The 915,560-nt window shown below is 64.9% G+C and carries 808 protein-coding genes, 5 tRNA genes, 26 pseudogenes and 3 riboswitches (2 of these 842 running past the window's edge); of the genes and pseudogenes, 409 read left to right on the forward strand and 430 right to left on the reverse strand.

Going from position 1 to position 915,560, the window contains the following annotated elements:
- From U6958_RS14755 to U6958_RS14770, 4 genes are all read left to right on the forward strand, one after another.
- Positions 1-966, forward strand: the 3' portion of a protein-coding gene (locus tag U6958_RS14755; RefSeq protein WP_074921363.1) for a c-type cytochrome. It extends 45 nt beyond the left edge of the window; only the last 966 of its 1,011 coding nucleotides appear in the window; its start codon lies beyond the left edge, outside the window; it ends in the stop codon at positions 964-966.
- Between the two features lie 303 nt (positions 967-1,269).
- The gene (locus U6958_RS14760) at positions 1,270-1,890 is read left to right on the forward strand and encodes a DUF2325 domain-containing protein (protein WP_074921362.1); all 621 of its coding nucleotides are present in this window, start codon (positions 1,270-1,272) and stop codon (positions 1,888-1,890) included.
- Positions 1,887-2,390 carry a ferric iron uptake transcriptional regulator gene (gene fur, locus U6958_RS14765; RefSeq protein ID WP_016446224.1) on the forward strand — a complete coding sequence of 168 codons (504 nt, stop codon included), beginning with the start codon at positions 1,887-1,889 and terminating at the stop codon, positions 2,388-2,390. Before U6958_RS14760 ends, fur (U6958_RS14765) begins: the two co-directional genes overlap by 4 nt.
- Entirely contained in the window at positions 2,387-3,034 is a 648-nt protein-coding gene (locus tag U6958_RS14770; protein ID WP_074921335.1) for a nitroreductase, read from the forward strand. The genes fur (U6958_RS14765) and U6958_RS14770 overlap by 4 nt, the downstream gene beginning before the upstream one ends.
- 67 nt (positions 3,035-3,101) lie before the next feature.
- Here U6958_RS14770 and U6958_RS14775 read toward each other — a convergent pair whose 3' ends face one another.
- Entirely contained in the window at positions 3,102-3,989 is an 888-nt protein-coding gene (locus tag U6958_RS14775; protein ID WP_016446222.1) for a class I SAM-dependent methyltransferase, read from the reverse strand.
- A 128-nt stretch (positions 3,990-4,117) separates the two neighbouring features.
- On the reverse strand, positions 4,118-4,624 hold the full coding sequence (locus tag U6958_RS14780) for a hypothetical protein (protein ID WP_026061999.1): 507 nt from the start codon (positions 4,622-4,624) through the stop codon (positions 4,118-4,120).
- A 153-nt stretch (positions 4,625-4,777) separates the two neighbouring features.
- Here U6958_RS14780 and U6958_RS14785 point away from each other — a divergent pair, with 153 nt between their 5' ends.
- From U6958_RS14785 to U6958_RS14795, 3 genes are all read left to right on the forward strand, one after another.
- Positions 4,778-5,128, forward strand: a complete 351-nt coding sequence (locus U6958_RS14785) for a hypothetical protein (RefSeq protein WP_074921334.1) — start codon at positions 4,778-4,780, stop codon at positions 5,126-5,128.
- 188 nt (positions 5,129-5,316) lie between these two features.
- Positions 5,317-6,654: a hemolysin family protein gene (locus U6958_RS14790; RefSeq protein ID WP_016446219.1), complete on the forward strand. Its 1,338-nt coding sequence runs from the start codon at positions 5,317-5,319 to the stop codon at positions 6,652-6,654.
- Positions 6,641-7,150: a hypothetical protein gene (locus tag U6958_RS14795; RefSeq protein WP_016451614.1), complete on the forward strand. Its 510-nt coding sequence runs from the start codon at positions 6,641-6,643 to the stop codon at positions 7,148-7,150. The genes U6958_RS14790 and U6958_RS14795 overlap by 14 nt, the downstream gene beginning before the upstream one ends.
- Before the next feature lie 170 nt (positions 7,151-7,320).
- On the opposite strand, the gene azu is transcribed toward U6958_RS14795, so the two are convergent.
- Entirely contained in the window at positions 7,321-7,779 is a 459-nt protein-coding gene (gene azu, locus U6958_RS14800; protein ID WP_016446217.1) for an azurin, read from the reverse strand.
- Positions 7,780-8,114: 335 nt separating this feature from the next.
- On the opposite strand from azu, the gene U6958_RS14805 reads away from it, so the two are divergent.
- Entirely contained in the window at positions 8,115-8,396 is a 282-nt protein-coding gene (locus U6958_RS14805; RefSeq protein WP_244160464.1) for a hypothetical protein, read from the forward strand.
- Positions 8,397-8,441: 45 nt separating this feature from the next.
- Here the strand turns inward: U6958_RS14805 and U6958_RS14810 are convergent, their stop codons facing one another.
- On the reverse strand, positions 8,442-9,164 hold the full coding sequence (locus U6958_RS14810) for an alanyl-tRNA editing protein (protein WP_074921332.1): 723 nt from the start codon (positions 9,162-9,164) through the stop codon (positions 8,442-8,444).
- Between the two features lie 392 nt (positions 9,165-9,556).
- On the opposite strand from U6958_RS14810, the gene U6958_RS14815 reads away from it, so the two are divergent.
- From U6958_RS14815 to U6958_RS14850, 8 genes are all read left to right on the forward strand, one after another.
- Positions 9,557-12,499, forward strand: a complete 2,943-nt coding sequence (locus U6958_RS14815) for a DUF4132 domain-containing protein (protein WP_074921331.1) — start codon at positions 9,557-9,559, stop codon at positions 12,497-12,499.
- Positions 12,500-12,575: 76 nt separating this feature from the next.
- Positions 12,576-15,557 carry a DUF4132 domain-containing protein gene (locus U6958_RS14820; protein WP_074921330.1) on the forward strand — a complete coding sequence of 994 codons (2,982 nt, stop codon included), beginning with the start codon at positions 12,576-12,578 and terminating at the stop codon, positions 15,555-15,557.
- 23 nt (positions 15,558-15,580) lie between these two features.
- Positions 15,581-18,508 carry a DUF4132 domain-containing protein gene (locus tag U6958_RS14825; protein WP_074921329.1) on the forward strand — a complete coding sequence of 976 codons (2,928 nt, stop codon included), beginning with the start codon at positions 15,581-15,583 and terminating at the stop codon, positions 18,506-18,508.
- Complete coding sequence (locus U6958_RS14830) at positions 18,508-19,632, forward strand: AAA family ATPase (protein ID WP_046241649.1); 1,125 nt, start codon at positions 18,508-18,510, stop codon at positions 19,630-19,632. The genes U6958_RS14825 and U6958_RS14830 overlap by 1 nt, the downstream gene beginning before the upstream one ends.
- On the forward strand, positions 19,622-22,075 hold the full coding sequence (locus U6958_RS14835; protein ID WP_074921361.1) for a DUF5682 family protein: 2,454 nt from the start codon (positions 19,622-19,624) through the stop codon (positions 22,073-22,075). Before U6958_RS14830 ends, U6958_RS14835 begins: the two co-directional genes overlap by 11 nt.
- Positions 22,076-22,122: 47 nt before the next feature.
- Positions 22,123-23,316, forward strand: a complete 1,194-nt coding sequence (locus U6958_RS14840) for a VWA domain-containing protein (RefSeq protein ID WP_074921328.1) — start codon at positions 22,123-22,125, stop codon at positions 23,314-23,316.
- Entirely contained in the window at positions 23,313-24,983 is a 1,671-nt protein-coding gene (locus tag U6958_RS14845) for a hypothetical protein (protein WP_074921327.1), read from the forward strand. The genes U6958_RS14840 and U6958_RS14845 overlap by 4 nt, the downstream gene beginning before the upstream one ends.
- Positions 24,980-25,285 carry a hypothetical protein gene (locus U6958_RS14850; RefSeq protein WP_017403878.1) on the forward strand — a complete coding sequence of 102 codons (306 nt, stop codon included), beginning with the start codon at positions 24,980-24,982 and terminating at the stop codon, positions 25,283-25,285. Before U6958_RS14845 ends, U6958_RS14850 begins: the two co-directional genes overlap by 4 nt.
- On the opposite strand, the gene U6958_RS14855 is transcribed toward U6958_RS14850, so the two are convergent.
- Entirely contained in the window at positions 25,270-26,097 is an 828-nt protein-coding gene (locus U6958_RS14855) for an oxaloacetate decarboxylase (RefSeq protein ID WP_016451625.1), read from the reverse strand. The two genes, U6958_RS14850 and U6958_RS14855, sit on opposite strands and share 16 nt — an antisense overlap.
- 310 nt (positions 26,098-26,407) lie before the next feature.
- Between U6958_RS14855 and U6958_RS14860 the strand changes: the two genes are divergently transcribed.
- On the forward strand, positions 26,408-27,469 hold the full coding sequence (locus tag U6958_RS14860; protein WP_047475355.1) for a helix-turn-helix domain-containing protein: 1,062 nt from the start codon (positions 26,408-26,410) through the stop codon (positions 27,467-27,469).
- A 177-nt stretch (positions 27,470-27,646) separates the two neighbouring features.
- Here the strand turns inward: U6958_RS14860 and U6958_RS14865 are convergent, their stop codons facing one another.
- Positions 27,647-28,120 (reverse strand): hypothetical protein, encoded by a 474-nt coding sequence (locus U6958_RS14865; RefSeq protein WP_043790505.1) that lies wholly within the window; start codon positions 28,118-28,120, stop codon positions 27,647-27,649.
- A gap of 378 nt (positions 28,121-28,498) precedes the next feature.
- A complete protein-coding gene (locus tag U6958_RS14870; protein WP_244160463.1) occupies positions 28,499-29,356 on the reverse strand; it encodes a hypothetical protein in 858 nt (285 codons plus the stop codon).
- Between the two features lie 208 nt (positions 29,357-29,564).
- Here U6958_RS14870 and U6958_RS14875 point away from each other — a divergent pair, with 208 nt between their 5' ends.
- From U6958_RS14875 to U6958_RS14885, 3 genes are all read left to right on the forward strand, one after another.
- Complete coding sequence (locus U6958_RS14875; RefSeq protein WP_074921325.1) at positions 29,565-30,011, forward strand: phosphoadenosine phosphosulfate reductase family protein; 447 nt, start codon at positions 29,565-29,567, stop codon at positions 30,009-30,011.
- A 356-nt stretch (positions 30,012-30,367) separates the two neighbouring features.
- A tRNA-Gly gene (locus U6958_RS14880) sits at positions 30,368-30,441 on the forward strand.
- A 238-nt stretch (positions 30,442-30,679) separates the two neighbouring features.
- Positions 30,680-32,536, forward strand: a complete 1,857-nt coding sequence (locus U6958_RS14885) for an integrase arm-type DNA-binding domain-containing protein (protein WP_074241372.1) — start codon at positions 30,680-30,682, stop codon at positions 32,534-32,536.
- 32 nt (positions 32,537-32,568) lie between these two features.
- Here the strand turns inward: U6958_RS14885 and U6958_RS14890 are convergent, their stop codons facing one another.
- Positions 32,569-33,195 (reverse strand): LysR substrate-binding domain-containing protein, encoded by a 627-nt coding sequence (locus U6958_RS14890; protein WP_003454711.1) that lies wholly within the window; start codon positions 33,193-33,195, stop codon positions 32,569-32,571.
- Between the two features lie 104 nt (positions 33,196-33,299).
- Between U6958_RS14890 and U6958_RS14895 the strand changes: the two genes are divergently transcribed.
- The gene (locus U6958_RS14895) at positions 33,300-33,605 is read left to right on the forward strand and encodes a helix-turn-helix domain-containing protein (RefSeq protein WP_003454714.1); all 306 of its coding nucleotides are present in this window, start codon (positions 33,300-33,302) and stop codon (positions 33,603-33,605) included.
- 26 nt (positions 33,606-33,631) lie between these two features.
- On the opposite strand, the gene mobH (U6958_RS14900) is transcribed toward U6958_RS14895, so the two are convergent.
- The gene (gene mobH / locus U6958_RS14900; RefSeq protein WP_016451652.1) at positions 33,632-35,479 is read right to left on the reverse strand and encodes a MobH family relaxase; all 1,848 of its coding nucleotides are present in this window, start codon (positions 35,477-35,479) and stop codon (positions 33,632-33,634) included.
- Positions 35,480-35,792: 313 nt separating this feature from the next.
- Here mobH (U6958_RS14900) and U6958_RS14905 point away from each other — a divergent pair, with 313 nt between their 5' ends.
- From U6958_RS14905 to U6958_RS14915, 3 genes are all read left to right on the forward strand, one after another.
- Positions 35,793-36,110 carry a type II toxin-antitoxin system PrlF family antitoxin gene (locus U6958_RS14905; RefSeq protein WP_003454724.1) on the forward strand — a complete coding sequence of 106 codons (318 nt, stop codon included), beginning with the start codon at positions 35,793-35,795 and terminating at the stop codon, positions 36,108-36,110.
- Positions 36,110-36,574, forward strand: a complete 465-nt coding sequence (locus U6958_RS14910; RefSeq protein ID WP_003454727.1) for a type II toxin-antitoxin system YhaV family toxin — start codon at positions 36,110-36,112, stop codon at positions 36,572-36,574. The genes U6958_RS14905 and U6958_RS14910 overlap by 1 nt, the downstream gene beginning before the upstream one ends.
- Positions 36,575-36,660: 86 nt before the next feature.
- Positions 36,661-37,032: a DUF3742 family protein gene (locus U6958_RS14915; RefSeq protein WP_003454730.1), complete on the forward strand. Its 372-nt coding sequence runs from the start codon at positions 36,661-36,663 to the stop codon at positions 37,030-37,032.
- 5 nt (positions 37,033-37,037) lie between these two features.
- On the opposite strand, the gene U6958_RS14920 is transcribed toward U6958_RS14915, so the two are convergent.
- The 21 genes from U6958_RS14920 to U6958_RS15020 form a co-directional block, all read right to left on the reverse strand.
- Positions 37,038-38,555: a conjugal transfer protein TraG N-terminal domain-containing protein gene (locus U6958_RS14920; RefSeq protein WP_003454733.1), complete on the reverse strand. Its 1,518-nt coding sequence runs from the start codon at positions 38,553-38,555 to the stop codon at positions 37,038-37,040.
- A gap of 15 nt (positions 38,556-38,570) precedes the next feature.
- Complete coding sequence (locus U6958_RS14925) at positions 38,571-38,924, reverse strand: hypothetical protein (RefSeq protein WP_004265620.1); 354 nt, start codon at positions 38,922-38,924, stop codon at positions 38,571-38,573.
- Positions 38,921-40,324 (reverse strand): integrating conjugative element protein, encoded by a 1,404-nt coding sequence (locus tag U6958_RS14930; RefSeq protein WP_003454739.1) that lies wholly within the window; start codon positions 40,322-40,324, stop codon positions 38,921-38,923. The genes U6958_RS14925 and U6958_RS14930 overlap by 4 nt, the downstream gene beginning before the upstream one ends.
- Positions 40,325-40,333: 9 nt before the next feature.
- On the reverse strand, positions 40,334-41,284 hold the full coding sequence (locus U6958_RS14935; protein WP_003454742.1) for a TIGR03756 family integrating conjugative element protein: 951 nt from the start codon (positions 41,282-41,284) through the stop codon (positions 40,334-40,336).
- A complete protein-coding gene (locus U6958_RS14940) occupies positions 41,281-41,727 on the reverse strand; it encodes a TIGR03757 family integrating conjugative element protein (RefSeq protein WP_003454745.1) in 447 nt (148 codons plus the stop codon). Before U6958_RS14940 ends, U6958_RS14935 begins: the two co-directional genes overlap by 4 nt.
- A 156-nt stretch (positions 41,728-41,883) precedes the next feature.
- A complete protein-coding gene (locus U6958_RS14945) occupies positions 41,884-42,378 on the reverse strand; it encodes a JAB domain-containing protein (protein ID WP_004265610.1) in 495 nt (164 codons plus the stop codon).
- A 193-nt stretch (positions 42,379-42,571) separates the two neighbouring features.
- The gene (locus tag U6958_RS14950) at positions 42,572-43,318 is read right to left on the reverse strand and encodes a thioredoxin domain-containing protein (RefSeq protein ID WP_003454752.1); all 747 of its coding nucleotides are present in this window, start codon (positions 43,316-43,318) and stop codon (positions 42,572-42,574) included.
- A 13-nt stretch (positions 43,319-43,331) separates the two neighbouring features.
- Entirely contained in the window at positions 43,332-46,214 is a 2,883-nt protein-coding gene (locus tag U6958_RS14955; RefSeq protein WP_016451650.1) for a conjugative transfer ATPase, read from the reverse strand.
- Positions 46,214-46,648, reverse strand: coding sequence for a TIGR03751 family conjugal transfer lipoprotein (locus U6958_RS14960; protein WP_004265606.1), 435 nt, complete (start codon positions 46,646-46,648; stop codon positions 46,214-46,216). The genes U6958_RS14955 and U6958_RS14960 overlap by 1 nt, the downstream gene beginning before the upstream one ends.
- Positions 46,629-48,098, reverse strand: coding sequence for a TIGR03752 family integrating conjugative element protein (locus U6958_RS14965; protein ID WP_016451649.1), 1,470 nt, complete (start codon positions 48,096-48,098; stop codon positions 46,629-46,631). Before U6958_RS14965 ends, U6958_RS14960 begins: the two co-directional genes overlap by 20 nt.
- Positions 48,088-49,008, reverse strand: a complete 921-nt coding sequence (locus U6958_RS14970; protein ID WP_016451648.1) for a TIGR03749 family integrating conjugative element protein — start codon at positions 49,006-49,008, stop codon at positions 48,088-48,090. The genes U6958_RS14965 and U6958_RS14970 overlap by 11 nt, the downstream gene beginning before the upstream one ends.
- Complete coding sequence (locus U6958_RS14975) at positions 49,005-49,697, reverse strand: PFL_4703 family integrating conjugative element protein (protein ID WP_003454780.1); 693 nt, start codon at positions 49,695-49,697, stop codon at positions 49,005-49,007. The genes U6958_RS14970 and U6958_RS14975 overlap by 4 nt, the downstream gene beginning before the upstream one ends.
- Complete coding sequence (locus U6958_RS14980) at positions 49,694-50,122, reverse strand: TIGR03750 family conjugal transfer protein (RefSeq protein WP_003454784.1); 429 nt, start codon at positions 50,120-50,122, stop codon at positions 49,694-49,696. The genes U6958_RS14975 and U6958_RS14980 overlap by 4 nt, the downstream gene beginning before the upstream one ends.
- A gap of 12 nt (positions 50,123-50,134) precedes the next feature.
- Complete coding sequence (locus tag U6958_RS14985; protein WP_003454787.1) at positions 50,135-50,512, reverse strand: TIGR03745 family integrating conjugative element membrane protein; 378 nt, start codon at positions 50,510-50,512, stop codon at positions 50,135-50,137.
- A gap of 21 nt (positions 50,513-50,533) precedes the next feature.
- On the reverse strand, positions 50,534-50,773 hold the full coding sequence (locus U6958_RS14990; protein WP_003454790.1) for a TIGR03758 family integrating conjugative element protein: 240 nt from the start codon (positions 50,771-50,773) through the stop codon (positions 50,534-50,536).
- Positions 50,770-51,177, reverse strand: coding sequence for an RAQPRD family integrative conjugative element protein (locus U6958_RS14995; protein ID WP_004265602.1), 408 nt, complete (start codon positions 51,175-51,177; stop codon positions 50,770-50,772). Before U6958_RS14995 ends, U6958_RS14990 begins: the two co-directional genes overlap by 4 nt.
- Before the next feature lie 205 nt (positions 51,178-51,382).
- The gene (locus tag U6958_RS15000) at positions 51,383-51,859 is read right to left on the reverse strand and encodes a Mov34/MPN/PAD-1 family protein (protein ID WP_003454794.1); all 477 of its coding nucleotides are present in this window, start codon (positions 51,857-51,859) and stop codon (positions 51,383-51,385) included.
- Positions 51,847-53,475, reverse strand: coding sequence for a ThiF family adenylyltransferase (locus tag U6958_RS15005; RefSeq protein WP_003454796.1), 1,629 nt, complete (start codon positions 53,473-53,475; stop codon positions 51,847-51,849). The genes U6958_RS15000 and U6958_RS15005 overlap by 13 nt, the downstream gene beginning before the upstream one ends.
- Positions 53,472-54,614, reverse strand: a complete 1,143-nt coding sequence (locus U6958_RS15010) for a CBASS cGAMP synthase (RefSeq protein ID WP_003454798.1) — start codon at positions 54,612-54,614, stop codon at positions 53,472-53,474. The genes U6958_RS15005 and U6958_RS15010 overlap by 4 nt, the downstream gene beginning before the upstream one ends.
- Positions 54,608-55,609 carry a CBASS cGAMP-activated phospholipase gene (locus tag U6958_RS15015; RefSeq protein ID WP_003454800.1) on the reverse strand — a complete coding sequence of 334 codons (1,002 nt, stop codon included), beginning with the start codon at positions 55,607-55,609 and terminating at the stop codon, positions 54,608-54,610. Before U6958_RS15015 ends, U6958_RS15010 begins: the two co-directional genes overlap by 7 nt.
- A 5-nt stretch (positions 55,610-55,614) precedes the next feature.
- Complete coding sequence (locus tag U6958_RS15020; protein WP_003454802.1) at positions 55,615-55,839, reverse strand: DUF2188 domain-containing protein; 225 nt, start codon at positions 55,837-55,839, stop codon at positions 55,615-55,617.
- A gap of 276 nt (positions 55,840-56,115) precedes the next feature.
- On the opposite strand from U6958_RS15020, the gene U6958_RS15025 reads away from it, so the two are divergent.
- Both U6958_RS15025 and U6958_RS15030 read left to right on the forward strand, forming a co-directional pair.
- Entirely contained in the window at positions 56,116-56,502 is a 387-nt protein-coding gene (locus tag U6958_RS15025) for a helix-turn-helix transcriptional regulator (protein WP_003454804.1), read from the forward strand.
- Positions 56,503-56,504: 2 nt separating this feature from the next.
- On the forward strand, positions 56,505-57,374 hold the full coding sequence (locus U6958_RS15030) for an ImmA/IrrE family metallo-endopeptidase (protein ID WP_003454806.1): 870 nt from the start codon (positions 56,505-56,507) through the stop codon (positions 57,372-57,374).
- Between the two features lie 135 nt (positions 57,375-57,509).
- Here U6958_RS15030 and U6958_RS15035 read toward each other — a convergent pair whose 3' ends face one another.
- The 34 genes from U6958_RS15035 to U6958_RS15200 all read right to left on the reverse strand — a co-directional run bounded on the left by U6958_RS15035 (position 57,510) and on the right by U6958_RS15200 (position 88,162).
- Positions 57,510-58,259, reverse strand: a complete 750-nt coding sequence (locus U6958_RS15035; protein ID WP_004265580.1) for a TIGR03747 family integrating conjugative element membrane protein — start codon at positions 58,257-58,259, stop codon at positions 57,510-57,512.
- On the reverse strand, positions 58,256-60,415 hold the full coding sequence (traD, locus tag U6958_RS15040; protein WP_074921324.1) for a type IV conjugative transfer system coupling protein TraD: 2,160 nt from the start codon (positions 60,413-60,415) through the stop codon (positions 58,256-58,258). Before traD ends, U6958_RS15035 begins: the two co-directional genes overlap by 4 nt.
- A gap of 20 nt (positions 60,416-60,435) precedes the next feature.
- Positions 60,436-60,990 (reverse strand): integrating conjugative element protein, encoded by a 555-nt coding sequence (locus U6958_RS15045; protein ID WP_004265578.1) that lies wholly within the window; start codon positions 60,988-60,990, stop codon positions 60,436-60,438.
- Entirely contained in the window at positions 60,987-61,571 is a 585-nt protein-coding gene (locus tag U6958_RS15050; protein WP_016451647.1) for a transglycosylase SLT domain-containing protein, read from the reverse strand. The genes U6958_RS15045 and U6958_RS15050 overlap by 4 nt, the downstream gene beginning before the upstream one ends.
- Positions 61,556-62,287, reverse strand: coding sequence for a TIGR03759 family integrating conjugative element protein (locus U6958_RS15055; RefSeq protein ID WP_004265574.1), 732 nt, complete (start codon positions 62,285-62,287; stop codon positions 61,556-61,558). Before U6958_RS15055 ends, U6958_RS15050 begins: the two co-directional genes overlap by 16 nt.
- A gap of 9 nt (positions 62,288-62,296) precedes the next feature.
- Entirely contained in the window at positions 62,297-62,941 is a 645-nt protein-coding gene (locus U6958_RS15060) for a hypothetical protein (protein WP_004265569.1), read from the reverse strand.
- Positions 62,938-63,549, reverse strand: a complete 612-nt coding sequence (locus U6958_RS15065) for a PilL N-terminal domain-containing protein (RefSeq protein ID WP_016451646.1) — start codon at positions 63,547-63,549, stop codon at positions 62,938-62,940. The genes U6958_RS15060 and U6958_RS15065 overlap by 4 nt, the downstream gene beginning before the upstream one ends.
- Before the next feature lie 159 nt (positions 63,550-63,708).
- Positions 63,709-65,991: a helicase-related protein gene (locus U6958_RS15070; protein ID WP_016451645.1), complete on the reverse strand. Its 2,283-nt coding sequence runs from the start codon at positions 65,989-65,991 to the stop codon at positions 63,709-63,711.
- A gap of 132 nt (positions 65,992-66,123) precedes the next feature.
- On the reverse strand, positions 66,124-67,239 hold the full coding sequence (locus U6958_RS15075) for a DUF6094 domain-containing protein (RefSeq protein WP_004265560.1): 1,116 nt from the start codon (positions 67,237-67,239) through the stop codon (positions 66,124-66,126).
- A 67-nt stretch (positions 67,240-67,306) separates the two neighbouring features.
- Positions 67,307-67,963: a hypothetical protein gene (locus tag U6958_RS15080; RefSeq protein ID WP_004265557.1), complete on the reverse strand. Its 657-nt coding sequence runs from the start codon at positions 67,961-67,963 to the stop codon at positions 67,307-67,309.
- 500 nt (positions 67,964-68,463) lie between these two features.
- Entirely contained in the window at positions 68,464-69,291 is an 828-nt protein-coding gene (locus tag U6958_RS15085; RefSeq protein WP_004265548.1) for a DUF932 domain-containing protein, read from the reverse strand.
- 137 nt (positions 69,292-69,428) lie between these two features.
- Positions 69,429-69,698 (reverse strand): hypothetical protein, encoded by a 270-nt coding sequence (locus U6958_RS15090; protein WP_003454871.1) that lies wholly within the window; start codon positions 69,696-69,698, stop codon positions 69,429-69,431.
- A gap of 7 nt (positions 69,699-69,705) precedes the next feature.
- A complete protein-coding gene (locus tag U6958_RS15095; protein ID WP_003454873.1) occupies positions 69,706-70,098 on the reverse strand; it encodes a hypothetical protein in 393 nt (130 codons plus the stop codon).
- 101 nt (positions 70,099-70,199) lie between these two features.
- Positions 70,200-70,829 carry a DUF3275 family protein gene (locus U6958_RS15100; protein WP_003454876.1) on the reverse strand — a complete coding sequence of 210 codons (630 nt, stop codon included), beginning with the start codon at positions 70,827-70,829 and terminating at the stop codon, positions 70,200-70,202.
- A gap of 120 nt (positions 70,830-70,949) precedes the next feature.
- A complete protein-coding gene (locus tag U6958_RS15105) occupies positions 70,950-71,513 on the reverse strand; it encodes an STY4534 family ICE replication protein (RefSeq protein ID WP_003454879.1) in 564 nt (187 codons plus the stop codon).
- A gap of 298 nt (positions 71,514-71,811) precedes the next feature.
- On the reverse strand, positions 71,812-72,156 hold the full coding sequence (locus U6958_RS15110) for a hypothetical protein (protein ID WP_003454883.1): 345 nt from the start codon (positions 72,154-72,156) through the stop codon (positions 71,812-71,814).
- A gap of 143 nt (positions 72,157-72,299) precedes the next feature.
- Positions 72,300-72,665, reverse strand: a complete 366-nt coding sequence (locus tag U6958_RS15115) for a DUF3085 domain-containing protein (protein ID WP_003454886.1) — start codon at positions 72,663-72,665, stop codon at positions 72,300-72,302.
- 75 nt (positions 72,666-72,740) lie between these two features.
- Complete coding sequence (locus tag U6958_RS15120; RefSeq protein ID WP_003454887.1) at positions 72,741-73,538, reverse strand: hypothetical protein; 798 nt, start codon at positions 73,536-73,538, stop codon at positions 72,741-72,743.
- A gap of 292 nt (positions 73,539-73,830) precedes the next feature.
- Positions 73,831-74,547, reverse strand: a complete 717-nt coding sequence (locus U6958_RS15125) for a hypothetical protein (RefSeq protein WP_016451644.1) — start codon at positions 74,545-74,547, stop codon at positions 73,831-73,833.
- 80 nt (positions 74,548-74,627) lie between these two features.
- Complete coding sequence (locus U6958_RS15130) at positions 74,628-75,092, reverse strand: hypothetical protein (protein ID WP_004265538.1); 465 nt, start codon at positions 75,090-75,092, stop codon at positions 74,628-74,630.
- 103 nt (positions 75,093-75,195) lie between these two features.
- Positions 75,196-75,588, reverse strand: a complete 393-nt coding sequence (locus tag U6958_RS15135) for a hypothetical protein (RefSeq protein ID WP_003454890.1) — start codon at positions 75,586-75,588, stop codon at positions 75,196-75,198.
- A gap of 25 nt (positions 75,589-75,613) precedes the next feature.
- Positions 75,614-75,865 carry a hypothetical protein gene (locus U6958_RS15140; RefSeq protein WP_003454891.1) on the reverse strand — a complete coding sequence of 84 codons (252 nt, stop codon included), beginning with the start codon at positions 75,863-75,865 and terminating at the stop codon, positions 75,614-75,616.
- 805 nt (positions 75,866-76,670) lie between these two features.
- On the reverse strand, positions 76,671-78,686 hold the full coding sequence (locus tag U6958_RS15145) for a DNA topoisomerase III (protein ID WP_004265528.1): 2,016 nt from the start codon (positions 78,684-78,686) through the stop codon (positions 76,671-76,673).
- 277 nt (positions 78,687-78,963) lie between these two features.
- Positions 78,964-79,413 (reverse strand): single-stranded DNA-binding protein, encoded by a 450-nt coding sequence (locus tag U6958_RS15150; protein ID WP_003454893.1) that lies wholly within the window; start codon positions 79,411-79,413, stop codon positions 78,964-78,966.
- Complete coding sequence (locus U6958_RS15155; RefSeq protein ID WP_074241370.1) at positions 79,410-79,961, reverse strand: DUF3158 family protein; 552 nt, start codon at positions 79,959-79,961, stop codon at positions 79,410-79,412. The genes U6958_RS15150 and U6958_RS15155 overlap by 4 nt, the downstream gene beginning before the upstream one ends.
- Positions 79,958-80,737 carry a PFL_4669 family integrating conjugative element protein gene (locus tag U6958_RS15160; RefSeq protein ID WP_004265522.1) on the reverse strand — a complete coding sequence of 260 codons (780 nt, stop codon included), beginning with the start codon at positions 80,735-80,737 and terminating at the stop codon, positions 79,958-79,960. The genes U6958_RS15155 and U6958_RS15160 overlap by 4 nt, the downstream gene beginning before the upstream one ends.
- A 229-nt stretch (positions 80,738-80,966) precedes the next feature.
- The gene (locus U6958_RS15165; protein WP_020306388.1) at positions 80,967-82,217 is read right to left on the reverse strand and encodes an STY4528 family pathogenicity island replication protein; all 1,251 of its coding nucleotides are present in this window, start codon (positions 82,215-82,217) and stop codon (positions 80,967-80,969) included.
- A gap of 3 nt (positions 82,218-82,220) precedes the next feature.
- On the reverse strand, positions 82,221-82,781 hold the full coding sequence (locus U6958_RS15170) for a DUF2857 domain-containing protein (protein ID WP_003454899.1): 561 nt from the start codon (positions 82,779-82,781) through the stop codon (positions 82,221-82,223).
- A gap of 12 nt (positions 82,782-82,793) precedes the next feature.
- Positions 82,794-84,455 carry a ParB family protein gene (locus U6958_RS15175; protein ID WP_037004480.1) on the reverse strand — a complete coding sequence of 554 codons (1,662 nt, stop codon included), beginning with the start codon at positions 84,453-84,455 and terminating at the stop codon, positions 82,794-82,796.
- Positions 84,448-84,705 carry a hypothetical protein gene (locus U6958_RS15180; RefSeq protein WP_003454921.1) on the reverse strand — a complete coding sequence of 86 codons (258 nt, stop codon included), beginning with the start codon at positions 84,703-84,705 and terminating at the stop codon, positions 84,448-84,450. The genes U6958_RS15175 and U6958_RS15180 overlap by 8 nt, the downstream gene beginning before the upstream one ends.
- Positions 84,689-85,555, reverse strand: a complete 867-nt coding sequence (locus U6958_RS15185; protein ID WP_004265510.1) for a ParA family protein — start codon at positions 85,553-85,555, stop codon at positions 84,689-84,691. The genes U6958_RS15180 and U6958_RS15185 overlap by 17 nt, the downstream gene beginning before the upstream one ends.
- A 40-nt stretch (positions 85,556-85,595) precedes the next feature.
- Entirely contained in the window at positions 85,596-85,814 is a 219-nt protein-coding gene (locus U6958_RS15190) for an AlpA family transcriptional regulator (RefSeq protein ID WP_003454927.1), read from the reverse strand.
- 141 nt (positions 85,815-85,955) lie between these two features.
- Positions 85,956-86,714, reverse strand: a complete 759-nt coding sequence (locus U6958_RS15195; protein ID WP_003454930.1) for a hypothetical protein — start codon at positions 86,712-86,714, stop codon at positions 85,956-85,958.
- Between the two features lie 539 nt (positions 86,715-87,253).
- A complete protein-coding gene (locus U6958_RS15200; protein ID WP_012761385.1) occupies positions 87,254-88,162 on the reverse strand; it encodes a LysR family transcriptional regulator in 909 nt (302 codons plus the stop codon).
- A 139-nt stretch (positions 88,163-88,301) separates the two neighbouring features.
- Between U6958_RS15200 and U6958_RS15205 the strand changes: the two are divergent.
- A pseudogene (locus U6958_RS15205) lies at positions 88,302-88,731 on the forward strand (IS66 family transposase); the annotation flags it as partial.
- A gap of 37 nt (positions 88,732-88,768) precedes the next feature.
- Here U6958_RS15205 and U6958_RS15210 read toward each other — a convergent pair.
- Complete coding sequence (locus U6958_RS15210) at positions 88,769-89,134, reverse strand: transposase (protein WP_133121818.1); 366 nt, start codon at positions 89,132-89,134, stop codon at positions 88,769-88,771.
- 295 nt (positions 89,135-89,429) lie between these two features.
- On the opposite strand from U6958_RS15210, the gene U6958_RS15215 reads away from it, so the two are divergent.
- From U6958_RS15215 to U6958_RS15315, 20 genes and pseudogenes are all read left to right on the forward strand, one after another.
- The gene (locus U6958_RS15215; RefSeq protein WP_003454941.1) at positions 89,430-89,711 is read left to right on the forward strand and encodes a methylation-associated defense system helix-turn-helix domain-containing protein MAD1; all 282 of its coding nucleotides are present in this window, start codon (positions 89,430-89,432) and stop codon (positions 89,709-89,711) included.
- 32 nt (positions 89,712-89,743) lie between these two features.
- Complete coding sequence (locus U6958_RS15220; RefSeq protein WP_016451637.1) at positions 89,744-90,313, forward strand: Hsp20/alpha crystallin family protein; 570 nt, start codon at positions 89,744-89,746, stop codon at positions 90,311-90,313.
- A 93-nt stretch (positions 90,314-90,406) separates the two neighbouring features.
- A complete protein-coding gene (gene clpK / locus U6958_RS15225; protein ID WP_016451636.1) occupies positions 90,407-93,256 on the forward strand; it encodes a heat shock survival AAA family ATPase ClpK in 2,850 nt (949 codons plus the stop codon).
- Positions 93,257-93,273: 17 nt separating this feature from the next.
- Entirely contained in the window at positions 93,274-94,704 is a 1,431-nt protein-coding gene (gene cls / locus U6958_RS15230; RefSeq protein WP_016451635.1) for a cardiolipin synthase, read from the forward strand.
- Positions 94,705-94,731: 27 nt separating this feature from the next.
- On the forward strand, positions 94,732-96,561 hold the full coding sequence (gene ftsH / locus U6958_RS15235; protein ID WP_020306398.1) for an ATP-dependent zinc metalloprotease FtsH: 1,830 nt from the start codon (positions 94,732-94,734) through the stop codon (positions 96,559-96,561).
- Positions 96,562-96,639: 78 nt separating this feature from the next.
- Positions 96,640-97,096, forward strand: a pseudogene (gene hsp20-GI, locus U6958_RS15240) (small heat shock protein sHSP20-GI).
- 22 nt (positions 97,097-97,118) lie between these two features.
- Entirely contained in the window at positions 97,119-98,033 is a 915-nt protein-coding gene (yfdX1, locus tag U6958_RS15245; RefSeq protein ID WP_016446194.1) for a heat resistance protein YfdX1, read from the forward strand.
- Positions 98,034-98,135: 102 nt separating this feature from the next.
- On the forward strand, positions 98,136-99,023 hold the full coding sequence (gene yfdX2, locus U6958_RS15250; protein ID WP_020306400.1) for a heat resistance protein YfdX2: 888 nt from the start codon (positions 98,136-98,138) through the stop codon (positions 99,021-99,023).
- A gap of 96 nt (positions 99,024-99,119) precedes the next feature.
- Entirely contained in the window at positions 99,120-99,731 is a 612-nt protein-coding gene (gene hdeD-GI, locus U6958_RS15255) for a heat resistance membrane protein HdeD-GI (RefSeq protein ID WP_003285392.1), read from the forward strand.
- A gap of 79 nt (positions 99,732-99,810) precedes the next feature.
- Positions 99,811-100,956 carry a hypothetical protein gene (locus tag U6958_RS15260; RefSeq protein ID WP_020306402.1) on the forward strand — a complete coding sequence of 382 codons (1,146 nt, stop codon included), beginning with the start codon at positions 99,811-99,813 and terminating at the stop codon, positions 100,954-100,956.
- Positions 100,946-101,386 (forward strand): heat resistance system thioredoxin Trx-GI, encoded by a 441-nt coding sequence (gene trx-GI, locus U6958_RS15265; protein WP_012761376.1) that lies wholly within the window; start codon positions 100,946-100,948, stop codon positions 101,384-101,386. The genes U6958_RS15260 and trx-GI overlap by 11 nt, the downstream gene beginning before the upstream one ends.
- A gap of 3 nt (positions 101,387-101,389) precedes the next feature.
- Positions 101,390-103,105, forward strand: a complete 1,716-nt coding sequence (gene kefB-GI, locus U6958_RS15270; protein ID WP_012761375.1) for a heat resistance system K+/H+ antiporter KefB-GI — start codon at positions 101,390-101,392, stop codon at positions 103,103-103,105.
- Positions 103,102-103,599 carry a heat resistance protein PsiE-GI gene (gene psiE-GI, locus U6958_RS15275; protein ID WP_020306406.1) on the forward strand — a complete coding sequence of 166 codons (498 nt, stop codon included), beginning with the start codon at positions 103,102-103,104 and terminating at the stop codon, positions 103,597-103,599. The genes kefB-GI and psiE-GI overlap by 4 nt, the downstream gene beginning before the upstream one ends.
- Positions 103,577-104,542 (forward strand): zinc metalloprotease HtpX, encoded by a 966-nt coding sequence (locus U6958_RS15280; RefSeq protein WP_012761373.1) that lies wholly within the window; start codon positions 103,577-103,579, stop codon positions 104,540-104,542. The genes psiE-GI and U6958_RS15280 overlap by 23 nt, the downstream gene beginning before the upstream one ends.
- 24 nt (positions 104,543-104,566) lie before the next feature.
- Entirely contained in the window at positions 104,567-105,718 is a 1,152-nt protein-coding gene (locus U6958_RS15285) for a S1C family serine protease (protein ID WP_012761372.1), read from the forward strand.
- 232 nt (positions 105,719-105,950) lie between these two features.
- Positions 105,951-106,859 carry a LysR family transcriptional regulator gene (locus U6958_RS15290; protein ID WP_003141085.1) on the forward strand — a complete coding sequence of 303 codons (909 nt, stop codon included), beginning with the start codon at positions 105,951-105,953 and terminating at the stop codon, positions 106,857-106,859.
- Between the two features lie 603 nt (positions 106,860-107,462).
- Positions 107,463-107,966 carry a GNAT family N-acetyltransferase gene (locus tag U6958_RS15300; RefSeq protein ID WP_074921323.1) on the forward strand — a complete coding sequence of 168 codons (504 nt, stop codon included), beginning with the start codon at positions 107,463-107,465 and terminating at the stop codon, positions 107,964-107,966.
- Between the two features lie 443 nt (positions 107,967-108,409).
- Entirely contained in the window at positions 108,410-108,949 is a 540-nt protein-coding gene (locus U6958_RS15305) for an isochorismatase family protein (protein ID WP_074921322.1), read from the forward strand.
- A 170-nt stretch (positions 108,950-109,119) separates the two neighbouring features.
- Positions 109,120-109,257 (forward strand): hypothetical protein, encoded by a 138-nt coding sequence (locus U6958_RS15310; protein WP_162233967.1) that lies wholly within the window; start codon positions 109,120-109,122, stop codon positions 109,255-109,257.
- Positions 109,258-109,967: 710 nt separating this feature from the next.
- A complete protein-coding gene (locus U6958_RS15315; RefSeq protein ID WP_074921321.1) occupies positions 109,968-110,756 on the forward strand; it encodes a class I SAM-dependent methyltransferase in 789 nt (262 codons plus the stop codon).
- A gap of 36 nt (positions 110,757-110,792) precedes the next feature.
- On the opposite strand, the gene U6958_RS15320 is transcribed toward U6958_RS15315, so the two are convergent.
- The 4 genes from U6958_RS15320 to U6958_RS15335 all read right to left on the reverse strand — a co-directional run bounded on the left by U6958_RS15320 (position 110,793) and on the right by U6958_RS15335 (position 112,022).
- Positions 110,793-111,074 (reverse strand): hypothetical protein, encoded by a 282-nt coding sequence (locus U6958_RS15320; protein WP_016447192.1) that lies wholly within the window; start codon positions 111,072-111,074, stop codon positions 110,793-110,795.
- A gap of 99 nt (positions 111,075-111,173) precedes the next feature.
- The gene (locus U6958_RS15325) at positions 111,174-111,422 is read right to left on the reverse strand and encodes a hypothetical protein (RefSeq protein ID WP_017403886.1); all 249 of its coding nucleotides are present in this window, start codon (positions 111,420-111,422) and stop codon (positions 111,174-111,176) included.
- Positions 111,419-111,601: a hypothetical protein gene (locus tag U6958_RS15330; protein ID WP_016447190.1), complete on the reverse strand. Its 183-nt coding sequence runs from the start codon at positions 111,599-111,601 to the stop codon at positions 111,419-111,421. Before U6958_RS15330 ends, U6958_RS15325 begins: the two co-directional genes overlap by 4 nt.
- A gap of 199 nt (positions 111,602-111,800) precedes the next feature.
- The gene (locus U6958_RS15335; protein WP_017403888.1) at positions 111,801-112,022 is read right to left on the reverse strand and encodes a hypothetical protein; all 222 of its coding nucleotides are present in this window, start codon (positions 112,020-112,022) and stop codon (positions 111,801-111,803) included.
- 522 nt (positions 112,023-112,544) lie between these two features.
- Between U6958_RS15335 and U6958_RS15340 the strand changes: the two genes are divergently transcribed.
- The gene (locus tag U6958_RS15340; RefSeq protein ID WP_074921360.1) at positions 112,545-113,735 is read left to right on the forward strand and encodes a heme A synthase; all 1,191 of its coding nucleotides are present in this window, start codon (positions 112,545-112,547) and stop codon (positions 113,733-113,735) included.
- Positions 113,732-114,637 carry a heme o synthase gene (gene cyoE / locus U6958_RS15345; RefSeq protein ID WP_016447188.1) on the forward strand — a complete coding sequence of 302 codons (906 nt, stop codon included), beginning with the start codon at positions 113,732-113,734 and terminating at the stop codon, positions 114,635-114,637. The genes U6958_RS15340 and cyoE overlap by 4 nt, the downstream gene beginning before the upstream one ends.
- Before the next feature lie 72 nt (positions 114,638-114,709).
- On the opposite strand, the gene U6958_RS15350 is transcribed toward cyoE, so the two are convergent.
- The 7 genes from U6958_RS15350 to cyoA form a co-directional block, all read right to left on the reverse strand.
- Positions 114,710-115,246 (reverse strand): response regulator transcription factor, encoded by a 537-nt coding sequence (locus tag U6958_RS15350; protein WP_012205888.1) that lies wholly within the window; start codon positions 115,244-115,246, stop codon positions 114,710-114,712.
- Between the two features lie 29 nt (positions 115,247-115,275).
- Positions 115,276-116,577, reverse strand: a complete 1,302-nt coding sequence (locus U6958_RS15355) for an ATP-binding protein (RefSeq protein ID WP_016447187.1) — start codon at positions 116,575-116,577, stop codon at positions 115,276-115,278.
- 113 nt (positions 116,578-116,690) lie between these two features.
- Positions 116,691-117,404, reverse strand: a complete 714-nt coding sequence (locus U6958_RS15360; protein WP_074921320.1) for an SURF1 family protein — start codon at positions 117,402-117,404, stop codon at positions 116,691-116,693.
- A gap of 71 nt (positions 117,405-117,475) precedes the next feature.
- Entirely contained in the window at positions 117,476-117,910 is a 435-nt protein-coding gene (gene cyoD / locus U6958_RS15365; protein WP_016447185.1) for a cytochrome o ubiquinol oxidase subunit IV, read from the reverse strand.
- The gene (gene cyoC, locus U6958_RS15370) at positions 117,911-118,543 is read right to left on the reverse strand and encodes a cytochrome o ubiquinol oxidase subunit III (RefSeq protein ID WP_016447184.1); all 633 of its coding nucleotides are present in this window, start codon (positions 118,541-118,543) and stop codon (positions 117,911-117,913) included.
- The gene (gene cyoB / locus U6958_RS15375; protein ID WP_016447183.1) at positions 118,536-120,542 is read right to left on the reverse strand and encodes a cytochrome o ubiquinol oxidase subunit I; all 2,007 of its coding nucleotides are present in this window, start codon (positions 120,540-120,542) and stop codon (positions 118,536-118,538) included. The genes cyoC and cyoB overlap by 8 nt, the downstream gene beginning before the upstream one ends.
- 65 nt (positions 120,543-120,607) lie before the next feature.
- Positions 120,608-121,654: a ubiquinol oxidase subunit II gene (gene cyoA, locus U6958_RS15380; protein ID WP_016447182.1), complete on the reverse strand. Its 1,047-nt coding sequence runs from the start codon at positions 121,652-121,654 to the stop codon at positions 120,608-120,610.
- Between the two features lie 297 nt (positions 121,655-121,951).
- Between cyoA and U6958_RS15385 the strand changes: the two genes are divergently transcribed.
- Positions 121,952-123,289, forward strand: coding sequence for an MFS transporter (locus U6958_RS15385; protein ID WP_016447181.1), 1,338 nt, complete (start codon positions 121,952-121,954; stop codon positions 123,287-123,289).
- A 141-nt stretch (positions 123,290-123,430) separates the two neighbouring features.
- Here U6958_RS15385 and U6958_RS15390 read toward each other — a convergent pair whose 3' ends face one another.
- On the reverse strand, positions 123,431-123,730 hold the full coding sequence (locus tag U6958_RS15390; protein ID WP_074921319.1) for a hypothetical protein: 300 nt from the start codon (positions 123,728-123,730) through the stop codon (positions 123,431-123,433).
- Positions 123,731-124,203: 473 nt separating this feature from the next.
- On the opposite strand from U6958_RS15390, the gene alaS reads away from it, so the two are divergent.
- The 3 genes from alaS to U6958_RS15405 all read left to right on the forward strand — a co-directional run bounded on the left by alaS (position 124,204) and on the right by U6958_RS15405 (position 129,262).
- Positions 124,204-126,828 (forward strand): alanine--tRNA ligase, encoded by a 2,625-nt coding sequence (alaS, locus tag U6958_RS15395; RefSeq protein WP_016447179.1) that lies wholly within the window; start codon positions 124,204-124,206, stop codon positions 126,826-126,828.
- 91 nt (positions 126,829-126,919) lie between these two features.
- Complete coding sequence (locus U6958_RS15400) at positions 126,920-128,002, forward strand: ABC transporter substrate-binding protein (protein ID WP_016447178.1); 1,083 nt, start codon at positions 126,920-126,922, stop codon at positions 128,000-128,002.
- Positions 128,003-128,011: 9 nt separating this feature from the next.
- Positions 128,012-129,262 (forward strand): GGDEF domain-containing protein, encoded by a 1,251-nt coding sequence (locus tag U6958_RS15405; protein WP_074921317.1) that lies wholly within the window; start codon positions 128,012-128,014, stop codon positions 129,260-129,262.
- Between the two features lie 22 nt (positions 129,263-129,284).
- Here the strand turns inward: U6958_RS15405 and U6958_RS15410 are convergent, their stop codons facing one another.
- The 5 genes from U6958_RS15410 to U6958_RS15430 all read right to left on the reverse strand — a co-directional run bounded on the left by U6958_RS15410 (position 129,285) and on the right by U6958_RS15430 (position 134,367).
- Complete coding sequence (locus tag U6958_RS15410; protein ID WP_016447176.1) at positions 129,285-130,307, reverse strand: GGDEF domain-containing protein; 1,023 nt, start codon at positions 130,305-130,307, stop codon at positions 129,285-129,287.
- Between the two features lie 34 nt (positions 130,308-130,341).
- Complete coding sequence (trmB, locus tag U6958_RS15415) at positions 130,342-131,097, reverse strand: tRNA (guanosine(46)-N7)-methyltransferase TrmB (RefSeq protein ID WP_197065211.1); 756 nt, start codon at positions 131,095-131,097, stop codon at positions 130,342-130,344.
- Between the two features lie 64 nt (positions 131,098-131,161).
- Positions 131,162-132,100 carry a tRNA glutamyl-Q(34) synthetase GluQRS gene (gluQRS, locus tag U6958_RS15420; protein WP_074921316.1) on the reverse strand — a complete coding sequence of 313 codons (939 nt, stop codon included), beginning with the start codon at positions 132,098-132,100 and terminating at the stop codon, positions 131,162-131,164.
- 66 nt (positions 132,101-132,166) lie between these two features.
- Positions 132,167-133,294, reverse strand: coding sequence for an NAD(P)/FAD-dependent oxidoreductase (locus tag U6958_RS15425; RefSeq protein ID WP_016447173.1), 1,128 nt, complete (start codon positions 133,292-133,294; stop codon positions 132,167-132,169).
- Between the two features lie 134 nt (positions 133,295-133,428).
- Complete coding sequence (locus tag U6958_RS15430) at positions 133,429-134,367, reverse strand: LysR family transcriptional regulator (RefSeq protein WP_016447172.1); 939 nt, start codon at positions 134,365-134,367, stop codon at positions 133,429-133,431.
- A gap of 132 nt (positions 134,368-134,499) precedes the next feature.
- Between U6958_RS15430 and U6958_RS15435 the strand changes: the two genes are divergently transcribed.
- The 3 genes from U6958_RS15435 to U6958_RS15445 all read left to right on the forward strand — a co-directional run bounded on the left by U6958_RS15435 (position 134,500) and on the right by U6958_RS15445 (position 136,340).
- The gene (locus U6958_RS15435) at positions 134,500-135,201 is read left to right on the forward strand and encodes a pirin family protein (RefSeq protein ID WP_074921315.1); all 702 of its coding nucleotides are present in this window, start codon (positions 134,500-134,502) and stop codon (positions 135,199-135,201) included.
- A gap of 22 nt (positions 135,202-135,223) precedes the next feature.
- The gene (locus tag U6958_RS15440; RefSeq protein WP_016447170.1) at positions 135,224-135,631 is read left to right on the forward strand and encodes a DoxX family protein; all 408 of its coding nucleotides are present in this window, start codon (positions 135,224-135,226) and stop codon (positions 135,629-135,631) included.
- 154 nt (positions 135,632-135,785) lie between these two features.
- On the forward strand, positions 135,786-136,340 hold the full coding sequence (locus U6958_RS15445) for a flavodoxin family protein (RefSeq protein ID WP_074921314.1): 555 nt from the start codon (positions 135,786-135,788) through the stop codon (positions 136,338-136,340).
- Here the strand turns inward: U6958_RS15445 and U6958_RS15450 are convergent.
- From U6958_RS15450 to U6958_RS15465, 4 genes are all read right to left on the reverse strand, one after another.
- Complete coding sequence (locus U6958_RS15450; RefSeq protein ID WP_074921313.1) at positions 136,337-137,128, reverse strand: sulfurtransferase; 792 nt, start codon at positions 137,126-137,128, stop codon at positions 136,337-136,339. The genes U6958_RS15445 and U6958_RS15450 overlap by 4 nt on opposite strands.
- 65 nt (positions 137,129-137,193) lie before the next feature.
- Entirely contained in the window at positions 137,194-138,063 is an 870-nt protein-coding gene (locus U6958_RS15455) for a MinD/ParA family protein (protein WP_016447162.1), read from the reverse strand.
- Positions 138,050-138,832, reverse strand: coding sequence for a GGDEF domain-containing protein (locus tag U6958_RS15460; protein ID WP_017403908.1), 783 nt, complete (start codon positions 138,830-138,832; stop codon positions 138,050-138,052). The genes U6958_RS15455 and U6958_RS15460 overlap by 14 nt, the downstream gene beginning before the upstream one ends.
- A 31-nt stretch (positions 138,833-138,863) precedes the next feature.
- Positions 138,864-140,609, reverse strand: coding sequence for a SulP family inorganic anion transporter (locus tag U6958_RS15465; RefSeq protein ID WP_016447160.1), 1,746 nt, complete (start codon positions 140,607-140,609; stop codon positions 138,864-138,866).
- Positions 140,610-140,759: 150 nt separating this feature from the next.
- Here U6958_RS15465 and U6958_RS15470 point away from each other — a divergent pair, with 150 nt between their 5' ends.
- From U6958_RS15470 to U6958_RS15490, 5 genes are all read left to right on the forward strand, one after another.
- Entirely contained in the window at positions 140,760-141,230 is a 471-nt protein-coding gene (locus tag U6958_RS15470; protein ID WP_016447159.1) for a BON domain-containing protein, read from the forward strand.
- Between the two features lie 100 nt (positions 141,231-141,330).
- Entirely contained in the window at positions 141,331-142,560 is a 1,230-nt protein-coding gene (locus U6958_RS15475) for a PLP-dependent transferase (protein ID WP_074921359.1), read from the forward strand.
- Between the two features lie 98 nt (positions 142,561-142,658).
- Entirely contained in the window at positions 142,659-144,410 is a 1,752-nt protein-coding gene (locus U6958_RS15480; protein ID WP_074921312.1) for an alkaline phosphatase, read from the forward strand.
- A gap of 116 nt (positions 144,411-144,526) precedes the next feature.
- Entirely contained in the window at positions 144,527-145,336 is an 810-nt protein-coding gene (locus tag U6958_RS15485; RefSeq protein WP_047327361.1) for a DUF2189 domain-containing protein, read from the forward strand.
- Positions 145,337-145,400: 64 nt separating this feature from the next.
- Entirely contained in the window at positions 145,401-145,586 is a 186-nt protein-coding gene (locus U6958_RS15490) for a hypothetical protein (protein ID WP_016447155.1), read from the forward strand.
- 19 nt (positions 145,587-145,605) lie between these two features.
- Here the strand turns inward: U6958_RS15490 and U6958_RS15495 are convergent, their stop codons facing one another.
- Positions 145,606-146,271 (reverse strand): arylesterase, encoded by a 666-nt coding sequence (locus tag U6958_RS15495; protein WP_016447154.1) that lies wholly within the window; start codon positions 146,269-146,271, stop codon positions 145,606-145,608.
- A 16-nt stretch (positions 146,272-146,287) separates the two neighbouring features.
- On the opposite strand from U6958_RS15495, the gene U6958_RS15500 reads away from it, so the two are divergent.
- A complete protein-coding gene (locus U6958_RS15500) occupies positions 146,288-146,998 on the forward strand; it encodes an ABC transporter ATP-binding protein (protein ID WP_017403911.1) in 711 nt (236 codons plus the stop codon).
- A 40-nt stretch (positions 146,999-147,038) separates the two neighbouring features.
- On the opposite strand, the gene sstT is transcribed toward U6958_RS15500, so the two are convergent.
- On the reverse strand, positions 147,039-148,262 hold the full coding sequence (gene sstT, locus U6958_RS15505) for a serine/threonine transporter SstT (RefSeq protein WP_016447152.1): 1,224 nt from the start codon (positions 148,260-148,262) through the stop codon (positions 147,039-147,041).
- Between the two features lie 215 nt (positions 148,263-148,477).
- Between sstT and rlmB the strand changes: the two genes are divergently transcribed.
- The gene (gene rlmB / locus U6958_RS15510; RefSeq protein ID WP_016447151.1) at positions 148,478-149,269 is read left to right on the forward strand and encodes a 23S rRNA (guanosine(2251)-2'-O)-methyltransferase RlmB; all 792 of its coding nucleotides are present in this window, start codon (positions 148,478-148,480) and stop codon (positions 149,267-149,269) included.
- Here the strand turns inward: rlmB and U6958_RS15515 are convergent.
- The 5 genes from U6958_RS15515 to U6958_RS15535 all read right to left on the reverse strand — a co-directional run bounded on the left by U6958_RS15515 (position 149,266) and on the right by U6958_RS15535 (position 151,584).
- On the reverse strand, positions 149,266-149,643 hold the full coding sequence (locus U6958_RS15515; RefSeq protein WP_017403913.1) for a DUF1428 domain-containing protein: 378 nt from the start codon (positions 149,641-149,643) through the stop codon (positions 149,266-149,268). The two genes, rlmB and U6958_RS15515, sit on opposite strands and share 4 nt — an antisense overlap.
- A 25-nt stretch (positions 149,644-149,668) precedes the next feature.
- A complete protein-coding gene (locus U6958_RS15520) occupies positions 149,669-150,145 on the reverse strand; it encodes an SRPBCC family protein (protein ID WP_074921311.1) in 477 nt (158 codons plus the stop codon).
- Positions 150,146-150,153: 8 nt separating this feature from the next.
- The gene (locus U6958_RS15525; RefSeq protein WP_017403915.1) at positions 150,154-150,537 is read right to left on the reverse strand and encodes a VOC family protein; all 384 of its coding nucleotides are present in this window, start codon (positions 150,535-150,537) and stop codon (positions 150,154-150,156) included.
- 47 nt (positions 150,538-150,584) lie between these two features.
- Positions 150,585-151,007: a VOC family protein gene (locus tag U6958_RS15530; RefSeq protein ID WP_074921310.1), complete on the reverse strand. Its 423-nt coding sequence runs from the start codon at positions 151,005-151,007 to the stop codon at positions 150,585-150,587.
- A 73-nt stretch (positions 151,008-151,080) separates the two neighbouring features.
- Positions 151,081-151,584: a VOC family protein gene (locus tag U6958_RS15535; protein ID WP_074921309.1), complete on the reverse strand. Its 504-nt coding sequence runs from the start codon at positions 151,582-151,584 to the stop codon at positions 151,081-151,083.
- Between the two features lie 222 nt (positions 151,585-151,806).
- Between U6958_RS15535 and U6958_RS15540 the strand changes: the two genes are divergently transcribed.
- Positions 151,807-152,445 carry a TetR/AcrR family transcriptional regulator gene (locus U6958_RS15540; RefSeq protein ID WP_016447146.1) on the forward strand — a complete coding sequence of 213 codons (639 nt, stop codon included), beginning with the start codon at positions 151,807-151,809 and terminating at the stop codon, positions 152,443-152,445.
- Between the two features lie 57 nt (positions 152,446-152,502).
- On the forward strand, positions 152,503-153,282 hold the full coding sequence (locus U6958_RS15545) for an NAD-dependent deacylase (RefSeq protein ID WP_026062008.1): 780 nt from the start codon (positions 152,503-152,505) through the stop codon (positions 153,280-153,282).
- Positions 153,283-153,393: 111 nt separating this feature from the next.
- Here the strand turns inward: U6958_RS15545 and U6958_RS15550 are convergent, their stop codons facing one another.
- Positions 153,394-154,002, reverse strand: coding sequence for a chromate transporter (locus U6958_RS15550; protein ID WP_074921308.1), 609 nt, complete (start codon positions 154,000-154,002; stop codon positions 153,394-153,396).
- Positions 153,999-154,610 (reverse strand): chromate transporter, encoded by a 612-nt coding sequence (locus U6958_RS15555; RefSeq protein WP_074921307.1) that lies wholly within the window; start codon positions 154,608-154,610, stop codon positions 153,999-154,001. Before U6958_RS15555 ends, U6958_RS15550 begins: the two co-directional genes overlap by 4 nt.
- A 284-nt stretch (positions 154,611-154,894) precedes the next feature.
- On the opposite strand from U6958_RS15555, the gene U6958_RS15560 reads away from it, so the two are divergent.
- On the forward strand, positions 154,895-156,715 hold the full coding sequence (locus U6958_RS15560) for an ABC transporter ATP-binding protein/permease (RefSeq protein WP_074921306.1): 1,821 nt from the start codon (positions 154,895-154,897) through the stop codon (positions 156,713-156,715).
- Positions 156,716-156,743: 28 nt separating this feature from the next.
- Here U6958_RS15560 and U6958_RS15565 read toward each other — a convergent pair whose 3' ends face one another.
- Together U6958_RS15565 and U6958_RS15570 are read right to left on the reverse strand one after the other, a co-directional pair.
- Positions 156,744-158,168: a dihydrolipoyl dehydrogenase gene (locus U6958_RS15565; RefSeq protein WP_074921305.1), complete on the reverse strand. Its 1,425-nt coding sequence runs from the start codon at positions 158,166-158,168 to the stop codon at positions 156,744-156,746.
- A gap of 237 nt (positions 158,169-158,405) precedes the next feature.
- Complete coding sequence (locus U6958_RS15570; protein WP_061288113.1) at positions 158,406-158,900, reverse strand: hypothetical protein; 495 nt, start codon at positions 158,898-158,900, stop codon at positions 158,406-158,408.
- A gap of 294 nt (positions 158,901-159,194) precedes the next feature.
- On the opposite strand from U6958_RS15570, the gene U6958_RS15575 reads away from it, so the two are divergent.
- From U6958_RS15575 to U6958_RS15585, 3 genes are read left to right on the forward strand one after another with little or no spacing between them, the layout of a single operon-like run.
- Positions 159,195-160,409, forward strand: a complete 1,215-nt coding sequence (locus U6958_RS15575) for an HAF family protein (RefSeq protein ID WP_074921358.1) — start codon at positions 159,195-159,197, stop codon at positions 160,407-160,409.
- Between the two features lie 40 nt (positions 160,410-160,449).
- A complete protein-coding gene (locus tag U6958_RS15580) occupies positions 160,450-160,704 on the forward strand; it encodes a hypothetical protein (RefSeq protein ID WP_143044511.1) in 255 nt (84 codons plus the stop codon).
- A 19-nt stretch (positions 160,705-160,723) separates the two neighbouring features.
- Positions 160,724-160,906 (forward strand): hypothetical protein, encoded by a 183-nt coding sequence (locus U6958_RS15585; protein WP_074921304.1) that lies wholly within the window; start codon positions 160,724-160,726, stop codon positions 160,904-160,906.
- A 348-nt stretch (positions 160,907-161,254) separates the two neighbouring features.
- Here U6958_RS15585 and U6958_RS15590 read toward each other — a convergent pair whose 3' ends face one another.
- Complete coding sequence (locus U6958_RS15590) at positions 161,255-162,205, reverse strand: LysR family transcriptional regulator (RefSeq protein ID WP_046239846.1); 951 nt, start codon at positions 162,203-162,205, stop codon at positions 161,255-161,257.
- A gap of 134 nt (positions 162,206-162,339) precedes the next feature.
- On the opposite strand from U6958_RS15590, the gene U6958_RS15595 reads away from it, so the two are divergent.
- Complete coding sequence (locus U6958_RS15595; RefSeq protein ID WP_013802199.1) at positions 162,340-163,323, forward strand: tripartite tricarboxylate transporter substrate binding protein; 984 nt, start codon at positions 162,340-162,342, stop codon at positions 163,321-163,323.
- 10 nt (positions 163,324-163,333) lie between these two features.
- The gene (locus U6958_RS15600) at positions 163,334-164,512 is read left to right on the forward strand and encodes a M20 aminoacylase family protein (RefSeq protein WP_074921303.1); all 1,179 of its coding nucleotides are present in this window, start codon (positions 163,334-163,336) and stop codon (positions 164,510-164,512) included.
- A gap of 21 nt (positions 164,513-164,533) precedes the next feature.
- Here the strand turns inward: U6958_RS15600 and U6958_RS15605 are convergent, their stop codons facing one another.
- A complete protein-coding gene (locus tag U6958_RS15605) occupies positions 164,534-165,133 on the reverse strand; it encodes a YigZ family protein (protein ID WP_074921302.1) in 600 nt (199 codons plus the stop codon).
- A gap of 196 nt (positions 165,134-165,329) precedes the next feature.
- Here U6958_RS15605 and U6958_RS15610 point away from each other — a divergent pair, with 196 nt between their 5' ends.
- The 6 genes from U6958_RS15610 to U6958_RS15635 all read left to right on the forward strand — a co-directional run bounded on the left by U6958_RS15610 (position 165,330) and on the right by U6958_RS15635 (position 172,256).
- On the forward strand, positions 165,330-165,500 hold the full coding sequence (locus tag U6958_RS15610; RefSeq protein WP_016447134.1) for a hypothetical protein: 171 nt from the start codon (positions 165,330-165,332) through the stop codon (positions 165,498-165,500).
- A gap of 181 nt (positions 165,501-165,681) precedes the next feature.
- Positions 165,682-166,548, forward strand: a complete 867-nt coding sequence (locus U6958_RS15615) for a helix-turn-helix transcriptional regulator (RefSeq protein WP_016451682.1) — start codon at positions 165,682-165,684, stop codon at positions 166,546-166,548.
- Positions 166,549-166,656: 108 nt separating this feature from the next.
- A complete protein-coding gene (locus U6958_RS15620) occupies positions 166,657-168,393 on the forward strand; it encodes an FAD-dependent monooxygenase (protein WP_074921301.1) in 1,737 nt (578 codons plus the stop codon).
- Positions 168,390-168,593, forward strand: a complete 204-nt coding sequence (locus tag U6958_RS15625) for a hypothetical protein (protein ID WP_016447131.1) — start codon at positions 168,390-168,392, stop codon at positions 168,591-168,593. Before U6958_RS15620 ends, U6958_RS15625 begins: the two co-directional genes overlap by 4 nt.
- A gap of 108 nt (positions 168,594-168,701) precedes the next feature.
- Positions 168,702-169,694 carry an AraC family transcriptional regulator gene (locus U6958_RS15630; protein WP_016447130.1) on the forward strand — a complete coding sequence of 331 codons (993 nt, stop codon included), beginning with the start codon at positions 168,702-168,704 and terminating at the stop codon, positions 169,692-169,694.
- 75 nt (positions 169,695-169,769) lie between these two features.
- Entirely contained in the window at positions 169,770-172,256 is a 2,487-nt protein-coding gene (locus U6958_RS15635) for a YgiQ family radical SAM protein (protein WP_074921300.1), read from the forward strand.
- A gap of 6 nt (positions 172,257-172,262) precedes the next feature.
- Here U6958_RS15635 and U6958_RS15640 read toward each other — a convergent pair whose 3' ends face one another.
- The 3 genes from U6958_RS15640 to U6958_RS15650 form a co-directional block, all read right to left on the reverse strand.
- Positions 172,263-174,725, reverse strand: a complete 2,463-nt coding sequence (locus U6958_RS15640; RefSeq protein WP_074921299.1) for an EAL domain-containing protein — start codon at positions 174,723-174,725, stop codon at positions 172,263-172,265.
- A gap of 331 nt (positions 174,726-175,056) precedes the next feature.
- Complete coding sequence (locus U6958_RS15645) at positions 175,057-176,010, reverse strand: CoA transferase (RefSeq protein WP_034365917.1); 954 nt, start codon at positions 176,008-176,010, stop codon at positions 175,057-175,059.
- 192 nt (positions 176,011-176,202) lie between these two features.
- On the reverse strand, positions 176,203-177,399 hold the full coding sequence (locus tag U6958_RS15650; RefSeq protein ID WP_016451689.1) for an amino acid aminotransferase: 1,197 nt from the start codon (positions 177,397-177,399) through the stop codon (positions 176,203-176,205).
- Between the two features lie 128 nt (positions 177,400-177,527).
- On the opposite strand from U6958_RS15650, the gene uvrB reads away from it, so the two are divergent.
- The 17 genes from uvrB (at position 177,528) to U6958_RS15735 (ending at position 189,213) form a co-directional block, all read left to right on the forward strand.
- Complete coding sequence (uvrB, locus tag U6958_RS15655; RefSeq protein ID WP_034365932.1) at positions 177,528-179,615, forward strand: excinuclease ABC subunit UvrB; 2,088 nt, start codon at positions 177,528-177,530, stop codon at positions 179,613-179,615.
- Between the two features lie 225 nt (positions 179,616-179,840).
- Positions 179,841-180,377, forward strand: coding sequence for a Fe-S cluster assembly transcriptional regulator IscR (iscR, locus tag U6958_RS15660; protein ID WP_012205825.1), 537 nt, complete (start codon positions 179,841-179,843; stop codon positions 180,375-180,377).
- A 134-nt stretch (positions 180,378-180,511) separates the two neighbouring features.
- A complete protein-coding gene (locus tag U6958_RS15665) occupies positions 180,512-181,732 on the forward strand; it encodes an IscS subfamily cysteine desulfurase (protein WP_017403940.1) in 1,221 nt (406 codons plus the stop codon).
- Between the two features lie 43 nt (positions 181,733-181,775).
- Positions 181,776-182,174: a Fe-S cluster assembly scaffold IscU gene (iscU, locus tag U6958_RS15670; RefSeq protein WP_016447123.1), complete on the forward strand. Its 399-nt coding sequence runs from the start codon at positions 181,776-181,778 to the stop codon at positions 182,172-182,174.
- Between the two features lies 1 nt (position 182,175).
- Positions 182,176-182,499 (forward strand): iron-sulfur cluster assembly protein IscA, encoded by a 324-nt coding sequence (gene iscA / locus U6958_RS15675; protein WP_016447122.1) that lies wholly within the window; start codon positions 182,176-182,178, stop codon positions 182,497-182,499.
- Positions 182,500-182,615: 116 nt separating this feature from the next.
- Positions 182,616-183,134 carry a Fe-S protein assembly co-chaperone HscB gene (hscB, locus tag U6958_RS15680; RefSeq protein ID WP_016447121.1) on the forward strand — a complete coding sequence of 173 codons (519 nt, stop codon included), beginning with the start codon at positions 182,616-182,618 and terminating at the stop codon, positions 183,132-183,134.
- A gap of 84 nt (positions 183,135-183,218) precedes the next feature.
- A complete protein-coding gene (gene hscA, locus U6958_RS15685; RefSeq protein ID WP_016447120.1) occupies positions 183,219-185,087 on the forward strand; it encodes a Fe-S protein assembly chaperone HscA in 1,869 nt (622 codons plus the stop codon).
- Positions 185,088-185,112: 25 nt separating this feature from the next.
- Positions 185,113-185,451: an ISC system 2Fe-2S type ferredoxin gene (gene fdx, locus U6958_RS15690; RefSeq protein ID WP_013802212.1), complete on the forward strand. Its 339-nt coding sequence runs from the start codon at positions 185,113-185,115 to the stop codon at positions 185,449-185,451.
- Between the two features lie 11 nt (positions 185,452-185,462).
- Positions 185,463-186,179, forward strand: coding sequence for a DNA polymerase III subunit epsilon (gene dnaQ / locus U6958_RS15695; RefSeq protein WP_016447119.1), 717 nt, complete (start codon positions 185,463-185,465; stop codon positions 186,177-186,179).
- A gap of 42 nt (positions 186,180-186,221) precedes the next feature.
- A tRNA-Val gene (locus tag U6958_RS15700) sits at positions 186,222-186,296 on the forward strand.
- Between the two features lie 37 nt (positions 186,297-186,333).
- Positions 186,334-186,408 (forward strand) — tRNA-Val (locus U6958_RS15705).
- Positions 186,409-186,448: 40 nt separating this feature from the next.
- Positions 186,449-186,523: transfer RNA gene (locus tag U6958_RS15710), tRNA-Val, on the forward strand.
- Positions 186,524-186,563: 40 nt separating this feature from the next.
- A tRNA-Val gene (locus U6958_RS15715) sits at positions 186,564-186,638 on the forward strand.
- Between the two features lie 159 nt (positions 186,639-186,797).
- On the forward strand, positions 186,798-187,898 hold the full coding sequence (locus U6958_RS15720) for an NAD(P)/FAD-dependent oxidoreductase (RefSeq protein WP_074921298.1): 1,101 nt from the start codon (positions 186,798-186,800) through the stop codon (positions 187,896-187,898).
- Between the two features lie 201 nt (positions 187,899-188,099).
- The gene (locus U6958_RS15725; protein ID WP_016447117.1) at positions 188,100-188,411 is read left to right on the forward strand and encodes a DUF883 domain-containing protein; all 312 of its coding nucleotides are present in this window, start codon (positions 188,100-188,102) and stop codon (positions 188,409-188,411) included.
- 8 nt (positions 188,412-188,419) lie between these two features.
- The gene (locus tag U6958_RS15730) at positions 188,420-188,839 is read left to right on the forward strand and encodes a phage holin family protein (protein ID WP_016447116.1); all 420 of its coding nucleotides are present in this window, start codon (positions 188,420-188,422) and stop codon (positions 188,837-188,839) included.
- A gap of 2 nt (positions 188,840-188,841) precedes the next feature.
- Positions 188,842-189,213 carry a hypothetical protein gene (locus U6958_RS15735; protein ID WP_074921297.1) on the forward strand — a complete coding sequence of 124 codons (372 nt, stop codon included), beginning with the start codon at positions 188,842-188,844 and terminating at the stop codon, positions 189,211-189,213.
- An 84-nt stretch (positions 189,214-189,297) separates the two neighbouring features.
- Here U6958_RS15735 and U6958_RS15740 read toward each other — a convergent pair whose 3' ends face one another.
- Positions 189,298-190,344, reverse strand: coding sequence for a quinone-dependent dihydroorotate dehydrogenase (locus tag U6958_RS15740; protein ID WP_074921296.1), 1,047 nt, complete (start codon positions 190,342-190,344; stop codon positions 189,298-189,300).
- Between the two features lie 34 nt (positions 190,345-190,378).
- Here U6958_RS15740 and rpiA point away from each other — a divergent pair, with 34 nt between their 5' ends.
- On the forward strand, positions 190,379-191,071 hold the full coding sequence (gene rpiA / locus U6958_RS15745; protein ID WP_026062503.1) for a ribose-5-phosphate isomerase RpiA: 693 nt from the start codon (positions 190,379-190,381) through the stop codon (positions 191,069-191,071).
- A 30-nt stretch (positions 191,072-191,101) separates the two neighbouring features.
- On the opposite strand, the gene U6958_RS15750 is transcribed toward rpiA, so the two are convergent.
- The 6 genes and pseudogenes from U6958_RS15750 to U6958_RS15775 form a co-directional block, all read right to left on the reverse strand.
- Complete coding sequence (locus tag U6958_RS15750) at positions 191,102-191,476, reverse strand: hypothetical protein (protein WP_244160465.1); 375 nt, start codon at positions 191,474-191,476, stop codon at positions 191,102-191,104.
- A gap of 39 nt (positions 191,477-191,515) precedes the next feature.
- Positions 191,516-192,205 (reverse strand): glutaredoxin family protein, encoded by a 690-nt coding sequence (locus tag U6958_RS15755; protein ID WP_046239221.1) that lies wholly within the window; start codon positions 192,203-192,205, stop codon positions 191,516-191,518.
- A gap of 208 nt (positions 192,206-192,413) precedes the next feature.
- On the reverse strand, positions 192,414-194,462 hold the full coding sequence (locus tag U6958_RS15760; RefSeq protein WP_074921294.1) for a M3 family metallopeptidase: 2,049 nt from the start codon (positions 194,460-194,462) through the stop codon (positions 192,414-192,416).
- Positions 194,463-194,537: 75 nt separating this feature from the next.
- On the reverse strand, positions 194,538-195,392 hold the full coding sequence (folD, locus tag U6958_RS15765) for a bifunctional methylenetetrahydrofolate dehydrogenase/methenyltetrahydrofolate cyclohydrolase FolD (protein WP_016451699.1): 855 nt from the start codon (positions 195,390-195,392) through the stop codon (positions 194,538-194,540).
- A gap of 89 nt (positions 195,393-195,481) precedes the next feature.
- A pseudogene (locus U6958_RS15770) lies at positions 195,482-196,133 on the reverse strand (response regulator transcription factor).
- Complete coding sequence (locus U6958_RS15775; protein WP_016447108.1) at positions 196,130-198,703, reverse strand: PAS domain-containing sensor histidine kinase; 2,574 nt, start codon at positions 198,701-198,703, stop codon at positions 196,130-196,132. The pseudogene U6958_RS15770 and the gene U6958_RS15775 overlap by 4 nt, the downstream one beginning before the upstream one ends.
- 320 nt (positions 198,704-199,023) lie before the next feature.
- Between U6958_RS15775 and aceE the strand changes: the two genes are divergently transcribed.
- The 3 genes from aceE to lpdA (U6958_RS15790) are packed head-to-tail and all read left to right on the forward strand — an operon-like array spanning position 199,024 to position 205,321.
- Positions 199,024-201,741 (forward strand): pyruvate dehydrogenase (acetyl-transferring), homodimeric type, encoded by a 2,718-nt coding sequence (aceE, locus tag U6958_RS15780; protein ID WP_016447107.1) that lies wholly within the window; start codon positions 199,024-199,026, stop codon positions 201,739-201,741.
- A gap of 19 nt (positions 201,742-201,760) precedes the next feature.
- Complete coding sequence (aceF, locus tag U6958_RS15785; RefSeq protein WP_016447106.1) at positions 201,761-203,458, forward strand: dihydrolipoyllysine-residue acetyltransferase; 1,698 nt, start codon at positions 201,761-201,763, stop codon at positions 203,456-203,458.
- Positions 203,459-203,473: 15 nt separating this feature from the next.
- Positions 203,474-205,321, forward strand: coding sequence for a dihydrolipoyl dehydrogenase (gene lpdA / locus U6958_RS15790; protein ID WP_074921293.1), 1,848 nt, complete (start codon positions 203,474-203,476; stop codon positions 205,319-205,321).
- 92 nt (positions 205,322-205,413) lie between these two features.
- Here lpdA (U6958_RS15790) and U6958_RS15795 read toward each other — a convergent pair whose 3' ends face one another.
- Entirely contained in the window at positions 205,414-206,343 is a 930-nt protein-coding gene (locus U6958_RS15795; RefSeq protein ID WP_074921292.1) for a LysR family transcriptional regulator, read from the reverse strand.
- Between the two features lie 65 nt (positions 206,344-206,408).
- Between U6958_RS15795 and U6958_RS15800 the strand changes: the two genes are divergently transcribed.
- The gene (locus U6958_RS15800; RefSeq protein ID WP_074921291.1) at positions 206,409-207,026 is read left to right on the forward strand and encodes a LysE family translocator; all 618 of its coding nucleotides are present in this window, start codon (positions 206,409-206,411) and stop codon (positions 207,024-207,026) included.
- A gap of 343 nt (positions 207,027-207,369) precedes the next feature.
- Positions 207,370-208,608, forward strand: a complete 1,239-nt coding sequence (locus U6958_RS15805; RefSeq protein ID WP_074921290.1) for a CynX/NimT family MFS transporter — start codon at positions 207,370-207,372, stop codon at positions 208,606-208,608.
- On the opposite strand, the gene U6958_RS15810 is transcribed toward U6958_RS15805, so the two are convergent.
- Together U6958_RS15810 and U6958_RS15815 are read right to left on the reverse strand one after the other, a co-directional pair.
- Positions 208,609-209,634, reverse strand: coding sequence for an aromatic acid exporter family protein (locus U6958_RS15810; RefSeq protein WP_016447101.1), 1,026 nt, complete (start codon positions 209,632-209,634; stop codon positions 208,609-208,611).
- Positions 209,635-209,814: 180 nt separating this feature from the next.
- Positions 209,815-210,306 (reverse strand): EVE domain-containing protein, encoded by a 492-nt coding sequence (locus U6958_RS15815; RefSeq protein WP_016447100.1) that lies wholly within the window; start codon positions 210,304-210,306, stop codon positions 209,815-209,817.
- A 129-nt stretch (positions 210,307-210,435) separates the two neighbouring features.
- Between U6958_RS15815 and yghU the strand changes: the two genes are divergently transcribed.
- Complete coding sequence (gene yghU / locus U6958_RS15820) at positions 210,436-211,275, forward strand: glutathione-dependent disulfide-bond oxidoreductase (RefSeq protein ID WP_016447099.1); 840 nt, start codon at positions 210,436-210,438, stop codon at positions 211,273-211,275.
- Positions 211,276-211,282: 7 nt separating this feature from the next.
- On the opposite strand, the gene U6958_RS15825 is transcribed toward yghU, so the two are convergent.
- The 3 genes from U6958_RS15825 to U6958_RS15835 all read right to left on the reverse strand — a co-directional run bounded on the left by U6958_RS15825 (position 211,283) and on the right by U6958_RS15835 (position 213,108).
- Positions 211,283-211,972, reverse strand: coding sequence for a hypothetical protein (locus U6958_RS15825; RefSeq protein ID WP_074921289.1), 690 nt, complete (start codon positions 211,970-211,972; stop codon positions 211,283-211,285).
- A 75-nt stretch (positions 211,973-212,047) separates the two neighbouring features.
- A complete protein-coding gene (locus U6958_RS15830; RefSeq protein ID WP_012205794.1) occupies positions 212,048-212,305 on the reverse strand; it encodes a GlsB/YeaQ/YmgE family stress response membrane protein in 258 nt (85 codons plus the stop codon).
- A gap of 167 nt (positions 212,306-212,472) precedes the next feature.
- Positions 212,473-213,108: a C40 family peptidase gene (locus tag U6958_RS15835; protein WP_016447097.1), complete on the reverse strand. Its 636-nt coding sequence runs from the start codon at positions 213,106-213,108 to the stop codon at positions 212,473-212,475.
- A gap of 191 nt (positions 213,109-213,299) precedes the next feature.
- On the opposite strand from U6958_RS15835, the gene U6958_RS15840 reads away from it, so the two are divergent.
- The 4 genes from U6958_RS15840 to U6958_RS15855 all read left to right on the forward strand — a co-directional run bounded on the left by U6958_RS15840 (position 213,300) and on the right by U6958_RS15855 (position 218,882).
- Positions 213,300-213,902, forward strand: coding sequence for an isochorismatase family protein (locus U6958_RS15840; RefSeq protein WP_016447096.1), 603 nt, complete (start codon positions 213,300-213,302; stop codon positions 213,900-213,902).
- A 202-nt stretch (positions 213,903-214,104) separates the two neighbouring features.
- Positions 214,105-215,991, forward strand: a complete 1,887-nt coding sequence (locus tag U6958_RS15845) for a propionate--CoA ligase (protein WP_074921288.1) — start codon at positions 214,105-214,107, stop codon at positions 215,989-215,991.
- Positions 215,992-216,158: 167 nt separating this feature from the next.
- Complete coding sequence (locus U6958_RS15850; RefSeq protein WP_034348160.1) at positions 216,159-217,547, forward strand: phosphomannomutase/phosphoglucomutase; 1,389 nt, start codon at positions 216,159-216,161, stop codon at positions 217,545-217,547.
- Positions 217,548-217,562: 15 nt separating this feature from the next.
- The gene (locus U6958_RS15855; RefSeq protein ID WP_074921287.1) at positions 217,563-218,882 is read left to right on the forward strand and encodes a 3-deoxy-D-manno-octulosonic acid transferase; all 1,320 of its coding nucleotides are present in this window, start codon (positions 217,563-217,565) and stop codon (positions 218,880-218,882) included.
- A 59-nt stretch (positions 218,883-218,941) separates the two neighbouring features.
- On the opposite strand, the gene U6958_RS15860 is transcribed toward U6958_RS15855, so the two are convergent.
- The 10 genes from U6958_RS15860 to U6958_RS15905 form a co-directional block, all read right to left on the reverse strand.
- Entirely contained in the window at positions 218,942-219,355 is a 414-nt protein-coding gene (locus U6958_RS15860) for a type II toxin-antitoxin system VapC family toxin (RefSeq protein WP_043790155.1), read from the reverse strand.
- A gap of 11 nt (positions 219,356-219,366) precedes the next feature.
- Complete coding sequence (locus tag U6958_RS15865) at positions 219,367-219,627, reverse strand: type II toxin-antitoxin system Phd/YefM family antitoxin (protein WP_016451713.1); 261 nt, start codon at positions 219,625-219,627, stop codon at positions 219,367-219,369.
- Positions 219,628-219,709: 82 nt separating this feature from the next.
- A complete protein-coding gene (locus tag U6958_RS15870) occupies positions 219,710-221,140 on the reverse strand; it encodes a cell wall metabolism sensor histidine kinase WalK (RefSeq protein ID WP_074921286.1) in 1,431 nt (476 codons plus the stop codon).
- A 2-nt stretch (positions 221,141-221,142) separates the two neighbouring features.
- Entirely contained in the window at positions 221,143-221,820 is a 678-nt protein-coding gene (locus tag U6958_RS15875) for a response regulator (protein ID WP_016447091.1), read from the reverse strand.
- Between the two features lie 370 nt (positions 221,821-222,190).
- Positions 222,191-223,645 carry a TolC family outer membrane protein gene (locus U6958_RS15880; RefSeq protein ID WP_046239233.1) on the reverse strand — a complete coding sequence of 485 codons (1,455 nt, stop codon included), beginning with the start codon at positions 223,643-223,645 and terminating at the stop codon, positions 222,191-222,193.
- Positions 223,646-223,732: 87 nt separating this feature from the next.
- Positions 223,733-224,080, reverse strand: coding sequence for a rhodanese-like domain-containing protein (locus U6958_RS15885; protein WP_016447089.1), 348 nt, complete (start codon positions 224,078-224,080; stop codon positions 223,733-223,735).
- 77 nt (positions 224,081-224,157) lie between these two features.
- Positions 224,158-224,868: a protein-L-isoaspartate O-methyltransferase gene (locus U6958_RS15890; protein ID WP_016447088.1), complete on the reverse strand. Its 711-nt coding sequence runs from the start codon at positions 224,866-224,868 to the stop codon at positions 224,158-224,160.
- A gap of 43 nt (positions 224,869-224,911) precedes the next feature.
- Positions 224,912-228,139, reverse strand: a complete 3,228-nt coding sequence (locus tag U6958_RS15895) for an efflux RND transporter permease subunit (protein ID WP_016447087.1) — start codon at positions 228,137-228,139, stop codon at positions 224,912-224,914.
- 2 nt (positions 228,140-228,141) lie between these two features.
- Positions 228,142-229,389, reverse strand: coding sequence for an efflux RND transporter periplasmic adaptor subunit (locus U6958_RS15900; protein WP_074921285.1), 1,248 nt, complete (start codon positions 229,387-229,389; stop codon positions 228,142-228,144).
- Entirely contained in the window at positions 229,386-230,072 is a 687-nt protein-coding gene (locus tag U6958_RS15905) for a TetR/AcrR family transcriptional regulator (RefSeq protein ID WP_074921284.1), read from the reverse strand. Before U6958_RS15905 ends, U6958_RS15900 begins: the two co-directional genes overlap by 4 nt.
- Before the next feature lie 145 nt (positions 230,073-230,217).
- On the opposite strand from U6958_RS15905, the gene msrA reads away from it, so the two are divergent.
- The 5 genes from msrA (at position 230,218) to U6958_RS15930 (ending at position 234,740) form a co-directional block, all read left to right on the forward strand.
- Positions 230,218-230,754: a peptide-methionine (S)-S-oxide reductase MsrA gene (gene msrA, locus U6958_RS15910; RefSeq protein ID WP_016447084.1), complete on the forward strand. Its 537-nt coding sequence runs from the start codon at positions 230,218-230,220 to the stop codon at positions 230,752-230,754.
- Between the two features lie 148 nt (positions 230,755-230,902).
- Entirely contained in the window at positions 230,903-231,358 is a 456-nt protein-coding gene (locus tag U6958_RS15915) for a transcriptional repressor (RefSeq protein ID WP_016447083.1), read from the forward strand.
- A 48-nt stretch (positions 231,359-231,406) separates the two neighbouring features.
- The gene (locus U6958_RS15920) at positions 231,407-231,727 is read left to right on the forward strand and encodes a hypothetical protein (protein ID WP_016447082.1); all 321 of its coding nucleotides are present in this window, start codon (positions 231,407-231,409) and stop codon (positions 231,725-231,727) included.
- A 209-nt stretch (positions 231,728-231,936) separates the two neighbouring features.
- Positions 231,937-232,305, forward strand: coding sequence for a hypothetical protein (locus tag U6958_RS15925; RefSeq protein ID WP_223275282.1), 369 nt, complete (start codon positions 231,937-231,939; stop codon positions 232,303-232,305).
- Between the two features lie 236 nt (positions 232,306-232,541).
- The gene (locus U6958_RS15930; RefSeq protein ID WP_026062337.1) at positions 232,542-234,740 is read left to right on the forward strand and encodes a TonB-dependent receptor domain-containing protein; all 2,199 of its coding nucleotides are present in this window, start codon (positions 232,542-232,544) and stop codon (positions 234,738-234,740) included.
- 35 nt (positions 234,741-234,775) lie between these two features.
- Here U6958_RS15930 and U6958_RS15935 read toward each other — a convergent pair whose 3' ends face one another.
- Positions 234,776-235,837 (reverse strand): tyrosine-type recombinase/integrase, encoded by a 1,062-nt coding sequence (locus U6958_RS15935; protein WP_074921283.1) that lies wholly within the window; start codon positions 235,835-235,837, stop codon positions 234,776-234,778.
- Between the two features lie 276 nt (positions 235,838-236,113).
- Here U6958_RS15935 and U6958_RS15940 point away from each other — a divergent pair, with 276 nt between their 5' ends.
- Complete coding sequence (locus tag U6958_RS15940) at positions 236,114-237,067, forward strand: AEC family transporter (protein WP_016447078.1); 954 nt, start codon at positions 236,114-236,116, stop codon at positions 237,065-237,067.
- Positions 237,068-237,098: 31 nt separating this feature from the next.
- On the opposite strand, the gene pdxH is transcribed toward U6958_RS15940, so the two are convergent.
- The gene (pdxH, locus tag U6958_RS15945; RefSeq protein WP_017405177.1) at positions 237,099-237,746 is read right to left on the reverse strand and encodes a pyridoxamine 5'-phosphate oxidase; all 648 of its coding nucleotides are present in this window, start codon (positions 237,744-237,746) and stop codon (positions 237,099-237,101) included.
- 52 nt (positions 237,747-237,798) lie between these two features.
- Here pdxH and U6958_RS15950 point away from each other — a divergent pair, with 52 nt between their 5' ends.
- The gene (locus U6958_RS15950) at positions 237,799-238,371 is read left to right on the forward strand and encodes an NTP transferase domain-containing protein (protein ID WP_074921282.1); all 573 of its coding nucleotides are present in this window, start codon (positions 237,799-237,801) and stop codon (positions 238,369-238,371) included.
- A 2-nt stretch (positions 238,372-238,373) separates the two neighbouring features.
- Here U6958_RS15950 and U6958_RS15955 read toward each other — a convergent pair whose 3' ends face one another.
- Positions 238,374-238,940: a MarR family winged helix-turn-helix transcriptional regulator gene (locus U6958_RS15955; RefSeq protein ID WP_016447075.1), complete on the reverse strand. Its 567-nt coding sequence runs from the start codon at positions 238,938-238,940 to the stop codon at positions 238,374-238,376.
- A 243-nt stretch (positions 238,941-239,183) separates the two neighbouring features.
- Here U6958_RS15955 and U6958_RS15960 point away from each other — a divergent pair, with 243 nt between their 5' ends.
- From U6958_RS15960 to U6958_RS15980, 5 genes are read left to right on the forward strand one after another with little or no spacing between them, the layout of a single operon-like run.
- Positions 239,184-240,167 carry a tripartite tricarboxylate transporter substrate binding protein gene (locus U6958_RS15960; RefSeq protein ID WP_074921281.1) on the forward strand — a complete coding sequence of 328 codons (984 nt, stop codon included), beginning with the start codon at positions 239,184-239,186 and terminating at the stop codon, positions 240,165-240,167.
- 1 nt (position 240,168) lies between these two features.
- Positions 240,169-242,463, forward strand: a complete 2,295-nt coding sequence (locus tag U6958_RS15965) for a xanthine dehydrogenase family protein molybdopterin-binding subunit (protein ID WP_074921280.1) — start codon at positions 240,169-240,171, stop codon at positions 242,461-242,463.
- Complete coding sequence (locus tag U6958_RS15970; protein WP_016447072.1) at positions 242,456-243,352, forward strand: xanthine dehydrogenase family protein subunit M; 897 nt, start codon at positions 242,456-242,458, stop codon at positions 243,350-243,352. The genes U6958_RS15965 and U6958_RS15970 overlap by 8 nt, the downstream gene beginning before the upstream one ends.
- On the forward strand, positions 243,349-243,855 hold the full coding sequence (locus tag U6958_RS15975; RefSeq protein ID WP_074921279.1) for a (2Fe-2S)-binding protein: 507 nt from the start codon (positions 243,349-243,351) through the stop codon (positions 243,853-243,855). The genes U6958_RS15970 and U6958_RS15975 overlap by 4 nt, the downstream gene beginning before the upstream one ends.
- A complete protein-coding gene (locus U6958_RS15980) occupies positions 243,845-244,621 on the forward strand; it encodes a CoxG family protein (RefSeq protein WP_074921278.1) in 777 nt (258 codons plus the stop codon). The genes U6958_RS15975 and U6958_RS15980 overlap by 11 nt, the downstream gene beginning before the upstream one ends.
- 21 nt (positions 244,622-244,642) lie before the next feature.
- On the opposite strand, the gene U6958_RS15985 is transcribed toward U6958_RS15980, so the two are convergent.
- On the reverse strand, positions 244,643-245,254 hold the full coding sequence (locus U6958_RS15985) for a superoxide dismutase family protein (protein ID WP_046985507.1): 612 nt from the start codon (positions 245,252-245,254) through the stop codon (positions 244,643-244,645).
- A 150-nt stretch (positions 245,255-245,404) separates the two neighbouring features.
- A complete protein-coding gene (locus U6958_RS15990; RefSeq protein ID WP_034348165.1) occupies positions 245,405-246,028 on the reverse strand; it encodes a gamma-glutamylcyclotransferase in 624 nt (207 codons plus the stop codon).
- A 238-nt stretch (positions 246,029-246,266) separates the two neighbouring features.
- Between U6958_RS15990 and U6958_RS15995 the strand changes: the two genes are divergently transcribed.
- On the forward strand, positions 246,267-246,791 hold the full coding sequence (locus U6958_RS15995; RefSeq protein ID WP_016447067.1) for an OmpA family protein: 525 nt from the start codon (positions 246,267-246,269) through the stop codon (positions 246,789-246,791).
- 94 nt (positions 246,792-246,885) lie between these two features.
- Here U6958_RS15995 and gloA read toward each other — a convergent pair whose 3' ends face one another.
- Positions 246,886-247,335, reverse strand: coding sequence for a lactoylglutathione lyase (gene gloA / locus U6958_RS16000; RefSeq protein WP_026062330.1), 450 nt, complete (start codon positions 247,333-247,335; stop codon positions 246,886-246,888).
- Between the two features lie 348 nt (positions 247,336-247,683).
- Here gloA and U6958_RS16005 point away from each other — a divergent pair, with 348 nt between their 5' ends.
- The 4 genes from U6958_RS16005 to U6958_RS16020 are packed head-to-tail and all read left to right on the forward strand — an operon-like array spanning position 247,684 to position 253,231.
- Positions 247,684-248,340, forward strand: coding sequence for a response regulator transcription factor (locus tag U6958_RS16005; protein WP_016447065.1), 657 nt, complete (start codon positions 247,684-247,686; stop codon positions 248,338-248,340).
- A gap of 19 nt (positions 248,341-248,359) precedes the next feature.
- On the forward strand, positions 248,360-249,532 hold the full coding sequence (locus tag U6958_RS16010; RefSeq protein WP_074921277.1) for an EAL domain-containing protein: 1,173 nt from the start codon (positions 248,360-248,362) through the stop codon (positions 249,530-249,532).
- A 25-nt stretch (positions 249,533-249,557) separates the two neighbouring features.
- Positions 249,558-252,491 (forward strand): hybrid sensor histidine kinase/response regulator, encoded by a 2,934-nt coding sequence (locus U6958_RS16015; RefSeq protein WP_017405167.1) that lies wholly within the window; start codon positions 249,558-249,560, stop codon positions 252,489-252,491.
- Positions 252,492-252,538: 47 nt separating this feature from the next.
- Positions 252,539-253,231 carry a response regulator gene (locus U6958_RS16020; RefSeq protein ID WP_016451730.1) on the forward strand — a complete coding sequence of 231 codons (693 nt, stop codon included), beginning with the start codon at positions 252,539-252,541 and terminating at the stop codon, positions 253,229-253,231.
- Between the two features lie 7 nt (positions 253,232-253,238).
- Here U6958_RS16020 and U6958_RS16025 read toward each other — a convergent pair whose 3' ends face one another.
- Together U6958_RS16025 and U6958_RS16030 are read right to left on the reverse strand one after the other, a co-directional pair.
- Positions 253,239-254,027, reverse strand: coding sequence for an Hpt domain-containing protein (locus U6958_RS16025; protein WP_244160462.1), 789 nt, complete (start codon positions 254,025-254,027; stop codon positions 253,239-253,241).
- 268 nt (positions 254,028-254,295) lie between these two features.
- Positions 254,296-254,571 (reverse strand): H-NS family nucleoid-associated regulatory protein, encoded by a 276-nt coding sequence (locus U6958_RS16030; RefSeq protein WP_016447060.1) that lies wholly within the window; start codon positions 254,569-254,571, stop codon positions 254,296-254,298.
- 454 nt (positions 254,572-255,025) lie between these two features.
- Between U6958_RS16030 and U6958_RS16035 the strand changes: the two genes are divergently transcribed.
- The 5 genes from U6958_RS16035 to U6958_RS16055 all read left to right on the forward strand — a co-directional run bounded on the left by U6958_RS16035 (position 255,026) and on the right by U6958_RS16055 (position 261,398).
- On the forward strand, positions 255,026-255,313 hold the full coding sequence (locus U6958_RS16035; protein ID WP_074921276.1) for a hypothetical protein: 288 nt from the start codon (positions 255,026-255,028) through the stop codon (positions 255,311-255,313).
- A 629-nt stretch (positions 255,314-255,942) separates the two neighbouring features.
- Entirely contained in the window at positions 255,943-256,530 is a 588-nt protein-coding gene (locus tag U6958_RS16040; protein WP_074921275.1) for a (2Fe-2S)-binding protein, read from the forward strand.
- The gene (locus tag U6958_RS16045) at positions 256,527-258,827 is read left to right on the forward strand and encodes a molybdopterin cofactor-binding domain-containing protein (RefSeq protein WP_012205755.1); all 2,301 of its coding nucleotides are present in this window, start codon (positions 256,527-256,529) and stop codon (positions 258,825-258,827) included. The genes U6958_RS16040 and U6958_RS16045 overlap by 4 nt, the downstream gene beginning before the upstream one ends.
- Positions 258,828-258,844: 17 nt before the next feature.
- Positions 258,845-260,176 (forward strand): cytochrome c, encoded by a 1,332-nt coding sequence (locus U6958_RS16050; RefSeq protein ID WP_074921274.1) that lies wholly within the window; start codon positions 258,845-258,847, stop codon positions 260,174-260,176.
- 109 nt (positions 260,177-260,285) lie between these two features.
- Positions 260,286-261,398: an acyl-CoA dehydrogenase family protein gene (locus U6958_RS16055; protein ID WP_404997204.1), complete on the forward strand. Its 1,113-nt coding sequence runs from the start codon at positions 260,286-260,288 to the stop codon at positions 261,396-261,398.
- Between the two features lie 4 nt (positions 261,399-261,402).
- On the opposite strand, the gene U6958_RS16060 is transcribed toward U6958_RS16055, so the two are convergent.
- Positions 261,403-262,029, reverse strand: coding sequence for a TetR/AcrR family transcriptional regulator (locus U6958_RS16060; protein ID WP_074921273.1), 627 nt, complete (start codon positions 262,027-262,029; stop codon positions 261,403-261,405).
- 142 nt (positions 262,030-262,171) lie between these two features.
- On the opposite strand from U6958_RS16060, the gene U6958_RS16065 reads away from it, so the two are divergent.
- Genes U6958_RS16065 through U6958_RS16075 form a run of 3 tightly spaced genes read left to right on the forward strand, consistent with a single transcriptional unit; the run spans position 262,172 to position 265,146 of the window.
- The gene (locus U6958_RS16065; RefSeq protein WP_016447053.1) at positions 262,172-263,227 is read left to right on the forward strand and encodes a sugar phosphate isomerase/epimerase; all 1,056 of its coding nucleotides are present in this window, start codon (positions 262,172-262,174) and stop codon (positions 263,225-263,227) included.
- 39 nt (positions 263,228-263,266) lie between these two features.
- Entirely contained in the window at positions 263,267-264,163 is an 897-nt protein-coding gene (locus U6958_RS16070) for an alpha/beta fold hydrolase (RefSeq protein WP_074921272.1), read from the forward strand.
- A gap of 2 nt (positions 264,164-264,165) precedes the next feature.
- Positions 264,166-265,146: an alpha/beta hydrolase gene (locus tag U6958_RS16075; RefSeq protein ID WP_074921271.1), complete on the forward strand. Its 981-nt coding sequence runs from the start codon at positions 264,166-264,168 to the stop codon at positions 265,144-265,146.
- Positions 265,147-265,163: 17 nt separating this feature from the next.
- On the opposite strand, the gene U6958_RS16080 is transcribed toward U6958_RS16075, so the two are convergent.
- The 4 genes from U6958_RS16080 to U6958_RS16095 form a co-directional block, all read right to left on the reverse strand.
- Complete coding sequence (locus tag U6958_RS16080; RefSeq protein ID WP_016451737.1) at positions 265,164-265,373, reverse strand: DUF4287 domain-containing protein; 210 nt, start codon at positions 265,371-265,373, stop codon at positions 265,164-265,166.
- Positions 265,374-265,450: 77 nt separating this feature from the next.
- Entirely contained in the window at positions 265,451-266,362 is a 912-nt protein-coding gene (locus tag U6958_RS16085; protein ID WP_017405160.1) for a bestrophin family protein, read from the reverse strand.
- Positions 266,363-266,493: 131 nt separating this feature from the next.
- Complete coding sequence (locus U6958_RS16090; RefSeq protein ID WP_074921270.1) at positions 266,494-266,814, reverse strand: nitroreductase family protein; 321 nt, start codon at positions 266,812-266,814, stop codon at positions 266,494-266,496.
- Between the two features lie 67 nt (positions 266,815-266,881).
- Positions 266,882-267,784 carry a LysR family transcriptional regulator gene (locus tag U6958_RS16095; RefSeq protein WP_074921269.1) on the reverse strand — a complete coding sequence of 301 codons (903 nt, stop codon included), beginning with the start codon at positions 267,782-267,784 and terminating at the stop codon, positions 266,882-266,884.
- 75 nt (positions 267,785-267,859) lie between these two features.
- On the opposite strand from U6958_RS16095, the gene U6958_RS16100 reads away from it, so the two are divergent.
- Complete coding sequence (locus U6958_RS16100) at positions 267,860-268,798, forward strand: DMT family transporter (RefSeq protein WP_074921268.1); 939 nt, start codon at positions 267,860-267,862, stop codon at positions 268,796-268,798.
- 41 nt (positions 268,799-268,839) lie between these two features.
- Here U6958_RS16100 and U6958_RS16105 read toward each other — a convergent pair whose 3' ends face one another.
- The 6 genes from U6958_RS16105 to U6958_RS16130 all read right to left on the reverse strand — a co-directional run bounded on the left by U6958_RS16105 (position 268,840) and on the right by U6958_RS16130 (position 276,622).
- On the reverse strand, positions 268,840-270,435 hold the full coding sequence (locus tag U6958_RS16105; protein ID WP_016451742.1) for a bifunctional aspartate transaminase/aspartate 4-decarboxylase: 1,596 nt from the start codon (positions 270,433-270,435) through the stop codon (positions 268,840-268,842).
- A gap of 54 nt (positions 270,436-270,489) precedes the next feature.
- Positions 270,490-272,181: an aspartate-alanine antiporter gene (gene aspT, locus U6958_RS16110; protein WP_208607043.1), complete on the reverse strand. Its 1,692-nt coding sequence runs from the start codon at positions 272,179-272,181 to the stop codon at positions 270,490-270,492.
- A 366-nt stretch (positions 272,182-272,547) separates the two neighbouring features.
- Entirely contained in the window at positions 272,548-272,931 is a 384-nt protein-coding gene (locus tag U6958_RS16115) for a hypothetical protein (protein WP_074921266.1), read from the reverse strand.
- 84 nt (positions 272,932-273,015) lie between these two features.
- A complete protein-coding gene (gene araD, locus U6958_RS16120; RefSeq protein ID WP_074921265.1) occupies positions 273,016-274,743 on the reverse strand; it encodes an L-arabinonate dehydratase in 1,728 nt (575 codons plus the stop codon).
- 14 nt (positions 274,744-274,757) lie between these two features.
- On the reverse strand, positions 274,758-275,597 hold the full coding sequence (locus U6958_RS16125; protein WP_074921264.1) for an HpcH/HpaI aldolase/citrate lyase family protein: 840 nt from the start codon (positions 275,595-275,597) through the stop codon (positions 274,758-274,760).
- 20 nt (positions 275,598-275,617) lie between these two features.
- Entirely contained in the window at positions 275,618-276,622 is a 1,005-nt protein-coding gene (locus U6958_RS16130) for a tripartite tricarboxylate transporter substrate binding protein (protein WP_074921263.1), read from the reverse strand.
- 169 nt (positions 276,623-276,791) lie between these two features.
- Here U6958_RS16130 and U6958_RS16135 point away from each other — a divergent pair, with 169 nt between their 5' ends.
- Both U6958_RS16135 and U6958_RS16140 read left to right on the forward strand, forming a co-directional pair.
- Positions 276,792-277,826: a LacI family DNA-binding transcriptional regulator gene (locus U6958_RS16135; RefSeq protein WP_074921262.1), complete on the forward strand. Its 1,035-nt coding sequence runs from the start codon at positions 276,792-276,794 to the stop codon at positions 277,824-277,826.
- A 316-nt stretch (positions 277,827-278,142) separates the two neighbouring features.
- Positions 278,143-279,536 (forward strand): annotated as a pseudogene (locus U6958_RS16140) (iron-containing redox enzyme family protein).
- A 41-nt stretch (positions 279,537-279,577) separates the two neighbouring features.
- Here U6958_RS16140 and U6958_RS16145 read toward each other — a convergent pair.
- Entirely contained in the window at positions 279,578-280,069 is a 492-nt protein-coding gene (locus U6958_RS16145; RefSeq protein ID WP_074921261.1) for a hypothetical protein, read from the reverse strand.
- Between the two features lie 175 nt (positions 280,070-280,244).
- Between U6958_RS16145 and U6958_RS16150 the strand changes: the two genes are divergently transcribed.
- Positions 280,245-281,053, forward strand: a protein-coding gene (locus U6958_RS16150; protein WP_156815040.1) for an IS5 family transposase whose coding sequence is annotated in 2 segments (ribosomal slippage) — positions 280,245-280,575 and positions 280,575-281,053 — 810 coding nt in all. Because the reading frame shifts where the segments join, the coding sequence is not laid out codon by codon here.
- A 732-nt stretch (positions 281,054-281,785) separates the two neighbouring features.
- Here U6958_RS16150 and U6958_RS16155 read toward each other — a convergent pair.
- Complete coding sequence (locus U6958_RS16155) at positions 281,786-282,724, reverse strand: hypothetical protein (protein ID WP_074924429.1); 939 nt, start codon at positions 282,722-282,724, stop codon at positions 281,786-281,788.
- A 449-nt stretch (positions 282,725-283,173) separates the two neighbouring features.
- Between U6958_RS16155 and U6958_RS16160 the strand changes: the two genes are divergently transcribed.
- From U6958_RS16160 to U6958_RS16175, 4 genes and pseudogenes are all read left to right on the forward strand, one after another.
- Positions 283,174-283,314, forward strand: coding sequence for a hypothetical protein (locus U6958_RS16160; RefSeq protein ID WP_156493770.1), 141 nt, complete (start codon positions 283,174-283,176; stop codon positions 283,312-283,314).
- A 364-nt stretch (positions 283,315-283,678) separates the two neighbouring features.
- A pseudogene (locus U6958_RS16165) lies at positions 283,679-283,975 on the forward strand (YkvA family protein); the annotation flags it as partial.
- A gap of 288 nt (positions 283,976-284,263) precedes the next feature.
- Positions 284,264-284,452, forward strand: a complete 189-nt coding sequence (locus U6958_RS16170) for a hypothetical protein (protein ID WP_143044732.1) — start codon at positions 284,264-284,266, stop codon at positions 284,450-284,452.
- A 207-nt stretch (positions 284,453-284,659) separates the two neighbouring features.
- Positions 284,660-285,097 (forward strand): annotated as a pseudogene (locus tag U6958_RS16175) (transposase); the annotation flags it as partial.
- Between the two features lie 10 nt (positions 285,098-285,107).
- On the opposite strand, the gene U6958_RS16180 reads toward U6958_RS16175, so the two are convergent.
- Positions 285,108-286,255, reverse strand: a protein-coding gene (locus U6958_RS16180) for an IS3 family transposase (protein ID WP_089577556.1) whose coding sequence is annotated in 2 segments (ribosomal slippage) — positions 285,108-285,994 and positions 285,994-286,255 — 1,149 coding nt in all. Because the reading frame shifts where the segments join, the coding sequence is not laid out codon by codon here.
- Positions 286,256-286,276: 21 nt separating this feature from the next.
- On the opposite strand from U6958_RS16180, the pseudogene U6958_RS16185 reads away from it, so the two are divergent.
- Positions 286,277-287,062, forward strand: a pseudogene (locus U6958_RS16185) (IS30 family transposase); the annotation flags it as partial.
- Between the two features lie 132 nt (positions 287,063-287,194).
- Here U6958_RS16185 and U6958_RS16190 read toward each other — a convergent pair.
- A complete protein-coding gene (locus U6958_RS16190; protein WP_143044744.1) occupies positions 287,195-288,256 on the reverse strand; it encodes a hypothetical protein in 1,062 nt (353 codons plus the stop codon).
- A 169-nt stretch (positions 288,257-288,425) separates the two neighbouring features.
- On the opposite strand from U6958_RS16190, the pseudogene U6958_RS16195 reads away from it, so the two are divergent.
- A pseudogene (locus U6958_RS16195) lies at positions 288,426-288,577 on the forward strand (phage integrase N-terminal SAM-like domain-containing protein); the annotation flags it as partial.
- 98 nt (positions 288,578-288,675) lie between these two features.
- On the opposite strand, the gene U6958_RS16200 reads toward U6958_RS16195, so the two are convergent.
- Both U6958_RS16200 and U6958_RS16205 read right to left on the reverse strand, forming a co-directional pair.
- Entirely contained in the window at positions 288,676-289,836 is a 1,161-nt protein-coding gene (locus U6958_RS16200; RefSeq protein WP_016448150.1) for an IS30 family transposase, read from the reverse strand.
- An 83-nt stretch (positions 289,837-289,919) separates the two neighbouring features.
- Positions 289,920-290,855 (reverse strand): restriction endonuclease, encoded by a 936-nt coding sequence (locus U6958_RS16205; RefSeq protein WP_074923224.1) that lies wholly within the window; start codon positions 290,853-290,855, stop codon positions 289,920-289,922.
- A 394-nt stretch (positions 290,856-291,249) separates the two neighbouring features.
- Between U6958_RS16205 and U6958_RS16210 the strand changes: the two genes are divergently transcribed.
- The 5 genes from U6958_RS16210 (at position 291,250) to U6958_RS16230 (ending at position 298,506) form a co-directional block, all read left to right on the forward strand.
- A complete protein-coding gene (locus U6958_RS16210) occupies positions 291,250-292,581 on the forward strand; it encodes an alpha-xenorhabdolysin family binary toxin subunit A (RefSeq protein ID WP_244160527.1) in 1,332 nt (443 codons plus the stop codon).
- A 65-nt stretch (positions 292,582-292,646) separates the two neighbouring features.
- Entirely contained in the window at positions 292,647-295,091 is a 2,445-nt protein-coding gene (locus U6958_RS16215; protein ID WP_074923221.1) for a hypothetical protein, read from the forward strand.
- Positions 295,088-296,386 carry a hypothetical protein gene (locus U6958_RS16220; protein WP_074923220.1) on the forward strand — a complete coding sequence of 433 codons (1,299 nt, stop codon included), beginning with the start codon at positions 295,088-295,090 and terminating at the stop codon, positions 296,384-296,386. Before U6958_RS16215 ends, U6958_RS16220 begins: the two co-directional genes overlap by 4 nt.
- 120 nt (positions 296,387-296,506) lie before the next feature.
- Entirely contained in the window at positions 296,507-297,910 is a 1,404-nt protein-coding gene (locus U6958_RS16225) for an MFS transporter (protein WP_208607079.1), read from the forward strand.
- Positions 297,911-298,068: 158 nt separating this feature from the next.
- Complete coding sequence (locus U6958_RS16230) at positions 298,069-298,506, forward strand: OsmC family protein (RefSeq protein ID WP_016447025.1); 438 nt, start codon at positions 298,069-298,071, stop codon at positions 298,504-298,506.
- Positions 298,507-298,572: 66 nt separating this feature from the next.
- Here the strand turns inward: U6958_RS16230 and U6958_RS16235 are convergent, their stop codons facing one another.
- The gene (locus U6958_RS16235) at positions 298,573-299,373 is read right to left on the reverse strand and encodes a SprT-like domain-containing protein (protein WP_046239085.1); all 801 of its coding nucleotides are present in this window, start codon (positions 299,371-299,373) and stop codon (positions 298,573-298,575) included.
- Positions 299,374-299,491: 118 nt separating this feature from the next.
- Here U6958_RS16235 and U6958_RS16240 point away from each other — a divergent pair, with 118 nt between their 5' ends.
- A complete protein-coding gene (locus tag U6958_RS16240; RefSeq protein WP_016447023.1) occupies positions 299,492-300,631 on the forward strand; it encodes a helix-turn-helix transcriptional regulator in 1,140 nt (379 codons plus the stop codon).
- 4 nt (positions 300,632-300,635) lie between these two features.
- Positions 300,636-301,757 carry a helix-turn-helix transcriptional regulator gene (locus U6958_RS16245; protein ID WP_074923218.1) on the forward strand — a complete coding sequence of 374 codons (1,122 nt, stop codon included), beginning with the start codon at positions 300,636-300,638 and terminating at the stop codon, positions 301,755-301,757.
- Positions 301,758-301,829: 72 nt separating this feature from the next.
- On the opposite strand, the gene U6958_RS16250 is transcribed toward U6958_RS16245, so the two are convergent.
- The 7 genes from U6958_RS16250 to U6958_RS16280 form a co-directional block, all read right to left on the reverse strand.
- Complete coding sequence (locus U6958_RS16250) at positions 301,830-303,326, reverse strand: hypothetical protein (protein WP_074923217.1); 1,497 nt, start codon at positions 303,324-303,326, stop codon at positions 301,830-301,832.
- 320 nt (positions 303,327-303,646) lie between these two features.
- Complete coding sequence (locus tag U6958_RS16255) at positions 303,647-304,414, reverse strand: hypothetical protein (protein ID WP_128422671.1); 768 nt, start codon at positions 304,412-304,414, stop codon at positions 303,647-303,649.
- A gap of 158 nt (positions 304,415-304,572) precedes the next feature.
- Positions 304,573-305,157: a flavin reductase family protein gene (locus U6958_RS16260; RefSeq protein WP_034367088.1), complete on the reverse strand. Its 585-nt coding sequence runs from the start codon at positions 305,155-305,157 to the stop codon at positions 304,573-304,575.
- Positions 305,158-305,204: 47 nt separating this feature from the next.
- A complete protein-coding gene (locus U6958_RS16265; RefSeq protein ID WP_074923216.1) occupies positions 305,205-305,837 on the reverse strand; it encodes an NAD-dependent dehydratase in 633 nt (210 codons plus the stop codon).
- A 218-nt stretch (positions 305,838-306,055) separates the two neighbouring features.
- Positions 306,056-307,156, reverse strand: coding sequence for an alkene reductase (locus U6958_RS16270; protein WP_046239090.1), 1,101 nt, complete (start codon positions 307,154-307,156; stop codon positions 306,056-306,058).
- Between the two features lie 115 nt (positions 307,157-307,271).
- A complete protein-coding gene (locus tag U6958_RS16275) occupies positions 307,272-307,853 on the reverse strand; it encodes a TetR/AcrR family transcriptional regulator (RefSeq protein ID WP_016447017.1) in 582 nt (193 codons plus the stop codon).
- 35 nt (positions 307,854-307,888) lie between these two features.
- Positions 307,889-308,857, reverse strand: coding sequence for a LysR family transcriptional regulator (locus U6958_RS16280; RefSeq protein ID WP_143044632.1), 969 nt, complete (start codon positions 308,855-308,857; stop codon positions 307,889-307,891).
- 123 nt (positions 308,858-308,980) lie between these two features.
- On the opposite strand from U6958_RS16280, the gene U6958_RS16285 reads away from it, so the two are divergent.
- The 3 genes from U6958_RS16285 to U6958_RS16295 all read left to right on the forward strand — a co-directional run bounded on the left by U6958_RS16285 (position 308,981) and on the right by U6958_RS16295 (position 312,839).
- Positions 308,981-309,997 (forward strand): tripartite tricarboxylate transporter substrate binding protein, encoded by a 1,017-nt coding sequence (locus U6958_RS16285; protein WP_046239091.1) that lies wholly within the window; start codon positions 308,981-308,983, stop codon positions 309,995-309,997.
- A 4-nt stretch (positions 309,998-310,001) separates the two neighbouring features.
- A complete protein-coding gene (locus U6958_RS16290) occupies positions 310,002-311,918 on the forward strand; it encodes an AMP-binding protein (protein ID WP_074923215.1) in 1,917 nt (638 codons plus the stop codon).
- A gap of 192 nt (positions 311,919-312,110) precedes the next feature.
- Positions 312,111-312,839 carry a DUF4198 domain-containing protein gene (locus tag U6958_RS16295; RefSeq protein ID WP_046987806.1) on the forward strand — a complete coding sequence of 243 codons (729 nt, stop codon included), beginning with the start codon at positions 312,111-312,113 and terminating at the stop codon, positions 312,837-312,839.
- A gap of 114 nt (positions 312,840-312,953) precedes the next feature.
- Here U6958_RS16295 and U6958_RS16300 read toward each other — a convergent pair whose 3' ends face one another.
- From U6958_RS16300 to U6958_RS16365, 14 genes and pseudogenes are all read right to left on the reverse strand, one after another.
- Positions 312,954-313,667 (reverse strand): hypothetical protein, encoded by a 714-nt coding sequence (locus U6958_RS16300; protein ID WP_047327284.1) that lies wholly within the window; start codon positions 313,665-313,667, stop codon positions 312,954-312,956.
- A gap of 116 nt (positions 313,668-313,783) precedes the next feature.
- The gene (locus U6958_RS16305) at positions 313,784-314,320 is read right to left on the reverse strand and encodes a hypothetical protein (protein ID WP_244160526.1); all 537 of its coding nucleotides are present in this window, start codon (positions 314,318-314,320) and stop codon (positions 313,784-313,786) included.
- Positions 314,321-314,672: 352 nt separating this feature from the next.
- Positions 314,673-315,092 (reverse strand): hypothetical protein, encoded by a 420-nt coding sequence (locus U6958_RS16310; RefSeq protein WP_074923214.1) that lies wholly within the window; start codon positions 315,090-315,092, stop codon positions 314,673-314,675.
- 60 nt (positions 315,093-315,152) lie between these two features.
- The gene (locus U6958_RS16315; protein ID WP_143044631.1) at positions 315,153-315,644 is read right to left on the reverse strand and encodes a hypothetical protein; all 492 of its coding nucleotides are present in this window, start codon (positions 315,642-315,644) and stop codon (positions 315,153-315,155) included.
- A 234-nt stretch (positions 315,645-315,878) separates the two neighbouring features.
- Positions 315,879-316,292 carry a hypothetical protein gene (locus U6958_RS16320; protein WP_074923213.1) on the reverse strand — a complete coding sequence of 138 codons (414 nt, stop codon included), beginning with the start codon at positions 316,290-316,292 and terminating at the stop codon, positions 315,879-315,881.
- 109 nt (positions 316,293-316,401) lie between these two features.
- Positions 316,402-316,656, reverse strand: a complete 255-nt coding sequence (locus U6958_RS16325) for a hypothetical protein (RefSeq protein WP_143044630.1) — start codon at positions 316,654-316,656, stop codon at positions 316,402-316,404.
- 211 nt (positions 316,657-316,867) lie between these two features.
- On the reverse strand, positions 316,868-317,338 hold the full coding sequence (locus tag U6958_RS16330; protein WP_012205697.1) for a hypothetical protein: 471 nt from the start codon (positions 317,336-317,338) through the stop codon (positions 316,868-316,870).
- 382 nt (positions 317,339-317,720) lie between these two features.
- Entirely contained in the window at positions 317,721-318,248 is a 528-nt protein-coding gene (locus U6958_RS16335) for a hypothetical protein (RefSeq protein ID WP_143044629.1), read from the reverse strand.
- Positions 318,248-318,646, reverse strand: coding sequence for an AHH domain-containing protein (locus U6958_RS33335; protein WP_404997206.1), 399 nt, complete (start codon positions 318,644-318,646; stop codon positions 318,248-318,250). The genes U6958_RS16335 and U6958_RS33335 overlap by 1 nt, the downstream gene beginning before the upstream one ends.
- A gap of 20 nt (positions 318,647-318,666) precedes the next feature.
- Positions 318,667-319,060 (reverse strand): annotated as a pseudogene (locus U6958_RS33340) (RHS repeat-associated core domain-containing protein); the annotation flags it as partial.
- Positions 319,061-320,004: 944 nt separating this feature from the next.
- A complete protein-coding gene (locus U6958_RS16350; RefSeq protein ID WP_143044627.1) occupies positions 320,005-320,538 on the reverse strand; it encodes a hypothetical protein in 534 nt (177 codons plus the stop codon).
- 1 nt (position 320,539) lies between these two features.
- Complete coding sequence (locus U6958_RS16355; RefSeq protein ID WP_083393646.1) at positions 320,540-325,330, reverse strand: RHS repeat-associated core domain-containing protein; 4,791 nt, start codon at positions 325,328-325,330, stop codon at positions 320,540-320,542.
- 8 nt (positions 325,331-325,338) lie between these two features.
- Positions 325,339-326,469 (reverse strand): 3-oxoacyl-ACP synthase, encoded by a 1,131-nt coding sequence (locus U6958_RS16360; RefSeq protein ID WP_046239312.1) that lies wholly within the window; start codon positions 326,467-326,469, stop codon positions 325,339-325,341.
- Positions 326,466-327,749: a hypothetical protein gene (locus U6958_RS16365; protein ID WP_074923210.1), complete on the reverse strand. Its 1,284-nt coding sequence runs from the start codon at positions 327,747-327,749 to the stop codon at positions 326,466-326,468. Before U6958_RS16365 ends, U6958_RS16360 begins: the two co-directional genes overlap by 4 nt.
- 74 nt (positions 327,750-327,823) lie before the next feature.
- Between U6958_RS16365 and U6958_RS16370 the strand changes: the two genes are divergently transcribed.
- Entirely contained in the window at positions 327,824-328,816 is a 993-nt protein-coding gene (locus tag U6958_RS16370) for a DUF2169 domain-containing protein (RefSeq protein ID WP_074923209.1), read from the forward strand.
- An 8-nt stretch (positions 328,817-328,824) separates the two neighbouring features.
- Here the strand turns inward: U6958_RS16370 and U6958_RS16375 are convergent, their stop codons facing one another.
- From U6958_RS16375 to U6958_RS16510, 28 genes are all read right to left on the reverse strand, one after another.
- Positions 328,825-329,274 (reverse strand): hypothetical protein, encoded by a 450-nt coding sequence (locus U6958_RS16375; RefSeq protein ID WP_017405412.1) that lies wholly within the window; start codon positions 329,272-329,274, stop codon positions 328,825-328,827.
- A gap of 10 nt (positions 329,275-329,284) precedes the next feature.
- On the reverse strand, positions 329,285-331,579 hold the full coding sequence (locus U6958_RS16380; protein ID WP_074923208.1) for a type VI secretion system Vgr family protein: 2,295 nt from the start codon (positions 331,577-331,579) through the stop codon (positions 329,285-329,287).
- 121 nt (positions 331,580-331,700) lie between these two features.
- On the reverse strand, positions 331,701-332,090 hold the full coding sequence (locus U6958_RS16385) for a hypothetical protein (RefSeq protein WP_244160524.1): 390 nt from the start codon (positions 332,088-332,090) through the stop codon (positions 331,701-331,703).
- 65 nt (positions 332,091-332,155) lie between these two features.
- Complete coding sequence (locus U6958_RS16390; RefSeq protein WP_074923207.1) at positions 332,156-334,426, reverse strand: S41 family peptidase; 2,271 nt, start codon at positions 334,424-334,426, stop codon at positions 332,156-332,158.
- Positions 334,423-337,164, reverse strand: a complete 2,742-nt coding sequence (tssH, locus tag U6958_RS16395; RefSeq protein ID WP_074923206.1) for a type VI secretion system ATPase TssH — start codon at positions 337,162-337,164, stop codon at positions 334,423-334,425. Before tssH ends, U6958_RS16390 begins: the two co-directional genes overlap by 4 nt.
- Positions 337,165-337,215: 51 nt before the next feature.
- A complete protein-coding gene (locus U6958_RS16400; RefSeq protein ID WP_227472493.1) occupies positions 337,216-337,671 on the reverse strand; it encodes a hypothetical protein in 456 nt (151 codons plus the stop codon).
- A gap of 112 nt (positions 337,672-337,783) precedes the next feature.
- Positions 337,784-338,389: a hypothetical protein gene (locus U6958_RS16405; RefSeq protein ID WP_227472492.1), complete on the reverse strand. Its 606-nt coding sequence runs from the start codon at positions 338,387-338,389 to the stop codon at positions 337,784-337,786.
- A gap of 35 nt (positions 338,390-338,424) precedes the next feature.
- Positions 338,425-339,258 (reverse strand): hypothetical protein, encoded by an 834-nt coding sequence (locus tag U6958_RS16410; RefSeq protein ID WP_074923205.1) that lies wholly within the window; start codon positions 339,256-339,258, stop codon positions 338,425-338,427.
- A 24-nt stretch (positions 339,259-339,282) separates the two neighbouring features.
- The gene (tssG, locus tag U6958_RS16415; RefSeq protein ID WP_074923204.1) at positions 339,283-340,455 is read right to left on the reverse strand and encodes a type VI secretion system baseplate subunit TssG; all 1,173 of its coding nucleotides are present in this window, start codon (positions 340,453-340,455) and stop codon (positions 339,283-339,285) included.
- Complete coding sequence (gene tssF, locus U6958_RS16420) at positions 340,452-342,326, reverse strand: type VI secretion system baseplate subunit TssF (RefSeq protein WP_016446993.1); 1,875 nt, start codon at positions 342,324-342,326, stop codon at positions 340,452-340,454. The genes tssG and tssF overlap by 4 nt, the downstream gene beginning before the upstream one ends.
- Positions 342,327-342,349: 23 nt before the next feature.
- Positions 342,350-342,904 (reverse strand): type VI secretion system baseplate subunit TssE, encoded by a 555-nt coding sequence (gene tssE, locus U6958_RS16425; RefSeq protein ID WP_012205683.1) that lies wholly within the window; start codon positions 342,902-342,904, stop codon positions 342,350-342,352.
- 11 nt (positions 342,905-342,915) lie between these two features.
- Positions 342,916-343,362, reverse strand: coding sequence for a DUF4087 domain-containing protein (locus U6958_RS16430; RefSeq protein ID WP_016453374.1), 447 nt, complete (start codon positions 343,360-343,362; stop codon positions 342,916-342,918).
- A gap of 11 nt (positions 343,363-343,373) precedes the next feature.
- Positions 343,374-344,183, reverse strand: a complete 810-nt coding sequence (locus U6958_RS16435; RefSeq protein ID WP_074923203.1) for a type VI secretion system accessory protein TagJ — start codon at positions 344,181-344,183, stop codon at positions 343,374-343,376.
- 48 nt (positions 344,184-344,231) lie between these two features.
- Entirely contained in the window at positions 344,232-344,789 is a 558-nt protein-coding gene (locus tag U6958_RS16440; RefSeq protein ID WP_047472710.1) for a hypothetical protein, read from the reverse strand.
- Between the two features lie 29 nt (positions 344,790-344,818).
- Positions 344,819-345,190: a hypothetical protein gene (locus U6958_RS16445; RefSeq protein WP_013802359.1), complete on the reverse strand. Its 372-nt coding sequence runs from the start codon at positions 345,188-345,190 to the stop codon at positions 344,819-344,821.
- Between the two features lie 117 nt (positions 345,191-345,307).
- Complete coding sequence (gene tssC, locus U6958_RS16450; protein ID WP_016446990.1) at positions 345,308-346,801, reverse strand: type VI secretion system contractile sheath large subunit; 1,494 nt, start codon at positions 346,799-346,801, stop codon at positions 345,308-345,310.
- Positions 346,802-346,829: 28 nt separating this feature from the next.
- Positions 346,830-347,372, reverse strand: coding sequence for a type VI secretion system contractile sheath small subunit (gene tssB, locus U6958_RS16455; RefSeq protein WP_012205675.1), 543 nt, complete (start codon positions 347,370-347,372; stop codon positions 346,830-346,832).
- Between the two features lie 183 nt (positions 347,373-347,555).
- Positions 347,556-348,581, reverse strand: a complete 1,026-nt coding sequence (gene tssA, locus U6958_RS16460) for a type VI secretion system protein TssA (RefSeq protein ID WP_074923202.1) — start codon at positions 348,579-348,581, stop codon at positions 347,556-347,558.
- A gap of 59 nt (positions 348,582-348,640) precedes the next feature.
- A complete protein-coding gene (gene tagF, locus U6958_RS16465; protein WP_016453379.1) occupies positions 348,641-349,345 on the reverse strand; it encodes a type VI secretion system-associated protein TagF in 705 nt (234 codons plus the stop codon).
- On the reverse strand, positions 349,327-352,983 hold the full coding sequence (gene tssM, locus U6958_RS16470) for a type VI secretion system membrane subunit TssM (protein ID WP_016446986.1): 3,657 nt from the start codon (positions 352,981-352,983) through the stop codon (positions 349,327-349,329). The genes tagF and tssM overlap by 19 nt, the downstream gene beginning before the upstream one ends.
- A gap of 5 nt (positions 352,984-352,988) precedes the next feature.
- Complete coding sequence (locus U6958_RS16475) at positions 352,989-354,320, reverse strand: DotU family type VI secretion system protein (protein ID WP_074923201.1); 1,332 nt, start codon at positions 354,318-354,320, stop codon at positions 352,989-352,991.
- A gap of 21 nt (positions 354,321-354,341) precedes the next feature.
- Positions 354,342-355,676, reverse strand: coding sequence for a type VI secretion system baseplate subunit TssK (gene tssK / locus U6958_RS16480; RefSeq protein WP_016453380.1), 1,335 nt, complete (start codon positions 355,674-355,676; stop codon positions 354,342-354,344).
- Between the two features lie 17 nt (positions 355,677-355,693).
- Positions 355,694-356,293, reverse strand: a complete 600-nt coding sequence (gene tssJ, locus U6958_RS16485) for a type VI secretion system lipoprotein TssJ (RefSeq protein ID WP_016446983.1) — start codon at positions 356,291-356,293, stop codon at positions 355,694-355,696.
- Between the two features lie 19 nt (positions 356,294-356,312).
- Entirely contained in the window at positions 356,313-357,101 is a 789-nt protein-coding gene (locus U6958_RS16490) for a PP2C family serine/threonine-protein phosphatase (protein WP_046240040.1), read from the reverse strand.
- Complete coding sequence (tagH, locus tag U6958_RS16495) at positions 357,098-359,272, reverse strand: type VI secretion system-associated FHA domain protein TagH (protein ID WP_074923200.1); 2,175 nt, start codon at positions 359,270-359,272, stop codon at positions 357,098-357,100. Before tagH ends, U6958_RS16490 begins: the two co-directional genes overlap by 4 nt.
- Before the next feature lie 51 nt (positions 359,273-359,323).
- A complete protein-coding gene (locus U6958_RS16500) occupies positions 359,324-359,809 on the reverse strand; it encodes a TssQ family T6SS-associated lipoprotein (RefSeq protein WP_223275220.1) in 486 nt (161 codons plus the stop codon).
- An 8-nt stretch (positions 359,810-359,817) separates the two neighbouring features.
- Positions 359,818-360,606: a PEGA domain-containing protein gene (locus U6958_RS16505; protein ID WP_074923199.1), complete on the reverse strand. Its 789-nt coding sequence runs from the start codon at positions 360,604-360,606 to the stop codon at positions 359,818-359,820.
- Between the two features lie 9 nt (positions 360,607-360,615).
- Entirely contained in the window at positions 360,616-362,703 is a 2,088-nt protein-coding gene (locus U6958_RS16510) for a serine/threonine-protein kinase (protein ID WP_074923198.1), read from the reverse strand.
- Between the two features lie 615 nt (positions 362,704-363,318).
- Between U6958_RS16510 and U6958_RS16515 the strand changes: the two genes are divergently transcribed.
- The 5 genes from U6958_RS16515 (at position 363,319) to U6958_RS16535 (ending at position 368,210) form a co-directional block, all read left to right on the forward strand.
- Complete coding sequence (locus tag U6958_RS16515; RefSeq protein WP_016446977.1) at positions 363,319-363,801, forward strand: type VI secretion system tube protein Hcp; 483 nt, start codon at positions 363,319-363,321, stop codon at positions 363,799-363,801.
- Between the two features lie 607 nt (positions 363,802-364,408).
- Positions 364,409-364,621: a hypothetical protein gene (locus U6958_RS16520; protein ID WP_143044626.1), complete on the forward strand. Its 213-nt coding sequence runs from the start codon at positions 364,409-364,411 to the stop codon at positions 364,619-364,621.
- Positions 364,618-365,355 carry a GntR family transcriptional regulator gene (locus U6958_RS16525; protein WP_016453385.1) on the forward strand — a complete coding sequence of 246 codons (738 nt, stop codon included), beginning with the start codon at positions 364,618-364,620 and terminating at the stop codon, positions 365,353-365,355. Before U6958_RS16520 ends, U6958_RS16525 begins: the two co-directional genes overlap by 4 nt.
- Before the next feature lie 221 nt (positions 365,356-365,576).
- Positions 365,577-366,410 carry a flagellar filament capping protein FliD gene (gene fliD, locus U6958_RS16530; RefSeq protein ID WP_016446975.1) on the forward strand — a complete coding sequence of 278 codons (834 nt, stop codon included), beginning with the start codon at positions 365,577-365,579 and terminating at the stop codon, positions 366,408-366,410.
- Between the two features lie 39 nt (positions 366,411-366,449).
- Complete coding sequence (locus U6958_RS16535; RefSeq protein ID WP_074923197.1) at positions 366,450-368,210, forward strand: methyl-accepting chemotaxis protein; 1,761 nt, start codon at positions 366,450-366,452, stop codon at positions 368,208-368,210.
- Between the two features lie 11 nt (positions 368,211-368,221).
- On the opposite strand, the gene U6958_RS16540 is transcribed toward U6958_RS16535, so the two are convergent.
- Positions 368,222-368,629, reverse strand: a complete 408-nt coding sequence (locus U6958_RS16540; protein WP_016446973.1) for a hypothetical protein — start codon at positions 368,627-368,629, stop codon at positions 368,222-368,224.
- 107 nt (positions 368,630-368,736) lie between these two features.
- On the reverse strand, positions 368,737-369,126 hold the full coding sequence (locus U6958_RS16545) for a hypothetical protein (RefSeq protein ID WP_016446972.1): 390 nt from the start codon (positions 369,124-369,126) through the stop codon (positions 368,737-368,739).
- Between the two features lie 207 nt (positions 369,127-369,333).
- Here U6958_RS16545 and U6958_RS16550 point away from each other — a divergent pair, with 207 nt between their 5' ends.
- The 4 genes from U6958_RS16550 to U6958_RS16565 are packed head-to-tail and all read left to right on the forward strand — an operon-like array spanning position 369,334 to position 375,483.
- Entirely contained in the window at positions 369,334-372,837 is a 3,504-nt protein-coding gene (locus U6958_RS16550) for a response regulator (protein WP_016453387.1), read from the forward strand.
- Between the two features lie 13 nt (positions 372,838-372,850).
- Positions 372,851-373,690, forward strand: a complete 840-nt coding sequence (locus U6958_RS16555; RefSeq protein WP_074923196.1) for a protein-glutamate O-methyltransferase CheR — start codon at positions 372,851-372,853, stop codon at positions 373,688-373,690.
- A complete protein-coding gene (locus tag U6958_RS16560) occupies positions 373,690-374,304 on the forward strand; it encodes a chemotaxis protein CheB (protein WP_016446969.1) in 615 nt (204 codons plus the stop codon). The genes U6958_RS16555 and U6958_RS16560 overlap by 1 nt, the downstream gene beginning before the upstream one ends.
- Before the next feature lie 48 nt (positions 374,305-374,352).
- Positions 374,353-375,483 carry a hybrid sensor histidine kinase/response regulator gene (locus tag U6958_RS16565; protein ID WP_016446968.1) on the forward strand — a complete coding sequence of 377 codons (1,131 nt, stop codon included), beginning with the start codon at positions 374,353-374,355 and terminating at the stop codon, positions 375,481-375,483.
- 45 nt (positions 375,484-375,528) lie between these two features.
- On the opposite strand, the gene U6958_RS16570 is transcribed toward U6958_RS16565, so the two are convergent.
- From U6958_RS16570 to U6958_RS16585, 4 genes are all read right to left on the reverse strand, one after another.
- Complete coding sequence (locus U6958_RS16570) at positions 375,529-375,900, reverse strand: response regulator (protein WP_016446967.1); 372 nt, start codon at positions 375,898-375,900, stop codon at positions 375,529-375,531.
- 185 nt (positions 375,901-376,085) lie between these two features.
- Positions 376,086-376,895, reverse strand: coding sequence for a metallophosphoesterase (locus U6958_RS16575; RefSeq protein WP_016446966.1), 810 nt, complete (start codon positions 376,893-376,895; stop codon positions 376,086-376,088).
- Positions 376,896-376,922: 27 nt separating this feature from the next.
- A complete protein-coding gene (locus U6958_RS16580) occupies positions 376,923-377,927 on the reverse strand; it encodes a diacylglycerol kinase family protein (RefSeq protein ID WP_016446965.1) in 1,005 nt (334 codons plus the stop codon).
- Between the two features lie 123 nt (positions 377,928-378,050).
- Positions 378,051-380,699, reverse strand: a complete 2,649-nt coding sequence (locus U6958_RS16585; protein WP_074923195.1) for an EAL domain-containing protein — start codon at positions 380,697-380,699, stop codon at positions 378,051-378,053.
- Between the two features lie 440 nt (positions 380,700-381,139).
- On the opposite strand from U6958_RS16585, the gene U6958_RS16590 reads away from it, so the two are divergent.
- From U6958_RS16590 to U6958_RS16645, 12 genes are all read left to right on the forward strand, one after another.
- On the forward strand, positions 381,140-381,610 hold the full coding sequence (locus U6958_RS16590) for a YjfI family protein (RefSeq protein ID WP_223275219.1): 471 nt from the start codon (positions 381,140-381,142) through the stop codon (positions 381,608-381,610).
- Between the two features lie 40 nt (positions 381,611-381,650).
- Positions 381,651-382,361, forward strand: a complete 711-nt coding sequence (locus U6958_RS16595; protein ID WP_016446962.1) for a PspA/IM30 family protein — start codon at positions 381,651-381,653, stop codon at positions 382,359-382,361.
- Positions 382,362-382,436: 75 nt separating this feature from the next.
- Positions 382,437-383,105: a hypothetical protein gene (locus U6958_RS16600; RefSeq protein ID WP_016446961.1), complete on the forward strand. Its 669-nt coding sequence runs from the start codon at positions 382,437-382,439 to the stop codon at positions 383,103-383,105.
- 131 nt (positions 383,106-383,236) lie between these two features.
- On the forward strand, positions 383,237-385,312 hold the full coding sequence (locus U6958_RS16605; protein WP_074923194.1) for a flotillin family protein: 2,076 nt from the start codon (positions 383,237-383,239) through the stop codon (positions 385,310-385,312).
- A gap of 154 nt (positions 385,313-385,466) precedes the next feature.
- Positions 385,467-391,013, forward strand: coding sequence for a DNA repair ATPase (locus tag U6958_RS16610; protein ID WP_244160523.1), 5,547 nt, complete (start codon positions 385,467-385,469; stop codon positions 391,011-391,013).
- A gap of 241 nt (positions 391,014-391,254) precedes the next feature.
- The gene (gene paoA, locus U6958_RS16615; RefSeq protein ID WP_074923192.1) at positions 391,255-391,899 is read left to right on the forward strand and encodes an aldehyde dehydrogenase iron-sulfur subunit PaoA; all 645 of its coding nucleotides are present in this window, start codon (positions 391,255-391,257) and stop codon (positions 391,897-391,899) included.
- Positions 391,896-392,846, forward strand: a complete 951-nt coding sequence (locus tag U6958_RS16620; RefSeq protein WP_074923191.1) for a xanthine dehydrogenase family protein subunit M — start codon at positions 391,896-391,898, stop codon at positions 392,844-392,846. Before paoA ends, U6958_RS16620 begins: the two co-directional genes overlap by 4 nt.
- 4 nt (positions 392,847-392,850) lie before the next feature.
- A complete protein-coding gene (paoC, locus tag U6958_RS16625) occupies positions 392,851-395,103 on the forward strand; it encodes an aldehyde oxidoreductase molybdenum-binding subunit PaoC (RefSeq protein ID WP_074923190.1) in 2,253 nt (750 codons plus the stop codon).
- A gap of 290 nt (positions 395,104-395,393) precedes the next feature.
- Positions 395,394-396,734, forward strand: coding sequence for an MFS transporter (locus U6958_RS16630; protein ID WP_074923189.1), 1,341 nt, complete (start codon positions 395,394-395,396; stop codon positions 396,732-396,734).
- 76 nt (positions 396,735-396,810) lie between these two features.
- Positions 396,811-397,218 carry a protocatechuate 4,5-dioxygenase subunit alpha gene (gene ligA / locus U6958_RS16635; protein ID WP_047328087.1) on the forward strand — a complete coding sequence of 136 codons (408 nt, stop codon included), beginning with the start codon at positions 396,811-396,813 and terminating at the stop codon, positions 397,216-397,218.
- Position 397,219: 1 nt separating this feature from the next.
- Positions 397,220-398,092, forward strand: coding sequence for a class III extradiol dioxygenase subunit beta (locus tag U6958_RS16640; RefSeq protein ID WP_074923188.1), 873 nt, complete (start codon positions 397,220-397,222; stop codon positions 398,090-398,092).
- On the forward strand, positions 398,089-398,808 hold the full coding sequence (locus tag U6958_RS16645) for an alpha/beta fold hydrolase (protein WP_074923187.1): 720 nt from the start codon (positions 398,089-398,091) through the stop codon (positions 398,806-398,808). The genes U6958_RS16640 and U6958_RS16645 overlap by 4 nt, the downstream gene beginning before the upstream one ends.
- A gap of 18 nt (positions 398,809-398,826) precedes the next feature.
- On the opposite strand, the gene U6958_RS16650 is transcribed toward U6958_RS16645, so the two are convergent.
- Positions 398,827-400,107 (reverse strand): LysR family transcriptional regulator, encoded by a 1,281-nt coding sequence (locus tag U6958_RS16650; RefSeq protein WP_074923186.1) that lies wholly within the window; start codon positions 400,105-400,107, stop codon positions 398,827-398,829.
- Between the two features lie 169 nt (positions 400,108-400,276).
- On the opposite strand from U6958_RS16650, the gene U6958_RS16655 reads away from it, so the two are divergent.
- Positions 400,277-400,729 (forward strand): nuclear transport factor 2 family protein, encoded by a 453-nt coding sequence (locus U6958_RS16655; protein ID WP_074923185.1) that lies wholly within the window; start codon positions 400,277-400,279, stop codon positions 400,727-400,729.
- A 116-nt stretch (positions 400,730-400,845) separates the two neighbouring features.
- A complete protein-coding gene (locus U6958_RS16660) occupies positions 400,846-402,024 on the forward strand; it encodes a porin (RefSeq protein WP_074923184.1) in 1,179 nt (392 codons plus the stop codon).
- Between the two features lie 98 nt (positions 402,025-402,122).
- On the opposite strand, the gene U6958_RS16665 is transcribed toward U6958_RS16660, so the two are convergent.
- The 6 genes from U6958_RS16665 to U6958_RS16690 form a co-directional block, all read right to left on the reverse strand.
- Complete coding sequence (locus tag U6958_RS16665) at positions 402,123-402,869, reverse strand: anti-sigma factor domain-containing protein (RefSeq protein WP_074923183.1); 747 nt, start codon at positions 402,867-402,869, stop codon at positions 402,123-402,125.
- On the reverse strand, positions 402,866-403,444 hold the full coding sequence (locus U6958_RS16670; RefSeq protein ID WP_074923182.1) for a sigma-70 family RNA polymerase sigma factor: 579 nt from the start codon (positions 403,442-403,444) through the stop codon (positions 402,866-402,868). Before U6958_RS16670 ends, U6958_RS16665 begins: the two co-directional genes overlap by 4 nt.
- A gap of 66 nt (positions 403,445-403,510) precedes the next feature.
- A complete protein-coding gene (locus tag U6958_RS16675; protein ID WP_034393786.1) occupies positions 403,511-404,083 on the reverse strand; it encodes a DUF3455 domain-containing protein in 573 nt (190 codons plus the stop codon).
- A gap of 217 nt (positions 404,084-404,300) precedes the next feature.
- Positions 404,301-405,248: a Dyp-type peroxidase gene (locus U6958_RS16680; protein ID WP_074923181.1), complete on the reverse strand. Its 948-nt coding sequence runs from the start codon at positions 405,246-405,248 to the stop codon at positions 404,301-404,303.
- A gap of 94 nt (positions 405,249-405,342) precedes the next feature.
- The gene (locus U6958_RS16685; RefSeq protein WP_208607078.1) at positions 405,343-405,591 is read right to left on the reverse strand and encodes a hypothetical protein; all 249 of its coding nucleotides are present in this window, start codon (positions 405,589-405,591) and stop codon (positions 405,343-405,345) included.
- Between the two features lie 44 nt (positions 405,592-405,635).
- Positions 405,636-408,440 carry a metallophosphoesterase gene (locus U6958_RS16690; RefSeq protein WP_074923223.1) on the reverse strand — a complete coding sequence of 935 codons (2,805 nt, stop codon included), beginning with the start codon at positions 408,438-408,440 and terminating at the stop codon, positions 405,636-405,638.
- A 600-nt stretch (positions 408,441-409,040) separates the two neighbouring features.
- On the opposite strand from U6958_RS16690, the pseudogene mobH (U6958_RS16695) reads away from it, so the two are divergent.
- The 3 genes and pseudogenes from mobH (U6958_RS16695) to U6958_RS16705 all read left to right on the forward strand — a co-directional run bounded on the left by mobH (U6958_RS16695) (position 409,041) and on the right by U6958_RS16705 (position 412,065).
- Positions 409,041-409,924 (forward strand): annotated as a pseudogene (gene mobH / locus U6958_RS16695) (MobH family relaxase).
- 1,181 nt (positions 409,925-411,105) lie between these two features.
- Positions 411,106-411,366: a hypothetical protein gene (locus U6958_RS16700; RefSeq protein ID WP_350337321.1), complete on the forward strand. Its 261-nt coding sequence runs from the start codon at positions 411,106-411,108 to the stop codon at positions 411,364-411,366.
- Positions 411,257-412,065, forward strand: a protein-coding gene (locus tag U6958_RS16705) for an IS5 family transposase (RefSeq protein WP_156815040.1) whose coding sequence is annotated in 2 segments (ribosomal slippage) — positions 411,257-411,587 and positions 411,587-412,065 — 810 coding nt in all. Because the reading frame shifts where the segments join, the coding sequence is not laid out codon by codon here. The genes U6958_RS16700 and U6958_RS16705 overlap by 110 nt, the downstream gene beginning before the upstream one ends.
- A gap of 524 nt (positions 412,066-412,589) precedes the next feature.
- Here the strand turns inward: U6958_RS16705 and U6958_RS16710 are convergent.
- From U6958_RS16710 to U6958_RS16720, 3 genes are all read right to left on the reverse strand, one after another.
- On the reverse strand, positions 412,590-414,797 hold the full coding sequence (locus U6958_RS16710) for an AAA family ATPase (protein ID WP_074922074.1): 2,208 nt from the start codon (positions 414,795-414,797) through the stop codon (positions 412,590-412,592).
- A complete protein-coding gene (locus U6958_RS16715; RefSeq protein ID WP_074922371.1) occupies positions 414,794-416,044 on the reverse strand; it encodes a hypothetical protein in 1,251 nt (416 codons plus the stop codon). The genes U6958_RS16710 and U6958_RS16715 overlap by 4 nt, the downstream gene beginning before the upstream one ends.
- Before the next feature lie 148 nt (positions 416,045-416,192).
- Positions 416,193-417,014, reverse strand: coding sequence for a hypothetical protein (locus U6958_RS16720; RefSeq protein WP_074922076.1), 822 nt, complete (start codon positions 417,012-417,014; stop codon positions 416,193-416,195).
- Between the two features lie 205 nt (positions 417,015-417,219).
- Here U6958_RS16720 and U6958_RS16725 point away from each other — a divergent pair, with 205 nt between their 5' ends.
- The 8 genes from U6958_RS16725 to U6958_RS16760 all read left to right on the forward strand — a co-directional run bounded on the left by U6958_RS16725 (position 417,220) and on the right by U6958_RS16760 (position 425,590).
- Positions 417,220-417,951 (forward strand): 2OG-Fe(II) oxygenase, encoded by a 732-nt coding sequence (locus U6958_RS16725; RefSeq protein ID WP_034366991.1) that lies wholly within the window; start codon positions 417,220-417,222, stop codon positions 417,949-417,951.
- A gap of 27 nt (positions 417,952-417,978) precedes the next feature.
- Entirely contained in the window at positions 417,979-418,629 is a 651-nt protein-coding gene (alkB, locus tag U6958_RS16730) for a DNA oxidative demethylase AlkB (protein WP_074922079.1), read from the forward strand.
- 14 nt (positions 418,630-418,643) lie between these two features.
- Positions 418,644-419,327 (forward strand): 2OG-Fe(II) oxygenase, encoded by a 684-nt coding sequence (locus U6958_RS16735; protein ID WP_074922082.1) that lies wholly within the window; start codon positions 418,644-418,646, stop codon positions 419,325-419,327.
- A 12-nt stretch (positions 419,328-419,339) separates the two neighbouring features.
- Positions 419,340-419,659: riboswitch (cobalamin riboswitch) on the forward strand.
- Positions 419,660-419,779: 120 nt separating this feature from the next.
- The gene (locus U6958_RS16740) at positions 419,780-421,906 is read left to right on the forward strand and encodes a TonB-dependent siderophore receptor (RefSeq protein ID WP_074922084.1); all 2,127 of its coding nucleotides are present in this window, start codon (positions 419,780-419,782) and stop codon (positions 421,904-421,906) included.
- Complete coding sequence (locus tag U6958_RS16745; RefSeq protein ID WP_074922086.1) at positions 421,906-422,949, forward strand: ABC transporter substrate-binding protein; 1,044 nt, start codon at positions 421,906-421,908, stop codon at positions 422,947-422,949. Before U6958_RS16740 ends, U6958_RS16745 begins: the two co-directional genes overlap by 1 nt.
- Positions 422,936-424,021 carry an iron ABC transporter permease gene (locus U6958_RS16750; protein WP_013802411.1) on the forward strand — a complete coding sequence of 362 codons (1,086 nt, stop codon included), beginning with the start codon at positions 422,936-422,938 and terminating at the stop codon, positions 424,019-424,021. The genes U6958_RS16745 and U6958_RS16750 overlap by 14 nt, the downstream gene beginning before the upstream one ends.
- On the forward strand, positions 424,018-424,821 hold the full coding sequence (locus U6958_RS16755) for an ABC transporter ATP-binding protein (RefSeq protein ID WP_074922089.1): 804 nt from the start codon (positions 424,018-424,020) through the stop codon (positions 424,819-424,821). Before U6958_RS16750 ends, U6958_RS16755 begins: the two co-directional genes overlap by 4 nt.
- On the forward strand, positions 424,808-425,590 hold the full coding sequence (locus tag U6958_RS16760; RefSeq protein WP_244160477.1) for a (2Fe-2S) ferredoxin domain-containing protein: 783 nt from the start codon (positions 424,808-424,810) through the stop codon (positions 425,588-425,590). The genes U6958_RS16755 and U6958_RS16760 overlap by 14 nt, the downstream gene beginning before the upstream one ends.
- 4 nt (positions 425,591-425,594) lie before the next feature.
- Here U6958_RS16760 and U6958_RS16765 read toward each other — a convergent pair whose 3' ends face one another.
- Positions 425,595-426,521 carry a LysR family transcriptional regulator gene (locus tag U6958_RS16765; RefSeq protein ID WP_074922093.1) on the reverse strand — a complete coding sequence of 309 codons (927 nt, stop codon included), beginning with the start codon at positions 426,519-426,521 and terminating at the stop codon, positions 425,595-425,597.
- Between the two features lie 166 nt (positions 426,522-426,687).
- Between U6958_RS16765 and U6958_RS16770 the strand changes: the two genes are divergently transcribed.
- On the forward strand, positions 426,688-428,013 hold the full coding sequence (locus U6958_RS16770; RefSeq protein WP_208607057.1) for a serine hydrolase: 1,326 nt from the start codon (positions 426,688-426,690) through the stop codon (positions 428,011-428,013).
- Positions 428,014-428,131: 118 nt separating this feature from the next.
- Entirely contained in the window at positions 428,132-429,928 is a 1,797-nt protein-coding gene (locus tag U6958_RS16775) for a methyl-accepting chemotaxis protein (protein WP_074922098.1), read from the forward strand.
- A gap of 32 nt (positions 429,929-429,960) precedes the next feature.
- Here the strand turns inward: U6958_RS16775 and U6958_RS16780 are convergent, their stop codons facing one another.
- Complete coding sequence (locus U6958_RS16780) at positions 429,961-430,941, reverse strand: DNA-binding protein (RefSeq protein WP_034366969.1); 981 nt, start codon at positions 430,939-430,941, stop codon at positions 429,961-429,963.
- Positions 430,942-431,149: 208 nt separating this feature from the next.
- Here U6958_RS16780 and U6958_RS16785 point away from each other — a divergent pair, with 208 nt between their 5' ends.
- A complete protein-coding gene (locus U6958_RS16785) occupies positions 431,150-432,355 on the forward strand; it encodes a site-specific integrase (RefSeq protein WP_404997205.1) in 1,206 nt (401 codons plus the stop codon).
- A gap of 36 nt (positions 432,356-432,391) precedes the next feature.
- Here U6958_RS16785 and bioB read toward each other — a convergent pair whose 3' ends face one another.
- Complete coding sequence (bioB, locus tag U6958_RS16790; RefSeq protein ID WP_012205605.1) at positions 432,392-433,453, reverse strand: biotin synthase BioB; 1,062 nt, start codon at positions 433,451-433,453, stop codon at positions 432,392-432,394.
- A 414-nt stretch (positions 433,454-433,867) separates the two neighbouring features.
- On the opposite strand from bioB, the gene U6958_RS16795 reads away from it, so the two are divergent.
- Complete coding sequence (locus U6958_RS16795) at positions 433,868-435,847, forward strand: UvrD-helicase domain-containing protein (RefSeq protein ID WP_074922100.1); 1,980 nt, start codon at positions 433,868-433,870, stop codon at positions 435,845-435,847.
- A 6-nt stretch (positions 435,848-435,853) separates the two neighbouring features.
- Here U6958_RS16795 and U6958_RS16800 read toward each other — a convergent pair whose 3' ends face one another.
- From U6958_RS16800 to U6958_RS16860, 13 genes are all read right to left on the reverse strand, one after another.
- Positions 435,854-436,324 carry a VOC family protein gene (locus U6958_RS16800; protein WP_074922103.1) on the reverse strand — a complete coding sequence of 157 codons (471 nt, stop codon included), beginning with the start codon at positions 436,322-436,324 and terminating at the stop codon, positions 435,854-435,856.
- An 87-nt stretch (positions 436,325-436,411) separates the two neighbouring features.
- Positions 436,412-437,254: a YdcF family protein gene (locus U6958_RS16805; protein WP_074922106.1), complete on the reverse strand. Its 843-nt coding sequence runs from the start codon at positions 437,252-437,254 to the stop codon at positions 436,412-436,414.
- 9 nt (positions 437,255-437,263) lie between these two features.
- Positions 437,264-438,100: a lectin gene (locus U6958_RS16810; protein ID WP_034366965.1), complete on the reverse strand. Its 837-nt coding sequence runs from the start codon at positions 438,098-438,100 to the stop codon at positions 437,264-437,266.
- A gap of 156 nt (positions 438,101-438,256) precedes the next feature.
- Positions 438,257-439,021 (reverse strand): enoyl-CoA hydratase, encoded by a 765-nt coding sequence (locus tag U6958_RS16815; protein ID WP_034366961.1) that lies wholly within the window; start codon positions 439,019-439,021, stop codon positions 438,257-438,259.
- Positions 439,018-440,205 (reverse strand): CaiB/BaiF CoA-transferase family protein, encoded by a 1,188-nt coding sequence (locus U6958_RS16820; protein WP_046238539.1) that lies wholly within the window; start codon positions 440,203-440,205, stop codon positions 439,018-439,020. Before U6958_RS16820 ends, U6958_RS16815 begins: the two co-directional genes overlap by 4 nt.
- A gap of 9 nt (positions 440,206-440,214) precedes the next feature.
- A complete protein-coding gene (locus U6958_RS16825) occupies positions 440,215-441,198 on the reverse strand; it encodes a tripartite tricarboxylate transporter substrate binding protein (RefSeq protein WP_016453427.1) in 984 nt (327 codons plus the stop codon).
- 110 nt (positions 441,199-441,308) lie between these two features.
- The gene (locus U6958_RS16830; RefSeq protein ID WP_074922109.1) at positions 441,309-442,211 is read right to left on the reverse strand and encodes a LysR family transcriptional regulator; all 903 of its coding nucleotides are present in this window, start codon (positions 442,209-442,211) and stop codon (positions 441,309-441,311) included.
- Positions 442,212-442,298: 87 nt separating this feature from the next.
- Positions 442,299-442,937: a bifunctional 4-hydroxy-2-oxoglutarate aldolase/2-dehydro-3-deoxy-phosphogluconate aldolase gene (locus U6958_RS16835; RefSeq protein WP_046238536.1), complete on the reverse strand. Its 639-nt coding sequence runs from the start codon at positions 442,935-442,937 to the stop codon at positions 442,299-442,301.
- Positions 442,922-444,748, reverse strand: coding sequence for a phosphogluconate dehydratase (edd, locus tag U6958_RS16840; protein WP_074922111.1), 1,827 nt, complete (start codon positions 444,746-444,748; stop codon positions 442,922-442,924). Before edd ends, U6958_RS16835 begins: the two co-directional genes overlap by 16 nt.
- A 109-nt stretch (positions 444,749-444,857) precedes the next feature.
- Complete coding sequence (locus tag U6958_RS16845) at positions 444,858-445,877, reverse strand: TRAP transporter substrate-binding protein (protein ID WP_016453430.1); 1,020 nt, start codon at positions 445,875-445,877, stop codon at positions 444,858-444,860.
- A 28-nt stretch (positions 445,878-445,905) separates the two neighbouring features.
- A complete protein-coding gene (locus U6958_RS16850; RefSeq protein ID WP_016446058.1) occupies positions 445,906-447,186 on the reverse strand; it encodes a TRAP transporter large permease in 1,281 nt (426 codons plus the stop codon).
- A 12-nt stretch (positions 447,187-447,198) separates the two neighbouring features.
- Positions 447,199-447,705: a TRAP transporter small permease gene (locus U6958_RS16855; protein ID WP_016446057.1), complete on the reverse strand. Its 507-nt coding sequence runs from the start codon at positions 447,703-447,705 to the stop codon at positions 447,199-447,201.
- A gap of 18 nt (positions 447,706-447,723) precedes the next feature.
- Positions 447,724-448,311 carry a gluconokinase gene (locus U6958_RS16860; RefSeq protein ID WP_370690597.1) on the reverse strand — a complete coding sequence of 196 codons (588 nt, stop codon included), beginning with the start codon at positions 448,309-448,311 and terminating at the stop codon, positions 447,724-447,726.
- 155 nt (positions 448,312-448,466) lie between these two features.
- Between U6958_RS16860 and U6958_RS16865 the strand changes: the two genes are divergently transcribed.
- Entirely contained in the window at positions 448,467-449,561 is a 1,095-nt protein-coding gene (locus U6958_RS16865; RefSeq protein WP_074922114.1) for a LacI family DNA-binding transcriptional regulator, read from the forward strand.
- 83 nt (positions 449,562-449,644) lie between these two features.
- Here U6958_RS16865 and U6958_RS16870 read toward each other — a convergent pair whose 3' ends face one another.
- The 4 genes from U6958_RS16870 to scpA all read right to left on the reverse strand — a co-directional run bounded on the left by U6958_RS16870 (position 449,645) and on the right by scpA (position 456,708).
- Positions 449,645-451,693, reverse strand: a complete 2,049-nt coding sequence (locus U6958_RS16870) for an acetyl/propionyl/methylcrotonyl-CoA carboxylase subunit alpha (protein WP_043791906.1) — start codon at positions 451,691-451,693, stop codon at positions 449,645-449,647.
- Between the two features lie 211 nt (positions 451,694-451,904).
- Positions 451,905-453,437 carry an acyl-CoA carboxylase subunit beta gene (locus U6958_RS16875; protein WP_016446053.1) on the reverse strand — a complete coding sequence of 511 codons (1,533 nt, stop codon included), beginning with the start codon at positions 453,435-453,437 and terminating at the stop codon, positions 451,905-451,907.
- Between the two features lie 57 nt (positions 453,438-453,494).
- A complete protein-coding gene (meaB, locus tag U6958_RS16880) occupies positions 453,495-454,505 on the reverse strand; it encodes a methylmalonyl Co-A mutase-associated GTPase MeaB (RefSeq protein WP_016446052.1) in 1,011 nt (336 codons plus the stop codon).
- 25 nt (positions 454,506-454,530) lie between these two features.
- A complete protein-coding gene (gene scpA, locus U6958_RS16885) occupies positions 454,531-456,708 on the reverse strand; it encodes a methylmalonyl-CoA mutase (RefSeq protein WP_016446051.1) in 2,178 nt (725 codons plus the stop codon).
- Between the two features lie 114 nt (positions 456,709-456,822).
- Between scpA and U6958_RS16890 the strand changes: the two genes are divergently transcribed.
- Together U6958_RS16890 and U6958_RS16895 are read left to right on the forward strand one after the other, a co-directional pair.
- A complete protein-coding gene (locus tag U6958_RS16890; RefSeq protein WP_016446050.1) occupies positions 456,823-457,458 on the forward strand; it encodes a GntR family transcriptional regulator in 636 nt (211 codons plus the stop codon).
- 215 nt (positions 457,459-457,673) lie between these two features.
- Positions 457,674-459,617, forward strand: coding sequence for a long-chain fatty acid--CoA ligase (locus tag U6958_RS16895; RefSeq protein WP_074922116.1), 1,944 nt, complete (start codon positions 457,674-457,676; stop codon positions 459,615-459,617).
- Positions 459,618-459,756: 139 nt separating this feature from the next.
- Here the strand turns inward: U6958_RS16895 and U6958_RS16900 are convergent, their stop codons facing one another.
- The 4 genes from U6958_RS16900 to U6958_RS16915 form a co-directional block, all read right to left on the reverse strand.
- Positions 459,757-461,358, reverse strand: coding sequence for a methyl-accepting chemotaxis protein (locus U6958_RS16900; protein WP_074922119.1), 1,602 nt, complete (start codon positions 461,356-461,358; stop codon positions 459,757-459,759).
- A 284-nt stretch (positions 461,359-461,642) separates the two neighbouring features.
- Positions 461,643-461,987, reverse strand: a complete 345-nt coding sequence (locus U6958_RS16905; protein WP_016446047.1) for a FlxA-like family protein — start codon at positions 461,985-461,987, stop codon at positions 461,643-461,645.
- 62 nt (positions 461,988-462,049) lie between these two features.
- Complete coding sequence (locus tag U6958_RS16910; protein ID WP_034366948.1) at positions 462,050-462,346, reverse strand: AzlD family protein; 297 nt, start codon at positions 462,344-462,346, stop codon at positions 462,050-462,052.
- A 3-nt stretch (positions 462,347-462,349) separates the two neighbouring features.
- Positions 462,350-463,087, reverse strand: coding sequence for an AzlC family ABC transporter permease (locus tag U6958_RS16915; RefSeq protein ID WP_016446045.1), 738 nt, complete (start codon positions 463,085-463,087; stop codon positions 462,350-462,352).
- On the opposite strand from U6958_RS16915, the gene U6958_RS16920 reads away from it, so the two are divergent.
- The 3 genes from U6958_RS16920 (at position 463,078) to U6958_RS16930 (ending at position 464,250) form a co-directional block, all read left to right on the forward strand.
- Complete coding sequence (locus tag U6958_RS16920) at positions 463,078-463,386, forward strand: hypothetical protein (RefSeq protein WP_143044593.1); 309 nt, start codon at positions 463,078-463,080, stop codon at positions 463,384-463,386. The two genes, U6958_RS16915 and U6958_RS16920, sit on opposite strands and share 10 nt — an antisense overlap.
- Positions 463,387-463,396: 10 nt before the next feature.
- Positions 463,397-463,708: a DUF4148 domain-containing protein gene (locus U6958_RS16925; protein WP_074922122.1), complete on the forward strand. Its 312-nt coding sequence runs from the start codon at positions 463,397-463,399 to the stop codon at positions 463,706-463,708.
- A 71-nt stretch (positions 463,709-463,779) separates the two neighbouring features.
- Entirely contained in the window at positions 463,780-464,250 is a 471-nt protein-coding gene (locus U6958_RS16930; RefSeq protein ID WP_046987974.1) for a macro domain-containing protein, read from the forward strand.
- Between the two features lie 201 nt (positions 464,251-464,451).
- Here U6958_RS16930 and U6958_RS16935 read toward each other — a convergent pair whose 3' ends face one another.
- The 5 genes and pseudogenes from U6958_RS16935 to U6958_RS16955 all read right to left on the reverse strand — a co-directional run bounded on the left by U6958_RS16935 (position 464,452) and on the right by U6958_RS16955 (position 469,857).
- The gene (locus U6958_RS16935) at positions 464,452-464,856 is read right to left on the reverse strand and encodes a hypothetical protein (RefSeq protein ID WP_074922125.1); all 405 of its coding nucleotides are present in this window, start codon (positions 464,854-464,856) and stop codon (positions 464,452-464,454) included.
- 2 nt (positions 464,857-464,858) lie between these two features.
- Complete coding sequence (locus tag U6958_RS16940) at positions 464,859-465,344, reverse strand: ParB/RepB/Spo0J family partition protein (protein WP_208607060.1); 486 nt, start codon at positions 465,342-465,344, stop codon at positions 464,859-464,861.
- 30 nt (positions 465,345-465,374) lie between these two features.
- A pseudogene (locus tag U6958_RS16945) lies at positions 465,375-465,491 on the reverse strand (RHS repeat-associated core domain-containing protein); the annotation flags it as partial.
- A gap of 3 nt (positions 465,492-465,494) precedes the next feature.
- Positions 465,495-468,053, reverse strand: a complete 2,559-nt coding sequence (locus U6958_RS16950; protein ID WP_279627031.1) for a hypothetical protein — start codon at positions 468,051-468,053, stop codon at positions 465,495-465,497.
- Positions 468,054-469,185: 1,132 nt separating this feature from the next.
- Positions 469,186-469,857 carry a hypothetical protein gene (locus U6958_RS16955; RefSeq protein ID WP_143044594.1) on the reverse strand — a complete coding sequence of 224 codons (672 nt, stop codon included), beginning with the start codon at positions 469,855-469,857 and terminating at the stop codon, positions 469,186-469,188.
- 545 nt (positions 469,858-470,402) lie between these two features.
- On the opposite strand from U6958_RS16955, the gene U6958_RS16960 reads away from it, so the two are divergent.
- The 8 genes from U6958_RS16960 to U6958_RS16995 all read left to right on the forward strand — a co-directional run bounded on the left by U6958_RS16960 (position 470,403) and on the right by U6958_RS16995 (position 481,417).
- Entirely contained in the window at positions 470,403-470,939 is a 537-nt protein-coding gene (locus U6958_RS16960) for a MarR family winged helix-turn-helix transcriptional regulator (RefSeq protein WP_043791990.1), read from the forward strand.
- Positions 470,940-471,008: 69 nt separating this feature from the next.
- Positions 471,009-472,484, forward strand: a complete 1,476-nt coding sequence (locus tag U6958_RS16965) for an efflux transporter outer membrane subunit (protein WP_074922132.1) — start codon at positions 471,009-471,011, stop codon at positions 472,482-472,484.
- 132 nt (positions 472,485-472,616) lie between these two features.
- Positions 472,617-473,972 carry an efflux RND transporter periplasmic adaptor subunit gene (locus U6958_RS16970; protein WP_074922135.1) on the forward strand — a complete coding sequence of 452 codons (1,356 nt, stop codon included), beginning with the start codon at positions 472,617-472,619 and terminating at the stop codon, positions 473,970-473,972.
- A gap of 45 nt (positions 473,973-474,017) precedes the next feature.
- Positions 474,018-475,628 carry a DHA2 family efflux MFS transporter permease subunit gene (locus U6958_RS16975; protein WP_016453441.1) on the forward strand — a complete coding sequence of 537 codons (1,611 nt, stop codon included), beginning with the start codon at positions 474,018-474,020 and terminating at the stop codon, positions 475,626-475,628.
- A gap of 169 nt (positions 475,629-475,797) precedes the next feature.
- On the forward strand, positions 475,798-476,889 hold the full coding sequence (locus U6958_RS16980) for an MBL fold metallo-hydrolase (RefSeq protein WP_061290007.1): 1,092 nt from the start codon (positions 475,798-475,800) through the stop codon (positions 476,887-476,889).
- A gap of 136 nt (positions 476,890-477,025) precedes the next feature.
- Positions 477,026-477,436 (forward strand): polyhydroxyalkanoate granule-associated phasin, encoded by a 411-nt coding sequence (locus U6958_RS16985; protein WP_046986239.1) that lies wholly within the window; start codon positions 477,026-477,028, stop codon positions 477,434-477,436.
- A 215-nt stretch (positions 477,437-477,651) separates the two neighbouring features.
- Entirely contained in the window at positions 477,652-479,112 is a 1,461-nt protein-coding gene (cycA, locus tag U6958_RS16990; RefSeq protein ID WP_074922138.1) for a D-serine/D-alanine/glycine transporter, read from the forward strand.
- A gap of 310 nt (positions 479,113-479,422) precedes the next feature.
- Entirely contained in the window at positions 479,423-481,417 is a 1,995-nt protein-coding gene (locus tag U6958_RS16995) for a TonB-dependent receptor domain-containing protein (protein ID WP_074922140.1), read from the forward strand.
- Between the two features lie 95 nt (positions 481,418-481,512).
- Here the strand turns inward: U6958_RS16995 and U6958_RS17000 are convergent, their stop codons facing one another.
- Complete coding sequence (locus tag U6958_RS17000; RefSeq protein WP_074922373.1) at positions 481,513-481,998, reverse strand: rod shape-determining protein; 486 nt, start codon at positions 481,996-481,998, stop codon at positions 481,513-481,515.
- 9 nt (positions 481,999-482,007) lie between these two features.
- Positions 482,008-482,457, reverse strand: coding sequence for a helix-turn-helix domain-containing protein (locus U6958_RS17005; protein ID WP_074922143.1), 450 nt, complete (start codon positions 482,455-482,457; stop codon positions 482,008-482,010).
- Between the two features lie 76 nt (positions 482,458-482,533).
- On the opposite strand from U6958_RS17005, the gene U6958_RS17010 reads away from it, so the two are divergent.
- On the forward strand, positions 482,534-483,745 hold the full coding sequence (locus U6958_RS17010) for an MFS transporter (RefSeq protein ID WP_074922146.1): 1,212 nt from the start codon (positions 482,534-482,536) through the stop codon (positions 483,743-483,745).
- On the opposite strand, the gene U6958_RS17015 is transcribed toward U6958_RS17010, so the two are convergent.
- A complete protein-coding gene (locus U6958_RS17015) occupies positions 483,742-484,509 on the reverse strand; it encodes a helix-turn-helix domain-containing protein (RefSeq protein ID WP_074922149.1) in 768 nt (255 codons plus the stop codon). The two genes, U6958_RS17010 and U6958_RS17015, sit on opposite strands and share 4 nt — an antisense overlap.
- A gap of 128 nt (positions 484,510-484,637) precedes the next feature.
- On the opposite strand from U6958_RS17015, the gene U6958_RS17020 reads away from it, so the two are divergent.
- Positions 484,638-485,444: a sulfite exporter TauE/SafE family protein gene (locus U6958_RS17020; protein WP_074922152.1), complete on the forward strand. Its 807-nt coding sequence runs from the start codon at positions 484,638-484,640 to the stop codon at positions 485,442-485,444.
- Between the two features lie 9 nt (positions 485,445-485,453).
- Here U6958_RS17020 and U6958_RS17025 read toward each other — a convergent pair whose 3' ends face one another.
- Both U6958_RS17025 and U6958_RS17030 read right to left on the reverse strand, forming a co-directional pair.
- Positions 485,454-485,645 carry a helix-turn-helix transcriptional regulator gene (locus U6958_RS17025; protein ID WP_013802457.1) on the reverse strand — a complete coding sequence of 64 codons (192 nt, stop codon included), beginning with the start codon at positions 485,643-485,645 and terminating at the stop codon, positions 485,454-485,456.
- A gap of 111 nt (positions 485,646-485,756) precedes the next feature.
- On the reverse strand, positions 485,757-486,146 hold the full coding sequence (locus U6958_RS17030; RefSeq protein ID WP_012205557.1) for a hypothetical protein: 390 nt from the start codon (positions 486,144-486,146) through the stop codon (positions 485,757-485,759).
- A gap of 95 nt (positions 486,147-486,241) precedes the next feature.
- Positions 486,242-486,469: riboswitch (cobalamin riboswitch) on the forward strand.
- Positions 486,470-486,538: 69 nt separating this feature from the next.
- On the opposite strand from U6958_RS17030, the gene U6958_RS17035 reads away from it, so the two are divergent.
- Positions 486,539-488,443 carry a TonB-dependent receptor domain-containing protein gene (locus U6958_RS17035; protein WP_074922375.1) on the forward strand — a complete coding sequence of 635 codons (1,905 nt, stop codon included), beginning with the start codon at positions 486,539-486,541 and terminating at the stop codon, positions 488,441-488,443.
- Positions 488,444-488,447: 4 nt separating this feature from the next.
- The gene (locus tag U6958_RS17040; RefSeq protein ID WP_074922155.1) at positions 488,448-489,398 is read left to right on the forward strand and encodes an ABC transporter substrate-binding protein; all 951 of its coding nucleotides are present in this window, start codon (positions 488,448-488,450) and stop codon (positions 489,396-489,398) included.
- Between the two features lie 49 nt (positions 489,399-489,447).
- Here the strand turns inward: U6958_RS17040 and U6958_RS17045 are convergent, their stop codons facing one another.
- Entirely contained in the window at positions 489,448-489,768 is a 321-nt protein-coding gene (locus tag U6958_RS17045) for a heavy metal-binding domain-containing protein (RefSeq protein ID WP_012205554.1), read from the reverse strand.
- 383 nt (positions 489,769-490,151) lie between these two features.
- On the opposite strand from U6958_RS17045, the gene U6958_RS17050 reads away from it, so the two are divergent.
- Complete coding sequence (locus U6958_RS17050) at positions 490,152-490,493, forward strand: H-NS family nucleoid-associated regulatory protein (RefSeq protein ID WP_016446025.1); 342 nt, start codon at positions 490,152-490,154, stop codon at positions 490,491-490,493.
- Between the two features lie 214 nt (positions 490,494-490,707).
- Here U6958_RS17050 and U6958_RS17055 read toward each other — a convergent pair whose 3' ends face one another.
- The 4 genes from U6958_RS17055 to U6958_RS17070 all read right to left on the reverse strand — a co-directional run bounded on the left by U6958_RS17055 (position 490,708) and on the right by U6958_RS17070 (position 493,965).
- The gene (locus U6958_RS17055; protein ID WP_012205544.1) at positions 490,708-491,076 is read right to left on the reverse strand and encodes an antibiotic biosynthesis monooxygenase; all 369 of its coding nucleotides are present in this window, start codon (positions 491,074-491,076) and stop codon (positions 490,708-490,710) included.
- Positions 491,077-491,170: 94 nt separating this feature from the next.
- Positions 491,171-491,875, reverse strand: a complete 705-nt coding sequence (locus U6958_RS17060; protein WP_074922156.1) for a glutamine amidotransferase — start codon at positions 491,873-491,875, stop codon at positions 491,171-491,173.
- A gap of 51 nt (positions 491,876-491,926) precedes the next feature.
- A complete protein-coding gene (locus tag U6958_RS17065; protein WP_074922159.1) occupies positions 491,927-493,006 on the reverse strand; it encodes a 2Fe-2S iron-sulfur cluster-binding protein in 1,080 nt (359 codons plus the stop codon).
- Positions 493,003-493,965, reverse strand: a complete 963-nt coding sequence (locus U6958_RS17070) for a diiron oxygenase (RefSeq protein ID WP_074922162.1) — start codon at positions 493,963-493,965, stop codon at positions 493,003-493,005. Before U6958_RS17070 ends, U6958_RS17065 begins: the two co-directional genes overlap by 4 nt.
- Before the next feature lie 495 nt (positions 493,966-494,460).
- On the opposite strand from U6958_RS17070, the gene U6958_RS17075 reads away from it, so the two are divergent.
- Positions 494,461-495,741 carry a serine hydroxymethyltransferase gene (locus tag U6958_RS17075; protein WP_191625561.1) on the forward strand — a complete coding sequence of 427 codons (1,281 nt, stop codon included), beginning with the start codon at positions 494,461-494,463 and terminating at the stop codon, positions 495,739-495,741.
- A gap of 30 nt (positions 495,742-495,771) precedes the next feature.
- On the opposite strand, the gene U6958_RS17080 is transcribed toward U6958_RS17075, so the two are convergent.
- Positions 495,772-497,304, reverse strand: coding sequence for a PLP-dependent aminotransferase family protein (locus U6958_RS17080; protein ID WP_074922168.1), 1,533 nt, complete (start codon positions 497,302-497,304; stop codon positions 495,772-495,774).
- Positions 497,305-497,495: 191 nt separating this feature from the next.
- Between U6958_RS17080 and U6958_RS17085 the strand changes: the two genes are divergently transcribed.
- From U6958_RS17085 to glyA, 4 genes are all read left to right on the forward strand, one after another.
- Positions 497,496-498,752, forward strand: coding sequence for a benzoate/H(+) symporter BenE family transporter (locus U6958_RS17085; RefSeq protein ID WP_074922171.1), 1,257 nt, complete (start codon positions 497,496-497,498; stop codon positions 498,750-498,752).
- Between the two features lie 4 nt (positions 498,753-498,756).
- Positions 498,757-499,608, forward strand: coding sequence for a YggS family pyridoxal phosphate-dependent enzyme (locus U6958_RS17090; protein ID WP_074922174.1), 852 nt, complete (start codon positions 498,757-498,759; stop codon positions 499,606-499,608).
- A 69-nt stretch (positions 499,609-499,677) separates the two neighbouring features.
- Positions 499,678-500,904, forward strand: coding sequence for an aspartate aminotransferase family protein (locus U6958_RS17095; protein ID WP_074922377.1), 1,227 nt, complete (start codon positions 499,678-499,680; stop codon positions 500,902-500,904).
- 46 nt (positions 500,905-500,950) lie between these two features.
- Positions 500,951-502,225, forward strand: a complete 1,275-nt coding sequence (gene glyA / locus U6958_RS17100; RefSeq protein ID WP_074922177.1) for a serine hydroxymethyltransferase — start codon at positions 500,951-500,953, stop codon at positions 502,223-502,225.
- 92 nt (positions 502,226-502,317) lie between these two features.
- Here the strand turns inward: glyA and U6958_RS17105 are convergent, their stop codons facing one another.
- From U6958_RS17105 to U6958_RS17135, 7 genes are all read right to left on the reverse strand, one after another.
- Positions 502,318-503,370: a hypothetical protein gene (locus tag U6958_RS17105; RefSeq protein WP_074922180.1), complete on the reverse strand. Its 1,053-nt coding sequence runs from the start codon at positions 503,368-503,370 to the stop codon at positions 502,318-502,320.
- The gene (locus U6958_RS17110; RefSeq protein WP_050042469.1) at positions 503,367-503,840 is read right to left on the reverse strand and encodes a hypothetical protein; all 474 of its coding nucleotides are present in this window, start codon (positions 503,838-503,840) and stop codon (positions 503,367-503,369) included. The genes U6958_RS17105 and U6958_RS17110 overlap by 4 nt, the downstream gene beginning before the upstream one ends.
- 151 nt (positions 503,841-503,991) lie before the next feature.
- Positions 503,992-505,032 carry a patatin-like phospholipase family protein gene (locus tag U6958_RS17115; protein WP_074922183.1) on the reverse strand — a complete coding sequence of 347 codons (1,041 nt, stop codon included), beginning with the start codon at positions 505,030-505,032 and terminating at the stop codon, positions 503,992-503,994.
- 115 nt (positions 505,033-505,147) lie between these two features.
- Positions 505,148-505,450 carry a HigA family addiction module antitoxin gene (locus U6958_RS17120; protein WP_074922185.1) on the reverse strand — a complete coding sequence of 101 codons (303 nt, stop codon included), beginning with the start codon at positions 505,448-505,450 and terminating at the stop codon, positions 505,148-505,150.
- Between the two features lie 12 nt (positions 505,451-505,462).
- A complete protein-coding gene (locus U6958_RS17125) occupies positions 505,463-505,741 on the reverse strand; it encodes a type II toxin-antitoxin system RelE/ParE family toxin (protein ID WP_013802475.1) in 279 nt (92 codons plus the stop codon).
- Between the two features lie 66 nt (positions 505,742-505,807).
- Positions 505,808-506,710: a LysR family transcriptional regulator gene (locus U6958_RS17130; protein WP_013802476.1), complete on the reverse strand. Its 903-nt coding sequence runs from the start codon at positions 506,708-506,710 to the stop codon at positions 505,808-505,810.
- Between the two features lie 14 nt (positions 506,711-506,724).
- Entirely contained in the window at positions 506,725-507,261 is a 537-nt protein-coding gene (locus tag U6958_RS17135) for a MarR family winged helix-turn-helix transcriptional regulator (RefSeq protein WP_012205532.1), read from the reverse strand.
- Between the two features lie 204 nt (positions 507,262-507,465).
- On the opposite strand from U6958_RS17135, the gene U6958_RS17140 reads away from it, so the two are divergent.
- The 5 genes from U6958_RS17140 to U6958_RS17160 all read left to right on the forward strand — a co-directional run bounded on the left by U6958_RS17140 (position 507,466) and on the right by U6958_RS17160 (position 512,289).
- Positions 507,466-508,674: a 3-hydroxybenzoate 6-monooxygenase gene (locus U6958_RS17140; protein ID WP_074922187.1), complete on the forward strand. Its 1,209-nt coding sequence runs from the start codon at positions 507,466-507,468 to the stop codon at positions 508,672-508,674.
- Between the two features lie 16 nt (positions 508,675-508,690).
- Entirely contained in the window at positions 508,691-509,728 is a 1,038-nt protein-coding gene (locus U6958_RS17145; protein WP_012205530.1) for a cupin domain-containing protein, read from the forward strand.
- A gap of 38 nt (positions 509,729-509,766) precedes the next feature.
- Positions 509,767-510,474, forward strand: a complete 708-nt coding sequence (locus tag U6958_RS17150) for a fumarylacetoacetate hydrolase family protein (RefSeq protein ID WP_017407799.1) — start codon at positions 509,767-509,769, stop codon at positions 510,472-510,474.
- A gap of 19 nt (positions 510,475-510,493) precedes the next feature.
- Positions 510,494-511,135, forward strand: coding sequence for a maleylacetoacetate isomerase (gene maiA / locus U6958_RS17155; protein WP_017407800.1), 642 nt, complete (start codon positions 510,494-510,496; stop codon positions 511,133-511,135).
- Positions 511,136-511,251: 116 nt separating this feature from the next.
- A complete protein-coding gene (locus U6958_RS17160) occupies positions 511,252-512,289 on the forward strand; it encodes a tripartite tricarboxylate transporter substrate binding protein (RefSeq protein ID WP_074922189.1) in 1,038 nt (345 codons plus the stop codon).
- A gap of 14 nt (positions 512,290-512,303) precedes the next feature.
- Here U6958_RS17160 and U6958_RS17165 read toward each other — a convergent pair whose 3' ends face one another.
- Together U6958_RS17165 and U6958_RS17170 are read right to left on the reverse strand one after the other, a co-directional pair.
- On the reverse strand, positions 512,304-513,542 hold the full coding sequence (locus U6958_RS17165; protein ID WP_074922191.1) for a flavin-dependent oxidoreductase: 1,239 nt from the start codon (positions 513,540-513,542) through the stop codon (positions 512,304-512,306).
- A 50-nt stretch (positions 513,543-513,592) separates the two neighbouring features.
- Entirely contained in the window at positions 513,593-514,573 is a 981-nt protein-coding gene (locus tag U6958_RS17170; RefSeq protein WP_016446007.1) for a tripartite tricarboxylate transporter substrate binding protein, read from the reverse strand.
- A 122-nt stretch (positions 514,574-514,695) separates the two neighbouring features.
- Here U6958_RS17170 and U6958_RS17175 point away from each other — a divergent pair, with 122 nt between their 5' ends.
- From U6958_RS17175 to U6958_RS17215, 9 genes are all read left to right on the forward strand, one after another.
- Positions 514,696-515,235 (forward strand): MarR family winged helix-turn-helix transcriptional regulator, encoded by a 540-nt coding sequence (locus U6958_RS17175; protein WP_223275353.1) that lies wholly within the window; start codon positions 514,696-514,698, stop codon positions 515,233-515,235.
- A gap of 202 nt (positions 515,236-515,437) precedes the next feature.
- A complete protein-coding gene (locus U6958_RS17180; RefSeq protein WP_012205523.1) occupies positions 515,438-516,961 on the forward strand; it encodes a CoA-acylating methylmalonate-semialdehyde dehydrogenase in 1,524 nt (507 codons plus the stop codon).
- Between the two features lie 61 nt (positions 516,962-517,022).
- Positions 517,023-517,424: a lysozyme inhibitor LprI family protein gene (locus U6958_RS17185; protein WP_052151730.1), complete on the forward strand. Its 402-nt coding sequence runs from the start codon at positions 517,023-517,025 to the stop codon at positions 517,422-517,424.
- An 81-nt stretch (positions 517,425-517,505) separates the two neighbouring features.
- Positions 517,506-518,672 (forward strand): acyl-CoA dehydrogenase family protein, encoded by a 1,167-nt coding sequence (locus U6958_RS17190; protein ID WP_016446004.1) that lies wholly within the window; start codon positions 517,506-517,508, stop codon positions 518,670-518,672.
- A 23-nt stretch (positions 518,673-518,695) separates the two neighbouring features.
- Positions 518,696-519,160 (forward strand): TfoX/Sxy family protein, encoded by a 465-nt coding sequence (locus U6958_RS17195; protein ID WP_012205520.1) that lies wholly within the window; start codon positions 518,696-518,698, stop codon positions 519,158-519,160.
- 21 nt (positions 519,161-519,181) lie between these two features.
- A complete protein-coding gene (locus tag U6958_RS17200; RefSeq protein ID WP_074922193.1) occupies positions 519,182-519,661 on the forward strand; it encodes a DUF488 domain-containing protein in 480 nt (159 codons plus the stop codon).
- A 37-nt stretch (positions 519,662-519,698) separates the two neighbouring features.
- On the forward strand, positions 519,699-520,595 hold the full coding sequence (mmsB, locus tag U6958_RS17205) for a 3-hydroxyisobutyrate dehydrogenase (RefSeq protein ID WP_016446001.1): 897 nt from the start codon (positions 519,699-519,701) through the stop codon (positions 520,593-520,595).
- Between the two features lie 453 nt (positions 520,596-521,048).
- Entirely contained in the window at positions 521,049-522,260 is a 1,212-nt protein-coding gene (gene trpB / locus U6958_RS17210; RefSeq protein WP_016446000.1) for a tryptophan synthase subunit beta, read from the forward strand.
- A 142-nt stretch (positions 522,261-522,402) separates the two neighbouring features.
- On the forward strand, positions 522,403-522,948 hold the full coding sequence (locus tag U6958_RS17215; RefSeq protein WP_016454747.1) for a PepSY domain-containing protein: 546 nt from the start codon (positions 522,403-522,405) through the stop codon (positions 522,946-522,948).
- Positions 522,949-523,057: 109 nt separating this feature from the next.
- On the opposite strand, the gene U6958_RS17220 is transcribed toward U6958_RS17215, so the two are convergent.
- Positions 523,058-523,435 (reverse strand): hypothetical protein, encoded by a 378-nt coding sequence (locus tag U6958_RS17220; protein ID WP_074922195.1) that lies wholly within the window; start codon positions 523,433-523,435, stop codon positions 523,058-523,060.
- 510 nt (positions 523,436-523,945) lie between these two features.
- Here U6958_RS17220 and U6958_RS17225 point away from each other — a divergent pair.
- The 4 genes and pseudogenes from U6958_RS17225 to U6958_RS17240 all read left to right on the forward strand — a co-directional run bounded on the left by U6958_RS17225 (position 523,946) and on the right by U6958_RS17240 (position 527,030).
- On the forward strand, positions 523,946-524,902 hold the full coding sequence (locus U6958_RS17225; RefSeq protein ID WP_143044595.1) for a hypothetical protein: 957 nt from the start codon (positions 523,946-523,948) through the stop codon (positions 524,900-524,902).
- A gap of 339 nt (positions 524,903-525,241) precedes the next feature.
- On the forward strand, positions 525,242-525,754 hold the full coding sequence (locus U6958_RS17230) for a hypothetical protein (protein WP_143044596.1): 513 nt from the start codon (positions 525,242-525,244) through the stop codon (positions 525,752-525,754).
- A gap of 243 nt (positions 525,755-525,997) precedes the next feature.
- A pseudogene (locus U6958_RS17235) lies at positions 525,998-526,435 on the forward strand (DUF1501 domain-containing protein); the annotation flags it as partial.
- Positions 526,436-526,571: 136 nt separating this feature from the next.
- Positions 526,572-527,030, forward strand: a complete 459-nt coding sequence (locus U6958_RS17240; protein WP_074922199.1) for a sel1 repeat family protein — start codon at positions 526,572-526,574, stop codon at positions 527,028-527,030.
- A gap of 138 nt (positions 527,031-527,168) precedes the next feature.
- Here the strand turns inward: U6958_RS17240 and U6958_RS17245 are convergent, their stop codons facing one another.
- The 4 genes from U6958_RS17245 to U6958_RS17260 all read right to left on the reverse strand — a co-directional run bounded on the left by U6958_RS17245 (position 527,169) and on the right by U6958_RS17260 (position 532,786).
- Positions 527,169-528,932, reverse strand: a complete 1,764-nt coding sequence (locus U6958_RS17245; RefSeq protein WP_074922201.1) for a DEAD/DEAH box helicase — start codon at positions 528,930-528,932, stop codon at positions 527,169-527,171.
- 516 nt (positions 528,933-529,448) lie between these two features.
- Positions 529,449-531,029, reverse strand: coding sequence for an esterase-like activity of phytase family protein (locus U6958_RS17250; protein WP_074922203.1), 1,581 nt, complete (start codon positions 531,027-531,029; stop codon positions 529,449-529,451).
- Positions 531,030-531,151: 122 nt separating this feature from the next.
- Positions 531,152-532,252, reverse strand: coding sequence for a porin (locus U6958_RS17255; RefSeq protein ID WP_074922206.1), 1,101 nt, complete (start codon positions 532,250-532,252; stop codon positions 531,152-531,154).
- Positions 532,253-532,525: 273 nt separating this feature from the next.
- Positions 532,526-532,786 carry a hypothetical protein gene (locus U6958_RS17260; RefSeq protein WP_143044597.1) on the reverse strand — a complete coding sequence of 87 codons (261 nt, stop codon included), beginning with the start codon at positions 532,784-532,786 and terminating at the stop codon, positions 532,526-532,528.
- A 63-nt stretch (positions 532,787-532,849) separates the two neighbouring features.
- Here U6958_RS17260 and U6958_RS17265 point away from each other — a divergent pair, with 63 nt between their 5' ends.
- The 3 genes from U6958_RS17265 to U6958_RS17275 all read left to right on the forward strand — a co-directional run bounded on the left by U6958_RS17265 (position 532,850) and on the right by U6958_RS17275 (position 537,007).
- On the forward strand, positions 532,850-535,342 hold the full coding sequence (locus tag U6958_RS17265) for a PAS domain-containing sensor histidine kinase (RefSeq protein WP_074922208.1): 2,493 nt from the start codon (positions 532,850-532,852) through the stop codon (positions 535,340-535,342).
- 418 nt (positions 535,343-535,760) lie between these two features.
- The gene (locus tag U6958_RS17270; RefSeq protein WP_016445988.1) at positions 535,761-536,492 is read left to right on the forward strand and encodes a hypothetical protein; all 732 of its coding nucleotides are present in this window, start codon (positions 535,761-535,763) and stop codon (positions 536,490-536,492) included.
- Positions 536,493-536,677: 185 nt separating this feature from the next.
- Positions 536,678-537,007: a hypothetical protein gene (locus tag U6958_RS17275; RefSeq protein ID WP_016445987.1), complete on the forward strand. Its 330-nt coding sequence runs from the start codon at positions 536,678-536,680 to the stop codon at positions 537,005-537,007.
- On the opposite strand, the gene U6958_RS17280 is transcribed toward U6958_RS17275, so the two are convergent.
- From U6958_RS17280 to U6958_RS17300, 5 genes are all read right to left on the reverse strand, one after another.
- Positions 536,988-537,941, reverse strand: coding sequence for a LysR substrate-binding domain-containing protein (locus U6958_RS17280; protein WP_074922211.1), 954 nt, complete (start codon positions 537,939-537,941; stop codon positions 536,988-536,990). The genes U6958_RS17275 and U6958_RS17280 overlap by 20 nt on opposite strands.
- Positions 537,942-538,108: 167 nt before the next feature.
- Positions 538,109-539,272, reverse strand: a complete 1,164-nt coding sequence (locus tag U6958_RS17285; RefSeq protein WP_012205503.1) for an acyl-CoA dehydrogenase family protein — start codon at positions 539,270-539,272, stop codon at positions 538,109-538,111.
- A 57-nt stretch (positions 539,273-539,329) separates the two neighbouring features.
- Positions 539,330-539,725, reverse strand: a complete 396-nt coding sequence (locus U6958_RS17290) for a cupin domain-containing protein (RefSeq protein ID WP_046239548.1) — start codon at positions 539,723-539,725, stop codon at positions 539,330-539,332.
- Positions 539,710-541,011 (reverse strand): CaiB/BaiF CoA-transferase family protein, encoded by a 1,302-nt coding sequence (locus tag U6958_RS17295; RefSeq protein WP_070080400.1) that lies wholly within the window; start codon positions 541,009-541,011, stop codon positions 539,710-539,712. The genes U6958_RS17290 and U6958_RS17295 overlap by 16 nt, the downstream gene beginning before the upstream one ends.
- Before the next feature lie 11 nt (positions 541,012-541,022).
- Entirely contained in the window at positions 541,023-542,006 is a 984-nt protein-coding gene (locus U6958_RS17300) for a tripartite tricarboxylate transporter substrate binding protein (RefSeq protein ID WP_074922213.1), read from the reverse strand.
- 221 nt (positions 542,007-542,227) lie between these two features.
- Here U6958_RS17300 and U6958_RS17305 point away from each other — a divergent pair, with 221 nt between their 5' ends.
- Both U6958_RS17305 and U6958_RS17310 read left to right on the forward strand, forming a co-directional pair.
- On the forward strand, positions 542,228-542,680 hold the full coding sequence (locus U6958_RS17305; RefSeq protein ID WP_012205499.1) for an SRPBCC family protein: 453 nt from the start codon (positions 542,228-542,230) through the stop codon (positions 542,678-542,680).
- Positions 542,681-542,780: 100 nt separating this feature from the next.
- The gene (locus U6958_RS17310) at positions 542,781-543,116 is read left to right on the forward strand and encodes a cupin domain-containing protein (protein ID WP_016445980.1); all 336 of its coding nucleotides are present in this window, start codon (positions 542,781-542,783) and stop codon (positions 543,114-543,116) included.
- Between the two features lie 11 nt (positions 543,117-543,127).
- Here U6958_RS17310 and U6958_RS17315 read toward each other — a convergent pair whose 3' ends face one another.
- On the reverse strand, positions 543,128-543,925 hold the full coding sequence (locus U6958_RS17315) for a hypothetical protein (protein ID WP_370690607.1): 798 nt from the start codon (positions 543,923-543,925) through the stop codon (positions 543,128-543,130).
- Positions 543,926-544,037: 112 nt separating this feature from the next.
- Complete coding sequence (locus U6958_RS17320; protein WP_047219014.1) at positions 544,038-545,567, reverse strand: PLP-dependent aminotransferase family protein; 1,530 nt, start codon at positions 545,565-545,567, stop codon at positions 544,038-544,040.
- A gap of 126 nt (positions 545,568-545,693) precedes the next feature.
- On the opposite strand from U6958_RS17320, the gene U6958_RS17325 reads away from it, so the two are divergent.
- Positions 545,694-546,329, forward strand: coding sequence for a LysE family translocator (locus U6958_RS17325; protein ID WP_016445977.1), 636 nt, complete (start codon positions 545,694-545,696; stop codon positions 546,327-546,329).
- A gap of 27 nt (positions 546,330-546,356) precedes the next feature.
- On the opposite strand, the gene mnmH is transcribed toward U6958_RS17325, so the two are convergent.
- From mnmH to U6958_RS17340, 3 genes are all read right to left on the reverse strand, one after another.
- Positions 546,357-547,421 (reverse strand): tRNA 2-selenouridine(34) synthase MnmH, encoded by a 1,065-nt coding sequence (gene mnmH / locus U6958_RS17330; protein WP_034367412.1) that lies wholly within the window; start codon positions 547,419-547,421, stop codon positions 546,357-546,359.
- Positions 547,422-547,647: 226 nt separating this feature from the next.
- Entirely contained in the window at positions 547,648-548,766 is a 1,119-nt protein-coding gene (locus U6958_RS17335; RefSeq protein WP_074922216.1) for a serine hydrolase, read from the reverse strand.
- 47 nt (positions 548,767-548,813) lie between these two features.
- Positions 548,814-549,521, reverse strand: coding sequence for a TIGR02281 family clan AA aspartic protease (locus U6958_RS17340; RefSeq protein WP_074922219.1), 708 nt, complete (start codon positions 549,519-549,521; stop codon positions 548,814-548,816).
- 17 nt (positions 549,522-549,538) lie between these two features.
- Between U6958_RS17340 and U6958_RS17345 the strand changes: the two genes are divergently transcribed.
- Positions 549,539-550,306, forward strand: coding sequence for a DsbA family protein (locus U6958_RS17345; protein ID WP_061288698.1), 768 nt, complete (start codon positions 549,539-549,541; stop codon positions 550,304-550,306).
- A gap of 66 nt (positions 550,307-550,372) precedes the next feature.
- On the opposite strand, the gene icd is transcribed toward U6958_RS17345, so the two are convergent.
- Positions 550,373-551,635: an NADP-dependent isocitrate dehydrogenase gene (icd, locus tag U6958_RS17350; RefSeq protein WP_012205489.1), complete on the reverse strand. Its 1,263-nt coding sequence runs from the start codon at positions 551,633-551,635 to the stop codon at positions 550,373-550,375.
- A gap of 209 nt (positions 551,636-551,844) precedes the next feature.
- Between icd and U6958_RS17355 the strand changes: the two genes are divergently transcribed.
- The 7 genes from U6958_RS17355 to U6958_RS17385 all read left to right on the forward strand — a co-directional run bounded on the left by U6958_RS17355 (position 551,845) and on the right by U6958_RS17385 (position 558,289).
- Complete coding sequence (locus U6958_RS17355) at positions 551,845-552,066, forward strand: hypothetical protein (protein WP_016445972.1); 222 nt, start codon at positions 551,845-551,847, stop codon at positions 552,064-552,066.
- A gap of 215 nt (positions 552,067-552,281) precedes the next feature.
- Positions 552,282-552,734: a DUF192 domain-containing protein gene (locus U6958_RS17360; RefSeq protein ID WP_074922222.1), complete on the forward strand. Its 453-nt coding sequence runs from the start codon at positions 552,282-552,284 to the stop codon at positions 552,732-552,734.
- Between the two features lie 9 nt (positions 552,735-552,743).
- Complete coding sequence (locus tag U6958_RS17365; protein ID WP_074922224.1) at positions 552,744-553,115, forward strand: DUF2946 family protein; 372 nt, start codon at positions 552,744-552,746, stop codon at positions 553,113-553,115.
- 122 nt (positions 553,116-553,237) lie between these two features.
- Positions 553,238-555,445, forward strand: coding sequence for a TonB-dependent siderophore receptor (locus U6958_RS17370; protein WP_074922227.1), 2,208 nt, complete (start codon positions 553,238-553,240; stop codon positions 555,443-555,445).
- 14 nt (positions 555,446-555,459) lie between these two features.
- A complete protein-coding gene (locus tag U6958_RS17375) occupies positions 555,460-556,992 on the forward strand; it encodes a PepSY domain-containing protein (RefSeq protein WP_074922230.1) in 1,533 nt (510 codons plus the stop codon).
- 23 nt (positions 556,993-557,015) lie between these two features.
- Positions 557,016-557,507 (forward strand): MarR family winged helix-turn-helix transcriptional regulator, encoded by a 492-nt coding sequence (locus U6958_RS17380; protein WP_074922233.1) that lies wholly within the window; start codon positions 557,016-557,018, stop codon positions 557,505-557,507.
- A complete protein-coding gene (locus U6958_RS17385) occupies positions 557,504-558,289 on the forward strand; it encodes a DNA alkylation repair protein (protein ID WP_074922235.1) in 786 nt (261 codons plus the stop codon). Before U6958_RS17380 ends, U6958_RS17385 begins: the two co-directional genes overlap by 4 nt.
- On the opposite strand, the gene fur (U6958_RS17390) is transcribed toward U6958_RS17385, so the two are convergent.
- The 6 genes from fur (U6958_RS17390) to U6958_RS17415 form a co-directional block, all read right to left on the reverse strand.
- Positions 558,276-558,725, reverse strand: a complete 450-nt coding sequence (fur, locus tag U6958_RS17390; RefSeq protein WP_074922237.1) for a ferric iron uptake transcriptional regulator — start codon at positions 558,723-558,725, stop codon at positions 558,276-558,278. The genes U6958_RS17385 and fur (U6958_RS17390) overlap by 14 nt on opposite strands.
- 17 nt (positions 558,726-558,742) lie before the next feature.
- Positions 558,743-559,303, reverse strand: coding sequence for a hypothetical protein (locus U6958_RS17395; protein WP_016445965.1), 561 nt, complete (start codon positions 559,301-559,303; stop codon positions 558,743-558,745).
- Entirely contained in the window at positions 559,300-559,449 is a 150-nt protein-coding gene (gene ykgO / locus U6958_RS17400; RefSeq protein WP_013802515.1) for a type B 50S ribosomal protein L36, read from the reverse strand. The genes U6958_RS17395 and ykgO overlap by 4 nt, the downstream gene beginning before the upstream one ends.
- A 44-nt stretch (positions 559,450-559,493) precedes the next feature.
- Positions 559,494-560,384, reverse strand: a complete 891-nt coding sequence (gene folE2 / locus U6958_RS17405) for a GTP cyclohydrolase FolE2 (protein ID WP_016445964.1) — start codon at positions 560,382-560,384, stop codon at positions 559,494-559,496.
- Between the two features lie 46 nt (positions 560,385-560,430).
- Positions 560,431-561,651: a zinc metallochaperone GTPase ZigA gene (gene zigA, locus U6958_RS17410; RefSeq protein ID WP_074922239.1), complete on the reverse strand. Its 1,221-nt coding sequence runs from the start codon at positions 561,649-561,651 to the stop codon at positions 560,431-560,433.
- 66 nt (positions 561,652-561,717) lie between these two features.
- Entirely contained in the window at positions 561,718-562,161 is a 444-nt protein-coding gene (locus U6958_RS17415; protein WP_017405058.1) for a Fur family transcriptional regulator, read from the reverse strand.
- A gap of 315 nt (positions 562,162-562,476) precedes the next feature.
- Here U6958_RS17415 and U6958_RS17420 point away from each other — a divergent pair, with 315 nt between their 5' ends.
- Positions 562,477-562,686, forward strand: coding sequence for a hypothetical protein (locus U6958_RS17420; RefSeq protein WP_016445961.1), 210 nt, complete (start codon positions 562,477-562,479; stop codon positions 562,684-562,686).
- 112 nt (positions 562,687-562,798) lie between these two features.
- Positions 562,799-563,146 (forward strand): RNA-binding protein, encoded by a 348-nt coding sequence (locus U6958_RS17425; protein WP_016445960.1) that lies wholly within the window; start codon positions 562,799-562,801, stop codon positions 563,144-563,146.
- 155 nt (positions 563,147-563,301) lie between these two features.
- Here the strand turns inward: U6958_RS17425 and U6958_RS17430 are convergent, their stop codons facing one another.
- Positions 563,302-565,536 (reverse strand): NADP-dependent isocitrate dehydrogenase, encoded by a 2,235-nt coding sequence (locus tag U6958_RS17430; RefSeq protein ID WP_016454629.1) that lies wholly within the window; start codon positions 565,534-565,536, stop codon positions 563,302-563,304.
- Between the two features lie 110 nt (positions 565,537-565,646).
- Between U6958_RS17430 and U6958_RS17435 the strand changes: the two genes are divergently transcribed.
- The 7 genes from U6958_RS17435 (at position 565,647) to U6958_RS17465 (ending at position 573,542) form a co-directional block, all read left to right on the forward strand.
- A complete protein-coding gene (locus tag U6958_RS17435) occupies positions 565,647-566,159 on the forward strand; it encodes a hypothetical protein (RefSeq protein ID WP_143044598.1) in 513 nt (170 codons plus the stop codon).
- A 21-nt stretch (positions 566,160-566,180) separates the two neighbouring features.
- Positions 566,181-567,590 carry a GntP family permease gene (locus tag U6958_RS17440; protein WP_074922241.1) on the forward strand — a complete coding sequence of 470 codons (1,410 nt, stop codon included), beginning with the start codon at positions 566,181-566,183 and terminating at the stop codon, positions 567,588-567,590.
- Between the two features lie 307 nt (positions 567,591-567,897).
- Positions 567,898-568,935: an aliphatic amidase gene (locus tag U6958_RS17445; protein WP_012205469.1), complete on the forward strand. Its 1,038-nt coding sequence runs from the start codon at positions 567,898-567,900 to the stop codon at positions 568,933-568,935.
- Between the two features lie 73 nt (positions 568,936-569,008).
- On the forward strand, positions 569,009-569,866 hold the full coding sequence (locus U6958_RS17450) for a CbbQ/NirQ/NorQ/GpvN family protein (RefSeq protein WP_047219023.1): 858 nt from the start codon (positions 569,009-569,011) through the stop codon (positions 569,864-569,866).
- A 12-nt stretch (positions 569,867-569,878) separates the two neighbouring features.
- On the forward strand, positions 569,879-571,621 hold the full coding sequence (locus U6958_RS17455; RefSeq protein WP_074922244.1) for a nitric oxide reductase activation protein NorD: 1,743 nt from the start codon (positions 569,879-569,881) through the stop codon (positions 571,619-571,621).
- A gap of 80 nt (positions 571,622-571,701) precedes the next feature.
- The gene (locus U6958_RS17460; RefSeq protein WP_016445955.1) at positions 571,702-572,850 is read left to right on the forward strand and encodes a transporter substrate-binding domain-containing protein; all 1,149 of its coding nucleotides are present in this window, start codon (positions 571,702-571,704) and stop codon (positions 572,848-572,850) included.
- A gap of 2 nt (positions 572,851-572,852) precedes the next feature.
- Complete coding sequence (locus U6958_RS17465; RefSeq protein WP_074922247.1) at positions 572,853-573,542, forward strand: ANTAR domain-containing response regulator; 690 nt, start codon at positions 572,853-572,855, stop codon at positions 573,540-573,542.
- 212 nt (positions 573,543-573,754) lie between these two features.
- On the opposite strand, the gene U6958_RS17470 is transcribed toward U6958_RS17465, so the two are convergent.
- Positions 573,755-574,894: a hypothetical protein gene (locus tag U6958_RS17470; RefSeq protein WP_017405052.1), complete on the reverse strand. Its 1,140-nt coding sequence runs from the start codon at positions 574,892-574,894 to the stop codon at positions 573,755-573,757.
- Positions 574,895-575,307: 413 nt separating this feature from the next.
- Complete coding sequence (locus tag U6958_RS17475; RefSeq protein ID WP_257786517.1) at positions 575,308-575,439, reverse strand: hypothetical protein; 132 nt, start codon at positions 575,437-575,439, stop codon at positions 575,308-575,310.
- 188 nt (positions 575,440-575,627) lie between these two features.
- Between U6958_RS17475 and U6958_RS17480 the strand changes: the two are divergent.
- Positions 575,628-576,038 (forward strand): annotated as a pseudogene (locus U6958_RS17480) (hypothetical protein); the annotation flags it as partial.
- A gap of 57 nt (positions 576,039-576,095) precedes the next feature.
- On the forward strand, positions 576,096-577,562 hold the full coding sequence (locus U6958_RS17485; RefSeq protein WP_244160480.1) for an IPTL-CTERM sorting domain-containing protein: 1,467 nt from the start codon (positions 576,096-576,098) through the stop codon (positions 577,560-577,562).
- Between the two features lie 60 nt (positions 577,563-577,622).
- Here the strand turns inward: U6958_RS17485 and U6958_RS17490 are convergent, their stop codons facing one another.
- Positions 577,623-577,901 (reverse strand): hypothetical protein, encoded by a 279-nt coding sequence (locus U6958_RS17490; protein ID WP_016445950.1) that lies wholly within the window; start codon positions 577,899-577,901, stop codon positions 577,623-577,625.
- Positions 577,902-578,031: 130 nt separating this feature from the next.
- Here U6958_RS17490 and U6958_RS17495 point away from each other — a divergent pair, with 130 nt between their 5' ends.
- On the forward strand, positions 578,032-578,559 hold the full coding sequence (locus U6958_RS17495) for a hypothetical protein (protein ID WP_139223887.1): 528 nt from the start codon (positions 578,032-578,034) through the stop codon (positions 578,557-578,559).
- Between the two features lie 42 nt (positions 578,560-578,601).
- Here U6958_RS17495 and U6958_RS17500 read toward each other — a convergent pair whose 3' ends face one another.
- Positions 578,602-580,041 (reverse strand): HD domain-containing phosphohydrolase, encoded by a 1,440-nt coding sequence (locus U6958_RS17500; RefSeq protein WP_244160481.1) that lies wholly within the window; start codon positions 580,039-580,041, stop codon positions 578,602-578,604.
- A 73-nt stretch (positions 580,042-580,114) separates the two neighbouring features.
- The gene (locus tag U6958_RS17505; RefSeq protein WP_156493777.1) at positions 580,115-580,282 is read right to left on the reverse strand and encodes a hypothetical protein; all 168 of its coding nucleotides are present in this window, start codon (positions 580,280-580,282) and stop codon (positions 580,115-580,117) included.
- Positions 580,283-580,804: 522 nt separating this feature from the next.
- Here U6958_RS17505 and dusA point away from each other — a divergent pair.
- The 3 genes from dusA to rsxB all read left to right on the forward strand — a co-directional run bounded on the left by dusA (position 580,805) and on the right by rsxB (position 584,096).
- Positions 580,805-581,815, forward strand: coding sequence for a tRNA dihydrouridine(20/20a) synthase DusA (dusA, locus tag U6958_RS17510; RefSeq protein ID WP_074922250.1), 1,011 nt, complete (start codon positions 580,805-580,807; stop codon positions 581,813-581,815).
- Positions 581,816-581,982: 167 nt separating this feature from the next.
- Complete coding sequence (locus U6958_RS17515) at positions 581,983-583,356, forward strand: polyhydroxyalkanoate depolymerase (RefSeq protein ID WP_016445947.1); 1,374 nt, start codon at positions 581,983-581,985, stop codon at positions 583,354-583,356.
- A gap of 23 nt (positions 583,357-583,379) precedes the next feature.
- Positions 583,380-584,096 (forward strand): electron transport complex subunit RsxB, encoded by a 717-nt coding sequence (rsxB, locus tag U6958_RS17520; protein WP_074922261.1) that lies wholly within the window; start codon positions 583,380-583,382, stop codon positions 584,094-584,096.
- 36 nt (positions 584,097-584,132) lie between these two features.
- Here rsxB and U6958_RS17525 read toward each other — a convergent pair whose 3' ends face one another.
- Positions 584,133-585,671: a methyl-accepting chemotaxis protein gene (locus U6958_RS17525; protein WP_074922264.1), complete on the reverse strand. Its 1,539-nt coding sequence runs from the start codon at positions 585,669-585,671 to the stop codon at positions 584,133-584,135.
- A gap of 188 nt (positions 585,672-585,859) precedes the next feature.
- On the opposite strand from U6958_RS17525, the gene dapC reads away from it, so the two are divergent.
- The 15 genes from dapC to U6958_RS17600 all read left to right on the forward strand — a co-directional run bounded on the left by dapC (position 585,860) and on the right by U6958_RS17600 (position 604,141).
- Positions 585,860-587,065: a succinyldiaminopimelate transaminase gene (gene dapC, locus U6958_RS17530; protein ID WP_074922267.1), complete on the forward strand. Its 1,206-nt coding sequence runs from the start codon at positions 585,860-585,862 to the stop codon at positions 587,063-587,065.
- 51 nt (positions 587,066-587,116) lie between these two features.
- Positions 587,117-587,941: a 2,3,4,5-tetrahydropyridine-2,6-dicarboxylate N-succinyltransferase gene (gene dapD, locus U6958_RS17535; protein WP_012205450.1), complete on the forward strand. Its 825-nt coding sequence runs from the start codon at positions 587,117-587,119 to the stop codon at positions 587,939-587,941.
- Between the two features lie 180 nt (positions 587,942-588,121).
- The gene (locus U6958_RS17540) at positions 588,122-589,291 is read left to right on the forward strand and encodes a PilT/PilU family type 4a pilus ATPase (protein ID WP_016445943.1); all 1,170 of its coding nucleotides are present in this window, start codon (positions 588,122-588,124) and stop codon (positions 589,289-589,291) included.
- A gap of 86 nt (positions 589,292-589,377) precedes the next feature.
- Positions 589,378-590,538 (forward strand): succinyl-diaminopimelate desuccinylase, encoded by a 1,161-nt coding sequence (gene dapE / locus U6958_RS17545; protein ID WP_016445942.1) that lies wholly within the window; start codon positions 589,378-589,380, stop codon positions 590,536-590,538.
- 22 nt (positions 590,539-590,560) lie between these two features.
- Entirely contained in the window at positions 590,561-591,538 is a 978-nt protein-coding gene (gene prmB, locus U6958_RS17550) for a 50S ribosomal protein L3 N(5)-glutamine methyltransferase (RefSeq protein WP_074922281.1), read from the forward strand.
- A gap of 1 nt (position 591,539) precedes the next feature.
- Entirely contained in the window at positions 591,540-592,547 is a 1,008-nt protein-coding gene (locus U6958_RS17555; RefSeq protein ID WP_016445940.1) for a LysR family transcriptional regulator, read from the forward strand.
- Positions 592,548-592,727: 180 nt separating this feature from the next.
- Entirely contained in the window at positions 592,728-594,320 is a 1,593-nt protein-coding gene (locus U6958_RS17560) for a class I adenylate-forming enzyme family protein (RefSeq protein ID WP_074922283.1), read from the forward strand.
- 1 nt (position 594,321) lies between these two features.
- Complete coding sequence (locus U6958_RS17565; RefSeq protein ID WP_074922286.1) at positions 594,322-595,545, forward strand: acyl-CoA dehydrogenase family protein; 1,224 nt, start codon at positions 594,322-594,324, stop codon at positions 595,543-595,545.
- 65 nt (positions 595,546-595,610) lie between these two features.
- Positions 595,611-596,621: a tripartite tricarboxylate transporter substrate binding protein gene (locus U6958_RS17570; RefSeq protein ID WP_016453490.1), complete on the forward strand. Its 1,011-nt coding sequence runs from the start codon at positions 595,611-595,613 to the stop codon at positions 596,619-596,621.
- A 94-nt stretch (positions 596,622-596,715) separates the two neighbouring features.
- On the forward strand, positions 596,716-598,788 hold the full coding sequence (locus U6958_RS17575) for an ABC-F family ATP-binding cassette domain-containing protein (RefSeq protein ID WP_074922289.1): 2,073 nt from the start codon (positions 596,716-596,718) through the stop codon (positions 598,786-598,788).
- Positions 598,789-599,036: 248 nt separating this feature from the next.
- Positions 599,037-599,966 carry a MurR/RpiR family transcriptional regulator gene (locus tag U6958_RS17580; protein WP_236884614.1) on the forward strand — a complete coding sequence of 310 codons (930 nt, stop codon included), beginning with the start codon at positions 599,037-599,039 and terminating at the stop codon, positions 599,964-599,966.
- A complete protein-coding gene (locus U6958_RS17585; RefSeq protein ID WP_074922292.1) occupies positions 599,963-601,000 on the forward strand; it encodes an amino acid ABC transporter substrate-binding protein in 1,038 nt (345 codons plus the stop codon). The genes U6958_RS17580 and U6958_RS17585 overlap by 4 nt, the downstream gene beginning before the upstream one ends.
- A 20-nt stretch (positions 601,001-601,020) precedes the next feature.
- Positions 601,021-602,070: an amino acid ABC transporter permease gene (locus U6958_RS17590; protein ID WP_016445933.1), complete on the forward strand. Its 1,050-nt coding sequence runs from the start codon at positions 601,021-601,023 to the stop codon at positions 602,068-602,070.
- A gap of 17 nt (positions 602,071-602,087) precedes the next feature.
- On the forward strand, positions 602,088-603,170 hold the full coding sequence (locus U6958_RS17595) for an amino acid ABC transporter permease (protein WP_074922294.1): 1,083 nt from the start codon (positions 602,088-602,090) through the stop codon (positions 603,168-603,170).
- On the forward strand, positions 603,167-604,141 hold the full coding sequence (locus tag U6958_RS17600; RefSeq protein ID WP_074922297.1) for an isoaspartyl peptidase/L-asparaginase family protein: 975 nt from the start codon (positions 603,167-603,169) through the stop codon (positions 604,139-604,141). The genes U6958_RS17595 and U6958_RS17600 overlap by 4 nt, the downstream gene beginning before the upstream one ends.
- A 711-nt stretch (positions 604,142-604,852) precedes the next feature.
- Here the strand turns inward: U6958_RS17600 and phbB (U6958_RS17605) are convergent.
- The 3 genes from phbB (U6958_RS17605) to U6958_RS17615 all read right to left on the reverse strand — a co-directional run bounded on the left by phbB (U6958_RS17605) (position 604,853) and on the right by U6958_RS17615 (position 608,997).
- Complete coding sequence (phbB, locus tag U6958_RS17605) at positions 604,853-605,590, reverse strand: acetoacetyl-CoA reductase (RefSeq protein WP_026062290.1); 738 nt, start codon at positions 605,588-605,590, stop codon at positions 604,853-604,855.
- Between the two features lie 212 nt (positions 605,591-605,802).
- Positions 605,803-606,984: an acetyl-CoA C-acetyltransferase gene (locus tag U6958_RS17610; RefSeq protein WP_016445928.1), complete on the reverse strand. Its 1,182-nt coding sequence runs from the start codon at positions 606,982-606,984 to the stop codon at positions 605,803-605,805.
- A gap of 123 nt (positions 606,985-607,107) precedes the next feature.
- Positions 607,108-608,997, reverse strand: a complete 1,890-nt coding sequence (locus tag U6958_RS17615; RefSeq protein ID WP_074922385.1) for an alpha/beta hydrolase — start codon at positions 608,995-608,997, stop codon at positions 607,108-607,110.
- Positions 608,998-609,141: 144 nt separating this feature from the next.
- Between U6958_RS17615 and U6958_RS17620 the strand changes: the two genes are divergently transcribed.
- Entirely contained in the window at positions 609,142-609,486 is a 345-nt protein-coding gene (locus U6958_RS17620; RefSeq protein WP_074922300.1) for a hypothetical protein, read from the forward strand.
- Here the strand turns inward: U6958_RS17620 and U6958_RS17625 are convergent.
- The gene (locus tag U6958_RS17625) at positions 609,406-610,287 is read right to left on the reverse strand and encodes a polyphenol oxidase family protein (RefSeq protein ID WP_016445925.1); all 882 of its coding nucleotides are present in this window, start codon (positions 610,285-610,287) and stop codon (positions 609,406-609,408) included. The two genes, U6958_RS17620 and U6958_RS17625, sit on opposite strands and share 81 nt — an antisense overlap.
- Positions 610,284-610,949, reverse strand: coding sequence for a maleylacetoacetate isomerase (gene maiA, locus U6958_RS17630; protein WP_074922302.1), 666 nt, complete (start codon positions 610,947-610,949; stop codon positions 610,284-610,286). The genes U6958_RS17625 and maiA (U6958_RS17630) overlap by 4 nt, the downstream gene beginning before the upstream one ends.
- Positions 610,950-611,036: 87 nt before the next feature.
- On the opposite strand from maiA (U6958_RS17630), the gene U6958_RS17635 reads away from it, so the two are divergent.
- The 3 genes from U6958_RS17635 to U6958_RS17645 all read left to right on the forward strand — a co-directional run bounded on the left by U6958_RS17635 (position 611,037) and on the right by U6958_RS17645 (position 615,503).
- On the forward strand, positions 611,037-611,732 hold the full coding sequence (locus tag U6958_RS17635; protein ID WP_016445923.1) for a fumarylacetoacetate hydrolase family protein: 696 nt from the start codon (positions 611,037-611,039) through the stop codon (positions 611,730-611,732).
- Between the two features lie 147 nt (positions 611,733-611,879).
- Positions 611,880-612,443 carry an NUDIX hydrolase gene (locus tag U6958_RS17640; protein WP_017405029.1) on the forward strand — a complete coding sequence of 188 codons (564 nt, stop codon included), beginning with the start codon at positions 611,880-611,882 and terminating at the stop codon, positions 612,441-612,443.
- Positions 612,444-612,692: 249 nt separating this feature from the next.
- Complete coding sequence (locus U6958_RS17645) at positions 612,693-615,503, forward strand: chemotaxis protein CheW (protein ID WP_074922305.1); 2,811 nt, start codon at positions 612,693-612,695, stop codon at positions 615,501-615,503.
- Positions 615,504-615,522: 19 nt separating this feature from the next.
- Here the strand turns inward: U6958_RS17645 and U6958_RS17650 are convergent, their stop codons facing one another.
- From U6958_RS17650 to U6958_RS17670, 5 genes are all read right to left on the reverse strand, one after another.
- On the reverse strand, positions 615,523-616,530 hold the full coding sequence (locus U6958_RS17650) for a patatin-like phospholipase family protein (protein ID WP_016445920.1): 1,008 nt from the start codon (positions 616,528-616,530) through the stop codon (positions 615,523-615,525).
- Positions 616,530-618,665: an NAD-dependent DNA ligase LigA gene (gene ligA, locus U6958_RS17655; RefSeq protein ID WP_074922308.1), complete on the reverse strand. Its 2,136-nt coding sequence runs from the start codon at positions 618,663-618,665 to the stop codon at positions 616,530-616,532. The genes U6958_RS17650 and ligA (U6958_RS17655) overlap by 1 nt, the downstream gene beginning before the upstream one ends.
- A 47-nt stretch (positions 618,666-618,712) precedes the next feature.
- A complete protein-coding gene (locus U6958_RS17660) occupies positions 618,713-620,053 on the reverse strand; it encodes a cell division protein ZipA C-terminal FtsZ-binding domain-containing protein (protein ID WP_016445918.1) in 1,341 nt (446 codons plus the stop codon).
- Positions 620,054-620,110: 57 nt separating this feature from the next.
- Entirely contained in the window at positions 620,111-623,638 is a 3,528-nt protein-coding gene (smc, locus tag U6958_RS17665; protein ID WP_074922310.1) for a chromosome segregation protein SMC, read from the reverse strand.
- 133 nt (positions 623,639-623,771) lie between these two features.
- Complete coding sequence (locus tag U6958_RS17670; protein WP_074922313.1) at positions 623,772-627,053, reverse strand: EAL domain-containing protein; 3,282 nt, start codon at positions 627,051-627,053, stop codon at positions 623,772-623,774.
- A 581-nt stretch (positions 627,054-627,634) separates the two neighbouring features.
- Here U6958_RS17670 and prpF point away from each other — a divergent pair.
- Positions 627,635-628,846, forward strand: coding sequence for a 2-methylaconitate cis-trans isomerase PrpF (gene prpF / locus U6958_RS17675; RefSeq protein ID WP_074922316.1), 1,212 nt, complete (start codon positions 627,635-627,637; stop codon positions 628,844-628,846).
- A gap of 34 nt (positions 628,847-628,880) precedes the next feature.
- Here prpF and U6958_RS17680 read toward each other — a convergent pair whose 3' ends face one another.
- A complete protein-coding gene (locus U6958_RS17680; RefSeq protein WP_074922319.1) occupies positions 628,881-629,813 on the reverse strand; it encodes a pyridoxal-phosphate dependent enzyme in 933 nt (310 codons plus the stop codon).
- A 67-nt stretch (positions 629,814-629,880) separates the two neighbouring features.
- Here U6958_RS17680 and U6958_RS17685 point away from each other — a divergent pair, with 67 nt between their 5' ends.
- Positions 629,881-630,801, forward strand: a complete 921-nt coding sequence (locus tag U6958_RS17685; protein ID WP_074922322.1) for a LysR family transcriptional regulator — start codon at positions 629,881-629,883, stop codon at positions 630,799-630,801.
- Here U6958_RS17685 and prpR read toward each other — a convergent pair whose 3' ends face one another.
- A complete protein-coding gene (prpR, locus tag U6958_RS17690) occupies positions 630,802-632,799 on the reverse strand; it encodes a propionate catabolism operon regulatory protein PrpR (RefSeq protein WP_074922325.1) in 1,998 nt (665 codons plus the stop codon).
- A gap of 218 nt (positions 632,800-633,017) precedes the next feature.
- Here prpR and U6958_RS17695 point away from each other — a divergent pair, with 218 nt between their 5' ends.
- From U6958_RS17695 to U6958_RS17705, 3 genes are read left to right on the forward strand one after another with little or no spacing between them, the layout of a single operon-like run.
- The gene (locus U6958_RS17695; RefSeq protein WP_017405022.1) at positions 633,018-634,028 is read left to right on the forward strand and encodes a tripartite tricarboxylate transporter substrate binding protein; all 1,011 of its coding nucleotides are present in this window, start codon (positions 633,018-633,020) and stop codon (positions 634,026-634,028) included.
- A 44-nt stretch (positions 634,029-634,072) separates the two neighbouring features.
- Positions 634,073-635,083 (forward strand): tripartite tricarboxylate transporter substrate binding protein, encoded by a 1,011-nt coding sequence (locus U6958_RS17700; RefSeq protein ID WP_074922328.1) that lies wholly within the window; start codon positions 634,073-634,075, stop codon positions 635,081-635,083.
- Between the two features lie 44 nt (positions 635,084-635,127).
- Entirely contained in the window at positions 635,128-635,988 is an 861-nt protein-coding gene (locus U6958_RS17705) for an oxaloacetate decarboxylase (protein WP_074922330.1), read from the forward strand.
- 52 nt (positions 635,989-636,040) lie between these two features.
- Here the strand turns inward: U6958_RS17705 and U6958_RS17710 are convergent, their stop codons facing one another.
- Positions 636,041-636,637, reverse strand: a complete 597-nt coding sequence (locus U6958_RS17710) for a TetR/AcrR family transcriptional regulator (protein WP_026062285.1) — start codon at positions 636,635-636,637, stop codon at positions 636,041-636,043.
- A gap of 122 nt (positions 636,638-636,759) precedes the next feature.
- Between U6958_RS17710 and U6958_RS17715 the strand changes: the two genes are divergently transcribed.
- On the forward strand, positions 636,760-637,980 hold the full coding sequence (locus U6958_RS17715; RefSeq protein WP_074922332.1) for an MFS transporter: 1,221 nt from the start codon (positions 636,760-636,762) through the stop codon (positions 637,978-637,980).
- Between the two features lie 34 nt (positions 637,981-638,014).
- Here the strand turns inward: U6958_RS17715 and U6958_RS17720 are convergent, their stop codons facing one another.
- Positions 638,015-638,896 carry a LysR family transcriptional regulator gene (locus U6958_RS17720; protein ID WP_074922335.1) on the reverse strand — a complete coding sequence of 294 codons (882 nt, stop codon included), beginning with the start codon at positions 638,894-638,896 and terminating at the stop codon, positions 638,015-638,017.
- Between the two features lie 113 nt (positions 638,897-639,009).
- Between U6958_RS17720 and U6958_RS17725 the strand changes: the two genes are divergently transcribed.
- Positions 639,010-640,554: an MFS transporter gene (locus U6958_RS17725; protein ID WP_074922337.1), complete on the forward strand. Its 1,545-nt coding sequence runs from the start codon at positions 639,010-639,012 to the stop codon at positions 640,552-640,554.
- A gap of 103 nt (positions 640,555-640,657) precedes the next feature.
- On the opposite strand, the gene U6958_RS17730 is transcribed toward U6958_RS17725, so the two are convergent.
- A complete protein-coding gene (locus tag U6958_RS17730) occupies positions 640,658-641,239 on the reverse strand; it encodes a superoxide dismutase (RefSeq protein ID WP_016445904.1) in 582 nt (193 codons plus the stop codon).
- A 318-nt stretch (positions 641,240-641,557) separates the two neighbouring features.
- Entirely contained in the window at positions 641,558-642,883 is a 1,326-nt protein-coding gene (gene xseA, locus U6958_RS17735; protein ID WP_074922340.1) for an exodeoxyribonuclease VII large subunit, read from the reverse strand.
- A 395-nt stretch (positions 642,884-643,278) separates the two neighbouring features.
- On the opposite strand from xseA, the gene U6958_RS17740 reads away from it, so the two are divergent.
- The 6 genes from U6958_RS17740 to adk all read left to right on the forward strand — a co-directional run bounded on the left by U6958_RS17740 (position 643,279) and on the right by adk (position 647,396).
- Positions 643,279-643,911, forward strand: a complete 633-nt coding sequence (locus U6958_RS17740) for a MotA/TolQ/ExbB proton channel family protein (protein ID WP_016445902.1) — start codon at positions 643,279-643,281, stop codon at positions 643,909-643,911.
- A 22-nt stretch (positions 643,912-643,933) separates the two neighbouring features.
- Positions 643,934-644,359, forward strand: coding sequence for a biopolymer transporter ExbD (locus U6958_RS17745; protein ID WP_012205405.1), 426 nt, complete (start codon positions 643,934-643,936; stop codon positions 644,357-644,359).
- 12 nt (positions 644,360-644,371) lie between these two features.
- On the forward strand, positions 644,372-645,388 hold the full coding sequence (lpxK, locus tag U6958_RS17750; protein ID WP_074922342.1) for a tetraacyldisaccharide 4'-kinase: 1,017 nt from the start codon (positions 644,372-644,374) through the stop codon (positions 645,386-645,388).
- A gap of 64 nt (positions 645,389-645,452) precedes the next feature.
- Entirely contained in the window at positions 645,453-645,635 is a 183-nt protein-coding gene (locus U6958_RS17755; RefSeq protein ID WP_016445900.1) for a Trm112 family protein, read from the forward strand.
- Positions 645,636-645,688: 53 nt separating this feature from the next.
- A complete protein-coding gene (gene kdsB / locus U6958_RS17760) occupies positions 645,689-646,483 on the forward strand; it encodes a 3-deoxy-manno-octulosonate cytidylyltransferase (protein WP_074922345.1) in 795 nt (264 codons plus the stop codon).
- Between the two features lie 256 nt (positions 646,484-646,739).
- A complete protein-coding gene (gene adk, locus U6958_RS17765) occupies positions 646,740-647,396 on the forward strand; it encodes an adenylate kinase (RefSeq protein WP_016445898.1) in 657 nt (218 codons plus the stop codon).
- Between the two features lie 90 nt (positions 647,397-647,486).
- On the opposite strand, the gene U6958_RS17770 is transcribed toward adk, so the two are convergent.
- A complete protein-coding gene (locus U6958_RS17770; RefSeq protein WP_074922348.1) occupies positions 647,487-648,476 on the reverse strand; it encodes an asparaginase in 990 nt (329 codons plus the stop codon).
- Positions 648,477-648,574: 98 nt separating this feature from the next.
- On the opposite strand from U6958_RS17770, the gene lexA reads away from it, so the two are divergent.
- On the forward strand, positions 648,575-649,249 hold the full coding sequence (gene lexA / locus U6958_RS17775) for a transcriptional repressor LexA (RefSeq protein WP_016445896.1): 675 nt from the start codon (positions 648,575-648,577) through the stop codon (positions 649,247-649,249).
- Positions 649,250-649,411: 162 nt separating this feature from the next.
- A complete protein-coding gene (locus U6958_RS17780) occupies positions 649,412-649,819 on the forward strand; it encodes a hypothetical protein (protein WP_016445895.1) in 408 nt (135 codons plus the stop codon).
- A gap of 83 nt (positions 649,820-649,902) precedes the next feature.
- Here the strand turns inward: U6958_RS17780 and U6958_RS17785 are convergent, their stop codons facing one another.
- Positions 649,903-651,084, reverse strand: a complete 1,182-nt coding sequence (locus U6958_RS17785) for an MFS transporter (RefSeq protein WP_047472433.1) — start codon at positions 651,082-651,084, stop codon at positions 649,903-649,905.
- A gap of 141 nt (positions 651,085-651,225) precedes the next feature.
- Here U6958_RS17785 and U6958_RS17790 point away from each other — a divergent pair, with 141 nt between their 5' ends.
- From U6958_RS17790 to U6958_RS17800, 3 genes are all read left to right on the forward strand, one after another.
- Positions 651,226-652,107, forward strand: coding sequence for a helix-turn-helix domain-containing protein (locus U6958_RS17790; protein ID WP_074922350.1), 882 nt, complete (start codon positions 651,226-651,228; stop codon positions 652,105-652,107).
- Between the two features lie 157 nt (positions 652,108-652,264).
- On the forward strand, positions 652,265-652,741 hold the full coding sequence (locus tag U6958_RS17795; protein ID WP_017405010.1) for a sigma-70 family RNA polymerase sigma factor: 477 nt from the start codon (positions 652,265-652,267) through the stop codon (positions 652,739-652,741).
- Positions 652,742-652,745: 4 nt separating this feature from the next.
- Complete coding sequence (locus U6958_RS17800; RefSeq protein ID WP_074922353.1) at positions 652,746-653,723, forward strand: FecR domain-containing protein; 978 nt, start codon at positions 652,746-652,748, stop codon at positions 653,721-653,723.
- Positions 653,724-653,780: 57 nt separating this feature from the next.
- Here the strand turns inward: U6958_RS17800 and U6958_RS17805 are convergent, their stop codons facing one another.
- Both U6958_RS17805 and crcB read right to left on the reverse strand, forming a co-directional pair.
- Positions 653,781-654,332, reverse strand: coding sequence for an ATP-binding protein (locus U6958_RS17805; protein ID WP_046239633.1), 552 nt, complete (start codon positions 654,330-654,332; stop codon positions 653,781-653,783).
- Between the two features lie 178 nt (positions 654,333-654,510).
- Positions 654,511-654,897 carry a fluoride efflux transporter CrcB gene (gene crcB / locus U6958_RS17810; protein ID WP_016445889.1) on the reverse strand — a complete coding sequence of 129 codons (387 nt, stop codon included), beginning with the start codon at positions 654,895-654,897 and terminating at the stop codon, positions 654,511-654,513.
- An 81-nt stretch (positions 654,898-654,978) separates the two neighbouring features.
- Positions 654,979-655,042, reverse strand: a riboswitch (Fluoride riboswitch).
- A gap of 168 nt (positions 655,043-655,210) precedes the next feature.
- On the opposite strand from crcB, the gene U6958_RS17815 reads away from it, so the two are divergent.
- A complete protein-coding gene (locus U6958_RS17815) occupies positions 655,211-655,855 on the forward strand; it encodes a DUF4124 domain-containing protein (protein WP_074922388.1) in 645 nt (214 codons plus the stop codon).
- A gap of 436 nt (positions 655,856-656,291) precedes the next feature.
- On the forward strand, positions 656,292-657,308 hold the full coding sequence (locus U6958_RS17820) for a D-2-hydroxyacid dehydrogenase family protein (RefSeq protein ID WP_016445887.1): 1,017 nt from the start codon (positions 656,292-656,294) through the stop codon (positions 657,306-657,308).
- A 51-nt stretch (positions 657,309-657,359) separates the two neighbouring features.
- On the opposite strand, the gene U6958_RS17825 is transcribed toward U6958_RS17820, so the two are convergent.
- Genes U6958_RS17825 through U6958_RS17835 form a run of 3 tightly spaced genes read right to left on the reverse strand, consistent with a single transcriptional unit; the run spans position 657,360 to position 660,254 of the window.
- Positions 657,360-658,184 carry a hypothetical protein gene (locus U6958_RS17825; protein WP_074922355.1) on the reverse strand — a complete coding sequence of 275 codons (825 nt, stop codon included), beginning with the start codon at positions 658,182-658,184 and terminating at the stop codon, positions 657,360-657,362.
- A 3-nt stretch (positions 658,185-658,187) separates the two neighbouring features.
- A complete protein-coding gene (locus U6958_RS17830) occupies positions 658,188-658,619 on the reverse strand; it encodes a DNA polymerase III subunit chi (protein ID WP_016445885.1) in 432 nt (143 codons plus the stop codon).
- Positions 658,620-658,664: 45 nt separating this feature from the next.
- The gene (locus tag U6958_RS17835; protein WP_074922357.1) at positions 658,665-660,254 is read right to left on the reverse strand and encodes a leucyl aminopeptidase; all 1,590 of its coding nucleotides are present in this window, start codon (positions 660,252-660,254) and stop codon (positions 658,665-658,667) included.
- A 23-nt stretch (positions 660,255-660,277) separates the two neighbouring features.
- Between U6958_RS17835 and lptF the strand changes: the two genes are divergently transcribed.
- From lptF to U6958_RS17875, 8 genes are all read left to right on the forward strand, one after another.
- Entirely contained in the window at positions 660,278-661,405 is a 1,128-nt protein-coding gene (gene lptF, locus U6958_RS17840) for an LPS export ABC transporter permease LptF (protein ID WP_016445883.1), read from the forward strand.
- Positions 661,405-662,514, forward strand: a complete 1,110-nt coding sequence (gene lptG, locus U6958_RS17845) for an LPS export ABC transporter permease LptG (RefSeq protein WP_017407657.1) — start codon at positions 661,405-661,407, stop codon at positions 662,512-662,514. The genes lptF and lptG overlap by 1 nt, the downstream gene beginning before the upstream one ends.
- A 10-nt stretch (positions 662,515-662,524) precedes the next feature.
- A complete protein-coding gene (locus U6958_RS17850; RefSeq protein WP_016445881.1) occupies positions 662,525-662,938 on the forward strand; it encodes a sirohydrochlorin chelatase in 414 nt (137 codons plus the stop codon).
- Positions 662,939-663,002: 64 nt separating this feature from the next.
- Entirely contained in the window at positions 663,003-663,944 is a 942-nt protein-coding gene (locus U6958_RS17855; protein WP_016445880.1) for a CysB family HTH-type transcriptional regulator, read from the forward strand.
- A 58-nt stretch (positions 663,945-664,002) separates the two neighbouring features.
- Positions 664,003-665,169: a pyridoxal phosphate-dependent aminotransferase gene (locus tag U6958_RS17860; RefSeq protein WP_016445879.1), complete on the forward strand. Its 1,167-nt coding sequence runs from the start codon at positions 664,003-664,005 to the stop codon at positions 665,167-665,169.
- 83 nt (positions 665,170-665,252) lie between these two features.
- On the forward strand, positions 665,253-666,215 hold the full coding sequence (locus U6958_RS17865; protein ID WP_074922359.1) for a helix-turn-helix transcriptional regulator: 963 nt from the start codon (positions 665,253-665,255) through the stop codon (positions 666,213-666,215).
- A gap of 77 nt (positions 666,216-666,292) precedes the next feature.
- Positions 666,293-668,512: a TonB-dependent siderophore receptor gene (locus tag U6958_RS17870; RefSeq protein ID WP_244160483.1), complete on the forward strand. Its 2,220-nt coding sequence runs from the start codon at positions 666,293-666,295 to the stop codon at positions 668,510-668,512.
- 420 nt (positions 668,513-668,932) lie between these two features.
- Positions 668,933-669,925, forward strand: coding sequence for a tripartite tricarboxylate transporter substrate binding protein (locus U6958_RS17875; RefSeq protein ID WP_074922362.1), 993 nt, complete (start codon positions 668,933-668,935; stop codon positions 669,923-669,925).
- Here U6958_RS17875 and U6958_RS17880 read toward each other — a convergent pair.
- The 6 genes from U6958_RS17880 to U6958_RS17905 form a co-directional block, all read right to left on the reverse strand.
- The gene (locus U6958_RS17880) at positions 669,861-671,090 is read right to left on the reverse strand and encodes an NAD(P)/FAD-dependent oxidoreductase (RefSeq protein ID WP_074922364.1); all 1,230 of its coding nucleotides are present in this window, start codon (positions 671,088-671,090) and stop codon (positions 669,861-669,863) included. The two genes, U6958_RS17875 and U6958_RS17880, sit on opposite strands and share 65 nt — an antisense overlap.
- 15 nt (positions 671,091-671,105) lie before the next feature.
- A complete protein-coding gene (locus U6958_RS17885; RefSeq protein ID WP_074922367.1) occupies positions 671,106-673,007 on the reverse strand; it encodes a LodA/GoxA family CTQ-dependent oxidase in 1,902 nt (633 codons plus the stop codon).
- Positions 673,008-673,429: 422 nt separating this feature from the next.
- Positions 673,430-673,963 carry a PD-(D/E)XK nuclease family protein gene (locus U6958_RS17890; RefSeq protein ID WP_074922369.1) on the reverse strand — a complete coding sequence of 178 codons (534 nt, stop codon included), beginning with the start codon at positions 673,961-673,963 and terminating at the stop codon, positions 673,430-673,432.
- Positions 673,960-674,406 (reverse strand): CFI-box-CTERM domain-containing protein, encoded by a 447-nt coding sequence (locus U6958_RS17895; RefSeq protein WP_016445873.1) that lies wholly within the window; start codon positions 674,404-674,406, stop codon positions 673,960-673,962. The genes U6958_RS17890 and U6958_RS17895 overlap by 4 nt, the downstream gene beginning before the upstream one ends.
- A 7-nt stretch (positions 674,407-674,413) precedes the next feature.
- Positions 674,414-674,689 carry a hypothetical protein gene (locus tag U6958_RS17900; RefSeq protein ID WP_016445872.1) on the reverse strand — a complete coding sequence of 92 codons (276 nt, stop codon included), beginning with the start codon at positions 674,687-674,689 and terminating at the stop codon, positions 674,414-674,416.
- Complete coding sequence (locus tag U6958_RS17905; protein WP_016445871.1) at positions 674,686-675,717, reverse strand: PRTRC system protein D; 1,032 nt, start codon at positions 675,715-675,717, stop codon at positions 674,686-674,688. Before U6958_RS17905 ends, U6958_RS17900 begins: the two co-directional genes overlap by 4 nt.
- Positions 675,718-676,972: 1,255 nt before the next feature.
- Here U6958_RS17905 and U6958_RS17910 point away from each other — a divergent pair.
- Both U6958_RS17910 and U6958_RS17915 read left to right on the forward strand, forming a co-directional pair.
- On the forward strand, positions 676,973-678,055 hold the full coding sequence (locus U6958_RS17910; RefSeq protein ID WP_016445869.1) for a phage integrase N-terminal domain-containing protein: 1,083 nt from the start codon (positions 676,973-676,975) through the stop codon (positions 678,053-678,055).
- A 66-nt stretch (positions 678,056-678,121) separates the two neighbouring features.
- Positions 678,122-678,805 (forward strand): hypothetical protein, encoded by a 684-nt coding sequence (locus tag U6958_RS17915; RefSeq protein WP_016445868.1) that lies wholly within the window; start codon positions 678,122-678,124, stop codon positions 678,803-678,805.
- Here U6958_RS17915 and U6958_RS17920 read toward each other — a convergent pair.
- The 3 genes from U6958_RS17920 to U6958_RS17930 all read right to left on the reverse strand — a co-directional run bounded on the left by U6958_RS17920 (position 678,798) and on the right by U6958_RS17930 (position 680,936).
- Positions 678,798-679,145 (reverse strand): H-NS family nucleoid-associated regulatory protein, encoded by a 348-nt coding sequence (locus U6958_RS17920; protein ID WP_016445867.1) that lies wholly within the window; start codon positions 679,143-679,145, stop codon positions 678,798-678,800. The genes U6958_RS17915 and U6958_RS17920 overlap by 8 nt on opposite strands.
- Before the next feature lie 314 nt (positions 679,146-679,459).
- Positions 679,460-680,299 carry a PRTRC system ThiF family protein gene (locus U6958_RS17925; protein ID WP_016445865.1) on the reverse strand — a complete coding sequence of 280 codons (840 nt, stop codon included), beginning with the start codon at positions 680,297-680,299 and terminating at the stop codon, positions 679,460-679,462.
- Between the two features lie 229 nt (positions 680,300-680,528).
- Complete coding sequence (locus tag U6958_RS17930) at positions 680,529-680,936, reverse strand: hypothetical protein (protein ID WP_143044599.1); 408 nt, start codon at positions 680,934-680,936, stop codon at positions 680,529-680,531.
- A gap of 310 nt (positions 680,937-681,246) precedes the next feature.
- On the opposite strand from U6958_RS17930, the pseudogene U6958_RS17935 reads away from it, so the two are divergent.
- The 3 genes and pseudogenes from U6958_RS17935 to U6958_RS17945 all read left to right on the forward strand — a co-directional run.
- Positions 681,247-682,686 (forward strand): annotated as a pseudogene (locus U6958_RS17935) (TonB-dependent receptor); the annotation flags it as partial.
- Between the two features lie 61 nt (positions 682,687-682,747).
- A protein-coding gene (locus tag U6958_RS17940) for an IS3 family transposase (RefSeq protein ID WP_089577556.1) occupies positions 682,748-683,895 on the forward strand; the annotation gives its coding sequence in 2 pieces (ribosomal slippage) (positions 682,748-683,009 and positions 683,009-683,895; 1,149 coding nt in all).
- 48 nt (positions 683,896-683,943) lie between these two features.
- Positions 683,944-684,522: pseudogene (locus U6958_RS17945) on the forward strand (TonB-dependent receptor); the annotation flags it as partial.
- Here the strand turns inward: U6958_RS17945 and U6958_RS17950 are convergent.
- From U6958_RS17950 to U6958_RS17975, 6 genes are all read right to left on the reverse strand, one after another.
- Entirely contained in the window at positions 684,452-685,270 is an 819-nt protein-coding gene (locus U6958_RS17950) for a PRTRC system protein A (protein ID WP_016445861.1), read from the reverse strand. The pseudogene U6958_RS17945 and the gene U6958_RS17950 sit on opposite strands and share 71 nt — an antisense overlap.
- Positions 685,270-686,010: a PRTRC system protein B gene (locus U6958_RS17955; RefSeq protein ID WP_016445860.1), complete on the reverse strand. Its 741-nt coding sequence runs from the start codon at positions 686,008-686,010 to the stop codon at positions 685,270-685,272. The genes U6958_RS17950 and U6958_RS17955 overlap by 1 nt, the downstream gene beginning before the upstream one ends.
- A gap of 21 nt (positions 686,011-686,031) precedes the next feature.
- Positions 686,032-687,081 (reverse strand): PRTRC system protein F, encoded by a 1,050-nt coding sequence (locus tag U6958_RS17960; RefSeq protein WP_016445859.1) that lies wholly within the window; start codon positions 687,079-687,081, stop codon positions 686,032-686,034.
- A gap of 11 nt (positions 687,082-687,092) precedes the next feature.
- Entirely contained in the window at positions 687,093-687,536 is a 444-nt protein-coding gene (locus tag U6958_RS17965) for a PRTRC system protein C (protein ID WP_016445858.1), read from the reverse strand.
- A gap of 94 nt (positions 687,537-687,630) precedes the next feature.
- Complete coding sequence (locus U6958_RS17970) at positions 687,631-688,110, reverse strand: PRTRC system protein E (RefSeq protein WP_016445857.1); 480 nt, start codon at positions 688,108-688,110, stop codon at positions 687,631-687,633.
- 98 nt (positions 688,111-688,208) lie between these two features.
- Complete coding sequence (locus U6958_RS17975) at positions 688,209-689,987, reverse strand: PRTRC system ParB family protein (RefSeq protein ID WP_074923255.1); 1,779 nt, start codon at positions 689,985-689,987, stop codon at positions 688,209-688,211.
- A 1,092-nt stretch (positions 689,988-691,079) separates the two neighbouring features.
- On the opposite strand from U6958_RS17975, the gene U6958_RS17980 reads away from it, so the two are divergent.
- Positions 691,080-691,397 carry a hypothetical protein gene (locus tag U6958_RS17980; protein ID WP_074923226.1) on the forward strand — a complete coding sequence of 106 codons (318 nt, stop codon included), beginning with the start codon at positions 691,080-691,082 and terminating at the stop codon, positions 691,395-691,397.
- 166 nt (positions 691,398-691,563) lie between these two features.
- Here U6958_RS17980 and U6958_RS17985 read toward each other — a convergent pair whose 3' ends face one another.
- The 3 genes from U6958_RS17985 to U6958_RS17995 all read right to left on the reverse strand — a co-directional run bounded on the left by U6958_RS17985 (position 691,564) and on the right by U6958_RS17995 (position 694,182).
- Complete coding sequence (locus tag U6958_RS17985) at positions 691,564-691,986, reverse strand: hypothetical protein (RefSeq protein WP_016445854.1); 423 nt, start codon at positions 691,984-691,986, stop codon at positions 691,564-691,566.
- Positions 691,987-692,341: 355 nt separating this feature from the next.
- Complete coding sequence (locus U6958_RS17990; protein ID WP_016445853.1) at positions 692,342-693,643, reverse strand: hypothetical protein; 1,302 nt, start codon at positions 693,641-693,643, stop codon at positions 692,342-692,344.
- The gene (locus U6958_RS17995) at positions 693,640-694,182 is read right to left on the reverse strand and encodes a hypothetical protein (protein ID WP_016445852.1); all 543 of its coding nucleotides are present in this window, start codon (positions 694,180-694,182) and stop codon (positions 693,640-693,642) included. The genes U6958_RS17990 and U6958_RS17995 overlap by 4 nt, the downstream gene beginning before the upstream one ends.
- A 105-nt stretch (positions 694,183-694,287) precedes the next feature.
- Here U6958_RS17995 and U6958_RS18000 point away from each other — a divergent pair, with 105 nt between their 5' ends.
- On the forward strand, positions 694,288-694,527 hold the full coding sequence (locus U6958_RS18000; protein ID WP_143044633.1) for a GNAT family N-acetyltransferase: 240 nt from the start codon (positions 694,288-694,290) through the stop codon (positions 694,525-694,527).
- Positions 694,528-694,561: 34 nt separating this feature from the next.
- Here U6958_RS18000 and U6958_RS18005 read toward each other — a convergent pair whose 3' ends face one another.
- Complete coding sequence (locus tag U6958_RS18005) at positions 694,562-695,401, reverse strand: hypothetical protein (RefSeq protein WP_143044634.1); 840 nt, start codon at positions 695,399-695,401, stop codon at positions 694,562-694,564.
- Between the two features lie 507 nt (positions 695,402-695,908).
- On the opposite strand from U6958_RS18005, the gene U6958_RS18010 reads away from it, so the two are divergent.
- From U6958_RS18010 to U6958_RS18025, 4 genes are all read left to right on the forward strand, one after another.
- Positions 695,909-699,280, forward strand: coding sequence for an EAL domain-containing protein (locus U6958_RS18010; RefSeq protein WP_016445849.1), 3,372 nt, complete (start codon positions 695,909-695,911; stop codon positions 699,278-699,280).
- 337 nt (positions 699,281-699,617) lie between these two features.
- Entirely contained in the window at positions 699,618-699,947 is a 330-nt protein-coding gene (locus U6958_RS18015; RefSeq protein WP_016445848.1) for an integration host factor subunit alpha, read from the forward strand.
- 288 nt (positions 699,948-700,235) lie between these two features.
- Positions 700,236-702,431, forward strand: coding sequence for a hypothetical protein (locus U6958_RS18020; protein ID WP_074923227.1), 2,196 nt, complete (start codon positions 700,236-700,238; stop codon positions 702,429-702,431).
- 20 nt (positions 702,432-702,451) lie between these two features.
- Entirely contained in the window at positions 702,452-703,309 is an 858-nt protein-coding gene (locus U6958_RS18025) for a hypothetical protein (protein WP_016445846.1), read from the forward strand.
- Between the two features lie 218 nt (positions 703,310-703,527).
- Here the strand turns inward: U6958_RS18025 and U6958_RS18030 are convergent, their stop codons facing one another.
- The gene (locus U6958_RS18030; protein WP_016445845.1) at positions 703,528-705,234 is read right to left on the reverse strand and encodes a hypothetical protein; all 1,707 of its coding nucleotides are present in this window, start codon (positions 705,232-705,234) and stop codon (positions 703,528-703,530) included.
- A 1,349-nt stretch (positions 705,235-706,583) separates the two neighbouring features.
- Between U6958_RS18030 and U6958_RS18035 the strand changes: the two genes are divergently transcribed.
- The 4 genes and pseudogenes from U6958_RS18035 to U6958_RS18050 all read left to right on the forward strand — a co-directional run.
- Positions 706,584-708,392 carry a GGDEF domain-containing protein gene (locus U6958_RS18035; protein WP_016445844.1) on the forward strand — a complete coding sequence of 603 codons (1,809 nt, stop codon included), beginning with the start codon at positions 706,584-706,586 and terminating at the stop codon, positions 708,390-708,392.
- Between the two features lie 52 nt (positions 708,393-708,444).
- Positions 708,445-709,110: a hypothetical protein gene (locus U6958_RS18040; RefSeq protein WP_016445843.1), complete on the forward strand. Its 666-nt coding sequence runs from the start codon at positions 708,445-708,447 to the stop codon at positions 709,108-709,110.
- Between the two features lie 324 nt (positions 709,111-709,434).
- Complete coding sequence (locus U6958_RS18045; protein WP_016445842.1) at positions 709,435-710,643, forward strand: SIR2 family protein; 1,209 nt, start codon at positions 709,435-709,437, stop codon at positions 710,641-710,643.
- A gap of 270 nt (positions 710,644-710,913) precedes the next feature.
- Positions 710,914-711,039 (forward strand): annotated as a pseudogene (locus U6958_RS18050) (IS5/IS1182 family transposase); the annotation flags it as partial.
- Between the two features lie 2 nt (positions 711,040-711,041).
- Here U6958_RS18050 and U6958_RS18055 read toward each other — a convergent pair.
- Both U6958_RS18055 and U6958_RS18060 read right to left on the reverse strand, forming a co-directional pair.
- The gene (locus U6958_RS18055; RefSeq protein WP_016445841.1) at positions 711,042-712,328 is read right to left on the reverse strand and encodes a type II toxin-antitoxin system HipA family toxin; all 1,287 of its coding nucleotides are present in this window, start codon (positions 712,326-712,328) and stop codon (positions 711,042-711,044) included.
- Positions 712,321-712,638 carry a helix-turn-helix transcriptional regulator gene (locus tag U6958_RS18060; protein WP_319796026.1) on the reverse strand — a complete coding sequence of 106 codons (318 nt, stop codon included), beginning with the start codon at positions 712,636-712,638 and terminating at the stop codon, positions 712,321-712,323. The genes U6958_RS18055 and U6958_RS18060 overlap by 8 nt, the downstream gene beginning before the upstream one ends.
- A gap of 917 nt (positions 712,639-713,555) precedes the next feature.
- Here U6958_RS18060 and U6958_RS18065 point away from each other — a divergent pair.
- Entirely contained in the window at positions 713,556-713,780 is a 225-nt protein-coding gene (locus U6958_RS18065) for a hypothetical protein (RefSeq protein WP_016445839.1), read from the forward strand.
- Positions 713,781-713,945: 165 nt separating this feature from the next.
- On the opposite strand, the gene U6958_RS18070 is transcribed toward U6958_RS18065, so the two are convergent.
- From U6958_RS18070 to U6958_RS18110, 9 genes are all read right to left on the reverse strand, one after another.
- Positions 713,946-714,176 carry a hypothetical protein gene (locus U6958_RS18070; RefSeq protein ID WP_016445838.1) on the reverse strand — a complete coding sequence of 77 codons (231 nt, stop codon included), beginning with the start codon at positions 714,174-714,176 and terminating at the stop codon, positions 713,946-713,948.
- Positions 714,177-714,799: 623 nt separating this feature from the next.
- Positions 714,800-717,964, reverse strand: a complete 3,165-nt coding sequence (locus U6958_RS18075) for an efflux RND transporter permease subunit (RefSeq protein ID WP_016445837.1) — start codon at positions 717,962-717,964, stop codon at positions 714,800-714,802.
- A 10-nt stretch (positions 717,965-717,974) separates the two neighbouring features.
- A complete protein-coding gene (locus U6958_RS18080) occupies positions 717,975-719,108 on the reverse strand; it encodes an efflux RND transporter periplasmic adaptor subunit (protein ID WP_016445836.1) in 1,134 nt (377 codons plus the stop codon).
- On the reverse strand, positions 719,105-719,740 hold the full coding sequence (locus U6958_RS18085) for a hypothetical protein (protein ID WP_016445835.1): 636 nt from the start codon (positions 719,738-719,740) through the stop codon (positions 719,105-719,107). Before U6958_RS18085 ends, U6958_RS18080 begins: the two co-directional genes overlap by 4 nt.
- Positions 719,737-721,020, reverse strand: a complete 1,284-nt coding sequence (locus tag U6958_RS18090; protein WP_016445834.1) for a TolC family protein — start codon at positions 721,018-721,020, stop codon at positions 719,737-719,739. Before U6958_RS18090 ends, U6958_RS18085 begins: the two co-directional genes overlap by 4 nt.
- Positions 721,021-721,167: 147 nt before the next feature.
- A complete protein-coding gene (locus tag U6958_RS18095) occupies positions 721,168-721,521 on the reverse strand; it encodes a hypothetical protein (RefSeq protein ID WP_016445833.1) in 354 nt (117 codons plus the stop codon).
- A gap of 307 nt (positions 721,522-721,828) precedes the next feature.
- On the reverse strand, positions 721,829-722,224 hold the full coding sequence (locus tag U6958_RS18100; RefSeq protein ID WP_016445832.1) for a hypothetical protein: 396 nt from the start codon (positions 722,222-722,224) through the stop codon (positions 721,829-721,831).
- A 500-nt stretch (positions 722,225-722,724) separates the two neighbouring features.
- Positions 722,725-723,072, reverse strand: coding sequence for a hypothetical protein (locus tag U6958_RS18105; protein ID WP_051170586.1), 348 nt, complete (start codon positions 723,070-723,072; stop codon positions 722,725-722,727).
- Positions 723,073-723,270: 198 nt separating this feature from the next.
- Complete coding sequence (locus U6958_RS18110; RefSeq protein ID WP_016445830.1) at positions 723,271-723,456, reverse strand: hypothetical protein; 186 nt, start codon at positions 723,454-723,456, stop codon at positions 723,271-723,273.
- Positions 723,457-724,139: 683 nt separating this feature from the next.
- Between U6958_RS18110 and U6958_RS18115 the strand changes: the two genes are divergently transcribed.
- Positions 724,140-725,351 (forward strand): hypothetical protein, encoded by a 1,212-nt coding sequence (locus tag U6958_RS18115; protein ID WP_016445829.1) that lies wholly within the window; start codon positions 724,140-724,142, stop codon positions 725,349-725,351.
- 301 nt (positions 725,352-725,652) lie between these two features.
- Here the strand turns inward: U6958_RS18115 and U6958_RS18120 are convergent, their stop codons facing one another.
- Positions 725,653-726,774, reverse strand: coding sequence for a DUF3800 domain-containing protein (locus U6958_RS18120; RefSeq protein ID WP_034399853.1), 1,122 nt, complete (start codon positions 726,772-726,774; stop codon positions 725,653-725,655).
- Positions 726,775-727,092: 318 nt separating this feature from the next.
- On the opposite strand from U6958_RS18120, the gene U6958_RS18125 reads away from it, so the two are divergent.
- From U6958_RS18125 to U6958_RS18150, 6 genes are all read left to right on the forward strand, one after another.
- Entirely contained in the window at positions 727,093-728,085 is a 993-nt protein-coding gene (locus U6958_RS18125) for a hypothetical protein (protein ID WP_016445827.1), read from the forward strand.
- Between the two features lie 216 nt (positions 728,086-728,301).
- Positions 728,302-728,424 (forward strand): hypothetical protein, encoded by a 123-nt coding sequence (locus U6958_RS18130; RefSeq protein ID WP_264567137.1) that lies wholly within the window; start codon positions 728,302-728,304, stop codon positions 728,422-728,424.
- A gap of 530 nt (positions 728,425-728,954) precedes the next feature.
- Positions 728,955-729,287, forward strand: coding sequence for a hypothetical protein (locus U6958_RS18135; RefSeq protein ID WP_016445826.1), 333 nt, complete (start codon positions 728,955-728,957; stop codon positions 729,285-729,287).
- Between the two features lie 379 nt (positions 729,288-729,666).
- Entirely contained in the window at positions 729,667-730,287 is a 621-nt protein-coding gene (locus tag U6958_RS18140; RefSeq protein WP_016445825.1) for a hypothetical protein, read from the forward strand.
- Positions 730,288-730,386: 99 nt separating this feature from the next.
- On the forward strand, positions 730,387-731,058 hold the full coding sequence (locus U6958_RS18145; protein WP_016445824.1) for a hypothetical protein: 672 nt from the start codon (positions 730,387-730,389) through the stop codon (positions 731,056-731,058).
- A gap of 703 nt (positions 731,059-731,761) precedes the next feature.
- Positions 731,762-732,124: a DUF4148 domain-containing protein gene (locus U6958_RS18150; protein ID WP_016445823.1), complete on the forward strand. Its 363-nt coding sequence runs from the start codon at positions 731,762-731,764 to the stop codon at positions 732,122-732,124.
- Positions 732,125-733,585: 1,461 nt separating this feature from the next.
- Here the strand turns inward: U6958_RS18150 and U6958_RS18155 are convergent.
- Positions 733,586-733,843 (reverse strand): hypothetical protein, encoded by a 258-nt coding sequence (locus U6958_RS18155; protein ID WP_143044635.1) that lies wholly within the window; start codon positions 733,841-733,843, stop codon positions 733,586-733,588.
- A gap of 854 nt (positions 733,844-734,697) precedes the next feature.
- Here U6958_RS18155 and U6958_RS18160 point away from each other — a divergent pair.
- From U6958_RS18160 to U6958_RS18185, 6 genes are all read left to right on the forward strand, one after another.
- Complete coding sequence (locus U6958_RS18160) at positions 734,698-736,521, forward strand: bifunctional diguanylate cyclase/phosphodiesterase (RefSeq protein ID WP_083393650.1); 1,824 nt, start codon at positions 734,698-734,700, stop codon at positions 736,519-736,521.
- Positions 736,522-736,855: 334 nt separating this feature from the next.
- On the forward strand, positions 736,856-737,209 hold the full coding sequence (locus tag U6958_RS18165) for a DUF4148 domain-containing protein (RefSeq protein ID WP_074923229.1): 354 nt from the start codon (positions 736,856-736,858) through the stop codon (positions 737,207-737,209).
- Between the two features lie 163 nt (positions 737,210-737,372).
- Positions 737,373-738,341 carry an AraC family transcriptional regulator gene (locus U6958_RS18170; protein WP_051170608.1) on the forward strand — a complete coding sequence of 323 codons (969 nt, stop codon included), beginning with the start codon at positions 737,373-737,375 and terminating at the stop codon, positions 738,339-738,341.
- Positions 738,342-738,665: 324 nt separating this feature from the next.
- The gene (locus tag U6958_RS18175; protein WP_016450834.1) at positions 738,666-738,983 is read left to right on the forward strand and encodes a hypothetical protein; all 318 of its coding nucleotides are present in this window, start codon (positions 738,666-738,668) and stop codon (positions 738,981-738,983) included.
- Positions 738,984-739,183: 200 nt separating this feature from the next.
- Positions 739,184-741,004, forward strand: coding sequence for an IgGFc-binding protein (locus U6958_RS18180; RefSeq protein ID WP_016446952.1), 1,821 nt, complete (start codon positions 739,184-739,186; stop codon positions 741,002-741,004).
- Positions 741,005-741,771: 767 nt separating this feature from the next.
- On the forward strand, positions 741,772-742,224 hold the full coding sequence (locus U6958_RS18185) for a DUF4148 domain-containing protein (protein WP_016446950.1): 453 nt from the start codon (positions 741,772-741,774) through the stop codon (positions 742,222-742,224).
- A gap of 657 nt (positions 742,225-742,881) precedes the next feature.
- Here the strand turns inward: U6958_RS18185 and U6958_RS18190 are convergent.
- Positions 742,882-743,190 carry a hypothetical protein gene (locus U6958_RS18190; RefSeq protein WP_016446949.1) on the reverse strand — a complete coding sequence of 103 codons (309 nt, stop codon included), beginning with the start codon at positions 743,188-743,190 and terminating at the stop codon, positions 742,882-742,884.
- Positions 743,191-743,448: 258 nt separating this feature from the next.
- Positions 743,449-744,627: a hypothetical protein gene (locus U6958_RS18195; protein ID WP_074923233.1), complete on the reverse strand. Its 1,179-nt coding sequence runs from the start codon at positions 744,625-744,627 to the stop codon at positions 743,449-743,451.
- A 24-nt stretch (positions 744,628-744,651) separates the two neighbouring features.
- Between U6958_RS18195 and traE the strand changes: the two genes are divergently transcribed.
- The 17 genes from traE (at position 744,652) to U6958_RS18280 (ending at position 762,382) form a co-directional block, all read left to right on the forward strand.
- Positions 744,652-745,218, forward strand: a complete 567-nt coding sequence (gene traE, locus U6958_RS18200; RefSeq protein WP_074923234.1) for a type IV conjugative transfer system protein TraE — start codon at positions 744,652-744,654, stop codon at positions 745,216-745,218.
- A 103-nt stretch (positions 745,219-745,321) separates the two neighbouring features.
- The gene (locus U6958_RS18205) at positions 745,322-746,200 is read left to right on the forward strand and encodes a type-F conjugative transfer system secretin TraK (RefSeq protein ID WP_244160530.1); all 879 of its coding nucleotides are present in this window, start codon (positions 745,322-745,324) and stop codon (positions 746,198-746,200) included.
- A complete protein-coding gene (locus tag U6958_RS18210; RefSeq protein ID WP_074923236.1) occupies positions 746,197-747,618 on the forward strand; it encodes a TraB/VirB10 family protein in 1,422 nt (473 codons plus the stop codon). Before U6958_RS18205 ends, U6958_RS18210 begins: the two co-directional genes overlap by 4 nt.
- Entirely contained in the window at positions 747,602-748,444 is an 843-nt protein-coding gene (locus U6958_RS18215; protein WP_074923237.1) for a DsbC family protein, read from the forward strand. Before U6958_RS18210 ends, U6958_RS18215 begins: the two co-directional genes overlap by 17 nt.
- Positions 748,441-749,118: a TraV family lipoprotein gene (locus U6958_RS18220; RefSeq protein WP_074923238.1), complete on the forward strand. Its 678-nt coding sequence runs from the start codon at positions 748,441-748,443 to the stop codon at positions 749,116-749,118. The genes U6958_RS18215 and U6958_RS18220 overlap by 4 nt, the downstream gene beginning before the upstream one ends.
- A gap of 7 nt (positions 749,119-749,125) precedes the next feature.
- On the forward strand, positions 749,126-751,708 hold the full coding sequence (traC, locus tag U6958_RS18225) for a type IV secretion system protein TraC (RefSeq protein ID WP_074923239.1): 2,583 nt from the start codon (positions 749,126-749,128) through the stop codon (positions 751,706-751,708).
- The gene (locus tag U6958_RS18230) at positions 751,705-752,061 is read left to right on the forward strand and encodes a hypothetical protein (RefSeq protein ID WP_074923240.1); all 357 of its coding nucleotides are present in this window, start codon (positions 751,705-751,707) and stop codon (positions 752,059-752,061) included. Before traC ends, U6958_RS18230 begins: the two co-directional genes overlap by 4 nt.
- Before the next feature lie 89 nt (positions 752,062-752,150).
- On the forward strand, positions 752,151-752,648 hold the full coding sequence (gene traF / locus U6958_RS18235; RefSeq protein ID WP_244160531.1) for a conjugative transfer signal peptidase TraF: 498 nt from the start codon (positions 752,151-752,153) through the stop codon (positions 752,646-752,648).
- 10 nt (positions 752,649-752,658) lie between these two features.
- The gene (locus U6958_RS18240) at positions 752,659-753,069 is read left to right on the forward strand and encodes a hypothetical protein (RefSeq protein WP_244160532.1); all 411 of its coding nucleotides are present in this window, start codon (positions 752,659-752,661) and stop codon (positions 753,067-753,069) included.
- A 2-nt stretch (positions 753,070-753,071) separates the two neighbouring features.
- Positions 753,072-753,710, forward strand: a complete 639-nt coding sequence (gene traW, locus U6958_RS18245) for a type-F conjugative transfer system protein TraW (RefSeq protein WP_074923258.1) — start codon at positions 753,072-753,074, stop codon at positions 753,708-753,710.
- 38 nt (positions 753,711-753,748) lie between these two features.
- Positions 753,749-754,741: a TraU family protein gene (locus U6958_RS18250; RefSeq protein WP_074923259.1), complete on the forward strand. Its 993-nt coding sequence runs from the start codon at positions 753,749-753,751 to the stop codon at positions 754,739-754,741.
- 52 nt (positions 754,742-754,793) lie between these two features.
- Positions 754,794-755,495 (forward strand): type-F conjugative transfer system pilin assembly protein TrbC, encoded by a 702-nt coding sequence (gene trbC / locus U6958_RS18255; protein WP_244160534.1) that lies wholly within the window; start codon positions 754,794-754,796, stop codon positions 755,493-755,495.
- A 9-nt stretch (positions 755,496-755,504) separates the two neighbouring features.
- The gene (traN, locus tag U6958_RS18260; RefSeq protein WP_074923243.1) at positions 755,505-756,845 is read left to right on the forward strand and encodes a conjugal transfer protein TraN; all 1,341 of its coding nucleotides are present in this window, start codon (positions 755,505-755,507) and stop codon (positions 756,843-756,845) included.
- On the forward strand, positions 756,842-757,231 hold the full coding sequence (locus tag U6958_RS18265) for a hypothetical protein (RefSeq protein ID WP_074923244.1): 390 nt from the start codon (positions 756,842-756,844) through the stop codon (positions 757,229-757,231). The genes traN and U6958_RS18265 overlap by 4 nt, the downstream gene beginning before the upstream one ends.
- Before the next feature lie 10 nt (positions 757,232-757,241).
- A complete protein-coding gene (traF, locus tag U6958_RS18270; RefSeq protein ID WP_083393651.1) occupies positions 757,242-758,117 on the forward strand; it encodes a conjugal transfer protein TraF in 876 nt (291 codons plus the stop codon).
- Positions 758,118-758,126: 9 nt separating this feature from the next.
- On the forward strand, positions 758,127-759,575 hold the full coding sequence (locus tag U6958_RS18275) for a conjugal transfer protein TraH (protein ID WP_074923245.1): 1,449 nt from the start codon (positions 758,127-758,129) through the stop codon (positions 759,573-759,575).
- A gap of 35 nt (positions 759,576-759,610) precedes the next feature.
- Complete coding sequence (locus U6958_RS18280; RefSeq protein ID WP_074923246.1) at positions 759,611-762,382, forward strand: conjugal transfer protein TraG N-terminal domain-containing protein; 2,772 nt, start codon at positions 759,611-759,613, stop codon at positions 762,380-762,382.
- A 5-nt stretch (positions 762,383-762,387) separates the two neighbouring features.
- Here U6958_RS18280 and U6958_RS18285 read toward each other — a convergent pair whose 3' ends face one another.
- From U6958_RS18285 to U6958_RS18360, 15 genes are all read right to left on the reverse strand, one after another.
- Positions 762,388-762,729, reverse strand: a complete 342-nt coding sequence (locus U6958_RS18285) for a hypothetical protein (RefSeq protein WP_074923247.1) — start codon at positions 762,727-762,729, stop codon at positions 762,388-762,390.
- A gap of 638 nt (positions 762,730-763,367) precedes the next feature.
- The gene (gene pntB, locus U6958_RS18290; protein ID WP_074923248.1) at positions 763,368-764,783 is read right to left on the reverse strand and encodes a Re/Si-specific NAD(P)(+) transhydrogenase subunit beta; all 1,416 of its coding nucleotides are present in this window, start codon (positions 764,781-764,783) and stop codon (positions 763,368-763,370) included.
- Positions 764,784-764,815: 32 nt separating this feature from the next.
- On the reverse strand, positions 764,816-766,438 hold the full coding sequence (locus U6958_RS18295; RefSeq protein ID WP_074923249.1) for a Re/Si-specific NAD(P)(+) transhydrogenase subunit alpha: 1,623 nt from the start codon (positions 766,436-766,438) through the stop codon (positions 764,816-764,818).
- A 134-nt stretch (positions 766,439-766,572) separates the two neighbouring features.
- A complete protein-coding gene (locus tag U6958_RS18300; protein ID WP_074923250.1) occupies positions 766,573-767,232 on the reverse strand; it encodes a site-specific integrase in 660 nt (219 codons plus the stop codon).
- 370 nt (positions 767,233-767,602) lie between these two features.
- The gene (locus tag U6958_RS18305) at positions 767,603-768,994 is read right to left on the reverse strand and encodes an efflux transporter outer membrane subunit (protein ID WP_244160535.1); all 1,392 of its coding nucleotides are present in this window, start codon (positions 768,992-768,994) and stop codon (positions 767,603-767,605) included.
- Positions 768,987-772,199, reverse strand: coding sequence for an efflux RND transporter permease subunit (locus tag U6958_RS18310; RefSeq protein ID WP_074923251.1), 3,213 nt, complete (start codon positions 772,197-772,199; stop codon positions 768,987-768,989). Before U6958_RS18310 ends, U6958_RS18305 begins: the two co-directional genes overlap by 8 nt.
- Before the next feature lie 13 nt (positions 772,200-772,212).
- Entirely contained in the window at positions 772,213-773,421 is a 1,209-nt protein-coding gene (locus U6958_RS18315) for an efflux RND transporter periplasmic adaptor subunit (RefSeq protein WP_074923252.1), read from the reverse strand.
- A gap of 242 nt (positions 773,422-773,663) precedes the next feature.
- Positions 773,664-776,150 (reverse strand): copper-transporting P-type ATPase, encoded by a 2,487-nt coding sequence (locus U6958_RS18320; protein WP_404997195.1) that lies wholly within the window; start codon positions 776,148-776,150, stop codon positions 773,664-773,666.
- Positions 776,151-776,474: 324 nt separating this feature from the next.
- Positions 776,475-776,915, reverse strand: a complete 441-nt coding sequence (locus U6958_RS18330) for a heavy metal-binding domain-containing protein (protein ID WP_143044639.1) — start codon at positions 776,913-776,915, stop codon at positions 776,475-776,477.
- Positions 776,916-777,038: 123 nt separating this feature from the next.
- Positions 777,039-777,380 carry a copper-binding protein gene (locus U6958_RS18335; protein WP_016446936.1) on the reverse strand — a complete coding sequence of 114 codons (342 nt, stop codon included), beginning with the start codon at positions 777,378-777,380 and terminating at the stop codon, positions 777,039-777,041.
- A 121-nt stretch (positions 777,381-777,501) separates the two neighbouring features.
- The gene (locus tag U6958_RS18340; RefSeq protein WP_016446935.1) at positions 777,502-778,005 is read right to left on the reverse strand and encodes a plastocyanin/azurin family copper-binding protein; all 504 of its coding nucleotides are present in this window, start codon (positions 778,003-778,005) and stop codon (positions 777,502-777,504) included.
- Positions 778,006-778,037: 32 nt separating this feature from the next.
- Entirely contained in the window at positions 778,038-779,450 is a 1,413-nt protein-coding gene (locus U6958_RS18345; protein WP_034400187.1) for a multicopper oxidase family protein, read from the reverse strand.
- Positions 779,451-779,482: 32 nt separating this feature from the next.
- Positions 779,483-780,895: a TolC family protein gene (locus tag U6958_RS18350; RefSeq protein ID WP_016446933.1), complete on the reverse strand. Its 1,413-nt coding sequence runs from the start codon at positions 780,893-780,895 to the stop codon at positions 779,483-779,485.
- The gene (locus tag U6958_RS18355) at positions 780,892-781,227 is read right to left on the reverse strand and encodes a hypothetical protein (protein ID WP_016446932.1); all 336 of its coding nucleotides are present in this window, start codon (positions 781,225-781,227) and stop codon (positions 780,892-780,894) included. The genes U6958_RS18350 and U6958_RS18355 overlap by 4 nt, the downstream gene beginning before the upstream one ends.
- 26 nt (positions 781,228-781,253) lie before the next feature.
- Entirely contained in the window at positions 781,254-781,703 is a 450-nt protein-coding gene (locus tag U6958_RS18360; RefSeq protein ID WP_143044640.1) for a hypothetical protein, read from the reverse strand.
- Positions 781,704-782,646: 943 nt separating this feature from the next.
- Here U6958_RS18360 and U6958_RS18365 point away from each other — a divergent pair.
- From U6958_RS18365 to U6958_RS18375, 3 genes are all read left to right on the forward strand, one after another.
- Entirely contained in the window at positions 782,647-783,330 is a 684-nt protein-coding gene (locus U6958_RS18365; RefSeq protein ID WP_034400186.1) for a heavy metal response regulator transcription factor, read from the forward strand.
- Between the two features lie 3 nt (positions 783,331-783,333).
- Positions 783,334-784,746, forward strand: a complete 1,413-nt coding sequence (locus U6958_RS18370) for a heavy metal sensor histidine kinase (protein ID WP_016446930.1) — start codon at positions 783,334-783,336, stop codon at positions 784,744-784,746.
- Positions 784,747-784,907: 161 nt separating this feature from the next.
- Entirely contained in the window at positions 784,908-786,428 is a 1,521-nt protein-coding gene (locus U6958_RS18375; protein ID WP_074923254.1) for a hypothetical protein, read from the forward strand.
- A gap of 266 nt (positions 786,429-786,694) precedes the next feature.
- Here U6958_RS18375 and U6958_RS18380 read toward each other — a convergent pair whose 3' ends face one another.
- The 3 genes and pseudogenes from U6958_RS18380 to U6958_RS18390 form a co-directional block, all read right to left on the reverse strand.
- Positions 786,695-787,633 carry a glycosyltransferase family 2 protein gene (locus U6958_RS18380; RefSeq protein ID WP_227468600.1) on the reverse strand — a complete coding sequence of 313 codons (939 nt, stop codon included), beginning with the start codon at positions 787,631-787,633 and terminating at the stop codon, positions 786,695-786,697.
- Between the two features lie 320 nt (positions 787,634-787,953).
- Positions 787,954-789,211: pseudogene (locus U6958_RS18385) on the reverse strand (IS3 family transposase).
- Between the two features lie 213 nt (positions 789,212-789,424).
- Positions 789,425-790,608 (reverse strand): IS3 family transposase gene (locus U6958_RS18390; RefSeq protein WP_201266015.1). Its coding sequence is split into 2 segments (ribosomal slippage): positions 789,425-790,326 and positions 790,326-790,608, totalling 1,185 coding nucleotides; the frame shifts between segments, so codons are not numbered across the junction.
- A 96-nt stretch (positions 790,609-790,704) separates the two neighbouring features.
- On the opposite strand from U6958_RS18390, the gene U6958_RS18395 reads away from it, so the two are divergent.
- From U6958_RS18395 to U6958_RS18405, 3 genes are all read left to right on the forward strand, one after another.
- A complete protein-coding gene (locus U6958_RS18395) occupies positions 790,705-791,736 on the forward strand; it encodes a hypothetical protein (RefSeq protein WP_143044696.1) in 1,032 nt (343 codons plus the stop codon).
- A 292-nt stretch (positions 791,737-792,028) separates the two neighbouring features.
- Positions 792,029-792,484, forward strand: coding sequence for a DUF4148 domain-containing protein (locus U6958_RS18400; protein WP_016446912.1), 456 nt, complete (start codon positions 792,029-792,031; stop codon positions 792,482-792,484).
- A 350-nt stretch (positions 792,485-792,834) separates the two neighbouring features.
- Positions 792,835-793,188, forward strand: a complete 354-nt coding sequence (locus tag U6958_RS18405) for a DUF4148 domain-containing protein (protein WP_016446911.1) — start codon at positions 792,835-792,837, stop codon at positions 793,186-793,188.
- Positions 793,189-793,675: 487 nt separating this feature from the next.
- Here U6958_RS18405 and U6958_RS18410 read toward each other — a convergent pair whose 3' ends face one another.
- From U6958_RS18410 to U6958_RS18430, 5 genes and pseudogenes are all read right to left on the reverse strand, one after another.
- A complete protein-coding gene (locus U6958_RS18410) occupies positions 793,676-794,053 on the reverse strand; it encodes a tripartite tricarboxylate transporter substrate-binding protein (protein WP_016446910.1) in 378 nt (125 codons plus the stop codon).
- A 44-nt stretch (positions 794,054-794,097) separates the two neighbouring features.
- Positions 794,098-795,066: a tripartite tricarboxylate transporter substrate binding protein gene (locus U6958_RS18415; protein ID WP_016446909.1), complete on the reverse strand. Its 969-nt coding sequence runs from the start codon at positions 795,064-795,066 to the stop codon at positions 794,098-794,100.
- Positions 795,067-795,196: 130 nt separating this feature from the next.
- Positions 795,197-796,183: an MDR family oxidoreductase gene (locus U6958_RS18420; RefSeq protein ID WP_034400218.1), complete on the reverse strand. Its 987-nt coding sequence runs from the start codon at positions 796,181-796,183 to the stop codon at positions 795,197-795,199.
- Positions 796,184-796,285: 102 nt separating this feature from the next.
- Positions 796,286-797,401, reverse strand: a pseudogene (locus tag U6958_RS18425) (acyl-CoA dehydrogenase family protein); the annotation flags it as partial.
- A complete protein-coding gene (locus tag U6958_RS18430; protein WP_074923741.1) occupies positions 797,398-798,612 on the reverse strand; it encodes a CaiB/BaiF CoA-transferase family protein in 1,215 nt (404 codons plus the stop codon). The gene U6958_RS18430 and the pseudogene U6958_RS18425, both read right to left, overlap by 4 nt.
- A 102-nt stretch (positions 798,613-798,714) precedes the next feature.
- Here U6958_RS18430 and gcvA point away from each other — a divergent pair, with 102 nt between their 5' ends.
- The 3 genes from gcvA (at position 798,715) to U6958_RS18445 (ending at position 800,512) form a co-directional block, all read left to right on the forward strand.
- Complete coding sequence (gcvA, locus tag U6958_RS18435) at positions 798,715-799,608, forward strand: transcriptional regulator GcvA (RefSeq protein ID WP_016446906.1); 894 nt, start codon at positions 798,715-798,717, stop codon at positions 799,606-799,608.
- A 104-nt stretch (positions 799,609-799,712) separates the two neighbouring features.
- On the forward strand, positions 799,713-800,024 hold the full coding sequence (locus U6958_RS18440; protein WP_074923742.1) for an integrase core domain-containing protein: 312 nt from the start codon (positions 799,713-799,715) through the stop codon (positions 800,022-800,024).
- Positions 800,025-800,158: 134 nt separating this feature from the next.
- Entirely contained in the window at positions 800,159-800,512 is a 354-nt protein-coding gene (locus tag U6958_RS18445) for a DUF4148 domain-containing protein (protein ID WP_016446905.1), read from the forward strand.
- 319 nt (positions 800,513-800,831) lie between these two features.
- Here the strand turns inward: U6958_RS18445 and U6958_RS18450 are convergent, their stop codons facing one another.
- Entirely contained in the window at positions 800,832-802,094 is a 1,263-nt protein-coding gene (locus U6958_RS18450; protein ID WP_016446904.1) for a hypothetical protein, read from the reverse strand.
- A 459-nt stretch (positions 802,095-802,553) separates the two neighbouring features.
- Here U6958_RS18450 and U6958_RS18455 point away from each other — a divergent pair, with 459 nt between their 5' ends.
- Both U6958_RS18455 and U6958_RS18460 read left to right on the forward strand, forming a co-directional pair.
- On the forward strand, positions 802,554-802,907 hold the full coding sequence (locus U6958_RS18455; RefSeq protein ID WP_016446903.1) for a DUF4148 domain-containing protein: 354 nt from the start codon (positions 802,554-802,556) through the stop codon (positions 802,905-802,907).
- A gap of 209 nt (positions 802,908-803,116) precedes the next feature.
- Entirely contained in the window at positions 803,117-803,401 is a 285-nt protein-coding gene (locus U6958_RS18460) for a CopK family periplasmic copper-binding protein (RefSeq protein WP_016446902.1), read from the forward strand.
- 733 nt (positions 803,402-804,134) lie between these two features.
- Here the strand turns inward: U6958_RS18460 and U6958_RS18465 are convergent.
- The 3 genes from U6958_RS18465 to U6958_RS18475 are packed head-to-tail and all read right to left on the reverse strand — an operon-like array spanning position 804,135 to position 806,823.
- Positions 804,135-804,830 (reverse strand): DUF6781 family protein, encoded by a 696-nt coding sequence (locus U6958_RS18465; RefSeq protein WP_016446901.1) that lies wholly within the window; start codon positions 804,828-804,830, stop codon positions 804,135-804,137.
- A 12-nt stretch (positions 804,831-804,842) separates the two neighbouring features.
- Positions 804,843-805,595 carry an acetoacetyl-CoA reductase gene (phbB, locus tag U6958_RS18470; protein WP_016446900.1) on the reverse strand — a complete coding sequence of 251 codons (753 nt, stop codon included), beginning with the start codon at positions 805,593-805,595 and terminating at the stop codon, positions 804,843-804,845.
- Positions 805,596-805,638: 43 nt separating this feature from the next.
- The gene (locus tag U6958_RS18475; protein WP_016446899.1) at positions 805,639-806,823 is read right to left on the reverse strand and encodes an acetyl-CoA C-acetyltransferase; all 1,185 of its coding nucleotides are present in this window, start codon (positions 806,821-806,823) and stop codon (positions 805,639-805,641) included.
- Between the two features lie 188 nt (positions 806,824-807,011).
- Between U6958_RS18475 and U6958_RS18480 the strand changes: the two genes are divergently transcribed.
- Entirely contained in the window at positions 807,012-807,143 is a 132-nt protein-coding gene (locus U6958_RS18480) for a hypothetical protein (protein WP_264567139.1), read from the forward strand.
- Between the two features lie 92 nt (positions 807,144-807,235).
- Here U6958_RS18480 and U6958_RS18485 read toward each other — a convergent pair.
- A pseudogene (locus U6958_RS18485) lies at positions 807,236-807,295 on the reverse strand (hypothetical protein); the annotation flags it as partial.
- 79 nt (positions 807,296-807,374) lie between these two features.
- Positions 807,375-807,839, reverse strand: a pseudogene (locus U6958_RS18490) (hypothetical protein); the annotation flags it as partial.
- A 374-nt stretch (positions 807,840-808,213) separates the two neighbouring features.
- On the opposite strand from U6958_RS18490, the gene U6958_RS18495 reads away from it, so the two are divergent.
- The 3 genes and pseudogenes from U6958_RS18495 to U6958_RS18505 all read left to right on the forward strand — a co-directional run bounded on the left by U6958_RS18495 (position 808,214) and on the right by U6958_RS18505 (position 809,947).
- A complete protein-coding gene (locus U6958_RS18495; protein WP_016446895.1) occupies positions 808,214-808,873 on the forward strand; it encodes a cytochrome c in 660 nt (219 codons plus the stop codon).
- Positions 808,874-809,273: 400 nt separating this feature from the next.
- Positions 809,274-809,503 (forward strand): annotated as a pseudogene (locus U6958_RS18500) (DUF1153 domain-containing protein).
- Positions 809,504-809,662: 159 nt separating this feature from the next.
- The gene (locus U6958_RS18505) at positions 809,663-809,947 is read left to right on the forward strand and encodes a CopK family periplasmic copper-binding protein (RefSeq protein ID WP_016446894.1); all 285 of its coding nucleotides are present in this window, start codon (positions 809,663-809,665) and stop codon (positions 809,945-809,947) included.
- 474 nt (positions 809,948-810,421) lie between these two features.
- Here the strand turns inward: U6958_RS18505 and U6958_RS18510 are convergent, their stop codons facing one another.
- Entirely contained in the window at positions 810,422-811,258 is an 837-nt protein-coding gene (locus tag U6958_RS18510; RefSeq protein ID WP_016446893.1) for a hypothetical protein, read from the reverse strand.
- Entirely contained in the window at positions 811,255-812,433 is a 1,179-nt protein-coding gene (locus tag U6958_RS18515) for a hypothetical protein (RefSeq protein ID WP_143044697.1), read from the reverse strand. Before U6958_RS18515 ends, U6958_RS18510 begins: the two co-directional genes overlap by 4 nt.
- 197 nt (positions 812,434-812,630) lie before the next feature.
- On the opposite strand from U6958_RS18515, the gene U6958_RS18520 reads away from it, so the two are divergent.
- The 6 genes from U6958_RS18520 (at position 812,631) to U6958_RS18545 (ending at position 819,145) form a co-directional block, all read left to right on the forward strand.
- A complete protein-coding gene (locus U6958_RS18520; RefSeq protein ID WP_016452130.1) occupies positions 812,631-813,281 on the forward strand; it encodes a heteromeric transposase endonuclease subunit TnsA in 651 nt (216 codons plus the stop codon).
- Positions 813,271-815,220 (forward strand): Mu transposase C-terminal domain-containing protein, encoded by a 1,950-nt coding sequence (locus tag U6958_RS18525; protein ID WP_223275227.1) that lies wholly within the window; start codon positions 813,271-813,273, stop codon positions 815,218-815,220. The genes U6958_RS18520 and U6958_RS18525 overlap by 11 nt, the downstream gene beginning before the upstream one ends.
- A gap of 7 nt (positions 815,221-815,227) precedes the next feature.
- Positions 815,228-816,121 (forward strand): TniB family NTP-binding protein, encoded by an 894-nt coding sequence (locus U6958_RS18530; RefSeq protein ID WP_223275228.1) that lies wholly within the window; start codon positions 815,228-815,230, stop codon positions 816,119-816,121.
- Between the two features lie 6 nt (positions 816,122-816,127).
- Positions 816,128-817,069: a TniQ family protein gene (locus U6958_RS18535; RefSeq protein WP_016452127.1), complete on the forward strand. Its 942-nt coding sequence runs from the start codon at positions 816,128-816,130 to the stop codon at positions 817,067-817,069.
- 647 nt (positions 817,070-817,716) lie between these two features.
- On the forward strand, positions 817,717-818,703 hold the full coding sequence (locus U6958_RS18540; RefSeq protein WP_034366580.1) for a hypothetical protein: 987 nt from the start codon (positions 817,717-817,719) through the stop codon (positions 818,701-818,703).
- Between the two features lie 7 nt (positions 818,704-818,710).
- Entirely contained in the window at positions 818,711-819,145 is a 435-nt protein-coding gene (locus tag U6958_RS18545) for a hypothetical protein (RefSeq protein ID WP_227469604.1), read from the forward strand.
- Positions 819,146-819,174: 29 nt separating this feature from the next.
- Here the strand turns inward: U6958_RS18545 and U6958_RS18550 are convergent, their stop codons facing one another.
- Positions 819,175-819,525, reverse strand: a complete 351-nt coding sequence (locus U6958_RS18550; RefSeq protein ID WP_050042347.1) for an H-NS histone family protein — start codon at positions 819,523-819,525, stop codon at positions 819,175-819,177.
- A 145-nt stretch (positions 819,526-819,670) separates the two neighbouring features.
- Entirely contained in the window at positions 819,671-819,967 is a 297-nt protein-coding gene (locus tag U6958_RS18555; protein WP_074923745.1) for a helix-turn-helix domain-containing protein, read from the reverse strand.
- A gap of 81 nt (positions 819,968-820,048) precedes the next feature.
- Here U6958_RS18555 and U6958_RS18560 point away from each other — a divergent pair, with 81 nt between their 5' ends.
- From U6958_RS18560 to U6958_RS18570, 3 genes are all read left to right on the forward strand, one after another.
- A complete protein-coding gene (locus U6958_RS18560) occupies positions 820,049-821,032 on the forward strand; it encodes an AAA family ATPase (protein ID WP_034348563.1) in 984 nt (327 codons plus the stop codon).
- 53 nt (positions 821,033-821,085) lie between these two features.
- Entirely contained in the window at positions 821,086-823,620 is a 2,535-nt protein-coding gene (locus tag U6958_RS18565) for a S8 family peptidase (protein ID WP_016452123.1), read from the forward strand.
- Positions 823,621-823,715: 95 nt separating this feature from the next.
- Positions 823,716-825,467: a hypothetical protein gene (locus tag U6958_RS18570; protein WP_016452122.1), complete on the forward strand. Its 1,752-nt coding sequence runs from the start codon at positions 823,716-823,718 to the stop codon at positions 825,465-825,467.
- A gap of 14 nt (positions 825,468-825,481) precedes the next feature.
- Here U6958_RS18570 and U6958_RS18575 read toward each other — a convergent pair whose 3' ends face one another.
- On the reverse strand, positions 825,482-825,931 hold the full coding sequence (locus tag U6958_RS18575; RefSeq protein WP_074923752.1) for an HAD domain-containing protein: 450 nt from the start codon (positions 825,929-825,931) through the stop codon (positions 825,482-825,484).
- Between the two features lie 95 nt (positions 825,932-826,026).
- Between U6958_RS18575 and U6958_RS18580 the strand changes: the two genes are divergently transcribed.
- A complete protein-coding gene (locus U6958_RS18580; protein WP_016452121.1) occupies positions 826,027-826,653 on the forward strand; it encodes a hypothetical protein in 627 nt (208 codons plus the stop codon).
- A 196-nt stretch (positions 826,654-826,849) separates the two neighbouring features.
- On the opposite strand, the gene U6958_RS18585 is transcribed toward U6958_RS18580, so the two are convergent.
- Positions 826,850-827,431, reverse strand: a complete 582-nt coding sequence (locus tag U6958_RS18585) for an HAD domain-containing protein (RefSeq protein WP_034348641.1) — start codon at positions 827,429-827,431, stop codon at positions 826,850-826,852.
- 160 nt (positions 827,432-827,591) lie between these two features.
- Here U6958_RS18585 and U6958_RS18590 point away from each other — a divergent pair, with 160 nt between their 5' ends.
- Complete coding sequence (locus U6958_RS18590; RefSeq protein ID WP_016452119.1) at positions 827,592-830,366, forward strand: excinuclease ABC subunit UvrA; 2,775 nt, start codon at positions 827,592-827,594, stop codon at positions 830,364-830,366.
- A 90-nt stretch (positions 830,367-830,456) separates the two neighbouring features.
- Here U6958_RS18590 and U6958_RS18595 read toward each other — a convergent pair whose 3' ends face one another.
- Positions 830,457-830,975: a low affinity iron permease family protein gene (locus tag U6958_RS18595; protein WP_193584802.1), complete on the reverse strand. Its 519-nt coding sequence runs from the start codon at positions 830,973-830,975 to the stop codon at positions 830,457-830,459.
- Between the two features lie 62 nt (positions 830,976-831,037).
- Entirely contained in the window at positions 831,038-833,434 is a 2,397-nt protein-coding gene (locus U6958_RS18600; protein ID WP_016452118.1) for a catalase, read from the reverse strand.
- A 273-nt stretch (positions 833,435-833,707) separates the two neighbouring features.
- Between U6958_RS18600 and U6958_RS18605 the strand changes: the two genes are divergently transcribed.
- The 3 genes from U6958_RS18605 to U6958_RS18615 all read left to right on the forward strand — a co-directional run bounded on the left by U6958_RS18605 (position 833,708) and on the right by U6958_RS18615 (position 836,180).
- Positions 833,708-834,595 (forward strand): transglutaminase family protein, encoded by an 888-nt coding sequence (locus U6958_RS18605; RefSeq protein ID WP_074923746.1) that lies wholly within the window; start codon positions 833,708-833,710, stop codon positions 834,593-834,595.
- A gap of 377 nt (positions 834,596-834,972) precedes the next feature.
- Positions 834,973-835,581 (forward strand): hypothetical protein, encoded by a 609-nt coding sequence (locus tag U6958_RS18610; RefSeq protein WP_016452116.1) that lies wholly within the window; start codon positions 834,973-834,975, stop codon positions 835,579-835,581.
- Positions 835,582-835,589: 8 nt separating this feature from the next.
- Positions 835,590-836,180 carry a cysteine hydrolase family protein gene (locus tag U6958_RS18615; protein WP_074923747.1) on the forward strand — a complete coding sequence of 197 codons (591 nt, stop codon included), beginning with the start codon at positions 835,590-835,592 and terminating at the stop codon, positions 836,178-836,180.
- A gap of 122 nt (positions 836,181-836,302) precedes the next feature.
- Here U6958_RS18615 and U6958_RS18620 read toward each other — a convergent pair whose 3' ends face one another.
- Both U6958_RS18620 and U6958_RS18625 read right to left on the reverse strand, forming a co-directional pair.
- Complete coding sequence (locus U6958_RS18620; RefSeq protein WP_128422622.1) at positions 836,303-836,725, reverse strand: hypothetical protein; 423 nt, start codon at positions 836,723-836,725, stop codon at positions 836,303-836,305.
- A gap of 69 nt (positions 836,726-836,794) precedes the next feature.
- Positions 836,795-837,238, reverse strand: a complete 444-nt coding sequence (locus tag U6958_RS18625; RefSeq protein ID WP_046238403.1) for a response regulator — start codon at positions 837,236-837,238, stop codon at positions 836,795-836,797.
- Between the two features lie 550 nt (positions 837,239-837,788).
- Between U6958_RS18625 and U6958_RS18630 the strand changes: the two genes are divergently transcribed.
- From U6958_RS18630 to U6958_RS18675, 10 genes and pseudogenes are all read left to right on the forward strand, one after another.
- On the forward strand, positions 837,789-838,952 hold the full coding sequence (locus U6958_RS18630; RefSeq protein WP_034348552.1) for a zinc-dependent alcohol dehydrogenase: 1,164 nt from the start codon (positions 837,789-837,791) through the stop codon (positions 838,950-838,952).
- Positions 838,953-839,247: 295 nt separating this feature from the next.
- Positions 839,248-841,218 carry a S9 family peptidase gene (locus U6958_RS18635; protein WP_016452114.1) on the forward strand — a complete coding sequence of 657 codons (1,971 nt, stop codon included), beginning with the start codon at positions 839,248-839,250 and terminating at the stop codon, positions 841,216-841,218.
- Positions 841,219-841,610: 392 nt separating this feature from the next.
- Positions 841,611-841,955, forward strand: a complete 345-nt coding sequence (locus tag U6958_RS18640) for a hypothetical protein (protein ID WP_128422623.1) — start codon at positions 841,611-841,613, stop codon at positions 841,953-841,955.
- 235 nt (positions 841,956-842,190) lie between these two features.
- Positions 842,191-843,717: an IS21 family transposase gene (gene istA, locus U6958_RS18645; RefSeq protein WP_074923754.1), complete on the forward strand. Its 1,527-nt coding sequence runs from the start codon at positions 842,191-842,193 to the stop codon at positions 843,715-843,717.
- On the forward strand, positions 843,710-844,495 hold the full coding sequence (gene istB, locus U6958_RS18650; protein ID WP_074923749.1) for an IS21-like element helper ATPase IstB: 786 nt from the start codon (positions 843,710-843,712) through the stop codon (positions 844,493-844,495). Before istA ends, istB begins: the two co-directional genes overlap by 8 nt.
- A gap of 436 nt (positions 844,496-844,931) precedes the next feature.
- Complete coding sequence (locus U6958_RS18655; protein ID WP_083393685.1) at positions 844,932-846,584, forward strand: methyl-accepting chemotaxis protein; 1,653 nt, start codon at positions 844,932-844,934, stop codon at positions 846,582-846,584.
- Between the two features lie 213 nt (positions 846,585-846,797).
- A pseudogene (locus U6958_RS18660) lies at positions 846,798-846,944 on the forward strand (ATP-binding protein); the annotation flags it as partial.
- A 197-nt stretch (positions 846,945-847,141) separates the two neighbouring features.
- Positions 847,142-847,606 (forward strand): DUF4142 domain-containing protein, encoded by a 465-nt coding sequence (locus U6958_RS18665; RefSeq protein WP_279627047.1) that lies wholly within the window; start codon positions 847,142-847,144, stop codon positions 847,604-847,606.
- A gap of 794 nt (positions 847,607-848,400) precedes the next feature.
- Positions 848,401-848,667: a helix-turn-helix transcriptional regulator gene (locus U6958_RS18670; protein ID WP_074923751.1), complete on the forward strand. Its 267-nt coding sequence runs from the start codon at positions 848,401-848,403 to the stop codon at positions 848,665-848,667.
- A 395-nt stretch (positions 848,668-849,062) separates the two neighbouring features.
- Positions 849,063-849,365: pseudogene (locus U6958_RS18675) on the forward strand (heme-binding protein); the annotation flags it as partial.
- A gap of 106 nt (positions 849,366-849,471) precedes the next feature.
- Here U6958_RS18675 and U6958_RS18680 read toward each other — a convergent pair.
- Complete coding sequence (locus tag U6958_RS18680) at positions 849,472-849,762, reverse strand: hypothetical protein (protein ID WP_016452110.1); 291 nt, start codon at positions 849,760-849,762, stop codon at positions 849,472-849,474.
- Between the two features lie 181 nt (positions 849,763-849,943).
- Here U6958_RS18680 and U6958_RS18685 point away from each other — a divergent pair, with 181 nt between their 5' ends.
- Genes U6958_RS18685 through ligD form a run of 3 tightly spaced genes read left to right on the forward strand, consistent with a single transcriptional unit; the run spans position 849,944 to position 854,485 of the window.
- The gene (locus U6958_RS18685) at positions 849,944-850,858 is read left to right on the forward strand and encodes a Ku protein (RefSeq protein ID WP_016452109.1); all 915 of its coding nucleotides are present in this window, start codon (positions 849,944-849,946) and stop codon (positions 850,856-850,858) included.
- 26 nt (positions 850,859-850,884) lie between these two features.
- Positions 850,885-851,067, forward strand: coding sequence for a DUF3606 domain-containing protein (locus U6958_RS18690; RefSeq protein ID WP_016452108.1), 183 nt, complete (start codon positions 850,885-850,887; stop codon positions 851,065-851,067).
- A gap of 4 nt (positions 851,068-851,071) precedes the next feature.
- The gene (ligD, locus tag U6958_RS18695) at positions 851,072-854,485 is read left to right on the forward strand and encodes a DNA ligase D (protein WP_016452107.1); all 3,414 of its coding nucleotides are present in this window, start codon (positions 851,072-851,074) and stop codon (positions 854,483-854,485) included.
- 281 nt (positions 854,486-854,766) lie between these two features.
- On the opposite strand, the gene U6958_RS18700 is transcribed toward ligD, so the two are convergent.
- The 5 genes from U6958_RS18700 to U6958_RS18720 form a co-directional block, all read right to left on the reverse strand.
- Positions 854,767-855,555, reverse strand: a complete 789-nt coding sequence (locus tag U6958_RS18700) for a reverse transcriptase family protein (protein ID WP_244160573.1) — start codon at positions 855,553-855,555, stop codon at positions 854,767-854,769.
- A gap of 49 nt (positions 855,556-855,604) precedes the next feature.
- Positions 855,605-856,788, reverse strand: a protein-coding gene (locus U6958_RS18705) for an IS3 family transposase (RefSeq protein ID WP_201266015.1) whose coding sequence is annotated in 2 segments (ribosomal slippage) — positions 855,605-856,506 and positions 856,506-856,788 — 1,185 coding nt in all. Because the reading frame shifts where the segments join, the coding sequence is not laid out codon by codon here.
- A gap of 40 nt (positions 856,789-856,828) precedes the next feature.
- The gene (locus U6958_RS18710) at positions 856,829-857,077 is read right to left on the reverse strand and encodes a hypothetical protein (RefSeq protein WP_244160591.1); all 249 of its coding nucleotides are present in this window, start codon (positions 857,075-857,077) and stop codon (positions 856,829-856,831) included.
- Positions 857,040-857,348 carry a helix-turn-helix domain-containing protein gene (locus U6958_RS18715; protein ID WP_016452105.1) on the reverse strand — a complete coding sequence of 103 codons (309 nt, stop codon included), beginning with the start codon at positions 857,346-857,348 and terminating at the stop codon, positions 857,040-857,042. The genes U6958_RS18710 and U6958_RS18715 overlap by 38 nt, the downstream gene beginning before the upstream one ends.
- A 47-nt stretch (positions 857,349-857,395) precedes the next feature.
- Positions 857,396-857,629: a hypothetical protein gene (locus U6958_RS18720; protein ID WP_016452104.1), complete on the reverse strand. Its 234-nt coding sequence runs from the start codon at positions 857,627-857,629 to the stop codon at positions 857,396-857,398.
- A gap of 424 nt (positions 857,630-858,053) precedes the next feature.
- On the opposite strand from U6958_RS18720, the pseudogene U6958_RS18725 reads away from it, so the two are divergent.
- Positions 858,054-858,293 (forward strand): annotated as a pseudogene (locus tag U6958_RS18725) (MFS transporter); the annotation flags it as partial.
- Positions 858,294-859,140: 847 nt separating this feature from the next.
- Here the strand turns inward: U6958_RS18725 and U6958_RS18730 are convergent.
- Together U6958_RS18730 and U6958_RS18735 are read right to left on the reverse strand one after the other, a co-directional pair.
- Complete coding sequence (locus U6958_RS18730; protein WP_074924344.1) at positions 859,141-859,797, reverse strand: hypothetical protein; 657 nt, start codon at positions 859,795-859,797, stop codon at positions 859,141-859,143.
- Positions 859,794-863,474 carry an ATP-binding protein gene (locus U6958_RS18735; protein ID WP_167368434.1) on the reverse strand — a complete coding sequence of 1,227 codons (3,681 nt, stop codon included), beginning with the start codon at positions 863,472-863,474 and terminating at the stop codon, positions 859,794-859,796. Before U6958_RS18735 ends, U6958_RS18730 begins: the two co-directional genes overlap by 4 nt.
- Before the next feature lie 469 nt (positions 863,475-863,943).
- Between U6958_RS18735 and U6958_RS18740 the strand changes: the two genes are divergently transcribed.
- Positions 863,944-864,297 (forward strand): DUF4148 domain-containing protein, encoded by a 354-nt coding sequence (locus tag U6958_RS18740; RefSeq protein ID WP_074924348.1) that lies wholly within the window; start codon positions 863,944-863,946, stop codon positions 864,295-864,297.
- A 585-nt stretch (positions 864,298-864,882) separates the two neighbouring features.
- Here U6958_RS18740 and U6958_RS18745 read toward each other — a convergent pair.
- The 6 genes from U6958_RS18745 to U6958_RS18770 form a co-directional block, all read right to left on the reverse strand.
- Positions 864,883-865,329: a DUF6527 family protein gene (locus tag U6958_RS18745; RefSeq protein WP_074924350.1), complete on the reverse strand. Its 447-nt coding sequence runs from the start codon at positions 865,327-865,329 to the stop codon at positions 864,883-864,885.
- Positions 865,329-866,510: a ThiF family adenylyltransferase gene (locus U6958_RS18750; protein WP_074924351.1), complete on the reverse strand. Its 1,182-nt coding sequence runs from the start codon at positions 866,508-866,510 to the stop codon at positions 865,329-865,331. Before U6958_RS18750 ends, U6958_RS18745 begins: the two co-directional genes overlap by 1 nt.
- Positions 866,485-867,234, reverse strand: a complete 750-nt coding sequence (locus U6958_RS18755) for a multiubiquitin domain-containing protein (RefSeq protein ID WP_074924353.1) — start codon at positions 867,232-867,234, stop codon at positions 866,485-866,487. Before U6958_RS18755 ends, U6958_RS18750 begins: the two co-directional genes overlap by 26 nt.
- An 83-nt stretch (positions 867,235-867,317) precedes the next feature.
- Complete coding sequence (locus U6958_RS18760; RefSeq protein WP_016446891.1) at positions 867,318-870,701, reverse strand: UvrD-helicase domain-containing protein; 3,384 nt, start codon at positions 870,699-870,701, stop codon at positions 867,318-867,320.
- A 2-nt stretch (positions 870,702-870,703) separates the two neighbouring features.
- Positions 870,704-871,270, reverse strand: coding sequence for a hypothetical protein (locus U6958_RS18765; protein WP_016446890.1), 567 nt, complete (start codon positions 871,268-871,270; stop codon positions 870,704-870,706).
- Positions 871,270-872,046, reverse strand: a complete 777-nt coding sequence (locus U6958_RS18770; RefSeq protein ID WP_016446889.1) for an RNA polymerase sigma factor — start codon at positions 872,044-872,046, stop codon at positions 871,270-871,272. The genes U6958_RS18765 and U6958_RS18770 overlap by 1 nt, the downstream gene beginning before the upstream one ends.
- A gap of 359 nt (positions 872,047-872,405) precedes the next feature.
- On the opposite strand from U6958_RS18770, the pseudogene U6958_RS18775 reads away from it, so the two are divergent.
- The 3 genes and pseudogenes from U6958_RS18775 to U6958_RS18785 form a co-directional block, all read left to right on the forward strand.
- A pseudogene (locus U6958_RS18775) lies at positions 872,406-872,528 on the forward strand (transposase); the annotation flags it as partial.
- Between the two features lie 56 nt (positions 872,529-872,584).
- Positions 872,585-873,768 (forward strand): IS3 family transposase gene (locus tag U6958_RS18780; protein WP_201266015.1). Its coding sequence is split into 2 segments (ribosomal slippage): positions 872,585-872,867 and positions 872,867-873,768, totalling 1,185 coding nucleotides; the frame shifts between segments, so codons are not numbered across the junction.
- Positions 873,769-873,813: 45 nt separating this feature from the next.
- Positions 873,814-874,841 (forward strand): annotated as a pseudogene (locus tag U6958_RS18785) (IS3 family transposase); the annotation flags it as partial.
- 318 nt (positions 874,842-875,159) lie between these two features.
- Here the strand turns inward: U6958_RS18785 and U6958_RS18790 are convergent.
- The 8 genes from U6958_RS18790 to U6958_RS18825 form a co-directional block, all read right to left on the reverse strand.
- Complete coding sequence (locus tag U6958_RS18790; protein ID WP_016446888.1) at positions 875,160-876,398, reverse strand: site-specific integrase; 1,239 nt, start codon at positions 876,396-876,398, stop codon at positions 875,160-875,162.
- Between the two features lie 184 nt (positions 876,399-876,582).
- Positions 876,583-878,070: a ribonuclease G gene (rng, locus tag U6958_RS18795; protein WP_016446887.1), complete on the reverse strand. Its 1,488-nt coding sequence runs from the start codon at positions 878,068-878,070 to the stop codon at positions 876,583-876,585.
- 136 nt (positions 878,071-878,206) lie between these two features.
- On the reverse strand, positions 878,207-878,821 hold the full coding sequence (locus U6958_RS18800; RefSeq protein WP_016446886.1) for a nucleoside triphosphate pyrophosphatase: 615 nt from the start codon (positions 878,819-878,821) through the stop codon (positions 878,207-878,209).
- Between the two features lie 104 nt (positions 878,822-878,925).
- Positions 878,926-879,393, reverse strand: coding sequence for a 23S rRNA (pseudouridine(1915)-N(3))-methyltransferase RlmH (gene rlmH, locus U6958_RS18805; RefSeq protein WP_012205361.1), 468 nt, complete (start codon positions 879,391-879,393; stop codon positions 878,926-878,928).
- A 21-nt stretch (positions 879,394-879,414) separates the two neighbouring features.
- On the reverse strand, positions 879,415-880,182 hold the full coding sequence (rsfS, locus tag U6958_RS18810) for a ribosome silencing factor (protein WP_016446885.1): 768 nt from the start codon (positions 880,180-880,182) through the stop codon (positions 879,415-879,417).
- 249 nt (positions 880,183-880,431) lie between these two features.
- Positions 880,432-881,406 (reverse strand): oxygen-dependent coproporphyrinogen oxidase, encoded by a 975-nt coding sequence (gene hemF / locus U6958_RS18815; protein WP_074923380.1) that lies wholly within the window; start codon positions 881,404-881,406, stop codon positions 880,432-880,434.
- A 4-nt stretch (positions 881,407-881,410) separates the two neighbouring features.
- Positions 881,411-882,694: a phosphoribosylamine--glycine ligase gene (gene purD, locus U6958_RS18820; RefSeq protein WP_012205358.1), complete on the reverse strand. Its 1,284-nt coding sequence runs from the start codon at positions 882,692-882,694 to the stop codon at positions 881,411-881,413.
- Positions 882,691-883,410, reverse strand: coding sequence for a YebC/PmpR family DNA-binding transcriptional regulator (locus U6958_RS18825; RefSeq protein WP_012205357.1), 720 nt, complete (start codon positions 883,408-883,410; stop codon positions 882,691-882,693). The genes purD and U6958_RS18825 overlap by 4 nt, the downstream gene beginning before the upstream one ends.
- Positions 883,411-883,488: 78 nt before the next feature.
- Between U6958_RS18825 and U6958_RS18830 the strand changes: the two genes are divergently transcribed.
- The 3 genes from U6958_RS18830 (at position 883,489) to upp (ending at position 886,823) form a co-directional block, all read left to right on the forward strand.
- Positions 883,489-885,012: a helicase HerA-like domain-containing protein gene (locus tag U6958_RS18830; RefSeq protein WP_016446883.1), complete on the forward strand. Its 1,524-nt coding sequence runs from the start codon at positions 883,489-883,491 to the stop codon at positions 885,010-885,012.
- Positions 885,013-885,159: 147 nt separating this feature from the next.
- Positions 885,160-886,137, forward strand: coding sequence for a threo-3-hydroxy-L-aspartate ammonia-lyase (locus tag U6958_RS18835; RefSeq protein ID WP_074923383.1), 978 nt, complete (start codon positions 885,160-885,162; stop codon positions 886,135-886,137).
- Positions 886,138-886,193: 56 nt separating this feature from the next.
- Positions 886,194-886,823: a uracil phosphoribosyltransferase gene (gene upp, locus U6958_RS18840; RefSeq protein WP_012205354.1), complete on the forward strand. Its 630-nt coding sequence runs from the start codon at positions 886,194-886,196 to the stop codon at positions 886,821-886,823.
- Positions 886,824-886,904: 81 nt separating this feature from the next.
- Here the strand turns inward: upp and U6958_RS18845 are convergent, their stop codons facing one another.
- Positions 886,905-887,606, reverse strand: a complete 702-nt coding sequence (locus tag U6958_RS18845; RefSeq protein WP_016446881.1) for a YebC/PmpR family DNA-binding transcriptional regulator — start codon at positions 887,604-887,606, stop codon at positions 886,905-886,907.
- A 275-nt stretch (positions 887,607-887,881) separates the two neighbouring features.
- Between U6958_RS18845 and U6958_RS18850 the strand changes: the two genes are divergently transcribed.
- Positions 887,882-889,024, forward strand: coding sequence for a PQQ-dependent sugar dehydrogenase (locus U6958_RS18850; RefSeq protein ID WP_074923379.1), 1,143 nt, complete (start codon positions 887,882-887,884; stop codon positions 889,022-889,024).
- A gap of 20 nt (positions 889,025-889,044) precedes the next feature.
- On the opposite strand, the gene U6958_RS18855 is transcribed toward U6958_RS18850, so the two are convergent.
- The 5 genes from U6958_RS18855 to U6958_RS18875 all read right to left on the reverse strand — a co-directional run bounded on the left by U6958_RS18855 (position 889,045) and on the right by U6958_RS18875 (position 894,111).
- Positions 889,045-890,037 (reverse strand): tripartite tricarboxylate transporter substrate binding protein, encoded by a 993-nt coding sequence (locus U6958_RS18855; RefSeq protein WP_083393659.1) that lies wholly within the window; start codon positions 890,035-890,037, stop codon positions 889,045-889,047.
- A gap of 63 nt (positions 890,038-890,100) precedes the next feature.
- A complete protein-coding gene (locus U6958_RS18860) occupies positions 890,101-890,934 on the reverse strand; it encodes an amidohydrolase (RefSeq protein ID WP_074923378.1) in 834 nt (277 codons plus the stop codon).
- On the reverse strand, positions 890,934-892,097 hold the full coding sequence (locus tag U6958_RS18865) for a CoA transferase (protein ID WP_074923377.1): 1,164 nt from the start codon (positions 892,095-892,097) through the stop codon (positions 890,934-890,936). Before U6958_RS18865 ends, U6958_RS18860 begins: the two co-directional genes overlap by 1 nt.
- A gap of 58 nt (positions 892,098-892,155) precedes the next feature.
- On the reverse strand, positions 892,156-893,160 hold the full coding sequence (locus U6958_RS18870; protein WP_074923376.1) for a tripartite tricarboxylate transporter substrate binding protein: 1,005 nt from the start codon (positions 893,158-893,160) through the stop codon (positions 892,156-892,158).
- Positions 893,161-893,241: 81 nt separating this feature from the next.
- Positions 893,242-894,111, reverse strand: coding sequence for a CoA ester lyase (locus tag U6958_RS18875; protein WP_074923375.1), 870 nt, complete (start codon positions 894,109-894,111; stop codon positions 893,242-893,244).
- 75 nt (positions 894,112-894,186) lie between these two features.
- On the opposite strand from U6958_RS18875, the gene U6958_RS18880 reads away from it, so the two are divergent.
- On the forward strand, positions 894,187-895,104 hold the full coding sequence (locus U6958_RS18880; RefSeq protein WP_016446874.1) for a LysR family transcriptional regulator: 918 nt from the start codon (positions 894,187-894,189) through the stop codon (positions 895,102-895,104).
- A 9-nt stretch (positions 895,105-895,113) separates the two neighbouring features.
- On the opposite strand, the gene U6958_RS18885 is transcribed toward U6958_RS18880, so the two are convergent.
- Positions 895,114-896,022, reverse strand: a complete 909-nt coding sequence (locus U6958_RS18885; protein ID WP_193584788.1) for a LysR family transcriptional regulator — start codon at positions 896,020-896,022, stop codon at positions 895,114-895,116.
- Between the two features lie 107 nt (positions 896,023-896,129).
- Between U6958_RS18885 and tam the strand changes: the two genes are divergently transcribed.
- Positions 896,130-896,903, forward strand: coding sequence for a trans-aconitate 2-methyltransferase (tam, locus tag U6958_RS18890; RefSeq protein WP_193584890.1), 774 nt, complete (start codon positions 896,130-896,132; stop codon positions 896,901-896,903).
- A 19-nt stretch (positions 896,904-896,922) separates the two neighbouring features.
- Here the strand turns inward: tam and U6958_RS18895 are convergent, their stop codons facing one another.
- Entirely contained in the window at positions 896,923-897,318 is a 396-nt protein-coding gene (locus U6958_RS18895; RefSeq protein WP_016454836.1) for a VOC family protein, read from the reverse strand.
- 148 nt (positions 897,319-897,466) lie between these two features.
- Here U6958_RS18895 and U6958_RS18900 point away from each other — a divergent pair, with 148 nt between their 5' ends.
- Entirely contained in the window at positions 897,467-898,696 is a 1,230-nt protein-coding gene (locus tag U6958_RS18900) for a nucleoside recognition domain-containing protein (RefSeq protein WP_016454837.1), read from the forward strand.
- Positions 898,697-898,829: 133 nt separating this feature from the next.
- Here U6958_RS18900 and sbcB read toward each other — a convergent pair whose 3' ends face one another.
- The 5 genes from sbcB to dnaE form a co-directional block, all read right to left on the reverse strand.
- Complete coding sequence (gene sbcB / locus U6958_RS18905) at positions 898,830-900,269, reverse strand: exodeoxyribonuclease I (protein ID WP_074923374.1); 1,440 nt, start codon at positions 900,267-900,269, stop codon at positions 898,830-898,832.
- A 37-nt stretch (positions 900,270-900,306) separates the two neighbouring features.
- On the reverse strand, positions 900,307-901,761 hold the full coding sequence (gene cls / locus U6958_RS18910) for a cardiolipin synthase (protein WP_016446867.1): 1,455 nt from the start codon (positions 901,759-901,761) through the stop codon (positions 900,307-900,309).
- Positions 901,762-901,844: 83 nt separating this feature from the next.
- The gene (clpA, locus tag U6958_RS18915) at positions 901,845-904,181 is read right to left on the reverse strand and encodes an ATP-dependent Clp protease ATP-binding subunit ClpA (RefSeq protein WP_074923373.1); all 2,337 of its coding nucleotides are present in this window, start codon (positions 904,179-904,181) and stop codon (positions 901,845-901,847) included.
- Between the two features lie 63 nt (positions 904,182-904,244).
- Entirely contained in the window at positions 904,245-904,622 is a 378-nt protein-coding gene (clpS, locus tag U6958_RS18920; protein ID WP_016454840.1) for an ATP-dependent Clp protease adapter ClpS, read from the reverse strand.
- A 133-nt stretch (positions 904,623-904,755) separates the two neighbouring features.
- Entirely contained in the window at positions 904,756-908,289 is a 3,534-nt protein-coding gene (gene dnaE, locus U6958_RS18925) for a DNA polymerase III subunit alpha (RefSeq protein WP_047218165.1), read from the reverse strand.
- A gap of 212 nt (positions 908,290-908,501) precedes the next feature.
- On the opposite strand from dnaE, the gene U6958_RS18930 reads away from it, so the two are divergent.
- The gene (locus tag U6958_RS18930; RefSeq protein ID WP_016454842.1) at positions 908,502-909,293 is read left to right on the forward strand and encodes an outer membrane protein assembly factor BamD; all 792 of its coding nucleotides are present in this window, start codon (positions 908,502-908,504) and stop codon (positions 909,291-909,293) included.
- On the opposite strand, the gene U6958_RS18935 is transcribed toward U6958_RS18930, so the two are convergent.
- Positions 909,256-911,391 carry an ATP-dependent DNA helicase gene (locus U6958_RS18935; protein ID WP_074923372.1) on the reverse strand — a complete coding sequence of 712 codons (2,136 nt, stop codon included), beginning with the start codon at positions 911,389-911,391 and terminating at the stop codon, positions 909,256-909,258. The genes U6958_RS18930 and U6958_RS18935 overlap by 38 nt on opposite strands.
- 136 nt (positions 911,392-911,527) lie before the next feature.
- On the opposite strand from U6958_RS18935, the gene U6958_RS18940 reads away from it, so the two are divergent.
- A complete protein-coding gene (locus tag U6958_RS18940; RefSeq protein ID WP_026062214.1) occupies positions 911,528-912,301 on the forward strand; it encodes a PP2C family serine/threonine-protein phosphatase in 774 nt (257 codons plus the stop codon).
- A 78-nt stretch (positions 912,302-912,379) separates the two neighbouring features.
- Here the strand turns inward: U6958_RS18940 and U6958_RS18945 are convergent, their stop codons facing one another.
- The 3 genes from U6958_RS18945 to lpdA (U6958_RS18955) all read right to left on the reverse strand — a co-directional run.
- Complete coding sequence (locus U6958_RS18945; RefSeq protein WP_047327770.1) at positions 912,380-913,075, reverse strand: hypothetical protein; 696 nt, start codon at positions 913,073-913,075, stop codon at positions 912,380-912,382.
- Positions 913,076-913,115: 40 nt separating this feature from the next.
- Positions 913,116-914,219 carry a cell division protein ZapE gene (gene zapE, locus U6958_RS18950; RefSeq protein WP_016446859.1) on the reverse strand — a complete coding sequence of 368 codons (1,104 nt, stop codon included), beginning with the start codon at positions 914,217-914,219 and terminating at the stop codon, positions 913,116-913,118.
- A 95-nt stretch (positions 914,220-914,314) separates the two neighbouring features.
- On the reverse strand, positions 914,315-915,560 hold the 3' portion of the coding sequence (gene lpdA, locus U6958_RS18955; RefSeq protein WP_016446858.1) for a dihydrolipoyl dehydrogenase. 182 nt of this gene lie beyond the right edge of the window; only the last 1,246 of its 1,428 coding nucleotides appear in the window; the start codon falls outside the window, past its right edge; it ends in the stop codon at positions 914,315-914,317.

Raw genomic sequence — 915,560 nt, forward strand, 5'->3', positions numbered from 1 at the left:
GCCGAATACATCGTCGTTGCCTGCCTGTTCGCCGGTCTGGCGGGCACACTCGCCTATGGCATGTACGTCAGCCGTCCTGCCCGGCCCGACGTGCCGGTCAACGTGGCCGCCGCACCCGCCGCACCCGCTGCTGTCCCCGCAAAGCCCGATGCCCAGCCCGTTCAGGGGGCTGCCGACGGCGCAGCCTTCACGCCGCCCGGTGCCCGCGACATTCCGGACACCCCCATGGGCGAGTGGATCCGCCGTGGCGAGGCCATCTTCCTGCGCACGCCGGCCAACGCCGTGGGCTTTTCGGGCAACACCCTCAACTGCGTGAACTGCCACCTGGACGCAGGCCGGCTCAAGGGCGCCGCACCCATGTGGGGTGCCTACCCGCTGTACCCGGCCTACCGCAAGAAGACCAACCACGTGGACACCTTCGCCGAGCGCGTGCGCGGCTGCTTCATGTACAGCATGAACGGCAAGGCCCCCGACGACGGCCACGACATCCTCGTGGCGCTGGAGGCCTATGCCTACTGGATGGCGCAGAAGGCGCCCACGGGCGAGAAGCTGCCCGGCGCGGGCTTCACCAAGGTGGGCAAGGCCGCGCAGGAGCCCAGCTTCGAGCGCGGCGCCAAGGTGTACGAGGCCAAGTGCGCCCTGTGCCACGGCCCTCAGGGCCAGGGCCAGGAAGCGGGCGGCGTGACCGTGTTCCCGCCGCTGTGGGGCAAGCAGTCCTACAACTGGGGCGCGGGCACGCACGAAGTGGACAAGGCCGCCAGCTTCATCAAGGGCAACATGCCTTACGGCAACCCCACGCTGGATGACCAGGAGGCCTGGGACGTGGCCACCTACATCAACAGCATGGAGCGCCCCCAGGACCCGCGCTTCACCGGCAACGTGGCCGACACGCGCAAGCAGTTCCACGACAACCCGTACTCGCTGTACGGCACCGAGGTCAACGGGCGGCTGCTCAAGGGTCTTTGAGCGGATCGGACAGGCAACGGCAGGCCGGGCGCAGGCCTGCGTTGCTGCAAGGGACAGGGCGCTGACGGCCGCCCTGCAAGCGCATCTGCGCCGGTGCGGCCTTTGCACCAGACGGCGTACGGTCATCGGTTTGACGGCCGGCATTTCATGATTTAATAAGAATCATTCTCACTGATTTGCCGACGCATCCGGCTTGCGCCGCAGCACACCGCCTTGCCGGCAAGCCCGGCCCGTGCCGCACGCGGCCATGCGCACAGGCCTTCGCGCGACCGCCGCGCGATGCTCAGGTTTGCCGAGGAAACCATGACCCAGACCTTGGACGACATTCAGCAGCTGGCGCACGAGCACCAGGTGCTGCTGCGTGGCTACGGCCACGCCCAATTGCGCAGCAGCGAGCTGCTGTGCCTTCAAGCCCAGGAAATAGAGAGGCTGCAAAGGCTGGTGATCCGCCAGCGCGCGGCCTTGATGGCCAAGGAAACCCAGCTGCTGTGGGCGCGCGAGGAGCGCGAGGCGCTGGAGAAGGCCATTCCCGGCCTCTCGCGCCGCGTCATGCTGGCGCGGCGCGTGGAGTCGCTGCTGGTGCGCGTGCAGGACCTGTTGCGCGAGCGCGCACGCTGGCAGCGCCAATCGGCCGCGCCCCTGGCGCAGCCCGCCGTGCCTGCAGCGGGCGCGCATGCGCGGGAGCCCGAACAGGACGCCGAGGCCTTCGAGGCCAGCCTGCGCGAGGCCGACCTGGTGATCTGCCAGACCGGCTGCCTGAGCCACGGCGAGTACTGGCGCGTGCAGGACCATTGCCAGCGCACGGGCAAGACCTGCGTGCTGGTGGAGCAGCCCGATGCGCTGCGCATCGTCCGCATACACCGGGGCGCCGACGGCGGCGACAACCCCGCCATGACGCTGAGCCACGGAGACACGACCGCATGACACGCAGCAAGATGCCCCTGAGCCCGGGTGGCGAACCCGAACTGCGCAGCGTGGGCCTGAAGGCCACGCTGCCGCGCATGCAGGTGCTGGAAATCTTCAGGCAGAGCGCATCGCGCCACCTGCATGCCGAGGACGTGTTCCGCCTGCTGGCCGAGCGGCGTGCCGAAGTGGGCCTGGCCACCATCTACCGCGTGCTGTCGCAGCTGGAGGCGGCGGGCCTGCTGCTGCGCCAGACCTTTGAAAGCGGCAAGGCCGTCTTCGAGCTCAACGAGGGCCCGCACCATGACCACCTGATCTGCCTGCAGTGCGGACGCGTGGATGAATTCAGCAACGACCACATCGAGGCACTGCAGCACCAGGTGGCCCAGGCCCACGGCTACCGCCTGGCCGACCACCGCCTGGCCCTGTACGGCCATTGCGGCGCGTGCTCGCAGCTGCCACCCGAATCACCGGCACAGCCCGAGCAGGCAAGACAGCCTGCGCTGCAGGACAACGAATGAGCACCAACGACAGATCCCTGACCCCCGAGCAGCGCGCCGCCCTGGACCTGCTGATGTCGCGCCAGTCGCGCTGGCCGCTGCAGGACCCGGCGCCGGGCGCAGACGTGATCGACACCGTCATCGATGCCGCACTGCGCGCCCCCGACCACGGGCAGCTGCGGCCCTGGCGCTTCGTGCTGGTGCAGGGCGATGCGCGCCATGCGCTGGGCGAGGTGTTCGTGCAGGCCGCCAGGGCGCGCGACCCGCAGGCCGACGCCGAGCGCTTCCGCGCCAAGGCCTTGTCCGCCCCGCTGATCATTGCGCTGGGCGTGCACCTGCAGCCCGAGCACAAGGTGCCAGAGAGCGAGCAACTGCTGGCTGGTGGCGCTGCCGCCATGAACATGCTCAACGCCCTGCACATCCTGGGCTTTGGCGGCTTCTGGGCCAGCGGCTCCAACAGCCACGATGCGCGCGTGCGCGAGGCCCTGGGATTCGAGCCCCATGACCGGCTCGTCGGCCTGCTGTATGTGGGCACGCCCGTCTCGGCCGGCCGCGAAGCCCTGCGGCCGCCGCGCAACCGCTTTGTGCGCGAATGGCAGCCCGGGCAAGACCTGGTGCAAGGCCTGGCCCTGGCCCTGTCTTCCAGCGCGGCCGACGCAGGCTGATCCTGCTTCCTTGAAGCAAAGATGCCCGGCTTGACCGGGCATCTTTCGTTGCGGCTGCGCAATCGGCCTAAGCCGCCGTCTCGACCGACTTCAGCTGGTAGATGGCATAGAAGTGCACGCCAAAGGTCCAGCGGAATGCCGGCCCCACCAGCGAGTAGGGCGGGCCGTAGCCTTCCATCACCTGGTGCGCGGCCACCAGCTGCAGGCGGGGATGGGCTTGCGCCAGATCGGCCTCGCGGCGCAGGCCCCAATGGAACTGGGCCTGGGTGAGCCGGACCGAAGGGTGCTGGCTTGCGCGCCCGGCCGCCAGCCAGCACATGGCGTCGAACACCAGCTCCGAGCCCGGCGGGCTGCGTTGCGCAAACGTGGTCCACAGCGCCTGCATCTGCTCTGGCTGCAGGTACATGGAAACGCCCTCGGCCATCATGAACACCGCAGGCCCGGACCTGTCGGCCGGCAGTCCCAGCCGCTGCCACCAGTCGGCATCGGCCAGGTCGAATTCGCGGATCTCCTGGCGCTCCGATTGCCGGGGCAGCAGCTGCCTGCGCAGCGCGGTCACCGGTCCCAGGTCCGCATCCGTCATGTGCATCTGCCCGTTGTCCAGCCATTGGAAATAGTCGCTGAGGCCGCAGCCCAGGTTCACCACATGGCCCTGCGGCTGGCGCTGCAAGAAGTCCTGCGCCAGCGCGCGAAAGCAGTGCGTGCGCGCCAGCACGCCGTAGATGCTCTGCCGGTCCTGCAGCCACCGGCTGCCGTCGTCGCCCAGCTGGGTCAGGGTGTCCAAGGCGTGGGCGTCACTGACGGCCATGCCGGGAAACAGCCGCTCGCCCAGGGCGCGGGCGGCCAGTGGAATGCGCAAGGTCTCGCTGACATCGGACAGTTTTTCCTGGCGTGGCGAGGAGGGCTGCGCGTCGGGCAAGGCCGTTGCGGCCGTCGGGGCAAGAGATTCGGGCATGGCGGGCTCCTGTGCGTTGCCGGCCGGGGCGGGCGGCATCCACCTTCCATGAATTGCTTCAAGGGCTGATACCCATATTAGGGCCTGTTCGCACGAATGCAGGCAACCCGAAGGGAAGCTGCCTGCCATCAATCCTTGTTCACCTTGTGGTCCTCGCCCTTGGCCTGTTCCATGGCCTCGGGCTCCAGCTCCTCGGCGGAGCGGTTGAGGTGGATGAAGGCACCCCAGCCCAGCAGCAGGACACCCACGGCGCTGACCAGGGCGGCGGGATAGAGCAGGTGGGCCGGCTCTTCCTGCGTCTTGAAGGCAGCGACCAGGGCTTCGACGGCCAGGGCCACGACCAGCACCACCAGAAAGCGCGAGAGAAACCGGCGCACGCGCGTGGGGCCGCTGATATGGGCCTCGCGTATGACCTCCTCTTCGGTGATGGTCTGGGCGATCTGCAGCGCGACCACGCCCGAGGCCAGAATGCCCAGCGCCTCGACGATGCGCAGGCCCGAATCGCCATCCACGCCATGCGCCATGGCGTTCCAGCCCTTGAGGCCTGCAATCCACAGCAGGGCGATGGCCGCCAGCGAAAACAGCAGGGCGATGAGCGCGTGCACGACGGTGAAAAGGGTATGGAGTGCTTTCATGGCAAAGGGCGGAGAGTGGGCCGTGGCGCATGTTTCCACGGCGCCGGCGCGCCGCTTGTAGGAAACGGCGAACAGCCGTGGACAGTGGCAGGCAGCGGTGGGCAGGCGCGGTGCCTGCCCGCGGGTGCGGCGCATGGATAAAATCCCCGGACCATGTCCAGATGGTTCATCGTGGCTTTTTCCCTGCACTTCGTCGTCAGCGTGGCCTTGTCCACGCTGGGGCTTGTGCCATGGCGGGCCCTGCCGGGGGCCGCTTGCGAGCCGGCCGGCGCCGCCTGCGCCAGCGTGCAGCGCACGGCAACGCCGCTGGTGGACACGGCCTCCCTGCTCGATGACTTCGACCATGCGCTGATGGACGATCAGCAGGACCTCCCCGATGTCATGCATGCCGTCGATGGCGTGGATGCCCCCCGGCTGCAGGCCGATCGCCATGTCGCCAGCAGCCTTCGCGAAGGACCGTGGCGCAGCCTGGCCCCGCCCGACCGGCCTCCCCGGGCGGCCTGATCCCCTTTGCGACCTGCCGGGGCCGTTGGCTCCGCCGGGTCGGCTCATGCGGCATCCACGCCGTTCGCCGGTCCTGTCCGGCATGCCCCGTCTGCGGGGCTGGCCTATCGCTTCCAATCTCTCCGGACCCAGCGCAGCATGGGCCCTTTTTGCCGCAGCGGCGGCTCCCGGTTCCCAGAACAAGCATCATGGAAATTGCCATTCTTTTTGCGCTGATCCTGCTCAATGGCGTCTTCGCCATGTCCGAGATCGCGCTGGTGACGGCGCGCAAGGCTCGCCTGCAAAAACTCATAGACGAGGGGGACGCCGGCGCCGCCGCAGCCGCCCAGCTGGGGGCCGACCCCACGCGTTTCCTGTCCACCATCCAGATCGGCATCACCTCCATCGGCGTGCTCAACGGTATCGTCGGCGAGGCCGCGCTGGCCGCTCCCCTGGCCGAGTGGCTGCAGCGCCTGGGCGTGCCCGCGCCCTATGGCGGCTACACGGCCACGGCGCTGGTGGTGGTGCTGATCACCTATTTCTCCATCGTCGTCGGCGAGCTGGTGCCCAAGCGCATCGGCCAGACCTACCCAGAGACCTTTGCGCGCCTGATCGCACGCCCAGTCAACTGGCTGGCCCATCTGACCAAGCCCTTCGTGGTGCTGCTGTCCGTGTCCACCCATGCGCTGCTGCGCCTGCTGGGCGTCAAGGAAAACAGCGGCAGCGCCGTCACGGAGGAAGAGATCCACGCCATGCTGGCCGAAGGCACGACGGCCGGCGTCATCGAATCGCATGAGCACACCATGGTGCGCAACGTGTTCCGCCTTGACGACCGCCAGATCGGCTCGCTGATGGTGCCGCGCAGCGACGTGGTCTGCCTGGATGCCGATGCGCCGTTCGAGGACAACCTGCGCGTGATCGAGCAGTCCGACCACGCGCGCTTTCCCGTGGTGCGCGGCGGCATGGACTCCATCATCGGCGTGCTCAACGCGCGCCAGTGGCTGTCGCGCGCGCTGCAGGGCAAGGATCAGGGCCTGACCGACCAGCCCATGCAGACCGCGCTCTATGTGCCCGAGACCATCACCGGCATGGAGTTGCTGGAGAGCTTTCGGCTGTCCGACGTGCACATGGCCTTCGTGATCGACGAGTACGGCGAGGTCCAGGGCATCGTCACCCTGCAGGACCTGGTGGAGGCCATCACGGGCGAATTCCAGCCCCGCGATCCGCGCAACTCCTGGGCGCTGCAGCGCGAGGACGGCAGCTGGCTGCTGGACGGCCACATCCCCGTGCCCGAGCTCAAGGACCGGCTGGAGCTGGCCACCGTGCCCGAGGAAGAGCGCGGCCGCTACCACACGCTGGCCGGCATGGTCATGCTGCTCACGGGCCGGCTGCCGCGTGTCACCGACACCGTGCAATGGGAAGGCTGGCGCTTCGAGGTGGTGGACATGGACGGCAAGGCCATCGACAAGGTGCTGGCCATGCGCGTTGACGTGTCGCTGCAGGTGCCCGGCGACGAAGACGCAGGAGCTGCCCATGCACCGCGTTGAACGACGGGCCCCGCGCTGCGCCTGGAAACTGCTGGCATGCGCGGCGGCCGTGGTCTTCATGGCCGCCTGCCTGGACGGCGTGCAGGGCTACCCGCAGCAGCAGGCGCCCATCATCAGCCCCTACGACATGACGCAGGAGCAGCGGCTTGCCGAAATGAACGCCATGGGCGCGGCCGGCCATGCCGACCACCGCTGGACCTACGAACTTCGCCCCGGCTGCGTGCTGCGCGTGGACCTGGACGGCCCGCAAGGCCCGCGCCCTTCCCTCGATATCGCCCTGCTGGGCAGCGTGGTGGCCGTCACGTCCCAGCGTGAACGCGGCAGTTTCCGCGTGGAGCTGCAGTCCGGCGACGGCCTGCAGTCGGCACGGTCCCTGGTGCTGGAAAGCACCAAATGGGCCGACGCCAGCTGGACCCAGCTGCTGCTGCGCCTGATGCAAAAGGGTTGCATGGAAATGCAGGGCCGCCCGCACGGCAGGACCGCCAGCCGGCACTGAGAGGCGACGCACAACGGCACGGATCGGCATGCATCGGCAGGGACCGGCAGGCCAGGCAAGCGCGGCTTGCCCGGTCCCGCAAATGTGAGGGGCGGAAACGACAAGCGGCACCGAAGTGCCGCCGGGTAGGGCGCGGGGCGCAAGGTCCCGGGCCAGGGCAGATCGCCGGCTTACTTGGCCAGCGTCAGCGTGCCCTTCATCAGCGCGGAATGGCCGGGGAAGGAGCAAAAGTAGCTGTAGGCCTCGCCCGCCTTCAGGGCGGCGGTGGAGAAGGTCACGGAGTCGGTCTCGCCGCCGCCGATCACCTTGGTGTGGGCGATCACGCGGGCGTCCTTGTCCTTCACGAAGTCCTTGGCGGCGCCGGCGGCGATGCCGTCATTGGCCACGGGCTGCAGGTCGGCCGTCTTGCTCAGTACCCAGTTGTGGCCCATGGCCGTCTTGGGCAGCTTGCCCACGTGCTTGAGCTTGACCGTGAACTGCTTGCAGCTGGCGGGCACGCTGATGGTGGGCTTGTTGAACTGCATGGCGTCATTGCCTTCGATCTCGACGGCGCAGTCGGCGGCCAGCACAGGCGCGGCGACGGCAGTCATTGCGAGGGCCAAGAGGACGGGTTTCCATTGCATTGCCATTGTTTTCTCCTTGAAAAGCGGGTGAGGTGGCTGGCATCCGGTGGCCATGGACCGGCAGGCGGTCTGTCGCCATGGATGCTTTGTATGGCTGCCTCCAGCATAGACAGGATGGGGGAGGGCGGGTTGATTTGAATCAAGTCAAAACAGTTCGAAGACCTGCGCTCCAAGCATGCGGTATGGCGTCACGCCGGCACGGTATGCGCGGTGGCTGTCGCCGGGAATCACTTGCCGTCCGTCGTCTTTTGGCGACGGGCAACCCCACAGCTCGCATGCCTCTACTCACCTCAGTCACATTTGGGTACGATTGCGGCACATAGAGGGGGTTTATGAGAGTGATGATTTTCATAGGCGCTGTCATTGGCGCCATCTTTCTGCTGACGGCGTTCTTCGTCGACAGCTCCCAGCAACAGACGGCGCTGGCGGGCATGGCCTGTGCCAGCGTCCTCATTCCGTACGTGCTGTTCAGGTTGCACTCGATCGCCGTCGAGCAGGACAAGCTCGATCAGATCCTGCAGCTGATGCGAAAGTCCGGCAGCCAGCCCGAAGGGGTGGCTCCGGGCGGCGAGGGGTCCCGTGAGCCGGGTGGCCCCTCGGCGCCCAGGTCCTGGATGTCCTGAGGCGCGGGGCGGCAGCCAAGACAGGCCAGGCAGGTCCGGCAGGCCTCAGGCGAACTGCACGACCACGCGCCGGTTGGTGCGGCTTTTCTTCTCGATCTTGGTGACGGCCACCGTGCCGATCTCGGCCGTGCTGCGCACATGCGTGCCGCCGCAGGGCTGGCGGTCCAGGCCGGGGATGTCGATGATGCGGATCGTCGCCGTGCCGCCGGGGGGCGCCGCGCCTGCGGTGCGTACCAGATCGGGCTGGGCGGCCAATTGCTCGGGCGTGATGCGGTCCACGTTCACGGCATGGCTGGCGGCCATCAGGGCGTTCAGGCGCTCCGTCAGATCGGCCTTGTCCAGCGTGGATTCAGGCAGGTCGAAATCCAGGCGTGCCGAGTCCGGCGAGATGCTGCAGCCCGTCACGGGCACGGGCACCAGCACGCCCAGCAGGTGCAGGCAGGTGTGCAGGCGCATCAGACGGTGGCGCCTGTCCCAGTCGATGGCTACCTGCACGCGCTCGCCGACCTGGGGCGGCGCATCGGTCTGCAGCACATGCAGGATGCGCTGGCGGTCATCGGCATAGACGGTGTCGATGACCGCCAGGCTGCGTCCGTCGGCCAGGATCAGCGTGCCGGTGTCTCCGGCCTGGCCGCCGCTGCGGGCATAGCAGACCGTGGCATCCAGCTCGATGCCTTCGGGGCTGACCGCGATCACGGTGGCTTCGCAGCGGTCCAGGTAGGCGTCGTCGTCAAAGAGCTTGTGCGTCTGGGACAGGGGCATGGGCATGGGGTGTCTCCGGGGTCATGTCGCGGTCCATGGTATCGGCGGCATGGCGGGGCCGGGCAGTACGCCTGGGCGAAAAGTCCCCAGTACAGTCCATTGCCCGCAGCGGTGGCAGTCGGCTGCTTGACAGCCTGTCAAGTGCCCGGGTCCGCGACCTGACAAGATCGGCGCCCGCGCCGCGCGCGTGCCGCTGAACAATGGCGCATTCCTTGCCGACGGCGCTACAGATTTTTCCGAAGCTGACGACATACGCAGGGCATGAATCTGTGAGTTTTCCGAGGAACTGTCCGAATGGATCAAGAACCTTTGCGTCCATCCCGTGCAGGCTCCACCCCCGTCTCCATCCCGGCAGGCCCCGGTTTGCGGCTGCCCACATTGTTCATCTCCTCATCTTTATGAGCACTACCGATCTTCACGCAGCTTCCCTGAGCGATCTCTATGACCGGCTGGACGAAGGCCTCAGCGAAGAGGCCTTTGCCGCCGAACTTGATGCCCGGCTTCATGACGGGCGGGCCGATGAGGTGCAGGTTTTCCTGCGTGATTGCGAGGAGCGCTGCCTTTACATGCTGGGGCGCCTGAACAGCAGCGAATCGCCCTGGACACATGACGGTGAGCGCTGGCTGGCCCTGGCACGGCTCACGGTGCCGCGCGGCCATGCGCCGGCAGGGCTCAGCGAGAAGCTGACCAATGCCAAGGTGGCCGCCGAAGTGCGCGTGATGGCCGAGCAATGGCTGGCCCATGCCCGCAGCGCGGATCTGCCGGTCTTCAAAGGCATAGGCATGGTGCTGGGCAACCTGGTGCCCTGGCTCTGCTATCCAGGCATGCCCTACGAGGAAGTGACGGCCACGCTGGACTGGACGCTGGCCCTGCGCAAGGAAGGTGAGTACAAGCCCGACACCGAGTACCACGCGCCCTGGAAGCGGCTGATCGCCCAGCTGAACGATGCCGACCTGCAGCGCTACGCCGCCGTGGGCGGCAAGCTGTTCGCCGATGTGATAGTGCACTACCGCGAAGAGCGCCAACCCAAGCAGCCCAAGGGGCAGGGCTGGAAGTCCTGGATGGGCTTCTTTGCCGCGCATCCCGAGCTGTATGACCAGACCTACATAGGCGAACCGGACCTGATAGAGCAGCGCTGGGCCAGCGCAGATGCCCCACGGCGTGAGGAACTGGCGGGCACCCTGATGGGCCAATTGGGCCATGCCCAGGGCGGGGAGCGTACCCGTGCGCTGCAGCTGCTGGACCGCCTGATGGCCGAGGATCCCGCGCCCTTTGCCAGGCAGCTGCGTGAGAACGGCGGCTATCGGATCAGCCTGGCGCTGGCCATGCATGTCATGAAGCAGGACGATGCCGCCTTGCTGCCCCTGCTGCTGCCGGCCATTGCCCAGCACTGCGACCGCGAGGACGAGCTGCGCCGCTACCGCAGCGCGATCCGCGAACTGGTGACCCGCCGACCGACCGATCTGGCCGAGGTGCCTGTCAAGGACCTGGTCAATGTGCTGCCCGCGTTCGACACCGCCAGCCTGAAGGCCACGCTGCCCACCTTGACCCCGCTCATCGCAGGCAGCAGCGCCAAGGGCCTGCGCGCCGCCATGGCCGGCCTGGCCGCCCATATTCCGCTGGCCAGCTTGGTGGATGCCGGCTGGCTGAACAAGCCGCCCAAGAACCTGCTGCTGACCTGCCGCGACGTGCTGCTGGCCCACCCCGACCCCGCCGTCGGTCCCTTGCTGGCGCAGTTGCTGGCCGGCGGCAAGCTGGATGCGGCCTCGGCCAGCAGCGTGCAGCAGCGGCTGAACCAATTGGGCCTGACCGGGCAGGGCGCCTCGGCATCGGAAGAAAGCCAGGCGGATGCCGCATCGCCAGCGTCTGCCGCTGGCGGTGTGGACCTGGAAGCCCAGCTCGCCTCCATCAAGCGCCTGAGCGCGGCCATCAAGCCCTTCGACACGCCCGAGCTGCTGGCGCTGTGCGCGCCTCTGTCCGAGCACGCGGCCCGCGTGCTGCTGCATGTGTCCGCCATTGCCGAAGGCGGCCTGCCGCCGCTGGCCGGCGAGCTGCTGGCGCGCATTCCGGCCGACAACCGTGCCCGCCTGGCGCTGGCCCTGGTGCAGCAATGGATTGCTTGCGAGGGCGAACCCAAGCAGCGCTGGGCGCTCAGGCTGCTGCCCGGCCATGCCGATGACCGCGTGGTCGATGCGCTGGTGGCCGCCGTCCAGGCCTGGAACCGCCCGCGCCTGCAGCGCGCGGCCGCCGCTGTCGAGCATCTGGGCGAGATGGACAGCCTCTACGCTCTGCTGCGCGTGCAGGAGATCTCCGAATCGCGCTCGCTCAAGGACCAGGTGCAGCGCACGGCGCGCAGCGCCCTGCGTGCCGCCGCTGCCCGCCGCAAGATGAGCGTGCCCGAGCTCTTCGACGAGCTGACCCCCGACTTCGGCCTGGGCCAGGGCCTGACGGTCACGGTCGGGCCGCAGAGCTACCGCGTGGAGCTGCAGGGCGATCTGAGCCTGCGCGTCATCAACGACAGGAACAAGGCCAGCAAGACCATTCCTGCGGTCAAGGACGAGGCGCTCAAGCCCGAATGGGAGGCGGCCACCGCGCAGCTCAAGACCCTGGCCACCAGCCTCAAGACCGTGGTCAAGCAGCAGGCGCCGCGCATGCTGGCGGCCCTGGTCAGCGGCAAGCGCTGGCCGCTGGATCGCTGGCAGCGGCTGTTCGTGGCCCACCCGCTGCTGCGCATCGTGGGGCGCAGCCTGATCTGGCGCGCAGAGGATGCGCCGGGCCTGGCGCGCACCAGCTTCCGCCTGGCCGAGGACTTCTCGCTGGTCGATGTGGAGGATGAAACCGTGGCCCTGCCCGCTGGCTGCAGCATCAGCCTCTGGCACCCGGCCACGGCCCAGCCCGGCGAGCGCGAGGCTTGGCAGGCCTACATGGCCGACTATGAGCTGGAGCCCCTGGTCGACCAGCTGGGCGCCTGCGCCGAGCAGCCCGCGCCAGGCCAGTTCAGGAACGGCATGCTGCTGCCGCCCGCGCCGATCACGCTGGCGCAGGAGCAGCTCGGCGCCATGCTCAAGAAGTTCGGCTACCGGCCCGGCCCCGTGGGCGATGGCCCCAGCATCAACGAGCATGTGTGGCGCCTGCCCGCGCTGGAGCTGAGCCTGGAGCTGTCGCACGGCTATTTCCCGCCCTACCTGGACCTGGGCCTGCCCGTGGCCGTGGAAGGCCTGCGCGTGCACGACCTGAGCAAGGGTTACGGGGCCAGCGCCGACCCGGCGCGGCTGCCCAAGCCGCTGCTGGCCACGCTGCAAGGCCAGTGGCTGGCCCTGGCGGCCAAGGCGGCTGCCTGAGCCCTTGTCTTTGTGAACCTTTGCTCCCTTGAAACGTTGGCCGGCCGATCGCCCATCACCGAAGACTCCACAGACCATGAGCAACAACGAGACAGCAGCGCTTCCCCTGCAGGCTTTGTACGAACTGCACACGGCCGCGCCGGCTGGGCGCGAGGGCATGCCGGCCTTTGCCGCCGAACTGGCAAAGCGCCTGGCCCAGGGGCGTGATGCCGGGGTTGCGGACTTCCTGCGCGACAGCAGCAGCCTGTGCCAGGAGCGGTTGCACCAGCTGCCCGGCGAGCATGCGCCCTGGCAGCGTGACCACGCGCTGTGGCTGGCGCTGGCGCGCATCAGCCTTCCGCTGGGACAGTTCTATGGAGGCAACCCGGGCGTGCCCCGGCGCAGTGCCGAGCTGACCGCAGAGCTGACGGCACTGGCCCGCGCCTGGCTGGATGACTGGGGCAGCCGCACCCACCAGCCCTGGAGACTGCGCGATGGCTACGACCTCGTGCTCAGGCAGGTGTTTGGCGTGCTGGGCCATGAAGGCATGTCCAGTGCCGAGATCACCGCCCTGCTGCGCTGGGCGCGGGAACTGAGCGCAAAGGCCGGCATTGCGCCCGGCGCGCAGTACTACTGCCAGTGGCAGCACCTGCTGCACCAGCTGCCCGAGCCCGAACTGCTGGCCATGGCCATCGAGGACGGCGGCGGCCAGCTCAGCCGCGACATCGTCCAACGCCAGCTGCCGCTGCAGCGCACGCGGCCTGCAGCGCAGCGCTGGGCGCTGTGGCGGGATTTTTTTGCGCAATTCCCCGCCGTGCTTGACCAACTGCGCCTGCCCGAGCCCGTGCTGATCGCATCGCGCTGGGAGACGGCCGATGCCGCGCGCCGCGACCTGCTGGCCCAGGACCTGTTCAAGGCCTTGTGCTTTGCCTCGGACGATGACTGGCCGCATGACCATGCCCTGGTGGAGCGCATGCTGCAGACCGACGCTGCGCCCCTGGCCGCCTGGTTCAAGCAACTGGGCCACCTGGCGATCAATCCCGCCGTGGCGCAGCGGCTGTGGGAAGCCCGGTGGCCGGCCCTGCTGCCGCTGCTATTGCCGGCCTGCGCAGACGGCTGCAAGCACGAATCCGACCGCGCCGGCTACGCCTCGGTGGCCGAAACCTTGCTGGCCGATCGCCCTGGCGACCTGGCCCGGCTGGCCGCCGGCCCGCTCACGCACCTGCTGCCCGCGCTGCGCGTGGACACGCTGCAGCGGCTGCTGCCGCAACTGGGCAAGGCCGCCTCCGGCAGTGCCTCCAAGGGTTTGCGTGCGGCGCTGGCACAGGCGCTGTCTGCCTTGCCCGTGGATGCGCCCCAGGCCGCCGGCTGGCTGGCCAAGCCCAACAAGAACCTGGTGCTGGCCTACCGCGATGTGCTGTTGGCCCATCCTGATCCGGCGTCTGGCAGCCTGCTGTCGGCACTGCTGTCCGGTGGATTGCTGGACGTGGCCGAGCAAGGCCCGGTGCAGGCGCGACTGAAGGATCTGGGTGCCGCAGCCCCGGTTGCGGACGCAGCCGGGTCACCTGGCGGCGAGGCCATGCCAGCGGGCAGCGATGCCGGCTCCCTGGCAGAGCTTGAAGCCCAGGCCGCCAGCCTGCAGCGCCTGTCGCCCGCCATTGCCGCGCTGGACCAGCCGGCGCTGCTGGACCTGCTCGCACCCCTGTCGGCCCAGGCCGCGCGCGCGCTGCTGCACCTGGCGGCCTCCAGCCCGCAGGAGCTGCCTGCGCTGGCCCGCCAGCTGCTGGCCCAGGCCGGCGCGGAGAACCGTGCGCGGCTGGCGCTGGCCCTGGTCCAGCACTGGGTGGCTGCCGATGGAGCGCCCGAATCGCGCTGGGTGCTCAAGCTGCTGCCCGGCGCGGCGGACGACCGCATCGTCGATGTGCTGTCCTCGGCCGCCCTGGCCTGGCACAAGACGCGCAAGGAGCGCGCCGTGGTCGCGCTGCAGCAGTTGGGCCGGCTCGACACGGTCTATGCCCTGTCCTGCGTGCAGGCCCTGGCCACCGGCAAGACCCTCAAGCCCAGCGTGCTGGCCGCCGCGCAGGCCGTGCTGGCCGAGGCCGCCACGCGGCGCGGCATGGCGCTGGCCGACCTCGGCGACGAGCTGACCCCGGACTTCGACCTGGGCCGGGGCGTGCAATTGCAGGTGGGCGCGCAGACCTATGACGTGCTGCTGCAGGGCGACCTGTCGCTGCGCCTGCGCACGCCGGCCGGCAAGCTGGTGCGCAGCCTGCCGGCCCTGGACGACGAGGGCCTGCGCACGGAGTGGGAGGCGGCCGCCGCGCGGCTCAAGACGCTGTCCAAGGGCATCAAGGCCGTGCTGCAGCAGCAGGCGCCGCGCCTGCAGTCCTGCCTGATGCTGGGCCGGCACTGGCCGCTGGACACCTGGCGCCGCCTCTTCCTGGAGCACCCGCTGCTGCGCGTGGTGGCACAGGGCCTGGTCTGGCGGGTGGAGCCCGCGGCCGGCCAGCCGTTCAGCCTGCGCATTGCCGAGGACCTGTCCCTGGTCGATGCCGAGAGCGACGCGGTGCAACTGCCGGCCGAGGGCCGCATCGCCCTGTGGCACCCCGCGCAGGCCACCGAACAGGAGCGTGCGCAGTGGCGCGAATGCCTGGCCGACTACGGCCTCAAGGCCCTGGTCGATCAGGTCGATGCGCCCGCCGACCTGCCGCTGGCCAGCCAGTGGCAGCCGGAACTGCTGCAGCCCCTGGCACCGATACGGCTCACGCAGCAGGCGCTGGACGGCCTGGCAGGGCCATGGCGCTTTCATGCCGGCCCCGTGTGCGATGGCCCCGGCATCTACCTGCACCTGCGGGACTTTGCCGTGCAGCGCTGGCGCGTGGAACTGCTGCACAGCGCGGCCATGCCGTACTACGAGCCCGGCCATGAGATCGACATCGAAGGCTTTGCCCTGCGCGACATGGCCGCCGACCGTCTGCTGCCCCCGGCCGAATGGCCGCTGCCGCTGCAGGCATCGCTGTGCGCCATGCTCCAGGCCCTGGCCTCGCGCGCTGCGGGCGCGGCTGCAGCCCAGGTTTGACTCCCTCCAGAACCCCTGAATCCATGAACTCTTCGACCCTAGAACACACCGACCAGGCCACGCTGGAGGAACTGAGCGCCTCGCTGCCACCCGCCGAACTGGTCCAGGTGCTGGCCAGCCGCATGCGCGCGGGCCGGCATGACGAAGTGGGCGCCTTCACGCGCAAGGCCTTCGACGACTATTCCAACCCCATCCGCGCCCTGGGCAACTTCGATCTGCCCTGGACCCATGACCATGACCTGTGGCTGGCCTTCGCGCGGCAGACCATCCCCTTCGGACGCAGGATCGACGGCAGCCTGGACGGCGACATTCCACGCCACAGCCCCGAGCTTGCGGCCGAGTTCGAGCAGATGGCGCGCGCCAGCCTGGCCCGTCCACCTGCGCCGGACGGCGACAACGACTACCGTGAAATCCGCATCCTGGACATGTTCGGCTGGCTCTGGTACCCGGGCATCAGCCGTGAACGGGTGATGCAGCTGCTGGACTGGGCCGCAGAGTTGAACGTCCAGTCCGGTGGCGGGTATGACAGAGCCGACTGGAAGCTGCTGCTGGGCAGCCTGGACGACCAGGACCTGATGGAGCTGGCCGAGCGCGGCGGCGCGCTCTATGCCGACATCCGCGATGTCTACATGAAGCGGCACAGCGACGTTCCGCACCCGCAGCGCTGCGCGCCCTGGTACGACTTCTACCGCCGCCATCCCGACTGGTTCGACGACAAGCCCATCAACGAAGACCCGGGCCTGATCGCGCTGCGCTGGGACCTGGGCGCCGATGCCCAGCGGCGCCTGGAACTGGTCAACCTGCTGCTGGGCAGGGCGGACCATGAGCCGGCCGACTACTTCATCCCCATTTTCGACCGCCTGGTGCGGGAGGATTCCGCGCCCTTCGTCGCCTGGATCGAAGGATGGCAGCCCAAGTACCACTTCGATGCGGTGGTCGCCCAGCAGATCTGGACGGCACGCTACCCGGAGCTTTTGCCCCATCTGCTGCGCTGCATATTGCAGAAATCGCGGATCGAGCCCTTCATCGGACTGCTCAACCAGATGCTGGCCGAGCAGCCCGACTACCTGCGCGAGATTCCCACCGTGCGCCTGGCCCCGCTGCTGGCGCAGCTGGACCCGGCCATGCTGCATGCCCGGCTGCCCCTGCTGGGCGAACTGCTGGCTGCCAGCAGCTCGCGGGCGCTGCGCGAAGCGGTGGCGCGCTTCATGCAGGGACTGGATGCGCAGGCCGTAGGCGCTGTCTTCGAGTCCAACGCCTGGCTGCAGCGGCGCGAGAAGGCGATGCAGCTGGCCTGCCGCGACATCCTGCTGGTCCACCCCGATCCCGGGGTCGCACCGCTGCTGCAGGCGCTGCTGCGCACGGGCCTGGACCTGGGCTCCGAAAGCATGGTCGAGGGCCGGCTGCTGGCCCTGGGTGTGCCAGTGCCGGGTGCTTTGACCGTGGCGCAGGGGGAGGGGGGCAGGGTGCCGCTTGACGCACTGGAGGCCCGCGTGGCGCGCTTCAAGCGCTTTTCCAGCAGCATCAAGGCCTATGACCAGCCAGAGACCCTGGCCCTGTTCGCGCCGCTGTCCGGGCATGCGGCCCGCATCGTGCTGCATCTGGTGGCCACGGCCGAGGAAGAGCTGCCGCCGCTGGTGGAGCAGTTGCTGGCCCATGTGCCGGCCGAAAGCCGCGCCCAGCTGTCCCTGCACCTGGTCAATGCCTGGGTGGCCCTGGAGGGCGAGCCCAAGGCGCGCTGGGCGCTGCGACTGGCCAACGGCCATGTCGACGACCGCCTGGTGCAGACCCTGGTGGCCGCCGTGAAGGCCTGGGGCTGGAGCAAGAAGCTGCGCGCCATCATCGCCGTGGAGCAGCTCGGTGCGCTGGACACGCTGTACGCGCTGTCCCAGGTCCAGACCCTGTCCACCTCGCGCAAGCTCAAGGACCTGGTGATTGCGGCAGCGCATGACGCGCTGGAGGCAGCCGCCCAGCGGCGCGGCCTGAGCCTGATCGAGCTGTATGACGAGCTGACGCCCGATTTCGGCCTGGGCGGCGAAGGCCTGGTGCTGGAGGTGGGCCCGCAGCGCTACCGCCTGCAGCTGCAGGGCGACCTGAGCCTGCGCGTGGTGAGCGACAAGGGCAAGGCCTCCAAGACCCTGCCTGCGCTCAAGGACGAATCGCTGCGCCTTCAGTGGAATGCGGCACAGGCCGAATTCAAGACCGTTGCCGCTGGCGTCAAGGCCATCGCCAGGCAGCAGGCGCCGCGCATGGGTACCGCCTTCATGACGGGACAGCGCTGGTCCGTCCCGCGCTGGCGCCGCCTGTTCCGGCAGCATCCCCTGCTGCGCATCATGGGCCGCACCCTGATCTGGCGGCTGGAGCAGGGCGCCAGCTTTCGCATTGCCGAGGACTTTTCCCTGCTCGATGCCGCAGACGATGCCGTGGAGCTGCCCGACGATGCGCAGGTGCTGCTCTGGCATCCGGTCGATGCCGCAGCGGGCGAGGTTGAGGCCTGGCGCACCTGCCTGGCCGACCACGAGCTGCAGCCGCTGATCGACCAGCTGGGCGCAGGCGCACAACTGCCCGACGCCAGCCAGTGGAAGAACCATGCACTGCACCCCGCCGGCCCGCTGCAGATACGCCAGGGCGCGCTGTCCGGCCTGCTGGCCAAGTGGAACTACCGCCCCGGCCCCGTGGGGGACGGCCCCGGCATCTACGAGCACAGGCTGGACCTGGCAGGCCCGCAGCTGTACATCGAGCTTCACCACGGGCGCTACATGCCGTTCATGGAACTGGACCACCGCGTGGACATCGCCCATGCCGTGGTCTATGACAGCAGCCACCGCGGCGAGGATGGCCGCTGGCCCCGGCTGCAGCCGCAGCAGTGGCCGCGCGCGCTGCAGGCCACGCTGATGGCGCAGTTCGCGGCCATCGCCGCCAAATCGGCCAGCACCAAAGAGAGCGACTGATGGCCACCAAACGCATTGCAGCGCCCACCCCGGAACCTGCCGCCCAGCGGCTGCCGGCCGAGATGGCCCACGCCCAGGAACTTGCGGCCCTGCAGGCCGCCGACCAGGGCCCGCGCCCCGACGGCTGGCGCCTGAGCCCGCGCTCCGTTCGGCGCTTCATCCTGGGCGGCCCGGCCCCGGATGGCGGCGGCCCCGAAATCGCCCGCAAGATCCACGGCAACGATGCCCTGGTCGAGCGCGCCATCGTCACCCTGGCCGGCCAGCGCGGCCTGATGCTGGTGGGCGAGCCGGGCACGGCCAAGTCCCTGCTGTCCGAGCTGCTGGCCGCCGCCATCAGCGGCGACAGCAAGCTCACCGTGCAGGGCGGTGCCGGCGTGGTGGAGGAGCAGATCCGCTATGGCTGGAACTACGCCCTGCTGCTGCGTGACGGCCCCGGCCCCGAGGCCCTGGTGCCCGGCCCGCTGCACCGCGCCATGGGCGAAGGGCGGCTGCTGCGCTTCGAGGAGATCACGCGCTGCTCCACCGAAGTGCAGGACTGCATGGTGCCCGTGCTCTCCGACCGGCTGCTGCAGATTCCCGAACTCAAGCACGAGCAGCCCTGGCTGCTGGCACGGCCGGGCTTCAATGTGATTGCCACGGCCAACCTGCGCGATCGCGGCGTCAACGAGATGTCGGCCGCGCTCAAGCGCCGCTTCAACTTCGAGACCATGCGCCCGCTCGAGGGCGTGGCCGCGCAGGCCGCATTGATAGGGCAGGAGGTGGGCCGCGCACTGGCGCAGCAGCGCATCGGCACCACCGTCGCGCCCGATGTGCTGGCCCTGCTGGCCACGGCCTTCCAGGAGCTGCGCAGCGGCAGCGTGGAGGGCACGGCCGTGGAGCGGCCGGGCACCGTGCTGTCCACGGCCGAGGCCATCGACGTGGCCTTCAACGCCGCCTGCCAGTGCTGGTACTTCGGGCAGGAGCGCGTGGGTCCGGCCCACCTGGCGCGCCATCTGCTGGGCACGGTGATCAAGGACGACGACGAGGACCGTCGCCGCTTCGCCGAATACCTGCGCGTGGTGGCACGCCAGCGTGCAGGGCAGCCGGCTTGGCAGGACTTTGTCGCAGGCGGCCGTGAGCACTGAGGCCGCCGAGGCCATCGCCTGGCTGGCGCCGCTGCCGCAGCTGCGCCTGGTGCCCGTGCGCCACCACAGCCCGCGCTGCGCCCACCACCTGCGCGCGCTAATGCGCGAGTTCAAGCCCAGCCACGTGCTGATCGAAGGCCCGGGCGAGCTCGATGCCCTGCTGCCTGCGCTGCAGCACGCCCAGGCGCGTCCGCCGCTGGCGGCCTACCTGCATGCGACCGTGGCAGGCGGCGATGGCGCACATGAAACGAATGGCTCGAATGGCGCTTTGGAGGACGACTGGCGCTGCCGCTGCTATGTGCCCTTTGCGGCCTTCTCTCCTGAATGGGTGGCCCTGCGCGAGGCGGTGCGGCTGCGCAGCCATGTGCGCTTCATCGACCTGCCCTATGCGGCGCGGCTGGCCCAGGCCGCGCAGCTGGACTACTTCGCCTGCGCGCCCGAACCCCTGCTGGCCGACGAGCCCTCGCGGCGCGCGCCCGACGTGCTGGCCGGCCTCATCCAGGCCGGCGGCTGCCGCGACTTCGACGAATGGTGGGACCGGCATTACGAATCGGGCAATGAGGACGCCTCGCCCCAGGCGTACTTTGCCGGCGTGCTGGCCTTCAGCCAGCTGCTGCGCGAGCGGGACGAGGCAGCGGGCGGCGCGGGCCCTGATGCCGAAGACAGGGCTCGCGAGGCCCACATGGCCGCCCAGGTCCGCGAGGCCCTGGCCGAAGGCGGGCGCTGCCTGGTGGTCTGCGGCGGCTTTCATGTGGCGGGCATCGTGGCTGGCATCACCGCTGGCCTGTCGGCGCCCGAGCGTCCCGCTGCGGCCGGTCAGCCCATCGATGTGGGCGTGCATCTCATCCCCTACACGCTGCAGCGGCTGGAGCGTGCCAGCGGCTACGCGGCCGGCATGCCCATGCCCGGCTACTACCAGGGCGTTTGGCAGGCGCTGGAGCAGGGCGCCTCGCAACCCGATGCCCAGGCCTGGCCCGAGATGGCGGCACGCACCGTGAACGGCCTGCGTGCCCGGGGCCTGCCCGCCAGCCTGCCCGACGCGGCAGAGGCCGTGCGCCTGGCCCATGGCCTGGCTGCACTGCGCGCCTGCCACGGCGGCCGGGCCGAGCTGCTGGAAGCGCTGGACAGCGCCGTGTTCAAGGAGCATGCCCAGGCCCTGCGTCCGCAGCCTATGGAGCCGCAGGCCGGGCAGCAGACTGGTCAATGGCTGCTGGACGCCGACGACTACGGCCAGCTGCCACCCAACGCGCCGGCCGCCCCGCTGCTGGTCGATGTACAGGCCTTCTGCCTGCGCCACCGCCTGCCCGTGCGGCCTGCCGCACCCGTGCGCAAGGAGCTGGACATCTACCGCAGCGCCCGTCACCGCCGCCTGTCGCAGGGACTGCACCGGCTGCGCTACCTGGGCGTGCCCTATGCGCAATGCCTGGCGGGACCGGACTTTGTGGCGGGCACCGGCCTGGCGCGCGTGCGCGAGGTCTGGACGCTGGGCTGGCAGGTCGAGACCACGGTGGCACTCACCGAGGCCATGCGCCACGGCTCCAGCCTGCAAGAGGCCGCTGTCCACCGCGTGCTGGAGCGGCTGTCGCAGACCGCCGACACCGAGCCGGCGCAGCGCGTGCTGGAAGTGCTGGTCATGGGCCTGGACGGCATTGCCCAGCAGGTGCTGGACACCGTGCAGGCCTGGATGGAGCGCAGCCACGACGCCCTGGCCCTGGCCCGCGCCACCGGCTGCCTGGCCCTGGCCTACGAGGCCCGCCATGCGCTGGGCGGCGTGGGCCTGGCGCGCCTGCTGCCGCTGCTGCGGCGCTGCTTTGCCCAGGCCTGCCTGCGCCTGCCCTGGCTGGGCGAGGGCGATGCATCCCAGCAGGCACAGGCCCTGGATGCCCTGGCCGATCTGCACGGCATGGTCTGCCGCGCCGTGCCCTGGGCCGACGCCGGCCTGTTCCACGATGCCTGTGCCGCCTTGCATGAGGCAGGCGCCGACAGCACGCCCGCGCGCGTGCGCGTCGCCACCGCCGGCATCCTGAGCATGGCCGGCCGCTGGCAGATTGCGCAGACCGATGCCGCCCTGCGCGCCATGCTGGGCCTGGCGCAGGTCGATGCTGCCGCCATGGGCGAGTACCTGCAGGGCTTTGTGCGCGTGGCCAAGGGCTGGCTGCTCAGTCATCCGCCGCTGCTGCGCCTGCTCAGCGACGGCATTGCGCACTGGCCGCAAGACGCCTTCCTGGCCGGCCTGCCGGCCTTGCGGCTGGCCTTTGCCCAGCTGACCCGTGCCGAACTGCGGCAACTGGCCGGGCGGCTGGCCGGTTTGTCGGGCGCGGCCACGCCACCTGGCGCAACCACGCTGGCCTGCGTGCACCTGCCATCGGACGAGGCCCTGGCGCACAGCCGCGCCCTGGCGGCCCAGGTGGGCCGGCTGCTGCAACCCTGGGGACTGTCATGAGCCGGAAAGATCCGCCAATGCACAAACTGCCAATGCACGAGCCGCCAATGCAGGAACAGGCAATCGATGCCGCCACCCTGCGGCGCTGGCGCCTCATCCTCGGGCCCGAGGCGGCCCAGCCCCTGGCTGCGGCGCAGCCGCTCGATGACGCCGATGCGCGCCGCGACGCGGCACTGGACTATCTCTACCAGCGCGAGCACCGCCTGCGCGAGCAGCCCGACGGTGCAGGCACCGACGCCTGGCAGGGCACGGGCGGGCTATCCGCGCGCCAGGGCGGCAGCGGCGTGCCCGAGCCGCAGGCCGTGCACTGGCTGGGCGAGGTGCGCGACCTGTTCCCGCACAGCGCCGTGGAAACGCTGCAGCGCGATGCGCTGTCGCGCTATGGACTCCATGGCCTGCTCAGTGATCCCCAGGTCCTGGCCGAGGCCACGCCGAGCATCGAACTGGTGGCCGCCTTGATGGCGGTGCGCACCAGCCTACCCCCCGAGGTGCTGGCCGAGGCCCGCCGGCTGGTGGCGCGCGTGGTGGCCGATCTGCAGGCGCGGCTGTCCTCGCGCGTGCACTCGGCCCTGGGGCGGCGGCGCAGGCGCCGCAGTAGCCGGGGCCAGGGGCAGATGAGCGATCTGGACTGGCCGCGCACCCTGCGCCACAACCTGCGCCACTACCAGAGCGAGGGGCAGGTGCTGGTGCTGGAGCGCCTGTTCTTCAGGGAGAACGAGGCGCAGCGCCTGACCTGGGACCTGTGGCTGCTGGTAGACCAGAGCGGCTCAATGTACGAATCCGTCATCCACAGCGCCGTGATGGGCAGCATCTTCGCGCGCGTGCGCGCCTTGCGCACCCATGTGCTGCTGTTCGCCGACGAGGTGGCCGACGTCACCAGCCAGTTGCATGCGCCCGAAGAACTGCTGCTGGGCGCGCAACTGGGCGGAGGCACGAATATCGGTGCCGCCCTGGCGCATGCGGCCGGGCAACTGGCCGCGCCGCGCCGCAGCGTGGTCGTGCTGATCACCGACCTGTACGAAGGCCATGACGAGGCCCGCGTCATCGCCGAGACCGAGCGGCTGATCGCCAGCGGTGCGCGCGTGCTGGTGCTGGCCGCCCTGGATCGCCGCGCCCATCCCGACTACGACCGGGACCTGGCTGCGCAACTGGTGGAACGCGGTGCGCAGATCGGCGCCATGACGCCCGACCATCTGGTGGACTGGCTGGCCCGTGTCATGCAGGCAGGGCGATCCTCATGATGCAGGAATGGCTGCGCACCCTGGACGATGACGCCATTGCCGACTGGGCCAACAAGGGCCTGCTCAAGCGCGGCGCAAAGGCCCTGGCGACATTGGATGCGGCGGCCTGGGAGCTGGATGCCAGCCATGCCCGGGCCGATATCGAAGGCCATGTCCAGACCCTGGCGGGTGCGGGCTTTGCCACGCTGCAATGCAGCTGCCCCGCGTATGGACCCTGCCACCATCTGTGCGCCCTGCTGCTGGGCCTGCGCGCGCGCCTGGCCAGCGGAGTGGCGGCCGATGAGGCAGCACAGGCCCCTATCGCGCCATGGCTGGAGGGCGATGCCGAGGCCGTGGCGCGGGCCTTCGGCAGCGCTGCCCAGCGCAAGGCCCTGCGCTGGATGGCACAGGGTTTCGAGGCCGTGCTGGAAGAGACGCCGGCCGCGCTGGTCGGTGAACTCTCCAATCCCGACGAAGTGACCGTGCGCCTGCCGCGTGCTGGCGGCCTGGCGGCGGCCAGTTGCAACTGCAAGGCCGCCACCTGCGCGCACCGCGCCCTGGTGGCATTGCAGGCCCGGCGCGCAGCGGGCGCACCCATGCCCGAGCTGCCTGCGCATGCGCTGGAAGCCGGCGCACTGCAGCGCCTGGCGCAGGTGAGGCTCTGGCTGACCGGCTGGGTGCTGCAGGGCCGTGCCGGCATGAGCCCGGCCTTCCTCGACCAGGGCGAGGCACTGTCCACCGAACTGCGCCAGGCCGACCTGCCGCGCCCCGCCAGCGTGCTCAACCTGCTGGTGCGCGCATTGCGCGACGAGCGCGCGGGCCGCGCCGGCGCGGCCGAGCGCGTGGCGCCCCTGCTGGCCGCGCTGTGGATGCTGCTGCGCGGCCTGGCCCAGCAACCCCTGCCTCGGCCCCTGCAGGAGCTGGCTGGCGTGCATAGGCGCAGCTACCGGCGCGTGCAAGGCCTGTGCCTGCATGCCGTGGCGGCCGAGCTGTGGCTGGCGCGCGGAGGGCAGCGCGGTTTTTCGGTGCACTTGCAGGATGCGGCCAGCGGCCGGTTCCTGACCTGGTCGGCATCGCGCGCTGAGGGCTTTGATCCGCAATGGGAGCCTGCCCAGGCGCTGGAATCGGAAACCCTGGGCGGCCTCACGGCAAGGCAGCTGCTGCAAGGTCCTCATGTGCTGGTGGACGGCTGGGTCAGCGACGACGGCCGCCTTTCGGCGCGGGATGCCACCCGGATGGTGGCGGCCCAGGCGGCCGGCCCCTTGCCGGGGGCCGACGACCCCCAGGTCCTGCTGCGCCGCCATCTGCAGGAGCTGCATGCAGACCCCTGGCGCCAGCAGCCGCCCCTTTGGGCGCGATGGCAGGTGAGCGGCAGCGGCCTGCCGCAGACTGACCTGCTGCTGCAGCGCTGGACGATGGAGCTGCAACCGCAGCTGCCAACCTCCGGCCCCGTCATATGCCTGGCCGGCGATCTGCACGGCATGCAGGGCAGGGCGGGCGAGGCCCTGCGCCGGGAGCTGGCGTGCGGCCGGGTGCTGCAGGAGGTCTTTGGCCGCGTGGAATTCGTGGCCGGGCGATTGCAGATGGCCGTGGCATCGGTGCGCTGGCGGGACAGTACGGACTGGCACCATCCCAGCACGGCCTGGAAGCCGCCGCCAGCGCAGGGCAGCAGGGAGAAACAGCCATGAGCACGGCACCGAACGAAAACGCCGAGGCGCCGCTGCGCCATTGGCTGGCACAGGGCCAGGTCTGGCTGGCCGATATGCAGGCCGCAGGCCTGGTGGGTGCCGGCGCACCGCTGCTGGCCGCAGGCCGGGCCTGGGCCGATCAGGCCGCACTGCTGGGCTGGTCCGCCCTGGCACGGCAGATGGACGGCGTGCTGGACCCGCAGCTTGCGCCGGTGGAGCGCGCGGCCGCCCTGCTCGATATCGCGGTCTGGGTCATGACCGCGCAGCGGCTGCAGGCCGGTGCGGATCAGTCCTTGCCCTGAAAAAAGCCATTGAGCTCGGCGCCCGGCGTGGCCTGGGCGAACGCGTCGAAGCGCCCCGTCTCGGCAATGGAGCGCGCCGCATGCAGAAAGCCGCCCCAGGCTGCGCGCGCCAGTGCGCCGCCCACGCTGATGCGGCGCACGCCCATGGCCTCGGCATCCTGCAGGCTCCATTCGCTGGCCCCTCCGATCAGCAGATTCACCGGCTTGGGTGCCACGGCCGCCACCACGGCACGGATCTGCTCGGCGCTGCGGATGCCGGGTGCGTACAGGCAGTCCGCGCCGGCCTCGGCATAGGCCTTGAGCCGGGCAATGGTGTCGTCGAGATCGGGCCGGCCCACGAAGAAATTCTCCGCACGCCCGACCAGCAAGGTGCTGCCGCCTGCCTCGTCGATGGCAGCGCGGGCGGCGCGCAGCCGGGCCACGGCGTCCTCGATGCTGCGCAAGGGGTTGGCCGCATCGCCTGTCGAATCCTCGATGGACAGCCCTGCCACGCCGGTGTCCAAGGCCATGCGAACGCTCTCTGCCACCTCCTGCGGACCCAGGCCGAAGCCGCTTTCAAAGTCCGCGTTCACGGGCAGGTCGGTGGCCGCGACCAGGGTGCGCAGATGCGCCAGGGTCATGTCGCGCGAGATGGCGCCATCGGGCCGGCCCAGCGACCATGCATGGCCCGAGCTGGTGCTGGCCAGCGCCTTGAAGCCCAGGCCCTGCAGCATGCGGGCGCTGCCGGCGTCCCATGGATTGGGTAGTACAAAGCAGCCCTGGCGGTGCAGGGCCCGGAAGCTGGCACGTTTTTGTTCGGTGGTAGGGGTCATGGAACACTCCGTTTTGACTCTTGAGAAACTCAAGCATCGATTCTCCAAGGCCTGTGAACGCTATCCACCGCCACAGGCTGAATGGCTGCTGGACCTGCCGAGGCACCAACTTCTGCGCATCTTCCTGCATCACTGCCTGGGTTGCATCTTGACGGGCTACCGTTCGTCAGTTTGATTCGCCCCAGCACACATTGCGTTACGATGCCGCGGCTCTCAAATGAAAGCCGTCCTGGGCGAGTGTGTCGCAACGCCTTGGCTGCTATCGGAGGGACGGCTTCACCACGGCATTCTTTTGCCCAGATCATTCGACATGCAGACTCCGACCTCAGCCCTGCCGAGCACCACCTTCACCACCGAGCAGTGCCTGGAGGCGGACAGGTTCGACGCTTGGCGCAGCGGCATCTCTGTACTGTTCGATGTGACCCCGCTGGAACGCGGTACGGTGCGCGGTGGCTTCCACGCCTCGGTAGATGCAGTCCACTTGGGACAATTGCTTTTGGGAGACCTGCGCTTCGGTGCACAGCGCTTCTCGCGCGGACATGCACGCGCGGCCCATGACGGGCTGGACCACTATCTGGTGCAGTGGTACCGGGGAGGCGGCTTCACAGGGCGCTGTGACGATGGTCACGAGCTGACGGTGCAAGCAGGTGATGTGGTCTTCTTCGACATGGCTCGCTGCCAGCATACCGTTGCGGACGACTCCCATGTGCTCTCGTTGATCGTGCCCCGCAGCCTTGGCGACCAGGCAATGGGTGCATCGAGTTCAGGCTTGCACGGAACCGTGTTGACCCGCAGCAGCATCTTCGCCGGGCTATTGGCAGATCATCTTTGCGCTCTGCAGCGACGCCTGCCTTCCATCGGCCTGGAGCAGGCTGACGACATAGTGCATGCCACTACCCAGATGCTGGCGGCCTGCCTGCGCCCCAGTCTACGGACGGTGGCCGAGGCTCGGACTGAATTGCAGGCAGCAATGCTGGACCGTATCAAGCGCCATATCGCGCGAAACCTGGCCGCTCCCCTCTCGCCCGAGCTGCTTTGCCGGTGCTTCGGCATCTCACGTCACCGGCTCTATCACCTTTTCGAACCTTTGGGGGGTGTGATGCGCTATGTGCAGCAGCGACGGTTGCAAGAGGCCTTCCATGCCCTGTCAAACCCTGCCTACCGACGCCTGCGTGTCGCCGAGGTGGCCGCGCGCCTGGGCTTTGCCAGTGAGGCCCACTTCAGCCGCGCATTCCGGGCCAAATTCGGCCACACACCCAGCGACATACGCGCCATGGCGAATTCCACACGCGCGGCATGCATCAAGCCTCCTTCCGGGACCACTCCCGCCACCGTGGAGTATGCGGACTGGCTGCTGGGGCTCATGGCCTGAGTGCCGGATGGATGGTCTTGCCCCAGGCTGACGCTCAGTCGAAAACGTCAGGGGCTTCTGCATGCAGGATGCTCTGTGTGCAACTGCACCTGGTCTCCCTGGCCTCTGAAAGCCTTTTCATGCTTGCATCAGGAGGAAAGATTTCCGTGTCCCTAGTCTCCAGGGTGGACACCCGGCCTATGCACGAGCAGGTGCACGCAGTCGAACCCTGAAGCCTTCAGCGATGCTGTAGCGAGGGATGCCCTGACCCTCGTACTGCCGCATCAGGCAAAGAAAGCGGTGCTTGAGCTGCATGGCCGCGCTGAACTCTTCCCAGGCGATCAACGCGCAGGGTGAATCACCATAGGTGCTGCAGATTCGTACCTGGCGTCGGTCCGGCTCCATCTGCGCCCAGCCGTCCTCCCGCAGGCTGACGGGGCACACCTGCGGATTGCGCAAATCCAGCAGATCGGTGAGATAGGGCAGCTCCAGGTCGTTGAGCCAGTAGCAGTTGAAGAAGTGGTGCATGACGCCCAGTGCGTCGGGCGAGCCACAGGCTTCGAGATTCATGTGCATGCGTACGTAGGAATCGCAGAGGCGCATGCTTTGCACGCGCAAGCCGCTCAGCCGGATTTCTGCGTTGGTGCTCTCGCAAGAGACGGTGTCTTGCATGCTGTCTGCCGAGGTTGGATGGAACGTTGCTTGCGACTGTAGCCCGCTTGGCTCGGATTTGTCGCACAAATCGCCGCGCCCACGCCCGTAGCCAGCCCGAAGACCACCGCCGCGGCGACGCCCTGCCGGCTGCCGATGTCGTCCCCCTGGGCAGCGTGGGCACCCCGAAGTACCGAGGCAGACCTCGAACTGGATCGACGGCAAGGACAGGGAGCAATTCCTGATCGAAACAGCCAAAAGTTAGGCAACGGACTGCCGATACACCAAGCAGGCAGGTGCGCGCCAAGTCTAGGCGGCACCTCAAGCCCTTGGGCGCGCACGCGCCAGGGGCTTTTTTCTTTCAGCACGGCACTGTGGGCCTGGGATCAAGGAATCGGGTCAATTCGGCTTCGTATAGAAGCTGTGACCATTTTCAAGACAGGCCTTTGCGCCAAGCGGCTCCAGATTGGAGCGGCAGATGCCGACCACGGTGCGCGTATTGCTCAGCGTATTTCCCGCCGTGTCCCACCCGGACCAGTTGAAGCGCCCAGTCAAGACCCCATACTCGTCTACTTGCAGGTTCTCAACCTTGTAGGAATGGACATTCGGTCGAGTAGACGGGTCCTTGCAGGTCACGGACCCGGCGGAGTTGACAGACTGCCCCGAGACTTCGAGTCCACCTTCGTAAAAGCATGAACCGCCGTTGACCAACTCTTCTTCCATCCGAAAGATGCCATCCTTTGCGTAGATATGGATCGTCCCAGGGGTCACCTTTCTGACCATTTCCTCCGCGGTGGAATAGCTGAAAGATTTTGTGTGAAGGCGGCTCAAGTGGTCTTCAAAGCGAAATCTCTTCATCAGTTGAGTGGCTTCGCCGGGGAGCGTGATGGACGCCGATGTCTCAGTGTCGAAGACGATGCGAACAGGGCCCACGACTTGTGCAACTTCGCCGTTCTGCGCCGGACCTCCCAGCACGCGACCGCCCTGGTATTCGGCCAGCTCCCCCTCGAAGATCTTCTCGTCCTTCAACCGGCCTGCCGCTTGCAGGAAGAGTGCCGACCCGTCCGTCCTATAGCCGTAATAGGTGACGATGACGTTCAGCCCGCTTTGCCTGTCGATCTGAATGCCGCGTCCTGGCTTGCCGTTCAGCTCCCCGTCAATCGTCCACATACCTGAATCAGGCAGGGCCGCCATTGCCGGCGCAGCCAGGCAGGATACGAGCGCAGAGAACACAGCACTACGGGCAAAACGATTCATAACGACTCCATTGATGTTTGAGCTGCAAAAAAACGATTAACTATAACTGGCAATCATGTGACTGCGATATTCCAATTCAAGTCAAGTTTTGGATTCAATTTGGGTAATCTATTTGCTCGCTAACTCTTGCATCAAGAGGCAGGCAACCCGCCCCGAAGCCCGAACGGTGCAGGCAACTCGGGCTTTTGATGTTCTGAATTCCCAATCCATGGCGACAAAGCACGTCATTTCCGTATCTGGCGGCAAGGACAGCACAGCCGTGCTGCTGCTCGCCATGGAGCGCTGCCCATCCTGCAGCATGGTCCCGGTCTTCTGCGACACCGACAACGAGCATCAAGCTGTCTATGACGACTTGGCCTGTCCGGAACACGGCGAGGGCAAGGACGGCAACAAGCGCTGGAGCCACGGCGCCAAATACATCAAGGGCTCCTTGGGCCCCGCGACGGCCAGCGGCGGCGGCCAAAACCTCGCCTCTGCTTTCATGGTCCAGGCCAACGGCGGGTTCAACAGCACGCCGGCCCGCGACCTGCGCGACCCCATGAACACGACCAGCACGCGCGACCGCCTGGCGTTCGCGACCGTGTGGCTCAAGGGCGAGCCTTGGGAGGATCGTGGCTATCACGTTGCGCATGCTGGTGCCGCGCGAACTCCATAACGCCCAAGACTTTCCTCCTGGCTACCTCATCGACCGTACCGTCCCCTGGCAAGCCCCTGACGAAGACCGCCCAGGTTCGTATGCTCGACCACTCCGTGAGTCCCGTGCCCACGCAGCAAGCTGCTTGAAAGAACGCGGACCGAATAGCACTAGAATCTCTTCCAGAGTCATGGCGTAGGTTTTACTGCCAACGGTGTAGGGAGCAAAAACCTACGCCAGAACCTACGCCAAGTTCGTAAGTGAAGATGGATTCGCTGGGTGCCAAGTTGAGGTTCTGCGGCAAGCGCGCCGTGAAATTTCCAAGAAATGCAAGCCCTTGGCGAAGAAATGCATGATTCGACAATGGCTTGGCCAAGGCGGGCGTCGTTCAATGGCAGGACCTGAGCTTCCCAAGCTCAAGACGTGGGTTCGATTCCCATCGCCCGCTCCACTGCATCGTTCCAGGGAATTCTGAGGAAGTCCAAGAGGCATCGTAAGTCGTTGATTCTGGTTGAGTTTTCGACACCTCGATGTTCCAGTGGGCTCCACGGAAATCCACCTGAAGCCACGACGTTTATGTCCATTTTTGTGTCCATTTTTGCGGGCACGACGGCTTCCGGATTGTTGCTAGGGCGCTGAGGTCGATGGGTTAAGCATCTGGTTCCTGACTCATGTTCAGGAGCTAGAGCATGGCACTCTCAGACTTGGTGGTCCGCCAAGCCAAAGCCACCGGCAAGGCCTACACACTTCCAGACATCGATGGTCTCTCCCTGGCCGTGACGGCCACGGGCAGCAAGAGCTGGCACTTCCGTTACTACTGGATGAAGGAGCCCAAGCGCATGTCGCTGGGCACCTATCCCGAGGTGTCCCTTCGTGAGGCACGCGCCCTGCGTGACGAGGCGCGCGCCTTGGTGGCCAAGGACATCAACCCGCGCCTTCACCGCAAGCAAAAGCGCGCCGCGGTCAAACTCGCCGGTGAAAACACCTTCGAGGCGATCTACAAGAAGTGGCTTGCCCACCGCGAACGCGGCCTCAAGAAGGGCCGGCAGACCACCCTCTCGATCCTCCCTCGCGTCTTCGCCAAGGATGTGCTGCCCTTGCTGGGCAAGCGCTCGATCTACGACATCAAACGCCCTGACCTGCTGGAAGTGATCGCCAGGATCGAGCGGCGCAAGGCGCTCTCCGTCGCCGAGAAAGTCAGGACGTGGTTCAACCAGATGTTCTGCTACGCGCTGGTGGTCGTGCCGGGCCTGGAGCAGAACCCGGCTTCCGACCTCGACGTGGTGGCGCTGCCGCTGCCCCCGGTGAACCACAACCCGTTCCTGCGCATGGCCGAGTTGCCGAAGCTGTTGCAGCGCCTGCGCAAGTATCGTGGCCGGCTGCAGACCCAGCTCGGTCTGCGGCTGCTGCTATTCACCGGCGTGCGCACGGGCGAGCTGCGCCTGGCGACGCCGGATCAGTTCGACCTCGATCGGGGCCTCTGGATCATCCCGCCCGAGGTCGTGAAGCAGCTCCAGGTGGACATGCGCAGGAAGCGCCAGTTGCCCAAGGACATTCCACCCTACATCGTGCCGCTGTCGGTGCAGGCCATCGAGATCGTCCGGCACCTGCTCGAACAGCTCAAACCGGCCCAGCACTATCTGTTCCGCCACGACAGCGAGTTGAAGAAGCGCATGAGCGAGAACACGCTCAACGGCGCGCTCAAGCGCATGGGCTATCGCGACCTGCTGACCGGGCACGGCATCCGGGGCACGATGTCCACCGCGCTCAACGAGATCGGCTACCCGAAGGTGTGGGTGGACGCGCAACTCTCGCACGTCGATCCCAACAAGGTCAGTGCCACCTACAACCACGCCGAGTACGTCGAGCAGCGGCGGCGGATGATGCAGGATTGGGCCGACCGGCTCGATCTCTTCGAGCAGAACATGGTCGAGGCAGCGAGCATGCCGCTCACCATTCATTTGGAGGGCGTGCCCGTCCTCTCGGATGAGGAAGCCGCGAGTGCGCCACCCAAACCAGCGGCCGCGTCGGCGCCGCTCCTGATCGTGACCAGGCCGGGAGACGCGATGCCACTGGTGTCAGCCGAGACGCATCGGCTGCCCGCAGTGCCGTTGCCGCGTTCCGTCATGGAGGAACCGCTGTCCGACATACAGCGCCAGCGGATGGAACTGGTCGATGTCTTCGAGGCACCACACAACCTGCCAGTCGCCGAGTACGCGAAGATGGCGGGCAAGTCCCGCCGGTGGATCAGCTACGAGATCAAGGCCGGCAACCTGCTGGCGCTGAACCTGGGCAACCGTGGTCAGCGCGTGCCGGATTGGCATCTCGATCCGGTCAAGCACGCGCTGATCCAGGCGGTCCTCAAGCTGACCAGGGGCGCCGACCCTTGGCAGATCTACAACGCGCTCCTGCAGCCGCGCGCGAAGCTGCGCGGCGGCTCGGCTCTGGAAAGCGTCAGTGCCACAAATCTCGACAAGATCATCATGGCGGTGAGCACGACGGTGAAGGAAAGCGAGTGGTCCCCGCAGCAGGTGGCGTTTGCGTAGCGCGCCAGCGCCCAGCAGTGCGCGCCCCTGTCTCAGGACACGGAGCGCGCGCGGCGGGCGAATCTTTCCTGGGGCTCGGTCAAGGACGAGGACGGGCGAAGCAGGTAGGCCATCACGATGATGGGTGCGCCAGCCAATGGCCGCGCGGCGATGCCGCGACGCAGGTAGCAGGTCAGTCTCGCGGCGGGTGCGACGGCAATGCCGTAGCCCGCGGAGACGAGCGTCATCGCCATGTCGAAGGTGCTGACGGTCTGCTCATGGCCCTGCGGTGCATCCTCGACCAGGCCATGCGCCACCGCGCGCCACGGCTCGTCGGCCGTTGACTGCGCGCAGATCAACGGCTGCTTGAGCAGCTCTTGGCGAGGCACTTCACGGTAGGACAGCAGGTGCGAGCGCTTGGCGACGGCGACTGCCAGCGTGTCATGCCACAACGGCTCGCACACCCAGCCTGGCCACTCCCAGGCGGCTGTGGACAGGGCCAAGTCAAAGTTATCGTGCGGCAGTTCCTGCGCCTGCGCTGTGGAACTGCATCCGATCAAGGCGGTGGCGGTCTCTGGCTCTTCGGCGCGCTGCAACGCCAGCAAGTCGGCAAGCGGTGAAGGCACCCACTCGCCGAGCACAGCCACCCGGATTTCAGTGGAGGCATCGCTCGATTTCACGTCCAGTTCCTCCAGGCAGTGAACTCGCGGCGACCGATGAAGTCGCTTCTATTGAGTTAAGTTTAACGTGGTTTATATCGTGTCAATCCTCGACGCTTTTGGCAATGCAAAAGCGTTCGATTCAAAGAGGCCGGCCCACCGGGACAACAACCTACGAAGCGGAACCAGCCATCGCGTTTGGGGCCTCCGTGCGCGAAGAAAGAACCAGTCAAGGCATCGCCCAGGAAACGCTGGCTCATCTGTCAGGAATCGAGCGTTCGCACATGGGAAAGATCGAGCGTGGCGAGCATGTCCCCACGCTCCCCCTCATTCTCAAAATCGCCCGTGCGCTGAAATGCAGTTCTGCCCACTTGATGGCGCTGACTGAAGCCAAGCTGGCAGAGACGGCTCCGCCTAAATCAGCGGACTGAAGCCGGCCCGCGCCGTGGCTCCTTGTCTACCCCTGTTCGTTGTCGTTCTTATTACCGGCGGCTGAATTTTCGCGCTTTACGGCCTCGGTGAGGAGGCGCAGGTATGGATTGTCCGGAGGCATTTCCTGGAACAGCGCTTCGGGAGCGCTCAGCAGGTAGCCGTGCAGTCGCCTGGATTTGCGCGGCCCCGTGACTTCGCAGGTCCAGATATTCAGCCCGCTGGCTTGCTTGCGGTGCAGGCCTAGCTTCTCGAAACGCTTCTGCACCCACTGCCATCCCTCCAGGTTCTCCGGTTTCGCCAGTGCGGCGATTTGCAGATGTTCCTGCGCATAGCGCTGGAAGACGCCGGGGCTCACCAGGTAGGCCGTTCCGGCGACGCTGTGCACCAAGGCTTTGGCGTCGTTGATGATGAGCTTGTGCGTCTGGATGCCCTGACGCAGCCAGGCCATGAAATGCTCGCCGGATGGCTCCGGCCGATCCTGAAATGGCGCGAGGCTTATCTGCGGCAGCACCGTAGGCGCCGGTGGCGAGGCAGGCTCGGGTTCGCTCGGGGCCTCCGGCGCTACGGGTGGGGCCGTGTCACTCAGCAGATCGAGCAGCGCAGCCACGCCGTTGTCGCTGGGCATAGGGACGGTCGGCGCGATGCTTGGTGGCGCCGTATCGGCGCTTTCCAAGCCTGGCGCTTCGGATGCCGGTGCCTGCGGTGTCGGCGCCCCTTGTTCCTCGTCGGCCTGCACGCGACCCGCGAACGGCGCCGGCCGGTCGGCCGCATCCCAGACCATGGCCGGAGACAGTTTCAGGAAGGTGAAGCTGTGCGACCAGCCGGCATCGCTGGTGACGGTGGCCTTCCAGATCGCCTTGCCGTCCGGTGTGGCCAAGGCGATGCCGTGATCCTGCAGCACGTTGAACACCGCCGTGTTGCTGGCCGGGATGCCGTCGATGCCCTGCGACAGCAGATGCGCGCGCAGCTTGTCCGAGACGGTCTTGCTCACCAGCCAGAGCGCGTCCTGGGTCAGCCAGCCATCCGAGGCCTGGGGCTGGTTCAGCTTGAATTCTTCCTTCAGGAGGTAGCGCAGGCCATCGAGCAGCTTGCGCTGCAGTGCGTGCCGGGGCGCTGCCAGGGCCTTGCTCGGATCGCCGCCGAGTTCCTGGGCGACGGATGCCTGGTCCGCCTGCACGACCAGTTCGCCGAGCATGCCGGCGTGCTCGTACTGGCCGGCCAGGACGTACAGCAGCGCGGCCCACAGGTCGGGGTAGTCGGCGAGCCAGTCGAAGATGCCCGGATCGAGCAGCCGGGCGTAGAGCAGCCCGGTGGCGGCGCTGTGCAGCCGGTATTCGCGCTCCCTGCGGTAGCGGAAGCGGTACGGCCGCCGCAGCGGGCCGTGCCAGGGATGCCAGACCGTGCCGTCCGCGTACTCGACGTGCAGGTCGACCGCGATCTTGCCGATGTCGTGCAGCAGCGCAGCATAGGCGGTGCCTGCGGTCCAGGCCTCGGCCTGGGCGGCTTGCGCCTCCGGCGTGGCGCCGGCGGGCAGCAGATGCGACTGCCGCAGCTTGAGCGCGTAGGCGACGATCTCCAGGCCGTGGTCCAGCATGCCGCCCGGATAGGCGTGGTGATGGGCCTCCGACGCGGGGAATTGCTGGACCAGCTCGGCGTAGCGTTCCAGCGGGGCGAGGTACAGCGTGGCGAACTGCCGGCGCGACAGCGAGGTGCGCTGCCAGATGTGTTCCAGCAGCTTCTGCCGGCGCGGCGTCGCCAGCAGCGATGCGGCCGGCTCCGGCCGCATCAGCCCTTTGCCGGGCTCGGCGGGAGGTTTGGGCGGTGGCGCACTGGCGGCAGGTGGCACCCGTTTGCGTTGGAACAGCGAGAGCATGGCGAACCCCAGACGGCGGGCCGGTCGGGAGAGCCTTTTGGCCTTTTCGGGTAGGGCCTTTCCCCTTGGCCCCATTCCCTTGCCCCTTCCCCAGCCCTTTGGCCTTTACGGAAACCTTTGGATATAGGGCAACGACGCCTGCCGAACCACAACCAATGCGGGTTTGGCCCAAGTCGGATTGATGCGGGAAGGCTGGCTGTGCCGCCCCTACGATGGAGCCGTTTCATCGACCGGACGGAGCACCATGCACACCCAGATTGACAAGGTAAGGAAATTTCCTTACCATCCAGGCATTGCCATCAGGAGTGCCGCCATGCCCGAAATCCACGAAGTCGCGACGCTGACCTCCAAGGGTCAGATCACGCTGCCCAAGTCCATCCGGCAAGCGCTGGGCGTGGACACCGGCGGCAAGGTGGCGTTCGACCTGCGCGGCGGCGAAGTCGTCGTGACCCGCGCCGACGCCGACCATGAAGACCCGGCCATCGGCGCCTTCCTGGGGCTGCTGGAAGCGGACATCCGGGCCGGGCGGCACGTCCAGTCCCTGCCGGACGATCTGGCGCGGGCCATGCTGGCCAACGCGCACCACGCGGTGAACCTCGATGAAGACATCGAAGGCGAAGTGGCGCTCTGATGCAGCGGCACGGTTGGACGCTCCTGTTCCACGAGGGCGTGATCGAGCAGTTGCGCAAGCTGCACGCGGCCGCGGAACGGGCCGAACAGAACGACCCGCAGGGGTTCGAGAGCAACGCCAACGTCAAGCTGTTCCGGGCGTTGAGCCAGTTGATCATGGATGTCGTGCCGAGCGATCCTGCGCGCGACGAATTCCGCCAGGGCAACACCTTGGGGCCGGCCTACCGGCACTGGCGGCGCGCAAAGATCGGGAGGCGGTTCCGGCTGTTCTTCCGCTTCGACTCCAAGGCCAAGGCGATCGTGTTCGCCTGGGTCAACGACGAGCAGACCTTGCGGTCGTCGGGCAGCAAGTCCGACCCCTATGCGGTGTTCGAGAAGATGTTGGGACGCGGCAACCCGCCGGACGATTGGGCGGCGCTGGTGGCCGCAAGCCAGGCCGACTGGCGCGCAGCAGACAAGGACTAGACCGCGGTTGAAGAACAGCACAGGTTTCAATCGCGACACGGACAGGGATCACAGCCACACGACAGGATGAACATGAGGTAGCCACCATGAAGACCGCCGCACAGACCACCTTCGCAGAACGCCTCGGCCGGACACTGGGCCGGGCGTGGAGAGGCTGCGCGCGTCTGGATCGGCGGGCGCAGGGCTGGCTGCTCGCGCAGGGATGGGCGCCTGGCATTGCCAAGGCCGCGCTGCTGGCCGTCAAGCTCGCTGCGATCGGTGTCCTGCTCTACACCGCGTTCTGGCTGGCACTGCTGCTTGCGTTCGCGCTGGTCGGCGCCTGGGTAGTCCGCAACGACGATGGGAGCTACGACGAGGAACACAAGCCGGAATGGCGATACGGCCCTGCCGGGTACGGCCTCTACACCCATGACGATTACCGGATCGACCCCCACGATCCAGAAGACGAGCAAGCCTAGAGGCGTTACTTCGCTGCTTTCATAGCGACACCCGCACCCCTGCCGCCAGCAGCTTGGGCATCCCTGGTTCCTGCCGCCAGCCCTTGAATTGCCGTTCCCGCGCGCACGCCTACCCAGCCCAGCGCAGCCACCCAGAAGGTAGGCAGCACGATGAACATCGTCGCCATGACGAAGTTCAGCAGCATGTCGCCGAAGGCGTTGTTCAGGCCGATCAGCGGATCGAAGTTGCTGTGCGGCCGGTTCGCGCCGAACCCCCAGCCGTAGAGCGCGTCGAGGATCGTGCTGTCCAGCCAGCGCGCGAGCTGGAACCAGAAGTCCACGAAGAACAGCGCGAACTGCACGCAGCTCACCGCGACCAGCGCCTTCAGCTCGTAGGTGCCGAAGACCAGCACCAGCGGGATGCAGATCACCAGCGCCATCTTGAGCAGCGACAGCACCATCGGCAGCGCCTGGCGTACCACGTCCATCGCCGGAAAGAAGCCCAGCGAGCCCATGGTCAGCCCCAGGTCGCCGGCGCCGCGCGTCACGACGTTGGGCAGCGTCTTCTCGATCTGGCCGCCGTAGTCGGTGTAGACCGAGCCCTGGTTCATCTTCTGCTGCCGCGGCGAGACCACGGCGCGGATCACCGAGTCGTTCACCTCGCTCTGCGACAGGAAGCCCGCCCAGCGGCCGATGCGCGTCAGCAGGTCGGGATCGACCTGGGCCAGCAGGCGCGCGCGCAGGCCGCTGCCGCCGTCCGACCACCACTGCCGGCACGTGGGGTAGCCCCCGCCGCTATCCACCTGGGCCAGCCCCGCATCGCGCGTCGCGTCGTAGGGCCAGGCCGTGCGTGGCGTGTTCGAGTGGTAGGTGTCGTAGAAGCCCGCGTTGTTCAGGAAGTAGCTCGAACCGATCCAGGTCACGTCATTCATCTGCTCGTCGGAGAGCGTGGGCCGAGACATGAACAGCTTGGCGCGCGAGGGGCCGTAGCAGTCATGCACGAAGTCGCCGACCTCCTGGGCCAGCACCGGGTCATCGATGCGCGTGGCATCCACGTCCATGCGCATCTGACGCAGATCCGTTCCGCAGGGGATGGCCGCCACCGCGCCGCCCGTCACCGCCTTCGAGATGGCGTGCATGAAGAACCACCACACCGGCACCAGCGCGCTCTGGTTGTTGAGCGTGGTGTAGGCGTTCGACCAGCCCGTGTCGGTGGGCTGCGGGACGCTGACCTGGCATTGCGCGGAGCGCGTCGTGTCGAACTTGATGGTGCTGAGGTCGACCGGAATGAAGGGGATGCCGGCGAACAGGATGACGACGATCGCCACCCACACGCGGTTCTCGATGCGCATCGATGACAGCACCCCCTTGTTGCCCTCGTCCGCACCCTCGGCCCGCGCGCGCAGCCATTCCTGCACCACCATGACCACGAAGGGCAGCGCGAATACGCCGCTGGCCACGAGGATGTTCCAGATGCCGTTGCTGACGATCCACCCGACCAGGGTCAGGTAATACTCCAGGTAGTCCGTTGTGTTGAGCGTCATGGCGTTCTCCAGGGCTCAGCCATTGCGCAGTAGCTGGCTGCCTTCGAGCAGCACGAGGGTGGCGACGGCCGCGATCTCGGCGCGCAGCAGGCGCTGATGGGTCTCGGCCAATGGCTCGCGTTCGCGCAGGCGCCGACGCATCCACCACCAGCCGTAGGCCGTCGCCGCGTAGAGCAGCAGCCGCCAGACGAGGAAGTGGCCCGAGTGCTCGCGCAGCCACTGCTCCCAGCCGTCGATGCTGCCGACGATGTGGAGGCCGACGACGTTCACGCCGACCGCGATGCCCGCCACCAGCAGCACCCACAGCAGCACGATGCCAACGCGGCGGCCGAGCAGCCGTGCCGGCCGCAGCCAGGCCCGGCTGGTCATGGCCCGCTCCGCGGCTTCTGCACTTCCTTGAGCCGGTCGCGCGTCGTGTCGCCCTCGAAGATGCCGCGCGAGCCCGCGGCGCGGGTGCCGTGGCGCTGCACGATCGCCATCGCCGAATTGCCGGCCAGCGTGCGCCGCAGCTCCAGCTCGGTCTTGAGGTTGTTGATCTCCTGCTCCAGCGCGTTGTTCTCCTGATCGACCGCCTTCACGGCCAGCTCGTTGGCGGCGACGTTCGGCTCCTTCTTGCCGGTCAGCAGCGTGCGCTGCAACAGCAGGGCCTTCTCCAGCACGCTCGACAGCGCGGCTTCGGACGCCAGGCGCTTGCCGAGCAGGTCTTGATCGGGCTCGTCGCGCAGCGCCTCGATCACGCCGCGCGTGATCGGCAGCGAGTTGCTGCCGGCGGCTTCGAGGTTTGCCACCGTCATCGGCGTCGAGCCCGTCACGAGGCCCTGCAGTGCCTGCAGCTTGGTCTCGTACTCTTCCTGGATCACCGGCGTCAGGCCGACGCCAGGCGTGGTCTGCGTCTTGGTGCAGGTCTCGCAGGTGCGTTGCTCGCGCTCGCCGAGCACGCGGGTTGCGAAGTCCGCTGCGGCCTGCGGCGAGGACCAAGTTTGGCAGGTCAGCCGGTTGCCGCAGGACGCGCGCGGGATGGATGAGGTGTCGCTGACGCCGCGGCTGTTGAGCAGGTTGTAGCCGGCACGGGTCACGTCGCCGACCACCTTGATGGAACCCTGGCCCGAGCCGCCCGCGTTGCCGCCGCCCACCCAGGGCACGCCGTTGTTGCCCTTGTTCGATTCGGCCTGCTCGACGGCGGACACCGCATCGGTGCTGCTCACCGCATCGCGCAGCGCGAAACCTTCGGCGAGCTGATCCCACCCGGCCTGGCCGCCGGCCATGTCCGCCATCCGGTTGGCCATCGCCTTGCACGTCAACTTGCTGCGGTCGAAATCGAGCCGAGCCTGCAGCACGCCGTTGGTCAGCAGGTTGTAGAGGCCCGGATCGGCGCGCTGGATGATCAGGGCCGGCAGCGACGCCACGGCGCTGGTGGCGCTCTGGATCACCGAGGACATGATCTGCTGAAAGCCATTGGTGAGGCCGTTCAACTGGTTCTGCAGCGTCGTCGTGATGCTCATGTTTCCGCAGATCAGGTTGCTGTTCCAGCCGATGCCCACGCCGATGCTCTGCATGTTCCCGGCGCCGCCCATGGACACGGCCCGGCCGCCGCCGATGCTGTAGAGCACGTCGTCGCCGATGACGCTGCCGCTCACGCCGACGCCGGTGGGGCTGATGCGGGTCTGCGCCCACGCGACGCCGGCTGCGGCCGTGACGGCGCAGGCGAGCGCGATGCTGAGCGCGTAGGGCCTGGCGCGCTGTGCGAAACGGGAGAGAGACGCTTTCATCGGAATACCTCAGAGGAAATCGACGCTGCCGAGGAAGACCTGCCCGCGGCGCTGGCAGCAGGCATAGGGCCGCCACAGCGCCCAGGCGTAGTCGCCTTGCTGGGCCTGCACGCGCGTGTTGGAGTGGGGGAACACGGCGCAGGAGTTGGAGAGGGTCGGCGTCAGCTCCTGCCACTTGCCGGTGGAGGCATCGCTCTCCACCAGGGCGCCGGCCGGCCAATAGCCGTCGCTCGAACTCGCGAGCAGCGGCTGGTAGACGTGCGGCTGCATGCGCCGCGTGACGACATCGCCCGCGCGCTGCGCGACGACGGCGCCGCTCTTGTAGTCGTCGGTCTGATGCAGGAAGCCGCCGCGCGGATAGACGTTGCCCCACAGGTTGAGCGTCGTGCGGCCGCCGATCTCGCGCATGCCGGGGATCACCGCCTCGGGGTACACCATCTCCGGGACGTTGTAGCGCCAGGCCAGCGTGTCGAGGGTGCTCAGCAGGTACGGCATGAAGGCCGTGCCTGCGCCCTGGCAGGCGTAGCCGGACGCGCTGGCGAACTGGCTGAACACCGAACCGCCGGGATGCCCGATCACGTCGGCGTTCTTGAACTTCGCCAGGTTGTTCTCGTTGTCGTGGTTCGTCGTCCCGTCGCCGCCGGCCTGCGCCGTGGGATTGGGCATGCTCATGGCGCGCACCTCGATCCACGGGTTCTCGCCGGTGTTGCTGTAGCTCGACACCACCGCGTCGGGAATGTAGTGGCGCACCTTCACCGAGGTGCGCACCGTGCAGCCCGTCCAGGTGCAGAACAGCCAGTAGCAGATGCCGACGACGCGATATTCCAGGCAGTCGGGCGACAGGGCCGAGGACACGATGGTAGCCGTGTTCAGCGCGAAGCTCGAAGCGGCGCCGCCGAGCAGCACCGAAGCGATGGCAAGGCGGGCCCGGCGCGACGACGCCGACAGCAGGCGGTTCATGGCTGTGCCCTCCGATGTGATTCGATGCGTGCCACGGCGCGCGCGACATCGGGCTCGCCGTAGACCACGTAGCGGCGATCGACCACCACGGCAGGCACCTTGGCCAGCCCCAAGCCCCAGGCATCGGCGACGCCCTGGTAGGCGCTGCCGATGCGGCGCTGTAGTGCCTGGCTGCCATCGCGCAGGCGTTGCTGCACGAGCGCGGCCGCGCGGCCCGGATCGGCAGGCAGGCCCGCGGCCAGTTCGGCCTCGATGCGCTCGGGCAGATCCAGCTCGATCACGCGCGCGCCGGATGCGGACTGCACGGGATGGCGGCTGTCGGTCACGACCAGCACGTCGGCTGCGGATGCGTCCTGGCCGAGCAGGCACAGCAGCAGCCCTCCCGCGCAGGCGATGCGCGTACACCGCAGCCGCGGGATGGGTTTCAAGAAGGGAGCCGTCATGGCGGGCGTCCTGGGAATGAGAGCAAGGCTCTAGTCGAACGCCGAAGGCAGTCCAACCGCGACAAGGAATGCGCACCGCGCGCGCTCCGCTTTGGGCAGACAGGCGAAAGAAAAGCGGCAGCCGAGGCTCCCGCGGGGACCAGGCGGTCAGCGGCGCTACAGCAGGCCGGATTCGGCGAAGGAGTACGGCGTGCCCTTGCCGACGATGAAGTAATCCACCACCCGGACATCGACTATCGCCAGGGCGGCTTTGAGCCGGTCGGTCAGCGCCTGATCGGCGGCCGAAGGCACGGTCATGCCAGATGGATGCTGGTGGGCCAGGATGACCGCCGAGGCGTTGAGGGCCAGGGCGCGCTGCACCAGCACCCGCGGGTACACCGAGGTTTGATCGACCGTGCCCTTGAACATCGGCTCGTAGGCGAGGACTTGGTGCTGAGAGTTGAGGAACACGACGGCGAAGACCTCGTTGGGCTCCGCGACCAGCTTCAGATGCAGGTAGTCGCGCACGGCGGCGGGACTGTTCAGCATCGGGCCGGCCTTGAAGATGCGTTGTTCCAGCAAGGCGATGGCCTGGCGGATGATCCAGTCTTCGTGCTGGGCGGCGATCAGGCTGAGCGACTCGGGACGCGAGTCGGCGACGACATAGGACATGGCGAACCTCCACGGGATGAAGTCGGAGGACGCCTGTCCCGGGAGGGACAAACCCTCCGGGGACGATGAAGAACAAGCGGCAGAAGAGCGGGCATCCGCCACCGCATGCACAGTGGCTGTTCGCGTCCAGGGATGCGCAGCGAACGGGGTCGATCAGCACGGCCAAGCCGCGTCGTAGCCTTGAAGATCGTGGCTACCTGGGCATGTCTCCGAGAGACTCGGCAGGCATTTCCTTCGATGCGGGCTCGGCCGCTGCACTGGCCGCCAGCAGGTCGATCGCGGACAGCAAGGCATCTCCTTCGACCGGGCCGTGCAGCAGCAGCGTCTTGCCGGACTGGCGATCCTGCAGGCGCAGCGTGGGCGTGACCTTGATGCCCTCCTGCGCCGCGCTCGCCGACTGTGCGCGGATCAGCGCATCGGGGCGGTCGCTGTCGAGGCACTGCTGCGCGGCCGGCGTGAGGTCGGGATAGCGCAGGCCCTCGGGCAGGCCCTGACCGTCGCCGCGGGTGTGCGTGTAGACCCACTCGGCGGCCTGCCAGAACGCGGCCTGGCCGCCGGCCTCGCCGACGCACTCCACCAGGCGCGCACCGGCAGACGCGGCCGGCTCGTGCAACGGCAACGGCAGGTGATGCCATTGCCAGCTCACGTCCGGGTGCGCGTCGATCCAGCGCTTGAGCACTGCGAAGTAGGCGCGGCAGAACGGGCATTCGAGGTCGGCGTACTCGACCACCGTGAAGCGCGCATCGGCGCGGCCATAGCGCCAGGGCGGGCCGGCTGGTGCCGTTGCCGGCGCAGGCGTTGCTTCTGCCGAAGGAAAATCGGGTTCGGCGGGCGGCGACTGCGGCCGCAGGCCGAGCCATGCGGCCGTTGTCAGGGCCGCGGCCATCAGCAGCGCGACGACAAGGACGGTGCGGGACGGCGCGAAGCGAGGGATGCGCATCGTGGACTCCCCGTCACGCCAGCGCATCGAGCACCAGCGGCTCGATGCTGCGGGCGCGGTCGATCTTCTCGGCGATCTTGAAAGCGGCGTCCAGTTCGCCGATGCCGTACTGCTGCATCAACTGGAAACGCTCGGCCTTCTCTTCCGGCTCGGTCTGAGCCAGCGCCAGGTACAGGCTGGGCGGCACCGCGCGGAATAGCACTTCCATGCTCTTGGAAAGGATCACGCCCTCGCTGAACTTGCCGGCCTCCTTGCGGGCCGACAGCATCAGCGCCTTCTGCGCCGCGTTCAGCTCGCGAAAGCGCGCGATCTTCTCCACCTCGTCGGGCGGCATCGAGAGGCAGATCCACCACTCGATCATGTTGAGCATGGGCTCGGCGGCCTTGGGCAGGTCGTCGATGTTCTGCGTCGCCAGCCAGTACCAGGCGCCGAGCTTGCGCCACATCTTCGTGATCTTGACGACGTAGGGCGCAAGCAGCGGGTTCTTGGTGATGATGTGCCCCTCGTCCGTCACGTTGATGATCGGCCGGCCGAGGAACTGGTCGCGCTCGGCGATGTTGTTGACCGTGTTGATAAGGCTGATGTAGGCGATGGAAAGCTGCGCGTTGTAGCCCTCGCGTGCGAAGGTCGCCAGATCGACGATGGTGATGTCGGCCTCGGGCCAGGGCGTGCCGGGCCGGTCGAACATCTCGCCGTCCACGCCCTGGCAGAACATATCCATCGCGTCGGCCATTTCCAGCAGCCGCGCGCGCCGCACCTCGGGTAGTGCCGTATCGCGGCCGCGCTCGCGCAGCGCATCGCGCACGTCGCGCGTCAGGACGGTGCGCTGGTTGGCCACGCAACGCTGGGCCGCATCGAGGATGCACTGGCGGATCAGGCTGCGGTCGGCGCGCGTCATGCGCGCCTCTTCCTTGTCCTCGCCGCCGGTGATCATCAGCCGCGCGGTGATTTCCAGTTCCCCCAGCACGTCACGCTGCTCGTCGGCATCCGCTGCCTGTGCCGCTTCGTCGCGGTCCTCGTCCAGGGCGTCGGCATCCAGCGTCTGCACCTGGCTGGGCGTTTCCACCAGCCGGTGGGCGTCGGCGAACGGCGCGAGGCTCACCCCGGCACCGGGGGCCAGCTTAACGCGATGCACCTTCATGCCTAGCCGCGCCGCGAAGTCGCCGAACAGGCCGAAGCTGTTGCCCGCCTCGACGATGAACAGCCGCGGCCGGTAGATCGCCGTCACCTGGTTCAGGATGTTGTTGAGCGTGGCGCTTTTGCCCGAGCCGGTGGGACCGAACAGGAACAGGTGAGCGTTCATCTGCCGGTCGAGCCGGTTCAGCGGGTCGAAGGTGATCGGCCCGCCGCCGCGGTTGAAGAACGTGATGCCCGGATTGCCGGTGCCCTGGCTGCGGCCCCACACCGGCGCGAGGTTCGCCGCGTGCTGCGCGAACATCAGTTGCGTGTACCACTGGCGCTTGTCGGTGGCCGGATCGAACACGCACGGGAGCCAGCGCAGGTAGCTGTTGAGCGGCGCCACCTCGTCTTCCTCGCGCACCGGCTGCAGGCCGGCGTTGAGCATGACGTTGACCAGTTGCAGGCCGCGGGCGTCGAGCTGCGCGAGGTCGCGTCCGCGCAGATAGAAGGCAAGCGCACCGCGGTAGAGCTTGTGCGCGCTGCCGATCAGCCCGCGCGCTTCCTGCACGTCGCGGCGCGTCTGCTCCGAAGCCAGCGTCTCGCCGACCGACTTCTTGCTCAGGTGGTTCAGGTGCCCTTCGAGCACGTCCTGCGGCGTCGCGACGACGGTCAGGCACATCACCGTGTCCTCGGGCATCTGGTCGAACAGCGCGTTGACGGCATCGCCGCCCTTGCGCGTTTCGCCGGTGACGTGGCCGGTCGCAGGCGGCATGCGCAACCGGTCCATCACGATGATCCGGTGCGGCATGCCGTCGAGCAGCCACGTGCCGTTCGCCACGTCCGAGCGCGGCTGGCCGAAGAACAGGCGCTGCGCGAAGTCTCCGCTAGCCAGCTCGATCTCGCCGTCTTCGACTGCCTCGGGGTAGCGCGTGAGCGCATAGAAGCGCTCGCGGTCGTCGGCGCTGGGGCCGAGCAGCGTCGGGTGCGGGTTGAACCAGCGCAGCAGCCAGTCGTGGATGTCGGCCGCCTCCATGCGGCGGGATTTCACGCCCGCGTTGGCGAGGCCGCCCACGAGCCGGTCGCAGATCGTCGTCAACGCCTGCTCGGGGGACTGGCCGCGCCGCGATGCGGTCGTAGCGTTCGCGCGCCGGTAGACCACCATTCGCACGCGCCGGACCTGGCCGCGCCACGGCAGCCGCGTCACCGTGGTGTCCTCGAACAGCCCGCCGGGCTTGGCAATGGCGCGCAGGTGGTGCCCAAAGAAACGCAGGTAGAAGTCCGTGAAGGCGCTGCCCTGGGCGCGCGGCCGCACATAGTCGGCCAGCCCGCGCAGGTAGGTGTCCCAGGTCGATTCGTCCTGGGCGTAGAGCTGCACGACCCACGGGTTCTCGTCGAGTTCGTCGAACGAGTCCTGCAGCGCGTTCTCCAGTGCATCGCGTGCCTGCCACAGCCAGGCCATCTCACGGCCTTCGGTGCCGACCGGGGCCAGTTCGAAGAAGCCCGCAACCGACTGGCCGTCTTCCAGCAACATGCTCTTGGAGCCGGGCAGGTACTCCATCCACGGCAACAGGTCGGCGAAGGACGGTGCCACGCCGTAGAGCGCCTGCAGGTCCGCTTCGGTGGTCGGCGGGCGCGGCTGGCTGCCCATCGCGCTGCCGGGCTCGGGAATGCCGTGCGCGGCCAGCGTCGAGACATGCTGCGACCAGGCGTCATCGGCATCCAGGTCGGGGCCGGCGGGCGTGACGGCCTTGCGTGCCCAGGGCAACGACCAAGCCATCAGTAGTCCTCCAGGCGCTCGCCAGGCATCGCGTACTGCACGCGCTGGTAGAGCGGGAACACGGTGGTGTAGCCGGGCACGGGCACCGGGTCGGTGCCGGCCAGGTGCGGGAACACGTACATCACTAGGTCCGGGTTCGGCAGGCGTCGGAACTGGCGGTAAATCTCGTTGGCCGCGGTGCGCGTGTAGGCGGCAGCGGCGGCGGGCACCGCCTGCACGTCGGCCTCGGTCAGCGGCCGGCGCAAGTCCTGGCGTGCATCGAGCAGTTGCCGCGCTGCCTGCCCACCACCGGCGCTGCCGCCCGTCTCCTGATTCCACACGTCGAGCATGGTGTGATCGCCGTGCGGCAGCAACTTGTCCTTGCTGGTGGCGCAGCCGCCCAGCACCAGGACCGCGCACAGGATCGCGGCCGATTCAATCCAAATCCGACGCATGCTTGCCTCCGATGCGTTGATTGACCCGGCGCCCCTTGGCGTCGTAGTCGATGTTGAGCGGCTGCTCCAGATGCACCGCGACCTTGGCGCCGGGCCGCACGTAGACGGCGGCGAAGGCTTGGCCGTAAAGCTTGTTGACCCAATCGGCCATGTCGCGGACGCCCCCGGCCAGGATGCGGCCCATCGCCTCGTTGCCGCTGATGCCTACCGTGCCAAGCGAGCCGTTGCTGTTAGCGACCACGGCCACGCTGCCGTTGTCCGACTTGATCAGTGAAGCGGCGCCGGCGCCGGCCGCGGTGATGAGGGCTTGCGAACCCAGGTACTGCTGCGCGTTGCTGCGCCGTTCGCCGCTGACGCAGGGGATGCCGTAGGGATCGCTGATCCAGCCCAGGCCGCCTTGCGTCGTGCTGTTTGCACCATTGCCCTGGCCGCCGCCGCTCTGGTTGCGGTTGCCGTCCTCCGGCATCGTGCGCACCGTGCCGTCGTTGAAGACGAACGTCACCGAGCGAATCTGGCCGCGCACGCAGGAAAGCGTCCAGTCGCCCGAGGCCGTGCCGCTGACCACCGCGCCCGCCACGTCGGGAATGTCGATGCCGTTGGCGGTGAGGTTGTCCGGGCCGATCAGCACCTTGAAGGGGTACGGGTCGTTGACCGTGCCGTCGATCGGCACGCGGCCGATCAGCGCGGTCATCGCGATGGAGCCCATCAGCGTCGAGTTCGACGGCACCGTGTAGACCGGCTTGGACGACGTGCCCACGGCGCGGCTGCCTGCATCCGCGACGGTGCTGGCCACGTTGTCGGCCGTGTCGGAAAGCGTCTTCTGCGCCGGCCCGAAGCTGGTCGGAAAGTTCAGGCCGCCGCTGCTGCCGTTCTTCGCCGAAGGCTTCGCATCGTCCGGTTCCACCCAGCGCGTGCCGCTGGTGCTGCGCGCGGCGCCGCCCTGGCTGCCGCTGAAGCCCTTGCCGTCGCCGTCCTCCAGGCCGAGCCCGACCGGCAGATCGGCCTGGCCGCCCTTGCCGGAAAGCCCATCCAGGCGCCGCTGCAGGTCTTGCAGCAGGCCCTGGGTCTGCTGGCGGTCGCCGGCCAACTGCTCGCGGTACTGCTGCAGGCGGCCGCGTTCACCATCCAGCGCGGACTGGATGCGCTGGTCGATCGCGCTTTCCCGCGCGCGCATACGCTCGTTCTCGCTCTTCTGGTTCTTGTTGTCGTTGAGCGCCGTCTGCAGCTCGTTGCGCAACTGCTTGACCTGGGCCACCAGTGTGGCAACGGTATCGCGCGGCGTGTCGCCCTCGATGCCCAGCGCCTTCATCTCTTCGGGCGTGAGCGAGTTGGCGCTGCCGGCCGGAACGGGCTTGGCGCCGCGATCCCCGGAGAACATCTTGATGCCGACGAACAGCAGCACCAGCGCCATCGGGATCAGCAGCCACTTCAGGAGGGGGTTACTTTTCATGGCGGGCACCTCCTTCGGCCTGGCCGGCCGCCGCGGCCGGCGGCAGGTTCACCGTCGCGTCGATCGGTGAGAGCTTGGGCAGCAGCGACTCGGCCAGGCCGTGGCCACGGGTCACGAGGTAGACCACCGTGGTGTCGGCGGCGCGGCCGGCCGGCGCCAGATTCGGGTGCTGGAAGGTCGCGGCGAGAAAGTCGCCCTGCAGCGCGCGGGGATCGAGGTCGAGCCAGCGCCCGGAGGCGTTGGTGAGCTTCACCGCCGTCACCCACTGGTCTTCGAGCCGCCAAGCGGCCAGCGCCTGCGCACGCACCGGCAGTGTGGGCAGCAAGGTGGAAAGCTCCAGCCCACGGCGCAGATTGACGCGGCCGAGGCCGGGAACGGGCTCCACGGTGCGCAGCGGCGCGTAGAGGTTCTGCGCCGCATAGCGCGTGAGCACAACCGCCACCGGCGTGGCGCGCTTCGCTGCGGGTACGGTGCGCTCCGCATCGTCGTCCGCCGGCTTGGCCGGCTCGCCGTAGCGCGTCGCCGGCACGTCGCCTTCGACGATGCGCACGGGTTCGAGTGCAGGCTGGCCCGCCTTCGCCGGCTCGGCCGCGATGTCCAGCAGGATCAGCGCGCCCGACTCCACGTCCTGCAGTTGCAGCCGTGTGGGCGGGATCGGCGCGCTCGCGCGCAGGTAGATCGCGCCACCAGCGCTCTGCACGCGCAACTGCTCGCCAACCGTGGGCGGCACACCGATGCGCACGTTGCGCTCGATGAACACCACGCGCTCCTGGCCGACCACCAGCGGCACCGCCAGCGGCAGGCGCTCCCAGCGCAGGATTTCGACGGCATGGGCCGCAGGCACGAAGGCCAGGCACAGCAGCAGGCCAGCCAGGGCCGCCGCAGATGAACGCTTCCCGAGGGACTTCATGGGGTGTCTCCCTGCAAGTTGGAGCCGGCGCTTGCGGCCCGGCCGGGCGGCGCCGCAGGCGGCGGGGTCTCGATGCGCTCCGGCGCGCGTGCATGGCAGTCCAGCGCCAGGCCGAAGGGGTTGCGCTCGGGGTCCACGTCCATGCGCACAACCTTGAGTGCATAGCGCACGAGCGCGCGCTTGACCTGCTCGGCGCCCAGGTACTCGTCGGCGCTCACGTCCAGCGTGACGATCCAGTTGTTGGCCGACACGGTGCGCACGCGCATGGCCGGCTCGTCGCCGTAGCCGCGGCCGGGAATCTCGTAGATGCCGCGCACGCGCTGGCGTAGCTCGCCGTTGCTGCGCCGGAATTCGTAGTCCTGCTGCAGGAAGGCACGGCAGCTCGGCGTGAAGTACGCAGACAGTGCATGCAGGTTGCGCGGGTAGTCCTGCTCGCCATTGGTCGGCCAGCGCTGGGCCTGCTGCCAAATGTAGAAGGTGAAGGCGTAGACGCTCTCCGGCGGCACGTCCCACCACTTGCGCGTGCTGCCCGAGCGCAGGTCGGGTGGCACGTGGATGGTCAGGCTCTTGGGTGCGCTCCACCAGCCGAAGCCGAGCAGCAGCGCCACGACGAACAGTGCGGCGCCAGCCAGGCGCAAGGTCTTCACATGCGCCTGCAGGTGCGCGACCTCGTTCTTGAATCGGCTCATGGTCTACCTCGACGCAGGGACGGATCGGGCCGCAGGCGCCGCGTGGACCACCAGCCCGACCGGGTGATGAGCTGGCCCCCGCCCGCATGCGCAGCCAGCGCGGGGTAGCGCAGCGCGAGGCGCCACTGGAGCTGGCGGTACAGCCAGGTGTCGGGCCGGCCGCGCTTCCACCGCCGCAGCAGGCCGCCGCCCACGAAGACACCGACACCGATGCCGGCGACGATCAGCGTGGGCACCATCGCGATGCTGTGCGTCAGCCAGGCCAGCGGTACGCCGGCCACGAGACCGGCCGCGCCGGACAGCCCGGCGCAGACCCACAGCTCGTCGGCCGTGAGCCCGCGCACGACCACCGGGTGGCGGTTGAGGCGGTGCGGCAGGAAGGTCACGAGCCCGTCGCGCGACGGACTCTCCAGGGCGCCGGCCATCGTTGCCGGGCCTTACAGGACGCCGGTAGCCTTGGTCAGCAGCCAGATGCCGACGACCAGCAGGATCGCGCCCACCGCGACGGTCAACCCGAACTGCCCCCACGTTGCGCGGCCGGTGTGGATCTCGGCGTAGCGCGTGTAGGCGTGGTAGCAGACGCCGACGAACATCGAGGCGACGACGAGCAGCGCGATCAGCAGCACGATGTCGTAGCCGTAGTTTTGCAGCGTCTGCATGATGCCGCTGCCGGTGCCGCGCGACGGGTCTTCCAGCGTGGGAAGGTCGGCGAACGACGGCAGCGGCGTGGCGGCGATGCCCAGCGGGATCAGCAGCGCGGCGATGCGCGCGGCGGGCCGCGACGTGGGACGGCGAGAAGTAGCGGGAGCGTTCATGGCGAAGTACCTTTCATGGGGTCAGGACAGGAGGAAAAAGCCCAGCACCAGGTACATCGCGACGAAGCGCACGATGACGCCGAGGAACTGGCGTTGGGTCAGGTGGTGCTCGGCCCAGCCGACATAGGCAGTGCGCATCGCCCACACGCCCCACAGCAGCAGGATGGCGAAGACGAAGCCGAGCACGACGGTGGAGACGGCCCCGGGCGCGAAGCCGCCGTTGGCCGTGAAGGCGGCGACCTGATCGGCGGAAGGCGTCATGACGACGGCGCCTCCTTGGGCGACGTCGCAGGCGCCGCGTTACTGCGCGTGTAGTCACCGGCCAGCGGCACGGGATCACGCGGCTGGGCGCGTTGCGGAACGAGGTAGTCGCGCACGCCGGTGCGCACGCGCTCCAGGTCGGCGCGCAGCCGCGCGTAGTCGAAGTGGTAGCGGGCGCGCTCCTGCGGCGCGGTGGTGGCGGCGTGCTCGGCGAGGCGGTCCAGCAGTTCGAGCTGGCGCGTTACCGCGGCGAGCATCTCGCGCTCCGCAGCGTTGTCGGAGGCGTCAGCGGCGATGGCGGGCTGCAATCCGGCAGCGGCAAGCAGCAGCGCGGCAACACGCACGGCCCAGGGTGCCTCGACGGCGAAGCGCCGAACCTGCGCGGGATTGCGAGTGGTTTCCATCGAGCCGTTCTCCGAGGGATGCGGATGGCTCGATGCTCAAACGGCCGGTCTTCCGGCGCCGCAATCAATCGGAACCGGCCAGCCACCGCTTTCCGCGGCAAACTCCGCTGCAGAGGAAGGAATTTCCCCGATGACGTCGTCTTTAATGCACTACCGTCTGAGTGGAGGTGCAAGTCAAGACGATGATGGTTGTTGCGCTAGTGCTCTACTCCACGGGGAAGAATATCGACCCTTCGCCTGATCTCGGCACCAACTCTGCATACAGAGATCTACGCCCGATGATGACAGCGAGCACTGGCCGCTTGTCCCGACGCTGCGCTGCCAACAAAGTCCATTCAGATCTGTCAAGGCTAGAAGGCTGGGGATGGTCTTCCGGGTGGGTATGCCATTCGCCTAAATAGCGGACAGTTCCCTGACTCGCCGTCCATCGCGACAACGCAATAGCCTCATGACCAAACGGCATCCGCTCGAACAGATAGCGAAACCGCTTGTCCCACGCGGTAGGAACCGTCGCCTGCTCAATGAGCAAATGGGCTCCATGTACAGAACCAAGCAAGAGTCCGCCCGCTTCGCAGTCGGCATCACTAGCCTGGATATGCTGACTGAATGTCTCCAGCGTCTGGGTCGAAAAATGCAGCAACCTGCTCTTGTCGCCAGTTGCCCAGGACCCTAGGAATTGCATAGAGGGCAATCATGATCTCGCAGAGGATCGCAGTCAGGCGTGGCCAGATGATGGGTCTGGTCGATCAGCCGGGTCCGCAATGCAGGAGAGTGGACGCCCTTGACCCAATCAAGGGCCATCTCAGCACCCAAGCTGGCTGCCTGCACCGACACCGAAGCCGGAAATGGCACATACAAGCCCTCGCACCCGTGGCCTGCCAAGATGTTAGGCAGAGCATCAATGGTCGAGCGAAGTTCGCCTCTTCTGTGGCTCTGCCATAGGCATCGGTAGCACGCACCCGATGCGTTCGTTCTCAGGAGCGCACGCACAGCCGTTCCCGGCCCTTCGATCCAAACAGAAAGCATGGGCGTGGGAGCCCTGTAGCGGCCGCACAGCCAATGCCCGAGGGATTCTTCGCCGGTGGCATCGATGAGTAGGTCCAGCTTTCCCAGTTGGGCCTGTCTCACGTCCACGGGGAGCGCATGAACCTCGACGCCTGGCGACAAGCGCTTGAGTTCCTTCGCCATCGCCTCAGCCTTGTTCGACAACAGGTCCGGGAAGCCGAGCCGATGCCGTCCGATGTTCTGTGGAAGGAGGCCATCAAAATCCACCAGCGTGAGTTTCCCTCCGCATGATCCTGCCCCGGCCTTGACCAGCATGTCCGAGAGGTATCCGCCGATCGTGCCGCAACCCACAAGTGCGATTCGTTTCCCCGCCAACGTTTTCGACTTGGGGATGTTGCGCTGGGCCAGATACCGGTCATCGATCCTGATCACTGAGACGGGCATTACCTTCAGCCCAAAACTCGAATCCCTGCGATCAGCAAGCTTGGTCTTTTGACTCACTTGGTGGTCAAAGAGCACGGCAAAGCCGTAGGTCATCAGTGGCGATTCGATGATGATCAGGACGCCATTTGCTTTTTTGCTTTGCCCTTCCTTGATTCGTTCGTGAATCTTGCGCCGACACCGTGGGTCCAGGGTGCTTTGCCAAGCCAAGACGTCCCCCACCGTTTCGGGGGGCCAGTGGCTGGTTAGTGGGCGGGGTTGCGCGGTGGTCTTGACCCGGTATGTCAGCACCGTTTTATCAGTGACCTGGTAGCCGAGTGAATGCAACTTTCTTGTTGTTCGATCTTCGTTGTCGGTGATGAACCAGAGTGGATTCCCATTGGCTTGCGCAACGATACAGTTTTGTCGCCCCAGATCTTCGCCTTGCATGTCCACAAAACAAAGCCAGCCGTTCCAGTAGGCAAAGAACTCTTCGGCGAGATCTTCGATCATCTCGCCCTTCAAGATCTGCCCGAGCACCGCTGCCGCCCGTTGCAGGCACGCCAAGGACTGCCCTACAGGATCGTAGATGTCCAGCACGACAGTTCCCTTGGCCAGATAGCAAAGGCCGCCCTCCGCGCCAAGATGAGGAACTGCATTGGGCAGTTCAGGCGGAATTTCGAGCAGCCGAATGCGAGGCAGGTCGAAGAAGGTAGGGTCGAGCTGAACCTCACATGGAATGCCATCGTCCGCGCCGCACGGGATCAACGGCCCCCTCAGCTTGAACCAGCCGTCGTCCGTCTTGCCGACAAACTCGAAGCCTTGCAGCCTGAAGGCTTCGACCACATCGGAGACCACGGCGACGCTGCTCATCCGGCCTTCGTGCGCCCGACCAATTCGCTCGGACCAGCCGTAGCCGGCGCTGCGGCAATGGTGGCGACAACGGATACCACCTTGACCCGGTCCGGCTCGTTCGGAAAACGCGGACCGAATTCGCCTTGCATCCAGACGCAGGCCTGTGAAGGGCTGCCGGCGTTGGTGGCTCCGCGCAGCACTTTTTCGAATGCTTCGAACGCTTTCGCAGCCTCTTCGACGCCCTCTTTACCAAGGCGTGCAGTAAGCGACTCCGACTCATCAACGGGGTTGTTCACCCCCGCGCGCAGCCGGGCCGGCAATGCCGCGACGACATCCAGCAACGCCAGGTCGTCGCGCCGATCCCGCTTCTCGAATAGCGGAGCCGCAGCGGCCATCAACAGAATCGAAGCCGGTCCACCGCTCGACCACCGCCAATCGCGAAACGCCTTCAAGTAGCGAATCACGCGGCGGAACTGTTCGCCCTTGGCCTCCACCTCGCCCAAAAACCATTCCTTCACAGGCCTGGGGTCGGAGGGCATCCAGTTGCACTCGCGGTGAGCCAGGAGCACTTTATCAGCGGGCAATGCCGTCCAGGCATCCCGCTCTGCCATGTTCACCGCCTCCGTCAGCGAGTCATAGCCGTATCGCTCCATCGAGGCTTTCGCGAGCGTGACGAATTCTTCGTCGGGGATGGCGTACAACGGAATGTCGATGTGGGCATAGGCCGCAATGACAATCCGGATGCATGTCGGCTTGTCGGTGACAAGCTTCCAGTGCTTCTCCTCGACCAACAGCCTCAAGGCTTCTTCAGCAGCTGCAAAGAACACCGTTGTGGCCCTGCTGGGACGCTTCGTCTGCGAGACAAAACTCAACGGCAGATAGCAACCATCATCGACATCCGCCTGCTGGGGCCGTTGTGCCGGGCCGTTCAAGGTCTTGTACGCCCACGATCCTTGCGTGAAGAAGCGTGGCTGCGGCACGTCGTCCGTGTACCCGCGTTCGCGCAGCACGCGCGGAATTCCGGTGCGAAGGCAGTTCCTGACATCATTTCGGGCGCTGGCGATCCAGGCTCGTTGCTCGGGCGACAGATCCAGCTCGTCATGCATGCAGGATTCGTCATCGACGGTGGTAAAGAAAAGCGGGCTCAGGTTCAGCATTCGGCCTCCGGCACATTCTTGTTGGGGCCGTGATAGAAGGTGGGTGCGCCGGCCTGGTGCGCTCGAAACGGTTGGAAAAGAGGGTCGCCAAGCGCGCGCTGCGCTGCATGATTGCCGCGGTCCTTCAGCGTATTCGTGGCGCCGATGGAAACCCGGTCCAGCGCCTTTACGTCCTTGCTTTGATCGGGCGTGGCCTTGTCGTCGATCTGGAAGTAGTTGCTACCCAACGACTGGCGCAGCATGTAGTCCACCGACGACTCCTGGGCAGAGATCACCAGATCGAACAGCCCTCCGCGCCACTTGCCGAATCCGCGGTCGAGGCTGGCGCCGCCACGGACGGTTGCACCGATCGTCATCGTGCCGATGGACAGCACCCGGACCAGTGCATTCTGTTTCGGCGCGAGGAACGTATTGACTTCGTGCAGCCCGAACAGTCCTGGCGCATTGCCGACCAGTCCTCCATCCGCAAAGACGCCACGATCGTTGCGCGCTAGCGGAAAGTAAACGGGCGCAGCGGCGGTCGCCAACGCCACATCCACGATCCTCATGCGGTGGTCCATCTCAAATGAGGGATGGTGAGGCGTTTTGAAGAACTGGCCGCGCCCCGTCGAGTAGTTGACGGCTGGCACGAGAACGCGGTGCTTCAAGTTGCCGATCGTGGCGTCTTGAAAGCGCTCGGTCAGCACGCCCCGCAACCCTGCGGAGTCGTGCTTGGCGGTCAACCAGAAGCCCAGAAGGCGCCGAGCGAGACTTCGGCAACCAAAGATGCGGGAGCCCTGTCGTTCGAACAAGGCTTTGAGTTCAATGGCGGGGATTTCCGCGGCCAGCCCCAAGGCCAGCATCCCGCCTGCAGAGGTGCCGCAGATCAGGTCGAAGTGAGAAGCGATGGGGCGGCCTAGCACGGCTTCAAGCTCGGCAAGAACCGTCGCTGTGTACAAGCCGCGATAGCCGCCCCCAGACAGGGCGAGCACATGGTAGGTGGGCACGCCCATCATGGCACTCAGCCCTTCGGCGGGAAGGAGTCGTTACCGTGGCTGTCCTTGTCACGGATGCGACCGTCCGGACGGTGGATGACCAGTTCGGACTGCTGGTTGCGTGCGATGTCCCGCGCCGCGTCAATGGCCTGCTGCTGCGTATCGTGCACGGAGGTTGCCCGTTGATTGCCGGCACCCTTGACGGCCCAACCGTCCTGGTGAGGAACTACATGCTGATTTTTGCCTGTCATGGCGAATTTCCTAAAGTTGAACCATCGAGACCCCGGCCAGCCGGCCGGGTTGCCAATGACCACCGGTTGAAGCAAAATTCGTTGCTCTTGCAGACAACGGGCGAGTCAAGCCAAATCAACTTGCTGCAGTCGTAGAACTCACTTCTGTTGTCTGGCTGGACAACAATGTATCAGACTTGGTGCCAAGCTGCAAATGGTGGGATTGGTGCCGCAGAACGCAACTGCTTCGGACCGGACACACACCGTTGTCCGCCGCAGCCACAAGGAACGGAACGGATGTCACAAACAGGCCTGGGCGTCGCCCTCAAGACGCTACGCGAGCGCAGAACCCTCTCATTGCGCGAAATCGGTCAACTGTCTTCGGTGGACCATGCCTATGTCCACCGGCTGGAGTCCGGCGAAAAGACAAATCCGTCAGTGGACTTAGTCGAGAAGCTGCTGAAGGTTCTCAAACCAGGTGAAAGAGATGCTGCGCTGGTGATGTGGCTTGTCGACCATGCGGAGGCCGATCCCCGCCTTGTTGAATTCGTGCTGAACGATCCTTCCATCAGCATCGACATCTTTTCGGCTGCAGCAGGCGTGAGGCATCGTGGAAATACAAGGCCCGATCCCGCGACACTGATCGCCCGGATACAGCGAGCATTCGAGGACGAGGATGACTGAATATGGATGAAGCGGATGTCACACAGAAAGCACGGGCCTTTGTTGCGAAGGTTGATGTGTCCGGCATCCGAGAAGACCTGACGCCCTATGTGGTCGCGGCCAACGCCAAAGTCAAGAAAGAGGAGCTTAGTGAGGGGGAGTCCGGCTACACGATCACCAAGCCGAATGGCAAGCACGTGATCACGGTGAATTCGCTGGAGACAGAAGAACGCCAACGCTTCACCATCTGCCACGAAATTGCGCATATCGTCCTTGCGCTGGAATCGAGCCACGAAGAGGTGCCGTCCTGGTCCTATGCGAAGCGGCATCCGAACGAAATCGCATGCGACACTTTCGCCGCCGAGTTGCTGATGCCGTATCAGCAATGGCTATCGCTTGTGCCCAAGGAAGAACCTTCGCTGGAGCTGATCCAGGGCATGGCGGCGCTTTTCAGCACATCATTTCCCGCCGCTGCGTCGCGGTTCGCCTCCCTCAGCGACATCCCTTGCGCCTTCGTCACCATGGAGCGCGGTGCAGTGCGCTACGCGGCACGCTCCACCAGTTTGCGACAGGCTGGGGCTTGGATATCTCCCAGGTCTGCCATTCCTGTCGGCTCTGTGGCTCACCGTCTCCGTTCTTCAGGCAGCAGTGCTGCCGACACAGATGAGGTTGCACAAGACATCTGGTTCGACAACTGGGAAAAGGGCCTCGATCTCTGGGAACTCTCCAGGCACTACGCACGTACTGACACCACGACCTCGCTGCTCTGGTTCGACAGCGACGATTTACCTGAGGTCGAAGTGAACCGCTTCGGTGTACGCGTCGAGGACGACGGTGGCTTGGCTGAACTCACTGGGCAGCTACCGTGGCCGGGACGCAGCAGGCGCCGCTGAGGCCATTTGCGTTCGTGTGTCTGAGTGGCCACATGGCCTCGAAGATGTAGGGTGGATGCAGTGTCAAAGGTCAAAAGATGTTTGGTGTCGATGAGTCGCCATGAAGAGTGAGACGGAGATTATCTTGAACCGCTTTCACAGATACTTCTTGAACGTCGCCGACGCGATGCACACCGCGACGCCGAGCAGCGCCGCGCTGGGCAGCAGGATCAGCAGCGGATGCACGCTGACCGGCAGCGCGAGGTAAGTGACCCAGGGCAGCACCGCCAGCGGCATCAGGCTGGCTCTCGCCCGGTGGTAGACGAAGCCCGATTCGCGGCCGGCGCCGAAGCCGCGCACGTCGCGGCGCACGAGCCCGTCCACCAGGCCGGTGAAGGCCGCCATCAGGAACAGCGGCAAGGTCAGGACCAGCACCAGCAGCCGCACGAGGAACACCAGCACTGTGTACGCCGAGGCGATCAGGTAGCTCTCGACATGCACGTAGAGCTGACCGATGTAGTAGCGGAAGTCCTGCGCCTGGCTGCGCGCGCCGGCACGCGATTGCGCCGCCGCGTCGCGTATCCAGTCCAGCAGGCCCGTTTTCACGAACAGTCCTTGGTAGGCCCACTCGACGAGCTGGAGGGCGCTGCGCCCCGGCTCCTGCACCAGCACGCTTTGCGTGAAATGCTCCGAGACCTGCGACAGCTCGTAGTTCAGCATGCCCTGCGCATGGCGCCAGCCCTGCTCGGGCCAGAAGAAGTGCATGCCGATGCACTCGATCGCGATGCACAGCACCAGCGAACCGGCCAACACCCCGAACAGCCGGAACGGCAGCGTGATGAGGCCTGCGATCAGGCCCTGCTGGCGAACCTGCTGGCGCTGGACGGCGACGGCGGGGTCGCTCATGCCGTGGCCCCTTCATCCGCGCTGGCCATCTGCTTGAAGTCGGCGAGCAAGTCGTCGGGCAGTGCTTGGTCCTGCAGTCCGGGAAGCCCATTGTTGTCCCACCAATCGCCGGCCTCGACGTAGTGCTGGCGCATGTAGCCGGCCAGCTCCTGCAAATCCTTGGGCATGGCCTCGTCGGGGTCGGGCGCCGGCAAGGGCATGCGCACCTTCCAGAGGTGCCCGCCCTCGATCAGTGCAAAGCACTGGCCCTTGGGCAGCCCGACCACGTGCGCCGGTTCAATCAGCGGCACGCTGTTGCTGCTGATGCGGTCCTGCGTGTTGGAGGTGAAGGCGGTGTTGCCGGTCGGGTCCGAGCTGTCGGTGGCGACGCTCATCACCGTCGTCGTGTAGACCTCGACCTTGGGCAGTTGCCGCGTCAGCAGTTCGGCCGTGGCGGTCTCGCGCACGCGCAGCATGAACAGGTTGTTGAAGTTGCCCACCACCTGGCCCGCCTTCGCGCGGTTGCCGATGCGTGCCTCGATGTCCGAGAGGGTCTGCGTGTAGGCCGTGACCTGGACGCCCGCGCCGCCGCCCTTGTTGACCATGGGTATGAACTCGTCGCCCATGAGTTCGTTGAACTCGTCGGCATGGACGTTGATGGGCACCTTGATGCCCGTCGCGGCACCCGGCAGGCCGTCGTCGATGCCGAACTTGTAGATGTGACCCGCGACGGATACGAGGTCGGAGAACATCGAATTGCCGACCGCCGCCGCGACTTCCGCGTCCGACAGTGCATCGAGGCCGACATAGACCACGGCCCGCTTCCTGATGATCTGCATCCAGTCGAAGATCGGGCGTGGGTCGGCGAGGTCCGAATAGTTCGGCGCCAGCAACTGCGCGATCTTGCCGGTGGTCAGCTTCTCCAGCAGCGGTAGGAGCGATGCGACGATCTTGTCGAAGTACGTCCTGTCGTAGCGCACCGCGCTGCGCAGGCCGTCGAGCACAGGGTCGTAGATGCGCACCTGCGACAGGTACTGCTCCAGCGCGACGACGCGCTTCTCGCGGCCGATCATGTTGCGCGGGATGTTCTTGTCGTTCAGCTTGGCTTCGAGCTGGACGATGACCTCCCAGGCCTTGGGCTCGTTCCGGGCGAAGTAGTGCTGGGCGTACTCGATGAACAGCGCATCGATGTTGATGACATGGCGCTGGATCAGCAGGTAGTCGGGCCGCTGCCCCAGCTCGACCAACGCCCGCGCGATGATGTTGACGAAGCGCCAGGCGAACTCGCGGAACGCCGCGCTGTTGCCTTCACCGGAAAGCTGGCCGGCGATGCGCGTGGCAACTTCCGAGATGCGTCCGAAGCGGCCCACCGCGTTGTAGCGGGCGCTGATGTCCGGCCAGCCCAGGTGGAAAACGTAGAACTCGCCTTCGCGTCCGGCGCGCTTGGCCTCCACGTACATGCGCTTCAACAGATCCGCATCGCCCTTGGGATCGAAGACGATCACGACCTCGTGCTGTCCATTGACCTTGCGCCGGATGTCCTGCGTGATGAACAGCTCGGCCAGGCGGGTCTTGCCGACGCGCGTGGTGCCTAACACCAAGCTGTGGCCGACGCGCTCGGCCAACGGCAGGGTGACGTCGACCTCGTGCGGCTCGATGCCGTGCAGCCGCGGCAGGCCGCCCACCGGCGGCAGCGGCCGCGCCGGGTTCAGCGGGCTGTCCCAGGCCAGGGCCTTCGCCATCTTGGACAACGGGTACGGCGCGAACTCCAGGCGCTCTTCCATGCGCCGTGCCATCCGATAGATTGCCGTCGGCTCCACGTAGCGACGGAACTCCGACCGATACGTCTGCATCAGTCGGTGCGTGTGACGCTGGTCCCAGTGGAAGCCCCGGCCGACGAACAGCCGCTGCTGGCTGACCGGCACGTCGCGGCTGGTCATCACGTAGCGCGGCAGGCGCCGGATGTTGCGCCGGTAGCGCAGGATGGCCCAGGCGTCGCGAAAGCGCAGCGCGCCGAAGGTGAGGAAAGCGAGCGCGCTGCCCAGGCCCAGCAAGGGACTCAGCGCGAGCGACCACGGGGCCACCAGGCACAGAAACGCGGCGCCCGCACAGACCGCGACGGTGTATAGCTCCACCGCTGGCCGCAGCAAGACTTCGACGGCTTGGGACTGGGGCATGGCGGGTGCTTCACGTCACGTCAGGGCTCGATGCCGGTGGCGGTGATCAGCACCGGGTAGTGCTTGAGCCCCAAGCGCTGCGCCAGCTCGTCGCCCGAGGCCGGCGACAGCATCAAGCCCGGTGCGAGGCGACGCAACGCGGCCAGGGCTTCGGGCGTCGCCACGTTGACCACCAAGCCCACGGCGCGTAGCGCCTGCAAGTCCTTGCCCCGTCGTTGGAGCCAGGCTCGTGAGCGGTCGTCGTCGCCGATCAGGAACAGCGGCGTCAGGCCCGGCGCGCGGATCACGCGGCGCGGCTCGTCGCCGGGTGTCAGCCGCATCGAGCGCACCGGCAGCATGGCCGCCTCGGCTTCGGCCGGGCCGCCAATGCGCGGCTTGGTTTGCGGCGTGGCTGGCTGACCGGGCTGCGCATCCTGCGGATTCAAGGCCCGGTAGTACGGCAGCGCCGAGGTGCCGCCTTTGTCCTCGACCACGATCAGCGGCGGGGAACTGTTCTTGGTAACGGGGCCGCGGTCCTGCGCGTCTGCGGTGGTGGCCAGCAGCGCCGCAGTCGCGGCGACGAGGATGCGGTTCATGGCATGGGACTCCGGGCAGAGGGAAGTGAGGCTCCCGGCCCGAGCACGCGGGTCAGGTGCTGGTGGACGCTGCGGCGGTAACGGGCGGCGGGCGCCCCGCCCGCGGGGCGGTGGTAGCGGCCGATGGCGACCAGCCAGTCCTCGCCCGGCGTGTGCTGCTCCTGCAGGATTTCCGCGGCGATGGCGAGGTTGCGGTATGGGTCGAGCAGCTCGCAGGGATGCGCGTAGCGGTGCGCGTGGTAGCCGAGGTTGACCTGGCCGAGGCCGGCGTCGATGCGGTTGACCGGCGTGCGGGCGAGCGCCCGGCGGATGCCGGCGCAGGCCTCGGCCCGCGTGGCATAGCGTTCGGCGCGGCCGGCGACGTTGAGCGTCCACGGCCACGGGATCAGCCGGCCGCGCAGCCGGGCGCCGCTCTCCTGCAGCGCCACCGCATACAGCACCGGCGACGGCACGCCCGCCTGCTGGGCGGCGAGCTGGTAGGCGGGTGGTGGCACCTCCTGGCCGAAGACGATGGCGGCATGGGCGCTGAGGCCGAGGACCAAGGCCGCGCAGCCTGCACGGCGGGTTACTGCCGCTGCCATTGGCCGTTGACCTCGCGCACCACGGCGGGCAGATCGCCGGGCAGGCCGAGCGACAGCCAGCGCCCGGCGTCATGGTTGAGCGTGATGGTGCGGGAGCGCACGCGGCCGGCGTCGATGCCGGCCTGCGTCGCCCACTGGCGGATGCGGGCGTCCTCCTGGCGGCTGCCGACCATGTAGAGGTCGAAGGCGGTGCCGGCCACCTGCAGCTGGCGCACGCGCTGCTCGCACGACGGGCACTCGGCCTTCACGAAAACCGCCAGCCGGCCCGAGCCCCGGTTGCCGGCGCCCGGCGCCTTCGCACCCGGCATGTTCACGCGCTGCTGTCCCGGATAGAGCCGCTTCCACGCCGCGTCGTAGGCCCGCTGGTAGGCCAGCGTCTTGCCCACGCGCTTCGATTCCGCCTGCACCTGCAGCTCCGCATAGCGGTTGCGTTCCTCGTCGCTGCGCGCCTCGATGCCCAGCGCCGTGAGCGGATCGAGGTTCGGGGAATAGATGCCCAGCGGCCCCTGCATCAGTTGGCGGTAGCGCGCCCACTCATCGGAGCGCAGGCCCCAATCGCGCGCCAGCCGTTCGTCCAGCGCGGCGTCGCTGCTGTTCTGAATCTGGGCGGGCACCGTGCGCGAGGACGCGACCGGCGCCGACTGTGCCGAGGCCGTGCCTGCCGTTCCTGCGACAGCGGCGAGGATGGCGGCGAAGCAGATCGCGGCGTGCTTCATGGCCGGCTCCTACGGCAGCGCGAGGCGCTGGGTCTGTCCATCCACGCGGAACACGGCGGCGCGCGCCTCGATCGCCAGCAGATGCCACGCGCCCACGGCATCGCCTTCGCGCAGCAGCCACACGTCCAGCACCGACGACGCCTTGGGTGCCGCCACCGACAGGAAGCGCTCGCCGCCGCGCAGCTCCACGCCCACGACGTTGAACGGCGGTTCGGGCACCTTGGGCTTGGCCGGCTCGGCGGTGCGCCGGGGTGCCGCGGCAGGCGCGGCGGTTCGCTTCATGCGAGCTTCGAGGTCGCCCATGCGCGCCTGCAGCGCCTGCAAGTCGCCGGCATGGGCGTCTGCGCCCTGGGTGTGCTCCACCTGTGCCAGGCGTTCGTCCAGCAACTTGCGGGCGGCCTCGAAGTCGGGTTGGGTGACGGGCTTGGGCTGGTTCTTCGAGGCCGCCGCCTGCTGTTCGAGTTCGGCGACGCGCGTGTTGAGCGCCTGCACGTGGGCATCCTGGGCGCTGGCCTGGCTTTGCTCGCTCAGGCGCGACAGGCCCACGCTGTTGACCACGGCCAGGATGCTCACGAGCAGCAGCCATGCGGCCGCTGTGATCTTCAACCAGCGCGCGCGGCCGGCGTTCTCGTCGGGAAGCTGCGGGATGGTCATGGCTGGGCCTCCTGGGGCACGTGGGAATCGGCGGGTTCGGCGGCCGGCGCGCTCGGTGCCGGAGCCGCGGGAATCGGGCTTGCGCTCGGCGCACGCGCAGTCGTCACGCGCGTGAAGCACACCGCGCGCGAAGCGTCATCGACGGACAACTCCCAGGCCGGGCCGGCGAGTGCCAGCAAGGCATCGCGCAGCGGCAGCGGCCCGAGCCGCAGGTGCGCCGCCGGCAGCGGCAACGCGTACAGCGCGGTCGCCTCCGTCGCGTCGCAGAGCCGGTAGCCGGTGCGCAGCAGCACGTGCCGAAGGGCATCGCCGACGCTCGCGTCCAAGATCGGCGGAATCGAAATCTCGATCACCTGTCGCAGCAGGTCGCGCTGTGCCGGTTCCGGCACCATCTCGACCAGCGTGTAGCGCCCGTAGCGGGCCACCGGGATCAGGCCCGGCTCGGGCTCCGGGGCGATGGTTCTGACCAACACCGCAGGCTCGGGGAGCGAGTCATGGACAGTGGGAGGGCTCGTCGTGCCCGTGGCGGCGCAGCCGGTGATGAGCACGCAGCCGGCCAGCAAGGCAGGCACAGCCAAGCGGTGAGCGACGCAGGTGAGTGGTTGCATGGGGCAATTCCCTGGAACACGGAGCCCTCACCATCGCCGCCGCGAAGCGTTCGGGCAGCAAACAAAGGGAACTGGCAGGCGCCCGACTTCATCGCGCGCCATCGATGCACGGAAAAAAGAAGCCGGCGCCCCGAAGGGCAGCCGGCGTGGGTGGGTGGATCAGGCCGCGACGAGTTGCCGGGCCAGTGCCACCTCGACGGAATCACCGTCCTGGTTCAGCACGTCCAATCCCGACTCGGGCACGTCTCCCGACGTGCTCTGCGAGACCATGATCTTTCGCGCCATCAGCCCCAGGCAGGTCATCTGCGAGGAAGCCGCGTAGCCGAGGTAGATCACGCGAACCGGCAGCTTCTGGCCGATGCGCCATGAGCGCCGGGCCGCCTGCTGCAGGCTGTAGACGTTGTAGCCCGACTGCATGAACACGATCGTCGGAAACTCCAACAGGTCCAGGCCGGTTTTCACCAGCTCGGGGTTCGTGATCAGCACGTCGATGCCGCGGTCCAACTGCTCGGCGATCCAGTCCTCGCGGCGGGAGGCATCCACGCTTGCGCGCAGCACCGCCACCTTGAAGCCTTCCTGCTCCAGCAGCACCTTCAAGCGCGACGTGGTGTCGCGCGTGCCGGTGTAGACCGAATAGACCAGCGTCTTGCGACCCGCAGCCTTCTCCTGCTTGCAGATCTCGATCAGCTCGCGCTCCTTGGGCATCACCTCCAGCTCGTTGAACTGAGCCGGAACGAAGGCCAAGGTCTGGCGTGTGCGCGGGTGCACCACCGTCTCCGACCGGAAGCAGCAATCCGGCCAGGCCAGCAGCACGTTGAGGACCACACCGAGCAGCGTCGTGTCGCGCTTGGCCAGCGCCTGTTTCAGCGCCGAGGTCAGACGAAACGACAGATCGCGATAAGCCGCGGCTTGCGCCGTGTCCATCGCCACCTCGCGGAACTCCTCGTCGTAGGACGGCAGCACGTTGCCGCCGATGTCCTTCAACTTGAGGAATACCGTGAACGGCAGGACGCAACGCAGCACGCCCTTCGGGCCGAAGCCCGGCGCCTTGACCGTGCGCACCGAGACCTTGCTGCCCTTGGCCGTCTTGTGCGCCGTGCCCGTGCTCTCGGAATAGATGTCCTTGAGGATGCCGTGATCCCTCATGAACGCCATCGCGGCCGAGGTCATGCTGCCGCTCTTGGTCGGGCGGTAGCCGTCTTCGATCATTCGCCCAGGCAGGGCTCGGAACAGCAGGTGGAACAGGTCGTCGCCGTAGCCGCCCATCAGCGTGCCAGTGAGCAGCAAGGCCTTGCGCGCCTTCGCTGCGAGCACGCCCATGGCCTGGCCTTGGGCGCTACCGCCGTTCTTGTACTCATGCGCCTCGTCGGCGATGAGCAGGTCGAACGTGCCTTGCGGCAAGTACCTTTTGATGAATTCGCTGGGCTGATACCCGCCCTCGCCGAAGCCGAACTCCATGTTCGCCATCGCCCGCTCCATGCGGTGCGCCTGACGATCCGAGAACACCAGCTCACCGTTGGCATCCATGAGGTTGATGAACTCGTGGATGTTGTCGCCCAGCATTGAGGCCAGGAAGCCGTCGCCGAACTTCTTCATCAGCTTATGCGCCGTGACCTCTCCGATGGTCGGGATGCGCTGCAAGGCTTTGAAGACGGCCGTGGACTGGTCGCTGGCGGACAGGCTCCGCGGTCGCATCAGCGTCCACAGCGGTGCGGCGCAATGGCTGCACCGGCGGCGGTAGTCCTCGGCTTCGAGTTCGACCGGGTTGATCGGCTCGCCGTCGAGATTGGTGATGACCTGGCCGCAGTCCGGGCATGCGCCCACTTCGCCGTGCCGCGTGCGCCGCACGTTGAAGACGGGCTTCCAGTGGAAACCCATGCGCATCCGCACGCGACCGAGAACGTAGAACTCCTGGCCGCGTACCGGCACGCCCAATTGCTCGCGCAGTTTGATGAGCTTGACCAGCGTGTCCGGGCCATTGAGCACCCAGACCTTGGCGCCGGCCACCGTCTCCTGGATTTCCCGGCGCCATTTGTAGACCAGGTGAGGCGGCGAGAGGATCAGCGTGCGGCGATAGCCTTCGGCGTGCAGCACGGCCGCCGTGGCGATGCCGACCGTGGTCTTGCCGCAGCCCATCTCGCCATTGACGATCGCGGCGCGTTCGCCGCGGTCGGCCAGCAGCTCGGTAACGGCATGCACCACCTCGGCCTGCGCGCCGAACAGCTTGCGCTTGAGACTGGCCAGCACGAGCTGGCGATGCGGCCGGGCCTGGCCGGTGTAGACGGGAGGGTTGGCGCGGTTGAGCGAGTCCAGCAGCTCGTCGCCGAATTCGGCAACGAAATCCTGAAGGCTCATCGCCAGGGGAGAAGCAGTCGCTTCGAGCACGTCGCTCTGGACGGGCGTGCCATCAGCGGCGGGAACGACTTCGGTATCGAGGGACATGGTGATGCTCCAAAGAAGATGGGGCATGCACCTCCCCCTGCGGGGCGATGGCATGCCCCGGGGTGGGAAGAGAAGAACGGCGCGAAGCCGCAGTGGAAGAACAGATCGACGGCGACCGTCAGGGAACAGCGATCAGCGGATGGTCAACACCTCGCCGCAGGTCGGCGAGCCTGGTGTCATGTCCCAGGCACGGATGACCGGCACGAACTTGTCGGTCAGGATGCGCGTCTCGGCCACGGAACCGTCGTCGCGCTCGGTGTACTCCGTGTGCAAGGTCTTCTCCTTGTGGGTGTCGCCTTTGACGACGAGCACGCGGCCCGTCTTGGACTTCACCACTCCGGAGATCGCACCTGCGGCGAGTGCCAAGGCGAGATGCCAATGCGATAAACCTCGCGCCGGGGACCGCAGCGACTGCTGCGCGGCGCCCAGGTGCGTGTCGAGCGTCGGCCAGAGCCCTTGCAGTCGGCCGACTTCCTCGGCGAACTGCTCGGGCTCCATCGTCACGCGGTAGAAGTGCTCCGGCTCGGCCGTGGCAGGCACCGTGTAGGGCAGGAACGGCCATTCGACTGGCAGCTCTTCCGCTTCGGCGTCGCCAAGACCTATCTGCAGCAGCAGCGCGCGCGTGGCCTTGACAGACTCCGATGCCTGGTCGCGCTGGCGAACCTTGCGACCGAAGATCACGACCTGCTTGAACTGCGTGTCCACCGCGCGGTAGATGCGCAACTCGGCGAAGTGCCGGGTCAGCCATCCGACCAGCTCGGCGTCGAGCACGTAGTGCGGGACGATGTAGATCAGCACGCCGCCGTACTGCAACAGCGGCAGCGCCTTCTGATAGAACAGCTTTTCCAGCCGAGCGCGGCCCTGGCCCTGGTAGCCGACGTTGCCGTTGGTGTCCTTGGACAGGTCGCCATACGGCGGGTTGAGCCACAGCAGGCCGAAGCTCTGCCGGCTGATCAGTGTGTCCATCAGGTCGCCGTGGATGCAGCGATCGACCAGTTGCCGGGCATGGCGTGCGCGCTCGGCCTCGTACTCGACGGCGAAGGCCTGGACCTGCTCGCGCCCGAGGGCGTGCGCGGCTTCGGCGATCGCCACGCCTTCGCCGGCGCAGGGATCGAGGATGCACAGCGGCCCGGCCGAGGCCTCGGCGGGCGCCAGTGCGGTGAGTGCTCTTTCGAGCGTGGGTTCATCCGTGGGGAAGTACCCGTTCTTGACGAAGTTGCGGGCGAGCCGCGGGAACATGAGGGCCATGGGAATCTCCTGGCATTGAAGATGAAGGGATGCGGACATGCGCGCGTGCATGTCCGGTGAAGGAACCTCAAGCCACCGCTTCGAGCGGTTGCGCCGAGGGGGTGCGGCTGGCGGGTGCGCCGCCGACGAGCGCGCCGCTGCGGATCAGGCCGCCCAGCACCTCGGTCAGCGTCGGCACGTCGATGGCGAGCCGATGGCCTTCCAGAGGCCCGAGGGCGAACGGCAGGCGCGTCAGCATCGACTTCGCCTGCAGCAGTTCCAGTACGCTGTCGCGCCAGGGATCGAGAAGCGGCAGCGGGCACGTGTCCCGCACCAGCGTCCACAGCCGGTCGAGCCGGTGCGTGGAATCGCGAGGCAGGAGCGCCAGTGCGCTGGCGTTGGCCTTGTCGGGTTTGACGCAGCGCCGATCGAACAGCCAGATGTTGGTCAGCGAGCCGAACAGCGTGCGCCGGTAGGCGCGTGCGCTGCGTTTCTCCAGGTTCTCGACGTTGCCGACGAAGACCGGGATGCTGGCGCCCTGCTCGGTGATGACGTGGAACTGATCCAGTCCCTGTTCGTCCCGGCCCAGGGTGAGGCGGGCCAGGAATTCCTGGACGGCGGTGTCGCGCGCCCAGAGGGAGATGAAGACCAGGTTGCCGTTCTCGTCACCGACGACGCCATCGGCCATCAGGTCGGGGCATTCGTCGATGCGATAGAGCGTCTTGGGGGAAGAAGGTGCAGGCATGGTGATGTCCTCGAAGTGAGCGGAGACAGCACCAACCGCGAGGGCAGTCACTGCCCCAGGGGGATGGAAGAAGACGCGGTGAGCGTCGTGGTGAAGAATCAGACCGTGCGTCGCAACGCACCGTAGCCTTGAAGGTCTGGACTACCTGGGCATGTTGTCGGCAACGCCGACGGACATGGGACATAGCCTGCGCCAAGGTGCGCCTACAGCGGGAGCGGAAAACCGACCCAGCGTCCAACCCTGTTTGCGCTGGCGCATCGCCCGCGGCCTGGAAGGACGGCCATAAAAGAAAACCGCCCCGGGAACACCGAGGCGGCAAAGATGACTGCTTGGCTCAGGGAGGAAAAGCCAGGGAGGTATGCAGTCGAACCGCAATTTTCGCGGCGGCAGCGAATTGCCGCATTAGGGTTACACCGAACCAAACTGAACGTGGTGCGCTGGCAGCACAGCGCCGCCAAAGAAAAAGCGGACCATGCCGCGAGGCACGATCCGCTTGTGGGTCAGGCTTTGAGCTGACGCAGGCCATCCGCGAGCAGCCAAAGCGCCCGGTTGAGCCGGACGTTCTGGTCGATGCCCTGAACGGGTCGCGTGCGCTGCTGGCGCCCGTTGGCGGCACGGCCAGTCAGGCCGCCCTTGACCAGGTTCTCCTGAACCCGGTTGAAGACCGACCAAAGATCGGCACGGTTGTCGTCGAAACGACGAGGCCGCAGGATCTGCGTCTCCGTGATGGGCAAGGCCTTGCCCGACTCGTCGTACTTCAAGGTCAGCGCCGACCTGGCGAAGACTTCGGCCTCGCCGTCGTCGAGGGTGATGACGCGCATGGCGTCGCGCGAGTCCTGCACGCGCTCGAAGCCGTGCAGCACCTCGTAGGCGCCTTCGATCACGTGATCGGTGACGTTGCCCTTGTGGGGCACGCGCACGTCGGCGAAGGTGTCGCCGCACACCAGGCCGTTGTGGCAGACGAATCTGAACATGCCCGCGAGCATCTGGTAGCTGCTGGTGCCGTCGTGCGAGTTGAGCAGGATGATCTCGTTCGCCTCGGCGCCGTTGATCTGGCTGGCGTGGCGAAGGCGCAGCATGTGCTTGGTGTAGTCGCGGCGATCCTCGTGTCGCACGCGGGTCTGGCACACCATGAACGGCTGGAAACCTTCTCTGCGCAGTTCGGTCAGCACAGCCGCCGTGGGGATGTAACTGTACCGTTCGGAGCGGCTTTCGTGCGGGGTGTCCGCGAAGATGGATGGGGCCACGGTGCGAATCTGATCGTCCGACAACGGATGGTCGGCGCGCAGCACCGGGGAACGAGGGGCGAAGCGAGATGCGAGTTGCATGATGATCTCCTTGCGGAATGGAGCAATCGGCATCCAGCGGCCGAGGCCGGATGCGTGCGATTGCGTAGGACGAAGAAAAGCCCTGCTGAACAGGGCCTGATGAAAGGGATGAAGAAGTGCGCCGCGTGAAGGCCGGCCTATGGGTTCGGAACCGGCTCCCAGCCGCGGCTGTGCGGGTTGAAGCAAAGCGCTTCCTGGCCTTTGAGGATCGGCGTGAAGCCGTCGAGAAAGACGTGTCGCAGGTACAGCGCGCGGTAGGTCAGTGCCTGCCACGCCTGTTCTTCGCTCAGGCCGTTGGCGATGAAGTGCTCGCGCAGTTCGTCGTCGTCGGAAACCTCGTTGTTGGCCAACTGGTCTTCGACGAAGCGAAGCAGCTCGGGCGGCAAGGACGACATGAGGGTGTCCATGTTCGCCTCAGTCGGTGGCTGCATCGCCGGCCGCTTTGCGCGTCGGCTGCTGGTGGAAGGCATGCACCCTTGCGCGCCAGGTGGCGCAGCGCTGCGGCGCCATGTCGAGATAGCGCAGCGGGCACGAGTAGTAGTACGGGTGCTCGGCCTCGACCAGGAACTTGTAGCCCCATTCGCGGCCCTCGCTTTCCAGCAGATGGCAGCCGATCAAGGTGGCCGACTCGCCGGGTGCGAGACCCAGGACGCCGGCCTGCTTGGCGGTGACGCGCGCCACCGTCCACAGCACGTTGCCGACCAGCGTGTGGTCGATGACCTCACTGCGCGACCGCTCGGTTTCCTCGGTTGCGGTCAGCTCGCGGATCAACTGATCGCGCGTCAATCGAACGAATGTCCAGCCCATGGAATGACTCCTGTGAGAAAGGGCCGGAGTCCTCCCGCCGGGGAAGGAGCCCCGGCGGGTGGTGGAAAGCCGCAGGCATGCGGCGTGAAATGGCGATGGGATCAGACCCTGGTGAGGTGCCAGTCCTGGGACAGCGGAGCGAACTCGTAGCCCAGGTCGCCGAGGCGGTCGCGCTGCTGACGCAGCACGCGCCGATCCACGGTGGCATCGAGCTTGACGACATCGCCCAGCGGCCAGAGTGTGCCGAACAGCGCCGCGTCGCCGTCGTCGTCCGCATGGGCCGTAGCCTCGGCAGACGCAGCAGCCGGCTCGCTGCCGAACGGCGTGGTATCGACCAGCGGGTCGCGCGAGCTGCGCGCCTTCTTCCGGCCGGCCGCCTTGGGGGCGGTCGTCGGCGTCGGCGTGGCGGTCTGCGCTTCCTCGTCGATCGGATCGACTTCCTGCGGACTCAGCCGGCGGGCGTCGTCACGGCTCAGGGCGTCGATGTTGGACAAAGTCATCCCACCCAGGAGGGCGCGGATCTCAATGACCATGCGGCCGTTGGCGGTGTACGTGGACGGGCGAATCTCCGCGATGGCGAAATCGCCCTCGTACTTGCCTTCGGCGTACTGGTCGAGTTCGGCGTTCTTCACGACGAACTCGCCGATGGAGGTCGCAAGGCGCCCGACGTTGAAGTCGCCGTTACGGCCGTGGATGGTCTTGATGGCCAATTGGCCGGGAATGGTGATCATGAAGAACTCCTGCGGACGAAGCTGCGATCACGCACACGGCCGTCATGGCGACGGTCGCATGCGCACGCGAGTGGGAGAAGACAAAGCCCCGGACTCAATTCAGAGTCGGGGCCTTGCGGATCAGAACGACTCGGCAACTTCCAATGCAGGCGCATCGGCAGTGGCTTCGTCGGCAGCTTCGGCGGCGGGCCTGGCGGGCTCGAACGCAGCGGCTTGCGGCTCAGCGAACGTCGCGGGGACATCCGTGTTACGCACGTCGCGTTCGTCGCGCTGGTCGGCATCGGTCGGCTTGGGCTCGGCCTTGTAGACGAGCTTGCCGTCGACCTTGATCCAACTGACGAACAGCAGGCGGGCCTTGAAGCTCACCCCCTGCTCGCCGGCACGCTTGCCCTTGGAGTAGGTGAAGGTGTCGGCCCACAGGTCGCCCAGACGGAAGCCGATCATCACTTTCTTCTCGGCATCGACCGCTTGGATGCAGCGGCGCACGAGGTGCTGCGCTTCGGAGCCCGAGACGCGCGTGTCGAAACGCACGTAGGCCACGTCATCGCTGGGGCCGTTGAGCGCCGCGATGTCGCAGGCCAGGAACGCATCGCCTTTCTTGGGCTTCACTTCGCGGATGCGATTGAGATACCCGAGTCCGGTGATGTGCAGGTCGAAGTAGGACTTGTCGGTGGAAGTGGTCATGGTGAATCTCCTGAGAACAATGAGGCGGAGACACACCCGACCCAAGGCGGGGAAGGTGTGGAACCCCCGCGTGGGTTGAAGGAACAGCTTGGGTGGCATCACCATCGGGAGAACCGATGGCTGTTCGCGCTGGGATGCCGGAGCGAACTGGTTGATCAACGCGGTCGGAACCGCGTCGCAGTCTTGAAGATCGAGACTGCCTGGGCATGCTGCTGACGGGCGTCAGCGGAACATGGCGGCAGCGTGGCGCCAGGCGCGCGCCCGCGCGAGCGGCAATCGGCACCGGCGGCTGTCCGCATTAGTGGCACCCTCTCGCCACCGGGTTGGGCAGGTACTGCCGCTTGCGGACCAGCATCTCGAAGGGCTCGCCCGCGCGGCTGGCGGTATCGAAGTCCACCACCACGAAGCCCGGTTCGATGGGCCGGTACTCCAGCCAGTGGATCGGCACTTGCCAGTGCTCGGCGCAGTCGCGCACGAAGCGCAAGGTGGCTTCCACTTCTTTTCCGGTGTTGGCGAAGCAGACGACGGCATCTGCGGGCAGGCCGCCGTTGGCTTGCAGCACGCGCCAGAGCATGTACGCGCTGGTGCGGCCGCCGCTGAAGCTGATGCAGGTCGGTTGCTCGATCTTGAACGGGTCTCGCATGCAGGCGTCACCAGGCGGTGGCACCGGCAGATGCCGGCGTGAGCGGCCCGAGCCGGACTGGAGACGAGCGCGTGCGATGCGGCCATGGGCCGCGGCACGAGATAAAGAGAAGCCCCCGTGAAGGGGGCTGGGAAGCAGTACGGTCAGTGGCCGGCCGGTGCAGCGGATACCGCCTGCATCGACAGGTGCGTGACCGTGGCCGACACTTCGAGGTCGTCCTCGCTGTGCAGGATACGGGTGAGGACCCGTTCCTGCAGGGCGAAGAACTCGCCGAAGTCGTCGCCGCCGAATTCGGCGCGCGCCAGTTCCCACCAGTCGTCGAACGCATCGACATCGGGGTTGCAGCCCACGGCGTAGGCGATGGTCTTGCGCCGCCCATCGGGCCGGCTCTCGCCGTGCTCGGCCATGAAATACACGCCCTGGTCCTTGACCAGGATGACGCGGCACTGGTTGGCCGCCGCCTCGGCAAGCACGGGCCGAAGCTCGGTGCCTTTGAATCGAACAGTCATGGAAGTGGTCTCCAACGGTGAAGGAAGAAGGTTTCCCGCCGCGAGGACGGGAAGCCGCTTGGGGACGTGAGGGGATCAGTGCTGGACGGGCTTGCGACCGGACAGGCGCTGTACGCGGATGAGGCGCCAGCTCCCGTCGTCGATCAGCCGCTCCAGCACCTGGCCCAAGGTGTCGAAGAACACTTCATCGACCCGCTCGACCAGCTCGCCTTCGCGATGCAGCTCCACCGCGTAGGTGTCGAGGCCGCGTTCGTAGAGCACGGTGACGCGCCCCTGGAACTTCGCCGAAGCGACGGTGAAGCCGATGGCCGGCGGCGTGGCGATGATGTTGCTGGGGCTCGGATCGACCACCGTGAAGTCCCGCGCGCCGGCATCCACCAGCAGGTGCGTGATGCGGCGGAATCCATCGGGCGCGGGCAACTGCTCCAGTTGGTGGATCAGCTCCTGCAGCTCGGGGCACTGCGGCTCGGGGATCGGCAGCTTGGCCGGCGCGGAACCCAGGATGAGCCGCTTCACCGTGTACGGCTGGCCGTCGGCGGTGAACTCAGTGCTCTCCTCGGGCGTATCCGCGCGCAAGCCGTCGAAGCGGCGCCGCGCATACGGTTCGACCTGCACCTTGGCGCCTTCGTCGGGCACGTCGGTGACGAGGGCCTTGTCGAGCACCGCGAACTCGGCCCGCCCCGTCTTGACGACGATGGCCTCGTCGGTGGTGGCGATGACCTTGCCCTCGAAGGGCTTGGGATCAACGTGGAAGCCCAGCGTCGAAACCTTGGGCTGGCCGTCGAAGATGTTGAACTTGAAGCTGCGGACGTTGGAAGGCACGTGGCCGCGAACCAGCGTCGGCATCTGTGCGCGGATGGCTTGGGTATCCATGGAAGACTCCTTGTGGCAACCAAGGGACTTCCGCCCGCAAGGGAGGTGTGTCCCTTGGGGGTGAGGTGGATGGACGCGACATGCGCCCGGAGAAGGAATAGCAACCAGCACGGCGAACCGTGCCGCAGCCTCGAAGGTCTCGACTGCCTGGGCATGCTTGCCGGCAACGCCAGCGAACATGCGAGCAGCGTGCGTCAGGCGTGGGCCAGCGACGCGGGGGAATCGGCACTGCGCGTCCACCGGCTTCGTCCAGAAAGAATACGAGCCCCGCGTGGGGGCTCGAAAGGTGGTGTCAGTCGTCGTAGATCGGCAGGCCGTCCAGCACCTGCGCATCGGCATCGAAGACCAGCATGCGCACGTCGGCGAGCGCGGCCAGGTGCAGCACGTGCATGAGGGATTCCGGCATGCCCTTCTTGCGATGCTCCTGCATCAGCCGCTTGGCCGTGATGCCTTCGACCGCGCGCAGGTTCTCGTCGGTCCAGGGCGTGGCGATCAGCTTCAACCCGATGGCCGGGCCGTACGGGATGCGGAAGGCGACGAACAGGAACAGCGTCGGCGTGGCGATGTCCGCCAGTTCGGCGAGGAAGCGGTGTGCGTCGGCGTCGAGGTGCGCGCTGCTGATTTCCCAGCACCGGCTGTAGTAGCCGGTTTCATAGCGCAGGCGCCGCACGACTTCCCGCGCCGCTTCTTCGGAGTAAGTGTCGCCCACGTGCAGTGGCTTGCCGTCTTCCTCGGCCATCACGGCATAGACCACGTTGCGGGCGAGCCCGTGGCTGCGGCATTGCGCCTGCAACTCGTTGGGGACCACCTGGTCCTCGGTGATCAGCACGAAGTCGTCCGAGAAGATGCAGGCCCGCCGTTCGACCTGGCTGTCCGGCAGATTCGACTGCGAAGGATGCAGCGGCAGGTAGGTCAGCGGGCAGTCGTCGTCGTAGGAGATGGCGAGCAGCCGCTGGACGGACAGGCCGTCGTAGCCGCGGACAAAGGGATTGTTGTTCGAGTAGGACATGGGATTTCTCCAGCAGGGGATGGCCGAGGCAATCCCCTGCTGGGGATTGAACCCCAGCGGGTGGATGAAGTGGCAGCCGGTCAGCCGGCAGCGGTAGAGGACGGGTCGCCCAGCGCCTTCAACAGGTCGAGCAGGCCGCCATTCGCAAGCTGGTACAGGCGGTTGTAGTCGTCGCCGGTCGGCGCCTGCTCCAGGCGATCCAGCCGCGCATCCAGGTTGAGGATGCTCTGGTGCACGTTGCGGGCGATGCTCAGCGCGGAAGGTTTTCCGGCCGGCTTAGGTGCATCGAGCACCGAAAGGACTTCAGCGGGCGATGGGTAGCGGCAGTCGGGTCCGTACTCGACCGGGAACACCTCGCGCCCGGTCAATCCGGTATTCGGGGTTCCGCTGCTGACATGCAGCACATACTCGTCGGGCACATCATTGCCGGCGTAGTCGAACACCACGATGCGCGGCTTGCGCACGTCGGCCGGCCAGCCTTCAAGGATGACCGCATCGATGTCGTCGTCGGTCACGAGCAGACCGATGGAAAAGTCAGGGGACATGAATCACTCCTTTCAAGAAAAGGAGGGACATGGCCCCATGCAGGGACGCATGTCCCTCGTGGGGTGGGAAGAAAAGAAGAACGTCGGCAGGCCGCAGCGCGGCTCACCAGCCGTTGTAGTTCAGCGTCAGGTCGGCGACGACCTTGCGCCGTTCCAGGTCGAGGCCGCCCAGGTCGGACAGACCCTCGAAGCCGCAACGCTTGAGCATCGCACCGCCCTCGCGGGCGTTGTAGAAGCTCACCATCGCGGACAGGAACATCCGCTGGCCGCTGCTCAGGACGCCGAGGGCATCGTTGAGCATCAGCAGCTTCGGCCGCAGATCCCACTTGGTGGTGGCACGCTGCAGGCCTTCGCGGGTGCCGTCGCCGAACCATTCGGCTCCGGCGATGTCGACGCCGCGTTTCCACGCCTCGAAGAAGGCTTGGGGCGCGGCGGCGAAGTGCTGGTGTTCCAGCTCGATCTGATCAAGTACCTCTTGAGGCAGGGCACGGTTCATGACATGGGCTCCTGGTGGTTGGACATCACGGGTGGAGGCGCTGCTGCCAGCGGCCCGTTTGCAGGGCGTGCTCGGCGGCGTGGTGCGAGCGGAAGTAGCTGACCGACTCCCGCGAGACCGGGCCGTCCGCATCGGCGGTGCCGATGTAGTGGCCGGCTGCGCTGCACAGCACTTGCAGGGGCAGGCGCTTGCCGACGCAGGCCAGGGCCTGGTAGCCGATGGATTCGGCTCGGGCCTGTTCAGCACTCAAAGGTGCCGATGCGAGCGCAAGGGACATGGTTTTCTCCTGTTGGTTGAAGACCGGGAGCACCACGCCCTGACGGGAGCGGATACCTCCCGAAGGGTTGAACATGAAAAGCACCCGCGTCGTGGCGACGCGCGTCCGCGGTGGTCGGTGCGAAGCGGACTGGATCGGTCAACGCGGCGAACCGCGTTGCAGCCTTGAGGACCGGGGCTGCCAGGGCATGGTGCTGACGACCGTCAGCGACACATGCGGGAAGAATGAAAGCGCGGCGGCACTCCGTCGCTGATCAAACGGAACCGAACGCCGTCCAGTTTGGGCCGAGCGCTGGCAAGAGCAGCGATGCACGATTCCGTTCGCCCACGACAAAGGCGCCGAAGCCTCGCAAGGCTTCGGCTGGAGAGAAATCAATCCACCTGTGGGCTGCAAGCAGGCCAGGCCATCGTCAAAGCCATTCGCTGCGTCAGCAATCTCACCCGGCCCGTTTCGTGGCTGGGGGCCGGAATCCTCTGGCGTGCATCCACACACAAAGGGAGCCCGTTGTTCCGCCGGCGGGCACCGGCACCGAATACCGTCGACCGCAAGCGGTCTCCTGGCGCCTCGCAGTTTTGCACACCAAGGCGTCAGGAGACCGCTCGCGTATCGGCGGAAGCACCTCGATCAGGGGAACCGCGGCGAACGCGATCCGGGGAGAAATGACCTTCTCGCCCAGCAGGCCGTGATGGGCCTGCAGGACGCGCACACCGTTGCAGAAGGGAACGCGCGCTGGGGAGTCCCGCGGGGTGCGGGAGGTTTGCCCCGCCGTCGGCAGCAGCCGGCGTGGCAGAGGGAAACGTGGGCGTCAGCTCGCCTTCGGAGACCGACGCCGCGGGCTTGGCGCTGCGGGCTTGCCTGTCGCGGTTTCGACCGGCTCCGTGCCCTTGCAGTCCGGGTAGCGGCTGCACGACCAGAACGCGCCGTTCTTGCCAGTGCGCTGGCGCATCGGGGCGCCGCACTGCGGGCAGCTCGGCGCGGGCGGCAGCTTGAGGGGGAGCGTTGCGCCGCGGTACTGCTGCACGAGCTGGGCGACCCAGGCCGATTGCTTGGCGATGAAGGTGTCCAGCGTCATCTGGCCGGCCTCGATCATGTCCAGCGCCTGCTCCCACACCGCCGTCGTGCCCGGATCGGCGATGGCCGCCGGCACCGCGTCGATCAGCGTGAAAGCCGCATCCGATGCGCGGATGGCACGGCCCTTCTTCACAAGATAGCCGCGTGCCAGTAAGGCGCTGATGACGTTGGCGCGCGTGGCCTCGGTGCCGATGCCCGTGGTGTCCTTGAGCTTCTGCTTCAGGCGTGGGTCGGTCACGAGCTTGGCGACGCCCTTCATGGCTTTGACCAGCTCGCCCTGCGTGTAGGGCTTGGGCGGCAGCGTCTTCAACGCCTTCAGATCGACCTGGCCGACCTGGCAGGAAGCTCCAGCACGCAGCGCCGGCAGCACCTGGCCGCGCTGCGCTTCCTCGCCGTCCGCGTCGTCGGGCTCCGGCGCCGCCAGTACCTGGCGCCATCCGGCCACCGCGATCTGCTTACCGACCGCGACCAGCGACTGCCCGCCGCACGTAAGCTGCGCCACCGTCCGGTCGAATTCGTGGTGCGGCAGGAACTGCGCGAGGTAGTGGGCGCGGATCAGCCTGTAGACGGCCAGCTCCTTGTCGCTCATCGCCGAGAGGTTCGCCGGTTCCAGCGTGGGAATGATGCCGTGGTGCGCCGTGACCTTGCCGTCGTTCCAGGCCCGCGAACGCTGCTGGCGATCCAGGCGGTCGATCAGCGGGCGCAGGCCGGGGTCGGTCTTGAGCAGGCTGTCGAGTACGGTGGGCACCTCGGCCAACATGCTCTCGGGCAGGTAGCCTGAGTCCGAGCGCGGATAGGTGGTCGCCTTGTGCGTCTCGTACAGCGCCTGGGCAATGTCCAGCGTCTCCTGCACGTCCAGACCCAACTGCTTCGAGCACACCTCCTGCAGCGTGCCGAGGTCGAACGGCAGCGGCGGCCCTTCGCGCACGCGCTCTGTTTCCACCGACAGCACCTGGGCGGCACCGGCCGCGCGCAGGCGCTCGGCAGCCTGCTGCGCCACCGGCTGTTGCAGGCAGCGGCCGGCGTCGTCGGTGCTGCCCTGCGGCGGCGTCCAGCTTGCGACGAAGGACTGGCCCGCATGTGAGAGTGCAACCTCGATGGCCCAGAACGGCACCGAAACGAAACGCGCGATCTCGCGGTCACGGTCCACCACCAGCTTGAGCGTCGGTGTCTGCACGCGCCCGACCGACAGCACGCCGGTGTAGCCGGCCTGGCGCCCGAGCAACGTGAACAGGCGGCTCAGGTTCATCCCGATCAGCCAGTCGGCACGCGATCGGGCGAGCGCGGAGAAGTAAAGCGGCAGCGTCTCGGCGGACGGCTTGAGCGTGCCCAGGGCCTTGCGGATCGACGCATCGTTGAGCGCCGACAGCCACAGGCGCTGGATCGGGCCGCGGTAGCCGCACAGCTCGATGATCTCGCGGGCAATCATCTCGCCCTCGCGGTCGGCGTCGGTCGCGATCACCAGTTCGCCCGCCTTGGCGACGAGCTGCTGCACGACCTTGAACTGCGCCGCGGTCGCCGCCTTGGGCTCGACACGCCAACGCTCGGGAAGAATAGGCAGTTGCTCGATGCCCCAGCGCTTGTACTGCTCGCCGTAGCCTTCGGGCGGAACCGCTTCGACCAGATGACCGATGCACCAGGTCACGACGACACCCGCACCGCTGTAGCAGCCGTTGCCGCGTTGGCCGGCGCCCAGCACACGGGCGATGTCCTTGCCCTGGGACGGCTTCTCGCACAGGAACACGCGCATGAAGCCTCCTTGGAAGTGTGCGGTCATCGGATGGCCCCAGCTTGGCCGGGCCAGCGGATGACGGCAGCAAGGAAGCCGATTGGCGCAGACACCGCTTTGTGATCGGCAGGCGATGCGTTGCCGCAGCGGCATGCGCGAAGCCGCAACGGCTGGCGCAGCGGGAGCGTCGTTTCGGGAGGGCGGCTGGAACCCGGTGGAACACCCTGGAGCTATCCCCTGGGGATAGCTGGTGCATGGCGGGCGTCTGACGGTTGCTACAGCCGCCCCCTGCGGGGAATCAGCCCTTGGCCTTGGTTTCCTTCGACGCCTTCGTCCCCTTGGTCTCCTTCGGCGGCGGTACTGCGGCCTCGGGTTCCAGCGTCCTGGCGCTGAGGGTCACGGCCTGGATGCGGTACGGCAGAATGCCGATGCGGCGGGCCTCGATCTTGAAGGTCGTGCGCTCGTTGTCGTCGGCGTCCTCCCACTCGTCCTTCACCGTGCGGCCTTCTACCAGCACGCGCATGCCCTTCTGGTACAGGTCTTTCCAGTGGTCGGCGTCGCGGTGCCACAGCTCCACCGGCGCCCAGAAGCCGCCGCGGTCCTCGAATTCACCGTCCTTCTTTGGGATCGGGTTGTCGAAGTAGACGTTCAGGCGCAGCAGCCGGCGCGGCTCGTCGTTGCCGTTAGGGAATTCGCGATAGTCCGGCGCGGAACCGATGTTGCCCTCGCCGACGAAGTGCGTGCTCATGGAGTCTCCTTGGGGGTGGTGGATGGAACCGACGCGGCATGCCCGTGGACACGTCGCAGGTAAGCCGCTTCGGCCTGCGCGGCCTTGCTGGCGCACTCCTGGGCCTGGCGGCCCAGCGTGTGAAGGAGGCTGATCTGCATGTTCAAAGCGATGCGCTGCAGCTCCATCGCGTACAGGTCGTCGATCAGCGAGGCCGGCGTCGCCGGGCGGTCGAGCAGCGATTCCCACAGCGCCACGCCCATGGAAGAACGGTCGTGGTTGCGCCAGCGCAGGAAGGTCGTGCCTGCGCCAGTGGTCTGCTGGGCCAGTTGCACGTCGAGCAGCGAGAAGGGGTAGGCCCGCGCCTGTTGCAGCACGCGCCGCTGCGCCAGCCCGATTAAGTCGTCGCGCAGCGCCGTGCACTGGTTGGCCCAGGCCTCCAGACTCCCCTTACCTTTAAAAGGCTGTAAAAGGCCTTTTAGGTAGGAGCCGTGTTCCAGGCGCTGGAAGTCCGCCTGTTCCAGCGGCAGGAAGCGCGCCGGTTGGCCGTTGGAAGACGATGCTGTCATGCCTTCGTGCCTTCGCCGTCATGGTCGTGGTCGTCGTCCGCCACGTCGGCTGCGCCAGCGCTGGGTGCGGCATCCGCGGCTTTACCAGGCTTGCCCGACCGCCGTGCGATCGGTGGCGCAAAGCGCGAGCGGCGCGTGCCTTCGAGCACGTCCTGCGGCAACTCGCCGAACTTCTCCAGCGCCGCCCGCGCCACCGCGTTCTTCGAGGCGAAGTCGTCGCGCGTCGCGCCGGAGTAGCGGTACTGCTGTGCCAGCGAGAACAGGCTGCGCAGCGCATGCGCGCCGTCGTTGAGCCAGCGTTCCAGCGTGCTGCGGTCGATCAGCGCGGTGTGGTGGGCGAGGATCAGCTTGCGGGCCAGGTCGTCGTAGTCGGCCAGCAGGTACACCGCTATGAAGCCGAGCTGCGCATTGACGAACAGCGGCAGCTTCACGGGCTGCACGTTCATGTTCTCGCCCAGCGACAGCGCGGGCGGCACGTCGGCCAGCGCCTGGTCCACCTGCTCACGCAGCGCCTGCAAGCTGTCCTTGGTCTGCGTCAGCTTGTCCTCGATGCGCAGCATCCAGAAATCCGAGTAGGGATCGTCCTGCTCGGCGCCGCGCTTCATCTTGTTCATCACGCTGATGTAGCCGTTCAGGCCGATGATCCCGGGCCGGCCCTCGGCAGGCGCTCGGCCATGCCAGATGCGTGAAGCGTGGTGGGTGTGCAGCGTCAGCGACATCGCGCTGCGCAGCGATCCGAGATTCAACTGCAGGGGCGGCTGGGATTCATTGGCCATGGTGACGACTCGCGGTACGGGAACGAGCCGCCAGCATCGGCATCGCCCGGAAGGGCGTCAGTCAACAAACCGCAGCGGGTGCGCTCCCGGTTGTCGCCCCGGAAGGTCGCGTGTTCCGTCTATCCCCAGGGGATAGGTCCGCGCCGGGCTGCGACCGTGCGACGCATGACAGAACCGAAGCCGATGCCTGGAAGGCTTCGTGTCCCAGCTATCCCCTGGGGATAGCTGCTCAGGAATCGCCCAGGGTTGAACGCAGTTTCGCCAGGTAGGCCCGCGCTGCCTCGCGGCCAGGGCCGTTCGGCGCGGGCGGTGGCGGTGCAGACGGTGCCGGTGCGGCTGGCCGTGGCGGCGGCGCAGGCGGCGTCGATGGCGAACCGCCTTCGCCGGCCCAGGCCTTGAACTCGCCGCGCATCGCCTTCTGGATGATGCCGAACAGATAGCCGGCCGGGTTGCGTACCGCGCTTTTGCGGCAGCGCGCATCCCATTCGTCCAACACCGCCTGCCGCAGCGACTCGTCCACCTGCTGCAAGGCCACCATCGCGCCGCTTTGCTGCTCGTCCTTCAAGCGCAGCAGGCGCTCGGGCAGGCGCAGGTGCTGCAACGACTTCGCGCGCGGTACTGTACGTACTTGATTTATACGATCCATACGTACAGTACGGTCCTCCTTCGGATTCCGAAGTGAGCCGTCTGGCGCGGATTTCAGCCCTGCTTCGGATTCCGAAGACGGGCCTTCGAGATTCCGAAGCAGGCCGTCCTGGCCTTCTTCGGATTCGTGATCCACAGGCGCTTGTGGATAACTCGCGTCCGCCCATTCGTTGCGCGCCATGCGCTGTGCCAGCACCTGCAGCCGCGTGGGCAGCGTGCGGCCGTTGAGCATCGGGTCTTCGGCGATCTCGCGCAGGGTGTTCATGCCGACGATCTGCACCGCCTTCGCCGCATGGGTCAGCGCCTGGCTGACCAGGCCGAGGTAGTCGGGGTCGAGCTGCATCGCCTCGAAGGGTGTCAGCGGTTCGTCGTGCAGCACGTAGAGGTTGCTCAGGATGCGCCCGGTCTTCGGGTCGCGGCGCCGTCGCACCAGGCTCAGCCAGCGCGTCAGCCGCAGCAGCGTCAAGGCGCGCGCCACGGTCTCGTGCGAGGCCTGCGCCGCGCAGGGCATCGAGGCGAGGTAGGGGCGAAGCTGGTCGTAGGTCGGGAACGCCGTCACGCCGTCGCTCTGGAGCTGCAGGCGGAGCACCTGCCAGGCGTTGCGCTCCAGCGGCGTCAGGCGCCGGTCGAGGAACAGCGCACGCGGCACGCTCTCGTGCCGGTTGCCGCTGTAGAGGAAGCCGTCGCTGACCGGCGCGGCCGGCAATGCAGCAGCAGCGCCGCGCGGGGCTGGCGGTGTCGGTGGTGCCCGTGGCACCAGTTCCCGCAGCGCGTCGTCGAACAGTGCCGACAGCGCCACGGGGCCATCGCGCCGGGGTGCGCCGCCGGTCGCCATGGCCTACACCAGCCCCTGGTCGATCCAGTTGCGTATCGCCGACCAGATCACCGACATCGGCAGGTTCAAGGTCTCGGCCAGGTCCATGGTCAGCGTCAGCATCGCCACCTCATCGTCCAGCGCGATGCCGCGCTCCATGACGCCGGCCTTCCACTGCTTCCACAGCGCCGTGTCCTGCGCCTCGTCCAGCACCGGATGCCGCCCCTTGCGCTTGGGCAGGCCGAGGATGTCGCGGCGCAGGGCCACCTCCTGGTGCGTAAGCCCGTAGAAGCGGCTGACCATCTCCGTGCTGGCGCCCAGGCGCAGCATGCGGTCGACCGTCGCGATCTCTCGCTCCACGTCGTGCACTTGGCTCAGCAGCCGCTTCAGCACATCGCGGTTCACCGACACCGAACACCACGACACCGTGGCGTTCACCAGCATGCTCACGAGTTCGGGGTGCTTGAGCGCGTCCAGCTCCTCCTCGCCGAAGCCCATCGCCTTGCAGCGCCGCAGTTGCCCATTGCGCAGGTCGTGCAGCGCCTGTGCGATGACGGCCTGGTTGAGCGGATGCGGTGCCGACATGATGGCCTCTGCTCAGGCGCCGTGGCCGGGGTTGCTGAAGGCCGCGCCGGTCTCCAGATCCAGCAGCCGGCGCGCCATGCGCAGCAGCCGGAACAGCTTTACCAGCCCGGCATCGCTCAGGCGCGGATATGCGCCGCCGCCATGCAGCAAGGCCGCAAGGTCGTCGGCCAGCCGGGCGCCATCGAAGCCGGGGGCGGGTCGGGGCGCGGCGCACAGCGCATGCAGCAAGGTCAGCACCGCACACGCGAACGGAGGCAATGCGCGCACCGCCGGGGGCGCCACGCAGACGAAGCCCATGCCGCCTTCGCTGGGTTCGACCTGCCCGGCCACGTCGGCTTCCTCGGCGATCTCGCGCGCGAACTGTGCGATGTGCACCCGCAGCCGATCCGGCACATCCAGGCCGGGCTCGATGTACCAGACATCCGAGATGGGGTAGAGCCCGCCCGCCTGCACAGGGATCGCGCGCAGCGCGTCGGCCTCGAAGTCGGGCAGCTTGTCGCCCATCTGATCGGCCACCATGCGCTGGATGGATTGCAGGCGTTCGGTGGTCGGGGCCGGGGACACGATGTGACCCTGCAGGCGTTCGTCATCCTGCTGCATGCCCTTGTCGCTGGCGGCCGGCGTGGAACCGGCCTGCGCAGCCTGGCCAGGGCCAGGCTCCGACGACTGCACCGAGGGGCCGGGCGGCAGCGAAGGCGGTGACGGTGGTCGCGGTGGCCCGGCCGGCACCGCAGGTCTTGCCGCCTGCAGCGGCGCAGGATCGCTGGTCAATGCGCGCTGCCGGCTCTCGCTGTCGTCGATTTCCAGGCTCAGCGTGTCGTAGTCCGCTTCCAGCAGCTCGGCCATCTGGCCGACCAGCTCGTCCTGCACACGCTGCGGTGAGAAGTTGTCGGGCTGCGTGTCGAACTGCGCCAGCAGGTCCTGGAACAGCGTAGCGAAGTCCATCGACAGGTTGCGCCTCAGGGCATGCCGCTCCCAGGTGCGTTCGCAGGCCTTGCGCAGCACCGCGAGCCGTTCCACCTGATGCCGGCCGAGCCCGCCGTACAGCAGCGTGGGGATCGCCGGGAGCAGGTAGTGCACGGCGTCCTGCATGCGGCTGATGTGCGACTGCGGCAGCGGGAAGCCATCGGCCGTAAGCCGCCGCGCCAGCTCGCTCTGCGACAGCGGCTGGCCGCTGTCCCGCCCCATTTCCTGCTCGTAGAACTCGCGCGCCTTCTCCACGCCCAAGGCCCGCTCGATGAAGCTGAGCCCGCCGCGCAACTCGTTCTCGGCCAGGTGCCCGGTCAGCATCACCACTTCGCCGCGCTGCGGCCACGGGCGGAACAGGCAGGGGATGCGGAAGAACCGTTCGTCTTTCGTCTCGCTCCACAGCTCGCGCAGGATCGCCAGGCGCGTGTTGCCGCCGTTGCGGATGATGTAGTGCGGTTCGCCGGGCCGGCGCGTGATCGCGGGCGGCGCATCGAGCCCGCGTTCGCGGATCGAGGCCTTGATGTCCTCGTAGGCCGGGTTGCGCGTCACGCGCGGGTCGTGGTCGTAGGGGCGCAACTGGTCCAGCGTCACCACCATCGGCGTGTCGGCGATGGGGTCGCTCAGGGCCGCGACCGAAGGGCCGTTGCGCTCGAAGCCCGAGGCCAGCAGATTGGCGGCCATGTCCTGCGGCGTCAGGTCAGCCACGGCCATTCTCCTGAGATGCTGCAACACCCTGGGCCGCCTGTCGGTCGGCGCGGCGAAGCTGCGCACGGGCGTTGCGCTCGGCGCGGTGGTCGCTCGCCGTCGAGCTGGTGTAGATCGGCGCGCAGCCTTGCTTCGTGAACAGCAGGTGCCCGCCGCGGGTGCGCACCACCTTCCAACCTTCTCCCAGGGCGAACTCGATCAGCCCTCGCAGCCGCTTGTGGCCGCGGGCCAGGTCATGTGCGCTGGCCATGGCCGGCCCCTCCCGCGTCGCCTCGGCCGGTGACGAGCGCAAAGCGCTCCTGCCACGCCGGGAACAGCTCGCCGGCCAGCGCGCGCATGGTCTCCAATGCGGCAGGTGCCGTGCGGCCCGCCGGCTGGCGGTATTCCACCCGATGCACCGGCAGTCCGCGCGTCGCGGCGCGCGGATAGGCTTCAATCGCCGGCACGTCGGTGTCCAGCACGCGCACGCCAGGCTGCTCCTGGAATACCTGACGCAGCGCCTGCTGGATCAGCCGCGCATTCGACGACACCGGATGCACGCGGTTGATGAGCAGGTGCAGCGGCGGCGGCTCGATGCCGAGGTGGCGGTACGGCGCGATGTCCTCGATGAGTTGCAGCGTGCCGCGCCGCAGCTCGCGCGCCGCGAGGATTTCCGGCGTCACCGGCGAAAGCGCCAAGTTCGAGGCCAGCACCGCCATCTCCAGCAGCACGCTGCGCGCGCCCTGGGTGTCGATCAGCAGCAGGTCGTAGTGCGGCGCCAGCGTGGGCAGCAGGTGGCGCAGCCGCAATCTGCCATCGGGCGCGTGCAGCAGCAGCGTGTTCAGCTCGCCGCGGTCGTCGTTCGAGAGCACCAGGTCAAGCCGCTCGATCGCGGTGCGCGACACCAGTTGCTCGGCGCGCTGCTCGTTGTAGGCCAGCATCTCGTAGATCCCGGCCGGCGCGCGCTCGGCCAGCGTGAAGTAGCTCGACAGCGTGGGCTGCACGTCCAGGTCCAGCAGCAGCACGCGCAGCCCGGTGTCGGCTGCGAAGCCGCCCAGGTTGGCCGCCGTCGTGGTCTTGCCGACGCCGCCCTTGGTCGAAATGATGGACACCACCTGCATGGGCCTCTCCCGGTTGAATGGCATGTACCGAGGAAAAGCGTCAGGCGCGCTCATCGAGGCGATCGGCGATCCATTGCTCGACCTCCGCCGAGTCCCAGCCCACGGCGCGCACGCCCAAGCGCAGCGCCTTGGGGAACTTGCCTTCTTTCATCAGGCTGTAGATATGCGCGCGCTTGAAGCCGGTTTTGGCCTCGACTTCGGCGCGACGCAGGATGCGGTGCTCGGCCGGCACTGCCGGCGCGGTGGTCTGCGAAGACATGAGAGACACTCCTTGACGCTCACTGGCGCTGTTCGGAAAGTGCCTCGTATTCAATACACCGCGGTCGCCGAAATCACTGCAATTGCAGAAGCAGCGACTGCAATTGCAGTGCGCCGCATCGGCATCATGCTGGCCGCGTCGTCAGCGCGACGCCTCCAGGTGGCGCCGCGCCTGCGCGAGCTTGCTCCACAGCGTCCGCTCGCTGAGACCCGGCCGCCCCTCATGGTGTGCGATCAGCGCGCTGACCACGGCATCCATGCTGCGGAACGACGAATAGGCCGCGCCTGACGGCGAATTGCCCAGCAGCAGCGTCAGCAGTCCGCCGATGATGTTGAGGTAAGTCGTCTCGCTGCGCAGGCCAGGCTCGCGCGCCTGTTCGTCGTTGGCCGCGCGCGTGGCATGTTCCTTCGCCAGTGCTTCGTGCGCGGTGCGCAGCGTTTCATGCACCAGGGCAAGTTCGGCAAGTTGCGACTTCGCTGCTTCGCGATCGGCCAGCAGAATGTTGAGCGTGTCCACGCTCACCGCCGGATGCACCGCGCGTTCGATGCCGTCAAACAAAAACCCCGGCCGATCGCCGGGGTAGAACTGCGACATCCACGCTTTCAAGTCCACGTGGCGCACGGTCAGCTCGGGGTCGTCGAGCGCCGGCCGCTGCGAGTCCAGCACGATGCCGGCCTTGCCACCGGGCAATTCGCCATGCGTCAGCGCGTCGAAGATGCGCTCGGCATACAGGCGCAGCAGCGGCCAGCGCGGGAATTCGCCGGGCTCCGGCATGGCACGCTGCTCCAGCGCTTCCAGAATACGCTGCTCGAAGCGCAGGAGACCGCACCAGCGGACGGCCGCCTCGATCGGTCGGTAGTACGTCTTTGCGCCAAAGGCGTGGCTGCTCGATTTCGGCATATCGCGCTCTTCCCATCGTCGGATCGACACATGGCAAGCGCGCGCGGCCCACATGGGCGCAGCGATTGCCCAAAGAACCCGATGAAGCGCGAGCCGGTCGGCATCGTGGTGGACGTTGGGTGCGGCGATGTCGCCGAGCGTTACGCAGGGGGCAAACCTTCTTGCGGTGCCCGCTACACCTCAACCATAATGCACCTGCGAAAAATCTTGTTACCGGCGCAACGGTCTGAAAAGCCGCGCATCCAAGTTCGATCAGGAAGGGATGCTGCGCTTTACCGGAAAACCAGGGCAAAGTTTTCGTAGGAATACGGGCGGGGTAAAGCGCCAATGCGACTTCCGGCTGAGCCGGTTTGCATCCAGCAAGGGCTCATGCGTTCTGCGTCACTGCTGTGACCTCGACAGCTTGAAGGTGCCTTGCTTGATGCCGGGTGGATAGGCCCGATTCGCCATCCATGCCCGTGACGCAAAAGGTCGGCCGCCGATGCAATGCGGGTCAAGGTCCAGACCGAAAGGGAATCGTACCGTCCAAAATCCCCGCGTCACATCGGGCGTTGATCGGTGCCTTGCGGGCGTCCGACACGCTCCACGCGGTCGATGAACTGCCGCAGCGGCTCCATGATTTCGCCTTCGGGTCGCAGTAGATAGGTCGTCAGCGAAGCGGTCTCGTCGGCCAGCGGCCGCACGACGACATCGGCCTGATGGCAACCCGCCAGATGCGCCGCGCTCGAAAAGCCCACGCCGTAGCCGGCGGCCACGAGGGCCAGCATCAGGGAATGGGTCTTGACGTACTCGGCTACCGTCGGCTGCGCATCCACCGTGCGGAGCAGCCGTTCGCGCTGCCGGCTGCAACCTTCGCAGACCTGGGGATCGCACAGCACCAGCGGATAGCTCGCCACTTCCTCCAGCGGCACTTCCTTGAAAGCCAGCAGCGGATGCCTGGCGGGCAAAGCCACCACCAGCGGGTCTCGCCACACCGGCATGGCGACGATGCCGGCGTCCATTTCACCAGCCAATGCAAAACCTGCGTCATACAAGTCGTTGCGCAGTCCAGTCACCAACTGCGCCAGTGGCGTTTCAAATATCCGAATGCCGACCTGTGGTGCCTCCTCGCGGCAAAGCGCAAGCAACGCCGACAAGCGGGCCTGCCCCATGTCACCAGATAGTGCGATGCGCAGCGTGTTCCGCTGGTTCGCTGCGGCGCGTGCCTTGGTCTGCGCTTGCTCGAAGGCCAGCAGTACGCGCCGGGCTTCTTCGAGGAAGACCTGTCCCGCCGGTGTGAGACGAACACTGCGTGGCAAGCGGTTGAGCAGCGGCACCCCTAAATCCGCCTCCATCTGGCGGATCGTGCGCGACAGTGGAGACTGTTCGATGTGCAGCCGTCGAGCAGCCCGGCCGAAGTGCAGTTCCTCGGCTACGGCGATGAAGCAGCGAAGATGGCGTAAGTTCATGCTTTCTCCCTACCGATGTGATCAGTCCATATCATCGTAGGGAGCCGAATAGTGCGGAGGATTCACCTCTGTATCGAGATGAGAGCCATCCTGGGGGGTGATGCTCGGATGCTTTTCGCCCATGTCAGCGCCTACGGCGAAGCTCTCGTTCGAGATCGCCCAGCTGCGACGCCTGAAGTTCGGCAAGAAGAGCGAGCAGCTCGATGCCGAACAACGCGCGCTGTTCGACGAGGCTCTGGACGCCGACCTTGCCGCGGCTGAGGCGCAGCTCCAGGAACTGCTGGGCAAGAAGAAGCCGCCGGCTACGCCTGGCGCGATGCCTAAGCGCACCGCCTTGCCGGCGGACCTGCCGCGCGTGGACTGCCACCACGAGCCCGAGAACACTCGCTGCGCGTGCGGCTGTGCGCTCAAGCGCATCAGCGAGAAGCTGGACAACACACCGGGCGTATTCACGGTAGAGTGCCACATCCGCGGCAAGTGGACCTGCGCACAGGTGCCGAACGCTGACCCAGGCGCCAGTCCCGGCGGAGATCATCGCCAAGGGCATCCCCACCTCCGGGCTGCTCACGTAGGTGCTGGTCGCAAAGGACTCCGACCATCTGCCGCTTACACGGTCGTCCCTAGGCAAGCAGGAATCAGCTGCGTGAGTGAATCGGGAGGTTTGCGCAGCTGATGGGTGGTCAGCAGCGTCTGCGCCGGCGGCTTCACCGGCACGAAGCGCATGTGCGGGCGGGTTGCCGCCTCGCAGATCGCTGCGGCATCGGCCGCACCGTTCTTGCGTCCCTTGCCGGCCATGCGGTAGCGCGTGACGAAGTGGCCTGCAATCAGCCGCGCATCCAGCCCATAGCCGCGCAGCTTGCGTGCCCAGTGATGCGCACCGCCGCAGGCCTCCAGGGCCACCAGGCAGCCGGGAGGCAGCTCCACGCACCAGGCCGCAAACTTGTCAGCGGCCAGCGCCTTGGCAACCACCACGCGCGCATCCACCGCATGCACCTAGATAACCCGCTTGGCCAGATCCACCCCGACTCGGGCAATCTCGTTCATGGACTTCCCCTTCACATGGCTACAGATTGACGACTTGGGGAGCACCATCGCGGCGGCAGCCAACATTTGTTTCCTCGCTGCTTACGATTGATTCACATCGATCGGCCAGCAGATCGCTGGATGTTGACTCTTGACTTTCGGCATTTTAGGCGCACTATCTTGCAAAGTCTTGCAAGAACTTCCTCGAGCGAGGCCGCGTGACGACGGAACATGTGGGGGTGGTATGACAGCGCGCCAGCAGGCGATCTTCACACTCGACGAGTTGGCTACCTACTTAAAGGTCGGCAAGCGGACGCTTTACCGGCTCGCCGCGCACGGGGAAATTCCGGCCTTCAAGGTCGGCGGGACGTGGCGGTTTCGTCAAAGTGAAATCGATCAATGGATCAATGATCAGATCCAAGCAGGCAGAAAGAAGGAGGTGATACGCACAGATGAGCAGCCGAAGTCAGCGAAACATCCCGTGTTGCCTGGGCGCGCTATCCATAGCCGCAGGCAAGCGGATTGAGTGAGTCTTCAATTGATTTCTGGAGGTATGACATGGACATTGATTTCAAGAAATTGGCTCCCTGGAACTGGTTCAAAAAGGAGCAGGAAGAACAACAGAGCACTGCCTCGCTGCCGGTGCAGCGCAATGACCTGCCGGTGGCGGGTGGGCCCGTCAGTCCCATCCTGCAATTGCATCGCGAGATCGACCGCCTGTTCGACGACGCGTTTCGAGGCTTCGGTTTCCCGACGCTGGCCATGCCACGCTGGCCGTCGGACTGGCCGGGCATGCTGAAGCCGGCGCTGGACATCCAGGAGACCGACAAGCAGTACAAGATCGCCCTGGAAGTACCCGGCATCGAGGAAAAAGACATCCAGATCACGCTCGACAACGACGTGCTGCTGGTGCGCGGTGAAAAGCGTCAGGAGCAGGAAAGCAAAGACGGTGGTTTCCACCGGGTGGAGCGCTCCTACGGCAGCTTTCAGCGCGCTCTGAATCTGCCGGCCGATGCCAACCAGGACACGATCAAGGCCGCTTTCAAGAACGGCGTGCTCACGATCACGATGGAAAAGCGCGAGGCCAGTACGCCCAAGCAGGGGCGCTCGATCCCGATCAACGGCTGACGCGGGGCAGCGCGTTTTTCTCAAAAACCACAAAGAGATGAGGCACCGTGATCGGCGGTGCCTCGTCAGATCAATCTTTACAGGAGCATCAGCATGGCCAGAAAACAATGCCAAGTCTGCGGCCAGCCCGCCACGGTGCGGGTGGAAGCCAATCTCAATGGTCGCCACAGCACCATGCTGTTGTGTGACGATCACTATCGCCAACTGGTGCGCCAGCAAAAGCGCACCGTCTCACCGCTGGAAGCCTTGTTCGGCTCGCGCAGCGGGCTGTTCGAAGACTTCCTTGGCAGCGACTTCTTCCGCATCGGTGACGACGCACCGTCCATGGCGGCCGATACCGACGAGGTCGTCGATGCCTCGTTCGGCGAACCCGCCCCGGCCGGTACGGGCACCGCGCGCCGTCGCGGCAGTGGGCTCGCCAGCCGTATCAGCGAACAGTCCGAGGCCCTATTGCAGGAGGCCGCCCGACACGCTGCAGAGTTCGGGCGCGCCGAAGTCGATACCGAACACCTGCTGCTGGCGCTATCCGACAGCGACGTGGTCAAGACCATCCTGGGGCAGTTCAAGATCAAGGTCGATGACCTCAAGCGCCAGATCGAATCCGAAGCCAAGCGCGGCGATAAGCCGTTCGAGGGCGAGATCGGCGTGTCGCCCCGGGTCAAGGACGCGCTCAGCCGTGCTTTCGTGGCCTCCAACGAACTCGGCCACTCTTATGTCGGGCCGGAGCATTTCCTGATCGGGCTCGCCGAGGAAGGCGAAGGTTTGGCGGCCAACCTGCTGCGCCGTTACGGCCTCACGCCGCAAGCGCTGCGCCAGCAGGTAAGCAAGGTGGTCGGCAAAGGGGCCGAGGATGGCCGCGCCGAGACGCCGACCAACACGCCGGAACTCGACAAGTATTCGCGCGACCTCACCAAGATGGCGCGCGAGGGCAAGCTCGATCCGGTCATCGGCCGCGCGCAGGAGATCGAGACGACCATCGAAGTGCTGGCCCGGCGCAAGAAGAACAACCCGGTGCTGATCGGCGAGCCCGGCGTCGGCAAGACCGCCATCGTCGAAGGGCTGGCGCAGCGCATGGTCGCCGGCGAAGTGCCCGAGACGCTGCGCGACAAGCGTCTGGTCGAACTCAACATCAACGCCATGGTGGCAGGCGCCAAGTACCGCGGCGAGTTCGAGGAGCGCGTGCAGAAGGTGCTCAAGGAAGTGACCGAGCACCAGGGTGAGCTGATTCTCTTCATCGACGAGGTGCACACCATCGTCGGTGCCGGCCAGGGTGGCGGCGAAGGCGGGCTGGACGTGGCCAACGTGTTCAAGCCGATGATGGCGCGCGGCGAGCTGAACCTGATCGGCGCCACCACGCTCAACGAGTATCAGAAGTACATCGAGAAGGACGCCGCGCTGGAGCGTCGCTTCCAGCCGGTGATGGTGCCCGAGCCGACGGTAGCGCAGACCATGATGATCCTGCGCGGCCTGCGCGACACGTTCGAGGCGCACCACAAGGTCAGTATCACAGAGGACGCGATCATCGCCGCCGCCGAGTTGTCCGACCGCTACATCACCGCCCGCTTTCTGCCCGACAAGGCAATTGACCTGCTCGACCAGGCGGCCGCACGTGTGAAGCTGTCGGCCACGGCCCGCCCAGTGGCCGTACAAGAGCTGGAGTCCGAACTGCACCAGCTGCGGCGTGAGCAGGACTATGTGGCCTCGCGCAAGCAGTACGACAAGGCCGCCGAGCTGGGCAAGCACATCGAGACCAAAGAGGCCGAACTCAAGAAGCTTGTCGAGGAATGGGAACGCGAGCGCGCCTCGGGTAGCGCCGAAGTCAAAGCCGAGCATGTCGCGCAGATCGTCTCGCGCCTGACCGGCATTCCGGTCAACGAGCTGACGGTGGAAGAACGCGAGAAGCTGCTGCATCTGGAGCAGCGGCTGCACGAGCGCCTGGTGGGCCAGGACGAAGCGGTGCGCGCGGTGGCCGATGCCGTGCGTCTGGCGCGCGCGGGCCTGCGCGAAGGCGGCAAGCCAGTGGCCACCTTCCTGTTCCTCGGGCCGACGGGTGTGGGCAAGACCGAGCTCGCCAAGGCGCTGGCCGAGTCCATCTATGGCGATGAAGGTGCTCTGCTGCGCATCGACATGTCCGAGTACGGGGAACGCCATACCGTGGCACGCCTGGTGGGGGCGCCTCCGGGTTACGTCGGCTACGACGAGGGTGGCCAGCTCACCGAGAAGGTGCGGCGCAAACCCTACAGCGTGTTGCTGCTGGACGAGATCGAGAAGGCTCACCCCGACGTCTACAACATCCTGCTGCAGGTGTTCGACGACGGGCGGCTCACCGACGGCAAGGGCCGGGTGGTGGATTTCACCAATACCATCATCATCGCCACCTCGAACTTGGGCTCGGACATCATCCAGCGTCGGCTGAAGGCCCGTGGCGCCGCCGGCGAGGAATACGAGAAGACCAAGGGCGAGGTGATGGACGTGCTGCGCGGACACTTCCGCCCCGAGTTCCTCAACCGCATCGACGAGATCATCGTCTTCCATGCGCTGGGCAAGGAGGAGATCCGCCATATCGTCGGCCTGCAGCTCGATCGTGTGGCCCGCAACGCCGCCAGCCAGGGCGTGACGCTGACCTTCGATCAGACCTTGATCGATCACTTCGCGGAGGAAGGCTACAAGCCCGAGTTCGGCGCGCGTGAGCTCAAGCGGCTGATCCGCAGCGAGCTGGAGACGGCACTGGCGCGCGAGATGCTGGGTGGCGGTATCGGCAAGGCCGATCACGCCAGCGCCCGCTGGGACGACAAGGCCGAACGGGTGGTCTTCGAGCGCCAGGAGCCACCCGCGAAGCCGGCCGAGCCTGAGAAGCCCGATGCCGCGAACGCGGCCGAGACGCCGCCGAGCGACGCGAGCAAGCCTGCGCGCAAGAAGAAGTCAGCGGGCGGCGAATCTTGAGTCATGGGGAGGCTGTCGTGTCCGACCCCAACGGGCTGACATGGGCAGCCACCCTCGTGTCGCTGGCGGTCGCTATCCCCACAGCGGGGCACGCGGTCATCTACAAGCGTGACCCTCGATCGGCCACGCTGTGGGTACTGCTGATCGCCTTGTTGCCGCTGGGCGGTTCGCTGCTGTATGGGCTGTTCGGCATCAACCGTTACCAGCGGCGGGCGCGGCGGCTCTTCCCGGGGGCAGATCCTGCTGTTCGGCAGGACCTCTCGCCCACGATGCCCGAGGCTGTATCGCCGCCGCTTGCCGGTCTGGCCCACCTGGTGGGACGCGCCACCGGCCAGTCGCTGACCAGCGGCAACCGCATCGAGCCGCTTGTCGATGGCGAGCAGGCCTACCCGGCCATGCTCGCCGCCATCGAATCGGCGCGGTACAGCGTCGCCTTGGCCTCGTACATCTTCGACAGCCAAGGCATCGGGGCGCAGTTCGTCGATGCGCTGCGCCGGGCTCATGAGCGCGGCGTGCAAGTGCGGGTGCTGATCGACGACGTGTATGCCCGCTGGACGCCCCGCAGCGCCTACCGCGCCTTGCAGCGCGCCGGCGTTCCGGCGGCGACGTTCAACCCGACGTTGATTCCCGCGCGCCTGCATGCCGCGCATCTGCGCAATCACCGCAAGCTGCTGGTGATCGATGGCGAGACGGGTTTCACCGGCGGCATGAACATCTTCAGCCCGTATTGGCGGCCCGATGCGCCGGGCCGGGCCTGTCACGATTTGCACTTTCGTCTGCGCGGGCCGGTGGTTGCGCATCTGATGCGGTGCTTCACCGACGATTGGTGCGATACCACGGGCGAGCGGCTCAACGAGGGTCTCTGGGGCGAACCGCCCGCAACGGCTGATGAGCAAGGAACCTCTTGGGCGCGCGGCATCGAGGCCGGTCCCGATGAGGCCCTGGACCGGCTGCGCTGGACCTTCATGGGCGCTTTGAGCGCGGCGAAGCATTCGGTGCGCATCTGGACACCTTACTTCGTGCCCGATCAGCCGATGATCGCGGCGCTAAGCACGGCCGCGTTGCGCGGCGTGCGTATCGACGTGCTGACGCCCGCAAACGGCGACCATCCCACGGTGCAATGGGCCGCACGCGCCCACTACTGGCAGGTGCTGGAGCACGGTATGCGCATCTTCGAACGGCCGGGCCCGTTCGACCACAGCAAGCTGATGCTGATAGACGGCCAGTGGTGCTGCCTGGGTTCGGCCAATTGGGATGCGCGCAGCCTGCGCCTCAACTTCGAGTTCAATGTGGAGGTGTACGACACCGCGCTGTCTACGCGGCTGGAATCCCTTTTTGATGCCGCCCGTGATGCATCGAACGAGATATCGGCCATGGCGTTGCGCGCCCGCCCGCTGGCCATCCGCTTGCGCGACGGGGTGGCCCGTCTGTTCACCCCCATTCTCTAGCGGCACGACTTGCGAGGAACATTGCCCATGGAAAAGAAAGATCAATGGAACATTGGCTACTGGATCGTCGCCGGCCTGTTGCTGCTGACGCTGCAGAACTACTGGCAGGCGGCCAAGACCGTCGAGCCCGTGCCCTACAGCGAATTCGAGAAGGCGCTGGCCGAGGGGCGCGTCGCCGAAGTGCTGGTGTCGGACCGCACGGTCACCGGGCGCCTGAAATCGCCGGACAGCCGGGGCAAGACCACCATCGTGGCCACTCGCGTCGAACCCGACCTGGCCGAGCGGCTGTCCAAGTACGACGTGCCTTACGCGCGGGTGGTGGAAAGCACCTGGCTACGTGATGTGCTCTCCTGGATTCTGCCGGCGGTGGCCTTCTTCGGCGTCTGGTTCTTCCTGTTCCGCCGCTTCGCCGAGAAGCAGGGCATGGGCGGCTTCCTGAGCATCGGCAAGAGCCGCGCCAAGGTGTTCATGGAGAAGAACACCGGCGTCACCTTTGCCGATGTCGCGGGTGTCGATGAGGCCAAGGCGGAGTTGGTTGAGATCGTCGATTTCCTCAAGAATCCGCAGGAGTATGGACGGCTCGGGGCGCGCATTCCCAAGGGCGTGTTGCTGGTCGGCCCACCGGGCACCGGCAAGACATTGCTGGCCAAGGCTGTTGCCGGCGAGGCGGCGGTGCCCTTCTTCTCCATCTCCGGATCAGAGTTTGTCGAGATGTTCGTCGGCGTGGGTGCAGCGCGCGTGCGCGACCTGTTCGAGCAGGCCCGCGGGCAGGCGCCGGCCATCATCTTCATCGACGAGCTCGATGCGCTGGGCCGCGCGCGCGGCGTCGGCGGCCCCATCGGCGGCCACGACGAGCGCGAGCAGACCCTCAACCAGCTGCTCACGGAGATGGACGGCTTCGACAGCTCGGTCGGGCTGATCATCCTCGCCGCCACCAACCGCCCCGAAATCCTCGACCAGGCGCTGCTGCGCGCCGGTCGCTTCGACCGTCAGGTGCTGGTGGACCGGCCCGACAAGAAGGGACGGCTGGACATCCTGAAGGTTCATGTCAAGAAGGTGACGCTGGCCCAGGATATCGATCTCGAACAGGTGGCTGCGCTGACCACGGGCTTTTCGGGTGCAGACCTCGCGAACCTGGTCAACGAGGCCGCGCTGGCCGCGACCCGGCGCAAAGCGTCCGCCGTGGAGTTGCAGGACTTCACCGCCGCCATCGAGCGCATCGTGGCGGGCCTGGAGAAGAAGAACCGAGTACTCAATCCCAAGGAGCGGGAAACCGTGGCCTATCACGAGATGGGCCATGCGCTGGTGGCGCTGGCGCTGCCCGGCACCGACCCCGTGCACAAGATCTCAATCATCCCGCGCGGCATCGGCGCGCTGGGCTACACGCTGCAACGCCCCACCGAAGACCGCTTCCTGATGACGCGCGCCGATCTGGAACACAAGATCGCCGTGCTGCTGGGCGGTCGTGCGGCCGAGAAGCTCGTGTTCGGCGAGCTGTCCACCGGGGCTGCCGATGACCTCGCACGGGCCACCGACATTGCCCGCGACATGATCACCCGCTTTGGCATGGACGAAGGACTGGGCTACATCGCCTTCGAGGCGCAGCGGCCACGCTTTCTCGATACACCGGAACTGGCCCACGGCGGCTGCCGGGTGGCCGAATCGACCCAGGCGCGCATCGATCAGGCCATCCGCGACATCGTGATGGGCGTGTTCGAGCGCGCCTACGGGATCCTCGACACCAACCGCGCGGTGCTGGAGCGTTGTGCGCGCGAACTGCTGGCGCGGGAAACGCTCGACGAGAACGACATCCTTCAATTGACCCAAGGACTTGTTCTTGATGGAAACGAAAAGTAGTAGGCGCTATTCAGAGTAAGCCGGCGGCTCTGTTCGGTGCGTCATCCAATTCGCCGGCATTGTTCAAGGAGAACCGATATGTCTGCATTGACTCCGTGGGACCCCTTCCGGGAACTGGATGAATTGCAAAACGGCCTGGCGACGATGTTCGGACGAATACCCCAGCGACAGGGCGCCCGTACCGGCAACGAAGCCATGACCACGGCGGACTGGGCACCAATGGTGGACATCAGCGAGGATGAGAACGCATTCCTCCTCAAGCTGGATCTGCCGGAGGTCCCCAAGGATGCCGCGCGCGTCAGCGCGGAAAACGGCGTGCTCACCATCAGCGGCGAGCGCAAACTGGAAAAAGAGAAGCAGTGCAAGAAGTTCCACCGCATCGAACGTGCGTATGGCCGCTTTGTGCGCAGCTCTGTCTTGCCTGACAACGTTGATCCGACCAAGGTGACGGCTGATGAAAGACGGCGCGCTGGGAGTGCGGCTTGTCAAGGCCGAGCAAGCCAAACCGAAACAGATTGAAATCTCAGTCAACTAACTTTAATTAGGAGCCCAAGATCATGAATATCAAACAGCCCCAATCAACCTTCTCCGCACTAGCCCTGGCGGTCGTCGTCGGACTGAGCGGACCGGCTCTGGCCCAATCGGCGGCAGGTTCTAGCCCAGGTGCTGCAGCACCCTCTGCCGCTTCCAAGGCGGCGCAGCCACAGGTAGATGACAAGGCCGCCCGGGAAGCCGAAAAAAAGCGTGCTGAGCTCACTCAGGACGCCATCACGGCGCTCACCAAGACCCAGGAGGCTTTGACACTCCTTGATGCAAAGAAGACCAAGGAGGCGCTCGCTGCGCTGGAACTGGCCAGCGGAAAGCTGGAACTGGTATTGGCACGCGACGCCAAACTTGCTTTGGCGCCGGTCGATGTACGCGTCATCACCCACGATATCCACGCCAACGTGGAATCGGTGAAGAAGGCGGTCAAGTTGTCTCGGGAGTTCTTGGGTGATGGCGAGCTGCAAAAGGCCCGGCCCATCGTCGCCAATCTGGCCAGCGAAATCGTGATCGAAACCGACAACCTGCCGATGGCAACGTACCCGGCAGCGATCAAGTCGGCCGCACGGCTCATCGACAGCGGCAAGATCGACGACGCCAAGGCGGAACTCGCCCGAGCACTGAACACGCTGGTGGTGACCTCGGTCGCCTTTCCTCTGCCCGTGCTACGGGCTGAAGCCGCGATGGCAAAAGCTGAAAAGCTGGCCGAGACCGACAAGCGCGATGCCAAGCAGAACGAGGAGCTCAGCACCTTGCTGTCGTCCGTGCGCACGGAGATCGAGATGGCGCAGATCCTGGGTTATGGCAAGAAGGCGGATTTCAAACCCATCTTCGATCATGTGAAGTCCATTGAGCAAAAGTCGGCTGGTGGCAAAAGCGGCAAGGGATGGTTCGACGAGTTGAAGACGCGCCTCCAAAAGCTGTTTTGAGGTGATGAAGGGGCCGACTGTTCGGTCGGTCAGTCTCGCGATGTTCGCAGTCAGCCCCAATAGATTCGCCTATTTTCACTAACTCACACGAGGCATATCACCATGAATGAGCAAACATCGAATCCCAATGCGACGAACAAAGAAATAAACGAACAGGCCGCGGTAAGCAGCCTTCCTGTCAGTCCAGAGGCCAAGGCTGAAGTCGTCACGGAGGTACAGCCTGAGGTTCAGAAGGAAACGGACTCGCAGGCGGCAGACAAACGTAAACAAGTCCTCGATGAGGCCGTCTCGGCCTTGGCGCTGACCAAATCAGCGCTGGCCGCACTTGACGGAAAGGACGCTGCACGCGCATTGGCAACGCTGGCCGAAGTGACGGGAAAGCTGGAGCTGATCGTTGCGCGCGAACCCACGCTCGCCCTGGCCCCCGTTGATGTGCGCACCATCGTGCACGACTTGTTCGCCAACACGGAAACCATTGAGGCGATGACCGACGAGGCGCTGGATGCCCTCAAACATGGCGAGGTGCAACAGGCACGTCACGTGCTGGCTTTGCTGGCCAGTGAAATCGTGATCGCGGTCACCAACATCCCTCTGGCGTCCTATCCCGCAGCCGTGAAGTCAGTCGTGCCGCTGATCGATCAGGGCAAGATTGAAGAAGCCAAAGCCGCGCTGCAGGCAGCGCTCAGCACGCTGGTCGAGACGCGCAGCGTGCATCCGCTGCCCGCCCTGCGCGCCAGGCTGCTCCTGAAGCGCGCCGAGACCTTGGTAGAAGATGGTCAGCGGAGCGAAGCGTCCAATGAGCGCCTGGAGACATTATTGAACGAAGCGCGGCAGCAGTTGGAAATGGCAGAACTGCTGGGCTATGGAAAGAAGAAGGACTTTGAGCCCCTGTATGCTGAACTCAAGAAAGTCAAGCAAAAGACGGCTGGGGGAGGCGGCGGAAAAGGCTGGCTCGATGAAATCAAGGCAAAGCTGTCCAAGTTGATCTGAAACCGCTGGATAGGGCGTAAGAGGGGCGCGTCGCGCCCCTCTCTTGGCTCAGGAGTGTTTGCTTTTTCACCCCATTAGATCTTTAGGAGATATAGCATGAATACAGACACCATCACCGATTCCAGTGCGGATGAGCCCACCAAAACACTGTGTTCATTGACCGAAAATTGGTGGATTTTTGCGTTGCGCGGTGTCTTGGCATTGATTTTCGCAGCCCTTGCGTTCTGGATGCCACAATCGGCTCTGTTGGCCATGACCTTAGTGTTCGGCGCATTTTCCTTGGTCAATGGCGCTTTCAACTTGGTTGCAGCGGTGCGCCATATCCAGAAAAAAGAGCGCTGGGGCTGGCTGCTGTTCAGCGGCATTGTCGGCATACTTACCGGCGTCGTCGTCCTGGTTGCTCCTTGGGTCGCCACGATGGTCATGGCTTCTTTTTTATGGGCTAGCGTGGGGTTCTGGGCGATTTTCACCGGTGTGCTGGAGATATCCGCCGCCGTTCGGCTGCGTCAAGAAATCAAGGGTGAAATCTGGCTTGCCTTCAGTGGACTGCTCTCGATTGTCCTTGGCGCTATCGTCTTGTGGATATTTTTTTCCCGTCCGGTCGAGTCATTCCTGGCCGCAGGCTGGCTGTTGGGCTTCTATGCGGCAGTCTATGGTGTCACGCTTTTGTTCTTGAGTTGGCGTCTTCGCAAAACGCGCCAGGGATAAGAGCGGGTCAAACTAAATTCTATGGATATGAGCATCCTCGATTCATACCTCCATAGAAATGACATCGAAGGAGTCATACATGCAGATGCAATATAGCTATCGAGCTATCGACAAAGAGTTTCATGAACCTTGGCAGAGAGCTTTGGGAAATGTGATCGAGCACGCCCTCAAGCCATTGCTCGACAAACACACTAAAGATTCAGCGCAACTTCAAATCGTCCTTGATCGCGACAAGATCAAGCGGCAATTTCTGGCCAGTGGCTATATGCACCTGCCCGGCAAAAAGATTGTCAGCGTTACTGCATCACATGACGAGCTGACGCCCCTCGCGCAGATGCTCGCACAGTCGTTGTTCCGTCAGGCCAAGAAGCATTTTGACCGACTGCATGCTCAGGATCAAATCAAGCGCAAAGCACGACGCGAGCGCTTGCGCGAGCTCAAGGTGCGAATTGCTGCAAAACCCGCGTCAGCCGCCCATGAGGCCAAAGAGACCCGAATGCCTCTACTGTCGAAACTTGAGGCTGTCGCAAGGCGTGAGCTGGCTTATCTGCGGGCCGTCGGCGATTTACCGCGCGATTATCCGACGCTGCGCGACGTGGTGGATGAAGCGATTGTCCGAGCTGAGGTGGAATGGCAATCCGTGCCGGGGGAAAAAGAGGCTTACACCGGTCTTTTGAAGCATCTGTTCGCCGTCCTGGATAACGAAGTGGCAAGCAGCCGGCAATTTGGCGAATTCGTTTCTCTGGACGCGCCGGTCGAACCGGATGCCCAGGACGTCGCCGAGGCCATGGTGGAAGAGGAAATCTTCGAATTTTATCAGCCCGATGACACACTCAAGCTGGCCGATATCTTCGCTGGCAGTCAGCATCCCGATGTCGCAACGATCGCGGAACAGGAGGAGCTGATTGATCGGTCGAGCGAGTTCGCTTTTGCATTCGACCTGCTGAAGGACATGCCGCGTTTGTGGCGGCGCATTTTTCTGCTTATCCGTGTGGACGGGCTGAATGCCAGCAGCGTCTCTGAAATCCTGCTGATTCCTAGTAAGGAAGATGCTGTCCGAAGGTGGCTCATGCAGGCCGAAGCATTCATCGCTGCTCATCTGGAAGAGGCCGGAGTAAGCAAAAACGGGAACGATTGGCTCCAAGGCGTTGATTGGTCGGCATTGTCTGTGACCCGAAGCGAGGCAGCCTCACTGTGGTCCAAGGAGGCGAACCATGAAGAATGATCTTCACCTTGTCTGCCCGCATTGCCAGTCCATCAACCGCGTACCGACTGCGAAGCTATCGGAACATCCCAACTGCGGCCGCTGCCAGCAGCCCTTGTTCACGGGCGAGCCCATCGAGTTGACCACGGCGACGTTCTCGCGCCACGTGGAGCGCAGCGACCTGCCACTGTTGGTCGATTTCTGGGCACCTTGGTGCGGGCCGTGCAAGATGATGGCCCCGCAGTTCCAGCAAGCGGCGCGCCAGCTCGAACCCAGGGTCAGGCTGGCCAAGGTCAATACCGAGGCAGAACCCCACCTGGCCGCGCAGTTCGGCATCCGCAGCATTCCGACGCTCGCCCTGTTCCAGGGTGGGCGGGAGATCGGGCGTCAGGCTGGCGCCTTGGGCGCGCAGGACATCGTGCGCTGGGCATCTGCACAGGTGGGGCGCTGACCGATGCAGGACTTGCTCGGCGCCACCCTGATCCTGCTGGCGGCATGCAGCCTCGCGGATGTGGCGACGGCGGCGTTCAGAGTACCCGCCTTGCTGGGTTACCTCGCCGTCGGCGCCTTGCTGGGCCCGTCGGTCAGCGGTGTAGTCGCGCCGGGAGAAGCGCTTGATTTTCTGTCCGAGCTGGGCGTGGCCCTGCTGCTGTTCATGGTTGGGCTGGAGTTCTCCCTCGGGCACTTCTGGCTTTCCCGTAAAACCGTATTGGCGGCCGGCAGCTTGCAGATGATCGCTGTCGCCACGCCACTGACCTTGATGTTGATGTGGCTGGGACAGCCAGTTCAGCGCGCTGCGTTGCTCAGCACTGCGGCGGCCATGTCGTCCACGGCGCTGGTCAGCCGACAGCTGGCCGACCAAGGCGAGCTCACCACCCGCCACGGCCGCAGCGCCATCGGCGTGCTGGTCTTTCAGGACCTGGCCAGCGTGCCCCTGCTGGCCCTGCTGGCGATCTGGGCGCGCGGCGAGTCGCCGAAGATCGAGAGCGTGCTGCTCGAAGTGTTGGGCGTGCTGATGTTGTTCGCGGCAGCGGCCCTCGCCTCCCGTCGTCTGTTGCATGGCCTGCTGGGCTGGGTGGCGCGGCAGGGCCACGAAGAATCCTTCGTGCTGGTTTCCTTGTGCGTGGTGGTGGCTGCCGCCGCTGCTGCACACGCGGTCGGCGTATCCGCCGCCCTGGGTGCGTTTTTGGCCGGCATGGTGCTGGGCGAGAGCGACTTCCGTCACCACATGGAAAGCCACCTCAAACCGTTTCGCGATGTGTTGTCGGGGGTGTTCTTCGTGACCATCGGCCTGCAGTTGGACGGAGCGCAGATTCTTTCGGCACCACTGGCGGTGTTCGCGTGGCTGGCAGTGCTGGTACCGGTCAAGATCGGGCTCAACACCCTGGCCTTGCGGGCGACGCGCCTGTCCGCCCTCGATGCCTGGCGCACGGGCATAGCGTTGGGGCATGGCGGCGAGTTCGCCCTGCTGTTGTTGGGCATGGTCTTGCAGCAGCATCTGATTCCCGCGACCGTCGTACAACCCATGCTGGTCGCGCTGGTGCTCAGCATGGCCTTGGCACCGCTGCTGATCCGCCATCACGATGTACTTGCCCGGTTCTTGAGCCGCACCGGCGGCGTCATTCAGCCACCCCAGGCTGAAGAAGTTGAGATCACCGCGCAGACAGCGCGATTTCGAGACCACGTCATCATCTGCGGCGCGGGCGAGCTTGGCCTGACCGTCAGTGAGATTCTTCGCCACGCCGGCGTGGCGCATCTGCTGCTGGAAGCAGACGAGCAGAAGGTAGAGGCCGAGCGTGCCGCCGGCGTGCCGGTGTTCCATGGCGATGCGAGTCGGCCCGATACCCTGCTGGCTGCCGGGTTGGCGCAAGCGCGTCTGGTGGTGCTCACGTTCGCCCATGCCCAGCAAGTGCTGCGCATCGCCCAGGCGATTGCCGAGCGCCGTCCGGCGCTGACCTTGTGGGTGTCATGCAGAAGTACGACCGCGGCCGATGCATTTCGCGCCATGCCCAACGTGCGTGTGTACCAGCAATCCTTTGCCGCAGGCCTTGGGCTGGCGGAACAAGTGATGTCGTCGCTTGGCATGTCGGCCAAGCTCGTCGAACGAAACATCAGTGCGATGCGCCGCCGTCTCGACAGCGGCAATGTCGCAGGGAGTCCATCTGCATGAAGTCAACAGGCCGCAATCCATTTCAGGTCTTCCGTGACCAATGGGCCATCATGAGTTTATACGAGCGCTTCGAGCAGGTCGTCGCCCTCGTTCTGTCGGCGGTAATTGCCGTCATCATCGTGGTGTCGCTGTTCCAGCTCATCGCCATCGTCTTCACGCTGCTGGTCCTCGATGCCTTCAATCCCCTGGATCACAAGGTATTCCAGAGTGTGTTCGGCATGATCATGACGCTCTTGATCGCGATGGAGTTCAAGCATTCCATTGTGCGCGTGGCGCTGCGTCGGGACAGCATCATCCAGGGCAAGACCGTGATCCTCATCGGTCTGATCGCGCTGGCGCGCAAGTTCGTGATCCTTGACCCCGAGGCGAGCCCCGCAAAGATAGCCGCGCTGGCAGGCGCCACGCTGGCTCTGGGTGCGACCTACTGGCTGCTGCGCAAGCGCGGCGACCGCGCCGCCGAGACCTCTGAGCATGACCCGTCATCATCCCAGTGATCCGCGCACGGCGCTGTTGCAACACCGCTGGCTCAACCGCCTGCAGACCGGGCTGTTGGTCCTGACCCTGGTCGGGATCGCAGCCGCAGCAGGGAGACTGCCGTTTGGGGAAGGCGGCCTGTGGCTCGCGCTGTTTGCCGTTGCAGGTGCGTTGCTGCTGGAACCGGTAGCCGCGTCGGCGCTGAGCTTGCGCCTGTACCGCGTACGGGCCTTGCACCCGCAAGAAGCCCACGAGATGTGGGCCCTGTTGCGCGAGCTGCCCGCCCGTGCCGGTTTGCCCGCCACGCCGGTGCCGCACTATGTGCCCAGTGCCGTCGTCAACGCCTTCGCCACCGGATCGAAGCAGGAGGCATCGATCGCCCTCACCGATGGCCTGCTGCGCAGCCTGAGCCCACGCGAGCTGGCGGGTGTGCTCGCGCACGAGATCGCGCACATCACCAATGAGGATCTGCGCGTCATGAGGCTGGCGGATTCCGTCAGTCGCCTCACGAGCCTGCTGGCCCTCATGGGACAAATCGCGATCCTGCTCAACCTGCCCGCGCTGCTGGTTGGCGCGGCGGAGGTCTATTGGCCTGGTCTATTGTTATTGGCCGCATCGCCCCAGCTGGCCCTGCTCGCACAGCTCGGCTTGTCTCGCGTGCGTGAGTTCGACGCTGACCGCCTCGCGGCGGAACTGACGGGCGACCCGCAGGGGCTGGCGTCCGCGCTGGCGAAAATCGAGCGGGTCAGCCGCTCCTGGCGTGCCTGGCTGTGGCCGGGATGGGGCAATCCCGAGCCCTCCTGCTTGCGCACGCATCCGGCAACGCAAGAGCGTATCGCACGCCTGCTGACGTTGGCGCCTGGGCCAGCATCAGCGTTGCCATTCCACGCGCCCCATTTCTTGCCGGAATCCGCTGTGACGCCGCGCCCGCCGCGCTGGCACCCGAGCGGGCTGTGGCGCTGATTGCCTATCAACAGGAGACTTCTCATGGCCTACCCCGACCCGTACCCACGCCCCGCACCGGACCCCTTCATCCGGCGCTGGCTCTTCATCACCGCCTGTATTGCCACGCTCATGCTGCTGTGGCAGTTCCTGCCCGCCATCGAGGCCTGGTTCAGTCCGCGCGAGGCGGCAGATCGCACCGTGACGGCGCGTGGCGATCTGGCGGCGGACGAGAAAGCCACCATCGAACTGTTCGAAGAATCGCGCGCTTCGGTGGTCTACATCACCACCGCGCAGCTGGTGCGCGACGTCTGGACTCGCAATGTCTTTTCCATGCCGCGCGGCACCGGTTCGGGCTTTATCTGGGACGATGCCGGCCACGTCGTCACCAACTTCCACGTCATCCAGGGTGCTTCTGAAGCCACGGTCAAACTCGCCGATGGCCGCGACTACCAGGCCGCGCTGGTGGGGACGAGCCCAGCGCACGACATCGCCGTGCTCAAGATTGGCGTCGGTTTCAAGCGCCCGCCGGCCGTGCCGGTCGGCACCAGTGCCGACCTCAAGGTGGGTCAGAAGGTGTTCGCTATCGGCAACCCCTTCGGCCTGGACTGGACGCTCACCACCGGCATCGTCTCCGCGCTCGACCGCTCGTTACCCGGAGAAGCGGGCGGCCCGGCCATCGATCACCTGATCCAGACCGACGCCGCCATCAACCCTGGCAACTCCGGTGGGCCGCTGCTCGATTCGGCAGGAAGGCTCATCGGCATCAACACGGCGATCTATAGCCCCTCCGGCGCCTCGGCCGGGATTGGTTTCGCCGTGCCGGTGGACACCGTCATGCGCGTAGTCCCGCAACTCATCAAGACCGGTAAGTACATCCGTCCGGCGCTGGGCATTGAGGTGGACGAACAGCTCAATCAGCGTCTGCTTGCACTGACCGGAAGCAAGGGCGTGTTCGTGTTGCGTGTTACCCCTGGTTCGGCAGCGCACAAGGCCGGCCTCGCGGGTGTCGAAGTCACGCCGCAAGGCATCGTGCCGGGCGACCGCATCATCGATGTTGATGGCAAGGCGACGGACGATGTGGCCAAGCTGCTCGCGCGGCTAGACGACAGGAAGGTCGGCGATGTGGTGGTCTTGTCAGTGGAACGGGCCGGCAAATCGCGCGAGGTGCGTGTGGAGCTGCAACCCGGGAATTGATTGAACTGAACCTGTGGATCAGGCGGTAGTGCAGCGTCGCGGTGATTGAGGTTCTCAGGTCTTCGGCCAGGTAGCGTTCCGCCTCAACCTCCGTAATTTTCGGATGCGATCTGCCTATCCGAATAGGCAAGCATGCAACGCCGGAACCTCTTGCCAATCATCGAAGGAGAAAGCGAGGCGCAATCCGCATGAGGTGGACGCAGGCCAGGAACGAGGCAAACAGGAGGCCGCATTGGAACTCAGACTACTGCGCTATTTCGTTGCGGTCGCGGAAGAACTGCATTTCGCGCGAGCGGCCGAGCGCCTTGGCGTAGAACAATCGCCTGTGTCGCGCGCAATGCGCAATCTCGAAGCCACGCTCGGCGTGCAGTTGTTCGACCGCAGCGCGCACCAGACGCGACTGACCTGGGCCGGTCAAGTGTTCCTCGGTGAGTGCCGGCGTGTGCTGGCCACCGTGGAGCAGGCGGTGAGTGCCGCAAAGGCGGCGGCGCAGGGCTATCAGGGTTATCTGCGCATCGCCATCTGCGACAGCTTGGCGCAGCCCCACATTGCCACCTTGCTGGCGCGCAGCCGCGAGGAAGAGCCCGAACTGGAGATTCGCGTCTTCGAGCTGCCTTTCGCGCAGCAGCTCAAGGGCCTGCACAACGATCTGCTGGACATCGGCTTTGCGCTGTCGGACGCGGTGAGCGAAGGCCTTGTCGCCGAGCCCGTGTGGACCGATCCTCTGTCGGTGATCGTGCCCGTGCGCCACCCCTTGTTGGCGCACGCGGAAGTGCCATTGGATGAAGCCTTGAAGTTTCCGTTGGTACTGTGCCATCCGGACGCGGGATCGGGCTGCCACCACCAGATCCAGGCGGTGCTTCAAGGTGCGTCCAAGCCGCTCAAGCTGGTAGATCAGGTGACGAGCCTAGGCGTGATGCTGACTCTGGTCGGTGCCGGTTATGGCCTAGGTTTCGCCATTGCCTCGCAGGTGCAGACCCTGAACCGCCCCGACATAACCGTTCGCCCCTTGGCCGGCACGCCGCCCATGCTGTCTACCTACCTGCTGCGCCGCAGCGCCGAACCCTCTGAGCCCATGAAGCGGTTTCTGCAGCGCGCCCGCGAGGAGTTCCTGCCAAAGGGAGATGAACCGGCCTCGTGACGTTGAGCGCTCGGGTACATTGGCTACTGCTGGCTGTCCATGGCTCGCACTGGACTTGCTCGGAGCGCGCGTTGACCAAGCGTGGTTTTCAGTCCATAATTATGTCCATCTCGGTTCGCCGAGTGCGGAAAACTCGTTATCAATCAACGAGTTGGGAACACGATGATGTTCCCATCGCCCGCTCCAGATAGACATCCCTACTGACGTCGGTTCTGGTGCACAAACAGAATGCGGCTTGAGAGTGGCCAATCTGGCTAAAGCGATTGAGCAAGCCGACGTGGACATGCAGTTCCACAAGCTGGCAGTCGAACATGCGTACGGTCACCATTTCGCCCGGCCGCTTAAAGCAAGTTCTTCTTCGCCTCCACAACGCTGCGCCGTTGGCAGTCGCGCCATTTCTTCCATATCGTTCGACCCGAGCGCTTGCGCATCGCCTCTTGATGGTGCGCCGAGCTCGAACTCGAATTCTTAGGCTGCCCGCGCCGAGCGGGCTTCGTCGTTTCAATGGTGCACTTGACAAAGCTGTAGGGTGCAAGCGCGCTGCCAGGCTTCCGACGGATTCCTGGGCTGGCTACACTTTTCTTTCCACAGAGAAGGGAAGTCATGGGCACAGATATCTACGTTTCGACGCTGACCGCCGATCTGGAGCAGCAGTTCATCGACGCGGTCGGACAGAGCCGCAAACTGCACGCTCCATGGGTTTCGCCCCCCAGCACGGCACAGGAGTTCCAGGGCTACCTGGCTCGCGTGCAGGAGCCGTCGGGTGCGGCATTTGTGATCTGGGAGTGGTGCAGCGATGGTTTTGCCGGGGTCGTGCAGATCACGAACATCCTGATGGACCCGTTCCGCTCTGCCCATATCGACTTCTTTGCATTCTCGGGCTTCGAAGGGAAGGGCCTGATGAAGGAGGGCCTCGCGCATGTCGTGAAACAGGTCTTCAGGACTTCGAAGCTGCATCGGCTGGAAGCCAACATTCAGCCTGAGAACAAGGCAGCCATAGCACTGGTGAAGTCCTGTGGTTTCAAGTTGGAGGGGTTGTCGCCCGCATTCATGAAGGTCGGTGGTCGCTGGCGAGATCACGAACGCTGGGCGCTGTTGTCCGCGTAGTCGCTGCCGGATCCGTCAGCGCCTGGGGGTTCTCCATGCACTGGTCTCGCAAAGGGCGCAGCACCTTGTCATCCTGGGAAGTGACGAGACGTCGAAGAAGGTGAAGCACACCGAGGTGCAGACAAGCCCTATCAGCGGGCTTGTTCTTGCCTGACGTCTCCCCCCGAAAACAGCTGGACAGCGTCCGGAACTACAGGGGCGAGATCTGCGGCGCGACAAACGCAAAAAAGCCGCATAGGTGCTGAGATGACAGGCGAAGGCGCTCGTTACAATGGAACTCCATGGTTCACTGCACTCTCACCACTATCACCTCCACGACCGCTTCCTGCGGACCGTGTGAAGTGCCGTGAGTCCCAGTTGAACCACTTCCCAGGCCCGCCAGCGATGGACAGGGCCCTTTTTTTTGCCCTTGCGTCGCCGGCACCACGCAAGGAGTTGCATTCATGTTTGCTCTGTTAGTCCTCGATGTTCAGGTCGGCCTGGTCCGAGGCCCTGAACCCATGTGGCGCTGCACCGAGGTGCTGGACACCATCAATACCTTGATGGCACAGGCCCGCCGCGCGGGAGCGCCAATTTTTCTGGCTCGTCACATCGGTCCCGTGGGAACGCCCATTGGCCCAGGCAGCCCACTGACCCAACTCGCACCCGAACTGCAACTGGACGGCAGTGAGGTTGTGTTCGAAAAACACCGCCCAAGCGCCTTTGCAGGCACCGATCTGTTGCAGCAGCTTCAAGCACGCAACGTGACCGGCCTGGTCATCACCGGCATGAAGACTCAGTACTGCGTGGACACCAATTGCCGGGTCGCTCGCGATCTGGGCCTTGATGCCGTCCTTATTGCGGAGGATGGACATACTTGTGCCGACACCCCCCAGCTTGCAGCGCAGAAGATTGTGGAACACCACAACGCGACGCTGGCAGGGGCGTTTTGCGCGGTCATGCCCGCAAACGCCTGGGATTTCTCGGCACCGGTTCACACCTGATCTGCGGAGTCCGCCCATATTGAGGCACACGCGAGCGATTGCAGCGCCATTCGTCTTTCAGACCACCGGGCCATGGGCCAATGCCGACGGCCTGGTCCTGCCTTGCGCTGATTCCCTGACCTGTGCTTGTCCGACAAGGGCGTGCCTGGGCGGCACCCATGCTTGAGGCCATGAACACACCTCCTCCCAACACCCCTGGCCAAGTGCCCACGTCGTCGTCCCGCAACCGGTTCGCCACCAAGCGGACCATGTACATCGCCGCAGCCGTCGTGGCCGTGGCGCTAATGATGGTGTTTGCGCCCTGGTAGGCGCGATCCACTGTCATGGTCCCGCCCATGCCCGAAAGGGCATGAGAAAGCCCGCCATTTGGCGGGCTGTCGTTTTGGGGAATCGCTTGCCTCAGTGCGCAGGGTGCGCCGTGGGTGCTTGCGCCGTGGGGAGTCGGGCCAGCTTCTGCGAGCAATCGCTGCACACGTGCCACGCATGGAATTGGCGGGCGCCTGTGGCGGGCTTTTCCTGTTCGCACTGCATGCAGAAGACGGCGGGGGCCAGGTCCAGGAGCCGGATCGGCTCTCTGCCTTTCTTGGGACTACGCATAGCTCTCCTTCAAAGTGTTGCTCCTCGGTATCCATTGGGCGCCGGGTTGGAGAAGGCGGTCGTCAGCGGGCGCGCCAAGGCGGGGCAGAAGCCGGCGCCATCGAGGGTGCGTGTTCAACTTACAGCCAGGCCGTCTCACGGTTGTGACTTTTGCATGACCGTGTGGGGAAGGCGCCGCAGCTGTTTGACAGCGTGCTTCGGGCAGCCCTAGAATTTTTGCTTCCATCCCTGCGACCATTGCGAGCCTGACATGAACCTGTGACGCCTTCGGACCTTCGTCCGACCAATCCCCCGAAGCCCTTTGCCGGCCGACGGCGGACGCCTGCGTCACCTCCTGCCTGTTCGTTGATTGCTCTGCGTTTCCTGAACGCAACCCGGCGTCGCCGTGCGGCCTCCTTTCGGAATTTTTGAAAGAGTGCCCATGACGGAATCCATCGATATCCTCGCCCACAACACGGCCGCCTGGAACCAGCAGGCTGCCAAGTCCTGCGACTGGTCGCGCCCGGTCGACAGCGCCGAAATAGCACGGGCCCGCGCCGGGAGCTGGCAGGCGCGGCTCACGCCAGGCCCCTTGCCTGCCGGCTGGCTGGATGATGTACGCGGCCTGCGCATCCTCTGCCTTGCCAGCGGCGGCGGCCAGCAGGCGCCCATTCTTGCGGCAGCGGGCGCCCAGGTCACCGTCTTCGACGCCTCAGCCGGCCAGCTTGCGCAGGACCGGCACGTGGCCGAGCGCGAAGGCCTTGCGCTGACCTGCGTGCAGGGCGATATGCGCGATCTGGGGGTCTTTGCAGACGCCAGCTTTGATGTGATCTTTCACCCCATCTCCAACCTCTACGTGCCCGATGTGCGGCCCGTATGGCGTGAATGCGCGCGGGTGCTGACGACGGGCGGGCGTCTTCTGTCCAGCTTCTGGAATCCGGTGGTCTTCGTGGAGGACCGTGATCCTGCATTGCGCGAGCAAGGACTCGTGCGGCCCGCCTGGCGCCTGCCGTATTCCGATGTGGCGGATTTGCCGCCCGAGGCGATTGCGGCCAAGCGCGAGCGCAACGAGGCCCTGGTGTTCGGCCATACGCTGGCCGATCAGATCGGGGGGCAGTTGGATGCGGGGCTTGTGCTGACGGGCTTCCACGAGGACTGGCAGCCCCACGTCCGTTTTGTGATCGAGAAGTTCGTGCCGACCTTCATTGCGACACGTTCGATGAAGGTCTGAACGCGCTACCTACGGCCTGGACCGGCCTTGCCGTGCTCAGGTGCGCAAGGCCGGTATCCAGGTCTGTTGCTGGGCGGGTTCTGCCACGGGCTGCGCCGGTTGCGGTCGGGGAGCAGGGCCTTTGGCCTGGGGCGATGGCTGGGCCTGCCGCACCTGCTCGGCGCCGGACTTGGCCAGCAGCAGCATCACGGCCATGCAGATCAACGTCAGCAAGAGCACCACGCAGATGGGGCCCAGATCCACGGAGGCGATGTCCAGCCCCTTCAGCGACTGCCAGCGTTCTGAGCGTATTTCCAGCGGTTCTTCGGGATCGGCCATGACACCTCCACTGCGTTGAGTGTGCCTCCATGCTAGGCGCAAGTGAGCATGCAAACAATATGGGAACTTCGCCAGGATGCGAGGGTATACCGCAGGCAGCTACTTGACCCACATCAATTGCGCCGCCACGGCCAGGGCGATGGCCAGCAGCACCAGCAGCACCAGCCTTGCCACGATGGTGACCGCCTTGCGGCGCGCTGCTTTGCGGGTGTTGCGCGGACGAGGTGGGGTAGGCGGCGGCTGCGTGGCATCCAGGGCTGCAATTCTTTCCAGCCAGTCCTGGGTTGTTGGCAGGGCAGTGGCGGGCGGTGACGAGGACGGGGACGAACCGGGCTTGCCGCGGTTCATGGCTCCAGCTCCTGCCGCATCTCTTCCAGCACCTCCAAGGCGCCCTGGATCATGGCTTGCCTGTGCTCCAGCGCAGCCTTCTGGGTCTGCAGCCGTTCCAGCTGCTCGGCTACCTGCGCCTCGTCGGCCCGCAGCTTCTTCAGCCGCTCCTGTATGGCCTCCATTTCCGGGGCGCTCATCTGCCAATCCTCCAGCATGCGAAGGGCGTGGCACGTGGCCCGGTCCCTTCTCACAATTCACACGATGCCGGCAATTATCTGTGCGTCTTAGCGACTGGCTATGAATGAATTGATATAGATTGTCATCGGCTGGCGCAGAAGGGGGCCGAAAGCTTGCCGCTGCATGCGCACGGTGCTGCGCAGATCAGAGCAGCGCAGTTCAATGCGCGAGGAATTTGAGAAAGATCCGCCCCTGCCGCGTTCTGACCTCGGTCCCTTCGATAAAGCCCATCAGTCTGGCCGAGCCGTCCATGGAGTACAGCGCCGGCCCATCGATGCGGTAGATGAGCCTGGTCCCGCACCGGACGAATTCATCGCCTTCGACACGCCCGATTTCGTGTCCGCGCCCATCAAGCACAGTCCACGAGCGTCCTGCAATCATGGCCTCACCCGGCGGTTGCCGGTCCCCAAGTAAAAGCGTCAATCTAAGGAACGCTGGGCGTCTGAGTCTGAGCGAATCTGAGCAGTTGTGTAAAGCCGGGCCACCGACGCCTCGGGTGGCACCCTGCGCAAATTCGTGTGCGCCCGGCCCAAGCCGCATCACGCCGGCCTAAAGAAGCTGGCTGCGGTCTAGGGGCACTGCGCGCTTGGGCGCTTGAGTGGTACGCAGGCAAGTAGAATTGTTTCATATCAAAGACATGCTGCTCTGAAAGTTGCAGCGACCGGGCCCGCTTGGCGGGCCTTGTGCATGGGGCGCCGTCCCGCAGCCTGTATCTGGGTGCATGTCCTGATTCTCTGTGGGCCCGGCCTGCGATCCAATCTCGCGCATGGGGCTGAGCCTTCTCGTCAAATTGCTCTCATTTATGAAGTTCTGCTGTCGCCAACCGGATGCGCCTGTGGCATTGCCTTGCGGCTTGCCTGGGGTCTGTTCCGTCCGGTGGACGCTGCGCTGCGGAGGGCGGAGGTGAACGAGCAGGCGCTGTACGATCTGGCCCCCGTTCTGGAGCTGATGCTGCTGGGCCTGTTGCTGGCGCTGGGACCCTTGGCCTGGGTGTGGCTGCGCAACCGCAACGGTGGCTCGCTCAAGCGGCTGCAGGCACTGTCGGTGCTGACGCTGTTCCTGACTTTCGACCTGGTGCTGTTCGGCGCCTTTACGCGTTTGACCGATTCCGGCCTGGGCTGCCCTGACTGGCCGGGCTGCTATGGCAGCGCCAGCCCCATGGGCGCCCGCGCGCAGATTGCCGAGGCGCAGGCCGCCATGCCCACCGGGCCGGTGACGCATGGCAAGGCATGGATAGAGATGGTCCACCGCTATCTGGCCACCACCGTGGGCGTGCTCATCATCGCCATGACCATCATGGCCTGGCGGCGTGCGCGCCGCCAGGGCAGGGCGGGTGGCGCCCAAGGCGTGGAAGGCGCACGGCTGGGGGCCATGAGCCCCTGGTGGCCCACGCTGGCGCTGTTCTGGGTCTGCCTGCAGGGTGCCTTTGGCGCCTGGACCGTGACCATGAAGCTGTTTCCGGCCATCGTGACCCTGCACCTGCTGGGCGGCACGGGCCTGCTGGCCTTGCTGTGCGTGCCCGCCGTGGGGCTGAGCCGGGCGGCACGCCAGCAGCAGGCAACGGTGATTTCCCCGGGCCTGCGTGCTCTGCTGTGGCTGGGCCTGGGCTTGCTGGTGCTGCAGGTGGCACTGGGTGGCTGGGTCAGCACCAACTATGCGGTGCTGGCCTGCAGCAGTTTTCCGACCTGCCAGGGCAGTTGGTGGCCGGCCATGGATTTTTCGCAGGCGCTGCAGATCTGGCGTCCGCTGGGCCTGCTGCAGGACGGCAGCAACATCAGCTTTGCGGGCCTCACGGCCATCCACTATCTGCACCGCCTTGCGGCCTATGTGGTGGTGGCCGCGCTTGCCGGGCTGTGGTGGCGGTTGGGCGAGGCGCCTGCCCTGGCGCCGCAGCGCCGCGTGCTGGCTGGGTTTTTGGTGTTGCAGGTGCTGACAGGCCTGTCGAACGTGGTGCTGGACTGGCCGCTGGTGGCTGCAGTGCTGCATACGGGTGGCGCAGCCGCGCTGGTGACCGTGATTGTTTGGTGCCTGGCGGCCAGTCGCCCGGGCACGCTGCGGGCCGGGTTGCCGGTTGCCCGTGGAGAGATTGCATGAGTAAACAAGCTTCCCTGAGTGTCGAGTCCTCACGCTGGACGCAGTTCTATGCCCTGACCAAGCCCCGCGTGGTGCAGCTGATCGTGTTCTGCGCGCTGATCGGCATGGTGCTGGCCGTGCCGGGCTGGCCCAACGCCGACCAGTGGCTGCACATGGCGCTGGCCTGCCTGGGCATCTGGCTGGTGGCGGGCGCCGCAGCGGCCTTCAACTGCCTGGTGGAGCGCCATATCGATGCGCGCATGAAGCGCACCTCCTGGCGGCCCACGGCGCGCGGGGAGCTGACCAGCCAGCAGGCCCTGGCCTTCTCGGCCATCCTGTGCACGCTGGGTGCGCTGGTGCTGCTGCTGTGCACCAATCCGCTGACCATGTGGCTGACGCTGGCCACCTTCGTGGGCTATGCCGTGATCTACACAGTGATCCTCAAGCCCGCCACGCCGCAGAACATCGTGATCGGCGGCGCCTCCGGCGCCATGCCGCCCGTGCTGGGTTGGGCCGCGATGACGGGCCAGGTCGGACCCGAGGCGCTGATCCTGTTTCTCATCATCTTCCTGTGGACGCCTCCGCATTTCTGGGCGCTGGCGCTGTACCGCGTGGAGGACTACCGCCAGTCGGGCCTGCCGATGCTGCCCGTCACGCATGGCAGCGAGTACACGCGGCTGCAGATCCTGCTGTACACGGTGATCCTGTTCGCAGCCTGCATGCTGCCCTTCATGTACGGCATGAGCTCCTGGCTGTACCTGGTGGTGGCCGTGGTGCTGAGCGTGGGCTTTTGCGGCTATGCCTTCGCGCTGTGGCGCAATTACTCGGACGAGCTGTCGCGCAGGACTTTCCGCTTCTCGCTGGTGCATCTGAGCGTGCTGTTCCTGGCACTGCTGATCGATCACTACCTCTGGCTGGGCTGATGGCCTGAGGGCCATGGCCGCGCAATGACAAACCGGGCCCTTGAGGCCCGGTTTGTCTTGGTGCCTGCCGTCTTACTTGATCTGCCGCTTTTCCAGCTTGCGCGCCAGCGTGCGCCGGTGCATGCCCAGGCGGCGTGCGGCCTCGGAGATGTTGAAGTCGCTCTCGGCCAGGGTTTCGTGGATGTGTTCCCACTCCAGTGTCTTGATGGAAGTGGGGTTGCGCGACAGCTCCACGTCGGTGCGGCCTTCGAGGCGGCCGAAGGCGGCCTCGATGTCGTCGGTGTTGGACGGCTTGGCCAGGTAGTGGCAGGCGCCGAGCTTGACGGCCTCCACGGCCGTGGCAATGCTGGCATAGCCGGTGAGCACGACGATCAGCGCCTCGGGGTTGTGCTGGTGCAGCATCTGCACGCAGCTCAGGCCCGAGGCATTGCCGGCCAGCTTGAGGTCCATGACGGCGTATTGCGGCGAATGCGTCTGCAGCAGCTCGCGCACTTCCTCGGCGCTGGCGGCCTGCAGCACGCGGTAGCCGCGCCGCTCGAACGATCGCGTCAGCGTGCGTGCAAACGTTGCATCGTCTTCAACCAGCAGCAGGAGGCGGGAGCTGTCCATGGGCGATTCGGGTTCCTGTGGGCGCCGCTTCAGGCGCCGGGTTCAATGGCAATCGATGACAGGGGCAGGCGGATCTCCACCTCGCTGCCCCTGGGCGGGGTGTTCCTCACCTGAACGCGTCCGCCCAGCGAGCGCGCCACGTTGAGCACCAGGAACAGGCCCAGTCCGCGGCCCGGGCGCTCCGTCTTGGTGGAGATATGGCGCTGGCCCAGCTGCTCCAGCACGGCAGGTGCAAAGCCGGGACCCTTGTCGCGCACGGTGATGCACAGCATGCCGGTGCGCACGGACAGGTGCAGCGCCACATGGCCGGGAGATGCCTCGGCGGCATTGTCGAGCACATTGCAAACCATTTGCTGCAACGCGGTATCCGAAAGAATGGGGAAGTCCTCTTCGGCCTGGACATAGTCGAAACGCTCTACCGCATGGCGTGACTGCCATTGGGCGACCACTCCATCCATGAAGGCATGCAAGGTCGTGGCCTGGGGCGCGTCGGCGCGGGTTTCGCCGGCGGACATGAGCACGCTGGAGACGATGGATTTGCAGCGCAGCAGCTGCTGCTGCATCTCCTGCAGGTCGGCGAGCAGATCGGGATCTTGCGTGATGACGGGCATGCGCTGCCAGTCGCCCAGGATGACGGACATGGTCGACAGCGGCGTGCCCAGCTCGTGCGCCGCGCCCGTGGCCAGCAGGCCCATGCGCACGATGTGCTCTTCCTCGCTGGCGCGCTGGCGCATGTTGGCCAGCCGCGCGTCGCGCCGTCGCAGGTTGGAGACGATGCGGCGCAGGAAGACCACCAGCAGCACCGTGGTCAGCCCGAAGCTGATCAGGATGCCGCTCACGTACAGGCCGGGCAGCCCGTCTGGTCCCGCCGCGCCAATGGGCAGGGGCCAGTGCACGATGGCCAGCACCAGGGTGCACAGCGAGGTGCTGGCAACGATGATCCAGGCGTGCACGGGCCTGAGCAGCACGGCGCCCAGAATGCCCTGCAGCAGGAACAGATAGATGAAGGGATTGCTGGCGCCGCCGCTCAGATACAGCTGTATGGCCAGGGCGAGCACGTCGGCCAGCAGGGCCAGGAATAGGTTGCGCGCCGAGATCTGGCGGCGGTGGCTGCGGTACCAGTAGATGTAGCCGAGGTTGGTGAATACGCTGGCCATCAGCACCAGGGCCATGGCCGGCAGCGGCAGGTTGATGCCGAAGCCGTAGTGCACCAGGGAGATGGTGATCACCTGCCCGACCACGGCAAACCAGCGCAGCTGTATCAGCAGCTGCATGTTCTGGCGTTCGGTGGTGCGCTCGACGCGGAACAGGGACTCTGAAGGCGAATTCACGCGGGCGATTGTGCGCTACCGCAGGCAGCCGTGGCGCGGCAGGGTCTTGTAGAGGACTGAAGAAAAAGGGCCACCGATGTCATCGATGGCCCCATTGCCTGCGCAAGGCGGTTCTATGGCTTGTCGGCCGGCTGCCGGTCATTGCGCCTGACCAGCCAGGCGGCACCGACCACCATCAGCGCCAATCCGTACCAGGTCAGTGCGTAGACCAGGTGGCTGTTGGGAAAGCGGATCACGGTCATGCCCGGGCGCGGCCAGGTGCCGTCCGCCACGGGCTGGCCGGGCAGGCCGGCGTCGATGAAATAGGGCGCTGCCTTGCCAAGGCCCTGGGCCTGTGCAATGGCCGCCACATCGCGCGAGAACCAGCGCTGCTGAGCAGGATCGTTCTCGCGCAGAAAACCGCCGCGCGGCTCGCTGATGCGCAGCAGGCCGGACACCGTCACCTGGTCCTGGGATGCCTGCCCGGGCTGCGCCTGCCAGCGTGCGCGCTGCTCCGTGGGGATGAAGCCCCGGTTGACCAGCACCTGGCTGCCATCGTCCAGCTGCAGCGGCGTCAGCACCCAGAAGCCTGCTCCCAGCTCGGTCACGGCCTGGGTCAGCACGGTCTTGCCTGTCAGCCATTGGCCGCTGGCCTGCACAGCGCGGTATTCATGGTCGGCGGCCGTGATCTGCGGCCATTCGGCGGGCGGGGGCAGGGCAGCGGGCGCGGCGTGCACGCGCTGCTCCACGCGCTCTATGAGATCCAGCTTCCAGGCGCGGCGCTGCACCTGCCAGCTGCCCAGGAAGATGAAGCCCAAAAACAAGGCGATGCCCACCGAGATGAGCATCGCCTGAGCGAGTGGGCCGCGCCGGCGCGATGCGCCTGCGCGGCTGGAGGGCCCGGAGTTTCCGGATGCGGTCAAGGCGTGACTACGGCCGGTGCCGTCTGCGCCGCAGGATCGGCCGGCATGGTGTGCTGGGGCATCATGTTGGTGTTCATGTGGAACATGACCCACAGCGTGCCTGCGATGCCGATGGCCACGAAGACCACGGTGAAGATGGTGGACAGCAGGGTCCAGCCGCCTTCGATCTTGCCGTTCATGTGCAGGAAGAAGACCATGTGGACCAGGATCTGCACCACGGCGAAGCCGCCGAGCACCATCACGGCCGTCGAGCGGTCCGAGATGATGTTGCCCATCACCAGCCAGAACGGGATGGCCGTCAGGATGATCGAGAGCACGAAGCCCCACATGTAGCCCGAGAACGTGCTGTGCGGGCCGGCATCGTGGTGGTGGTCGTCATGGCCGTGATGGTCGTGGTGACCGTGGCCGGCGTGGATGTCGTGTGCAGCCATTTACAGCACCCCCATCAGATAAACAAAAGTGAAGACGCCGATCCAGACCACGTCCAAGAAGTGCCAGAACATCGACAGGCACATCAGGCGGCGGTTGTTCTCGTGCGTCAGGCCGTGCTTGTTGATCTGGATCATCAGCGTGACCAGCCAGATCAGGCCGAAGGTCACGTGCAGGCCGTGGGTGCCCACCAGCGTGAAGAACGAGGACAGGAAGGCGCTGCGCTGAGGCCCAGCGCCCTCGTGCAGCAGGTGGGAGAACTCATAGAGTTCCAGGCCCAGGAAGCACAGGCCGAACAGGCCGGTGATGGCCAGCCACATCTGCGTGCCGCCCAGCTTGCCCTGCTGCTTTTGCAGCATGGCGAAGCCGAAGGTGATGGACGACAGCAGCAGGAAGGCCGTGTTCATCGCCACCAGGGGCAGGTCGAACAGCTGGGCGCCCGTGGGGCCTGCAGCGTAGTTGCGGCCCAGCACGCCATAGGTGGCGAACAGTGCTGCAAAGATCAGGCAGTCGCTCATCAGGTAGAGCCAGAAGCCCAGAGCGGTGCCGTTTTCGGGATGGGGCTCCTCGGCGAGGTGGTACTCACGCGGGGCCAGGGCGGCAGCGCCGCCTGCGGTGTAACGGATATCAGACATGACGTGCCAGCTGTTGTGTGCGCAGTTCTTCCGTGGCCGCGACTTCCGCGGCGGGGATGTAGTAGTCGCGCTTGTAGTTGAACGTGTGGATGATCGACGCCAGCACGGTGGCGGCGAAGGACACGATGGCCAGGGGCCACATGTGCCAGATCATCGCGAAGCCGAAGACCGTGGACAGCGCAGCGATCACGACACCGGCGCCGGTGTTGGCGGGCATGTGCACGGGCTTGAAGCCGGTCAGCGGACGCTGGTAGCCGTGCTTCTTCATATCCCACCAGGCATCGATCTCATGCACCACGGGCGTGAAGGCGAAGTTGTACTGGGGCGGGGGCGAGGATGTGGCCCACTCCAGCGTGCGGCCTTCCCATGGATCGCCGGTTTCGTCACGCAGCTGGTCGCGCTTGAAGTAGCTGACCACGAGCTGCATCAGGAAGCTGCCGATGCCCAGGGCCACCAGGCCTGCGCCGCAGGCGGCGATGATGAACCAGATCTGCAGCGAGGGGTCCTCGAAGTGGTTGGCGCGGCGCGTCACACCCATCAGGCCCAGCACGTACAGCGGCGTGAAGGCCACCCAGAAGCCGACCAGCCAGAACCAGAACGAGCACTTGCCCCAGAACTCGTCGAGCTTGTAGCCGAAGGCCTTGGGGAACCAGAAGTTGATGCCGGCGAACACGCCGAACACCACGCCGCCGATGATCACGTTGTGGAAGTGGGCGATCAGGAACAGGCTGTTGTGCAGCACGAAGTCGGCCGGGGGAACGGCCAGCAGCACGCCGGTCATGCCGCCGATGGCGAAGGTGCACATGAAGCCCACGGTCCACAGCATCGGCACGGTGAAGCGGATGCGGCCGCGGTACATGGTGAACAGCCAGTTGAAGATCTTGGCGCCCGTCGGGATCGAAATGATCATCGTCGTGATGCCGAAGAACGTGTTCACGCTGGCGCCCGAGCCCATGGTGAAGAAGTGGTGCAGCCACACCAGGTAGGACAGGATGGTGATACACACCGTCGCGTACACCATGGAGGTGTAGCCGAACAGGCGCTTGCGGCTGAAGGTCGAGACGATCTCGGAGAAGATGCCGAAGCACGGCAGGATCAGGATGTAGACCTCGGGGTGGCCCCAGATCCAGATCAGGTTCACGTACAGCATGGGGTTGCCGCCCAGGTCGTTCGTGAAGAAGTTCGTGCCGACGTAGCGGTCCAGCGACATCAGCACCAGGGCTGCGGTCAGGATGGGGAACGAGGCCACGATCAGCGCGTTGGTGCACAGGGCAGTCCAGGTGAAGACGGGCATCTTCATCAGGTTCATGCCGGGTGCGCGCATCTTGATGATGGTCACGATCAGGTTGATGCCCGACAGCGTGGTGCCGACACCGGCCACCTGCAATCCCCAGATGTAGTAGTCAAGCCCCACCCCCGGGTTCTGCGCCCCCAGGTTGGACAGGGCCAGCCAGCCGGAGGTGGAGAACTCGCCCAGGAACAGCGAGATCATCACCAGCACGGCGCCGCCCGTGGTCATCCAGAAGCTGAAGTTGTTCAGGAACGGGAAGGACACGTCGCGGGCGCCGATCTGCAGCGGCACCAGGTAGTTCATCAGGCCGGTCACGAAGGGCATGGCCACGAAGAAGATCATGATCACGCCGTGGGCGGTGAAGATCTGGTCGTAGTGGTGCGGAGGCAGGTAGCCCAGGTTGTCGCCGAAGGCCATGGCCTGCTGCAGGCGCATCATCAGCGCATCTGCGAAGCCGCGCAGCAGCATGACCAGACCGAGGATCATGTACATGATGCCGATCTTCTTGTGGTCGATGCTGCACAGCCAGTCGCGCCACAGCGGGCCCCACAGGCGGAACTTGGTGAGAAGGCCCAGCACGCCGAGGCCGCCGAGCACCACGGCGATGAAGGTCACCAGCACGATGGGCTCATGCGCCATCGGGATGGAGTCCCAGGTGATGCGTCCCAGCAGCCAGTGGGCCTGTGCCGGGGAGGTATGTTCAGACATATCGAGTCTCTTAGGTCGTTTTGGAACGGGCGGCGGGCTGGCCGTCGTCCGCTTCCGCTATCTGCTTATTGCTGTGCGCTGGCGGCCGAGCCGTCGCGCTGGTCCAGGAAGGCCACGACGCGGTCGGCGTTTTGCACCGTGCACACATCCTGGGGCAGGTTCATGCCCACGGCCTTGAGATAGGCTTCACCGCCTGCGGCATCGATGGCCATCATGTGGTGCATGCACATCTTGCCTTCCTCGACGCAGCGGTTGAGCACCTTGTCGTACAGGCCTTCGTCCACGGTGGCGAAGCGCTCGACCGGGTTGCGCTCGCTGGGCTTGACCAGATTCAGGTAGGTGTCGCGGTTCAGGGCCTTGCCTTCGGACTTGGCCTTGGCAACCCACTGCTCGAATTCCTCGTCGCTGAGGCCGTGGAACTTGAACGTCATGCCCGAGAAGCCGGCGCCGCTGTAGTGCGATGCCAGGCCGTGGAACACACCGGTCTTGTTGATCACTGCGTTCAGCTCGGTCTGCATGCCGGGCATGGCATAGATCATGCCGGCCAGGTCAGGCACGTAGAAGGCGTTCATCGTCGAGGTGGCGGTCAGCTTGAAGTGGATGGGACGATCCACGGGAGCGGCCAGCTCGTTGACGGTGGCGATGCCCTTTTCAGGGATGAAGAACAGCCACTTCCAGTCCATGGCCACGACCTGCACTTCCAGCGGCTTGACATCGGTGCTCAAGGGCTTGGAGGCCGAGACGCGGTCCAGCGGGCGGTAGGGGTCGAGCTTGTGGGTGCTGATCCAGGTGATGGCGCCCAGCGCGATGATGATCATCAGCGGCACGGACCAGATCACCAGCTCCAGCGTGGTGGAGTGGTGCCATTCGGGGTCGTAGTGGGCCTCGGTGTTCGACTGGCGGTATTTCCAGGCGAACAGCAGCGTGAGGATGATCACCGGGATGATGATGATCAGCATCAGCAAGGTGGCCGTGACCACCAGGTTGCCTTGCTGCGCGGCGATATCGCCGGCCGGGTTGAGCACGACGGCTTTGCTGCAGCCAGTGAGACTGGCTGTCAAAGCGGCCGCGGTGAGCCACGCAGGCCCACGGAGTTCCTTGATTTTTAGCATGCTAGGGGCGCAACAAGAGCGCGTTTACATAGAAACGCGGATTACAAGATCCGGGCAAATGTATTACGAAGTATAAATTTGTCCATTGGACATTTTGTCCAACGTCAAGGAGAGGCCAGGAACTTTCTGCTACCTGGCGGGGCAGGCAGCGGGGTCCCGGCGATCCGGAGGCCGCATTTTTCGGCCGCGCGCAGCAGGAAAAACACCAAGTCCGGTCGAGGTGAAACCGCCTTGCGCCAGATCAAGCGAGGGCGTAGAACGGAGCTGTCAGTGAGACGAGACAAGGAGCATCCATCTATGAGCGGCCTCGACACAACTGCAAGCTTCCCCAACGGAAGCTACGAAAGCAAGGAATCTCTGTCCCGCGCCGACACCCACGAAGATGTCACGCCCAACGAGATCGCCGTCGGCGTGATCCTGGGGCGATCCTCGGAGTACTTCGACTTCTTCGTGTTCGGCATCGCCTGCGTGCTGGTCTTCCCGGCACTGCTGTTCCCCTATCTTTCCAAGCTTGACGGCACGTTGATGTCGTTCGGCATCTTCGCGCTGGCCTTCGTGGCGCGGCCGTTGGGCACGGCGCTGTCCATGGCCGTGCAGCGGCGCTGGGGCCGGGCGACCAAGCTGACGCTGGCGCTCTTCCTGCTGGGCGTGTGTACGGTGGGCATGGCCTTCCTGCCCAGCTACCAGCAGGCGGGCGTGAACGCCATCATCGTGCTGGCGCTGCTGCGCATCGGCCAGGGCATTGCACTGGGCGGCTCCTGGGACGGACTGCCGTCGCTGCTGGCCATGTCGGCGCCCCAGAACCGGCGGGGCTGGTATTCGATGATCGGGCAGTTGGGTGCGCCGCTGGGCTTTGTGCTGGCGGCAGGCCTGTTTGCCTTCATCTATGCCCATGTGGATGCCGACGAGTTCCTCAGCTGGGGCTGGCGCTATCCCTTCTGCGTGGCCTTTGCCATCAACGTGGTGGCACTGTTTGCCCGGTTGCGCCTGGTGGTGGGCCAGTCCTACACCGAGCTGCTGGCGCAGCGCGAGCTGGAGCCCATGGGCGTGGTGCCGCTGATGCGCGACGAGGGCCGCAACGTGGTCATCGGCGCCTTTGCAGCCCTTGCCAGCTTTGCGCTCTTCCACCTGGTGACCATCTTCCCGCTGTCCTGGATCTCGCTGTATTCGGACCAGTCGGTGAACCATGTGCTGGGCGTGCAGATCGTTGGCGCCTTCTGTGCGGCCGGCGCCATCATGGTTTCGGGCTGGCTGGCCGACCGGGTGGGGCGGCGCAACACGCTGGGCACCATGGCCTGCCTGATCGGCATCTTCAGCTTTGTGGCTCCCTGGCTGCTGGGCAGCGGCACCACGGGCAACAACGTGTTCATCATCGTCGGCTTCATCCTGCTGGGCCTGTCCTACGGGCAGGCGGCAGGCACGGTGACGGCCAACTTCCCCTCGCGCTATCGCTATACGGGCGCGGCCCTGTCCTCGGACATGGCCTGGCTGGTCGGCGCGGCCTTTGCCCCGCTGGTGGCGCTGGGCGTGTCCTCGCGCTTCGGACTGGTGGCGCTGGGCATCTATCTGCTGTCGGGCGCGCTGTGCACGCTGGCGGCGCTGGGCATCAACCGGGCCATCGAGACGCGCGACTGAACGGGCCCTTGCAAGCCAAAGGCCGGCTCTGCCGGCCTTTTTTGTCGCCGGGCCGCCCCAAGGCAAAAAGCTGGCCCCCTGGGGGGCTGCGGACCTTGCGAAGCAGGGGAGCGTGGGGGCATTTTCCGTTGCGGCTCCGCCTCAGGGGTTTTCACCGTAGCGCTGCTTGAAGTCGAATTCGAGCCTGTCGCAGTCCTGCACCGATTCAAACTGCCGCGTCTTGCGCTCGGCCTCAGGCCTGGCGGCTTCCTTGCGGCAGATCTTGATGGTTTCGCGCTCCACCCAGCGCGCCTCGCCTTCGGGCGTGGACAGCAACTGCCCGGCCAGCATGAGCACACCGAAGAAAGCCACGGGCAGGCCGATGAGCCAGGGCACGATGCGGCTTTTGCCTGGTTGGGCCGGTTTGGCGGAATGAGGCTCGGGTGTCGGTGGTTGCGCCATGGTGTGCTTGCTGTGGTTGCGGCTGGCGATTATCCAGGGCACCGACGGCGCACGGGCTGAGCGGGATCAGGGAACGGCGATATCGCCTGTGCCGCCCATTTCCCTCATTTCGTCCATCTCCTGCACTCGCCATTTCTCCAGCGCGAGAATTTCGGCCCTGCGGCCCAGATGGGGCGCCACCCACAGCTGCAGCCGGCGCGGCCCGCGTGCAAAGCCCAGCGGCGCAACCGGCGGCCAGTCGCGCGCCGCTGTTGCGCGCGCATGTCAGCGAACCGGCCAGTGACGGGCTGGAGATCGTGCTCAAGGGCGGGCAGATGGGGGGTGAGGCCTTCTTCGGCCAGGTGCGCGATGGAGGGACGGGCGGGGCTCGCTGCCGCGACGATGGGGCAAACCTATAATGCGCGTTGGTCCCGACGGGACACCCTCCCGCCAGGGACAGCGCCCCGCGTGCGCGCTCCGAACTCCTAGACACCATGAGCACACCCACTTTCACCGTTGCCGACATTCGCAAGAGCTTTCTGGACTTTTTCGCATCCAAGGGCCACACCATCGTGGAGTCGAGCCCCCTGGTGCCCGGCAACGACCCGACGCTGATGTTCACCAACTCGGGCATGGTCCAGTTCAAGGACGTGTTCCTGGGTACCGACAAGCGCCCCTACACGCGTGCCACCTCGGTGCAGACCTGCCTGCGCGCAGGCGGCAAGCACAACGACCTGGAAAACGTGGGCTACACCGCCCGCCACCACACCTTCTTCGAGATGCTGGGCAACTGGTCCTTTGGCGACTACTTCAAGCGCGAGTCGCTCAAGTGGGCCTGGGAACTGCTGACCGAGGTCTACAAGCTGCCCAAGGAGCGCCTGCTGGCCACGGTCTACGCCGAGGACGACGAGGCCTACGACATCTGGACCAAGGAAATCGGCCTGCCGCCCGAGCGCGTAATCCGCATCGGCGACAACAAGGGCGGCCGCTACAAGAGCGACAACTTCTGGATGATGGCCGACACCGGCCCCTGCGGCCCCTGCTCGGAAATCTTCTACGACCACGGCGCGCACGTGGCCGGCGGCCCTCCGGGCAGCCCTGACGAAGACGGCGACCGCTTCATCGAGATCTGGAACAACGTGTTCATGCAGTTCGACATGGACGAACAGGGCAACGTCAAGCCGCTGCCCGCCCCCTGCGTGGATACCGGCATGGGCCTGGAGCGCCTGGCCGCCATCCTGCAGCATGTGCACAGCAACTACGAGATCGACCTGTTCCAGGCACTGATCAAGGCGGCTGCGCGCGAGACGCACATTGCCGACCTCGAGACCCCGTCGCTCAAGGTCATTGCCGACCACATCCGCGCCACCTCCTTCCTGGTGGCCGACGGCGTGATCCCGTCCAACGAAGGCCGCGGCTACGTGCAGCGCCGCATCGTGCGCCGCGCCATCCGCCACGGCTACAAGCTGGGCCAGAAGACTCCGTTCTTCCACAAGCTGGTCAAGGACCTCGTGGCCGTGATGGGCGACGCCTATCCCAAGATCCGCGAGCAGGAAGCGCGCATCACCGAAGTGCTCAAGGTCGAGGAAGAACGCTTCTTCGAGACCCTGGCCAACGGCATGGAAATCCTGGATGCGGCGCTGGCCGGTGGCGCCAAGGTGCTGCCCGGCGACGTGGCCTTCAAGCTGCACGACACCTATGGCTTCCCGCTGGACCTGACCAACGACGTCTGCCGCGAGCGCGGCCTGGGCGTGGACGAGGCAGGCTTTCAGGCCGCCATGGAAGAACAGAAGAACAAGGCCCGCGCGGCTGGCAAGTTCAAGATGGACCGCGCCCTCGAGTACACGGGCCAGGCCAATGCCTTCACCGGCTACCAGAAGCTGGCCGAGGCCGCCAAGGTGGTGGCACTGTATGCCGAAGGCAGCGCCGTGCAGGAACTCAAGGCCGGCCAGAGCGGCGTGGTCGTGCTCGACACCACACCCTTCTACGCCGAGTCCGGCGGCCAGGTGGGCGACCAGGGCGTGATCAGCACCGCAGGCGCGCGCTTCGCGGTCGAGGACACGCTCAAGATCAAGGCCGATGTGTTCGGCCACCATGGCGTGCTGGAGTCCGGCAGCCTGAAGGTGGGCGATGCCGTGCAGGCCGAGGTGGACACGCAGCTGCGTGCCGCCACCATGCGCAACCACTCGGTCACGCACATCATGCACAAGGCCCTGCGCGAAGTGCTGGGCGACCACGTGCAGCAAAAGGGCTCGCTGGTCAACGCCGAGCGCACGCGCTTCGACTTTGCCCACAACCAGGCCGTGACCGCTGCCGAGATCCGCGAGATCGAGCGCCGCGTGAACGCCGAGATCCTGGCCAACACGCCCACCGACGCGCGGGTGATGGACATCGAATCGGCCAAGGCCACGGGCGCCATGATGCTGTTCGGCGAGAAGTACGGCGACTCCGTGCGCGTGCTGGACATCGGCACCAGCCGCGAGCTGTGCGGCGGCACCCACGTGCAGCGCACGGGCGACATCGGCCTGTTCAAGGTGGTGGGCGAAGGCGGCGTGGCCGCTGGCGTGCGCCGCATCGAGGCGGTGACCGGCGAGAACGCGCTGGCCTACCTGCAATCGCTGGAATCCACGGTGGACCAGGCGGCCGCCGCGCTGAAGGCACCGACGGCCGAGCTGAACACCCGCATCGGCGGCGCGCTGGAGCAGATCCGTGCGCTGGAGAAGGAAGTGGCTGCGCTCAAGGGCAAGCTCGCTTCCAGCCAGGGCGACGAACTGGCCGGTCAGGCCGTCGACGTCAAGGGCATCAAGGTGCTGGCCGCCAGGCTGGAAGGCGCCGATGCCAAGACCCTGCGCGAGACCATGGACAAGCTCAAGGACAAGCTGGGCGCCGCCGCCATCGTGCTGGCGGCGGTCGATGGCGACAAGGTGCAGCTGGCTGCCGGCGTGACCAAGGCCGAGACCTCGCGCATCAAGGCTGGCGAGCTGGTGAACTTCGTGGCCAGCCAGGTCGGCGGCAAGGGCGGCGGCAAGCCCGACATGGCCATGGCCGGTGGCACGGATGCAGCGGGCCTGCCGGCCGCGCTGGCCGCCGTGCAGGCCTGGGTGGCAGAGCGCGCCTGATCCAGCTGCGCGGCAGATGATTGCTGCTGCTCCCGCTTCGGGACGCCCCGGTGGATTCCTCCACCGGGGCGTCTTGCCGTGGGCGCTGCGCATGGCGTGCGTGATGGGCGTGGTGGCGCAATCGGCCGCTGCCGCCGCGCAAAGCGTGGTCTTCATCAACCCCGGCCGGTCCGACGAGCGCTACTGGACCACGGTCAGCGAGGCCATGCAGGACGCGGCCAGCAGCCTGGGCATGCAGCTGCAGGTGCGCTATGCGCAGCGCGACCACCTGCGCCCCATCGAGATCGCGCGGCAGATCGCGGCCCTGCCCAAGGCGCAGCGGCCCCGCTACGTGATGTTCACCAACGACTACAGCGTGGCGCCCGAAATCCTGCGCACGCTGGAGGCGGCAGGCATAGACAGCTTCATGGCCTTCAGTGGCGTGCCCGAGACATTGCGTGGCCAGACCGGCGTGGCGCGGGAGCGCTATCGCCACTGGCTGGGCAGCCTGGAGCCGGGCGCCGAAGAGGCCGGCTACCTCACGGCCAAGGCCTTGTTCGCCGCCGCGCGGGCGTCGGGCCACGCGCGTGCGGCCGATGGCCGGCTGCACATGGTGGCCATTGCCGGCGACCGCTCCACGCCCTCGTCGGTGGAGCGCAATGCCGGCATGCGCCGCGCAGCGGCCGAGGCCGGCGACGTGGTGCTGCAGCAGGAAGTCTTTGGCGAATGGCGCCGGGAACGCGCCGAGCAGCAGGCGGCCGTGCTGTTCCAGCGCTATCCCGAAGTGCGCCTGGTGTGGGCCGGCAACGACGAGATGGCCTTTGGCGCCATGCAGGCCTGGCGCGCGCGCGGGGGAGCGCCCGGGCACGATGCCTTCTTCAGTGCCATCAATTCATCGGCCGCCGCCATGACGGCGCTGCGCACGGGCGAGCTGAGCGCATTGGCGGGCGGCCATTTCCTCACGGGCGCCTGGGCTCTGGTCATGCTGTACGACCATGCGCACGGCAGCGATTTCGCCACCGAAGGGCTGGAGCAGGTGCGGCCCATGTTCGCCTTGCTGGACAAGTCCCAGATCGACCGCTACGAGCACAGGATCAGCGCGCCCCTGGCTCCGCTGGACTTTCGCAGCTACAGCAAGCACCTCAATCCCCGGTTGCGGCGCTACGGATTCGAGTTGAAGCACCTGCTGCGCTGAGCGCCTTCCATGCCCCGCTTCCGTTCGATCGCCTCCTTGCTGATTGTGCGCATCATGCTGCTGGCCGTGGCCTGCATGCTGGTGTTCGGCGGTGCCCACGCCTGGTGGGAGTACCGCAAGGGGCAGCAGGAGTTTCGCCGTTCCATGGAGACGGTGGTGACCAACAGCATGATCTCGCTGTCGGCCGCGCTGTGGGATATAGAGCCTGCCCTGGTGCACGAGCAGGTGCAGTGGCTGGGCCGGTTGCCCCTGGTCGGCCATGTGCAGCTGCGCGTCACCTCCACGGGCGAGATGTACGAGGCCGGCGAGCCCAGGGATGGCCAGGCTCCCGCCGTGTCCATGGCCATTGCGGCGCCCAGGCACAGCCAGTCCAGCCTGCCGCTGGGTGAGTTGCAGGTCTGGGAAAACCGGGGCCACTACCTGGAGGTGCTGCGCGACTCCACGCTGCGTGTGCTGCTGGGCTATGCGCTGTTCACGGCCCTGGTCTGCCTGATGGTGGCCTGGGTGATGCGCCGCGAACTTCGCCAGCCGCTGCAGCAGATTGCAGGCTTTGCGGCCAGCCTCAAGCCCAACGAGCTGTCGCGGCCACTGGTGCTGGAGCGGACCCGGCGCGGCCAGCACGACGAGATCGATCTGGTGGTGCAGGGCTTTGCCCAGCTGCAGCATGACCTGCGCGGCCACATCGAGCATCTGGACCTGCTGGTGGCCCAGCGCACCGGGCAACTGCAGGAGCTGGTGGAAGAGGTCAAGCGCATGTCGCTGACCGACGCGCTGACCGGCTGCCTCAACCGGCGCGCCATGGACGAGCGCCTGGCGACCGAGGTCGTCCAGAGCCGGGACCGGGGCGCGGCGCTGAGCGTGATGTTCGTGGACGTGGACCACTTCAAGCGGGTGAACGACAGGCACGGCCATGCCGCTGGCGACGCCGCGCTGCGCGAGGTGGCGCTGCGCTGCCAGCGTGCGCTGGAGCTGGATTCGTCGGCGCACTGGATGGCGCGCTACGGCGGGGAGGAGTTCCTGATCGTGATCCCAGGTGTCGCTGCGGCCCGGGCCGGGGCACTGGCCGGTCAACTGCGCGAGACCGTGCGCACCACGCCCGTGCATGTCCACGGGCTGGATCTGATGCTGACGGCCAGCTTTGGCGTGGCCCAATTGCGTGGCGGCGAGGGCGTGCAGCAACTGCTGCAGCGTGCCGATGCCATGCTCTACGAGGCTAAGCACGCCGGGCGCGACTGCGTGCGCGTGGCCGACCCGGCCTGACCGGCCTGGCCTCAGGTCGGGCTCAGAACAGTTCGATGTCGTTGCTGTTCACCTGGGGTGCCAGCAATCCCTGGGTGATCAGGTCGCCGTAGTACCAGGTCTGGTTGCGGCCATGTTCCTTGGCGTGGTAAAGCGCCTGGTCGGCATGCCCCAGAACCTCCACGGGCGCGCCCGTGCCCATGGCGGCAAATCCCGCGCTCACGGTGATGCGGCCGACCTGGGGAAACTCGTAGCTCTCCACATCGTGGCGCAGGCGCTCCAGCGCCTTGCGCGCATTGGCCAGGCTGACCGAGCGCAGCAGCACCACGAACTCCTCTCCGCCGAAGCGGAATACGCGGTCCTTGGCATCGAAGCAGCTGCGCAGGATGTTGGCCACCAGGATCAGCACCTCGTCGCCATACAGATGGCCGAAGCGGTCGTTGATGCGCTTGAAATGGTCGATGTCGATGGCGGCCAGCCACTGGCCCGGAACATCTTGCGTGGCCACGCCAGGCATGGCTGCCGGCGGCTCCTGCAGAGACAGGCGCAGGAACTGCTCGTCGAAGGTCTTGCGGTTGAGCAGGCCGGTCAGCGCGTCGCGCTCGCTGTAGTCCAGCAGGCTCTGGTAGTTGTGATAGACGCCGAAGATGCCTTGGATCACATCCAGCCGGCTGGGCGAGAAGGCCGTGGACTGGGCAATCTCCAGGCAGTGGTAGGCCGTCTCCTGGCGCCACAGCGGCAGCCACAGCACATGGCGGCCATCGGGCTGCACGGCCGAGGCGACCAGGGCGCGCTGCTGCAGGGCCTGCTGCAGCGAGGGCATGGAGGACAGCTCCACGCTCTGCGGGTCGTACAGGGCCTCGGCATCGGTGGACATGACCTCATCGCCCTGGCTCCAGGTGCGCGCACGCACGCAGTGCCTGCCGTCAGGCATGGCGAACAGCTCCAGCGCCCGCACCTGCACCACGCCGTTGAGCTTGAACAAGGTGGACAGCACCGAGATTTCCAATCGCAGATGGTCCCGGTGGGCCGTCATCTCGACCAGATTCTGTAGCAATGGCTGCATGCGAGGCCTTGTCTTGGAGGAGGGCGCGACCGGCTCAGCGGCGCTCAAACACCAGATCCCATACGCCGTGGCCCAGGCGGATGCCGCGGTTCTCGAACTTGGTCAGCGGCCGGTAGTCGGGCTTGGCGGCATAGCCTTGTGCCGTGTTGGCCAGCAGGGGCTCGGCGCCCAGCACTTCCAGCATCTGCACTGCGTAGGGTTCCCAGTCGGTGGCGCAGTGGATGTAGCCACCGGGGCGCAGCCGGCGCGCCAGCTTGGCCACCAGAGGCTCCTGGATCAGGCGGCGCTTGTTGTGCTTCTTCTTGTGCCAGGGATCGGGAAAGAAGATGTGCACGCCGTCGAGGCTGGCCTCGGGCAGCATGTTGTCTATGACTTCGACGGCGTCGTGCTGCAGGATGCGGATGTTGGTGATGTCCTGCTCGCCAATGCGCTTGAGCAGGGCGCCCACGCCAGGCTCGTGCACCTCGCAGCATAGGAAGTTGTCGTCGGGGCGCACGCGCGCAATGTGTGCCGTGGCCTCGCCCATGCCGAAGCCGATCTCCAGGATCAGCCGGCCCTGGCGGCCATAGGTGGCTGCGGCGTCCAGCGGCGCGGCTTGGTAGTTGAGCACGAAGCGCGGGCCCAGTTCCTCGAAGGCCTTGGCCTGGCCGGTCGTGGTGCGGCCGGCGCGGCGCACATAGCTCTTGATGGTCTTGGGATGGGCCACGCCCTCGGGCGGCTGGCCGGTACGCGCGGCCGCAGGCGTGGAGGGTGAAGGGCAATCATGCGGCGTGCCGGAGGCAGCGGGCATGGTGTTCGGGATGTCGCCGTCCATGGACTGCTCGGCGTGGGAGGAAGGAATTGGGTTCACGGGCTCAATTGTATGTATGGCGCCAGCTCCGTACCCAGAACTGCAGCGCTTCGCCCAATGCGGTCTGTGGAGAAGGCTGGGGCAGGCCCAGGTGGGTGGCGGCGGTGCGAAGCGTGGCCAGGGGGACGCTCAGGTCCAGGGCGGGGGCGCCGTGCTGCTTGGAAAGTTTCTCGCCGTCAGGCATGAGCACCAGCGGCGTATGCAGGTACTGCGGGGCGGGCAGGCCCAGGGCGCGCTGCAGCAGCATCTGGCGGGGCGTATTGTCGGCGAGGTCGGCGCCGCGCACCACATGGGTGACGCCCTGCAGGCCGTCATCGACGACCACGGCCAGCTGATAGGCCCACAGGCCATCGGCCCGGCGCAGCACGAAGTCGCCGACGCTGTGGATCACGTCCTGTTGCTGGGCGCCCATGCGGCGGTCCTGCCAGCGCAGCACGGGGTGGTGGTCGGCAAAGTGGTCCAGCGCAAAGCGCCATGCGCGGGGGCTCTTGCCATGCAGGCCGTCGCGGCAGGTGCCGGGGTAGGGGCGCTCCACATGGCGTTCATGGATCCAGCCCAGGCGGTCCCAGGCGGCCTCGATGTCCTTGCGCGTGCAGCCGCAGGGATAGGCCAGGCCGCTGGCCTTGAGCTGCTCCACAGCGGCCTCGTAGAGGGCGCCGCGGCGGGATTGCCAGACCGGCTCCTCGTCGGGCAGCAGGCCGCAGGCGGCGAGCTGGCCCAGGATGGCCATGTCGGCACCGGGCTGGCAGCGCGGGGGGTCTATGTCCTCGATGCGCACCAGCCAGCGCCCGCCGTGGGCCCGGGCATCCAGCCAGCTGGCCAGCGCTGCCACCAGGGAGCCTGCGTGCAGCAGGCCCGTGGGCGAGGGCGCAAAGCGGCCCACATAGGGGGAGGCCGCGGTGGCAATGCCGGGATCGGGGGACTGAGGGACGGCGCAAATCATCGGGGCCGGATGTTAAAGCCTCGCGCCGCCCCTTGCCATGATCTGGGAGCCGGACACTGCCCCGGCTCAGTCCGCAACCATGGCCAGCGCCATCTCCAGCCCCGAGACGAAGGCATCCTCGACACGGCGGCCAATGCACCAGTCGCCGCACAGGCCCAGGCCGGCGTCCTTGTTGCGCAAATGGCTGCTGCCCAGCGGCGACAGGGTCTGGGCATGGGGCCAGAGATAGACGCTGGCATGGCGGGGGGGGATGCGGATGCGCGTGATCTCGCCAAAGGCCTTCTGCATCTTGGCCAGCACGCGGGGCGCGTCGTCGGAGCGGTGCTCCTGGGACCATTGGGGGCTGGCCAGCACGGTCCATCGCTCGCTCTGGGAGCGTCCCGGCTTGGACGATTCGCGCGCCACCCAGACTGCACGCTCATGGGTGGTACGGGCTGCATTCCACTGTGGGCCCAGGGTGGACAGGCCGGCCTCGGTGGCCATGGGATAGGATAGCGTCAGCGCCCAGCAGGGTGCCATCTCCACGGCCGCCATGCCCTGCACCAGCGACAGGGCCAGGGGCGTGGTCTGCAGCAGCTGGCGCGCCTGGGGCGCGGGCAGGGCGAGTATCACTTCATCGAATCCCGTGCGGATCTGCGTGGTCGGCTCGGTCGTCTCCACATGCAGGCTCCAGCCGCGCGAGCCGGGCTGGCGTTCGAGCTTGGTCACGCGCTGGCCCAGATGCAGGCGGTCGGCGTCCCACAGCGGCGCGGCCCAGGCCATGGGCAGGGCCTGCATGTCGGGCGTGGCCACCCAATGGGCCTCGGTGGGTGCGGGTGCAGCGCTGGACTGGCGACCCTGCGCATCCAGCACGCGCAGCGTGCTCACGCTCCAGGGGCGGCACAGGCCGGGCACGGTCTGCAGGGCCAGCTCGAAGCGCTTGTCGCGCACGGTGAAATACTGCGCGCCGATGTCGAAGGCGCCATGCGCGGCGTTGACGGAGCGCATGCGCCCGCCCACCTGGGGCAGCCGTTCGTAGACATGGACATCGTGGCCGGCCTGCATCAGCGTGCGGGCGCAGGCCAGGCCCGCCATGCCGGCACCGATCACGGCGATGCGGCGCGCGCCGGCCTTGGGGCGCGCCTTGGAGGCTTCGGGGGGCTTGGTGGCCTTTTTCTTGACCGTGGACTTGGAGGCGGCGCGGGAAGCGTTCATGGAGCAGACCTTTGCGGGCAGTGGCAGATTCCGGGAAGCATGTCCTTGCCGGCCTGCTTCGCCGCAGCGGCGGAGCAGGCCGGGACCTGTAACCACTCTACACCCGCACAGACCGCCCGGCGGCGTGCGCCAGCTCAATGTCGGTGATGATTTTCCATGAGAGCGCGGCGCGTGGCGGGGCTTTCCAGCTGCTGCAGCCACCACTGCAGCGCGCGCGGCGGGTCCTGCTGCGGCGGGCAGGACCATGCGTAGTGCATGCGCACATTGCGCGAGGGCCGGGCGACCTGGCGCGTTACCAGCAGGCCGGCCTGCACATAGACGTCGGCCATGAAATGGGGCAGGAAGCCGCAGCCTATGCCGCGCACCTGGGCCTCGATCTTGGCCTGCATGGAGTCCACGGTGAAGATGTCCTGGCCGCTGAGCAGGCCCATGCTGGCGCTGTCGCGCAGGCCTGAATCGGCCACGGCGATGATGCGGTGCTGCAGCAGCGTCGCGTCGGTGATGGGCTCGGGCGCCGTGGCCAGCGGATGGTGGGGCGCCACGGCAAAGACGAAGTCCAGCTCGCCCAGCTCGCAGGCCTGCAGGCCTGCCACGTTGCTGGAGTTGACGGCCACGCCGATGGCCAGGTCGGCGCGGCCCGAGGTCAGCGTCTCCAGCGTGCCGGTGAGGATGCCGTCGCGCAGCTTCAGCCGCGTGGGCGGCTGCATGGCGTAGAAGGCCTCGACCAGTTCCAGCATGGGCGTGCGCGCCACGGCGCCGTCCACCACGATGGTCAGATGCGGCTCCCAGCCCGTGGCCACACGGCGCACGCGGTGGGCCACGGTGTCGATCTCATGCAGCAGCCGGGTGCCTTCGCGCAGCAGCTCCCGGCCGGCCTCGGTGGGCTGGGCGTGGCGCGAGCGGCGGTCGAACAGCAGCACGTCCAGCGCATCCTCGATCTGGCGCACGCGGTAGGTCAGGGCACTTGGCACCAGGCCCAGCTGGCGTGCGGCGGCGGCAAAGCTGCCGGCCTCGGCAATGGCCTGGAGCATGGCCAGGCTGTCGGGAGTGAGCACGTCGCGGGGGCTGGGCATGGGGCGTTATGGATTCAAAAGCTTTGAATGATGCCATCAATCCCGCTGTGCCTGGCCTGCTACAGCGGCTTCTACAGTGGAGCCACCGACGCAAGAGTTTTGAAGATCTGACCAGTTGAAAGGGACATACACATGATCGCCCTGCGCAAATCCCGCGAACGCGGCCATGCCGACCACGGCTGGCTGCGCTCGCACCACAGCTTCTCGTTTGCGGGCTATCACGATCCGCGCCACATGGGCTTTGGCAACCTGCGCGTGATCAATGAAGACCATATCGCCCCGGGCACGGGCTTTGGCGCCCATGGCCACAAGAACATGGAGATCATCAGCTACGTGCTCGAAGGCCGGCTCTCGCACAAGGACAGCATGGGCAATGAGCAGACCATCTCGCCGGGAGAGGTGCAGCGCATGAGCGCCGGCTCGGGCGTGGTGCACAGCGAGCACAACCACGCACCAGGCCAGACCACGCATTTCCTGCAGATCTGGCTGCTGCCCAGCGAGACGGGCATTGCGCCCGGCTATGCGCAGAAAGCCTTTGCCGACGAGGAAAAGCGCGGCCGCCTGCGCCTGGTGGCCTCGCCCGATGGCGCGGATGGCTCGGTCACCGTCCATGCCGATGCCCGGCTCTATGCCGGCCTGTTCGACGGCGATGAGCACGCCGAAATGGAGCTGCCCCCCGGCCGCAAAACCTATGTGCATCTGGTGCGCGGCGCGCTGAGCGTCAATGGGCAACGGCTGACAACGGGCGATGCGGCCCTTGTAGAGAATGAACCGCGACTGCGCCTGCACGACGGGGAACAGTCCGAGGTCCTGGTGTTCGATCTGCAAGCCTGAGCATTCACGAGGAGTAACCATCATGCTGAACCGTCTGAGCAACCCGCTGGCGCTGGCCGGCCGCATCCTGATCGCGCTGATGTTCGTGCCTGCGGGCTTTCAGAAAATCGGAGGCTTCGCCGGCACGGTGGGCTATGCGGCCTCGGTGGGCATGCCCATGCCGCAGATCGGCGTGGCCGTGGCCCTGGTGGTGGAGATCGTCGGCGGGCTGGCCCTGCTGCTGGGCTGGTGCACGCGCTGGGCGGCCCTGGCGCTGGCCTTCTTCACGCTGGTGGCCAGCTTCTTCTTCCATGCCTACTGGAGCGTGCCGGCTGACGCGGCCATGATGCAGCAGCTGCTGTTCTGGAAGAACATCGCCGTCACGGGCGGCCTGCTGGGCTTTGCCGCCCATGGCGCCGGTGGCTGGAGTGTGGATGCACGGCGCCATTGAGTTGGCCGCGCACTGCCGCCGGCTCCTTTATTTTTGTTAGGCTACCGGCCTGAGTGGGCCCCGCAGCAGCGCTGTGGGGCCTTTTGGCGTGGATGATCGATGAATGTGGCGCCTGCCGGCCTGGAGCCGTGGCCGGCGCCCGAGGATTTCTTGTATGGCAGATATCGTGGTGGTCTACCACTCGGGTTACGGGCACACCCAGCGCATGGCCCAGGCCGTGGCCGATGGCGCGGGTGCGCGCATGCTGGCCATAGACAGCGACGGCCAGCTGCCTGCCGGCGGCTGGGAGCTGCTGGCGGCGGCAGATGCCATCATCTTCGGCTCGCCCACCTACATGGGCGGGCCCAGCTGGCAGTTCAAGCGCTTTGCCGATGCCTCGTCCAAGCCGTGGTTCGTGCAGGCCTGGAAGGACAAGCTGTTCGCCGGCTTCACCAACAGTGCCAGCGTCAACGGCAACAAGCAGACCACGCTGGACTATCTGTTCCAGCTGGCCATGCAGCACGGCGGGCTGTGGGTGGGCAGCGGCATGCTGCCGTCCAACGCGCGCGCCGCGCAGCGCAACGACCTCAACTGGATAGGCGCCTTCAGCGGCGCCATGGCGCAATCGGCCTCGGATGCCTCGGCCGCCGAGATGCTGCCGGGCGACCTGGAGACCGCGCGCCTGTTCGGCGAGCGCGTGGCGCAGCAGGCGCTGCGGTTGAAGGCCTAAGCCTTGTCTGGCGGGCTTGTCGGCTGTATCGGCTCCAGCGGCTCTGCCGGAGCCAAGGGCGTGATGGCCAGGTCCGCACCCACGGCGCGGCGCTCGTCGAAGACGAAGCAGCCGCCGTCATAGAAGGCGCCGTCGGTCTCCTCGAAGTACTTGAGGATGCCGCCCTCGAGCTGATAGACATGGTCCAGGCCTTCGTCCTGCATGAGGATGGCGGCCTTCTCGCAGCGTATGCCGCCCGTGCAGTAGCTGACCACGGTCTTGCCGGCCAGTTCGGCCTTGTGGGCGCGCAGCGCGGGCGGGAATTCGGTGAACTTGGTGATGCGCCAGTCGATGGTGCCCTTGAAGGCGCCGGCATCGACCTCGAAATCGTTGCGCGTATCCAGCGTCACCACCTCGCGGCCCTCGTCATCGTGGCCCTGCTGCAGCCAGCGGCGCAGCGTGGCGGGGCTGACAGAAGGCGCGCGGCCCTCTGCCGGGCGGATGGTGGGGTGGTCCATGCGGATGATCTCGCGCTTGACCTTGACCAGCATCTTGCGGAAAGGCACGGTGTCGGACCAGCTTTCCTTGGGGGCCAGGTCGGCAAAGCGCTCATCGCTGCGCAACTGATCGACGAAGCTGTGCACCGCCTGGGCGGGGCCTGCCAGGAAGAAGTTGATGCCTTCCTCGGCCAGCAGGATGGTGCCCTTGAGCGCAAGGGCCTGGGCGCGTTCGGCCAGGGTGTCGCGCAGCGCCGCTGCGTCGGGCAGCGGCGTGAACTTGTAGCAGGAAATATTGAGGATATCGGGCACAGGCAGGCAGGCGGGGGCGGCAAGGGCCGCAGGTTGGATCGGGTCGCCGGCGAGGGGCGGCCCGATCAGCCGCCCGACACCAGCAGGGCCTTGATTTTATTGGCCAGCTGGGCCACGGCCAGCGAAGCCGGTGCACCGGGCATGGATTGCAGCAGCAACTGGCGTCGCATCACGGCCTCGCGCACGGCCGGGTCGGAGGGAATGTCGCCCAGGTGCGTGAGCCGCAATGGCTCGCCGGAGGCCGTGCTGACAAAGCGGTTGAGCACCTGCTGGAGCTGACCCGTGATGGCGCGGCCATCGCCGGGACGCGCGGCCTGGTTGATGGCCAGGCGGATCTGCTGGCGCTTTTGCTGAATGGCAAGCACCTTGATGGCTGCATAGGCGTCGGTCAGCGAGGTGGGCTCGGGCGTGGCGATGACCAGCACTTCGGTGGCCATGGACACCGAGAACAGCACCACGTCGGAGATGCCCGCGCCCGTGTCCAGCAGCACGATGTCGTAGCGAGGAGCCAGCGTCTCGATGGTGTGCGTGAACTGCTGGCGGATCTCGGGCGTGAGCCGCGAGTACTCGATCATCCCCGAGCCGGCCAGCAGCACCGAGTAGCCGCCGGGGGCGGGCAGGATGGCTTCCTCCAGCGTGGAACGGCCGGTGAACACATCGTGCAGCGTGACCTTGGGGTAGAGGTTGAGCACCACGTCCAGGTTGGCCAGGCCCAGGTCGGCATCGAGCACCAGGACCTTGAGGCCATGGCGTGTCAGCGCTGCGGCCAGGTTGGCCGAAACGAAGGTCTTGCCCACGCCGCCCTTGCCGCTGGTCACGGCGATGATGTGTCCGCGCGGCTTGGCGCGCACGGCATCGCTCATCGAAACGGCAGCGGGCAGGGAGGGGTGGGGAATGGCGTTGTCGCTTACCACCGGGCTATCAGCGGAGTCCATCTTCGGGGTCCACATCGGTTGCAATATCTGGATTCAGCCCATTGTCAAACGGGGAGGGGGCATACAAAGGTCCGAAAAGCAGGCTTTTTTCCTCCGCGCTTACCGTACTGTCTGGTTGTTCTTCAATGTGCACGCGGTTGCGGCCGGCAGACTTGGCCAGGTACAACTGTTTGTCGGCACGCTCGGTCCACAAGGTCGTGGTGCTGCGTATCCACTGCAGCGCATAGGCGCCGCCGATGCTGATGGTGATCTGCAGTGTCAACGTGGGTGAGATGACCACCGGCATGCGCTCGATGGCGCTGCGTATGCGCTCGGCCACGGACAGGCCGAACGTCGCAGGGCAGGCCGGCAGCACGATGGCGAACTCCTCGCCTCCGTAGCGGGCCAGCGTGTCCATGGGGCGCACGCAACTGGTCAGGGTTCGGGCCACCGACTGCAGAACCCGGTCGCCGACGATATGGCCGTGCTGGTCGTTGATCTGCTTGAAATGGTCGATGTCCAGCATCAGCATCAGCGCCGCTTCGCCCGAGCGCGCCACGCGGTCGATCTCGCGCTCGGCAATGGTGCGGAAATGGCGGCGGTTGGCCAGCCCCGTGAGCGGGTCGCGCAGCGACAGCGAACACAGTTCGTCGATCAGCGCCTGCAGGTATCGCGTCGGCGAATCCGTGGGCAAATGGACCGCCCCGCCAGCGTGGGTAACCAGCGCGTGGGCTGTGGCCAGGCGCAGGTCGCGCAGGTATACGGATTGGTGGGAGGCGGGGGCAGTCACAGAGGGCTGAATCAAAAGCCGGTGAAGTGTATCAGTGTGTAGGCTCAATTGTCGCCGCGCCGGCGTCGACTTTTGCACCATCGCTGGTAACAGATGTTGATCCCGGCCGAGATATGAAGGGCGGCAGGGCCAGCGCGGCGAGGAATTCCGCATCGGTGCGGTACAGCCGCAGGTGCGGCCCGCGGTGCAGGGCGCCGGCGCGCAGCAGCACCTGCTCGGCCGGCAACTTCAGGCCCACCACGTGCAGCACGCCGCTGCGCTTGGCCACCAGCAGCTGCAGGCGCACGAAGGTCTCCACGCCCGTCACGTCGATGCGGTTGATGGGCTGGGCCAGCAGGCACAGGTGGTGCGTCTCGGGGCGCAGCGCCCATTCGTCGCCGATGCGTCGCTCCAGGGCCGAGGCCGAGCCGAAGTCCAGCTCGGCATCCATGCGCAGGGCCAGCAGGCCTGGCGCCAGCGGAGGCAACTGCCAGAGGTTGCGGTCGCGCAGGCTGCCATCAGGATGCTGGCCCACCTCGATGATGCGCGGGTGCAGGCGCTGGTAGAGGAAGTAGCCCAGGCTCAGCACGATGCCCGCGAACACGCCCCAGTACATGCGCGGCGCCGTGACGATGGTCAGCAGCAGCGTGGCCAGGGCAATGCTGCCCTCCACGCGCGACACCTTGAACAGCTGCAGCAGCACACGCGGCTTGACGAGGTTGACCACGGCCGTGATCACGATGGCCGCCAGCGCCGCCTTGGGCACGTGGTACAGCGCCGGGATGAACCACATCACCACGATGACCACCAGCAGGATGGAGAACACGTTGGACCATCCCGTCTTGGCGCCGGCCAGCAGGTTCACGGCCGAGCGCGAGAACGAGGCGCTGGTGGCAAAGCTGCCGAACAGGCCCGCACTGATCTTGGACAAGCCCTGGGCGACCAGGTCCTGGTTCTCGTTCCAGCGCGTGCCGGCCTGCTGGTGCTCCACCTGGGCGCTGGAGGCCGTCTCCAGAAAGCTCACCAGCGAGATCACCAGCACCGGCATCACCAGGGCGCCGAACTCGTCCCAGCTCAGCAGCCCCGGCAGCTGGAAGCTGGGCAGGCCCGCGGGCAGATGGCCGACCACGGCGCCGCCGTCGTCGGCAAAGTCCGTGGCCCAACTGATCACGCCGGTCAGCGCGATGATGAAGATGGCCGAGGGAAAGGCCGCACGCCAGCGCTTGGCGAGCACGAGCAAGGCAATGCTGGCCATGCCGTAGACGATGGACTGCCAGTCGAAAAGCTGCAGCGACGGCGTGTTCCAGACGGCACCCCAGGTCGAGCGCAGGCCCAGCAGCGTGGGCAGCTGCGAGGCCAGGATCAGCAGCGCCGCAGCCTGCGTGAAGCCCGTGAGCACGGGCGAGGTCACCAGGTTGAGCAGCCAGCCGGCGCGCATCAACCCCAGCGACCACTGCACCAGGCCCGACAGAATCGCCATCCATGCGGCCAGCGCCACCCAGTGCGCGGAGCCGGGCTCGGCCAGGCCCGTGAGCGAGGCGCCGATCAGCAGCGCGCTCAGGGCCGTGGGTCCCACGCCCAGACGGGGCGAGCCGCTGAACAGCACGGCCACCAGGGCCGGAACGATGGATGCGTAAATGCCCGTGATCAGCGGCATGCCCGCAAGGGCGGCATAGGCCACGCCCTGGGGCAGAAGCATCAGACCAACGGTGAGACCTGCCCAGAACTCCCCGCGCAGCACGGCTGCCGAAGGTTTGGGCCATGCCAGGAAGGGAAACCAGCGCGCCAGGGAATGCATGGCCTCTATTGTCATGCTAACTGGATGGTGCCGGGATGTTCGGGCTTGTCCTACAGGCGCTTGCGTCGGCGTCGTATGGGTTTGTCCCAGGGCCCTCAATAAAGTCGAGGCCTGTGTTGACCGCCTCACAACTATTCAAGGAGTAACCGCATGACTTTCATCACCCAACGCTGCTGCCAGATCCTCGCCGTGTCTGCCCTGGCCTTCGGCCTTGCCGCCTGCGGCAAGACCGAAGACACTGCGGGCCAGAAGCTCGACTCTGCGGTTCAGCAGTCCCAGCAGGCCGCGCAAAGCGCCGGCCAGAAGATCGACAACGCCATGAGCAGCGCCGGCACCAAGATCGAGGAAGGTGCTGCCAAGGCCGAAGCGGCCACCAACAACGCCATGAGCCAGGCAGGCGCCGCACTCGACGACGCCGGCATTACGGCCCAGATCAAGGCCGACCTGATCAAGGAGCCCGATATCTCCGCCCTCAAGATCGACGTGGACACCAAGGCAGGCGCCGTGACGCTGACCGGCTCGGTCCCCAGCGAAGCACTCAAGATGCGCGCAGGCGACATTGCCAAATCCGTCAAGGGCGTGAACAACGTCAGCAACATGCTGGAGATCAAGGCCAGCTGATCGCAGCCACCGGCTCCGTTGCCCTTGTGAAAACCAGGCGGATTCCCCGCCTGGTTTTTTTATGCCTGAACGCTGCAGCCCAGCGCATAAGATGCGCTGCATGAGCACACCCGACCTGCAGATCAGCACCCATCTCATCCACCATCCCTACCAGCCGCCCGAGGGCTTTGTTGCGCCGCAGCCGCCCGTGCACAAGGCCTCGACGGTGATCTTCGAGAACGTGGCGGCCATGCGCCGCCGCCAGTGGTTGGACAAGAGCAGCTATACCTACGGCCTGCACGGCACGCCCACCACCTTCTTGCTGGAAGAGCGCCTGAGCGCGCTGGAAGGCGGCCTGCAGTGCCTGCTGGTACCCAGCGGCCTGGCTGCGATTGCGACCACCTCCCTGGCCCTGCTGCGCACCGGCGACGAGATGCTGCTGCCCGACAACGCCTACGGTCCCAACAAGACCCTGAGCGAGGGCGAGCTGGCCCATTTCGGCGTGCGCCACCAGTGCTATGACGCCATGGATGTTGCCGACCTCGAAGCCAAAATCACGCCCAAGACGCGGCTGGTCTGGCTGGAGGCGCCGGGCTCGGTGACCATGGAGTTCCCCGACCTCATCGCCATGGTGCGCCTGTGCCGCGAGCGGGGCATCACCACCGTGCTGGACAACACCTGGGGCGCGGGCCTGGCCTTCAATCCCTTCGATCTGCTGGCCGATGGAACGCACAGCCTGGGCGTGGATGCCACCGTGCATGCGCTGACCAAGTACCCCAGCGGCGGTGGCGACGTGCTCATGGGCAGCATCATCACGCGCGACCAGGCGCTGCACATGCGCATCAAGCTGGCGCACATGCGCCTGGGCCTGGGCGTGGGCGGCAACGACACCGAGGCCGTGCTGCGCTCCCTGCCCAGCATCGCGCTGCGCTACCACGCCCAGGACCGCGCCGCGCGCGAGCTGGCGCGCTGGCTGCAGCAGCAGCCGGCCGTGGTCCAGGTGCTGCACCCGGCGCTGGAAGGCGCTCCGGGCCACGAGAACTGGAAGGCGCTGTGTGGCGCAGCCGCAGGCGGCGAGGGCGTGGCCGCCGGCCTGTTCAGCGTGGTCATCGATCCGCGCCACGGCCAGCAGGCCGTGGACCGCTTCTGCGACAGCCTGCGCCTGTTCAAGATCGGCTACAGCTGGGGCGGTCCCATCAGCCTGGTCGTGCCCTATGAGCTGTCGTCCATGCGCAGCTGCCCCACGCCCCAGCTGCGCAGCGGCACCGTGGTGCGCTTTGCCATCGGCCTGGAAGCGGTGCAGGACCTGCGTGCCGACCTGGAGCAGGCCCTGGCCGCCGCGTTTGCATAGTTGAGCGCCAGGCGCAGGTGACATCTGCCTGTCACCTGCGCCGCCGATGCTCGCTGGCTTCATACCACCCCACGGAGGCCTTCGGGCCCCGGTCCAGCATGAAGCACAAAGAGAGCATCACCAACATCCTGCAGCAGGCGAAAGCCGGCTCCCGCGAATCCGGCCTCGTGGCCAGCCGCCGCCATTTCGTGCGCGGCATGGGCGCCTCGGCCCTGGCGCTGCCACTGGCCGGCTGCGGCGGGTCGGATGGCGACAGCCGCATTCCCGTCGAGTTCCGCCACGGCGTGGCCAGCGGCGACCCGTTGAGTGACCGCGTCATCCTCTGGACCCGCGTGACGCCGCCGCAGGGCCATTCCAGCGACATCGAGGTGGAGTGGGAAGTGGCATCGGACGCCGACTTCAAGACCCTCGTGACTTCGGGCAAGGCCATGGCGCGCGCCACCCAGGATTTCACCTTCAAGGCCGATGCCACGGGCCTCAGGCCCGCCACGCGCTACCACTACCGCTTTCGCTGCCAGGGCATGACCAGCGCCACGGGCCGCACGCGAACCCTGCCCGTGGGCGCCGTGCAGCAGGTCAAGCTGGCCGTGTTTTCCTGCGCCAACTACCCGGCCGGCTACTTCAATGTCTACGCGCATGCGGCACGCCAGGGCGACCTGGACGCCACCGTGCATCTGGGCGACTACATCTACGAATATGCGCGCGGCGGCTATGCCAACGGCAAGGCCGAAGCCATGCAGCGCCAGAGCCTGCCGGCCAACGAAATCGTCAGCCTGGCCGACTACCGCCAGCGCCATGCCCAGTACAAGAGCGATGCCGACCTGCAGGCCCTGCATGCGGCAGCGCCCATGATTGCGGTCTGGGACGACCACGAAGTCTCCAATGACACCTGGATGCACGGCGCCGAGAACCACCAGCCGGCCACCGAAGGCGACTTCGAGCTGCGCAAGGTGGCCGCGCTCAAGGCCTATCACGAGTGGATGCCCACGCGCAACGCACAGCCCGAGATCATCTACCGCAGCTTCGCCTTCGGCGACCTGCTGGCGCTGCACATGCTGGACACGCGCGTCATCGGCCGCGACGAACAGCTGGACTACGCCGACTATTTCACGGCCCAGGGGCTGGACGCGGCGCGCTTTTCCTCCGACATGTCCAATCCCGCACGCCAGCTCATGGGCGCCACGCAGACCCAGTGGCTTGGCCAGCAGATGGCGGCCTCGCAGGCCACCTGGCAGGTGCTGGGCCAGCAGGTGCTGATGGGGCGCATGGAGCTGCCGGCGCCCTTGCTGATGGACATCCTCAGCCCCGGCAGCGGTGTCTCGCTGCCGGCCTACGCGGCGCTGCTTGCCAAGGCCCAGGCCAACCCGGCCAGCCTGACGGCGGCGGAAAAGGCCATCCTGGCCCAGCCCAGCATTCCCTACAACCTCGATGCCTGGGACGGCTACGCCGTGGCTCGCGAAACCGTGCTGGCCACGGCGCGCAGCCTGGGCAAGAACCTGGTCGTGCTGGCCGGTGATACCCACAACGCCTGGGCCAGCGAGCTGCGCGACCGCAGCGGGCAGGGCGTGGGCGTGGAGTTCGCCACCTCGTCCGTCAGCTCGCCCGGCTTCGAGGACTACCTGCCCGGCCAGGATCCGGCCCAGTTGCGTGGCGCGCTGCTGCAGTTCATCAACACGCTCAAGTACTGCGATACCTCCCGCCGCGGCTACATGATCGTCACGGCAACCCCCCAGGCCTGCCAGGCCGAATGGATCTATGTGGATACGGTGTTCAGCCGCCAGTACCAGACCGTGCGGGACGCGGCCTGGAAGGTGCTGCCCGGCCAGCCGGGCAAGCTGGTGCAGGCCTGAGGGCGGACCGGGGTGCGGGCCTGCGCGGTCTGGGCGGGGGCCCTCGGTAGTTTCCGCCATGGCAGCGCGGCCATGGCTGCGCTAACTTGGGGCTCGCTGATCCAGGAGGTCCAGGTATGCAGGCATCCCCCGCTCCCGAGAAAGCTTCCGACCACCCGGCTGGCGCGCTGCAGGTGCAACCGCTGCGCATGGCCGATCCCTGGCGCTGGCTGGCGCTGGGCTGGCGCGATCTGCGGCGGGCGCCGGGCGTTGCGCTGTTCTATGGCCTGTGCTTCTGGGCCATGGCCCTGCTCATCGGCTGGGTGTTCCGTGCCAGCCCTGAATACAGCATGGCCATGGCCAGCGGCTGTCTGCTCATCGGCCCCTTCCTGGCCATGGGCCTGTACGACACCAGTCGCAGGCTGGAGCGGGGATTGCCGCCGGAGCTTGGCAGCTCGCTGACCTGCTGGGACACGCAGATGGGCAGCATGGGCATGCTGGTCATGGTTTTGCTGGTGCTGGAAATGCTCTGGGCGCGCGCCTCCATGGTGGTGTTTGCCGTGTTCTTCGATACCGGCATGCCCACCACGGCCGGCATGCTGCAGGCCGTGACACGGCCGGAGAATTGGGAGTTCCTGGCGATCTACGTGCTGGTCGGCGGCGCCTTCGCGGCCCTGGTGTTCGCCAGCATGGTGGTGGCGCTGCCGGCCATGCTGGACCGGGGCAGCGATGCGCTGACGGCCTGCATCACCAGCATGCGCGTGGTCGGCCTCAACCTGGCCGTCATGCTGCAATGGGCCGCGATCATCACCGTGCTGGTGGCTGCTGCGCTGTGGTGGCACGGCGTGGGCCTGCTGCTGGTGGGGCCTTTGCTGGGCTGCGCCAGTTGGCATGCTTACCGCTGCAGCGTGGGTGAATCTGCCGACCCTGCGTCCCCCCTATCCTGAGGTTTTACGGCCGGGCCCCGTCTTGCGGCTACAGTGGGGCTTGCAACAACAGAGGAGTCCACCTGTGGCGACACCCAACTACGCCTATGAAAAACGCCAGCGCGAACTGGCCAAGAAGCAGAAGAAGCTTGAAAAGGAGAAGGCCAAGGCCGAAAGAAAACCCGACGACCATGAGGGCGGCGGTATGGCGGGTGAAGACCAGGCATCCCCCGCAGCGGCGCATTCCGGCGAGGAAGGCCGCAGCAGCTGACAGCCTGGCTGCCCTGTGCTCAGGGCAGCAGTTTGCTGAGCTGTGGCCAGACATTGTCCAGCATGCGCGGCTGGGCCTTGGCCGTGGGGTGGATGCGGTCAGCCTGGAACCACTGGGCCGAGTCGGCCGCATCGCCTATACCGGCCAGCAGGAAGGGCACGAGCGGTACCTTCTGCTCCTGCGCCACCTTGGAGAACAACTGCTCGAACTGGCGCGTATAGCCGCTGCCGTAGTTGGGAGGCACCTGCATGCCCACCAGCAGCACCTTGGCCCCGGCATCACGGGCCGCGCGTACCATGGCGTCCAGATTGCCCTGCGTGCTTTGCAGCGGCAGGCCGCGCAGCGCATCGTTGCCTCCCAATTCGATCACCACCACCGACGGCTTGTGCTGCTTGAGCAGGGCCGGCAGGCGCGAGCGGCCGCCCGAGGTGGTCTCGCCGCTCACGCTGGCGTTGACCAGCGGCACATTTTTCTGGCTCTCCTGCAGGCGCTTTTGCAGCAGCGCCACCCAGCCCGTTCCGCGGGCCAGACCGTACTCGGCACTCAGCGAATCGCCCAGTACCAGCAACGGGCCGGCGTCTGCAGCCCGGGCGGGCATGGCCGTCCAAGTACCCAGCAGACCGAAGGCCAAGCCGGCCGAGATAAAGTGGCGGCGTCGGCGCATTGCGCGCAGCTTGTCTTGCATCGTCTTCCCATCCTCCATGTCACAAAGCACTGCCCAGCCCCTGATCGAAGTCGAGCATGTCTTCAAGTCGGTCAGCGATTCGACCGGAACACTGGATATTCTGAGGGATATCGATCTGCGCTTCGCGGCAAGGGAAACCGTGGCCATCGTCGGTGCCTCGGGCTCGGGCAAGAGCACGCTGCTGTCCATACTCGCAGGCCTGGATACGCCCACGCGCGGCACGGTGCGGCTGCAGGGCCAGGACATGTTTGCGCTGGACGAGGATGCGCGCGCTGCCGTGCGTGCGCAGAAGCTGGGCTTTGTCTTCCAGAGCTTCCAGCTGCTGGGCAATCTGACGGCGCTGGAGAACGTGATGCTGCCGCTGGAGCTGGCCGGCAGCCGCGACGCCCGCCGCCGCGCCACCGAAATGCTGGAGCGCGTGGGGCTGGGCCAGCGCCTGGGCCACTATCCCAAGCTGCTGTCGGGCGGCGAGCAGCAGCGCGTGGCGCTGGCCCGCGCCTTCGTGGTCGAGCCCGCCGTGCTGCTGGCCGACGAGCCCACGGGCAGCCTGGACTTTGCGACCGGCGAAACCATCATGGAGCTGATGTTCGCGCTCAACCGTGAGCGCGGCACCACGTTGGTCATGGTCACGCATGACCGAGCCATCGCCGCGCGCTGCGAGCGGCGCGTGACCATCGAGGCCGGCCGCGTCGCCAGCATCGAAGAGGGGCAGGCGCTGGCGGCCTGATCGGCCGCCGGGTCAAGCGGCTGCAACCAGTGGCAGGACCTCAGGCGGCGACAGCTTCGCGCCGCCCGGCCGCCTCGCAGGCCGCGGCCGTGAAGATCACGTCCGTGGAGGAGTTGAGTGCGGTTTCGGCCGAGTCCTGGATCACGCCGATCACAAAGCCCACGCCCACCACCTGCATGGCCAGATCGTTGGAGATGCCGAACAGGCTGCAGGCCAGCGGAATCAGCAGCAGCGAGCCACCGGCCACGCCCGAGGCGCCGCAGGCGCACACCGCGGACACCACGCACAGCAAGATGGCGGTCAGCAGATCGACCTGGATGCCCAGGGTATGGGCCGCAGCCAGCGAGAGCACGCTGATGGTGACGGCGGCGCCGGCCATGTTGATGGTGGCGCCCAGCGGGATGGAGACGCTGTAGGTGTCCTCATCCAGGCCCAGGCGCTTGGCCAGCGCCAGGTTCACCGGGATGTTGGCGGCCGAGCTGCGCGTGAAGAAGGCCGTGACCGCGCTCTCGCGCAGGCAGGTCAGCACCAGGGGATAGGGATTGCGGCGCGTCTGCGTCCAGACGATGAACGGATTGACCACCAGGGCCACGAAGAGCATGCAGCCCAGCAGCACGGCCAGCAGGTGGGCATAGTCCAGCAGCTTTTCCAGGCCCGACTGGGCAAAGGTGCCCGCCACCAGGCCGAAGATGCCCAGCGGCGCCAGGCGGATCACGCCCTGGATCACGCGGGTGATGGCCTGGCCCAGGTCATGCATCACGGCGCGCGTGGTCTCAGAGGCGTGGCGCAGGGCGAGGCCCATGGCCACTGCCCAGGCAAGGATGCCGATGTAGTTGGCATTCATCAGCGCGCGTACCGGGTTGTCGAAGGCGCTTTGCACCAGGGCCATCAGCACTTCACCAATGCGCCCAGGCGCGCCCTGGGCGGGGGCGGCGTCCTTGAACTGGATGGTGGACGGGAAGGCCATGCTGGCCACCACGGCCACCACGGCCGCGGCAAAGGTGCCCAGCACATACAGCCACAGGATGGGCCGTATCTGCGTGGCGTGGCCGGGCCGGTGGTTGCTGGTGGCCGAGACCACCAGCAGCAGCACCAGGACAGGGGCAACGGCCTTGAGGGCGGAGATGAACAGCGTCCCCAGCAGGGATACGGACTGGGCGGCCTCGGGCCAGAGCCAGGCCAACAGGCCGCCGGCGACCAGACTGATGGCGATCTGGCCCACCAGGCTGGTGCGGGCAAGCCAGGCAAGAAAGGCTTTGAGCATGATGGTTGAGAAAGAAATGGAAAAACAGGGCGATGAAAAATGCAAAGCGGCATGCCCGTGGCTTCGGTGCATGCCGCAATGAGAGGGGCCCGCTGGAAAGCGGCCAACCCGCGCAGTGTAGCGGCTACGTAAAAACCACAGGAGCCGTTGCGTGCAGACGGGCTTCGTCCGGCGGGTGCCGGGGCTGCGCCCAATTGGCGGGATAATCGCGCCCCATGTCGTCCCCCAAAGTTCTCTTCGGCTTCCACGCCGTCGGCGTGCGCATGAAGACCGCGCCCCAATCCATCATCGAGGTCTACTACGAGGCCACGCGCCGTGATGCGCGCATGCGCCAGTTCCTCGACCGCGCCAAGTCGGCCGGCGTCCGGCTGATCGAGGCAGACGGCGAACGCCTGGCCAAGCTCGCCGGCAGCCACGGCCACCAGGGCGTGGCCGCGCGCGTGGAGGCGGTGGCCCAGGTGCATTCGCTGGATGAACTGCTGGAGCAGCTGGAGGCCGATGGCGTCAGCAACCCGCTGCTGCTGGTGCTGGACGGCGTGACCGATCCGCACAACCTCGGCGCCTGCCTGCGCGTGGCCGATGGCGCAGGCGCCCATGCGGTGATTGCGCCCAAGGACCATGCGGTGGGCGTGAACGCCACCGTGGCCAAGGTGGCCAGCGGCGCGGCCGAGACCGTGCCCTATTTCATGGTCACCAATCTGGCGCGCACGCTCAATGAGCTCAAGGAGCGCGACATCTGGATCATCGGCACCAGCGACGATGCGCCCAAGACCCTGTATGAGGTGGACCTCAAGGGCCCCACGGCCCTGGTGCTGGGCGCAGAAGGCGACGGCATGCGCCAGCTCACGCGCAAGACCTGCGACGAGCTGATCGGCATTCCCATGATGGGCGCCGTCTCCAGCCTCAATGTGTCCGTGGCCAGCGGCGTGTGCCTGTACGAGGCGCTGCGCCAGCGCGGCCTGGGCACCACGCCTGCCGTATCCGCCGCCCCGGCCGACCAGATCTAGGCTGGCGCGCCGCCGGCGCCCAGCTCCACCACGCTATCGAAGCCGCCCCAGAACATGCGCTTGGCGTCGAAGGGCATGGTGGCCGGGTCCATGGAGGCAATGCGCGGGTCCTTCATGACGGCGGCATTGATGCGGTCGCGCTCCGCGCGCGAGGCATAGACGATCCATGAAAAGAACACGATCTCGCCTTCCTTGAGCTGCACGGCCTGGGGAAACGAGGTCAGCTTGCCCATGGGCACGTCGTCGCCCGCGCATTCCCAGTACTGCAGCGCGCCGTATTCCATCCAGACCTTGCCTGCGGCCTCGGCCACCTCGCGGTAGGCCTGCAGGTTGGCCCGGGGAACGGGCAGTACGAATCCGTCGATGTAGTGCATGGTGCTCTCCTGGTGAAAACCGGCGTCAGAGCCGGGCTGCGAGTTCCGCCAACTGGTCTGCGCACTGGCCCCAGCCGCCGTGAAAGCCCATGGCCTCGTGCTGGGCGCGGTCGGCGGCATTCCAATGGCGCACCCGGGCGGTATAGCGGGTCTGGCTGCCTTCGGGGTCGAAGGTGACGATGCCCGTCATGAAGGGCTTGTCGGCTGGCACCCAGCCTTGGGTGAAGGCGTCGGTGAAGACCAGGCGCCGGTTGGGAATGACTTCCAGGTAGACACCGCTGCCGGGCATCTCCTGGCCTTCGGGGCTGCGCATGACGATGAGGCTGTGGCCGCCGGGCCGCACATCGTTGTCCACCCGGGCCACGCTCCAGGGGCTGGGTGCAAACCATTGCTGGATCAGCGCCGGCTCGGTCCAGCAGCGGTAGAGCCTGTCGGCGGGGATGTCGAACAGGCGCGTGAGCACCAGGTCGTTGGCGTGTTCGGGAAGGTCTTGTGCTGTCATGGTGCTCCTCATTGCATGGAGTGCAGGCCGATGCGGTTGCCCTCGGTGTCCACCACGACGGCGCAGTGGCCGTGGGGGCCGATGGAGAATTTGGCCTGCTCGATGTGCCCGCCTGCGGCCTCGACGCGGCCCTGTTCTATGGCGCAGTCCTCGCAGCCGAAATAGACCAGCGTGCCGCCGCCGCCGGAAGGTGCGCCGTCCATCCGCACCAGCATTCCGCCCGCGCCGGGGCCTGTCATGTCCATCGGAAAGGACAGCATCTCCTGGCTGTCGGAGCCATCGGGCGCGGGCAGGTGCTCCAGCTTGCCCTGGAAGACGGTTTCATAGAACCGGCGCGCACGCGCCATGTCCTGCACATGGATCTCGAACCAGACGACGGGATTGGCGTTCATGAGGACTCCTTCTTGGGTGACTGAGGCAATGTGTCGGCCGGCCTTGTTCAGGCCTCGCCCTTGACGTTGACCATCCAGGGTGTGTTGAAGCGGTCCGTCACCATGCCAAAGCCCGGCGACCAGAACGTGGCCTGGAAGGGCATGGTCACCTTGCCGCCCTCGGCCAGCGCGTTGAAGATGCGGCCGCCTTCGGTGGCGTCGTCCACGCCGATCGAGATCCACATGCCCTGGGCCTGCTGGTAGCCGCCGCCACCGCAGTTGTCGGTGGCGTCCGAGGCCATCAGCGCCTGGTCCCTGACCTGCAGGTGGGCATGCATGATCAGGCGCTTGTCGGCCTCGGGCATCTGCTCCATGCCCGGCGTCTCGCCAAAGGTGCTCTGGTGCACGATGGTGCCGCCGAACAGCCTGGCGTAGAAGGCGAAGGCCTCGGCGCAGTTGCCGTTGAAGTTCAGATAGGGGATGAATTGCATGGAACGCTCCTGGGAGGGACGGTGGCGAGGGGAGTGGAGGAACGGGAGGACGGGAGGAGGGGACCAGGAGGCTTCAGCCGCCGTCATGCGCGCGCTCAAGAGCGGCGATGTCCAGCTTTTGCATGCCCAGCAGGGCCTGCATCACGCGCTGGGCGGCGGCCATGTCGGGGCCTCCCATCCAGCTGGCCATCTGGGACGGAACGATTTGCCACGACAGGCCATGGCGGTCCTTGAGCCAGCCGCATTGACGCGCCGCCGGGTCGCCGCCCTCGGACAGGGCGCCCCAGTAGTGGTCTATCTCGTCCTGTGTATCGCAACTGACCATCAGCGAGACGGCCTCGTTGAAGCGGAACATGGGGCCGCCGTTGAGTGCCAGAAGGGGCTGGCCTTCCAGCTCGAATTGCACCGTCATCACGCTGCCCGCCGGCCTGCCGTGGATGTCGTGGCCTGCTTCGCCGTAGCGCGCAATGGCCGTGATGCGGGAATCGGGAAAGACTTCCGTATAGAAGCGCGCCGCCTGCTCGCCCTGGTTGTCGAACCAGAGGCAGGGCTGTATGCGGCCGGTGTGCAAAGCCATGCTTGTCTCCTTGGTGACGGTGATAACCGTTTCATGCCGTTCGATGCCGGCTTTTTATCGATTTCTGCCCGGCGTGTGTACGCCGTTCACATATGCTAGGGACTAAAATGGACGCTGTCCACATCAAGCGCTGTCAGCTTCGGTGTCAAGCTGTAAATCGGCGGGGCAGGGCTGTCTTCCCTCTCGGGTGATGCGGCCACGCAGAAAAAAGGAAGCAAAACAGTGACGCAGCGACGTGTCAGGCGTGAGTCATATCACCACGGCGACCTGCGCCAAGCCCTGGTCGAGGCTGGCCTGGCGCTGGCGCGTGAAGGCGGTCCCCAGGCGATCGTGCTGCGCGAGGCCACGCGCCGGGCGGGCGTGGCGCCCAATGCAGCCTATCGTCACTTTGCCAACCGCCAGGCGCTGTTTGATGCCGTGCGCGCCGCGGCCCTGGGCGCACTGGCCGCAGCCATCGAGGCCGAAATGGCCCAGGCGCGCACCCTGCCCGATGTGCTGCAGCGCTCACGCGCGCTGCTGGCTGCCGTGGGGCGCGGCTATCTGGGCTTTGCCCAGACGGAGACCGGCTGGTTTCGCACGGCCTTTGCTTCGGTCGAGTACGACGTGGACCTGCCGCCGGACACCACGCGTGCAGCGGCCATGGGACTGAACCCGTTCGAGCTGCTGGGCTATGCGCTGGACAGCATGGCCGAGGCCGGCGTGCTGCCTGCCGAGCGCCGGCCCCAGGCCGAGTTCCTGGCCTGGTCCGCGGTGCACGGCATGGCCTTGCTGGTGATAGACGGGCCGCTGCGCCACGCCACCGCCGAGCAGCGGCGCGCGCTGGCGCTGCGCCTGCTGGAGATGGTGGAAAAAGGCATTTGATGCGTGGCGGGGCGACACTGCCTCACAATGGCCTGCCTTTTTTCCATCGCCGCCCCGATGCCCGACGAACATTCCCTTTCCTCGCCTTCCCCCGCCGAGCCTGAACTGGCCGGCCAGGGCGAGCTGCGCGACCGCATCGCGCGTGCAGCCCATATCGCGGTGCTCACGGGCGCAGGCGTCAGCGCCGAATCCGGCGTACCCACCTTTCGCGACGACAAGAACAGCTACTGGGCACAGTTCAACCCGCAGGACATGGCCAGCGAGGCAGGCTTTCGCGCGCATCCGCAGCGCGTCTGGCAGTGGTATGCGCACCGGCGCGAAGCCGTGGCTGCGGTGCAGCCCAACGCCGGCCACCATGCGCTGGCGCAATGGGCCTTGCGCCACCCGGGCCGCATGACGCTGGTCACGCAGAACGTCGATGGCCTGCACCAGCGCGCAGGCAGCCCCGGCGTGCTGTGCCTGCATGGTGAGCTGATGCGGGACCGCTGGCTGGAAAGGCCGCGCGCATGCTGCGATCTGGCCCAGGTGAAGCCGGGCGAGCCGCCGCAGTGCGCCGTCTGCGGCAACCTGGTGCGCCCGGGCGTGGTCTGGTTCGGCGAGTCCCTGCCCATGGGCGTGTGGCAGGCCGCCGAGGCGGCGGTGCAGCACTGCGATGTGCTGCTGGTGGTGGGCACATCGGGCGCCGTGTACCCGGCTGCAGGGCTGGCGCGAATCGCACGCAGGGCGGGCGCACATGTGGCCGTGATCAATCCCGCACCGTCCGAGCTGGATGACGCGGCCCACCAATGCCTGCGCGGCCCGTCGGCACAGGTGCTGCCGCTGCTGCTGGGCGACTGAAGGCGGAGGGGCAGGCCGCCCGACGCGGCCCAGGGGGAGGGAAGGGGCTTGCGCCATGGCGGCTCCTTTTGACGCACAACTGGGGCAGTCCCCTCCCTCTCGCGCATCCGCTCAGATCCAGTCCAGCGCTCCCAGCGCCGCGCCGGCGCCCAGCAGCCACAGCAGGTGGATGCGCGTGCGCCAGACCAGCAGGGCGCAGACCAGGGTCAGCAGCCACAGGCGCCAATCCTGGGCGGGGCGACCGCTGCCCGTGCCCAGCAGCCAGCCCGTGGCCAGCAGCAGGCCGATGACCAGAGGGCCCATGCCCTGCTTGAAGGCCCGCACGCCGCGCCGGTTCCTGTTACGCTGGCCCCACCGCGATGCCTGCCAGGCCAGCAGCGAACTGGGCAAGAGGATGCCGATCATGCAGATGGTCACGCCCAGTGCTCCAAAGGCCCAGGCCAGCAGGCCCGTGCCTCCGCCTGCGTTCAGGCCCAGGTTCCATCCCAGCAGGGCGATGAACAGCACATTGGGCCCGGGCGCCGCCTGGGCAATGGCGATGGAGGAGCTGAATTGCGCCTCGCTGAGCCAGCCATGGCCATCGACCAGAAAACGGTGCATGTCGGGCGCCGTGGCAATGGCCCCGCCCACGGCCATCAGCGACAGCGTCAGGAAATACAGCAGCAACTGCAACCAGTCGGCGGGCTGCAGGCTCAGTGCAATCTGGTGGGCAGCATTCATGGCGTGAACTTTCTCCAGGTCAGCACGCAACCCGCGCCGCCGACCACCAGCAGCACCCAGGCCAGCGGAATGCGCATCACCGCCATGGCAATGAACGAGGCCAGCGCCAGCCCCGCGCTGCACCAGCGCCCCAGCGGGTGGCGGCTCAGCGTGCTGGCCAGCTTCAGGCCCATGCCCGCCACCAGGCCGGCTGCGACGGCGCCCATGCCGCGCAGCGCGCCGGCCACGGCGGGGTGGTCGGCCAGCTGGGAATAGATCACGGTCAGCGTCAGCACCAGCAGCATGGGAAAGCACAGCATGCCGCACACGGCCACCACGGCACCGCGCCAGCCGAAGTAGCGCTCGCCAATGGTGATGGACAGGTTGACCACATTGGGGCCGGGCATGATCTGGGCCACGGCCCAGTCCTCCACAAACTCTTCATTGGTCAGCCAGCGCTTTTTCTCCACCAGCTCGCGCTGTACCACGGCCAGCACACCGCCAAAGCCCTGCAGGGCCAGCCAGGTGAAGGACCAGAACAGATCGCGCAGATTGGCGGGGGCGGGGCGCCGGGCCGGCACATCGGCGGGGTCGTGTGGCGGGTGGGCCTGGGGCGGCGATGCGGGCATGTTCTGGCTTGTGTCTGAGCCGCCCGGGCAGGGCCCCGGGAGGGCATCGCTGTTGTCGTGGGGGAACCGCGCGGGCCGGTCCTGTCTTCGTGCCTGCCGCCGGGGCGGCACGCACGGAATGTTAATCCTGCGCAGCGGCCTTGTCGGCAGCGGCCCCATCGGCAACGGCGATGGGGGCATTGCAAGCGCAGATGGCTTGCTGCCGGCATGCGCCCAGGCCTGCCCGCCGGCCTGTCTGAACAGGAGTAGATTCTCTCCACCCACACAACCCGAGGATCTCCGACATGGACATGGATTGGAGCAAGGCGCTGCAGGAAAGCCTGGTCTGGCTGGCGGCGGCCTCAGTGATAACCGTCGTGGCTTTCGCGGCCGTGGCGCTGCTGGTGGTTCGATTCACCCGCTGGGGTCGGCAGTTCTGGCAGCTGGCCGGCCCGTTCCTGCACCCCAGAAACAGCTGGTGGCCGCTGCTGGTGTTCACGCTGCTGCTGGTGCTGGCCCTGGTCTCGGTGCGCATGAACGTGCTGTTTTCCTACTGGTACAACGGCTTCTACAGCGCGCTGCAGGAACTGGACCAGAAGGGCTTTTGGCGCTTCCTGGGTATCTTTGCGGTGCTGGCCACGGTCCACATCCTGCGCGAGCTGTTCAATTTCTATGTGAACCAGGCGTTTCGCATCCGCTGGCGGGTGTGGCTCAACGAGCGCGTGACCACCGACTGGATGCGCGGCGATGCCTACTATCGCAGCCACTTCCTGGACGAGCCGGTGGACAACCCCGACCAGCGCATCGAGCTGGATGTGAACACCTTTGTCTCGAACTCGCTGACCCTGGCGCTGGGTGCCGTCAGCGCCGTGGTCTCGCTGGTGGCGTTCACGGGCATTCTCTGGGGGCTGTCCGCGCCCATCGCGGTGGCGGGCGTGGAGGTTCCGCGGGCCATGGTGTTCGCGGTCTACCTCTATGTGATCGTCGCCACGCTGATCGCCTTTCGCCTGGGCCAGCCGCTGATCCGGCTGAACTTCCTGAACGAGAGGCTGACCGCCAACTTCCGCTACGCCCTGGTGCGCGTGCGCGAATATGCGGAGAACATCGCCTTCTACCAGGGCGCGGCCATCGAGCGCAACACGCTTTTGACGCGCTTTTCGGCGTTGATCGCCAATGTCTGGGCGCTGGTCTACCGCAGCCTGAAGTTCGACGGCTTCAACCTCACCGTCAACCAAGTGGCCGTGGTCTTTCCCTTTCTGCTGCAGGCGCCGCGCTTTTTCAGCGGTGCCATCAAGCTCGGTGATGTGATGCAGACCTCGCAGGCCTTTGGGCAGGTGCAGGATGCGCTGTCATTTTTCCGCACCTCCTACGACACCTTCGCCCAGTACCGCGCCGCGCTGGACCGCCTGTGCGGCTTTCTGGATGCCAATGCCCAGACCCGCGAACTGCCCCAGGTCGTCCACAAAGATCAACCCGGCGCCCTGGACATCGAGGGTCTGCAGGTCAGCCGCCCGGACGGCCACCACCTGCTCAGCGACCTGCAACTCAAGCTCACTCCCGGCCAGGCGCTGCTGATCAAGGGGCCTTCGGGCAGCGGCAAGACCACCTTGCTGCGGTCCATTGCCGGCCTGTGGCCGCATGCCCAGGGCACGGTGGGCCGCCCGGGCGGCCACCAGGCGCTGTTCCTGTCGCAGCGCCCGTATCTGCCGCTGGGCGACCTGCGCACGGCCATTGCCTATCCGATGGATGCTTCACCGCAGGACGACGAGCGCCTTCAACAGGCGCTGCGCCAGGTCAGCCTGGCCCATCTGGCCGACAAGCTGGATGTCAACCAGGATTGGTCCCGCATTCTGTCGATTGGCGAGCAGCAGCGCCTGGCCTTTGCCCGCGTGCTGTTCAACCGGCCCGCCATCGTCTTTCTCGATGAATCCACCTCGGCCATGGACGAGGGCCTGGAGCATGCGCTGTACACGCTGCTGCGCGAGCAGATGCGCTCGACCATGCTGGTGAGCGTGGGCCACCGCAGCACGCTGGCGGGTTTCCATACCCACGCGCTGGCGGTCGATGGCAATGGCGGGTGGACGCTGTCGGAAGTAAGCGCACCGCAGAGCGCCCCCCAGGCTTGATCCGCGTGCGGCCCTGGGCCGCGCGCGATCAATCGTCCATGGGCAAAGAATCGCAGTTGCTCAGGTCGGAGGGCGGCTGCTGGGGCAGCTGGCGCACCGCATCGCGCAAGGCGGTGCGCAGGCCCTCTTCAAGCACGGGGTGGTAGAAGGGCGCACGCAGCAACTCGTGCACGGTCAGTTGCTGCTGTACGGCCAGGGCCAGCATATGGGCCAGATGCTCGCCGCCCGGTGCGCACATTTCCGTGCCCAGCAGCAGGCCGCTGGCCGGGTCCGCATAGACGTGAAGCAGGCCCGCGTTGCGCTGCGCAGCGCGCGCACGCCCCTGGTGCGCGAAATCCACGCGGCCCACCACGAAGTCCTGGCCCAGCAGCGCCTTCATGGGCTGGCCCACGACGGCCGCGTTGGGCGAGCTGAAGACGATGGACAGCGGCGCGCGCCGCTCGAAGCAGGCCACGTTCTCTGCCATGGCGTTGGTGCCGGCAATATGGCCTTCGTCCACGGCCTCATGCAACAAGGGGCGGTCGCCATTGGCATCGCCCGCGAGGAACAGCGGCAGCTCGCCGACCTGCAGTGTCTCGCGGCTCACGGGCGGCTGCCCATGCTCGTCCAGCTCAAGTCCCAGCGTCTCAAGGCCCAGGCCTTCGAGCTGCGGGCGCCGGCCCATGGCGGCCACCACATGGTCCACGACGATGCGGGTGTCGCCTGCACGCACGACGATGCTGCTGTCCGGGCCCTTGCTCAACTGCACTTCATGGTCGGTGATCACCACCATCTCTTTCTCAAGCAGATGCCGCAACGCATCGGTGACGTTCTGGTCGGACAGGCCCGCCAGCTTCGGGCCGCGTCCCAGTGCGGTGACCTCCAGGCCCAGCCGCGCCAGCGCCTGTGCAATCTCCACGCCCAGCGGACCCAGGCCGACGACGGCCACGCGCGGGCCCAGCGTCTTGCGTTCGAACAAGGTGTCGGTGGTCAGGATGCGCTTGCCAAAGCGCTTCCATTCCTCCGGCACCACGGGGCTGGAGCCCGGAGCGAGGATGAGCTTGCGCGCAGCCAGCACCTTGCCATTGACCTCGATCCGATTGGCCGCCAGCAGCCTGGCACGCCCGTCGATGGCCCGCCAGCCCAGGCCCTCCGTGGCCTTGATCGTGCTTGCCACGAACTCGTCGCGCAGCTTGCGCACGCGGCGCAAAACGGCGGGCAGGTCCAGCTGCAGCCCGCTCGCGCCGCGTATGCCGAAGGCATCGAAGTGATGGCGTGCATGGAAGGCGTTGGCCGCCTCGATCAGGAGCTTGGACGGCATGCATCCCACCCGCGCACAGGTCGTTCCCCAGGGCCCGTCGTTGACGATGGCGAAATGCTCCGTGTGCTTGCGCACCTCGCGCAATGCCGACAGTCCGGCCGAGCCGGCACCGACGATGATCACGTCGAGGGCGGTGGTGGGTGGGTTTTTCATGCTGTCTGATTCCTTTGACTGTGGCACCAGGTCCCGTGGAGGTCTCCGCTGCCGGTGGATGTGCCGAAAGGTGTGTCGACGGGAGTGCCGACTGAAGTGCCGACAGATGGTCGAGATGACTGCCTCGCCTGCCATGGGACATGCGTGCCAGTCTGCATGCTGGCGCTCGCGGCAGTCGTAGGCGAAGGGCCGAAACCGCTGCTGGACATCCAGGGCCCGGCCGGTGCCGCGCAGGGGCTAGCCGGATGCCCAGTGTTGCCATGCCGCGCCCGTGCGGCTGCCTGATGCGCCGAAATCCGCTTCCCGCGCAAAGCGCCTGAGGGATGTCTCGGTAACCCTCAAATGGCTGATACGGCACAAGCGGCTTTGGGCTGTTTGCAGCCAGCGGCGCAGGGACCAATGAAGCTGCGCCACCATCTCGCCATGCACCTGTGCGCTGTGCAGGCGCAGGCGGCCATCGAGGATGAAGGCCCTCACCGACCGTGCGGACAGCTGCAGATCCTCGCAGACCTGCCTCAGCCCGACGCCTTCGCGGACCCGGGTGCTCAGGCCGCGCCTGTGCATCTGGCAGCGAACGGAGCGTTCGCTGCGGTCCAGCCGGCGGCAGATCACCTGCACGGGCAGGACGCCGGCCCAGCGTTCGAGTGCCAGCAGTTCTGCCGGACTCCAACGGCGGCGAATTGCTCCATTCGGCCATGCGCTGTCGGATGTCAGGCAGTGTGTGATTGCCATGGAGAGCCCCCATTCATATGGCGCTGCGCTATGGCATGGCCTGAATCCCGGATGCCGATGAGACAATTATTGATGGGGGATTCTTTTGCAAGCTTTTGATTTTGTTGATTGTTTTTATTGTTTTGATTGCTGCTCGGATGGACGGCTCCATACCGCGATGCCTATCGTGGGGCCGGGATGCGGATCACGGAAATAGCGTCTGCACCGGCACGCATATGCCAAGCCCCATGCGGATTTCCTGTTCGGCGCCCGATTTCCATGAACGACTTCTTTGCTTTTTCAGGAGAACCCTTCATGCGCCTTCAGCCAAAGCATTTGAATTTTTCCGCGGCGTGCCTTGCGTTGCTGGCACTGCCGGCCGCGCAGGCCCTGCCCATGCAGGACGTGGGCACGTCGGCAGGCCCGCAATGCGTGGGCCTGGACATCAACAACAGCGGCCATGTCGTGGGCGCCTGTGCAGAGAGCGACGGCTCGTCCGCAGGCTTCGTGTCGCTGGCGCCGGGCAGTGCGGCAGACCTTGTGCGCCTGTCGCCTGGGCGCAACTGCAACGCGGCGGCCATCACCAACAGCGGCCAGGTGGTGGGCAGCTGCCTGGACGGCAATTCGGTGTCCGTGGGCGTGTTCTGGAATGCGGCCACGCCGGCCACGGTGCAGACACTGCAGCCGCTGACGCTCGATGTGCGCAGCATGCCCACGGCATACAACCAGGGCGGCTATGTGGCAGGCGTCAGCCTGAGCGGCAGCAACACGGCCCGCCCTGTCATGTGGCGCAACAATGAAACCACGGCACGCGCGCTGCCGGCGGGCCTGCTGGGCCTGAACAGCACCAACTGCGTGCCGTCCGATGTGGACAATTTCGTGGTGGGCGGCAACATGCCGGGCATCGTGGGCAACTGTCCTGACAACAGCGGGCATCCGCGTCCTGTCTATTGGTCTGCCGCAGTCCTGGGCGGCTATATGGCCACGGCCCTGAACCTGCCTCTCAATGCCGTCTTCTGCCGCGCAAAGACCGTCGTCAATACCCGCATCATGGGCTACTGCGATTTCGGTGCCCAAGGTGGACGCACCGTCGTCTGGCTCAACTCGTCCTCCAGTCCGCAGGTGCTGTCCATATCGTCCCCGCCCGCGCGAAACAGCGGCGTCGATCTCAACATCCTCGGCGAGGTGATTGGGCACTACCAGTTGGCAGACGGGCGCAGCATGCCCTATTACTGGAACAGCCAGACCGGTGTCATCCGCGATATTCCTCCGCTGCCTGGCGGCATGAATGCACGTGTGGTGGATATCGGTGACAACGGAACGGTGGCAGGCCACAGCGAACTGGCCGACGGAAGTTCGCACGCCATCACCTGGACCCCCTTGGGCGGCACCGTGGACCAGGGAACCCTCGCAGGCGGCGAGAACAGTGCGGCCTCGGCACTGAGCCAGGATGGCTGCTACATGACAGGAAGGAGCGAAGTCGCGCAATTGGCCACGCATGCCTTCGTGCAGAACCTGTGCACGCCATGAAGGCGCAGCCTCGTCTCACACCGTGCATAAAGGAAATACCATGAAGATGCGATATCCAAGACTTGCAACCACACTGGCAATCGCTGTGTGCGGGCTCTGGGCCCCTGCAGTGCAAGCGAACGGCATTTCATTCGAGAATTTTTCCTCCTCCAATGCGGCACAGGCTTTTTTTGGCTCATATAGTATGTTGCCCCTGATGATGGCGCGAACGAGCGAGTTGTCGAAATTGATGGAAATGATGACTGCGAATACAGGTAAAACCGAACTAATGCCACTTCAGATGACGGCGAAATGAATATGAGCATGTTTGCGGTATGAATGCGCCTGTGGTGAATATAGGCGATGCCGCAATGGTGGCTTGCCACAGCGAAATGAGCGATGAAAGCTTTCGCGCCATCATCTGGGCGTCCACAGACAACGCGTGCTGTGTGCAGAATCTGTGGACTACTGCTCGTCAGTATCAATTCGAAAACGATGAGATAAAGGGGATGAAATGAGAGTTCGATATGAAAAATCATTGTCCACTATGGTGGTATTTGGTGTTTTAATGTCCTCATCTGCGGCGCATGCAAATAATATTTATTTTTCGGAAGATGGTCTAATAAATTTGGAAAATAGCAGCCTGTATGCAAATGGTAGTTCAGTTGGAGCTGGCTTTTATCATACTTGTGGCAGTGTTTTGATATCGGGAAATAAGTTGGTGACAGCTGCTTATTGCCTTGGGTATTCCTTTAGGGAACTACATTGATCAGGGCTTGAAAGCTAACTGTCTAATTTCACATGGCTTGTTTTGCCTGCTTGCGATTTGCTTTTTGGCCATTTGATGAGTAATTACCAGCATCAAATCAGTCTGGCAATGCCATGCGGCCCGGCCTTCCGCCATGGCTGGGCGCCTGTTCCGGCGCAGGGGCATCGTCGGCCATCAACTTCCCCATCAGGCCTCGCAGGATTGCCAGCGTCGGCGCCTCGCTGCGCTGACGCAGCGTGACCAGCCCGAAGCGGGCGGTGCTGCGCATGGGCGGGTCCATGGGCAATTCGGCCAGGTCCGGGGCGACGGCGCGCACGGCCAGCAGCACGGTGTCGCTGTTGCGCGCAACGTCCACAAGGCTGGGCAACTCCTCGCACTGCAGTGTGACGAACCGCGCCGGGTGGGCCGTGGCGCCATAGGTCTCCACCAGCAGCCAGGCCACCTGGTCGCTCAATGGTGTGGAGGCGACGGGGTAGCGCTGCACATCCTCGAAGCGCAGATCCCGCTGCAGGCGGGCCAGTGGATGGTCGGTGCGGCACATGAAGGCGGCGCGCATTTCGTGCACGACGTCCAGCGCAAGGTCGGGTGCGGGCCGCAGCGCGCGCAGGTCCACGACCAGGGCGTCGAGCAGGCGCTCGCGTAGCGAGTGCACCAGCAGATCGGTGCTGCCGCGCGCCACCTCGGTTCGCACGCCGGGATGGTGCACGGTCATGTGCTGCAGGAACGGCGTCATCAATATTGCGCCGGGGCCCGATCCCAGGCCCACACGCACGGTGCCGGCCGCACCCTCGCGCAATTGGCGCCCCCTGTCACGCAGCTCGTCGGCTTCAGCCACCAGGGCGCGTGCCCGTCCCAGCATCTCGCGGCCGAAGGCTGTGAGTTCGCTGTGGCGGCCGATGCGGTCGAACAAGGGTATGCCCAGCTCCTGCTCCAGCGCGCGCACGCTGCGGCTGAGGGCCGGCTGTGTCAGATGCATGGCCTCGGCCGAGCGGCTGAAGGAGCCGGTCTGCGCCACCGATATGAGATGCCTGAGCTGCACCAGCGTCATGATTTTTCGCGCCCTGAAGTCTGCATGAAACTCATGCTAATGCAGCCAACAATGCATTGGACGTTCGATGACCCGGCTCCTAGGATGCCGCGTATCCGGCCGACCGAGCCGGAGCCATCCACCAAGGAGACATGATGAGATTTTTGTTCCAGCGCGTTTGGCTGACGGGCGCCGGCCTGCTGCTGAGCGCGGGCCTGGCCTGTGCGCAGAGCCCGTCCTCCAGGCCCGTGAGCCTGATGGTTCCCTATCCGGCCGGCGGCCCTTCGGATGCCATTGCCCGCATCTTCAGCGTGCCGCTGTCCAAGGCACTGGGCCAGCAGGTCATCGTGGAGAACCTGGGCGGCGTGAGCGGCGCCATGGCCGCGCAGAAAGTGCTGGCCGCTCCGCCTGACGGGCACTACGTCTTCCAGGGCTCGCCCAACGAGGTGATCCTGTCGCCGCTGGCCAATGCCGCCGTGCGGCTCAAGGCCGAGGATTTCCGCCTGGTCCATCCCGTGGCCGAGGCCGTGATGGTCTTCGTCGCTCGCAAGGACCTGGAGGCCGGCAACGTGGATGAGCTGATCGCGCTGGCCCGCAAAAGCGCCAGCCGGCCGCTGTCGTACGGCAGCGTCGGCATTGGCTCGCTCTACCACCTGATCCTGGAGAAGGTGCAGCAGGACGCTGGCATACAACTCATGCATGCGCCCTACAAGGGCAACGCGCCGCTGCTGCAGGACATAGGCAGCGGGCAGGTCGATTTCGCTGTGCTCGTCTACAGCGCAGCCATGGGCGCGCTGGCCGAGCAGGGCCGGCTCAAGATCCTGGGCCAGCTGGGGGAGCAGCGATCGGAGCTGCTCAAGAATGTGCCCACGGTGCGTGAGGGCCGGGAGCTGAAAAACTTCGCCTACAAGACTTGGACCAGCTTCCTGGTGCGCAAGGACACGCCGCAGGAGGTGGTGCAAAGGCTGCACCAGGCGATAGGCGCCATGCTCAAGGACCCGGGCGTGCGCGAGCAACTGGCCCTGCAGACCCAACTGGCCGCGGCGCCCATGTCGCTGGCCGAAGCGGCGCAGTTCTATGAGGCCGAGACGGCCCGCTACCGCAGCATTGCCCGCTCCATCCGCCTGCAACCCCAGTGAGACGCCGCACATGAACACCCTTCTGGACACTTTGCGCGGCTCGGCCGCAGCCTTCGTCGAGCTGCGCCGCGACATCCACAGGCACCCCGAGCTCGGCTTCGAGGAACACCGCACCAGCGCCCTTGTCGCGCAGCAACTGGAGCAATGGGGCTACGAGGTGGAACGCGGCCTGGGCGGGACGGGCGTGGTGGGGCGGCTGGTGCGCGGCAGCGGCAGCCGGCGTCTGGGTCTGCGCGCCGACATGGACGCGCTGCCCATCGCCGAGGCCAATGAATTCGCCCATGCCAGCACGCATGCCGGCGTCATGCATGCCTGCGGCCATGACGGCCATACCGCCATGCTGCTGGCAGCGGCCCGGCATCTGGCCGAGCACGGCGGCTTCGACGGAACGCTCACGCTGATCTTCCAGCCTGCGGAGGAGGGCGGCGGCGGCGCCCTGCGCATGATGGAGGACGGCCTCTTCGAGCGACATCCCTGCGACGCCATCTTTGCCATGCACAACATGCCGGGCCTGCCCCAGGGAAGGCTGGCCTTGCGCGAGGGCGCAGCCATGGCGTCCTCCGACTACGCCACGCTCACGCTCACCGGGGTGGGCGGGCATGGTGCCATGCCGCACCGCGCGGCCGACCCCATCGTTGCGGCCGCCAGCATCGTCATGGCCTTGCAGACCATCGTCTCGCGCAACATCGATCCGCTGCAGATGGCGGTGGTGACCGTGGGCGCCATCCATGCGGGCAAGGCCAACAACGTGATCGCCCACAGCGCGGTGCTGGAGTTGAGCGTGCGTGCGCTGGATGCCGATGTGCGCAGGCTGCTGGAGGAGCGCATTCGCGACCTGGTGAGTGCGCAGGCCGAGAGCTTCGGCGTGCAGGCGCAACTCGACTGGCGACCCGGCTATGCCGTGCTGGTCAACACGCCCAAGGAGACGGACTTCGCGCGCCAGATCGCGCTGGAGCTGCTGGGCCCGGAACATGTCACGCTGCAGGCGCCACCCTTGCCGGGCAGCGAAGACTTTGCCTTCATGCTGCAGCGCGTGCCAGGCAGCTATCTGCTGATTGGCAATGGCAAGGGAAGCGAGCAAGGCGCCTGCATGGTGCACAACCCGGGCTATGACTTCAACGACGACAACATCGCCGTGGGAGCCGCCTATTGGGTGCTGCTGGCGCAGCGGTTTCTGGTGGCCGGTTGAACTGCTTGAGCCCGGCGCATCTCATTCGCTGGGGTGGACTTCCAGCCAGCCCACGCGTCCTTGACCGCTCTCGTTGAGGCGGCTCACAAAGCCTTCAGCCTGCGACTGCGGCAGGCGCAGATCGAACTGCACCAGCGATCCATGCTCGACCTGGAGCAATTCGGCGCCTGCCGCCTCGATCTCGCGCCGCACCAGGCCTTCGAGCGCATAAGGGACACTGCAGCGCAGCAATTGCATGCGCTGCAGCGTCACCTTCTCGGCGGTCAGCAAGGCCTGGGCCACGGCATCGGTGTAGGCACGGACCAGGCCGCCGGCGCCCAGCTTGACGCCGCCGAAGTAGCGCACCACGGTGGCCAGCACGCCTTCCAGGTCCTGGTGGCGCAGCACGTCCAGCATGGGGCGGCCTGCCGTGCCGCTGGGCTCGCCGTCATCGACGGCTGCCGACTGGCCTCCCGCCAGCAAGGCCCAGCAGACATGGGCGGCGCCCGGGTGCTCGCGGCGCAGCGCATCGACCACGGCCTGGGCGCTGGCGCGGTCGGCCATGGGCTGCACGCAGCCGATGAAACGGCTTTTCTTGATGAGGAGTTCGCTGTGCGCGGGTGCGCGGAGTGTCTGTGGCATGGAGGGCGGCAAGCTTACCCGATTGCCCCTGGCTCGGGATTTGGCGCATGGATTCATTACGCCTTTATTACGAAGCGCTACACATTTGTGAGCATGCGTACCTTGTGTTATTTCAGCTTCAGAGGGTTGCATCCAGGTTTGTCCTACAGAAATCGTGAAAGATTCGCAGTAAGCTTTCTGTCAAGGAGGCGCAACCATGAACACCCCACCTTCCCGCGATCCCGTTCTCACCGAACACACCTTTGGCCGCGATCATTTCAGTCCTCCGCCCATGGCGTTGGAGCAGGCAGGCCAGGACCATGAAGCCGCCGGTGGCGGCCTTCCTCTGGACCTGGACCAGCGCATTCGCAACGTAGGCGAATGGTGATGGCTGCAGCCGTGCAGCCAAGGGCCATCCGGCCAGGCTGAGCGGCTCCAACGACCGCCGACAGGAACGCAGCAGGCAATGGCCTCGCTGCGCTGGATTTATCATTCCAACATCTTCACCCAGGCCGGCTGCGCAATGCACCGGCCTTTTTGCATTCCTGCCACGGCCTGTTCCCGCACCCATGAGCAATGACACCGTCCGCAGCCATTGGCTGCTGGCACCTGCCTGCGCCAGCGATGCCAGCCTGCCTGTGCCGCTGGGCGATGTGACGGCGCTGCTGGAGCAGGTGGGCCGTTCCAGCGGCAGCAGCGACGAGGTGGCCGGGCAGCTGCTGCACCTGCTGGGCCGGCATGTGCCGTTGGCGCAGTGCACGATCTTTTCGTTCCAGGGGCGATCTCGGCCGCGCATCGTGGGGTTCGGGGACCGGGCACGCACAGGCGCACTGCCTTTGATTTCCCAGGATTACAGCGAGCGCTTCTATCCACTGGACGGCGCGCAGCGCGTGATGCAGGCCGAGCTGGCGCGGCAGCAGCGCAATCCCCAGGCGCCAGCGCGCGTCTGGCTCCATCGCCAGAAGCCTTCGGACGTGAGCCATCCCGAGTACCGCCGTGTCTGCTATGACCTGCCCCGCCTGGTGGAGCGGCTTTCGCTGCTGACCCTGCAGACCGGCGCACGCTGGCTGGCGGTGAATCTGTACCGGGGTGAGGAGCACGGCGGCTTTGACCCGCAGTCCATTGCACGCATCGAGGCCTTTGCTCCGCTGGTCATGCAGGCCATGCGCCTGCATTACGCAGGCCAGGCCCTGCAGGACGATCTGGCGGGCCTGGTGCTGGCGCGCCTGGCGCGGCGCTTTGCGCATCTCACGCAACGCGATATGGACGTGGTGCGCTGCGTGGTCGAGGGGCTGGACACCGAGCGGCTGGCGCAGCGCCTGGGCATCACGGTGGCCAGTGCCCGGACCTATCTCAAGCGCGTCTGCGGCAAGCTGGGCGTGCAGGGGCAGCGCGAGCTGTTTGCCTTGCTGATGGAGCCCGAGGCGCTGTCCTGAGCCTGGGGGCTGGAGGGTCCTGTCTGTCCCCATCCGGGGACATTGCCGGAGCGGGGGCTGCCTACACTGCGGCCTCACAAAGACGCAAGACGCAAGACGGAGACATCCATGCATCAGCCCCATGCCCAGCCGCGGCATTCCATCTACTACCGGTACCGGGTGCACCAGCCCTGGTTGCCTTCGCAGCATCCAGGGGTGCAGCGCCATCCTGTCGTCATCGTCGGCACGGGCCCTGTGGGGCTGACCACGGCGCTGGAGCTGGCGCGCCACGGCCAGCGCTGCGTGCTGCTGGAGTCCGAACTGCAGGTGTCCGAAGGCAGCCGCGCCATCGTCTTCACGCGCCGCTCCATGGAGATCCTGCAGCAGGTGGGCGTGGCCGAGCGGGTCATGGCGAACGCCTTGCCCTGGCGCTGTGGCAACTCGTTCTACCGGGGGCAGCGCGTGTTCCGCATGGAGGCGCCGCACAGCGAGGACGATCGCTTCCATCCCATGACCAATCTGCAGCAGCAGTACCTGGAGGAATACCTGGTCGATGCGGTGCTGGCCCATCCGCTGATCGAGCTGCGCTGGGGCAACCGCGTGGACCGGGTGGAGCAGGTCGGCAGCGGCGCCGCCGCAAAGGCGCGGCTGCAAGTGGACACGCCGCAAGGCCCGTATGCGATGGAGGCCGACTGGCTGGTCGCCGCCGATGGCGCCCGCTCCGGCATACGCACGGCCATGGGCCTGGTGATGGAGGGGGCGTCGTACGAGGGCCGCTTCGTGATCGCCGACATCCGCATCGACCTGCCACTGCCCACGGAGCGCCTGGCCTTCTTCGACCCGGTCTGGAACCCCGGCAACACCATCCTGATGCACCGCGAGCCGCATGGCATCTGGCGCGTGGACTACCAACTGCCTGCGGGCGAGGACGCGCAGCAGGCGATGCAGCCCGAATCGCTCAAGGCGCGCATCGACGCGCAGCTGGAGATGATCGGCTTCGGCGGCACGCCCTGGGAAATGGACTGGAGTTCGGTCTACTCCGCCCGCGCGCTGACCTTGCCGGACTATGTGCACGGCCGCGTGATCTTCGCGGGCGATGCGGCCCACATGCTGCCCATCTTCGGCGTGCGCGGTGCCAACACGGGTTTTCAGGATGCCCAGGCCCTGGCCTGGCGGCTGGCCCTGGTGGCGCGCGGCGTGGCGCCGATGAGGCTGCTGGACAGCTACAGCGGCGAGCGCGTGGGCGCGGCGCGCGAGATTGTCGAAGAGGCCGGCAAGAGCACGCGCTTCATGGCGCCGCCCTCGCGCGGCTTCCGGCTGCTGCGCGATGCCGTGCTGTCGCTGTCGCTCACCCAGGAATTCGTGCGGCCGCTGTACCACTGGCGCACCTCCCGGCCGCACGAATACGCGCACTCGCCGCTCAACAGCGCGGATGACGACAACCACCTGTTTGAAGCCGGCCCTGGCCATGGCGCACCGCCGCTGAACCTGCGCCTGGGGCCCGATGACTATCTGCTGGACCACCTGGGCGGTGGATTCGACCTGCTGTATTTCACCGATGGCACGCCCGTGCCTGCCCAGTGGTGCGAAGTTGCCAGGATGGCGCGCGGCCGTGGCGTGGGCCTGCGCATCGTGGCCATCTCCAGCCAGGCGGCCGCGCAGCCGGTCCAGGGTGCCGATCTGACCCTGGCCGATGCAGATGGCCGCTGCCGTGCACGCCATGGCGTGCCGGCAGGGCACCCGCCTGGTGCCGCCTATCTGCTGCGGCCCGATCAGCATGTCTGCGCGCGCTGGCTGGCGCTGGATGCCCGGCGCCTGCAATCGGCCATCGACAACGCCACCTGCACGCAAGGAGTTCCGGCATGAGCCAAGAACAGACATCACCCCACACCCTCGATATCGCCGGCCTGGAAACTGTCTACGACCAGCTGGCCACAGCCATCGACACGGCGGGCCCGCAGCGGTCCGAGCTGTTCCTGGTCAAGCTGGCGCTGCTGGCGGCCGAACGGCTGGGCAGCGCGTCCGTGTTCTCGGAGCTGGTGCAGGCGGCGCAGCAGGATCTCTAGTGCGTAGTCGCGCTCCAGGGAAAACCGCTATCGCTGTCGGGGTGCCGACGGGCCGTGGCATGGCCGGCACTGGCTAACATCGGCCCGAAAACAAGGGTCCCGCGAGCCATGGATGTACTCAGTGAAGTTCTCGATATTTGCCGCTCGGAGCGCGCCGTCACGGCGCGCTTTGCGCTGACGGCGCCGTGGAGCCTGAAGTCCACGGGCGTCACCGGCGCCATGATCCGCATGGCGCGCGGCGCGCCTTACTGGATCCAGGTGGAAGGCATGCCGGCGCTGCGGGTCGAGCCCGGCGATCTGGTCATGCTGCCCATGGGCGCCGCGCATGTGGTGGCGTCCGACATGGACGTTGCCAGCGAGCTGTTCTCGCGCATGATCGCCCGCCACGCCGAAGGACCGCGGGACGAGAATCCCCTGGTCTTCAGCCATGGCGGCGGCGGCGAGGCCACGGACATGTTTTCGGCCCTGTTGTGGTTTTCCGCCTACTGCCGTCATTCGGTGTTCCGCATCCTGCCGCCGCTGATCCACATCCGGGCAAGCGACCTGCCGCTGGCCGACTGCCTGGCCACCACCATGGAGTCGCTCACGCTGGAGACGCTGGCGCGGCGCCCGGGCTGGCGCCTGTCGGCCGCGCGCATGGGCGAGCTGCTGCTGGTCAACATCCTGCGCGAGCACCTGGCGCGCGAGGCCGCCGTGGGTGAAGGCTGGCTGCGGGGCCTGGGCGATGCCTGTGTTGCGCGTGCCCTGGTGTGCATGCACCGCGAACCGCAGCGGGCCTGGAGCGTGGAGACGCTGGCCATCGAGGCCGGCATGTCGCGCACCCGCTTCAGCATGCGTTTCAAGGAGCTGGTGGGTGCCACGCCCATCGGCTATCTGACGGCGCACCGCATGGCGCTGGCCGCCCAGCAGATGGAGGCCGGCGGGCTGTCATCGGCCCGCATCGCCGAGAACGCGGGCTACGACTCGCCGAAGGTGTTTGCGCGGGCATTTCGCCGCTGGTCCGGGCACACGCCCAAGGCCTGGCTGGCGCAGGAGGCCGCAAAGAGGTCGGGCTGGCAGCAGCAGGAAGGCCGTATCAGGGGGCTGGAGCAAGACCCTTGACCAGCAGGGTTGAGTGCCGAAACGTACACTGGCCGGTTCCTTCCGCACAGGCTCCCAGAAGCCGAACCGCCCATCATGAACGCCCCCGTTGACGTTTCCTTCTTCCATCGCGCCGCCAAGCCGCTGACCAGCTATCGTCCTTACTGGGCCAAGCGCTTCGGCACGGCCCCGTTCCTGCCGATGAGCCGGGCCGAGATGGAACAGCTTGGCTGGGACAGCTGCGACGTGATCCTGGTGACGGGCGACGCCTATGTGGATCACCCCAGCTTCGGCATGTCGGTGATCGGCCGGGTGCTGGAGGCACAGGGCTTTCGCGTGGGCATCATTGCCCAGCCTGACTGGCAAAGCGCCGAGGCCTTCAAGGCCCTGGGCCGGCCCAACCTGTTCTGGGGCGTGACGGCGGGCAACATGGATTCCATGATCAACCGCTACACGGCCGATCGCAAGATCCGCTCCGACGATGCCTACACGCCGGGCGACGTGGGCGGCAAGCGCCCTGACCGCGCGGCCATCGTCTACAGCCAGCGCTGCCGCGAGGCCTACAAGGACGTGCCCATCGTGCTGGGCGGCATCGAGGGCAGCCTGCGCCGCATCGCCCACTACGACTACTGGAGCGACAAGGTGCGCCGCTCCATCGTCGTGGACAGCAAGTGCGACATCCTGCTGTACGGCAACGCCGAACGCGCCCTGGTCGAGGTGGCCCACCGCCTGGCTGCGCGTGAGCCCGTGGAAAGCATTACCGATGTGCGCGGCACGGCCTTCTTCCGCCGTGAGTCGGAAGCGGGCTGGTTCGAGCTGGATTCCTCCGTGGTGGACGAGCCCGGCGTGGTCGAGCCCCACATCAACCCCTACATGACCACCAGCGAGCAGGCCGAGGCCCAGGGCCAGACCTGCTCCAAGGAAGAGGGTGATGCCGACGCGAAGCCGGACAGCGCCTCGGTCGCCGCTGTTCAGACCATCCAGTTCGTGCCCAACCCGTCGCTGCGCGGCAAGGGCAAGCAGCCGCCGCGCGACAAGACCGTGCTGCGCCTGCCCAGCTACGAGCAGGTCAAGGCCGATCCCATCCTCTACGCCCACGCCAACCGCGTGCTGCACTTGGAGACCAATCCCGGCAACGCCCGCGCCCTGGTCCAGGCCCACGGCGAAGGCGTGACCGCGCGCGATGTGTGGCTGAACCCGCCCCCCATCCCGCTGACCACGGCCGAGATGGACTGGGTCTTTGGCCTGCCGTATGCGCGCAGCCCCCATCCCAGCTATGCCGACGCCAACGGCAGCCATGAGGGCGAGACCAAGATCCCGGCCTGGGAGATGATCCGCACCTCGGTCAACATCATGCGCGGCTGCTTCGGCGGCTGCACCTTCTGCTCCATCACCGAGCATGAAGGCCGCATCATCCAGAGCCGCTCCGAGGAGTCCATCATCCAGGAGGTCGAGGACATCCGCGACAAGGTCAAGGGCTTCACCGGCACCATCTCCGACCTGGGCGGCCCCACGGCCAACATGTACCGCCTGGGCTGCAAGAGCCCCGAGATCGAGGCCGCCTGCCGCAAGCCCAGCTGCGTGTTCCCCGGCATCTGCCAGAACCTGCACACTGACCATGCCCCGCTGGTCAAGATCTACCGCCGCGCGCGCAATCTGCCGGGCATCAAGAAGATCCTGATCGGCTCGGGCCTGCGCTACGACCTGGCCGTGAAGTCGCCCGAGTACGTCAAGGAACTGGTGCAGCACCATGTGGGCGGCTACCTGAAGATCGCGCCCGAGCACACCGAATCCGGGCCGCTGACCAAGATGATGAAGCCGGGCATAGGCAGCTATGACCGCTTCAAGCAGATGTTCGAGCAGTTCAGCGAGGAAGCGGGCAAGAAGCAGTACCTGATTCCCTACTTCATCGCCGCCCACCCGGGCACCAGCGACGAGGACATGATGAACCTCGCCATCTGGCTGAAGAAGAACGGATTTCGCGCCGACCAGGTGCAGACCTTCTACCCCAGCCCCATGGCCACGGCCACGGCCATGTACCACTCGGGTCGCAACACCCTCACCAAGGTGCGTCGCCATATGCGCGACGTGAACGAGGAGTCGGTGGACATCGTGCGCGGTGAAAAGCGCCGCCGCCTGCACAAGGCCTTCCTGCGCTACCACGACCCCAACAACTGGCCGCTGCTGCGCGAGGCCTTGAAGGCCATGGGCCGTGCCGACCTCATCGGCAACGGCAAGCAGCACCTGATCCCCACCTTCCAGCCCTTGGTTGATGGCGGCTACCAGAGCGCGCGCCGCAAGAACAGCACCCAGGGAACGGGCGTGGCCGCGCGTGCCGTGGTCTCCCAGCAGGGCAAGGCCTATGCCCTCAACAAGGCCGGTGGCAAGAGTGCGGGGCCGGCCAAGGCGCAGGCACAGGCCCGCGACCCCGGAGGCGACGTGCGCTTGCGCTCCAGCCAGCCCAAGCCCGGCCGCATGCTGACCCAGCACACGGGCCTGCCACCGCGCCCTGGCGTGGGCGGCTCCGCAAGCGCTGCCGGGGCCGGCCGCAAGGCCGCGCCGGGCGGGCGCAAGCCGCGCTGAGGCGCCTCAGCCGACTGCCGGCGCCAGCGTGCCCTGCCATTCGCGGCGGGCGGCCTGGGCACCGCTTTCGAAGTACTGCGTGTCCAGTGGCACGGGCCGCGCCAGGGCGAAGCCCTGCGCGTAGTCCACGCCCACGGCCTGCAGGGCCTGGGCGATCTCCCGGCTTTCCACATACTCGGCCACCGTGCGCTTGCCCAGGATATGGCCTATGCGGTTGATCATCTCCACCATGGCGTGGTTGCTGGGGTCCTGGAGCATGTCGCGCACAAAGCCGCCGTCGATCTTCAGATAGTCCACGGGCAACTGCTTCAGATAGGTCAGCGAGGACATGCCCACGCCGAAGTCGTCCAGCGCAAAACGGCAGCCCAGCGTGCGCAGGGCCTGGATCAGCCGGGTGGCGCTGGACAGACTGGCGATGGCGCTGGTCTCGGTGATCTCGAAGCACAGCAGCTGCGGCGCGATGCCGTGCGTGCTCAGCTGCGCCTGCACAAAGTCCAGCAGCCCGTCGTCGTCGAGGCTGGGGCCTGACAGATTGATGGCGCAGGTGTCGATATGACGCAGCGCGGCCGGATGCTCGGCCAGCGTGGCCAGCGTTCTGGCGATCACCCAGCGGTCGACGGTGGGCATGATGCCGTAGCCCTCTGCCGCGGGTATGAACGCGGCTGGCGAGATGATCTGGCCCTGCTCGTCGCGCAACCGCAGCAGCACCTCGAAATGCAGGCCGCGCTGGCCATCGGGCTGCAGCGGTGCAATGCTTTGTGCGTACAGGCAAAAGCGCTCCTGCTCCAGCGCCGTGCGTATGCGCGTGACCCATTCCATCTCGCTGACGTGGCGGGTGTATTCGCCGTCGTCGCTGCGGTAGACATAGATGCGGTTGCGGCCGCGCTCCTTGGCGCGGTAGCAGGCCATGTCGGCCATGCGCAGCAGGTCCTGGGCCGACTGGACCTCGCCGCCGATGTGGACCAGTCCAATGCTCAGTCCTGTGCGCAGCACCTGCTTGCCCCAGTGCACGTGCAGGGCTTCGGCAGCCTGGCGCAGCTTTTCGGCAATGCGCAGCGCGGGCTCGGGCGGACAGTTCTCCAGAAGAACGCCGAATTCGTCGCCGCCCAGGCGGGCCAGGGTGTCTGTCTCACGCAGGTTGTGCAGCAGCAGACGGCTGACCTCGCACAGCATTTCATCGCCCGCCGGATGGCCGCAGGTCTCGTTGATGAGCTTGAACTGGTCCAGATCCATGTACAGCAGGGCTGCGGGCCGCAGCCTGTGCTGGCCCTGGTTGAGCAGGCGCTGCAGGCGGCGCTCGAATTCCACGCGGTTCTCCAGCCCGGTCAGGCCGTCATGGCTGGCATGCCAGGAAAGCTGGTCCAGATACTGCTGCTCACGCGAGACATCCCTGAGCACGATCACCGCACCTGCCGGGCGCTCCCCGCCGCCGCTGATGGCCGAGCCCATGAGCTTGACCGGCACGATGCTGCGGTCATGGCGCCGCAGCCACCGCGTGTGCTCTTCGCGCAATTGCCGACCCGACAGCAGATGGGTCAGCAGGCTTTCCGCCGTCTGGGTGGTGTCGATGCTGTTGAAATGCAGGCCCTTGGCCAGGTGCCGTCCCTTGAGTTGCTGCTCGCTGCTGCCCAGCAGGCCCAGCGCGGCAGGGTTGGCATAGTCCACCACGCCCTGGGCGTCCGTGGTGATCACGGCATCGCCCAGCGATGCCAGCGTGGTCTGGGCCCTTTCCTTTTCGGTCAGCAGGTCGTTTTGCACCTGCTGGCGCTGCTGCAGCATGCGCCGCGTATGCCAGAGCGCCACCAGGATCAGCGCCACGCCCAGCATCAGGTGAATGCACTGCAGCCACATCACCATCTGCCGGGAGCTGCGACCCAGCGAGGCGCTGAACTGCTGGGTGGCGGGTGTGACGCCGGCGTTGATCTGCTCGATCTCGCGCTTCCAGGTGATGACGTCCTCGGCGCTCACGCTTCCCACGGTGTGGCGCTGCTCTATCTCCTGCGCCAGCCGGTCGAGCTGCTGCAGGTACTGGTCGCCCTGCTTCCAGTAACGATAGGGCTCCTCCAGCAGTTCGACATGGCGAAAAGTCTGCATCAGCCAGATCAGCGCGTCGGCATCGTCCGGGTGGTTGCCTCCCAGCAGAATGCCGGCGCGCGCGTCCTTGACCCTGGCCGGCACATCGTCCAGCGCCATGCGGGCCTGCCAGTCGCCTGCAGGAACGATCATGGCCTGCTCGAAGCGCGCCAGGTCGCGCGCCGAGCCGCTGTCCACATAGCGGCTCAGGGCGTAGATGGCATCCTTCTGTGCCTTGGACCACAGGCTTTCTCCGGCCACGAAGGCGCGCACCGCAGACACAAGGTAGAGGCTGCCGCTGGCCATGACCACCAGCACCACGACCACCAGCACCAGGGGCCAGATGCGCTGCACCAGCTGCAGTACCGGCACATGGGCTGGGGGCTGGCTTTGCATAGGCGGTGGACGGAAGGGGGACCCGGCGGCGGCCTTAGGCGCTGGCGCCGATGCGCTGCAGGCCAGGCGCTGAGTGGCTAGGTGGCTGACGCATCCCGGATAGCGGGGCGGTCGATGGATGTTCTCGAACCATGGGGCTGCCTCCAGATGAGCCGATTATGGGTGTTTCCAGATGTGTTCGGGTTGTCTGGTTGTATGCGCAGCTCTGATTTAAGAGGAGCAGGCTATCGCGGTAAAGAGGGTCGTCGGCAGCAGCATGTTCATACTCGGCGGGCAGCCGCGACCCAGGCGGCTTGTAGGCCGTGCGCAGATGCTGCCTTTCGGCATTCGCCTACAAGCGGCGCGAGGCCGCTGGCTGAGCGGCGAGCGGATGCAGGGGCAGGTCGTGGCGCTCGGCCAGGTCTGCCAGTTCGGCGCAGGACAGGGCAGCCAGGAAGGCTTCCAGGGCCGCATGCGTGGCCGGGTTGCGCATGCAGGCGATGCTGCCATCGCCCGGCACCGATGCTGCTGCGCACAGGCGTGCCGCGAAATGCGGCTCCAGTGCCGCCACGGCCACCGAACCGTCGGCGCAGGCATAGACGCGATAGCCTGCGTGTGCTCCGCCCACATCTCCGTCGGGCCGGGTCAGGCCCCAGTGCCAGGGCAGGGCCAGCCATTGCGCGGCCTGTGCCAGTCCTGTTTCCTGCAGGTTGCCGTGGCCGCTGCGCTGGCGCAGCAGCCAGGCCTTGAGCACGGCCTCGCTGGCCATCAGCGCACCGGCCATGTCGGCAAACAAGCTGGGTGGCATGGCGCCGCCCTGTACCAGCCCCGCCTCGGCCTGATAGGTCAGGTCATGGCCCGGCACATCGGCCAGGGCTCCCGCGCTGCCGACGATGCGCACCAGCGACAGCTGCGGATGGCGCTGCTGCAGCGACGCCCAGTCCAGCCCCAGCTTGGCCAGTGCGGCGGGGCGGAACGAGGTCAGCAGGATATCGGCGCTGTCCAGCGCCTTGTGCAGCGCCGCCTGTCCGTCCTCGGTCTTGAGCTGTGCCTGCCAGACCGCGATGCCCTGGTGCATGTCGGAATAGGCCTGCGGGCTGTAGAGCGCCATCGGGTCCGCGCCGGCAGGCCCTGGCTGCGCAGAGGGCGGCTCCAGCTTGCTGCACTGCGCGCCCATGGCCGCGCAGCGCATCAGGGCGGCGGGACCCGGCAGGTTCAGTGCCAGGCTCAGAATGCGTACGCCGGACAGGGGCAGCCCGTCTGCAGGCGAGGAGGTGACGGCAGTGAGGCAGGCGTGATCTGGCATGGGAATGGAGCGTCTCGTTCTTCATTCGATGTTTCGGCTGCCCGGATGATCGCACCGGTACCCGCGCAGACCTGGCGCATACCGGACTGCCAGGATGCAAAAACCGCCCGCACAAAGAAAATGCCGCCAGGGCAGGGAGCGCTGGCGGCATGCCTTCTCACCCGGCGCAGGGCCAGGTGGCTGGGGTGGCGGTCAGACCACCTTGGCGATCGACTGGCAGACGTAGTCGATGTTCTTGCTGTTGAGCGCAGCCACGCACATGCGGCCCGTGTCCGTGCCGTAGACGCCGAACTCGGTGCGCAGGCGCACCATCTGGTCCTTGCTGAGGCCGGAGTAGCTGAACATGCCGATCTGCGTGGTGATGAAGCTCATGTCCTGCTGGACGCCGGCAGCCTTCAGGCCATCCACCAGCTTCTGGCGCATGGCCTTGATGCGCACGCGCATCTCGCCCAGTTCCTTTTCCCACAGGGCGCGCAGCTCGGGGTTGTTCAGCACGGCCGCCACCACGGCGCCACCATGGGTGGGCGGGTTGGAATAGTTGGTGCGGATCACGATCTTGAGCTGGCTCAGCACGCGGGCCGCCTCTTCCTTGTCGTTGGCGACCACCGACAGTGCGCCCACGCGCTCGCCGTACAGGCTGAAGCTCTTGGAGAACGAGGTCGAGACGAAGATGTTCAGGCCGGCGGCCACGAACTTGCCGATCACGGCGCCGTCTTCGGCAATGCCGTGGCCAAAGCCCTGGTAGGCCATGTCAAGGAAGGCCACCAGGCCCTTGGCCTTGACGGCGGCAATCACCTGGTCCCACTGCTCGGCCGTGATGTCGTAGCCGGTCGGGTTGTGGCAGCAGGCGTGCAGCACCACGATGGTGCCAGGGGCCGCTGCGTTCAGGTCGGCCAGCATGCCTTCGAAGTTCACCTTGCGGTTGACGGAATCGTAGTAGGCATAGGTGCCCACCTCGAAACCGGCGTTCGTGAAGATGGCCTTGTGGTTTTCCCAGCTCGGGTCGGAGATCAGCACCTTGGCAGCGGGGCTGATCTTCTTGAGGAAGTCGGCGCCGATCTTCAGGCCGCCGGTGCCGCCGATGGCCTGCACCGTGGACACGCGGCCGGACTTGACGACGTCGGACTCGGCGCCGAACACCAGGCCCTTGACTGCGGCATCATAGGCAGCGATGCCGTCGATGGGCAGGTAGCCGCGGGCCGTGGGCTTGTCCATCATCGCCTTCTCGGCGGCCTGCACGCACTCGAGCAGGGGCAACTTGCCGTTGTCGTCGAAGTACACGCCCACGCCCAGATTCACCTTGCTGGGGTTGGTGTCGGCAGCGAACTGCTCGTTCAGACCCAGGATGGGGTCGCGGGGGGCCATTTCGACGGCGGTAAACAGAGACATGAAGCGTCCTTGGGATGTCTTGGGAGGTGGAAAAAACGCGGCTAGCCCCAAGCTGCGGTAGGCTTTCGGGTTAACCCATGAATTCTAGCGATCTCGCCGGCCGATACCCACTTTTGCGAACCCACGTCATGCACGAAGTCTCTGATTCCTCTCCAGCACCTGCGGCCTCGGGCCAGTTCGTGCATTTCGCGGACTCCCCCTTCGAGCTGTTCCAGCCCTATCCACCGGCTGGCGACCAGCCCGCCGCCATTGAGAAGCTGGTCGAGGGCATCCAGGACGGTGAATCCTTTCAGACCCTGCTGGGCGTGACGGGCTCGGGCAAGACCTTCACCATGGCCAACGTGATCGCCCGCCTGGGTCGTCCGGCCATCGTCTTCGCACCCAACAAGACACTGGCCGCACAGCTGTACAGCGAGTTCCGCGAGTTCTTTCCCAAGAACTCCGTCGAGTACTTCGTCAGCTACTACGACTACTACCAGCCCGAGGCCTACGTGCCCCAGCGCGACCTTTTCATCGAAAAGGACAGCGCCATCAACGAGCACATCGAGCAGATGCGGCTTTCGTGCACCAAAAGTCTCATGGAGCGGCGCGACGTGGTCATCGTGGCCACGGTCTCGGCCATCTACGGCATCGGCGAACCCGAAAGCTACCACCGCATGATCATGACGCTGCGTACCGGCGACCGCATCAACCAGCGCGACGTCATCGCGCAGCTGATCCGCATGCAGTACCAGCGCAACGACCAGGACTTCAGCCGCGGCAAGTTCCGCGTGCGCGGCGACACCATCGATGTCTTCCCCGCCGAGCATTCCGAGCTGGCCATCCGCATCGAACTTTTCGACGACGAGGTTGAAAGCCTGCAGCTGTTCGACCCGCTCACGGGCCGCGTGCGCCAGAGCATTCCGCGCTTCACTGTCTACCCCAGCAGCCACTACGTCACGCCGCGCGACAAGGTGCTGGCCGCCGTGGAAACCATCAAGCTGGAACTGGCCGAGCGGCTCAAGCAACTGGTGGGTGACGGCAAGCTGGTCGAGGCCCAGCGCCTGGAGCAGCGCACGCGCTTCGACCTTGAAATGCTCACCGAGGTCGGCCACTGCAAGGGCATCGAGAACTACACGCGCCACCTCTCCGGCGCAGCCCCGGGCGAGCCCCCCAGCACATTGACCGACTACCTGCCCAGCGACGCGCTCATGTTCCTGGACGAGAGCCACCAGATGATCGGTCAGCTCAACGCCATGTACAGCGGCGATCGCTCGCGCAAGACCACGCTCGTGGAGTACGGCTTTCGGCTGCCGTCGGCGCTGGACAACCGGCCGCTGAAATTCGAGGAATTCGAGCGGCGCATGCGCCAGGTCATCTTTGTCTCGGCCACGCCGGCAGACTACGAAAAAACCCACTCAGGTCAGATCGTGGACCAGGTTGTGCGCCCGACGGGGCTGATCGACCCCGAAATCGAAGTGCGCCCAGCCACCAACCAGGTGGATGACGTGCTGCAGGAAATCCGCCTGCGCGTCGAGCGCGGGGAGCGTGTTCTCATCACCACGCTCACCAAGCGCATGGCCGAGCAGCTCACCGACTACCTGAGCGAAAACGGGGTCAAGGTGCGCTATCTGCACTCCGATGTGGAGACGGTGGAGCGCGTGGAGATCATTCGTGACCTGCGTCTGGGCGTCTTCGACGTTCTCGTGGGCATCAACCTGCTGCGAGAGGGCTTGGACATCCCTGAAGTCTCGCTGGTCGCCATCCTCGATGCCGACAAGGAAGGCTTTCTTCGCGCCGAGCGAAGTCTCATCCAGACCATCGGCCGCGCAGCACGCAACCTGCACGGCAAGGCCATCCTTTACGCGGACAGGATCACGGAGTCGATGAAGAAGGCCATCGGCGAGACCGAGCGCCGCCGCGCCAAGCAAATGGCGTTCAACGAGGAAAACGGCATTGAACCCAAGCAGATTGTCAAGCGGGTGAAAGACCTGATTGATGGTGTCTACAGCGAAAAAAGCGGCAAGGAAGCGGAACGTCTGGAGGCCAATCAGCTCGAAAGAGCGCGTGTCGAGGACATGTCCGAAAAAGATGTGGCCAAGGAAATCAAGCGTCTGGAGAAGCAGATGCTCGAACATGCGCGCAGCCTGGAGTTCGAACAGGCGGCGCGGGTGCGCGATCAGCTGGCACTGCTCAAGGAGCAACTGTTCGGAGGCTCTTCCGCGCAGGTTTCCTGAGGCGGTGCCTTGTCTGAAGCCTGTTGGCTCTTGTTACCCGACAAAATTGATGGGGAATGTGGTACACTCAGGGTCAACACTCAACAACAACAAAAACTTCGATGAAAAGAAGGGCTCTGAACCTTTTGAACAGGACGGAGTAAGGGCGGAGACTGTGCCCAACTCCAGTCAAATCGCTGGAGCGGGTGTTTCTGTAACGTACAAGCCTGACTGAAGGAGCTCGTAATGCGTCTCACCACCAAAGGCCGTTTTGCGGTCACTGCCATGATCGATCTGGCCCTGCGCCAGAACAATGGCCCTGTTACGCTGGCTGCCATCAGCCAGCGACAGCAGATTTCCCTGTCGTATCTCGAACAGCTGTTCGGCAAGCTGCGCCGCCATGAGCTCGTCGAGTCCACCCGTGGACCCGGCGGCGGCTACACGCTGGCCCGCAAGGCTGGCGACATCACCGTGGCCGACATCATCGTCTCCGTGGACGAGCCCATTGACGCCACCCAATGCGGCGGCAAGGAAAATTGTCTGGGCGAAGCTGGCCGCTGCATGACGCATGAGCTGTGGGCGGCATTGAATCAGCGCATGGTCGAGTTCCTCGATTCCGTGACGCTGCAAAAGCTCGTCGACGAACAATTGGCCAAGGGCATCCAGATCGAGGACAAGCCCGTAGTGCGTCGTGCGATTTCCACGGCTCCCGTGGTCAAGCCCATCCGCGTGAATGCACCGAACTCGGTATTCGCGCTGGGCAACGCCTTCGCCAAGTCCTGATCGACTTTTGACACCCTGAGGGCAGGGCGCCGCTGCGCATGGCTGTGTGGCGCGGTGCTGCCCGCCCGGATGGATTCACCGGAGTTCATCGCCTTCCCGATTTTTGCCAGCCGGAACTTTGATAAGAGCCAGTCATGGACATGACCCCGCATTTCCCCATCTATCTCGACTATGGCGCGACTACTCCCGTGGACCCTCGCGTGGTGGACGCCATGATCCCATGGTTGCGTGAGCACTTCGGCAACGCTGCATCGCGCAGCCATGCCTGGGGTTGGGAGGCCGAAGAGGCCATCGAGAAGGCCCGCGGCCAGGTGGCGGATCTGATTGGCGCGGATCCCCGTGAAATTGTGTGGACCAGTGGCGCGACCGAGTCCATCAATCTTGCCATCAAGGGTGCGGCGCACTTCTATCAAGGCAAGGGCAAGCATCTGATCACGCTCAAGACCGAGCACAAGGCCGTGCTCGACACCATGCGTGAACTCGAGCGCCAGGGCTTTGAGGTGACCTACATGGACGTGCAGCCTGATGGTCTGCTCGACATTGAGGCCTTCAAGGCCGCGCTGCGCCCCGACACCATTTTGGTCAGCGTGCTCTTCGTAAACAACGAAATCGGCGTCATCCAAGACATTCCCACCATCGGCGCGCTGTGCCGCGAGAAGGGCATCCTGTTCCATGTGGATGCTGCGCAGGCTACGGGCCGCGTGGAGATCGACATGTCCAAGTTGCCGATCGACCTGATGAGCATGACCGCGCACAAGACCTACGGTCCCAAGGGCGTGGGTGCCCTGTACGTGCGCCGCAAGCCGCGTGTGCGCCTGGAGGCGCAGATCCACGGCGGTGGTCATGAGCGTGGCATGCGTTCGGGTACGCTGCCCACGCACCAGATCGTCGGTATGGGCGAGGCCTTCCGCATCGCCAAGGAAGAGATGGTCGAGAGCAATGCCAAGGCCTATGCGCTGCAGCAGCGCCTGCTCAACGGTTTGAAGGATCTGGAACAGGTCTTTATCAACGGCAGCATGGAGCACCGTGTGCCTCAGAACCTGAACATGAGCTTCAACTTCGTCGAAGGCGAGTCGCTCATCATGGGTATCAAGGGGCTGGCAGTGTCGTCGGGCTCCGCTTGCACTTCGGCCAGCCTGGAGCCCAGCTATGTGCTGCGTGCCCTCGGCCGCAGTGACGAGCTGGCGCACAGCAGCCTGCGCATGACCATCGGCCGTTTCACGACCGAGGAAGAAATCGACTACGCGATCAGCACCATCCGCACCAATGTGGTCAAGCTGCGCGAACTCAGCCCGCTGTGGGAGATGTACAAGGACGGCATCGACCTCAGCACCATCCAGTGGGCGGCGCACTGAGCGTCGGCCGGCACGCGAATCAAGTATTGAAGAGGTAGACATCATGGCTTATTCCGACAAAGTGGTAGACCACTACGAAAACCCCCGCAACGTGGGTTCGTTCGACAAGAGCGACGAATCGGTGGGCACCGGCATGGTCGGCGCGCCTGCCTGTGGCGACGTGATGAAGCTGCAGATCAAGGTCAACCCCGAAACCGGCGTCATTGAAGATGCCCGTTTCAAGACCTATGGCTGTGGTTCGGCAATCGCCTCGTCTTCGCTGGTGACCGAGTGGGTCAAGGGAAAGACGCTGGATGAAGCGGCTGCGCTGAAGAACAGCCAGATCGCCGAAGAACTGGCCCTGCCCCCCGTCAAGGTGCACTGCTCCATCCTGGCCGAAGACGCCATCAAGGCCGCAGTGGACGACTACCGTGCCAAGCGCACTGCGGTGGTGGCCGCCTGATATGGCGATCTCGCTGACCGAGTCCGCGGCCCGCCATGTGAGCCGCTACCTGTCGCGCCGCGGCAAGGGCATCGGCGTGCGCCTTGGGGTCAAGACCACGGGCTGCTCCGGCCTGGCCTACAAGCTGGAGTATGTGGACGAACAGTTGCCCGAGGATGTGATCTTCGAGGACCACGGCATCAAGGTGCTGGTCGACCCCAAGAGCCTGGCCTATATCGATGGCACGGAACTGGATTTCGTGCGTGAAGGCTTGAACGAAGGCTTCAAGTTCCACAACCCCAACGAGCGCGATCGCTGCGGCTGCGGCGAGAGCTTTCGCATCTGACCGGCATTTGCCGGGGGGCCAGGCTCTGGTGGCCTGGCGGCATGCCCGGCAGGCCCTGACTTTTCTACTCCCTCAAGAGGCCGCCATCGCTTCGGTGCTGGCGGCTTTTTATCGACATGAACCTGCAATCGGACGATTTCGAGCTGTTTGCGCTGCCGCGCCAATTTGCGCAGGAGCGCAGCACCATTGACGCGCGCTGGAAGGAGTTGCAGCGCGAGGCCCATCCTGACCGCTTTGCCTCGCAGGGCGCAGCTGCGCAGCGTGTGGCCATGCAATGGTCGGTACGCATCAACGAGGCCTATCAACGGCTGAAAGAGCCGCTCAGGCGAGCAGCCTATCTTTGCGAATTGCTGGGTGCACCCGTGCGTGCCGAGGACAACACCTCCATGCCCACCGCCTTTTTGATGCAGCAGATGGAATGGCGCGAGGCGCTGGACGATGCGCAGGACGAGGCCGCCTTGGATGCGCTGGACGGCGAAGTGTCGCAGGCCAGAAAGAGCATGCTGGCCGAATGCGGCCGCCAGCTCGATGAACTGCACGATGCCCAGGCGGCCGTGCAGCAGGTCAGAGCCCTCATGTTTGTTGCGCGATTTGCGCAGGACATAGAGCGTCGCCGCGATCAACTGGGACAATAGTCCGCGACCCGAACCTCCCACGAGAGTCCCTCATTCACAAGGCAGGCCGGCCGGCCCGGACCTGCAATTTCCCCGAGTATTTCCATGGCGCTTTTGCAGATTTCCGAACCCGGTCAGTCCCCCGATCCCCACCAGCGACGCATTGCCGTGGGTATCGACCTGGGCACCACCCATTCGCTGGTCGCCGCAGTCCGCAATGGCGTGGCCGAATGCCTGCCGGATGATCAGGGCCAGGTACTGCTGCCTTCCGTCGTGCGCTATCTGCCCCAGGGACGCCGCGAGATCGGCTACGCCGCGCAGGCGGCGCTGTCCACCGATGCGGGCAACACCATCGCCTCGGCCAAGCGCTTCATGGGCCGCACGCTGGCGGACATCGACGCGCCGGAGAAGCTGCCTTACCGCTTTGCTGCACAGGAAGCCGGTCGTGGCGTGATCGGGATCGAGACCATCGATGGCACGAAGACCCCCGTGGAAGTCAGCGCCGAGATCCTGGCCACGCTGCGCTTTCGCGCCGAGGACACCTTCAACGACGACATCCATGGCGCGGTCATCACCGTGCCAGCCTACTTTGACGACGCGCAGCGCCAGGCCACCAAGGATGCGGCCAAGCTCGCCGGCATCAACCTGCTGCGCCTGATCAACGAGCCCACGGCTGCCGCCATTGCCTATGGCCTGGACAACGGCTCCGAAGGCGTTTACGCCGTCTACGATCTGGGTGGCGGCACTTTCGATATTTCGGTCCTGCGCCTGTCCCAGGGTGTGTTCGAGGTCGTCTCCACGGGGGGGGACTCGGCCTTGGGTGGCGATGACTACGATGCGGCACTGGCTGAGTGGGTGGCCCAGCAGACCGGCGTGGTTCCGCAGACCGCCGAGGACAAGGCCCGCTGGCGCATGGCGGCACGCCTTTGCAAGCAGGCATTGACGGATGCTCAGGCCGCCACGTTCACGGCAGAGCTGTCCACCGGCACTGTGCATTTCGATGTCAAGCGTGGCGACTTCGATGCGAGCACGGCCCATCTGACGGCGCGCTCGCTGGCGGCGGTGCGCCGCGCACTCAAGGACGCTGGCCTGACGCGCGACGAGGTGCAGGGCGTGGTCCTGGTCGGTGGTTCCACCCGCATGCCCCAGGTGCGCGAGGCAGTGGCCCAGTTCTTTGGCCGCGATCCTCTCGTCAACCTCAATCCCGATGAAGTCGTGGCGTTGGGCGCTGCCATTCAGGCCAATCAACTCGCGGGCAACAGTTCCAGCGGCGACATGCTGCTGCTGGATGTGATTCCCCTGTCGCTGGGTGTGGAGACCATGGGCGGTCTGGTGGAGCGCATCATCACGCGCAACGAGACCATTCCCACGGCCCGTGCCCAGGACTTCACCACCTACAAGGATGGGCAGACGGCCCTGGCCATTCATGTGGTGCAGGGTGAGCGCGATCTTGTGGCGGACTGCCGCAGCCTGGCGCGTTTCGAACTGCGCGGCATCCCGCCCATGGCAGCCGGCGCGGCGCGCATCCGCGTGACCTTCACCGTGGATGCCGACGGCCTGCTGTCGGTGGGTGCCAAGGAGCAGATCAGCGGCGTCGAGGCGCATATCCATGTCAAACCCTCGTACGGCCTCTCGGACGACGAGGTTGCCCGCATGCTGCAGGACGGCTTTGCCACGGCCCAGCAGGACATTCAGGCGCGCGCGCTGGTGGAGGCGCGTGTCGATGCCGACCGCATGCTCATGGCCACGGAGAGCGCGCTGCAGGCCGATGGCGATGTGCTGGCTGCAGACCAGCGCGCAGCCATCGACGCTCTGGTCGATGCCCTGCGCGCCAGCGTGGGCTCCGAGGATGCCGCCGTCATCGAGGCCGCAACACAGGCGCTGGCCAAGGGCACGGAGTCCTTTGCCGCCGAGCGCATGAACCGCAGCATCCAGCAGGCCCTGGCCGGCAAGAGCGTGCAATCCCTTTCCTGATTTCTGATCCGAACGCAGATCCGCCATGCCCGTTATCAAAATACTTCCCCACGCCGAATACTGTCCTCAGGGTGCCGAAATCGAGGCGCCTGCCGGCACCTCCATCTGCGAGGCACTGCTGGACAACAACATCAAGATCGAGCACGCCTGCGACATGAGCTGTGCATGCACCACCTGCCACGTGGTGGTCAAGGCAGGCTACAACTCGTTGAACGAGGCCGAGGAAGAGGAAGAAGATCTGCTGGACCGCGCATGGGGCCTGCAGCCGCAGTCCCGCCTGTCCTGCCAGGCCATCCTGGCGCGCGAGGACGTGACCATCGAGATTCCCAAGTACTCGCTCAACCACGCCAAGGAAAACCACTGAGGACCCAGCACATGTCGCGTCAAATCATTCTCGACACGGAAACCACGGGCCTGTCCGCCGACAACGGCGACCGGCTCATCGAGCTGGGGTGCGTGGAGATGGTCAACCGCAAGCTGACCGGCAACAACCTGCATCTGTACTTCAATGCGGGGCGCGACAGCCATCCGGACGCGCTGCGCGTGCACGGCATCACCACCGAGTTCCTCAAGGACAAGCCTCGCTTCGAGCAAAAGGTCGATGAGATCTGGGAGTATCTGCAAGGCGCTGAACTCATCATTCACAACGCGCCTTTCGATCTGGGATTCCTGAACAAGGAGCTGGAGCTTGCCAACCGCCCGCCGATCAGGCAGTGCGTGAGCGGCGTCATCGACACCCTGGTCATGGCCAAGGAAATGTTCCCAGGCAAGCGCAACTCGCTGGACTCGCTGTGCGACCGTCTGGAAGTGGACAACTCCGGGCGCACGCTGCACGGCGCCTTGCTGGATGCGGAACTGCTGGCCGATGTCTACATCAACCTCACGCGAGGCCAGGAGGCCCTGCTGATGGTGGAGGAGCCGGCCCAGTCCGAGGGCGGCCTGGTGGTCGCGCAGGTCGATCTGCGCAGCTTCAGGCTGCGCGTGGTGAGCGCCAATGATCAGGAGCTGGCCGCGCACGAGGACGTGATGGTGCAGATGGATAAATCGAGCGGCGGCAAGACAATTTGGCGCAGCTTCGAAAATCAGTCCTAGAAGTTATGACATAATCTAAGTCTTGTCGCAGTAACGACATATGGGTGATTAGCTCAGCGGTAGAGCACTGCCTTCACACGGCAGGGGTCACATGTTCGATCCATGTATCACCCACCAGTTTTTCCAGGGAAGCGGGCCTCACAGCCGGCTTCATGGGTGATTAGCTCAGCGGTAGAGCACTGCCTTCACACGGCAGGGGTCACATGTTCGATCCATGTATCACCCACCAATTTTTTCCAAGGAAGCATGGCCTCGCAGCCATGCTTCACGGGTGATTAGCTCAGCGGTAGAGCACTGCCTTCACACGGCAGGGGTCACATGTTCGATCCATGTATCACCCACCAATTTTTTCCAAGGAAGTACGGCCTCGCAGCCGTGCTTCACGGGTGATTAGCTCAGCGGTAGAGCACTGCCTTCACACGGCAGGGGTCACATGTTCGATCCATGTATCACCCACCATTCAAGCCCTCCTGAAACTTGTTCAGGAGGGCTTTTCCGTTTTGGTTGCTCCCATTTGTTCCAGGTCCTGGATATTCCAGTGCAGCCCGGTGATCTGCGGCGTATTCGTATCTGGCGCGGTCTGATAATCAGTGGCTGAACGACGAAAGGGCAGGCAGGATGAGCGAGCAGGTCGATTGCGTGGTGGTGGGGACGGGCGTCGTGGGGCTGGCCGTGGCCAGGGCCCTGGCGTTGCAGGGCAGGGAAGTCATGGTGCTGGAGGCAGCTGAAGCCATTGGTACGGGCACCAGTTCGCGCAACAGCGAGGTCATCCATGCCGGCATCTACTATCCCCAGGGTTCGCTGAAGGCCCGGTTTTGCGTCGAAGGCCGCCAGCGTCTCTATGCCTATTGCGAGGAACGCGGCGTTGCCCACCAGCGTTGCGGCAAGCTCATCGTGGCAACGGATGAGGCGCAGCGCGGCCAGCTCCAGGCCATTGCGCGCAAGGCCGAGGCCAATGGCGTCAATGATCTGCGCTGGCTGGATGGCCCCGAGGCACGGGCCTTGGAGCCTGCGCTGCAGTGTGTGGCGGCACTGCATTCGCCCAGCACCGGCATCATCGACAGCCACGGCCTGATGCTGGCTCTGCAGGGCGATCTCGAAAACGCAGGCGGCATGGTGGTCTGCCATGCCGAGGTGCAGGAGGCCGCCGCCACGTCTGGCGGCGTGTGGCTGCGCACCGCCGACGGCACGCAACTGCAGGCGCGTAGCCTGGTCAATGCGGCAGGCCTGAATGCCCCGTTGCTGGCGGCGCGCCTGCAAGGCTTTCCGCAGCAGTTGGTTCCACGCGCCTTCTATGCCAAGGGCAACTATTTCACACTGTCCGGGCGCGCGCCGTTCTCGCGCCTCATCTATCCCGTGCCCGAGGCTGCAGGTCTGGGCGTTCATCTCACGCTGGACATGGGTGGACAGGCCAAGTTCGGCCCCGATGTGCAGTGGGTGGAAAGCGCAAGCGATCTGCAGGTCGATCCAGCGCGCGCCGACGCCTTCTATGCAGAGATCCGCCGGTACTGGCCGGCCCTGGCCGATGGCGCGCTGGTGCCCGGCTACGCTGGCATCCGTCCCAAGATCAGCGGTCCTGGCGAGGCGGCGGCAGACTTCACGATCCAGGGACCGCAGGTCCATGGCGTTGCGGGCGTGGTGCAGTTGCTGGGCATCGAATCGCCGGGTCTGACCAGCTGCCTGGCCATCGGCGCACATGTGGCGAAGCTGCTGGCCTGATGGTCTGCCGGTCCACGACACACGGCCACGGCAGGCCTTGTCTGACAAGGCTCAGGCCCCCTCGCTTCCCGGAAGCCAGGGAACAATTGGATAAGATGCTTGCATGTAACAAGGGCCTGCCCATGTTGCGTGACAGGTATCGGGCGACATGATTGCCTGCTCCCCGCTGTATTTGTTTTCACCTCAATAGAAAGGCTCATCATGACGAAGTCGATCACTGAAACCGTCTCCACCGCGCAAGCCGATCTTGAAAAACTGGTCAGCGACCTGCGTGGCCTGCTGTCTGCCAAGGAGCTGGATGCCGTGCCGGAAATCCACATGCTGCGCCAGCGCATCGATGACGGCATGTCCAATGTGCGTGACTCGGCTGTGCGCGCCGCGCAGGAAGCGGCCCGCCAAGCCAAGGATGCCGCCTATGCGGCGGATCGCTATGCCCACGACGAGCCGTGGCGTGTGGCTGGCGCAGCCCTGGCTGTGGGAGCCTTGCTGGGCTTCATGCTGGGCCGTCGCTGATCAACGGCATGCCTGACCAGAAAAGGATGCCTGTGAACTGGATTTCCCTTCTGGGTTTGGATGCCTGGGTGGCGCGCTGGCGTGCTGCCGTGATCGAGCTGGCCATTGCCGCCGAGGACCGTACCGACCTGGCTCGGCTTGAATGGGTTCAGCACAAGCGCAGCATGCAGACCGTGGTCGTGCTGCTGATTGCGCTGGCCGGACTCAGCGTCGTGGTCATGCTCATGCTGTCCGTGGCGGTGCTGGTGCAGTTCTGGGACACCGAGCACCGCGTGATGGTGGCTTGGCTGCTGTTTGGCGGCTGGCTGGCTATCCTTGCAATTGCCTTGTGGCAGTTGCTTGCGGCCGTACGACGCCTGGCACGCCCTTTCATCCTCACCCGCAACGAGCTGAGCCAGGACTGGCAGGCGCTGAAGAAGAGGCTGTAACCATGGTCAATGCTTCCAATGCTTCCCAGTCCCGCGACGAGGTTGCGCCGCCCAGGCCCACGGGCCCCAATGCGGCGCTGTGGTCCACTTCCACCGTGGAGCAGCAGCAGGTGATGCAGCGCATTGCCCAGCAGCGCGAGCGCCTCAGGGCGCGCTCGGCGGCCGTGGCCCAGGCCCGGGCGCTGAGCCGTGCCGCCACACACGTGCGCCCGGATGCACCGCTGATCGAGCGCGTCGCAACGTTTGCGCGTCTGCACCCCGTGGCCGTGGGCGTGGCGGCTGCCGCTGCCTTGGTCATGGGGCCGCGCAAACTGATCCGCATCGGCACCACACTCATGCCTTTGCTGGCACGCCTTCAGCAGCGCAGGGGCTGAGATAAGGCCTTGCAAGGCTTCTTGCACAAAAAACGCCCGGCATGCCGGGCGTTTTCTTTGGTCAGCACGCGGATAACGCGGCAGTCAACGCAGTTGCGCGATGGCCCGTGCGGCCTCTGGTACCAGGCAGGGGCCCCGATAGATCAGGCCGCTGTAGATCTGGACCACATCGGCGCCCGCCCGGATCTTGCTGACCGCATCTTCGCCGCTGAGAATGCCTCCCACGCCGATGATGGGGTAGCGGCTTCCCAGCGCAGAGCGCAGTTGGCGGATGACCTGGTTGCTGGCCTCCAGCACCGGCGCGCCGGAAAGGCCGCCCGTTTCTTCGGCGTGGGGCAGGCCCTTGACGGCATCCCGGCTGATCGTGGTGTTGGTGGCGATCACGCCGTCCATGCCGTGGCGCTGCAGCGTGGTGGCGATGACGCCGACCTGCTCCTCATCCAGGTCGGGTGCGATCTTCACGAACACCGGCGCCCGCTTGCCGTGCTGCGTGGCCAGTTGCTCGCGCCGCTCGGCAATCGCTCCCAGCAAGGCATCCAGCGCTTCGTCGCTTTGCAGGGCACGCAGATTCTTGGTGTTGGGCGAGCTGATGTTCACCGTCACGTAGTCGGCATGCGGGTAGACGCCATCGAGCGCCTTGAGGTAGTCGCTGGTGGCTTCTTCGATGGGCGTGCTGGCGTTCTTGCCGAGGTTCAGCCCCAGCAGCATGGGCTTGCCCATGGCGCGGGCCTGTGAGCGCTTGACGTTGCTCAGGAAGGCATCGAGGCCTTCGTTGTTGAAGCCCAGTCGGTTGATCAGCGCATTGCGTTCGGGGATGCGGAACATGCGCGGCTTGGGGTTGCCGGGCTGCGCGCGCGGAGTCACGGTGCCCACCTCGACGAAGCCGAAGCCCATGGCGGCCAGCGCATCGATACAGCGTGCGTTCTTGTCCAGGCCTGCAGCCATGCCGACGCGATTGGGGAACCTGAGTCCGGCAAGCTCGACGGGATCACTCACCATGGGTTGGGCCCAGGCCTGCTGCAGGAGCGTGTTCTGCCCCTTTGCCATCAGGTTCATCGTGAGATCGTGGGCGGATTCGGGGTCCATGCCGAAGAGAAAGGGACGGGTCAGGGCGTAGGGGATCAAAGACATGGGGATAATCGAAGGATTACCTGGATTTTCCCTCATGACGACATCTGCTGCCTCTTTTTCCCAAGATGAACTCAAAGCCCTGGTCGGGCAAGCCGCTCTGGCCTACGTAGTGCCCGGCGAAATCGTCGGCGTCGGCACGGGCTCGACGGTCAACAAGTTCATCGATGCGCTGGCCACCATCAAGGACCAGATCCCTGGGGCCGTGTCCAGCTCCGTGGCCAGCACCGAGCGCCTGAAGGCGCTGGGCATCAAGGTGCTGGATGCCAACGAGGTGGACCGCCTGTCGGTATACATCGATGGCGCCGACGAGATCGACGGTCGGGGCTACATGGTCAAGGGCGGGGGCGCGGCACTGACGCGCGAGAAAATCGTTGCGGCGCTGGCCGAGCGCTTTGTCTGCATCGCCGATGCCTCCAAGCGCGTCGAGGTGCTGGGAGATTTTCCGCTGCCGGTGGAGGTGATTCCCATGGCTGCTGCCCAGATTGCCCGGCGTTTCGAGGCCAGGGGTGGCCGGGCCGAGATCCGCATGAAGGACGGCGCTCCTTTGGTGACGGACAACGGCCAGCACATTCTTGATGTGCGCGGCCTGAAGATTGCTGAGCCGCTGGCCTTTGAGTCCGAGGTCAACCAGTGGCCCGGCGTGGTCACCGTGGGCGTTTTTGCGCACCAGAAGGCATCGGTCTGCCTGCTGGGCACGCCTGAAGGCGTGCAGACGCTCGACTATTGAGGCAGGAAGTCGGTCCTGGCCTCTCGGCTGCTAGCCGATGCTCTCGAACACCGCAGCGCCTGCGGTCCAGACGAGCAGGGCCATGCCACCGAGACACAGCGCGCGCAATGAAGCTTGCGTGCGCTGCTTTTTGATGCGCTGAATGAGCCAGGTGACGGCCGCCAGCCCGGCGTAGATGGCAAAGAAGCCAGCCGTCGTCATGTAGTAGGCCAGGCGGTTGAGACCGTTGCCCAGGCCTCCGTCATGCATGAACCACAGCGTGATCAGGCAGGGCACCAGCACCAGGCAGGTTAGCCGCAACGGCTCTCGCCACGAAGGCCTTGCCACCAGTACCCACCCGATGAGCGCAGGCATGCCCACAAGAATGCCCAGCCTGGCCAAGGTCCAGGCCATGTCGGACAGCATGGAATCCACGGCCGGGCTCCTGACTGCGGCAGTGTCTGCCTAGAAGCTCAGGCCTGCGGGGTTGTCGCTGGTGCGTGCACCAGGCGCGGGGGCGGGTATGGGGGCGCGCCTGTTTGCCTGCTCCTCGGCGGTGGGTGCTGCGGCGGGCGCTGATGCGGCCGGTGCGGCAGGCTTGGGTGTGGTCAGGGGCTGCGCGGGTGGCCGCTTGTACTGGGCAGGCAGCTGGGAGCTTGCGGGGTAGCCTGCGGCATCCAGGTACTGCGTCCATTCGCTGGAGGAGAAGCCGGTCAGAAACTGCTTGCCGATGGTGGCAAACGGCAGTCCGGTCTGCCCGCTGAGCTTGTTCAGGGCTGCCGCGTCCGCCTCGGTCTGCACCAGGCGCTCGGCATAGGGGATGCCCCGGGACTGCAGCAACTGACGAGCGCTATCGCAAGGCGTGCAATCGGACGAGGAGTACAGCGTCACTGGAAAGCGGCTCGCAATCTGGCGCAGCGCATAGGGCAGGCCTGCGTTGCTGTCCGAGGCGCCCGCCACTGCCTGGGCGGCGGGCGCTGCCTGCGGCTGTGCGCTTTGGGCGGGGCGGTCCGAGAAGGTGACTTTTCCATCCGGCCCGACGATACGGTAGACCTGCTGTGCGGCGGCTGGCAGCGCGGCGGCAAGGCAGGCGAGGGCGAGGCATGGCATCAGGTGGCGCAGGGCGCCGTGGCCAAGGCTGGGAGAAGACTGCATGGACGATCTCGGTTTCGGAAGAAGGGTTTCGTGCCGGGGCGGCGACCACTCGCCGGATGGATGCCCGCACAGGAGTGCCTGCAAGCATAGCGTGCCATTCATCCTGGGCCATCTTCTGGAGTCGCAGGATGTGGCTGCGCGCATCCGGTGGAGTTGCCGGGCCAGGAAAAAGCGCCCCATCGGGGCGCTGCAGACCGGGTTGCCAGGCTCAGGCCTCGGCCATGCCCTGGTGGCGCAATAGCGCGTCCAGCTGGGGTTCGCGGCCACGGAAGGCCTTGAACGACTCCATCGCCGGGCGGGATCCGCCGGCTTCAAGAATGGCCTCGCGGTAGCGGCGGCCTGTCTCGGGGTTGGGGGTTCCATCGGCCAGCATGGTTTCCTCGAAGGCCGCATAGGCATCCGCCGAGAGGACTTCGGCCCACTTGTAGCTGTAGTAGCCCGCTGCGTAGCCGCCTGCAAAGATGTGGCTGAAGGTATGGGCCGAGCGGCTGTAGGCGGGCGAGGGCAGCACGGCCACTTCGGCGCGAACCTGGGCCAGCAGCGGCATGATGTCGGCCTTCGGATCGTGCTCGGTGTGCAGCAGCATGTCGAACAGCGAGAACTCGATCTGGCGCAGCGTCTGCATGCCCGACTGGAAGTTCTTGGCCGCGATCATCTTGTCGTACAGTGCGCGCGGCAGTGGCTCGCCCGTGTCCACGTGGGCGGTCATGTGCTTGAGCACTTCCCACTCCCAGCAGAAGTTTTCCATGAACTGGCTCGGCAGTTCCACCGCGTCCCATTCCACGCCCGCGATGCCCGAGACATCGCGCTCGTTGACCTGGGTCAGCATGTGGTGCAGGCCATGGCCTGTCTCATGGAACAGCGTGATCACGTCATCGTGCGTGAGCAGGGCCGGCTTGCCGTCAACGCCGGTGGCAAAGTTGCAGACCAGGTGCGCGACCGGCGTCTGCAGCTTGTGGCTGTCGGGGCGCAGCCAGCGGGTGCGTACATCGTCCATCCAGGCGCCGCCGCGCTTGCCCGAACGCGCGGGCTGGTCCAGGTAGAACTGGCCGACCAGTTGGGGGCCTTGTGGCGTGCTGCGCTCGATGCGATAGAACTCGACAGCGGGATGCCACACCGGCGCCACGTCGCGGCGGATGGCCACGTCGAACAGCGTCTCCACGATCTTGAACAGGCCGGCCAGTACCTTGGGGGCGGGGAAGTATTGCTTGACCTCTTGCTCGCTGAAGGCATAGCGCGCTTCCTTGAGCTTTTCGGAGATATAGGCCCAGTCCCAGGGCTGGGGATCGGCCAGGCCCAGTTCCTTGCGTGCGAAGCTGCGCAGGTCGGCGACATCCTTTTCGGCATAGGGGCGGGCGTGGTGCGCGAGGTCACGCAGGAAGTCGATCACCTGCTGCGGCGAATGCGCCATCTTGGGAACCAGCGAGATCTCGCCGAAGTTGCGGTAGCCCAGCAGCTGCGCCTCTTCCTTGCGCAGGGCAAGTATTTCGGAAATGTTGGCCGTGTTGTCGAAGCGGCGGGCATCGCCCTCTGCCTGGTCGGAGGCGCGTGTCACATAGGCGCGGTAGAGCTTTTCGCGCAGCGCGCTGCTGGTGGCGAACTGCATCACGGGCAGGTAGCAGGGCATCTTCAGCGTGAGCTTGAAGCCTTGCTTGCCTTCGGCTTCGGCGGCGGCACGGGCGGCCTGGCACACGTCCTGGGGCACACCGTCCAACTCATCGGCCGTGGCGTAGTAGGCAAAGGCATCGGTGGCATCCAGCGCGTTCTCGCTGAACTTCTGCGTGAGTTCGGCCGAGCGTTCCTGAATCTTGGCAAAGCGCAGCTTGGCTTCACCCTGCAGCTCCGCGCCAGACAGCACGAAATTGCGCATGGCATGGTCCCAGGCGGCGCGCTGCTCCACGTTGAGCGTGGCAGGGTCGATGGCCTTGTACTTGGCGTACAGCCGCTCGTCGGCGCCCAGGCGCGTCCAGAACTCGGTGACCTTGGGCAGGGATTCGTTGTAGGCAGCGCGCAGCTCGGGTGTGTCGGCCACGCTGTTGAGGTGGCTGACGGCGCCCCAGGCGGTTCCCAGCTTCTCGGTGGCGACATCGAGCACGGCGGAGATCGAATCCCAGCGCGCGGGGAAGTCAGGTGCCGTGACGGTCTCCAGGGCCTCGCAGGCCCCGGTCAGAAGATGGTCGATGGCCGGGCCGACGTCGGCGGGGCGGATGCGATCGAACAGGGGCAGGTCGGAGGATTCGAGGAGGGGATTGCTCATGCGTGTCAGATGCCGTCGGGTGCATTGAAATCAAGCGGCTCCCCGGGGAGCCGCCCGATGCTTGTCAGCTCCTGGTCAGCCGGCGGCGCGCTCGGCCGCCTCCATGGTGTTGACCAGCAGCATGGTAATCGTCATGGGGCCGACGCCGCCCGGCACGGGGGTGATGAAGCCGGCCACTTCCTTGACGCCGTCAAAGTCCACGTCGCCGCAGAGCTTGCCTTCGTCGTTGCGGTTCATGCCCACGTCGATGACCACGGCGCCAGGCTTGCACATGTCTGCGGTCAGCACATTGCGCTTGCCCACGGCGGCGACCACGATGTCGGCCTGGCGCGTCATGGCGGCCAGGTCCGCCGTGCCGCTGTGGCAGATGGTGACGGTGGCATTGGCGGCCAGCAGCATCATGGCCATGGGCTTGCCGACGATGTTGGAGCGGCCGATGACCACGGCGTGCTTGCCGCGCAGGTCCTTCATGCCGATGGATTCGAGCATCTTCATGCAGCCATAGGGCGTGCAGGCCTTGAAGCCGACTTCGCCCACCATCAGCGCGCCGGCGCTGGCTACGTGAAAGCCATCCACATCCTTGAGCGGCGAGATGTTCTCGATGACCTTGTGGTCGTCGATGTGGGCGGGCAGCGGCAGCTGGACCAGGATGCCGTGGATGTCGGGGTCGTTGTTCAGCGCCTCGACGCGGGCCAGCAGTTCGGCTTCTGTCATCGAGGCGTCGTACTTCTCCAGCACGGAATGAAAGCCTGCGTCCTCGCAGGCCTTGACCTTGTTGCGCACATAGACCTGGGAGGCCGGGTTGTCGCCGACCAGGACCACGGCCAGGCCGGGCGTGGTCCCTCGGGCCTTCAGGGCAGTGGCGCGCTGTGCGACTTCGGCACGCAGTTGGCGGGAGAGGGCGTTGCCGTCGATGAGTTGGGCTGTCATTGCAGTGGATACCAAAATAAAAATGCTGCTAGGGCTTGTTGGTCAAGCGCTAGCAGCCCTTTGAAAAAAGCAGGGGATGGCGTCGGTGCTTATCCTGCGACGGCCGCCTTGGCCGCCGCAGCGGTCTGGCCCTGGCCCAGGGCGATCTTGAGCAGGTCGGCCACGGTGTTGGCGTTGAGCTTTTCCATGATGTTGGCGCGGTGCGCCTCCACGGTCTTGATGCTGATGCCCAGATCGTCGGCGATCTGCTTGTTCAGGCGGCCGGCGACGATGCGCTCGAGCACCTGGGCTTCGCGGCTGGTCAGCTTGGCCAGCAGGGCGTCGCGGCTGGCGGCCTGCTGGTGGCCGGCAAAGGCTTCGCGGGCATGGTCCAGCATGCGCTCGACCAGGTTCAGCAGTTCTTCCTCGTTGAACGGCTTCTGGATGAAGTCCAGTGCGCCCTTCTTCATGGTGTTCACCGCCATGGGCACGTCGCCGTGGCCGGTGATGAAGACGATGGGCAGGGGGAGACTTGCGTTCGATCAGTCGGTCCTGCAGTTCCAGGCCGGTCATGCCGCCCATGCGGATGTCGACGATGAGGCAGGCGATTTCGCGTGGGTCGTAGCGCGAGAGGAAGGTCTCGGCCGAGTCGAAGCAGCGCACACGATAGTCCTTGCCCTCCAACAACCATTGCAGCGAATCACGAACCGCTTCGTCGTCATCAACTACGTACACAGTGCCTTTTTTGGGGATCAAGCTCATGCAATCGTCCTTGTTGTGGGTTCAATGGTCGCTGCCGGCGTTGTCGCGTCGCCCGGCGGGGCCAGCGGCAGCCAGAATGAAAATCGGCAGCCGACAACCTCGGAACCATTGTAGAGGTTCTCGGCACGCATACGGCCCTGGTGGGACTCGACAATGCTGCGGCACAGATTCAGGCCCATGCCCATGCCTTCGCTCTTGGTGGTGAAGAAGGCCTCGAAGAGGCGCTCCAGCACCTCGGGCGGCAAGCCCTTGCCGGTGTCCTGCACGTTGAATTCGATGACGCGCTGGTCCTCGATGGTGCGCGGCACCACGCGCAGTTCCACGTTGCGCTGGTGGCTGGGTCGGCCCGATTGCTCGATGGATTCGGCGCCGTTCTTCATGAGGTTGACCAGCACCTGCTCGATGAGGATGGTGTCGGCCATGATGGCCGGCATGCGCTCGGCCACGTGGTAGGTCAGCTGTACATTGCGGCGGCGCAGCTCGATGCCGGCCAGCTCCACTGCCTCGCTGACCATGTCGGTGACCTGGGCCAGGGTGCGGTTGGGTTCGCTGCGCTTGACGAAGGAGCGTATGCGCAAAATGATCTGGCCCGCGCGCTGCGCCTGGTGGGCGGTCTTCTCCAGCGCGAACTTCATCTGCTCCTCGGTCAGCGTGCCTTTTTCGAGGCGCGTGAGCATGCCGCTGCAGTAGTTGCTGATGGCGGTCAGCGGCTGGTTGAGTTCGTGGGCCACGCTGGAGGCCATCTCGCCCATGGTGATCAGGCGGCTGACGGACTGGGCGTGCTCGGCCTGGCGATCGGCCTGCTCCTCGGCCAGGCGGCGCGGCGTGATGTCGGTGGCGATCACCATCTGCGCCAGGCGTCCGTCCACCCAGCTCAGGTAGCGCGAGCGCACTTCCAGCCACTTGCCCAGTTCGGGCAGATAGATCTCGGCGTTCTCGCTGCGTGCGCTGGTCAGCGAGTCGGTGGGCAGGCCCATCAGGCCATCCTCATCGTCCATGCCCTGCGGCTGAGAGCGCACGGGCAGCACGCCGGCCTGGGCGACGAGCTGCAGATGGCCATCGGTCTGCGAGCCGAACCATTGCCGGTACAGCTTGTTGGCGAACAGCAGCTCGGCGCTGCCAAGCGGGGCGACGGACACCGAGGCGTCCAGCGCCTCCAGCACGATGGTGAAGCGCTCGTAGGAGGCCGACAGCTGCTCGCGGATGCGGTTGGGCTCGGTGATGTCGGTCATGGACGACATCCAGCCCGTGTGCTGGCCGTGGGCGTCGATCAGCGGCGAGACATACAGGCGCGCGTCGAACTGCGTGCCGTTCTTGCGCTGCACGCGCACCTGAAAGCCCCCGACGATGGTCTTGCCCGACAGCTCCTCGCGCAGCTTGGAGTGCAGGTTGTCGTAGTCGTTGTCGGGCCAGTAGGAATAGGGCGGCATCTGGCCGACGAGTTCGGATTCGCTCCATCCCGTCATCTGGCAGAAGGCGGCGTTCACGTAGGTGATGCGGCCTTGCAGGTCCAGCGCGCGCATGCCGGTGAGCACCGAGTTCTCCATGGCGCGGCGGAAATTGGTTTCGGCAACCAGGGCTTCCTGCGCGCGCTGGCGGCGTCGCGTGTGGCGCCAGGTGGCCAGCAGCAGCCATGCCGTCATCGCGCTGAGCGTGCCCACCAGCCAGAACAGGCCGCTGCCCACCACGCCCAGCGAGGTGCGGTAGGCCTGTGCGCGCAGCACCAGACTGTTGCCCACGGGGGCGACCGGAGCCTCGTCCTCATTGGCCACCGTGCGCCAGCGCAGCAGGTCGGTGGCATTTTGCTTGCGCGGCGTCAGCGGTGTGCCGGCCAGAACCTGGCCCCGGCTGTCGAGCATGGTCATGGCATAGCGGGCCATGATTTCGGTGGGCGTGCCGTAGCGCAGCAGGCTGTCCACGGAATACTCGCCCAGCAGCTCGCCGATGTAGCGGCCGTCCTGCGCCAGCGGCACATGCAGCTGCAGCAGCGGCGCGGCCTCGCCCTTGTGAGCCAGGCCTTGCACATAGATGGGCTGCTGCATCTCGCGCGCGAGCTGGTAGGCCTCCAGGGCGTCACCGGCGCGCAGTACCTCGCGGGGGATACGCAACTGGTCGCTGCTCACGGTGGGGGCGGACTGGCTGGCCAGAATGCGGCGTTGGGAGTCGATCCAGGTGATGGACTGCAGTTCGGGATACTGGCTGATGAGCGCTTCGGCGCGGCTGGCGAAATCGGACTCGGCCAGATCGTGGTTGCTGATGTCGCGCGCCATGCGCATCAGTTGCTCCTGGCGCTCCAGCAGGCGCAGGCGCACGCGCTGCTGGGCATATTCCACGTCGCGGTGCAACGCTTCCTTCTCGCGGTCGATCTCCTCCATGCGCAGATACCAGAACGACGCGACGATGGCGGCCATGAACATCAGTACGGCGGCCAGCGGGGCGAGTGCCGCAAAGCGGTCCTGGCGCGTGGGGGAAAGACTGCGCCACCAGCTGCGCCACCAGCGCACTGGCGCGGCCACGCCTGCCATGGGGGCAGGGCTGTGCGTGCCGTGCTCGGAAGGGGAGGATTGCATGCGCCCAGTGTAGGGGAGAGTCTGACTGTTTTTAAGGAGTATTGGAGTCGCCACGCAGGCGCTTCGGCGACGTTCTTTGGGGTCTTCACTGTATGTGCGTTTGCAGCAAAATTTCAAATTATGAAATCAAAAAGCACCATTTGAAATTCGAAAAAAGTATGCGACACTCGCCGAGCATTGAGGCAGTGAATCGGTATCTTCAAGTTCGCCAGACAGGGTCTGTGCCGCGCAAGGCGTGGTGAACTACCCGCCTGCGATGGCGCGCTGCGCCGCTCACTGGTTCGACCCCAAGACGCTACCTTCTGCAAGGAGACATTCCCATGACAGCTCAGACTGACCCGCAAGGCAATGCAGGCGTTCCCGCCGGCCTGGACCAACAAGAATCGCGCGAATGGATGGACGCACTGTCGGCCGTCATCGACCGTGAAGGCGCCGAATATGCGCACAAGCTGATCGAGGACCTGCTCGAACATGCACGCCAGAACAGCGTGGACATGCCCTTCTCGGCCAACACCGGCTACGTGAACACCATCGAGGCCTCGCAGGAAGCGCGCTGTCCCGGCAACCTGGAAATCGAAGGCCGCCTGCGCGCCTACATGCGCTGGAACGCCATGGCCATGGTGGTCAAGGCCAACCGCCTGCACCCACCCGAAGGCGGTGACCTGGGTGGCCACATCGGCTCCTTCGCTTCGCTGGCCAACATGTTTGCGGCCGGCTTCAACCACTTCTGGCACGCCGAAAACGAAAACCACGGTGGCGACTGCCTGTACATCCAGGGCCACGTCTCGCCCGGCATCTATGCCCGCGCCTATCTGGAAGGCCGCATCTCCGAAGAGCAGCTGCTGAACTTCCGCCAGGAAGTGGACGGCAAGGGCCTGTCCAGCTACCCGCACCCCAAGCTGATGCCCGAGTTCTGGCAGTTCCCCACGGTGTCCATGGGCCTGGGCCCGCTGATGGCCATCTACCAGGCGCGCTTCCTCAAGTACCTGCACGCCCGCGGCATTGCCGACACCGAAAACCGCAAGGTCTGGGTCTTCTGCGGCGACGGGGAAATGGACGAGGTCGAGTCGCTGGGCGCGATCTCCCTGGCCGCCCGCGAAAAGCTGGACAACCTGATCTTCGTGATCAACTGCAACCTGCAGCGCCTGGACGGTCCGGTGCGCGGCAACGGCAAGATCATCCAGGAACTCGAGGGCGAGTTCCGCGGCTCCGGCTGGAACGTCATCAAGCTGCTGTGGGGCAAGGGCTGGGACGAGCTGCTGGCCAAGGACAAGGACGGCGTGCTCAAGAAGATCATGGCCGAGTGCAACGACGGTGACTACCAGTCGTTCAAGGCCAATGACGGCGCCTACGTGCGCAAGAACTTCTTCGGCCGCGATCCGCGCGCGCTGAAGATGGTCGAGCACATGAGCGACGACGAGATCTGGAACCTGCGCCGCGGCGGCCACGATTCGCAGAAGGTCTATGCGGCCTTCCATGCGGCCAACTCGCACAAGGGCCAGCCCACCGTGCTGCTGGTCAAGACCGTCAAGGGCTTCGGCATGGGCAAGATCGGTGAAGGCAAGAACACCGTTCACCAGACCAAGAAGCTGGGCGACGAGGACATCAAGGCCTTCCGCGACCGCTTCAACATCCCGATTCCCGACAGCCAGATCGCCGACCTGCCTTTCTACAAGCCGGCTGACGACACGCCGGAAATGCGCTACCTGCACGAGCGCCGCAAGGCCCTGGGCGGCTACCTGCCGCACCGCCGCGTCAAGGCCAGCGAGCAGTTCACGGCGCCTGCGCTGGACACCTTCAAGGCCATCCTCGAAGCCACGCCCGAAGGCCGTGAGATCTCGACCACGCAGGCCTATGTGCGTTTCCTGACGCAGCTGCTGCGCGACAAGGAAATCGGCCCGCGTGTCGTGCCCATCCTGGTGGACGAGGCACGTACCTTCGGCATGGAAGGCCTGTTCCGCCAGATCGGCATCTACAACCCCGCTGGACAGCAGTACACCCCGGTCGACAAGGACCAGGTGATGTACTACCGCGAGGACAAGGCCGGCCAGATCCTGCAGGAAGGCATCAACGAAGCCGGCGGCATGAGCAGCTGGATCGCGGCAGCCACGAGCTACAGCACGAGCAACCGGATCATGATCCCGTTCTATGTGTACTACTCGATGTTCGGCTTCCAGCGCATCGGTGACCTGGCCTGGGCGGCCGGCGACATGCAGGCGCGCGGCTTCCTGCTGGGCGGCACCTCGGGCCGCACCACGCTGAACGGCGAAGGCCTGCAGCACGAAGACGGCCACAGCCACATCCTGGCCAACACCATTCCCAACTGCGTGAGCTACGACCCGACCTTCGCCCACGAAGTCGCCGTGATCATGCAGGACGGCCTGCGCCGCATGGTGCAGGAGCAGGAAAACGTCTTCTACTACATCACGCTGCTCAACGAGAACTACGCCATGCCCGGCCTCACGCCCGGCACCGAGCAGCAGATCATCAAGGGCATGTACCTGTGCAAGCCCGGCCAGAAGGTGCCGGAAAGCGGCCTGCGCGTGCAGCTGCTGGGATCGGGCACCATCCTGCGCGAATCCTTCTTCGCCCAGGAACTGCTGCTGGCCGACTGGGGCATTGCCGCCGACGTGTGGAGCTGCCCCAGCTTCAACGAACTCACCCGCGACGGCCAGGAAGCCGACCGCTGGAACCTGCTGCATCCGCTGGAAACGCAGAAGGTGCCCTTCGTCACGCAGCAGCTGCAGTCGCACAATGGTCCGGTGATCGCATCCACCGACTACATGAAGGCCTACGCCGAGCAGATCCGCCCCTACATGCCCAAGGGCCGCACCTACAAGGTGCTGGGCACCGACGGCTTCGGCCGTTCGGACTTCCGCCGCAAGCTGCGCGAGCACTTCGAGGTGGACCGCCACTACATCGTGGTCGCCGCACTGCGCGCGCTGGCCGAAGAAGGCAAGATCAACGCCACCACCGTGGCCGAGGCGATCGCCAAGTACGGCATCAAGGCCGACAAGATCAACCCGCTGCACGCCTGAGTAAGAACGGGAGACACCTATGGCATTGGTAGACATTCAAGTTCCGGACATCGGCGATTTCGATGAAGTCGGTGTGATCGAAGTGCTGGTCAAGGCCGGCGACCAGATCAAGGCCGAGCAATCGCTGATCACCGTCGAGTCCGACAAGGCATCGATGGAGATTCCGTCCAGCCACGCCGGCGTGCTCAAGGAGCTGCGCGTGAACCTGGGCGACAAGGTCAAGCAAGGCAGCATCATTGCCGTGATCGAGACCGCAGACGCTGCGGCACCGGCACCGGCAGCTGCTGCCCCGGCTCCCGTGGCTGCGCCTGCATCTGCTGCGCCTGCATCTGCGCCTGCGCCGGCCGCTGCTCCCGCTGCCGCGCCTGCGGCCTCGGGCGCCGCCACGCAGATCGATATCAAGATTCCCGACATCGGCGACTTCAAGGACGTGGCCGTGATCGAGATGCTGGTCAAGGTCGGCGACACCGTGACAGCCGAGCAATCGCTGTTCACCGTCGAGTCCGACAAGGCCTCGATGGAAATCCCGTCGCCAGCGGCCGGCACCATCACGGCGCTGACGCTCAAGATCGGCGACACGGTCAACGTGGGCGACGTGGTCGGCCAGATGAGCGTGCAGGGCGCTGCCGCGCCTGCAGCCCAGGCTGCGGCCCCGGCACCTGCTGCTGCAGCCCCTGCACCGGCAACTGCGGCCCCGGCCGCTGCAGCTCCGGTGGCTGCCGCTGCAGCATCGGCTCCTGCCGCTGCACCTGCACACAACCCCACCGTGGCGCCCACGGGCAAGCTGCCCCATGCATCGCCCTCGGTACGCAAGTTCGCCCGCGAACTGGGTGTGCCGCTGGACGAGGTCAAGGGCTCGGGCAACAAGGGCCGCATCACGGCCGACGACATCCAGGCTTTCACCAAGTCCGTCATGGCCGGTGCCGTGCAGACCAAGGCCCAGGCTGCGGCGGCTCCCAAGGGCGGCTCCGGCGGCGGCGCCGGCCTGGACCTGCTGCCCTGGCCCAAGGTGGACTTCGCCAAGTTCGGCCCGGTCGAGCGCAAGGACCTGTCGCGCATCAAGAAGATCAGCGGCGCCAACCTGTCGCGCAACTGGGTCATGATCCCCCACGTCACCAACAACGACGAGGCCGACATCACCGACCTGGAAGCCTTCCGCGTCTCCACCAACAAGGAGAACGAGAAGAGCGGCGTCAAGGTGACCATGCTGGCCTTCGTGATCAAGGCGGTGGTCGCGGCGCTCAAGAAGTTCCCGGAGTTCAACGCCTCGCTGGACGGCGACACCCTTGTCTACAAGCAGTACTTCCACATCGGCTTCGCGGCAGACACGCCCAATGGCCTGGTGGTGCCCGTGCTGCGCGATGCCGACAAGAAGGGCATCCTGCAGATCAGCCAGGAAATGGGCGAGCTGGCCAAGAAGGCCCGCGATGGCAAGCTTGGCGCTGCCGACATGCAGGGCGGCTGCTTCTCGATCTCGTCGCTGGGCGGCATCGGCGGCACGAACTTCACCCCCATCATCAACGCCCCGGAAGTGGCCATCCTCGGCCTGTCCAAGGGCCAGATGAAGCCCGTGTGGGACGGCAAGCAGTTCGTGCCGCGCCTGACGCTGCCGCTGTCGCTGTCCTATGACCACCGCGTCATCGACGGTGCCTCGGCCGCGCGCTTCAACGCCTACCTGGGTCAGGTGCTGGCGGACTACCGCCGCATCCTGCTGTAAACGGAGGCCCGACACATGGCAATCATCGACATCAAGGTGCCCGACATCGGCGACTTCGCCGAAGTGGGCGTGATCGAACTGCTGGTCCAGCCCGGTGACACCGTGGCCAAGGACCAGTCCCTGATCACCGTGGAGTCCGACAAGGCTTCCATGGAGATTCCTTCCAGCCACGCCGGCGTGGTCAAGGAACTCAAGGTGCAGCTCGGCGACAAGGTCGCCGAGGGCTCCGTGGTCCTGACGCTGGAGGCTGCCGGCGAGGCGGCCGCTGCGCCCCAGGCTGCCGCTGCGGCTCCTGCAGCCGCCAGCGCCGCGGCACCTGCCGTGCCGGCTCCAGCGACCCCGGCCCCTGCTCCTGCGGCAGCCAGCTACGCGGGTGGCGCGGCCGACTATGACTGCGACGTGGTCGTGCTCGGCGGTGGCCCTGGCGGCTACTCTGCCGCCTTCCGCGCAGCCGACCTGGGCCTGAACGTGGTCATCGTCGAGCGCTACAAGACCCTCGGCGGCGTCTGCCTGAACGTGGGCTGCATTCCCTCGAAGGCGCTGCTGCACGTGGCGGCCGTCGTGGACGAGGTCAAGCATCTGGAAGTGGCAGGCGTCAAGTTCGGCGCGCCCGAGGTCAACATCGACCAGCTGCGCGGCCACAAGGACAAGGTCATCGGCAAGCTGACCGGCGGCCTGGGCCAGATGGCCAAGATGCGCAAGGTCACCGTGGTGCGCGGCTACGGCAATTTCGTCGGCGCCAACCACCTGGAAGTGGAAGAGACCACGGGCGATGGCCAGGAAAAGACCGGCAGCAAGAAGATCGTGCAGTTCAAGCGCGCCATCATTGCCGCCGGCAGCCAGGCCGTGCACCTGCCCTTCATGCCCAAGGACCCGCGCGTGGTGGACTCCACCGGCGCGCTGAACCTTGCCAGCGTGCCCAAACGCATGCTGATCCTGGGCGGCGGCATCATCGGCCTGGAAATGGGCACCGTCTACTCCACGCTGGGCGCACGCCTGGACGTGGTGGAGATGATGGACGGCCTCATGCAGGGCGCCGACCGCGACCTGGTCAAGGTCTGGCAGAAGATGAACGCGCCGCGCTTCGACAACATCATGGTCAACACCAAGACCGTGGGTGCCGAAGCCACGCCCGAAGGCATCAAGGTCAGCTTCGCGCCCGCCAAGGACGGCATCACCGTGCCCGAGCCTCAGGTCTACGACCTGGTGCTGCAGGCCGTGGGCCGCACGCCCAACGGCAAGAAGATCGCCGCCGAGAAGGCCGGCGTGGCCGTCACGGACCGCGGTTTCATCGAAGTCGACATCCAGATGCGCACCAACGTGCCCCACATCTTCGCCATCGGCGACGTGGTGGGCCAGCCCATGCTGGCGCACAAGGCCGTGCACGAGGCCCATGTGGCCGCCGAAGTCATCGCCGGTGAACTGCAGGGCAACAAGGAGCTGGCCGCCAGCGCCTTCAATGCCCGCGTGATCCCCAGCGTGGCCTACACCGACCCGGAAGTGGCGTGGGTGGGCCTGACCGAGGACCAGGCCAAGGCCCAGGGCATCAAGGTCAAGAAGGGGGTCTTCCCCTGGACGGCATCGGGCCGCGCCATTGCCAATGGCCGCGACGAAGGCGTCACCAAGCTGCTGTTCGACGACAGCCCCGAGGCGCATGGCCATGGCCGCATCCTGGGCGGTGGCATCGTCGGCACGCATGCGGGCGACATGATCGGCGAGATCGCGCTGGCCATTGAAATGGGTGCCGACGCCGTGGACATCGGCAAGACCATCCATCCTCACCCCACGCTGGGCGAGAGCCTGGGCATGGCGGCCGAGGTGGCGCACGGCTCCTGCACGGACCTGCCGCCGCAGCGCAAGTAAGCGCAACGCCCGGCCTTCGGAACGGGCAAGGACACAAAGGCAGCTTCGGCTGCCTTTGTGCTTTGGGGGGGTAGTACGGGTCGCAGGCCGGCTCAGGCCTGGGAGCGCAGCCACTGCAGCAACTGGGCGTGCACGCCATTCGGTGCAGGCGGGGCAGGGGACAGCAGGCAATAGCGCGATCCATCCTCCACAAAGCCCATGGGCGCCGCCAGCACGCCGCTGGCAATGTCGTCGCGCACCAGTTGCCAGGGGCCTATGGCCACGCCCATTCCGGCGACGGCAGCCTGGAGCGTGAAATAGAAATGTTCGAACTGCAGCTGCGGTCCCGAGGGCTGGGGCTGGCCGCTGCACTCGGCCCAGGTGGCCCAGGCGCCAGGGCGCGTGCGGCTTTGCAGCAAGGGCGCATCGGCGCGCAGCCTGGGCGTGTGCTCTTGCGCGGGGCGGTCGCACCATTGCGCCAGGCGATCGGGCCGGCAGACCGGGCCTATGCGCTCTGCGAACAGCGTTTCGGCATGGCAGCCTGCGGGCAGGGCGAAATCGTCGCGCCGTATGGCCAGGTCGATCCCGTCCGCAAACGAGAACGGGCCGCCGCCGGCCACCAGGTGCAGTTGCAGCTCGGGATGCATTTGCTGGAACTGTGGCCAGCGCGGAATCAGCCAGCGCATCAGCAAGGTGGGTTCGCAGGACAGCACCCAGCGGCGCGCATGCCGCGCGCGTGCGCGCAACTCCTGCGTCGCCTGGCGCATGCGCTCCAGGCCTTCATGCACGGCCTGTGCGAGATGGCGCCCAGCGTCGGTCAGGAAGACGCGGCGGCTGCGGCGGTCAAACAGGGTCACGCCCAGATCGTCTTCCAGCAGGCGCACGGCCCGGCTGATGGCGCCATGGGTCAGGTGCAACTCCTCTGCCGCCTTGCTGAAGTTCTCCCGCCGGGCGGCCGCTTCGAAGCAACGCAAGGCCTGCAGCGACGGCAGCCGCTTGCTCGGGGTATGTGAGTTGAGTTCACCAACTGTGTCAGAAAACATCGTTATGTATTTTCATGGAAGGCCAATAGTATCCGGCGCGTTGCATTGAATCGAATGGATAACCGATGACCGAATGGATAGCTGTAGTCACCATTACCTTGCTGGCCGTCATCAGCCCAGGGGCGGATTTCGCCATGGTCACACGCAACAGCCTGCTGCGCTCGCGCCGCGCGGGCCTGCTCACGGCGCTGGGCATTGGCCTGGGGGTGCTGGTCCATGTCGGCTATACCTTGCTCGGGGTCGGACTGCTCATGCAGCAGTCCACCTGGTTGTTCGACGTGGTCAAGCTGCTGGGTGCAGCCTATCTGATCTATCTGGGCGTGACCATGCTGCGCAGCCGGCCGGACGGAGAAATGGCCAGCCACCCAGCTGCCGTACTGTCCGACATGGCGGCGCTGCGCACGGGCTTTCTGACGAATGCGCTCAATCCCAAGACCACGGTGTTTGTGGTGAGCCTGTTCCTGCAGATCGTGGGGCAGGACACATCGCTGGCCACGCAACTGGCGTACGGCGGGTTCATCTCGCTGGCCCATGTGGGTTGGTTTTGCATCGTGGCGCTGTGCTTTTCCGCGCAGCGGGTTCGTGCCCGGCTGCTGGCCGTACGGCACTGGATAGACCGGGCCTTTGGCGGCATGTTGGTGGGCTTCGGTGTGTTGCTGGCCAGTGCCAAGCTGAGGCTGTGATGCTATGAAGGCCTGACAGGAATCGGTGGGGGAGGACGGGCGAAAGGCCGCAGCGCATGCGGCCTCTGCCCGGCATGCAAGGCCTGCGAGGTGCCATGGGGTGCCTCGCAGGCCAAGCTGTTTCTGGGGCAGCGGAAATGCCTGGCCGCGCAGCTGGAGCGCCTCACCTGGGCGTTCCAGTGCCACGGGCTATGTCGAATGCGCTGCCGATGCCCGCTGCCGCAAGCCGGTTGGTGGGCAGATGCCAGGGGCGCTGCTTGCGGGCGCCGCTTGGCCTATGCTTTCGATACTTCACACATCACCCACAGGGCGCACGGCATGTGCCCCCAGGAAACCGCATCCAATGGAAACAACAAGGCAGGGGGTGCATCCCTCATGGATCGTCGTGATGGCCGGCGTCAGCGCGGCCCTGCATGTAGGCAAGCTGCCGCCGGCCGTGCCGGTGCTGCAGCAGCAGCTGGGCGTGTCCCTGCTGCAGGCCGGCTTTCTGCTTTCCACCGTGCAGGTGGCCGGCATGCTGCTGGGCCTGGTGGTGGGCCTGGGGGCTGACCGCTGGGGACTGCGGCGCAGCATGCTGGCGGGCCTGCTGTTGATGGCGGGTGCCAGCGCACTGGGCGCCATCGCCACGGGTTTTGCACCGTTGCTGGCCCTGCGCGCCGTGGAAGGACTGGGCTTTCTGCTGGTCGCCATGCCGGGGCCAGGCCTGATTCGCCGCTGCGTGGCGCCGCACGATCTGAGCGCGCGCATGGGCTGGTGGGGCACCTACATGCCGCTGGGCAGTGCCATCGGCTTACTGCTGGGTCCCTGGGTGATGGCCTGGGCTTCCTGGCCGCTGTGGTGGCTGCTTCTGGGGCTGGTCTCTGCCCTGGCTTGCGCCGCCGTGTGGTACGGCGTGCCGACAGACGGCCCGAAGGCACCCGTTGGCACGTCGGCGGCTGGCGGGGGGTGGCGTCCGCGCCTGGCGCTGACTTTGCGCAGCCCTGGCCCCTGGTGCGTGGCGCTGGGCTTTGCCGTGTATTCGGGACAGTGGATGGCCGTCATCGGCTTTCTTCCCACGGTCTATGCCGAGGCGGGCCTGGGAGCGGCGTTGTCGGGCACGCTGACGGCCGTGGTGGCGCTGGCCAACATGGTGGGCAATGTGGCATCGGGCCGTCTGCTGCAAGGCGGCTGGAGCGCATCGCGGGCGCTGCGCCTGGGCTTCGGCTGCATGGCTTTGTGCGCGCTGCTGGCCTATGTGCAATGGCAAGGCCAGCCGTTGGCACCTTTGTGGCTGCGCTTTGCTGCGGTAGTTGTGTTCTCGGCAGCGGGGGGACTGATTCCGGGCACGCTGTTTTCCATGGCCGTGCGGCTTGCCCCCGATGAGTCCACTGTTTCGACCACGGTGGGCTTCATGCAGCAATGGTCCAGCGTGGGCCAGTTTGCAGGGCCGCCTCTGGTGGCGGCCGTGGCAGTGCAGGCGGGCGGATGGCAGTGGACCTGGGTGGTGACGGCGGCCATGTGCGCCATCGGCTGGTGGCTGGCCGGCGCCATTGCCCGCATCAGCGCGGCGCCTGCAAGGCAGCGCGAACGCGCTGCCGCCTGATCACGCGTCGCGCGAACCTGTGAGCGCCTTCAGGGCCTCTTCCATCTGTCGTGCGTGGTCCAGCGCGGGCAGCCAGGCCTCAGGCAGCGGTTGGGTGGGCGCCTGGGGGGCCGAGGCGGCCAACCTGGCCAGGGCGTCGTCTGGCTGCAGGGCCACCACGTTGCCATTGGCGGCCAGTTGCCGGCAGGCTTCGATCAGCCATTCACAGTGCAGGACGATGGCGCGCGGCATGAGGCCGCTGTCATGCGACATTCCGCGCACCAGGCTTTCGCCCAGCAGCAGCGCGCTGGCGTACAGGCGCACGGCATGGCGGTCGTAGCGCGCCGTGACGGTCTGCAGTGCCGCGCCACCCAGGCGTCCGCGCACGGACCAGCGGCTGGCGCTTTGCGCCTCCGCCATGGCGGTGCGCAGCGCGCTCAGCGCATCGCTGCTGCGCGTGAGCTGGCCCAGTGCCACGGTGGCGTCGGGTGTGTCGTGGGTGGCGGTGGCACGCAGCGTGGCGTCCAGCCCGTCGGCCAGCTGGCCCAGCAACGCGCTTGCCGAACGTGATACGGCACGCAGCGGATTGGCCGTGAAGATGACCTGGCTGAACATCAGGCCCACGCCTGCGCCGACCAGCACGTCAACCAGCCGGGTTTCGCCCGCCGCGCTGGGCCCCATGCTGAGGACCAGCACCACGGAAACGCCGGCCTGTATCGGAACCACAGGCGGCTGCCCCAGCATGGCGGCCAGCGACAGCGCGACCAGCGAGGCCAGGCTCAGCCGCAGCAGGGGAATGGTGTCGGGCAGCAGCCAGGCCAGTTCGCCGACGATGATGCCGATGGCGCAGCCCAGCACCAGGCCCCAGGTTTGCTTGAGATGGCTGGGCAGGCCGGGCGCCAGGCAGACCAGGGCGGTGACGGCGGCAAAGACGGGTCTGGGGTGGCCCAGCAGGTAGTGGGACAGTTCCCAGGCCAGCATGGCGCCCAGCGAGGCGGCGATGGCATCGCGCAGCGCCAGCCGCAGGCGGCCTGGCGCCGCGGCCATGCCGCTCTTGAGTGGTCCAGTGGTTGTTTTTGCTTTTGATTTTCGCCAGCGCACGAAGATGGTCCCTCCAGCTTGCGAAATCCAGGTTCGCAAATGCCCAAAAGCATAGCGGCCGATGCAGGGCAGGAGTGCAGGAAAGAGGCTTCTTGCTTGTAAGAAAGCAGCCCGTGCGAGGCGTGTTCAGCCGTGCCTGAGCAGGCCTTCGATGAAGCTCCATTCCTCGGGCGTGACCGGCGTGATCGACAACCGATTGCCCTTTTGCAGCACACGCATCTGCGCCAGTTCAGGATGCGCGCGCAGCTCGGCAATCTGCAGCGTGCGTGTCTTGCGCAGCGCCTGCACGTCCAGCGTGAGCCAGCGCGGCTTGTCGGGAGAAGACTTGGGGTCGTAGTACGGGCTGGCCGGGTCGAACTGCGAGGCGTCGGTGCGCAGATTGCCGGCAATGCGGGCGATGCCGTAGATGCCGGGCTCGGCGCAGCTGGAATGCCAGTACAGCACCCCGTCGCCGACCTGCATGGCATCACGCATGAAGTTGCGCGCCTGGTAGTTGCGCACCCCGTCCCAGGCAATGGTGGCCTGCGGCGCGGCCAGCGCATGGTCTATGGAGTATTCGTCGGGCTCGTTCTTCATGAGCCAGAACTGGCGGGCGGAGGGTGTGGGGGCTGCAGTCATGCAACGATTGTGGCAAATCCCCGGACGCCGTGGCGGCGTTCTGCGCGCGGCGGCAGGAGTGTGTCAGGGGCTGGACAATGGCCTTCAGCCGGGCGCCTTTCCCATGCCCGCGAACCACAGGAATCCTGCATGTCCGACCGCTCCACCTATGTCCCGCCCGCCGTATGGCAGCCTGCGCCCTCGGGCGGCACCTTCGCCAACATCAACCGCCCGGTCGCCGGGCCGACCCACGACAAGACACTGCCGGTGGGGCAGCAGCCTCTGCAGCTGTATTCGCTGGCCACGCCCAACGGCGTGAAGGTCACCATCATGCTGGAGGAGCTGCTGGCGCTGGGCCATGGCGGCGCCGAGTACGACGCCTGGCTGATCCGCATCAGCGATGGCGACCAGTTCTCCAGCGGCTTTGTCGAGGTCAACCCCAATTCCAAGATTCCCGCGCTGGTGGACCGCAGCGTGGAGCCGCCGGTGCGCGTGTTCGAGTCGGGCTCCATCCTGCTGTACCTGGCCGAGAAGTTTGGCGCGCTGCTGCCTGCCGAGCCCGCTGCACGCACCGAGACGCTGAACTGGCTGTTCTGGCAGATGGGATCGGCGCCTTACCTGGGCGGCGGCTTCGGTCATTTCTATGCCTATGCTCCCGAAAAGTTCGAGTACCCGATCAACCGGTTCACCATGGAAACCAAGCGCCAGCTGGACGTGCTCAATCGCCAGCTGGCCGAGCACGCCTTCATTGCGGGAGAGCACTACAGCATTGCCGACATCGCCATCTGGCCCTGGTATGGCGCACTGGTGCTCAACGAGGTGTACGGCGCGGCCGAGTTCCTGGCGGCCCATGAGTACACGCATGTGATGCGCTGGGCCCGCGAGATTGCCCAACGGCCGGCGGTGGTGCGCGGCCGCCGCGTCAATCGCACCTGGGGAGACGAGGCCACCCAGGTGCCGGAGCGCCACCGCGCCTCGGACCTGGGCTGATCGCCATTTACTGGGAGCGGCCCCAGGGGCCGCGGTCCGGCTGGCGCCAAAAGCGCGGGCGCTTGCCGGATGGCTGGGCCCCGGGCTCGCCCTCGCCCTCGCCCTCGCCCTTGCCTTTGCCCTTGCCGTGCTCATGCAATTGCTTGCCGGTCTGCTCGACCTTGCGGGCCGTGCGTTCCAGCTGCGTGGGCAGATGCGAGGGAATGTCGAGCTCCGCCTGCTCGACCACGCGAATGCAGTCCTGGATGTGGCGCTCTCCCAGGTAGCGCAGCGTGGCGTAGCCCAGGGCGGCCGCTGCAGCCTGGCCGGCCAGCGGCACGTACTTTGCCGCTTGGGTTGCCGTCATGCGCATGCCGGCAGCGCGTGCCAGGCGCACCACCATGTCGCGCGTGATCAGCTTGCCGATCAGTACCGAGCCGACCATGGCCACGGCCTTTTGCACCTGCTCGCGCTTGCCGGGGTCCAGCCTGTCCAGCTGTTCGGGCGTGAGGCCGAACTCACGGTTGATGCGCGGCAGCAGGCGCGCCAGCAGGGCTGCGTCAACCAGCCAGTCCAGCCCCGGGATCGGCAGGCTGCTGGCTGCGGCTCCCACCAGCGCACGCCGGTGCAGCAGCTTGCGCGCGCTCTCTGCGGCCTGCGCCACATCGTGGCGCGGTGGTGGAGGGGGAGGGGTCTTGTCCGATGTGCGAAAGATCATGCGTGCCAGTGGGTCCGGGGCAGATGTCGATCAGGAGAATGCGCCAGCCGGAGGAGGCGGCTGGCGCCGGTGCGGTCAGCGTGCGCTCTTGCTGCGCACCAGGCTGTAGATGAAGAGGATGACGATGGCGCCAACGATGGAGGCGATCCAGCCAGCGGGCTGCCCGGCTTCATACCAGCCCATGGCGACACCGACATAGCTGGCAAGAAACGATCCTGCCACACCAAGCAGGATGGTCATGATCCAGCCAAGGCTGTCGTCGCCGGGTTTGAGTGCGCGCGCCAGCAGGCCAACGACCAGGCCAACGATGAGGGTGCCAATCAAGGACATCATGCTTTTCTCCGAACTGAAGCTTCCATGCCGCGACTCTAGGGCCCGGCGCATGCCGGCCCTGTCGGACAGCGTCTCAACCTGGGACGAAGGCAGTGCAGTGCCCTGAAAAACAAAACGCCTGCATCTGCAGGCGCCTGGACTGGGGGAGGGCAGACAGCCCGCCGTGGTTACTGCAGCTGGCTTGCCTGCATCTGCATGGCCAAGGCAGCCTTGCTGGCATCCAGGCCCAGGCCGTCGGAGTCCTGCACGCGACGGGCGCCATCGAAGCGGCGGGCCCAGTAGGCGCTTTGCATGCTTTCCACGCGCACCTGTGCACCGGTGCGGGGGGCATGAATGAAGTTGCCGTCGCCGACATAGATGCCGACGTGGCTGAAGGCGCGGCGCATGGTGTTGAAGAACACCAGATCGCCGGGCTTGAGTTCGTTCTTGTCGATTTTTTCCGTGGCCTGTGCCTGCTGGTCAGCGCGACGCGGCAGGACCTTGCCCAGGGTCTCGGAGTAGATGGCACGGACAAAGCCGCTGCAGTCGAAGCCGGTCTCGGCACTGTTGCCGCCGCGACGGTAGGGAACGCCGATGAAGCCCATGGCGGTCACGACCAGGTCGGAGGTCTTTTCGGCGACGCTTTGTCGTGCTTCCTTGACGAAGTCGGAAGTGCGCTCCGCCATGTGGTGGCGGGCTTCGCGCAGCTGCGAGATGAGGCTGCGGTTGACCAGCAGCTGGTTCATATCGTCGTCACGCAGCTCGGGCGGAGCCGCGTGTGCAGTGGCGCTGACGAACAGGAGTGCGATAAGCCATCGGGACATGGGGCGCGAGATTACCACGCAAAAACGTAGGACAAATTCGATAAGACCCCCGAAGGCCCGGGTTTTTGAGCCACCTCAGGAATCGCCGGCGCCCGGCGGTGATGGCCCCCAAGCTGCGACAATAGCGGGCTGTCCTGTTTTCCGATAAGAAGGGCGGCCCGCGCCGCCTCGTATTCCAAGAAAGATCCGCCATGCTGCTTGAAGCCTCCGACTCCCAGCTTGTACTCGTCGATTACCAGGAGCGCCTGATGCCGGCCATCTTCGAGGGCCCGGCAGTCCTGGCCAATGCCGTGAAACTGGCTCGTCTGGCGCATCTGGTGGAAGTGCCGGTGTTCGGCACCGAACAGAACCCCTCGCGCCTGGGTGCCAACGATGCCCAACTGCGCGCGCTGTGCGACAGGACACTGTCCAAGATGCATTTCAGCGCCGTGTCCGAAGGACTGGGCGAGTGGCTGCGTCCGCCTGCACGTCCCCAGGGCGGCAATGCGCGCAGCCTGCCCAAGCACCTGCAAAAGCCCCAGCAGCAGGCGCCAGAGCGCAGCATGGTGGTGATTGCCGGCTGCGAAGCCCATGTCTGCCTGCTGCAGACGGCGCTGGAACTGCTGGAAGACGAGTTCGACGTCTGGGTCGTCACCGATGCCTGCAGCTCGCGCACCGAGCGCAACCGCGATGCTGCCTTCGATCGCCTGGCCGGCGCGGGTGCCGAACTGGTGACCACGGAGATGGTGGCCTTCGAGTGGCTGCGCAGCTGCGAGCACCCGGCCTTCAAGGATCTGCTGGCCCTGGTCAAGTAAGCGGCTGAAGCGATGGTTTTCGTCGAGGCGCCTGCACGGCGCCTTTTTTTACGCCCGTCGCAAGGCGGGGCCATGAAAGACGAATGGGACGGAGGGGGCCGGCCCGGGTCGCTGTGCAGGATTTGTCAGCTTTGGGCAAGCGCATTATGAATAATTATGAATTCAGAAGCCGCCAATCCATGACAACGACAGGAGACAGACAATGGCCCCGCGTTTCGACGATTTCCACCGCCGCTCCATCCAGGAGCGCGATGCCTTCTGGGCCGAGCAGGCCGGCCGCATCGACTGGCATGTGCCGCCCCAGTGCATCTGCGACTATGACAACCCGCCGTTCGCCAGGTGGTTCGTGGGCGGCCAGACCAATCTTTGCCACAACGCCGTGGACCGGCACCTGGCCGAGCGCGCCGACCAGAATGCGCTGATCGCCATCTCCACCGAGACCGGCACCGAGAAGGTCTATACCTACCGCGAACTGCATGCCGAGGTGCAGCGCATGGCCGCCGTGCTGCAGTCGCTGGGCGTGCAAAAGGGCGACCGCGTCCAGATCTACATGCCCATGATTGCCGAGGCGGCCTTTGCCATGCTGGCCTGTGCGCGGCTGGGTGCCATCCATTCGGTGGTGTTCGGCGGCTTTGCGTCGGCGGCGCTGGCCTCGCGCATCGACGATGCCGAGCCCAAGGTCATCATCAGTGCCGACGCGGGCTCGCGCGGCGGGCGCGTCGTGGCCTACAAGCCTTTGCTGGACGAGGCCCTGCAACTGGCCAGCCACAAGCCAGCGGCCGTGCTCATCGTGGACCGTGGCCTGGCGCCTGCGCCCATGCGCGCCGGCCGCGACCACGACTGGACCAGCCTGCGTGCGCTGCACGCCGACGCCCAGGTCGCCTGCACCTGGGTGGAATCCACCGACCCCAGCTACACGCTCTACACCAGCGGCACCACGGGGCGCCCCAAGGGCGTGCAGCGCGACACGGGCGGCTACACGGTGGCGCTTGCCGCCAGCATGCCGCTGATCTTCGGGGCCGAGGCGGGCCAGACCTTTTTCTGCACCAGCGACATCGGCTGGGTCGTGGGGCACAGCTACATCATCTATGGGCCCCTGATCGCGGGCATGGCCACCGTGCTCTACGAGGGCCTGCCCATACGCCCCGACGCGGGCATCTGGTGGAGCATCGCGGAGAAGTACCGGGTCACCCACATGTTCTCGGCGCCCACGGCCATCCGCGTGCTCAAGAAGCACGATGCCGAGTACCTGCACCGCCACGATATCTCCAGCCTCAAGGCGCTGTGGCTGGCCGGCGAGCCGCTGGACGAGCCCACGGCGCAGTGGATCAGCCAGGCCCTGGGCAAGCCCATCATCGACAACTACTGGCAGACCGAGACCGGCTGGCCCATCCTCACGCTGTGCAACGGCGTGGAGCAGCAGACCACGCGCTTCGGCAGTCCCGGCAAGGCCGTCTATGGCTATGACGTGAAACTGATCGACGAGGCCACGGGCGAGGAGCTGCTCGGCGCCGGGCAAAAGGGCGTGCTGGCCATCGAGGGACCGCTGCCGCCGGGCTGCATGCAGACCGTCTGGCGAGACGACCAGCGCTTCGTCAACACCTACTGGAAGAGCATTCCGGGCCGCATGGTCTACAGCACCTTCGATTGGGGCATTCGCGACGAGGACGGCTACTTCTTCATCCTGGGCCGCACGGACGACGTGATCAACGTGGCCGGCCACCGCCTTGGCACGCGCGAGATCGAGGAATGCATCTCCGCCCACCCCCAGGTGGCCGAAGTCGCCGTGGTCGGCGTGGCCGATGCGCTCAAGGGCCAGGCGGCGCTGGCCTTTGCCGTGCCGCGCACGGCGCTGGAAGGCGAGGCCGAGCGCGCGGCGCTGGAGGCCGACGTGATGAAGCTGGTCGATGCGCGCCTGGGAGCCGTGGCCCGGCCCTCGCGCGTGGTCTTCGTCAGTGCGTTGCCCAAGACGCGCAGCGGCAAGCTGCTGCGCCGTGCCATGCAGGCCGTGGCCGAGGGGCGCGACCCTGGCGACCTCAGCACCATGGAAGACCCGGCTGCGCTGGCCCAGGTGCAGCAGCAGCTGTGAGGCAGGGCACGCGCCGCAGCCGCTTGCAGCCGGGGTGATGTGCGGCGGCGCCCCTGCCTGCCGCGCCTACAAGCCTGCCGCGCCTACAATCGCGCCTTGGGCCGCAGCCGGGCCAGGTCCCCAGGCTGCGGCGCCCTGTTTTCAACCGACGAGAAAGCGTTTTCGACGTGCAGGTCGCATCTTCCATCTTCAAAGCCTATGACATCCGCGGCATCGTGCCGTCCACGCTCAACGAGGAGGTCGCGCTCGGCGTGGGCCGCGCCTTCGGCATGGCGGCCCTGGCGGTCGGCGAGACCGTGGTGGCCGTGGGACGCGATGGCCGCCTGTCGGGACCCTCGTTGTCCGCGGCGCTGATCGCCGGGCTGACCGAGGTTGGCATCGAGGTGATCGACATCGGCCTGGCCACCACGCCCATGCTGTACTACGCAGCCAGCACGCTGGCGCGCTCGGGCATCCAGGTCACGGGCAGCCACAACCCCAAGGACTACAACGGTTTCAAGATGGTGCTGGCCGGCCGCGCCATCTACGGCGAGGAAATCCAGGCCCTGCGCCGCCGCGTCGAAAGCGATGACTGGACGATCACGGGCACCGGCAGCGTGCGCCGCGCCGATGTGCAGGCCGACTACCAGGCGCGCATCGTGGGTGATGTGAAGCTGGCGCGCCCCATCAAGATCGTGGTGGACTGCGGCAACGGCGTGGCCGGTGCCTCGGCGCCCGGCATCTTCCGCGCCCTGGGTTGCGAGGTGATCGAGCTGTTCTCCGAAGTGGACGGTGAATTCCCCAACCACCATCCCGACCCCAGCAAGCCCGAGAACCTGCGCGACGTGATCGAGGCGCTGCGCACCTCGGACGCCGAACTGGGCCTGGCCTTCGATGGTGACGGCGACCGCCTGGGCATCGTCACCAAGGACGGCCAGAACATCTTCCCCGACCGCCAGATGATGCTGTTCGCCAAGGACGTGCTCTCGCGCGTGCCGGGCGGCAGCATCGTCTACGACGTGAAATGCACGCAGCGCCTGGCGCCCGCCATCCGCGAGGCCGGGGGCGAGCCCGTGATGTTCAAGACCGGGCACTCCCTGGTCAAGGCCCGCATGAAGGAACTGGACGCGCCGCTGGGCGGCGAGATGAGCGGCCACATCTTCTTCAAGGAGCGCTGGTATGGCTTCGATGACGGCACCTACGCGGGCTGCCGCCTGCTGGAGATCGTCAGCCGCGAGGCCGACCCCAGCGCCTTGCTCAACGCGCTGCCCACCAGCTTTTCCACCCCGGAACTGAATGTGGCCTGCGCCGAGGGCGAGCCCCATCGCCTGGCCGCCGAACTGCAGGCCCTGGCCGCCGAGACCTTTGCCGCACCGGCCCAGGTCAGCACCATCGACGGCCTGCGCGTGGACTGGGCCGACGGCTTCGGCCTGATCCGCGCCAGCAACACCACGCCCGTGCTGGTGCTGCGCTTCGAGGGCCAGACCCAAGAGGCGCTGTCGCGCATCGAGACGCAGATGCTGGCGCTGCTGGAGCGCGTCAAGCCCGGCGCGCAGGTTGGCGGTGCCGCGCACTGATTTGCGCGCCAGGCGATGACTTCCCGCTCTCCCACGTCCTGGGCGCGCGCGCTGTACAGCGCTGTGACCTGGGCGGCGCAGCCGCTGCTGCGACGCAAGCTGCTGCGCCGCGCCGAGGCCGAGCCCGTCTATGCCGAGCACATTCCCGAGCGCTTTGGCCGCTACCAGCCGGCCACGCTGGGGCAGGACGGACGCGGCCTGTGGATCTGGATTCATGCCGTATCGCTGGGTGAGACGCGCGCTGCCGCCATCTTGCTGACCGCGCTGCGCGAGCGCCTGCCCGGCATGCGCCTGCTGCTGACCCATGGCACGGCCACAGGCCGCACAGAAGGCCGCCGGCTGCTGCAGTCCGGCGACCTGCAGGTCTGGCAGCCCTGGGATACGCCGGCGGCCGTGCGCCGCTTCGTGCAGCAGTTCAGGCCCGCAGTCGGCGTGCTCATGGAAACCGAGGTCTGGCCCAACCTGGTCGCCATCTGCCGCGAAGAGGGCGTGCCGCTGGCGCTGGCCAATGCGCGGCTCAGCGACAAATCGCTGGGCCAGGCACTGCGCGTGGCGCCGCTGGCGCGGCCCACCTATGCCGCCCTGGCCGCCGCCTGGGCGCAGACCGAGGACGATGCGCAGCGCCTGCGCCTGCTGGGTGCGCCCGTGCGCGGCGTGCTCGGCAACCTGAAATTCGATGCGCGTCCGGACGCTGCGCTGCTGGAGCGCGCCCGGCAATGGAAGTCCGGCCTGTCCCGCCCTGTGGTGCTGCTGGCCAGCAGCCGGGAGGGCGAGGAGGCCATGCTGCTGTCCGCCCTGCGCACGCTGGGGCCTGTGGGCCGGGCCGTGCAATGGCTGGTCGTGCCGCGCCATCCGCAGCGCTTTGACGAAGTGGCGGCGCTGCTGGCTGGCGGCGGCCTGCATGTCTCGCGCCGCAGCCAGTGGGTGGGTGGTCCGCCCTGCGGAGCTGCGGCGGATGACATCGACATCTGGCTGGGTGATTCGCTGGGCGAGATGGCCCTGTACTACGGCCTGGCCGACGCCACGCTCATGGGCGGCAGCTTTGCGCCGCTGGGTGGCCAGAACCTCATCGAGGCCCTGGCCTGCGACTGCCCCGTGGTGCTGGGGCCGCACACCTTCAACTTCAGCGAGGCCTCGGACCTGGCCTGCGAGGCCGGCGCCGCGCTGCGCGCACCCGACCTGGAGCACGGGCTGCGCCTGGCCGTGGACCTGGCCGGGGACCGCCAGTCCCACGCCCATGCCGTGGCCCAGGCGCGCGGCTTTCTGGACCAGCACCGTGGGGCCGCACGGGCCACGGCGCAGGCGGTGGCCGGGCTGGTGCAGCCGCTCTCCTGATCCTCCTGTGCAAGGGGCGCGGGCAGGCAAGACTACGCACCAAAGGGGCTTGTGCCAGTTCAGCGAAAGGGCGACTCAAAAGGGTTGACAAGCGCCACACCAAAATCCGCGAAGTCTCGAATGTTGCGTGTGGCCACGACCAGCCTGTGGCGGATGGCCGTGGCTGCAATCATTGCGTCCTCATACAGCGCATCGGAGCGTCCGTGCATCAGCCGGGCCCAGATCCGAAAGCTCTCGGCATCCATCGGCAGCACGTTGTAGGAGGCGGAGACCAGATCTGCCCAGCGTTCGATTTCCCGGGCCTTCTCAGCATCCTGTTGCCGGGTCAGCTCTATGCCCGCCTGGATTTCGCCCAGGCTGACCGCGGACAGATGGAGTTCCGGCTCAGGCAGGGCTTGAAGCCAGGCCAGGACGGCTCCGTGGGGCCTGGGGCGCCGCAGCTCTGAAATGATGTTGGTGTCCAGCAAATACATTTCTGGCGCACTCAGTTGGCGGGCTCGATGGGCCTGCGGTGCGCCTGGCCGCGCGGCGGGATCAGCAGGTCTGCGCGGCCCGCTTCCGAGAGCAGCAGTTCCTTGAGCGAAGCAGGTTCGGCAGCGGGATGCAGACGGCGCCACTCTTGCATAGGAACGAGCACGGCAGTGTCCGCGCCACGCCGGGTCAACACTTGCGGACCATCGGTCAGGCAGGCTTCGAGAAGCTCGTTGAAGTGGTCTTGGGCATCTTGTACAGGCCAGGATTTCATGATTGCACTCCTTCGCTCACGGGTTACAGGCCCAGTCTAGTTCCTGGACTGTTGGCTCTGCAATCCTGGGCCCATGCATGCATCATGGGCCCGATCCTTCCTGCAGCACGGGCAGGCTGACACTCGCCAGCAGCCCTCCATCCTCCGCACTGAGCAGCTCGATGCTGCCGCCGTGCCGCTCGGTCACGGTTCTGGCGATGGCCAGGCCCAGGCCGCTGCCACTCTGGCTCTGGTCGGGTACGCGGAAGAAGCGGTCGAAGACACGCTGGCGCCAGGCCTCGGCAATGCCCGGGCCACGGTCGCGCACCTGGAGCACGGCCTGGTCGCCCTGGCGCTGCAGGCGCACGCTGATGGTGGCGTGGGCGGGGCTGTATTTGATGGCGTTGTCCACGAGGTTGTCGATCAGCGAGACCAGGCCTTCGCGTTCGCCCATCACGCTCAGTGGCTCGCTGGCTTCCAGGGCCAGTTCCACCGGGCGGCGGCAGGCCAGGGCGTCGAGTGCGGCGAGCCGGTCTTCCAGCAGCAGGTCCAGGCGCAACGGCTGCATGGCCATGCCGGGCGCTTCGGTCTCGCTGCGCATGAGCTGCAGCAGCTGGGCCACCATGCGGCTGGCGCGCTGGTTGCTGCGCAGCAGGCTGTCCATGAGTTCCTGCTGGCGCGGTTCGCTGCCAAGGCGCAGCAGGGCCTCGACATTGACGTGCATGGCGGCCAGCGGCGTGCGCAGTTCGTGGGCTGCATCGGCGATGAGGTTGCGCTCGCGCTCGCTGCTGGAGCGCACGCGGGCCAGCAGGGCGTTGATGTCCTGCACCAGCGGCCGCAGCTCGGCGTGTGGCGGCGTATAGGTGAGCGCGCTGAGGTCGTCGGGGCCGCGTGTGGCCAGCTCGTCACCCACGCGGCGCAGCGGGCGCAGTGCCGCGCGTACCGACCACCAGGCCGGAAAGGCCAGGAAGGGCAGGCTGATCAGCAGTGGCAGCAGGTAGTAGCTGCGGGTGTTGAGGGTGATCAGCAGTTCCTTGAAGGACGGCAGCATCAGCGTGACTTCGGTCTGGCCCGAGGCCGAGCGCAGCGTGCTCATGCGCCAGGTCTGCCCTTCGAAATCTATGTCCTCGACCGTGTCCAGCACGCGGTTGCGCAGGGTGGGTGCCGGCGTGGGCGAGCGGTACAGGAGCTGGCCGCGCTGCCAGACCAGCAGCGTGGGCGTGAAGCGGATGTCGTCGTCTCCATCGCTGTATTCATGGCGCAGGGCCGTGTCCAGCGCGGCCAGGCTGTGCTGCTGGCGGTCCGGAAGGTCGGCCAGGTCCTCGGCCACTGCCATGACAAGTTCGTAGACAGGCTTGCTGACCAGCAATTCATTGTGGAAGTGGGCCATGTAGATGGCCGCCACCAGCAACGCGGTCCAGATCGCGGTGAGCACGCCCATCTGGGCCAGCAGCATCCGCCGGCCCAGTGTGGGCCGCAGCCAGCGGCGCCATCTCGGGCTGGCCTGGTGCCCCTGAAGGGTGTGCGATGTCATGGTCAGGACAGGGGTGCCATCGGCTGCGAGTCGATGACATAGCCAATGCCGCGCACCGTGCGTATGAAGCCCGGCCCGATCTTGCGGCGCAGGTTGGAGACATGGACCTCCAGCGCATTGCTGCCGTTGGCGCTGCCGCCCGGGATGACTTCCTCCTCGATGCCGCTGCGCGTGACCACGCGGTCCATGCGCCGCAGCAGCAGGGCCAGCAGGTCGAATTCGCAGCGGGACAGCTCGACGTTCTGGCCTGCAACGCTGACACGGCGCGTGGGCTCGTGCAGCGACAGGCCGCGCAGATGCAGCGTTCCGTCGCCCTGCCCATAGCTGCGGCGTGCCAGGGCGCGCACGCGTGACACCAGTTCGGCCAGGGCAAAGGGCTTGACCAGATAGTCATCGGCGCCGCTGTCCAGGCCGTGCAGCCGGTCATGCAGGCTGTCGCGTGCGCTCAGGATCAGCACGGGCAGGCGGCGCCATTCGCGGCGCAGGCGCGCCAGCAGGCTGATGCCGTCGCCATCGGGCAGGCCCAGGTCCAGCAGCACCATCTCGAAGCTTTGCTGCTCCAGCGTGCGCAGCGCATCGGACAGGCGGCGCACCCAGACCACGTCCATGGCGTGATCGCCCAATGCGATGCGCACGCCATTGCCCAGATCCAGATCGTCCTCCACCAGCAGCAGTCTCATCGTGTGTTCCCTGTGCCGCTCCCATGCCGCGGACCGGCGCCTGCGGGAGGGCTGCCGCGAGTATCGGTCAAGGCGGGGACGATGCGCTTCAGCATCCCTTCAGGAAAGCCGGGGCAGGTCTTCAGGCGGGTTTGCCACAGTGGCCCGCTCGACAACTCCGAAGAAGGCAAGGCGCGCATGCCAAGACTCTCCCGCTGTTCCTTGCTGAGCCGCCTGGCGGTGCTGTGCGCGCTGGCTGCCTGGATTCTGGTCGTGGCGGGTTTGCGTGCCTCGGCTTTGCCAGAGCACAGGGCTGCGGCGCCAGGCGCGCGGCCCGCGGCGGCCGGGCATCAGCCCGGGGCACTGCCGGCCGTGCGGGCGCTTCAGGGATTCAAGGGGCTGGCGCGCGGAGCGACAGCGCATCGATGGCGCGCAGGTCGTCGTCGCTGAGCGTGCCGGCGGCCTGGCGCAGCTTGAGCTGGCCCAGCAGCACCTGGTAGCGCGCCAGGGCCAGGTCGCGCTGGGTCTGGTAGAGCTGGCTCTGTGCGTTGAGCACGTCTATGTTGATGCGCACGCCGACCTCGTAGCCGAGCTTGTTGGCGTCCAGCGCGCTCTGGCTGGACGCCAGCGCGGCCTCCAGCGCCTTGACCTGGGCCTGGCCCGACTGCACGCCGAAGAAGGCCGTGCGCGTGCTCTGCTCCACGTTGCGCTGGGCGTCGTCCAGCTGTGCCCGCGCCTTGTCTTCCAGCGCCAGGGTTTCCTTGATGCGGTTTTGCACGGCAAAGCCGGCGAACAGCGGCAGGTTCATGACCACGCCCACGCTGGCGGCATTGGTGCGGTAGCTGGTGCCGATCTGCGGGGTGACCGAACCGTTGGGATAGCGGTTGACCACGTAGCCGGCCTGCAGGTCCACGGTGGGCTTGTGGCCGGCCTCGGCTTTCTTCGTTTCCAGCTGGGCGATGTCCAGCGCCAGGCGGGCCTGGCGCAGCTGGGGCTGGCCTTGCAGGGCGGTGTCCACCCAGGCCTGGGCATCGGCGGGCATCAGGGCCGGCAACTGCAGCGGCTGGGCCAGCGGGCGGGGCACGGTGCCCACGGCGCCGACGATCTGATCCAGCACCAGGCGCTTGACGCGCAGGTCGTTCTCGGCGGCGATTTCCTGCGCGCCGGCCAGGTCGAACCGGGCCTGGGCTTCGCGCGAGTCGGTGATGGTGGCCGTGCCGACCTCGAAGTTGCGCTTGGCGAATTCCAGCTGCTGTGCAATGGCTGCCTTCTGTGCCTTGACCACGGCCAGGCTGTCCTGGGCACCGAGGACATCGAAGTAGGCCTGGGCCACGCGCACCAGCAGGTTCTGCTCGCCGCTGTCCAACTGGGCGCGCGCCACGTCCACGCCGCGCTGGCCCTGGTCGTAGGCGATCTTGTTGGCCGGGCGGTACAGCGGCTGCTGGGCGCTGAGCTGCAGGTTCTGCTGGGGCGAGCGAAAGCTCCCCGGCAGCACGCTGACTTCCACATGCGATGTGTTGGCGCCCGCCTGCAGGCCCACGCTGGGCAGAAGGCCCGAGCGCGCCTGCTCGGCACGGCTGGCGGCGGCCTGGGCGTCGGCCTGCTGGGCCTGCCACTGGGCGTCGTAGCCGCGTGCCTTGGCGACCAACTCCGACAGGCTCTGGCCCGTGGCCGATGAGGCTGTCACGGCAGGCAGGCCCGAGGCCGGGGCGGCAGGGGCGGTGGACTGGGCCAGAGCGGTCCCCATGCCGCAGGCACACAGCAGCAAGGCAATCTGGCGAAGGGGCCAGGCGTGTGGGCGGGGCGGGGCGTAAGCGACAGGGGCAAGGGGCCGAAGCAGGGGCATAGAGGTCCTCGAATCAAAACACAGTCGTCACGAAGCACCGGGGACGGCGGGTTGGCCGTGTCCCGGGCTTCTTTTGCGTGTTGCCGCTCAGTAGCGCGGCACGCCTGGGTCGCGCTCGCGCGACCAGGCATCGATGCCTCCGCTGATATTGGCCACGGTCTCGAAGCCGTTGTTCATCAGGAAGGCAGCGACATGCATGCTGCGTGCGCCGTGATGGCACAGGCAGGCTGTGGGGTGATCCGGATCGAGTTCCTGCAGGCGCGAGGGAATCTCGCCCATGGGGATGCAGCGCAGCTCGAAGCCCTCGGGGCGTACGCTGGCCTGGGCCACTTCCCAGGGCTCGCGCACGTCCAGCACCAGGGGCAGGGCATCGGAGCCGCTGGAGTGCTGGGTCAGCCAATCGTTGAGTTGCGCGGGAGGCACTTGGGGAAGCATCGGAAAGATCCTTGCGGAATGGAATGGGGTTGCGGCAGCGGCCATGGTCCTGCGGGCATCGGCCGCGGCAGCGGGTTTCAGAACGTGAAGCGCGAAGGCTCTTCGAAATTGGCCAGGCGGGCGGTCACCACGTCCCAGGGCTGGCTCGTCTCGAACTGGTGGCCGTTCTTGCGCACCAGCGTGAAACGCATCATGGGCAGCTGGCCGACGATGGCCGCCAGGCGGCCGCCGTCGTTGAGCTGGGCCAGCAGGGCCTGCGGCACCTGGGCGACCGAGCCGCTGAGCACGATGGCGTCGAACTGGCCCAGGGCAGCCGCTGCCGTGGCGCCATCGGCCAGCTTGACCTCGGCATTGGTGATGCCGGCGCCCAGCAGGTTTTCGCGGGCCATCTCGGCCAGCTCGGGCACGATTTCCAGCGTCACGACTTCCTTGGCCTGGGCGGCCAGCAGGGCGGCCATGTAGCCCGAGCCGGCGCCGATTTCCAGCACGCGGTCGGTGGGCTTGATCTTCAGGTCCTGCAGCATGCGCGCCTCGATGCGCGGGGCCAGCATGCACCAGCCCTTGGCGGCGGCTTCCTCGGCCGGGGCGACCAGGGGGATTTCCAGGTCCATGAAGGCCAGGCCGGCATGCTCGGGCGGCACGAAATTCTCGCGGTGCACCTTGCCCAGCAGCGCCAGCACTTCTTCATCAAGCACGTTCCAGGGGCGGATCTGTTGCTCGATCATGTTGTAGCGCGCGTGCGCTTGGGCGCTGTGGTGTTCGGGCAGGCTGTTCAGGGGCAGGCTCATGGGGTATCTCCGGAGAAAGACTTGTCAGGACAAACCTTTGATTCTACGAGTCTCGCGGCAGGGTGGGGGCGCTGGCGGCGCCTTGGCCGGGGGCCGCGTCGTGCTGGTTGCCGTTCCACAGACGCCGCAGCCACTGGGAGAAGTCATCGAGGTAGCAATAGACCACGGGCACGACCACCAGGGTCAGCAGGGAGGAAGTCACCACGCCGCCGATCACCGACTGGCCCATGGGCGCACGCTGCTCGGAGCCCTCGCTGAGCGCGAAGGCCAGGGGCACCATGCCGAAGATCATGGCCAGCGTGGTCATCAGGATGGGGCGCAGCCGCACGCGCGCTGCCAGCAGCAGGGCCTGCTCGCGCGGCAGGCCGTCGCGGATCTGGCCGGTGTCCGGGTCGCTGTGCGGCCCGCGCGCACGGATGGCGAAGTCCACCAGCAAGATGGCGTTCTTGGTGACCAGTCCCATGAGCATGACCACGCCGATGATGGAGAACATGGACAGGGCCGAGCCGAACATCATCAGCGCCAGCACCACGCCGATCAGCGTCAGCGGCAGCGAGGTCATCAGCGCCAGCGGCTGCAGGAAGCTCTTGAACTGGCTGGCGAGGATCATGTAGATGAAGATGATGGCCAGCGCCAGGGCGGACACGGCATAGCCGAAGGACTCGTTCATGCTCTTGGTGGCGCCGCTGAACTGCGTGCGGTAGCCGGGCGGCAGGGCGATGTCGGCCAAGGCCTTGCGGATGTCGGCCGAGACCTCGCCGCTGGAGCGCAGGTAGACGTTGCCGCTGAAGGCGACCTCGCGCGTCATGTCGCGGCGGTTGATCTGGCTGGGGCCGGTGCCGGGCGTGACGGTGGCCACCTGGTTCAGCCGCACGATGCGCATGTTGCCGTCGCCGGAGGTGGAGGGCAGGGCGAAGGGCAGGCGCTCCAGGTCCTGGGGCGTGCTGCGTGATTCGGGCGCCAGGCGTACCTTGACGTCATAGGTCTGGTCGTCGCTGGCGCGCCAGTTGCCCACGGTCTGGCCGGCCACCCAGGTGCGCAGCGCGGCGGCCATGGAGCCTACCGACAGGCCCAGGTCGGCGGCCGCATCGCGCCGCACGGTGATGTCGATCACGGGCTTGTCGGGCTTGAGGCTGCTGTCCAGGTCCACCAGTCCGGGAATGCCGCGCAGGCGTTCCATCACCACGCGGTTCAGGCGCTCCAGTTCGCCCAGGTCCGGGCCCTGCAGCGAGAATTCGACCTGTTTTTGCCCGCCCACGGGCTCGCGCTGGCCCACATGGGTGACGGTGATGCCGGGCACGCTTTGCAACTGCTCGCGCAGCACGCCCGACAGTTCGTCACCGCTGCGCTGGCGCAAATGGCGGTCCAGCAGGCGGATGTAGATGCTGGCGTATATCTTGCCCTGGGCCGTGCCGGTGTTGATGGTGGCCAGCGTGTAGCGGACCTCGGGCAGGGCGCGGATGATGGCATCGACCTGGCGTGCCTTGGCCTCGGTGGCCTCGATGGACGAGCCCACGGGCGTGTTGAAGCTCACCGTGGTCTCGGAGAAATCGGCCTTGGGCACGAATTCCGTGCCCAGCAGCGGCACCAGGAAGATGCTGGCCACGAAGATGGCCAGCGCCGCCGCCAGCGTGGCGATCTTGTGGCGCAGCGCCCAGCCCAGCACATCCTGGTAGAAGTGGGACAGCGAGTCGGTGGCGCGCTCGAACCAGGCCGTGACCCGGCCCAGCGTGCGGTCGTAGAGGCTGCGGCCGCGCTGCTCGCCATGGGCGTGGATGGTCGGGTCGTGCCAGACGCTGGACAGCATGGGGTCCAGCGTGAAGCTCACGAACATGGAGATCATCACGGCCGCCACGATGGTGATGCCGAATTCGTGGAAGAACTTGCCGATGATGCCGCCCATGAAGCCGATGGGCAGGAACACCGCCACGATGGACAGCGTGGTGGCCAGCACGGCCAGGCCGATCTCCTGCGTGCCGTCGAGCGCGGCCGCATGCGCGTCCTTGCCCATCTGCACATGGCGCACGATGTTCTCGCGCACCACGATGGCGTCGTCGATCAGCAGGCCCACGCACAGCGACAGCGCCATCAGCGTGATCATGTTGATGGAGAAGCCGAACCAGTACATGAACAAAAAGGTGCCGATCAGCGCAATGGGCAGCGTCAGCCCCGTGATCACCGTGGAGCGCCAGGAGTTCAGGAACAGGAAGACGATGAGCACCGTCAGTGCCGCGCCCTCGATCAGCGTCTGGCGCACGTTGTTGACGGCCACGCGGATGGGGCGGGCGCTGTCGGCAATCGGCTCCAGCCGCACGCCGGCCGGCACTTCGGCGGCGATCTCGCGCAGCGTGGCGTTCAGGCCGTCCACGACTTCGATGGTGTTCTCGTCCTGGGCCTTCTGCACGGACAGCAGCAGGGTGCGGCTGCTGTTGTACAGGGCCACGGTCTCCAGCTCGCCCGCGCCATCCTGCACGCGGGCCAGCTGGCCCAGCCTCACGGGCGCGCCGCCGCGCTGGGCGACGATGATGCGCTCGAAGTCCTGCGGGCGCTTCATGCGTGCGTCGATCTGCACCACGCGCTCCTGCTCGCGCGAGCGGATGGCGCCCAGCGGCAGGTCCTGGTTCTCGCTGCGCACGGCGTTCACGATCTGGTCGGGCGTGATGGCATAGGCTTCCAGCGCCTCGGGCTGCAGGTAGATGTTGATCTCGCGCGGCGTGGCGCCCACCAGGTTGACGGCGCCCACGCCGCGCACGTTCTCCAGCCGCTTCTTGAGGACCTGGTCGGCCCAGCTGGTCAGCGCGACGGCATCGGGCGCCTTGGCGCCGGCATCGGCCTGGGGCAGCACGGCCACGGACCAGATGGGCGAGCTGGCCGGATCGAAGCGCAGCACGCGCGGCTCCTTGACCTCGTCGCGCAGGGTGGGGCGCACCGAGGCCACCTTCTCGCGCACGTCCTCGGCAGCGCGGCGGCCATCGACATGCAACTGGAATTCGATGATGACGACGCTGGTGCTCTCATAGCTGCGCGAGGTCAGCGCGTTGATACCGGCAATGGAGTTGACGCCTTCCTCGATCTTCTTGGTGACCTCGGACTCCACGATCTCGGGCGAGGCGCCCGGATAGTCCACCGTGACCACGACCACGGGGAAGTCCACATTCGGGAACTGGTCCACCTTGAGTCGCTGGTAGGAAAACACACCCAGCACCATGAGGGCCAGCATGAGCATGGTGGCGAACACAGGGTTGGCCAGGCTGACGCGCGTGAACCACATGGTCAGCGGGCTCCGGGGGCCGGCGCAGCCTGGGTCTGCGGCGCTTGCATCTGCTGCGACGGCTGCATCTGCACCGCCGTGCCCGCGCGCAGGCCGCCCACACTGCCGGCCAGTACCCTGTCACCGGCCTGCAGGCCGGTGGATACGGCAATCCAGGTGGCCCCATCCTGCGCGCTCTGGCTGCCCAGCGTGACCGGGCGGTGCTGCACGCGCAGCAGGCTCTTGTCCGCTTCGGACTCGTCCGCAGGCTGCAGCAGCTGCACATAGGGTTGGGGCTGGTCGGTGCGCACGGCGGTCAGGGGCACGGCCAGCTGGTCGGTCTGCCCCGTGACGATGCTGCCCTGCAGGTACAGGCCCGGGCGCACGATGGGGATGGATCTGCCGGCGGCGCCTGCGTTGACCGGTGCAGCCTGCACACGCAGATAGACGGCCACGCTGCGCGAACCTGCCTGGGCGCTGGGGTTGATGCGTACCACGCGCGCGGGCACGGCGGCCACATCGTCGCCCGCGCCCTGGACCTGCAACAGGGCCTGCTGGCCGACCTGCACACGCACCGAATCGGCGGGCGCCAGCTGGGCCACCACCTCGAGCTCGGAGGGATCGACGATCTCCAGCACCCGCGTTTCCACGCCCACGCGCTCGCCGTCCTGCACCAGACGCTGGGCGACCTGCCCGTCCATGGGGCTGCGCAGCACGCTGTCGGTCACGCTCTTGCGTGCCACATCGGCGGCGGCCTGGGCGGCGGCCAGGTTGGCGCGGGCGGCGTCAAGATTGGATTGGGACGTGGCCAGTGCCGTGGTCGAGATGAAGCCCTGGGTGACCAGGGCCTGGTTGTTGTCGTGCTGGCGCTGGGCCAGCTGCAGCTGCGCCTGGGCCGCGTCGGCCTGCTGGCGGGCCTGCCGCCAGCGGGCCTCGACCTCGGTGGCGTCCACGCGGGCCAGTTCCTGGCCCTTGCGCACGCTGTCGCCCTCGCGCACCTGCAGGCCGCGCAGCTCGCCGGCCACATAGGCCTTGACCACGGCGCTGCGCACGGCCTGCACCACGCCGCTGACAGGCACGGTCAATTGCAACTGGCGCGGCTGCAGCTGCACCACCTCCTGCGGGCCCACGCGCACGGGCATCTCGCGCGGCTGGGTGGCCGCGGCAATGGCGGCCTGCTTGCTGTGCCGGGTGGATGCGGCGCGCCATGCGCTGGCGCCGATGGCGATCAGTAAGGCCAGGCCGATCAGCCAGCCGGTGCGACGCTTCATGGTGTGGGCGGGGAGGTGGGTGGTGTGGTGGCTGCAAGGGGCTGGCACATGCCATGCAGCAGGTAGTCGATCTGGGATTCCAGAAACCGCTCGGGATCGAAGTCGCCGTGCGGCAGGCAGCCGCCCAGCGAATGCTTCCAGATCATCAGGAACATCATCGGGGCGACCACGCAGTGCACGGACAGGTCCAGATCCATGGGCCGGAACTCGCCGCGCTCCACGCCGCGCTGCAGGATGCGCCGGATCAGCTCATGGCCTGGAAGAACCACCTCCTGGTGATAGAACTGCGAAAGCTCGGGAAAATTACCCGCCTCGCTGAGCATGAGCTTGGTGATGCCCGACGCCTTGGTGCTGCCGATGCGCTCCCACCAGGACTTGAAGCAGTAGCGCAGCAGATCGGTGGACGGTGCGCAGTAGTTGTCGAGTTCCTCGCTCCACTCGCCGAAGCGGCCCGCGATGCTGTGGCGCACCACGGCCTTGAAAAGCTCCTGCTTGCTCGCGAAATAGAGGAACAGCGTGCCCTTGGAAACCCCGGCCCGGGCGGCGACCTCTTCGACGCGGGTGGCGGCGTAGCCCTTTTCCACGAAGAGGTCGAGCGCGGCTTCCAGCAGCTCGTGCTTGCGGCGGCTGCGCTTTCCGGAAGGCTCGGCGGGGGCGGGTGAAGAGGCGGGGGAGTCGGTCACGGAAAATTAATGACTGATGGGTTAGTTATCGTAACCGCAGAACCGTTCGTCGTCACCTGGCTTGTGCATGGGCTAACCTGTAGGCACAACGGCCTGCATGCATTGCGTGTGGTCATTTTTTCGATTTCTCACAGAAAAGGCGCATATGACGACTGAAACCATTTATCTGGGCGGCGGCTGTTTCTGGTGCACCGAAGCCGTTTTCGACCGCGTGCGCGGCGTGAGCGACGTGCAAAGCGGCTACGCCAACGGCGATCTGGACGATCCCAGCTACGAAGACATCTGCACCGGGCAGACCGGCCATGCCGAGGTCATCCGCGTGCAGTTCGACCCTGCCGTGATCCCGCTGCGCGACCTGTTGACCGTGTTCTTCGGCACGCACGATCCGACCACGCTCAACCGCCAGGGCAACGACGTGGGCACGCAGTACCGCAGCGCGATCTACACCACGAATGACCATCAGGCGGAGGTCGCACGTACGCTGATCTCCGAGCTGGCCCAGGCGGGCGCGTATGACGCTCCCATCGTGACCGAGGTCCAGCCCCTGGCCAGCTACTGGCCCGCAGAGGACTATCACCAGGACTACTTCCTGAACCATCCCAGCCAGGGCTACTGCGCCTTCGTGGTGGGGCCCAAGGTGCAGAAATTCCGGGGTGCCTTTGCGCGCTGGGTCAAGCAATGAGCCCAGGTGGGCGGGTTGTGTAAGCGGTTGTGATTTGCGGGCATAATGCAACCCGGTTGCGATAACGGTGTCCTGTCGCGCTCTGCAGCCCGCTCTTGCATTGCCCATGTCATCGCCGACTCCCTCCCCCTTGCTCTTGCCTTGCGGCATGCGTTCGACCCGCGCCACGCGGGCCGTGCTGGCGCTGTGGGAGGCGCGCGCCGATGCGCTGTTGAGCGAGGCGGATGTGGAAGCCGCCCTGCATGCCCAGGGCGTGCAGGTCAACCGCGTCACCGTCTACCGGCTGCTGGACCGGCTGGCCGCAGCCGGCGTGTTGCGCCGCAGCGTGGATGCGGCACGCGTGGCCCGGTACGGCAGGCCCCTTCAGGGCGCGGCCTGCGAAGGCGACGCCGCTGCGCACTTCGAGTGTGCTGATTGCCACAGCGCCTTTCGTCTGGGCGGCGAGGCAGGCGGGGGCGGTGAGCAACTGCAGGCCGCCTTGCTGCAATTGCGGCAGGCGCTGGCAGCCAGCGGCCTGCAGGGCCAGGCCATCGATGTGTCGGTGACGGGGCGGTGCCAGGTCTGCAGCGGCACCGGGCACTCCCGGAATGATCCGTCCGTGTGAGGTGGCCGTCTTCCCCTTTTTCTCTTGCATAGCCCTTCAGGATCTCGCATGACTTTTTCCCCCTTCCGTTCCGTTTCCCTGATCCTGGCCGCTGTCTTTCTGGCCGCTGCGGCCCAGGCGCACGATCACGGCCAAGACCATGACCATGCCAAGACCCCGGCGGACGCCAAGGCACAGGGTGGCCCGGTGCAACTGGATGCCCATGCCCGTGCCGACATGGAGCGCCACCGCTCGATGGCCAAGGCCCACGAGGCCGCCGCACAGTGTCTGGCGGCAGGGCGTGACCATGCGCAATGCCACAAGCAGCTGCAGGCCGACTGCAAGGGCCTGGCGCTGGGCAAGTTCTGCGGCATGCGCCATGCGCATTGAGCGCGGCATTGCCCGCCGTGCACTGCTGTGAGCAGTCGCCCGTCTTTGTGACGGGATGCTGGAACCTGCCCCGCCAATTGGCGCATACACTCTGCGCTGCCTGACCCGCTACTGATTCATCCATGCCCTTCAAACTCCCGAGTCGCCACTCGCCTGCGCCCGCCTCACGGCTTGCGTTGCGCGGTGCCGTGCCGAATCGGGGTTGGCTTTTGGCCTGGTTGCTGGTCTGGTCCATCGCACTGGCGCCGTTGCTGGGCCAGATGCACCGTGTGGTGCATGCTGGCGGCCTGGCCTCGGCCACGGCCCATGGCCCGGTCGAGGTGGTGGCCACCTCCTGCGCTGCACCCGTCGACTGGGTGCATGCGCTGTTCTCGGGCCACGGCCCGGCGGACTGCCAACTGCTGGACCAGTTGCACGAAGGCATGGCGGGGCCACCGCCCGCCGTGGCGCTGCCGCCTTTCTGGGGCGAGCAGGCCGAGCCCGCCCAGCCACCCATCGTGCGCGATGGCCGCGTGCTGGCGGCTTTCTTCGATGCGCGTGGTCCCCCGCATCCCATCACTGCCCGCCTGGCGGCTTGAACCTTGGGCGGCGGCGCTGCATGCGCCCGCCCATTGAAGCTGTTTGCGCGCGCCTTCCTGCATTGCACGCAAGAGGCGCTGTGCCCAGGTTGGACAGATCCTGAATGCATATCCGATCGGATGGCTGCGTGCGCCTGCATGGCGCACCCCGGTTGTCCGTTTCCGACGCCATTTTTTGCAGCGCCCGCATTCCCACGTCCCCGGGCCGTGGCCGGCCGCTGCCGGGAAGACCAGTGATGAGAGTGACAACAAAGCAATACCACCAGGACGCCAAGGTGCAGGGGGAGAGGATGAAGCTGCGCCCGCTGCTGCAGCAACTGCTGCTGGCGGGCGTGCTCGGCCCCGCGATGGCAGGGCTGGCCATGGCAGCAGAGCCTGCGGAGGCTGGAGTCGCCGCCGCGCCCGGAACTGCCACCGGCGCCCAGGCGGATGCCCCGCGCAGCGACACGCCTGTGCTCAATGAGGTGACGGTCAAGGCCAGCGGCCTGGGCCTGACCTCGGCCGATATGTCCACGCCAGCCACGGTGCTGGAAGGCGATGTGCTGACGCTGCGCCAGGCCGCCACGCTGGGCGAGACGCTGGACGGCGAGCCCGGCATCCACGCCAGCCATTTCGGTGCGGGCGCAAGCCGCCCCATCATCCGCGGCATGGACGGCCCGCGCGTGCAGATCCTCAGCGATGGCTCGGAGCTGCATGACGCCTCCACCATCAGCCCCGACCATGCCGTGGCCAGCGAGCCCATGCTGGCCACGCAGATCGAAGTGCTGCGCGGCCCTTCGGCGCTGATCTACGGCGGCGGCGGTGCCATGGGCGGCGTGGTCAACATCCTGGACGACAAGATTCCCACGTCCATTCCCAAGAACGGCATCACGGGCTCGGCCCAGCTGCGCGGCAGCACGGGCGCGGGCGAGACGGCCGGCGCGTTCTCGCTGACGGGCGGCGCCGGCCAGCTGGCCATCCACGCCGAGGGCATGGCGCGCGATGCCGGCGACTACCGCGTGGGCAGCGGCTGGGCGCCCAACGGCCAGTCGCAGGGGCGCGTGGGCGGCAGCTTCAACCGCACGGATACGGGCAGCCTGGGCCTGTCCTGGATCGGCACGCAAGGCTACCTGGGCCTGGCCTACACGCGCCAGACCGCGCGATATGGCCTGCCGGGCCACAACCACAGCTTCGAGGGCTGCCACACCCATGGCGACCATCTGCACTGCGGCGGCCATGACCACGGCGACGAGGACGGACATGACCATGGCGACGAAGAACACGATCACGACCATGGCAGCGTGCCGGTGGTCGACCTCAACAGCGAGCGCTGGGATCTGCGCGGCGAATGGCGCAATCCGACGGCAGGCATTGCGGCGTTGCGCGTGCGCGGCGGCTGGACCGACTACCGCCATGACGAGATCGAGGACGGCCAGGTCTCGACCACCTTCAAGAACCGCGCCCATGACCTGCGCGTGGAGGCCGAGCTGGAGCCCATCGCCGGCTGGCGCGGCGTCATCGGCCTGCAGACCGTGCAGCGCAAGTTCAGCGCCGAGGGGGAGGAGGCCTATGTGCAGCCCACCGAAACCCGCCGCAACAGCATCTACCTGCTGGAGGAATACCGCTGGCAGGACTGGCGCTGGCAGGCTGCGCTGCGCCACGAGCGCCAGACCGTGGATGCCCAGCAAAGCGCCATCTCTCGCAGCCACAGCGGCACATCGTTCTCGCTGGGCTCGGTGTGGAAGTTCACCCCGGGCTACAGCCTGTCGGCCTCGCTGACGCAGGGCAACCGCCTGCCCACGGCCGAGGAGCTGTATGCCAATGGCCTGCACATGGCCACATCCACCTATGAGCGCGGCAATCCCGACCTCAAGCGTGAACGCTCCCAGGCACTGGACATAGGCCTGCGCAAGACCTCGGGCGACACCACGTTCAGCGTCAATGCCTTCCACCATCGCGTCAAGGGCTACATCTACGGCGCCACGCTGGACGAGCATGACGGCCTGCAACTGCTGCAATACACCCAGGCCGACGCACGCTTCACCGGCGTGGAGGGCCAGGTGCGCCAGAAGCTGTCGCGCCAGTGGGGCGTGACCCTGTTCGGTGACGCCGTGCGTGCGCGGCTGGAAGACGGCTCCGCCTTGCCGCGCATTCCCGCGGCGCGCGTAGGCCTGCGCGTGGACACCTTCTACAAGGGCTGGGATGCCCAGGCCGAGTGGGTGCAGGTTCTGCGCCAGAACCGTGTCACCGCCTACGAGACCGAGACGGACGGCTACGGCATGCTCAACCTCTCGGCCAGTTACACGCTGCGCACCTCGGGTGGCACGCCCTGGCAGTTCTTCATCAAGGGCAACAACCTGACCAACCGCCTGGCCTTCGCCCACACATCGTTCATCAAGAACGCTGCGCCGCTGATGGGGCGCAATATCACCGTGGGCGTCAAGGTGTCGTTCTAAGGCGGGTTGCCCGCGCTGCGCTCCCGCGCCGTCTGCTACAGGTAATGCTGCAGATGGCGCAGGGCGCGTGCGCTGTCGACGCCTATCCACTGCACCACTTCGGTCTCGGCACGGCCCGCGCGCAACCACTGCACGATGGCCGTGTTGCGCAGCACCTGCGGCCCGACCCGGTGCAGCGGCGCCTTCTGGGCAGAAGCGGGTTGGGCCGCATGGGCACGCTGTATCAGCTGCGAGGCCACATGGAACAGCACGCGCACCGACAGCGGCTGCCCCTCGCGCGAGTAAAAGACCGGGGCGTCGGGCTGAACGGCCTCGGGTCCGCGCTGGCCGGCGCTGAAGCCTTTCCAGTCCTGCAGCGCCTTCACCACCGTTTCCGACAGATCCAGCGTGCGCTGCTGCGCGGCGCGTGCGCCATCGATATGCAATTGACAGGGGAGGCCATCGCCTGGTCCTGCGCATTGCACATCGCGCCAGCACAGGCCGCGCACCTCCTCGGGCGCCAGCGCCAGTTCGTACAGCAGCAGCAAGATGGCGCGGTCGCGCGCCGACTGAAAGCCGTCGGCCACCGGAATGTGGCGGGGCAGGGCATTCCACAGCGGAGCGGGAAGGCAATGGCCCTGGCCGTCTTCGGCAGGGGGGCGCTCCTGTGGCGCCAGCCCTGCGGCGGGATTGGCGCTGACCCAGCCGTGGTCCAGCGCATGGTCGTAGATGCGTTCCAGCAGGCGCCAGTAGCGCCTGCGCGTGACCTCGCTGATGCGGCGGCCGGGCTGGTGGCCCGACAACTGGCCTTCGCGCGGGCGCAGGAAATTCTGGACATCCACGGCGGTGGCCTGTTGCCAGGCGCGGGCCTTTGCGTTGACTTTGCCTTTCGGCGTGGTGGGGGAGGGGGAACTTTCTTTGGCTGGGATGCCCGCATCGCCCAGGCTGCGCAGCCAGGCACGCCATACCTTTTCGTAGCCGCTGTCGGGCGCCGTGTCCAGGGCATCCCAGCCCTTGGTGCCCTCGGTTTCCAGCCAATGCCGGAACAGGGCCAGTCCGTCGGGGACAGTGGACGGCGGCTTGCCGGCAGCGGGTGCCTGGGATGGTGATGAAGTCATGGACGTCTAGAGCAAAACGAATCAACCAATAGGGATGATCAATGTAACTTACATGAAGTTGAGTGGCAACCTTGTTATCGACTGATGAATGTCAGTGGCGACAAGTCGCCAGAAAAGGGGGCTGTTCGGCATGAATCTGAGCCTTGGCACGTCCGTGGAGGCTGGCCGGGCCTTCGAGGCCCGGGACGACGCCTGAACGAGGCAGGGCCGGGTCTGCGGCGCATAATCTGCGCGCGCCGCAAGCCTGCGCAGGCGCAGCTTCCCGGTCCTGCTTCAGTGAACTCTCCCGTCTTTGCCTCCCTCATCCCTGTCATTCTTTGCATAGGCGCAGGCTTTCTTGCCGCCCGGCTGGCCTGGGTGCGTGCCACCGCCATCAAGGATTTGTCCAACCTTGTGTTTCTGGTGCTTACGCCGGCGCTGTTGTTTCGCACCATGGGTGCGGTGCGGGTACAGGAGCTGGACTTTCAGCCCGTGGCCCTGTATTTCCTGGCGACTGCGCTGATCTTCGTGGTGTCCATGGTGCTGGGCGGCTTTTCCACGCGCTCGGCCGCGCGGGGGCTGGCCAATATGTTCAGCAACACCGTCATGATCGGCGTGCCGCTGGTGGGGCTGGTCTACGGGGAGGAAGGGCTTGTCACGTTGTTCACCCTGGTCTCGCTGCATGCGCTGATCCTGCTGACCGCAGCCACCATCGTGTTCGAGCTGGCCGAGGCCCACGAACGCCAGCGCTGCGGCCAAAGCGCACCGCGCCCCATGTGGCGCACGGTGCTGCAGGCCGTGCGCAACGGCATCGTGCATCCTGTGCCGCTGCCCATACTCGCTGGCTTGCTGTTCGCTCAGACTGGGCTGGTGCTGCCCGAAGTGGTGGACCGGTCCCTGCAGGTCCTGGGCCAGGCGCTGGGCCCCATGGCGCTGCTGTTGGTCGGCGTGACACTGGCCTACACCAGGGTGGGCCAGAACTTGCGAGAGGCTGCTGGCATCGCGCTGGTCAAGAACCTGGTGCATCCGCTGCTGCTGCTGGCGCTGGCCTGGGCCTTCGGCCTGGGCGGCCTGCCCGTGGCCGTGATGTTCACGGCGGCGGCGCTGCCGGTGGGCGCCAATGTGTTCCTGTTCACGCAGCGCTATGGCGTGATGCAGGAGGAGGTGTCCGCCAGCATTGCGGTGTCCACGGCGCTGGCCTTGCTTACCGTGCCGCTGATGCTGTGGCTGGCCCAGCGCCTGCCGGGCTGATGGGTTTCAGCAGCGCCAGCAATCGAGGGGATCAGGGCGCCAGGCGCTGGCGCAGCCAGGTTCCAGCTTCAAGCTGGTAGCAAAGGCGGTCGTGCAACCGGCTCTTGCGGCCTTGCCAGAATTCCCAGCGCTCGGGCACCAGCCTGAATCCACCCCAATGCGGCGGGCGTGGCGGGTTCAGCAGGAACTGCGCGCCGTACTTGGCCGCATTGGCCACCAGCACGCTGCGCCCGCTGATGACCTGGCTTTGCGGGCTGGCCCAGGCGCCAATGCGAGAGTCCAGCGGACGGCTGTTGAAGTAGGCGTCGCTTTCGGCCTCGCTGACCTTTTCCACCCGACCTTCGATGCGCACCACGCGCTCCAGCTCCACCCAGTGAAACTGCAGCGCGGCAAAGGGGTTGCCCGCCAGTTGCTGGCCCTTGCGGCTGTCGTAGTTCGTGTACCAGACCAGGCCGCGCTCGTCATAGCCCTTGATGAGCACGATGCGTGTGCTGGGCCGCAGGTCGCCGCCCACGGTGGCCAGCGTCATGGCATTGGGCTCGGGCACCTGGGCGCTCAGGGCTTCCTGCAGCCATTGGTCAAACTGCTGCAGCGGATCGGCCAGGGAGGCCGATTCGCTGAGTTCCGCGCGCTCGTAGCTTTTGCGCAGATCGGCGATCGAGGTGGAAATGCTGCTCATGGCCTGCATTGTGCCTGCGCCCGACCTCCCATTTGCTGCGCTAGAGTTGCGCATGCTCAGAGACTTCAAAGGCCGGCCTTGCGTGCTCATCCTCGCCTCGGGCCGTGGCGAGCGTTTCCGCGCGTCGGGCGGCACTATGCACAAGCTCGCTGCGCCGCTGGGCGGCAGCACCGTGCTGGAACACACACTGGCCGCCGTCCGCGCCAGCGGCCTGCCCTGGCATCTGGAAGATGCGGGCCACCCCGGAATGGGCGATTCGCTGTCTGCGGCCGTGCGTGCCACAGCCGATGCGCCAGGCTGGCTGGTCTTGCCGGCCGACCTGCCGCTGGTGAGTCCACAGACCTTGCTGAAAGTGGCCGATGCATTGCATGCGGGGGCCCGAGCCGTCCAGCCTGTCCATCAAGGCGAGCGTGGACATCCCGTGGGTTTCGGCGCCGCATGCGGCGCGGCGCTCATGGCGTTGAGCGGAGAGAAGGGCGGGGCGCCTGTGCTGAAGGCGCTGCGCGAAGCCGGACATGTGGTTCAGGTCGATGTGGACGATGCTGGTGTGCTCACCGACATCGATACGCTGGACGATCTGGCGCGCGCTGAGGTGTTGCTGCAGAACCGGCCTGAAGTGGGCTGAATTCAGGCTTCGCCGTCTGCCGTAGCGGGGCCGCCTTCGGTCGCTGGGTCGGCTTGGCTGTCTTGGCAATAACCGCGCAGTTTGAGCAAGGCCCGATACATCACCTCCCGTTCCTCCTGCGTCAGCGCCAGCAGAGCAGCGGCCTGGTGTTGCCGGGCCACGGGCATCACCTCGTCATGCAACTGCCGGCCCGCAGGCGTGATGGAGCACAGGATCTTCTTGCGTGGAGTGGAGCCTTGCGCCAGCAGGGCCACCAGGCCGCGTTCCTCGAGCAGCCGCAGCGCCCGGCTCACCAGGGCCTTGTCCGAAGTGGATTGCACCACCAGCGCGCTGAACGGCAACTCGCCTGCATGCGCGACAAGGGCCAACAGCCGCCACTCCGAAACCGTCAAGCCCGCCGTATCGGCATAGGGCACGGTGATGGTGCGCCGCAGCGCATTGCCCACCTGGCTCATCAGCGTGGTCAGAAAGGCATCGACGGTCAGGCTGCTGCCTGCCTCGTCAAGGTGGGTCCAGGGATTGCCTGCGGGCGTGCTGGGCACAGGGAGAGGAGAAGGTGGGATGGACATGTTCCCATCAATTGTTTCACAGGCTGCCTGACGTTTGTCTTGTGGAATTTCTTTGGAGAAATCAATAGAGGTCAATCGGTGTTTTCAGTAAGTTGATTCATCAACTTGCCGGAGAAAATCGTCATTGATTCTTTTGAGGATCAATGTTTCATGGATGAATCGTATGAATTCATCCCATAGCCAGCCCCAGCTGCCATGCCCGTATCTGACCGATGCATGTCCGCGCTTTCAAAGGAGCCAGTGATGACCCCCCATCGTCGGCAAGGCCTGACCATTGCAGCATTGGCTTTTGCCACCGCTGTCTGTGGTCCGGCATTTGCACAGGACTACCCCGCCAGGCCGATCACCGTGGTGGTCGCCTATCCCGCAGGTGGTGACACGGACGCCATGGCGCGCCTGTTCGCCGAAAAGCTCACGGTGCGTCTGCGCCAGCCCGTGGTGGTGGACAACCGGCCCGGGGCGGGCGGCACCGTGGGCAACAACCTGGTTGCGCGGGCCGTGCCCGATGGCTACACGCTGCTGTTCACGCCCAACCCCTTCACCATCGCCCCCATGGTGATGAGGCTCCCTACTGCCGCGACCTATGACCCCTTGAAAGGTTTCACCCCCGTGGTGCAGACCGCCAGCCAGGCCGTGCTGCTCGTGGCCCATCCCTCCACGGGATTCAAAAGCGTGGCCGACATGGTGGCTGCGGCCAAGGCCGGCAAGACGCTCAGCTACGCCAGTCCCGGCGCAGGCTCGCCCATGCACATAGGTGCCGAGTGGCTGAACCGCGCTGCCGGAGTGAGCATTCAGCATGTGCCCTATCGCGGCGTGGCACCGGCCGTCAACGATGTGGCAGCGGGCCATGTAGGACTGGCCTACGTCACGCTGGGGCCGGTGGCCCAGTACATCCAGGCGGGCAAGCTGCGCGCGCTGGCCGTGACCGACCCGAAGCGTTCGCCCCTGCTGCCCGATGTGCCTTCGCTGGCGGAACTGGGCTACAGGGACATCGCCGCGGGTGCCTGGAATGGCTTCTTCGCGCCCAAGGGCACGCCGGCCGCCGTGGTGCAGACCTTGAACACCCATCTCAACGAGATCCTCAGGATGCCGGAGGTGGCGGCAAAGATGGCCACCTTCGGTGCCGTGCCCGTGGGCGGGTCGCCGCAGGTGCTGGCCGATGTCAACGCTGCCGACTACGAGCGCCTGGGCAAGGTGATCCGCGAACTCGGCATCACCGCTGAATGACATGAATACCTCGAATTCCACGCTGGGCCGCGAGACGGCCCAGGTCACGGCGCTGTCCAAGGTACTAGGTCGTGCCCAGTACGCGGGCGACCTCAAGCTGCCGGGCATGCTGCATGCCAAGCTGTTGCGCAGCCCCTATCCGCATGCGCGCATCGTGCGCATCGACATTGCTGCAGCGCGTGCGCTGCCCGGTGTGAAAGCCGTGCTGACCGGGGCAGATGCACCGCGCACGCCCTGGGGCGTGAGCCACAAGGAGCGGCGTATCCTGGCCGACGGCCTGGTGCGCTTTGCGGGGGAAGAGGTGGCAGCCGTGGCTGCCGCCACAGAAGAGATCGCCCGCGATGCGCTGGACCTGATCGAGGTCGAGTACGAAGAACTGCCCGCCATCCTGTCGCCCGAGGAAGCCCTGGATGAAGAAGCGCCCGGCGTTCATCCGGGCCGGGGCAACATCGCCCACGAGATCCGCTTCGAGCGCGGCGATGCCGATGCCGGATTCGCCGCAGCTGATCTGGTTCATGAAGCCACGTACACCACGCATGCGCAGTACCCGGGCTACCTGGAACCCATGGCAACCCTGGCCTCCATCGACGCCGATGGCCGCCTGTTGGTACAGACCTCCACGCAGTCGGTTTTCCTGGCGCGTGCCCGGCTGGCGGCGGCGCTGGAGCTGCCGGTGTCCGCCATCCGCGTGGTGCAGGCCACCACGGGCGGCGGCTTTGGCGGCAAGATCGTCGAGGACGACAACCAGCTCGTGGCGGGCCTGCTGGCCCTGCGCACCGGGCGGCCCGTGCGCCTGGTCAACAACCGGCTGGAGGACTTCCTGGCCTGCTGCTCCAGCGTCCCCGAGCGCATCACGCTCAAGCTGGGCATGGCGCGTGATGGCCGCATCCTCGCCAAGCAGGTGCACATCGTTGCCGAGTGCGGTGCCTATGCGGGTCTGTCGGCCGAGGTCATGCACGTCAGTGCCATGCGCAGCGACAACATGCACAGGCAGGGCAACGTCCGATCGCACGCCACCCTGGTCTATACCAACAACCCGCCGCACGGCGCGTTCCGCGGCTTTGGCGGTACGCAGATGCTGTTCGCGCTCAACAGCCACATCCACATCATGGCCGAGCAGCTGGGGCTGGATCCGGCCGAAGTCCACAAGCTCAATGCAGTGCAAGCCGGCGACGTGACAGTGCATGGCTGGAAGATCGGCAGCGCCGGCCTCAAGGAGTGCATAGACCAGGCCACCGATGCCATCGACTGGCGCGGCAAGCGCGCCCGCCCCCGCCAGGCCCTTGGCGCCCGCCGCAGGGGCGTGGGCATGGCCGCGGCCATGCATGTCAGCGGCAACCGCACCATGGGCAACTGGGACGGCTCCACCGTGGTGGTGCGCATCCATGAGGATGGCCAGGTGCTTGTGCTCAGTGGCGAGTGCGACATGGGCCAGGGCGCGGCCACCATGCTCAGCCAGATCGTCGCCCATGAACTCACGCTGCCGTTGTCGCAGGTCCGCGTGGCCGCACCCGACACGGACAGCACGCCCTTCGCCATAGGCTCGCTGGCCTCGCGCGTGACCATGGCTGCAGGCAATGCCGCCATAGGTGCCGCGCATGCGGCCCGCAGCAAGCTGCTGGCCCTGGCCGCCGTCGTGCTGGAGGCGCAGGTAGACGACCTGGAGCTGGCCGATGGTCAGGTGCGCGTGCGCGGCACCGACCGTGCGGCAGGCATGGCCGAGCTCGCACGCCAGCACATCTGGCGCCATGGCGGCGAGGGCATACAGGTCAGCCACACCTGGGATGCCAAGACGCAGATGCACGACGCCCAGCTGCACGGCAACATCGCGCCGGCCTATTCCTTCGCGGCCCAGGCAGTGGAGGTCGAGGTCGATACGGAAACCGGCCAGGTCCTGGTGCTTGACAGCTATGTGGCCGACGACTGCGGCAAGGCGCTGAACCCCGTCGCCATCCATGGGCAGACCAACGGGGCCACCGTCCAGGCCATGGGCTGGGCCCTTTACGAGCAACTGCACCTGGAAGGCGGGCGCCTGGCCAACGGCAACTTCGCCGACTACACCATGCCAACGGCCGACGCCGTGCCCTTGCTGCGCGGCGGCTTTGTCGAGTCCAACGACCCCAACGGCCCCTATGGCGCCAAAGGGGCCAGCGAAACCGCCATCCTGCCGGGAGCGCCTGCCATCGCCAACGCCGTGTACGACGCCATCGGCGTGCGCATATGCGATCTGCCGATCACGCCCGAAAAAATCCTGGCGGCGCTGCGCGCACGCGCCGAGGAGGGCCGTCATGCATGACTTCGACTTCCTGGAGCCCACCTCGGTGGCGGAGGCCAGCCGGTTGCTGGCCGAACTGGGCGAGGACTGCCGCGTGATCGCCGGCGGCACGGCCTTGATGCTGGGCATGCGCCAGCGCATGCTCGCGCCCACGCACCTGGTCTCGCTGGCTGGCATCGATGCGTTGCGCGGCCTGGACTTCGACCCGGTGCGTGGCCTGCGTATCGGCGCCCTGGTGCGCCATGCCGAACTGGCGGCCTCGCCGCTGGTGTCGCATCACTACCCTGTCCTGGCCGGCATGGCGCAGCGCATGGCCAACCCGCAGGTGCGCAATCAGGGCACGGTGGGCGGCAATCTCTGCTATGCCGACCCCTCCACCGACCCGCCCGGCTGCCTGATGGCATTGGGCGCCCAGATCGTGCTGGCCAGCGCAAGAGGCGAGCGCCTGTTGGACATCGAGGACTTCCTGGTCGACTACTACGCCACGGCGCTGGAAGGCGACGAGATCGTCAGCGAGATCCGCGTGCCGCCCATGGGGCAAGGAGACGACCGGCGCAGCGGTGTGTACACGCGCTTTCTGCGCACAGCGGCCGAACACCGGCCGCTGGCCAGCGTGGCCCTGGTGGCGCACACCGCCGGGGGCATCTGCCGCGACGCGCGTCTCGTCGTGGGCGCCTCTACGCCCATACCCGTGCGCCAGCGGCGCGCCGAGGGCTTTCTTGAAGGCCGTGCCCTCACCTGGGCCTTGGCGGCCGAGGCGGGTGACATCGTCGCGGCCGACATCACACCGGTTTCGGACCTGCGCGGCTCGGCGGATTTCCGCCGAGAAATGGTGCGCGTCAACGTGCGGCGCACCGTGGCCGAACTGTTTGGCCTGGACCTGGCACTGGAACAAGGAGAGCTGGCATGAGCCGACATCGCATCGAATGCACCGTCAACGGCGAGCCCTGCAGCGTGGACGTGCCTGCGCGCCGGCTGCTGTCGGATTTTCTGCGTGATGACCTGCACCTGACGGGCACCAAGCGCGGCTGCGAGACGGGCGTGTGCGGCGCCTGCTCGGTGCTGCTGGATGGCGAAGTGGTGAAGTCCTGCCTGCTGCTGGCCGTGCAGGTCCAGGGCCGCGCGCTCACCACCATCGAAGGCCTGGCCGACCGTATTGCTGGGGATGCGGGCGCAGACCCCTCACAACGCCTGCACCCGCTGCAGCAAAGCTTCATGCAATGGGGCGGCCTGCAGTGCGGCTACTGCACACCGGGCTTCATCATGGCCGCCTGCGATCTGCTGGGGCGCAACCCCCTTCCCGGCGCGGACGAAGTTCGCCATGGCCTCAACGGCAACCTGTGCCGTTGCACGGGCTACACCCAGATCGTGGAATCGGTCCTTGTGGCCGCGGAGAAAATGCATGGAAATTGAGAAAACCCTGACTGTTTCGGCCTCGCGAGAGCGGGTATGGGCCTTGTTGCTCGATCCCCAGGTCATGGGAGGTGCCGTGCCGGGCATGCAGTCCATCGAAGTGGTCAGCCCCACCGAATACGTGGCGGTGATGCACCAGAAGATCTCCTTCATCAGCGCCAGATTCAAGCTGCGCACACGCATCGTCGAGCAACGCGCTCCCGAGTATCTGCGCGTGGAAGGAACGGGAGAAGACACCTCGGTGGCCAGCTCGCTCAAGCAGCGCAGTGAAATCTTCCTGAGCGCCACGCCGGATGGAGGCACCGAACTGCGCATCAAGATCGACGTGGACCTGCTGGGCCGTCTGGGCGCATTCGGCCTGAGCGTGATGAAGACCAAGGCCGACCGAATATGGGAGGAGTTCGGTAACAATCTGGCCGCGCGGCTCGAAGGCGGGGGAGGGGAGCCCGCTGCGGGCAAGGCGACCGTGCAGGCGCCTGCACCTGTCGCGCCCGCGCCGGCCTCCGAGCCAGCCGGGGAAACGGTGGCGCAAGCCCGGAATTCGCCAGCACCAGCGCCAGCTTCGGAGCTCTCCTCCACGGCCCAAGACCTGCGGGGCCGTGGCTGGTGGGGACGGCTAATCGGCAGCTTGAGCGGTGAGGGCAGCGCGGGCGCTGCCGACACCATTCATGTCGAGCTGCGCCGTGGCGATACCACGGTCAGCGTCCAATGGCCGGGCGCGCGCGCCGAGCAGTGCGCGGCGTGGCTGCGCGACTGCCTGCGCTGAACGCAGACCCGGCCGAGCACATCATCCGCGCGTGATCACCGCACAGGCCAGGCGCGCCCCGGAATTGCCGGTGGGCTGCGTGGTGTAGTCGTCAGGGTCCTTGTGCACGATCAGGCCGCGGCCCACCACGCTGTTGGGACTCTGATCCAGTGCCAGGCCGCGCGAAACGAAATCTATGCTGGCCATGCCTTGCGCGTCGGACCGCAGGCTGGGCAGATCCCCTGCGTGGTGGACAGCGGAATCGAAGCGGCCATGGGCGTGGCCGGTGGGGTTGAAATGGCCGCCCGCGCTCAGGCCATCAGGGCTGGAGCAATCGCCTTTCTCATGGACATGAAAGCCATGCTCGCTGTTAGGCGCCAGCCCCTGAACCGAGCCCTGAACGCGCACGCTGCCATCGGCCTGGGCAGTGAACTGCAGGCTGCCGCTGACCTTGCTGCCTTGCGTGGGCTGCAGCTGGGCCATGGCCACGTTGCGGGCGGCAGGGGCTGCGGTGACGGCTGCCGGGGTGGACGCCGCGGCTGCGGCAGGAGGCTTGGCCTGGCTGCCGCAGGCCCCAAGGGCCAGCACCATGCCGGTTGCCATCAGCAGCTTCACGGCGGTGGACGGGGTGGATGGGGAAGCGTTCAAACGCATGGTGGCAATCTCCTGGTTGATATCCGTGCTGGAAAAGTTGTGAGGCGCATTGCGCGCAGCCGCCATCTTGCAGCGTGCAATACGGTGGATATGTCGGAGAGGGCAGCGTTGTGCGCCTGCGCGCATCAGCGTATCAATCGCATCGAAGCGTCAGCGCGAGGCTTGCGCACCCGCTTCAGGCTGGCCCGCGTAGCTGAGCAGGCGCTGCAAGGCGCGGTCCCGGATGCCGAGGCGCTTGAGTTCATCGAAGGTTGCGCGCGCATAGTCATGCGTGCTGCCATAGATGCCCTTGGCCTCGCTGAAGATGCGGCGATAGTCTTCGGGCGCCAGCTCGCCCGTGTGATTGGGGCTTTGACGGGACAGCGTGAACGCCAGCGCCTGCACCGTGCCCTGGCCGGTGCGGCAGGGCAGCCAGCGGGGGTCATAGACGGCATTGGCCATCTCGCGCTGCCACAGCTTTCTCATGACGTCATGGCCGTGGTGCCGGGGAATGCGGAACACCATGCCCTGGCAGCTGCCGCCGGACAGCATGCCAAAGACCAATCCAGGATTCTGGGGCGTGCCGCGGTTGATGGTGCTCCACATCTTCAATGCCCGGTGCCAGCCAAAGACACGGGCCGTGCGGCGTTCGCAGAAATCGAAATCCGGCCGCCAGATCAGCGAGCCGTAGCCAAAGATCCAGAGGTCATCGCTTCCGCCCCATCGGTGCAGCGCCTCGTCCAGCATGGGCTGGGACTCTCGGCGGGCAAATGAGAATTCTGGCAGGGCGGACATGGGCGCTGTGGCGTGAAGGAACAATGACGTTTTAACGCCTGTCGGCCCAAACGGTGCACAAGCGCCTGCGTTGCCCTTGCACGGCCGGTCTTTTGTCTCTGCGGCGCCACAGTTCGTGCCGGGTGGCATCACGGGGCTTGGGCGGTGCGCAGGGCCGTTGGCGGCGGCCCTCTACAATCGGCCGGTTTTTCGCAGTCTTTCTGGTTTCCTTCAACAGTTCATTCACGGAGAGTGCTTCATGTCCTTCAGTCAATCCGACGACGACAGCCAACAACGTTTTGCCCTGGGCTTTTTGTTTGCGCTGATTGCGCTCGTCGTCTCCACGGTCGTGGGTGTCGTGGTCTACCAGCGCGGCATTGCGCATGGTCCTGCAAAGACGACAACCGGCGCCACACCTGTGCCGGCGATGGCGCCTGTGGTCCTGGAGGAAGACGTGGCGCGTGTCGTTGTCGAAAACGGCGTGGTCAAGTTCTACTTCGCATCGGCCAAGGCCGAGCTGGCGGCTGGCGCCAATGAAGCGCTGGCCGATGTGGTGGCTGGTGTGCAGGGCGGCAAGCGCGCCGTGATCTCTGGATACCACGACGCCACCGGCAGCGCCGAACTCAACGCCGAACTGGCCAAGAAGCGCGCCCTGGCAGTCCAGGCTGCCCTGTCGGCACTGGGCGTGGCCGAGGAAAAGGTCGAACTCAAGAAGCCCGAACAACTGCAGGCCGATGGCAGCAATGCCCAGGCCCGCCGGGTGGAAGTGATCCTGGTGGATTGAACCGGATCAGCAGTGCGGCTGGCAGCAGCCGCAGCTAAAAACAAAGGCCCGGAGCGATGAACGCTCCGGGCCTTTGTTTTTGGGGCTGCGTGGATCAGGAATTGCGCAGGGGATCGAACTTCTCGCCGCCAGCTGGCTGCACGCCGGCATGGGCGCGTGAGTTCTCCTGTATGAGTTCTATCTTGTAGCCGTCCGGATCCGTCACAAAGGCAATCACCGTGGTGCCGCCCTTGACGGGGCCGGCCTCGCGCGTCACGTTGCCGCCGGACGCCTTGATCTTCTCGCAGGCGGCATAGGCATCAGGCACGCCAATGGCGATATGGCCGTAGGCCGTGCCCATGTCGTAGGACTCCGTACCCCAGTTGTAGGTCAGCTCGATCTCGGCCTGGCCAGGGTTGCCGCCCTCGAAGCCCAGGAAGGCCAGCGAGTACTTGTACTCGGGGTTCTCTGAGGTTCGCAGCAGCTGCATGCCAAGAACCTGTGTGTAGAAATCGATGGAACGCTGGAAATTGCCAACGCGCAGCATGGTGTGAAGGATTCGCATCCACGGATTGTGCCGGGATTTGGCGGTCTCTTCACGCGCTCGGCCATGGGGTGAGGTCGCTTCAGCCCCACCGCGGCATCGGTCGCGGGCTCCTGCCCGGACGCGTGCATCTCATCCACAGACTCCCGCGTGGTCCGGATGCTTGGCCTGCAACGCATTCAACCACCGATTCAACTATCTGTTGAATTCTAGGAGTGCTCCCTAGGACTGACGCCCGAATTCGCAGCAATTGGGCCAAAAAATCAGACAAATCTTAGATTTTGAAGTGGAAAAATCAGATTAATCCAATTAAATCCTAGTGCGTCACTGCCTAGAATAGGAATGTTCTTCTTGCTAATTTTTTGAGTCATGAAAAATTTCGTCTTGCGGATACTGATTGCCGATGACCATCCGGCAGTTCTGGCAGGCATAGAAAGTGTTTTGGAGGAAAAAAATGAGATAGAGATTGTGGGTCGAGCGAAAAACTCCACGGAAATCATCAATTTTCTCAGGCAGAACGAATGCGATGTGCTGGTGACTGATTATTCAATGCCCGGCGGAACTTATGGCGACGGCCTGGTCATGCTGAATGTCATCCGGCGACGATTTCCCGGCGTCAAGATCGTGATGCTGACCATGATTGAGAATATTGGGATCATCAAGTCGCTTGCCAATCAGGGGATCTACAGGATAGTCCATAAAACAGATTCTTTGGGGAGCCTGGTGCCGGCGATCTATGCGGCATACACAGATGGTCAATTCATTTCGCCGAGCGCAAGCAAACTGCTTGGCGGCGAATGGCTCGGGGCGGTACGAACATCGATAGAACTGTCAAAGCGTGAAGAGGAAGTTCTGCTCCTTTTCATTTCTGGAATGACAGTGTCTGAAATAGCGAAAAAACTCTATCGCAGCATCAAGACGGTCAGTACGCACAAGGTGGCGGTCATGAATAAACTGGGCATCCGCAAGGACATTGACCTCATTCGCTATGGAATAGAGATGGGATGGATTGATGCCAGAAAATAGTCCCGGTCATGGCAAAAGAATGCTAGTTGCCACAAACGATCCGATGGCCCCATATTGGATACAGCAATGTTGCAAACAGCAAGGAATTTTTCACGGCATTCAATGGATCAGCAATACGGATGAGCTCCTGGCGGAACTGAAGAAATTCAATGCGGATGCGGCCTTTGTGGATATGGATTTCATCGGCGAAAAGCTGATGAGGTTCCTCAATGATCTGGCACTGTCTGAAGTGGATGTTCCCATCATCCTTGTCAGCAGCTGCGAACCAAGAATATTCCATGCGGTCGCTGACTATGCCCGGAGCCTGGCACTCAACATCGTCTGTGCAATATCTCGCTCCAGAATGGCAAGAGAGGTGCCGGTCAACGGGGATTTCCTGCTGCGTATCCTGGGGCGGACCAAGACGGAGGGCCAGCCCAGGACGATCTTGCCGATCCCGAGGGCAAGGTTGACGAACGCTTTGCACAGCGGCGAAATCGTTGCCCATTTTCAACCCTTGCATCATGCAGGCTCGGGCAGGATCATCGGGGCGGAAGCCTTGGCCCGGTGGCCTATTTCGGCCACGGAACTGTTGCCACCTGCTGCGTTCATGAAGGCCATCGGAGACCATGGATTGATGCATGAGCTCACTCTCCAAATGCTCCTGCAGTCCATCTCTTTCATCAAATCGGCAGCACCTTCAGGGCAGTTCATCTGCAGCATCAATGTATCCGCCTCCCTGGCGGCATCCTGGGAGTGGATGGATTCGGCATTGCGCGTGATCAGGGATGCAGGTGTCTCCCCTGAAAATATCGGTTTTGAGGTGACGGAAGATGGGGCGGATGATCTCGACAAGTCTCTGGGCGGTGTCATTGCGAATTTACGAATGAGTGGCTTTCAGTGCGCAATGGATGACTTTGGCGTGGGCGGCTCAACCCTAGGGCGCCTGCTTAGCGTTCCTTTCAACCAGATCAAGATTGACAAGGCTTTGCTGCATGCTGCAAGAAACCAGGCCCATGCAAAGAGAGTGCTGAGCAAAGCGGTGTCGCTTGCGAAAGATGTTCGGGCACAGGTGGTTGTTGAGGGAGTGGAGGACGTTGATGATCTGGGAATGATCAGGAGGATGGATGCCGATGTCGCCCAGGGATTCTTGTATTCCAGAGCACTTTCCTGCAAAGATTTTATCGACTACATGAGGCGATCATTGGCCTGAGCAATGGCTGTATATCGATGTCCAGATGGAAATCCATAAAAAAGAAATTGCAGAAAAGGAAGATCTTCTGCTTCTGGCCAGATATAACAAGAGACTGCTTTTTGGTGGGGGGCTGATCTTTTCTTTCCTTGTGATCATTGTCGCGTTATTTGCGGCATCGTTCGAGTTCAATGATTTCATGGAGGAAAGAAGGTCAATTTTTCAGAACAAGAGAACTAGAATTCTGGTGGAGATAGAAACAAAGCAGGTCATCATGATGCGTGGAATAATCGCATCAGAATTGCTTTGGGGGCAAGCGCATATATCACAACCGGCGGGAGTTGGCAGGCCGGGCGCTATGATCACGGGTGTGAGTCCGGTGGTTTTGCTCGAGGATAAGGGCGACAAGCCTGCATGCAGGCGATACAGGGACATGCTGGAGGAGCTTGCATACCTGGCAAACTCGAGTTTTCTTCAGGATGGAAGAGCCATATCTGTATATGCCTTCAGTCCGGATGGCGGGTTCATCGGTGCTCTCCTGCCTCAGATTCCAGATGAGCCTGAGCGGGAACGGATGCTCTTGGAGCTTCAGCAACAGATTGCCGGGCTGCCGAAAGACAAAGGCGTTCCACTTCATTCCGGACAAGTGCGCCACCCCATTTGGCTTCCCCCGACCAAAAGTATTCTGACGGGTGAAATGTCGTTCCAGGTTGTTGTTTCTGCATTCCATAGGGGTAAGCCATTTCTCACCGTGGTGAGTGACATGCCTACCCAGCATATTGAGAATCTGATGCAGCAAGGTGAGGATAGAAGTTCCTTTCTGATCATGGACTCCCAGGGAAGCGTTGCCCTGGGTGTTGAACCAGAGGGCTACAGCAAAGCGGACTTCTTTGATATTGAATCATCGAAATTCCAAGGCAACCTGGTGAGTCGCTATCTTCTGTTCAAGTATGGTGCTGTATACAAGGATGGTTTTTTTCATTACTACTCGAGGATATCGAATACGAACATGATTCTGCTCCACGTTTTTTCGTGGAAGGATGCGGTTTTTCTAAAGGGAAAATCGTTCGTATATTTGATTCTTTCGTTGATATTCATTGTCTTGTTCTGGTGCTTTTTGATATATTTCTACGAAAAGGTATTTATTCCAATCTATGAAAAGGCAAAGAATGTTTTCGATACCGAGCAGCTGAGTCGAACCATCATTGCCATGGCTCCTTACGGATTGGGTCTTCTTGATTTCAAGGAGAAAAAGATGCTGTTGGAGAACAGCATGATGTTCAAATACAAGGAGAGTGCAGTACTGCGTGGCCCGGTCCCTGGCGAGCTATTGATCGGTTATTTCCACAGAGTTTATGTGGAGAAATATCTTGGTGGCGGGAAAAGTGACTATGTGCCCGTGTCCAGCGAGGTGGTGATTTCCAACGATGGAACCATTGCAGAGCTGTCCATGATCATGGTGAAGGCAAAATACCAAGGTCGGAACGTGCTGTTGTGCGGGTTTGCCGATATCACGGCTCACAAGCAGGTCCAAAGAAGCCTGGAGGATGCAAAGAAGGCTGCGGAAGAGGCAAACCATGAAAAATCATCTTTTCTCGCCGTAATGAGCCACGAGATACGCACTCCACTCAATGCGATACTGGGGAATCTGGAAATACTGGGAAGAAGCATTCTGTCCATGGAGCAGAAAACACGGCTGGACATCATTTCGAATTCCTCACATTCTCTTTTGTCTCTGTTGAATGATGTCCTCGATTTCTCGAAGGTCGAGTCTGGTCAGATGAGTGTCGAGATGGCCGGATTCGATCTCAAGTCTGTGATCAGGCAGGTGGCATCCATCTATAAACCCTTGGTGACAGAGGCAAAAATTGAATTTTCCCTGACCATCGATGATTCGCTGAAGTCTGGATATCTTGGCGATGCTGAGCGCATCAAGCAAATACTCAACAATCTTCTCAGCAATGCCTTGAAGTTCACCAAGAGTGGAAAAATAGAGGTATATGCATCCGACAGATCCGGCGAGCTGAACATCAAGGTATCCGATACTGGAATAGGTATTCATCATTCGCAGCATGCGTTCATCTTCGATGCGTTCAAGCAGGCCGGCTCGGAAATCGCCACGAAGTTTGGAGGAACCGGACTTGGGCTGACGCTGTGCCAGCGGATGGCCCACCTCATGGGAGGGGAGATCCGGTTTTCAAGTGTCCTTGGAAAAGGCAGCATTTTCGAGCTGGTGCTGCCCGCATACCATGCGCAGCCCGCATCATCCGCTGTCGCTTGGGAGGATGGCGATGTCCTGCTTTCGGAGGACGAACGAGAGGATTTCTCGGCAAGGATTCTGGTGGTGGATGACCACCCTGTTAACAGAATGCTGTTGCTGGATCAGCTGAGGATCATTGGGTATGAGGCCGATTCTGCAGAAGGAGGGGAATCTGCCTTGAGCATGCTGGCACAGCTGGCCTATGACCTGGTTCTAACCGACCTGCAGATGCCCGGCATGAACGGTTATGTGCTTGCACAGCACATCCGTAAGGATTACCCCGGGATTAGAGTGGGGGCAATAACGGCAAACGCAGGCAAGCATGAAAGGGATAAATGTGCCAAATTCGGCATATCCGACATCATCGTCAAACCAGCCTCCCTGAAAAGCATCAAGGAATTCATTGATAGAAATATCGGTAAGTCCGGGGTTTGCCAAGTGGATGCATTGCCGGCAAGAACAAGCAAGATTTCTGGCTACCGTGACATTCTTGTCTCAACAACACAAGCATCCTTGATCTCCTTGAAGAAATCCTTGGAAAAAAGAGATCTCGTGGCTGTGCATAGGGAAATTCATGCCATGAAGGGGGCATTTGCAGTGGCAGGGTTCAATGACATAGTCCAGGCGCTTGATAGGATTTCTTCTCTTGTCAATGCGCGAGATTTTCGAGCGGTCGATGTGGAGCTCGTGAATTTCATGGACGTTCTGAAAGATTTGTGAGAAAGGTTGAAAGCCGGCTGGTGTCAGGTTATTCATATTTACGCGCCATGGACTATAAAAAATACCTGAAAATATCCGTATTGTTGGCGGACGATCATCCTGGGATAATATCAGGTGTCAGGCATGAATTGTCTGGTGAGTCAGAAATTGCATTGAATGGGAGTGTTTCAAATTCAACCGATCTGATTCAAAAGCTGGAAGAGGGAGGTTTTGATGTGCTTGTATCCGATTACTCCATGCCGACCGGGCAATATGGAGATGGACTGCATCTATTCGGATATATATCGAGAAGATTCCCAAAATTGGGTCTGGTGGTCCTGACCATGCTGGATAACTCGGCAATACTGCAGGCTCTGGGTCGTGTCTCGAACATCAGTATTGTCAGCAAGGCCGATCCGGTGCTGCATCTTGTTCCCGCGATCCACGCGGCATTCACTGGCGGAGTTTATTTTTCGCCAGCCATCGCCGAGCGGCTGGAAAGAGGTGGTGCGGGCGGGTTGGGCGGAGTGCAGGGGGAGAGAAGAGTGCCTGCCGAGCTGAGCCCCAAGGAGTCCGAGGTAGTGCGGTTGTACGCTGCTGGCCTGCGCATTGATGAAATTGCAGCCAAGCTCAACAGGAGCAAGAAGACCATCAGCACGCAAAAAGTCAAGGCCATGCAAAAACTCGGCATAGAGCGAGACATAGACCTTATGAAATATGCCTTGGAATGTGGGTGGGTGACATCATCGAGATCTCAATGATGCATGTTCATTCCGCCTTCAGTGCCTGTATGTCCTGGATGACTGCTTCAAGCTGGAGCTCCAGCAGCGAGAGCGAATGTCTGTGATATGCCAGCCCATCATGGCCCATGCGGCTTTCCAGGTCGGCGCACCGTATTGACAACTCGACCAGATCAAAGAATCTCAGTGAGCCAGACAGGTTGTGAAGCTCTCTTTGCACATCTTTGCAGTTTGGGCTGGATTTGATGGTTGCCAGAGAAGAGCGCGCAGATTCCAGGAAGGCATTTCTGATGGGTGGCGCAATTTTCTCGAAGTGGACGACTTCGTCAGTCGGCAGGAGGTTGTCGGGGTTGGGATGCGTTGAATGGATCGCCATCGTCAGCGCATCAAAAATCCCCTGCGGTGAATGCCAGGATACCGCGATGATGCGGGCATTGATCACTCTGGGCTGCATGGGATGGCTGGCTTCACATTCGATGATGCGTGCCGCTCCTGCCACCAGGCGGTTTTCGTCCTTGGCATTCCATGAAGTCTTCGGCCCGCACAGCACGACAACGTGGAACTTCTGTAGCCGATCCTGGCGAATCACGGTGGGATGGCGGCATGCCGTGGTCACCAAACCCCACTCCTTGAGCAAAGGGAGCAGATGGGTGTGCTGATCGTCGCATGACGAGATGAACAGAATCTGCTGTCCTGAAAATGGCAGATGGGGCCGCAAGAGTGCATCTGCGACAGGTGTCGTTCCAAAGGCGGTCAGTAGCTTGTCAGGACGGCGTGCGGTGGGGGCACTGTCCGGGGCGGAGATCTGTTTTGTCATGGAAGGCCGAACGTCGGGGGCCGGTCTCTACAGCGAGAAATTTTAAGATGCAGATCAGGCCGACTGATTGAACCACGGCATCCATCCACAGTGCATGTCTAAGGGCATGTGCGCGTGCTTGCCGCGATTGCACGGGGCCAGGCCTGGGCAATGCCGCCCTGCAGAAGTGCAGGCACGCCAATTCAGGTGCACGCTCCAGGTGGGGCCAGAATGAAAAAAGCCTGCAAGTGACTGCAGGCTGTTTTCATGGAGGCGTTTATCCAGGGCTTCAGATGGCGAACTGGGCGCGATCCTTGTCCTTGATCCAGGCGGGCGGCTTGCCGCGTCCGGTCCAGGTGTCACCTGTCTCTGGATTGCGGAACTTGGGAGCCACGGTGGAGGAGGCGCGGCGTGCCGTGAAAATGTCGTCGGCTGTCAGGCCGTAATCCTGAACCAGACCGCGAATCTTGGCGATCACATCACTGACTTCTTGCTTGCGTGCTGTCTGGATCTGGGCCTCAAGTGCTTCGCGCTGCGCCAGAAGTTCTTTGTATGTGTTGCTCACGGTAGTTTGCCTTTCATGGATTGAAGCGCGAATATTAACTGTTTTTTAAGAACCGGTTTGCATGCTTTCGATTATTTCCCCCTATGACCACCATTGCCCGTCCCGAATGCGTTCAAACTGCCAGGTAAACCTTGGGTAAAGAGCCGTTGCGCAGTATGGCGCTGTATGTTCTGCGGGTTTTCAAAATCCTGTGCACCCTCGCTTTCGGGCTGGGCGGAACTGGATAAGCCGTGACTCCGGGTTCTTGGCCGGCGGTGCTGGTATTAAGCGATGCAAGGGCCGCGCTTTACCCAAACTCCGGTGCGGATTCGGAATCCTTCAAGTCCAGTCTGTACGCTGCTTGCCAGATGAGATGCGAACAAATCAGAGGGTGTGGCCGTCCCGTCGACGTGCCTTGTGCAAGCGTCTGGATTTTTCTGTGCAATGCTGTTTATTTGTACAGTATGATGCAGTCATGAGCATCGATCAGATCGCCTTCGCACTCCCCGCAGCCCTTGCCGTCTGGCTGTCCCAATCCCGTTCCGCCGCGCTTCGGCGATGGGCCTGCCTCTTCGGCCTGGGGGGCATGCCGTATTGGATTTACAGCGCGCTGTCTGCCGGGCGCTGGGGCATGTTGGCCTTGGCCTGCGTGTTTGCGCTGGGGTGGCTTTGGGGGCTGTGGGTGCATTGGCTGACTCCCCGGCGGCGTGTGGCCATGGATTCGGGCCTTGGCATGATCCAGATCACACCGGGCACCCGCTGATGCTTGGGGTGGCAGCCAGCAGCCTTGCGTGGTGCCGATCCTGCAGACGAGCAGGTGTTTTGCAGGCGCTGCGCATGATGCGTTCGTGAATTTCAAGCGTTCTCACTGGAATTTGATGCAGGTAAAAGCCGAGTGTTTTGCTGGGTTGGTGTGATTTTCGAGCCGACGCGTTGAACGCCTGGACGGGCTGCGATCTCTATGCCCGGCCGTGCATGGCTGAAAGATCCGGACGGGAATTGCTGCAGCGTGTTCTGCCCTCCTGTGCACTGCGGTGGTGCACTCCTTTTCGCTCTTGGTGCAGGCTCACTGATCAGCCTGCTGCGCTGTGCTTTCGTGGATATTTCCGATGGATGAGTTTGGTCTTGTGCATAAAAAGCCACGGAAATCTGCAGTCTGTGCGGGTGCCGGGATGGCAGCACGCTGGCAGCGGCGAGCAAGTGCGAGGCATAGAATCGTTTGCATACAACAGGCAGCCAGCCATCCGACTTGCCTCTAAAAACCACGTGAAATAGCCCACCCCGCCGGCGGTGGGCTTTCTTTTTCGGGCCCTGCTGCGGCGTGCCTGACGCCTGATTTTTCAGTGCGCACCTATGGTTTGCACCTGTTGTCAACCACAAGGTTTGCATACGATGAAATTCACTCTCAACCAACAAGAGGTCGAGATCCAGGGCGTGAGCCCTGAGACGCCGCTGCTTTATGTGCTGCGCAACGACATGCAGCTCAACGGTCCCAAGTTCGGCTGCGGCCTGGGCGAATGCGGCGCATGCGCCGTGCTGATCGACGGCAAGGTGGCCCGCTCCTGCTCCGTTCCCGTGAGCGTGGTCCAGGGCATGAAGGTCACGACGCTGGAAGGCCTGTCCCAGGATGCGACCCAGGCCGAGCACGCCCGCGTGGCGCGTGACTGGGAAGCCGCCCATCCGGCCGCCGTGCCGGGGATGCCTGCCGGCGAGCCCGCAGCCGATGCACAGGGCAAGGCCGTCTACCGACTGCACCCCGTGCAGCAGGCTTTCATTGACGAGCAGGCCGCCCAGTGCGGCTACTGCACCAACGGCATGGTCATGGCCCTGGTGGCCTTGTTCGACCACAAGCCCACGGCCACCGACGAGGAAGTCACCCAGGCCCTGTCCGGCCACCTGTGCCGCTGCGGCACGCATGTGGAAATCATGCGTGCGGCTGCTCGCGCCCGCGTGCTGATCGCCCAGGGAGGTGCAGCATGAGTGCATCCAACCCCCTTCAACTGACGCGCCGCAACCTGCTCAAGCTGGGCGGCATGGTCATGGTCAGCTCGGTGGCGGCCGCTGGCCTGGTGGCTGAAAGCACGGGTACGGCGCCCGCCGTGGCCGGCGCCTTCCCCATTCCCCCCATTGACCGGGTGAGCAGCTTCATCGCCATTGGCGCGGACGGCAGCGTCACGGCCTACCACGGCCACGTGGACCTGGGCACGGGCATCCGCACCTCGCTGGCGCAGCTGGTGGCCGATGAGCTCGATGTGGAGTTCGAACGCATCACCATGGTTCTGGGCCACACGGGCCGCACGCCCAACCAGGGCCCGACCATTGCCAGCAACACCATCCAGGTGGATGCCATCCCCATGCGCAAGGCCGCCGCGCAGGTGCGCCAGCTGCTGCTGGGCCTGGCTGCCGAGAAGCTGCAGCAGCCCGTGTCCGCACTGACCACGTCCAAGGGCGCGGTGGTGGCCAAGGGCGGGCGACGCATCGGCTACGGCGAACTGGCCCAGGGCCAGGACCTGAACATTGCGCTGGACAAGGAAGTGCCGCTGCGCACCGGCGGTTTCAACTACATCGGCAAGTCCGTGCAGCGCGTGGACATTCCGGCCAAGGTGCTGGGCGCGCTGGCCTATGTGCACGATGTGCGCGTGCCGGGCATGCTGCACGGCCGCGTGGTGCGCCCGCCCTATGGCGGTGCCGATGCGTCGGCGCCGCTGGGCAGCAGCCTGATCTCGGTGAACGAACAGTCCGTGGCGCATCTGCCGGGCATCGTCAAGGTAGTGGTGCAGGGCGATTTCGTGGGCATCGTGGCCGAGCGCGAAGAGCAGGCCATTGCCGCCATGCGCCAGCTGGAGGTGAAGTGGAAGGACTGGGCCGGCGTGCCCGACCTGTCGCTGAACGCCATGCACGACACCCTGGTCAAGCACGAGAAGACCGACCGCATGCTGCGCGAGGACGCGGGCATTGACGAGGCCTTCTCGGGCGCCAAGAAGGTGATCGAGGCCGACTACGTCTGGCCCTACCACCTGCATGCCTCCATCGGCCCGTCCTGCGCCGTGGCCGAGGTGTCCGCCAGCCAGATCCAGGTCTGGACCGGATCGCAGAACCCGCACGACGTGCGCAAGGACATCGCCACGCTGACCGGCATGGCGGCCGACCAGATCAATGTGACGCGCCTGGAAGCCTCGGGCTGCTACGGCCGCAATTGCGCGGACGACGTGGCATCCGACGCCGTGCTGCTGTCGCAGGCCGTGGGCCGCCCGGTACGAGTGCAGCTGATGCGCGAGCAGGAAGCCGCCTGGGAGCCCAAGGGCACGGGCCAATTGATCCGCGTGCGCGGCGGCCTGGACGAGAACCATGCCGTGCTGGGCTATGAGCTCAAGACCTGCTACCCGTCCAACGACGCGGCTGCCCTGGCCCTGATCCTGACGGGCAAGGTGCCCAACAAGCCCAAGGTGCTGCAGATGGGCGACCGTACGGCCATCCCGCAGTACGAGTACCCCAAGATGCGCGTGGTCTCGCAGGATGCGGCGCCCATCGTGCGCGCTTCGTGGATGCGCGGCGTCTCGGCCCTGCCCAACGTCTTTGCCCATGAATGCTGGATCGACGAATGCGCCTACCTGGCCGGCGAAGACCCGCTGGCCTACCGCCTGCGCTACCTGAAGGACCCGCGCGCCGTGGCGCTGACGCACGCTGCGCACAAGCAGGCCGGCTGGCAGGACGGCCCGGCCCACCGCAACCCCGCGCCGGCCGACCAGCGCCTGGTCAAGGGCCGCGGCTTTGCCTATGCCCGCTACTACCACAGCAAGTTCCCCGGCTACGGCGCGGCCTGGGCCACCTGGATCTGCGACGTGACCGTGGATCGCGAGACCGGCGTGATCAAGGTGGACAAGGTCTTCGTGGCCCATGACTGCGGCGAGATGGTCAACCCGGCCGGCGTGCGCCACCAGGTGCACGGCAACATCATCCAGTCCACCAGCCGCGTGCTCAAGGAGTACGTGACCTTCGACAGCAAGGGCGTGACCTCGCTGGACTGGGGCGGCTACCCCATCCTGCGCTTTGACGAGCTGCCCGAGATCGACGTGCAACTGGTCGAGCGCCCCGGCGAAGACCCCATGGGCGCGGGCGAATCGGCCTCCGTGCCCAGCGCCGCCGCTGTCTCCAACGCCGTGTTCGACGCCACCGGCGTGCGCCTGCGCGAAGTGCCGTTCACCCCGGCACGCGTGCTGGCCGCACTCAAGGCAAAGGCTGCCGATGCAGCCCCGGCCGACAAGGCACAGAACTGAGAGCGGAGGACCGGAACATGCACACACTCAAGAAAATCACCCTCGGCGTGGTTGGCCTGGCCTCCGTGGCCGGCGCCGCCTTCTGGCTGGCCACGGGCCGCAGCGAGATCGCGCCCCTGCAGCAGATCCCGGTGCAGGAATTCAGCCAGCAGCAGATCGACCAGGGGCGCCGCCTGGCGCACATGGGCGACTGCGCGGTCTGCCACACGGCACCGGGCGGCCAGCGCAACGCAGGCGGCCTGGCCATGCCCAGCCCCTTCGGCACCATCTACTCGACCAACATCACGCCCGATGCCGAAACCGGCATCGGCCGCTGGTCGTACGAGGCCTTCGAGCGCGCCATGCGCCATGGTGTGGACCGCGAGGGCAACTACCTGTACCCCGCCTTCCCGTACACGGCATTCACCCGCGTGACCGACGAGGACATGAAGGCGCTGTACGCCTTCCTGATGACCGAGCCGGCTGTCTCCAACCAGGCACCCAAGACCGCGCTGAACTTCCCGTTCAACGTGCGCCGTGGCCTGGCCCTGTGGAATGCGCTGTACCTGGAGCCGGGCGAGCAGCCCGCGCCCGCCAACCAGTCGGGCGAGTGGATTCGCGGCGCCTACCTGGTCGAGGGCCTGGGCCACTGCGCCGCCTGCCACTCGCCGCGCAACCAGTTCGGCGCCGAGAAAAAGGGTGCCGACCACCTGGCTGGCGCCTTCATCGACGGCTGGGATGCGCCCGCGCTCAACGACAAGGCCGTGGCCCCGCTGCCCTGGACGCGCGAGGACCTGGTCCGCTACATGCAGACCGGTTTCTCGGAGCGCCACGGCGTGGCTGCCGGCCCCATGGCGCCCGTGATCGAAGGCCTGTCCCACCAGACGGCCGAGGACATCAACGCCATGGCCACCTACCTGATGTCGTACCGCAAGCCTGTGGCCGATGCCGCTGGCACGGGTGACGCCGAGGCGCTGGTGAAGGAAAAGACCGAGGTTGCCAAGCTGCCGGTCGACGCCCAGGGCTACCGCCTGTACCAAGGCGCCTGCATGGCCTGCCACCGTGCCGATCCCAGCGGCGTGCTGGCCGGCAGCAGCTTCGGGGTGCGTCCCCAGCTGTCGCTGAACACCAACCTGTACAGCGACTCGCCGACCAACGCCATCCATGTGGTGCTCAACGGCATCACGCAACCGGCGCGCCCGCAGCTGGGCACCATGCCCGCCTTCCGCCACAACCTCAGCGACGATCAGATCGCCACGCTGCTCAACACCATGCGCAGCCAGTACGGCCTGCAGCCATGGCCCGGCCTGAGCGACAAGGTCAAGGCCCTGCGCGAGGAAACACGCCCCGGCAAGGTGGCGGCGCACTGAGCTTGCGCCGCGTCATCTGCGCAGCCTGTGTGCTGCGCTAGGATGGCAAGGGACCGCTGTTCCCACAGCGGTCCCTTTTTTTATGGTGACCCGCAAGATGACAAGCCCCATGCCCGATCCCATGCCTGAGCCCATGCCCAATTTCCCCCTGCTGACCGACGCCAACCGCCAATGGCTGGATGCACGTGCCCAGGCGCTGGATGCCGGCAACGGCGAGGCCACGGCCGCCGTCGTGCCCTATCTGGCCGAAGCCGGGCTGCTGGGCCACGGCTTGGCTAATGCCTTGGGCGGGCAGGGCGGCAGCGCCGGCGATGCCATCGAGGCGATTGCCCAGGTGGCCACGCACTCCATGTCCGCCGCCTTTGCCTTCTGGGGCCAGCGTGTGCTGATCGAGATGCTGGCGAACACCGGCAATGCGGCCCTGCGCGAGCGCTGGCTGCCCGCGCTGCTGGCGGGCGAGGCGGCCGGTGCCTCGGGGCTGTCCAACATCATGAAATTCCTCAGCGGGCTGGAGGCACTCAATATCCGCGCCACGGCCCGGGAAGGGGGCGGCTGGCTGCTCAACGGCAGCGTGCCCTGGTGCACCAACCTGCGCGGGCCGCGCTTTCTGGCCGCCATTGCCGTGGCGCGTGACGACGGCGCGCCGCCCATGATCGTGGCCCTGCCGTCCGACCGGCCGGGCCTGGAGCGCTCGCCGGATCTGGAGTTGATCGCCCTGCGCGGCACCAACACCGCCGCCTTGCAACTCAAGGACGTGGCCATCACCGAAGACGATCTGCTGGCCGAGCGCGCCGGCGGATTCCTGCCGCGTGTGCGGCCGGCCTTCCTGGGCATGCAATGCGGCCTGTCCATCGGCCTGGCGCGCGCGGCCTGTGCGCAGGCCGCCTCGCGCATGGGGCAGGGCGGGCATGTGCTGCAGCAGCCGCTGGACGATACCCGCAGCCATCTGGAGCAGGCGGTGGCGGCACTCAAGGCCGGTGTTGAGGCCGGCGATTTCGTGGAGGCGCCCGAGCGGCTTTTCGCGCTGCGCCTGGCCCTGCACGACTGCGTGCAGCAGGCCATGCAGCTGGAGCTGCAGACGGCCGGTGGCCGCGCCTACAGCCTGGATGCGGACGATGGCTTTGCTCGCCGCTGGCGTGAATCGGCCTTCATCCCCATCGTCACGCCCAGCGTGATCCAGTTGCGCGCCGAGCTGCAAAAACTGCAAAAGCTCGGCGCCTGACGGCTCAGCCCGCCTTGGCTGCGGGCTGCAGCGCCGGCTCCAGCGCGGTATCCAGCAGCAGCAAGGCGGTCTCCACCGCCGCCAGCAGCCGCTGGCGCGGCACGCCATCGCGGGCCTGCACGGAGATGCCGTGCAGTTGCGTGGCATAGAAATCCCCCAGCGCCTGCACGTCGGTGCCTGCGCGCAACTCGCCTTCATCCAGCGCGCGCTGAAGGCGGTCGATCAGGGACTGCGTGCGCTGGCGGCGGTGTTCGGCCAGCCAGGCGGCGACTGCCTCGTTTTCCTCGGCGCAATTGGTGGCGGCGGTGACCACCATGCAGCCCAGCGGATGGGCATCGTCCGTATAGGTGGCCACGGCATCGCGCAGCACGCGGGCCAGGGCGTCGCGCACGTGCGGCTCCTGGGCCATGGCGCGGTCGGCAAAGCCGCCATCACCGGCCTCGTAGCGCTGCACGGCCTCGCGGAACAGGTCCTGCTTGCTGCCGAAGGCCGCATAGATGCGCGCTGACGCAATGCCCAGCGCCTGCACCAGGTCGGCCATGGACGTGCCCTCGTAGCCGCGCCGCCAGAACGCCAGCATGGCGCGCTCCAGCGCCTGGTCTCGGTCAAATTCCCTGGGTCTTCCGACCATCTTCCTCATCCTTGTCAACAGTCAGGGCGGCATCTTAGCGGCGCCGTGATGCTGTCTTGCATCGGCTTCGCAAAAGCAGTCGCGTTGGCGTGATACTATTCTTTGTCGATCAACAAACAATAGCTCAACGCAAGGAAATCACATGCAGACCATCAAGGGCCCCAGCCTTCATCTGGCGCAATTCGCCGACAACAAGGCACCGTTCAATTCCCTGGAAGACATCGCACGCTGGGCAGCCGGCGTGGGCTTCAAGGGCCTGCAGATTCCCGCCTGGGACCAGCGCCTGTTCGACGTGGCCACGGCCGCCAGCAGCCAGACCTATTGCGACGATGTCAACGGCATGCTGGCCTCGCACGGCCTGGTGGCCAGCGAGCTGACCACGCACATCTTTGGCCAGCTCGTGGCCGTGCACCCGGCCTACGACGCCATGTGCGACAGCTTTGCGCCCGAGGCGCTGCGCGGCAATCCGGCCGCACGCACGGCGTGGGCGCTGGAGCAGCTCAAGCTGTCGGCCCGTGCATCGCGCCGCATGGGGCTGAGCGACATGGGCACGTTCTCGGGCTCGTTCGCCTGGCCCTATCTGTTCCCGTTCCCGCAGCGCCCGGCCGGCCTGATCGAAACCGCCTTCGAGGAGCTGGCGCGCCGCTGGCGCCCCATCCTCGACGCCTGCGACGAGCAGGGCGTGAACCTGTGCTACGAAATCCACCCCAGTGAAGACCTGCACGACGGCACCAGCTTCGAGCGCTTCCATGAGCTTGTGGGCCAGCACGCGCGCTGCAAGATCCTGTTCGATCCCAGCCATTTCGTGCTGCAGCAGCTCAACTACCTCGACTACATCGACATCTACCGCGAGCACATCCGCATGTTCCATGTGAAGGATGCGGAGTTCCTGCCCAGCGGGCGCCAGGGCATCTACGGCGGCTATTCCTCGTGGCTGGAGCGGGCAGGGCGCTTCCGTTCGCTGGGCGACGGGCAGGTGGACTTCAAGGCCATCTTCTCCAAGTTCGCCCAGTACGACTACCAGGGCTGGGCCTCGCTGGAATGGGAGTGCTGCCTCAAGGACCAGGAAGACGGTGCGCGCGAGGGCGTGGACTTCATCAACCGCCACATCATCCGCGTGACCGACAAGATCTTTGACGACTTCGCCGGCGCCCCCGTGGACCAGCGCCAGATCAACGCCATGCTCGGCATCGCCTGAGCACGCCCGCAGCCAAAGAACCTCAAAAAGAATCCAACAATGAACGCTTTCACATCGAACGCCCTGCGCAAGCAGGAAGACCAGGCCTGCGAGTTCTCGCACGACTACGTGCGCATCGACGGCCGCCGCATCCACTGCATCACGGCCGGGCAGGGCGCGCCCGTGCTGCTGATCCCGGGCTGGCCCCAGACCTGGTATGCCTGGCGCCATGTCATGCAGGCGCTGGCGTCGCAGGGCTTCCAGGCCATTGCCGTCGATCCGCCGGGCACGGGCTTTTCCGACCGGCCCGACACCGGCTACGACACGGGCTCCATCGCGCTGACCCTGCACCGCACCATGCTGGCGCTGGGTCATGAGCGCTACCAGGTCGCCGGCCACGACGTGGGCATGTGGGTGGCCTATGCGCTGGCCAGCGACCAGCCGCAGGCCGTGCAGTCCCTGGCGCTGACCGAGGCCGTGATCCCCGGCCTGGCGCCCGAGCCCAGCATCTTTGCGCCGCCAGAGCAGAACATCTTCCTGTGGCACTTCATGTTCAACCAGCTGGCCGACCTGCCCGAGACCCTGATCGCGGGGCGCGAGCGTGCCTACCTGGAATTCATGTTCAACCGCTGGTCGCTGCGGCGCGACCGCGTGGCCGTCGACGTCTATGTCGATGCCTATGCGGCGCCCGGTGGCCTGCGCGGCGGCTTTGCCTACTACCGCGCCATTCCCGAAACCATCCGCCAGAACCGCGAGCGTGCGCTGCGCCCGCTGGCCATGCCCGTGCTGGCCATTGGCGCCGAGCACGCCACGGCCGATGCGCCGCTGGCCACGCTGCGCGGCCATGCCGATGACCTGTCGGGCGTGATCGTGCCGGGCTGCGGCCACTTCATCATGGAGGAGGCTGCCGAGCCCTTCATCGCCGAACTGCTGCCCTTCCTGCAAAGGACGCTGTGACCATGGGCCTGGACGCTGACATTGCGCGCTATCTCGCCGAGCTGGCGCAGGCAACCCAGGCCGTGGCCCCGCCCACGCCGCCCACGCTGGCGGAGCTGCGCGAGGCCACCGATGCCGGGCTGCGCGCCCTGCATGGCCCGGCCGAGGCCATGGCCCGCACCGAAGACTTCACGCTGCCCGCGCGCGACGGTGCGCCGCTGCGCGTGCGCATCTACCGGCCGCTGGCCTCGGACACACCCACGCCCCAGCCCGCCCTGGTCTTCGCCCACGGCGGCGGCTGGTGCCTGGGTTCGCTGGAGGTCTACGACAACCCCTGCCGCGCACTGGCCATGGCAACGGGCGCCGTCGTGGTCTCGGTGGACTACCGGCTGGCGCCCGAGCACCGCTTTCCCGTGCCGCTGCATGACTTCTGCGATGCCATTGCCTGGACCTTTGAGCAGGCCGATGCGCTGGGCCTGGATCGCAGGCGCATCGGCGTGGCCGGAGACAGCGCGGGCGGCAACCTCGCGGCCGCTGCCTGCCTGCTGGCACGGCAACAAGAGGGCTGGGGGGCGGCGGGCGCACCGGCCATCGCCCACCAGCTGCTGCTGTACCCGGCACTGGACGCGGCCATGGACTCGCCGTCGTTCCAGCGGTTTGGAGAGGGCCACTACCTCACGCGTGCGGCCATGGAGTACTGCTATGGCGCGTACCTGGGCGATGCGGCATCGGGGCGGCACGAACTTGTCTCTCCGCTGCGCGCGGACCACCTGGCAGGCCTGCCGCCTGCCACGGTGATCAGCTGCGAATACGACCCGCTGCGCGACGAGGCCGAAGCCTATGCGCAGCGGCTGGCGCAGGCCGGTGTGGCGGTGCAGGCCGTGCGCCTGCCCGGCATGGTGCACGCCTGCATGCACATGCTGGGGCTGGCGCCGGCATCACGCCGCCTGTTTGACGAAGCGGGTGTCGCCGTGCGCCAGGCTTTCGGCACGGCCATCGGCTGAGGGTTGCCGGGTGCAGGTCAGGCCTGCGCCAGGAACACGGCCACCAGCGCATTCGCATGGCCGTGCCCCATCTGGTGCTGGGCCTTGAGCCAGCCCACCAGTTCCATGTGCTTGCGGGTGTCCTGCTGTTGCAGCAGGTGCATCCAGTGCGCAATCGGCTGGCCGTAGGTCTTCTCGATGGAAGGGAAATACGAGGCCGGTCCCTTGACCTTGCTTGTCTCCGTCATGGCGCTTGTCCTGTTCCTGTGATGCGGGTGGCAGATTGTGCCGCTGGCGCTGGCGCTGTCCGGGCCGGCAGGCGGGGTCAGGTCAGGAACAGCACATCCTTGTGCTGCGGCGCAGGCGGCAGCACCTCGCCGGTCAGCTCGCGCAGCGTGGCCTCGATCATCTGCGACATGGCGTCCAGCGCCAGGTCGTTGGGTGCCGTGCCGAAGGGCTCCTCCAGCTCGGCGCCCAAGGCCTCCAGCGCGAAGAAGGTGTAGGCGATGAAGGCCACGATCACCGGCGTCATGAAGCCGATGGAATCCACCAGGCCGAAGGGCAGCAGCAGGCAGTACAGATAGATGGTGCGATGAATGATCACCGCATAGGTGAAGGGAATCGGCGTGCCCGCAATGCGTTCGCAGCCGCCCAGCGCCTCGCCCAGCTTGCACAGCGGCGCCTCCATGGCGGGCACCAGCACCGGCTGCAGGCTGCCGTCTTGGCGGCGCGCCTGCAGCCATTCGCCGGCCATGAGCAGCAGCACGGCAGGCTTGAAGCGCGCCGTGGCCAGGCGCTCGCAGTCGGCGGCGGGCAGCAGGCGGCGCATGTCGGCCGCGGCATCGGTGCCGCGCAACTGGTGGCGCAGCGCATGCACAAAGGCCGCCAGCACCATGGCCAGGGCCGGGGCGTGCTGCGGCGCGTCCGTCAAGGTCCGGGCCTGGCGCACCAGAGAGCGCGTCTCGTTGAGCAGGGTGCCCCACAGCGTGCGCGCCTCCCAATAGCGCGCATAGCTGGTGCTGTTGCGAAAGCCCAGGAAGATGGCCAGCGTCAGCCCGATCAGCGAAAACGGCACGAAGTTCAGCGGCACCTTCCACGCGAACAGCTGGCCGTGCAGGGCCGTGACCAGCACGGCGAACAAGGTGGCGGCCATCAGCTGGGGCAGGATGTCGGGCAGCACCGAGCCGCGCAGCACGAAGAGCATGCGCAGCCAGTGGGGGCGGGGCCGGATGATCATGAAAGCTTGTTCCGTGATGGAAAAGAGGGCGCAGCAGCCCCGCAACTCTAACCGCCCCGCGCAGTCAGTGCGCCACCTGCGCGCCACCTTAGCGCCACTTGTGCGCCACCCTGCACACGCCGGCTGCGGCTTCAAAGATCGCTGCCGTGGCTGTCGTGGTTGCCGTCTGGCTGGAGAAGGGCCTGTGACGTGACCGCTGCTGCCTGCTCCGCCTGCCATGCCGTGCGCATGGAAGAGGGCGCCACCGTTGCGCGCGGGGATGGCTGGCTGGTGATGGAGCCCAGGCTGATGAAGCCGGCCAGATGCTCGCCCTCGCGCAAACCCAGCGCTGAATGCAGGGCCGGGTCAAAACAGCGCTCGCCACTGAGCACGATGGCACCAAAGCCCAACTGGTGCGCAGCATTGAGGAAGTTGCCCGGCGCAGCCCCTGCGGCCAGCCATTGCTCGCGCATGGGAACGCGCGAGCGCAGCTATACAGCGAAATGCGTGCGCAGAATGCTTGCCGAACCTCGCCAGGCGTCAGGCCTTGGTCAGTTCCTGAGGTGCTTGGCCCAGCGTCGCAATCAACTGCTCGTACATGGCATCCACGGCCGCCGAGCCCTGCGAGGCCTTGCTGCGCAGGGCCGAAACTTCCATGGACACCAGCGGCGGCAGCTCGAAGCCGGCCGGCAGGTTCTGCAGCACCTGCAAGTGCGGGGGCACGCTGCAGCGCGTGAACACGGCCACGGCCAGGCCGCTTTCCACGGCTGCCAGCTGGCCGGCAAGGCTGGAGCTGTGATAGACCACGCGGTGCGCGCGCCGCTGGGCCGCCAGGCTGGACAGCGCGGCCGTGCGCGCCAGGCTGGCGGCCTCGTAGACGGCAATCGGCAGGGGATTCTTCCTCCACACCTCGTGCTGCGGCGCGCCCACCCAGACCAGGGGCTCGTGGAACAGCAGGCGCCCGCGCTGGGGCCTGTCGCGTGAGACCAGGGCCAGGTCCAGCGTGCCGCGCACCACCTGCGGGATGAGTGCGGTGGACTGCTCGCAGGTCAGCTCGATCTCCACGCCCTGGTAGCGGCCCGCGAAGCTGCGCAGCACGGGCGTCAGATAGGTGGATGCGTAGTCGTCCGGCACGCCCAGCCGCACGCGCCCGGACAGGTCGGGGCCGAACAGGGCCGCCTGCGCCTGGGCTTGCAGCTCCAGCATGCGCCGCGCATAGCCCAGCAGCTCCGCGCCTGCGGGCGTGAGCTGCAGATGGCGCGGGCCGCGCAGCAGCACGGGCCGGCCCAGGGTGGTCTCCAGCTTCTTGATCTGCATGCTCACGGCGGCCTGTGATCGGTGCAGCAGCGGCGCGGCAGCCGAGAGCGAGCCCGCATCCACCACGGCCACCAGGGCGCGCAGCCAGTCGATCTGCAGGTCGGGGTGGTTCACGGCATGCTCCATGGATTCGAATATCGAATACTAAACCTGCAAACTATTTGCTTTACGAGAATTTGCTGCCACGAGACGATCGTGGCCATGCAAGACAGAACCCATTCCTTACAGGCCGCATCCCTAGCCTCCGCCGCGACCGCACAAGCCGCTCCCACAGCGCAGGAGACACGCGGCCAGTGGCTGATGATCGCGGGCGGCGTGCTGCTGGGCACCGTGGGCGTATTTGTGGAAGAGGCCCGCCAGCACCCGTTGGTCACCGTGCTGTTTCGCTGCGCCTTCGGTGCCCTGGCGCTGCTGGCCTGGGGGCTGGCCACGGGCCGCGTGCGGGAGTTGCGCGTGCGCGGCAGGAGCTGGCCGGTGGTGGCGGCGACCGGCGTCCTCATGGTGCTGAACTGGGCGCTGTTCTTTGCGGCCATACCGCGCACCTCCATTGGCGTAGCCACCATCGTGTTCCACATCCAGCCGGTGTGGATCATGCTGTTCGGCACCCTGGTGCTGCGCGAGGCCGTGGCGCCACGGCAGGTGGCGGCCATGCTGGCGGCGTTGCTGGGACTGGTGTTGACCACGGGGCTGCTGGGTGGCGATGCGGCGGCCTGGGGACCGGACCATGTGTCCGGACTGCTCATGTGCCTGGCCGGCTCGCTGTGCTATGCAGCCGTGACCATCCTGGCCAAGACCGAGAAAGTGGTCACGCCGTTTGCGCTGGCCTGGTGGCAATGCGCGGTCGGCACCGTGCTGCTGCTGTGGGTGCCGCTGGTTCATGGCTGGCCGCAGGCGCCGTCATCCTGGGCCTGGCTGGCAGGGCTAGGTGTGCTGCACACCGGCCTGGCCTATGCCATCCTTTTTGCAGGCATGGCCCGCCTCACGCTGGGCCGCATCGCCGTGCTGCAGTACGTCTATCCGTTGACGGCCATCGTGCTGGACTGGGCCGTCTACGGGCGTGCGCTGGACGCCGTGCAACTGGCCGGTGTGGGCCTGATGGCCGGGGCGCTGCTGGTGGTCAAGGCCCGACAGCTGCGATGAGCCGTGCGGGCGATGAGCCGTGCGGGCCTTGTGCGCAGGGCCTACTCCTTGCCCAGCGCCTTGTACTGTTCGTACAGCTCGTCGGCCAGCCGGCGCAGGGCGCGGCCTATGGCCGCGTACTCGTACTCGTTGAGGTTGGCCAGCGAGGCGCGGCCCGAGGGGCGGTCGGACCCGAAGCCCCGGCCCGGCAGCAGCACGATGCCGGTCTCGTCCGCCACGCGGAACAGCATGTCGCCGGTCGAGGACTGCTGCACGGCCCATTGCGAGAAGGCCTCGCCATAGAGCCGGCAGGTGACGTTCTGCAGGTCGATCAGCGTGTAGTAGTTGACCGAGTTGGGATTTTCCAGCGGGGGCATGCCCAGCTCGCGGTACAGCGTGGCCTCGCGGCGGCGGATCAGCTGCTTGAGGGCCTGCTTGTAGGCGTCCGCTTCATCCATGAGCGCAAACAGCGAGAACAGCACCATCTGCACCTGCTGCGGCGTGGACAGGCCGGCCGTGTGGTTCAGCGCCACCACGCGGCTGTCGGCCACCAGGCGGTCGATGAACTTGAGCGAGCGCACATCGGGCAGCAGCGAGCGGTAGCGGTGGTCCAGCGCCTTCTTGGCCGATTCGGGCAACTGCGACAGTGCATGGTCGAACACGTTGTCCTTGTGCGCCGCGATCACGCCCAGGCGCCAGCCCGTGGCCCCGAAATACTTGGAGAACGAATACACCAGCAGCGTGTTCCGGGGGCAGACCGAGAACAGGGACTGGAATTCATCGGCAAAGGTGCCGTAGACATCGTCAGTCAGGATCAGCAGGTCGGGCCGCTGCTCGGCCACGATGGCGCGCACTCGGTCCAGGCTGCGCTGGTCCATCTTCACGGACGGCGGGTTGCTGGGGTTCACACAGAAGAAGATCTTGACGTCCGGGTCCTTGAGCTTGTCCAGCTCGGCGTCGGAGTACTGCCAGCCGTTGTCGGGGTCGGCGTGGATGGGCACTTCCTTGAGGTCGTACTGGGCCAGTTCGGGAATCTCGATATACGGCGTGAACACCGGCATGCCGATGGCCACCTTGTCGCCGGCCTTGAGCAGGCCGCTGATGCGCAGGCTCTCGAAGATATAGGCCATGGCCGCCGTGCCGCCCTCGACCGCGAACAGGTCCACCGACTCGGGCGGCACGGCGCCGCCTGCCATCTCGCGCACGATGTACTGGCGCACGATCTGCTCGCTCACGGTGAGCATGCGCGGCGGCACGGGGTAGTTGCAGCCCAGGATGCCGTCCACCATCTCGTGCAGGAAGGCGGCGGGGTCCAGCCCCAGCTGGTCGCGCACATAGCTCAGCGACTTGCCCAGGAACTTGACGCCCTCCTGGTCGCGGTGCTCGGCGATGAAGCGCTCGAAGCGGCCCTCGATGCCGTCGAGCTTGGCCAGCCCGCCCACGCCCACCGTCATGTAGGAGTACGACAACTCCGACTCCGCCGCCGCGAACAGCCCGAGCCGGAAGAACGCCCGGCGCGGCGTGGTCGCCAGGAAGTTGGGATTGCCGCGCCCCGCATTGAGCATGAGGCGGTTGGCCTTGCCCGAGGCCACCTTGATCAGTTCGTCCTTGAGTTCGAACGGGCTCAAATTCGCCAGACTCCGATAATCCTTGCTCATTGCGCAGCTCCTTGTGATGGTCCTTGGTGGTCCTTGGGGATAGATCCGGGGTGTTCAGGCAAAGGCAATGACCAGCGGCCCCAGCAATGTGAGGAACACATTGGCCAGCGCATAGGTGATCGCGAACGGTGCCGTGGGAATCGAGTTGCCGGCCTTGTCCAGAATCTCGCCAAACGCCGGGTTGGCGCTGCGCGCCCCCGACAGCGAGCCCGCGAACACGGCCACGTTGTCATAGCGCAGCACGTACTTGCCGAACAGCATGGCGATCAACAGCGGCACGATGGTCACCACCACGCCCAGCAGGAACAGCGTCAGGCCCTGCTGCATCACCGTGGTCACGGCCTGCTGGCCCGACTGCAGGCCCACCATGGCCACGAAGCCGGCCAGGCCCAGGTCGCGCAGCAGCGTGGAGGCGGCCGTGGGCATGTTGCCGAAGGTGTGCTTGCGGCTGCGCCACCAGCCGAACAGCAGGCCCGCCAGCAGGGCGCCGCCGCCGCTGCCCAGCGTGATGGGAATGGAGCCCAGGCGCAGCACCAGCAGCCCGATCAGCAGGCCCACCGTGATGCCCAGGCCGTGGAAGACAAAGTCCGTCTTGTCGCTGGGAACGATGATGGGGCCCACCGACTGCGCAGCCTTTTGCACATCCTGCGGCGTGCCGAACAGCGTCACCACATCGCCCGGCATGACCATGGTGGCCGGCGCAATCGGCACCGGCGTGCCCGCGCGCATCAGCGCCACCGCATACACGCCGTGCTTGAACTCCTGCGACAGGCTGTCCAGGATGTCCTTCACGCTGCGGTTCAGGTACTGGTTGTTGGAGATGGCCACGTCGCGCCGCACCATCACCACGTCCATGCCCTCAGCGCCCTGCAGCTCCTCGCCCACCGAGGCGCCCAGCGCCACCACGGCCGCACGCCGGCCCACCAGCAAGATGATGTCGCCGGCCTCCAGCGCCAGGCTGCCGTCCACGCCCACCATCGCGTTCCTGCGCTGTATGCGCTCCACCGTCACCGTGCCGCCGCTGGCGGTGGCGCTGGCCTCCAGCTCCGCCACGGTGCGGCCTGCCTGTCCCACGCGGAAAATGCGCCCCACCAGATCCGGCACGGCCGGTGACTCGCCGGTTCCGTACACGCGCACGCCCTTGAGCAGCTCCTGCTCGGCCTGGATCGCGTCCTCGCGGATCTTGCGGCCCGTCAGCCACTGCAGCACGTTCACGCACATGATGATGGCGCCGAAGGAGCCGAAGATATAGGTCACCGCATAGCCGATGGCCACATTGGCCTGCATGCGCTGCACCTCGTCGGGCGCCAGCCCCAGCTTCTCGATGGCTGAGCCCGCCGTGCCGATGATGGCCGACTGCGTCAGCCCGCCCGCTGCCAGTCCCGCCGCCAGCCCCTTGTCCAGATGGAACACCCGGGCGATCACCACCACGGTGACCAGCCCAGACACGGCCACCACCAGGGCCATCAGGATCTCCTTGACCGACTGCCGCCCCAGTGAACGGAAGAACTGCGGCCCGCTCTCGAAACCCACGGCATAGATGAACAGCGCAAACAGCACCGCCTTGATGCCCGAATCAATGGTCACGCCCACCTGGCTGATCAGCACCGCCGCCAGCAGCGACCCCGCCACGCCCCCCAGCTGGAACGACCCGAACCTGAACTTGCCCACCCAGTAACCGAGCGCCAAGGCCGCGAACAGCGCGATTTCCGGAGCCTGATGAAAGATGCTTCTGAGAAAGTCCACAGCCACCTCTGCTTCTGGGTTGAGGTCCACGGCGGTGCAAGGCAACGGAAGCTGCTGCCCCGGGAGGGCAGGGGGCATTGCGTGCGCGTGGACTGGGAAACGGCGAGTCGCTATTGGAAATAGCTATCGAAAATACTTCTGCACAAATGATTGTGACCAAGAAATATTCAATCGAATATGGCTATTTCATTGGCTTCTTTGGGTCAATCCTTGTTGAGAACAGAGCCACTATTCACGACAAAGACCAACGGCAATGTAGGACTGCGCCGTCAGCAAAAGCGGATACATATACAAGCCTGCCTTGCTTGCAGGCCCAGGATTCCAGTTTTTGGATGAAATCTATTGCCCGCCAGCTGAATTCATCAATTACGCATCTCGCGCCCAGATGAGGTGGAGCTCTCCATCCACAAAACCGGCGCTCACCGCTTGCGAATGGCGCAGCCGAAGGGCTCCTGCCGCTTCCGAGGCCACGTAGGAGCCAAGCAGTTTCCTGGCAGCAGCAAGTCCTTTCTCCCAATCGCTTCCCACGACTTCATGCGGCAACTCGAAGTGAGGATCGTCGGACATGAATATGTCATCGCACGCCCAGTCCGGGTCCTGCGGGTCGTAGGTCGGGCAGCCCACAATCTGGAGCTCGTGCGATGTGGGCGAGTCATACAGATTGAAGTGGAATGCTGCGATTCCTTCTGGCAGATCGCCGGACAGTGTTTCGTCGACCCATTGGGAAAATTGCTTTTCAATTGCTTTCATGGTTTCAATATTCTGATGCAATGTGGATCAAAAAATCTTTCCATCATATAGGGAAGTCTGAAAGAAAGAATTGATTTGCATGCTTCAAAAAATATCCGGCTCCGGCACAGCCCTCCCAAAGCCCGTTTCCAGAAAATCAAAATCGCATCCCTCATTGGCCTGCAGGATATGGCGGCCGAACAGCCAGCCATAGCCGCGCTCGTAGCGCGCGGGCGGGGGCGTCCATGCGGCGCGGCGGGTGGCGAGTTCTGAGTCGCTGACTTCCAGGTGGATGCGGCGGGCGGGCACGTCCACCGTGATGCGGTCGCCCGTCTTGACCAGGGCCAGCGGCCCGCCCACGGCGGACTCGGGCGAGCAGTGCAGCAGGCAGCCGCCGTAGCTGGTGCCGCTCATGCGGGCGTCGGACAGGCGCAGCATGTCTTTCACGCCTTGCTTGAGAAGCCTGGTGGGAATGGGCAGCATGCCCCATTCGGGCATGCCCGCGCCCTTGGGGCCGGCGTTGCGCAGCACCAGGATGTCTTCGCCGTTCACATCGAGATGGGGGTCGTCCACGGCCTGCTTGAGGCTGGGGTAGTCGTCGAATACCAGGGCGCGGCCCGTGTGGCGCAGCAGGTGCGGGGCGCAGGCGCTGGGCTTGATGACCACGCCGTCCGGCGCCAGGTTGCCGCGCAGCACGGCCAGCGCCCCTTCGGCGTAGATGGGGCTGGACAGGGCGCGGATCACGTCGTCCTGATGGACCTGGCTGCCCGCAATGTTCTCGCCCAGGGTCTTGCCGTTGACCGTCATGGCCCCGGTGTCCAGATGCGGGCGGATACGTTCCAGCAGGGCGCGCAGGCCGCCTGCATAGAAGAAGTCCTCCATCAGATAGCGGTCGCCGCTGGGCCGGATATTGGCGATCACGGGCACGCGGCGGCTGAAGGCGTCGAAGTCATCGAGGCTGACCGGATGGCCCGCGCGCCGCGACATGGCGATCAGGTGAATGATGGCGTTGGTGGAGCAGCCCATGGCCATGGCGCAGGCAATGCCGTTCTCGAAATGCGCGCGCGTGAGCATGCGGGCTGGCGTGAGGTCTTCCCACACCATCTGCACGATGCGGCGGCCGCACTCGGCGCTCATGCGGATGTGGTTGGCGTCGGCGGCCGGAATGGACGAAGCGCCGGGCAGCGCCAGGCCCACGGCCTCGGCAATGCCCATCATGGTGGCCGCCGTGCCCATGGTCATGCAGGTGCCGTGGCTGCGGGCAATGCCGGCTTCCATCTCGCGCCAGGCCTGCTCGTCCAGCCGGCCGGCGCGGCGTTCGTCCCAGAACTTGAAGGCGTCCGAGCCCGAGCCCAGCACCTGCCCCTTCCAGTTGCCGCGCAGCATGGGGCCGGCCGGCAGGTAGATGAAGGGAATGCCCATGGAGATCGCCCCCATGGTCAGCCCCGGCGTGGTCTTGTCGCAGCCGCCCATGAGCACGGCGCCGTCCACCGGGTGGCTGCGCAGCAGCTCCTCCGTCTCCATGGCCAGGAAGTTGCGATAGACCATGGTCGTGGGCTTGACCATGCTTTCCGACAGCGAGATGGCCGGCAGCTCCAGCGGAAATCCGCCCGCCTGCAGCACGCCGCGCTTGACGTCTTCCACGCGCTGCCTGAAGTGGGCATGGCACTGGTTGGCATCGCTCCAGGTGTTGACGATGGCGATCACGGGCTTGCCCATCCAGTCCTCGTAGCCATAGCCCATCTGCAGCATGCGCGAGCGGTGGCCGAAGGAGCGGAAATCATCGGGAGCAAACCAGCGTGCGCTGCGCAGGGATTCGGGGGAACGTGTCATGGTTGTGGGGCTCCTCAGTAGCTGCCGGCAGTGGATGCAGGCCCTGGCGGGTTCGCGGCCAGCGGCCCTTTCCTGAAGCGCGCCGCCGCCGCATCCAGCCCGTCGCGCAGCAAGAGCGTGTCCAGCGCCACGGCCACGAACTGCGCGCCCAGCTCCAGGCATTCGCGCGCCCGTGCCTCGTCCACCATCAGGATCCCCGGCGCCTTGCCGCAGGCGCGGATGCGGGCGATGGCCTGGTCGATGGCCCGGTTCACCACAGGGTGGCGCGCCTGGCCCGGATAGCCCAGGCTGGCCGACAGGTCGGCGGGGCCGATGAAGATGCCGTCCACGCCATCGACGGCCGCAATCGCCTCTATCTGCTCCAGCGCCTCGGCCGTCTCCACCTGCACCAGCAGGCACAGCTCATCGGCCGCACGTGCCACATAGTCGGCCGTGCGCCCGAAGTTGGCCGCGCGAGTGGAACCGCCCATGCCGCGCATGCCCTGGGGTGCATAGCGCATGGCGCGCACGGCATCCCGCGCTTGCTGCGCGTTCTGCACAAAGGGCAGCAGCAGGGACTGGGCGCCCAGGTCCAGGTAGCGCTTGATCAGCACTGCATCGTTGCAGGCGGGCCGCACCACGGCATGCACGAGCGGGGCGCCCGGTGCGGGCAGGGCGGCGGCCACGGCCTGCAGCTGGCCCAGCATCAGCGGCACGTCGGTGGGCGTGTGCTCGGTATCGAGCAGCACCCAGTCGTAGCCCGCGCCGCCGATCATCTCGCAGACAAAGGGGGAGGGAATGGTGGACCACAGGCCGATCTGCGGGCGGCCTTCGCGCAGCTCGCGCTTGAACGTATTGGCGAGCAGCATGCTCATGGGGACTCTCCTGAAGCTGTTCATTGGACCTGGATGTTTCCCTTGCGCACCACCTCGCTCCAGCGCGCCACCTCGGCGGCGATGAAGCTGGCGGCCTGGGCGGGCGTGCCCGGCGTGGGCTCGTTGCTCATGGCGGCCAGGCGGGCCACCACCTCGGAGTCGGCGAGGAGGGACTGGCAGGCCTGGTTGAGCCGCTCCACCACATCGGCCGGCATGCCCGGCGGCCCCGCCAGGCTGGTCCATGAATAGTTGACGACCTGCGGCTGGCCGGCCTCGGCCATGGTGGGCACATCGGGCAGGGCCGCCAGGCGCCGGTCGCCTGCCACGGCCAGCGCACGCAGCTTGCCCGCCTGCGCAAAGCCCACGGCCGAGGTGGCGGGCACGAACAGCAGGTCGGCCTGGCCGCCCATCACATCGGTCATGGCGGGCACATCGCCCTTGTAGGGAACGTTGTTGAAGCTCACGCCGGCCGCCTGGCGCAGCAGCTCCGTCGTCACATGGCTGGACGAGCCAATGCCCGTCAGCGCCACATTCACCGTGCCGGGGCTGGCCTGGGCCAGGGCCACCACATCGGCCACCGAAGCGACCTTCAGCCTGGGCGAGGCCAGCAGCAGCATGGGCCCGCGCCCCAGCATGGCAATGTGCGTGAAATCCCGCCGCGCGTCGTACTTCACGTTGGGATTGACCAGCTGGTTGATGGCATGCGTGCCCGGCCCGCCAATCACCAGCGTGTAGCCATCGGCCCGCGCCCGCGCCACGGCCTCGGAGGCCAGCGAGCCATTCACGCCGGGCCGGTTCTCCACCACCACGGGCTGGCCCAGGCGCTGCGACAGGCGCTCTCCCACCAGCCGGCCCACCACATCGGTCTGGCCACCGGGAGGGAAGGGAATCACCAGCGTGATCGGCCTGATGGGCCAGGCAGCCTGTGCCTGGGCGTGGGCCGCGGCCAGCATCGAGGCCGGAGCCAGGGCCGCAGCCAGCAGGCGCGCCATGGCGCTGCGGCGGTTGGAGAACGAAGGGCACATGGTGGTCTCCTCTTGAATGATTGCGCAATCATTTCAAGCAAAGGCAGCGCTCTCCATTCGGACGTACGAGGGGAAACAATCAGACCGTGCTGATGGACATCATCGTTAACATGACCACGCAATCATCCTCAAGCCGCCTCTCCATCGCCATTCCAGGCAAAGGCCTCGCATGACCCTCCGCACCCTGCGCAACGCCAATGCGCCCACGCTCAAGGACCTGGCCCGCATTGCCGGCGTGTCGCCCATCACCGCCTCGCGCGCGCTGCACCGGCCTGAACTGGTGGCCGAGGCCACACGGCTGCGCGTGGCGCAGGCCGTGGAGCAATCGGGCTACGTGCCCAACTCCCTGGCGGGCGGGCTGACCTCGCGCCAGACGCGGCTGGTGGCGGCCATCGTGCCTTCGGTGGGGCACTCGCTGTTTTCCGACATGCTCGATGCGCTCATCCACACCCTGGCCGCGCAGCGCTATGAAACCACGTTGGGCATCTCCAGCTATGACCCGGAGCATGAGGAAACCTGGCTGGCCGCCATGCTCAGCCGCCGCCCGGACGGCATCGTGCTCACCGGCACCGAGCACACGGCCCGCACGCGGCGCCTGCTGGTCAATGCCGACGTGCCCGTGGTCGAACTCTGGGACTACCAGCCCCATCCGCTGGACATGGTGGTCGGCTTCTCGCAGGAAGACGCGGGCCGTGCCGCCTTCCGCCACCTGGCCGCCTGCGGCTACCGGCGCCCGGCCATCCTGCGCGCCGACGACAGCCGCGCCGCCCGCCGCGCCCTGGGCTTCACCCGCGCCGCCGCGGAAGCCGGTGCCCCGGTTCCTGCGCAAATCGTCTTCTCGGAAGCCATCCCCCAATCCGGCCGTGGCCGCGATGCCCTGAACGCCCTGCGCGCCCAGGCACCGGAGGCCGATGCCGTCTTCTGCAGCTCCGATGCGCTGGCGCAAGGCGTTCTCTCCCACGCCCACGCACTGGGCCTGCGCATGCCCGAGGAATTCGGCGTGCTGGGCTTTGGCGACCAGGCCCTGGCGCTGGACGCCTGGCCCGCCCTGTCCACCGTGCGCGTGGACGGCGCCGCCATCGGCCGCCTGGGCGCAGAGGTACTGATTGCGCGCATGGCCGGTGGCGTGGCGGCGGCAGCGCAGGATATGGGGTTTGAGGTGGTGGGGAGGGGGAGTACACGTGGGCACCAAGATGCGCGCTGAGCGCCAGCGTGAGGCGATGGCCGGGCAGCGGCAGGAAGACCGGCTTTATCTCAGTATCAGCAAGGCGCCGCGCTTATCCATAACCGGGCCCAGCGCAGGGCCAACAGGCCGGCGCCCAGTACCAGCCAATGCTCGCCGGCAAGGCCGGGCCGGTTCCTGTTCCGCTGCCATGAGCGCGGGCGCCAGGGCGACGGCGGTCCGGCCCGGGCGCCTGCGCCAAGGGTAGGCGTATTACGACGCACAGGAAGGCGTTGGCCCGATGGCTGTACCGAGGGCCACACCGCATCCTGAAGGCGTTACGGACCAAAGCCCCACCATGAACACAGAACTGCTGGACCCCCCACGTACCGAACCGGCCGCCGGCGCAGGCACGTTTGAGCCTTCTTTCCTGCATATGCCGCTCTACGAGCGCCTGGCCAACCATCTGCCCACCGAACAGGAGCGCGAGGCTGCTGCGGACTTCCTGCACGGCGTGATCGCCGAGACCTCTGCCGATGCCGATGGCCTGCCGGACAACCCGGAGCACCTGACCGACTGGATGCGTGCCAATGTCGAAAAAGTGCACGCCCAGTACCAGGCCTACCTGGCAGAGCGCAAGGCGGGTGCGGCACGCCGCTACTTCGGCAACCGCGCCCATGCGCTGTACTTCCTGCGCAATGTGGCCCCTACCAAGTTGGTGGACGGTTCCTGGCTTTACGGCCTGTGCGCGCATGCGGGCAACTCACGCATGTCGGACCTGGTCACCACCTATGTGGAAGAACTGGGCGACGGCATGGCCTTGACCCCGTGGAGGACCTGCCCGACGACCTGTACCGCCAGGGGCTGGTACAGCTGGCGCTGGGCTGGAATGCGCAGCAGTTCCTGCCCGAGATCGTGGGATTCAACCTGGGCTATGAGCAATTGCCGCTGCACCTGCTCATCACCGCCTACGAACTCAATGAACTGGGAATAGATCCCTACTACTTCACGCTGCATGTCACTGTGGACAACGCCGACACCGGCCATGCCCGGCGCGCCTGCATTGCCGCCTGGGAAAACGCGCCGCGCATTGACGATGGCGGCGAATACTGGCGCCGCGTACGCGCAGGTGCCCGGCTGGCAGACACGGGCACCAGCACGCTGGACGTGATCAGGTCGTTCGATATCGAAGCTGAGGTGGTGCGCATCCTGGCGCGCAAATCGCCCTCCGGGCATGGCGCGCACTCGGACTTCTGCAAGGTGGCCGGCCGCAGCGTCAATGACTGGCTGTCCCGTCCGCAGGACATGCCTGCCTTCCTGGCCGCGCTGGAGCAGGCACGCTGGATACAACGCAACCGGCCTGCTGAGGAAAGCCGCTTCTGGCAGCTGCTGCAGGGCGAGCGGGCAGAGATGTTTGGTGTTTTCTCTCCCTATGAGCTGCAAGTCATTCATGACTGGCTGCGTGGGCCGGCCAGTGCGGATGGCGCCTCCTTCGAATCCGTGGCCGAGCCCGGCAAACCGGCGCGGCGCATGAGCTTTCGCGTGGCCGAGCGCCTGCGCACATCCCGTGGCGCGCGACCGGACCCGGGTCGCAGCGCGCAGGAACTGGACACCGATCTGATGCTCTTCGAGCAGCGCTACCCCACGCTAGATCCAGCGGCCCAGCATGAGTTGCTGGTACAGGCCATGTCACCGGGCCTGCACTGGACGCCCCTGGGCCTGCGCGCCACCCGCCTGTTCCTGGGCCGGTAGGCCATTCGACCCTCTTTACCTACCCGGGAAAAATCATCTGGTCATTGGGCAAGATGGGCTTGCTCTTTGACCCATTCCCGGCTTTTGCCTCGCACGCACCAGGCGGGATTCTTTACCCAGTCTGTGAAATAAATGGTGGGGTGGTCTTCCAGAATATTGCAGCGTGTATAGCCCAGTTTTGGCATGGCATAGTATTGAAAAGGCGTAATTGCAAAAATACAGAAAAACATAATAAAAACTCCAACGGCTATGGCGGATAAAAAAATACGCGTTGGGATTTTTATAGCGTCTTCTGTACAGGGGACTGATTTTTGTATTGCAATGATAATTCCTGTGATTGAAATTATTGGCACACACAACGCAATTGGATCAAATGGTGTGATTCTTACAGATGGGGCGAGTTTATTTAAAACATCTACGGTTTCATATAGAGAATAGAAAATACTCCAAATTGACATTGCTAGAAGCAGAAGAAAAAGTGGAATACTCCATATTAGTGATTTTCTGATTTCGGTTAAATTTCTTTTGTCCATTTAAAGACTCATAAATTTTGCGACTGATCAGGCATGGTCGGTTATTAGGAAATAATGTTTTTATTTCCGGTGTTTATCGATTCTATTTAAATCTATCCCGGTAGAGGGTGCCATTAAGAGTGGCTAACACCACTTCGTCACAGACCCCCGCAGAGCAGTTATGCTCGCTGCCCTCATGGCACGACGACCTGTAAGCAAAGAACTGTGGCGACAACTACAACCCCTCATCCCTGCCTTCGTACCTTCCGCCAAAGGCGGTGCGCGCAAGCTCGCAGTCAGCGATGAAGCCGCCCTCAACGGCATCCTGTTTGTGTTGCAAACAGGCATTCCGTGGGAAGACCTTCCCCAATCCCTTGGGTACGGCAGCGGCATGACTTGCTGGCGCCGCCTGCGCGACTGGAACGCTGCTGGTGTCTGGGAGCAGCTGCACCAGGCCATGTTGACTCGCTTGCGTGAACATGACCAGATTGATTGGAGCCGGGCTAGCATTGATGGCTCCTCGGTACCAAGCCCCCGGGGGGCCAGGAAACGGGCCCCAACCCCACGGACAGAGGCAAGCTCGGCTCCAAGCGGCACATCGTCGTAGATGCCAGAGGCATCCCGCTGGTGATCTTGGTCAGCGGCGCGAACCGGCACGACTCCAAGATGTTCGAGAGGTGCGTGGACGCGATTCCTGCGATTGCAGGCTTGGGAGGGCGCCCCCGCAAAAGACCATCGAAGTTGCACGCCGACAAGGGCTATGACTACAAGCGTTGCCGTGCGCACTTGAGACAACGGGGCATCGCCAGCCGCATTGCCAGGCGAGGCGTTGAGAGTAGCGAGCGACTGGGCAAGCATCGCTGGGTGGTGGAGCGGACCCATGGATGGTTTGCAGGCTTTGGCAAGTTGCGAATCCGCTTTGAAAGACGACTGGATATCCACGAAGCGCTGCTAAAACTGGCAGCGGCGATCATCTGTGCACGCTTCGTGGATCGGTGGTGTTAGCCACTCTAAGGCCATGGCTGGGCGTTTCGGGTCCAGTACCTGCTTCATGCGACCGTTATTCGCTGCCGCCACCGCTGCTAAAGACTGGGCCTAGTGTTTGCGCGGAAGCCTAGTGATTTCTGGGGAGCCAGCGAGGAGTTGTTCTGACACACATGCAACCACACTACGCGGATAGGTCAGAAAGATGTAGGCCTTGTGATCTGCACTTTTTTTTATGGATTTAGCTCGGGGCTACCGCCTAGACGGGCTTGCTCATTAACCCACTCCCTGCTTTTGCCGCGTACGCACCAGTCAGGGTTTTTCACCCAGTCTGAAAAATAAATATTTGGATGGCCTTCTAATATATTGCAGCGTGTATATCCTAATCTTGGCATGGCGTAATACTGAAAAGGTGTAACAACAAGAAGGCAGAAGAGCATAATTCCTCCGCCTGTGATTACAGAGATCGCAAGAATGCGCTCTGAGATTATTTGAGTGCTTGCTTTGCAGGGGATTGCTTTTTGTATCACTGATACAAGTATCGTAAATCCCATTATCGGGAAATATACCCCGACCAAATCACCAGGTGTGATTCTTACCGAGGGGGCTGAATTTTTTAGATCGGCGATTGTTTTTAGAAATGAATTTTCTGTATTCCAAATTGAAAAAATAAAACAAATAGAATTGATGGAATCCCATATATTAATGATTTTCTAATCTCGGTTAAGTTGTTTGTTTTCATTTTGATATCCGTCAATTTTTCCTGTTGATAGGAAGTAGCAAGATATTATTTGGTTCCGATGATGCATAATTGTATTTTATTCTTTCACTTTGAATATTTAATTTTTTCTCAGTCACAGCATTGGGATTGATGCGATATATTCCATGGGGAGTACTGTCTGTTTGCATTTTTAATGCGAAAATCACATTCTTCTTTATATCCCAAATCTCGTCAATTTTATTCAAAGCTATCCCAGACAAGAACACTGCGACAGCCATTGTGACTAACGGCAAGATGGCAAGAGTTGCTGCACCTACGCCCACCACTAATCCTGCTCCAAGGCCAACCATCGTCGCCAACCCCGCCTTGACCGCCTCCACTCCAATCCCTCCCACCAGGTCATGCATGGTTTTCTCGTCGTTGAAGATGAAGTCCAATGTCTCCACGCCGATGCCAACGACCAAGCTCAAGATGAAGCCCCCTCTGGCCACGCCCTGAAGGCCGCGCATGCCCAGGCCCATCTGGACCATGCGGGGATTGGTGGTAAGAGAGCGCGTGCCCTGCAGCAGATTGCCGCGAAACCCGGCTCGGCCCGTGATGATGATATAGGTGCCTTTGGGCGTTGCCTTGACATAGGTGCGCGCACCGGCAAGGCGCAATGCAATCAGCGTTCTGGTGAACAGGTACGCGTCATTGGCCAGCATGGAGGCGGGGATGGTCCAGGGTTTGCCGGCATTGGGGCTGGCCGTCTGCGTCCAATACTTGCCCAGGGCGCTTTGGGCCAGGATGGCGCGCAGGCTGGCCGCCAGGCGCGGGTCATTGCGCGACCTGTCTTGCAGGACGCCTAGGAACTCTTGCGGCGTGAGTACCACCACGTCCACCTGCTGGCTGTCCATGGCGCGGGTGATCTGCCTGTTGAAGGCCTTTTCATAGCTGATATACGGGCGGGTGAGATCGGTGGATGTTGCCATGGCCTGCAAGCGAATGGTTAATGGAATGAATAAGGGAATGGTGGATTGCCAAATGCCAGAAAAATCACGAACGCAAGCCTACCCTCAGTCCTGTGAGAAATCAGGTCCGATCAAGGTGTGAGAGTGGGAATTTCGCGTTCGCAATCATTCCCAAGGCCAATGTCAATCAATGGCCTGGGAATTCCGTTGTGGGAGTCCGGCTATTTGATTTCTTGGGTATCTGAAAGTCAAGCAGAAAGGCTGGTGACTGATTATTTTCAGATTATTCCTAGATGCATATACGAGATGCATGTCTTGAGTGCAGTTGATATGGATTTGGAATGGGGAAGAGGGCGGTGACAAGGCTTTGCCAGTCAGTGCAGCCATGTGCCCTGGTGGGCCCAGGCCAGCCGACACCACCGTGCTGCGGGCCTTTGCGGCCACAGGCACGGGGCCGTGGCGATACGGACATGAAGACCCGATACAAGGACACCGCGCGCAGCGGGCTGGCGTTCCATATCATCGAGTGCTGCGCGGGCCTGGCGGCGCAGCCCCAACGGCAACAGCCGGCCGCCATCATCCAGCCCGGTCACAACCTCGTATATCCATGACAGCCGGTGAAAGATTGAAGGCCTGGGCACGACGCATCAAGCGCGATGGCGTCACCCTGTGGTTTGCTTGCAAGAGCCCCCAGACGCCCTGGTACGGTAGGGCCTGCTCACACTAATGTGGGGTCGCGAAGCTGCCTGCCAGCCCGCCAATCAAGGCGCGCGACGCCGTGCGTGTGCCCACACGCACAAGGAGCGCAACGCCGAGTGGCGGGCTGGCAGGCAGCTTCCCTTCGGGTTGCCCGGCTGCGGGGCCGTCTGCGGCGTTGCACGCGCTTGCAAGGCACGGGCCTTGCTGCGCACGTGCGCCTTGCATACGGCCCCGCAGCCGGGCAACGCGATCCCCAGATTAGTGTGAACAGGCCCTAAGACCCTGGGCGCCTTTGTGGTCGCCTACGCCCTGAGCCCCATCGACCTGATCCCCGATTTCATCCCCGTGCTGGGCTATGTGGATGACGTCCTGCTGCTGCCCGCGCTGATCTGGCTCACCGTGCGGCTGCTTCCCCCTGCCGTGCTGGCCGACAGCCGCCAGCAGGCCGAGGCCTGGATGCAGGCCAAGGGCCGCAAGCCCCGAAGCCGTGCCGGAGTCGCCCTGGTGGTGGGCGTCTGGCTATGCGTTTGCGTGGGGGCCTTCCTTGTGTTCCGAGGGCGCTGGAGTCTTTGAGCGCGGAGCCTTGTCGGGCTGAGCGGCGGCGGCGGGCGGGCAACACAAGGATGCGGGAGCTGCGCCTGAGCGCTGTATCATCTCGTCCAGGTGCTGAACACACCTTCACAGGCGGTCCCGCCACACTCCCGAAAGCAGTTGGACGTACTCACAGGAGGCCTTATGGCTGCTTTCCTTGCGGGCGTATCAATGCCCGAACCCTCTCCCAATCCTTTGCGTGGTACCGTGCTTCGAGCACATGGGCATTCCTTTGCGTCAGCCGCCAAGCGTGCTCATTGAGGAGTTGCCATGCTGTACTTTCAACTTTCTGAGCCCGAGTACAACAGCCTGCGGCGCGTGCAGGATCAGTTGGGGCTGATTTCCAGTTTGATTATTGGTGCTTATCCGGGGCATGCCTTGGAGCCGGTGACTCCTGGGCAATTGCTGGCGTTTATTCAGGCGCAGGAAGAGGCGCTTGAGGGGGTGATGGGGGATTGAGTGCGCGCGGGGTAGTGCGGGGGACGGATTGACTGGGGTGCTGCACTGGAAGGTCACGCATGATATGCGTGGTCTTTCTAGGTGGTTTGGGGCTGCTAACGGGGTTTGGAGCAGGTGGACAGTCAGTCTCTTGAGGACTGCTCTCGGCTGTGAATTCAACCGGTCGATGCAACACAATGACTGCACCTGGCGCAAGGAGTGCTGGCCATGAAGCAACGACCTCGGATCTACTACACCGAAGCACAGAAGGCGATGATGTGGGATCGCTGGAGCAAGGGCGATACCCTGCACCAGATCGGCAAGCTGTTCGATCGGCCACATACCTCCATTCAGAACATCCTGGCCGCAACCGGCGGAATCCGCCCGCCAGCGCGCCATCGATCACGATTGGCACTGACTCTCGCTGAGCGCGAGGAGATCTCGCGGGCATTGGCTGCGGGCGAATCCATCCACTGCGTTGCCGCGCGCTTGGGGCGAGCTGCATCCACTGTCAGCCGTGAGCTTCACCGCAACGGTGGCAAGAGTTGCTACAGGGCTGCGCGCGCCGATGAAGCAGCCTGGGAGCGTGCGCACCGCCCCAAGCCTTGCAAGCTGGCGAGCAATCCAGCCCTGGCGCAGATCGTGGTGGGCTGCTGCCGGTCTCGTTGACACCGACCTAAGCTTCTTGAGCTTGCTCGAACTGTACGGGACTGAGATATCCGAGCGTCGAATGCCGACGCGTCGGGTTGTAGAAGCACTCGATGTAATCGAACACATCTGAGCGGGCCTGGCCTCGTGTCCTGTACACCTTACGGGCCGTGCGCTCGGTCTTCAGAGAACTGAAGAAGCTCTCCATGGCCGAGTTGTCCCAGACCTCGCCAGCCCGACTCATGCTGCAAGTGATGCCCTGTTCGTCCAGCAGCCTCTGGAAGTGCTCGCTTGTGTATTGGCTACCCTGGTCCGAGTGGTGCAGCAGTGCCACTGGCCTGCCCCGGCGCCACACAGCCATCATCAGCGCGTCCACCACGAGCTGCGAGGTCATGCTCTCCTGCATCGACCAGCCCACGATTCGACGGGAGTACAGGTCCAGTACCGCAGCTACGTAAAGCCAGCCTTCTGCCGTCCAGATATAGGTGAAGTCGGCCACCCATTTCTGGTTCGGACCATCTGCCTGGAACTGACGGTCCAGCACGTTGTCAGCCACAGCACCACGCGCGCCACGGTCCTTGGGTAGTCCACGCCTTCGCGGTCTCGCACGCAGCGCCTGCTCCCGCATGAGCCGCTCAATACGATGCAGCCCACAGGTCTGGCCTTGCTCCAGCACGTCGTGCCACACACGGCGTGCGCCGTAGGTGCGGTCGCTGCGTACAAAGCTCTGATGCACTTGCGCACCCAGCACCTCGTCGCTGAGGCTACGCCGGCTCCTGGGTCGTGTGAGCCAGGCGTAGAAGCCGCCTCGCGAGACACCGAGCGCCTCGCACATCAGATTGACCGGCCAGGCCCCTCGGTGTTTCGCCACGAAGCCGAACTTCACATCGACTCCTTCGCGAAGTAGGCCGCGGCTTTTTTCAATATGTCGCGCTCCATCTTGAGCTTGGCCACTTCCTTGTGCAGCCGTGCTATCTCAGCATCCTGCGCCTTTTGTTTGCCGTTGCCAGGGAACGCCTCCTGAGGCTCCTGCCTCAGCTCACGCACCCACTTGCGCAGCACGTTCTCGTGAACGTCCAAGTCTTTGGCTGCCTGGGCCACAGACACGCCACGCTCAACGACCAGTTTGACCGCCTCGAGTTTGAACTCGCGACTGAATGTCCTTCTTCTCTCCATTAACCACCTCCGGTTTCATCTGCCACCTTAACAAGGTGTCATCGAAACCGGCAGCAGCCCATGGCTGGCAAACTGCAGCATCGATGGTCGCCTGAGCAGATCGCCGGTTGGCTCAAACGGACCTACCCAGAGCAAAGGAGCATGCAGGTGTCCCACGAAGCCATCTATCGCACGCTCTTTGTCCAGACGCGGGGCGCTTTGAAGAAGGAGCTTCTGGAGCATTTGCGGCGCACCAGAGGCATGCGTCGTTCACGGCACTACACGCAAAAGACCAGTATCCATGGCCGAATCGTCGGTGCCGTCCCCATCAGCGAACGTCCGGCCTGTATAGAAGATCGGGCCGTGCCAGGGCATTGGGAAGGAGACTTGCTGTTCGGCGATGCTCATAGCCAGATCGCGACCTTGGTGGAGCGACACACGCGCTATGTGATGCTGGTCAAGCTGGTGGACAAAGACTCGTACACCGTGGCTGCGGCCCTAGCCAGACATGCCAGGAGCCTGCCGCATGAGCTCTACCGCTCCTTGACCTGGGATCGCGGCTCGGAAATGGCGGGGCACAAGCGCTTCACGTTGGCGACCGACATCCAGGTCTACTTCTGCGACCCGCACCATCCATGGCAACGGGGCACCAACGAGAACACGAACGGGTTACTCAGGCAGTACCTTCCCAAAGGCCTGGATCTGTCGGGCTACTCACAGGAGAGCTTGGATGCGATTGCAAGGCAGTTGAACCAGCGTCCCAGGAAGACGCTGGGGTTCAGAACACCTGCTGAAATGTTTGATGAGTGTGTTGCGTTGACCGGTTGAATCCACCGCCAGGAGCAGACGGTGGCTGCGAGAAAAAGCGGACGCTCAACGCCCAGGTTAATCGGCAAAAATGCGGAGCATTTTTGTCCGCGTTGAACCGCCAGTTAGGCTGGCGGTGGATGAAGTGGCGGGCTAAGTTCGTGCCCACTCATATTCCACAACATCTGTCAGAAGGTCTTGATGCTGCTGCTTTAGAGTAAGTAGCTTTTCATAGAATTTATCTTCGCGAATTGATGGGAACATGTATTCGGGTGATTTTTTGAAGGTTTTTGGCATCTCGAACTCATGGTGCAGTCTGATTATGCAGTCAATGTCCGTTATGGCAATGTTTCGCTCATACTCACCAATTAGAGGGAGGCCACAGTCCTGTCTAATTATTCTGGTTGGAGGATAGGTCTTAAAAAGGTCGAATTCCTTAATGTAGTATTGACTCCTTTTCACTGGGGGATCTCTGAAGCGAAAGCAATATATTATCCCACTGTGTTCGCCGTGCTTAACCCTCTCGTAATACGCTTTCCCAGACGCACGCCACCTGAATTGGTGGGTTGCAAAAAATATGGCCGTATCTAGTTCGAATGCCAGATCAAGCCCAGAAGTTTGTGTTGCATAGTGCTGCTCAGTTCGCATGATGTCATATGCACTAATTGATGCGAAGCCGAGGTCCGGTTGGTTGGGTTCCAATTCTCCCAAAATATCCTGGAAGGATCGCTGCTCTTTAGGTTGTAATGCAAATGAGTAGAATTCGTTGGCTTGCCTATAGGCACCTGCCAAGACTGAGATCTCTAGTCCTTTAGAATCGGCACGGACCGGATTCGGTATTTTTCTTTTGAGGTGGTACTCTTTGGGTTGGCCGCGATATGTCAGGCTTCCATCGGAAATATAACTCGCTCTTCGTGTGTCTGCGAGTATTTCATGGATGTCCTCAATGGAGCGCGCCTCATAACTAATGAATGGCGGAAGGCTTGGGAATTTGTGTTGCCCTGTTATGTATTTGATGAAATCTTCAGTCTTGAAGCTGCTTGAGAACTGTTTGTTGCCGTACATTCTGTCGCTGACTGATTCCCATGTGTTTCCTGAGAATGGATCGCACCAGCTCCGCATTAGGTATCCAGAGTCAATGACATCATCAATTAAATTTGGTGATATATTTTTCGCTGTTAGTGCGGATTTGAGTTTATTGATAGCTTGTTTCATTTTTAATGGAGCGTCACATTTGAGAGCCTAACGTAATGTAGACCGCACCAAGCCGCCGGCCATATCAGGCGCTTGCGCTCTAAATTGGCACGAGAAGAACGCGGAAAGTGGTTTGTAGCCAAGCTCTTCGGTATGTATTCTATATAAAAATACAGTACTAAATTTAGCTATGAAACCCGCCGCCCCTCCTGTGTTGCGCGCCACACGTTTGCTGGATCGGTCCGTGAGCGAATTCGTTACAAACACTATAGCCTGCGCACCGAGCAGGACTATGTGCAATGGGTGCGTCTGTTCTTGAAGTGGCACGACCTGCGGCATCCATGAGACATGAGGAAACTGGAAATCGATGGCGTTCTGGCCAGCACGGCTGAATGACGGCTTTGGAGCTTCTAGTTGGATGGCGGCTCAGGGTGGTGGATTCAACCGGTCAACGCAACACACTCATCAAACATTTCAGCAGGTGTTCTGAACCCCAGCGTCTTCCTGGGACGCTGGTTCAACTGCCTTGCAATCGCATCCAAGCTCTCCTGTGAGTAGCCCGACAGATCCAGGCCTTTGGGAAGGTACTGCCTGAGTAACCCGTTCGTGTTCTCGTTGGTGCCCCGTTGCCATGGATGGTGCGGGTCGCAGAAGTAGACCTGGATGTCGGTCGCCAACGTGAAGCGCTTGTGCCCCGCCATTTCCGAGCCGCGATCCCAGGTCAAGGAGCGGTAGAGCTCATGCGGCAGGCTCCTGGCATGTCTGGCTAGGGCCGCAGCCACGGTGTACGAGTCTTTGTCCACCAGCTTGACCAGCATCACATAGCGCGTGTGTCGCTCCACCAAGGTCGCGATCTGGCTATGAGCATCGCCGAACAGCAAGTCTCCTTCCCAATGCCCTGGCACGGCCCGATCTTCTATACAGGCCGGACGTTCGCTGATGGGGACGGCACCGACGATTCGGCCATGGATACTGGTCTTTTGCGTGTAGTGCCGTGAACGACGCATGCCTCTGGTGCGCCGCAAATGCTCCAGAAGCTCCTTCTTCAAAGCGCCCCGCGTCTGGACAAAGAGCGTGCGATAGATGGCTTCGTGGGACACCTGCATGCTCCTTTGCTCTGGGTAGGTCCGTTTGAGCCAACCGGCGATCTGCTCAGGCGACCATCGATGCTGCAGTTTGCCAGCCACGATCTGCGCCAGGGCTGGATTGCTCGCCAGCTTGCAAGGCTTGGGGCGGTGCGCACGCTCCCAGGCTGCTTCATCGGCGCGCGCAGCCCTGTAGCAACTCTTGCCACCGTTGCGGTGAAGCTCACGGCTGACAGTGGATGCAGCTCGCCCCAAGCGCGCGGCAACGCAGTGGATGGATTCGCCCGCAGCCAATGCCCGCGAGATCTCCTCGCGCTCAGCGAGAGTCAGTGCCAATCGTGATCGATGGCGCGCTGGCGGGCGGATTCCGCCGGTTGCGGCCAGGATGTTCTGAATGGAGGTATGTGGCCGATCGAACAGCTTGCCGATCTGGTGCAGGGTATCGCCCTTGCTCCAGCGATCCCACATCATCGCCTTCTGTGCTTCGGTGTAGTAGATCCGAGGTCGTTGCTTCATGGCCAGCACTCCTTGCGCCAGGTGCAGTCATTGTGTTGCATCGACCGGTTGAATTCACAGTCGAAAGCAGACCATCTACAAAATCAATTCCCATCCCTAACCATCTCCCGAATCCCCCGACACCCGGCACCAAACGCCGAACACCCCCAAAACGCCTTCCCAGCCGCAGGCCCTCGCTTGGCAACCCGCTGAACCATTGCTTTCCCGCATTGAGGACAGCCGGGTATTGGGGAAGCGGCCGGTCGCACTGTGTCAAAAGCGGGTTCCGTCTTGATGGGCCCGGATACATGCACGGGGCTCGCCAAAGGGGCAGAAGTCCGGGCCTTGATGGTTGAAGCCGCTCCTGTCTGGGCCTTTGCCTCCTTGAGCAATTTCATGAGCGCGGCGCCGTCCATGAGGTAGATATTCCTCCCCGCAGCAAACGCCACAGCTTCCTGAGTGAACCGGCCAGAGGTCACCACAAAGCCGGCAGTGGCCCCATCAGCCGCCATGACGCCATAAAGCTCGCGCACCGTGGAAACGCCGACCTTGAAGGCTTTCCACTGCTTGCATTGCACCAGTGTCTTTTCGCCATTCTTCGAGAGGACCAGGTCCACGCCACCATCGGGCCCGCCGCCACCGGTTTCCTTGACGCTGAAGCCGCGCCGCCGAAATCCCTCACCCACCAGCGTTTCGAACTCCCGCCATGACATGTTCTGCAGCGCATCCGCGCTGGAGCTGGCCGACGTTGTTTCGAACAACCGGCTGCGGCGGCGCTTGCGCACGGCAGAGATGGCCGCGCCGGCCAGGCAGATGAGGGGCAGGATGTACTGGCCACCGGTAGCCAAGCCCTGCCATATGGCCGTGGTTGCCAATTGGCCGATTTGCTGCGGGCTTTGCGCTGCAGGCAGGGGACGGATGGCAATGGAGTGCAGCACCATGTAGCTGGTGAGCGCCAACGCAATGCCAGCCCACCAGGGCAGCATGGCGATCAGATCCATGAGGTCTTCTGCCGTGCTGGTCTTTCGTTTTCTTGCCACTCCCGCTCCTCCATCGTTCAAATTGCCAAACATTTTGCAACATTTATGGGTGAGGCGAATTCCTGTGCCAATGGGTGCAGTGAAATCAAGAGAAATTGACACTGGTGATGTCTTCTGGTTGGCGATGAAATTGCGCAATGCGCTATTGATTGCGTAGCAGATGGTGTATGCCTGGTCTGCGAAATTCCTTGTCTTGTCATTTGGGGCAATGGATTGATCGTGCTCATTGCCATGGGTCACGCAGGGGACAGGCTCCTTGGAGTGTGAGATGGCAAGCCGGCTGCTGTCCTTATCCCCAGTGCTGTATGAATTTGTGTCACTTGTTTGGGGGACATACAGGGCCATGGCGGCTACCTAGCATCCGGTCGACTGGAGCGCAAAAGGAGGGCGGGCGATGACTGCGGTGCGGTCATTTCTTCAACGCCGCCGCTTGTTTGCACACCGATTCGAGGCCGAATCCGGCCTTTCACCATCAGGAGCCTTCGCCATGTCCGACCCTGCAAACTCAACGAATGCCTTCACTCCGTCTGCCGATATCTACAAGGGAATTTCCGTTCTCAGTTCAGAGGACTGGATCGGGCTGACGACGTTCTTCGAGTCTGCAGTCACCGACAACCCGACCACTACGGAGCTGATGCGCGCCATGCTGGGCATGCAGAAGCAGGATGATTTCAGGCCGGAGTTTTCCGAAGCGGTGGAGCTGTTCGTCACGCTCAAGGGTGTCGGCCAGAAGTTCAAGGCCGATGTGCAGGACAAGATGCTGACGCTGGCCGACGATATCGTTCAGTACAACGATGTGGCGGCAACCACCTATGAACGGCTGATCGAGCTGGTGGACCGTTTCGATCTGGAGGGGGCGCCCACCCCATCGGCGGAGCCGGCGGTGGAAGCGAAATGGAAGGCCCTGGTCAAGGTTTGGGAAAGCGACACGCCCAGCGGGCGGTCGGAGCAGATCAAGCGCAATTTCAGCAGCGCGCTGGAGCAGTTGATTGAAGACGCCAATGCGCGCTCGGTGCGTGCCTTCGCGCTGCAGAACTCCATTCTTGACAACGGCAACGGAATACTGGTGCGCCTGAATGCCTGCAAGACCGCGTTCAACGGACAAAAGCAGAAGTTCACGACCACGCTGGGCGCCGAGGGTGCTGCCAACCAGAAGCTGAAGGCCGCCGTGGAGAAGCTGGAGAACGACTTGAAGGCCCTGCGCCGCAAGGAAAAGGATGAAGTCATCGTGCTGTCCACGTCTCCGGCCTATCTGGCCATTCCGCTATTCGGGCCGCTGATTCTGGCGGGGGTGGATATCGGTGTGGGTGCGGACCTTGCGGTCACGCGCAGGAAGATTGCCGAGAAGGTGGATGAGGTGAGAACCATCCAGGCCACGATGGCTACGAACGAGCGCTTCATCGGCTACTACAACCGAAGCAATGATCGCTTTGACAGCATCAGCAAGAGCATCGAAGACCTGGGTCCCAAGCTCAAGACGCTGGGCGAGGCATGGCGTGCGATTTCTGCCGATCTGGGCAACATACACAAGGTCTTGAGCACCACCGGCCGCAAGTCCCTGCAAGGGGAAAACTGGTTCAGCCTGACGGTGGTGCTTGGCACGGCCAAGAAGGGCTGGGCGCGTGTCGCCGGACAGGCAGACCATTTCCGCCGTTTTGGCGGCACGCCGAAGAAGGCGCAGAGCGTGGACCAACTGGTGGAGCTTGCCAGCAAGAAGGCAGCCTGAGCGATCTGCTCCGGCCTTTGTCCCACCGCTGCACAGGTGCAGTGCCTTACCTGGAACCACCCGCCATGACTTCAGCAATGACTCCCGCGCTCACTGCCGCGATGACTCCCATTGAATTGCGAACCCTGATCGATCGCTACCGTGCCGAGGGCCTGGTGCCGCCAGGGCCGCTGGTCTGCAGCGGTGGCCGGGCGCCGGACGGCAGCTTCAATCCCTTCGGCACCGTGGCCGATCTGGTGGTGGACCTGAAGGTGTTGCTGGACGAGGCCGACGCGGCTGGCCTGCAGGCGCTGGACATCCATGCCGATACCGTGGTGGTGCCCGAGGGGTTCGACAGGCGGCTTGACGGCGCGGTGCGGCGGCTGACGGTGGTTGCCCGCCGCATTGTTTCCGAAGGCACGACGGTGCTGCGCATGCTGCATGACGAGGGCAACGAGCTCAGCAGGGTGCGCATTTTCGTGGAAGCCGTGGAGGGCCGGTTCACGCTGTACGGCGGCCCCACGCGCGACACCCCTTATGCGCTGGAGGAGGCTTGGGACACGGTGGCGCGGCCGCAGTTCAGCAATTTCCTGTGGCAGGACAACCGGGCTGTGGTGAAGCACACCCCCGTGCCGCCCGGCCTGCTGGAGCATGGCGAGCCGATGCACAGGGTGCTGGCCGCGCTGTTTGCCCTGAGCGCCGGCATGGCGGGCAGGCCCGGCCACAGCGAGGCCGAACTGGCGTTGTGCCATGAGGCGCTGGGCTGGATCACGCGCTGGTCGGGGGTCGAGTCCGGGTTTGGCGAGTTGATCCAGGCGGCGGGTTCGCTGCAGCGTCTGCTGCCGGTCATGGGCGTTGACGGGCTGGCCAAGCCGATTCCCGATCTGAGCGCCGGAAGCTACCTGTCGCTGGCCAAGGCCCGGCAGGAGGTGATGGCGGCCATGGAGGCCCACCTGCGCAGCCTGCGCGCCAGCGGCGAGCTGGCAGGTGCCGTGGGCAGCGTCGCGCAGGCGTTTGCCGACCGGGACACATTGGACCTCAAGACGCTGGAGGCACGTTGCACCGAGCTGGAGCAGCGGCTGATTCAGCAGATCGAGGCCCTTGACCGCGCCGCACGCACGGTGCGCCAGGAGGAGCTTGAAGCGGAACTTGCCGCCATGCGGCTGAAGCTGGCGAGCGACGTTGCCCAGATCGTGCGCACCGTGAAGATGAGCCTGGAAATCGCCTTTGGCGTCATCGCAGTCGCGGGCAGTGTGGCCGCCCTGTGCGTGGGCGTGCCGCCCGACCCGAAGGCGTTGACCGAGACCGGTCAGAAAGGCGTGCTCGGCCTGAAGGACTTGTACGGGCAGGCCAAGACGCTTGGCGGCAGCATAGACGGCCCGCTCAAGGCGCTGAAGGCCCTGGGCCAGTCGTTTGCCATTCCGCTGCAATGGGCCAGGCATAACTCCAGCACGCTCAAGAATCTGGTGGATCCCGCCAAGGGCGCATTGAATGCGGTGCTGCCGGTGATCCGTGGGCCGCTGGGCGGGCTGGATGTCGAGGGGATTTCCCGGGAGCTGGGCGACACCATGCGTGCACTTGCGCTCATGCCGGATGCCAATGAAGCCAAGGCCGCCTGGACGGTGCTGGAAAACGATGCAGTCAACCGGCTGGATCTGGTGCTTGCCACGGAAGGCACCGAGGCGGCCGTGCGCAACGCTGCCAACACCCTCAAGACACAGGTGCAGAAAGTGGCCGTCTATGGCCGCCTGCTGGCTGAGCAAAGCGCATCCAAGAATGCCATTGCCCGTGAGCTTGCCACGCTCAAGCTGGAATACGTTGCGGTGATCGGCAAGCGCAAGCGCCTGCAGGCGCTGGAGCAGCAGGCGTTGACAGAGCTGGAGCGCAGCGCGCGGCTGCAGGGGGAAATCACCCTCAGGGCAGAAAGTGCGCGCCGCGGTTTCTTTGTGGACTGCTTCGGGGTCCGTGCCGCACAGGCCTACGAAACCGGCAAGCAGCCTGGCCACCGTCTTTCGATGCCGGGCACGGCCGCTGCCATGGCAGATGCACACGCCACCCTGCTGGCAGACCACGCCAGCGCGCAGGCGGCCAATGCGAGGACCCAAGGGGATCTGCGGCGGGAATTGCGGGTCACTGACGCCGCGCTGCTGCAGCAGCTGGCGCATGGGCAGCCCATCAGCCTGTCCATTGCCACCAGCCATCCGGCACTGGCCAGCTACCGCCGCATCCGCCTTTCGTCGGTGCAGGCCTGGCTGGAGTTTGCCGATGCCTCGGCCCAGCGCATCGATATCGACATGGTGACCGGCAGCGATTTTCACGACAGCACGGGCAACGGGGACGAGAGGCTTTTCTGCTCGCCCCTGAAGATCAACTTCACCTACGCCGGCGACCAGATCGAGTTCTCGCAGCACCTGGGAGATGTCTGCCCGACGCCGTTCACGACGTGGCTGATCGAAGTGCTGGAGCCCCGACAGATGCCGGCAGCGCCTCGGGCCCTGCGCCTGCTGATGGCCGGCACTGCAGCCAGATGAGCCGGCTTCTGTGGCTGCCCGCCGCTGCCACGGCGCTGTGCTGCGGTGGCGCCATGGCAGCGAGCTGCCGCGTCGAAGCCGAGCCCGCGCGTGAGCCAGTCGCACGGCAGGTATGGACCGATATCGCCGAGTTCTCGTTCCTGACCGGGCTGGATCTGGACGATGCCAGCGGCCGCATGACGCTGGTAAGGAATCTGGAGAGCATGCAGTCGTTCCCTGCGCTGAAGGCGGCATCGGCCGCTTGGGGCACGCTGCGTGCCCGTATCGACGGGCTGGCCGATACGGTGCAAAAGCTGGGGCAGGCCGTGGGGCGTTTGCAGCAGCTTTGTGACCAGTTGGATGCCGTTTCGCTGACCCCCGACGCGCCGCTGGACGAGGCCCGATGGAATGCGGGTGTCGCAGCCGTCGAGACGGAGATGGATACGGCCATTGCGGCGGCTGCACCCGTCGTGGCGCAGCTGGAAAGTCATGCCTCGCTGCTTCGCGTGGCCGCCGCGCACCATGCCAGGCAGCCGCCACCGGCAAACGCGGTGGTCCGCCTTGGGCCCGCGCCGCAGGCGATGGCAACGGAATTCAGCACCCTGGCATTGCGCTGGCGGGCCGTGGCCTCCGACCTTGCAAATGCACGCCGCATCTTGCCGGTGAGGCCGGTGCGCGGCTCGTCTGCGCCCTTGATCGCCATGACGGCCGCCATGCGGGAACTGGCACGGATCTCCGCTGAGGCACACGCACTCTCGGCCCAGCGGCTCAGCGATGCGGATTTCCGGCGCTACGAGACGGGCGACTACCTGTACGACCAATGCCCCATGCTCAAGGACCGCCAATGGGTCGGGCTGCAGAACCTGTATTGGAGCGAAAGGCGCAACGCGGTAGCGCTGCTGCAGGGCACGGGCCTTGTGTCTCCCCCCGGGCTGTACAACGTCGAGCCATGGCAGATTTCCTTCCCGGCCATGATTGTGGGCGCCGACAGATGGAGGTTCCTGCGCACCGGCAAGGGCTACTGGCTTGTCCAGAATGCGGCGTTCGGACCGGGCACCATGGCGCTCGATGTCACCAGCGTGGCCGGGAAACCGCATCTTGAACTGAAGATGACGGCGTCAGCGGGAGACGCCCCACGCTTCAGCGGCCAGCAATGGCGCTGTGCGCCCAGCGACCTGCCGGGCCAGTTCCATCTCTACAACCGCTTCCTGTCGGATGCCGTCGTGCTGGACACGGCCAATAACCATGGCATTGCCGTCATGCTGCCGGCCACCAGCCGCTCCTCTGGCCAGTATTGGCGTGTGATTGATCGGTAAGAGGTGCTTGGGGGCAGGACCCCCTTGATCTCAACCGCACTTGAGGTTGCATGCTCCAGGCTTTTCGTCGCCATGGCACTGCGCCATGGCCGGCGCAGACCCTGCAACCAAGAAGCATCCATGCCCCATCAAGATTCCCTCACGCTGGACGATCAGGTCCGGCCGACGACCGGCGAGAGCTGGTCCATCCTGTCCTCCCCCTACCGCCTGACGACGATCGGCATCGTCTCGCTGGTGGCCTTGATTGCCTTTGAGGCCCTGGCCGTGGCCACCGCCATGCCAGCGGTGGCCCGCGCGCTCGATGGGGTGCCGCTGTACGCGGTTGCCTTTGGCGTGACCCTGGCCACCAGCGTGGTGGGCATGACGGTGGCCGGCGGCTGGTGCGACGCGCGCGGGCCGGCGGCGCCGCTGTGGTCTGGCATGGCGTGTTTTGTGGCGGGGCTGCTGCTGGCGGGCTTTGCGCCGTCCATGCCGGTGTTTCTGGCGGGGCGGCTGGTTCAGGGGCTGGGGGCCGGTGGCATGTCGGTGGCGCTGTATGTGCTGGTGGGCCGGCGATATCCCGAGGCACTGCGGCGGCGCATTTTTGCGGCGTTTGCCACGGCCTGGGTGGTGCCCGCGCTGGTGGGGCCGGCGTTGAGCGGCCTGGTGGTGGAGCACCTGGGCTGGCGCTGGGTGTTCCTGGGCGTGCCCCTGCTGGCCTTGCCGGCCGGGGCGATGCTGCGCCCGGCGCTCCAGGGCCTGGGCGGCCATGGCCGGGGCATGCAGGGCGGTGTGCGGCGCGGGCTGTGGGCCCTGGGCGCGGCCACGGGCATCTGCCTTCTGTATGTGGGCGGGCAAAGGCAATCGGCGGGCGCCTTGGGGGCGGTGGCGGTGGCCGCGGCCTTGTCACTGGTCTGCACCTGGAAGCTCTTGCCGGCCGGCACGCTGCGCGCCGGGCGCGGGCTGCCCAGCGTGATCGCCTTGCGCGGGCTGGTGTTTGCAGCGTTCTTCGGGGCCGAGGCGTTCCTGCCGCTGGTGCTGGCGCGCGAGCACGGGCTGTCAGCGCCCATGGCGGGGCTGGTGCTGAGCGCGGGTGCGCTGGGCTGGTGCTCCGCTTCCTGGTACCAGGGACACAGCCGCAACGGCTGGAGCCGTCACCGCTTCCTGCGCGTGGGCACCAGCGCGGTGCTGGCGGGCGTGCTGCTGACGGCATCCGTGGCCTGGCCGGCCGTGCCCGTGTGGGTGGCGGTGGTGGGCTGGATCGTGTCGGGGCTGGGCATGGGACTGCTGTCGGCAAGCCTGTCGGTGCTCACGCTGTCCATGTCCGCGCCCGGCGAGCAGGGCGCCAACAGCTCGGCCCTGCAGCTGTGCGAGGCCATTGCCGTGGCGGCCACCCTGGCCATTGGCGGATCGCTGTTCGCGGCCTTGCTGGAGACTTCGGCCCATGCGGCCTATCTGGCGAATTTTGGGGTTGCGGCCGGGGCGGCGGTGCTGGCGGCGGTGATCGTGGGGCGAACGGATACGCGGCAGGTGTTTGTGGGGTGAGGGGGCCGGCTTTGCCATCACAAAGATCGCTGGATGAGTGTTTAAGCCTGGCTCTGTAGGACGTGCGCGCAGGGGCTGGCGCGCCCCGGGACCACGCCTTGCCCCGTGGCGCCTGTGCTGTGATGGCGGCTTGTCCAACCAACGCACAGGAGAAACACATGTCCGAGAAAACCGCTTCCGTCCATTGGGAAGGTGCAGGCAAGACCGGCCAGGGCCGCATCAGCACGGAGACCGGCGCGCTCAAGGACCATCCCTACGGGTTCGGCAGCCGCTTCGGGGATGACCGAAAGGGAACGAATCCCGAGGAGATCGTGGGCGCCGCGCATGCGGCGTGTTTCACGATGGCCTTTGCCTTTGCCTGCGAGAAGGCGGGCATCGCCACCGAGATGCTGGACACCACGGCCAAGGTCCGGCTTGCCAAGGATGGCGAGGGCTTCAAGATCGACCGCATCGCGCTCACGCTGCAGGCCAAGGTGCCCGGTATCGACGATGCGCAGTTCCAGAAGATCGCCCAGGAGGCCAAGTCCCAGTGCCCGCTGTCCAAGGCACTGGCAGGCGTGCCCGAGGTGACCCTGGTGGCCACGCTGCTGCATTGAGTCCGCACAGGCGCTTGTGCCGGGAGGTGGGGCGGGGCAGGTGAAGCACTCTGGCTTGCCGAGTGCTCAATCCTGGGCTGTGAAGCCTTTGCCGCAATCGCCGCAGATCAGGTTCAGCCCCGGCTTGCCCCAGACATTGACAGGCGCCGCGCAACCGCCGCACCGGTACTTGACGCGCAGGGACTTGTTGACGGGCTGCACGGTGGTCTCGCCGGTGGTGGAGCCCGGCACCGCCACCGAGGTGCCCACGGGCCGCACGGCTTCGGCCAGGGCGGGCACGGATGACATGGGCGGCTGGGTGCCCTGCATGCCCTGGAGCTGCGTGGCCATGCTCCACTGGCCCGTGACCACATGCTCGATGGCCGGGAAGCGGTCGTACCAGCTCAGCTGGAAGCGCGTGGTCAGCAAGGCATCGCAGGCCGCCAGGAAGGGGCCGCCCGCCACGGCGTAGTCGGCCATCATGTCGCCCGTGCGCCGCCCGCCGGGCCGGCCCGTGGACGAGGGCATGAGGCCCAGCGATTCCAGCTTGTCCGCCCATTCCTCGTTGTGATACCGCGCACGGCCCGGCTTGCCGAAGTGGTGCTGCCACAGGTGCGTCATCTCATGCACCAGGGTCTGCAGCGTCTCGATGATGGGCACCGCCGCGAAGTAGGCGGGGTTGAGCGCGATCTCGTCGGTGGTGCTGCCGTCCAGCGAGGCAAAGCGCGCGGCAGAGAAATAACCGCAGGTGCGTTTCTCGCGCTGCAGCGTGATCAGGCAGTGGGGCAGGGCATCGTCAAAAAGGCGCTGGTTGAAGTGCTCGTAGGCCTGCTGCAGTTCGGAATAGGTTTCGCGCGTGGGTGCGGAGCGGACGGGGGCGGCGGGCATTGATGGATTGTGCAATACAACCATGTGAACATTGCCCCAAATCGACTTGGCAAGACCGGTATCGAAATTCAGAGCTGTCTGATTGAAAATAGCCATAAAGAATCAATAATTCATTTCCATGAAATTTATTGATCGACAGGGTGCCAGTTGCCATATACCGGGACTGCTGTACGACGGAGTACTTTCCGCTGAGGACTGGCAGTCTGCGCTGGACGCCATGCGGCAGGCGCTGGGCGCGTCCGTTTTCCATTTCTTCACGCTGGGCAGCACTGGTGGCGGGGTGGTCGAGAGCGTGCACAACCACGACCTGGCGGGCATCGATGCCGATAAATTGCGTGAATACGAAACCCACTACGTTGGCGAGGACCTGCGCATGTCCGTCGTGGCGAGCCTGCCCCAGGGCCAGTTCATGCTCGACCATGAGCACTTCAGCGCATGGGAGATGTCGCGCAATGCGGTCTACGTCGATGTGCTGGCGCCCCACGGACTTCGCAACACGCTGGGTGTCAAGGTGCGCGACGAAGGGGGGACGCAGGACTTCCTGGGTTTCATGCGTCCTACGGATCGTGGAATCTATGGCGCACAGGAGCGGGTCTTCATGCAGCAGTGGATGCCCGATCTGGCGCGTGCCGCCCGCCTGCGCATGCACATGGGAGGACTGGCGCGGCAGGCGGCTTTGGGATTCACAGCCCTGGACAACTTGCCGCAAGGCATTGCACTTGTGGATTCAAATTGCCGCATCCACTACTGCAACCCCTCGGCCGACTGCCTGCTGGCAGCTTTTTGCGAAGCCTTGTCTGTGCGCCACGGCCTGCTGCGCTGCGTTGACGGGCAGGCCCAGGCGCAACTGCTGCATCTTGTGGCCCAGGCTTGCGGCCATCATGCACAGGGCCTGGCCGGGGCGCTGTGCCTGACGGCAGGCTCTGCGTTGCGGTTGATGGTGACGGTCCTGCCGCTCAAGCCCAGCCATGCCGCTGCGTTCCGCCAGCGGCCCATGGCTTTGCTGGTAATGGCGGATGCCGGTACGCCATTTTCTGGCCCGAGTCCCGGACTCGTGCAGGAAGCGCTGGGTTTGTCGCCCTCGGAAGCGCGTCTGGCGGTGCTGCTTGCCACGGGCAGGACCGTCAAGGACTACGCCCGGATAGAGGGGTGCAGCTGGCATACGGCGCGCACCCACATGAAGAACCTGATGCGCAAGACAGGTTGCCACCGGCAGGTGGAATTGGTGGGGCTGCTGCAATCCCTGCAGCCGAGGTGAGTCCGTGCAACAACGCATTGATGCCATCGCCGGTCAGCTGTATGAGGGGGTGCTCGCTCCCCAGGCCTGGAGCGAGGCGCTCGCGGGAATGTGCGCGCAATTGCAGGCGGGCGTCTTTCACTATTTCACGCTGAATGCTGGCGAGGCAGCCGTTCCGCAAAGCGCAAGCAATCTGGAAAGCTTCGGTCTGCATCACGGCTTGATGCAGGAGTACGAGACACACCACGCGCACAACGACCTGCGGATGGCAACCGTGCAGCGGCTGCCCGTGGCCCAGGTCATGCTGGACCATGAGCACATCAGTGCCAGGCAGGCGTCACAGAATAGCGTCTATACGGATTGGCTGGTTCCGCTGGGACTGCGGCATACCGCCGCTGCCACCGTTCGCGTGGAAGGCAATGCGCGTGATTTCATCAGTTTCATGCGCCCCAGGGATGCCGGCGTCTATGGTGCACAGGACAAGGCATTCCTAGAGCATTTGATGCCGCACATCGAGCGGGCCGGCCGCTTGCGCGCGCGCATGGGCCAGCTATGCGGCCAGGCAGCATGGGGACTCGCGGCACTGGATGCGCTGGCGCAGGCACTGCTCGTCGTGGATGCTCGGTGCCGGCTGCAGCATTCCAATCCGGCGGCAGAGCGCCTGCTCGCAACATTCGGCACGTTGCAATGTGTGCACGGCGGGCTGCGATGCACATCGGGCGAGGCGCATGCACGCTTGCAGAGCTTGGTCTCCGCCGCTTGCGCCAATCCCGCAAAGGCGGCTGCCTTGGTGCTCCAAGGCAGCCGGCCCAGCCAGTCCCGGCTCAGGCTGACTGCGTTGCCTCTGGCGGCCAACCATGCGTTTGCCGCGCCGTGGCAACAGCCCCTGGCCCTGATCTTTCTGACTTTGCCCGGCTCCATGGTTTTGCAGAATCAAGGCCTGGTGGGCGAGATGCTGGGCCTGTCACCCAGCGAGACCCGCCTTCTGTTGCTTCTGGCAGGCGGAAAGACCGTGAAGGACTATGCCTTGATGGAAGGATGCAGTTGGCATACGGCGCGCACCCACATGAAGAACCTGATGCGCAATACGGGCTGCCATCGGCAGGTGGAATTGGTGCAACTGCTGCAGGGGTGGGGAATGGTGTGAACAGTCCCTGCCCATCGCGCAGCGCCTTGCGGGCTGGGCGATGGATTGGGCGCTGGTCACGCAGCCCTTGCTTCAGGGGGTGTATTGCAGGTTGTAGTACATCTCCCTGCCGTTGCGGTCGGCGTAGATGAGGAGGAACTCGGCATAGTTCGTGGCCGATGCACCGTCCGGCTTGCCTCCAAAAGGTATGGTGGCCGAGGTGGCTCCTTTGGGCACAGGCACGGTCAGGTTGGGAGTGCGTACCGTGGGCAGGCCGGAGGCAGACCCCGCCGCAGCGCCCTGCCGATAGGAACTGAGTACTGAAAGTGCCATGGGCATGCTGCCCGCTGGCGGTTGCGCAGCCGACCAGACAACCTGCGCGCTGCCGCCGCCGGCCTTGAAGCCGGCCACGATCTCGCCCTCTGAGGGCGAGATGGTGTTGAACTGGGGATAGGCATTGACAGGTATCTGCGCAAACGGATAAGACCCGCTCTTCAGCGTGACCTGATAGGTGGCGATGGGTGTTTTGCCTTGCTGTCCGTTGACGGCTTTCCAGCCATCGTCGGCATGGATATCGAAGCGCACCTCGGTTCCCGCTGCCAGGCCCAGCGCTGCGAAACGGTTGTCACCGTCTGCCATGGCGGCAGCATCGAACCCGCTGCGCACGGTGGAGCCCCAAGAGTCGTTGGCCACACCCAGTTGCGCGTTGGTGCAATCTGCCGTGCCGGCGTTGGCCACGTCGTTGCTGGCGTTCGATCGACACTGCCGGAAGTTGTTGGTGTCCGCATAGCTGGCGTTGCCCCGCACGCCTTGCATTTCGGGTGCATCGCGCATGATGCGTGGCGACAGCAGCTTGAGCGAGTTGCGCGCGCCGCCTGCCTGCGCCGACGGCCAACTGACAATGGCGTAAGTTGCCAGCCGAGCAGGATCGGAAATGCCAAACTGCACCTCGCGCCGCAAGTGGAACGGACTGGCGGACGGTTCGCCGTCGGACAGCTGGCGTACCACATTGGCGCGGTTGCGCGACACCAGTCCCACGCTTACCACGCGCTGATTGCCCAGGCTGCGCATCTCGGCTGCATTGCGGGGAGTGGCGCAGGTGCCGCTGCTGCTTCCTGCGATCAGCGTTTCGCGCTGGTCCCTTGTGCTGGTCCCGTCCGTGAATTTTTCGTCGTAGCTGATATCCACCTCATGCCGTGCGGATCCGTCGGCATTGGTGGCTTTGCGCTCTGCCAGGATTTGCAGATTTTCGAAGCTCCGCCCAATCTGGTAGGCATTGGAGGCCTGGACCTGGGTCTGGTTTTCATCCCAATGGGTGATCAGGCGCTCCTTGCTGCTGCCGTTGCCCAGGTAGCAGTCGTCGAGATGCGCAAAGCGCTCGGTGCCTTTGGCGGGCAACTGGGTGGCGGTCAGAGCCTGTCTGGTATCCATGTACTTCTGCACCAACTCCTGGGTCGTTTGTGTTGGTGGTGCAACCGGGGGCGTCACTTCGTTGTCTCCGCCACCGCCACTGCCACCTCCGCAAGCCGTAAGCGCGAGCACGGCACCGGCGATGAGGGTGGGGCGCAATTTGGGGGTCTGCTTGGTCATTGGGTATCTGCCTTTCAAACGATTGGGAATGGGCGGCGCAAGGATTCGATGGTTTCCCTCATCCGCCTAGACAGCAGTCTTCCCAGCCATGGTGCGCAAGGCCATACCGCATTTGCGGGATGGCTTCGCCACCGGCTCTGGGATGAAATATTTTTTGAGCGGAGTTTTCAGGAGCTGCAGGCACTATTCGCTTTATTTTGCGATTGGCCCTTTGTAAACATCAAAGCCCGCAGGACTGTTGCAGCACCCAGGAGTTCATCGAACGAATTTATTATTGAGCTGGTCAATATGCGGTCATATCCTCTTCCAGGATGCGAAAACTAATTGACGATGGTGAGTGATCCATAGGAGCCCTGGCCGCCACGCACGCTATAGAGCTGCGTGCGTCCCGCGCCTGTGGCCCCGCTTACCGTCACTTCCCCTGTATTTCGATCCGCATAGGAGCACGCTCCCTTGTTGCCGCTGCCATTGATGGCCCGTATGCCAAGATAGCTGACTCCTGAGCTGACGGGCACCTCAAAACAACTTGGCTGGTTGAAAAGTTCGGAACGAGCAACTTCCCTTTCATTCAATGTGATGGCTAGAATATCTCCATCCTCGCATTCATTGTCTTTCATGCAGACATCGATATATTTTTGGCCTGCCATATTTGTATTTGCGCTGAAATTCCCCCAATCTGCCAATTGCTGATTGATGGCGTCAGAAACGAACTGGTCCCAGGAAATGGTTTCGTAAGGTGATATCCGATAGCTGCATGACCGGTTGTCCTCGATTTCCTTGTTGACAGTCGTTTTCTTGTCGGGTGTGCCACTATCCCAACGGATGGACTTGAACAGGTATTTGTCAATTTCTCTTTGCAATTCGGCCGGTGCCACGCGTGGTGGACTATCAATGCAGATCATGCGCTGATCGCCCATGATAGGACCGGTGAGCTTGACACGCTTGCCACCATCTCCTGTGGCGACTGCGATGGCATCCAAGACTTCCTCTGCACCACTGCACCCTGTCATCAAGACCGCGATGGGACACGCGATCAAGGAAAAGACAAGCTGACGCGTCCACTGGTTTCTTGTTGAGTTCCATTCCATTTTGATTCCCTTCAGTTGATGTGAAAAATAACAACCACGGGAAGGAATAATGAATTGTTTGTCCCAGTGAAAATATACCGCAGATGCGGTATTGATCTTCAGGACGCAGCAAGCATTGCAGTAGAAGTACTGCCAGATTTCTGAAATGGAAAAAGAAACTATTCTTTGCTTTCCTGCACCCTCAACGCCTGCCCAATCGCATAGAACTGCCCACCCGCCACGTAGTGCAGGCTGCGCAGCGCGGGGTCGGCGTCCTCGAAGTGCCAGTGGCCGTTGCGGAATACGCGGGTGTCGGACCACGCGCCCACGATCTCGCCGATGAACAGGTCGTAGGCCTGCTGGTTGTGGGGCTCGGGGATCAGCCTGCAGGCCAGCCAGCCGGCGCAGCCGTCCACGAAGGGCAGGTCGAACCCGTCCATGCCGAACAGCTGAACGCCGCTGGTGGCGAGCTTGCCGGCATCGGTGGACAGGCTAAGCGTGCCGACCTGGTGCGTGAGCTGCAACTGGGCGGCCGTAGGCACCTGGATCACGAACATGCCGCTGTGCTCGACCAGGGCGCGCGTGGCCGTGGCCTTGTCAAGCACCACGGTGAGCTTCGGGGGCGCAAAGTCCAGCGCGCAGCACCAGGCTGCGGCCATGACGTTGTCCACGCCGCCGTGGCGTGCCGAGACCAGGACGGTGGGGCCGTGGTTGATCAGTCGGTAGGACTTGGCGAGATCGACCGGGGCGATATGCGGGTTCATGCAAGGGTTCCTGAAGGGTTCTGTTTTTGCGCGTGCAGGCGCCGGGCTCATTCGGCCAGCGCCTCGGAACCCACGATATGGACACCGGGCCTGGCGTTGACAGCTGCCTCTATCAAGGCATGGGCGATGCGGTGTGCGGGGTTGAGCCGCCAGCGCCGGGGCAGCAGCGGGCCCAGGGCGCCAAGAACGCCGACCATGGCGCGCTCACCCGCGCGGTGCTCGGTGCGCGGGCCGCTGATCAGGCCGGGGCGCACGAAGGTGAGGGACGCAAAGCCTTGCGCCTGCAGGTCGCGCTCGAGTTCGCCCTTGACGCGGTTGTAGAAGATGCGCGAGCCGGCGTCGGCGCCCATGGCCGAGTTCAGCACATAGGTGGGCGTGCCGTGGCGATGAGCCAACTGTGCGGCCAGCAGCGGATAGTCATGGTCCACGCGCTGAAAAGCCGGCTGGCTGCCGGCTTTCTTGATGGTGGTGCCCAGGGTGCAGACCAGGGCATCGGCCCGCCACCAGTCGGCGCCTTCGGGCAGGTGCTCGAAATCGACGATGGGGGCGAGCAGCCTGGGATGCGCCGGCAGCGCCCGGCGTACCGGGGCCACGACGCGGGTGATGCGGCTGTCGGCCAGGGCCTGTTGCAGCACCTGGCTGCCCACCAGCCCCGTGGCGCCTACGATCAGCAGTTGCATGGCTTGGTCTTTCGATGGGGACACGGATCAGCCAGTGTGCCGTAGATGGCGTGGCGCATAAAACTGGTGCAGCCCAAGGCAAGGGACACCGAGGAAGGGCCTACGCCGGCAGCGCCGCCCGGCACCGAGGGTGTCGCCGGCTGCCCGGACGCCCCCTCCCGCGAAGCGAGAGAGGGCGCCGTGCAACGGGGGAAGCGGCGTAAGCCGCTCAGGGGGAGTTACGCCAATGCAGGCCAGTCGATGTAGCCCTGGGCGCCGCCGCCGTAGTAGGCCTCGTGCGGGGCCACGGCCAGTTCCTTGCCATGGCGCAGGCGGGCCACCAGATCGGGGTTGGCGATGAAGGGGCGGCCGATGGCCACGGTATCGACCAAGCCCTTGGCGCGGCGGTCCATGGCCAGTTCCAGGTCATAGCCGTTGTTGCCCATGTAGGCGCCGTCAAAGAGCTTGCGCAGCGCGTCCAGGTCCACGCCGGGCGGCAGTTCGCGCGAGCCGCCGGTGGCGCCTTCCACGACGTGCAGGTAGGCCAGGCCGAAGCGGTTGAGCTGGGGGATGAGGTGGCCGTAGAGGGCCATCACGTCGCTGTCCAGCGGTGTGTTGCCGGCGTTGGGCGTGACGGGCGACAGGCGGATGCCCACGCGGTCGGCGCCCCAGACCTTGGCCACGGTGTCGGTGACTTCCAGCGTCAGGCGGGCGCGGTTTTCGATGCTGCCGCCGTAGGCGTCGCTGCGGTGGTTGGTGGAGTCGCGCAGGAACTGGTCGAGCAGGTAGCCGTTGGCCGAGTGCACTTCCACGCCGTCAAAGCCTGCACGCTTGGCGCATTCGGCCGCATGGCGGTATTGCTCGACGATGCCGGGGATTTCGCTGGTTTCCAGGGCGCGGGGCATGGACACCTCGGCTACGCCGTTGGGCGTGAAGGTGACGCCTTCGGCCTTGATGGCAGAGGGGGCGACAGGGGCCACGCCACCGGGCTGCAGGTCTACGTGCGAGTAGCGGCCCACGTGCCACAGCTGGGCCACGATCTTGCCGCCGGCCGCATGTACGGCGTCGGTGACCTTCTTCCAGCCGGCGACCTGCTCCTCGGTCCAGATGCCGGGGGTCAGGTTGTAGCCGCGGCCCTGGGCCGAGATGTTGACGGCTTCGCTGATCAACAGGCCTGCGCTGGCACGCTGGGCGTAGTAGGTGGCGTGCAGTTCGGTGGGCACGCCGTCGTCACCGGCGCGGCTGCGGGTCAGCGGGGCCATGACGAAGCGGTTGGCGAGCGACAGGCCGCCCAGTTGGGTGGGAGAGAACAGATCGGTGTGAAGGCTGTGGTCGGTCATGGTGTGCAGTGGTGGTGGTTGAACAAAAAGGAGGAGGGATGGGCGAAGGGTGAGAGGTTTGAAGTTGACCAGTCGTCTACAAACAAGACAAATAAAAAGCGGCGGCCAGGCCTGCTCAGCCCAGCAGCCGCTTCGTGGAAACAAGGGCTGCGGCAAAGGGCTCCTCATGCCGGCCCAGCTTGGACAGCAGGGAGGCACCCAGCCACAGCTGGTACAGCGATTCGGCCAGCGTGGGGGCATCCATGGTGGAGGTGATGGAGCCGTCGGCCTGGCCTGCGCGCACGCAGTCGGTCAGGCGGGTGATGATGGCGTCGGTGCCGGTGCGCAGCACCGAGCGCATGTCGTCGGACAGGTCGCAGACCTCGGGACCCAGCTTGACCACGAGGCACTGGCCTCCTGCATGGGCCGAGCATTGTTTCTGTGTCCAATGGCGGAAGTAGGTCATCAGCCTGGAGATGGCCGGATCGGGCGTCTCCATGAGCGCATCGATCTTGGCCAGGTACTCGTCGAAGTACTCCTGCAGCAGGGCCTGGCCGAACTCTTCCTTGGACTTGAAGTAGTAGTAGAAGGAGCCCTTGGGCACGCCCGCGGCCGCGACGACCTCGGCCAGGCCGACGGCCGTGTAGCCTTTCTGGGTCATCAACGCCTTGGCCACATCAAGGATGTGCTGGCGTGTTTCCTGTGCGGGTTTCTTCATGGGATCGAAGTCTAACGCAAAAACCGACCAGTCGTCTACAAACTTTGTTCCAGCGTCATTCCGGCGGTCGCAACGCCTGTGCCGTCGGGCAAGTCACCCGGCCGGATGATGCGCGCAAGGCCCATCCTGTCGCTCAGAAAGTCGATCAAGGCCCGGGCGGCGCCGGACTGGAAGCGGTTGGGCATGTACAGCATGAACATGCGGCCCTGGTTGATGCTGAATTCGTAGTCCTGCATGGCCAGCACGACGCGGCCATCTTCCACCTGGCGGCGCACCATGTAGTCGGGCACCAGCCCCACGCCCAGGCCACCGGTGATGCAGTCGCACAGGAAAGGGTAGCTGCGCGACATCAGCGTGGGCGTGATGTCCAGCTCCTCCAGTGGCTGGCCGTTCCGCGCAATCTGCAGGCGCACCTTGCCGCTTTCTCCGCCCGATGTGATGAGCGGCGTGCGCGACAGCTCGGACGGGGTCTCCGGCAGGCGGTGGCTGTGCAGCCAGTCGCTGGAGGCGCACAGGCTGTAGCGCACCGGCCCCATGTCGCGCGCCACCAGCATGGGTGGCGGGTCGGACATGACGCGGATGGCGATGTCCACGCTGTCCTTGAGCAGGTTGTCTATGAAGTTTTCCAGGCGGATGTCCAGCACCACCTGCGGATGGGCGCGCTTGAACTCGATCAGCCACGGCGCCATGACCAGGTGGCCGTAGCCGGTGGGCACGCTCAGGCCGATCTTTCCCGAGATGTCGTCCGTGCTGCTTTGGGCCAGTTCGCGCACCAGTTCGGTCTCGTTGAGGATGTTGCGCGCATGGCGGTAGATGCGCTGGCCGACCTCGGTGGCCTCCACGCCCTGGGGCGTTCTGCGCAGCAGCGATGCGCCCAGGGACTTCTCCAGCCGGGCCAGGTGGTAGCTCACGTTGGCCCGCGACATGTTCAAGAACTTTGCCGCCTGGCTCAGGTTTCCGTGTTCGATGATCTGGACAAGGATGTTGAATGCCAGGAGATCCATGCGCTGCAGTCCAAGGGGGTGTCAATATTGTTTGACATGATGTCAACCGCCGCCGCCATTGTCAAAGAGGGTGCGCTGGGCAGAATGGGCCAGCCAGAACACATAAACATTCAAGGAGACAAGATGGCAGGCATCACAAAAAGACAGGCGCTGGCCAAGGGCATGGCGCTGGGAGCCATCGGCGTGGCTGCGTTCGCATCGCTGTGCGGCGCGGCGCAGGCCAATACCGATACCGGGGCCTGGCCCGACAGGCCGATTCGCCTGGTCGTTCCCTTCCCGCCGGGCGGACCCACCGATGGTGCGGCGCGCGTCTACGCCGAGGCGCTGGCGCGCCAGCTGGGCCAGCCCGTGGTGATAGAGAACAAGCCCGGCGCATCGGGCGCGGTGGCGGCAGGCCAGTTCCGTACGGCAGCGCCTGACGGCTATACGCTGATGATGATGGTCACGCCCACCATCATGGCGCCGCATTTCTTCAAGAACGTCAAGTTCCACCCGGCCACGGATTTCGCCCCGGTCACCAAGATCTATGACTTGCCCAATGTGATTGCGGTCAATGCGCAGTCCTTGCCTAAGGTGACGGACCTCAAATTGCTGTTCCAGTACGCCAAGGCGCAGCCCGCCACGCTGGACTACACCAGCTCCGGCGCGGGCAGCTCGGGCCACCTGAGCATGGAGCTGATGAAATCCGCCAGGCTGCACACCATGCAGCACGTGGCCTACAAGGGCAGCGCGCCCGCCATGAACGACACGCTGGGCGGCGTGGTGCCGGTGATCTATGCGGACATGGTGTCTGCGCTGCCCCATATCCGCAGCGGCCGGCTGAAGGCGCTGGCGGTGGGCACGCCGCAGCGCGTGAAGGCGCTGGACGGCGTGCAGACCATGGCCGAGCAGGGCTTTGGCGGCTATGAGGCATCGTCCTGGGGCGGCCTGGTGGCACCCAGGGACACGCCGCGCGCCATCATCGACAAGCTCAGCGCCACCTCGCGCCAGCTGCTGGCCACCGACGAGGTGCGCGACCGTTTCGAGAAGATCGGCGTGACGGCCGCCTACCTCAACCCCCAGGACACCGAGGGCCTGATCCGCAGCGACTACACGCGCTGGGGCGAGGTGGTGCGCACCAACGGCCTGGGCGCGGAGTGAGCCCATGGCCATGAGTCCTATTCCTGCGCAATCCATGTTCCGCCCCCTGCGGGCCGTGCGTTCCCTGGCCGATGTGGAGGCCATCGAAAGCCAGTCCATGGCCGGGCTGATCACGGCGCAAACGGTCTACGACCTGTTTTGCAACTCCGCGCGTGAGCACGGCCAGGGCAGGGCGCTGAGCTTTCTGCCCCAGGCCGGCAGCGTGGATGACGCCCGGCACCTGAGCTATGCCGAACTGCTGGGCCGGATCCACCAGACGGCCAACGCCCTGCATGCGCTGGGCATGGGCGCCAGCGACACGGTGGCCATCCTGCTGCCCGGCTGCATGGAGTACCACTTTGCGCTGTGGGGCGGCGAGGCGGCGGGCATCGTGCAGCCCATCAATCCTTTGCTGAGTGCCGAGAAGATCTCTGCCCTGATGCGGACCACGGGCGCGCGCTTTCTGATCGCCTGGGCGGACGAGGACGATGCCGGCATCCGCGAGAAAGTCACGGCGCTGGATGCGGACCTGGCGCATGTGCTCTGGGTCTCGCATGAAGGCCGGGTTCCCCAGGGGGATGGACAGCGCTGGCCCGCCAGCGATCTGAACGCCGCCCTGGCCGCCCAGCCCTCCGACCGGTTGGTGAGCGGGCGCCAGCCCCAGGCCGGCGACGTGGCGGCCTACTTTCATACCGGGGGCACCACGGGTGCGCCCAAGATCGCCGTGCAAACGCATGGCGCCCAGGTCTACACCGCCTGGGCCAGCGTGCAGATGCAGGGCCTGAACACGGCCGACCGCACCATCAACGGCTACCCGCTGTTCCATGTGGCGGGCGTGCTGCCGGGCTCGCTGGCCTGCTTTTCGGCCGGGGCCCACGTCATCATTCCGACCACGGGGCTGTTTCGCAACAAGGCCGTGATTGCCGGCTTCTGGCGCATGGCGGCACAGTGGAAGCCCACGCTGATGTCGGCCGTGCCCACGGTGCTGGCCGCGCTGGTGGAGGTGCCGCTGCTGGGGGCCGATGTGTCCTCCATCCGCTACTTCCGCACGGGCGCCGCGCCGCTGTCGCCGGAGGTGGCGGCGCGCTTCAAGGCGCACAGCGGCTTCCATGTGCACGAGAGCCTGGGCATGACCGAGATGACGGGCATCTCCACCATCACGCCGCCTGGCCTGCACGCGGCAGCGGGCCATGTGGGCCTGCGCCTGCCGTTTGCGCGCCTTGCCGTGCGCCGCATGGGGCCTGACGGCAGGCCATCGGACCAGGAAGCGGCGGCCGGCGAAACCGGCATGGTGGTGTTCCAGTCGCCCAATCTGTTTTCCGGCTACCTGGCCGGCATCGAGCCGTCCAGCTACCTCACCGATGACGGCTGGCTGATCACGGGCGACCTGGGCTCGGTCGGCGACGATGGCCTGCTGCGGCTGCGCGGGCGTTCCAAGGACGTGATCATCCGCAGCGGCCACAACATCGATCCGCAGGTGATAGAGCAGGCGCTGGAGCGCCATCCCGCCGTCAAGGCCTGCGCCGCCGTGGGCGCGCCCGATGCCTATGCGGGCGAGGTGCCTGTGGCCTTTGTCGCGCTCCACCCCGGCGCCCAGGCCGATGAGACCGAACTGCTGGCCTTTGCCGCAGCCGGCGTGGACGAAGCGCCTGCGCGCCCGCGCTATGTGCGCATCATCGATGCGCTGCCCACCACCAACGTGGGCAAGGTCTACAAGCCGCGCCTGCGCAGCATGGCTGCTGAAATCTACGCCCGCACCCTGGTGGCCCAGGCGCATGAGCGCATGGGCCTGCCGCTGCCGCCCGCCGACAGCACCACGCATGCGGAAGGCGAGGGCTTTGTGCTGCGCCCGGCCAGGGCGCACGACAGGCGCCCCTGGGAGCAGGCCGCCGAGGCGCTGGCCTTCACGGGCGAGCCGGTGCGCATCGAGGATGCCGCCTGAGCGCTGGGCCGGACCCCATTGCAGCCACCTGGTGAACTGCGCCGGGGTGGTGTGCAATGCGCATAGAATGCAAACCATTCGCATTCAATAATCGATGCGGCGACATGCGGCCGCACCCCACTCCCAACACGTTCATGCCGTCGGCCCGTTATGGCGCCGATGGCTGTTTTTTTGTCCTTTGAGGAAGCTGCAATGAAGAAACACTGGATTCTTGTCTCCGCACTCCTGGCCGCCAGCGGCGCCAGCCAGGCCCACCAGATCTGGCTGGAGCAGCCGGCCGGCGAAACCGCCGTGATCCGCTTTGGCGAATTCGGCGACAACCTGCGCGAGACATCGCCGGGCCTGCTCGACAAGTTCGGCAAGCCCGTGGCCACCCTGGTGTCTGCCCAGGGCGAGAGGGCGGCCGATGGCCGCAAGACCGGCACCGGCTTTGCGCTGCCCTTCAAGGCCGGCCAGGGCGACAGCATCGTGGCCGAGGATGCCGGCTACCCGCTGTACACCAGCAAGAAGGGCGAGCAGGAACTGCGCAACTGGTACCACCCGGCCGCGCGCCTGATCACCGGCTTTGCCGCCCAGGCCCCGCGCCTCACGCTGGATGTGGTGCCCTCGGGCAAGGCCGGCGAATTCAAGGTCATCTACAAGGGCCAGCCCCTGCCCAAGGCCAAGGTCGTGCTGACCGTGCAATCGGGCTGGAGCAAGGAAGCCCATGCCGACGAGCAGGGCTTGGTGCAGTTCGACATGCCCTGGAAGGGCACCTACGTGGCCGAAGCCACGCACGACGAGCGCAGCGGCGGTGAGCGCACCGGCCCGAACGGTGCAGAAAAATACGACGGCGTGCACTACGTGACCTCGGTCACCTACGTCAAGCCTGATGGCGTCGCCGCCATCCCGGCCGGCCCTGCAGCCAAGCCCAACAAATAGGCACTGCGGTCCTGCACGGCCCGCACCGCCCCGCACCGGCCGGTGCGGGGCACCGGTTTCCATGGCGTCCGGGCCTGCAGGCATACGGGCGCGACGCCAGCCACCAGGCAGGGCTCAGGGCAGGAACGGTGACGACAGCAGCCGCAAGCCGATGGAAAACCACCGCTCCTGCGTGCTGCTGCCCGCGCGGTTGCCGTAGGTGGCATCGACCTGCACATGATTGGGAACCAGCCAGTAGCGCAGGCCCATCTGGTAGAAGGGCTTGCCCTGGTTCTGGCCGAATGTCTCGGCAATCAGCCAGGTGCTCTGGCTCAATTGGGCCTCGGTGGCCAGGCCCCAGGTCATGAGGTTGCGATGCGTCTGCGCCGTGCGCAGCCAGCCCACGTTGGTGTGGAAGAACAGCCGGTCATCGCGCAGCGAGAACGTGACGGGCACATAGGCGTACAGGTCTCCCCGGCCCTGGCCCTCGTCATTCGGATGCCGGGCATTGCCCACGGCCAGGCCCCAGCCCCAGCCATTGGGCTGCAGTTCCTTGAACAGGGTCTTGCCCTGGATCACCACATCCGTGGTCCGGCTGCTGCCGTCCTCTCGCGTGCGTGCCGCGCCCAGCGTCAGCTCCAGATTGCCCGTGAAATTGCAGGCCGGCTGGGCCCAGAACTCCGTGCTGTCCTTCTTGGACTTGACCCAGCTTTCCAGCTGGCAGGACTTGGCATCGACGATGCGGGCATCATCCGTGATCATGGGCCGGGCTGCATGGGCCGGGCTGGTGCCGAGACAGGCTGCCAGGCCCAGGGCTGCCGCCGTCCAAAGGGAGTGGGAATTGCGCATGGCCCGCCATCCTAAAGCCGAAAAATGACGCCACCAGAACATTGTTGTGCCAGGAGCGCCACAACAACGGCTGTGCACGGATTTCCCCCATATGGCCCATATGGCCCTATATGCCCTTATATGGCTGGCACATCTAGGCACAGACGCAGACCCGCCATCTGGCCGGGCATGTTGGCCAGCGGCAGCTGAAGCTCCGTCAGCAGCATGGCCTGCTGCATGGGATGCTGAAACGGATAGAACGCCGCCGCACCGCCACGGATGCGCCACTCGTGCGGGCTGGCCTGCAGCCGGGTGAACGTGGCCACGGCCAACGCCGCCATTCCCCAGGGATTGGAGGCCGCGCGGTTGAGCTGCCCATCGCCAAACTGCGCCAGGCACACATCACCGGACAGATCGCGCTGGGGAACTGCGTCCCCGCACACATACAGCCGCTCCGTGCCTGCCTTCGCAACGTACTCCCACTCATGGTCCCAAGGCAGGCGATAGCCCGTGGCGGCCAAAAAGCGCTGCGCTTCCTCTTGCGTGACATAGGCGGGAAACGGCCCGTCCTCGCTGGAGAAATCAGGCCGCTCCAGCCCATCGCACAGCTCCACATGCTCTTCAATCACCCACTCGAACGTAGGAAAGCGGCCCATCAGAAATGCGGGCAACATGCACGGGATCGGCCTCCTGCGCTGCATGGACCACCGGCGCAATCAAGGACCAGTCCTCCGCAGGGATCGAATCGCGCAGCTTATCCAGCCGCTGCGCCCTTGCCCCGTAGGTGAAATCGCCGCCCAGGACCAGGGTCAGCGTGGTCTCATGCTGCGCATCGTAAAAGCAGGGAACCTCCCATGTTGCGCCCTCAGCAGGTTCTGTAGAGACGAATGGTTTGGCGAACTCGAAGCCGCGCGGCAGCCCCTCCAGAATGGCTTGGGCAATCTCTGCGCGGCGGGAGGGCAGGGGTGGATTTCCAGGATTGGGGGCTGGCGAGTTCGGGGATGGTGTGCATGGTCGGGACAAAAATCACATGACTTCAAACAGATGAAATTTGACGCCGTGCGGATTCTTGCCGAAATCTCCAGACAGCTCGCCACGCATGGTCAGATCGCACCTCTTGTCTTGCATGAAAACATCCATCTCGTAGCCCCAGCCTCCGTAATTCAATCGATAGACCCTGATTGAAGAATTTTCATTGTTGGCACAAATTTCATCTTCTTCCAGAATGATCTGGCTACCTATTGGAGGAGGTGAAAACGAGGTGAAATCGTCTTTGCCGAGATAATTTTCCAATGCTTCAAAAGCCTCATCCATTTGCAGTGGGCCGATACCGAAGTGGGCTTCAAGGGTTTTCAGATCTTGGTGAAAGAATGCGGTCGCCAGCAAGCGGATGGATTTCTCTGCGGTCTCCAGGTTGAGTGTGTGAAGATTTTGGGGTGTATTCATATGAGTGGGCAGCTGCCATGTCTGGATGTTAAATAAAGATTGAAGGATTATTGGTGGTAATTATTTCAATATATGACCCGTGGCTACCAATATTTGTTTTATTTTTCTAAGCTTCCTGTTACTCCTTCTCGCCAGTACTGCAGATATTTCAGCGAAGTCATTTTCAACAGTCTTGGTGGAGATTTTTCTGTTTTTTATATCATCGATTATTGCGGCATTGGTTTCAAATGTAAGAGCTAGAGGGTTTTCCTTGTGGTATGAAAATCTACAAACGCATAGATCATTAATGATGAGTGCGCCATCGGAGTTTTTGCTGTCAAGGAACAATCTCATGTTGGCTGGCTTATTGATCATCTTAAGGATGGTGGATAACCTGAATCCATGGAAATCAAGGCCGCTGCCCCATATTTTCCCTTTGAGCGTGTATATCTTGAAGTTGATTCCCTGGTTTCTATTAACTATGGAATAGTATTTCTCGAATAATTCATGATCATGCGGATCTCCCTCTCTGGAAAATCCCGTGCATGCCAGGTCTTCTATGCTTTCTGGCACCGTTGCTGATGTTTCAACATTCAGACATATTTCTCCAAATAGATATTATATTAAAATAATGCTTATATCTGGGTAATCGATTGTCATAATGTAGGGGCTATGTATCCAACTGTATGGGCTTCAATAATACATTTGCCTTTTGCAAAGGGAATCGTGTGGCAGAAAAGAAAGTCAGGCAATCGGCTCTGATTCTTAAGATGTTCAGTCCCACAGTGAGATGCCACGACCAGTAGCTCAAGAGTAGGCCGTGGTGCGGCCCAGGCCCCTTGGCCATGTTCGGCGGTGATCCAGTGGCGCGCCGATCTGGTCGCACTGGTACCAGTAGGTGCTGTGTTCCTCGCCCGCTCCCTGAATGGTGGCCAGCGGTACAAAGCTCCCCGGCTCGTAAATATAGAGCGCCTGTCTTGTACCTCGCTGGCTGTGCACCATGAGGTCGCCATCCCAAAGGTAGTGGGTACTGCAGAAGGCATCGCTTTTGGCGACACATCGGCCCGTGGGGTCGTAGGCGTAGCGGGTGGCCTGGGTGACGCCGTGGCGCGTGGTGTTCGATTCGACGAGCTGGTGGTCTGCGTTCCAAGTTAGGTCCAGCACTTCCTGGGTGCCGGTCTTTTGGTTGCCGCGGGTGCGGCGGGTGACGTTGCCGCGCACGTCGTATTCAAAGTGCAGGTCCTGGTATAAGCGCAGGCGGCATACTAGGTCTGCGGATATGAATTATGGCAATGGTTCCAGTGAGATGCACGTAGCTTATATTTATGTGTCAATCTGGGGTTGCCCAAAGATCGGCGGATAGGTTATGAATAAACCTGGAGGCAATGGGTTTGCTTAGTTTTTGATGTACTAAGGTTTGGGTATCTGAAAAAACAAGGCCAAAAGTTAGAGTCCCCTGAAAACCATGATAGCTAGATACTCCTTGAGCATAGAAAGCTACCTGTTTGAGAATAAAATCGCCGTCCATATGGATGGAGTTATCTTTAAAGATTCGATTATAGTTGTCTTGATTTTCATAGATCAACGCAATGCTATGCTTCTCGTTTTCTTCAATCTAGCTATTTCTTGCATTTATAGCTGCTGCTTCAGTATCCTCTTCGTATTCTTCGTCTTGCTCTGCAAGATGAGGTCGTTCAAAGATTCGATGCTCCTGAAGCCAAGCATCGAAAGAAGGATCATTGGGAGATTTTCCAATGAATGAAACGAGAATTTTTCCATCCATAGAATATGAGATTCTATTTAAGGTTGAGATTCTTTGCGTCGAATTTGTTAATCTTTCTTATTCTTATGGTTTCTATGCCTTTCCACTTGTTTTTATAGAATATGATAATTATGTGGTTGTCCTTTTGATACGCTTGGACAAGGTCTTCCTGATTCTTGCTGACTGATTTTCCCAATTTTTCTTCAACCTGTGATTTGTCCATTGCAAAAGCGAGGTTGAATGGATTTTCTTTTTCAAAGCCTTTATTGATATCGAATGATTCAAAAGTGAACCAGCCATCCCCAATAGGTGGGGAAAGATATTTTTCCTTGTATGAATCTGTGGGGTCAAATTCCATGGAAATCAATTTGTCTTTGGTTTTTATTCTTGTTGTTGAATCTCCCTTTGGCATCTTTTTTATGTCATTCTCGAGAAGAAATGACTCAAAATCATCACTTGTCGAAGTATGACCTAGGAAGGATAGCAATCTTTCGGTATTCATCATATTTCTTATGTTGATGGTAATTTTGGTTTCACGGCTTTATGAGATAACGCCATGTCTTCGACATATTTATCAAAATCAAAATCCTTTAGCTCTTCCACTGATTGCATATACTCTTCAAGCATCCATGGTCTTTCGTGAGCCACGGATTTCCCCGGCGAGCAGGTCGCCGGCGTAGAGGAGGGGGGCGCCCGAAGGCATCGTGCTTGTCGATTCGCCGGCCCAGTGCGTCGTGGCTGTCGGTAGCCTACGTACGCACAGGCTTCTTGAGAGGAGTTCTGCAAAATCTAGTTTTCCGTGATTTCAACCAAATGAAATTAAATTTCACGGGTGATGATCGTTTGATAACAGTTTTTTGCGAATCAATTTTCAATTGGCCAAGAGTCTAATTCTTGGAATAAACCACAAAACTACCTTTGTTCGGATTGCTACTGCCTTTCCAACCACAAGGAAATCCCGATGACTTATATATTTTAAATACTCTTTCAAAGAAATCTATTTTTTCCTCGGAGAATAATCTGGATTTTGCGCAAAACACCAAATCTTCATAAAATATATTCATTAGAAATTCATAATCATCGTCATCTATACCTAATTCAATAATAAGATGTTTGTTGTTATTTATTATTTTTTCGTAATAATTTTCCGAATCTCGATGTATTGCAAATTTTTCCAAATAATTGGGTGGAGGCGGGATTTCAATTTTCTTTTGTGCGGAGGAAAATATATCTTGTAAAAAATAATAGGGTTTTTTGATATCCTGATCTGTATATATTTCTAAGGCTCTATGTATATTTGTGACAATCTCTGTATTTTTATCACTGCCTTTATATATAGTTCTGAGAAATTTATTATCCCTCATGAAAATTAAAATCTCCTGCACATCTGCCGGAAAGTCAGTTATGGTCGTCATTAGAATCCTCCTTTTTTCAAGAGATCGTCCCAAAGTTTGAATGTAGATCCTTCACTTTTCATTATTGGCGTTCCTTTTTTTAACTCTTTGTGTAAGAAATCCTGCATTTCATTTACTCTTTTTGAGAGTTGCTTGGGACATCCGCCCGATGATGCTATTTCTCTATCTATTGCAGATAATATGGCGTCGGAATAGTCATTGTGATTAGTATTGTGGGTGGATTTTCCAAACCATTTTCCCTTCTCTCCTCCAAATTGCCCTGTTTTCTTGGGTAAATTGATAAGATTCTCTAAAGCGTGTCTGTCTATGCAGTTGAGAATAGGTCTTTTGTTAAAAATATCTTGTGGTACTTTGTGATGTGTTTGATGATCTGGAGATTTACCTGCTACCCGATCCATTCTATTTCGATGGGTTGATAGACCAGCAGGATCAATCCATTCAATTGGATTGACCCCATATAAATAGAAATTTTCACCACCAAACAACCCAATCGGATCCTGATGCACAAACCTTCCCACCACAGGATCGTAGTACCTGAACCGGTTGTAGTGCAGCCCCGTCTCGCCGTCAAAGTACTGTCCCTGGAACCGTAGCGGTTGCTCCACCAGCGCAAGGCTTTGTACCTCACCCTGGGCGGCCAGGGCCAGCGGGCGCTGGTCGTGGGGGAACACCGCCGCATCGTCCGTGCCGGTGCGCAGGTGCTGCAGCTGCTGGGTCTGGCCCCAGACCTTGTAGCTGGCGGCCCAGACGATGCGGCCGGCTTCGTCGGTGAGTTCCTGGGGGGCGCCGATCTGGTCGCAGTGGTAGTAGTAGGTGGCAAAGCTGGATTGGCCCGCTTCTGCCTGTGCGTTGCGGTTTTCCTCGTTCCTCCATTCCGACTCCAGCTTGGCCAGGGGCACGAAGCTGTCGGGCTCGTAGAGGTATTCGCTCAGGCGTGAGCCACGGATTTCCCCGGCGAGCAGGTCGCCGTCGTAGAGGAAGGTGGTGCGCCCGAAGGCATCGTGCTTGTCGATGCGCCGGCCGAGCGCGTCGTAGCGGTAGCGCGTGGTCTGGACGGTGGCGGCAGGCTCTGGCTGCGCGTTCGAGCCGGCGATCTTCGGTTCGGGCTTGTCGTGGTAGCGCGTGACCGTGGATTCGAGCATCTGGTGCTCGGCGCTGTAGCGAAAGCGCTGCACGGTGTGCCAGCCGATGCGGCGCTCCACGATGTTGCCGTGCAGGTCGTAATGGAAGCGCAGGTCCTGGTAGACGGTGAGCCGGTTGGTGGGCACCTGTTCGCGTTCGTTGCTGGTGCCGCCGCTGCTGAGGTCTCCATCACGGTTGGGGTTGAGCAGGTTGCCTGCGGTGTCGAACGCGAAGGTTTCCAGGTTCCGGCCCGAGGTAGGCGATCCGCCGGCAGCATTTTTCTGGGCGGCAAGGATGCGGCCCAGGGCGTCGTAACGGTACTGGCTGTCGCCGCGCAGGCCGTCGCGCGTGGCGACGAGGTTGCCTGTGGGGTCGTACTGGTAAAGGCGGGCGATGCGCTGGCCGGAGGGCAGGGGAGTATCCCGGTCCCAGAGGGCCTGGGGTGAAGGCCTGCCGGGCTGACCTTATGGGAGGTAAGGCGGCCTATTGGGTTCCAGCCATAGCTAGTAATAAGCCAAGTCGTTCATAACCAATGGATCTTGAGCTTTCATTTATGCGTTGCCTAGTTGACTAATATTATTGAAGTCAGCAGTGCTATCTGGATATAGATTATCCTAGAGATGCTAGCACCACATCAGGTGGTTGGCCTGGAAAAAATAAGAAATTCTCCTGATTTCCAGTCTTCTTGGCCTAACCAACCGTAGGGAAAACCTTGTCTTTTATATATGCTGAACATGTTTTCGAAATATGGATGCGACTCAGTCATTAATAATCTCGATGATGCACAAAGAAGCAGATCATTGCTGATTGCATCGGCTATAAGCTCGGCTTGATCTTTGCTGAATTCTTTAATCGCCAATATTCTTGGAGCGATAAGTTTATAAAAATTTTCTTGCTCAGCAAATTCTATTAAAGAACGCCTTAACGTTCGAAGTGGCTCATCCATTGGGTACGGAATTTCTGAGGAGGCATCCTGAGTTATTTCAACCAATGGGAAATGTGGTGGACTGATATCTTGATCAAGATACTCGGCCAATATTTTTTTTATATCTGTAGCAACATTTTTATCATCTCCATTGGGGATGTACTCTCGCTCCATAATGGAACCTTGCTTTACATAATTTAGAACTTCAACAACTTTTGCAGGAAATGAATTTATATCAATCATGTTAGAATCCAGAGTTTCGTAAGATTTTATCCCATTGAGAGAAGCTAGCTCCCTCTTTGTTCATTATAGGCGTTCCTTTTCTTAGTTCCTTTCTTATGGTTCTTTGCATCTCTCCAAGCATTTGTGAGAGCTTTTTGGGGCAGCTTCCTGCTTTTTGAGCTACTCTCATAACGGAATCCTCGATTGCTAGAGAATATAGCGTATGGTTTGTATTATGCGTTGATCTTCCAAAGTACTTTCCTTTTTGTCCTTTGTAGCGCCCTCTTTCTGTTGGAAGATTAATTAAATTATCCAAATGATCTTTGTCTATACAATTTAGTATAGGGAATTTCTTGAAAACCTCTTTGGGGATCATGTGGTGAGTTTGATGACTTGTATGCTGCCCCACTTTCTTATTCATTCGATTACGGTGAGTACTGAGTCCTTCAGGATCAATCCAATCCAAAGGATTCGCTCCATAGTGATATAAATTTTCTCCCCCCTCCAGCCCAATCGGATCCTGATGCACAAACCTCCCCACCACAGGATCGTAGTACCTGAACCGGTTGTAGTGCAGCCCCGTCTCGCCGTCAAAGTACTGTCCCTGGAACCGTAGCGGTTGTTCCACCAGCGCCAGGCTTTGTACCTCACCCTGGGCGGCCAGGGCCAGCGGGCGCTGGTCGTGGGGGAACACCGCCGCATCGTCCGTGCCGGTGCGCAGGTACTGCAGCTGCTGGGTCTGGCCCCAGACCTTGTAGCTGGCGGCCCAGACGATGCGGCCGGCTTCGTCGGTGAGCTCCTGGGGGGCGCCGATCTGGTCGCAGTGGTAGTAGTAGGTGGCAAAGCTGGATTGGCCCGCTTCTGCCTGTGCGTTGCGGTTTTCCTCGCTCTTCCATTCCGATTCCAGCTTGGCCAGGGGCACGAAGCTGTCGGGCTCGTAGAGGTATTCGCTCAGGCGTGAGCCACGGATTTCCCCGGCGAGCAGGTCGCCGTCGTAGAGGAAGGTGGTGCGCCCGAAGGCATCATGCTTGTCGATGCGCCGGCCCAGCGCGTCGTAGCGGTAGCGCGTGGTCTGGACGGTGGCGGCAGGCTCTGGCTGCGTGTTCGATCCGGCGATCTTCGGTTCGGGCCTGTCGTGGTAGCGCGTGACCGTGGATTCGAGCATCTGGTGCTCGGCGCTGTAGCGAAAGCGCTGCACGGTGTGCCAGCCGATGCGGCGTTCCACGATGTTGCCGTGCAGGTCGTACTGGAAACGCAGGTCCTGGTAGACGGCGAGCCGGTTGGTGGGCACCTGTTCGCGTTCGTTGCTGGTGCCGCCGCTGCTGAGGTCTCCACCACGGTTGGGGTTGAGCAGGTTGCCTGCGGGGTCGAATGCGAAGGTTTCCAGGTTCCGGCCCGAGGTGGGCGATCCGCCGGCAGCATTTTTCTGGGCGGCGAGGATGCGGCCCAGGGCGTCGTAGCGGTACTGGCTGTCGCCGCGCAGGCCGTCGCGCGTGGCGACGAGGTTGCCTGTGGGGTCGTACTGGTACAGGCGGGCGATGCGCTGGCCGGAGGGCAGGGGGGTGTCACGGTCCCACAGGGCCTGGGGTGAAGGCCTGCCGGGCTGACCCTGGAGTGCGCCTTGCTGGCTGACCTTGTGGGAGGTGAGGCGGCCCATGGGGTCCCAGCCATAGCGGCTGGTCAGCGTGCCCTGGGTGCGTTCGATTTCCTGGTGCAGGGCGTCGCGTTCGATGTCGCTGAGCACCTGGCCGTCGGCGAGGATCTGGTGCAGGTGGCCCGAGCCGTAGTAGAGCCATTGGAGGTGGCGGCCCCCGGGCAGCCAGCAGTCCGTACGGTTGCTCAGAGCGTCGTAGGCGTGACGATAGCTGTAGGTCGCCAGGGCCTGCTCGTCCGAGCCCGGTGCCATGTGTGTCTGGGTCTCTTGCACAAGCCGCGATAGAGCGTCGTAGGCGAAGCGCACGTGCGCATCGGGGTTGCTGGCATGCAGCATGCGGCCCAGCAGGTCGTAGCCATAGGTGGTGGTTCCTCCGTCTCCATCCCCTGCTGCGTCGCTGCCCACGTGGATCTTGGCGACAAGGCGGCCCAGCACATCCCTGCGAAACAGCGTGCGCTTGGGCAGGGCTGCGTCGGGCCGTGGATCGTAGGGCGTGTCCGGGGGCTGGTGGGCATCGCGCTCGTGCATTTCGGTCAGTTCGCTGGCGGCGTTGTAGCGGTAGCGCTGTATGCGGCCGTCAAAACCGGTTTCCTCGATCAGGTTGTCTGCGGCGTCGTAGGTGAAGCTGGTGACGGCGCCGTTTTCGTTCTGCAGGGCGATGAGCCTGCCCACGGCGTCATAGCGGTAGCGCAGCGTGCCGCCCAGCGCATCGCGGCGCTCCACGGGCTGGTCCAGGCCGTTGTAGGTGTAGCGGGTGATGGCGCCTTGCGGGTCGGTGTAGGAAAGCAGGTTGCTCTGGGGGTCGTGGGCATAGTGATGTTCGGAACCATCGGCGCCCCACATCCGGCGCAGGCGTCCAAGCGCGTCGTGAAGGTAGCGGGTGGTCTGGCCCAGGGCGTCGGTGGAGGCCACGAGGTTGCCCAGGATGTCCCACGCATATCGCGTGACCTGGCCCGAGCAGTCGGTGTAGGCCACGAGCTGTCCGGCTTCGTCCCACTGCAGATGGCGGGTTTTGCCCAGCGCGTCTTCTATGGCGACGGGCAGGCCGCGCGTGTCGTATTTCCAGCGCGTGGCGTGGCCAAGCGGGTCCAGGCGCTCGACCAGGTTACCCTGGGCGTCGTAGGCCTGCCGCCAGACATGGCCCAGCGCGTCGGTGACTTCTTCGGGCAGGTTGAGCTGGTTGTATTTGAGGCGGGTGGTGGCACCTGATGCGTCCGTGACGGCCAGCAGGTTGCCCTGGCCGTCGAATTGCCAGCGGGTGATGCGGCCCATGGCGTCCCGCGCCTGTTGCGGGTTGCCGGCGGCGTCCATGCGCGTCTCGGATCGGACGGGCTGGCCATCCGGCCCGGGTTCGACGATGGCGATGACCTCATGCCGGGCGTTGTATTCGTAACTGCTGCGCCGGCCCAGGGCGTCGGTGACATGGGTGGTGCGGCGGCCCAGGTCGTAGTCGAAGCGGGTGTCCAGCGTGCCGGGCTCGTCGGTCCAGGTCCGCACGACGCGGCCGCCCGCGTCAAGCCGGCTCCATTCCTGGTGGTAGGTGAAGCCGGTGCGGCTGCTGTAGGCCACCATCAGGTGCTGGCGATAGCGATAGTGCGCCACGCCGCCCATGGCATCCGTGGCGGACTGGAGGTTGGCGTGGGCGTCATCCGGGACGTTGCCATCCGTTCCATAGGCATAGCGTGCCAGCAGGCCGCCGACCTGTTCCACGCCGTCGATCACACGGGATTCCAGGTGGATCTCCTGCAGGAGCGGGCCGGAGGGTCCCTGGTCTTCACTCCAGGTGAAGCGCAGCTTGCGGCCAGCGCTGTCGGTCAGTCCCAGCGGGCGGGGCGCGCGGCCATCGATGCCTGTGGCGGTGTAGGCCGGGTAGTGGAGGCTGATGGTGTTGCCATTGCGGTCCACCAGGTGCACCAGTGGCAGACGCCATTGACCGGTGGCCGGGGGGGCGAACAGGTGCCGGGTGCCATCGGCGCTTTCAACGCTCCAGCCTCCTTGCTGGTGGTGGGTGACGGTGATTTTTTCGCGCGGGTCGAAGTGGCTGGTCCCGGCGGCAATCACGGGCAGCTGTATGCGGCGCCCGCGGGCGTCGTAGTAGTGCACCGCATCGTGGACCAGCACCAGTTCGGTGGACAGGGGCGTGCTCCATCCCCATCCGAGCCAGCCGGGGCGGCGGTCGCTGGAGCGGTAGTACCGCTGCCAGGTTAGGGCCATGGGGCCGGGCAATTCGAAATCCGTGTCGCGCAGGATCTTGGTGCCTGTGGCAAAGATCACGGGATGGCATGTGCCCAGCTCGCAGGTCGGTGGCGTGGCAATGCTTCCCTTGGAGGCGTTATCGATGATGTTGCCCTGCGTGTTGGGATTGACGCTGTTGTCCGCGCGCTTTGCCACGGGGTTGCGGCGCGATTTGGCGCGCTGGGCGATCTTGCCCAGGACAAAGCCGATGGTGATGGCGGCCACGCCATCGGCGATCACTTCGGCGATCTGGTCGATTTTTTCGTCGGTCAGCGGCGGTGTCAGCAGCTCCTGGATTTCCTGGGCGAGTTCGGCGACTTGCTCGGCCGCCTGGGCCATGGCGGCCCCTCCGACGACGAGGTTGACGCCGGGAATGAGCTTGCCCACGAGCTTGAGGGCGGGTCCGATCAGCGCGCTGGGATCGGTCAGGCTTTCTCCAAGGGCCGACAGCTGGCTGGAGAAGGCGCCCGGCAGCTTTTCGATCACCTTCTGCGCCAATTGGTCATACGGCCCGGGCAGCGCCTTCATGGCAAGGCGCATGGCCCAGCCAGGATTGATGACCATGGCGTTGCTTTTGGTCGTGTCGAAGGACCGCACGCTGCCCCGGCTCTCGAACTTGGTATCGCTGCTGTAGCTGGTGGGCTCGGCCGCGCCGCCGACAACGCCAGAACGCACGCCCGCGATACCACCGAGCTTGTCGGGCGTGGCGGGTATGGACTCGAAGCGGCTGCCGGCAACGGCCACGGGGTGCCCATCGATCTTGAGCGTGGCCGTGCCGTTCTTCAGGCCCGGGCCATGGGCCATGTTGAGGATGGGAACCGGTGGTCCCTGGGGCTTGGGAAAGACGGGGTTGATCGGGCCAGGAATCATGGCCGGATTGCGGCCTTCGTGTATGGCTCGGCGGTCGTTGACGTAGGTGGCCATGGATGGACTCAGGACTCTTGGGAAATGGAGGATTGGCGCCGCCCGGCTGCGGAAGATCTTCCTGCCGTGCGGGCATGGCGATTCCAGGTGGCGCTCCAGGCGGCCACGCGGGTGTTCAGCCCGGTGACCGTGAGCAGGCCTGCGTGGCCTGCCAGGGGCGACGGCATGACGGGGTGCGTCAGCCACTGGCGCATCTCATGGAACAGGCTGAGCATGAGAGGCGCCCAGGCCGCGCCCATTTGACCAAGCAATGCTGCCGGGTCCTGGGCTTGCGGCAGGCCGCCCTGTGACGCCAGCGCCGCGGAGAGGCTGGCCAGCTCTGCGCCCCGCCATGCCGAGCCATCCATGTCGGACCAATAGGAGTGCAGGGCGTTGACCGGCATGTGCGCTGCCTTCAGCGCACCGTGGCTGGCCTCGATCAGTGCGCGGCCATCGGGCAGGGTGTCGCTGTCCAGGCGTGAGCGTGGCTCGTCTGCAAAGAATGGTGGATAGACCGTGACGAAATCTGCAGTGGCCGGCTTGCGGGACAGCCGTACAAAGGCTGCGCCTTCCGAGGCAATGAAGCCTTCGCAGACGCCGTTGACCTTGGCCCAGCGACGCTGGTAGAGCACGTCCGCGATCTCCGTGTCCACGAAGCTGTCCACTCCGCCGATGATCACTTCGGGCACCGAGGGGTTGTCGTGCATGAAACGATAGGCCTGCGACAGCGCATCGGCGCCTGCCACTGCGCCGCCCGGGTAGACCTTGATGGGCAGGAACTCTGCGGCGAGGTCCAGTGCGCGGGGAAGCTCCAGTGCGAATCGGCCGGCGTCTATCCAGCCCGGCAGTTCAGGCAAGGAGTCGGGCAGTGCCACGAAGAGGGGGATGGGCCGCTGCAGCGGCCAGCCTGCGGCAGGCGCCGGCTGGCCGCGCAAGGCTTCGTGCAGGGCAGGGGCTGCGAGCCGGATCAGGCGTTCCGTTCCTTTGCAGGCTGCATCAATGGCTTGCACCCGGGATACGGTGGCACGGTGCTCGGCCTGGCCGGTAATGGCCTGCCGGGTAAAGCTCGACTGGCGTGCAAAGAAGCCGCAGCCGGTCTGCCAGGCCCGGGTCCCGATGGGGGTGCATGCACCAGTGGCCGCGATGACGAGAGGGTTCATGGTTGTGCCCTGCCGATGTTGAACGCCGCACGTTCGATCACGGAGGCCGTGCTGCAGGCCAGGGCCTGAACGACGGCCAGATCGTCGGCCTCGATCCACAGCGCTGCGCCCACGCGTGAGAGGTGCTCCAGATAGAGCAGGTGGCGCAAGGGCGCGCCTACCATGGCCACGGCCTCCTGCAGAACCACTTGCGTGCGGGGGCGTCCGAGACGCAGGGCCGGCCCTGACAGAGGAAGTGCGGCCAAAGCGGCGTCGATGGTGGCGGAGCGGCCCGATGCCTCGTGACCCAAGTCAAATGCAATGTCGGCGGGTTCTCCTGTGAGCAGGGCCGTGGCGTCAGCCAGGGTGCGGCATGCCTCTTCGTCGTCCCAGGCCGTATGGGCAGCGAGCTGGCGAAGCAGGGGAACGTCTCCCACAAGTGAGGCCGCATATACCTGCAGTCCCCAGGGCATTTGGGGATGCCGGCCTTCCCGCAAGGCGCTTGCCAGCGCATGTCCATCCCTGGCGGCCAGCAGGGCCAAGGCCACGGTGGAATGCGGCATCCGGGCCAAAAGAGTGCGTGCCACAGGCGTTTCCTGCCGGCTGCCCATGAGCGCCAGCGCCAGCAAGGCGGCCTGCGCATCGCTGTCTTGTTGCGTGGCTGCGATGGCCTTGGTTTCAGCGCCACGCCCGGTGCATCGCCAATCACACAGGGCCGCCAGGCCGCCCGGCAGACCGGATGTCCATGCAGAGATGGCTTGTGCGAATTCGTCGCTGACAGCCGGCCGGGAAATTGCGAGGCGCTGGAGCAACTGTGCCAATGGCGCGCTCTGCCTGTGCTGTCCCTGGGAGAGCAGCCAGGTGAAGTATTCGGCGACGGTGTTGTCGAAGCAAAACCGCATGGCGTTGAATACCGCGTTCGGCTGGGCCTGGAGATGGGCTCCCAGCGTTCGCTCCAGCCCATCGTGAATGTGCTTGCGTTGCAGGTGCAGGGCTTGCAGGCAGGCCAGCGCGAAGATGCGGGAGGGCTCATCCAGGATTTCAGCGCCAGCTGTTTCGATGGCCTGCTGGCAGGCATGGTCCAGCTCGGGTGCGTGCATCAGGTGCTGCTTCAGGCCGCTCAGCGCCTGCACGATGCTGTCGTCGAACACGGCAAATGCGTCGGGGCGCGACGCGGGACGCTGCAGCAAATGGGAGCGGCGCCAGTACTGGGTTACCAGGGTCCGGGCCATGCGCGCTGCCGGCGGGGCCGACACAGGAATGTCGATGGCTCTGGGAATGGGAAGGTCGATGACGGTCATGATGAAAAGAGCCTGGCAGCCCCCTCGGAAAGAGAATGCATGGGGGACAATGCGCCCCAGGAGGAACCCAAGCGATGCTGGACAATCTGACGCCGTTTGCTGCGGAAATACTGCCGGGACATGGGGCCGACGGCACCCTGTGCTCCACCGTGGTGATCAAGGCCACGCTGGATTTCGAAGGGCGCGCGGTGGCCCAGGGCAATGCAGTACCTGTGTTTCGCGGCGATGAGTTCTTTGGCGCGGAGGGACCCATTGGTGTGGTACGCCACGAGGCCGATATCGCTCCGCTCAAGTCTCGGGTGGATGTGCTGTTCAACGGCTATGCCTACGCTCCTGGTGGCAAGCCCGCTGCCCACTTCGATGCGGGTCTGGCCGTGGGCGGTGAAAGCCGCGTCATAAGAGTCTTTGGCAAGCGGGTCTGGCGCCGACGCCTGGGAGTGCTGCCCCTGGCACAGGAGGTGGAGCCCGCCTTGAAAGTCCCTGTTACCTATAACCTTGCCTTCGGGGGAGCGGATGCCGAAAAGCCGGAGGTATTCCACGGAGCCAATCCGATCGGAGCAGGCTTCAGTGCAGGACTGCCCCGGGAGGGCGAGCCCATGCATCAGCTCGAATGGCCTGACGATCCGGTTCGCTCTGCAGTCGACCGGGTTTCGCCGGCCGGCTTCGGCTGCATAGGCCGTAGTTGGTTGCCGCGTCGCGCCCTCTGGGGCAGCTATACGGGCAAGGAGGTTGACGCATCGCCAGGCCTTCTCACGCGCATGCCGGCTTCGTTTGATCCCGCCGCGTGGAATTGCGCCCATCCCCGGATGCAGTTCAGGCGCGAGCAGGTGCAGCCAGGAACGAAGATCGCCTGGATGAACCTGAGCGCGCAGGGCATGGGCACTACCGTCGTGCCTGCGATCCGGCCGCAACTGAGCTGGGTGCTCCGCGGTGAACGTGGCACTGCACGCCCGGAATTCGACACGCTGATCATCGAGCCCGAGCATGGGCACCTGATCCTCATATGGCGACACACGCTTGCCGCGCATGTGCTCAGTGGTCTTGAAAGTGTTCAGATCCATCTCTGAGCCAGCCTTCAATTGATGCGGACTTCGGCCGCGTCCAGATCAAGCAGATCCCGCGCATCTTGCTCAATCGTTAATGCCACCAGGCGAGCAAGCCCCTGGGCCGTGAGTTTCAGCGTGGCCTGGCCGCAGGCCAGCGTGATGCAGTCCTGCGACTGTAGGTGGATGCTCCTTTGTCCCCATGGCGCCGTGGGTGCGGGTGAGAGCACTGCGGTGATCGTGGCACGCCCCGTCGGCTGGACTGCCAGCAAAACCTCGTCTCCCGGAACCAGAACCGGCAGCAGCACGCCCGCAGGCGCTTGCACCGAAAGTGCGGGATCGTGCGTGTACGCCACCAGATAGAGGTCTTGCCCCAGTACCTCGACGACCTGCCCGGCCAGGAGCTGTACGTTGGACGGCAGGCGTTGCGCCTCATCGACGTCGGATGGCTTGGCAGGAAGGCGTTTTTGTGCGATTGCCATGGGATTTCCTTCAAGCGGGGTTGATGTGGCTGTCAGGGGAGGACACGGTCACCTTGGAGCTGCCGCTGATGGAGATCGTCTGTCCGTTGACCTGCACGGTGCCGTCGCTGGTCATGCGCAACACGGCCTTGCCGCACTTGATTTCGATGGCGTCACCCACGGTGATGGCCATTTCCTTGCCTACCGTGATCGTCTGCACCTCGCCCACGGTGGTGGCGGAGTTCTTGCCGACCGTCGCCGTATGGTTGTCGGCCGTGTCGTCGGTGCGGTTCTTGCCCACGCTGGTGGACTGGTTCTGACCCACTGAAACACTGCGGTTCATGAGCACCGTCGTGCTCTGGCTCAGCCCCACATTCACCACCATTGCTGCGCCCACGTTGACGTTGTAGGCGGCGCCGATGTTCACCATCTTGGCCAGGCCCACGTTCTGCATGTAGGCCAGTCCGATGGTCTCTGTCTTGAAGCTGCCCACCTTGATCGACCAGTTGTTGCCGATCTTGTCCTTCTCGTTGCGGCCTATGGTCTTGCTGCGGTTCTTGCCGATGGAGATGTTCTCGTCGATGCCAACGTCTTCATTGCGGTTGTCGCCGATGCTGATCTTCTCGTTGTGGTCCACACGCTCCGTGCGGTTGTTGTGCACGGTGATGGTCTCGTCGCGGTCCACGGTCTCGGTGCGGTCGCGGTGGATGACGTTGGTCTCGTCCCGGTCGATGGTCTTGCGCCGGTCGTTGCCCACCCATTTGTCCTCGTCGTTCTCGACTTCGGTGAGCTGGTCCTTCTGCGCGTGCAGCCAAAGCTGCTCTTGCCCAGCCTTGTCCTCGAAGCGGATGGCGTTGGCGTCGCCCTGGCCGTTCTTCGTGCCCGCGCCCGGGGCGCCGCCCTTGCTCGACCGGGTCTTGATGCCCGATTGCGTGGCGTTGGCCGGCAGTGCCCAGGGCGGCATGTTGGCCGCGTTGTAGACGCAGCCCATGACGATGGGGTGGTCAGGATCCCCGTTGAGGAAGTCCACGATGACTTCCATGCCGATGCGCGGGATGTGCACGGCGCCAAAGCCCGGCCCGGCCCAGCTGGTGGCCACGCGCATCCAGCAGCTGGAGTTCTCGTTCATGCCGCCGATGCGGTCCCAGTGGAACTGCACTTTGACGCGGCCGTACTGGTCGCACCAGATCTCTTCGCCTGCGGGGCCCACGACGACGGCGGTCTGCGGGCCCGTGGTACGTGGTTTGGCGGTGATGCGCTGGGGCTTGAAGGGCAGGCTGGTGGGCTGGGCCTGGAGCACGAATTTCTGCACTGAGCCTTCGCCGCTGCCGCCGTCGCTGACGCGCGGGTTCTCCTCGAAGGCATAGTCGACCGCCGTGACCAAGTAGGTCTGGTTCTGGTCGCCGCGCGGATAGTTGTCCAGCGTGAAGGTGTAGCCCGGCGCCATGGCGCGGTGGTTGGAGCGGCCCTGCACCGTGCTCTGGCGCGTGAGGCTTTGCTGCAGGCGCACGCGGATGTAGTCCTCGCCGTCGCCGGTCTCGGTGTAGCCGCCCGGCCATTCGTAGATCTCGTAGGCGTCGTGCGCGTGGCCGGGCGGGTTGCGGCGCATGTTGGACAGCTCGGCGCGGGGCTTCTTGAAGTCGTAGTCGTCGTTGTAGTGCCGGCCAGGCTTGACGCGCTGGTGCAGTTCCCAGGCGTGTATGCATTCCTCGCGCGCCACGGCGGCCTTGCCCGGCGGGTGGAAGGGGATGACGGCGCCGCCCTGCAGCGGGTCGTGCGAGGCGATGACATCGTCGCCCAATGTCAGCACATGCTGACCCGCGCTGTGCTGGTGGTAGTAGCAGATGCCCTCGTGCTCCATGAGGCGCGAGACGAACTGGAAGTCCGTCTCGTTGTACTGCACGCAGTACTCCCAGGTGCGGTAGGAGCGCGTCAGGCGCTGCTGCATGGGGTGGCCGTAGATGCCCAGGACCTCGTTGATGATGTCCGGCACCGTCTTGTTCTGGAAGATGCGGAAGTCGCTGCGGCGCGTGGCCAGCCACAGCCAGGGCGACAGGCGTGCGCGGTACAGGAAGTTGCGGTGCTCGTCCTGGCCGCGCATGCCAAAGGCAGTGACCAGGCCGTCGATGTAGCGCTTGCCGCCGTCCTGGGTCTCCACCACCACGGTGGCGCCCTTGCCCAGCAGGGCCTTGGGGTCGATGCTGTCGTCCTCGCTGAGCAGGTCGATCTCCAGGGCGAACAGATGGCTGATTTCCTCGCGACCCTGCAGCCGGCGCAGCTGCAGCTGGTCTGCCAGGGGGGTGTTGATGGTGACTCTGCGTGTCATGGTGTCGGATCTCGCGGTGCTTGGGGTGGAAGAGGGGTCGGGGCTTCAGGCCTGGATGGCAGGGCCTGGGTGCGCCGGTCGATGAAGGGCTTGCATGGGGTGGCTGGAAGGTCCTTTGCTGCTATCGGGCTGCGTACACCAGTCCCGGACGGGCGCCGTCGGCGTCATCCTGGGCGCCATCCATGACAGGGGCGCTGTCGAAGGACTGGCCCAGCGCAACGAACTGGTAGTTGCCGCGCCGGTCGGTGAAAACCGCCAGGCCGTCCGGCGTCAGGGCTACGTTGAACCAGTCGTTGTCTGTTCCGGGCTGGTCCGGGTCCAGCGTGTGGGACTGGCTCCGGGCCAGCACGCTGCCGGCCAGGCTTGCCTGGTTCAACACCCGGGTCTGCCGGCCATCCGCGCCATACAGCCGCAGCTCCCCGTTGGCTTCGACCTTAACTGGCGTAGCGAGGGCAACCCGCATCTGGTCGGTGCTGGACGAGCAGCCCGCTGCCAGCGCGCTGGCAGCCATGACTGCACAAGTCACGAAACGGGCGGGGGTCAGGTGCGGTGGCATGGCGGCAAGGGCTTGTGGGTCTAGCGCGACGCCTGCGCGGTGCGGCTGCGATCCAGGTGGAGCACGGCGGCGTCCAGCAGCGGGTCGCCGCCGGCCTGGATGGAGGCGGTGAAGGCCGCGTCCACGGGCACGCGCAGGCGCGGGGTCACGCCTTGGGCCTGTGCGGCGGGGTTGTTGCCGCCAGAGGGGCCGGTTTCTGCGAGCAGGGGGACTTGCACGATGAAGCCGGCCGGCAGGTGCACGCGCGTGGCGGGGCCGGTGGCGCCAGCCGTGGCGCTGGTGGCGACGATGTCGGCACGCTGGCTGTGCTGCAGCCAGGCGGCGAACAGTTCGCAGGGGCCTGCGCAGCCCGGGCCGGTGAGCACGGCGATGGGGGCCGTGAAGGGCGTGCCCGAGGCGGCCAGCGGCAGCTGGGCCGGCAGGCCCAGGCCGCCACGGCTGCGCCAGACGCGGGCGGCGGGGTCGAACAGGCGCTGGGCGGCGTCCTGCATGCGCAGCGGCTTGTCGCGTGTGTAGAGCGAGGCCAGCATGTGGGGCAGCAGCTGGTAGGCGTCGTCGCCCCGGTGGGCGCGCAGGTCGATGACCAGGCCCGTGACCCTGGCCTGGGTGGCTGCGGCCAGGGCGCCCTCCCAGCGGCTGAGCTGGCCGGTGGCGCCGTCGGCAAAGCTGTCGAGGGCGATGTAGGCCAGGTTGCCGCCCTGGGCGCTGCGCAGCAGGAAGGAGGCGAGGGCGGGCTCGGCCGCAGGCAGGGCCGTGGTTGCGGCGGGGGCGGCGTCCAGGCGCAGGGTCTGCTCCTGGCTGGCCGGGGGCGCGCCGGCTGCGGTGCGCAGGCTCAGCGTGGCGGGCGTGCCCAGGTCCAGCGCCAGCAGGTCGGCGCGGCGGGCGTCGGCACCGGCGCGCAGCGAGGCGGGGGCAATGCGGTCCAGGTAGCGGGTCGGGCTTTCCCCTTCGATGGCGAGGATGTCGCTGCCGGGCTGCAGGCCCGCCTTGGCGGCGGCAGAGCCTGGCGCCACGCCGGTGATGGCGATGCGGCCGTCCTCGCGCAGCCAGGTGCGCGGCATGGGCAGGTTGACGCTGCCGCGTGCCAGCAGCTGCGGGGACAGGCCCCGGTCTGTGCGGGCAGGCCAGGCCTGGCCGCCGGGCAGCAGAACGCGGTACTGGCCATCGCCCAGGCGCTGGCCCATTTCTGCCAGGGCCTGGGCCTGTGCGGCGCTGTCGCCGCGCTCGGCGGCGGTCTGCAGGCGCTGGCCGTAGTCGGCACGCAGCTTGCCGGCATCAAAGCCGCTGGCAGCGGCCAGCGGGTGGCGCTCGGCAATGAGGCCGATGAGGGCCTGGGCCGCATCGCCTGCGCCCAGGCGGGACAGGTCGATGTCCTGCGCGGGCTGGACGGCATGGAAGGCCAGGGCGATTTCCCGGGCACGGTCGAAGCGCAGGCCCTGCGGCTCCAGCGTGACCACGGTGTAGCCGCGCGGCAGGGTGACCATGGGATCGTCGGCGGTGAACAGGCGCCCGTCGGCGCCAAAGCCGGAAGGGAAGCGCTGCGTGGCATCGCTGGCCCAGACCAGCAGCTTGCCGCCCGTGGGCTCCAGGATGTCGCCGCTTTGGCGCGGCCATTCGGTGCGCACCGAGCTGGCGCGCAGCATGGCGTGCTGCTCTATGGCGTCCAGGCTGCGCCGGCCCGCGCGCTGGGGCACGTCGGCATGGACGGACAGGGCGAAGATGCGCACGCCCCGGCCCCCGGGGCGGGCACGGCCGGTGGACAGGTCATAGGTCGTGCCGTCGGGGTCGCCGGGCAGTTCGATGGCCACGCCGGTGCTGTCGCCGCGCGGCAGGGCCAGCCATTGCGACTTGGCCGGCGCCACATGGGCGGCCTGGCGCTGCACGAGGTACGGCCCCTGGTCCATGAGCGCGACCACGGCCTGGCCGCGCCGGGCGCTGTCCGTCCAGGCGTCGCCCAGCACGGCCATGACGCGGCGTGGGCCGCCCTGGTCGTCCTGCACGGGGGCGGCGCCGGAGGGCGGCGACTGTGCCGCCTCGGGCTGGGCCTGGTTGCGTTCCCACCAGGCACGGGCCTCGCTGGCGGCACCGGTGGCCGCGTTGGTGGCCGTGCTGGCCGCGCTGCGGCCGGCCTCCAGCGCCTGTTGGCCGGCCGTGGCGGCGCCCGAGGCCCGCTGCACGGTGTCGGCGGCCTGGCCGATGGCGCCCAGGTCCAGCGCCTGCGCAGCCGGGGCGGCCAGCAGAGCTGCTGCGATCACTGCCGTGGCGGCGCGTGGCAGGCGGTGCCTTCTCATGCCGGCTCCGCAGCGCGGGTGCGCACGTCCAGCGTGAAGTCGTCGCCGCTGGCGCCGGCATGCAGGCTTTGCAGTTCCTGGCCTTGCACGGTGGCCTGCAGGAAGTGGGTAGCCATGCGCGGCAGCAGGTTCTGGGTGAGGATGCCGTCCACCATGCGCGCGCCCGATTCGACCTCGCTGCAGCGGCGGCGCACCAGGTCCACGGCGGCTTCATCGAAGCTGAACTGCGCGCCGTGGCGTTCCTCGATGCGCCGCTGGATGCGCAGCATCTGCAGCCGGATGATCTGCTCCAGCATGGCGTCGGAGATGGGGTAGTAGGGCACCACCGTCAGGCGGCCCAGCAGCGCGGCAGGGAAGGTCTGCAGCAGCGGCTGGCGCACGGCCTGTGCCAGGCCTTCCGGCGTGGGAGCCAGGTCCGGGTCGCGGCACATGTTGGCGATCAGGTCCGAGCCCACGTTGGAGGTCAGGATGATGACGGTGTTCTTGAAGTCGATGTAGCGGCCCTCGCCGTCTTCCATCCAGCCTTTGTCGAAGACCTGGAAGAACATCTCGTGCACGTCGGAGTGGGCCTTTTCGATTTCATCGAGCAGGACCACGCTGTAGGGGCGGCGGCGCACGGCCTCGGTGAGCACGCCGCCTTCGCCGTAGCCCACGTAGCCGGGCGGCGCGCCCTTGAGGGTGGAGACGGTGTGCGCCTCCTGGAACTCGCTCATGTTGATGGTGATGAGGTTTTGCTCGCCGCCATACAGGGCTTCGGCCAGGGAGAGGGCGGTTTCCGTCTTGCCCACGCCCGAGGGGCCGGCTAGCAGGAAGACGCCGATGGGTTTGTTCGGATCGTCCAGCCGCGCGCGGGAGGTCTGGATGCGGCGCGTGATGGCCTCCAGGCCGTGGCGCTGGCCGATGACGCGCTTCTCCAGCGTGTCTGCCAGCGAGAGCACGGACTGCACCTCGTCACGCACCATGCGGCCCACGGGAATGCCGGTCCACTCGGCCACGACGGCTGCGACCACGCCGGCATCGACCACGGGCTGCAGCAGCGGGGAATCTCCCTGCAGCTCGGCGAGCTGGCGGCGCAGCGCTTCCAGCGAGGCCACGCTGGGGGGCTCGGCAGGTTTGGTTGAGGTGGCTTCGGCGGCCGTTTCCGGTGCCGCAGCGGACGGGTCTGCGGCGGCGCCGGTGGAGAAGACGGGCGGCTTCAGGCCCATGAGGGCGGCCTCGGTTTCCAGGATGCGGCGGGCCAGCGCGCTTTCCTGGCCAAAGCGCTCGGCCAGCGTGGCCTGGCGCTCGCGCAGGCCGGCCAGGTCGGTTTCCAGCGCCTGCAGGCGCTCGGCCGTGGGCAGGCCGAGGGCGGCCTCGCGCAGCAGCACTTCCTGCTCCACGCCCAGGGCCTCGATGCGGCGCTGCACGGCTTCCAGCTGGGCGGGCGTGGCATGCAGGGCCATGGCCACGCGCGAGCAGGCCGTGTCCAGCAGGCTGACGGCCTTGTCGGGCAGCTGGCGCGAGGGAATGTAGCGGTGCGACAGGCTGACGGCCGCGGCCACGGCGTCTGCGGCAATGCGCACCTGGTGGTGGTTTTCCAGCTTGGCGGCCACGCCGCGCAGCATGTCCACGGCGCGGGGCTCGTCGGGCTCGTGCACCTGCACCAGCTGGAAGCGGCGGGTCAGGGCCGGGTCTTTTTCGATGTATTTCTTGTACTCGGCCCAGGTGGTGGCGCCGATGGTGCGCAGCGTGCCGCGCGCCAGGGCGGGCTTGAGCAGGTTGGCGGCATCGCCGGTGCCGGCCTGGCCGCCCGCGCCCACCAGGGTGTGGACTTCGTCGATGAAGAGCACGATGGGCGTGGTGCTGGACTGCACGGCGTCCAGCAGGCCGCGCAGGCGGTTCTCGAACTCGCCCTTCATGCTGGCGCCGGCCTGCAGCAGGCCGACGTCCAGCACGCGCAGCTCCACGCCCTGCAGCGGCGGCGGCACATCGCCCTGGGCGATGCGCAGGGCCAGGCCTTCGACCACGGCGGTCTTGCCCACGCCGGCCTCGCCCACCAGGATGGGGTTGTTCTGGCGGCGGCGCAGCAGGATGTCCACCATCTGGCGCACTTCGTCATCGCGGCCCGTGACGGGGTCCAGTTCGCCCGCCTTGGCGCGGGCCGTCAGGTCCACCGTGTACTGCTGCAGCGCACCGCCCTGGCCGGGCGCGGTGCCCGTGGCCTGGCTGGCTTCGCCCGGCGTGCCTTCCAGCCCGCTGCCATCGGCCGCGCGCATGCGTGCCTCGGGCGAGTCGGGCAGCAGGCGGGCGAAGGCGTCGCTGAGCGCGGGCTCGGAGATCTTGTCGAATTCGCGCGAGATGGAGCGCAGCTCATTGGCCAGCGAGCGCGTGCGCACCATGCCCGACAGCAGATAGGCGCTGCGGATCTGGCTGTCGTTGAACATCAGCGTGGCATAGACCCAGCCGCGCTCGATGGCGGTCTCTATGTGCTCGGAGAAGTCGCTGATCGAGGTGGCGCCGCGCGGCAGCTGGTCCAGGCGGCGCAGCACATCGGCGGCCAGGCGGTCGGAGGCGATGTCGAAGTGGCGCAGGATGCGGATCAGGTCGCAATCGTTTTCCTGCAGCAGCTGGTGCAGCCAGTGCACCAGCTCCACATAGGGATTGCCGCGCAGCTTGCAGAACACGGTGGCGCCTTCCAGCGACTTGAACAGCAGCGGGTTGAGCTTGCCGAAGAGGGATTGGCGGCTGATTTCTGTCATGGGTCTTGGGTGCTTAAAAAGAAGGGATCAATGGGCGGTAGGAATTGCCGGCTAGCGTTGGGGGCGGACTTCGACCTTGCGGCCCTTGGCCTGGCACTGCGCCAGCAGCCGGTCGACCCAGGCGCGTTCGACGAGGAAGCTGCTGCCGGTGATTTCCTGCGCCGTTTCACGGACGTCGGCGGCGAGGTGGATGGCCTTGGCTTCGGACAAGGCATCGCCATCCCATTGCGCTTCATCCGGCGATGGTTTGGCGGTGAAGCGGCGCTGCCCCAGATTGGCGATCTGGCCGCCTTCCAGCCAGACCATCCAGACCGACGAGCGCGCAGGGACTGCGCTGCGGTTGTGCTGTTGCACGAAGCAAAAGCGCTGGAGGGCTGAAGGCTTTCCGGGGCCAGTCGATGCCTGGCGGCTCTTCAAATAGATACGCAGGGCGGCTGGAGAAGGAATCAGGGATTGCGCCGGACGCGAGAAATCGGAAGCCCGCCCGCTTTCAGGCGCTGCCAGCAAAGGCAGGGCCGACCCCGCCAGGGTGGCCAGCAGACACCTTGCGAGCAGGCGACGGCCTTGCCTGACACGGCATGGGCCGGGAAAGCGGTTGCGTCCGATATGCGGCATGCGGCTATCGGGCAGGAGTCACTTTGATGGTGCGGCCCTTGGCCTTGCATTGCGCCAGCAGCATGTCCACCCAGGCGCGTTCGACGAGGAAGCTGCTGCCGTAGATTTCCTGGGCCGTTTCTCGCACGTCGGTCGCGAGCTTGATGGATTTCATTCTTGCCAGGCTTTCACCATCCGCTTTGGCGTCTTCTTTCGTCAGCGTTTTGGGCGAATAGAGATGCCAGCCCATATTGACGATCTCGCCGCCATTGAGCCAGACCATCCACACGTTCGGCTCGGGATCGGACGGATGGTCGGGACGCTGCTGCACGAAGCAAAAGGTATTGCTCTGGCGGGCTCTTTGGGTTTCCCAGACTTCATCCTTGAACTTCAGGTATTGCCGCAGCGCAGTCATGGACGCGACTCTTTCCTGCGCAGGCCGAGAGTAGTCGGCAGCCGTTGGCTGGGTTTGCTGGCTGCTGATTTCAGCCGGCGATGCTGGTGGCGGCGATGATTCGGAGGCTTGGGCACCTATCAAGCAGGCGCTCACTGCAATGGCAGTGGCAAGGCTGGCCATTGGGAAATGGCGATGCGGTTTCAAAGCGCTTGATCCGGTATGGGTTGGTGACATGGAGTGCCCTCCTTGGTTTTCGATGTGTTTGGGGATCAGTCGCGTTTGCGCAGCCGGGCATGTGTGTAGAACATGTTTCTAGCCAGCGCGGCGTGCTGAATGAAGTCGGCACCGGGAGAGCTGGATTTCGCAGTTCTCCAGGCGAACAGGCCTGTGGGGGTAGGGTCTGGCGGCACCGCGCCGGTGGCAACGTCCAGGGCCGCCTGCACAAAGTCCAGATAGGCCTTGCGTTTGGGATGCAGGCCGTTGTTGGCGTTGTCCACATAGTCGCGGAGGTTCCTGGCAATGTCGGGACCCAGCTTCGGATAGACGTTGAAGCCATGGAATTGGACCGATCCCCGGTCATCCGCCATGACGATGTCCTCGACGCTGGTGGCACCGCGGGCCATGAAGTCTTCAGGCTTTCCGCTTTTCAAGCGGTTCTCGATGACTCGGCGCATCCATTGCATTCCGGTTTTCACGTTGTCGAGATTCCAGGCCAGTGAGGTGTCGCCCGGCGAGACGCTTTCCGCCAGGAACAGCCTTGCCAGCATCCCCTCCGTCGTGCTCTCCGCAGGCAGCGAAATGCTCTTCTCCACCTGCACGGTGATGGCTGCGGGCATGACGCTGAGCCCGCTTCCCTGCACCGCCACGATGCTGAGCTTGGTGAGCCCGGGCTGCTGCGCCACGAAGTCGAATTGCCAGCTGTCGGCGCGGGCGTTGTGTACGGGGGGCTGGGCCGCAAGAATGCTGGGCGCATCGATCCTGGCACCCAGCTTGTAGGCCTTTGCGACGGCCTCGATCTTGACGCGCAGGCGGTTGCCCTCGACCAGCGTCAGCGTGGAAGGAACCGGTGCGTTGTGCGGGAACTTGATCTGTACGGTGGGCATGTGTGCGAGCAGGGAAGTGGTGATTCAGTGGTTCGGTGATTCAGTGGCTCGAGGACTGGGGCCGGGGCCGGGGCGCCGGCCCCGCACGGGCTGGCGGCGCTGGCGCAGCCAGGCTTCGGGGTCCATGCGGAAGTCGCGCGCGTCCTGTGCGGGCTCGGCATGCGTGAGCCAGGTGGTCCAGCCCAGCTGGGTGCTGCTGCCCAGCCGGGCGGCAGGCACTTCCTGGCGGCGCAGCACCAGCACATAGTCCCAGGCGTATTCGATGCCCAGGTAGTTGCGCACCCAGTCCACCAGGGTCTGGAACAGTGCGGCCTGGGGCAGCAGCTGCCGGTACTGCTCCAGGCCCAGCGGGCCGAGCACCAGGCGGAACTTGCTTTGCGCATCGGGCACGCGCGAGCCCACGACGGCATCCACGCCCAGGCGCGAGTTGCAGGGGCGGCTTTGCAGCCGGGTCTGCTGCCCGGGTTCCAGCTCCAGGTGGTGCAGGCAGTTTTCTTCCAGCCGCACGGGGATCTGGAAGTAGTGCGACAGGGCCTGGCACAGGCCTTCGGGATTGCGTGTCCAGCGGGTCAGGTGGCCGGCCATGAAGCGCTTGGCGTGGTCGGGCACGTCGTCGCGTGCGCGCTGGCTGGGCAGGCCGGTGCCGATGAAGCTGTCTATGTAGCGGCCGAAGGGGTCCTCGCCGGGGCGGTCCAGCGATGCCGTGGGCTGGGCGTCCGACCAGGCGCGGAACAGCAGCAGCAGCATGCGGTGGTGAAAGATGTCGGAAAAACGCGCCAGCGTGGCGTCGTCATGCTGGCGCAGGCGCTCGCGCACGTATTCGGTGATGTGCGTGGGCAGCGGTCCGTTGGGGCCGTAGAGGCCGAAGTTCCAGACCGTCATGCGCTCGGGCTCGCCGGCGCGCGAGGGCAGGATCTCGGCGATGGTGGCGGGCGCGAAGGCCAGCGACGGGTCCTGGCCCAGGCGCAGCGGTTCGTCCTTGGGGCGCGTGGCCTGGCCCAGGCGCGGCAGGCCGGGGTGGCGCGCCTGCAGGTAGCGCAGGCTGTGCATCAGGTCGAACTGGTAGGGCCTGGCGCTCAGGCGCTGCCAGAACAGGCGCGCCCGAGCGTCCTCGGACGCGTTCGCCTGCACGGTGGGCAGCTCCGGGTCCTGATCGGGCACCGGCTGGGCAAGGGGAGCGTGCGCGGCGTTGCTCATATGCCGGGCCGTTGTCCGGGGCGTGGCGCCCAGTGCGCGACGGGGCCGCGCTGGCGAGAGTGCAGCTGCAGCTCGGTGAAGCTGTTGACGCCCACGTGGCGGGCAAAGAACCGCTCCAGCATGTTGGCCAGGGGCCAGGGGCTGACACCGGCCATGGCCGGCTCGTCCACGCTCAGGTGCACGCCCACGCCGCGCCCGTAGACGAGCTGGCGGTGCTGGGGCAGGCGGCGCGTGATGGGCTCGATGCGCATGCCCTGGATGGCGGCGATCTGTCCGGCCAGCTGGTGGTTGCCCAGGTCCAGGTACAGGCGCAGCAGCTCCTGCAGCGTGGCGGCGCCTTCCTCGTCGGACAGGTCGGTCATGGCCAGGTAGTTCAGGCTCAGGTGGGAGATCAGCCGCCAGGTGAGGCCGCCATCGGCCACGGCCGGTATAGGGGCGCTGGGGCCGGCGATGACGCGGGCCCAGTCCACCGGTGCCGACTCCTGAAGGGCAAAGTCGCCGCCCGGCTGGTTGACGCGCATGAGCAGGGGCAGGTCGCGGTTGGTGCACAGGGTATGCATGGACAGCTGCTTGAGCTCGTCGGAGAACGGCGCCTCGCGCTGGTCCACCAGCGAGATGAAGACTTCCGAGCCCAGGTACTGCGTGCGCGGGCCGCTGCGCAGGCTGCGCTCGGAAAACAGCCGGGGCTCGCGCCGCGTGGTGAAGTAGGCCTGCTCGGTGGAGTGCAGGCCGTGAGTGGATGCGTACAGCGGCGCAAATTCACGGTCCTGCGTCTTGCCTTCGTGGTGCCCGGTGACGGCCTGCACGCCGTAGACCTCGAAGTCCAGCGGCCGCATGCGGTCGGCAACGACGTGGTATTCGTGCACGTTGGAGGCCACGTGCAGGCGGTCCGCCGTGTACTCGAACAGGTTGATGGCCGGAATGCAGTGCATCAGCAGCTTGGCCGCGTCGATCTGCGGCTCCAGCGTGGGCGCGGCGCGGCGCAGCAGCAGCGTGATGCCCACGCCGTCGTGGGCAATGCGGCGCATGCTGCGCGACAGGCCGTTGATCGAGAAGAACCGCTGCCGCGCGGGAAACGCGAAGTACTCGTGCAGCAGCCGGTGGCCCTGGAAGGCGCGGTGCGAATAGGGAATCAGGGCCTGTTCGCTGTCATGGCCCTCGGCGCGCAGCGCATCGGGCGGGAGCACGTCCCAGACCTGGCGCGGGTCCTGCGGGTGGTGGACCACGATGGCCAGCGTCTGCGTGTGGATGAGCTCCTGCAGATGGGAAGCGACGACGTCGCCCGCATGGATGTACACCCACAGCTGGTCCAGCGCCACCTGCATGCACTGCGAGGCATCCAGCGTGGCCAGCTGCAGCCGCAGGTGGCCGCCGGCCTCGCCCAGCTGGGGCACCAGCGCATGGGGCAGGTCCAGCGCCGGGCCGCCCAGGCGGGCCTGGCGTATCTCCAGCGGCCACAGCGTCAGCGGCCCGCCGGTGCGGAAATCGCAGATGGTCTGCTCTTCCTGCACCTTGTGGGTGCGCAGCACGCTGCCCGAGGGCAGGGTGAATCCATCGACCAGGTTGCCTTCCTTGGCACTGGGCTTGAGCTGGACCACCACCATGGATGGCGTGGGCGCCAGGTAATGGGGGCAGACCATTTCCAGCATGCGCTGGGACAGGCGCGGGAACTCCGCGTCCATCTTCAGCTGGATGCGTGCGCTCAGAAAGCTGAAGCCCTCCAGCAGACGCTCCACATAGGGGTCGGCCACATCGGTGTCGTGCAGCGACAGACGGCCCGCGACCTTGGGAAAGGCGGCAGCGAACTCGGCGCCCAGCTCGCGCAGATAGGCCAGTTCGCGGTTGTAGTACTCGACGAGGCGGGGATTCATGGTGTGTGTGGCGGCGTCCGGGCTCAGGCCCTGAGGTTTTGCAGCGAGACCTGGCCCGTCTCCAGGTCCAGGCTGGTCTTGAGCAGCAGCTCCAGCGGATAGGGCATGGACCAGAACTGGCAGCGGATCTCGAACTGCAGCGTGTTGTGGTGGTTGAGCTGCTCGGTGGAGGCCAGCAGCGTCACGGCCAGCGTCTTGGGCAGGATGCGCGGCTCGAAGGCCAGGATGCTTTCGCGGATGCTGCGCTCCACATGGCTCCAGTCCAGCTCGGACAGCAGCTGGCCGGCCAGCGGCGGCATGCCGTAGTTGATGACCGAGCGCTGCACATGCTCCAGCCCCTCCATCTCCACGTGGTCCCAGGCATCGCGCGCATTGAGCAGCCAGCCCAGGTCGCGCAGCAGGGCCTCGCGCAGGCGGGATTCGTTCACGAAGACCGCATCGGGCCGCTCGGTGCGCAGATGGGGCTCATGGTCGGTCAGCCGGTCCAGCAGGGCGGGCTGCAGCCGGTCCTTGGCTGCGGTCGCCTGGTTCTGGCGTGTGCGCAGCGTGGGCATGGGGTTGAGGGGACTGGGGCGCATGGCTTGTTTCTTCAGGAACCGGCCGGCCGGGCAGCCGCCAGGGGGTTCACGGGCTCCTTCGCCTTCAACGCCGGGTCTTGGCGGCAGGCGGAAAGAGGGCGCGAACGGGCAGAGAAGATCTGAACGATCTGCTCCTTGTCATCGGTGGACACCTTCATGCAGGCGCAGCCATAGCCGTGGCTGCCATGGCCGGTACGCACCCAGTCACGGTTTGCAAAGCGGGGCCAGTCACCCTGGGCCTGATGGCCGCCCTGCACGCCAACGGTCCAGTCGGTATCGCGATCGGTCAGCGAGGCATTGGCGGGCGTGGGATTGTCGAACCAGCCGCAGCGCAGGGCATTGGCCGGGCCGTGGCTGGAGGCCGATGCAGGCCACGGGCCCAGACACAGCAAGGCAGCCAGCAGCAAGAACGGGCAGCGCAGGGCTTGCGGGGACGCGGGGGCGACTGTTCCGTGCATGGCTTGCTCCGTCATCGCGTGGCGGTCTCCAGCGCCAGCTGGCGCACCTGCAGCATGGGAAAGTCCTCGGAGTCGGTGACCCAGGTGCGCTGGCCGTGGCCGGCCACGTGGCCCGAGGATTCGTCAGGCTCGGAGGAGCCTGAGTCCAGCGGGCTCCACTGCGTGCGGCGCGACATGCGGACGGCGTCGTCATCGCCGGGCGCCAGCGGATAGCGCGCGGGCATGAAGCCCTGCAGCGCGCCGCCCTCGCGCAGCGTGACCTCGCAGGGCAGCCAGATCAGGTCGCGCAGGTCCTGCACGGGCTCGAAGCCGATCTGTGCAATGGCGTCGAAGGGCAGCCAGTAGTAGCTGCCGTGGGCCAGCAGCTCGCAGACAGGGCCGAGGCGGGTATCGCTGTCGGCCAGCCATTCGAAGCGGTGCTCGCCCATGTGGCCTGCGGTGGCGGGCGCCTCGTCCAGGGCGCGGGCGCGCAGGTCCTGGGCAGCTGCTCCTTCATGGGCCAGGGCGTCGATCAGGCAGGCCAGCCATTGCGCGGGCTCGCCCATGAGAAAGGGCTTTTTCTTGCCGGCGAAGACCTCGGCGCGCAGCACCTCGCAGCGGATGGCCTCGCGGTAGGCGCGCGCCATGGGCTCGCACGAAGGGTCGAGCTGCGCGCACAGCTGCAACTGCTCCAGCGCCTTTTGCCATTCGCCCAGCACGCACAGCAGCTGGAAGTAGTAGACGCGCAGGGGCGCCGAGGCCGGGGCCTGGCGGATCTGGTCCTTCAGGGCCTTGAGTTGCTCGTCCAGGGAAAGCTGTGAGGTGAAGCTGGGCAGGGGCATGGTGAAAACGCAGGAAAAAGAGAGGGGCGGGGTGCGGCTGCGCCCCGGTCAGTCGTCGTAGGAGCGGCAGCCCCAGCGCACGGCGTCGGGCGCCTCGCCGGCCACATGGCCGATGACGATGCGCGGTGGCGTCTCGTCCAGGCCCTTTCTGAGCGGCATGGCGCGTGCGTACTGGGCGGGCAGCTCGCCAAAGCCTTCAAGATCCCAGCTGCTGCGCGCCTGCGGCCGGGCCTTGGTGCGCTGGACCAGCGCCTGCAGGCTGCCCGTGGCGCGCGCCGCGACAATGCTGCCACTGCCGCCGCGCACGGTGATGGAGGACACCTGCGTGCCATCGATCTCCAGCGGCGTGGCAAACAGGTAGAGCAGGTCCAGGCTTTCGCCGGGCGCGCGGTCCACCACGGTCACGCCCTGCGCGCGCAGGCGCTGGGCCAGCGCTTCGTCGCGGCCATCGGGAAACTCGATGCGGCAATGCAGGGCGTCGGTGAACAGGGTGGTGATGTCCGCTGCCGCTGCCGCCGTCGTTGTCGTGGCGGGTGCGGCCTGCACCGTGGCGCAGGCCGTGCCGGCCAGCAGCAGGGTGAAGAAGGTTTTGGAACAGGCGTTCATGGCGTGGCTCAATGGGCGCATCAGGCGCATCAGGGATGGCGGTAGATCTTGAAAGCGGGCTTGTGGGTGCGGTAGCCGGGGCCTGCCCAGAAGCCGTTCTGCTTGAAGTCCGAGATCCAGACGCTTCCGTCGAACATCTGCATGTGCCCGGCGGGCGATGAGGTGAAGCCCTGCATCACCGCCACATCTCCTTTCTTGTAGCCACCTTCAGGCATGGCGTCGTAGCGTGTGAAGCCGGCGGCCACCAGGCTGGTGCCGTAGTCCTTGGCATCGCGCGTGCGCTGCAGTGCGATGCCGCCAGCGCCGATCGCATCGCGCACATAGCGCGCGCAGTAGCCGGCGGAACTGGCGCGGGCATTGGTCTGCAGGGTGGCGACGGCGTTGTCTACATTCCAGGGCATGAAAAGCCTCTCTGAGTTGGGTCCTGGAGGGGAAAGCTTCTCCAGGCCTGTTTCTTGTTATGGGGCCTGGCCCTGGTGCGAGCGTGTCGGCACCAGGAGCCAGGTGGGCGGACAGTCTTACTTCGCGCCCTGCTTCACGGAAGGCAGCTTGGACACCAGGCGCAGCGACACCGTCAGGCCTTCCAGCTGGTAGTGGGGGCGCAGGAAGAACTTGGAGGTGTAGTAGCCGGGGTTGCCCTCGACTTCCTGCACCTGCACCTCGGCGGCGGCCAGGGGCTTGCGGGCCTTGGTTTCCTGCGAGGAGTTGGCCGGGTCGCCGTCCACGTAGTTCATGATCCAGTCGTTGAGCCAGCGCTCCATGTCGGTGCGCTCGCGGAAGGAGCCGATCTTGTCGCGCACGATGCACTTGAGGTAGTGCGCGAAGCGGCAGCAGGCGAACATGTAGGGCAGGCGCGCCGACAGGTTGGCATTGGCCGTGGCGTCGGAGTCGTAGTACTCGGCGGGCTTGGCCAGCGACTGGGCGCCGATGAAGGCGGCCACGTCCGAGTTCTTGCGGTGCACCAGGGGCATGAAGCCGTTCTTGGCGAGCTCGGCCTCGCGGCGGTCGCTGATGGCGATTTCCGTGGGGCACTTCATGTCCACGCCACCATCGTCGGTGGGGAAGGTGTGGGCCGGCAGGTTGTCCACCGCGCCGCCCGATTCCACGCCGCGGATGGAGGTGCACCAGCCGTAGTACTTGAACGAGCGGTTGATGTTGACCGCCATGGCGTAGGCCGAGTTGGCCCAGCAGTACTTGCCGTGGTCGCCGCTGTCGGTTTCTTCCTCGAAATCGAATTCATCGACCGGGTTGGTGCGCGCGCCGTAGGGCAGGCGTGCCAGGAAGCGGGGCATGGCCAGGCCGATGTACTTGGCGTCGTCGGACTCGCGCAGGCTGCGCCACGCGGCGTACTCGGTGTTGGTGAAGATCTTGGTCAGGTCGCGCGGGTTGGCCAGCTCCTGCCAGGATTCCATCTGCATGATGGCGGGCGCCGCGCCCGAGATGAAGGGGCAGTGGGCCGCGGCGGCCACCTTGGCCATTTCACCGAGCAGCTCCACGTCCGGCGGGCTGTGGTCGAAGTGGTAGTCGCCCACCAGGCAGCCGAAGGGCTCGCCGCCGAACTGGCCGTACTCCTCTTCGTACACCTTTTTGAAGACGGGGCTCTGGTCCCAGCCCACGCCCTTGAAGCGGCGCATGTTGCGGTGCAGCTCCTTCTTGGAGATGTTCATGACGCGGATCTTGAGCATCTCGTCCACCTCGGTGTTGGTCACCAGGTGGTGCAGGCCGCGCCAGGCGCCTTCGAGCTTCTGGTAGTCGTCGTGGTGGATGATGCGGTTGATCTGCTCGGACAGCTTGCGGTCGATCTCGGCAATGATGGCCTGCACCGTCTGGTAGGCATCGTTGGACAGCGTGATCGCCGAGCCCAGGGCCTGCTGGGCCAGCGTCTGCACGGCCGCTTCCACGGCTTCGCGGGCCTGCTCGGTCTTGGGCTTGAATTCCTTTTGCAGCAGGCTGCCGAATTCGCTGCCGGCCAGCGCCTGGGTCGATTGTTCGAGTTGGGTTGCGGTATTCATGACGTGCTTGCCTTCCTGATGTGCTGCCTCAAGCCTCGGATGCAGGGCCCGAGGCCTGCGGGGCAGTGATGTTGGGCGCGGCGGCCAGCGACTTGAGCAGCGCAGGGTCCTTGAGCACCTTGCCGATCAGCTCTTCGGCGCCCTGCTTGCCGTCCATGTAGGACAGCAGGTTGTGCAGCTGGGTGCGTGCCTCCAGCAGCGAGTTGAGCGCGCCCACGCGCCGCGCGATGGCGGCGGGGGAGAAGTCCTCCATGCTCTCGAAGCTCAGGTCGATGTTGAGCTTGCCCTCGCCCGTCAGCGTGTTGTCCACCTGGAAGGCGACGCGGGGCTTGATGGACTTCATGCGCGCATCGAAGTTGTCGATGTCGATTTCCAGGAACTTGCGGTCGGCGATCTCGGGCAGCGGATCGACGGGCTTGCCCGACAGATCGGCCAGCACGCCCATCACGAAGGGGATCTGCACCTTCTTTTCCGAACCGTAGATCTCGACGTCGTACTCGATCTGCACGCGCGGCGCACGGTTGCGCGCGATGAATTTCTGACCACTCTTGCCGGTTTTGGTGAGCGACATGCGGGTGTTCCTTTCAAGAAAAAAATAGGTCGCAGAAGTAAAAAGCCTGGAGTCCCGCCTTGCGGCGGACCGAAGGGCTGAGGGCGCAAGAGGCCGTGTGGAAACAGGTGGACGGGGTGGGTGTCATGGGGCAGCCGGCTCCTTGAAAGCGAAGTCCGGGTCCAGCAGATCCGTGTGTGGCTCTCATGTCTGCTGCTCCTGCAGGTGGGCGCCCGTGATCACTTCCACCTGGGCCAGGCTGTCGGGCGACAGTTCGCGCAGGATGTCCATGAAGCCCATGCGCATGAAGCGGGCGGCGCGGCGGATGAGCAGGGGGGCGGGGTTGGAGGGCTCGGTGCGCTCCACGAAGGCGGCGATTTCCAGCAACTGGGCAATCGCCTGTTCGCGGTTGCGTGCCGGGGTGTGGGGGGTGCCGGGCGCGGGCTGGGATGCCAGGCCGTCCCCGGTGCCGACCTGTGTGGCCGGATCGGTTTCAGCGGTCGTGTCGGCGTCGCCTGTGGTCTGGGGCAGCCATTGACCGAGGGCCAGCAGCAGCTGGCGCAGGCCGTCGAGCTCGGGCTGCTGGTGGCTGGGCAGGTGCTGTTCGCAGCAGGCGCGGATCCGGTCGAGTTCCTGCAGCGCAGGGGTGACGGCCAGCAGGGTCTCGTGGCCCTCGGCATGTGCGCGGGCCGATGCCATGCGCAATTCGTCGGCGGTCAGGTGCGGCAGGTCCTCGGGCACGTTGCCCCTGGCCATCAGTTCGGCGTCGCGCACGCTGATCTGGCCCAGGGCGCCGCGCAGGAAGTCGGCGTTGCGCAGGTCGCGCACAAAGCCCGTCACGTCCGACAGGGTGCCCAGGGCGTTCATGCGCATGAAGTAGTCGTCGCCGTCCTCGGGCAGGGGGTGGACATGCTCCCAGTGGCGCTCCAGCAGGGCGGCGCACAGCTGCAGGCCCTGCAGCGTGCCGGGCAGGCCGTGCAGGATGGTCCAGGCACGGCACAGCAGCACGGCCACGCGCAGGTCCTTGGTGCGCTGCATCAGGGCCGAGGCCTGGCGCTCCACGTCGCGCCAGTCCGGTGGCTCGGCGGGGATGACGGTGTCGCCGAACTGCTGTTCGACCTTGCCCTGCGCAGCGCTTTCCATGGACTGGAAGTCGTTGTCATAGGTGAGGTCCGGGCCGCAGGGGGGCTCGGCGGAGGTCTCGGTCAGCTGGTCCTGGATATTGGCCATGGGCGGGATTCGATGTGGCTTGGGGTTTGGTGTGCAGGGGCCGTGCGCTCTGTGCGGGTTCAGGCGCCCTTGAACAGCCGGGTGAACAGGCGGCGGTGCAGCACTTCGTGCTGGACCACTTCGTCAGGGGCGTGGCGCGGCGTGGCCGAGATCCACCAGACGGAGGTGGTGGAACCGGGGCGCATGCAGGCGCGCCAGTCCATGCGCGGCAGGCGCGCGGCGTTGCCTTGCGAGGCGCCCATGTCGAGGTCGGCCAGCAGGCTGTGGATGGAGGTGCTGTCCGGCGCGCTGCGCTCCTGCTGGAACGGCCATTGCAGGGTGGCCAGCCGCTCGTCGAGCTGCTGGGCCGACAGGGGCAGGCGCCGCGCGTCGATGAGCGCATCGCGTGCGCCGCTCAGAAAGCGTTCGATGTCCTGGTCCGACGCCGGTATGCCGGAGCTGCCGTCCACCGTGGCCATGATGGCCAGCGGAAAGAGCCGGCCGATGCGGTCGGAGCTGGGGCCGATCACGCCCACCATGGACTGGCCCAGGATGGAGGCAGGGCACAGGAAGAACCACAGCGGCGAGTGCACGAAGCGCGTGGACCAGCCATCGGCCGCATCGCTGCGCAACTGGTCCATGCCGTTGCGCAGCCATTCGTCCCAGCGCATGGTCAGTGCGTGGGGCATGCGCCGGCCGACGAAATCGCCCTGGCTGGGCAGCTTGCCCCACCAGGCGGCGCATGGCCGCTGGACAGTCATGGCGTTCACAGCCGGTCCGGACATTCGAATTCCTCCATGGCCTTGAGCCGGAATGGGTTGAGAACGCTGCTGGTGGTGACTTCCATGCGCAGCTTGCGCCCGTCGATGGTGAAGATGGCCGTGAAGCGCTCGGGCGAGTTGCCCGGCAGGATCTGGGCGCGGTCGAACAGGCGGTGCAGGGCCCAGGGGCCTTCGGTCACGATGCCGGTGTTCTGCGCGCCGGCCGCCGTGATCTGCAGCCGGGCCTGGCCTGTGCCGCGCGTGCCGGGCCAAGAGACGGCCTTGGGGATTTGCGGGCCGTGCTGGTAGCGCACGATCTCGCCGTCCACGTCCAGCACCATCTGGGAGATGGAGGCGTCCATGTCCAGCGGCTTGATCTCCAGCCGGATGCCGGGCGTGTTGCCGCCTGCGCGGAAGAACACGTCGCGGATGGAGGCCGCGCGCTGGAAGGCGGCCAGCGAGGCAGAGCCCCCCACCGGTGTGCCGTCCACACCCTGCTTGAAGGTCCAGGGCACGGTGGAGATGTCCACCATGGTCTGCAGCTGGGTGCGGAAGAACTCGTCCATGGTGCCGCCGGTGGCGAACAGGCGGGCGAAGTCGTCCGTGGTCACGTCGCGCGTGGCGCTGCGCGTGAAGGGGTAGCGGCCCAGGATGGCGCGGCGGCAGAAGTCGCCGATGGTGGCGTTGAGGTTGCCGCCCAGCGTGCTGCGCACGCTGCTTCCCACGAAGGACGAGGTGGAGGTGGCCAGGGCCTCGTACATGCTGTTGAGCGGAGGCGGCACGCGCTTGGCCTCCGAGCGCACCTTCTCCAGCGTGCCGCTCAGCGAGGGAGGCACGCCGCCGCCCTGGATCACCTGCTGGCGCGCCGAGGCGATGACGGCCGCCGCCTCGTTGAGCACCTGCAGGCTGGCGGTGATGGGCGCCGGGCCCGAGCCGTTGCTGGTGGCAAGGCGCCGGTATTCGCGGAAGCGGAAGTCCACGATGTCGGCCTCCAGCGTGCCGGTGGCCAGCATGCCGCCCACGTTCAGCGGCTTGCCGGTCAGGCGGCTGAGCTGGTGCTGTTCCTCGCGGATGCGCTGCAGTTTCTCGCCCAGCCAGCTGCTGGTGCTGCCCGAGCTGCCGCCTTCCTGCTGGTCCGGGCGGCGGGCGAGCGTGGTCTCGCGGGCCACGGCGCGGATGAACTGCTCCAGGCTGGAGTTGGCGGACGAGTACAGGCGGGCCTGCTCGCCGGCCTGCTCCAGCGAGGCCGTGCGTATGGGGCGGATGTCGGCCAGGAAGGTTTCCCACAGGCGCGCGTACTCCATCAGGTACAGGCGCTTGACCTCGTTGGCCAGCTGGCCCGTGAGCACTTCCTGGGCCACGCTGCGCCGGCCTTCGGCCTGGCCCAGCACCCAGGTTTCCTCCTTGGCCAGCAAGGTGGTGACCTTGGGCAGCTCGTGCAGGAAGAGGCCGTGGTAGCCGTCATAGGTGAACAGGCCGCTGATGCCCTGGGTGAGCGGCTTGCCGCTGGCACGCGCAAAGACCTGGGGCGCCTCGGGTCCGCTGGCACGCACCACGCTGAAGTCGGGCGGCAGCTTGTCGCCGGTGTTCAGCAGCTGCTTGAGGCGGCTGTAGGCACGCTGGGCGGGCGACATCTGGGCCAGGCGCTGGCGCACCTCGGCGACCAGGTTGGCGTCGATGGGCTGGGCGGAGACCACCACGCGGCCGTCGATGAGGCGGTCCAGGTGCTCGGACAGCTGGTCCACCAGGCCGGCCTGCACCAGATGCTGGGGCAGGGTGTTTTCCCAATCGCTGCGCAGCCAGGCCTTGACGAAGGTGGCGTCGAAGTGGTCGGGCTCGTAGAGCATGAGATAGGCCTTGAGCGTTTCGTAGCTGGCCTCGGGGCTGCCGGTGCTGACCTGGCGCAGCGAGCGCGCGACATGGCTGCTCAGGCGCGGCAGCCAGGCGTCTTCCAGCAGGCGCAGGTATGTGGCGTGGGCGGCCGTCTGCACCTTGGGCACCTGCAGCAGGCCCCAGCGCCAGCCCAGCGGGGCCGATTCCTCGAAGCGGCTGCTCTGCGCCACGCGCGCCGCGTGGTTGAGCATGGGCACCAGGGCGACCACGTTGTCGGGATCGGTGGCCTTGGATTCCTCCACGGCCTGGCGCAGCGTGCCGGCGTTGTCGGCCACTTCGTTCAGGTAGCGCTGGTTGTTCTCGTAGCTCAGCGTCCAGGCCAGGGCCGCGCCGCCCAGGGCCAGCAGCAGGGCGCACAGGCCGGCGGCCTGCAGCAGGCGCAGCTGGCGCTCTTTCTTGGCGTTGCGCCCGGTCAGGCCGGACTCGTTGAACATCACGTCCTTGAACAGCGACTCCAGGAAGTAGCTGCGGCCCTGCTGGGGCACGGCATCGGCCGGCAGGCGGCCGCGCAGCGCAAAGCGGCGCGACAGGGCCGACATCACGCGGTCGAAGGGCATGCCCTCCTGCGTTCCGCTGGTGAAGTAGACGCCGCGCAGCAGCGGCTTTTCCTTGAAGCGCGAGGCGGAGAACGCCGCATCCAGCGTGTCGCGCACCACGTCCTTGAGGCCGGCAAACTGCTGGGGCAGTGCGTAGAGCAGGCTGCGGCGCGCAAGATCGGGCTCGGTCATCAGCCGCTGGGGCAGCAGGCGGTTGATCTGGGCGACAAGGGCGTCGAACTCCTCCATGTACAGGGCGCTGGCGGCCTGCGGGTCGCTGGCGGGCGAGCGCTGGGTCTTTTCGTCATAGGGGTAGGTGAAGCCCCAGACCTGGGCGCGCTCCTCGCGGCTCATGGCGCCGAAGAACTCATTGAAGCCCGCCAGCAGGTCGCTCTTGGTGACCAGCACGTAGACGGGAAAGCGGATGGTCAGCTCCTCGCACAGCTCGCTCAGGCGCAGGCCGATCAGCTGGGCCAGCTGGGCACGCTCGGTATCGCTGCTGCTGAGCAGCTCCTGCACGCTGAGCGTGACGATCACGCCGTTGACCGGCTGGCGTCCGCGAAAGCGCCTGAGCAGCTGCATGAAGCCCTTCCAGGCAGCCTTGTCCTGCTCCGCATCGCTTTCCTGGGTGGTGTAGCGGCCGGCCGTGTCCAGCAGCACGGCCTGGTCGGTGAACCACCAGTCGCAGTTGCGCGTGCCGCCCATGCCGGGGATGGCGCGCTTGCCGAACTGGGCCGCCAGCGGGAAGTCCAGCCCCGAGTTGATCAGGGCCGTGGTCTTGCCCGAACCCGGCGAGCCGATGATCAGGTACCAGGGCAGCTGGTAGATGTAGCGCTTGTTCCAGCGCCCGAACAGGCCGCCTTCGGTCTGGCCGAAGCGGGTCTTGCTCAGCGTATCCAGGGCTTCCTTGAAGCGGGACTCCAGCTCGGCCACTTCCTCGGAGCCGGCAGCGGGCGTGCCGTCCGCCTCGCGCGGCGAGGTCAGGCGGGACAGGCCGGTCATGAGGTGCTCGTTCATGCGCTGTGCACGCCACCATTTCAGCAGCAGGCGCAGGAACCAGAGGATGAACAGGCCGGCGATCAACCACCAGCGCACGGTGGGGCTGCCCAGCGGCTGGTAGGGCTGGATGAAGACGAGGGGGCCGACGAACCAGATGAGCAGGCTCAGGGCCACCAGGCCCAGAAGCTCCAGCATGTAGCGGTTGAACAGCCATGAGGCGATGCGACGGATCATGGGGGTCAGTTCCTGGTCTCGGGTGCGGCAGGCAGGGCCTGCAGTTGCTGGTCACGCTGCTGGGGCGCGACCAGCAGGACGATTTCCACCCGCCGGTTCAGCGCCCGGCCTTCGGCCGTGTTGTTGGGGGCGACGGGGTCGCTGTCGGCACGGCCCTCGGCATGCAGGCGCTGGCGGTCGCGCAGCGAGCCGCCCAGCATCTGGGACACGGCCTCGGCGCGCTCCTGCGACAGGTTCCAGTTGGAGGGGAAGCGTGCCGTGCGGATGGGCAGGTTGTCGGTGTAGCCATTGACGATGACCTTGCCCGGCACTTCGTCCAGCGCTGCGGCCACGCGGTGGATGACCTGCACGTAGCGGGGCTTGACGACGGTGGCAGCCGGGTCGAACAGGCCGTCGCCGCGCAGGATGACGGTGCTGCGGTCGGCTTCGTCGCGCACGCTGACCAGGCCTTCGCGGATTTCGGGCTCCAGGAACTGGCGCAGCCGCGGCTTGATGGTGGCCACGGTGGCAGCCGCCGAGGTGCGCGGGAACCGGATCTCGTTGATGGCGGCGAACAGATCATCCGAGCTGTTGGACAGCCGGTAGCTGAACCACAGGTAGATGAAGAACGCCAGCAGCAGCGTGATGGCTGCCGCCACCCACAGCGGCACCATGGCCCAGGGCGGCGAGGCCAGGCGCTGCACGCCGCGCCAGTGCACGGACAGCAGGCTGCTGCGGTCGCCGCGCGTCGATTCGATGAGCTGCAGCAGGCGCGCCTTGAGCGTCTCCAGCTGGGCGCGGCCGTTGTCGATCACGCGGTAGCGGCCTTCGAAGCCCAGCATCACGCAGTAGTACAGCAGCTCGATGAGGTCGATGTGCTGGTGCGGCGTCTGCACCAGCCGGGCCAGCAGCTGGAAGAACTTCTCGCCGCCCCAGGTTTCGTTGTGCAGGGCCACGAGCAGGCTGTAGTGAGGCCAGATACCTGCGCTTCCCCAGGGCGTCTGGGCGGCGGTTTCGTCGAGCACGGTGCAGATGCAGTAGCGTGCGCCGATGATGGTTTCCATGGGCACGCCGCTGGCGCCGGCACGCTGCTCGAACTCGCGTATGTGTTCGAGCAGCAGCTGCTGCAGCGCGCGCGGGTCTTCGTTGGTGACCATAGCGCGGATCTGGGGGATGAGGTTCAGCAGCTGGTTGGCGGCGGCCACCAGCGGGTTGCCGCCGCTGACCACGTCGGGCAGGTTGGAGCGCAGCGGCTCCTGGCCGGCAGGCGCGGTTGCGCCGCTGGCTGCGCCTTCGGCTCGGCCCGCGTCGCCGTCTCTCCCCCAGGGCATTTGGTGGCTGATGTTGGAACTGTTCATGTCGGAAGATGCGTCGCGCCGTCAGCGGCGGATGGCCCAGAACTCCAGCTGCAGGTCGGGGAATTCACCGGAGACGTGCATGGCAAGGCCGCCGGAGCTTTGCAGCTGGTTCCACAGGTCGTGCGTGGTGTCCACCTCGAAATAGTTGTAGCCCGCGTGGTAGGGGATCTCGCGCGGGGCGATGGGCAGCGGCCGCAGCGTGACGCCGGGCAGGTGCAGGTTCACCAGGTCGCGTATGCGCTCCACCGGGCCCAGCTTGGTCTGGGTGGGGAAGTGGGTGCGCAGGAATTCCGGCGTGGTCTGGGCATGGGCGGCCAGCACGAAGTCGCAGGTGGTCAGCAGCTCGGTGGACGGGATCAGCGCCACGCGCACGCCGTACTGGCGGTCGTGCAGCGGGATCTGGATGGCGTTTTGCTCCAGCACCGAGGACAGGCTGCGCCGCAGCTCCAGCATCAGTGGCGGAAAGCTGCGCCGCAGGTCGTCGTGGTCGTAGGCGGGCAGCACCTCGGGGCGGCGGCGCTCGTGGTCGAAGGTGGTCAGCTCGGCGGCCAGACGCAGCAGTTCCTCGAACAGGCGCTCGGGATGGATGCTGCCGGTGCGCACCCAGTGCTGGGCGGCGCCCGTCCAGTGGTTGATGAGCTGCAGCAGCAGGAAGTCGCCGACCTCGCCGATGCCGCCGCGCTCGGGCTGGATCATGCGCTGGGCCAGAACCTCGCCGCGCTGGCGCAGCAGGCCGTGGATTTCCTTGCAGAAGGTGTTGAGCACCGAGCTGGGCCCGTTGTTGACCACGGTGGGAATGAAGCCGGGCTCCAGCAGCACGCCTCCGCTGGCCTGGCGCTCGACCACATGGGCCACGGGCAGGCTGACCCAGCCTTCGGTCAGCTCGTGGGCGGGGCGCAGGCTCAGGCGCAGCCGGCCCAGCTGCACCTCGGCGGGCTGGGCGCCCACGTCGTTGCTGTCCGCCACTTCGGTCACGTCACTGAGATAGCGCGCGGGGCTTTGCGTGCCTTCGCCAAAGGTGACCTCGCTGCCCGACAGGCGGCGCAGCGGCAGGGCCAGGTGCACCACCACGTCCTTGAGGTCCTTGCCGATGTCCAGCGGGGTGGGCGCCTCGTCGTCGCCCGGCAGCTGGAACGGCGTGCCGTCGGGCAGCACGCCGTGTGCCGAGCGTATGCCCAGCTTGCCCATGCGCAGCAGATCGGTGTCCAGCTCCAGTTCCGAGAAGCCCCAGAAAAAGGGCTGTCCCGGCAGGCTGCGCGACTGCAGTTGCCGGAACAGGAAGCGCTCCTGCTGCTGGAAGTGCTGGGGCCGAAGGAACATGCCTTCGGCCCAGATGACTTTGCGTTGCCAGACCATGGTGGATAGATGTGCGTTTATTGGGATGCGGGTTGGATGCGCACGGTGACCTCCTCGCGGGTCAGGTGCACCTGGTAGCGCACGGGCTGCAGCTTTTCGGTGGAGCCCATGCCCCACCAGCGCCTGCGCAGCTCCACGGAGTTGGGCGCGGCGGCCGAGGCGCGCCAGGTGCTGCGCTCCAGATCGCGGTAGGCGGCGAACAGGCCGAAGGCGCGCACATCGGGGTTGCCCTTGCGCTCAATCACCTGGCGCTGGCCGGGCGCGATCAGGAATTCCTCGCGCCGCACGAAGTCGCTGCCCAGCTGGCCGTCGTCCTTGTCCTGCAGGTCGAAGAAGCCGGCGCGGTCGAAGGCGGCGGAGGCGCGCAGCTCGTAGATGCGCAGCAGCACGGGCTTGGGGATGCCTTCGCGGTCGGGGTTGATGTCCATGTCGGCCACCACCTCGAACACGGCGGCGGGCACGGCCGTGGGCGCCACTTCAGGCGCGCGGCTCAGGGGATTGAGGGAGCCGCAGCCGGCCAGGCCGGTCGCCATTGCCGTGCCCAGGCCCAAGGCGCCCAGCGTTTGCAGCGCCTGACGGCGCGCTTGCGGTACATGCGGTGCATGCGATTTCCACATGGCTTCTCCTGTCTCGATATCAGTCATTGGTGTCACGCGGGCAGATCCACACCGTCAGCGCGCTGAGGTTGTCCTGGTGCGGATTGCCGCTGGATACGACGCGGCCGACCATGCGCTGTATCCATTCGTCGGGGCGCTGGCTCGCGGCCAGCAGCTGCTCCATTTCCGACTCGTGCATGCCCTCCCAAAGGCCGTCCGAGCACAGCAAAAAGACATCGCCGGGCTCCAGGGCCACGGCGGCGGAGCGGATGCTGGGCGGCACCTGGCCTTCGGCACCGATGGCGCCGGCCAGGACGTTGCGGTTGGGCAGGCGGCGCGGGTCGTTCTCTTCGTACAGGCCGGCGTGCAGCAGCTGCTGCACCAGGCTGTGGTCTTCGGTGCGCAGGTGCATGCGGCCTGCGCGGAACCAGTACAGGCGCGAGTCGCCCCAGTGCGCCCACAGGGCGCGGCCCTGCCCGGGGTCGATGCACAGCACCACCACGGTGGCGCTCATGTGCATGCGCGAGGCCGAGGTGGACTGCTGGCCGCTGACGCGGTGCTCCGCCTGGGAAATCAGGGAGGCCAGGCTGGCAGGGGCGAACAGCGGGTTCTCCCGGAAGCCCTCCAGCACGGCCTGGACCGTGAGCTGGGCGGCAAGTTCGCCATGCCCGTGCCCGCCAGCCCCATCGGCCAGGGTGCAGCACAGGCCGCCAGCGCCCAGGTCCATCAGGCCCATGGCGTCTTCGTTGCTGGAACGCCTGCCGCTGTGGGATGCGCTGGCCACCTGAATGCTGTAGCGGTGGCCGTCTCCGTCGAGGTAGGCGATCACGGCTGGCCTTTCACGGACTGCTCGGCGTTTTCGTAGGCCTCGACGAAGGTGCGGCCCGAGAAGGCCATCAGATCGTCCTCGGCATGGCGGCGCAGCACGTCGAAGTTGTGCTTGTAGTCGTCCCACAGCGCAGCCTTGCGGCCATTGGTCAGCAGCTTGTCCAGCAGGCCGGGGTTGGTTTCGGTGCGGCGCTCCAGCTCGGTCGGATCGAACCGGGTCAGGGCCTCGGCATAGGCTGCGCGGATGCCGGCCATCAGGGCCAGCTGGTGCACGTGCAGATCCTGGAAGGCGTCCTGCATGGCGGGCAGCGGCTTCATGAAGCCCGGGAAGGTCTGGTGGACCATCTGCATGAGCACGCCCTCGGAATTGGGCAGGAACTTGAGCGGATTGTTGGCGCCCGTGGCAATGATGGTGACGCCGGCACGGAACTCGCGCTTGATCTCGGAGCGCGCCGCCAGCAGGTCGATGGTGCCCTGCACGGCAATGCGCAGGGCTTCGCCGAAGGTGCGCATGAATTCAGGCGTGACCTCGAAATGGGTCTTGGCCGGGTTCAGGCCCGCGCCTTCCATGAAGGCCGTGGCCAGGGCCTGCAGGTCGGCGTGGGCGGCGTTGGCGGCCGGCTGGGGCTGCACCGGAGCATCGACAGGCGCGGCGGTGCAGGGCAGGGTGCCGACGGGAATGGCGGCGGCGCCCTGGCCGAGGATGCTGGAGGCTGCGTTGAAGTGGGCGCTGGAGCTGGAGCTGGTGTTGGCGGGAGCGGCGGCAGCGCTTGCGGCAGAAACGATGGCTGGCGCAGCTTGGCCTGCGCCGGACTGGAAGATGTCCAGGTCCAGCCCGTTGGTGGGCAGCAGTCCGTCGAGCACGACGGGCTCGGCGGGGATTTCGGGGGCCGTCGCGGCAGCGGGGGCCGTGGCCATCGGTGCAGCAACTGGTGCAGCGGCAGGTAAGGGAGCTGGTACGGCAACTGGTACGGCAGTTGGTGCGGCCTGAACCTGTACAGGTTGCTGTGTCTGCGCCGCAGGCGCCAATGACTGCTCCAGGCCGGCCGGCTGGGCCGGCGCCGCTGCACCCTGTGCAGCAGGCTGCGCAGGCGGCTGCATGCGCGGCAGGTTGAAGGCCTGGCCCAGCTCGGAGCCCCGGCCCGATGCCTGTTGCAGCGGCGCTGCGTCGCCGGGCAGGCCGCCCTGGTCGAACAGCGCGAGCGGATCGAGCTTTTGCGATGCCTCGAAGCACGAAGGCAGGCCGGTATGGGAGGCGTCATGCAGTGCCTCGGTGCTCAGGCCCTTGAGGGGAAGCGTTTGGACCATGCCGTCATGGCGCTGCTGAATCAGCTCGCCCTTGCCGTGCGAGGGCAGGCCGGCCCAGCCTTCTTCCTGCTGCCGAGCCTGCTCGGGCGGCGGTGCAAAGGGGTCGAAATCATTGGGAATCAGCAGCGGGCGGTGCTGCGGCCTGGCCGGCTGCGGCATCGCCATGGCCGCTTGCTCGGGGGGGGGGGCACTCTCGGCAGAAGGCGCAGGCGGGGTCTGGATGTCATCCAGGCTCAGCGCCGTCAGGCCTTCCCAGGGATCGGCGATGCCGGCGGCGGCTGGAGGCAGAACGTCTGCCAGTGGCGCAGCTTCTGCCGGCCCCGTTGCTTGCGGCTGCAGCGGGCTGTCAACTGCGAGGGGCTGCTGGATCGGTGGCTGCGGGATTGCCGTGACCGGCGAGGGAACCGATGGCGTTGAGGGTGCTGAGGGCGCAGAAGGTGCTGAGGGCGCAGAAGGTGCTGAGGGCGTCACAGCCGCTGCAAATGCTGCGCTGGCAGGCGCCGGCACGGCTGCACCGGGCGAGGCCGGCGCCTCGAAAGGGGTGCCCGGCGCCACGGCGGCCAGGGTGTAGGCGCCGATGCGGATGCGCGCGCCCAGTGTCAGGGCCACTTCCTGGCCCGAGCGCACGGGCTGGTCTGCCACCCAGATGGGATCACGCTCGCTCAGGTTCGCAACAAAGGCTCCCTCGGAATCGAGCCTGACCATGGCGTGCACGCGCGCCACGGAAGCGTCCGGATCCGAGATGATGAGCTTGTTCTGGCCACTGCGTCCGATCGTGCCGCCTGCCATGCCGAATACGGCATGCCAGTGGCGGTCGACCGCAACGCCATCGTGGTCCACGACCCTGAGTTCGATTTTGTCCATGGAGTCTTAGGCTAGGCAGTTTTCAGGAAGCGTCGGGGGCATCGGCAGGCCTCAGGAGGCCTTGCGCGCGGGCGCCGGGCGCTTGTTGCGCAGCGCGGCGCGGGCATTGTTGAATTCCCGGCCCCAGGTGGGATGGCCCTTTTCGGCCTCGGTCAGCTGGAAGGTGGGGTCCAGGGCCAGGGCCATGTCGAAGTGCTGCCGGCAGGGCTTGCGGCGGCCTTCCACGCAGTGGCTGAAGGCGATGTACTTGAGCGCCTTGACCTGGCTGCTCATCGGCAGCTCCTGCGCGGTGGACAGGGGCGTCAAGGCCGTGATGGCATCCTCGTAGCGGCCATCCACGTAGAGCTGGATGGCCTCGACCAGCTCCTGCTCCTTGATCACCACCGGGTCCACGGGCTTGACGGGCTCGACAGGCGCCTGCACCACGGGCGGTGCTGGCTCGGGCTCCACCGGCTTGGGTGCGGTTTCGCAGGCGGCCAGCCCGAAGGCAACGGCAAGGGCAAGGGTCAGGCGCTGGAGGGAGTGAGGGATATGCATGGACATGGTCATCGGGCATCAAAGTCATGGGAAAGGGTCACCGACTGGCCGTCGGTGATGCGGATCACCTGCCGATAGCTCTCGAAGCCGGGGTTGCGCAGTTCCACCGTGTGGGAGCCTGGCGCCAGCTTGAGCAGCACGACGGGAGGGGTGACGCCGGACGGCTTGCCGTTGATCAGCACGTTGGCCCAGGGGCTGACCCTCAGGCGCAGGTTGTGATCTGTCCGTGGCGTCTCAGGCCGTGCGGCCAGTGCGGCGGAGCGCACCGGGGCCGAGCCCGATGTCAGTGCGGTGATCGATGTGATCACGCGGCTGTTCAGTGCAAAGCCGCCGGCCGTGGGCGCTGCGGTTGCCACGCGCAGCCGTTGGGCGGCAGGGCAGCGCTGGGTCCAGCGTTCCTGGGCGCGGCTGTAGGCGTCCCGCCACGGCGTACCCGTGGTCTCGTAGGTCTGCAGCGCAAAGCCGGGGTGGGCGGCGAACGCGGCGTCGAAGGCGGCCTCGCAGCGCGCCCATTCCTTGTGCGTGCAATAGGTGTAGGCCAGGTACTTGTGGGCGGAGGCCCGCTCCATGGGATCCGCCAGCCCGCCAAACAGCGCAGCCTGCAGCGCACGCTCGGCCTGGGCCAGGTCGCGGGCCTCGAACAGCGCAATGCCCTGCGCCAGCTGCGGGCGTCCTGCCGAGCCGGTTTGGGCCGGCGCGGCCTCCTCGCATGCCGCCTGGGAATGCGCCAGGCAGGGCAGGCCGAGCACTGCAGTGCACAGCATCCATCGCCAGCGGTGGTTCATCAGTCGAGCCATGCGCCGCGCTCATTCGAAAAGATGGTTCACGGTCACCGACTCGCCCTTGGTGACCGTGATGGTCTTGGTCACCGTAGAGGCCGCACCCGGGTTGCTGATGTCGATGCGGTACTCGCCCTCCGGCAACTCCATCTGGGTCAGCGGCGGGCTGGTCCGTGCCGGGGCGCGGTTCACGGAGACATAGCCCCACGGCACGACCCGGAACACCACCTTGCCTGTGGCCGCTGCGGGCTTGGCGGGGCGGGCTTCGGTCTTGGGCGGCTCGGTGGGCAACGGCTCGGGCACCGCGGCCACCGTGACGGGGGCGACGGGCGCGCCCTGCTCGGGCTGGGAAGGGGGGAGTTCAGCCAGCGCGGTCTGCTCCGGCGGGGTCATCGGCTGCACCTGCTCCGTGGAGGCCAGCGAGGCCTCGTTGAGCAATTGCTTGAGCAGCGCCTGGGCCTCGGTGCGGTGCTGTCCTTCGGGGAAGCTGTCCAGGTAGTCCTGCAGGCGGGCCAGGCTGGACTGGCTTTGGGCCTGCTGCCAGGCCAGGCTGTCGCGCGCCGCCAGGGTCTTGGCACGGGCCTGGTCCTGGGAATGGTCGTACCACAGCACGCCGCCGCCCGCGATGGCCGCCAGCACCAGGGCGCCGATGGCCATCGGCACGGCCATGCCGCTGCGCCTGGCCTTGGGCACTGCCTGGACGGCAGCGGCCGGAGACTGCACCCCTGCGGGCGCGCCCTGAACGGCGGGTGCTGAGGCGGGCTGTTGGGATGCAGGCGCCTGCGCCTGAACCGGGGGCTGCGCAGGCTGAGCGGGGGGCAGTGCCTGGTCGATGTCGATGTACGGACCGTTGTCCAGGCCCATGGGATCGGCGGCTGATGCCTGAGGCGTCATCTGGGGCGCGGCTGCGGCTGCAGATGGCTGGGCAGGGCCGCCTGTTGCCAAACCCCCAGGCGTGGTGGGAGCGGGCGGCACCGGTGCGACCGTGGCGACAGGAGGGACCGATGCAACAGATGCAACAGGCGGGACCGCAGGCACGGGCATGACCGTGGTCGCGGGCGCTGCCTGCGGCGCTGCTGCAGGAACGAAGATTTCCGTGATCGGCACGAAGCGCGGCGCCTGCACGGCTGCCGACTGGGTGGCCATGGCGGCCTGTACGGACGCAGGCGGCGTGATCGGGATGTAGATGGGGCTGGGCTCCCCCGGCGCAGGCGCTGCCCGGGCGTCGGTGGACAGGCCCAGCAGGCTGCGCAGCTCGGCAATGGATTGGGGGCGGTCCTGGGGGCGAACGGCCAGCGCCCGTTGCATGCCCTGCAGAAAAGCGTCGGAGTAGCCCGGGACCTGTTCGGAGGTCAGCGGCTGCATGGGATCGGTGACCATGCGCGCGACCGAGGTGGCCGGGATGCGGCCCGTGGCGGCCTGGTGGATCAGTGCGCCGACCTGGTAGATGTCGGTCCACGCGCCCTGGGGCATGGCGCCGTCGTCCACGTATTGCTCGATGGGCGCAAAACCGGGCTTGAGCACCATGGTCAGCGCCTGGGTCATGTCGCCGATGATGCGGCGCGCGGCGCCGAAATCCAGCAGCACGGGGCTGCCATCGCGCTGCACGAAGATATTGTCCGGCGCGATGTCGCGGTGGAAGCAGTCCTGCGCATGCAGCACTTCCAGCACGTCCAGCAAGGGGATCAGCAGCGCGCTGAGCCCGGCCTGATCCATGCGGCCGGACGATGCCTTCAGCACCTGGCCCAGCGTCTGGCCCTCGTAGTGGCGCATCACCATGTAGGCCGTGCCGCCGGCTTCGAAGAAGCGGTAGACATGCACCAGGGTGGGGTGGGAGAAGCGCGCCAGCAGGCGGGCCTCGTTGATGAAGCTGCGCAGCCCGGCGTCGAAGGCGCCACGGTGCTGCGAGCGCACATGCACCTGATGGGAGCTTTGCCGTCCGGCCAGTGCCGAAGGCATGTACTCCTTGATCGCGACCTCGCGGTCCAGCGAGAGGTCGCGGGCCTTGTAGACGATGCCGAAACCGCCTTCGCCGATGACATCGAGCACGCGGTATTCGCCAATCTGGACACCTGCCGGAAGGCAGTTGGTCGAACATGCTGCTTCGCTATCCATGCAATCCCACCCAAGATGTTGTTTCACACGCTGGCGGGCGAGGTCTGTCGCAGTGCCAGGGTGCCGAATCTGTTCGAGGCCATTGGACAAGCACAAAGCCGGCATCGCACCGGCAATCTGTCTATGCAACCGCTGGTTTTCCTCGATCAGCCAATTGTCTGAAGCCGGGGGCCAAAGACGAACGTCATGGACTCGTCATGAATACAAGATCGTATTTCAATCGGACTCCGAATGCGGCGTGAGTGTAGCTTGAGTTCTGCAAAAAGCCATGACACGTATCGAATGGATAAGCGATGGATACATTTTTTTTCAGATGTATCGGCCGTAACAATTCAGTCGGGCCAATTGTTTGTATTTTTCCGATCTTATCCACTATCATCGCGGCTCCAACAAAGGAGGGCGGTTCACGACAGTGAGGATTGCAGGCGATTGTCAATACATTCCTTGACCATCCAGGGTATGCGCCGCACTGATCTGAATCACATGTTCAGTGAATCGGTTTCGTGCGCTCTGCCCGGGAGTGGTTTTCCCCTTTGTTCGCGTGTGAACCATCCGATGCAGTCGGTCTATTGGGTTGCATGCGAACGTTTAATCCATTAATTCGAGAGGTGTGCAATGTCCGTTGATATGTTCATGAAGGTCGAGGGCGCCAGTGGCGAATCCCAGGATTCCAACCACAAGGGCTGGACCGACATCGACTCCTTCACCTGGGGCGCGACCCAGCCCAACACCATGGCCAGCGGCGGCGGTGCCGGCGCCGGCAAGGTGAGCTTCCATGACCTGAACGTCATCGCCAAGGTGGACAAGTGCTACCCCGCCGTGCTCAAGCACTGCGCCACGGGCAAGCACCTGGGCCAGGTCGACATCTCGCTGTGCAAGGCCGGCGGCTCGCAGATCGAGTTCACCAAGATCACCCTGACCGACGTCATGGTGACGAACGTGACCGTCAGCGGCGCCAACTCCTCTGACACCGTGACTGTCAACTACTCGTTCCAGGCTGCCAAGGTCAAGACCCAGTACTGGGAACAGACCAACCAGGGCGGCAAGGGCGCCGAGAGCCAGATGGGCTTCAACATCAAGGAAAACCGCGAAGCCTGAGTCTTCTTGCGCAGGCTTGCTGCTGCGGCAAACCCGCGTCGGATGCATCCGGCGTGGGTTTGCCGTGGATGCGCGGGAATATGGCCTCCATCCATCGATGGAGGCTTTCCAGTATGGAAAGCTGGAATCGAGCGGTGGATCGAATATCGGGCAGGACGTGCCTTGTCTCTGCATGCAAAGGCCGCTGATAGCAGATTCACATGTCAGTTCCTTGACAGAAAGCCGCCTTCCGTTCCTGCCAGAGGCTGAATGCCTCAATATCTTGCAATATTTAACAAATACACAAACCCATGGCCGCAGGCATGGGGAGATTGATGCGCTCTTTGCACCAGGTGTGTGCGGAAACTCTCTGGAAAAAATGGATTGGCGCAAATATGCGCAGGATTACCGCGAGTGGGTTCCTGTTGGTGTTGGTCCAGTCACTTTGAATGTATGGTGCCGGGGGCTGCCAAACGCTATGGTGTGTATGGCCTTTGCGGCGGCAAGTCGCGGAGCATACACGAAGATCGGCCGTTGTCGAGGATATTCTTGTAGGTCCAATTATTAAAACGCAATTCGTTTCTTTAATAAATCCCACTGCTAACTTGTGTACAAGAAAGAGTACTAAATGCGTGAATGGACCATTGGCCATTGCCTGATCGCAAATCAGGCAATGGTATTGCTGCTACGGTCGGCGTATACCCTGTCTTCGGCCATGCGCGAGTCCGGTGTCGAAGGCAAGGCCTGGCCCTTCTTCAGGGCTCCGGGCATGTCGTTGCCAGCCCCTGACGGCGGCCAGCGGCAAGGCCTGCGTGCTCCAGCAGGCGTGGCAGTCGCATGAGCATCGCGGTTGTTTCCTCGCCGGTGTGCGAGACGCGCCAGGGGCCTGCAAGCAGCGCGCATTCGCTGGCTGCGCAGATCTACGCCTGCCTGAAGAACGACATCTTCGATTTCCGCCTGCTGCCTGGCGACCGTTTCAGCGAAGGCGAGATCGCCACGCGCATGCAGGTCAGCCGCACGCCCGTGCGCCAGGCGCTGTTCTGGTTGCAGCGCGATGGCTATGTGGATGTGCACTTCAAGAGCGGATGGCAGATCAAGGCCTTCGACTTCAAGTACTTCGAGGATCTGTACGAGGTGCGCACCCTGATGGAGACCAGCGCCGTGGCCAGCCTGGTGGGCGAATCGCTGCAGTCATTGCAGCCGCTGCGCGAAGTCTGGTGCGTGCCCGAGGAGCAGCGCGAGACCGACCCCGCCGTCGTGGCCTCGCTGGACGAGGCCTTCCATACCGGCCTGGTGGCCGCGACCGGCAACCAGGAGATGGCGCGCATCCACCTGGACATTACAGAGCGCATCCGCATCATCCGCCGCCTGGATGTGATCAAGCTGCCGCGCGTCTCGGCAACCTATGACGACCATGCCGCCATTCTTGCCGCCATCGAGGCCGGCGATGCCGCGCTGGCCCAGTCCTGCCTGAAGCAGCACATCGCCGACAGCCGTGCCGAGGTCAAGCGCATCACCTTCTACATGCTGCAGACGGCGCGCGAGCGCTATGGAGCCCTGCAGCAGACGGCCTGATGGTCGGGATGTGTGGAACGGGCCTCTTCGGAGGCCCTTTTTCATGGGCGCACGGCTCGCTGGGGGAAGGCGCGCGTGCATCCGGCCCGGCAAAGGCTTCAAGTCGCGGGTAAGCGGCCCGCTTATCCCTGCATTGCGGCGGCGGCGTCCCGGTAGTCTCCCTGCCAAACCGTGGACGGGCCCTGCGCCCGCACCATCCGCAAACTTACAGGGAAGAGAACATGAGCATCAGAACCGACAACCTGAATGTGCAAAGCCTGTTGGCCCGAGCCCAGTCCAGGCTCAACAGCAGCACCACGGCGCAGACGGCTTCGGACTCGGTCATCAAGAAGAGCGATGCGCAGGCCGGCGCCACGAAGACGGACAGCACCAAGACGGAGACCACCGAAGCGGAGAAAGTCCGCAAGCTGGCGCCTTCGCTGTCCAAGGCGCACGAGCGCATTGCGGCCCAGGCCCAGGCGGGCTCGACCTCGCTGTCGGCGCTGGGGCAGTTCAAGTCGTCCCTGGTGGATCTGGCCACGGCGGGCAAGGAGATGGCGGCCCTCACGGCGACCAGCACCCCCCAGTCGGTCCAAGGTGCGCTGGAAAAGCTGGTGGCGCGCTACAACGCCAGCGCGGCCAAGGGCAATGCCAGCGCGGCCGCCGGCTCCACCACCGATGTGGGTGCCACCCGCGCGCTGCGCGAGCTGCGTGCGGCCATCATGAGTGTCACGGGCAGCGCGACTTCGCCCAGCCTGGCCAGGATCGGCATCGTCCAGCGGCAGGACGGCACGCTGGCGGTGGACGCCAAGGCCCTGGAAAAGTCCATGGCCACAGATCCCGCAGGCGTGACCTCGGCCCTGGCCGGCATTGGCAAGGCGGTGGAAAACAGCGCCAACGATGCACTGTCCACGGGCAGCCGCCTGAGTTCGTCCATGGCAAGCCTGGGCGACCGGGTCAAGGCGCTGCAGCAGCAGCAAAGCGCCGTGGTGGCGACGGCCGAGAAGCTCGGCGATTCCCTGGTCGGCTCGGCCAACTGGAATCGCATGGTGCTGGACGCCTACCTCAAGAACTAGTTTTTGCCGCGTTTCCGTCCCGCATCCTGTTTCCCCATCATGAAAAATCTGCGCATAGGCCTTCGTCTCGGAGGCGGTTTCACCATTCTTTTGCTGATCATGCTGCTCATCAGTGTCACCAGCATCGTCAGCATGGGGCACATGGCCCGCTCGACCACGGAAATCACCGAGGTAGCCCTGGCCAAGGAGCGGATGATCAGCGACTGGTTCCGCAACATCCACTCGGGTTCGCGCCGCACAACGGCCATTGCCAAGAGCAGCGATCCCTCGCTGGCCACCTTCTTCGCCGAAGACGCAGCCGAGTCCTCGCGCCAGTCCAGCAAGCTGCAGGACCGCATCGAGCCGCTGCTGCAGACCCAGGAGGAAAAGGACATCTGGGTCGAGATCAAGAAGGCGCGCGCCGGCTATCTGGCGGGCCGCGACGTGGTGACCAAGGCCAAGGCCGAGGGCCGCGCCGAAGACGCCGAGCGCCTGTTCACCCAGCAATACCAGCCCGCCACGCAGCGCTATATCGACATGGTTCAGCGCCTGCTGGACATGCAGCGCGCGGCCATCGACAGCTCCGCCGCCGATGTGCTGGTGCGCTTCTCGGCCAGCCGAGCCGCCATCATCACGGTGGTCTCGCTGGCCTTTGTGCTGGGCGTGCTGGCCGCCTGGTGGATCACGCGCGGCATCACCAGGCCGCTGGCCGAGGCCCTGCGCGTGGCGCGCACCGTGGCCAACAACGACCTGACCAGCCGCATCACCGTCGATTCGCGCGATGAAACGGGCCAGTTGCTGCAGGCGCTGCGCCAGATGAACGACAACCTGGCCCAGGTGGTGGGGCAGGTGCGCTCGGGTGCCGACAGCATTGCCACGGCTTCGGGCGAGATCGACGCGGGCAACCAGGACCTGTCCTCGCGCACCGAGCAGCAGGCCAGCTCGCTGGAGCAGACGGCCGCTGCCATGGAGGAGCTGACCAGCACGGTCAAGCAGAACGCAGAGAACGCGCGCCAGGCCAATCAGCTGGCCGCTTCGGCGTCGCAGACAGCCGTGCAGGGCGGCAAGGTGGTGGCGGGCGTGGTGGACACCATGGGCGGCATCAGCGAGTCCAGCCGCAAGATTGCCGACATCATCGGCGTGATCGACTCCATTGCCTTCCAGACCAACATCCTGGCGCTGAACGCCGCCGTGGAAGCGGCGCGCGCCGGCGAGCAGGGCCGCGGCTTTGCCGTGGTGGCCGGTGAGGTGCGCGCGCTGGCGCAGCGCAGCGCCTCGGCGGCCAAGGACATCAAGGACCTGATTGCCGACTCGGTCTCCAAGGTGGAGGCGGGCACGCGCCAGGTGGCCGAGGCCGGACGCACCATGGACGGCATCGTGCAAAGCGTGCAGCAGGTCAGCGACCTGGTCGCCGAGATCACCGCCGCCAGCCAGGAGCAGAGCAGCGGCATCAACCAGGTGCACCAGGCGATTTCGCAGATGGACACGGTGACACAGCAGAATGCGGCGCTGGTCGAGGAGGCGGCCGCTGCAACCGGCTCGCTCAAATCCCAGGTGCACCAGCTGGCCGCTGCAGTGAGCGTATTCCGTATCGAGGGCGTGGCGTCCGCTCGTCCGGCGGTGGCGCCAGCCCCGGCCCCTGCCGGGCGTGCACAGCCTGCGGCAGCGCAGATGCGCGCTCCTGCCAGGCCGCTCGCCGCGCCTGCGGCTGCTGCGTCCCCGGGCGCACCCGCCGCCAAGCCTGCAGCCGCCAAGCTGCCGGCCTCCCGGCAGTCCGTGCCTGCCACTGGCAAGGACGATGGGGACTGGACCTCGTTCTGAGCCCGGCCAGGTTACTTGGGGGCGCCCAGCTCGTACTTGGAGCCCTCTCCCTGGCCGTCGGTGATGGCGGCGGCCTGGCCGGCGGCCGGGTTCACGCCGCCTGCATCTTCCTTGTTGGTGGCGCCTGACCCGCTTGCCGGTTCAGACGCCCGGGCGGGCAGCGGCGCGGCAGCCGGCAACGGCTCATGCGGGTCGCCCTTGGCATGGGGCATGACCTGCTCGGCCGTGATCACGGGCTGGCCCAGCAGGGGCTTGTCCGGTGGCGGCTGGTTGAAGCGCGGCACTTCGGCCATGGGAAATCCCGCGCGCTGCGACGAGGTCTCGCCCGAGCAGGCAGCCAGCGTCAGCAAAGAGCTTGCGGCGACGCCCAGGGCCAGCCGTCTGGCAAGTGTCGTGGTATGCACAAATTCATGGGGCATGGTTGTTCTCCGGTGGTCTATCTTCCGGCCGACATGCTCCCACGCGCCCAGGGCTGGTGGCGTAGGTCCATGCCGGATTCCCGGTCGCCGACCACCGCAATCCTTGCTCAGGGCTGGCTGCCGCTGGCCTTCCACGATCCGTCGGGCTGCTTGCAGAACCAGAAGCGCCAGTTTTCCGAGGTCTTTTTCAGGCGCACATCGGCCGACAGCAGGCGGCAGCTTCCGGCCGTCCCGGTCTGCACGGTCTGCTGCGGCTGCAAGGCCAACGTCACGCGCTGGTTGGTTCGGTTCGGGCCGCTGGTCCATTCGGTCACGGAGCCGTCGGCGGCCTCGTTGAGCACCTTGGCCACGGCGGCCTTGGCATCGGGCAGGTCCCTGGCGGGAATGCGCGCGGCGATGGTGTCGTTGAGGAAGATCGAAGCCGCAGCGCTGGCGCTGGTGGACACCAGCGAAGCGGCAGCGGCCAGCGATGCGACGGTGATGGCAAAGGTTTTCATGCAATGGGTCCTGGAAAGTGGGCCGACGCCCGCAGCGGGGTGCCGGAAGGAGAGTATCGGGCCATGTTAACGGCTGCAATGGCGCCTGCGGGCGTCGCGCGCCGCCGAAACCAGCGCAAGCTGCGCCACAGTGCTGCCGAGGGCTGCGCAAAACGTTTACAGTCCTTGGCGGATTTCCCCGTCCCTTCCTGCCAGAAACTCCACTGCATGCCACGATCCTCCCGCAATCAGAGCACCCAGCGCTTTGCCATTCCATGGACACTTGTTGCCGGCTTTGGCGCGGCGGCACTGGCCACCCTGGTCATTGCCTTCGTCAATTTCAGGGCGTCTGAGACGCGAGGCCAGGCCGTGGTGGCCATGGACCGCACGACACTGGCCATGCGCCAGCTCAGCCAGCTCAATGCTTCGCTCAAGGACGCTGAGACCGGGCAGCGCGGTTTTCTGCTCACGGGCGACCCGGCCTACCTGCAGCCCTACCAGCAGGCACGCGATGTGCTGATGCAGCAGCTGGAGGCGCTCAAGGCGCGCACTTCCAATGACTCCGACCAGCACCGGCTGCTGGCGCAGATCGAGGAGATATCGGCCCAGAAGCTGCGCGAGCTGCAGGAGACCATAGACCTGCGCAAGTCCGGCGATCTGGACGCCGCCATGGCCCTGGTGCGCCTGGACGTGGGCAAGAACGCCATGGACCGGCTGCGCGAGCTGATCGACGACCTCTACACGCACCAGACACGGGAGCTGGCCCAGCGTCGCCAGCTGTGGGTGGAGGCATCCACCACCTCGACCTACTATTCCTGGGGCGGCTCCCTCATCCTGCTGGGCCTGATCCTGGCATCGGCCGCGCTGACGGTGCGCGAGTACCGCGTCAAGGCCCGCCAGTCGTGGGTGACGTCCGGTCTTTCCGGCCTGGGGCAGCAGTTGCAGGGAGACCACCGGCTGGAAGACCTGGGCCAGAAGGCGCTGGAGTACCTGGCCAACTATTTGCGTGCCGATGTGGGCGCCGGCTATGTGGTGGACTGCGCCGATGGCGGGTTGCGCCTGTTCGGCGGCTATGCCCTGCCGCGCGAGCGACTGCAGCAAAAGCTGCTGCCCGGCGAGGGGCTGGCGGGCCAGGCGGCCGCGTCGCGCAAGCTGCTGCATGTCAGCGATGTGCCTGCCCAGCATTTGCAGATTTCCTCGGGCACCGGCCAGTCCAGCCCCTTGCAGCTGATGCTGGTGCCCGCCATGGAAAACGGCGAAGTGTTCGCCGTGATCGAACTGGGCTTTCTGCGCCCCGTGGGCGAAGCCGAGCGCAGCCTGCTGGAGCGCGCCTCCGAATCGCTGGCCGTGGCCATTCGCTCGGGCCTGGACCGTTCGCGCCTGGAGACCTTGCTGGAGGAAACGCGCCGCCAGTCGGAAGAGCTGCAAGCCCAGCAGGAAGAGCTGCGCGTGAGCAACGAGGAGCTGGAGCAGCAAAGCCGCATCCTGCAGGAGTCGCAGACCCAGATGGAGCACCAGCAGACCGAGCTGGAGCAGACCAATGCCCACCTGGAAGAGCAGACCCAGCAGCTGGAGTACCAGCGCGAGCAGTTGCTGCGCGCCCAGGGCGCGCTGACCGACAAGGCCCGCGAGCTGGAGCTGGCCAGCCAGTACAAGAGCGAGTTCCTGGCCAATATGAGCCACGAACTGCGCACGCCGCTGAACTCCACCCTGATCCTGGCCAAGCTGCTGGCCGACAACAGGCCGGGCAATCTGCAGGCCGAGCAGATCAAGTACGCGCAGACCATCCACGCCGCAGGCAGCGACCTGCTGGCGCTGATCAACGACATCCTGGACCTGTCCAAGATCGAGGCCGGCCAGGTCACCGTGGTCGCCGAGCCCGTGACCATTGCCACGGCGCTGCAGACGCTGATGGAGCCGCTGCGCCCGATTGCCCGCGAAAAGGGCCTGGAGCTGTCCTGGACGGTGGACCCGGGCGTGCCCGCCACCATGCAGACCGATCCCATGCGGCTGGCCCAGGTGCTCAAGAACCTGTTGTCCAACGCGCTCAAGTTCACGGCCAAGGGCTCGGTGGGCCTGCAGGTGTCCTGCGCGCCCCAGGGCATGCTGTCTTTCGCGGTGCGCGATACCGGCATCGGCATTGCCGAGCAGCAGCAGCAATTCATCTTCGATGCCTTCCGCCAGGCCGATGGCAGCACGCACCGCAAGTTCGGCGGCACGGGCCTGGGCCTGTCGATATCGCGTGATCTGGCGGGGCTGCTGGGCGGCACGCTGACCGTCTCCAGCACGCCTGGCCAGGGCAGCGTTTTCACACTGACCGTGCCCGTGAGCCTGGAGTCGGCCGAGTCCGGCCCGGCCACGGCCGCGACTGCCGCACCGCAGCCTCAGCCGCAGGGGCTGCGAGAGGCCTTGGCAGCGTCGTCCGTGCCCGTGCTCGCAACGGCCAACGTTGCGCCCGCCGCACCTGCGTTCGCGCCGCCCATGTCGCCTGCCATGGCACCTGCCGCGTCGGCGGCAACGGACGCCCTGCGCAAGAGGGGTCAGAGCGGGCGCCGCATCCTCGTGATCGAGGATGACCTGCGCTTCGCGGACATCCTGTCGGAGCTGGCGCGCGAGATGGATTTCGAGTGCGACGTGGCCAATACGGCGTCCGACGGCCTGTCCATGGCGGCCGACAATCAGCCCAACGCCATCGTGCTCGATATCAACCTGCCCGATTTCTCGGGCCTGGGCGTGCTGGACCAGCTCAAGCGCAACCCGGCCACGCGCCACATTCCCGTGCACGTGGTCTCGGTCGCGGACTATTCGCAGGAAGCCATGGGGCGGGGTGCCGTCGGCTACGCGCTCAAGCCCGTCAAGCGCGAGGAACTGGTCCACGCCCTGCAGCGGCTGGAGGCCAAGTTCACCCAGGACCTGCGCCGCGTGCTGGTGGTGGAGGATGACGAGCGCCAGCGCGAGAGCGTGCGCCACCTGCTCAGCCGCAGCGATGTGGACATCGTCTGCGCGGGCACGGCGGCGGCCGCGCTGGATCATCTGCGCGGCTCCACATTCGACTGCATGGTGATGGACCTGAACCTGCCTGACATCAGCGGCTACGAGCTGCTGCAGCGCATGACGGACCAGGACGATGTTTCCTTCCCGCCTGTCATCGTCTACACGGGCCGGGCGCTGTCGCGCGATGAAGAGCAGCAGCTGCGGCGCTTTTCCAAGTCCATCATCATCAAGGACGCGCGCTCGCCCGAGCGCCTGCTCGACGAGGTCACGCTGTTCCTGCACCAGGTGGAGTCGGAGCTGTCGGCCGAGCACCGCCAGATGCTGCAGGTCGCGCGCAGCCGCGAGTCTGCGCTGGAAGGGCGCACGGTGCTGGTGGTGGAAGACGATGTGCGCAACGTGTTTGCGCTGTCCAGCATCCTGGAGCCCACGGGCATCCGCGTGGAGATCGCGCGCAACGGGCGCGAGGCGCTGGAGGCGCTGGAGTCTCGCGGCGCAGCGCAGGCCGGTATCGACCTGGTGCTGATGGACATCATGATGCCCGAGATGGATGGCTACACCGCCATGCGCGAGATCCGCAACCGGCCGCAATGGCGCCGCCTGCCCATCATCGCCCTGACCGCCAAGGCCATGAAGGACGACCAGGAGAAATGCCTGGCCGCCGGTGCCAACGACTACATCGCCAAACCGCTGGACGTGGAAAAGCTGCTGTCGCTGGTGCGGGTGTGGATGCCCAAGTAGCAAGGAGGACGCGATGCCTCAGCTGAAAAAAGCCCGCACCGCCGACATCGAGCAGCGCCTGCTGATCGACGCCATCTACCACCGCTACCACTACGACTTCCGGGGCTATGCCCAGGCCTCGCTCAAGCGGCGCCTGCAGACGGCCCTGGTGCAGTTCGGCTGCCAGACGCTGTCGCAGCTGCAGGACCGCGTATTGCATGATGCAAGCGTGTTCCCGGCGCTGCTGGAATACCTCACGGTCCAGGTCAGCGACATGTTCCGCGACCCGAGCTATTTCCGGGCGCTGCGCACCGAGGTGGTGCCGCTGCTGCGCACCTATCCCTCGCTCAAGGTCTGGGTGGCCGGCTGCAGCGCGGGCGAGGAGGTGTATTCGCTGGCCATCCTGCTGGAGGAGGAGGGCCTGCTGGACCGCACCCTGATCTATGCCACCGACATCAATCCGCATGCGCTGCGCGCGGCCGAGCAGGGCGTGTTCGACATGTCGCGCGTGGCGGCCTTCACCGACAACCATGCGCGCTCGGGCGGGCACAGCTCGCTGTCGCACTACTACACGGCGCGCTACGGCCGCGTGGTCTTCGACAAGGGGCTGCGCGAGCACATGGTGTTCTCCGACCACAGCCTGGCCACCGACAGCGTGTTCGCCGAAATGCACCTGGTGTCCTGTCGCAACGTGCTGATCTATTTCGAGCGCGAGCTGCAGGACCGGGCGCTGGGCCTGTTCCGCGATGCGCTGTGCCATCGCGGATTCCTGGGGCTGGGCTCCAAGGAGTCGCTGCGGTTTTCAGGGCATTCGGAGGCCTTCGAGGACTTCGTGCTCGAGGACCGCATCTACCGCAAGAAGGCCGGGCTGTGATGCCCGTGACCACGAACACACCCGCCTCCGACGCCGCCACAGCCTACGAGGCCATCGTGATCGGCGGCTCGGCCGGCGCGCTCGATGCGCTATCGGTGGTGCTGCCCGCGCTGCCGGCCAGCCTGCGCGCCTCGGTGCTGGTGGTGCTGCACCTGCCGCGCGATCGCCGCAGCCTGCTGGCCCAGCTCTTCGGCCCGCGCTGCGCCGTGCCGGTGCGCGAGGTGCAGGACCAGCAATGGATCGAGCCTGGGTGCCTGTACTTCGCCCCGGCCGACTATCACCTGCTGGTGGACAGCGGCCCCCGGCTGGCGCTGTCGCTGGATGCGCCCTGGCATTTTTCGCGGCCCTCCATCGACGTGCTGTTCGAGTCCGCTGCGGATTGCTATGGCGAGCGGCTGCTGGCGGTGCTGCTGTCCGGCGCCAATGACGACGGCGCGCAGGGCATGGCCAGCGTGCACGCCGCCGGTGGCCTGGCCGTGGTGCAGGCGCCCGACGGCGCCCGCATGCCCACCATGCCGCTGGCGGCGCTGGCCCGCGTGCCGCAGGCCCAGGCGCTGGCGCCCGAAGGCATTGCCTCCCTCATTGCATCGCTGCACCGCCAGGGAAGGCTTTGAATGTCCAGCCGGCACGCCCCCACAAGACTAAATACCGAGAGAGAATCCATGCCCCATACAGATCGCGTCAAATGCTTGATCGTCGATGACATCGCCGAGAACCTGATCGCCATCGAGGCGCTGCTGCAACGCGACGGCATCGAATTCCTCAAGGCCCAGTCCGGCCCCGAGGCGCTGGAGCTGCTGCTCAACCACAGCGACGTGGCCCTGGCCCTGCTGGATGTGCAGATGCCCGAGATGAACGGTTTCGAGCTGGCCGAGCTGATCCGCGGCAGCGAGCGCACGCGCCATATCCCGCTCATCTTCATGACGGCCGGCTCGCGCGAGCACAACTGGCAGTTCCGTGGCTATGAGAGCGGCGCCGTGGACTTCCTGTACAAGCCCATCGATCCCCACATGCTGACCACCAAGGCCAATGTGTTCTTCGAGCTGCACCAGCGCAAGCAGGCACTGGCCCATCAGTTGCAGGAACGCACCGAGGCGCTGCGCATCAACGAGATGTTCATGGCCGTGCTCAGCCACGACCTGCGCACGCCGCTGCAATCCATCAAGGCCGCCGCCACGTTGCTCACGCGCCAGCCCGATACGGGCAAGGTGGCCAGCATGGCCGAGCGCATGCTCAGCAGCAGCCAGCGCATGTCGCGCATGATCGAGGACCTGCTGGACGTCACCCGCATCCGCCAGGCGGAAGGCCTGCCGCTGTCACCGCGGCCTACCAGCTTGCAAGCGCTGCTGCAGCGCACGCTGCAGGAAGTGGAGACGGGTTTTCCGCAGCGGCGCCTGGACAGCGAGATGCTGGGCAATCTCGATGGCACCTGGGATGGCGAACGCCTGTGCCAGGTGCTCACCAATCTGGTGGGCAACGCCATGCACCATGGCGATCCGGCGCAGCCTGTGCAGGTGACGGCCGATGGCAGGCAGGACCATTGCGTGGTCATCACGGTGCGCAACGGCGGCACCATTCCTGCGGAGCTGATGCCCACCCTGTTCAACCCGTTTCGCGGAGGAGAGCGCAAGCCGGGCCAGCACCAGGGCCTGGGCCTGGGGCTTTTCATCGCGCACCAGATCGTGCGTTCGCACAACGGGCGCATCGATGTGCACTCCGCCGATGGCGTGACCAGCTTCAGGGTGGAGTTGCCGCGCGAGATGGCAGCGGGAGGCTCCAAGGCCGTGCTGTGACGGCGGGAGCCGATGGACCGGCAGGCCGGTCTCGGGAAAATGGGCTCAGTGGACGGGCCTGGTGTGCAGCGCTTCCTGTATGGAGTCCAGCAGCGTTTCCAGGTCCTCGATCTCGAAGGGCTTGAGCAAGGTCCGCACCTGGGGACCCCAGGCGGCCGGGTAGGGCCCCAGGTCGTAGCCGGAGCACAGGATGATCCAGCGCTGCGCATCGGCCTGCAGCAGCTGCCGCGCCAGATCGGTGCCGGACAGGCCCGGCAGACTGACATCGGAGACCACCACGTCGAAAGGCTGGCCCGCATCCAGTTCCAGGGCCTGCTCGGCAGTGGCGCAACTGGTCACGAAACGGGATTCGCTCTCCATCAGCAGGCCAATGGTTTCTCGCAGGTCGGCATTGTCTTCAACGTACAGGATTCGCATATCTCTTTGTTGCAGTGCGTCATGCTGCTATCAAAAAGGCAGCATGGACGAGGGCTGATCATCCACACCCGCCGCCCTCCATCACGTAGGACAGCATGCAAACTTGGTCGACGGTTGCCTTCTGTGCGCGCCAGGCGATGGATTGTGCAACACAAAGGCAAGTCCCACGAACGGCCTGTGCGATCTCAAGTCTGGGCAGTGGGCAGGGGATCCAGCACATGCCTTTGCACGGGCAGGAATTCACCGGCCTGCCGCGAATAGTCCCAGCGCGTGAGCTGCCGGCGCCAGTCCTGGCCTGTGGCGCCATCCCGATGCTCCAGGGTGAACAGGCTGTTGGGCGCATGGGCGCGCAGCCGCACCGAGACCGCGGTGCCCGCCTGCGCTGCCCACAGCCCGGGCAGGGGCTGGACCAGGCCGGGGTCATGCCCATGGCCCGAGAGCACCAGTTGCGCTCCGGCATCGCGCCAGCGGGCCAGTGCCTGCGCGGCGCGGTGAGGACGGTGGCTGCGGTCCTCTTCGTGGGCCGCAGCCAGCGGGTGGTGGCTGACGACGATGCGCCAGTCGGCGGGGCTGGCCTGCTCCAGGCGCTGCGCCACGTGCAGGATCTGCCCGGCCGACAGGCTGCCGCGCTGGTGGCGCCACCAGCGTGTGGTGTCCACGCCGATCACGCAAAAGCCTGGCACGGCGCACCAGGGCTGCAGTTCGGAATCGATCCAGCGCACATAGCGGTCGTGGGCGTGGCCACCCAGCCGTTCCCACCAGGCGAGCAGCGGCAGGTCGTGGTTGCCGGGCACCACCAGTCGCCGGGGCACGGAAAGGCTGTCGAGAAACTCCCGCGCCTGGGCAAATTGCGCGGCCGTGGCGCGCTGGGTCAGGTCGCCGGAGACCACCAGCAGCGTTACCGGCAGCCGGGCCGCCAGTCTGGCCACGGCGGCGCATACGGCCTGATCGTGGGCGCCGAAATGCAGGTCCGACAAATGCATGAGCAAGGCCATGGGCGCTCCTTGTTCCTCATTCGGCGGTCAGGAGGAGGCGGGCTCTGCCGGGGCAGGCACCACCAGCCACAGCGGCTTCTCGCCCAGGCGAAAGCGGATGGGCGGTGCCATCCATTCGCGTTCGCCATCGAAGGCCACCTTCATGCGGCGAGGACGCCGTCCTGCTGGCTCCGCCACCAGCTCGGTACAGGCCAGGCTGGCGACGGCATCGTCCTGGGCCAGCCGTCCCATCACCGCATTCCAGACCACGCGCGCCGGGGCCTCGCTGGCCTGGGGCAGCAGCAGCACGGCGGCCAGATGCCGGCCATCGGCCACGGCGCGGGCCTCGTCAATCCCCACGCGCTCCAGCTGCAGTGGGTTGTTGCCGACGAACAGGGTGGTGGCCAGGTGCTCCTGTTGCTGCAACGGCGCATCCCGGTCGGGGCGCAGGGCCACGCGCCAGCGGCGCACGCTGCCGCCGCGCAGGATGCTCCAGATGGAGGCGGCTATGGCCACCAGCCGGGTGCGGCCGAAGCGGGTGGACGCGCGTTCGCGTTCGTCGAGCAGGCGGGGGTACAGGCCCAGGCTGGCGTTCACCAGGAAAAGCCGTTCGTTGACCAGGCCCACGTTCACGGCCCGCATCTGGCCGGCCTGCAACGCCTGGAGAATGTCCTGCACGGCCTGGGCCGGCTCCAGTGACAGCGCCTGCTCGCGGGCGAAGTAGTTGAAGGTGCCCAGCGGCACCACGCCCATGGGCACGCCACGCGACCAGGCGGCCGAGGCCACGGCATTGATGGTGCCGTCACCGCCGGCGGCCACGACCAGGCCGCCGTCCCTGCGGGCACTGTCCACGGCGCTGGCGGCCAACTGCACGATGTCGGCCCTTGCGCCCGGCACATGCCAATGCACGCTGCGCTGCTGCAGCGCCGGCACGCCGGTCAGGCGGGCGCGCAGCTGCTCCAGGTCGGCGCCGGGGCGCAGCGGCACGATCAGGTGGATGGGGCCGGCGGGATCAAGCCTGGGCGGCTGGTTGTCGCAAGATGAGGGCGTCATGGAAGGAAGCGGGCTGGAACAGGCGCCGATTGTTCCGTGGATGGCACCTGCCGGTGCACCGGATCATGCAAGCGGTGCGCGTCAGCCAAAGCCGACAGTCTGCGGGCTGCTGACTGTACCTGTTCACTCGCGCCAGGGGGCGCGGTAGTCCAGCATCTGCGCCAGCGGCACGGGCCGCTCGAACAGATAGCCCTGCGCATGCTCGCAGCCGAGCTCGTGCAGCAGCTGCGCCTGGGCCTGTTCTTCCACACCTTCGGCGACCACCTTGACGCCAAAGCCCTGGGCAATGCGCAGCACGGCGGTCACGATGGCCTTGTCGGACTCGGAAGCCGGCAGCTGGCCCACAAAGCTCTGGTCGATCTTGATGCAGTCAAAGCGCAGGCGGCTCAGGTAGGCCAGGGACGAGTAGCCGGTGCCGAAGTCGTCGATGGCGATCTTCACGCCCAGCGCGCGGATGGCGGCAATGCGCTGCAGCGTGGCGTCGCTGTCGTCCAGCAGCATGGACTCCGTCAGCTCCAGGGTCAGCACCCGGGCGGGCAGGCCGCTGGTGGCCAGCGCCTGCTCCAGCGTGCAGGCGAAGTCGGACTGGATCAGCTCGCGTGCCGACATGTTGACGTGCAGCTCGAAGTCGGCCGGCAGGTGTGCAAGGTGCAGGGCAATATCGTGCGCCGCCGTGCGCAGCACCCATTCGCCGACGCTCAGGATCAGGTCCGACTCCTCGGCCACCGGGATGAACACGCCCGGCGGCACCCTGCCGCGCGTCGGGCTTTCCCAGCGCACCAGGGCCTCGGCACCCACCATGCGGCCCGTGGCCAGATCCACCACGGGCTGGTAGAAAACGCGCAGTTCGTTGCGCTCCAGCGCCTGGCGCAATTCCATGGCCAATTGGGTGCGGCCCAGCATTTTCTGCGCCAGGCTGGGCTCGAACAGCAGGAAGGGGTGCGAGCCGCGCTGCGCCTCACCCAGCGCAATGCTGGCGTTGCGCAGCCACTCGGGCAGCGCGCCCGGCAGCAGCTCGCCGCTGACGGCGCCCGCGCAGGCGCGCAGCACGATGTCGTCCTTGCCCACTGAAAATGGCTGGTCGAAGATCTCCAGCAGATGGCGGCATTTGTCCTGTACCTGCAGCGGCGTGCACTCGTGCAGCCACAGCACGGCGAATTCATTGCTGGCCGTGCGCGCCAGCAGGGCCGGAAATTGCAGATGGTGGTTGAGCAGCCGCTCGGCCACGGCCCGCAGCAACTGCTCGCCCGTGCCATGGCCCACATCGTCGCGCACGCTGCGGAAGTTCTGCAGCTCCAGCAGGCACAGCGCGGCAGGGACGGGCGCGCCGGCGTTGGCGGCCGCATCGGCCTGCTCAATCAGGCCGGCGCGCGTGAGCAGCTGCGTCAGGCTGTCGTACTGCAGCAGGGTGCGCATGTGCTCGAAGGATTCCTGCAGCCGCTGCGCCATGTTGTGGAATGCCGAGACCAGGGACGAGGTTTCCACCACGGACGTGTCCGGCAGCGCCTTCACCGCGCTCCAGTCACCCTGGGCCAGGCGGTTGGCCGCGTCGGCCGCCACGGCCAGGGGGCGCAGCGCCCTGCGCAGGCACCACAGGCCCAGCGCCAGCCCCAGCAAGGCCAGGCCGACAGCCAGGAAAAGGGTCTGGCGGCTGTCCTCCCGCATGCTGCTGACCAGATCGGACTCGGGCTGCAGCACCAGGATCCGCCAGTCGATGCCGCGCACATCGTGGAAGGGGGTGACCTGCCCGTGGTAGATCTGGCCCTGCTCCGTGAAGCTCAGGTTGATGACACGGTCAGGGCCTGTCCGGGCTGGCGTCGAGCCCTCGCGCGCATGCCCGGGCAGGTGCTCGGGAAGCCGGGCTGCCAGCGAGCGCAGCGCCAGGTCGGGGCTTTCGGACAGGCGCAGGCGCACGGGCGGGTCGTAGGGGCCTTCGCGGCGTTTCAGCACCGACAGCTCGGAGGAGTGCGCCACCATGTAGCCCTGCGCATCGACCACGGCGATATGGCCATTGCCGCGCAGGGGCTCGTCGCGCAGAAAGCGGTTCATGCTGCTCAGCCGCACATCGGCGGCCAGCACGCCGGCCAACTGGCCGGACACACGCACCGCAGTGGCTGCGGAAATCGTGGCATCACCCCGGTCCCCCGTCACCGTGTAGATGGGCGACCAGTGCGGGCCGTCTTCGCGAATGGCGGGCTGGTACCAGGGACGCACGCGGGGGTCGTAGCCGGCAAGGCTGGACATGGGCGGGCCCGGCTGCAGTCCCTCGAAAATCTGCAAGGTTCCCTGGGTGCTGCGGTCCTGAAGAATCAGGCGGTAGTGGCCATCGGGCTCCAGCCGCACCCCCGTGTATTCGCCTTGCACGCCTCCAAAGCTCAACAGGCTGATCTGGTGGTGCTGGGCATAGAGCTCGGTGAATGAGCGTGTCAGATAGCCATAGATGGGCCGCAGGTCTCCGGGGGTGTAAAGCGCCTGCCGGGCCACGGTCTCGGCCAGGGCCTGCTGCACGCGCAGCGGAGTCTCCAGATAGTCGGCCAATTGGTGGCGCGTGGTGGTGGACAGGGAGTCGAGCAGCCGCAGGCTTTCGCGATTGATGAGCTGGTCCACCTGGCGCTGCTGCCAAGCCGCCAATAGCCCGGCCGTGACCACAAACACCGCAATGAAGGGGGCCGTGACTGCCGTGCGAAGTGAGAGCCGAAAGGCGGGCATGCAGAGGTTTCCGTAGCGTGCGCCGGGCAGCCAAGGGCCGGGTCTGCCTGCGACAGCGGCCATTGTGCAGTGCCTCGGCAGCCTTTCGCGGCAGCGGTCGCCCCTGTGCAGGACCTCTCCCGTGGGTGATAGGAAAAATTGTCGATAAATGATTTTCAGTAGAAAAAATGAATACTGAACGGGCATTTGCAGCAACGCAAAGGCATGGTCAGTGCGTCTGCAATGCCTTCCATTGCGGCACTCCTTTTACATATCCGTTTACAAATTGATCTTCATTACATGTAGACATCACATGTAATGGTCGTTATGGTATCCGCATGGAACAAAAGACATCAGCCCACTACCAGCGTCTGCACCGGCAACGGCTGCGCGAGCAGGGGCTGGTGAAAAAGGAGGTCTGGATTCTTCCAGAGTACGGTGCTGCATTGCAGCAATTGGAAAAGCAAATGCGCGTGTCCGGCTTGCAACCGGATTCAATGGTTCTCATCCACAAGGAGGGCAGCATGGACAACAGCAGACAGGCATATCGGGATATTCACGCCTTGGCGGGCGACCTGCAGCAATCAACGCTGGTGCAGGGCGGCCGGCTCCATATCGAGGTGCTTGAAGGCGCGGACGCCAGTCTGCTCATCAGCCTGCCCGAATTCGGCGATCTGCCGGTCCACGTGGCCCTGTCGGGCGACCAGCTGGTGGTGGAGGCCTTTCTCTGGCCTGCCGATCAGGTGCACGACCGCGCCGGCCTCAACGAGCAGATGCTGCGCCTGCAAAAGCTGTTTCCCTTCACCACCATGGCGCTGGAACCCCAGGCCCATGGCGGCGAGGGCTATGTGATGTTCGCCGCCCTGCATGCCAGCAGCAGCGAGGGCGACATCATTGCCGAAATCCTCACCCTGGCCGACAGCGTCATCCAGGCCACCGAGGCGCTGGCCCACTATCTGACCCCTGCGCCGGTGCCCGCGCCAGTGCAGGCCTGAAGCCTGCCCGTTGAAGACACTGAGCCCCAAGGAGATCATCATGACCATCTGGAACAAGCTGGTGACCGCGTTGCGCGGAGCAGCGCACGAGGCCGGCGAGGCGGTGACCGACAGCCAGGCCCTGCGCATCCTGGACCAGGAAATCCGCGATGCCGACAGCGACCTGAACAAGTCCAAGGAAGCGCTGGCCGACATCATGGCCAAGCAAAAGCTGGCGGCCGGCAAGCTCAAGCAGACCCAGGAACGCATTGCCGAGTACGAGGGCTATGCCGTCAAGGCGCTGGACACCAGTGACGAGGCGCTGGCGCTGGAAGTGGCCGGCAAGGTCTCCGTGCTGGAGACGCAGCGCGACGAGGAGCAATCCCAGCTGGATGCCTACACGCAAAGCGTGGAGCAGCTGCGCGTGGCCATACAGACGGCGCAGACGCATATCAAGCGCCTCAAGCAGCAGGCCGACACCGTCAAGGCCACGGAAAGCGTGCAGCGCGCCCAGGCCACGGTGGCCGGCCGCTATGCAGGCTCGCAGACGCGCGTGCAAAGCGCGCTGGATTCGCTGGAACGCATCAAGCAAAAGCAGGCCGAGCGCGGTGCGCGCATGGAAAGCGCGGCCGAGCTGGCGCGCGACAGCAGCGAAGACGCGCTGGATGCCAAGCTGCGCGCCGCCGGCATCACGCCCCAGGCGGGCAATGCGCAATCGGTGCTGGAACGCCTGAAGGCGCAGCGCGCAGCCGCTGGCGGAAAAAGCGCTTGATGCGCGGCCGTGGTCCGGGCAAGCCGCTTCGTGCCCGCCGTCCTGGCTGCCGGGTTTGAAGGGAGGAGATAAAACATGTCTGCATTCCTGCAATACGCGTTCGGCTTTCCGACCTTCATCTTCGGCGCCTTGCTGCTGTTCATGCTGCTGTACTGGCTGATCGCCATGCTGGGCCTGCTGGAGGTGGACTCGCTGGACCACTGGGTGCTGTTCGACGGCAGCGACCATGCGCACGGCGTGGAGCACTCGGCCAGCGCGCTGGCCGGGCTGCTGCTCAAGGTGGGCCTGGGCGGCATTCCGCTCACGGTCATCCTCACCGCGCTGTTCCTGCTGTCCTGGCTGGCTTCCTATGTGCTGTGCCATTTCGTGCCCATGCCCCAGGGCTGGACCCTGGTGAACCTGCTGACTGGCACCTTGGTGGCCGTGGCGGCTGCCGTGCTGGGCTTTGCCGCCACGGTGCTGGTGCTGCGCCCGCTGCGGGGCATCGTCAACAAGGTGGCGCCTGCAGAGGAGCCCAAGGTGCTGCTGGGCCGCACCGGCCTGGTGCGCAGCGCCGTGGTGGACGGCACGCAGGGCTACGGCAGCGTGGAGGACGGCGGCGCCGGCCTGAACGTGCAGATGCGCTCGCCCGAGCGCGCACTGGGCCGGGGCACCGAGATCGTGCTCATCGAGCACCTGCCCGAGCACAACGCCTGGCGCGTGGTCAGCAAGGCCGAGTTCGACGGCACCGAGCTGCCGCGCTAGCTCCAGGAATTTCCAGGAATTCCTTCCTATTCGTTCCCATTGATTCCCATTGGCCCGGGCGCCCGTGCGGCGGGCGCGGCCTTTGCGTTTTTCAGCGTTTTCACAGATAGCAATTCACAGGGGAGATTCGCATGAACATGAGCAATATGGAGTGGTACATCGTCGCCGGGGTGGTGATCGGTTCCGTCTTCGTCGTCATCCTCGGGCTGTTCGCCCTGGTCAAGGCCTTCTACATCAAGGTCCCGCAGGGCACGGCGCTGATCATCAACGACACCACCTCGCAGCCCAAGGTCAAGTTCACGGGCGGCCTGGTGCTGCCGGTGATCCACAAGAAGGAATTCATGCAGATCTCGCTGCTGACGCTGGAGATCGACCGGCGCGGCAAGGAAGGCCTGATCTGCCGCGACAACATGCGCGCCGACATCACCGTGGCCTTCTACCTGCGGGTCAATGAAACGGCCGAGGACGTGCTCAAGGTGGCCAAGGCCATCGGCGTGGACCGGGCCTCGGACAAGACGGCCGTCAATGACCTGTTCAACGCCAAGTTCTCCGAGGCGCTCAAGACCGTGGGCAAGCAGATCGAGTTCGTGAAGCTGTTCGAGAACCGCCAGGATTTCCGCGACCAGATCATCCATGTCATCGGCAACGACCTCAACGGCTATGTGCTGGAGGACGTGGCCATCGACTACCTGGAGCAGACTCCCAAGTCCTCGCTGGACCCCAACAATATCCTGGATGCCGAAGGCATCCGCAAGATCACCGAGCTGACGGCCAACCAGAACATCGTCACCAACGAGCTCGAGCGCAACTCCGACCTGGCCATCACCAAGAAGAACGTGGAGACCAAGGAAGCCATGCTGGCGCTGGAGCGCCAGCAGGCCGACGCCGAGGCCCGCCAAAAGCGCGAGATCGCCACCATCCAGGCGCGCGAGCAGGCCGAGACCCAGAAGGTGCAGGAAGAAGAGCGCCTGAAGGCCGAGCAGGCCCGCATCCAGACCCAGGAGCAGCTGGACATCCGCGAGGAAAACCGCCAGCGCGAAGTGGCCGTGGCCCAGCAAAACCGTGAGCGTGCGGTGGTGATCGAGGTCGAGAAGGTCACGCGCGCCAAGGAGCTGGAGATCGTGGCCCGCCAGCGCGAGGTGGAGCTGCAGCGCATCGAGAAGGAAAAGGCCATCGAGGTCGAGAAGGCCAACATCGCCAACGTGGTGCGCGAGCGCGTGGTGGTGGAAAAGTCCGTGGCCCAGGAAGAGGAACGCATCAAGGAAGTGCGCGTGGTCTCCGAGGCCGAGCGCATGAAGCAGGTCACCGTGCTGACTGCCCAGGCCCAGGCCGAGGAAGACCTGGTGCGCCAGGTCAAGAAGGCGGAGGCCGAAGAGGCCGCCTCGCGCCACAAGGCCGTGGAAGTCACGACCATGGCCCAGGCCGAGCTGGAGGCGGCCAGCAAGACCGCCGAGGCCAAGAAGAAGCTGGCCGAGGCCATCGAGGTCGAGCGCGCCGCGCCCGGCCTGGCCGATGCCAAGGTGCGCGAAGTCACGGCCGCCGCCCTGGAAAAGGAAGGCATGGCGCAGGCCAGGGTGATCGCCGAGAAGATGATGGCCGAGGCCAAGGGCCAGCAGGAAAAGGGCCTGGCCGAGGCGCGCGTCATCGAGGCCACGGCCGACGCCAACGAAAAGCAGGGCCTGGCCGATGCCAAGGTGCTGGAAGAGCGCCTGCTGGCCCAGGCGCGCGGCGAGGCCCAGGTGGGCGCGACCAAGGCCTTGGTCACCCGCGACGTGGGCACGTCCGAGGCCGATGTGCTGCGCGACAAGCTCTTCGCCGAGGCCAAGGGCCTGACCGAGAAGTTCACCGCGCTGGCCTCGCTGTCCGACCAGGCGCGCTCGCATGAGGAGTTCCGCATGCAGCTGGAGAAGAACTTCGAGCAGGCGCTGGCCGCCATCGAAGCCAACAAGAGCGTGGCGAAGGACCAGTCCGAGGTGCTGTCGGCCGCGCTCAGCAAGGCCAACATCGACATCGTGGGGGGCGAGGGCGCCTTCTTCGACAACTTCGCCAAGGCGCTGTCCGTGGGCAAGGCCGTGGAAGGCGTGGCGGGCAAGAGCCCCATCGTGCAGGACCTGATCGGCAAGTTCCTCAGCGGCAAGGGCGGCGCATCGCTGCTCAACGCGCTGGGCGACGGCAAGGGCCTGCCGCCCACGCAGAGGGTTGACTGAACGGCCGACTGAACGGGGCGGCCGCCCGGCCGCTCCCTCCGCCGGCCGCCCAGCCTCCCGCATCCGCCTTCGTCTTCGCCTGCCTGCCCGCCCGTCTGCCGGCCGGCAGGGAAAGGCGTGAATGGTCCCTGACACGCGAAAGCCCGTGACGCCCATGTCCCAACCGTCCCCATCGTCCACACCGTCCTCACCGCCCCTCTCCCCCGACACTGCCGCCTCCGCCGTGGACCAGGCAGTCGCCAGCGGCGGCTCCTACGAAGTGCTGGCCAAGCGCCTGGACGGCCAGGGGCAGGCGCTGGAGGCGCTGGTGCGCCAGCTCAACGAGGAGCGGCTGGAGGAATTCGGCCGCAGCCAGATGGAAGTCATCGGGCGCATGCGCGTGCGCACCGAAAACAACTGCCTGGGCCGCGACATCGCCCAGGTCGGCGGCTACCTGCTGTTCGGCTACAACGTCTTCATGGGCCTGAAGCAGTCCACGCGCGTGGAAGACGTGTTCGGCCTGTATCGCCTGCACGAGGGAGAGCAGGGCTACGAGGTCACTCCCGTGGACCTCAAGGACAGTTTCCTGGGCATACAGAGCTTCGTGCAGGACTTCCAGGAGCTGTACGCCTACTACAAGAACACGCGGCTGATGCAGCTGGCCGTGCGCGACGGCAAGCTGCTGGCGAGCTTCCAGATCGGCGAGCGCCTGTCCGATGTGCGCGTGTTCCGCTGGTCCGTGCCCGTGGACGGCCAGCCCATACGCTACATAGACAACCGCGGCGAGCGCGACATCGAACTGCCTGCGCCCCATAACTTCGAATGGCAGCGCGCCGGGCGCGAGCAACTGGTGCAGGGGCGCCACCCGCACATCAACGTGCTGGACAAGGTCTTCGTCGAGACCCTGGGCGGCACGCTGACCATCAAGGTCGAGAACAACACCAACGACGGACTGGGCATCTACAGCGAGCCCGTGCAGGAGAAGAACCAGTCGCTGGACGACGCCGTGTTCGAGTACGCGGCCGTCGGCAGCCTGATCCTGCTGAAGATCCTGCCCTACCGCGAAGAGCAGTGGCGCTACCTGATCTTCAACACCGTCTCCCGCCAGGTGCTGCGCATGGATGCCATCGGCGCGGCCTGCATCCAGCTGCCGCAGGACCACGGCATCATCTTCCCGGGCGGCTACTACCTGCAAAGCGGGGAGAACCGCTCGTTCGAGCAGAACATGCAGGGCATGCGCTACCGGCGCAGCATCCGATCGCCCAACGGCGAGGACGTGCTCTACGTGTTCTACGAGCCCGAGAGCGGGCGCATGGCGCTGTTCAAGTACAACCTGATCGAGCGCGCCCTGCAGCCGCCCATCATCGGCCACGGCCATGCGCGCATGGACGACGGGCGCATCGTCATCTTCGCGGCCGAGAGCAACGAAGCCTCGCGCGTGCACCCCATGCAGGTCTGGCGCACGCCCTTCGCCTCGGACGACTACGCGGCGCGCCAGCCGCAGCGCGACAGCTTCCTGGGCCGCATAGGCAATGCCGAGCTGGTCAGCGGCATCTCGGACCTGTACAGCGTGCGCAAGGAAATCGCGGCCACCGAGGTCTCGCTGCCGCGCTACGAGCGCCTGATCGACGCCGCGCGCCGCCTGTTCGAGCGCTACCACTGGCTGGGCGCGCCGCAGCTCAAGGGGGTGCACGAGACCCTGCTGGGCATCGTCGCCACGGGTGATGCGGTCATCGACGAGTACGAAAAGGTCGAGAGCATCCGCAATGCCTCGGCCAAGGCCATGGGCGAGGTGTCCGGCCGCCATGGCCGGTTGCTCAAGCAGTTGCGCCTGGCGGACTGGAAGGGCATTGGCGAATACGTGGATGCGCTCACCCAGCTGGGCCAGCTGCGCGGCCAGCTCATGGCCACGCGCGACCTGCGCTATGTGGACCAGGCCGCCATCGACACCATGGTGCAGGGCGTCAACGAGGCCCAGGCCGATGTCTCCCAGCGCACGGCCGCCTTCATTGCCGCCGACGAGGCCATGCAGCCCTATGCCGATCAGCTGCAGGCGCTGGACCAGGCTGCGCAGGCGGCAGCCACGGTGGCGCAGATCAACGAGCCGCTGGCGCGCATGGCCGACATGGCGGCCGCGCTGGACATGCTGTCCGAGCTGATGGGCAGCCTGTCCATCGACGACGCCACGCAGCGCACCCAGGTGGTGGACCGCATCTCGGCCGTCTACGCGCGCCTGAACCAGGTGCGTGCACGCGCCGAGCAGCGCAGGTCGGGCCTGGGTGGCGCCGAGAACGTGGCCCAGTTCGCGGCCCAGCTGGCGCTGTTCTCGCAAAGCATCGTCAGCGCCCTGGGCCTGGCGCAGACGCCCGAGAAATGCGACGAGCAGCTGGCGCGCCTGCTGGTGCAGCTGGAGGAAATCGAAAGCCGCTTCGGCGAGCACGAGCAGTTCCTCGACGACATCATGGCCAAGCGCGAGGAGGTGCTGGAGAGCTTCGAGGCGCGCCGCCAGTCGCTGCAGGACGAGCGCCAGCGCAAGGCGCAGGGCGTGCTGGACGCGGCCCTGCGCATCGTGCAGAGCCTGCCCAAGCGCACCGAGAAACTGGCCAGTGCCGACGCGCTGCATGCGTTCTTTGCAGGCGATCCGCTGATCGGCAAGCTCAAGGAGCTGTCCCAGCGCCTGCGAGAGCAGCTGCACGACCCGGTCAAGGCCGACGATATCGACGGCCGCGTCAAGAACCTGCGCGACCAGGCGTTTCGCGCGCTGCAGGACCGCAGCGAGCTGTACGAAGGCGGCGGCGCCATCATCCGCCTGGGCCGCCACCGCTTCAGCGTGGGCAACCAGGAACTGGATCTGACCCTGCTGCCGCGCAACGGCGCTTTGTTCCTGCACCTGGTCGGCACCGAGTATTTCGAGCCCGTGGACAACCCCGAGCTGGCCGCTTTGCAGGCCTACTGGGATGCCTCCACGCCGGCCGAATCGGCAGACTTCTATCGCGGTGAATACCTGGCCCTGGAAGTGGTGCAGGCCGCACGCCAGCGCCGCGACGGCTGGAGCGAGACCCGGCTGGCCCAGTTGCTGCCCGACGAGGCGGCACTGACCCAGGCCATCCGCGAATTCTCCGCGCCGCGCTACCGCGAAGGCTATGAGCGCGGTATCCACGACCATGATGCGGCCCGCATCCTGCAGGTACTGCTGCCCCTGCGCGATGCCGCCGGCGTGCTGCGCTTTGCGCCCGGTGCCCGCGCGCTGGCCCTGCTGTTCTGGAGCGCACATGCCCAGGTGCAGCAGCCGCAGCTGGCTGCCGCCATGGCGCAGTGGCCGCTGCGCGCCCAGCAGGCCCAGGCCATGCAGCAGATGTTCGGCAGCGAGGCCGAACAGCTGAGCCTGCGCGCCGACATTGCCGAGCGCCTGCGCGCCTATGCCGACGAGCGGGGCCTGCTGCGCGACCTGCTGCCAGGACAGGCGGCGCCCGCAGACAGCGATATCGACAGCCTCATCCACGGCGCCGCCGACTACCTGCAGGCCGAGCTGGCGCAAAAGGCCGTGCGCTTTTCCTTCTCCAGCTACAGCCAGTCGGCCATTGCCGCACTGCAGGCCGCCGTGCAGCAGCAGGCCCAGCCGCTGCAGCGCTGGGAGGAAATGCAGGCCTACTGGCAGGGCGAGGACCGGCACGACAAGCCTTTGGCGCCGCTGGACCAGCGCTGGCGCAGCGCGCTGCACTGGCTGCAGACCGCCTGCCGCGCGCTGGACGACGGGCAAGGGCAGGCCTGGCTGGCCTATTGCGGCGAAGCCGCCGCCTGGCTGTGCTGCGCCGGCCCACTGCCCTGCAAGGTCAGCAATGTGGACCTGCGCCATGAAGTGCCGGGCCTGCTGGGCCAGCATCCGCGCATTGCGGACGGCCGCATGTGGCTGCAGATCGACGACCTGGGCCAGCGCGCCGCGCGCCATTTCCGCAGCTTTGTCCCCGAATTCGGCCGCTACCAGGCGCTGCGCCAGCAGCTGCTGCAGGACTGGCGCTCGCGCGTGCGGGTGGATGAATTCAAGGCCCGGCCGCTGTCGTCCTTTGTGCGCAACCGGCTCATCAACGAGATCTACCTGCCCGTGATCGGCGACAACCTGGCCAAGCAGATCGGCGTGGCTGGCGAGAACAAGCGCACCGACCAGATGGGGCTGCTGATGATGATCTCGCCGCCCGGCTACGGCAAGACCACGCTGATGGAGTACGTGGCCAACCGCCTGGGCCTGATCTTCATGAAGATCAACGGCCCGGCGCTGGGCCACTCGGTGCGCTCGCTGGACCCGGCCCAGGCGCCGGACGCCACGGCGGCCAAGGAGCTGGAAAAGCTCAACCTGGCGCTGGAGATGGCCAACAACGTGATGCTGTACATCGACGACATACAGCACACGCACCCCGAGTTCCTGCAGAAATTCATCTCGCTGTCGGACGGCTCGCGCCGCATCGAGGGCGTGTGGAAGGGCCAGACCCGCACCCACGACATGCGCGGCAAGCGCTTTTGCGTGGTCATGTCGGGCAATCCGTACACCGAGTCGGGCGAGGTCTTCAAGATCCCAGACATGCTGGCCAACCGTGCCGACATCTACAACCTGGGCGATGTGCTGGGCGGCATGCAGGAGGTGTTCAAGCTCAGCTATATCGAAAACAGCATGACCTCGAACGCCGTGCTGGCGCCGATGGCCACGCGCAGCCTGCAGGACCTGTACCTGCTGCTGGACAAGGCGCAGGGCAGGGATGTCTCGGGCAACGCGCTGTCGCACGACTATTCATCGGCCGAGCTGCGCGAGATCGAGGCCGTGCTGGCCCGCATGGTGCAGGTGCGCGAGCTGGTGTTCAAGGTCAACCAGCAGTACATCCAGAGCGCCGCGCAGGACGACGGCTACCGCACCGAACCCGCCTTCAGGCTGCAGGGCAGCTACCGCAACATGAACAAGCTGGCCGAAAAAATCACCCCGGTGATGAACGACCAGGAAATGCAGCAGATGCTGGCCGACCACTACCAGGGCGAAGCGCAGATGCTGACCACGGGCGCCGAGGAGAACCTGCTCAAGCTCGCCGAGCTGCGCGGGCAGATGAGCGACGAGGACAGCGCCCGCTGGCAGCAGATACGCCAGCAGTTCCTGCGCCGCCAGGCCGCAGGCGGCGCCAATGCCGACGCTGCCACGCGCGTGACGGCGCAGCTGGTCGATCTGGTCGCCGCTACGCGCGAGGTGGCCCAGTCGGTGGCCCAGCCCCAGCAGCAGGCGATGCAGGAAGGCGCCGCTGAACAGTCCCAGCTCCTGCAAGCGCTGCAGGCACTGCTGGCCCGGCTGCTGCAGACGCAAAGCGCCGCAGGCGACTCGCTGCACGGCATACGCGAGCTGATGGCGCAAAGGGCGGCCAGCGAGCCCGCCAGCACCAAGGCCGGCACCCCGTCGGAGGTGCAGGCCGCCCAGGACCGTCAAGCCCTGGTCCACATGCTGGGCCAACTGCTGACCCGGTCGCTGGCCCAGTCCCTGGAGCCCGTGGTCACGCACCTGGACCAGGCCCGCCGACAGCAGCTGGGCCTGCACCGCGTGCTGATGCAGGTGGCCACGCGCATGCAGGAGCAGATCGACGCCCAGCGCGCGGGCCGTCCCGTGCCGGCTGCGGGCGCCATACGCTCCGAGGAAATCGACAAGGCCTTCGAGCGCATGCAGCGCGGCGACATGCCGCCTGCGGCCTAGGCGCAGCGCCGGGGCCGGGGCAGGGCACATCGGCAAAGGCTGGGGCGCCTTGCTGGCGCTGCCTTTGCATGGGCCGGGGGCCCTCGCACGTCTGCATGCGCTGATCCGTCATCGGACAACCCGATGTCCCGGACGTTGGACCATCACCTACAACCCGGGGCGCGTCCCGAACCGATGCTTGGTGTGGCGTGTTCGCAGCAGTGTGCACGCCCCACGAACAAGCCAACACGATGGACGCCCCATGGAACACAACCCCCAGCTTTCCGTCTCCCGCAGGGACCTGCTGATCGCAGGTGCCTCCACGGCTGCGGCAACGGCCGTGCCTCGATCGGCCGGCGCGCAAGTGCAGCCTCCCTCCATCCCCGAAGGGGTCCAACTGCCCGTCACCCTGCAAGTCAACGGCAAGGAACACCACCTGGACCTGGACACCCGCACCACGCTGCTCGACGCCCTGCGCGAGCACCTGCACCTGACCGGCACCAAGAAAGGCTGCGACCATGGCCAGTGCGGGGCCTGCACGGTGCTGGTCAATGGCCGGCGGGTTGTGTCCTGCCTGAGCCTGGCCGTGATGAACCAGGGCGCCGCCGTGACCACCATCGAAGGCCTGGGCACGCCGCAATCCCCGCACGCCATGCAGGCCGCCTTCGTGCGGCATGACGGATTCCAGTGCGGCTACTGCACGCCGGGGCAGATCTGCTCTGCCGTGGGCGTGCTCGATGAAATCAAACGCGGCATGCCCAGCCATGCCAGCGAAGACATCGTGGCCCAGCCCCTGGTGTCGGCCCATGAACTGCGTGAACGCATGAGCGGCAACCTGTGCCGCTGCGGGGCATATTCCAACATCGTCGATGCCATCACCGAAGTGGCAGGGGAGGGGCAGACATGATTGCCTTCACCTACGAACGCGCCCAGTCCCCCGCGCAGGCTGCCGCCGCCGTGGCGGCCCGGCCGGGCGCCCGCTTCATCGCCGGGGGCACGAATCTGCTGGACCTGATGAAGCTGCAGATAGAAACCCCCGTGCATCTGGTCGATGTCAACGGCACCGGCATGGATACCGTGGAGCCCACCGCGCAGGGCGGGCTGCGCATAGGCGCGCTGGTGCGCAACAGCGACCTGGCCGCCCATGCGCGCGTGCGGCGTGACTACGGCGTGCTGACCCGCGCCCTGGTGGCCGGTGCCTCGGGCCAACTGCGCAACATGGCCACCACAGGCGGCAATCTGCTGCAGCGCACGCGCTGCCCGTATTTCTACGACACCAATATGCCGTGCAACAAGCGCGTGCCGGGCAGCGGCTGTTCGGCCATTGCCGGCGTGAGCCGCCAGCATGCGGTGATCGGCGGCAGCGAGGCCTGCATTGCCACCCACCCCAGCGACATGGCCGTGGCGCTGCGCGCGCTGGACGCCACGGTGGAAACCATCCAGGCCGACGGCAAGGCCCGCGTCATCCCCATTGCCGACTTCCACCGGCTGCCCGGCAGCACGCCGCATGTAGAGACGGCCTTGCAGGCCGGCGAACTGATCACCTCCGTCACCCTGCCGCCGCCGCCGGGCGGCACGCACATCTATCACAAGGTGCGTGACCGCGCCTCCTATGCCTTTGCGCTGGTGTCGGTGGCCGCCATCGTGCAGCGCGACGGCAGCGGGCGCGTGGCCCTGGGCGGCGTGGCGCACAAGCCCTGGCGAGTGGAGGCGGCCGAAGCGTTGATGCCGCAGGGCGCCAAGGCCGTTGCCGACCGCCTGCTGGCGGGCGCCCGGCCCACGCAGGACAACGCCTTCAAACTCACGCTGGCCGAACGCACGCTCGCCGCCGTGCTGCATCAGGCAAGGAACTGACGCTATGAAATTCGACACCCCCGCAACGGTCAATCCCATTGACCAGCTCAAGATCATCGGCCAGCCGATGAACCGCATCGACGGCCTGCTCAAGACCACCGGCACGGCGCCGTATGCCTATGAACGGCATGACGTGGTCCAGCACCCGGCCTATGGCTATGTGGTGGGCTCGGCCATTGCCAAGGGCCGCATCCGCAGCATCGGGCTGGCGCAGGCAAGCCGCGCGCCCGGCGTGCTGGCCATCGTCACCGCACAGACCGCTGGCAAGCTGGGCCAGGGCAAGATGAACACCGCGCCGCTGCTGGCAGGCCCCCAGGTGGCCCACTACCACCAGGCCGTGGCCCTGGTGGTGGCGGAAACCTTCGAGCAGGCGCGCGCTGCCGCGCAATTGGTCCGTGTGGACTACGAGCCCGTGGCTGGCGCCTATGACTTGGCCAAGGCCAGGGACTCCGCCGTGCCACCCGACAGCATCAATGGCGATGCGCCGGACACGGCCATTGGCGATTTCGAAGGCGCCTTCGCATCGGCCCCCGTGAAGGTGGACGCCACATACACCACGCCAGACCAGTCGCACGCCATGATGGAGCCCCATGCCACGCTGGCCGCATGGAAGGGCGACCAGCTCACGGTATGGACCTCGAACCAGATGATTGCCTGGGGGCAGGGCGAGCTGGCAAAGACGCTGGGCATTCCCAAGGACAAGGTGCGCCTGGTCTCGCCATTCATTGGCGGCGGTTTTGGCGGCAAGCTGTTCCTGCGGGCCGATGCACTGCTGGCCGCGCTGGGGGCCCGCGCGGCAGGCCGGCCCGTCAAGGTCGCACTGCAGCGCACGCTGATGGCCAACAACACCACGCACCGCCCGGCCACCATCCAGCGTGTGCGCATCGCGGCGGGGCAGGACGGCAGGATCACCGCCATCGGCCACGAAAGCTGGTCGGGCGATCAGCCCGGAGGATCGGCGGACGGTGCCGTGGACCAGACCCGCCGCATGTATGCCGGCACCCATCGCATGACCGCCACCCGCCTGGCCGTGCTGGACCTGCCCGAGGCCAATGCCATGCGCGCCCCCGGCGAAGCCACGGGGCACATGGCCCTGGAAGTTGCCATGGACGAGCTGGCGGAAAAGCTCGGCATCGATCCCGTGGAGCTGCGCATCCGCAATGACACCCAGGTGGTGCCGGACAGCGGCAAGAAGCCGCAACCCGAGGCGAAGGAGGGCACCCCTGCCCAGGAGCACAAGCCGTTTTCCCGCCGTGAGTTCGTGCAGTGCCTGCGCACTGGCGCCGAGCGGTTCGGATGGAGCCAGCGCAATCCCCAGCCGGCCCAACGGCGCGAAGGGCGCTGGCTGATCGGCCTGGGCATGGCCGGCGCCTACCGTGGCGCGCCTGTCATGAAGTCCGCCGCCCGCGTGCGCCTGGACAGGCAGGGCATGCTCACCGTGGAAACCGACATGACCGACATCGGCACGGGCAGCTACACCATCATTGCCCAGACGGCGGCCGAGATGCTGGGCCTGCCGCTGCAGCAGGTGCGCGTGCGGCTGGGCGACTCCGGCTTTCCCGTGTCTGCCGGCTCGGGCGGGCAATGGGGCGCGGCCAGTGCCACCTCCGGCGTCTATGCCGCCTGCGTGAAGCTGCGCGAGGCCGTGGCGCGCAAGCTGGGCATGGACCCGGGGACGGCCGAATTCGCGGATGGGCATGTGCAGGCGGGCGGCAAGCGCCGGGCTCTGGCCAGCGCTGCCGGCGACGGCGACCTGACGGCCGAGGATGCCATCGAATTCGGCGTGCTCGACAAGAAGATGCAGCAGTCCACCTTTGGCGCGCACTTCGTGGAGGTCGCCGTGGACGCCTTCACTGCAGAGGTCCGCGTGCGGCGCATGCTGGCCGTTTGCGCGGCCGGCCGCATCCTCAATCCCAAGACGGCCCGCAGCCAGGTCATCGGCGCCATGACCATGGGCGTGGGAGCGGCCCTGATGGAAGAGCTGGCCGTGGACACGCGCCTGGGCTTGTTCGTCAACCACGACCTGGCGGGCTATGAGGTGCCCGTGCATGCCGACATCCCGCACCAGGAAGTGATCTTTCTGGACGAGGTCGATCCCATGGCCTCGCCCATGAAGGCCAAGGGCGTGGGCGAGCTGGGCATCTGCGGCGTGAGCGCGGCCATTGCCAACGCCATCTACAACGCCACCGGCGTACGCGTGCGTGACTATCCGGTCACGCTCGACAAGCTGCTGGCGGGGCTGGGGAGGCTGGCATGACAGGGGAGTGCACCTGAGGCAGCCCGCTCAGGCCCTGGATTCTTGATGAACGAAGGCCGGTCACCTCTGGGTGGCCGGCCTTTTTGCATTTAGCCATCAATAGAACGCATAGCTTGCGCGTCCGTCGGCATTGGCCTGGAGAGGCTGGCGTGGAGATACTTTTTGCACTGGGAAATGTCGGCGCTGTGCACTCCGAACACAGGCCGCCCCGGTTTCCCCACAACAGAACCTGGCCTGGGCGCGAAGCGCCTGCCAGGGCAAAGAGACAACCTGCTCCGACAAGGACTTGTATGAAAGATATCCGCAAGACGATGGACGAGGGCGCCATGGCGCCGTTCCAGTGGCTCGCCGTGGCCATCTGCATCCTGCTCATCATGCTGGACGGCTTCGATGTGCTGGTGATGGCCTTCACCGCCTCGGCCGTCGCTGCCGAGTGGAAGCTCAACGGGGCGCAGCTGGGCGTGCTGTTCAGTGCCGGGCTGATCGGCATGGCCCTGGGCTCGCTGTTCCTGGCGCCCGTGGCCGACCGCCGTGGCCGGCAACCCGTCATCGTGCTGTGCCTGGTCGTGGTGTCCGTGGGCATGCTGCTTTCTGCCGCAGCGCGCAGCTATGTGGAACTGGCAGCCCTGCGCGCCATGACGGGCGTGGGCATTGGCGGCATGCTGGCCAGCGTGGGGGTGATCACCTCGGAGTATTCATCGAACAAATGGCGCAGCACGGCGATTGCGCTGCAGGCCACGGGCTATCCGATTGGCGCCACGCTGGGCGGGCTCATGGCCGCCTGGCTGCTGGCACACCATGGCTGGCGCTCGGTCTTCGTGTTCGGCGGCCTGGCCACGGCGCTGATGGTGCCCATCGTGCTGTGGCGGCTGCCGGAGTCGGTGGACTTTCTGTTGGGCCGCCGCCCGGCACGTGCGCTGGAAAAGCTCAACCGGCTGATGGCGCTGATGGGCCATCCTGCCTTGCTGCAGCTGCCTGCACAGGCCGGCGGCGAATTCCGGCAGGGCAACACCGTGGCTGCCCTGTTCAGGAACGGCCTGGCGCGCCCCACGCTGATGCTCTGGGCCGGCTTCTTCCTGCTGATGTTCAGCGTCTATTTTTCGCTGAGCTGGACGCCCAAGCTGCTGGTGCAGGCCGGCCTGTCGGCACAGCAGGGCGTGACGGGTGGCGTGCTGCTCAACCTGGGAGGCATTGCCGGCGGCAGCCTGTTCGGCCTGCTGGCAGTGAAGGTGAGGCTGCGGCATCTGGCCATGGGCAGCCTGCTGCTGAATGCCTTGTTCACTGCGCTGTTCGGCCTGGCCTCGGCCAGCCTGGGCTGGGCGTTTGCCGCAGCGGTGGGCGTGGGCGTGTTCCTGTTCGCCTCCATGGCCGGGCTGTACGGGCTGGTGCCGGCCACCTATCCGGCCCAGGTGCGGGCCACCGGCATGGGCTGGGCCATAGGCATTGGGCGCATAGGCGCCATCGTGGCGCCCACCATGGCCGGCCTGCTGCTGGACGGTGGCTGGCAGCCTGCCTCGCTGTACTACGTCTTTGCCTTGCCGCTGATTGCCGCGGGGCTGGCCGTGTGGGCCACGGGCGCCGGCCGCACCCTGGCGCCGATGGGTGGCGCGCTGCGAGCGCCTGGTGCTTGATCCTTGAACCCCTATCCGTGAGCACGCGCCCGAGCGCCCAAGCGCTCAAGCGCTCAAGCGCAGGAGAAACACTTCCATGGCATTGGACAAACCCTATCTCGACGTACCGGGAACCACGGTCTTCGACGCCGAGCAATCCCGCCAGGGCTACTGGCTCAACCAGTTCTGCATGTCGCTGATGAAGGCCGAGAACCGCGAGCGCTTTCGGGCTGACGAGCGCGCCTATCTGGGCGAATGGGCCATGACGGCCGAGCAAAGACAGGCCGTGCTGGACCGCGACCTGAACCGCTGCATTGCGCTGGGCGGAAACATCTACTTCCTCGTGAAGATCGGCGCCACCGACGGCGTCAGCGTGCAGAACATGGTCTCGACCATGAGTGGCATGAACGAGGAGGACTACCGCCAGATGATGCTGGGCGGCGGACGCAGCATCAATGGAAACCGCTACCTGCATGAGCAGGAACGACAGGAAAAAGGCAACTGACATGGCGCGCATCACCGCATCCGTCTACACCTCGCATGTGCCCGCCATCGGCGCGGCCATGGACCTGGGCAAGGTGGGCGACCCCTATTGGCAGCCTTTGTTCAAGGGCTTCGAGCACTCGCGCCAATGGCTCAAGGACAACAGGCCCGACGTGATCTTCCTGGTCTACAACGACCACGCGACCGCGTTCAGCCTGGATTTCATCCCGACGTTTGCCATCGGCACGGCCGCTGAATACCAGCCCGCCGACGAAGGTTGGGGCCCGCGCCCCGTGCCCAAGGTCGTCGGCCATCCGGAGCTGGCCAGCCACATTGCGCAGTCGGTGATCCAGCAGGACTTCGACCTGACCATCGTCAACAAGATGGACGTGGACCACGGCCTGACCGTACCGCTGTCGCTGATGTGCGGCGAGCAGGACGCGCACACGGGCGCCTGGCCCTGCCCGGTGATTCCGTTTGCCGTCAACGTGGTGCAGTACCCCGTGCCGTCGGGCCAGCGCTGCTTCAACCTGGGCCGTGCCATCCGCCGCGCCGTGGAAAGCTTCGACGAAGACCTGAACGTGCAGATCTGGGGCACGGGTGGCATGAGCCACCAGCTGCAGGGCGCGCGTGCGGGCCTGATCAACAAGGAGTGGGACAACCGCTTCCTGGACCTGCTGATCGAGAACCCGGCCGGCCTGGCCAAGATGCCGCATATCGACTACGTGCGCGAGGCTGGCTCCGAAGGCATCGAGCTGGTGATGTGGCTGATCGCGCGCGGTGCCATGGCCGATGTGGATGGCCCCGCGCCGCTGCCCAGGGTCAACCACCGCTTCTACCATGTGCCCGCGTCCAATACGGCCGTGGGACACCTCATCCTGGAGAACGCTGCATGAGCCGGCCTTGCGTGGTACTTCTGCCGGGCCTGCTGTGCGACGAGACGGTCTGGCGCGAGCAGCATGCGGCCCTGTCCTTTGCCGGTGTTGCCGAGTGCATTGTTCCGTCCTATGGCGCGGCGGCCACCATCGAAGACATGGCGCGCCTGGTGCTGGATGGCGTGGCGGCCGAGCGGTTTTCGCTGGCGGGCCATTCCATGGGCGGGCGCGTGGCCCTGGCCATTGCCGGCATGGCGCCCCAGCGTGTGGAGCGGCTGGCCTTGCTGGACACCGGCATGGACCCCATCGCCCCGGGCGAGGCCGGCGAGAGCGAACGCGCCAAGCGCATGGCGCTCTTGCAGATCGCCCGGCACAGCGGCATGCGCGAGATGGGCCTGCAATGGGCGCGCGGCATGGTGCATCCGGACCGGCTCGATACGCCGCTGTTCAGTGAGGTGCTCGACATGGTGGCGCGCTTCACGCCCGAGGTGTTCGCCGCGCAGATCAATGCCTTGCTGAACCGCCCCGATGCGGGCGATGTGCTCAGGCAGCTGCGCTGCCCGACCCTGCTGGCCTGCGGTCGCCAGGATGCCTGGAGCCCGCTGTCACGCCATGAGCGCATGCAGGTCCTGTGCCCGGGCGCCGAGCTGGTGGTGATCGAGGACAGCGGCCACATGAGCACCATGGAGCAGCCGCAGCAGGTGTCGCGGGCACTGCTCGACTGGATGGGTCGCTGAGCGAGCGCTGCGCTCAGGCTAGGCCGGCGGATCGCCCACGGCCCGCCGGCAGGCCTGCATGAACAGCTCCAGGTCCTGCGATGCCGTGCTCAGCGCACGCGTGGCCAGCCCGATGCGCCTGCGTGTGGAAGGCAGGTCCACGGGCACGATGGACAACTGGCCGCCGTGGTCATCCTGCAGGGCCTGTCCGCGCGAGGCCAGGGCCAGCCGGCCCGTCTGCAGCACAAAGGCCAGCGTCATGGTCGGGCTGCTGGCGCGCAGGCTGGCGCGCGGCGGCTCCAGGCCCTGGCTGCGGAACAGCTGGACCATGGCGCGATCGGCCGGCGTGCCGGGCAGGGGCGACACCCAGGGCCATTGCAGCAAGTCCTCCAGAACCAGCTGGCCGCGGTCCAGGCAGGCATGGCCGGCCGGTGCCACCACGACCAGGTCATCGTCGAACAGGTGCAGCTGGCGTACCTCATCGGAGGGCATGTCGGCGCGCAGGGCGCCGGCGATGGCGTCGATGTCGGCGCTCAGCAGGTGCTGCACCAGGCTCTCGTAGGTGCCGTCCACGATGCTGACCTCGATGTCCGGGTGGCTGGCGGCCAGGCTGTCGACCGCGCGCGGCAGGAAGATTCCCACCGACAGCGGCAGCACGCCGATCACCACGCGCCCCCGGATCTCGCCGCGCCAGGCGGAAATATCGCTGTCCATGCCGCGCACCTCGGCCAGGGCCAGCTTGACACGGCGCAGCAGCGCTTCGCCGGACGGCGTCAGCCGCGTGCCGAAGGCCAGCTTGTAGAACAGCTGCATGCCCAGACTGGCTTCCAGCCCCTGCAGCGCCGCATGCACGGCGGGCTGCGTCAGGCCCAGCCACTGCGCGGCCAGGGATTCGCTGCCGCAGTCGGCAATGGCCACGAGGGCGCGCAGCTGGCCCGCAGGCACGGTCTCGGCAAAACGCTCGGGCAGGGGAGGGCGCCTGGCCGCCAGCGTGGCGGCGGCCTGGGCGTCGGCCGCGCCGCTGCCCAGGTGCTGGAGCATGGCTTCGATGCGGGCGGCCAGCTGGCTGCCCAGCGGGGTCGGCATCATGCCGCGCGCCCCCCGCATGAACAGCGGCAGGCCACAGGCCTCTTCCAGTTGCAGCACCGAGCGCGCCACGGCTGGCTGAGAAAGATGCATAGCCTGGGCGGCCCGCGTGGTGCTGCCGTGGCGCACCACGCCCAGCATGGCGCGCATGGCCCGCAAATGGCCTGCCAGCTCGGGAAAACGCGAGGGATTGCTGGTGGCTGGGCCGGTCCAGGGGGCAAGGTAAAGGTTCATGGAAAGGCGCTGAACGGCACGTTGGAAAACCGTTTTTTGATTGTCCCATAAGAAAAACGCATTGATGGCCGGGGCTCCGGCATTGGCCGGATCGATGCCGGCGTGGAATGCTTGGGGCCTGGATCAAGACAGCCCATCGCAGGCTGCGAATTCCGGGGAGACAAGAAACATGAACCATGAAATCGACCGGCTGCTGGCCCGCCAGGCCTGCCTGGACCTGGTGCTGCGCGCTGCTGCCTTTGCGGATGCCGGTGATGCCCAGGCCCTGGCGCAGCTGTTTGCCGAAGACGGCCAGCTGCAACGGCCCGGCGGCGAGGTGCTGGGCGGGCGCGCAGCCATCGCCGCCGCGTACTCCCGGCGTCCCGCGGGCCGCATGACCCGGCATCTGGTCACCAACACGCTGGTGGAACTGCAAGGCCCGGACCGCGCCAGCGCGCGCAGCCAGGTGCTGCTGTGGTCCTGCGACGAGGCCGATGCCATCACGCCGCACGGCCGCCCGGCCCAACCGCGCCAGCTCGTTGGCGAGTTCGATGACATCTTCGGCCGCAGTCCTGAAGGCCATTGGCTGATCACGCGCCGCGTGGCGCGCTTCGTCATGTACCGGGACCTCCCGGGCGCCTGAAGAGCAGGGCGCCCAGCCGCTTTCTCCCATTTCCCCGCGCCCGCCACTCTCGCCTTTCCCAAGACGCAGCGTTGCGGCGTGCCGATTCCGCAACGACAACAACAGGAGACAAAAGCATGAAACGCACTCTCAAGAGCATTCCCCAACCCCCAGCCAAGCGCCCACTGCGGGCTTGTCTGGCCCGCCTCGCCCCACTCGCCATGCTGGCAGCAGCAGGCGGCGCCCAGGCCCAGACCGGCTCATCGGTGACGCTGTACGGTCATCTGGACACCGGCATCGAGCACCTGACGAATGTGCAAGGCGGCGGATCGCTGACGCGCATGCCCGGCCTCACGGGAACGGCACCGTCGCGCTGGGGGCTGCGCGGCAGCGAGGATCTGGGCGGCGGCCTGAGCGCCGTCTTTGCGCTGGAGTCAGGCTTCGGCCCGGATGCCGGCACCTTCAACCAGGGCGGGCGGGGTTTCGGGCGCCAGGCCTGGGTGGGACTGGCCGGCGGCTGGGGCAGCGTCTCGCTGGGGCGCAACTACACCATGCTGTACTGGGCGCTGTTCGACGCCGACCTGCTGGGTCCCAACGCCTTCGGTCTGAGCAGCCTGGACAGCTACATCCCCAACACGCGCACCGACAACTCCCTGGCCTACCGGGGGCGCTTCGGCGCCTGGAGCCTGGGTGCGGCCTACAGCCTGGGACGCGATGCCGTCAACGCCGGCCCCAGCCCGGCCGGCACCAACTGCGCCGGCGAATCGGCCACGGACACGCAGGCCTGCCGCCAATGGTCCGCCATGCTGAAGTACGACACCGCGCCCTGGGGCTTTGCCCTGGCCGTGGACGAGATGCGCGGCGGCGCCGGTGCATTTGCAGGGCTCACGCGCTCGGACCTGAAGGACCGCCGCATCATGCTCAACGGCTATGCCGCGCTGTCACCCACCATCAAGCTGGGCGCCGGCCTCATGCGCCGCGACAACGACGCGGCCCAGGCGGCCTCGGCCAGCAACGGCGCCACGCCGCGCAGCACCCTGACCTGGGGCGGCCTGTCCTGGTCCCCCAGCGCCGCCGTCGTGGTCGATGGCCAGCTGCAGCAACTGCGCTATGCCCAGGGCGGCGACCGCTCCACCCTGCTGGCCCTGCGCGCCACCTACAGGTTCTCCAAGCGCACGGCGGTCTATGCCCAGGCCGCGCGCATTGACAACGGACAGCGCCTGGCCATCTCGGTCAGCTCGGCCGCAGCCGGCGGCAGCCCGCTGGCGGGCGCGTCGCAGACCGGCCTGATGCTGGGCCTGCGCCACTCGTTCTGAAACCGAAGGCCAGGCCGGCCGCATCCAATGCGACGCCTGGAGCGTGTGATCACCAGCGCGGAGAGCCGACGCGGGCACTTGAAAGTGCACACCTCGCTCTAGATCTGTACAGCGCGGCCGATGAACTGAATGGGCCCTGTCGGGCGTCCGCTCGGGGAGCCGCCTTCTGGCTCCAGGGTGAGCTCGAAAAGCTGATTCGGCTGCAGAGGCGGCAACTGGTCTACCGGCACTTCGATGGCTTCGCCCGGTTTGACCAGACCCAGGGACACCGGCGCCTTCCAGCCGTCGGCCTTGGTCCAGAACTGCAGGGATTTTTCCGCCGGAATGGCATCCTTGCCCAGTGGCACAAGGCGCAGACGGCCTTCAGACTGGGCCTGGACCACCCACCCGGGGGCCTGATTCTGCGGCGCGGCCAGCACGACGAAATAGCGCGGGGCAGCCGGCGGTGATGCCTCTCGCACCACCAGCACAGCCGCGAGCAGTGCTGCAGCTGCAAAGCCGCCACCCGCCAAGCCGCGCCAAAGGGCGAGGCTATCCCAGTGCCACCAGGCACCACGCTGTGCGCGGACCGCTGGCCGGGCCGGCTTGACGCTGGCCGCGATGCGCTGCCACAGCGTTGCGGAGGGCTCGATGGGGGGAGCCAGCTGAACCAGCGGCAGGAGCCGTTGCTCCCACGCCTGCACGGCCGTGCGCAACGCAGGCTCGTGGGGCAGACGGGATTCGATGGAGCGGCGCTGGGCTGCATTGAGGGTGCCCAATACGTACTCGCCGGCCTGCATCTGGAGATCGTCCGGGGAGCCGCCATCCGTCGACTCTGAGGGATTGGGGTGGGTGTCGCCGCTCATTGCATGCACTCTCTCAGGGCACGCAGTCCGCGTTGAACCCAGGCCTTGACCGTACCAAGCGGCGCCTGCACACGCGCCGCAATTTCGCTGTGGCTGCAGCCGTCCACGTAGGCGTGCAACAGGCAGGCGCGGCGCTCGGGCTCCAGCCGGTCGAGGCAATCGCCAAGACGACCCAGCGTCGCCTGCCGCTCCCATTCACTGCCGCCTTCCTTCCATGCCGAAAGTGCGGCCTGGGCGTCATGCGCTTCATGGGCAGTTTCATCCAGCACGGTTTCGCGTGCGCCATCCCGTACACGGTTGAGGGCGGCGTGCCGCACCACGCTGTAGATCCACCCTCGACCACTTCCGCGATTGCCGTCGAAGGTGGATGAGCGGTTCCAGATGGAGACAAACGCATCGTGCAGCACGTCTTCCGCAGCGGCGCGCTCGCGGACGATGCGCAGTGCCACGCCGAGGAGAAAGCGCGCCTCGGCCTCATAAATCCGCTGCAAAGCATCGCGTTCGCCGCGTGCACATGCATGCAATGCTGCGTCATGGTCGAAAGCTTCGTTGTTCTGGGAGGCAGCGGGCGGCACGAAATGGAGCGAAGGGGGGCGTTGCGGGAAATCCTTCGTCCAGTGTATCCGCGCCGCTGCCGGCTCTTACATGGGCTTCCAGAAGATGTAGTCGGCCTGGTACTTCACGGTGGTCTTCTGGCCCTTGTTGGCAGCCATGCAGGGCTTGTCAGCCGGCGCCACTCCGCCCTGGAGCGCCACGCGCTGGATGTAGCTCACACCCTCCAGCGCGCCGCTGCCCATGGCCGGGTTTGCCTTCACCAACTGGTAAGGCAGATTGCCTGCGCCGGACGGCGCCACAGCCAGCTGGGTGGCGGTGAGTTTGGAGCCGTCGTTGGCCTCCCAGGTTGCGGGGGGACCGTAGTAGCGGCCCACTTGTTTGCCCATGCGGTCCTTCAGCACAGCATCGGGTCCCACAAAGACCCATTCCGTCTGGCCAGGCGCGTTGGCCTTGTCGCGGCACTCGTAGGTGATGTCACCGCTGCCCACGGTTTCCCACGCGACCTTGTTCCCTGCAGGAACCTGGATGGGGGCGGGCAGCGATGCCTGGGAGAAAGTGCTGGCCGGCTTGTGCATCGAGCCACAGGCAGCGAGCAGGGCCGCTGTGGCTACAGCGAAGGAAACGGCGGCGGTGCGGGATGCGGAACGAGAGGTCAACATTGCAATTCTCCAAACAGTTTTGTGAAGGGGACTGAAGCAGCGCCTTTTTTTGGGCTGCTGCTGGTACTACCCGCCATCGCGTCGTTTGGATGCACCCCATGCAAAAAATATTTTCGAGAAATGCCAGCGCCAGACTCCATCAGACTGCGGTTGGTGACATTCTTGACCTGCAGCACCCGGGCCACCTCGCCCGAGGCGCGTTGCTCCCAGTACGATCTCAAAGATGGGCGAGCATGTCCTTTGACGGAACGAAGAAGGCAATGCCTGTCACCGCCGCCGAGAAGTCAAGGATGCGGTCGTGGAGAGGGGGCGGGCTTCCGATGAACATCCGTTCGAGCATCTGCTCGATCACCCAAAGGTGCCTGGAATAACCGATGAAATAGGTTCCGTACTCCTTGAGTGCAGGCCTCGCGAAGGGCATGTTGTCTCGCAGGATGTCGTGCTCGACGCCGTCCTGCGTGATGGTGCACAGCGTCTTGTGTGACTTCTGCTCCGCCTCCGAGGCATCGGGAAGCTCGGTGTTGGTGAACTTCTTTCGCCCAATGATCTGCTCCTGGGCTTCGGTGCTCAGGCTTTTCCATGCAGGGAGGTCGTGGAGGTACTTCTGTACGACGACATAGCTTCCGCCCGCATGTTCAGGATCTTCATCGCCCACTATCGTTGAGGCCGGCAGCGCCAGGCCGACCGGATTCGCCGTGCCATCGACAAAATCCAGCAGGTCGCGTCCGTCGAAGTACCGGAATCCGGCGACCTCATCCATGGCCGCGACTGTCCCTTCCAGGGCCTCCAGGAGCATCTGCTCGAACGCCACGATGAGATCCATGGACCTGGCGCGGATGTGGAACAGCAGGTCCCCCGAAGTAGAGACTGCCACATGGGTGGCGCCCCGGATTTCGCGGAATGGATGGAGCTCGGCCGGAAGCGGGGTACCGACGAGCGGACCCCACACATCGGCACCGATGCCCACGTTGCAGGTAAAAGTCCCGGTCACGTCCCGTACAAGGACGTTCTTGATCAGGCCGTCCAGATCGCCGAGCACGGATCGCACGGTGGAGAGGGACGCTGCGTCTCTTGCAACGGTAAGGACCAGGAAGGATGCGGCGATCGACAGCGCTGCATCAATTTGCTGGGGCTCGGCCTGGCGCGGGATCGTGGGTGTGGTCATTGGAAGTACCGGCAGATGGACGAAATGGGCGTCAGGGATGGCGCATTATCTGGCCCAACCGGCGCAGCCAGCCCAACCGGCACCAGGAGCAACATCACGGACGGTTTCGCCAGATCCTCACTCCCATTTTTTCGGCATCTTCCCGGTACTCCTGGATTTTCTGCTTCAGGTACTCCTGCAGCGGCCTGCCGACCAGGGAGTAGGGGTACAGGTCGAAATTCTCCAGAAGTGCCATATAGCCAGGAAGGCCCATCGCCTTTTGCAAGGTGTCGGACCAGTAGCGTATTGCCGATGGAGGCGTGCCTGCCGCCATATAGAAACCCCTGACCGTCATCCAGGTCACACAGCTGTTTCCGGCAGAATTCGATTAGAGCTATGTTAGTTCATCTAAAGAGCTTCTATATTTCTGATTATTCGATCGAATGATGTAAATGACATCGATGTTGGATCAACCGCGCGTCTAACTTCTTGCGCAATACCATATTGCTCAAGATTTTTTACTAGGTCGCTTATAATTTTAAAAGACTCGATTCTTGTGTACATCCTTTTCCGCCTCTTTGATACATCTTTTTCAAATCGGGATATTAATTCATTGTATTCTGAATTTCTTGATGTTTCATTATTTTTTAGAATTAACAATAATGAATTACAAGCGGATTCTGCCTCTCTAAATATTCGGTCTGCAAAAGAAATATGTAGCTTGTCGCAGCAAGTGGAAAGGCCGCTTAAGTAGATTCTTGCATTTTCAACAGTCAGAGAATTGGTCTCAGATTGATCGCTGAGTGCATATGAAGCCAAAAGGGCATTTTCAGAATTATTCCGCAACATGCCTTCGCACACACCCCATTCGAAATAAAAACCGCGATGGTTTGGATTTTGACCGAAATTTCTAAATAGAGGGACAGCTTGATCTGCATTTTTCTGACGCCTGTATAAAGACGCAAGCTTAGTCAATACATTAAAAGATCCCTCAGTTTCGTAAACCTTAAGGGCTATGTCAATCGCAAGCCGTGTTTTTCCAGATAAGAATAGCTTCTCAACCATCTCAAATCGCCAAAACGCCAGGTCGTTAACTTGTTCAGTTCTTGCTCTTATCACTTCAGAAGTAGCAAGATCCACGTAGTAATGTGAAATATCCTCATCAAACCTATTTTCTAAAACATCAATTATAGCCGCAGCGATATATTTATGACGCGTAAAAATAGTTGTTGATGTGCTCGTAGCAGCCGCTTCCTTGCCGAGTTGACGAAGAACTTGACTCTGCAACTTAGGTATGGATATTTCCAATAGCCCTGCAAGTGCTGCGAAACTGAGCTTGTCAAACCCTTCAAAATGCATGGCGGCGATATATCCAAGCACGTCCTTGAGTGTGAAATCATTTTGCAGTTCAACCTCGTTCAACCGCATGAGCATTGATTCAGCATGCTCCAGCAAGTCATTCCCATGACGGGACATGAGAAGTGCGCCGAAAAAGGCATCTGAATTTCCTTTTGACTCCTTTCTTGCGTAAAAGCGAAGCTTGTCTGCGCGTTCATCTTCAGGGAGTCTTGAAAGCTCTTCACCCAAGCCCTTGCTACCATAGTTACCCCACGACTTGACGATGAGTTCGGCATCTTTAATGCTAAGGTCTTTCAGTATTTCTTCTTTATATTTAGCCTTAAAAGTCCATGCTAAGCTCTTTGCTCCAGACGATTGCCAATCGGAATCCCTGCTTGCAAGTAAAAAATCAATTCGTCCAGTGAAGCCATTAAATCCTGCATCAATGAATTGCAAAATATCCTTCGCTACTTGATCTGCCTCATCGATGACAAACAGCCAGTCGTTGTGGCTCCGTAATATCTCTAAAAAATCAGTTGCGTTAAATGCACGTGTGTGATTTGTTCTGAAGAGTAGTTTTTTTGACTTATTTGTGCGCAATATCTCTAAACATGACTGTAGAAGTGCCGTTGTCTTTCCTTCGCAGCCAGCACCGAGAATAACGCAGACCAAAGGAATTGTTACTTCAGTGCGGAAATTTCTAATTACCTTACTAACAATTTCTCTTCTAGGAATAGAATCAGAAAGCGCAACAGACCAAGTAGGGGTGGCGCCATCAAAATATGCAATAGATTCATCTTCCTTGAGCTTCGTAGTGTAACGTTCGAGTGTGTCCAGATCCTTGATATCCCATCCTGCCAGTGGCGTACTTTTCGGCCTTTGTATATAATTTGACTTCGTTCGAGCTCGTGGTGCTTCAATTTCCCACCATTCACCGTTTCGGTAACTTTCGTGAAATCTGGTTCCATCAAGTGTCCAACACTGGTTGAGAAAACTCCAATTGAAAGGCTGGAATCGAAAAATACTATTATGTAAATCAGCTTCGCCCCACATAAAACCATTTTTCCACTTTCCTCCCTCAGGGCATTGCCATGCTGCTCCTGCTTGAACAGAAATAAATTCTCCTGATCCGTTTAGGCTGCTAGAAAATGACTCAGTGTGCATATGGCCATGCAAATAAATAGCATTTTTTGATCCTAAGAGTGCTTGAATTGCATGCCTATGTGATTGGTAGAGCCAATCAAGGGGATGGTGTCCAAGTACGAACTTGATTTGGCAATCTGATATTCTTTCCAGAGCCTCTCTTAGAATTGGTACGCCCGGAGTCAACGTTTCTTTATCTTTATCTCCATCACAGAGCCAAGCAGTATTAAGTCCAATAATGCCGATTTCAGATGAATTTATTTGCCGTTTAACGATGAATGCACCACTGTCAGAATTAATTAAATTTGAGATTTCGCATAAATTATGCTCAAAGAAATCTTGAAACCTCTTGGCAAGCATTTCCCGATTTATTGCAGACCCTATTTCCGGATTGAAAGACTTGGATTCAGGTCTAACAAATTTTTCTTTACTGAATTCTTGATTAATATTACGATTTAAATCGTGATTTCCAGGAACTGTAAATATATTGTCGAGATAATCATTTCCATAAATCTCTATGATCGGTGAAATGAGATGCTCAACAAACTGTGCATATTCAGACTTCTTTCCAGAATTCGCAACATCTCCCGTTATAAAAATAAAGTCAGGGTTAACTCCATCTTTGTGCAATTCTTTCAAATGCTGGACAATCTTATTTGCTGAAAAAGCTTGTTCAAACTCATTTACTCCGAAATGAAAATCGGATAAATGCAGCCACTTAACGGTACTCATTACTATAATGTCCTTCGTAATTATCATATACACCATCTGCCAGTATTTAGATATAAAGGTTTAGGCGTTATTTCGAGAAATCGCGTTGCGTTGTTCAACTCGATCTTAGATCAGATTGCGTTCCGCATGAACGAACTATCGTGTATTTTCATAAAAACATAAAGATGTCAAGCATAAAACCTGTGGTGATATACGAACGTTTCGTGATGACCTGGCGCAGCGTCGTCCGTATGGTGCACAACCATGGCATTCGAATGTTCCCGATCACTTACCTCGTATCTCGAGGGGCCTCTCAGACTTCGCGGGTCTTTACACTCAGCGCAGCGTTCATAGGTGCGTCATTTCCCCCATAAAGCGAAAATCCGGACCATGTTGGTTGACAAGATGAAGGGCTTTGCTGCACTGCTGCTGACTATGCTGCCTTGGACAAAACATTGCAGGTTGCCGCAGCGCGAAGAGGAATTGAAAGGGCCTTCTTCAGTCGCCGAGCCTGCTTCAACGGCGACGCCTACGGTGGCTGGAATCGAACTCGGCTGGCTTCGGGTGTTGACCTCCGATCAGCTGCCCGCTGTCGTGCGCGCAGAGAAGGCTGTGGATGCTATGTGGCGCCAGTCTCACCAGAGCCGTGAAGTCTGGGAGCGTGATCTGTTGCCGGCCATCCATCGATACGCAGCGTTCGTGCAATTGATGCCTGCGTCAGAGGCGCATCACCATGCCACGCCGGGGGACTACTTTCACACACCATCGAGATGGTGCTGGCAGCCCTGACCTGGCGCAACGCCATGCTGCTACCCGGTGGCTCTCAGATCGAGGAGATCGATGCGCAGCGCGACCAGTGGAGCTACGTGGTGTTCTTCGTCGCGCTGCTGCACGACATCGCCAAGCCCATAACCGATCTGCGGATCCAGTGACGTTGTGATGGCATGGCCGATTCGATTCGCTGGACACCTGCAGGCGGCAGTCTGGTTCAGATCACGGCCCGGCGTGCTGCCGCCGAATACCTGGTCGGTTTCACGCCCAAGAGCCAGCGCGACTACAGCGCCCACGGCAAACTGGCGCAGCTGCTGCTGTCGCGCATTGCTCCAAAGTCGGCACTCGTGTTCCTGGCCCAGACGCCCGCAGCCATGGACGCCCTGGAGCAGTATCTCCGCGGCCAGGACCGCGACAGCTTGGTGGCCCAGCTGGTGCGCCGAGCCGACCAGGCCTCGACGCAGCGCGCTCTGCTGTCGGGTCACAAGGGCCGCTTCCCCACCTCGAAGTCCAAGCCGTTGATCGACTTGCTGATGCAGGCCATCACCAGCATGCTGCAGGCAGGCACCGAGCTGCCGCTGAACCGCTCAGGTGGCGCGGCCTGGGTGTTTGAGGGAGCCATCTGGTTCGTGGCCAAGCGCTTGGCGGATTCGGTGCGCGAATGGATCAAGCGCAATGCGCCCGATGAGGCTGTACCAGGGGACTCGAAGAACGATCGGCTATTCGACACCTGACAGGACTATGGCGTCATCGACCTGAACCCGGCCACCGGGCAGGCTATCTGGCATGTGACCGTGCATGGAGAGGCATCCGAAGCTGCGGCAGATCGAGGAGGTTATGAGCACGACCTGGCCATGCTGAGATTTCCCTTGGCCAAGGTCTTTTCGCACGAGAGCAAGTATCAGGCGCCCATGCAAGGCAGATTGGTCCTGCGGTAAAAACGCAAATGAGGCCGGGGAGGGCGGGGCCTCATCACAGGCCGTGCAGCTGCAGATTCCTGCGGCAGGTTCTGGTGGTAGGGAGGATGCGGCAGGCCATGCACCCGAAGCTGCAGCACTACCAGCCAGTGCTCGCACGCCTGCAGCTGCAACTGCGCCCAAGGCGCCCAGCAAGCAGGAATTGAAGCTTGCGGCAGTCATGCGTGAACCGGCGTTCAGGGCACCATCTGCTGCGGCAAAGTCGCCTGCAATGCAATCCGAAACTGGCACAGCACATCAGGCACGAAAGATTGATGCAACGCCAGTGAGCCCCCGGAATACTCCTGCACCCGGACGTGCCCCTGCAACGGCTCCAGCAGAAGCTGGCCCAGCAATCAAGGCAGAACCAGTACCTGGACCAGTTCGGCAACCTGAGAATGCTGCACTACCAGCGCCGCCGCTGGCGGCGGGATCTTCAATCGATTTTGACCCAGGCGATGCAGCCTACCTGCTCGACCAGAGTGACTTCCTCGATGAGGCCGAAACTGCAGCAGCGATGCGACCCAAGAAAGGCCCACGGCCACCGAAGCCCGCGCGGGCCAGGGAGGAGGGCGGTGCGGTGCGCGAGCAATCATCAAAAGCTGCCGCAGGCCTGGACGAGGCCCAGGCTACGCCAGAGCCTCCAGCACAGCCTACAGCCCAGATCCTTTCATCTGAACCTGCAGCAGTGCCTGCGCCCGAGGCGACGCCACCAATGCCTGTCCCTCCTACTCGGCGCGCCGCGAGCGTCGCTTCGGAGTTCCGGAGCCTGAGCGACGAGCTCGATGACTTGCCCACGGTCGTGGTGCGTTCCAGGACCGAGCCACAGGCCGCACGCTCAGACGACCCACAGCCGGTGCTGCTCTTGCAGCAGCTACCCAAGATCGATGGCCAGGAAAGGCCTACGCACGAGCCCAGCGAGTTGGACGGGGGCAGCAGTGCATTTTGTCGAGCAAGGCATGGCGTTGGTTTCGCCGCTGATCTTCAAGAAATTTGCTCAGGAACATGCCGACCTGGCAGAAAGCCCAACTGAGCTGGCCACGAAGGACTTAGAGTGGCTAACACCACTTCGTCACAGACCCCCGCAGAGCAGTTATGCTCGCTGCCCTCATGGCACGACGACCTGTAAGCAAAGAACTGTGGCGACAACTACAACCCCTCATCCCTGCCTTCGTACCTTCCGCCAAAGGCGGTGCGCGCAAGCTCGCAGTCAGCGATGAAGCCGCCCTCAACGGCATCCTGTTTGTGTTGCAAACAGGCATTCCGTGGGAAGACCTTCCCCAATCCCTTGGGTACGGCAGCGGCATGACTTGCTGGCGCCGCCTGCGCGACTGGAACGCTGCTGGTGTCTGGGAGCAGCTGCACCAGGCCATGTTGACTCGCTTGCGTGAACATGACCAGATTGATTGGAGCCGGGCTAGCATTGATGGCTCCTCGGTACCAAGCCCCCGGGGGGCCAGGAAACGGGCCCCAACCCCACGGACAGAGGCAAGCTCGGCTCCAAGCGGCACATCGTCGTAGATGCCAGAGGCATCCCGCTGGTGATCTTGGTCAGCGGCGCGAACCGGCACGACTCCAAGATGTTCGAGAGGTGCGTGGACGCGATTCCTGCGATTGCAGGCTTGGGAGGGCGCCCCCGCAAAAGACCATCGAAGTTGCACGCCGACAAGGGCTATGACTACAAGCGTTGCCGTGCGCACTTGAGACAACGGGGCATCGCCAGCCGCATTGCCAGGCGAGGCGTTGAGAGTAGCGAGCGACTGGGCAAGCATCGCTGGGTGGTGGAGCGGACCCATGGATGGTTTGCAGGCTTTGGCAAGTTGCGAATCCGCTTTGAAAGACGACTGGATATCCACGAAGCGCTGCTAAAACTGGCAGCGGCGATCATCTGTGCACGCTTCGTGGATCGGTGGTGTTAGCCACTCTTATGAGATTCAACGCACTTTCTAAAAACCAAGAGCCGAAGGTGGATCTGGATGTGGACCAGCGCCTTGGTCTGTGGAGATCGAGGCCTTGGCAGCACCGGGCGCTGTATCGCTGGAACGTATTGACAGCATATGCACGCGGGGTGGTCTCGGCCCGCCATCTCTGGGATGCCTTGCTCAATCCTCATCAGGTAATCATGTTGCCGTTTCGAGCGCCGCAGCGTGGGATGATTTTTGTGTGTCCTGCGGCTGCGCGTGAGTACAGGGAGATGTGCGAGTCAGACACCTGGGCCAGCACAAAGCTGACGCGTGAACTGGAGGGACCTGAGCAGCCGACTGGTGCTCGGGACATAGTTAGTGACTGCCACTACTGTGATCCGCTTAAAAGCTCACTTTTTTAGAGATCATCTGACAGATACGATGTATATTATGTTAAATCACAGTTGCGATTAACACTGTCCAAACCCAGGTAAGGCACTCTTCCTGCACCAGGCCTGCCTGTCTTCCGCCTCTTTTTTTCAGCTGTTCAACCCTCTTCCCAGGCTCTCCAGTTCCTGCCTCAACAACAACTCCGTCTCCTGCGGTTCGAATTGGCGTTGCAGCAGCGGGATGGTGAAGACGTAGCGTGCGTCGTGCACGCCGTGGGTTTCATCGCGGCGCAGGACATAGGCCAGTTGCAGGCGGGCCAGGGATCGGCGCAAGGCCTGGGCCTGGCCGGTGGCGCCGTGGGCCTGGACCAGGGCGTCGAGCGCGGTCAGGCTGGTGTGACCTTGCTGGGCCGTGTGATAGACGGCGATGCGGTCCAGGCGGCAGGCCTGTTCGTCGGTGCTCAGGCGGCCCCAGCCGACCAGCGCATCCTGTACGGGCTGGGATTCCAGCGCCTGGCGCAGGTGGCGCTCTTCGATCACGCGTTCGTCGGGCCCCAGGGCTTGCAGGCATTCCTGGCAGAGGATGGCGACCAGATTGGCCCGCCTGCCGCTGGCCTCGATCAGGCGTTCGGCCAGGGCGTCGTTGGCGTAGCCCACGCGCAGCCTGCGCAGCGGCTCGGTGGCCAGTGCCTGGCAGGCGGACGGCTCCAGGCCGCCGATGGCCAGGATGTCGCCGAAGTTGCGCAGCGGCGACTGGTAGTCGAGCAACGCTGCCGCATAGAGATCCCAGAATCCCGCCAGCATGAACCAGCAACGGCCCTCCTCGCTGAGCGCGCGCAAGGCGCTGAGCTGGGGATAGCCGTTGCGGGCCTCATCGCGGAAGAACAGGTCGGCCTCGTCGATCAGCAGGTACAGCCGCCTGCCCTGCGATTGCGACTGCAGGTGTTCGATGATGGCCTCCAGCGGTGTCTCCACGGGCAGGCCGAACTGGGTGGCCAGGCGCGGCGTAAGGCGGTGGTCGCGCAGCGAGAGGTAGTGGCAGGCAATGGACGGATGCTCCTGCAGGCGCCGTTGCACGGCCTTGAGCAGGCTGCTTTTGCCGAGCTGGCGCCCTCCCACGACCAGGTAGTTGGCCGGTTCGCGGTTGAGTACGCGCGCCAGCAGGCGCTCGCGGCCGAAGAACACGTCCTCGCGCGTCACGCCGCCGCGCGTCTGGTAGGGCGAGATGCGCGTGACCTGCAGCTGCGCGGCCAGCAGCCGCAGCAGTACCTGCGCAGGCTCGCCGCCCATCAGCCATTCGGTCTGACCGGGGCTGTCCAGCACTGCGTGCAGATTGGCGCGGTCCTCGGCATGGCGCTGCAGCAGCGGCATGGGCGACTGCGGATGGTGCGGGCTCACGATGAGCACCACATCGCCGCCGGTTTGCAGCAGGCGCAGCTGGCGCACGAGTTCGCCCTCTTCCAGTTCTTCCAGTTGCTCTGGCAGCGCATAGACCAGGCAGCGGCCCAGGGCGATGGGCAGGTCCGGCGGCAGCGTCCATTCGAACATGCCACCGGGCACGGGCCATTCGCCCTCGGCGGTTTTGCAGGTGGCCGACAGTCGTTCGGCCAGGGCGCGCACGCGGGCGGCGGGGCTGGCGCCGGCAAGGCGCAGGGCACGCTGCCAGTCGGGCGGGCGTATGCCTGCGGCGCGCAGCACGGCGGACCGCCGGCCGGTGAGCCGCAGCAGCCGGTCCAGCTGGGGAAGATGCTGATACGGCTTGCGGCGCAGGCGCCCGGGCTTGAGCTGCGCCGGGCCTATCAGCGGATGGCGGACCAGCCACAGCAGGGCCAGGCCGCCAAAGACCAGGGCGCAGGTCCAGATGATGTTGCGCAGCCAGCCAAAGGGTTCGTGCTCTGGCTGGCCTGGCGAGGGGCTGCAGTTCAGCGGCAGATAGCGTGGCGGGGTGGGTGGCTGGCCGCCCTGGCAGCTCCAGTCCTGGCTGGGCATGTTCAGCTGCAGCAGGACCTGGGTTCCTGAGAGCACGCCCATCTGGCTGTCGCGCACGATGTCCGCCTGCAGCACGAAGGGCCTGGGCGAACTCATGCGCACGCGGGGCTCGGCAATCTCCGGTGCCACGCTGGCGATGTCCTGCGGCCAGCTTTCATGCTGGCGCACATGCTCCATCAGGGCCAGGCGCCACAGGATGATTTCGTTCCAGACCCGCCCTGAACTTTCCGCGCCCTGCAGGCTGCCGCGGGTAACGGGGTTGTAGCGGGGCAGAAGGATGGCTGTGCCTATGAACAGCGTGAACAAGGCCAGCAGCGCGGCGCGCCAATAGGATCGGGGCAGCTGCAGAAGGCGGGCCGGGCCGCTCATGCCTGCAGCACTGCCATTGCGGCTTCGCGGGCGATGTCGCAGCGCCAGTGCAGGTGGGCGCCCTCGCCCGCTCCGCGCACCTGCAGCAGGTTGCCCCAGAACAGGCGCCGCAGCACGGCATCCTGCAGATAAGGCCGCGCACGGCCCAGCGATGCCGCATCCACCAGGCTTCGCAATTGATCGCGTGCGGCCGGCTCCTGCGCCAGGGGCAGCAGGGTCTGCCACAGGCGCGCACTGGCCACCAGATGGGCGCGCAGCAGTGGCGAGTGCACGGCAGCGATGCCCACACCCTGCTCCACCAGCCATTGCAGCGCCTCCTCGAAGAGCGCGGGATGCCCGCCCGTCAGGGCCTGCAGCGCCTTGATGACCTCGACCGGCCAGGCTGTTGCCGGCCAGCGCTGGCGCGCCATCAGGGCCAGGTCTTCCAGCGTGGGGTCGGGCCAGTGCGCCACCTGGCCGATGTTGAGCAGGGACAGATCGCCGCTGCGGTACTTGAGGTCGGCCAGCGCCTCGCTGCCGCACAGCAGCAGGTGCAGGCGGCCGCTGTGCATTTCGCTGAGGCTGCGCAGGATGCCGGCCAGCGTCTCGCGCAGTGCGGCCGTGCCTTGCTCGAAACGGCTGACCAGGCAGAACAGGCGGCCGCCTGCCAGCAGGCGCTTTTCCAGCAGGGCCTCGAATTCATAGTCCGAGCCCACCTCGCCCAGCCCGCACTGCCGGCCCAGGGCCGCAAAGTAGTCGGCCGGGGCCGTGCTCACGCTGTACGGCGGCTGGATGTGCAGTACCGCCTCGGCGCCGTACTGGGCGCGGGCACGCAGCAGCAATTCCTGGCGGAACGGGGGCTGCCCCCAGTGCGCGGGAGACAGCAGCATGGTGATGGCATAGGGCGAGGCCTGGGCCAGCTGGGCAAAAAGCCGGTCCATGAAGCCGGCAAAAGGCTGGGCGCCAGCGGCTGGCGCCTGCAGCGGGAACTGCGTGGCAAAGCCGGCGGCGGAGAACAGGCGATTGGTCTCCGCCTCCGTCAGCCGCAGATACTGGGCGCAGGCGGCCAGCCGGTCGCGCGAGCGCGGATTGGGTAGGGAAACCCCATTCCTCCAGTTGTTGACGGCTTCCCGGCTCAGCCCGATCTCGGTGGCCACCCCCGAAGCGCTGGCACGGATGCGGCGCATGTACAGACCCAGAAGATGGCCGAAATCCTCGTGAACGCCTGCGGCCACGGCGGGGCCCTGCTCGATTGCGGTGGGCTGCATCAGCATTGGCCCTGCTCAAAAAGACGGCGCCTGATGGCGCATGTCCATCCTGCCGTGACGACGGTCGGTATCCACATCCTGTTCACCCTCTCCTGGGACTTTGCCGGATCTTGTGCAATTTGTTTCATTCTGCCGAGCGCGGATTGTCTCAGGATGCCGGGTCGCTGCCGCCCTGCCCCGCGAACTCCCGCCGCGCACTGGCCATCCGGTACAGCGGCAGTACGACCGCCAGTACCAATCCCAGGGCCAGCCAGAGCCACAGGCCCTTGCCTCTGAAAGCCAGGGCGGCAACGACGGTGAAGGCGACGGCCTCGCACAGTCCGCGAAAGCCTGCCCGCAGCATGAACAGGCCCGCGATGCCGTCCACCGGCGACACGCCGCTCTTGCGCAGGCTGGCCATGGTCTCCAGCAGGGCCTGCACGGACTCCTGGGCCTGGCGATCGCGTTCCTGGTCACGCTCGCGCAGTTGCCTGATGGCCATGGGCTGGGCGGGATTGCGGAGTGAGGTGCCATCGTTGCCCTCTTCCTGCCCCGGGCGCGGATAGACCTCTGCGTCGGGATCGACCAGCACCTGGCGCTCCGGGTAGCGGGCCAGCCAGGCATGGTGGCTGACCCATTGGCCGGCATCGAAGTGATAGCGCTCGCTCTCTCCCACCTGGTCATAGAAGACATGCAGCACCGCCGCCTGCAGGCCGTGCTGGAACAAGGTCTCCAGCAGCCGCCAGGGCATGCCGGCCGTGGTGCGGGTGTCGAAGCCCAGCTCCAGATGCTGGGGATGGCCCAGGGCGCTGGCATTGGCCCAGTCGTCATCCCACAGCGCGGACCGGTCCAGGGCGGGGTCCAGCTCATGGATCCAGCGCTCGGCCTGCTCCCAGGACTGCCGGGCCAGGTACTGGCAGATCAGTTGCACGCGGCGCAGCTGCAGGGGCGTATCGAAGAACAGATAGAGGTGATGGACGTTGCTGGACATGGCGGGCCTGAGGCGTTTGCAGGAATGCCGCGATTGTTCAATTGCAGTTGCCAGCCGGCCCTCCCAGGCCTGTCCAGCACGCGGCTGGCAGGCGCTCCCACCGGTTGACATTCTGTCCACTGCAAGAAGCGGGATGCAGGCGCTGCTGCGGCGCCCTAGACTGCGGCAATTGCCCACAGCGCCCATGCCGCCAACCGCGCCCGCCATGCACAACCTCCGTCTTTTCGACAACGAAGCTTGCGAATCCGCCCCGCCCTGCCAATGGACGCAGATGGAGCACCAGCTCGACGAGCACGGCTGTGCCCGGCTGCCCGGCCTGCTGGACGCGCAGCAATGCCGTGACCTGGCGGCCCTCTACACCAGGGAAGACGGTTTTCGCTCCCGCATCGTCATGGCCCGCCACGGTTTCGGGCGTGGCGAATACCGGTATTTCGACTACCCCTTGCCACCTCTGCTGCAGCGGCTGCGCGAACAGCTGTATTCCCGCCTGGTGCTGGTGGCCAACCGCTGGAACCAGCGCATGGGGCTGGATGTGCGCTATCCGGACCGGCTGCAGGACTTCCTGGCGCGCTGCCACGCGCACGGGCAGTTGCGGCCCACGCCGCTGATCCTCCAATACGGCGAGGGCGACTACAACTGCCTGCACCAGGATGTCTATGGAGAGCATGTGTTTCCGCTGCAGGTGGTGTTGCTGCTGTCTCGGCCGGGGCAGGACTTTGCGGGCGGGGAATTCGTCATCACCCAGGCCGATGGCGACCGGCAACGGGCCGATGTGATGGCGCTGGACCAGGGCGATGCGCTGGTCCTGGCCGTGCGCCACCGGCCCGTGCCGGGGCGGCGCTCAGGCTACCGCCGCGCGGCCATGCGCCATGGCGTCAGCCGCGTCCGAAGCGGCCATCGCCATACCGTGGGGCTGATCTTTCATGACGCACTCTGATATGACGCACTTTGATGGACGGCCGGTATGAGCACGCTGGATCTTTTTGCCGATGAACCTCCCATGGGCATCGAACCCATTGGTCCCCAGTCCGTGGTGCTGCGCGGCCATGCCCTGCCCCATGCGGCGCCACTGCTGGCTGCGGTGGACGGCGTCATGGCCCAGGCGCCGCTGCGCCATCTGGTCACGCCGGGCGGCTTCACCATGTCGGTGGCCATGACCAACTGCGGCGCGCTGGGCTGGACCAGCGACCGGCGCGGCTACCGCTACAGCGCCATCGACCCGGTCAGCGACCAGCCCTGGCCCGCCATGCCGGCCGTGTTTGCGCAGCTGGCGGGCGAAGCGGCCGCCGCTGCGGGTTTCGAGGGCTTCGCGCCCGATGCCTGCCTGATCAACCAGTACCTGCCCGGCAGCCGCCTGTCCCTGCACCAGGACCGCGACGAGCGTGACCTTGTCGCGCCCATCGTCTCGGTGTCACTGGGCATGCCGGCCACATTTCTGTTTGGAGGGCTTGCGCGCGCGGACAAGACGGCCAGGGTGTTGTTGCAGCATGGCGACGTGGTGGTCTGGGGCGGCATGGATCGGCTGCGCCACCACGGCGTGTTGCCGCTCAAGGACCAGCCTCACCCGCTGCTGGGCGGGCGGCGCATCAATCTCACTTTTCGCAAGGCGGGTTGAATGGAGGGGTCGAAATGGATGGGCTGAACAGCAGTGATCGCTTCGCCGGCCTGGACTGGGGCCGCATTGCCACCCAGCTCGATGCAGAGGGCCATTGCCTGCTGCCACGGCTGCTGAATGCGGATGAAAGCCGCGCCCTGGCTAGCGAGGCGGCCATGCGCAATGGCCTGCCGCCCTCCCTCTACACATGGCGCCCGGTGCTGTACCGGCACCTGCTTGCCATTGCCAATCGCTGGCGTGCCCAAATGGACATGCAGCCTGCCCTGCCCGCCTCGTTCGAGGCCTTCGGGCAGCTGGGCCGCCAGCGCGGCCAGATGCATCCGCAGTCGCACCTGCTGCATGTGGCGCAGGCGGGCCATGCCCCGCTGCGCTCATACAGCGAAGGAGCGGCGGTGTTCCCGCTGCAGCTGGTGCTGCTGCTGTCCCGGCCGGGCAAGGATTTCGAGGGCGGCGAGTTCGTGATGACCGAGCAGCGACCGCGCATGCAATCGCGCCCCATGGTGCTGCCGCTGGGCCTGGGGGATGCGGCCATCATCGCCACGGGGCCGCGCCCGGTGCGCGGTGCGGCGGGCTCTTACCGTGTGCACCTGCGGCATGCCATCAGCCGCGTTCACCGTGGCGAGTGGCTGGGTCTGGAGCTGCTTTTGCACGACGTGCCCCAGGCGCCAAAGGCTCTGCAAACAGACCGCTGGCTATAATGCCGCGCCTGCAAAGGCATCCGTGCAACAGGTGTCCACATGCCAGCCATGGGGATGAAACGGGAACAAGGTGACTGCCAGCAAATGCTTTTTGCGCTGCCGGCACAGGCCTTGGCTGCCCCCGCAACGGTAAACAAGTCAAGGCGCTCCACGCCTGTCCCGCCAGTCTCCGCAACCCTGCGGAGGGGCGATGACAGGCTGTCACTGGTCCATGGCGTGGTCTGCAACATGCAGCTTTTCGCGGGTGGATTGGGAAGACGGGGCGCTGGGCGCAAGGCATGTCCTTGCGCCGCTTGTGAGCCCGGAGACCGGCCTGCTGCGTTTCGCGCCCGCTGAGCGGGCGCTTTCTTGACTGTCTGCGGGGTGCGGATGGCAATGTCCTGCACCCTATCCTTGCACGCTGGCTGGAGAGGCGGCAGTGCCTTGCTTTCGCATCAGGCGGTCGAAGACCGATGTTCGAAATGCATTCCTCCCTTTCCTGCGTTCCCAGCACCCGTGCTGCCGATTCCCTTTGCCTTCGGCTGAGCCCGCTGGCCCTGGCCTGCGCCTTCCTGTCCGTTCCTGTGCAGGCACAGACTGTCCTGCCCGAAGTGCAGGTCACCGGCCAGGCCGAACGCATCGGCCAGCAACTGGCCCAGCCTGCGCGCTCTGCCAGCCATACCGGCGTCTCCAACCAGGAAGTGCCTGCCAGCGTGGATGGTGTTTCTGCCGAGCAGATGCAGGAGCGCGGCGACTACGCCCTGGTGGACGCCGTCACGCGCACCGTGGGCCTGACCTCCAGCAGCACGCCGGGCAATGGCGGCCTGTCCTTCAGCAGCCGTGGCTTTGCGGGCGTGAACTCCGTGGGCGTGGCCGAAGACGGCATGGTGCTGGGCGTGGCCGCCGGCACCACGGCCTATCCCGGGGACAGCTGGGGCTACAAGCGCATCGACGTGCTGCGCGGCCCGGCCTCGCTGATGTATGGCAGCGGCACCATGGGCGCCACGGTCAACGCCATCCGCAAGCAGCCCAGCCGCACCAGCTCGGCCGAGGTGCTGGTGGGCGCGGGCACGGACGACACGCTGCGCCTGGGCCTGGGCGTGACCGGCGCCCTGGGCGCCTATGCCAGCTACCGCATCGACAGCTACACCGCGCGCAGCGCGGGCGAGCGCGACCTGGACCAGTCGCGCAACGGCAAGTTCATGAGCACGCTGCGCTTGGAGCCCACGAGCGACCTGCAGATCGACCTGATTGCCGACCGCAGCGTGCAAAAGCCCAGCCGCTACTGGGGCACGCCGGGCCTGGACGGCAAGGTGGTGGAGTCCCTGCGCGACCGCAACTACAACGCCGAAGACAGCGTGCTGCGCTATGCCGACGAGCGCCTGCGCGCCAAGGTGCAATGGAAGGCCAATGACTGGCTGACGGTGCGCAACGAGCTGTACCACGTGCAGTCGGACCGCCACTGGCGCAACATCGAGGCCTACGCGCTCAACCCCGCCACCTGGACCGTGGGCCGCTCCGACTACCTGGAAATCCTGCACGACCTAGAGCAGACCGGCAATCGCCTGGGCCTGAACTTGGACCGGGGATCGCACAAGATCGCCATGGGATGGGAGGCCGCACGCATCAACCTGCGGCTGTCCAACAACTCGCCCTACGGCGGCTCGTCCACGGTCTCGGCCTGGGACCCCGTGCATGGCAGCTGGGCCAGCCCCGATGTCACCAAGGCCAAGACCGAAACCGGCGTGACCCAGCATGCGCTGTACCTGGAGGATGCCTGGCGCATCAGCAACCGCTGGCTGGCCATGGCCGGACTGCGCCGCGATGTCTACAGCTTTGCCAGCCACTCGCTGGTGGGCGGCACGGATTTCAATAAGACGCTGGCCGCCACCTCCTGGCGCCTGGGCCTGACCTATGAGCTGGCGCGCAACACCCAGGTCTATGGGCAGATCAGCTCGGGACACGATCCCGTCAACAGCTTGGTGTCGCTGAACCTGGCCAACACGGCTTACAAGCTGAGCAAGGGCCGCCAGGCCGAGATCGGCATCAAGCAGCAGGTGGCAGGCGGGCGCGGCGAATGGACGCTGGCCGTGTTCGACATCAAGAAGGACAACATCATCACGCGCGACCCCGACCGCCCGGCCATCTCCATCCAGGGCGGCAGCCAGTCCTCGCGCGGCGCCGAGGTCACTGCCAACTTCCAGGCCACGCCCGCCCTGCGCCTGGAGGGCAATCTGTCCTATGTGGATGCCCAGTTCGACAAGCTCATCGAGGCCGGCGGCAACCGCGCCGGCAACCGCCCGCAGAACGTGGCCAAGACCACGGCCAACCTCTGGGGCCACTACCGCGTGGGCGCCTGGCAGGCCTCGCTGGGCCTGCGCTACGTGGGTGACCGCTTTGGCAACAACGCCAATACCGTGAACCTGCCCGCCTACACCGTGGCCGACGCCGCGCTGAGCTGGCAGGTGGACCCTCGCACCACCCTGAGCCTGATCGGCCGCAACCTGGCCGACAGGGTCTATGTGGGATCGAGCTACGGCAGCCAGTTCCTGGTCGGGCAAGGCCGCCGCTTCGAGATCGCGGCGCATATCCGGTTCTGATGGCCATGGCGCGCTCCAAAAGCCTCCACGGCCTGTGCGCTGGCGCCCTGGCGACCACCCTGCTGCTGGCCGGCTGCTCGCGCAGCGATTCCGGCACCACCAGTGAACTGCCGGCACCGGCTGCCGCACCGCAGGCGGCCGTGACCGTCAATGTCTGCGGCAGACCCGTGACTTACGCCAACGCACCGCTGCGCGCCGTGACCCATGACGTGAACATCACCGAGATGTTTCTCTTTCTGGGCCTGGGCGATCGGCTGGTGGGCTACAGCGGTATCACGCAGGCCAAGCAGATCGACCCGGCCTTCCAGGCCCAGCTGGCCCGCGTGCCGCGGCTGGCCGAGCGCGAGATGAACCTGGAGGCCATCCTGGGCGCCTCGGCAGATTTCGTCTTCGGCGGCTGGAGCTACGGTTTTCGCCAAGGCCAGGTCACGCCCGAGGTGCTGCAGCGCCACGGCATTGCCTCGTACGTGCTGTCCGAATCGTGCATCCGCGTGGGGCCGCGCAGCCAGGTGGCGCTGGAAGACGGCCTGACCGACCTGCGCAACCTGGGCCGCATCTTCCGCATCGACGCCCATGCCGAGCAACTGGCGCAGGGGCTGGAGCGCGAACTCAAGGACCTGCGCGAGCGCATGCAGGGCGTGCGGCAGCGGCCTTCGGTCTTCGTCTACGACAGCGGCCAGGACATCCCCGTGACCGTGGGCCGCTACGGCATGCCGCAGGCCATGATCGAGGAAGCGGGCGGGCGCAACATCTTCGACGATATTCCCAGCAACTGGCCTGCAGGCAACTGGGAGGACGTGGTGCAGCGCAACCCGCAGTGGATCGTCATCATCGACTACGGCCAGCCCCATGCCCAGGGCAAGATCGACTTCCTGCTGGCCAAGCCCGAGCTGGCCGGCGTCGATGCCATTCGCGAAAAGCGGTTCTTCGTGATGACCTATGCCGAGGCCACGCCCGGCCCGCGCAACATCGCTCGGGCCCGCGCGCTGGCCCAGGCCCTGCACCCCGACCGCATGCCGGCGCCCAGCCATGCGGCCAACTGACTCCCGCTGGCCCAGGCGCCCGGGCGCCGCCCGCCTCTGGTGCCTGCTGCTGTTCGCGGCCCTGTTGCTGGTGATGACGCTGGCCATCACCTGGGGGCCCGTGGACATGCCGGCCGGCACGGTCTGGCGCATTGCCTGGAGCCGGTTGCTGCAGGTGCTGGGCATGCAGCCGCCGCCACTGGAGGGCATCACGCCGCAGCACCAGCAGATCGTCTGGCTGATCCGCATGCCGCGCGTGCTGCTGGCGGCCCTGGTGGGCGCGGGGCTTGCCGTGGTGGGCACCATCATGCAGGCCATGGTGCGCAATCCGCTGGCCGATCCCTATCTGCTGGGCGTGTCCTCGGGTGCGTCGGTGGGCGCCGTGGCCGTGCTGGCCTTCGGTGCGCTGGCCTCGGCCGGCATGTACGCCCTCACGGCCGGGGCCTTTGCAGGGGCGCTGGCGGCCACCGTCGCCGTCTACCTGCTGGCGCGCTCCCAGGGCCGCATCCATGCCACGCGGCTGATCCTGGGTGGCGTGGCCATCGGCTATGTGCTGGCGGGCGTGACCAGCCTGATCACCCTGTCATCGGGCCAGCGCGACCTGGCCAATGCCCTGCTGACCTGGACGCTGGGCAGCCTGGCCGGCACGCAGTGGGAGGAACTGGGCATTCCCGCCGCCGTGCTGGCTGCGGGAATGCTCTGGCTGGGGCTGCAGACGCGCCCGCTCAACGCCCTGCTGGCCGGTGACGAGGCCGCCGCCACGCTGGGCGTGGACACGGCACGGCTGCGGCGCGCACTGTTCCTGGCGGTGTCGCTGCTCACGGGCACCATGGTGGCGGTCAGCGGCGCCATCGGCTTTGTGGGGCTGATCGTGCCGCACGCCGCGCGCATGCTGGTGGGCACGGACCACCGGCGCGTGCTGCCCGTGGCCGCCCTGGCCGGCGCCCTGCTGCTGGTGCTGGTGGATCTTGTCGCGCGCACGGCCTTTGCGCCCATGGAACTGCCCGTGGGCGTGATCACCTCGCTGATCGGCGGACCCTTCTTCGTCTGGATGCTGGTGCGCCAGCCGGTGCAGGGAGGGCGCGGCCCATGAAGCTGCAAGCCCAGGACCTGTGCTGGAGTGCCGATGCCCGGCGTGCCGACGCCCGGCGTGCCGACGCCCGGCGCATCGTGGACCAGGCCAGCCTTGCCCTGCACAGCGGCGAATGCGTGGGGCTCATCGGCCCCAACGGCAGCGGCAAATCCACCCTGCTGCGCATGCTCTACCGCGTGCTGCGGCCCGACGCAGGCTGCGTGCTGCTGGACCAGCGCGACATCCGGGACATGACGGCGCGCGAGTTCGCGGCCCAGGTCTCGGTCCTGGCGCAGGAGGCACCGCAGAGCTTTGACTTCACCGTGCGCGAGGCGGTGATGATGGGCCGCATCCCCCACCAGTCCCCCTTGGCGGGCGACAGCGCCGAGGACCTCGCCTGCATGCGGCAGGCGCTGGCCCAGGTGAATGCCCTGGCGCTGGAGGAGCGGCGTTTTTCCAGCCTGTCCGGCGGTGAGAAGCAGCGCGTGCTCGTGGCCCGCGCGCTGGCCCAGCAGCCACGGCTGATGCTGCTGGACGAGCCCACCAACCACCTGGACATACGCCATCAGCTGGAGTTGATGTCACTGGTCCGGCGCCTGCAGATCAGCAGCATCGTCGCCCTGCACGACCTCAACATCGCCGCCCACTACTGCGACCGTCTCTATCTCATGGAACAAGGCCGCATCGTTGCCCATGGCACACCGGCCCAGGTACTGACCCCGGCCACCATCGGCCAGGTCTACGGCGTGGCTGCCGAGGTGGACATCCATGCCGCCACCGGCCGGCTGCGCATCAGCTTCATTCCCGATGAACTCCTCTGAAACTTCCATCCCGCCCGGGCCCGACGCCGTGATCGTGCTGGGCCGCGGCGGCACGGGCGCAGCATCGCGCCAAAGCCTGATCGAACTGGCCGATGCCTTGCGCCAGACGCTGGAGCCGGCCTGCAAGGTCGTCACATCGTTCGTGGACAAGGCCGCACCCTCGCTGCCCGAGGCGCTGCAGCAATGCCTGCCGGCGCGCTCCATCGTCGTGCTGCCCCTGTTCTCGCCCGACGAGCCTGCCCTGCTGCGCTGGCTGCACAAGCTGGCCATGCGCTGGCGCTCGCAGTTGCCGGACCAGGGCGTGCAGGTGCGGTTTGCCGACCATCTGCTGGGCGCTGCCGCCATGCCCGCGCTGCTGCTGTCGCAGATGGCCCAGGCCCTTCAGGCACCAGACATTGCCGAGACCGCAGGCGACCAATGGCAGCACGATCCCCAGGCCTGGTCCCAGGTGCCGGACCACCAGCACCATGCCCTGGTCTGCACGGGACCGCGCTGCACCGCCCTGGGCGCCGTGGCCGTCTGGCAAAGCCTGGGCGATGCCGTGCAGGCCAGCAGCGAACTGCGTGCCAGGCTGCGCCTGCTGCAGACCAGCTGCCAGTACCCCTGCAACCATGGCCCGCTGGCCATCGTCTATCCGGACGGCGTCTGGTACGGGCGGCTCACGGCCGAGAATGCCGCCGAAGTGATCGAAACCCATGTGCTCTCGCGGCAGGTCTGCGCGGAGCACCATGTGCACGGGCCTGTGGAGCTGGGGACGCGGGCTTCGTGATGTCTCAGGGCTGCGCCGTCTCCAGCTCGGCCAGCCTCACCGCCACAAAATCCCGCAACGCACGCACCAGCGGCGTGAACTGCCTGCGGCTGGGTGCGACCAGGAACAGCGGCACGCACTCGGTCGTCCAGTCGGTGCACAGCGCAAGAAGGCGGCCCCGGGCCAGGTCCTCGGCCACGTCGAAATACGACTTGTAGGCAATCCCCCGCCCGGCCACGGCCCAGCGCCGCACGGCATCTCCGTCATTGGCCACATTGCGGCCGCGCACCCGCACATGGACGGGCTCAGGTACGGCAGCCCCCTGCCCTGCCGGCCAGAAGCTCCAGCGGTCGTGCACTTCCTCGCCCAGCATGAAGCAAAGGCAGTCATGGCCGGCCAGGTCGTGGGGGGTGGCGGGGGCGCCACGCTGCTGCAGATAGGAAGGCGCGGCGCAGAGCACGCGGCGGTGCGTGTCCGACAGCGGCAAGGCCACCAGGCTGGAATCCTGCGGCCTGCCATAGCGAAAGGCCGCGTCCACAGGCTCGCTGTAGACATTGGCCGCGCGGTCGGACAGGTGCAGGCGCAGATCCACGCCTGCGTGCTGGCTCTGGAATTCGTCCAGCCAGGGCATGAGCACATTGCGGCCCAGGTCGGAGGGGGCGGCCAGTTGCAGCGTGCCGCGCAAAGCGGCCTGGCCGCCAGCCAACTGGTCGCGCACCTGGCGCAGGCCGGCCAGCGCGGGGCGGCAGTGCTCCAGAAACAGCTCGCCCTCCTGCGTGAGCCGCAGGCTGCGCGTGGAGCGCACGAACAGGGTCACGCCCAGTTCTGCCTCCAGCCGCTTGAGCGCTGCGCTGGCCGCAGCCGGGGTCAGGACCAGGGCGCGCGCCGTGGCCGAAAGGCTGCCGCTGTCTGCGGTGCGCACGAAGATATCCAGGTCTTGCAGGCTTTTCATGGGCGTTCGCCAGGCTTTGATTTTCAAAAACTATTTGAAGCTTAGTCCAACGAGAAGGCCATTTGTCGCGCTTGCGCCAACTGGGCGCACGGCCTGGGATGGAAGCCGGCTTCCATCCTTTGGCAGCGGATCTTGGCGCCGCGGCAACCGTAGTATGGTTGCCGCCATGCAGCTCAAACATTTCGCCGGTGCCCTGGCTGGCAGCCTTGTGTTCGCCACAGCCACGGCAGGGGTCACCGCAGCCAAGACCCCCTCTTATCCCGATGCCGATGCCAGCGACCCCGCAAAGCTGGGCTGGATGGTGGGCTCGCCGCCGCCGCCGGACCGCACGCTGCGCTTCGACGACGGTTCCTATTTCCAGTTTCCCGCCATGCGCTGGAGCGTCTCGCACTTTCGCCAGCTCATGCCCACGGTGAATGTGTCGCGCGGCCTGGCGCCTGCAGCGCCGCTGGCCCAGGCGTTGCGCGAAGACATCGACGATCTGCGCTTCACGCCATTGGGTGCCAGCCAGCCCATGACCTGGCGCGATTCGCTCAAGGCCAACTACACCGACGGCATCGTGGTGCTGCACAAGGGCCGCGTGATCTATGAGCGCTACTTCGGCGTGCTCAAGCCCGAAGGCCAGCACGGCGCCATGTCGGTGACCAAGTCCTTCGTCGGCACGCTGGCGGCCATGCTGGCTGCCGAGGGGCAGCTCGACCCCTCGCGCCGCGTGTCGGAATACGTGCCCGAGCTGGCGGCCTCGGCCTTCGGCAACGCCACGGTGCGCCAACTCATGGACATGACTACGGGCATACGCTTCAGCGAAGACTATGCGGACCCCCAGGCCGAGGTCTGGGCGCACGCGGCAGCGGGCAACCCGCTGCCCAAGGCCAAGGACTACACCGGGCCGCGCAGCTACTACGAATTCCTGCAGACCGTGAAGCCCGAAGGCGTGCACGGCAAGGCCTTCGGCTACCGCACGGCCAACACCGATGCGCTGGGCTGGGTGCTGGCGCGCGTGAGCGGCCAATCGGTGGCCGATCTGCTGTCCGAGCGCATCTGGAGCCGCCTGGGCGCCGAGCAGGATGCCTACATGTCGGTGGACTCCACGGGCACGCCCTTTGCAGGCGGCGGCCTGAACCTGGGCCTGCGGGACCTGGCGCGCTTTGGCGAGATGCTGCGCAACCGGGGCCAGTTCAACGGCCAGCAGATCGTTCCCGCAGCCGCCGTGGACGACATCCGCCGTGGCGGCGATGCGGCGGCCTTTGCCAAGGCCGGCTACAAGCTGCTGCCGGGCTGGACCTACCGCAACATGTGGTGGGTCACGCACAACGCCCATGGCGCCTTCGCAGCGCGCGGCGTGCATGGCCAGACCGTCTACATCGATCCCAAGGCACAGATGGTGATTGCGCGCTTTGCCTCCCATCCGGTGGCTGGCAATGCGGCCAATGACCCGACCTCGCTGCCGGCCTACGAGGCGCTGGGCAGGCTGCTGGCGGGGGAGCGCTGAAGGGGAGCGAATTTCCCGCATAGGCTTCGGCGGCCAGGGGGCACCGCCTGCAAGAACGCGTATTGTCAAGAAAATTTGCTAACGTATGTAGCATCTTCTTGCAATAAGTAATTCTTCTATGTTCCAGTCCCTGCGTGCGCGACTCATCGCGCTCAGCGTGGCCATCGTCACCGTGGCCATGCTGGCCCTGGCCATTGCCAACTTCCTCACGGTGCAGCGCCATGTGCTGTCCACCCTCGACGACCAGAGCCGCCAGCTCGTGAACGCCCAGGCCCAGGTGCTGGGCGAATGGGTGGCGACCAAGCGCCTGCTGACGCATACGCTGGCCCAGGCCGTCGATACGCCGGACCCGCGTGCCGTGGTCCAGGCGCTGCGCGACGGCGGCGGCTTCTCGGATGCCTACTTCGGCTACACCGACAAGCGCATGTTCTTCCTCAACGAGATGGCTGCAGACTACGACGTGACGGCCCGCCCCTGGTTCAGGCAGGCGTTGAAGGAAGGCCGCCCCATCGTGACGGCGCCCTATCTGTTTGTCTCTCCACCCGAAGTGGGCGTGACCTTTGCCGAGCCCGTGGGCCCGGCCGGCAATCCTGTCGCCGTGGTCGGCACCGACGTGCTGCTGACCACGGTGGTGCGCACCGTGGGCGCCATCCGGCCCACGCCGGGCAGCTTTGCCTTCTTGGTGGATGAGGCGGGCGCCATCGTCACCCATCCCGATCCGGCACTCACGCTCAAGCCCGTCTCCGCGCTCTCGCCCCAGTTGGGTGCCGACGCCATCCAGGCCCTGCCCAAGGCGGACTCCGGCATGCGCACGGCCGTCGGCGGCAAGGACTTCCTGCTCTACGGCCAGGGCGTGCCCGGCACGAACTGGCAACTGGTGGTGGCCGTGCAGCGCGACGAGGCGCTGTCCGCGCTGGGTTCGCTGCTCAAGGTGTCGGGCGCCATCGTTGCCATTTCGCTGATCCTGGCGATTGCGCTGCTGGGCGCCGTCATTGCCCGCGTCACGCGCCGGCTGGCCGTGGTGCGCGATGCGCTGGAAGACATCGCCTCGGGTGACGGCGATCTCACGCGCCGCCTGTCGGTGCAAGGCAATGACGAACTGACGCAGATCGCACGCGCGTTCAACCACTTCACCGACAAGATCGCCTCGGTGCTGGTGCGCATCCGGGAATCGTCCGAGACCGTGCGCCATGCCTCCACCGAAATCGCCAGCGGCAACCAGGACCTGTCGGCACGCACCGAGCAGCAGGCCAGCTCGCTGGAGGAAACGGCTGCCGCCATGGAGCAGCTCACGGCCACCGTGCAGCACAACGCCGAGAATGCGCGCCAGGCGCGGCAACTGGCCAGCAGCGCCTCGGACATCGCCACGCATGGCGGCACCGTGGTGGACCAGGTGGTGCGCACCATGGGCGGCATCGAGCAGTCCTCGCACCGCATCGCCGACATCATCGGCGTGATCGACTCCATCGCGTTCCAGACCAATATCCTCGCGCTCAACGCCGCTGTGGAAGCAGCCCGTGCCGGTGAGCAGGGCCGCGGCTTTGCCGTGGTGGCCTCTGAAGTGCGCACGCTGGCCCAGCGCAGCGCCACGGCCGCCAAGGAAATCAAGGTGCTGATCGATGACTCCGTGGGCCAGGTCGATGCCGGCAGCCGGCTGGTGCAGGACGCAGGCGCCACCATGGGCAAGGTGGTGGAAAGCGTGCAGCGCGTGACCGCCATCGTCACCGAGATCAGCAATGCCAGCCAGGAACAGAGCACGGGCATTGCCGAGATCGGGACCGCCGTCAGCCAGATGGACCAATCCACCCAGCAGAACGCGGCCCTGGTCGAAGAGGCCACGGCCGCCGCCCAGTCGCTGCAGCAGCAGGCCGCGCAGCTGGCGGATGTGGTGGCGGGGTTCCGGCTCCAGTCCTGACCGGGCCCAGCCAGGGGCGCAGGCCCTGACTGCTAGCCCCGCCTGTCCTTGAGGCGCGTCATGGAGCGGCGCGCCGCAGACAGGCTTGCGCGCCGGCCCATGGGCAGTCCAGCACCCGCCTCGGGCATGGCCGCGCCGGCCAATCGCTGCTGCGCCTGCAGCAGGCTGCGCAGGTCCGCTGCCCGCTCCTGCGCCAGGGCGGCCGCATTCTGGGCGGTCTGCAGCTGGGAATGCAGGCTCAGCTGCTCCTCCTCGCTCTTTTCATAGCGGCTTTGCAGCTCTGCAAGGCGGGTCGCTGCCTTGCGCTCCTGCTCGGTGGCGGCCTTGCGCGCGGCCGCCAGTTCCTGCCGCGCACGATCCACCTCATTGAGCATGTGGCGCTCATTGCCCGCGTACTGCTCGGCCATGCGCTGGCGCTCCAGCGCGGCGGACTGCATTTCCTCGCCATGCTTTTGCTGCAACGCCTCGCGCTGGCGGGCGGCTTCGGCCAGCGCATCGCGCATTTCTTCCAGGCGTTCGTCGCGGTCCTGCAGCTGCTGCTGCATTTCATCCAGCCGGCGCGACAAGTCCTGCGACTGGGCCTGGGCCACTTGCAGGGCCTGGTCCATGGCCTCTTTCTGCGCTTGCATGGACGCCTCGCGCCGCGCCATTTGCTCCTGCTGCTCCTGCAGCTCGGCCTGCGTGGCCTGTGCCGCTTCCTCCCGGGATTGCAGGGCGGCGCGGGCGGCCTCCATGGCCTCTTCCTGGGCGGCGTCCCACAGCTGCTGCGCCAGGCGCTGAACGGGATCGGGCACCGACGACGGCAGCAGCTCGCCCTGCCCTGCCGCCACGCCCAGGCGCTGGCCCAGCGTGGCAAACCAGGTCTCCAGCATGGGGCTGACGGTATTCGGCGAGCCCCGGCCAATGTGCTGGCGCACGCGCTCGATGGTCGGCCGCAGGCCCTGGGCGATCAAGGCGTCTGCCGCGGCCCAGACATCGGCTTCCTGCACGCCACGGGTGGATGTTTTCTGCATATCGTGAACTATTTTCCAGATTACCAACGATAAGTGATTGTTATCGTCACTTATTTTAATGTTACGTAATACATCATATGTGTCATGTATTAAATATTACATATGAAATTTTCATACAGTATGGATACGTACATTACACGGCTTTGCCCAGGCAAAAAGCCGCTGCAGCCCTCTGGAAAGCTTGAAAACTGAACTTTGCATGGCCTGCATGGCCGCAGGCTCCGCGGCGGGCGGCCATGCTGCGCCGGGCGACAATCCACAGATGCGCAACGGCCCCTTTTCGCTGATTCCCCAAGACCAGCCTCCGGAAGACACACGGCAAGGCCGCACCCTGCCCTCTGCGGGGCTGGAGCCTGCCGCCCAGCAGGCCGTGCGCGAGTTGCTGCGCGAGGGCGAATCCACCAACACCAGAAACAGCTACCAGAGTGCGATGCGCTACTGGGCCGCCTGGCATGCGCTGCGCTTTGAGCGGCAGATGCAACTGCCGCTGGATGTGCCCTGCGTGCTGCAGTTCATCATCGACCACGCCCAGCGGCAGACCGGCGCGGGCCTGGCCAGTGAAATGCCGGCGAACATGGACCGCGCCCTGGTCGAGGCCGGATACAAGGCCCGCGAAGGCCCCCTGTCGCACAACACGCTGGTGCACCGCATGGCGGTGCTGTCCAAGGCCCATCAGGTGCACGGTTTGGCCAATCCTTGCCAGGACGGCGCGGTGCGCGAGCTGATGTCGCGCACGCGCAAGGCCTATGCGCGGCGCGGCGAGCAGCCCGCCAAAAAGGATGCGCTGACGCGCGACCTGCTGGAGCAATTGCTGCAGACCTGCGATGACAGCCTGCGCGGCCGCCGTGACCGCGCCCTGCTGCTGTTCGCCTGGTCCAGCGGCGGGCGCCGCCGCTCGGAGGTGGCCGGGGCCGACATGCGCCACCTGCGCGCCGTGGGGCCGCAGGAATTCATCTACACGCTGGCGCACTCCAAGACCAATCAGTCCGGGCGGGATGTGCCCGAGAACCACAAGCCCGTGACCGGGCGCGCGGCCCAGGCGCTGGCCGATTGGCTGCGTGCCGCCGCCATACAGGAAGGGCCGATCTTCCGGCGCATCCGCAAGGGCGGCCATGTGGGCGAGCCCCTGTCACCGGCCGCCGTGCGCGACATCGTGAAGCAGCGCTGTGCGCTGGCAGGCGTGGAGGGAGATTTCTCGGCGCATTCCCTGCGCTCGGGCTTTGTGACCGAGGCCGGGCGCCAGAACGTGCCCCTGCCCGACACCATGGCGCTGACGGGGCACAGCAGCGTCAATACGGTGCTGGGCTATTTCCGTGCGGATTCCGCGTTGAGCAACCGTGCGGCCCGGCTGCTCGATGCCGGCGACGACGATGCGGCCGCCGCCGCGCAAGGCAGCGGCCGGCCGCAATCCTGAGCCGCTGGCTCAAAAGAGCTCAAACTCTCAAAAAGCTCACTCCTGTACCGAGGTCCGCGTGCCGCTCAGGCCCAGCTTGCGCAGCAGCGTGGTGTCGGCCTCCACATCGGGGTTGCCGGTCACCAGCAGCTTGTCCCCGTAGAAGATGGAATTGGCGCCGGCCATGAAGCACAGGGCCTGCACGGCATCGCCCAGTTGCTGCCGGCCTGCCGACAGGCGCACGCGCGCCGTGGGCATGGTGATGCGCGCCACCGCGATCACGCGCACGAAGTCCAGCGGATCGACCGGCTCGCTGTCCGCCAGCGGCGTGCCAGGCACGCGCACCAGGCTGTTGATGGGCACCGACTCGGGATGCGGATTGAGATTGGCCAGCTGGGCGATCAGGCCCGCGCGGTGCACGGGCGCCTCGCCCATGCCGATGATGCCGCCGCAGCACACGCTGATGCCTGCGCCGCGCACGGCCTTGAGCGTGTCCAGGCGGTCCTGGTACTGGCGCGTGCTGACCACGTCCTGGTAGTACTCGGGCGCGGTGTCCAGGTTGTGGTTGTAGTAGTCCAGGCCCGCTTCGCGCAGCGACTGCGCCTGGTGGGGCTGGAGCATGCCCAGCGTGGCGCAGGTCTGCATGCCCAGGCCCTTCACGGCGCCGATCAGCTCGTTCATCTTCTCGATGTCGCGGTCCTTGGGCGCGCGCCAGGCCGCGCCCATGCAAAAGCGCGTGGCGCCGGCATCCTTGGCGGCCTGGGCGGCGCGCGTGACTTCGTCCACGCTCATGAGCTTTTCTGCCTTGACGCCGGTGTCGAACTCGGCCGCCTGCGGGCAGTAGCCGCAGTTCTCGGGGCAGCCTCCGGTCTTGACCGACAGCAGCGTGGCCAGTTCGATATCGCCCGCAGGCCAGTGCTCGCGGTGCACGCTCTGGGCCTGGAACATCAGGTCCATGAAGGGCTTGTCCAGCAGTTCCTGGATGGCCTGCACGCTCCAGGCGCCTTCAAACGGCAGCGTGTCGCTTTTGGAGGGGCGTGCATGCCATTGCAGGGGGCTGCCGGCCGCAGGCTGTGCGGAGGTGGCGGAAGTCGTCGGGGTGGTGCTGCAGGCGGTCATCAAAAACTCCTCTGTGGGTCTGCTTTTTTCATTCTGATGAGCAAAAAAAGCCTTGGGAATGAAAAAGCCGGCTCCTTGGCAAAAATAGTTGCCCCATTTTCATGGCCTGCAAAAAAAGCGAACTTCGCTTATTTTTGAGCGATGTTGGGCATGTTTTGGCAGAAGTTCTTCTCGGTGACTTCTTCTTGCCGCAAGCACGCGGCCATTGGCGTTCAACATCGCTCAATTGTCCGATGAGCGCTTCAAAAGATGCGTGGACAGGCGCGGCAACGGATTCCCAATACCTGCCAGATGCCTCTCCAAAACGACCACAATGGGTGCCCGCCGTCGTCGCCACGGCGGCTTTCAGCCCTGCCGGCCTGCGGCTGAACCGCTTCCCTCTGCTTTCGCCGCTTTTGCTCAGATTTCCCTCACATGTCCCTGCGCTCCCTGGAATTTCCTACCGATCACGGCAAGCCGCTGCTGCTCTCGCGCGAGCAGCAGGCCATCCTGGCGCATGAGGGGCGTTCGGCCATCGTGGCTGCGCTGGCGGGAGTGGGCAAGACCACGACGCTGGCCTGCAAGGTGGTCCAGGCCTGCCGCAGCGGCCAGGCGCAGCGCATTCTGGTGCTGGCGTATTCGCGCTCCGGCGTGGCGGCCTTCCATCACCGACTGCAGCAACTGGTGCGCGAGGTGCCGCCCCAGGTGCAGATCACCACGGTGGAGCGCTGGGCGGCCCAGCAGATCCGCCGCCGCGACCCTGCGGCTCGCTTTCTGGCCGACCGCGTGGCGCTGCAGGCCCGTGTGCGCGAGGCCCATGATGCGCTGCGCGAGCGACTGGCCTGGCAGCCCGACCCTTTGTTCGAGCAGCCCGGCGATCTGGATCTGGACGCCTTCTGGGATTTCAACCTCAGCGCCAAGAAGTCGTTGCTGCCCCAGCGCCTGGCCGAGGAAGGCATGGGACTGGCGAGTTTCTGCGAGGAGTATTTGCTCGACTACCGCCTGGCCTGCCTGTTCTTCGAGTACGAGCGCCGCCGCATCGATCACTGCGGCGACCCGCTGTACTACGCCGAAGGCGACTGCAGCCATGCACTGGCCAGCGACGCCCTGCAGGGCCAGGCGCTGGACCTGCCGCGCTACGACCTGGTGGTGTTCGACGAGATGCATGACCTGGACCCTGCCTCGCTGCAGGTGCTGCGAGCCCTGGTCGGAACCAGCGGCTGCGCCTTTCTGGGCGCAGGCGACTTCAACCAGCACATCGAGGCACAGGCCTGGTCCGTGTTCCGCGACAAGCTCCACCAGCTCGATGATTTCCTGCCCCAGGCCACGGCCACGCTGGCGCTGACCCAGTCGCGGCGCTTTGGCCTCCAAGTGGCCAAGGCCGTCAATGCGCTGTTCAATGTGGGCTTGACAGCGGCGCCCACGCGCTTCAGCACCGTGCACCAGCTGCAGCACTCCGACGACAGCGAGTGCATTGACCAGTTGCTGCAGATCCAGGCCAGCCTGGCACGTGCCACCGAACCCGCTGCGCCGGGCGAGCCGCCTTCTGGCAGCGCGCGCAATCCCTCGCTGACCGTGATCCTGCGCCACGAGCAGGACGCCTGCGCGCTGGAATGGGCCATCCACCGCGCCGGCAAGTCCGCCAGCTTCTACGGCTTCAAGCGTTTTTACCTGCAGCGCGAGATTGCCCTGCTGCTGGGCCTTTGCTATGCACATGGCATGCAGGCGCTGTCCTGGAAGGCCGAGACCAGCGTGCTGGGCAGCGAGATCCTGGCGGCCTTTGTGGAAGGTGCGCTTTTCTACGGCAAGGGCAGCGTGGATGGTGCCGACATGGCCGATCCGTCAAGCCGCCATACGCTGGCCCAGCGCATGGCGGGCGAGATGCTGCACAACCCGCAGATCATCTGGCGCTTCCTGAGCGACCAATCGAGCCTGCAGGGCGGACAACGCAACTTCCAGTCCTTTGGCAGCTTCTTGCAGCTGCCCCTGGCGCTTCAGTCAGACGCGCGCAGCCTGCTGGAGCAGGCCGATGTCTGGGGGCTGTTTGCCGGCGTGGCCCTGTCGCAGGCCCAGACGGCGGCCTTGCGTCAGCGCGTGGAGGCTTTCATGGATTGCGTGGCCGGCATGACCGTGCCCGACATGCTGGCCCAGGTGGCGGCCATGGCCACGCGCTTCGAGCGTGCCGTGCGGGCCGAGCGCGGATTCGACTTCCATCTCAGCACCATCGAGGAAGCCAAGGGCAAGGAGTACGACCACGTCGCTCTGCCCTTCATGGAGCCTGGCCGCTTTCCGGCGACGGCCCCGCACGCGCTGGCCTTTCTGGAGCGCAACCGCCTGTACGTGGCCATGACGCGCGCCAGAAAAAAGCTGTGGCTGCTGGAACATGTCCAGCGGCGCGTACAGCCTTTTGCCTGAGGCGCCTCAGCCCAGCGCGGCGATCACCTCGGCCGGCGCCTGCACCAGCTCGATCAGCACGCCCTCGCCAGCGATCGGAAACTCGTCATTGCTCTTGGGGTGCAGAAAGCAGATGTCGTAGCCGGCAGCGCCCTGGCGTATGCCGCCGGGCGCAAAGCGCACTCCCTGCTCCGTCAGCCACTGCACGGCCAGCGGCAGGTCGTCGATCCACAGGCCGATATGGTTCAGCGGCGTGGTGTGGACGGCAGGCTTCCTGTCGATGTTCAGCGGCTGCATGATGTCCACCTCCACCTTGTGCGCGCCCTGGCCCATGGCCAGGATGTCTTCGTCCACGTTCTCGCGCTCGCTCTGGAAGGTGCCGGTCTGGGTCAGCCCCAGCATGTCCACCCACAGGCGCTTCATGCGCTGCTTGTCGGTGCCGCCGATGGCCACCTGCTGTATGCCCAGAACCCGGAAAGGACGCTGTTCGCTTGCCACTGTCTCGCTCCTGTTGATGTATGAAGAATCACATTGTGGAGGCAAACCGGGGCACGCAAGGCGCAGCGGGCAATGCCGCCATGGGGCTCAGAACTCCCCCAGCACCCAGCCGCTGATCACCGCAAAGTACTCGCGCAGCCAGGCGTTGGCGCGGATCGTCACGGGCGTGGGCGCGCCCACGGTGAAGGCCTGGCCGTAGCCGCTGCGCTCGGCGATCCAGCCCGCGCGCAGCGTGTGGAAATCGCTGGTGACGATGGCAATCGCCGCGTCCGGGGCCACGCCGCGCTCCTGCAGCAGGGGCAGGCTCCACGCCAGGTTCAGCGCCGTGCTGGTACTGCGCTGCTCCATCAGCAGGCGTTCTGGCGCAATGCCGTGGCGTTGCTGCAGATAGCGCGCCATGACGGCGCCCTCGCTCTCGCTTTCCCCAAAGTCCACGCCGCCGCTGGTGATCACCAGCGCCTTGGGCTGGCTTGCAGCCAGTTCGGCGGCGCGGTCCAGCCGCTGGGCCAGCGTCAGCGACGGTTGTCCCTCACGCGTGGCGCTGCCCAACACCACGATGGCCTGCACCGGCTGGTCCGGTGGCAACCCGGACGAGGCGGACAGCAGGTGCGCCCAGAACACCAGCAGGCTGACCAGCCACATCGCCAACGCCGCCCAGCCCAGCCACCAGGCGCGCCGCAGCCAGGCACTGGCACGCAGCCTGCGCGCAATGGCCGCGCGCCAGAAGCTGCACGCCATGAACAGCAGGCCCAGCACCGCTGGCAGCGTCACGCCCAGATTGAACATGCCGCGTGCCATCAGCACCACGGCATCGCCCAGCAGCACGGCGCCAGTGATCAGGCCCAGCCACTGCAAGGACCCCAGCCGCCGAATGCCCGCGACGGCGTTGCGTCCGGGCACTGGCCCGGGCGCGGCAGAGAGCTTGTGCAACAAGCGTCCTCAGTTCCAGCGCTGGTTGGGGCCGCCGGCGCAGGACCACACGATGACGGGCTGGCCCGGCCGGGCATTGCCGCCTTCGATGTCCAGGCACTTGTTGGCAAAGCGGCTGCGGATCTGTCCACGGCTCCAGTCCCATTTCTGGTTGGGCTGGTTGCGGCATTGCCAGGCGATCACGCGCGCGCCATTGCGCGTGCTTCCGTCGGCGACGTCCAGGCACAGGTCGCCCACGCGCATCTCGCCATCACGCGTCAGCGTGAAGCGCTGGTTTTCACCGCCGCTGCAGTGGTACACGATAAGGCCGTTGCCCGGGCGCAGGCCACCCGACACATCCAGGCACAGGCCGTTTTGGCCCCGCACCTCCCGTCCGCCCCACGACGGGTAGCCGGGCTGATGGCCCGGGTAGCCCGGATAGTGGTCATCGTTCCATTGCTCGTCGCGTTCACGTTCGCGGTCCTTGTCGCGCTTGTTCGCCAAAATGGCGGCGCCGGCAATGGCTGCCACGGCGGCACCGGCGATCCATGCGCCCGTGTTGTCGCTTCCGCCTTCCTGGCCCTGCGCGCCCTGGGGCAGGCCGGTCAGGATGCGGAAACGCCCGCCGCAGCCACCCTTGACCCACATCTCCCGGCGGCCCAGGTCATAGCCCCAGTTTTGGTTGTAGCTGCAGTTGCCCGCCAAGGTCTCGACCAGTTGGACCTGCTGCGCGTCGTCGGGCAGGCTGTAGGTCTGATAACGACCGTTGGACATGAGCTGCACCGTCTCTTCGCCTGCATGCGCAGGCAAAACCGGCAGGATGAAGCTGCTGGCCAGCAGGACGGAAATGCATTTATTGATTTGCATGGGATTTCTCGGGCTGCGTTGATCTGAGGGGCGGCTACGCGCAGCAACCGGCCTTTTCTTTCAGGCCAAGAATGCAGCCACCGCCTCTTTCCAGGCTGTGGAGTTTAGCCAAGCAATTTGTAGGATTGCGCCAGATTCTGGCAAGGCTGGCTCAAATCATTGCCTGTTGAATCCCGCCACCCCCGCCCGAAACTCCCCACTCCCATACACCGCAGAAACCAGATCCTCATCATCCAGCCGCTGCTCCACGACGATGCGCCGCAGGCTTTCCTTGACTGCTGACTGGGTGGTTGCCGACAAGGCCATGAGCTGCTCGGCCAGCGCCTGTGCCTGGGCTTGCAATTGATCTGCCGGCACCACCGTATGCACGAACCCGCAGGCCTCGGCCTGCTCGGCTGACAGGTAGTCCGCCAGCAGCAGCATGCGCTTGACGCGTGGCACGCCCAGGCTGGCCACCAGGCGGGCGATGTTGCGTGACGACAGCGTGTTGGACAGCGTCTTGGCAATCGGCGCACCGAAGCGCGAGCCGGTGCTGCAGATGCGAAAGTCGCATGCCGTGGCCAGGGCCAGGCCGCCGCCCACGGCCCAGCCGTCGATGACGGCGATAGTGGGCACGGCGATGCGCTCCACGGCGTCGATCACGCGCTCCACGAAGGCTTCATAGGCAATGCCTTGCTGGCCGTCATGGAAGTCCTTGAAGTAGGCGATGTCCGTGCCCGAGATGAAGGATTTGCCGCCCGCACCGCGCAGCATCACGCAGCGGATGGCCGAGTCGGCCTGGCAGCGCTCCAGGGCCGTGAGCAATGCCTCGTACATGGGCATGCTCATGGCGTTGTGGCGTTCGGGGCGGTCGATGAGGATCTCGGCCGCGCCCCCGGCGTGAACGGTCAGCGCCACGGATTCATGCAGGGCGGTGCTCATGCGGCGGCCTTCAGGGCACGGAGTTCGGCCATGATTTCCGCGTTGTGCTCGCCCAGCAGGGGCGGATGGCGGCGCACCTGCTGGGGGGTGCCCAGCATCTTGACGGGAAAGCCGATGTTCTTGACCTTGCCCTCGATGGGGTGGTCGATCTCCATGCACATGCCGCGGTGCCGGCCATGCTCGCCCTCGAAGGCTTGCGGATAGGTGAGCAGCGGGCCGGCGGGAATTCCGGCCTCCAGCATGCGGTCCACCCAGTCGGCGCTGTCGTGGTGGGCCAATTCCGCTTCCAGCTCCCCTATCAGTGCCTCGCGGTGCTTCAGGCGCAGCGCCACGGTGGCGTAGTCGGGGTGCTCGAGCAGATCGGGGCGCTCGATCAGCGCGCACAGCCTGGCCCAGAGTTTCTGGTTGGTGGCGCCCATGACGAAGTAGCCGTCGCGCGCCTTCACGGCCTGGTAGGGGGCGCTCATCTTGTTGCTGGTGCCCAGCGGCGCGGGCGGCACGCCGGTGCCCCAGTATTCGGACATGTCCCAGATCGAGAAAGCCATGGCCGAGTCGAACAGCGAGGCGTCTATGTGCTGGCCCTGCCCTGTCTTCTGCGCGCCGATATAGGCGGCCAGCAGGCCGTAGGTGGCGAACAGCGCGCAACCGATGTCGGCCACGGGCACGCCGGCCTTGACGGGTTTCTCTCCCTTGTAGCCGGTGACGCTCATCACGCCCGACATGGCCTGGGCCATGAGGTCGAACCCCGGCCGCTGGGCCCAGGGCCCGCTCTGGCCGAAGCCCGAGATGCTGACATAGACGATGCGCGGGTTGATGCGGCGGATGCTTTCATAGTCGATCTTCAGGCGCTGGACCACGCCGGGCCGGTAGTTCTCGACGATGACATCGGCTGTCGTGGCCAATTGGTAGAAGGCCTCGCGCCCCTCCTCGCTCTTGAGGTCCAGCGTCAGCGACCGCTTGTTGCGGTTCATGTTCAGAAAGCCCATGCTGTCCGGGCCCTTCATCTTGAAGCCCATGGCGCCGCGCGTCTGGTCGCCGGTGCCCGGAGGCTCGACCTTGATGACATCGGCGCCCAGGTCGGCCAGCAGCATGCAGGCAAAGGGCCCGGCCATGACCTGGCTGACGTCAAGCACGCGTATGCCTTGCAGGGGCAGTTGTTGCGGGTTGGATGGGGAATTGCTCATGCCGGGTCCTCAGCTTTCTTCGGTCACTTTTGCGGCGCGCACCACGTCGCCCCACTTCTTGTATTCGGCAGCCATGAAGGCCGCGAACTTGTCCACGGAGCCGCCACCGTCCTCCACGCCGTATCCGTCGAAGCGGCTGACCACGTCGGGCATGGCCAGCACGCGGTTGATGTCGGCATTGATGCGCTGGGCCAGTTCCCTGGACATGTCGCGCGGGCCGACGACGCCGTACCAGCTCGAGGCGTCAAAGCCCTTGAAGCCTTGCTCGTCCATGGTGGGCATGGCCGGGAATCCCTTGGCACGGTTTACGCGGGTCTGGGCGATGCCCAGCATTTTTCCGGCGCGCACCTGGGCGGTGGCGGCCGTCATGGTGTCGAAGCTGAAGTCGATCTGGCCGCCGATGAGGTCGGTCTGCATGGGGCCGGAGCCCTTGTAGGGCACGTGGATGCTCTTGACGCCAGCCGCCATGTTGAACATTTCGGCCGCCAGGTGCTGTACCGAGCCCGTGCCCGACGAGCCGAAGCTGATCTTGCCGGGGCTTTTGCGGCACAGCTCCACCACCTCCTGCACCGAGCCATGGCTGTTCCTGCTGCTGGTCACCAGGATGTGGGGCGTGGCGCCGATGAGGGCGATGGGCGCGTAGTCCTTGAGCGGGTCATAGGTGATGGACCTGAAGATCTGCGGCGAGATGGCATGGGTGTTCACATGGGCCATCAGCAGGTTGATGCCTTCGGTGAAGCGCGTCCTGGCGAAGTACTCGGCCGCCAGCGAGCCGGTGGCGCCGGGCTTGTTCTCCACGACCACGGGCCGGCCCCAGACCTCGGACAATTTCTGGCCCACGATGCGCGCGAACACATCGGTGCCGCCACCGGGCGCCCAGCCCACCAGGATCTTGACGGGGCCCTTGGGCAGGTCGGAGCCCGGGGGCGAGGCCCCTGCCCAGGGAGCGGCCAGCGCGGCGGCGCCGGCCGCGATGAAGTCGCGGCGTCTCATGTCTGTCTCCTGCACATCGTTGTTGTGCAGCCACTGTCGCCGCGCGCCGGATTCGCCGCAAGCCTGTGGAACGCATGTCTGGTTTCGCCATATGCGAAACCGTGACGCTCTCAATTCGCCTCGGAGGCGGGATGCAGCAGCGCCGCCACCACGTTGTGCAACGCCTGTTGCTGGGCCTGCCCTTCGATGAAGGACAGCACATAGCTGCGCTCGTGCCAGTCGCCTTCCAGCGCGGCCCAGCCCAGCTCCGGCCCGGGGTGGAAGCTGCGCAGCACGCCTGGCGGCATCAGGCCCACGCCCAGGCCTTCGCGCACCAGGGCCAGCATGGTGTCGAAGCCGCTGACCGTGAAATCATTGCGGAACACCCTGCCCCGGCTGTGATGGGCACGGCGCAGGGCATTCAGGATGGCCGAGCCCCGGCCCAGGCTGACGATGCGGCACTCCAGCAGCCGGTCCAGCTCCACGGGCTGGTCGCCGAAGCTGAAATGCCTGCGGCTGTAGACCAGCACCAGGCTGTCGCGCCGGTAGTCGGCGCGCGGCAGGTCCACGAATCCGCTGGTTTTCTCGAAGATGCCGATGTCGATGACCTTGTCGCGCAGCAGTTGCTGGACGATGCGGCTGTTTTCTTCCATCACCTGCAGCGTGATGTGGGGATAGCGGCGCTGGGTGGCCGCGATGTCGGCGGCCAGGAACTGCAGGATGGCCGACTTGGGCGCGCCGATGATGATGCGGCCGTCACGGCCGCGGCCCAGGGCCTGGGCATCGCCCTCCAGGCGATCGACCAGGTTGCCGATCTGCCGGATATGGGCCAGCAGCTTGAGGCCGGGCTCGGTGGCCTGCACGCCATGGGGCTGTCGCTTGAACAGGCGCGTGCCGAGCTGGGCCTCCAGATCACTGAGCCGCCGCGAGGCCGCCGCCACCGCCAGCTGCAGCCGGTCGGCAGCGCGCGAGATGCTGCCCTCCTCGGCAATGGCCAGCACGAGCAGCACGGTGGTGGAGTCGATCTTCATCATGGCGGCGGCCCTCTCGTCTGGCTTCTCGTCTGGCTGGAGGGCGACGATTGTGCCGCAGCGCCCCGCTGCGTCCCACCGGCCCTTTCGTCAGGCTTTGCGCAGAGCCTTGGCCTGGCGGGCCAGCGCCGTGATGCGGCTCCAGTCGCCCTGCTCCAGCGCATCCGTGGGCACCAGCCAGGAGCCGCCCACGCAGACCACATTCTTCAGGGCCAGGAACTCCTGGGCATTGGCCGGCGACACGCCGCCCGTGGGGCAAAAGCGCACATCGCCGAACGGACCCTGCCAGGCCTTGAGCATGGCCGTGCCCCCCGCCTGCACGGCGGGGAAGAATTTCAACTCGTTGAAGCCGTCGGCCTGGGCGGCCATGATCTCGCCGCTGGTGGCCACGCCGGGCAGCAGCGGCAGCTGCAGGTCCTGGCAGGCCTGGCCCAGTGCGCTGGTGTAGCCGGGGCTCACGGCAAAGCGCGCGCCAGCATGGGCACAGGCGCGCGCATCGGCTGCGCTGCGCACGGTGCCGGCGCCGACGATGGCCTCGGGCACGGTGCGTGCAATGGCCTCGATGCTGGCCAGGCCCTGGGGCGTGCGCAGCGTGACTTCCAGCACGCGGATGCCGCCCGCGACCAGGGCCTGGGCCATGGGAACGGCATGCGCGAGGTCGTTGAGAACGATGACCGGGATGACCGGCGCGTCCTGCATGAGCTCCAAGGCCGTCAGTCGTTGATCCATGTGCAAGCTCCCTCTTCTGCGCTGAGCGCGTGGCGCCGGAATCCGGCAAACAGTTCGCGGCCGAAACCCCGGCCATTGGCTTGGCGCAGCGTCCGGGGCATGGTGGCCACCAGGCGTTGCTGCCATTCGGATTCATCGACCAGCACGGCCAGGGTGCCGGCCACGGCGTCCAGGCGCACCAGGTCGCCATCGCGCAGGCGCGCCAGCGGCCCGCCCACGCAGGCCTCGGGCGAGACGTGGATGGCGGCAGGCACTTTGCCCGAGGCGCCGCTCATGCGGCCGTCCGTGACCAGGGCCACCTTGTAGCCCTTGCCCTGCAGCACGGCCAGGGGCGGAGTGAGCTTGTGCAGCTCGGGCATGCCATTGGCGCGCGGCCCCTGCCAGCGCACTACGCAGATGACATCGCGGTCCAGTTCGCCGGCCTTGAAGGCCTGCTGCAGCGCTTCCTGAGAGTCGAAGACGCGTGCGGGCGCCTCGACCACATGGCGGTCCTCGGGCACGGCGCTGACCTTGATCACGCTGCGCCCCAGGTTGCCGGACAGCAGCTTGAGCCCACCCGTGGCGCTGAAGGGCGCATCGGCCGGGCGCAGCACGGACAGGTCGCCGGAGACTTCGGCCGCATGCCAGGCCAACTGGCCGTTGTCCACGGCCGGAATGCGCGCGAACTCCTGCAGGCCATCGGGCCGCACGGTGAGCACATCGCCATGCATGAGGCCGGCCTTGAGCAACTGGCCGATCACATAGCCCGGACCGCCTGCGGCCTGGAACTGGTTCACGTCGGCGCTGCCGTTGGGATAGACGCGGGCCAGCAGCGGCACCACGCCCGAGAGCTCGGAAAAATCGTTCCAGTCGATGGTGATGCCCGCAGCGCGCGCCACCGCCACCCAGTGGATCAGGTGGTTGGTGGAGCCGCCCGTGGCCAGCAGGGCCACCATGGCGTTGACGATGCAGCGCTCGTCCACCACGCGGCCGATGGGGACGAAGCGCTTGTTCCTGGTGATGGCCAGCACGCTGCGCATGGCCTCGCGCGTGAGCAGTTCGCGCTCGCCGTCGGCCGGGTTGATGAAGGCCGTGCCCGGCACGTGCAGGCCCATGGCCTCCAGCAGCATCTGGTTGCTGTTGGCTGTGCCGTAGAAGGTGCAGGTGCCTTCGCTATGGTAGGCAGCCGATTCGGCGGCCAGCAGCTCCTTGCGGCCCACCAGGCCCTGCGCGGCCTGTTCGCGCACCTTGGCCTTGTCGCCGTTGGACAGGCCCGAGGTCATGGGTCCGGCCGGCACGAAGACCGTGGGCAGGTGCCCGAAATGCAGGGCGCCGATCAAGAGGCCCGGCACGATCTTGTCGCAGATGCCCAGCATCAGCGCAGCGTCGAATACGTCGTGCGAGAGCGCGATGGCCGTGCCCATGGCAATGGCATCCCGGCTGAACAGGCTCAGCTCCATGCCGGGCGCGCCCTGGGTCACGCCGTCGCACATGGCGGGTACGCCGCCGGCGACCTGCGCCGTGGCGCCCAGCCTGCGCGCCTCGTCCTTGAGGATGTCGGGATAGCGGGCCAGCGGTGCGTGGGCCGACAGCACGTCGTTGTATGCGGTGACGATGGCGACGTTGGGCGCCTTCTCCTCGACGATGCGTATCCTGTCGCCGCCTGGAATGCCCGCAAAGGCATGCGCCACGTTGGCACAGCCCATGGACTGTGCGCCGGGCGGGCGCGCGGCCATGGCGTCCACCTGTTCCAGGTAGGCGGCACGTGATTCGGCACTGCGCTCGCGGATGCGGCGCGTGACCTGGTCGACGATGGGGTGGATGGTGCTCATGGGGTGTCCTGCGGATGCGCTGATGCGCGTTTTCTCTGTGTCGCGTTGTCTTTTTGGTGGATGTCGGCCGGGGCATCCCTCCCAGGTGCGTCCGGCCCTGAATCGAAGCTTACTTCACTGCGCGCGCCTGCTTGACGGCGGCCTGTACCTCATCCCAGGTACCCTGGCCCACGGTCTTGGCAATGCCGGCATTGACCGTGGCGAGCTTGTCGCGCATGCGTCCCACCTCGGCGGCGGGCAGCTCGTTGACCTGCATGCCCTTGGTCTTGATATCGGCCAGGGCCTTGGCCGCTTCCTCGCGCGTGTCCTTGCGCTCGAACTCGCGGCTCTTGACGGCGGCGTCCTGCAGCACCTTCTTCTCGGCCGGTGTCAGCGTGTCCCACCACTTCTTGCTGACGGTGACGATCCAGGGGCTGTAGACGTGGTTGGAGATGGTCAGGTACTTCTGCACCTCGTAGAACTTGCTGGACAGCACGGTGTTGAACGGGTTTTCCTGGCCATCGACGGCGCGGGTTTCCAGCGCGGTGAACAGTTCGGAGAACGGCAGCGGCACGGCGTTGGCGCCCAGGGCCTTGAAGCTGTCGAGGAAGACGTTGTTCTGCATCACGCGCAGCTTCACGTCGGCCAGGTCTTCCAGCTTGGCGATGGGGCGCTTGTTGTTGGTGAGGTTGCGGAAACCGTTCTCCCAGTAGACCAGGCCCACCATGCCCTTGGGCTCCAGCGTGGCCTTGACCTTCTCGCCCACGGGGCCGTCGAGCACGGCGTCGGCCTCCTTGGTGCTGCTGAACAGGAACGGCGTGTCCCAGACCGCCATCTCGGGCGACAGGCCGACCAGGGTGGCGGTGGAGCCGACCATCATCTCCTGGGCACCGCCGATCAGCGCCTGCTGCATCTGCGTGTCCGATCCCAGCGAGGCATTGCCGATGGCGCGCACCTTCATCTTGCCGCCCGTGGCCTTTTCGACCTCCTTGGCAAAGAAGCGCGCCGCGCGGCCCTGGTTGGAGTCATCGACCAGGCCGTAGCCGAAGCGCACGATGCGCGGCTTGAAGTCCTGGGCCATGGCCTGGCCCGTGGCGGCCAGCGTGGTGATGGCGGCCATCAGGCCGGCGAGTGCAAAGGGAATACGCATGTTCATCTCCTTGGGTTGTAGTGGGGGGTCAGTGCATCCAGCGCAGAGGGGCCAGGATGATTTGCGGAAAAATCACGAAAAGCACGGCAAGCAGCACATAGACCATCAGGAACGGGTTCGTGCCCTTGATCACGGTCTCCATGCGCAGCCGGCCCACGCCGGCAATCACGTTCTGCACCGTTCCCACGGGCGGCGTGATCAGGCCGATGCAGCCCACGTAGATGAACATGAAGCCGAAGTAGATGGGGTCGATGCCCGCCTTGACGGCCAGCGGCGCGCACACGGGGCCGAAGATCAGGATGGTCGGCGTCAGGTCCATGGCCGTGCCCACCACCAGCAGGAACAGCATCATCGTGGCCATGAACAGCATGGGGTTGCCCAGCAGGCCGGAGAAGCTGTCGGCCAGCATGTTGGGCAGGTCGGCCAGGGTGATCATGTAGGCCGTCACCGTGGCGGCGCCACACAGCAGCATGACCACGGCCGTGGTCTTGGCGGCGGCCAGGAACACGGCGTACAGACGGCTCCATGTCATCTCGCGGTAGATCACCATGGACACGAACAGCGCGTAGACGGCTGCGACCACGGCCGCCTCGGTGGGCGTGAACACGCCGCCCTTGAGGCCGCCCAGGATGATGACCGGCATCATCATGGCCCAGAAGCTCTTGGCCAGTGCCTTCAGACGCGGGCCCCAGGCCATGCGCTCGCCGCGCGACAGGTCGAACTTGCGGGCGATGGACCACCAGGCAAAGATCAGGAAGACGCCCATGATCAGGCCCGGCACCACGCCCGACAGGAACAGCTTGCTGATCGAGGTGTTGGTCGTCACGCCGTAGATCACGAAGGGCATGGACGGCGGAATGATGGGCGCAATGATGCCGCCCGAGGCCAGCAGGCCCGCGCTGTAGCTGTCGGGGTACTTTTGCTCGCGCATCATGGGCAGCAAGATGGTGGCCAGGGCGGCGGTATCTGCAATGGCCGAGCCGCTCATCGAGGCCAGCAGCACGGCGGCGCCAATGGCCACGTAGCCCAGGCCGCCACGGATATGGCCCACATAGGCGCGCGCCAGGTCGATGATGCGGCGCGACAGGCCACCCGCGTTCATCAGCTCACCCGCCAGGATGAAGAAGGGCACGGCCAGCAGCGGGAAGTTGTCGAAGCCGGCCTGCAGGTTCTGCGCAAGCAGCTGCGAGTCGAAGAAGTCCAGATGCCACATCAGCGCCACGCCGGTCAACACCAGCGCCTGGGCAATGGGCATGCCGATCACCATGCCGCCGATCAGCACGGCCAGAAAGATCAGGGTCACAACCATGGTGCCTGCTCCTTACTCGACCGAAGTCTCGCCATGGTTTTCTGCCGGCGCGCCGCGGCGCAGGTCGCGCAGCGACACCAACAGCAGGCCCACGGCCAGCACCAGGGTGGCCGCAGCGCCCAGGGCCAGCGGGTAGCCCAGCACCGTGCTGTAGCTGTTCAGCCCGGCCTGCACCTGGGCCCATGAGCCCCACAGCAGCAGGCCCATGCAGACCAGAACCAGCGCCTGCGACACCCAGAACAACACCTTGCGCGCGCCAGGGCCCACGCGGGATGTCACAAGGTCGAAGCCCAGGTGGCTGCCCTCGAAAGCGGCCACGATGGCCCCAATGGCCACCAGCCAGACGAAGAGCAGGCGCGAGATTTCCTCATAGGAAACGATGCTGGTGTGAAACACATAGCGCAGCACCACGTTGACGAACACGGCAATGACCATGCCGGCCAGGGCCAGCACCATCAGCACCTCGGCAAAGTGCTGCAGGCGCGGCTTGGGCCGGACTGCGGGGGAATCGGATTGCATGGTTTTTGTCTCCTGGCGTTATGGGTTCTGGGAGAGAGGGGCGGCCTGCGGCGCCGGATGGACCAGCCAGTCCTGTGCGCGGTGCACGATGTCGGCCAGCGGCAGCGTGGCGTCCACGGACAGCACGGCGCGCTCGCCTGCCGGGCTTTCCAGCGTGGCGAACTGGTTGGCCACCAGCTCGGGCGAGAAGAAGTGGCCGGCGCGCTCCTGCACGCGCTGCAGCGCCGTGCCGTAGTCCAGGTCCAGAAAAACGAAGCCCACGGCGCCGGCCGGGCCGGCGGCACGCAGGCGGTCGCGGTACTTGCGCTTGAGGGCCGAGCAGGTCAGCACCACGCCCTGCCCCGGCATGGCCTGGGCCAGCAGCCGTGCCAGCCGGTCCAGCCAGCCGCTGCGGTCGTCGTCGGTCAGGGGGATGCCAGCCTGCATCTTGCGGATGCTTTCCTCGGCATGGTGGGCATCGCCCTCGTGCAGGGTCCAGCCCAGGGCATCGGCCAGGGCCTGCCCCACGCTCGACTTGCCGCAGCCGGAAACGCCCATGACGACCAGCGCCCGTGGGCGGCTGCCTGCGGCGGTAGCGTCGGTTGTTGTTGGGATAGCGCTATCCATGTTCTTGCAAAAATTGGCAGACCAGGGTCTGCCTTGGATTTCGGTGTGCTTCAGAGCCTTCGTCCGGGTTTACACGCAGGACTGCGGGCCTTCGAATGATTGGGATAGCGCTATCATAATCTCCAACCCTCTCGCCACCGACCTAGGACATTCCCTTGGCCCGCCAGATTCCGCCTGCATCTCCAGAATCGTCCTGCGCCGATCCTTCCGATCCGGCCCTGCCCGCCACGGGCCGCGCCCGTTCGTCGCGGGCCAGCGGACGCATCACGCTCAGCGATGTGGCACAGGCGGCCGGCGTCAGCCCCATGACGGTCTCACGCGCCCTGCGCGGCGAGCGGCGCGTGGACCCGGCCCTGGTCGAGAAAATCCGCGCCGCCGCCGCGCGCATGGGCTACGTGCCCGACCCTGCCGCGCGCGCTTTGGCCTCCCAGAAAAGTGCCCAGGTGCTGGTGCTGGTGCCCATGCTGTCCAACACCTTGTTCGTGGACCTGATCGAGTCTGTGCACAAGGTGCTGTTCGCCGCCGGCTACCACGCGCTGATCGGCGTGACCCACTATGACCGGGCCGAAGAGGAGCAACTGCTGCGCACCTACCTGCCCATGCGCCCTGCCGGCCTGCTGCTCACCGGCTTTGACCGCAGCCCCGCTGCGCGCGAACTCGTGCAGGCCAGCAAGGTGCCCTGCGTGCACCTGATGGAGCTGGGCGGCGAGCCGGGCACACCCAGCGTGGGGTTTTCGCAGGCCGAAGCCGGAGCCGCCATCACCCGGCATCTGATGGAGCGCGGGCACAAGCGCATTGCCTTTTGTGCAGGCCAGCTCGATGCCCGCGTGATGCAGCGCGCCTCTGGCTACCGCCAGGCCCTGCAGGACGCGGGCCTGCACGACCCGGCCCTGGAACTGCTGTGGCCCCGCCCCACTTCGATGGCTCTGGGCGCCGAGCTGCTGGACGCCGCCCTGCGGCTGGCTCCATCCGTCGATGCCCTCTTCTTCTGCAACGATGACATCGCCCAGGGCGCCCTGCTCGAAGCCCTGCGCCGCGGCATCCGCGTGCCGCAGCAGATCGCCATCGCCGGCTTCAACGACCTGCCCGGCAGCGACCAGATGGTGCCGCCACTGACCACCATCCGCACGCCGCGCGGCCATATCGGAACCGAAGGCGCGCGCATGCTGCTGCAATTGATGCGCGGCGAGGCCTTGCCATTGCACAGCCTGGATCTGGGATATGAGCTGGTGGTGCGGCAAAGCAGTTGAAGCGACAGTGGAAATGAAAAGGCCGGGTCTGCTGCCCGGCCTTTTATCTGGTCGACGCCTGCGGCGCAGGAATCACGCGGACATCACTCGAATTCCAGGATCACATCATCCACGGCCAGCGAGTCGCCCTTGCCGGCGCTGATCTTGCTGACCACACCGTCCTGCGACGCGAACAGGATGTTTTCCATCTTCATGGCCTCGATCACGGCCAGCTTTTCGCCGGCCTGCACCTTCTGGCCCGGCTGCACGGCCACGTCCACCAGCAGGCCCGGCATGGGCGACAGCAGGAACCTGGACAGGTCCGGCGGTGCCTTGTAGGGCATGAGCCGGTGCAGTTCGCCGCCGCGCGGCGACAGCACCAGGGCGTCGATCTGCGTGCCGTTGTGGATGACGCGCAGGGCCAGCGGGTTCCTGGCCGTGCCGCGCTCGACCTGCGCCGTGAAGGGCTTGCCGTTGCAGCTGCCCTGCACGCACATGGCGCGCATCGGCGTCTCGCTGCGGAAGGTGTAGGGCTTGCCGTCCACGGTGACGGTGCTGGCGCGGCTTTCCGCGTCGAAGTCGGAAACCTGCACCTCGCGGTACTGGTGCTTGCCATCGGCCCCCAGCACGACCACGCAGTAGTCGGCCGAGACCTTGAGCTCATGACCGCGCATCTGGCCGCTGATGGTGGCGGCGCGCGCGCGGTAGCGGCGGTTCATGTGGCCTGCCAGGGCGACCAGGAAGTCGGGGTCGCCGTGCGGCACATCCTCGGCGTGGAAGCCGTGGGCGTAATGCTCGGCAATGAATCCGGTGTTGAACTCGCCGCTCTTGAACTTGGGATGGGCCAGCAGCGCGGCCTGGAACGGGATGTTGGAGCTGATGCCCCGGATCACGAAGGCGTTGAGCGCCTCGCGCATCTTGGCGATGGCGTCGTTGCGGTCGCTGCCGTGCACGATGAGCTTGGCGATCATCGAGTCGTAGAACATCGGGATTTCGCCGCCTTCATACACGCCCGTATCCACGCGCACGCCGTGCAGGTGGCCGGTGTCGGCCTGCCACATGGTCTGCTCGGGCGGCGAAAAGCGCACCAGGCGGCCGGTGGACGGCAGGAAGTTGCGGAACGGGTCCTCGGCGTTGATGCGGCACTCGATGGCCCAGCCATCGCGCTTGACGTCTTCCTGAGCGATGGCCAGCTTCTCGCCAGCGGCCACGCGGATCATCTGCTCGACCAGATCCAGGCCGGTGATGCACTCGGTCACCGGATGCTCCACCTGCAGGCGGGTGTTCATTTCCAGGAAGTAGAAATCCTGGTCCTTGCCCACCACGAACTCCACCGTGCCCGCGCTCTGGTAGCCCACGGCCTTGGCCAGGGCCACGGCCTGCTCTCCCATGGCGCGGCGCGTGGCGTCGCTGATGAAGGGGGACGGCGCCTCTTCGATCACCTTCTGGTGCCGGCGCTGGATGGAGCATTCGCGCTCGTTCAGGTAGATCACGTTGCCGTGGCCGTCGCCCAGCACCTGGATCTCGATGTGGCGCGGCTCCTGCACGAACTTCTCGATGAAGATGCGGTCGTCGCCAAAGCTGTTGCGTGCCTCGTTCTGGCAGCTGGCAAAGCCCTCGAAGGCTTCCTTGTCGTTGTAGGCCACGCGCAGGCCCTTGCCGCCGCCGCCGGCGCTGGCCTTGATCATCACGGGGTAGCCGATGCCCTTGGCGATTTCCACGGCGGCGTCGGGGCCGGCGATGGGATCGTTGTAGCCGGGGATGGTGCTCACGCCCGCCTTGTCGGCCAGCTTCTTGGAGGCGATCTTGTCGCCCATGGCCGCGATGGCCGCGTGCTTGGGGCCGATGAAGGCGATGCCCTCTTCCTCCACGCGCCGGGCGAAGGCCTCGTTCTCGGACAGGAAGCCATAGCCTGGGTGCACGGCCTGCGCGCCGGTCTGCTTGCAGGCGGCAATGATGCGGTCGGCCTGCAGGTAGGACTCGCGGCTGGGAGCGGCACCGATGTGCACGGCCTCGTCGGCCAGCTTGACGTGGCGTGCCTCGCGGTCCGCATCGGAGTACACCGCCACGGTCTGTATGCCCATCTTGCGGGCGGTGGCGATGACGCGGCAGGCAATCTCGCCGCGGTTGGCAATCAGGATCTTCTTGAACATCTTCTTAGCCCATTCTTGGAACTAAATCATGGGAACCGGAGCTGTCGTCAGCTTCGCTGTCCCTGTTTTGCGCTTCGCCAGCACTGTCAGTAACCGGCGCGACCAAAGCGAGGGACACCGAGGAAGGGCCGCCCCGCACCGAGGGTGTCGTCCCCCTCCCTCGCGAAGCGAGTTAGAGAGGGGGAAGCGGCGGAGCCGCTCAGGGGGTGCTTCACAAGGGGATGTTTCCATGCTTGCGCCACGGATTTTCCAGCTGCTTGTTCTTGAGCATCTGCAGCGAGCGGCAGATGCGCTTGCGCGTCTCATGCGGCTGGATCACGTCGTCGATGAAGCCGCGCGCGCCCGCCACGAAGGGGTTGGCGAAGCGGGCCTTGTACTCGGCCTCGCGCGCGGCCAGCTTGGCGGGGTCGTTCTTGTCCTCGCGGAAGATGATCTCCACGGCGCCCTTGGCGCCCATCACGGCGATCTCGGCATGGGGCCAGGCCAGGTTGACGTCGCCGCGCAGGTGCTTGGAGGCCATCACGTCATAGGCGCCGCCGTAGGCCTTGCGCGTGATGACGGTGATCTTGGGCACCGTGGCCTCGGCATAGGCGTACAGCAGCTTGGCGCCGTGCTTGATGATGCCGCCGTACTCCTGGCTGGTGCCGGGCATGAAGCCGGGCACGTCCACGAAGGTGACCACGGGGATGTTGAAGGCATCGCAGAAACGCACGAAGCGCGCGGCCTTGATGGAGCTCTTGATGTCCAGGCAGCCGGCCAGCACCAGAGGCTGGTTGGCGACGATGCCCACGGTCTGCCCGTCCATGCGTGCAAAGCCCGTGAGGATGTTCTTGGCGTAGTCGGGCTGCAACTCGAAGAAGTCGCCGTCGTCCACGGTCTTGAGGATCAGCTCCTTCATGTCGTAGGGCTTGTTGGCGTTGTCGGGCACCAGGGTGTCCAGCGACTTGTCGGCGCGGTCCACGGGGTCCGAGGTGTAGCGCACGGGCGCCTTCTCGCGGTTGTTCAGCGGCAGGTAGTTGTAGAGGCGGCGCAGCATCATCAGCGCCTCCACGTCGTTGTCGAAGGCCATGTCGGCCACGCCGCTGCGCGTGGTGTGGGTGATGGCGCCGCCCAGCTCCTCGGCCGTGACCTCCTCGTGCGTCACGGTCTTCACCACTTCGGGGCCGGTGACGAACATGTAGCTGCTGTCCTTGACCATGAAGATGAAGTCGGTCATGGCCGGCGAGTACACGGCGCCGCCCGCGCAGGGGCCCATGATCATGGAGATCTGCGGCACCACGCCGCTGGCCAGCACGTTCTTCTGGAACACGTCGGCATAGCCGCCCAGCGAGGCCACGCCTTCCTGGATGCGGGCGCCGCCCGAGTCGTTGAGGCCGATCACGGGGGCGCCGACCTTCATGGCCTGGTCCATGACCTTGCAGATCTTCTCGGCATGGGTCTCGGACAGCGCACCGCCGAAGACGGTGAAGTCCTGGCTGAAGACGAAGACCAGGCGGCCGTTGATCATGCCGTAGCCGGTGACCACGCCGTCGCCGGGGATCTTGCTGTCTTCCATGCCGAAGTCGGTGCAGCGGTGCTCGACGAACATGTCCCATTCCTCGAAGGTGCCGTCGTCCAGCAGCAGCTCGATGCGCTCGCGCGCCGTGAGCTTGCCCTTCTTGTGCTGTGCATCTATGCGCTTTTGGCCGCCACCCAGGCGGGCCTGTTCGCGCTTTGTCTCCAGTTGATCCAGGATGTCTTGCATGCTGCGATTCCTCTAACGTCTAACGGTAAGGTTTGTCTGGTCTTGTCTTGTCGGCCGTCACTGCGGCGCCGCCACGGGGCCGGCCTGCGCCTGCAGCAGATTTCTGGCGGCCGTGCTGGCCGCGATGCGCCCTGCTGCCACGTCGGCCTGCAGCTGGGGCAGCAGCGCCCGCACCTGCGGATGCTGCCGGAAGGCCTGCTTGAGGCCGGAGTCGATGCGCTCCCACATCCAGGACAGCGCCTGGCGTTCGCGGCGCAGCGCCAGGCGCCCGTTGGCCTGCTGCAGGCGGCGGAATTCCTCCACCGCACCCCAGAAACCTTCAACGCCCTCCTTCTTGAGCGCGCTGATGGTGATGACCTGGGGCTGCCAAAGGCGCTCGTCGTGGTGGGCATGCTCGGGGTTGCCGTGCATGCCCAGCAGGCGCAGGCTGGAGGTGATCTGGGCCTGGGCGCGCGTGGCGGCATGCGGGTCGATGTCGGCCTTGTTGATGACCACCAGGTCGGCCAGCTCCATCACGCCCTTCTTGATGGCCTGCAGGTCGTCGCCCGCATTGGGCAGTTGCAGCAGGCAGAACATGTCGCACATGCCCTGCACGGCGATCTCGCTCTGGCCCACGCCCACGGTCTCGACGATGACCACATCGTAGCCAGCCGCCTCGCAGACCAGCATGGCCTCGCGGGTTTTCTCGGCCACGCCGCCCAGTGTGCCGCTGCTGGGGCTGGGGCGGATGTAGGCATCCGGATGAACGGACAACTGCTCCATGCGCGTCTTGTCGCCCAGGATGGAGCCGCCCGACACGGTGGATGAGGGGTCGATGGCCAGCACCGCCACGCGAAGGCCACGCCCAATCAGGAACAGGCCCAGCGTCTCGATGAAGGTGCTCTTGCCCACGCCCGGCACGCCGCTGATGCCCAGGCGGAAAGATCCGCCCGTATGCGGCAGCAGGGCCGTGAGCAGCCCATCGGCCGCAGCGCGGTGATCCGTGCGCGTGGATTCCAAAAGGGTGATGGCCTTGGCCATCGCCCGGCGCTGAACGGCAGGGTTGCCGTTCAGGATGCCGTCTTGCATTTGCTCGGGAGTCACTGCGGCGGGCTCAGAGGCTGTTGGCCTGGCGGATCTGCTCGAGCACGTCCTTGGCGCTGGCCGGGATGGGTGTGCCCGGGCCATAGACGCCCTTGACGCCGGCGTTGTAGAGGAAGTCGTAGTCCTGCGCGGGAATCACGCCGCCCACGAAGACGATGATGTCGTCCGCGCCCTGGCGGCGCAGTTCCTCGATGATGGCCGGCACCAGGGTCTTGTGGCCTGCCGCCAGCGTGGACACGCCCACGGCGTGCACGTCGTTCTCGATGGCCTGGCGCGCGCATTCCTCGGGCGTCTGGAACAGCGGGCCCATGTCCACGTCGAAGCCCAGGTCGGCAAAGGCCGTGGCCACCACCTTGGCGCCGCGGTCATGGCCGTCCTGGCCGAGCTTGGCGATCATCACGCGCGGGCGGCGGCCCAGCTGTTCGGACGATGCGTCGATTTCGCCCTTGAGCTTTTCCCAGCCCTCGGCCGAGTCGTAGGCTGCTGCATACACGCCGGTCACCTTTTGCGTATCGGCGCGGTGGCGCCCGAAAACCTTCTCCAGCGCATCCGAGACCTCGCCCACCGTGGCGCGCAGGCGCACGGCCTGGATGGACAGGTCCAGCAGGTTGCCCTCGCCGCTTTCGGCGGCCTGGGTCAGGGCCTGAAGGGCGGCCTCGACCTTGGCGGCATCGCGGCTGGCCTTGATCTGGTTCAGGCGCGCGATCTGGCTGTCGCGCACCTTGACGTTGTCCACCTCGAGGATGTCGATGGCGTCTTCCTTGGCCAGCTTGTACTTGTTGACGCCGACGATGACGTCCTTGCCCGAGTCGATGCGCGCCTGCTTCTCGGCGGCGGCGGCCTCGATCTTGAGCTTGGCCCAGCCCGAGTCCACGGCGGCCGTCATGCCGCCCATGGCCTCGACCTCCTCGATGATCTTCCAGGCGGCGTCGGCCATGTCCTGGGTCAGCTTTTCCATCATGTAGCTGCCGGCCCAGGGGTCGATCACATTGGTGATGTGGGTCTCTTCCTGGATGATCAGCTGCGTGTTGCGCGCAATGCGGGCCGAGAACTCGGTGGGCAGCGCGATGGCTTCGTCAAAGCTGTTGGTGTGCAGGCTCTGCGTGCCGCCGAAGACGGCGGCCATGGCCTCGATGGTGGTGCGCACCACGTTGTTGTAGGGGTCCTGCTCGGTCAGCGACCAGCCGGAGGTCTGGCAGTGCGTGCGCAGCATCAGGCTCTTGGCCTTCTTGGCGCCGAAGCCCTTCATGATGCGGCACCACAGCAGGCGGGCCGCGCGCATCTTGGCGATTTCCAGGTAGAAATTCATGCCGATGGCCCAGAAGAAGGACAGCCGGCCCGCGAAATCGTCCACATCCATGCCCTTGGCCGTGGCGGTCTTCACGTACTCCTTGCCGTCGGCCAGCGTGAAGGCCAGTTCCAGCGCCTGGTTGGCGCCCGCCTCCTGCATGTGGTAGCCCGAGATCGAGATCGAGTTGAACTTGGGCATGTTCTTGCTCGTGTACTCGATGATGTCGCCGATGATGCGCATCGACGGCTGGGGCGGGTAGATATAGGTGTTGCGGACCATGAACTCCTTGAGGATGTCGTTCTGTATGGTCCCCGACAGCTGGTCCTGGGCCACGCCCTGCTCCTCGGCCGCCACCACGTAGCCGGCCAGCACGGGCAGCACGGCGCCGTTCATGGTCATGGACACGCTGATCTTGTCCAGCGGGATCTGGTCGAACAGCACCTTCATGTCCTCGACCGAATCGATGGCTACGCCGGCCTTGCCCACGTCGCCCGTGACACGCGGATGGTCGCTGTCGTAGCCCCGGTGCGTGGCCAGGTCGAAAGCCACCGACACGCCCTGCCCGCCGGCAGCCAGCGCCTTGCGGTAGAAGGCGTTGGACTCCTCGGCCGTGGAAAAGCCCGCGTACTGGCGAATGGTCCAGGGCCGGCCCGCGTACATGGTGGCCTGGGGGCCGCGAATGTAGGGCTCGAAGCCTGGCAGGCTATCCGTATGGGGCAGATCCGCCGTGTCGGCCGCCGTGTACAGCGGCTTGACGTCGATGCCGTCGGGCGTGGTCCAGTGCAGGGCCTGGATGTCGCCCCCGGGAGCGGCCTTGGCGGCCGCCTGGGCCCATTTCTGCAGGTCGGCAGTTGCGAATTCCTGGCCGTTCTGCGCTGTCGGATGGTCTTGTCTCATGTTCTCAGGCTCGTGAATGACAGGTGCCCTTGAGGGCATGCCCCAGAGCTGCCGCAGTTTACATCATTCATAATTATTCATTCAAAATATCTTTGCCGATACAATCCGGGCCACATGTCGACAAACACCCTCACTCCCCGCGCGCTCTACGAACAGGTGGCAGAGAAGCTGCGCCTGCGCATCTTCGCGCACGAACTGGCGCCTGGTGACTGGATCGACGAACTGAAGATTGCCGAGGAATACGGCATCAGCCGTACCCCGCTGCGCGAGGCCCTGAAGGTGCTGGCCGCCGAGGGCCTGGTGACCATGAAGGTGCGCCGTGGCGCCTATGTGACCGAGGTGTCGTCCAAGGACATTGCCGATGTCTATCACCTGCTGAGCCTGCTGGAATCCGATGCCGTGCAGGTCGTGGCCGAATCGGGCAGCGATGAGGAACTTGCCGCCCTGCAGCAGACCCATGAGGAACTCAAGGCGCAGATGCGCGATGCAGACCGCTTCTTCGAGCTCAACGAGAGCTTTCACATGCAGCTGCTGCAGATCGCCGACAACCGCTGGCGCAACCAGCTGGTGGCCGACCTGCGCAAGGTCATGAAGCTCAACCGCCACAAATCGCTGTTCAAGCAGGGCCGCATCGAGGACTCGCTGGCCGAGCACGAGACCGTCATGCAGGCCCTGTTGCGCCGCGATGGCGCGGCCGCCGCGCAGGCCATGCGTCAGCACTTCAGAAACGGTCTGGCTGCAGCGTCCTGAACTCGGGTTCATCTGAACTCTGGCTGGCTGGGCAACAGTGGCGACGTAGGCGGGCATGCGGCTCCTGGTTCGCTTCAGGCGCATCGCCCGAGAACGCTGCAGTGCAGCATAAACCTCGCCGCCAACTCCGCACATGTCCGAAGCTGACGCCGGGGCCTGCGGTGGCCGGCAGCTATCATCAGCGGCACCATCCACTTCGGTCCGCACCTCTTCGCATGAGCATCCAAGATCCCGCCCGCGCCCCTTCCCTGGCCATGAGCCTGCCAGCCAATGCCAGCATGGCCACGGCCGCCACCCTGGTGGAAATGCTGGCCCTGCGCGTGCAGCAGACGCCCGCAGGCGAGGCCTACCGGGCCTATGACGAGGATGCGCGCAGCTGGAAGTCCCTGAACTGGGCGCAGACCGGCGAGCGCGTGGCCCTGTGGGCGCAGGCGCTGGCCGCGCAGGAACTGGCACCGGGCTCGCGCATTGCCATTCTTTTGCCCAACGGGCTGGATGCCATGTCCATCGACCTGGCCAGCCTGCGCTGCGGCCATGTGCCGGTGCCCCTGCATTCCATAGACAACGCAGGCAGCATTGCCTACATCCTGGCCAATGCCCAGGTGTCCATGCTCTTCGTGGCCCAGGCATCGATCTGGGACAGGATCTGCGCCACCGGCCAGGCCTTGCCGGAGCTGCGCAAGGTGGTCGTGGCATCGGCCAAGCCGGTTTCCCGGGCCGCAGAGCCTGACACCGAAGGCGATGCCGCTGCACTGGAGGCCCTGCGCCAGATCCCCGTGCAACCGCTGGCCCAATGGCTGGCTGAGGGCGGCGCAGTCCCCCTGCCCCCGCCTCCCTCTGCCGAGGACCTGGCCACCGTCGTCTACACCTCGGGCACCACGGGCAAGCCCAAGGGCGTGATGCTCACGCACCGCAACGTGGTCTCCAACGTACAGGCCGTGATGCAGCGGCTGCAGCCGCGCAGCGATGATGTTTTCCTGTCTTTCCTGCCGCTGTCGCACACCTTCGAGCGCACGGCAGGCTACTACCTGGCGATGGCCGTGGGCGCCTGCGTGGCCTATGCGCGCTCCGTGGCCCAGCTGGCCGAGGATCTCAAGACCCAGCGTCCCACGGTGCTGGTCTCCGTGCCGCGCATCTACGAGCGCGTGCACGCCAAGGTCATGGAGGCGCTGGCGCGCGCACCGCTCAAGGCCCAGCTGTTCGAACTGGCCCAGGCCAGGGGCTGGCAACGCTTTTGTGAAACACAAGGCATTGCCGATGCGCAGGCGCCCCAGCCCGACGTGCCGGGCTGGATGCAATGGCTGCCCTGGCCCGTGCTCAACCATCTGGTGGCCAAGCCGCTGCTGGCCCAGTTTGGCGGGCGTGTGCGCGTGGCCGTGAGCGGTGGCGCGCCGCTGTCGCCCACGATTGCGCGCTGTTTTCTCGGCCTGGGCCTGCCGCTGATCCAGGGCTACGGAATGACCGAGACCTCGCCCGTGGTCTGTGCCAACACGCTGGAGGACAACCACCCGGCCACCGTGGGCCGCGCCCTGCCGGGCGTGGAAGTGCGCATTGGCGAGAATCGGGAACTGCAGGTGCGCGGGCCCTGCGTGATGCGGGGCTACTGGCAACGCCCCGAAGACACCGCCAAGACCTTCACAGACGACGGCTGGCTGCGCACCGGCGACCAGGCCGTGATCGAGGATGGGCGCGTGCGCATCCAGGGCCGCATCAAGGAAATCATCGTCACCTCCACCGGCGAGAAGATTCCACCGGCCGACCTGGAGCTGGCCATCACCGGCGACCCGTTCTTCACCCAGGTCTTTGTCGTGGGCGAAGACCGCCCCTTCATCGCCGCCGTGGCCGTCATCGAGCGTGGTGAATGGCAGGCCATGGCCCAGCGCCTGGGCCTGGATCCCGAAGATCCCAAGAGCCTGAACCACGCCGCCGCCGAGCATGAAGCGCTGGCCCGCATCGAGAAACAGGTGGCCAGTTTTGCCCGCTATGCGGTTCCCCGTGCCGTGCACCTGGAACTGGAGCCCTGGACCATTGAGAACGGGCTGATGACGCCCACCCTCAAGCTCAAGCGCAACAACCTCATGGCGCGGTTTGAATCGCAGATTGCCGCCATGTACACCAAGCCCGCCGAGCGCTGGCAAGGCCGCAACAGCGCGGGGTGAACCCCTGTTCCTGACAAGCAGCCGCCGCTCAAAACGGCGGCTTTTTCTATTTTTGATACGGGTTCAATTTATGTAAGTTACATTGAATTGATCAAAAAGAAAGAAAGAGCGCCCTGCGTACGCTCTTCCCGGGTCTGCATCACGCAGCTGCCAGTGTCAGGCTGGGGCTCGCCATGCCGATCTCCTTCGCCGAGCTGATCTGGAACGTGGCCACCGCCTGTGCCAGCACCCGCGCCTGCCGTTCCAGGCTGGCTGCAGCGGCTGCCGACTCTTCCACCAAGGCGGCATTCTGTTGCGTGACCTGGTCCATCTGGGAGACGGCCTGGGTGATCTGCCCCAGGCCACCGCTCTGCTCCACGCTGGAGGCAGAGATGGCCTCGATCAGCGACGCCACCTCGCTCACCTGGGCTTCAATGGCATCCATGGCCTTGCCTGCTTCCCGAACCTGGTTGCCGCCTGTCCGTACCTTGTCGGTGGATGCCGTGATCAGTGCCTTGATCTCCCGCGCCGCAGCGGCGCTGCGCTGGGCCAGGGAGCGCACTTCCCCGGCCACCACGGCAAAGCCCCTGCCCTGCTCGCCTGCCCGCGCGGCCTCCACCGCTGCGTTGAGCGCCAGGATATTCGTCTGGAAGGCGATGGAATCGATGACGCCCGTGATCTCGGCAATCTTTCCGCTGCTGGCCGAGATTTCGTCCATGGTGCCCACGACCCTGGCGACAGCGCCACCGCCCACGCCCGCCACCTCCTTGGCACGCACGGCCAGGGCGCTGGCCTGCCGCGCATTCTCCGAACTCTGGCCCACATTGCCTGCCAGCTGCTCCATGGAGGCCGCCGTCTCCTGCAGGCTGGAGGCCTGGTGTTCGGTGCGGCTGCTCAGGTCCTGGTTGCCTGCGGCGATCTGGCTGGATGCCGTGGTCACCGACTCCACCCCGCGCCGCACATCGCCAACGATGCTGGCCAGCGATTCGCGCATGGCACTCATGGAGCGCAGCAGGTCGCCGACTTCGTCGCGCCCCGTGGCCTGGATCTCGGAAGCCAGATCGCCCTGCTCGATGTGCCGGGCCACCTCCACGGCGGACTTCAGGGGAACGGTGATGGAGCGCGTGACCACATAGCCCAGCGCCACGGCGAGGATGACAGCGGCCGCGACAAAGCCGTAGATCAGCATCTGCGACTGCGCCAGGACCTGGCGGGAGTCCGCATACACATCCTCGGATGCCTTGAGCTGCAGCTCCACCAGTTCGCCGATCTTGGCGCTGATGGGGTCTACGCTGGCATACAGCGCGCCATCGAACTCGTCCAGACTGCCGGCCCTTTTTCCATCCAGCGTCTTGAGCCGCTGCAGCAGCCGGTCGATGCTCTGGTTGGCAGGTGCGAACAGCGCCTGCGCCTGGCTGGCCAGCACGGCCTCCTGCGAGGTCAGCTGTGTGGACGAATAGCTGCGCCAGGCCTCGTCGATCGCGGGCAGCGTGCCGGAAATGCTCGCCGCTGCCTCCTGCGCCGTGATCAGGCCGGCATTCGCCTTGTTGACCGTATCTATGACGTTGACGGCGTAGGCGTCCGCAATCTGCTTGAGCTGCTTGAGCGGAACCACGCGGTCCTGGTACATGGTCTGCGTGCCCGAGAACACATGGCCCAGCGCCCTTGCGCCGACGGCGCCCACGGCCATCAGGCAGATCAGCAGAACAAGAAAAACACCCGTAAGCCGGGTACCGATACGCACATCGCCGAGTTTTTTCATCGCAGATCCCTCTGTCCCCGTGACGCCATCGGTATAGGCCATCGCTATCGCATCCCGGCAGTCACATTGCTTGCCTTATCGGTAGCAACCGCCGGTTTCTTGAGAGTCAAAAATCAATAAGTTCCATAGGAGTTGCGACGCTCGCGGCTACCGCCCCGCAGGCAAGCCCCCTTCCCCATCCGTGTTGCAGAGCCAACCCTCTCAAAGTTCGAACAGCATTTTCATGTAAGTTACATTGAATGTCTTGAAAAACGGCCCGTGAAAACACGGGCCATCTCACTGGATCAGACGTAGACGTCGACCACGCCGCCCAGCCCGGGCGCCTTCCCGCCCTTCGATGGGGATTGCGATGGCGCCTCGGCGGCCTGCTGCTGCTCGCGCTGCTTGTCGAGCTGGGCCTGCTGCCTGGCGCGCATCAGCGCCTCGATCTGGTTTTGCACCATCATGATCTGCGTCTGCAGCAGCTTGGACTTCTGTTGCTTGGCCTTGGCGTCGATGTTCTCGGAGGCCACTTCCTTGAGCGCCTGCTGCAGCTCCTTGAGCTTGCGCTGCAACGCAGCGATGTCATTGCCGCCGGAAGATGAAGCGGCTCCCGAGGCGGAAGCCGAGGTGGAGGATGAGACTTGCATGCCCCATACATCGACCACTGGCGGGCGAACTGAAGGCCCAAAACGCCCCGCCCCACCCGCCATCACCCCAGCCAGTGCCGCAGCGCACCCGCCGATGCAATGCCGATCAGCACCGTCGGCAGAATGGGCAGCCGGCTGGCCGCCACCAGCGTCACCCCCAGGGCCAGCAGATCGGCCGGACGCTCGGACACAAACGCCGGGGCAATCACCGAGATCAGCACGCAGCCCGGCAGGCTTTCCATCACGTACTGCATGCGCGGGCTCAGCGTGCGCCCGCGCAGCAGCAGGTAGCCGATCACCCGCGTGAAATACGTGCTGCACGCCATGAGCACCAGCGTCAGCAAGGTTGTGGCTTCCATCGCTCAGCTCCTGGGCGCCAGCAAGGCCGCGCAGATCAGGCCCGAAACGGCGCCGGCCGCCACATACCAGGCGCCAGGCACCAGCTTGTAGACCAGGGCCGCCGTCAGCAGGCTCACCAGCCAGGGCCGGCAAGGCCTGACGCCCTTCCACATGCCGCGCAGCAGCACCAGAAACACGGCGGTGAACGCCATGTCGAAGCCGTACTGCTCCAGGTCGCCAATGCGCGGCCCCAGAAAGGCACCGGCCGCCGTGCACGACACCCAGGCCATGTACAGGCCTGCCGACACGCCCATGTAGTAAGGCAGGCTCACGCGCCGCGCGGCACTGCGCTGGGCGTCTGCCAGGGCCAACGCCCAGCTTTCGTCGCACATGAAGAACAGGGCCGGCAGCGCACGGCGCCTGGGCAGATGGCGCAGATAGGGCGCCAGCGCCGCACCCATCAGGATGTGCCGGCAATTGACCAGGAAGGACATGGCGACGATCAGCAGCACATGCGGCGGCGAGGTCCACAGCCGTATGGCCGTGAACTCCGAGCCGCCGCCGAAGTTCATCCCGGTCATGAGAGGAACTTCCAGCGGTGCAAGCCCCTTTTGCACGGCCTGGGCGCCCAGCACCAGGGCAAAGGGCACGAAACCCAGCATCACGGGAATCGCATCCCTGAAGCCGCGAAAGGCCTCGGAACTGCGGGAGACGGAATCTGCCGAAACGGCAGCGGGGGAAAGTGGAATGGATGAAGACATGGAGAGCGGCGATTGTCGGCCTGTGCCGCTGGAATTTGCTGCCGATTCATGCTTCCACCAGCCATTTCACAGATGTTTATGCCGATTTATTCGAACAACTGGAAATAATCTGCCGCACACAGGCTGATCAAAGCATTTCCATGGCTGGCGGCGCTCCTCGGATGGCCGCGCCTGCCCTCCAGGCATTTCACGAAACCCAACGGCCATTGGCTCCCGCCATGCTGCAGTGCGTCGCAAACGGCTGTGCCGGCCAGGGCGGCAGCGGGACCATGAAGCCCTCATTACTTCGCTTCACCTGAAAGGTTCCCCATGCGCACTTCCCACTTCACCCGCTTCATCGCCCCGGCCGTCCTCAGCCTGGGCCTGGCCGGCACCGCCCTCGCCCAGGAAGCCACGCCCTCCTCCACTGCTGCCCCCACCGACCTCAGCCGAGCCCAGGTGCTGGCCGACCTGGAAATGTGGCACCGCGCCGGACTCACCAATCTCTCCGACCGCGAGATCGATGTCCGCTCCACCGAATACCAGCGCGGCCTGGAGCGCTACCAGCAACTGCGCGCCAGCCCCGCCTACCGCGAGGCCGTGGCAAGGCTGGAGAAAGGGCATGCGGTGGCTCAAGACTAGTGAGCGTTAGAGTGACGCGAGGCGCGAGATACTGTGCAGTTTCCGCAACTGCGAGCATCGCCCCTCACTCCATGAATATCCGCATAGTCAACGGCGACCTTCTGGACCAGGACGTTGAAGTCATCGTCAACTCATGGAATAGAAACATCATTCCCTGGTGGCTGTTGATCCCCCAAGGCGTGTCCGGCGCAATCAAGCGCAAGGGTGGACTGCAGCCATTCCTGGAGGTTGCGCGGGCCGGCCCCATTCCTCTGGGCGATGCCGTCCTGACATCTGCCGGCAGACTGCCTTTCAAAGGCATCATCCATGTGGCGGGCATAAATCTTCTTTGGAGGGCGTCAGAACTCTCCATTGAGAGGTCCATCCACTCGGCCCTGCAACTCGTCAACGATCACGGCTTCAAATCCGTAGCCTTTCCCCTCATCGGTTGCGGATCTGGAGGCTTCAATGAAGACACTGCCATCCGCATCATGAAGAACACCATTGCCCAAGTCGAAACGAGGGCAGCGGTTGTGCTGGTCGTTTTTGGCAAGGCACGATAGTTGTTGTAACGGTCAAAGCTCGGATACCGCAGGTCGAACCTAGTCGTCTGCGCATATCTGAAGCCGCTGACCGTCTGGCCTTAGCCCCAGGCGCCCGTGGTGGGCCGCACTTCACCAAAGCCTGAGATCAGCCATTGCCAAGCCACCTTCTCCTGCGGCTTGGCCAAGCATTAAAATCCAATCGATTTTCAGAGAAGAATTCTATCTATTCAATAAATCACTGTTGAAATACTGATTGGAAATTTGTTGAAACACATAAAGAGAGATATCTCTGGAATTATGTATTTCTTCAAAATGCTCTAGAAAATTCGGCAGTTCCATAGAGATAAAATAGTCCAAATCCCAATTATTTAAACCATCCAATGACAAAGGCAAGTTATGAATTAAATTCAACACACGCCCAGCACTAGTTAATTTAGATTGTTTGATCTGCTGCAAAGCCTCACCAATGCAGTATTTCAATATATTACGCGAACTATCCACCTCAATTTCTCGCCAGCAGCTCAACACCTCTTCCAATGAAGAAATAACTGTATCATTCACCCTATTATTAAATAAAATATTTCTACTAGAAATGATGATTTCATTGATTTTTCTTAGTTCCATTTTTAATAACCTCCCCATGTGAATTCAAGATCTACGGGTCCTCTGTAAGCACCGTATGGCAAATCCACCCTTTTTATCGGAACATCTAAAACTCCAGCCCTAGGAGCCGCCAACGCTCTATGATGACCATCCAGAATATACAGCCGCCCATCATGCGCAGTCACCACCAACGGATTAGTTATTCCATTAACCCGAATATCTTTAATTAATCTATCCAACTGCCTATTACTCATTGTCTGTCCATGAGTTGCGAATAAGTCTCCAATCTTGGCAGTTTCTTGTATTCCACCTTTTGCTGCACAAAACGCCCCCGACTCCACCCCCTCAGAGATCCCCCGCGCAATCGGCAGCATCCTCGACACACCAGTCGGAATCTGCGCCACCAGCGGGTTGATCACCGCAGGCGATGCCAACGCCCCGTTGACCCCCGACGCCCCGGCAATGAACTCCGTGATCGCCGGACCGTACCGGTAGTACAGGCCTTGCATTCTTGCCAGCACGGGGTGCAGGCCTTGCGGGTCCACATCGTTGAGCGGGTTGTTAGCTACATACCCAAACCGATTCCACCCACCCTCCAACCCGATCGGGTCAGCCTGCATATACCGCCCCGTCGCCGCATCGTAGTACCTGTGCAGGTTTTACGACAGCCCCGTCTCTTCATCAAACACCTGCCCCGGATACCGCAGGTCGAACTTCACCGCCTGCGCATAGCTGGGGCCGCTGACGGTCTGGCCGTAGCCACGGTCGCCCGTGGTGGGACGCACTTCTCCAAACCCCGAGATCAGCCACTGCCAGGCCACCTGCCCCTGCTGGTTGGTCAGCCGCCTGGGGGTGTTCAGATGGTCCGTGTGGATGGCGTACAGCCGGCCATTGATCTCTGCCGCAATGGGCATGGGGCCGCTGGCCGTGGGCAGGTAGATGATTTCCGTGCTGTCGCTCTGGCCTGCGGGCGCTGCACTATTGGCGCTGCGCTGGTTGGCGTACTGGCCCAGCACGGTGCTGCCTATGCCGTCTTCGGCATACAGAGTCTGCAGCGTGGCCGGTTGACCTGCGCCCCGGGCATCGCTCTTGAGCACGCGCTGGCCTAGGGCGTTGTAGACGTAGCTGACGGCTCTTGCATCGGCAGCGTCTGCGTATTCACCGGCCTTGGCGATGCGGCCATCTGCGCCGTAGTGCAGGTGGTTGTCGCCCTTCTTGACCAGGGCGCCCGCAGCGTCGTAGCTGAAGGTCACGTTGCTGTTCTGCGCCGCGCTGCCCGGGCGCTGCAGCGTCTGGGCATAGCTTTGCAGGCGGTTGGTGCCCGCAGCGGTCTGGTAGGTGCGCTGCAGCGTGGAGGTGCCCGATGCCAGGGCATTGCTGTAGTGCACCTGGGTGCGGTTGCCGTTGGCGTCCCAGGCGTAGCCGGAGGCGCTGAGCTCGATGGTGTCGGCAAGGCTCCAGCCTGTGGGCAGCGTGAGGCCTGCAGGCGCGCTGTGCGCGCTGGCCGTCAGGCGTCCCACGGCGTCATAGCTGAAGGCGCTGGACAGCTTGGCCTGCTGGGCTGCGGCCGTGCCCGGCAGCATGTGCTGCTGCTGGATCAGGCTGATGCGGCCCGCAGCATCCCAGGTCAGGTTCAGCAGTTGGCTGCTGGCCAGTTGGCCTGCGGTGTTGTAGACACGCTGCTCGGCCAGGGCTGTCGTGGCGCCGGGCTGCTGCACAAAGCCCGCCCATTGCCAGGCCGTGGGCTGTCCCAGGGGGCTCCAGGCCAGGCCGGTGACCAGGGGCTGGCCGTTCCACTGCAGGCCCGTGATCTGGCCTGTGCTGTCATACAGGTAGGTGGCCTGCTTGCCGCTGGGGTAGGTGGTGCTTTGCAGTTCTCCGCCACCGCCCTGCCCGGCAGGTACATAGGAGTGGATCAGCGACTTGGTGTCGCCATTGGCAAGGATCTGGCTCTTGCGCAGCACCCGGCCCAGGATGTCGCGCTGGTACTGGGTGGTGACGCCGGGGTCCTGGATTTCGCTGAGGTGGCCCGTGCTTGCCTTGGGGGCACCGGGGCCGTTGTAGGTGGTGCCGGGCAGGTCGTAGCGCAGCGTGGAGGTTGCGGTGCTGCCGTACTGGAGTTCGGTGGGACGGCCCAGGGCGTCGCGCTGCACGGTCAGGGTGCGGCCTGCGGCGTCCTTGGCGGTGGCAATCAGGCCCAGGGCGTCGTAGGTGGTGCTGCTGTTGCCGGCGTCGGGGGTGGTTTCGGCCTTGGCATTGCCCAGGGCGTCGCGGGTGTAGGTGGTGGTGACGCCTTTGAAGTCCTGGGCGGTGATGACGGCGTTCAGGGCGTTGTAGCTGAGGTTGGCGGCCGCATCGAGGGGATTGGTGACGCGGTTCAGCCGCTGCAGGCCATCGAGTGCAAACCTGGTGCGTTGATTCAGCGCGTTGCTGGTTTCCGTCAGGTCGCCATTGGCGTCATATGCCAGGCTGACGCTCTGATCGCCACCAACCGTTTCACTGGTCACCCGATTGATGTTGTTGATGGAGCGCTGCACCTGGAAGGCCACCTGCGAAGCACCGGAGCTGATGGTTTCATTGGTTCGGTTGTTCCATTGATCCACGGTGTACTGCGCAGAGTTGCCACGGTTGTCGCTCCAGCCGATAACGCGCTGGGCATTGTCGTACTGATAGGTTATGGAATGGCCGCTGGCCAGACGCAGGGTGTCCAATTGGCCATTGGGCAAGTAGGTCAGCGCTGTCTCCAGCCCTGCCGTAGCGAAGCGCGTCAGTTGCCCCCTGGGGCTGTATGCATACGTGCTTGTCTGACCCGCCGGATTGGTGGCTGTCACCACCCGCCCAGCGCCGTCGTGGCTGTACTGGCTGACACGGCCCTGCGGATCGGTGACGGTGCTGAGGTTGCCCTTGGCGTCATAGCCGAAGGAAGACCGACCAGCGGCATCGGTGTGACTGGCGACCAATCCTTGCGCGTTATAGGACCAGGTGTTGGAGTACGCCTTGCCACTTGCAACGTCCGTGACGACAGAACTGATCAGGTTGCCGCCCGCGTCATAGCCAAGATCGGTGATGCGACCCGCTTCTGTGATTTTTGTGGGCAGTGACAGGGTCGGGTGCCACGCGATCTTTGTGACCTGGGCTTCAGCACGGTTGGATGCAGCCGTTACCTGGGTGAGCCGCTGCCGCTGCGTGTCCCATTGGTAGCTGGTCCTGTTGCCCATGAAATCTTCCTTGAAAGATGGCAAGAGGTCCTGATTGATTTCTTCCTTGAATGTATTCCCGAACCGGGCGTTGCTCTGGCTGACCGCACGCACGCCGGTGGCGGTTCCTTCGTAATGTCGAGTGTGTACCGAGCCATTGGGAGCTGTGGTGGTCACCGACGCCTTGTACCAATTTGGGTCGTGCGTGCCTACTGGAAGCATCGCACCACCCGCAGGGAGATTGGCTGCGACAGAAGTGGAAACAGCATAACTACCTTGCACCCCGGCGCGTCTGGTTTCCGTCAATGTTCCATCTCCCTGGTAGGAGAAGCCCATCAATTGATTTCCCTGCGAATCTGCAATACCCGTCACCAATTCGGGAAATGACGTGCTTTCATAGGCATAGGCCCGAGTCTGTGCATCGTTGAATTTGACAGCCTTCAAACTGCCGTTGGCGTTGTAGCTGTAGTTGATAGAGTTGCCATCAGGCAATTGGACAGAATCCAGCCGCCCGTCAGTCCGATAGAGAAAGTTCAACTGCCGTCCGAAGGAGTTGGATACGGACGTCACCTTGCCCTCGGTCTGGGTTACCTGATACGCCCAGCCATTGCGCATCACGATCCGCGTGAGCCAGCCCTTGTTGTCGAAATGCCACCAGCTGTCATCACTGGCACGGTAGTACTTCCACTGACCGCCGATGGTGCCTTGAATCCTGTCGGTGCCAGAGGCAGCCACCCAGGCAGAAGACTGACCATTGCCCTTGAAGAACAGCACGGATGTTCCATCAGGCATCTGCACCGATACGCTGGACGAAAATTCCGGCCCCTGCTTTGTTGGCAATTTGACCCGGGAAATCCAAGAATGCTTCCAGCCCTTGCCCATCCCGACATCGGCTTGCCCATCAACGTCGCCGCTGTTGAAATAATGCGCTAACGACAACGGCTGCGCACCTTGGTCAATCCAATCCATGTGGGACTGGATATTTCGAGGAGTGTCCGGAACGCTTTGAGAAAAAGAATAGTCAGCTGCCAGAATGAAAAATAGGCAAACCAACGACTGACTGAAATATCTCTTCAGCAAGAAATTTGCGCAAGAGATTCCCGAAAGCAAATATATAAAACAAAACATCGAGGCCCCTCCCCATTCAATCATTTCATTCGCGAGCGCACATCTGCGGAGAAAGCTCGACAGGTGCCACAACAATACTTTTGTAATCCATGTTTTCACATTTATTACAGCGCACGTTGAAATCGAAACTTATCCCCTTGAAATACGGAGGAACGTACAGGAACTCATATACCCCGTTTTCATCCGTTTGCAGAGTCTCGGTCAAGGAAGTTCCTGGAGCGGAATGATTGTTATACTGAAGATAGAATTGAGTTTGAACTCCAGTCCCATCATTTCGTGTAATGCTGATTCTCTGACGAACAGGGCCGGACAGGCTTGGCAACGCAGAAGTGCTCGACGGGCCTTCTATTTTTACGGTATACGGAATGAATTTCGCGTAGAAAATCTGTGAATAATTTCCACTGGCGGGTGGTGCCGTAGCCACTGCACGACAGAGTAGATTGGGCCTGTAAGGTTCTTGCTCCATCTCCATGGGCAGCTGTACAACAGGCAGACCCCAACCCGTGAGACGTTGCTCGAAAGCCTTGCACGCCTTCTCCGGAGTGTCAAAATATCCATTGATGACCTGAGGAGAACTTGACTCTGGCGGATATAAGGGATCATGCCAAACATAATCCACCAACGGCATTGTTTCAGAACTTCCGTATGATGGAAAAATAGCAAAAACCAGAAGAAGTCCAAGTTTTCTATAAATCATGGTACTGTGAAATTTATGCATTCCCAGAACTATCTCGCAAGGAGATTACATTTCAACTTTCAAATGCCCCTCATGAAGGAGTCATCAGATTGAAATAAAAATAAATGGCAAAGCACCCTCCCCGACAAACACCGACATCTCACACAACGAAGAAGATCATCTTAAACAATCGCAATGAAGAAGCACATCAATTTCCCCTATTTCAAAATGGGTAAAGGTAAATACTTGGAGTCATCAAGAAAATCGGTGCCGTGCCAAGAAAAAGGTTAGCACGGCAATCATTCCGAATATCGCATTCATCACAAACGCCAATCCCATGAGCGATACAGGCAGACCAATGCCAAATGGCCGCTTCGCACTTGCTTCCAGCCCAGGACTGTGGGCTGACCAAAAGAGGCATCCAGACGCTTGAGCCACGGCAGCACACATCCCACAGCACCCTGGGGAAAAACCCCACCCCCGTCCCCACCACACATCCAACGTGTGGTTCTGCAATAATTGCCGCAACAATCATTGCGCAGTCAATTATTTCACCCGCAGACACCATGACCCAGCCTCCCCTGCCCAACGGCCTGCAGCCCTCGGACTTCTACAGCCCAGGCAGCTACACGCCCTTCGAGAGCGTGGGGTTCCTCATGCGCAAGGTGCTCAGCTCCATCCTCCAGCAGGCCGATGCGCAGCTGGCCGAGCATGAGCTGACCTATGTGCAGTGGCTGCCGCTGTACAAGCTGCTGCTGTGCAGCGATGCCACGAATGCTGGCATGGCGCGTGACCTGGGGCTGGATCCGGCCTCCATCACGCGGGCGCTGGACCGGCTCGAATCCAAGGGCATGCTGCGGCGCGAGCGCTCCACGGTGGACCGGCGCGTGGTCAAGCTGGTGCTGACCGATGAAGGCCGTGCCATGGCGGCCAAGGTGCCGCAGGTGCTGTCCAGCGTGATGAATGCCCACATGGCCGGCTTCAGCCATGACGAGTCGCGCCAGCTGCTGGACATGCTGCGCCGCCTGCTGGCCAATGGCGATGCGATGCGCGCGCCGGAAGCTGCGCCGCCGGCCCCTGCGCCTGCCACACCCGTCGGCTGACAGCGCCAGCCCCCTTTTCCGCCCCGGTTTCCGATTTCCTGATTCTTGACCCCCAACAGGCAGACCACCATGCCAAAATCCTTTGTTTCCGTGTCCGCCGCGCCCCGCCGCGTGGCCGCCGCAGCGGCCACCCTGTGCGCCGCGCTGGCCCTGGCCGGTTGTGCTTCCCAGGGCCCGGCCCATGAGCCGCTGGCCCGGCTGGGCGCCTCCGACCTGGGTCTGACGGCCCAGTCCGAGACAGGCGCCAGTACCAGCCTGCCCGCCGCCGATTGGTGGAAGTCCCTGGGCGATGCCCAGTTGGACGGCCTGATCGCCCAGGCGCTGCAGGGCAGCCCCAGCCTGACCATGAGCCGCGCCCGCTTCGACAAGGCGGCCGCCCTGGCCACGGCCACCAGCACGGCCACCGATGTGCGCGGCACGCTCGGCGTCGACGCCACGCGCCAGCACTACAGCGCCAACGGCCTGGTGCCTGCTCCCATTGCCGGCCATACCTACAACACCGGCAACCTGCAGGCCGGGCTGAGCTGGACGCCGGATTTCTTTGGCCGCCATGCGGCCGACCTGCAGGCCGCCCTGGGCCAGGCCCGTGCCGCCCAGGCCGACAGCGCCGCCGCTGCCAACCAGTTGGCCGCCCAGGTGGCGCGCAGCTATGTGGCGCTGGCCCGGCTGATTGCCCAAAAGGATGTGGCCGGCCGCACGCTGACCCAGCGCCAGTCGCTGCTGGAGCTGAGCCAGCAGCGCACGCGCGCCGGGCTGGACAGCCAGGTGGAGTTGACCCAGGCTCAGGCTGGCCTGCCCGATGCCGGCACCCAGATCGAGATGCTGGACGAGCAGATCACGCTGGCGCGCCGCACCATCGCCGTGCTCTGCGGCCAGGCGCCCGAGGCGCAGCTGCAGCTGGCGCCCCGTCTGGCCGCGCTGCAGATCCAGGCCATGCCCGGCCAGTTGGGCGCAGACCTGCTGGGCCGCCGCCCCGACGTGGTGGCCGCACGCTGGCGGGTGGAGTCGGCAACGCAGGGCATAGAGAGCGCGCGGGCGGATTTCTATCCCGATATCAACCTGACGGCCTTCATCGGCCTCAATGCCATCGGCCTGGACAACCTGTTCAAGGGCAGCTCGCGCCAGATGGGCGTGACGCCCGCGCTGCGCCTGCCCCTGTTCGACGGCAAGCGCCTGCGCGCCCAGTTGCGCGGCACGCAGGCCGATCTGGACACCGCCATTGCCCAGTACAACGGCGTGGTGCTCGATGCGGTCAAGGAAGCGGGCGATGCCATCACTTCCGTGCAATCGCTGGTGCGCCAACAGCAGCTGCAGGCCGAGTCGCTGGAGAAGGCCGAACGCGCCTACGACTTTGCCGTGCAGCGCTACAAGGCCGGCCTGGCCAGCCAGGTGACGGTGCTCAACACCGAAACCCAGGTGATCACCCAGCGCCGCCTGGACGTGGACCTGCGCGCCCGCGCGCTGGACACGCGCGTGTCGCTGATGAAGGCGCTGGGCGGCGGCTGGACCGATGGCACGGCCGCCGTGCAGGTCAGCCAGCACTGAGATCGCAACCCGCACAGGAATCCACCGCACTCTTGACCCTCCACCGGGCAGACCGCCAGCCAGCGTGACAGACCGCCAGCTCCCTGCCCCGGCCGCACAACCACATTCACAGATAACAAAGCGCCGAACACCATGACCGATACCAACAAGCAAACATCCAATGCACCCGCTGCCGCAGCCTCGCCCGTGGCCAACCCGCAGGGCCGCCGCAAGGGCCTGACCATCGTGGCCGCCGCCGTCGCGGTGGCCGCCGTCGCCTGGGGCGGCTGGCACTGGATGGTGGCCCGCAACTACCAGACCACGGACAACGCCTATGTGGCGGGCAACGTGGTGCAGATCACGCCGCAGGTCGGCGGCACGGTGATCAGCATCGGCGCCGACGACACCGACTACGTCAAGCCCGGCCAGCTGCTGGTGCAGCTGGACTCGGCCGATGCCCTGGTCGCCCTGTCCCAGGCCGAGTCGCAGCTGGCCCAGACCGTGCGCCAGGTGCGCACGCTGTACGCCAACAATGCCCCCCTGGTCGCCCAGGTGGCCCAGCGCGAGGCCGATCTGGCCCGCCTGCAGGCCGATGCCGCCCGCGCCCGCGAGGATGTGGAGCGCCGCCGCCCGCTGCTGGCCACGGGCGCCGTGGGCAAGGAAGAGTTCGACCACGCCCAGTCCCTGGCCCGCACGGCCGGCAATGCCGCCTCGGCAGCCGAAGCCGCCGTGCGCGCCGCCAAGGCGCAGCTGACGGCTGCCGAAGCCCAGACCAAGGGCAGCAGCGCCGAAGAGCACCCCAGCGTGATCGCCGCCTCCGCCAAGGTGCGCGAAGCCTATCTGGCGCTGCAGCGCACGCGCCTGGTCTCGCCCGTGGAAGGCTATGTGGCCAAGCGCGGCGTGCAGCTGGGCCAGCGCGTGGCCTCGGGTGCGCCGCTGATGACGGTGGTGGGCCTGCACAACCTCTGGGTGGATGCCAACTTCAAGGAAAGCCAGCTGGCCCAGCTGCGCATAGGCCAGAAGACCGAGCTGACGGCCGATGTCTACGGCGACAAGATCAGCTACCACGGCACCGTGGTGGGCATGGGCGCAGGAACCGGCGCGGCCTTCTCGCTGCTGCCCGCGCAGAACGCCACCGGCAACTGGATCAAGGTGGTGCAGCGCGTGCCCGTGCGCATTGCGCTGGCGCCGGAAGACCTGGCACAGCACCCGCTGCGCGTGGGCCTGTCCATGGAAGTCAAGGTGGACGTGCGAGACCAGCAGGGCGAGGTGCTGGCAACGACCACGCGCAACGCACCCGTGGCCCAGACCTCCGTCTACGACATGGCGCTGCCGCAGGCCGAGGAGCGCATTGCCCACATCGTGGCGGGCCAGAACGTGGCACCGCTCAAGCAGTTGCCCGAGCTGCCGCCCGTGGCCATGGCCGAGGTGCAGGACAGGGCCCAGGGCAAGGCGCCAGCCGCCGTGGCCTCCGCGCCGGTTGACGCGCAGGCCATGCAGTCCAGGTAAGCAGGCATCGCTTCCCCGCCTTCCCAGAACCTACGCGGACTGCCTATGACTTCCTCTACCACCGCCGTGCCGGAGCCGGCGCCGCCGGTCGCCCCCTCGGCGCCGCCGGCCATGCCTGCACGGCCGGTCCCGCTCAAGGGCGCCCAGCTGGCCCTGGGCACGCTGGCCCTGTCGCTGGCCACCTTCATGAACGTGCTGGACTCGTCCATCGCCAACGTCGCCATTCCGGCGATTTCCGGCGACGTGGGCGTCAGTCCCAGCCAGGGCACCTGGGTGATCACCAGCTTTGGCGTGGCCAACGCCATCTCGGTGCCGCTCACGGGCTGGCTCACCCAGCGCTTCGGCGCCGTGCGCCTGTTCACCATGAGCGTGCTGCTGTTCGTGCTGACGTCCTGGCTGTGCGGCTTTGCCTCGTCGCTGGAGACGCTGGTGCTGTTCCGCGTGCTCCAGGGCCTGGTTGCCGGCCCCATGATCCCGCTGTCGCAGACGCTGCTGCTGTCCAGCTATCCCCCGGCCAAGGCCGGGGTGGCCCTGGCGCTGTGGGGGATGACCACCCTGGTGGCCCCCGTGGTCGGCCCGCTGCTGGGCGGCTGGATCACGGACAACATCTCCTGGCCCTGGATCTTCTATATCAACGTGCCGGTGGGCCTGCTGTCGGCCCTGATGACCTGGAGCATCTACCGCAGCCGCGAGACCCCCACGCGCAAGCTGCCCATCGACTCCGTGGGCCTGGCCCTGCTGGTGCTGTGGGTGGGCGCGCTGCAGCTGATGCTGGACAAGGGCAAGGAGCTGGACTGGTTCGCCTCGGGCGAGATCATCACGCTGTGCGTGCTGGCCATCGTGAGCTTCGTGGTCTTCCTGGTCTGGGAGCTGACCGATGCCCACCCCGTGGTGGACCTGCGCCTGTTCATGCGCCGCAATTTCGCGGCCGGCACGGTGGCGCTGTCGATTGCCTACGGCCTGTTCTTCGGCAACGTGGTGCTGCTGCCCCTGTGGCTGCAGCAGTGGATGGGCTACACCTCCACCACGGCCGGCATGGCACTGGCGCCGGTGGGCATCTTCGCCATCATCCTGACACCGCTGGTGGGCCGCAAGGTCACGCAGTGGGACCCGCGCAGGATGGCCACGGGCGCTTTCATCGTGTTCGCCCTGGTGCTGTGGATGCGCTCGCGCTTCACGGTGGAGACCGACTTCATGCACATCCTGGTGCCCACGCTGATCCAGGGCGCGGCCATGGCCTTCTTCTTCATTCCGCTGACCACGATCACGCTGTCGGGCATCTCGCCGGACCGTATCCCGGCCGCCGCCGGCCTGAGCAACTTCGTGCGGATCACGGCGGGCGCCATGGGCACCTCCATCGCCACCACGCTGTGGGAAAACCGCGCCGCGCTGCACCACGCCCATCTGACAGAAGGGCTGGTCCAGGGCCAGGGCGTGTTCGGCGTCACCCTGCAGGGGCTGCAGGCCGCAGGCCTGAGCCAGGCGCAGGCGCTGGCCCAGATCAACCGGCTGGTGGACCAGCAGGCCTATACGCGCGCCGCCGACGACATCTTCCTGGCGTCGTCCGTGCTGTTCCTGGTGCTGATCGTGCTGATCTGGATGACCAGGCGCCCCGCGGGCCATGCCGGCGGTGCCGAGGCGGCCGGCGCCCATTGATGACCAGCCTCCGGGCCATCACCACAAGGAGCTGCCTGCAGGGGCAGCTCCTTTTTTGTCTACATGACGACACGCAAGGCGCCTTGAACGGGGCCGCCAAGACCACCATCTCGACAGGGCTGCGCCATCGGTTCCATGATGGCGGCGGCCTGAACACCGACGGAGCACCGTGAAAACACCCCGCATCTTCCGCGCCCCGATTGCCGACTACTCCCAATCGCCCCAATCGTCGGCCGGGCGCTTTCGCAACATCCATCCCCGCCCGGCCAATGCCCCCCAGCCCGACGCCAAGGTGATGTGGGACTTCTTCTTCAACAAGCCCAAGAACACCGAGCCTGCGGCGCCCCTGCCCGTGCAGCGGCTCACCCCGGCCGACCTGGCCGCCGCGCCCGAGCGCAGCCTGTACCGCCTGGGCCACTCCACGCTGCTGATGAAACTGCGCGGCGGCTGGTGGATCACCGACCCGGTGTTTGCCGAGCGCGCCTCGCCCTTTTCCTTCATCGGCCCCAAGCGCTTTCATGCGCCGCCCATCGCCCTGCATGAACTGCCCGCGCTGCGCGGCGTGGTGCTCTCGCACGACCACTACGACCATCTGGACCGTGCCACCATCCGCGCCCTGGCGCCCCGGGTCGACTTCTTCCTGTGCACGCTGGGCGTGGGCGACCGGCTCATGGCCTGGGGCGTGGCCCCCGAGAAGGTGCGCCAGTTCGACTGGTGGCAGGACGTGCAGGTGGACGGCCTGCGCTTCACGGCCACTCCGGCCCAGCATTTCTCGGGCCGGGGCCTGCGCGACGGCAACCGCACGCTGTGGGCGTCCTGGGTCATCGAGGACCTGGCAAGCGCCGACACGCTGCGTGTCTTCTTCAGCGGCGACGGCGGCTATTTCGACGGCTTTGCGGAAATCGGCCGGCGCTTCGGCCCCTTCGACCTCACGCTGATGGAGACCGGCGCCTACGACCCGCACTGGCCCTATGTGCACATGCACCCGGCCCAGACCGTGCAGGCCCACCGCGACCTGGGCGGACGCTGGCTGCTGCCCATTCACAACGGCACCTTCAGCCTGGCCATGCATGCCTGGTGGGACCCCTTCGAGCGCGTGCTGGCCCTGGGCGCCGAGCACGGCATTGCCGTGGCCACGCCCATGATGGGCGAGCGCGTGGACCTGGCCGCCCCCCATGCAGGCGAGCGCTGGTGGCGCGCCCTGGTATCTGAGGTCACGCAGGACGGAGCCGCGCCGGCACCCCGGCCCCAGCCGCGATAAACGCGTTTTTGCTGCATTGCGTCATCGGCCTACGCGGGCCGGCATGCATCTGGCTAAAGTGGAACCGGCAAGTGGAACCGGCAAGTGGATCTGGCAGGTAGATCCGGCAAATGGATCCTGAGCTTCAGGAGCGCACATGGCAAACCGCAAATCTTCCAAGGCCGCTTCGGTGGCCCGTCAGGCCACCGATCTGGCCATTGCCGCGCCGCAGGTGGTGGCGCACAGGCTCACCCGCATGGCGCTGGCCGGGGCCAATCCCTCCGCACGGGACCGGCGCGAATTCACGCGCATGGTGTCCGAGAAACAGACAGCCTTCCACCAATCCTGGGCCGCCATGGGCCTGCAGTCCATGGTCGCCAGCCAGGCCCTGATGCAGGCCTGGATGCGCATGTGGTGGATGCCCTGGAGCGCCTCCACCTGGAATGGGGGCGCACTGGCATCGCAGGCCTCGCAATGGAACAACGCCATGTGGGGCGTGGTGGGCAAGGGCATGGCGCCCGTGCACCGCACTGCAGTGGCCAACGCCCGGCGCCTGGCGCGCGGCTGATCCACCCATATCAAACCCGCTTCATTGACTGGAGCGGCACGGCGCGGCAGGGCTGATGCGGGGCGAGGTTCAGGTATCCTCGCGGCCTTCGTTCCGTTTTGCTGCGCTGCCGCATTTCCAGGCATGGACTCCATGCAGAGACTGAAAACACGGCCGCGGCAGGCGGATTTCCCCCTTTCTGCCATCGCTTTGCCAGTCTTCCCCGGAGTTCTCTGATGACACACAAGGCCCCGCCTGCCGGCCAGGGCCTGCACGGTCAAGACGACCTGCAGCGCAATCTCACCAACCGCCACATCCAGCTCATCGCCATCGGCGGTGCCATCGGCACGGGCCTGTTCATGGGCTCGGGCAAGACCATCAGCCTGGCGGGTCCGTCCATCGTCTTCGTCTACGCCATCATCGGCGTGATGCTGTTCTTCGTGATGCGGGCCATGGGCGAGCTGCTGCTGTCCAACCTGCAGTACCGATCCTTCATCGATTTCTCGGCCGATCTGCTGGGGCCCTGGGCGGGCTTCTTCACGGGCTGGACGTACTGGTTCTGCTGGATCGTCACGGGCATTGCCGATGTGATTGCCATATCGGCCTACTCCCAGTTCTGGTTCCCCGACCTGCCCCAGTGGGCCCCGGCCATCGCCTGCGTGGGCCTGCTGCTGGGCCTGAACCTGCTGACCGTGAAGCTGTTCGGCGAGATCGAGTTCTGGTTCGCCATGATCAAGATCGTGGCCATCGTGGCCCTGGTGGCAACGGGGCTGTACATGGTGGGTGCCGCCTTCGTCTCGCCTGCGGGGCGTGCGGCCAGCCTGTCCAACCTCTGGAACGACGGCGGCATGTTCCCCAACGGGATGATGGGTTTTTTCGCGGGCTTCCAGATCGCGGTGTTCGCCTTCGTGGGCATCGAGCTGGTGGGCACCACGGCGGCCGAGGCCAAGGACCCCGAGCGCACGCTGCCGCGCGCCATCAATTCGATTCCCGTGCGCATCATCGTGTTCTACGTGCTGGCCCTGATCGCCATCATGGCCGTCACCCCCTGGCGCGACGTGGTGCCGGGCAAGAGCCCGTTCGTGGAGCTGTTCGTGCTCGCAGGCCTGCCGGCCGCTGCGGGCGTGATCAATTTCGTGGTGCTGACCTCGGCCGCCTCGTCGGCCAACAGCGGCGTGTTCTCCACCAGCCGCATGCTCTACGGCCTGGCGCTCAAGGGCGATGCGCCCAAGTCCTTCCACCGGCTGTCGCGCAGCAGCGTGCCCTCGCGCGGGCTGCTGTTTTCCTGCACCTGCCTGCTGGCCGGCGCCTTCCTGATGTGGGTGGTGCCCGATCTGGTGGAAGCCTTCACGCTGGTGACCACGGTATCGGCCATCCTGTTCATGTTCGTGTGGTCGCTGATCCTGCTGTCCTATATCGCCTACCGGCGCCAGCGCGCGGCCCTTCATGAGGCTTCGCGCTACAAGATGCCGGGCGGCGTGGCCATGTGCTGGGCCTGCCTGGCGTTCTTTGCGGCCATCCTGGGCCTGCTCACCCTGCAGGCCGACACGCGCCAGGCGCTGGTGGTGACGCCGGCCTGGTTTGCACTGCTGGCCATTGCCTACCAGTTCGTGCGCCGCCGGGCATCAAGCCAACCCTCGGGCAGCTGCGCTGAGCCTTCCAGCGCCCTGCCAGGCGCCGTGGCCAAGCCGCGCTGACCTGGTTTCTGGCCGCCCCCTGCACTCCGGGGCGGCCTTTGCACGGAGGTGCCGCACCCCGTGCTTTCTCTCAGTGCCCTGCCGACCCCCGTCATTTTGTGCACCAGACTTGTGCACAACGCCTCAGGCGTGTCCAGCGATTAGATAACGCGTGAACAAAAAACAACTGTCTTTACGTGAAGAGAAATATGTAGATACAAATCGTTATCATTCGCACCTTGATTTTTAACACATACGGAACTTTACAAAGATGGTCAGAATCTCGGTGCTCCGCCCTCTTCCTCTTTGCGCTGCCCTGGCATGCACAGCCATGGCCCATGCCCAGACGGCCGACAGCAAGGCCGACACGTCCCTGTCCACGGTGGTGGTGACCGCCTCGGGCACGGCCGTGGACATCAAGGAGGCGCCGGCCAGCATCAGCGTGATCACGCGGGAAGACATCGAGCGCAAGCCCGTCACCAGCATCGGCGAGCTGCTGTCCACCATTCCCGGCGTGACCGGCGGTCTGTCGGGCACGGGCGCCCAGTCCAAGATCAAGCTGCGTGGCCTGCCCGAGAAGTACACGCTGATCCTGGTGGACGGCAAGCGCCAGGGCAACTCGGCCGGCATCAACTACCGTGACGACCTGGGCTCGCAGGACCTGGACTGGATCTCGCCCGAGATGATCGAGCGCATCGAGGTGGTGCGCGGCCCCATGTCCTCGCTGTACGGCTCGGACGCCATGGGCGGCGTGATCAACATCATCACGCGCAAGATCGGCAAGCGCTGGAGCGGCTCGACGACGCTGAACTACAGCAAGCCCTCCGACGGCGACCGCGGCGACACGCGCCAGCTGGGCTTCAACATCAGCGGCCCGCTGTCCGACAAGTTCGGCCTGCGCCTGGGCGGCAACTACACGGACCGCGCTGCCGACGAGGGCACGGGCGGCTTCCCGGGCACCTACCAGTCCACGGCCGGCTCGCGCAAGCAAAACCTCAACGCCCTGCTCAACTGGCAGCTCACGCCCGACCAGGTGATCGGCATCGAGGCCGCGCAAGGCATCCAGCGCGCCACGGGCTCCGATCGGTTGGTGAATGGACGCCCCGTGGTATCGCAATGGGGCCTGAGCAAGCTGGAGCAGACCAAGTTCGGCCTCAGCCACGATGGCCGCTGGGGCGACATGACCTCCAAGCTCAACCTCGTGCACAACAAGTACGAGGACAAGGGCGACACCATCGGCAACAACTCCAAGGAAACCACGCTGGACGGCCGCATCGACAAGCCGTTGAAGCTGTGGGGACTGGACCAGGCCATGACGCTGGGCATGCAGTGGCGCCGCGAGTCGCTGGACAACCGCGACACCATCGGCCTGGCGCCCATCGACTACGCGGGGCGCCCGGTCTCGGGCTCGGGCCTGAGCGCCACCACCTGGGCGCTGTTCGGCGAGGACCAGATCTTCCTGCGCGACAACCTGGCGCTGACGCTGGGCCTGCGCATGGACCACCACCAGAAATATGGCAACAACTGGAGCCCGCGCGCCTACCTGGTCTACCACCCGGCCTCGGAGTGGACAGTGCGCGGCGGCGTCTCGCGCGGCTTCCGTGCGCCCAACCTGAAGGAAAACTCGGCCAGCGCCGCCACGCAATCCGGGGGCAACGGCTGCCGCAGCCTGGCCGGCATGGGCTGGACCAGCACCAGCGTGAATGCCGACGGCACGCGCGGCTGCTACATGGCCGGCAACCCCGACCTGCAGCCCGAGACCAGCACCAACTTCGAGCTGGGCACCAGCTGGGACCGCAATGGCTGGGCCCTTGGCGCCACCTACTTCCACACCAACTTCAAGAACAAGATCGACTACCAGCCGCTGGGCTTGTACAACGGCTTTTGGTGGACCCGCATGGCCAACGCCCAGCGTGCCCGCACGCGCGGCCTGGAAGGCTTCGTGAACGTTCCCCTGGCCAAGGGCCTGACCTGGAACACCAACATCACCAAGATGTTCGAGTCCAAGAACCTGAGCACGGGCGCCTCGCTGCTGGCCGTGCCCGAGCTGTCCATCTACTCGTCGCTGCAGTGGCAGATCCGCCAGGGCTGGTCCGCCATGTTCAGCGCCCGCCACGTGGGCAAGGAAGTCGTGACCACGGGCACGGCCACCACCTTCGCCAAGGCCTACACGACGTTCGACGTGTCCATGAACTACAACGTCACCGACTCGATGACCCTGCGCGCCGGCATCATCAACCTGACCGACAAGGAAACCCGCACCATCGGCGCCAACTACGACAACGGCGGCCGTACCTACTTCGTGGGGATGACGGCCAGGTTCTGATGGCGCGGTTCTGATAGCGCGTTATCGGCCCTTGCGCTGACCCAGACAAAGCGCCCGTTGTGACGGGCGCTTTTTTCATGGCGAGGAACAGGGCCTCACCCCCAGATGCCGCCCTGCGCAGGGGGCTTGCGCGCCAGCAATTCCTCGTCTGTCAAGGGCCGGCCTGTCCAGACATTCACCTTCGAGGCCCCGGCCGCGCTGCCCAGCTCGCGCAAGGCCCTCAGCTCCACCTGGGTGAACCAGCCCTCGGGGTCGCCCAGCGGATGGATGACGATGTGCGGTGAGGCCGCCAGCCAGGCACGCCGATGCATGCGCCTGAGCTGGTACTTCAGAAGCTGCTCGGCCAGGATGAAGTCCGATATCAGCGAACGCGGGTGGGCGAAGGGATTGACGACTTCGGCAGGCTCCGATGCGGCCGCGAGCCTGGCCTGCGGGCCGGCCGCGAGAATCCGGCGCCGGGGCGGCGGACTCAGGGCCAGCTCGGGAACCTCCGACAGGGTCTGGCCCGTTTTCGGATTTGTCAGCGTCAGGCGCTCGGGAGAAATCTGTACGTAGATGAGTGGTAGGAAGGCAGAGAGCATGGACATCCATCAATCGATTTTCTGAACCACGGTCTGGCCCGGCAGCAAGGCCCGGCCATCCCCGCTGCGCGGCAGCATCGGCGCGACAGGCTGGCCTGTCTGGCGGTCCAGCAGCAGCGAATGCGCCTCGCCCGGCGCGAACAGATGGCCTTCGCCCCATTGCCGCAAGGCCACGATGACGGGGAACAGGTCCAGCCCCCGGGCCGTCAGCACATATTCCAGGTAGGCCGAGCCTTCGGCGGCGGGGCGGGTTTCGAGGATGCCGGCCTCCACCAGACGCCGCAGCCGGTCGGCCAGGATATTGCGGGCCGCGCCCAGGCTGCGCTGGAAATCGCCAAAGCGGCTGATGCCATCGAAGGCATCGCGCACGATGAGCAGCGACCAGCGGTCGCCGATCACATCCAGGGAGCGGGCCACCGGACAGGGCTGCGGTGTGTCAGGACGGGTGTCTTCTTTCATGGCGTCATTTTGGTTGCATTTCAAAACTGGTTCAACTAGCATCCAACCAGTTTTGTTTTGCAACTGGATTCAACCCATGAACGCCTTCCCTGCCCCGGACACGGTCCGCATGCCGCGCAGCCTGGTGCTGCTGTTCGCCGCTGCCAGCGGCCTGAGCGTGGCCAATGTCTACTACGCCCAGCCGCTGCTGGAGGCGCTGGCGGCCGACTTCGGCATCAGCCATGCAGCCGTGGGCGGGGTGGTCACGGCCACGCAGGCCGGCTGCGCGCTGGCACTGCTGCTGCTGGTGCCGCTGGGCGACCGGCTGGAGCGGCGGCGGCTCATGCTTTTGCAGTTGCTGGGCCTGGTGCTGGCCCTGGCGGCCGTCAGCACCGCGCATTCGACCGTTCTGCTGCTGGCGGGCATGCTGGCCGTGGGCCTGCTGGGCACGGCCATGACGCAGGGGCTGATCGCCTATGCGGCCAGCGCCAGCCAGGCGCATGAGCGCGGGCGCGTGGTGGGCGCGGCCCAGGGCGGGGTTTTCATCGGCCTGCTTTTGGCGCGCGTGTTTGCCGGCGCCGTGGGTGACCTGGCTGGCTGGCGTGGCGTCTATGCCTGCTCGGCCCTGCTGATGCTGGCCCTGGCCTGGCCCCTGTGGCGGCAACTGCCCCGGCTGGCGGTGCCCTTGCATGCACCCAGCTACACGCAGCTGCTCGCCTCCATGCTCCAGCTGTTGCGCCAGGACCGCATGCTGCGCACACGCGGCATGCTGGCCCTGCTGATGTTTGCCACCTTCAATATCTTCTGGAGCGCCCTGGTCCTGCCGCTGAGCGCACCGCCCTACAGCCTGTCGCTCACGGCCATCGGCGCCTTTGGCCTGGCCGGCGTGGTGGGCGCACTGGCCGCGGCCCGTGCCGGCCACTGGGCCGACCAGGGTTTCGCGCAGCGCACCAGCCTGGGCGCGCTGGTGATCCTGCTGCTGGCCTGGGCGCCGATTGCGCTGCTGGAGCAGTCGCTGTGCGCGTTGGTCGCCGGTATCGTGCTGCTGGACCTGGGCGGCCAGGCCCTGCATGTGACCAACCAGAGCCTGATCTTTCGCAGCAACCCGCAGGCGCACAGCCGGCTGGTGGGCCTGTACATGCTGTTCTATGCCGTGGGCAGCGGGCTGGGGGCGCTGATTGCCACCAACGCCTACGCGCGGTTTGGCTGGCACGGCGTCTGCGTTGCGGGGGCGGCGTTCAGCCTGGCGGCCCTGGTGTTCTGGGCCATGACACGGGAGGCGGCTGCCCAGGCCAGCGTTCCCGCCTAGACCCGGCTCACCAGCTCCGAAGGCACCCGCCCCAGCGCCTTGCGGAACATGGTGGAAAACGCGCTGGGGCTGTCATAGCCCAGGTCCAGCGCCACCTGCGTGACCGATGAGCCCGCAGACAGCCGCGACACCGCTGCCAGCAGGCAGGCCTGCTGGCGCCAGGCGCCAAAGGCCATGCCTGTGTGCTGCTGGAAAAACCGGCTGAAGGTGCGCAGGCTCTTGTTCAGCGCCTGTGCCCAGTCCTGGGGCGTGGCGCGGATGCTGGGCTGGGCCAGGAACTGCTTGCACAGGGCGGCCAGCTTTTCGTCGCGGGGAATGGGCGCGAACAGCGGCAGGCTGCGGGCCGAGGCCAGCTCGTGCAGCACCAGCGTGACCAGGGCGCCGTCGCGGCCCGCTTCGTCGTACAGCGCCGGCAGGTCGGCGCAGGACAGCAGCAACTGGTGCAGCAGCGGGGTGACGACCAGGGCCTCGCAATGCACACCCGGGCGGGGCGCAGCAGCCGGTTCGATGTACAGGCTGCGCGTGCTCACGCCCTGCATGCGCACGCTGTGCGGCTTGCTGGCCGGAATCCACACGCCGCTGTAGGGCGGGATGGTCCAGGCACCGTCATCGGTTTCCACCTCCATCAGCCCGCTCATCCCGTAGAGAAACTGCGCACGCCGGTGGCTGTGCGTGGGCAGCAGCGTGCCAGGCGTGTAGTCGGTGCCGATGGCCAGCACATCGCGCGCCACGGCGTCCACGGAATGCAGCGGGATGTTGAGCATGGGAATGTCCGGAAAACAGCCAACAGGCTTTGGCAGGAATTCAAGGATTATTGACCCATCCGCGAAAGCAGGCCAAACCGCGGCATCCTAAGGTTCAGTCCTTGCTCGTTTTTTCCAAAGGACTGTCTGTGTTCCCTCTTCTGCTGCTGGCTTTCGGTGTGCTTGCCGGCGTGACCACCGTGCTCTTCGGATTTGGCGGCGGCTTCGTGGCCGTTCCGCTGCTTTATGCGCTGCTGACCTCCATCCACGGCGCGGACTCCGCCGTTGGCCAGGCTGCCATGCACATTGCCGTGGCCACCTCCACCTGCGTGATGATTTTTGGCGCCTCCATGGCCACGCTGCGCCAGCACCGCGCGGGCGCCCTGCCCTGGGATCAGGTGCGGCCGCTGGCCGGCTTCATCGCGGCCGGCGCCGTGGCAGGCGCGGCGGCCGCCACCTGGATCAGCGGGGAATGGGTGCGCTGGGCCTTCATCGCCTACCTGGCCCTGACCATCGCCGACGCGCTGCTGCGCCCGGGCTTCGTGCACGGCACCGCCGCCCAATTGCAGCCCATGGGCCGCAGGCCCGCCGCCATCGCAGGCTTGGCGATTGGCGCGATTGCAGCCTTCCTGGGTGTGGGCGGCAGCGTGATGACCGTGCCGCTGATGCGCCGGCGCGGCGCCAGCATGGCGGCGGCCACGGCCATGGCCAGCCCGCTGTCCCTGCCCATGGCCGTGGCGGGCACCGCTGCCTACATGCTGGCATCGCAGGGCGCGGGGCTGGGCCCCTGGCATGTGGGCTATGTGGACCTGCAGGCCTTTGCGTTGCTGACGGCCGGATCGTGGACGGGCATCAGGCTGGCAGCCCCGCTGATCGGCCGCATTCCCGATGCCCTGCATGCCAAGGCCTACCTGACCCTGCTGGGCCTGGTGCTGCTGGTCATGATCGTGGCCTGAGCGCTGCGCTCAACCCTCCTGGAAGATCGCCTCGATCCGGGTCTCGAACACCCGGGCAATGGCGAATGCCAGCGGCAGGCTGGGGTCGTAGCGGCCCGTCTCGATCGCGTTCACGGTCTGGCGCGACACGCCCAGCAGGTCCGCCAGCGCAGCCTGGCTCCAGCCGCGCTCGGCGCGCAGTTCACGGATGGTGTTTTTCATCGCAGGGCCGCCCCAAGATGAAAAGGCACCCCCTCGGGGGGCAGCGGACCTTGCACAGCAAGGGGAGCGCGGGGGTCATTTTTCATGGGAGGGGCACTTTGGCGGAACAGCTCATCGGCTGCGCAGCCAGTGGGCCACCGAGGCAGCCACCCAGAGCGCACCCATCAAGGGCCACACCATGAACATGCTGAGCTTGGGAAAACCTGCCATTTCCAGGAATCCGTAGGTGAAGGTGATGCCAGCCGTGCCCGCCGCTGCAATCGCCAGCTGCTCCAGCATGGACTTGCGCAGGAACTCGTCGGTATCGCGCACCAGGCGCACGATGGCCCGCACGGCCAGCGCAAACGCCAGCATGGGGCTGAGCAGCAGCGCCGTGCGCAGGGCCCCGGCCTGCATGTCGGCACTGAGCAAAAGCGCCCCCACAAGCAGCGCCATGTAGAGCAGCAGCGCAAATCCAAGTTCCTTCTGGTAGCGGCGGTTGGTGACCGTTGTTTGATTCATGGAAGTCTCTCGCAATGTGTAAAGGATGCTTGACATTGTGCGATGCCATCCGTGGACATGTCAAGCAAGCTTTACATCGGCACTGAACGCCCCGCCGTACAATCGCCGCCGTTGGTGCCAGCAGCCCCAGGGGCTGCGGTTAAACGGGAAACATGGGGCGGCCAGATAAAGCCGCCCGCATGTACTGCCCCCGCAACAGTGAGTGAAACGCCGCGTGCATGGCACCGGCCCCCGCCAAACCCGTGCCACTGGGCGTACAGCCCGGGAAGGCCTTGGCGAGTGCGTCACCAGTCTGGATACCGGCCAACAGGCGGCCGGCCGCGCTTGCAGCGCAGCCGGTCTTTTTGGTTTCCGTGCCGGCGGGGTCGCTGGCGCGCAACTGGCTCGCATCCATGCACACCCTCGCCCTCGCGCGCGCCCCCGGCGCCGCTCTTCGCTCGCCCTCGGCGTTCCCCGTACTGCGCACGTTGTCCGCCCTGGCTGCGGCCTCGCTGCTGGCCTGCCAGGCCCAAGCACAGACACAACAGGCGCAGCGCGCACAGACCTCCCAGCTCGATACGGTGGTCGTCACCGCCTCGCGCAGCGAGCAGCCCCTGCGCACCGTCACGGCCGACATGACCGTGATCGACGCCGAGACCATTGCCCGCAGCGGCGCCACGGGCGTGGCGGACCTGCTGGTACAGGTGCCGGGCGTGCAGATCAACCGCAACGGCGGGCCGGGCCAGGTCACCTCGGTCTACCTGCGCGGCACCAGCAACCAGCACACTGCCGTGTTCATCGACGGCGTGCGCTACAGCTCGCAGGAGCTGCAGGGCGGCGCGGTCTGGTCCACCCTGCCGCTGGCGCAGATTGACCGCATCGAGGTGCTGCGCGGCCCGGCCGCCGCCATCTATGGCTCAGACGCCATGGGCGGCGTGATCCAGATCTTCACCAAGCGGGCGGACGGCCAGACCCGCGCCTATGCCGAGGCCGGCATAGGCAACCAGGGCACCAGCAAGCTGGCCACGGGATTTCAGGGCGGTGCCAACGGCTTCACCTACGGGCTGAACCTGGCTGACGAGCGCAGCGACGGCTTCGACGTCTACCCCGGCAACACCTTCTCGCCCAATCCAGACAAGGATGGCTACAGCAACACCTCACTGGGCCTGAACGCGGGCTACAAAACGGGCATCCACCAGATCGATGCCAGCCTGCTGCACAGCCGCCTGCGCACCCACTACGACCAGAGCCCGCCGCCGTTCGACGACTACGACGTGGTCAAGAACACCACCGGCAGCCTGCGCTGGCAGGCCGGCTGGAACGCCATGTACAAAAGCGTGGTCCAGGTCTCCCATACCGACAGCCAAAGCGACCGCCACACCCAGTCGCCGGAAAGCGCCAAGGGCCGCTCCACCAACTACCTGCTGCAGAACCTGTTCACGCTGGGCCAGCACCGTTTCAACATCGACCTGGAGCGCCGCGAGGACAAGCTGGACACGCAATACGCCTGGACGCAGAACACCGACAGCCGGCGCGTGCAGAACTCCCTGTCGGCCGGCTGGCGCCTGACCGAGGGGAGCCACCAGTTCGACGCCAACCTGCGCCACGACCAGGTGCGCGACCAGCAGAACAAGACCACGGGCGGGCTGGGCTATGGCCTGCAGATCGACGAGCGCTGGCGCTGGGTGGCATCGGCCGGCACGGCCTTTCGCACGCCCACGCTGTACGAGCGCTTCACGGGCCAGGCGGCGGCCGACCTTAAGCCCGAAAGCAGCACCAACGTGGAAACGGGCCTGCACTATGCGGCCGGTGCCAACCGCCTCTCGGCCGTGGTCTACCGCAACAAGTTCAAGAACCTGATCACCTACGACTGGAACAGCGCCGTTCCCTGCAACTGCTACCGCAACTGGCAGAGCGTGGAAATCACCGGCCTGACGCTGTCTGGCGGCACGCGCCTGGGCAGCGCCAATCTGGGCGCCTCGCTGGACTTCATGAACCCCGAGAACCTGGAGACCGGCAAGCTGCTGCCCTACCGCTCCAAGCGCATGCTCAAGCTCAACGCCGACACCCAGGCGGCCGGCTGGACGCTGGGCGGCGAAGCGCAGCTGTACAGCGGCCGTTACGCCGACGAGGCGAACACCTTCAAGCTGGGCGGCTACGGCGTGGTCAACCTCTACGCCCAGCGCCAGCTGACCAGGCAATGGACGCTGCTGGCCCGTGTCAACAACATCGCCGACCGCGACTACGCCCCCACGCGCGGCTATGCCAACGCAGGCCGCACCGTGTTCGTCAGCGTGCGCTGGACACCTCTGCCCTGACCCCATGCATCTGCTTCTGCGCCTGCTTTCGCGCCTGCCCCGCATCCTGCTGCTGACTGCCGCCCTGGCCTGCGCAGGCGGCGCGGGCAACGCCTTTGCGCAAAAGGCGGCGGATGCGGGAACGGGCGGGGCAACCACCACCTACACCGTCACCGACATGCGCGGCCGTCAGGTGCGCCTGGAGCGCGTGCCGCAGCGCATCGTCTCGCTGCTGCCCTCGCTGACCGAATCGCTGTGCGCGCTGGAGGCCTGCGAGCGCATCGTGGGCGTGGACGAGTTCTCCAACCACCCGGCCCGCGTGGCCGCCCTGCCCAAGCTGGGCCACACTTTTGCCCCGCTGGTCGAGGCCACCGTGCGGCTCAGGCCCGACGTGGTGCTGATGGCATATTCCGCACCCGTCATCGCGCAGCTGGAGCGCTTCGGCATTCCCGTGCTGGCACTGGACGCCAACGACATGGCGCAGCTGGAGCAGGTACTGCACAAGCTCGACCAGCTGCTGCAGGTGCAGCGCGCCAACGCCCTGCTGGCGCGCATGCAGGCCCAGGTGGACCAGCAGGCCAAGGCGCTGGCTGCGCACACGCCCGCCGGGCAGAAGGTGTATTTCGAGGTGGACGCCACGCCTTACGCGGCAGGGCCGGACTCCTTCATAGGCCAGCTGCTGCAGCGCCTGGGCGCGCGCAATGTGCTGCCGCCCAACCTGGGTCCCTTCCCCCGCATCACGCCCGAATACGTGCTGCGCCAGCAGCCGCAACTCATCATCCACACGCCGCAGACGCCATCGGCCAGCTTTGCCGCCCGCCCCGGCTGGAGCCGCATGCCCGCCGTGCGCTCGGGCCGCATCTGCGCGCTGGACCTGGTCGAGACGGACGTGGTCTCCCGCCCCGGCCCGCGCCTGGGCGAGGCAGCGCGGGCGCTGGCCCGCTGCCTGCAGATGCCGGGCACAGCGCCGCGTTGACTTCGCTGGCCGGCTTGGCCCGCTTGGTCTGCTTGGCCGATGGCCCTGCCTACTCCAGCACCACGGCCGTGCCGCTGGCAGACACCATCAACATGCCGTTGCCCTGGCCCAGCACTTCGTAATCCAGGTCCACCCCCACCACGGCATTCGCGCCCAGTTCCTGGGCGCGTTCCTCCAGCTCCTTGAGCGCAATCTCGCGCGCCCGCTGCAGCTCGCGCTCATAGGTGGCCGACCGCCCGCCCACGATGTCGCGCAGCCCGGCAAACAAGTCCTTGAACACATTGGCGCCCAAAATCGCCTCGCCCGCAACCACGCCGCAGTAGCGGGTGATGCGGCGGCCTTCGATCTGGGGGGTGGTGGTGATGATCATGAGAAATCCTCGGTGAAGATGTTGAAGATGGATTTTGGCCGCCCAGCCTGCGTAAGCCCAACGCAAGGCAGGCCTGCACGCTGCAGTCTGACATAGGCCTGCGCTATCATCTTTCGCCTTCAGATCTCGGAAGGTGGTTTCAAAAAATTCAATCGCGTGCAGGAGCCATTGGGACTCATCTCCATCTAGGTAGCGAAAAAATCAATGCGAGACCCACCTATTCGGCTCCACCCGCGTCGCAGCGCCCCATGGCAGTGCAAGGCGCCGCAAGCCGCAACATCTTCCCCGCGCCCCAGGCTTGCACGATCGATCCGGCACGATAGGTTCGGCAAGCGCGCGCCCCATCAGCCCCATAATCTGGCTTCAAAAATTTCGCACCCCCTTTGACACAGTCCCTCAAAGAACTCCTTGCGGCCAAGGCCGCGCTGGACATGGAAATTGCCAAGGCCCGCACCTCGGCGGCCGACGCTGCCCTGTCCAAGGTCCAGAAGCTGGTGACCGATTTCGGATTCACCCAGCAGCAAGTGTTCCCCTATATCCCAGCAAAAACCAGCGCACCGGCGAAGTATCGCGATCCGTCTACAGGAGCAACGTGGACAGGTCGCGGCAAGCCTCCGAACTGGATCAAGGACCAGGATCGCGACGACTTCCTCATCGAACGCAAACCCGAGGCGGCCCAAGGCCCGTTCCTCGCAGAAATGGCGGCAGCGGCAGCTCGCAACTGAAGGCGCTGCACACGGCGGCACGCAGGATGCTGTGCGGTGCGGTGGGGTTCCGATGCGAAGGAATCTGTGCCGTCCGAAAAAAAGCCCTCTGAGCATTCAGCGGGCTTTTTTTCCGGCCTGGCGCCGGCAGCGTAGTCACTGCCGGCATCTTTCGATGGCGTGCATCGCGCTCCGGCATGGGGGACCAGCCGGGCCTTTGCGGCACCGCCAGCCCTCAGGCGTGGCTGACGGGGCAGCTGCCTGCTTTGCCCATGATGCTGTCCGCGGGCGCCTGCGCGCGGTCATTCAGGCCGTAGTCGCGCAGCACCTGGGTGACGCGCACGCGGTAGTCCTTGAAGATCTTGTCGCGGCCGGCGCGCTGGGCGCTGAGGTGGGCTTCCACGTTACGCCACTGGACGACGGCTTCCTCGTCGCGCCAGGTGGTGACGGACATGACTTTCTCGGGGTTGAGCGTGCTCTGGAAGCATTCCACGGAGATGAACCCCTCCATGGGCTTGAGCATGGGGGTGAGCTTGTTGACCAGGTCCACATAGGTCTGGTTCTGGCCGGGCAAGGCCTGCAGTTCGAACAGTACGACAACCATCTTCAACTCTCCTTTTTTCGGGAACAGAGATTCCGGCGCCGCGCAGCGGCGGCTCCGGCGTGGGGGAAATGGGTGAATGGGCGGCGCCGCAGATTCAGCGGCTGCGCTCCAGGTGGGTCAGCCAGGCGACCAGCACATCGCGCGCGGCCAGGGTCAGCAGGCCGCCGTATTTCTGGGCATCGGCGCGCAGCGTGCGCGGGTCCACCTGGGCCACGCCCAGTTCGCAGGCATGGCCGACCAGCCAGCGCTCCAGCCGGGCCGCGTCGGCCTCCAGATGGAATTGCAGGCCCAGCACCTGCGTGCCGACGGCAAAGGCCTGGTTGGCACCGATGGCGGTGCCGGCCAGGTGCACGGCGCCTTCGGGAATGTCGAACTGGTCGCCATGCCAATGGAGCACGGGGACGCCGTCCAGTTTGGCGAGGGGCGAGGCCAGGCCCGCATCGGTAAGCGTGAGCGGAGAAAAGCCGATTTCCTTGACGCCCAGCGGGTAGACCCTGGCGCCCAGCGCGCGCGCAATGAGCTGCGCGCCCAGGCAGATGCCCAGCAGCGGCTTGCCGCTGTCCAGCCAGCGGCGCACGGCCGCCAGCTCCTGGGCGACGAAGGGATAAAGCGCCTCGTCATAGGCACCTATGGGTCCGCCCAGCACGACGAGCAGGTCGGCACGGCCCAGGTCCAGGGTGTCAAGCTCGCCGATGCTGGGATCGACGTACTGCACTTCGTAGCCGCGGCTGGCGAACTCGGCATGCAGGGTGCCCAGGTCTTCGAAGTGGATGTGGCGCAGCGCGATGGCTTTTTTCATGGGAGGAACTCAGGTGGATACAGGAGGGTGGCTTGGAACGTGCGGAGCCCGTCAGGCGCCGGGCTTGAGATCGACGTGGATATGGCCTGCCGAGGGGAAGGTGCAGCAGGCCAAGGCATAGCCGGCTTCCTTTTCCCTGTCGCTGAGGCAAAAGTCCGCCTCCAGCCGTGAACTGCCTCCCGTGATGCGGATGCGGCAGCTGCCGCAGATGCCGGCCCGGCACTGGCTGCGGATGGCAATGCCCACGCCTTCCAGGATTTCCAGCAGGCTTTTGCCGGACGCGGCTTCGACGATCTGCCCGCTGTGCGCGATCTGCAGCTGGCATGCCTGCGCGGTCTCGCCTGGCTGGGCGGTGGATGCGGCAGGCGGCGTGAAGGCCTCGATATGCTGTATGGCACCGGGAAAGCAGGCCCGCGCATGCTCGCGAAAGGTCTGCGCAAAGGCGTGGCCGCCACAGATGACGACGGCCTGGGGCTGGCCCAGCGCCAGCAGGGACTGCTGCGAGGGGCGGCCCGGCACGAAGGGCCCGTGGGCGGCAATGTCTTCACGCGTGATGTGGATACGCAGGTCGAACCAGGGGGCCGTTTCGCACAGCTGCTGCAGCTCCTGCAGGAACGGAATGTCGGCCATGCGCGCAAAGCACAGCAGCAGCGTGGTGCGGGGCACGCGCCGGCCCTGCTGGCGCAGCCGGTCCAGTTCGCGCAGCAGCGCCAGCGGCAAGGTCAGGCCGATGCCGCCGGCCAGCATGACCAGGCAGTCCAGGCCCAGCACCAGGTCGGCCGTGATGTCGCCGGCCACGCCGCCCAGCGGCAGCGTGGAGCCTGCGCGCAGCACCGCATGCATGTGGTCGGAGACGCTGCCCCGGCCCGAGCTTTTGACGGCAATGTCGAACTGGCCGGCGCCGTCGTGCTCGCTGCAGGGCTCGTAGCGGGTGATGGAGTACAGCCGCTGCTGCATGGTGCCACGGGCGTCGGCATGCTCGATGGCCACATGCCGGCCGGGCCGCAGGCCGCCGAGGAATTGCGCCGAGGCGCCCTGCACGCGCAGGGTGTAGACCATGACGCCGCCCGCCTCTGCCCGTGCAGCGGCGCAGCGCGCGAGCATGCTGCCTGCCTGGAGGGCGGCGCTCATGCCTGCATCTCCTCGAGGACCGAGGACACCAGCGCCACGCTGCCGCCCAGGTTGCGGCCCGCCAGGCCGATGCGGTCGATCAGGCTTTGCACCGAGTCGGTGTAGACGCCGATCTCGTTGCTGTCGCCCACGTCGTGCAGGATGTCGCGCGCATGCGGCATGCCGACCATGGTGAAGACGGTGGACCAGGCGCCCAGTTCGTTGTTGGCGAACATCTGCACGGTCTTGAGGATGATGGAGCGCAGGTAGCTGCGCTCGCGGTTGCTCAGGCCCTGGACGATGTCGGTGGCCACCGAGCTGAAGACGCTGGAGTGGCTCCATTCGTCCACGGTGTGGGTGCGCGTGACCTCGTGGCAGATGGGCTGGATGCTGCGGTCCTCGGCCATGGTCTTGAGGTAGTCGGTGATCAGGGTCTCGCTGGCGCAGGCAATGGCGAAGCGGGCCAGGCGGCGCTCCCATTCCGCGCCGCACTGCGCCAGCACGCCGTTACGCCAGCCGACGAGGTTGAAGTCCGCGTAGTCCAGCGGCGCCAGGCCGCGCATCTCGTAGATGTAGTTGCAGGCCATGATGGACATGCGGGTGTGCAGGGCCTCGTCCAGCAGGGCCTGGGACATGACGTCCTGCAGCAGCGCCCGGTTGGCGCTGGGCGGCGGGGTCTTGATGATGTCCTCGCAGGCCGGCGTGACCACGTTGCACTCGATGTAGATGGTCTTGAGGTTGTAGATGCCCCAGGCGTAGGACAGGCATTGGTCGCGCAGGTGCTGTGGCGCCTCCACCCATGCCTGGTGATCGCGAAACGGCAGCAGCGAGGCGGTGAAGTCCTGCCGGGCGGGGTCGAACGCCAAGCCGCAGTAATCAGGCAGGTCCTGATTCACGGCCGCTCTTGACTTCCAGAGCAGGGACAGCTTTTTGAGCGCATCGCGCACGGCGTCATCTGTCCGAGAGATATCGAGATTCATTTTTCAACTCCGTGTGATTGAACTTGATTGATCTGAGTCAAATCGCCTATTACCTCCCCCCGCTTTCTCCATCTGCCGCAATCACCAATGGTGCCGCAAATGGCACTGAAATTGACGCTGCAGATGGCAGATACGTTGTCATGGATTTCTTCACTCTGTCATATTCCACCTTGAATCAATCTCCCCGACTGCAGATTGCGGATGATTCCTGGCGGTATTGGATCTCATGACTTTCAACGTCTGGCGGCGAATTCTATGGAGAGAGCGTGGATTCAAACAGACCTATTTTCGCCATTGAACCAGACCGCTTTTTTCAACCGTTTACATTGGCATGCCACCTTAATTGGTCTGCTCACCCGCTGAAACATGGTCGGAATCAAGGCAGCTGCACTTTGTAGACTGCCCATTACCGATGCGCCCTGGTTTCCAAATCCTTCCATAACCCGGGCGCTGCCGATTCCCGTGCTTCAGCGCCTCCAAGACAGCCAATGCGACATGGACGATTTATCGCTCCCCAGAATCAATTCCCTGGAACTCCAACACGCGGACAGCGAGGCCTGGGACGCCATAGCGGCCGAGCGGACACGGCAGGCGCGTTCGATTGAATTGATTGCCTCTGAAAACTTCGTGAGCCGCGCGGTGATGGAGGCGCAGGGCTCGGTGCTGACCAACAAATACGCCGAGGGCTATCCCGGCGTGCGCTACTACGGCGGCTGCGCCAATGCCGATGCCGTGGAGAACCTCGCCATTGCGCGTGCCAAGGCGCTGTTCGGCTGCGCGCACGCCAACGTGCAGCCGCACTCGGGCAGCCAGGCCAACCAGGGCGTGTACCTGGCGTTCCTGGAGCCCGGCGACAAGATCATGGGGCTGGACCTGCGCTCGGGCGGGCACCTGACGCATGGCTCCAGCGTGAGCGTGTCGGGCAAGTGGTTCCAGTCCATCAGCTACGAGGTGGACGCCCGCTCCCAACTCATCGACATGGACCAGGTGCGGCGCATTGCGCTGAAGGAGCGGCCCAGGCTCATCATTGCCGGAGGCTCGGCCTATTCACGGCAGATGGACTGGGCCGAGTTCCGGCGCATTGCCGACCGGGTGGGCGCCATCTTCATGGCCGACATCGCGCACGTGGCGGGGCTGGTGGCCGCGGGCGTGTTCCCCTCGCCCGTGGAGCACGCCCATGTGACCACGACCACCACGCACAAGACGCTGCGCGGGCCGCGCGGCGGCATGATCCTCTCGGCCGACGCCGAGATCGCCAGGCGCATAGACGCCGCCGTGTTTCCGGGCCTGCAGTCCGGGCCGCTGATGCATGTGGTGGCGGCCAAGGCGGTGGCGCTGGGCGAGGCGCTCAAGCCCGCCTTCCGTACCTATGCGCGGGCCGTGGTGGACAACGCCCGCGTGCTGTGCGACCGGCTGTCGCAGGGCGGGCTGTCCGTGGTGTCCGCAGGCACGGACTGCCATCTGGGCGTGATCGACCTGCGCCCCTGGGAGCTGACGGGCAAGGCCGCCGAAACGGCGCTGGAGCAGATCGGCATCACGGTCAACAAGAACGCCGTGCCCGGCGATGGCGCGCGGCCACTGGTGACCTCGGGCATCCGCGTGGGCAGCGCGGCCTGCACCACGCGCGGCATGGGCGCCGACGAGTTCCGCGAGATCGGCGACATGATTCTTGCCACGCTGGGCGGCATACGCAGCGGCACCATGAACGCGCGCACGCTCAAGTCCATCCACGAAGGCGTGTCCGACCTGACCGCGCGCTTTCCCCTGCCCTACTGAGGCATGCAGCGTCCGGCGTCTCCCAACCTGTCAGGGTTTTCGCAGCGCGTTGGCCAGGCGCAGCACGGCGGCCTCGATCTCGTAGGCCGTGAGCGAGGCATAGCCCAGCAGCCAGCCCGGCTGCCGCTGCTCGCCCGCGTACAGGCGGCTGAGCCCCTGCAGCAGCACGCCGGCCGCGGCGGCGCGGCGGATGGTGTCTTCCTCGGACCAGCCGGGCTCCAGCAGGCAGGGCACCTGCATGCCGCCCTGGGGCCGTGGCGCGGTGACGATGCCGGCCAGGTGCCTGCCTATGGATTCGAGGATGACCTCGCGCCGCCCCGCATACAGCTTGCGCATGGCCCGCACGTGGGAGTTGTAGTGGCCGTCCTCCATGAAGCGCGCCAGCGTCAGCTGCTGGATCTGGGGCGTGTGCCCGTCCATGATGCTGCGCGCCTGGACAAAGGCGCGCACCAGCTCCTGCGGCAAGGCCATGTAGCCCATGCGCAGGCCCGGGTACAGGGTCTTGCCGAAGGTGCCGATGTAGATGGTGCGCGCGTGCTTGTCCAGGCCTTGCACGCAGGCGGTGGGCATGCCGTCGTAGTGGAATTCGCTGTCGTAGTCGTCCTCGATGATCCAGCGCCCGCGCTCGAATGCCCAGCGGATCAGGTCCAGCCGCCGCTCCAGCTGCATGGTGACGCCCGTGGGGTACTGGTGCGATGGCGTGACATAGACGCAGGTGGCGCCGCTGCGGTCGGCATGCAGCAGGTCGGTGCGAATGCCTTGCGCGTCCACGTCGATGGGCAGGACCTTGGCCTCGGCCGACTCGAAGGCCTTGCGGGCGCCGAAGTAGCCCGGGTTCTCCAGCAGGATGGGCCGGCCCGCATCCACCAGCAGCTGCGCGCACAGGAACAGCGCCTGCCGCGTGCTGCTGAGCACCACGATCTGCCCGGCGTCCACCTTGGCGCCGCGCTCCAGGTTGAGGTAGGTGGCAATGGCCTTGCGCAGCGGCTCGGCGCCCTGCGGGTCGCCGTGCAGCAGGACGCTGGCCCGGTAGTCCTTGAGAGCCTGCCGCTGCAGCCGCTCCCAGACATCGGTGGGAAAAGTGCGCGTCTCGGGCAGGCCGGTGGCAAAGGCCCGAATGGTCTGCTGGTCGGCGATGCCGCCGCCATCGACGATGGCCTGGCCGCGCCGGCTCAGGCCGGCACCGGCCCTTATGGCACCGACAGCACCAGCCGCACCGGCCGCATGGGCGCTGCGCTCGTGCTCGGGCAAGCGGCCGCGCCGCGCCGCCCGGCCCCGCAGCTCGGTGCCGATGGTCTCGGAGACATAGCTGCCCGATCCCTGGCGCCGCACGATGAAGCCGTCTCGGTGCAGCTGGGTGTAGGCGTTCTCCACCGTGTCGCGGGCAATGCCCAGCGAGTCGGCCAGCGAGCGCGTGGCCGGCAGCTTCAGGCCCGGCAGCAGCGCCCCATCCAGGATCAGCGCACGCATGGCGCGCTGCACCCGCTGGTGCAGGTCCAGCTGGCGCAGGTCGGCATCTCCCATGCGGATCTTCAGGGTCTCAAGCTCGAAGGTCTTGCTCATGCGGTCTGCCACCTTTCATCTCATTGCACCTCTTTGGCAGGCCATTGTACTGACGCAAATGCTGCGCGCCCATTGCAAAGTGGTCTGCAACAAGAGAGCGAAGTGTATGGATCATTCAGTCCACTTCGGCGCTCAAATACCCCTTTCCCCAGACAGCCAGGAATCCAACCCCCAAGGAAAACGAGAAGACCATGCCTTCATCAGACACACACTCACCCCTTCGCTTCAGCGACCTCATCCACCCCGTGGTGGCCGGGCTGATCTCGGTCATCGTCAACTACGGCGGCACCTTCATCCTGGTGTTCCAGGCCGCCAAGGTGGCCGGCCTGAGCCCGGAACTCACGGCTTCGTGGGTGTGGTCGATTTCGATTGGCGTGGGCGTCACCGGGCTGGTGCTCAGCTGGCTCTCGCGCGAGCCCATCATCACGGCCTGGTCCACGCCGGCCGCCGCCTTCCTGGTGACGGCCCTGGCCACCACGCCGTATGCCGAGGCCGTGGGCGCCTATGTGGTGTCGGCCGCGGCCTTCGTGGTGCTGGGACTGTCGGGCTGGTTCGAGCGCGTGATCCGGCTGATTCCGCCCGGCGTGGCCTCGGGCCTGCTGGCGGGCATCCTGCTGCAGTTCGGCATCAAGGCCTTTGGCGGCATGAGCGTGGACCCGATGCTGGCCGGCCTGCTGATCGTGGCCTACGTTCTGCTCAAGCGGCTCACGGCGCGCTATGCGGTGGTCGGCATCCTGGCGCTGGGCCTGGCGTTCCTGCTGGCGCAGGACCGTGTGGACCTGTCCGGGCTGCAGCTGCAATTCGCGGCGCCCGTGTTCACGCGGCCCGAGTTCACGCTCAACGCCCTGCTCAGCGTGGCCCTGCCGCTGTTCCTGATCACGCTGACCGGCCAGTACATGCCCGGCATGCTGGTGCTGCGCAACGACGGCTTCAGGACCAGCGCCAACCCCATCGTCACGCTGACGGGCCTGGGCTCGCTGCTGATGGCGCCGTTCGGCTCGCACGCCTTCAACATCGCCGCCATCACGGCCGCCATCTGCACGGGCAAGGAGGCGCATGAAGAGCCGTCCAGGCGCTGGATCGCGGGCATCGCTGCGGGCGTGTTCTACATCCTGGTGGGTGTGTTCGGCGTCACGCTGGCGGCCGTGTTCATGGCGTTCCCGGCCACCTTCATCACCACGCTGGCGGGCCTGGCGCTGCTGGGCACCATCGGCGGCAGCCTGGCCAATGCGCTGGCCGATGCCAAAACCCGCGAGGCCTCGCTGATCACCTTCCTGGCCGCCGCCGCCAACATTTCCATGCTGGGCATAGGCGGCGCCTTCTGGGGCCTGGTCATCGGCCTGGTGGCCCATGCCGTGCTCAACGGCCAGTGGCCGCGCCGGACCGCACGCAGCGAGGCGGGCACCGGCAACGTGCCCGCCGCCGATGCCGCCATCAAAAGGAGCTGAAACCATGCTTGCGACACAAGACACCACCGGCGGCACCGCCCAAGCCGCCGACACCCTGACGCGCCACGACCAGCACGGCCGCTACCCCCAGGCCGAGACGGTGGACGATTTCCGGCACAACCTGGCCACCGTGCAGGCGCGCATGGCCGCTGCCTGCCGCCGCGCAGGGCGCGACCCGGCCAGCGTGCGCCTGCTGCCCGTGAGCAAGACCAAGCCCGAATCCAGCCTGCGCCTGGCCCACGCGGCGGGCTGCCGCATGCTGGGCGAGAACAAGGTGCAGGAAGCCTTCGGCAAATGGGAGGCCATGCAGGACCTGGCCGATCTGCAGTGGTCCGTCATCGGCCACCTGCAGACCAACAAGGCAAAGCTCGTGGCACGCTTTGCCAGCGAGTTCCAGGCGCTGGACAACCTGCGCGTGGCCGAGGCGCTGGACCGCCGCCTGCAGGCCGAAGGCCGGGCGCTGGACGTGTTCGTGCAGGTCAACACCTCGGGCGAGGCCAGCAAGTACGGCCTGCCGCCCGACGAGGTGCAGGGATTCCTCCAGGCCCTGCCCGCCTTCAGTGCGCTGCGCGTGCGCGGCCTGATGACGCTGGCCCTGTTCTCCAGCGAGGCCGAGCGCGTGCGCCAGTGCTTCGTGCTGCTGCGCAGCCTGCGCGACCAGCTGCGCCAGGGCGCGCCGGCGGGCATCTCGCTGGATGAACTGTCCATGGGCATGTCCGGCGACTTCGAGATCGCCATCGAGGAAGGCGCCACCGTGGTGCGCGTGGGCCAGGCCATCTTCGGCGCCCGCGCCCAGCCGGACAGCTTCTACTGGCCCGCCGGCGGCCCTGATCCCACCGCCCTGGCGCTGCCCTGAACGCGCCCCCTCGCCACCCTTTTCGATTCAACCCTGACCCCGCTTGAGGACCTTGACATGCAAAAAGCCATGCAACCCCTTGATTCCCGCCTGATGAAGGCCTATGCCCGCCAGCCCGTGTCCTTCGTCCGTGGCCGTGGAGCCCGGCTCTGGGACGAGCACGGCACCGAATACCTGGACGCCATTGCCGGCGTGGCCGTGACCGCCCTGGGCCACGCGCACCCGGAGATCGCCGCCGTGATCGCCGAGCAGGCCGGCCTGCTGCTGCACACCTCCAACGTGTTCCGCATCGACTGGCAGGAACGCCTGGGCCAGCGCCTGTGCGCCCTGGCCGGCATGGAGACGGCCTTTTTCTGCAACTCCGGCGCCGAGGCCAACGAGGCCGCGCTCAAGCTGGCGCGCCTGCACGGCCACCGCAGGCAGGCGGCGCGGCCGCAGATCCTGGTGATGGACAACGGCTTTCACGGCCGCACGCTGGCCACGCTGTCGGCCACGGGCAACCCGGCCAAGCAGCGCGGCTTCGAGCCGCTGATGCCGGGCTTCGTACGCGTGCCCTATGACGACATCGCGGCCGTGCACCACGCCGCCGCCCAGCATGGCGACATCGTGGCCGTGCTGATCGAGCCCGTGCAGGGCGAAGGCGGCATCCGCCTGGCCAGCCCCGACTACCTGCGCCAGCTGCGCAGCCTGTGCGACCGGCACGGCTGGCTGCTGATGCTGGACGAGATCCAGACCGGCCTGGGACGCACCGGCGCCTGGTTCGGCCACCAGCACGCGGGCATCGCCCCCGATGTGATGACCCTGGCCAAGGCCCTGGGCAACGGCATTCCGATCGGCGCCTGCCTGGCACGCGGGCCTGCGGCCGACCTGATCTCGCCCGGCCAGCATGGCTCCACCTTTGGCGGCAACCCGCTGGCCTGCCGCGTGGGCTGCACGGTGCTGGACATCATGGAGACCGAGGACATCCCCGGCCGCGCCAGGCAACTGGGCCGGCGCCTGCTCAACGGCCTGCAGCAGGCGCTGCACGGCCACCCCGACGTGCTGGCCGTGCGCGGCCAGGGCCTGATGGTGGGCATCGAGCTGAACCGCAACTGCCAGGACCTGGTGGGCCGCGCGCTGGCCCAGCAGCGCCTGCTGATCACGGTGACGCGCGAATCCACCATCCGCCTGCTGCCGCCGTTGATCTGCGACGAGCGCCAGATCGACGACATCGTCGCCCGCCTGGCCTGCCTGCTGGAGTCGGCCAGCGCCGCGCAGGCAGGCGCACCCGCCGCAGGCCAGCTGGCGGCTGCATGACCATCGCTCCCTACAGCCCTTGCCCCCATACAGGAACCATTCACCCATGTACGACGCATCCCTGACCCTGGCCGACTTCGACCTGCAGCTGGCCAAGGCCATCCAGAGCGAGAAACGCCGCCAGGAAGACCATGTGGAACTCATCGCCTCCGAAAACTACGCCAGCCCGATGGTGATGGCGGTGCAGAACTCGGTCTTCACCAACAAGTACGCCGAGGGCTACCCCGGCAAGCGCTACTACAGCGGCTGCGAGAACGTGGACGTGGCCGAGCGCCTGGCCGTGGAACGCGCCATGGCGCTGTTCGACTGCGACTACGCCAACGTGCAGCCCCATGCCGGCGCCCAGGCCAATGCCGCCGTGTTCCTGGCGCTGGCCCAGCCCGGCGACACCGTCATGGGCATGAACCTGGCCCAGGGCGGCCACCTGACGCATGGCAACCCGTCCAACTTCTCGGGCCGCCACTACCGCATCGTCCCCTACGGCCTGGACCCCGCCACGGGCCTGATCGACTACGACGAGATGGAGCGCATCGCCCTGGAGCATCGGCCCCGCATGCTCATCGGCGGCTTCTCTGCCTACTCGCGCCACAAGGACTGGGCCCGCATGCGCGCCATTGCCGACAAGGTGGGTGCCGTGTTCTGGGTGGACATGGCCCATGTCGCAGGCCTGGTGGCTGCGGGCGAATACCCCAGCCCACTGCCCCACGCGCATGTGGTCACCAGCACCACGCACAAGACGCTGCGCGGCCCGCGCGGCGGCCTGATCCTGTCCAAGGGACAGGACGAAACCTTCAACCGCCGCCTGAGCTCGGCCGTGTTCCCCGGCGTGCAGGGTGGGCCGCTGATGCATGTGATCGCCGCCAAGGCCGTCGCCTTCAAGGAGGCGCTGCAGCCCGGGTTCAAGGCCTATCAGCGCCAGGTGCTGGCCAACGCCCGCGCCATGGCCGCCGTGATCCAGCAGCGCGGCTACCGCATCGTCTCGGGCGGCACGGACAACCACCTGATGCTGATCGACCTGTCCGACCGCAGCTACACCGGCAAGGACGCCGACGCCGCGCTCAGCGAGGCGCACATCACCACCAACAAGAACACCGTGCCCAACGACCCGCGCTCGCCCTTCGTGACCTCGGGCCTGCGCATAGGCACGCCCGCCGTCACCACGCGCGGCTTCGGCGAGGCGCAGTGCAAGCAGTTGGCCGGCTGGCTGTGCGATGTACTCGATGCGCTGGACGCGCAGGAAGGCGCCCGCTTTGCCAAGGTGGCGGCGCAGGTGCGCGATCAGGTGACGGAGCTGTGCCGTCGGTATCCGGTGTATGAATGAACCACGGACATGAATCGCTCTCGGCACTGACAACAGCGCAGGGCCTCCAAGCTACGTCCAGGCAAGAGGTAGAACCGCAGCAAGGACAGCAACTACCGGGAAAGGCGGTTTTTGATTCTGTCCACGCCTGCTTTACCCAGCGCAAGTGATCGTCTTGCCGCCTCCTTCAGTTGCGCGGGCTCTGGCAAAACCTGGCTCGCCAACGTACCCACTCGCAGGGCAGATTGCCGGACCTGGTTAACTGTCGAGTCGGCAGCATCGCGCAACTCTTCCATGCTGGGCAAATTCTTGCTGGCTTCCCTCAGCGTACCGCCGACGCCGTCGGCAACTTGTCCGGCCCGGAGGTGGGCCTGAGCCCAAGCCTTGGACATCCCCCCCTCCGGAACTTGCGAAAGCGTGGCAATGCAGGCATTCAGCAACGTGTGTTCAGACTCTGAAAGTGGTTTGCCCGTCTCCAGCAGAGACCTTAGAAAGTCACCCAGATCGGCAGCGATCGCCAAATGATTGCAGTCCGGGTTGGCGTGGAGGAAGGTGGCAAGCTCTTGGGCAACGTCCTGCGGCTGACCCTGTCCAAGTTGGCTTTCCAGCAGCGGGACGGCCTGACCGACGAAATTCGGGTCAAACCCCCACTCTTCCACCAAATGCTCCACCAGCACGCTGCGCTGTTCCTGGTCGATTTTTCCGCCTACAGCAGCAATTCGTAGGGCAAGCGGTGCAATCAGGTCGAACAACGACAAGGCAAGCACATCGAGAGGCGTATTCAGGAATTTGGGGATCTCAATGACCCGAGATCCACGGCTGTTGGCAAACATGCGATAGAGCCCATAGCAAGCTCCTCCCGAGGCCAATGCAGCAAAAGCGACCCACCCAAGCGGTGTGGCAGCGGTTCCAATACCGATTGCGCCCAATAGCCCAGATGGCGCAAAGAATGTTGAAGCCACCAGACTCGACTTGGCGACTGCCGCGCCAGTTCCAGCAGCCCCCAGAACATCCCACAGCTCACGGCCCCGGTTGACCATTCGCAAAGAGCGATAGGCGTTCTCTCCAATCGCCAACTTTGCCTTGAACCGCAGCGGCTCGGCAACAACCTGCTCCACACCGTCCAGAGTGAAATTTTCGCTGGAAATTTCATGGATTTGCTTCATGCCAGCGCCGCTTTGAATTGCGCAACAAACAGGCGGATCCTGTCTTGCAGATCTGGAAAATCCATCTCTTTCTTGGCTCCGTAGGCAATGCCCAATGCAATCGCCAGCGGGCTCAACAACGCTCCAAGCAATGTTCCTATCAGCGGTACTGCGCTCAACAATGCACCGACCACCAAGGCAACCGCTGTGGCGAATGCCAAGGTGGGGAACTGATCTAGCGTAAGAAAGATGAGATCAAGAATCTTCCGCCCGATGCGCACCAGTCGGCGTCCGACCTGCGATGACAAGCGCAGCAGATTGGCCAGGATGGCCTTCGCATCAGCGGAAACATTCAAACCCTCGATTTTTTGAAGCAAGGCGCGTTCAGTACGTTTGGTGTTCTGAAAGAATTTCGCCTCATTGGGTATTGAACCCTTGTCGTGATCATCAGGCTCGCTGTTCGACTGGCTCGCTTGCGGCACTATTTCCATGGCGGCGGCTTGTATCAGTGAAGAAAGGACACGGAACGGAAGCCTGCATTATGTCGTTACACATGCCCGCGATCCGCATGGCTTCACCAGTCGAAGCCCGTTCTTTTCATTCGTCATGACACCGGCATGCTCCGCACTGCCTTGAACCCCGTCAAGGACTGGCGCAGGCGCCGTCCATCCCCGCCATCTCCGCCAGCTTCTGCACGCGCGAGCGCTGGTCCAGGCAGGCCTGGTGCTGGGCTTCGGCCGCCTTTTGCTGCGCCAGCTTCGCGGCCTTGGCGCGCTCGGCCTGCAGCTGGGCGATGCGCTCGCGGATCTGGGGCATGGCGGCCACGGCGGCCTTTTCGCCTTCAAGAATGGCGCTGGCGCGCTGGGTGAAGTCGGCCGGGCCGATGTCCAGCACCTTGGGGCGGATGGTGATGTCGGCGCGGGCCAGCTCGGCCTGGCCCAGCTTCTGGCCCATGATGGCAATGGACTGGCCCAGGGCGCCCAGCATGTTCTCGGGCGCCTTGCCACGGGCCTTGTTGGAGATGTCCACGGCGATCACCAGATCGGCGCCCAGCTGGCGCGCGGCGTCCACGGGCACGGGGCTGGTGATGCCGCCATCGACGAAGTGGAACTTGCCGATGGCCACGGGCTGGAACACACCCGGAATGCTGCTGGAGGCACGCACCGCCTGCCCCGTATTGCCGCGCGCGAACACGGTGCGCTCGCCGTCTTCCAGCCGCGTGGACACGGCCACGAAGGGCTTGGCCAGTTGCTCCAGCGGCTTGCGGCCCACCTGTTCGTTCACATAGTCTTCCAGCTTCTGTCCCACCAGCAGGCCGCCCGAGGACAGCTGCAGGTCGCGGATCCTGGTCTCATCCAGCGCCACGGCCTTTTCCTGCAGCTCGAAGGCGTTCATGCCGCTCGCATACAGCGCCCCCACCACGCTGCCCGCGCTGGTGCCGGACACCACCGCGGGCGCAAGGCCATTGGCTTCCAGCATCTTGATGACGCCGATATGGGCAAAGCCCTTCACGGCCCCGCCGCCCAGGGCCAGACCGATCCTGATGGGCGCCACGGGTGTGCCCGGCGCGGTGGGCGTGGACTCGGGCGTGGCCGCCGAGGGGCTGGGCGGGTTGCTGCCGCAAGCGGCCAGCCCCGCCAGGCTCAGGTACACCAATGGACGCAAAAGGGCTTGGAGGCGCATGCCGGAAGATCCTGCTGTCGGATGACGAGATTCGGGGCGGGCAGTATAGCGGCAGGGGCAAACCACCGCCGGAGACGCATCATGCTGCGGACGGCAGAGGGCGTCCTGAGGTCGCTCAGGGATGCGTGGGCTCAAACCGCTGGATTCGCGCCAGCACGTCCGCCATGGCATCGCGGGCTTCGGCAAGGTCGTAGTCGGACTGCAGGTTGAGCCAGCTTTGCGCGTCCGTGCCAAAGAAGACCGCAAGGCGCAGCGCCGTATCCGCCGTGATGCCGCGCATGCCCTTCACGATCTCGTTGATGCGCCGGGGCGGAACATCGATGGCCTTTGCCAACGCGTACTGGCTCAGGCCCATGGGTTCGAGCCACTCGTGCATCAGGATTTCTCCTGGGTGCGGCCATTTGACTTCGCGGGTCATGTTGTAGTCCTTTCAGTGGTAATCCACGATCTCGACCTGGCTGGCATGGCCATCTGCCCAGACGAAGCAAAGGCGCCATTGCTCATTGATCCGAATGCTGTACTGGCCCCTGCGGCTTCCTTGAAGAGCCTCCAGTCTGTTGCCTGGCGGAATGCGCAGGAACTCCAGGGAGGTCGCGGCGTTCAGCTGCACAAGCTTGCGCATGGCAGCGGCCTCCAGGTTGGCGAACCGCGCAACGCGCTTGCCAAGCATCAATGCCTGGGTGTCTGCACATCTGAAATCGAGGATCATGGATCAATAATAACGACTCCCGTTATTAGCTGATGCTTACCCCGCCTGCAGTTAGGCCCTCTTGCATCAACTCCGGGGACTGAGCAACTCCCGCATCCCCTGCACAGCCTCCCGTAAAAACCCCCAGACCGCCTCGATGCGCTGAACCTGCCGGGCATCCGAGGGCATGCTCATCCAGAAGGTGCGGGTGAAGCAGGCCTCGGCGGGCAGCACGCGGCTGAGCACGGGGTCGCGGTCGGCGATGAAGGCGGGCAGCACGGCCAGGCCGGCGCCGGCGCGCACGGCTTCGTACTGGGCGGTGATGCTGGTGCTGCGAAAGGCAAAACGCTCGGGCTGGAACAGGGTGGACAGCAGCTGCAGCTCGCGCGTGAACAGCAGGTCGTCCACATAGTGGATGAAGCTGTGGTGGCGCAGGTCCTCGGTGCGCGCCACCAGCGGGCGGCGCGCAAGGTATTCGCGCTGGCCGTAGAGGAAGAGCCGGTAGTCGGTGAGCTTGGTGACCACGGCCGAGCCGCGTGTGGGGCGCTCCAGCGAGATGACGATGTCGGCCTCGCGCCGCGACAGGTGCAGCAGGCGCGGCAGGGCCAGCAGATCGATGCTCAGCAGCGGATGGCGCTGCGTCAGCGCGGCCAGCTGCGGGGCCAGCAGCTGGGTGCCGAAGCCCTCCGTGGCGCCCACGCGCACCAGGCCGGACGGTCCCTGGCTGGTGGATTCGGCCGCCAGCGGCATGCGCTCCAGCCCGGCTGCGGCGCGCTGCATGGCGTCTGCCACACCCAGCAGCTGTCGGCCGGCCTCCGTGGGCCGCCATTGGCCCGCTTCGCGTTCGAAGAGCACGGCCCCCAGCTGCTTTTCCAGGGCCTGGATGCGGCGCGACACCGTGGTGTGCTCCACGCCCAGTTGCCGCGCGGCGGCGGCCATGCTGCCGCTGCGCGCCAGCTCGCCAAAGAATCTCAGGTGGTCCCAGTCCATGGGTCGAGGCCGCCTCAGTCGGCTGCGGCGCGGCGCGCGGCCAGCGTGCTGGGCGCACGCGCCAGCTCGTCGTTTTGCCGCACCAGGACGGCCATCATGTCCATGAACAGGCCCCGCTGCTCCTGCGGCAGCGGCTCCAGCATGCGCTGCTGGGCCCGCAGCACCGAGGGCTCGGCAGCGGCCAGCAGCGCAGCGCCTTCTGCGGTGACCGACAGCAGGCGCACGCGCCGGTCGGCCGGGCTGGTGTTGCGCACCATGAGGCCGCGCGCCTCCAGCCGGTCGATGACGCTGCCAATGGTGGAGGTGTCGAAACCGATCATCCGCGCCAGCGTGCGCTGGTCCACGCCGGGCTGGCGCAGCACGGCAGACAGCGCCGCGTACTGCACGGGGGTCACGCCGAATTCCTGGGTCTCTTCCATGAAGACGGCCACCGCGATCTGCTGCAGGCGGCGGATGTGGTAGCCGGGGTAGTTTTCTAGTTCTGCGGGTTGGTAGTCCATGGCCATTGCGCTCTTTTCCGGGTCCCTGCGGGCAAGCGCAGATGTTCGCATGAACCGCGCCCTCCGTTGGCGTTGGCTGGCGGACAGGTGATTCACCCGGACATGCTGTCCACCACCGTTTGGCCTGCATCCAGGGAAACCCCAGGCTGGCCTGATGCAAATCAACACTACACTCATCGTCAGCATACTGTTTAATTAGTCGCGACGCAGCTGACCCGCAGGCTGGCGACACGCACCACGAAGCACAGGACATCCATGAGCACCAGCATTTCTTCCCGGGCGCTGCCCGTTCTTGTGGCAGGCGGCGGCATTGGCGGCGTGGCGGCCGCGCTGGCCCTGGCGCGCCAGGGATTCGCCGTCAAGGTGCTGGAGCAGGCGCCGCAGCTGGGCGAGATCGGCGCCGGCATACAGCTGGGGCCCAACGCATTCGCGGCCTTCGACGCGCTGGGCATTGGCGAGCTGGCCCGTGGCCGCGCGGTCTATACCGACGAGATGGTGATGCACGACGCGCTCGATGAGCGGCTGGTCGGCCGCATTCCCACGGGCGAGGCGTTTCGCGCCCGCTTCGGCAACCCGTATGCGGTGATCCACCGCGCCGACATCCACACCTCGCTGCTTGAAGGCGCGCGCACCCACGGCCAAATCGAGACGCTGACGGGCACGCGCATCGAAGCCGTGCAGCAGGAGGGTGACACCGTCACCGTGCGCGACCAACACGGCCAGGTCCATGTGGGCCAGGCCCTGATCGGCGCCGATGGCGTGAAGTCCGTGGTACGCCAGCAGTACGTGGGCGATGCGGCGCGTGTCTCCGGCCACGTGGTGTACCGCGCCGTGGTGGAGAAGAACGACTTCCCCGAGGACCTGCGCTGGAACGCGGCCAGCATCTGGGTCGGCCCCAACTACCACCTGGTGCACTACCCGCTGCGCGGCGGCGAGCAGTACAACGTGGTCGTCACCTTCCACAGCCGCGAGCAGGAGGAATGGGGCGTGCGCGAAGGCAGCCGCCAAGAGGTGCAAAGCTACTACAGCGACTGCTGCCCGCGCGCGCGCCAGCTCATAGACCTGCCCAAAAGCTGGAAGCGCTGGGCCACGGCCGACCGCGAGCCCATTGGCCAGTGGAGCTTCGGCCGCGCCACGCTGCTGGGCGATGCGGCACACCCTACCCTGCAGTACATCGCCCAGGGCGCCTGCATGGCGCTGGAAGACGCGGTGACGCTTGGCCAGGCGCTCAAGCGCTGCGGCAACGACTGGCCGCAGGCGCTGCGGCTGTACGAGCGCTCGCGCATCGCCCGCACGGCGCGCGTGGTGCTGTCCGCGCGCGAGATGGGCCGCATCTTCCACGCCAGCGGCGTGGAGCGCCTGGTGCGCAACGACCTATGGAAAGGCCGCACGCCCCAGCGTTTCTACGACGCCATGGAATGGCTGTACGGCTGGAAGGCCGAAACCTGCCTCGCCGAAGACTGAACACAAGGAGACCGCCATGCAAGAACTTGGCCGCCTGGAAGACCTGCCCCAGGACTATCGCGACGAACTCACGCGCAACAACCTGGTGCCGCTGTGGCCCAGCCTGCGCAACGTGATGCCGCCGCACACGCCGCGCCCGCGCACCCAGCCGATTGCCTGGCCCTACCAGGCCATCCGCCCGCTGCTCATGCAGGCCGGCGAGCTGACGCCCATCGAAAAGGCCGAGCGCCGCGTGCTGGTGCTGGCCAATCCCGGCCATGGGCTGGAGAAGATGCAGGCCAGCTCCTCCATCTACCTGGGCATGCAGCTGCTGCTGCCCGGCGAGTGGGCGCCCTCGCACCGCCACACGCCCAATGCCGTGCGCATGGTGGTGGAGGGCCAGGGCGCATGGAGCCTGGTCGATGGCGAGAAATGCCCCATGGAGCGCGGCGACCTGATCCTCACGCCCACGGGCCTGTGGCACGAGCATGGCCATGACGGCGACGAGCCCGTGGTCTGGCTCGATGTGCTGGACCTGCCCCTGGCCTACTACCTGGAAGTCACCTACCACGTGGACGGCCCGCGCCAGCCCGCCCTGCCCGGCCGTGGCGACCGGGCGTATGCGCGCGGCGGCCTGGCACCCACGCAGGTGTTCGCCCGCAGCGCCAAGGCCTACCCCATGCTGCGCTACCCATGGAAGGATGCCCGCGCCGCGCTGCTGGAGCTGGCCGCCGACCGGCCGGACCTGGACTGCGTGCAGCTGGCCTACACCAACCCCGAAACCGGGGCCGACTGCGAAAACATCCTGGGCTTCTACGCGCTGATGCTGCGCCCGGGCCAGACGCTGCAGCTGCCCGCGCGCTCGCCGGCCTGCGTGTTCCATGTCATCGAGGGCGGCGCCAGCGTGGCCGCCGTGGACCGCCACTTCGACCTGGCCCCGGCCGACACCTGCTGCGTGCCCGGCTGGGCGCCCGCCACGCTGGCCAATGCCAGCGCCAGCGAGCCCGCCTTCCTCTTCCTGGCCGACGAGGCGCCTTTGCACCGAAAGCTGGGCCTCTACGAGGTCCGGCCTTGAATCCTCCGATGTCTCTTTACTCCCCCATCGCCAATACCATGACCGCCCCCCAATACCTCTGGACCCCGCCCCCCGTCCAATCCCTGCCCGTGCGCGGCAGCACGCAGCGCCTGCCCGTGAACCGCCTGTTCTTCGTGGGCCGCAACTACCACGCCCATGCCGTCGAGATGGGCCGCCCCGTGGACAAGAGCGTGGAGCGCCCCTTCTACTTCACCAAGGCCCCCTCCACCCTGACCGACTCGGGTGCCACGGTGGCCTACCCGCCCGAGACGAACAACTACCACTTCGAGATGGAACTGGTGGTGGCCATCGGCAAGGCGGGTTTTCGCATTGCGGCGGACCAGGCGCATGAACACATCTACGGCTACGCCTGCGGCCTGGACATGACGCGCCGCGACCTGCAGCTGGTGGCGCGCGACAAGGGCCGGCCCTGGGACCTGGGCAAGGATGTGGAGCAGTCCTCGGTGGCCAGCGAGATCGTGCCCATGCCGGGTCAGGTGATCGAATCCGGCGCCATTGCACTGGCCGTCAATGGCGAGACCAGGCAGCAGTCCGACGTGGACAAGCTGATCTGGAACATCCGCGAAATCATTGCCGACCTCTCGCTGTTCTATCACCTGCAGCCCGGCGACCTCATCTACACAGGCACGCCCGAAGGCGTGGGCGCCGTGCTGCCGGGCGACCGCATCACCGGCCATGTGCAGGGCGTGGGCGAGATCGCGCTCACCGTGGGCCAGCCTGAATAAGACCGGGGAGACCACCACCATGAAGCTCTACAGCTTTTTCCGCAGCGGCACCTCGCACCGCCTGCGCATCGCGCTCCACCTCAAAGGCCTGCGCCCTGACTATTTCCCCGTGGACCTGCGCGTGGACGAGCAGGCCCAGGCACCGTTCAAGCAGGTCAACCCGCAGGGCCTGGTGCCGGCGCTGACGCTGGACGATGGCCGCACGCTGATCCAGTCGCCGGCCATCATCGAATGGCTGGAAGAGCGCCATCCCGAGCCGCCGCTGCTGCCCGCCGACCCCGAGGACCGCGCCCAGGTGCGCGCGCTGGCCGCCATCGTGGGCTGCGACGTGCATCCCATCAACAACCGCCGCATCCTGCAGACCCTGCGCCGCCAGTTCGGTGCGGACGAAGCCGCCATCAATGCCTGGTGCGCCACCTGGATTGCCGACGGCTTCGACGCCATCGAGGCCCTGCTGGCCCGCGACACGCGGCGCGGCGACTTCTGCTTCGGCCACGCACCCACGCTGGCCGATGTCTACCTGGTGCCCCAGATCGAAAGCGCACGCCGCTTTGGCGTGGACCTGAACCGCTGGCCGCTGATCAGCGCTGTGGACAGGGCCTGCGCGGCCCTGCCCGCCTTTGCACAGGCCGCGCCCCTGGCCCAGCCTGACGCCGGCTGAACCTCGCCTGAACCCCGCCGCGCCTTTGCCGGCAGCCCTAACCCGCCCCGAGTCCTCGCCAGAAGGACCGGGGCATTGCAAGCAGTGAAAAAAGCAGATCCAACAGGAGACAGACTGTGAAAGCATCCCCATCCAGCCGCCTCGGCACCGCCCCCTCCCGCCGCAAGGCCCTCGCAGGCGCCGCCCTGCTGCTGGCCTCCATCGCCCCGCTGCATTGCGCCTGGGCGCAGGCAGGCTCCAGCAGCGCCGCCAGCTTTCCCACGCGCCCCGTCACCGTGATCACGGCCTTTGCCGTAGGCAGCGGCCCTGACGCCGTGCTGCGCATCGTGGGCGAAAAACTGGCCGCGCGCTGGAAGCAGGGCGTGACCGTGGACAACCGCCCAGGCGGCGGCGGCTTTGTCGCCATCGAAGCCGCACGCCGCGCCAAGCCCGACGGCTACACCCTGCTGCAGCTCGACAGCGAACATGTCTCCGCCCTGCCCTACCTCTACAAGCAGCGCAACTTCCATCCGCTGCAGCACTTCGACCCGGTGGCGCCGCTGTTCCTCACGCCCTTTTTCGTGGCCGTGCCCACGAACTCGCCGTGGAAGAGCATGGGCGACCTGATCAAGGCGGCCAAGTCCGAGCCCGGCAAGGTCAGCTACGGCTCCTGGGGCGTGGGCAGCCCCGGCCACCTGGGCGGCGAATGGCTGGACTTCCTGACCGGCAGCAAGATGACCCATGTGCCCTACCGCGAGGTCAGCCAGCTCTACACCTCGGTGGCCAATGGCGATCCGGCCTGGAGCTTTGCCAGCCTCCCCTCCAGCCAGGGCATCTACAAATCCGGCAAGATCCGCTACCTGGCCGTGGCCGCGCCCCAGCGCATCGCCCAGATGCCCGACGTGCCCACCGTGGCCGAATCGGGCGGCCCCGCCGACCTCATCGTGAACTCCTTCGTCTCCCTGCTGGCGCCCAAGGGCGTGGACGCCACCCTGCGCGACAAGATCCACGCCGACGTGGTCGCCGTGCTGCAGGACCCGCAGGTGCGCGAGAAATTCGCCACCTTCGCCTTCCAGCCCATCACCTGGGAGGTGCCGGAAATGGAGAAATTCGCCAGGACCAAGGCGGACCAGTACAAGCTGCTGATCCAGAAGGCGAATATCAGCCTGGATTGAGCCCGGCGCCTGCCTCAACCCAGCGACTGCGGATTCACGAACCCCGCCACCTGCTCGTAATGGCGAGCAATGGCGCGCAGCTCGTCCTGGCTGATCAGCTCGTCGATATGGCCGAAGGGCTGGCCGCCGCTGAGCTCGTCGGCCTTCATGATGATGAAGTCGGGCGGTGTGGAGCGGTTGGTCAGCACCACCTGGCTGGTGGCGGGCAGGCGGCTGGCCTCGTAGGCTGCCAGCAGCGCCAGCGGGTCGCCCTGCGGATCGGCGGCCAGCAGGTCGGCCAGCACCCGCGCATCGCGCATGGCCTGGGCCGAGCCGTTGGAGCCGCGCGGATACATGGGGTGGGCCGCATCGCCCAGCAGGGTCACGCGGCCGAAGCTCCACTGGTCCACGGGGTCCTTGTCCACCATGGGGTACTCGAAGATGGTCTCGGCCGAGCGGATCAGGGCCGGCACATCCAGCCAGTCGAAGGTCCAGCCGCCGAAAATCTCCAGCACATCCTCCATGCGCCCGGCGCGATTCCAGTCATTCATGCGCATCTGCGGGTCGCGGATCTCGGCCACCCAGTTGATGCGCTGCATGCCCTGGCCGTCGACGTTGTCCTCGATGGGATAGATCACCATCTTGCCGGTATCGACCGAGCCGATGCGCAGATAGCTCTTGCCCGTGAGGATGGGCTTGAAGCGCGAGACGCCGCGCCAGGTGTTGATGCCGCCAAAGGCCAGCTCCTCCTGCGGATAGAACTGGCGCCGCACGGCGGAGTTGACGCCATCGCAGGCCACGACGATGTCGGCCGTGGCCGACGGCGGCACATGGCCCTGGGCATCCGGCGCGAAATGCACGGTGGCGCCATGGGCCGACTGGTCCACACGCACGCAGCGGTGGCCCGTGTGCACTGCGCCCGGGCCCAGGCGCTGCACGGCGGCCTCGAAGAGAACGCGGTGCAGGCGGCCACGGTGGATGCCCAGTTCGGGTAGCTCATAGCCGGCATGGCGGCCGCGCGGCTCGCGGTAGACGAACTGGCCATAGCGGTTGAAGAACACGCTCTCCAGGTTCTCGATCGCCAGGGCCTCCAGCTGCGGCTGCAGGCCCAGGTCGCTGAGTTCACGCATGGCATGCGGCAGCAGGGTAATGCCCGCGCCGATCTCGCGGACCTCGGGCACGGCCTCGAAGACTTCGCAGGCAATGCCTCTTTGATGCAGGGCCAATGCCAGGCACAGGCCTGCGATGCCGCCCCCCACGATCGCTACTTTCATCCGCTGACTCTCCATGCTTTCTCCAGGGGCGCTGTTGGCGCCCGCCCCGCCTACTCGGCGGTAATCCCCCGCGCCTTGACCAGATCGGCCCAGCGCCGGGCGTCCTTTTGCACCAGGGCCTTGAACTCGGCCGGCGTGCTGCCGGCCGGATCCATGCCCTGGGGCGCGAAGGCATGCCGGACTTCCTCCGACGCCAAAATCGCGCGGATCTCGCGATTGAGGGCATCGACCTGGTCCGCCGGCATGCCGGCCGGCGCAAACACGCCGTACCACATATCCACGTTCACATCGCCCGCCTTGGCCTCCTTGAGCGTGGGCACATCGGGCAGCAGCGGGTGGCGCCGCTGGCTGCCAATGCCCAGCGCGCGCAGCTTGCCGGCCTTCACATGCGTCAATGCCACATGAATGGGCAGGAACATGCATTCCACCTGGCCGCCCAGCAGGTCCGTCAGCGCCGGCCCTGTTCCGCGATAAGGGATGTGCGTGATCGATACGCCCGCCGTGCTCTTGAAAAGCTCCATCGCCATATGGTGCGGAGTGCCCACTCCCGGCGATGCGTAATTGATGCGGCCCGGCGAGGCCTTGGCCGCCTTCACCAGATCGGCCGCCGTCTGATAGGCGGAGGCCGTGGGCGTCACCAAAATCAGCTGCCCCCAGCTGGTCAGCGTTACAGGCTCGAGGTCCGTCAGCGGATTGAATGGCAATTTGGGATACAGCGATGCGTTCATCACCAGGGTATTCACTGTCACCAAAAGCGTCTGGCCATTGGCAGGCGAGCGCACAACGGCCTCGGTTCCGATATTTCCAGAGGCGCCCGGCTTGTTCTCCACCACCACGGGCCGGCCCTGGCGCTTGGCCAGCAAAGGCCCGATCGTTCGCGCAATCGTGTCGATTCCAGTCCCCGGAGTGAAAGGCACAATCAATTTCAGAGGCACACTCTCGGTGCTGGCGATGGCACCTGCTACGGGTAAACCCAATACTCCCAATCCGCTTGTCTTCAAAAATTGCCGTCTGCCAACAAAATTTCGCATGTAGACCTCTTTTGTAGTTAGCATGCAAACGCATGGTAATCATGCACCAGAATGGGCACAATTGGTGGAAATCGAATGAATACTGGACATCTCTGCAAGAATACTAGACGCATATGGACACGATGACGCCTGCACCACTGCCGCTATATCAGCGCCCTGGCTTTTTGCTGCGGCGCGCCCACCAGATTTCGGTCGGCATTTTTGAAGAGCAATGCCGCCCCCTGGGACTGACGCCGCCACAGTACGGCGCCCTGGTCCTGATCGACGCCTCCCCCGGCTCCGACCAAAGCTCCCTGGCGCGCGCCATGGGCTTCGACAAGGTGACCACGCTGCGCCTGGTGCGCGGGCTGGAAGAGCGCGAGTACGTGCACCGCGCGCTGAGCACGCGTGACCGCCGCCAGCACCAGCTCACGCTCACCGAAAAGGGCCGGGCCCTGCTGGCCGCCAGCGTGCCGCTGGTGGACCAGGCCTATCACCGCCTGGTCTCTCCGCTGGAAGACGAGGAACTGCAGGAGCTTTTGCGCCTGCTGACCAAGCTGGAGTCCGGCCTGGGCGCCAGCGCCCGCGTGAAGCTGGAGCCGCTGCACAAGCCCGCCGCCCGCGCCGTACACCACTCCAGTCCCGCTGCAGACGACCGCCTGCCGGCCACCGGTACGGACTGAGCCTTCAAGCCCTGAACCCGCATGGCCTGCGAACATCGCAGGCCATGTTTTTTTGCGTGGCCGAGTTGGCATGCCGATGTGCAAAAACGCACATGCATACTGCAAACATCTCCATTGCTTGCGAAAAACCGCACAGCTACCATGCGATGAACGCCCGGCGCACGGCATGCCGGGCCGACACCACCGCAACAGGAGACAAGCCATGAATGCATCCACGTCCGCCAAGGTTTTGGCGCCCACGGTCAAGCTGCTGATCAACGGCAAGCTGGTCGAATCCCAAAGCACCCAATGGCGCGATGTGGTCAACCCGGCCACGCAGGAAGTGCTGGCCCGCGTGCCCTTTGCCACGCCCGACGAGGTCAACGCCGCCGTCGCCAACGCCAAGGAAGCCTTCAAGACCTGGCGCAAGACGCCCATCGGCCAGCGCGCCCGCATCTTCCTGAAGCTGCAGCAGCTGATCCGCGAGAACATGAAGGAGCTGGCCGCGCTGCTGACCGCCGAACAGGGCAAGACCCTGCCTGACGCGGAGGGCGATGTCTTCCGCGGCCTGGAAGTGGTGGAGCATGCGGCCAACATCGGCTCGCTGCAGCTGGGCGAGCTGGCCAACAACGTGGCCAACGGCGTGGACACCTATTCCGTGCTGCAGCCCCTGGGCGTGTGCGCGGGCATCACCCCCTTCAACTTCCCGGCCATGATTCCGCTGTGGATGTTCCCCATGGCCATTGCCACGGGCAACACCTTCGTGCTCAAGCCCTCCGAGCAGGACCCCATGGTCACCATGCGCCTGTGCGAGCTGGCCCTGGAAGCCGGCATTCCGCCCGGCGTGCTCAACGTGGTGCACGGCGGCGAGGACGTGGTCAACGCCATCTGCGACCACCCCGACATCAAGGCCATCAGCTTCGTGGGTTCCACCAAGGTCGGCACCCATGTCTACAACCGCGCCAGCCTGGCCGGCAAGCGCGTGCAATGCATGATGGGCGCCAAGAACCACGCCATCGTCATGCCCGACGCCAACAAGGAGCAAACGCTCAACGCCCTGCTGGGCGCAGCTTTCGGTGCGGCAGGCCAGCGCTGCATGGCGCTGTCGGTGGCCGTGCTGGTGGGCGATGCACAGAAGTGGATTCCCGAGCTGGTGGAAAAGTCCAAGACCCTCAAGGTCAGCGGCGGCACCGAGCCCGGCACCGACGTGGGCCCGCTGGTGTCCTGCGCGGCGCTGTCGCGTGTGGAAAGCCTGATCGAACGCGGACTGGCCGACGGCGCCAAGCTGGAACTGGACGGCCGCAAGCCCCAGGTGGCCGGCTACGACAAGGGCAACTTCGTCGGCCCCACCGTGTTCAGCGGCGTCAAGCCCGGCATGAGCGTCTATGACCAGGAAATCTTCGGCCCCGTGCTGTGCCTGGCGGCTGCCGACAGCCTGGACGAGGCCATCGAGTTCATCAACGCCAACCCCAACGGCAACGGCACGGCCATCTTCACGCAGTCGGGCGCTGCGGCGCGCAAGTTCCAGGAAGACATCGACGTGGGCCAGGTCGGCATCAACGTGCCGATTCCCGTGCCGGTTCCCCTGTTCTCCTTCACGGGCAGCCGCGCCTCCAAGCTGGGCGACCTGGGCCCCTACGGCAAGCAGGTCGTGCTGTTCTACACGCAGACCAAGACCGTCACGGCGCGCTGGTTCGACGACAGCACCACCAGCCAGGGCGTGAACACCACCATCAGCCTGCGCTGATGCACGGATGGGCGGGCCTGGATTGATCCGGGGCAGGCCCCGGCTCTGGGATGATGGCGGCATGCGTTTTCCAATGACCGCCTCCCTCTCCCGGGGCCTGGGTGCCGCCTTGCTGACCGCCCTGGCCGCCCTGCCCCTGACCCTTCACGCGCAGGCCGGTGCAGCCTGCGACCCGGCCTCCACCGCCGCCGCCAGCCGCAATGCCTGCGCGGTCCAGGCCTTCCAGGAGGCCGACACCGCGCTCAACATCCGCTACCTGGACGTCATGCAGCAACTGCCCCAGGGCAAGCGCACGGGCCTGCGCCACGACCAGAACGGCTGGATCAAGGGCCGCACGGCGCGCTGCAAGGCCGCCACGCGCGACAGCGAAACCCAGCCCGAAGGCCCGCGCCTGTACCACGAATGCCTCACGGCCGCGACACAGGAGCGCATGCAGGCGCTGGAGCGCTGGCTGCAGCACTGACCGCCGCACGCACCCACAGCCACCGAAAGCCACCCCAGAACAACAAGGGCCCCAGAGCCCAACGCAGGAGACAAGCCAGCCATGGACTTCGAACTCAACGACGACCAGCGCGCCTTTGCCGAATCGGCCCGCGCCTTTGCCCAGGCCGAACTCGCGCCCCATGCCGCGCACTGGGACCGTGAATCCATCTTCCCGCGCGAGGCCATCGCCAAGGCGGGCGAACTGGGCTTTTGCGGCCTGTACGCGCCCGAGAACGCAGGCGGCCTGCAGCTGCCGCGCCTGGACGCCACCATGGTCTTCGAGGAACTGGCCGCCGTCGATCCCTCCACCACCGCCTTCATCACCATCCATAACATGGCCACCTGGATGCTGGGCACCTGGGCCACCGACGCCGTGCGCGCCGAATGGGGCGAGGCCCTGACCAGCGGCCGCAAGCTGGCCAGCTACTGCCTGACCGAGCCCGGCGCGGGCTCGGACGCCGGCTCGCTCAAGACCCGGGCTGAACTGGCGGGCCATGAATACATCATCAACGGCGCCAAGGCCTTCATCAGCGGCGCGGGCAGCACCGACATGCTGGTGCTGATGGCCAGAACGGGCGACGCAGGCTCGGGCGCCAGCGGCATCTCCGCCTTTGCCGTGCCCGCCGACCTGCCCGGCATCAGCTACGGCAAGAAGGAAGAAAAAATGGGCTGGAACAGCCAGCCCACGCGCGTCATCAGCTTCGACAACGTGCGCATTCCCGCCCAGAACCTGCTGGGCCGCGAGGGCGAAGGCTTCAAGATCGCCATGAAGGGCCTGGACGGAGGGCGCATCAACATCGCCACCTGCTCCGTGGGCGCCGCCCAGGGCGCGCTCACCCAGGCCCAGCAGTACATGCACGAGCGCAAGCAGTTCGGCAAGCCCATTGCCAGCTTCCAGGCCCTGCAGTTCAAGCTGGCCGACATGGCCACCGAACTCGTGGCCGCGCGCCAGATGGTGCGCCTGGCCGCCTCCAAGCTCGATGCCGGCGCGCGCGACGCTTCCACCTACTGCGCCATGGCCAAGCGCTTTGCCACCGATGCCGGCTTCATGGTCTGCAACGAAGCCCTGCAACTGCACGGCGGCTACGGCTACATCCGCGAATACCCGCTGGAGCGCCTCATGCGCGATGCCCGCGTGCACCAGATCCTCGAAGGCACGAACGAAATCATGCGCGTCATCATCGCGCGGCGCATGCTGGAAGGCGATGCGCCGGACATGATCCGCTGATTCATCCACATCCAGCCCGCGCCATGCCCGCCCGCCCGCTCTCCGACACCACGCTGCACCTCATAGACGCCGTGCGCGAAGCCCTGGCCGGCTGCGACGACGTGCAGGAAAAGCGCATGTTCGGCTGCCATGTCTTCATGGTCAACGGCAAGCTGTGCCTGGGCGTGGAAGACGACGAACTGCTGGTGCGCCTGCCGCCCTCGCAGCACGCCGCCGTGGCCGAGACGCCGGGCCTGCGCCCGCTCTCGTCCAAAGGCCAGATGGACGGCTACTTCTTCATTGGCCCCGCCGCCTACGCCACGCGCCAGCAGTGGCAGCACTGGATTGCCCAGGCCCTGGCCTTCAACCCCCACGCCAAGGCCACGCCCCCGAAAAAGCGCAAACCCCAGGCCAGCGAACCCGCGCCCGCCGACGCAAAGACACCGCCAGCGCCCCCCGCCCCGGCCGGGCGCCGCACACGCAAGCACCCCATCTTCGGCGACGAATAAGCCCCTTTGCAGGAGAGCCCCATGCCCATCCGCATCGTCCAGCTAGGCAGCCCCCGCCACGCCGATGAAGGCCTGCGCATAGGCACCGTGCGCCGCCCGCCGCGCGGCGTGCCCAAGGCCGAATTCGCCAGCCGCGACTACTACGACGTCTGGTACCCCGAACTCTCGCCCCAGCCCGACACCATGCACACCGCGCTCGAATCGCACCGCCTGCAGGACCACGGCCAGCAGGCCGAGGCAGACAAGCTCTGGCAGCAATTCGTGCGCAAGTTCCGCAAGGAAATGGGCGAACCCGCCGCCAGCCGCACCCTGGACCTGCTGGCCGCCCTCTCGCAGCACAGCGCCTTCGCCATCGGCTGCTACTGCGAGCAGGAGGCGCGCTGCCACCGCGGCATCCTGCGCTCCCTGCTCAAGGAACGCGGCGCCGACATTGCGAACGGTGACAAGGACACCGGCGACATGGACCCCGGCGAAAACTACACCGACGACACGGTCCACTGAGACACACCACAAGCTTCACAACACAGGAGACAAGCACATGCAGATCGCATTCATCGGACTCGGCAACATGGGCGGCCCCATGGCCATCAACCTGCACAAGGCCGGCCACACGGTCAAGGCCTTCGACCTCTCCAAAGACGCCTGCGCCAAGGTCGCTGCAGAGGGCGTGAGCATTGCCGCCAGCGCCGAGGACGCCGTGCAGGGCGCAGAAGCCGTGGTCTCCATGCTGCCCGCCAGCCAGCATGTGGAAGGCCTCTTCCTCGGCCGTGACGGCGCGGCCGGCCTGCTGCAGCGCATTGCCAAGGGCGCGCTCATCATCGACAGCTCCACCATCGCCGCCGCCACCAGCCAAAAGGTCGCCAAGGCCGCCGAAGCCGCAGGCATTGCCTTCATCGACGCCCCCGTCTCCGGCGGCACGGGCGGCGCCATTGCTGGCACCCTCACCTTCATGGTGGGCGGCAGCGACGCCGACCTGGAGCGCGCGCGCCCCCTGCTCGAAAAAATGGGCGCCAACATCTTCCACGCCGGCGCCGTGGGCGCGGGCCAGACCGCCAAGATCTGCAACAACATGCTGCTGGGCATCCTCATGATCGGCACCAGCGAAGCCATCGCCCTGGGCGTGGCCAACGGCCTGGACCCCAAGGTCCTCAGCGAAATCATGCGCCGCAGCTCGGGCGGCAACTGGGCCCTGGAAAAATACAACCCCTTCCCCGGCGTCCACGAAAACGCCCCCGCCTCCAAGAACTACGCAGGCGGCTTCGGCACCGACCTCATGCTCAAGGACCTGGGCCTGGCCCAGGAAAACGCCATGGCCGTCAAGGCCTCCACGCCCCTGGGCGGCATGGCCCGCGCCATGTACGCCATGCACTCCATCGCAGGCAACGGCGCCCTGGACTTCTCCAGCGTCATCCGCTCCCTGCAAAAGAACGGCTGACGCCCCCGGCCCCGCCCCATCTCCCCGCCCCCAATCCCGTATGCCCGCGCCTGCGTCGGGCCGTCTGCGGGGTTGCAGTCCTGCCGCAGGACAGGACTGCTTCGTCAACTGACTCGCCGCAGTTGTCTGAACGGAGCGCGCAGCGCGCAGTGAGTTCTGCGGCGACCCCCGCAGGCGGCCCGACGCAGGTTGCCCCGCAGCGCAGCGAAGGGGTCGCGGGCATTCGGGTCGCCTTCTTTGATCTGACCTTTCTTGGCGAATCAAGAAAGGGCAGTCGGCTGCCGGGCCGAAACCCGGCCTCGAAAAACAACCACCCGGCAGGGCCAAAAACCAGAAACCCCGGTCAATCCAACCGGGGTTTTCTCTCTCGGCCACCCCCAACAGCCCTGCGTAAGCTGCCACGGCTACCCTGAATCGCCAGAGCGTCATCCATCACAACGAACACAAGCAACCATGACCACTACACCCCCCACCTTCTCCCCCATGCCCACAGCAGAAGGCTACTTCGGCCCCTACGGCGGCCAGTTGGTCCCGCCCCACCTCAAGCAGGCCATGGACGACATCAACACCGCCTACGCCGAAATCACCAAACGCCAAGACTTCCAGCAGGAACTGGCCCAGCTCTTCGCCGACTACGTGGGCCGCCCCAGCCCCATCTTCCACGCGCGGCGCCTGTCGGAGCAGCTCGGCGGCGCACAGATCCACCTCAAGCGCGAAGACCTCAACCACACCGGCGCCCACAAGATCAACCACTGCCTGGGCGAGGCCCTGCTGGCCAAGTTCATGGGCAAGAAGAAGGTCATCGCAGAAACCGGCGCCGGCCAGCACGGCGTGGCCCTGGCCACGGCCTGCGCGCTGGTGGGCATTCCCTGCGAGATCCACATGGGCCAGGTGGACATCGAGAAGGAACACCCCAACGTCACCAAGATGCGCATCCTGGGCTGCAAGCTCGTGCCCGTCACGCGCGGCGCGGCCACGCTCAAGGAGGCCGTGGACAGCGCCTTCGAGGAATACCTCACCAACCCCACCGACTACATCTACGCCATCGGCTCCGTGGTCGGCCCCCACCCGTTCCCGATGATGGTGCGCGACTTCCAGAGCATCATCGGCCGCGAGGCGCGCGAGCAATTCCAGGCCAGGCACGGCAAGCTGCCCGACCACGTGGCCGCCTGCGTGGGCGGCGGCTCCAACGCCATGGGCATCTTCACGGCCTTCCTGGGCGATGCCTCGGTCAAGCTCGTCGGCGTGGAGCCCTCGGGCGAAGGCACGGACAAGCCCGGCCGCCACGCAGCCACCCTCAGCATGGGCAAGCCCGGTGAAATCCACGGCATGAAGTGCTACGTGCTGGAAAACGCAGACGGCACGCCGGCTGCCGTGCACAGCATTGCCTCGGGCCTGGACTATCCGGGCGTGGGCCCGCAACACAGCTACCTCAAGGACCTGGGCCGCGTGCAGTACGAATCCGTCACCGACAAGGAATGCCTGGACGCCTTCATGCAGCTGTCGCGCGTGGAAGGCATCATCCCCGCGCTGGAAAGCGCCCACGCCGTGGCCTGGGCCATGCGCGTGGCGCCCGGCCTGCCCAAGGACCAGCACATCCTCATCAACCTCTCGGGCCGGGGCGACAAGGATGCGGACTACGTGGCCAAGGTGCTGGGCCTCTGAACGCAGAGCTTGCGCTGGATCAAACCGCAGCACGCCGGAGGGGGCAAAAGGCGCCCTCTCCGACAACCGCTCTCCGGGACGGTGGAGACAATGGCCCCGACCGTTGTCTTGTCCAACCCCATTCCCGGAAGGAGCCACACCCATGAAGCCTGCCCCGTTCGCACGCACCGCCGCCCTCTCCATCGCCCTGGCCCTGACCTGCGCCACCGCCGCCCTGCCCGCCGCAGCCAAATCGGTGGCCGAATGGCAGACCATCACCAGCCAGGCCAAGATCCCGCTGGAGCAGGCCATCACCCGCGCCACCCAGGCCGTGCCCGGCAAGGCCATCGAAGCCCAGCTGGACGACGGCGACGGCACGGGCCCGCGCTACGAAATCGAAGTCATCACCCCGGCCGGCGACAGCGTGGAAGTCTGGGTCAACGCCATCACCGGCCAGGCCGCCCAGCACAAGAATGACGGCGCCGCCAAGCGCAAGGACCGCCAGCGCCTGGAAAAGGCCAAGTCCACCATCGAGCAAGCCATCCAGGCCGCCACCCGCCACACACCGGGCACGCCCGTCAGCGCGGAACTGGACTCCCACTGGGGCCAGACCAGTTACCAGGTCGAAGTGCTGCAGGCCAACGGCACGCTCATGGAAGTCAAGATCGACGCCGTGGGCGGCGAAGTCATCCGGGCCAAGAAGGACTGACCCACGGCCCCAACCCAGCAGCGCGCTTCAGCATGGGGCGCGTTTTTTTTCGCCCATTTTTTGCCTCGTTCCCGCCATATCCGCAGGCCATCCGCACCTGCTGCGCCCTTCAGGCCAACGCCACCGACACCCCCTCATCCGCAAACCGCTTCGCCGCCCTGAGCAGATAGCTCACGGCATAAAGAATGGGGTCGTCGGCCTCATCGCCATTGAGATGCTCCACCACCTCAATAGCATAGCCCAGGTTCACCGCCGTGTCGTGCAGCAGTCCCACCAACTCCTTGTCCTCAGGCTCCAGCGACTGCGCCTGATCGGCCTTCACGTAGTAGATGCGCAGCAGATCGCGGCACACGCAACTGATGGCCGTGACCTTGTGGCGAGCGAGCAGGTCCAGCACATCCAGCGCAGCGCCCATGTGCAGGACGGCGTCTATGGCGAGGTCTTCGAGTTTGGGTGGGGGTGTGGTGGCGGAAGTTGGCTGGGGCATTGGGGCTCCTGTCGAGAGGGTCTCGGTCCCCAGGGTTCACCGAACGCGGTGGGGGCCAGATTGCAAAGCTTGCAACTTTGCCAAACCGCGGTCTGCCACCTGTAGTTGGAAATTTGTAAAGCTGCAAAGAGATTCTGCATGGAAGGCTGATAGCGGCCACGCCATGTCTGCAAGAGGCACAAGGTGTTGGGTTGCGCCCAGGAGATGTAGTTGGCAATGTAGATAGGGGAGTTGTGGACGCCAAACCGGAATTCGATGAAAGACTGCCGTCGGATGTGAGCTTGGCTCCGCAGTCATGCGGCATCACATAGTTGCCGCATCAGGGCAATCCATTCGTCGGGAAACGGACACCCCAGTCACCTGACAGACTAAGCCAATCTCACTCTCATTTTCAGATTCGAGACGTCACTCTAATGTACACTTTGGCACAAAACTCCCAACAGCAAGATCAATACCTATTGAATAATTTGACCTTAAATTAAACCCAATACTTTAGAAAGAAAATTACCAGTGAAAATAAGCATATTAACGGATAACCAAGCAACAAATAAGATTATTCAGCTAGTACGCAAGTGCATTTCGTTCGATGTTGCAGTGGCTTGGGCCGGGAATAATAAAGTCATCGAAGAAATGTTAACTGCAAAGTCAAAGATCAGAAAAATGGTCATTGGTACTCACATGTATCAAACAGATCCAAGTGTACTGCGAAGCTTCAGATCCTGCAAAGGTGCTCGCTGCATGAGACCAGTCGGCAGACTCTTTCACCCGAAGGCGTATCTCTTTCAATTAAATGAAGGATTCGCAATTATGGTCGGGAGTCACAATCTCACAGGAGGAGCTTTCGGAGGGAAAAACATTGAAGTCAGCGTACTAATTGAGACAAACGATAAAGACGATGTATTTGTTAATTTAGAAAACTTCGTGAAATCTAGTTATCAAAATTCCATTGAAATCGATGAAGATTTCTTGTTTGCTTACGAGACCCAGTACCGTATAAACAAGAATAATAGAAATGCACTGAATAATTTTGATTTTCTAAAAAAACCCCGAAATTCTGCTCAAATTTCTCCGCTAGATATTTCTTGGGATATTTTCATTGAAAAAGTACAGAATGATCGTCATCACAGTTTTGATGGGCGTCTTAAAATTCTGACTAAAGCCACAGAACTTTTCAAAACTCACAAATCCTTTTCAAGGATGTCAGAGCAGGAGCGCAAAGCTATTGCTGGCACATATGGCTCCAAGGAGAATAAACTAGACAGCTTGGATTGGGGTTGGTTTGGAACAATGACAGGCTTAGGATCTTTCACAACCCTCGTCAACAACAATCCAAACTTATTATCTCAAGCTTTAGATAAAATACCTTTGGACGGAGACATCACCAAAGAACATTATAATAATTATATACGCGAGTTCGTTATTGCATTTAAGGATCAGGTACGTACCGGGGGGGGTCGCGACTGCTAGCAGACTGCTCGCGATGAAACGACCCGATGTCTTCGTGTGTGTGAACGACGCCAATCGGATCGGTATCAGCGACGCGTTCGGTTCGGCACCTTCCACTTTGAACCTGGAAAATTACTGGGAGCGGATAATAATTCCTATTCAAAACAGCCCGTGGTGGATGCATTCCAGGCCACGAGAATCACAGGCTGGATCCATCTGGGACAATCGTGCCGCGCTTATGGATTGCCTTTACTATATTCCAAAAATTAATAACTAAAGGGCAATGGGTTAGCGCATCCGCTCGTTCATGCGTGTGTTGTGCAGACCTTCCCTAGGTAACAACCCAATAGAATGTCAGTGTTGGGGGCTGCCCTCGTTGGTGGTGCGGGTAGTGGAATTTCGGCAAAAGATATAGAATCTTGGGATGCAGGCGCTATCTACAACGATATTCAGATGACAACCAATAAAATTTCAAGGGAATTATTTAATTCTCAAGAAACTATCCGCTTTTCATTGAAGCAGCATATTTACAAGCTACATTTCGAAAAACTGCCACGAAATGGCACAGGAGGCCAATTATCAAAAATAAATTTATTTCTAAGCTCGGATGGCGGTAAAAAATGGAGATTACTTCGATTCAGAAGAAACTGGTGGCATCAAGGTTGGGCAATCATACACAAAGGACTCGGAGGTAGCTGCTGGCCACCTGCCGGTGAGGACGTAAGAGACGCCTTCATAAAAGATGAAAAATTCTCCATCTCTTATTGCAACCTTCATGAGCATGGAATCAGCGGACAGTCATATACTTGGCTAATGCAATACGATATAACAAAAGACAGATGGGATTTGTCACTAATTGAGGAAAGCAGATAAAATTATTCTTTAATATCATTTATTGCATCTGGTAGCCAAAGCAAAGGCTATACAAGTTCTAGGCACCATGCGGAAGAATTTCGCCAATACGGCAGACTACGCACCCGCGGACTCCTTGCCTGCCTGCGCAGAGCCCAGCCACCTCGTCCACGGACCGAAGAGCTCCCTTATCTCGCGCGCCCTGGCTACCTCCCTGGCAGCCGCGCTGATAGTGGCCTGCGGGGGCCGTGGGGGCGATTCGGCAACCTGATCGCCAACCAGCCGCAGCTGCTCGACAAGGTGAGCAGCGCCATGACGGCCTTCTATAACGCCACGGCCGAACTCGGCGTGGCCGACAAGGTCACGGCCTTCACCGCGTCGGACTTCGGCCGCACGCTGACGTCCAACGGCGACGGCTCCGACCATGGCTGGGGCAGCCACCACTTCGTGGTGGGCGGCGCGGTGCGTGGCGCGTCCTTCTATGGCGCGCCGCCGCCCATCAGCGTGGGAAACGGCAGCGGCAGCGAGGACCAGTGGCATGTCGGACAGGGGCGCCTGTTGCCCAGCACTGCCGTGGACCAGTACGCCGCCACCCTGGCGCGCTGGTTCGGCGTGGCGAATACCGAGCTGGCGGGGGTGCTGCCGCACATCGGCAACTTCGGCGGCTCGGCGTATCCCATCGATCTGGGGTTCATGGGCTGACGCCGTGCGCGCCGGGCCTGCACGGCCGATTCGAGTCAGCCTCTGGGTGGCCCTGAGGGCGCCTTTGACAATTCCGAATTTTCAAGGACCGGGATTGCGAAGACGATGGGGCCACTCAGTTCAAGTGGAGACAAAAATGCGATTCGAATTCCGCCCAATTGCCACACCAATTGCCACCCCAATTGCCGCGCTGGCCCGGCATGCACGGCATGGCTTGTTCATCGCAGCGGCCCTGTCCGGCGCGCTGGCGCAGGCGGCACCGCTGCCGTTGGACATGGCCACGACTTCCGAGCAGCGGTTTCAACTGGCCCTGGAGGCCCAGACTGCGGGTGACTACGCCTCCATGCTCGCGTTGCTGCGCCAGGCGGCCCGGGATGGCGAGCCACAAGCCCAGGAAACACTGGCATGGATTCTTCTGGCAGGCCCAACCCTGTATGGCACCGCGGTGAAAGCGGATCGCTGCGAAGCAGTGCACTGGCTGCGGCAAGCCGTTGCAAAAGGGAATCAAACGGCCAAAAACCAGTTGGATTTCCTGAACCGCCTGCGCAATGCGCCGAGTGGCAAGATGGCTTGCACATCCGAGTGGGAAGGGTGACATGCGCAAAATCCTTTTCGGATCGCAGCGCCATCCTCAAGAATGCGCTGCGGGTGCAACGCTACTGGGACCACGCCTGGAGCCCTGACTACCGCACCACGGACTTGTGCCCGTCCTCGCCCTGCCCTCAACCCGCATTCATCCCGCATTCACCAGCGCCTTTGCAAACGCCCTTTCACCCGCCACAGTCAATACCAGTTTTTGTGTCGCCCGCGTCGCAGCCACATAGAACAGTTTGGCCTCGTCCGCCGCATCTTCGCCTTCACGCGGCATCTGCCCCACTCCTGCAACGGCCACGACCGGAAACTCCAATCCCTTGCTGGCGTGCATTGTCATCACTTTGATGGTGTCGGCCAGTGGATCGAAGTCACCTGAACGATGTCGCACGCGATGCGGCAGTTTTCGGCGGCCAAGTGCCATGGCGCACTGGTTCATGGAGTCGTGATCGCGGCACAGGATGGCCATGTCACCCCAGGCGTGGCCTTCCTGATGCGCCGCAGCCAGCAGCTCGGCGATCTTGGCGGGCTCGTCCCGCAAGCTCGGCAGGCGCACGATCAGCGGCTCCTGCCCTTCGCGGCCGCAGCTGATGGGTTGCACCAGCGGAACACCGTCATCATCCTGGGCATTGGGTTGCAGGAACTCGGCGGCGACGCGGTTGGCAATTTGCAGAATCTGCCTGGTGTTGCGGTAGTTGATCTTGAGAATGGTCGTGCGCCCAGAGGCCTGGATTCCCACGCTCTTGAAGCTGAAGCCACGCGCCTTGCTCTTGCCATAGATGTTCTGGGCGCTGTCGTACAGGATCAACAGGCTGTTGGTCTCGGGGTCCACCATCTGGGTGACGAGCTTGAGCCATTCAGGCTGAAAGTCGTGCCCCTCGTCGACCATCACGGCCTGGTACTGCCCGGACGGAATCTGTTGCCGGTCCAGGCCGCGAATCACAAACTCCACCATCTGATCAAACATGCCCGGGCCCTGAGCGGGTAGCGTCTGACCATAGGCCACCAACTGCTGGCGACACCACTTGTGGAAGTTGCGGGCATGCACCCGATCGGCCAGGCCCTTGGCCGCAAACCAGGCATTGAGCTTCACGGCCAAGGGCTCGTTGTAGCAGAGCACGAGGATGGGCTTGGTCGAAGCGGTCTTGGCCAAGTGTTCCGCACGATAGCCAAGAATCATGGTCTTGCCTGAGCCGGCAACTCCGTGGATCACGCGATGCCCATCGCCCAGGCTGCGCGCGAGTTGCTCCTGCTGCAAGTCCATGACGCGCATGATGTCCGGCAGCTCGTCCGCGTCTTCCGGCAGAAGGCTGCCTTGCACCGGAACACGCACCTGCGGGAACATGATCCACCGCGTGCGCTCGAGCTGCGGCACCGACATGGCTTTGCCGAAAGCGTGGGGGAACATGTTCCACAGGCGCTGCTGAAAAGCCTCCGCATCGACGGATTCCAGCATCTCGTCCTTGCAGATGACCAGATGCGCATCAATCGTCTGGTCCAGTGCAGATTCTTCAAACTGCTTGCGCGTGATGTTGGTGAACACCACGCCGCTGCCCCAGGGAAATGCCAGCTTTCCCTGATGAGGGCCTTCGCCGTGAATGAGTTGCTGATCCCGCTCCAGCGCATTGACCACTTGAATGGCGCAGTGTCGCGCCTGGGCTGCCGGATTGATGACGACCTTGGGTCTTCCATCCACGATGAGCGTCCAGGCCTGTTTGGTCGCCTCTTGAACCGTCTCGAGCCGCCAATCCTTGGTCTCAAGAATCAGAACGCCCCTGCGTGGATGAATGACGACAAAGTCAGGATGCGTCTGCTTGGGGCCGATGGGCACGTCATACCAAAGCATGTAATCGTCTTCGAGCTTTTGCTCCAGCCGCTCGGCCAGCCGTCGCTCGCCAGGCGTCATGCGCCCAACGCACGCCCCCATCGCAGGAATCAGTACCGCCACTTTCTTCTCCTCCACAGAGCGGCTGAGGATACCGCACGCACTATCTCTTCAGGAATTCGATGACTGGCCAATCCCAAGCCATCGAAAATCCGGAATTGGATTCTGAACGGCTCTCTGTTGAATTTCCTCGACTCGCGGGGAAACCAGCATGGAATTTGAAGGCGCTTCTGAAATGACCAAGCAGAGGAGGATTTGATTGTGAAAGTGCTTGGCTCGGACGTATGCCTGCCATCTACGCACTCGACGACTACCGCTTTGGGCAATGCCGTAAGACTGCTGGAGGTCGAAAGGTCCAGCCATTGCGGCAACCCCGCACTTTCGCTGCAACGGCGGCGCTGCTCCGTGCAGATGCCATAGGAGGCGACATCAGCGTTGCGGCCCGTCGCAGCGCCTTCGCGCTGGACGAACCGCCCTGGATCGCCTTGGCCCCGTTGTCTTGCCTATGCCATGCAGTCGCAGTCGTAGTCCAGTCGCTCAGGGAGCGCCGTATTCGCTCAGTTTCTTGCTGAACCTAAAGGTCCACAGTCGCTGCGTGCGATCGTTGACGTCATTGGTGGTAAAGCGCAGGCTCGCCGCGCCCTTGGCGCATTGGCCGTCGTTCACGATCCTGCCGTCGGCGTCCACCATGCATTTGGTGACGTTCGAGCCTTCGATTTCCTTGCCGCTGGCGTCCAGCACGGCCAGCGAAACACCGAAGTCGGTGTCGTTGGTCAGCGCCAGCGTGTAGTCATCGACCAGTGCCAGGCCTTCGGCCTTCTCGGCCACCCAGCCGGTGGCGTTCAGGTTGAAGAGCCGGGTCTTCTTGAGCGTCACGACCTTGGAATAGTCCGAGCCATTGACCGGCTTGCCAGTCAGGCTGCTCTTTTCCAGGTCGGAGCCCAGCGCGGTGATGTCGGTGGCGTTGGCCGGAAACTCGATCAGAACCAGGTCGTTGAAGACTTTCTTGTCCTTGCCCGTGCCTTGCTCGATGGCGATGAATTTCCCCTTGCCCAGTGAGACCACATCACCCAGCTTGGCATTGCCGGTCTTGCCTTGGTTGTACCAGCGGCTGTCCACGGGCAAGGCAAACAGGCGGGTTTTCTCGGTGGTCGGGTCAAACTCCACCCAGCGCACAAAGCGCGCGTAGTCGCGCACGTTCTCCGATTTGCCAGTGGCGTCGGCAACGGCAGCGGTGGTGTAGTCGGCCTTGCCGTCGTCCAGGGGGCTTTGCAGGAAGCCGTGCAGCTTGCCGCTGGCCGCATCGATGCTCAGCCCCTCCATGCCACGGTTGGCGCGGCGCTTGGCGAGAATGGCCGGCAGATCGGCCGCGCCGGTGCCGGGCCCGTATTTCTTCTGGATGATGCCGGTCGCCGGGTCGATCTTCACGATGAAGGGTCCGTATTCGTCGGACACCCACAGCACATTGCGTGCGGCATCCACCACCACGGATTCCGTGTCCAGGCCGAATTCGCTGTAGCCCTTGGCCTTGCCGGGATAGGTGAAGGAGTCGTCCAGGACTTGCTCGCCCGTGTTGCCTGTGATGCCCCGTGGCTGCACGCGGCCGTTGGCATTCTGTGTGGCGCTGAATCTGAGCGGCAGGGTGGAGACGAGCCTGGCTCCGTCTTTTCCGAGGGCGATCACGCCGATGGACGGAGTGAAGTTGGGCGAAGGAAACACCGTGGAACTGGCAAAGCCCGCGGGATTGGAGCCGTCGGTGATCTGCGTGACCGGGCCGGTGGTCGCGTTCGGGCCGCGATCGGTGATGGCGTAGAACTCCAGCGTGCCGTCGGCACGCCTGCCCTTCAAGGCCAGGCCCGAACCGTAGGCTGGCAGAAAGCCCTTGGGAAAATCGGCCTTGGTGGCGGGGTGTTGGCCTTCGTAGGGGAAATAGAACCTGTCGTCGAACTGGACGTCCTGGCGCGTGACGGTGGCGCGGATGCTGCCGACGCCGGTGGTCTGCGTCACCGTCTCGGAGCCGGCGGCCTGGAGCGGGCGGGTGTCGGCGCAGGCGCTCAGCAAGGCAGCCGCGGCGGCGATCACTGCCATCAGGCAGGGAGAAGAAGTGGGGGGTCGCATGGCGAGTAGGTCTTGAGAAGAAGAGGCAAGCCTGACAGGTAGATAGGCAGATCGGCAGGCCCTGCGTGGCAAGGGCCTGCCCAAGCTTGAAGGCTTCGTTTCTGGAAAAGGCGCTGCGCCGCTCAGAACGAGTGGCTGATGCCCAGATCCACACCGGTCGAGCCGGCGTTGGCCACACCCGCAGGGCCGCCGATCAGGCCGACGCTGGCACCGTTCTTGTTGTTGACACGCGCCAGCCCTGCGTACAGAGAGGTGCGCTTGGAGAAGTCATAGACATATCCGATCGAATACTTGTCGGCCTTGCCGCCGCTGCGCGTGAGGGCAGAGGCGTTGCCGCTGAACTTGGCGCTGGCGTACTTGATGCGCAAGCTGCCTTGCCCCATGAGGATGGTCGCGCCCAGGTAGAAACCGTCCACCTTCCCGGAGGTTGCGCCGTTGACGGGCTCCCACTTCAGGCTGTTGTATCCGCCATTGAGCAGGAAACTGCCGAAGTTGTACGAGGCGCCCAGCACCAGGTCTTCCAGATCGCTGGTTGCAGCGATGGCGCTGGGCGAAGCCACGGCCGCGGTGCCGTCGATCCGGCCGTAGCCGATACCCACGTTCAGCGGGCCCGAGCGATAGCCCAGGTTGCCGCCTATGTACCTGCGGGCCTTGCTTGCGCCAGAGCCGGAGGCGTTCTCGTCGCCAAAGGAAACCGAGAACTGGCCATAGATACCGCCCAGGTCGCTCGGCAGGAAGTAGCCCACGGCGTTGCTGATGCGCGTGCGGTCGACCACGCCGCTTTGGCTGGCGGCGTTGTAGGCAGTCTGGCGGATCGTCTGGAACAGATTGGCCTGCACACCGGTGGTGGTGTCGGGGCCCGCGAAAGCGGTGAAGATGTTGTAGCTGGGGGTGTAGTCGCGACCCAGCCGGATTTCACCCCAGGAATTGTTGCTCAGCCCGATCGTGGAGCGGCGCTCGAAGCCAAGGGAGCCGCTGCTGCCGCCAGAGCCGACATCGGGATTGAGGCCGCCTTCAAGCCAGAGCTGAGCTCGGTTGCCGCCGCCGAGGTCCTCCGTGCCGCGCAAGCCAAGCAAGCTGGTCTTGCCTTGGCTGGAGTTCAGTGCATTGAGCCTGTTGCTGCCGGACTTGGCAATGGTGACACCGACGTCCACCACACCAAAAATGGTGACGGAAGATTGTGCCAAGGCCAAGCTGGAAGAAGAGGCGAAGAAGGTGCCCATCGCGAGTCCCAGAATGCGCGAGCACGTTTTTTGATTTTTCATTGGCGAGATACGAACCGAACTTATTAATGAGAATGACGGTAGCCTCCTGCCACCGCTGCGGGAACTCTAGGCAACACATAAGTATTCTTCGTGACAGCTGTGCCGTGTGACATGAAAGTCACAGCAGCGGCGGTGCCTGCGGCACGTTTCCTGCAGGGAAGCCCCATCGCCGCCACCCTTCAGCCATGGCCCGCACGACGGGGCAGATCATTCATTGCCGATTTGTTTGATTCATATTCGAGAAATTGGCGGAAATATGCATCCTTTTGCCATTTTCCCAATAAGGTTCTCGACTTCCATATTTTCAATGGCACATTTCGAGCGTTCGTCGATCGATTCATCGGTCATTGGGGACCCAAATTCAGCCCATTGCACAGCCAGTTCAACCCCATAGCCCCTGGGAGGGCGAAGTCCCACAAGAATTGCCGCACCGAGGACTGCAGCCTCAACATCGGTCGCACCAGCAGTCACAGCTATGATCCCCAGCAGCATCGCCGTCCCCGCCAGCGGCGAGCTGCCCCCTCTCCTCCACCCAACGCCCCGCCCCATCCCCCCATGATCCAAGAGTCCGAAGAGATTGCCCTGCTTCGCGAGGAAAACGCCCGGCTGCGGGCGCAGCTGGCGATTGCCACGGCGGGCCATGCCAGCGCCGTACAGGGCGCGGGCGCCAGCGATCAGGACCCTTTCGATGCGCAGGTCGCGGACCAGAAGACGCTGTTCTCGGATTTCATCGAGCATCTGCCGATAGGCCTGTGCCTGGTGGGCAAGGGTGGCAAGGTGCTGATGTCCAACCCGGCCTACCGCCATTTCCTGCCGGACACCCCCATCCCTTCGCTGCTGTCGGCCGAGGAAGACCGCGGGCGCTGGCGCAGTTGGGACAAGGACGGCAAGCCCGTTCCCCGCGACCAGTTTGTGGCCGCCCGCGCGTTCCGCGGTGAGCTGGTGGTGCCGGGCGTTGACTGTGTCTATGACACGCCCCAGGGGCTCGAGGTATGGACGCGCGTGTTCGGGGTGCCGCTGCGCAATGCGGACAAGGAAGTCGTGGCCACGGCCATCGCCATTTTGGACATCGATGCGGAACGGCGGGCGCTGGACATGTTGCGCCAGAGCGAGGAGCGGCTGGATGCACTGGTGCGCTCCTCCTCGGAAGTGCGCTACTCCATCAGTGCGGACTGGAGCGAGCTGCACCAGCTGGCAGGCGGCGGGTTCATCCCCGACACGCAGGCGTCCAACACGAACTGGCTGGAAGACTACATCCCCCCGGAGGACCGCGACCTGGTGCGCGCGGAGATCGCGCGGGCCATCCGCACGAAGACCGACTATGTGATCGAGCACCGGGTGAACCGGGTCGATGGCAGCGTGGGCTGGGCGTTCTCGCGCGCCGTGCCGCTGTTCGATGCCGCAGGCGCCATCACCGGCTGGCTGGGAGCGGCCTCCGACATCACCGAGCGCAAGCAGGCCCAGGCCGCGCTGGAGCGCTTGAATGCCACGCTGGAGGAACAGGTGGCAGAGCGCACGGCCGACCGCAACGCGCTGTGGCAGCTGTCTTCCGACATCATGATGCGCTGCACGTTCGAGGGCATCATCACTGCGGTCAACCCGGCCTGGACCGAGGTATTGGGCTGGCGTGAAGACGAGCTGCTGGGCACCACGCTTTTTCATCTCATCCATCCGGAAGATCTGGCGCGCACCATCCAGGACACGCAGGAGCTGGCCACAGGCATGGCGCATGCCCGGTTTGACAACCGGTATCGCCATCGGGACGGGAGCTACCGCTGGATCTCCTGGTCCACCCGTTCGGCGGCAGGCCGCATCAATGCGGTGGGCCGCGACATCACCTCCGAAATGGCCAAGGCCGAAGCGCTGGCCAAGGTGCAGGAGCAACTGCGCCAGTCGCAGAAGATGGAGGCGGTGGGCCAGTTGACGGGTGGCCTTGCGCACGACTTCAACAACCTGCTGGCGGCCGTCATGGGCAATCTGGAACTGCTGCAGCGGATGCTGGCGCGCGGCCAGGTGGACAACCTCACGCGCTTCATCCATGGAGCGCAGGGGGCGGTGCGGCGCGCCGCCACGCTCACGCAGCGGCTGCTTGCGTTCTCGCGCCGGCAGATCCTGGACTCCAAGCCCACCGATATGGCCGCGCTCCTGGCCGATTGGGAGGACCTGCTGCGCAGGACCGTGGGCGCCAGCGTGGATATCGACATCGTGCCGGCAGCCCATCTGTGGCATGCGCAAATCGATGGAACGCAGCTGGAGAACGCCATCCTGAACCTGTGCATCAACGCCCGCGATGCCATGCCCGAAGGCGGCCGGCTGACCATCAGGACAGCCAATATCGAGCTTGAAGAGGCGGCAGCCCGGGAGTGGGACCTTCCGCCGGGCGGTTATGTGTCGCTGTGCGTCACCGATACGGGCACCGGCATGTCGGAGCAGACCATTGCGCGCGCCTTCGAGCCGTTCTACACCACCAAGCCGGTGGGCCATGGAACAGGGTTGGGGCTGTCGATGATCTACGGCTTCGCGCGGCAATCGGGAGGAGCGGTCAGGATCTTCTCCCAGCCGGGCCAGGGCACCACGGTCTGCCTGTATCTGCCCAGGTGCGACGCCGCGCCCGTTGCAGAACGCGCGGTCGATACGGCAAGGCACGTGGTCGTTCCTGCCCAAAGGACCTTGCTGGTCGTGGATGACGAAGCCCCGATCCGCCATCTCATCGACGAGGCGCTTGTCGACCTGGGCTACACGGTGCTTGCCGTGGCAGATGCAGCCGCCGCGCTGCAGGTGCTGCGTGCCGGAACCCGGGTGGACATGCTGATCACGGACATGCGGCTTCGCGGCGGAATGAACGGCAAGCAGCTGGCCGACGAGGCACGCCTGGCCCGTTCCGACCTGCCGGTGCTCTTCATCACCGGGTTCACCGAGGCATCGCCCCTAAGCCAGGAAAACCTGCACCCCGGGACGCAGCTTCTGACCAAGCCGTTCACATTGGAGGCGCTGTCGCTCAAGGTGGCGGAGATTCTGGGCAGTAACGACGCTGTGCCATCGGACTGAGTCGTGTGGCTGGGGCCGTGGTGACCGGCAGATTCCGGGCGCCTGTCTCGCAGTTCAAACCCCGTCACATCGCATCTCCCTCGGCCCGCGTAGTGGCAACGTGGGCAGACTCGATCGGCGACGACGCAGGGGTACTGCCAAAGCGGCAAGAGCACTCAGATGTACGGCCCCAGAAACTTACGGATTCATCAAGTCTGCGAACCAGCAAAAGCCTTGCTCATCTTGAATCCGAATGCTCGTGTTTAGACCGCTGATCGTCAATTCACGCAAATTCCTAGGAAGTATCTTATTTTTCAGAAAAATAGAAAACGACAGCAGTCTCCACTTGATCTGAAAATTCGAAAGAACTTAGACTGATAGCGTCACCCACTGCCATGTGGCAGCAAAGGCCTATTAAAATTTCAGCACAGAGGGAACTATGCCAATTAAAATTCTGACCGGATCTATACTTTTTCTCGTATCAATCTCTGCAATGGCTCAAGATTTTCTGATAGGGAATGAGGAAATTGAAAAGAACGGCATGCCAATGGTCGCCAGAATTATTTCCGGCAGCATGGCTGGAATGAGTGGAACCGTGACCATCAATCTAGTCAAGCTATCAAATGGATCATATCTCTACGAAACCACCAATCAAAATGATGAAGCGATTGAATTCAACAAGAGGCTGTGCGAGATATACGGAGACAAGCATCCAGAATCTCCCGGGAAAATGGTAATTGGTAGCGATGAAAGGAATATACCTCTTCACTGCGAACCAGCGTCCCCTCAAAAGGAAATGTCATTCAAACAACAATCTGACTACTATTACATGCCTGGTGGCCAATGGAACTACAGACCTGTTCTATCTCTAAGCTATGACCCTTACCCGCGTGCTGGCTCATACACAAGAGTATCTGCAAGTGCAGGCGTTGACTTTTCTGTACCAAAAGGCGGCGATCTTTCACTTGCCGTTGGAGTTCGAGGGATTCCAAATTGCTATAACAATGGTTTCACCATGGCTGGTAGCATTCCAGTCGCAAATCTGCAAGTTGCAGTTCTATGCTACATGTACCCACATTTGGCCGGCACAGGGGGAAAGGCCGTTTCTGCTCGAGCAGTTTCGGAAAGCAAATACTCGGCCAGTGAGAATGGGATAATGGAAATCTATTGAAGCAATAGCAAACCAGGTTTATGACCCCAGGAAGCCATGGTGCCTTCTTCAGCCTAAAACAGAAGAAAGTACCATGGCAACCCGTCTTGGATGATGGTGCCCGCACAACGCCGCACATCCGCGCATAACTCCAGCCAGTATCCGGTCATCAACGGCTTTGGCCAATTACTTCACAGGCCGCTGATATGAAAAAACCATGTCAAGATACAGTTTTGCGCAGTTTGTTGGCTGGCGCAGTCTTGCTGATCACCGCATGCGGGGACGCAAAAAACGCAACCGCTTGCGAAAACCATGACCTTAATCTGGTTCGAACGAATGTACTGAAAAAACTGAAAGAGAAGTTTCCTCAGTACGCATTCGATATCACCAAGGTGACGTTTTCTCCAGGAGAAAAAGTGCCTTTTTGGCACGTGGAGGCCATCACCCAATCGAATGGTAAGGCGCTGGTGGTTTTCGCCATGCACTATTGCGAAGGGTCTGTAGAGGTGACAGCCCTCAACCCCTACCACCCTTGACGGCGGTGGAGGCCATCGCCCTCACCCTCTCAATGAAAGCCTGCAACACCGCCGCAGGCTGGTCCGCCCGCCAGGCCATAACGGCGGGCGTCATGGCCTGCTGCGGACCGCGCAGGGGCACGAACACCACGCCGTTCATGCCCACGCGCTGCATGCAGCTGGGCACCAGGGCCACGCCCTGCTCTGCCGAGACCAGGGCCATGACGGTGAGCCACTGGCGCGCGGCGTGGCGTGTGTGGGGGTGGATGCCGGCCTGCTGCAGGCAGGCGATGACGTTGTCGTAGTTGGCCGGGGCCACTTCGCGGGCGAACATGACGAAGGTGTCGCGGGCCAGTTCGCGCAGGTCGATGGCAGGCTGCCGGGCCAGCACATGCGTGGCGGGCAGGCAGCAGACAAAGGGTTCCTCGCCAATCGACAGGGTCTGCAGGCCGTCTGGCGGGTTGGCTATGTTGAGAAAGCCGCAGTCGATCTGGCCGCTGGCAATGGCCTGCAGTTGCTCGCGCGTGGACATTTCGTGCAGGCAGACTTCGACCAGGGGGCGTTCTGCGCGGAAGGCGCGGCAGAAGTCGGGCACCTGGCGGTAGACCATGGAGCCGGTGATGCCCACGTCCAGCCGGCCCTGCATGCCTTCGGCCACGCCACGCACCACGTCGGCCGCATGCTGCAGTTGGGCGAGCACCTTGCGTGCCTCGACCAGAAAGGCCTCGCCCGCAGGGGTGAGGCGCACGTTCTTGGCGTCGCGGTCCATGAGGCTGGCGCCCAGGTCCTGCTCCAGGGTCTTGAGCGCCATGCTCAGCGGCGGCTGGGTGATGCACAGGCGCTGGGCCGCGCGGCCGAAGTGGCGTTCCTCGGCCAGGGCGACGAAATAGCGCAGCAGGTGGGTCTTCATGAGAGGCGGCGGATGGGGAGCAAGCGAGATGGCATCTTGCACCATGGCTACCTCTGAAATACAGATTGATAAATCATGGGACTTCAGATGGTTCGCAGCCACAAAACCCGCGCACCTCAACTTTGAGACACCGAGGAAGGGCCGCCCCGCACCGAGGGTGTCGTCCCCCTCCGCGCAGCGAGAAGGGGGAAGGCGCGAAGCGACTCAGGGGGTCAATACGATTTAGGCAAGCCCAATACCTTTTCGGCGATGAAGCACATGATGAGTTGCGGGCTGACGGGCGCCAGGCGGGGGATCCAGGATTCGCGCATGTAGCGCTCCACGTGGTATTCCTTGGCATAGCCCATGCCGCCGTGCGTGAAGATGGCGGTTTCGCAGGCCTTGGCGCAGGCTTCGGCTGCCAGGTATTTGGCGGCGTTGGCCTCGGCGCCGCAGGGCAGGCCCCTGTCGTAGAGGAAGGCGGCCTTTTGCACCATGAGGTGGGCCGCCTCAAGCCCCATCCAGGCCTGGGCCAGCGGGTGCTGTATGCCCTGGTTCTGGCCGATGGGGCGGTCGAAGACCACGCGCTCCTTGGCGTACTGGGTGGCGCGCGCCAGGGCAGCGCGGCCCAGGCCCACGGCCTCGGCGGCGATGAGGATGCGCTCGGGGTTGAGGCCGTGCAGGATGTACGAAAAGCCCTTCCCCTCTTCGCCGATACGGTCCTCGGCGGGAATGCGCAGGCCGTCGATGAACAGCTGGTTGGTGTCCACGCATTTGCGGCCCAGCTTGTCGATCTCGCGCACCTCGATGCGTTCGCGGTCCAGGTCGGTGTAGAACAGGCTCAGCCCTTCCGTGCCCTTGCACTCTTCCACGGGCTTGGTGCGTACCAGCAGCAGGATCTTGTTGGCGACCTGGGCAGTGGAGATGAAGACTTTCTGGCCATGGACCACGTAGACGTCGCCATCGCGCACGGCGCGGGTCTGCAGCTTGAGGGTGTTGAGGCCCGCATTGGGCTCGGTGACGCCGAAGCAGGCCTTGTCCGTGCCCGCGATCAGCGGGGGCAGCCAGCGGCGCTTTTGCTCGTCCGTGCCGAAGACGACGACGGGGTGCAGGCCGAAGATGTTCATGTGCACGGCCGAGGCGCCCGACAGGCCCGCGCCCGTGGCCGAGATGGTGTGCATCATGAGCGCCGCTTCGCTGATGCCCAGGCCTGCGCCGCCGAATTCTTCGGGCATGGCAATGCCCAGCCAGCCCGCGTCGGCCAGGGCCTTGTGGAAGTCGTGCGGGAAGCCGCCTTCATGGTCCTTGCGCAGCCAGTAGTCGGCATCGAAGGGTGCGCAGGCGCGCTCGACGGCGTCGCGTATCTGTTCCTGTTCTTCGTTCCACAGAAAGTCCATGGTGTGTTCTCCGTTGCTTGTAGCTGTTCGCTTGTTGTGTCTGTGGGGTGACGGCGCTCAGGCTGCCGGTCGGCGCACGCGCTCGGGGTTCTCGCCGTACGGCGGGCTGTAGAAGACCAGCAGGCGCACGGGCTCGGCGCTGGTCACGCGGAAGATGTGCATGCAGTCCTCGGGGAAAAAGCAGGTGTCGCCGGGCTGCATGGCAAAGCGTTCCTTGCCGTCCGGGGTGTCGATTTCCACTTCGGCCGTTCCGGCCAGCAGGTAGCAGGCCTGCTCCATGCCGGGGTGGGCATGGGGCAGCGCGCCGCCGCCCTGCTCCAGCGTGCCCAGCACCAGCTCCATGTGGCGCGCGCCCACGTTGGCGGCACTGACCAGGCGCCGGTTGACGGTGCCGTGGTGGTTGGCGGGGGTGTAGCCGGGCACGTCTTGTTCGCGGATCAGGTAGCGGGGCATGGGCGGTTTCCTTCGGTTTGTGTTTGTGTTTGTGCTTGTGTTTGTGGTGGGGCGTCTTGCAGCGCGGCAGCCTGGCTGCAGGCGCGGCTGGCCTGCAGGGCGGCCAGTTCGGCCTCGGTCAGGCCCGCGTCGCGCAGCACCTGCAGGGTGTGTTCGCCCAGGCGCGGCGCGGGGGCGGCGCGTTCTGCGGGCGGCGTGGCGCTCCAGCGCGTGGGGCTGGCCGTGGTGCGCAGCCGGCCTTCGCTGGGGTGGTCTATCTCGTGCACGAAGCCGGTGGCCTGGTGCTGGGGGTCGGCGATCAGGTCCTCGGGCGAGGCCATGGGCATGTTGGGCACGTCGGCCGCGTCCAGCAGCGTGCGCCATTCGGCGGTGGTGCGCCCTGCCATCAGCCGCGAGACTTCGGCATAGACGGCATCGATGTGCAGCGCGCGCTGGCTGTGGGTGGCGAAGATGGGCTCGGCCATGCGCTCGGGCTGGCCTATGGCGTTGAAGAAGCTGTGCCAGTGCTTGTCGTTGTAGATGAGAACGCACAGGTGGCCGTCGCTGGTGCGATAGGGCCTGCGGTGGCCCGTGAGCAGGCGCGCATAGCCGGGGCCGCCCAGCTGCGGCTCGAACGACAGGCCCGCCATGTGGTCGCCCAGGATGAACTGGGTCATGGCCTCGAACATGGGCACGACCACGGCCTGGCCCCTGCCGGTCTTCTCGCGCGCATAGAGGGCGGCCGTGACGGCGTAGACCGCGTGCAGGCCGGTGACGCGGTCGCCCAGGGTCATGGGGGCATAGGCCGGCTCGCCGCCGCCGTATTGCTGCGCCAGCCAGGGCACGCCGGTGGCGCCCTGGATGAGGTCGTCATAGGCGGGCCGGGCCGCGTAGGGGCCGCGCTGGTCGAAGCCGCAGCAGCTCACGTGGATGATGCGCGGGTTGCGCGCCGCCACGTCCTCGTAGGCCAGGCCCAGGCGCGCCATGGCCTGGGGCCGCACGTTGCTGACCAGCACGTCGCAGCCTTCGGCCAGGCGCAGCAGGGCCTCGCGCGCGGCGCCCTGCTTGAGGTCCAGCACCACGGAGCGCTTGCCCTGGTTGGCCTGCAGGAAGATGTGGCCCATGGCGGGGTTGCGCATGGGGCCGACGTGACGCATGTTGTCGCCCTCGGGCGATTCGACCTTGATCACCTCGGCCCCCAGGCCCGCAAGGATCTGGGTGGCAAAGGGGCCCATGACCACCGAGGTCATGTCCAGCACCTTCACCCCTGCAAGAGGGCCTTGCTGCCCTTGCTGCGCTTGTTCCATGCGGCTCTCCTTCACTGGGCCTCGATGCCCGCCTGCTTGACCAGTTGCCCCCAGCGGGCCATCTGGTCCTTCACATAGGTGGCGAACTCGGCGGGCGTGGCCGTGGGCCAGACCTCGAAGCCGACCTGGGCCAGTTGCTCCTGCACGGCCTTGTCCTTGAGGATGGCCTGCAGCTCGGTGTTCAGCCGCTCGGTGATGTCGGCCGGCATCCCGGCCGGGCCGAAGATGCCGTTCCAGGAGGTGATGTCGAAGCCCGGCAGCGTCTTGCCGATGGCCGGCACATTGGGCAGCAGGGTGGAACCCTTGGCCGCCGTGACGGCCAGGGTGCGAACGCGGTCGGTCTTGATCGTGCCCCAGGCCGAGCCCAGGTCGGCCACGTAGACCTGGATCTGGTTGCCCATGAGGTCGGTCAACGCCTGCGGGCTGGACTTGTAGGGCACCGAGGTGATCTGGGCGTGCGTGACGTACTTGAAGGTTTCCGAGGCCACCAGCGAGGTGCTGTTGGGCGTGCCGTAGGACAGGCGGTCGGGATTCGCCTTGGCGTAGTCGATCAGTTCCTGCACGGTCTTGGCAGGAACGGAGGGGTGGACCAGCAGCGCAAACGGCAGTTCGCCCACGCGCGCCACGGGCGTGAAGTCCTTGACGGGGTCGTACTTCAGGCCCTTGACCAGCCAGGGGTTGGCCGAGTGCGAGGTGTTGGTGGTCATGAACAGCGTGTAGCCGTCCGGCTTGGCCTTGGCCACATGGTTGGCGGCAATCTGGGCATTGGCGCCGGCCTTGTTGTCCACGATCACGGGCTGCTTGAGCCGCTCGCCCAGCCGGGTAGCCACCACGCGCGCCACGGCATCGGTTCCACTGCCGGCCGCGAACGGCACGACCAGGGTGATGGGGTTGGAGGGATAGCTGCCCTGGGCCTGCGCAGCGGGCGCTGCAACGACGGCCATGGCACTGAGAGCGCCAAGGGCCAGGGCCCTGCGCAACGGGGAATGCTTCATTTGCTTGTCTCCTGTTTCCTATGGAAAGCGGCGCTGTGTATCCAGCGCTCGCCGCCATGGTGCGGGCGTCAATGATTCAAGTCCAATTCTTTAAAACCAAGCAAGGATTTGATTTATGAATCATTGAATCCTGCATCAGGCTCCATGTGCCGCCTCTTGCGCAAGGACTGCATCGGTGCGAGGCTGGCAGCCCTGCACGACACCACGCCAAGGAGTTCCGCATGTCACACACCGTCCACACCATCCGGCTGCACCGCGTCCTCAAGGCGCCGCCGCAGCGCGTGTACCAGGCCTTCACCACGGCCGCTGCCCTGGCCAAATGGCTGCCGCCCCACGGCTACATCTGCGAGGTGCCCGAGTTCGACGCCCGGGTCGGCGGGCGCTACCGCATGGCCTTCGTCAATCTGTCCACGGGCGGGCGCAGCGGCTTCGGCGGGGAGTTCCTGGACCTGGAGCCTGGCCGGCTGGTACGCCATACCGACCGCTTCGACGACCCGCAACTGCCTGGCGAGATGATCACCACCATCACGCTGCGCGAGGTGTTTTGCGGCACTGAAATGGATGTGACCCAGGAAGGCGTGCCCGCCGTCATTCCCGCCGAGGCCTGTCACCTGGGCTGGCAGGAGTCGCTGCAGTTGCTGACCCTGCTGGTGGAGGCCAGCGTGCCGGGCTGAGATCCTGCACAAGCCCCTGCTGTCACACAGCTGCGGTTGATGGATTGCGGTGCTTCGGAGGACAATGGCAGTATTGCCCGCCAACGCCTGGAGGTCCGCCATGGCCACCCCCTTTGCACTGACCGCTCAAGCCATCGATGTCCTGCCGTTTGGTGCGCGGCTGGCGGGCGCCCGGACCTGTGCCCTGTTCAAGTCCCAGGACATGGAGGTCATCCGCGTGGTGCTGCGCGCCAGCCAGTCGCTGCCGCCGCACAAGGTGCCTGGCAGCGTCAGCCTGCATTGCCTGGAAGGCGAGCTGGAGGTGATGCTCGGCGAAAGCCGCCAGTCCCTGCAGGCCGGCCAGCTGATGCACCTGCCGGCCAACATGGCGCATGCGGTACGCGCCATCGAAGACACCTCCGCTCTGGTCACCATCGTTCTGTGTGACGAGTCCTGACGCCTGCCGCCTCAGCGCACGGGCAGGAACTGCATGAAGGGTCCCGCCACCAGTCCCTGCCCGTAGCCGATGAAGGAGCGCCTGTAGCGCTCGGTGGTGTAGTTGGCGATCAGGTCCAGCCGGCCGATGATCTTGCCCATCTCGCGCTCGAAGCTCAGGTTGCGCGCGTCGTCGCCCAGGTGGTTGGACAGCAGCAGCGGCCCGCCAGCGGCATTGCGCCGTGAGTTGAGTATCCAGTTGGCCACTTCCACGTTGCGCGCGGCGTTGTAGATCAGCTGCGGGTCCAGCCCATGGACCAGGGTGAAGCTGGTGCGCCCGCCGTGGGCCGTGATGATGGTGTCGGCCAGCGCATGGACGAAGGCGGCCACGCGGTCGCCCTTGAAGTCGGGCTGCAGCGCCAGCGAGAGCGCGGCCACGTCCTGGGCGCCGCGCAGGTCGGCCCAGGGCTGGCGCTCGGTGATGGCGATGCGCACGTAGGCGGATGCGGCCTCGCGGCTTTCGGCGGTTTTCTTCCACTCGGCGGGGTTACGCAGGTAGAGCTTGTCCATGATGCGCATCAGGCTGTCCAGGTTCTCCTTCATGGCCAGCGTGGCCATGCGGTTGCTGTCGGACTGCACGATTTCGCTGGGCTCGAACGAGGCGCCCTCCACCTTGCCGCGCGGCGCGGGCGTGTCGGCGCAGCCCGCCGTCAGCAGCAGCGCCAGCACGGGCGCCAGGCGGCGCGCAGCGCCACCTCCCGGCCGGGGCCGGCTGTCATTCACCCCGGCTCTGCGGCCGGCCTCCCCTGGCAAGACAAGCTCAATAGTCATCCCGGAACGATAGCAGCGCCCTACCGGGGCGCCGAGGCCCGATGCCGTGTCTTACATGCCCTGGCGCCGGCAGCGTCAACCTCCCGTCAGGCAGTGTTGCTGCACCGTCCACTCATCCACCACCGCCCCGGTGCTGCGCCAGCAGGTGGCCAAGGATCTTCCAGGTCTGGGGCTGCTCCACCATGGGCACTGGAATGCGCAGCATGCTGCCCGCGGCCTGCCTGGGCGAAAACAGCAGGCCCGGCGCCAGCAGCAGGCCCTGCGGCGCGGCATGGCGGGCCAGCACCTCCGAGTCCACGCCGCAGTCCACCCAGGCGAACATGCCGGCCTGCGGCTCGTGCGGGGCGCGGCAGTCCAGGGCTTCGAGCATGCGCAGGCAGCGGTTGCGCGCGCGGTCCACGCGCTCGCGCAGGCGGTCCACATGCTTGCGGTACTGGCCGTCGGCCAGCACGCGGTGCACCACCTGCTCGCCCGGCAGCGCCGTGGTCAGGCCGCCCAGCAGCTTGAGGTCGGTCAGCCGCCGTATCAGGTCGGTGTGTGCCGCGACATAGCCCACGCGCAGGCTGCCGGCCAGGGTCTTGGAGTAGCCGCCCACCAGGAGCACGCGCTGCAGCCGGTCCATGGCGGCCAGGCGCACGGGCACGCCGGGCAGGAAGTCGGAGTAGGTGTCGTCCTCGGCCAGGTAGAAGTCGTGGCGCTCGGCAATGCGCAGCACCTCATGGGCCACGCCGGCCGACAGGGTCTGGCCCGTGGGGTTGTGCACGGCCGTGTTCAGGATGAAAAGCCGGGGCTGGTGCTGGCGGGCCAGCCGCTCCAGCGCCTCCACGTCGGGGCCGCCGGGCAGGCGGGGCACGCCGACCACGTTCACCCCCAGGGCGTTGAGCCGGCCGAAGATGAGAAACCAGCCGGGGTCTTCCACCAGCACGGTATCGCCAGGGCGCACCAGGCTGCGCACGATGAGGTCCAGCCCCTGCGTGACACCGGCCACGGTCATCAGGTGGGCCTCGGGGTGGGCTGGCACGTCCTGGGCCTGCAGCACCGAGGCGATCTGCTGGCGCAGCGGCAGATAGCCCTGGGGCACGCCATAGGTCAGCAGGCTGGTGCCCGTGCTGCGGCCGACGGCGCGCAGGGCCGAGGCCAGCATCTCCTGGTCCAGCCATTCCGGCGGCAGCATGCCGGCGTCGCCCGAATGCTCCGTGCCTTCGCGGAACATGCTGCGCAACAGAAAGGCGGTATCGAAGGCGGCGCCCTGCTCCAGCGTGGGCAGACCCTGGCTGGCGCGCGGCAAGGCCTGGGCCGCGCGCCGGGCGCTGACGAAGACGCCCGAGCCGCGCCGCGAATGCACCAGGCCCTGGGCGGCCAGCCGGTCGTAGGCCTGGACCACGGTATCGCGGCTGACGCCGGCCTGCTGCGCCAGCGCGCGCACCGAGGGCAGCCGCGAGCCCGCGCGCAGGCCATGGTGGCGGATGAGGCTGCCGTAGTGGTCCACGAGCTGCTCGACCAGCGAGAGATCGGAGGAGCGCAGCGGACGCCAGGGCGCAGCGGCCTGGAAAGCCGTAGCGGAGGATGCACTCGATGTCTGCGGTGTCTGCTGTGCCTGCGCTTGCTTCGGCGTGGCTGCGGGATCAAGTGTCAGGGTCATGTGGGCAGGCCAGTTGGCAAATTGTTCTGGCAAAGTGTACTGCTACTGTACCGAACACTGCCATTAGCATGGCCTGACGGCGCCGCGGCCTGCGGCATGCGCAGACAGGGCGCCGGATTCCCTGTCATGCCTGTTGCCACCATGCCCTTCGATACCGCCCACACCTCGTTCCTGCTGCCACTGGCCATGTTCTCCTTCGTCAGCTCCGTCACGCCCGGCCCCAACAATGTGATGTTGACGGCCTCGGGCGCCACCTTCGGCTACCGCCGCACGGTGCCCCACATGCTGGGCATCACCGTGGGCGTGGTGGTCATGGTGCTGCTGGTGGGCGCGGGCCTGGGCGCGGTTTTCGAGCGCCTGCCGGTGATCTACACCGCGCTCAAGTACCTGGGCGCGGCCTATCTGGTCTGGCTGGCCTGGAAGATCGCGGGCAGCGGCGGCATCGACGGCGGCAACGCGGGTGCCCGGCCCTTCGGGTTCTGGCAGGCGGCGGCGTTCCAGTGGGTCAACCCCAAGGCCTGGATCATGGCCATCGGCGTGATTGCCACCTACACGCCGCGCGAGGATTTCTTCATCAACCTGGTGCTGGCCGCCCTGGTGCTGGGCATCGTGAACTATCCCAGCGTCAGCGTCTGGACGCTGTTCGGCAGCGCCGTGGGGCGCGCGCTGCGCTCGCCGCAGGCACTGCGCCGCTTCAACTGGTGCATGGCGGCCCTGCTGCTGCTGTCGCTGTATCCGGTGCTGGCCGACTCACACGGCTGATTCAAACGCCTGATTCACGCGGCTGCTTCATGCGGCCGATGCCCCATCCAGCGCCAGTATCTGGCGCGCCAGCGCGGTGATGCCGGCCTCGCTGAGGTCGTCGGCCTGCACCCTGCGGCGCGTGCGCCACTGCGTGAAATGCCGCTCCTGCGAGCGCTCGTAGTGCGGGTCGTAGTGCTGGGCCATGAGCTCGGAGAACAGCGGCGAGAGGCTGCGCTCATGCGCCCAGGCCTGCCAGCGCGAGATGGTCTCCTTGCCCTGCAGTTCCTTGAGCCAGCCCAGCTTGTCGGCCAGCATCTGCGGATCGTCGCCCAGGTAGGCGTAGTCGCGCAGCAGGTAGGCCAGGCGTGCCTCGGGCGTGGCATCGAGCGCAATCACGGGCGACTGGCGCATGTGCTCGACCAGCACCAGCGGCAGGGACACGCGACCGATCTTGGCGCTCTCGCCTTCCACGTACACGGTGCGTGCGGTGTCGAAACTCTCCAACTGCTGGGCCAGCAGCGTCTCGAAGTATTTCTGGCTGGGCTGCTCCACCCCGGGCAGGTTACCCAGCAAGGAGCCCTTGTGGCTGGCATAGCCCTCCAGGTCCAGCACCTGCTCGCCGGCCTCGGCCAGGGCATGCAGCACGCGGGTCTTGGCGCTGCCGGTGGCGCCGCACAGCACCTGCAGGCGCAGCTGGGGCACCAGGCGGTCGATCAACTCGATCACATGGCCGCGATAGGACTTGTAACCGTTGGCCAGTTGCTGGGCATCCCAGCCGACCAGGCGCAGCCAGGTGACCATGGAACCACTGCGCAGGCCACCGCGCCAGCAGTAGACCAGCGGCTTCCAGTTGGCCGGTTTGTCGGCGAAGGTTTCCTGCAGATGGCGCGCCAGATTGGCCGAGACCATGGCCGCGCCCAGGCGTTTGGCCTCGAAGGGGCTGACCTGCTTGTAGATGGTGCCGATCCGGGCGCGCTCCTCGTTGTCGAGCACGGGGCAGTTGATGGCACCGGGAATGTGGTCCTGCGCGAATTCGGCAGGCGAACGGGCGTCGATCAGGGTGTCGAACTGGTGACGGTCGGCGATGCGGATGGGCTGGCGGTGGGACACGGGCAAACGGTGATCTGGCGATCATGCGGGAGGCAGAAACAACCGGCGCCATGGCCTCAGGGGCTCATGGGCCGGCACCGGAACCAGGAAAGTGGATCGAGCCTCGACACGCACCGGCCCGCCCCGCTTCGCGCCCTGCTTGCGCGAGCCGGGCATGCGGCCGACCTTGGAAGCGGGGATTTTCGCACGCCCGCCGTGCCTGCGCACGGCTGTCAGCGCAAGGCAGTCACCGCAAGGCAGCGGCGACCAGGCCCTGCACGGCCGCCACGCGCTGCACCTGCTGGGGGCTGTCGTAGTTGCCCATGAAGACGGCATACACCAGCGAATGCTGGGGCACGACCACCAGCCGCTGCCCGCCCAGGCCGATGGCCATGTAGTACGCCAGGCCGGCGCGGGTCTGCCCCACGTACCAGTGGTGGCCGTAGCGCAGGCCGGGCCAGGCGTCCACGCGCGGCTGAATGGATTGCACAATCCAATGCCGGGGCACCAGCGCCCGTCCCTGCCATTCACCCTGCTGCAGCACCAGCTGGCCGATGCGGGCCAGGTCCCGCGCCCGCAGGCGCAGGCCGGAGGCGGCGGCCGCCTCGCCGTTGGTGCCAGGAGTCCACTCGGCCTTGTCGATGCCCAGCGGAGCAAACAGCTTGTGCCGCGCATAGTCCAGCAGCGGCATGCCGCTGCCCTGCGCGATCAGATGGCCCAGCAGTGCCGTCGCCCCGCCGCTGTAGCACCAGCGTTCGCCGGGCGGGGCGACGATAGGCTGCTCCAGCACGTAGCGGTAGCGGTCGCTGCTGCGCTCCATGGCGATTTCGCTGTTGCGCGGGTCGGAATACGGAAGGTCCTCGTCCCATTGCAGGCCCAGGGTCATGCCCAGGGCATGGGAGATGAGGATGGCGCGCCGGCGCCCATCGGCCGCCAGATCGCCGTAGGCGGGAAAAGCCTGGACAAGGGGCGTGTCCAGCGCGGGCACCTTGCCCTCGGCCAAGGCCATGCCGTACAGCAGGCCGACGATGCTCTTGCTGACCGAGCGCACATCGTGCAGGGAGTCGGCGTTGAAGGCCACCTTGCCCAGCGGCTCGCCCCAGCGTTCGTCCTCACCCTCGAAATAGCGCTCCAGCGCCAGCCGGCCGTGGCGCATCACGACGACGGCGTGCAGGTTCGCCAGTTCTCCGCTCTGCACGCCCTGGTCCAGGCGTTCGCCCAGGTCCTCGGCCAGGCCGGTGCCGGTGCCGGTGGAAAAGGCACCGCCCTGCCCCACGCTGGCACAGGCCGTGCAGCCCAGCGTCGCCAGGGCTGCGCCCGTCTGCAGCCACCTGCGCCTGTCGGTGCGAAAGCCGTTGTTTGTCATGTCCCTCTCCCTTACTTACTTACTTACTTAGTTAGTTAGTTGGTTGCTTACTGCTTGGGCGAAGACCCGCTGCCGCGCGGATGGATCAGCATGCGGTCGCCGCGTATTTCCACATCGAACTGGCGCAGGAAGTTCTGGCCCAGCAGCGCATCCCTGTCCGTGCTGCCCGTATAGCCCGTACCCACGCGCAGGCCGCTGACCACCAGGGAGGCCACGCGCACCTGATCGGCCACCACCATGCGGCCGTCGCGCTCGCCATTGGCGGTGCGAAAGCGAACCGGCTCGCCGCCGTCCAGGCCTGCGCGCTCGGCCAGCGGCTCGGTCACGCCGACCATGCTGGCGCCCGTGTCCACCAGGAACAGCACGGGCTGCCCGTTGACAGCCCCTTCCACGCGGAAATGCCCGTCGCGGTCACGCGCAATGGCCACCGTGCCATCGGCCTGGACCTTGACGCCGGCCGGCTTCAGGTACATCTGCATGGCCCAGTACAGCACGCCCATGACCAGGAGCCAGAACAGCAGAAAACCCAGCATGCCGCGCCGGGCGACGGACTGGACACTGGGCTCGGCGGCCGGTGCAGAGGAAGCGGACGGGTCGGACGGATCGGACGGAGGCGGCGTGGACTTGAGGCGCATGGCAATGCAGACGGGATCGACGATGGCAGCACGGTGGCTGCACGGCGGCAGTCGCCCATTCTGCCTGCGGCCCTGCCCCGTCACGGGCAAGCCAATAGCCGCTACAGTGGGCGCCTTCATCACAGCCCGCTCCTGCCATGACCACGACCGCGCAGCCGCCCTTTGTCCTTCACTACATCTTTGACCCGCTGTGCGGCTGGTGCTATGCCGCCGCGCCCCTGGTCAAGGCCGCGCGCAGCGTGCCCGGCGTCACGCTGCGATGGCATGGCGGCGGCATGCTCACGGGCGCCCACACCCGCACCATCACGGCCGACTGGCGCGGCCATGTGATGCCGCACGACCAGCGCATTGCCGAGATGACGGGCCAGCCGTTCGGCCCTGCCTACTTCGATGGCCTGCTCAACGACCTGGGCGCCGTGCTGGACTCGGAGCCGCCCACCACGGCCCTGCTGGCCGCCGAGGAACTGGCGGGCCGGGGCCTGGACATGCTGGCGCGCCAGCAGCAGGCCCACTACGTGGAAGGCCGCCGCATCAGCGACCCCGCCGTGCTGCAGGAACTGGCCCGTGACCTGGGACTGGACGGCGAGGCCTTTGCCCAGGCCTTCCAGCGCTTGTCCGGCGCTGCCACCCAGGCGCATATCACCCAGGCGCGCGAATGGCTGAACCTGGCACAGGGCCAGGGTTTCCCGACCTTCGCGCTGGAGTTCGACCACCCCGAGGCCGAGCAGCCGGGCCAGCGCGCCATCCAGCGCATCGACATCGGTCCCTGGCTGGGAGATGCACAGGGCTGGGCAACGCAGCTGGGCGAGTGGGTGCAGCAGGTGGCGGCCATCACCGCCGGCGAGCAGACCGCGCCCCAAGGCGAGGACTGCGGGCCCGATGGCTGTGCGCTGCCCAAGAGCTGACCCGTCAACGCCCGTCAAAGAAAAACCGCGCCCTGGCGCGGTTTTTTCATGGAGCGCGGGCGCCCGTCAATCCATCTTGGAGATCATCACCTCACCAAAGCCGGAGCATGACACCTGGGTGGCGCCGTCCATCAGGCGGGCGAAGTCGTAGGTCACCTGCTTGCTCTGGATGGCCTTTTCCAGCGCGCTGATGACCAGATCGGCCGCCTCGCGCCAGCCCATGTGGCGCAGCATCATCTCGGCCGAGAGGATTTCGGAGCCCGGGTTCACATAGTCCTTGCCCGCGTACTTGGGGGCCGTGCCGTGCGTGGCCTCGAAGCAGGCCACGGAGTCGGACATGTTGGCGCCGGGCGCAATGCCGATGCCGCCAACCTGGGCCGCCAGCGCGTCCGAGATGTAGTCGCCGTTGAGGTTGAGCGTGGCCACCACCGAGTACTCTGCCGGGCGCAGCAGGATCTGCTGCAGGAAGGCGTCGGCAATGGAGTCCTTGATGACGATGTCGCGGCCCGTGCGCGGGTTCTTGAACTTGAGCCAGGGTCCGCCGTCGATGGGCTGGGCGCCGAACTCGCGCGCGGCCAGCGCGTAGCCCCAGTCGCGGAAGCCCCCTTCGGTGAACTTCATGATGTTGCCCTTGTGGACCAGGGTCACGCTGGGCTTGTCATTGTCGATGGCGTACTGGATGGCCTTGCGCACCAGGCGCTCCGTGCCCTCGATGGACACGGGCTTGACGCCGATGCCCGAGGTCTCGGGGAAGCGGATCTTCTTGACACCCATTTCCTTGACCAGGAAGTCGATGAGCTTCTTGGCGTTGTCGCTGCGCGCCTCGTACTCGATGCCCGCGTAGATGTCCTCGGAGTTCTCGCGGAAGATGACCATGTTGGTCTTCTCGGGCTCCTTCAGCGGCGAGGGCACGCCCTTGAAATACTGCACGGGGCGCAGGCAGACGTAAAGGTCCAGCTCCTGGCGCAGCGCCACGTTCAGCGAGCGGATGCCGCCGCCCACGGGCGTGGTCAGCGGGCCCTTGATGGAGACCACGTACTCGCGCAGGGCCTGCATGGTTTCCTCGGGCAGCCAGACATCGGGGCCGTAGATGCGCGTGGATTTCTCGCCCGCGAAGACCTCCATCCACTGGATCTTGCGCTTGCCGCCATAGGCCCTGGCCACGGCGGCGTCCACCACCTTGATCATCACGGGCGTGATGTCCACGCCGGTGCCGTCGCCTTCGATGAAAGGAATGATGGGCTGGTCTGGCACGTTCAACGACATGTCGGCGTTGACAGTGATCTTCTGGCCCTCGGCCGGCACCTGGATGTGCTGGAAGCGGTTCATGGGGACGGGTCTCCGTTGGCTGGTGCACGAGGCAAGAGTGAATGCCCGGAATGGGCACAAATTTGGTGCAGAAAATTCTAACGACAATCGGGTCGCCTTCCTGTCAACGGCGATACAGTCAGTGCGTTGAGCATCTGCGGTGCATCAACAATTTCGCACCGCTGTCTGGTTCAACTTGGCTTCTACCGCTTTTCTAGGAAATGGCATATATGAAAAAACTCCTCGCTGTCCTGGTCGCCGGTTCGTTTGCCGCAGGCGCCTTTGCACAGGCCGCCGCAGCACCCGAAACGCCGATGTCGGCTCCCACGGCCGCTTCCGCAGCTGCTCCCGCTCACACAGCCAAGAAGGCCAAGGTCGCCAAGAGCGGCAAGCATTCCGGCAAGAAGCACGCCAAGCGTTCCACCAAGAAGGCACACAAGGCCGTGGCCTGATCCAGGCGCCGGGATGCCCGCTGGCATCCCCTCAAAAAAAGCCCGCAAGTCAGCAATGCACTGCGGGCTTTTTGCCGCCCGCCCGGCCATGATGGCCCGGCCAGGCCGATTTTTGCGTCCGGCCACGCGCCCCCTGCGACAGAATGTGCAAGATGACGAAGCCTTCGACACCCCTCCACACATCCCTTTCCCGCCGCGCGCTGCAGCGGTTGCTCATGGCCGCCTGCCTGGCCGGCGCCGCCGTATCGGCAGGCGCACAGCCCCAGGGCAGCCCCCAGATGAACCTGCGCCGCGTGGAGTTGACGGCCGGAATCCACCGCATCGACGCACAGGTGGCCGCCTCGGACCGCGAGCGCGCCATCGGCCTGATGTTCCGCCAGGACATGCCCACGCAGGAGGGCATGATCTTCGTCTTCGAGGTGCCAGCCGTGCAGTGCTTCTGGATGCGCAACACCCTGCTGCCGCTGACCGCCGCCTTCGTGGCGGATGACGGCACCATCGTGAACCTGGCCGACATGAAGCCCATGACCGAGGACTCGCACTGCTCGGCCAAGCCCGTGCGCTATGTGCTGGAGATGAACCAGGGCTGGTTCGCCAAGCGCGGCCTGAAGGCTGGCGTCAAGCTGGGCGGCAGTCTGTTCACACCGACGCCAGCCCCCAAGCCATAATCACGCACCATGCAAGCGCTTCGCTCCTCGTTCTGGCTCACCCGGCTGATATTGGCCTGGTTTGCCGTGACGCTGGGCGTTGCCGTGGCCTCGCCCCTGGTCCATCCCCAGGGATTCGAGCTGGTTTGCACGGCCAGCGGCGACGTCAAGCTGGTGGCGCTGGGCGACAGCGCGGCCCCTGGCATGGGCCACCACCAGCTTGACTGCCCCATGTGCCTGCCCGCCGGCGCACCGCCGCCGGCCCTGCCGACGATGGCCGTGCCCCACCCGCAACCGCTGGCCCACGCGCTGCTGCCACTGGTGGCGGCGCACATTGCCTCCGTCACACGTGCGCCGCTGCCGGCGCGCGGCCCTCCCTCGCTGACTGCCGTGTTCTCTTGAATCGCCGCCGGGCCTGCTGATGAGCGCCCGGCCCGCCTGTGCCGCGCCTGTGGCCCAGGACTGCGCCGCATGCGCGGTGCAAGACCCGGAGTCAGTTCGTGAATTCTTCCCCTTTCCCCGCGATGGCGGCGCCGGTGCGCGCATCCACGCACGCCTTTCGTCTCCATCCCCTGGCAACGGCGCTGTGCTGCGCGCTGGGCGCCGCATGGGCACCTGCCGCGCACGCGCAGGCCCTGGCCGAGGCGGCACTGCCCGCCGTCGAAGTCTCCGACCAGGCCACGGCCGACGCCAACGGCCTGCTGCCGCTGAACAAGACCGTGGGCACGGCCAGCCGCCTGGGCCTGACGGCGCGCGAGACACCGGCCTCGGTGCACATCGTGGATCGCGCCGCCATCGAGGCGCGCGGCGCCCAGGACACGCAGGAGATCCTGCGCTCCATTCCGGGCGTCACGGCCTACAGCCCGCCCGGCAACATCGGCATCAGCTACCGGGGCTTCGGCACGGGGTCGGTCAGCCAGCTGTTCAACGGCATCAACCTGCAGTACTCCATTGCGGCACGGCCCGTGGACAGCTGGATCTACGACCGGGTGGAGGCCATTGGCGGTGCCTCCGGCTTTCTCTACGGCGCAGGCGGCGTGGGCGGCACGCTGAACTACATCACCAAGCTGGCCCAGCGCGACAGCTTCACCGAAGGCCAGCTACGCCTGGGCAGCTACGGGCTCAAGGAAGCCTCCGTCGGGCTGAACCGCCGCCTGGGCGATGCCACCGACAGCCAGGGCACGACCCATTACCTGCGCCTGGACCTCAACCACCGCGATGCCGGCAGCTGGGTGGGCGGCACGCAGTCGCGCTCCACGCAGCTGGCGACCTCGCTGCTGTCCGACCTGGGTGGCGGCCTGACGCACACCCTTGCCTACGAGGCCCAGCATGAGCGCGTGGACCGCCCCTACTGGGGCACGCCGCTGCTCAACCCGCTGCGCGGCCAGGCGCGCATTGACGAGGCGACCCTAGGCAAGAACTACAACAGCGCCGACGGCCTGTATGCCCAGCGCGTGCAGTGGCTGCGCTCCATCACCGAATGGCGGGCCAGCGACCGGCTCAAGCTGAGCAACACCTTCTACGCCTATGACGCGCTGCGCGACTACCGCAACGTGGAGACCTACCGCTTCACGCCCGACAACACCGCGGTGGTGCGCTCGGCGGCGCTGCTGCAGCGCCATGACCAGCGCATGGTGGGTGACCGCATCGAAGGCAGCTATCTGGGCGAGCTGGCCGGCCGGCGCAGCGAATGGGCCTTTGGCCTGGATGTGAGCGTGAACCGGCAGACACGCTTTCCGAACAGCCTGTCGGGCACGGTGAGCACGGTCAATCCCTACGATTTCACGACAGAGAACTTCTACGACATTCCCGGCATGGCGCCCGGATTCAGGCCCGACCGCGACAACAAGGTCACCACGACCGCCCTGTACCTGGAAAACCGCACGGCCCTCACTCCTGCCCTGCATCTGCTGACGGCGCTGCGCCATGAACGCATCGATGTGGACCTGACCAACCGGCGCGATGTAACGCCCGCGCTGCCCGCCAGCTACAGCCGCAGCTATAGCCCGACGACCGGGCGCGTGGGCCTGGTCTGGGATGCCACGCCCGAGGCCAATCTCTACGCCCAGTTCTCCACGGCGGCCGATCCGCCATCGGGCATGCTGATGGGCGCCTCGTTTGCCGACGCCATCAACAACACCGGGCTGACCACGGGCCGCCAGGTGGAGGCGGGCAGCAAGCTGTCGTTCTGGCAGGGCAAGGGAACGGCGGCGCTGGCGGTCTATCACATCACGCGCCGCAACATCTCCACCCAGGACCCGCAGGACAGCACGCGCACGGTGCTGGTGGGCCAGCAGTCCTCGCGCGGGGTGGAGCTGTCCATGGGCCTGGCGCCCACGCCGCGCTGGTCGGTCCAGGGCAACTGGAGCCATGTGGACGCGCGCTATGACAACTACCAGCAAGGCGGCGTGTCCCTGGCCGGCAAGCGGCCCACGAATACGCCCGCCAGCGTGCTCAACCTCTGGACCAGCTACCGCATCACGCCGGCGCTGGAGGTCAACGCCGGGCTGCGCCGCGTGGGAGGTATCTATGCCGACGCGGCCAACACCCTGTCCTGGCCTGCCTACACGCTGCTGGACCTGGGCCTGAGCTACCGCATCGACCCGCGCATGACCGTGGTTGCACGGCTGCGCAATGCCACGGACCGCGTCTACGCCGCCAGCCTGACCAGCACCATGGCCTACCTGGGGGCGCCGCGCACGGCCGATATCACGCTGCGCGTGGCGTTCTGAGCGAGGGCCGCGCCATGCGCCTTCACCTCAAACGCTGGCTGTTCCTGCTGCACCGCTGGCTGGGCATTGCCGTGTGCCTGTTCTTTGCGCTGTGGTTTGTCTCGGGCATGGTGATGATGTACGTGGGCTACCCCAAGCTCACGCAGGCCGAGCGGCTGCGCCACCTGCCGGAGCTCGATGGCAACGCCGCCCTGCTCGCGCCCGCCGAGGCGCTGCGCGCGGCCGGCATCGACGGCCCGCTCAAGGACCTGCGCCTGCATGCCGGCAGCGCCGGCCGTGCCAGCTACCTGGTCATGCCCGAGGGGCGGCGCCAGCCCGTGACCATTGATGCGGCCAGCGGCCAGGTGCTGCCCGCCACCAACGAGGCGCAGGCCCTGGCCAGTGCCCGCGCCTTCGCGGGAGACGGCACAGGCCTGCACTACCTGGGCACGGTGGATGAGGATGCCTTCAGCCACTCGCGCGCGCTGGACATCCACCGCCCCCTGCACCGCGTGCAACTGGACGATGCCCAGGGCACGCTGCTCTACATCTCCGGCCGCACGGCCGAGGTGGTGCGCGATGCCACGCGCACCGAGCGCGGCTGGAACTACCTGGGCGCCTGGCTGCACTGGCTGTACATGTTCCGGGGCAATGCCTTTGACGGCGCCTGGGCCGACATCGTCAACGTGTTGTCGCTGGTCGGCATTGCCGTGGCCATCACCGGCACCGTGGTCGGGGTGATGCGCTGGCGGTTCAGGCAGCCCTACCGCAGCGGCCGGCGCACGCCCTACCCGGGCCGCGCCATGCGCTGGCACCATGTGGCGGGCCTGCTGTTCGCGCTGACCACGCTGGCCTGGATCTTCAGCGGCCTGATGTCCATGAACCCCTGGCGCCTGTTCGACACGGGCACGCCGCCACTGCACATGGCCCGTTGGCAGCAGGGCCCGCTGCGCCTGACCGGGGACGACGCCACGCCGCAGTCGCTGATTGCCGCAGCGGGCGGACCCGTGCGCGAACTGCGCTGGCTGCGCACCGCAGGCCGCACCGAAGTGCTGGCCCAGCCCGCAGCCGGCACGCCCCTGGTGCTGGACAGTGCCAGCGCAGCGCCCGCAGCCCATTCGCGCGAGGCCCTGCTGGACCGCGCGGCCGTGCTGGTCGACGCACCCGTGCTGCGCAGCGAATGGCTGACCGCGCACGACCTGTACTGGTACGAGCGCGCCGAGCACACCATGATGGGCGGCCATGACAAGCCTCTGCCCGTGCTGCGCGTGGTCTTTGGCGATGCCGCGGCCAGCTGGGTGCACATCGATCCGCACACGGGCCAGGTGCTGGGCCGGCTGGACGGCACCCAGCGCCTCAAGCGCTGGCTGTTCGCCATGCTGCACAGCTGGGACTGGCTGCCGCTGCTGCAGCGCCGGCCGCTGTGGGATGGGCTGCTGCTGGCCTTCAGCCTGGGCGGCCTGCTGATGAGCGCCACGGGCGTGCTCATAGGCGTGCGCAGGCTGCGCCGCAAGCGCAGCCATCGCGCACAGGCCACTGCTTGCCTGGAGGCACAGCCACATGGTTAGCCGCCATACTGTATGCTTGCCGCATGCAACTCGAACAGAAATACCAGGCCCTGCTGGCCGAGGCCGAGCGCCGCAAGCTGGACGACGTGGACAGCATGCGGCTGTGCTTCCAGACCCTGTCGCTGGCTGCACGCATCGACCGTGACTGCGCCGCGCTGCTGGCGCCCCATGGCCTGTCCGAAGGGCGCTTCGTGCTGCTGTTCCTGCTGGAATCCGCCAGCGAAGGGCTGGCGCCCAACCACCTGGCCGAGCAGGCCGGCATCACCCGCGCCACCGTGACGGGCCTGCTGGACGGCCTGGAACGCGAGACCCTGGCCGAGCGCCTGCCCGACCCGGCCGACCGCCGAGCGCTGCGCGTGCAGCTCACCGCCAAGGGCCGCCAGCTGGCGCGCAAGCTGTTTGCCCGGCACAGCCAATGGATCGCCGGCCTGTTTTCCAACCTGTCGCCCGCCGAACGCGGCCAGTTGGGAAAGCTGCTGGCCAAGGCCGCCGCAGGCGTGGAGGCCAGCGCATGACGGCGCCCGCCCCCCGGCGCAAGGGCGCCAACCGCAAGGTCGATATCACTCCCGAACTGCTGCAGGCCCTGTCCCTTGGCGAGATAGAGACCGCCACGCTGACCGAAAGCCTGGCCGTGGACCAGGCCCGGCTGCTGCAGGCCGTCTTTCCCGACGCGTGGCCGCAACTGGAGGACACGGCGCAGGCGCTGGGCCAGCTTGGCATTCTCAAACGCATGGAGTGCATTGGCGGCCTGCTGTGGCAGGCGCTGGGCCAGGCCGGCTGGCAGCGCTGCCTCACGCACCGCTCTGACACGGTGCGCGGCTGGGCCTGCTTCATGGCCGGTGCGCAGCCAGGCCTGACCCTGAGCCAGCGCCTGGAGCTGGTGCAGCCGCTGGCCGATGACTCGCATTTCGGCGTGCGCGAATGGTCGTGGATGGGCGTGCGCCCGCATCTGGTCAGGGACCTGCCGCAGGCCGTGGCCGAGTTGTCCCGGTGGACAAGGCGGCCCTCCGACCGCCTGCGCCGCTTCGCCAGCGAGGCCTTGCGGCCGCGCGGCGTCTGGTGCAGCCATATCACGGCGCTCAAGCAGCAGCCGGAGATCGCCCTGCCCCTTTTGCGGCGGCTGCGCGCCGATGCCTCGCCCTATGTGCAGGACTCGGTGGCCAACTGGCTCAACGACGCGGCCAAGAGCCGGCCCGACTGGGTGCGCGCCCTGTGCGCGCAATGGCTCGAGGAATCGCCCGTGCCCGCCACGCGCCGCATCTGCGAGCGTGCGCAGCGCAGCCTCAAGGAGAGCTAGCCTCCTGCCGGCCCGCCAGCCGTTCGCAGTCGGGCTTGATGCAGCGCCCGTAGAGGATGTGGGAGTGCTCCACGATGGCAAAGCCATGCGAGCGCGCCAGCAGCTTCTGGCGCTGCTCGATCACCGCATCGTGGAACTCCTGCACCAGGCCGCAGCGCGTGCAGATCAGGTGGTCATGGTGCTCGCCGTCATCGAGTTCATAGACCGCCTTGCCCGCCGCAAAGCGCTGGTGCCGCAGCAGCCCCGCCTGCTCCAGCTGCGCCAGCACGCGGTAGACCGTGGCCAGGCTGGTGCCCCGGCCCTGGTCATGCAGCTGGCGATAGACCTCCTCCGCCGCCAGATGCCGCTGGTCCCCGTGGCGAAAGATGTCCAGCACCCACAGTCGCGCCAGCGTGGCCTTCAGCCCCAGGTTCTTGAGGTCAGCGGAATCGGACATGCAGCCCTCCCGGCCGGTCAGAACTCATTGTGGATGGCCTTGTAGCCGCGCACCAGTTCGTTGTTGGTGCGGACCACGTCCTCGGAGAAATCGCTGGCGTCGGCGGGCACCTGGGCCAGCGTGGACAGGTCGGTCTCCGGGCCTATGCGCGCGGTGGACGGCACATAAAAGCCTGGCGGCAGGTGGCATCCATCGACCACGGCGTTGTAGCGCACCACGCAGCCGTCATCGACCACGCAGTTGAACAGCACGCTGTTGAAGCCGATGAACACGCCATTGCCCACGGTGCAGGGTCCGTGGACGATGGCGCGATGGGCGATCGAGGTGTGCTGCCCCACGCTGACGCGCGCGCCCGACTTGGAGTGGATCACCACCCCGTCCTGGATGTTGGAGTGGGCACCGATCACGATGGGGTCGATGTGGCCGTCCGCATCCATCTCGTCGGCACGGATCACCGCATAGGGGCCGATGAAGACGTTCTCCTCCACGATCACCAGTCCGCACAGGATGGCCGTGGGGTCCACGAAGGCGCTGGCATGGATGCGCGGCAGATCGCCGCGCGGGTTCTTGCGGATCATCCCTTGCGCCTGTTCTTTGCGCCGCCCTGGCGGGCCTTGAAGCGCGGGTTGCTCTTGCAGATGACGTAGATGCGGCCGCGGCGGCGCACCACCTGGCAGTCTCGATGGCGCAGCTTGGCTTCCTTGAGGGACGAGAGCACTTGCATGGGAAACTCCTTGGGTTGTAGACAAACGGGGGCCGGCTCGCCGGTCATGCCCAGGACACGGCGTCGTGCGGATGCAGGCTCTCCATGTGGCGCACATGCACGCGCGGCTGGGCGTAGCTGCCTTCCAGCGCGGCCTGTATGCGGCGCGCCGCATCCTCGACAAACATCAGGTTGCGGCCGTTGAGCGCGGCAAAGGCCTGCTCGTCGGCGCGCTTGACGGCGGTCTGCACGGGCGTGCCCAGCGCCTGCTCCACGCGGGCGATCAGGGGCAGGATGCCCAGGTCGGGCGCATCACAGGCCAGGTCCACGCTGACCTGGGCCTCGCTGCGCTGGCTGTGTGCCGTGGCCAGCGTGCCGTGCCGGCGCAGCCAGGAAGCCACCTGGTCCGGCTCCACCAGCGGCTCGCCCGCAAAGGCCTGCAAAAAGCCCTGCTCCAGCAACTGGCGCGACAGTGCCGCCGAGCAGGGGCAGGTCGAGGAATAGCCCACGCCCACCTGCAGCCGCAGCTGGAACACGCCCTGCGCCAGCGTGGCGTCCAGGCGCACGGGATAGGACTTCCAGCCCGACAGATCGTGGGTGACCAGGGCGGGCCGCTGGGTCAGCAGGTCCAGCGACAGGCGCAGCCGGGCGCTGCGGCTTTGGCAGTCCAGGTGGCTGTCGATCATGGCCTGCAGCGCATGGCGCAGCGCCAGGGCAGACAGCGCGGATTCCTCGGCCAGGCTGTCCAGTTGCCGGTACAGCCGGGACATGTGTATGCCCTTGACATGGGCCGCAGGAAGATCGACCTGCACATCGGCGCGCGCATGCAGCTCGCGCCAGTAGCCGGGCTCAGCCACGGTCACGGGCAGGTCTATGCCCTGCATTCCCACCCATTGCAGCGGGCTGAGGCTGGGTGCGGGATCGGTCAGGGAAACATCGGGAAGAGGTGCAAGCATTCGGGGCTCCAGTGGCCGCGCCGACCCAGGCCGGCGCGGTATTCGTTCAATTCCAGTCGGGAAACGGGTTGTCCCATTGCACCCAGGCCTGCGGGCCCAGGGCCATTTCCGCATCGGTCAGCAGGCATTCGTCCAGGCGTGCGCGCAGCGCCTGCTCGTCCATGCCCATGCCGATCAGCACCAGTTCCTGGCGCGCGTCGCCCACGCCATCGACCCATTTGTCCAGGATGCGCTGCACGCTTTCGGGGTCGCGCGGCCAGCGCTCGGCCTCCACGGCGGCCCACCAGTGCCCGGCCGGGCCATGGCGGGCCACGGCGCCGGCCTGCGACCAGGAGCCGGCCAGCGCCGGATGGCTGGCCAGCCAGAAAAACCCCTTGGAGCGCACCACGCCCGGCCATTCGCTTTGCACCAGGCCGAAGAAGCGCCGGGGATGAAAGGGGCGGCGGGCGCGGTAGACAAAGCTGGCAACGCCATAGGCCTCGGTCTCGGGCTGGTGCGTGCCACGCAACTGCTGCAGCCAGCCCGGCGCCCTGGAAGCCTCCTCGAAATCGAACAGCCCCGTATCGAGCACGCGATCCAGCGGCAGCTGGCCGAAGGAGGCGATCTCCAGCCTGGCACGCGGGTTGAGCCCGCGCAGGATGGCCATGAGCCGGCTGCAGTCCTCGTCGGTGACCAGGTCGATCTTGTTGAGCACGATCACATCGCAGAACTCCACCTGCTCGATCAGCAGATCGACCACGGTGCGGCGGTCCTCCTCGCCCAGCGATTCGCCGCGCGAGCGCAGGCTGTCACGCGAGCCATAGTCGTGCAGGAAGTTGAAGGCATCGACCACGGTCACCATGGTGTCCAGCCGCGCCACATCGCCCAGGCTGCGTCCGTCCTCGCCCGCGAAGGTGAAGGTCTCGGCCACCGGCAGCGGCTCGGAGATGCCCGTGGACTCGATGACCAGCTGGTCGAAGCGGCCCTCGCCCGCCAGCCGCGCCACCTCCACCAGCAGGTCCTCGCGCAGCGTGCAGCAGATGCAGCCGTTGCTCATCTCCACCAGTTTTTCGTCGGTGCGCGACAGGTCGGCCCCGCCATCACGCACCAGGGCCGCGTCGATGTTGACCTCGGACATGTCGTTGACGATGACGGCCACGCGCCGACCTTCGCGGTTGTGCAGGATGTGGTTGAGCAAGGTGGTCTTGCCCGCGCCCAGAAAGCCCGACAGTACGGTCACCGGCAATCGGGCATGCGGCGGCTGAACCGGCGCTACGGTATGCATCATGGAATCTCTCAAGCAGGGAAAGGGAGCACGCTGCTGGCACTGCAGCCGCGTGCGGCAGGCAGGGCCTCAGGCGTGCAGCGCAGTGCAGGCAGAGCACTTGCCATGCAGTTCGATGTTCGAATGGGCCAGCGCGAACGCATGGCCGTGCGCCCAGCTGCCCAGGCAGCGGTTGAGCGCGTCGTCGACAAACTCGTCCACCTGCCCGCAGCTGTCGCAGATCGCAAAGGCCGAGAAGTCATGGCTGCCCTCATCCGGGTGCGAGCAGCACACATAGGCGTTCAACGACTCCAGGCGGTGGACCACGCCCTGCTCGGCCAGCTTGTCCAGCGCGCGGTAGACCTGCGTGGGGGCGCTCAGCCCGTGGTCACGCAGCTGGTCGAGCAGTGCATAGGCCGTGCGCGGCGCACCGGCCTGGCGCAGGGCGTCGAGCACCCGTTGCTGGTTGGCGGTCAAAGGGGTGGGCATGGTGATTTCCTGTTCCAGAAAACGGTTGGCGATGTTGCGCCACATCAGAATTGTGACGTTATAACATAACAAAACAACGGCTGTCAGGCAGGTTTTTACAATTAAAAAGAATATTAAGTTGCGTTTAAATATTCAACAGGATATAGTCAGCACCGTTGTCGAGACCCGTACCCAGTACCTGAGTCGGCAACCACATCTCCCGCGCAACGGCTTGCCAGCCGCTTCCTGCAGGATGTGTTTCGCGACCTTTGTCGCCCAGTTGGTCTGTAGAGCTGCAGCCAACCGAGTTCCTAGATGCTCACGCAGGCCTTTTCAAGGCTGCGAACCTGACTGAACCACATTTCAAACACCGGCATTCCCATGGGCAAGTACGTCGTCTCGCCCTCGACACACCCGACCGACTGCGGCCGCTTCCGTGCCTCCTTCTCGGTCCATCGCTCCCAGGGCAACGGCAGCTACTGCCGCGTATTCCGTTTCGACAAGGCATTCGCCTCCAGCGAAGCGGCACGGCTGTTTGCCGTCACCCAAGGCTGGCTTCAGACCTGCATGCAGCACCCGCCTGCGTGCTGATGGCCCGCTTGCTGCGAACCCCCTATCCATTTCCTGCGGCGGATTGCACAGTCCTCCGCCTGCATTCCAACGGTGCGCCCGTTTGCGCACATCTAAGCAAAGAGGTTTTCCTATGACCACCAAAATCTACGTGGGCAATCTGCCCTACTCCGTGACCGACTCCAGCCTGGAAAGCAACTTCGCCGAATTCGGCAGCGTGGCTTCCGCCAAGGTCATGATGGACCGCGAAACCGGCCGCTCCAAAGGCTTCGGCTTTGTGGAAATGGCTTCTGCCGAAGTGGCCCAGGCCGCCATCACCGGCCTGCACGGCATGTCCGTGGACGGACGCTCGATTGTCGTGAACCTGGCACGTCCTCGCGAAGAAGGCCGCAGCTCGGGTGGCTACAGCCCGCAAGGCTATGCAGGCAAGCGTGCCGACGTCGGCTATGGCAATGGCGGCCACGGCGGCGGTCGCTACTGATAGCGTCCAATTCCAAGAAAACCGGCTCTCTGGGCCGGTTTTTTTTCGCCTGCGGTTTTCTGCCGATGTCGGCATGAAAAAACCGGCCGCCCTTGCGGGCCGGCCGGTCATGCTTCAAGCCTGCCGGGGTCTGGCCCCGGCAAAGGCGAAGTGGCTTACCGCAGCGCGTCGATGGCGGCGTTGAAGGTGGCGCTGGGGCGCATCACGGCGTCCATCTTGGCCACGTCAGGCTGGTAGTAGCCACCGATGTCCACGGCCTTGCCCTGCACGGCGCGCAGCTCTTCGATGATCTTGGACTCGTTGTCCGCCAGCTGCTTGGCCAGGGGAGCGAACTTGGCGGCCAGCTCGGCGTTCTCGGTCTGGGCAGCCAGGGCCTGCGCCCAGTACAGGGCGATGTAGAACTGGCTGCCGCGGTTGTCCAGCTCGCCGGTGCGGCGCGAAGGCGACTTGTCCTCGTCCAGCAGCCTGCCGGTGGCTTCGTCCAGGGTCTTGGCCAGCAGCTTGGCGCTGTCGTTGCCGTTCTTGATGCCCAGGTCTTCCAGCGACACGGCCAGTGCCAGGAACTCGCCCAGCGAATCCCAGCGCAGGTGGTTTTCTTCCACCAGCTGCTGCACGTGCTTGGGAGCGGAGCCGCCGGCACCGGTTTCGTACATGCCGCCACCGGCCATCAGCGGCACGATGGACAGCATCTTGGCGGAGGTGCCCAGTTCCATGATGGGGAACAGGTCGGTCAGGTAGTCGCGCAGGATGTTGCCGGTCACCGAGATGGTGTCCAGGCCGCGGGCTACGCGCTCCAGCGTGTAGCGCATGGCGCGGACCTGCGACAGGATGTGGATTTCCAGGCCCGTGGTGTCGTAGTCCTTGAGGTAGGTGTTGACCTTCTTGATCAGCTCGGCCTCGTGCGGACGGTAGGGGTCCAGCCAGAACACGGCAGGCATGCCGGAGTTGCGTGCACGCGTGACGGCCAGCTTGACCCAGTCGCGGATGGGCGCATCCTTGACCTGGCACATGCGCCAGATGTCGCCCTGCTCCACGTTCTGGCTCATCAGCACTTCACCGGTGGCCAGGTCGACGATGTTGGCAACGCCGTCTTCCTCGATCTCGAAGGTCTTGTCGTGCGAGCCGTACTCTTCGGCCTTTTGCGCCATCAGACCCACGTTGGGCACGGTGCCCATGGTCTTGGGGTCGAAGTTGCCGTGCCACTTGCAGAAGTTGATCATCTCCTGGTAGATGCGGGCAAAGGTGGACTCGGGCATCACGGCCTTGCAGTCGTAGGGCTTGCCGTCGGCGCCCCACATCTTGCCGCCCTGGCGGATCATGGCGGGCATGGACGCATCGACGATCACGTCGTTGGGCGAGTGGAAGTTGGTGATGCCCTTGGCGGAGTCCACCATGGCCAGCGCGGGACGGTGTTCCTGGCAGGCGTGCAGGTCACGGATGATCTCTTCGCGCAGCGAGGCGGGCAGCGTCTCGATCTTCTCGTACAGCGTGGACATGCCGTTGTTGACGTTGACGCCCAGCTCGTCGAACAGCTTGCCGTGCTTCTCGAAGGCTTCCTTGTAGTAGATCTTCACGCAGTGGCCGAACACGATGGGGTGCGAGACCTTCATCATCGTGGCCTTGACGTGCAGCGAGAACAGGATGCCGGCGTCGCGGCAGTCGTCCAGTTCCTTTTCGTAGAAGTCGCACAGCGCCTTCTTGCTCATGAACATGGAGTCGATGATCTCGCCGGCCTGCAGCGCGACCTTGGGCTTGAGCACCACGGTCTTGCCGCTCTTGGTGGTCAGCTCCATCTTGACGTCGCGGGCCTTGTCCAGGGTCATGGACTTTTCGCCGTGGTAGAAGTCGCCGTGCTCCATGTGCGAGACATGGGTTTGCGACCACTGCTTCCACTCGCCCATGGAGTGCGGGTGCTTCTTGGCGTAGTTCTTGACGGCGGCGGGAGCGCGGCGGTCGGAGTTGCCTTCACGCAGCACGGGGTTCACGGCCGAGCCCAGGCACTTGCCGTAGCGCGCCTTGATGTCCTTTTCCTGGTCGTTGGACGGGTTCTCGGGGTAGTCGGGCAGTGCGTAGCCCTTGCCCTGCAGCTCCTTGATGGCAGCCGTCAGCTGGGCCACGGAGGCGCTGATGTTGGGCAGCTTGATGATGTTGACATCGGGCTCCAGCGTCTTCTTGCCGAGCTCGGACAGGGTGTGGGCTACGCGCTGGTCTTCGGCCAGGAATTCGGAGAACTCACCCAGGATGCGGTGGGCCACGGAGATGTCGGCGGTCTCGACATTCACGCCGGCGGGTGCTGCAAAGGCGCGCACCACAGGCAGGAAGGCACTGGTGGCCAGGCGCGGGGCCTCATCGGTCAGGGTGTAGATGATGGTGGGTTGCTGCGTGCTCATCTCTTGTCTCAGGTAGTGAAAAAGGTAGGGGTCGCGCCGCAGGCCGTCGAACCGGGCATCCGCTAGGGGAAACGGGCCGGTGCAGCCTGACGCTGTAGGACCGTCACGCAATGCCCCGTCGCGCCAGCATGCTGCCCCGGCGTTTTCTGCAATGCGATCCCACAATACAAAATTCTAAGCGGAACCTGCCGGATTTTTTAAGTCTTGTAGAAGACTTAGGGTTTTACAGCGGCATTCAGGCCCTGTTTTCACAGGGAAACGGCTTGGAGCCCCTGCGTTTTCTGCCATGCAAAAAATGCTGTGGCGTGACGAACACGCAAACATGGCAGAGCACCGGGCCACACCCAGAGCCGATACATCCACAACGATTCATCGTGCGCGAAGCGGCGGGCAAACACCCCCGGCGAAAACCCCGTGATCAGGCGCTGATCAAGCGCTGTTCACGGCACACACAGGCCGGGTCGGAAACGCCCCCGGCCAGCACCGGCGTCTGGGGCAGCAATCGCACGCCAATGCCCGGGAACACGGGTAAACGTGGCGACATATTGCGCCAAGTCATCTACAAAGCACGCCAATTACGCCAAATTGTCATCCATCCACCTTTATTCTGTCTTTTTGACTAGAACTACTGGACTGGAGACGATTTGAGTACCCTGGCAATCGTGATTTCACTGGCGGGACTGATGTTCCTGGCCTATCGAGGCATCTCCGTGCTGCTGCTGGCACCCCTGATGGCTGCCGTGGCCGTGCTGCTGTCCGGCGACCTGGGCCACATGCTGCCGCTGTACACCAGCACCTTCATGGGCGCCCTGGGCAACTACATGCTGCAGTTCTTCCCCGTGTTCCTGCTGGGCGCGCTGTTCGGCCAGTTGATGGCGGACTCGGGCGCGGCCACCGCGATATCGCACTGGATCATGCGCGTGCTGGGCGAGAAGCACGCCATCCTCACCGTGGTGCTGGCCTGCGCCGTGCTCACCTATGGCGGCGTGTCGCTGTTCGTGGTGGCCTTTGCCATCTATCCGATTGCCAAGTCGCTGTTCCGCGCGGCCCATGTGCCCAAGCGGCTGATACCGCCCACCATCGCGCTGGGCTCGTTCACCTTCACCATGACGGCGCTGCCGGGCACGCCGTCCATCCAGAACGCCATTCCCATTCCCTACTACGGCACAAACGTGTTCGCGGCGCCGGGCCTGGGCATCATCGGCGGCATGACCATGCTGGCCCTGGGCCTGTGGTGGCTGCAGTCGCGCGCGGCCAAGGCACGCGTGGCGGGCGAAGGCTACGGCGATCATGACGACGCTGTCGAGCAGGGCCTGCATGACGAAAGCGACCCCGCCCTGCACAGCCGCCGGGACCTGCCGCTGCTGCTGGCCCTGCTGCCGCTGGTGCTGGTGATCGCGGTCAACGCGCTGCTGACCTACGGCGTGTTCCCGCAAATGGATTTCGGCTTCCTCAAGGACCGTTTTCCTGCCGTGAACCCGGCCAAGCAGACGGGCCTGTGGGCGCTGATCCTGTCCCTGGCCGTGGCCTGCGCCGCACTGGTGCTGCTGGGCCTGGGCCGCTGGCGCAATCTCAAGGAGTCGGTGAACAAGGGCGTGCTGGGCTCCATGCTGCCCATCTTCAACACCGCCTCGGAAGTGGGCTACGGCGCGGTCATCGCAGGGCTGGCGGGCTTTGCCATCATCCGCGAGGCCGTGCTCAACGTGGCGCCACACAACCCGCTGATCTCCGAGGCCGTGGCCATGAACGTGCTGGCCGGCATCACGGGGTCGTCGTCCGGCGGCCTGTCGATTGCGCTGTCCACGCTGGGCAAGGACTACCTGGCCATGGCCGCCCAGCTGGGCATCAGCCCCGAGCTGCTGCACCGCGTGGCCGTGATGGCGGCCGGCTGCTTCGACACCCTGCCGCACAGCGGCGCCATCATCACGCTGCTGTCCATCTGCGGCCTCACGCACCGCCAGTCGTACGGCAACATCGCCATCATGACCATAGGCGCGCCCCTGCTGGCCCTGGTGCTGGTGATCACGCTCGGCACCATGTTCGGGTCCTTCTGAGGGACCAGGGCGCAGAGCGCGCGCGGGAAATACCACGGCATCGCGCCCGCCACAACCGGCATATGACGTATATGCGCGGGGCGGGTGCATGGCAACAATGCATGCACGGCGATAAGGCATCGCCCCGGTTCATTCCCGCATCACCGACAAGACGACATCCGCTGCCAAAGCTGCCAGCGCCGATGTCGGGCAACAAGGCCCGAACCGCTCCCTGACCTGGAGCGGTTCGGGCCTTTTTTTGTTGGCCGGGAATCGAAGGGGCAGCGATGCCGCACGCCGCCCCCTCAACCCCTTCAGGAGCAGCAGCATGAGACACGGAGATATTTCCAGCAGCAACGATTGCGTCGGCGTGGCAGTGGTCAACTACAAGATGCCGCGCCTGCACACCAAGGCCGAGGTGCTGGACAACTGCCGCAAGATCGCGGACATGCTGGTGGGCATGAAGCGCGGCCTGCCGGGCATGGACCTGGTGATCTTTCCCGAGTACTCCACGCACGGCATCATGTACGACGCCAAGGAGATGTACGACACGGCCAGCGCCATCCCGGGCGAAGAGACAGAAATCTTCGCCGACGCCTGCCGCAGGGCCAATGTCTGGGGCGTGTTCTCGCTGACCGGCGAGCGCCATGAGGAGCACCCCAACAAGGCGCCCTACAACACCCTGATCCTCATGAACAACCAGGGCGAGATCGTGCAGAAGTACCGCAAGATCATGCCCTGGGTGCCCATCGAGGGCTGGTACCCGGGCGACTGCACCTATGTGAGCGAGGGCCCCAAGGGCCTGAAGATCAGCCTCATCATCTGCGACGACGGCAACTACCCCGAGATCTGGCGCGACTGCGCCATGCGCGGCGCCGAGCTCGTCGTGCGCTGCCAGGGCTACATGTACCCGGCCAAGGAGCAGCAGATCATGGTCTCCAAGGCCATGGCCTTCATGAACAACTGCTACGTGGCCGTGGCCAATGCGGCGGGCTTCGACGGCGTGTACTCGTACTTCGGGCACTCGGCCATCATCGGCTTCGACGGCCGCACCCTGGGCGAGACCGGCGAGGAGGAGATGGGCATCCAGTACGCCGAACTGTCCAAGCACCTGATCCGCGATGCGCGCAAGAACGGCCAGTCTCAGAACCATCTGTTCAAGCTCGTGCACCGCGGCTACACCGGCACCATCAACTCCGGCGACGGCGACAAGGGCGTGGCCGCCTGCCCCTACAACTTCTACAGCCAGTGGGTCAACGATCCCGAGGGCACGCGCGAGATGGTGGAGTCCTTCACGCGCACCACCGTAGGCACGCCCGAATGCCCCATCGAAGGCATTCCGCACGAGGCGCCCAAACACCGCTGACAGCGTCCTGCCTCCGCAGCCTGCAGGCCCGGGGGCAGGCCCGCCCATGAACACGGAAAGGTGAAGAGTGAAGATGAGCACGACAACAACCACAGGCCCGCTGCACGCTCCTGCCAGCCAGGCCGCCGACCCGCTGGCGGCCTACCGCATCGAGGAAGAGCCCTTCTACCGCCCTTCGGGCCGCGAAGTGCAGCTGTACCGGCAGGCCTACCAGCACCGCATGCCGCTCATCCTCAAGGGCCCCACGGGCTGCGGCAAGACGCGCTTTGTGGAGTACATGGCCTGGGCACTCAAGCGCCCCCTGGTCACGCTGGCCTGCAACGAGGACATGACAGCCTCCGACCTGGTGGGCCGATACCTGCTGGATGCCGACGGCACGGCCTGGCACGACGGCCCGCTGACCCTTGCCGTGCGCCACGGCGGCATCTGCTATCTGGACGAGGTGGTGGAGGCCCGCCAGGACACCACGGTCGTCATTCACCCGCTGACCGATGCGCGCCGTGCCCTGCCGCTGGACAAGAAGGGCGAGGTGGTGCATGCCCATCCCGACTTCCAGCTGGTGGTCTCCTACAACCCCGGCTACCAGAGCAGCGCCAAGGACATGAAGCCATCGACCCGCCAGCGCTTCGCGGCCCTGGACTTCGACTACCCGGCGCCCGAGATCGAGGCGGACATCGTGGCCCACGAGACCGGCATTGCCCCGGCCACCGCTCGCAGCCTGGTCAGCCTGGCACGCAGCACGCGCGAACTGCGCCACCGGGGCCTGGATGAAGGCGCCTCCACCCGCATGCTGATCTACGCAGGCCTGCTGATGCGCGACGGCGTCTCGGTGCACGACAGCTGCGACATGACCATCACCAGCGCCCTGACCGACGACCCCGACACCGCCGCCGCGCTGCGCCAGTTGGTCGCAGCCGAGTTCGGCGCCTGAGGGCCGCGCGCCATGGCCATCGTCTCCGTTGCCTTGCCCGAAGAGCCCCGCCTGCTGCACACGCTGGGCCTGCTGGCCAGCGGCCTCGCGCGCCAGCCTGTCGCCGTGCAGGCGCTGGCCAGGACGCCGGCCAGTGCCCCGGCGCCGGGCCAGGCCCACGCCCTGCCGCCGCGCGCCGTGCTGATCAGCCAGCCTGCCCGGCTGCTGATTCCCGCCAACTTGCCCATTCAGGCGCACCTGCACGCAGCGACGATGGCCCATGCCGCAGCCCACCTGCGCTTTTCACCGGCAGGCCAGGACAGCAGCGCCCTCAAGCCCATGGGCCAGGCCGTGGTGGGCGCACTGGAAGATGCGCGCGTGGAACGGCTGCTGTGCCTGCAGCACCCTGGCGTGCGCCGCTGGTTCGAGGCCTGCATCGCGCCCGAGCCCGACCCATCCGACCTGGGCTTTGCCGCCTTCATGGCCCGGCTGGACCGCATGCTGCTGTGGCCAGAGCGCATGGACGGCAACCACTGGATCCACAAGGCCGGTGACCTGTTCGAGAACACCGCCACGCGCCACGGGCTGGAGGACTACGCCGCATTCCGGGCCATTGCCTCCATCCTGGCCAACGACCTGGGACAGATGCGCGTGCGCATGGACCCTCAGCACCATGCCGTGCCCAGCACCTACCGTGATGACAACAGCTATCTCTGGCAGCATCCGGAGTCGCCTCAGGGCGAGGAAGACACACTCGCGCTGCAGCAGTCCGCTGCGCGCGCGGCCCCTCCTCCATCGGCCGGCGCAGGACAGCAGTCCGATGCCCAGGAAGGCCAGTCGCTGGACCTGGACCCAGGCCTGGAACTGTCGCGCCACAGCTATCCCGAATGGGACCGCAGGTCGGAGCGCCTGAAGACGGACTGGTGCACCGTCATCGACACCCTGCCCGCATGGCAGGCCGAGGCTCTGGCCGGCAAAGGCTCCCAGGCCGGCAGACAGACACAGCCGCCCCTGCCCCTGCCGCTGCCGCCGGCACGCCAGCTGGACCGGCGCCAGCGCCTGCGCCGCCAGTGGGAAGGCGATGACCTGGACTTCAATGCCGCCCTCGAGGTCCAGGTGGACCGCCGCCTGAACCTGCGCCCTGAGCCCCGCCTTTTCATGCGGGCCGGCAAAGGCCCGCGCCCCACCAGCGTGCTCGTGCTGATGGACGCTTCCGAATCGGTCAACACGCCCGGCCCCCACGGCGCCAGCCTGCTGGAGCTGGAGAAACAGGCGGCCCTCATGCTGGCCGAATCGCGTGCAGGCCGCAGGACCGGCGTGGACCGCCTGGCCATCCACGCCTTCTCGTCCAACACGCGCGCCGAGGTCCGCTACCTGCGCCTGCTGGACTTCGGCCAACCCTTTGCCGCAGCAGCGGCCACCCGGTTGCAGGCACTGCAGGGGCGCCATTCCACACGCCTGGGCGCCGCCCTGCGCCACGCCAGCAGCCTGCTGGCGGCCGAGCCTGCCGGCCAGCGCCATCTGCTGGTGATCACCGATGGAGCACCCGCCGACATCGACGTGCATGACGACCGCTACCTGATCGAAGACGCGCGCCACGCCGTGCAGCAGGCCCGCGCCGCAGGCATACGCATCGGTTGCCTGGCCGTGGACAGCCAGGCCGACGGCTATGTGCGCCACATCTTTGGCGGGCGCAACTACGGCATTGCCGACGACGCGCGGCATCTGCCAAGGCGGCTGTCCCAGATGGGCGCAAGGCTCGCAGCCGGCCGCTGACCACGGCAAGCGCCACGGAAATCTCGATTAACCTGAAGTCTGCAAAGAACGCACGCCAGCACCTGGCACAGAAGGAACCCATGAACGACCCCGTCAGAGTCGGCATTCTTTACTCGGCCACCGGCACCACATCGACCATCGGCCAGTCCCAGCTGCAGGGCGCCCAGCTGGCCATCGACGAAATCAACGAGTCGGGCGGCCTGCTGGGGCGTGAACTGGTGGCAGTGCGCTACGACCCGGCCTCCACGCCGGCCCGCTATGCGGCGCTGGCCGAGCAGCTCATCGTGCGCGACGGCATCAACGTCATCTTCGGCTGCTACATGTCCAGCAGCCGCAAGGCCGTCATCCCCATCGTCGAGAAGTGGAACCGGCTGCTGTTCTATCCGACGCTCTACGAAGGCTTCGAGTTCTCGGGCAATGTCATCTACACGGGCGCCGCGCCCAACCAGAACAGCGTGCAACTGGCCGACTACATGACCAGCAGCTTCGGCGCGCGGGTCTACCTCATCGGCTCGGACTACATCTATCCCTACGAGTCCAACCGCATCATGGGCGAGCTGGTCATGCAGCACCCGGGCAGCGACAAGCTGGGCGAACACTACCTGCCGCTGGACGCCACCGAGCGCGACTACGCGGCCATCATGCAGGACATCCGCGCCAGGCAGCCGGACTTCATCTTCTCCACCGTGGTCGGCGATTCCACCGCCAGCCTCTACCGCGCCTATGCCGATGCGGGTTTCAACCCGCAGACCATGCCGATTGCCAGTCTCACCACCTCCGAGGCCGAGATCGCCCAGATGGGTGCCGACGTGGCGGCCGGCCACTTCACGGCCGCGCCCTACTTCCAGTCCATCGATTCACCGGCCAATGCGCGCTGCCTGGCCCGGCTGCGCCAGCGCCTGGGCGACGACTGCCGGCCCAACCTGTGCTGGGAGGCCGCCTACTTTCAGATGCACCTGTTCGCCAACGCCTTCCGCCAGGCCGGCAGCGACCGCATCGGCGATCTGCTGCCCCATCTGCTGGGCAGCGAGTTCGACGCGCCCCAGGGCCGCATCCGGCTCGATCCCGGCAACCACCACACCTGGCTGTACCCGCGCGTGGGCCGCGCCAATGCCCAAGGCGGCTTCACCATCGTGCGCCAGGCCACCCGGGCCGTCTCGCCCGACCCCTATCTGGTCACCCATTCACTGGGCGACTGGACTGCCAGCCTCGGTGCCCTGGAGAACTGAGCGTGGATGCCGAACCGAACAAGGACACCGGCAGCGCTGCCACAGGCCGGCCGCTGCTGGAAAGAAAGCCGCTGCTGCGCGCCACCTCGCCCCAGCTCAAGGAACTGCGCCAGCTGCGCATTGCCATCGTCCACCCCGACGACGCGGACGGCCGACTGCTGGCCCAGCAACTGCAGCGCATAGGCTGCCAGGTCCAGGCCATCTGGCCGCCCCAGCCCAGCCTGCCCGAAGGCACGGACGTGGTCTTCCTGGCCGTTCGCCCCGACCACCTGCAGTTGAACTACACCTGGACCCAGGGCGAGGGAGAGAGCCCGCCCACCGCCATCGCCGTGGTCAACTACGAGAACCCCACCATCGTCTCCGCCGTGCTGGAGCTGCAAGTGCAGGCCATCCTGCCCTCGCCCATCCGCTCCTTCGGCCTGCTGTCCACCCTGGTGCTGGCGCGCAGAAACCACAAGGAATCACGCCAGCAGCAGCAGCGCATCGCCAAGCTCCAGGCCAAGCTGCTGGGCCAGCGCCGCGTGGCCGAAGCCAAGGCCATCCTCATGCAAACCCACCAGATCAACGAAGACCAGGCCTACGACATGATCCGCGCCCAGGCCATGAGCCGGCGCAGCTCGGTGGAGGAGATTGCCCAGGCCATCGTCCATGCGAGCGAAATACTGTCGCTGGGCAAGGGCGTGGGCGGGTAAATCACGCAGGACTCCTGCCGCCAGCAGCCATGGTTTGGCCCCGGGGAACCAGGGTCCTCTTTCTTTTGAACGCATGCAGCGTGTCAAGAAAAGTGCCCCCGACGCCGAGGCTGTCGGGCTCGGCACGACGTGCTGATGCTCGCTAACTGAGGCTTCACATGGTCGGTTGATAGCAGAGTGCTTTCGCCTACAAGAGAAGCCTCTCAGCAACCTTACTTTGTCGCGGCCAGTTGGCTGATTCTCTGCATTGCGTTGTAGATTTCGCCAGCCATATACGAAGAAATCTCTTCACTGCTCAAACCAGGAACGATGGCAGCGCTTCCCTTGTCAGCGGAGGCAATCCAATGCAGTTTAAACAAAAGCTCCTTCAGATCGGCAGTTTCCATTACATCGGACATCCACCCGTGAAACTCCAGGATGACCTCCGTACGTTTATCGCCATCCTTCGCCAGCTTGCAAAGCTGCTGAAACCAAGACGCATCACGCAGGCATTCTAAGAATTCAAGCACTTCCGGTTGATATACACCCTCCTGTCCATCAACCAAGAACTCTTTCGTCGGCGCAAATGTATCACGGTAGCGGAGGAGCGCCTGCAATTCACCAGCATTGATGTCAAAATCCAACGCCGCTAACTTCTTACGCGGCCCTTTTAACCAGCGCAGTTTCACCTCATGCAAGTCGCTTGCAATGAGCCGCGGAATCTGACTCACATCCTTCTCATACATCTGAATATCCTGAACGAGCAAAGGACGCGTCCCCAGTAAAGTGGTTCTGGCGGCCTCACCAGCGCGGATGATCCAATAAGCTTGTTCCTTATCTTTGGCGCTGAAGCTCTTGGAACTCTGAGCAATGAACTGAATGTACTCAGCCATTTTCCAGGCCATCACCGCCCAATAGCGGTGATCTGTCAGCTTCTCTCGGGAAGGCGATTCGTCATGAATATACTCATTCCATGGACCGCTGGGCACAGTTCCGATGGCGGCAACCACTGCGGTCTTTTCATGGGTTCCCAACCATCCATAGCCATGAGCCTTGCCCCCTTCGAAAACACATAGAGCGTAGTCTTTACTGCTCTCCTCTGATTCAAAACGGACGAAGCTTCCATCTCGCACAAAAGAAGCCAGAGCCTCGAATTGTTCGGATACCTGTTTGGTTATTTTATCAACATCAATCTCATCAATTATCAGCAGAGTTTTTTGATATTTTCCATGCCAGCCAATAGCTGCCATTGCGGCATCCAACGGCATATCCTCGGCAATCCATCCCTTGTCCTGCAGAAGCTTGGAAATCTCCTTGCCTTGCTTCTTGGCAATCTTGATGTTGATTTCAGTCTGACGAAAAGCGATACCCATTGCCAATTTCCTCTGAATATTTATCGCAAGCCTTGACACAGCTTCAGGCGCACGCATGAAACCCCCTCCCAGGCGCATGCGTTCAAGTTACGAACGCAGCTTCCCGCAGACGGAATATAGCCTCAGAGCACCCTCCGGAAGTTGACGCTTTGTCCAGTCATCACCACCTGCGGATCTATTCTCAAGCGAAGCCTGCCATTCAGAAACGATCATTCCTCGGGCACCGAAGAGTTCGAATAATGGCTCTCAGTCCTGCCGTATTTCTTGGCAGTCGCAGTGAGCGCACAAGGGCCGTGGGCCGCTCGGACGCCCTGCGTTTCGCGCAGACCTCGCTGCGTCCCGCCTCCTTGCGTACCGACTGCTCGGCCTTGTCCTGGATGCGCCCCGACAGCATCCAGCTCCAGTCATCACTCTCAGCGCGCTTGCGGATAGCCCCACTGGCTGATGTTCTGCTCTGCTGCGATCTGCCTCAGGCCCTTGATGCCGGCCCTGTAGTCCAGCTTGATGCGTTCCCACTGCGGAAACTGCCTGTATTCCGTGCTCATCCCTCGAAGCTGGCAGGCTTGGGACGACCACCGCAGGGCCAGGCCGCCTAGCCGGAGTAACTACCAAGTTTCAGTGATAGACACAATATACACAAATTCATACAATTTGCAGCGCGTTTGGTCATCAAACAAAAGTTCAGCAAACAGAGCTAGAGAGATTGCGCCGATCTCCAAAGTAAGGGAACAACATGTCTTCTGGGGTTTTCCGCACATGGGTGCTAGGCGGCATCTTTGCTCTTGTCACCTACACCGGCTCTGCAAGCGCACAGCTGACCTTGTCCGTGTCCCACACCGATGCCTCTTGTAACGGGGCAAACAACGGCACGGCCACTGCCCAAATCACCCAGAACGGTGTTGCGCCCTTCAGCTACTCATGGAGCCCCTCTGGAGGCACAAACGCTACCGCAACAGGGCTCACAGCAGGCACCTATACAGTTACGGTTACTGACAATAACGGCCTGCAAGGAACAGCTTCTACGACCGTTGGACAGCCTGAAACATTGTCAGGCACGCAGTCGCAGATCAATCCCGTTGGAGGCAACAACGGTAGCGCAACAGTTGTCGCGACAGGGGGGACTCCTGGCTACGCTTACTCATGGACCCCCTCCGGTGGCGCAGCGGCAACCGCGACAGGACTGGCTCCCGGTCAATATTCGGTGACCATCACAGACTCCAAAGCCTGCGAAACCACGCTGAGCTACACGCTTGTAGCTCCTGCCGCCTCAGTGCAATCAGTAAGCGTCCCCCCCGACGGAACCTATAGTGCTGGACAGAACCTGCAGTTCACTGTGACCTACAGCGCTCCCGTGACCGTCACAGCTGGCGGCACGCCCTCAATTCCTTTGACGATTGGTTCAACTCTGCGGCAAGCGGACTTCGTCGGTGGCAGCAACAGCTCCGCCCTGACCTTCATATATACCGTGCAGCCAGGTGATGTTGACGCAAATGGAGTGTCGTTAGGAACCGCTATCGATCTCAACGGGAGCACGATGACGAGCGGTGGCGCCAACGTTGTGCTGAATTTGGCGAACGTAGGCGCCACCACCGGCGTACTGGTGAATGGACAGCAAAACCAGAACATCACGTTCCCAAACCCCGGCGACCAAACTTTCGGCACAACGCCAACACTGACCGCGACGGCCAGCTCCAGCCTGCCGGTGGCCTTCAGCGCAAACACAACTGCGGTGTGCACGGTCACCACGGGCGGCACGCTGACTTTTGTGAACACAGGCTCTTGCACCGTTGATGCGAACCAAAGTGGTAGCGCAAGCTACCTGCCTGCATCACAGGTGTCTCAAACCTTCATGGTGAATGCAGCGGCACCCGGAGCCCCCACCATCGGCAACATCGCTGCAGACGACGGGCAGGCTACGGTAACCTTCACTGCACCTGCTTCCAATGGCGGCGCGCCCATCACAGGCTATACCGTGATCGCGACCCCCGTGGCCGTGCCCGGTGCGCCTGGCGTGATCACTCAGCAAGGAACGACATCCCCCATCGTCGTGGCTGGCCTGAGCAATGGCTTCACCTATAACTTCACGGTCGCAGCCTCCAACGGGACAACCGGTGCAGCCTCTGCAAGCACACAAGCCACGCCACGCAAACTGCAACTGGTGAGCGCGCCCGGCAGCGTGCCTGGCATGACCGGCATACCGTCTGCCACGATGTCCGGCGGCGGCACCACTTGCACGCTGCAACCTGGCGGCGGCTTCGGACCTGTGACCTCCACCCCACCGAACCTGCAAGCGCCCAGCGGACAATTCGCTTTCAGCGCCGAAAACTGCACCGGATCTGTGACGATGACTCTCACCTATCCCAGCGCTCTCCCCGAAGGCGTGCAGTTCCGCAAGCCCGATGGTGTCGGCGGCTGGTTTGACCCTGCGACCGCGCTGAACGTGATCGTGGACAGCGCGCGCACCACGGTGAACTACACCATCACGGACAACGGCCCTGGTGACACCAACCCTGCCGTGGGCGTGATCGCCGATCCGCTCGTGCCCGTGCTGGCAGCAGCCCCAGCAGGCGGCGCAGCAGCCGTTCCCATGCTCAGCGAATGGGGCGCCATCCTGATGTCTGCCCTGCTGGCAATATTCGGCCTGCGCCGCATGCGCCGCCAGCGCTGATGCAGGCCTGACCTGAAAAAGCAAGGCCCGCAACTGCGGGCCTTTCCTTTGTCCGGGCGTCTACAGGCGGCGCGCGGCGATCAGCAGGCGCTCGGCCAGCGTGGGCTTTGCAGCCAATCGTCCTGCCGTTCCCAATACACCGTCGCGGCCCGTGGCTGCGCGCGCTATCAGTGCCGTGCCCAGCGCACCACTCACAAGGCGGCCCATGCCACTTTCCGCGCGCCGGGCATGGCGCAGCGCCAAGAGGCCGGCACCGAGCACCAGCCAATGCTCTCCCGTGAATCCCTTGCGAGAGTCGTCCCACTTGCGCAGGTCCTGGATCTTTTCTGAAATCGCCATTCATTGCTCCTGTTGCTTCAGAGCTGTCATGGTGTGCCAGCAACAGGCTGCAGGCTGTCGGTCCCTGGGCAAGATTCCGGTGGCGAGAGTCCTACGGACGCGCAGCGAGGACCGGCTCCAGCAATCCCGCTTGATGCGCTCCCACTGCGGCGCCTGCATGTGTTCCTTGCTCATCCTGCCGAAGGTGGCAGCCTTGGTAGGCACGACGTCGAGATTTACGCCAAGTGACCATCCGTGTTTCCACGTATATCCAGATATTACTCTTGCCAAGCGTGATTTTGATAATAAATTATCAAAATCAATTACTTTGTCAAATTTTGCATCAATTGAAATATCGAGCGGCTTTCATAATAACATTTCATGCTCAAGAATTGGCATGGTGGCGCCAATAATAAATCACAGCACAGCGAGGCATAAAATGATCGAAGGCGGATGGTGGAAAGCCTATACAAAAAATGGCCGGTATATAGGAATAATCGAAGGAGATGAATTCATAGTCGGAAAAACGAGGATTTTATATAGAATAAGCAAAAACAAGCTGTATTCAACAGAAGTACCGCCTTCACTTATAGCTGACATATCAGAAAAACAAGCAATTACAACCAATGGAGAAATTCTACTCAAATTCTCAAAAACAACCAGAGAGCGAAGGCTATAAAAAACTGGACCAAGTCCAGACCAAAATAATTACTCAATCCAATCAAACAGCCGTCGCTACAGCACGAATTGGAAACTTTCGACCAAGATCAACACGCAATTGCATTCTGCGTATCAACTCTGGCGTCAAAACTCGACCTGCTGTAAGCAAGACCAAGCCTTCCCTCGATACGAAGTCTTGAGCCAAAATCATCCCTGGCCTCAGTTCTGAACAGGGAACATTAATTGGAGCCGGGTCGGGAGCAGGGGTCGCCTGAATCACAATTTGCAAGAAAGCATCCACAACCTCTGGATCAAATTGTGCTCCCCTACTATGCGAAATGAGCGTTCTTGCCTCTGCGCAAGTTAGCGGCTTACTGCTCAAATGCCCCACCATCAGGTCATCGTAAAAATCAGCAACCGCAATTATGCGAGCACCTATTGGAATATCCTTCCCCTTTAGGCCATCAGGGTAACCTGCTCCATCGAATCGCTCATGGTGAGACCTGACGAGAGTAGCGACAAGATGCGCATCATCTATCGACAGAAGCAGTTGCTCTCCCAAACTGCTATGGTTTCTATACTTATCCAGTTCCTCATGACTTAAACTTGGGACGGGCTTGCTTAACATCCCATCGGGAAGAGTAATATGAGCGATATCATGAATGAGCGCAGCGACAAAAGCATTCTGCTGCTCTGCTTCACTTAGCTGCATAATACTTGCGGTTCGGCGGGTTAGATCCGCAACGCGTCTTGAATGTCCGGCAAGTATCCCCCCTCGCCACTCAAGCAGATTTGAAAACATTCGGATCGATGCGACGAAGCTTTTTTTAAGTTTCCTATGCGCCTCCAACAATTCGTCGTCATGCTCATGGGCAGTCAGCTCAACAGTTACATTTAGTTCTGCCAACTCCTTCGTCAGCGCTCTATTTTTTTGCTCTAGCCGAATATTCTCATAGCGTGTAATTTTTTGATCATTCAGTTGCTCAATGACAGCCAAAAATTGCTCACTATTCCAAGGTTTGACTATGTGACGGTGCAAGCCCAGCAACCGACCAAGGCCTTTCGTAATTGCCACGGTACTGCATTCCGAAAGAAAAATCACGAACAGATCAGGGGACTGCCCAACAAGATTTTCCAGCCACTGCCCACCATCCTTGTCAATTACACGCGTATTGCATATCAACAAGTCAATTCGTCCACCAGCAAACTCAGCCAACGCTTCCGGCGCACTTGCCGCCATTCGCGTATCATATCCAGCCTGACCGAGCAACAGGCCCAACCCTGAAAAATCTTCCACCTCGCAATCAACCATCAATGCTTGCAACCGCGATTGCGGCGCGAATGATTCTTGCCTCTCTCTAACATTCATTTGGCGTGCCTCCATTTGTCTTATTCGATGCATGGCCTCGCCAATATGCCATCGAAAGGCAATGTGCAGATAGAAATTCTTTACCAACACCAAATGAATGAAGATCAAATTTATCCGCTTCTCGCCACTCACTTACATCTAGCTCCCATTACCCCAGTTTCGCGCAATGGATGAAATTTGCTCCAGGCAGAGCTCTCACTTGGATTCAAGGCAGTCTTGTCGGCCACGCTTGAAGCCCGGCCGCGTAGGCGGGCACCCGCGTGCGCAGCAGCTTGAGCCTGGCGCGGTCCAGCACCTGCAGCGGCGCATCAATGCCGCGCGCGGCCGAAGCATGCAGGAAGACCTGGCGCAGCCACACCATGTCATTGAGCACGGCGGCGGGCCGGCCTCGTCTTCCGTGCGCCGCTTCTTGGTGTGGCCCATCAGATCCTGCACCGTGAGCTTGGCGGCCTGGAGGTCGGCCCGACCAGAGGCCTGCAGTCGCGCGATGCCGGCCTTTTTGCAACGGCCCCACTCAGTCACGTTTTTGACCGCACTGACATAATCCCGCAGTGGCTCCCCCACTGAAATTTTCTTGTGCACGGCCTGGCGCCTGGCCAAAAGCGTGCTCCTGGTCCATCTCGTGCTCGCGCCTGCGCAGCCACCCATTGGCCAGCACTTTCCGACGGTAGGCCTGGCTTTCGCGGTGGACAAACGTGCCGTTCTCCATCAGCCGGATCTGTGCGGTGCAGGCAAGCGGGCAAGCAAGCCATCCGTGCGTTTGCGTGAAGTGATGGCCCCATCTGTTTTGCGACAGGTGAAGGATGTGGCAAAGCCAGCGAGAAAATCAGCAAAAACGGGGTTGGATGGCGAAGAACCAGGCAACGACGCCAGAGCAAAAAACCCAATCAGATCAATGACAAACGTAGAAAATCAAGCATCTTCCAGCATGTGGCGCATGTCCGTGGCGCCCATGATGGACTGGACTGACAAGCACTGCCGCTACCTGCACCGACTGCTGAGCCGCCATACCCTGCTGTATACCGAGATGGTGACCACGGGCGCACTGCTGCACGGTGATGTGCCACGGCATCTGCGGTTCGAGGCCGAGGAGCATCCGGTGGCGTTGCAGCTCGGCGGCAGCGAGCCGTCGGATCTGGCGCAGGCTGCGCGGTTGGGAGCGCAGTGGGGATATGACGAGATCAATCTGAACTGCGGCTGCCCCAGCGAGCGGGTGCAGCGCGGTGCATTTGGCGCCTGCCTGATGAACGAGGCGCCGCTGGTGGCCGATTGCGTGAAGGCCATGGTGGATGTGGTGGACGTGCCTGTCACGGTGAAGCACCGCATCGGCATCGACAAGGACGAGAGCTACGAATTCGTGCGCGACTTCGTGGGCACGGTGGCCGATGCGGGATGCCGCGTGTTCATCGTTCACGCACGCAATGCCTGGCTCAAAGGCTTGTCTCCCAAGGAAAACCGCGAGATCCCGCCGCTGCGCTACGAGATCGTGGCCCGGCTCAAGCAGGATTTTCCGCAGCTGACCATTGCCATCAATGGCGGCATCAAGGCCGACGCCACCGTGCAGGAGCTGCTGCAGCAGGTCGATGGCGTGATGGTGGGGCGTGAGGCCTATCACAACCCCTGGTGGCTGGCCTCGTGGGATGCGCTGTACTACGGCGTTGCTGGCGTGGAGCACACGCGCGAGTCCATCGAGGAGCAGATGGTGGCCTACATGGAGCGAGAGGCGCGCACGCACGGCACGCACTGGTATTCGATAGCCCGCCATATGTTGGGGTTGCGCAACGGGCTGGCAGGTGCGCGGCGCTGGCGCCAGGTGTGGAGCAACCACCAGTTCAAGCAATTGCCGCCTTCAGAGGTGATGCGGCTTGCGCGCACCAAACCGGCCGAAGCGGCGCTTGCCGCCTAGCGCGCCGCACTGCATTGCAGGAATGCCGGGGGCTGGGCGGCCGCCAGCTTACAACCATCAGTCAAGCTATCACTTAAGCGACAGCATTAGAGGGGTTTTACTACCAATTTTCTTAGCGTGCTGCTGATATATTGCACTGCAACAAATCCAAACAACCCCTTGTATCCATGCTCTATCAGCTCTACGAAATCCAGCGCGCCATGGTCGAGCCCTTTGCCGATTTCGCGCAGGCTGCAGCCAAGCTCTACAGCAACCCCCACTCGCTGCTGAGCCAGGGTCCGATGTCCCAGCGCATGGCCGCCGGGTTCGACCTGTTCTACCGCCTGGGCAAGGATTACGAAAAGCCCGAGTTCAACCTGCGCAGCGTCGATGTCGGCGGCGTGGACGTGACGATCCGTGAGCGGGTCGAAGTGGACAAGCCGTTTTGCGAGCTGCGCCGCTTCAAGCGCTTCTCCGACGACACCGAGACACTGCAGACCATGCTGAGCCAGCCCGTGGTGCTGATCGTGGCGCCGCTGTCTGGCCACTACGCCACGCTGCTGCGCGATACGGTGCAAAGCATGCTGGGCGACCACAAGGTCTACATCACCGACTGGAAGAACGCCCGCCTGGTGCCGCTGGCCGATGGCGAGTTCCACCTCGACGACTACGTGAACTATGTGCAGGAGTTCATCCGCTACCTGCAGGGCAAGTACGGCCAGTGCCATGTGGTCAGCGTCTGCCAGCCCACGGTGCCGGTGCTGGCTGCCGTGTCGCTGATGGCCAGCCGTGGCGAGACGCCTCCGCTGTCCATGACCATGATGGGCGGCCCCATCGATGCGCGCCGCTCGCCGACCTCGGTGAACAACCTGGCGCAGAACCGCAGCTTCGAGTGGTTCGAGAACAATGTGATCTACCGCGTGCCCGAAGGCTATCCGGGCGTGGGTCGCCGCGTCTACCCCGGCTTCCTGCAGTACTCGGGCTTCGTGGCCATGAACCCGGATCGCCACGCCAAGAGCCACTACGACTACTTCAAGGACCTGATCAAGGGTGACGACGCCAGCGCCGAGCACCACCGCAAGTTCTATGACGAGTACAACGCCGTGCTCGACATGGATGCCGACTACTACCTCGAGACCATCGCCACGGTGTTCCAGGACTACAAGCTGGTCCATGGCACCTGGGAAGTGCGTTCGCCCGAGGACAAGGTTGAACTGGTGCGCCCGCAGGACATCAAGGGCAGCGCCCTGCTGACCATCGAGGGCGAGCTGGACGACATCTCCGGCTCCGGCCAGACGCGGGCTGCGCACGATCTGTGCACGGGCATTGCCGCGGATCAGCGCAGGCACCTTGAAGTGCCGGGCGCGGGACACTACGGGATTTTCAGCGGCCGCCGCTGGCGAGAGATCGTCTATCCGCAGGTGCGCGAATTCATCAGCACCCACCAGCCCGAGAGCGCCACCGCCGCCAGCGCTGCAGGCCATGCCAGCAGCCTGAGCGATGACGCGCCAACGGCCGCCGAGCAGCCACGCAAGCGTGGCGCCAAGGTGCAGGCAGGCTGATTCCCGAGCAAGCCCGCCACGCCATGTCCTCCACCGCCATGCTCGCCCGCGACGATCTGGCAGCGCGCATAGACGCCGCGCTGCCGCAGACGCAGTGCACGCGTTGCGGCTACCCTGACTGCGCCAGCTACGCCCAGGCCGTGGCCTCGGGCGAGGCTGGCATCAACCAGTGCCCACCGGGCGGCGCTGCGGGCGTGGAGCGGCTGGCCGCATTGACGGGCCGGCCCGTTGTTGCGCTGAGCGCCGAGCACGGCATGGAAGCCCCGCGCACCGTGGCCGTGATCGACGAGGCCTGGTGCATCGGTTGCACCCTGTGCATCAAGGCCTGCCCCACGGATGCCATCCTGGGGGCCAACAAGTTCATGCACACGGTGATCGCAGCCCACTGCACGGGATGCGAACTGTGCATTCCCGTGTGTCCGGTCGATTGCATCGAACTGCACAACGCCAGCGGCCCGGCCACAGGCTGGTCTGCCTGGAGCCCCCAGCAGGCCGAGCATGCGCGCCAGCGCTATGTGCTGCACCGCGAGCGTGAAGTGGAGCGCGAGCGTTTGAGTGCAAGCCGGGCAGCGACGCCTCTTGCGCAGGCAGAGCAGGCAGCAGCCGACGACGCCAGCCCTCAAGCACCCTGCCCCGCACCTCCCGTGGCCGAGAGCAAGCAGGCCACCATCGCCGCCATCCTGGCCCGCGCACGTGCCCAGCGCGCGGGCGGCGGTTCATCGCCGAACGCGTGCCAGTGAAGCCCGCCAGGCGGCAGTCTGCCTTCCAGGCCAAGGCTAGGCCGCCAGCGCCAGACTCTTGTAGACGCCGCATCCCCAGTACAGCCCGCCATGCTTGCAGACGAAGGACATCTTGGTCTGTACCTGTTGCGTGGCAGGGTTTCTGAAGTCGTACTCCACCCAGCCTGGGCCGCGCTCGGCCTGGGCAATGATGTCGGCCAGCAGCTGCTCACCCCGCACGCCTGGCAGCTCCTGCACGCGCACGCCCACACGCGCAGGGTTGCCGCCAAAGGCGCGGTAGCTGCCGTCGGCGGCCAGGGCGAAAACGTACATATCGCGGTCATGGAAGGGCTGGCCGGGGTCGTTCACGGCGGCCAGCAGTGCCTCGGTGGCCACTCCGCGCCGCGCCAGGCCCAGGGCCGACTCGACCAGGGCCACGGCCTCCTCCGCCGTGCCCTGCTGCAGCCGAAAGCGCGACACCGCCCCTGACAGCATCTGCGCGCGCTGCTGCAGCGCGCGTGCCTGGTCCAGCGCGTGGCCCACCATCTGCGCGTTGTGCTGGGTGATCTCGTCGATCTGGTGCACGGCGCGGCTGATCTCGGCCAGGCCCGTGCTTTGGCTGCCGGTGGACTGCGACAGCTCTCCCATGTGCTCGGCCACCTGGCGAATGCCTTCGGTCACGCGCTCCATGCCACGTCCGGCCGTGCGGATCAGTTCGGTGCTGTGCTCCACCTGGGCCAGCGCATCGCCGATCAGGTGGCGGATCTCGCGCGCCGCCTCGGCCGAGCGGCCGGCCAGGGAGCGCACCTCGCTGGCCACCACGGCAAAGCCGCGGCCCTGCTCGCCCGCACGCGCCGCCTCCACGGCAGCGTTCAGCGCCAGGATGTTGGTCTGAAACGCTATGCCGTCGATCACGCCGATGATCTCGCGCATGCGGCCGGCGCTGCTTTCAATGGTCTCCACCGACTCCACGGCGCGGCCCATGGCCACCACGCCTTCATCGGCCGCGCCGCGCACCGCGCTGGCCTGGTGGTGGACCACGCCCACCACGTCGGCGTTGTGCTGCACGGCGCTGCTGAGCTGCTCCACGCTGACCACGGTCTGGGCCAGGTTGGTGGCCTGCAGTTCGGTGCGATCGGACAGTGCCTGGTGCTCGTTCACCAGTTGTTGCCCAGCCTGCGCCACCAGGGCCGCATTGCTGCGCACATCGGCCACCATGCCAGACAGCGAGGTCACCATGCCGCCCAGCAAGGCCTTGGGCGTCTGGACGTCGCCTGCGCCCTCCTGGGAGGCCGCAGCCTCCACGGCCACGCGCTGGCTCAGGTCTCCCTGGGCGATGCCCTGCATGGCCTGCTGCAGCAATTCGCGCTCGCCGATCACCCGCGACCAGAGCCTGTGCATGCCGCCCAGCAGCAGCCCGGCCCACAGCAGCAAGGCTGCCCAAACCCAGGGCCCCAGGCCCAGCGAATCGGCCACCAACGCCAGCGCCGGCCCCGCCAATGCCCACACCGTGCATACGAGGAAGCCGGCACCTGGGCCGGATGTACGCTTACGATGCCTGCTTCCATCTTTTTCCATGCCAGCGCCTGCCTGCATAGCTGTCTGCCTCTCTTGTCATTGGTATCTGGAATTCACCGTTTGCGAGGCCCCGCCACACGAGTTGGCATGGCCCCAGTCGAGACCATGCCAGAATAGGTAACAGAATGCAAAAAAGCCAGCGTGCAGACCCGCAGTCCCCTGTGACAACGGCATGCCGAAAGCGCATCAATCCATAATGCGAGCCCATGAATCCCCTGCTCTCCCGACTCCAGCCCTACCCGTTTGAGCGTCTTCGCAAACTGTTCGCCGGGGTCCAGCCACCGGCGGGCGTGCGCCCCATCAGCCTTGGCATCGGAGAGCCCCGCCATGCCACGCCGCCCTTCATCGAACAGGCGCTGAGCGCCGACCTGGGCGGCCTGGCCAAGTACCCGGCCACCGCCGGCGAGCCCGCGCTGCGCGAAGCCTGCGCCCAGTGGGCGCGCCAGCGCTACGGCATTGCGCTGGACGCCGCCGCCCAGGTGCTGCCGGTCAACGGCTCGCGCGAGGCCCTGTTCTCCTTCACCCAGGTCGTGGTGGATGCCAGCCAGGACGGCGCGCGCGTGATCTGCCCCAACCCGTTCTATCAAATCTACGAAGGCGCCACCCTGCTGGCCGGCGCCCAGCCGTACTACGCCCCCAGCGATGCTGCGCGCAATTTCGCGGTGGACTGGGACAGCGTTCCCGCCGACGTGTGGGAAAAGACCCAGCTGATCTTCGTGTGCTCTCCCGGCAACCCCACGGGCGCGGTGATGCCGCTGGCCGAATGGGAAAAGCTGTTTGCGCTGTCCGACCGCCATGGCTTCGTGATTGCCAGCGACGAGTGCTATAGCGAGATCTACTTCGACGGCACGCCTCCCCTGGGCGGACTGGAAGCCGCGCAGCGCCTGGGCCGCACGGACTACAAGAACCTGCTGATGTTCACCAGCCTGTCCAAGCGCAGCAACGTGCCTGGCCTGCGCAGCGGTTTCGTGGCGGGCGATGCGGCCCTGATCAAGGCCTTTTTGCTGTACCGCACCTACCACGGCGGCGCCATGAGCCCCGTGGTGCAGACGGCCAGCATCGCGGCCTGGGGCGACGAGGTCCATGTCGAGGAAAACCGCCGCCTGTACCGCGAAAAATTCAACCAGGTCACCCCCGTGCTGGCGCGCGTGATGGATGTGCGCCTGCCCGACGCAAGCTTCTACCTGTGGGCCGGCATTCCCGAATCGCTGGGCCTGGACGACGCCGACTTTGCCCGCGAGCTGTATGCCACCACCGGCGTGACCGTGCTGCCCGGCAGCTACCTGGCGCGCGAGGCCAATGGCCGCAATCCGGGCGCCGGGCGCGTGCGCATGGCCCTGGTGGCCGAGACCGCCGAATGCCTGGAGGCGGCCCAGCGCATTGCACAATTCATAGAATCACGCCAGCGCTGAGCCACGCCTGGCCACCCCTTTCCTCACAAACCCTTTGATCACCAAAGCCATATGACGCAACAGCTGCAATCCATCATCGACACCGCCTGGGACAACCGTGCCAGCCTCTCCCCCGCTGCCGCGCCCAAGGAAGTGACCGAGGCCGTGGACCACGTGATCGAAGCCCTGAACAACGGCCAGCTGCGCGTGGCCACGCGCGAAGGCGTGGGCCAGTGGACCGTGCACCAGTGGATCAAGAAGGCCGTGCTGCTGTCCTTCCGCCTCAAGGACAACGTGCTGATGCAGTCCGGCGACCTGAACTTCTTCGACAAGGTGCCCACCAAGTTCGCCGGCATGACCGAAGCCGAGATCGCCGCCACCGGCGTGCGCGTCGTGCCTCCGGCGGTGGCCCGCCGTGGCAGCTTCGTGGCCAAGGGCGCCATCCTGATGCCCTCCTACGTGAACATCGGCGCCTACGTGGACGAAGGCACCATGGTCGACACCTGGGCCACCGTGGGCTCCTGCGCTCAGGTCGGCAAGAACGTGCACCTGTCCGGCGGCGTGGGCCTGGGCGGCGTGCTGGAGCCGCTGCAGGCCAACCCGACCATCATCGAGGACAACTGCTTCATCGGCGCGCGTTCCGAAATCGTCGAAGGCGTGATCGTGGAAGAGAACTCGGTGATCTCCATGGGCGTGTACATCGGCCAGTCCACTCCCATCTATGACCGTGCGACCGGCGAGACCAGCTACGGCCGCGTGCCCGCCGGCTCGGTGGTGGTGTCGGGCAACCTGCCCAAGGACAACGGCCGCTACAGCATGTACGCCGCCATCATCGTCAAGAAGGTCGATGCCAAGACACGCTCCACCACGAGCCTGAACGACCTGCTGCGCGATTGACCTGCATCCGGACCGCGCCAAAGGCGTGGTTGCGGCGCCAAAACATCCCCTGTTCAGGGGATGGACCAAGGCATACTCTCGAGGGCGTCCCCGGCCACCAGGCAGCGGACGCCCGTTTCACGTCAAAAGCGCGTGACAACGATCCAAGAACAGCGACAGCACACGAATTTGGGGGAACACATGGGCACGATGGAGAGGATTTTGCGCCTGATGGGCGAGAAGCAGGCGTCCGACGTCTACCTTGCGGTCAACGCGCCGGCGCTGATCAAGATCAACGGCGAATGCGTCCCCATCAACAACCAGCTGCTGCCGCCGGATGCGCCGCGCAGCCTGCTGGCCGAGATCGTGCCGGCCGAGCGCCTGCAGGAGCTGGACGAGACGGGCGAGCTCAACATGGGCGTGCCGCTGCGCGGCGTGGGGCGTTTCCGCGTCAGCGCCATGCACCAGCGCGGCAGCTGCGCCGTGGTGATCCGCTTCATCGCCCAGCACATCCCGCCCATGGACACGCTGAACCTGCCGCCCGTGCTGGGCGAGCTGATCATGCAAAAGCGCGGCCTGCTGCTGGTCGTGGGCTCCACGGGCTCGGGCAAGAGCACGACGCTGGCCTCGATGATCGACGCGCGCAATGAAAAGCTCACGGGCCACATCCTCACCATCGAGGACCCCATCGAATACCAGTTCCGCAACAAGCGCTCCATCGTCAACCAGCGCGAAGTGGGATCCGACACGGCATCGCTGCAGGTTGCGCTCAAGAATGCGCTGCGCCAGGCGCCCGACGTGATCCTGATCGGCGAGATCCGCGACCGCGAGACCATGTCCTCGGCCATGGGCTTTGCGCAGTCGGGCCATTTGTGCCTTGCCACGCTGCACGCCAACAACAGCTACCACGCGCTCAACCGCATCCTGTCCTTCTTCCCCGAGGAAATCCGGCCGACCATGCTGGGCGAGCTGTCGGCAGCGCTCAAGGGCGTGATCTCCCAGCGCCTGGTGCGCACCGTGGATGGCGGCCGCATGCCGGCCGTCGAGGTGATGCTCAACACCAAGCTGATCGCCGACCTCATCGAGCGCGGCAACTTCTCGGGCGTCAAGGAGGCCATGGAGAAATCCATGGCCGAAGGCTCGCAGACCTTTGAAGAGGCGCTGGCCCAGCTGATCCGCTCGGGCCGCATCGACCGCGCCGAGGGACTGGCCTTTGCCGACTCGCCCACCAACCTGATGTGGCGCCTGGAAAACGACGTGGTCAAGGCCGGCCATGCCGCGCCGTCCAGCCAGTTCGCCGAACTGGCCACGCCCGGCGAGGACGACATGCCCTCGTTCACCGAAATCATGCTGGAAGTCAAGCCGAACTGAACGGCCGGGCCTGCAGCGTTCACAATGTCGGAGCACGCTGGCGCCAGCCAGCCCTCCGACTTTTTTGTTTTTTTGACCTTCCCACCATGTCCCGCACCTTGCAACTGACCGAGCAGCTGATCAGCCTGCCATCCGTGACCCCGGAAGACGCCGGCTGCCTTGAACTCCTGGCCGATGCCCTGCTGCCCATGGGCTTTGCCTGCGAGCGCATCGACAGCGGCCCCGACAGCTTTCGCGTGCGCAATCTCTGGGCCAGGCGCTCCGGCGCAGGCACCGACCGGCCCGTGCTGGTCTTTGCCGGTCATACCGACGTGGTGCCCACCGGCCCCCTGGAGCAGTGGAGCAGCCCTCCCTTCGTGCCCACGCACCGCGACGGCAAGCTGTACGGCCGCGGCGCCAGCGACATGAAGACCTCCATCGCCGCCTTTGTCGTGGCACTGGAGGAGTTCCTGGCCGAGACGCCAACTCCCTCCTTCGACATTGCCCTGCTGCTGACCAGCGACGAGGAAGGCCCTTCGGTGGACGGCACCAAGGTCGTGGTCGAGTTGCTGCGCGAGCGCGGCGAGCGCCTGGACTGGTGCATCGTGGGCGAGCCCACCTCCGTGGACCGCACGGGCGACATGATCAAGAACGGCCGCCGGGGCACCATGAGCGGACGCCTCACCGTCAAGGGCATCCAGGGCCACATCGCCTACCCGCAGCTGGCGCGCAACCCCATCCACCAGGCCCTGCCGGCCCTGGCCGAACTGGCCGCCACGCGATGGGACGAGGGCAACGCCTTCTTCCCGCCCACCAGCTGGCAGATCAGCAACATGCATGGCGGCACGGGCGCATCCAACGTCATCCCCGGCCATGTGACCATCGACTTCAACTTCCGTTTCTGCACCGAGTCCACGGCCGAATCGCTGCAGCAGCGCGTGCACGCCGTGCTGGACCGCCATGGGCTGGAGTACGAGCTGGCCTGGACCATCGGCGGTCAGCCCTTCCTGACCACGCCGGGCACGCTGGTGAACGCCGTGCAGGCGGCCATCCGCGCCGAGACCGGCCTGGAGACCGAGCTGTCCACCACGGGCGGCACCAGCGACGGCCGCTTCATCGCCCAGATCTGCAGCCAGGTCGTGGAAGTGGGCCCGCCCAACGCCAGCATCCACAAGATCGACGAGCACATCGTGGTGGCCGACATCGAGCCCCTCAAGAACATTTACCGCCGCACGCTCCAGGAGCTGCAGCGCCAGCAGGCCGCCTGAACGCGCGCCCAAGGAGCCGACGATGACATCCGCCCCCACCCCTGCCAAATTTCCCGCCATCTCGGGCAGCACCATCGCCGACCTCGTGGCCTCGGGCGCCGCGGCGCTCACGGCGGCCGGCGTGGCCTTTGGCCACGGCACGGCCACGGCCGAAGACGAATCGGCCTGGCTCACGCTCTGGAAGCTGGGCCTGCCACTGGACAGCGAACTGGCGCCGGGCGCGCCCGAGTCCCTGGCCAGCCAGCCGGTGAGCGCCGAGCAGCAGGCCGAAGTGGCCGAGCTGTTCGCAGAGCGCATCCGCACACGCAAGCCCGCCGCCTACCTCACGCGCGAGGCCTGGCTGCAGGGCGTGCCCTTCTACGTGGACGAGCGCGCCATCGTGCCGCGCAGCTTCATTGCCGAGCTGCTGGCCGACGGCAGCATCGACGGCTGGCTGTCCGACCGCACGCGCCGCGTGCTGGACCTGTGCACCGGCAACGGCAGCCTCGCCTGCCTGGCGGCCATGGCCTGGCCCGAGGTCGAGGTCACGGGCGCCGACATCTCGGCCGACGCGCTGGCCGTGGCACGCATCAACGTGGACCGCCATGAACTCGCCGAGCGCGTGCAATTGCTGGAAAGCGACGGCCTGGCCGCCCTGCCCGGCCCCTGGGACCTGGTGCTGTGCAACCCGCCCTATGTGAACGCCGACAGCATGTCGCGCCTGCCCGCCGAGTACCAGGCCGAGCCCGAGCTGGCGCTGGCCGGCGGTGCCGACGGCATGGACTTCATCCGCCGCCTGCTGCAGGACCTGCCCTCGCGCCTGGCCAAGGAAGGCGTGGTCGTGCTGGAGATCGGCAATGAAAAGGACTTCTTCGAAGCCGCCTTCCCCGACCTGCCCGTGTTCTGGCTGGACACCAGCTCGGGCGACGAGCAGGTGCTGCTGATCACCCAGGAGGCACTGCGCGCCTGGACCGAAGGCGATATCGAGGCCCTGCGCCCGCAATACCGCCCCCTGGGCTGAGATGGACCTGCGGGCGCTGCGCTACTTCATCGCCGTGCTGGAGGCTGGCAGCCTCTCGCGCGCCGCGCACTCGCTGTACGTGGCCCAGCCTGCGCTCACGGCGCAGATCAAGAAGCTGGAAGGCGAGCTGGGTGCGCAACTGCTGGAGCGCAGCCACGCCGGCGTGACCCCCACCCCGGCCGGCGCGCAGCTGTACGAGGACGCCCGCCGCCTGCTGTCCGACGCCGATGCCATGCGCGAGCGCATACAGCGCCTGCCCCAGGGCCCCGAAGGCTCGGTCACCATCGCCCTGCCCTTTTTGCTGACCAGCCTGCTGGCAGGCCCCCTGATTGCCAGCCTGCGCCACAGCCACCCGCGCATACGCATCTTCGTGCTCGACGACCTGAGCCTGATGGTGCAAAAGGCCATGCTGGACCGGCGCGCCGACTTGGCCATTCTTGTGGACACGGCCAGCCTGCATGACCTGCAGGTGCAGCCCATGGCCGAGGAATCCATCTACGTCTGCGGCCAGGATGGCGATGGCAGCGTGGCCCCGCTGCTGCGCCCGGCGCCGGACGGCGGCCTGCCGCACATGGACTTTGCCCATGCCTGCCAGCTGCCGCTGGTGCTGCAGTCGCGCCGCTTTTCCATCCGCCAGACCGTGGAGGCCGCCGCCGATGCGCGGGAGCTGCGGTTGAACATCGTCCACGAACACGATTCCGCCCGCGTCATCCGCTCGCTCTACCACTGCGGCGCGGGCTTCACCTTCACGCCCGCCTGCTCGCTGAGCGATGCGCCCGCCTGGCTGCGCGAGGGCGCCAAGGCGGCGCCCACGGGCCTCCAGCCCGGCTGGATCGTGGCCCAGGTCGCGGCGCCCGCGCTGCTGCGCCGCTACTTCCTGGCCGTGCAGGCCAACCGCGGCGGTGACCCGGCACTGCAGGTGGTCCGGCAGGCACTGCTGGACCAGGCCCGGCAACTGATCACGGCGGGCCTCTGGCAGGCGCGCTGGCAGCATCCGCAGCAGATGTGATGCAGCAGCCCAGCGTAGTGCGGCAGTCCGATGGTCATCAGCAAAAACGGCAAGGGTTGGTCTGGACATCAATTTTTCTGATGCAACTGAATCACTAATCGGTATTTCCCCGGCCCGGTCCTCTTCTGCAACAGTGCATGGCACGCCGCGCAAAACGCGCGGCTTCAGCCAAGGAATGCCATGCACGAGACATCCCGGCCCACCGCAGGCCACCCCCATTCCCTCCCCATACCCAACGTCGGCGAACTCGTCGCACGCAGCTGCAGGGCCCATGCCGAGCAGCCTGCGGTGACCAGCGCCGCGCGCAGCATCAGCTACGCAGAGCTTGAGCAGCGCTCCAACCGCGTGGCGAACGCCCTGCTTGCCCAGGGGCTGGCCCGCGGCGACCGCGTGGGCATCTACCTGCCCAATTGCGTGGAAATCGTGGAGATCGAGATCGCCTGCTACAAGGCCGGGCTCATCAAGGCGCCCTTCAACGCACGCCTGTCTCCACGCGAAGTAGGCGATATCGCGGCCAACAGCGATGCTTCCATCATCGTGACCACGGCCGCGCGCGCCGAGGCCTTCAAGCCGCACCTGCAGTCTGCCGACGTGCGCCTGCTGCTGCTGGACGGCCCTGCCGACAGCAACTACGAAGCGCTGCTCGCCCGCGCCAGCGACCGCTTCCAGCCCGTGGACGTGCACGAGCACGAGGTGGCCGTGCTGCACTACACCTCGGGCTCATCGGGCGTGCTCAAGGCCGCCATGCAGACCTTCGGCAACCGCTTGGCCCAACTGCGCAAGTTCCTGATGCGCGGCGAGGGCATGCAGGCCGGCCATGTGCTGGGACTGGTGGGGCCGGTCACCCACGCCTCGGGCATGCAAATGGTGCCGGCGCTGTGCACGGGCGCCACCATCCACCTGTTCTCGGGCTTCGAGCCTGGCGCCTTCATGGCCGAGATGCAGGCGCGGCGCGTCACCCATACCTTCATGGTGCCCACCATGATCAACATGCTGCTGGCCGAGATCGGCGGCCGCTACCGCCCGCTGCCCGACCTGCAACGCCTGGGCTACGGCGCAGCGCCCATGGCGCCCGCGCGCATCCTGCAGGCCATGGACGTGTTCGGCCCCATCCTGTCCCAGGGCTACGGCGCGGGCGAGACCACCTCCGGCGTCTGCGGCCTGACGGTGCAGGACCACCTGCAGGCGCGCGCGTCGCGGCCCGAGCGGCTGGCATCCTGCGGCCGGCCCTTTCTGGAATCCCTGGTGGAGGTGGTGGACGACGAAGGCCGCCGCGTGCCCGAGGGCGAGATCGGCGAGATCGTGGTCAGCGGCGCCGATGTCTTCGCAGGCTACTGGCGCGCGCCCGAGCTGACGGCCGAGGTGCTCAGGAACGGCCGCTACCACACGGGCGACCTGGCCCGCATGGACGAGCAGGGCTTTGTCTACATCGTGGACCGCAAGAAGGACATGGTCATCAGCGGCGGCTTCAACGTCTATCCGTCCGAGGTGGAGTCCGTGCTCTACGAACATGCCTCGGTGGCCGATGCCTGCGTGTTCGCCATTCCCGACGACAAATGGGGCGAGGCCGTGGCCGCCCACATCGTGCTCAAGCCCGGCCTGGCCGGCGACAGTGCCGCGCTGGACCGCTTCTGCGCCGAGCGCCTGGGCGGCTTCAAGCGCCCGCGCCACATCGAATTCGTGCAGCAGTTGCCCAAGAACCCCAACGGCAAGGTCATGCGCCGCGCCGTGCAGGCGCCCTACTGGGCCAACCACGCCCGCAAGGTGAACTGAGATGAACGCCAAAGACACACTCCCCGCCGCCAACGCTGCCCTGCTGGAAATGCCCTTTGAAGGCTCAGAGCGCGCAGCCGGCCTGATCGACGCGCTCAACGCCTTCATCCACGGCGAACTGGCCGACCTCGCCCGCGCGCATGGCGTGGACCATGAAAACAGCGCCTCCACCGAGCTGCTGCGCCAGGTCTGGAAGCTGTCGCATGCGCGCGGCTTCTACGGCATGACCCTGCCCGAGGCCATGGGCGGCGCCGGCCTGTCCGTGCTCGACCAGGTGCTGGTCAAGGAGGCCATCTACGCCACGGGATCGCCCTTCGCGCCCCATGTGCTGGGCGAACTCAGCGGCCCGCCGCGCATAGGCGCGCTGATCCGCAAGGCCACGCCCTTGCAGATGGAGCAGTTCATCCTGCCCGTGGCACGCGCCGAAAAGTCCATCTGCTTTGCGCTGACCGAGGCGGCGGCCGGCTCGGACGCGGGCGCGCTGGAGACGCGCGCCGTGCTGGAAGGCGACCATTACGTGCTCCACGGCCGCAAGCGCTTCATCTCGGGCTCGCCGTTTGCCGACTTCGCCGTGCTCATGGCCTCGACCGCGCCCGAGGGCAGCCCGCAGCGCGAGATCAGCGCCTTCTTCGTGGACCTGCATGCACCGGGTGTGCAGGTGGTCAGCGGCTACAAGACCATGGCCGGTCAATCGAGCACGGGAGACATCGTGCTCGACGGCTGCCGCGTGCCCGCTGCCCAGTTGATCGGCGAGCCGGGCCGGGGCCTGGCCCTGGCGCTGGGCCGCATCACCGTCAACCGCCTGCTGCACTGCCCGGCCATGATGGGGCTGGCGCAGGTGGCGCTGCGCGATGCGCGTGACTACGCGCTGGGGCGCCAGCAATTCGGCCGCAGCATTGCCCAGTTCCAGTCCATACAGCACATGCTGGCCGACATGGCCACCGAATGGATGGCCGCGCGCGCGCTGATGGTGCAGACGGCCCGCGCCATCGACGCCGGCATCGACGCGCGCGCCCAGGCCTCGATGAGCAAGCTGTTCTGCTCGGAGACGGCGTTCCGCATCGCCGACCGCGCCGTGCAGATCCATGGGGGCGAAGGCATCGTCCAGGGCCGGCGCGTGGAATTCCTGTTCCGCATGCTGCGCATGTACCGCGTGCTCACGGGCACCAGCGAGATACAGCGCAACACCATCGCCAAGGAGCTGCTGGAGCGGGCCGGCGCCTGAGGCTGACCGGCAGCCCCAGCACTCCCCCAGCAAACAGAAAAGACAAAAGACCAGGAGACAAAGCCATGCCACACATCACCAGCAGCGGCCAGGACCGCCGCCAATTCCTGCGGGCTGCAGGCGCCGCATCGCTTGCGGCAGGCCTGCCCTGGGCCGCCACAGCCTCCGCGCACGACAGCGCCTGGCCCACGCGCCCCATCAAATGGGTGGTGCCCTACCTGGCCGGCACCAGCCCCGACACGGCCGCGCGCATCGTGGCCGAGGCGCTGTCGGCCCAGCTGGGCCAGCCCGTGGTGATAGACAACCGCGCCGGCGCGGGCGGCAACATCGGCGCCCGCCAGGTGGCCAAGGCACCGGCGGACGGCTACACCCTGTTGTACTCGGGCTCGCCCATGGCCGCCGCCATGCGCATGTACAAAAGCCCCGGCTACGACGTGTTCAAGGACTTCCGCCATGTGCTGGGTATGTCGCGCTCGGACATCCTGGTCGTCGTGCATGCCGACTCGGGCATGCGCACGCTGGATGACCTGGCCGCCCGCGCCAAGGCCAGGCCGGGCGCGCTGGACTATGCCTCGGGCGGCGTGGGCACGCCATCGCACCTGGGAGTGGAGATGCTGGCCTCAAGCATGGGCCTGCAGGTCAACCATGTGCCCTACAAGGGCGCGTCCGAGCTGGTCAATGCCGTGCTGGGCCAGCAGGTGGCCTTCGGCGCCCCGCTGTTTTCCGTGGCCTATCCCCAGGTGCTGGCGGGCAGGCTGGTGCCGCTGGCCATTGCCGGCCCCCAGCGCAACGCCAAGCTGCCCCAGGTGCAGACCCTGGCCGAGCTGGGCGTGCCCGACGTCAACCTCACGTCCTGGGGCGGTGTGTCCGTGCCGGCCGCCACGCCCGATGCCATCGTCCAGCGGCTGCGCACGGCGCTGGAGGAGGTGCTCAGGCAGCCCAAGGTCATCGCCTTGCTGGAGCAGGAAGGCGGCAAGGTCGCCATCACCAGCGCCGAAGCCTATGCCAAGGGCTTCGAGCGCGAGATCCAGTTCACCCAGTCCATGATGCAGCGCGTGGGCATACAGCCGATCTAGGGCCTGGTACCAGGGCTTTGCACCGTGGCCGGGCACGGGCATGGCGGGCGGCAATCCTGCCCTGGCGCAATCGCTGGGATAATCCTGCCCATTCATGATCAGCCTTCGCAACATTACCCTGCGCCGCGGCACCCGCGTGCTGCTGGACAGCACCTCCGTCTCCATCAACCCCGGTGAAAAAGTCGGCCTTGTCGGACGCAATGGCGCCGGCAAGTCCAGCCTGTTCGCCCTGCTCAACGGCAGCCTGGCCGAGGACGGCGGAGAGTTCTCCATCCCCTCGCAATGGCGCCTGGGCCAGGTCGCGCAGAACATGCCCGAGACCTCGGAGACGGCCACCCAGTTCGTGCTGGACGGCGACACCCGCTTGAGCGAGCTCAACGCCCAGCTCGCGGCCGCCGAGGCCAGCGAGGACGGCATGGCCATTGCCCACGCCCACGTGGACCTGGCCGATGCCGGCGCGCACGACGCCGTGCCGCGCGCACAGGCCCTGATCCTGGGCCTGGGCTTCAAGGTCTCCGAGCTGGAGCACCCCGTCAACAGCTTCTCCGGCGGCTGGCGCATGCGCCTGCAGCTGGCGCGCGCGCTGATGTGCCCCTCCGACCTGCTGCTGCTGGACGAGCCCACCAACCACTTGGACCTGGACGCCCTGGTCTGGCTGGAAGCCTGGCTCAAGCGCTACCCCGGCACCCTGGTCGTGATCAGCCATGACCGCGAATTCCTGGACGCCATCACCAACACCACGCTGCACATCGAAAACGCGCAGGTCACGCGCTATGGCGGCAACTACAGCAAGTTCGAGGAACTGCGCGCCCAGCAGATGCTGCTGCAGCAGGCTTCGTTCGAGCGCCAGCAGGAAAAGATCGCCCACCTGCAAAAATTCATCGACCGCTTCAAGGCCAAGGCCTCCAAGGCCAAGCAGGCGCAAAGCCGCGTCAAGCAGATCGAGCGCATGGAAAAGGTCGCACCCATGCTGGCCAGCGCCGATTTCACCTTCGAGTTCAAGCCGCCCGCCAACCTGCCCAACCCCATGCTGGCGATCACGGACGCCGCATTCGGCTACCTGGACGACGAAGGCCAGGCGACCACCATCCTGCGCGGCGTCAACCGCTCGGTGCTGGCGGGCCAGCGCATCGGCATCCTGGGTGCCAACGGCCAGGGCAAGTCCACCCTGGTCAAGACCATCGCGCGCGAGATGAAGGCCCTGGCCGGCACCGTGACCGAAGGCAAGGGCCTGAACATCGGCTACTTCGCCCAGCAGGAACTGGACGTGCTGCGCCCCGGCGAAAACCCGATGGAGCACATGATCCGCCTGGCACGGGACACCGGCGCCACCGGCCCGCAGGCGCGCGAGCAGGACCTGCGCAGCTACCTGGGTACGTTCAACTTCAGCGGCGACATGGTCAAGCAGGCCGTGGGCAGCATGAGCGGCGGCGAGAAGGCGCGCCTGGTGCTGGCCATGATCGTCTGGCAGCGCCCCAACCTGCTGCTGCTGGACGAGCCCACCAACCACCTGGACCTGGCCACGCGCGAGGCCCTGGCCATGGCGATCAACGACTTCGACGGTACCGTCATGCTGGTCAGCCACGACCGCGCCCTGCTGCGCTCGGTCTGCGAGGACTTCTGGCTGGTCGGCCGTGGGGTGGTCGGCCCCTTCGACGGCGACCTGGACGACTACCAGCGCTACCTGCTGGAAGAATCCCGCCGCCTGCGCGAGGAAGCCCGCAAGGCCGAACAGGCGGCTGCGGCCACCAGCAAGGCGGCAGCGCAGGTGGAGCCCGCAGCAGGTGCAGCAGCTGCAGCACCTGCAGTGCAGGCCCCCGTGGCTGCTGCGCTGGCGCCGGCCCCCGCTGCCCCATCCATGCCGCCGGCCGCCAGCGCCGGAGACCAGCGCGAGCAACGGCGCCTGGCCGCCCTGGCCCGCCAGCAAATGGCCGAGAAGACCCGGCCGTTCAAGAAGGAACTGGAACAGCTGGACAAGCGCCTGCCCCAGCTGCAGGCCGAACGCACGCGGCTGGAGGGCCTGCTGAGCCAGCCCATCTCGCCCGCCGAGATGGCCGAAGCAGGCCGCAGCCTCAAGGCCTGCAACGACGAGATCGACAGCCTGGAGGAACGCTGGCTGGAACTGAGCGAGCAGATCGAGCAGCTGTCGGCCGCGATGTCCTACTGATTCCAGTCGTTCTCGAAAACCAGGCGGTCCCATTGGACCGCCTGCCACAAGCGTCGTCCCGCGTGAAGACGGCGCTCCACTTCGGCCCAGCCGAAGTGCGCCCCTGAGGCCCCTCCCTCTCCCAACGCCCCCGCACTCCCCCGCAGCCAGCGGAACGCATGGATCGTTCGGTTCAGGGTTTCCCCTGAATGAAAGATTTCATTCCTAAAAAATAATGAATGAAAGAGACCATTCATTTTCATTCATTCATGGAATTCCACCCCCATCCCGCCGTACAGGAACTGCTGCGCGCCAGCGTCGATGGCTCGCCCGCCGTCGCCCGGGTCGGCCGCTGGATGGCCGCGCATCCGGTCCTGGCCGTCACGCTGAGCGCCGAGGAAGTGGCCAATGCCTGCGGAGGCTCCCTGGCTGCCGTCAACCGCTTCGCCAAGCACGCCGGCTACGAAGGCTTTGCCGATCTGCGCCTGCACCTGGGCCGCCAGCTGCAACAGGCCCTGGAGCCCGTGAACAAGCTGCGCGCGGCGCACGAGCCTGCCGCAAGCGCCGTGGGAGCGCAGGCCTTCGAGCACACGCAGCGCAATCTGCAGGCGGCCGCACAGGCCTGCGACCCCGGCCTGCTCGATCAACTGGCCCAGCGCATCTGCCGCGCGCGGCGCGTCCTGTTCATGGGCTTTGGCAGCTCCCACCATGTGGCAGCCTTTGGCGCCGACGCGCTGCAGCCTTATCTGCCCCAGGTGCTGGAAGTGGCCTGCGCAGGCGGCACGGAGCAAGCCGTCAGGCGCATGACGGGGCTGACGGAGCAGGACGTGCTGATCGCGATCTCGCTGCCGCGCTACTCACGCGAAGCGGTGGAGCTGACGGCGCATGCGCGCCAGCGGGGCGCCCTGACCATCGCCATCACCGACGAGGCCACCAGCCCGCTGGCCGGCCAGGCCGACTACGTGCTGCTGGCACCCGCCGCCCACCCTCTGCTGCCATCGTCGGTGCTGGCGGCCATGGCCATGGTCGAAGCGCTGGCCACCCAGGTCATCCGCGCCACGCCCCAGGCCGTGCGCAGCCTGGTCGAACTGTCCGAGTCGGTGCTTCCCTACCTGATACCGGACAGCAGCCCCGCTTCACCTGCGGCGAGCAAGCCGCAACCCCAGGCCCCCCATCCCGCCGCAAAGGACTCCGCATGAATGCCCCTGCCCGTTTCCGCTCTCTTTTCGCCTCGATGGCCGCCGCGGCCACGCTCGCTGCCGCGCCGGCCCACGCAGGCAAGACGCTGGATGGCATCAAGCAGCGCGGCGCCGTGGCCTGCGGTGTGCACACGGGGCGCGCAGGCTTTGCGCTGGCCGACGGCAGCGGCAACTGGTCCGGGCTGGACGTGGATTTCTGCCGCGCCGTGGCGGCTGCCACCCTGGGCGACGCCACCAAGGTGAAATTCATCCCCACCAGCGGCCAGACACGCATCACGGCGCTGCAGTCCGGCGAGATCGATCTGCTGGCACGCAACACCACCTGGACCTTCACGCGCGACAACGGCCTGGGCCTGATGTGGGCGGGCATCAATTTCCACGACGGCCAGGGCTTCATGGCCAGGAAGAAACCCGGCCTGAACAGCGTCAAGCAGCTCTCTGGCGCCACCGTCTGCGTGATCAGCGGATCCACCACGGAAAAGACCCTGTCGGAGTACTTTCGCGCCCACAAGCTCAACTACAAGGCGGTGGTGTTCGACAACCCCGAAGCCGCCCTGCAGGCCTTCAGCAGCGGGCGCTGCCAGGCCTATACCGGCGACCTCGGCGCCCTGGCCGTGCTGCGCGGCAAGGAACTGGCCAACCCCGACGACTACGTGATCCTGCCCGAAATCATCTCCAAGGAGCCGGCCGGCCCCGCCGTGCGCCGCGGTGACGACGAATGGTTCGCCGTCGTGCGCTGGACACTCAACGCCATGATCGAGGCCGAGGAACTGGGCATCACCCAGGCCAATGCCGACGAGCTCAAGACCCGCTCCGACAGCATCCAGGTCAAGCGTTTCCTGGGCCAGGGCGACGACCTGGGCAAGCAGCTGGGGCTGGACAGGGAATGGGCGCTGCGCATCGTCAAGGCCGTGGGCAACTATGGCGAGAGCTATGAGCGCAACCTGGGCGCCAGGTCGGGCCTGAACGTGCCGCGCGGCAAGAACGCGCTGTTCACCAAGGGCGGCCTGATGATGTCGCCGCCGATGAACTGACGCGCCGAGGGCACCCTGCCATGAACGCCGCGAACGCTGTAGATGCTGTGAAAGCCGTGAATGCCATCGACACCGGGGCACGGCAGCCACCGGCCCCCACCCGGCCACGCTGGGGCCGGCTGGCCTTGCAGCTCGCCATCGGCTGGCTGCTGATATTGCTGCTGGGCTGGCTGGCGCACAACGCCAGCCGCAACATGGCCGCGCGCGGCATTGCCGGGGGCTTCGGCTTTCTGGAGCAGACGGCCGGCTTTTCCATCTCCGAAGGGCTGCTGCCCTACGAGCCCGGCGACAGCTACCTGCGTGCGGTCGCAGCCGGCGTGGCCAACACGGTTCGCGCCGCCGTGCCCGCGCTCGTGCTGGCCACCGTGCTGGGCCTGCTGCTGGGCGTGGCCGCCGTGGCAAGGCATCCGCTGCTGCGCGGCGCCGTGCGCCTCTATGTCGATGTGGCGCGCAACATCCCGCTGCTGGTGCAGGTGCTGCTGTGGTATTTCGCGCTGACTTCGCTGCTGCCCGACGTGGACCGGCCTCTGGCCATCGGCCCCCTGGGCTTTCTGAGCAAGGCGGGGCTGGCCCTGCCCGGCCCGGTGTACGACAGCGCGGCGGGCTGGCACTGGAGTTCTCCGCAACCGGGCATGTTCGGCATCGACGGAGGACTGGCGCTGACGCCGGAATTCCTGGCCCTGGTAGGAGCCCTGGGCCTGTATGCCGCCGCCTATTGCGCTGAAATCGTGCGCGCCGGTCTGCAGGCCGTGCCGCGCGGGCAATGGAATGCTGCCTCGGCCCTGGGCATGCGCCGCGGCCAGCAGCTGCGCCTGGTCGTGCTGCCGCAGGCCCTGCGGGTGATCATTCCGCCCTATACCAACCTGGCGCTCAGCACCATCAAGAACTCCTCGCTGGCCGTGGCCATCGGCTACCCCGACGTGGTGATGGTCGCCAACACCGCCATGAGCCAGACCGGCCAGGCCATCGAATGCGTGACCATCATCGCGGTGGTCTACCTGGCCATCAACCTGCTGACCTCGCTGGCATTGAATGCCTTCAACCAGCGCAGTGCCTTCATCACACGCTAGCCGGGAAAGACCTGCCCATGAGTGCCGTACTCCGCGCACCGGCCCTACCGGTGGCCCCGCCCCGGGTTCCGCTGGCGCAGCGCCTGCGCGCCAGCCTGTTTCCGGATGCGCTCTCCGGGCTCATCACCGCCACGCTGCTGCTGGCCGCGCTGTGGGCGGGCTGGAAACTGCTGGTCTGGGGCCTGCTCGACGCCGAAACCGCAGCCAACCCCGACACATGCCGCGCTGCGGCCGGCGCCTGCTGGGGCGTGGTGCGCGAGAAATACCGCCTGGTATTCCTGGGCCGCTATCCCGTGGCAGAGCAATGGCGCCCCGTCGCCGCCAGCCTTTGGCTGCTGGGCAGCGTGGGCGTGGCGGCGCTACCGCGCTTCTTCGGCCGCGCCGGCATGGCGATGCTGCTGGCCGGGTTGACCGGCTTCGGCGTGCTGATGGCCGGCGGTGTGGCCGGCCTGGCACCCGTGCCCAGCGATCTGTGGGGCGGCCTGCCGCTGACCCTGTTCCTTGCCGTGATCGCCTGCCTGGCCGGCGTTCCGCTGGGCATCCTGCTGGCACTGGGCCGGCGCTCCAGCCTGCCTTTGCTGCGCGTGCTCTGCACGTTGTTCATCGAAGCGGTGCGCGGCGTGCCCCTGATCACGCTGCTGTTCTTCGGGGCCTTCGTGCTGCCCATGCTGGTGCCCGCGCAATGGAGGGTGGACCCCATGGTCCGCATCGCCGTCTGCCTGGCGGCCTTCAGCGCGGCCTATCTTGCCGAGGTGTTTCGCGGCGGGCTGCAGGCCGTGCCCCAAGGCCAGGTCATGGCGGCCCAGGCCATGGGCTTCACCAGGGTGCAGGTGCTGCGCCACGTGGTCCTGCCGCAGGCGCTGCGCGTGACCATCGCGCCCACGGTGAGCAACTTCATCGGCGCGGTGAAGGACACCTCCCTGGTGGCGATCGTGAACATCTACGACATCACTGGCTCCCTGAAGATGGCCATGAGCGACCCCCACTGGATTGCGTACTTCGTGGAGATGTACATGGTGGTCTGTGCCGTCTACCTGCTCATCGGCCTGGGCATCGCCCGCTATGGCCGCTTCCTGGAATCGCGCTACGCACTCCAATGAACATGCCCCAGAACTCCCGAAATTTTTCCATTGCCGTGCACGGCGGAGCAGGCACCGTCATCCAGGGCCAGGCCGACGAGGCCCCCTACCACGCCGCGCTGGCCCAGGCGCTGGAGGCGGGCGCCGCCCTGCTGCGGCGCGGCGCCAGCGCGCTGGACGCCGTCCAGGCCGCGTGCCAGTCCCTGGAAGACTGCCCGCTGTTCAATGCCGGGCGCGGCTCCGTCTACACGCGCGACGCGCGCCACGAGATGGACGCCGGCCTGATGGACGGCAGCAACCTGCGGGCCGGCGCAGTCGCCTCCGTCAGCCAGGTGCGCAATCCGATTGCGCTGGCGCGGCATGTTCTTGACGATGGCCAGTGCGTGCTCCTGGTCGGCGAAGGGGCGCAGCGGTTTGCCGATGAGCGCGGGCTGGCGCGGATGGATGCAGGCTACTTCGACTCTGCCGAGCGCCTGGCACAGCTGCGCCGGGTGCAGGCGCAATCCGGCCAGACCGCGCTGCTGGACCACGACGCCAGCGGACTGGCGGCGCACCCTGCTCCGCTGAACGAGAACGGCAAGATGGGCACGGTCGGCGCCGTGGCGCGCGATGTGCATGGCAACCTGGCCGCTGCCGCATCCACCGGCGGGCTCACCAACAAGCGCCCCGGGCGCGTGGGCGACACGCCTGTGGTGGGCGCAGGTTTCTACGCCGACAGCACCACCTGCGCCGTGGCGGCCACCGGAACCGGAGAGCATTTCCTGCGCGCAGCCATCGCGCACGACATCCATGCGCGCATGCGCTACCTGGGGCAAAGCCTGGAACTCGCAGCCGACGCCGCAGTGCGGGGCACGCTGACACACATCGGTGGCCAGGGCGGCGTGGTGGCCGTGGACAGCGACGGACGCGTGCACTGCCCCTTCAACAGCGCCGGCATGTACCGCGGCTACATCGTGGACGACGCGCCTGCCGTGACCCTGATTTTTGCCTGATGGACGTTTTCACCCCGGGTTGACCTGTGCCCACGCATTGCGGGCAACGAGGCGTAACAGCATCGACATCGGCCGCCACGCCCGTAAGCCTCTGTCAGGAAACGGATTTTTTCTCACCTCGCCACAAATCTGTCTTCAAACTGACAGATCCCCACCTCCAGGCTTGCAATTGCTTGCGTCCTGGGGCAATCCCTGAGTCAACCTGCCGCCACTGCCCCGCGTTGAACACGCAAAGGAGTGACTGCAATGACCGACATCTTTTCCCACACCGCCCTGCAGACCCGCTTTGCAGCCGCTGCGCTGGCCCAAGCTGTCTGGCCATGGGATGACCGTGACCGCAAGCGCGGCCCCCGCAGCGCTTGAAAACCGGGTCACGAAAAAGTTTCGACTTCCTTCGAAAATTTTTTAAAAACCTGTCAACCAGCTGAATCCAGCCCGCGTTAAGAGAGCAATACAGGAGAAGTTTCCATGCAAACGAACGCCATCATGTCCATCTGGCCCGAAGACGAACGCGATCGCAAGCGCTGAGGCGCTGGCTGGCGCACACGGTGCCCCAGTCTCTGACACCACCGGTCTGACGGCCTTCCGTGCAGACCCCCTCTTCCACAGAACCCGCTTCAGCGGGTTTTGTCATTTCTGGGACATTTGCCGCGGGGCTGCCCCACAAAAAAGGAGCCCGGAGGCTCCTTTGCAGTGCGAACCCTTGCAGGTTCAATGCATGTGCAGGCCACCGTTGACCGAAAAATCGGCGCCGGTGGAATAGCCGCCTTCCTCCGAAGCCAGCCAGGCGATGATCGATGCGATCTCGCTGGGCTCGCCCAGGCGCTTGACGGGGATGGTGCCCACGATCTTCTCCAGCACGTCGGGACGGATGGCCTTGACCATGTCGGTGCCGATGTAGCCGGGGCTCACGGTGTTGACGGTCACGCCCTTGGTGGCCAGCTCCTGCGCCAGCGCCATGGTGAAGCCGTGCATGCCCGCCTTGGCGGCCGAGTAATTGGTCTGCCCGGCCTGGCCCTTGGCGCCATTAACCGAGCTGATGTTGATGATGCGGCCCCAGCCCTTTTCCACCATGTCGCCCACGACCTGCTTGGTCACGTTGAACATGGAGTTGAGGTTGGTCTCGATCACGGCCTGCCAGTCTTCGGGCGTCATCTTGATGAACATGCGGTCACGCGTGATGCCGGCGTTGTTGACCAGCACATCGATGTTGCCGTGCTCGGCCTTGGTCTTGCTGAAGGCTTCGACGGTGGAAGCCCAGTCGCCCACATTGCCCACCGATGCATGGAAGGTGAAACCCAGCGCCTTTTGCTCGTCAAGCCACTTCTGGAAGTCGCGCGACGGACCACAACCTGCGATGACCTTGAAGCCTTCCTTGTGCAGACGCTGGCAGATGGCCGTTCCGATGCCTCCCATTCCCCCTGTGACATACGCTACTTTTTGAGCCATTCTTCTCTCCTGTCAATCAATGGTTGCTTCAGATCAATCTATCCATGACAACCGGAACATTGACGCCGGTTATCGCCAAGGGTGCCTGAGCCTCTGGGCCCGGCCCCCTCGCATGGCTAGTATGCAGCGCGTGCGCTGCGCCCCTCTTCGGGCAGGCCCTAGTCAAGCCTAGGATCTACCCTGAAAGCTTGCTAACGTTTTCCCGGAGCCTTTCAGACGCGCTCCACGGTCATGGCCACGCCCATGCCGCCACCGATGCACAGGCCGGCCAGACCCTTCCTGGCGCCGCTGCGCTGCATCTCGTGCAGCAGGGTCACCAGGATGCGGGCGCCCGATGCGCCGATGGGGTGGCCGATGGCAATGGCGCCGCCGTTGACGTTGACCTTGGCCGGATCGATGCCCAGCTCCTGGTTCACCGCACAGGCCTGTGCCGCGAAGGCTTCGTTCAGCTCGAACAGGTCCACGTCCTGCGCAGACCAGCCCGCGCGCTGCAGCGCCTTGCGCGAGGCGAACACCGGGCCCAGGCCCATGGTGGCGGGGTCCAGACCGCTGGTGGCATAGGAGACGATGCGCGCCAGCGGCGTCAGGCCCAGGGCCTTGGCCTTGGAGGCGCTCATCACCACCACGGCGGCGGCGCCGTCGTTCAGGCCCGAAGCATTGCCGGCCGTCACCGAGCCGGCCTTGTCGAAAGCCGGACGCAGGCCTGCCAGCGCCTCGGCGTTGGTCTTGCGGTTGATGTACTCGTCGGCCGCAAAGACCACGGGATCGCCCTTGCGCTGGGGAATGCTGACGGGAACGATCTCATCCACGAACTTGCCGGCGTCCTGCGCGGCCGTGGCCTTTTGCTGGCTGGCCAGGGCCAGGGCGTCCTGCTGTTCGCGGCTGACGCTCTTTTCCTTGGCCACGTTCTCGGCCGTGATGCCCATGTGGTACTGGTTGTAGACGTCCCACAGGCCGTCCACGATCATGGTGTCGGCCATCTTCCACTCGCCCATGCGCTGGCCGTCGCGCGAGCCCGGCAGCACGTGGGGGGACAGGCTCATGTTCTCCTGGCCGCCGGCCACGACGATCTCGCTGTCGCCCGTGGCCACGGCCTGGGCCGCCAGCATCACGGCCTTCAGGCCCGAGCCGCAGACCGCGTTGATGGTCAGGGCCGGGGTTTCCTTGGCGATGCCGGCCTTCATCATGGCCTGGCGTGCAGGGTTCTGGCCTGCGCCAGCGGCCAGCACCTGGCCCATGATGACTTCACCGACCTGGTCGGTGCCGACCTTGGCGCGGCTCAGAGCCTCGCGGATCACGATGGAGCCCAGTTCGGTGGCGGGGATCTTGGCAAGGGTGCCGCCGAACTTGCCAACGGCAGTGCGGACAGCGGAAACGATGACGATGTCTTCCATGATGACGGACCTTTCTTTGGACTCTTGAAGGGATGCCCGGGTGCGCACTGCCGAAGCTGCGGCAGCGGCACCCTGCATTCAAGCCGCAGCGTTATTGCGCTGCAGCATCGAAACGATTGTGCCTCAGGCCTTGACCAGCACGTAGCGGCCCGGGGCCGGCTCGATGGCCGTGTATTCCCTGCCCTTGCCGTACTGCTTTGGCGCCGCAACCAGCTTGCCGCCGTGCTCGGCCAGCCAGGGGCTCCAGTCGGCCCACCAGCTGCCCGGGTACTCGTCGGCGCCGGCCTGCCACTCCTTGAGCGTGGGCGGCAGCTGGCCGTCCTCGCGCAGCCAGTAGCTGCGCTTTTTCTTGGCCGGCGGATTGATCACGCCCGCGATGTGGCCGGATGCGCCCATGACGAAACGCTTGTCGCCACCCAGCACCTGGGTCGATGCATAGGAGCCGCCCACGGGCACGATGTGGTCCTCGCGCGAGCCGTAGATATAGGCCGGCAGGCGCAGCTGGTGCATGTCGATGCGCTCGCCGCAGACGGTCAGCGCACCGGGCTGGACCAGCTTGTTTTCCAGGTAGAGGTTGCGCAGGTACCAGGCGTAGTACGGGCCGGGCAGGTTGGTGCAGTCGCTGTTCCAGTACAGCAGGTCGAACGGCGGCGGTGTTTCGCCCTTGAGGTAGTTGCCCACCACGTAGTTCCATACCAGATCGTTGGGACGCAGAAAGCTGAAGGTCGATGCCAGGTCCTGGCCCTTCATGAGGCCGCCCTCGCCCATCTGCATTTCGCGGAAGCGCACCACGGACTCGTCGATGAAGACATCGAGGATGCCGGTGTCGCTGAAGTCGATGAAAGTGGTCAGCAGCGTGACGCTGGCCACGGGAAACGGCACGCCGGCCGGCGCCGTGGCGCGGGCTGTGGATGTCCGGGCGGCGCTGCGGCTGCCAGCCGCGCGCTTGGCTGGAGCCGCCTTGGCCGCCGGAGCAGCAGCTGCGCCATGCTCGCGGTCGTGGCGTGCCTGCAGCACGGCCAGCGCGGTGGACAGCATGGTGCCACCCACGCAAAAGCCCAGCACGTTGATCTGCTCGGCCCCCGCGATCTCGCGCGCCACGCGGATGCCGGTGAGCACGCCGTCTTCGATGTAGTTGTCCCAGGTCTTGTGCGCCAGGCTGTCGTCGGGATTGCGCCAGCTCATCACGAAGGTGCGGTGGCCCTGGCTGACGGCATAGCGGATCAGCGAGTTGTCGGGCTGCAGGTCCAGGATGTAGAACTTGTTGATGCACGGCGGCACCATGAGGAAGGGCCGCTCGTGCACCTTGTCCGTCAGCGGCTTGTATTCGATGAGCTGGAACAGCTCGTTCTCGAACACCACGGCGCCTTCGGTGGTGGCGACGTTCTTGCCCACGGTGAACAGGCTCTCGTCGGTCATGGAGACATGGCCCTGGCGCATGTCGGCCAGCAGGTTGGCCACGCCCTGGGCCAGGCTCTCGCCCTGGGTTTCGATGGCCTTCTTCTGCGCCTCTGCATTGAGTGCCAGGAAGTTGCTGGGCGACATGGCCGCCAGCCACTGTTCGACAGCGAAGCGCACGCGGTTGCGGGTCTTCTCGTCGGCCTGCACGGCCTCGGCCAGGCCCATGAGCATGCGGCTGTTGAGCAGATAGGTGGCTGCGGTGGCCGCCGTCAGCGGGTTGTCGGCCCAGGATTGGGTGTTGAAGCGCTTGTCCTTGGCCAGCAGCGCCTGGGCGCCGCCCTGCTCGCACATGGCCTTGGCGCCGTCCAGGTACTGGCGCTGCAGCTCCAGCAGCTTTTCGGGGTCCAGCGACAGCGCGTTCTCGGGCAAGGCGCCGGGTTCGGGGACTGCAGCCTTCCAGGCCTGGGCCATGTCCGGCATGCCCGCGCCCTGTGCTCCCGGCATTCCCGGTGTTCCCATCTGCTGCAGTATCTGCAGCGTCCGGCTCCATTGCTCGTTCCAGAATTGCTGGATGGGTTGGCCTGGCAGGCCTGCGAGTGGGTCAAAATTCATGCTGCATCCTTGTTCGCGGATGCCGTTCGCAATAGCCTGGGGCTTGCGGGGCATCCGTTTTGATTGTGACCCAGGCGAGCCCCCCGTTGCCCGGCACAGCCCTCCACAAAAACCCGTGCCCGGTGCGCCTTTTTCGAATCGACCATGTATCTCGTTGTTATCGCCTGGTTGTATGTCACGCTGATGATGGCCGTGGCCGAAGCCGCCAGCCCCACGGGCAGCATACTCGGCGCCCTGGTCACTTTCGCACTGTATGGACTGCTGCCGCTGTCCATCGTGATCTACATCATGGGTACGCCCGCGCGCAACCGAAAGCGCCATGCGCGCGAACTGGCCGAGCGCCAGGCCTGGCTGGCGCAGCAGCAGGTCTCGCAGGGCACGGCGGACGCACCGGACGCGCCCGCGCCCTCAGTCCTTCCAGATGCAGGCGGCGAATCGGCCGCTGCTGCCCAGGCGGGCAGCGTCGCGCCGGTGCGAAAAGAACCGTGAGTCGTTGAGCACCGTGCACCATGCGTCGCTGCCGTCATTGCCATGGATGGCAGTGATGCCCAGCGCCGCCAGGCGCTGGCGCGCAAGCCCGGCCAGGCTGGCCAAGTACTTGGGGGTGCCCTCGCCCGCCTGAGGTATGGCGGTGAAATGCGCGGCGGCGGCGGCGTCATGCGCGATGAAGGCAGCGCGCACCTCGGCACCGACCTCAAAGGAACGCGGACCGATGCAAGGGCCCAGCCATGCCAGGGTCTGCGGCGCCACCTGCTCGGGCGCGGTCCGGAGCTGATCGGCAAAGCGCTTGAACAGAGACTCCAGCACACCGCCTGCCAACGGCTGACCCGCATGGCCAGGCGGCATTCCGGCCAGACCGCGCCAGCCCGCATGGGCCGCGCCCACCACGGCGCCGCTGCGATGGGCCAGCAACACGGGCAGGCAATCGGCCACCATGATGGTGCAGACCACGCCCGAGGCGCTGGTCACGCAGGCATCGAAGGCCTGGCCCTGCGCGCTGCCTGCATCCAGTGCGATGACATCCACGCCATGCACCTGCTGCAGGAACACCGCGCAGGCATCCGGCGTATCCGCACGCACGATCTCCTGCAGGCGCTGGCGGTTGGCGCGCACGGCCTGGGGGTCGTCGCCCACATGGTCGCCCAGGTTCAGGCTGCCCCAGGGCGCCGTGCTGACGCCGCCTTCGCGCGAGGTGCACAGCGCGTGCACGCCGGGCGGCGCGGGCCAGTCGGGCACCAGCCAGGATGCGGGGATGGTGCCGGGGATGGAGTCAGGCCGGGCCGCGCTCATTCCGCGTCGGGGCAGGCCGAGGGATGGGCCTTCTGGAAGGCCGGCAGCGCCTCGCAGCGATCGACGATGACCGCCAGGCGCGGCAGGCCGTCCAGGCTCACGTTGAAGCGGCGGCCGTTGAAGATCTGCGGCACCAGGCAGCAATCGGCCAGCGTGGGCGTGTCGCCCCAGCAAAACAGCGAAGGCGGCAGGCCGGCGGCCTCGCGCTCGGCGGCCAGCAGGTCCAGCTGGCGCTCGAAGGCCTCCAGGCCCGATCGCACCCAATGCACGTACCAGCCGCTCTTGGCCTCGTCAGAGACACCCAGGTTGCGCACCAGGTACTTGAGCACGCGCAGGTTGTTGAGCGGATGGATCTCGCAGGCCACCATCTGGGCCAGTGCGCGCACATGGGCACGGCCCAGGGCGTCACGCGGCAGCAGCGGTATTTCGGCATGGGTCTCATCGAGATATTCGATGATGGCCATGGACTGGGTCAGCCAGTGGCCGTCCTCGGTCTCCAGCGCCGGCACCAGCGCATCGCCGACATGCTGGGCATAGGCCGGCGCCTTGTGGTCGCCGCGCAGCAGGTGCACGGGTACGGATTCATAGTCCAGGCCCTTGATCTGCAGCGCAATGCGCACGCGGTAGGAGGCCGACGAGCGGAAGTAGGTGTGGAGCTTCATAGACCGCAAAGCATACCGTGCAGCAGCGCCGATGCATGGCACACTTGCGGCGGCGCCCAAGAGACAAGGCGCCAGAGGAACACCGACATGAGCTACGTTTTCAACCCGCCCGCCGTGGCCAGCGTACCCGTCCTGGGCCGCCCCGAGCGCTTCCCCGTGCACCGCATCTACTGCGTGGGCCGCAACTACGAAGAACACGCCAAGGAGATGGGCTTCACCGGCCGCGAGCCACCCTTCTTCTTCCTCAAGCCTGCCGACGCCATCGTGCCCGTCGAGGCCGGCACCACGGGCACCATGCCCTACCCCACGCTGACCTCCAACCTGCACCACGAGATCGAGCTCGTCGTGGCCATCGGCAAGGCGGGCAAGAACATCCTGGCAGCCGATGCGCTGGACTACATCTGGGGCTACGCCGTGGGCCTGGACATGACGCGCCGCGACCTGCAAAACGACATGAAGAAGCAGGGCCGACCCTGGTGCATCGGCAAGGCCTTCGAGCATGCCGCACCCATCGGCCCCATCACCCCGGCAGCCGAGGCCGGCGACATCGCCAAGGCCGCGATCTCGCTGCAGGTCAATGGCGCCGACCGCCAGCGCAGCGACATCGGCAAGCTGATCTGGAACATTGCCGAGACCATCGAGCACCTGTCGGCGGCCTGGGAACTGCAGCCCGGCGACCTGATCATGACGGGCACGCCCGAAGGCGTGGCCGCCGTGGTGCGCGGTGACCTGCTGGAAGGCCGCATCGACGGGCTGAGCCCCTTGAGCGTCAAGATCGCCTGAGTTTTCTCTGAGCCTGGCGACAGGCCGGCAAGGCAGCAGGGAGCACACTCCCCGGCCTGCCGGCCTTTGTGTTTGAACCCACGGTCCGCCGCACGGAATGCCTTACTGCCTTCCGTCTGGCGGCGCTTTCACTTTCATGGTGTCGGCATGATTTTTCGCAGCCCCATCAAGTTCTGCCGAGCCTGCGGCACGGCGGTGGTCTACCGCCTTCCTGACGATGGCGACACGCGCGAGCGCGCCGTGTGCCCGCACTGCCACACCATCCACTACGAGAACCCGCTGAACGTGGTGGGCACCATCCCCGTGACCGACGACGGCCGCGTGCTGCTGTGCAAGCGCAACATCGAGCCGCGCCGGGGCCTGTGGACCCTGCCCGCAGGCTTCATGGAACTGGCCGAGACCACGGCACGCGGTGCCCAGCGCGAGACCGACGAGGAAGCCGGCGCCGACATCGAGATGGGGCCGCTGTTTTCCATCGTGGACGTGCCCAAGGTCAGCCAGGTCCATCTGTTCTACCGCGCCCGTCTGCGCAGCGAGCAGTTCTACCCCGGCCCCGAGACCATGGAGGCCCGCCTGTTTGCGCAGGCCGATGTTCCCTGGGAAGAACTGGCCTTCCGCACCGTGCGCGTGACGTTGGAGCGCTACTTCGCCGACCGGGCTGCCGGCCTGCTGGACGCGCACCGGGTGCACACCATAGACCTGAGCCTGTAGGCCTGCACGGCCGCCAGGCACCACCGTGCTGCACGGGGCGCCGGCGTACGCACTGCGGTGATGCCGGGCCATGCCCCGGTATGGCACCCGACGGGCTGCGTGCGGGGAGCAGGCGGCGGTCTGTCATCCCTATGTCACCTTGCAGACACATTTAGTCACAAACTGGCCTCCTTCTTGCTCTTTGCATAGGGCTTTTCCCTGAGCGGAAAAGTTGGTTTACCGAACCTGAACCTGACTGCGGAGCGCCCCATGGCCACATCCCTGCCCACCGACCTGATTCTTCCCCACCTGCGGGAACTCAACCGCAACGCCGCCGACCTGCGCGAGATCCGGCTCATGTGGCGTCTCATCGAGGCTTCGGCCCGCATGCAGGCCTCGCAGCAGGGACAGGCCCTGGTGTCCATGCTGACCGACACACGCCAGGGGTTGGAGCAGCTGGAGCAAGGCCTGCTGCAGTCGCAGCTGGCCCAGTCCGCGCAGGAAGCCATGGCCCAGCTGGGCATGCAGTCCAGCCATGCCATCGACCTGCTGGTGCGCAGCCTCTACGAGCGCACGGCCGATGTCGGCTTCCTGGCCGCCGATTCCGTGCTGTGCGAGGCCATGGCCCAGCTCGGCGATGGCGACATCCTGCTGGACATGGCCGCGGGCGGCCTGCACGCCTGGCAGGCTCCGCTGCAGCTGCACCTGCAGGCCTACCGTGCCAAGTACACGGTCTACGACGACATCCTGCTGCTGGACACTCAGGGCCAGGTCTGCGCACGCGCCCAGGCAGGCGACAAGCCGCTGCCGCCCTGCGCCGAGGGCTGGTTCCAGCAGTGCCTGCAGCAGGCCGGCCATGTCAGCCATTTCGGCGCCAGCTGCGTGCTGCCCGGCGCAGACCGCCTGATCTACGCGCAGCGCCTGCTGCATCCACGCACCATGGCGGTGCTCGGCGTGCTGTGCCTGAGCTTCGACTTCGCGGCCGAGATGCAGGCCATCTTTGCCTCGGGCGGGCCGCGCGCCCAGGTGGGACTGCTGCTGGATGCGGCTGGACTGGTCATTGCCAGCAGCGATGACCACTGGATCGCCCCCGGCAGCCGCGTACCCATGCACCACGGCGATGCCGTGCAGCCGCTGATCCACGCCGGCCGCACCTATCTGGTGCGTACGGCCCGCGCCCTGCCCTACCAGGGCTATGCGGGCCCCGAGGGCTGGCAGACCCAGGTCATGGCGCCGCTGGACCTGGCCTTCGCCACCCAGCAAAGGCCGCAGGTACTGCAGGCACTGGAGCCTGCCATCGCCGAAGGACTGATGGCCCAGTCCCGGGGCTTTTGCCCGCCCCTGCACGCCATGGCACGCGCGGCCGACGACATACGCCGCGTGGTCTGGAACGGACAGGTGCTGGCTGCCAGCCAGGCGCCGGAGTCCCCCGTGCAGGGCACGGCCCACCCGGACCCGCTGCAGGCCGTGCTGGAGCAGATGAGCGAGACCGGCGACCTGACCCATGCCGTGTTCACGCGCGCCATCCACGGCCTGCACGAGACGGCGCTGTCCACGCGGCTGCAGGAGCACACCACGCTGAACCGGCTGCTGATGGACCTGCTGGAGCGCAATCTCTACGAACGCGCCAACGATTGCCGCTGGTGGGCCCTGACGCCAGGCCTGCAGAAAGTGCTGCAAGACAACAGCGGCTGCCTGGCCCTGTCGGTACAGGCACACGACGCCGCGCAGCGTCTGCTGGAGCAGCTCAATGCGCTGTACACCGTCTATGCGCGCATTGCGCTGTATGACGCCCAGGGCCTGGTGCTGGCCTGCAGCCATGAGGACGAACCCGGTCTGCCGCTGTCACCCGGCGTGCGCGTGCAGGCCTCGGCACTGCAGGCCACCATGGCGCTGCGCGATGCCCAGGCCTATCACGTGCAGGAGCTGGACGATGGGGGCCTGCCCGTCCACGTCTACCACGCCGCATTGCGCGCCCCCTCAACCACCAATGGACATGGGCATGGGCAGGGCGCAGATCAGGGCCCCGCCATCGGCGGCATTGCCCTGCTGTTCCACACGCGCCGAGAACTGCAGGCCATGCTGCAGGCCGCTGCACCGGAGCAGTCCGAAGACGCCGGCCCCGAAGACCACGGCCTGCCCCGTTTGCCGATGGAGGCTTTCTACGTGGCACGCGACGGCCGCATCATCGCCGCCAGCCACGGCGGTCGGCCGCTGGGCAGTTGCATAGAAGGCGTGGCCGGGCTGGCAACGCTGGCCGATGGAGAGGTACGCAGCAGCATCGAGGAAATCGAAGGCCACTACTGCATCGTCGGCATGGCCGCCGGGCGAGGCTACCGCGAGTTCCGGCTGGACCAGGGCGCGGCACGCGATGCAAAGGAAAGCGCAACGGAGGACACACTGGCCGGCCTCGTCAGCCTGAGCCTGCAGCGGCTGGGCCCTGTGCATGCCGATGCGCGCAACCGCGCCCTGCGCCTGGCGCCGGCCACGCGGCTGGATGGCTCGCGTCCTGTCGCGCGTGCGCTCGCCGCGCACGGCGGTGGCGATGCGCCGGTGGAACTGGCCAGCTTCTACGTGGGCGCCAGCCTGCTGGCCCTGCGCGCGGGCGATGTCTGCGAGGCCCTGCCCGCCAGCGCCATCTCGCCCGTGGCGGCAGGGCGGCTGCCGTTTTGCGTGGGTGCGCTGGCGCGGCGCAGCCAGGGCAGCGTCAGCGGCTATGTCTGGGTGTTCGACCTGGCCGCGCTGCTGCAGGGCCGGCCCGGCGTGGTCACCGAGCAGTCGCAGGTCATCGTGGTCCAGCACGGCGGCCTGCGCGTGGGGCTGCTGGTCAGCGCGCTGCAAGGCGTGCACCGGCTGCCGGCCAGCGCGCTGGTGGAATCGCCCATGCTCAGCGTGGCCTCCACGACGCCGGCCCTGGTGCGGGAGCTGGTGCATGCCGGCGCGGGCCTGCCGCTGATCCAGTGCCTGGATCCGGCTGCATTGATGCAACGGCTGCAGCCTTCGCGCGGCGCGGCGGCCAACGCAGACCGCAGCGCGGCAGCAGTGGAGCGCGAGGCGGCCTGGGATGCCCAGGCGGCATAGGGCGCGTTCCTCCGGGGCCTCACAGACCCCAGTGGCGCAGGCCGGGCAGCGCGGCCTGCGCCGCCTCGTAGCCTTCGTCGATGGCCTCGCGGGCGCGGTGGAAGTCCAGCAGGCCCAGGTGGGACAGGCGCGGGGCGATCACCAGCTCGGGCGGGTCGCCCGCCATGCGGCTGCGCGTGATGCGCATCTGCATGATGTTGACGCTGGTCATCACCACGTCCAGCAGCGAGGGCGGCCGGGGCGGGGGCTCGGTCTCGCGGCCTGCCTCATCGCGGTGGTGGCCGGGCATCCACCCCATCACGCCGCGCTGCAGCCGGCGCATCCAGGCCGAGCCGGCCACGGCGCTGGCCTGGCCCGATAGGTCCTCGGGCGCCACGCCCTGCTCCACGGCGGGCGGGGCCTCCTCCAGCGGCGGCGCAGCGGCCATGGCGGCAGCGGGCGCCAGCGGCCGCATGTGGCGCCGCATGATGTCGGCATTGAGATCGACCGCGATCACGATGTCCGCGCCCATGGCGCGCGCCAGCGAGGCGGGCACGGGGTTGACGATGCCGCCATCGACCAGCAGTCGCCCTTCGCGCTGCACGGGCGTGAACAGGCCGGGCAGCGCGATGGAGGCGCGCACGGCATCGGCGATGGAGCCCTTGCGCAGCCAGACCTCGGCACCCGAATGCAGGTCGGTGGCCACGGCGCCGAAGGGAATCTTCAGATCCTCGATGGCCGAGTCCACGAAATGCTCGCGCCAGAACGAGATCAGCTTCTCGCCCTTGAGCATGCCGCCCGCGATGTTGAAGTCCATGAAGCCGAAGACCTTGCGCATGCCCAGGCCCAGCACCCATTCCTCGAAGCGCTGCATTTCACCGGCCGCATAGGAGGCGCCTACCAGGGCGCCGATGGACGAGCCGCAGATGATGTCGGGCCGCAGGCCCGCATCCTCCAGCGCGCGCAGCACGCCGAAATGCGCCCAGCCGCGCGCCGACCCGCTGCCCAGCGCCAGGCCGACCACGGGTTTGCGCGGACTCAGCGCCATCAGCCCTGCTCCGCTGCGGCTGCAGCAGGGGGGTCACCCGCCAGCAGGGCCAGCATGCCGGCCTCGTCCAGCACGGGCACACCCAGTTCCTCGGCCTTGGCCAGCTTGCTGCCGGCCTCGGCGCCCGCGACCACGTAGCTGGTCTTTTTGCTGACCGATCCGGAGACCTTGGCGCCAGCGGCCTCCAGCATCTCCTTGGCCTGGTCGCGGCCCAGCGTGGGCAGCGTGCCGGTGAGCACCACGGTCATGCCGGCCAGGGGCTGGGCGGTCTGCTCGCGCGCCGCGCCCTCTTCCCAGTGCACGCCGCAGGCACGCAACTGCTCGACCACCTCGCGGTTGTGGGGCTGCGCGAAGAAGGTGTGGATGCTCTCGGCCACGATGGGCCCGACGTCGCGCACCTGCAGCAGTTGCTCGACGCTGGCGTCCATGATGGCGTCCAGCTGGCCGAAATGGCGGGCCAGGTCCTTGGCCGTGGACTCGCCGACCTGGCGGATGCCCAGGCCGAAGAGGAATCGCGACAGCGTGGTCTTCTTGGATTTCTCCAGCGCATCCAGCACGTTCTGGGCCGACTTCTCGGCCATGCGGTCCAGCGATGCCAGGGCCACCAGGCCCAGGCGGTAGAGGTCGGGCAGCGTGCGCACCACATGGCCGTCCACCAACTGGTCCACCAGCTTGCCGCCCAGGCCCTCGATGTCCATGGCGCGCCGCGCGGCGAAGTGCAGGATGGCCTCCTTGCGCTGCGCCGGGCAGAACAGGCCGCCCGTGCAGCGGTGGTTGGCCTCGCCCTTGGGGCGCAACACCGCGCTGCCGCAGATGGGGCATGCAGCGGGCATGCGGAAGTTGGGCACATAGGCCGGCCGGTCGCCGGGCACGCGGCCCACGACTTCGGGAATCACATCGCCGGCGCGGCGCACGACCACGGTGTCGCCGGTGCGCACGCGCTTCTTGCGGATCTCGAACAGGTTGTGCAGCGTGGCATTGGTGACGATGACGCCGCCCACGGCCACGGGCGCCAGGCGCGCCACGGGGGTGAGCTTGCCCGTGCGGCCGACCTGTATGTCGATGCCTTCCATGCGCGTGGGCATTTCCTCGGCCGGGTACTTGTGGGCCACGGCCCAGCGCGGCTCGCGCGAGACAAAGCCCAGCTGGCGCTGCTGGGCCAGGCTGTTGACCTTGTAGACCACGCCGTCGATCTCGTAGGGCAGCGTGGCGCGCTCGGCGCCCATGCGCTGGTGGAAGGCCACCAGCTCGGCCGCGCCCTTGGCAATGCAGACCTGGGGCGCCACCGGGAAGCCCCAGTCGCGCAGCGTCTGCAGCATGGCGTAGTGGGTGCCGAAGTCGGGGCCGCCCTGCGCGGCCGGCGTAATCTCTCCCAGGCCATAGGCGAAGAAGGACAGCGGGCGCTGGGCCGCAATGCCCGAGTCCAGCTGGCGCACCGAGCCTGCCGCCGCATTGCGCGGATTGGCAAAGCTCTTGCCGCCGGCGGCCTGCTGGCGTTCGTTGAGCCGGACGAAGTCGGCGCGGCCCATGTAGACCTCGCCGCGCACCTCGACCACGGGCGGCACGCCCTTGCCTTCGGGCAGGGACAGCGGAATTTTGCGGATGGTGCGGATGTTGTGTGTGACGTCCTCGCCCACCTCGCCGTCGCCGCGCGTGGTGGCCTGCACCAGGCGGCCGTTCTCGTAGCGCAGGTTCATGGCCAGGCCATCGAACTTGGGCTCGGCCACGTATTCCACGGGCGGTGCGCCTTCGGCCAGTTCCAGCTCCTTGCGGATGCGTGCGTCGAAGGCCTCGGCACCCGTGGCCTCGTTGTCGGTCTCGGTGCGGATGCTGAGCATGGGCACGGCATGGCGCACAGGCATCAGGCCGTCGAGCACGGCGCCGATCACGCGCTGCGTGGGCGAGTCCGGGGTGACCAGTTCGGGGTAGGCACCTTCCAAGGCCTGCAATTGCTGGAAGACGCGGTCGTACTCGCCGTCGGGCACGGTGGGCGTGTCCAGCACGTAGTACTCATGTGCCCATTGGTTGAGCTGGGCGCGCAGCGCCTGCACCTTGGCCAGCACCTTGTCGGGGGCGGCCCCGGACTCCGGCGCCGCGGGGGCTGCGCCGGAGAAGAGATCCAGATTGTCGTTCATGGGGTTGAGGCCAGGAGCCTGTTGTGCACCAGGGGCACCGCGCCGCGTCAGCTGAACAGTCGCCGCGCCAGCATGGAGCCCGCCGACAGCTCGCGGCTGTCGAGCTTGTCATAGAGTTGTTCCAGGTCGTGCTGGATGGGGTCCAGCGCCATGGCCGGCAGCAGGTAGCCGTTCTGGTCGCAGAGCACTCCATCCATGGTCTGGCACAGGCGCTCGGCCACCTGGCGCAGCTGCACGAAGGCCTGCTCGCCGCGCGGCACCTGGGGCACGTCCAGGCTCAGCAGGAACTCGCGCACCACCGAGGTGTCCAGGTCGTCGGCCATGGCCGCCTGCGGGTCGTAGTTGAGCACCAGCACCGGCGGCATGCCGGGCGTGGGCGAAGGCAGGGCCATGCGCCCGGGCATGGAGCCCGGCAGAAAGCCCTGGCGCGATGCGTTCTGCTGCACATAGCCCGCGCTCCAGGAGGCCTGGCGTGCGCGCAGCATGAAGGTGAGCTGGGCATCGTGCTCGCTGGCGAACTGGTCGAGCTCGCGCGCACGCGCCACTTCCTGCAGCATGTCGGGCACGTCGGGCGTGGCGCCCAGCGCGTCGGCAAAGCGCTGCACCTTGGCAACGAACTCGGAGAACTCGATCTCGTTGAGCGCACCCGTGCGGTTGGCCAGCTGCACGCCGGCCTGGAAACCCAGGTAGCGCTGGCCGGGCTGCAGCGGCTCCCACTGGTGGGTGGACTGGTTCATGCCTTCGATGGCAAACGGCTTGTTGCCCGCGCGCCGCGTGGCCGGCTGGGCCTGCAGCGCCAGCTCGCCAGGCACGGCCTGGCCGACCTGCACGGGGGCAATGGCATCGATCAGCGCATCCAGGCCCGGCCGGCTGGCCGCAGCGCTGGTCAGGGCCGCGTCGTTGAGGGAAGGCTCGATGGACTGCGGTGCCAACGGGGATGGCGCAGGCACTGACGCAGATGCGGGTGCCGATGCGCTGGCGTCTTCAGCCGCCTGCAGGGCATGGGCAGCCTGCGCGGTCTGCACCGCCTGGGCTGCCTTGGCCGCCAAAGCGGCCTGGGCCTCGGCCTGGCGCTGCTGCTCTTCGAGCTGGACCAGATGGGCCAGTTCGGCATCGGTTTCGGCAAAGCGGTCCACGGCGGCAGGGCTCTGGCCCGGGGCTGCCGTGCCGAAGTCGCCCAGCACGGGCTCGCGCAGGCTGTGCGTCAGGTCCGGGCCGTGGCCCACGGTGTCCATGCCGGGTTCATGGCGCGAGGGATCGCGCTGCGCCTCTTCGACGGGGTCGGCGCGCTTGGGTGCATTGCGGCGTGCGGACCAGCTGTTGTAGGCAATGATCAGGGCCAGCACCACAAAGCCCAGGACGGCCAGACTGATTTGCAGGTTACTCATGGAATGAAGGAATGAAACGTCGTTCCAGCAAATGGGTTCGGAAGGTTGCGGACATGCTCAGGATAGCTCAGCCATGGACAGCGCGGACTCCATGTCCACGGCCACGATGCGGGACACGCCCTGCTCCTGCATGGTCACGCCGATGAGCTGCTGCGCCATTTCCATGGCGATCTTGTTGTGGCTGATGAACAGGAACTGCGTGCCCTTGCTCATGCTGGCCACCAGCTTGGCATAGCGCTCGGTGTTGGCGTCGTCCAGCGGCGCGTCCACCTCGTCCAGCAGACAGAACGGCGCCGGGTTGAGCTGGAAGATGGCGAAGACCAGGGCAATCGCCGTCAGCGCCTTCTCGCCACCGGACAGCAGGTGGATGGTCTGGTTCTTCTTGCCGGGCGGCTGCGCGATCACCTGCACGCCCGAGTCCAGGATTTCATCGCCGGTGATCACCAGCTTGGCCTGGCCACCGCCGAACAGCTCGGGGAACATGCGCCCGAAGTGCCCGTTCACGGTCTCGAAGGTGCCCGACAGCAGCTCGCGCGTCTCGGCGTCGATCTTGCGGATGGCATCTTCCAGCGTGTTCATGGCCTGGGTCAGGTCCTCGGTCTGCGCATCAAGGAAGGTCTTGCGCTCGCGCGCCAGCTTCAGCTCGTCCAGCGCCGCCAGGTTGACGGCGCCCAGGGCGGCGATCTCGCGGTGCAGCCGGTCGATCTCGCCCTGCAGGCCGTGCATGCGCACATTGGCCTCGGCAATGGACTGGGAGACGGCGGCCAGGTCGGCACCGGCCTCCTCCAGCAGGGTGGAGTACTGCTCCAGGCCCAGGCGCGCGGCCTGCTCCTTGAGCTGGAATTCGGTGATGCGCTGGCGCAGCGGGTCCAGCGCCTTCTCCAGCTGCTGGCGGCGTTCGTCGCTGGCGCGCAGCTTGTTGGTCAGGTCGTCATATTCGCTGCGGCGCGCGGCCACGGCCTGCTCGCGCTGCATCTTCAGATCCAGCGCGTCCTGCAGGCCGCCCTGGGCGGCGGCATCGGTCAGGCGCGTGAGTTCGTCCTGCGCGCGCTGCTGCTCGTCGGCCAGCGAGCGGGCCTGCTGGCTGGCCGTCTCTATGGTGCGGCTGAGTTCGCCCCGGCGCGCTTCCAGGCTGCGCCGCGAGAAAGTGGCCTCCTGGGCCTGGCGCTCCAGCGTGCGCAGCTGCTCGCGCGATTCGTTCAGGCGCCGCTCGGACTCCAGCACCTTGTCGCCCAGCTGGGCATGGCGCTCCTGGCTGTCGGCCAGCTGCATGTCCAGTTCCTCGAAGCGGGCTTCGGCCGCCACGCGGCGCTCCTCGATGTCGGACAGTTGGGCCTCGACCTCGGCCAGGTCGGCACTGATCTGGGCATTGCGCGCGCGGGCCTGCTCGGCCAGCTGCGACAGGCGCAGGGTCTCGACCTGCAGCTCATGGGCGCGGCCTTGCGATTCGCTGGCCTCGCGCCGGGCGCTGACCAGGCGCTGCGAGGCCTCGGCATAGGCGCTTTCGGCACGCACCAGGGCCGTGCGCGATTCGTCGGAGATCAGCGCCTGGGCGCGCACTTCCTTTTCGAGGTGCTCGATTTCCTGGGCGCGTGCCAGCAGGCCGGATTGCTCCGAGTCCTGCGCATAGAAGCTCACGCTGTGGCTGCTGACGGCATGGCCCGTGGGCACATAGACCGTCTCGCCGGGCCGCAGCTCGCCGCGGCGCGACAGCGCCTCTTCCAGCGTGGGCGCCGTGTAGCAGTCCTGCAGCCAGTCGCCGAGCACGGCGCGCAGGCCGGCATCGTTCACGCGCAGCAGATCGGACAGGTGCTGCCAGCGCCCCGGCGCGGGCGCGGGGGCGCCCTGCGGCGGGCTGAAGAAGGCCAGGCGCGCGGGCGGCGCATCGTGCCCGCCTGCGCCCAGGAAGCCGCGCACCATGTCGAGCCGGCCCACTTCCAGCGCGCCCAGGCGTTCGCGCAGCGCGGCCTCCAGCGCGTTTTCCCAGCCGGGTTCGATGGCAATGCGGCTCCACAGGCCCTGCATGCCGTCCAGGCCGTGCTTGGCCAGCCAGGGCTGGAGCTTGCCGTCTGTCTTGACCTTTTCCTGCAGGGCCTTGAGGGCTTCCAGACGCGCCGACAGGTCGGCATGGCGCGCGGCCTCGGCATTGACGGCCTGCTGGCGCGTGCGACGGTCCTCATCGAGCTGGGGCACGGAGTCCTGCAGCTCGTTGAGCACGGCATCGGCCATTTCAGCCAGTTCGCGGGCCTCGTCCAGCTGGGACTGCAGATTGTGGAGGCGGGCCTCGTCGGGTGTCTCCAGCGCATTGCGGTCGGCGCGCAGTCGCTCGAAGCGGGTCTCGAACTGGCGGCGCTGCTCGTCCAGGCTGCGCTGCTCGGCGGCCAGCACCTGGATCTGCTGCTGCACCTGCACCACGCTGGCGCGCTGGTCGGCATCGGCCTTCTGGGCATTGCGCAGCGCCTCTTCCAGGTCGGGCAGGCGCATGCTCTGCTCCTCGACCTGGGCGGCCAGCATCTCGGCCTGTTCCTCGGCGTCCATACCGGCGCCGTCGAGATTTTCGATTTCGGCTTCGGCCTCCTCGCGGCGGCTGTTCCACAGCAGCACCTGCTCGGACAGCTGCTGCAGCCGCTGCTGCACGCGCTGGCGGCCTTCGAGCACGTAGCGGATCTCGGCCTCCAGCTTGCCGACCTCGGCCGTGGATTCGTAGAGCTTGGCCTGGGCCTGGTTGACCTGGTCGCTGGCGTCGTAGTGGGCCTGGCGCAGGGTTTCGAGCCCGCTTTCGTTGTTGCGGATGTCGGCCATGCGCTCTTCCAGCTCGTTGACGGCCTTCAGGCCCTCCACGCGCACGCGGTCCTGCTCGGCCTCGGCCTCGGCGCGCTTGAGAAACCACAGCTGCTGCTGCTTGAGCGTGACCTGGGACTGCAGCGCGTTGTACTGCGCCGCCACCTCGGCCTGCTTCTCCAGCCGGTCGAGGTTGTTGTTGAGCTCGCGCAGGATGTCCTCCACGCGCGTGAGGTTCTCGGTGGTGGCCGAGAGTCGGTTCTCGGTCTCGCGCCGGCGCTCCTTGTACTTGGACACGCCTGCGGCCTCTTCCAGGAACAGGCGCAGCTCCTCGGGGCGCGACTCGATGATGCGGCTGATCGTGCCCTGGCCGATGATGGCGTAGGCGCGCGGGCCCAGGCCCGTGCCCAGGAACACGTCCTGCACGTCACGGCGGCGCACGGCCTGGTTGTTGATGAAGTAGCTGCTGTTGCCCTCGCGCGTGAGCACGCGCTTGACGGCGATCTCACCGAACTGGCCCCACTGGCCGCCCGCACGGTGGTCGCTGTTGTCGAACACCAGCTCCACGCTGGAGCGGCTGGCCGGCTTGCGGTGCGTGGTGCCGTTGAAGATCACGTCCTGCATGGACTCGCCGCGCAGCTCGCTGGCCTTGCTCTCGCCCAGCACCCAGCGCACCGCATCCATGATGTTGGACTTGCCGCAGCCGTTGGGGCCCACCACGCCCACCAGTTGACCCGGCAGCATGAAGTTGGTGGGCTCGGCGAAGGACTTGAAGCCGGACAGCTTGATGGAATTCAGGCGCACGATGCAGGCACAAAGCGGTCCGCGGCGAACGGACAAACAAGGAGGTGGGGAAAGAACAAGGCAGCTCGGGATGATACCGCGCGCCACCCCCTCTCAAGAATGGAAAGCGGCCCGGGCGGGGCCGCTGCGAATGTCAAGAATGGTTTGAAGGGACCTCTGGCCCCGTGCTGGCGTCCGTGCATTCCGCCACTTCGGGCCGGTGTTGCGCCGGCTGGGTCAGGCATGCGGGGCTCAAGGCCGGGGGGCGCTGCGCGGGGGCGGCCTCGCGCACCAGGGCCTCGAAGCTGCGCACGGGCACGGGCGGGCTGAGCAGGTAGCCCTGCCAGACGTGGCAGCTCTGGTCTTCGAGGAATTGGCGCTGCGCCTCGGTTTCCACGCCTTCGGCGATGACCTGCAGTCCCAGGCTGGTGCCCAGGGCGACGATGGTGCGCGCAATGGCCGCGTCGTTGGGGTCGCTGAGCACGTCGCGCACGAAGCTGCGGTCGATCTTGAGCTGGTCCAGCGGCAGGCGCTTGAGATAGGCCAGCGAGGAATAGCCTGTGCCGAAGTCATCCAGCGAGAAGCCGACGCCGTGGGCCTTGAGCGTGGCCATCTTGGCGGCCGTGTCGTCCACGTCGGCCAGCAGCAGGCTTTCGGTCAGCTCCAGCTTGAGCAGGCGCGGGTTGGCGCCATGCTCCTTGAGCGCCTGCAGCACCTGCTCCACGAAGCGCGCCTGGTGGAACTGGCGCGGGCTGACGTTGACGGCCAGCACCATGCAGGCCATTTCGGGGTCCGCCGCCCATTGCGCCGGCTGCCTGCAGGCCTCGCCCAGCACCCATTCGCCCAGTTGCTGGATCAGGCCGGTCTCCTCGGCCAGCGAGACGAAGAGCGAGGGCGGCACCAGCCCTTCGCGCGGGTGGTTCCAGCGCAGCAGGCCTTCGGCACCCACGATGCGTCCGTGCGCCATCTGCGGCTGGTAGTACAGGACGAACTGGCTGCGCACCAGGCCCTCGCGCATTTCCTGCTCCATGGCCGTGCGCGAGCGCAGCACGGCCTGCAACTGCGGATCGAAGAATTGCAGCGTGTTGCGCCCCATGCCCTTGGCCTGGTACATGGCCATTTCGGCGCGGCGCAGCACCTCGTCGGCGCTCAGTTCCTGCTCGCCGAACAGGCTGGCGCCAATGCTCATCGTGATGTGGCAGGACTGGCCTGCCAATTGCAGCGGCTGCTGCAGCAGCGAACGCATGCGCTGGACCTCGCCTTCCAGCTGCGAGGCCGCATGCATGGAGTCCTTGCCCAGGTCCTCCAGCAGCACGACGAAGTCATCGCCGCTGTGGCGGGCCAGCGTGGCCTCGGGCCCCAGGGACTGCGCCAGGCGCTCGGCAATCATGCGCAGCAGCACATCGCCAAGCTCCAGCCCCAGGCTGTCGTTGAAGGCCTTGAAGTTGTCCACGTCCAGCAGCATGACGGCGCCGCAGCGCCCGCGCCGGCGGCTGGAGGCCAGCGCCTGCTGCAACCGATCCACCAGCAGGCGGCGGTTGGGCAGGCCGGTGAGCGCGTCGTGAAAGGCCAGGCGGCGGATTTCCTCTTCGGCGGTCTTGCGCTGACTCTGGTCCTGCAGGATCAGCAGGCAGCCTTCGTCCAGCAGCATGCCGCCTATCGATACGGAACGCGTGCGGCCATCGCTGCCCATGAGCTGGTATTCCTCGCAGTTGAGGGTGCCGCAGCTGTCGGACTCGCCGCTGTGCAGGCTCTGTGCCACGCGCGCCCTTGCCTGCGCGGCCTCGAAGCGGCGCTGCATGCGCAGGCGGCGGGCTTCATCGGGACACATGTTGCACCACCAGCCATCACCATCCATGCCGGCCGTGGCACCGTGGCCCGCCAGGCGCATGAATTCCTCGTTCCAGTAGGCGAAGCGGCCATCGTCCTGAAGCATGGCCAGGCCCAGAGGCAGGCGCTGGATGACCATGCGCAGATGGCGCGATCCATCGCGCTGCATCTGCTGCAGGTGGCGCCGCGCGCTGATGTCCTGCACCAGCGCCATCAGCCGCCGGGACGGGCCATGGCCCAGCGCGGAGATATGCAGCTCCACCCAGACCAGGGTGCCGTCGCGGCGCCGCAGCTGCCGCTCGATCTGCAGCGCCCCGCGCTGGCCCGCCGTCAGCTCCTGCAGCAGCACCCGGTCGCCCTCCAGGGTTTCGGCCGCCAACAGGGCCAGCAGGGGCCGCTGGCACAGCTGCTGCGCCTCATGGCCGGTAATGTCGCAGTACCTGCGGTTCACATGCAGGACGTTGCCGCTGGCCGCATCGACCTGCACCACGCCCACGGCAGCCTGCTCGAACAGGGCCTGAAAGCGGGCATCGCTCTCGCGCATGCTGCGGGAGGAGGCGCGCAGCTGGGCCCAGCTGGAAGGATGGCGCCGCCACCAGGCCGCCGCCAGCGACGCCAGCAGGGCCGACACGAGCATGCCCAGCGCGAAAAGAACCAGGGGCTGGACACGCTCGGTCCAGGACAGGGCCGTCCCCATGGGAATGAAGTTCAACCGCCACAGCCGGTCCTGGGCCTGCAGCGTCTGCTCCAGCACCACCTGGCCGGTGTCGCCCATGCCGGCCGCCTCCTGCCCGCGCTCCGGCCAGGCCGCGCCCAGGTACAGCGGCAGCGGCGATATGCCGGCCGGCGGCAGGGGCGAGGTCGGGCCTGCGTCATGCATGGCCAGCGCAAGCCGGCGCAGAAAGCCGCGTTCATGCAGGTCCTGCACCAGGTCGTGCACGCGCACGCTGACGTCTGCAGTCCCCAGAAACAGCGGCTGCGCGACCTCCCCGTCCGGGGACTGGTGGTCCACAAGCGCAAAGACAGGCGCACGCACCAGCACGGCGGTGGCATGCTCGCCGGGCTGCTTCAGCGCAAACGGTGCCGAGACCACGGCGGCCGCGCTGTCGCGGCTGCGCACCATGCTGGCCATGAGGCTGGGGCGGTCGTGCATGTCCAGGCCGGCAATGGACTCGTTGCCCTCCAGCGGCCAGAGATAGTCGATGAAGAAATAGTGGGGCCCGGGCCGGGCGGTGAAGGCCTGATCCTGGCCGGGCAGACCGCGCTGCGTTGCGGCCCGTGTAAAGGACAGCGCCTGCATGCCCGGCTGCGCCTGTATGCGCAGCGCCTGCGCCATGCGCGCGAAGGCCGATTGCCCCATCTCGGGAGAGGCGGCCAGCTGGTTGGCCACATGCTGGACCATGACCGCGTAGGCATCCAGGCGCATCTCCAGCGCCTGGCGGGCCGACTGGGCCTGCTGGGTATGGCGCTGCAGGTCGATACGCTCCAGCGCCCGCTGCTGCTGCAAGGCAAGCACAGCGCTCAGGCACATGCCCACCGCCATGACGGTTGCGGCTGGCCAGGCGGCCCGGATGGCTACAAGCGTGCGCTGGGCAAAAACTGACATGGAGCGGCTAAGGCGGAATAGGCGGTCACGGGAAATCGGTCCAGGAGCACGGAACCGCTCGTTGCCAGCCCCATGGCAGGTTCACCGGAAAGGGCAGTACAGGCCATGTGGAGCAGAGCGCGAGGATAAATGGATTTCGGCACGCGGCAGGCGAACCATGGATAAGACAAATCCTACAAACACCCTTCCTCTATCGTCTGCAAGCACACTTGCTGAAGGCTGGCCCGGGCAAACCCTAGAGAGCTCCGCAGGCCGGCGTGGGACTGGGGGACCTAACCGTTGCACGCTCCCTCATCCATGAAATCAAAAGCAGCAATTTTGAAACGACAGTGAAACGAATGTTGCGGCGGCAGCCAGCACCGCAGTGCACACGCCCTGTGCTGGCGCGCTGCAAGGCTTGCACGGGTTTTCCCTTGATGCGGATGGCATGGCGCTTGCAACAAACCTGGCCTACTGCCATCGCCTGACACCGCAGGGGACACCGTCCATGGGCATCAACCGCCGCCAGAGGCTGCGCGCTCCGGCGATCGGCAGACCGCAAGAACAGACACAGATACGAACAACAGCACAGGAGGCCTGAGATGGGCGCGATCCCCGAAACCTTTCTTCCCCAGTTGCGCATCCCTGCCACCTACCTGCGCGGCGGCACCAGCAAGGGCGTGTTCTTTCGCCTGCAGGATCTGCCCGAGGCGGCCCGGCACCACGGACCCGTGCGCGACGCCATCCTGTTGCGCGCCCTGGGCAGCCCCGACCCGTACGGCAAGCAGATCGACGGCATGGGCAATGCATCGTCCAGCACCAGCAAGGCCGTGATCCTGGCTCCCAGTACGCGGGAAGGCCATGACGTGGACTATCTGTTTGGCCAGGTCGCCATCGACCAGCCGTTTGTGGACTGGAGCGGCAACTGCGGCAACCTCTCGGCCGCCGTGGGGCCCTGCGCCATCCACATGGGACTGATAGATCCCGCGCGCATTCCTCGCAACGGCACGGTCACCATTCGCATCTGGCAGGCCAACATCGCCAAGACCATCGTGGCCCATGTGCCCATCACGCAAGGCCAGGTCCAGGAGACCGGCTCCTTCGAGCTCGATGGCGTGACCTTCCCGGCCGCCGAAGTGGCGCTGGAGTTCCTGGATCCCGCCGATGAAGGAGACGATGGCGGAGCCATGTTCCCTACAGGCCACCTCGTGGACCGGCTGGACGTGCCCGGCGTGGGCAGCCTGGCGGCCACGCTGATCAATGCGGGTATTCCGACCATCTTCCTGAACGCCCAGGACCTGGGCTACACGGGCTGCGAGCTGCAGGACGCCATCAACACGGACGACGAGGCCCTGGCCCGCTTCGAGGCCATACGCGCCCACGGAGCGCTGCAGATGGGGCTGATCAAGGACCTGGCCGAGGCCGCCAGACGGCAGCACACGCCAAAGATCGCCTTTGTGGCGCCACCGGCCGCCTACACGGCATCCAGCGGCAAGCGCATTGAATCGGGTGACGTGGACCTGCTGGTGCGCGCCCTGTCCATGGGCAAGCTGCACCACGCCATGATGGGCACGGCTGCCGTGGCCATCGGCACCGCAGCGGCTGTGCCGGGCACGCTGGTGAATCTGGCGGCAGGCGGCGGCGAGCGCAGCGCCGTGCGCTTTGGCCACCCCTCCGGAACGCTGCGCGTGGGCGCCGAGGCCCGTTTGGTGAACGGCCAGTGGCAGGTGACCAAGGCCCTGATGAGCCGCAGCGCACGCATCCTGATGGAAGGCTGGATCAGGGTCCCCGGCGAGGTGTTGAGCGCCGCATGAATGCGCGGGCCGGGACTTCAGGCCGCAGCCGTGCTCACGCCTCGGCTGCCAGCGCCGCCCCACGCCACGCCTGGAGCTGCTCCAGCGTGTTCGTCGTGCCGCCGCAGGCCACCACCAGCACGCGCTGGAAGCCTTGCAACGCAGGAGCGCGCCCGTAGGCCAGGGCCAGCGCGGCGCCACAGGCCGGCTCCACATGCAGGCGATGGTCGTCAATGAAGCGCAGGCAGGCCTGCAGCGCCTGCGCATCCGTCACCACGGCGCTTCGCACGGGGTGCACCTGCGCCAGATCGAAGGCTCTCTGGCAGACCTGGCGCGCGCCCAGCGAAGTAGCCACGCTGGTGATGCGGTCCAGCAGTACGCGGCGGCCCTGGGCCAGGGACTGCGCCAGAGAATCGGCGCCGGCCGTCTCCGCCGCGATCACGGGCACATCGGTCCAGCCATGGCGCTCCAGGCCCTGCACCACGCCGGCCAGCAGGCCGCCGCCGCCCACGGCCAGCACCACGGCGTCGGGCTTGAAGTCGGCAGCGGCCAGCTCATCGACCAGGGTGGAATGCCCCGTCCACAGCAGCGGGTCGTCAAACGGATGGACAAAGGCATCCTCGGCGTCCAGCAGGGACTGGGCCAGGGCATTGGCCTCGTCCCAGACGGCGCCATGCACGATCAGCTCGGCGCCCTGGGCACGGATCAGTGCCCGCGCATGTTCGGTCGTGGTTTGCGGTACGACCACGGTGACGGGTATGGACAGCTGCCGCCCGGCATAGGCCACGGCAATGCCCGCATTGCCGCCCGATGAGGCCACAAAGCGCTTCTTGCCCTGGCGCGCCAGGGTCTCGCAGGCATGGCCTATGCCGCGCAGCTTGAATGATCCGCAGGGTTGCAGCGCATCCAGCTTGAGCCAGATTTCAGGACCACCGGCGTGGCTCAGGGCATGGGACGGGATAAGGGGAGTGAAGGTGTGCAAAGGCATGGGGTGGCAGTGTAGGACTGGCGTTCAGCCGCGATAATCCCTTGGCTTTTCAAATATTCTTTGCGCCATGAGCACAAATCAAGCCCTGCCCCTGTTCGGGGAAATGGCCATCTTCGTCAAGGTGGTGGACACGGGCAGCTTCTCCGAGGCCGCGCGTCAGCTGGGCAGCACGCCATCGGCCACCAGCCGGGGCGTGGCGCGGCTGGAAAGGGCTCTGGGCCTGCGCCTGCTGGAACGCACCACGCGCAAGCTGCGCCTGAGCGAGGCCGGCCGCGAGGTGCATGCGCGCTGCCTGGACATGGTGGGCGCCGCCCAGGCCGTCATGGCCGCGTCCCTGCTGCAGGACGCGCAGCCGCGCGGCCTGGTGCGCATCAGCGTGCCCAAGGCCGTGGGCCGTACAGTGGTCCATCCCCACATGCCCGACTTCCTGGCCCTGTATCCCGAGGTCGACGTGCAGATGCGGCTGGAAGACCGCTACATGGACCTGATCGACGACCCGGTGGACCTGGCCATACGCATCACCAACCACCCGCCGCCAGGCCTCATGGGCCGCCACCTGATGGACATCGACCATCTGCTGTGCGCCTCGCCCCAGTACCTGGCCCGGCACGGCACGCCCGCGCATCCGCTGGACCTCAAGGCCCACAGCTGCATCTACCTGGGAGAGGAGCCCGGCGACGCGCACTGGAAGCTGCGCGGCCGCGGCAAGACCGTCACCGTGGCCGTGCGCGGGCGCTATGCGGCCAACCACACCGGTGTGCGGCTGGACGCCGTGCTGCAGCACATCGGCATCGCCAGCCTGCCCCGCTTCACGGCACGGCAGGCCCTGGCGGACGGGCGCATCGTGCAGGTGCTGCCGGACTGGAGCTTCCTGCCCAACTACAGCGGCCAGCTGTGGATTCTTCACCCGCCCACCAGACATCTGCCACTGAAGCTGCGCGTACTGATGGATTTCCTGGCCGAGCGGCTGGGTGGCCATGCACCCTGATCAGTCCGGCGCCTTGAGCCTGCGCCACAACGTGGCCCGGCTGATGCCCAGGATCTCGCAGGCGCGGCGCTGGTCGCCCTGTACCTGCTCCAGCACTTCGCGCATGCGCTGGCGCTCGGCATCGCGCCGGGCCTCGCGCAGTTGCAGTTGCCGCTGCTGCGCTGGCAGGGCCTGAACGGTACCCTGCCCAGCCCCGCCGCATTCAGGAAACAGCTCCCGCAAGCGGCCCATGTCCACGCGGCCCGCGCTGTCGCGCAGGTCGTGGCGGCAGGCCAGCAGGCGTTCCACCCAGTTGTCCAGCTCTCGCGCATTGCCGGGCCAGCGGTGGCCGGATGCCAGCTCCAGCAAGGCCGCCAGCAAGGGCTCCAGCGATGGCCCTTCCGCCTGCAGCGACTGCGTGCGCAGGCGCCGCGCCAGCATGGCGCGGGCCAGGGCCTGGACATCGGCCGGGCCGCGTTCGTGCAGTCCGGGCATGTACAGGCGCAGCACGGCCAGGCGGTAGAACAGGTCACGCCGGAATTCACCGCGCTCGACCAGGGTCGCCAGATCGGCATGCGTGGCGGCGATGACGCGCAGGTCCACGGGCACGGACGTGGTGGAGCCCACGCGCAGCACTTCGCGCTCCTGCAGCACGCGCAGCAGGCGGGACTGCAGGGCCAGCGGCATATCGCCGATCTCGTCCAGGAACAAGGTGCCCGTATGGGCCGCCTCGATCAGCCCGGTCTTGCCGCCGCGCCGCGCGCCGGTGAAAGCGCCTTCGTCGTAGCCGAAGAGTTCGCTCTCCAGCAGGCTTTCCCCCAGGGCCGCGCAGTTCACCGCCAGGAAGGGCTGGGCCGCGCGCCGGCTGGCGCGGTGCATGCCCTGGGCCAGCAACTCCTTGCCCGTGCCGCTGTCGCCCTGGATGAGCACGGTGGCATCACTGGCCGCGAACTGGCGCGCCAGGCGGCGCACGCGCTGGGCGGGCCCGCTGTCGCCCGCGTAGTCTTCGATGCGCCAGCGCACGCCCGCGCCGCGCAGGCTGCGGTTGGCGCGCAGGTGGCGGTCGGCACGCTGGATGGTGGCCGGGTCGCGGCACACCAGCAAGGCGCCCGTGAGCTGGCCGTTTTCCACGATGGGCGCGCGCCGCACGACCAGGGTGCGCATGGCCAGCTGGACCACGTCTTCACTGCCTTCGGGCTCCAGGGACTGCGACTGCAGCGCCTGTGCCAGTGCCAGCGCGGGTGCCACCTCGTCCAGCAGCCGGCCATGCAGCGCATTGGCGGGCGCGCCCAGCAGCGCGGCCATGGTGGGGTTCAGGGCCTGGATGCGGCCTTGCGTGTCCACGGCGACCACGCCGTCCTGCAACTGGCCGAGCACGGTTTCCAGCCGCTGGTGGCGGGCGCGCTCGGCATGGCGGTGGCGGGCCAGCAGCACGGCATCACGCAGGGCCTGCAGCACGGCGCCATCGGAGTACAGCAGCACGCTGGGAATGCCGGCCTGCTCGGCCAGGTCGGCCACCAGGCCGGGCGCGACGACGGCGCCCACGCCGGCGGCCTGCAGCGCACGCACGCAGGCCTGGGCATCTTCGGGTCCGTGGTAGCTGAACTGCGCAATGCCGGCGCCGAACAGCGCGTCGAACTGGGCCAGATGCGGCGAGGGATGGTCGAACGACACCAGCCCGATGCGCGGCGTGCCGCCGGACTGGGCCAGTGCACGTGCGCTGGCCAGCGCCTGCAGCAGATCGAACCCGCGCACCTCGATCATGACGACGGGGATATCAACCCGCTCGCGCACCCAGGCGCCGCTGGCCCCTGCGGCCACCAGGGCGTCTATGGGCTCGACCGCCTGCAGAGCACGCACGGCCTGCACGGCATCGTCAAAGGCCGCGCTGACATGCTCCACGCGCACCTGGTCGCCCACGGCCAGCGACATGCGCTCCAGCACGCGGCCGATGCGGTGGCGGCCCACGGTGACGACGCGCGGCCAGGCTGCGCGGGGGCCGGAAGGGGTTGCATGCATGGAAGGCACAACTGATTCATTCATGCAACCGATTATTTCATTCATGCAACACCGCACCGGGCGAATCGATGAATGCCTGCAGAGCAGGCTTTTCAAGAAACACAAAACCCATTCACATCAACAACTTGCGATATTAAGGGTTTACCCTTTGATCCGGTGGCATGCCACTTGCAACAGGCCAGGCGTTTCAATCATTTCAAGCATTTCCAGGAGACCCCATGAACCAGCCATCCCGCCTGCCCCGCCGCACCGCCCTGGCCACCCTGCTTGCCGCCGCGCTGCCGCTGGCCGGCGTGACCTGCTCCGTCGCTGCACGGGCTGCCGGCGCCGCCGATGCCTGGCCCACCCGCCCCATTCGCCTGGTGGTGCCGTTCTCGGCAGGCGGCGCCAATGACCTGATGGCACGCTCGGCTGCCGAAGGCGCGTCCAGGATCCTGGGCCAGCCCGTGGTGGTCGACAACCGCGCGGGTGCGGGAGGTACGGTGGGCGCCGACATCGTGGCCAAGGCCCAGCCCGACGGCTACACCCTGCTGGTGAGCGCGGCCGGCGTGATCTCCAACAGCATGATCAAGAAGACCATGCCGTTCAAGGACGATGCGCTGGTTCCGGTGGCCATGATCGGCCTGGCGCCGTCCGTGATCGTGGTTCCCAAGAACGCGCCCTACCAGAACCTGCGCGATTTCGTCGAGGCATCGAAGAAGGGCCAGGGCTTCAACTTCGCCACGGCCGGCACGGGCAGCACGCCGCATTTCGTGGCCGAGATGCTGAACGTGAAGTACGGCGCCCAGCTGCAGCCCGTGCCCTACAAGAGCGGGTCGGAGAGCACGACGGCCGTGCTGGGCGGGCAGGTGGAGGGCACGTCGGAGGCCAGCATCATCGCCCTGCCCCACATCCTCAACGAAGGCAAGTTCAAGGCCCTGGCCACCACCTGGACGCAGCGCATCTCGGCCTATCCGCAGCTGTCCACCGCCGTGGAGCAGGGCTTTGCCGAGCTGCAGATCGCGCACTGGGCCGGCATCCATGCGCCCAAGGGGACGCCGCCCGCCATCCTGGACAAGCTGGCCGCCGCCGTGGACAAGGCCATGAAGGAGCCCGCCACCGTGGAAAAGCTCAAGGGCCTGGGCATCGAACCCATCGGAGGCACGCGCGCCGAGTTCGTGAAGTTCACAGACGCCGAACGCAAGCGCCTGGGCGAGATCGTCAAGGCCGCGAACATGCAGGAAAAGTGAACCGCTTGCGCCATCACCACCGATCCCAACCGAGACAAGACACCATGAATACCCGCCGCAACACCCTCCGCCTGGGCATGGGCCTGGCCCTCAGCGCCATCGCCGCCGCTGCCGCCCTGCTCGCTGCCCCCGCCACCGCCGTGGCCCAGGGCGCAGATGCCTGGCCCTCGCGCCCCATCAAGTTCATCGTGCCCTATGCGGCCGGCGGCTTTGCCGATACACGGGCCCGCAAGATCGCCGACAAGATAGGCCAGAGCCTGGGCCAGCCCATCGTGATCGACAACCGCGGCGGCGCGGGCGGCGTGACGGGCACGGATGCCATCGCCAAGGCCACGGACGGCCATACCTTCGGTTTCGGCTCGCCGGGTCCGCTGGTGACCAATCCCATGCTGATGAAAAAGCTGCCCTACAACGCCGCACGCGACCTGCAGCCCATCATCCTGATCGAAGAGGCGCCGCTGATCCTGACCACGGCGCCCAACCAGCCGTTCAAGACCGTGGCCGAACTGGTCGCGGCAGCCAAGGCCAAGCCCGGCACGCTGACCTATGGATCGTCGGGCGTGGGCGGTGCCCACCACCTGTCGGGCGAGCTGCTGGCCTTCCAGACGCGCACGGAAATGGTCCATGTGCCCTACAAGGGCGGCGCGCTGGCGGCCACCGACCTGATGGGCGGCCACCTGGCCTTCATGTTCGAGATGGGCTATGCGGCCCTGCCCGCCATCCAGGGCGACAAGGTCAAGGCGCTGGCCGTGTCCAGCAAGCAGCGACTGAAGGTGCTGCCCGGCGTGCCCACGCTGGATGAGGTGGGCATCAAGGGCTTCGAGTCATACAACTGGCTGGGCATGATCGCGCCGGCCAGCACGCCGCCGGCCGTGATCGAGCGCCTGAACAAGGCCGTGAACGAGGCCCTCAAGGACGCGGAGGTGCGCGCCATGATCGAGAACACGGGCGGCATGGTCATGGGCGGCACACCCCAGGCCTACGGCAAGTTCATCGAGGCCGAACGCGCCAAGTGGGGCCCGGTGATCAAGAACGCCAACATCACGCTGGACTGAGCGCCAGCACGCGCATCGCTTTTCCTCATCCGACAGAACCCTCCATGAACACCAAGCAACAACTCAAGGCCCTGGCCGAAACACGCCGCGGCGTGCTCGTGCCCGGCGCATTCAACGCACTGTCCGCGCGCGTCGTGGCCGATCTCGGCTTCGAGGCCATCTATGTGACCGGCGCTGGCGTGACCAATATGTGGTTCGGCCTGCCCGACCAGGCCTTCATGGGCCTGACCGACATCGCCGACCACACGGCCCGCATCCGCGACGCCGTGGATCTGCCGCTGATCGTCGATGCCGACACCGGCTTCGGCAACGCGCTCAACACCTACCACGCCGTGCGCACGCTGGAGCGCGCGGGCGCCGACTGCATCCAGATCGAGGACCAGATCAGCCCCAAGCGCTGCGGCCATTTCAATGGCAAGGAAGTGATTTCCACCGAGGAAATGCTGGGCAAGATCAAGGCCGCCGTGGACGCGCGCCGCGACCAGGGCACGCTGATCATGGCGCGCACCGATGCCTGCGCCACGCAGGGCTTCGAGGCTGCCGTCGAGCGCGCCCAGCGCTTTGCCGAGGCGGGAGCCGACATCCTCTTCGTGGAGGCCGTGACCCAGGCCGAAGAAATCCGCGCCCTGCCCCAGCGCCTGTCCACGCCGCAGCTGATGAACATGGTGATCGGAGGCAAGACGCCCATCACCGACGCGGGCGAACTGGCAGACCTGGGCTATGGCCTGGTGCTGTATGCCAATGCCGCGCTGCAAGGCGCCGTGGCCGGCATGCAAAAGGCGCTGGGCCAGCTGCGCAACGAGCGCAGGGTGGACGAGAACCCCGCCGTGGTCGCCCCCTTTGCCGAGCGCCAGCGCCTGGTCAACAAGCCGTTCTGGGACGCGCTGGAAAAGAAGTACGAGTGAAGCGCGAGTGAAGTTCGAGCGAGGGCGGGCTGGCGCAGCGCCGCTCAGCCGCTCAGCCCCTCGCAGGCGCCTTCCACCCCTTGAGCGTCAGCTCCAGCGCCTGCAGCGCCTGCTGCAGGCGTTCGGGGGGTGCCCCTTCCTCGGCAATCCAGAATGCCGACTCCACCAGGCAGCCATTGAGCAGGCGCGACATGGCCAGCGGATTGGCCCGCACGATCACGCCGCGCTCCATGAGCTGCTCCAGGTAGCCGGCCACGAAGGCGATGCAGGCACGGTGCTGCTCGCCCTGGTCCGTGCCCGTCAGCACGGCGCGCGCATCCTGCAGCACGATGCGGCGTATCTCGCCCTCCTGCGCCATGGCCAGGTAGGCACGGCAGTAGGCCAGGAACCCCTCCCAGGGATCTGCATGGTCGGCCAGCACCTGCTCAAGGCGTGCGTCCATCTCGGCATCCATCTGCGCCACCACGGCGGCCAGCAGGCCCGGCTTGCCGCCGAAATGGTGGTACAGCGCGCCGCGCGTCAGGCCGGCCTTGGCCGTCAGTTCGTCCATGGAGGCCTGGGCATAGCCCTGGCTGCCAAAGGCCTCGCGCGCAGCCTCGATGAGCTTGGCGCGTGTCTCCTCGATCATGCTGGCCCGGCTTTTGCGCATGGCGCACTCCATTCACATACAAAACGTATGCCAATGATACGGCGCGTCATGGGCAACCCGTAGAATCGCTGACATACGCCGCGTATGTGATTGCAGCGGCCTGTCCGTCTTCCGAGGTTTCCATGTTCCACGCCTACCGCCAGCTGTTCTCCCGGCCCGGCACGGCCGCCTTTGTGCTGGCCGGTCTCCTGGCCCGCCTGCCCCTTTCCATGACGGGTATCGGCCTGATCACCATGCTGTCCCAGCAGCGCGGCGCATACACGCTGGCCGGCGCGGTCGCTGCCTGCTTTGCGCTGTCCATCGCGGTGCTGGCGCCCCGCATCTCGGCCCTGGTGGACCGCCATGGCCAGCGCAAGGTCCTGCCCTGGGCAGCGGCCGTGAGTGCTGCCGCCATGTTTGCGCTGCTGGCGTGCGCGCATTGGCAGGGACCGGAGTGGCTGCTGCTGGTGCTGGCAGCGCTGGTGGGTGCCCTGCCCAGCATGCCGGCCATGGTGCGTGCGCGCTGGACCGTGCTGCTGCGCGGCACGCCACAACTGCAGACGGCCTATGCGCTGGAGGCCGTGCTGGACGATGTCTGCTTCATCGTCGGCCCGCCCCTGTCGGTCGGCCTGAGCATGGTGCTGTTCCCCGAGGCCGGGCCGCTGGCCGCCTCCTTGCTGCTGCTGGTGGGCGTGGCGCTGTTCGTGGCCCAGCGTCGTACAGAGCCACCCGTGGACACATCGCAGCGGCGCACGCGCCAGCAATCGCTGGCCCGCCATCCCGTGGTGCGCACGCTGGCGCTGTTCATGCTGGCCCAGGGCATCATCGTGGGCACCATCGACGTGGCCAGCGTGGCCTTTGCCACGCAGCAGGGCCAGCCGGCGGCGGCCAGCATCGTGCTCTCGTTCTATGCGTTGGGCTCCTGCGTGATGGGACTGGTGTTCGGCACGCTGCGCCTGAAGGCGCCGCTGCACCGCCAGATCGCCTGGGTGGGCGCCTCGGTCTGCATCACGGCCGTGCCCCTGCTGCTGGCCACCAATGTGTTCACGCTGACCCTGGCCGTGCTGCTGGCCGGCATTACCTTCGGCCCGACCATCACTGTGGCCATGGGCCTGGTGGAGCAGCAGGTGCCGCCCCAGCGCCTGACGGAGGGCATGACCTGGCTGCTGACCGGCATTGCCATGGGCGTGGCCCTGGGCGCGGCCGCCGCCGGCTGGGCCACCGACCTGTGGGGCGCGCGCATCTCCTTCGTGGTGGCGCTGCTGGCCGGTGCTGTCATGTGGGCCCTGGGCGTGCTGGCCGCACGCCAGGCACGAGCGAAAGAGAGCCCGCCTGCCGAAGACGCAGCCGCTGCCTGCACCTGAACACGGCCCCAACGCCCGCGCCAGCCCAGACCGCTCAGGCCGTGGCCATCAAGGCCAGCAGCTCGGCCAGGCGCTGGCGCATCCACAGCGCTTCGACCCCGGGCGCCAGCCCTTCCAGCCAGAGCATGCGCACGGTCAGCGGCGGCAGCGCCAGCCCCTCGCAGGCGCGTTGCCGCAGATGCGGGCGCAGATCGCCGAACTCGGCAATATTGACCGGCAGGATGGCCCAGCCCAGGCCGTCGGCCACCATGTCGGCAATCACATAGAAGCTGTTGGAGCGCCAGACGGCGGGACTGAGCACGGTGTCCTCCACGCCTTCGATGTGCATCAGCAACTGGCGGTGCGCGGCCAGCTGCCTGCGCGTCAAGGGCTCTGCGCCATCGAGCACATGGCCCTTGGCCACGCAAATGGTCTGCGGCACGCTGCCGATATGGCGCTGGGCACAGGTGGCCGGCGCAGGCGCTCGGTCGAACTGGAAGGCGACCTGGGCACGCTGCGCCGCCACATGCTCGGCCACTTCGGAGGCCGTGCCGTTCAGCACGGTCAGCTCCATGGCCGGAAAGCGTGCCGCCAGCTCCTTGAACAGCTGGGCCAGCGGCACATAGGGCAATGCCTCGTCCAGCGCAACGGCCAGGCGCGCCTGCCGGCCTGCGGCCAGGGCGCGTGCGCGGTGGTCCATAGCCTGGGCCTGGTGCAGCAGGGACCGGGCCTCCAGCAGCATGACCTCGCCTGCGGCCGTGAGCCGCACATGGCGTCCCACACGGTCGAACAGCTCCAGCCCCAGATCGGCCTCCAGCAGGCCGATGGCCGTGCTCACGGCCGATTGCGCACGGCCCAGGCGGCGCGCAGCCTCGGTCATGGTGCCGGCCTCGGCCACCGCCACGAAATGCCTCAGTCTGTCCAGTGTCCATTCCATCCATCAATTTTATGGATTGAATCAAACTTTTATAAAGCATTTTATTGATGGAAACTGCGGCTTTCATCCAAAGGAAGCTCCGGCCCACAAGGCCAGGGGCAAACAGGTGCTTTATGGCGTTCACGACGCAAACCCGGGTCCCCGCTGCGGGGCATCCCTCCAAATCTCTGGCGGCCGACCCGCGCCGCTGGCTGGTGCTGGCCATCGTCTCGGTGGCGCTGCTGCTCATCGTCATCGACATGACGGTGCTCTACACGGCACTGCCGCGCCTCACGCATGATCTGGCAGCCACGGCCTCCGCCAAGCTGTGGATCGTCAATATCTATGCCCTGGTGGTTTCCGGCCTGCTGCTGGGCATGGGCACGCTGGGCGACAGGCTCGGCTACAAGCGGCTGTTCATGGCCGGGCTGTGCGTGTTCGGCCTGGCATCGCTGTGCGCGGCCTTTGCGCCCTCGCCCGCCCTGCTGATTGCGGCGCGCGCGCTGCTGGGCGTGGGCGCGGCCATGATGATGCCGGCCACGCTGTCCCTGATCCGCCTGAGCTTTGCCGATGAGCGCGAGCGCGCGCTGGCCATCGGCATCTGGGCCTCGGTGGCATCGGGCGGTGCGGCCTTCGGCCCCGTGGTAGGCGGGCTGCTGCTGGAGTATTTCTGGTGGGGCTCGGTGTTCCTGATCAACGTGCCCATCGTGCCGCTGGCCCTGCCCCTGGCCTGGTGGCTGATTCCCGCAGGCGGCGCCACCTCGCAGCGGCCCTGGGACTTTGTGGGCTCGCTGCAGGTCATGGCAGGCCTGGTGGCAAGCACCTACGCGATCAAGGAGGCTGGCAAGCAATCGCCCGACTGGGCCCTGGCCGCCGTGGTCCTGGTGCTGGGCCTGGGCTTTCTTGCCCTGTTCGTGCGGCGCCAGCGGCGCAGCAGCGACCCGCTGCTGGACTTCGCCCTGTTCCGCAACCCGGCCTTTGCCACGGCCGTGGCCTCGGCCCTGGTGGCAGCGGCAGCGCTGATCGGCATGGAACTGGTCTTCAGCCAGCGCCTGCAACTGGTGCAGGGCCTGTCTCCGCTGCAGGCGGGCCTGGCCGTGCTGCCGCTGCCGCTGGCCGCCTTTGTTGCCGGCCCCGTCGCAGGCCACTGGCTGCCGCGAGTGGGTGGGGCCCGCATGCTGCCGGCCTCCCTGTTGCTGTCGGGCCTGGGCATGGGCGGCTACCTGCTGGTCCATGACATGGGCTGGTGGCCGCAGGCGGGGGCGCTGGCCCTGCTGGGCCTGGGCATAGGCGCGGCCATGACCACGGCGTCGAGCACCATCATGCAAAGCGCTCCCGCAGACCGTGCAGGCATGGCGGCTTCGGTCGAGGAGGTGTCATACGAGCTGGGCGGCGCCCTGGGCGTGACGCTGATGGGCAGCCTGCTGTCGGCCGTTTACGCAGGCTCTTTGCGCCTGCCTGAGGGGCTGGGCCTGGCCCTGCCCGATTCCGTGCGCGACAGCCTGGACGAAGCCCTGCTGGCCGCCGAACAGCTGAGGCCTCAGGCCGCGCACCAGTTGACCGAAATGGCACGCACGGCCTTCGGCCAGGGTTTCAGCGCCGTGATCGCCGGCGCCACGCTGCTGCTGGTGTGCACGGCGCTGTGGACGGGGTGGCGGCTGCGCGGTCAGCGCCGCTGAACGGCGGCACCCCGGCCTCAGCCAGAAAGCCAAAAAGCCCCTTTCGGGGCTTTTTGGGCGCTGCGTGCACGTTGCGCGTGCACATTGCTGGCAGGTGCTTCGATCAGGCGAAGTTCTGCTCGGCAAACTTCCAGTTCACCAGCTTGTCGAGGAAGGTCTCGACGAACTTGGGACGCAGGTTGCGGTAGTCGATGTAGTAGGCGTGTTCCCAGACGTCCACGGTCAGCAGGGCCTTGTCTTGCGTGGTCAGGGGCGTGCCGGCGGCGCCGGTGTTGACGATGTCCACCGAACCGTCGGCCTTCTTCACCAGCCAGGTCCAGCCGGAGCCGAAGTTGCCCACGGCCGACTTCACGAAGGCTTCCTTGAAGGCGGCATAGCTGCCCCACTTCTTGTTGATGGCGTCAGCCAGGGCGCCGGTGGGCTCGCCGCCACCGTTGGGGGCCATGCAGTTCCAGAAGAAGGTGTGGTTCCAGATCTGGGCTGCGTTGTTGTAGATGCCGCCGGAAGACTTCTTGACGATCTCTTCCAGGGTCATGCTTTCGAATTCGGTGCCCTTTTGCAGATTGTTCAGGTTCACCACATAGGCGTTGTGGTGCTTGCCATGGTGGTACTCCAGCGTTTCCTGGCTGTAGTGGGGTGCCAGCGCGTCAATCGCATAGGGCAGAGGGGGCAAGGTATGTTCCATGGTGTTTCCTTCGTGGTTGAAATCTTTTAGGACGGGCCAGCACCTGTTGCGCAGAGCGCATGCAGCGCCTGCCGTGACCGTCGCGCGGGGCCTGCATTGCGCGCATTGCTGCGAGCCCTGGCCCTCACGCACCCGAACGGGCATTGTAGGAACAAGTTCGTGACCCTGCGGCGAAAGCGCGCTCCAAATCGGCCATCTTGGCCCGCTGCCGCGAGGGTGGATGTGAATTGACCGCAATCCGGCCAATCGGCCTACACGGATACCGCCTGCCGCCCGCCACTCCCTGCACGCCGAACGCTGCACACAGCGGGCCGCAGTTCAGAGCAGGCGCGGCTGCGTCACCACCAGGTCCAGGCTGCCGTCCGCCAGTTGCGCCTGCAGCGCCGTGCCCGGTGGCGCACGGCGCGCCTCGGTCACGGGATGGCCCTCGGTATCGGTGAGCAGGGCATAGCCGCGCTGCAGCACCAGGCGCGGGTCCAGCAGTTGCAGGCGAAGCTCCATGCGCGCCAGGTGGTCCGCGCGCCTGTCCAGGCCGCGGCGCATGCCCGCAGGCAGCTGCGCCTGCAGGCCCTGCCCCGCGTGGTCCATGCGCTGCAGCCTCAACTGCATGGCATGGCGCAGGCGCTGCGCCTGGCGGCTGAGCTGCAGCCGGCTGCGCGCCAGCTGTTCGCTGGGCCGGCCCAGGCGCTGCGACGCCAGGTCAAGGCGCTGCTGCTGGCGGTCCAGCAGCCGTTGCACCCCGTCCTCCAGCCGGCCCTGCATGAGCTGCAGCGCACCCAGCCAGACTTCGCGCGGCTGGCTCACCAACTCTGCCGCCGCCGTGGGCGTGGGCGCGCGCAGGTCGGCGCAGAAGTCGGCAATGGTGAAGTCGGTCTCGTGCCCCACGCCGCTGATCAGCGGCACCGGGCTTTGCACGATGGTGCGGGCCAGGCGCTCGTCATTGAAGGCCCAGAGGTCTTCGATGGAGCCGCCGCCGCGCACCAGCAAGATGGTGTCGATGTGCGGCGCGCCGGCCACCGATCCCGCGCCTTCCTGCGCCAGCCCATAAAGCCTTTGCAGCGCGTCGATCAGCGAGGCCGGTGCCTGCGCGCCCTGCACCAGGGCCGGCACCAGCACTACGGGGATGTGGGGCACGCGGCGGCGCAGCGCGGTGATCACGTCGTGCAGCGCGGCAGCCCCCGGCGAAGTCACCACGCCAATGCCGCGCGGCAGCGGCGGCAGGCTGCGCTTGCGCGCCGCATCGAAGAGGCCTTCGGCCTCCAGCTGCGCCTTCAGCCGCAGGAACTGCTCGAACAGTGCGCCCTGGCCTGCACGCTGCATGCTTTCGACGACCAGTTGCAGATCACCGCGCTGCTCGTAGACACCCAGCCGGCCCCGCAACTCGACCAGCTCGCCATCGCGCGGCGAAAAGTCCATGAGCTGGGCCGCGCGCCGGAACATGGCGCAGCGGATCTGCCCGCCGGCGTCCTTGATGCTGAAGTAGCAATGGCCGCTGGCCGCGCGCGAGAAGCCACTGATCTCGCCGCGCACCGCCACCGGATTGAAGCGCGCCTGCAAGGCATCGCTCACGGCGCGGCACAGCGCGCCGACTTCCCAGACCAGCGGCGCCGCTGCTGGATTCATTGCGCCAAATGCACCGCTCATGCGGGCTCCCGGTCAGCATGCAGTGCAACATTCTCCACAGGCCGGCAGATGCAGCCTTGAAGAGGCACTTTGGCGATGATTTGCACAAGCAATCTCAAGAATACCTCGCAAGCATTTGATTAATAAGAGATTTTTTACTGAAACAAAGAATTCACATTTGTCACAGTGGTCATTCGCCGTCGCCGCCGCATCTGCGCAGGCAGCTTGATAACAAAGTTATCCACAGAAAATTGTGCTATATGAGCAAGCCCAAGGCCGGAAACCGGGACACCGCCCGTTGCCTGGATGCTGCGCCCGGTCACAGTTTTAGGCCGATCGCGCAGCCGGGACGCCTGGACCGGCCACATGGCTGGGCCATAATCGTCGGCTGCAGTTAAACGCGGGGGGAAAACAACTTGCTGTCGATCATACAAGCCGCAGGCTGGCCGATCTGGCCACTGATTGCCTGCTCCATCCTGGCTCTGGCCCTGGTCTTTGAACGCTTCGTGGCGCTGAAAACAGCCCGTGTTGCGCCGCCTGCCCTGTTGGGCGAGGCGATTTCCGTGTCCTCGCGCGGCCTGCCCAGTCAGGAAGTCGTGCAGCAACTGGCACAGAACTCCACGCTGGGCGAGGTCCTGGCCAGCGGGCTGCGCGCACTGCAGGCCCATCCGGACAGCAGCGAGGAAGAGCTGCGCGCGTCCATGGAAGGCGCCGGCCGCGCCGCCGCCCACACGCTGGAAAAACACCTGAGCGCGCTGGCCACCATCGCCTCTGCCGCCCCTTTGCTGGGCCTGCTGGGCACGGTGATCGGCATGATCGAGATCTTCGGCTCGCAAGGCGGCGCATCGGCCACCGGCGGCAGCAACCCCGCCCAGCTGGCGGCCGGCATCTCCATCGCCCTGTACAACACGGCCTTCGGCCTGATCGTCGCCATTCCGGCCCTGATCTTCTGGCGCTACTTCCGCGCCCGCGTCGACGGCTACCTGCTGGGCATGGAGCTGGCTTCCGAACAGTTCGTGCGCCACCTCACCCGCGTCGGCGGCAAGTGAACCAGCACGCGAGAGACCTGACATGAACTTCCGTCCCCGCCGCCGTGACGAACCCGAGATCAACCTGATCCCGTTCATCGACGTGCTGCTGGTGGTGCTGATCTTTCTGATGCTGTCCACCACCTACAGCAAGTTCACCGAGCTGCAGCTGACCCTTCCGGTGGCCGACGTCGAGCAGCAGCGCGACCGGCCCCGCGAAATCATCGTCGCCATCGCAGCCGATGGCCGCTATGCCATCAACAAGACCGCCGTGGAAGACCGCAGCGTCACCGGCCTGACCCAGGCGCTGGCCGCAGCGGCCGTCGCCGGCAAGGACAGTGTGGTCATCATCAGCGCCGATGCCACTGCGCCGCACCAGTCCGTGGTATCGGTGATGGAAGCCTCGCGCCGCGCCGGACTGTCCCAGATCACCTTCGCCACGCAGACCTCGGCCAGCGCCGGGCGCTGAAGGCAAGCCGCCATGCCCCGGACTGGTCCTGCGCCCTCAGCCCGGGGGCTTCGCGCGGCCTGGCGCCGCCGCGGTCCGCTGGCCTGCGCGCTCCTTCCCCTGTCCCTGCTGTACCGCGCCCTGCTGGGCCTGCATCGGCTGCCTTATGCACTGGGCTTCAGGCGTGGGGGTCAGGCCGGCATTCCGGTCATCGTCGTCGGCAACGTGATTGCGGGCGGCGCCGGAAAGACCCCCGTCACGCTCGCCCTGGCCCGCCATCTGCGCGATGGCGGCTGGAGTCCCGGCATCGTCTCGCGCGGCTATGGTCGCAGCACGGACGACTGCCGCGAAGCCCGTCCTGACAGCGCCCCCGCCGACGTGGGTGACGAGCCCGCGCTGCTGGCGCGTGCCAGCGGCGTGCCGGTCTTCGTGGCTCGCAAGCGCATCGAGGCCGTCCAGGCCCTGCGCGCCCGCCACCCGCAGGTGGATGTGGTCATCAGCGACGACGGCCTGCAGCACCTGGCCCTGGCCCGCGACATCGAGCTGTGCGTCTTCAATGACGACGGCATCGGCAACGGCTGGCTGCTGCCGGCCGGCCCGCTGCGCGAGCCCTGGCCGCGCCCCGTCACCGCCGTGCTGCATGCAGGCGCAGCCCCCGACACCGACGCCCCCGCGTTTGCCATGCAGCGCCAGCTGTCCAGCGAAGCCGTCAATGCCCAAGGCGAGCGCATCGCACTGTCCTCCCTGCGTGCGCAGCCCGTGGAGGCCGTGGCGGCAGTGGCCCGGCCCGAAGGCTTTTTCTCCATGCTGACCCGCGAGCAAGGCCTGACGCTGGAGCATGTCCAGGCGCTTCCGGATCACTATAATTTTGAGAGCTTCCAGCGCCTGGGGCGCAACGAAGACCCGCTGGTCTGCACCGAAAAAGATGCCGTCAAGCTGTGGCGCACCCATCCCCAGGCCTGGGCGGTTGCGCTGCAATTGCAGCTGCCGGCGGATTTCTGGGCTCTGCTGGATGAGCGGCTGCAGGCACTGCGCCCCTGCCCCGCCTGACTATCATCTCCGTCTCGGCTGGCTGCCACGGCCCGCCCTTTCCCTTCAAAACACAGGATCCGCCATGGACGCCAAACTTCTCGAACTGCTGGTCTGCCCCGTCACCAAAGGCCCGCTGCGCTTTGACCGCGAGCACCAGGAACTGGTCTCGCGCAGCGCGCGCCTGGCCTACCCGGTGCGCGACGGCATTCCCGTGCTGCTGGAAACCGAGGCCCGCACGCTGGACGACGACGAGATCGAGGACTGATTTTTCCCATCACCTGCGCCGCCCCACGCCTTCGCCTCACTCCTGCACGCACCATGACCTCCGCGCCCTTCACGGTTCTGATTCCCGCCCGCCTGTCTTCCAGCCGCCTGCCGGGCAAGCCCCTGGCCGACATTGCAGGGCTTCCCATGGTCGTGCGCGTGGCACAGCGCGCCAGCCGCAGCGGCGCCGCGCGGTGCGTGGTCGCAGCCGATGACGAAAGCATCCTCGCCGCCTGTACCGCGCATGGCGTGGCGGCCGTGCTCACGCGCAACGACCATGCCAGCGGCAGCGACCGACTGGCCGAGGCCTGCGCGCTGCTGGGTCTCGATGGCGATGACATCGTGGTCAATGTCCAGGGCGACGAGCCGCTGATCGCCCCCGAACTCATCGACGCCGTGGCCGCCCTGCTGCCCCGGCAACCTTCGGCCAGCATGGGAACAGCGGCGCATGCCATTGACAGCCTTGCCGACTTCGTCAACCCGAACGTGGTCAAGGTCGTCTGCGATGCCCAGGGCATGGCCCACTATTTCAGCCGTGCGCCCATTCCCTTCGCGCGCGAGCATGCGGACCAGGCATGGTGGGAGACGGCATCGGCAGCGTTGGGCCACCCCGGCTTCGCACCGCTGCGCCACATCGGCATCTACAGCTATCGCGCCGGCTTCCTGCGCAGCTTCCCCCAGCTTTCCCAGGCACCCACCGAGGCACTGGAGGCCCTGGAGCAGTTGCGTGCGCTGTGGCACGGCCACCGCATCGCCGTCCATGTCACACTCCATGCACCCGGCCCTGGCGTGGACACGCGCGAGGATCTGGAGCGGATGCGCGCCCAGCTGTCCAACCCGCCGGCCTGAATCGGCCGGCCGCTGAAAACGCACAAATGGCGATGCCGGGCATCGCCATTTGCAGCAACACCGCCCATGCGGTTTTGTCGGACAGCAAAACGCAGGTTTTGGCGATTGCACAGGCGACAGTTTTGCCCTGTGCGTGTAAGCCAGTGTTGGCCCTGTGCGTGCTATCCTTGCCCGCGACAAAAATATGACGCATGGACTGTCCGCCCCGGTGGGCCGATCCGGCAGACAAGAATTTCTACTCTCCTCAAGGACTTCCATGAAACTGATTTTGTTGGGCGCACCCGGCGCCGGCAAAGGCACGCAAGCCGCTTTCATCTGCCAGAAGTACGGCATTCCCCAGATCTCCACCGGTGACATGCTGCGTGCCGCCGTCAAGGCCGGCACGCCCCTGGGCCAGCAGGCCAAGGCCGTGATGGACGCCGGCCAACTGGTCAGCGACGACCTGATCATCAATCTGGTCAAGGAGCGCATTGCCCAGCCCGATTGCGCCAACGGCTTCCTGTTCGACGGATTTCCCCGCACCATTCCCCAGGCCGACGCCATGAAGGCCGCCGGCGTGAAGCTGGACTACGTGCTCGAGATCGATGTGCCCTTCGATGCCATCATCGAGCGCATGAGCGGCCGCCGCTCCCACCCCGCTTCGGGCCGCACCTACCACGTCACGTTCAACCCGCCCAAGGTCGAAGGCCTGGACGACGTGACCGGCGAGCCGCTGGTGCAGCGCGAGGACGACAAGGAAGAAACGGTCAAGAAGCGCCTGGACGTCTACAGCAGCCAGACCCGCCCACTGGTGGACTACTACCGCGCCTGGGCCGAGAAGGAAGCCGCAGCAGCCCCCAAGTACCGCGCCATCAGCGGCCTGGGCTCGGTGGAAGACATCACCCAGCGCGCCCTGGCAGCACTGGCTGAATGACGCAGGCCATGCGCCAGACCCCAGAAAAGCACCCGCCGGGTGCTTTTTTGTTGCCCGCCTGCATCTGAAGCGCCGGCGACGCCCGGAGGATCAGTCGCGCGGCTGCGCGGCCAGCGCCAGCATCATGGCAATCCGCGCCTTGGCCACGGGCAGTTGGACCAGATCGGCCTCTGCGGGGTCCGTGCCAAGCCCCGAGGCAACGGGCAGGCCTTCGGCGCAGCGCGTGCCCCGCCAGATCCAGACGCCTTTGTCGCGCGCACGCAGCAAGGCTGCTTCCATGCTTTCGTGAACGGTCGCATTGCCCGTGCCGGCCACCACGATGCCGCGCACGCCTGCGGCCACCAGCGCATCCACGCCGCAGGCTCGCGCCAGGGCACTGCTGAACACCACCTCGACCCAGGGCAGCTCATCCAGCGCCAGCAGGTCAGACAGCGCGGGAGCGGAAATCACCATCCGCGCAACGGGGGCGACCGGCGTGACCGGCGCATCAGGCACCAGCCAGCGCACGCGTCCTTCCTCCACCACGGCCTGCGGGCCACCTTCCATGGAGCGCATGGCCTGCAGTCGGTAAGGGTGGACTTTTTGCACCTGGGCCGCCGCATGCACTTCGCCGCCGGCCACCACCCACACACCGCTGCGCCCGCCGCTGGCGGCCACGGTCACGGCATCGCGCAGATTCTGCGGTCCGTCGGCCAGCAGGGCCGTGGCCGGGCGCATGGCGCAAGTGAGCACTATGGGCTTGGCGGCAGGCAGCAGGCTGTGCAGCAGCCAGGCCGTCTCTTCCAGCGTGTCCGTTCCATGCGTGATCACCACGGCGCGTGTGTCCGCATCCTCCAGCGCCTGCGTGCAGGCACGCAGCAACGCGCGCCACACGGGCCAGTCCATATCCTTGCTGTCCACCTGCGCGATCTGCTGCGTCTGCACAGGCCCCAGCGCCTGCTGCTCCAGATCCGGCACGGCATCGAGCAGCGACTGCACCGTGATCTGTCCGGCCTTGTATCCCACTGCCTGCGACTGCGAATCCGCCCGGCCGGCGATGGTGCCGCCCGTGCCAAGAATCACCAACTTTGACTGCCCCACTTGCACCTCTTGGAAAACTGGTTAAAAATACAGATACTGTATAAATCATCAGATGACTTCTCTGCCTGCCATCTGAATTCAAGGACCGGACGCACGCCATGCTCGACCATCCCAAGCTCACCGCCCGCCAGCAACAGATCCTGGACCTGATCCAGGCCGCCATCTCCCGCACGGGCGCGCCCCCCACCCGCGCGGAAATCGCCAACACGCTGGGCTTCAAGTCCGCCAACGCAGCAGAGGAACATCTGCAGGCCCTGGCCCGCAAAGGCGTGATCGAACTGGTCAGCGGCACCTCCCGCGGCATTCGCCTGCGTACCGACACCGTGCGCAACATCAATGCCGCACGCGGCACCAGCTTCGGGCTGCCGCTGTCGGCCCTGGCGCCGCTGATGCTGCCGCTGGTGGGCCGCGTTGCGGCGGGCTCGCCCATTCTCGCCCAGGAACATATCGACCAGACCTATTCCGTCGAACCCAGCCTGTTCCAGGTCCGCCCGGACTATCTGCTGCGCGTGCGCGGCATGTCCATGCGCGACGCGGGCATCATGGACGGCGATCTGCTGGCCGTGCAGTCCGCGCATGAAGCCCGCAACGGGCAGATCGTCGTGGCACGCCTGGGAGATGAAGTCACCGTCAAGCGCCTGCGCCGCACCACGCAGGGCGTGGAGCTCCTGCCGGAAAACCCCGATTACCCGGTGATCCGCGTCGCTCCCGAAGAGGCCTTTGCCATTGAAGGCCTGGCCGTGGGGCTGATCCGCAACAGCATGTCCATGTAAGCCGGACGGGCAGCCCTGCACGGGTTGCCACACCCTATTTCATGCACCGCCCAGGTGGTAGGCGCGAAGCCTTGCAGCTTCGCCCTGGGCGGAGCTTTGCCCGCAAACCGCAATCCTGCCTGTGTCCATGCCTCTTTGAAATACGCCAACAGGAGTCGTCACATGGGATTCGCTCTGCCAACACTGTCTTCTCTGTCCTTCCTGCGCCTGGCACAGGGCATTCGCCTGCCCGCCGCCGCCATGGAGCCCGCCATGCGCACCATCCAGCCCGAATCGCCTGTGCAATCCGAGCAGGCGACCATCCTGTCCTTCAGCAAGGCACGCCGCCGCAGCCAGCAGCGGCGCAGCAAGTCAGCACGGCTGCCAGAACACAGGGATGCGCAGCTGCTGCTGCCCCTGCAACCCGAACTGCCCTCCCTTCCGGCAGATCAGGCCCTGCCTTCGGGTCTGCGCATCATCCAGCGCTCGCCGCAGGAGCAGCCCGAATGCCTGTTCATCTCGGGCCGCATGGCCGATGTCTGTGCCGCCCTCGAACGCATGGAAGCGCACGGCGCGCAGACACCGGCCTGAGGTCGCCCTGAGACCGACCCGTCCACCCGGTCTGCGAGAGCCCGGGCCTGTCTCTTGCCTTGCCCAGCGGCAGGGGCTGCGCATCAGGCCCTGACAGCCGCCGGTGCAGCACTCCCCTCGCTGCGCCGATTGCGCATGCACCACGCCTGCGCCGCGGCAACGCACAGAATGCACAGCACGACGCTCAACGAAAAACGCAGTCCGCGCGCATCGGACAGCATGCCGAACAACGGCGCCACCATGCCGCCTATCGACATGGCCAGCCCCAGGGTCAGCCCGCTGGCCGTGGCCTGGTTGCGCGGCAGATAGTCCTGGGCCAGCGTGACCTGGGCGGCAAACGGAAGAAACATGCACACGCCCAGGGCCATGGTGCAGGCCAACGCCATCCATGGCGTGGAGGCCAGGGCCAGGGCCGCCAGAGCAGGCAATGCCAACAGGTAGCCGGCGCGGATGGCCTGCATGCGCCCCCGGCGATCTGCAAGCGTGCCCCCCAGCAAAGTGCCCACCGCCGCAGCGGCTGTGAATGAGGTCAGCGTGGCCGCTCCCATGAAGTCCGAGCCGCCCAGCTCGCGCGTCACGAACATGGGCAGGGTGGACAGCACCGTCACATAGGGAATCGACCAGCAGACGATGACCCCGCACAGCAGGAAGAAGGCGCGCCAGTGGTTGGCGGGCAATTCGCCCTGCGCCACGGCCGGGCGCCGGGTGGCGCAATGGTCCTTGGCTCCATCCCGCCAGGTACAGGCATACCAGAGCACCAGCATGGCCGCTGCAGGCAGGGCCAGCATCCAGCTGCGGTGCAAGGCGCCTGCGCCCACCACGGCCGCAGCCAGCATGGGAGCGAACGATGCCCCCGCCGTTCCGCCCACCGAAAATACGCTCATCGCCTTCTGCGAGCTGCCGCCCGCCATGCGGGCCGCCACCGTTGCGGACGGATGGTAGGCCGCGATCCCCAGGCCGCACAGCACGGCAGCCAACCAGCTGACCCAGTAGTCCGGGCTCATGCCCACCAGGGCCAGGCCCAGGGCGGCCACCACAAAGCCGGCCGGCACCATCCAGGGCCGTGGCGACCGGTCGGCATACAGGCCGAACAGCGGCTGGACCATGCTCGACAGGCCCGTGGCCGCCAGCATCAGGCCGCTGGCTTCCGTATAGCTGTAGCCGCGCTCCAGCACCATGAAGGGCAACAGCGCAGGAACCAGTCCCTGGTAGAGGTCGTTGATGGCATGCGTGCCCGTAAGCAGCCCCAGACGTGCGCGGTTCATGCCCTGCCTCCTGTCACGTCCGTCATTCTCGAAAGGGAAATCATCTCCATACCTGCCACTTTCCTGCGGATTGAAAGTGGGTCATCGTAGGAAGTGCATGATCTGCATTCCTGCTACGAAGCAACAACAATCGTCGAGAAAATGACAACCCGGCAAAGTGGCCCACTTTCCCATGCCCGCACCCGCGCCTGCCTGGATGACGTGCCTGCGGCCGCTCCATTGCCCCCGCACGGCGAGCACACGGCCCGCCCGGTCGTGGCCTTTGCCACAGACATGGCGGCCGGCGCTGCCATCGCACCGCATGCCCACCGCCGCGGCCAGCTGCTACATGCCACCGAGGGAGTGATGCTGATCCGCGCGGATTCGGGCAGTTGGGTCGTCCCCCCGGGATGCGCCGTCTGGGTTCCACCACAGGCCCTGCACGCCATCCACATGGCCGCCGGCCCCGTGGCCATGCGCACCGTGTTCGTGGAGCCGGGGCTGCGGCCCGGCCTGTGGCAAGACTGCCGAGTGATGCAGGTCACGCCCCTGCTGCGCGAACTCGTGCTGGAGGCCATCGAGCTGCCCATGGACTACCCGCTGGGCGGCAGGGAGGAGCGTGTCATGCAGTTGATCCTCGACGAAATGGAGCGCGCCCGCGCCCTGTCCTTGCACGTGCCCATGCCCCGGCATGGCGCCCTGGCCGCCTGCTGCCGCAGCTTTGTGGACGACCCATCGCAGGACGCCGGCCTGGCCAGTTGGGCACAGCGGCTGCACATGCATCCCCGCACGCTGGCACGCCTGTTCCTGCGCGAGACCGGCATGAACTTCGGCGCATGGTGCCGCCAGGCCCGTCTTCTGCTCAGCCTGCCCCGGCTGGCCGCTGGCGCCTCGGTCCTGGAAGTGGCGCTCTCCCATGGATACGACAGTCCCAGCGCCTTCGCCGCCGTCTTCCGGCGCAGCTTTGGCGCTCCGCCCAGCGCCTACCAGCGCAATCGCCCGGCGCAGGGCCGGCGTGGAAGTTCCGCCAGCATCTCCCTGTAGCGCACATGCAACAGAAAGATACCCAGTCCTCAGGAGTAAAGCCCGCGTGAAAGATAATTGATAAGCATTCTTATTATCTTTTGCAACCGAAACCGACACGTTGCCCACCTCGGCTTCTACGCCCGGCCTCCCCGCTTCTTTCGCACAAGCCCTCTCCGTGCACAGCCTCTACCAGAATCACCATCCCTGGCTGGAAAGCCTGCTGCGCAAGCGCCTGGGCAACCGTGACGATGCGGCCGACCTGGCCCAGGACACCTTCGTGCGCCTGCTGCGCTCGCCAGTGCCGCAGCAGGACATCCGCGAGCCCAGGCGCTACCTGGCCACCATCGCCCGCGGCCTGGTCACCGACCTGTTTCGCCGCCGCACGCTGGAGCAGTCCTATCTGGACTATCTTGCCCAGCTGCCGCAGTCGCTGGCGCCTTCGCCCGAGGAGCAGGCCATCGTCCAGCAGACCCTGCTCGACGTGGACCGCATGCTCCAGGGCCTTGCACCCAAGGTGCGCGAAGCCTTCGTCCTGTCCCATTTCGAGGAACTGAGCTACCCCGAGATCGCCGAGCGTTTGGGCGTGTCGCTGCGCACCGTCAGCAACTACCTGACCCGGGCGATGGAGCATTGCTGCCTGGTCCTGGCATAGCCACATGGGCGAGGGAACTTTGGAAAGCAACGACCGACGGGCCTTGCATGAGGCCGCTGCCTGGCATGTGAAACTGCGCGGCACCGCGGTGACGCCAAGCCTGCAGCAGGCATGGACGGACTGGCACGAGGCCGACCCCGCCCACCAGCGCGCCTGGCTGCGCGTGCAATCCGTCACCGCACAGCTGTCGCATCTGCCCGCACCCTTGGCGCGCCAGGCGCTGGGCCGCCGCTCCGACCCCAATCGCCGTTCTGCGGTGCGTGCTGTGGCCCTTGGCCTGGGCAGCGGTGCCACGGCCTGGCTCGCCTGGAAAGGCGCGCCGCTCGAGCACTGGCAGGCCGCTCATCGCACCGCCACTGGCGAGCGCCGCGACCTGACGCTGCCCGACGGCTCCCTGGTGGCCCTGGATACAGCCACCTCCGTGGACGTGGCTTTCGACGACCGCCAGCGCCTGCTGCGCCTTTACCGCGGCCGCATCCTCGTCGCCACCGGGCCAGACGCACTGGGCCGCCCCTTCAGTGTGCAAACCCCGCAAGGCCATGTACTGGCCCTGGGAACGCGCTTCACGGTCCATGTCGCGGACGACGGCCTGTGCCATGTCAACGTGCAGGAAAAGACCGTGCGCCTGCAGCCCCTGGACAGCGAAGCCACCCCCACCGAGCTGCAGGCCGGGCAACACGCCGCCTTCTCGGCCAGCGCCGCCCAGCCACCCGCGTCTGCCGATCCCTTTGCCGCCAGCTGGCACGAAGGCGGACTGATCGCGCTGGACATGCCGCTGGGCCAGCTGATCGACGCCCTCGCCCGCTACCGGCCCGGCTACCTGGGCTGCACGCCCGAGGTGGCAGGCCTGCGTGTCTCGGGCGCCTTTCCCGTGGACGACACCGATCGCGCCCTGGCCGCGCTCGTCAGCCGCTTCCCCTTGCAGTTGAGCACCCGTACACGCTATTGGGTGCAAGTGCAGGCACGGTCTGGCGGGGATTGAGTAGGCGATCGAGGAGGCGTTCCAGTGGGCGAGCCGGCGGCCGCACGGCCTTTGCGGTCAGGCCCGCACATACGGGTGATGCACCACGTCGAAGCCCTCCTGTGCGCAAGGCGCGACAAAGTAGCTGGTGATCAGGTCGAATTGCTCATCGCTGGCCTGAAAGGGATGATCCCCCGCCGCATTGCGCGCACGCAGGCGCTGCTTGCAGACCTCATCGGGCACATCCAGGAAATGCAGGCGGTGGGAGGCTCCCACCCTCTCGAACACGCTGCGCGCCCAACCTCTGCCTTCCAGCGTGTTGGCAGGAAAGTCCAGCACCACTGAAACGCCGGCATCCAGCAGCGCCTGCACATGTGCCCCCATCAATCCCTTGAGCCGCGCGCTGCAGCGCACATAGTCGGCCACCGACTGCATCTCGCCAGGATACAAACCGGCCAGCCAGGAATCCTCGCTGACCAGCACCGTGCCGGGCTGCGCCGCCAGTTGCCGTGCCAGCGTCGACTTGCCCGAGCCGATCTTGCCGCAGACCATGTGCAGCGTGGCCGGCCGCGCAGCGCGGGAATCGGCCTGGGCGTCGTCCGCATGGCGGGACGGTTCGAAAACCTGCATATCCATCTCCTGAAAGGCTTGTGAAAACCCTGGAGGCGGAATGAAAAAACCCGCCTCCTCTGGGCGGGTTGCATGGCGCCGAAGGCCGCTGGCTAACCCACCATCCAATGGATGGTGCGAATAATCTGCGTTGCGTTCAGGCGGGCCATGGCGCACAGCATAGCGCAATCAGGGCGCCTCAATGGGCCACCATCCGAACCAGCCCCAGCCCCGCAAACAGCGCGGCAACGCCCAGCACCAGCGAACCCAGCGCATACAGCACGGAAGCGAGCCAGTCGCCGCGCTCGTACAGCATGCCGATCTCCAGTGCGTAGGTCGAAAACGTGGTGAAGCCGCCCAGAATGCCCGTGGTGATGAACAGCCTCGCACTCTGCGGCAGCGAAGTCTTGAGCGCAAACCACTCCACCACCACCCCCATCACGAAAGCGCCCAGCACATTGATCGCCAAGGTGCCCAGCGGATAGGCACTGCCCACCAGCCGCAGTGCAAGCAGGTTCGAGCCATGCCGTAGCGCGGAGCCGAGGCCGCCGCCCACGAACACCAAAATGAAACCATAGATACCCATGACCGTCCTTTCATCAAACAACCGGGACGGGCGCGCCGGGCAGGATCAAGACACGGCCCTGCCACCGGCAGGACACGCCCCACCAAGGCAGGAGCCATCAGCCCCTTGCAGGGCGGTTTCGGGAAGCTCCATTCCCATGGATGCAGCCATTGCTGCGGTGGTCGAGTTTACTCCGGGCAAGCGAGCACAGGCAGCCATCCCGTGGCGGCAATACCGACCCTGCATCCCTTGCAGCGGCCTATTGGAATAACTTAACCTCAACCGATTCACCGTACCGGGATACCATCACTCCCATTCATTCACCGAGATGCATATGCGCCTATTGACTCTGACAATCGTTGCGACATTTCTGGCTTTACCTGCCACCGCCCAGGTCTATCAATGCAAGGATGTTTCTGGAAAACTGATTTTTTCAGACAGCCCCTGCAGCAGCGACCAATCCGGCGCACTGATACAGCGCAAAAAATCGGACGATGAAATCTACCGCGAACGGGCCGAGGCCGCAGAGGCCAATGAGCGAAAGCAGCAGCGCCAGATGAACGAAATGCAGCAGCGCCAGATCGAGAGCCAGCAGCGCGTCATCGAACAGCAGGCCCGCAAGGCGAATGCTCCTGCACCGGAGCAGCTCGGCGCATCCTCCCAGTGCAAGGAGGCGCGCAAGGAGCTGGAATTCGTATCCAGCATTCGCACCCTTTCCCTGGATGAAAAACGGATACGCACCAATGCAGCAATCACCAGCGTCAATGCTGCATGCGGCTCCAATACGCCGCTGATGCAGGAACCACCGAAGCCGGTTTTCACACCGCGGGCGGCCCAGCCTGTTCCTCTATCCAGTTGCAAGGGTGCACTTTGCTACGACAGCAATGGCGGAATCTACAACCGCAACGGCCAATTCATCAGTGACAGTCAAGGGCGGAGCTGCCGAATACTGGGTGGAACCATGATTGAGTGCGACTGAGCGCGGTCCATCACACTCTCGGCCTTCACCGGCTTCGCCGGCAGGTGGCAACCCCCAAGTCCCGTCCGACCAGGGGTCCGCAAGGCGTTGCAGGGTGTAATTCGCTGATACAGCTGCGCGGGCGACAGAGCGTGCCAGTGATCGGCTTCACCTGCCAGGGCTTGCTGGCATCTGCGCGGCTTGTGTAACCACGGCTGCGCGATCTGGCGCGGGCCGAAGCCTTCAGCCTCAAGCCCGGGGCTGGTTGAACGACAATGTGACCGTCGGGCCTCGGGGCCCTGGCTGCGCAAGCGTCACACAATAGTCAGGCAGGCCGGTTCAGGTAGGCGTTGATGATGCCCAGGGCAAAGCGCAAAAGCGGATCAGAACATTTGCCGACAACCTCTTGCGCGGCAACCCAGAGATAAATCAAAGGCTTATGAGAGATTCACAGGCAATGAACATCATCATTCTTGACGACTACCAGGACGCCGTACGCAAGCTGGACTGTGCGCGGCTGCTGGAGCCGTTCAACGCCAAGGTCTTCACCAATACCGTCAAGGGTGTGGGCCAGCTGTCGGTGCGGTTGCGCGATGCGGACATCATCGTGCTGATCCGCGAACGCACGCAGATCAGCCGGCAGTTGCTGGAAAAACTCCCGCGCCTGAAGCTGATCGCGCAGACCGGCAAGGCCGGCGCCCATATCGACGTGCAGGCCTGCACCGACCAGGGCGTTGCGATTGCCGAGGGCGTGGGCTCACCCATCGCACCGGCCGAGCTGACCTGGTCGCTGATCATGGCGGCCACGCGGCGGCTGCCGCAGTACATCGCCAACCTCAAGCACGGCGCATGGCAGCAATCGGGGTTCAAGGCGGCGTCCATGCCCGCCAATTTCGGGCTGGGCAGCGTGCTGCACGGGCGCACGCTGGGCATCTGGGGGTATGGCCGCATTGGCAGGCTGGTGGCCCACTATGGCCATGCCTTCGGCATGAAGGTTCTGGTCTGGGGCAGCGAGTCCTCGCGCCAGAAGGCACAGGCCGACGGCTTTTCGGCCGCCGCTTCGCGCGAGGATTTCTTTGCCGAATCCGATGTGCTGTCCATGCATCTTCGCCTGCATGAGGCCACACGCGGCATCGTCACCGCCCAGGATCTGGCGCGCATGAGACCCACAGCCCTGTTCGTGAACACCTCGCGCGCCGAACTGGTGGAGGCCGATGCGCTGCTGGGCGCGCTCAACCGTGGCCGCCCCGGCCTGGCGGCCGTGGATGTCTTCGAGAGCGAGCCCATTCTCCAGGGCCACGCACTGCTGCGGCTGGAGAACTGCATCTGCACGCCGCACATCGGCTATGTGGAGCAAGACAGCTATGAGCTGTATTTCCGCGCCGCCTTCGACAATGTGGTGAACTTCGCTGCAGGCCAGCCCAGCAACATCCTCAATCCCGAGGTGTTCTCAGGCCCGGCACGCGCAGGCTGAAGGCCGGGTCAGGCGGGCACCTCACCCTTCACCCGCCTACCCGATCAGGGATCAACGCCCCCCGCCCTGTACAGCATCGCCGCGTGCGGCACTCGCCCGGTGGGCCAGTTCGTCGGCCACGGCCTCGTAGACGGCTTGGCGCACCACCGACTCCACCTCTTCGCGCAGGCGCACGACGATGGATCGCGTCTGCTGCTGCACCACCGTGGCGATGGCATCGCGCAGGCGCTGGTCCAGCACCAGGTCCACGCGCTGCATGAGGCGATGGACCAGATACTCCTCGGTGACCTGCTGCGCGTGGCTGTCCCAGATGGACTCCATGGTGGGCAATACACAGGCGGGTGATGCCCCAGGTGCTCCAGGTGCCGCAGATGCCGCAGATGCCGGATCCGGCTCGACCCCTTGCGTGGCAGCGTCGGCCTGCACCACCGGCGCGGCAGGAATGGCATCCTCGATCGCTGCGGCCGGGGCCACCTCTGGCACATCGGCCGGTTCGGCAACTTCGGCCACTTCGAGCAGACGGCTCTCCTGGGCCAGCTGCATTTCCACGGACGGCGCACTGGGCGGCAGATAGTCGGAATGCACGGGCTGCACTGCAGGCCGCGGGCCCTGTCCAGGCGGCGCAGGCTCGGCGACCATGGACCGCTGGGGTTGCAGATCCAGGGGCAGCGGCGGCAGGGACGCGGGCATGGAAACCAGGCCGCGGCGTGGCGCAAGCATGCCTTCGCTCGCCCAGGAATCGGTCTCGCCACTGTGCGGCAGTTCGGAAGCAGCGACAGCGGGCGGTTCTGCCACCGGCGACTGCGCCGCATCGACCGGCACGACATCGGTGAGCGTGGGAACAAAGCGTGGCGGGGTTTTGGAGGGAGCGCTCATGGCTTACTCCTTGAGGACCAGGTCATGGCGCTTGATGGAAATCCCCTGCGCCACGTAATGCTTCCAGCGCTGCCGGGCCAGATGCCGGTCCTCCTCATCGGTGGCAGACACCACTTCAACGACACGCGCAAAGCGCTCGAATCCTTCTGGCACATCGCCGCCCAGATTGACCAGCATGTCGTGGTGCGGCGCGCTGTCCAGCCGCTCCAGCAGCACGATGGGCGAGAAGGCCACAATGCCGGCCCCATCGCCTTCGACGGCGTGGGCAAGGAAATCGGTGGGCGAGACACTCCAGAGCCTGGGCGACAAGGCCTTGAGCGACGCGGAAGATCCCAGCACCACCAGTTGCGTGCGATGCCGCAGTGCCTTGCGCGCAAGACGGCACACATAGGCCAGCTTGTCAGGCGCGTTGAAATGGAACGCCACTTCAGTCAAGCGACGCTCCTTTCGCGCAGGCCCGTGCGGATGGGGACGATGCCATCAGGCCTGCTCCGGCTGGACTGCAGCGGCTGCCTTGCGGCGGCTGGCAGAGCCGGCCTTGGGCGCCGCAACCGACTTGGGCGCGCCGGCCCTGGATGGCGCCTTGCCGGCATCAACGCTGGCCAGCAGGTAGTGCAGCAGCAGGCCCACGGGGCGGCCCGTACCGCCCTTGGCGGCGCCGCTCTTCCAGGCCGTGCCGGCGATGTCAAGATGAGCCCAGGGAATGTCTCCCACGAAGCGCTGCAGGAACTTGGCCGCCGTGACTGCGCCACCTGCGCGGCCTGCCACATTGCCCATGTCGGCGAAATTGCTCTTGAGGCCTTCGCCATACTCCTCGTCCAGCGGCATGCGCCAGCACGGGTCGAGCGCGGCATCGCCCGCCTGCTCCAGCGCACGGGCCAGCTCGTCGCTGGTCGAAAACATGCCGCTGCGCAGCCCGCCCAGGGCGATGACGCAAGCACCGGTCAGCGTGGCGATGTCCACCATGGCGCGGGGCTTGAAGCGGGCGGCGTAGGTCAGCGCATCGCAGAGCACGAGGCGGCCTTCGGCATCGGTGTTGAGGATTTCTATGGTCTGGCCACTCATGCTGGTGACCACGTCGCCCGGCTTGACGGCTGCGCCTCCGGGCATGTTCTCGGAGGCCGGAATGAGCCCGACCACGTTGATGGCCGGCTGCAGCTGGGCCAGCGCCTGGAACACGCCCAGCACGCTGGCGGCACCGCCCATGTCGAACTTCATCTCGTCCATTTCGGCGGCAGGCTTGAGCGAGATGCCGCCGGTATCGAAGGTAATGCCCTTGCCCACCAGCACCACGGGCGCGGCGCCCTTGGCGCCGCCGTTGTAGTGCAGCTCGATGAAGCGCAGCGGCTGCTCCGACCCCTGGGCCACGGCCATGAAGGCGCCCATGCCGAGCTTGGCGACTTCGGCGGGGCCGTGGATCTTGCAGCTGATGCCGGGCAGCTTGGCCAGGGCACGGGCTGCGTCGGCCAGCAGCATGGGAGTGGCGTGGTTGGCCGGGCGATTGGCCCATTCGCGCGCCAGGGCCATGCCTTCGGCCTGGGCCACGGCGATCTTGAAAGCGGCGGCGATGCCGCCCTTGTCCCCGCCCTTGTCGCCGGACTTGCCGGACGCGGCACTGGCGCCCGTCGCCGCGATCACCAGCTTCTTGAGCGCCACAGGCTTGGCCTGGGGCTTGGTGTGGGTATAGCTGTAGCAGGCATCGGCCGCTGCCACCACCGCTGCTGCAACAGCGCCACCCGTGGCCTCGAAGCCGAAGCACAGCACGGCCTTGCCAACGCCGCTTGCCTTGAGGGCCGAGCCTGCGCCTGCCACGGCCTGGCGTACGTCGCGGGCCGAGCCGCTGCCTGCGCCCAGCAGCACGACGCGGCGGGCGGCCACGGCCGGCAGGCCGTACAGTGCCAACTGCTTGCCGGCTGCCGTTTCGAAATCTCCGGCCTTGACCGCGTGAGCGACCAGGGTGGACAGCGCGTCGCTGCCCGTGGCCGTGGCTTCGGTCACCAGCACCAACAACAGGTCACACTTTTCACGTACTGCAGCGGCAGTCGTCAACGGCTTCAGTTCAAAGTTCATAATCGGCGTTTTCCTTTCAGCCAATGTTATTCGATTCATCCATACGCAAAGAGCTGGCCCGCAGCTTCGGTGCCACGGTCGTGGTGCTGATCACGGTCGTCATGACCATGATGCTGATCCGCACGCTGGGTCAGGCTTACAAGGGCAATGTCAGCCCTTCCGACGTTCTGCTGGTCATGGGATATACGGTGCTTGGCCAGTTGCCAACCATCCTGGGCCTGGGACTTTTCGTGGCCGTGGTCGGTTCACTGTCGCGCATGTACCGCGACAGCGAGATGGTGATCTGGTTCGCCGCAGGCCAGGGACTGGCCAGCCTGCTGCGCCCGCTGCTGCGCTTTGCCTGGCCGGTGCTGGCCGTGATCGCCGTGCTGGGCCTGGGCATCCTGCCCTGGGCCAATCAGCAGATCGAGCAGATCAAGACCCAGTTCGAGCAGCGCAGCGACATCGACCGCATCGCTCCCGGTGAGTTCCAGGAGTCTGCCGGCGGCTCGCGCGTGTTCTTCATCGACAAGGACGTGCCCAGCGCCACCGCTGCCAACAATGTGTTCATCGTGGCCAATGAGCGCGGGCGCGAGTCCGTGACCTCGGCGCGCGGGGCGCGGCTGGAAGTGGTCAAGGGCGAACGCATGGCCGTGCTGACCGACGGCCAGCGCATGGAGACGCAGACCAGCGACGGCTCGGTGAAGATCAGCGAGTTCAAGGAATACGGCACGCAGCTCGGCAGCGGCAACAATCTGGCCGCCGCCGAGGAAATGGCCGCGCGCAGCACGTACACGCATGAGCTGCTGCCGCGCACCGAACCCATCTACCGCGCCGAACTGGGCTGGCGCATAGGCCTGCCTCTGGCGGCGCTGAACTTCGTGATCCTGGGCCTGGCCGTGGCCAGCGTGAACCCGCGTGCCGGTGGCAGCGGCAGCCTCATGCTCGCGCTGTTCGCCTTCATCGTGTACTACAACCTCATGACGCTGGGCGAGAACTGGGTGGCCTCGGGCAAGCTGAGCATGCCCGCCATGACGGCCCTGCTGCACGGCGGCACGTTGCTGCTGGCGCTGCTGGTGCTGCTGGTGCGGCACAGGCGCTGGTCGCCGCGCGATCTGTGGCGCAGGCCCTGCAAGCCGACTGCCCTGGACGACGCGAAGGCGGTGCCATGATGAGAGTTCTGAGAAACCTGCTGTACCGCGACATCATCGCGGCCGTCGGCTATGTGACGCTGGCCTTCCTGGCGCTGTTCTTCTTCTTCGATCTGGTCGATGAGCTGCGATGGGTCGGGCGCGGCGGCGACAACGGCTACAAGATCACGCACGCGCTGCTTTTCGTGGTGCTGCGCATTCCCAGCCACCTGTACGAGCTGATGCCCATCACCGTGCTGATCGGCACCATCTACGTGATGGCGCGCTTTGCCCAGAGTTCGGAATTCACCATCATGCGCACCAGCGGCATGGGCCCCTGGCTGGCGCTGCGCACGCTGATGGTGCTGGGCCTGGGCTTTGTGCTGGTCACCTTCGGCACCGGCGACTACCTGGCACCTGCGGCCGAGAACGCGGGCCAGAACATCCGCGCCATCCACCTGGCCCAGCTGTCACGCGGGGCCACGGGTGCCTGGCTCAAGGAGCGCCAGGGCGATCATTCCATTGCCATCAACGTGCGTGCCATTCGCGGGCCGGGCGATTTCTCGAATGTGCGCATCTTCGACTTTGACGGCCAGGGCCGCATCTCTGCCCAGATCCATGCGGAATCGGCGCAGGTGAGCGAGGACGGCGAATCCTGGATGCTCCAGGGCGTGCAGGCCAGCCGCCTGACGGCCAAGCCCGACGGCGGCATGGTGCTGCAGCGCGAGAAAGAAGACAGCATGAACTGGAAGACGGGCATCAGCGCCGAGATGGTCTCGGCCGCTTTGCTCAAGCCCGATCGCATGTCCACCATCTCGCTGTTCCAGTATGTGCGCCACCTGGAAGCCAACGGCCAGGCTGCGCAGAAGTACGAGATCGAGTTCTGGCGCAAGGTCTTCTACCCGATGAGCTGCCTGGTGATGGTGGTGCTGGCCCTGCCTTTCGCCTACCTGCATTTCCGCTCGGGCGGCATCGCGGCCTATGTGTTCGGCGGCGTCATGGCCGGCATCAGCTTCTTCCTGCTGAACAACGTGTTCGGCTACATCGGCACGCTGCAGACCTGGTCGCCCTGGCTGACCGCTGCGGCGCCGGGCCTGCTCTACAGCCTTCTTTCATTGACGGCCTTCACCTGGCTGGTGCTGCGCCGCTAGGACCGTTGCCATGCAAAACGAGACAACATCTGCCGGCAGGACCGGACTGATCCTGTTGGCACACGGCTCGCGCGACGCCTTGTGGCGCCAACCCATCGAGGCCGTGCTGAAGGCCGTTCAGCAGACGCATCCCCAATCCCTGGCCGCCTGCGCCTACCTGGAGGCCTGCGCGCCCGACCTGCCCACCGCCGCGCGCGGGCTGGTCGAGGCCGGCGCCACGCACATCACCGTGCTGCCCCTGTTCCTTGGCACGGGCAAGCATGCGCGCGAGGACATCCCGAAGCTGGTGCAGGAGATAAGCGATACCCATCCGCAGGTGGCCGTGGACCTGCAGCCGGCCGTGGGCGAGCATCCGCGTGTCACGGCCCTGCTGGCAGAACTGGCACTGGTGGCCACGGAGCCCCGTGGCGCGCCGGGAAGCTGAAATAACGAATCGCTTCTTTATATAAATGCAGCATAATGGCGCGCAGCACCCTGCTGTCACCGCCATGAACCTGCACCAATTCCGATTCGTCCAAGAAGCGGCGCGCCGCAACCTCAACCTCACCGAGGCGGCCAAGGCCCTGCACACCTCGCAGCCCGGCGTCTCCAAGGCCATCATCGAGCTGGAGGAAGAGCTGGGCATCGACATCTTTGCGCGCCACGGCAAGCGCCTCAAGCGCATCACCGAACCCGGCCTGGAGGTGCTCAAGAGCATCGAGCTCATCATGCGCGAGATCGGCAATCTCAAGCGCATCGGCGAGCAGTACAGCGCCCAGGACAGCGGCACGCTGTCGATTGCCACCACCCACACACAGGCCCGTTACGTGCTTCCGCCTGCCGTGGCACGGCTGCGCGACCTGTATCCCAAGGTCACGATCAGCCTGCACCAGGCCACTCCGGCAGAGGTGGCGCGCATGGTCATCGACGAGGTGGCCGACATCGGCATGGCCACCGAATCCCTGGCCGACTACCCCGATCTCGTCACCCTGCCCTGCTACGAATGGCAGCATGTGCTGGTCATGCCAACAGGCCACCCGCTGGCGCAGAAAGAGCGCATCACGCTGGACGACATCGCCCACGAATCGCTGATCACCTACCACCCTTCGTTCACGGGTCGCGGCAAGATCGACCAGGCCTTTGCCACGCGCCGCCTGCGTCCGCGCATCGTGCTGGAGGCCATTGACTCCGACGTGATCAAGACCTATGTGCGCCTGGGCTTGGGCATCGGCATCGTGGCCGAAATGGCCATGCGCGACGACCCGGTCAATGACCTGGTCGTGCGCCCCATGGGCCACCTGTTCGGCCAGAGCGTGGCACGCGTGGCCATCAAGCGAGGTGCCTACCTGCGCAATTTCGTCTACCGATTCGCCGAACTGCTCAGCGACCGCCTGACGCGCGATCTCATCATGCGCGCCATGAACGGCCACGTGCACGACTACGAACTCTGATCCTCCGCCCCACCGGACCTGCAGTGCGGGTCCGCTCCCGCTGTCCGCTGTTTCCGCCATGACTTCTGCCACGCCCCGCACGCCCGCCTTCCCCAGCCGCCTGCCCCATGTGGGCACGACCATCTTCACCACCATGTCGGCCCTGGCCGCCGAGCACCAGGCGGTGAACCTGGGCCAGGGCTTTCCCGATTTCGGCTGCGACCCCAGGCTGGTCGATGCCGTCACGGCCGCCATGCAGGCCGGCCACAACCAGTACCCGCCCATGCCCGGCCTGCCCCAGCTGCGCCAGGCCATGGCCGACAAGATGCAGGCGCTGTACGGCCGCAGCTACGATGCGGGCACCGAGATCACGGTCACGGCCGGCGCCACGCAGGCCATCCTCACCGCCATCCTGGCCACCGTGCATGCTGGCGACGAGGTCATCGTGCTCGACCCCTGCTACGACAGCTACGTGCCCAACATCGAGCTGGCCGGCGGCGTGCCCGTGCGCGTACCGTTGACGCCGGGCAGCTTCAAGCCCGACTTCGCCAAAATTGCCGCCGCCATCACGCCGCGCACCCGGCTTTTGATCATCAACAGCCCGCACAACCCCAGCGCCACCATCTGGAGCGATGCCGAGATGCTGCAGCTGCAGGAGCTGCTGGCGCCCACCGACGTGCTGCTGATCAGCGACGAGGTCTACGAGCACATGGTCTACGACGGCCGCCAGCACCAGAGCGCCGCGCGCTTTGCCGGCCTGGCGGCGCGCGCCTTCATCGTCTCCAGCTTCGGCAAGACCTACCATGTCACGGGCTGGAAGGTGGGCACCGTCGCCGCGCCGGCCGCACTCACGGCCGAGTTCCGCAAGGTCCACCAGTTCAACGTCTTCACCGTCAACACACCCATGCAGGCGGGCCTGGCCAGCTACATGGCCGACCCCGCGCCCTATCTTCAGCTGCCCGCCTTCTACCAGGCCAAACGCGATCTTTTCCGCCAGGGCCTGGAAGGCTCGCGCCTGCGCCTTCTGCCCACGGCGGGGACCTATTTCGTCTGCGCCGACATCTCGGCCGTGTCGGACCTGGACGAAGCCGCGTTCTGCCAGTGGCTGGTCCGGGAGCATGGCGTGGCGGCCATCCCGCTGTCGGCCTTCTATGGCGACGGCTTCGACCAGCGCGTGGTGCGCTTTTGCTTTGCCAAGCAGGACAGCACGCTGCGCGCGGCACTGGATCGGCTGCGCAAACTCTGAGGTTTGTGGGCGAGCGGGCCTGCAGCCCCGGATAATGAGAAGCATTCTCGAATCCAGCTGCGGGCCTTTTGTTCCGCTCACCCATGCCCTCCTCCTCCCAGCGCTACACCACGGCGCAGCTCGACGCCATGCGCCAGCGCCACGGTTTCAGCGTGCGCTTTCTCTCTGCCGTCTCCGAAAACGATTGCATCTTCGAGGGACAGGTGCAGGAGCACCAGCTGCCCTCGGGCCTGCAACTGGTCAGCTCCGACATCCGCATCGACCACGGCTATGAATCCACATCCGAGCACCCGCGGCGCTTCACCGCCGTGGTCCTGCTCGACGGCCAGGCCGAGCTGCAGTTGCCGGGCGCCCGCCGTGCACTGAGCGTGACGCGCCATGCGGCGGCGGCATTCTCGTGCGGCGACACCGAGATTCTCAAGGCCACACATGCCGCAGGCCAGACGGTGCGCGGCTTCAACCTGTCCATCGAGGCGCCCGAGGCCTGCGCCGATGCCGAACTGGCCGAGCTGCTGCACCAGGCCATGCGGCAACCCGGCCCGCCACTGCATGCCTGGTCGCTGCCCGAGCACCTGGCCGTCTCGCTGCGCCAGCTGCTCGATGGCGTCTGGAGCGGCAGCCTGGCCCGGCTGCACCGCGAAGGCATTGCGCTGCAGGTGCTGGCCTGCGCGCTGCAGGCACATGCGCAGCCGCGGCCTGCGCCCTTGTCGCGCATCCATCCCCGGGACAGGCGCGGCCTGGAGCGCGTGCGCGAGTGCATGGATGCAGCGCCGGGCCAGGCGTACAGCCTGGACGACCTGGCGCGCCTGGCCTGCATGAGCCCGACCACGCTGCGCGAGAAATTCCAGGCCGCCTACGGCCAGACCGTGTTCGGCTGGCTGCGCGAGCGCCGAATGCAGCTGGCGCGCGAGCGGCTGGCACAGGGCTGGAGCGTGCAGGAAGCGGCCGACTGCGTGGGCTTTCAGCACGCCAGCAATTTCGCCACGGCCTTTCGCCAGCGCTTCGGCCACGCGCCCAGCCAAGGCAGCCTGCGTCGCAAGCCATAGGACTGGCGTCGCCGGGAACAGGCGGCGGCGGCGCACATTTCCCACAATCCGGGCTCACGCCCAGGACCATGGAAATGATGAGCATTCGCATCCAAAACCACGCCCCGCGACAACCCCAAGGCGCGCGGACCCCGCTGTCCCTGCTGATCTGTGCCCTGTGTGCCGCCCCTGCGTCAGCAGTCTGGGCCGCCGACGAGGACAGGCCCCCTGCCAGGAAAGGCGACACCGAACTGGGCACCGTCACCGTGCGCGCCGCCGCCGATGCCGGCACCACCGAAGGCACGGCCCGCTATACCAGCGGCTCCACAGGCACGGCCACGGGCCTGCAACTGTCGGCACGCGAAACTCCGCAGTCGGTCAGCGTGATCACGCGCCAGCTCATGGACGATGCCGGCCAGCTCACGGTCTCGCAGACGCTGGAGGCCTCCGCGCCCGGCCTGTCGGTGAGCCGCAGCGACAGCAACCGCTACCAGTTTTCCTCGCGCGGCTTCGGCGTCAGCAACTTCCAGTTCGACGGGCTGGCCTCGCCCATCAACAGCCTGTGGAACTTCGGCGCCACCGACATGGACACCGCCTTCTACGACCGCGTGGAAATCGTGCGCGGCGCCACGGGCCTGCTCAATGGCTCGGGCGATCCGTCGGCCACGGTGAACTTCGTGCGCAAGCAGCCGCGCGAGACGGCGGGGGGCCATGCATCGCTGACGCTGGGCCGCTGGAACCTGCGCCGCGCCGAGGCCGATCTGTCCCTGCCGCTGGACCGCGAAGGCCGCGTGCATGGCCGCGTCGTGGCCGTGCAATCGGACAGCGACAGCTACGTCAGCCACTTCGGCCAGCGCAGGCAGGGCCTGTACGCCGTGGTGAGCGCGGCCCTGACGCCCGCCACCCGGCTCGTGACCAGCCTCGAATACCAGAAGAACACCAGCCCCGGCATGGGCGCCGGCTTTCCGCTGTTCCATGCGGACGGCAGCCGCACGGACTTCGACCGCTCGGTGTCCAACAACACGCGCTGGTCGCATTTCGGCACGGAGAACACCACGGCCACGCTGGACCTGACGCACCGGCTGGACAACCGCTGGCTGCTGCGCGCCGCCTACAGCCGCAACGACGGCAACTACGACATGCGCTACGTCTACCGGGGCGGCGCGCCGGACGCCAGCACCGGCCTGGGCATGGCCAACTCCTTCATCAAATACCGGGGCGACCGCTCGCGCGACAGCCTGCACCTCACGGCCAGCGGCCCGGTCGCGCTGTTCGGGCGCCAGCACGAGATTGCCGTGGGCTGGAACCATGTGCGCGACGACATCGACATCCGCCGCTACGCACCGCTGGGCACGCCGCCCGCCACGGACAACTTCCTCGACTGGCGCAACGGCAGCCTGGCCGAGCCGGGCTGGTCCGACGTCTCCAACGGCGGCGACGACAGCCGCATGCGCCAAAGCGGCGGCTATGCCGTGGGGCGTTTCTCGCTGGCCGATGGCTGGACGGCCGTGGCCGGCGCCCGCCTGAGCCGCTGGTCCACGCGCCAGAACTACTTCGGCAGCCTGCGCGACTACCGCTACAGCAACGAAATCACGCCCTACGCCGGCCTGCTGTGGGACATCGATGCCCGGCACACGGCCTACCTGAGCTACACGGAAATCTTCACACCCCAGAACTACCGCGACAAGCAAGGCAGCATCCTGGACCCCGTCACCGGCCAGGCCTTCGAGTTGGGTCTCAAGGGCTCCTGGCTGCAGGACCGGCTGCAGGGTTCTGCCGCGCTGTTCCAGACCCGCCAGGACAACCTGGCGCAGGACACGGGCGAATTCATCGACGGCACCACAGACCAGAAGGCCTATCGCGGCGTCAAGGGCGCGCAGGTGCGCGGCATCGACCTGGAACTCAGCGGCGAGCCGGCCCGGGGCTGGCGCATGGGCGCCAGCTACACCCACTACACGGCACGCAGCGCCAGCGGCGCCGCCTTCAACACCACGCACCCGCGCAGCCTGGTCAAGCTCACGGCCATGCGCAGCTTCGAGGGTGCGCTGCAGGGCCTGAGCCTGGGCGGCAACCTGCGCTGGCAAAGCCGCATCTGGCAGAACGTGACCAACCCGCTGCGCCAGAGCGTGCAGGTAGGCCAGGGCAGCTACCTGGTGGTCAACCTCTCGGCCCACTACCGCATCGACCCCACCTGGTCGGCCAGCGTGCAGCTCAACAACGTGCTGGACCGCCAGTACTACAGCCAGATCGGCTTCTACAACCAGGGCTGGTGGGGCGAGCCGCGCAATCTGACGGTGAGCCTGAAGGCGGATTTCTGAGCTGCATCGGCATTGGCATCGGCATGGACATCGGCAATGCCCGCCCCACCCCGGCGCCGTAACGGGCGCTGGCCCATGCCATGGGGCGCATCGTGCACGTCCACGCAGGCGCCGCAAAGCCGCATGTTCGCGGGCAGTTGCACGGCAGCGCCGGAGTCGGATTCAGCAGCGGTGCGGTCCATGCCACAGGCGAGTCCAGGAGCCTTGCGCCGTGATGGCAGGCGCAATGACGGGCGCATGTCAACGCAATCCTTCTCATTTGCCGCACAAGGCCGAACAGGTCATTCGCCCGCCGCATGACGTCCTGCCAAAACATTGATTGACGTCAAGACAGCCACCGCCCAGCATTGGCCCGCCTGAAAAATCCGCCGCTGGCCCCAGCCGCTGCGCCACCAGAACATCGACAAGGAGACATCCCCCATGCCCCGTACCCTTTCACGCAAGCAATTCCTGCGCGCGGCCGCGCTGCTTGGCGCCACGCTGCTGCCCCTGCCCCAGGCCTGGGCGGATGCCTATCCCACCCGACCGGTCAAGCTGGTCGTGCCCTTCGCCCCTGGCGGCAATACCGATGTGCTGGCGCGCATGGTGGCACAGGGCCTGTCCGAGTCGCTGGGCCAGCCCGTGATCGTGGAAAACATCTCCGGCGCCAACGGCTCCATCGGCGCCAGCCGCGTGGCTTCGGCGGCCAATGATGGCTATACGCTGCTGTTCGGCACGGCCGGCACCCAGGCCATCAACCAGAGCCTGTACAAGAACCTGAGCGAGAAGAACCTGGGCGATTTCGAATACGTGGCCCTGGTCACCACCATCCCCAACGTGCTGGTGGTCAACGAGGCGCGCACGCCCGCCAGGACGGTGAAGGACCTGGTGGCACGCGCCGCCGCGCAAAAGACCGGCATGAGCTATGGCTCGCCGGGCAGCGGCTCCACGGTCCACCTGTCGGGCGAGCTGTTCAAGAGCGCCACCCAGCTGGACATGGTGCATGTGCCCTACAAGGGCAGCGCGCCGGCCCTGACCGACCTGCTGGGCGGCCAGATCGATTTCATCTTCGAGAACGTGACGCCCGCCCTGCCCTTCGTGCAGTCGGGCAAGCTCAAGGCCCTGGCCGTGACCTCGGAGCAGCGCCTGCCCGCCCTGCCCGATGTGCCGACCATGAAGGAAAGCGGCTACCCCGCCTTCGTGACCGGCACCTGGAACGGCGTGCTGGCACCCAAGGGCACGCCGACCGCCATCGTCAAGCGCCTGGAAGAGGCCACGCTCAAGGTGGCGGGCCATGCCGACTTCAAGTCCAAGGTGACGGCGCTGGGCGGCGAAGTGCGCCTGCTGGACTCCAAGGCCTTCCGCGAATTCACGCGGGCCGAGTACCAGCGCTGGAATGCCATCGTTCAGACGGCGAAGCTGGAGCGGCAATAACGCCGGCTCCGGTCCCCGCCTCCGGCGCCCGCTGGCGGCGGGCCCAGAACGTCTCGTTCGCCCAGCGCGGCTCCAGCGCATAGTAGTGCTCGTGATGGCTGCGGTACGCGGCGCGTATCGACCGGATCCACGCATCCCAGGCAGGCAACGCACCGGCGTCGCCCGCCAGGCTGCGGCGCACGGCCAGGGCGGCCTCGCTGCCGGTGACCAGGCTGTTGAGCAGGCCCTGCGATGCCAGCGGATCGAAGGACAGGCAGGCATCGCCCACGGCCAGCCAATCCGGCCCGCTGGCTGCATCCAGCCATTGCTCGTGGGCGGCGGCCACCCGCAACGGCTCCAGCACCTGGCTGCCCACGCTGCGCGCGCCCACCAGGGCCGTGCGATCGGCCATGTCCAGCAGATCCGCCGTGCTGCGCAGGCGGCGGGCTTCGGGCAGGTCGATATCGGTCTGCCAGGCAATCACGCAACTGCCATCAGGCAGATCGGCGCTGTACCACCAGCCTTCGGCATCCGACTCGATCATGGTGGTGCCTGCATGCTCATGCGATGGCGGCTCCACCCAGGCGTGAAAACAGACCAGGCGGCCGTCGCGGCGGACCTCGGCACCCGCCTGCCGGGCCACCCGGGCCGCGCGGCCCGTGGCATCGACCACGATGCGGCAGGACAGCTCCAACGGGCCGTGCGCCGGGTCGCCCTGCGCCCTATCGATCAGGCAGCGCCAGCGCATGGGCGCGCCCGGTGGCTGGCGCTGCAGGCTGCGCAGCGTGGCGGGCACCAGGCAGGGCACGCCACGGCTGCGCGCAGCCTCCAGCAGCATGGCGTCGAAGCGCTTGCGGTCCAGGTGCCAGCCCGCGCCATGCGGGTCGAACAGTGCGTCCTGAAAGATGACCTCGGAGCTTCCCCACAATGACCGCCGCGACCAGGCAGGACGGTGGTCCTGTGCCGCGAACGCATCCCACACGCCCAGGTCGGACAGAATCACCCGAGCCGCAGCGGGCAGGGCTTCGCCAATGGCCCGCCCTGCCTGCACGGCGCGTCCTACTAGCGCCACGCGGCAATGCCCTGCCAGTTGCGCGGCAACGGCCGCGCCCGCCGGTCCCGCGCCCACGACGAGCACATCCAGTTCATCCGGCAGCGGCGCGGTGGCCATGGCATGCGCAGACATAGACGTGGCCGCCATTCAGCGCGGCAGCACCGGGCCGCGCTGCGTCAGGGCGCGCAGCTGCTCTTCGTTGTCTGCGTCGAAGGGCTCGATGCGGGGAGGCGCTTCCTGCCCGGCCGGTTGCACGGCAGTCTTGAGCATGTGCGACGGCGCCGGGGCGATGCGGTTTTCCACCTGCATCACCGGCGGGAAGTCCTTGTCGCCAAGCGGGCCCGGCCGATTCTCGATGACGCCCATGTCACCGAAGTGGCTGATCATGCGGTTGATTTCGCTCTCATAGGCTCCCTCGCCCAGGGTGCGGAACCACGACTCGCGCCGGTTGAAGGCGGCGACACGCTGCTCGCGCGGCAGTTCGGTATCGATGACCTTTTCATAGGCCTCCTGCGTCAGCACCTGGTTGGGCACGCGGGCCGGCCAGAACGTGGGCAGGTAGGGGTCGTAGCGCGGGCCGTAGCCGGCGTAGTAGCCGCTGCGGCAGCTGGCGGTGTCGGTCTGCCAGGGAACGGCCATCCAGCGCGTGAGGTCACCGGCCACCTGTGCATACAGCGGCCCGCTCTCGGACAGCGCCACGGCGGGGGTGAGCCGCGAGCCGTAGAGCTGCAGCTCGGGCGGGTTCTCGGCCGCCTCGCGGATGCGAAATGGCGCCCGGTACATGCTGGCGTGGCGCATGGGCCAGGTGATCTCGCAACCCGGATGAAAGGCATCGGCCAGGCAGTCGTCCATGGCGGCATGGTCGAGCATGGTGGGCTGCTCCTGCAGCGGCACATCGGACAGCTGGGCCGGGTACTTCTGGCCGGGCGTCCAGTCGGAGAGAAAGTGGCCTGCGGCCCACAGGTCCAGCATCCTCAGCTGCGTGGCCGTCAGCGCCGCATGCTGGCGCGGCGTGTCGGCCGGCGGCACGGCCATGGCGTCGCCATACAGCCAGGGCCAGGGCTGGGGGGATGCGCCGTCCCGGTCAAAGCGCCGGAAGGCATTGGCCACCTGCTGGCGCAGCTCGGCCCAGGTCGTGCCCGGGCTGTTGAGCCTGGCGATCCACGCCTCGTCATCCGCACTGGCGGCGGCACCCCAGCCGAACTGGGCGGCAAAGCCCTTGTTCGCCCACTGCAGGCTGCTCTGGCGCTGGAGTATGGGCAGAATGTGCCGGCTGAAGGAGACCTGCAGCGGAAACGCAGCCATGCCCGAGCGGATGAAAACATCCTCCATCAGGTCCTTCATGGTGCGCACCGACTTCATCTGCGGGCCGTAGTTGGGCGGCGCAACCGTGACCCATGCCGCATCCACCGGCACGGAAACGCCGGCCACGACGACCTTCGCGCGCACCGGGCCGTCGGCCACATCGTCATGCCAGCCCTCGTTGTTCGCAAACGTAGTGGCCTTGGAGCCATCCACGGAGGCAGAGACGCCCCGGCCTCCCAGCACGAGAAGCTGGCCCGTCTTTTCAATGCGCAATTCGCCCAGATAAACCGGCTTGCCGCAGAAACTGCCGCTATCGAATGCCACCGGGGCCGAGCCTTTGGCAATGCGGCGGGCTCCCGGTCGAATGGCCAGGCTTTTCCGGTCCTTCACCGTGGCATTGCGCAAAATCGTGGGATCGGCCGTTGCGGCTTCAGGCACGTCCAGCGCCAATTGGAATTGATACCAGGCGGCCTTGGTATTGGCCAGTTCGACTTCCCATTCGATTTCGTCCTGGTCGGCCGTGAGTTCACGCACCACCTCGCCCGCGGCGTTGTAGCCGTAGATGCGAAAGCGCGCAGCCTGGCGCTTGAGCGCGCCCTGCGCATCACGCAGGCTGCCCGGCGCCATGGGCGGCACATGCATCAGCTCGGGGCCGACATAGTACCCATCCGAGCTATTGCCAATACGCGCCACACCAATTCCCGGGTGTATGGCAGCACGCACAATGGTGGAGTCGATTCCCATTTGTCGCCCTTTCAGTTGCTGAGACACTGATTGCAACAAACGGTATCAAAAATGCCGAGACAAAGTTAATTATCGGGAATCGACAATCCATAGCAGCGCGCAAATCGATTCATATGAACCCATTGGCGCAAAAGATGCCGAATCGCTATTGATAATGAATTGGCAAGATAAATACCGGTTCACAGCAGCACGATGTCGTAACGTTCTGATTCAGAGAATTTTCCCTTAACTATCAATAGGTTAGCCGTTCTTTCCATGTCCTAAATCGCCCTACCCACCCAGCTAGTCACCCACCGTCGATGCGACACCATGGAACCAAAAGATCCACGTTGGAGAACCACCTGCATCGTCGATTCTCATCGAAGCTGAGCTCGTGTCTAGCAAGTGCACTCGGTCGTGTGAAAGCCGCATTCCGCCATGACTCACCGCCCAAAGCGGTCACACCGTGATCGCAACGCGCAGAAGCAGCAGGCTGATTTGGACGAAGCATAGGCAGGTGAAACCCGCCTTGTGAGAATCGCCTCACGTCGCCGATAAAGGTCCACAACTGCCGCAGCATCGAGCAGCCAGACTTGGTGCGAGCGCATCTTGCCACTTAGTCCAACGACGGAAACAAAGGCATAGGGTTCGACCATCGCGTCCGTTTGGATCTCAATGGCAAGCCGTTGCGCCGACAACTGAATGATGTCCGACAAGTAGGTGCGGTCTTGGTCACGTGTCTTTAGCTCTACCAGCACCAGTGATCCGGTTGGCAGTCGATACACGCGATCTACCTTCACGACAAGCCGGATCGGTTCCTGAATACGAAACAGTTCCTCCTTATGGACCAGTTCGGCATGGACCAGTTCTCGCGGCCGGGACGCTCGCTCGCCAGATAGGCGCCGACGGGTCCACAGTCGCGCCAGCCAAAGTGTCAGCACCAAGCCGGCGAGAACATAGGCAGCCGACCAGGTCACGGCAAACTCCTGTTGCCGAGCACCTTCTCACACCGGGCAACCACGATGCGCAGCAGGCGGCGCACCCCGACCACCGTTGCAGGCGATCGCTCCAAGACGCGACAACCCATCGGTGCCACTCGGTAGTACGCCGCCACCAGGGGCCTCCCCCACAGCCGACGCAGCAGCACCGCATCGCGGTATTCGCGAAGCACCTGCGTCTCCCACGCATCCGGGCCGAAGACGAAGGTAGCCACGAAGCACCTGCGGTCCCCCGTCGCGGCCAGTCCCTCCTTCAAGTACTGCTGGTGGGCCGCGTGCCCTCGAGACATGGCTTTGAGCTGCTCGGGCGTGACCTGTTCGCCGTATATATAGGCAAGCTGCACTCTCTTCTCACAAAAACCCATCTCTGCCAATTCCGTCGCGCTCACCTCGGCCCCCAGTCCCTTACTTTGGTTGGACATACACACCTCACTCGGCCAGAACCGGCGCGAAGACGTCGTTGGTCACCGTCGCGCGCGCTGATGGATCGCCGCCTATGGGGACTTGCACCAGGCGAGCCCCCTCCACGGCAAACACCCCGTACTGCACCAGCAATCCGTCATAGGCCAGCACACGCAGTCGGTTCACGCGCTTGGCACCTTGCGAAAACCGCACCAATTCGTCGTACAGCCGCGGGTTGTCCGCCCGCGCGAGCTCGAACACCAGCCGCACCGGTTTGGGCTCGCTCTGGGGGTGTGCGGTCATACGGCCTCCCCTGCCTCGCGATCACCGCCGGGGGCCATGGCGCTGGCAGCATAGTTCTGCCCCGCGAGCTGAAACCCCCTCACATTCGCGAACATCGGCTCCTTGACCTCGTGGATCCGGTGCTTCGGAAACGCCGCCTTCACCGCCTTCTTGAACAGGAAGGCCCCGCCGCCCACCAGAATGATGTTCTGCAGGCTCTCGGGCGTTTCGATCCACTGCCGCATGGTGGACACCGCCTGCTGGGCCACGCTCTCGGCCAGCGGTAGGTGCTTTTTCATGTCGTAGGGCTTCTGGAAAATCACCGGCGCCTTGCCGGTGCGCAGTGCCAGGTCGATCGCGTCGTAGTCGCGGTACGGGGTGCCGATGTCCTTCGAGATCTCGGCCGCCAGCAGGCGCAGCACGTCGGACATGCCGCGGTTGATCGAGTGCGACTGCTTCTGCACCAGGCGCATGCCGCGCGTAACCAGCCAGTCGAAGGTGCGCGAGCCGGGATCGATGACCAGGCTCTGCTCGGTGCCGATGGTCTCGATCTTCTGGTGCTCGGCCGCGTAATGGACCAACGCGCCCTGCGGCTGCGCCACTGCCATCGTCTTGGCCACCGTCACGGTCTTGCCGCCGCCGACCTGGTGGCTGCCGACCATGGCTTTCTCGAGCGCCGCCTTCTTCAAGGTGAACAGCGCCACCGGCAGGCCGACGATCAGCAGGTCGATGTGGGGCACCTTCATCATGCTGAGCGCGCCGCGCAACAGCGCCATGTACTCCGGCGACTCGGTGTATTCGTCGTGCAGTTGCTTGGCGCGAAAGGTGTCGGCGGCCAGACCGACGTCGGGCCCGACCTCGTAGAACAGCGGGCCAACCGGGATGCAGAAGGTCTTGCGCCGTTCGCTGGCCGGCCACTGCGGCGTCTCGCCGCTGGACGGGTAGGCAACCGACGGGAAGCTAGCGCAGCGGATTTCGGTGCCCACGACGCCAGTGACGAGTTTGGTGTTGCCGGATCCGACATCCACCGCTCTGACGATCAATTCCATGAGAGAGCTCCAAGGTAAGGAAACATGACGGTCAGCATCCCCAAGGCGATGCGACCACGCCACGCGCAATCCGCACGAAATGACCCGGCTTTCGGGATCGGGCGTCACTGGCTGCCACTCCAAGGAGATTCGGGCGGCAGCCCAGTGACACCCGCCGAGCGTCAACCCCGCGACGAACTGCTTGTGTGCCATCACGGTCTCACTGCTCTGGCACTCGTCAACCCCACCGACGCGCCGACAACGCGCGTGGTCCGGTGGAGTTGCATGAGCGCTTGGGAACCCAGCTCGGGACCAGAGGCAGAGCTTTTGCCTGTCAAGCCCGCATGCAGCCTTGCTCTGCGGCGGTGCGGGACAATAAATCGCCCCTATCACCCCGTCGCGTGCCCGCAAGCGCCACCTGCAAGGCGGTGTCCATGCCGTCGCATGGCCACGCCAGCATTGACCTGCAAGCCCCTTTCGTCATCCACTACAGACTCCCGAGGGCCATCCTTGGCCCGCTCCTTCGCGGAGCAAAAGGCGTCGCAGTCGTTACCTGCCCTTCAAGCCCCGGCCCCGAGCCGGGCTGGCCGTCGCCCCGAGGCGACCGCCCCGAGGTTCTCTTTCGTGGTGCATGTGCCTTCGACCCTCGCCAGCCCTGCGGCTGGGCGCTCATGGAAGCGCGTCAAGGCTATCGATCTCCCGACCCGGCACCCGATGCCGGTTCCCGATCCCGCCATCACCCGAGCACGCGTGTTTCACGCCGCCAGCGGTTGTGCTTGCCCTCATGGGCTCCCCGCTGGTCCCCGCTCAAACGCTCGACACCACCCTGGACTTTCGGTCAGGGGTGGACCCATGCGCGCGGATGGCGCTGCGAATTCCAGGATTGATCCACCAGCAGGCGCGAGACCCGATCTCGCTGCCGACGCGGCTGCCCGCCCTTGAGGCGGTGGCGCGTCACGAACCTCCGTGGTTGCAGAAATGCACGGACGGAGCCGGATCACACGTTTTCATTTTTAAGACCGACCGAGCTAGCCCCTGCATACGCATGCGGCTGGCGCAACCCTTGGGTCGGCGGCACGCGCTGTGGTCACGCGTGCCGCCGTGATCACCTGACCACCCGCTCCAGCGGATGACGGAATCCGTCGCTGGGGTAGGCCCTCCTGGATTCCCGCCGGTGCGCTGTTCGGGGAGCGTGCCGCCCCTTCACCTGGAGAACACGATGACGACAGCTTCACCCCGGCCGGCCGATCCAGTCAGCCCAGGACGCATCCCTGGTATGGATCGACCGCGCCCCCAAGCCTGGGCGCGCAAGACGCCCCAGGAAATCCTGGCCCGGCTGCGACCCGGCCATGCCGATCCGCTGCGCGTGCTGGACACGCTGATTGAACTGTTCAACATGCGGCACACGGCGCGCGAGAAGACGGTGTCGCACAAGACCCGTGCCGAACGCGCCCGCTTCCTGCGGCGCTTTTTCGTCGACCTCCAGCGCAAGGCCGGCTTCCACACCGTGCCGGACCCGCGCAACCTGGGGCAGAAGCATCTGCATGCGATGGCGCAGGTCTGGCAGCGCGAGCGGCTGGCACCTGCCACGATCCAGACCTACCTGAGCTTCCTGCGCGGTCTCGCGTCCTGGCTGGGCAAGCCGGGCTTTGTGCGACCGCCGGCGCGCTACGGCCTGAGCCTGGAGGAATACGAGCGCCATGAGTACGCACTGCGCGACAAGAGTTGGAGCGCGCATGGCATCGATGTGGAAACGGTGCTTGCCCAGGTGGCGCAGTTCGAGGCGCGGATCGCGGCTTCGATGCGCTTGATGGATGCGCTGGCGCTGCGGCGCAAGGAATCGGTGATGTTCCGGCCCTACGAGCACGTCGTGCCATTCGAGCAGACCGGCCTGCCCGTCGAAAGCCGCAAGGCGGATGAGTATGTGTGGATAAAAGGCAAGGGCGGGCGCGTGCGCTGGGTGCCGCTGGAGACGGACGGTCAGCGTGCGGCGGTGGCGCTGGCGCGCTCACTGGTCGCAAGCCGCGACGCGCACATGGGAGATCCAGCCCTGAACCTCAAGCGCAACCTGCGCCGGCTGGACTACGCGCTGGAGAAGTTCGGCATCACGAAGCGGCAGGCCGGCGTGACGGGCCACGGACTGCGGCATGGGAATCTGAACGATCTGTACGAATCGATCACAGGCCTGCCCTCGCCCGTGCGCGGGGGGGAACATGGCGATATGGACTGGAAAGCGGAGCGGGCAGCACGATTGGAGGTATCAGCGCGCGCCGGTCATTCGAGAATCAGGGCTTCAACCGCTTACATTGGCCGGGTAGCCGCCAATACTGCACCACGCACCGAAGGCGGCAGTGCTTGACCGTCTAGTCAAGACATGGTGCCAGACAGTCCCCAAGAAGCATTCCACCTCCACGGCACGCTACCTATGTCTATCAACATCTCCATGCGGCACTACCTGTCGATTCAGCATCTTTTGGCGTCTGCATTGTTTTCAAAGCAATGCCAGGAGTTGGAGGCGACAGCATTTTTGACTCCGTTCGACAGCATCGAGAGAACCCGCCACAAGTCCTATGCCATTTCCTCCATCATGGTCTCCGCTGCCTTCCTGGAAGCCACGATCAATGAGTTGTTCGCGGATTGCGCGGACGGACACTCAACGGCGAGACTGAGTCCTTTGCCAGCACGAGGTCTGATGGGAAGGCTATGGGCGCGAAGCATTCCAAGAACGGCTGCATACCCCATCTTGGAAAAGTACGACATCGCCTTGGAGTTGAATGACAAAGAACCTTTCGATCCGGGCATCAATCCGTATCAAGACGCGAAGCTCCTGACAGAGCTTCGCAATGCGCTGATTCACTATGAGCCGGAAACCATCGTGGCAATTGGCGGCGACGAGACGCGAAAGCCCCATAAATTCGAGAAGCGTCTTCGTGGCAAGTTTGCCCTCAACAGCCTCACCGGTGCTGGCAACCCGTTTTACCCCGACAAGGTGCTAGGTGCAGGTTGCGCCGAATGGGCCGTGAAGACGGCAGTGGACTTCACGGATGCCTTCTTTGGAAGACTGGGCATTCCAGCCACTTACGATCATGTGCGCGACAGGCTTATTTAGCCAACAGATCGGCCTCGACCTTGCCGCTGGCCAGCGCCTCGGTGAACCACTTGGGCTTGGGGCCGTAGCCCGACCATGTGTGACCGGCGTCGTCCTTGTATTTGATGCGGCCTGCGGCACGCGGGGCCTTGGCCTGTGTTGCCAGCTTGGCTCGTGCCGTGCGCGTGCCACCTCCCAGTGCCAGGTCGGCGGCAGTGATGCCGTAGTAGGCAATGGCTTCCTTCATCCGGGCCACCACTCCGGCCTTTTCGGCCTCGCGGAGCTGATCCCGCTCCTTTTGTAAAGTGGCGATCTGGGCGTCGATTTCCTGGGTCGTACGTTGGCGAGATTTGCGAGCCATAGCAGCCTTTGTGATGGGAATGCGTTGGGATGCATGGTCGTCCGGGTCCAGTCTGACACCCGGACGACAAAGCCGAGTCTATAGCAAGCTTACGCAATCAGCACGCGGGCGACATGTCGAACTTTTCGTCAGATTAGATCGTCACCCTGTGTAGGGTCGCTCCACCCCGCGCGACCTCTTCTGGCATCGCGCCCCCAATTGCCGCACCTACACAGCGCGGCACACTTGAGTCAGCGTTTCTAGGAACTCGTGCGGCTGTCCGATATGAATGCCCTTTCCATTGCGTAACACGCGTGCACTCCATTGCCTCATGGTCATGGAACACAGTCCTCGCCATTTGCTTCCAACCCCGGTTGCGGACACCCGGCGTCCTGGTGACTGAAGCCGAAGCGCATCCAGGTGCGCGAATCGACCTCGATGGGACCGCTGCGCTTGGACTCCAGATTGACGAGCACGCCATGCGCGGACAAACGTCCTTTGGAGAACAGCTCGTAGAGCAGTTGCGCTGCGTAGCGCACCACCACGTCATTGATGAAAAGCCCCTGCGAGGCCAGCGACATGCGTACCGAGCAGGAAGGCTGGTTGTCCTCGGGCGCAGACTCGTCGAGCAGTTCAGGAAAGAGTTCGGTCACGCACGGCAGGCGCGGACCTTGCCCCGATGCCGCGCCGCCCTGCGGTTCGCCCAGTACCACCTGCGCGGTGGACTCGGTATTGCCCAGGTCGAGCCAGTAGCCATAGCGGTGGGCGTCCTGCCACGCGAGCCGGTGCAGCACCTGCCGCGCCGAGCGACTGTCCACGCAACTGACCAGCAGATCAGCATTGGCTGCGTAGCGGTGGCCGAGCACGAATTCCTCATAGCGCATGGGATGGGCCTCCCAATCCAGCCCATAGAACTGGTTCAGGCGGTGGATGGTCACCAACGCCTTGTGCCTGCCGATATCGGCGGCGCTATAGAGCTGCCGCCCCACGTTGGCCTCGCTGACGCGGTCTGCGTCGAATGCGGTAACGTGTAGGCCCAGCGGATGGCCCAGGGCACGCATCGCAATGTCCAGCCGGGCAAGGCAGGCTGCCATCTGCGCGCCGTTGCCGCCCACGCCCACCAGATGAATGGCAACACGCCGCTCCAGCAGCTTCGGATGAATCAGGTGCTCCACCGGTCCCTCCAATCGGATGTCCTGCACCCAGTCTCTCGCGGGACGGATGAATTTCAACCGGGCGCTGGGATGAAGCCGCCATCCCAGACGGAGTGCGAGGCATGGGAAAAAGATCCGAGCCACCTTAGACTTGATCCGCACCGTCTCACTGTGGGGCTGAACATGTAAGCTTCACATGGGCGATGCGTCCCGATCTGCGCAACTGGTTGCTTGACCGGATCGTCGAACCTCAGCCAAGCTGAGCAGGGCCGGGCGAAAAAGCCTTTGAAAAATGCCAGAAAAATGGCGAGCGCGAAGGTTCACCAACGCTGGTTTTCAGGGAGCGCTGGGTTTGCCCCCTTGCTCGCATTCGCGGTATGGGTGGGTGAACCACCATTTCTTGAGGATGCCTGCGCAGGCCAGAAGGTCGAAAGTACGGAAAAAATATCGCGTGAACAGGCTTCAACGCATGCGCGGAATCGCTTGGCGGCAAGGGTTGGCTGCGCTGTTGATCTGCGCCTGTCTGGTCGCACAGACGCTCGGCATGCTGCATCGCCTGCAGCATGCAGGGGGGCCTGCCCATGCGCCTACCGAACTTGCGCGGGGCAACACACACATCGCGGACCTTGGGACACTGGATCGGCTCTTTGGCGAACATCACCTCGCTTCTGACTGCCGACTGTATGACCACCTGAGCGCCGCCGAAATCGTGCTGGGCGCCCTTGCGCTCCCGCCGGCAATGTGGCGGTCTGCCTGGCTCAGGCCAGTGCCATCGCTCGGCGTCTCCCTGCGCGCAACGCTGGCGTTCCAGGCACGTGGGCCGCCGCTGCTTCACTGAATCTGTTTTACCCGAAGTCCGTGCTCGGCAGAAGGTCGGGCACGCCCTCGCCTGTTTGATTCGTGGAGCACCTATGCACCCTACATCCATCTCCCCTTTCGGCACTGCGCCGCAGCTCGCGCTGTTCGCCATGCTTTCCTCCTCCGCCGCAGCACAAGGGCAAGAGGTCGCCCTTCCTGAAGTGACAATTACGGGTAATCCGCTGGGCCGCACTGAGATGGCGGCCCCCACGACGCGTCTTCTCGGCGAAGAATTCACCTTGCGCGCCCGATCCACACTGGGTGAGACCCTGGACGGCTTGCCAGGTGTGAGCAGCACCTACTTCGGTCCCAACGCCAGTCGCCCCATCATCCGCGGGCTCGATGGAGACCGCATTCGCATCCTGCAAAACAGCGGTGCCAGCATCGATCCGTCGAGCCTGAGCTTTGACCATGCCGTTCCCGCGGATCCCCTGACGATAGAGCGCGTCGAAGTGCTGCGAGGACCTGGCGCCTTGCTGTACGGCGGCAGTGCCGTCGGTGGCGTCGTCAACATCATCGACAACCGCATCCCGCGCGCGCCCCTCTTCGACGCAAGTGGCGGCGTCACGGGCAAGGCTGATCTTGGCGCAGCCACTGGAAACAGCGAACGCGGTGGCGGCTTGATGGTGGAAACCGGCAACGACCGTTATGCCTTGCATGCCGACGTCTTTCGCCGGCGTACAGATGATGTCAAAGTGCCGATTGCCCTTGCCTGTGAAAAGCCGGGCGCACCCAGCCTCACGCGGCGCATCTGCAACTCCGCGAGTGAAACCGAGGGTGGCGCCGTCGGCGGAACGCTTTTTTTCGATCACGGCTACCTGGGCGCATCCGTCTCGCGCTTTAACAGTGACTACGGCACAGTTGCCGAGGACGACGTGACCATCGGCATGCGTTCGACGCGTTACGCATTTCAAGGCGAATTGCGCAACCTGTCCGGATGGATCTCCGGTTTGAAGGCACAGTTCAGCCATACCGACTACCGCCACACGGAATTCGAGGGATCGGAGGTCGGGACAATCTTCAAGAATCGCGGCAGCGAATTCCGCATCGAGGCGCGTCACGCGAAACTGGGGCCCTTGGAAGGGGTCATTGGCCTTCAAGGCGAGTCCGTTCGATTTTCAGCGGATGGTGAGGAAGCCTTTGTGCCGCGCAGCAAGACGTCTCAAGTGGCACTGTTCGCTTACGAGGAGTTGCCCATGGACTGGGGTAAGCTGAGCTTTGGTGCACGCACCGAGCGCGTCAGCGTGGAATCCCTGGGCAGCGGCACCGAAGGCGTCACGCGCTTTGCAAGCGCAAAGCGCGACTTCAGTCCGGGCAGCGCTTCCGTAGGTGCCTTGATTAACCTGACTCCTCAATGGCAGCTCACCTCCAATCTGGCACACACGCAGCGTGCGCCCAAGGACTATGAACTGTATGCCAACGGACCCCATTTAGCTTCCGCCGCTTGGGAAACCGGCGACGCAGGACTGCGCCAGGAGAAGTCGAACAGCTTCGACGTTGGCGCAGCGTGGGCACGGGAGCAAGACCGCGTCGCGTTGAACCTGTATGTCTGGGCTGCTGCCGGTTTCGATGACACCTTGTTAAGGTGGCAGATGAAACCGGAGGTGGTTAATGGAGAGAAGAAGGACATTCAGTCGCGAGTTCAAACTCGAGGCGGTCAAACTGGTCGTTGAGCGTGGCGTGTCTGTGGCCCAGGCAGCCAAAGACTTGGACGTTCACGAGAACGTGCTGCGCAAGTGGGTGCGTGAGCTGAGGCAGGAGCCTCAGGAGGCGTTCCCTGGCAACGGCAAACAAAAGGCGCAGGATGCTGAGATAGCGCGGCTGCACAAGGAAGTGGCCAAGCTCAAGATGGAGCGCGACATATTGAAAAAAGCCGCGGCCTACTTCGCGAAGGAGTCGATGTGAAGTTCGGCTTCGTGGCGAAACACCGAGGGGCCTGGCCGGTCAATCTGATGTGCGAGGCGCTCGGTGTCTCGCGAGGCGGCTTCTACGCCTGGCTCACACGACCCAGGAGCCGGCGTAGCCTCAGCGACGAGGTGCTGGGTGCGCAAGTGCATCAGAGCTTTGTACGCAGCGACCGCACCTACGGCGCACGCCGTGTGTGGCACGACGTGCTGGAACAAGGCCAGACCTGTGGGCTGCATCGTATTGAGCGGCTCATGCGGGAGCAGGCGCTGCGTGCGAGACCGCGAAGGCGTGGACTACCCAAGGACCGTGGCGCGCGTGGTGCTGTGGCTGACAACGTGCTGGACCGTCAGTTCCAGGCAGATGGTCCGAACCAGAAATGGGTGGCCGACTTCACCTATATCTGGACGGCAGAAGGCTGGCTTTACGTAGCTGCGGTACTGGACCTGTACTCCCGTCGAATCGTGGGCTGGTCGATGCAGGAGAGCATGACCTCGCAGCTCGTGGTGGACGCGCTGATGATGGCTGTGTGGCGCCGGGGCAGGCCAGTGGCACTGCTGCACCACTCGGACCAGGGTAGCCAATACACAAGCGAGCACTTCCAGAGGCTGCTGGACGAACAGGGCATCACTTGCAGCATGAGTCGGGCTGGCGAGGTCTGGGACAACTCGGCCATGGAGAGCTTCTTCAGTTCTCTGAAGACCGAGCGCACGGCCCGTAAGGTGTACAGGACACGAGGCCAGGCCCGCTCAGATGTGTTCGACTACATCGAGTGCTTCTACAACCCGACGCGTCGGCATTCGACGCTCGGATATCTCAGTCCCGTACAGTTCGAGCAAGCTCAAGAAGCTTAGGTCGGTGTCAACGAGACCGGCAGCAGCCCAGTCACACAGTTCGCCAACTACATCGGTTTGGTAGGCACTGGCAATACGCGTTCGCCTGAAGGCGAATTCAACCCGCCGTCCGCCGGCGAGCGGGTATTGGACGACATGCGCTATGCGGGTGTGCGTGCGCGCTTCGTCGGAGCGGAGGCCAGCGGCAACACCCGTCTCTTAGGACCAGCGGGCCTGGCGCGCACCACGGACGGCTCTTCCCTGGATTTCCAATGGCGGGCCGACGTGGTGCGCGCAACCAACCGTGACACCAGCGAACCATTGCCGCGAATCGCGCCCGCCAGGATCGGGGCGACATTGGTCTGGGGCCGTGGACCGCTGGGAGCCAGATGGGGCTTCGACCACGCTTTCGCGCAGCGACGTATCCCATCGACAGGTCAGCGCGCCACGGATGCATACACTTTGTGGAACGCTGCTGTGACCTACAAGATGCAAGCGGACCGGGCGCAGCTTCTTTGGTATGCCCGACTGGATAACATCACCAATGAGTTGGCATACAGCGCCTCCTCAGTGCTGACTACGACGGCATTTCCAAGATCGCCGCTACCTGGCCGCAGTTTGAAGCTGGGTCTGCAAGTGGTGTTTTGATCGGTTGGATCGCTCTTGAACCGGAGACCTTGATCCCGCAGGCTGGCGTTGATGGCATGCCACGGTACGCTTTTAGCGCCAGCAGCAGGGGGCCGGTCAATGCGCCCATGTCTTGCTCCGGCCACCCGGCTTGCGATTCCTGCCAAGGGTGCTTGTAGAGCGGCTGGTACAGGCCATTGACCACCAGCCTGAAGCAGGCCGTGGGCCGGGGCCGGTCGAGCTGGCCGAACACACCGGCCACCTTGATGCCCTGGTCGTCCCGGTCGTCCTCGTCCGACCAGAAGGCCGGTGCCCGGCCATGCGTGTGCAGGTCCACTGCGACCGTCTCGTCCTCGGCCATCGCGGGACGCCGGTAGCGGATGCGGACGGGCGAGGCCTGCTCGGGCTCGCACATCGCCAGCCGCAACTGCCCGGTGCGGCGCGAGTAGATCAGCACCCCGGCGGCTTCATTGGGCAGGTGGTCCCGGCTCGCCGCCACGAACGCTTCAATCAAGCGGATGGGCAGCACACCGAAGCGGAAGCGCAGGTGCTCCGCGACTTCGCCATAGGGCAGGCGCATCTGCGGCAGGCCGTGGCCCAAGGCCACGATGCTGTCGAGCCAGTCGAGCCGGGTCTGCACGAACCAGCCGTTGCGGGCGACGATGATGCGCTGGCCGTTGCCCATGCCCGGCAGCGCGCCGAAGCGCGGCGCGGCGATCACCGGGCAGGCGGCGAGCAGGGCTTGGTCCCTCGGATCCATCGTGCCCATCACGCGACCTCCGGCTCGCCCAGCAGTTGGCCCAGCGTGGTCTTGGCATCGACCAGCACCCGTTCGGGGAAGCGCGTGAAGCGCCCGTCGAGCATGTCGCGCCAGAAGGCGTAGGCCCCGCCCCGGTAGCGCAGCAGCTTGCCCGTGACGTTGGGGTGCGTGAAGTACGAGCGCAGGAAGGCATCGTTCCACGCGCTGATCTTCTCGACGGTCGTACCGTTGGGCACCGGGACATTGCCCTGGCAAATGCGGCCCTGGCCATCGACGTTGAAGTACGGGGCCTGGAACAACGGCGTCTGCGGCGTCGGGCGGCTCTGGCCTTTGACGGCCCACACTCTCCAGACGTTGCTGGCGGCGGCAAAGACCAGCCCCGGCTGCGGCACCGTTTCGCCGCGCTCGCGCCCGCCAAACGCCTCGGCCTGCTCAGTACCGACCCGAAACGCCAGATGCCCGCGTGCCGGTGGCACCCACCACACCAGCAGATCGCCTTGGAGGTACAGCACCGTCTCGGGCAGAAAGCCGCCGTGGGCCGCGCGCTGGAGCAAGGCTGCAGCCAGTTCCCGCGCCGCCTGGGCGGTCATGGCCCGGCCCGCGCCGATCACCGGGGCACCGTCCACGGTCATGACCTCATGCACCGTGGCCAGCGCGCTGCCCGAGCGCCCGTGATACAGCAGCACCGCTTGGTCCAGCTCCAGCACGTTGTCCGTGGGCGTGTGGATGGAAAACTCCGCCTCGTTCATGGGGACACCTCCTGTATAGAGTCAGTGTCCGTCGCACAGGGCGTGAATCAAGCGGTCGATCAGCGCGATGGCCTCGAAACGCTGGCCCATGCGCAGAAACCACGCTTGCAGCGAGCCGGGGTCGTCCAGCGGGATGAGCACCTCGCCCATGCGGTCGCAGTATTCGGACTGGTGCGCCAGATTGAGCAGGTCGTCGTAGATGCGCGTGGTGACGTCGCCCTCCTCCCAGGACAGCACCGCGCCGAAGCCGATGTACTCGCCCTCGATGTCGGGATGGAAATCGTCGGTGAGGGACAGGCGCGACAGGGCCAGCGCATTGGCGGCGATCTGGCGCTGGTGGGCATCGGTGAGCGTCTTGGCAGCGCGGCGCAGATTGCAGGGACGCCATGCCGGGCCGCTCTTGCGCCGTCCCGCGCTCTTGTCGGGCTGCAACAGCCAGCGGCGTGCCCATTCGGGATAGGCGTTGTCCAGCATGCTGCGCGTGATCATTTCCTCGCGCATGGCCTCGCGGTCAGCGTCGTCGCTGTCTTCGCACATCATGTCCAGCGCCGCTTCCTCATCCATTTCGCCCTGCCAGTACACGTAGGAGGCCACGTCATCGGCAATGTCCGGGGTGAACAGCGGGTACACATAGCGGCCCTGCTGGCGCAGTACCTGCAACACCGTGCTCCCTAGGTGCGGCATGGCTTCGTTCAACGCCTCCAGGCTGCGGCCCACAGGCCATTCGCACTCGTGGTACTCGCACCAGTACACATCAAGCTGGGCATAGGTGGTCTGCCGTCCGTCCCGCGTGGCGGGATGGTTGCCGTGCTCGTCGAGCACGTTGATGGCAAAGCGCGGCTGCAAGCAGTGCAACGGACCGATCTGGCGCTTGATCCAGGCGCCGATGGCATGCTGGCAGGCCTTGAGCGGGTCGGCCTCGGTATCCGGCAGGTCGTCTTCCAGCACCGCGCCCGACGCGATCAGGCATCGGCACAGCGCCGCATTCGCGCAGGCCTGGGCCGTGGAGGCGACGGCCAGCGGAATGCTCGATTGCAGGCTGGGCAGCGCCAGCATGGGAGAGGCAAGCATGGCCGTGGCCCTCACGGCAGCGGGGTGAGCATGTCGCTGGTGACGCTCGCACGCAGCGCGGCGGTTTCGCTGCGGTGTTGCTCCAACGCTCTACCGGCAAACCGGCTCCATGCCGCCGAGCGATTCACCACCGCCCGCTGCGACAGCGCACGGGAAAGTTTGGCCGTCGCGCTGACCGGACCGGGCTGCGCGGGCTGCACGCGGGCCAGCAGTGCCGCGAGACGGGGCGCTGCCGGGGCTACGCCCCCTGTGCCCTTGGTGCCCACAGCCTTGCGGAAGCTGAAGTCTTGCCGTCCGTTGGCGACCTCGCCGGCTTCGACTTCGGCGCTGACCAGTTCGGGGTACTGCGCACTGTAGAGATCGCGCACCTCACGCGGCGAGAGGCCGGGCACGTCCGGCAGCAGGATGCCGTTGTAGGTGAAGGTGCGGACGATGGGGGTGACTGCGATCGACATGGATGGGCTCCTTGGGGGATGAACGCGGCAACCGCCGTGGTTGCCATACGTTCAGTCTCTCGCCGCAGGTGCTCGCATCAAGGGTGCTGCCCGCTCAACCGAACAGGTCGAAGTTTTCACCGCCCACGGCGGTAGCTGTGGCCGCACCGGACGATTCGTTCTGCACTGCATCGTCGTCCTCGTCATCCGCAGCACTACCTGAGACGGGGGTGGTCGTGGCGGGGGCAGGCTTGGCCGCTTCGGCCTTGGTTGCTCCCGCCTTGACAGTGGCATCGCTGGCCTTCTTGACCGATGCCGCCTTCGCGGCCTCGATCACTTCCTTCGTGGCCTCGGCCTGCTGGGCAAGGCTCTGGCGTACCTCCCGGTAGCCGCACAGGGCTTCGATGAAGCCTGTATCGAACTCCTGCGGCGTGGCCGTGAGGCTCAAGGGCTGCGTCAGCGCGGTCTCGCCCGCGTCCTGCCGGGGTTTGGGGATCACGTTGACCGTCAGGCGGCCGGATTTCTCATCGGCGCTCACCGTCATCGTGAGCGTGGCGCTGCAAGCCAGCGCGAACAGTTCCTCGAACATTGTCATCTCGTGCTCCTTGATGGAATGGGGGACATGGCCCAGTACAGGGCCGTCGAGACCATGCTAGAACCCGGTCCCCTGTTGTCCAGGGGCCAGTCGGGGCGTCAGGCCAGCGCGGGCTCGGGCTGCTGTTCCGGGATGGTCTCGGTGCGCTCGGACTCATCCGTTTCATTGCCCTCTTCGCCATCGGCCAGGATCGGCTGGCGCGGGTAGCGCATCACGGCGGGCACCGTGCCCTGGTAGGCGAAACCCGGCACCTTGAGCAGCGCCGCGATGAAGTCGGGTTTCTTGCCAGCGCGCGCCGCCTTGAAGCGCGAGCCCATGGCCCTCTTGAGTCCGACTTCCGTGGCAAGGCTCTCCAGTTCGCTCATGGTGAACAGGTCGAGGAACTCCTTGTTCCACTGGAAGTACCGCCCTTCATCCACCTGGACATAGTTGAGCAGCAGTTCGAGGTCGGTCACGTTGACGCCGAACGCCGCCGAAGCGGTGGCGGCTTGCAGCAGCCGCTCCAGTTGGGCCTCGGGCGCGGCGGCGGCGCGTTGCAGCCCGCTCCGCACGCCGAACCCTGCGCCCCCCGTCTGACCGGCAAGCCGCTCGAAGGCATTGCGGAACTGCGCCTCCCGCAGATCGGCCCCACGACCAGCCAGCGCCAGCGCGATCAGCACCCGCTGGCTGCACTGCGGTTGCGCCATCAGGGCATTGGCGAGCCACTTGCGCCATTCCGTGACGCGGTGGCTGACGACACGCTGCGGTGTCTGGTTGGTGGGTACGACGGGCTTGGGCTTCTTGCCCGAGTGCTTGGCTACACCTGCCTTCGCTGCGCCCTTCCCCTTCGCGTCGTCCAGCGCCTCCTGGGCATCGCGCTGCGCCTTGCGCCATAGGGCGACCTTCTGGCTGTTGCACGCGGCATCGAAGCACAGCGAGCGCGTGACCTCACCATAGCTGCCGGGCATCGCGGATACCGCACAGCCGAAGGAGTGGCATCCCTGGCAGGACGTGTACTGCGGCGCGCCAACACTCAGGTCGCCATCGGCGCTCACAGGCAGCGGGGTGAAGCCATCGCCGATCTTGACGATGCGGATCACCGGGTACTCATCGCGCAGCGCATCGGCGCGCGCCTGGATGGCCTGCTGGGTCAGTTCCTCGAAATGGCTCGGGTGCTGGCAGTAACCCTCGCCCAGGGATTCCGCGAACAGGCCCGACTGCCGCGCCGAATTGTGCGGGCAGCCGCTGCACTGCGCGGTGTCGAAGACCGCGTCGGCCAGGCGCCGCGCGTAACGGCCCAACTGCGCCTTGAGCACGGCCACCGGCACCTTCTGCGCCACGATGCCGGCCAGCACGCTGTCCTGCTTGTTGGGGGGAATGCCCGAGAGCAGTTCGGCGTGGCCGAGTTGGATGGTGCGCGTGGTGAGCGCCTTGAGCACGGCGGGCGTACAGGCCAGCAGCGCCAGCCGTCGCTCCAGCACCTCCGGCGACCAGCCCATGAGGCGGGCGGTTTCCTCCTTGTCTCCGCGCTGGCGCAGGAGCTGGCGCTGGGCGGCATGGGCTTCCTCGGCGGGCGACATGGCGGCGCGGTGGTAGTTCTCGATCACCGCCATGGCCTCTGCCGTCTCGTCGCTCTCGTCCTTGATGACCACGGGCATGTCGTAATCGTCGCCAAAGACGTTTTTCGCGGCGCGCCAACGGCGTTCACCGGCGATGAGCTCGTAGAGGTCAGTGCCCGCCACGGGCCGCACGACGATGGGTTCGAGCACGCCGACGGCGCGGATGCCCTCTTCCAACTCGGCCATCTCGTCGGGGTCGAAGTATTCGCGGGGGTTCTTGCCCTGCACGATTTGCTGGATCGGCAAGGTCGGCTGGCTCAGATGGGTGGGATCAGTCACGGCGCCTCCTGGCTGCATCGGGGGGGATTGCCGTCATGCTCCCGCTTCGCACCACCGCTTCAACCCTGCCCGTGGAGCCGCTTTCGCGGCTGGCGCTTCAACGGGCCCTGGCGACATCATCGAAATTCCGCACCCTGCCCCTATCGAGTCCGTCGCGGCATCTTGGCAACCTGCGCCAGGACGCGAGGAATTTGCGCAAATCCGGTCACCAAGGACATGCTTGCGGCATCCCCAGGGCCACTGGTCAATACCACCCATGCGTCGCTGATTACCGTCGGGTTGGCCTTCGGCTCCGGGGAGGGTGGCATGACCATCGATGCCGGTTACGGGCTGTGGTCTCCGCTATGGGTTGGCTTGGCGATGGCGGGACCACTGAATCTGATTCCCTTCATCAGGGATCGACCTGTCCAGACCAACGGGGGGCACAACGGCGTGAGGCCATGCAGGAGCAACGCCGGCATTTTCCACGGCGCTCACAAGTGATGATCTCTTTGGGGTCGGTCGACGAGGGGGGCGAGCACGCCGACGGCGCGAATGCCATCCTCCAGTTCGGCTATTCGGCAGGGTCGAAGGATTCGCGGGCGGGTCTCGCCCTGCACGATCTTGCAGACCGCCGAGGTGGGTTGGTTCGGATGGATCACTGGCGCCCTGCTTCCACCAGATGCTGGCATAGTCCAAGGCTGGCCTGTTGTAGCCGCAGCCCGGCCCATCCCCACCAAACTGCGCACACAGCCACTGAACGGCCTCGCGGTGGCTGAGCCAGCGCGCAGATACCAGCACAGCTTGGCGGCCACAGGACCCCCACATTGCAGCCATCACTGCGCACGGCATCCATGCCGGGTCTGGCAAAAAACCGGTCCCAAACATCGCGGCCCAAGGTGTGCCGGTCGCAGTGATCCGTCCAGCGCTGCCTCCAGCACGCAGTTCCCTGAACGGTGTTGCCCGCCCCGGGATACCTGCACCGCGTCCCCAAAAGCCGATCCAGGCGACCCGGGACGCTGCGCTTGGCGCGATATCCCCCAAAGCGCTTTCGTGAAAACGGGTCGAGGACAATGGAGGATTCGTTCGCTACGTCCCCCGTCCTGCGCCTCCATGTCGATCCACTACACCGTGCTCCTGCTGCTCAATGCCACCCATGGCTGTCTGGCAGAGATCGAGTTGGCGCAACCAGAAGCTCTTGCCAACGGCGCGCGTCATTGGATCTGGATGGAAGGCAATACAGTCACTACCCTCCAGCTTGTCGGTGGGGCCCAGTCCTCAAAGCGCGTTTTTGATCGCGCCGTGCTGACGTTCGACGGCGTACGGGGACAATTGGATTGGCCTATCGGGCGATGTGATCTGCTGTCAGTCGATACCACAGGCACACTGCGCCCCGGGTTCCAGCGGCTACTGCACCAGCATCTGAACTGAAGACTTCACGCCCGCCGCATCCGGGGGCGCTGCCGCATCAGCTCCGCGTACCGGGCAGAGACAGCATCAGCATCCAGACAGTCCACGGCGATGCCCACGGCCTGCGCGACACGTCGGCGCACCGAGGCGAGACGCCGCGCTTCAGCCAGGGTCGGCTACATACCGGTCAGCCAGCCTGATCGAGCAAGTGGGCGAGGATTTCCGCTTCTGCCGCCTGGCGCAGTGCCGCACGCTCCCTGGTCTCTGCCAGTCGCGCCCGCAGCGCGGGCTCCAGCAGGCCGGGCGCCACATCCCCGAGCCCGTTGCCTGACGGAAACGAGAAGGTGCTGCGCACTTCCAAGTGAACCAATTCGCGGTACACAGCCGCGTTCTCGTCGCAGCTTGCCGCGGCACGCAAGTCACCTCGCGACGCCAGCATGCAGAGGGCACGGGACACCCGGCTGCTGCCGTAGATGCGATAGGCCTCATGCAGCCCCCCGCCGCAATGGTGGATGTAATCCAACACGTCCTGGCGCAGCCAGTGGATGATCACGTTCCACGCCAACCCGATGCCCAGCGCACGGCTGAGCGCCGTATCACGCTTGGCCACCGGCTGGCGCGCCCGCGCCGCTCTTTCCCAGGCGGGGGAAACATTCGAAGTCAGCGTCGCCCATGTGGACGTCGACTGGCTATCGTCATTCCCCGTGGATAGTGCAGTCGCGAGGTGTGGCCTCTGCAAGGCAGCCGATGCACTGGAAGGAGTGGCCCGCGACAAGCGCTAAAGCAAGACCTACGTCACGCGCAAGCTGGCGCTTGTGCCAAGGTTCAACAGCAACTGGCTGCCGGGCCTTGCTGCACCAAGAACATGCCCAAAGGAATGCCACGTTCCGGCCAAGGATGGTTCATGCCGGCTGGCCCTTATGGGTCTCGGCAACGGTTCGTCCAATGGCTTCGCATAACCCGCTCTATGCGGCCTCGGCTTCCTCGGTGGTGTTCTCAAACGGCAAGTAACCCTTGTAGACCAACTGATTGCGAACCACGGACTGATGCACGCCGAAGGCCAGAGCGGCTGCATGCATCGCCTCTTGCGTGGGATCGTTCACGTCAATCACCCGCTGGAGGTCATCGAAAGGACACAACAAACTATGCGCAAATGCACGCTGGAATTTCTGTCGATCACTCTTTGCGCGGCTGACGATGCCGAAATCAGTGTCTTTATGCCATACAGCATCCCCAAACTGTCGCGTCAACTCAAAGCGACGATCATGAGGAGTCAATGTCTGCAAGGCCACATGGGACGTTTTTTTGCCACCGATCCGGGCACCATATTGTAATTTTCTCGCGGTGGCTGTCGCCGACTTCAAATCAGCCCACCGTGCTTTGAAAATATCTTCCATCGTTCCGTTTTTCAGCGGTCCTTTCGGGACTCCAATCACTGCTCGGAGCTCCTTCGCCGCTTCTTCCGCCATGGTCCACGGACTCACGTGGCGAGGGAAATTCTGATCACGCAAAAGGCCATCCGCCAGATCAAGATTCAGCTCTACTTTCGAGTCGCGTGTGGCCTCTATGACCAAACTCAGGGATTGCGCAGCATTTGACCCTGGCTGTGCATGTGCGGCCTCTTCGACACCATCCTCGCCAGCAATGTCCTCCATCTCCACCAGTGCGCCAATGACTTCATCTGGTGCAGCATCTGGGTCAAATCCCAGGCAGGCCTCCAAACGTCGCCAAGCGGCCAACTCTGGATCTTGACGTTCGGTAGCGATTTGCCCCAAAAGGGCATCCAGTGCTTTGCCATCTACCGTTCTGGCACAGTGTCCACGAACCGCCTCGAAAAACCCATCCAACTCCTGTTCGTATTCCTCTGCGCCAACCATTCCCATCGGGAACTCAAAGTAAGTCTGAGGGCCGTTGACGACATTTTTACCGACGCTTGGAGCGAACGCTATACGATCTCCCACGCTGAAAATCATTACGGGAGGCCACAATGCGCCGCCACTGGCCGAGTTCAATTCATGGCGCAAGCGCCAATCCACCGAAGGCAGTCGGAAATCTCTGATCGTCTCCCAGCGAAGACGCCACCAATTGTCAGCCAGCCAAAGTGCCAAGCCTGTGGAAGATGCCCGAAAATAATCCCGAACCTTCTGTTTCTCAGTGTCCGCAATTCTGGAGATGACCCTGCTTCCCACCTGAAGAGAAATCTCCGCAACGTCATCACTGCCGCTCGGCCAAACGGCAGAGAATTTGAAGTAGCTTGAAGCGTTCATCTGTAAAAAATCTCCGCTGATGCGATGGCGGCCTGTGCATTAGGATCTTGATGAACCGGGAATCCACTATCGGAGAAAGCCACCTCCCTGGCCCTGCTCAGAACATGTCTTGCAAAGGCATCTGCCTGCAGGACGGGATAGCCATGATATTGGGCATGGCCGGTATTGGTAATGCGCAATTCAAATATCCAGCCACTTTCGTCAATAGTCCAGAGTAAACTTGGAACATCTCCATCATATTGATCAGACCAGAGGCCAAGCCTCACGCCGCGCTTGAGCAGGGTCGGAATACGGATGAAGTCATCCTTGCCGAAGTTGGCATGCGCGTCACAGTACGTTCGCTCCACGTCCCGGCCCGCATAAGGCGCAAGATTGTAGGCTGTGGGGTTGTATTTGTGCTTGGAATATGGGCCGTAGGTTACCCGTCCAGCCAACTCCTCGCGCACCACCACGCTAGGCAGAGGTCCGATCAGTCGGCGGTTCGCATTGTTCCGGGAGCGTTGCGTCACAATCCGTGGCGCGGGCTTCTTTCTGGTCATTGAAAAACTATCTACCTTCGTCTTAGCGTTAAATGAAGAAGGTTCGCCGCTGGCCGAAAAATATCAAGGTCATTATGTACTGAACTTGAAGCCCTCAATTTTCGCATGTGCAGGGCCAACGGAAACTGGGTCGACAACGTGGCGACTCACCCCGACTTCAGAGCCCGCGGGTACGCTAAGGCCGTGCTGGAGCATGCTCTGAACTGTGCCAGAGCTGTGGCCTGCCACAAAGTCAGTAGCCAACCGGCCCCAAGGGTGAAAGCTTCCATGGCTCTACAAGGAGCCGACGTCGATCACCACGGCAAGCCAGCCTTTGTCGCCCAACCGCTCGCACACGGGGAGTGAACTCTGCCCGAACTCGCCGTGGATCAGGGCGCGCTCAAGAAACTCGAGGACGCCGCGCATTGATGCCGCATGGCGGTTCGACGACCGGGACGCTCGGCGCAAACAACGAAGGCATGGCACCTTCAGGGGGCGGGGTCCAGTGCCAGTTCTGGTCACCCAATCCATCCAGGCCGTATCGGACGTACCCCCGTGCGACCCCTGCTGCAAGCTGCTCCAGCCGCAACCGAAGCGTCATGGTGCCCTGCTGCCCAGGAAAGACCGCTGCCCGTACGCTTTCCGGGTTCTCCGTCCAATGCCGGATGTCCAGCAGCGGGAACACCGGCATATCGGGCATCCCATGGTTCATGGCCTGTTGGAGCGTCAAGCCTTGCGACATCCAATACCGGATACGGGCTTTTGAGAACGCGTTGTAGTGTGCATCCCTGACGAGCCATATGCACCGCGCGCCCGACATCGCGTACCTGTGGGTCCGCGCTCGGTAGTCGTCCCAATGCTGCTGCGACATCTGCACTTCGAAGACCGCTGGTCCGCTGGGCAATGGAGCGAAAACATCGGCAATCCATGACTCCCCCTGTGGAGTGGTTCCCGGCCATTCCACGCGCGCCGGTACACCCACCGCCCGAAGTCCCCTGACAAGCGCGATCTTTGCGATCTGGTGCTCGATGGATTCGGGCCGCGTCATACCCGCATGCCCCGGCGCGCACGCGAAGAACTGCAGACCCAAGGGGCTTCGCTTCAACACCGCAGGTATGCGCTGGTGGCCCATGACAAACGCCCCCACGGGCAGCTTTCTCCACTGCGCCCATTGATCCTGCGGGGTCGAGAACGATTCGACCTCCGCGCCCGTGTCGGCAAAGTAAGCAATGAGTGGCAAAGCCAACCTCTGGAGTAATGGGTTGCGGAGTTGGAGTTCTGGCCACGGCATGACCAGCCATGGTGATCCGGCACTGCGAACCACTCGCCCGTCATACCTTGCAATGTAACTCGCCAGCGCACCCAGCTGTTGCACGCCGTGATACAGGCCGCCCTCCCTTCTAGGGGCCAATACTCGGCGCCAGCCCTTTCGCTCTCAGACACGGCCCATGTGTGCACAGAGCTCGCGCAATCCGCGCTCCGCAGGGTTGCAGAAAGCGTTGGCGCAGCGCCTTCGAGTGACACACCAACGCTGCACCAGACAGCATATTGTCTGTATATTTATGCCCACTACTTTTTACCAGCCCCATGGGCCCATAGGCCGATGTGTGGGTGCATGTGCCACGCGATGGCACGAGTCAGCACCGAATCATCCCCCGAATCTCGTGGCATGTGGCTAGTCCAGTGCGGCGCTGCGGAGCATCCGACTGCTTCGCGACGATAGCCGCGTTGTACAGAGGGGGTTCCCATGGCCTTGTGGTCCAGTTTCGAGTCCAAGGTAGTCACCGCATTCGGTGTTACCACGCTGGTGGTGGTTGTGCTGGCCATCTCGACCTGGAAAGTCGCGGACGATGCCACCCAGACAGCCCAGATGATGGCCCACAGCCAGCGGGTGCTGAACAATTTGGTCCGCACCAGGGCCTACTCGCTGCAGGCCGAATTGGCAACCCAGAACTTTCGCCTGACGGGCCATGCAGACCATCTCCGGGAGCGCAACGAAGCCATGGCCTCACGAGAGGGCGCACTGGAGCGAGTCCGGGAGCTGACAGCGGACAGCCCGAAGCAGCAGAGCAACTGGAATGAATTGCGTGCAGTCATCGATCAACGGATTGCGATCGCGCGCCAGGTGGAGCAACTGCGCCTGAGGGAGGGGTCAGAAGCGGCAAACGCCTTTGCCGCCGCTGCTCCGCTCAAAGCCACGCGCACGCGGACCTACGGACTCTTGAACGAAATGGAAGAGGAGGCGCGCCAGCGGCTGATGCAGCGGGAATCCGACCATGCCGAGGCACGCCAGACCTTGGTGCTTGCCGGCGCGTTGCTGGCGGTGATGCTCACCGCTTTGCTTGGCGCCACCCACCTACTGATCCGCCGGCAGCTGCGGGCTGCGGAAGCCAGCCGGCGAGCGCTGGCCGACAATGAAGAGAACCTGTCCATCACCTTGCACTCGATCGGGGACGCCGTGCTGGCCACGGACACCGAGGGGCGCATCACCCGCATGAACCCTGTGGCCGAGCGGCTCACCGGCTGGCCGCTATCGCAAGCGCGGGGACTCCCGGTCGAGCAGGTGTTCCACATCCTCCATGAGCAGACCCGCCAACCGGCCCATGTGCCCGTCGCCACGGTGCTGGCCACCGGCACCACCCAGACCCTGGCCGACAACACCGTGCTGATCGCGCGGGACGGCACCGAATGGCCCATCGCCGACAGCGCAGCCCCGATCCACGACGCGGAGGGGCAGTTGCAGGGCGCCGTACTGGTGTTTCGGGACGTCACGGTAGAGCGCAAGGCCGAACGCATCATCCGCGAACAGAATGCAGTGCTCGCAGCCGACGTGCGCGAGCGTACGGCCCAATGGCACGAGAGCGAAAGCCACCTGCACAGCGTCATCAGCACCGTCCCGGCGATGATCGCCTATGTGAATGCCGCACAGCGCTATGTCTACGTCAACGCACAGTACCTTGAGCGCTTCGCGCCCGAGCGCGAGGACATTGCGGGCTGCACGGTGCGGGAGATCATGGGCGAGGAGCGCTACGCGACGGTGGGACCCCTGATCGACAAGGTCTTGTCCGGAGAGCCGCAGGCCTATGACTGGCAGCCCTTCCCCGAGGTCTGGCAGACCGTCCAGTACGTCCCCAAGCGCCAGGCCGATGACCAGGTGGCGGGCTACTACGTCCTGGGGACCGACATCACCGAACGCAAGCGTTCGGAGCAGCACATTCAGGCACTCAACGGGGAGCTCGAGCAGCGTGTGCGGGAGTTGGAGCATGTCAGCCGCGCCCTGCGTACGCTGAGTGCCGGCAACCGCACCCTGCTGCGCGCCAGCGAAGAGCAGGATCTGCTGGAAAGCATGTGCCGGGCCATCGTCACGGCGGGCGGCTATGGCATGGCGGTTGTCTGGTACCGAGGGGATGATCCGGACCAGCCCCTGCGTCCCATGGCAGAGTGCAACTACCCTGGCGGCAAGGACGCACTGAGCCGCCTGGGCCTGGACCTGACCGATACGGAACTGGGCCGAGGCCTGACCTCTACGGCCATTCGCAGCGGCCAGATTCACATCGTTCGCGACATGCACTCGGATCCCGATCAGGCGCCTTGGCATGACCGGCTCGCCGGGCTGACGTCCGGCCTGTCCTGCCCATTGCGCGTGGACGGCGAGGTGATCGGAGCGCTCTCCATCTACGACCCGGAGTCGGATACGTTCGACGACAGCGAGGTCGCGCTACTGACCGAGTCGGCGGATGACCTGGCCTTCGGCATCTCCACCTTGCGGGCCCGCGAAGAGCAGCGACGTGTGCAGGCCGCGATGCACCACATGCTGCGCCACGACCCGCTCACAGGCCTTCCCAACGCGCTCGAGTTCACGGAAACCCTGGCCACGGCCGTCGAAGGCGTATCGCCGTCTGCCGAGCCCCTGGCGGCCCTGCAGCTCAACATCGAAGGCCTGGGAGAAATCAACGAAGTGCTGGGATACAGCCATGGCGACCAGATCCTGCGGGATTTCGGGCAACGGCTGCGCGAGTGCGTCCCTGGTGCTGCCCACATTGCACGCCTGCGTGGCGACGAGTTCGCCGTGCTGGCACCGGCCCAGGATGGCGCCGCAGCCCTGGCCCTGGCCCAGCGCGTGGAGACCAGTCTGTCCCGCCCCTTCCCGGTCGCCGATATCGAGCTGGACCTGGGTGCCAAGATGGGGATCGCCCTGTACCCCGAGCATGGTGCGACGGCCCAGGAATTGCTGCGGCGAATGGGCAAGGCTCTCTACCGGGCCAAGGCCCAGGGCCTGAACCAGTGCCTGTTCGACGCATCGCAACAAGGCGACCACGCCGGGCGGTTGACCATGGCGGGCGAGTTGCGCCGGGCCATCAGCGGGGGCCAGCTGAGGCTGTTCCTGCAGCCCAAGGTGGAGTTTGCCTCAGGGCGATTGTGTGGCGCGGAAGCCTTGGTGCGTTGGCAGCATCCGGAGCAAGGCCTGATTCCACCGGGCGTTTTCATTGGCCTGGCCGAGCAGACAGGGCTGATCAAACCGCTCACGGAATGGGTGATCGTTGCAGCGCTGGATCTGCTGCGCGACTGGCAGGCACAAGGCCAGTCGACGCCCATCGCCATCAACCTGTCCGCCCGCAATTTCCGCGACGACCAGTTGTTCAGCAAGTACCGCCGCTGGCAGGCCGAGCGGCATGTCACACCGGGCCTGATGGAGATGGAAATCACCGAAAGCACGGTGATGGACGATGCGGAATACGCACTCCAAGTACTGCATGCCTTGCACGATGAGGGGATCCCGCTGTATGTGGACGACTTCGGCACGGGGTATTCCTCGCTCAGCTATCTGCAGAAGCTTCCCGTGGACTACATCAAGATCGACCAGTCCTTCGTGGCGGCCATGCCCCACAATCGAGATTCCGCCATGATCGTGCGATCCACCATCGATCTGGTGCATGACCTGGGACGCAAGACGGTGGCGGAAGGTGTGGAGACCCAGGAGCATTGGGACATGCTCGCCCATCTGGGCTGTGATATCGCGCAGGGGTATTTTCTTGCCAAGCCCATGCCGGCGCAGGCGTTTCAGGCATGGGCCCAGGGCTTCAGGGCACCGCAGTCCGCCCCATCGCCAGACCGGTAGACCCCTGGCCGCCCCTCGCAGCGACCGGGCAGCCCTGCACTCTCTGGGGTGTTCGCTGCAAGCATGGGATGTCATCGCTTGCGACCGAAGCGGAGCAGCCAGTGCTCGAACGCCCGGCGCAGATTCAGGCGCGCAGCACGCCGAGACACCCTGAGCGAACACCGAAACGCCCTCCCCTTACCCGCTCTGGTGATGGGGCCCCGCCAGGGACGGATTGCCATCGCCCAGCCCCGTGGGCGAAATCACCCTTCGCAGACTTCGATGACCTGCTCTTTCCATGTCTCCAAGTGCCAATCCATGACAATGGCGTGAATTTCCTCACACCCAGTGCCACACGATGCAGGACCACGACGGGTACAGCGAAACGCCATCCCTGAACAAAGCCAAATTGAGCGAAGCCCTCTACGAACAGATCGGCCTGAACAAACGCGAGGCCGGTGAAATGGTCGATGCATTCTTTGCCGTGATTGCCCAGGCCTTGGCCCATGACACCGACGTCAAGCTGACCGACTTTGGTGCCTTTGAGCTGCGGTGGAAGCAAGCACGCCCGGGCCGCAATCCACGCACCGGGGAACACGTGAAAATCGGACACCGGCGTATCGTCACCTTCAGGGCCGGCCCCAAGCTCAAGCAGCGAATGAACCACCTCCCACCTGGATCGACGTGACCAGCCCCCAATACACGCCCGGGGTTGAATCCAGCGCCGCAGCAAATACCCGGCCCTGACTCACCCTGCACCGCACGGCTTGGAGAATTGCCGGCGCCACAATTGCCCTTGCCCACTGTCGATCGCAATCATGCGCTTGCGCACTTGCAGGCAAGATTGTCTCGCGGGGCTATTCCCCACGCCCCCCGGAGTGCAGGAGAACCACAGAATCTGTGGCATTGTGCAATTGATGTAATTTGAAGATACTTGAGCCAGGTGCCCCCTCAAGGCAACCCTCGGGAGGCATGCATGGACCGCTGGTCGATAACGCTGCAATGGGTCGGCTCCAATACGCTCTGCCATCGGGCATGGCCGTCGGCATTCCTCTTGGCACTTGCCACTGGCCTGCCGCCGCAAGCCGCCCTTGGTGCGGAGCCCGCCCGGCCCGCGTATGCCGAGTTGCGTGTACGGATCGTGGACAGCGGCGTCCTGCTCGATGGCCCCTCTCCCACCGTGGCGGCCCACTCGCCATTGGCCGCCAAACTCGATGCAGTCAAGGCTGCGGGCGCCATGGAGAAGCGGTCCTGGGCTGAGTACAACGCGCGTTTAGGCGTGCTGTTGCCCTTCATCGCCAACAAGACCATCAACCCGCAGGTCTTGTTCTCGCCGGATGCCCAGGCCAGTGCGATTGCACCGTCGGGGGAGTTGGCGGGAGTTGCCATCGCAAGCTTCGACTCTCGGCCGCTCAAGGCGGGCTCTCTCAATTTCGCGGTCCCTGGTACCGGCCGGTCGCTTGCGAGCGCGCCGAAGCTCGATGCCCCGTCGCCTGCACGTATCTATGGTCTGGGTGCCGCAGCACATGGGTCCTCCGGATCTGGAGACCCCAACCCCGAGCTTCTCAAGCTCAAGAATGCCGTGGAAAAACTGGAGCGCCGGCCCTCTTCGAACGCTCACGACGAAGGTGCTGCGATAGCACAGGACGCTCAACTGGCATTCCCATTGTCCAGCATTCCATTCGGACCAACCCCGGCTGCCTATTCTGTGACTGTTCGCGTGACCTGCGATGACTTGGCAAAGTACCTGCCCCTGCTCAAAGAGCAGGGCACCGAACTGAAGTTCTCCGCCTGCGATCAGGAGCACCCACAGGTATCGCTGATGACCGTGCAATTCGACTTGCCGGGCTTGGACACAGTTGACGAGGCGCTGCCGAATCCCAATCCCCCCAGCCAGCCTGCACCGGCCGGCAATCTCCAGCTGCAATCGGCCCAGGCGGGCGGAACTGCGGTGCGTGATGGCTTGGATGCCTTGCCGCCTGCGTCGTTTGTCACGCGAATCCGTGAGCTTCTGAGGTCGCCTCCCGCCTCCAAGACAACGCCGATCCTCGTCATTGTCGACGATGGCTTTCCCTCGCAAGAGGCCTACCTCGAGACCAAAAAATTCTTCGACGAAGCGGACGAATTCCTGCGCAAGACCTACCAATTGCCCCTCACGTGGTATTCAGCGCTTCCGCCCGACCCCTATCAGCTGGGCATTGACGCAGAACTCAAGGCCCTCCCGGACAACACGGCGGGGCCTCGCGGGCTGCAGGGCTGCACATCGCTGCAATCCAAATCCTGCCGACTGCATTCGAAGGGAATAGAAAAGTCGCTGCAGGTGTTCACCCAGCTCGTCGAGGGTCCGCAGCCCGTACGCGTGATCTGGATCCCTCTCGTGTTCGCACAACCCGGGGCGGCTGCGCTTGCCTACCGCTTGCACCGATTCTCCAAGGTCGTGCCTGATGAGTTTCTGTCGGAACGGCAGCAGTTCTCCGCCAAGAACCTGGACTCGATTCAGCAAGAGTTTTTCTACATGCTCTCCAGAAAGGGCGTCGGGTATCCAGAGACCTCTGCCGACTGGGCCATATCCCGGACCTACTTCGGTAGCATCCTCAACTATCTTCGCGCGTACAGCGCAAAAAGAGATACCCCCGTGTTTGTCAACCTCTCGTGGAGGACGGCCGCCGACCAATCCTCCTCGCTTCCCGGTCGTGGCCGCAGCTGGGTCATGCTGGTGGCTGCTGCCGGCAACCCCTGCACGCCAGACAAGAAATGTGAGCGCCCGACGGTCGTGGACGACACAATTGACAGCTACAACTTCCTGAAGTTTGCGACGTACGAGGATCCGAGTTCGTTCGTGGTGGCGAACGTCAATGCCACGGGCCAAGCGGTTTGCAACACGGCCCGCCTGGATGCGCGAGACGGAACGCTCGCATTTCCCGGCGGCATTTCGGACGACTGTGGAACCAGCTTCTCTGCACCGCGTATCGCGTGGCTTCTTGCCGCCAATGAACGCTACAGCTCGGCACAGGACCGTAACCCGGACGAGTGGGCCCTGGGCTTGCGCACCAGGGTCGCCTCAGGCCGGGATCCGAAGGCTTGCGCCCTTCCCCACAACATGAGCTGTCTCATGCCAACCCCCGAAAGGCTCTTTCCCGGCCTGGGGTTGGCGAGGCGCGGCCCCCCTTGATCCACAGACGGAGTGCTGAAATGAAGTCGAACATGCTCGTGACATTTGCTGCCGTAGGATTGCTTCCCTTCCTCAGTGGCTGCCCCCAGAAGACCTCCAACGAGAAGTTTTTGGAGATGACTCGATCGTGCATCAGCCCGCAACTGCTCGGCCCCTCCGGCGAAATCGTCTTCTTCGGGCCCAGCGAGTACCGGCCGGGTGACGTTTTCAAGCGCGCCGCCGACGCGTCGGGCACATGGCGCTACTCTGCCGAGTTCGAGTACGCCGCGCAGGTCGAAGGCCCGACCTTGGCCAAGGTGGTCAAGCCGGGCTCCGTGCCCGTCGAGTGCAAGCTGACACAGGATGCTTCCGTTCAATTCGACCTGGGAGCGGAAGGAAATGCCACGCTAACCAAGGCGGCCGTACCTCTGTCAGCGAGTGCGGGACTGAGCCTGAAGAACGGCAGCGTATCTTCGATCAGCGCACACAAGCTCTTCGTGGACAGCGTGCCCTATCTACAACCCTATACCGAATCCATCGCGTCACTGCCAGCGGGAAGTCCCCTGCGAAAGGCCATCAGTGATGGAGGCTACTTTGTCGCCACGGCTGCGCTGGTCATCGATGGCTATTCCGTGGATGTCAAATACGGCCCCGAGTTCGATGCCAGGGCGGCAGCGCAAGCGACGCTATCCCCGGGCAATCTTGCGGACTTGAAGGCCAACGTGTCACTTCAGGCAAAGGACGCGAACACCCTGACCTACTCGGTCCAAGGCAAGACCGTGGTTGGCATCGTCGCAAGACCCATTTCCGCGGATTTCAAGATTCAAGGCGTCGGCGGCTCGCCGTCAGACTCGCCCAAGCCAACGATTGGACTGCTTTCCACACGGGGCTGGCCGTAGGCCGAGGTCGATAGCCCCCGTGTGCGCAATCCATCCATCCGGCTGGTGTCCCTGACCTGGGACTTCAGGCGGTATCGGCCGCTGACTCACCGGGCCCGAGTGACGGCAGTCCGCCGGGACCACACATTGAACACGCCCCATCACCCACGCCTGCGGCGGAAGCTCGAGGGCGGGCTTCCGCCACTGCGGTCTACATGAGGGGACTCCCCTGACCCGTATCACGCGTGAAGCCAGAAGGCGCTCTCGGCAAACTCCTCGCCATTCCACCAGTTTGGCCGCCCTCTTCCATACCGGAAGTTCGTTGCCCCTGCCTGGCTTTGCAGCGGAGCCATCACCGCCCCACCCGCATCGCGCTTGGCCGTCTGCTCCGCCGTCTCCGGCACGACCATCACGATGTGGCCCGAGCGGCCATCCTCCTTGCGACGGGCCACGATGACGCCAAGCGCCCCCTGGTTGACCTCGGTCTGCAGCTCGGTGAGCGTCCCCGCCTGTCGCCATCCGAATCGTGCACCGAAGTCCCGGAGCCATCGGAAAAGATCATTGGCACGCATCTCCTGGATCGTCGCGCCATAGAGCGGTTCAACGGGCTGCCCCGCGGCGAGTTTCAAAAGCGCATCGGTGGTCCACCAGCAACGGGGCGCATAAGCACCCGCGAGATGGCAAAAATCATGCACGTAGATATTGCAGAACGTCAGGCCGCTGCGCGGCTGGTAGCGCAGGAAAGCCGGATTATCGACGCCTAACCATTCAACGATGGCTGCGAGCGCTTGGCGCAGTTCTTCGGCACTGCCCCCTGTTCTTCGCGGAGCACCCGGTTCGTTCAGAGAATGCGCATTGGCGAGATCTGTACGGCGGGTCACGCTGCCACGCTTGCGCGGCATATAGACCGCGACGATCCCCGATGTCGGAGGACTGGCGTCCGGCGCGATCACCGCGATCTCCTGCGCCCCCGCATCGGGGACCAAGTACTTCTTGGCACAGTAGCCGCGGAAATAGGCACCACTGAGACTGGTTTCGATTTCAAGAAAGCCACCCTTGGCCGTCTTCGACAGGGCCCTCACGGGATGCCCGTCCGGAAGATGTGCGAGCACATTGGCCTGGGGCGGATCACTGATCCATGGTTCGCTGCGCAGGCGCAGCATCCCCTCGCGGGTCAGCACCTTGAACGCTGCGCCCTCCCCTGCGAGCGCCGCCGGGGCCGCCACGATCGCCTGACCCGCGGCCGGCGTGGGCAGCGCCGGCGCCAGGCCGGGCGCCGGCACCGTATGGCACAGGCGCAGGAAATCGAAGAAGGTTTCGCCGTAATACTGCGAACCGTTGAAATAGCCCTGCTTCAACCCCTTCGAGGGCTTGTAGCCACCGGTGTTATAGGCGATCGCGATGGACGCCAGCTCCAGGTCGCCGAGGTCTGATCGTCCCTGAAAGCCAAGCCGCTTCACCACGCCATGCAGTTCCTCCAAGCACCTGCCCAGAGCACTCTGAAAATTCGCATAGGAGCGGTTGAGGAAAAAGTCGGGTTCCGTCTTGAAGAACTGCAGGTCCAACTGGAAGATGCCAAAGCCGCGACAGAACTTGTGGGCCTTCTTGGCCGCACCGGCATAGGCAGGGACATACTGGGACATATCGGCCAGGACTTGGTGCGCCAAGTCGAACATCTCTTGTCCTCGGTCCACGCTGAGCAAGTCCGCCTTGGTCCCGGGGAACGCGGAGCGGCCCTTGTCTGCATCCAGGGTATCGCCGACGCACAGCGCAAGGATCTGGTCCAGGGGCAAACCAGCTTTTCGCAGCGCAGGCCAGACTTCCCCCGTCTCCTGGCATGCAAGCGCCGCCATGAAGTCCACCGTGAGGGGCGTCCCCTCCACAGCCATAGCGATGGGCCCTTGGAACTGCGCCTTGAACCACTGGATGTCATCTCTGTTTGGCATGGCTTCTCCTCCTGTCACGGATTCTTTCCCTGCGCCTGAGTGGCACAGCCCCTGAACCAGACATCACGGATTCGACTTCCCAGGGAAGCTCAGGCGCCTTGTGCGCCGGGTCGGACAAGAATCCACCGGGCCATCCAGCCCATGATGCAATGACTCGAACAAACACATTCGATCGGGTCAGCTGCGGCTAACCCGTTGATTCTTATCGTGCCGCCATATCCCAAAGTAGTCGCTTAGTCGCAATCCTGGTACCCGTTGCTGATTCAATCCGAGCAAATGGTCACGACCGGAGTCGACATGCAGACGCGTCAGCGCATGTTCCATGGAACAAGGAGACGCGGTGGCGCATGCACTCCATCAAACACTAGTCAGATACGACCGTCAATAGCAACGGGCATCGTTTGGATGGCTGTTGTGTATCTGGCCGCATTGCCTCCAAATTCGCTTGTGGCGCGTCGTGCCATTTCGAGCAGCTTGAAAACGGCCATTCGCATGGCCGTTGGTCCATCCAGCCGCTACAGCGGACCCGATACAGTACTTGGCCGTGCGGAGCAGGGCCTCGGCGTACGTGTTGTCGTTGCTGACCCAAGGGCGGCTGTATGAGGACACAGCGCCCAGTGCCTGCATCGCCATCAGCAGGTCTGTGCCCTTCATCACCGATCTACTGTCCGAGTGCAGCTCCGGCGGGCGACCCGCCGTCTGTTCACGCAGGCAAGCTTTATGCTGCAATTGAGATGCATGCTGCGAAGCTTCTGCCTCGTACACTTCGTTGATTGGAGGGCTATCGAAAGGCCGTCCAGATCCAGTCCAACCCGTTGGAAGGCTAAGGTGCAGGCCGCAGATGTGAGGCCCTGACCGATAGTTTGCCGCGCGGAGCCGCCAGACTGTCCGGCCACGTGCCTCGGCCCGGCGAGTGGCGGCGCGCTGGTGTCCCACCCGCGCATGCCCCGGACCGTTGCAGCAACAATCCGTAACGCAGATCGCTCAACCATTCGACCAAAGCCATTGCGTGTACAGGTGGGGAACCCACTTTTCTGCCCTGCCTCGCGACCTGCACTATCCCGCCGTACGCCATTCTTCTGGCGCAACACCCGCCACGGCAGGCGCCAGTCGTCCACCTCAAGGACATCCTCGAGCGACTGCCTGCGCATGCGACGCAGCCAGGAGCGCGTGGCCGCATATGGACGATCCCCGCGACGGAACGGGCCTGCTGCGGCCGCCATTGGGTCACTTCTCGTCACATCTCCCCCTATGATGGTACGCAATAGCACATCAAACCAAGAAAGGTGGGGTCAGCCTGCACGCACGACACGGCGTGATTGGACAAGGCGCGCAAAGGGGACAAGACCATGGCAAGCGTTGATCAGAGAGGCCTTCCAGGATCGGGACGGCAGCATCTCGAAAAAAAATTCTCTGCCCGTGTAGGGCTCACGCTCTTCACGACGAGCCTGCTGGTGCTTGCGGTCATTGCCTACACGGCGCTCGATTTCGCGCAGGCGCGCCAGAACCTGTCCGACCTCCAACACTACCGCTCTGTTCTCGATACGGCAGATCTCATCGCGGCCGAACGCGCCCCGGCCAATGTCGTGATGTCCGAGGAGCCGTTCATGGACAGTCCGAGCACAGGACGCCTGAAGGAAGTGCGGCGCCGGGTGGATGCCCGCATTGCGCAGTTGACGGCAGAGCGAGACCTGCCTTGGGGCGTGCACACCCATGAGGTTCCGCCACAACTGCTAGCTTCGTTTCTGGCGCAGATGGCAGCAGCCAGAGCGAAGGTGGACCGCCTCGCAGTGACCCCCCGGACGTCGATGCGGCAAGAACAGTTCCGGGATGCGGTCGAGGGCATGTTCAAGGCTTCCAACAGTTTCCGCGATATCGTGACCTGGAGTGCCAATGAACTGGTTCAGCACCAGTCCCACCTTTCCGGGCCTGGCCTCATTGGCCAGATGCTCAGTGATCTTCGCGACCAAGGCGGACGCATGGGCTCGCAGGTCATCGCCGCTGTGGCCACCCACGAAAAACTTCCCCTGCAGTCCGTCATCGCCTGCCGGCAAACCCAAGGCCGTCTGTTCCAGCTGTGGCAATCGATTCGCAGCTATCCGGCCTTGGACGAAACACCGGCGCTTGCCGAACTGCGCCAAGCCATCGAAAGAGAATTTTTTGGCACCGGTTTCAGGCTGATCGACGACGTCATTACCGAAGGCCGCCAAGGCTCGAATTACCCGGGGACGGCGGCCAGTCTGACCGATAGGTTCGTTCCGACCATGCAGCCCATCGGGGCCTATCGGAACTCGATTCTTGACGCGATGGTTGCGCGATTCGAGCGCGCGCGCGATGTGGCGCTCGCCGTGTTGGTCGCGACGACACTGGTCGGAGTCGCCATCGTTTCAATCTTGATCGTCATACTGCGCTCCATCAAGGCGCATGTATTCCGGCCCCTGCTGGAGGCCCATGACGCCGTTGTTCGGCTGGCCGATGAGCATAGAGAGCCATTGGTCTTTGGCCAGTCGCAGGCCGGCGAAGTCGCCCATCTCTTTCGCGCCATCGAGGTTCTCCAGCGCAGACTGGCCGAACGGGCCTCCGCCACCAACCAGCTTCGTGTCCAGGCAGAGACGGACAGTCTGACCGGGCTCCTCAACCGCCGGCAACTGGATCGCCTTGCGCAAGCGGCATTGGGGCTGGATGGCAAGGGGCATGCCACATCCCTGGTCCTCCTGGACATCGATCGCTTCAAGACGATAAACGACACCTACGGGCATGCCACCGGTGACCGGGTGCTGGTGCAGTTGGCACAGGTGCTGCGGACCACCTTGCGCGCCAATGACACCATTGCCCGTTTCGGCGGGGAAGAATTCGCAATTCTGCTGCCTGGTGTTCCTCTACCAAGGGCAGTCAAGATTGCCAGAAAGATTCGGCTGGCGGTACGGCAAGAAGCCTTTACAACGATGGAGGGACAGGCTCTCGCGGTGACTGCAAGTTTTGGCGTGGCACTGGTGTGCAACGGAGAGACCTCTTGGCAGCATCTGATCGAAAGCGCCGACACGGCTCTCTATCGCGCAAAATCGGACGGTCGCAACCGTGTCCGCTTTACCCGCGGCGATCGCGGCGCACACGGCCCGACGGCAGAAACCGCGCGGCCGGACACTGCATCCACGTAGCGTTGGACTCCACTGTGACCGGACACCTGCGCCAATCAGCACCAATGCCCCCATGGACATGTACATTTCCGACGCTGCACGCGTGCGAGACATATCGAGCCTGCTGCTTGATCGCAATGGTCGGCTCCGCGTGGTCCCCGCGCAAGTCCTTGAAGGCACGACGGCGCAGGAACGGCTTGTGTTCGGCGTGCGTCATGGCCTGTACAGCTTTCCCACGGAAGAACTCTGTGATTTCCTTGGGGCGCGCATCCGGGGCAAGACAGCGATGGAGATCGGCGCTGGACATGGAGCGCTGGCCAAAGCCCTCTCGATCCCTGCAACAGACAACCGCCAGCAGGAAGAAGCCGCCATCCGGGAGCATTACCAGCAGATGGGGCAAGCGACCGTGCCCTACGGGGAGCATGTAGTGAAGCTGGACGCGGCAGCAGCGGTACAAAGGTACAGGCCGAATGTCGTCATCGCATGCTGGGTCACGCACCGGTTCGACCCTGGCCAACCTGGCGCAGGTGGCAACCTGTTCGGCGTGGACGAAGCCCAGCTCATTGCCGCGTGCGACGAGTATATTTTCATTGGCAATGAGCGCGTCCATGCACACAAGCCCATCTGGGCCATTCCCCATGAGAAGATCATGCCGTCGTGGATCTATTCACGGGCTGTGAACGGTAGCCCGGACTTCATTGCCATCTGGCGGCGTACCTCGCCCCCGAAGATCGCCTAGTCAGGCAGGAACGGGCGCCGGACAGCGGGCTGCCGACAGCATTCATGGGGAACGGCTGCTCCGCGTTTCGCCTTGTGCCTTGTGCCTGGTGCCAGGCCCCTCTCACGCGTCCCGCAAGCCAGCGCGCGGTTCCTGCGACTTCGGTCGGGTGCAGCACCGGGCATGGCGCTTATTGCCCCGTTGATTCCAAGATGGCATCTCCATCCAATTGGGTCGCAGCCGTTAACCGCTTGCCCATGCACTACAGGTACAGTCGCCAAAACCTCCCGTGCTGGCGCAGCGGTGCACAGCGAGGGACGACTGGCTACCAAAAAGGAACGAACCATGATTGACTCCAAGACGGGTCGACGCGCCTTGATACTGTTGGGGGCTGGCGCTTCAGTGGAGTTGGGCATCCCGGCCACGTCTGCGTTGACGAACACTATTGATGCCGCCGTTCTCGAAGACAAATGGTGTGCTCACACGCGTGGCTCGCAAGCCTATTCCGACGTCCGTGAGACCCTTGTGCGTTACTACGGCAGTCAGGACGAGGCCCATTTCGAACGTGTGTACCACGTCCTGCACCAGTTGGCGCAGTTGCAGGAACGCCCCACTGCCTGCCCTGAGTTTCGCCCCATCCTCGCACCATTCGTGCAAAAAATCGGCTCGCATGCCGAACAAGCCCTGCGTGCTGCGGGCCAGACCATGCTGCGCACCATCTATGCCCGCTGTTCGCAGGCCTGCTCCGCGGTGTCCCAAGAGCAGATGGAGCCAATGGCCGCCTTCTTCGCCGCGTTGGAGCGAGATTACATCCCGCGTGTCTACACTACCAACTATGACGATTTCGTATGGCAGGCAACGCACCAGCGCTATTACACAGGCTTCACCCGGGAGCACGATGGCCATCGAAGCTTCGATGCCCAGGGATTTTGGCGGCATTGGGATCGGCCGAGCCTGTTTCACTTGCACGGCTCCATCCATTTGGGCTACGCCAATGACCACGATATCGGTGACCTGGCCTGGTTCGATGACCGCGAACGGGCGCAAACGCATGCCGGCTTCGACGGCAGTGGCCTGCTTCAGATGGATGGTTCGCAGATCGAGCGCAGCGCCATCATCACCGGGCTGGACAAGCTGCCGCGCTTGCAGCCAGCGCCTTATGCGTTCTACTACTCGGCATTCAACCGCGACGTCATCGAAGCGGACCTCATCATCGTCATCGGCAGCGGCCTGGCCGATTTGCACCTGAACAGCCACCTACAGATGGCACGGCGGGCTCGGCCTGAGGTACCGCTGCTGTATGTGGGTTTCTGGGGCACGGATCCGCAGGAGTTCTACCGGACCCTGCAGGACCAGCGGGAGCCTCGCGACCTGTCCCTTTTCCATGACCTTCGCATCGACTTGACATCGCTGGCAGAAAGCGATTTCAGGTCACAGTGCGGCTGGACCGTAGCTCCGACAAGCAAAGGCGCCGTGTGGGCCGATGGTTTTCAAGCGTTCCTGCGCAATCCCGCGGCCTTCGCCTCGGTGCTGGGCCGCTTGACCCTCCCCTAGCCAAGGTACGGCCTACCTGCCCGACATGATCCAAACCCGTGCGGTCGCCTTGTGGCTGGCACGAATCTCGTGGTGCAGGCCTTCGGCCTGGTCAAGGGACAGCGGGTTTCAGCGACATCGGGACAGAAACGGGAAGGAACGGCCACAAGGGGTTGGGTGCCATCGCTGCGTCGTCGATCCCCACGTGCTCGGCTGGCAGCGTGCGGCAACGCTGGCAGACTGGCGCTCAGAGTGGAGAACATCATGTCCTCGGAGTTCCCAGGGAGCAGTTTGCTTACGGCCCTCATGGCGCGACGACCGGTTAGCAAAGAACTGTGGCTGCAGTTGCCCCCTGCCTTCGGACCTTCCGCAAAGGGCGGTGCATGCAAACGCGCCGTGAGCGATGGGGCCGCCCTCCGTCAGCGGCGACCAGGGCCCCTGTGACCTTGCCGCAACTGCACCACGTTCTCGTCAATGCGGCGTTGGATCGTGGCCAAGGTCTCCCGCGTAATCACTTGGGGATACATGCTCTTAGCGATGGCGGCGAACTGGCCAGCCACCTCGCAAATATCGTCAATCCTCTTGCCCGCAACGTCCTGGGGTACCTCGGCTTCCTCGGCAAGCCGGAGCATGTGCGCGCGGGAAATCGCCAGGGCCTCTCCCATGACGTCCATCTGATGGTATCCACCGGGTCCCTCGCAGAAGGTCACGTCGTACGCCGGCGCCAGCCTCCACTGGCCATCAGACGCCATGATGTACGCGAAGTTCTTCGGATGATCGTCCCGGTTGTTGAATGCAACGTTGAAGACGGCGCGTTCGAAGGCATACGCCATTTCTCGCACATCATTGGTGCACATCTGCGTCGCACGCAAGAAGCTGACGTAATCCAACGTCCCCGGCGTCCGGTAATTGGCGCCCGTAAAGGCGGCGAGGCTCTGCATGGGCACGCGCAGTCCAGCGCGGCGATCAAAGCGCTTGCTGGCGAACGCCGCAAGCCCGTTCGGCAAACTGAAGTACTGCGTATCCGGGGTCTCGATGCCACACTTGCGCAGGCATTCAGCATAGACCATCTCGATGGCACACACCTCCGGGTGTTCTTCTTTGGCCGGAAATTTGACCAACCAGGCTTCGAAGCCGGGCGTGACGGCCGTGGTAAACCCACCGGACCGGGGATCGCGATAGACCAGGGCCTTAGGTCTTGCGCCCTGGGGTGAGCCGCCGACCAGCAGCAGCATCTGCAGGAACTCACCGCCTTCTCCGCGAAGCACCTCCTGTACTTCGGCTGCAAGCTGTTCCAGCGGGATATGGACGTCCGGCGCCTCTCCTGCGGGTGCCACGGGTTCAAACGTCATGGCTCCCATCGCGTTGTTGCCGATATAGGCCAAACGTTCAAGAGCACCGATGCGCGCCGTGGTGAGCCCGCGGCTCCTGAACATGCGGTCCATCAGCAGCATGCCCCATCCGTCCGGCAAGGCGTCGTAGACCGGCCCCGGCAACTGCAATTGATGGTCGGGAAAATCTCGCCGCAACCGCGGGCCCTCCAGTGGCAGCGTGTACGAGGACAGCTCCAGGCCTTTTTCCCGGGCCTCATTGCTGTACTGGAACACGATCAGCGGACGACCGGTCAACGCCGTCGTAGAGACCAGCGTACCCCAAAGCCATCGTTCACCCCAGCCGTCATAGAAGACATTCACTTCCTCAAGCATTGTCGGCCCTCTTCTTCTTTGTACGGTGGCGATTGGCGCTGTTCTCATAGCGCCGGATGTCCTCGATGCTGTCCAGCTTTGGCAGGAACAGACCCTCGAGCTCCTTGATTCGGCCAAGAGCCATCGCCACCCGGACCACGGCCTCGAAGCCGACGTTGCGCCCGGCCTCCAGGTTGGACACGGTGTTGACCCCAAGGCCGGCACGGCCGGCCAGATCAGCCTGTGTCATGTCCAGAGCCAAACGCTCTATACGCAAGCGAGCGCACAGGCGCTTGACGACCTCGCTCGGCTTGTGAAGGCTTAAATCCAACATAGTGTGCACCTACCTCTTCTATACCAGCCAGCACCCAAAATTACAGATTTAACAGCAGCAGCCTCAAGAGGCTTAATTCCTCCATTCCGTGCTTTATCATCAAATAACCATTAATATCCACATTATACTGGATTTAATAAGCCATCTTCTCTGGGAAAGACCGCCAAGCCACCCCCGACCGAGCGCGATTATCCGGGGCCGTTCCGCCGTACCGATGCTTGCCGAACACCGCCCCCACACGGTGAACCCGCCTCAACCGCGCTCCGAACAAGGCCTCCAGCGCGGGCCACAAAGGCCACCCCCACGCATTCGTCGCGCCCCGGCGGCGCAGCCCGGCTGCTGGCCGCGCCACATCGATCCACCGTTGGCTCCCTGTTTCCTTGAAGGCCTGCCCCCTGGGCCGGCGGTGGCGGCTACAACGCCAATCCCTACCACCGCGCACCGGCGTCGGAGCACAGCCGCTTCATGCGCCTCATGGACGAATGGGCGGACATGGCGGGCGCTGACCCCACCGCCTTGCGCCTTGCGCCTCGCGCACCTCGCGGGCGAACGCGCTGCCGGGATGATGCATCTGGCCGGGCGGCGTTTCTGCCGGCGCGTGGGTGCGAGCCAGCCCCCACGGTGTTGGCTCCGCCCGGCTCCACGTCCCCCCGCCCCGCAGGCGGCGGTGGGGCCGGAGGGCCGGCTTCACGTCACATGGGTGGTAGCCCCAGGCGATTGCGGCGAACGGGTCCACCCGGACAGCTTGCGCGACCAGATGGCGGCATCACGCAGGCGACGGGTTGGACGTTGGGCGCGCAGATGCGCGTGGACCATACCGAGTTCCTGTGGATGGACGCCCTGGGCGGTGACCGATCGTGGTCACCTGATCGGCGAACTTCAGTGAGCCTTCGACCAATGTCAATGACGAGAGCATGCTCCTGGCCCGGGGCCATCTGCGCGTGGCCGACATTTACTTCACCGAGTTCAACCGCCGGCCCAACCACGGCTACTTCCACGCCGTGGCCAAGACCCGGGCGGAAGGTACGCCGCCACCGGCCGATGGCAGCCCGACGCTGACCCGTGGCGAGGTCTGGCTGCAGAGGTACGCCCCCCCGGCAAGCTGCGCGCCAAGCGCGCAGATCTTCGTCAAGATGTGAGGTGTCCGAAATGGACGCGCGTGCGGTGGGCGGGCCTGCTGCATGGGCGCCGGTCCGCACAGAGCCGATCGATTCCGCGCAAGGCCCGATTGCGCCAACGTGCTTGCGCTGGGCACATGCAACATTGTTGTCCCGGAGCAAGAAGCTGCTTGAGGTGAGAGGATTTCATGCACGCGCCAAGCAGTTGCGCGCCGTGGTTCGGGCCTCGTCGGCAAACGGACACCCTTCGGACTGATGCAGGGGCAGGAACTCGGCGCCGGACGCCCCGGTTCCCTCGGGCAGGGTCCAGGTATGGATGTAGATTGCGGAACGCGCACTCCAGAGGACTTCCAGAAAGTACCGATGCAGTACTTCTGAGCCATCCATCCGCGACCCCAACTCGATTTGCAGTCCCATGTCTGCCCCCTCCCGGAAGGCTTGCTGTCCCACAACGCAGCTACAGCACTGGACAGTGGCTTCCCGGGGGCATTCTGGCATGGAAGCTGAGAACAGCACCTTCACCCCATCAAGCAATCGGTTTTTCGAAGCCGCGGTGCCGATTCTTCTTGGGCGAGCGAACCCAGACCCCAGGCAGCAACTCCAAGGCGGTGCCCTGCTCGAGATCGCCATAGTTGATGGTGCAGCCTGCCTGGGCCTAGGGCACATTCTGATGCCAATGGGCCCGCGCACGCTGGGCAGAATTCCGTGATCACCAGCGCGCCAACGAGGAAACGCCATGAAACGCATCCGACGCTGGATGTGTGGGACCAGCCCGCGCTGCGGTCCACCGGATTGCCTGTTCAGCGTGAGCGCACACGTGCGTTGTCCATGAAATCGGGGAGCTGCCAAACGGCAGGGGATGGGCTGGGGCAATCGCCAGCGCATGCGTAGCTCCATGGGCTCGGCCGCAAGCCAGCCTCCCCTTGCCTCCCCCGGCCTTCGGCAAGCGAAGCGCGCAGCGCCACAGGAGAAGGCGTCAGCGATCGGCATCTGAAGCCTTGTTGAAAACGGCATTCGAGCGGGATGTCAGTCACCCCGCATCAAAATGCCTCCTGCAGTGCTGGTGCATTGCTCGCTACCGCTGGCTCCGCCTGCAGCAGCCGCTCGGTGGGCTTGCGGCCCAGCAGCCAATACAGGACGGGCGTGAGCAGCGTGTCGAGCACGGTCGAGCTGACGAGACCGCCGAAGATCACCACCGCCACCGGGTGCAGGATTTCCTTGCCCGGTGCGTCGGCGGCCAGCAACAGCGGCGTCAGCGCGAAGGCGGCCACCAGGGCTGTCATCAGCACGGGTGTCAGCCGTTCCAGCGAGCCGCGCACGATCATCGGAATGCCGAACTGCTCGCCCTCGAAGCGGCACAGGTTGATGTAGTGGCTGATCTTGAGGATGCCGTTGCGCGTGGCGATGCCCGCCAGCGTGATGAAGCCCACCATCGAGGCTACCGACAGGCTCACGCCCGCGATCCACATCGCAGCCACGCTGCCGATGAGGGCCAGCGGAATATTGGCCATCACGATGCCGGCCAGCACCGCCGAGCGGTAGCGTGAGTACAGCACCAGGAAGATCATCGCCAGCGAGACCAGCGACAGCGCGCCGATCAACTGCGCCGCCTGCTCCTGGGCCTGGAACTGGCCCTCCAGGCTGATGAAGTAGCCCGGCGGCAGCTGGGTCTCGTCGATGGCCTGGCGGATCTGCGCGACGATGGCCCCCATGTCGCGGCCATCGGTGTTGGCGTAGACCACGATGCGCCGGCGGCCATTCTCGCGGCCGATCTGGTTGGGGCCGTCTTCTTCGGCCACGGTGGCGAAGGCGGAGACCGGCAGGCGCCCGGCGGGCGTGTCGATCAGCGTCGCGGCCAGGTCCTGCGGACTGCGCCGCTGGTCGGGCAGGCGCAGCACCAGGTCGTAGCGGCGAGGACCGTCCACGATCTCGGCGCTGTGCGCGCCATCGGTCAGCGCTTTCAGCAGGCGCACCGCCTCGCCGGGCGCCAGGCCCGTCTGCGCCAGCTTGCGCGGGTCGACGCGCACGGCGATCTGCGGGATCAGCACCTGCTTTTCGACGGTGAGATCCACCAGGCCAGGGATGCCGGCCAGGCGGCCGCGCAGTTGCTCGGCCAGGCCCCGCAGTGCATCCGTGTCGTCGCCGAAGATCTTGAGCGCGATCTGCGCCCGCACGCCCGAGAGCAGGTGGTCGAGCCGGTGCGAGATCGGCTGGCCGATGGTGGCCTGTGCCGGCAGCAGGGCCAGGCGTTCGCGGATGTGGGCCATGATGGCCTCGCGGCTGCGCTTGGAGGGTTTCAAGTCCACGTCGATCTCGGCTGCATGCACGCCCTCGGCATGCTCGTCCAGTTCCGCACGGCCGGTGCGCCGGCCGACCTGCCGCACCTCGGGCACCTCGGCGATCAGCCGCTCGGCCTCGGCGCCGATGCGGTTGGCCTGCTCCAGCGAGGTGCCCGGAGAGAGCACCAGCCCGAGCACCAGCGAGCCCTCGTTGAACGCCGGCAGGAAGGCGCGAGGGAAGAACGGTACGCTCGCTGCCGCCAGCAACACCGCCACAGCGGCGCACGCCACCAGGCCCCGTGCACGCGGGAACGACCAGGCCAGCACCTTCGTATCCAGTCGCTTGAGCCAGGCGACCAGCGGGCTGTCGCCGTGGTCGATCCGCTTCATGCGCGGCAGCAGGTAGTAGGACAGCACCGGCGTCACCGTCATCGACACCAGCATGGAGGCCAGGATGGAGACGATATAGGCCACGCCCAGTGGCGCGAACAGCCGCCCCTCGATGCCCGGCAGTGCGAACAGCGGCACGAACACCAGCACCACCACCAGCGTGGCGTAGACGATGCCCGAGCGCACCTCCACGCTGGCGCGGCGCACCACCTCCAGCACCGGGACCGCATCGCCCGCCGCGCGGTTCTGCTTCAGACGCCGCAGGATGTTCTCCACGTCCACCACGGCGTCGTCCACCAGTTCGCCGATGGCAATCGCCAGCCCGCCCAGCGTCATCACGTTGATCGACAGGCCGAAGGCACGGAAGGCCAGCGCCGCCACCGCCAGCGACAGCGGGATGGCCAGCAGCGAGATCAGCGTGGTTCTGGCCGACAGCAGGAAGGCGAACAGGATGACCGCTACCATCACGGCGCCGTCGCGCAGCGCCTCGCCCACGTTGCCCACCGAAGCCCGGATGAAGTCGGCCTGGCGGAATAGCACTTGCGGCTTGGCCAGGCCCTTGGGCAGGCCAGGCTCCAGTTCCCGCAGCGCCGCTTCCACGGCCGCAGTGAGTTTCACGGTGTCGGCGCCGGGCTGCTTCTGCACGCTGGCGATCACGGCAGGTCCGGCGTTGTAGCCGCCGTCGCCACGCTTGAGGCCCGGTGCGAAGCCGACCTGGGCCACCTGCTCCAGCAGCACGGGTCGGCCATCCTTCCAGGCGACGGCCACGCCGGCGAGGTCGCTGCCCAGAGCGTCGCGGTCAGCCGAGCGGCCGACGTGGCGGATCAGGAACTCGCGCCCGTTCAGGTCGATGAAGCCGCCGCCCGCGTTGCTGGCGTAGCCTTTCATAGCCTGTTCCACCTGGGTGAGTGAGACGCCGAACTGCGCCATGCGCGCGGTGTCCGGTGCCACGCGCAGGGTGCGCACGTCGCCGCCGATGGGGATCACCTGCGACACGCCGGGAATGGACAGCAGGCGCGGCCTCAGCACGAAGTCCGCGTACTCGCGGGCCTGCATGGGTGAGGCGCCGCCATCGGCCTGAGCCGCGTTCTGCGTAGTAATAGGCAGTGCGATCAGCATGATCTCACCCATGATCGAGGACACAGGCCCCATGGTCGGCTCGATGCCGGCAGGCAACTGGGCGCGCGCCAGCGCCAGGCGTTCGGCCACGAGCTGGCGGTTGCGGTAGATGTCGGTGCCCCAGTCGAACTCGGCATAGACGATGGACAGGCCCACGCCGGACATCGAGCGCACGCGGGTGACGCCCGGCATGCCGTTGAGCGCGGTCTCCAGCGGGAAGGTGACGAGTTGCTCCACTTCCTGCGGCGCCATGCCGCCGGCCTCCGTCAGCACGGTGACCAGGGGTTTGTCCAGGTTGGGGAACACGTCCACAGGCGTACGCCACGCACTGACGGCCCCCCACACCAGCAGGAAGGCCGCGACGGCGAGCACAAAAAGGCGGTTGCGCAGACTGCTGCGCACGATCCAGTCGAACATCGCGTGCTCCTTACCGGATCTGCGCCAGCAGCGCGGCGCCTTCGACCACGACGCGGTTGTCCGCGCCCAGGCCTTGCACGACGGCCACCGTGGCCGCGTCCAGCGTCCGCACGTGCACCGGCTGCGGGATATAGCGCTCCGCGCCCGACTTGATCCACACCACCTGCTCGTTGGAGGCATTGCGCACCACGGCCTGGGCCGGCAGCACAAAGCCTTCGACGCGCTCGGCGAGTTGGGCGATCAACGTCACGGGCTGACCCACCGCGAGCGGCAGGGCCTGCCCGCCGCCTGCGGATTGCAGGCGGAAGTTGACTGGCATCACGCCGTCGCGCAGCGCGCCGCCGGCACCCACCAGTTGCAAGCGCGCACCGGGCGCCTCGCGCAGGGAAGCTCCGGCCATGCGGGCCGGCAGTGCTGCATCCGCGGTCGTGGCCTCGACCAGCAGCCGGGTTGGATCGACGATCTCGAACAGCAGTTCGCGCGCATCAGCCACCTGCCCGGACACGGCCTGGGCGCGGGCGATCACACCCGCCACCGGGGCCACCAGCGCTTCGCGCGCTCCCAGGCTGGCGGCGATGCTTTTTTCTCGTGCGGACAGGCTTTGCAGGTCGGCCCTGGCTGCTTCGATTTCCTTGCGCGGCACCGTGCCTTCCAGCGATTGCAGGCGCTCGACGCGCTGGGCCGCAAGCTGCCGGCTGCTGCGCAGCTCGGCCAGTTGCGCTTGCTGGTTCGCCTCGGCGTAGGGCTCGGCATGGTGACGGATATAGGCCAGCACCTCGCCTTTGAGCACCGTCTGCCCGGCCACCGGCAGGCCACGCGGGCCGGCCTCGACACGGCCGCCGTGTACGGTCTGCACGCGGCCGCCGGCATTGGGGTCGATCACCACGCGGCCAGCCAGCTCGACCGTGGCCTGCGCCTGTGAAGCAGCCACGATCTGCGTGCGCAGGCCCATGCGCCGCTGCGCGAGCATCGGCACGTTGACGCTGCCGTCGGGCAGGCGCACCAGTCCGTTGGTATTTGCGGCCTGGGGTGCATCAAGGTGTTCACCATTGGGCCCATGCGCACCGGGAGATGCCCAGGCTGAAGAACCGGCCAACAGGCAGATGGCTGCCATCAGCGAGAGAGGGATCTGAGGGTTTTTCATTGGGCGCCTCCTTGGGCCTTGCGGGAGCGGCGGGTCGTCCAGGCGCTGGCGGCGGCCAGCAACAGCATGACGAGCACGACCCAGACCACGTTGGGGATGTCATGTCCGTGCTCGTCGTCGTGTGCATGTCCGTGGTCATCGCCACCGGCTGCGGTTGTCGGCCCCGTCTGCAAGGTTCCCTCCAGCAGATCCGACTCCTTGCCGGCCAGGATCGTGACGACCAGGGGATGCTCTCCCGGCTCCTTCAGCGCTTTGAGGAAAGCCGGGTCATCGACGGCGTAGTCGCCCATGTCCTCGTGGAACTTGGCAACGGCTTTCGCCGCGCCGGACTCGACCTTGACCGTGGCTTGCAGCACCGGCTCGTTGGTCTCGAAGCGGTTAATGAGCATCGACAGCTCATCGCCCCAGAGATGGGCCACCAGCTCGAAGCTCTCGGAGCGGGCCTCCATGCGCGGCGCGGTACTGGCACTGCCTGCTGCCGCAGTGGGGCTGTCCAGGTGTTCGCCATTGGGGCCATGGGCACCGGGCGAAGCCCAGGCGGCTGCGCTGCACAGGGTCAAGAAAAAGGCCAAGACGGCGCCAGACAGCCGTTGCTGCCAGCCGCGCGATCGGGAAAGGGGCATGGAGTTCATGGAAGGAGTCCAAGGGTTTGTTGCAGTTGAGCCTGGGCCAGGCCTAGCGCGGCTTGTTGGCGTGCCAGCGCGGCATCCGCCTGGGCGGCGGCGTTGGCCGCGCGCAGCAGTTCGGGCAGCGGGGTTTCTCCGGCCCGGAACGACTTGTCGATGAGCTGGGTGCGCTCGCGCAGCAGCACGGCGCGGTCGCGCCCGTCTTCCAGTTGGCGGGCGGCATTGCGCAGGGCGGAGCGCGCCAAGCCCAGATCGGCTTGGTGTTTTTCTCGCAGGCGCAGCTCGGTGGTTTCGGCGACATCCAGTTCGCCCAGCGCGGCGGCTTGCAGCGGCGCGTTGCGGCCATCGGTGCCGAAGGGAATGCGCACGCCGATGCCGACGCTGCGCTGGGACGCCTGGCCGGTGCCGGGAGATTCTTCCCGGTAGCGCAGCAGCAACTCGGGTGCGTCGCGGCGGGAGGTATTGACCACCTCCACACGCTTGCGTGCCCGTTCCACCGCCTGTGCTGCCAGCCGCAGCTCCGGATGGTCTTCAGTGGTTGCTAGGTCGAGCCCGGCCAACGAGGTGGACGGCGCTGTCACGTCCGGCATCGCCTCCAGGCCGGTCAGGTTGCGCCACTGTGTCTGGGCGACCTGCAGCCTCTGACCCACTTCGCCCCGCAGGGACTGGGCATCCAGCAGTTCGGCGCGCGCCGCCAGGGCATCGGCACGCGCCAGGTCGCCAGAGTGGACGCGGCGCTGCACGTCATCGGCGAGGCGCTGCAGGTACTGCACCTGGGCGCCCGCCGCATCGGCCTCAGCCTGGGCCGCCAACCAGCGCCAAGCCACCTCGCGCACCTGGCCGGCCACCCGCAGGCGCGCAGCCTGGGTTTGCGCGTCGGCAAGCCGGAGTTCTGCGCCGGCCGCAGCGGTCCGGGCATGGCGCTGGCCCGGTTGCCACAGCGGCAATGCGACACCGATTTCGCTTTCGTGCAGCCCGGTATTGGTCTGCCTGCGGTCGCTGCGGTGGTTGAGTTCGAGCGCCGGTGGCGCGGCCCAGAGGCTGGAGGCGACCACCTGCTCGGCCTGGGCGCGTTGCCCCTGGGCCTGGGCTTCGCGTGCCAGGACTGCACGCTGCCAAGCGGCTTCTACGGCTTCGGCCAGGGGAATGCGACGATTCTCAGCCGAAGCGGCTGAAAGGGTTGATGAAGGGTCTGGCGAGAGGGATTGCGCGGCGGCGGGCCAAGCGCCCCCCACAGCCGCGCAGCCTGCGATGGCGCAGGCCACGAACCAAGGAACGGGTTTCACGAGAGTCCTGACTCATTCGATGGCGCCCCAGGCACACGCCGTCACGCCCCAATAGGTACGTGGACGCGCATGGCAACGTGAAGGAAGCGCCGGCTTGAAAACGACCCAACTGCGCGCAGGCGCAGCGGGGCAAGGGTTTTCAGGAGATCAGGACAGCCGGGGGGGTCTTCGCAGGCCGTCGAGCAGTGGCGGCGGCAGAGGCCACTCATCCATCACGGACGGACGTGCAGCATCTGTGGGGATGAGCGTGAAGGAAGTGAACGCCCACAGGAACGGGCTGCTCACGCCCCCGTCAGCAACGACATGCTGCCGGGACTCATCAGAATCGTCTTGTGCGACCGAGCCGTCGTCATGGTGGTGGTGTGCCTCGCTCAGCGAGTGCATCGCCATGTGCGCCACGCCGTGCGCATGCGTGAATGCCGCAGCCTGTCCTCCAAGGGCAAGGGACTGCCAAAGAATGGAGAACAACATCAAGGCAAGGGTGAACTTGCTGCGGCCCATGATCAAATTCTAGTGTGCCTTTGAACGCCCGATTGGACATCATGAAATCGACGCTGGGAGAGCCGTCTCTCTCCAGACGGCTGCGCCCCAACGCAGGCACGGCCGCCATTGCCCCCATTGCTGCTGGTCAGGGAGCGCGCCCCGCTGCCAGGATCGCAGCCGTTCCAGCAGCCACCGCGCAGAGCGGCGGCGCCGGTGCGCTGCACCCGCAGCGCGCGGATACCGAACAAGGACTACAGGGCCGTCCCGTAGGACGGCCCTGTGCATGGATGCGCCTTGTAGGGCGAACCAGGCGTATCGCCACACCTTACTTGACCGCAAATCGAACGGTCACGGTCTTCTTGTCGGCGGTCTGTAGCACCGCCACGACCTTGGCACCTTTGGCCAGTTTCACGCCTTGGGCCTCCAGCTTGTTGCCGCCGGCGGACTTGAGGACGGTCTCGGCCTTCTCGGCGCCGTTGAGCACGGTCAGCTTGCCGACCATGCCTGAGGTGTCGAATGGCCGGTCATGGTCGACGACGTAGAGCGCGGCACCATCCGCAGCGGCCACCAGCTCGAACGACAGTTCGCTGGCACTGCTCACGATGCCACCGTGCTGAGGCTGGGCATCGCCATGCGCGAAGGCGACAGGAGCGACCAACAACGAGGCCGCGAACACCGTGGAAGTGGCAACCAGGCGCAGGGAAGTTGATTTGAAGTTCATAGCATCATCCTTTCAGGGGTGCAGCGCACTTGGTAAAAAGGCGGCGCCGCAAAGCCTTGTCGAAAACAGCTGCGACAAAGACGGACCGATGCGGGGCGTCAGCGCCCGCGCCTCCGTACGTCTGCCGTGGCACGGGCGCGTGGCCCGCATGGCCTGCCGCCTGTGGCTGCGTCTGCAACCAGCGCTCGATCGACTTGCGGCCTGCAGCGCGGCATCCGTGAACACGACGTGCGTGCCACTCGCAGCGGTCGCAAGAGCCGAGGAAGGGCTTGGCGCAGCGCCGGGCAAGGCGCCCGCACGGCCACGCAGCCTGCGAAGGCGCAAGCCACGAACCAAGCAATGGGTTTCACGCGCGTCCTGACTCATTGGCGGCCGTCCACAGACTCGCGGTGCATGCCCACAGGGACCTGCATGGGCGAACGCTGAGAGGAGAAGAGAACCGCCGCCTTGAAAACGGCCCAGCCGCGCACAGGCGCAGCGGGAGAAGGGTTTTCAGGAGATCAGGACCGCCGGGGGGGCCTGCGCAGGCCGTCGAGCAAAGGCGGCGGCAACGGCCGCTCGTCCACCATGGGCGGCCGTGCGGAATCGCTGGGAGTGAAAGCGAACGAAGCGGCAGTCCACAGGAAGGGACTGCTCACGCCACCATCGGCAACGACATGCTGCTGGGACTCATCGGAGTCATCCATGACGAGCAATCCATCGTGGTGGTGGTGTGCCTTGCTCAGCGAATGCATGGACAAGTGCCCTACTTCGTAGACATCCGCGAATGCCGCTGCCTGCCCTCCGAAGGCAAGGGACTGCCACAGGATGGAGAGCAACATCAAGGCAAGGGCGAACTTGCGGCGCATGGCCGGATTCTAGTTCCCCAATGAATGCCTGCATGGGCATCCTGAAATAGCCGTCCGACCTGGACAGGGATACCCCCGTCTCTGCGGGTTGCTGCACCGGTATGAGCAGGGATGACCGCCAGCCACCGGGGACTCCTCAGCGAACCTTGCAGACCGCAGAAGTCCGGGCCGAACGGCATGCGGCTCATGACGCATCTTTCAGATCGGCACGACCTTGAACCTGCGCATGATGGATTGCGCTTCGAGTGAACTCGCCGGGTCAATGCTTCTCGGGTTCGCAACGGTCAGTCCCCGCGGCCTGATGGCCCGGTCGAACAGTGCGATGCAGAACTGGCCGGAGTGAAAGCGCGACCGATAGCGGATGCCGTCGTCTGCAGTGCGCATGCAGCAGTTGGGATCAGTGCCTGGTGCGCAGGTACGAGTCCCCCATGATGTTCGAAGCGCAGTCGCCCAGATCAATGAGCGGCTCGTCCGAGAACTGTGCCAGCACGAGTGAACTCTTGGCCAAGACCTCGCATGCCCATCGGTTGGTCATCTGGACCGAGGGAATCTGGATGTCCGTCCCCGCAGCGACGCACCATATTAATCCGCACCACCGCTTCCATCCAGCATGTGGACAGATCGTAGCCAAGATACAGCACGCCGAACTGCCTGGACGCAGCCAGCCTTGGCGGACCGTCGTAGCGATTGCTTCGCGCGATGCTGGATGCCAGCGGATCTTGCCCTGACCAATAGACCCGGTGCATCGTGACGCGTGGGAGGTACCCGATGGCCAGCTCGAATCCCGGGTCAAGTTCAGGCCGAGAAGGACTCATGCAGGCTGACATCGGATGCTCGTCGCGCAGCATGCGCCGGCCAGGACAGAACGGAGCATCAACACCCGGTGCCTGCCGGCTGCGCCGACGTGCCGCCGAGCTACAATGCTAGCCCAGGCGCCCGCCGTACTTGCACGCGAGTAGAACCAGGCCTTTTTTCTATCGTCATTGATCTCCCTTTTGGGCCTCGTCGTCGGGGACTTAAACGCGTGCGCCTTCCCCGATTCGGCGAGGTGAACCGAAGGAAGACCCATGGCATTGAAAACACTGGCGTACGCCGCGCACGGCGCCCTGCAAACCCAGGCTGGTTGCGAGATTCGCCACAGCCACATCTACGAATTGCTGGCCGCAGCGTTTGGCTACAAGACCTGGGCCTCTCTGCGCACGGACGCACTGCTGGCCGACCACGGTGTCGGTCAGGCACCCGCAGGCGCTGCCGCCCCGCAGGTTGCCGGCCGCGCGCTGCAGCTTCAGTACGGGCAGCCCCAGGCGCTGGCCATGGCCGACACCCTGGCTGCCTTCGTTGCCGCCCGGCAACTCGGCGTGGTTCGCTGGGCCATCCTGACACCGCTGCTTGCGACGGCCCGAAGCTCCGCGCACCTTCGCGACGATGCGGAGGATGACGAGGGGGATGAGGACCCGGATGGCTGGGACGAGGAGCCCCGCCCGTCGACCACGACCGCAGCCGTTGCGCCCCGCGAACATTTCCTCGCCTCGGACCTCCTCCTGTCGTGCCTGGAACAGGCCGCTTCGGTGGATCCTCGTGCCCACCTTATCCTGGCCACCCTCTATCGCTGCGCCCGCCCCAATCCCTACCTCTACGAGGAATCGCTCAAGGGCCGCCAGTTGACGGCCAGCGAGCGTGGCTGGGTCGAGGAATACCTGAAGCGGGCGCCTCAGTATCAACGGTACGAAGCGCACCTGAAAGCTGCCGCCGAAGCCGGCGTGCGCGCCGCTGCGCTCGAGTACGGGATGGTCTTCGAGAGTCCGGCGTTCATCGCACTGGCCGAGCGCCTGGACGGCGATGTCGATCCTGAGCAGATGGCGCAGGTGGCCTCCAGCCCCGAGGCGCGCACCCGGTGGCTGCGCCAGGCTGCCGAGGCCGGATCTCGCCGCGCCTTGGAAGAACTGGCCGACTTAGGCGACCCATGGGCCGAAGAGCGCATGGCGCCCAAGGCCAGCCTGTACTGGCTGCGGAGCATGGCGGAACGCGCCCTGAACGACCACAATCCGGTGCGTGCCTGGGTCTGGCAATACGTCGCGCTGGCGCGCGGCGACGATCTCACGCGCTCCACATTGGCCGCCCGTCATGAAGGTGGATCGAACCACGGCGAGTTCTACGACAGCGACTTCGGCGGCCCGCTGTACGTGGATGGGGACGAAGGGCTGGCGCTTCCCGAACTGGAACGCGCCCACCTCAGGGAGGCGAAGGCCCAGGCCCAAAGGATCATCCTGCAGCACTGATGGGACAACGGCGTCGAGGCCACAGGGCGGCCTGCACTGAGTCGCATCGCCGCCCTCATCCCTCCGAGCATGCATTCGAAATGCGGCCGCGCGGTGCAACCGGCGGTCGTCTCATCGAGAGGGCGCTGGCACGTCCGGCCAGTCTCGAGGCCAGGGACGTTGGCATCCTGAGCGGATGCAACGGGGTGATGCAGCAAAGCCCGATCAACGCCGGCGCGCGATCTTCAGGTGTGGCGTCGTCCTGGCATCCTAACGCCTGCGCGGGCATCCCACAGGGTTCCTGGCTTGCGCCCCGCTCCCCTCATTGCCACATGAACGGCGGCACTTCCGCTTCATGCAAGAAGGCGTTGTTCTTGAAAGTCGTGTCCAACGGCATCAGCACATGGAGCAATCCATCGCTGAACGCGTCCGAACGGTCGATCAACTGGCGCAATCGTGCCAGGCTGGCCAGCTGCACGTCGTTGAATCCGGCTTTGCGCCGCATCAATTCCGTGAGGGAATGATCCTTCAGGTAGCTGAAATGCCGCCCCAGCAGACCAGCAACGACATCGGAAAGCTGGATGCCTTGCTCTGCCTTGGAATCTGCGAAGCGATAGTCCAGCCGGCGCTCCCCCTCGCGCAACTCCAACTTTGCAAGCACCTTTTGGATGTAGGTTTCCTCATCGAAGACATGCGAAGCGTTCTTGAATACGTAGATGCCGCGCATGAAATGAACACTGAAGTCGGCGATCAGCTCACCCGGCTCGTTGCCATGCAGGAATACCAGCTCCAGGGCGGGAAGACGCGCTGCGCGCCGCAAAGTTTGCTTGAGCAGCCAGGTCGCAGCGCTTCGGTCCTGCGGTACATGGCCGTTCACGAAGTCGAGGACAGCCTCGATGAACGACCGGACCTGCTCACGCTGCAGGTTCGGGTAGCTGAAGCAATGCAACAGCGCCAGGAATCCCGGCAGATTCTGCAGCACGGCATGCTGCAACTCCGACTTGAGTTCCATGTGGTACCCGTTGATCTCAAACCGGTCGTCGGCCTGCAGCGATTCAATGATGTCCAGGATCGACCAATACAGGGGATCCAGGGCAGAGTAGTGGATCATGATGTTCTGATCCAAGAGCCACTGCAGGAACGAAGCCAGCTTTCGGGATCCCAGTGCGTCCTCGTAGCTGCTCTTGGCCAGGTGCTCGAACTTGATCTCTGGGGCGCTGGGCTGTATTTGCAGCAACTGCCGCAGTTGCGACCATCCGGCGATTTCCGCACCTGGCATCAGCGCAACCCCGCCGATCACGAAGGTCTTGTTGTCCGGGACGTTCAGCCCCAGTTCGCTGAGAGTCAGGCGTCTGATGTTGTTGGTTTCATCGTGGTACAGCCGAATGGGCAGGTTCCAGTTTCTGAGCGGAAACAATGCTTTCCGAAGACTGTCGATTTGCATGTCACGCGGCATTGGCGCTTCTCCAGTTGACGATGCCCCATCATGCGATACGCTGTTCGGTGTCAAAAAGAATGCCCCACCCAGACCGTCCGACAATGCAGGTCACCGCACAACGCAAGCAGCCGCCCTGGCGCCAATGGCACTTGGCAAGGGAGCCCGTGGTACACCCGAGCCTGAGCCGGCAGCCCTTGGAGCAAGATACCTCTTGCATCGCGAGAGCTGGGCTGTCTTGGCGCAGCGACCGTCATTGCGCCTTTGCTACCCACAGTGGATGGCATCATCCATGTTACTCATCTCTATCTGGCAGGAACCATCAGCATGAGCAAGGGGATCAAGATGCGTTCGGCGAAGGATCGCCAGGGTCACGCCTATACGCTGGAAGGATTGCAACGCTTGGCCGATGGGCTCGGCACGGCCCCCGACCTGTTTTGCGATGATCCAGTTTGCGGATGCCCTGTCCGCTTCGTCCCGCGCTACCAGCAGAACCGAAGCAACCGCATCGAGCCCGTTGATGTTCCCGCCTATATTGGTCTGATCCGCGGATCGGCGCATTCCGCCGGTTGCCGCTTCAACGCACCAGGCCAACTGAAGATCATCGCAGCGCAGTCAGACCCGGAGTTTCTGAGCGCACTGGAAGACGGTAAACGGGAACTCCGCTTGCTCGCCCTTCACAACGGCTTGCACAGGCAGGGACTGTCCGGCAACGTGCCGGCGATGAAGGGCGCGGAACTCAACGCCAGTGCGGCCAAGACGGCGACGGAGGTGGTCGCCTCGGACAAGAAGCTCGACAGCTACCTGCGCACCACCGCCGACCTACTGGCCCTGCGCGCCATGTGCGAATCCGATGCCCTGCTGGCCTCCGAACTGATCCTGCGATTGGGCCCCAAGCGGATACCCTGGAATCAATTCTTCTTCGAGCAGGACCGCTTTGACGAAGCATGGGAACAGGTTGCCCAAGGCGGCAGTCACCCCTATCCGGTGGCGCTCGTCGGCTCGGTGCGGTCTTTCTATCAGCCGCCCGCCGACGCCAAGTACAAAAGCAGCTTTCTCAACTGTCGGTCGCTCTATCGCAAGACAGACGACCCCCACCGGATCGAGTCGTTCGAAGTCAGCATTGCGCACACAGATGCCACTTGGCTCCGCAGTTTCATGCCGGGCACCGAAATCGTCCTGTTCGGTCTCTTGAAAGCAAGTGGTCCTGCCGAGAACTCTGCCCCCGACAAACGCGATCGGACGCGCGCCACCACCTACGTCGCGCACAAGCTGACGCTTACCCCGAAATTCAAGAAGCAGATCGTCATCGTCACGTGACGATCAATCTGCGCAGAAGAGCCTGCGCCGACCTGTCTCATCTTCCCACTGAACCAGGCCAGGTGTGGTTGAAGCCGGCAACAGTCCAGCGTTGCGGCTCACCATGCACTTTCCAGCAGGTGAACGGGCAAGGGACGATGACTACTCTCACCGAAGAAGCAGCCAACTGGCAGTTCTGAACTGTCCAGTTTCCGGGGGGAATGTCAATGACCTGGAGTGTTCCTTCAGGGTCGACCCACGTTCCTGGCTCACTGGCTGAGCCAGGTCGAGCACTCCTTCTATCTGATCACGGACAAGGCCATCCGCTGCGGCACGCGCACTGGCGTCAGCCGCTCGTGAGTCCTTGAAGCCGCGCAAAGCGTGTGGCCTGTGCAGACCGGCGGACCCAGTCCACAGCGAGAACGCCGAGGTCCGCTGCGCGCCAACGGTGCCGCGCGCTCGCGGCACCAACGCCACCGGGATTCGGCCATCGAGCCAGATGCCTGCCAGGTGGCGTCACACCGCTGGCATTGCCTGACTCGGGCATCGGCGCCACACTGGAAGCCCCCTTGCTTGCCTTGCGCAAAGCCTTCCCGGCCCGGCCGGGCGTCGCAGTCATCACCTGCCCGAGAACGGGCCTGTGCCCGTTCGCTTGATATCCCCCCGGGAGCACTGTTCCCGTAGAGAGGGTGCTCCCGTTTTCTGGAGAGCACCCACATGCCCCCTTGTCTTGCCCCCGCCTGCCTCCTCTGCCCCGGTGAAGGCGCCCCGCTCGGCTCGCTGGGCACACGGACCTGGTTCCACTGTCGCCGGTGCGGCCTGGATTTCAGGCGCACCCGCAGGTTCAAACGCCCCGCCCCCGCCGCGGCGACGCCACGGGAACAGTGGGCATGAGCCGCCATTTTCTGCATGTGATCCACCAGGGCCGCAAGCTCACCGTGGTGGCAGGTTACGACCGGCCGCTGCGGGCGCTGTTCCTGCAGGTGATCCACGACGACGAAGCACCCACCCACCGGGAGAATGTGTTCGTTTACGACAGCCTGGGCAACCCCAGCCTGGATTGGACTGACATCAACACCGTGGCCGACCAATTGGCGGCCCTGGGCATTGAACCGCCCGCCAGCCTGGTCGAAGGCCTCTTCCTCGACCAGTGCTTCAACGCCGGCAGCCGGGTGGTCGAACACCACGATAACCGCCCCCCGGCCGTACTGCACGCAGGCTGAAGACCCGCTCCGCGTCCTGGCTACACGCTGGGCCACCGCTTGCCACCGGCAATCGGCGGCCCAGATCCGACCTTGCGACTGCAGCGGGTCTAAGGCCACTTCCCACCGGATCTCAGCCGAGGCAGACTGAAGTCCTCTCCCGGGCGGGCGCCAGCGCGCCCCCCCTCCCGAACGACTCGGGCGTTGCGGTCGTTACCCGCCTGGCGCAACTGCGTCGCCCTGTACCGAGCCGCCCGTGGCGGCCGTGCCAACGCCGGCCTCTCCGGCTCCATTCTTCGCGCCCGTCGGCGCATGCCCCCATTCCGCGGCCTGACCGCGCCTCGGCGTCAGGGCCCATTTCCGGGCTCGGGCGACACGTCCTATTCCAGAAAGGCCATGCATGACCTCCATCACTGAAACCCTCTGCGCCATCGAACGGCGCGCCGAACGCGCCATCGTCCAGGAACTGCGCCTGATGGCCAAAGAGATCCTCGCGATGCGCACCCAGCTCACGCTGCAAGACCGTGCGCATGCCGATGCACTGTTGCTCAAGCTGAGCCACCTGGAGTCATGCCAGCAGGTGGCGCCCGCAGCATCTTCCGCATCGCCGCTGATCCGTGCACCGGAAGGTCTCGGATGTCCCTTGCTGGCCCTGGAGACGCTGGAGCCGCTCCAGCCCAGCACCTACCTGATCCATCTCTATCACCCTGATGTCGGCGACCTGGAGTGCGTCGAGCTCACCGAGTCACTGGCCACGGCCATTCAGCTGGCGCATCAGCGATGGCGCGAACAGCCCCGCGATGTGTCGCAGGTGACCCGTGATAACGGCACGGGCCGGTTGTCCCTCCTCACCAGCGATGGCTTGGTGCTCGTCAGCATCCTGCCGTGCGAGCCCCGCACGCCCGAGGTCGAAGCCTGCATCGCGGATGCTTGTAGCTCTCTGGCCCTCGGCGATGTGGCGGCGCTGCGGCGCCTGTTCGTCGCCCCTGTGCAGGCAAGGCCGCGGCCCCAGGCCGCCTGAAGCAATCGTGCAGGCGCCACAGCGCCTGCTTGTCACACAACCCTCGGCGGGGCTCACCCCGCTCGGGGGCGGGTTCCGCCTGACTTTCGAGGAACCCACATGAACGTGACCTTGAATGCCGAACAACGGCTGTACATCATCCCCTGCGCTGACGGCTACTCCTGCCTGGGGTTCGACAGTGCGCGCGACCATGCCGACCAGATTGCCGCCCGGCTGAATCAGCCACACCTGGCCTTCGCGGCCGGCGACCACGGATCGCTGGACGGCTACGCCAAGTACCTGGCGGCTGTCGATGCCTGGGCTCGCTCGCCACTGACCCGGCAGACCTACTTCGACCCCGGCACCGATCCCACGGCGGCCCGGGCGCTGGAGCGTGCTCGGCGCAACGGCCGCAAAGTCCGGCTGGTGCTGGGTGACACGGACACGGGCCAGTGTTGGCTGGATGAGCACGACGTAGTCGGCCGCATTGGCCGCTCCACCGGCACCCTGAAGGTGGCCCTGCTCATCGAGCCCGGTGAGGATGGCGGAGCCGCCATCCTGACGGAATGCCTGCTGCGGGTGATTGACTGGGATTCGGGCCATGACCTCTACCGACACCCGGCCTACCGCATGCCCGGCCTGACGATCCAGCGCACCCCGGAACCAACCGATCGGCCCTGGCAGGTACTGCACGATGGCTTCGTCGCGGCATGCTTTGCCGATATCGGGAAGGCCGGGGGCTATCTGGCCTTCATGTGCGGCGAGAGCGTGGAGCCACGGATTTTTCAGTGAGCTCCGCAGGCCGTCTTTGCGCATGCAGCGCCAGGGTCCTGCGATCCCGCGCCCCGTGACGCGTTCGCGCTGGTGGTTCGTTTCGCAATCACCAGCGCAACGGTCGCACGCGCCCTGAGGGGGCGGCCACGGATTTGCGACAGCTTGCGCGCAGCGGTGTGCCTGGGTTCGTCCCCTGCCCGGCTCCATGGGGCGGACAGCGGACGGCTAGGGGCTTCCGAAGACTTGCAAAGGCAAGCTGCACGTTGGCGGTGTCAAAGCGGCGCGGGATGGCCGACAAGCGATCCCGCGCTGGATGCGACCGGCCAGAATTTTCTATCCCGCTCCCGCAACAGCTCGGCCAGCGACCTATTGCCATCGCCGCAAGAGCCTCGCCCCGTCATTACACCCAATTCCCCTCGCTCGAATCGCTCGCCCAATGAGGCAATTCGCATATTGGCAGGTGTACCAACGATTTCGGGTCGGCCAAATTGCCTAGGCCCAGGAGACGAAGCTCGCGAGCACGCCCCGAGTCGCCACGCCGCCTTGGCCAGTTCGATTCCCACCCGCGCTTCTCCAAGAGCAAGCGCCGAAAGACTGACAGAAATCTCATCGTGCCGTCCTCACGCTGTAGGGTGCCTGTTTTTACGATGAGCACATCTCTTCATCAACGCAGAAAAACAGGAGAGATGCAGGCTCATCAAATTCTTCAAGGAGTTCAATCATGACCCAACGTCGTCACCCTTTCTTCTCCGTGATAGCAATCGCGGCCACCGTTGCCGCCCTCGGCCTACCGGGCATGGCATCGGCTGAATACTGGCACCCAGCCAATAACGAAGCCGGCGTGATCGTTCACCCGGAGCACTTCAAGAGCACCAAAACCCGCGCCCAGGTCAGAGCAGAAGTCGAAACGGCCATGCGGGAAGGCCGCCTCTCGTTCGGCGAAAGCAACTACCCTCCCCCCGCCCCCTACACGGGGCCCGGCAAAACCCGTGCAGAAGTGGTCAACGAACTGCTGAACGAATCGCCCGCCGAACGTGAGGCACGCCTGCGCCTCTACAGTGAAAGTGGTGGCTATTTCCAGTGATATTGGCGATTGAAGCGCATTGGCAGAGGCCATACATGCAATGCATTGGGCATTGACCCCAGCCATTGGTGCCGGGGATGGTTCTCTTGCCACATCGTCCAGAGGTCGACCCAAGTCAGAATGGCGGTCGAGAACTTGCAGTAGCGACACTCGCCCGCACCACCATGTGAAGTACCGTCAACGCAACACTTAGTACGCTGTCAGTTGGTATACGGAGTCCGTGGACGGGAATCTCAAACCGACAACTGTCGAGATTGATCTGCCCAGATTGCCACACCAGTTGCTGGCGCCTGAGCGTCGACCCCATACCCCAGTGATCCGGGAGGAGGTATCCGCCAGTGGGGCGCGCTACTCTGCAGTGGACACGCCCGATTGCGTGGCAACGCTGCGCAGCAGCCATTCGTCGAAGCGGTTGATGGGCGCTTGGGGACATTCACAAACCGCAGCGTAGATAGGTCTGGAGGTCCAGGCCATTGCACTGGGAGGTACCCACCAGACTGTGTGCATGGCTGCAGCACGATCGCCACGTGCCTCCAAGACTATGAGCAGGTAGCTTTCGTGCCCTTGAGCGACGCGGCGCAGGCCTCGCTTGGTCACGAATTTGCAGATCCCGATGCCCCGTCTTCGGCGTATGGTGTTGACGCCAACTCGCGCACGGCCAGGCACGTAGGAAGCGATGAGCATGCAGGAACTTGTCGATTTCTTCGAGGCGCTTGAAAACTGACACGAATGTAATTTACCAGGCATCTGAGCGTAAGTAGCTCAACCTACTCTTACCCCAGTTCGATGCGCCGCATACCAACTAGAGACTCGAGTGATCGTCAACCGTCGCATTGCATACACCCCGAAGATAACGAGGAACTAGATGATGCGGAGGCAAAACATCCGATCACTCGGTAGTGGGTTACCAGGTGGCAGCACGATTCGCAACGAGATAAATGGAAGCCGCCCTTCCTGGGACAGCAGCTTTCCTGAGCACCGGGACATCGGCCCTGAGTATTTGGGCCCCCGGTCGCCGCCCTTGTCTACTCTTTCCGCAGAATTCAATGACGTTGCGTGCCCACCGTGCGCCCTGAACCTCCGCCATCTGATGCAGGCGCCGGGACCCCTGGGATCATTAGTTCCACCACTCAGGGCACGGGACATTGTCATTGGCCTGTCCTTGCATGAAGATCCGCTGCCAAGGCCTTCCCCAGCCATCACCGGACATGTGTGCCTTCGCACTCAGCCCCGCCCCGGAACCGGATTCTTGGCCCGGCCATTCCAGCAACGACCTGCCCATGCGCACCAACGAGTGTGCGGTCTCACAGCAAGCACCGATTGTCACGATCCTTGACCAACGCAGCAAAGACTCGTCGCGGCCTCAACCGCCTTACAGCGAGCAAAGCGCCTGCGCAGACTTGAACTTTCCACAACACTGGGAAGGGCCACTCCTGCGCTCATGAACGCATCCTACGGCGTTCACTGCGGTGCCGCAGCGCCTCCAGCGCCTTGTGCGGCCTCGTCAGCCCGAGCTAACGCCACCGTCGCAGACAGGTGCATCTCGGCTGGATATCGGCGCAGATCGTCACGCAGCTTCGAAGCCGCCAATGCCGCCGGTAATGCAGCCTGCCATTCAGCAATGGTTTGAAGTAGCGGTCTCCATGATGAACACATTTCCTCATCGGCTTTCCAGGGCACCGAGATGCAAGTTGCACCGACTTCCGCGACGAGCTTCATGCAGCAGATCGGTTCCGCCCTCATTCAAGATCAAGTTGGTGGTCTGGGGGCTGGTGGTCTGCTTCCTGGTGGCGCTGGCCCTGGCCGCGGCGGCCCTGAACCGGGGCATCCGCAAGAACGCACTGGCCGACAGCGAGGCCCGGATCACGCGCTTCATGGCGGGGGCCGAGGCGGCCCTCAACCGCGCGCTGCTGGGCTTCGATGTGCTGCTGGCGAGCACCGACGACCTGCTGGGCCTGTCGTTCTCACCCAGCGGCTGGCTGGACTCGCCCTCGGTCAGCCTGTTGCTGCGCAGCGCCGCCCGGCAGAACCTCATGGTGCGCTACGTGGCGCTGCTCGACGGCCGGGGGCGGGTGCTGGCCTCTTCCGACCCCGCAGGGACGCGGCTCGCGGTGGAACTGCCCGCCGGCTTTCTGCGGACCGCGATGGAGCAGCCCGTCTCCTCCCTGGTGGTCAGCGCGCCCATGGTGAGTTTCGCCAGCTCCGAGCGCGTGCTCTATGTGGCGCGCCACCTCCGCATGGGCGACGGCTCGCGGCTGCTGGCCGTGGCCCAGGTCCCCACGGCCATGCTGGTATCGGTGCTCATGCAAAGCGTGGACATCGAGGGGCTCGAGGTCACGCTGGAGCGCAGCGGGGGCGAGTTGCTCATCAGCGCGCCCGTGCCCACGGAGGCGCAGTCCATCGTCCACTCCGCCTCTCGCGCGTCCCTGGTCGAGGGCCAACGCTGGAACCAGTTTGCCCGGATCACCCAGCTGCCTGCGTTCGTCGCTATCCATCCCATCCTGTACCAGGACCTGTGGATCTCCGCGAGCCTGCCTGTGTCGGCGGCACTGGCGGGGTCGAGCAGCGAGCGCATGGGCGTGCTGATCGCCGCGCTGCTGTTCGCCACCATGGTGGTAGCCACCGGCGCTCTGATGCAAAACCACCTTGTGCGCATGAACGCGGCACGGCAGATGATCGCGCAATCGAAGGCCACGCTGGACCAGGCGCTGGGCTCCATGGTGAGCGGTTTTCTGCTGCTGGACGCGCGGCATTGTGTGGCGCAGTGGAACCGTCGCTACGAGCAGATATTCCCCGGGCTGATGCCCGCGATGGTGCGGGGCATGCCGTTCAGGGCGGTGCTGGAGGCGACGGCGCGCAGCCATCTGCCGGGCGCCAGCGAGTCCGAGCGTGTGGCCTGGGTGGAGCGCCGCCTGCAGCAGCAGGCGCATCCGGATGGCACGCACGAGCAGTGGTTGCCCAGTGGCCACGTCATCCAGATCACCGAACGGCCCACGCCCGAGGGCGGCCTGGTCATCACCTACCACGACGTGACCGACCTGCGCCGCGCGAGCGCCGAGATCGAGTCGCTCGCGTTCTACGACCCGCTCACGGGCCTGCCCAACCGGCGCCTGCTGCTCGACCGGCTCGGCCAGGCCACGATGCACGCGGTACGCTCGGGCCACATGGGCGCCCTGCTGTTCCTGGACCTGGAGCACTTCAAGGTGCTCAACGACACGCTGGGACACGAGGTGGGCGACCAGTTGCTGCAGCAGGTGGCGCGGCGCCTCAAGGAAGCCGTGCGGTCCTCGGACACGGTGGCGCGGCTGGGGGGCGATGAATTCGTGATTATTCTGGGCGAACTCTCGTCGGAACGCTGCGAGGCTGCCATTCAAGCCCAGCGCATCGGCGAGAAGATCCTGCACGGTCTGAATCGGCCCTACGCCCTGGGCGGACAGACCCACCGGGGAGGCTGCAGCATTGGCGCCGCGTTGTTCGAACAAGGCAGTCAGCCTATGGCAGAGTTGCTCAAGCAGGCCGACATCGCGATGTACCAGGTCAAGGCCCAGCGCGGCAATGCGCTGTGCTTCTTCGACCCGCAGATGCAGATCGAGATCAACCACCGCGCCCGTCTGGAGTCCGATCTGCAGGTGGCGCTGGCCGAGGGCCAGTTCGAGCTGCACTACCAGCCCCAGTTCACGCTCGGCGGCGAACTAGTGGGGGCCGAGGCGCTGCTGCGCTGGCACCACCCGCAGCGCGGCCTGGTGCCGCCCTCCGAGTTCATTGCCGTGGCCGAGGACCGCAGCCTTATCATGCCCTTGGGCCTATGGGTACTGTGCACCGCGTGCCAGCAACTGGCCGCATGGCAGAACGATCCGCGCTGCATGAAGCTGCAGATGTCGGTGAACGTCAGTGCGCTCCAGTTCCGCCAGCCTGATTTCGCGGAGCGGGTGATCGGTGTGCTGCAGCAGACGGGAGCGCGCTCGCACCTGCTCACGCTCGAACTGACCGAGTCGCTGGTGCTCGACGACGTTCAGGACTCCATCGCCAAGATGCACCTGCTGCGCACCAAGGGCGTGCGGTTCTCGATGGACGATTTCGGCACTGGCCACTCGTCGCTGGCCTATCTCACGCGGCTGCCGCTGCACCAGCTCAAGATCGACCAGTCCTTCGTGCGCAACCTGGGCCTGCGCCACACCGACGACGTGATCGTGCAGACCATCATCGGCATGGCGCGCGCGCTGGAGCTGGAGGTCATCGCCGAAGGCGTGGAAACGGCGCAGCAGCGGGACTTCCTAGCGAACCATGGCTGCGACCTGTACCAGGGTTACCTGTTCGGCCGGCCCATGCCCGTGGCGGGGCTGGAGGTGCTGCTGTCGCCTCTGGGCCAGAGCCTGGCTGGCCAGGAGGAGCAGTGAAACACCCGCGCATTTCGTGTCTTGACCTTTGAAGGCCTTGCCTGTGTGAACCTTATCCGCCCCTCGGCATGCGCTGCACCGCGGCGGCACACGGGGCCTGGACGTTTCCCCGCCAACAGCGGGATGCTGGCCAAGTGGCGTCGGTCTTGGATGGCCAGTGCTCGTCGACCCAGCCCAGCTCCCGCTGTGCAATCAGGAATCCAGCGAAGCTGACAGGAATCTCACCGTGCGCTCATGGTCCTGTGGGGCTCGGATTTCTACCATCAACACATCTCCTCAACACCCCACCAAGGCTTGGAGATCCCGTTCATCCATTCTTACAAGGAACCTCATCATGGCCCAAAACCGCCTCTCCCCTTCTTCCCTGATTGCAGCCCTGGCCACTGTGGCCGCCCTGGCCCTGCCGGGCATGGCCTCGGCCGCCTACTGGCATCCCGCCAACAACGAAGCCGGCGTGATCGTCCACCCGGAACACTCCCAGAGCGAGAAGACCCGTGCCCAGGTCAAGGCAGAGGTCCAGGCCGCCGCGCAGCAAGGGCTGCTCTCCTATGGTGAAGCCAATGCCTTCCCCTCGCAGCCCAACGCCGGGCCGGGCAAGACGCGGGAGCAAGTGGTCATGGAGCTGGTGAACGAGTCACCCGCCGAGCGCGACGCACGTCTGCGCCTCTACAACGGGTATGGAGGCTAAAAGCGTGTTGCCCCCTGCCGCAGAGGGCAACCCCCACATCGACCGACCAGAGCCTTTGCGGCGAACCCCATGGGCGTGTTTGCTGGCCTATGTGTGATCCAAGGGCTTGTGCATGTAGGCCATGTCACGTTCCATCCGAGTGGCACAGGAGAAGGGGGCGAAGATGAATTTCGACCGCTGGTCCACCCACCACATTCCCGCACGCCAGCGGGTCGAGTTCTGGCGCGGCATCGCGCGCGAGGCGCTGATTCCTGTCACGCCACACATTCCCCAGCCCGAGGCGTTTCAGGCCACGCTCACCACCCGCAGCGTGGGGGCGCTGGTGCTCAACCGTGTGCAGGTGCAGACCGCGCACGACGTGGAGCGGCTGCGCGCCGACATCGAACGCAGCGGCCCGCCCAGCCTGATCGTGGACCTCTATCTCACAGGGCATGCCCAGGTCTCTCTTCCCGGCCCCACGGATGCCGTGCGCGAACTGCTCGCGCATGCAGGGCAGCCCTTCCTGCTGGACGACCGGCGTACTTATCGGCTCGCGCACGACGGCCCCGTGTCCATGCTGGCCCTCGTGGTGCCCTTGGCCCTGCTGGACGTCAACGACGACGTGCTGGCGTCCCTGACCGCGCGCCGGCTGCCGCCCAGCGCCTCGCTGCAACTGCTGGCGCAGCAGATGCGCCTGCTGGCGGGCTGGCCGCATGCGCTGCCGGTGGCCGAGGCGGCGCGGCTGTCGGACCTGGTGGCGGGCACGCTGCAGGCCGTGGTGCAGACCGTCGACAACGTCCCGGGCATGGCCGCCACGCGCGAGCATGGCCTGATCACCCGGCGCGTGCGCAAGCTGATCGCACGCCAGTACCCCGATCCCGAGCTCGGCCCCATCGAGGCCGCACACCAGCTCGGCATTTCGGTGCGCACGCTGCAGGCCCATCTCGCGCAGGAGGGCACGAACTTCAGCACCGAACTCATGGTCTACCGCCTGGAGCGCGCCCACGCCCTGCTGCATGGCGGGAATCTGAGCACCACAACGGTCATGGGCGTGGCCGAGCGCTGTGGCTTCAGCTCACCGTCGCACTTTTCGCGGCGCTTCAGCATGCACTACGGCGGCCCGCCCAGCGACCTGATCGGCAAGGACAAGTGAGTGCGCTGGCTCGCCACGGCGGAACCCCTGTCAGGCGTTTGCACGCCCGTCCTGCGGAGCCAGAGTGGCTCTACTCCCGGATGGCGCGGAACTTAAAGACCGGCCCGCTGCGCTCCCGAGCATGCGGGCGCCATCACGGCCCGTTCCCATGACCCATGGCTTGTCTGCCTGGACGCTGTGACCGCTGGAGCCGACTGTCCCGCAACCACGAAAGGAAGACCTGTACATGCAACAACCACATGCGCAAAGATCAGGGACCTCGCGCGCACGGCCATGTGGTCCGCCCCCACTCCGGGCATAGCGCCCGCGCCAAGGGAGCAGGCCATGCGTTCGGCATTGCGCAGACTGGCGCGCATCAACGCCCTCAAGGCGCGCCAGCGCGCGCGTCAGGCGATGACCATGCTGCGCATGTTCCGCAAGGATCCCTGCGCCAACAATTTCCTGCGCTTCGAAGCGGAGCGCGTGCTGCGCAGCAGCATCTACCACATGCGCCAGATGGCAATCATCGAGGCCCTGCTGGAACGTGATGCGCTCCAGCCCTTCCTGGCGCGCAATCCGCGCCCGCGCCGTCCCGGCGAGCTTCGGCCCTCCGAACCCCATCGCGACACGGGGCGCCGCCCGGACAGCCCTTCCTCGCGCTGAGATCAAGGCCTTCCATGCAAATTTCTGCACCACCAGCCATGTGCGCTGCAGCCACAGACATGCGCGATGTAACTGTTCGTGGATGGCTGCATACGCTCCATCAGCCCCTTCCCGCATACGTACGTTGGAGGTGGAGGAACACATGGGCAGCCAAGACGTCTGTTTGCATGCGTTGCAGGTCGATCGCTTCGGAGGAGAACATGAAACCACCACAAAGTCTTTTGATTTCATCGCGCTGTATCAGCGCCTTGGCCCTATTCGCCGCGCTATGGAGCCATGCGGCACGGGCCGACCTCATCGTGGCGCCTCATCCCAATTTCGATGCCACAGCAATTGGCACACTGTTTCTGCTCGGCACACCTGGCGCCTCGGGGCTGGTGTCGTCGCGCTCCGGCGCGTTTTCGCAAGGGTTCACGCTCGATGCAACGGGCATGGCCACCGTCACGATGACGTCCAGCCAGTTTCTGGGGCCGCCCGGGACAGTGAACGACCGGGCGCTGCGGGTATCGGGGACCCGTGTATCCGGGTACTTTCTGAACCAAAGGCGCGGTAGCGCAGACATGTCGTACCTATTTGAGGACAGTGTGCTGGGCACCGAATACCGTGTTCTCGCGTACCAGGGCCTGGCTTCATGGTCCGCGCAAATGTCCGTGACGGCCGTGCGCGATGCGACGGCGGTGACCATCACGCCTTCTGCCGCGCTGAGCACTGGCCAGCCTGCGGGTACGCCCTTTAATATCACGCTCAACGCAGGGCAGTCCGTGCTGTATAAGGCCGCAGAGCGAAGTGATCTGACGGGCTCTACCATCACGGCGACGCAGCCCGTGGCGGTGTTCTCTGGCACACAGTGCGCGGACGTGCCAGTGGGAACGCCATATTGCGATCATCTCTACAGCCAATTGCCGCCCGTGGCCAAGCTGGCCACACACCATGTCGTGCCAGCGACCGACCATACGGGCGGCGCAGGCAATCTCGTGCGCGTGCTCGCGGTACGCGATGCCACGGCCGTGGTCGTCAATGGCGGGCCACCGGTCACGCTGGCGGCAGGCCAGTTCCATGAGATCGTGAATGCACAAAGCCTGGACATCACGAGTTCGCAGCCTGTGCTGGTGGGACAATACTTGCAGGGCTCCGAGAAGACGAAGCAGGGAGATCCCGCCTTCAGCATCCTGCCCGGGGCCGAACAGTCGCTGAGCCACTATGCCTTCGTCGCGCCCATGGGCGCCGATGCGTTCACCGACAACGTGCTCAATATCGCCGTTCCCACGGCCAGCGCGGCCTCGCTGCGGCTCAACGGCAACCCCGTGGGAACCACGTTCACGCCATTGGCGGGTACGGCCTACAGCGTGGGTAACATCGCCGTGCCGACCGGCGCCGGCCGCATCTGGGCGGATGCGCCCTTCGTGGCCACGCTATCTGGATTCATGCCCGTAACCGGCTACCACACCTTCCTGGGCGCTTCCTATGCGCGTGGCATTTCGCCGGCGCCTGACATTGCGGCAGCGCTGTCCACCTCGGCCTCCAGCGTGGCGGTCGGCTCGACGGTGGGCCTCACGGTTTCGGTGAGCAACGCAGGCGCAGGCAATAGCGTTGACGGAGAGGTGGCGCTGACGCTGCCGGTCTCGGTGGCACTGGACCTGACCGCACTGCCGCCGACCTGTGCGACCTCCACCGCCAGCCAGCTGCGCTGTGTCCTGAAACCCTTGATGCCCGCTGCATCGCAGACGTTCGGCGTCACCGTGCGCGCGATGATCGCGGGGTCGGCCGTGCTCCAGGCCCGTGTATCAGGCGTGAGTGGTGAGCCTGATTCCCAACAGTTGAACAATCTGACGGACCCCATTGCGCTGCAGGTCGTTGCGGGCCCGGGGGGAGGGCCCGGCGGACCTGGAGGGCCTGGCGGACCTGGAGCCCCGCGGCCACACGCGATCCCTGTCGACGCGGGTTGGGCCCTGTTGGCCCTGGCCTCGGGAATCGCGCTGCTGGCGCGCCCTCGCCTCCTTCCTAAGGCGCCACGAAGCTGACGCAGGAAAAGATGGCAGGGCCGTCACACGGCGGCCTGCCGGCTCAAGAACATGCGCGTGACGCTGAAGGTCCCTATCCCGGATTTCCCGGCCTCGGACACCGGATCAGCAGCAGAACCAGTCGAGACGCACCTGCAGACGGGGGATACCCACCACTTGGTGGACGGCATGTGCATCGCTTGGTCCTGGAAGCCCTGAAGCGGCCCCACGGCGGGCCTGTTCGGCCAACTCCTGCGCCGAAAATCCGAACCAGACCCAGCTCATTCCCCGGGGGCCCGCTCCGCAACGCGAGCATTCTCAAGGCGTGTACGCCCGGCAAATACGAAGCCAAGGGGGCAGAAACCCAAGCCCTGCAAGCCCTCGAAGACGGCCAGCGCAGCCACGGGCCACCGAGCCCAACCAGCTTGGGCTGGAACGCCCTGCCGCCCGTCCTTAACCGCCAAGGCACGGATCCTGCCCAGCGCTGCTGTCCCCAATGGCAGGCGTTGCTCCGCGACAGGAACTCCGCGCTAGCCATGCCCAGGCCTTCCATCGCCAATGCGCCAAGCCCCCTGCGAGTGAGGCCCTATGAGGTAACCCGCATCGCCGTCGCGTGCCGAGGACGAGGCCCCGTTCTTTCCACCCACGCATAACGACAACGTAAGGCAGCCGACATGTCTGCGTGGGCAGCAGATCTCTACAGTCACCTCCATGGCATCGGCTAACGACGCCAGCCCAACAAGGTCCGCGCAGCGGCCACTGGCCAGAGTCAATACAAGGAGTTCATCATGTCTCGCAAATTCATTCCCTTCGCACTGGTTGCCTCAGCCCTCATCGCAGCCTCTTTTCCCGCTTCGGCGGACAACGGATTCACACCGGGAACCGGTGAGGCGAGCGGGGTCTACCACTCTATGCCCGGAGGCAAGACCCGCGCCGAAGTCATCGCCGAGCTCATGAGAGCCCGTGCCGACGGTTCGCTGGCAAAGATCAGCAGCGAGGCCGGCTATGCGCCAGAGTTCGAAACCTCATCGGCCGGTCGCGGGCGCACGCGTGCGGAAGTGCAAGAGGAACTGCGGCGCGCTCGTGAGGATGGGACCCTTGCGAAGATGAACAGGGAAGCCAGCTATGCGCCTGAATTCGAGGCACGCGGTGGACGTACCCGGGCGGAAGTTCTGGAGGAATTTCGCCGCGCGCGGGACGACGGATCCTTGCGCCAGATGAACACGAACCGCGGCTACTGATGGATGACTGACTGAGAGTGTGGCGCGACCTGCGCGTGCCCCCTCCCGCGCGGGTTTTCGCCCCACTACCGCGAGGTGGTGGGGCATTTTTTCCCAAGTACCGTCCGGTTGCGATACACACAGGCGAATCTCTGCGTCCGCCTTACACAGCTTCCACAAGCATCTTTCGGAACTGGTGCATGCGGCCGAGGGGCTCGCGAACCGGCCACCCTCTGGCATTGACTACTTGGGCCAGGCACCTCTTCCCGCCCCAGAAGCGCGCCCGGAAGCCATGCGAGGCACTGATCGCATGGCCGGCTCGGGCACCACTACGGGACGTCTCCGATCTTGCGTGTGGCATCGCCGCCAGTACATGCCGGCGACGATGGAGGGCGTCATTGATTCCTCGCGACCTGCGCCACTGATCCTGCGGTTGGGCCGACAACGCGCCACAGTAGTTTCGTGAACACACCCTGAACGTTCGGCGTCCAGGACATGCCGTGCGGTGATCGGCCGTCATACTCATTCGACCCGCAAATCGACGGCGCGCGCACTTGGTGACTCCGGCGCCAGCCTGGTGGGTTCGCGGCAGAGTATCCAACGGGGACTCCTCATTGATCCATAAAAAAAGCCAACCCGTGGGCTGGCTTTCAGGGCGCTGGGTGTCCGCAACAGGTTTTATGCGGGTTGAGCAATGACGGCGTCGTCATCCCCAGCTTGCAACTGTTTTCTGGCCGCATGAAACGTAGAGTCACCGCGGGACAGCTCTTCAATGTAGACACCACGCTGGCCGACGATTTCGAAAGCTTTCGCTGCCGAGCAGCCCTGTGCCTCTTGGATATTTCTTGCAGCGCGCTGCAGCAAGTTTTCCACTGTCCCTGTCCGAACAGCCTCAAGGTAGGCGTAGGCCTCACCTTGGGCGTTCAAGGCAGCACGGGCCGATTCCGCCGAGGAAATGGTTTTTCCGACTATGTTGTTGATTTTCATATATCTTCCTTCTCGATTGGTGATGGGCCCGCTACTGCAAGAGCGCCGCTCCCGGGCCAAAAGCCGCAGCGCCTTGTGAAAACTGTTGGGTCGTTGACTGGCGGCGCACCTGATCCGCCATGGACTACGCCCATGATTGCGGCGTACCCCTGACATCACGCAGGGTGGTGATCCGTCTGTCGGCCCGAACCGTACATTGATCCTGACCGTCTCGAGCGAGTGCCATGGAGCCCGGTCAAGACTCACGGCACCCAGTCTTCAGATGTTCAGGCCTTCAAAGCGCGATACGGTCGGTGGGTCCATGGGGCCTTGAGTCTTCACGAAGACCCAGACACCGCCATAGCGCCGCAGCCAGAGCGCGCGAGCGTGGCGGTCCAAGAACTGCTCCAGCGTCGCCAGGTCCGTCTCAACATGGCCAACGGCGAGCATTGCTTTGGCAATTTGCTCTGTGGTGGCGCTGTTGGCTCCGGACTCACGCAGGCGTTGAATGGCGTTTGTGATGCCGGTGGCATTGACTGGGACGGTGCACCGATGGCCCGGCTCGGCTTGCTCAGAAATGTGGAGCGATAGGCACCGAGGGCAGACCTGCACTCTCGGCAGCTCGGCAACAGGCTGACCGATCAGGTCTTCCAGTTTCGGTTCGCCCAAAGCCTGTTGGTGAGCATCAGTGACGAACAACTGCACGATGGTGTTCACGCGCCAGCCGCCGGAAGTCTCTTCGTGAAAGCTCATGGTCGGCGACAGGAGTGTGAAGTGAGGCTGGCCGCGAGGGTCCTTGTCCGGAATCACGATGGTGAAATTCAGGCCCAACCTGGCACGAGCCATCTTGTTGAACACGGAATAGCTGTCTTCAACGGCAGGCGTCAAAGCGCGAATCTGTGTCGATGGCTTCCGCCAGAGGTAGGCGGTACGCTTCCCGAATTCGCCGCAATACACCGGGGCAACATCGTGCAGACGCTCTTCCAGGCTCGTACGGGCGGGGTAAGGCAGCAGGCCGCGCTGCATGGCAACACTGGCTTGATGTGGTACGAAATCCACATCGTCAATGGCCTTGAGAATTGAATCGCGGGTGGCGAGGTGCTCGCTATCGTAGATCAGGCTGTGCGTGTCTACGGCCAGTCCGCTGTCGCGCACAATGCGATGGACGATGGGGACCAATGCCTGTGCGGCCCAGGTGGACACGCCAAGAATGCCTTCGATGCGCTTAGTCAGGTGCGCCCAGTGTCGAGGGAGTTCTTCACGATGGTCATGATGATGCACCAGCCGTGTCGCCAATGGGGTGGCATGCTGCCGGGTCAGGCTGTACGTCCAAAATCCCAGCGCTGCGGCCAAGATCTCATGGGCGTTGGAGCGGCCAAGCGGGCGCCCCTCTGAGGCAAAGGCCTCAATGAGGGAAGTGCAGATGGGCTTGAAAAGCCCAGCGTCGAATCCAGGCATGGTCGGTTGAACCGGAGAAGCACCATGGACTTCGATCGGCTCAGCAGCGACATCAAGGACATGCGCCGGCGCAACCAGGGCCTGGGGCTGGCTGTCGGCGCCCTGGCCGCCGGCGTGCTGCTCGCGCTCGCCATCATCATCAACCTGCTGGGCACGGTGCGTACGGTGGTCGTGCCGCCGTCCCTCAGCAAGACTTTCTGGGTGAGCGGCGACAAGGCATCCAGCGAGTACCTGGAGCAGATGGGCAGCTTCGTCGCCTGGCTGATCCTGGACGTGACGCCTTCCACCATCGACTGGAAGAAAGACATCCTGCTGGGCTACGTCGACCCTGCCCAGTACGGCCCGCTCAAGACGCGCCAGGAGGTCGAGGCCGAGCGCCTCAAGCGCATCAACGCCGCCACCACCTTCGCGCCCCAGCAACTCGTCGCCAGCGAGGACACCCAGTCGCTGGTCGTGCGCGGCCGGCTGCGCACCCTCGTCAACGGCTACGAGACCGCCAACGACCTCAAGGCCTACCGCATCGACTTCGGCCATGCCGGCGCTCGCATGCACGTCATCGGATTCAAGGAGGTGCCCTATGCGGTCAAGTGAAGCCCCACATCGGCGATTCTGGCCCGCCTCTGCCATCCGCACGGCCTCTTTCCGAGTTCCCTGCGGCGCCTATCGCCCCTTGGGGCCCGCGTCCTTTCGGGCCATGTCGCGCCAGCGCTGGGAGCGGTTGCCGCCGGCCGCGCGCAAGGTGGTTGCCGTCACCGCTCTATCCCTCGGGCTGCAGGCCCACGCGCTGCAACTCGTGGAGGCCAGCGACGGAGTGACAGTCGAGGCCATTGCCTCGCTCAAGGAACCCACCCGTATCCGCATCGAGGGCACGCCGATCACCGACGTGTTCGGCAACATCCATTCCAGCCATTGCGGCAGTGGCGCCCCGGCCCTCGCGGCCGCCGCAGGCACACCCTCCGGCACACCGGGCCTTTCCGGCCCTGCCTCGCTCGCGGCCTCTCCGGCCAACCCTGCCGGGGACGTCATCGTCGAATGCGATCGCGACAAGGGCGAGGTCTACATCCGGCCCGTCGGCGAGGCCCTGCGCCCTGTCAACCTGTTCGTGTCGTCCGCCACGGCGACCTACACGCTGCTGCTGCGCCGCTCGGACACCCCGGCCGACACCATCGTGATCCGAGACAAGACGCCGCCGGCGCTGCGCCCCCGCGTGCCCGATACCGCGCCCTCCGGCCCGGCACCCAGCCATGTGCGCGCGATGAAGGGCCTGCTGGTGGCCATGTCCTCGGACCGCGTACCCTCCGACATGCGCGTCGAGGAGACCTCGAAGCCCATCCAGCTCTGGGCCGAGGCGCGCTTCACCCTGCTGCGCCGCTACGAAGGCCGCGGCTATGTCGGTGAGAAGTACGCGCTGCAGAACGTGAGCCTGGCGCCCATGGTGCTGGCCGAGCAGGAGTTCGACCGACCGGACAGCCGTGCCGGCGGAGAGATCACCGGCATCGCGATCGAGCACCACAACCTGCGCCCGGGCGAGACCACCAGCGTCTACGTGATCCGGCGGGGCGGCACGCGATGAGCACGCCGACCATGCCTTCGGGGCCGTCCGGATCGGGACGCCCACCCGGCCATGCCGTGCGCGGCTGGCTGGAGCGGCTGTCGCCGCGCCAACGCCAGTACGCGCTGCTGGCCGCCATCCTGGGCGGCGGCATCGGCCTGCTGTGGATGATTTTCAGCTTCGCGGGCAGCGGCGCCAAGCCACAGAGCGGACGGACAGCGCAGACCCTGCCCGGTGACGTCACCAACATCGGCGTGATGCCGCCCGGTGGCCAGGTCAATCCGGTGGACCAGTGGGTCGGCACGGCGGGGCGCAAGCTGGCCCAGTACGAGACCGAGCGCGAGGCGCAGAGCCGGGTCAACAAGGACCGCGAAGCCTTCGAGAACAAGACCCTGCAGCGCTTCGCGGAGCTGGAGAAGCGGCTGACCAGCACCCAGCAGGCCGCCGCATCGCCGCCGCCCGTGCCCACGCCTCCGCCGCCACCGGCGCCCGCACCGGCAGCCCCGGCCCCGATGCCGCCCGCGGCCGGCCTGCCGCCGGCGCCTCCCCCGGGCACAGGGGCCATGCCCCCTGGCATGCCGACGCTCCAGGGCAGGGTCGCCGCCGCTGCGCCAGCGCCCGTGATCTCCCGCGTAACGCTTGCCGAGCGCACACGCCCGTCCATAACAACCGGTGGCGACGGCCCTCACCGGGCCGAAGGAGGCGGCCAGGCATCGAACACCCCCAAGACGGTCGCCACTTTCCTGCCCGTGAGCTTCACGCGCGGCATCCTGCTCGGCGGCCTCGATGCCCCCACGGGTGGCCAGTCGCAGGCCAATCCACACCCGGTGCTGATCCGCCTCTCGGACAACAGCGTGCTGCCCAACCAGTTCCGCGGCGAATACCGCGAGTGCTTCGTGATCGCAGCGGGCTATGGCGACATCAGCTCCGAGCGGGCCTACCTGCGCACCGAGAACCTGTCCTGCGTGCGCGCCGACGGCGCGACGCTGGAAGTGCGCATCCAGGGCTCGGTCTACGGCGAGGACGGCAAGGTAGGCATGCGCGGCCGACTCGTGACCAAGCAAGGCCAGATGCTCGCCAACGCGCTTCTCGCCGGCGTGGTCAGCGGCATCGGCCAGGGCCTGTCCACGGCCAACACCACCTACAGCACCTCGGCGCTGGGGACCATGGCCAGCGCCGACAGCAATGCCGACGCCTACCGCGCCGGGCTGGGTAGCGGTGTGGGCAAGGCGCTGGACCGGCTCGCCCAGTACTACATCAAGCTGGCCGAAAACACCTTCCCCGTCATCGAGGTGGACGCAGGCCGTCAGATCGACGTGGTGATCACCAAGGGCGTACGCATCGACGTGCCGATGACGGCCATGGCCGAGCGCGACCCGCGCCGCGCCCCCTCCCCCGAAACCCGCTACCTGGAGCCCACCGATGATGGCAACTACTGAATCCAAGCACCATGGCCACTGCTTCGCCTCGAAGTGGCATCGGGGGGGGCTGTTCGCCGCCCTGGCGGTCGCAGCGGCCACCGTCCAGGCAGCAACTCCCGATGAAACCAGGCTTCTGAGCGCGCTGCGCAAGACCCATCCGGGCACCGAATTCACCGAGGTGTCGCGCACCGAGGTCTCGGGCGTCTACGAAGTCTGGATGAACGGCAACGTGGCCTATGTCGCGTCGGCGAATCCGCGCTACTTCATCTTCGGGCGGCTGTTCGACACCCAGGCCATGCGCGACATCACGGGCCCCAGGATCGCGCAGCGCGGCGGCCAGGATGGGCGGGCCCAGGCGGAAACCGTCTCTGCGGCGCCGGTGCCGGTCGACCAGCTACCGCTGGCCGATGCGATCAAGACGGTGCGCGGCAACGGCCAGCGCAAGCTCGCCGTGTTCAGCGACCCGAACTGCGTCTACTGCAAGCAGCTCGAACCCGAGCTCGCGGGCCTCGACAACGTCACGATCTATACCTTCCTGGTGCCGTTCCAGGGCGAGGCCCGTCCGGTCGCCATCTGGTGCGCCGCCGACCGCGAGCGCGCCTGGCGCCAATGGATGCTGCAGGCGGACGCCAGTCTGATGCAGCCGGGCGCGCAGTGCGAGCACCCGATCGCGCGCAACCTCGAGCTGGCGCGCCGGCTGCGCGTGCAGGGAACGCCGACCATGATCTGGGCGGACGGCAGCCGCACCGACGGCTATGTCGGGAGAGCAGTGCTCGAAGCCAGGATTGCCGAGGCCGGCAAGGTTGCAGCAGCTCAGCCGGTCAAGACGGAGAAGCGGCCATGAGCTCGGGCATTGCGCGCACGGCCGCCGCCGCCCTGCTACTGCCGCTGGCCGGCTGCATGAACATGTCGGGCCTGAGTGGCAGTTCCAAATACGCCTGCGCTGCGCCCGAAGGCGTGGCTTGCGACTCGGTGTCGGGCACCTATGTCAACGCCCTGCACGACAACCTGCCCAGCCAGAGGGCATCGGCTTCCCGCGGCGAGCCTCGAGAGGGTACGCCACAGCCCGCCAACTCCACGGCGGTCTTCTCGGCGCCGGTCCCCGCGCGCCAGGCGATATCGGGAACGCCGCACAGCATTGCCGATGGCGAAGCGGACAGCGCTCCCGCCCTGGCATTGCGCTCCCAGGCCCGGGTACTGCGCCTGTGGACCAAGCCCTGGGAAGATGCCGACGGCGATCTCTGGGACCAGGGCTATGTCTACGTGCAGATCGATACGGGACGCTGGCAGATCGACCATGTACGCCAGCGCATCCGTGACCAGTACGCGCCGTTGCGCCCGCCGCCCGCCGCCGCGCCTGCCCTGCCACCCGGTGGCGCCCCGGCTTCCTCGGGGGTCGCTCCATTCGTGCCTGATGCCGCAGCCCCGGTCGAGAGCAGCGCCCAACGGCCTACCCCGTTCAACACCTTCCCGTCGCTGGCCCAACCTCCGGCAAGTCTGGGTTTTCGTCCCCAGTGAGGCCGCCATGGGATCTTCCTCCACCGATGCGCCACGCAGCGGCACCCGCACGGCACCGCTGTTTCCCTTCGGCATGCCGGCCGATACCCCGGCCGAACAGTTCGCCGGCTGGCTGCCCTACTCCGCCTATCTGGCCGACGAGAAAATCTTCGTGAACCGCGACGGCATGGGCTTCATGCTCGAAGTGATGCCGCAGTCGGGCGCCGACGAGCGCATGGCCGAGGTGCTGGTTTCGCTCTATGCCAACTGCCCGCCGGACACTGGCCTGCAGTTCCACCTGTTCGCCTCGCCGCACATCCGTCACCAGTTGCGCCAGTACACCAACCTGCGGGTCGAGGACGAGGACCAGGCCGAGAAGGCCCGCCCCTTCGCGCGGCCCGTGTCCAACGAGAACCTGTTCCGCAAGCTGGCGCGCCAGCGCGTGCAGCACCTGCTGCGCGGCACCCAGACCTCGCTGACGGCGGGTTTTCACTACACCTTGCGCGACTTCCGGCTGATGCTGAGCGTGTCCTTTCCGGGCAGCGCGGTCGACCTGAACCGGCGCGAGGCGCTGCTGGCCTTGCGCGACTCGATGGCGGCCACGCTGCGCTCGGCCATGCTGCCCAACCGGGTCTGCGACGCTGCGGATCTCATCAACTGGTGCGCGCTGTTCACCAACCCGGACCGCATCGCGCATTCGGACGCCGAGGACCTGAACTACGACGACGACCGCTGGTTGCACTATGACGACGGCCGCGAGATCCGCGACCAGATCGTGGACTTCGACACCATCCAGGATCCGCACCCGTCGGGCATCACGCTCTGGAAGGAAACCAGCGCCGAAGTGCTGGAAGCGCGCTTCTATTCGATCAAGAGCTTTCCCGAGCGATTTGCCCTGTGGCAGATGGGTTCGCTGATCGGCGACCTGATGCAGCCGGCACTGCAGTACAGCGCGCCCTTTCTGATCACGCTGGGCGTGCACGTGCTCGACCCGAACGCCACCAAGTCCATCATCACGGCGAACCACGTGCGCGCCACGCAGAACGCCAAGTCCAAGATGGCCGACGTGATGCCGGACGTGCGTAAGAAACTCGACGACTGGTCGGCCGCGGCCAATGCGATCGACACCGGCGGCAGCCTGGTGAGCCTGTACCACCAACTCGCGATTTTCACGCCCCCGGACAAGGCCGCCTCGGCCCACGAGGCCGCGAACGCCATCTGGCGGGCACGCGGCTTCCAGCTCAACGCCGACGCCTATATGCACCGGCAAGCGCTGCTGGCCAGCCTGCCGATGACGCTGACGCCCCGATTCCACAAGGACCTGGGCAAGATGCGCCGCGTCACCCGCAAGACCATGGCCAACGCCATCCACATGGCACCGCTGATTGCCGAGTGGCGCGGCACGCGCACGCCGGCCCTGGTCTTTGGCGGGCGGCGCGGCCAGGTCATGACGCTGGATCTGTTCGACAACGACCTGGGCAACTACAACTTCGCGATCATCGGCGCGCCCGGCTCGGGCAAGTCCGTGCTGATGAACGAGATGGCCTGGTCGTACCGGGCCATCGGCGCCAAGGTCTGGATGCTGGACCTGGGCCGCAGCTTCGAGAAGCTGTGCCGCAAGGCCCAGGGCACCTACATCGAGTTCCGGCCCGACGTCAACATCTGCCTGAACCCGTTCACGATCGTGCATGACATCAACGAGGACATCGACATGCTGGTGCCGGGCATCAGCAAGATGTGCTCGATGCAGCATACGCTGGACGAGGTCCAGTACAAGGCCATCTCGGCCATGGTGCTCAAGCTCTGGCGCGCGCACGGCAACGACCTCACGATCACCGGCCTGCGCGACGCCTTCAAGACCGGAACCATCGAGGAGCTGGGCGTCTCTGGCGACCAGCGCATCAAGGATCTGGCCATCATGCTCAACCCTTATGCCAGGGGCGGGCAGTACGAGCGCTTCTTCGAGGGCCGGGCCAACGTCGACTTCTCCAACGACTTCATCGTCATCGAGAACGAGGAACTCAAGCGCCGGCCGGACCTGCACGCGGTCGTCAACATCCTGTTGCTGCACCAGATCACCGGCGAGATGTACCTCACGCGCAACCGGCGCAAGGTGCTGTTCATCGACGAGCTCAAGCAGCAGCTCGGCGACATCGGCGCCGACGATCCGGTCAAGGCCGCTGTGGTCGAGGAAGCTGCTCGCCGTGCCCGCAAGTACGGCGGCGCGCTCGGCACCGCGACCCAGAGCGCCGACGACTACTACGGCTCGGCGCAGATGGAGGCCGCCTTCAACTGCAGCGATTGGGTCTTTCTGCTGCGCCAGAAGCCCGAGTCCATCGAGATGCTGGACCGCAAGGGGCGACTGTCGATGGACGAGCCCAAGAAGCGGCTGCTGAATTCCTTGCGCACCGAGGCGGGCGCGTTCTCGGAGCTGTACGTTTCCTCGCCCGTGGGCGAAGGTGTGGCCCGCAACATTCTCGATCCCGCGACCCATCTGCTCTTCAGCAACAAGCTGGAGGACAACGCACCCATCGACGCGCTGCGGGCCCAGGGCCTGTCCATCGACGAGGCCATTGCCGAACTGCTGCGGCAGCGGGGACATGCGCTATGACCCGGCCCCTTCTGCTCAATGCCGTGGTCGCGGCGCTGCTGGTCGCCTTCGGGATTGCAGCCTATGACCGCTGGGTGATTCGGCCCGCCCTGGTGATCGGCGTAGTCGACCTGTCCGAGGTGTACCGCGCCAAGGAAGCCGAGTTCACACACTTGCTGACCAAGACCGGCACGGAAGAGGAACGGCAGAAGGCGTTGGCCATGGCGCGCAGCTTCTCGCAGCGCCTGCCGGAGGCGCTCGACGAACTGCCGCGCGAATGCGGCTGCCTGGTCATCCTCAAGACCGCCGTCGCGGGCGCTCCGCACAGCATCGACTTGACGCCTGCGCTGCGCAGGAAGGTAGAACTGCCATGATCGGGGAGCACATCTTCTCGTCGCCCAACGCGCGGCAGGCCGGTTGGTGGCGTCGACGGCGACAGGACCTCACCGGCCTGCTGCATCACATGCGGCAGCGCTGGTACCTGTACCTTCCGGTGCTCACGATTTGGAGCTTCGCCTATGCGCGGCTGTTCGTCGACCCGACGCCGCACTCACCGCTGCTCTTCAACTGGACGCCCAGCCTGCCCTACAGAATGGCACTCATGCAGTACGGGCACGCATCCGTGCGGCGCGGCGACCTGATCGTGTTCTCCTTCACGGGCGAGGCCCAGGCCCGCTACCCCGGCCTGCGCGCCCAGCCCTTCTTCAAGATGGTGCGCGGGATGCCCGGCGACGTGGTGACGGTGCAAGGGCGCCTGGTGTACGTCAATGGCGAGATCGCCGGCCTCGCCAAGACGCATGCCCGCGACCACCATCCGCTGGCCCCCATCGCGCCGATGGTCATCCCCAGCGGCCACTACTACGTCCTGGGCACCAGCCCCGACAGCTTCGACTCCCGCTACCAGGAAAGCGGCCTGGTGAAGGCAGAGCAGGTGCTGGGCGTCGTGGTGCCGCTCTTCTGAAGGCCGTGCCATGAACCTCACTCCCCTCCCCCGCGGGCGCCATCCTCACCAGGCCCTGGCAGCCTGGATGGCCTGCTGCGCGCTGCTCTGCACCCCAGCACGCGCCCAGACCAGCCCGGCCTTCGGACCGCCGCCGGCAACGTCCCGTTCCGACACGTCCGATGACATTCCGCTGGTCGACTACCTTGGCCTGCTGCAGAAGATCGCGCCGGCAGCCGAGGAAGGCGCTCGCACCTACCTCGCTGCCAACCAGCTGCGCTGCGCTCGCACGCTGACCACGGCCGAGCTGCGACGCGCGATGTCGCAAGGGGATGGTGATCCGCTGCTCATGGGCCTCGTGCGCGCCGCCCACCTCAAGGACACGGCGGCGCGCGACCGGCTGGTGGCGCAGATCCCCTGCACGCCCGGAGCTGCACGATGAACATGGCCGCCACCCGCCCCATCGGCCCTGCCTTGGCTCTCGTGCTGGCGTTCGCCTGCCTGCCCACCTTGGCCGCCGACCTTGGCACCCTCGGCCCCACCTACGAGATTGCCGAACCCCATCTGCTGCAGATGATCGAGCAGCGCCTGCGCGAGAAGGAGCGCTCCGGCGAGTTGGCCCGAATCGAGCAGGACGCACGCACCCGTGGCACGGAGGCGGTGCGCAGCCCGGCGCCTGTTGCGGGCGTGCAGACCACGGCCAAGGCGCGCAGCTTCTATTTCGACCCGACCTACACGCTGGATCGCAACATCTTCGGCGCCCAGGGCGAGCTGATGTTCGCCGCCGGCACCCAGGCCAATCCGCTGGACGTGGTCTCGCTGTCGCGGCACCTGCTGTTCTTCGACGCCCGCGACGGGCGCCAGGTTCGGCAGGCGCGTGCGCTGATTGCCCGCTACCAGGGCAAGGTCAAGCCGATCCTGACGGCCGGCTCCTACCTGGACCTGATGAAGTCCTGGCGCATTCCCGTCTACTACGACCAGCAGGGGCTGCTGACCCGGCGCCTGGGTATCGCCCAGGTGCCAGCCCTGGTCTCGCAGGAGGGCAAGCGACTGCGCATAGACGAGATGGAGGTGCCGCGATGAGCCCTTTTTTCCATCGTTTCCGCACACTGGCGGTGGCCATGTTGGCCGCGCTGCTCCTGGCCACGGTCCTTCCAGCCGGCGCCGCAAGTGTGGCCACCTGCACCGGCAAGTTCCCGAACCCCATCACCGACATCTGCTGGAGTTGCATCCTGCCGCTGAGCATCGGCGGCGCGCGCATCGGCAACTTCGGCGGCCAGGAGGACATCGACAACCCCTCCAGCCCGCTGTGCACCTGCGGCGTGAATCCCGTCATCGGCCTGACGGTCGGCTTCTGGGAGCCCGCACCGCACGTCGAAGCCGTGCGCAAGCCCTTCTGTCTGACCTCGCTGGGCGGCATCGACCTCGATCCCGGCATCCCGGCACCCGAGGCGGCGCGCTTCACGCGGCCCGAAGGCGATGGCGACGGCGGCAGCTTCTATCAGGCCCACTTCTATGTGAACCCCGTCCTCTACTACCTGGAGGCGGTGACCGACTTCCCGTGCCTGGAGAAGGGCTCGTTCGACCTGGCCTACCTCACCGAAGTCGATCCACTGTGGGCCGACGACGAGCTCACCCTGATCATCAACCCGGACGCGGCCCTGTTCGCCAACCCGGTGGCCATCGCCGCCTGCGCCGCCGACTGCGTGGCCGCCTCGGTGGGCTTCGGGATCCGGGAGATGTTCTGGTGTGCGGGCTGCCAGGGCAGTCTCTATCCGATGAATGGCCATGTCCCGTACCACCTGGGCGGCGTGCGCACCGCGGCGCTGATGGCCCAGCGCCTGACGGCCAAGATGCACCGCGAGCTGATCGCCTGGGGCTGGCACGGACAGGCGGGATTGTGCGGCCCCTACTTCGAGCCGGTCATGGACAAGACCGCCTACAAGACCCAGCTCACCCACCCCCTCCCCAACACCGCCAAGGAAGCCGGCAAATGCTGTCAGCCCTTCGGCCGCACCACCGTGACCTGGGGCGCCGGCAAGGAGTACCCGGTGCGCGGCGAGGACTTCGCCTTCCTCTTGTTCAGGAAAAGGAACTGCTGTGTCGGCTACTGACCTTCCCCCTCTCTTCCGGCGCATGCTCGCCTCACTGCTGGCAGCAGGCGCGATGCCAACGACCTGGGCCGCCAGCCCGACCATCACCGAGGCCGACATGGAGCGTGCGCGCCGCGCGCAACCCACGGTCACCGAGCAGGACATCGAGCTGGCGCGCCGCAAGCACAGCGTTCCTCCGGCGTACGCGCCGGCGAGTGCGTCCATGTCCCTTGACCACTCCATCGACGCCCTGCCGCAACCTGTGACCCGCACACCGATCGATCTGGAAGCGCTGGCGCGCGGTTACGCCTCCCAGGTCGACGCGATGGAAGCGGCCCAGGGCCTGGTGCAAGGCCAAATGAAGGGCCCCGGCCTCTTCGTCTTCGTCAGCCTGGCGATGCCCCAGCCCACGCTGCAGCGCCTGATCGACCAGGCGGCGCGCGCCCGGGCCTCGGTCATCTTGCGGGGGCTGGCCCACGGCTCGCTGCGCCAGACCGTGGCCCAGGTCCAGCCGCTGATCGGCCGGCGCCAGGTCGCGGTGCAGATCGATCCGCAGGCCTTCGACCGCTTTGCCATCACCCGGGTGCCCAGCTTTGTGCTGGTGCGCGACGGCACACGACCCGAGTCCTGTGCCGCGGGCAGTTGCGCACCGCCGGAGGCCTTCCTGCGCACGGCCGGGGACGTGAGCCTGGGCTACGCGCTCGAGCACATGCAACGTGCCGCTCCGGCCTTCAGCGCGGATGCCGCCCCGTTCCTCGCACGGCTGCGGAACTAGGAGACCGGCATGCCCGCCGCTCTTGCCCTGCTGCTGCGCCGGATCGTCGTGGGCCTCACGCTGGTCAGCTTCGTTGCCACGCAAACAGTGGCGGTGGCCGGCCCGCACGAGGAAGGCACTGCCGCCGGGCAGGCCGCCAATCCGGTCATCCGAGGAACGATCACCACGCCCAGCGCGTCGTCCGTGGTGCCGGGCTACACCACGGCGCCACCCGAGCGCCTGTACTACGGTCAGCCCAATCTCTCGGGCCAGAGCAGCGCCCGGATTGCCGCCTGCGCACTCAGGCCCAACGATCCCGTGTGCCAGGCGCTGCTGGGAGCCCGGGCTTCGGCCAATACGCCGCGCGAGTCCATCTCGCCCTACAACCCGGCGGTCCTGGGCGCGCGGCACGTTGCGGCCAACCCATCGACCCAGTTGGAGGATATCGCAAGCTACTACAGCGGCTGCCAAGGGAGCGGGAACTGCCCCGCCAATGTCTTCTGTCTCGCCGGCAGTTGCTTCACCACCGCCTACACGAACGATGCCGATTTCGCGCGCGCCATGTCCTTCCTCGAGGCCGGACGCGAGGCCGGTGTCTATCTCGATCCCGACGATCTGCAGGTATTCAAGGGTGAGAACAACAACTGCCGCGACCGGCTGTTCCAGAACTGCTGCCGGTCCGATGCCGCAGGCCGCGGGATGACCAACCAGAGTGTGTTCGGCACCGGCACCCGGCTGGTCTATGACGTGCTGATGAACGCGGGCAATCGCCAATTCCTGTACCAGGGCCTGCAGGCCCTGCTCCTGGGAGGTGGCTTCAGCGGCAGTTTCACGAGCTATGGCGTCACCGTCGCGCTCAACGGCACGGCCCTGCCTGCTGGCTCTGCCGTCCTCTATGCCGGCGAGAGCGTGGTGATCGCCTTCGATCCCTGGAGCCTGGCGATCTCGGTAGTCTTCTATGTGGCGATGTCGCTGCTGTCCTGCAATGAAGAGGAAGGAAAGCTCGCCCTGAAGGAAGGCGCCAAGCTGTGCCATGCGGTCGGCACCTACTGCTCCTCCTGCATCCGCGTTCTGGGCAAATGCGTGGCCTGCATCGAGTACACGACGGGCAAATGTTGCTTCAACTCGGTACTGGCCCGGATCATCAATGAGCAAGGCCGGTTGCAGGTCGGCAAAGACTGGGGCTCGGCACGCGCCCCGGACTGCTCGGGTTTCAGCATCGCCCAGCTCCAGACGCTGGACTTCGCGCGCATGGACCTGACGGAGTTCTATGCCTCCATCGTGCCCACGATGCCCAACGCCGGCGCGATCCAGGGCAGCAACGCCGGCCGTGCAAGCAACTGCTATTACGGGGAAGGGAGATGTCAATGAACATCCGCTCACGCATCGCCCGCGCCGCCGCGTCGGGATGCATGTGCCTCTACTGTGTGGCAGCGCACGCCGAGCCGGTGCGCATACCGGTCCCCGACGCCCGCCCCGTCCTGCTGGCCGCGCTGCAGTCCGTGGATGGCACGGCCCACGGCATTCTCACCGGCGAGATGGCCGATGCCATCATGAAACGCTTCGAGGCCAGCTCGCCGATCTACATCGACGTCTCCACCGAGCGACGCTACCGGGAGCCGGGTTGCAGCCGGTTGAAGGTGCGCTTCTGGCAGGAAGGCGTCCGCCTGCCGGAGGCTCAGGCGCCGCGCAAGCAGACGATCGAGTTCGGCATCAACTACTGCGCCACGGGCCTGCCGCCCAAGTCGCTGCTCTGAGGGGATGGTCATGCGCACGCACCGCCCTGCGCTCCTGGTCGCTGCGGTGGGTTGCGCCACTGCCACGTTGTTCGGTCTGGCCTCTGCGCAGGGCACGGCTTCGCCCGCACCCGTGCGTGACTCCCCGCCGCCGTACTGGTTCGACGGCTGGCGCGGTTGGCATTTCTACGAGGACCCGCCCTCGGAGGCCCCACCGTCCATCGCCCGGCCCGTGCCAACCACCCCGCCCCGACCCGCCGAGGCGCCGCGCCCGCCCGAACTGGCGGAATTCGAGCGCCTGCAAAAGACCCTGGAAGATCTGCGCAACATCGCCATCATGCGGCCGACCGAGGCCAATGTGCGGCACTACATGCAGCTGGAGATGCAGGTGGTGAACCGCGCCTCCTACTTCGCCGACGTGGCGCAGCGCGTGGCCTGGGCCACGCCGGAACTCGATCCGACGTTGAAGGGCAGGCCGGTCAATGCCTTGGCTCTGGAGGTCTTTGACCATCAGCAGCGCTCGGACCGATCCACCTCCGTCGAATCGCTGGGACGCGACCACGTGCTGTTCTTCTTCTACCGCTCGGACTGCCCGTATTGCCACGCCTTCGCGCCGACCTTGCAGGCCTTCGAGGCGCGCCACGGCATCCAGGTGGTGGCCGTCAGCGTGGACGGCGGTCCGATGCCAGGATTTCCCAAGGCGCGCCCCGACAACGGCATTGCCACCGCGCTGAAGGTGACCCAGGTGCCGGCCGTGTTCCTGGCCCAGCCCTACACCGGAAAGATCACCCCGATCGGCTTCGGTGTGCTGTCCGAATCGCAACTGCTGGAGCGGATCGCCACGGTCGCATCGCCAACTGGCGAAGCCATGTTGCCCAGCGCCACCCAGCGCCTGGCTCTTCCCTAGGAGGTCTTCATGTCCATCCGCTCCCGCACCTCTCCTGCATGCAAGGCAGTCGCCGCGGCAGTGGCGCTTTCACTGCTGTGCACCGCGATGCCAAGCCGCGCCGATCTCAACAGCGAAGTGAACGACATGTTCAACAACCTCGGGGCCATCGGCAACTACACGGCGCCGGGGGCGTTCCGGGGCCAGACCTACAACACCTACACCGGCGGCAACCTGATGATGCGCTCGCCGAACAAGGTGTACCAGTTGGCGGCGATCCAGTTCCCGAGCGCCAGGGCCGGTTGCGGCGGGATCGACGTGTTCGGCGGCAGCTTCAGCCATATCTCCGCGCAGGAATTCAAGAACATGCTGCGCAACATCACGGCGGCCCTGCCCGGCATCGCGTTCCAATTGGCATTGGAGGCGGTCTCGCCGCTGCTCGGCGGGCTGACCAAATGGGCCAAGGGGCTGGAGACCTGGATCAACAACGCCCGCATCAACTCCTGCGAAACAGCGAAAGCCATCGTCAGTACGGCAGCCGAGGCCGTGGGCTACAGCTCGCAAGAAACCTGTGCGGACCTCGCCATGGAAATGGGCATGGAAAGCGATCGGGACTCGGCACGCAAGCGCTGTGGCATTGACCGGCCCAGCATCCTGTCCTCGGCACGCTCGTCGGGCGACGCCAATGTGCGTAACAAAGCGCCCTTCGTGGGCAACCTCACCTGGAAAGCGCTGCAGTTCGCAGGCTCCTATCTCGACGACACCGAACGCGAGCTGATCATGAGCATGGTCGGCACCATCATTTATTACCCGGAGGAATCTCGACGCGATCCAGAGCCCATCGCTCCGACGCTCACCTCTATCAGCCAGTTGCTTTACGGCCAGGCCCCAGGTTCTGGCAGCAATGTGATCCAGCACCTGCTGCGCTGCAACGACTACACGAACTGCAACGCAGTCTCGCTCAATACCAGCTACAACCACGTCCCCTTCACGGCGAAGGTGGAGACGATGATGCGCTCGATCGCCGACAAGATCGCCACCCGCACCCCCATCCCGAACAACTCGGCCGAGGTCGGCTTCGTCAACATGACCGCCGAGCCGGTCTACAAGATGCTCTCGGTAGGCACCAGCATCCCGGGTTCGGGCTTGGCCGACAGCCTGATCGGCCAGTACCGCGACGTGATTGCGGCCGACTACGCCTACGTGTTCCTGGACCGCAATATGCGCCTGGGCATGGCGGCACTGACCAAGGACCACACCCTGCAGCAGACCCAGCGCGAGCAGGCCCAGGAGATTCGCCGCCGCGCCCAGGCCATGCTGCTGCTGATCTCGCAGGAGAAAAACCTGCTGTACCAGAAGGTCGGCTCGTTCCGGGCCGTCGCCAGCCATCTGGAGCAGTTGGAGCGGCAACTGCGCTCCAGCATGCCCCAGCATGTCATGGACATGCTGGGGCAGCAGGCTGCGTACGCGTCTCGCTGAAACCGATCCGCTGACACCAATGGAGTAGCCCGGCCATGTGGGAAATCTACGCCTACCAGAACGCCGACAGCCTGTTTGGCGTGTTCAACGCGGCCGCGGCCATCCATGCGTCCAACGACTACGCCTCGGCCGTCGCGGTCGTGGCCTTCTGTGGATTCGTCGGCGCGCTGATCGCCTATGCCTTCGCCCCGGAGAAGCTCCAGGGCTGGAAGTGGCTGGGCTCGGTGGTGCTGGTCTTCGGCATCCTGATCGTGCCCAAGGTGACCGTGGGCGTGGTGGACAAGACCGGCGGCTCGGCCGTCAAGGTCGTGGACAACGTGCCCTTCGGCGTGGCACTGCTGGGCAGCCTGACCAGCACCATCGGGCACACGCTCACGGGCCTGTTCGAGACCGCCTTCCAGGTGATCCCGGGCGCTGGCGCGCTGCCTGCTGAACTGTCCTACCAGCAGAACGGGCTGATGTTCGGCAACCGGCTGGTGCGCGAGACCGGCAATGTGGTGTTCCAGGATCCAGGCTTCCGCACCGACCTGGTCAACTTCATCCACAACTGCACGACCTACGACCTGATGGACGGAACCCTGGACCCGGCGACGTTTTCCAGCTCGGATGACGTCTGGCCACTGATGGCCTCGCCCAATCCGGCCCGGTTCAGTACCCTCGCGGGCGCGGGCGGCACCGTGGGTGTGGACACCTGCACGAACGTCTATCTGAGCCTGAACAACCGGCTGCCAGCCCAGCTCCAGCGCATCCAGGGACGCTTGGCCTTCCAGCTCAACCCGACGCTCCCCGGCACAGCGGCTGCGGCAGTGATCGCCGGCCAGATCCAGCAGGCCTATCTGAAGAACCGCATTGCGAACGCCTCGGCCACTGCGGCCGACATCATCCGCCAGAACGCCATGCTCAATGCCCTGGAGGACTCAGGCAAGATCGTGGGCCAGAAGGTCAACGATCCGGCCGCCATGGTGTTGGCTGTCGGGCGTGCCCAGGCTGTGGCGCAGATGAACGCCTCGTGGCTCAACTACGGCAAGGTGGCCGAACAGGCACTGCCGGTGTTCCGCAATGTGATCGAGGCGGTGACCTATGCCCTCTTCCCGCTGTTCGTGCTGCTGCTCCTGCTGACCAGCGGGCGCGAGACCATGCTGGCCTTCAAGGGGTACACGGCCATCCTGATCTGGATCCAGCTCTGGCCACCGCTCTACGCGATCCTGAACTACATGGCCTCGGTCTACGCGGCCTACGACCTGGCGGCTGCCGCCGACCTGGGCCCCGGTGGCAAGGCCCTGGCCCTGCAAACTGCTTCAGTCATCTACAGCCGGGCTTTGTCGGGCGAAGCCATCGTGGGCTATCTCGCCATCAGTGTTCCGTTCATTGCCTGGGCCGCCCTCAAGCACATGGAGAACTTTGGTACGGCGCTGGTGGGTGGATTGTCGGGGCTGCAGGCCATGCTGTCGGGCACGACCTCCGCGGCCACCGCGGGGAACATGTCGCTGGGCAATGTGTCCATGGACCAAATGCAGCTTGCTCCGAATCGGACTTCGGCATTCATGGGCAGTTGGCAGCATGACCGGAGCGGTAACACCTTCTCGTCCAACGCGCTCACCGGCAGGACGGCGGTGAGCCTGCTGCGCAACCAGGGTTACGCATCGCGCGTGGTGTCGATGCGGGTATCCGAGCAAGATGTGCAGGATGCGAGCCGGCAGGTGGATGCGGCGCGCAGCGAGGCCATCGCGGCCAGCAGCGAGCGGTCTTCCGTGCTGGCGGAGGCCTTCACCAAGGGCGTCGCCAAGCTGCGTTCGTCGCGCAGCAGCACCGGCTCCACGTCGAGCAGCTTCGAACAGTTCGGCGAAACGCTCAACCGGCTGGACCAGATCAGCAAGAGCGTGGCGGACTCGACCGGGCTGTCGCAGTCACAGGTGGCTCGCATTGCTATGGGGACATCTGGGCGCCTAGGAATCAACACGCCCGTGGCTGGATTTGGCAGCAGTGCATCAGCCGACAAGAACTTTGTATCTGGTCTCTCTGCCACTGAACAAAAAGTGCTGACTTCAATGAATAGTGAACAGCTTGCGGAGTTCAGGCAGTTCGGGGATCGAGCTTCCAGAGACACGAGTTTCATGAGCGCAATCGCCAGCGACGCACGAGAAGCACAGGATCTTTCGGCGCGGCTGGCGTCGACGACTGCTCGCACCGAACGCGCTGACTCCAGCCTGTCGGAGCGAAGCGCCTTTGCGGAGCGAGTCTCGACGGCCTATGAGCGAGGCGAGACCATCTCCATCGATATAGCGCAGGATCCGCACAACCTCGCCATGTTCACCCGCTACGCGGAGCAGTATGGCGGGAGCAGCGCCTCAGCGCGCGTGCTGATGGAGGCGGAGCTGGCTCGGCAGTCCCTACAGCCCCATCGCGTGTTCTTGGACGGAACCGCTGTGCCTACGGCATTCGGCGATCTTCAAGCCCAGCATCTGCGAAATTCCAGCGATCCCGCATTGGGACCAGACCTCACGGTGCGCCACCACACCAACCAGGGCGAGGTGCGTCGCTTCGGCGGCACTCAGACCTCCGCTCCATTGGCTGGAGCACCATCACCCATGCGAAGCGCCATTCGAGAGGAAGGTCAGCGCATCCGCGCGACCACGTCCGCCGATCAAGGGGCATTCGACCGCAAGGCACAGGTTACGAAGACACCCGATGGAACGCTGGCGTCCGAGCGCTCCCTAACGCTGCAGACGGGCAAGCAAGTCAAACTGGATGCCGCACCGCTCATCGACGACGCGAAGCAGGTGGTCAAGGATGCGTTCAAGAAGTAGTCCAGTCAGATGCTCCTGTCCGCGTCGAGCATTCGATTTCCATGCTCAGGCCGAGGCGGCTTCATGAACTGCGGGTGGCCTTCGTCCCGCCAGTAGTTGACAGCAAGATCTCGACCGGATGTGCCCATACCAGGAATCCGCTCAATCTCTTCCTCCGTGCGCCACTGGCGGAGCTTTCCTTTCGCTCGAGGCTTTCCAATCTGCGACAGCCCGCCTCCGATCGCCCCTCCGAACAGTGCTCCCACGGCCATCATGACGATCTTGACACCCCAGTCGTCATGGCGCGCAGGCAGGTAGCCTAGTCCGATACCCAGCAACAGGAAGAAGAGGAAGATGGCTTTTCGCACAACGCGCTCCTAGCATCCTCGTCAGGGTAGCGGAGTAGAGCGATCAAGCCAATCCCCTCCGGGGCGATTGCAGGTGGCAAGCATGAAGCAGCGATGCCATCAACGAGCAGTCCTTCCTAAAATCGCCTCGCGTGCCCTCTCCTCCCACCCTCAGCACGCCTTGCGCCACCCCCGGTGGCGCTTTTTTTGATAGCCAACAAAGATCCGGGATTCCAAGATCAATATGGCTCCGAGATTTACTGGAGCTCCTCCCGAAAGGGTAAGCCCTTGCCACCAATCTTGCACGACACGGGAACTGCGCCGGATGCCGTCTGGATCAGGTTGACCAACAGTATCGCCAATGAATGGAATTCGCCGAAAATTTGGAAGCTTCTCTCCATGCTTCGATGAGCAATCACCCTATCGCCTCCGAGAATGATGGGGTGCTACCAGCAGTTGCAGCAGTGACACTGGCACTCCCTCGGCCATTCGTTTCATACGGGGCCATTTCAAAGCATGTTCCACTGACCAGCAAAAGGCATCGGCTAGCTTCAAGTTCTGCCCCATGGAATAGCGCTTCTCACTTGCCATTCGGATCACAAACATGCCAATCCAGCTACCCCATCAAGCTATTCCCCCGATCTGTTTCACCTCCGGACTCAGCCTTTAAGTCCTCCGAGCACCTCGTCCAGCATCTTCTTGGCGTCGCCGAACAGCATGCGGTTGTTGTCCTTGTAGAACAGCGGGTTGTCCACACCGGCGTAGCCCGAGGCCATCGAGCGTTTCATCACGATGGAGTGCCTGGCCTTCCAGACCTCGAGCACCGGCATGCCGGCGATGGGGCTGTCGGGGTCTTCCATGGCGCTGGGGTTCACGATGTCGTTGGCGCCGATCACCATGGCCACGTCCGCATCCGGGAAGTCCTGGTTGATCTCGTCCATCTCCATCACGATGTCGTAGGGCACCTTGGCCTCGGCCAGCAGCACGTTCATGTGGCCCGGCATGCGGCCGGCCACCGGGTGGATGGCGAAGCGCACCTCCACGCCCTTCTCGCGCAGCGTCTTGGTGATCTCGTACACCGTGTGCTGGGCCTGGGCCACGGCCATGCCGTAGCCGGGCACGATGATCACGCTCTTGGCCTCGCGCAGCATCTCGGCGGTTTCGGCGGCGCTGACCGGCACCACTTCGCCCTGCGGTTCGGCCGCCTTGTCACCCGTGGCCGCCTTCTTGGGCGCGCCCGAGCCAAAGCCGCCGGCGATCACGCTGATGAAGTTGCGGTTCATCGCCTGGCACATGATGTACGACAGGATGGCACCCGACGAGCCCACCAGCGCGCCGGTCACGATCAAGAGGTCGTTGTTCAGCATGAAGCCCGTGGCCGCGGCCGCCCAGCCCGAGTAGCTGTTGAGCATGGACACCACCACCGGCATGTCGGCGCCGCCGATGGCCATCACCATGTGCACGCCGAACAGCAGCGCGATCACGGTCATCACGACCAGCGGCGTCATGCCGGCCTGCACGTCGTGCGCGTTCAGGAACTGCTTGCCGAACCAGATCACCACCAGCAGCGCGGCCAAGTTGAGCCAGTGGCGGCCGGGCAGCAGCAGCGGCTTGCCGCCGATGCGGCCGGCGAGCTTGCCGAAGGCGATCAGCGAGCCGCTGAAGGTGACCGCGCCGATCAGGATGCCGATGTAGATCTCCACCTCGTGGATGGCCTTCTCGGCGCCGCTGAACTGCACCGAGGTATCGACATAGCTGGCAAAGCCGACCAGGCAGGCGGCCAGGCCCACCAGGCTGTGCATGAGCGCGACCAGCTCGGGCATCTGCGTCATCTTGACGATCTTGGCCGCATACAGGCCAATGCCGCCGCCGATGACCAGCGCGATGACGATCCAGGCGATGCCCGACGGGCTGACGCGCGGGCCAAACACGGTGGCCAGCACGGCCAGCGCCATGCCGATCATGCCGAACAGGTTGCCGCGGCGCGAGGTTTCCGGGTTGGACAATCCACCCAGGCTGAGGATGAACAGGATGGCCGCGCCCAGGTAGGCGACGGTAGCGAGACTTTGGGACATGTGCGTCTTTCCTTGCTTGTTCTTGTTATGGCTTACTTGCGGAACATGGCCAGCATGCGACGCGTGACGGCAAAGCCGCCGAACATGTTGACGGCCGTGAGCACCAGCGCGGCAAAGGCCAGCCAGAGGATCAGCCCGTCAGGCCTTCCGTTGGCGCCCGCCTCGGGCGGCGCGATCTGCACCAGTGCGCCGATGGCGATGATGCTGGAGATGGCGTTGGTCACGCTCATCAGCGGCGTGTGCAGGGCGGGCGTCACGTTCCACACTACCATGTAGCCGATGAAGCAGGCCAGCACGAACACCGTGAAGTGGCCGAGGAAGGCCGCGGGCGCATAGGCGCCGATCAGCGCGAACAGCACGGCGGCCACGGCAAACACGATGACCAGCGACTTGACCGACATGGGCGCACCGGCGCCATGGCCATGGCCGCTCTTCTTCTCGGCCACGGGTGCGGCTGCTGCCTTGGGCGCGGGCACCGGGGCTTGCTTGAGCGGCGGCGCGGGCCAGGTGATCTCGCCATCCTTGATGACGGTGAGGCCGCGGATCGCGTCGTCCTCCATGTTGACCACGGCCACGCCATCCTTGGCCTTGCACAGCTCTTCGGTCAGGCGCAGCAGGTTGGTGGCGTACAGCGTGGACGACTGCTTGGCCAGGCGCGAGGCCAGGTCCGTGTAGCCGATGATTGTCACGCCATGGCGCACCACGGCCTCGCCGGCCACGGTCAGCTCGCAGTTGCCGCCCTGCTCGGCGGCCATGTCCACGATCACGCTGCCGGGCTTCATGCTCTGCACCATCTCGGCGGTGATGAGCTTGGGCGCCGGCTTGCCGGGGATCAGCGCGGTGGTGATGATGATGTCGGCATCCTTGGCCTGCGCGGCATACATCTGGCGCTGCGCGGCCTGGAAGTCCTCGCTCATGACCTTGGCGTAGCCGCCGCCACCCGAGCCGTCCTCCTCGTAATCGACCTTGACGAACTCGCCACCCAGCGACTTGACCTGGTCGGCCACCTCGGCGCGCGTGTCGTTGGCGCGCACAATGGCGCCCAGGTTGGCCGCCGTGCCGATGGCCGCCAGGCCCGCCACGCCGGCGCCGGCGATGAAGACCTTGGCCGGCGGCACCTTGCCCGCGGCCGTGATCTGGCCGTTGAAGTAGCGGCCGAAGGCATTGGCCGCTTCGATGACAGCGCGATAGCCGGAGACACCGGCCGTGGAGGTCAGCGCATCCATCTTCTGCGCACGGCTCAGCGTGCGCGGCAGGCAGTCGATGGCCAGCACCGTGGCCTGCTTCGCGGCCAGCTGCTGCATCAGCTCGGGGTTCTGCGCGGGCCAGATGAAATCGATCAGCGTGCCGCCTTCGCGCATCAGGCCGACTTCTTCAGCGCTCGGCGGGCGTACCTTGAGCACGATGTCGGATGCGGTCCAGAGAGCCGCGGCGCCGTCGATGATCTCGGCACCCGCGGCGCGGTAGGCATCGTCGCTGAAGTTGGCCGCCTCGCCGGCGCCGGATTCGACGGCAACCGAAAAGCCCAGCTTGATGAGCTTTTCGACGACATCAGGAACCGTGGCGACACGCTTTTCCAGCGGGAAGGTTTCGCGGGGGATGCCTATGCGTTGGGCGTTACTGCGCTGCGCCGCTGAGTTTGGTGCTGTCTGCATGAAAGATCTCCTCTGTGCTATTGCAGTCCATAACGCGCTGTACCAGCCCGGTTCCAATTCGTGGACATGTCGCCCGGAGGCATCTCAGCCCACGCTTAAGGAACAAGACAGCAGACCAGATGAGCGCGATAAAACTAGATCAAGTTAACTACCAATTCCTCTAATGAGCGGCTGTCTCGAGGAAACAGCGCACGCACTGCCCGAGGATCGGCAATGCCGAACAGCATGCCGATTTGCGCCTCGTCCGCCCCTCTCGCATAGAGACTGGCCGCAACGGTGTGGCGCGCACGAAGCGCCGTCATGTTATTGAACCCGGTATGGCGGAAAATTTTTCGATAGGCCTCCTGGATACCGCGGCATTGAAACTGCTTCTGACCATTCTCTTCGTACGCGCTGATCTCAAAGCCTCGTCCACTGGATGACAAGAAAAGGCGACTGGCTGGATGAAGCCCCCTGTAGGCGCCATCGGCACCAAGACCGAGTTTGCGAGCAAGACGCTCGGAGAGGTAGCTGCCCAGCGCTTGATCCAGTTGCGCACTGCGGAAGAACAAAGGCCGCGACCGGCCATTGATTGCGACCTCTGCTCGAAGCTCAGATGCCTGGCGCACGCATCCGTTGGCATCAAGATAGTCCCGAACCTCCAGCCGGGCAATCTCCAGTGGTCGAGCGGCTGTGGCCAAGAGAATGTAGTAAAGCCCGAGGTCTTCGTGAGGTTGTGGACTCCGGCTACGAATTTGCCGAGCTCCTTCATTGATCTCTTGAGCATTGAGAATGCGAGTGTCACGACTGCTCATAGGCTTCTCCTTGCCACCCTATTCGAGAAATTGAATGGGCTTCCGATGCAAGTGGCCCAGAAACACCGTCGTGCTTTGTTCGAGCCTGCCTCCATTGCGCCTCCGTTCATTGCTTCGTTGTGGTGACCGTTCAATCGTTCTCACACCATGCAAGCACTTGATGCCACTGCGCCCCCGCATGCCAGCGTCGGATGCTGAGCCCGCGCTGTGTACGTCGTCACGCAGGACTTGTCTCTGGGCCAAGCCTTCCTTCAACAGCAACACTTGCCAGAACCGGCACCGTAGGCCGCAGCGCGGAACCGAGCAGAATCCACGCCCTATACGATTGAAGCAACAACCCTCGGCTTTGCATCAGAGACCCGCGGACCGTTCACTGCGTAATGGCCCATCCGCCGCCAAGCGCGCGATAGACGGCCACCAGACCGCCCAGGCTGCCCTGCTGCGCCTGGACCAGCGCGTCGCGCGCCGTGAGCAGGCTCCGCTCGGCGTCCAACACGGCCAAGAAGTCCGTGGCGCCGGCTTCGTAGCGCAACCGTGCCAGACGGGCCGCCTCGGCCGATTCGCGCGCCGCGTTCTCGAGCCGCGCGGCCTGCTGCACATTGCGCGTGTACTGCGCCAGCGCGCCCTCGGTTTCTTCGAGTGCGAGTTGCACAGTCTGCTCCCACTGCACCAGCGCCTGCTGGGCACGCGCCTCGCTCACACCGATGCGGTTGCGCACGCGGCCGAAGTCCAGCGCAGTCCAGGTCAGGCTGGCGCCGACGTTGCTGGTGCGGCTGGTGGCGTCGAACAAGTCAGCCGCTCGGGCGCTCGTGAAGCCAAGCAGTCCGACCAGGCTGATGCGCGGGTACAGGTCGGCCTTTGTGACGCCTATCATCGCAGTGGCTGCGGCGAGTTGGCGCTCGGCGACCCGAACGTCCGGCCGGCGCCCGAGCAGGCTCTGCGGTGTACCGACGGCGAGGCCCGCCGCCGGTACCGCCGGCAGGTTGGGCAGCGGGCGGATCTCCGCCAAAGCGCTCAGCGCCGCGCGCGGGCTGCGCCCAGTCAGGGTCGCAAGGCGGAAGGCAGCGCGCTCAAGTGCCGCTTGCAGCCCCGGGATGCTGGCCTCTGTACTCTCGACCAGTGCGCTGGCTCGCGCCACGTCCAGCGGTGTACCGCGACCGAGGTCGGAGAGCGACTTGACGATACGCTGCGACTCGCGCTGGTTCACGAGCGACTCTTGCGCGACCACCATGCGCTGCTGCAGCGCACGGTAGCCCAGGTACTGCGTGGCGACCTCGGTGCCAACGAGGCGCTGTGCGGCCAGTACCCCGGCCTCACTGGCCTGCACCTGGGCTGCGGCCGACTCGCCGGTGCGCCGCGCACGGCCAAAGAAATCGAGCTCCCAGTTGAACGCGGTCGAAACGGAAACGTAGTCGTCGGTCACCAGTTCGGTGCCGAAGAGCTGGCGCGCGCGCCCGGCACCGGCCCCGACGTTCAGCGTCGGCAGCTTGTCCGCGTCGGCGATGCCGGCGTTGGCACGCGCCTCCTGGAGGCGTGCCTGGGCGCTGCGGACGTCGGCATTGGCGAACATCGCTTCGGCGATCAGCGCATCCAACTGCGGGTCGGCAAAAGCACGCCAGAACAAAGCCGGGGGCTCGCCCGCCGCCGACGGAGTGACGAAACCTGCCTCCAGCGCGGAGGCAGGCGCCGTGTAGTCCGGACCAGCGGCGCAGCCGGCCAGCAGCATAAGCGCCACGCTGGCGATCAGGGTGCGTTCACGCACGGTCGCCTCCGTCGAGGATCGCGGAGTGGGCGAGCGCCGCTCGTGCACGCCGCCGCTCGGTGAGCCGGCGCAAAACGACATAGAACACCGGCGTCAGGAACAAGCCGAAGAAGGTCACCCCCAGCATGCCGGAGAACACCGCAATGCCCATCGCGCGCCGCATCTCGGCACCGGCACCAGAAGACAGCACGAGCGGGATCACACCTGCGATGAAAGCGATCGAGGTCATCAGGATGGGACGTAGCCGCATGTGCGTGGCGTGCACGATGGCATCCACGATCGTCTCGCCTTTCTCCTCCAGTTCCTTGGCGAACTCGACGATGAGGATCGCGTTCTTGCACGCCAGGCCCACCAGCACGACCAGCGCCACCTTGGTGAAGATGTTGTTGTCACCCGGCGCACCGAGCAGCCCGCTGATCCACACGCCAGCCATCGCCGACAGAATGCTCATCGGCACGATCAGAAGAATAGCCAGCGGCAGAGTCCAACTCTCGTAGGTGGCCGCCAGCACCAGAAACACCAGCAGCACGCACAGCGGAAAGATGTAGACCATCGTGTTGCCGGCGATCTTTTCCTGGTAGACCAGTTCTGTCCACTCGTAACCCATGCCACGCGGCAGGGTCTCAGCCAGGATCTTCTCCATCTCTGCCTGCGCCTGTCCCGAACTCACGCCAGGTTTGGGCGCGCCGTTGACGTCGGCCGAGAAAAAGCCGTTGTAACGCGTCACCGCGCCGGGTCCAAAGGTGGGCTGCACCGTCATCACCGCAGCCAGGGGGACCATCTGGCCCCGGTTGTTCCGCACCTTGAGGTTGTCGATGTCCTCCGGCCGGCCGCGAAACGGCGCGTCAGCCTGCACGATCACCTGGAAGGTGCGACCGAAGCGGTTGAAGTCGTTGACGTACAGCGAACCCAAATAGGTCTGCATGGTCTCGTAGACGTCCGACAGGCTCACACCCATCTGCTTGGCCTTGGTGCGGTCAACGTTCGCGTACAACTGCGGCACGTTGATCTGGTAGCTGCTGAAGAACTGCGTGATGCCGCTTTGCGGATTCCCGTAAACACGCCCCATCAACTGCTGCACCACGCCCTGCATCGCCTCCTCGCCCAGCGAGGCGCGGTCCTGGATCTGCAGCTTGAAACCGCTGGCATTGCCCAGCCCGTTGACCGGTGGAGGCGAGAGCACGAACAGGAAGGCATCCTCGATCGCACTGATGCGCATGTTGATCTGGCCGACGATGGCCTCCGCACTGAGGTCGGGCGTCTTGCGCTTCTCGAACTCGTCAAGGCCGAAGAACGCGACACCGGCATTCGGTGCGGCGGTGAAGCCGCTGATCGACAGGCCTGGGAAGGCCGTCGAGTCCTTCACGCCCGGCACGCCCTTAGCGATGGTGGACAGGCGCTCCATCACTTCCGTCGTGCGCGCCAGGCTCGCGCCTTCGGGCAGTTGCGCGATGCCAATCAGATACTGCTTGTCCTGCTGCGGCACGAAGCCCGGCGGCACGCGCAGGAACAACAGCGCGGTGAGCACCAGCAGCACGGCATAGATGACCAACGAGATGGTCTTGCGCCGCGCGACGATCGTCGTCACGCTTCCCGAGTAGTTCTCCGAACTGCGTTTGAAGACCCGGTTGAACCAGCGGAAGAAGCCGCCGAACACGGCGTCCATTGCGCGCGTCAGCCGGTCCTTGGGTGCGTCGTGCGGGCGCAGAAGGATGGCAGCCATCGCCGGCGAAAGAGTCAGTGAATTGAAGGCCGAGATCACCGTCGAAATTGCGATGGTGACCGCAAACTGCCGGTAGAACTGCCCCTCCAAACCCGCAACGAAGGCCAGCGGCACGAACACCGCGCACAGCACCAGACCGATCGCGATGATGGGGCCGGACACCTCCCGCATCGCCTGGACCGCGGCGTCGCGCGGACTCAGGCCAGCCTCGATATTGCGCTCGACGTTCTCGACCACCACGATCGCGTCGTCGACCACGATGCCGATTGACAGCACCAGGCCGAACAACGTCAACGTGTTGACCGAAAACCCCAGTGCGAACAGCGCCGCGAAGGTACCGACCACCGACACCGGCACGGCCAGCAGCGGAATGATGGAGGCCCGCCAAGTCTGCAGGAAAACGACCACCACCAGTACCACCAGCGCAATCGCCTCGAACAACGTGGTGACCACCTTCTCGATCGAGGTGCGCACAAAGCGGGTCGGGTCGTAGACGATCTGGTAGTCGACGCCCGGCGGGAAGTCTTTCTTCAGCTCGTCCATCGTCGTGCGCACAGCATTCGACAGTGCCAGTGCGTTCGAATTAGGCCCCTGTAAAATGCCGACCGCCGCTGCCTCCTTGTTATTGAGCAGTGAGCCGAGCGCGTAGGTGTTGGGGCCCAACTCGACGCGGCCGACGTCCTTGATGCGCACCAGCGTGCCATCGGCAGTGTCGGCGCTGACAATGACGTCCGCGAACTCGGCCTCACTGGTCAGGCGCCCCTGGGTGTTGACGGCGAGCTGGAAGTCCGTGTGCCCCGACGCGGGCGGCGCGCCCACCACGCCAGCGGCCACCTGCGCGTTCTGTTCGCGCAAAGCCTTGACGACGTCGGCCGAGGTCAGGTTGCGTGCAGCAAGCTTGTTCGGGTCGAGCCAGACACGCATCGCATAGTCGCCCGAACCGAAGGTCAGCACGCTGCCGATGCCCGGGATGCGCAGCAGCTGGTCGCGCACGTTGAGCGCAGCATAGTTGCGCAGATAAAGCGCATCGTAGCGATCGTCCGGCGACACCATGTGCACAATCATGATGAAGTTCGGCGAACTCTTCTCGATGGTCACGCCGATCTGGCGCACGATCTCCGGCAACCGTGGCAGTGCACGGTTGACGCGGTTCTGCACCTCGGTGGCGGCCGCCTCGGGGTTGGTACCGATCTTGAAGCTGACCGTCAGCGTCATCGCCCCGTCGGCCGATGCCTGGCTGTTCATGTACAGCATGTTCTCCACACCGTTGATCTGTTCCTCCAAGGGAGTGGCAACGGTTTCGGCAATGACGCGCGGGTTGGCTCCAGGGAACTGTGCCCGCACCACCACCTGCGGCGGCGTGACCTCCGGGTACTCGGAGATGGGCAGGCGCGGCAGCGCGATGAGGCCCACCAGAAAAATCATGATCGACAGCACCGCGGCAAATCGCGGTCTATCGATGAAGAAGCTCGAGATATTCATGGAGTGAGCCTCCTCACGACTTCTTGGATCCCGAGCCGGCAGGCGAACCGGGCATGGAAGGTGGCGGGGCCTCGACCGGCATGCCGCGTTCGTCGACAGCCAACACCTGCGGTGCCAGTGGCGCACCCGGGCGCACGCGTTGCAGACCGTTGACGACCACCAGTTCACCGGCTTGCAGCCCACTTGTGATGACACGCATGCCGTCCAACAGCGCGCCGAGCTTGACATCGCGGAACTGGGCAATCTTGTCGTCGCCCACAACAAACACGAAGCGTCTGCTTTGGTCGGTGCCGATCGCTCGATCCGGAATCAACACCGCGGCTGCGCTGCCGCCGTTGCCGAGGCGCACGCGGACGAACATGCCTGGCACGAAGTGACGATCCTTGTTGTCCACGATCGCACGCATACGGATCGCGCCGGTCGCAGGATTGAGCCGGTTGTCGATAAAGTCGACACTGGCGGCATGCGGGTAGCCTAGCTCGTCCGCCAGGCCCAGTTCGACCTTTTGCACAGCCTTGCTGGCACTGGCGCGGGCACGCAGGAAGGCCTGCTCGGAGACGTCAAACCAAGCGTGCACCCTGTCCTGTGCGATCAGCGTGGTCAGCACCGGGTCACCTACGCTCACCAGATTACCGGCGGTGATGTTGGCACGAGAGACCTTGCCGGCGATCGGTGCACGGATCAGCGCATACTCGACGTTCAGTTTCGCGGCATTGACGGCCGCCTCGGCTGCACGCACCGCAGCTTGGGCATTGCGCAGCGCAGCTTCGGTCCGGTCGGCCTCCTGCTGCGAGACAGCCTTTTGTTCAACCAGTTTGCTGGTGCGGGCCTGTTCGGTCGCCGCCAGCGCCGCTGCGGTGCGCGCCGCCACGAGTTGCGCCTCTGCACGCGTCAGCTCGATGGTGAAAGGGCGCGGGTCTATCGTGAACAGCGGCTCGCCGCGCTTGACCTCCTGGCCGTCTCGGAAGTGCACGCGCTCGATAGAGCCAGCGACCCGCGCGCGCACCTCGACTGCTTCCACCGCTTCGATGCGGCCACTGAACTCCTCGTGGAGCTGTACTGTCTTTTGCACTGCCGGTGCCACGGAGACCGATGGCGCCATGGGCGGCCCGCCCTGGGCCTGGCTGTTGCGGCAGCCTGCCAGCAGTGCGCTGCCAACGGCGAGCACCGCGAACAGGAGTGGGAAAACAGGGAATCGGCGCATCGCAGCAACAACAGACATGGCTTTTCCTTCGAACAGAAACCGTCAAGCCGCCTCGCAGGCGGACTGATAGGAAGAGTGGTGTGACCGTCCAGCCCCGCCAAAGACAGCGATGACGCCTGCGCACGTGCGAATCGTGGTTCATGCCATCGGTGACCGGCACGAAGACGACATGCGCATCGCTCAGTTCCTTCCGGATGGCGACCGTGCCATCTGGAAGGATTCGGCGTGGGTGGGTCCGCTGCTTGAGCGTTGCCTGCGGCCTATTTCATGGAGCGCAACCGCAAGGCATTGAAGATCACCGAAACCGAGCTCAAGCTCATCGCCAGCGCAGCGATCATCGGTGACAGCAGCCAGCCCGTGAAAGGGAACAGAACCCCTGCAGCGATCGGAACGCCAATGCCGTTGTAGATAAAGGCAAACATCAGGTTCTGCCGCATGTTGCGCACCGTATCGACGGAGACTTCACGCGCTGCCGCAATGCCGCGCAGATCTCCCTTGATCAAGGTGACCTGACCGCTGTTCATCGCGACATCGGTGCCCGTCCCCATGGCCACACCCACGTCTGCCTTGGCCAGCGCGGGAGCATCGTTGATGCCATCTCCGGCCATAGCGACCACATGGCCCTGATTCTGCAGCCGCTCCACCAGCGCCAGTTTGTCGGCGGGCTTGACCTCACCATGCACTTCATCAATGCCCAGCTTGGCTCCTACAGCCTTGGCGGTGGAGACCCCATCGCCCGTAGCCATGACGATGCGCAGACCGCTGGCTTGCAAGGTGTGGATAGCCTCTGGCGTGCTGGTTTTGATCGGATCGGTAACCGCCAGAATCCCCGCGAACTGGCCATCAATGGCCAAGTGCATGATGCTGGCACCTTCGCTACGCAGGCGCTCCCCGGTGGCCTGCAATTCCAGCACGTCAACGCCTTCCTGTTCCATCAGCGCCGTATTGCCCAAAGCCAGGTGCTTACCCTCAACGACGCCACGCACACCGACGCCACTCCCCGACTCGAAATCGGTAGGCTTTGCCAATTGCAGCCCCTGGGCACGGGCCGCGCTGACGATGGCATCGGCCAGAGGGTGTTCACTGCCCTGATCCAGGCTGGCGGCCAGCCTCAGAATCTCCTTGGGCGCGAAGCGAGTGGTTGCATAGACGGCATTGAACGCGGGCTTGCCTTCCGTGAGGGTCCCGGTCTTGTCCACGATCAGGGTATCGATCTCGCGCATCTTTTCGATCGCACGGGCATCCCGGAACAGAACGCCTTGCTTGGCCGCACGGCCGGTGGCCACCATCACCGACATGGGCGTTGCCAGCCCCAAAGCACACGGGCAGGCGATGATCAGCACGGCCACCGCGTTGATCAGCCCGAACACCCAGCTCGGCTCCGGTCCAAACAGGCCCCACACGAAGAAGGTGGCAATGGCGATCAACACCACCACCAAGACGAACTTGCCCGCCACCACGTCGGCCATGCGCTGCATGGGCGCCTTGGAGCGCTGGGCCGAGGCGACCATCTGCACGATCTGCGACAGCATAGTGGCCGCCCCGACTTTCTCGGACCGCATCACCAGGGCACCGTTGGTGTTGAGTGTGGCGCCGATCAGCTTGTCGCCGATACGCTTGCTGACCGGTACCGGCTCACCGGTCAGCATGGATTCGTCGACCGCGCTGCGCCCTTCCGTGACAACACCATCGACTGGGACTTTCTCGCCGGGGCGCACGCGCAGCAGGTCGCCAACATGCACTTGATTGAGCGGCACATCCTCCTCGCTGCCATCCGCGTTAATACGGCGCGCGGTCTTCGGTGCCAGTCCCAGTAGAGACTTGATGGCTGCGGAGGTCTGGGAGCGTGCCTTCAACTCGATGATCTGGCCCAGCATGGTCAGGGAAATGATGACCACCGCCGCCTCGAAGTACACGGCCACGCGGCCCATCGACACGAATGAGCTGGGAAACACATCCGGAGCAACGGTGGCGACGACGCTGTAGACAAAGGCAGCCCCCGATCCCAGGCCAATCAGCGTCCACATATTCGGACTGCGGCGGACGATCGATTGCCACCCTCGCACAAAGAACGGCCAGCCGGTCCACAGCACCACGGGTACCGACAGGACCAACTCAACCCATGTCTGGGTCTGCATGCTGAACCAGCCCAGGCCATGGCCAAACATGGCCAGAACGGTGACAACCAGCGTGAGCGGCAGCGTCCACCAGAATCGCCGCTGAAAATCCTTCAACTCGCTGTTGTCTTCCTCGTCCAGCGGAATGAGCGGCTCCAACGACATGCCGCACTTGGGGCAGTCGCCCGGATGGTCCTGCTGCACCTCGGGGTGCATGGGACAGGTGTAGATCGTGCCTGCAGGCATCTGCGCCGGCACGTCAACGGGTTCCGGCTGCGCTTGCTTCTCCATATGGCAAGCATGATGGCTGTGGTCATGCGCATCACCCGAGCCATGCTGAGCCTCGAGTTCAGGCACTAGATGCATCTTGCACTTGGGGCATCTGCCAGGCTGGTCCTGGCGAACCTCTGGGTGTATGGGACATTCGTAGATCGTGGCGGTAGGCACCTGCGCCGGCAAGTCAGTCATTTCCGGCAGTGCGGAGCTTCCCTCAGGGGGGGGCCTGATGGCCGTGATGATGTGCACCAGCCGCACCGTGGCCCGCTTCACCTTCAGGCACGAGATGCATCTTGCACTTGGGGCAGCGGCCGGGGTGGTCCTGACGCACCTCCGGATGCATCGGGCAAACATAGCGCTCAGCGCCCCCCGTCGACACGGCCGTCTTGTGCATGGAGTGATGGGAATGCGAAAACAGACTCATCTCATGGCCTTTCATAAAGCTGGATCAGCTTCTTCTGAATTGTGTTCATGACTTCTTTGTGTAGTTCTATCGGAACCCCTGCCATCCCTCCTGCGGGATCAACGGTGATCGACGAGCGCCTGCCTGCAGAGGCGGTCACTGCCGATTCCCCAAGGACACTCTGTCCTCTCTGACTTTGCTCCTCGTCAATTTGGACGGAACCCAAGCACGCAAGGCTCACGGCATCCGCTTTGGTGACTGGCTGGCGGGCCCCCTTACTTGTGCGCAACGTCATCGTGCTGGCTTGCGCTTGCTCCCTGTCCGGGCACGTCCTCATCTGCTTCTGGAGGTTCGGCAGAATCGTCTTGCCTCCCAAAACGAACTCGCGCCTGGGCCATGTTGAGCCAGCCCATGCCATAGCCCCAAACGGACATGGTGGTGGCCACTACCGCAAGCGGCAGCGCCCACCAGAATCGCCAATGGAAATCCGCCAGTGCGTGGCTGTCCTGCTCGACCCGCGAAATGGACGACCCCAGCGCCCTGCCGCACTTAGAACAGCCACCCGGATGGTCCTGTCGGACCTCGGGGTGCACGAGGCAGGTGTAGATCATGTCTGCGGGCGTTTCCACTGGCGCGCCAATGCGGCTTTGCGCAGAGACCTCCTTCAACGCGGCGGTCTTTTGCGTAGATCGATGTGGACGTGACGAGTTGCTCATCTCAAGGCCTTTCACATTACTGGTCTTGATCCTGGGTGGCAGGGTTCACGCCATGCGCCTCCACTAGCGCTTGGCTGACCATGCCTTCACAGCAACGATGACCAGTCCGACTAGAGGCCGGAATCAGGACGCGGGCCGAATCTCGGTCACAACCATCTTTCCGCCCTCCTTGATGACAACAAACTTCACCTTGTCGCCAGCCTTCACACCGGACAACAGGCTCTTGTCCTTGACGGGAAAGACCATGGTCATTCCGGGCATGTCGAGGTTCTTGATGTCCCCGTGCTTGATGGTGACCTTGCTGTTGTCCGCATCGACCTTCCTGATTTCGCCATCGGTCAACATGTTGGCCTGGGTTGCTGCAGCCTGACCCTGAGCAGGGGTGGATTGAGCATGGCTTACCAGGGGCATCGCGACGCCCATGGCCAGGGCGGTAGTCGCCAGAATCTTTTGCATAGTGTTCATGATTTCCTCGTGTGGGTCTGTTGAAAATCCCGCCGATCCATTCCTCGGGATCGGCTGTCATGGGAGAAGACAGCGCCAGCCGCCAGGAACCACGGCTGCCAGTTCCTGGTTGGCCGATGCCTTACTTCTTGCTGACCTGGACAACGCCTCTCATGCCAGCCTCGTAGTGACCGGGGATCAGGCAGGCAAAGTTCACGGTGCCCGCCTTGGTGAACTGCCAGACAATCTCGCCTTGCTTGCCTGGCGCCAGCGTCACCTTGCCGGGCTCTTCATGCTCCATGTCGGGGAACTTGCGCATCTGCTCGAGGTGCTCGAGCAGTTCCTTCTCGGTGCCCAGGCTCAGCTCATGCTTGACCTGTCCGGTGTTTTTCACCGTGAAGCGGACTGTCTCGCCCTGCTTGACCTGAATGCTCGACGGCGTGAATCGCATGGTGTCCGCCATGTCGATGTTGATAGTCCGGGTGGCCTTGGAGGCCACACCGGGCTTGCCAATGGCTGTTTCTTCGTTTGCACCATGTCCGTGGGCATGTCCACCTGCGTGGTTACCGGCAGCAAATGCTGCTCCCGATGCGGCAAGCACCGCCATCGCGAAGACATGAGAAATAGTGAACCGTGTGAATGTCATGAACGCTCTCCAGAAAGAATTGAAAAAGAAACTCAGTGCCCGTCATGCGCCTTGGGCTTGCGCACCTTGACTTCGGTGGGCACCGCAGGTTTGCGCACGCGCGGCATGGACTGCCCGCCCTCGGCGCTGAAACGTGCGGGCTCGGCGATGGGACCGGTGTACTTGTGTGCCACCGTGCCAGGGGGATGCTTGAACCAGCCCGGATCCTTGTAGTCACCGGGCTTCTGGTCGCGGCGCACCTTCACCACGCTGAACATGCCCCCCATTTCCACCGAGCCGAACGGCCCCTGGCCCGTCATCATGGGGATGGTGTTGTCGGGAATGGGCATCTCCATCTCGGTCATGTCCGCCATCCCGCGCTCGCCCATGGCCATGTAGTCCGGGACGAGGTTGTTGATCTGCTTGGCAAGGCCGCGGTGGTCCACACCGATGAGCGTTGGCAGGTCGTGCCCCATGGCGTTCATGGTGTGATGGCTCTTGTGGCAGTGGAAGGCCCAGTCGCCCTCCTCGTCGGCCAGGAACTCGATCTGGCGCATCTGGCCCACGGCCACATCGGCGGTCACCTCGTACAAGCGCGTGCTCTTGGGTGTCGGTCCACCGTCCGTGCCGGTGATAAGGAACTCATGACCATGCAAATGCATCGGGTGATTGGTCATGGTGAGGTTGCCGAAGCGAATCCGCACCTTGTCGTTGAGGCGGACATTCAGGGAATCGATGCCCGGAAAGACGCGGCTGTTCCATGTCCACATGTTGAAGTTCGTCATCTCCGCGACTCTGGGCGTGGCGGACCCCGGCTCAATATCGTAGGAACTGAGCAGGAAGCAGAAGTCCCGGTGCACTTCGTCGATCAGAGGATGCTTGGTCTTCGGATGGGTGACCCAGAAGCCCATCATGCCCATGGCCATCTGCACCATCTCGTCCGCGTGCGGGTGGTACATGAAGGTTCCAGGCCGACGCGCGACGAATTCGTAGACGAAGGTTTCCCCGGACGGGATGGCGGGTTGATTCAGCCCTGCCACGCCGTCCATCCCATTGGGCAGCCGCTGGCCATGCCAGTGGATGCTGGTGTGCTCGGGGAGTTTGTTGGTGACGAAGATGCGCACGCGATCCCCTTCCACCACCTCGATCGTGGGACCGGGGCTCTGGCCGTTGTAGCCCCACAAGTGAGCCTTCATGCCGGGGGCCATCTCGCGCACCACCGGCTCGGCCACCAGGTGGAACTCCTTGACGCCCTGGTTCATGCGCCACGGCAGAGTCCAGCCATTGAGCGTGACTACCGGGTTGTAGGGCCGGCCCGAATTGGGCACCAGCGGCGCCATGGTGTCGGAACTGGACTGGATCACCGGTTCGGGCAGGGCTGCCATCGCTACACGGCTCACCGCGCTGGCGGCCACCGCGCCACCAGCGATGCCGGCGGCCCTGAAAAAGTCTCTTCTGGATTTCATAGGCTTGGTCTTTGCATCAATGCCCGGCGTTGTCAGCCGGGCGTGCTGGAGGAAACGTACAGACTGGTACTGGCGGGGCGTCCGATCAAGGACGCCTGCAAGGCGGCGTCGGCCAGCCAGAACTGCTGCTGTGCGTCGATGGCGGCCGCGACGGCACTGACCTGGTCCCGTGCATCGGCCAGCAGTTCAAAGGTGCTGATCAGCATGCCGTTGTAGCGAAGCTGGTTCTCGTCCGAGATCACCTTGCGCAGTGGAACCACTTCGTCACGGAAATGGCGTGCGACGTCATAGGCCGTCCGGTACGCGGAATAGCTCTCCCGCAGGCTGGAGCCCGCGGAGCGGACCGTACCTTCGAGCTGATTGGCCGCCGCCAAGGTGCGGGCGTTCATGGCCGCACGCTGCATGCCGCCCCAATCGAAGATCGGCAGGCGAACCGCGATCTCCCAGCCGCGGGCCGTGGATCGAGCGCCCTCGGCGTTGTCGAAGGTGGTGTTGCGGCGCCCGGAGAGTTCGATGTCGGTGAAACTGGTCACCATGTTCAGACCCTGGGCACGGGCTGCCGCATCCAATGTGGATTGGGCCAGGCGGATATCCAGGCGCGACCGGGTCGCTTGCGAACCGATGGCCTGCGGATCCAGGGGTTGCTTGGGCAGATCCGGCAGGCGCTCAGGCAACCGCAGCGCTTGGGCCTGGGCTTCGTCGAGCCCCAGCAAACGCACCAGTTCCTCGCGGCTCGAAGTGACCTGGTGCTGTGCCGTACTCAACCGGGTGGCCGCGTCGGCGTAGAAAGCTTGTTCGCGAGCCCGGGTGATGCGGTTGAAGTTCCCCACGGCCTCCATACGCCGAGCGAGTTCCGCCCCCGCCTCGGCGCTGGCATAGACCTGCTTGGCATACTGGAGGGATTGCTGGGCAACCACGGCGCGCACCCAGGCCTGGCGCACTTGGGTGACCTGATCCACCACTTCGCCCGTCATGCGCAACTGGGATTGTTCGATCAGCCGCGTGGCCACGCCGTAGCGCGATGGCAAAGTCAGCAGATCCAGCAAACCGACCGACAACGCACGCGCCAGTTCGACTTCCGGCCCAGACGTTGACCGACCGAAACTGAAAATGGGATTAGAGATCCGGCCCACTTGCGCAGCCTCGGACGACTCTGCCCAATTTAGCGCAATCAGGGCCTGCAGAGACGGACTGTTCACGAGTGCCAGCCGGACGGCCTCTTGCTGCCCCAAAGGCTGCGCCAGCAAGGCCTGGGCCGCTTGGGCACGCTGACCCCGCTCTTCAGGGCTTCTGGCCAGCGCGAGCTTGCCTTCGGTGAAGCTGCCCGCTTCGTCATTGGCACGCTGGATGTTCTGCTCCAGGCTGACACTGGCGCAACCGGTCAACACGGCCAGCCCGAGGGCGGACAGCGTCCACTTGGCATATCTGGTGCGCAAAAGCTTCATGGCTTGCTCCCTCCATGATGACCTGCATGGGGCTGATCGCCGGGCGATGCATCCTTCAAGGATGCGGGCTCGCCCGTCTTGATCTCCTGTGCATAGGCCTTCCAGCCACCGATTTGGCCCACGCGATCATTGGCATCGCGCCAGGACTGCACCGGTTGGTCCGCATAGGCTTTGTAGGCACCCACGGCAGACGAGTACTGCAACTGAGTTGGCAGCGTCGGCTTCTGCGCCGCAGCCTCCACAGGAGCTTGGGCAAATGCCCCCCCCGCACACAGGACAAGCGTCCACGGCAGCAAGGACTTGAATGAAGGTGAAGGAATTGGAATGACCATGGTCTCCTCTTGAAGAATCTCTGATCTCACGATGTAGAGATTCTGAAAAGAACGTCCTTTCGGGCAAATGTGAAGAGCATTACATTGCTGTAACCATTAAGTAATGTTGCTTCGATCTGATCGGCCGTTCCACCAGCACCGGTCGGTACGCGTGGCCTGCAGGTCTGCAACCACGGTACGGTGAGGCATGTTTCCATGCCCGGCGGAGCAGGCCCCAAATCGTCCAATGGCCTCTGTCCTCTCCTCCCTGGAATGCCCTTGGCATCCGACATCGGAATGCCAGACATGCGCGACGACACCAGCCCCGAGGCGCCAGGTGTGCCGAGCAGAAACAGTGTGTCAATTGCTGTGGCATCGAAATTGGGATGAGGCGCCACGATGAGGTCGGCCCGTGCCGCATGACTCCATAGCGCGGCGAATAGGGCCAAGGCGCTGATACAGCGCGATGAAATCAAAAAACTTTGTGGTGGTTTCATGCTCTCCTCCGAAGCGATCGACCTGCAACGCATGCAAACAGACGTCTTGGCTGCCCATGTGTTCCTCCACCTCCAACGTACGTATGCGGGAAGGGGCTGATGGAGCGTATGCAGCCATCCACGAACAGTTACATCGCGCATGTCTGTGACTGCAGCGCACATGGCTGGTGGTGCAGAAATTTGCATGGAAGGCCTTGATCTCAGCGCGAGGAAGGGCTGTCCGGGCGGCGCCCCGTGTCGCGATGGGGTTCGGAGGGCCGAAGCTCGCCGGGACGACGCGGGCGCGGAATGCGCGCCAGGAAGGGCTGAGCGCATCACGTTCCAGCAGGGCCTCGATTGGGGAACGGGCAGCTGAAAGAGATTCAGACTCATGGTTGGCCGTGTATGCCAGAGGGATCTACGGCCGCGGCCGACTCCAGCACAAGTCGTAGGTAGAGTGACCCCGATGGATGCGAATACCTGTACGCATCTCGGCACCTTCTTGATGGATTTTTTGTGCGAGATGGAGCGCTGACCGCGGCCGCTTCTGACGGCACTCCCTCGCTCCAAGGGTTTCCCATCGTGGCTCGGCAGGGGGTCTATCCGACCTATGCAGTCGGTGATGCCGCCCCCAGATGGCGCGAACTCCTCCGCGAATATCGGGTAAACACCAGTGCAAGACGAATCCTGAGCCTTCGCGGCCCGTGAAGTCCGAAGCACAGAGCTATCTGAGGTCGCTTGTGCGACCTTCTACGCAGCAGACCAAGGCAGTAGGTCCTTGATGGCTCGCACGAGGTCGCAAACGGGCATGCTCTCCTCCGAAAGAATTTGTGCTTTCGTGATACGAAAATTTTGGGGGGATCACCTTTCGATCAGCTGTGGCATTAATTACATTTTTCTTATCTTTCTGTCAGAGGGCTTCAAGTTGGGCACACTCCTGCAAATCACAGAATGGAGCGAGCAAGTGAAGATACTCATCGTCGAAGATGAGCCCAAGATGGGCGAGTACCTGCGACAGGGCTTGAGTGAAGCCGGGTACGTTTGCGATCTGGTGCCCAACGGCACCGATGGACTGCACATGGCATTGCATGGCCAGTACGATCTGGTGATCTTGGATGTGATGCTGCCGGGCCTCAACGGCTGGCAAGTACTGCAGTCCCTGCGTGACAGAGGGCTGCAAATGCCCGTACTGTTCCTGACCGCCCGCGACCATGTGGAAGACCGGGTCAAGGGACTGGAGTTGGGCGCTGACGACTATCTTGTCAAGCCCTTCTCTTTTGCGGAGCTGCTGGCCCGAGTGCGCATCATCCTGCGGCGCGGTCATGTCAACACCGAAAGCAACATGCTGCGTGTGGCCGACCTGGAGCTGGACCTGCTGCGCCGCCGGGTTTCCAGAAATGGCAAGCGCGTAGACTTGACGGCCAAGGAGTTTGGCCTGCTGGAACTCCTGATGCGTCGCCACGGTGAAGTGCTGCCCCGATCATTGATCACATCGCAGGTGTGGGACATGAATTTCGACAGTGACACCAACGTCATTGAGGTAGCCATGCGCCGCCTGCGCGCCAAGGTTGATGACGACCACCCAGTCAAGCTGATCCAGACTGTGCGGGGTATGGGCTATGTACTGGACGTGCCTGAGGACCACTAGGCGATGCCAAAGGATCGCCTGCTCAAAAAATTGACCCTGACCGAGCGTCTGGCATTGTTTTTCACAGTGGTCGCTGCTGCCGTCGTTCTGGGGTTGGGATTCCTGTTCCTGGTCGAGAACGAGCGGTACTTCGTCAATCTGGACCAAATGGTTTTGCAAGACAAGAAGGAGTTGATCCAGGAAATATTGAGCAACTCCAACTCGCTTGACGACACACGCTCGCGCTTGCATGAGGCACTGAACTACCACCATGATCTGTACATCCTGGTGCAGGATGCACAGAAGAATATTGTCTTTCAGTCAACCGAGGATTGGCCCGAGAGCATTTCACGCGGGGCGGACTTGAGTTCCGATGCGGCGGGCATTTTTGGCGTGTTGCGTAGCCATGATGCAGAATTTCATACCCTGCACTTCGCAGTTGCCACGGCCTACTCAGACTCTTCACTGCGAATTCTGATCGCAGCAGACACCAAGCACCACGTCCAGTTCATGAATGGACTGCGTAGCAGTCTGGTGTTTTATTTAGCCACGGCGATCTTCTTGTGCGGCCTTCTGTCGTGGGTCGCAGCGCGCCAAGGGCTGGCCCCGCTTCGCGAGATGCGATCCCGCGCGGCCGCAGTCACCAGTCAGCAGTTGACCGAGCGCATGCCTGTGGATGCCGTGCCAGTAGAAATGGCCGATCTTGCTCAGGAACTCAACCGCATGTTGGACCGGCTGCAAACGGACTTCCAGCGCCTGACTGATTTTTCATCGGATCTGGCTCACGAATTGCGCACGCCTATCAGCAACCTGTTGACACAGACACAGGTCGCACTTTCAGCTAGGCGGGACGCAGCCATGTACCGAGATATCCTGGCATCCAATGCTGAGGAGTTTCAGCGCCTGGCGCGCATGGTGTCCGATATGCTGTTCTTGGCCAAAACCGAGCGAGGAGTGGGCTTACCACGCAGTGAGTTTTTCTCCGCACGCCAGGAAGCGCAAGCTTTGCAAGAATTCTATGAAGCCGTTGCCGATGAAAAGCGTGTTCGACTTACGGTCCAGGGCGATGGATCCATCGAAGGTGATCGTCTGATGTTCCGGCGCGCAGTCAGCAATCTGCTGTCCAATGCACTGCGTTATACGCCGGAGTCGGGAGAGATCGCGATCAAAATCGTCGAGGTCAAGCGAATTACATCCGTGTCGGTTGAAAACTCAGGGCAAGACATAGATTCTAAAGTACTGCCACGTCTTTTTGATCGTTTCTATCGTGCCGACCCTTCGCGAGCCCATCCCACGTCCGATGGAAGTGGCCTGGGTTTAGCCATCACGCGTGCCATCGCTGAAGCCCATGGTGGCAGCGTCGCGGTAACGTCATCCCATGGACGTACCTGCTTCACCTTGAAATTTCCCCGCCGGCGGGAGAAACCACAATCCTGAATCAAGTCGAGAAGCAGAGGGTGGCCCCATGGACCCGTAGGACGAACATCCTTTTTTCGATCATTTCCGGTCAGAAATAATCCGACGCGGATACCATGGCCATGACCGCTGCAAAATGATGCGGTCTCTTGACCCTTTGCTGCTCCAATTTAGCTCACACCTTGCACAACTACCCTCAATACAAGCCGCTTCGCAACCTTCTGCGCAGGTACAACCTACGGGGCTCCATCGAGGATATATGGTGGTACTTTCAAGCAGTTGACCTCCCCTCCTCCAATGAGAGGGTATGGACTGGCCAGAGCTTCACCAAGCTCAAGCAAATTATTTACAAGTGGGAGATCGCCATACTGGCACGCGAAATTATCTTGAACGCCACACCAGAAGGAAAGCTCCGTCTTCGCCCATGGCAAAACATGGCACACGTAGTCAATTTGTTGCGACAGGTCGACAATGACATGGCAGGCGCCCACATGACGCCAGAGCGAGCGTACAACAGCCTGGCTCCAACGGGTCAGCTTCAGTTTCCCTGGCAGCGCCAGCGTCAGTTTAATCCGCTCATGCGCTACTTCAAGCTGTTTTCAGCGCCTGACGTCGAGCACCTTCTTGTGCGCGAGACAGGGGTCTGCACGAAGGAATGGTTTTTCGTGGGCTTTGCCGCTGCAGGCCTTTTGCAGAAAGAATGCGGGATATCCGCCCACCAAGACTACCGCCCTTTTGGCATAGAACTAGATCGATCCAAGACGGTTTTTGAAAAACTATCGCAACCCTTCGAAGAACTCCGCGAAAAAGTCAGTGACGCAGCCAGGTACGACGATACCTGGATGTACACATGGAACCCGCTTGAAGCCAAACCACTCGTAGGTCTGGATCCCATGCACCCTGAGCGCCTCCATTGCCCCATTCCCTATTACGTTTTGAAACGTGCGAGCCAAGGCCTCTTCTACGAAATCACCGCAGCTGAGGGCTTCAACAACCCATTCGGCGCCTCGTTTCAAGCCTACTTGGGCGAAGTGTTACGCGAGACATTCCAAAGCTCTCCCTTCACGATCTACGAGGAACGTGAGTACAAGGTGGGGCGAGATCGGAAAGACGGTGTGGACTGGATATTAACCGACGACCAGGCGAACTTGTTTATCGAATGTAAAGCCAAGCGTATGACCGCGGGAGCCAAGTCAGCGGTTGATCCATTAATCATTGGGCAACAAGTGGATTATCTAGCGAAAGCGGTCGTACAGCTCTACAAGAACATCGCTGATGCACTGGGAGGCCACACGCATTGGCCGCGAAACGACAGGCCAATCTTCCCACTGGTCGTGACACTCGAAGACTGGTACTTGTTTGGCACATCGGCAGACTTGCTGGCAGAGGGTGTGCGAACAAAGATGGCAAACGCAAATCTTGACCTCACATGGCTAGACACCATGCCCTACACGGTGGCTTCATGCGAAGATTTTGAAGATGTGAGCCCCACGATTGCGGAGGTAGGCATTCACAAATTTTTCAGCTTGAAGCAAGCTGGTGGCCGTCAGAACTGGATGATCCAACTCTACGCCAAAGAAAACTTCAACGAAGCATATCGAAAAACAGTACCTCGAGAACTTTTCCGGGAAGAATGGAACCGAATCCTTCCTGAAAATGTTCTCCCCTTCAAGCTCAAGAGTGCAGATTCAAGCTCTCACTGATCAGGTAACTGCTTTTTGTCTCCCATGGGCTTTTCGATGGCCAATGTGGCAGAGCTACTCAAGACTCACCCTGTCTCAATTTCTGTCCACAAAAATGACTTGCGGTCATACCGATCCTCTGTCACCAAAATGCGAACAACAGTGATGCGAGATACTAAAAAAAGCTCATGCACGAATAAGCCGAATTGAAACTCAACCTGTCAAACCCGTGCAGCTCGGGCAATTCAAAATTGCACTGCTCTTGCGTCGCGAGCATGGACTTCTAATCATCGGCTGTTCGGTACACGCGTCGATGCCGCCGGATGGAAATCCTTGAGCAAGTAAAGTGGGCGCCCCTTTGACTCGACCAGCAAACGTCCCACATATTCACCGAGAATTCCGATTGCAGTCAATTGAACACCCCCCAAAATGAGCGCAGTGATGATGAGTACTGGAAACCCCTCAATAGCTTCGCTGAAGAATAGGGTCTTGGTCAGAAAGTAGACTCCATAAAGAAGGGATGCAAGAGCGCAACCAATGCCTATGTACGTCGCCATCTTCAGTGGGACCGCAGAGAACCCGACGATCCCCTCGACTGCAAATCGCCACAGCTTGCGCATGCCCCATTTCGTCGATCCAACCTGACGCACCTCACGATCGTAGTCGATCGTCACTGCATCGAATCCCACCCAGGCAAATATCCCCTTCATGAAGCGATTGCGCTCGGGAAGCTGGTTGATGGCTTCGACAACGCGCCGACTCAATAAGCGGAAATCACCTACATCAGCAGGCATAGAAGTCTCTGAGACCCAGTTGAAGACCCTATAGAAAGCGTAGGCGGTGAAGGTCTTGAACCAAGTCTCTCCGGCACGAGAGCGCCGGCGCATGATCACGACATCTGCCCCCTCGTCCCAGACCTTGACCATGCTCGGAATCAAGGCCGGCGGATCTTGCAGGTCTGCATCAATCAAGATCACAGCGTCGCCTTGGGCAAGGTGGAGCCCGGCCGTCATAGCCGCCTCCTTGCCAAAGTTCCGACTGAAATGCGCCACTGCCACATGTCTATCCAGGACGCGCAGCGACTCCAGCACCGTACCGGTCGCGTCTCTGCTTCCGTCATTCACATAAATGACCTCGTAGTCCCGTCCCGTCACTTTTAGCGCAGCAACAAGGTTGCTGTGAAAGCGAAGCAGCCCGTCACCCTCGTTAAAAACGGGAGCCACCACCGAGAGCAAGCGCTTCGACGACGAATTTGCCCGAGACGTTCCAATAGCATCCCCCAACTCATGCATCGATGACTGAACCGGCCTAACTCCGGCTCGACGGTATAGGTACCTCGGACTGGCGAAGTTGCGCTTGTTGTTTGCGCGTCTACCTAGTCGAGCCATATCGGAATTCATAGAGACGCCTCTTCTACAATCGTAACAACGCCAATCGTAGGACTTCAGGATAACTACCGGCTGATGCGTGAATTACATTTAATTCATTTTTCACGATGTAGTGACATGCATCCAATTGATGTTGCCCCCACACTCCTGGCCCCGCCCTATTCGCAATAAAGCGCGCGGTCAGACCCTGTGGCCTGCTGCCGCCTGAACTCCCGAGGCGAACGCATGTTCAGCGACGAGTGCGGATGCACCTCGTTGAAGTGTTCGAAGGCCACCAGCAGTTGCGCCAACACTGTCCGCGCGTCACGCAGGTCCATGCGGGCCACGTAGTCGCGCTTGAAGGTGTTCACGAAGCTCTCGGCCATGCCGTTGCTCTGCGGGCTGCACACGGGCGTGTTGATAGGCTTGAGGCCCAGCGAACGCGCCAGTGCTCTGGTATCGGCTGCGATGTAGGCCCCACCGTTGTCGCTCAGGAACTCCAGATCCTGGCCTGCCGGCACCGCCTCCACAGTGCCAAAGCGACGCTCGACGGCTTCGATGGGCATCTCGCGCACCGGCCGCCTGGCAGTCCCTTGCCTTCCCAGGCCCGCCAGGCCATGACCTCGCGGTCGCAGCAGTCCTTCGTGAAGGTGGCCGTCACGGTCTGGCCCGAGTCGCACTTGATTTCGAGGCCATCGGAACACCAGCGCAGGTCACTGCGCGAGACCGTCACACGGCCCTCATGGGTGCGTGCGGACTGGCGTCGGTGTGGTGCTTTGGGCAGCAGCAGGTCGGCTGCGGCCATCACGCGATAGACGCGCTTGGCATTGACCTTCGGTGCACCCTGTGCAGCGCGCTGGCGGTCGACCAAGGCACAGGCACGTCGGTAGCCATAGCTGGGCAGTTGCGCAATCTCCTGGCGCAGTTCAGCAAGCAGCCCGGCATCGTCAGTGGGCGTGCGGTGGCTGCGACCATCGGTCCAGTCTTCATCGCGCCCGAGCAGATCGCGCACATGCAAGCGCACCAGCCCCACCGTCCGACAGACCGTTTTCACTGGTCGTCCCCGGGCAACAAGGGCGAGCGCGCAATCCACTTTTTTTCTGCGGCGTATGCCACGGCTTCCTTGAGGATTTCATTCTCCAGAGTCTTCTTACCGAGCACGCGCTGGAGCTTGGCGATTTCCGCGCGGGCAGCCGCCAACTCGGATGCCGGCACCACGGCTTCACCAGCAGACACTGCGGTCAACGCACCCTGGCGCTCGAGCTTGCACCACTGGAACAGCAGCCCTGCCGAGACATCCTCCTGGCGAGCGACCAGCGAAACGCTCATGCCTGGTTCATAAGTGCGGCGCACCAGGGCCGCCTTCTCCGAGAGGGACCAGCGCCTGCGGCGCTGGTCTTTAACAACTACCTCTACTGACTCCGTATGCCTAGTCATGTGCACAGTCCTGTTCCTATCTCCAAAGATAAGCGACAGGACGGGCCGGGAAATCAGGGGGCTATCTCACAATTTTCGAAGTCTGCGCGCAGCACACATGCGGGCTTTCTTCCTCACACCCGGCCAGTTGCTCTCTTTTGCCATCACTTTGCTGCCAAGCTAGAGGTTTGTCGTGGTCAAGTCTTTTCGGACATTCCGATAGGGGATGTTCGTTCAAGCTGAGTGAGCTGCCAACGCCTGCTGCATCTCGTAGTCATTGGGTGACTGGTATCCCAGCGTGGAGTGCAACCTGATAGGGTTGTAGAAGCCCACGATGTAGTCCGCGATGTCCGCCTGGGCCTCAGCATGGTTTGCATAGTCGCGCTGCCAGACACGCTCCATCTTCAAGTTCAGGAAGAATCTCTCCATCACTGCGTTGTCCCAGCAGTTGCCCTTGCGACTCATGCTGCACACCAGGCCATGGCTCTCCAGCAACCCCATGTGCAGTTCGCTGGCGTACTGACTGCCTCGGTCCGAATGAACCAGCAATCCTGGCTTGGGGCGGCGGCTTGTGATGGCCATGCGCAGCGCCTCGCACACCAGCTGTGCTGGCATGCTCGGGGCCATGGCCCAGCCCACTACTTTTCTGGAGAACAGGTCCAGCACCACCGCCAGATAGAGCCAGCCACTGCGTGTGCGAACGTAGGTGATGTCGCTGGCCCATGTCTGGTTGGGCTTTTCAGGTTTGAACTGGCGCTGCAGCACATTGTCTGCAACAGGCAAGCCATGGCGGCTGTCGGTGGTGTGCGTGAACTTGCGCCGCCAGCGTGCTCGCAGTCCGTGCGCGGCCATCAAAGTGCGTGCTTTGTAGCGCCCAACAGCCCAGCCTTGCAATTTCAGCTGTGCACTCAGGCGGCGACTGCCGTAGCTGCTCCCACTGGCATGGAAGACTGCTTTGGCCTGAAGGCTCAGTGGGCTCACTGCAGCCTTTGTGGTGGCGCGCTTGCGCGCCGCGTACCAGCCCGAGCGGCTCATGCCCAACACCCTGCACCACTGGCTTACTGGGGCCTTCTGCGCCTGTGCTTGCGCACTCATCAGGTCCTGAATCATTTCATTTCCCGGGCGAAGAAGGCCGACGCTTTTTTTAGGAGTTCATTGTCCGATTGCAGTTGCCTGACCTGCGACTCCAATTGCCGAATGCGTTGCTGCTCGGCCGTCAACGGCTTGCCAATACCCGGACGTCCGGCCGCCTCTTCGTCGTACTGCGCCAGCCAGCGGCGCACCGCGCTGTCAACCAGATCCAGATCCTTGCTGACCTGAGCCACGCTCAGATTCTGTTCTCGGACCATCTTGACCACTTGTAGCTTGAAGGCTGCGTCAAACGCCCTGCGCGCTCTTTTGTCTTTCATGTTCGTCATTTCCTCTGGGGTCTATGGGCCCCTATCGAGGTGTCCTATTTCATTGGACCATGACACATTTCCTTGGGAACAACGGATTCCGAGCATGTCGCTCACATGCTTGAATGCGCGTTGATTGGCCCTTCAATGGAACGCTCGCCTGATTTAGCCGATGCTGTATGTGCTGCCCTATGGAAGCTCCAGCATGACGAATGGCCGCCACCCTCACTTGACACTGAGAAAGTAGAGATGTGCCTCGAAGACTGCATTCGCAGAGGCAACGCAAAGGCAGCATTGCTACTCGGTCGCGTACTGAGCGGCATCGAATCCTCCACCATTCGTGCGTCTCAACTGGCTACCGGCCATAACATGCGTCGGGGCGCCGCGTTACTACTTCGCGCGGCAGATTCGGGAATCCATGAAGCATGGGCGCACCTGTACCGTATTCACGCAGACAGTCGCGCGTCGGTGTCAAATCCTCAGATGGCACGCTTCTTCTTGGAAAAAGCGGCCGCAGCAGGTGATGCGTGTGCACAGCGGATGCTGGGTGCGCTGATCCTGCGCTCCGCAACCCGCCTTCACGAATCTGAACAGGGCATCCACTGGCTGCACCAGGCTGCGCAGCGCAATGATCAACATGCCGCACAGCTACTCAGTTCACTGGTACTCCCTGTCGCAGGCATCGAGACTCAAGCCACATCGGCGATTGATGCAGTCTGTTCTGTGGATCCCTGGCTGGCATGCCGACTGAGAACAGCTCGTGACTTCGGTCTGACCAAGCTCGAAGCCTTGAACATCGACATCGTCACAGGGCAAAGGCCCTGGGGCCTTGTGGTTGGACACAACCCCTCCATCGCCCAGGCAAAGCTCGCGGAGCCTCGGGCTGTTCCTGCGCTGACCCCACTGGTCCTTGAAAACTTGCGACGCACCGTCGCATTTTTTGAGCAGTCCAGACGAGATGGTGGGCCAACCGAAAGTGACCGTCGCAGGCGTTCTCGCAAGCTTCGCTATTGCCTGCAGCACGCTGGCATTGAAGAGTCCTTGTTTTTCGCAGAAGCCCGCTCCACGGTACTCTGCGCGCTGCGACAGGGACCAAAGTGGGCATTCCATGCGCGGCCACTGCTTCAAATGGCGCTGTCCGAGATTTAACGTAAGCACTGCTTTTGCTTCAAAGCAAGAGTCTCTTGCTAGGACTCCGTACCCCAATCACCGCCACATAGGTGATACGTCATGCATGAGTCATGCAGCGATTTGCACACGTTGAGCCTTTTCTCGGCCAACACGTGGTAACGCCCCCCAGCTCCCATGGACAGACTGACAGAAATCTCATTCTTCTGTCCCCATGCTGTTGGGTCGTAATTTCTATGATGGACCCATCTTCTCATCGCTTAGGCAAGAGATGAGAGATACAAGGTTCATCAACTTTTCAAGGAGCACCATCATGACTCACCGTCGAATATCCCTTTCTTCGATGCTGGCCATCTTTGCTGCAGTTATCACGCTGGGCTTACCCGGACTAGCCTCGGCTGAGTACTGGCACCCAGCTAATAATGAAGCTGGCGTGATCGTTCATCCGTACCACTTCAAAAGCACCAAAACCCGTGCCCAAGTCCGAGCAGAAGTCGAAGCTGCCATGCGCGAAGGCCGTCTCTCATTCGGCGAGGGCAACTACCCTCCTCCTATCGTCTTTACAGGGCCAGGTAAAACTCGCGCCGAGGTCAGAGCAGAAGTCGAGGCGGCCATGCGCGAAGGGCGCCTCTCGTATGGCGAGAGCAATTACCCCCCTCCAATCGTCAATACAGGACCGGGCAAGACGCGCCAAGAAGTGATCAATGAACTAATCAACGAGCCGCCCGAAGAGCGAGAAGCCCGCCTGCGTCTCTATGGAGGAGGCTAGCTGCTGATCAGCCAACCGGCAGCACGAATACCCAAATGATCCAGACTGATTTTTCATATTGGCACCATTTTCTACCGGCGACAAGCCTGGAACCTACATGCACCGGCATTTCCACCGCATAGGACGATACAAGGTGCATGTGACGCCAGCAATGATTTCATTACCCTGAAATTTGATAGACCAATGCGTGACATCACGCGCCCCCGCAATTTCATAGGAACGCTGTCAAGAATCTAATCGCCCTGCCCTCTTGCTGTTGAGCTTTGGTTTCTACGATGAATACCTCTCCTCACCGCTTTTGCAAGACAGGAGAGATCCAAGGTTCATCAATTTTTGTAAGGAGTATCATCATGACTCACCGTCGACCTTCCCTTTCATCGATACTATCCACCTCCATCATTGTTACTGCGCTGGGTCTGCCAGGAATGGCATCAGCGGAATACTGGCACCCTGCCTACAATGAAGCCGGTGTGATCGTTCATCCGCAGCACTTTAAGAGCACGAAAACCCGCGCCCAAGTCAGAGCAGAAGTCAGGGATGCTATACGGGCAGGAACCCTCAGGTATGGGGAGAACAGTTATCCCCCTCCGATCGTCAGTAAGGGGCCAGGCAAGACGCGCCAAGAAGTGATCAACGAACTGATCAACGAACCTCCGGAGGAACGGGCAGCGCGCATGCGCCTCTATAGCGAAGGCGGAGGCTAACTGCTTCTCGGTCAACACGCGGTGCGGTTATCAAAATGCATCCGACCGAAATTTCACAATGGCACAGCCTCTGCATTGACGCAAGAATCTGGAGCCTACACCATGCACCTGTGTCGCCACCCCATATGACGACATCAGGTGCACAGGGAACTCTTAACGATTTCCTTGTCCCGAACTCTGTGAGACCGATGCGTGACATAGCCCGATTCATCATGACGGAGCATCAGGGTAACTCCCGCATCCATACAGCGGACTCACTGTCTTCACTCCACAGTCATGTCAGGTTGCCACGGCACTGCTCATCCTTGCGCACTAGTTGCGACTGCAGTGCGTGATGTCGGACTTGAGCCCGTGTGTCATCCTGCCCCAGCCGCCGCCGTAACCTGCTCGGTGGAATCGGAGTCTGTATATCCTGGAAGACTGCGGAAAGCCCCTTCACCGAAGCGTCTGAGCGCATGCCACAGTCGATCGGGAGCAGTCAGATTATTTAGTTCTTCTTGAAGCCGCTCTGCTTGATGACTGTCGCCCAATCGGCGCGGCGCTTGGTCACGAACTGGCCAGACTGCGCAAGCGTCTGCGACTCGCTGAACATGACGCCGTAGTCTTTGAAATGGCTGCAGACTTGTTCCTCGCGAAGCATCCCGGCAAAAGCCGCATTCACCTTTTCCAGGGCGTCCTGCAGCATACCTTTGGGTGCAAGCAAACCGGTCCAGAAATAAAAATCAAGGCTCTCGAGTTCGGGCGTTTCCGCCGCCGATACGACGTCGGGCGCGCCAACATCGCGCTCCTTGCTCCTCACGCCGGCTGCCAACACCTTGCCCGATTTGATGGGCTCGAGCAATGCAGGCAGTCCAGACACTGACATTCTCCCGAAAACTGGACAGTTCAAACCTGCAGGCTCTGAAGCGATCACTCCACCTTGATGTGCTCGGCCTGGATGATCTCGGCCCAGCGCTTCGACTCGCGCCGCACCTGCTCCTCGAACCCGGCCGGGCTGCTGTTCACGATCTGGAAGCCGTCGGCCTCCATCTTGCCCTTGACGGCCGGCTCGGCCAGGGCCTTGCGCAGCGCGGCCTGGATGTGCTCGAACACCGGCCGGGGCACGCCCCTGGGCACTACCATGCCGATCCACGACTGTGCCGTGTAGCCGGGCACCGCGGAGGCGATGGTGGGTACGCCCGGCAGCTGGGCCACGGGCTCGGGGCTGCCGATGGCGACCGCGTTGACCTGGCCGGCCTTGATGTAGTTGACGACGGTGGGCAGGCTGCCGATGACCATGTCCACCTCGCCGCCAAGCAGCGCAGTGAGCATGGGGCCGCCGCCCTTGTAAGGCACATGGGTGAGCTGTACGCCGGCCTGGCGCGCGAAGGCCACGGGATTGAGGTGGTTGGAGCCGCCCACGCCCGACGAGCCGTAGTTGAGCTTGCCCGGCTGCGCCCTGGCGGTGTCGATCACGGCCTTCAGCGAGGTGAGGCCCGATTTCTTCGACGTGACCAGCGCCATGGGCATGGTGCCGATCAAGCTCACGTAGTCGAAGGACTGGAAGGTGTCGTACTTCACGTCGTACAGGCTGGCGTTGACGGCATGCGAGTCGAACACCAGCAGCAGCGTGTAGCCATCGGGTGCGGCGCGCGCCGCCTCGTAGGTGCCTATGGTGCCGGAGGCGCCGCCGCGGTTGTCCACCACCACGCTCTGGCCCAGGTGCTCGGCGAATTTCTGCGAGATGGTGCGCGCCACGTAGTCCACCGAGCCGCCGGGCGGAAAGGGAACGATGAGCCGCACGGGCTTGCTGGGGTAGCCGCCCTGCGCCTGGGCGCCGAGCGCGAGGGTCGCGATGGCGCAGCCCAGCAGGCTGCGCACGAAGGTCTTTCGTTGCATGGTGATTGTCTCCTGGTGGTTTTTACAAAAAAGTGAGCTACTTGCATCCGCCATCAAAAGGTTGTGGATGATTTTCAATCCACAAATCAATACTGACGAGCGCCAGAAGCTATGCTTATTGCAGCACTCATCAACGGTTCACATCGACAACCACGCGCCCACGCACCCGGCCCGCGAGCAGCTCGGGTGCCAGGGCCAGCGCATCGGCCAGGCCGACCACACGGGTGTTGCGCGCTATGACCTCGGCAGGCAGTTCGGCGGCTAGGCGCTGCCAGGCCACGCGGCGGCGCGCCTGCGGCGCATACACGCTGTCCACCCCCGCGAGCGTGACACCGCGCAGGATGAAGGGCGCCACGCTCGCGGGCAGGTCCATGCCCTGCGCCAGCCCGCAGGCGGCCACCACGCCGCCATAGCGCGTGCTGGCCAGTACGTTGGCCAGGGTGTGGCTGCCCACGGCGTCGATGGCGGCGGCCCAGTTCTCCTTCTGCAGCGGCTTGCCGGGACCGGACAGCGTGGCGCGGTCGATGATGCCGCTGGCGCCCAATGCCTGCAGGTGCGCGGCCTCCTCGGGCCGGCCGGTGGAGGCCGTCACCGTGTAGCCCAGCCGCGACAGCAGCGCAATGGCGATGCTGCCCACGCCGCCATTGGCGCCGGTCACCAGCACCGGCCCCGCATCGGGCTGCACGCCGTGGGCTTCGAGCGCCATCACGCACAGCATGGCGGTGTAGCCGGCCGTGCCGATCGACATGGCCTGCTGCGCCGCCATGCCCGCGGGCAGCGGCACCAGCCAGTCGGCGCGGGTGGTGGCATAACCGGCCAGCCCCCCCCAGCGCGTTTCGCCCGTGCCCCAGCCGTTGAGCACCACGGCATCGCCGGGCGCAAAGCGCGGATCGCCGCTGCGCTCCACAATGCCCGCGAAATCGATGCCGGGCACCATGGGAAAGCTGCGCACCACGGGCGACTTGCCAGTGATGGCCAGCGCGTCCTTGTAGTTCAGCGTGGAGTGGCTCACGCGCACCAGCACCTCACCTTCGGGCAGGTCGCCGATGGCGAGCGTGCGCAGCTCAGCCTGGGTGGCGCCGCCATCGGCGCGGGTCAGATACAGGGCTGGGAACATGGTGGTGGCAATGGGGTTGGAAGGTGGAGAGGAAGGTGAGGATGAAGAGGCACGAACGTCGTCACGCCAGTCACGCGCATAGCGCTGCACCAGCGAGGCGCCCAGGCGCTCGCGCATGACTTCGTTCGAGCCATCGGCCAGGCACAGCGCCTTGGCCGCGAGCAGGCTGCGCGTGAGGCCCTGGCCCTCGGCCATGCCACGCGCGCCCAGGGCCTGCACGCACTGCGCCACGGCGGCCAGGCTCTCGTTGCCGGCATGGAGCTTGGCGGCGGCCGCGGCCTCGACGGCCTCGTCGGCGCGCGCCTCGATCAGCGCCGCCGCGCGCTGGGTCAGCAGGCGCAGCACGTCGTGCACCAGTGAAACATCGACCAGCGACCAGCGCAGGCCCTGCTGGTTCAACACCGGCTGGCCCGCCACCATGCGTGCACTGCAGTAGGCCGTGGCCTGTTGCAGTGCGCTGTGCAGCAGGCCGCAGGCCATGGCGGCGATGTGCACGCGCGCCTTGTTCACGCCCGCCATGGCCTGCTTGAAGCCCTGGCCGGGCGGGTAGAGCACGTCGCTGTCGGGCACGAAGCTGCCATCGAGCTCGAAGCCGGCGATGCCCGCCAGCGCAAGGCCATCCAAGGGCCGATCGACCACACGCCGGCAGCCGGGTGCATCGAGCCGCACGATGAAGCAGGCGATGCCCGCGGGTCCGAGCTGCGCATCGGTCTGTGCAAACACCAGCGCCACCTCGGCACCCACGGCATTGGCGATCCACTGCTTGCCGCCCGTGAGCCGCCAGCCGCCATCGACCTTGCGCGCTACCATGCCAATGGCCGTGAAGTCGCTGCCCGCCCCCGCCTCCGACATGGCGGTGCAGCCGATCAGCTCACCGCGCAGCATGGCGGGTATGTAGCGCGCCCGGGCCTCCGCGCCGGCGCTCTCGGCAATGCGCAGGATGGCGTTGTGGTGGTTGATGAAGGCGAAGGCAAAGGCAAAGTCCACCCGCGCCAGCGCCTCGGCCGCCGCGGCCCGTACGGTGTAGGGCAGGCCCAGGCCGCCCAGGGCCTTCGGTACCTCCATGCCCGCCAGCCCCTGCGCGCAGGCGGCGCGGATGGCGGGGCCCGCCCACTGATCCGTGCCGGCCAGCGGCGCAACCTCGGCCTGGGCAAAGCGGCACAGCGCGGCCAGCAGCGGCTCTGCGTCGGCTGGCAGGTGTTCGATGAGGGAGTTCATGCGCGAACCTCCCCGTCAGCTTGCCCAGCCAGGCCGATGGCGCCGGCCTCGGCAAGCTCGGCGATGCGCGCGGGCGTGTAGCCGGCCACCCGCTGCAGCACCTCGGCGGTGTCGGCAGCCAGCGCGGGCGGGTAGTCGAGCACCGGCGTGCCGCCGTACTTGAAGGGGTTGCCGAGCATCTCCACACCCGTATCCGTGCCGGGGCGGGGCACGTCTTCGACCATGCGGCGCGCCCGGGTCAGCGGGTGGCGCAGCGCTTCATGAACGCCCAGCACCGGCGAGGCCGGCACGCGCGCCTCGGCAAACAGCGCCAGCCATTCGGCGGCCGGCCGCGTGGCAACCAACGCGCCCAGCTCGGCCGTCAGCGCCTGGATGTTGGCGATGCGCGCGGCGGCGTCATGAAAACGCGGGTCGTCGGCCAGCGCGGGGCGGCCCAGCGTCTCGCACAGCTTGCGCCAGAACACCTCGCCGGTGGGCGCCAGCGCGATCCACTGGCCATCGGCCGCGCGGTAGGTATCGCTGGGCGCGATCATCCCGTGCCGCGCCCCGGTGGCACGCGGCACCGGGCCACCGCAGAGCCAGCCCTGGGCCTGCCAGGTGAGCATGGCGATCTGCGCGTCGTAGAGCGAGACCTGCACATGCTCGCCGCACCCGGTGCCCATGGCCTTGACCAGCGCCGCCACCATGGCCAGCGCCAGGTACAGCCCGCCCGCGAGGTCGGCCACCTGGTAGCCCACGCGCACGGGTTTGCCGCCCTCTTCGCCGGTGATGCTCATCACGCCGGACAGGGCCTGCAGCATCAGGTCGAACGCGGGCGCATTGGCCCACTCGCCCTCGTCATGCAAGCCGATGATCTGCGCGACCACGATGCGCGGGTTGATGGCGCTGAGGCTCGCGAAATCCAGCCCCAGCCGCGCGGGCACGGCGGGTGCAAAGCCGTAGATCACCGCGTCGGCCTCGCGCACCAGATCGTGCAGCGCCTGCCTGCCGCCGGGTGATTTCAGGTCCAGCGCAATGCTGCGCTTGCCCCGGTTGACCGACAGGAAAAAGGGCGAATCCTGCGTGTCGGACGCCGGTGGCACCCGGCGCGCCAGGTCGCCGTCCAGCGCTTCCACCTTGATCACCTCGGCGCCGAGCTGCGCCAGCAGCTGGCCCGCAAAGGGGCCGCCGAGCACCCAGCTCAGGTCGAGGACGCGTTTTCCAGAAAGCATGCGTTGGGGTCTCCAGGATTGAGTAACGCTCACATTCCATCACTGGAGGCACCAGGCATCAAACGATATAAACTGCCCTTTCTTGTCAATAAAATTCACATCATGGCCTTGCACCGCCTGCCCCCGCTGGGATCGATACGCGCCTTCGAGGCGGCGGGCCGGCTGCTCAGCTTCTCGAAGGCGGCAGACGAGCTGTCAGTGACCCACGGCGCGGTGAGCCACCAGATCAAGGCGCTCGAAGGCTGGCTGGGCGTACCGCTGTTCCTGCGCCGGGGCAAGTCGGTGGCGCTGACCGACCAGGGCCGGCTGTACCTCGACTCGATCAGCCCAGCGCTGGGGGCCATCGCGGCCGCATCGCGCCGCATCAGCGCGCACGAGGTGCTGCGCGTGAACGCCCTGCCCACCTTCACCATGCGCTGGCTGTTTCCGCGGCTGGCGCAGTTCCGGGCGCAGCATCCGCACATCGAGGTGCAGATATCCACCGGCCTGGAGCCCATGAGCCGGCTGCCCGCCAACATCGACGTGGTGATCCGCCGCGAGCCGCACGAGGTCACGGGCCTGCACAAGGTGCGCGTGCTGTCGGAGACGGCGTTTCCGGTGTGCGCGCCGGCGCTACTCGAACGCGTGCCGCTGGCGCGCATCGCCGATCTGGCGCAGCACACCATCCTGCACTGCCCCGCACGGCGCACGGCCTGGGAGGACTGGCTCGCCATCGCCCACCACAGCCGCGTGGTGCCCGCGCAGTCGCTGGAGCTGGAGCATCTGTACTTCTGCCTGCAGGCGGCCATCGACGGCATCGGCGTGGCCATGGGCTATTCGCCGCTGGTCGCGCCCGACCTGGCCTCCGGCCAGCTCGTGGCGCCGTTCGGCGACATGGTGCTCGCCACGCCCGGCTATTTCGTCATCACGCGCGCGGAGCGCCAGCACGATCCGGTGGTCAAGACCTTCTGCGACTGGCTGCTGGAACAGGGCGCACGCTTCGACGCAGGCCGCTGACCGGCACGCCCGCTCAGGCCTCCCGCCACGGTTGCACCGGCAGCCCCGCCACGCTGGCACGCATCGCGAACACGCAGCCCGACAGCGGCCGCCATACCCTAACCATGGCGGCAGAGTTCATCGCCCGGACCGTAGCACGCGGGGTCAGGCATCTGCTGATCAATGCAGGAACCCTATCCAGCCCCTCCTTAGAGAGATTCAATTGCGGGTTCCACGACCAGCGCTTGAACGAGCACCGGTTTCAGACACTCACGCAGGCTGACCAGGTGATCACTCACTGGCGGCGCAACTACAACGCGCTGACTTGCCACCCGACTCCTCCGGCCAGATTCGCCTCCGGGCATCGCTGGAGAACTCGCAATCGCAAAACCCTTGGGCTCGCCAGCTCAATATCGGCACGCCGGAAGGCGTGCTAGCCCGCGTAACTGACAAAAATCTCACCGTGCGCTCATGGTCCTGTGGGGCCCGGGTTTCTACCATCAACACATCTCCTCAACACCCCACCAAGGCTTGGAGATCCCGTTCATCCACTCTTACAAGGAACCTCATCATGGCCCAAAACCGCCTCTCCCCTTCTTCCCTGATTGCAGCCCTGGCCACTGTGGCTGCCCTGGCCCTGCCGGGCATGGCCTCGGCCGCCTACTGGCATCCCGCCAACAACGAAGCCGGCGTGATCGTCCACCCGGAACACTTCCAGAGCGAGAAGACCCGTGCCCAGGTCAAGGCGGAAGTCCAGGCCGCCGCGCAGCAAGGGCTGCTCTCCTATGGTGAAGCCAACGCCTTCCCCTCGCAGCCCAACGCCGGGCCGGGCAAGACGCGGGAGCAAGTGGTCATGGAGCTGGTGAACGAGTCACCCGCCGAGCGCGACGCCCGCATGCGCCTCTTCAGCGAAAGCGGAGCTTGACAGGCTGTGCAGGGGCAAGCCCCAGCGAGTGACCAGCGCCGGGGCTGAAGGCCATCTGGCCGCCCCAGCGCGTAAGGGCAGTTGCCATGTGTCTCGGTCAATGGTTCTCTCATCGTACAACTGGTGCGCATCAGGGCCATTCGCGCTCATCAACCGCCCTGCTTATCGAGCCTGTTCAAGCGAGTTCGTGACCGTATCAATATTGGCGCCGAACACTGGGTACATGAGTGCTCCAATGAAGTCGATGGAGGTAACGCACGAAATCGTGGTGGCAGCGAGCGAGGGAACTCGAAGAATGCAAGGTGCACATAAGCGTTTATCACAGCAGATGCGAGATCTCGCTCAGTGGCTTCAGGCCCGAGCCAAACCTGCTGATCGCCTCACGGTGCGCGCCAAGCTCACTGTAGGGAAGATAGCGGATTCCCAGCTCCGCCACCCGAGTAAATGCCGGCCGACGCAACTGGCTGCGGACATCCTCGCGGCGAGCATCCGGCGCCACCAGAAACATCGATACACCCGTTCCCAATTCCGTGCCCAAGGCCAGATCGAGCATGCGCACAATACCTGAATAGATTGAGGTCGAGTGCTCCACTTCGAAGGCAGCGGCAATCTTCGAGCCTTCGGCCTCCACCCATATGACATCGATCAGGCGAACAGAATCCAGGCCGGCCCGCACCTGTGCGGGAAGCTGCGCCAGGCAGCCATCTCCGAGGCGCCCTCCTCGATAGCTGCGCCCCTGATCATTGGATGCAATCCAGACACCGTAGCCAAGCGATTTCCCCAGATCACGCAACCATCCCTGGATTTCCGTGTGCGTCGCATCGCTCTCGCGTTCCGCAGCCCAGCGTTTGTGGGCGGCGGCCGACTCCTCGCGCACCTTTTCGAGATCGGCCTCCCAGCCACGGACAGCGGACGCATCGTCATCGCCCGGTGGCGCCGCATACCGGCCCGCGCCGATGTCGAACAGCAGACCGGCCAGCGCCCCCAAGTCGTTTGACAATATGTTGCGATGCTGGGCATTGAGACGAAGGCCTCCTTCGCGCATTGAGAGGTAATGCTCCCACTTGCCAAGCTTGACACTGCTGCCCGTGAGCGCGTTATAGCCCCTCACGATCGCGGTGTTGAACGGCATGACGATCGTGGGATGGACGAAGTACAGGAGATTCGCCACCGCGGGGCCCAGGCCCTTGATCTGACGGGCATCGATCCGCCGTATGGCTTCGATCACTTCCTCGGCGCTGTTGCAGCAATCGCAGGTATGAAGCAATCGGGCAAACGCCTGCTGGTTGGTTGCATTCTCGTAGATGTCGGGGATACGCAGCTTGGGCTTCCACAGGAACGCGTGGTCCGCACCTTTGAAGATCTGGCGCTGCTCGGCCACGGAGCCGACCACCGTTTCTAGCGAGGAACCACGAAATGCATTGCCGAAGGTGCCCGCATCGATGTCCTTGACCACCTGAGCCAGACCGCGGCGAATCGAACGGAAGTTCTTGAGTCGCTCTTCCCAGAGAAACCAGGTGTTGTAGGTGCTTAGCGGATCGGCCTTCCAGTGACCGATGAGGGTTTCAAGCGCTTGGGACATGGTGTCGATAGTTCAGCGGACGCAAGATACCCATTGAACCACGGCACCACCCAGCCCACGCCGAAATCGCCAGTGTGGAACCTTGCCTCGGTGACCGCAGCCCTTCGCAGGGGGCGACTTGCTGATGTTCATCCAAAGGTCAATCCGATCTTGGTCATGAACGACGAAAAAGGTCATACCTACGCGATCACCATGCGCTGCGCACCTGGACCTTTCACGGTGACCATTTCGTGGACGGCTGCATGTTTGCCGAATCATCGCCAAACGCCCCGCCATGCGCTGGGTAGCCCGGTGCCTGGGAACTTGTAGTGGTATCACGGCGGTGCAAGAGAAGCTGACAAAAATCTCACCGTGCGCTCATGATCGTGTGGGGCCCGGGTTTCTACCATCAACACATCTCCTCAACACCCCACCAAGGCTTGGAGATCCCGTTCATCCACTCTTACAAGGAACCTCATCATGGCCCAAAACCGCCTCTCCCCTTCTTCCCTGATTGCAGCCCTGGCCACTGTGGCCGCCCTGGCCCTGCCGGGCATGGCCTCGGCCGCCTACTGGCATCCCGCCAACAACGAAGCCGGCGTGATCGTCCACCCGGAACACTTCCAGAGCGAGAAGACCCGTGCCCAGGTCAAGGCAGAGGTCCAGGCCGCCGCGCAGCAAGGGCTGCTCTCCTATGGTGAAGCCAATGCCTTCCCCTCGCAGCCCAATGTCGGGCCGGGCAAGACGCGGGAGCAAGTGGTCATGGAGCTGGTGAACGAGTCGCCCGCCGAGCGCGACGCACGTCTGCGCCTCTACGGCGAAACCGGGGCCTAATGGCCCATAAAAAGGAGGCCAGTTGAACATGCCCATTCATTTCAAGCCGAGAGCTGTCAGGTTGAAGCAACGCCCCTTCCGGTACGTTGACTTCGATGTAATGCGCTCGCAATCTATCGGTCATGGTCTCCTGACTACATTGAAATCGTACGCCGTACCACGTGCACTAAGAGGTACGACATCATTGCCTGCCCTCAAAGGAGACCTCCATGCATCGGAAACTCACTATCCTCATCCTCTCCCTTGCTGCCCTGGCGCCCGCGTTCGCCATGGATGCCGCACAGTCTGAGGCGCAAGTCGTCATCGCACTGAAAAATGGAGAAACGCTCTACGTCTTCAAAGACGGCTTGATGGCGAAGGAAGACAAATATGGACGCGCGGTTCATCTCAAAAAAGGCGAAACCGTCCAGACCCCTGATGGAAAAACCATCATCACAAAGGGCAACGAGATCGCTCGCTTGTATTCCCTGCTGACACAAGGCCACGGGGGCTGAGGCGGGCCACCGACGCGCGGACGACAAACCTTCCTCGCATTCAGTAGTCTCGTAAGACCTTTTCTCCAGTTGGAGAGAAGGTCTTAGCATTTACAGACCAGGCCTCGAGTCCATCAATACGCGTGCAGCCCCTGTTTCCTCATGAGCTGCCAAGACGATGCACAGGCCCATGCCGTGCCCCGCCCAATCAGCAGGTGCAGTGCAATTGATCAGGTTCTTGAACCCGAACACGCGTGGCTACAAAGGGGAGCATCCGCCCAGATCCGGCCCGCGCCGGGCGGCACGTTGATATGGCCTTTGCAGTAGGTCGTACCCGTCAACGGCGTGAACAGGTGCCCAAGAGGTTCCCATCGAGCCACATTAAAGCCACGCTGGCCGCAGGAAGGCGATGCTAAGCACGTTGTCGGGGAATGCATCTGTGCCCGCGGGGACAGCAATGAGGCACAGCGGTTCAGCGCCTGTCGGCTCCGGGTACGATGCTGATCAGGGGCTGCCTGGCCCGTCTTTTCGATGCCCTGCAGGTACTGCCCCGCCAGCGCAGGTCGGGTGCTCGTAATGCCAAGGCTTTGCACGCTCACCACCTCATGGGACTGCCCTGTGGCCAACGTGACCTGCGCCCCGCCATTCACAGATGGCAGAGAACGCACCACTGCGCGCAGATCACGCCGGCCCCGAAAGGAAGCCGCTTCGAATCGACTTCCTTTCGAGAGAGTCGTAGTCATGCCGACTTAGCTCACTTTCTTCCCGAACGCGCCGCGGCAGGCTTTGCCTCGGTCTGCTGCAGGGCATCCGCCATGCCGATGAGAACGCCACTGACCAGAGTTGCATAGCTGTCAAACATGGCCTGCGAAGCGCGCAGGCCCAAGACTTGCCCTTCTTTGACGCTCTGCAAGTTCTTCTGTGCACTGTCCATCAGTTGCTGAATCGCTGCACTCGCCTGCGCCCCGGTTTCGGTACCTTGACTCTGGGCGGCTTGCAAAACCCGCATCCATGGCGCCTGCAACTGTTCGCTGCCATGTTCCGCGAGTTTCTTCACCACCGCCAGCAACGTCCCCTCCAACTTGTCGAGGTCGGCCAGCGCCTTCTTGGTCTGTGCCTCGCGCAGGGTGGCGCCCTGCTCCACCATCCGGCCCAAGGCGCGGCGGTTGGCCTCGACCGTCTGTACCAGGGCGCTGTCCATCCCCGCTACGGCCTGTCCCAGCAAGGCCTCCACATCTACCCGCGCCAGAGGGTTGTCGGCCGCGCCAAACGATGCGGCCTTGGCAACCGTGTTCAACACATGTCGAACGTTGGTCAACGTCAGTTCGCGACTTTGCAGAGCACTCAGCGTCGCGTCACGCACCACATTGCGAATGGTCTCCCCTTGTTGGGCCGTGGCTTCGCTGAACTTTCCGATCAGGGCATCCCGATCAATACCGTACTTGAACATGGTTGTCTCCTTTTATTGCATGTGCTGGCCGCCGTTGATGGCGATGTTGGCCCCGGTCACGAAGGCCGCCTCTTCCGAGGCCAGGTAGATGATCAGGCCAGCAACTTCCTCGGGCTTGCCGAGGCGCCCCACCGGGATCTGTGGGAGGATCTTGGTGTCCAGCACTTCCTTCGGGATCGCCGTGACCATCTTCGTGCCGATGTAGCCCGGAGAAATGGTGTTGACCGTCACGTTCTTCTTCGCCACCTCGAGCGCCAAAGCCTTGGTGAAGCCATGCACGCCTGCCTTTGCGGCCGAGTAGTTGGTCTGGCCGAACGCGCCCTTGGAGCCGTTCACCGACGAGACGTTGATGATCCGGCCCCAGCCGCGCTCGACCATGCCGTCGGCGACCTGTTTTGACATGTTGAACAGGCTATCGAGGTTGGTGCGCATCACGGCATCCCAGTTGACCTTGTCCATCTTCTTGAACGTCATGTCGCGCGTGATACCGGCGTTGTTCACCAGCACTTCCACTGGGCCTAGCTTGGCTTGCACTTCGGCAACGGCCTTGGCACAGGAGTCGATGTCGGCCACGTCGCAAGGCACGGCCAGGATGTCGTAGCCTCGCTCCTTCATCTGAGCCACCCACTCGGCGTGCGCCTTGTTGCTCGGCGAGTACGTTACGGCCAGCCTGTAGCCCGCATCGACCATCTTGGTCGAGATCGTCTCGCCCAGGCCACCCATGCCGCCGGTGACCAGCGCCACCCGGTTGTTCTTGTCGCTCATATGTGTCTCCTGATTGGTTGGAAAGAATCGTGTTCAAGTTCGCTTAGGCCCGGTCGAGGGCCATGGCCACACCCATGCCGCCGCCGATGCACAAGCCCGCCAGACCCTTCTTGGCGCCCCTGCGCTGCATTTCGTGCAGCAGCGTGACCAGGATGCGGCAGCCAGAGGCGCCGATGGGGTGGCCGATGGCGATGGCGCCGCCGTTCACGTTGACCTTGGCCGGGTCGACACTTAGCAGCTTGTTGACAGCGCAGGCCTGCGCGGCAAAGGCTTCGTTCAGCTCGAACAGGTCGACATCGCCAACGCCCCAGCCCGCGCGGGCCAGCGCCTTTTGCGACGCGGTCACGGGGCCCAGGCCCATGGTGGCCGGATCGAGCCCCGTGGTAGCGAAGCTGGCGATGCGCGCCAGGGGCGTGAGGCCCAGGGCGGCGGCCTTCCTGGCCGTCATGACGACCACGGCGGCGGCGCCGTCGTTGATGCCGGAGGCGTTGCCCGCCGTCACGCTGCCTGCTTTGTCGAAGGCGGGCTTGAGGCCGGCCAGGGCTTCGGCGTTGGTCTTCTTGTTGATGAATTCGTCCGCGTCGAAAACGACAGGATCGCCCTTGCGCTGTGGGATGTTGACCGGGACGATTTCGTCCTTGAACTTGCCGGCTTCCTGCGCGGCCGCGGCCTTCTGCTGGCTGGCCAGGGCCAGGGCGTCCTGCATGTCGCGGGTGATGCCTTCCTGCTTGGCAACGTTTTCCGCGGTGATGCCCATGTGGTACTTGTTGTACACGTCCCACAGGCCATCGTTGATCATGGTATCGACCATCTTCCAGTCACCCATGCGCTGGCCGTCGCGGCTGCCCGTGAGCACGTGGGGGCTGGCGCTCATGTTTTCCTGGCCGCCAGCGACGATGATTTCGCTGTCGCCTGCGAGCACAGATTGGTAAGCCAGCATCACGGCCTTGAGGCCTGAGCCGCACACGGCGTTGATGGTCAGGCCCGGCACGGACTGGGGCAGGCCCGCCTTGATGACGGCCTGGCGCGCGGGGTTCTGGCCCGCACCAGCAGCCAGAACTTGACCCATGATGACTTCACCGACCTGGTCGCCAGTGAGCTTGGCGCGCGCAAGTGCCGCCTGGATGGCGATGCTGCCCAGCTCGGGGGCCGAGATCTTGGCGAGCGAGCCGCCAAACTTGCCCACGGCGGTGCGAGCGGCTGAAACGATGACGATATCGTCGGACATGAGAATCTCCTTTTTGGTGGGTGTTGAATGCAAAGGTGGGGTGGTGCCAGCTCAGGCCTCCTTGGCTTTGACATAGCGGCCTGGTGCAGGCTCGATGGCGGGAAATTCGGCATTGCCGGGCACTTTGAGTGCCGCGACCTGGGCGCTGGCGCGCGCAGCCATTCGCTCCATTCGGGCCAAGCTCCCCCATGTCCGAGAAATCCGGCATGGCAGTCAGCAAGATGACGCTCGCCGCAGTCGTCTCGCCGCGCGCAGCGGCAATGGCCAAGGCACTTGCCAGCAAGGCGCCACCTATGCAGAAGCCCAGGGTATTGATCTGACCGGAACCATGGCCCTGAGCGACCGCACATGCCATCAGCGATTTCTCGGCCCGCAGATCCAGGATGTAGAACTTGTTGATACAGGGCGGAATGATCACCAGGAGACGCATGTACACCTTGGCCGTGGTGGGGGCGTACTGGATCAGCTGCATGCGATTGCCGTCGAGCACGAAACTGCCCGGGCTGGGTGGCGACGTCACGACCGACCTCGAAAACCTGGTCGTAGGTCATGGACACCCTGCCCTTGACCAAGTCGTCGAGAAAGAGCCGCGTGTCCTCCGTGAGGGCGCCGCCGCTGTCGATCGCCGCCTGGATGGCTTCGGGATCGGAGGCCAGGCCATTGGCCGGGCTCGTAGCGCCGATGACCTGGCGCAGTGCAAACCCCCGCTGGGCCTTGCTGTGTTCATCCAGCGACACCGCCGCCAAGGTGCGGTTCATGGGCTCCGCAAACTGCCGATAGCCTTGCGACAGCTGGGCGATCCATAGATCTTTTTGCCAGGTTTCTCCGGGGAACCGACGCTCTGAAGGCGCCTGTTGCGCAGGCTTCAAGCTTGATGACCACGAGTCGACCATCTGTTTGATGCCCTGCCGCCATGCCTGGAGCGATGGAGCCATGGCCGGCCAGACGGCCGCTCGCGCCTGGGCCCAGGTGTCGAACCACTGCGCAGGTTCCGGTCTGGACGGGGGTTGTGGCATAGGGGACCCTCAATGAGGCTTGACGTGCGGTTCGGTGCGCCCGGTGATGAAACGCGCAAATGTGTCGATTGCTACCTTGGTAAAGCCATGAGGCGCCAATTTGTGCACTTTGTAAAGTGACAAATACATCACACGCCGTTACCTAGCGCAATCTGATTTAAATGTAATTTCCCCGTCAACCAATCGCTATCTTGGATCCCTACGATCAAGGCGATCCCCCACCGAAAAAGACGGCTGCATTGAATTCGGTGTTTCTCGACATTACAGGCGCGCAGGCAGCAAGTGCGACAGATTCCGTGCACAACCACTGCACAGTCGAACAGGAGCCCGATGTCCACCCATCTTGCAGTTGCCTCACACGGCCTGAGCACTCAATGACATTGTTCTTTTCCTTTTTCCTTTCCGCGCTCGGCGGGCTTGCTTGCAGCCACTCGTTCGCAGCTGATCCCATGTCTGCAAACGCTACCAAGCCCACTCCTGTTGCGCTGTCCAAAGCAGACATTGTGAATGGCAAGGTTATCTTCAACGACAAGTCGTGCGCCGCGTGCCATGGCGCTGACGGGAATTCATCCATTTCCACCAATCCCAAACTGGCTCAGCAACATCCCGAATACCTGTTCAAGCAACTTCAGGAGTTCAAGTCCGGTGAGCGCAATAGCCCGGTGATGAGCGGAATGGCGGCACAGCTTTCCGAGCAGGAGATGCGCGATGTCGCCTGGTTTCTCGGGGCTCAGCGGATCGAGCCCGGCTTCGCGAAGGAGAAGGATCTGGTGACTCTGGGCGAAAGGATCTATCGCGGCGGCATTGCCGACCGCAACATCCCGGCGTGCGCAGCCTGTCACAGTCCCGACGGCGCTGGAATACCAGTCCAGTACCCACGTCTTGGAGGGCAGCATGCCGACTATATAGCGGCACAGCTGATGGCGTTTCGCGATGGCATTCGTCTCAATAGCAGGCCGATGGCTGGCGTGGCAGCACGCTTGAACGATCGCGAGATCAAGGCACTGTCTGACTACATTGCAGGCCTTCGCTAGGTATCCGAACATGCTCAGTTCTTGGCCAAACTATCACTGCATCACATTGCTGGAAGGTCGATCCACGGGAAAATTTGTGGCCATTCACGCACCCCCTTATACCGATTCAGGTCAGTCGATATACATAAACGGACGTTGGTTTTCCCAGAACGTGGTGAGCACCATGCTAGTCGTTTGGCTGATCTGCGTGGCCCTCTTCGTCGGTTTCCTGCTCTGGCAACATTACAAGTATCGAAACAAGACGGGCGACAAGCGACGGGCATCTTCACACAAACGCAGTTCCCGGAAAACTCGGCATCATCGCCGAAACAATCAATGAATGAATATATTGATCCACTGAAAACCGCCCGGATGTCACTGTCGAGAGCAGAGCATTCTGCGCAAGGGGCTGGAATAAAAGATCAAGCGCGGGACAGCCGAGCGCAAGACGGCGCAAGTGCAGTAGATCATCCAGGTAAGACCAACATGGCTGAGGCCAACAGGGCCTACGACCAGCCTCTCTCGGAGATTGAGGCCTAGGTGGAAGACGGTCGCAAGGGCTTGAGAAACACCCTGAAGGCCAACCCGCAGGTCGTGCGCGAGCAGTACGAGCGCCAGTTGAAGGAGCTGCAGGAGGCCTACGAAAAATGAAGTTCACCAAGTGCTAGAAACACATTCGGAAATGCATCGACTTCGATGTAATGCACTCGCAATCCATCAGTCATGGTCTCCTGACTAGATTGGAATAGTACACCGTACCACATGGACCAAGAGGTCCAACGTGATAATTTCTACTCAAAGGAGTTCTCCATGTATCAGAAACTCGGTGTCCTCATCCTATCTCTTGCCGCCTTAACACCTACATTCGCCACGGATGCAGCCATGGCCGAGGCCATGTACGTCATTGCATTGAAAAACGGCGAAACGCTTTACATCTTCGAAGACGGATTGATGGCCAAGGAAGACAAATACGGCCGTGCCGTTCGTTTCAAAAAGGGCGAAGTCGTTCAGACTATCGGTGGGAGATACATTACACCTGTGGGTGACGAGGTCGCGCGGCTGAACATCCTGCTGACATATGGCCACCAAAACTGAGCAGGTCAGCCTGGCGCTCTCCCAGAATCCGGGCAGTTCTGAAGAGCTTGGCCAGAAGCGACCAAGCTGCAGTCTGGAACTGTCCAGTTTCCGGGAGAGCGTCAGCCAATGCCCGACCGCTATCGAAGAACTGCTTGGGAGTTTGGAGTAAACCACGCGCGCCCCGGAGTTGTACGTGGCACTCAGGCTGTGGCACCTTGGCGCAGGCACAGCAGATTCACTGCACGCAGATTAGCAACTGTTGAAAAACGGTTGGAACGGATTATGGCATCGGTAGCCGGAGCGCATGCTCTTTGGCGCTCCTAAGAAAATGGCGCACAATTCGCTCAATGGCCGCATCGAAGCCCATAACAACGCCGAAGAGCAGGTGACGCGAGCGTGAGATAGCCCGCCTGATTCTCCACCTTATCCTATCGCTTATCTTTGGAGACAGGAGCTTGGATTATTGTCAATATAACGGGCAACAGGTCAAAATCATGGGTTGGATGCATAGGTGAGCATGCGCTCCTGCGTCATCCCGAAGCCCCACGTCCGCAGGTATCCCCAAGCCTCTCGCACTACAGGGCTCGCCGCAGCATCCAGCACACGGCTCCATTGCCCCACCTGGGCATCATAGAGCCCTCGTCCTATGGGATTGCAGGAAGCTTGCTTGAGCCAGTCCCACGGCGGTAGGACCACCTTCTCGATCCTGCTCCCGGGAAGGCCTTCTGCGATTCCCAACCCCGCAGGGTCGAAATCCACAAAAGCCCAAAGAGGCTCTACCCGAGCTTCCAGAACAGATTTGACATGAGCCGGTGAATAAAGATTATCACCGCGAAACACTGCCATCACCCTCCGTTGGCCCAGAACCAACCAAGCATAGCGGTGCAAGTCAGTGAACGCCTCCCAGTTCTCCACAAGACACAGCACGTCGCAGTCAATCGCGTGCAACTCCTGTACCTTGACCACAATGCACATCTGAGGCGGCAACACAATGGGCTGCCCACGCCAAGTGCACGCCCCCAGCAGCTTGATTGCCACTTCACCATTATGGACCGCTCGGGTGCCGGACTTTTCAGACATTCCGCCATACTGGGCTGCGGCTGCCCTGGTCGCTGCGGCGCCCAGCGCTTGCACCGGCAGTTCGTGGCTGTGCAGAAGGCGCTCGGCCTGATCCCAGTGGTTTGGCATGTAGAAGATGACATTCCCACTCGGATGACCCAAACCATACTTGGCCGACAGGCCTTTGGCGACAGCGCCAGTGTTTCGGCGGGAAGGTCGATCGACCACCAGCCGCTGTAGATACTTTTGCTCCTGATACGAGAGCGTCATACCACCCCCTGGGTCGGGCGCTGCACGCATATATCCTCGAACGGCTCGTTTACCTGAAACCGTGAGACATCGGTAGTCGATACCAGTTCAAGCAGAAGACCCTGCCCATGAAGCCTGGGATAGCAGTACATCAGCCATGCCCCGTCGTCCAAATCCTGGAGTTCCGACCGCTCGCGCTTCCAACCTAGCAGCGAGATTTCTCTCTCAGACACAGCGATCTCCTCAACAAGTGTCTTTAAGGCATGCACGTAGCTCGGCAATGTCTCTTCCGGCCATTCATCATCATCGTCAATAAGCTGCTGGGCAGCCGCTGGAAGCGGCACCGCTGCCACCGCCTTGGGCGGAGGCAGTATCGCCAATATCCGCAGGAGATCCTCATTGATCAGCAAATCCCCGTCTGCGACGTCCGGTTGCAGCCGCACGGGAACGGGCTCTGGCCTTATCAAAACCACATCTGCAGGCTGCAGATTGTCCACCGGCAGGTCCCATCCCCCCATCGTCTTGTGGCGGTCCAGCCAAAGCGAAAACCCCGACAGCAACCGCAATCGAGTCTCCAGCAGGCGTGCATCAAACAGCCGTGTGGCTATCACTGCCTGCGCGTCCTTGATGAGTCCCGTCCACTTGAGCACCTGAGCTCCCAGGCGACGGGACACCAAAGCATGTGCCTCAGGCAGCCCTACCGCGATGGCTCCCTCCCGCACCTGATCAACAAAGCGGGAGATGTTATCCATGCTGCGCAGGAATGATTCAATCTGGCTCAGGTATCGTCGGTTCTGCCTGAGCTTGGCGTCCAGTCCTTCAACATTGCCGTACTTGTTGCCGATGAGGACATGCAGCATGTGCAGGTTCTGCTCAATGCTGTAGGCGATGTCCACCGTGGTTTCGTCCAACGCCCAAAGAATTTGCTCCATGTTGGCGAGACTGCCCCTGGATTTTGCAAATCGCATCTCTGACCACAGCGACTGTGCCTGGCCCACCGAGGCGGTAAGGCTGCGCAAATCCTTGAGCGCATGGTAGCTAGATAGGTGATCTGAGAGGAACTCACGCAGGCGGGGATTCAGGCGGTAGGTATCCTCGTCATAAGGCTTGATGGCGCCAATCTCAAACAGCGCATCCACCCCCTTCTGGTGCTGGCGGTCACCACCAGAAACGGCGCCTTCGAAGGCCTCGGCCACGATGTCAGCGTGCCGCGCCAACACCGCAAGCACCTGTCGATTACAACGAAAAGCTTAACCACGGCGTCACATCTTGCTACACAATGGTCTACTAGGTCTGTCGAATGGGTTGATTCAATACATTGAATTAGTTAACTGATATGAAAATTACAATAATTGACGTTACTGAAAGCGATCTTGGTGTGCGGCAGGTCCCCATGAACTACCGTTCGGTCACCGGGCGGGTGCAAACCTTGGATGGGCAGACGGTGTCATTCGAGAGCACCTTGGAGCGTGACCTGGTCTTGTTGATGGACTTCGATCCTCGGATAGCGCGCATCACCCACCAACCGATGAAGATCCGGTACCGTCTCGAATCTGGCGAGGAGCGCTCATACACGCCTGACTACTTGGCTACTTCTCGGGGCAGTCCGCTCAGGAAGCCTGCACGGCCCCTACTTTTTGAGGTCAAGTATCTGGATGAACTTCGGGATCGATGGAGCGACCTCGAAGCGGGCTTCCGGGCCGCCCGTATGGTTTGCGCACAGCGGCGTTGGGGGTTTCAGGTTGTCGATGAACGCTACATCCGCGACGACTATCTGAAAAATGTCACCTTTCTGCGTGACTACCGCTCGTATCCCTCCGATGGCAAGTCGGCTCTCATGCTCCTACAGACTCTGCAAGAGCTTCAAGTCTCCACACCTTCGGAACTGTTGGCTGCAACCTTCATGGACCTGACCAACCGCATGCAAGCTGTGGGCGCCATGTGGCGAATGGTGGCGAATGGCTCCATCGGCGCGAATCTCAGGCAAAGGCTAACGATGAAGTCAGAAATTTGGTACGAGGAACCTACGCTGTATGGCAAATGAACTGCATGCTTCTGGCTTCGCTGTCAGCCCTGGAGCCCCGGTGGTGTTCAAGCAGAAAGCTTGCATCGTGCGCCGTGTTCTCTCCACCGATCGGGTGATCATCGAAGACATTGATACCGGCCGCTCAGAGGTCGCGTTCATCAACCAGCTGTCTTCGATCACCACGCTCGTGCCCGAACATGAAGCTGGGGCTACAGGGGAGATGGTTGCTGGACCGTCAGCCCTGCCACCAGCGCTGCTGGCCTTTACTGCTGCCGAGATTGCGAAGGCTGAAAAGCGTCTGGACGTGATCGCCCCGTTGTTGGCAATGCGCAAGCGCTCTCGCAAAGATGTCGAGGACCATGCCAGGCAGTCCGGGGTTTCCGCTGTTACGCTCTACAAGTGGATCAAGAACTACAACGGGTGTGGCTCTCTCGTGGGCCTCATGGATGGCAAGCGAGGCGCCCCCAGCGTGAAGAAGCTTGATGAGCGGGTGGAGCAATTCATCCAGGAGGCGATAGACCAGCTCTACCTGTCGTCGCAACAACTGACGCCTCGGGATATCTATCAGACCGTGAAAGACCGTTGCGAGCTCGAGCGCAAGCCCGTTCCCCACGAAAACACCGTGCGCAACAGGATCGCTGCACTTCCTCTAAACCGGGTTCGGCGCAAGCGCGGTCAAGTTGCATTGGCAGACAAGGACATGCCTACTCCCGGTGTGTTCCCCGAACCCGTCAATCCTCTCAATCCGGTGCAGATCGATCATGTCCAACTCGACATGATCGTGGTCTTCTCTGACACACGTATGCCATGGGGACGGCCTTGGCTGACCCTGGTCATTGACTGCCTGACACGCGTGATCATCGGCTTCTATCTGAGTATGGACCGCCCTTCAGCAGTGGCTGCCGGCATGGCCCTGGCGATGGGCATGCTGCCAAAACAGGATTACCTCGCATCCCTCGGTTTGCCGGGCCGTTGGCCTGTGCACGGCAAGATTCGCAAGGTGCTGTGTGACAACGCCAAGGAATTTCGCGGGGAGGCCCTTAAGTTCGGCTGCAAGGAGAACGCTATCGATTTGGAACTTCGGCCTGTCAAGCAGCCACGCTACGGGGCCTACATCGAGCGCCTCGTGGGCAATGTCAACATGATGCTGCGCAAGAAGCCTGGCACGACGTTCTCCAACCCTCAGCAGCGGGGAACCTATGACTCCAAGAAAAAGTCTGCATACACCTTGCATGAGTTGGAGATCGAAATTGCGGACTGGGTTGTGAACCACTACCACGTTCACAAACACGGTGCCCTGATGAAGCCGCCATTGATCGTTTGGGAGGAGAAGATTCTGGGCACAGATGGCGCCATGGCAGCCGGACTTCCGATCCAGATTGCGGATCCAGAAAAGCTCAAGTTGGACTTTCTCCCGCTGGAGTCGCGTGTGGTGTCGCCCTCGGGCGTCCGAATGAACAAGGCTGACTACTATCACGAGGCTCTCAATCGATGGATCAATGCAAGCGATCCCGACCATCCTTCGGAGAAGCGCAAATTCACCGTCAAGTACCATCCTCGGCGCCGGCGTGAGGTGTGGTTTCTCGACCCCGAGGTCAAGCAGTACGTGAAGCTCGATCGCTATCCATTTCAAGCTCCCGGAGATGACGAGGTTGACGGCTACGTGGGCGTGGAAGAGCACATTGCGATTGAGGCCCGCAGGCAGCACGAAGGAAGCCAGCTGGAGGACAAGAAGGCCAAGGCAGGTTACCGCTTGCGTAGCGCCCACAGAGAGGCCAATGCTGTGGCAGACACGAAGAGAGTGAGGCGAAAGCCTCCATCCTCGTCGCCTCGAAGTGGTGGCGCAGACCGGTCGGTTGTCGAGACGCAAATGCAGCCTGCGCGGGAGCCTGTGGGATCGGGGGCCAACCCCTTTGAAGCATTCTTGAGCAAGAAAATTACGGGCTTCAATGCGTAGCGTGACGATGAACCAATTTCCTCATCTACACGAAGCTACGGCTCAAATGCTGGAGGCTTCACTGCCCGAAAAGCTGGAGTTCGTTCGCTCGAACCACCTGTTCGGCTACCCCGCCTACGACCATATTTTGCGAGACCTGCAGGACCTGGTGGCGTTCCCTCGTTCGCTTAAACCTGAGTGTCGCGCTGTCATCGCAGACAGCGACAATGGCAAGACCACGTTGACGCGGCAGTTCATTGCCAACAACCCCATCGTGCTGGATGAGGCCGGTTATCCGATCACCAAGGTGTTGTGGGTCGAGACACCTGCGAGTGCTGATGAACGACGGCTGTACAGCGCGATCCTAAGTGCCTTGAACGTGACGCATCGGCCCGACGCCCCCCCAGCACGGCTGGAAGCGCTTGCGCATGAAGAATTGGCCGTGCAGCGCACTTCTGTACTGGTCCTCGATGAGTTGCACGCCATGCTCAACAGCCCCGCGCGTCAGCAAAAGCAGTTCATGGCCTCGCTCAAGAGGCTCTCTAACATGCGTCAGTTAAGCATCGTAGCGTGCGGGACTGTCGACGTCTCAAGGGCCTTGGCTATCGATACTCAGTTCGTCAGTCGTTTCACTCGATTGGCGTTGCCCCGTTGGCAGGCAGATGAGAGTTTTCTCAAGCTGCTCGCATCTTTTGAGCGACTGATGCCGCTCGCCAGGCCCTCAAATCTGACCGCCCCCAAGATGGCGCTTGAGGTGTTCAAAAGCTGCGATGGCACCATCGGGTCCGTACGAAAGATCACGCTCCAAGCTGTCGAGCGCGTGCTCAAAGATGGTGGCGAGCGGGTGACGTTCGAGATTCTGCAAGGCGCCTGCCAGTCTTTTACAAGGAGCCGCTTGGTCACGGCACCGCGGCCGAGCTGAACAATCATGCAGCCATATTCCCAAGAGACGCTGGGCTCGTTCTTGGTGCGCTGGGCATGGGCTCGGGGGGAGCAGCCTGCAGTCTTGTCTCATCGACTGGGCCTGGGCTACTTCGTTTGGACCAGGGATCTGGACCGCAGCTTGTCCGAGGAGATGTTGCAAGCCATTGCAGCGGCCAGTGGCTGCAGGCTGGAGCAGGTTCGTTGTATGACCTATTGCAGTCAGCTGGCTGCAGCAGCAGTACCTGTGCACCGCAGCGGCTTTCTGCCTTGGCTGCTGCCTTTAGGGATCTACCATCGGCGCAGGCTTCGTTTTGGGCAGCTGTTCTGCCCTGCTTGCCTAAGGGAAGATATGCCGCGCCATCTGCATATGCACTGGCGCTTGGCTTCATCGTGGATTTGCCTCAGGCACGGCGTCAGTCTCATGGATGCGTGTCCGCACTGTGGCGCCCCGTTCGCTCCATATCGAAACGACTCTCTTGTTTTGGGGCGGTGCGAGTGTTGCGCCTTTGCTTTGTACAGCGCACATCCATCTACCTGTTCTGCGCGGCAGCAGGCGCAGCAAGAGCGTGTCGATGCGTTGTGGAGGCAGGCGTTTCTCGGGCACCCGCTGCCTTTGGCGTTGGCCTATCGGTTGATCACTCAGAGGGCGAAAAAGGCTCCTGATTTTTCAGGCGCAGGAGAACCGTGGAGCTACTGGCGAATCTTTGCTCGCAGCCACCTGCTGGAGAACGCCTTGGCCAGGTTTGACGAGGATATGGAGTGCTACACAAGAGAAGTTGGAGTCCACGAGTGTTACGTTCGTGCTTTGCCGCAGGCACGTACGACGCCAAGGTCGTGCTGGGAAGTGCCGCGTGATCCTCAGCTGCGGGCCCGCAGGATCCTTCAGATTGCATTGCGTTTGTCGGTCAGGCGCTCCACTGCATCGCGTGTGAAGGCACGGCTATGACCCAATCCAAAGCTGATGGGTCGCCCGGACAATATTTCGCACATGCACTGCGTTCAGCGTGCGGCAACTGTGGGCGATCGATGGACAAGGCCCACCGCATCCATCATGGAGTGAAGTACTGCAGCAATTGCTACCCAGCAGTTTTTCCTCCGCGAACCTGCCAGATCTGCGGCGAGACGGCCAGAGCCCACAAGCATGCAACCTCGTCGGTATGTGGGAAATGTGCACGGCAGGACCGCACATGTCTGCGTTGCGGCCGTTTGACTCCCCAAGCCGCTTTGCGGGTCGGAGACCGCGTTGCATGCGCATCATGTGCGCCTTATTACCGCACTTCAAGACCTTGCGATACGTGTGGAACGCCGAGCGCGAGGCTGAGCAGGTCGCGCGGCTTTCCTGAGCGTGGCCAGATGTGTGAGCGTTGTCTGCGCAAAGTTACTCAGGCTACCTGCAGCCACTGTCACAAGCACCGCACTCAGTACTTTATGACGCTCGCTGGTTGCCATCTTTGCAGCAAGTGCTGCGAACTGGATGGTCCCAGCCATGACTGTCCAGATTGCGGCTCGCGCGTGCAGGGAACGGGCTTCTCGCCTTGTTTCAGCTGTTCCATCAAGCGCGGGAATGTGAAACGGCAGCAGTCAGTCCAGCACATGCTAGTGACTCAACAGGCGAAGCAGCTGTACGCGGACTTCACGCAGTGGGGCAATTCATCGCAGCGGGCAAGCAAGTTGGCGGCGCATGCTTCGCGCTACTTGCAGTTCATCACTCGCATAGACATCGCGCTGCAGCAGGCATCCGTCCCGTTGGACCAGGCCGTGTTGCTGGAGACCTTCACAACGCAGGAGCTGCGGCAAATGGGGTTGCTAATGCAGTTTTTGGTGGAACAAGGCGCTTTCCTCCAAGACGCTGCAGCGCGCCGCCAAAACTCGGATGAGGCCTTGGTGCAAAGCAAGCTCAAGGGCGCTACAGGCAAGCCCTGGGCCGCCGATCTCCAAGCCTTTGATACGGCGTTGGCCCAACGGCAAAAGCCGCTGAATGTACGAAGTCGCAAGTCCTATCTTTCTGCTGCCATTGCCCTGTTGACTGCCGCCAAGGTGGGACGCGCAACGCAACTCAAGCAGGAAGCAGTCGATGCACTCTTGCGAAGCAAGCCAGGCCTGCGCGCATCACTGACCCCCTACTTGTCGCACTTGGCGAGCCGGCACGGGATGCGCCTGAAGGTGCCCGGCAAGCGCACGGCACCCAGACAATCTCTGCTGCCGCAAGCGCGGTACGCAAGGCTATTGATGGATGCCATTGCGGGCAAACCTCCTCGCCCAACTGAGTTGTCGTTGACCGCTACGTTACTTGCGCACCTACTGAACGTGCCACTGACGCAAATACTTCAGCTGAGACACCAGGACGTTGACTGGGCGACAGGGTTGCAGATGCGCCTGAAGGATCGCTGGATGGAGGTGCCGCAAGAAGTGGGCGCGTTTGTCCGAGCGCTGCAGTCACCAGAACATTTGGGTGGGTCAGACTTCAACCCTTGGGTGTTCCCGGGCCGACTGATAAGTGACTGCCTCAGCACATCTGCTGTTTCCTACCATCTGAGAAAGTACGAAATCCCGACGAACCGAAAGCAAGCACGCCACTGAACCGAAGATGCCCAAGGCATCTACAGGCTGTAGCGAGCTTCAGCAATCAGATGCGCTACGGAATACGTCAACGACGGTCTGGATCTATGTAAAGATGCCGGTGGGTAGCATCGTCGGATGCGCCACGGTGACAGGCCTGCACACACTCGCTCCCAGTACTCTGTGGAGGCGATTCGGCACTGTATCCGGGCTCAAGCGCCACGAGTTCTTTGAGTATTTTTCGGGTCTGCCAAAAGCCTTTGCACTGGGGCTGAGCGAACCTACACAACTCGCGTCTCCCATACCGCTGAGCAAGCTGCGCGACATGGCGGGCGGCTTTCATCCACCGCAGTTCTTCGCCAATGTCGCCAGCGATGGGCCTTTGCTGCACGTGATGAGCCAGGCTCTTCACGGCAGACCTCACAAGTCGCCCAACCTGCAGCGAGAGCTGGAACTGGCGTGAGGCGTTCTCGGAAAACGCCGGGACCGAGATTAGGCTCTACGGCGATCTGCCGCAGCAGCCATCTCTGCTAGGAACGGCCCTTCATGTTGGGCAGGTTGAGCGATGAGAAAGGCGTTGCGATCTTGGCCGACGATCCACGCAGGAGGCTTGCCCCGTCCTGTCCATGTGGCGCCAGTAGTTGGATTTTGGTACTTGGCCGCGCCTTGCTTTTTGCTTTTGGCGGGCAGCAACGGAAAGACTTGCTGAGAGGTGAGGCCAAACTCGGTGACGAGCTCTTGTACGCGACGAAGTGCGGCTGTGGCTTCAGTTTTCTTTGCCTTGGCGATTTCTGCATCCAGAGCAGCTTTCGCGGCCAGTAGTTCGGTCAAATTCATAGTCATACCTTGGTCCATGGGCGTTCGCCATCACGTGTGGCGCCAACAATTATCGGGCTTACTTGGAACTGACTGAGCCTCGCCGCCAGTAAAGATCAGGTCGGTGGGGATAGTGAACGGCAAGGAGCATCCGTCCCTGCTGCCGTCAGTTTCATTGCCCACGGGCATCCAGGGCCGTGGCGATCTGCAACTCCCTCGTTGCGTCGATAGTCAAACGCAGTGCACGGCGCACAGGGTCCACTTCAGCAACGGGGGAGCGCGACTGTGCTGCTATCGCACCGAGGCAGTGGTTGATGACGGATGTCGGGGCACCGAGTTGCTCGCGCTCGTACCGCGACAAACAAGAACGATCTACGCCAAGGAGCTTCGCGAATTCGGCTTGGGTGCGCTGTCCTCGTGCCTGCCTGATCAGTTCACTTTGTCGTGTAGGGAACGTTTGAATACTCATCGATGTGCTATAGATACATCATATGTGCAACAATAGCACAATTTGATAGTAGCCTCACCTACAATCAAAATTGGAAACAACATGGCAAGAGCAGACCAAATCAAAGCGCTTTTCAGAGCCTACGCAGGTAACGAAGACGCACAGTTCATCTCCGTGGCACTTCAAGTCGCTGCGGATGAAGCTCGCCGTGGTCACTCAAAACTTGCAGCGGAGCTGCGAGAGCTCATTGAAAAGGCGCGAGCCCCTGCTGCCCCCCGTGCGCGCGCACGGACATTACCTCTTGTGCAGCCTCGCGGCGAACTGGCTGAGCTGCTGACAGCGCAGTACCCCCAGCACCCTTTGAAGCACATGGTCCTGTCCAGGGAGGTGGAGCAGAAGCTGCAACGCGTGCTCCTGGAGCAGCGTCAGCATGAGCGCCTCAGTGAGCATGGATTGACGGCTCGCCGCAAGCTCTTGTTGGTAGGGCCTCCCGGCACTGGCAAGACGATGACGGCTGCCGTGCTCGCTACTGAGCTGAAGCTGCCGCTTTTCACCGCGCGGTTTGACAGCCTCATCACCAAGTTCATGGGGGAAAGCGCCTCTAAGCTTCGCTTGGTCTTCGAAGCTCTCAAGATCACCCGCGGTGTGTACTTTTTTGACGAGTTCGACTCGCTGGGCATGCAGCGGGGGGGGCAGCATGACGTTGCAGAGATGCGCCGCACGCTGAACATGTTCTTGCAGCTGATCGAGCAGGACACCTCGGACAGCATCATCGTGGCGGCAACGAACCACGGAGCTTCGCTTGATACTGCGCTCTTTCGCCGCTTCGATGATGTGATTCGATATGCCACCCCAGACGAAGCGCAAGTCGATGAACTGCTGCGCAATCGTTTGGCGATGATGGCTCCTGCAGACTTGAACTGGTCAAATCTGGTCCCCCGTGCAGTGGGGCTTTCCCACTCCGAGATCACCAAGGCTTGTGAGGACGCCATCAAGGACGCCATCCTTGAAGAACGATCGAGCATTTCAGAAAAAAGCGTTCTCACCCACCTGCAGGAGCGAGCTGCAAGCCAGCTGCACAACTGATCGGCCGGCCGGTCTGGTACATTGAGGTAACAAAATGCATCGTTGCCCTCACCATGCCAGATCTCGATCATTTGTCAGTTACGGGGTTCACTACCGACCGAAGCTTCCAGTCGACACACTCGTTTCCCAAGCCATCGGAGCTTCAGCGGGACCGGGAGCAGCATGGCAGCGCATTGCTGCGTCAACTCGCGAAACTACGGTTAGACGCTGAAGCTCTTTCCTTGGAGCGTGCAAAGCGCGGGCTGACTACGTCCACTGGAATGATCATTGCGATCGAGTTTTCGGCTCAGGCGAAATTTGATGTCAAAGCCCTCGAGTGGCGCAAAGACGAAATAGAGGTTTTAACTGTTGCCCAGTCCGGTGGCGGAGCCCAAGTCGTTGCGCTTCATGTTCCGGAAGGCAAGCTGAGTGCGCTTGAGACTCGGGTAAGGAAGTACCTGAGCGGCCCTATGACAAAGCATGGGAAGCCTCCCCATACACAGCTCGTCAATGCAATAGAGAAAATTCGTGGAGCGGCCTTTGCAGAGTTGTGGACAGAGGAAACGGCACCACCCGCGCCTGAGAAAGCAACTTGGCTGCAAATCTGGTTGCGCAACGGTGCCCAGACCGCGAGCGCAACAGCAAAGGCATTCCAAGCAGCTGCCGTGCAGTTCGGTATTCAGGTCGAAACGAGTTACCTCAGCTTCCCAGGTCGCGTTGTAGTTGCAGCATGGACGACTCGCAAAGCATTGGAGGGCGCACTCAGACTGTTGGGTCTGATCGCCGAGATACGGTACGTTCAACCACACGCAGAGTTCTTTCTTTCAGATCTTGCGCCTCGTGAGCAGGCCCCCTGGGTGCAAGAGCTGCTGCAACGATGCACATTCGCCGAGTCAGACACAAGCCCCTATGTCACCTTGCTCGACACAGGGGTGAACCGAGCCCATCCTCTGCTGGAGAAGGCTGTCGCCCATGAGGACGTAATGGCGGTGGATTCAGAGTGGGGTCCAGGTACGGATGTAGATGGACATGGAACCGAGATGGCAGGCGTCATCTGTCACGGCGACCTGGTGGCACCTTTGGCGCATGATCAGAAGCTCGATGTGCCTCATCGAATGGAGTCAGTGAAAATCTTCCCGCCTGCAGGAGCTAATCCACCACATCTGTACGGCTGGATCATGGCAAAAGCAGTGGACAAGGTCGAACAGAAGAATCCGGGACGCTCACGCATCTTTGTGACCATGACTACAGCGATCGGTCCCGGAGCAGGGATGCCTACGGAATGGTCGGCGTGCGTGGATCAATTGGCTTTTGGCTTGAACGGACTTGACCCTTACACCCAGGGCATCAGCTGGGGTACGGACTTTGCGCTCAAACAGCGGCTGTTCGTGATGTCCGCAGGAAACGTACCCTGGCAGGGTTGGACTCAGTACCCCGATATCAACCACTCTACTTCCATCGAGGACCCTGGCCAGTCTTGGAATGGCCTCACCGTAGGTGCCTGCACTGACCTGACCTATTTGGACATTCAGCGCTGGCCGACGTACGCCCTCATCGCACAGGGGGGTGCACTCTCCCCGGCATCGACTACATCGCGCTTGTGGCGAAACTCATGGCCATTGAAGCCAGACGTTGTAGCGGAAGGGGGAAATGCGACGATTGATGACACCAATGTTCCCGCAGTGGGGCCTAGCAGCTTACGAATATTGACGACATCCCACAGAATGCACCAGGGGCCTTTTGCCGAAACAGGGGATACCAGTGCAGCGGCCGCAGAAGTGGCAAGAATTTGCGCCCACATAAGAGCTAGGTATCCAAACTATTGGGAAGAAACCGTTCGTGCCTTGGTGATACACGGCGCGCGCTTCACTCCCCAAATGCTGGCTCAGCTGCCGAGAGGCGCGAAGAAAAGGGACATGAGGGAACTCTTGCGCACCTATGGCTTCGGTAAAGTCTCTCTGCAAAATTCCTTGGCTTCGGCCGAAGATGCTCCTACTCTCATCGTTCAGGACACAATCGTTCCGTATCAGCTTGAAAAGAGCAAGGTCAAACTCAAAGAGTTGAAATTGCACAAATTACCTTGGCCAGCCGATGAGCTAGAGGCCTTAGGTGAAGTTGCTGTGGAAATGAGGGTAACTCTATCCTTCTTTGTAGAGCCGAATCCCAGCCGCAGAGGGTGGCAGAGCAAATTCCGATATCAGTCTCATGGACTTCGATTTGCTGTCAAGGGCGCCAGCGAAGATGAGGTGCGCTTCAATCAACGAATCAACAAGCTCGATCGCCTTGAAGATTTTGACGAAGACGAAAGCCTGTCGGACCCCGATAAAAACGAGTGGCAAATCGGGGCAGTGCTCCGCGCTAGAGGCTCTGTGCATAGCGATGTCTGGAGGGGGACTGCGGCACAGCTGCGTGAGAAGTCGCACATCGCAGTGTTCCCCATAGGTGGTTGGTGGAAGGACTGGCCAGGAGCCGAACGCGCTGGCAAGGCTACTAGGTACTCGTTGGTCGTTTCGCTGCGACCCATCCAAGAGGTGGACGTGCCAGTAGATCTCTATACGCCGATCGCCACAGAAATCGCAATCGTCAACGCTGTTGACATCACTGCTTAGGCATACCCGCAGAACGTTATGCCCTAGCTGTACTTGGCCGTCAGTGCCAAGCGCTGGCCTTTCGCCTAGTTTGTCGTGCAATTCACCAGTCCAGCATGTCTCCGGTTTCAGATCCCCAATTCTCCCGACTACCTCTAAATGACACCTTGTACCGATTGGTTGGTGCCGCCAAAATACTCCCCAAAATTGATGAGATGGAGACGCCACGTGTGCAGCTGTGGTTTGCTGAGATTGATAATCATGAGCCCGAACGTCTTGCCTATGCCCGGAGAGCCAGCGGAGCTTATAGCCTATTGTCGGTGATTGAATCAGCGGGTTCTTTGCCAGCATTCCCGTTGGGTTCATTCTGGCACGATATGACCAGACAAAATGGTTTGATCATGGGCGATCAAATCAAGATTGAAAACCTTCGCATTCCCCCGCAAAAGTGGATACTTGTTCATCCAAAAGACTACATTCGTATCCACGGGCACTACGGTATACAAGAATTTCCCCTGAGCGGCGAAGACAGAGCTGGACAGCTTCACGATCTTAGAGATGCGCCCTATTATCGTTGCTATAGCGACACAGGACTGGAACTTATTATTCCTGCCTACGAGGTCTTCAGGAGATTTTATGGCGTGTGCTCCTTTTTATCAAATGCGTTACTATCCAATCATTGGAACAATGAGTTGGAGAATTTAATTGTAGGAAGTGAAACGGGATTCACGCCAGAGGGTGATGCCTATAAGATCCTAACAAAACAAAAATTGTCTTCCATCAGCTGCCGCGCCATTGCACATTTCCAGACTTCTGAATACGCCAACAAGCAGGCACAGGGCATATTTGTGGGTATACAAAACTCCCGGAGGTCGGGAGTAACTCACCCATGGGTTCAAGTTCATCCGCACTGGACTGAAGACAAGGAAAAAGACGATATAACACTATCATTTCTTGGTCAACAGCTTTCAAGCGGCGCAATTCTAGTGTTGTGGATTTATAACTCTGAATTTCCGCCTCCTCCCGTGCCTCTCGTTCGTGTCCTGGCCAACCAAAAGATACCGATCAATTCGCAGCAATCTTCACAAGCATTTTCTGAGCCTGCAGGACAACCCAAAGGCTTAAACGGAGACCCTGTGGTTATCCATCCGCCAGCAGATACCAGGCTGGGAAATTATGTATCTCATCTTGCGATCAACGAGATGTGGTCTGATTTACCTGACATGAGGATTGAATATAAAAAGGTTACTTTTACAGATCAGGCCCTAAAATCTGATGAAAAATCAAACAAACGCAAAAGGAACCATGGTACCGGGCATAAATCCTCGTCGGGAAGCCTCAGCAGCGCTTCCCTTAGCGCCCACGCGCAAAGCGGCATAAAGAACAGATTCAGCGCTCTGGCCGCGTGTTTCATGCAGCTTGAGAAAGAAAAAGTCATTAAACAGAGATTGGACTATGCATTAATAAATCCTGTCGCTGTTGGGGGTGCAGTATATTGCATGCTCCCTACTAAACTTGGAACGACAGATATTCCTTGGGCCATTGTGGGTAGAGGAGACGATGCCAGAGGACGGCTGTGCTGGGTGAGTGAAATTGAGCTGCCTGATGGCTCATTACAGTATTTCTTTGAACTTGAAGTTCTGGATGAAGAAGCCTTCTATGCTCTGATAGTCAAGCCAATTGAAAACGATGCGAGGCTTCCAGAAGAAAGTCTGAGTGAAATCCTAAAGCTTGCCGTTTTGACAAAGGGTCGATGGAATAATGGAGATTGGAGAAATCTGGAAAATACAATAGTTCGTGGGCGCATTAAACACAAGTTTGAAAATGGTGTGCTTAGTGCTGACTACGTCCGACGAAAATTTCTGTGAAGTGCGCCTTGTCTCTACAGGCTTAATAACCGCTCTGTAAGTTCTTCCGCTGTGACAGCAGTCAAACCAGTCCTTCCATCCACAAGGAATACGGATCTATTGAAGGGGCGAAAAAGCCAGGACCTATCGTCGATCGCAAGCCAGGGAAACACCATCCGATCGTTGTCCCGAAGCCAAGCATTGCACTCGGCCTCGCGTTCATAGGCAAGAAGTGAATTTGGAACGTCGTGAAGTTCCGCAAAGCGAGGTGTCACATCAAGGACGCGCGAAGCAACATCATCGGAAAAAAGTGAGCGCAGGCTCTCAAGCGAGCGTTGAAGGCGCCAAGTACTTGTGATGACCACGTCCCAACCCGTGCAACGTCGCAGCACGTTCTCGAACACAGGCAAGCAACACAAGTGCTTTGACTCGTGGCAGAACTCGGGATGGATCACTCCATCAAAGTCCAAGAATATTGTGTTCACGCTGCAATTGTAGTGTTGGCGGGTGCCCAAAGGCTTACACCCATCATCGTCATGGTCTAGTCGAGCTCTTTAACGATCCAAGGAGTTAACCAGTTATGCAGAGTTACCCGCAACGCGTTCGAGATAATATCCTTCCCTTATCTGTGGGTTCAACCCTTCCCGAAGCATTTGAAGAATGGTTATTCACCGATGAAGTAATTGATCATGATCATAAAGATGAGATCTGTGAACTGTGCGAGCAAGACGGCCTTCGCTATCATTTCCGCATAAAGAATCAGCTAACGCATCACCATTTATGGGTCGGATCACATTGTATCTTGCGATTCAACGTCTCTGTTTTCGAACAAGGACGCAGGCTTTCACCAGAGGAAGCCAAACGTAGACTGAATCGTCTCGAAGAACAAATGCGCATGGAATCTTGTATCAATGCGTTGGAGAGGGTGGCTGCGACTGAGAACAACGACATTCTGAAAAATGCACTTACCTATCTCAGGAAGAATAAAAATCTAACGCCGAAATATGCATTCGTCGTTTTATGGCGGCTCAAGATTAATAAAATAGAACATAATCCCGGATTTTTTAAGGTCACTCTAAAGACTGCCAAGCAAAGATCGGATTTGCTATCAATGGACGAGAGTAAGGTCCATTTAATATGGCCAGCATTGACGTCCACCCAACGCGACATCGCCATCCGCTTAGGACATACACCTCCCGGGTTGTGATGATAGAAATGTGAGCTTTACCCCCTTAGCTCGCTCAATGGCGAGGCGGCAGCCCGATTTTTTGAGTGCGCGCGGACTTAGGCCGGCGAGGCGCCTTGCGCAGCTGCACAGCGGCTTTTGCCACGCCGCGAGGTACCAGTGGATGTTGATTTTTGGAAGTTCTGGGTCAATGCGTTTGAAGAAGACCCTATGACTTTCAATGGTTGCCGACTAGCGCTGCATCACATTTCTGAAGCATGTCTCTAAGCGCCATGAGCGTCTGCGGATCAGAAAGTCCTGTCTTGCCATCACACGCCACCAAGCGATCCAAGATAGCGGGGGGCCAGTCCTCGATGTCATCGTCCAAGGCCAGCCATTGCCTGGGCTTTCTGCGGGTCACGTCCTCCAGGATTTGCTGGCCACGCGAAGTGTCCCGAAAGCTCGCCAGAAGCCAGGGATCCGCTCCGTGGACACGTTTGTGGAAAGTGCCACCGATGAAGCGGGCGCGCAGCTCCTTGGGCAACAGCTGCAGCGTCTTGGCATAGCCGGGGCGTATGCACCATGTACTGCTGAGCACGATGGCTACTTGGGGGTAGGGGGCGAGTTCTTCTTGCAAAAGGGGCAGCCACTCGAACAAGGAGTGCTCAGAGGCTTGGTATGGGCTCATGTAGATGCCACGTCGGGGATGCCAAAGCACAGCTTCATGGTGAACCACGCCGTCAAGATCAAGATACAAAACCACGTCAGCGCTGCGAGGCGAAGACGCAGGGATGTAGGGAGTCGAGCTGCCTGCGGACATGCTTGTCATGTCGGCATTTTCACGCCATGCGATGTGATCCTCGCCGGTGACCATGGGGGGCAAGGGGCATCCGCCTACGGCGTGCCATTGCCTGCACCACGACACTGATGCCAGTAGCCCAGCCCGCCAGCGGTCCTTGCGACAACCCGACCACTCGTCCATGTCTCTTCCATCCCCCTCTTCAGAATCTGCGAAGGCTCCTGCAGCCGCTCCTGCGCACCACGATCCCACGGCAGTGACCCACCCCACCGATGGCTGCATTCGTGTTCGTGGCGCGCGCGAGCACAACCTGAAGAACGTGGATGTGGTGATTCCACGCAACTGCCTTGTGGTCTTCACCGGGGTGTCCGGCTCGGGCAAGTCGTCGCTCGCCTTCGGCACCTTGTATGCCGAGGCGCAGCGCCGATACTTCGAATCGGTCGCGCCCTATGCGCGCAGACTCATCGACCAGGTGGGCGTTCCGCAGGTCGATGGCATCGATGGTCTGCCCCCTGCAGTGGCTCTGCAGCAGCATCGTGGCGCACCCACGGCGCGGTCATCGGTTGGCAGCGTCACCACTCTTTCGAACCTGGTGCGCATGCTTTACTCGCGTGCTGGAGCGTACCCCGCGCACCAACCCATGCTGTATGCGGAGGATTTTTCACCCAACACCCCGCAGGGCGCCTGCCCGCATTGCCATGGACTGGGCCGTCTTTACGACGTGACAGAGGCGTCCATGGTGCCGGATGATTCGCTCACCGTGCGCGAGCGGGCCGTTGCCGCCTGGCCAAGCGCTTGGCAGGGCCAAAATCTGCGCGACATTCTCACAACGCTGGGCCACGACATCGACGTGCCTTGGCGCAATTTGCCGCGCAAGACACGCGAATGGATCCTTTTCACCGACGAGCAGCCCACCGTGCCGGTGTACCCGGGACTCACGGTTGACGAGGCTCGGCGCGCGCGCCAAGCGGGCCAGCCGCCCAGCTACATGGGCACGTTCACCGGCGCACGCCGCTATGTGATGCAGACATTTGCCACCAGCCAGAGCGCGATGATGAAGCGCAAGGTGTCCAAGTTCATGGTGGGGACGCGCTGCCCAGTCTGCCATGGCAAGCGGCTGAAGCCCGAGTCGCTTTCGGTCACCTTTTGCGGTCTGGACATTGGCGATCTGGCTCGCCTGCCCCTTGACGCCTTGGCCGATGTGCTCCGACCTGTGGCCGAGGGCGCGACCACTCCAACCGTGACGGGCGATGCCGGTGCTGCCATGACTGCTGCTGCGCGCAAGCGCGCCGCACTTCAACGGAAGGCGGACGGCGCCTGCGCCCATGCTGCCGCACCCGATGTGCGCCGCACGCCCCACCTCTCGCCCGAAAAGCAGCTGGCTGCACAGCGCATCGCTCAGGAACTGCTGGTCCGCGTGCAGGCCCTGACCGGGCTGGGGCTGGGTTACCTCTCGCTCGACCGGGCGACGCCCACGCTGTCACCCGGCGAGCTGCAGCGCCTGCGGCTGGCCACGCAGTTGGCATCGCAACTCTTCGGCGTGGTGTATGTGTTGGACGAGCCGTCTGCCGGACTGCACCCGGCCGACACCGCTTCGCTGCTGACTGCGCTGCAACGCTTGAAGGACGCTGGCAATTCCATCTTCGTGGTCGAGCATGACGTGACCACCATGCAGCGCGCAGACTGGCTGGTGGATGTAGGCCCCGGGGCCGGCGAGCGTGGGGGTCGCGTCCTCTACAGCGGCCCGCCCGAAGGCCTCGCAGAGATATCCGAGTCGCAGACGCGTCGCTACCTGTTCGAGGACGGCACGCGTTCACGCCGCGAACGGCGCACCCTCAACCCCGAAAATCGAACTCAGGGTTGGCTGACGCTGCAGGGTGTACATCGCCACAATCTGCGTGGCGTCGACGTGGCGTTCCCTACAGCGTGCCTGACTGCCGTAACCGGCGTCTCCGGCTCGGGCAAATCGAGCCTGGTTAGCCAAGTACTGCTGGAGTTGGTCACCGCCCACTTGGGGCAGCCCCTTGCGTCGAGTGAAGGTGAAAGCCTGGCCGACGGGCCGCCTGATGCCACAGCGGACGGCGATGACCCGGTATCCATCAGGATGACAAATGAAGGCGCCACTACTTCAGGCCGACTTGGCGGGGCCACAGACCACGTTCGCCGGCTTGTGCGCGTGGACCAGCAACCGATCGGCCGTACGCCCCGCTCCAACCTTGCCACCTATACCGGCCTGTTTGATGCCGTGCGCAAGCTCTTCGCAGCTACACCGGCAGCGCGTAAAAGACGCTATGACGCGGGCCGCTTTTCGTTCAACGTCGCCAAAGGCCGCTGTTCCACCTGCGAGGGCGAAGGCTTCGTGAGCGTCGAACTGCTTTTTCTGCCCAGCGTGTACGCGCCGTGTCCCACCTGCCACGGCGCGCGTTACAACTCCGACACACTGTCCATCACATGGAACGGACTCAGCATCGCCGATGTACTTGGCCTCACGGTGGACGCTGCCTGCGAGGCGTTTGCCGCCGAGCCTGCCGTGCTGAGGCCGCTGCATGCGCTGCGCGACATTGGGCTGGGCTATTTGCGTCTGGGCCAGCCCGCGACAGAGCTGTCAGGGGGTGAAGCCCAGCGCATCAAACTTGCCACCGAGCTACAGCGTACCCAGCGGGGCCATACCCTGTACGTACTGGACGAACCTACGACGGGCCTGCATCCGGCCGACGTGGACCGCCTGTTGCTGCAGCTGGACGCACTGGTCCAGGCTGGCAATACCGTCGTGGTGGTCGAACATGACATGCACTTCGTTGCCTCCAGCGATTGGGTGATCGATATCGGTCCTGGTGCGGGTGCACAAGGTGGACACATCGTAGCGACTGGGACACCGCATCAGGTGGCAAGTTGCACCGCCTCGCGCACGGCACGGTATCTGGCGGCCGCATTGAACAACACCATCGCAAACTGAATGGCTCGCTTGCGATCCGCTACCTTGAAAAACCGCAATACGCGGTCGACAACAGCTTTTGCGTGGGCGCACGTCGATTGGCTTATGGCGCTATTCTCTGTTCAAGGCTTGTGTCAATTCATCGTCAATAGAATGAATTTCTTTGCATGCTTTTTTAGTACGCGCTTGGGTCGCCAATTGATCGTAGAAATTAGCGACCTCACGAAGTTGCTCTTCATCCAGGTCTTCAATCCCGATCATACGATTGCTGGCAGATTTACTCGCCGCCAGTAACTCGTTAAGTTTAAGATGTAGTGCGACGCTGTCCTTATTTTGGCTTTGTTGGATCAAAAAAACCATAAGAAATGTGACAATGGTCGTGCCGGTGTTAATCACCAGTTGCCAGTACTCCGAAAAAGAGAACACTGGTCCTGCGGCAGCCCAGACAAGCACGCAAGCTAACGCTATACAGAAAGCAACTGGAGAACCAGCCCACCGTGTCACTTTGCTTGCAAAATGGTCAAATGCCGTCAGTATTGGGGACCTGTCGGCGTAAGAGGCACTGGAGGTGTCCGGCATTGAACCCAGCACGTCTTTGGCAGAGCTATTTGGAGTATTCGTTTTAGACATGATGTGCTCTGGTAATGCTGGAGACCGTACGGTCTCCGGGCATATGTAAAACAATGAATCTGCTACACAGCAGGGGGATCGGTTTCGCGTTCGGGATGTCGATGGCGCGCAATTGCAGATACAAACTGTGCGATTGCTGAATCGTCAATCCCCACCACGATCCCGGGATCTTCATTACCTGAAGGCAGGAGCGGCGGGATTTGTGCCATGTGCATAAGAACCGTGGAAGCGGTCATGACCATTATGGGTTTGCAATGGCGATATTGATCTTTGATAAATTCAAGTGTGTGACCATCCTTAGCCAGTTCCCTGACGCCCCTTTCCCCATCAGGCAAGACCAAAGCATCGAAGAGGAATCCTGGTTCGTTTTCCAGTGATGCATCGGCATCGATGACCGCACCCTTACTGGTGGTTAACGGGCCAATGTGAGGGGCAACGAAACGTGGCACCGCTCCCAGCTCGAAGAGCTTGCTATGCAGCTTGATCAGGCTCTCGGCTTCAACGCCATTGGCAACCAAAAGTGCAACCTTGCGCCCCTGGATTCCTGTTTCTCCAGGTCGCGCGAGGAGCGACAACGAGGGCGACATGTTCACCTCAGCTGCAGGAGTGCTGGTCAGCGCCTTGGGCATCGGCTCGGGCATTTCCGTGATGCCCAGCTTAGCGGCTACCTGGTTTGCTAGCTCTTCAGAGACATTGCGTAAGGAAGACACCATTCGTTCACGGATGGCAGGAACCGTGACCTTGCTCAGCTCGAAACGGAAGGCTGCCGCGATGTGGGCCTGCTCAAACGGGCTTTGGCTATTGAAGAATAGTTTGGCCTGTGTGTAGTGGTCTGCGAATTTCTCGGGTTTCGCACGCACTTTTCCTTGGGCCGCTCTGGCTTCGATCCGTGCAGGAACGGACACAAATCCTTGGGCGGCACCTGCCTGAAAGGGGCAACCGCCGCCCAGAGAATTGGGCTCGTAGGCTACCTTGCCACGGTGAATGGCCTGCCGATGCATACCGTCACGTTGATTGTTATGTACCTGTGTCAAAGGGGTGTTTATTGGGATCTCATGGAAATTTGGGCCCCCAAGCCGCGAGATCTGGGTATCCACATAGGAGTGGATGCGGCCGGCAAGCAGGGGATCGTTGGAAAAGTCGATGCCTGGAACCACATGCGCAGCACAGAACGCCACTTGTTCCGTTTCGGCGAAGAAGTTATCGGGGTTGCGGTTCAAGACCATGCGGCCTATCGGGCGTACGGGAACCAGTTCCTCGGGGATGAGTTTGGTGGCGTCGAGAATGTCAAAACTGAATGCATCGGCCTCTTGTTCGGTGAAGACCTGCACGCCAAGTTCGTATTCAGGATAGGCGCCGGCCTCGATGCGTTCCCACAGGTCGCGCCGGTTGTAGTCCGGGTCCGCGCCCGAGATCTTGACCGCCTCGTCCCAGACCAGCGAATGCGTGCCCGCCTTGGGGTTCCAGTGGAACTTGACGAAGACCGACTGTCCCTCTGCATTGACGAAGCGGAAGGTGTGCACGCCAAAACCCTGCATCGTGGCGAAGCTGCGGGGGATGGCGCGATCCGACATCAGCCACATCAGCATGTGGGTGGACTCGGGCATGAGCGAGACGAAATCCCAGAACGTGTCATGGGCGCTCGCGGCCTGCGGCATCTGGTGATGTGGCTCAGGCTTGACGGCATGCACCAGGTCGGGGAACTTCATGGCGTCCTGGATGAAAAAAACCGGCATGTTGTTGCCGACCAGATCCCAGTTGCCTTCGTCGGTATAGAACTTCACTGCGAACCCGCGCACGTCTCGTGCCGTGTCCTTGGAGCCGCGCTCTCCAGCCACCGTCGAAAAGCGCACGAACACCGGGGTGATCTTGCCTGCCTCTTGGAAGGGCGCGGCGCGTGTCAGCTCAGTAAGCGGCTCATAGCACTCGAAGAAGCCGTGGGCGCCGGAGCCGCGCGCATGGACGATGCGTTCGGGGATGCGCTCATGGTCGAAATGGGTGATCTTTTCGCGGAGGATGAAGTCCTCAAGCAAAACGGGCCCGCGCTCGCCATACTTCAACGAGTTCTGGTTGTCCGCAATAGCCACGCCTTGGTTGGTGGTCAGCACCTGACCCGCCGCATCCACACGCACTCGGTCCAGCGTGTCTACGGTGGCATTGTTGCCCTGCACAGCCTCCGTACCTGTTTTGGCTGAGGAATTTTGCTCGGACAAGGTGCTGGCGGTTGCTAGGCGCGACGCAGAAGCACTCACAGCGCCAGGAGCAGGTCGTGTCCCGCTGTCAAAGCCATGCTCGCCAGTCTTGATCGGGTTGTAAGGGCGGCCGGCAGCAAGCGTCTCAGTCTGAAGAGATTTTTCCGACAGTTGGTCCACTGCCTGTATAGAAGCAGGACCACTATCTGTATTTCGTGCTGGGGCCGCCTTGACGCTGTCCCCGGATACCTTGCCCGTCTTTTTCATCGTGATCTCCTGGGTTAAGAAAATCAGAGGATAAGGTGAGCTCGCAATAAGAATGTAGGAGGAGGTTGATAAGTTCTAGAGATGGCGTCTGGGCGAATATTGAATGGCGCAATATTTTCTGCAATTAATACCGAAACCGCAATTTTTACCTTTACCGGATTGGCTCGTTTGCGGCTTCCGCCTACTTGCCTAGGTGCCAAAATTTGGCACACACTGGGGAGCGCGTTTTCATTATCCCGAGTGTTTAATATCATGCAAATATACAGTGTCGAAATGCGGTTCGTCTACGATGTTCGTGATGCAAGTGGCGCTGACTTTATATTTGGCTTCCCTGTCGCGGCCGACAAACAGCAAGTTATTCTTGACGAGGCCATGAAGATCAATCAACCCGTTGAGTACAAATTGCCAGCCCGGCTACGACGTGGAAATCGTGTATTTCATCTCCATGCAGAGCAAGGGAATTTTGAGCTGCTCTATAACTCTACTTTTTCACTAACACAGCGTGTTTTCCAATCTCGCGAATATAACGAGGTCCCTATTGGTGTGCTACCGTCAAGCACTCTGCCATATTTATATCCCAGCAGATACTGTCAGTCAGATAAGCTAGCTGCAATATCTTATAGAAACTTTGGCAAATCTGAACCTGGACTCCAGCGAATCGCCGCAGTCAGGGCTTGGGTAAGGAACTATATAGCCTATTACCCCGCAGCCGGGGCCACCACAACATCCGCTCTCGACACCATGATTGACCGGGCAGGCGGAGGACGCGAGATTGCCCACCTCACTATTAGTTTTCTGAGGGCGCTTAACATACCTTCCCGTTTGGTCACGGGCATTAGTTTTACAGAAGGTCAAAGTCAACCTATGCCAATTTTCCACGCCTGCGTAGAGGCTTTTCTGAGCGGTGGGTGGGTGTTGTTAGATCCGATAACCACAGGAGATACGAAGAATTTTATAAGGATCGGCAGAGGACGTGATGCGGCGGATACCGCATATGCCACTATTTTCGGTGCGGTGATATCGATGCAGCCCACAGTGTCGATGGAAAGAGACTCAAGTAATTTGACACAGCTGGGCAAATCTCTGTCCACGGGTGATCTGAATTGCAAACAGCTTCGAAGATATTCCGGTGCTCGCCATCCTGCCGAACTTTTATTTTAATGAAACCATTGCAAGTTAAACCATTTCAACACAAATTAGGAGATGTTATCAGAATAAACACCTCAATAGGCGGTATCGTTTATTCACAAAATCCTATTTTTCGCCGGTCATGTGCGCAAAATTACATCAGCATCTCGCGCCAATATTAGAAATTATAGTAAGAGTTAAGAATAAATTGAGTTCGATTGAAGATCTTCATTGCTGCACATAAAATTCGCCAATCACTGCAATATTGCGTTTGAAAAGTGTAAATATGATGGCAGGAAGCCTGGGCAGATTCTCTGGAAAATACTACAGCAGCGTACGTGCAGGCCTACAAAATTCAATGGCGTTCGGTAGGATTATTAGTTTCCCTACCTTCATACTGGAGAAAGATGATGCCTAAGACACGCTATGACGAACGCCAGCTCAAGGATCTGCTATTGCAAATGATGGAAACGGAGCTTGGCGGAGAAAAGGTTTATCGGACCGCTTTGCAATGTGCTATCAACGAGGACCTGAAAGAGGAATGGGAAAAGTATCTGGAAGAGACGTTAAGCCACCAAAACGTCGTCCGCACGACATGTGAGTTCCTGGGCATTAATGCGGACGAAGTGACGCCTTCGCGCCAGGTGGTCAAGCACATCGGATTGTCGCTGGTAAAGGCCATGGAACTGGCGCTCAGTGCCGGTGATCGCAGTGCAGCGCAGCTAGTTGCTTGCGAATGTGTGGTGCATGCGGAGACCAAGGACCACGCAAATTGGGAGCTGCTGGGCATGGTGGCGGAAGTGGCCACCGGTGAGACAGGTAAAGCGCTCAAGGAAGCGCATGCGCGGGTGGAGAAGGATGAAGATCATCATCTCTATCACACAAAGGGCTGGTGCCGTGAACTCGCCATTCAGAGCCTCGGTCTGCCGGCCGTCCTGCCACCGCCTGAAGAGATCAAGCAAGTGGAGACTGCCATTGGTGCATCGCGTGCCGAGCAGCAGCGCAAATCTATGCTCTGACGACCAAAATGTCGCGTAGTCAGGTTTTAAAGCCTACCGACGTGCCTCGTAGTCCGGTGGTTCTGTTGCTGGTTGATGTAATCAACCCATTTAAATTCCCGAATGCCGGCGGTTTGGTTCGCGAGGCAGTACGAGCGGCATCCAGGATCTCGAAGCTTAAAGCCAAGCTTAAAAGTCGTAATATTCCGGCAATTTATGCCAATGACAACTATGGAACTTGGCAGAGCGAGTTTTCTGATATTCTTGTCGAATGCATGGGGTTACCTGGACCTCGTGGCGAGATAGCGCGGACTCTTGCCCCCAGTGAGACAGATCTCGTGATATTGAAACCCCAGCATTCGGCATTTCATTCCACTCCGCTTCAGCATCTCCTCGACCGCATGGAAGCGGAGAAATTGATTATCGTGGGATTTGCCACCGATATGTGCGTCATGCTTTCTGCCACCGATGCACGGATGTCAGGATATAGCGTGTGGGTGCCGAGCGATTGTACGGCAGCTGAAAATCCTTCAAGAAAAGCATTTGCTTTGCGGCATCTTCGCCAGTCATTCAAGTGTTCTGTAAGAGCATCAACCGGTCGGATGGAGAGCGATGATTAAGGACCTGATCCTTTATGCAATAGCGAAGCTTGCCATATCTCACGCTGAACCGCGGCAAGCGATAGCATGTACAGACACTGGTGAAGCAGCGGAAAACCTTGCCATACCAGTGTAGAGGTCAACTACATCTTGTGCGTGATTGATATTTGGAAAAATGCGCCTCCAGCTTGACCGAGCCTCAATGCCTCACCGGATTCATGCGCGATGACCTCTTGGACTTTTGCATGTGCAAGCGCAGTCTTGGCACGCCAATCCTTGGCGCTTTCTGTACATCCCAAACTGGCGATATACCCGTCATAGAGCCCATAGGTACCGCCAAAGATGGTCAACATGGCTGTCTTGAAAGCATGCTCAGCAGCTTTGAGTTCCTCAGAGCCTAGGCTATGAGCATTTCGCAAGACCACTTCGATCTCGCAGTCGGGACTCGGGAGACCCTCAACATAGTCACGAGATGGACGTGCATCCCCGGGCGGAAGATAAGACATCCCTTCAAGGGCAGCAGCCAAGTTGGCATTTTTCTTGGCGTGAGTTTGGTAAACATTCATATTGCTCTCCGTTAACCGTAACTTTCGCTCCTGTGCATGCGAAATATTATCGAATCGGTCCAGCATCCATTACATGCTCACCTTTGCAGGAGCGTTCCACCAAGCTCCAAGTGCTCGACACAGATGTTCTGGATCAGCTGGCTTGGTAAAAATCAGATCGAACTCTGTCTCAGCTATGCGGCACCGCATCTGTGCCTGGCTATGTCCCGTAATCGCCACGATAAAAAGGCGCGCGCCTAGCGCTGAGTCTCGAATTACTTGGGCCACCTCCACTCCGTCCATTTCAGGCATCCCAATGTCCAAGAGGACAACGTTCCAGGAACCCTGCGCAAGTTTTTTCAAGGCTTCTCTTGCACTGGTGCATGGCGAAGCCTCGGCGCCGTCCATTTCCAACAGTGCTGCCATCGTCTCAGCGATATCGGAGTCATCATCCACAACCAAGATGCGCATGCCGTAAAGGGGGAGCGCTCCTACATCCTCATCCGTAGCATCCGTGTCGGGTTGATTTTGCACACTGCCCCCTTAAGGTATCGAGAATAAAAATTCTCATCCATTCGGATGAGAAAGTTTCACCGATGCCCAATTTATTTCAACTGTTGCCATTATTAACAAACCGGTGCAAGCTTAAGACCTGCCTACGACATTGAGGTGATAGAGAAATTCTAAGATCTCAGAGAAATTGCTCAATTCTGTCAAAGCTCGAAAATATTCCTCAGTACCTCGGCAAGATATCACGAGATGGATGTCAACAGCTCAAGCGATAGACCAAGGGATTTCCAGTTGTCACTATGGGATTCTCCAGCTGAGGATGCACTTTGTACATCTTTCTGTAATTGTTGGACTGTCGCAGCTTAGGCACTATCCCGATAAATGCATGAGGAGGTCTGAATCGGGGTCCGTGCGGCAAATGCCTACAGTTCCGCAGCCTTTCTTCTGGCGCGCGAGTCTTGCTGCCAGCTCGGCAGTAGGGTTCTACGCCTCAGATTATGGGCACAAAAATTGCTCCACTACCTGAGGTTGAAACTCAATTTCAGTGGCAGCGAATCTAACGACGGAGATTCTGATGAAGGCACTTACCTACCACGGTTCCAAGGACGTTCGTTACGAGACGGTGAAAGATCCTCAACTGCAAAATGAGGAGGACATCATCATCAAGGTAACTGCTACTGCTATATGCGGATCAGACCTTCATATCTATCGTGGAAAGATTCCTGAAATGAAGACCGGTGATATTCTGGGACATGAATTCATGGGGGTTGTCGAGGAAGCAGGAAGAGGTGTAAAGCACCTGAAAAAGGGAGATAGGGTAGTCGTGCCGTTCGTCATTGCTTGTGGCGAATGTTTTTTCTGCAATAGATCACTTTTTGCCGCTTGCGAAGAAACCAATTCGGGGCGCGGGGCCATTATCAACAAGAAGTCTGCGAGACCTGGAGCTGGACTGTTTGGCTACAGCCATCTGTACGGCGGGTACTCGGGTGGACAGGCGGAATATGCTCGAGTTCCCCAGGCCAACGCTGGACCAATTCTGATACCGGATTTTTTGGGTGATGACCAGGTGCTTTTCCTGTCGGATATCTTGCCTACCGGTTATCAGGCGGCACTCAATGCCCGTATCTCCAATGGGACCAAGGTAGCTATATTTGGTGCGGGACCTGTAGGGTTGATGAGCGCACTATGTGCGCGATTCCTTGGGGCTGAAACCATTTTCATGGTCGACGATAACGTTGACCGTCTGGAATTTGCAAAACAAACATATGGCGTGATACCTATCAATTTTTCGGACATTGATGATCCTGCCGAATTTATTCTTGAAAATACCCACAACCGAGGCGTGGATGCCACGATTGACGCTGTGGGCTTTGAGGCCAAGGGAAGCGCCGTGGAGACCGTCCTCACCACTCTGAAAATCGAGGGCTCCAGCGGGAAGGCACTGCGCCAGTGCATTGCGGCTACCCGACGCGGCGGTGTGGTCAGCGTTCCCGGCGTGTATGCGGGCTTCATCCACGGCTTTCTTTTTGGAGATGCCTTTGACAAGGGGCTGTGCTTTGAGATGGGGCAGACGCATGTTCAGAAATACCTGCCCGAGCTCCTTGATCACATTGCTAACGGATTGATGAAGCCTGAAGTCATTATCTCGCATCGCATGGACTTGAGCGAGATTGTCAAAGGATATGAAATATTTGAAAAGCAGGAAGAATCTTGTCGCAAGGTTGTACTAACTCCTTAGCGTGTTCAATGCTAACATGAATGAAATACCGAGTTCGCCGCACAGGGTGATTCGGCCTGTGCAGATTATCGGCAAAGGTTGTGATTGCATCTTGATTTTTGTTTTTTCGGAAATCTCTAGGAGTGGATTATGTCAAAGCAGAATCGCAAAAACATGAATCATGGCCTGGGTTTTTTCCAAGGTGTAGCAGGACAACCCGAGAAATCACGACAAGTCCATCAGAGGCAATGAGTAGCTTTAATGCCTTGCGTCGCTTGTGATATGCCAAGCACTTTTCAACGTAGTAGGAGCCTTCATGACCCAGTCCTTTACTCCGGAAGATGTGTATCTTGAAAGAGTTGTTTCCGGACTTGATGTTTCCGCGAAGAACCAAGTTGTCTGCTCCGTGAAAGGAGCCGACCGGGAAAAGGATGAGTATTTCTCGTGTCTATGGTTGCTTTCCGCGATGGGCGAAGAGCCCAGACAGCTTACCTGGGGATCGAGTCTTGACAGTGGGCCTCGATGGTCCCCCGATGCTTCCCAGATCGCTTATCTGTCCAACCGGAACCAAGGTTCGTCCCAGGTCTATCTCCTGCCTTGCAATGGTGGAGAGCCTCGCCAACTCACTAGCCTTGCGCGCGGCGCTTCGGATACGCGCTGGAGCCCCACCGGGGACAGGCTGCTGGTAATAGGCGATGTCACCGTTGACCCCAACCAGCGTCAAGAAGGATGCGTCAGGGACGACGGGGCCAAGGCCAGGGCGCCTGATCCAGATTCTCCGAAGCTGTGCTGGAGGCTTCCTTACAAGCTCAACGGAACAGGCTACATCCTCGACACCCGCAGTCACCTGTTCGTCGTGGATGTGAACGATGGGCAGACGACCCAGATCACTTCCGGAGATTACGAGGTCCGCAGTGCGGCGTGGAGCCCGGATGGAAAGAAAATATGCATTTCCAGAACCCGAGAGAAACCCAACGAATATCACTGTACGGATATTTGGGTGCTGGATGTCGAGAATGACAACGTGCGCAGGGCTGAGCGCATGTCCTTTGACCAGGCCAACAGTTCATCACCCAGCTGGTCGCCCGATGGCCGATGGATAGTCTTTACGGGCTCCCTGAATTCAGGTGATCCCAAGTGTAGGCTCTGGTTGGTAGATCTGGAAACCAAAGAGGTCAAAGGGCTGGGCTCCGAATCCTTGGAGGTGGTGCCCGGAGACCTGTGCTGGACCCGAAGCGGCGATTCGGTCGGTTTCATACAGGCGCGCGAGGGTGTGCAGTCCGCCACTTTGATCTCGGTGCCGGAGGGGCAATGCAAAGTGATTGCCAAAGGCAACCGTCATCTGGATTCATTGGCCCTAGGGGATGGGTTTGTGTACACGGCAGAAGATCCGACAAGCCCACAGGAAGTCTATTACAAGGCAATCGGCGGGGAGCAAGAGCAGAAAATCAGCAGCTTCAATGCTTGGTGGAATGAAAGAGACAAGCTGGCTGTGATGTATAGGAGCTTTTGCGCGCCTGACGGCGATGGCGGAACGGAGGATATAGACGGCTGGGTGTTGCAACTGCAAGGCGGTATCGAGAGAAAAAGAAAAACGAAGGGCCCGCTGCTTGTTGATTTCCATGGCGGGCCGGCAAGCTACGTAGATTTGAGGTTTTCCGCCCATTCCTATTGGCAGATATTAGCCTGCGCTGGTTGGACGATATTGTCAGCCAACACGGTTGGATCATGCAGTTATGGCCGAAAGTTCTCGGACAGGCTGCGCGGCAAATGGGGGGAACTTGATTTGCCGCAGCATCTGGCCATCGTGAAGCAGCTGCAGATTGAGGGGGTTGTTGGCGACAGCATTGCGGTCAGTGGAACCTCCTATGGAGGTTTCATGGCAGCCTATAGCATTGGAAAGTGTGAATGGATTAGCGCTGCCGTTGTGTGCGCTCCGGTCGGAAATATCGAGTCTCATTTTGGTACTTCCGACGGCGGGTATTATTCTGACACCTACTCCATAGATGCGAAGAAGATTGAGTTCCACCAGCTCGCGTATCGATTGTCGCCAACGTTCCTTATGGATAACGTGAGAACTCCTACGCTGTTCATACAGGGCATGGAAGACGAGCGTTGTCCAAAGTCGCAGACGGAAGAGCTTTATGTGAAACTGGCTTGGGCTGGAAAAGTTAAGACGGAAATGGTGCTCTACCCTGGAGCTGATCATTCATTTTCTGCCTCAGGACGGCCTTCGCATCGCGTTGACGCGCTTCAGCGAATATGTGAATGGCTTGAAGTTGTATAGAAAATAGGATTTGAGATTCTTATGAGTCCGTGAAAGGGGGTCATATGCGATCTATGGGCAGCCGCCCTGACGGAATATTGAAACGCAAGCAAGCCGAGATGATAAAGCGTATTGCAATTGATTCGACTTCGATATTCGGTCAATTTCAGCTAAATATTTCTGATGGGAATCTGAAGATTTTTCAGAGCCTGGATGGGAGTGTAAATATTTGGCGAATCAGAGACGGCCAGATAAGAAAGGAGCATCACATCAGTATTGGCGATTTTTCCAGGGCTTATGGAATGTGCGCAGTGAATAAGCGTCTCGCACGAATGACAACCATACAGGGAAATATCTTGTAGTGCAAAAAATTGTGCCTATTGATTTTTTACAAAGTTGGATTGGAATTTGATATGACCAAGATGAAAACTCCCACGTCTGCCGAAGAGCATGCTCGATATATGAAGGAAGGGTCTAATGGCAGGGCGAACTACAAGGCTTCTGTCGGAAATATTGGTGAGCCCAGAAACGTCAGAAACGAGCCGGATCCGAAAAATAGAGGTGGAGATTATTTTTCGGGCAGCCCCAGTAGCTTTGGGGGCGCCAGGAATGCTTCTCTGAGTAAGCAAGCAGGAAAAATTGACCATTCTCACGGCGAAGAACCCGCGCAGCACCAACGGACGCGGGAAGACACGTCGGAGGATAAAAACGAAGATTCCGCCAGTTGGCGCAAAGAAAAGAATGACGAAAAACGGTAATGTTAGTTAAGGATCCGTTTATCAGTGAGAGTGGCAGAACTTCTTTGCCATACATGTATTGAAAGGAGTGAATATGAAAAAGGTATCCGTGATGGTGGCCGCAATTCTTGGTCTGGCCTGTTGACGCCGACCGAAAACTGAGCCACTTTTTGCGGTGATGCCGACCCAAAATTGAGCCAGGTGTTTTACCTACCCTGCTGTTTTTTGCAGCAAGGGCATGAAGAAGGTGATCACCATGGACATGATCGGCAAGATAAGGCGGATGCACCGCCGGGACAAGAAGACTCAGCGGGAGATTGCGAGGGAGACGGGGCTGTCGAGGAACACGGTGGCCAAGTGGCTGGAGGAGGCCCAGCCAGTCGAGCCCAAGTACCGCCGGGAGGCGGCCAAAGCCACCAAGCTGTCGGCGTATGAGGGGGAGCTCAAGCAAGCATTGAGTGCCGATGCCAAGCGGCCCAAGAAGGAGCGTCGCACGGCCAAGGCCTTGTTTGCGCAGATCAAGGCGGCGGGGTATGAAGGCGGCTACACACGGGTGACGGACTTCATCCGCAAGTGGCGCCAGGGCGAAGGCCAGGGGGCGGCCACCAATGCGTTTGTTCCGCTGACGTTCGAGCAGGGCGAGGCCTTCCAGTTCGACTGGAGCGAAGACGGCTTGCTGGTGGGCGGGGTGTACTACCGGCTGCAGGTCTCGCACATGAAGCTGTGCGCCAGCGGGGCCTTCTGGCTGGTGGCCTACCCCAGCCAGGGGCACGAGATGCTGTTCGATGCGCACACACGCAGCTTTGCAGCGCTGGGCGGTGTGGCGCGCCGGGGCATTTACGACAACATGAAGACGGCGGTGGACAAGGTCAAGAAGGGCAAAGGCCGGGTGGTCAACGCGCGCTTTGCGGCGATGTGCGCGCACTACCTGTTCGACCCTGACTTTTGCAACAGGGCCAGCGGCTGGGAGAAGGGGCTTGTTGAGAAGGACGTGCAAGACAGCCGCCGTCGCATCTGGGTGGAAGCGGGGCAGCGGCGCTTTGGCAGCTTTGCCGAGCTCAACGCGTGGTTGGGCGAGCGCTGTCGGGCCCTGTGGCAAGAGCTGCGCCACCCGCAGCACAAGGCGTTCAGCATCGCCGAGATGCTGGAGCTGGAGCAAAGCCACCTGATGCCCATGCCGGTGGCCTTTGATGGCTACGTCGAGAACCCGGCGAAGGTCAGCAGCACCTGCCTGGTGACGGTGGCGCGCAACCGCTACTCGGTGCCCTGCGAATGGGCGGGGCAGATGGTCAGCACGCGCCTGTACCCGGCGCATATCGTGGTGGTGGCAGGCGATGCGGTTGTGGCCACGCACGAGCGCCTGAGTGATCGCGACCAGACCCGCTATGACTGGCAGCACTATGTGCCGCTGATCGAGCGCAAGCCAGGCGCGCTGCGCAACGGCGCGCCCTTTGCGGACCTGCCTGAGCCGCTACAGCGCATGCGCAAGGCCTTGGTTCATCAGGAGGGCGGCGACAAGGTGATGGCGCAGGTGCTGGCCGAGGTTCCCAAGCAAGGGCTGGACGCGGTGCTGGTGGCCGTTGAGCTCGCGCTGGAGAGTGCGCCGCCATCAGGTCGGGTGAGCACCGAGCACGTCATCAACGTGCTGGGCCGTCTGCAAGCGCAGCCTCTGCCCGAAACGGTTCAGACCATCTTGCAAGTGAGCCAGACACCCCTGGCCGACACGGCGCGCTACGACAGCCTGCGCGCTGCCAGCGGTGTGCAGGAGGCCGATCATGCGTGAGTTGGACAAGGAGCTCAAAGAGCTGCGTTTGTACGGCATGGCCGGGGCCTGGGAAGACCTGGTCAAGCAGGGCGGCCAGGCCACGCTGGAGAGCTCACGCTGGCTGCTGGAGCACCTGCTGCAAGCGGAAGTCACGGACAGGGCCATGCGCTCCGTGAGCTACCAGATGCACGCGGCCAAATTCCCTGTTCACCGCGACTTGGCTGGGTTTGACTTCGAGTGCTCGCAGGTGGACAGAAAGCTCATCGAGCAGCTGGCCAGCATGGCGTTCGCAGAGCAGGCGCACAACGTGGTGCTGGTGGGTGGGCCCGGCACGGGCAAGACGCACCTGGCCACGGCCATCGGTGTGGCCGGTATCACGCGCCATGGCTCACGTGTGCGTTTTTACTCGACGGTGGATCTGGTCAACGCGTTGGAGCAGGAGAAGGCCCAAGGCAAGGCAGGTCGCATCGCAGCAACCCTGCAGCGTACGGATCTGGTCATCCTTGATGAGCTGGGTTACCTGCCCTTCAGCCAGGCGGGCGGGGCCTTGCTGTTCCACCTGCTGAGCAAGCTGTACGAGCACACCAGCGTGATGATCACCACCAACCTTGACTTCAAGGAATGGTCCAGTGTGTTCGGCGACGCGAAGATGACCACGGCGCTGCTGGACAGGCTCACGCACCATTGCCACATCGTCGAGACAGGCAACGAGTCACATCGGTTCATGCACAGCACGGCCGTGGCCAAGAAACGCATCAAGGCACGCGAGCAGGTCAAGAAGGCTGAGCTGTTCTGAGCGGCTCAAGGGCAAGCCGCTACGGGCTTCGCCCTGCGCGGCTTGACCTCAACGACGACCACCGAGTCGGTCCATCAAGGAGGAAAAACAAGCCTCAGGCACTACACTTATCCACAGCCAGCCTCACCGGTTGTCGGTGTGATGATCGCGGCGGCCGGGCCGGGCACTGCAAATCGGATGCTGCAGACGCTTGTTGGGTCTACACGGTCGAGCGGGCTTGATCGACATCGCCACCGGGATCCAATCCCAAGTTCTGAGGGGGCCGTTTTTTCAGGACTTGAGTTGACCAGACTCCTACTGGTACCGATAGTTGGGTGGCAAGTCACAAAGATCGGATTAATTTCCCAGTTCTAGTCAAGTAACAGCCAGCCTGACCGAAAAGCACTCGAGACAAGAGTTTCGCCGTTCCCGACGGCACCTTACAGGAGTGCACCCCGTGACAGCAGCTACCCTCCCCTCGGCTCGAGGAAACCACGACAGCGATTGCGGCGACAAGGGCTTCTTCGCCTATCACGGCGCGTGGGCACCTGGGGTAAGGCTGTTCCGCAGCCTTCGCTTTGCTTCTAAGGCGTTCATCATCTCTCTCGCCTTTACGTTGCCCGTGCTGGCGCTGCTGATCTGGTTGCTAGCGACGCAGACAACCGATGCGATGCAGGCACGCATGAACGCGACCCGCCAAGTGGTAGAGGTCGCGCGTGGCATTGTCAGCTCGGCTCATGCCGAAGAGCTCAGCGGTGCGATGAGCCGCGAACAGGCGCAGAAACTGGCCATTCACCAGCTCGGAACGCTACGCTACGACGAGAAGGAATACTTCTGGATCAACGACATGCAGCCGCGCATGGTCATGCACCCAATCAAGCCCGAGCTCAACGGAAAAGAACTCGGCCAGATGAAGGACCCGAACGGCCTCGCCCTGTTCAATGCAATGGTTGCCGTGGTTCGCAAGGACGGCAAGGGCTTCGTGGCGTATCAATGGCCCAAGCCTGGGAGCGACAAGCCGGTCGACAAGATCTCGTTCGTTCAGGGCTTCGAGCCTTGGGGTTGGGTCATCGGCTCGGGCGTCTACACCGACGACTTGCGCAGCGCCACTCACAGCCGATTGGCTTGGGTCGGTGGAATCTTCGCATTCGCTCTGCTGATCGCCAGTTACCTATTCCTGAGCTTCTATCGCGTCATGGACGGTGGCCTCAGGGAAACGCGGCGGCATTTGCGCGCGATGACGGCCGGTGACCTCACCACTTCGCCCTTCCCATGGGGCAACGACGAGGCCGCCGAGTTGATGCTCGAACTAAAGTCGATGCAGGAGTCCGTGCGCAAGATCGTGAAAAGCGTTCGAGTGTCATCGGAATCAATCGTGCATGCCAGTACCGAAATTGCATCGGCCTCGATGGATTTATCGGCTCGCACGGAGCAAACCGCGGCCAATCTGGAGCAAAGCGCCTCCTCGATGGAGGAGATCTCCTCGACGGTCAAGAACACGGCCGGAAATGTTAAGCAAGCGGCGCAACTGGCCTCCGACAACTCGCAGGCGGCGGCCCGGGGTGGTGCCATCATCGCCGAAGTCGTGAGCACGATGGATGAAATCAATGCCTCGTCCAGGAAGATCGCGGACATCATCGGTGTGATCGACGGCATCGCTTTTCAGACCAACATTCTGGCGCTCAACGCCGCAGTGGAAGCGGCCAGGGCCGGTGAGCAAGGAAGAGGATTCGCAGTGGTTGCGACTGAGGTTCGCAGCCTGGCGCAGCGAAGTGCGCAAGCCGCGAAAGAGATCAAGACCCTCATCACGACGAGCGTCGAGAAAGTAGAGTCGGGGTCCAAGGTGGTCAAGGGCGCCGGAGACGCGATGCAAGGGCTCGTCGCCAATGCGCGTCGCATGAATGACCTGCTCTCTGAGATCTCGACGGCAGCCTCAGAGCAGAGTAGCGGAGTGTCGCAAGTGGGATCCGCCGTCAATGAGCTGGATCGCATGACGCAGCAGAACGCCGCGTTGGTCGAAGAGACTGCGGCAGCCGCCTCCGCGCTCAAGGACCAGGCCTTCGCTCTGGCCCACGAAGTCGATCGATTCAAGCTGCCCGTCGTGTGCTAGCCGGCGGACGCTTCGACGATCAGGTTTGCACAGTACTGAAGCGGCCCGCGACGGCGGAAGAGTGTCGCGCTGCGTTGTGGCGGGTAGTCAGGGGCATCCTTGCGCTCTACATTGAGGCGGACCGCGGCTTTCTCCATTAGGTGAGACGTGGCGGTGGGGACGGGGACCCGCATGCATGCCGCGACGAAGCAACACATCACTACTTCAGGCCTCCTGACCACGGCGCTGCTGGACAGGCTCACGCACCATTGCCACATCGTCGAGACAGGCAACGAGTCACATCGGTTCATGCACAGCACGGCCGTGGCCAAGAAACGCATCAAGGCACGCGAGCAGGTCAAGAAGGCTGAGCTGTTCTGAGCGGTTCAAGGGCAAGCCGCTACGGGCTTCGCCCTGCGCGGCTTGACCTCAACGACGACCACCGAGTCGGTCCATCAAGGAGGAAAAACAAGCCTCAGGCACTACACTTATCCACAGCCAGCCTCACCGGTTGGCCAATAGCCCTGGCTCAAAATTCAATCGGCACGGTGGCTCAATTTTGAATCGGCGCCAACAGTCTGGCCCTTTCCGTCGGTGCGAACGCCCAAGTCAGCAAGAAGGACCAAGAGTTCCTGAACAAGGCTGCAGTTGGTGGTCTTTATGAAGTGGAGGCAGGACGTTTAGCCCAAGAAAAGGCGAACTCATCTGATGTCAAGGCCTTTGGCGAAATGTTGGTCAAGGACCATTCCTCAGCGAACGATGAGCTGAAGGCTTTGGCTACCAGCAAGAGCGCGGTCCTGCCTTCTGAGTTGCCTGCAGAAAAGAAAAACCGCTTGGCCAAGGTCGCCGAGGCCAAGCATTTCGACAAGGAGTTCATCCGGGAAGTGGGCATTGATGACCACCGCAAGGACATCAAACTTTTTGAGAAGGCCAGCAAGAACGCTGACGATCCGCAGATCAAGGCTTTTGCTGCCAAAACGCTGCCTGCCCTTGTCAACCATCGTGAGCATGCCCAGGACCTGCAGAAAAGTCTAGGCAAGTAGGAATCTTTCCTCATCCCTGCCTACATCTTTTGAAGACTACGCTCAGGCAAGGGTAGAGGAGAGCTACTCCCAGTCGCGTCTCCTGCCCTTGAAGGAGTTTTCGTGGATAGCGTGTCGCCAGCCTCGCAGCCTTTCAAGGCGATGTCTCCTGCAAGGCCGCTTAGACGGGGGTCTAAGCCACCGTCCTGCCCAGCGAATGGGGCCTGTGACTTACTTGACCTTGGTACGGAACATGGCCCTGTCGCTGCCTTCGTCGATGAAGCTGACTGTAGTCAGACCGGTATTCGGTGCGCTGATGATGGACTGTCCGCCCCTCCGCGCGTTTGCCCATGTCCTCTCGGGAGGTCACGTGCACACAGGAGGCCTTTCTGAGAATTGCCGGTTTGCGCGCCACGCTGATCCTGGGGCTGACCTCCATCAGGGCGAACTTGCGATCCCCCTGGCCAGCACCAAGTCGGACTCGGTGCCCTGCGCGGCCTGCAGGCACGTCAAGAAATCGCGCTTGAGAGCTTCGCGCCTTGATGGAGTGCGCCTAATAGAAGGCTTCTTCGCAGAGGACATCGACGGCCCATAGCGGGAAGTACAGCAGCAACTTACGCGATCACAAGGTGCGCCAGGCACCCAACCCGGGAACTACACAAGCGAGGTAGAGGCTTGCTTCGAGTGGCCTCTCTCAACGGCGAGAACGCGCTGGTTCCTTCTTGCCGTGGGCTCTTCGTGCTGAGGTTTACCAATATATATTGGTAAAATGTCAATACCAAAAAATTCAAGTAAAGAGTGGCAAGGAACTAAGCATGGCAGCTGATTTTCCAATTCGGACATCTGACCAGCTAACGGCTGTCCTTCAGGCTTTCCGCAAGGAGTCGGGAATGACGCAAAACGACGTGGCCGCACGCATGGGGCTGACGCAGCAAAAGCTATCTCACCTAGAACTGAACGCCCCGAACGTCAGCGCTGATCGCCTACTGCGTCTGCTTAGTGTCCTGGGCGTCGAGTTGGTGCTCCGGCGCCCCGCCGCTGCGTCGCAAACCACCGACGGCAGTAGCGCCTACCCGTGGTGACCAGTGTGTCGTGCTCCTGAGCTCGCGACGCCTTCGAAGTAGTGCAGGGTTCTGCGGCTTTTGGTCAACGCTGTTGAGTTCGGGCTGCATAAACCATGTGCTGATCGGTCGGGTCGTAAGAACCTTGCGCACTGGGCGCGGGTGTTCGGTGCTTCAGTGCAAGCCCCAACCTGTTTGACCGCCTCGAGGTTGACGACGCGGCTGGAGGGCCTTCTTCCCCGCCGCCGACCGCTCCAAGCTGGTCGGATGCCTATTGAGAAAGGCGTGCTTGCTTCACAAGCCAATCGAAGAACGCACGCATAGGGCTAGTCATATGCACAGTCCTGTTCCTATCTTCAAAGATAAGCGTTAGGACGGGGCCGGGGAATCAGGGGGCTATCTGAGACGAGAAGGGCTGGCCGCTGTACTTTAAGCGCTACGGCGAAGCGATGCTGGTCACCACTGTGCTCGTGCCCAACAAGGCCTACACCTCCGCCGTGATGCGGATGCCGTCGGGCGAGGCAAAACTGACGCAGCCGTCCCAACCGCTGTATGGGATCAACACCGCAGACCCGCATGTGGTGCTGTTCGCGGGCGGCTACCCGCTTTTCGTGAATGGTAAGTTCGTTGGGGCGTTCGGCGTTGGCGGAGGAAGCTGGGGCCAAGATGAGAAAATCGGCCGAACGGTTCTGAAGGCCTTCGAGGCGGAGACCAAGTAAAGCGGCTGCTGGAGTTTAGAAAATACCTATGCAGGGGTTGAGCGCTCGGCCGCCCTGCCACACTGGCGGGATAAGGGGTGAGCATCGTCTGGATGGGATTCCGGAGCTACCGGATGGGGCCGAATCCAAAGTAGGCAGCGTTCGTTGGCCCCTTGGGCGAGGCAGCATCCTTCCCATCGGATGTCGCTGGCTGAATCCTTCCTTCAGGTGGGGTCTGCTGTCGGTCGGTCTGCTCAGCGTCTCTTCGCGGCCCCACATCCAGGTCGGCGATCATCTCTTCCAATGCCATCAGTCCGCTGGCCATGGCGGTTTTGTAGGTTTTGTATCCTTCCTTGGCGCGATCGATTTCCTTCCATTGATCCTCGTTCACACGTTCAGTGATGACCCATTCAAACATCCCGGGGTCAGGCTCCGCAACATGAACGGCGAGGAGGCGTAGTACATCGGCCATGCCGAAGTATAGGCACGGACAACTGGTGCTGGAATGTGCCCAAACCTACGGAAACGTTAAGTCGCTGCCTACATCCGTCAACAAGGCAGCCGAGCAAACTTTCTGCAGTCAAACTGCGGAGAGCTCCATGGCTACTGGCAGCCGCACCCTCTGGAAGGGTGCCATCACGTTCGGATTGGTTCACATCCCTGTTGGCCTCCACACAGCGGCTACAGAGGAAGGCGTGGACTTTGACTGGCTGGACAAGCGCAGCATGGACCCGGTGGGCTACAAGCGCGTGAACAAGCGCACCGGCCGCGAAATCACCAAAGAGAATATCGTCAAGGGCGTCGAGTACGAAGATGACAAGTACGTGATCATCAGCCCCGAAGAGATAGAAGCAGTCTTTCCCAAGACCACACAAACCATCACCATCGAGCGGTTCATCGAAGCCAACGAACTGCCGTTTGTCTTCTTAGAGCGCCCATACTACGTCGCGCCGATCAACAAGAGTGACAAGGTCTATACCCTCCTGAGGGAAGCATTAATCTCCACCGGAAAAATCGGCTTGGCCAAAGTGGTGATTGCGACAAAGCAGCACCTGGCGGCACTCGTACCGTCCGGACCAGCGCTGGTGCTGTCTTTGCTGCGCTGGGGCGACGAAGTCAAAACGCTGGACAGCCTCGATCTCCCTGCGGAGGGCCGCAAGTCTGTGAGCGCAGCTGAACTCAAGATGGCCACCCAGCTGGTCGAAGAAATGTCCGGAAAGTGGAACCCCGCCGACTTCAAGGATGAGTTCCGTATTCAGGTCATGAAACTCGTCGAGAAGAAAGCCAAGGCCGGGGAAGGAAAGACGGTGCTTGAACCTGAGGAGGAAGCACTTCAGTCCGCCGATGTCATCGATCTCACCGCGTTGCTGCAGCGCAGCCTCAAAGGCGGCGGAAAGCCCAGCGACAAGTCAGCTACCAAAGCCCCGGCCAAGCAGGCGAGCAAGGCCTCCGCCAAGAAGGCACCGGCCAAGTCTGCCGCGCGAAAGTCCGGTACTGAACGCAAAGCCGCTTGATCTACAGTTTCACCTCAGGAGCCAACATGCCCGACGACAAATCCCAATCCGGCGGCCAGGACCGCAAACGCATCAGCCTCTCCCAAGAGTACGAGGTTCGCGACTGGGCGAAGAAGTTCAACGTGACGCCGGAGCAACTCGAAGCCGCTGTCCGCGCCGTGGGCAACGATGCTGCCGCTGTCGAGGAACACCTGAAGGGCATCCGGTGAGCCTGTGCGCGTCGCGACGTGGAACGTCAACAACGTCAACAAGCGTGTAGCGCTGCTGGTGGACTGGCTGCAACGCACCCAGCCCGATGTGGTCGCGCTGCAGGAAATCAAATGCCCGACGGCTGATTTTCCGACCGCCGCGCTGCAGGAGGCCGGGTACAGCAGCCTGGTGGTGGGGCAGCGCACCTGGAACGGCGTTGCCATACTGAGCCGCAATGCGGACCCTCTGCCCATCGTCACGGCGTTGCCTGGTGACTCGACAGACAAGGAGGCGCGCTACCTGGAGGCGGCCATCACGGGGATCTTGTTTGCCTGCCTGTATTTGCCCAACGGCAATCCCCAGCCGGGTCCCAAGTTCGACTACAAGCTTCGCTGGTTCGAGCGCCTACGGCGCCGTACCGAGGAGCTCTGGCATTCCGGGCACCCTGTGGTGCTGTTGGGGGACTGGAACGTTGTGCCCACGGACGCAGATATCTACAAACCCGATACTTGGCGCGATGACGCGCTGTTGCAGCCGGAGGCGCGTGCCGCCTTTGCCAGCATCCTGGCGCAAGGTTGGACGGATGCCATCGGCAAGGTCCATAGCAAGGTGCCCTTCACGTTCTGGGATTACCGGCGCAAGCGGTGGGAACGCGACGCCGGGCTGCGCATCGACCACATTCTCGTTGGACACTCGCTGAAGCTGCTGGACGCGGGAGTGGAACGCGAGGAGCGCGGCAAGGAGAGTCCGAGCGACCATGCCCCGGTGTGGGCGGAGCTCACTGTCGAGAAAGCACGAGCGGTGCGCAAACCGACCATAGCTGCCACGAAATCGCTTTCCACGAAGAAGGCCGAGAGGACGGCGAAAGCCAAACCCCCCTCCACTCCTGAACCGCTCGCACAGTACAAGGCCAAGCGCGATTTCACGAAGACTTCCGAACCCACCGGCGCAGCTGCGAAGCTGCCTCGTCGCGCAAAGGGCGCGGCGGATCCATTGCAGTTTGTGATCCAGAAACACTGGGCGTCCCGTCTGCACTACGACTTCCGGCTGGAGATGGACGGCGTCATGGTGAGCTGGGCGGTGCCAAAAGGTCCATCGTTCGACCCCAAGGTCAAGTCCATGGCCATTCATGTCGAGGACCACCCCACCGACTACAACACCTTCGAGGGGATCATTCCGAAAGGCGAGTACGGCGCCGGCAAGGTCCTCATCTGGGACCGCGGAACATGGGAGCCCGTGGGCGATCCTCGCGACGGGCTGGCCAAGGGCAAAATCATGTTCCACCTCCACGGCCAAAAGCTTGCGGGTCTTTGGGAACTTGTGCGCATCTCGAAGCCTGGCGAGAAAAAGCAGGATCAGTGGATGCTGTTCAAGAAACGCGGCGACGCCTGGGCACGGCCGAGCACGGAGTACGACGTCATCGCCGCGCTGCCCGACAGCGTGGTCGAGACGCCGCTGGGACTCGCGGAGGAACGTGTGCCGGTCGTTGGCACGACGGGATCCGCACTTGGCGCCACATCTCAACCGCTGGCGAACGCCAGAAAATCCCGCCTTCCTGCCAAGCTGGAGCCGCAACTCGCCACGCTGGTGTCGTCGGTCCCTGATGGCGACTGGATCATCGAGACCAAGTTCGACGGCTATCGCATTCTTGCGCGCGTGAAGGGAGACGAGGTTCGCCTCTATACGCGCAACGGTAATGACTGGACAGAGAAGCTGCAGCAGGTGGCCGATGGCATCTCCGAGCTTGGCCTGACGCGCGCTTGGCTTGATGGGGAGATCGTGGTGCTGAATGACGCCGGTATCCCGGATTTCAACCGCCTTCAGAACGCGATCGACAACGCTCGCACGCGGGACATCGTGATGTTCGTGTTCGATGTGCCCTACCTGGGCGATCAGGACCTTCGCAGCGTACCGCTGGTAGCGCGGCGGCAGCTGCTCCAGGAGCTCTTCGACAAACGCGAGAGCAGCACCGTCCGGTTCAGCCAGGCTTTCGAGGTCGCGCCCTCCCAGCTTTTGGGCGTCGCCTGCGACATGGGGCTGGAGGGCCTGATCATCAAGCGGGCGGATGCAACGTATGTATCCGGGAGGACCGACAGCTGGATGAAGCTCAAGTGCCAGTACAGGCAGGAGTTCGTGGTTCTGGGATTCACCGACCGCACTGGCGCTCCCAAAGAGGTCGGGAGTCTGCTGCTGGGTTATCACGAGGAGGGGAAGCTTGTGGCGGCCGGATCCGTAGGCACGGGATGGGGTTCCTCGACGGGGGCCGAACTGCATGCCCGATTGGTGAAGCTCGAAGTTCCGGACCCGCCACTGGACGCAGCCGAGTTCAAGCCGGGCCGGTGGTCCAAGCGCAAGGTCGGTGCCGAGCGGTGGGTCCGTCCCTCCCTGGTGGTGGAGGTGGCTTTTGGCGAATGGACCGCCGACAAACGCATTCGGCACGCGGTTTTCCGAGGTATCCGCACGGACAAGCCGGCGAAGATGATCGTCCGCGAGCGCGTGAAGAACCCAGCCGCCCCAGCGCTTGCCCCCGTTGCGCCAGAGTCCAAGGCAGCGCGGACGATCTCCAAGGTCAATATCACCCATCCCGACCGGGTGATTGACCCCACCACGGGATTGCGCAAGATTGATCTTGTGCGCTACTACGAGAGCGTTGCCGAGTGGATGCTGCCCCATCTCAAGGATCGCCCGGCATCGCTGGTCCGAGCGCCAACCGGGATTACGGGGCAGTTGTATTTTCAGAAGCACCCAGAAAGCAAGATGCCCGGGCTCAAGGAGCTGGACCCCGCCCTGTGGCCCGGACACGAGGCGCTGTTGGCTGTGAACTCCGCCTACGCGCTGATTGCGGCAGCGCAGATGAACGTGGTTGAGTTCCACACGTGGAACTCCAAGGTCGCCCGCATCGACCAGCCGGACCGGTTCGTGCTCGACCTTGATCCTGGAGAGGGTGTCACCTGGCCGATGCTTCAGGAGGCCGCGCAGCTCACCCGCGTGATGCTCGCCGAGCTGGGGCTGGAGTGCTGGCTCAAGACCAGCGGTGGAAAGGGACTGCACGTAGTGGTGCCGATCACGCCCAAGCGCGACTACACCGAGGTGAAAGCGTTCTCGCAAGGCGTGGTGAAGCACATAGCGCGGGTGATCCCAAGCCGGTTCGTTTCTGTGATGGGCGGCAAAAACCGCGTCGGGAGAATCTTCATCGACTACCTTCGCAACGGTCATGGGCAGACCACCGCGTGCGCCTTCTCAGCGCGCTCGCGGCCTGGGATGGGGGTTTCGATGCCGGTGGGTTGGGAGCAGCTCAAGGAGCTCAAGGGCGGCGCGCAGTGGACGGTTGCGACGGCGCGGGAGTATTTGAGTTTTCAGCAGGAAGATCCCTGGAGGGAATTCTGGAAGAAGCGGCAGTCAGTCGACAGTGCCATAAAAATACTCGCTGAAACATAGGGAGGCGTGGGCCGTGATGCCGTTGGATCGGGGGCCACCTGCGAAGCACGTCGGCTTTAGGCTGGTAGCAGCCGTTCGTGTCTGGCATCGCGCGTGACTGCTTTCGACCCCATTGCTGTCGTTCGCGCCTCTGCACCCAATGACTGCTGCCAACGTGAGCGGTCGTTCCCTGACGCAAGATTCGGTGCCTCAGCGCGATGACCGCGGATGCCAGTCTGATTAGCCAGCTGTGCCGGTTGAAAATGACCAGCTTGAAGTAGCTTACTGGTGGTGTAGACCACCTAGTATGACCAGGGATTCTCTCCTTCTAAATGCTCCCAGTGAGCGGCCCGCTCCCCTGTTATGGCAACTCTGCTATCTGCAGTCAAAGTATCCCGGACAGTGGCGATGCGGCTTTTAAGGTGTGCTGCAGCTGTCTTGTGGAATCGCCCCAATTGGCCGACCCGTTGAGCTGCCTTGTTCGCAAGGCCTCGGATCTGATCGGCATCTACGACACTGGCTGCAGCCATCTCCAACTGCAGGACTTGAGCTCGCACCTGTGACCGCTTCTTTGCGCCCAAGGACGGGCTGTGATTCACGATGAGCTTCGTGGCGATCATCGGGCGGGACGCTGCGAACACATCATGCTTGTCCCGACTGGCCTTCAAGTCGTGGCGAGCAAGCATCCCATACACCTGGGCAATGGCCCAGGTTTGTGTGTCCTTGTCCAAATGACTGGCAGAAGACAAGGCCATGTCATCCACATAGCGTGAGTAGCTGATGCCACGTTGCTTGAGCTTGGCATGCAGCAGGGGCTCATGGCGCCACAGCACCAGATTGGCCAAGAACGAGCTGGTGATGGCCCCTTGTGGAAGGTAGCCCCCTTTGGTTGTCAGCTTGGTTAACAGCCGGGCGACATCCGGAGCAAAGCCCAAGCAATCGCGCCAGACCTGCTCGATGTAAATCGCCCCCACAGAAGGGAAAAAACGCTTTACGTCCTCGCAGATGAGTATTTTTTTCTTTGCATGAAGCGAGGCATTGGTGACGTAATCGCGTCCCGCGAGGCTGCCTTGCAGGTAGTCTGGGAACACAACTTGTCGTGGTCAAGTCTTTTCGGACATTCCGATAGGGGATGTTCGTTCAAGCTGAGTGAGCTGCCAACGCCTGCTGCATCTCGTAGTCATTGGGTGACTGGTATCCCAGCGTGGAGTGCAACCTGATAGGGTTGTAGAAGCCCACGATGTAGTCCGCGATGTCCGCCTGGGCCTCAGCATGGTTTGCATAGTCGCGCTGCCAGACACGCTCCATCTTCAAGTTCAGGAAGAATCTCTCCATCACTGCGTTGTCCCAGCAGTTGCCCTTGCGACTCATGCTGCACACCAGGCCATGGCTCTCCAGCAACCCCATGTGCAGTTCGCTGGCGTACTGACTGCCTCGGTCCGAATGAACCAGCAATCCTGGCTTGGGGCGGCGGCTTGTGATGGCCATGCGCAGCGCCTCGCACACCAGCTGTGCTGGCATGCTCGGGGCCATGGCCCAGCCCACTACTTTTCTGGAGAACAGGTCCAGCACCACCGCCAGATAGAGCCAGCCACTGCGTGTGCGAACGTAGGTGATGTCGCTGGCCCATGTCTGGTTGGGCTTTTCAGGTTTGAACTGGCGCTGCAGCACATTGTCTGCAACAGGCAAGCCATGGCGGCTGTCGGTGGTGTGCGTGAACTTGCGCCGCCAGCGTGCTCGCAGTCCGTGCGCGGCCATCAAAGTGCGTGCTTTGTAGCGCCCAACAGCCCAGCCTTGCAATTTCAGCTGTGCACTCAGGCGGCGACTGCCGTAGCTGCTCCCACTGGCATGGAAGACTGCTTTGGCCTGAAGGCTCAGTGGGCTCACTGCAGCCTTTGTGGTGGCGCGCTTGCGCGCCGCGTACCAGCCCGAGCGGCTCATGCCCAACACCCTGCACCACTGGCTTACTGGGGCCTTCTGCGCCTGTGCTTGCGCACTCATCAGGTCCTGAATCATTTCATTTCCCGGGCGAAGAAGGCCGACGCTTTTTTTAGGAGTTCATTGTCCGATTGCAGTTGCCTGACCTGCGACTCCAATTGCCGAATGCGTTGCTGCTCGGCCGTCAACGGCTTGCCAATACCCGGACGTCCGGCCGCCTCTTCGTCGTACTGCGCCAGCCAGCGGCGCACCGCGCTGTCAACCAGATCCAGATCCTTGCTGACCTGAGCCACGCTCAGATTCTGTTCTCGGACCATCTTGACCACTTGTAGCTTGAAGGCTGCGTCAAACGCCCTGCGCGCTCTTTTGTCTTTCATGTTCGTCATTTCCTCTGGGGTCTATGGGCCCCTATCGAGGTGTCCTATTTCATTGGACCATGACAACTTTCGAAAAAATATGCAGCTTCAAGCGTGTATGTAATTCTTTGAGCTGCCCCATCGCATCGAAGGTCTGCCTGGTCGATCCCGGCTGGGGCTTGACCGTCCGCCACATGCTTTCAGAGCGGTCCGCCAACTGCACAAGCGCTTGTTCGCCCCAGCGCAAGGCTCGGGCCAGCGCGGCAATGGACCGAATCGGCTTAGCTTGGTAGCTCGGTTTGCTCAGGCAGAGGCTCATTCAGAAGCTCCAAGGCGGTGATCGCCAACTGGCCGGCTAGATCCCGATTCAGTTGCCCAAGCTCTCCGTCCTCTGCTCCCAGGAAAAACAGGATTTCCACGGGCATGACGAGCGCTGCAGCGATTCGCTTGATGGTGGACAACGGCGGGTCGCGTCGGCCGCGTTCAAGCAACGACAGGTAGGAGACCGAAATTTCTGCTCGCTCCGCCAACGCGGCTTGTGAAAGCCTGCGCTTTTTGCGAGCGAGCTGGATGGCCTGTCCGATGTTCATATGTGAATCTCAGAACTAAGAATGGGCTTGGGGTGCCCATGACGGTCTCATAGCCAATCTCGGATGTTCGTCACGATAACGACGACCGCCGCGATGGCCTGGAGAATGCGCAGCTTGTGCTGTTGAGCTTCTGCCGCGCTTGGATGATGGTCTCTCAGCTGTTCAAGCTTCGAAATTGCATCCTCCAGTTCCTTCATAGCACCAATGTCGAGTTGGCTTCTGCATGCATCGCGGGCTTTCTTCAAGCCCTTGATGTTGTTTTCCAAGATTTGCTTGTCCATTAGGACTCCTTCTACAAGGCACCATGCCCTGCTTCCCCTTTCAAGGCAGCGCCGTAAAGGAGCCAACTCGACACCAACCAAGCCCACCACAGTTGCCCGCTGCTGGCTCATCCTTCCCCTCTCAGAGTACGAAGACGCACAGGACTTCGCGCACCAGAGGATCTGGGCGTCCGGCTGGTCGCAATAGGCTGAGCCAACTGCACCGCGTTGCAAGCTACGCTCACTGTCTGCGTAGCGGGACTTCACGAGTGAAGCCCTGATCACTGAGCTTTTGCCTTTTGGGTTAGGAATCACAAATCTCTTCAACCGCAGCAGCGCGATCACGCGCCGCCGAGATGCATATTACGCACTATTGGTTCGAAATTTTGACTGTGAGTACGTTATTTTGTGTAAATCTCCGTACAAGGAGGGCTGCCTTCGCGGCGGGAACGGCATCTTGACAATCGCTGTGGGAACCCTGCCGCTGAAGGTGTTTGGGGCGCGGGGATATGGGCAACGGCAGGGTGGCTGACGATACCCGCCCGCATTGTGCAAGCAGGATCCCCGTTCATTTTCGGCATAGCGATCACATTGGGGTGTTGGCGCTCTGTGGCTGTCTTCGTTGCTCGGGCTGAGCGCGTTCATGGTCTTGTGGACGATGCGGGTTCATGGGCCAACTAGGTAGCTAGGCGCACTGCGGAGGCCGACAAGTCACATGCGTAAACGTCAGCTTTGGGTCGATGCTGGCCGACACGAACGACAGCTGATGGGGACCTCAGGCTTGTCGTACCGCCGCATCAAGTCTGCTGTCCGTCGACAGACCGCTAACAGTCTGAAGCTGCCGCTCAGAAGTTTGCCGTTGCCTGCTGCTCTTGGCCGACAGCAGCCTCTACGTGAGGACCAGACTTTTCAAGGCCGTACCGCCATCCTGCCGAGCGCCGTAGATGGCCCGCATAAAAGTGCACTGTAGGGGGGTGGTGTGACCGCCGCGAAGGCCCAGGGCGCTTCACCCGCGCCAGAATTCTAGGCATCCAAACGATGCACACCCCTTCATCGTGCCGGTGCGCCAGTGCGGTAGGGCTGGCAGAGCACTCGAACTCCCTCCGCATAGGTCAACGTCCGAGCCTTCGATCCTCGTTCGTGCCCCCCCCAGCGCGTTCGCCCAGTACGGCCAGCTCAGCGTGGATGCCTTCGACGCCGAGGCCTCGGGTGGTCTCGATGCACGGGACCCACTCACGCCAGGCAGCCCCTGGTGACCCAGCTCAGACCTACCGCCGCGAGTCCTATGTGCCTGCAGGCCACGCTTCGCCGCTGGCCAGCGCGGGCGCGCTCCGAAAAAACAAAGATCAGTGGCGGAAAAACGAATGTGCAGTGGCGTTCCGCAGTCCATCGCGGCTGCGCCCTGCAAAAACAGTAGGTCAATGTGGAAAACTAATGTGCTGTGGGCTTCCGCCCGAGTTAAGAATTTTATTGTGCAGTTCGGTCTTTTGGTGGAATCCACAGCACCTTTTGGACCTGATCACTGCGCTCGCTCACAGAGGCTCCCGCTCGCCTTTGGCCAAGTCCACCAAGTCGGCATCTGCAGCATCACCCTCACTGGAGTCGACCTCGGGAATCACCGTGTTGGCTGACAGATACGCAAGGACTGCATAGAGTTGGTCGATCTTACCGGTGACGCGGTAGGTACCGGTTTCCTTGCTCGCCAGCACCAGATAGCCGTCCTTAACCAGGTGCTCCATCATGCGGCGCAGGTTCTCGCGCACCGTGTTACGGTGGCTTGCGTTATCGATCACCTGCAGCTTGCTCTTGAGCTGCATCTCCAATGTACTGGAGTTGGCCACGGCCTGCTCCAGTTCATACAAGGGGATGAACTCGCCCGGTGCGAGCGTGATGTTGAGGCTATCGGTCTGGCGGATCATGTCCAACATCAGCACGGCGGGACCGTAGACGTCCCGGAACTGCAAGAATGCAGCCTTAAGCTGACGCTGGTCCTCCACAGTGATCATCAGCGGCGCCATGAAAAAAGCTCCATCGGCACCCAGCCGTGCAATACGTCGCTCCAAAGCGCCTAGCCAAGCATCAATCTCATCGTGTTCCTGTGGGTCCTGCAGAGACTCGAACTCTGTTGGGTAGCGATAGGGACAGATGTACTCGCCTGCAAGCAGCAGCTTGGTAATGCGTCGGTTCATGATGGCGCCCCCACCAGTTTGGCCGGTTCCAGCCGATGGCGATCCGCCAGAACGCGCACGCGCCCACGGTCTTGGAAAATGTAGCGCTGCGAGAACTGCGGATGCAACAGCGGATCGAGGTCGGGCGCGGCCGTGACCACATCAATCTTGTTTTCCACGAGCATCTGCATCAGCGCAGTCAGGTTGGGGCCGTCGAAAGTGGCGATTTCATCTGTGACCCAAGGCACATAGACAGGGTCGGAGCCCCGCATGGTGTTGATGAGGGCGGTCACCAACGTGATGCGCAAAATGGAGGACAGGCCGTTGCTGGAGATGCTGACCAGCTCTTTTTCGCGCTTGAACTGCTTGAGCTTACCGTTGTCGACCACGGAGCCGCAAAGGGTAATGTGCTGACCCAGATTCACCTCAAGGGAACCATCGTTACCCAACACACTCGCGAAATCCGACAGTGCTGCCACGATTTCCTTGGGTGCCGGCACGTTCTCCTCCAAGGGGGCTCCGGACTCGTTGTAGGCACGGATGGCCGTCGACATGTGGGAGAGCTTTTTGTAGAAGCCTAAATCCTCGAAATTCGGCTCGATGTTCAGCTTCAGATCCTGAATGCGTTCGAAGCACTTCACCTGACTGAGACCGTCCTGCAGCCGCTCGTTCACGCGCTTGACCTCGCTTTCGAAATTCGAGATCGTGGCGTGCAGGCTGCCAATGTTGGCCAAAATAGTGCGCAACTCAAGATTGTTGGGCCGGATGAATTCGGGCGCGATGCGCCCATGGCAGCTGCATAGCTCCAGCGCCTGAGAAAAAGTTGATGCGCTGGCGTCCACCCTCTGGTTCATCCAATCCTGCACAAACTTGCCCAGTTGCCGTTCTCCATGCAAGAGCTCGTTACGCAGGTTGTGGAATTTCGTCGACATCGCCGACTGCGCTTTTTGCAGCTCATTCCTCTCTTCCTGATACCTGCCACGCAACTGGTCAACGCTGTGCCGCAGCGTGATCGTGGAAACCACCTGGGCCGGCTTGATTCCGATCTCCGTCAACAGGGTCTGCAGACTATTGATGTCCTTCTGCAGTTGCTCCATTTCATCGGTAAGGTGCTTGCGCGCGCCGCCATGGTCCTCCGTGCGGGTCTTCCATCGAATGTTGTGCTGTAAGAGTTGATCTTGCGCCCCCTCAAGGGCACTGCCAGACTCATCGGCCCGCGTTCGGGAGGAGGCCAAACGAGACTCACCGCCGGTGGAAGTAAAGTCATCCCACTCCTTGACCAACGGGCGGTGGCGCTCAATCGCCTGAATCCGCCGCGATAGATCGTCAGCCTCCTGCCGCTGTTCGCCCAGGCGTTCCACGTTCACCCCTTGAGCGCTGAGGTGCTCGTTCATCTGGATATCGATATCCCGACAGCGCAGACCGACCTGCTTGCGCACTTCAGCGATGGCGTCATCTATGGTCTGCAGAGTTGCGTTGCGCTTCCTGGTGGCCTCATCTTTCAGAGTTCTGCGCTCCGCTTGGAGTCCGTTCTCCTGATCCCTCCAATCAGTCGACTTGCGCCCGATTTGGGCACTCAGATCAGCCAAGTCCTTCACCAAAGAGTCCACCCTCCCCTTGGCTGTAGCAGCAATCGAGGATTTCTGGGTTTCAATTTCCAGCTGGGCTTGCTCGACCGCGTTGCCCAATCCCATGGCCTGCCCCTGCATTACCTCCAACTCGGCAGAATCTGTGGTGAATGCCTGTTCTGCCGAGCCCAAAGCTGCAGACAGGCGCTCCAACTCCTCTTGGTTTGCTGCGAGGCGCACTCGAGCAACACCGATCGCATGCTCATGTTCCGCAATGGCAACACGCACTTGGTCATCATCGACCCACCTGGGTGATTCAATCTCTTGCGTCTGCAGATCCCAGCCATACAGTGTGCCCCCCTCCTCCAACCAGGACGGGTCCAGATCAGCGCGCATCAGCAGTCCCGCATCGATCACTTTGGCCAGGCTGTGTCGCCATCCCTGATCTGGATGGTTGCGCAGCGCATGCAGCAGAGTACCCACAGGGGGATTGAGGCGTTCAATCTCCACGGCTAGCGCATTTTGTGCGCCCTCTAGTCTGGATCGGGCTGTGTGCAGGTCATCTTCCCTCTTGTCAAATGTCTGCTTGGTTTGCGAGGCAACTGCGCCAAGACGCCTGTTATGCTCCACTGCGTCGAGCAGCCGTTTTTGGTGCACGTGTAAGCTGGTATTCGCTGTTCGCAGGGCCTCTAGCGCGTCTTCGCTCGGCTGGGGTTCACGCAGACGCTGGCGCCACTCGCCCAACTGCTCAGTGAATGCGTCTTTGGACTCCTGTAGCGCGAGCATGGCACCCTCATGCTCCTCCTTGAGCTCCGCAATTGTCCGCTCGAACTCTTCTTCAATCTGGAGATGGTTTCGCTCCATCTCTTCGGAGGGACTCTTCTTGGACAACTCCAAGGCTTGAATATCCTCCGACGCACGAGTGCGAACGTCCTCTTTGAGCTTGCCATAGTGCTTGATCGCATCGCTTTGCTGCAATGTGGCCGCGTCTATCTGCCGCTCAAGAGCCAACAGCCCAGATTGCAGCGATGCGAACGTGGACATCTGCTGCTTCCACCCTTGGGCGTCCTCCCGCAAAAAATGGCGCCACTTGGCCTGTAGTTCGTCGCGCTCTCTACATGCCTCGGCGTGCTTTTTATCAGCTTCCAATACCGCCGCGGTAAGACGCAAGTGAACGCTGCCCTCATCCTCCACGGCAAGACTCCAGAGTCGGTCCAGCTCCGCCAACTCCGCCACCTTGGTGGCATAAAATTCCTCCTTGAGCTTTTTGAGGGCGTCTGCGTCCCACCAAGTCGCGCGGATCTTGTTCTCATAGGCGACCGTGCGCTCCATGCTCTCTCGCAGTGCTGTCACATCCCCCGCCCTCTCCAGGGCTTGAGCACCCGCGCGGCGGCGGCTGATCCAGTCATCGATCTGCGAGCGCCGCTGTTTGAAGGCCAGCTTGCCATGCTCGGTGTTGGCACCAATGTTCTGTTTGACCCGGCTGACGGCCACCTGGATGATGTCAGAGAAGCTGACCGTGTCCTGCAGCATCGTGGCCACCAGGCGGTCGAGGTTTTCGAGGGGGCTCGGGCCGAAGGAATGCTCCACCTGCAGCGCCCGCATGTTCTTGTCCTTGCTTATGAGCGTGGAACGCAGGATAACTGCCCGATATTCGGCAGAAGTCAACTTTTTTGTGTAATGGGTGCAAGTGATGCTGGTCACTTCCTCGTCGGTGAGGAAAATACCGTCACGCACAAACAGGCTCTGGTCCCACCCACTCCGAAAAATCCGATAGAACGGAGCGTTGGCATCGATACGGTCCCGGCGCATCACCGCTAGGCGAAGCTCCCCCTCATCTCCTCGCTGGTACTCGAATGCGATCGCACTCGTTTCCTCCGGTAGGATGAAACGCACCATTCCCTTTTGTCCATCCCCGCCCGACACGAGGCGGCTGGGCAAGTATCCAAAAAAGAGAGGCAGCAGCCGTAGGGTCATGGTCTTACCAACACCATTGGGCCCTGTGACCAGCGCTCCTCCGCGCGGGTCAATCGATGTAATTCGATTGCTAGGGAGATGCTTGTTAGTACCCGCATTGATCAGCAGCATGCGCCGCAACTGGTACTTCTTTTCGGGATGGGTACGTTCCATACTTATCGCAATGAGTGGCCCATGGAAAGCGGCTTCCACTCTAAGGTGCATTAGGAAGGCTCCTGCAGAAAGAGCCGTCGAATAGCAGGCCCGTCGATCCAGCATTTAGTGCCAAAGCAGCGTGACTGCTGAGCGGAGGGTCTTCGGGTGTTGTAGAGGCTTACGGGGTCAATCAGCGACAGCTTTGTGCTCTTCACCAGCATAAGGCGGTGAACGTCGCCTCCAGGCCCCATCCCGGACCGCCCACCTAGTCTACCAGTTGCATACAAAAATGCGCGCTGACCATCATGCGCAGAAGTTTGTCGCTTATTCCCCAGCCTCGACATCCTGACAACACCCGGAAAGCTGACAAAAATCTCACCGTGCGCTCATGGTCCTGTGGGGCTCGGATTTCTACCATCAACACATCTCCTCCTCCCCCACCAAGGCTTGGAGATCCCGGTCATCCACTCTTACAAGGAACCTCATCATGGCCCAAAACCGCCTCTCCCCTTCTTCCCTGATTGCAGCCCTGGCCACTGTGGCCGCCCTGGCCCTGCCGGGCATGGCCTCGGCCGCCTACTGGCATCCCGCCAACAACGAAGCCGGCGTGATCGTCCACCCGGAACACTTCCAGAGCGAGAAGACCCGTGCCCAAGTCAAGGCGGAGGTCCAGGCCGCCGCGCAGCAAGGGCTGCTCTCCTACGGTGAAGCCAACGCCTTCCCCTCTCAGCCCAACGCCGGGCCGGGCAAGACGCGGGAGCAAGTGGTCATGGAACTGGTGAACGAGTCGGCCGCCGATCGCGACGCACGTCTGCGTCTCTACGGCGAAACCGGGGCCTAAGTATCTACGCAGGGCGCAACGACTTGATGGTAAGCGCAGAAGACAGTTGTGGCCGCCACAATCCCTTACGTTTGAACGCGCCGGGGGGACCATTGGCTGGTTCTGATGCTTTCCACCTCCAAACGATCACTCAGCGAGCTCCTGTGCACGGCCTAAACACTCACCGGATGGAAGACGCTGTATCAGGCTACTGGCGCCTGGATAGTTGCACTAAAGCTGAGTGCTTGGCACACGCCGATGAAAACTCCGCTGCCAGGAGATCCTTCATGGTGATCAACGTGTCCGGTACATCACGACCTTCGTCAGAGCAGCAGAATTGGGCAGACTGCACAAAGCGGCGCTCGACTTGATCATCAGTTCCCGAGCTGCCAGCACGGCGCTGACGTAACTGGAACCGCATCTGGATGTATGCCTGACCTTCCCCACTCTGACACAAGTCCGAGAACTGCAGAGCTACCGCCTATTCGTCGACGGCTCTTCTGCAGAGGTCGCAGCCCCGACACCTCAGTCCGTAAACGAACTGGTATGAAGCTGTCCTGGACGCAGCAAAAGACATCTTTAGGCCGCTCGAAAGGCCGGCCCCAACTACTTCGAGAACCACCCCTGAAAACGAGACCACAAGCCGCTCGTTTGCGCCGTGTATCCGGCGGGTGCAGTCGACAGAGAGTCATGTCGTGCAAGCCCCGGGGTACAGCCGTAGTATTCGGCCTTCGCCTGCTTGTCGCGCCGCTTTTCGATTTCAACACGCGCATCAGACCACGGTCCATACTCGATGACACGATTTTTATCGATCACGTAGTGCGAGCGACAAGCCTGATTCCAGTTGCCCACGGAAGGATTGAGTGTCACGGACTCGCCATCGAACGTCATTCGCCAGTCCGTCGGCGTGAAGGGTGTCACCACGCGATCTCCGCAGCCGCAACAGCACGAGTGCACGGCTGTCGCGTACTCCATCGAGATATACAGCACGCCCGGCTCCAGTACGCGGGGCGCGTTCCGGACGAACCGGTGCTCGAGGGTCAGGTGCCGCATCACGATTGGTCTCCGTTGAGCAGCATGCCGCCGTCCGTGGTGTAGGTGCAGTGGTGCTCCTGCTCCAGGTCTCGGTAGTAACCGCGCAGCTTCTTCCATTTCACGACCGCCAAGCACGCGTTCAAGGCATTTAAGTCAGCCACCTGGATGTTGGACGCGTAGACGTCCTGGCCACCTCCACCCGCGAAGGAGATGCGGCCCTGATGCACGTGCTCGCGCTTCGTCGGCGTACTCGTCGTGACGCGCAGGATGCCGCCGAGGCTGCCGTTGGTGAGCTCCAGCCCCATGCCGACGTCGATGAAAGGTACGCCCAGCGCTTCGAGCTTGGCCACTACGGCGCGCTTCTCCTCGCCCGCGTCCATGCTGAGGAACGCGAACGTGATGCCATCCAGCAGACCGTGCGCCTCCGCCTTCATCACCAAGGGGTGCGCCTCGATGCCGCGGTGCATGCGCTCGTAGATGCCCTTCAGATAGTCCACCTTCTTCGGGGCATCCCGCAATTCCTCCAGCGATGGTGCACCAGGCGCACGGAACGCGTTGTGCGACAAGAAGTCATCGCCGTCGAACAGGCGAATTTGCTTCACAGGCGTCTTCGCGACGAAGTCGAGGATGTAGCCGCCGGTGCCACCCAGGCCGATGATGGCCACGACTTCCTGCTCCAGCTTACTGGCAAGCGCGCCAATCCCGACGCGACTGGAGGCCGTGTCGAGATAGTTGAACACGCTGGCCTCATCTTCCTCATCGCCGCCGCGGAACACGCGCGGACTGATGCCCGGCTGCAGCACCGCGGCCGGCCCGGACACGATGGTCGCGTAGGTCGACATCTTGGCGTAGTAGTCTGGGTAGCCCAGGTCGCTCGGCTTGCTGGAGAAGCTATACCGCGCCCTGAGCCCGTGACCGAGGTCGGAGTTCGGCGCGGCATGTGAGATGCCCTGCAAAGGCGTCCCATCGGCATTGCACGGGAAGTCGCCGTCCCAGTGCATGACGTGCGTCTCGGGCTTGCGGGTGCGGTCACCTGCCAGGTCGAGGCCCGACACCAGGGTGCCGAAGCGTACCTGGCGCTGGGCGTCGACGTAGGGTACCTCCAGCATCACCAGGAGGCTCCCCTGGATGCGCATGAAATAGCCGTCCGAGCGGAGCCGGGCCAGGTCGGGATTAAGACTGAACAGTGCGCGTGACATTGAAGATGGTCCCTTTCTTCTTGACTTCAACAGAGCCGCCCTCGCCGAGCTCGCCAGCGTGGGGGAACGAGGCCGCATTGCGGTAGGTCATCGAGAACTTCACGTTGGTCTCGGCCGGCGCGTTCGGGTGCGACAGCTTGACCACCTGCTCGAAGGTGACGTGCTTATCAGGCACGGTCTCCTCGACGGAGTTGACCAAGATGACGTAGCCCGTCTGCGGCTTGGGCGCCGTGATGAAACGCTCGATGCCCGGTGCGTCGAGGTTGACGCGGTCGTCCGGCTCGATGAGCAGATCTTCACCGCCGCGGACCTCCAGGAACACGGCCTCATCCGACGCCCCGTCGGCGAGGTCGTACAGGACGCTGCCGAGCATGTCGGTGCGGCCCCACGCCAGCTGGCGGTCATTCAGCGAGAACTTGAAGTCGCGGTCCGACTTGAACGCGATGAAGCGTTCAGCGCCCTTGCCGCGCAGGTCGAAGGTCTCGTCGAGACGAACGTCCTCGAAGTCGCCCGAGTCAAGGTAGGCATACAGGATGTAGTCTGCGCGGTGGTCCAAGCCAGCGCTGGCTAGGATTTGCCGGCCGGTAGGAACCGGGTCCGGCACATCAATGTTGCGGAAAGTCAGCCCTTCCAGGGCAAACCGGATGCGGTAGGCCGAAGCTTCCCGCAAAGCACGACCCTCACGGATCGCGTCACCAACGTCGTCGTAGTTCGAGAGAGACATATAGTCCTTTGGAGGTTGCGGGAGGCATCGTTGCTGCCCTACACCTACTCAATCGGCCCCACCGAACTCCGCCGGTAAGCTTTTTAGAAAGCTCTCTCCAGGATCCCCGGCGGCACACCACCGCACACGAAGAAGGCCGGGCAATTGGGGCACGTCATGTCTGACGCCTCGGCCCGGAAGTTCCCGCCGCGGATGTCGCGCAGGATGTTGCCCAGCTTGCCCTGACGGTTGCTCAGCTCCTTGGCCGACAGAACCAGGGGCTTTGCTTCGGCGTCGGCCAGATACACCAGCTCCACGACCGCATCTGGAAAAGCGGCACGGGCCGCCAGGACGAACGCCGCGGCGCCGACGTCTTTGCCTTCCTGGCTCGATGCGTGCCCGGTCTTGACTCGGCGCAGCGTTCGAACGCCGTCGCGCACCAGGACTTCGTCGGGCCTGACCTCCACTTCGTGGTTGTCGAAGGTGATGCGCAGCGCGGTGGGCGCTTCAACCAGGGCGCCAGCCCGCGACTCCAGGAAGTAGCCCAGCATCGTGGAGGCCATGGCACGGTAGTCCTCGACGTAGCCGTGGTCGTGAAGCCCGTGGGTAAGGAACGCCTCCGCGAGAAGCGCCTGACACTGGCCAGTCGAGGCAGCGCCCTGGGCGACGACCTTGCGATAAACCTCCCGGATCGCCTCGTGCATCAGCATGAAGGCGCTCATGCGTCGACGGCCGCCGACCTGCAGTAGATGCGTGTACATGAACCGCCGCCCGCACGACTCATAGAGCGCGACCGCCTCGGAACTGAAGCGTGGCGTCCCAGAGAAGACCACAGGGATGTGCGCGACATCTGGAGCCGGAGGCAGGACCGTCAATGGCGTCACTGGTCGCCGGCTGACGACGCCGATGCGATCAAGGAACTTCGACAGCGGCCTGGAGGTGCCGTTGGACTTCGCCGTGGCGCCGTAGAACGCCAGACGGTCCCTCGCCCGCGACATCGCCACGTAGAAGAGGCACTCTTGCTCCTCATTGTGCGCGGCCCGTGCGATTTCGTCCGGGCTGCCAGCCCCTCCCGTGACCATACCGGTCGGCGGCGGGCACTTGGAGGGGCGGATAGCGCCGGGGATGGAGTCCTGGTTCACGCCCACCATGTGGACCGCGGGAAACTCCAAACCTTTGGAGCCATGGATCGTCATCAGGCGCACGGCGTCAATGCCCTGGGCTGCGGCGGGCAGTTGCCTGAGGTCCCTGTCGTCCCGCAAGCGCAGCAGCCTGCGCACGCGGTCAGCCAGCCGCTGGATGGGGAGGCCCTGCCCGTTCGGCTGGACACGCAGGAAGTTCATGAATTGCCAGATGGCGATTCCTTGGGCCTGATCAGGAACGCTGGTCGACGAGGCGATGCGCGCCGCCAGCCTGGATCGGTCAAGCAGGAGGGTCGCGAGCACAGTCCAGGGCTGGGACGTGGCGTCGAAGCCGTCCAGCGCGGTACTCAAGGCAGCCAATGCGGCCCGCCCGGCTGGAGTGACGTCCGGTGCTCCCTGCCGCCACGCACCAGGCTGAACGTCGGTGCCACGAAGGCGCTCAAAAACACGCACGGCGTCCTCGAGCGTCATTGCAAACTCGGGCCAGCAGGCGGTGCGAATAAGGCCCATGGCGCGCCTGTCCACGAGGAGCAACAGCACCGCAACGAGGTCCTTTATCTCGGTGCGCTCGAAGAGGCTACCCAGGAACAGGACGGGCACGCCGGCACGCTCAAGCTCCTGTCCGGTATCGGACAGCCTATCGTTGCCCCTGCACAGGACTGCCTGGTCGCGATATCGAAAGCCTTCCGCCCGCAACTGCTCGATGCTGTCGACCAGCGCCGAGGTAACGAGCGAGCCATCGGAAACGGTGATGACCTCCGGCGGCGCGCCACCGGAGCCACGGTCCGCCTCGAGGGACGTGGGCCCGTCAGCGGCACTCATGCTGGCCGCGAAGGTGGAGAAGGCGCCGACGATTTCTGACGTGGAGCGGTAATTGATGTCCAGACTGTCTCGAACGCCTCCAGGGAAGTCTTCGCGGCCGAAACGCGCCATGTTGAAGGACGAGGCGCCCCGGAAGCGATAGATGGACTGCTTGGCATCCCCCACCACCCACAGATTTTCCCCGGTTGGCTTGAGGGCCGTGAGGAGCCGCACGCTGCTCCGGTTCACGTCCTGGTACTCGTCGACTAGGACGTGGTCGTAATCACTCTGGAGCTGAGTCCTGACCGCTTCATCGCGCTCGAGGAGGAGTACCGGCTGCATGACCAGGTCCCCGAAGTCGACGTACCCTGAGGCCGCCTTGAGTTCTTCGTAGCGCGTGTAGACCCTTGCAACCTCTTCAGCCTTCTCAGCAATTTCGATGGCGGCGGCGTCGGCCGCGGCCGCGCGCATCGCCTGAGCCAGGGCGAGATAGGCCTGAGGCCCAACGACCTCGTCTTTGGCTCGGGAGACCGCGGTCAAGATGTCGGCAGCAGTCTGCGACGGGTCGTAGAGGTTTCGGTAGTGCCTCAGGCCAAGCCGTGGGAACTCAATTTCGAGCAGCTCAACGGCCTCGGTACGGTCCATCAGCCGGGGGTCCGTGGGCAACTCGCACCTGTCGTTGAACCGCCTGAGGATGTCTAGGCCGAAGCTGTGGAACGTGCCGATGCACAGCGCAGCCGCCTCTTGTGGGCGCTTCTGGGCAATCCGCTCGGCCATCTCACCCGCGGCCTTGTTCGAGAAGGTTAGGAGGAGGATGCGCCTAGGATCAACGCCGTTGTCGAGCAGGCTTTCGACGCGAGCCACCAGCGTACGCGTCTTTCCTGTGCCTGGCCCGGCTTGGAGCAGGAAGGCGGCGCCGCGGTGGGCAGCAGCAGTGTGCTGCTTTGGGTTCAGGGGGATTTCGACCGTGTCTGCTGCCGCGACGGTCGGCAACGCGGGGAGCAACAGGGCATCCAGCATCTGCTGGGCGACGACTTCAAACGGCGCCCCGAGGCGCGCGGCAATGTCGGAGCACGTCTGACCCTGGGCAACATGCAGGTCGAAGGCCACGTGCCTTGGGAGTAGAAGTTCACGTGCAAAGAGGTCCATCTGGACCTCCCGCCGTTGCCGTCGGCTGTAGTCGACAACGCGGTCCATCCCGACAGGTGCCGCTTCCGACGTGCGGGCCGGGTCGATGTGGGCCGCTGGCTCGGCCTCCTCTTCGCCGTCGCCCAGTTCCGCATGCCCGATTTCGTGCGCAACCAGGAACGCCTGGTCGAACGGCGACCCTTTAGTCTCGTGGACGATGAGCGGAATGTCCGGGTCAAAGGAGGCCTGCCCGCCGTCGAGCAGCGCACTACCAGGAGTGCAGGTCTCGACGTTGATTCCGAGGTCTTTGGCTATGGCAACAGCGAACTCATACGGCGACCACGGATTGCGCCCGCGCTGAACGGCCTCATCGTGCAGCCGCCGAGCGTGCTGCCGCCCCAGTTCTATGGGGTCCATGGCTACTCCTCGCGGAGTAGGTTCGAAATGCTCTGGTCGTCGAGGCCGGCGTCTCGCAGCACCCTCTCGAACGACACCTTCTCAGGAGCTGCTGGCTTGACGGTCGACTTTCTTGCGCGAGCCATGGGAGCCACTGCAGGAAGCGCGAGATACGAGAGCAGTGTCTCGGTCGATGTCTTCAGCGCCTCGGCCATCTTCGCGGTCGTGCGCTGGGGCAAGGTCGCGACATCAATCCGGCGCTCTCTAAACGCCAGACCAACCTGCATGGGCAAGGCCAGCGCATTGATAGCCTCAGTAAACACCTTCGCAGGGGCAGCTTGCAGCGACTGCAGAGTAGTCGTGCTCTCCTGCAGACGCGCCATGCCTACACTAACGAGGTCAAACTCGGCGGCCCCAGGGGGAACATCGTCGTCTAACTCGCGAGTCAGCTCCATGGAGAGGTCTATCAGGGCCAAGGAGTGCTCGGGGTACTGGGCGAGATATCGCTGCAGGACGCCGGCTCCAGGCTCGAAGTCCATAGCGAACGCTCTCAGGACATCGTCTGCTGTGATTTGGGGCTTCTTGACCATCACATCTTCCTCTTGCGCTCAAGGCGCAGCTTCAGGGACGCAAAAGCCTTGTCCCGATGCGTGCGGATGGTCTTCTCCGATTTCCCCAAGACTTTGCTAATGGACTCGACCGAGGGGTCGCTGGACTCGATGGGAATATCTTGGCGCCACATCACGACGATCCTCCGTTGGAACTCAGGCAGGCTGTCAATCGCTTCGTCAAGGAGGAGGCGGTAATTTTTTTTGTCGAGTTCGTCGGCGTCGAACGGATCGTAGTCACCGACGGCTGATTCGACCTGGGCCGAGACCTCACCGTCCTCGGTCTCAAGTTCAGCAGTCCGATTTTCGTGCTTCCAGTGGCGATCGTTCGCATCGCGACGATCCGCCGCGACCGCGCCATTGAAGTTGACCTCGTAGTAGTCGAGGCGGTCGTCGTACTGCTTCCGGTCGCTGAGCAGGAGGTCGACGAAGTGGTCGCGGACGTCCTCGCGGATGTTCATCCCTGTCAACGAAACGGTTTTTCCGTCCGTGCTCGCGACGGACCGGACCCTGCGGGCCACGCGACTTAGAAGCGACTCGGTCAGTTTGTCACGGTGAGCGCCACCGGGCGCATTGCGCACGAAGTACAGCAGTGCCTCTGGGGAAACGAAGCCGGGCTCAGTGGGATGCCACAGTCTGACGCGGCGTTCGAGTTCCGCTGCGCCGATTTCTGCCAAGGCTTGAATCTCGGCTTCAATTTTGTCCCGCCTGAAATATGGCGTGCCGTCGAGTTTGAGCTTACGTAAGGGGCGTGACACGAATACTCCTCCGTCTCGTGTTCCAGTAACTCTTCTCCGAGGGTCGTAAGTTAAAGTGTAGCAGCGGGCCGGTGGCCTGTTGCAGACTCGGGCCCATAGATGCTGCGGCCTGCGGCAAGACGCATAAGATTCGCGTTTACCTCAATCGATGCGCAGGCTCAAGCACGCAGATGCAAAATGCGCGTGCTTGAGCCCAGTTCTTCTTTTTGTTCCACATCGCGTGGAATGCGCGGCTCAATTTCATCGCGCTAGAGTTGTCCTAGAGTGTGTGATGAACTTTGCTTGACAAGAAGAGCAATGGGCTGCTGCCGGTTTCGATGACACCTTGTTAAGGTGGCAGATGAAACCGGAGGTGGTTAATGGAGAGAAGAAGGACATTCAGTCGCGAGTTCAAACTCGAGGCGGTCAAACTGGTCGTTGAGCGTGGCGTGTCTGTGGCCCAGGCAGCCAAAGACTTGGACGTTCACGAGAACGTGCTGCGCTGTCATGGTCCAATGAAATAGGACACCTCGATAGGGGCCCATAGACCCCAGAGGAAATGACGAACATGAAAGACAAAAGAGCGCGCAGGGCGTTTGACGCAGCCTTCAAGCTACAAGTGGTCAAGATGGTCCGAGAACAGAATCTGAGCGTGGCTCAGGTCAGCAAGGATCTGGATCTGGTTGACAGCGCGGTGCGCCGCTGGCTGGCGCAGTACGACGAAGAGGCGGCCGGACGTCCGGGTATTGGCAAGCCGTTGACGGCCGAGCAGCAACGCATTCGGCAATTGGAGTCGCAGGTCAGGCAACTGCAATCGGACAATGAACTCCTAAAAAAAGCGTCGGCCTTCTTCGCCCGGGAAATGAAATGATTCAGGACCTGATGAGTGCGCAAGCACAGGCGCAGAAGGCCCCAGTAAGCCAGTGGTGCAGGGTGTTGGGCATGAGCCGCTCGGGCTGGTACGCGGCGCGCAAGCGCGCCACCACAAAGGCTGCAGTGAGCCCACTGAGCCTTCAGGCCAAAGCAGTCTTCCATGCCAGTGGGAGCAGCTACGGCAGTCGCCGCCTGAGTGCACAGCTGAAATTGCAAGGCTGGGCTGTTGGGCGCTACAAAGCACGCACTTTGATGGCCGCGCACGGACTGCGAGCACGCTGGCGGCGCAAGTTCACGCACACCACCGACAGCCGCCATGGCTTGCCTGTTGCAGACAATGTGCTGCAGCGCCAGTTCAAACCTGAAAAGCCCAACCAGACATGGGCCAGCGACATCACCTACGTTCGCACACGCAGTGGCTGGCTCTATCTGGCGGTGGTGCTGGACCTGTTCTCCAGAAAAGTAGTGGGCTGGGCCATGGCCCCGAGCATGCCAGCACAGCTGGTGTGCGAGGCGCTGCGCATGGCCATCACAAGCCGCCGCCCCAAGCCAGGATTGCTGGTTCATTCGGACCGAGGCAGTCAGTACGCCAGCGAACTGCACATGGGGTTGCTGGAGAGCCATGGCCTGGTGTGCAGCATGAGTCGCAAGGGCAACTGCTGGGACAACGCAGTGATGGAGAGATTCTTCCTGAACTTGAAGATGGAGCGTGTCTGGCAGCGCGACTATGCAAACCATGCTGAGGCCCAGGCGGACATCGCGGACTACATCGTGGGCTTCTACAACCCTATCAGGTTGCACTCCACGCTGGGATACCAGTCACCCAATGACTACGAGATGCAGCAGGCGTTGGCAGCTCACTCAGCTTGAACGAACATCCCCTATCGGAATGTCCGAAAAGACTTGACCACGACACGCAAGTGGGTGCGTGAGCTGAGGCAGGAGCCTCAGGAGGCGTTCCCTGGCAACGGCAAACAAAAGGCGCAGGATGCTGAGATAGCACGGCTGCACAAGGAAGTGGCCAAGCTCAAGATGGAGCGCGACATATTGAAAAAAGCCGCGGCCTACTTCGCGAAGGAGTCGATGTGAAGTTCGGCTTCGTGGCGAAACACCGAGGGGCCTGGCCGGTCAATCTGATGTGCGAGGCGCTCGGTGTCTCGCGAGGCGGCTTCTACGCCTGGCTCACACGACCCAGGAGCCGGCGTAGCCTCAGCGACGAGGTGCTGGGTGCGCAAGTGCATCAGAGCTTTGTACGCAGCGACCGCACCTACGGCGCACGCCGTGTGTGGCACGACGTGCTGGAGCAAGGCCAGACCTGTGGGCTGCATCGTATTGAGCGGCTCATGCGGGAGCAGGCGCTGCGTGCGAGACCGCGAAGGCGTGGACTACCCAAGGACCGTGGCGCGCGTGGTGCTGTGGCTGACAACGTGCTGGACCGTCAGTTCCAGGCAGATGGTCCGAACCAGAAATGGGTGGCCGACTTCACCTATATCTGGACGGCAGAAGGCTGGCTTTACGTAGCTGCGGTACTGGACCTGTACTCCCGTCGAATCGTGGGCTGGTCGATGCAGGAGAGCATGACCTCGCAGCTCGTGGTGGACGCGCTGATGATGGCTGTGTGGCGCCGGGGCAGGCCAGTGGCACTGCTGCACCACTCGGACCAGGGTAGCCAATACACAAGCGAGCACTTCCAGAGGCTGCTGGACGAACAGGGCATCACTTGCAGCATGAGTCGGGCTGGCGAGGTCTGGGACAACTCGGCCATGGAGAGCTTCTTCAGTTCTCTGAAGACCGAGCGCACGGCCCGTAAGGTGTACAGGACACGAGGCCAGGCCCGCTCAGATGTGTTCGATTACATCGAGTGCTTCTACAACCCGACGCGTCGGCATTCGACGCTCGGATATCTCAGTCCCGTACAGTTCGAGCAAGCTCAAGAAGCTTAGGTCGGTGTCAACGAGACCGGCAGCAGCCCACAAAGCCACTTTTAGAGTCGAGTGATGCCACACAAGCCCGGCCCAACCGACGTCAGCGACGAAGAATGGAGCTCTTCTGCACCCTACCTCACGCGGACCATGTCATAGAAAGGTGCCACCACCAGCGTCGCCCCGTCCGACGAGCGAGATGCTCTTGCCATGCGCACCGTTGTCGCCGAGTTACAGCGTTGTGATAGCCCAGAGGGCCAATTATCGAATGGAACTCATCAGCGTTTCTCGCATCGCTGGCACCTGTCAAGCCATGCGCCCAAATCCTCGTGCCCTGTACTACGCAACCAGTACATGCTCCTTGGGTACGGTCTCGTCTCCAGCCTCGCAGTCCCTCAGGAACTGCATCCAGGTCTGTAGAGCCTGCCGGCGCTCTGGGTAGTAGGTGTGCTGGTCGTAGATGCCCTCCACGCCCGTGAGCTTATGGTTCAGGCACATCTCCGAGATGTCTCTGGGAACGCCAAGTGCACGCATGTGGGATTTCATCGTGCTTCGCAGGTCATGCGGCGTGAAGCGACGCACCTTCGGCTTGTACTGCTTGATCCAGTAGTCGATCGACTCGCGCACAGTGTCCTTGCTCAGATGGGTGTCGCCCCCATTTCGCTCGGCGCGGCTGCGTGCTCTTGCCGGCAAGACGTAATCCGACCCAGAGACGAACGTGCACAGTTCCTTGAACCAGGAGATCAGCATCGGAGCGAGTGGTACGTCCATGGCGGGCCCCGTCTTGCTTGCGGGAATGTGCCAGCGAGCCTCATCGAGATACACGTCGCTCCATTTGGCCGTGAAGAGCTCCGATCCGCGCACTCCCGTGGCCAACAAGATGCGGATCGCGAGCGCGTTTGGCCGGCGCATCGGCGCGTTGAGCAACAGATGTAGCTCATCACGGGTCAGCATCAAGCGCTTGCGGACCGCTGGCCGAGGTCCCAGCAAGGCGCTGATCATGATTCCCACGCATGGGTTCACGTTAAGGAGCCGTTTGCCGCAACCATGGGTAAATAGGCATTTGGCCGTGACGTGCAAGAGGCTCGACTCGCCCCAGGTGAGCTTGCAGTCTTCGATCAGGGCCACAATGTCACTGGATTCGACTTCACGTACACCAAGCGAGCCAAATCTGTTTTCGATCCGCTTGAGGTGGCGTGAATAACAAACGCGGGTGCTCTTGGCCAATGTTACGAGCACTTTTTCGCGGTAGTCCGAAATCAACTGACGGACCGTCCAGTCCTTTGCCAATGCAGCCTTGGCCTTGACCCGCTCAGCCATCGGGTTTTTGCCCTGCGCAATCTCCGCTCGCCTGACAAGGGCCATCGTCCGAGCTTCGGACAGACCGATGGCCGGATAGGGCCCCAAGGTCATCTCTGGTCGTCGCGTACCATGCCGATATCGCAGCACCCAGGCCGCGTTGCCTGCGGCCGACAGCGTAAAGATCAGCCCACCGCCGTCGCTCATCGACAGAGGCTTGCCCGCCTTGACCCATTGCTTGAGTTGCATGTCCGAGAGCAGACCACTTTTCTTTGCCATACTCGCTTCTCCTGGTGCCGAAGGGGCCAGTCCAGTCACCCGGCTGGTCACCCAACAGGTCACCCAATTTTGTTGCGATCGGGTGGCACTCCAAGACACCAAAAGACAGCTCTCCTACCGAAAACCCCTGCTCCGACAACCACTTACGCGTGGCACCTGGGACAGGGTGGGGAGCCCTGAAACCTCACATTAAAACGATGTCGTACTGCTCCTGTGCCATGGCGGTCTCGGCCTGCAGCGAGATGGGTTTCTTGATGAAGTCGGACAGGCCGGCCAGGTGCTGGCTTTCCTCGTCCAGGAACATCTCGACCACCTTGGGCGAGGCTACGATGCGGAACTCGCGCGGGTTGAACTGGCGCGCCTCGCGCAGGATTTCGCGCAGCACCTCGTAGCAGACGCTGCGCACGGTCTTCACATGGCCCTTGCCCTGGCAGACAGGGCAGGATTCGCACAGCATGTGGGCCAGCGATTCGCGCGTGCGCTTGCGCGTCATCTCCACCAGGCCCAGCTGCGAGAAACCGCCCGCCATGGTCTTGACGCGGTCGCGCCCGAGCTGGCGCTTGAATTCGGACAGCACCTCGGCCTGGTGGTCGTCGCGCACCATGTCGATGAAATCCACGATGATGATGCCGCCCAGGTTGCGCAGGCGCAGCTGGCGCGCGATCTGGTGGGCGGCTTCCAGGTTGGTCTTGAAGATGGTGTCGTCGAAGTTGCGCGCGCCCACGTAGCCGCCGGTATTGACGTCCACCGTGGTCAGCGCCTCGGTCTGGTCCACGATCAGGTAGCCGCCCGACTTGAGGTCCACCCGCCGGCCCAGCGCGCGGGCGATTTCCTCGTCGATGGCGAACAGATCGAAGATGGGCCGCTCGCCGCGGTAATGCTGCAGCTTGGGCACGGCCGCCGGCATGTACTCCTGCCCGAAGGTCATGAGCAGGGCGAACTGCTCCTTGGAGTCGATGCGGATGCTCTGGGTGCCTTCGCCCACCAGATCGCGCAGCACGCGCTGCAGCAGGTTCAGATCCTGGTGCAGCAGCGACATGGGCGGCAGGCGCACCGAGGCCTCCTTGATGCGGCTCCAGGTCTTGCGCAGGTAGCGGATGTCGTCGGCCAGCTCGGCGTCGCTGGAGTCCTCCCCATTGGTGCGCAGGATGAAGCCGCCGCCGCCGCCGGTCTCCTTGGTGCCGACCAGGCCCTGCAGCCGGGCGCGCAGGGCATCGCGCTCGCCCTGCGGGATTTTCTGCGAGATGCCGATGTGGTCGTCCTGCGGCAGCAGCACCAGCAGGCGTCCCGCAATGCTGATCTGCGTGGACAAGCGCGCGCCCTTGGTGCCGATCGGATCCTTGATGACCTGCACCATGATGGTCTGGCCCTCGAAAACCTGCTTTTCGATGGGCACGACAGGCATGTCCTTGCGCGCAAACATGGGGGCCTCGCCCCCTTCCTGCCGCTGCCAGACATCGGCCACGTGCAGGAAGGCCGCGCGCTCCAGGCCGATGTCGATGAAGGCCGACTGCATGCCCGGCAGCACGCGCGAGACCTTGCCCAGGTACACGTTGCCGACCAGGCCGCGCTCCAGCGGGCGCTCCATGTGCAGTTCCTGGACGGCGCCGTTCTCGATGATGGCCACGCGCGTTTCCTGTGGCGACCAATTGATCAGAATGTCTTGCTGCATGCTGTGCCTGTGGTGTGCTTTGTCGTTTGTATTTCTCGGCCGGAGCGGGCCGGCAGACATCTTGCCGTGCCGCGCGCTGCCATCGGCCGTGCGCGCCTGCCTGCACGCCCCTCGGGGCCCAGGTCGGGGAGCTGGCCTACAGCGCCCAGCCCAGCTCGCGCAACAGCGCCGCCGTCTCGAACAGCGGCAGGCCCATGATGCCCGAGTAGCTGCCTTGCAGCCACTGCACATGGGCCGCCGCACGGCCCTGTATGCCATAGGCACCGGCCTTGCCCATGGGCTCGCCCGAGGCCACGTAGGCATCGATCTGCTGAGCGCTCATGGCCGCAAAGCGAACCCGGGAGACCGACAGCGCAGCCAGGCGCCGCGCGCCATGCTGTATGGCCACGGCCGTCAGCACCTCATGCTCTCGGCCGGCAAGCCCCGTCAGCATGCGGCGTGCATCGTCGGCATCGGCGGGCTTGCCCAGAATACGGCCGTCGAGCGCCACCGTGGTGTCCGAGCAGAGCACGGGAGCGGCAGCCAGCGCACGGCGCGCGTGGCGGGCCACGGCAGCGTCGAGCTTGAGTGCGGTCACGCGCTGCACGTAGTCGCGCGCTGCCTCGCCGGCCAGCTCGGTTTCCATGGCCTCGGCATCTTCGGCGATGTCGCCATCCGCATTGGGCAGCAAAAGCTCATGGGCCACGCCCAGCTGCTCCAGCAGTTGGCGGCGGCGGGGGCTTTGGGAGGCTAGGTAGATGAAGGGCGGCATGATGAAAATGAGAAATGCCTTCAGCCCTTTGTATCAAAGCGCCGAAGGCTATCAAAATCATAGTATCACGAGATCTTCCGATCCGCATGACACCGCCGCTGCCGCTATTCCCGGTGGTAGGGATGGCCGGCGTTGACCGACCAGGCTCGGTACAGCTGCTCGATAAGGAGCACCCGCACCATGGCATGCGGCAGGGTCAGGTCCGACAGGCGTATGCGCTCGTGTGCGGCCTGCCTGAAGGCGGGGTCCAGACCGTCCGGGCCTCCGATGATGAGGGCCACGTCATCGCCCTCCAGCTGCCAGCCCTGCAGGCGCTGGGCCAGGGCCTTGGTCGTCAGATTGGTGCCGCGCTCATCGAGCACCACGATGCGCGTGCCGCGCGGAATGGCGGCCTCGATGCGCTTGCGCTCGGCCGCGTACAGGGTCTCGACCGTCTTGGAGCCGCGTGGCTCCGTCTTGACGGCCTTGAGCTCCACCTTGAGTTCCGGAGGAAAACGCTTGGCGTAGTCGTCGTAGGCTGTCTGCGCCCAGTCGGGCACATGCTGGCCCACGGCCACGATCAACAGCTTCATGCAGCGTCAGCCCTGAACCGCTCAGGCCTTGGCGCGGGGAGCGCGCTTGGCTGCCGGCTTGGCGACAGGCTTGGCAGCGGCGCCAGCCTTGGCCTTGGCGGGGGCGCGGTTGACCACCACGGTCTTGATGGCCTTGGGCGCCGCCGTCTTGCCGGCCGGCGACTTGGCTGCGGCCGACTTCACAGCAGCCGACTTTGCGGCAGCCGGCTTTGCCGCTGCGGAACGGGGTGCAGCGGCCTTGGCAGGGGCCGCCTTCTTGGCAGCGGGCTTCTTGGCGGCGGCGGAGGCTGCGCCAGAAGCGGCCTTCTTGGCTGCAGGCTTGGCAGCGGTTGCCGCCGCCTTCTTGGTTGCAGCCTTCTTGGCCTTTTCTTCCGCCTTGTCGGTGGCAGCCGAGCGCGTGGGCTTGGGAGCGCCCAGCTTCAGGCGTACAGGCGTCTCGCCCCAGATCTCTTCCAGGCGGTAGTACTGGCGGATGGCCGGCTGCATGACATGGACCACGGCCTGGCCGCAGTCCACGATGATCCACTCGCCGTTTTCTTCGCCTTCCTGGCGCGGCACGGGGAAACCGGCCTGCTTGACGGCGTCGCGCACGCTGGAGGCCAGCGCCTTGGTCTGGCGATTGGAGGTGCCCGCAGCCACGATCACGCGCTCGAACAGCGGCGAGAGCTTTTCGGTATTGAAGACCTGGATGTCTTGGGCCTTGACGTTTTCGAGGCCGTCAACAATGGCGCGTTGCAGCTTGGTCACGTCGCGCTTGGCTGCGGAATCCGATTTGGTGGAAGTGGTCATCAGGCGGTGATCAATGGAATAGGAATGGGATCAATATAGCGCGAGCGCCGTGCGGCCCGTAGAGGGCTGGGCTGTAGCGGCGCTCCAAAATGCATGGAGTTCGCCCACAGATCGCCGGAAGATTTCGCGCCGAAGAAAGTGAAGAACGCAGCCAACGCTGCGCCTCAAGCTATTGAAATTATAGTTTTGCCGCCTATTCCCTTGCACGCGCGGATTTCGCCACGCCGCTCGGGAGGGCGGCTCTCGGGCTCAAAGCCAGTCGCGGGGCACCAGGAATTGCTCCAGCAAAGCGCGCTCGGGGGTGCCGGGCGCGTCCTCGCGCTGGTAGCTCCAGCTCGCATGCGGTGGCATGGACAGCAAGATGGACTCCGTACGCCCGCCGGACTGCAGGCCGAAGTGCGTGCCCCGGTCCCAGACCAGGTTGAACTCCACATAGCGGCCGCGGCGGTAGCGCTGGAAATCGACCTGCTGCTGCCCGTAGTCCATGGCCTGGCGGCGCTCGACGATGGGAAGGTAGGACTCCAGAAAGGCATCGCCCACCGAACGCAGCATGTCGAAACTGCGCGCCTGGCCCAGTTCCGAGAAGTCGTCGAAGAAGATGCCGCCGATGCCGCGCTGCTCGTTGCGGTGCTTCAGGCGGAAGTACTCGTCGCACCAGGTCTTGAAGCGCGGGTAAAGCGTGTCGCCAAAAGGCGCCAGCGCATCGCGGCAGACGCGGTGAAAGTGCTGTGCATCTTCCGCGAAGCCGTAGACCGGCGTCAGGTCCATGCCGCCGCCGAACCAGCAGGTGGGTTCGTTGCCCGGCTGCCCTGCCGCACCTGAGCCGGCCGCACCTGAGCCGGCTGCAATCATTCGCACATTCATGTGCACCGTAGGCACAAAAGGATTGCGCGGATGGAAGACCAGGGACACGCCCATGGCCTCGAACGGCGCACCGGCCAGCTCAGGCCGGTGCTGCGTGGCCGAGGGCGGCAGCTGCGGCCCGCGCACATGCGAGAAGCCGCAGCCCGCGCGCTCGAACACGCGGCCGCCTTCCATGATGCGGGTGATGCCATCGCCCTGCAGGCGCTCGCCGGGGCCCTTGCTCCAGGCATCGGACAGAAAGCGTGCACCGCCCTCGCCTTCCACCTGTTCCAGCGCCTGCGTGATGCGGGCCTGCAGGCCCGTCAGGTACTCGCGCACCTGGGCCACGGGCAGCGCCTGCCCGGTCGATTGCTCTGCCATGGACTCAGTTCTTCACGGCACGGAAGCCGATGTCGCGGCGGTACTGGGCACCATCGAAATGGATGCCACGCGCCACGTCATAGACCTTTTGCTGGGCCTGCTTGACGCTGTCGGCCAGCACGGTGACGCACAGTACGCGGCCACCGCTGGTGACGGGCACACCGTCCTTGAGCTGGGTGCCGGCATGGAAGACCATGGCATCGGCGGCGTCCTGCGGCAGCCCGCTGATGGCATCGCCCTTGCGCGGGTCCTCGGGGTAGCCTGCTGCGGCCATGACCACGCCCAGCGCCGTGCGGCGGTCCCATTGCAGCTCGACCTGGTCGAGCTTGGCATCGGTGGCCGCCAGCATGACGTCCACCAGATCGCTCTTGAGACGCATCATGATGGGCTGGGTCTCGGGGTCGCCCATGCGGCAGTTGAACTCCAGCGTCTTGGGATGGCCGGATGCATCGATCATCAGGCCCGCATACAGGAAGCCGGTGTAGGGAATGCCGTCCTTTTCCATGCCACGGATGGTCGGCAGGATGATCTCGCGCATGGCGCGGGCATGCACGTCGGCCGTGACCACGGGCGCGGGCGAGTAGGCGCCCATGCCGCCCGTGTTCGGGCCCTGGTCGCCGTCCTTCAGGCGCTTGTGGTCCTGGCTGGTCGCCAGGGCCAGGACGTTCTTGCCGTCGCACAGCACGATGAAGCTGGCTTCCTCGCCGGCGAGGAATTCCTCGATCACCACGCGGGCGCCGCCGTCGTTGTGGGCCACGCCGTACTTGTTGTCCACGAGCATGAAGTCCACGGCGTCGTGGGCTTCCTGCAGCGTGGTCGCAACGACCACGCCCTTGCCTGCGGCCAGGCCGTCGGCCTTGACCACGATAGGCGCACCCAGGCGATCCACATAGGCGTGGGCAGCAACCGGGTCGGTGAAAGTCTCGTAGAGCGCCGTGGGGATGCCGTGGCGCGCCATGAAGTCCTTGGAAAACGCCTTGGAGCTTTCCAGCTGGGCGGCCGCCTTGGAGGGGCCGAAGATGCGCAGGCCATGGGCACGGAACTCATCGACCACGCCGGCCGCCAAAGGCGCCTCGGGGCCGACGACGGTCAGCGCGACCTTCTCGGCCTGCGCCCACTCGCGCAGCGCCTGCGGGTCGGTGATGTTGAGGTTCTCCACCTTGCCGCCGGCCAGGCCCGTGCCACCGTTGCCGGGGGCCACATAGACCTTGGTCGATTTCGGCGATTCAGCCAGTTTCCACGCCAGGGCGTGCTCGCGGCCTCCGCCACCAATCACAAGAATTTTCATAGTTCAGCGTTGTGGTAGACGTCCTGTACGTCATCCAGGTCTTCGATCATGTCCAGCAGCTTTTGCATGCGGGCTGCGTCATCACCTTGCAGGGCGATGGTGTTTTCCGGGCGCATGGTGACTTCAGCCACCTCCGGCGTCAGGCCCTTGGCCTGCAGCGCGTCGCGCACGGTTTCGAACTCGGCGGGTGCGGTCAGCACCTCGATGGCCCCCTCATCATCGGTGATCACGTCCTCGGCACCGGCCTCCAGAGCCACTTCCATGATCTGGTCCTCGTCGCTTCCGGGAGCGAAGATCAGTTGTCCGACATGCTTGAACTGGAAGGACACGGAACCCTCCGTGCCCATGTTGCCACCGTACTTGCTGAAGGCATGACGCACATCCGCCACAGTGCGCACGCGATTGTCGGTCATGGTGTCCACGATGATGGCCGCACCGCCAATGCCGTAGCCTTCGTAGCGGATTTCCTCGTAGGTCACGCCTTCGAGATTGCCCGTGGCCTTGTCGATGTTGCGCTTGATGTTGTCGGCCGGCATGTTGGCCGCCTTGGCCTTTTCCACCGCCAGGCGCAGGCGCGGGTTGGCGCTGAGATCGCCCCCTCCCGTGCGTGCCGCCACCATGATTTCACGGATGATGCGAGTCCAGACCTTGCCGCGCTTTTCGTCCTGGCGGCCTTTGCGGTGCTGGATATTGGCCCATTTACTGTGTCCTGCCACAGGCTGTCCTTTGATATTGATTTAACCTTGCGGCTGGGATTTTACTTTTGACCGCATGCTCCCCCGAGGAAACCCGAAATGGCCGCTCCACTTCTGATCGCCCGCCACTCTGCCACAGAATGCCTGCTGCTGCCCGCACTGGCCAATCGACATGGCCTGATCACCGGCGCCACGGGCACCGGCAAGACCGTGACGCTGCAGAAAATGGCGGAAGGCTTCTCCGAAATCGGCGTGCCGGTGTTCATGGCCGACATCAAGGGCGACCTGTCGGGCATCAGCCAAAGCGGCAGCACCGGCGCCAAGATGGCGGCTTCGCTGCAGGAGCGCGGCATCGAGATTCCCCAGCCCCTGGCCTGCCCCACCACGCTGTGGGACGTGTTCGGCGAGCTGGGCCATCCGGTGCGCGCCACGGTTTCGGACATGGGGCCGCTGCTGATCGGGCGCATGCTGGCCCTGAACGACACGCAGATGGGCGTGCTCAACCTGGTCTTCAAGATTGCCGACGACAACGGACTGCTGCTGCTGGACCTCAAGGACCTGCGGTCCATGCTCCAGCACGTGGGCGACAACGCCAAGCAGTTCACCACCGAGTACGGCAACATCAGTGCCGCCAGCGTGGGGGCCATACAGCGCGGGCTGGTGGCCATCGAGTCGCAGGGCGGCGACAAATTCTTTGGCGAGCCCATGCTCGACATCAACGACCTGATGCAGACCGATGCGGGCGGCAAGGGCGTGGTCAACATCCTGGCGGCCGAGAAGCTGATGAATTCCCCGCGCCTGTACTCCACCTTCCTGCTGTGGATGCTGTCCGAGCTGTTCGAGCGCCTGCCCGAGATCGGCGACCCCGACAAGCCCAAGCTGGTCTTCTTCTTCGACGAGGCCCACCTGCTGTTCAACGATGCGCCCAAGGTGCTGCTCGAACGCATCGAGCTGGTGGTGCGCCTGGTGCGCTCCAAGGGCGTGGGCGTGTATTTCGTCACGCAAAACCCGATGGACGTGCCCGACACCGTGCTGGCCCAGCTGGGCAATCGCGTGCAGCATGCACTGCGCGCCTTCACGCCGCGCGACCAGAAGGCCGTCAAGGCCACGGCCACCACGATGCGGCCCAAGCCGGGGCTGGACATCGAGGCCGCCATCACGGAGCTGGCCGTGGGCGAGGCCCTGGTGAGCTTCCTCGATGAAAAGGGCCGCCCCGGCATCACCGAACGCGCCTATGTCATTCCACCGGGCAGCCAGATCGGTCCGATCAGCGAGGAGCAGCGCAAGGTCTTGCTGGCGCAATCGCTGGTGGCAGGTGTCTATGAAAAGGCGGTGGACCGCGAATCGGCCTACGAAGTGCTGCGCGGACGCACGGCAGCATCCGGCGACGGGGCCTCGCCGGCAGGCCCTGCCGGAGCCGCACCCGCCGCCAGCGAAGGCGGCGGCGCCATGATGGACGGGCTCAAGGACCTTCTGTTCGGCACCACAGGCCCGCGCGGAGGCAAGCACGACGGCCTGGTTCAGACCATGGCCAAGTCCACCATGCGCACCATGGGCAATTCGCTGGGCAAGGAAATCCTGCGCGGCGTGCTCGGCGGCATCCTGGGCAACAAGAAGCGCTGAAGCGCTGGCGCACCGGCACTGCGCCGCATCAAACACCATAGCACCCAGCCGTTGCCATGCAACGGCTGGCGCATTTCAGGGCGCTGAAAGCCTGCGCATGCGGCTATGATCGAAACCGCCTCCATCCACTTTGCGGAACCGCACGCCATGACGACGAACAGCCCTCCCTCGCTGCCCACCTATGACGACGTTGCCGCCGCAGCCGGCCGGCTGGAGGGCGTGGCCCACCGCACCCCCATACTGCGCAGCCGCACCGCCGACGAGCTGCTGGGCGCCCAGCTGTTCTTCAAGTGCGAGAACCTGCAGCGCACGGGTGCCTTCAAGATACGCGGCGCCTACAACGCGCTGTCGCAGTTCACCCCCGAGCAGCGCAAGCGCGGCGCACTGGCCTTCTCCTCGGGCAACCATGCCCAGGCCGTGGCACTGGCCGCGCAGATGCTGGACATGCCCGCGCTCATCGTCATGCCCGAGGATGCGCCTGCCTCCAAGATGGCGGCCACGCGCTCGTACGGTGCCCAGGTGGTGACCTATGACCGCTTCACCGAGGACCGCGAAGCCATCTCCCGGCGCCTGGCCGACGAGCGCAGCATGACGCTGATCCCGCCGTTCAACCACCGCGACGTGATTGCCGGCCAGGGCACGGCGGCCAAGGAGTTGTTCGAGGAGGTGCCCGATCTGGACTACCTGTTCGTCTGCCTGGGCGGCGGCGGCCTGCTGTCGGGCAGCCTGCTGGCAGCCGGACAGCTCGCCCCGCGCTGCAAGGTCTACGGCGTCGAGCCCCAGGCCGGCGACGATGCCCGCCAGTCGCTGCGCGCAGGCCGGATCGTGCAGATCCCCACGCCCCACACCATTGCCGACGGCGCGCAGACCCAGTCCATCGGCGATATCACATTCGCCATCATCCGCGAGCATGTCGAAGATATCCTGGCCGTGGCGGACGAGCATCTGGTGCAGGCCATGCGCTTTTACGCGGAACGCAAGAAAATCGTGGTCGAACCCACGGGTGCGCTCTCGCTGGCGGGCGCCCTGCATGGCGGGGTTGCGCTGTCGGGCGCACGCGTGGGCATTCTCATCAGCGGCGGCAATGTGGACCTGGCGCGCTACGCGCGCTTTCTGCACGACTGAACCGACCCCTGGCGCCGGCCCCAAAATACCGGCGCCCTTTTTTCCAGAAGAAAACCATGAGTACTCTGCACCTGATCGACCACCCGCTGGTCCAACACAAGCTCACGCTGATGCGCCGCAAGGAAGCCAGCACCAACAGCTTTCGCCGCATGCTGGGCGAGCTGTCCACGCTGATGGCCTACGAGATCACGCGCGACATGCCGCTGCAGGACATCGAGATCGAGACCCCGCTGGAGACCATGACCGGCAAGGTCATCGACGGCAAGAAGCTGGTGCTGGTGTCCATCCTGCGCGCCGGCAACGGTTTCCTCGACGGCATGCTCAACGTCGTGCCCGGCGCGCGCATTGGCCACATCGGCCTGTACCGCGACCCCGAGACGCTGCAGCCCGTCGAGTACTACTTCAAGATGCCCTCCGAGATGGAAGAGCGCGACGTGCTGGTCGTCGATCCCATGCTGGCCACGGGCAATTCGGCCGCCGCCGCCGTGGCGCGCCTGAAGCAGCTGAACCCGAAGTCCATCAAGTTCATGTGCCTGCTGGCAGCGCCCGAAGGCGTGGCCACTATGCAGAAGGCCCATCCCGACGTGGACATCTACACGGCCGCCGTGGACCGCCAGCTGGACGCCCACGGCTACATCCTGCCGGGCCTGGGCGACGCGGGCGACCGAATCTTCGGCACCAAGTGAGCCGCCGGGCGCTGGGCGCCTGCACCCACAAAAAAGCCGCACGATGTGCGGCTTTTTTGCTTGGCAGCGGGGACAGCGTCATCAATCCACCAGGCCCGCGTAGACGTTCTGCACGTCATCGTCGTTCTCGATGCCGGCCAGGAAGTCCTGCACTTCCTCCTGCTGCTCAGCCGACAGGCTGGCCATGCTGACCGGCGTCTTGGCCTTGTAGCCCAGCTTGGCCGACAGCACCTTGAAGCCCTGGGCCGGCAGCGCCTTGCTCACGGTATCGAGGTCGGTGGGGTCGGTGATGAACAGCGTCGTGCCCTCTTCCTCGCCGGGCTCGAAGTCCTGTGCACCGGCCTCGATGGCGGCCAGTTCGGCATCGGCGCCGCCTTCGGGCTCGCCTTCGATCATGCCCACATGGTCGAAGTCCCAGGCCACGGCCGTCATCTGGCCCTTGCGAAAGCACACGCGCATGTTGGGCGCCGTGCGGTTCACGTTGTCGGTCAGGCACTCGATCATCACCGGCACGCGGTTGGGGCCGTAGCCTTCATAGACCACGCGCTCGTAGTTGACGGCATCGGCACCCACGCCCGAGCCCTTCTTGATGGCACGCTCGAGCGTGTCCTTGGGCATGGAGGCCTTGCGTGCGGCTTCCACCGCCATGCGCAGGCGCGAGTTGCCTGCCGGATCGGCGCCGGCGCGCGCCGCGACGATGATTTCCTTGACAAGCTTGCCAAACAGCTTTCCCTTGGCGTCGGCGACCAGCGCCTTGCCCTTTGCTTTCCATTGCGCGCCCATGGCTGCTTTTCCCTTGCGGATTCTCTGGTGGGTAGGAGGCGCCGCCGCCCGCCCCCGCAGGGACCCGGCCCGGCGCCGAAAGAGCGCTGTTTATACACCCGCGCAAGTGGCTGCGCGGGCTTTTTGCGCAGTGGTTGACAGGTCGCCGCAGGCTCTGGTGGCGTCGTGCATGATGCTGGCTTGTGCGAAGCCCCCTGCCTGCGCTGCACCGCCGCCGACGTCCACTGCGGTGCATCCGGCTTCCCGTCTTGTCCCCTCATCACAGGAGCATCGGCATGCCGCCATCCCTATCCGCCGCCCTCGCCATCAGCACCCTGGGCCTGTCCGGCGCACTGTGGGCCGCCAGCCCCAACCTCTCCACAGAAATCGTCGCCGAAGGCCTGGAGCACCCCTGGGCCATGGCTTTCCTGCCGGATGGGCGCTACCTGGTGACCGAGCGGCCGGGCCGCATGCGCATCGTGCAGGGCGACGGAAGGCTGGGCGCTCCCCTGGCGGGCCTTCCGGCCGTGGAGGCCGCAGGCCAGGGCGGCCTGCTGGACGTGGTGCTGGACAGCGACTTCGCGCGCAACCGCCAGCTGTACTTCTGCTACTCCGAGCCCGGCAGCGGCGCCGACAGCGGCAAGAACAGCACGGCGCTGGCCAGCGCCCGGCTGTCCGACGATGCCAGCCGGCTGGAGCAGGTGAAAGTGCTGTTCTCGCAGCGCCCCAGGTACGCGAGCGCATTGCATTTCGGCTGCCGCATCGTGGAGCGCAGGGTGGACGGCAAGAGCGATGGCACGCTGTTCCTGGCGCTGGGCGAGCGCTCGCGCTACAAGGAAGAGGCCCAGAACCTGCAAAGCCACCTGGGCAAGATCGTGCGCATTGCCAAGGACGGCAGCGTGCCCAGGGACAACCCCTTTGTCGGCCGCGCGGATGCCTGGCCCGAGATCTGGAGCTACGGCCACCGCAACGCCCAGGGCGCGGCGCTGGCGCCCGATGGCAGCCTGTGGATGCATGAGCACGGCCCGCAGGGCGGCGACGAGGTCAACCGGCCCGAGCCCGGCAAGAACTACGGCTGGCCCGCGATCACCTACGGCGAGAACTATGGCGGCGGCAAGATCGGCGCCGGCATCACGCGCAAGGAGGGCATGGAGCAGCCGCTGCACTACTGGGTGCCGTCGATCGCCCCCTCAGGCATGGCCTTTGTGACCAGTGACCGGTATGGGGCGCAATGGAAGGGATCGCTGGTCGTGGGCTCGCTCAAGTTCCAGCGGCTGGAGCGCCTGACGATCAGGTCCGGGAAGGTGACGGCCAGCGAGCAGGTGCTGCCGCGCCTGGGCCAGCGCGTGCGCGATGTGCGCCAGGGACCGGACGGCTGGCTTTACCTGCTGACGGACGCCCAGGGCGGGCAGTTGCTGCGCGTCACCGCCACGCCCTGAGTCCCGTCACGCGCGGCGGCTCACTGCACGGTGATGCCGTTGGCCTTGACCACGGCATCCCAGCGCTTGCGCTCGGCGGCCACGAAGCCCGTGAAGGCTGCGGAGGAGCTGCCCACGGGCGTCAGGCCCAGTTTCTCCAGGCTGGCGCGCGTGGCCGGCAGGGCCAGGGCCTTTTGCACCAGGTCCTGCAGCTTCTGCACGGTCTCGGGCGCGGTGCCTGCGGGCAGGAAGAAGCCGTTCCACTCCGTCACCTCGAAGCCCTTGATGCCGCTTTCCGCCACCGTGGGCACGTCGGGCAGGTCCGGCATGCGCTTGGCCGAGGACACGGCCAGCGCCTTGAGCTTGCCGCCCTTGACATAGTTGATGCTGGAGGCCGAGTTGGCAAAGTACACATCGACCTGGCCGCCCATGACATCGACGATGGCGGGCGCCCCGCCCTTGTAGGGAACGTGGACGGCATCGAACTTGGCGTCTGCCTTGAGCAGTTCCGTCGCCATCTGGGCCAGGCTGCCCGGGCCGTAGGAGGCATAGGTGAGCCTGCCGGGCTTTTGCCGCGCGGCATTCATGAAGTCGGCCAGGCTGTTGTAGGGCGAGGATGGCGCGGCCACGAGAATGTTGGGCACGCTGATGGCCTGGGACACGGCAATGAAGTCCTTGGCCGGGTCATAGGGCAGCTTGCGCAACGCGGGGTTGATGGCGAAGGACGATGCGTCATACAGCACCGTATAGCCATCGGCCTTGGCACGCGCCACGAGGGCTGCACCAATGGCGCCGCTGGCGCCGGCCTTGTTGTCCACCACCACGGTCTGACCCGAGACCTCGCCCAGCGCCTTGGCGATGATGCGCGCCGCATTGTCCGCACCGCCGCCGGCCGAGAACGGCACGACGACCGTGATGGCCTGCGCGGCCGGATAGTCGGCCGCATGCAGCGTGCCCTGGAAAAGTCCCAGTCCCAGGCCCAGCCCCAAGGCCAGCACCGTCATGGCGGGCCGCAATGTCTTGATCTTCTTCACGTTTCTGTCTCCTGTTGCTCCATGGTGAAAACCTGGGCTGCGAGGCTTGCGTGCCCCGCGCCCTCAATCGAATCCGTACAGCTCGGCGGCGTTGTCCACCAGCACGCGGGCGCGCAGCGCCGCATCGGAAATCCAGCGTGACAACAAGGCCAGCAGCATCGGGGTCTGCGGCGGATGGGCAGCTTCGGTGACATGGGGCCAGTCGCTGCCCCAGACCAGGCGCTGCGGGGCCTCGGCCACCCAGGCCTGCGCCAGCGCGTCGCAATCGGCATAGCCTGCGGCCAAGCCCGCCCGGCTGTTCAGATACGGGCCCGAGAGCTTGACCCAGGCCCTGCCCTGCTGCACCAGCCCACGGACCACACCGAAGGCAGGCTGGTGCACGCCAGCGCCGTCAGCACTGTCAGCCAGCCGCGCCATGTGATCGAACACCAGGGTGCATGGCAGCCGCTGCAGCAGCGCCGCATGGGCCTCGATCTGGCTGGCCAGCCAGTGCAGCTGCACATGCCAGCCCAGCGCGGCAATGCGCTCGGCCAACGGCTCCAGCATGTCCAGCCGCACGGCTGCATCGTGCTCGGTGTGCAGCGAAAAGCGGATGCCGCGAATGCCGCCGTCATGCAGCGCCCGCAGCTGGGCGTCGGTGATCTCGGGGTGCACTACGGCAATGCCGCGCGTGCTTGCTGCGCCCAGCGACTGGATGGCGTGCAGCGTGGCCCGGTTGTCCGTGCCATGCGCACGCGGCTGGACGATGACGGCGCGCTCCAGCCCCATGGCGCCGCGCAGCTGCGCATAGTCGGCAGCCGTGGCATGGGCACCAAAACGCGTATCAAAACGCGTATGAAAGCGCGGATCGAAGACATGCAGATGGGCGTCGCAGGCTCCAGCGGGCAGTGCGTGCATCAGAGGCTCTCTTGCGCGGCGGCCTTCAGCGCCTCGGTATGCTGGCCCAGCGTGGGCGCGGCAAAGGCCGGCGGGCCGGGCGTGCGGTCGAACTCCACGGCGCCGGCAAAGCCCCGGTAGCTGCCCAGGGTCGGGTGCTCGAAGCGGGTGACCATGCCCTCGGCCTGCACCTGCGGGTCGTCGAACATGTCTTCCACCGTGCGCGCCGCCGCGCAGGGCACTTCCTCGCCGAACAAGGCCTCCCATTCCAGTGCGCTGCGCCCCGCCAGCGCCTGGCGCAGCAGGGGCACCAGCACGTCGCGGTGCTGGGCGCGCTTGCGCACGGAGTCGTAGCGCTCGTCACCGGCCAGCTCGGGCAGCCCCAGCTTGCGGCACAGCGCCTCCCAGAAATGCGCGGTATTGGCCGAGATGTAGAGATGTCCTTCGCGCGTCGGGTGGATGCCCGTGATGCCGCCGGAGCGCATGTCGCGCCCCACCTCGCGCGGCTCGCCCTCGGCCCAGACCATGCGTGCGGACTGCATGGTCAGCGCCGCGCGCAGCAGCGACACGCCCACATGCTGGCCCAGCCCGCTTTTCTCGCGCTCGTACAGCGCCGACGACACGCCGCCCGCCACCAGGGCCGAGGCGTAGTAGTCCACCACGGAGCCGTAGAGAATCTCGGGCGGCCCGCCAGCCTTGCCCTGCATGGCGCACATCCCGGTCATGGTCTGCAGCACCTGGTCGTAGCCCGCCTTGGCCTTGAGCGGCCCGCGGCTGCCATAGCCGGTGACGCTGCAATAGACGAGGCGTGGGTTGATGGCGGCCAGTTGCGCAAAACCGATGCCCAGCCGCTCGGGCACGCCGGGCCGGAAGTTGTGGACCAGCACATCGGCCTCGCGCACCAGGCGCAGCAGCACGGCGTGGTCGGCCTCATCCTTCAGGTCCAGCACCATGCCCCACTTGCTGCGGTTCACGCCCAGGAAGGCGCGGCTTTCGGCCTCCAGCGTGGAGGGGTACTTGCGCAGGTTGTCGCCCACGGGCGGCTCGACCTTGATCACCTCGGCGCCCTGGTCCGCCAGCAGCGAGCAGCCATAAGGCCCCGCGATATAGGCGCTCAGGTCCAGCACGCGCACGCCGCTGAGCGGGCCTTTCGGTCCCTGGCGTTCACCGGGCACAAAACTCATTCGTTTCTCCTGATAGGGAAGCGGGAAGGCCTGGGGCGCCTCCCGCCAAAGGCCGGGTTCAATCGGCCTGGATATTGCGGTCCTTGGCGAGCTGCTTCCAGCGCGCCACGTCGCTGCGGATCACCTGTGCGAACTGCTGCGGCGTCACGGGGTTGGCAATGGCGCCTTCGCGCAGGAAGCTGGCCTGGATGGTCGGCTTGGCCAGCACCTGGTTCACGGCCTGGTTGAGGCGGTCCACGATGTCGGCGGGCGTGCCCGCAGGCGCCAGCAGCCCCCACCACAGATCGAATTCGTAGCCCGGGATGGCCGTTGCCATGGGCGTCAGGTCCGGCGCAATGGGGCTGGGCTTGAGGCTGGTGATGCCGATGGCGCGCAGCTTGCCGTTGCGCACCATGGGCAGGATGGACGGGCCGCTGGAGACCAGCATCTGCACCTGGTTGCCGATCACGTCGGTCACGGCCGGACCCTGGCCCTTGTAGGGCACATGCATGATGTCCATGCCCGGCACCATGGAGCGCATCATCTCGGTCGCGAAGTGGTTGATGCTGCCGGTGCCCGAGGTGGCGTAGTTGAACTGGCCCGGGCTGGCCTTGATGGCGCGCACCAGATCCTGCGGCGTCCTGGCCGGGAATTCGTTGTTCACGGCCACCACCAGCGGGCCCTTGGCAAACATGGCCACGGGCGCCAGGTCCTTGACGGGATCGAAGGGCATCTTGGCCTGCACCGCGGCATTCGTGGTCATGCTCGACGACACCGCCACCAGCGTGTAGCCGTCTGCCGCCGCCTTGGCCACCGAGGCCGTGCCGGTGTTGCCGCTGGCGCCGGGCCGGTTGTCCACGATCACGGTCTGCTTGAGCAGATCGCCCATTTCCTTGGCCACCTGGCGTGCGAACACATCGTTGGAGCCTCCCGGCGGATAGGGAACCACCATGGTGATGGCCTTGGACGGGAAGGCGCCCTGCGCCATCAATCCCGGCGAAGCCAGCCCGGCCAGCGTGGCCACCGTTGCCGTGGCCGCCAGCGCCACCAGCCTGCGCCGCGTGCGGCAATGCGAAATGCTCATGTCTTTGTCTCCTGTCCTGTTTCTTGTCGTTGTGTTGCCCGGCATGCAGGACGCCGGTACACCGGAATGCCAGAACCCTATTCAGGCCACCAGCAGCCCCTGTGCATGCGCCGCAGCCACGATGGCCTGGGCACGCAGCACAAAGGGCTTGTCCACCATCTTTCCGTCCACCACATAGGCGCCCAGCGCATTGGCGTCAGCCTCGCGGGCCGCCTGGACCACCTTCAGCGAGTGGGAAATCTCCTGCTCGGTCGGCTGGTAGACCGCATTGGCCAGCGCGACCTGGCTGGGGTGTATGCACGTCTTGCCCAGAAAGCCCAGGCCGCGCGACAGCCGCGCCTCGGCGCTGAAGCCGTCGCTGTCGCGGATGTCGGCAAAGGCGCCGTCATAGGCATAGATGCCTGCCTCGGCAGCGGCCAAGCGCACGGCAAGCAGCACCTGGGCAATGGCGGCGGGCTCGCGCCGGTTCACGCCAAAGGGCTCGAACAGGTCGCCCAGCCCTATCTGCAGGCCGGCCACGCTGGCGTGGGCGCTGGCCAGTTCGGCAGCGCAGCGCAGGGCGCGGGGTGTTTCGATGTTGAGCAGCAGGCCAGGCGCCTGGGGCACGCCGTTGGCATCTGCCGCCTCGGCAATGCGCTGTGCGGCCTCGCGCACCTGCTGCACGGTCTCGGGCTTGGGCAGATTGATGAGGTGCACGCCGTCGCGCACCATCTCGGCGATGTCGGCTCCGAAATGCGGCGTGTCCATGGCGTTGACGCGCACGATGAGCGTCTTGCCGTGGCCCCGGCTTTCAGGGGTGAGCAGGAAGCTGCGCAGCAGGCCGCGCGCCTCGTCCTTGCGGGCCTCGGCCACCGCGTCCTCCAGGTCGAAGGACAGTGCGTCGGCCTCGCCGGCCAGGGCCTTGGCGAACAGCTCGGGACGCGATGCGGGAACAAACAGTTTGCTTCTCATGGCCCGCATTGTGGGCGGCAGAAAGCCAAGAGAAGCACAGGTAATATTTGTTCAAACCACACAAATTCTTTGTTTATGGAAACCAGCTACCTGCACAGCTTCCTGCTCGTGGTGGAGACCGGCTCCATGGCCGAGGCCGCGCGGCGCCTGGATATCACGGCGGCCGCCGTGGCCCAGCAGATCCGCATCCTGGAGCGCGAGTTCGACGCCCCCCTGCTGGCCCGCGCAGGCCGCACCGTGCTGCCCACCCCGGCCGGCCACCGCCTGGCCCAATCCGCGCCGCAGTTGCTGCGCGAACTGGCCAATGCCAAGACCCATGTCAGCCAGGAAGGCACGGCCGGGGAACTGGTCATAGGCACCATCAACACGGCGCTGCACAGCCTGCTGCCCGACATCCTGGCCGGCTTCGTGAAGAAGTGCCCTGACGCCAAGGTGTTCCTGCGGTCGGCCACCACGCGCGAGCTGTACGAGGCCGTGCGGCAGGGCGAGCTGGATGCGGCGGTCTGCCTGCACCCCTCGTTCGCCCTGGCCAAGACCTTCGACTGGACACTGCTGCGCGAGGAGCCGCTGGTGCTGCTGGTGCCGCGCCAGCTGGCGCACCTGGACCCGCACACGCTGCTGCGCACCCAGCCGCTGATCCGCTATGACCGCAGCTTGGGCGGCGGCCAGATGGTGGAGCGCTACCTGCGCGCCGCGCAGATCGCTCCCCAGGAGCGCTTTGAACTGAGCTCGCTGGTGGCGATTGCCATGATGGTGGACAGGGGCCTGGGCGTCTCCCTGGTGCCCGACACGGCGCTGAACCTGCCCGATGGCCAGGGCGTGGTGCGGCTGGCCCTGCCCGAGGAATCGCAGTCGCGGCGCTTCGGTGTGATGTGGCTGCGCTCTTCGGCACGCCTGCCGCTGATCCACAAGCTGGTGGAATGCGCGCGCACCGTGGTCAGGCAGCGCGGCGGTCCTCGCGCTGCCGCACGCGCAGCAACCCGGTCACCATAGTCCGCACCTTCAGGACTCCGCCACGGCCGCCGTGGCAACCAGGTCCTGGAACCTGCGCAGCACCGCAGACGCATCGCCCACGCGCGTGGCCAGATGCAGCGGAGCGGCCAGCCCCGGGCATTGCGACAGCGTGCGGTAGGCAATGCCGTCGCTGCGCAGGCGCTGCATGGAGGCAGGCACGATGGACAGCCCCAGCCCTGCCGAGACCAGGCTCAGCGTCGCCGTCATGCGCGGCGCCTCCTGCACCACGCGCGGGCTGAAACCGGCCTCCAGGCAGGCCTTGAGAATGGCGTCGTACAGGCCCTGCCCCACCCTGCGCCGGTACAGCACGAAATCCTCCGAGGCGAGCTGCGGCAAAGGCACGGGCCGGCGCAATGGGCGTGCCAGCGCATGCCCTGCCGGCAGGGCCAGCAGCATGGGCTCCTCCAGAATCGGCACGGCCTGCAGCCCCTGGCTGCCGTGCAGGGGCGAGCGCACAAAGGCCGCGTCCAGCCGCTCTTGCAGCAATGCATCCATGAGCTCGCCCGTGCCCGCCTCCTCCAGCGCCACGGCCACGCCGGGCACCTGCTGGCGGAACATGCGCAGCACGCCGGGCACGAAGGGATGCAGTGCGGCAGAGCTGGTGAAACCCACGGCCAGCCGGCCCGTCTCGCCGCGGGCGGCACGGCCCACCACTTCGGCCAGCCCATCGGAGCGGGCCAGCAGCGCCCTGGCCTCTTCCAGCAGCGCCAGCCCCGCCGCCGTGGGCCGCACGCCGCGCGGCAGGCGCTGCACCAGCTCCACGCCCAATTCGTGCTCCAGGCCCTGCAGCAATCGCGTCAGCGGCGGCTGCTGCATGCCCAGGCGCTCGGCCGCGCGCGTGATGTGGCCTTCCTCGGCGATGGCGACAAAGGCGCGCAGTTGGCGAAGCTCGGGCACATCAATACTTTCAAGGTATGGGAAGGCTTCGATTGTGGCATTTGCAATCATGAATGGACGGATTTACGCTCGCGCCCCACAAACACACCTACCTGAAAGGCAACACGATGACCTGGTCCGCAAAGCAGTACACAACGTTCGAGCAGGAACGCACCCGCCCCGTGCGCGACCTGGTGGCCGCCATTCCCGATCTGCCTGGCCGCGCCGTGCGGCTGGCCGTGGACCTGGGCTGCGGCCCCGGCAACTCCACCGAGGTCCTGGCCCAGCGCTTCCCCGGGGCCACCGTGACGGGACTGGACAATTCCGAGGACATGCTGGATGCCGCACGCAAGCGGCTGCCGGGCACGGCCTTCTGCCTGGCCGACATCGCCACCTGGCAGCCCGACCAGCCGCAGGACGTGATCCTGGCCAATGCCTCGCTGCAGTGGCTGCCAGACCACCAGCAGCTTTACCCGCGCCTCGTCAGCCACCTGGCACCCGGTGGCAGCCTGGCCGTGCAGACGCCGGACAACCTGGAAGAACCGGCCCACCGGCTGGCGCGCGAAGTGGCCGCCAGCGGCCCATGGGCTGCCACGATTGGCGATGTGCGCCACCCCGCACGTCACAGCGCGGACTTCTACTACGCCCTGCTTCGCCCGCACTGCAGCAACGTCGATGTCTGGCGCACCACCTACTTCCACCCGCTGGCGGGCGGCCATGCCGCGGTGGTTGAGTGGTTCAAGGGTTCGGCGCTGCGACCCTTCGTCGCGCCGCTGGATGAGGAGCAAAAGGCCGGCTTCTACGCAGCGTATCTGCAGGCCATCTCCCAGGCCTACCCCGCGCTGGACGATGGCACGGTGCTGCTGCCCTTCCCCAGGCTGTTCATCGTGGCCAGCCGCTGAAGCAGTGCGCCTTAGGCCCTCAGCGCGCCGGATGCAACTCGATGAGATCCCACAGATTGCCGTAGAGGTCTTCGAACACGGCCACGGTGCCGTGGGGCTTGCGCTGGGGATCCTGCACAAAGCGCACGCCGCGCGAGCGGTAGGCCTCGAAGTCGCGCAGGCAGTCGTCGGTCTGCAGGAACAGGAACACGCGCCCGCCGGTCTGGTTACCCACGCGCGCGGCCTGTTCCTCATTCGTGGCACGGGCCAGCAGCAGGCGCACACCGCCGCCACCGGGAGCCACGGTGACCCAGCGCTTGCCCTCGGACAGGGCGGTGTCCTCGATCAGCACGAAGCCCAGCGCGCCCACATAAAAGCGCAGCGCCTCGTCATAGTCGCGCACGGCGACGCTCACCTGTCCTATCACCTGGGGCATGGAATCCTTTGCAGCAATGGTGCGGTCCTCGGACCACGGGGCCGCGAGGATAACGGAGCCCTGTCAATGCCCTGCCGCCCTGGCCCGTAAGCCCTGCGGCTGGCCCCACAATGGCGGCTTGCAATTGCCTCGTGAGGGACGGGAATCCATGCTGAATGCCTTGTGGCTGGGCTTTTTTCTGGTGGCGGCCGTGGCTGCGCTGGCCCAATGGCTGGTCGGCGGCCAGGCCGGGATTTTCTCGGCCATGGTGCAGGCGCTGTTTGCCATGGCCAGGCTGTCGGTCGAGGTCATGGTGCTGCTGTTCGGCACGCTGACGCTGTGGCTGGGCTTTCTGCGCATCGCAGAGAAGGCCGGCGTGGTGGAGTGGCTGGCGCGCGTGCTGGGCCCGTTGTTCGCCAGGCTCATGCCCGAGGTGCCGCGCGGCCATCCGGCCCTGGGCCTGATCACGCTGAACTTCGCGGCCAACGGGCTGGGACTGGACAACGCGGCCACGCCCATGGGCCTGAAGGCCATGCGCTCGCTGCAGGAGCTCAATCCCCGGCCCGACACCGCCACCAATGCGCAGATCCTGTTCCTGGTGCTCAATGCGTCGTCGCTGACCTTGCTGCCCGTGACCATCTTCATGTACCGCATGCAGCAGGGTGCGCCCGATCCCACCCTGGTCTTTCTGCCGATCTTGCTGGCCACCTCGGCCTCGACCCTGGTCGGCCTGCTGGCCGTGGCCGTCGTGCAGAGGCTGCCGCTGTGGAGCCCCGTGGTGCTGGGCTACCTGCTGCCGCTGGGCCTGGCGCTGGCGAGCTTCATGGCCTTTCTGGCCACGCTGTCGGCGGCCGCGCTGGCGCAGCTGTCATCGCTGCTGGGCAACCTGACGCTGTTTGCCCTGATCGTGCTGTTCGTCACCCTGGGCGCCTGGCGCAAGGTCGCGGTCTACGACAGCTTCATCGAGGGCGCCAAGGAAGGCTTTGACGTGGCCAAGGGCCTGCTGCCCTACCTGGTGGCCATGCTCTGCGCCGTGGGCGTGTTCCGCGCATCGGGCGCGCTGGAGTATGCGCTGTCGGGCATACGCTGGGGGGTCGATGCCATGGGCATGGACGCCCGCTTCGTGGACGCCCTGCCCACGGCCCTGGTCAAACCCTTCTCGGGCAGCGCGGCGCGCGCCATGCTGATCGAGACCATGCAGACCCAGGGCGTGGACAGCTTCGCCGCCCTGGTGGCCGCCACCATCCAGGGCAGCACCGAAACCACCTTCTACGTCCTGGCCGTCTACTTCGGCGCCGTGGGCATACAGCGTGCCCGCCACGCCGTGCCCTGCGCCCTCATCGCCGAACTGGCCGGCGTGGTGGCGGCCATCGTGGTCTGCTACAAGTTCTTTGGCTGAAGGCACAAATGGGCGCTGCGCCTGAAGCCGACGCGGTCCAAGGCGAGGAAGACCGAGCAAGTGCCTACGCCGGCCGCCCCGCCGCGAGAGTGTCGCACCTCTCGGGAGAAGCCGCGCAGCGGCTCAGGGGGAACTAAAGTTCCGGCATGATCGCCTCGGCATAGTCATACAGCGCCCCCAGGATCTCCTCGCCGCGCTCGTCGGCAGTTTCCGATAGCTGATCGACCATGGCAAACATCTGCTCGGCCGTGCGTGCGCCGCCCTTGCCTTCGATCAGGCAGGCCGCGCAGTGCTGCAGCCAGCGCTGGCGCTCGGCCGGGTTCAGGCTGGCGGGGAAATTGCGGGCGCGGTAGCGGAACAGCAGCTCGGTCAGGCGTGCATCGTCGAAGCCCGTGCGGTCCAGCGCCAGCTCCTGCGCGGACAGGCTGCGCAGGTGGTTCAGGCGGCGCCGGTCCTCATTGCCCACGAAACCGCCGTACAGGTCCTGGTCGGCATCCAGCCCTTCCTGCGCAGGGCGCTGGTGAACGGCACGCCACAGCGCGCTCATGTCGGGCAGGTCCCGTGCAATGGCCGCATGGCCCATGCACTGCTCCACATCGATGCCCCATTGCGCGGCCATGGCCGGGCTCAGCGTCTTGAGGCTGCCGACCACCATGGGCGACTTGTTGACGTGGATGCTCTTGATGGGCAGGCGCTGCATGCCTTCGGGCAGGTCGGCCGCGCGCGAGAACAGGCGCAGGCGCAGCGTGTCCACGTCGATGGAGGCCAGCTCGGACGGGTCCTGCGCCAGATCCCAGCAGATGATCTCGTTCTTGTTGGTGGGGTGCGTGGCCAGCGGCCACATGACGGCGATGCAGCCGCGCTCGGGCCGGATCATGCCGCTGACGTGCAGAAAGGGCCTGGCATGCGCCGGCTCGGCCGGCAGGCCCATTTCCTGCAGCACCCGGTCCTTCTTGTGCAGCGAGAAGGCGAAGTCGAACAATCTGGGCTGGACCTTGCGGATCAATCGGGCCAGCCCGATGGTGGCACGCACGTCGGACAGGGCGTCGTGCGCCTTCTCGTGCAGCAGGCCGTTGGCGCGGGCCAGGTCCTCGAGCTTGAAGCTTGGAGATCCATCCTCCTTTTTCGGCCAGACAATGCCTTCGGGGCGCAGCGCATAGACCATGCGCACCACGTCGAGCAGGTCCCAGCGCCCGCAGCCGTTTTGCCATTCGCGCGCATAGGGGTCGATGAGGTTGCGCCAGAACATGAAGCGCGTGATCTCGTCGTCAAAACGGATGGTGTTGTAGCCCACGCCCACGGTGCCGGCCTGGGCCAGTTCCGCCTCGATGCGGGCGGCGAACTGGGCCTCGGGCATGTCCTGCTCCAGGCATTGCTGGGGCGTGATGCCGGTGATCAGGCAGGACTGCGGATCGGGCAGGTAGTCGCCTGCCGGCTGGCAGTACCACATGACGGGCTCGCCGATTTCATTGAGTTCCGCATCGGTGCGGATGCCCGCGAATTGCGCGGGCCGGTCATAGCGCGGCTGGGCGCCGAAGGTCTCGTAGTCGTGCCAGAAGAAGGTATGGGCCATCGGGCGAGTATGCCTGCGAAAAAAGTGCGTCCGGACATCACAGCAAGGGTGAGCAAAGGCGCGCGCCGGAGTCGAACAGGCGCAGTGCGAAGCCCAGGTCGCGCTTGAAATGCACGCGCTGCGCCTGCTCCAGGTCCAGCTCGAACTGGCGCGCCAGGTCGCCATTGAGCTGGGGCCCGTAGGCGATGGCGCAGACTTCGTAGTTCAGGAAGAAGCTGCGGTAGTCGAAGTTGGCCGTGCCGATGATGGAGATGCTGCCGTCCACCACCAGCGTCTTGGAGTGCAGCATGCGCGCCTTGTATTCGTAGACGCGCACGCCGCAGCGGATCAGTTCGTCGTAGTAGGAGCGCGCGGCCGCCGTGACCAGGGCCGAATCGGAGCGGCGCGGCACCAGCAGCTGCACATCCACGCCGCGCAGCGAGGCATTGGTGAGCGCGGCCAGCGCGGCCTCCGTGGGAACGAAGTACGGCGTGGTCAGCCAGACACGCTCCTCGGCCGCGTTGATGGCCGCAAGATGGGCGCGGTAGATGGCCTGCAGGCCGTTGTCGGGGCCGGAGGTGATGACCTGCACGGGCAGCGGGCCCTCGGGCGCGTCCGGCAGCAGCAGGTCGATGTCGGCGGGCTCGCTCTTGGGGTCCTTTTCGAGGGCGTAGGCCCAGTCCTCGAGGAACACGGTCTGCAGCCAGTTGACGATGGCGCCCTCCAGGCGCAGGTGCACGTCGTGGTAGGCATCGGGCATGACACGCGCGTTCTCTTCGTCGGTCACGTTGACGCCGCCCGTGAAGCCCACCTTGCCGTCGCACACCAGGATCTTGCGGTGGGTGCGGAAGTTGATGACCGGGCGCAGCCGCCGGCCGATCTTGGTGCCATGGAACAGCGCGACCTCGGCGCCCGCATCCTCCAGCGGCTGCAGAAAGCGCCGCCCCAGCTTCTTGGAGCCCAGGGCATCCACCAGCAGGCGCACCTGTATGCCTGCGCGGGCCCGCTGTATCAGCAGGTCGCGCAGGGCCGTGCCGGTCTGGTCGGGCTCGAAGATGTAGTACTCGAGGTGGATGTGGTGGCGCGCGGCATTCACCGCGTCGATGATGGCGTCGAAGGTGGCCGCGCCACCGACCAGCAGCCGCAGGTCGGTGGCCGTGCTCACCGGAAAGTCGCTGGTGGCGGCCACCAGTCGCGCGACCTGGTGCAGGCGCTCGGGACTGCCGGGCATGCGCTCGCGCAGCCGCTGCACGCCCGAGCGCACGCGCGATGTCTTGCGCGCGCGCAGCCGCTTGATGCGCTGGCGCTTGAGCCGTTGCGGGCCGAAGAAATAGTAGATGGCCAGCCCGCCCACGGGAATCGCCGCCATGGACAGCAGCCAGCTCAGTGTGGCCACGGGTGCGCTGCGCTGCAGAAGGATCCACACCGCGACGATCACCACATAGACCGACCAGGTCACCGACAGCAGCAGCAGCGCATTCTCATGGGTCAGGTACTGACGAAGCCACTCCACAAAGACTCCTTCGGGCGGATCAAAGAAAAAGCCGGCAGCCCGGGGGGCTGTCGGCTTGCGCGATGGGCATCAGGCGATGCACATCAGTCGGCGGTGGCCTCTTTGGGCTCGGCCGGCTCGGAAGCCGGGTCCTGCTTGGGCTGGGGCGTGATGTCGAGCCTGACCTCGCCCTTTTCGGCATCGTCGGCATCGACCACCCAGTCCACTTCCAGGCGGCCACCGTCGACCAGCTGCCCGAACAGCAGCTCGTCGGCCAGCGAGCGCCGGATGGTGTCCTGGATCAGGCGCTGCATGGGACGGGCGCCCATGAGCGGATCGAAGCCCTTCCTGGCCAGGTGCTTGCGCAGCGCATCGGTGAAGGTGACCTCCACGCGCTTTTCGGCCAGTTGCTGCTCCAGCTGCAGCAGGAACTTGTCGACCACGCGCAGGATGACCTGCTCGTCCAGCGGCTTGAAGCTGACGATGGCGTCCAGACGGTTGCGGAACTCCGGCGTGAACAGGCGCTTGATGTCGCCCATTTCGTCGCCGGCCTGGCGCGGGTTGGTGAAGCCGATCGAGGCCTTGTTGATGGTCTCTGCACCCGCGTTCGTGGTCATGATGAGGATCACGTTGCGGAAGTCGGCCTTGCGCCCGTTGTTGTCCGTCAGCGTGCCGTGGTCCATGACCTGCAGCAGCACGTTGAAGATGTCCGGATGTGCCTTCTCGATTTCGTCGAGCAGCAGCACCGAATGCGGCTTCTTGGTCACGGCCTCGGTCAGCAAGCCACCCTGGTCAAAGCCCACATAGCCCGGAGGCGCGCCGATCAGGCGGCTGACGGCATGGCGCTCCATATACTCCGACATGTCGAAGCGGATCAGGTCCACGCCCAGAATGTAGGCCAGCTGCTTGGCCGCTTCCGTCTTGCCCACGCCGGTGGGGCCCGAGAACAGGAAGGAGCCGATCGGCTTGTCCGGCTTGCCCAGGCCCGAGCGCGCCATCTTGACCGAGGAGGCCAGCGCCTCAAGCGCCTTGTCCTGGCCGAAGACCACGCTCTTGAGGTCGCGCTCCAGCGTCTGCAGCTTGCTGCGGTCGTCGTTGGACACGTTGGCAGGCGGAATGCGCGCGATCTTGGCCACGATGGCCTCGATCTCGGCCTTGTCGATGGTCTGCTTGCGCTGCTCCACCGGAATGATGCGCTGCGCGGCGCCGGCCTCGTCGATCACGTCGATGGCCTTGTCGGGCAGGTGGCGGTCATTGATGTACTTGGCCGACAGCTCGGCCGCAGCCTGCAGGGCGGCAGCGGCGTACTGCACGCTGTGGTGTTCCTCGAAGCGCGACTTCAGGCCCTTGAGGATGTCCACGGTCTCGGCCACCGTGGGCTCGACCACATCCACCTTCTGGAAGCGCCGCGACAGGGCCGCGTCCTTCTCGAAGATGCCGCGGTACTCGGTGAACGTGGTGGCGCCGATGCACTTGAGCTGGCCGCTGGACAGCGCCGGCTTGAGCAGGTTGGACGCGTCCAGCGTGCCGCCCGAAGCGGCGCCCGCGCCGATCAGCGTGTGGATCTCGTCGATGAACAGGATGGCGTTGGGCTTGTCCTTCAGCGACTTGAGCACGCCCTTGAGGCGCTGCTCGAAATCGCCACGGTACTTGGTGCCTGCCAGCAGCGCGCCCATGTCCAGCGAATAGACCACGGCCTCGGTCAGCACCTCGGGCACCTTGCCTTCGGTGATGCGCCAGGCCAGGCCCTCGGCGATCGCGGTCTTGCCCACGCCGGCCTCGCCGACCAGCAGCGGGTTGTTCTTGCGGCGGCGGCACAGGATCTGGATGGTGCGCTCGACCTCGTAGTCGCGCCCGATCAGCGGATCGATCTTGCCATCCTTGGCCGCCTGGTTGAGGTTCAGCGTGAACTGCTCCAGGGGCGAGGCCTTTTCGTTGCGTTCGCCACCGGCACCCTCTTCGGATTCCGCAGGGTTCTCCGCCTTCGCAGGCTCGGGCGGCTCGCCCTTCTTGATGCCGTGGGCGATGAAATTGACCACGTCCAGGCGCGTCACGCCCTGCTGGTGCAGGTAGTAGACGGCATGCGAGTCCTTTTCACCGAAGATGGCCACGAGCACGTTGGCGCCCGTGACTTCCTTCTTGCCGTTGCCGGTCGATTGCACATGCATGATGGCGCGCTGAATCACACGCTGGAAACCCAGCGTGGGCTGCGTGTCCACTTCGTCGGTGCCCGCGACCTGGGGCGTGTTGTCCTTGATGAAGTTGGACAGGGCCGAGCGCAGGTCATCGATGTTGGCTGAGCAGGCGCGCAGCACTTCCGCTGCACTGGGGTTGTCCAGCAGGGCCAGCAGCAGGTGTTCCACGGTGATGAACTCGTGGCGCTGCTGGCGTGCTTCGACAAAGGCCATGTGCAAGCTGACTTCCAGTTCCTGGGCGATCATTGATGACTCCTTTTCGCTTGCTGGGGATTATTGACTGCAACCATAAATCAGGGCGGCCCGGGTTTATTCAACAGGCTCGAACATGGCCTGCAACGGATGGCCCGCTTTCTGGGCGGCCTGCAGCACCTGCTCGACCTTGGTGGCCGCCACATCGCGCGAGTACACGCCGCAGACGCCGCGGCCGTCGAGATGGATCTTGAGCATGATCTGGGTGGCCGTTTCGCGGTCCTTGCCGAAGAGTTCCTGCAGGACGATGATGACGAATTCCATGGGCGTGAAGTCATCGTTGAGCATCACGACCTGGTACATCTGCGGCGGCTGCACGCGCTGGCGCCGCCGCTCCAGCACCACGGCGCCGTCGTCATCGGACACGGGCCGCACTGTGGGAATGGCAGGAGGGGTCGAAGGGGGTTGGGTTGCCATGAAAATCATTCTAGCCATCGGAGCCACTGTTTTCCGGAAGGGATATGCGAGGCGTGCCTGAAGAATTCAAGCGCGGCGCCTGCCCGGGCTGGCCAGCACGCACCAAAGCAGTGCCTGCTTGCCGCCACCGGACGCTGCGCCACCTTGCGCGTCATTCGTAGACCACCTTGACCTGGGCGCTGCCCGCCTGGGCATACCAGGCGGCCAGGGCTGCGTCGCTGGGATAGAAGCGGCTGCCGTCGCCCAGGGCCAGCTCGCAGCTGGCCGAGCCGCGCTCGTCCTCGCAGACCAGTCCCAGGCGCACCTTCATGCCGCGCTGCAGCTCGCCATGCTCGCCCTGCTCCACCACGGCGGGGAACTGGCGCAGCAGGCCGACCACGTCGGGCATCTTCTCGCCCACGCTGACCTGCAGGTAGCGCGCGAAACGGCAGCGCGCATCGGCCAGGTTGAACAGCTGCTGTGCCTTCATGCGCAGGCCACCGCTGAAGTGGTCCAGCTGCAGGCGCCCGGTGATGACGACGAATTCGTCGTCCTTGAGCAGATCGCGATAGGTATTGAGCGTGTTCTCGTCCACCGAGGCCTCGATCACGCCCGAGCCGTCATCGATCTTGAACAGGCCCAGCCGCCCGCGCTGGCCGTTGATGGCGCGGAAGTCGCTGATGATGCCGGCCAGGGTCTGGGGCTCGCGGCTGTCGCGCAGCTCGGCCAGCGGCGTGCGCACGAAGCGGCGCACCTCCTTTTCGACCTCGTCGAACAGATGGCCCGACAGGTAAAAGCCCACGGCGGTCTTTTCCTGGGTCAGCCTCTCCTTCACGCCCCAGGGCAAGGCATCGGCCAGGGGCGGCTCCTGGGTGCTGGAGCCCACGGCGTCCTCGCCCATCATGTCGAACAGCCCGCCCTGGTTGGCATTGGCCAGCGTCTTGTTGGCGAACTCGAAGGCATGGTCGATGGAGGCCACCAGGGCCGCGCGGTTCAGTTCGATGGCATCGAAGGCACCTCCCTTGATCAGGGCTTCCAGCGTGCGCTTGTTCAGGCGCGTGCGGTCCACGCGCACGCAGAAGTCGGCCAGGCTCTTGAACGGCCCCTTGTCGGCGCCGCGCGGGCCCACGCCACGGCCTTCACGGGCCGCGATGATGGCCTCGATGGCCTGCTGGCCCGTGCCCTTGATGGCACCCAGGCCATAGCGTATGACCTTGTCGGTGACGGGCTCGAAACGGTACATGCCGCGGTTGACATCCGGCGGCTCGAAGCTGATGCCCATCTTGAGCGCGTCTTCGTACAGCACCTTGAGCTTGTCGGTGTTGTCCATTTCCACGGTCATGTTCCCGCAGTAGAACTCGGCCGTGTAGTGCACCTTCAGCCAGGCCGTGTGATAGGCCAGCAGCGAGTAGGCGGCGGCGTGCGACTTGTTGAAGCCGTAGCCCGCGAACTTCTCCATCAGGTCGAAGACCTCGTCGGCCTTTTCCTCGCTGATGCCCTGCTTGGCCGCGCCCTCGCGGAAGATCCCGCGGTGCATGACCATTTCCTCGACCTTCTTTTTGCCCATGGCACGGCGCAAGAGGTCGGCGCCGCCCAGCGAGTAGCCGCCCAGCACCTGGGCCGTCTGCATCACCTGCTCCTGGTAGACCATGATCCCGTAGGTTTCGGCCAGCACCTTTTCGACCAGCGGATGCGGATACTCCACCACTTCCTTGCCGTGCTTGCGCGCCACGAAGCTGGGAATCAGGTCCATGGGTCCCGGGCGGTACAGGGCGTTCAGGGCGATCAGGTCTTCCAGCCGGCTGGGCTTGGCGTCGCGCAGCATGCCCTGCATGCCGCGCGATTCAAACTGGAACACGGCCTCGGTCTTGCCCTCGGAAAACAGCTGGTAGGTGCGCGCATCGTCCAGGGGGATGTTCTCGAATGCGAAGTTCTCCTGGCCCTTGTGGCGCTTGATGATGAACTCGCGCGCGATCTCCAGGATGGTCAGCGTGGCCAGGCCCAGAAAGTCGAACTTCACCAGGCCCACGGCCTCCACATCGTCCTTGTCGTACATGGCCACGGCCGAGTCGCTGCCCGGCTGCTGGTACAGCGGGCAGAAATCGGCCAGCTTGCCCGGGGCAATCACAACGCCGCCCGCGTGCATGCCAATGTTGCGTGTCATGCCTTCGAGCTTCTGGGCCATTTCAATCAGTGTCTTGACGTCTTCTTCTTTGTCGATGCGCTCGGCCAGCATGGGCTCGGCCTCGATGGCGTAGGTGTACTTGTCGCCCTCCTTCTTGGGATTGGGCGGGTACTTGAGCGTGACGTGCAGGCCAGGCTTGTTGGGAATGAGCTTGGAGATGCCGTCGCAGAAGGTGTAGCTCATGTCCAGCACGCGGCCCACGTCGCGGATGGCCGCGCGCGCGGCCATGGTGCCGAAGGTGGCGATCTGGCTGACGGCGTCGCGGCCGTACAGCTGCTTCACATAGTCGATGACGCGGTCGCGGTTGGCCTGGCAGAAGTCCACGTCGAAGTCGGGCATGGACACACGCTCGGGGTTGAGGAAACGCTCGAACAGCAGGTTGTATTCCAGCGGGTCCAGGTCCGTGATCTTGAGCACGTAGGCCACCAGCGAGCCGGCGCCCGATCCGCGGCCCGGACCCACGGGACAGCCGTTGAGCTTGGCCCACTTGATGAAGTCGCCCACGATGAGGAAGTAGCCCGGAAAGCCCATCTTGAGGATGGTGCCGATCTCGAACTCCAGTCGCTCGACATAGCGCTCGCGCTGGGCCTCGCGCTTGGCGGGGTCGGGATAGAGATGGATCAGGCGTTCCTCCAGTCCCGCAAAGGACTCCTGGCGGAAGAACTCGTCCATGGTCATGCCTTCGGGCACGGGGAAGTTGGGCAGCTGCGGCTTGCCCAGCACCAGCGTCAGGCTGCAGCGACGCGCGATTTCCACGGTGTTGGCGATGGCGCTGGGAATGTCGGCGAACAGCGCCTGCATCTGCGCGACGGTCTTGAAATGCTGGTCGCGCGTGAAGCGGCGCACACGCTTGGGGTTGGCCAGGATCTCGCCCTCGGCGATGCACACGCGCGCCTCGTGCGCTTCGTAGTCGTCGGGGCCGAAGAACTGTATGGGGTGCGTGGCGACCACGGGCAGGTTCAGGCGATCGGCCAGTTGCACGGCGGCCAGCACATGGGCTTCGTCGTCAGGCCGGCCTGCGCGCTGCAGCTCGATGAAGAAGCGGTGCGGGAACATGCTCGCCAGCCGCTGGGCGACGGCTGCTGCGCCGGCCTCGTCACCGCGCATCAGTGCCTGGCCCACCGGGCCGGCCTGGGCGCCGGCCAGCACGATCAGGCCTTCGCCCAGCTCCTGCAGCCAGGCCCATGTGTGCACGGCCTGGCCCTTGACCACATTGCGGGTCCAGCCCCGGGCCAGCAACTCGGACAGGTTGTGGTAGCCCAGCGGGCTTTGCACCAGCACGATGATGCGCGAGATCGCGGCGCCGTTTTCGCCCTCGATCTGGATTTCCGCGCCCAGCACGGGCTTGACGCCCTTGGCCCGGCCTTCGCGATAGAACTTGACGCCGCCAAACAGGTTGTTGAAGTCTGTGACGGCCAGTGCGACCTGCCCATCCTCGGCGGCGGCCTTGACGATGGCGTTGATGCGGTTGGTTCCGTCCACGACGGAAAATTCGGTGTGCAGGCGCAAATGGACAAACATATGGGCGCCATTGTAGAAAGCTCCGCAATGCCGGGACCCGTTCGCGGCCATGCCTTTGCCGCCGCCCCCGCCTGCGGGGCGGGCATCGCAGGCCGTTACAATGCCTCGGCCCGGTTGCGGGAAAATCAGGCTTCATGCGGCCCCTCAGCGCGGCCCGCGTCCCTGCCCGCCAACCCTCTCACCGCCCTTCGATTGCCCGAGAAACGTCCACCATGCAGCGTATTCCCCTGTCCATCGTTCCCGCCGTGCTGGTCGCAGGCGTCCTGACAGCCTGCTCCAGTACGCAACAAGACCCTACTGCCAAGTGGACCCCGGACCGCATCTATACCGAGGCGCGCGACGAAGCCGCGTCCGGTGCGTTCGACAAGGCCGTTCCGCTGTTCGAGAAGCTCGAAGGCCGTGCCGCCGGCACGCCCCTGGCCCAGCAGGCCCAGCTCGACAAGGCCTATGCCCAGTACAAGAGCGGCGACAAGGTCCAGGCCACGGCCACGCTGGACCGCTTCCTGAAGCTGCACCCGGCCAGCCCCGCCACCGACTACGCCCTGTACCTCAAGGGCCTGGTCAACTTCAATGACAACCTGGGCATGTTCTCCTGGCTGTCGCGCCAGGATCTGTCCGAGCGCGACCAGAAGGCCGCCAAGGACTCCTTCGAGTCATTCCGCGAGCTGGTGACGCGCTTCCCCGAGTCGCGCTACGCCGAAGACTCGCGGCTGCGCATGCAGTACATCGTCAACTCGCTGGCGCAGTACGAAGTCCATGTGGCCCGCTACTACTACGGACGCGGCGCCTACGTGGCCGCCATCGCACGCGCGCAGACCGCCGTCAAGGACTACCAGGGCGTGCCCGCCGTGCGCGAGGCCATGCAGATCCTGGTGAACTCATACGATGCACTGGGCATGACCCAGCTGCGTGACGATGCGCAGCGCGTGCTGACCGCCTCGTACGGCCAGGACTCCGACAAGGACGTCACGGCAAAGCAGAAGTCGTGGTGGAAACTGTGGTGACCTGCGGCGCAGGCTGCGCCAGCGCCTGCAGGGCCTGAACAAAGGCCGCCTCGTCCTCCAGGGTCCGCATGGGCGGCAGCGCAGCGCGCAGCCGCCGCCCATAACCCTTGGCGGTCAATCTGGGATCGCAGACCACAAGCACGCCGCGATCCGTCTCGCGCCGGATGAGGCGCCCGGCGCCCTGCTTGAGCGCCATCGCGGCCTCGGGCAGCATGTAGTCGGCAAAGGCCTGCCGGCCCACGGATTCCAGACTGCGCGAACGCGCCTCGACCAGCGGATCGTCGGGCGGCGGAAACGGCAGCTTGTCGATGACCACCAGCTGCAGCGCATCGCCAGGCAGGTCCACCCCTTCCCAGAAAGTGGCCGATGCCACGAGAATGCAGCCGCGCCCCGCGCTGGCGCCCTTGCCTTCGCCTGCCGCAACAAAGCGCTCGATCAAGGTCAGCTTGGGCGCCTGCCCCTGGACCAGCACATCGAGTTCACCGAACAGCCCCAGCGACTGCTGCAGCGTGTCGCCTATGGCGTGCAGGGCACGCAGCGTGGTGGTCAGCACCAGAGTGCGGCCGCCCAGGCGCTGGGCCGCATCCAGCGCCAGGCGTGCCACCTCGGCGCTGTGGGCCTGGCTTCCTGCCTCGGCAAAAGGCCGCGGCACATAAAGCGCCGCCTGCCGCGCATAGTCGAAGGGGCTGTCCACGCGCAGCACCTGGGCCTCTCGCAGTCCGCAGGGCTCGGTGAACCAGCTCAGCCGCTCGTCGTCGCCCAGCGTGGCAGAGGTGAAGATCCAGGCGGTGCCCGCTGGCGACTCGTACGGGGCGGTGGGTGCGTTTTCCTGCGGCTCGGCGTCTTGCCCGCTTCCTTCCTGATGCTCTTGGTCTTGCTCTTGCGCTTGCGTCGGACCCAGCAGCCGCGTGCGCATGATGTGTGCAATGGTCAGCGGAGACTCCAGCATGCGCATCTGCTGGCTGCCCAGTTCCAGCCAGCGCACCGTGTCTTGCACGGCCGCCGCCGCGAAGGTGGCCAGGCGCCGCAGCAGTTCGCTGCCGCGCTCGAGCAGCCTGCGCAGTTCGGGATCGCTGACCTGCAATTGCACCAGCGGCTCCACCAGCGCCCGCAGGCTGCGCCCCAGCGTGACCAGGGCCGTGCGCCAGCTCTGGGCGTCCAGTCCCTGCGGCGTCACGCCCTGCCAGGACAGACGTCCGCCCACAGGGGGCTTGCCTGCGGCCAGGCGCAGCTCGCGCAGTGCCTGCTCCACACGCGCCGAGAGCATCATCCAGTCGGCCATGCCGCGTGCCAGTTCCTGGCCGGCGCGCAGCACATCGCGGGCATAGCCCGTCAATTGCTGGCCCGACAGGCTCAGGCCAGCGAACTGCACGCCGGTGTCGTTGAGCTGGTGGGCCTCGTCCACCACCACCACGCCCGCGCTGGGCAGCAGTTGGGCCACACCCGAATCGCGCACGTCGAGGTCGGCAAACATCAGATGGTGGTTGATGACCACCACGTCGGCGTCCAGCGCGGTGCGGCGGGCCACGTTGACATGGCAGTCCTGCCAATGCGGGCAGTCCGAGCCCAGGCAGTTGTCGCGCGTGGAGGTGACCAGGGGCAGCGCGGGCGAGCGCTCGTCCAGCGCGGGCAGCTCGCCCAGGTCACCTGTGCGCGTGGTGCGCGCCCAGCGCTCGACCAGGGCCACGCTGCGCAGCACCTGCGGGTCCTGCGGCGCCGTGCGGCCCTGGCGCACGCGCTCCAGCCGCTCCAGGCACAGGTAGGCGCTGCGCCCCTTGAGGCGCGCCATGCGCAGCGGCATGCCCAGGGCGGCCACCAGACGCGGCAGATCCCGTGCGAACAATTGGTCCTGCAGCGCACGCGTGGCCGTGGACACCAGCACGCGCTGGCCGCTGAGCAGGGCCGGCACCAGATAGGCATAGGTCTTGCCCACGCCCGTGCCGGCCTCCACGACCAGGGTCTGGCGCTCTTCGATGGCCTGGGCCACGGCCAGGGCCATGCGGGTCTGGCCTTCACGCGGCAGGAACTGCGCCTCGGCGCGCGACAGCAGGCCTTGCGGGGCGAAGGCCGCCTGCACGGCGGCGGTCAGGGAATGCACAGGACAGGTCCGGTTGTTGAAAAAGACAGCGCCACGGGAGCCGGGCGAGCCGGCACCGGGGGCAGCGCTCCGATAATATGCGCCATGCCACTGGTGTGCCCATCCGCCGCCCCAAGAGCCCACCAAACCAGAGACCATGCAGCCAGCGTACCGACTCCAAGCCGCCACAGGCATCCATCGCGGTGACAGGCAATACCAGCAAGACCAGGTGATGCTCATGGCCCACCCGTATGTCCACGGCTGCCTGCTGGGCGTTCTGGCCGACGGCATGGGCGGGCGCAGCGGCGGGCGCAAGGCCTCCGACCAGGTCATGCTCACGGCGCGCCAGCTGTTCGAGCGCTTCGAGCCGGGCAAGGAGGACTGCACAGCGCTGCTGGAGAGCATCGTGCGCGAGTCGCACACGGTGATCCGTCTGACCGCCATTTCGGCCGAGCAGGAGCCGCACAGCACCATCGCCGCCTTCGTCCTGCTGCCCCAGGGCCGCTGCCACTGGGTGCATTCGGGCGATTCGCGCATCTACCACTACCAGGACGCGACCATGGTCCACCGCACCAAGGACCATTCCTATGTGCAGTCGCTGGTGGACCGGGGAGAGCTCACCGAATTCGAGGCCCATGTGCACCCCAAGTCCAACATCCTGCTGGGCTGCCTGGGCACCGAGGCCGAACCGCCCATGAGCCACCATGTGATCGAGCGCGTGTATCCGGGCACCACCCTCATGGCCTGCAGCGATGGCGTCTGGCACTACTACACGGCCGAGGAACTGGGCACCGTGCTCAACGCGCTCACCCCGCGCGAGGCCACGGAGTTCCTCATCGACAAGGCCCGCGTGCGCGCCCAGGGCGGGGGCGACAACCTGTCCTTGGTGGTGCTCAAGCTCGAGGCGCTGGAGTCGGCCCAGACGGCTTGAACCGGGGTTGGAGCATCCAGGCCCTCACGCCAGCCCCCACCCGGTTGGCCTGTTGGCGCGTGGCAGAGAAAAAAAGGATCAGGGAGCAGGCGGCGCCGGCAGCGGCGCAGCCTGGGGACCGCGCTCGCGGGCCGCTTCGGCGGCACGGGCTTTGCGCTCGGCCGCTTCCTTCTGCTTGGCTTCGAACTGCGCACGCGATGCCGCGCGCCGCTCCTGCTCCTGGGCGGACTGGCGCTGCTCCATCTGGGCCTGCCGTTCGCGCTGGTGGCTGGCCTGCTGGGCGGCGCGCTGCTGCGCCTCCTGGGCGCGCTGCGCGCGCAGGGCCTGGGTATCGCGTTGCACGGCCGGCGGCCGTTCCTTGGCCTCCATGGCGGAGGCTGCCTTCTGCGCCTTCTTGGCCTCGATGTCTTCCAGGCGCTGGACGGCGCGCTCCTTGCGCTCCTCGTCGTTGATCTGAAGCTCGCGTTCGCGCAGCGGACGATCCTGCTCACGGGCCTCTTCGCGCGCCTGCTTGAGGCAGTCTTCCACGGCAAAGCGCTGGTAGCACTCGGACTCCAGGGCCGTGCGCCGGCGCTCGATGACGGCGCGCTGGGCTGCGATGTCGGCACGCGCAGCCTTGCGTTCGGCCTGGGCCTGCCTGGCCGCCTGGCCAGGCTCCCGCGCGGCATCGGCCGCCACGGCCGGGCCCGCCAAGGCCAGGCAGGCCAGCGCGGCGCCCAAAGGAACGGGCAGTTTCTTCACAGAGGCAAAAGCAGAGGTGGGCAGTTTCAGCATGTACAGGTCCGGCAAACGACGCCAGGCGCGGCCACCTGCCTCAGGTCAGGCTGGTATCCACCACGCGGCGCTCCAGCGCCAGGAATTCCTTGGACTGCATCTCGTTCAGGCGCGAGACGGTACGGGGGAACTCATGGGCCAGCGGGCCCTCAGTGTAAAGCTGCTCGGGCGGCACGGCGGCCGAGATGACCAGCTTGACCCTGCGGTCGTACAGCACGTCCACCAGCCAGGTGAAGCGCCGCGCGGGCGACGCCATGTTGACCGGCATATAGGGCACGTCGGACAGCAGCACGGTGTGGAACTGGCTTGCGATCTCCAGGTAGTCGTTCTGCGAGCGCGGGCCACCGCACAGCTCGCGGAAGTCGAACCAGACCACGCCGCCGGCGCGGCGGCGCGCACGGATCTCGCGCGCCTCGATGTGCAGCACCGGGTCCTCGTCCTTGACCTCGGCCAGCTTGTCGAAGGTCTCGGTCATGGCCGCATCGGCCTCGGCACCCAGCGGCGTGTGGTAGAGCCTGGCGTTTTCCAGCGTGCGGCGGCGGTAGTCCGTGCCGTTATCCACGTTGACGACTTCCATGCGTTCGTTGAGCAGGTCGATGGCCGGCAGGATGCGGTCGCGGTGCAGGCCGCCCGGGTACAGCTCGTCGGGCTTGAAGTTGGAGGTGGTGACAAAGCCCACGCCGTTGGCGAACAGCGACACCAGCAGCCGGTGCAGGATCATCGCGTCCGTGATGTCGGCCACGTGGAATTCATCGAAGCAGATCAGCTTGTACTTCTTGGAGATGCGCGCACCCAGCACGTCCAGCGGGTTCTGGGTGCCCTGCAGCACGGCGAGTTCACGGTGGACCTCGCGCATGAATTCATGGAAATGCAGGCGCACCTTGCGCCTGAGCGGCACGGCGTTGAAGAAGCAGTCCATGAGAAAGCTCTTGCCGCGCCCCACCCCGCCGTACATGTAGACGCCACGGGGGATCTCGGGATGGTTGATGAGCTTCTTGAAGGCGTTGGAGCGGCGCTGGCGGTAGACCGTCCAGTCGTCGGCACAGCGCTGCAGCGCCTCGACGGCGCGCAGTTGCGCAGGATCACTGTGAAAGCCCTTGGCTACCAGTTCGGCCTCGTAGGCCTCTCGCACTGAAACGCTCATGCAGCATCAACCATTTGCTATGTATTCAGAAGCTGAAAGCGCTTGCAGAGCAAGCGCTTTCAGGTCTCGGATTGGCTAGATGGCTAGCCTGGCACTCAGAAGTTCAGAGTACGCTTGTCGACTGCCAGGGCAGCCTCCTTGGTGGCTTCGGACAGCGAGGGGTGGGCATGGCAGATGCGGGCGATGTCTTCGCTCGATGCCTTGAACTCCATGGCAACCACAGCTTCGGAGATCAGCTCCGAGACCATGGGGCCGACCATGTGCACGCCCAGGATCTCGTCGGTTTCGGCATCGGCCAGGAACTTGACCATGCCCGTGGTGTCGCCCAGGGCGCGCGCACGGCCGTTGGCCAGGAAGGGGAAGGTGCCAGCCTTGTACTTGACGCCCTGCTCCTTCAGTTGCTGCTCGGTGCGGCCCACCCAGGCGATTTCGGGGCTGGTGTAGATCACCCAGGGGATGGTGCCGAAGTTCACATGGCCATGCTGGCCGGCGATGCGCTCGGCCACGGCCACGGCCTCTTCCTCGGCCTTGTGCGCCAGCATCGGGCCGCGCACCACGTCGCCCACGGCCCAGACGCCGGGCAGGCTGGTCTTGCAGTCGTCATCGACCACGATGCAGCCGCGCTCGTCCAGGGCCAGGCCCACCGCCTCGGCATTGAGGCCGGCGGTGTTGGCCGTGCGGCCAATGGAGATGATGAGCTTGTCAGCCTCCAGCGCCTGGGCTTCACCCTTGGCGTTGGTGTAGGCGATGGACACGCCCTTCTTGCCGGACTTGACTTCGCCGATCTTCACGCCCAGCTCGATCTTCAGGCCCTGCTTGTCGAAGGCCTTCTTGGCTTCCTTGGCGATCTGCTCGTCCACGGCGGGCAGGAACTTGTCCATGCCTTCGAGCACGATGACTTCGGTGCCAAGACGGCGCCAGACCGAGCCCATTTCCAGGCCGATCACGCCGGCGCCGATCAGGGCCAGCTTCTTGGGGGCCTTGCCCAGGCGCAGGGCGCCGTCGTTGGACAGGATGTTCTCTTCATCGAAGGGCACGCCGGGCAGAGCGCGGGCGTTGGAGCCGGTGGCCACCACGATCTGCTTGCCCGTCAGCACTTCCTCTTCCTTGCCGGCGACCTTGATCTCGTAGCCGCCTTCGACGGCCTTGACGAAGGAACCACGGCCGTGGAAGAACGTGACCTTGTTCTTCTTGAACAGGTACAGGATGCCGTCGTTGTTCTGCTTCACGACCGCATCCTTGCGGGCGATCATCTTGGCCACGTCCATCTCGACCTTGCCGGTGGAGATGCCATGGTCGGCAAAGTGCAGGTTGGCGTGCTCGAAGTGCTCGGACGACTGC

It is taken from the genome of Delftia lacustris (assembly GCF_040267515.1).
In the GTDB taxonomy this organism is placed as follows: Bacteria; Pseudomonadota; Gammaproteobacteria; order Burkholderiales; family Burkholderiaceae_C; genus Comamonas; species Comamonas tsuruhatensis.

Coding starts and splice junctions, on each gene's coding strand:
- U6958_RS14760 (WP_074921362.1), top strand. CDS start 1,270: ATGACCCAGACCTTGGACGACATTCAGCAGCTGGCGCACGAGCACCAG.
- fur (WP_016446224.1), top strand. CDS start 1,887: ATGACACGCAGCAAGATGCCCCTGAGCCCGGGTGGCGAACCCGAACTG.
- U6958_RS14770 (WP_074921335.1), top strand. CDS start 2,387: ATGAGCACCAACGACAGATCCCTGACCCCCGAGCAGCGCGCCGCCCTG.
- U6958_RS14775 (WP_016446222.1), bottom strand. CDS start 3,989: ATGCCCGAATCTCTTGCCCCGACGGCCGCAACGGCCTTGCCCGACGCG.
- U6958_RS14780 (WP_026061999.1), bottom strand. CDS start 4,624: ATGAAAGCACTCCATACCCTTTTCACCGTCGTGCACGCGCTCATCGCC.
- U6958_RS14785 (WP_074921334.1), top strand. CDS start 4,778: ATGTCCAGATGGTTCATCGTGGCTTTTTCCCTGCACTTCGTCGTCAGC.
- U6958_RS14790 (WP_016446219.1), top strand. CDS start 5,317: ATGGAAATTGCCATTCTTTTTGCGCTGATCCTGCTCAATGGCGTCTTC.
- U6958_RS14795 (WP_016451614.1), top strand. CDS start 6,641: ATGCACCGCGTTGAACGACGGGCCCCGCGCTGCGCCTGGAAACTGCTG.
- azu (WP_016446217.1), bottom strand. CDS start 7,779: ATGGCAATGCAATGGAAACCCGTCCTCTTGGCCCTCGCAATGACTGCC.
- U6958_RS14805 (WP_244160464.1), top strand. CDS start 8,115: ATGATTTTCATAGGCGCTGTCATTGGCGCCATCTTTCTGCTGACGGCG.
- U6958_RS14810 (WP_074921332.1), bottom strand. CDS start 9,164: ATGCCCATGCCCCTGTCCCAGACGCACAAGCTCTTTGACGACGACGCC.
- U6958_RS14815 (WP_074921331.1), top strand. CDS start 9,557: ATGAGCACTACCGATCTTCACGCAGCTTCCCTGAGCGATCTCTATGAC.
- U6958_RS14820 (WP_074921330.1), top strand. CDS start 12,576: ATGAGCAACAACGAGACAGCAGCGCTTCCCCTGCAGGCTTTGTACGAA.
- U6958_RS14825 (WP_074921329.1), top strand. CDS start 15,581: ATGAACTCTTCGACCCTAGAACACACCGACCAGGCCACGCTGGAGGAA.
- U6958_RS14830 (WP_046241649.1), top strand. CDS start 18,508: ATGGCCACCAAACGCATTGCAGCGCCCACCCCGGAACCTGCCGCCCAG.
- U6958_RS14840 (WP_074921328.1), top strand. CDS start 22,123: ATGCAGGAACAGGCAATCGATGCCGCCACCCTGCGGCGCTGGCGCCTC.
- U6958_RS14845 (WP_074921327.1), top strand. CDS start 23,313: ATGATGCAGGAATGGCTGCGCACCCTGGACGATGACGCCATTGCCGAC.
- U6958_RS14850 (WP_017403878.1), top strand. CDS start 24,980: ATGAGCACGGCACCGAACGAAAACGCCGAGGCGCCGCTGCGCCATTGG.
- U6958_RS14855 (WP_016451625.1), bottom strand. CDS start 26,097: ATGACCCCTACCACCGAACAAAAACGTGCCAGCTTCCGGGCCCTGCAC.
- U6958_RS14860 (WP_047475355.1), top strand. CDS start 26,408: ATGCAGACTCCGACCTCAGCCCTGCCGAGCACCACCTTCACCACCGAG.
- U6958_RS14865 (WP_043790505.1), bottom strand. CDS start 28,120: ATGCAAGACACCGTCTCTTGCGAGAGCACCAACGCAGAAATCCGGCTG.
- U6958_RS14870 (WP_244160463.1), bottom strand. CDS start 29,356: ATGAATCGTTTTGCCCGTAGTGCTGTGTTCTCTGCGCTCGTATCCTGC.
- U6958_RS14875 (WP_074921325.1), top strand. CDS start 29,565: ATGGCGACAAAGCACGTCATTTCCGTATCTGGCGGCAAGGACAGCACA.
- U6958_RS14885 (WP_074241372.1), top strand. CDS start 30,680: ATGGCACTCTCAGACTTGGTGGTCCGCCAAGCCAAAGCCACCGGCAAG.
- U6958_RS14895 (WP_003454714.1), top strand. CDS start 33,300: ATGCAAAAGCGTTCGATTCAAAGAGGCCGGCCCACCGGGACAACAACC.
- mobH (WP_016451652.1), bottom strand. CDS start 35,479: ATGCTCTCGCTGTTCCAACGCAAACGGGTGCCACCTGCCGCCAGTGCG.
- U6958_RS14905 (WP_003454724.1), top strand. CDS start 35,793: ATGCCCGAAATCCACGAAGTCGCGACGCTGACCTCCAAGGGTCAGATC.
- U6958_RS14910 (WP_003454727.1), top strand. CDS start 36,110: ATGCAGCGGCACGGTTGGACGCTCCTGTTCCACGAGGGCGTGATCGAG.
- U6958_RS14915 (WP_003454730.1), top strand. CDS start 36,661: ATGAAGACCGCCGCACAGACCACCTTCGCAGAACGCCTCGGCCGGACA.
- U6958_RS14920 (WP_003454733.1), bottom strand. CDS start 38,555: ATGACGCTCAACACAACGGACTACCTGGAGTATTACCTGACCCTGGTC.
- U6958_RS14925 (WP_004265620.1), bottom strand. CDS start 38,924: ATGACCAGCCGGGCCTGGCTGCGGCCGGCACGGCTGCTCGGCCGCCGC.
- U6958_RS14930 (WP_003454739.1), bottom strand. CDS start 40,324: ATGAAAGCGTCTCTCTCCCGTTTCGCACAGCGCGCCAGGCCCTACGCG.
- U6958_RS14935 (WP_003454742.1), bottom strand. CDS start 41,284: ATGAACCGCCTGCTGTCGGCGTCGTCGCGCCGGGCCCGCCTTGCCATC.
- U6958_RS14940 (WP_003454745.1), bottom strand. CDS start 41,727: ATGACGGCTCCCTTCTTGAAACCCATCCCGCGGCTGCGGTGTACGCGC.
- U6958_RS14945 (WP_004265610.1), bottom strand. CDS start 42,378: ATGTCCTATGTCGTCGCCGACTCGCGTCCCGAGTCGCTCAGCCTGATC.
- U6958_RS14950 (WP_003454752.1), bottom strand. CDS start 43,318: ATGCGCATCCCTCGCTTCGCGCCGTCCCGCACCGTCCTTGTCGTCGCG.
- U6958_RS14955 (WP_016451650.1), bottom strand. CDS start 46,214: ATGGCTTGGTCGTTGCCCTGGGCACGCAAGGCCGTCACGCCCGCCGGC.
- U6958_RS14960 (WP_004265606.1), bottom strand. CDS start 46,648: ATGCGTCGGATTTGGATTGAATCGGCCGCGATCCTGTGCGCGGTCCTG.
- U6958_RS14965 (WP_016451649.1), bottom strand. CDS start 48,098: ATGAAAAGTAACCCCCTCCTGAAGTGGCTGCTGATCCCGATGGCGCTG.
- U6958_RS14970 (WP_016451648.1), bottom strand. CDS start 49,008: ATGAAGTCCCTCGGGAAGCGTTCATCTGCGGCGGCCCTGGCTGGCCTG.
- U6958_RS14975 (WP_003454780.1), bottom strand. CDS start 49,697: ATGAGCCGATTCAAGAACGAGGTCGCGCACCTGCAGGCGCATGTGAAG.
- U6958_RS14980 (WP_003454784.1), bottom strand. CDS start 50,122: ATGGCCGGCGCCCTGGAGAGTCCGTCGCGCGACGGGCTCGTGACCTTC.
- U6958_RS14985 (WP_003454787.1), bottom strand. CDS start 50,512: ATGAACGCTCCCGCTACTTCTCGCCGTCCCACGTCGCGGCCCGCCGCG.
- U6958_RS14990 (WP_003454790.1), bottom strand. CDS start 50,773: ATGACGCCTTCCGCCGATCAGGTCGCCGCCTTCACGGCCAACGGCGGC.
- U6958_RS14995 (WP_004265602.1), bottom strand. CDS start 51,177: ATGGAAACCACTCGCAATCCCGCGCAGGTTCGGCGCTTCGCCGTCGAG.
- U6958_RS15000 (WP_003454794.1), bottom strand. CDS start 51,859: ATGCAATTCCTAGGGTCCTGGGCAACTGGCGACAAGAGCAGGTTGCTG.
- U6958_RS15005 (WP_003454796.1), bottom strand. CDS start 53,475: ATGAGCAGCGTCGCCGTGGTCTCCGATGTGGTCGAAGCCTTCAGGCTG.
- U6958_RS15010 (WP_003454798.1), bottom strand. CDS start 54,614: ATGCTGAACCTGAGCCCGCTTTTCTTTACCACCGTCGATGACGAATCC.
- U6958_RS15015 (WP_003454800.1), bottom strand. CDS start 55,609: ATGATGGGCGTGCCCACCTACCATGTGCTCGCCCTGTCTGGGGGCGGC.
- U6958_RS15020 (WP_003454802.1), bottom strand. CDS start 55,839: ATGACAGGCAAAAATCAGCATGTAGTTCCTCACCAGGACGGTTGGGCC.
- U6958_RS15025 (WP_003454804.1), top strand. CDS start 56,116: ATGTCACAAACAGGCCTGGGCGTCGCCCTCAAGACGCTACGCGAGCGC.
- U6958_RS15030 (WP_003454806.1), top strand. CDS start 56,505: ATGGATGAAGCGGATGTCACACAGAAAGCACGGGCCTTTGTTGCGAAG.
- U6958_RS15035 (WP_004265580.1), bottom strand. CDS start 58,259: ATGAGCGACCCCGCCGTCGCCGTCCAGCGCCAGCAGGTTCGCCAGCAG.
- traD (WP_074921324.1), bottom strand. CDS start 60,415: ATGCCCCAGTCCCAAGCCGTCGAAGTCTTGCTGCGGCCAGCGGTGGAG.
- U6958_RS15045 (WP_004265578.1), bottom strand. CDS start 60,990: ATGAACCGCATCCTCGTCGCCGCGACTGCGGCGCTGCTGGCCACCACC.
- U6958_RS15050 (WP_016451647.1), bottom strand. CDS start 61,571: ATGGCAGCGGCAGTAACCCGCCGTGCAGGCTGCGCGGCCTTGGTCCTC.
- U6958_RS15055 (WP_004265574.1), bottom strand. CDS start 62,287: ATGAAGCACGCCGCGATCTGCTTCGCCGCCATCCTCGCCGCTGTCGCA.
- U6958_RS15060 (WP_004265569.1), bottom strand. CDS start 62,941: ATGACCATCCCGCAGCTTCCCGACGAGAACGCCGGCCGCGCGCGCTGG.
- U6958_RS15065 (WP_016451646.1), bottom strand. CDS start 63,549: ATGCAACCACTCACCTGCGTCGCTCACCGCTTGGCTGTGCCTGCCTTG.
- U6958_RS15070 (WP_016451645.1), bottom strand. CDS start 65,991: ATGTCCCTCGATACCGAAGTCGTTCCCGCCGCTGATGGCACGCCCGTC.
- U6958_RS15075 (WP_004265560.1), bottom strand. CDS start 67,239: ATGGCCCTCATGTTCCCGCGGCTCGCCCGCAACTTCGTCAAGAACGGG.
- U6958_RS15080 (WP_004265557.1), bottom strand. CDS start 67,963: ATGCCTGCACCTTCTTCCCCCAAGACGCTCTATCGCATCGACGAATGC.
- U6958_RS15085 (WP_004265548.1), bottom strand. CDS start 69,291: ATGCAACTCGCATCTCGCTTCGCCCCTCGTTCCCCGGTGCTGCGCGCC.
- U6958_RS15090 (WP_003454871.1), bottom strand. CDS start 69,698: ATGGACACCCTCATGTCGTCCTTGCCGCCCGAGCTGCTTCGCTTCGTC.
- U6958_RS15095 (WP_003454873.1), bottom strand. CDS start 70,098: ATGGGCTGGACATTCGTTCGATTGACGCGCGATCAGTTGATCCGCGAG.
- U6958_RS15100 (WP_003454876.1), bottom strand. CDS start 70,829: ATGATCACCATTCCCGGCCAATTGGCCATCAAGACCATCCACGGCCGT.
- U6958_RS15105 (WP_003454879.1), bottom strand. CDS start 71,513: ATGACCACTTCCACCGACAAGTCCTACTTCGACCTGCACATCACCGGA.
- U6958_RS15110 (WP_003454883.1), bottom strand. CDS start 72,156: ATGCGAGACCCGTTCAAGATCGAGCAACCGACCTGCATCAGCTTCAGC.
- U6958_RS15115 (WP_003454886.1), bottom strand. CDS start 72,665: ATGACTGTTCGATTCAAAGGCACCGAGCTTCGGCCCGTGCTTGCCGAG.
- U6958_RS15120 (WP_003454887.1), bottom strand. CDS start 73,538: ATGGATACCCAAGCCATCCGCGCACAGATGCCGACGCTGGTTCGCGGC.
- U6958_RS15125 (WP_016451644.1), bottom strand. CDS start 74,547: ATGTCCTACTCGAACAACAATCCCTTTGTCCGCGGCTACGACGGCCTG.
- U6958_RS15130 (WP_004265538.1), bottom strand. CDS start 75,092: ATGTCCCCTGACTTTTCCATCGGTCTGCTCGTGACCGACGACGACATC.
- U6958_RS15135 (WP_003454890.1), bottom strand. CDS start 75,588: ATGAACCGTGCCCTGCCTCAAGAGGTACTTGATCAGATCGAGCTGGAA.
- U6958_RS15140 (WP_003454891.1), bottom strand. CDS start 75,865: ATGTCCCTTGCGCTCGCATCGGCACCTTTGAGTGCTGAACAGGCCCGA.
- U6958_RS15145 (WP_004265528.1), bottom strand. CDS start 78,686: ATGCGCGTGTTCCTGTGCGAGAAGCCGTCCCAGGGCAAGGACATCGCC.
- U6958_RS15150 (WP_003454893.1), bottom strand. CDS start 79,413: ATGAGCACGCACTTCGTCGGCGAGGGCAACATCGGTTCCGCGCCGGAC.
- U6958_RS15155 (WP_074241370.1), bottom strand. CDS start 79,961: ATGACAGCATCGTCTTCCAACGGCCAACCGGCGCGCTTCCTGCCGCTG.
- U6958_RS15160 (WP_004265522.1), bottom strand. CDS start 80,737: ATGGCCAATGAATCCCAGCCGCCCCTGCAGTTGAATCTCGGATCGCTG.
- U6958_RS15165 (WP_020306388.1), bottom strand. CDS start 82,217: ATGGCGACCGGCGGCGCACCCCGGCGCGATGGCCCCGTGGCGCTGTCG.
- U6958_RS15170 (WP_003454899.1), bottom strand. CDS start 82,781: ATGTCGGCACCGCATCCGCTCAACCAGGCCGTCATCGCACAGGCGCTG.
- U6958_RS15180 (WP_003454921.1), bottom strand. CDS start 84,705: ATGGCCAGCGCACATGACCTGGCCCGCGGCCACAAGCGGCTGCGAGGG.
- U6958_RS15185 (WP_004265510.1), bottom strand. CDS start 85,555: ATGCAGGTGGTGTCCATCATTTCGACCAAGGGCGGCGTCGGCAAGACC.
- U6958_RS15190 (WP_003454927.1), bottom strand. CDS start 85,814: ATGTCTTCGCAGACCACCGCGCCGGCAGTGCCGGCCGAGCACCGCATC.
- U6958_RS15195 (WP_003454930.1), bottom strand. CDS start 86,714: ATGCCGAAATCGAGCAGCCACGCCTTTGGCGCAAAGACGTACTACCGA.
- U6958_RS15200 (WP_012761385.1), bottom strand. CDS start 88,162: ATGAACTTACGCCATCTTCGCTGCTTCATCGCCGTAGCCGAGGAACTG.
- U6958_RS15215 (WP_003454941.1), top strand. CDS start 89,430: ATGACAGCGCGCCAGCAGGCGATCTTCACACTCGACGAGTTGGCTACC.
- U6958_RS15220 (WP_016451637.1), top strand. CDS start 89,744: ATGGACATTGATTTCAAGAAATTGGCTCCCTGGAACTGGTTCAAAAAG.
- clpK (WP_016451636.1), top strand. CDS start 90,407: ATGGCCAGAAAACAATGCCAAGTCTGCGGCCAGCCCGCCACGGTGCGG.
- ftsH (WP_020306398.1), top strand. CDS start 94,732: ATGGAAAAGAAAGATCAATGGAACATTGGCTACTGGATCGTCGCCGGC.
- yfdX1 (WP_016446194.1), top strand. CDS start 97,119: ATGAATATCAAACAGCCCCAATCAACCTTCTCCGCACTAGCCCTGGCG.
- yfdX2 (WP_020306400.1), top strand. CDS start 98,136: ATGAATGAGCAAACATCGAATCCCAATGCGACGAACAAAGAAATAAAC.
- hdeD-GI (WP_003285392.1), top strand. CDS start 99,120: ATGAATACAGACACCATCACCGATTCCAGTGCGGATGAGCCCACCAAA.
- U6958_RS15260 (WP_020306402.1), top strand. CDS start 99,811: ATGCAGATGCAATATAGCTATCGAGCTATCGACAAAGAGTTTCATGAA.
- trx-GI (WP_012761376.1), top strand. CDS start 100,946: ATGAAGAATGATCTTCACCTTGTCTGCCCGCATTGCCAGTCCATCAAC.
- kefB-GI (WP_012761375.1), top strand. CDS start 101,390: ATGCAGGACTTGCTCGGCGCCACCCTGATCCTGCTGGCGGCATGCAGC.
- psiE-GI (WP_020306406.1), top strand. CDS start 103,102: ATGAAGTCAACAGGCCGCAATCCATTTCAGGTCTTCCGTGACCAATGG.
- U6958_RS15280 (WP_012761373.1), top strand. CDS start 103,577: ATGACCCGTCATCATCCCAGTGATCCGCGCACGGCGCTGTTGCAACAC.
- U6958_RS15285 (WP_012761372.1), top strand. CDS start 104,567: ATGGCCTACCCCGACCCGTACCCACGCCCCGCACCGGACCCCTTCATC.
- U6958_RS15300 (WP_074921323.1), top strand. CDS start 107,463: ATGGGCACAGATATCTACGTTTCGACGCTGACCGCCGATCTGGAGCAG.
- U6958_RS15305 (WP_074921322.1), top strand. CDS start 108,410: ATGTTTGCTCTGTTAGTCCTCGATGTTCAGGTCGGCCTGGTCCGAGGC.
- U6958_RS15310 (WP_162233967.1), top strand. CDS start 109,120: ATGAACACACCTCCTCCCAACACCCCTGGCCAAGTGCCCACGTCGTCG.
- U6958_RS15315 (WP_074921321.1), top strand. CDS start 109,968: ATGACGGAATCCATCGATATCCTCGCCCACAACACGGCCGCCTGGAAC.
- U6958_RS15320 (WP_016447192.1), bottom strand. CDS start 111,074: ATGGCCGATCCCGAAGAACCGCTGGAAATACGCTCAGAACGCTGGCAG.
- U6958_RS15325 (WP_017403886.1), bottom strand. CDS start 111,422: ATGAACCGCGGCAAGCCCGGTTCGTCCCCGTCCTCGTCACCGCCCGCC.
- U6958_RS15330 (WP_016447190.1), bottom strand. CDS start 111,601: ATGAGCGCCCCGGAAATGGAGGCCATACAGGAGCGGCTGAAGAAGCTG.
- U6958_RS15335 (WP_017403888.1), bottom strand. CDS start 112,022: ATGATTGCAGGACGCTCGTGGACTGTGCTTGATGGGCGCGGACACGAA.
- cyoE (WP_016447188.1), top strand. CDS start 113,732: ATGAGTAAACAAGCTTCCCTGAGTGTCGAGTCCTCACGCTGGACGCAG.
- U6958_RS15350 (WP_012205888.1), bottom strand. CDS start 115,246: ATGGACAGCTCCCGCCTCCTGCTGCTGGTTGAAGACGATGCAACGTTT.
- U6958_RS15360 (WP_074921320.1), bottom strand. CDS start 117,404: ATGCTCATCTCGGTGGGCATCGCCTTGTTTTTGGGCTTCATCTTCCTG.
- cyoD (WP_016447185.1), bottom strand. CDS start 117,910: ATGGCTGCACACGACATCCACGCCGGCCACGGTCACCACGACCATCAC.
- cyoC (WP_016447184.1), bottom strand. CDS start 118,543: ATGTCTGATATCCGTTACACCGCAGGCGGCGCTGCCGCCCTGGCCCCG.
- cyoB (WP_016447183.1), bottom strand. CDS start 120,542: ATGTCTGAACATACCTCCCCGGCACAGGCCCACTGGCTGCTGGGACGC.
- cyoA (WP_016447182.1), bottom strand. CDS start 121,654: ATGCTAAAAATCAAGGAACTCCGTGGGCCTGCGTGGCTCACCGCGGCC.
- U6958_RS15385 (WP_016447181.1), top strand. CDS start 121,952: ATGAGCGGCCTCGACACAACTGCAAGCTTCCCCAACGGAAGCTACGAA.
- U6958_RS15390 (WP_074921319.1), bottom strand. CDS start 123,730: ATGGCGCAACCACCGACACCCGAGCCTCATTCCGCCAAACCGGCCCAA.
- alaS (WP_016447179.1), top strand. CDS start 124,204: ATGAGCACACCCACTTTCACCGTTGCCGACATTCGCAAGAGCTTTCTG.
- U6958_RS15400 (WP_016447178.1), top strand. CDS start 126,920: ATGGCGTGCGTGATGGGCGTGGTGGCGCAATCGGCCGCTGCCGCCGCG.
- U6958_RS15405 (WP_074921317.1), top strand. CDS start 128,012: ATGCCCCGCTTCCGTTCGATCGCCTCCTTGCTGATTGTGCGCATCATG.
- U6958_RS15410 (WP_016447176.1), bottom strand. CDS start 130,307: ATGCAGCCATTGCTACAGAATCTGGTCGAGATGACGGCCCACCGGGAC.
- trmB (WP_197065211.1), bottom strand. CDS start 131,097: ATGCCCGCTGCCTCCGGCACGCCGCATGATTGCCCTTCACCCTCCACG.
- gluQRS (WP_074921316.1), bottom strand. CDS start 132,100: ATGATTTGCGCCGTCCCTCAGTCCCCCGATCCCGGCATTGCCACCGCG.
- U6958_RS15425 (WP_016447173.1), bottom strand. CDS start 133,294: ATGAACGCTTCCCGCGCCGCCTCCAAGTCCACGGTCAAGAAAAAGGCC.
- U6958_RS15430 (WP_016447172.1), bottom strand. CDS start 134,367: ATGCCCAGCCCCCGCGACGTGCTCACTCCCGACAGCCTGGCCATGCTC.
- U6958_RS15435 (WP_074921315.1), top strand. CDS start 134,500: ATGATCGCCCTGCGCAAATCCCGCGAACGCGGCCATGCCGACCACGGC.
- U6958_RS15440 (WP_016447170.1), top strand. CDS start 135,224: ATGCTGAACCGTCTGAGCAACCCGCTGGCGCTGGCCGGCCGCATCCTG.
- U6958_RS15445 (WP_074921314.1), top strand. CDS start 135,786: ATGGCAGATATCGTGGTGGTCTACCACTCGGGTTACGGGCACACCCAG.
- U6958_RS15455 (WP_016447162.1), bottom strand. CDS start 138,063: ATGGACTCCGCTGATAGCCCGGTGGTAAGCGACAACGCCATTCCCCAC.
- U6958_RS15465 (WP_016447160.1), bottom strand. CDS start 140,609: ATGCATTCCCTGGCGCGCTGGTTTCCCTTCCTGGCATGGCCCAAACCT.
- U6958_RS15470 (WP_016447159.1), top strand. CDS start 140,760: ATGACTTTCATCACCCAACGCTGCTGCCAGATCCTCGCCGTGTCTGCC.
- U6958_RS15475 (WP_074921359.1), top strand. CDS start 141,331: ATGAGCACACCCGACCTGCAGATCAGCACCCATCTCATCCACCATCCC.
- U6958_RS15480 (WP_074921312.1), top strand. CDS start 142,659: ATGAAGCACAAAGAGAGCATCACCAACATCCTGCAGCAGGCGAAAGCC.
- U6958_RS15485 (WP_047327361.1), top strand. CDS start 144,527: ATGCAGGCATCCCCCGCTCCCGAGAAAGCTTCCGACCACCCGGCTGGC.
- U6958_RS15495 (WP_016447154.1), bottom strand. CDS start 146,271: ATGCAAGACAAGCTGCGCGCAATGCGCCGACGCCGCCACTTTATCTCG.
- U6958_RS15500 (WP_017403911.1), top strand. CDS start 146,288: ATGTCACAAAGCACTGCCCAGCCCCTGATCGAAGTCGAGCATGTCTTC.
- sstT (WP_016447152.1), bottom strand. CDS start 148,262: ATGCTCAAAGCCTTTCTTGCCTGGCTTGCCCGCACCAGCCTGGTGGGC.
- rlmB (WP_016447151.1), top strand. CDS start 148,478: ATGTCGTCCCCCAAAGTTCTCTTCGGCTTCCACGCCGTCGGCGTGCGC.
- U6958_RS15515 (WP_017403913.1), bottom strand. CDS start 149,643: ATGCACTACATCGACGGATTCGTACTGCCCGTTCCCCGGGCCAACCTG.
- U6958_RS15520 (WP_074921311.1), bottom strand. CDS start 150,145: ATGACAGCACAAGACCTTCCCGAACACGCCAACGACCTGGTGCTCACG.
- U6958_RS15525 (WP_017403915.1), bottom strand. CDS start 150,537: ATGAACGCCAATCCCGTCGTCTGGTTCGAGATCCATGTGCAGGACATG.
- U6958_RS15530 (WP_074921310.1), bottom strand. CDS start 151,007: ATGCAATTCATCCCCTATCTGAACTTCAACGGCAACTGCGCCGAGGCC.
- U6958_RS15535 (WP_074921309.1), bottom strand. CDS start 151,584: ATGGCTTTGCACACCGGCCGCATACAGCCCTGCCTCTGGTTCGACAAC.
- U6958_RS15545 (WP_026062008.1), top strand. CDS start 152,503: ATGCCCGACGAACATTCCCTTTCCTCGCCTTCCCCCGCCGAGCCTGAA.
- U6958_RS15550 (WP_074921308.1), bottom strand. CDS start 154,002: ATGAATGCTGCCCACCAGATTGCACTGAGCCTGCAGCCCGCCGACTGG.
- U6958_RS15555 (WP_074921307.1), bottom strand. CDS start 154,610: ATGCCCGCATCGCCGCCCCAGGCCCACCCGCCACACGACCCCGCCGAT.
- U6958_RS15560 (WP_074921306.1), top strand. CDS start 154,895: ATGGACATGGATTGGAGCAAGGCGCTGCAGGAAAGCCTGGTCTGGCTG.
- U6958_RS15565 (WP_074921305.1), bottom strand. CDS start 158,168: ATGAAAAACCCACCCACCACCGCCCTCGACGTGATCATCGTCGGTGCC.
- U6958_RS15570 (WP_061288113.1), bottom strand. CDS start 158,900: ATGGCAATCACACACTGCCTGACATCCGACAGCGCATGGCCGAATGGA.
- U6958_RS15575 (WP_074921358.1), top strand. CDS start 159,195: ATGCGCCTTCAGCCAAAGCATTTGAATTTTTCCGCGGCGTGCCTTGCG.
- U6958_RS15580 (WP_143044511.1), top strand. CDS start 160,450: ATGAAGATGCGATATCCAAGACTTGCAACCACACTGGCAATCGCTGTG.
- U6958_RS15585 (WP_074921304.1), top strand. CDS start 160,724: ATGAATGCGCCTGTGGTGAATATAGGCGATGCCGCAATGGTGGCTTGC.
- U6958_RS15590 (WP_046239846.1), bottom strand. CDS start 162,205: ATGACGCTGGTGCAGCTCAGGCATCTCATATCGGTGGCGCAGACCGGC.
- U6958_RS15595 (WP_013802199.1), top strand. CDS start 162,340: ATGAGATTTTTGTTCCAGCGCGTTTGGCTGACGGGCGCCGGCCTGCTG.
- U6958_RS15600 (WP_074921303.1), top strand. CDS start 163,334: ATGAACACCCTTCTGGACACTTTGCGCGGCTCGGCCGCAGCCTTCGTC.
- U6958_RS15605 (WP_074921302.1), bottom strand. CDS start 165,133: ATGCCACAGACACTCCGCGCACCCGCGCACAGCGAACTCCTCATCAAG.
- U6958_RS15610 (WP_016447134.1), top strand. CDS start 165,330: ATGAACACCCCACCTTCCCGCGATCCCGTTCTCACCGAACACACCTTT.
- U6958_RS15615 (WP_016451682.1), top strand. CDS start 165,682: ATGAGCAATGACACCGTCCGCAGCCATTGGCTGCTGGCACCTGCCTGC.
- U6958_RS15620 (WP_074921301.1), top strand. CDS start 166,657: ATGCATCAGCCCCATGCCCAGCCGCGGCATTCCATCTACTACCGGTAC.
- U6958_RS15625 (WP_016447131.1), top strand. CDS start 168,390: ATGAGCCAAGAACAGACATCACCCCACACCCTCGATATCGCCGGCCTG.
- U6958_RS15630 (WP_016447130.1), top strand. CDS start 168,702: ATGGATGTACTCAGTGAAGTTCTCGATATTTGCCGCTCGGAGCGCGCC.
- U6958_RS15635 (WP_074921300.1), top strand. CDS start 169,770: ATGAACGCCCCCGTTGACGTTTCCTTCTTCCATCGCGCCGCCAAGCCG.
- U6958_RS15640 (WP_074921299.1), bottom strand. CDS start 174,725: ATGCAAAGCCAGCCCCCAGCCCATGTGCCGGTACTGCAGCTGGTGCAG.
- U6958_RS15645 (WP_034365917.1), bottom strand. CDS start 176,010: ATGCCAGATCACGCCTGCCTCACTGCCGTCACCTCCTCGCCTGCAGAC.
- U6958_RS15650 (WP_016451689.1), bottom strand. CDS start 177,399: ATGTCTCTGTTTACCGCCGTCGAAATGGCCCCCCGCGACCCCATCCTG.
- uvrB (WP_034365932.1), top strand. CDS start 177,528: ATGCACGAAGTCTCTGATTCCTCTCCAGCACCTGCGGCCTCGGGCCAG.
- iscR (WP_012205825.1), top strand. CDS start 179,841: ATGCGTCTCACCACCAAAGGCCGTTTTGCGGTCACTGCCATGATCGAT.
- U6958_RS15665 (WP_017403940.1), top strand. CDS start 180,512: ATGGACATGACCCCGCATTTCCCCATCTATCTCGACTATGGCGCGACT.
- iscU (WP_016447123.1), top strand. CDS start 181,776: ATGGCTTATTCCGACAAAGTGGTAGACCACTACGAAAACCCCCGCAAC.
- iscA (WP_016447122.1), top strand. CDS start 182,176: ATGGCGATCTCGCTGACCGAGTCCGCGGCCCGCCATGTGAGCCGCTAC.
- hscB (WP_016447121.1), top strand. CDS start 182,616: ATGAACCTGCAATCGGACGATTTCGAGCTGTTTGCGCTGCCGCGCCAA.
- hscA (WP_016447120.1), top strand. CDS start 183,219: ATGGCGCTTTTGCAGATTTCCGAACCCGGTCAGTCCCCCGATCCCCAC.
- fdx (WP_013802212.1), top strand. CDS start 185,113: ATGCCCGTTATCAAAATACTTCCCCACGCCGAATACTGTCCTCAGGGT.
- dnaQ (WP_016447119.1), top strand. CDS start 185,463: ATGTCGCGTCAAATCATTCTCGACACGGAAACCACGGGCCTGTCCGCC.
- U6958_RS15720 (WP_074921298.1), top strand. CDS start 186,798: ATGAGCGAGCAGGTCGATTGCGTGGTGGTGGGGACGGGCGTCGTGGGG.
- U6958_RS15725 (WP_016447117.1), top strand. CDS start 188,100: ATGACGAAGTCGATCACTGAAACCGTCTCCACCGCGCAAGCCGATCTT.
- U6958_RS15730 (WP_016447116.1), top strand. CDS start 188,420: ATGCCTGACCAGAAAAGGATGCCTGTGAACTGGATTTCCCTTCTGGGT.
- U6958_RS15735 (WP_074921297.1), top strand. CDS start 188,842: ATGGTCAATGCTTCCAATGCTTCCCAGTCCCGCGACGAGGTTGCGCCG.
- U6958_RS15740 (WP_074921296.1), bottom strand. CDS start 190,344: ATGTCTTTGATCCCCTACGCCCTGACCCGTCCCTTTCTCTTCGGCATG.
- rpiA (WP_026062503.1), top strand. CDS start 190,379: ATGACGACATCTGCTGCCTCTTTTTCCCAAGATGAACTCAAAGCCCTG.
- U6958_RS15750 (WP_244160465.1), bottom strand. CDS start 191,476: ATGCTGTCCGACATGGCCTGGACCTTGGCCAGGCTGGGCATTCTTGTG.
- U6958_RS15755 (WP_046239221.1), bottom strand. CDS start 192,205: ATGCAGTCTTCTCCCAGCCTTGGCCACGGCGCCCTGCGCCACCTGATG.
- U6958_RS15760 (WP_074921294.1), bottom strand. CDS start 194,462: ATGAGCAATCCCCTCCTCGAATCCTCCGACCTGCCCCTGTTCGATCGC.
- folD (WP_016451699.1), bottom strand. CDS start 195,392: ATGACAGCCCAACTCATCGACGGCAACGCCCTCTCCCGCCAACTGCGT.
- U6958_RS15775 (WP_016447108.1), bottom strand. CDS start 198,703: ATGCAATCCTCCCCTTCCGAGCACGGCACGCACAGCCCTGCCCCCATG.
- aceE (WP_016447107.1), top strand. CDS start 199,024: ATGACAGCTCAGACTGACCCGCAAGGCAATGCAGGCGTTCCCGCCGGC.
- aceF (WP_016447106.1), top strand. CDS start 201,761: ATGGCATTGGTAGACATTCAAGTTCCGGACATCGGCGATTTCGATGAA.
- lpdA (WP_074921293.1), top strand. CDS start 203,474: ATGGCAATCATCGACATCAAGGTGCCCGACATCGGCGACTTCGCCGAA.
- U6958_RS15795 (WP_074921292.1), bottom strand. CDS start 206,343: ATGTTTTCTGACACAGTTGGTGAACTCAACTCACATACCCCGAGCAAG.
- U6958_RS15800 (WP_074921291.1), top strand. CDS start 206,409: ATGACCGAATGGATAGCTGTAGTCACCATTACCTTGCTGGCCGTCATC.
- U6958_RS15805 (WP_074921290.1), top strand. CDS start 207,370: ATGGAAACAACAAGGCAGGGGGTGCATCCCTCATGGATCGTCGTGATG.
- U6958_RS15810 (WP_016447101.1), bottom strand. CDS start 209,634: ATGGCCGCGGCGCCAGGCCGCCTGCGGCTGGCGCTGCGCGATGCCATC.
- U6958_RS15815 (WP_016447100.1), bottom strand. CDS start 210,306: ATGACTGCAGCCCCCACACCCTCCGCCCGCCAGTTCTGGCTCATGAAG.
- yghU (WP_016447099.1), top strand. CDS start 210,436: ATGTCCGACCGCTCCACCTATGTCCCGCCCGCCGTATGGCAGCCTGCG.
- U6958_RS15825 (WP_074921289.1), bottom strand. CDS start 211,972: ATGATCTTTCGCACATCGGACAAGACCCCTCCCCCTCCACCACCGCGC.
- U6958_RS15830 (WP_012205794.1), bottom strand. CDS start 212,305: ATGATGTCCTTGATTGGCACCCTCATCGTTGGCCTGGTCGTTGGCCTG.
- U6958_RS15835 (WP_016447097.1), bottom strand. CDS start 213,108: ATGTCCCGATGGCTTATCGCACTCCTGTTCGTCAGCGCCACTGCACAC.
- U6958_RS15840 (WP_016447096.1), top strand. CDS start 213,300: ATGCTGCTTGAAGCCTCCGACTCCCAGCTTGTACTCGTCGATTACCAG.
- U6958_RS15845 (WP_074921288.1), top strand. CDS start 214,105: ATGGCCCCGCGTTTCGACGATTTCCACCGCCGCTCCATCCAGGAGCGC.
- U6958_RS15855 (WP_074921287.1), top strand. CDS start 217,563: ATGACTTCCCGCTCTCCCACGTCCTGGGCGCGCGCGCTGTACAGCGCT.
- U6958_RS15860 (WP_043790155.1), bottom strand. CDS start 219,355: ATGTATTTGCTGGACACCAACATCATTTCAGAGCTGCGGCGCCCCAGG.
- U6958_RS15865 (WP_016451713.1), bottom strand. CDS start 219,627: ATGAAATCCTGGCCTGTACAAGATGCCCAAGACCACTTCAACGAGCTT.
- U6958_RS15870 (WP_074921286.1), bottom strand. CDS start 221,140: ATGACATCGCACACCCTTCAGGGGCACCAGGCCAGCCCGAGATGGCGC.
- U6958_RS15875 (WP_016447091.1), bottom strand. CDS start 221,820: ATGAGACTGCTGCTGGTGGAGGACGATCTGGATCTGGGCAATGGCGTG.
- U6958_RS15880 (WP_046239233.1), bottom strand. CDS start 223,645: ATGCCCCTGCTTCGGCCCCTTGCCCCTGTCGCTTACGCCCCGCCCCGC.
- U6958_RS15885 (WP_016447089.1), bottom strand. CDS start 224,080: ATGCTTCCCCAAGTGCCTCCCGCGCAACTCAACGATTGGCTGACCCAG.
- U6958_RS15890 (WP_016447088.1), bottom strand. CDS start 224,868: ATGAGCCTGCCCCTGAACAGCCTGCCCGAACACCACAGCGCCCAAGCG.
- U6958_RS15895 (WP_016447087.1), bottom strand. CDS start 228,139: ATGTGGTTCACGCGCGTCAGCCTGGCCAACCCTGTGTTCGCCACCATG.
- U6958_RS15900 (WP_074921285.1), bottom strand. CDS start 229,389: ATGAAGCGTCGCACCGGCTGGCTGATCGGCCTGGCCTTACTGATCGCC.
- msrA (WP_016447084.1), top strand. CDS start 230,218: ATGACGACTGAAACCATTTATCTGGGCGGCGGCTGTTTCTGGTGCACC.
- U6958_RS15915 (WP_016447083.1), top strand. CDS start 230,903: ATGCGTTCGACCCGCGCCACGCGGGCCGTGCTGGCGCTGTGGGAGGCG.
- U6958_RS15920 (WP_016447082.1), top strand. CDS start 231,407: ATGACTTTTTCCCCCTTCCGTTCCGTTTCCCTGATCCTGGCCGCTGTC.
- U6958_RS15930 (WP_026062337.1), top strand. CDS start 232,542: ATGAGAGTGACAACAAAGCAATACCACCAGGACGCCAAGGTGCAGGGG.
- U6958_RS15935 (WP_074921283.1), bottom strand. CDS start 235,837: ATGACTTCATCACCATCCCAGGCACCCGCTGCCGGCAAGCCGCCGTCC.
- pdxH (WP_017405177.1), bottom strand. CDS start 237,746: ATGAGCAGCATTTCCACCTCGATCGCCGATCTGCGCAAAAGCTACGAG.
- U6958_RS15950 (WP_074921282.1), top strand. CDS start 237,799: ATGCTCAGAGACTTCAAAGGCCGGCCTTGCGTGCTCATCCTCGCCTCG.
- U6958_RS15955 (WP_016447075.1), bottom strand. CDS start 238,940: ATGTCCATCCCACCTTCTCCTCTCCCTGTGCCCAGCACGCCCGCAGGC.
- U6958_RS15960 (WP_074921281.1), top strand. CDS start 239,184: ATGACCCCCCATCGTCGGCAAGGCCTGACCATTGCAGCATTGGCTTTT.
- U6958_RS15965 (WP_074921280.1), top strand. CDS start 240,169: ATGAATACCTCGAATTCCACGCTGGGCCGCGAGACGGCCCAGGTCACG.
- U6958_RS15970 (WP_016447072.1), top strand. CDS start 242,456: ATGCATGACTTCGACTTCCTGGAGCCCACCTCGGTGGCGGAGGCCAGC.
- U6958_RS15975 (WP_074921279.1), top strand. CDS start 243,349: ATGAGCCGACATCGCATCGAATGCACCGTCAACGGCGAGCCCTGCAGC.
- U6958_RS15980 (WP_074921278.1), top strand. CDS start 243,845: ATGGAAATTGAGAAAACCCTGACTGTTTCGGCCTCGCGAGAGCGGGTA.
- U6958_RS15985 (WP_046985507.1), bottom strand. CDS start 245,254: ATGCGTTTGAACGCTTCCCCATCCACCCCGTCCACCGCCGTGAAGCTG.
- U6958_RS15990 (WP_034348165.1), bottom strand. CDS start 246,028: ATGTCCGCCCTGCCAGAATTCTCATTTGCCCGCCGAGAGTCCCAGCCC.
- U6958_RS15995 (WP_016447067.1), top strand. CDS start 246,267: ATGTCCTTCAGTCAATCCGACGACGACAGCCAACAACGTTTTGCCCTG.
- gloA (WP_026062330.1), bottom strand. CDS start 247,335: ATGCGAATCCTTCACACCATGCTGCGCGTTGGCAATTTCCAGCGTTCC.
- U6958_RS16005 (WP_016447065.1), top strand. CDS start 247,684: ATGAAAAATTTCGTCTTGCGGATACTGATTGCCGATGACCATCCGGCA.
- U6958_RS16010 (WP_074921277.1), top strand. CDS start 248,360: ATGCTAGTTGCCACAAACGATCCGATGGCCCCATATTGGATACAGCAA.
- U6958_RS16015 (WP_017405167.1), top strand. CDS start 249,558: ATGGAAATCCATAAAAAAGAAATTGCAGAAAAGGAAGATCTTCTGCTT.
- U6958_RS16020 (WP_016451730.1), top strand. CDS start 252,539: ATGGACTATAAAAAATACCTGAAAATATCCGTATTGTTGGCGGACGAT.
- U6958_RS16025 (WP_244160462.1), bottom strand. CDS start 254,027: ATGACAAAACAGATCTCCGCCCCGGACAGTGCCCCCACCGCACGCCGT.
- U6958_RS16035 (WP_074921276.1), top strand. CDS start 255,026: ATGAGCATCGATCAGATCGCCTTCGCACTCCCCGCAGCCCTTGCCGTC.
- U6958_RS16040 (WP_074921275.1), top strand. CDS start 255,943: ATGAAATTCACTCTCAACCAACAAGAGGTCGAGATCCAGGGCGTGAGC.
- U6958_RS16045 (WP_012205755.1), top strand. CDS start 256,527: ATGAGTGCATCCAACCCCCTTCAACTGACGCGCCGCAACCTGCTCAAG.
- U6958_RS16050 (WP_074921274.1), top strand. CDS start 258,845: ATGCACACACTCAAGAAAATCACCCTCGGCGTGGTTGGCCTGGCCTCC.
- U6958_RS16055 (WP_404997204.1), top strand. CDS start 260,286: ATGCCCGATCCCATGCCTGAGCCCATGCCCAATTTCCCCCTGCTGACC.
- U6958_RS16060 (WP_074921273.1), bottom strand. CDS start 262,029: ATGGTCGGAAGACCCAGGGAATTTGACCGAGACCAGGCGCTGGAGCGC.
- U6958_RS16065 (WP_016447053.1), top strand. CDS start 262,172: ATGCAGACCATCAAGGGCCCCAGCCTTCATCTGGCGCAATTCGCCGAC.
- U6958_RS16070 (WP_074921272.1), top strand. CDS start 263,267: ATGAACGCTTTCACATCGAACGCCCTGCGCAAGCAGGAAGACCAGGCC.
- U6958_RS16075 (WP_074921271.1), top strand. CDS start 264,166: ATGGGCCTGGACGCTGACATTGCGCGCTATCTCGCCGAGCTGGCGCAG.
- U6958_RS16080 (WP_016451737.1), bottom strand. CDS start 265,373: ATGACGGAGACAAGCAAGGTCAAGGGACCGGCCTCGTATTTCCCTTCC.
- U6958_RS16085 (WP_017405160.1), bottom strand. CDS start 266,362: ATGATCATCCGGCCCCGCCCCCACTGGCTGCGCATGCTCTTCGTGCTG.
- U6958_RS16090 (WP_074921270.1), bottom strand. CDS start 266,814: ATGCGCGAGCAATGGCTGGCCGCAGGGGCTGCGCCGGGCAACTTCCTC.
- U6958_RS16095 (WP_074921269.1), bottom strand. CDS start 267,784: ATGGAGCATGCCGTGAACCACCCCGACCTGCAGATCGACTGGCTGCGC.
- U6958_RS16100 (WP_074921268.1), top strand. CDS start 267,860: ATGCAAGACAGAACCCATTCCTTACAGGCCGCATCCCTAGCCTCCGCC.
- U6958_RS16105 (WP_016451742.1), bottom strand. CDS start 270,435: ATGAGCAAGGATTATCGGAGTCTGGCGAATTTGAGCCCGTTCGAACTC.
- U6958_RS16115 (WP_074921266.1), bottom strand. CDS start 272,931: ATGAAAGCAATTGAAAAGCAATTTTCCCAATGGGTCGACGAAACACTG.
- araD (WP_074921265.1), bottom strand. CDS start 274,743: ATGACACGTTCCCCCGAATCCCTGCGCAGCGCACGCTGGTTTGCTCCC.
- U6958_RS16125 (WP_074921264.1), bottom strand. CDS start 275,597: ATGAGCATGCTGCTCGCCAATACGTTCAAGCGCGAGCTGCGCGAAGGC.
- U6958_RS16130 (WP_074921263.1), bottom strand. CDS start 276,622: ATGTGCCCTTCGTTCTCCAACCGCCGCAGCGCCATGGCGCGCCTGCTG.
- U6958_RS16135 (WP_074921262.1), top strand. CDS start 276,792: ATGACCCTCCGCACCCTGCGCAACGCCAATGCGCCCACGCTCAAGGAC.
- U6958_RS16145 (WP_074921261.1), bottom strand. CDS start 280,069: ATGGACAAAAGAAATTTAACCGAAATCAGAAAATCACTAATATGGAGT.
- U6958_RS16155 (WP_074924429.1), bottom strand. CDS start 282,724: ATGGCAACATCCACCGATCTCACCCGCCCGTATATCAGCTATGAAAAG.
- U6958_RS16160 (WP_156493770.1), top strand. CDS start 283,174: ATGAAGACCCGATACAAGGACACCGCGCGCAGCGGGCTGGCGTTCCAT.
- U6958_RS16170 (WP_143044732.1), top strand. CDS start 284,264: ATGCTGTACTTTCAACTTTCTGAGCCCGAGTACAACAGCCTGCGGCGC.
- U6958_RS16190 (WP_143044744.1), bottom strand. CDS start 288,256: ATGAAACAAGCTATCAATAAACTCAAATCCGCACTAACAGCGAAAAAT.
- U6958_RS16200 (WP_016448150.1), bottom strand. CDS start 289,836: ATGAAGCAACGACCTCGGATCTACTACACCGAAGCACAGAAGGCGATG.
- U6958_RS16210 (WP_244160527.1), top strand. CDS start 291,250: ATGACTGCGGTGCGGTCATTTCTTCAACGCCGCCGCTTGTTTGCACAC.
- U6958_RS16215 (WP_074923221.1), top strand. CDS start 292,647: ATGACTTCAGCAATGACTCCCGCGCTCACTGCCGCGATGACTCCCATT.
- U6958_RS16220 (WP_074923220.1), top strand. CDS start 295,088: ATGAGCCGGCTTCTGTGGCTGCCCGCCGCTGCCACGGCGCTGTGCTGC.
- U6958_RS16225 (WP_208607079.1), top strand. CDS start 296,507: ATGCCCCATCAAGATTCCCTCACGCTGGACGATCAGGTCCGGCCGACG.
- U6958_RS16230 (WP_016447025.1), top strand. CDS start 298,069: ATGTCCGAGAAAACCGCTTCCGTCCATTGGGAAGGTGCAGGCAAGACC.
- U6958_RS16235 (WP_046239085.1), bottom strand. CDS start 299,373: ATGCCCGCCGCCCCCGTCCGCTCCGCACCCACGCGCGAAACCTATTCC.
- U6958_RS16240 (WP_016447023.1), top strand. CDS start 299,492: ATGAAATTTATTGATCGACAGGGTGCCAGTTGCCATATACCGGGACTG.
- U6958_RS16250 (WP_074923217.1), bottom strand. CDS start 303,326: ATGACCAAGCAGACCCCCAAATTGCGCCCCACCCTCATCGCCGGTGCC.
- U6958_RS16255 (WP_128422671.1), bottom strand. CDS start 304,414: ATGGAATGGAACTCAACAAGAAACCAGTGGACGCGTCAGCTTGTCTTT.
- U6958_RS16260 (WP_034367088.1), bottom strand. CDS start 305,157: ATGAACCCGCATATCGCCCCGGTCGATCTCGCCAAGTCCTACCGACTG.
- U6958_RS16265 (WP_074923216.1), bottom strand. CDS start 305,837: ATGCAACTGCTGATCGTAGGCGCCACGGGGCTGGTGGGCAGCCAGGTG.
- U6958_RS16270 (WP_046239090.1), bottom strand. CDS start 307,156: ATGACCGACCACAGCCTTCACACCGATCTGTTCTCTCCCACCCAACTG.
- U6958_RS16275 (WP_016447017.1), bottom strand. CDS start 307,853: ATGAAGAAACCCGCACAGGAAACACGCCAGCACATCCTTGATGTGGCC.
- U6958_RS16280 (WP_143044632.1), bottom strand. CDS start 308,857: ATGGATCTCCTGGCATTCAACATCCTTGTCCAGATCATCGAACACGGA.
- U6958_RS16285 (WP_046239091.1), top strand. CDS start 308,981: ATGGCAGGCATCACAAAAAGACAGGCGCTGGCCAAGGGCATGGCGCTG.
- U6958_RS16290 (WP_074923215.1), top strand. CDS start 310,002: ATGGCCATGAGTCCTATTCCTGCGCAATCCATGTTCCGCCCCCTGCGG.
- U6958_RS16295 (WP_046987806.1), top strand. CDS start 312,111: ATGAAGAAACACTGGATTCTTGTCTCCGCACTCCTGGCCGCCAGCGGC.
- U6958_RS16300 (WP_047327284.1), bottom strand. CDS start 313,667: ATGCGCAATTCCCACTCCCTTTGGACGGCGGCAGCCCTGGGCCTGGCA.
- U6958_RS16305 (WP_244160526.1), bottom strand. CDS start 314,320: ATGTTGCCCGCATTTCTGATGGGCCGCTTTCCTACGTTCGAGTGGGTG.
- U6958_RS16310 (WP_074923214.1), bottom strand. CDS start 315,092: ATGAATACACCCCAAAATCTTCACACACTCAACCTGGAGACCGCAGAG.
- U6958_RS16330 (WP_012205697.1), bottom strand. CDS start 317,338: ATGATGAATACCGAAAGATTGCTATCCTTCCTAGGTCATACTTCGACA.
- U6958_RS16335 (WP_143044629.1), bottom strand. CDS start 318,248: ATGACGACCATAACTGACTTTCCGGCAGATGTGCAGGAGATTTTAATT.
- U6958_RS33335 (WP_404997206.1), bottom strand. CDS start 318,646: ATGGATCGGGTAGCAGGTAAATCTCCAGATCATCAAACACATCACAAA.
- U6958_RS16350 (WP_143044627.1), bottom strand. CDS start 320,538: ATGATTGATATAAATTCATTTCCTGCAAAAGTTGTTGAAGTTCTAAAT.
- U6958_RS16355 (WP_083393646.1), bottom strand. CDS start 325,330: ATGGCCACCTACGTCAACGACCGCCGAGCCATACACGAAGGCCGCAAT.
- U6958_RS16360 (WP_046239312.1), bottom strand. CDS start 326,469: ATGAACCCTCTCGTCATCGCGGCCACTGGTGCATGCACCCCCATCGGG.
- U6958_RS16365 (WP_074923210.1), bottom strand. CDS start 327,749: ATGACCGTCATCGACCTTCCCATTCCCAGAGCCATCGACATTCCTGTG.
- U6958_RS16370 (WP_074923209.1), top strand. CDS start 327,824: ATGCTGGACAATCTGACGCCGTTTGCTGCGGAAATACTGCCGGGACAT.
- U6958_RS16375 (WP_017405412.1), bottom strand. CDS start 329,274: ATGGCAATCGCACAAAAACGCCTTCCTGCCAAGCCATCCGACGTCGAT.
- U6958_RS16380 (WP_074923208.1), bottom strand. CDS start 331,579: ATGACACGCAGAGTCACCATCAACACCCCCCTGGCAGACCAGCTGCAG.
- U6958_RS16385 (WP_244160524.1), bottom strand. CDS start 332,090: ATGGCTGCCAGCGCGCTGGCAGCGGGCTGCTCGTCCAGCACCGACCAG.
- U6958_RS16390 (WP_074923207.1), bottom strand. CDS start 334,426: ATGAGAAGGCACCGCCTGCCACGCGCCGCCACGGCAGTGATCGCAGCA.
- tssH (WP_074923206.1), bottom strand. CDS start 337,164: ATGACAGAAATCAGCCGCCAATCCCTCTTCGGCAAGCTCAACCCGCTG.
- U6958_RS16405 (WP_227472492.1), bottom strand. CDS start 338,389: ATGTCACCAACCCATACCGGATCAAGCGCTTTGAAACCGCATCGCCAT.
- U6958_RS16410 (WP_074923205.1), bottom strand. CDS start 339,258: ATGCCCACCGTACAGATCAAGTTCCCGCACAACGCACCGGTTCCTTCC.
- tssG (WP_074923204.1), bottom strand. CDS start 340,455: ATGAGCAACGCCGCGCACGCTCCCCTTGCCCAGCCGGTGCCCGATCAG.
- tssF (WP_016446993.1), bottom strand. CDS start 342,326: ATGAATCCCCGCCTCGTCGAGTACTACAACCGCGAACTGGCCTATCTG.
- tssE (WP_012205683.1), bottom strand. CDS start 342,904: ATGCGCCCCAGTCCCCTCAACCCCATGCCCACGCTGCGCACACGCCAG.
- U6958_RS16430 (WP_016453374.1), bottom strand. CDS start 343,362: ATGCACGGAACAGTCGCCCCCGCGTCCCCGCAAGCCCTGCGCTGCCCG.
- U6958_RS16435 (WP_074923203.1), bottom strand. CDS start 344,183: ATGCCCCTGCCCAGCTTCACCTCACAGCTTTCCCTGGACGAGCAACTC.
- U6958_RS16440 (WP_047472710.1), bottom strand. CDS start 344,789: ATGAACGCCTGTTCCAAAACCTTCTTCACCCTGCTGCTGGCCGGCACG.
- U6958_RS16445 (WP_013802359.1), bottom strand. CDS start 345,190: ATGCCCTGGAATGTAGACAACGCCGTCGCCACCCTGCAGACCAATGCC.
- tssC (WP_016446990.1), bottom strand. CDS start 346,801: ATGAATACCGCAACCCAACTCGAACAATCGACCCAGGCGCTGGCCGGC.
- tssB (WP_012205675.1), bottom strand. CDS start 347,372: ATGTCGCTCACCAAAACCGGCAAGAGTGGTCAGAAATTCATCGCGCGC.
- tssA (WP_074923202.1), bottom strand. CDS start 348,581: ATGGCCAATATCCAGGACCAGCTGACCGAGACCTCCGCCGAGCCCCCC.
- tagF (WP_016453379.1), bottom strand. CDS start 349,345: ATGTCCGGACCGGCTGTGAACGCCATGACTGTCCAGCGGCCATGCGCC.
- tssM (WP_016446986.1), bottom strand. CDS start 352,983: ATGATCCGTCGCATCGCCTCATGGCTGTTCAACCGCTACATGCTGGAG.
- U6958_RS16475 (WP_074923201.1), bottom strand. CDS start 354,320: ATGAACAGTTCCAACATCAGCCACCAAATGCCCTGGGGGAGAGACGGC.
- tssK (WP_016453380.1), bottom strand. CDS start 355,676: ATGGTCTGGCAACGCAAAGTCATCTGGGCCGAAGGCATGTTCCTTCGG.
- tssJ (WP_016446983.1), bottom strand. CDS start 356,293: ATGTGGAAATCGCATGCACCGCATGTACCGCAAGCGCGCCGTCAGGCG.
- tagH (WP_074923200.1), bottom strand. CDS start 359,272: ATGGACAAAATCGAACTCAGGGTCGTGGACCACGATGGCGTTGCGGTC.
- U6958_RS16500 (WP_223275220.1), bottom strand. CDS start 359,809: ATGCATATCCCTCACTCCCTCCAGCGCCTGACCCTTGCCCTTGCCGTT.
- U6958_RS16505 (WP_074923199.1), bottom strand. CDS start 360,606: ATGGCTCGACTGATGAACCACCGCTGGCGATGGATGCTGTGCACTGCA.
- U6958_RS16510 (WP_074923198.1), bottom strand. CDS start 362,703: ATGGATAGCGAAGCAGCATGTTCGACCAACTGCCTTCCGGCAGGTGTC.
- U6958_RS16515 (WP_016446977.1), top strand. CDS start 363,319: ATGTCCGTTGATATGTTCATGAAGGTCGAGGGCGCCAGTGGCGAATCC.
- U6958_RS16520 (WP_143044626.1), top strand. CDS start 364,409: ATGCGTGAATGGACCATTGGCCATTGCCTGATCGCAAATCAGGCAATG.
- U6958_RS16525 (WP_016453385.1), top strand. CDS start 364,618: ATGAGCATCGCGGTTGTTTCCTCGCCGGTGTGCGAGACGCGCCAGGGG.
- fliD (WP_016446975.1), top strand. CDS start 365,577: ATGAGCATCAGAACCGACAACCTGAATGTGCAAAGCCTGTTGGCCCGA.
- U6958_RS16535 (WP_074923197.1), top strand. CDS start 366,450: ATGAAAAATCTGCGCATAGGCCTTCGTCTCGGAGGCGGTTTCACCATT.
- U6958_RS16540 (WP_016446973.1), bottom strand. CDS start 368,629: ATGCCCCATGAATTTGTGCATACCACGACACTTGCCAGACGGCTGGCC.
- U6958_RS16545 (WP_016446972.1), bottom strand. CDS start 369,126: ATGAAAACCTTTGCCATCACCGTCGCATCGCTGGCCGCTGCCGCTTCG.
- U6958_RS16550 (WP_016453387.1), top strand. CDS start 369,334: ATGCCACGATCCTCCCGCAATCAGAGCACCCAGCGCTTTGCCATTCCA.
- U6958_RS16555 (WP_074923196.1), top strand. CDS start 372,851: ATGCCTCAGCTGAAAAAAGCCCGCACCGCCGACATCGAGCAGCGCCTG.
- U6958_RS16560 (WP_016446969.1), top strand. CDS start 373,690: ATGCCCGTGACCACGAACACACCCGCCTCCGACGCCGCCACAGCCTAC.
- U6958_RS16565 (WP_016446968.1), top strand. CDS start 374,353: ATGCCCCATACAGATCGCGTCAAATGCTTGATCGTCGATGACATCGCC.
- U6958_RS16570 (WP_016446967.1), bottom strand. CDS start 375,900: ATGCGAATCCTGTACGTTGAAGACAATGCCGACCTGCGAGAAACCATT.
- U6958_RS16575 (WP_016446966.1), bottom strand. CDS start 376,895: ATGGCCTTGCTCATGCATTTGTCGGACCTGCATTTCGGCGCCCACGAT.
- U6958_RS16580 (WP_016446965.1), bottom strand. CDS start 377,927: ATGACGCCCTCATCTTGCGACAACCAGCCGCCCAGGCTTGATCCCGCC.
- U6958_RS16585 (WP_074923195.1), bottom strand. CDS start 380,699: ATGGCCGCTGTCGCAGGCAGACCCGGCCCTTGGCTGCCCGGCGCACGC.
- U6958_RS16590 (WP_223275219.1), top strand. CDS start 381,140: ATGGACAACAGCAGACAGGCATATCGGGATATTCACGCCTTGGCGGGC.
- U6958_RS16595 (WP_016446962.1), top strand. CDS start 381,651: ATGACCATCTGGAACAAGCTGGTGACCGCGTTGCGCGGAGCAGCGCAC.
- U6958_RS16600 (WP_016446961.1), top strand. CDS start 382,437: ATGTCTGCATTCCTGCAATACGCGTTCGGCTTTCCGACCTTCATCTTC.
- U6958_RS16605 (WP_074923194.1), top strand. CDS start 383,237: ATGAACATGAGCAATATGGAGTGGTACATCGTCGCCGGGGTGGTGATC.
- U6958_RS16610 (WP_244160523.1), top strand. CDS start 385,467: ATGTCCCAACCGTCCCCATCGTCCACACCGTCCTCACCGCCCCTCTCC.
- paoA (WP_074923192.1), top strand. CDS start 391,255: ATGGAACACAACCCCCAGCTTTCCGTCTCCCGCAGGGACCTGCTGATC.
- U6958_RS16620 (WP_074923191.1), top strand. CDS start 391,896: ATGATTGCCTTCACCTACGAACGCGCCCAGTCCCCCGCGCAGGCTGCC.
- paoC (WP_074923190.1), top strand. CDS start 392,851: ATGAAATTCGACACCCCCGCAACGGTCAATCCCATTGACCAGCTCAAG.
- U6958_RS16630 (WP_074923189.1), top strand. CDS start 395,394: ATGAAAGATATCCGCAAGACGATGGACGAGGGCGCCATGGCGCCGTTC.
- ligA (WP_047328087.1), top strand. CDS start 396,811: ATGGCATTGGACAAACCCTATCTCGACGTACCGGGAACCACGGTCTTC.
- U6958_RS16640 (WP_074923188.1), top strand. CDS start 397,220: ATGGCGCGCATCACCGCATCCGTCTACACCTCGCATGTGCCCGCCATC.
- U6958_RS16645 (WP_074923187.1), top strand. CDS start 398,089: ATGAGCCGGCCTTGCGTGGTACTTCTGCCGGGCCTGCTGTGCGACGAG.
- U6958_RS16650 (WP_074923186.1), bottom strand. CDS start 400,107: ATGAACCTTTACCTTGCCCCCTGGACCGGCCCAGCCACCAGCAATCCC.
- U6958_RS16655 (WP_074923185.1), top strand. CDS start 400,277: ATGAACCATGAAATCGACCGGCTGCTGGCCCGCCAGGCCTGCCTGGAC.
- U6958_RS16660 (WP_074923184.1), top strand. CDS start 400,846: ATGAAACGCACTCTCAAGAGCATTCCCCAACCCCCAGCCAAGCGCCCA.
- U6958_RS16665 (WP_074923183.1), bottom strand. CDS start 402,869: ATGAGCGGCGACACCCACCCCAATCCCTCAGAGTCGACGGATGGCGGC.
- U6958_RS16675 (WP_034393786.1), bottom strand. CDS start 404,083: ATGTTGACCTCTCGTTCCGCATCCCGCACCGCCGCCGTTTCCTTCGCT.
- U6958_RS16680 (WP_074923181.1), bottom strand. CDS start 405,248: ATGACCACACCCACGATCCCGCGCCAGGCCGAGCCCCAGCAAATTGAT.
- U6958_RS16690 (WP_074923223.1), bottom strand. CDS start 408,440: ATGAGTACCGTTAAGTGGCTGCATTTATCCGATTTTCATTTCGGAGTA.
- U6958_RS16700 (WP_350337321.1), top strand. CDS start 411,106: ATGGCGTTGGTTTCGCCGCTGATCTTCAAGAAATTTGCTCAGGAACAT.
- U6958_RS16710 (WP_074922074.1), bottom strand. CDS start 414,797: ATGAGCGGCCCGGCCCGCCTTCTGCAGCTGCCCCGATCCTATTGGCGC.
- U6958_RS16715 (WP_074922371.1), bottom strand. CDS start 416,044: ATGCAGCCCACCGCAATCGAGCAGGGCCCCGCCGTGGCCGCAGGCGTT.
- U6958_RS16720 (WP_074922076.1), bottom strand. CDS start 417,014: ATGTCCAGCAACGTCCATCACCTCTATCTGTTCTTCGATACGCCCCTG.
- U6958_RS16725 (WP_034366991.1), top strand. CDS start 417,220: ATGCACAACCTCCGTCTTTTCGACAACGAAGCTTGCGAATCCGCCCCG.
- alkB (WP_074922079.1), top strand. CDS start 417,979: ATGAGCACGCTGGATCTTTTTGCCGATGAACCTCCCATGGGCATCGAA.
- U6958_RS16735 (WP_074922082.1), top strand. CDS start 418,644: ATGGATGGGCTGAACAGCAGTGATCGCTTCGCCGGCCTGGACTGGGGC.
- U6958_RS16740 (WP_074922084.1), top strand. CDS start 419,780: ATGTTCGAAATGCATTCCTCCCTTTCCTGCGTTCCCAGCACCCGTGCT.
- U6958_RS16745 (WP_074922086.1), top strand. CDS start 421,906: ATGGCCATGGCGCGCTCCAAAAGCCTCCACGGCCTGTGCGCTGGCGCC.
- U6958_RS16750 (WP_013802411.1), top strand. CDS start 422,936: ATGCGGCCAACTGACTCCCGCTGGCCCAGGCGCCCGGGCGCCGCCCGC.
- U6958_RS16755 (WP_074922089.1), top strand. CDS start 424,018: ATGAAGCTGCAAGCCCAGGACCTGTGCTGGAGTGCCGATGCCCGGCGT.
- U6958_RS16760 (WP_244160477.1), top strand. CDS start 424,808: ATGAACTCCTCTGAAACTTCCATCCCGCCCGGGCCCGACGCCGTGATC.
- U6958_RS16765 (WP_074922093.1), bottom strand. CDS start 426,521: ATGAAAAGCCTGCAAGACCTGGATATCTTCGTGCGCACCGCAGACAGC.
- U6958_RS16770 (WP_208607057.1), top strand. CDS start 426,688: ATGCAGCTCAAACATTTCGCCGGTGCCCTGGCTGGCAGCCTTGTGTTC.
- U6958_RS16775 (WP_074922098.1), top strand. CDS start 428,132: ATGTTCCAGTCCCTGCGTGCGCGACTCATCGCGCTCAGCGTGGCCATC.
- U6958_RS16780 (WP_034366969.1), bottom strand. CDS start 430,941: ATGCAGAAAACATCCACCCGTGGCGTGCAGGAAGCCGATGTCTGGGCC.
- U6958_RS16785 (WP_404997205.1), top strand. CDS start 431,150: ATGGCCGCAGGCTCCGCGGCGGGCGGCCATGCTGCGCCGGGCGACAAT.
- bioB (WP_012205605.1), bottom strand. CDS start 433,453: ATGACCGCCTGCAGCACCACCCCGACGACTTCCGCCACCTCCGCACAG.
- U6958_RS16795 (WP_074922100.1), top strand. CDS start 433,868: ATGTCCCTGCGCTCCCTGGAATTTCCTACCGATCACGGCAAGCCGCTG.
- U6958_RS16810 (WP_034366965.1), bottom strand. CDS start 438,100: ATGCAAATCAATAAATGCATTTCCGTCCTGCTGGCCAGCAGCTTCATC.
- U6958_RS16815 (WP_034366961.1), bottom strand. CDS start 439,021: ATGAGCACCGCCCTGCATGAATCCGTGGCGCTGACCGTTCACGCCGGG.
- U6958_RS16820 (WP_046238539.1), bottom strand. CDS start 440,205: ATGAGCAATTCCCCATCCAACCCGCAACAACTGCCCCTGCAAGGCATA.
- U6958_RS16825 (WP_016453427.1), bottom strand. CDS start 441,198: ATGAGACGCCGCGACTTCATCGCGGCCGGCGCCGCCGCGCTGGCCGCT.
- U6958_RS16830 (WP_074922109.1), bottom strand. CDS start 442,211: ATGATGAAGATCGACTCCACCACCGTGCTGCTCGTGCTGGCCATTGCC.
- U6958_RS16835 (WP_046238536.1), bottom strand. CDS start 442,937: ATGGATCAACGACTGACGGCCTTGGAGCTCATGCAGGACGCGCCGGTC.
- edd (WP_074922111.1), bottom strand. CDS start 444,748: ATGAGCACCATCCACCCCATCGTCGACCAGGTCACGCGCCGCATCCGC.
- U6958_RS16845 (WP_016453430.1), bottom strand. CDS start 445,877: ATGCGTATTCCCTTTGCACTCGCCGGCCTGATGGCCGCCATCACCACG.
- U6958_RS16850 (WP_016446058.1), bottom strand. CDS start 447,186: ATGGTTGTGACCCTGATCTTTCTGGCCGTGCTGATCGGCGGCATGGTG.
- U6958_RS16855 (WP_016446057.1), bottom strand. CDS start 447,705: ATGCAATCCGATTCCCCCGCAGTCCGGCCCAAGCCGCGCCTGCAGCAC.
- U6958_RS16860 (WP_370690597.1), bottom strand. CDS start 448,311: ATGGATAGCGCTATCCCAACAACAACCGACGCTACCGCCGCAGGCAGC.
- U6958_RS16870 (WP_043791906.1), bottom strand. CDS start 451,693: ATGTTCAAGAAGATCCTGATTGCCAACCGCGGCGAGATTGCCTGCCGC.
- U6958_RS16875 (WP_016446053.1), bottom strand. CDS start 453,437: ATGCAAGACATCCTGGATCAACTGGAGACAAAGCGCGAACAGGCCCGC.
- meaB (WP_016446052.1), bottom strand. CDS start 454,505: ATGCAAGACGGCATCCTGAACGGCAACCCTGCCGTTCAGCGCCGGGCG.
- scpA (WP_016446051.1), bottom strand. CDS start 456,708: ATGAGACAAGACCATCCGACAGCGCAGAACGGCCAGGAATTCGCAACT.
- U6958_RS16890 (WP_016446050.1), top strand. CDS start 456,823: ATGTCGACAAACACCCTCACTCCCCGCGCGCTCTACGAACAGGTGGCA.
- U6958_RS16895 (WP_074922116.1), top strand. CDS start 457,674: ATGAGCATCCAAGATCCCGCCCGCGCCCCTTCCCTGGCCATGAGCCTG.
- U6958_RS16900 (WP_074922119.1), bottom strand. CDS start 461,358: ATGAAAAAACTCGGCGATGTGCGTATCGGTACCCGGCTTACGGGTGTT.
- U6958_RS16905 (WP_016446047.1), bottom strand. CDS start 461,987: ATGCAAGTCTCATCCTCCACCTCGGCTTCCGCCTCGGGAGCCGCTTCA.
- U6958_RS16910 (WP_034366948.1), bottom strand. CDS start 462,346: ATGGAAGCCACAACCTTGCTGACGCTGGTGCTCATGGCGTGCAGCACG.
- U6958_RS16920 (WP_143044593.1), top strand. CDS start 463,078: ATGAAGACATGGAGAGCGGCGATTGTCGGCCTGTGCCGCTGGAATTTG.
- U6958_RS16915 (WP_016446045.1), bottom strand. CDS start 463,087: ATGTCTTCATCCATTCCACTTTCCCCCGCTGCCGTTTCGGCAGATTCC.
- U6958_RS16925 (WP_074922122.1), top strand. CDS start 463,397: ATGCGCACTTCCCACTTCACCCGCTTCATCGCCCCGGCCGTCCTCAGC.
- U6958_RS16930 (WP_046987974.1), top strand. CDS start 463,780: ATGAATATCCGCATAGTCAACGGCGACCTTCTGGACCAGGACGTTGAA.
- U6958_RS16935 (WP_074922125.1), bottom strand. CDS start 464,856: ATGGAACTAAGAAAAATCAATGAAATCATCATTTCTAGTAGAAATATT.
- U6958_RS16940 (WP_208607060.1), bottom strand. CDS start 465,344: ATGCAAGGCCTGTACTACCGGTACGGTCCGGCGATCACGGAGTTCATT.
- U6958_RS16950 (WP_279627031.1), bottom strand. CDS start 468,053: ATGGGCAACAGGACCAGCTACCAATGGGACACGCAGCGGCAGCGGCTC.
- U6958_RS16955 (WP_143044594.1), bottom strand. CDS start 469,857: ATGATTTATAGAAAACTTGGACTTCTTCTGGTTTTTGCTATTTTTCCA.
- U6958_RS16960 (WP_043791990.1), top strand. CDS start 470,403: ATGACCCAGCCTCCCCTGCCCAACGGCCTGCAGCCCTCGGACTTCTAC.
- U6958_RS16965 (WP_074922132.1), top strand. CDS start 471,009: ATGCCAAAATCCTTTGTTTCCGTGTCCGCCGCGCCCCGCCGCGTGGCC.
- U6958_RS16970 (WP_074922135.1), top strand. CDS start 472,617: ATGACCGATACCAACAAGCAAACATCCAATGCACCCGCTGCCGCAGCC.
- U6958_RS16975 (WP_016453441.1), top strand. CDS start 474,018: ATGACTTCCTCTACCACCGCCGTGCCGGAGCCGGCGCCGCCGGTCGCC.
- U6958_RS16985 (WP_046986239.1), top strand. CDS start 477,026: ATGGCAAACCGCAAATCTTCCAAGGCCGCTTCGGTGGCCCGTCAGGCC.
- cycA (WP_074922138.1), top strand. CDS start 477,652: ATGACACACAAGGCCCCGCCTGCCGGCCAGGGCCTGCACGGTCAAGAC.
- U6958_RS16995 (WP_074922140.1), top strand. CDS start 479,423: ATGGCCCATGCCCAGACGGCCGACAGCAAGGCCGACACGTCCCTGTCC.
- U6958_RS17000 (WP_074922373.1), bottom strand. CDS start 481,998: ATGCTCTCTGCCTTCCTACCACTCATCTACGTACAGATTTCTCCCGAG.
- U6958_RS17005 (WP_074922143.1), bottom strand. CDS start 482,457: ATGAAAGAAGACACCCGTCCTGACACACCGCAGCCCTGTCCGGTGGCC.
- U6958_RS17010 (WP_074922146.1), top strand. CDS start 482,534: ATGAACGCCTTCCCTGCCCCGGACACGGTCCGCATGCCGCGCAGCCTG.
- U6958_RS17015 (WP_074922149.1), bottom strand. CDS start 484,509: ATGCTCAACATCCCGCTGCATTCCGTGGACGCCGTGGCGCGCGATGTG.
- U6958_RS17025 (WP_013802457.1), bottom strand. CDS start 485,645: ATGAAAAACACCATCCGTGAACTGCGCGCCGAGCGCGGCTGGAGCCAG.
- U6958_RS17030 (WP_012205557.1), bottom strand. CDS start 486,146: ATGAATCAAACAACGGTCACCAACCGCCGCTACCAGAAGGAACTTGGA.
- U6958_RS17035 (WP_074922375.1), top strand. CDS start 486,539: ATGCACACCCTCGCCCTCGCGCGCGCCCCCGGCGCCGCTCTTCGCTCG.
- U6958_RS17040 (WP_074922155.1), top strand. CDS start 488,448: ATGCATCTGCTTCTGCGCCTGCTTTCGCGCCTGCCCCGCATCCTGCTG.
- U6958_RS17045 (WP_012205554.1), bottom strand. CDS start 489,768: ATGATCATCACCACCACCCCCCAGATCGAAGGCCGCCGCATCACCCGC.
- U6958_RS17055 (WP_012205544.1), bottom strand. CDS start 491,076: ATGGTTGTCGTACTGTTCGAACTGCAGGCCTTGCCCGGCCAGAACCAG.
- U6958_RS17060 (WP_074922156.1), bottom strand. CDS start 491,875: ATGAAAAAAGCCATCGCGCTGCGCCACATCCACTTCGAAGACCTGGGC.
- U6958_RS17065 (WP_074922159.1), bottom strand. CDS start 493,006: ATGAGCGCCGCCCTCCAGGCAGGCAGCATGCTCGCGCGCTGCGCCGCT.
- U6958_RS17070 (WP_074922162.1), bottom strand. CDS start 493,965: ATGAATCTCGATATCTCTCGGACAGATGACGCCGTGCGCGATGCGCTC.
- U6958_RS17075 (WP_191625561.1), top strand. CDS start 494,461: ATGGACGATTTATCGCTCCCCAGAATCAATTCCCTGGAACTCCAACAC.
- U6958_RS17080 (WP_074922168.1), bottom strand. CDS start 497,304: ATGAGCAAGACCTTCGAGCTTGAGACCCTGAAGATCCGCATGGGAGAT.
- U6958_RS17085 (WP_074922171.1), top strand. CDS start 497,496: ATGCCTTCATCAGACACACACTCACCCCTTCGCTTCAGCGACCTCATC.
- U6958_RS17090 (WP_074922174.1), top strand. CDS start 498,757: ATGCTTGCGACACAAGACACCACCGGCGGCACCGCCCAAGCCGCCGAC.
- U6958_RS17095 (WP_074922377.1), top strand. CDS start 499,678: ATGCAACCCCTTGATTCCCGCCTGATGAAGGCCTATGCCCGCCAGCCC.
- glyA (WP_074922177.1), top strand. CDS start 500,951: ATGTACGACGCATCCCTGACCCTGGCCGACTTCGACCTGCAGCTGGCC.
- U6958_RS17105 (WP_074922180.1), bottom strand. CDS start 503,370: ATGAAGCAAATCCATGAAATTTCCAGCGAAAATTTCACTCTGGACGGT.
- U6958_RS17110 (WP_050042469.1), bottom strand. CDS start 503,840: ATGGAAATAGTGCCGCAAGCGAGCCAGTCGAACAGCGAGCCTGATGAT.
- U6958_RS17115 (WP_074922183.1), bottom strand. CDS start 505,032: ATGCGCCTCCAAGCCCTTTTGCGTCCATTGGTGTACCTGAGCCTGGCG.
- U6958_RS17120 (WP_074922185.1), bottom strand. CDS start 505,450: ATGACCCGCGAAGTCAAATGGCCGCACCCAGGAGAAATCCTGATGCAC.
- U6958_RS17125 (WP_013802475.1), bottom strand. CDS start 505,741: ATGATCCTCGATTTCAGATGTGCAGACACCCAGGCATTGATGCTTGGC.
- U6958_RS17130 (WP_013802476.1), bottom strand. CDS start 506,710: ATGGACTGGGACCACCTGAGATTCTTTGGCGAGCTGGCGCGCAGCGGC.
- U6958_RS17135 (WP_012205532.1), bottom strand. CDS start 507,261: ATGCGAACATCTGCGCTTGCCCGCAGGGACCCGGAAAAGAGCGCAATG.
- U6958_RS17140 (WP_074922187.1), top strand. CDS start 507,466: ATGAGCACCAGCATTTCTTCCCGGGCGCTGCCCGTTCTTGTGGCAGGC.
- U6958_RS17145 (WP_012205530.1), top strand. CDS start 508,691: ATGCAAGAACTTGGCCGCCTGGAAGACCTGCCCCAGGACTATCGCGAC.
- U6958_RS17150 (WP_017407799.1), top strand. CDS start 509,767: ATGACCGCCCCCCAATACCTCTGGACCCCGCCCCCCGTCCAATCCCTG.
- maiA (WP_017407800.1), top strand. CDS start 510,494: ATGAAGCTCTACAGCTTTTTCCGCAGCGGCACCTCGCACCGCCTGCGC.
- U6958_RS17165 (WP_074922191.1), bottom strand. CDS start 513,542: ATGAAAGTAGCGATCGTGGGGGGCGGCATCGCAGGCCTGTGCCTGGCA.
- U6958_RS17170 (WP_016446007.1), bottom strand. CDS start 514,573: ATGCGAAATTTTGTTGGCAGACGGCAATTTTTGAAGACAAGCGGATTG.
- U6958_RS17175 (WP_223275353.1), top strand. CDS start 514,696: ATGACGCCTGCACCACTGCCGCTATATCAGCGCCCTGGCTTTTTGCTG.
- U6958_RS17180 (WP_012205523.1), top strand. CDS start 515,438: ATGAATGCATCCACGTCCGCCAAGGTTTTGGCGCCCACGGTCAAGCTG.
- U6958_RS17185 (WP_052151730.1), top strand. CDS start 517,023: ATGCGTTTTCCAATGACCGCCTCCCTCTCCCGGGGCCTGGGTGCCGCC.
- U6958_RS17190 (WP_016446004.1), top strand. CDS start 517,506: ATGGACTTCGAACTCAACGACGACCAGCGCGCCTTTGCCGAATCGGCC.
- U6958_RS17195 (WP_012205520.1), top strand. CDS start 518,696: ATGCCCGCCCGCCCGCTCTCCGACACCACGCTGCACCTCATAGACGCC.
- U6958_RS17200 (WP_074922193.1), top strand. CDS start 519,182: ATGCCCATCCGCATCGTCCAGCTAGGCAGCCCCCGCCACGCCGATGAA.
- mmsB (WP_016446001.1), top strand. CDS start 519,699: ATGCAGATCGCATTCATCGGACTCGGCAACATGGGCGGCCCCATGGCC.
- trpB (WP_016446000.1), top strand. CDS start 521,049: ATGACCACTACACCCCCCACCTTCTCCCCCATGCCCACAGCAGAAGGC.
- U6958_RS17215 (WP_016454747.1), top strand. CDS start 522,403: ATGAAGCCTGCCCCGTTCGCACGCACCGCCGCCCTCTCCATCGCCCTG.
- U6958_RS17220 (WP_074922195.1), bottom strand. CDS start 523,435: ATGCCCCAGCCAACTTCCGCCACCACACCCCCACCCAAACTCGAAGAC.
- U6958_RS17240 (WP_074922199.1), top strand. CDS start 526,572: ATGCGATTCGAATTCCGCCCAATTGCCACACCAATTGCCACCCCAATT.
- U6958_RS17245 (WP_074922201.1), bottom strand. CDS start 528,932: ATGACGCCTGGCGAGCGACGGCTGGCCGAGCGGCTGGAGCAAAAGCTC.
- U6958_RS17250 (WP_074922203.1), bottom strand. CDS start 531,029: ATGCGACCCCCCACTTCTTCTCCCTGCCTGATGGCAGTGATCGCCGCC.
- U6958_RS17255 (WP_074922206.1), bottom strand. CDS start 532,252: ATGGGCACCTTCTTCGCCTCTTCTTCCAGCTTGGCCTTGGCACAATCT.
- U6958_RS17260 (WP_143044597.1), bottom strand. CDS start 532,786: ATGCTGCTGGGGATCATAGCTGTGACTGCTGGTGCGACCGATGTTGAG.
- U6958_RS17265 (WP_074922208.1), top strand. CDS start 532,850: ATGATCCAAGAGTCCGAAGAGATTGCCCTGCTTCGCGAGGAAAACGCC.
- U6958_RS17270 (WP_016445988.1), top strand. CDS start 535,761: ATGCCAATTAAAATTCTGACCGGATCTATACTTTTTCTCGTATCAATC.
- U6958_RS17275 (WP_016445987.1), top strand. CDS start 536,678: ATGAAAAAACCATGTCAAGATACAGTTTTGCGCAGTTTGTTGGCTGGC.
- U6958_RS17280 (WP_074922211.1), bottom strand. CDS start 537,941: ATGGTGCAAGATGCCATCTCGCTTGCTCCCCATCCGCCGCCTCTCATG.
- U6958_RS17285 (WP_012205503.1), bottom strand. CDS start 539,272: ATGGACTTTCTGTGGAACGAAGAACAGGAACAGATACGCGACGCCGTC.
- U6958_RS17290 (WP_046239548.1), bottom strand. CDS start 539,725: ATGCCCCGCTACCTGATCCGCGAACAAGACGTGCCCGGCTACACCCCC.
- U6958_RS17295 (WP_070080400.1), bottom strand. CDS start 541,011: ATGGAACAAGCGCAGCAAGGGCAGCAAGGCCCTCTTGCAGGGGTGAAG.
- U6958_RS17300 (WP_074922213.1), bottom strand. CDS start 542,006: ATGAAGCATTCCCCGTTGCGCAGGGCCCTGGCCCTTGGCGCTCTCAGT.
- U6958_RS17305 (WP_012205499.1), top strand. CDS start 542,228: ATGTCACACACCGTCCACACCATCCGGCTGCACCGCGTCCTCAAGGCG.
- U6958_RS17310 (WP_016445980.1), top strand. CDS start 542,781: ATGGCCACCCCCTTTGCACTGACCGCTCAAGCCATCGATGTCCTGCCG.
- U6958_RS17315 (WP_370690607.1), bottom strand. CDS start 543,925: ATGACTATTGAGCTTGTCTTGCCAGGGGAGGCCGGCCGCAGAGCCGGG.
- U6958_RS17320 (WP_047219014.1), bottom strand. CDS start 545,567: ATGACCCTGACACTTGATCCCGCAGCCACGCCGAAGCAAGCGCAGGCA.
- U6958_RS17325 (WP_016445977.1), top strand. CDS start 545,694: ATGCCTGTTGCCACCATGCCCTTCGATACCGCCCACACCTCGTTCCTG.
- U6958_RS17335 (WP_074922216.1), bottom strand. CDS start 548,766: ATGACAAACAACGGCTTTCGCACCGACAGGCGCAGGTGGCTGCAGACG.
- U6958_RS17340 (WP_074922219.1), bottom strand. CDS start 549,521: ATGAAGGCGCCCACTGTAGCGGCTATTGGCTTGCCCGTGACGGGGCAG.
- U6958_RS17345 (WP_061288698.1), top strand. CDS start 549,539: ATGACCACGACCGCGCAGCCGCCCTTTGTCCTTCACTACATCTTTGAC.
- icd (WP_012205489.1), bottom strand. CDS start 551,635: ATGAACCGCTTCCAGCACATCCAGGTGCCGGCCGAGGGCCAGAAGATC.
- U6958_RS17355 (WP_016445972.1), top strand. CDS start 551,845: ATGAAAAAACTCCTCGCTGTCCTGGTCGCCGGTTCGTTTGCCGCAGGC.
- U6958_RS17360 (WP_074922222.1), top strand. CDS start 552,282: ATGGCCGCCTGCCTGGCCGGCGCCGCCGTATCGGCAGGCGCACAGCCC.
- U6958_RS17365 (WP_074922224.1), top strand. CDS start 552,744: ATGCAAGCGCTTCGCTCCTCGTTCTGGCTCACCCGGCTGATATTGGCC.
- U6958_RS17370 (WP_074922227.1), top strand. CDS start 553,238: ATGGCGGCGCCGGTGCGCGCATCCACGCACGCCTTTCGTCTCCATCCC.
- U6958_RS17375 (WP_074922230.1), top strand. CDS start 555,460: ATGCGCCTTCACCTCAAACGCTGGCTGTTCCTGCTGCACCGCTGGCTG.
- U6958_RS17380 (WP_074922233.1), top strand. CDS start 557,016: ATGCAACTCGAACAGAAATACCAGGCCCTGCTGGCCGAGGCCGAGCGC.
- U6958_RS17385 (WP_074922235.1), top strand. CDS start 557,504: ATGACGGCGCCCGCCCCCCGGCGCAAGGGCGCCAACCGCAAGGTCGAT.
- fur (WP_074922237.1), bottom strand. CDS start 558,725: ATGTCCGATTCCGCTGACCTCAAGAACCTGGGGCTGAAGGCCACGCTG.
- U6958_RS17395 (WP_016445965.1), bottom strand. CDS start 559,303: ATGATCCGCAAGAACCCGCGCGGCGATCTGCCGCGCATCCATGCCAGC.
- ykgO (WP_013802515.1), bottom strand. CDS start 559,449: ATGCAAGTGCTCTCGTCCCTCAAGGAAGCCAAGCTGCGCCATCGAGAC.
- folE2 (WP_016445964.1), bottom strand. CDS start 560,384: ATGCTTGCACCTCTTCCCGATGTTTCCCTGACCGATCCCGCACCCAGC.
- zigA (WP_074922239.1), bottom strand. CDS start 561,651: ATGATGCATACCGTAGCGCCGGTTCAGCCGCCGCATGCCCGATTGCCG.
- U6958_RS17415 (WP_017405058.1), bottom strand. CDS start 562,161: ATGTGGCGCAACATCGCCAACCGTTTTCTGGAACAGGAAATCACCATG.
- U6958_RS17420 (WP_016445961.1), top strand. CDS start 562,477: ATGGGCAAGTACGTCGTCTCGCCCTCGACACACCCGACCGACTGCGGC.
- U6958_RS17425 (WP_016445960.1), top strand. CDS start 562,799: ATGACCACCAAAATCTACGTGGGCAATCTGCCCTACTCCGTGACCGAC.
- U6958_RS17430 (WP_016454629.1), bottom strand. CDS start 565,536: ATGAGCACGCAGCAACCCACCATCATCTACACCCTGACCGATGAGGCC.
- U6958_RS17435 (WP_143044598.1), top strand. CDS start 565,647: ATGCCCCGTCGCGCCAGCATGCTGCCCCGGCGTTTTCTGCAATGCGAT.
- U6958_RS17445 (WP_012205469.1), top strand. CDS start 567,898: ATGAGACACGGAGATATTTCCAGCAGCAACGATTGCGTCGGCGTGGCA.
- U6958_RS17450 (WP_047219023.1), top strand. CDS start 569,009: ATGAGCACGACAACAACCACAGGCCCGCTGCACGCTCCTGCCAGCCAG.
- U6958_RS17455 (WP_074922244.1), top strand. CDS start 569,879: ATGGCCATCGTCTCCGTTGCCTTGCCCGAAGAGCCCCGCCTGCTGCAC.
- U6958_RS17460 (WP_016445955.1), top strand. CDS start 571,702: ATGAACGACCCCGTCAGAGTCGGCATTCTTTACTCGGCCACCGGCACC.
- U6958_RS17470 (WP_017405052.1), bottom strand. CDS start 574,894: ATGGGTATCGCTTTTCGTCAGACTGAAATCAACATCAAGATTGCCAAG.
- U6958_RS17475 (WP_257786517.1), bottom strand. CDS start 575,439: ATGAGCACGGAATACAGGCAGTTTCCGCAGTGGGAACGCATCAAGCTG.
- U6958_RS17490 (WP_016445950.1), bottom strand. CDS start 577,901: ATGGCGATTTCAGAAAAGATCCAGGACCTGCGCAAGTGGGACGACTCT.
- dusA (WP_074922250.1), top strand. CDS start 580,805: ATGACAAACGTAGAAAATCAAGCATCTTCCAGCATGTGGCGCATGTCC.
- U6958_RS17515 (WP_016445947.1), top strand. CDS start 581,983: ATGCTCTATCAGCTCTACGAAATCCAGCGCGCCATGGTCGAGCCCTTT.
- rsxB (WP_074922261.1), top strand. CDS start 583,380: ATGTCCTCCACCGCCATGCTCGCCCGCGACGATCTGGCAGCGCGCATA.
- U6958_RS17525 (WP_074922264.1), bottom strand. CDS start 585,671: ATGCAGGCAGGCGCTGGCATGGAAAAAGATGGAAGCAGGCATCGTAAG.
- dapC (WP_074922267.1), top strand. CDS start 585,860: ATGAATCCCCTGCTCTCCCGACTCCAGCCCTACCCGTTTGAGCGTCTT.
- dapD (WP_012205450.1), top strand. CDS start 587,117: ATGACGCAACAGCTGCAATCCATCATCGACACCGCCTGGGACAACCGT.
- U6958_RS17540 (WP_016445943.1), top strand. CDS start 588,122: ATGGGCACGATGGAGAGGATTTTGCGCCTGATGGGCGAGAAGCAGGCG.
- dapE (WP_016445942.1), top strand. CDS start 589,378: ATGTCCCGCACCTTGCAACTGACCGAGCAGCTGATCAGCCTGCCATCC.
- prmB (WP_074922281.1), top strand. CDS start 590,561: ATGACATCCGCCCCCACCCCTGCCAAATTTCCCGCCATCTCGGGCAGC.
- U6958_RS17555 (WP_016445940.1), top strand. CDS start 591,540: ATGGACCTGCGGGCGCTGCGCTACTTCATCGCCGTGCTGGAGGCTGGC.
- U6958_RS17560 (WP_074922283.1), top strand. CDS start 592,728: ATGCACGAGACATCCCGGCCCACCGCAGGCCACCCCCATTCCCTCCCC.
- U6958_RS17565 (WP_074922286.1), top strand. CDS start 594,322: ATGAACGCCAAAGACACACTCCCCGCCGCCAACGCTGCCCTGCTGGAA.
- U6958_RS17570 (WP_016453490.1), top strand. CDS start 595,611: ATGCCACACATCACCAGCAGCGGCCAGGACCGCCGCCAATTCCTGCGG.
- U6958_RS17575 (WP_074922289.1), top strand. CDS start 596,716: ATGATCAGCCTTCGCAACATTACCCTGCGCCGCGGCACCCGCGTGCTG.
- U6958_RS17580 (WP_236884614.1), top strand. CDS start 599,037: ATGGAATTCCACCCCCATCCCGCCGTACAGGAACTGCTGCGCGCCAGC.
- U6958_RS17585 (WP_074922292.1), top strand. CDS start 599,963: ATGAATGCCCCTGCCCGTTTCCGCTCTCTTTTCGCCTCGATGGCCGCC.
- U6958_RS17590 (WP_016445933.1), top strand. CDS start 601,021: ATGAACGCCGCGAACGCTGTAGATGCTGTGAAAGCCGTGAATGCCATC.
- U6958_RS17595 (WP_074922294.1), top strand. CDS start 602,088: ATGAGTGCCGTACTCCGCGCACCGGCCCTACCGGTGGCCCCGCCCCGG.
- U6958_RS17600 (WP_074922297.1), top strand. CDS start 603,167: ATGAACATGCCCCAGAACTCCCGAAATTTTTCCATTGCCGTGCACGGC.
- phbB (WP_026062290.1), bottom strand. CDS start 605,590: ATGGCTCAAAAAGTAGCGTATGTCACAGGGGGAATGGGAGGCATCGGA.
- U6958_RS17610 (WP_016445928.1), bottom strand. CDS start 606,984: ATGGAAGACATCGTCATCGTTTCCGCTGTCCGCACTGCCGTTGGCAAG.
- U6958_RS17615 (WP_074922385.1), bottom strand. CDS start 608,997: ATGAATTTTGACCCACTCGCAGGCCTGCCAGGCCAACCCATCCAGCAA.
- U6958_RS17620 (WP_074922300.1), top strand. CDS start 609,142: ATGTATCTCGTTGTTATCGCCTGGTTGTATGTCACGCTGATGATGGCC.
- U6958_RS17625 (WP_016445925.1), bottom strand. CDS start 610,287: ATGAGCGCGGCCCGGCCTGACTCCATCCCCGGCACCATCCCCGCATCC.
- maiA (WP_074922302.1), bottom strand. CDS start 610,949: ATGAAGCTCCACACCTACTTCCGCTCGTCGGCCTCCTACCGCGTGCGC.
- U6958_RS17635 (WP_016445923.1), top strand. CDS start 611,037: ATGAGCTACGTTTTCAACCCGCCCGCCGTGGCCAGCGTACCCGTCCTG.
- U6958_RS17640 (WP_017405029.1), top strand. CDS start 611,880: ATGATTTTTCGCAGCCCCATCAAGTTCTGCCGAGCCTGCGGCACGGCG.
- U6958_RS17645 (WP_074922305.1), top strand. CDS start 612,693: ATGGCCACATCCCTGCCCACCGACCTGATTCTTCCCCACCTGCGGGAA.
- U6958_RS17650 (WP_016445920.1), bottom strand. CDS start 616,530: ATGGCGCTGAGTCCGCGCAAACCCGTGGTCGGCCTGGCGCTGGGCAGC.
- ligA (WP_074922308.1), bottom strand. CDS start 618,665: ATGAACGACAATCTGGATCTCTTCTCCGGCGCAGCCCCCGCGGCGCCG.
- U6958_RS17660 (WP_016445918.1), bottom strand. CDS start 620,053: ATGAGTAACCTGCAAATCAGTCTGGCCGTCCTGGGCTTTGTGGTGCTG.
- U6958_RS17670 (WP_074922313.1), bottom strand. CDS start 627,053: ATGTCAGTTTTTGCCCAGCGCACGCTTGTAGCCATCCGGGCCGCCTGG.
- prpF (WP_074922316.1), top strand. CDS start 627,635: ATGGGCGCGATCCCCGAAACCTTTCTTCCCCAGTTGCGCATCCCTGCC.
- U6958_RS17680 (WP_074922319.1), bottom strand. CDS start 629,813: ATGCCTTTGCACACCTTCACTCCCCTTATCCCGTCCCATGCCCTGAGC.
- U6958_RS17685 (WP_074922322.1), top strand. CDS start 629,881: ATGAGCACAAATCAAGCCCTGCCCCTGTTCGGGGAAATGGCCATCTTC.
- prpR (WP_074922325.1), bottom strand. CDS start 632,799: ATGCATGCAACCCCTTCCGGCCCCCGCGCAGCCTGGCCGCGCGTCGTC.
- U6958_RS17695 (WP_017405022.1), top strand. CDS start 633,018: ATGAACCAGCCATCCCGCCTGCCCCGCCGCACCGCCCTGGCCACCCTG.
- U6958_RS17700 (WP_074922328.1), top strand. CDS start 634,073: ATGAATACCCGCCGCAACACCCTCCGCCTGGGCATGGGCCTGGCCCTC.
- U6958_RS17705 (WP_074922330.1), top strand. CDS start 635,128: ATGAACACCAAGCAACAACTCAAGGCCCTGGCCGAAACACGCCGCGGC.
- U6958_RS17710 (WP_026062285.1), bottom strand. CDS start 636,637: ATGCGCAAAAGCCGGGCCAGCATGATCGAGGAGACACGCGCCAAGCTC.
- U6958_RS17715 (WP_074922332.1), top strand. CDS start 636,760: ATGTTCCACGCCTACCGCCAGCTGTTCTCCCGGCCCGGCACGGCCGCC.
- U6958_RS17720 (WP_074922335.1), bottom strand. CDS start 638,896: ATGGAATGGACACTGGACAGACTGAGGCATTTCGTGGCGGTGGCCGAG.
- U6958_RS17725 (WP_074922337.1), top strand. CDS start 639,010: ATGGCGTTCACGACGCAAACCCGGGTCCCCGCTGCGGGGCATCCCTCC.
- U6958_RS17730 (WP_016445904.1), bottom strand. CDS start 641,239: ATGGAACATACCTTGCCCCCTCTGCCCTATGCGATTGACGCGCTGGCA.
- xseA (WP_074922340.1), bottom strand. CDS start 642,883: ATGAGCGGTGCATTTGGCGCAATGAATCCAGCAGCGGCGCCGCTGGTC.
- U6958_RS17745 (WP_012205405.1), top strand. CDS start 643,934: ATGAACTTCCGTCCCCGCCGCCGTGACGAACCCGAGATCAACCTGATC.
- lpxK (WP_074922342.1), top strand. CDS start 644,372: ATGCCCCGGACTGGTCCTGCGCCCTCAGCCCGGGGGCTTCGCGCGGCC.
- U6958_RS17755 (WP_016445900.1), top strand. CDS start 645,453: ATGGACGCCAAACTTCTCGAACTGCTGGTCTGCCCCGTCACCAAAGGC.
- kdsB (WP_074922345.1), top strand. CDS start 645,689: ATGACCTCCGCGCCCTTCACGGTTCTGATTCCCGCCCGCCTGTCTTCC.
- adk (WP_016445898.1), top strand. CDS start 646,740: ATGAAACTGATTTTGTTGGGCGCACCCGGCGCCGGCAAAGGCACGCAA.
- lexA (WP_016445896.1), top strand. CDS start 648,575: ATGCTCGACCATCCCAAGCTCACCGCCCGCCAGCAACAGATCCTGGAC.
- U6958_RS17780 (WP_016445895.1), top strand. CDS start 649,412: ATGGGATTCGCTCTGCCAACACTGTCTTCTCTGTCCTTCCTGCGCCTG.
- U6958_RS17785 (WP_047472433.1), bottom strand. CDS start 651,084: ATGAACCGCGCACGTCTGGGGCTGCTTACGGGCACGCATGCCATCAAC.
- U6958_RS17790 (WP_074922350.1), top strand. CDS start 651,226: ATGACAACCCGGCAAAGTGGCCCACTTTCCCATGCCCGCACCCGCGCC.
- U6958_RS17800 (WP_074922353.1), top strand. CDS start 652,746: ATGGGCGAGGGAACTTTGGAAAGCAACGACCGACGGGCCTTGCATGAG.
- U6958_RS17805 (WP_046239633.1), bottom strand. CDS start 654,332: ATGCAGGTTTTCGAACCGTCCCGCCATGCGGACGACGCCCAGGCCGAT.
- crcB (WP_016445889.1), bottom strand. CDS start 654,897: ATGGGTATCTATGGTTTCATTTTGGTGTTCGTGGGCGGCGGCCTCGGC.
- U6958_RS17815 (WP_074922388.1), top strand. CDS start 655,211: ATGCGCCTATTGACTCTGACAATCGTTGCGACATTTCTGGCTTTACCT.
- U6958_RS17820 (WP_016445887.1), top strand. CDS start 656,292: ATGAACATCATCATTCTTGACGACTACCAGGACGCCGTACGCAAGCTG.
- U6958_RS17825 (WP_074922355.1), bottom strand. CDS start 658,184: ATGAGCGCTCCCTCCAAAACCCCGCCACGCTTTGTTCCCACGCTCACC.
- U6958_RS17835 (WP_074922357.1), bottom strand. CDS start 660,254: ATGAACTTTGAACTGAAGCCGTTGACGACTGCCGCTGCAGTACGTGAA.
- lptF (WP_016445883.1), top strand. CDS start 660,278: ATGTTATTCGATTCATCCATACGCAAAGAGCTGGCCCGCAGCTTCGGT.
- lptG (WP_017407657.1), top strand. CDS start 661,405: ATGAGAGTTCTGAGAAACCTGCTGTACCGCGACATCATCGCGGCCGTC.
- U6958_RS17850 (WP_016445881.1), top strand. CDS start 662,525: ATGCAAAACGAGACAACATCTGCCGGCAGGACCGGACTGATCCTGTTG.
- U6958_RS17855 (WP_016445880.1), top strand. CDS start 663,003: ATGAACCTGCACCAATTCCGATTCGTCCAAGAAGCGGCGCGCCGCAAC.
- U6958_RS17860 (WP_016445879.1), top strand. CDS start 664,003: ATGACTTCTGCCACGCCCCGCACGCCCGCCTTCCCCAGCCGCCTGCCC.
- U6958_RS17865 (WP_074922359.1), top strand. CDS start 665,253: ATGCCCTCCTCCTCCCAGCGCTACACCACGGCGCAGCTCGACGCCATG.
- U6958_RS17870 (WP_244160483.1), top strand. CDS start 666,293: ATGAGCATTCGCATCCAAAACCACGCCCCGCGACAACCCCAAGGCGCG.
- U6958_RS17875 (WP_074922362.1), top strand. CDS start 668,933: ATGCCCCGTACCCTTTCACGCAAGCAATTCCTGCGCGCGGCCGCGCTG.
- U6958_RS17880 (WP_074922364.1), bottom strand. CDS start 671,090: ATGTCTGCGCATGCCATGGCCACCGCGCCGCTGCCGGATGAACTGGAT.
- U6958_RS17885 (WP_074922367.1), bottom strand. CDS start 673,007: ATGGGAATCGACTCCACCATTGTGCGTGCTGCCATACACCCGGGAATT.
- U6958_RS17895 (WP_016445873.1), bottom strand. CDS start 674,406: ATGTCCAACCAAAGTAAGGGACTGGGGGCCGAGGTGAGCGCGACGGAA.
- U6958_RS17900 (WP_016445872.1), bottom strand. CDS start 674,689: ATGACCGCACACCCCCAGAGCGAGCCCAAACCGGTGCGGCTGGTGTTC.
- U6958_RS17905 (WP_016445871.1), bottom strand. CDS start 675,717: ATGGAATTGATCGTCAGAGCGGTGGATGTCGGATCCGGCAACACCAAA.
- U6958_RS17910 (WP_016445869.1), top strand. CDS start 676,973: ATGGATCGACCGCGCCCCCAAGCCTGGGCGCGCAAGACGCCCCAGGAA.
- U6958_RS17915 (WP_016445868.1), top strand. CDS start 678,122: ATGTCTATCAACATCTCCATGCGGCACTACCTGTCGATTCAGCATCTT.
- U6958_RS17920 (WP_016445867.1), bottom strand. CDS start 679,145: ATGGCTCGCAAATCTCGCCAACGTACGACCCAGGAAATCGACGCCCAG.
- U6958_RS17930 (WP_143044599.1), bottom strand. CDS start 680,936: ATGTTCGCCAAAGAGCCGATCCAGTGTCCCAAGGTCCGCGATGTGTGT.
- U6958_RS17950 (WP_016445861.1), bottom strand. CDS start 685,270: ATGGGCACGATGGATCCGAGGGACCAAGCCCTGCTCGCCGCCTGCCCG.
- U6958_RS17955 (WP_016445860.1), bottom strand. CDS start 686,010: ATGAACGAGGCGGAGTTTTCCATCCACACGCCCACGGACAACGTGCTG.
- U6958_RS17960 (WP_016445859.1), bottom strand. CDS start 687,081: ATGCTTGCCTCTCCCATGCTGGCGCTGCCCAGCCTGCAATCGAGCATT.
- U6958_RS17965 (WP_016445858.1), bottom strand. CDS start 687,536: ATGTCGATCGCAGTCACCCCCATCGTCCGCACCTTCACCTACAACGGC.
- U6958_RS17970 (WP_016445857.1), bottom strand. CDS start 688,110: ATGACAATGTTCGAGGAACTGTTCGCGCTGGCTTGCAGCGCCACGCTC.
- U6958_RS17980 (WP_074923226.1), top strand. CDS start 691,080: ATGTCGATCCACTACACCGTGCTCCTGCTGCTCAATGCCACCCATGGC.
- U6958_RS17990 (WP_016445853.1), bottom strand. CDS start 693,643: ATGAACGCTTCAAGCTACTTCAAATTCTCTGCCGTTTGGCCGAGCGGC.
- U6958_RS17995 (WP_016445852.1), bottom strand. CDS start 694,182: ATGACCAGAAAGAAGCCCGCGCCACGGATTGTGACGCAACGCTCCCGG.
- U6958_RS18000 (WP_143044633.1), top strand. CDS start 694,288: ATGTGCAGGGCCAACGGAAACTGGGTCGACAACGTGGCGACTCACCCC.
- U6958_RS18010 (WP_016445849.1), top strand. CDS start 695,909: ATGGCCTTGTGGTCCAGTTTCGAGTCCAAGGTAGTCACCGCATTCGGT.
- U6958_RS18015 (WP_016445848.1), top strand. CDS start 699,618: ATGCAGGACCACGACGGGTACAGCGAAACGCCATCCCTGAACAAAGCC.
- U6958_RS18020 (WP_074923227.1), top strand. CDS start 700,236: ATGGACCGCTGGTCGATAACGCTGCAATGGGTCGGCTCCAATACGCTC.
- U6958_RS18025 (WP_016445846.1), top strand. CDS start 702,452: ATGAAGTCGAACATGCTCGTGACATTTGCTGCCGTAGGATTGCTTCCC.
- U6958_RS18030 (WP_016445845.1), bottom strand. CDS start 705,234: ATGCCAAACAGAGATGACATCCAGTGGTTCAAGGCGCAGTTCCAAGGG.
- U6958_RS18035 (WP_016445844.1), top strand. CDS start 706,584: ATGGCAAGCGTTGATCAGAGAGGCCTTCCAGGATCGGGACGGCAGCAT.
- U6958_RS18040 (WP_016445843.1), top strand. CDS start 708,445: ATGGACATGTACATTTCCGACGCTGCACGCGTGCGAGACATATCGAGC.
- U6958_RS18045 (WP_016445842.1), top strand. CDS start 709,435: ATGATTGACTCCAAGACGGGTCGACGCGCCTTGATACTGTTGGGGGCT.
- U6958_RS18055 (WP_016445841.1), bottom strand. CDS start 712,328: ATGCTTGAGGAAGTGAATGTCTTCTATGACGGCTGGGGTGAACGATGG.
- U6958_RS18065 (WP_016445839.1), top strand. CDS start 713,556: ATGCTCCTGGCCCGGGGCCATCTGCGCGTGGCCGACATTTACTTCACC.
- U6958_RS18070 (WP_016445838.1), bottom strand. CDS start 714,176: ATGGGACTGCAAATCGAGTTGGGGTCGCGGATGGATGGCTCAGAAGTA.
- U6958_RS18075 (WP_016445837.1), bottom strand. CDS start 717,964: ATGTTCGACTGGATCGTGCGCAGCAGTCTGCGCAACCGCCTTTTTGTG.
- U6958_RS18080 (WP_016445836.1), bottom strand. CDS start 719,108: ATGAAAAACCCTCAGATCCCTCTCTCGCTGATGGCAGCCATCTGCCTG.
- U6958_RS18085 (WP_016445835.1), bottom strand. CDS start 719,740: ATGAACTCCATGCCCCTTTCCCGATCGCGCGGCTGGCAGCAACGGCTG.
- U6958_RS18095 (WP_016445833.1), bottom strand. CDS start 721,521: ATGGGCCGCAGCAAGTTCACCCTTGCCTTGATGTTGTTCTCCATTCTT.
- U6958_RS18100 (WP_016445832.1), bottom strand. CDS start 722,224: ATGAACTTCAAATCAACTTCCCTGCGCCTGGTTGCCACTTCCACGGTG.
- U6958_RS18105 (WP_051170586.1), bottom strand. CDS start 723,072: ATGCGCCGCAAGTTCGCCCTTGCCTTGATGTTGCTCTCCATCCTGTGG.
- U6958_RS18110 (WP_016445830.1), bottom strand. CDS start 723,456: ATGCGCACTGCAGACGACGGCATCCGCTATCGGTCGCGCTTTCACTCC.
- U6958_RS18115 (WP_016445829.1), top strand. CDS start 724,140: ATGGCATTGAAAACACTGGCGTACGCCGCGCACGGCGCCCTGCAAACC.
- U6958_RS18120 (WP_034399853.1), bottom strand. CDS start 726,774: ATGCAAATCGACAGTCTTCGGAAAGCATTGTTTCCGCTCAGAAACTGG.
- U6958_RS18125 (WP_016445827.1), top strand. CDS start 727,093: ATGAGCAAGGGGATCAAGATGCGTTCGGCGAAGGATCGCCAGGGTCAC.
- U6958_RS18135 (WP_016445826.1), top strand. CDS start 728,955: ATGAGCCGCCATTTTCTGCATGTGATCCACCAGGGCCGCAAGCTCACC.
- U6958_RS18140 (WP_016445825.1), top strand. CDS start 729,667: ATGACCTCCATCACTGAAACCCTCTGCGCCATCGAACGGCGCGCCGAA.
- U6958_RS18145 (WP_016445824.1), top strand. CDS start 730,387: ATGAACGTGACCTTGAATGCCGAACAACGGCTGTACATCATCCCCTGC.
- U6958_RS18150 (WP_016445823.1), top strand. CDS start 731,762: ATGACCCAACGTCGTCACCCTTTCTTCTCCGTGATAGCAATCGCGGCC.
- U6958_RS18155 (WP_143044635.1), bottom strand. CDS start 733,843: ATGAAGCTCGTCGCGGAAGTCGGTGCAACTTGCATCTCGGTGCCCTGG.
- U6958_RS18160 (WP_083393650.1), top strand. CDS start 734,698: ATGGGCGTGCTGATCGCCGCGCTGCTGTTCGCCACCATGGTGGTAGCC.
- U6958_RS18165 (WP_074923229.1), top strand. CDS start 736,856: ATGGCCCAAAACCGCCTCTCCCCTTCTTCCCTGATTGCAGCCCTGGCC.
- U6958_RS18170 (WP_051170608.1), top strand. CDS start 737,373: ATGAATTTCGACCGCTGGTCCACCCACCACATTCCCGCACGCCAGCGG.
- U6958_RS18175 (WP_016450834.1), top strand. CDS start 738,666: ATGCGTTCGGCATTGCGCAGACTGGCGCGCATCAACGCCCTCAAGGCG.
- U6958_RS18180 (WP_016446952.1), top strand. CDS start 739,184: ATGAAACCACCACAAAGTCTTTTGATTTCATCGCGCTGTATCAGCGCC.
- U6958_RS18185 (WP_016446950.1), top strand. CDS start 741,772: ATGTCTCGCAAATTCATTCCCTTCGCACTGGTTGCCTCAGCCCTCATC.
- U6958_RS18190 (WP_016446949.1), bottom strand. CDS start 743,190: ATGAAAATCAACAACATAGTCGGAAAAACCATTTCCTCGGCGGAATCG.
- U6958_RS18195 (WP_074923233.1), bottom strand. CDS start 744,627: ATGCCTGGATTCGACGCTGGGCTTTTCAAGCCCATCTGCACTTCCCTC.
- traE (WP_074923234.1), top strand. CDS start 744,652: ATGGACTTCGATCGGCTCAGCAGCGACATCAAGGACATGCGCCGGCGC.
- U6958_RS18205 (WP_244160530.1), top strand. CDS start 745,322: ATGTCGCGCCAGCGCTGGGAGCGGTTGCCGCCGGCCGCGCGCAAGGTG.
- U6958_RS18210 (WP_074923236.1), top strand. CDS start 746,197: ATGAGCACGCCGACCATGCCTTCGGGGCCGTCCGGATCGGGACGCCCA.
- U6958_RS18215 (WP_074923237.1), top strand. CDS start 747,602: ATGATGGCAACTACTGAATCCAAGCACCATGGCCACTGCTTCGCCTCG.
- U6958_RS18220 (WP_074923238.1), top strand. CDS start 748,441: ATGAGCTCGGGCATTGCGCGCACGGCCGCCGCCGCCCTGCTACTGCCG.
- traC (WP_074923239.1), top strand. CDS start 749,126: ATGGGATCTTCCTCCACCGATGCGCCACGCAGCGGCACCCGCACGGCA.
- U6958_RS18230 (WP_074923240.1), top strand. CDS start 751,705: ATGACCCGGCCCCTTCTGCTCAATGCCGTGGTCGCGGCGCTGCTGGTC.
- traF (WP_244160531.1), top strand. CDS start 752,151: ATGCGGCAGCGCTGGTACCTGTACCTTCCGGTGCTCACGATTTGGAGC.
- U6958_RS18240 (WP_244160532.1), top strand. CDS start 752,659: ATGAACCTCACTCCCCTCCCCCGCGGGCGCCATCCTCACCAGGCCCTG.
- traW (WP_074923258.1), top strand. CDS start 753,072: ATGGCCGCCACCCGCCCCATCGGCCCTGCCTTGGCTCTCGTGCTGGCG.
- U6958_RS18250 (WP_074923259.1), top strand. CDS start 753,749: ATGTTGGCCGCGCTGCTCCTGGCCACGGTCCTTCCAGCCGGCGCCGCA.
- trbC (WP_244160534.1), top strand. CDS start 754,794: ATGCCAACGACCTGGGCCGCCAGCCCGACCATCACCGAGGCCGACATG.
- traN (WP_074923243.1), top strand. CDS start 755,505: ATGCCCGCCGCTCTTGCCCTGCTGCTGCGCCGGATCGTCGTGGGCCTC.
- U6958_RS18265 (WP_074923244.1), top strand. CDS start 756,842: ATGAACATCCGCTCACGCATCGCCCGCGCCGCCGCGTCGGGATGCATG.
- traF (WP_083393651.1), top strand. CDS start 757,242: ATGCGCACGCACCGCCCTGCGCTCCTGGTCGCTGCGGTGGGTTGCGCC.
- U6958_RS18275 (WP_074923245.1), top strand. CDS start 758,127: ATGTCCATCCGCTCCCGCACCTCTCCTGCATGCAAGGCAGTCGCCGCG.
- U6958_RS18280 (WP_074923246.1), top strand. CDS start 759,611: ATGTGGGAAATCTACGCCTACCAGAACGCCGACAGCCTGTTTGGCGTG.
- pntB (WP_074923248.1), bottom strand. CDS start 764,783: ATGTCCCAAAGTCTCGCTACCGTCGCCTACCTGGGCGCGGCCATCCTG.
- U6958_RS18295 (WP_074923249.1), bottom strand. CDS start 766,438: ATGCAGACAGCACCAAACTCAGCGGCGCAGCGCAGTAACGCCCAACGC.
- U6958_RS18300 (WP_074923250.1), bottom strand. CDS start 767,232: ATGAGCAGTCGTGACACTCGCATTCTCAATGCTCAAGAGATCAATGAA.
- U6958_RS18310 (WP_074923251.1), bottom strand. CDS start 772,199: ATGAATATCTCGAGCTTCTTCATCGATAGACCGCGATTTGCCGCGGTG.
- U6958_RS18315 (WP_074923252.1), bottom strand. CDS start 773,421: ATGTCTGTTGTTGCTGCGATGCGCCGATTCCCTGTTTTCCCACTCCTG.
- U6958_RS18320 (WP_404997195.1), bottom strand. CDS start 776,150: ATGTTTGCCCGATGCATCCGGAGGTGCGTCAGGACCACCCCGGCCGCT.
- U6958_RS18330 (WP_143044639.1), bottom strand. CDS start 776,915: ATGAGCAACTCGTCACGTCCACATCGATCTACGCAAAAGACCGCCGCG.
- U6958_RS18335 (WP_016446936.1), bottom strand. CDS start 777,380: ATGAACACTATGCAAAAGATTCTGGCGACTACCGCCCTGGCCATGGGC.
- U6958_RS18340 (WP_016446935.1), bottom strand. CDS start 778,005: ATGACATTCACACGGTTCACTATTTCTCATGTCTTCGCGATGGCGGTG.
- U6958_RS18345 (WP_034400187.1), bottom strand. CDS start 779,450: ATGAAATCCAGAAGAGACTTTTTCAGGGCCGCCGGCATCGCTGGTGGC.
- U6958_RS18350 (WP_016446933.1), bottom strand. CDS start 780,895: ATGAAGCTTTTGCGCACCAGATATGCCAAGTGGACGCTGTCCGCCCTC.
- U6958_RS18355 (WP_016446932.1), bottom strand. CDS start 781,227: ATGGTCATTCCAATTCCTTCACCTTCATTCAAGTCCTTGCTGCCGTGG.
- U6958_RS18360 (WP_143044640.1), bottom strand. CDS start 781,703: ATGAAACCACCACAAAGTTTTTTGATTTCATCGCGCTGTATCAGCGCC.
- U6958_RS18370 (WP_016446930.1), top strand. CDS start 783,334: ATGCCAAAGGATCGCCTGCTCAAAAAATTGACCCTGACCGAGCGTCTG.
- U6958_RS18395 (WP_143044696.1), top strand. CDS start 790,705: ATGCTTGAATGCGCGTTGATTGGCCCTTCAATGGAACGCTCGCCTGAT.
- U6958_RS18400 (WP_016446912.1), top strand. CDS start 792,029: ATGACTCACCGTCGAATATCCCTTTCTTCGATGCTGGCCATCTTTGCT.
- U6958_RS18405 (WP_016446911.1), top strand. CDS start 792,835: ATGACTCACCGTCGACCTTCCCTTTCATCGATACTATCCACCTCCATC.
- U6958_RS18410 (WP_016446910.1), bottom strand. CDS start 794,053: ATGTCAGTGTCTGGACTGCCTGCATTGCTCGAGCCCATCAAATCGGGC.
- U6958_RS18415 (WP_016446909.1), bottom strand. CDS start 795,066: ATGCAACGAAAGACCTTCGTGCGCAGCCTGCTGGGCTGCGCCATCGCG.
- U6958_RS18420 (WP_034400218.1), bottom strand. CDS start 796,183: ATGTTCCCAGCCCTGTATCTGACCCGCGCCGATGGCGGCGCCACCCAG.
- U6958_RS18430 (WP_074923741.1), bottom strand. CDS start 798,612: ATGCTTTCTGGAAAACGCGTCCTCGACCTGAGCTGGGTGCTCGGCGGC.
- gcvA (WP_016446906.1), top strand. CDS start 798,715: ATGGCCTTGCACCGCCTGCCCCCGCTGGGATCGATACGCGCCTTCGAG.
- U6958_RS18440 (WP_074923742.1), top strand. CDS start 799,713: ATGGCGGCAGAGTTCATCGCCCGGACCGTAGCACGCGGGGTCAGGCAT.
- U6958_RS18445 (WP_016446905.1), top strand. CDS start 800,159: ATGGCCCAAAACCGCCTCTCCCCTTCTTCCCTGATTGCAGCCCTGGCC.
- U6958_RS18450 (WP_016446904.1), bottom strand. CDS start 802,094: ATGTCCCAAGCGCTTGAAACCCTCATCGGTCACTGGAAGGCCGATCCG.
- U6958_RS18455 (WP_016446903.1), top strand. CDS start 802,554: ATGGCCCAAAACCGCCTCTCCCCTTCTTCCCTGATTGCAGCCCTGGCC.
- U6958_RS18460 (WP_016446902.1), top strand. CDS start 803,117: ATGCATCGGAAACTCACTATCCTCATCCTCTCCCTTGCTGCCCTGGCG.
- U6958_RS18465 (WP_016446901.1), bottom strand. CDS start 804,830: ATGTTCAAGTACGGTATTGATCGGGATGCCCTGATCGGAAAGTTCAGC.
- phbB (WP_016446900.1), bottom strand. CDS start 805,595: ATGAGCGACAAGAACAACCGGGTGGCGCTGGTCACCGGCGGCATGGGT.
- U6958_RS18475 (WP_016446899.1), bottom strand. CDS start 806,823: ATGTCCGACGATATCGTCATCGTTTCAGCCGCTCGCACCGCCGTGGGC.
- U6958_RS18480 (WP_264567139.1), top strand. CDS start 807,012: ATGTCCGAGAAATCCGGCATGGCAGTCAGCAAGATGACGCTCGCCGCA.
- U6958_RS18495 (WP_016446895.1), top strand. CDS start 808,214: ATGACATTGTTCTTTTCCTTTTTCCTTTCCGCGCTCGGCGGGCTTGCT.
- U6958_RS18505 (WP_016446894.1), top strand. CDS start 809,663: ATGTATCAGAAACTCGGTGTCCTCATCCTATCTCTTGCCGCCTTAACA.
- U6958_RS18510 (WP_016446893.1), bottom strand. CDS start 811,258: ATGACGCTCTCGTATCAGGAGCAAAAGTATCTACAGCGGCTGGTGGTC.
- U6958_RS18520 (WP_016452130.1), top strand. CDS start 812,631: ATGAACTACCGTTCGGTCACCGGGCGGGTGCAAACCTTGGATGGGCAG.
- U6958_RS18525 (WP_223275227.1), top strand. CDS start 813,271: ATGGCAAATGAACTGCATGCTTCTGGCTTCGCTGTCAGCCCTGGAGCC.
- U6958_RS18530 (WP_223275228.1), top strand. CDS start 815,228: ATGAACCAATTTCCTCATCTACACGAAGCTACGGCTCAAATGCTGGAG.
- U6958_RS18535 (WP_016452127.1), top strand. CDS start 816,128: ATGCAGCCATATTCCCAAGAGACGCTGGGCTCGTTCTTGGTGCGCTGG.
- U6958_RS18540 (WP_034366580.1), top strand. CDS start 817,717: ATGCTAGTGACTCAACAGGCGAAGCAGCTGTACGCGGACTTCACGCAG.
- U6958_RS18545 (WP_227469604.1), top strand. CDS start 818,711: ATGCCCAAGGCATCTACAGGCTGTAGCGAGCTTCAGCAATCAGATGCG.
- U6958_RS18550 (WP_050042347.1), bottom strand. CDS start 819,525: ATGACTATGAATTTGACCGAACTACTGGCCGCGAAAGCTGCTCTGGAT.
- U6958_RS18555 (WP_074923745.1), bottom strand. CDS start 819,967: ATGAGTATTCAAACGTTCCCTACACGACAAAGTGAACTGATCAGGCAG.
- U6958_RS18560 (WP_034348563.1), top strand. CDS start 820,049: ATGGCAAGAGCAGACCAAATCAAAGCGCTTTTCAGAGCCTACGCAGGT.
- U6958_RS18565 (WP_016452123.1), top strand. CDS start 821,086: ATGCCAGATCTCGATCATTTGTCAGTTACGGGGTTCACTACCGACCGA.
- U6958_RS18570 (WP_016452122.1), top strand. CDS start 823,716: ATGTCTCCGGTTTCAGATCCCCAATTCTCCCGACTACCTCTAAATGAC.
- U6958_RS18580 (WP_016452121.1), top strand. CDS start 826,027: ATGCAGAGTTACCCGCAACGCGTTCGAGATAATATCCTTCCCTTATCT.
- U6958_RS18585 (WP_034348641.1), bottom strand. CDS start 827,431: ATGTCCGCAGGCAGCTCGACTCCCTACATCCCTGCGTCTTCGCCTCGC.
- U6958_RS18590 (WP_016452119.1), top strand. CDS start 827,592: ATGTCTCTTCCATCCCCCTCTTCAGAATCTGCGAAGGCTCCTGCAGCC.
- U6958_RS18595 (WP_193584802.1), bottom strand. CDS start 830,975: ATGTCTAAAACGAATACTCCAAATAGCTCTGCCAAAGACGTGCTGGGT.
- U6958_RS18600 (WP_016452118.1), bottom strand. CDS start 833,434: ATGAAAAAGACGGGCAAGGTATCCGGGGACAGCGTCAAGGCGGCCCCA.
- U6958_RS18605 (WP_074923746.1), top strand. CDS start 833,708: ATGCGGTTCGTCTACGATGTTCGTGATGCAAGTGGCGCTGACTTTATA.
- U6958_RS18610 (WP_016452116.1), top strand. CDS start 834,973: ATGCCTAAGACACGCTATGACGAACGCCAGCTCAAGGATCTGCTATTG.
- U6958_RS18615 (WP_074923747.1), top strand. CDS start 835,590: ATGTCGCGTAGTCAGGTTTTAAAGCCTACCGACGTGCCTCGTAGTCCG.
- U6958_RS18620 (WP_128422622.1), bottom strand. CDS start 836,725: ATGAATGTTTACCAAACTCACGCCAAGAAAAATGCCAACTTGGCTGCT.
- U6958_RS18630 (WP_034348552.1), top strand. CDS start 837,789: ATGAAGGCACTTACCTACCACGGTTCCAAGGACGTTCGTTACGAGACG.
- U6958_RS18635 (WP_016452114.1), top strand. CDS start 839,248: ATGACCCAGTCCTTTACTCCGGAAGATGTGTATCTTGAAAGAGTTGTT.
- U6958_RS18640 (WP_128422623.1), top strand. CDS start 841,611: ATGACCAAGATGAAAACTCCCACGTCTGCCGAAGAGCATGCTCGATAT.
- istA (WP_074923754.1), top strand. CDS start 842,191: ATGGACATGATCGGCAAGATAAGGCGGATGCACCGCCGGGACAAGAAG.
- istB (WP_074923749.1), top strand. CDS start 843,710: ATGCGTGAGTTGGACAAGGAGCTCAAAGAGCTGCGTTTGTACGGCATG.
- U6958_RS18670 (WP_074923751.1), top strand. CDS start 848,401: ATGGCAGCTGATTTTCCAATTCGGACATCTGACCAGCTAACGGCTGTC.
- U6958_RS18680 (WP_016452110.1), bottom strand. CDS start 849,762: ATGTTTGAATGGGTCATCACTGAACGTGTGAACGAGGATCAATGGAAG.
- U6958_RS18685 (WP_016452109.1), top strand. CDS start 849,944: ATGGCTACTGGCAGCCGCACCCTCTGGAAGGGTGCCATCACGTTCGGA.
- U6958_RS18690 (WP_016452108.1), top strand. CDS start 850,885: ATGCCCGACGACAAATCCCAATCCGGCGGCCAGGACCGCAAACGCATC.
- U6958_RS18710 (WP_244160591.1), bottom strand. CDS start 857,077: ATGAGCCTCTGCCTGAGCAAACCGAGCTACCAAGCTAAGCCGATTCGG.
- U6958_RS18715 (WP_016452105.1), bottom strand. CDS start 857,348: ATGAACATCGGACAGGCCATCCAGCTCGCTCGCAAAAAGCGCAGGCTT.
- U6958_RS18720 (WP_016452104.1), bottom strand. CDS start 857,629: ATGGACAAGCAAATCTTGGAAAACAACATCAAGGGCTTGAAGAAAGCC.
- U6958_RS18730 (WP_074924344.1), bottom strand. CDS start 859,797: ATGAACCGACGCATTACCAAGCTGCTGCTTGCAGGCGAGTACATCTGT.
- U6958_RS18735 (WP_167368434.1), bottom strand. CDS start 863,474: ATGGAACGTACCCATCCCGAAAAGAAGTACCAGTTGCGGCGCATGCTG.
- U6958_RS18740 (WP_074924348.1), top strand. CDS start 863,944: ATGGCCCAAAACCGCCTCTCCCCTTCTTCCCTGATTGCAGCCCTGGCC.
- U6958_RS18745 (WP_074924350.1), bottom strand. CDS start 865,329: ATGCGGCACCTGACCCTCGAGCACCGGTTCGTCCGGAACGCGCCCCGC.
- U6958_RS18750 (WP_074924351.1), bottom strand. CDS start 866,510: ATGTCACGCGCACTGTTCAGTCTTAATCCCGACCTGGCCCGGCTCCGC.
- U6958_RS18755 (WP_074924353.1), bottom strand. CDS start 867,234: ATGTCTCTCTCGAACTACGACGACGTTGGTGACGCGATCCGTGAGGGT.
- U6958_RS18760 (WP_016446891.1), bottom strand. CDS start 870,701: ATGGACCCCATAGAACTGGGGCGGCAGCACGCTCGGCGGCTGCACGAT.
- U6958_RS18765 (WP_016446890.1), bottom strand. CDS start 871,270: ATGGTCAAGAAGCCCCAAATCACAGCAGACGATGTCCTGAGAGCGTTC.
- U6958_RS18790 (WP_016446888.1), bottom strand. CDS start 876,398: ATGGCAAAGAAAAGTGGTCTGCTCTCGGACATGCAACTCAAGCAATGG.
- rng (WP_016446887.1), bottom strand. CDS start 878,070: ATGCAGCAAGACATTCTGATCAATTGGTCGCCACAGGAAACGCGCGTG.
- U6958_RS18800 (WP_016446886.1), bottom strand. CDS start 878,821: ATGCCGCCCTTCATCTACCTAGCCTCCCAAAGCCCCCGCCGCCGCCAA.
- rlmH (WP_012205361.1), bottom strand. CDS start 879,393: ATGAAGCTGTTGATCGTGGCCGTGGGCCAGCATGTGCCCGACTGGGCG.
- rsfS (WP_016446885.1), bottom strand. CDS start 880,182: ATGACCACTTCCACCAAATCGGATTCCGCAGCCAAGCGCGACGTGACC.
- hemF (WP_074923380.1), bottom strand. CDS start 881,406: ATGGCAGAGCAATCGACCGGGCAGGCGCTGCCCGTGGCCCAGGTGCGC.
- purD (WP_012205358.1), bottom strand. CDS start 882,694: ATGAAAATTCTTGTGATTGGTGGCGGAGGCCGCGAGCACGCCCTGGCG.
- U6958_RS18830 (WP_016446883.1), top strand. CDS start 883,489: ATGGCCGCTCCACTTCTGATCGCCCGCCACTCTGCCACAGAATGCCTG.
- U6958_RS18835 (WP_074923383.1), top strand. CDS start 885,160: ATGACGACGAACAGCCCTCCCTCGCTGCCCACCTATGACGACGTTGCC.
- upp (WP_012205354.1), top strand. CDS start 886,194: ATGAGTACTCTGCACCTGATCGACCACCCGCTGGTCCAACACAAGCTC.
- U6958_RS18845 (WP_016446881.1), bottom strand. CDS start 887,606: ATGGGCGCGCAATGGAAAGCAAAGGGCAAGGCGCTGGTCGCCGACGCC.
- U6958_RS18850 (WP_074923379.1), top strand. CDS start 887,882: ATGCCGCCATCCCTATCCGCCGCCCTCGCCATCAGCACCCTGGGCCTG.
- U6958_RS18860 (WP_074923378.1), bottom strand. CDS start 890,934: ATGCACGCACTGCCCGCTGGAGCCTGCGACGCCCATCTGCATGTCTTC.
- U6958_RS18865 (WP_074923377.1), bottom strand. CDS start 892,097: ATGAGTTTTGTGCCCGGTGAACGCCAGGGACCGAAAGGCCCGCTCAGC.
- U6958_RS18870 (WP_074923376.1), bottom strand. CDS start 893,160: ATGAGCATTTCGCATTGCCGCACGCGGCGCAGGCTGGTGGCGCTGGCG.
- U6958_RS18875 (WP_074923375.1), bottom strand. CDS start 894,111: ATGAGAAGCAAACTGTTTGTTCCCGCATCGCGTCCCGAGCTGTTCGCC.
- U6958_RS18880 (WP_016446874.1), top strand. CDS start 894,187: ATGGAAACCAGCTACCTGCACAGCTTCCTGCTCGTGGTGGAGACCGGC.
- tam (WP_193584890.1), top strand. CDS start 896,130: ATGACCTGGTCCGCAAAGCAGTACACAACGTTCGAGCAGGAACGCACC.
- U6958_RS18895 (WP_016454836.1), bottom strand. CDS start 897,318: ATGCCCCAGGTGATAGGACAGGTGAGCGTCGCCGTGCGCGACTATGAC.
- U6958_RS18900 (WP_016454837.1), top strand. CDS start 897,467: ATGCTGAATGCCTTGTGGCTGGGCTTTTTTCTGGTGGCGGCCGTGGCT.
- sbcB (WP_074923374.1), bottom strand. CDS start 900,269: ATGGCCCATACCTTCTTCTGGCACGACTACGAGACCTTCGGCGCCCAG.
- clpA (WP_074923373.1), bottom strand. CDS start 904,181: ATGATCGCCCAGGAACTGGAAGTCAGCTTGCACATGGCCTTTGTCGAA.
- clpS (WP_016454840.1), bottom strand. CDS start 904,622: ATGGCTAGAATGATTTTCATGGCAACCCAACCCCCTTCGACCCCTCCT.
- dnaE (WP_047218165.1), bottom strand. CDS start 908,289: ATGTTTGTCCATTTGCGCCTGCACACCGAATTTTCCGTCGTGGACGGA.
- U6958_RS18930 (WP_016454842.1), top strand. CDS start 908,502: ATGCAGCGTATTCCCCTGTCCATCGTTCCCGCCGTGCTGGTCGCAGGC.
- U6958_RS18940 (WP_026062214.1), top strand. CDS start 911,528: ATGCAGCCAGCGTACCGACTCCAAGCCGCCACAGGCATCCATCGCGGT.
- U6958_RS18945 (WP_047327770.1), bottom strand. CDS start 913,075: ATGCTGAAACTGCCCACCTCTGCTTTTGCCTCTGTGAAGAAACTGCCC.
- zapE (WP_016446859.1), bottom strand. CDS start 914,219: ATGAGCGTTTCAGTGCGAGAGGCCTACGAGGCCGAACTGGTAGCCAAG.